Genomic DNA, 696,431 nt, shown 5'->3' with positions numbered 1-696,431 from the left:
ACAATCTTTAAATGTAATGAATGTAGCACTGGCTATTTCGTGATGAAACAAGGTAAATTTGGTCAGTTTTGGGGATGCTCAGGATATGGAATCAAAGGCGATCAATGTACGAATACTCGTAAGTATTTTATGTAATATGCTATTTAGGGTTATTCAGGAAAGAACATATTTTTAATTTCAGATTCCCTGAAAGAAATAAAAATGTCAACTAATATTGCAGGATTTTTCCTTTGATACAACACAATTTTATTAAACTACTTATTAACGTTATTTCATTACAGAGTAACGGATAACTTTGACATCGATCTAAATTCCTTACTTATCTTTTATTGAGATTTTCGGGATTATTTACTAGTAAAAAATTTATCTTCAGAACGAGCCACCAATACAAGATTACCGCCTTTCTGTGCATGGATTTTTGCCAGTTATAAACCGATACCGTTTGATGCGCCTGTAATTAATGCTGTTTGTGTCATATGCAATCCCTATAAATAAATGATTAGTCAATCAATTAAATTTGTAAAAAATAAGCGGAATCTAACCGGCTTGTTTGTCTGTTAGTGATGAGAAATCGCTTTCCACATCATCGTAAAACCGAGCATTTTATAAATATCACGCTTGGTCGGTTCTTGTAAAATCTGTTGAATCGTCGCTTCAACCATCGCTTCCATCATTTTGATCGCAAACTCCAGTGGCGGAAAAAAGAGCTTATCCGCTTCCGCTGCGCTGAACATCCGTTGCATCGGTAAAAAGATCTGCTTCGCTTCTTGTCGGGTTTCTTCCGTAAGAATGGTTGAAACCTCTAACTGTTGCAAGGTTTGGCGCGCTTCTCGATGTTCAATACCCCAATCGATATAGTGATTCCATAAATGCAACAACTGCGATGCAAATTCCGCTTGCGGAAAATTCGGCATTACCGCTTGCGCAATGTGGCGTTTAATCTCCAAATAAGTGGCATTGAGCAACGTTTCTTTACTCTCAAAATAGGTAAATAATGATCCTGTTGCCACGCCGGCATTTTTTGCAATCAACGCCGTGGTTGCCGATAACCCTTGCGTTGCAATCGTCTGAATGGTTGCTTGAATTAAGGTGTTACGTTTATCCGAACTTAACGGACGAGCCATATCGATCCTTATTAAATGATTAATTAGTCATTTATTATAAAGAGGAAAAAAGAAAAATCAACCTATTTTGTAAAAATTGCAACATCGCCCTTGACCTTAACCCTAGGTCAAGCTTTAACATTGCGCCATTCAATCTCAATCAAAATAAGGACATCGTATGAAATTACATAAACTCACCCGCTCATTGTTGCTGTTAAGTTTAGGTCTCACGGCATTTGCCCAAGCGCAAACACTTTCAATGGAAGTGTGGAAAAGTCCAACTTGTGGCTGTTGTAATGAATGGATCAGCTATATGCAAAAAAACGGTTTTGAGGTTAAAGTCAACGAAACAGGCAATTATGATGCCCATAAGCGCTTTAACATTAAAGATGAACACGCTTCTTGCCACACGGCAGTGATTGATGGCTATGTGATTGAAGGACATGTACCTGTAGAGGATATCAAACGTTTACTCGCAGAAAAACCTGATGCCGTTGGTTTGTCCGCTCCTGGCATGCCGATTGGCTCACCCGGCATGGACGGTGAAGCCTACGGCGGACGTAAAGATCCTTATGATGTTGTTTTAATTAAGAAAAACGGTGAAAGTGAAGTGTTCAAATCCTATAACCAATAAGAGGCGAAAAAATGAAACGTCGAGATTTTTTACGTTATGGCATTGGGCTTAGCTTAGCCAGTAGCTCGCTTTATAGCCTTGCGAATATGATGAACCACGCACAACACGGCAATATGGCGATGATGCATTCAGCCCCTACTAGCTTAATGCCTGTCGAAGCGATGCCCTCAGGCTTATCACTCATGGTATATTACCAAAGCTTGCTAACCAATCCACTCAAGCTGGACTATTCAAAGCCACTTTAAAAGCAGAGCCCATTAAAATTCGCCTCGCAGACAATAAAGAAACGGAATTTTGGGCTTATAACGGACAGCTACCTGGGCCACAAATTGAAGTATTTGAAGGCGATACCGTAGAAATTGAATTTATCAATCACCTACCACAACCCACAACGGTGCATTGGCACGGTTTAGATGTGCCAAATGAAGCGGATGGTAACCCTATGGATATGATTGAACCACAAGGGAAAAAATCTATCGCTTTACTCTACCCGAAGGCAGTGCAGGTACATATTGGTACCATCCTCATCCACATCATTATGTTTCCGAGCAAGTCTATAAAGGCTTAGCAGGTACTTTCGTTGTGAAAGCAAAAAATGATCCGCTTGCACACCTTCCTGAACAACATTGGGTTATTTCTGATCTGCGTTTAAATGCCGATGGTACCATTCCACCAAACACGATGTTAGATTGGATGAACGGACGTGAAGGGGAATTTGTGTTAATCAACGGCCAATATCAGCCCCAAATTCAAGTGACAACGAATGAACGCCTCCGTATTTGGAATGCAACGAGCGCCCGTTATTTTCGTTTAAACATTCCAGGGGTGAAATGGATTGTGGTGGGGACAGAGGGCGGTTTACTTGAAAAACCACGCACGCCTGTTGATGAACTGCTACTCACACCTGCAGAACGCGTTGAAGTGATTATGGTGGGTGAAACGCAAGGCAAGGCCAATTTACAAAGTAGCTATTATGATCGCCGTAAAATGATGGTGGCAGGAACAGCCTAAAGATCTCACTTTAGCGACAATTCAGGTGAAACCAGAACCTGTTCAGTTACCTGAAAGCTTAAGAAGTTTGCCTAATTGGGACGAACCAAAACAGATTCGCCAAATTCACTTTAGTGAAAAAATGATGAACCACACCAATATGCCAATGATGGATCATACCAAACATAGCTCCGCTATGATTACGACAGACAATCCTCTTCCGCCCATGATGGACGGTATGTTCCTAATCAATGGACAAACTTTTGATATGAACCGCATTGATTTTGTTACGAAAGTCAATGACGTAGAACAATGGGAAATTTTCAATGAAAGCCATATGGATCATCCGTTCCATTTACACGGCACTCAATTTGAAGTGATTCAACATACATTAAACGGCAAAACCTTTAAACCAGAAGGCAGAGCGTTAAAAGATGTGGTCAATTTACGCCCTTATGAAAAAGTGATTATTCGCTTTAAGCAAGGACACTCGGGGTTGAAAATGTACCATTGCCATATTTTAGAACATGAAAATCTCGGCATGATGGGAATGTTTAAAGTGGAATAATCCACTAATGTGCAAGCGGTCAGATACTTGTGAAAATTTGCAAATTGCAAAATTCAGGCAAGATCTGACCGCTTGTTACATTAAATATCGCGCGGTGACCATGCCTGCCCGATAACTGGCGGAAGCCATGCGCCACCTTTCACACAGAAACTCCACAATAAATCTGGAATGCCGTAATGATCAGCTTTTTCAGGATCTAATTCAGCCACAATTTCGCTCTCCTTGCCTGTCGCAATGAGTGTCGCAATAGTCGGATTGATCATCACCGTTTTGCCTAGCGCAATAAATTCCGCCCAGCCGGTTTGATAAGCCTTTAAAATTTGCTCTGCAGTAAAGAGATTGCCGACACCAATCAGCGGTAATTTTCCACCAATTCGCTCGTGTACCAATTGCATACGAGTGAGAGACGTATCTGCGCCACGGCGCGCTTGCTTGTAAAAATCCCATAGCGAGATATGTAAATATTGCAACGGTTTTTCCACCAAGGCATCAATCAGCGCGAAAGTATCCGCCATGGTTAAACCGTTGTCGCCTGGTTCTTCCGGTGAAAAACGGTAGCCGATAATAAAATCAGGGCGTTGATGTTTTGCGCGCACGCCGACAACCGCCTCCACCACTGCCAGTGGAAACGCTAGACGTTTTTCAAGGCTACCACCCCACGCATCCGTGCGGCGATTGGTCTGTGCTGAATAAAACTGTTGGATCAAATAATTATTGGCACCATGAATTTCCACACCGTCAAAGTCTGCTCGAATCGCTAAATCTGTCGCATTACCAAAGGCTTGAATCAGAGAATGAATTTCCGCCTCGGTTAAAGCGCGTGCGCCTACTTCTGCGTTATCGCTTGGTGCTACTACATCTTTCCCGTGTAACAAATCCGGAATTGACTTATCGCCACCGTGGTGAATTTGCAAAATCGCTTTCGCGCCTTGCGCTTTAATCAGCGCAGCAGTACGCGTTAAGCTGTCTAAATGTTGTTCGGAAATCGCCTCAGGCTGTCCGTGAAAGGCTTTTCCGTTTTCAGCGACCAACGTTGCGGCAGTAATAAATAAGCCGATATTTTCTGCTCGGTTACTTAAAAAACGCTGTTCTTGCTCGCCTAAAGTACCATCTGCATTAGAGGCGAAATGCGTCATCGGCGCAACGGCTAAGCGGTTACGGATTTCAATGCCGTTATTTAAGATATAAGGTTGAAAAAGTGGGGTAAATGCTGGGTTCATATTGCTTTCCTTTATTCAATAAAACACGAAATTATTTACTCATTATAACGCACTATGCATTGAGCTATGGTAACTATTCTCTCTTATATTGATAGCTATAAACATACAAGCCAGCCTGTAGCCTAACCATATCTTTTTTTCAAAATTTCTGTTAAACAATCGAATACAAATAATACTCGAGGTGATGTAATAGTTTGATAGGGACGATACAAATACAGTTGCCATTTATCAATGGGGATTTCGGGGAACAGTTTAACCAACTCACCGCAGTCAAAATGCGGTTTGCAGAACAGTTCGCTGATAAAGCCGACCATGTTGCCCCGTAGCACCGCTTTTAGCTCACATTCAGGGTCGGAGCTGTAAAAAAGCACTTCTCTCGGTAGCAATTTTTGCTCGTCATTCATCGCTAAATCCCACGGACGACCTGTTTCCACGTTAATCGGCAAGGAAAATGGGAAATTGCGCTGCAAATCGTCTAAATCTTTTGGCATTCCCAATCGTTCCAGCAATTTCGGCGAAGCGACAATCCAATCTTGCAAATCGGCAATTTTGCGGATAATAAAATTCGGGTTCGGTTCAGGTCCGATACGTAAGCCGATATCAATGCGATGTGCCACCGCATCAAATTTGGTCATATCTTCACGCCAATCAATGACCAGTTGCGGATACGGTTCAAGTGCTTGCAATAATTCATCTAAAATCAAATCATTGTCTCGCCAGCGGGGAAAAGTAATCCGCACCACGCCTGCCATGTCGTCCGTTTGCTGTTTGCCCAATTTAAACAGATTGTCGGTGTCCGCCAGCAGTTGTTTCGCCTTAATCAAAAACTGCTCACCAAAACTAGTGAGCCGAATTTGGCGCGTATTCCGCTTAAACAGTTGCTCGCCTAACTCCTGTTCCAATTCCGCAATCACACGGGTCACCACCGACGGCGAAACCGCTAGCTGCATTGCCGTTTCCCGAAAACTCAACGTTTCGCTGGCAAGGCAAAAATATTTAATCGCATCGAGTTTGTTCATTGGATTGCTCCTTCTTCAAAAAGAGCGGTCAGATTTTTGATCACTTTGGCTATTGCAAAATCTTGTCAAAATCCGACCGCTCTTTCGTTATAGTTTCTGTTCCATCAAGGTCTTAAGTGGCTCAAGCCCTAAACGTTCATAGAAACGAAATGCCCCTTGATTGTCGTTCCAAACGTGCAACGTTACGCTATCGCAACCGTTCTCTTTGGCGTATGCCACCACGTGTTGATACAATTTCTCGCCAATTTTTTTACCCCGTTGCGAAGCGTCCACACAAAGGTCGTCAATGTACAACACTTTGCGATCAAATAACGCCGGAACGCCTTGTGTAATTTGATAAATGCAGAACGCATAGCCTTGCACCGTGCCGTTTTCATCTTCATACACAAAGATCGGTTTTTGTTCGTCTGCCATTAAAGCTAAAATTTCTTCATCATTGTATTTGCGTTTACCCGCTTGGAAAATATCAGGGCGAGCTTCAACGTGAACAGCGTGAACTTGGTATAACAACTCGGCAATACGAGCGACATCATCGGCTTTTGCAAGTCTAATCATGCTTTCTCCTAAATCGTGTTTAGCTGTGTAGCAAGTTGATTTAATACCAGTTCGGTATCATCAAGCAACTGCTCAAATTTCTCCATACCGAACTGCTGGCTTACTTGCAATTCTGCTTCGGTTAGCCGAGCAATAATCGGGTCGATAAAAATTTTACCGCTTGCACTTAAAGCAATCAACTTACTGCGTTTGTCGTTCTCATCAGGCAGAAAAACCAAAAAACCTTTTTGGTCTAGTTGTTTACAAACAGAGGTTACCGTTTGTTTCGGCAAACTCCATTTATCGCCAATAGCAGTAGGCGAAGTCGCACCATAGCGACCGATGGAATACAAAAAATGCAATTCATTTAAGGTGAGCTGGTGTTGCTTCGCTACACTAGCATAAATGCTCGACAGCTGCGCTGCCAGCTCCACCAATTTATCAAAGGGGTTCATTTTTACGCTCCAAAAATTTGACACGAGTAATGTCATAAAGCCAGTTAAACACCAAGGCATACAGCATAATCAGCAAACTCAAACCAATATCCGCTAAAAAGGCGTGCCACAGGCTTAAATCTAATAAATATGCAACTACGGGAATGGTAAACAGCAATAAGGTACACTCAAAGCAGACGGTATGCAAAATGCGTAATTTTAGGCTACGTTCTTCCCGTTTGCTGGTAAAAATTTTATCAAACACATAGTTAAAGAAGAAGTTAAGTATCATTGCTATTACAGACATGGCAATACCTGTTCCTGTGGCGGCTTCAAGGCTGAAATCTCCCACCAATAATACTGCAACCGCACCGATTGCCATTGCCCCAATTTCAAATAATACCGAGTGAAAAATACGTTCGTAAAAAGTCACAAAATAATCCTATATCGTACTAAATAAATGCATTATAGTACGATATAGGAGTAAATGCAACGCTATTTGCAAATTTCTAAGTAGATTTCACCGCTTTCTAATCTAACGCTTTAATCCCTTGAATAATTTGGCAATGGTCAATGTCTTCCGCCTGACAGTCAATTAATGGCTCAAGCAATGCTTTAATTTGATTGAGCTGATCGATTTGATGCTCAATTTGGATTAAATGCTGTTTCGTTAATTTATCCACCAGTTCGCAACGATTATGTGGATTAGTTTGCAACATGATTAGTTGCTTAATTTCCTCTAAGCGAAAGCCGATCATTCGACAGCTTTTAATAAAATGGAGCTGGTTGAGCTGTTTTTCACTAAACAAGCGATAGCCGTTTGGTTGCCTTGTTGCCGTATCAATTAGCCCCAGTTTTTCATAGTAACGAATGGTTTCCAAATTCACGCCACTTTCTCGGCTTAATTCACGGATTTTAAAAAATTTTGTCATGGATGCTTGACCCTGTAATTGCTACGGAGTTTATAGTTTACGCCAAGTTAAACTAAAACACACGGAGAGACTATGGCTTGTACGACTTCTTGCTGTACTTCATACAGTACACACCTTTCCCCTAAATATCGCAAAGCATTATGGATTGCTCTTGGACTAAATATCACTCTGTTTTTCATTGAAATCGTGATGGGCGTAAAATCGGGTTCTGTTTCTTTACTTTCGGATAGCTTAGATTTTTTTGGCGATAGCGCCAATTATGTGATTAGCTTGATCGTGTTGCCCATGGCGTTAAGTTATCGTGCCAAAGCCTCTTTATTAAAAGGAGCAACCATGGGTGGATTTGGCTTATTTATTTTAATCACAACCCTCTATCGTTGGGCTTATGGCGAACTGCCAAACCATAGTGAAATGAGTGTAGTCGGTGTGCTTGCCTTATTCGCCAACTTAACAGCCTTGTGGGTGCTTTATCATTTTCGTGATGGCGATAGCAATATGAAGAGTGTTTGGATCTGCTCCCGCAATGATGCGATAGGGAATATAGCTGTCATTTTGGCGGGGATTGCGGTCTATTTTACCCAGTCGAAATATCCCGATTTGATCGTTGCTTTCGTTTTGGCTTTATTAGCTCTGCAAGGTGCGAAAGAGATTATTACTAAGGCATTAATGGAATTGAAAGGATAAGAAAATAGCGGTGAGTTCCAGTAAAAAATTTACAAATTTTTAAGTGGATCTCACCGCTTGTATAGTTATTTCTGATATTTTTGATAATTCAACTGCAACCACTGTAAGCCCACAACAGCAATCACATTATCAATTTTCCCTTCAACAACCCATTGATACGCTTGCTCACGGCTCACAACGTGGACGAGAATATCCTCGCCTTCTTCTTCCAAGCCATAAACGCCGCCAACTTGGGTGCTATCGACTAAGCCTAAAAAGAGATGTAAACGCTCAACCGCACCACCTGGGCTGTCCCAAATGCTTAAGGCGCGTTCCACATTGCTGACGGTTAAACCTGCTTCTTCGTAGCTTTCACGGATAGCGACATTTTCTGGTGTTTCCCCTTCATCTACCATGCCTGCAATCAGTTCCACTAGCCAAGGGGATTGGTTGCTGGTTGGATCGTAAGCACCAATGCGAACTTGTTCGACTAACACTACGGCGTCTTTGACAGGATCATAGGCGATTAATGCAGCTGCGGCACCTTTAATCATTAATTCACGCACAATTTCACCGCTTACTCCACCATTAAATAACTTGTGGCGGAAATACATTTTTTTCATGGTGAAATGACCTTGATAAACCACTTCTTCTTTTAAAATCTCTAAATCTTTTTGTTGAAATTGATGAATTTTAGTCATGACTCTCTCCTTAGCTTTTACGTAAACGGTCGGTATGAACGACATAGAGTGCAACAACCATCACTAAAATGGCAAGAGCAAAAAGTAGCGTATAACGTGGACGTTTTTTGTAGATCTGATGACGAACTTTGTGCTTGTGGTAAGTTTCACTATTAAGTTGCAATACAGCATCATCCTGCGATTGCATAATTTCAAGTGCAGAGTGTAAGGTACTAAGACGTTCGTCTAAAAGTGTAAGATGTTCTACAACACGCTTACGTTCTCGTTGTAATTCTTCAATCTTAGTTGAAATCTGAGAAAAATAAATTGGTACTCGGCAAGTATTGTGAAACTTCATTCAAAATCACGGTTATAATATCAAACTTGAAATTGAATAAAATTGTCGCAAATTCACAATGGTTTGTAATTGTTCATTTGCGACATAATGGCGTCGATTACGTTCAGGTAAATTAAGAGCAGCCTCTTCAGAAGAAATAGAAAATATTAGAAAATATATTAAATGAGGGAAATTTATATGACTGAAGACTTAGATAATACAGGGTTAAAGGAAGTTTTATTTTATTCCATAGTGGATGAGTTTTTGATTTATAAGCATTCTAAAAAGTTTATTTCTACCTTATTTAGTCATCCTCCAGGAGAGTGGAGTGATGTTAATAAGATATTTAGAGATAATGGTTTTATATTTGGTTCTGAAGATTTAAATGTTAATGTAAGCTGGTTAAAGGATATTGATGGCTCTGATTCTCCTTATAGAATGCTCGTGTTTTTTGAGTCAGAAAATATGTTTTCTCAGGTCGTTGTTTTTAATGTAAATACTCTAGATTAATGTGGAGGATGTTTATTTTTGTGAGAATATAAATATTAATTTATTTTATGATCTTGTATTAAGTGGTAAGTTAGAAAGTAAAAATAATTTTGCTTTAGAAGAAACTTTTGATGATTTTATGAAAAGATGTATTAGAGGTAGAGAAAATCTATATTTCTATTTTAGATTATATAAAGATCATTATTTTAATTATGAAAATATACCTATTATAAAAACTATAAGCATAGAAAGATTTAATTCATTTTTGAGAGATCTTAAACTCTATTTAACTTAAATGGCGTTATTCCACAAAGTATGCTATTTATAATTTAATATTGTTAGAAGCCTTGAAAATAAATGTTTCTTTATCATAAAAATTATTTACAGCATACAATGTAGAACACAGGGGTAATACAAGCGGTTATTTATGATTAAATCTTTGCAAATTCTAGCGATAAATTTACCACTTATATTTGATACAAGTGGCTTTTCGATTACCCGAAAATATCCCTATCTATACGAAATAGCTTACGCCATTCACTAAGGTAATATTTTTCGAATCGATTTCCTTTAATGATAGCTAATCGCTTATCAAAGCGTCTTAATATATGTGGAATAGTGCCGATAACAATCATTTCATCGTTTTTCTGTTCCTCTTCAAGCCATTGTTTAAATTGAGCTTTTAAGGTTAAATTTTTTGTACTGTTCATGCTTCTCTCCAACTAGTTGATAGGTTAATAACTGGACGGCACTTTAACAGTTAAGCGATTTCTGTCGAGAAATGCGTTTCATTTTTTCGAGCAAGATCGCAAAAATAACATTTTTTCTCGTCAAAACTGCGGTTTTATGCGCAGATAGATGTCTTGTGGAAGGAAATAATCCTTCGTCTTATCACGGTAATAAGCCACACCATCTAGCAATACAATGGCATCAAGTTTTGGCTTTTTGATTTCGATACCGTGCAAGCTGTATAGTACCACTGATACCAATTCCATTTGTTCCGCTGCTGTTAATTCAGATTGTTTGTAGAGTTCGACTAAACGTTGAGAATAACGTTTTTTGAGCAGTTTAGCTTTCATCTGCTGAATTAGGTTACGGTCAATCACTAAATCACATTGATATTCGGATTTGAGGTGATTGATAAAGCCTGTAATGGCTGCCGTTTGCCCTGCTTTCTCAACGAGATAGCCGTTTAATTGTTCTTGCGTTGGGTAGTCCTTGATTGCTTGAGAACTGATTAAGTCAATCGCCGGTTGCAAAGCTAAACGCACCGATTTAAGTGATGTTTTTCCGCTATCAAATCGTTGCTGTAACATTTGGTAGTAGGTGGCGATACAAGGCACGGATTCTTTTAACTTTTTGAATAAGGCTTGTATGCGCTCCAGTTCAGCTAAATCATCTTTCAACGTTTCATCTACAACTACTTGATTGGTATCAAGTAACCAACGTAATACGGTTAAATTTGCACGCAAACCATTTGGCTTGAAGTGCATAACTAATGCCGCATAATCAGGGATTTTCTGCCACTTATCATCGCAGTCAATAAAAAACTGCATAAAGTCTGTTCCCTTATGCAAGGCGACGCTAATACTACATTTTCGCATATACCAAAAAATGAATTTTTTGTAGGCGGTTTTAATCGCCTTACTGCGAAAGAGATGCACGTTCAATCGAATGAGATTAAAGAGCAAGGTTCGTCTTGCACAATCAGGGCAAACATTGCCATAGCCTGACGGCATTTCACTTTTGCATTTAGGGCAAGTCGAGATAAGCTGTTCATCGCATTTCTTGCATAATTGCTTTTCTTGGTTGTGTACTTTGCGATAGCGATTACAATTTTTGCACGTTGCGAAAGTGTATCGCCGATAGCAAGATAAGCAAACAGATTGATTCGTAACAGGCGAACGGTATCTATCACGGGTCATTTTACCACATTCTGAACATTCTTTTTCTTCTCGGAAGTAACGAACGCACGAACTGCATACAGTACCGTAGCGGCTTATCATACCAATTTCAAATGTACCGGCGGTTTTACCACAACGCACACAATCGCTATACTTTTCACATTCAAGACAAAATTCGCCTTTACGGTGAATACGTTTAAGCTGACCGCACCCTTTGCACGTTTTCTTTCTAAACCATTGGGCGTAACAGTTCGCACAATAATATTCCTCTTTGAATTTGCGTGTTACTTGGTTTTTGCCACAAATAGAGCAACTGTTTTTAGCGTAAATTCGGGTAATATTCATATTGCAATTTGTAATTGGCGTTTTAATCGTTCCCATTGACGGTTGAGCGTTAAAATAGAATCGGTTTTAGGCTTAGATTTAGCGATTTTGCATGTAACGGTTTTGCCCTCTAAAGCGTATTTAAAGAGAGGGGTAAGCTGTGTAGGATAAACCTCAAAGGAGAATGCGTTTTGTGTAATGCCACTTTGTTTGATGGCTTGAATAAGCACCTCACGGGATAATTGAAGTATTTTAACCACATTCACAACAAAATTCTTACGTTCTTCAACGGGAAGTTGCTCAAAGGCAAGGGCGGTTTTCGTTTGGCATAATTCTGCTTGGGGAATCCCTAACTGTTCAATAAATCTTGCGAGTGCGTGAGAGGGTTTCATCACGGCGGCACGTCTGATTAAATTGATAAAGTAACGCAATATCGCAAAATAAGTTTGAGCATTTACCGGTTGCTGAAAACAATATCCGGAATTAGTCTTTAACACATCATCAAGCAAAGCAAGCATATCAATTTCAAGTTGAGTGAGCTTACTTTCTGATACCGTTAATGTTTCACCGCAACAGTGGCAATGATTCAATTGTCGTTTGTCGGCGGAAAGCAAGTGGGGCTGATAAGGCTCACCGCAATCAGGGCATTTCTTTTCAAGTAGTGTTTGATGTTCCAAACACCCAAAATTCCACGCTAAACGCCATTCATTGCGCAAGTAAGGCGATTGCCCTAGACAGCAAGCACAATAGGGCTGACCGTTGCGATAAGTGCGATTGCGAGAGCTTCTTGAAATCACCCACTTAGCTTGACCTTTTATCAACGTCTTTTCACCGTTTATCGGCTGTAAAATTGAAGAAAGCGAATGGGGAGTTAAATCGACCTGACGATTTAACGATAACTCCGCAATATCTTCGTAAATATGTGGTGCGATAAGCTCAAACCCTCTATCTAAATCGAACGTCCATAAACGCCATTTTTCCCAATAAAAGCCAGTGAAAACGATTGGCTCCGTACCGCAATCTAATGCAGCACGAATAAGCCACGAACTGATGCTTTCGTTCGGGTAAAGTGGTGTGCGAATTACGCCTGATTTTATCCGATAATTTTTCGGAAACCCTGTGTCGGTTGTACCCACGAATTTTTCTCAATAATCTCTAATGTGACTTGCTCTGTTCCTGATGTAATCGCTTCTATTGTGCACGCAGTCAGTAAGCGATGTACATTCCCTAAATTACCGCCTGAAATGGTGTGTATTTTGGTTGCCAATTCCGGCGATTGTAGGTTTGAACATTTCTTTAAAGGCAAAATACCTTGAAACTGGAATAACAGCTTTTGAAATTCCTTATCCAACTTCCACGTTGGCAATTCCGCAACATCAAAACGGCTTGCATGTTGTGGATCCGTATGTAATACACGAATCGCATCGCGCGTACCGACTCCAACAATTGGGATTTGCAACTCGTTACAAAGCATCTTGATCGCGTTCATCACTTGGCGTTGTAAGCGAGGTGTTCCAACAAGCAAAGAGTGAAATTCATCAATAATTAACATTTTTACCCTGAACTCTCGGAATAGATGGATAGTTTGATAGCGAAGTTTCACCACACTATCTGTCGATTTATATGGCACATAGAACCGCTCCAATAATGAGATGTATAATTCTTTTTCATTGGCGCTTGGTGGAGCTTCCGCAAGAAGAATCGGGTAAATCGCATTAGAATCGCTATCAATATAAGATTGACCGTACAAATCAACAAATCGGCGAATCAATGTTGTCTTCCCATTATTCGAATCCCCTACAATTAACAAATTCAACATCCGCGGTCTTTTAGGTTTATTCATTAAAGAAACCAAAGTATCCATAATATCTTTGGCAACACCATAACCTAACCATCGTGGTTCATCTAAGAATGCAATCCTATCTTCATTGCTTGCCTGCACGAGATGACGGAATTTTTCATGAATGTGTTCGTACTGCATTAGTCCACCTCCCCAAAAGATAAGCTCTCATCATCTAAAGCAAGCAAATTCGATGTCACAACAATTGGTGCTACAACCTTAGTTTCCACTTTCGTTTCAATAATCGGCTTACTTGCTTTGTGCGTTTTTTGTCGTTCAGCCTGACGGCGTGCTTTTTTCGTCCGTTGAGCCGATTCAGCAACCATTTCACGCATCTCGGTTAAACCGTCTAAAACTTGTTGCTCGTTGATATATTTATCACCTTTATTCGCAATTCGGCTACGAACCTCTCTATATTCCCAAATGCTCATTTCGGGCATTGCCTGATTTGCAAATGGAATTGGGAAGTAACGTTTTAATTTCGGATCATAAAACCAAATTTTGCTGATATTTCGCGGGTCTCGGCGGAACAGAAATTCCTTAGATTTACCGCTTTCATCTGAATCACTGATATACATATTTAGTGCAACATCGTAATAACGAAGTCCGTCAATTGTTACACCATTATGCTGAATGGTACGAGTGATACTTGGCAAGAAATCAAGTAGTAGTGTTTGTTCATCAACAGGAAGTTGCGGATAACCACATCCCACCTCATTTTCATCTCCAAAAATACCAATCTTCCATTTTTGTTCAGGAGAAATGCCTAAAGCAGAATGCACGCGTTTGTGGTAAACATTCACAATGTAATGCACCAACCATTTTTCAAACTCATCGAGAGTCATAATGGCTTCTTTTTCCGAATCGTAAGAGTCGCGCTCTTTGATGTTGGAGAATGTTGTTCCAGCTAAACTGTGAACTTCTTTCATAAATGTACCGATGACACGCTCAATATGTCCGCCATATTCAGGTCTCCCCATCGGTCTAAATTCAAGATGGATCCCGTGTGCAGAACAAGATTTGGATAAATCCAAGGCCTGAAAATCGGGGCCATTATCCACATGCACTTTCACTGGGTAGCCAAAAGCATTCCATTCTGAACCCTGCAAACCTAAATCAAGCAGTAGGCGTTCTTTCGGCAAAATGCCACGTGCAATACACATTGCCACCGAAGTTACAGATGGCGCATCAAGTGAAAGGTAATAACCAACAATCATTCTGCTGTATATATCTATCGCAACCGTCAAAAACGGTCGGCCAATCGGTTTGCGATACTTACTATCCACAATAATTAGGTCAACTGGTGTATGGTCAATTTGTACCACACTCAATGGATAATCCGCATCAGGAAAGCTATTTGGCTTCGGCTTAAATTTGTTGCGTGCCTTTTCTCGTTGCCCGCGTTTCCGTAATCGCTCTTCCTCTGAAATATGCAAAATACGCATACGGATGGTTTCTTTGCTTGGGCTTTCCACTTTTTCAATTTTGCATCGGCGGCGAATTTCTCTAATGGTTTGCTCAGTAGTTGGGCGTTGTTTATGTAGGTAAAATTCATTGATTACCTGCACGATCAGCTTGTCTTGCTCTGGCGTTAAACGGGAATTTCCTTGTTGCCATCCACGTTTTTGATCGACTAAACCTGCGATAGATCCTATGGAATTATAGGCTTGTAACCAACGGTATAATGTACGAGGGTTCACCCCAACATCTTCTGCACGAGCCTTAACTGCGTAAGGCCGATGTTGATCCATCCCTAATAACGGTTTAATTGCCTCATATTTTTGTTGGGCTTTCTCCCAATATTCATTGCTAATAGCAGTTAAATCCACAGACAGATCCGTTCGCTCGTTCATTTTGAAATTTTCAAGCTGATGAATACTGACGACTTTGGTTGTCCGAGTGTTGAGATTACGAACAAGCATTTGAGATGGCTCATCCATATAATCAACTAATTCATACTGTTCCCCATCTTCTCTATTTAGATACACGTTTCCTTTTTGCAAAATAATACGACCGCGATCTAATCGGTGATGATAGCGCTTTTCCGTAAATCCAGAGTTACTCATCGTTATTCCCCCATACCTCTGTAAATTCATTAAGTGGTAAAAACCAGTTACAATGCAGTTGCTTCGTTGCCAATAAATGATAGATGATTTGTAATCCTCTCATGCGATATAGAGAGCCAGCAAAAAATCGAGAGAGCAAATAATCAATAGTGGTATTTCCCATCAATTTTACTTGAGCTAAAATTGCATCTATATCTTCTTGTTCACAAAGTGTCCTCTTATAACGTTGAACATGATTGATATTAAATAGTGCAAGATGCCTAATTCGATCTTCATCGTACACATGGAATACATAGCCATTTTCTTGACAAAAACGTATTGCAGCTTTCCATTTTTGTTTCCATTCTTTCCAGTGTTTTTGCCATTTTGTTTTTGGTTTAACCTCGATTAACAGTGGTTTTCGCCCATCTGTAAATGACAAGAAAAAGTCTGGTGTATAGTTATAAGTGATCCCATTCTTTACGAAAGGTAGAGTAATAGGCTGTGGGATGATTTCATCTACTGATGGCAGATAAGTGAAATACATCAAAAAATCACGTTCCAAAGTCGATTCATAAGGGATACTCGTTCCGTTTTTAAAAGGAATATGACCCGATACACTCATCCAAGTGGGCTTAATTTTTCTAACCTGTTGAAAATTATGTGTTTTTCCCATAATAATTTGACACCTATTTCATGTTTTTTAAAAAATTTGACAGCTATTTCTAGTTTTTGCGACATTTATTTCTAGTTTTTATACCGTAAAAAATAGGATAAAACCTTATCCTTTCGTTGAATGTATAGCTAATTATGACATTTATTTCTAGTTTTGACAGAGGCACTATTCCCAAACCGGGAGAAATTTCCTTGGCACATAATGGCGTTCTGTTTTTAGACGAATTACCGGAATTTGAGCGAAAAGTACTTGATGCCCTGCGTCAACCTCTAGAAAGTGGCGAAATTGTTATCTCACGAGCCAATGCCAAAATTCAATTTCCTGCACGCTTTCAATTGGTTGCAGCAATGAATCCCAGCCCAACCGGACATTATACCGGCACACATAACCGCACTTCACCCCAACAAATCATGCGCTATTTAAACCGCCTATCCGGGCCATTTTTAGATAGGTTTGATTTATCTATTGAAGTACCGTTACTACCACAGGGGAGTTTACAACATTCGGACAATCGAGGCGAAACCAGTGAACAAGTGCGGGAAAAAGTATTAAGAGTACGGGAAATTCAATTAGCCCGAGCCGGAAAAATCAATGCTTATTTAACCAGTAAAGAGATTGAACGGGATTGTAAATTAGATGAAAAAGAAGCGTTATTTCTTGAAAACACATTAAATAAACTCGGGCTTTCCGTACGAGCCTACCATCGTATTCTGAAAGTCTCACGCACCATTGCCGATCTTAATGGAGAAAAACAAATTTCCCAACTTCATTTAGCAGAAGCATTGGGCTACCGTGCAATGGATCGATTACTACAAAAATTAAGCCATGCGTAACCATATTCTAGAAACATAGGATAAACCTGAAAATTCTTGTTTATTACTGTCTTGAAAAATCTAAGGGCGTATATAACGCCCTTAGATTAGAAATAATCAATAACAAATAACTTAATAATAAGAATGTTCCCCACGCTGATGCTCGGTAACATCTTTCGCCCCTTTTAATTCATTAGGGAATAAGCCGACCAGTTGTTTTTCTACGCCATCTTTTAATGTTACATCCACCATCGAACAACCATTACAACCACCACCGAATTGTAGAACGGCATAGCCGTCTTCCGTAATTTCAATCAATGTGATTCGACCACCGTGGCTTGCCAATTGTGGGTTTATTTGGGTTTGAATGACATACTCTACACGTTCAATTAATGGTGCATCGTCCGCCACTTTACGCATTTTCGCATTTGGTGCTTTTAACGTAAGCTGCGCGCCCAATTCTTCCGTCACATAATCAATTTCAGCTTCTTCCAAAAAAGGTAAACTCACCTCATCAACAAAGGCGGAAAAAGTATCATATTTCATTTCTACATCACTTTCTTCTACTGCATTTGGTGGGCAGTAGGACACACCACACTCCGCATTTGGCGTACCCGGGTTCACCACAAAAATACGAATATTTGTGCCCTCTTCTTGGGTATCCAATAATTTGCGAAAATGTTCCTGCGCCGCTTTTGAAATAGCAATTTGTTCCATAAATATTCCTTAATACTTGAGAAAATTTGTCAGAAATGATACGCCTACCTCAGTATTTTTTCCACTTTTTTATCACAATCACTCTTATCATTTAACCCGATTAAACGCGTGCCAGCCCCCATACTTGAATTTCCCGAACACCGAGACTACGCAATAATTTCGCAATCTCATTGAGTGTACTTCCCGTAGTAATCACATCATCTAGCAAAGCTACTCTCTGATAGGGAAAAGGTTTGGAAAGATCGATTTTAAACGCGTTTTTCAAATTCTGACGACGTATCGCAGCACTTAAGCCACGCTGGGTATGCGTATGTTTCACACGTTTAACAATATGGGATAGACAAGGAATTTCAAGCCATCGACTGATAGTTTTCGCCAATAAATCCGCTTGATTATAGCCACGTTGCCATTGACGAAGATGATAAAGTGGCACCGGAATAATTGCTTGAGGAAAGGTTAAACCATGGTTACGCCTTGCCTCATAAACAGACAATAAAAGCAAACAAGCCAAAGTACGATCAAGCCAAAATTGTTTTTGATATTTGAAACGATGAATTAAACGGGAAAGCGATTCGTCATAGTGTCCAACAATTACCATGCGATCCCAAGCAAATTCATTATTTCCACAACGACCACAATAGCGGCTGAAATGTTGCAATGGCGCACCACAGCCACCGCAATAGACATATTGTTTAATTTGTCTTTGACAAGTCGAACACAATCCATTTTGACCTTGTTTTAATGAGGATTGGCACAGCATGCAATTAAACCGAAAAAACGCACTAAAATCTAACTGCACTTTTATTTCCTTTTATCTGCCGTTTTTTGTTTCAATCCTTTTAAACTTTCGCCTTGTTTTAAAATACGCGGCGTAACAAAAATGACCAATTCACGTTTTTGGTGACGTTCACTTTCTTTACTAAATAAATGCTTTACCAGTGGGATATCGCCCAATACTGGAACTTTATCAATCCCTTTCGTGATCGTGTCATGAAACACCCCGCCCAATACGATGGTTTCGCCATCTTTCGCAAAAACCTGAGTATTAATTTCCTGTTTATCGATGGACACAATCTCGTTATTTTGTTGCCCATAGGATATTCGATTACCCGGTGAGTTTTGACTAACCAATAAATCAAGTAGGATATTGTTATCCTTGGAAATATGCGGTGTCACTTCTAAGCCTAATACAGCCTCACGAAATTCAACGGTTTGTATATCACTTTTGCCCTTGACGACATAAGGAATCTCAGTACCTTGCTTAATACTTGCACTTTTTTTATTCGTTGTCAGTAACCTTGGACTGGCTATAATCTCTACGTTATTTTCACGTTCAAGTGCGGTTAATTCCAAATCCAATAATCTCCCGTTAATTTTCGCCACTTGCAATGCGAGAGAACCAGCAGGAGTAGTACTCGTTGCAAAATTGATATTTAAATTATCCGCTATATTGGCAAAACCGTTAGCAGCAAGGCTACCGCCCACCCGATGCGCATTCTCCGTTGGCGTAAAAATTCCCCAACGCACACCTAATTCTTTAAGACTTTCATCCGTAATGGTTACAATGCGAGCTTCAATAGCGATTTGTTCAATAGGTTTATCTAACTCAGCAATGAGTTTTACCAGATTTTTAACGGATTTTGCGTCATCTTGAATGATTAATAAATTACTGCGATCATCAAAAGCAATACTTCCTGAAGCAGACAATAAAGACCCACTACCGGTGGTGAGCGATTTCATCACCTCTGACGCTTTCGCAAAATTCAATTTAATTGTTTTGCTCACAAGAGAAGGTTCAATCTGCTTTATGTTCGCCAACACTTCGTTCTCTGTGGGCTGCAATGACGTTTCAGAGAAAACCACGTCCTTTTTTCCTAAATAATAAATATCATCTTCCAGCCGTAACGAAAGCCCTTTCATTTTTGCAACAGAACGCAATACACGATCAAAATCTACATTATCTAATTGTAATGAAAGCGAATCGTCCAATGCATCATCAATAATTAAATTAGCTCCTTGCACTAAAGCAAGTTCTTGTAAGGCTGACACCATCGGCGCCTGTTTCAAACGAATAGAAAAAACCTGATTTTCCTTAAACTCTGCCGCTACCTCATTGCCACAACAAAAACACAGAAAAAAGAGACCGCACTTTTTTATCCACACTTTCATATTTTCTCCTAGAATCGAAGATCAAGCTGATCTGTTTGTTCACATCGTCCCGATTTTGAATACTGCAAATGAACGCTATCTTTGTGAATCTGTTGCAACAGATACCCTTCCTGCCCCAAACGCTGCCCTTGTTTAACAACAATTAATTGCTGATTAATATCTAAAAACAATGCCTTAGGCGACTGTTTATAGAGAATGACCCCAACCAGTTTTAGCCGATTAAAAGGGCTTTCAGACGCAAAAGAAGGTTCATTAAAAGCACATTTTGTTGTCTGTGTTTTAGCCCCTTCTATTAGCTTCTCCGGTTGCCGTTGCGAATGATTAAAAGGATCGACTGCGATAACATTTAGGCTGACAAAAAGACAACATAAACTAAGTAAATGACAAAATATTGGCACGTTCTATTCCTCAATGTTGAGTGGTAAAATTAAGTGACATTGCACTCTCCCTCCTTCCACTTTTTGCATATCCAATTGCGCAAAAAAAAGCGCCTTTTGCTGCGTTAAAAGTGCAGTAAGAAAATTATGTAAATATTGAAAATATCCTTCCAATTGAATCTGTAAAACAGGACGGGATGAGAAATCCCATTGATAAGCAACGAGTTCAACCTCATCATTTAGCAGATCATGGATCTGCTCATCCAATGCAATAATCCGTTTGGTTAATTGCGGAGATAATTCATGCCGCTCAGAATGCTGTTTGAGCGTAGCAAGCAATTTTTCTTGGTGTGTTAATTCGGTAGATTGTTTTATCACCTCTAGTGTGATCGCTTGCCGCTGCCAATAACTTTGCCAAAGATCTAAAACAACGGAAAAATTGACCGCACTTAGACAACATATAAAAAATCCCCAGTGATAAATTTTTGGCAGCATTAATCCTCTTTCAACAAAGGGATAACGTTGCTTGATGAACCTTTTCACTTTTTGTTCCTCTTATTTCTCGTTCACTTCAGGAGAAAGATCAAACTGAAAAACCCAACGTCCTTGTTCGGGTTGAAATTGGGTGAGTTTGAAAGAAGCAAAATGCCGGCTTAAAAACTCACGAAACGTTTCAAATTCCTCTTTTGTCACACAAAATCCATTAAGCCGAATCCCTTCCTCATTAAAACTCAATGCCTCTAGCTCCCCTTGTTGAAGAGGTAACCGGGGTAATAGCGAAATCACTTGTTCCACTCTATTCGGTGAAATTTCCTGTAATTCCGTTAAATTCCGTATGGTCTGCTTAACTTCGGTGATTTGCTGAACGGTTTGGGCGAGGCGTTTTTTCTGCTCTATAAAAAATTGCTGTTGAGTGTTTAATTCCCCCTGTTGTTGCCGTTGAAATGCTGTCAATACAGCATATAGGGCAACCCCTACTATTAACACGGCAAACATTTTTACTATAAATAAGCACAATAACCTCTGATATTTCTCTAACCGCCAAGGTAGTAAATTAATCCCGTTCATCGCCCGCTCCACTTGAAGATGCTGTTGAGACAAGAGAATTATTCTGTACCCAATCTATTCGCCACAACGCGTTACCTAAAGCAATAAAAGGAATATCCGTTTTCACTTGCCGCCAATTTTCCGGCAAATCGGTTTGCTCGACATTCGTAGTTCGATAAACATAGACATAGACATACTCAATTTCAACATTAAAACGTTGGCAAAATTTGCTATAAAGTGCGGTTAAATTTTCCGATGTTTGTAAAAACTGTTGGCTATGAGCCGTATCCGTAAGGGCAAAACAGTGTGATTCGTCTTGATATAAATATAAAGAATTTTTCTGAACGTCCCCTAAAAGAAAGCGGAATGCGCGCATCATTGAGTGATAGGCAACATCTAAGACATTAAGTAATAATTCATCACTGATCCGCTGAGTTTCACAGGCTATTTGCCGACGAATGGCATAGATATCAAGACGAAAACCTTGTTTTAAATCAGTGGTGAGATAATCAAACCAAAGTTCTTCAAGAGGAATGGGTAATTCTTCTTGCAAAATAAACCTGCACTGTTGCTCACATTCTTGTGCATTTAATGCATGCGGTAAGATTAAGTTTTTTGACCAAGTGAGATGAGGTGAAACACAACCGACGAGATACAACTGCAAGTGATTTTGTGGAAAATCCTGCATTACACGTGCGATTAATTGCGCTTTGATGTTTGTTTCACTCATCAAAAATGAAAGAAATTGAACTTGTTTTAGGTTATCTAACCAAACAAATTGAACATGGCTATGTTGTTGATACACACCAACTTGCACGATTTTCCGTTTTTTATAAGACATCAGTATATGCTTTTCCTATTATTTGGACGGTGAATCTTTTATACTTGTTAGCCAAATCATAATGTGATTTTATTTATGCTCATCAATCAAGAGAGAATTCTACGATGCGGATCGCAAAATTAATATTTAGCAGTCTCTTAACCTTATGTATTTTAGGGTTAGCAATAGGGGGGGGATTATATGTCCACCTCAAATCTGAATTACCTTCAGTGGAAAGTTTAAAAACCGTTGAATTACAACAACCGATGCAAATTTATACGGCTGATGGGAAATTAATCGGTGAAGTTGGCGAGCAACGCCGTATTCCGGTGAAATTAGAAAATGTACCACAACGTTTAATTGAGGCATTTTTAGCCACGGAAGACAGCCGTTTTTATGATCACCACGGTTTAGATCCGGTGGGAATTACGCGGGCGCTATTTGTTGCAATAAGCAATGGTGGAGCTTCACAGGGAGCAAGTACCATTACGCAACAGTTGGCACGTAATTTTTTCTTAACTCCGGAAAAAACATTGATACGTAAAGCGAGAGAGGCTGTGCTTGCCATTGAAATAGAGAACGCATTAAGCAAACAGGAAATTCTTGAGCTTTATTTAAACAAAATTTTCTTAGGTTACCGCTCTTACGGTGTTGCCGCTGCAGCTCAAACCTATTTTGGTAAATCCTTAGACGAACTCACTTTGTCCGAGATGGCAGTGATTGCCGGCTTACCGAAAGCGCCTTCCACAATGAATCCATTGTATTCGCCGAAACGGGCTGAAGAGCGTCGTAATATCGTTTTAGCCCGTATGTTAGATGAAAAATATATTACTAAAGAAGAATACGATATCGCTCTCAAAGAACCGATTAATGCCAGTTATCACGGAGCCAAGTTTGATTTTCGGGCGGATTATGTCACCGAAATGGTACGTCAGGAAATGGTAAAACGTTTCGGGGAAGAAAATGCCTATACTCGAGGCTATAAAGTGTTTACTACCGTGCTTTCTAAAGATCAAGCGGAAGCACAAAAAGCAGTGCGTAATAATTTGATTAACTACGATATGCGCCATGGTTGGCGTGGCGGCGCACCGCTATGGAAAAAAGGTGAAGCGGCATGGGATAATGAACGCATTGTGGCTTTCTTAAGAAAATTACCGAATTCCGAACCTTTTGTGCCGGCTGCCGTCACTTCATTAAGCAAAAATGGAGCTGAATTGTTACTGGCAAATAATCAAACGATGACCCTTTCATCTAATGCGATGCGTTGGGCGGGAAAAGCACCGGTAAAAATCGGTGATCAAATTTGGATTCGCCAACGCGATAACGGTGAATGGATTTTAGGACAAATTCCGGCGGCTAACTCTGCCTTGGTGTCCTTAAATTCCGATAATGGCGCAATTGAGGCCTTAGTCGGTGGCTTTAGCTTCGAGCAAAGCAAATTTAACCGTGCGACACAATCTTTAGTTCAAGTGGGCTCTTCTATCAAACCGTTTATTTATGCCGCCGCTTTAGAAAAAGGTTTAACCCTTTCTAGCGTATTACAAGATAGTCCGATTTCAATATCCAAACCGGGACAAGCCGTATGGAGCCCTAAAAACTCACCGGATCGCTATGATGGTCCGATGCGTTTGCGTGTGGGGTTGGGTCAATCAAAAAATATGATCGCGATTCGCGCTTTACAAACAGCCGGTATTAGTTTCACCGCTGATTTCTTACAACGTTTCGGTTTTAAACGGGAACAATACTTTGCCAGTGAGGCTTTGGCATTGGGTGCCGCCTCTTTTACCCCGCTGGAAATGGCTCGGGCTTATGCCGTGTTTGATAATGGCGGTTTTTTAATTGATCCTTATATTATTGAAAAAATTCAGGATAATACCGGCAAGGATTTATTTATCGCTAATCCGAAAATTGCTTGTATCACTTGTAATAATATTCCGGTGATTTATGGCGAAACCAAAGATAAAATTGATGGTTTCCAAAATATCGCCGAAGTGGCAAAACCGGATGACTTAAAAGCAGCCAAAGGAAATACCAATACCGATACGGAAGAAGGTGACGTCCAACCTGAAAACGTGCCGGATTTACCGGAGTTACAAGCGCAAGGCGGGGCATTAAATGATGATGCTATTGATTTAATGGCAAGTGGCAAAGATGCTACATCAAAAGTAGAATATGCTCCCCGTGTTATCAGTGGTGAACTTGCTTTCTTAATCCGTAGTGCATTAAATACGGCAATTTACGGCGAACAAGGATTAAGTTGGAAAGGGACAAGTTGGCGGATGTCAAAAGAAATCAAGCAACGCAAAGATATTGGCGGTAAAACCGGTACAACGAACAATTCAAAAGTGGCTTGGTATGCAGGATTTGGCGCCAACTTAGTCACCACGACCTACGTAGGTTTCGATGATAATAAACGTGTATTGGGTCGTGGGGAATCCGGCGGTAAAACGGCAATGCCGGTATGGATTGCTTACATGAAAGTCGCCCTTGCCGATATTCCGGAACGAAACCTTGATTTACCACCGAATATCATGGAAAAAACCATTGATAGTAGCTCGGGTTTACTTTCAGAATATGGTGGACGTAAGGAATACTTTATCGTGGGTACAGAACCGAAACGCACCTATATTGCCGAAATGATGGAACGTGGCTATTATGTACCGCCTGAATTACAGCAACGCTTAAATGGCGGCTCAGGGAAAACGCAAGATGCGGTGCCTGCGGCACAACCGGAAGAATTATTCTAATTATTTATCACAAAAGTGCGGTTAATTTTAACCGCACTTTTTTAACTCAAAGGGACAACCATGCTCAGTTATCGACACTCCTTCCATGCAGGAAATCATGCCGATGTATTAAAACACATTGTGTTAATGTTAATTTTAGAAAACCTGAAGCTCAAAGACAAAGGATTCTATTATTTAGATACCCACTCCGGTGTAGGGCGTTATCGCTTATCCTCAAACGAAGCCGAAAAAACCGGTGAATATAAAGAAGGAATCGGGCGTTTGTGGGAACAAACTGATTTACCCGAAGAATTAACCCGCTATGTTAATTTAATTAAAGGTCTTAATAACGGCGGCAAAATGCTCCGCTATTATGCCGGATCGCCAATGATTGCGGCACAATTATTGCGACCTCAAGATCGTGCATTACTCACGGAATTACACCCTAGCGATTTCCCCCTATTACGCAATAATTTTAAAGAATTTAAAAATATCTCGGTAAAATGCGATAACGGATTCCAACAAGTGAAATCAACATTGCCACCTAAGGAACGACGGGGTCTCGTGTTAATCGATCCGCCCTACGAACTTAAGGAAGATTACGATTTAGTGGTAAAAGCCGTGGAAGAAGGTTACAAGCGATTTGCCACAGGCACTTATGCTATCTGGTATCCTGTGGTGCTACGCCAACAAACGAAGCGTATTTTTAAAGGTTTAGAAGCCAGCGGTATTCGTAAAATTCTAAAAATTGAATTGGCCGTACGCCCTGATAGTGATCAACGGGGTATGACAGCAAGTGGTATGGTGATCATCAACCCGCCTTGGACACTAGAAAACCAAATGAGAGAGATTTTACCTTATTTAGTAAAAACGCTCATACCGAAAGGAACAGGTAGTTGGACGGTAGAATGGATTACTCCAGAGTAAAACAATACACAATTTGACCGCACTTGAAATATATTTTTAAGACTAATCTGACAAAAGTCGGGATGATTTATCCCGACTCATTAAGAGAAAATATTGAGAGTGTAGCGTGTTATGTAATATTCATAACATTGAACGTTTTAGAAATATCTTCTCCCGATATTCATAAGTGCCACATCATCGTTCAAATAAGCGTTTGATCTCTTTTTCATACAAATACACATTAACCGGATTTGTCGGCAACAGAGAGTCAAGATACTCATTAGCCCTTTCAACATACGCTTGATGGTGTTTATCGTGATTTTCAATCACATCCAACAAGACTCTTGCACCATCGAAAGCATCAAATTGATCATAATAATAGCCAACCCCTTTAGGCAATAACTTAGAATTATGAATAAAAGGATAACCGCCGTAAAGGGCGTCGTTATAGGCATAGTTTAGTCCGCTTTCCCACTGATGGCTTAGCACAATATCAACGTAGCGAGACAAGAAATCCAGCATTTGGTAGCCCCCCTCTACCGTCATAATATTGTTTCGTACCATATCGGTTCTACCAATAAAATTGAAGAATGTCGGATTATCTTTTTTGTCGTAAGTATTGCAAGCGTAAAAATGCTGAATTTTTTCCGGTGCTGCTCGGTAAGCCTGCTCACAAATGAGGATAGACATAAAGCTCGTTTTAGTCATAATTAAATTAGGATAAAAGCAGGCGATCTGTCAGCCCACACTATCGGTATTTGTGCGATAGCCGAAATCAATATTATGCTGATCTTTAATTTGCTTAATCACTTTATCGCAAAACAGTGGAGACCAAATGGCAGGCACAACATAAGACTAATGATACATAATAGAGAAGTAAGAACGGCAGGTGTTCTCATTTTGAGGAATAAGCCACACACTGTTAAACATTGCCCCGTTAAAAACACACGTGGCTTGTTTATCGAATAAGAAATTCTCCACATCGGTGACAAAATCATTTCCCATTTTGTAGCACACTACCTTACGTTTGTGAATTTTTACCTAATACCATAGAATATACGTGATCGCCCTCAACTTTTGCTCCGATACCTATAGCCACTGCACCAGAAGGCTTTAGTTTACTGTCCTATAGCAGACCAATCGCCATTAGAAGATATTGTATTATATCAGGCTTTTCTTAAGCGCTCTTACCAATGGCGACACTACCTCCATTCCCTGCTTTGGCATCAATACCAATAGCTTACAGTACTTCCTGCTCCATTTGCATTCGTACCATATGAAATATTGATGAAAAAATCCACTAGAAATTTTCTTTTCATTAGGATATCTGGGAATATTTAATTTATCTTGCAAAAATGCCAGCATGGTACCGGTATCCCACACTTAATTGTGAAATAACCGTTTTTGTGCATTTACTACATCATAATGTAGTTTTATTCCATTTATATCCGTGATTTTAATTTATTAATCGCTTCTTTATTAAAGAAATAATGGGTACCACAACATTCACACTGCATATCAATACTGCCTTTGTGTTCTTCCAAAATCTCATCGATTTCTTCATCGGGAATCAACAATAATGCCGCTCCGGAACGTTCTGCCGAACAACCACAAAAAAATTGAATAGCTTGTGGCGCATACACTTCCACGATTTCTTCGTGATAAAGCCGATAAAGCATTTCCTCTGCAGGTAAACCAAATAATTCTTCGTTTTTTGCCGTTGCCGCTAACGTTGCAAGATGTTCAAAATCCTCAGGTGAACCCGCACCATCAGGCATAATTTGTAGCAACATCCCTGCCGCCACCGGTTTACCCTGATATTCTCCCGTGCGAATAATTAATTGGGTTTGAAGCTGTTCGGAGCGAACAAAATAGTCTTCTAAACACTCGGTAATTGTTGGTTTATCCAATCCGATTACGCCTTGATAACGCTCGCCTTCTTGAGGTGCTATCGTAATAACCAATACGCCCTTCCCAATCATCTCATGCAACGTCATTTCAGGAGAAATATCTCCCTCTACTCGTGCTAAAGCACGAATTTGTTGCTGATCATTACCGTTCACCAATGCAAGACGAAGTGGACCGTCCCCCTGAATTTGCACGGTAATATTGCCTTCAAATTTTAAAGTTGCCGTAAGCAATGCGGTTGCCACCATCATTTCACCCAATAAATTTTGCACCGGTTGAGGATAATGATGAGTGTTTAAGGTATCAACAAAACTTTGGTTTAAACGCACCCATTCACCACGTACTGCACGGTTTTGAAAAAGATAGCGGTAAAGTTTGTCATTGTCTTTTAAGTCATTCATTTTTTGTTCCTATATTTTTTGCAGTAAAAAGTGCGGTCAAAAACCACCGCACTTTTCGTCTTTTCCCTATAATGGGGGCAATTTAGACAATTACAAGCACAAAGAAAAAGCGAGCCGTTTGTGGCCCGCTTTTCATATTTAAGGTTTCATTACCAATATGCACGTAAACCGACAACGGCGGCATAATCACATTGTTTTACATCCTGTTCATTAGCAAGATTTCTTACACGCACAACTTTACCTTCAACAAACGGTTTTAATTTTAAACTGCCGTTTTTATAAACGTAATATTCGCTACCAAGCATCACTTCACTCCGTTTCTCTGTCGCAGCCGGTACGGAAGTCTCTTTTAATTTGTTATGACGATAAGCATACATCGCGTAAGCGTTCCAATCTTCATTTAATTCTTGGAAAACAATCGCACGCGCTTCATATTGGGCACGTTTGACAGCATTACCAAAATTTGTTGAAAGATTTGTGGTATTACGATGTTCTAAATCTAAACCCAATATGGTGTGATCAAAGCGGTATGCGTTACCAAATGAATAGGCGGTAACTTGTCGACCGTTTGCAAAGGTTTCACGAGAGAAACCGGCTGCTGTTGTCCAGTCTTGTAAATCATCAATATTATGTTTATAAACGGCACCGCCACCCCACACGTGATTACGATTCGGATTGATATCTAATCCCTGTGCGCCACGCGGGCTTGTTGCACCATAATACGCACCGAATTTTAAGTTAGGAAAAAAACCTCCGCGGTTTGTATATTGAACCACACGGCGGGCATTATTATTCAATAAACCGTCACTCAAGCTATAAGTGTTCGGTAAATCGGTTTGTTTGATTTCGTCAGTGAAGGTTGTCATATTACCGTAAACTAATTCACCATAGGTTTTGTGACCAAAACCGGCATAAAGTTGACGCGTATAAATATGACCAAAATTATTGTGACGATTACTCGCCAAGTTAGGTTCGTCCGCCGAACCACGATGTCCGGTATTATCTCGGAAACGCCATTCGACACGACCAACCGTATAAAAATCATTACCTAGCTGTTGTTTAAGCTTGAAGCCAAAACGAGAGCCGTTATTATCAATATCACCATGAGAAATATTTTTCGTGGTGGTCGCCCCTTCTGTTTTACGATTAATGTTTTCCCATTTCAAACGGAGAGAACCATTGAAGTCAATTTCAGTACCTGTTTCTTCAATGTTGAATTGATAGGCTTGAGCTGAGCTTGCGGCACATGCCGTAACCATTAAAGCAAGAAGTGTCTTTTTCATTGTGCTTTCCTTTTCGTTCTAAATAAAAATAAAATAAAAAAATTGGATTTTTTGGAGTTTATACACTCCAGATTAGATATTCAATGCAAGGTTATAGCAATATTGTAAAAAAGAAACTGTTTTTTGATAAAAATCAATCAAAAAAATAAACCTTCTTTGTTTACTGATTGCCATTTAATAGAGGTTCAAGCCTTGAAAATACTTGTTCGGCTGAGATTTCAGCCATACTTGAGGCAGATAAATATTGCTGATTCTTACCATAACAACCGATTAAGGTCGGATCTGTTGCACCATAAAGGGTAATATTCGGTTTATCTAAAGCCGCGGTTAAATGCGACAAGCCCGTATCCACAGAGACTACCGCAGTCGCATTCGCAATTTGCTTTGCCAATTCGGTGAGCGTTAGTTTTGGCAGTACTTGAACATTCGGATAATTTTTTGCCAAGCGTTCCGCCCGCTCTTTTTCTTTTTCATTCCCCCAAGGTAAACGGATTTGCACGAAAAGTGCGGTCATTTTTTCAATTAAATTTTCCCATTCCGATTCAAGCCAATGTTTATCATCTCGGGTAGTGGCATGAAAAAAAATCACATAAGGCTCAATGGAGGCGGCAGTAAAATGTTGTGCGATGCCGTAATCACCTTGCGAATGCGGCAATTCATAATTAAGGCTTAGTGCAAATAACTGCCGAATACGTTCAACGGCGTGTTGCTGATAAGAAATTGCGTATTTTTTCTCATAAAAAAAGGAAGCAATCGGCTCTCGAATGCTATGGCAATCATAGCCATGCGTTGTGCCGTTAGCGAGACGGGTAGCAAAAAATGCACTTTTAAATAATCCTTGAGCGTCAATAACGGCATCATAACGTTCTTTTTGGAGTAAAGTGCGGTAAATTTCCCACTCATTTTTTGTTTGTGAGGAAAAAGGGGATTTACGCCAACGGCGTAAGGCAATGGGTATCACTTGATGAAGAGCCGAATGCCATTGGGGAATTTCAGCAAAATTTTCTTCTACCACCCAATCCACGGTTAAATTTGGGATCATTTGTTGGGCATCGGTTAATGCGGGCAATGTGTGGATCACATCACCCATAGAGGAAGTTTTAATTAAACAAATTTTCATGGTTTTGCTAATAATGCGTTTAATTTCTCCATCACCATTTTTGGCGTAATATCAATGAGACTTTGGTGATACCCCTCTGTACTATCCTTGCTTTTACGCACTTTGATTAAATCGCCTTCAATTAACCGAATAATCACTGCTTTATCGGAAAGTGGCGGCGTGTAAGTCGGGCTGGTCGGGCCGTAAAGAGCGACTAACGGGCGATTTGTTGCGGCAGCAATGTGCATTAATCCGCTGTCGTTGCTCACCACCGCCGTACAATTTTCGATAAGATCGACGGCTTGATTTAAATTCGTTTGCCCCGCTAAATTCACACAAAAGCGTTGCTGTTCTTGAGACAAAGCATTACGTATTTGCTCACCCGCTTCAATATCTTTCGGCGAACCGAAAATTTCCACCGCGTAACCCTGCTCAATCAGCATTCCCGCCAACTCAGCATAATGATAATAGGGCCAACGTTTCGCCGGCCCGAATTCCGCCCCCGGACAAAAACCGATAATCGGGCGTTCACCTAAAAGTGCGGTCTGTTTTGAGAATGTTTTTAACGTTTCTTGTTGATTGCCTGATTCGATGGCGAGATAAGGTTTTAACAGTGGGATTGCTTGCGCGTTCGGCACGGCGTTTTTCTCAAAAGCTAATGCCACATAACGCTGCACCATCATCGGATAATCCCGCTTGTTGTTGCGTAAATCATTCAATAAAAAATAACGGCTTTCGCCCTTCCAACCACGTCGTACGGCAATTTTCGCAAAGAGCGGAATCAGTGCGGATTTCAATGAATTCGGCAACACAATCGCCATTTCATATCGCCCACGCAATGCTTTCCCTAAACGATAACGTTCACCAAGAGCAAAAGTACCGTGCCCTAAAGGCATTTCAATGGCATTGCGTACTTCCGGCATACGTGCCAATAAAGGTTTACACCAATTCGGCGCCATTACATCAATTTGGCAGTGTGGATACTGAATTTTGAGTTGTTGATACAAACTGTGCGACATCATCATATCGCCGACCCAAGACGGGCCGATAACGAGGATATTCATATTTCACCTTGTAGAAAAGTGCGGTTAAAAAATAAATGAATTTTTGACCGCACTTTGCTTTTTAAATGTCTCAGATAAACTCAATTGAATGATCAATTACTTTTTATTGAGCCACGCCATATATGTTGCCGTACCTTCGGCAACGGATTTAAATTCGCCTGTATAACCGGCCGTGCGTAATGCGGTTAAATCCGCTTGGGTAAAGGTTTGATAGCGGGATTTCAAATGTTCAGGGAAAGGAATCGTTTCGATTTGCCCCTTACCATGGAATGCAATCACCGCTTCCGCAACAGCTTGGAAGGATTCTGCATTGCCGGTACCGAGATTGTAAATGCCGGAAATACGATTTTGCCACGCCCAAATATTGACTTTCGCGACATCTTCCACATAAACAAAATCACGGAGAAACGTTTCCGAACCGGCAAATAATTTTGGATTTTCTCCTTTCAGCATTTGATTATTTAAATGGAATGCCACACTTGCCATCGAGCCTTTATGTTGCTCTCTCGGGCCATAAACATTGAAATATTTGAAACCGCAAACCGGCGATTCTGCCGTGGGTAAAATTTTTCTCACATATTCATCAAATAAAAATTTTGAGTAGCCATAGGCATTAAGCGGACTTTCAAACTCCCGTTTTTCAATAAAATTATCGATTCGTCCACCGTAAGTCGCCGCACTTGAAGCATAGAAAAACGGAATTCGGCGATCTAAGCAGTAATGCAGCAATTCTTTAGAATATTTATAATTATTCTGCATTAAATATTTGCCGTCCCATTCGGTAGTGGCAGAACACGCTCCTTCGTGGAATACGGCATCAATATCGCCAAAATCATCACCGGCAATAATGGAAGCGATAAAATCTTCTTTGTCGCAATAATCGGCAATATCCAAATCCACTAAATTAATAAATTTAGTTCCATCTTTTAAGTTATCGACGACCAAAATATCTTTACGCCCTATTTCATTTAATGCTTTAACAATGTTGCTGCCAATCATGCCGGCACCGCCAGTTACAATGATCATAATCTTGTCCTTTATTAATTATGTGAAATTGTTGCCATTGTAATTGATTTTAGGGATAAGGTAAAAGCTACTCATCCCTTAACCTAAAAACTCAGTGAAAAACAACCGCACTTTTAGCCCCCAATAACTTGTCCAGCCCGTAGTAGCGAGATCCATTTTGCCTTTGTTCAAAATAATGATCGTTGGGGTCACATTGATTTGCCATTTTTGTGCAATTTCCCCTTGAGGATCATTGACAGTAGTAAAGGTATAATGATGTTCGGCCAAATACTTTCCTACCTCACCGGCACTCCCTGAACGCAATGCAATAGAAACAACCGGATAACCTTCTTTTGTCAAATCATTAATTGCCGGTGATGTGTATCGGCAATAACCACACCAAGTTCCCCAAAAATAAATTAATGTGGGTTTATCTTGGGCAATTTGTGGGAGAAAAAAACCGTTACCCTGCAAATCATATAATGCCGTTGTATTGATTTCCGATGAAATTTCGGGCTTACGGATAAAATCCAGAATGCTACTAACGATAATCAATGTAAGCCCTAAAGAAATACCGTTTTTGAGTAATCTTGTTAAATTCATAAAATACCTAATAAGAAAAATTCGGCTAATTTACCATAAAAGTGCGGTCAAATTTCATAATATTTTGCTATCATAGCCAAGCAAATTTTTATTATAAAGGAGAACAAAAATGGACAGTAAAAGCCTTGCAAAATATATTGATCATACTGCACTTACCGCTGAGAAAAATGAGCAGGATATTTTAACGCTCTGTGACGAAGCCATGAAATATGGTTTTTATTCTGTTTGTATCAATTCAGGTTATATCCCTTTAGCAAAAGAAAAATTAGCAGGCTCTGAGGTGAAGATTTGTACGGTGGTCGGTTTTCCTCTCGGTGCAAATTTAACCTCAGTAAAAGCCTTTGAGACACAAGAGGCGATTAAAGCCGGCGCAAATGAAATTGATATGGTAATCAATGTGGGTTGGATTAAATCCAATAAATGGCAAGCGGTAAAAGAAGATATTCAAGCCGTGTTAAATGCCTGCAATGGAGTACCGCTGAAAGTGATTTTAGAAACCTGTTTATTATCCAAAGAAGAAATCATTAAAGCCTGTGAAATTTGTCGAGAATTAGGTGTAATATTCGTCAAAACTTCTACCGGATTCAGCAAAGGCGGCGCTACCGTTGAAGATGTGGCATTAATGAAAAAAATCGTGGGTAATATTGGCGTAAAAGCCTCAGGCGGAGTACGCGATACGAAAACCGCATTGGCTATGATTGAAGCAGGGGCAACACGTATTGGTGCCAGTGCAGGCATTGCAATTATCAGTAATAGTAGCGATACACAAAGTACCTATTAATAATAGAAAAGGTAGAAGAGAATCCTTCTACCTTTTAATCATTTTTCCTCTTCCTTTACTTCGTTCCACAAAAAATCCATTTCAATTAAGGAGAGCTCCTCTAATTTAGTATTTCTTTCTTTTGCTTTCTGTTCAACTTTGCGAAAACGTTGCTCAAATTTATTATTTGCCTTACGAAGGCTTTCCTCTGCACCGCATTTTAAGTGTCGCGCCAAATTTACCGTAGCAAAAAACAAATCACCAATTTCTTCTTCAATCTTCGTTTGATCTTGAGGCTGACGGTTAAATTCATCTCTCACTTCTTGCAGCTCTTCTTCTACTTTTGCGAAAACAGGTTCAATTTCAGTCCAATCAAAACCGATTTTAGCGCATTGTTTTTGCAACTTCTGTGCCCTCATTAATGCGGGAAAAGCCGAAGGAACATTATCTAAAATAGATTGAGTTTGTTTTTCAGATTTTTCTAATGCTTTAATGCCATTCCAACGGGCAAGCGCTTCCTCTTCATTTTTTGCCGTGGCATTTGCAAATACATGTGGGTGCCGACGAATAATTTTTTCAGCAACATCATTAAGCACATCATCAAAAGTAAAATAGTTATCCTCGGTTGCAAGTTGGCTAAAAAACACAACTTGTAACAATAAGTCACCCAATTCTTCTCTTAAATTTGCTATATCTTTCTTTTGAATTGCCTCAATGACTTCATAAGTTTCCTCTGTTAAACAGGGAATCATTGAATCATAATTTTGCTTAAGATCCCAAGGACAACCTTTATCCGGATGACGAAGTTGAGCAATTAATTCGATAAAGTCTTGAATTGAATGTGACATAAATAAACCTCTAAATAAAAATAGGCTAAGTATAAAGTTTATTTATGAAAAAATGAAATTTATTTAGATGGCAGGGGCGGAGAGGCTCGAACTCCCAACACCCGGTTTTGGAGACCGGTGCTCTACCAATTGAACTACGCCCCTATTGGTATGAAAAGATTGGCGGAATGGACGGGACTCGAACCCGCGACCCCCTGCGTGACAGGCAGGTATTCTAACCAGCTGAACTACCACTCCGCAGATATTTGGTATACTTGGCAGTGACCTACTCTCACATGGGGAAACCCCACACTACCATCGGCGTAATAATGTTTCACTTCTGAGTTCGGTATGGATTCAGGTGGGACCATTACACTATTGCTGCCAAAACTATTTTGTTAATTCACTCAAAAAATAAACTAACAAAATAATTAAAAACCCGGCAGTGCCCTACTCTCACATGGGGATACCCCACACTACCATCGGCATTACAGCATTTCACTTCTGAGTTCGGGATGGATTCAGGTGGAACCACTGCACTCTCGCCGCCGGGATAATTCTTCGATAACTTCTTCTCTTCAAGTTTTATCTTGTTCTATCTTTTTATCTCGTTTTATCTCTTTTATCTTTTTCATCTGTTCTATCGGATACAAGCTGATGACTGATTACGGTATACTTTAATTCGTTGTACTTCACACTAGCCGCCCAAAAACACTTGAGCGTTGTATAGTTAAGCCCCTCGGGCAATTAGTATGGGTTAGCTCAATGTATCACTACACTTACACACCCCACCTATCTACGTCGTCGTCTCCAACAACCCTTACAGACTCTAAGTCTGGGAGAACTCATCTTGAGGCAAGTTTCGTGCTTAGATGCTTTCAGCACTTATCTCTTCCGCACTTAGCTACTCGGCAATGCGTCTGGCGACACAACCGAAACACCAGTGGTGCGTCCACTCCGGTCCTCTCGTACTAGGAGCAGCCCCCCTCAATTCTCCTACGCCCACGGCAGATAGGGACCGAACTGTCTCACGACGTTCTAAACCCAGCTCGCGTACCACTTTAAATGGCGAACAGCCATACCCTTGGGACCTACTTCAGCCCCAGGATGTGATGAGCCGACATCGAGGTGCCAAACACCGCCGTCGATATGAACTCTTGGGCGGTATCAGCCTGTTATCCCCGGAGTACCTTTTATCCGTTGAGCGATGGCCCTTCCATTCAGAACCACCGGATCACTATGACCTACTTTCGTACCTGCTCGACTTGTCCGTCTCGCAGTTAAGCTTGCTTATACCATTGCACTAACCTGACGATGTCCGACCGTCATTAGCAAACCTTCGTGCTCCTCCGTTACTCTTTAGGAGGAGACCGCCCCAGTCAAACTACCCACCAGACACTGTCCGAGACCGCGTTCCGCAATCTTCGTTAGAACACCAAACGTTAAAGGGTGGTATTTCAAGGACGCCTCCACAATCACTGGCGTGACCGCTTCAAAGGCTCCCACCTATCCTACACATCAAAATTCAATGTTCAGTGTCAAGCTATAGTAAAGGTTCACGGGGTCTTTCCGTCTAGCCGCGGGTACACCGCATCTTCACGGCGATTTCAATTTCACTGAGTCTCGGGTGGAGACAGCCTGGCCATCATTATGCCATTCGTGCAGGTCGGAACTTACCCGACAAGGAATTTCGCTACCTTAGGACCGTTATAGTTACGGCCGCCGTTTACTGGGGCTTCGATCAGGAGCTTCTCTTTCGATTACACCATCAATTAACCTTCCAGCACCGGGCAGGCATCACACCCTATACGTCCACTTTCGTGTTTGCAGAGTGCTGTGTTTTTAATAAACAGTTGCAGCCAGCTGGTATCTTCGACCGGTTCACCCTTCACCCGCTAGGGGCTACAAGCTACGCCGGCGCACCTTCTCCCGAAGTTACGGTGCTATTTTGCCTAGTTCCTTCACCCGAGTTCTCTCAAGCGCCTGAGTATTCTCTACCTGACCACCTGTGTCGGTTTTCAGTACGGTTTAATAAAGCCTGAAGCTTAGTGGCTTTTCCTGGAAGTGTGGTATCAGTTACTTCAGCCCCTTGAGGCCTCGTCATCATTTCTCGGTGTTAATAAGCGCCCGGATTTGCCTAAGCACCCCACCTACCAACTTAAACGTGCATATCCAACAGCACGCTAACCTAACCTGCTCCGTCCCCACATCGCAGCTTTACCAAGTACGGGAATATTAACCCGTTTCCCATCGACTACGCTTTTCAGCCTCGCCTTAGGGGCCGACTCACCCTGCCCCGATTAACGTTGGACAGGAAACCTTGGTCTTCCGGCGAACGGGTTTTTCACCCGTTTTATCGTTACTTATGTCAGCATTCGCACTTGTGATACGTCCAGCATACCTCCCGATACACCTTCATCCGCTTACACAACGCTCCCCTACCCAACAGGATTAATCCTGATGCCGCAGCTTCGGTGCTATGTTTGAGCCCCGTTACATCTTCCGCGCAGGCCGACTCGACTAGTGAGCTATTACGCTTTCTTTAAATGGTGGCTGCTTCTAAGCCAACATCCTAGCTGTCTAAGCCTTCCCACTTCGTTTCCCACTTAACATACACTTTGGGACCTTAGCTGGCGGTCTGGGTTGTTTCCCTCTCCACGACGGACGTTAGCACCCGCCGTGTGTCTCCTGAGTATCACTCTTCGGTATTCGCAGTTTGCATCGGGTTGGTAAGCCGGGATGGCCCCCTAGCCGAAACAGTGCTCTACCCCCGAAGGTGTCCGCTCAAGGCTCTACCTAAATAGATTTCGGGGAGAACCAGCTATCTCCCGGTTTGATTGGCCTTTCACCCCCAGCCACAAGTCATCCGCTAATTTTTCAACATTAGTCGGTTCGGTCCTCCAGTTAGTGTTACCCAACCTTCAACCTGCCCATGGCTAGATCACCGGGTTTCGGGTCTATACCTTGCAACTAATCGCCCAGTTAAGACTCGGTTTCCCTTCGGCTTCCCTATTCGGTTAACCTTGCTACAAAATATAAGTCGCTGACCCATTATACAAAAGGTACGCAGTCACCCTTTCAGGCTCCCACTGCTTGTACGTACAAGGTTTCAGGTTCTATTTCACTCCCCTCGCCGGGGTTCTTTTCGCCTTTCCTTCACAGTACTGGTTCACTATCGGTCAATCAGGAGTATTTAGCCTTGGAGGATGGTCCCCCCATCTTCAGACAGGATATCACGTGTCCCGCCCTACTTATCGTAAGCTTAGTACCATCAACATGTTTTAAGATACGGGACTATCACCCCCTACGGTTGAGCTTCCCAACTCATTCTCCTAACACGCTCACTATCACTTACCGGCTCTTCCGCCTTCGCTCGCCGCTACTCACGGAATCTCGGTTGATTTCTTTTCCTCGGGGTACTTAGATGTTTCAGTTCTCCCGGTTTGCTTTTCATTACTATGAATTCATAATGAAATGATGGATTCTTCATCCATCGGGTTTCCCCATTCGGATATCTTGGATTAAACGCTTCTTATCAACTCATCCAAGCTTTTCGCAGATTAGCACGTCCTTCATCGCCTCTGATTGCCAAGGCATCCACCTTGTACGCTTAGTCACTTAACTATACAACCTCAAATGTTTTCAGCCTGCCTACTCAGTCAGGCCTACATCTTGAAGCGAATCTTTAATTCAACTAAACACTTGACTGCCTTTCTCCAGTCAAGATTTTTCTACTCAGACTTCCTCTATTCCTTTTGGAACTTAAAAGTCTCTTCAGTTTTCAGCTTGTTTCCAATTTTTTAAAGAACAGAAGATAAAACTTTTCAGTTATCATCGTTAAGTAAACGCAATACCATTTTCTATCAATGCAACATTTACTTAACGATGATAAGTGGTGGAGATAAGCGGGATCGAACCGCTGACCTCCTGCGTGCAAGGCAGGCGCTCTCCCAGCTGAGCTATATCCCCAGTTATCATTAATTTGCAGATACTTGCCCTTACTTCACTCACTCTTAGAGTGGTGGGTCTGAGTGGACTTGAACCACCGACCTCACCCTTATCAGGGGTGCGCTCTAACCACCTGAGCTACAGACCCAAGGACAATGTTGATTTCCGCTCTCTATCTTGTCTACAACTCTCAGCCAATCTGTGTGGACACTTACTATAGCTCGTTCGGTAAGGAGGTGATCCAACCGCAGGTTCCCCTACGGTTACCTTGTTACGACTTCACCCCAGTCATGAATCATACCGTGGTAAACGCCCCCCTCGCGGTTAAGCTATCTACTTCTGGTACAACCCACTCCCATGGTGTGACGGGCGGTGTGTACAAGGCCCGGGAACGTATTCACCGCGACATTCTGATTCGCGATTACTAGCGATTCCGACTTCATGGAGTCGAGTTGCAGACTCCAATCCGGACTTAGACGTACTTTGTGAGATTCGCTCCACATCGCTGCTTCGCCTCCCTCTGTATACGCCATTGTAGCACGTGTGTAGCCCTACTCGTAAGGGCCATGATGACTTGACGTCATCCCCACCTTCCTCCGGTTTATCACCGGCAGTCTCCTTTGAGTTCCCGACCGTATCGCTGGCAACAAAGGATAAGGGTTGCGCTCGTTGCGGGACTTAACCCAACATTTCACAACACGAGCTGACGACAGCCATGCAGCACCTGTCTCAAAGCTCCCGAAGGCACTCCCGTATCTCTACAGGATTCTCTGGATGTCAAGAGTAGGTAAGGTTCTTCGCGTTGCATCGAATTAAACCACATGCTCCACCGCTTGTGCGGGCCCCCGTCAATTCATTTGAGTTTTAACCTTGCGGCCGTACTCCCCAGGCGGTCGATTTATCACGTTAGCTACGGGCGTCAGAGTTAAACCCCAACCCCCAAATCGACAGCGTTTACAGCGTGGACTACCAGGGTATCTAATCCTGTTTGCTCCCCACGCTTTCGCACATGAGCGTCAGTACATTCCCAAGGGGCTGCCTTCGCCTTCGGTATTCCTCCACATCTCTACGCATTTCACCGCTACACGTGGAATTCTACCCCTCCCTAAAGTACTCTAGATTCCCAGTCTGAAATGCAATTCCCAGGTTAAGCCCAGGGCTTTCACACCTCACTTAAAAATCCGCCTGCGTGCCCTTTACGCCCAGTTATTCCGATTAACGCTCGCACCCTCCGTATTACCGCGGCTGCTGGCACGGAGTTAGCCGGTGCTTCTTCTGTGACTAACGTCAATCAGCTTGGCTATTAACCAAACTGCCTTCCTCATCACCGAAAGAACTTTACAACCCGAAGGCCTTCTTCATTCACGCGGCATGGCTGCGTCAGGGTTCCCCCCATTGCGCAATATTCCCCACTGCTGCCTCCCGTAGGAGTCCGGGCCGTGTCTCAGTCCCGGTGTGGCTGGTCATCCTCTCAGACCAGCTAGAGATCGACGGCTTGGTGAGCCATTACCCCACCAACTACCTAATCCCACTTGGGCTCATCTTATGGCAAGAGCAAACGCCCCCTTTAGTCCAAAGACTTTACGCGGTATTAGCTGCAGTTTCCCGCAGTTATCCCCCTCCATAAGCCAGATTCCCAAGCATTACTCACCCGTCCGCCACTCGTCAGCAAAGAAAGCAAGCTTCCTTCCTGCTACCGTTCGACTTGCATGTGTTAAGCCTGCCGCCAGCGTTCAATCTGAGCCATGATCAAACTCTTCAATTCAAAGTTCAATCGCTCAATAAACTGCTTAGCTATTAATATACACTACTATAAAAAGTAATAATGAATTTCTAGTTTAAGCACCTATTAAGACTTCAAAATTAAAAATATTTTAACAAGTCTATTAACAAGTGCCCACACAGATTGTCTGATTCGTTGTTAAAGAGCAAAAAATAACGACGCACCGGCAAATCTTCTTACTTCACAACAGCGCGTCGTTGTGTGTCGCGTATTATAGGCATTTAAAAATACTTTGCAATGAATTTTTTACATATTTTATTTGAAAGATTAATTTTTATTCATCATCAATCTTTCTATATCTTCTAAACCCCGCTTCATATAAGACTTTATTTAGCTTCTTCAGTAGTATTTCCTTTTGCTGTCTATTTAACATTTCACTATTTTTATTCAGTAATGCACAAGCTAGTTTCCAATAAGTGTTTAAAGTAGCCGGTATTCCAAATTTCCTTAACCTGACAATCGCATTCTCAGCGCCCACTATCTTTAGTGTGTTGACGTCATGAATACCTACCTTCTTTAACATTCGTTCATATTTTATGGAGAGATTAGGAAGATCTTTTAAGCGGTTTGCCTTTGATAAGGCAATCTCATTCTTTCTATCCTGAATTTGTTTAATAGAAAGCATAAGCAATTTACGCAGTAAAACCCGATCACCTAGAATATCCTTAGTAAGACAATAGTAATCCGACAAAACAAACTTGGCATCAACTTCGTTTTTTGTGAAAGCCACACATCCTGAATTTATCAATCGGTTAGATAATTCATCTTTTGCTTGAAGGTAAAACTTTCCATTCAACCATAAACCGAACATAAGTTCTTTATTGTAAAACAACCCGTAACCGGTGAATAAATTCTTCGAAGTCACATTTCCGATTAATTCATTAGTCATCATACAAATGTCATCAATATGTTTATCTTTAATGTTTAATATTGCCATAAGCCCTCCACATTAAACTGCAATATGTTAATGGATAAGTAATTCTCCCTTCCACTTATAACATTAATGTCATCACAACAAAACAATCTGTTTACAAATTTGTGACATAGATCGTAAATTTAAAACTTATTGTAAAAAATACAGTTATATAATGAATTTTCTATTTAATAACTTACACTTAATGGATGTAATAGCTTTCAATAAACTCATACAAGTCAATAGAAGTGAATATTGATATAAATATGTTTAATTTTAGAAAGAAGAGCAGCATAGTCGGTTAAAATAACAGCTATTAAAAAATTAATTTACAGTATTTATATTTCCTCAAGGTACTAAAAGAATATGTTCTTCTCTCTAAAACTAAAAAAGCTCTAAATCCCCCTACTTAGATAAATTTTTATGCTCTTCCAACCCACTACATTTCCCTGCGGGATCCAAAATTTCACTTGCTGCTGTACATCAACACAGATACAATTTTGCTACGATCAAGTGAGGTAAAAAATGACTACTCAAGAAGAAAAACAAAAAGCACTTATTGCAGCGTTAGGACAAATCGAAAAACAATTTGGTAAAGGCTCTATTATGAAATTGGGTGATACCAAAGCATTGGATGTTGAATCCATTTCCACCGGCTCCATTGGTCTAGATGTAGCATTAGGTATCGGAGGTTTACCTATGGGGCGTATCGTTGAAATTTTCGGCCCTGAGTCTTCCGGTAAAACAACCCTGACCTTATCTGTCATTGCACAAGCCCAAAAAGCAGGTAAAACCTGTGCATTCATTGATGCCGAACATGCACTTGATCCGATTTATGCAGCCAAATTAGGGGTTGATGTCAAAGAATTATTAGTCTCTCAACCTGATAATGGTGAACAAGCACTAGAAATCTGTGACGCACTTGTTCGTTCAGGCGCGGTTGATGTCATCATCGTAGACTCTGTGGCAGCACTTACACCAAAAGCAGAAATTGAAGGTGAGATGGGCGATTCCCATATGGGTTTGCAAGCACGCTTGATGTCCCAAGCCTTACGTAAACTAACCGGTCAAATTAAAAATGCCAACTGCCTCGTTATTTTCATCAATCAAATTCGTATGAAAATTGGTGTAATGTTTGGCAATCCGGAAACGACAACCGGTGGCAACGCGCTAAAATTTTATTCATCTGTTCGTTTAGATATCCGTCGTACCGGCTCTGTAAAAGACGGCGAGGACGTTATTGGTAACGAAACGAAAGTGAAAGTAGTAAAAAACAAACTTGCTGCGCCATTCCGCCAAGTAGAGTTTCAAATTCTTTACGGCGAAGGAATTTCAAAAGCAGGAGAATTAATTGAGCTCGGTGTAAAACACAAACTTGTGGATAAATCCGGCGCTTGGTATGCCTACAACAATGGAAAAATAGGTCAAGGCAAAGCAAATGCAATGAAGTGGTTACATGAAAATCCGGAAAAAGCGCAAGAATTAGAAACCAGACTTCGTGCGGAATTGGTTGCAAACCCAGAACAATCATTAATAGTCGATATTGAACAAGCCGAAAATAATTATTCGGATGAATGATAATTAGCGTTTAATATCATAGAAGTGCGGTCAAATTTTCTCTAAATTTTGACCGCACTTTTTATGGAAAAAAGCATATCTTCAATCGTGTTAAATAATGTTGTAAGTTTATTAGCGCATTGAGAGTATAGTGAATTCGGTCTTGGTAGTAAAATGTAAGAAAAAAGCATTTCCATAAGAACAAATTGAAAACACACTAAATGGTATCAGCAGAAAAAGTGCCTTTTACGAAAACTATATCCATGCACGATCATAACGAGACTATGGTGTTCATCAAGTGAAGTTATTGATGAGGTTTTATGAAAATAAATATTGGTTGGCAGTCATTAGCTCTTGCCGTGTTAAGAAACAAAAATCCTATATTATATGCTTTCTTATAGATGTTGCAGTGAACATTGATCTTATCGGTTCTACTTCCGAATAAATTTCTAACCTAAGACTTAAATAGTAGTTTATACAATAAAATACCTAATGTCGTACTGATTAATCCTCCTATTAAATGGAAAGCAATCACACTAAGTGCATTAAACCATTTGTCTGACATTAGAAGCTCAATCACTTCAATTGAAAAAGATGAGAATGTAGTAAACGCACCAAGAAAACCGGTCACTAGAAACAATTTCCATAAATCATTAACTTGTGGATATTGCCAGAAAAGTGCCACCAACATACCTATCAGAAAACAACCGATAAGATTAACAAGTAAAGTTCCAAAAGCAAAGCTAGAAAAGAGTGAATTAAAGCTATAAGTTAACCCCCATCTTCCTAAAGCACCTAATATTGCGCCGCAGCTAATACATAACATAGCTTGGAGCATTATTTAATTCCGAATTGAAGTTGAAGATATTTTGCAACTGACTCATTTTGATTTGAACCGATTTGCTCTAATTCCGGGCAAGCTTGTTTCAAACGTTTATCAGCATTTTCCATGATGCAGCCTTTCCCAACACTGGAAAGCATTTCTACATCATTCATCCCATCGCCAAAAGCGATACAGTTTTCCAAACCGTAATCTCGTTGTTCTAACACATGTTTTAAAGCTTCACCTTTGGAAACATTTTTGTTCATCACTTCCAAACATGCTAATGCAGAATAAACAATAGTTGTTTTATCACCAAAATGTTCACGTAAATATTTTTCTACTTCAATTAAATCTTCCGGTGTTTTTCCAATAAAAAATATTTTCTCCACACTACGAGCATGATGTTTAGAAAAATCAACTACTTCATACATGAAACCTGAATCCTGATGAAATTTTTTCAATTCAGGGACGTCTTTATTAATAAACCATCCTTCGTCTTGATAGGTATTTAAACAAACCTTTGTTTCATCAAATGGTGTTTTATAAAGATCAAATACAATATCTTCCGGTAAACTATTGCTATAAATAAGGTTTCCCGCCATATCTCGCACTCTTGCTCCGTTTGAGGTAATCATTACCGCACGTTCTGCACCGATTTTTCCAAGAATAGAAGTAACATCAGTGTGATTTCTTCCCGTAGCAAGGATAATATCAATACCATTCTGTTCAAGTCGATTCAGTGTATCAATCGTAAAGTCTCCGATGACATGATTAGTGTTTAATAATGTACCATCTAGATCAGAAACAACAGCACGAAAAAGTTGTTTTGACATAAAGAAGTCCTCTAAAAAGTTTTTCCTGATCATATCAAAAAACGAGGCATAAAATGACCGCACTTTTGATTGAACACAAATAGGCAAAAGTATAAAACTAAAAAGGCAGATCAATAAAAGACCTGCCTTCTCACTTAATTTATCAAATTAATTATTTAATAATTTTCGCAACAACGCCCGCACCTACAGTACGACCACCTTCACGGATTGCGAAACGTAAACCTTGGTCCATCGCAATCGGGTGGATTAAGGATACAGTCATTTTGATGTTATCGCCAGGCATTACCATTTCCACACCTTCCGGTAACTCAATAGTACCGGTTACGTCTGTTGTACGGAAATAGAATTGTGGACGGTAACCTTTGAAGAATGGGGTGTGACGACCACCTTCATCTTTAGATAATACGTACACTTCTGATTCGAAGTCAGTGTGTGGCGTGATTGAACCCGGTTTCGCCAATACTTGACCACGTTCGATTTCTTCACGTTTGGTACCACGTAATAACGCACCGATGTTTTCACCTGCACGACCTTCATCAAGTAATTTACGGAACATTTCAACACCGGTTACGGTTGTTTTAGTGGTATCTTTGATACCCACGATTTCAACTTCATCACCTGTACGGATGATACCACGCTCTACACGACCGGTTACTACCGTACCACGACCTGAGATTGAGAACACGTCTTCAATTGGAAGAAGGAACGGTTGGTCAATTGCACGTTCAGGTTCCGGGATATAAGTATCTAAGTGGTTTGCTAATTCAAGGATTTTTTCTTCCCATGCCGCATCGCCTTCTAACGCTTTTAATGCTGAACCACGTACGATTGGGGTGTCATCACCCGGGAAGTCATATTGAGAAAGAAGTTCACGAACTTCCATTTCGACTAATTCTAATAACTCTTCGTCATCAACCATATCGCATTTGTTTAAGAATACGATGATGTAAGGTACACCTACTTGGCGACCTAATAAGATGTGCTCACGAGTTTGTGGCATAGGACCGTCAGTCGCCGCAACCACTAAGATTGCACCGTCCATTTGTGCCGCACCGGTAATCATGTTTTTAACGTAGTCGGCGTGTCCCGGACAGTCAACGTGTGCGTAGTGACGGGTTGGTGTATCGTATTCAACGTGTGAAGTATTGATGGTAATACCACGCGCTTTTTCTTCCGGCGCGTTATCGATTTGGTCAAATGCACGAGCCGCACCACCGTAGTGTTTTGCCAATACTGTCGTGATTGCTGCTGTTAAAGTTGTTTTACCGTGGTCAACGTGGCCGATTGTACCCACGTTTACGTGCGGTTTTGTACGTTCAAATTTTTCTTTAGACATTTAAAGAGTCCCTCTAAATAGACACGGTTATCGATGGGTAAATTAAACCACATTAACCAATAAAATTCATTACTATTTAACAAGGAAAGTGAATTGAAGGCTGGTGCTGATAGGCGGATTTGAACCGCCGACCTCACCCTTACCAAGGGTGCGCTCTACCAACTGAGCTATATCAGCGTTTGTGGAGCGGGCAGCGGGAATCGAACCCGCATCATTAGCTTGGAAGGCTAAGGTAATAGCCATTATACGATGCCCGCAAGTCCTAAATTCATCTGTCCCATCAGAATTCATCTAAAATATGGTGGAGGGAGAAGGATTCGAACCTTCGAAGGCTGAGCCAACAGATTTACAGTCTGCCCCCTTTGGCCGCTCGGGAACCCCTCCACACTAAATGAATGCTTGTCTACGAAAGAATGGTGCCGACTATCGGAATCGAACTGATGACCTACTGATTACAAGTCAGTTGCTCTACCTACTGAGCTAAGTCGGCGTGTCGTAAGCAAGTGAGGCGTATTATATGGAAAAAAGTTTGCCTGACAAGTCTTTTTTCTAAAAAAGTTTATTTTTTTACTTGTTCGTTTAATTTGCAAGCAAAACCACCAGTTTTTTGATGTCATTTTCATCAAGTTAGAGAAAAACAATGCATAACAAGGCGTTATAGGGTATATTTTCAGCAATATTTCAACAACATTACCGTTATATAGTGGAAATTTCAAACCAACTTACGCCATTTTTGAGTTTTAGCCGGGAACAATGGGCAAACTTGCGAAAATCGGTGCCATTAAAACTCACTGAACAGGATCTTAAACCGCTACTTGGCTTCAATGAAGAACTTTCTCTTGATGAAGTGAGAACCATTTATTTACCACTCGCCCGCTTAATTAACTATTATATTGACGAAAACCTTCGCCGCCAAACCGTACTCAATCGTTTTTTAGGCGGACAAAGTCCTAAAGTCCCTTACATTATCAGCATTGCAGGGAGTGTTGCGGTCGGCAAAAGTACCTCTGCACGTATTCTGCAATCTCTCCTCTCCCATTGGCCGGGCGAAAGAACAGTTGATCTTATTACAACCGACGGATTCCTCTATCCGCTCGAAAAACTGAAGCAGGATAATCTACTACAAAAAAAAGGCTTTCCCGTCTCTTATGACACGGCGAAGCTCATTCACTTTTTAGCCGACATTAAATCCGGTAATAAACATGTTAAAGCACCAATTTACTCGCATTTGACATACGATATTATTCCTGATGAATTTCACGAAGTTAATCAACCGGATATTTTAATTTTAGAAGGATTGAACGTACTACAAACGGGCGGAAACAAAAGTAATCAAATTTTCGTTTCTGATTTTGTGGATTTTTCAATTTATGTGGATGCCGAAGAAAATTTGCTAAAAGAATGGTATATCAAGCGTTTCTTAAAATTCCGCCAAAGTGCCTTTAGTAACCCTGATTCCTACTTTAAACACTACGCCACGCTGTCCGAAGAAGAGGCGATAACCATCGCCTCCCAAATTTGGGAAAGTATCAACGGTTTAAATCTACGAGAAAATATTTTGCCAACCCGTGAACGGGCAAACCTCATTTTGACAAAAGGTGCGGCTCACGCAGTGGAGTTAGTCAAACTTAGAAAATAAAAAGAGCGGTTAAAAATCGCGTTGTTTTTTAACCGCCTTATATCAATAATGTTTTACATCTTCCGTTTGTTGAATTTTCTCTACTATCGGCACGGCTTCATCACTCAGCAAAAAATCAAAGGTGCTTTGAGGTACCAGTTTTTTGACTGCCAACCAATTTTTATCCTTAATAGCCTGCCTAACAGCCGATGCACTAATAACTCTTTCAGCCGTTTCTTTCCGTTCCACCACCACGCACGCCACACCATATTCCGGTAATTTTTGTAGCATAGTTTGATTGTAAAGGTTTGTCACATGGCTAAACGGCTCATCACCCACATAACGGCGTTGAATCCCCAATGCTTGTGCAATGCGTACAAAAATCTGTAAATCAATCTCTACATTACTTTTAATAACAGCATCATCGCTTTTTTGGAAATAGCTCGGGAAAGTGGCTTGGCTTATGATATAAGAACCGCTATCGTGCAATATGACATTAGGCAAATACGCGATACCGGCTTGAATCAATTTTTTACGCACAGAGTAAGGGAATAAACTACTGTCTTCACTCAAAATAAACAGATGAACAATGTCATTTTCACTCGCTGCTTTTTCTACCAAATATTGATGTCCAAGAGTGAAAGGGTTGGCATTCATCACAATAGCCGCCGTTCTTTTCTCGTTAAAAACGCCCTGATTTTTCACCGCACTTTTTGCTGTCTCGTTTTGCAGCCGAGTTAAATAATCCCCGAATCCATTGCGTTTGTTTTCCATAAAGACGATCTGATCCGGAATTCGCACGATCTCCCGAAAGCCGAGATCATAGAAAAATTTTGCTGACTCACATTTCGTATAGAGAAACAGATGTGCATTGCCTCGTTCCATTTGAACATTGATCAAATGTGTGACGACTTGATTCATCAAGCCTTCCCCTTGATGAAATTGAGATACCGCTAAGCAACGCAAGGTATTGCCAAAACAAGCCCCTGTTGCAATGATATTAAACTCCTCATCAAACATTGCACAAAGATAGTCCAAATTTGGATCGCGCTGAATCCCTTCTTGCTCAAGCAGCGCATCAATTTGAGCAAGGCTATTTCGGTCGGAAAAAGCAACTTGACCAATAGAATAATGATTCATAGCGTTATACGTTTAACCAAAATGTAACGGGACCGTCATTAGTGAGGCTGACCTGCATATCTGCGGCGAAACGCCCGTTTTCAACCTGAATCTTCTCGGCACATTTTTGTGAAAAATAGTCATAAAGCTCATTTGCCAGTGCCGGTTCAGCCCCCTTAGAAAAACTCGGGCGCAAGCCTTTTTGGGTATCGGCGGCAAGGGTGAATTGCGACACCACCAACAATGCGCCGCCAGCTTGCTGAACATTTAAATTCATTTTGCCGTTTTCATCGTTAAAAATGCGGTAATGTAAAACTTTTTCTGCCAATTTATCGGCTTTTGTGCGGTCATCATTTTTCTCCACACCCAGTAATACTAATAACCCTTTGCCAATTTTTCCGACTTTTTCACCATTCACATCCACTTGAGCCCGTGTAACACGCTGTATTAATGCAATCATTATATCTCCTTCATTTCTTCATTTTCTAACCGCACTTTTTCTCGTTTCATCTCGGCTAAAACGGCGGCGAGTTGCGCACCAAGTAAAACAACCGTCCAACTTAATTGAACCCATAACAACATTATCGGCAGAGTTGCCATCGCGCCATAAATTAATTGATAAGAGGGGAAAGTGGCAATATACCAAGCAAAAGCCTGTTTACCCAATGTGAAGAATACGGCTGCGATTAATGCCCCGGCAGCGGAATGTTTGACGCTGACTTTTTTATTCGGCACTACCGTATAAAGCACGGTAAAAATAAACCAAGTGGAAAGAAAAGGAACAAAACCGAGTAATGTTAAACCGAAGGAAAGATGTTCCGAACTCTCAAACATCGCTTTCACATAAGCGCTTGCGGCAATACTTGTACCAATAAGCAAAGGCCCAAGGGTTAAAATCAGCCAATAAATCGCAAAAGAAGTAAAAATCGGGCGCGTACCGCTCTCTTGCCAAATGCCGTTTAAGGTGCGATCAATGGAATTAATCAGCATTAACGCCACGGCAATTAAACTGATAATCCCCACCGCGCTCATCTGCTTAGAATTATTCACAAATTCATCAATATATTGCCCCACAACATCGCCTGCAGAGGGGGCAAAGTTTGTAAAAATAAACGCTTTCAGCGCACCGGTTACCTCATTGAACACCGGAAACGCCGAAAAAATTGAAAAAATCACCATCACTAACGGCACAATCGCCAACATAGTGCTATAAGTGAGCGAGCCCGCAGCCTGCGTCAATTTATTTTCATTAAAACGTAGCCAAAATCGTTTAAAGAAAGTGAAATCTGTCATAGTCATAGCCATGCCCCGCAACAATGTTTAAATTTTTTCCCCGAACCGCAAACACAAGGTTGCTTCATGGTTGGCAATACCACTGTCGGATCAACAAAATACCAACGCCCCTCAATCTTGACAAAAATTGACCGCTCTTGATGAGACTGCTCCCCTTCCTCACTCTGAAAAATCGCACGAAATTCTACCGCACTTTGCTGTTTGGTTAAGGTTTCAGTTTTCAGAATTTGTAAACCAAGCCATTGGGTACTATCCGCCCAATCTTGTAAGACTTGCGTTGCTAAGAGCCTTTGTTGGCTGGGGACGGTTGTTTCCACAATGTAAGCAATATCTTTCAGTACATACGCCGTATAGCGTGAACGCATAAGCTGTTCCGCCGTTTCCGGCAAAGCCTTATGCTGATGGAATAGCCCGCAACAATCTCCATAATTTTTTGTTGATTGGCAAGGGCAAAGTGCGGTTGTTTTATTTGTCATTTTTGCATGCCCAAACTTTACTTAATTGAGAACTTAATGAACGTTTAAATGCAGCCGCTAATTCTTCAACGGCAAGCGCCTGCTCTAATTCTTCCACCGTTGGTTTACCCGACAATAAGCGATTTAAATGACGAATAGTGAGTTGAGGATAAGGTCGGCTTTTTAGGATTAATTCATCCCCTTGCGAAATTTCCCCTTCTTCAATAACACGCACATACCAACCGCTCCAACCTGAAAGATAAACGGTTTTTTGGGTTTCGGGATTATTGGTATTTTTAGATAAACGTTCGCAAGGTTTGCGGGGTTGCGACACTTCCAAAAGGGTTGTACCGATTTTAAAGCGATCGCCCACACAAACGGAATCCTCGTCAAAGCCTGAGACGACAAAATTTTCGCCATAAACCGCCGTACCAATGTAAGAAAAATCTTCGTCTAATAAGGTATTTAATGCAGGAAAAGACACATCCGACATAAAAAATAATGCTTTATCCACACCGCCATGGTGTTTTTTAAGCCCGACATCATTACCATACGCACCCAATGAATGGATTTTTACAGAGGATACCGGGCGTTTTCGAATAGCACTTTCATAACAGGTACCGTCAGCAAAAGTCAGTTGTTCGACTTCACCGATTTTAATCACCAAAATTTCTGACTTTGACATTTCATTTCCCTTATCAACAAAAACGCGTAAAATTATATCGCAAAATGACTTAAATTTTGACCGCACTTTGTTTTTTCCCTATCATTTCCCCATAAATAGCATTAAAGAAAGGAACACTTATGCAATATGATCTCGCACGAAGCACACAAGGACAAACACTCGGTATTACCGCAAAAATGGCAAATCGCCACGGCTTAATCGCCGGGGCGACCGGTACGGGGAAAACCGTCACCTTACGTAAAATGGCAGAAACGTTCAGTGATGACGGTGTGCCGGTGTTTTTGGTCGATGTCAAAGGCGATCTGTCAGGCCTGGTGAAAGCAGGTCAATTTCAAGGCAAAATTGCCGAGCGCATCGAACAATTTGAACTAGGCGGCGAGGCTTATTTAAAGGGCTACCCCGTCTCTTTTTGGGATGTTTTCGGTAAAACCGGTATTCCGCTTCGTACCACCATTTCTGAAATGGGCCCTTTATTACTTTCCCGCCTGTTAAATCTTAATGCCACACAAGAAGGTTTGTTGAATCTCGTTTTCCGTGTTGCCGACGACAAAGGTTTATTGCTTATTGATTTAAAAGATCTTCGTGCAATGCTAAAATATGTAGCGGAAAATGCCAAAACTTTCCAAGTGGAATACGGCAATGTCTCTGCGGCGAGTGTAGGAGCGATTCAACGTGCATTGCTTACCCTTGAAAATGAAGGCGCTGCAAATTTATTCGGCGAACCCGCCCTTAATCTTGACGACTGGTTACAAACTCGTGATGGGCGTGGCGTGATCAATGTTTTAAATTCGGAACAACTGATTAACTCTCCAAGAATGTATAGTGCGTTCTTGTTATGGTTAATGTCTGAATTATTTGAGCAATTACCGGAAGTAGGTGATCCGGATAAACCTAAATTCGTCATGTTTTTTGATGAGGCGCATTTATTATTTGACGATGCCCCGGCAGTATTGGTAGAAAAAGTCGAAAAAGTGGTGCGTTTAATTCGTTCTAAGGGGGTCGGCATCTATTTTGTCACACAAAATCCGTTAGATTTACCGGATACGGTTTTAGGTCAATTGGGTAACCGAGTACAACATGCATTACGTGCTTTCACACCACGTGATCAAAAAGCCGTAAAATCCGCTGCCGAAACCTTCCGTGCCAACCCGGCGGTCAATGTAGTAGAAAGTATTTCGACACTTGGCGTAGGGCAAGCGTTAGTCTCTTTCTTAGACGAAAAAGGTATGCCAACCCCAGTTGAAATTGCCTATATTTACCCGCCGAAAAGCCAACTTTCCCCTCTTTCAGGCGAAGAACGAACCACATGGGTAAAAGATGATGAACTTTATCCGTTCTATAAAGATTATGTGGATAACGAATCTGCCTTTGAAGTCTTAAATGCACAAGCCGATCTTACCGCCGTGCAAAAAAAACAAGCGGAGCAAGCTCAAGAGGAAGAAGAAAACGGCATTTTAGGCAGCCTCAGCCGTATGATTTTCGGCACGAAAAAACGGGGCGATAAATTAAGCCCGACAGAACAAATGGTGAATAGCGTTGCAAAATCCGTGGGGAGAAATATTCGCAATGAAGTCACCAAACAAATTATGCGTGGTATTTTAGGCGCATTAAAAAAATAACAAACCAAAGTGCGGTCATTTTTACCGCTAAATTTAAATTAAGGAGACAACTATGTCAGAGGTATTTCATTTAAACTTAACCAAAGCACAATTAAAAGGGGCAACCATTGCCATCGTTCCGGGCGATCCGGCTCGCAGCGAACGTATAGCCAAACATCTTGATAATCCTGAGTTCCTCACCAGTACCCGAGAATTTACCTCGTGGTTAGGTTATTTAAACGGCCAACCCGTTGTGGTGTGCTCTACCGGTATCGGCGGCCCGTCCGTCTCTATTTGTGTGGAAGAATTAGCCCAACTCGGTGTTCGCACTTTTTTACGAATCGGTACCACCGGCGCTATTCAACCGCATATTAATGTCGGTGATATTCTCGTCACTACCGGTGCAGTACGTTTAGACGGTGCAAGCAAACATTTTGCCCCATTGGAATATCCGGCGGTAGCTAATTTTGAGTGTACTACCGCCCTTTACGATGCGGCAAAAGAAAAAGGTATTGAGCCTTTTGTCGGCATTACCGCCTCATCAGATACCTTCTATCCGGGTCAAGAACGTTATGACACTTACAGTGGAAAGATTTATCGTGATTACCAAGGCTTGCTCAAACAATGGCAGGATCTTAATGTGATGAATTTTGAGATGGAATCCGCTACCTTATTTACCATGTGTAATGCGTTAGGTTTACGCGCCGGTATGGTTTCAGGCGTGATCGTCAATCGTACGCAACAAGAAATCCCAAATGAAGCCACAATAAAAGCCAGCGAAGAAAAAGCGATTTCCGTAGTGGTAGAAGCAGTAAGGAAATTAGTTTCTTAAAAAGATGAAAAAGGCGTTTTGATATTGTAAAACGCCTTTATTTTTAACCGCACTTTTAATTATTCGCCCTTGCAAAAGCGGCGGCCTCAGCGACTAATTCGTCATTTGGACGTTGATGGGTATAAAGTTCGAATTGCTCCACTGCCTGTAAAACAATCACTTCCGCACCTGAAATAATTTGTTTGCCTAGGCTTTCGGCAAATTGAATAAACGGCGTTTCCGCAGGGATTGCCACCACATCAAAAGCGGTTTTTGCTTGTGTAATCATTGTGTTAGGAAAGGCTAAATCTTTTTCTTCTTTGCCACCTTGCATACCGATTGGCGTGACATTGATTAAAATATCTGCCTGCTGATTTTCCAAACTATTGACGTACTCGTAGCCGTAAAGTGCGGCTAAATACTGCCCTGTTTTTTCATTTCGGGCATAGACTTTTAAATTGTCAAAACCACTATTTTTAAATGCGGCAACCACCGCTTTTGCCATTCCTCCGCTGCCATGCACCATCACCGTGCTGTTTTTATCTAACCGATATTTTTCAATCAGTTTCACGATCGCAATGTAATCGGTGTTATAGGCACGTAGAACACCGTTGTCATTCACAATAGTATTCACCGACTCAATGGCCTGTGCGGAAGGGTGAATTTCATCGACAAACGGCATACAACTTTCTTTAAACGGCATAGACACGGCACAGCCCCGAATCCCTAAGACTCGCACACCTTTCACCGCATGTTCAATATCTTGTGTGGTAAAGGCTTTATAAATAAAGTTTAATCCCAATTTTTCGTACAGATAATTGTGAAACCTTGTGCCAAAATTTCCCGGTCTGCCGGAAAGAGACATACAGAGTTGGGTATCTTTGTTGATCATTTTATGATTCTCTTAAATATTCAAATTCATTCCATCATCAATAAAATATTGATTCATTTCAAATGCCGGTTTGGCGGCTTTATCCTTACCGATAATGCGTGCCGGTACGCCTGCGGCGGTGGCATATTCCGGAACAGGTTGAAGCACGACGGAATTTGCCCCAATTTTGGCATATTTGCCTACCTCGATATTCCCAAGAATTTTTGCACCGGCGCCAATCATCACGCCTTCTCGCACTTTAGGATGACGATCACCGGATTCTTTGCCTGTCCCACCTAAGGTGACACCTTGTAGAATGGAAACATCATTTTCAATAACAGAGGTTTCCCCTACTACAATGCCTGTAGCATGGTCAAACATAATACCGTGACCGATTTTTGCCGCCGGATGAATATCCACATCAAAGGCAACCGAAATTTGATTTTGTAAATAAAGCGCCAATGCCTTACGATTTTGTTTCCACAAATAATGCGTAATTCGATAGCTTTGAATGGCGTGAAATCCTTTTAAATAAAGTAATGGCGTAGAGCATAATTCCACTGCCGGATCCCGTTGGCGGACGGCTTTAATATCACAAGCGGCGTAATCAATAATGGCTGGATCCGCCAAATAGGCTTCCTCAATAATTTCTCGTAAGGAAATTGCTGGCATAATGGGATTCGCCAATTTATTAGCCAGTAAATAACTTAATGCACTGCCGAGATTTTGGTGTTTTAAAATTGTAGAATGAAAAAAACTGGCGAGCATTGGCTCGTTTTCAGCCAATTCTTTCGCTTCTTGGCGAATATGTTGCCACACATCTAATATCATTATTTCTCCTTTTATTCGCCTTTCCGTTCGCGCCCCAGTAAGCTATGAACCACATCTTGTGCCTTTTTACCACAAAAGAGCATCTGATAAATTTGTTCTGTGATCGGCATTTCAATACCTTGGCGTTGTGCCAGCAAATAGGCTTCTTTTGTATTATAAAAACCTTCTACTACTTGCCCGATATTTTCCATTGCCGCTTGAGCATCCAATCCTTCCCCTAACATCAGCCCAAAACGGCGGTTGCGGGATTGGTTATCGGTACAGGTTAAAACAAGATCGCCCAAGCCTGACATACCAATAAAAGTATTCGGATTTGCACCAAGAGAATCCCCTAAACGGCTGATTTCGGCAATACCCCGTGTAATCAATGCCGTACGTGCGTTTGCTCCAAATCCCATTCCATCCGAAATACCGGCACCGATCGCGATCACATTCTTAATTGCACCGCCAAGCTGCACGCCGATCATATCGGAGTTCACATAAACACGAAAGTGTTTACTACAATGAATGCGAGCCTGAAATTCAAGGGCAAATTGTTCGTTATTCGCTGCTAACGTAATGGCGGTGGGTAAACCTTGTGCGAGCTCTTTGGCAAAAGTCGGGCCGGAGAGGATGGCAAGAGGATAATTTGTCCCCAGTTGTTCCTCTACGACTGTTTGCAGCAGTCGTCCGGTTCCGTGTTCTAAGCCTTTTGTCGCCCATATCAAGCGATGATGAGGCTGTAAGTGCGGTCGAATTTTGCTGAGAATTTCGTTAAAAGCATGGCTGGGTACAACGATTAAAATATCTTGCGATTGGTGAAGTGCCTGTGCCAAATCCTGTTCCACATAGAGCTCTTGCGGAAAGGGAATGTTGGGTAAAAAACGTTGGTTTTGGCGTTCTCTCCGCATCTGCTCAATATGTGTAGGATTGTGCCCCCATAAATAAGTCGGCGAGCCGTTACGCGAAAAAGAAATCGCTAATGCAGTACCGTAAGAACCTGCGCCAAGCACTGTAATCGGTGTTCGGGATGGAATCATCATTTTCTCCTCAAAAACAAAGGGCAAGCCCACAGCCTGCCCTTTTTAAATTAAGAATTAATGTTGCGTTTCTTTCTCTTCAGCCGGGGGATTTTCCACCGTTCCTTGCTGACGATTCATATATTCAATAAACAAGGCATCAAAATTCACCGGGGAAAGGTTTAACGCCGGGAATGTACCACGGTTCACTAAACTTGCGACTAATTCACGTGCATAGGGGAATAACATATTCGGACATTGTGAAGTTAAGCAATGTGCCATTTGCACCTCTTCCAAACCGCTAATCGTAAATACGCCCGCCTGTTTCACTTCACAGAGGAAAGCAAGATCACCGGAATCTTCCAATGTGGTTTCCACCGTAATGTTGAGTGTTACTTCATATAAATCATCGCCTAATTGCACGGTCTCTGTACTTAGGTCAAAACCTAGTTTAGGTTTCCATTCTTGATGAAAAATATGCGGAAGATTCGGCGCTTCAAAAGAAACATCTTTAACGTAAATACGCTGAATTTGTAAGACGGCTTGTGATTCCTCTGCAGCCACTTCAGGTTGTTGATTTTGTTCTGACATAATTTTAGTTCCTTATTTGTGTTTTTTAACGATAGGTAAATTCGCACCCAACCAAGCAGAAATACCGTCTTTTAAGATATAAACGCGGGCAAAGCCTTGTTTGGTCAGTAGTGCTGCCGATGCCGGTGCCGATACGCCGTTAACATCCACTAAAACCAATGGTTTTTCCTTGTGCTGTTCAATTTTGCCAAGATTAGCATTTTTAATATCGCTTGGAAGTAAATTGATACTATTAATAATATGACCACGTTGAAATTCATCTAAGGTACGAAGATCGATAACAACCGCATCTTCATTATTGATTAAACGAATCACTTCGGGATGTTGAACCGTTTTAAATTTCTCGGTAGCCGATTTGAAAAAACTGTAAATCACTAGGGCGAAAATCGCAAACCAAGAAACAGTTAGTAAAGTATGTTTTTGTGCAAACTGAATTGCATCAGGCAAAAATTCTTGCATTGTTATCTCAATATTATGTTGATTAAAATCTGACTGAATAAAATAGGGCTTAAGTATAACCATACTTGCATTATCTTTCAAAAAAATTCTCTTTAGAAAACCAATCAGGTTAATTTTTACACAAGCACGAAAAGGAAATGTGATCCCGATCATAAATATTGTATATATCTATTTCTTCTACTCCTAATTAAGTAGAAGATAGTTACATTATTACTCTTATTAAGGAAATATTCGATGAAGTTAAAAAAATTAGCGGTATTAACCATGCTAGGGTTCAGTATTTCTACGGTTCAAGCAGCAGAATTACCGAACATTACGATCTTAGCCACGGGCGGTACTATTGCCGGTAGCGGTGCAACGGCCGTCTCTTCCGCCTATAAAGCTGGTCAATTAAATATCGAAGCGTTAATTGATGCAGTCCCGGAAATAAAACAACTTGCTCATGTTAAAGGTGAACAGATAGTGAAAATCGGTTCGCAAGACATGAACGACGATGTATGGTTAAAACTTGCTAAAGCCATTAACGCTCAATGTAACAATACCGATGGTTTTGTGATTACACATGGTACCGATACGATGGAAGAAACCGCATATTTCTTGGATCTCACCGTCAAATGCGAAAAACCAGTTGTTCTTGTCGGCGCGATGCGACCTGCAACCGAAAAAAGTGCCGATGGCCCATTAAATTTATATAACGCAGTTGTTGTTGCGACCGATAAAAAATCGGTCGGTCGCGGTGTGCTTGTTGCAATGAATAATGAAGTACTTGGTGCGCGTGATGTTACAAAAACCAGCACAACCGCCGTGCAAACATTCCATTCACCGAATTTTGGCGCATTAGGTTATATTCATAACAGTAAAGTTGATTATGAACGTTCACCGGAAAGCAAACATACGGTAAACACTCCATTTAATGTAGAAAACTTAGAAACTTTACCAAAAGTGGGGATTGTTTATGCCTATTCCAATACTCCAATTGAGCCGTTAAATGCTTTGTTGGATGCCGGCTACCAAGGTATTGTTACAGCCGGGGTCGGGAACGGTAACCTAAATGCAGCTCACTTGGAACGCTTAGAAAAAGCGGCAAAAGACGGCGTATCTGTCGTGCGTTCTTCCCGAGTGCCGACGGGTTATACGACACGTGATGCAGAGGTGGATGATTCTCAGTATGGTTTTGTGGCTTCCGGTACCTTGAATCCACAAAAAGCACGGGTCTTATTACAACTTGCTTTAACACAAACCAAAGATCCAAAAGTTATTCAACAATACTTTGAAGATTTCTAACTTGACAAGTGAAAAGTGCGGTGGAAAATAACCGCACTTTTCGTATAAGAGACAGAGTTTCTTGATCTAAATTATAGAATCCGTACCTATTTGTTGCTATATTGGCGGCGGTTTCTATAGCAATATAACAGTTTATTCTTTAACTTAGGGGGCAATATGTCTGCAATGTTCTTATTACAATTTGCCATCGTGCTATTGTGTATCCTGGTGGGTGCACGTGTAGGTGGTATCGGTCTTGGTGTATTTGGCGGTTTAGGTCTTGCTATCCTTTCCTTTGGCTTTGGATTGAAACCGGCAGGTTTACCCATTGATGTGATGTTTATGATCATGGCGGTAGTGGCTGCCGCAGCGGCAATGCAAGCGGCTGGTGGCTTAGATTATATGATCAAAATCGCAACGAAAATTTTACGTCGTAACCCAAAACACATTACTTTCATCGCACCGGCTGTGACCTGGTTATTCACGTTTTTAGCAGGTACCGGTCATGTGGCTTATTCAGTATTGCCAGTTATCGCAGAAGTGAGTCGCCAAAATGGCATCCGCCCTGAACGTCCGCTTTCAATGGCCGTCATCGCTTCACAATTTGCCATTGTTGCAAGCCCGATTGCAGCGGCTGTCGTTGCGGTAGTGGCTTATCTTGAACCACAAGGAATTCATCTTGGTGATGTGTTAATGGTAACAATTCCAGCAACCCTTTTAGGTATCTTCCTTGCTTGCATTTTTGTGAACAAAATGGGTAAAGAACTTAAAGATGATCCGGAATACCAACGTCGTTTAAAAGATCCAAAATATGCCGATGCCTTTAACTCTACGACAGACATAAAAGAACTAGAAGTGAGCAAAACGGCAAAAATTTCTGTTTCTCTCTTCTTATTCGGTGCATTACTCGTGGTGTTAATGGGTGCTATGCCTTCCTTACGTCCAATGTTTGACGGAAAACCAATGGGAATGGCGCATACCATTGAAATTATTATGTTATCAATTGGCGCCTTAATCGTCTTAACCTGTAAACCGGATAGCACGGAAATCACTAAAGGTTCGGTTTTCCACGCCGGTATGCGGGCGGTTATTGCAATTCTTGGGATTGCGTGGTTGGGTGATACCTTAATGCAGGCGCATATGACGGAAGTAAAAGATATGGTGAAAGGTTTAGTCGAAACCGCCCCATGGACATTTGCATTGGCACTATTTGTGCTTTCCGTACTGGTCAATAGCCAAGGTGCCACCGTAGCGACTTTATTCCCACTTGGTATTGCACTTGGCATTCCTGCGCCGATATTAATTGGGGTATTTGTGGCAGTAAACGGCTATTTCTTTGTACCAAACTACGGCCCGATTATTGCCTCTATCGACTTTGATACCACCGGTACAACCAAAATCGGTAAATATATTTTTAACCATAGCTTTATGCTACCGGGCTTATTAAGTATGGTATTTAGCGTAGTGATTGGTTTATTACTCGCCAATGTCCTTCTATAAATTCAGTTAGCGAATAAAAACGGTGCATATTGCGCCGTTTTTTATCTTTACGAACTTATCTATAAAATCCCGCTCTAACAAACATATTTATTTTTTATAAGGAACATTAATGAAACTTGTTAAAATCTTTTTGATTACTCTTGCAGCTTATATTCCCAATGCGTGGTCTGCCGTTGCTTACAATATCAAATACAGTTCTAACTATTTAATGCCGGCTTATGTACATTTTAAAGCGGATGGCACGCAATACTCAGTGAACGCAAAAATTAATATCCCGCTTTATAACATCATCTTTAATTCACGAGGCGCACAAACCGCTACTCAATTTAATATGGTGAATTATCAAGACAGCCGTAACGGAAAAGTTTACTCGGTTTCTAAAATTTCCCCGACAACTATCGAATACGGCAAAATGAAAGACGGCTTAAAAACAGAGCCGTTAACATTACCGACTTTCGATTTATTCACCATGGCATTTCAGCTAAGTTATTACGATAAATTACCGGACAGTTTCCAAATTACTAACGGTAAAAAACTTTACCCGATGGAAAATGTGAAAGTGAAGAAAAACGAAAAACAAATTGAATATAATAAACAGAAAGTGACTGAAGTCTCTTACACCTTTAAAACCGGCAATAAAGATATTATGGTGAAAAAATTCGTGGGCGAACAATTCCCCCGTTACATCAAATACTCACGGGACGGCGATGATTATGAATTGGAATTTAGTGAGTTTGTGAAATAAAAAACGCACCAAAAAATAACCGCACTTTGGGATAAAGTGCGGTATTTTTTTATCTTGTTTCTAACGCAAGAAATAACGATAAGATTTACTTTCGGTTACATCTTCATAAACATAATTCAGTTGCGCAAGGGTTTGTTCAAATTCACGTTGTGTTGTTTCTCCCAATTGAAAGCCGGCGAGAATATTGCCGTAGTCCGCACCGTGCGCACGATAATGAAACAGGGAAATATTCCAACGGTTTTGCAAGGTTTCTAAGAATTTTAACAACGCCCCTTTTTGTTCCGGAAATTCAAAGGTATATAAACGTTCACTCGGATTAGCGGCACGTCCGCCCATTAAATAGCGCACGTGGGTTTTCGCAATATCATCATCAGACATATCTTCCACATCGAAACCATTTTGTATGAGATCGGTGATAATGTCCGATTTTTCCGCTTCATTTAAGGTACGCACCCCGACAAAAATACAAGCACGTTTGTCATCGGCATAGCGGTAACTAAATTCTGTCACTGCACGATTTCCCAATACTTGAACGAATTTTAAGAAACTCCCCGGTTGTTCCGACATCGTGACGGCAAGTAAGGCTTCACGATTTTCACCAATTTCGCAACGTTCGGATACATAACGTAGCGTGTGAAAATTCAGGTTTGCACCGGATAAAATTGCCGCCATATTTTTATTTTCAATATGATGTTTTTTCACATATTTTTTCAAGCCGGCTAAACCCAATGCCCCTGAGGGTTCAGAGACGGCACGTACATTTTCAAATAAATCTTTCATCGCTGCGCACACTTCGTCACTATCGACAAGCACCATATCGTCAAGATATTGACGACATAATCGGAAAGTTTCATCACCAATACGTTTCACTGCTACGCCGTCTGCAAATAATCCGACATGGGCGAGATCGGTGGGTTCGCCTTTTTCGAGGGCGGCATTCAAGCAAGCAGAATCCTTGGATTCCACACCGATCACTTTGATATCAGGCATAAATTGCTTTAACAAGATTGCGACACCGGCAGCTAAACCGCCGCCGCCCACTTGTACGAATACATAATCCAAATCCGCCACTTGCTGTAACATTTCCATCGCCAATGTGCCTTGTCCGGCAATCACAAGCGGATGATCAAAAGGCGGAATAAAGGTCATATTTTTTTCTTTGGAAAGGGCAATCGCCTTGGCTTTCGCTTCATCAAAATTCGCACCGTGTAATAACACTTCACCACCGAAACCACGCACCGCATCCACTTTAATGCTTGGCGTGTTTTGCGGCATAACGATTAATGCTTTTAAGCCAAGTTCTTTGGCGGATAAGGCGACGCCTTGTGCGTGGTTACCTGCTGAAGCAGCGATCACACCTGCCGCTTTTTGTTCCGCTGAAAGGCTCGAAATCATCGCATAGGCACCACGCAATTTAAAGCTGTTTACCGGCTGGCGATCTTCCCGTTTAATCCAAATATTATTGTGAAGACGTTCGGACAATTTGCCCATTTTTTGTAACGGCGTGACCGTTGCCGCTTCATAGACGCGTGAGCCAAGTCTAACAATCGCATTGATATAATCGTTTTGGCTCGGTTGTGGGTTAGTAAGTAGGTTTTTCATAATACTGTTTGTCGGATAGACTTTTGCCTATCATTAATATAAATGCCAAATGATTATTGATGGGTTAATCCCCACCTAACGAAAGTGCGGTCAATATTTCTAATGTTTTTAAAAGTAGTGGGAAAAATAACCGCACTTTATCGGGTGTGTGAACCTAAGTTCACGCATAAAGGAGGGAGGTGGATGTCATCAATCCACCCACCCTACGATTTTATTTTAACAGGGTTTTATCCCGCACCGCGCCTTTATCCGCAGAGGTAGCGAAATGCCCGAATACTTTCAAGGCGAAAGAGACCTCACGTTGGCGATTTGCCGGAACCCAACCTTTTTCGTCTTGTTCCGCACGGCGGGCTGCGAGTTCTTCATCACTAATTTGAAGATTAATGGCACGATTTGGAATATCAATATTGATAATATCGCCATCACGCACTAAACCAATTGCGCCGCCTGATGCGGCTTCTGGTGAGGCGTGGCCGATTGAAAGTCCTGATGTGCCGCCGGAAAAACGCCCGTCAGTTAATAAGGCACATTTTTTACCCAAGCCCATAGATTTTAAATAGCTGGTCGGATACAACATTTCTTGCATACCCGGCCCGCCTTTCGGCCCCTCATAGCGAATCACAACCACGCTGCCTTCTTTCACTTTTCCACCCAAAATCCCTGCAACGGCATCTTCTTGGCTTTCAAATACAATAGCTGAACCACTAAATGTCCAAATGGATTCATCCACCCCTGCGGTTTTCACAATACAACCGTCTTCGGCAAGGTTCCCGAATAACACGGCTAATCCCCCTTCTTGGGAAATCGCATTTTCTTTATTGCGAATACAGCCGTTTACGCGATCATCATCCACCGTATCCCAACGACAATCTTGCGAAAACGCCTCTGTTGTACGAATACCGGCCGGCCCTGCACGGAAGAATTTGTACAATGCTTCATCTTGGTTACGGATAATATCGTATTGATCAAGCTGTTCGCCCATGCTCATTCCCAAGACTGTCTGAGTATTTTTATGGATTAATCCCGCCCGATCGAGTTCGCCCAATAAGCCCATAATGCCCCCTGCACGATGAACATCTTCCATGTGGTATTTATTGGTATTCGGTGCAATTTTACTTAAGCAAGGCACCACACGGGATAAGCGATCAATATCCGCCATTTTAAAATCCACACCGGCTTCCTGTGCGGCGGCTAATAAGTGTAAAACCGTATTGCTTGAGCCGCCCATAGCGATATCTAAACTCATGGCATTCTCAAAGGCTTCAAACGTACCGATTGAACGCGGCAACACACTTTCGTCATCTTGTTCATAGTAGCGTTTGCACAATTCCACAATCTGACGACCGGCTTTCAAGAATAATTCTTTACGATCGGCATGGGTAGCCAGCATCGAACCGTTACCCGGCAAACTTAAGCCAAGGGCTTCCGTTAAGCAATTCATAGAATTGGCGGTAAACATACCGGAGCAAGAACCGCAAGTCGGACAGGCACTACGCTCAATGACATCAATACGTTCATCAGACACTTTTGGATCCGCCGCCTCAATCATCGCATCCACTAAATCTAACCGAATAAGTTGGTCAGAAAGTTTAGTTTTACCCGCTTCCATTGGGCCGCCGGAAACAAAAATAGTCGGAATATTTAAACGCATTGCCGCCATTAACATTCCCGGTGTAATTTTGTCACAGTTGGAAATACACACCATCGCATCAACACAATGGGCATTGACCATATACTCCACAGAATCCGCAATCAGATCACGGGAAGGCAAAGAATACAACATTCCACCATGCCCCATGGCAATTCCGTCGTCCACCGCAATCGTATTAAATTCTTTTGCGACACCGCCCGCTTTTTCAATTTCTTTTGCAACAAGTTGACCCAAATCTTTTAAATGTACATGCCCCGGCACAAACTGGGTAAAAGAATTCACCACCGCAATAATGGGTTTTCCAAAGTCATTTTCTTTCATTCCCGTTGCACGCCACAAAGCACGTGCGCCTGCCATATTACGACCTTGTGTACTGGTCGCCGAACGTAGTTTTGGCATAAATAATCTCTCCAAGTCAATTTTTTAAGTTCGTTTAAATTCTTCGTAGGGTGTGAGGATTAGAACAATCCACGCACGTATTCATTTATTTAATATCGATTACATCCGGCAACTTCACCAACTGATTCACCAACAAATTCAAAGAGCGGTCGGATTTTACGGTAATTTTTAACCGCACTTTATCCTCAATTAATTCCATTTGCAGAGTGGTAACGGTAAAACCACGGTGGCGTATCACACGCAAAATGCGTTCCAATACCTCAGGGCGATGGCGAGCGTTCAATTCAATTTGATAGTTGTTCATATTACATTTCCTCCACCATATCCGCATTACAGGCGCCCGGCGGCACTAAAGGCCACACACAATCATCGGGCGGAATACACACTTGCAATAAATAAGCAGTGTCGCTTTCAAGCAATCTTGTGAGCGCGGCATCCACTTCCTCGGCGCGCTCAATGCGCTCGGCCGGAATGCCAAAGGCATTGGCAAGCATCACAAAATCAGGGTTGTCTTCCAAAATCGTTTCGCTACGGCGTCTTTTCCAAAATAAATCTTGCCATTGGCGCACCATACCTAAGCGTTGGTTATCCAACAGTAAAATTTTCACCGCTAAATTGCCACGTTTAATGCTGCCTAACTCTTGAATATTCATCATTAAGGAACCGTCACCGGTGACTAAAATCACCTCGTCTTGCGGACGGGCTTTTTTTGCTCCCACCGCTGCCGGTAAACCAAATCCCATCGTGCCGAAACCGGCGGAAGTGAGGTAATTTTCCGGTGCAAAATGTTGCATATGTTGCGCCGACCACATTTGGTGCTGGCCGACATCGGTACAAACAACAGCATTTTGCGGTTTACGCTTGGATAGGGTGTTAAGTAACGCCCAAGGATCAATCGAGCGATCACCCGCATTATCCACATAAGTAAAATCCAATTTTGCTTTGAGTTCACGAACCTGTGCCCGCCAAGTCTCGATATCAAGAGGCTGTTTTAACGCATTCAAAGCTTGAATTAAATCCCCTTGTAACGCCACATCCGCATGGCGCAGTTTATGAATTTCAGCCCCATCAATATCGCAATGAATCACTTTGGCATGAGGAGCGAAAGTATCGAGTTTTCCCGTCACACGATCATCAAAACGGGCACCGCAAACGAGCAATAAATCGCAATCTTGCACCGCAAAATTGGCTGCCTTTGTACCGTGCATACCGATCATTCCCATATAAACATCATTTTCAGGATGAATCGTGCCCAATCCTTTCAAGGTAGAAACTGACGGCATATTGGTTTGTGCTAAAAAATCACGCAATGCCGGTACGGCTTTTGCCATACCTACGCCGCCCCCCACATAAAGTACCGGTTTTTTGGCGGCGGCTAAGAGTGCTTTCGCCTGCGCAAGATTTTCATTGGAAAGTGCGGTCGGTTTTGCGGGAGTTTTGACATAAGCCTTGATATGCTCGGGCACTTCGCCGACTTGAATATCGCGTGGCACATCAATTAATACCGGGCCGGGACGACCACTCTGTGCAATTTCAAAGGCTTGTGCGAAAACATCCGCTAATTCATCCGCACTTTGCACAATAAAACTGTGTTTTGTACAAGCAAGAGAAAGCCCAAGAACATCTGCCTCTTGGAAAGCATCAGTGCCGATTAAGGGGGAAGCCACTTGACCGGTGATAGCCACCACGGGAACGGAATCCATCATGGCATCGCCAAGTCCGGTTACTAAGTTCGTTGCGCCGGGGCCGGAAGTGGCAATACATACGCCCACTTTCCCCGTAGAACGTGCATAACCAATGGCAGCCATTGCTGCACCTTGTTCATTACGACAAAGAAGATGATCGAGTCCGGCATCATAAAGAGCATCATAAGTGGGCATGATTGCGCCACCGGGATAACCGAAAAGAGTAGTAACATGGTGCGCCTTCAAGCACGCCATGATGAGTTGTGCGCCTGTCATCGTGTTTGCATCCTATGTTTATTGTTGTTTTTTTGATAAGGTTTTCATTGTAGCGAAATTTTGTCACATTGGTAGAGCCGAAAAGAGAAAAAAACAAAAAAAGCACGACAAATTTTTCTTGTCGTGCTTTTTAAAAAGATAAAAAGTTCGGTTAAAAACCGGCTTGCTTTTCTAATTGCTCGACCAATGCCTCATCTAAACCTAATGCTTCAGCAAGGTTCGCAAGGAAAATGATTTCTTTACGGGATAAATCTTTGCTAACCAAACGTGCCGCAAGATACACATTTGCCGCCAATGCGGTGTCATTCCCCACTTGACGGGCGATTTCATTCACACTAATCGGATTTTGCATTTCTTGCTCAAGCCATTGCGCTAATTCTGCATTATCGCCAATTTCATTCGCAATGGTTTGCTTTTCTTCTTCCGTAATTTCACCGTCTGCCGCTGCCGCCGCAATCATTGTGCGTAAAATCAACGCGCTCGCCTCTTGTTGAGAAGTCGAATTTAATACGTCAAATTCATTGGCAGACATCACAGGTTGCACTTGTTGAGATTTTTGGTAGTTTTGATATGCCTGATAAGCCAGGTTCCCCAATACTGCTAAAGAGCCCAACTTGGCTAAACTCGCTCCGCCGGAGCGCCCTAAAATCATTGATAAAATCCCTGTAATTGCAGCACCGCCGCCTACTTTGGTGATGTTATCCAATGTCGGATTACCGGTTTGTAAATTACTCGCTGAGTTTTTAGCGATATTGACGACTTGATTTAAAATTTGATTAAAATCCATAAATTGTTCCTTTAGTTTGTGAGAAAAACCGTTTCATAGACCTATTTTTTAACGAAAAATTCCGTAAAAATGACCGCTCTTTTTGAAAGCGCGATGATCAGTTAGCCTGAACATTGTGCTGATGCCCTAACTTATAAGGAAGATAATCCTATCATTATTAATCGTTTTTTATTACCGCTTTTGTAGGATCGTTATCAAACACATTCCGTTTTGGGATTTTTGTGCGGGTATCTCTATTTATCGGCGATTTAGCAATATCTTCTACAGTCTTGTTATACAAACGATGCTTAAAACCTAAAGGTGCAGGGAGATAAACCTCATCTTTAAAAATACCGGCGGAATGGTGGGCATATTTTGCCATAATCTTTAAATGCGGCATATTTCGATCCGCACGTAATGTGCCTAGCCCGCCATTTGTTTTCTTTTCGCCTTCATTCAAGAAATCATGTAATTCCGTCAGGTTTCGTGTTGCGGTCATACAATAATCTTGCAATTCTTGCGACCATCCCAAAGATCGCATATTTTGTATAAGCATAGCTTCCGAATCCACAAAATCATCTGTACTATCCGGAATATTCGGCTCGGGAATATCCGGATATTCATCATGTATGTTTTTCTTAAAGGGGACACCTGCTTTTACGGCTAAGTGATATAAATTTAGTCGATTGGTTCTTTGCCCATTCACTTTGATACCCCCATTAAGCCCATCTCAATTCTTCCTTGGCCTTGATGTCTATCAGATTAATCCGGCTTAACCTCAATATTGGTTTTAAAAGAACAAAAAACAACCGCACTTTATAAAAAGTGCGGTTAATTATTAAGAATAATATTATTGTGGTCTCATACAATTTAACTTTGCAACTTTATCATCATGGTTAAATCTGTATTTCTCTTTAAATTCTCCATCCTTATTCGATAGAGCAACTACAAATTGATCTCCATCATTATACCATACTCCTTTTTCTTTTGAGGTACCAATAATAGCATCACAAGAATTTCCCAAATAAATAACAGTATCTAAAGTGTTAACTATAATACCATTCTGATTCATTTTACTTGATATTACTTCATGAATTTTAGGGTTATAGTGAAAATCACCGCCAAAGTCATCAGAAAGTCTAGTTTTTATGATATAACACAGCTTACGCAGAGCAACATCTTTGTTTTTTTCTTCTTTTATTAAATTATTTAACCAATCTCTAAAATCATTATTATAAGTAGAATAATCTTTTACTGGAGTATGTGTTGCATTTTCATAAGCGTAAATTTCACCTATTGATAGTAATAGTAAAGATTTTTTTAATTTAAGATCATTACATACTAAATTGGACAATTCACTATGTATATTACAATTTGCCATATTTTGAATTATCCCATAAGGATACTTATCATAATAGTCATCATTACTATCAGGCAATGATTTTAATATTAATTCATTATACTCCTTCTTTGTAAAGCAAGAAGCACTAGTAAATGAAGAAAATAAAATAAGAAAAAAAACAAATAATCTAATCATAGTAATTACCTCTATTTCTTGAGTATAGATAGTGTATCATTCCTTACAGAATCATACCCACCTGCTGCTTCAATCATTTTTTTTTGTCGCTTCTAAAGCCTCGATTGTTTTATCTGCAGAATAGTGTGCTTTATTTAATCCATCACTATCATAAAAACTGATGTTTCCATCTGAAATCTTAGCTTTATTTTGTCCTTTTTTCTTCATTATAGAGAGACCTTTTGGTACCCCTGCAGAAGCCCATTCCTGAGATACAGCATATGCCGCATTTATAGCTGTTTCATGACCTTTAAAATATTGAGAAATTTTGGATTTCTTTTCTTCCCAAAAATATAACGGAGTGAGTTGTTGAAAGTTTTTATCAAATAGCTGCTTGGACTCATCAACTTTACGATAATTATTTACCCATTTCATAAAAGATTTATCTGTTGGCAATTTTCCAAATAAAGTATCAGGTATCATTTGAAAAACTCCTACTGCAAATAAGTGTTTTTTGTTTAAACCTATATATGTGCTTTGAGCTTCCCGAATTTCTGAAATTGTCATTTTTTCCAAGTGATATTGTTTTGTTGGTTCAAAATGACTTTCATAAACTCTATTTCTGCCTTTTTCATCCCAACCAGTTATATTATAAGCATTAAAAGAGCCTTTAGATTCTTTAGATAAAATCAACTTCACCAACGGTGTTTCAAACCAATCAAAATCACCTACTGAAGCTGCAAGCCACCCAATCACCCCCAACGGATGCATATAATACGCCTTCCGCTCACTATCAAATCCCGCCGCCTTCAAATCAATCCCCAAATCATTTACCCGTTTTTGAATTCTATCCGCTGCGTCGTTGTCATTCAATTTTCGTGCCAACGCAATAAGCTCATTAAATTTGGTTGATTGGCTCCTTGCCCATTCACTTTTATGCTGAACAATAATTCCCGTTAAACGTCGTTGTTCCGCAGGATTGAGTAGCAAACCTTTTAGTTTTCCCGCCTCAAACCGACTGCCTTGCTCCTCTTTAGCCAAATCAAGCTCTTTCAATATATCTTTAAACACGGGTGCCAATGTCTCTTTTTCTTCCATTGAATGCGGGCTTTCCGGGTCAAGGTAATCCGCTATCTTATATTTAAAAAGACTGATTTCATCCGTTTGGTCTTGATAACTATTCACCCCCGGAAAAAGCAAACCATGGGTCAGGTAACTATCATCCACATAAATCCCCGAATCCTTATCTTTGCTGTGCTCCACTTGCTGAGAAAGGTAAGGCTGCACATTGTAATAGGTTTTTGTTTGTTTCGGATTTTGTTTATCTTTTACGCTTTGCTTTTCCACATCGGCAAGGGGAACCATAATTTCAACTTGAGTTTGTTCCAGTTCAAACGCCTCATCGTTCATTATGCTGTAAAGCCGGCTGCCGCGAGGAACATACAGGAAGTTGTCTTTAATGCCTTTCTTTTCTTTCTCTTGTTTATACGCCACTTCTGCTTTAGCTTTAAATTGGTCAATGTCATCATAGGTAAACACTTCAAGATGCAACAGCTTTTCGCCGCTTTCGCCCATCTGATTATATTCACCCATCAAGCCAAGTACTTCACCGGCTTTGATGTCTATCAAAGTTCAAAAAGATTAAAGAACATGCAAGTATTTCTGGTATTTATCAATTTAAGAATAGTGAAGCATATAATACTCTATTAGGGGCATATGCATGGGCTATGGGCATAACCCTGATAAAAAGCACTTAATAGGGACAGGGAAGAATGTTAGTAATGCTAAAGAAAGCTATTGAATTATCCGGTTTAACCTCAATATTGGTTTTAAAAGAACAAAAAAATAACCGCACTTTATAAAAGTGCGGTCTATATAGTTATTCATTTAAATCAACTGAATCGGCTTTTATCCACATATTGATTTCTTTCTTTCCTTTATAGTTGATAAAGTACCAAACACTACCTTTTTCATTCTTTTCTTCTAATATATTCACCTTATCACCTTTTACCAAATACATCTTAGTTATATTATTGGGGGAGCTATAAAGATATTGCTTATCTTTATTTATAACACCTAATGATTTGAGATCTAATATACTAACCTTGACATCAGAATTATATTTAGCAAGATGTATTTTTCCATCAAAATAACGCAAATCCAAAGAATAACAATATGGAGCTTCATTATTTCCACTTGGATATAAAGTAAAAAATAAAGTTTCATTTTCATTAAGAGAAGTAACTTTTTTCTTAGAACAGAATAATTCTGAATTATTATTCAAGCTAGAATAATAATCGTCTACACTTGTAACAAATGATGAATTTTCTATCTTATAAGTTAAGATATTTGTTTTTAAGAAAAAGTAGTTATCTTGCATTGAGAACCTACTTTTACACCACGTTATATCATTATTATTTATGCTCATCTCTATTTTTGAATAATCTTCATCACACTCATGAGCGTATACAGCACTATTCCAAGCAAACAAAAGAATAAGAAATATTATAACTTGCATATATATACCTCTTTAATTAAAGAAAACTTACTATTATCTCTTTTTGCTACATATCCACTATGGGAATAAGTTGTCGCTTTTTTATTTAAGATACCTAATCTTCTACTTATACAATCAGCCCTCCATCTAGCTGATGCAGTACTTCCTCTTTCCTCTACCACCAATTTAGTAAAGGCATACTGTGTATCAGGAGGGGAAATTAAGCTCTTGGATTTTATAATATCCTTAACCTTATCAATACTGCCTTGCTGAATAGCTAAGTCCACCAAGGCTGCAAAAGTTTTAAATTCTATTTTTTCCATAACAGAAGGATGGACTCCTCTCATCCAATGGATAATATGTATAGCTGCTTTAATATATTTACCTGCGTGCTCAATCTGTATCTCCTGAAATTCTCTTATTTCAGCTAATTTATTAAAAATATTCTTCCATCTGGAATTATATTTATTTTGCATATTTATAGCCCAATTCATCTGTTCATTAACCCCCTTACTTAGAGCTTTATTTAAACTAGATAAATCTTCATCATTAGAAAAACACCCATTAAATAGAGAACTATTTTTACTTCTCATATCAATCAAAAGCGGACCTAAGGTATTTTGTCCGAAATTAAACTGAACAATACCCCATGACATCCCCATACGATCAAAATTACCAGATAGACTAGCAAATCCACCTTTCCCTTCATATGCGCCTGAAATAATTAAAGCAATTTCTTTAGCTTCTTGTAGTGGCATGCAGTCTTTCTGTATGCTCAACCACCCAATCACCCCCAACGGATGCATATAATACGCCTTCCGCTCACTATCAAATCCCGCCGCCTTCAAATCAATCCCCAAATCATTTACCCGTTTTTGAATTCTATCCGCTGCGTCGTTGTCATTCAATTTTCGTGCCAACGCAATAAGCTCATTAAATTTGGTTGATTGGCTCCTTGCCCATTCACTTTTATGCTGAACAATAATTCCCGTTAAACGTCGTTGTTCCGCAGGATTGAGTAGCAAACCTTTTAGTTTTCCCGCCTCAAACCGACTGCCTTGCTCCTCTTTAGCCAAATCAAGCTCTTTCAATATATCTTTAAACACGGGTGCCAATGTCTCTTTTTCTTCCATTGAATGCGGGCTTTCCGGGTCAAGGTAATCCGCTATCTTATATTTAAAAAGACTGATTTCATCCGTTTGGTCTTGATAACTATTCACCCCCGGAAAAAGCAAACCATGGGTCAGGTAACTATCATCCACATAAATCCCCGAATCCTTATCTTTGCTGTGCTCCACTTGCTGAGAAAGGTAAGGCTGCACATTGTAATAGGTTTTTGTTTGTTTCGGATTTTGTTTATCTTTTACGCTTTGCTTTTCCACATCGGCAAGGGGAACCATAATTTCAACTTGAGTTTGTTCCAGTTCAAACGCCTCATCGTTCATTATGCTGTAAAGCCGGCTGCCGCGAGGAACATACAGGAAGTTGTCTTTAATGCCTTTCTTTTCTTTCTCTTGTTTATACGCCACTTCCGCTTTAGCTTTAAATTGGTCAATGTCATCATAGGTAAACACTTCAAGATGCAACAGCTTTTCGCCGCTTTCGCCCATCTGATTATATTCACCCGTCAAGCCAAGTATTTCACCGGCTTTGATGTCTATTGGTCTATCTAACTTAACTTCAATATCGGTTTTCGTCTCAATATGCCAACGAGTAAGAAGAGGAATGCCTTTTAACGGGCGGTCTATCAAGGTTTCATAAGAACGATGAAAAATTCCCCACTGTTTGCCTTTAGGCGGTTTATGCTCAGCACCGTTACTATCTTGGTACCAAACCACTTCATCAAACTTGCTTTTATTATCCCGATATTTTTGTATTAGCAAGGTTAATCCGTCTGCCAAGCGGGCGATCACCCGACTCCCCTCCCTTATCAACACAGGATGCTTATCTGCCGATTTCGTTTGTGCAAGGATTTCTTCTCCCAATACGTCATAATCATTAATTTTTGCCGTATGGCGGTAAAGCGAATAAAACGTCAGAATATTATCCTGAGGGTAAGCTACCTCGTGTTTTAACAGAAAAAATCCCGTCGAATAGACCGCACTTTGCGAACCCGATTCGGTATCTCTTTTATATTCGCTATCCACCTTATACGCAATTAATTTACCATCGGCAATGGCACAAATTTTATCGTTTTCAAATTCACTACTCGGAAATTTGGAGGCGCGTAAATGAATCCCTTGATGCCATAACCCGCTATTGTTAAATAAAAAACGGGCGCTTTCGTCACCGGCAAGTTGATTAAAATATTGTTGTGAAACGTTTGTGTTATTCTTCGCTTTCAGCGGATAAGCGACATTCGGTAACATCGGGCTTTCCGCTTTAGCTGCCGATTTCTCCGTTTCCTGTACCTTCGATGTATTTTTATATTCTCTTTGATTTGACATCATTGACTCTCCGTCTCCTATGAAATACGTAATCCGGTAAAAGTGAAAGGTTTTCCTTCATTGATAGTAGTTTCAAACGGGCTCACCACGTCAGCTTCGCCATTCTCCTCAATCAATTCTCCCTCAATATACACATTCCCAATCAGCTCAATTCCCTTGCGGTTGATGACTATCGAACCGCCCGGGCCGCTGATTTCTACGGTTTCGTAACCCTCTAAATCAAATTGCTCGCAGATTTGCTCAAACAGTTCGCCCGCCTGCCAACTGCCGTTTTGCGCGATGTCGATGTTGAGTTCATTGCCGACGTGGATGATGGTGTCGCCATGTACATTGACATAACGGTTGTTATTGATGTTAAGGAGGTCATCTTGTTCCACTTTGGTGAGGCGGTTGCGTCCGATGTGGTTGGTTTGGTCTCGGTTGACGGTTAAGGCTTCGTCTTGATTGACGCTTTCCGTGCGGTTGTTGCCGATGTGGACGGTTTCATTTCGGTTCACTTGTTCGGTGCGGTTATGCCCGATTTGGGTGGTTTCGTCGTGTTTGACGAGGTGGTTGAGGTCTTTTTCGGCGTGGATAAAAATCTCTTCTTGTCCGTTTTCGTCTTCAAAACGCAGTTCGTTAAAGCCGTTACCTTTGTGACTTTTGGATTTTATTGTGGTGCGGGTTTTATGTTCCGGTAGTTTATAGGGCGGTTCGGTGGTGCTGTGATAGGTGCGCCCCACCACTATCGGTTGGTCGGGGTCGCCGTTGAGGTATTTGACCAGCACTTCATCGCCGATTCGCGGTATCATCATATTACCGTATTGCGCACCCGCCCAGCCTTGAATCACCCGTATCCAGCAAGAGCTGTGTTCGTCTCCGTTGCTCCGTCTGTCCCACGGGAAGTGTAGTTTAACCCGTCCCCATTCGTCACAGTAGATTTCTTCGCCTTCAGGGCCGACCACATGCGCCACTTGGGTGCCACGAATAATCGGGCGGGGTTTTGGCGGGCTGCGCCAAGGTTTGTGATGAGGGATGAGGAATAGGGTGTTTTCGTAATGGTTGCCACTTTTTGAGGGTTCGTCTTCAACCGTTGCCCGTTCTATCGCTTCTTCCTCTAACACACCGATTTGGCTTCCCCTATGTTCGACACGTACTACTAACCATTCTTGGTTGAATGCCGCTGAGTGGTGTCCTTCGAGGCGAAAACCATAACCGGGGATGACGCGCATATCATCTCCCGTGGCCTGTGCCGTTTCTGACTGCGCCAGTTCGGCTTCCAGCCGATAACGGCTAAAGGGGTTGCCTTGTTCATCCCGTTTGTATCGGCCGGGGTAATCGTAGTGTTCATAAACACTCGGCGAATTGACCGCACTTTTAGGCGATTGAGGTGAGGAAGAATCCCTTGAGGCAGCAGGTTGGGCGGTATGTTGATGTTCTAGGTTGTAGTTAGGATTTAAGAAGGTGTAATCACGTAAAGTTTGCCGGTTTGTGGTCAGTCTGTGGCGGTATTCAAACTGCCAAAGACTGGCAAAAGGGCGCTCGCCTGCCGGGTTGGCGTTATAGGTCAAGGTGCCTAAAATCGGCGAAGACCGACTTTGATGGGCAAAACATAATTCGTGGCTGTCGGCATCATGTTTGAAATAATAATACCAACCTTCTTCCGCCGCCAAGCGTTCAATGAAGGCGACATCCGTTTCCCGATATTGTACGCAATATTCCCGTTCCCAATCCGACGGTAACGGTTCAAAGGTGACTTTTTCCACCCAATTTTTTTGCAACAACGTGCGGATGATTTTTTCGCTGTTTTGATGTTGGAAAATACGGCTGTCCGACTGCAACCCCGCCCGCACTAATGCCGGCTCGACTACCATATTATAATGCGTGCGCACAAAGCCCGTTTTACCCAACCCGAATCCCGTGACAATCCCGTTCACATAACGTACCGCTTTATCCCCCTGCCAAAAGGTGAAAGTGACCGGTTTATCCATCAGTGCCGAAAAAGGAATATTCGGGTCAAAACTGGATAACCTCAGCTCTAAACGAAAGGGCTCGGAAAGCCCTTCGGTTAACTGAAAACTCACTACATCAAAAGGGTATTTATCGCCGGAATCAAGGGTGTAGCGGTAGTTGGATTGGGTTGCCATAGGTATCCTTTTACTTAACTTGTAATGTGTTATTAGTATAGTGCAAACACCAAATCTCATACAATGATTAATAAATTCCTATTTGATACCTCATATTTACGTTAGTAATCAGGCAACAAAGTGTCGTTAGAAATAAGAAAATAGCGTTTTTCTGACTGATCTTTCATCAATTTTATTGACTAGGTTAAAGATTTCATTATAGTTAAACTCTTTCACTTTTTTTCAATAGGAACTATTTATTCATGGTGCAATCCACTCCAAAGCGAGAGACCTTCTCCGGTCGTAAAGCATTTATTCTTGCCGCGATTGGCTCAGCCGTCGGTCTAGGCAATATTTGGCGTTTTCCTTACACCACCTATGAAAATGGCGGTGGTGCATTTATTATTCCTTATCTTATTGCCTTATTAACGGCAGGCATTCCACTTTTATTCTTAGATTATGCCATCGGACATCGCCATCGCGGCGGTGCCCCTTTATCTTATCGCCGTTTCAGCCCGCACTTTGAAGTATTCGGTTGGTGGCAAGTGATGGTGAACGTTATTATCGGCTTATATTACGCCGTGGTATTAGGTTGGGCGGCAAGCTATACCTATTTTTCCTTCAACGGTGCATGGGGTGATAAACCTATTGATTTCTTCATCGGTGAATTTCTAAAAATGGGCGATATTACTAACGGAGTCAGTTTTGAATTTGTTGGTATGGTAACCGGCCCGTTAATTGCCGTCTGGGTGATTGCATTGGCTGTACTTTCTATGGGAATTCAAAAAGGAATTGCAAAATCTTCATCGATCTTAATGCCCGTTCTCGTGGTGATGTTTGTCGCCTTAGTGGTCTATTCCCTCTTTTTACCGGGTGCGGAAAAAGGGTTGAATGCACTTTTCACACCGGATTGGTCAAAACTTTCCAACCCAAGTGTGTGGATTGCGGCTTATGGTCAAATTTTCTTCTCCCTTTCCATCTGTTTCGGGATTATGGTGACTTACGCCTCCTACCTGAAAAAAGAATCGGATCTCACGGGCAGCGGTTTAGTTGTTGGTTTTGCCAATAGTAGCTTTGAAGTGTTAGCCGGTATCGGCGTTTTTGCTGCATTAGGGTTTATCGCTACCGCACAAGGTCAAGAAGTCAGTGAAGTCGCAAAAGGCGGTATTGGTTTAGCATTCTTTGCGTTCCCAACCATTATCAACAAAGCCCCTTTTGGTGAAGTGCTAGGCGTATTATTCTTCGGTTCACTGACTTTTGCGGCATTAACGTCCTTTATTTCGGTGATTGAGGTAATCATCTCAGCCATTCAAGACAAGCTGCGCATTCGCCGTGCCAAAGTAACCTTTATTGTCGGTATCCCGATGATGTTCGTTTCCGTGATTTTATTCGGTACCACAACCGGCTTACCAATGCTTGACGTGTTTGATAAATTCGTCAACTATTTTGGTATCGTTGCCGTGGCGTTTGTTTCTCTGGTTGCTATTGTAGCAAACGAAAAACTCGGCTTACTGGGCGATCACCTAAACGAAACCTCCTCTTTTAAAGTCGGTTTCTTCTGGCGCTTATGTATCGTACTTACCACCGGTATTCTTGCCTTTATGTTATTCAGTGAAGGTGCAAAAGTATTCTCCGAAGGTTATGAAGGCTACCCAACTTGGTTTGTTAATATTTTTGGTTGGGGCATGGCAATTAGCTTGCTCTTAGTCGCATTTATCCTTTCTCGCTTGAAATGGAAAAATGAAACCCAATTAACGATGGAACCAAAAGGAGAATAAAATGAGTTCTAGCGCAATTATTATGATGATCATTGCCCTTGGCGTGATTTGGGGCGGATTCTTTTTTGCCCTGATTAGATTACCAAAAGAAAAATAATGAAATTATTGACCGCACTTTGTCAAAGTGCGGTTGTTTTTTTATCTCCTTTTAAGTCTATTATTAAAATTAAACAAATTTCTCTGACACTTGAAAATTTTGCAAAATTTAATAAAAATCGACTTCAGCCCTTTGGGTCTTTATCATTCAACGATTAACTTACAACAAATTCAGTTATACTAACCGGGTTTGAAACCTCAAATTAAGGAATAACCATGGCAACCCAATCCGACTATCGTTACACCCTGAAGGTGATAAATACCCTTTTGATGTGGTGAGTTTTCAGTTAACTGAAGGGCTTTCCGAGCCCTTTCGTTTAGAGCTGATGTTATCTGGTTTTGCCCCCATATTCCGTTTTCGGTATTGATGGATAAAGCGGCCACGTTTACGTTCTGGAAGGGGGATAAAACAGTTCGCTATGTCAATGGGATTGTCACGGGCTTCGGTTTGGGGAAAAGCGGTTTTGTGCGCACCTCTTATCAGATGGTGGTCGAGCCTGCGTTGGTGCGGGCAGAATTGCAATCGGACAGCCGTATTTTTCAACATCAAAACAGTGAAAAAATCATCCGCACGTTGCTGCAAAAAAATCGGGTGGATAATTTGGCCTTTGAGCCTTTGCCGTCGGATTGGGAACGCGAATACTGTGTGCAATATCGGGAAACGGATTTGACCTTTATTGAATGCTTGGCGACAGATGAACAAGGCCGTCCTTTCAGTCGTTATCGTTTAGAGTCAGCCCTTGCCTTATCTGAAACCGCTCAAGCCACAGGGGATGATATGCGGGTGATACTGGGTTGTGGTTTTACCTTGGCGTTTAACCAAGATTGGTTAGTCGTGCAGGTGGAACATCAAGGCTATCAAACCGGTGTCATGGAGGAGGAAGCCGGTGAAGAAGGTAACCGTTATGAAAACAAGCTGTTTCTGATTTCCCCATCATAAACCTTGGCGTAGCCCTCACGCCCCGACCGATTATTCGGGGCACACAGGTCGCCCATGTAGTAGGACTGGAAGGCTAGGAGATTTATTGTGATGAATGGGGACGGGTGTTTTTGTTATAGGGATTTTACTGTTGAAGAATTTAAAAATATAGTAGAAAAACTTATAAAAGGTGTTCTTAACCGACTAAGCTCTGGATTCCTGCATTTTCTTGCTCAAGCGTACCATGAAACCCATTTTTTCCAATCAATGCAAGAGTGTACTAGCTCTTATACTGTCAAGTACGATCCTTATAGAAGAAGAGGATTTATACATTTAACACATAAAAAAGTTATAAAAATTTTGGTGATGATATTGGAGATTCTTGTATTGTTAAAAATCCTATTATTGTTGCAACAAATATAGCTTATTCCTTTGAATCAGGAGGATGGTTTTGGAAGAAAGGAGTGATTCTTTCTAGTAATAAACCGGGATTGTGGAAATACCCTAATAGTGCTCCTAAAAGTATTAACGAGCGTATTAAAACAGAAAAAACTAATTGTGCTAAATCATAGTGTCTTATGGCAATTCAAAAGAGACATTCGGTGTTTTGAATCTAAATATCTTGGCTGACAATGATTGGGGAAATACTATTAGTTGGCTTGTTAATGGTGTTGCAAATGGATTTGATGAAAGAATTAAATATAGAAGATTATTAAAGTAGATTATGAAATATGAATTATATAAAAATAAAAAATAGTTTTGTTTTAGCCTAGCTTCTTTAGCTTTTTCGGATGTTAAAGTTAAATATCAGATAAAAAATGAAAATATTGAATTACTGGTTAATTCTGAAAACGATTTTTAGTGACTCATAAAACAAGAAATAAAGTATTGTTTAGAGAGAAAATATACTATCTGATAGGATTTATTCATTAGATAAAATTTCTAGAGAAGGAGCGTTTTTTGTTTTAAAGCTAATTTTAATGGTTAAGGAGAACAAGAGCAAAATTATTATCATACAGACGAAAGAACAGTACATCCTGTGAAAGAAAGTATAAGATATGTAGAAACAAAAGAGAAGATTAGAGATAAATCATGTGATTATTTTTATTTAAGTAAAAAAATGAATGTTTTTATATGCTTATTAAGAAAAGCTATCTGTATGATGAAAATGGAAAAAAACGAACATGTATTTAGTTAAAGGAGATAGAGTGAAGATTATCAAAGATGAGTTAGATAATGAAGGGATTAAGTGGTATTTAATCAACTACAAAGGAAAAAAAGACATCAACATGTGAATCAAAGCTGATTCTGTTGATATAAACTAATCAATTTATCAACCGCACTTTATAAGTATGGTTGATTTTTTGTTCTTTTAAAATTAACAACCAGAATTTATCCCAGAGCAACCCATAGTTACAGGTAGAAACTACACAGTACAACTGAATCAGCCTATCTTCTCCCCAAATATAAAACCCATATCAGGTAAGTGAATTACCATTACAAGCAGATGAACAAGGAAGATTCGTCTTTCCTCCAAGTTTAGTAGAGCAAAACGGAAAAAGTTTGCCTATAAAAATTGTTTTTTGGCATGAACAATATCCGAAAACTGTGCATTCGGAAGTGCCGGAATTTAGCTGGATAAATGGGAAAAGGGTGGTGAGGTTAAGAGCCTATAATGTCTATGAAATCACACCACGGGCTATTCCCAATGAGAATAATGAGCCTGCCACCTACAAACGCCCTTATCATCTTGTAAAGCAGGGAGTACAGAATCATCCAATATTTACTACATAATGCCGTAAAATTTAGTTATTTTAAATTCATTAAAAAAACCGCACATTTTAAATACGGTTTTTTCATTTAAATAAAGGGAAATTCAAATTACCACTGATACATATAGCCTGCACCAACCATATTATATCCTCGGGTATCTAACCCGACACTGGTTTTGATAATATGTTTACCGTTATCAGACATAAGGGAATAACCAACAGAAATTGCATTCTCATCACGATAACTTGCTACACCAACCCCAACACCACTCGCACCATTTCTAGTTACCTGTGGAATATTAGCCATTGCCCCCGCTTGAGCAATACCACCACGCAATTTACGATCTACCCGATTCAATTTATTTTCCAATTGACGAACTTGGTTATTGGTTTTTCTAAGTTGAGCATAATTAACCGCATCACTATCCCTTGTCCCTTCTGCAACATTAGTGATTTTTTTATTACCGGCGTTAATACCTTGATTATTCACCACGACATCACCAGCCTTAAATTCATTGGCATTAACCACATCAAAAATTGGTTTATCCGTTGTTGAATAGGTAATATTTTGACCGTCTTGTTTTACTACCATATTTTTACCGGCTTTATAGGTAACCGTATTACCCGCTTTCACTTTTTCAATCGTCACATTAATAGCTTTTCCACCATCCTCACTTCCTGTTGTGATGTTAAAACTGCTATTGTTAACTGCATTTGCCACATCAGTGACGCTAGCTAAGTTACCCTTTGTCGAATCAGCCACTACAATCCCATTATCATTAACCGAGATATCTCCTGTATCAACATTCACTGTTGGAGGAACCGGTATCGGCTTAGGTTGACTATTTTTCATTTCTTCCGTTAGCTTGTTGGCAATAAAATAAAGTTGTGAACCATTAATTGCATCCGTTGAGGTTGGGGAAATATCACCGGCAGAAACATTTTTAATTTGGCGTGTTTCGCCGAGTTTTGAATTCCCCACCGATACTGTACCGACTGATGTGGAGCCTGCGAAATTACCATAAGTAATACCGTTCACCGTGCCTTGTGAGGTATCTTTTGCATTCTCTGTGGCGGATTGATCACCTAATGCCACTGAACGATCATGATCGGCAAAGGCTTCTTTACCCATCGCAATGGCGTTGTCTTTTGTCGCTTGGGAGTCCGTTCCTAGGGCAATAGAGTGATCGCCTACCGCATTCCATACTTCATGTTCGGAACGATGAACTTGTTTACCCCCACCAGTGGTATACCAAGCCTTCGTATCGGTCGTCATACTTCCAATCGCAATCGCATTTAAACCGCTTGCAGCCGCACCATTACCCATTGCAATAGAGTTATCTCCTGCCGCAGAGGATGAAGGACCTGCAGAAGTAGAATAATCCCCTAACGCTTCCGCCCAAGTCCCTAATGCGGAGGCTCCTTTTCCAAAAGAATAAGCATGCGTACCAACACTTGTCCCCGCATAACCTAACGTTTTAGAATCATCACCCAATGTCGTTGCACGGTCATTTAAGGCATAAGCTTTGGTTCCTAACGCCGTTGATCCCCAACCAATAGCTCGAGATTCATCACCAATGGCTATCGTTGAAGTCGCTTCATCCGATAACCCTACAAGTTCAGCCTCCATACCAACCGGAGAATTTTGTTTCCGTAAAGTGTCTACGGTATTTTTAATATTATTTTTTAAATTTTGATCAATATTTGCCGCACCATCAGTATTCGTAATATCCAACGTTCTCGCATCGTTACCTATCGCAATGGATTTCACACCGCTTGCTTGCGCTTTATTCCCCATAGCGATAGCACCATTGCCGATAGTATGGCTTTCTAAACCAACCGCAATGGCACCACCACTACTCGGATATCCATAATAAGAACCCGCTAAAGATTTCGCACTGCCTCCCAAGGCGATATTCCCATCCCCCTCGGCATTGGCACGACTACCTATCGCATAACTTAACCAACCATTCGCAATGGCTTCATGACCATAAGCAATACTTTGCGAACCATATACCGTTGCCTTATATCCTTCAGCGATACTATATACGCCACTATATCTTCCTTTTTTACTTCTAGACGCTGAGTCATAAGCATTATTTTTGTCAATGGAGGATTGAGGGCCTAATGCAATAGAATGGTTTGCCGTAGCCCCAATTGTTGGAAATGTTGCATCCGTTGTATTAACGTTTAAATAATCGGTAGAAGCAGAAAATACATTCGTACTTACAAGAAACACTATTGGTGAGAAATAAAATACCCTTTTCATAATTAACCCCTTATACATAAAGAAAAATTTACTACTGATAACGACATCTTATTACTATAAATATTTCATCGTCAACTTTCTTTGGAAAAACTTACCGTTATTTTCCTTTTTGTCACAACGTATTCTCGGTCTTTATTTTGTACCCAACTATAAAATGCAAACTCCGCATACAAGAATTCAAAAAATAAACAACTCAAATTTGCTATAATTCTCGCATTTCAATTATTTTCCCAAAACTCATGGATATTCTCATTATTATCATCGTATTAGGTATTTTTTCAATCTTCACGATTATCCCTGCTATTCGGTTTATACAAACCCGAAATAACAAAGAATTTGAAGGCGAAAAACTCATTCCTTTTAGCTGTGGGAAAGTGTTTAGTGCGGAGCGTTATTATTTTAATTCCAAAGGCATTTTTATTTTCCGCGCCAGCCAACTAATTCATCATTATCAATTTGATGATTTAATTGCATTAGAAAAAATGAGTGTGACAGTAAATAACCGAAAATATTGGTATATGCGTATTCACACACCAAACGGGCAACGCCATTATCAATTTATCCCAAAAGACATGATTTTTAATGACAATTTCACCCAATTTTATCACTTCTTAAAAACAAACTATCCAAACAAAGTGAAAGAAAAATGGTATAGATGGTTTGCGGGAATTTGAAAATTCAAAAAAAATTGACTGCTCTTATAGTCATTACATAAAAAGGTGGGTTACCCACCCACCTTATTTCCATCACTTCGACAAATCAATCTGATACACCGCAAAACCAACTTCATCAATGCCAATCCGCTTTATCGCATACTGTGCTTTTTCTTGGATAAATTGTGCCGCTTGTTCTGTCGGTGAAGTTTCAAAACGAACGTCTAATTTATCATTGCCCGAGATAGGAACAAAACGCCAGTTTTTATCCGCACTTGGATTGACCGCGCCGTCTTTCTCACTGGTTGCCTTAATATAATCCACAAGAATTTGACGGTTTTCATCCGGTGAGGCATACACAATATGCTGATCGCCTGTGCCGGGGAATTTATTACTGTAAGCCCGATAATTGTTGGTAGCGATTAAAAACTCCGCTTTCGGATCAACCGGTTTACCTTGATAAGTCAGGTTTACCACACGGTGTGAGTCCGGATTAATGAGCTTACATTCGCCATCATAACGAGCAGGTTTGGTGATATCGAATTCATAATTCACGCCATCAATCACATCAAAATTATAGGTACGGAAACCTTCCCAGTTAATCAATGATTGCGGTTTATCCGTGGCTGGATCGATTTGATTAAACATTCCTGCGCTACATTCAAGCCATTCTTTGAGCTGTTCACCCGTTACTTTCACTACCACAAGGGTGTTTGGATAAAGATAGAGATCCGCGGCATTGCGGAATGTCAATTCACCTTTGTTCACTTCCGTGTAGCCGGTCGGATCGTTTTTACGTCCACCTGCTTTAAATGGCGCTCCCGCACTTAAAATCGGCAAGCCAGCCATTGCCGCCACACTTGGTGCGACTTTTTCTACATAGGCTTGTTGGGCTTGGTTCACAATTTGAATAGTCGGATCATCTTGCACCAAGGCTAAGTAGCTGTACATATTGTCGGTCGCTTTACCAATCGGTTGCGACACAAATTTGCGGGTCGCTTCGTGAACCGGCTGTAAAAGTGCGGTCAATTCCGGATCATTTTCTGTGAGGGCTTTTTTGTTTTCCGCATCAAAAATAGGGCGAAGGGCTGCCTGTCCTTCCGTAACAATCCATTTCCCTTGATGTTCGGTTAAACCTAAATCTACTACGCTGATATTATTCGCCCAATAACCTGCCATACTTTCCGGCACGCCTTTTACCGTACCTTTTACAATGTCGGCGTGAGGTGATTTGGCAAACTCTTTATTCGGGAATAAACGGTGTGAATGACCAAAAATCACCGCATCAATGTGCGGCACATCCGCTAAGTAGAATGCAGAATTTTCCGCCCCTTCTTTATAGGGTCCGTCCGATGGGCCTGTGTGCGCCAACGCAATCACAATATCCGCCCCTTTTTTCTTCATTTCAGGCACATATTTTTGTGCGGTTTTGACAATGTCGCGTGCCTCCACCTTGCCCTGCAAATTTGCCTTATCCCATACCATAATTTGTGGCGGTACAAAGCCGATATAACCGATTTTCAATTTATGGGTTTTACCTTGGTTATCCTGAACGGATTTTTCTTGAATCACGTAAGGAGTAAAATACGGCTCATCGCTCCCTGCTTTTACGACGTTTGCATTGATAATCGGGAATTTTGCCTGTTTCATCGCATCCGCCAAATAATCCAAACCATAGTTAAACTCGTGATTGCCAAGTGTACCTACATCATAATTCATGGCATTTAAACATTCTATTGCCGGATTTGCTTTGCCTTCTTTATAACCCTGCGCCGCTTGATAATCGGCAATAGGATTGCCTTGAATTAAGTCCCCGTTATCCACTAATACCGCATTTTTTACTTCGGCTTTAGCCTGACGAATTAAACTCGCCGCACGGGTAAAGCCGAATTTATCCGTTGAGGCATCCTTGTAGTAGTCAAAATCCGTTAAAAAACTGTGAATATCTGTGGTTGCCACAATACGTAAATCGATATCAGGCTTGCCTTTTGCCATCGTAAAGCGGCTTGCACTTAATGCAAGGATACTGGTTGCACCGATTTGAATAAAATGACGTCTGTTTATCATACGAAAATCCTTATTATAGGAGTGAAAAATAACAACATTCTAAGAAAAATAACCCGGTTTTGAAAGAAAGTGCGGTCAATTTTGAGAATATTTTTGCAAAGCAAGGCGGTATAGACCGCCCTAGAAAACAGGCTATTACCCTAATAACCGCTGTAATAATCCGCTATAAATATTCACGCCTGTAATCAATTGATTTTCATCGAAATCAAATTCGGCTTCGTGATGACCGGCGGTACGATCGGCACCAAGGATAAAATAAATGGATTTTCCACCGTGATCCTGCACGCGTCTGCCTAACACCGTGGCATCTTCACTGGCATTGAAGGCATAATCATCAATACTATGAATTTGAGGTTGCTGCAAGGCAATCTCTTCTACTAACCGTACCAACTCCGTATCATTATTCATATCGACAGCTTCACCCACAATTTCCGTTTCGTAAGCCACAGCAAAGCCGATAGAAATCCCCTTGGCAATTTGCATCACTTGCTCGGTCATATAGTCATTGATTTTTTTATTTTCACCACGGACTTCAAGTTGTAATTCGGCTTTTGTTGAAATCACATTACGACCTTCTCCCGCTTTTAATACGCCCACATTAATACGGCTCATTCCTTCACCGTGACGAGCGATCCCATGTAGTTGGGTAACGGCATGTGCCGCAGCAAGTAGTGCGTTACACCCTAAATGAGGCGCGGCGCCGGCGTGTGCCGGTTTTCCATGATAGCGAATATCGATTTTTGTGGTAGAAAGAAAATTTCTAGGGTTAGCAATAACCGTGCCGGAATTTGCACAAAAACTGATGTGGGAACTCGCAAAATAATCCGCATCATCAATCACTCCACTGGCTGCAATCGCAGCGGCACCACGCGTTCCTTCTTCTGCCGGTTGGAAAACAATTTTTACTTTACCGGTCAGTTTATCGCGGTTTTGTGCAATCCATAATGCCGTTCCCAAACCAATAGTAATATGTCCGTCATGCCCGCAAGAATGCATAAAGCCCTCATTGACCGAAGCAAACCCTTCTTTATTCGGGATATGGTTCGGATCGCCCGTTTCTGTGACATTCACACAATCAATATCAAAACGTAAAGCAACGGTTTTACCCGGTTTACCGGAATCAAATACTGCGACACAGCCAGTATATCCCTGCATTTTATCGAGCCATTTTTCATTCATACCATAGGCTTTTGCTTTCACTAATCCATTATCCACCACGGCTTGTTTCCGTCCACGAACAAAATCAGGGTTAATAATTTGTTTACCCATTAAAATATCAAAACAGCCAAGGCTTTCTAAATAATCCGCAATACGTGCCGTTGTCCAAAATTCGCTCCAGCCGGTTTCAGGAAAGCGATGAAATTCACGACGCCAATGAGTGAGTTGGGATAAATCTAAGTTCATTTTTTTCTCCTTAAAAACTTAATGAAAAAACACCGCACTTTGTGTGTCGTGCGGTGAAATTTGAGAGGTTATAACATAAATAATGCCAAGAATAAGACGGCAAGCACCATCCCGGGTGCAGTACGCTTCACCATTTCAACCGGACTTACCATAGCAAGACCTGCACAAACAATGGTAACGCCTGCAATCGGTGAGGCGGTACGACCTAATGCCCCGGCAATCGCAGCAGCCATACCAAGATTCACATGGGTATAGCCCAGATCCACCGCATGTGGTGTGACCGCACTATTAAAGGCAATGGCAGCGGCATCGCCGGAACCGGTGATTAATCCCATTAAAAACGGCCCGATAGTCGCTCCCCAACGGACAAATTCATTGGATTCTTTTAAGAAAGCGATAGCCGCATCGACTGCACCGGTTGATTTTAATCCCGCGACAAATACGCTTGCGGCAATAATAATGCCGAGTACATTGGCGTAAGAATTGCCCATTCCGTTAAAAAACTCTTCCGTGATTTTAACTGGTGAAATACGGGTAACGATAATGCCGTAAATAGCACCGATCAGCATGGCTTGCGGTACACCCATTTTTGTCCATTCAAGCCCCGGAATTTGTTGTAAAGAAGTTCCGCCAACAACCAAAATAATTAACGGTAATAACGGCGCAATCGCATATAGCACATTTACGCCTTGTACCTTGTTGGTTTCACTTTCTTTTTGTTCGGCAAGATAGGCTTGGCGATGTTCTTCGCCATAATCTTTAAAAACAAGGGCTAAAATCGTCAATACAATCGCACCTATCGCCCCTGCAATCATATTGTAAGGCGCATGGGAAAGGTTCACTTGGGTGATGGTTAAACCGGACATTTCGCTAATCATGGCAGAGTGGGAAGAACCCGGACTCATCATCGAACCAAAGGTTCCGGCTAAAATGGCGGCACCCGCAGTGGCAGGGCGAACTCCGGCACTTTTTAATACAGGGATTAATGTCGCGCCCACCGCCGCCGCACAACCGGCAGCAGAAGGGATCGCAATATTAATAAAGAAAGTAATAATAGTGGCGATAGGAATTAAGAAAAATTTTAAGCCGCTTAACGGTTTCGTCAGCAAATGTACCAAATGCGTATCGCATTGAGTGTATTTCATTACGTAGGCAAACCCCATACTGGAACAGATCGCCATAATCAACCCGCCGGATGTCATACTCTTTGCAAAGGCATCAAGTGCGCCCATTGGGTTTAGCGTAACAACCGACATCAATAAGCCAATACCGATTAATACGGTTCTTGTTTCCGCTTTTTTAATCAAAAAATAAATGGTGGCAAAAATACCCACAATTGCCACCAAAGATTTAAACATTTCCATAATAGTGTTCCTTTTAGGTTAATAAGAAAAAGTGTGATTCACAGCAAAGGCTTCACATTGCATACCTTCACTGAAACGTAAAATAGGGTTTTCACCCAGCACTGTCGCCTGTTCTCCTTGAATATGCAATGCCGATCCTTCTGGTAAAGCATAAACGAGTGCGGTCGGATTGACGAGTAAAAATTCAGCCAAACGCTCTTCGCGACTTTCACCGTTGTGACCTTGTATTTTGCCGGAAATAAAGTGAGGATTAATTTGATGAGGAAATAATTGCAATGCAGAAAAAGAAGGAGGATAAGTGATGGGCATATCGTTGGTCGTCATAATCGAACGTCCTGCTACATTCGTCCCTGCGCTCCACCCAAAATACGGCGTCCCGCTATTTACTTTTTCCCGAATGGCTTCAATTAAATGATGTTCGTACAACTGTCTTAATAAACAAAACGTGTTACCGCCACCAATGGCTATCACATCAGCCCGTTCAATAATATCCCGATGTTGTTTACCGTGATGGACGGAAATAATTTCCATCTCTATATCTGATAATGCCTCCTGCACAGTTTTCTCATATTCATCGAAAGTACGGCGCACTCCCGCATAAGGAACAAACGCGATTTTTTTCCCACGATAATCATTTAAAAAAGATTGTAACCAAGGTACAGCATGCTCTAAATATCTGGTTTCCTTGTATTTTGAACTACTGAGCAGTAACATTGTTTTCATTTTCTACCCTTTTTAAGTAAATATTTAATAACGCTATCATTATGCATAGAAAATATAGGATAAAAATGATCTTCTAAATAAAAAATAATTATTACATGATAAAAGTCAAAAAATAACAGGAGAATACTATGTTAGTGAATCTTCAGCGTGTACAACATTTAATAGAAAAATTAGAATCAATCTCGTCTTCTTCTGATGAGCTGACACGTTTGGCATTTACCACCGAAGATGAAAAAGCACACAATGTGATCATTGAATTATGCCGCCAATACAATTTATCAGTCAAACGAGACGCCATTGGCAATCTTTTCATTCGTAAAGCAGGGAAAGAAGATCATTTACCCGCTGTTGCATTTGGATCCCACATTGATACGGTAGTCAATGCAGGAAAATTTGACGGTCCTTTAGGTGTGATTGGCGGATTAGAGATACTCCTACAGTTGTGCGAGCAAAATATTCAAACCCGTTATCCACTGGAATTAATCGTTTTCACCTGTGAAGAATCCAGCCGTTTTAACTTTGCCACATTGGGAAGTAAAGTGATGTGTGGGGTGATAAATCAAGAAAAATTAAGCCGACTACGTGATAAACAAGGCAATACCTTAGCTGAAGCAATGGCTAAAATAGGGATGGATTTTAATTTAATTAATCAGGCTAAACGTGATGGGAAAGAGTTCAAATGTTTCTTTGAACTTCATATTGAACAAGGTCCCCGTTTAGCAAATGAAAATAAAACAATTGGCGTCGTGACAGGAATTGCTGCGCCAATTCGAGGAATTGTGAGAATTAACGGACAAGCCGATCATTCCGGTGCAACAGCCATGCACTATCGTCACGATGCATTATTGGGCGGTGCGGAACTTTCTCTTGCCATTGAACAGGCTGCAATTAATGCTAAGCATTCAACCGTAGCGACAGTCGGAAATCTGACTGCGAAACCGGGTGTGATGAATGTTGTTCCCGGCTACTGTGAATTACTTGTTGATATTCGAGGCATTCATACAGAGGCTCGTGATTCGGTTTTAGCGGTATTACAAAAAGAAATCGAAAATGTAGCCGAAAAGCGCGGATTATCTATTGAATTCCAACTGATCTCAAAAGATAACCCTGTCGTCCTTCCACAAGCAATGATTGAACAGATTGAAAATGCGGCTAAATCCCTTGGTTATTCGTATGAAATTATGCCTAGCGGAGCAGGACATGATGCAATGCATATGGCAACCCTCTGTCCGACAGGTATGATTTTTGTACCATCACATTTAGGTATTAGTCACAACCCACTGGAGTTTACGGAATGGAAAGATATTGAAGCCGGGATTAAAGTTCTACAAAAAGTGGTATTAGAGCAGGCTGAAATTTGCTAAAAATAAGATTTCAGCCTGTCATAATAAGATTTTAATTTTATTAAAGATATTTTCTCTTACTAAACCCAATCTTTTTATTTTTTAAATAATTAAAAAAGGAATATCTAACCATGACAAATTTAAATTAATTTTGAATATAACTTTGATAAAAATATAAAAATAAACACAACTAATGTTAAATAAATGTTATAAAAAATAAAAAAGTAAAATTTATTTTGACAAGGATCACATTTTTAAATATTAATTATTGCTTACACTTTTATGAAGGAGCAGAATGACAACCAAGGTAGATATGTTGAATTGTGTAGATATTAAGGGGGACTCTATGCAAGTATATACAAAAGCTTCACGCCTTTTAAGCCTCAATCCAATAAAAGGACGATCTTTAATGGCTCATATTCGTAGAACGAGACATATTATGATGCCATCGCATCGTTCTTGTTTTTCTTATTCCGTTTTTGCCTCTCAAAATAAACCATCCCATTTAGCTCTCTAATAGTGTGCTAACTATTCAGAGAGACTTTACTTTAAAAAAACAAACATGACTAAATAAAGTCACTATCTCTTGTTTAAAGTTAATATTCCAAATTTTAAATAAATAAGGATCAATAACTAATGTTTATTAATTAGTGAAAGTGTTCTTATTGTTTAAAAAAATAAAGAGTGAATTTGCATTATTTTTATAATGCAGGCGTTCTTTTTATCTCAAAATATACATAAGGAGTTAATTATGCCTAAATTAAAAATTGCATATAGCCCGGCAGTTACCCAATATTTCTTAACGAAAAGAGATATGGTAGAAATTAAACAAACTGATTTTACTGATGTTGCGGCTATTGTATTAAGTTCTTCCGACATAGATCAATTTATTGATTCCATTAAAGAAACTGAATTTAATATTCCTGTTTTTGTTGTACAAACCGCCGAACAACCGCTTTCACCTGAATTTTACGATTCCGTTTACCATATCCAAGATTTCAACGGTTATGATATCCAACTTTACAGTCGTCAAATTGAAACGGCCGCTAAACTTTATGAAGAAAAAATGCTTCCGCCATTTTTCAAAATGCTCAGCGAATATGTAGAAATGGGGAATATTGCCTTTGATTGTCCAGGACACCAAGGCGGTCAATATTATCGCAAACATCCCGCTGGGCGTTTCCTTTATGATTTCTACGGAGAAAACATTTTCCGTTCGGACATTTGTAATGCCGATGTCAAACTAGGCGATTTGCTTATTCATGAAGGCGCTGCCTGTGATGCACAAAAACATGCCGCACAAGTATTTAATGCCGATAAAACCTATTTCGTATTAAACGGTACGTCCTCTGCGAATAAAGTTGCATTAAACGCCATTCTAGCACCAGGCGATCTTGTTTTATTTGATCGAAACAACCATAAATCCAACCATCACGGCGCATTGGTTCAAGCGGGAGCAACCCCGATTTATCTTGAAACTGCCCGTAATCCGTTCGGGTTTATCGGTGGTATTGACAGCCACTGCTTTGAAGAAAGTTATTTAAGAGATTTAATCAAAGAAGTCGCACCTGAAAGTGCAGAGAAAAAACGTCCGTTCCGTTTAGCCGTGATTCAATTAGGTACTTACGATGGGACTATCTATAACGCACGTCAAGTGGTAGATAAAATTGGCCATCTTTGTGACTATATTTTATTTGATTCCGCTTGGGTCGGTTACGAACAATTCATTCCAATGATGAAAGATTGCTCTCCTCTCTTGTTAGAACTTAATGAAAACGATCCCGGCATTATCGTGACGCAATCCGTTCATAAACAACAAGCAGGTTTCTCACAAGCCTCCCAAATTCACAAAAAAGACAAACATATTAAAGGTCAAAGTCGTTATGTTAATCACAAACGTTTTAATAATGCCTTTATGTTGCACGCTTCCACCAGCCCGTTCTACCCATTATTCGCAACATTGGATGTGAATGCCAAAATTCAAGGTAGCGCAGCCGGTCGCCGTTTATGGCATGATTGTGTAAAAGTAGGGATTGAGGCACGTAAATTAGTCTTAAATAATTGCGAACTGATTCGTCCATTTATTCCTACGACAATAAAAGGCAAAAAATGGCAGGACTACGATACTGAAGAAATCGCGACAAACCTTGAATTCTTCAAATTCCATCCAACCGACACATGGCATAAATTTGAAGGTTATGAAGATGAACAATACTTCGTTGATCCTTGCAAATTCTTGCTCACCACACCGGGTATTAGCTTAGAAAGCGGTGAATACGAATCTTTCGGTATTCCGGCTACCATCTTAGCAAACTACTTACGTGAAAATGGTATTATCCCGGAAAAATGCGATTTGAACTCCATCTTATTTTTGTTAACGCCTGCTGAAACCTTAACAAAAATGCAAACCTTAGTCGCCCAAATCGCATTGTTTGAAAAACATATCAAACAAAATTCATCATTACAAGATGTATTACCTACCGTTTACAAAAATAACGAGGAACGTTACAGAGGTTATACCATTCGTCAATTATGCCAAGAGATGCATGATCTCTACGTCAGTCGCAATGTAAAACAATTACAGAAAGACTTATTCCGTAAAGCGACCTTACCTGAATATGCGATGAATCCTCACGATGCCAACATTGAATTAATCCGCAACAATGTGGAATTAGTTTCACTCACCGACATTGTAGGCAAAATTGCGGCGGAAGGTGCGCTTCCTTACCCTCCGGGCGTGCTTTGTGTAGTACCGGGAGAAAGATGGAGTACAACTGCTCAACAATATTTCTTAGCGCTAGAAGAAGGCATTAATACCTTACCCGGCTTTGCACCGGAAATCCAAGGGGTCTATCTACAAAAAGATCCTGACGGACGGACTCGTGCCTATGGTTACGTATTAAATGAACATTAATCGCTAAAAAAGTGCGGTCATTTTTTAATGAGAATATGACCGCACTTGAGGAATAAATTATGAGTACAAAAAGTAATAAAATCGGTGTGGTACAACTTACCATACTCACGATGGTAAATATGATGGGTTCCGGCGTTATCATGCTACCGACCAAATTAGCAGAAATCGGAACTATTTCTATCGTCTCTTGGTTAGTGACCGCAGTAGGTTCCACCGCTCTCGCTTACGCATTCGCACAATGCGGTATGTTCAGTAAAAAATCCGGTGGTATGGGCGGCTATGCCGAATATTCTTTCGGTAAAGCGGGTAACTTTATGGCAAATTACACCTACGGCGTCTCATTGGTTATTGCCAACACGGCAATTGCAATTTCTGCCGTAGGTTACGGTTCCGAACTGTTAGGCACAGCCCTTTCACCGCTCTCCATTGCACTGTGGACAATTTTTACATTATGGCTTGCTACCGTGCTTAACTTCGGCGGTGCAAGAATTACAGGAAATATTAGTTCGTTCACCATTTGGGGGGTCATCATTCCTGTTGTTGGTATTAGTATCGTCGGTTGGTATTGGTTTGACGGTTCACAATACATTAGCGCTTGGAATCCTCATAATGTCCCAACCTTTGAAGCGATTGGAGTATCTATCTCTATGACCTTATGGGCGTTCTTAGGATTAGAATCGGCTTGCGCCAATTCCGATGCGGTTGAAAATCCGGAGAAAAACGTACCTATTGCCGTATTGGGAGGAACACTTGGAGCGGCGGTAATTTATATTGTTTCAACCAATGTGATTGCCGGTATCGTACCAAATATGGATTTAGCACAATCTACCGCCCCATTCGGGTTGGCTTTTGCCCACATGTTTAATGAAACTGTCGGTAAAGTTATTATGGGATTAATGGTTATGTCTTGTTTTGGTTCTTTACTAGGCTGGCAGTTTACCATTGCACAAGTATTCAAATCTTCCGCAGAAGAAGGCTATTTCCCTGCATTTTTCAAAAAAGTTACCAGCAAAGACGCACCAATTATCGGTATGGTAACCATTACAGCGATTCAAACATTATTATCTTTATTGACAATCAGCCCATCATTAAATAAACAATTTAATGTATTGGTTGATTTAGCTGTGGTCACCAATGTCATTCCGTACTTACTTTCTATGGCGGCATTAGCCGTGCTGTTAAAAACGGAAAATGTACCAACGCGCAAATATAAAACAACCGTGCTCGTTGCATTTATCGGTTCGGTGTATAGCATATATGCCCTTTATGCAGCCGGTGAACAAGCGATGTTATACGGTTCAATCGCCACTTTCATTGGTTGGACATTATATGGTTTCGTGTCTTATAAATTTGATCTGCATAAATCAATTAAACAATAAATTTCTGTAACCCCATTTGCCCACCTTAGCGTGGGCTTTTTTATTGCTTCGGTTAATCAACACAACGTTGATTTGATGAGATAAAAAAACCGCACTTTGTCTAGCAAAAGTGCGGTCTGTTTTTTTACCGTTTTTTTAAATTACTTTTTCATCCATTTATCATAGATTTTTTGATATTCACCCTTTTCTTTAATCGCTTTCAAACCTTGATTTAAACGTTCTTGCAAGGCTTGATTGGATTTGTGTAATGCGATCCCTACACCGCGACCAAAATATTTCTCATTGGTGATTTTCTCACCGACAAATTCAATATTTGGCTCTTTCACCATAATATCCGCCAACAATGCCGTATCACTCAACACAATATCAATCCGCCCATTTTGCAAATCCAAAATCGCATCTTGTAAATTAACGTAAGATTTCGGTGAATATTGAGGAGTTTCGGCAACGGTATATTGCTGGAAAGTCGAGCCGTTTTGTACCCCGATATTTTTCGCTGTCGCTAAATTTCCTTTTCCCTTTAATGCAACGTAGCTTGCCGAGCTATCATAATAAGGATCACTGAATAAAACCTGTTTTTCTCGGGATGGCGTAATATCAATTGCCGACATTACCGCATCAAAGCGCTTTGCTTTCAAACTAGGAATTAAAGCGTCAAACGGTTGGGTTTTAAAATGGCAGGTTGCTTGAATTTCTTTACAAATGGCTTGCGCAATATCGATATCAAACCCCTCCAACTCACCTTTCTCCGTTGTCATTTCAAAAGGCGGGTAACTCGGTTCCGTACCAAAGGTCAATTCCTGCGCATTTGAAAATGTCGCTGCCCCTGCCAAAATACTGAGTAAAAGCTGCTTTTTCATTGTGTCCCCCTGTGTTTGCATTGTTATTTATCTGAATGCATAGTAAATAATCTTAACGCTATACACAATCATTATTCACGACTTTCTGACTGCGTTAGGTTCATCCCTTAGAAATGATCTTATTAAAATTCTGTGATCATTCTCACAAATTTAACATTTACTCATTGTATTTCTATTTTTTCTCTCTAGTATTTCCCCACGCCATCGAAACGTTTCGATAAACCTAAAAGGATTTTTTGATGAAAAAAACAATGTTATTAAATGCACAACTTTCTCATTGCATTGCGACTTTAGGTCATACCGACAGCATTACCATTTGTGATGCCGGACTACCGATTCCATTAAATGTGGAACGTATAGATTTAGCCCTTACCGCCGGTGTGCCACGTTTTTTACAAACCTTCGATGTTGTTATAAATGAAATGTTTGTGGAGCGTGCCTTGATCGCCGAGGAAATCAAACAAAAAAATCCTGAAATATTGACCGCACTTTTAGCGAAACTCCAACAACTTGAAACTGCTCAAGGCAATCAAATTCAGCTGGAATTTGTGCCGCACGAAATCTTCAAAAAACATACCCAGCAAAGCAAAGCGATTGTACGCAGTGGCGAATGTTCGCCTTATGCCAATGTGATTTTATATTCCGGCGTGCCGTTTTAACGAAGGTAAAATGATGGAAACCCTACTCAAAATCAGCGGTGTAAATAAATCCTTTCCCGGTGTGAAAGCCTTGAATAAGGCTTGTCTGTCAGTGTATGCCGGCCGTGTAATGGCATTGATGGGCGAAAACGGTGCGGGCAAATCAACCTTGATGAAAGTGCTGACCGGTATTTATTCCAAAGATACCGGGACGATTGAATATCTTGGCAACGAAGTATCGTTCAACGGGCCAAAAGCGTCTCAAGAGGCCGGTATTAGCATTATTCATCAAGAGCTTAATTTAGTGGGCAATCTCAGCATTGCAGAAAATATTTTCCTTGGGCGTGAATTTAAAACACGCTGGGGGGCGATTAATTGGCAAAAAATGCACGCCGAAGCAGACAAACTGTTAGCACGTTTAGGCGTAACCCATAGTAGCAAAAAATTATGTTCCGAACTTTCCATCGGCGAACAGCAAATGGTGGAAATCGCCAAAGCGTTAAGTTTTGAATCTAAGGTTATCATTATGGATGAACCGACGGACGCATTAACCGATACGGAAACGGAGGCTTTATTCAACGTTATTGCTGAGCTTAAAGCGGAAAAACACGGCATTGTTTATATTTCCCACCGTTTAAAAGAAATTTTCCAAATTTGCGACGACGTTACCGTTTTACGTGACGGACAATTTATCGGCGAACGGGCAGTGGCGAATCTGACCGAAGATGAGTTGATTGAAATGATGGTGGGTCGCCGCCTCGACGAACAGTATCCGCACCTGCCACAAGAAAAAGGCGACTGCGTATTGAATGTCGAACATATCAGTGGCAGTGGTATTAATGATGTTTCTTTTAAACTTTATGCCGGCGAAATTGTGGGCGTATCCGGCTTAATGGGGGCTGGCAGAACAGAGCTTGGCAAATTACTTTACGGTGCTTTACCGAAAACCGCCGGCAAAGTGCGGTTAAAAAATCAAGAGATTGAAAATCGCACGCCACAAGACGGCTTGAACAACGGCATTGTCTATATTTCTGAAGATCGCAAAGGCGACGGTCTTATTTTAGGGATGTCCGTAAAAGAAAATATGTCGCTTACCGCACTTGAACATTTTTCTCAAAAAGGTTCAATTCACCACCAAGCGGAAAGCATGGCGGTGGATGATTTTATTGCGATGTTTAACATTAAAACCCCAAGCCGTGAACAAAAAGTGGGCTTGCTTTCCGGCGGCAATCAGCAAAAAGTGGCGATTGCACGCGGTTTGATGACCCGCCCAAACGTGTTGATTTTAGACGAGCCGACACGCGGTGTGGATGTGGGCGCACGAAAAGAAATTTATCAGCTGATCAACGAATTTAAAAAAGACGGCTTGAGTATTTTGATGATTTCATCCGATATGCCGGAAGTGCTTGGTATGAGCGACCGCATTTTGGTTATGCACGAAGGCAAAATCAGTGCAGAATTTTCTCGTGAAGCAGCAACACAAGAAAAATTACTCGCCGCCGCCATTGGCAAATAGACTTAAAGTCGGTTTCAAAAGTGCGGTCGATTTTACGGATAAATTTTTAAGGTAAACATGATGACAACCCAAACTTCTCGTTTCCAATTTGGGAAATTTTTGATTGAACAACGTTCTTTTATTGCACTGATTATTCTCATTGCTATTGTGTCGATGATTAATCCGAATTTTTTCAGTGTGGATAATATTCTGAATATTTTGCGTCAAACCTCCGTGAATGCCATCATCGCCGTGGGGATGACGTTCGTGATTTTAATTGCAGGGATTGATCTTTCTGTGGGATCGGTCTTAGCACTCACAGGCGCAATTGCCGCTTCAATGATCAGCCTTGAACTGCCGATTTTACTGGTCATTCCGGCAACCTTGTTACTCGGCACAATGCTTGGCGGTATCAGCGGGATGATCGTCGCCAAAGGGAAAGTGCAAGCCTTTATTGCTACCCTTGTTACCATGACGTTATTACGCGGCGTAACCATGGTTTATACGGACGGTCGCCCGATTACAACGGGATTTTCTGACAGCGCCGATGTATTTGCCACCCTTGGTACGGGTTATCTGTTGGGAATTCCGGTGCCGATTTGGATTATGGCGGTGGTGTTCGCGGTGGCTTGGTATATTTTGAAACACACCCCGATCGGGCGCTATATTTATGCCCTTGGCGGTAACGAATCCGCCACCCAACTTTCCGGTATTAATGTTAATAAAATCAAAGTGTTTGTTTTCGCTGTGAGCGGTTTTTTATCCGCCCTTGCCGGTTTAATTGTTACTTCCCGTTTATCTTCCGCACAACCCACCGCCGGCGTATCCTATGAACTTGATGCGATTGCGGCGGTCGTTGTAGGCGGAACCAGCTTAATGGGCGGCAAAGGGCGTGTAATGGGAACACTCATTGGAGCATTGATTATCGGATTTTTAAATAATGCCCTGAATTTATTAGATATTTCATCTTACTATCAAATGATAGCAAAAGCGTTGGTTATTCTGGTTGCCGTTTTAGCCGATAACTATCTTGGTACAAAAAAACTGTAACTTACTTTAAGGAGAAATTATGAAAAAATTAGCTACACAATTGACCGCACTTAGTTCCACCGTATTATTAGGTTTAGCCGTTTCCGGCACGGCTTACGCACAGGATACCATCGCCTTAGCGGTATCTACCTTGGATAATCCGTTTTTTGTAACCTTAAAAGACAGCGCACAGAAAAAAGCGGATGAATTAGGTTACAAACTGGTGGTGCTTGATTCACAAAATGACCCGGCAAAAGAATTAGCCAACGTAGAAGACTTAACCGTTCGCGGTGCAAAAGTGCTTTTGATTAATCCGACCGATTCCGAAGCGGTAAGCAATGCCGTTGCCATTGCCAACCGCAATAATATTCCGGTCATTACGTTAGACCGTGGCTCGGCAAAAGGTAAAGTCGTCAGTCATATTGCCTCCGATAATGTCGCCGGTGGTAAAACGGCAGGGGATTTTATCGCACAAAAATTAGGTGACGGTGCAAAAGTGATTCAACTTGAAGGGATTGCCGGCACATCTGCTGCACGCGAACGCGGCGAAGGCTTTAAACAGGCGGTTCAATTACATAAATTTGATGTACTTGCCAGCCAACCGGCGGACTTCGATCGCACAAAAGGTTTAAACGTAACTGAAAACTTACTTGCCAGCAAAGCGGAGGTGCAAGCGATTTTTGCACAAAACGATGAAATGGCATTGGGTGCGTTGCGAGCCATTAAAGCGGCCAATAAAAACGTACTGGTTGTAGGCTTTGACGGCACTGATGATGCGATAAAAGCCGTGAAAAGCGGGAAATTGGCGGCAACCGTGGCGCAACAGCCTGATTTAATCGGTTCGCTCGGTGTGGTAACAGCAGACAAAGTGTTAAAAGGCGAGAAAGTAGAAGCACAAATTCCGGTTGATTTGAAAGTCATTACCGAATAATCATTTGTAGGCGGACACTTATCCGCCTACAATCAAATCAATATGTTACAGCTGACGGGTAAAAATGCCCCAACGGATTAGAGATCAACAATGAAAAAACTGACTGTTCTCGGCAGCATCAACGCCGATCATGTTATTGCCGTCCCTTATTTTGCCAAACCCGGTGAAACCTTGACGGGTAAGAATTATCACATCGCCTACGGTGGTAAAGGGGCAAACCAAGCCGTTGCGGCAGCACGTTTGGGGGCTAAGGTCGCGTTTATTGGTTGCATTGGGGATGATGGTATAGGTGCATCGATGAAAAATGCTTTTACGCAGGACGGCATTGATACCGCCCATATCAAGACGGTTTCGCAAGAAATGACCGGAATGGCGTTTATTCAAGTAGCTCAAACCGGTGAAAACAGCATTGTGCTAGCCCGTGGTGCAAATGCATTTTTAGACGAACAAATCGTATGTAACGCTGAAGAACGGATTGCCCAATCAGATTGCTTACTGATGCAATTGGAAACTCCGATTTCAGGTGTAGAACTTGCCGCACAAATCGCGAAAAAACATAACGTACAAGTGGTGTTAAACCCTGCACCAGCCCAACCGTTATCCGATCACTTATTGGGCTTAATCGACATTATCACGCCAAATGAAACTGAAGCAGAAATTCTTACCGGCGTACGCGTAACGGATGAACAAAGTGCGGTCAATGCCGCGCGTGTTTTTCACGAAAAAGGTATCGGCTGCGTGATCATTACGCTCGGCGCAAAAGGCGTGTTTGTCAGCCAATACGGCAAAAGCCAAATGATGAAAGGATTCCGCGTACAAGCGGTAGATACCACGGCGGCGGGCGATACCTTCAACGCTGGTTTCATTACCGCTTTATTGGCAGGGCAATCCCTTGATGAAGCGATTCGTTTCGGACAAGCCGCTGCAGCGATTAGCGTAACACGCGAAGGCGCACAACCGTCTATTCCAAGTCGTCAAGAAACCTTAGAATTTCTCACAAACAACTAAAAGTGCGGTTAAAAATAGCGATGTTTCTATGGCAACGATGAAAGATATTGCCCGATTGGCAAAGGTTTCGACTTCGACGGTTTCTCACGTCATTAACGGTTCACGCTTTGTCAGCGATGAAATTCGAGAAAAAGTAATGAGCGTGGTAGCAGAACTGAATTACACGCCATCCGCTGTGGCGCGTAGCCTGAAAGTACGCGAAACAAAAACCATCGGGTTGCTTGTTACCGCAACCAATAATCCTTTCTTTGCCGAAGTCATGGCAGGCGTAGAGCAATATTGCCAGCAACATCAATATAATCTCATTATTGCCACCACCGGAGGTGATGCCGGACGATTACAACAAAATTTACGGACACTACTTCATAAACAGGTGGACGGCTTATTATTGATGTGTGGCGACAGCCGTTTTAATGCGGATACGGAACTGACCGTTTCCGTGCCATTGGTGGTAATGGATTGGTGGTTTACCGAATTAAACGCCGACAAAATTCTCGAAAACTCGGAACTTGGCGGATATTTAGCAACTAAGACGTTGATTGATGCCGGTCATCAACAAATTGCCATTATCACCGGCAATCTAAAAAAGTCTGTTGCACAAAATCGCTTAAAAGGTTACAAAAAAGCCTTAATGGAGTCGAAAATCCCACTCAATCCCCATTGGATTGTGGAAAGCCATTTCGATTTTGCAGGCGGTGCCGCCGGTATGCAAAAATTGCTTGCGATACCACATCGCCCAACCGCCGTATTTTGTTGCAGCGATGCCATTGCGGTTGGTGCTTATCAGGTGCTTCAACAACAGGGTTTACGTATTCCGGAGGATATTTCCGTCATTGGCTACGATGACATCGAACTTTCCCGTTATCTTTCTCCCCCTCTTTCTACCATCAGTCAGCCTAAAGCCGAATTAGGCAAACTCGCCGTAGAATTATTACTGCAACGGATAAAAAACCCGAATGAGCCTTATCAAACACTCACCCTCAGCCCTACCCTACAATTACGAAAATCGATTAAAAATATAAGTGATAAAGCTCAATTTATTTAAACTTCTTTGTTAAACAGAACAGAAAAATATTGTGTGACAGGCTTCACAAATTAAAAAAATAACAGATGACAGATTTTATTTTTGTATTATTCTGACCTCACTTTGTAGTTAGAAGTAAGCCGTTAGTAGTATTAAGTTTCTATTTTCTTACAAAGGATTTTAATATGCTTAACTTGCTTTCACCGAACCAAACTTGGGTACTTATCGATCCAAGATTATCTTTCTATTTTCCATAGTCCGCCATCCTTTCTTTTTCTATTTACTACCGTTCTATTTTCATTTTAGAAAATAATTTTTACTTAAATTAATCAAATTAATTTTTGAGGATTTTGCTATGGAAAATTTTAAACATTTACCCGAACCTTTCCGCATTCGAGTTATTGAACCGGTGAAAAGAACAACCCGAGAATATCGAGAAGAGGCAATTTTAAAATCAGGAATGAACCCATTTTTACTAGATAGTCAGGATGTTTTCATCGATCTTTTAACCGACAGCGGTACCGGTGCGGTAACACAAGATATGCAGGCTGCAATGTTGCGCGGTGACGAAGCTTACAGTGGCAGTCGTAGCTATTATGCGCTGGCAAATTCCGTGAAAGAAATTTTTGGCTATGAATACACCATCCCAACTCATCAAGGCCGAGGTGCGGAACAAATTTATATCCCCGTATTAATTGCCAAACGTGAGCGAGAAAAAGGCTTGGATCGCCGTAAAATGGTTGTATTTTCCAATTATTTCTTCGATACCACACAAGGTCATAGCCAAATAAATGGGGCAACCGTGCGTAACATTTATATCAAAGAAGCCTTTGATACTTCAGTAAAATATCCGTTCAAAGGTAATTTTGATTTAGAAAAATTGGAACAAGGTATTCAAGAAGTCGGTGCGAATAATGTGCCTTATATCGTTTGTACCATCACTTGTAACTCCGCCGGGGGACAACCTGTTTCCATCGCTAATTTAAAAGGTATGTATGAAATTGCACGGAAATACGATATTCCGGTAATTATGGATTCCGCCCGCTTCGCTGAAAATGCCTATTTTATTCAGCAACGTGAAGACGCTTATAAAGATTGGACAATCGAACAAATCACTTACGAAAGTTATCGCTATGCCGATTGTTTGGCAATGTCTGCCAAAAAAGACGCAATGGTGCCAATGGGGGGGATTTTAGCCTTCAAAGATCAATCCATGGAAGAGGTTTATCATGAATGTCGCACCCTTTGCGTTGCACAAGAAGGCTTCCCGACTTATGGCGGTTTAGAAGGCGGAGCCATGGAACGTTTAGCAATCGGTTTACGTGACGGAATGCGGCAAGAATGGTTAGCTTATCGTATCGCACAAATTGAATATTTGGTTGCAGGACTTGAACGCATTGGGGTAGCCTGCCAACAACCCGGCGGGCACGCCGCTTTCGTTGATGCCGGTAAATTATTACCGCATATTCCGCCGGAGCAATTCCCAGCCCAAGCCCTTTCTTGTGAACTTTATAAAGTTGCCGGCATAAGAGCGGTCGAAATTGGTTCGTTTTTATTAGGAAGAGATCCAAAAACAGGACAACAGTTGCCTTGTCCTGCCGAGTTATTACGCCTTACGATTCCACGTGCGACCTACACCCAAACCCACATGGATTTCATTATTGAAGCCTTCCAAAAGGTGAAAGAAAACGCAGCAAATATTAAAGGATTAACCTTTACTTATGAGCCGAAAGTTTTACGTCATTTCACCGCACGATTGAAAGAAGTGGAATCATAAAAAAATTATCCTAGAAAATGCAGTTCATTTTGAGCTGCATTTTTTATCAAAGACTTATTTCAATACATTGTTATTGATAAGGATTCAATATGAAAAAACAACCTTCCATTTTCGGTGGTTCCTGTATTATTGCCAGCGTTTGCGTGGGTGCCGGAATGCTTGGATTACCGACCTCGGGTGCAGGCGCATGGACAATATGGTCTGCTGTCGCAATTTGTTTAACCATGATACTCATGACATTATCAGGCTGGTTATTGCTTGAAGCCTACTCCACCTATGATTTAAGAGCGTCATTTAGTACCGTCACGAAAGATATGTTGGGTTCCACCATTAATGCGATTAATAATCTTGCCGTCTATTTCGTAGGAGGGATCTTACTTTATGCTTATACCACTGCTTCCGGCGGCATCATAGAAAACTTAATTAAACCATGGATTAACTTAGGTTCTTTCGGATTAGCCATTTGTTCGACTGTATTCGTATTAATCTTTTCGTATTTTGTCTGGCATTCCACCCGTATTGTAGATCGCATTTCCGTCTTACTGATTGTCTTTATGGGGCTCACTTTTGTTATTAGTATCTCTGGGTTAGCCGTCAATATTTCTTTGGATAATCTTTTTGATATTGGCGGAAAAGAAGGCGATTATGCAAAATATGCGATTGGGATGTTTCTGGTTGCCTTAACTTCCTTTGGTTATCATCACTCCGTTTGTAGTATGCGCGCATATTATGGCGAAGAACGGAAAGCAAAATATGCCATTTTAGGAGGAACAGGGATTGCCCTAACACTTTATCTCATTTGGATTTTTGTTATTTTTGGTAATCTTCCGCGCGATCAATTTGCGCCTATTCTGGAGAGCGGTGGAAATTTAGATGTATTGCTGAATACCCTCGGTAATGTTATTGAATCAAATACGGTTAAACAAATGATTAATGCGTTTTCCATCGCCGCCATTTTATCTTCCTTTATTGGCGTAGGATTAGGCGTATTTGATTATCTTGCCGATTTCTTTAAATTTGATAACAGCAAAAGCGGACGCACAAAATCTTGGATTGCGACCTTCTTTCCACCCCTCATTATGTCGATCCTATTTCCATTGGGCTTCTTGAAAGCCATTGGTTATGCCGGTGCGGTAGCAACGATTTGGACTTGCATTATTCCGGCACTTTTGGTTTACAAATCAAGAAAACGCCACTATATGGCGGGATTTCGTGTTGGCGGAGGGAACGGGTTAATTATTTTCACGGCTTTATTCGGTGTATTTGTTGCCATCGCCCATTTTTTAATGATGTTTAATTATCTGCCTCACTTTCAAGGTTAATGTTACAACAAAAAAGTGCGGTCATTTTCAACCGCACTTTTTTACGACATCCGCCCGCTTTCTATTCTAATAACCTGATCGCAAATTGCCATTGTGGATTGGCGATGGCTGACAAGAATAATCAGTTTATCCGCCTTAACGTTGCGCAATGATTGTAAAATAATCGCCTCGTTTAAACTATCCAGATTACTCGTCGGCTCGTCCAGCAAAATGATTGGGGCATTGTGTAAGAAAGCACGGGCAATACCAATGCGTTGTTTTTCCCCATCGGAAAGATTGCCGCCCAATTCCGTCATTTTAGTTTGATAACCTGCCGGTAAACTCATAATGAAATCGTGGATTGATGCCTGTTTAGCGGCTTCAATGATTTGATCTTGCGTCGCAGAACGGTGCGCAAGACGAATATTTTCTTCAATCGTGTCATTAAAAATATAGGTTTGTTGGGTTATATACGCCATATTGTCACGCAGGCTCGCCGTATTAATATCGCCAAGCGGTGTACCGTTAATGCAAATTTTTCCTTGTTGCGGATCGTAAAAACGCATTAAAAGCTTTAATAACGTGCTTTTTCCGCTACCGCTTCTGCCATGAATACCTAAAATGTGTCCTTTCTGTAACTGCAAATTAATATCCGTGAGAATTAGTTCGTCACCATAAGTAAAACTCAGGTTTTCTACGCGAATTTCAGAAACATTGTCTAAATTGACCGCACTTTCTACCTCTTTTAATACGGGCTGTTCCGCCAACAAACTCAATACCCGCTCACCGGATGCCAAAGTTTGCAATAAATTACTGGAAAGATTACTCAAGGCAATAACCGGGCCGTAACTCGACATCAATAAAATTACTCCGATTAAAAAACCGGCAAAATCCAGTTTATTCAAGCTGAATAAAATCAAACCAATAAATAAAATAATGATATTGAACACGGAAACCGCAATTTCCGTATAAACCCGCACTTTACCTTCTTGATCTTTGATTTTACGAAATGCCTGATCGATGGATTGACTGCGTTGTCGGATTTCATCTAAACGTTTTTTTGCATAACCAAAAAGCTGAATTTCTTTCATACCACGGATGCTATCGAGGAAAAAATCATTCATTTCCCCCACAAGTTCGCGATATTGTCTGCCGTCTTCACGGGCTAATTTAGTCGCGATGATCGGTAAAACCACGCCAATACAAAGATATGCAGCAAGCGCTATTAAGGCAAACCATAGGGAAAAATGAGCAAATACCGACACTAAAATGGCAGAAGTAAAGAATGCAATCATAATCGGTGCAATGGTGTGAGCGTAGAATACTTCAAGCAGCTCAATATCATTTGTGACTAAAGATACAAGCTGACCGGCTTGTTTATCCTGCAATTTAACAAATGCCAGACGACGTAAAGCGGAAAAGACTTTATCACGCAATAATGCCAGCAATTTGAACGCAATATAATGACCGGACATTTGCTCTAAATAACGTAATATGCCACGGGCAACGGCAAGGACAATAAGTGCGGTCAAAATTTGGGTTAAATTTAAATGCCCGTCAAAACCAAGCAGATGAGCCAACCCCATTGCCCCCAACACCATAATAAAAATCGCACTTAGAAAGCCGAGCGTTCCCATTGTGATGGTAAACAGCATAATATGTGCAAGCGGTTTGACCAGCTGTAGTAACTGCCACATCACTAAAAATCCGTTTTTACGCATTTACCACCTCTCTAATTTGCTCTAAAGATTTTTGTTGTCGGAACATTTCCGCATAAGCGCCATTTTCTGTTATTAAGGTAGTATGCGTGCCTTGCTCAATCAATTTACCTTTTTCCAACACATAAATATTATCTGCATTCACTGCGTTAGCAAGGCGATGGGAAATCATCACAATCGTTTTGTGTTGTTTAAATTGTCGGATAAATTTCAAGATCACCTCTTCGCTTTCTACATCAATATTACTGGTGGCTTCGTCAAAAATATAAAACCTCGCATTATGCAACAACGCTCTAGCCAAGGCTAAACGCTGAATTTGACCGCCGGATAAATTTGTGCCACGGCTTAATAAAGGCATATCCAAACCGCCATTTTCACGCACAAAGTCGGCTAAATTGACTTGTTCCAAACATTGGTAAATTTGTTCATCGGAGGCATCGGTTTTTGCCATTTGCATATTTTCACGCAAAGAACCTTTAAACACATAGCTGCTATGGCTAACCAATGAAACATTTTCGTAAAAGGAAGTTCGGTTAATTTCAACGACATTTTGCCCATTAAATAAAATCTCACCTTTCTGCGGTTTGTAAAATCCCATTAATAACGATACCAGTGTGGATTTTCCGCAACCGCTTTTACCGACAAAAACCGTGAGTTGATTTGACGGAATCGTTAAATTCAAACCTTGAATCGCTGGTTTTTCCTCGGAGTAGGCAAAATGTAAATCCTGTATTTCTACTTGCACATTATTTTTTGCAGCAAAACCGACCGCACTTTGTTGTGTTTCCACAGGCGTATCAAGCAAAGTAAAAATCTTATCGGAGGCGGCTTTACCGTTCATTGCCACATGGAAAAAAGAACCTAATAAACGCAAGGGAATAAAAAATTCCGAGGCAAGCAAGATAAACAATATCACACCTAAAATACTGATTTGATTCTCTTGATATTGCAAAAGTGCGGTTAATATCCCGACAGCTGTGCCACCATAGGCGAGTAAATCCATTAATGAAACGGAATTAAGCTGCATTGTCAGCACTTTCATTGTAATGGTGCGAAATTGTTCCGCTTCCGCATCCATTTGTTTAGCTTTATAGCCGTCATCTTGATAGATTTTTAGTGTAATCAAACCCTGTAAATTATCTAAAAAACTACTTCCCAGCCCGACATAGATCGCCCAATATTTTGCCAAGAGTTTTTTGGCAATTTTATTCACGGCAATAATAGACATTGGGATAAGCGGTACGCACACCAACAAAATGAATGCGGTCGGTACATTAAAAAAGACTAAGAAAAAGAATAAGGTGAGAGGGGCAAGCAAGCTATAAAATAACTGGGGTAAGTAACGCCCAAAATAGATTTCTAATTGCTCCACGCCTTCTGAGGCAACCTGAATAATACTTGAGGTAGATTGTTGATTAACTTGATTAAGCGGCATTCCCGCCAATTTACGATAAATCAAACTGCGTAATTCATGCTTCACCCTTGTGCTGGCAAAATAAGATGCCTGTACGGATTTTTTACCGGCAAATACCCGCAGAGCCAGTGCAGCCAGCAAAATTGCGCCCAAACCAACCGCACTTGGTATGCGAAGATCGCCTAACAATGAGGCTTGTAAGATATATGAAAATACGACTGCCGTGACAATACCGCCGACTAAAGCAAACCAGTTCCAAAGTACGGTAACTGCAATCCATTTTTTACTCTCCGCCACAGTATTAATCAGACGCTTATCTATCATCATAACGATTACTCCTAAAACGAAAATAAGTACGCCTAACAAAATGCGTACTTTCTGTATAACAGCTTAAAAAATGCTAGAAACGAATCTCAACGGAAGCGGCAACGTTTCTGCCCGGTGCGTAGAAACGTTGAAGCCCGTGACCGTTACGGTCAACGGCATTTGTTGTGCTATGCGCATTAATTCCCCGTAACGCATCCCAGGTGTGATATTTTTTATCAAACAAATTATAAACACCCGCACGTAACGTAATGCTATCCGTTGGGTTGTAATAACCGAATAAATCGGTAATAAAAGCGGATTTATTGAGATATTTGTAAGTCACAATTTCTTGTTTGTATTCATGTTCGACACATTGAAGCATGCCATACCAATAATCAAATTCTTCTCGAATGCAATATCGATTATTTTCAATCGTTTTTGCCTCTTTTGCTTTTTTACCGCCTAAATAAGTGAAACGGCTAAAAATACCCCATTTCCCGTTCGGATCTTCATAATCCAATCCAAATACGGTTTTTATTGGTTGGATAGAGAGTAAATCGGTTCCGTTTGAAAGTTTACCTTTGCTATAACCTAACGAACCATAAAATTTAAACCCTTTTGGAATAAATGAAGCCATTTGATCTAAATTTAAGTGGGTTTTTATTTCAATGCCGCTCACTCTCGCACGATCAATATTGACCATTTGTTGTTCTAAACTCTGAAATTTTTTCCCATAAGAATAAGAGGTGATAACACTTTCTTGTTCAAATAAGAAATTGTGATAGCGGGACTGATAAACACTGACATCAAATAATCCTACATCACTACGGGATTGCGCGAAAATGGTATGGCTAACACTACGTTCTGATTTTAAATCCGGATTTGCCCGCCAAGAACCATAAGCATTTTGAAAGGTGAAATACATTTCCGATGCCGTTGGAATACGATAGCCGGTGGAAAGCTGATAACCTAGTTTCCATGTTTCCGTAACCTGAGCATTTAATCCAATAAAACCGCTCCAATTCGCAAAGCTACTTGGGTTTAGTTCTCCGCCTTCCAAACAAGCTTTAGAACATTGTGCATTAAGGGCTTTAGGTTTTAATTTGGCATAGTCATAACGAATGCCTAAATCAGAAGAAAAAATAGGATTCCATACAATGTGATCTTTTAAAGAAATGCCATACATTTTTGTTTTAACCGGACGTTGAATCGTGTACCAATCATCGCTTTCATAACTTTTCCCAATACCGATTCTATCGTGGTTAATATTTTTAAATTCACGTTCACTCATATAGCTTTTTAACGTGAGTGTATGCTCTCCCAATAAATTAAACGGCATACTTTCAAATTCTAGATTTGCACGTTTAAACTCAGTTTTCATTCTTCTGTCAAAAATTTCATCAAGTTCTTTCTCTTGCGTCAATCTGTTAGTGCCGCCTTTGTAATTAACCGCCGCAAGATTCGTTTTTTGATAATCCAAATCCAGTTTCGCAAAAGATAACCAACTTGATTCGGATACATAGGTATAATTTAGGTTAATATTGTAGCGTTTATTTTGGTCATCGGCTTCGCGCCAAGCTCCGCCGTAAAGCGTGTAACTACGTTCATCCGTATAACGATTGCCCTTTTGACCGTTTATAGCAAAGGCAATCCGATGATGATCATTAATTTGATAGCCTAATTTAGCTAAATAGCTATGAAAACGATGTGTTGACGGATCGGGATGCTGGCTTTCACTGTGGTAATATAAATCCCCATCACCATTACTTTTCATTTCATGGCCGGTACGTTGGGAATACATAAGTAATGCATCAAACTTATCACCAACATAACCTATGCCAAAGGTACGAACCCATTCACTATTTTTTCCGGCATAGCCGCCACGTAATAGCGCACCAAATTTTTTGCCGGGCTTAACTATATCAATTGCTTCAAGTGTACGATAAGCCACAACGCCACCCAACGCACCGCTTCCTGAGTTAAATGCATCTGCGCCTCTCACAATATCGATCTCACGAACTAATTCGGAATCAATAGATAAACGTGAACTATTAAAGTTGCCATAACGGGCATATAAAGAATTTTCTTCACTATCCGGTAAATTAATACCATCAACACTTATGCCAACTCGGTTACCCTCAACACCTCGAATAGAAAAACCTTTCAAAAAACGACCGTTATCACTGATACCAACATCGGAGGTATAACGAACTAAATCTCGAGTATCGCGAATCAACTCTTTTTGAATGGTTTCTGCATTTTTGTGAATTACTGAGGATTGGGTTTGGCGGGTTGAAACCAGTTCATCTTGAACGTTAATTTCATCTAATTTTTCTTCTGCATTTGCGACATTAATATTTGATAAAACAATGCCCATAGGTAACAGGCTGTAAGCCGTTATTCGTAGTTTATTCTTTTTCATAATGATTTCCTTAGATAAAACTTACGGCGAATTATAAAAAAGAAAACCAAAGAAAAAAATAATGATATTGAGAATAATTTTTATTTTGTGATCTTTATCAAAAAAACCGCACTTTATAAAAGTAAAAGTGCGGTCATTTTTTTCTGCTTTTTGATTAAATATCGAGATTTGCTCTTAATGCATTCAATTCGATAAACTCTCGACGCGGTTCTACCTCATCGCCCATTAGGGTTGTAAAGAGTTGATCAGCCGCTACGGCATCTTTAATAGACACTTTCAACATACGGCGTGCATTTGGATCCATCGTCGTTTCCCAAAGCTGATCAGCATTCATTTCACCTAATCCTTTGTAGCGTTGAACTTCCAAACCTTTGCGAGATTCTTTCACTAACCATTCTACGGCTTGTTCAAAGGTGCGTACCGGCTGTACTTTTTCACCACGAGCAACATAGGCTCCGTCCTCTAACAAGCCATTTAATTGATTATTGAGTGAAACAATTTTCGCATATTCATTACCGCTTACGAAATCAAAGTTAATAAAGTAATCGTTATCTATGCCGTGTTTACGAACGGTAATGACCGCTTCATAGACTTGACGTTCGGCATTGAATTGAGTACGCATCGCATATTGATGTGCTTCGCTTTCTTTTTCTTCTAGTTGTTGAATGAAAGATTTACCCCAATTCTCAACCGCACTTTCGTCACGCATCATCTCAATAGTAAGCGGAGCTTGATAGATTAAGCCTTGCAATAATGGCGTTGGATAATGACGACTTAAACGCACAATTAATTTTTGTACGCTGTTATATTCTGCGACCAATTTTTCAAAAACAAGGCTATTCATTGCCGGCGCGTTTTCACTGATATGTAACGTAGCACCATCAAGCGCAAGCGTTAATTCATATTGTTCCATCTCGTCCGCATCTTTAATGTAACGTTCTTGTTTGCCTTTTTTCACTTTATAAAGCGGTGGTTGGGCGATATACACATAACCGCGCTCAATAAGCTCCGGCATTTGGCGATAGAAAAATGTAAGTAAAAGCGTACGAATATGTGAGCCATCCACATCCGCATCAGTCATAATAATGATATGGTGGTAACGCAATTTATCCGGGTTATATTCATCACGCCCGATACCACAACCCAATGCAGTAATCAACGTTCCCACTTCTTGAGAAGAAAGCATTTTGTCAAAACGGGCTTTTTCAACGTTTAGAATTTTCCCTTTTAATGGCAAAATAGCTTGGGTTTTGCGATCTCGCCCTACTTTTGCCGACCCCCCTGCGGAATCCCCCTCCACTAGGTAAAGTTCTGAAAGCGCAGGGTCTTTTTCTTGGCAATCCGCAAGTTTACCCGGTAGTCCGGCAATATCTAATGCGCCTTTACGGCGTGTCATCTCACGGGCTTTACGGGCTGCTTCACGAGCCCGTGCCGCCATAATAATTTGATTAACAATGATTTTCGCATCGGCAGGATTTTCCAATAAATATTCCTGCATTTTCTCATTCATTGCCGATTCCACTGCACTCTTCACCTCAGAAGAAACCAATTTATCTTTCGTTTGCGAAGAAAATTTTGGGTCTGGCACTTTCACAGAAATAATCGCCACTAAACCTTCACGAGCATCATCGCCTGAAGTTGCGACTTTTTCTTTTTTCAATAGACCTTCACTTTCCATATAGTTGTTTAAACTACGGGTCAGAGCACCACGAAAACCGGCTAAGTGTGTGCCGCCATCACGTTGCGGAATATTATTGGTGAAGCAATAAACGTTTTCATTCACACCATCATTCCATTGCAATGCCACTTCCACACCTATACCGTCTTTTTCTGCCGTAAAGTAGAAAGGTTTCGGGTGAATTGGATTTTTATTTTTGTTTAAGTACTCAACAAAGGCTTGAATCCCACCTTCATAGTGGAAATGATCTTCTGCGCCATCACGTTTATCAATCAAGCGAATAGATACACCGGAATTCAAAAACGAAAGTTCACGCAAGCGTTTTGCAAGAATTTTGTAATCAAACGTTGTGATGGCAAAAATATCCGGACTTGGCCAGAAACGCACGGTCGTACCGCTGACATCAGTATCACCAATCACGGTTAATGGCGCTTGCGGTTCACCTAAATGATAGAACTGTTCATGCACATGACCTTGACGACGAATAGTAAGCTGTAATTTGTCAGAAAGCGCATTGACTACCGATACCCCCACGCCGTGCAAACCACCTGATACTTTATAAGAGTTATCGTCGAATTTACCGCCTGCGTGAAGCACTGTCATAATCACTTCCGCTGCTGAAACACCTTCTTCCGGATGAATATCCACGGGAATTCCACGACCATCATCTTGCACAGACACCGAATTATCATCATGAATTGTCACGATAATATCGGAACAATGACCTGCCAATGCCTCATCAATCGCGTTATCCACCACCTCAAACACCATATGGTGCAAGCCGGTGCCATCATCGGTATCACCAATATACATACCCGGGCGTTTACGTACTGCATCTAGCCCTTTTAATACTTTGATACTGGATGCACCGTAGTTATCGGTCATGGTCGTTTCTGACATAATTAATCTCTATTTTGTAAATGAAAATTGGGCGAGATTATAGCAAAAAATGCGCTAATTAGCGAATAATTACCAAAAAGGCTCTTATTCTAAAAAGCAGTTCCTTGAGGTGAAAATTATTCGGTATGACGCTCTTTCAATTTACTGATCACATCAGCCCACGATAATCCCGCATCCTGTAATAGGACCGTGAGGTGATAGGCTAAATCGGCGGCTTCGCAAATCGTTTCCTCACTATCTTTCACTGTGGCGGCAAGGGCGGTTTCAACACCTTCCTCGCCGACTTTTTGGGCGATCCGTTTTGTGCCTTTAGCGTAAAGTTGAGCAGTATAAGAACTTTGCGGATCTGCCCCTTTACGGCTGGCAATTAACCGCTCCAATTTGCTGAAAAAGATCCAATCCGGCTCGCTCTGCTCAAATTGATAAAAACAACTTTCCGCTCCTGTATGACACGTTTCGCCTATCGGATCGGCTAGAATTAACAGGCTGTCATTATCGCAATCTAGGCTCATATCCACCACATTAAGAAAATGCCCTGAGGTTTCGCCTTTTGTCCATAAGCGTTGTTTGGTGCGGGAATAAAAGGTTACTCTCTTTTCGGATAGTGTTTTTTCTAATGCCTCTGGGTTCATATAGCCCAGCATCAGCACCTCACAGGTTTTTGCATTTTGCACGATAACCGGAAGAAGATTATCGACTTTTTGCCAGTTGATTTCGGTTAGATTGATTTGCATATTATTCCTCAATGCTCTTCTAATTGTTTTAGGATTTTACTACTGTTAACTATGTACGAACGTTCACAGCTTCTTGTTTGAGGTAAGATTTTAACTCCCCAATCTGAATAATCTGCTTATGAAACACACTCGCCGCCAATGCACCGTCCACATTTGCTTCAATAAACGCATCACGAAAATGAACCATTTCCCCTGCACCGCCCGAAGCAATTAAAGGGACATTACAAATTGACCGCACTTTTTTCAGTTGTGCCAAATCATAGCCGTTGCGAACACCGTCTTGGTTCATCATATTTAGCACGATTTCCCCCGCCCCCCGTTGCTGCACTTCCTTCACCCAATCTAATAACTGCCATTGGGTTTGGCGAGTACGTTTTTCATCACCAGTGTATTGATTGACCCAATATCTACCGCTTTCCGCTTCAAACCAGCTGTCGATCCCCACCACGATCGCCTGCACGCCAAAGCGATCCGCCAATCTGGAAATCAGAGCGGGATCGGCTAACGCCGGTGAGTTGATCGAAATTTTATCCGCTCCAAAGGCAAACAGTTTTTCAGCATCTGCTACCGTCTTGATACCGCCTGCCACGCAAAACGGAATATCAATCACCTTAGCCACTCGCTCCACCCAGCTTTTATCCACGGTTCGACCGTCCGATGAAGCGGTAATGTCATAAAATACCAGCTCATCTGCGCCCTCTTGAGCATAGCGTTGTGCAAGCGGTACGATGTCGCCGATAATCTCGTGGTTGCGGAATTGCACCCCTTTAACCACTTGCCCGTCTTTCACATCTAAGCAAGGAATTATCCGTTTTGCCAACATTTGATTGCCTCCTCGACATTAAATTTGCCTTCCAACAAGGCTCGTCCGACAATCACGCCTGCTACGCCCGTGCCTTTGAGTGCTGCAATATCGGCAAGTGAACCGATACCGCCTGAAGATTGAAATTGAACTTCAGGGAAAGCCGCACAAATTTCACGGTAAAGGGAAACGTTTGAACCGGCAAGCGTGCCGTCTCGTGAAATATCGGTGCATAAAACGTGTTTTAAACCGACCGCTTGGTATTCTTCGATCAACTCTTCAAGGGATACCCCGCTTGCCTCTTGCCAACCGCTAATCGCAATGATTTTCTGACCGCTTGCATCAATGTTGACATCTAAGGCAAGGACAAATTTGTCTGCCCCATATTGCTCAAACCAACTTTTTACCATTGCACGATCTTTCACTGCCGTTGAGCCAATCACGACACGATTTGCGCCGACAGTCAGTAGATCCGCTACATCTTGCTTAGTACGGATACCACCACCCACCTGAATTTTACAATTCGCCGCTTCAATAATCTTGCCGATAAGCGCAGTCTGTCTTTTAGCAGGATCTTTCGCCCCGGTCAGATCAACCAAATGCAACTGCTTCGCCCCTTGGCTGATATACTCGGCAAATTGAGCGATAGGGTCATCGCTGTAAGTCGTTTGCTTGGCATAATCCCCTTGATGTAACCGTACGACTTTGCCGTCAATCAAATCAAGGGCAGGGATAATTTGTGTTTTTTTCATCATTCTTCCTATTATTTAATTTTTAAAATATCTAAATGAGGTAAAGCGCCCGTATCTAGAATATGCTTTTCTAACTCAATTAAATAAGTCTCTAATTTTTGCTGATATTTTTGGCTTTTATCTTGATCTTTTAGTACCCTACATATTTCTAACTGGCTATAAATCTCTAACAGCGAATATTTTAAATGATAAATATAGTTATCCGGCAAATTTAAACTATTTAAGTAACTAAAATCTGTACTAAATATTTCCTTTTCTCTAAAAAGTTTGACGATTAATTTTAACTTTTGTCGTTCTTCAAAAGAAATAAATTCATTTAGAACATCAAATAGTTTTAAAGGATTATCCCGAAAATTAAAAGAGATTAATTCAAGATATACCTTTTGTGGAAATAGCGTTTCTGCTTGTTTCGAATAAAGCCAAATTTCAAAACGTTGACTATCTTGATAGTCAGTTAAAACAGGCAGAACTTTCCATATCCAGTTTGAGATTTTATCATCAACGATACCCATAATTAGCAATCATAGATTTTCTACAAAGTTTCTCAATAGCATAGCCCCATTTTTCCCCGACCGCTCCGGGTGGAACTGTACCCCATAGAAATTATCCCGTTGAATCGCAGCAGAAAATGCCACGCCATAATTAGCCGTTGCTATCGTATGCTGATTTGGCAATACCGCATAACTATGCACAAAGTAAAAGTGGCTATCTTGCTCAATCCCGGCAAAAAGCGGGTGATCCGGCTCATAACCAACCTTATTCCAACCCATATGCGGCAAGGGTAAATCGCAATTCGGCAATAAGCTCGTTTTGCCTTGCATCACATTTAGCGTTGCGACATTGCCTTCGGCAGAAAATTCGGTCATTAACTGCATTCCCAAGCAAATGCCAAGCATTGGCTGAGTCGCATTTCGGATTGCGTCAATCAAATTGCGATCTTGTAAAATTTGCATCGCAGCCTGTGCCGTTCCCACGCCGGGGAGTAACAATTTGTCGGCGGATTTGATTTTGGCTAAATCACGGCTAATTTCCGCCTGAATATTCAGGCGATCAAAGGCAAATTTGACAGATGACAGGTTTGCACAGCCTGTGTCGATGATGGTGATATTCACATAATGTCCTTAATTATTATTTTCAAATCTTAGAAAGAGATAATATTTGCTTGCCGTTTTCATCAAAATTGTCATTCGCAAGCCAACGTTGAAAACGGGCTTTATTTTTCTCCCATTCACTGTCTAGCATAGAAAACCAAGCCGTATCTCTATTTCTTCCCTTATAAACTTGTGATTGTCTAAAAGTACCTTCATAAATAAAACCTAGACGTAACGCAGCTTTGCGAGAAGGTGCGTTTAAACTATCACATTTCCATTCATAACGGCGATATTTCAATGTTTCAAACACATATTCGGCAAGTAAAAATTGGGCTTCTGTCGCTATTCTGGTTTGCTGTAATTTAGGGGAATAGATCACCCAACCCACTTCAATCACTCGATTACGCGGGTCAATCCGCATTAACGCAAATGTCCCGATAGCCTGTTGAGTCGCTTCATCAATAATTGCAAAATAATAAGGATCTTGTGAGGTTTCAATCTGACTTAAATAAGCCATTAACGCCTCTTTTTGCTGAAAAGGCTCTAAAGGCAAATAAGTCCAATAATGCTGTGGTGAAGAATAGACTTCAAATAAATCATCAGTATGTTTAACGGCGGATAATTTCTCCAAACGGCAATATTGCCCCTGTAATAACGCAATATTCGGTAACTCGCCGTTAGAAAAATCGGGTAACGTTTTACCTATCGGTTGATTAAATTGATTGTACCTCATTGATTTTCTCCTTATACAAGCGGTTAGATTGACTCAATTTTTGTAAAATATCTATTCTATCTTTTGGAATAATAAACAAGCTCTCACTTCTTTTAAGCCGAAGAATAAAAATTCTACCTCAAAGCGTTTAGTGCCTTTTAAATCAGGATTTGGCTTGTGGTGGCTTAACCAATGATCAAACTTATTTAGCATTTTCTTTTCTCAAATAGGATATAGAAGTTTACTTAGCTTAGATCTTGTTTGATTTAGACTGAGTTACCCAATCATCCTAAAGAAAATTTGACGGAGGAAAGATTGGCTCAGGCGGTATCGATGATTACAATCATAAGCTCCCCTAAACTTTAAAGAATGGTGATATTATCGTTATAATATCTGCAATAAAAGAACTTAATTTAGGAACTTTTTCCTTTATTTCTTCTAGAAAATTCAAGTCATTAATATCCTGTTTTTTATTCTCTAATAAATTCTTTTCAATATTTTCTATTGTGTTAATTAATTTAATAAAATCATCTTTTTCAAACTCATAGGAATTATTAATAATTTCTGATTTCTTTGATTTTATATTCGTAATGGTTGTATTAATAATGATTTGCTTAACATTACTGATATTCACATTCTCTGAATTAATTATGAATGTATTTTCCCTACTTAACAAAACTTCAGCATAGTATGGGCCAAAGTATTGATTACACCACTTATCTATAATTGAATTTGTTATATAACGATAAATCCCATATTTATATGTTATAACTTTATAATGAACTGTATTTATAAAAACATCCAAGCCATGTTCACCATAAGCAAGTAAGAATGCAGATATAAACGTATCTCTTTCTGATCTATGATAACGATATGTTCTTTTAAAATTTACACCTTCAGGCTCAAATTTTATTTCATGTTCCTTTAAATATTCAAATGCTTTATCTTTAGTCATAGCAATTCCTTAATATTCTATATAACAATTTTTAACGTTATTAAATCTAATCTCCCTTTCGGATGGATACAAAACCTGCCTCTACGGATCACAACACTCCCTTACTACTCGGCAACTCACTCCCTTCCACCTTAATTGCCTGTCTTAACGTTCTGCCGAACACTTTAAACAGGCTTTCGATTTTGTGGTGGTCGTTGTCGCCTTTGGTTTTCAGGTGCAGGGTCGCCATTAGGGTATAGGCGAGGGATTGGAAAAAATGCTCGGTCATTTCGGTGCTGAAATCGCCCACTTTATCCCGTTTGAACTTCGCTTTGAATTTGAAATAGGGGCGACCCGATAAGTCGAGGGTACATTCTGCTTTACATTCGTCCATTGGCAGTACAAAGCCGAAACGGGCAATGCCCCGTTTATCGCCAAGGGCTTGTTTGATTGCTGTGCCAAGCGCAAGGGCGGTATCCTCGACAGTGTGATGTTCATCAATCCATAAATCCCCTTTGCAAGACACGTTCATTCTGAACCCGCCGTGTGTCGCAATTTGATCGAGCATATGGTCGAAAAAACCCACACCGGTGCTGATTTCATTCATCCCCGTTTCGTCCAACCAAACTCGCACCTTAATGTCGGTTTCTTTGGTTTTACGCACCACTTCGGCATAGCGTGGGGGACGCTCAGTGCAAGCGGTCGGTTGCATTGATAATTTTTCAACAATCAGATCCCAACTCAACTTTTCAGGGTGATATTGTAAGGCTCGAATTCCGAGATTTTCAGCAAGTTGCACATCTGTTTCCCGATCGCCGATCACAAAACTTTGACTGGGATCAAAACGTTTTTCATAGAGATATTTTTGTAATAATTTCGTTTTCGGCTTGCGGCAATCGCAGTGATCTTCAGGCTTATGCGGGCAGATCAACACCTCGTCAAAATGAATGCCTTGTGATGAAAAGAGTTGCATCATCGCATTATGCGGTTTGTCAAAGTCCGCTTGCGGAAAGGATTTTGTGCCTAAGCCGTCTTGGTTGCTCACCATTACCAAACGGTAACGTTTTTGCAATGTCAGCAAAGCAGGGATAACGTTCGGCTCAAATTTCAGTTTTTCCAGACTATCAATTTGAAAATCGGTTTTCGGTTCGTCAATCAGTGTGCCGTCTCGGTCGATAAATAGAGTGGGTTGCATCTTGTTGCCCTCTTTGTTTATCCTGTTCAATAGGGGTTAATATAATATCAATGCAGAGTGTAAAATAGTGCCTTTAATCAATTTAGGCAAATAGAGTCATTAAATATTTAAAATAGCTTGAATGACTTTCGCATTTTCCGCTGCTGTGCCAATCGTAATCCGAATGCAATTTTGCAAGCCGAGGGCGTTATGTTGATTGCGTAGAATAATACCTTGATCCCACAGAGCGTTAAATAGCGGCTGCCCCTCTTTAAATTTCACCAAAATATAATTGGCTTCGCTTGGGAAAATATATTCAACAAGCGGTGAGTTAGCCAGATTTTTTTGTAAATCAGTACGATTTGCCAGTATCTCTGCCACTTGGCGTTGCATTTGGGTAATCCCGTTCGGCTGTAAGGCTTGGACGGCAATATCTGCAACGGGAATCGGCAAAGGATAAGGGGCGATCACCTTTTGTAAAATTTGGATCAGCTCGGCATTTGCCAAGGTAAAACCGCAGCGTAACCCGGCTAAACCAAAGGCTTTGGAGAGCGTACGGATAATGGCTAAATGCGGATAGTCTGCCAACGCCGTTGCCATTGTCGCTTCGGGGCAAAATTCAATATAGGCTTCGTCCACTACCACAATCGCACGTCCTGCGGTCATTTGCAAAAGTTCGAGCAAATCCGACCGCTTGAGCAGGTTGCCGGTCGGGTTATTCGGGCTGCACACGAACACCACTTTCACGCCGTCTAATTGCCGTTCAATTTCCACCAAATTAAGCTGGAAATCAACGGTCAGCGGCACAGTTTTACACGCAATGCCACAGGTTTCCGCACTTACGGCATACATTCCGTAGGTCGGCGGGCAGTATAAAACAGTATCATCTGCTTCACAGAATGCACGGATAATCAACTCAATGCTTTCATCACCGCCACGGCTGACTAATACATTTTCCGGTCGAACACCGGCATAGCGTGCATACCCTTCCACCACTGCCTGCGGTTGCGGTTCAGGGTAGCGGTTAAACGTGCGGTTGGTTAAATCAAAATTGGGCGAAGTCGGGTATTCGTTGGCATTTAACCACACATCCCCCTTACCGCCTAAACGGCGAGCGGATTGATAGGGCGTAAGTGCTTGAATATTTTTTCTGGAAAGTTGTGAAATTGTCATAGTAGCTTCCTGTTTTTATGTTTTAGGTAATAATTTCGGGATAATCAATAATGGAATAACGATAGCTAAACTGCCACCTGAAAATTTATTGATTTTATTATAAAAAGGTATATTAAAACTGATTAAAAGACCTATATTGATAAACCATACAATTACAATAGCTGCAAATACTTTAGCCTCATTTTATTGTGTATATTGTTTATAAATAATCCATAACAGACTTAAAATAGTAGGTATTGTAGAAATAAAAAATACCTTATTAAATACTGCATTGATATTTTCAAACGGATTATCATATTCTCTTGCTAACCAATAAGAGATAAAAATTGTTAATATCATTAGTATTTGAGTGTAAAAAAGACTTTTTACAAAAATCTGTAATTTAGGATAATGATATTTTAATTCTGTCATTTTATTGTTTCCTTTTATTTTGTATCACCCTAAGAAGTAATATTTTATCTAATCACCGCTATACTCTAAAATAGTTACACTAAAACATCCGTGCTTTTCAAGAAAAATACAAGAAAAGCCTTGTTTTAATAGTGTGTTTTTTATTTCTCGAATCACAAAACCGTGTGCAACAATCACACAACATTGTTCTGCCGGCAGCTGCTGTATAAAGCGCTTTACCCTTGATTTTTCTTGTTTCACTGTTTTAGTCGCTCGATTTAGCCCAATGAGCCAAAGTAAACGAGAAATCACAAACCAATGCTGTACAGATAATGAAATAAAAGGAATATTTACGATATTCAAATTAAATTCTTTAAGCGCATCACAGATAATTATTTTATGCTGTTCAAACAAATGGCGCGCTGTAAGATATGCACGAGGTAAAGGAGAACTATATACATATTCGCACTGCTTAATTTCATCTAGTATTGCAGGAGAAGAAAAAGCTGCAATCTCATCAAAGCAAATATTTTCCGTCTTATCGTATTCCTCTAAATAATGACTAGCCTGCTTAGCCGAACATACGGCATTAGGGATATTCGGTGTGCAATGTCTAATCAAAATAATACGTCTTTTCATATTTAGTCTATTTCTCGTTTTATTATCGTGTTTAATTTTTTAACATATGCATAATCAGAAATTAACGTTAATGCCTGTTCCAATTCCACCGCATTTTGTTGCAAGCGTTTTTGGTTTAAGGCATAGCCTTTAACAAGATAATCTTTCAAGCGAGCGGTTGCCCAACGGCGAAATGTGACGCCTTGAGGAGATTTAATTCGATAACCAACAGAAATAACCGTTTCTAAATCATAGAATGTTACTGGACGGTCTGAAGAAGCAATTTGCATTTTTTGCAAATTGCTTTTTTCGCTAATTTCTCCTTCATCAAGTGCATTACGAATATGACGAGAAATTACAGACACATCTCTACCAAATAAAGTAACCATCTGTGCCTGTGAAAGCCACACAGTATCATTGTCAAACCACACTTCAACTTGGGTTTGCCCGTCTTGAGTTTGGTAGATTTCAATCGGATTTTGCATTGGGTTCTCCATTTATAAAAAATCAGCCCTTAATTTAATTCGGCAATTAAACATTCAATTTTTCCAACCGCACTTCTACCGCTTGTCTGTGAGCGTCCAACTGCTCGGAGGCAGCCATTGCGATAACTGTTGGGGCAAGGGCTTTAAAACCTTGCGGGCTGAGTTCTTGGACCGTCATTCGTTTGCTGAAATCTGCTAAACCGAGGCTTGAGTAGGTTTTTGTGTAGCCGTAAGTTGGAAGAACGTGGTTCGTGCCGCTGGCGTAGTCGCCCATACTTTCCGGGCTGTATGCGCCTAAGAAAATAGAACCGGCGTTATCAAGTTGGTCTAGCAAGGCTCTCGGGTTTGCTGTTTGTACGACCAAATGCTCCGGTGCATAAGCATTGCTAATCGCAATACATTGGGCTAAATCCTCGGCAAGAAATATGCGGCTGTGAGCAAGGGCTTGGCAAGCGGTCTGTTTTCGTGGCAAGTTTGCAAGTTGTTTTTCAATCGAAAGTGCGGTCGATTTTGCGACAGTTTCACTATTTGTAACTAAAATTACTTGGCTATCCGCACCGTGTTCCGCTTGTGAGAGCAGATCGCTGGCGACAAAATCGGGATCGGCAAATTCATCGGCAATCACCAATACTTCGGACGGACCTGCCGGCATATCAATCACTGCACCGTCAAGCCGTTGGCTGACTTGGCGTTTCGCCTCTGTCACAAAGGCATTGCCCGGCCCGAAAATTTTATCTACTTTCGCCACCGTTTCCGTGCCGAACGCCATCGCAGCAATGGCTTGAGCCCCACCGACTGCATAGACGGTTTCAATTCCGCACAATTCGGCTGCGTAAAGAATTTCATCGGCAATTGGCGGTGGCGAGCATAAGACAATCTTTTTACAACCGGCGATTTTGGCAGGCACGGCAAGCATTAGCACGGTCGAGAAAAGCGGAGCCGATCCCCCCGGAATATATAGCCCGACCCGCTCAATCGGGCGAGTTAGCACTTGGCAACGTACCCCTGCTTGCGTTTCAATATCCACTCTTTGTAGCTGTTGGGCTTGGTGAAACGTCGCAATATTTTGCTTGGCGGTTTGAATTGCCTGTTTCAGCTCACTTGAAAGTCGTTTGCCTGCTTGCTGAATAGCTGTTGGCGATACCGCTAGGCTCTCTAATTTTACCTTGTCGAATTTTTCGCCTAGTTCAATTAAGGCTTGATCGCCCTGTGATTTTACAAGATTTAGAATATTTTCGACCGCTTGTCGAGTGTCATCAGATGCCGAAATAGCCGGGCGAGTGAGAGCCTGCTGTTTTTCCGTTTCAGTTAAGTTATGCCAAATGAGTGTTTGCATAATATGATCCTATGGTGTTAATTAAAAAAACCGCTTATTCCAATATAAAGCAATAATATGCCAAAAAGTGTTGTCATTATTTTGCGAACGTAAATTTGATTGAGAAAACGTTTGGCAAAATAGGCACTAAAGGCGTAAAACAACATTACAGTTGCTACTGAGATCAAAAATAGAATGGCTAATAAAGTCAGCTGTTGCGTGCTACTCCATTGGCTATTGCTGTCGATAAATTGCGGAAAATAAGCTAATAAAAATACGATTGTTTTCGGGTTAATTACTGTAATAAAAAAGCCAGTTTTCCAGTCGGTTTTTGTTGTGGTGTTTTCGATTTCAAGATGTAGCGAACGTAATTCCCACATATTACGAATGCCGAGATAAATTAAATAACTGTTAGCGGCAATTCCCATTATTTGCAAAATAGTCGGTGATTGACTTAATAATTCCCCCACTCCTGCAATCACGGCGATAAGCAAGACAACATCGCCGAGTAAAATCCCGAATGTGATTGCCACACCTGCTTGCCAACCTCGCTCAATACTGCCTTGAATAGTGAGCATCATCGCCGGCCCCGGTAAAGCGGCAATCAACAGGCTGGATAGAGTGAAATAAATGAGTAAAGAAAGTGCCATATTCTGTTTATCTCTATGTTCGTATTGTTACTTCATCATTTTTTCAATCGGTAAAACCAAAATCGAACTTGCCCCGATCTCTTTCAGTTTTTCCATTGTTTCCCAGAATAGATTTTCTTGGCTGACAACGTGCATTGCGACTTGGTTGGTGTCGTGAGCAAGGGGCAGAATAGTCGGGTTTTCAACCCCCGGTAAAAGTGCGGTAATATCGGCAAGCCGATCCTTCGGGGCGTGCAGCATAATATATTTGGATTCCGCCGCCTGTTGTACTCCTTGAATGCGAGTGAGCAAGCGGTCGATTAGGGCTTGTTTTTTGCAATCCATTTCTGTTTCTCGTTGCACTAGGCAAGCACTTGAACGGTAAATCACTTCCACTTCTCGTAAACCATTGGCTTCTAAAGTTGCCCCAGATGAAACTAAATCACAAATCGCATTGGCAAGCCCTGCGGTGGGAGCAACTTCAACCGAGCCAGTCAGAAGACAGTTTTTGAAAGGGATATTTTGTTGTTGCATATAGCGTTTGAGCAGATTTGGGTAAGAGGTGGCAATGCGGGTATCTGTTAAATCGGTAATATTATTATAGGTAGTCTCTCGTGGCAGGGCGAGGGAAAGGCGACAACCGCCAAAATCAAGGCGTTTTAACAGGTTATAGTTAGCATTTTCGCCGCTAGCAAGCCGCCCTAACGCCACTTCTTCCAGCACATTTTCGCCCACAATACCGAGATCGACCACACCATCGAAAATCAACCCCGGAATATCGTCATCACGCACACGCAAAATCTCAATCGGCAGATTTTCCGAATAGGCAATCAGCCGTTGCTCGTTCCAGTTAATTTTTACGCCACACTGTTTGAGTAACGTTTGGCAATCGGTGCTTAGCCGTCCTGATTTTTGCATTGCAATGCGAAGTCTATTGTTTGTCATACTTGTGTTCCTGTGTATTTTTTTGATAAAGAAAAACCCCTCGAAATTGCTTCCGAGGGGTTGAATTGGGTTTGGGTTCATTCGTACTCGGAAGTTATCTTCCGCACACACCAAATGCCCGAAAGATTATTCAGGAAAATGATGGTGATGATGTTTCATACGAATAAAGGTCATAACTTGCTCCAAAATTGAATGTTTCCGACTATACGAAAAAATGAACGACCGTGCAACCCCTTTTTTTAATAAAATACGCAAACGATTGTATATAAAAAAAATGAGTTATTTTGCTCTAAAAATGAATAAGATGATTCAATAAACAAGATAAAGTGCGGTCTGTTTTCTGCTATTTTTTGGCAATTTATTTAATTGATTTTTGCCTAATAATGCGTGAGCCCATACCGTTTTTTCGTTTATTCCAGCTGATTTTTTACGCTAAATCTTTGCGTTGTAAAGTCGTCACGATAACTTTTTAATTCACTATTCATTTCTCCAATTTTTCATCTAAGGTTCTAACAAATTGTACAGCTAAACTTTCTTGCAAAAAAATCACTAAATAACCGATTAGGGCATAGATCATAGGTTTCAATAACAGGTGTAGTTATTTCTATAAATAAGATAAAAACACCGGTAAGGTGGACTGTAACGGTATGACCAATAGTTTTTTCTCTAATAGAAATGAACTTTTAGAGATAAATTGTATTTTTCATGTTAAAAAAATGTGAAATACCTCATATTTTTGAAAGAAAACGATTGCGCATATTGGCGCACAAGTATATGTTGTCAGGGTTATTGCATAAAAATAACACAACATCTTACTAAATTTTCTACAATCCACGATAAGAGGGCTTTACAATGAAAAAATATTCCACTCTTTCTCTTGCAGCAGTATTAACAATGGGCGCATTCTCTGCTCAAGCCGCAGAAAAATTTGTCACCATCGGTACCGGCGGACAAACCGGTGTTTATTATGTGGTGGGTCAATCCATTTGCCAATTAGTGAATCGCGATACGGCAAAAACCCAAATTAAGTGTAATGCCCCTTCTACCGGTGCGTCTGTTGCCAATTTGAATGCGATTGCGGCAAATCAAATGGAAATGGGGATCGCCCAATCCGATTGGCAATATCACGCTTATAACGGCACAAGTTCATTTGCAGGCAAGAAAAATGATAAATTACGTGCTGTTTTTTCTATTCACCCTGAACCTTTTACGCTAATGGCCCGCGACGATTCGGGGATTCAACAATTTAATGATTTAAAAGGTAAACGAGTTAATGTGGGTGATCCGGGTTCTGGTACACGTGCGACAATGAATGTGATTTTAGCCGCGAAAGGTTGGACGGATAAAGAATTTAAAGTTGCGTCAGAATTAAAACCGGCAGAAATGGCATCGGTAATGTGTGATAACAATTTAGATGCAATTACTTATAATGTCGGTCATCCGAATGGCGCATTAAAAGAAGCTGCGGCTTCGTGTAATGCACACTTAGTGCCGATTACCGGTACGGAAATTGACAAATTGGTTGCTGATAATCCGTATTATGCGAAAGCAACCATTCCGGGCGGTTTGTATAAAGGAACGGATAATCCGGTGGATACCTTTGGGGTTTATGCAACCTTAGTAACCTCCTCCGATGTGGATGCGGACAGTGTTTATGCCATTGTTAAAGCCGTTTTCGACAATTTTGATCGCTTTAAACGCCTCCATCCGGCATTTGCTCATTTAAAACAGGAAGATATGATCAAAAATGCGCTATCCGCACCATTGCATGAAGGCGCAATACGTTATTACAAAGAAAAAGGCTGGTTAAAATAACCGAGCATATTAAATTTAGGCAGGTGTTATCCTGCCTTTCCTGTTTTAATCGGTAATATTTATTTTCGGAGGTTTTATGTCGGTAAAATCTGAAAAATCGGATTATGACGATCTGCAAGATATGGTTGCATCCAATGATGCAGGAGGACGAAATCCAAAAGGCTTAACCAAAAATTTAATTATTGTTACGGCTATTTTGTGGTCAATCTTCCAGCTTTATTACACTTCGCCGTTTCCGTTTTGGCTGCAAGAAGTGATCCGCAGTTGGGGTTGGGAATGGAATGTGGTAGTTGACGATACTAAAGCGCGTTCCATTCACTTAGCTTTTGCCTTATTTCTGGCTTACTTGGCATTTCCGGCGTTTGCCGCTTCTCCAAAACACCGTGTTCCTTATCAAGATTGGTTGTTTGCCGTTTTAGGCGCATTTTTAGGGGCATATTATATTTTCTTTTATGAGGGATTGGTTACCCGTTTCGGCGCACCCAATACATCGGATATTATCGCCGGTTGTTTAGGTATTATTTTATTACTGGAGGCTTGTCGACGTAGTTTGGGATTACCCTTGGTTATTATCGCATCCGTCTTTTTACTGTATAACTATTTCGGACAATTTTTGCCGACAGACTGGATTATCAGCCACCGCTCAGGTTCACTTTCTCAAATAATCAATCAGCAATGGGTAACCACAGAAGGCGTATTCGGCGTAGCATTAGGCGTTTCGACGAAATATGTCTTTTTATTTGTTTTATTCGGCGCGTTACTGGATAAAGCGGGCGCAGGCAACTATTTTATCAAAACCGCCTTTGCCTATTTAGGGCATTTACGTGGTGGTCCGGCGAAAGCAGCCGTCGTGTCTTCAGGCTTAACCGGATTAATTTCCGGTTCGTCCATTGCCAATGTGGTAACGACGGGAACCTTTACTATTCCAATGATGAAACGGGTCGGCTTTTCCGCCGAAAAAGCCGGTGCGGTTGAAGTCGCCTCCTCCGTAAATGGGCAGATTATGCCGCCAGTTATGGGGGCTGCCGCCTTTTTGATGATTGAATATGTGAATATGCCGTATAGCCAATTAATCACCCATGCAGCACTACCGGCATTAATTTCATATATTGCCTTGGTCTATATCGTTCATTTGGAAGCCTTAAAAATGAATTTACAAGGTTTACCAAGAACCGATCCGCCTAATCCGATTTTGATCGTTTTATTAAAAATTTTGACCGCACTTTTAGTTGTCATTGGCTTAACCGGCGTGGTTCATTTTGGTTTGGGGTGGATTAAAACCGTTGCACCGAATTATGCCTTCCTGATTGTTTGCGCATTGCTTACAGCGGTTTATTTATTACTTATCCGCCGAGTGGCAACATTTCCTGATTTGGAAGTCGATGATCCTAATGCGCCGATGGTCGCACTGCCGTCAGCCAAACCGACGGTGAATGCTGGGCTGCATTTTCTCATTCCCGTCGTAGTATTAATTTGGTGTTTAATGGTGGAAATGTTATCGCCGGGGCTTTCCGCATTCTGGGGAACAATGGCGCTTGCAGTTATTTTACTCACACAAAAACCGCTACTACATTATTTCCGTAAGCAGCCGATTAACCCCTCGCTTTTCATTGAAGGTGTAAAAACATTAATTGACGGATTAGAAACCGGGGCGAGAAATATGATTGGTATCGGCATTGCAACGGCAACCGCAGGAATTATCGTCGGTGTTGTTTCTTTAACCGGATTCGGCGTACAGCTATCGGGGATTATTGAAGTGTTGTCGATGGGCAATATTTTATTAATGCTTATTCTCGTCGCCATATTCAGTTTGATTTTGGGAATGGGATTGCCGACAACGGCTAACTACATTGTTGTTTCCTCATTAATGGCATTGGTTATCGTTGAAGTCGGCAAACAAAACGGATTAATAGTGCCACTTATCGCCGTACATTTATTTGTATTCTATTTCGGCATTATGGCGGATGTAACACCTCCTGTGGGATTAGCCTCGTTTGCCGCCGCTGCGGTTTCGGGCGGAAATCCGATAAAAACCGGAATGATTGCGTTCTTTTATAGCCTGCGTACGGCAATTCTTCCTTTCTTGTTTATTTTTAATACGGATTTATTGTTACTGGATGTCGGTTGGGCAAAAGGAACTCTAGTTGCGGTGGTTTCGACATTGGCTATATTGGCATTTACCGCGGCAACGATGAATCATTTCTTTGTGAAAAACAAATGGTGGGAAACGGCACTATTAATTTTGGGCGCATTTGTCATTTTCCGACCGGGCTTTTTTATGGAGTATATATCACCGACATCTCATCATATTGAGCCGTCATATTTAGTACAAGAGCTGGAAAAAACACCGGTCGGGCAAAATCTGTTGCTCAAGGTATCGGGAATGAATCCTTACGGTAAACAAATCGAATTTTACTCGCAACTTTCCGTACCACAGGGAGAAACCGGCGAACAACGTTTGCAAAATCTCGGTTTAACCCTGTTGCATACGCAGGAAAAAATTGAGGTGGACGGAAAACAAATAGATAAAGTAATAATTGATATGGTGGAAACCGATTCTCCGGCGGCAAAAGCAGGATTGAATTGGGATCAAACCATTATTGATATTTCTTTACCGCTTGTTTCATTGGAAAAAGAATGGATGTTTATTCCTGGATTAATGATAATTTTCTTGGTTGGCTGGAATCAGCGGCGAAGAGCAAAATCTTAATAGAAAGTGCGGTCATTTTTGAATGTGTTTCGATTAACATTAAGAATATCCGCCATACTGATGAAAAGGATAAATTATGTATAACAAATTACTACTCGCCATTGATCTGAACAATCAAAAAGGTTCAGAAAAAGTAGTTGAAACGGCATTACGCTTGGTTGAACATTATCCCAATACACTATTTCGTGTCGTTACTATTGTCGAACCGGTAGATGATAGCTTTATTTCCGCTTTCCTACCAAAAAATTTTGATAAATCGTTGATAGCAGAAGTGAATAAAGCGTTACACGATTTTACTGCCAAACATTTTCCGGCAAATGCTAAAGTGCAACACATCGTCGCACACGGCACAATTTATGAGGAAATTAATCGGATTGCGGAAGAAAAATCGGTAGATTTAATCATTATGCTTGCCAGTAGTAAGCCTCACACTAAAGGCTTAAGTAATAATACCCGGCGAGTGGCAAAATATGGGAACAAACCGATATTGATTTTGAAATAACAAAAATCCCTGCCTGAAATACTCACGCAGGGATTTTTATATTTATTAGAATCCTAATGTTTTTCCATCAGGATTACGAGGGTCGGAATAACCATAGAAGCCGCCGTCGTGCGCTTGAATAATTTGTACACGTCCCATTGGGGCTTTTAGCTTGATTTTATGCCCTTTAGCAGTGAGTAATGCTAGGGTGTCGGGGCTAATCCCTTCCTCAATGCGTAATTCATCCGGTAACCATTGATGATGAATTCTTGGCGCAACAATCGCTTCCGCAGGGTTCATATTATGGTCAATAGTATTAGAAATACTTTGTAGAACCGTCGTAATAATTCGAGCGCCACCCGGACTACCTGTTACCAGCCAAGATTTATTATCTTTTAGCACGATAGTCGGTGTCATTGACGAAAGCGGACGTTTTTTCGCTTCAATTGCATTTGCATCACCGCCGATTAAGCCGAATGCATTAGCCACTCCGGGTTTAGCCGAAAAATCATCCATTTCATTGTTTAGTAAAATACCTGTTCCTTCAGCAACAATACCGCTACCAAAATTCAGATTTAATGTATAAGTAACGGCAACAGCGTTACCGGCGTTATCCATAACCGAATAGTGCGTGGTTTGATCACTTTCATAGGGTTGAGGCTTACCGGGCTTAATTTCCGTTGCAGGGCGGGCATAATTTTCCCTAATACTTTGAATTAAGGAATTAGCATAATTTTTTGAAGTTAAACCGGATACGGGTATCTTCACAAAATCCGGATCACCAAGATATTCCGAACGATCCGCATAAGCCAATTTCATCGATTCAGCTAAATAATGAATAGTTTTTGCACTGTTTGCGCCGAATTCATTAAGCGGATAATTTTCCAACATATTAAACAATTGCACTAAATGGATACCGCCCGAGCTTGGTGGCGGCATAGTTACGATTTTATAACCGCGATAATTCCCTACTATCGGCCGGCGCTCAATCGCTTGATAGTTGCGCATATCTTCAAGGCTGATTAAACCATTATGCTGCTTCATTTCTTGTACGATTTTTTCCGCAATTTCTCCCTCATAAAAGGCCTTAGCGCCTTCTTTAGCAATGAGTTTTAAAGAATTAGCCAAATCTTTTTGGATTAACGGTTCACCGGCTGCTAAAGTGCGGTCGTTTTTGAAGAAGATTTTGCGGCTGCTCTGCCATTTACCTAACACTTCTTTCTCCGTATCAAGTAAATTGGCAAGTGTTTGGCTGATTGGGAACCCTTCCTCCGCCAACTTGATTGCCGGTTCTAACACTTTATGCAAAGGCATTGTTCCCCATTTTTGTAAAGCTAGCTCCATGCCGGCTACCGTACCCGGTACGCCGACAGCAAAATGTGTAAACAATGACTTTCCGTCTTCAACTTGTCCGTTTGCATCCAAATACATATCACGAGAGGCTTTTAATGGTGCGGTTTCTCTAAAATCAAGGGCAAAATCCTCCCCTGTTTTTTCATTATGTAATACCATAAAACCTCCACCGCCGATATTACCGGCATTTGGTAACACAACGGCTAAGGTAAACCCGACGGCAACTGCCGCATCTACCGCATTACCACCCTGTTTCAGTATTTCAACACCAACTTGAGTTGCAATAGCCTGTTCGGAAGCTACCATACCGTTTTTTGCATAGACAGGTTGAAAAATATCGGTACTGCTGTCATAACGTGCAGCGGCGGTATTTGTGGTAAGCGCAGAGTTACTTGCCCAACTGACTTGGGAAAGGCTGACTACCGAAGTAAATAAGCCCGCAAGTAATATTTTTCTGAACGGTATCTGCATGTTTTTTCTCCTTTTTGATGAATAATTCATCAACAAGACTATGCTTTTACTTACCAAAATACAATAAAAATTTCACGAAATATTAACAAGTATCAGAGAATAAATGTTGAGAAGAGAGTTATTACAAAAATTTGTGCTACCCTAAAATTTTCCGTTTAGGGCAAGGTATCTAAATGAGAAGCAATGAAACCTGATAGCATTATTGAAAACAGAATCACATTAAAATTGGCATCAATACTGAAGTTCAAAGGTATTCTCAAAGCTCATTTTAAGTATAGTTGACGGAGTGTGAACAGCATATAAACAATAGGGACTTAAATGGAAATTTGTTTTAGTCATCCAGACAGTCCCTATTTTTAAAGTTATGAATAATGTAAAAAACACATTAAATTTTAACCGCACTTTTATTATCGCTAACTTCTCAAAATATTATAAATTTCGAAATCTTTGCGATCCAAATAATGGGTGGATTGGATTTTACGAATAGTACGTGATTTGCCTCTAATTAATAGGGTTTCAGTGGTAGCAAGATTGCCTCGACGGGAAATTCCTTTAAGTAATTCACCGTGTGTAATACCGGTGGCGGCAAACACCAGATTATCATCACGCACGAGATCTTCTAGTTTTAATATTTCATTCACTTTAACGCCTAATTCTTCACAACGTTGGATTTCTTCCGCCGCAATTTTTCTATTTTCTTCCGTATCCCCTTTTACTTCATTACGAGGGATTAACCGTGCCTGCATATCACCGCCTAATGCTCGAACTGCCGCTGCAGCAGCAACACCTTCCGGCGCACCGCCAATACCATAAACCATATCGACTTCGGCATCAGGCAGGCAACATAAGACAGAAGCGGCAACATCACCATCGGGAATAGCCATAACCCGAATTCCTAAATTATACATTTGTTGGATAACTGCATCATGACGGGGCTTGGCTAATACCATCACAGTTAAATCGGATAAGGATTTTCCTAATCGGGAAGCGGTACGACGAAGATTTTGTTCAATCGGTAAACTGAGATCAATCATTCCTTTGACTTCTGGCCCTACTACAATTTTTTCCATGTACATATCCGGTGCTTTTAAGAAAGTTCGTTTTCCACCTGCGGCGAGAACAGAAATAGCGTTGGATTGTCCCATTGCTGTCATACGCGTACCATCAATCGGATCAACAGCGATAGAAACCAGTTCTCCATTACCCGAACCGACTTTTTCACCGATATAAAGCATAGGAGCTTTATCAATTTCACCCTCTCCTATAACAATCTCACCGTCCATATGAATAAGATTCAGCATATATCGCATTGCTTTTACCGCAGCTTCATCGGCCGCGTGTTTATTGCCACGTCCAAGCCAAGTGTAAGCCGCTAATGCCGCAGCCTCTGTTACACGAGAAAATTCAATAGCCAGTGCACGATTCATTTTTTATCTCCAATTGTGTTGCAAGCAAAAGATCGCGCTATTCTAACACTATGCAAACGTTTGCATAATAAATTTTTATGGCAGGCTTTAAAAAGAAAAATGAAGTGGGTACAATAGAGCCGTTTCAGATGTTATTTAAAAGGAAATTACTATGTCATTAGAAATCTTAAACCAGCTTGAAGATAAAATTAAGCAAGCGGTAGAAACCATTCAATTACTTCAACTTGAAGTGGAAGAATTAAAAGAACAAAACAGCCAATCTCAGCAAACCGTTGAAACATTACAAAATGAAAATGAGCAATTAAAAAATGAACATCGTAACTGGCAAGAACATATTCGCTCATTGCTTGGCAAATTTGATAACGTTTAACTCAATTTTAAAGGCTTAGATTTTCTAAGCCTTTGTTTTAGATAATTTTTATGAAAGTTTGTATTATTTCAGGCAGTACTTTAGGCACTGCCGAGTATGTCGCCGAGCATCTAGCGGATTGTTTAAAAAACCAAGGGTTTTCAACCGCTCTTTTTCACGGTGCTCAATATGATGATGTAATTAGTGAACCATTATGGTTAATCGTCACCTCTACCCATGGAGCGGGAGAAATTCCGGATAATTTACGATCACTGTTTGATCAAATATCACAATCCGATCTTGATCTTTCCTATTTGCGTTTTGCCATTGTCGGCTTAGGCAATTCGGATTACGATACCTTTTGTTATGCCACAAATCACATTGAAAAAATTTTAGAGCAAAAAAGTGCGGTCAAACTTTGTGAAACCTTAAAAATCGATGTGCTCAATATCGATGATCCGGAAAGTTACAGTGAAGAATGGCTTCCTCTATTCATTCGATCCCTTTAATAAAAAAGACGATGATTTTAACGATCATCGTTTTCCCCCTGTGTATAACTCATAAAAAATCTGTCAAAAACCTGTATTTTATCGCTGAATAAGATCAAAAGTTTTATCAGCTGTGTATAAATAGCTAAATTATCCACAACAAATAATGACCGTTTTTATCATTGATCAACATTTTCCAATAAGATCTAATCCATTAATTTATAAAAAGAAAAAACGGTTATTCACACAATAAAGGATCCTTAATAGTAACAATAATAAGATCTCTATATATAAAAAGATCTTAATTTTATTACCTCAAGATCTTTGGATCCTTTATGTCTCTATCAAGATCCAATTCTTTCTTTCAAGAAAAACTGAATTTCTGTAAAATAGCGCAAATTTTATGTCCGAATAATTAGAGAAAACGATGTTTTATATTGAAACTTACGATGTGATCGTTATTGGTGGCGGTCATGCAGGTACTGAAGCCGCCCTTGCACCGGCACGTATGGGTTTAAAAACCCTTTTATTAACCCATAATGTTGATACTTTAGGACAAATGTCCTGCAATCCTGCTATTGGTGGGATCGGCAAAGGTCATTTAGTGAAAGAAATTGATGCAATGGGTGGATTAATGGCACATGCCGCCGATAAAGCAGGGATCCAATTTCGTACGCTAAATAGTAGCAAAGGTCCTGCAGTACGTGCTACCCGCGCTCAAGCGGATCGTGTTTTATACCGTCAAGTAGTAAGAGTTGCGTTAGAAAATCAACCAAATCTGGATATTTTCCAACAGGAAGCCACGGATATCTTAATAGAAAATGATAAAGTAAGCGGCGTGGTAACCAAAATGGGATTAAAATTCCGTGCTAAATCTGTGATCTTAACAGCCGGTACTTTTTTAGCAGGTAAGATCCATATCGGTTTGGAAAACTACACCGGCGGTCGTGCAGGCGATCCTGCTTCAACCAGGCTGGCAGAACGTTTACGCGATCTAAATTTACGGGTGGATCGACTAAAAACCGGTACGCCGCCGCGCATTGATGCTCGCACGATCAATTTTGATGTGCTGACAAAACAGCATGGTGATGCAGTATTGCCGGTATTTTCTTTTATGGGATCGGTTTCGGATCACCCACAACAAATCCCATGCTATATCACGCATACTAATGAACAAACCCACGAAGTGATCCGCAATAATTTGGATCGTAGCCCGATGTACACCGGAGTGATCGAAGGGATCGGCCCACGTTATTGTCCGTCAATCGAAGATAAAGTTATGCGTTTTGCTGATCGAAATTCCCATCAAATTTATCTTGAACCGGAAGGATTAACCAGTAATGAGGTTTATCCGAATGGGATCTCTACAAGCCTACCTTTCGATGTTCAGATGGGAATAGTTAATTCAATGAAAGGATTAGAAAAAGCCCGTATAGTGAAACCGGGTTATGCGATCGAATATGATTATTTTGATCCGCGTGATCTGAAACCTACCCTCGAAACTAAGGGGATCTCAGGTTTATTTTTTGCCGGTCAAATTAATGGGACCACAGGTTATGAAGAAGCCGCCGCACAAGGCTTACTTGCAGGAATTAATTCTGGACTTTATGTACAAGAGAAAGAGGGATGGTTTCCTCGCCGTGACCAAGCTTATATCGGGGTATTGGTGGACGATCTTTGTACTCTTGGAACGAAAGAGCCCTATCGCGTGTTTACCTCTCGTGCGGAATACCGTTTATTGTTACGTGAAGATAATGCCGATATTCGCTTAACGCCGATTGCCCGTGAATTTGGTTTGATTGATGAAAAACGTTGGGTGCGTTTCAATCAGAAAATGGAAAACATTGAGCTTGAACGTCAACGTTTACGCAGTATTTGGTTACATCCCCGTTCGGAATATTTAGAAGAAGCCAATAAAGTGTTAAGCAGTCCGCTTGTACGTGAGGCCAATGGGGAAGATTTATTACGCCGCCCTGAAATGAATTATGAGATTTTAACCGCCTTAACCCCTTATCAACCGGCAATGGCTGATAAAGAAGCGGTGGAACAGGTGGAAATCGCCATAAAATATCAAGGCTATATTGAACATCAGGAAGAAGAAATCGAAAAACAAAAACGTCATGAGAATACGGCTATTCCGGCTCAATTTGATTATTCCAAGGTATCGGGGTTATCCAATGAAGTCCGAGCTAAGTTAGAACAACATCGTCCGGTTTCTATTGGGCAGGCAAGCCGAATTTCCGGCATTACTCCGGCGGCTATTTCGATTATCTTGGTGAATTTGAAAAAACAAGGGATGTTGAAACGTGGGGAATAATTTTTTCTATGGTTGAGATAAAAAGTGCGGTTAATTTAGCCGCACTTTTTTTGGTTATAGAACCCGTTTCAATACCGCATTTAGTGTCGCTTCTGTTAGTTTCGCTCGAAGTGCGGATTCAATAGCAGAACTATAGAAAGCATGATTTGCTAATGTTGCTGGGATTGGAAGCCTAGACGGAATCTTGCAACAGAAATCAAAAAATGCATAGAATACTGACCGCACTTTCAAGTAAAATGTGAAAGATTTTTAAAAGAGCAATTGATTAATGAAAAAAAGACTGGATAACCTACTTGCACAAGCTAAAATTCAACTCAGTGAGATACAAAAACAGAAGTTGATTGATCTTGTTAATTTATTAGATAAATGGAATAAAGCCTATAATTTAACTTCTGTACGTGATCCAAATGAAATGTTAGTGAAACATATTTTGGATAGCATTGTAGTAAGTTCTTATTTACAGGGTGATCGTTTTATTGATGTGGGAACAGGACCGGGTTTACCGGGGTTACCTTTGGCGATTGTCAATCCGGATAAACAATTTGTTTTGCTAGATAGTCTTGGCAAGCGTATTAGTTTTATTCGTAATGCAGTGCGTGAGCTGAAATTAACCAATGTGATACCTATATTGAGCCGTGTAGAGGAATATCAATCTGAAGAAAAATTTGACGGCGTGTTAAGTCGAGCCTTTGCATCACTTAAAGATATGACGGATTGGTGTGGCCATTTGCCCAAAGAAAACGGCTATTTTTATGCCCTTAAAGGGATTTATCAAGAAGATGAGGTAAAAGCAATGGATAAAAGATATACTATTCAGCATGTTGTTGAATTGCATGTTCCTGAGCTAGTAGGTGAACGACATTTAATCATTTTGCGATAAAGCGTAATATTTTTATAAATTATTTTCTAAAAGTGTGATTTAGTTAACATTTTTTAGGTTGAATCTCGTTTTTTCAAAGGTATAATTGCTCCGTTTTAAGGTTTTAAAAGTGATGTCTAGAGTTTTAACGCAAGCCCGAACTAAATATAAAACGTCTATTTATATTGAATTTTTTATTGGTCTTGTTTTGGGCTCTATTGTTATGTTATTGCTTGATATCCAAAGTGCGGTTGATTTTTTCTTAGGTTTTTTTTCTGCATTCATACCTTTTTCTATCTTTGTTTATGTTGTGTTTTATCGCAATCAGCATTTATCAAAAAAACTAAGCGCATTTTATCGTGCCGAAGCGTTGAAATTTACTTGTACTATTGTACTTATCATTATTTCGTTTAAATGGCTGGCGGTAGAGCATTTTATAACGTTCTTTGCTGGTTTTTTTATTGCATTGATATTGAATAATTTAGTGCCTTTTTTGTTATATAAGGCGTGATTTTTATTAAAATTCAAAGGGTTAATTATGTCTGGACAAACTACTTCGGAATATATCGGACACCACTTATCGTTTTTAAAAACAGGTGATGGCTTTTGGCATGTTCATGTTGATACTTTATTTTTTTCCGTCATCTCCGCTATCATTTTCCTTTTTATTTTTTCTCGAGTAGCAAAAAAAGCAACAAGCGGTGTACCAGGAAAAATGCAATGTCTGGTTGAAATTGTGGTTGAATGGGTAAACGGAATCGTTAAAGAAAATTTCCACGGTCCGCGCGATGTTGTTGCTCCTTTAGCGTTAACCATTTTCTGTTGGGTATTCATTATGAATGCGATTGATTTGGTTCCGGTCGATTTTCTTCCTCAACTGGCCGGATTATTCGGTATTCATTATTTAAGAGCGGTACCGACAGCAGATATTAGTGCAACACTTGGAATGTCAATTTGTGTATTCTTTTTAATTTTATTTTATACCGTTAAATCTAAAGGATTTAGTGGTTTAGTAAAAGAATATACTTTACATCCTTTCAATCACTGGGCATTTATCCCTGTCAATTTTATTCTTGAAACGGTAACCTTATTGGCTAAACCTATTTCTCTTGCGTTCCGTTTATTCGGTAATATGTATGCAGGAGAATTAATCTTTATTCTTATTGCTGTCATGTATTCCGCCAATATGGCTATTGCGGCATTAGGTATTCCGTTACATCTTGCTTGGGCTATTTTTCATATATTGGTAATTACGTTACAAGCGTTTATTTTTATGATGTTAACGGTTGTTTATTTAAGCATTGCTTACAATAAATCCGAACATTGATTTTTTATTAACCGGCTCTAGGGCTAAATTTAAACTTCTATTGGAGAACATTTATGGAAACTGTAATTACAGCAACAATTATCGGCGCATCAATCCTTCTTGCATTCGCTGCATTAGGAACTGCAATTGGTTTTGCGATTTTAGGTGGAAAGTTTTTAGAGTCTTCTGCTCGCCAGCCTGAATTAGCATCAAGCTTACAAACTAAAATGTTTATTGTTGCTGGTCTATTGGATGCGATTGCGATGATTGCAGTTGGTATTTCATTACTTTTCATCTTCGCAAATCCATTTATCGGTTTACTACAGTAATTGCCTTATTTGCTTATCAACGTAAAACAAGCATATTAGGGAGGACGTTGTGAATCTAAATGCAACATTAATCGGTCAACTGATTGCATTCGCACTTTTTGTGTGGTTTTGTATGAAATTTGTTTGGCCGCCGATTATTAAAGCCATCGAAACACGTCAAAGCCAAATTGCGAATGCGCTTGCTTCTGCCGAAGCGGCAAAAAAAGAGCAAGCTGATACAAAAATGCTTGTAGAACAAGAAATTTCTAAAGCGAAAGTTCAAGCTCAAGAAATTTTGGATGCTGCTAATAAACGTCGCAATGAAGTATTAGATGAAGTAAAAGCCGAAGCGGAAGAACTGAAAGCAAAAATTATTGAACAAGGTCATGCTGAAGTTGAAGCGGAACGCAAACGTGTTCAAGAAGAGTTACGCCTTAAAGTGGTTTCATTGGCTGTTGCCGGTGCTGAGAAAATTGTGGGTCGTTCTATTGATGAGGCGGCGAACAATGACATTATTGATAAATTAGTTGCAGAGTTGTAGAGGCTTAAGCTTATGTCGGAATTAACTACGATAGCTCGCCCTTATGCCAAAGCAGCGTTTGATTTCGCTATTGAAAAAAGTGCGGTCGAAAAATGGGCTGAAATGTTAAGTTTTGTCTCGGCAGTTATTGAGAACGAAATGGTAAAAACATTACTAAATAGTGTTGCTTCAGCACAAAAATTAGCTGATACGGTTATTTCTATTTGTGGTGAACAATTGGATCAATATGGGCAAAATTTTATTCGGTTAATGGCTGAAAATAAGCGTTTGAGTGCTATTCCTGCAGTATTTAATGAATTTAAACATTATGTAGAAGAGCACCAAGCCATTGCAGAAGTCGATGTAGTTTCTGCTCAACCATTGAATGTAACGCAAATTGAAAAAATAACAGCGGCAATGGAAAAAAGATTAGCTCGCAAAGTAAAATTAAATTGCAATGTAGATAGCTCACTGATTGCCGGTGTGGTAATTCGTACTGAGGATTTTGTCATTGACGGAAGTAGTCGCGGACAGCTAACTCGTCTGGCAAATGAGTTGCAAGTGTAAGAGGAATAAAAGATGCAACTAAATTCTACTGAAATTAGTGAATTAATTAAAAAACGTATTGCTCAATTTGATGTGGTCAGCGAAGCTCGTAATACAGGAACAATTGTCTCTGTTAGCGACGGTATTCTTCGTATTCACGGATTAAGTGATGTAATGCAAGGGGAAATGATTGCATTACCGGGTAATCGTTATGCAATGGCACTTAACTTAGAAAGAGATTCGGTTGGTGCGGTTGTTATGGGACCTTATGCCGATTTGGCTGAAGGAATGGAAGTTCAATGTACCGGAAGAATTCTTGAAGTACCTGTTGGACGAGGATTATTAGGACGTGTAGTAAATACATTAGGTCAACCGATTGACGGAAAGGGAGAAATTGAAAACGACGGTTTTTCTCCTGTTGAAGTTATCGCTCCTGGGGTAATTGATCGTAAATCCGTTGATCAACCGGTACAAACCGGTTATAAAGCGGTTGACTCAATGGTGCCTATCGGTCGAGGACAACGTGAGTTAATTATCGGTGACCGTCAAACCGGTAAAACGGCATTAGCGATTGATGCTATCATTAACCAACGTGATTCTGGTATTAAATGTATTTATGTTGCAATAGGTCAAAAAGCTTCGACTATTGCAAATGTTGTGCGTAAATTGGAAGAACACGGTGCGTTGGCAAATACAATTGTTGTTGCTGCCTCGGCTTCGGAATCTGCGGCATTGCAATATCTTGCACCTTATGCAGGTTGTGCAATGGGAGAATACTTCCGTGATCGCGGTGAAGATGCGTTAATTGTGTATGACGATTTATCAAAACAAGCCGTTGCTTATCGCCAAATTTCATTATTATTACGCCGTCCACCGGGTCGTGAGGCCTATCCGGGTGATGTATTCTATTTACACTCACGCTTACTTGAGCGCGCAGCCCGAGTAAATGAAGAATATGTTGAAAAATTCACTGAAGGTAAAGTAACCGGAAAAACAGGTTCTTTAACTGCTCTGCCGATTATTGAAACTCAAGCAGGGGATGTTTCTGCGTTCGTTCCAACTAACGTTATTTCAATTACTGACGGTCAAATCTTCTTAGAATCCAATTTATTTAACTCAGGTATTCGCCCTGCGGTAAACCCGGGTATTTCCGTTTCTCGGGTAGGTGGCGCTGCACAAACTAAAGTGGTGAAAAAATTAGCCGGGGGGATTCGTACCGCTCTTGCGCAATATCGTGAGTTAGCTGCATTTGCTCAATTTGCTTCTGATCTTGATGATGCTACCCGTAAGCAACTTACCCACGGGGAAAAAGTGACAGAATTATTGAAACAGAAACAATATGCACCGTTAAGTGTTGCGGAACAAGCTATTTTACTTTTCGCTGTTGAATTTGGTTATCTTGAAGATGTGGAATTGCAGAAAATTGCAAGTTTTGAGACCGCACTTTTAGATTATGCACACCGTAACCATAGCGAATTTATGGCTGATTTAACTAAAACGGGTAATTATAATGATGAAATTAAAGACACATTAAAATCTATTTTAGATAATTTTAAAGCCAATAGTGCATGGTAATTAGGTCAATGGAGAAATAAGATGGCAGGTGCAAAAGAGATAAAAACCAAAATTGCCAGTGTACAGAGTACACAAAAAATTACTAAGGCAATGGAAATGGTTGCTACCTCGAAAATGCGTAAAACGCAAGATCGTATGGCAGCTTCTCGCCCGTATTCTGAGACAATACGTAATGTTATCAGCCACGTATCTAAAGCAAATATTGATTACAAACATCCATTTTTAGTTGAACGTGAAATAAAAAAAGTGGGTGTATTGGTTATTTCTACTGACCGCGGAATGTGTGGTGGTCTAAATATTAATTTATTTAAAAATGTGATTGCTGAAATAAAGCAATGGAAAAATTCGGGTGTTCAAGTTGAGCTAGGATTAATCGGCTCTAAAGGTATCGCATTTTTCCGTTCTTTAGGTTTAAGCATCAAAAGCCAGCATTCCGGATTGGGAGATAATCCGACAATGGAAGAACTAATAGGTGTGGCATCAACAATGTTTGAAGCATATAAAAGCGGAAAAATTGATGCTATTTATATTGCCTATAATAAATTTGTCAATACGATGTCGCAAACACCTGTATTTCAACAGCTTGTCCCATTGCCGGAATTAGAAACCGATCATTTGGAAGAAAGAGCAAGTACTTGGGATTATATTTATGAACCAAATCCAAAAGTGTTATTGGATTGTTTACTAACACGTTATTTAGAATCTCAAGTATATCAATCCGTAGTAGATAATCTTGCTTCAGAACAAGCAGCGCGTATGGTTGCAATGAAAGCGGCAACTGATAATGCTGGTAATTTAATCAATGACTTGCAGTTAGTGTATAACAAAGCTCGTCAGGCAAGTATTACGAATGAATTAAATGAAATCGTTGCGGGTGCCGCAGCAATTTAACAAAAATTAGAGGAACGGTAATGGCAGCAGGAAAAATTGTACAAATCATCGGTGCGGTGATTGACGTTGAATTCCCACAAAATGCAGTACCAAAAGTTTATGATGCATTAAAAGTTGAATCAGGTTTAACCCTTGAGGTTCAACAACAACTCGGTGGTGGTGTTGTTCGTTGTATCGCACTTGGTACGTCGGACGGTTTAAAACGCGGATTAGCTGTAGAAAATACGGGTAATCCTATTCAAGTACCGGTAGGAACAAAAACCTTAGGACGTATTATGAACGTTTTAGGTGAGCCTATTGATGAACGCGGTGAAATCGGTGCTGAAGAAGCTTGGCCTATCCATCGTGCAGCACCAAGTTATGAAGAACAATCCAACAGTACGGAATTATTGGAGACCGGTATCAAAGTTATCGACTTAATTTGCCCGTTTGCGAAAGGGGGGAAAGTTGGTTTATTTGGTGGTGCGGGTGTAGGTAAAACCGTTAATATGATGGAATTAATCCGTAATATTGCGATTGAGCACTCCGGTTATTCTGTTTTTGCCGGTGTGGGTGAGCGTACCCGTGAGGGGAACGACTTCTACCATGAAATGACAGAATCTAACGTATTGGATAAAGTATCGTTGGTTTACGGTCAAATGAATGAACCACCGGGTAACCGTTTACGTGTTGCTTTAACTGGTTTGACAATGGCGGAAAAATTCCGTGATGAAGGTCGTGATGTATTATTCTTTGTAGATAATATTTATCGTTATACACTCGCAGGTACTGAAGTTTCGGCTCTTTTGGGTCGTATGCCGTCAGCTGTAGGTTACCAACCTACTCTTGCAGAAGAAATGGGCGTATTGCAAGAACGTATTACTTCAACTAAAACAGGATCGATTACTTCCGTCCAAGCAGTTTATGTTCCAGCCGATGACTTAACAGACCCTTCTCCTGCGACAACCTTTGCTCACTTGGATTCTACGGTAGTATTAAGTCGTCAAATTGCATCTTTAGGGATTTATCCCGCGGTAGATCCGTTGGATTCTACATCACGTCAGCTTGATCCGTTAGTAGTAGGGCAAGAACATTATGATGTTGCACGCGGTGTACAAGGTATCTTACAGCGTTATAAAGAATTAAAAGATATTATTGCTATCCTTGGTATGGACGAACTTTCCGAAGATGACAAATTAGTTGTGGCTAGAGCACGTAAAATTGAACGATTCTTATCGCAACCGTTCTTCGTTGCCGAAGTATTTACCGGTTCTCCGGGTAAATATGTATCATTAAAAGATACGATTCGTGGTTTCAAAGGTATTTTAAACGGTGAATACGACCATATTCCTGAACAAGCGTTCTATATGGTGGGTTCAATCGAAGAAGTGCTAGAAAAAGCCAAAAATATGTAATCGCTTCAAGTAATTGAAGGAGAACAAAATGGCGACATTTGATTTAATTATAGTCAGTGCGGAACATAAAATTTTTGAAGGTAAAGTAAAGCAAATTCTGGCTACGGGAACAGAAGGGGAATTAGGTATTTTGCCGAATCATACCCCTTTACTGACTGCGATAAAACCGGGAATTGTCAAATTAACCTTAGAGAATGATAGCGAAGATGTTATTTATGTCTCCGGTGGTTTTTTAGAGGTTCAACCAAGCGTAGTAACCGTTCTCGCTGATGTAGCGATTCGTGGATCTGAATTAGATTCCGAACGAATTCTAGAAGCTAAGCGCAAAGCCGAAGAAAATATTGTGGCACACTCAGCTGATGTGGATCATGAATTGTTGGTAGCGAAACTCTCCAAAGAGTTAGCAAAACTTCGAGCTTATGAGCTAACAGAAAAACTTGTGAAATCAAAAAGATAATAAAAAAGTGCGGTTGATTTTAACCGCACTTTTTGTTTATGGATTATCATTTATTAAAAACGATTAAATTTCGTCTATTTTTGTGGTATTTTACCGACCGTTTCACAGTTAATTTTGATGAATTATGGAAAAGATCATTATTGATGAAAATCAGTTTCAGCGCACAATTTCTCGTATTTCCCACGAAATTATTGAAAAACACCCAAGTTTAGATAATATCGTGATTGTTGGTATTAAACGTCGTGGCGCAGAAATTGCCGCTCTAATCAAACGTAAAATTGCAGATTTAATTAAGATAGAACTTCCTTCAATGGAACTGGATATTACTTTCTATCGTGATGATTTACAGCATGTTGAATCTGAAAATTTAATGCCAGTGTATAGTGGAGCATCACAGTATCTGAATGTAAAAGATAAAGAAGTCATTTTAATTGATGATGTATTATTTACAGGTCGTACGATTCGCGCCGCGATGGATGCATTGACTGACTTTGGCCGTGCGGCAAAGATAGAATTGGTTATTTTTGTTGATCGTGGACATCGAGAACTACCTATTCGGGCAGATTATGTAGGTAAAAATGTACCCACTAATCGGGAAGAAAAAGTACAGGTTCGAACTGAAAAGTATGATGGTTGTTACGAAGTAGCATTATTGGCAAAATAATGCCAATCTATTGTGAACCTTGTTTAAAATTGATACTCTAACCAGCGTCGTTGGCTCATTTTAAAGAAAAAATAAATATGAAAAAATCAGTATTAAAATCTCTTTTTATTGTCATGTTAGGTGCTCTTTCATTTTCTTCTGCTTATGCAGAAGAGCGTGTTGTTGCAACGGTAGATGGCGTTCCTGTTCTAGAAAGTCAGGTGCGTGCAGCAATGGGGAAAAAAGGTAATTACCAAGCAGCATTAGATAAAGTCATAGATGATATTTTGGTACAAAAAGCTATTCAACAATCCAGTGTAAAAATAAACCCTCGTGAAATTGATCGCATTGTAGATAATATTGCTGAACAAAATGGTTTAACCTATGGTCAGTTTTTAGATGCGTTGGATTATCAGGGTATTTCTTTGAAAGCCTTTCGTCAGCAAATTGTTAATCAAATGATGATGTCCGGTGTGCGTGATCACGCAATTAGTAACAGTGTGCAGGTAACCCGTGAAGAAGTGAATGAATTGGGTAAAAAAATGTTAAAAGATGCAAGAGCTAGTGGTACCGAGCACAAAGTAACAGGTAAAGAATATGAAGTTCGTCATATTCTTTTAAAACTTAATCCAATGTTGAATGATGCACAGGCAAAAGCGGAACTTCAAAAAATTCGTGCGGATATTATTTCCGGCAAAACAACTTTCGCCGATGCAGCATTAAAATATTCTAAAGATTATTTATCCGGGGCTAATGGTGGAAGTTTAGGTTATGCGTTCCCTGAAACCTATGTCGGGCCTTTTGCTAAAGCTGTACAAACGACTAAACAAGGTAGCATTTCTGCACCTTTTAAATCCGAATTTGGCTGGCATATTTTAGAAGTTACCGGTACACGTGATGGCGATAAAACTGAAGAGGCATACCGCCAAAAAGCTTACGAGCAAATTGTAAACAGCCAATTAAAAGATGCGACGAAAGATTGGGTAAAAGCCCTGCGTAAAACTGCCGATATTCAATATTTTAATCAATAAGTTTGCATTTTATATGAGAGGGGCGTTTTGCCCCTTTTATTGTTTTTATTCCATTATTTTGATTCTATGAAAAAATTTTTTATTAGCTTATTTATTCTTCTTTTGATTATTATTGCCGGTGGTTTTTGGGGTTATCAGAAATTAAACGATTTTCAACAACAAACAGTAAATGTGCGAGCCGATCAACTTTTAATTGTTGAACGTGGTACGACCGGGCAAAAATTAGCTACGCTTTTTGAGCAGGAAAAATTAGTTGAGAATGCAGTTTTTCTTCCTTACTTATTGAAATTAAAGCCCGAACTAAACAAAATCAAAGCCGGAACTTATTCTTTAAGCGGTATCAAAACCATACAAGATCTGTTAATCCTACTAAATTCTGGAAAAGAGGCTCAATTTAACGTGAAATTCATCGAAGGAAAAACATTCAAAGAATGGCGAAAAAACCTCGAAAAAGCACCGCACTTAAAGCAAACTTTAAAGGATAAAAGCAATCAAGAAATTTTTGATTTACTTAAAATTTCGAATTTTGTAAAAAACATTCACGAATATAGAAATCTTGATGGCTGGTTATATCCCGATACCTACAGTTATACGCCAAACTCAACGGATTTTGAATTGCTCCAACGTTCGGCAGAACGTTTAAAAAAAGCCTTAGATAACGCTTGGAATGAACGTGATGAAAATCTTCCGTTAGCAAACCCTCACGAGATGTTAGTGTTAGCTTCTATCGTAGAAAAAGAAACCGGTATTGCGGAAGAACGTGCTAAAGTGGCTTCTGTATTTATTAATCGACTCAATGCAAAAATGAAATTACAAACGGATCCCACTGTAATTTACGGTATGGGTGAAAATTATCAGGGAAATATCCGTAAAAAAGATTTAGAAACCCCCACAGCATATAATACTTATGTGATTGACGGATTACCTCCCACCCCAATTGCAATGGTGAGTGAAGGTGCTTTGCAGGCGGTCGCACACCCTGAAAAAACCGATTTTTACTATTTCGTCGCAGATGGAAGCGGTGGTCATAAATTCAGTCGTAATTTAAACGAGCATAATAAAGCGGTTCAACAATATTTACGTTGGTATCGTAGCCAGAAAAATGGAAAATAATATGAGTGGAAAATTTATTGTTATTGAAGGGTTGGAAGGCGCAGGAAAAAGCACGGCCCATCAGTCAGTAGTAAAGATATTGAATGAATTAGGCATTCATAATGTCGTGTTTACCCGTGAACCGGGCGGTACGCCTCTAGCTGAAAAATTACGCCAACTTATCAAACATGAAACGGAAGAACCGGTTACAGACAAAGCTGAATTACTAATGCTTTATGCCGCTCGGATTCAATTAGTGGAAAATGTGATTAAACCGGCCCTTGCTGGAGGAAAATGGGTAGTGGGAGATCGTCACGATATGTCGTCACAAGCTTATCAAGGTGGCGGTCGTCGGTTAGATCCTCATTTTATGAAAACCTTAAAAGATGCGGTATTAGGTAATTTTGAACCGGATCTTACTATTTATCTAGATATTGATCCCGTATTAGGTTTGGCTCGAGCCCGTGGACGTGGCGAATTAGATCGTATTGAACAAATGAATCTTGATTTTTTCCATCGCACCCGCAGCCGTTATTTAGAATTGGTGAAAGATAATCCGAAAGCGGTTATCATCAATGCGGCGCAAAGTATTGAGCAAGTTCAGGCTGATATTACAAATGCGGTGAAAAATTGGTGGAAACATAACGAAAAATGACCGCACTTTATCCTTGGCTGACACCTACCTATGTGAACATTGCCCAAACTTTTTCCGAAGGTTTAGGACATCATGCGATACTTATTAAAGCCGATCAGGGGATGGGCGTAGAACATCTCTTTGATGCGCTTTCTCGCCGCATTATGTGTATGAATCCGAAAGATAATCAACCTTGCGGGCAATGCCATGCCTGCCATTTAATGCAAGCGAACAGCCATCCTGATTATCACCAACTTTATTCTGTCGATGGAAAAGATATCGGTGTTGATCAAGTGCGTGAAATTAACGAAATTGTCGCCCAACATGCTCAACAGAATGGCAATAAAATCGTCTATGTGCAAGGGGCTGAACGCTTAACGGAAGCTGCCGCTAACGCTTTGCTTAAAACCTTGGAAGAACCCCGTCCGAACACCTATTTTTTGTTACTGGCAGATAGTTCTGCAAGTTTGTTAGCGACAATTTACAGCCGCTGTCAAGTATGGAATCTACCTACACCGAATGAACAAATGGCGAAGGATTGGCTACAAAATCAAACAGTAGCGGAAACACATGAAATATTGACCGCACTTGCCATGGATTTAGGCCGTCCTCTGCTTGCATTGGAAACCTTGCAGCAAGGCTTAATTGAACAACGAAAAAATTTTCTTCGTCAGTTTTGGCTTTTTTACCGTCGTCGTTCGCCTTTGGAGATTCTTCCATTATTTGATAAGGAACGCTATATCCAACAATTAGATTGGATTTTGGCTTTTCTTTCCGACTGCTTAAAGCACAAACTTGAAATAGGCGGCCATCGTCAAACGATGGATTTAGCCAAAGGAATTGAACAATTTAGTGATGAACAACCTGTTTTAGGTTTATTGCAATCAATCCGAATTATGCAAAAAGTGCGATCCGATTTACTTTCAATTAATGGTGTCAACGTAGAATTAATGTTGTTAGACGGATTGACTAAACTTATCACGAATGTGTTTGAAACCTGATAGAGGGTGTATTTCCCACTGAAAATAAAAAATAAAGGAAAAATAATTTATGTTTATCGTTGATTCCCACTGCCATTTAGATGCACTGGATTATGATAATTTACACAAAAACATTGCCGATGTAGTGGAAAAAGCACAAAAACGCGATGTGAAACATATGCTTGCCATTGGGGTAACGCTAAGTCGATTTGAAAAGGCTTATGACTTATTAAACCCGTTTGAAAATATTTCACTGGCGTGCGGCGTGCATCCGTTAGATTTTGAAGAAGAACCCTACGATGCCGAACGTTTATTCCGCTTAGTGCAAGATAAAAAAGTCATTGCCATTGGTGAAATCGGACTGGATTATTATTACAGCGCGGATAACAAAATAGCACAGCAAGACATTTTTGCCAGCCAAATTGACATCGCAAACCAACTGAATAAGCCAGTGATTATTCACACCCGTTCAGCTGGTGATGATACCATTTCGATGCTCCGTAAACATCAGGCAGAAAAGTGCGGCGGTGTTATTCATTGTTTTACCGAAACCTTGGATTTTGCGAAAAAAGCATTAGATTTGGGTTTTTATATTTCTTGTTCCGGTATTATTACTTTTAAAAATGCGGAAGCGATTCGTGAAGCGATTCGTTATGTACCGACGGATCGTTTGTTAGTGGAAACGGATTCGCCTTATCTTGCGCCCGTGCCATATCGTGGCAAAGAAAATCAGCCGGCTTATACCCGTGAAGTATGTGAGTACGTGGCGGCATTAAAAGGAGTTTCTCTAGGGGAATTCGCCCAAATTACGACACAAAATTTCGAACGTTTGTTTAAAATTAATGTACAATAAACACTCAATATGAAAGAGAGAAAAGATTATGCGTAAATTTTTCAAATATTTTTTATTTTTAGTGGTATTTGCGTTCCACGGTTTTATGTTTTCTGTGGTGAATTATGTATTTCCTCATTACGATGTGACTCGGGTAACGGGGGTAGAAGTAAAGCGGGTTGATAAAGACGGACCGATTACCAAATCCAATCCGGCTGACGGCCCGACGCGTGATGTGTACTATATTAATACACAAAATGATGACGGCAAAATTATGGTTTACCGCAACGAAGATACCCGTTGGGGTTTTCCTTTCTATTTTAAATTCGGTTCGGCCAACTTACAGGCCGAAGCACAAGCTATGGGGAATGAAAATAAACTGGTTCAAATTAAATATTACGGTTGGCGTTTAACCATGTTTGATGAGTTTCGTAACGCGGTTTCCGTGAAAGAAATCAGTGGTGATGTTACACCGAGTCATCCTATTTTATCTTGGGTGTTTTATGCTTTCTTGTTGGTGACATTATTCCTTTCTATTCAATTTATCCGCGGCTGGTTTGACAGCGAAAATTAGATTTTCATTTCCTTGAAAGTGCGGTGGTTTTGACCGCACTTTTTATCAAAATTATCAAATCGATTTATTAAATTAACGAGAAAATTATGAGTTTATTTGCAGCGATTTTAGTCATAATCGTGTTAATTATTATCAGTGCCATTGTTTCATCAGCGGAAATTTCCCTTGCCGGAGCCCGCCGCATTAAATTGCAAAATATGGCAAATGAAGGCAATCTTAAAGCCGAACAGGTATTGAAACTACAAGAGCAGCCCGGACGTTTTATCACCGTCGTGCAAATTGGCTTAAATATGGTTGCAGTATTAGGGGGGATGATTGGTGAGGCGAACCTTAGTATTCATTTACAACAGTTTTTAAACGGACATATTCGGGATACTTGGGTTGAACCCGCTTCATCTTGGATGGCCTTTTTGCTTGTTACCTGCTCTTTCATTCTTTTAGCGGATTTAATGCCTAAACGCCTTGCCTTGATTAACCCGGAAGCGGTTGCATTGCGTACGGTCGGCATTATGCAGGTGTTTATTTTCTTATTAAAACCTATCGTATGGGTGTTTGACGGGATGTCAAATTTACTTTTCAAACTTTTTGGCGTTTCAACATTGCGTGATGACAATATGACACCGGAAGATATTGTGGCGGTGGTTGAGGCGGGTGCCGAAGCCGGCGTACTAAAAACCCAACAGCATTATCTGATTGAAAATATTTTTGATATGCAGGAGCGTACGGTCACTTCCACCATGACGACACGTGAAAATATCGTGTATTTAGACCGCACTTTTAGCCGTCAAGAAGTGGTGGATACCCTTTCCCGTGATTCTCATTCCAAAATTGTTATTTGTGACAATAGTTTGGATAGAATTTTAGGCTACGTGGAATCCCATACTTTGCTGACTATGTATTTGCAAAATGCGAACGTATCATTGACCGATTCTAAATTGTTACGCAAAGCCCTATTTGTGCCGGATACCCTTTCGCTTTATGAAGTATTGGAATTATTTAAATCAACCGGTGAAGATTTTGCCATTATTGTCAACGAATATGCGTTGGTGGTGGGCATTGTAACGCTCAATGATGTGATGAGTATTGTAATGGGGGAATTGGTGTCCAATGAGGAAGAGCAAATTGTTAGTCGTGATGAAAATTCTTGGCTGATTGATGGGGCAACACCGCTTGAAGATGTGATGCGGGCATTGGATATAGAATCTTTCCCTGATGAAGAAAATTATGAAACAATCAGTGGTTTTATGATGTATATGTTACGCAAAATCCCGAAAAAGACCGATTTTGTCATTTATGGTAAGTATAAGTTTGAAGTGATTGATACGGAAAATTTTAAAATTGACCAAATTTTAGTATCACTGGTGAAAGAGAGCGAGTAGCCCGCTTTCTTGCTTAATCCCCCGCAGTCAGTATAATGGCGACGATTTATTTTTAAGTTGAAATAGGAATAATCATTATGTTAAAAAAAATCTCTATCTTATTGTTTTCCATTAGTTTAGCAGCTTGTTCCTCAATGACGTCCTATATTCCTTTTATGGATAGTGACAAGAAAGTGATTAATTTGGATGAAGACAAGATTGATCAAAAATCTTATGCTGCGGCTTATGAGGCAACAGTGGCGACATATAAAGGTCGTGTAAATGAAGATTTCTATGTAGACAATTTTGCCAGTGGTGCTAATGACTGGTATTTAGGGCGTATTTTAGTGCCGATTAAGCAAATCCAAGACAAACTTTACAGTGGCGGGCATGATTCCGATGTTTATGCTTATTATAGCGGTGTATTGCACGCCGAAGCCTTACAAAATAATTTCAATCGTTTAAGCCAAACTTGCTGGAATAAATTAGATTCACCAAGTATTACTCAGGGAATTTATGACGCAATGCGTGATTTGAAGAAAGGTAAAGCGCGTGGCGAAAATGATGAATACATCGCAAAAGGTAGCGATGAATTGTTAAGAATTTGTACATCTAAATAATAAATAAAACTGTTGCTAGAGTAATGCTATCAACAGTTTTTCTTTTTCTAAATCTTAGACTAAGGAGTAAGAATGTTAGAACTTTCGGAAAGCAACATTCATTTAAATGCCATTGCAGAAACCAAACAACAAACCATTGAGATGGTGGCGAATGCATTGGAAAATGCCGGCAATGTAGAACAGGGATATCTACAAGGAATGTTAGTGCGTGAGCAGCAAACTTCCACTTTTTTAGGAAACGGTATTGCGATTCCTCACGGCACATTGGAAACACGCGATATGGTGAAAAAAACCGGCGTGCAAGTTTTTCAATTTCCTCAAGGGATAGAATGGGGGGAAGGCAATATTGCCTACGTTGTGATTGGTATTGCCGCACGTTCCGATGAACACTTGGCGTTATTACGCCAATTAACCCACGTACTTGGCGATGAAGAGGTTGCAGCAAAATTAGCCACATTAACGGATGTCGCGCAATTCCGTGCCGTTTTAATGGGCGAAACAAGTGAGAATTTTATCATTCCCGAAGAAAACATTCGCTTAGATATTGAGACGCAAAGTTTACTCACTTTGGTTGCGATGAATGCCGGTCAATTACAAGCACAAAGTGCGGTAGAAAATAGCTTTGTTTCCGAAGTGATTGGCAATGCCGCTTTACCTTTAGGCAAAGGCTTGTGGGTCACTGATGCGGTTTCCGGCAATGTAAAAAATGCCTTAACATTTAGTCGGGCAAAAACGATTTTTAACCATAATGGAAAACCGGTGAAAGGTGTTATTACTGTTTCTGCCGTCAATGACGCTATTAATCCGGTATTAACCCGTTTATTAGAGGAAAATGTACAAACCGCTTTATTAGAGGGAAATTCTTCCGCTATTTTGAGCGCACTTTTAGGTGAAAATGCAGCGCTTTCCGGTTCAACGCAAGCACAAAAAACAGCGCTTGCTAATGCGGTGGTAGGGATATTTACTATTCGCAACGAACATGGTTTACACGCTCGTCCAAGTGCCGTACTAGTCAATGAAGTGAAAAAATTTGCGGCAAAAATCACTGTACAAAATATTACCCGCGGTAGCGAACCGGTGAGCGCAAAAAGTCTGATGAAAATTGTCGCTCTTGGTGTGACACAAGGTCATCGCTTGCGTTTTGTGGCGGAAGGGGACGATGCCAAACAAGCGATCGAATCTCTTGGTAAAGTGATTGCCGAAGGATTAGGTGAAAATGTTTCAGCAGTACCGCCGACAGAACCAGATGTTATTGAGATTGTCGGCGAACAAACCGCTACACCGACTGTAGCAGAAGATAAAGATTTACCTTCCGATGCCATTGAAGCGGTATTTGTTATCCATAATGAACACGGTTTACATGCCCGTCCAAGCGCCGTATTAGTCAATGAAGTGAAAAAATACAACGCCTCTGTTGCAGTGCAGAATCTGGATCGCAATTCCCAACTGGTTAGTGCAAAAAGTTTAATGAAAATTGTGGCATTGGGGGTAGTGAAAGGTTCCCGTTTACGATTTGTGGCAACCGGCGAACAGGCAAAAGAAGCCATCGAGGGCATTCGCCTTGCTATTGAATCCGGTCTTGGTGAAGGAAAAGGGGAATAACGATGGCAAAAGTTGCAACCATTACCTTAAATACCGCTTATGATTTAGTCGGTCGTTTGCCACGCATTGAATTGGGTGAAGTCAATACCGTGGAAACACTAGGGCTTTTTCCTGCCGGCAAAGGCATTAATGTGGCAAATGTATTGAATGATTTAGGGGAAGAAGTTGCCGTTGGCGGATTCTTAGGGGAAGACAACGCCGGTGATTTTGAACAAATGTTCAAAAAGAAAAATTTGGAAGATAAATTTCACCGCGTTACCGGTAAAACCCGTATTAATGTAAAAATTACGGAAACCGAAGCCGATGTAACGGATTTAAATTTTCTTGGTTATGAAATCAGCCCGCAATCTTGGCAGCAATTTGTCGCAGATACTTTGGCTTATTGCCTTGATTATGACATCGTGGCGGTATGCGGTAGTTTGCCGAGAGGGGTTACGCCGGAATTATTTGCCGATTGGTTAAACCAACTTCATGAATCCGGTGTAAAAGTGGTATTGGATAGTAGCAATGCGGCACTGACAGCCGGTTTGAAAGCCTACCCTTGGTTGGTAAAACCGAATCATCGTGAATTAGAGGCTTGGATTGGCCATTCACTTAATACTGAGGAAGAAATTATTAATGCCGCACAGCAATTAAGCAATCAAGGCATTGAAAATGTCATCATTTCTATGGGGGCGGAAGGTTCATTGTGGATCAATCATGAAGGCATTATAAAAGCCCAACCGCCAAAGTGTGAAAATGTGGTAAGCACCGTAGGCGCAGGCGATTCAATGGTCGCCGGCTTAATTTATGGCTTTGCGCAAGGATTCGCTAAAGCAGAAACCCTTGCATTTGCCAGTGCGGTTTCAGCCTTTGCGGTATCACAAAGTAATGTGGGCGTAAGTGATCCAGCCTTATTAAAGCCGATTTTAAACCAAGTAAAAATTACTGTGATTGAAGGATAATAGAATGAAGTTATTTTTAACCCAATCAGATAATGTAGGTAGCGCAAAAGCCTATTTGTTGCGTGAGGTATTTCGTGCAGCGGCACAGAAAGCCGATATATCGCTAACAGAAAACCTTGCTGAGGCGGATATTGCTCTCGTTGTGGGGGCAACATTGCCAAATAATTCTGCCTTGGTAGGCAAAAAAGTCTTACTGGTGAGCGAAGAAAGTGCAATGAATGCACCGGAAGTAACCCTTACAAATGCACAAACTCAAGCGGTGGATTATGTTGCACCGGAAAGTGCGGTTAGTTTTAACGGTGTTTCCAAGGTAAAAAATATTGTTGCCGTTACCGCCTGTCCAACGGGCGTGGCGCATACTTTTATGTCTGCAGAGGCTATCGAAGCTTATGCGAAAAAACAGGGTTGGAATGTAAAAGTGGAAACCCGCGGTCAGGTGGGTGCGGGTAATGAAATTACGCCGGAAGAAGTTGCGGCTGCCGATCTTGTTTTTGTGGCGGCGGATATTGATGTGCCGTTAGACAAATTTAAAGGCAAACCTATGTATCGTACTTCCACCGGTTTAGCATTAAAGAAAACGGCACAAGAATTTGATAAAGCCTTTAAAGAAGCCAAAGTGTTTGAGGGCGGTAGCGCCAAAGCGGCAAACTCCGAGGAAAAAGGTGAGAAAAAAGGTATTTACAAACATTTGATGACAGGCGTATCCCATATGTTGCCTTTCGTTGTTGCTGGTGGATTATTAATTGCTATTGCTTTTGCATTAGGTGGTATTTATGCGGGAGATAAGGAAAATTTAGGAACATTAGCTTTTGATATTAAATATATTGGTGATACAGCGTTTGGATTGATGATAGCTGCTTTTGCTGGTTATGTTGCTTATTCTATCGCGGATAGACCGGGTTTAGTTGTTGGTTTTGTAAGTGGTATGCTTGCATACAAAGGTGAATTAGGTCTTGTTGATGGTAATCTCACTAATTTAGGTGGCGCAGGTATTTTAGGCGGTATTTTAGCAGGTTTCTTATCAGGTTATATTGTCAAACTTTTAAATACTACTATTAAGTTACCAGCAAGTTTTTTATCATTAAAGCCAATTTTAATTTTACCTTTACTGGGAACTGGAATAGTTAGTTTATTAATGCTTTATATTTTTATCCCGCCAATTAAAGTTATTATGGATAACTTAGTTGAATGGTTAAATTCTATGGGGCAAGCTAATGCTTTAATTCTTGGTGCTGTTGTCGGGGCAATGATGTGCGTTGATATGGGCGGACCAATTAATAAAGCCGCTTATACTTTCGGTACGGGGCTTATTGCATCACAAGTTTATACTCCGATGGCAGCTATTATGGCAGCAGGTATGGTGCCGCCAATCGGTATGGCGATTGCTACTTGGATTGCTCGCAATAAATTTACCGCCAACCAACGGGATGCCGGAAAAGCCTCTTTTGTATTAGGATTATGTTTTATTTCAGAAGGCGCATTGCCGTTTGTGGCAGCGGATCCGATTCGTGTGATTATCAGTTCTGTTGTCGGAGGGGCAACAGCCGGTGCGATTTCAATGGCTTCAGACATTACATTACAAGCGCCGCATGGCGGTTTATTTGTGATTCCGTTCGTCTCCGAACCCATGCGTTATTTAGCCGCCATTGCCGCGGGGGCTTTGGTAACCGGTGTGATTTATGCGGTGATTAAACCGAAATCAGCAACGGAATAATCTAGCTAAAGTGCGCTTGGTTTTTTTGGGTTTTTTTAGCACTATATAGCAAATGTACAAAATGAAAAACGTAAGGATACACTGCGAGTGTCCTTTAAAAATAAAATTATTTCAATATGTTACAAACGGACACACGCAGTGTGTCCCTACAAATAAACTAAAAATCTTTGAAAAAATTGACCGCACTTTTATAGACAGAGGGGAATATGGAAAAATATAACAAACTTCGCATTGAATGGGATTGCCGTCGGGGAATGCTGGAACTTGATAAAATCATTATGCCGTTCTACAAACATCATTTTGATCAACTCTCGGATAAGCAAAAAGATATTTTTATTCGATTGCTTGCCTCTACCGATTTACAGCTTTTCTCTTGGTTTTTTAACCGTGGCAAATCTGAGGATATTGAACTCCAAAATATGGTGGAATATATTCAAACCATACAAAAAATACCCACCACCTAAATTTATTTTTTTAACCTTTGAACTTTTTAAACTCGCTTATGTCAGATAAAGCAAGTGAGAGCTTGATGTCTTGAGTATTAAGGCGTGTTAGGCATAGCATTAGGAGAAATATGGCTGAACAGCTAACCGATCAAGCTTTGGTAGAAAGGGTACAACAAGGCGATAAAAAAGCCTTTAATTTATTAGTTTCGCGTTATCAAAATAAAGTAGCCGGATTACTTACCCGCTATGTTTCGCGTAATGATATTCCTGATGTTGTGCAGGAATCCTTTATAAAAGCCTATCGTTCCATTGAATCTTTTCGGGGAGATAGCGCGTTCTACACTTGGCTATACAGAATTGCCGTTAATACGGCGAAAAATTATTTAACGGCACAGGGGCGTCGCCCTCCAAGCGAAGATATTTTAGCAGATGATGCCGAAAACTATGATGTGGGAACTCATCTTCGTGATGTGGATACGCCGGAAAATGAAATGTTATCCGACGAACTGGAAAAAATCGTATTTGATACGATTAACGGTATGCCGGAAGATTTAAAGAGTGCGATTACCCTTCGTGAATTAGAAGGATTAAGCTATGAAGATATCGCAGAAATTATGAACTGTCCCGTAGGCACTGTGCGTTCTCGAATTTTCCGTGCGCGTGAAATTATCGAAAACAAAATACAACCGCTTATGCAACGTTAATGAAGTCGGAGTTTAAAATGCAAAAAGAGTTACTTTCAGCCTATATGGATGGCGAGCAAGTGGATGCAGCATTCACAGAGGAATTGTGTAAAAATGAATCTTTACGCCAGTCTTGGGCAACGTATCATGTGGCTCGTGCAGTCATGCGTAAAGAAAGTGCGGTTATTTTAGGGGCTGATTTTACCGCAAAAATGGCCGATTTAATTGAACATGAAGAAATCGAAAGAGTTGAAATCACACAATCTCAGCCAACACCTGAAGAAACACAACGTTTGCCGTTTATGCGTAAATTTAAGTCTTTCTTTGCGCCAATGGCTCAAATTGCTGTCGCAGCCGGCGTATGTTTAGTCGCCGTGCTTGGCGTGCAGTCATTTAATGCAAAAAATGACGTAAATAATGCGCCGGAAACTCCGGTTTTACAAACATTGCCGTTTAATAATGCAGTCCAAGAAGTCAGCTATAATGCGCCGACTAAAGATGTGGCAACAGCTGATCAAATGGAACAAAAAAATCGGCGTATCGGCGCAATGTTACAAAACTATGAATTACAGCGTCGTATGCATGCCGATACCTTGAATATCGGTACTCATCAAGTAAAATAATTATTAAATAAAATAAATAAATTCACCACCAATCTCACGATGGCATGGTGAATTTTTTTATGAATTGTTAAGAATTTATGAAAAAAAACGCCTTCAAATTAACCGCACTTTTGCTTATAGCTTTGTTTAGCTTTTCTGTTTCTGCAGGAGAACTTTCAGCAAAGAAAACGTTGGAAAAAATGGCGAATGCGGTGAATAATCTCAATTACGAAATTGCCTTTGTGCAAACGTCGCCTTCTAATATGGATTCTTTCCGTTATCGACATATCAAACGGGATAACAAAATTTACGCACAGCTTGTCACATTGGACGGCGATCAGAAAGAAATAATTCAGCGTGATAATTTAGTGAGCTATTTCCAATTGGATTCACGGGCTTTTACATTGAACAGCGGAAGCATTGTTGATGCTTTACCGGCAGTGATTCGTAGTAATTTTAATAAATTAGCGGAAAACTATGATTTTATCCCCTTAGGGAAAAGCCGCGTTGCCGGACGTTTTGTCGATACTGTCCGTATTGTGCCGAAAGATGATTTTCGCTACCAATATTTGGTTTTTGTCGATGAAGAAAACGGCTTATTATTGCGTGGCGATATGCTTGATAGAGATGGTAAATTGCTTAATCAGTTCCGTGTAGTCACTCTTTATATTGATGATCGCTTAAAAGGATTAACTGAGTATTTAAATAAAGTTTCCATGCCACCGTTATTAAATGAAACACAAAATGCAGTTTCTTCTCTAAACTGGAAACCAAGCTGGTTGCCGAAAGGGTTTGAAAGTCTTCGCCACAGTCAGGATTTATTTGACGGAGAAACGATTGACAGCAGTTTATTTAGTGATGGCTTGTTTACTTTCACGTTATATGTCACCAAGGCAGAAGGGCAACAATTAAATCCCGATCAAGTGTGGAAACAAGGCGAATATACCCTGTATAGCGAGGTGGTCGGCGACAAAGAAATCACCTTTATTGGACAATTACCTATTGCTACCGCCAAGCGCATTGTGCAGGAAGTGCGGTTTTTCGGTAACTAAAAGAAAAGTGCGGTTGATTCTAACCGCATTTTTTATCTCTTATTTAAGTAATTAAATTTTTTGTAAAAAATCGTCAAACCCTTTCACTTTAAGGTAAACTAACGCGGTTAATTCTTATTTTTATAATATTTAGTGAATTAAAAATGAAAAAACATCTTCTCAAATTGACCGCACTTTTATTGTGTTTTCCGGCCTTCTCTGTATTTGCGGAACAAACCGTAGATATCGAAATTCGGGGTATTCGGGGTGAACGAGCAATTCGCAATACAAAACTCAATGTTGAGTTGATCAATAAAGAAGAAATGGATGGTTCTGACCGTTATAAACAACTTGTTACGGAAGCCGTTGATAAAGGTTTGCGAGTGTTTGGTTATTACGACTCTTCTGTCTCCTTTGAATTAAAAAAGCGTAAAAGCGGACATGATTTATTGATCGCTCATGTCAAACCGGGAGAACCAAGCAGAATTGCAGGTACGGATGTTAAGATAGAAGGGGAAGCGGCGCAGGATGAAAATTTTCAGGCATTACGTAAAAATTTACCCAAAGAGGGAGAATTGGTCGAACATCAAAAATATGATGATTATAAAAGTAGTATTTCTACCCTTGCCCTTGCGCGTGGTTATTTAGATGGAAAATTTACCGTTTCCCGTTTAGAAATCAGCCCCGAAACCCATCAAGCTTGGTGGCGAATGCTGTTCGACAGCGGTGTACGCTATCATTATGGCGAGATTAAATTTAGTCGTTCACAGATTCGTGACGATTATTTACAGAATATGTTAAAGATCCAACGCGGCGATCCTTATTTATTAACCCAACTTTCCGGATTAACCAATGATTTTTCTTCTACCGGTTGGTTCGGTTCCGTTTTGTTACAACCGCATGTGGATGAACAAAATAAAGTGGTGAATTTGGAAGTATTGTTGAATCCGCGTAAAAAAAATGCCGTGGAACTTGGTGTAGGGTTTGCTACGGACACCGGGCCGCATTTACAAATCGGTTGGACAAAACCTTGGATTAATAATCGTGGGCATAGCTTTAGAACCAATCTTTATGTTTCTTCTCCGAAGCAAACCCTTGAGGCATCTTACAAAATTCCGCTGTTAAAAAATCCATTAAATTATTATTACGAATTTTCCGGCGGTTTGGAAAATGAGGATAAAAATGATACTAAAACCACGGCTATCACCTTGGCTGGGTTGCGTTATTGGAATAATAACGAAGGTTGGCAATATTTTGCCGGTGTGCGTGCCCGTTATGATAAATTTACTCAAGCGGATATTGATGATAAAACCCTTTTAGTTTATCCGACCGGCGGATTTAATCGTACCCGTTTACGTGGCGGAATATTTCCGACTTGGGGTGATTCGCAGAAAATTACCGTTGATGTGGCCTACAAAGGGCTACTTTCCGATGTGAGCTTTTATAAAGTGCAAGCCTCAACGGGTTGGATTCGCACTTATGCGGAAAATCACCGTATTATTACTCGTGCCGAAATAGGTTATTTACATACCAAAGATATTAATAAGATCCCGCCAACATTACGTTTTTTTGCCGGAGGAGATCGGAGCGTGCGGGGTTACGGCTATAAAAAAATCTCACCGAAAGATCATAATAACAAACTCGTGGGTGGCTCCCGTTTGCTCGCCGGATCCTTTGAGTATCAATATCAAGTTTATCCTGCTTGGTGGGGGGCAACTTTTGTAGATACAGGACTTGCGGCAAATAATTTTAGTAATGAAGCATTACGCTATGGTGCCGGTGTGGGCGTGCGTTGGGCATCGCCGGTGGGGGCAATCAAATTTGATATTGCGACGCCGATTCGTGACAAAGACAACAGTAAAAATATTCAATTCTATATTGGCTTAGGCACAGAAATTTAGGTTAAATTATGTCGGAACAAGAAATAAAACAAACGGAAGAAACACCCCCTAAAACGATGTCAAAAAAGAAAAAAGGTTGTTTACGTAAAGCCATTTGTTTGGGAAGTGCAGTCATTTTTGTACCTGTTTTTGCCCTTGTGGGAATGCTTTCTTTTGCAGCCGGGCAACGGAGCCTTATCCAACTGGCGGATAAACTGCTTGATGATCTTTCAATCGAACATATTGAGGGGGGGCTTCAACAAGGGTTGATTTTGCAAAACGTGCGTTATCAAACGGCAGGTATCGATAGCCAAATTACCCAAGCTCGCCTACAACTCGACTTTAGTTGCTTACTTTCTCGCAAAATTTGTGTGGAAGATATTTCTGTCAAATCCCCTAATATTTTAATCGACACATCAAAATTACCGCCCTCAGCCCCTCGGCAGACTGAAAATAGCAAGCTGGAAAAATTGAATTTGCCGATCAGTCTTGATGTGAAAAATATAACGGTAGAAGCCCTTCATCTTCAACTTGATCAAACCCATATTGCCCTCGATCGTTTTCAAAGTGCGGTCGGTTTAAATAATAAATCGGGTTTGACCTTAGCACCGACTGAACTTGATACGCTTAATGTTAAAAGTATTCAATTCAATCAAACGGAAAAAACGGCTGAACCGAAAAATAATCCACCGGTGGATTGGGATCGGATTGAGCAAAATCTGACACCCGCATTTTTAGGCAATTTAAATGAAGTAAATTTACCCTTTGATATTCATATTCCAAGCCTTGTGGCGAAAGATTGGCTGTATCTCTCTCAAAACGAACAAGCGGAAGAATTGCAACGCATTACCCTGCCTTCCCTCATCTTGCAGGCTGATGCTACGGGGCATCATGTTGAACTGAAGAAATTTGCTTTAGAAAGTTCGTTAGGCAATGTTAATTCACAGGGTTCATTACAACTTAATGGCGATTTTCCTGTGAATTTGACCCTCACTTCCGAATTGAAGGCTATTCAATCCAAAGGAAAAGAAATCCTACCTAAAAGTGATGTGCAATTTTTGCTTTCCGGATCGTTGAAAAAAACGACCGCACTTTCTCTTAATACAAAAGGCGTAGTAAATGCGGAATTAAAGGGTGAAGTAAAATTGGCTGAAGACAAAATGCCATTGAATTTCAACCTAAAAGTCTCCAATGGGCAATATGCTTTTGCAGAAGGACTGTCGCCACTTAAGTGGAATGATGTAGCATTAAAATTAAACGGTGATTTACTGAATTATCGTGCGGAACTTGAGGGAAAAATGGAAGGAATGGGACATATTCCGCCGACCCGTTTAACCCTTGATGCCGAAGGCAAATTATACGAGGTAAACATCAATCAATTAGATCTAGCTGCGCTTGGCGGTTCAGCGAAATTGAGCGGATCGGCAAATTGGAAACAGGGCGTGAAATGGAAGGTGGATACGGATCTAAATAAAATGAATATCCGCCCTTACGTTCCCACAATGCCGGCGGTGTTATCCGGTTCATTGGCAACATCGGGTTCTGCGGGGAGTGCCGGTTGGCACGTGGATATCCCTACGTTGGATTTAAACGGTACACTTTCTAACCGTCCGTTAAGTTTGAAAGGTAACCTGATCTTAAATGATAAAGTATTACTCAATACCCCTCATCTCTTGCTAAATTATGGCGATAATCGGCTTCACGCTAAAGGTTCGCTAAGTGAGCAATCGGATTTAGTCTTGGAGATTAATGCGCCGAATTTACAGGGATTGTATGGTGATTTGGCGGGTTCTGTAGTTGGGAACGCTGCAATAAAAGGTAGATTGAGTGAACCGAATGTGGCGATTGATCTCAAGACGCAAAACCTCCACTGGCAAACCCTAAATATTGCCAATGCGGCGATTAGGGGCAATATTTCGAGTTCTCCGCTACTGAAAGGGGATTTGACGGTGAAAGGCGGTAATATTCGCTATGGCGATGCGGTGGCAATGCGCTCGGTCGATTTAATGTTTTCCGGCGATGAAAAAAATCACAAATTGGTTTTAGCGTCTCAGGGGGAACCCGCTGCGGCGAATTTACAACTCTCCGGAAATTTTGACCGCACTTCGCAGCAATGGCAAGGGAGTTTAAGTCAGGTAAAAATTGATACGCCGATTGGTGAAGTTAAGTCGAATCAGTCTATTCCGATTACTTATAACAATAAAAAAGCCCAAGTCTCGGTTGGGGCGCACTGTTGGACAAATACGGATGTGGATTTATGTTTTCCGCAGACCTTTACTGCTGGCGCAAATGGTGAAATTCCATTTAATATAAAACGTATTAACTTGGAATTGGTGAATAAACTGACTCAACAAGACAGCTTAAAGGGTCAGCTTCGCAGCGAGGGAAAAGTCGCCTGGTTTGCCGATAAGCCGTTCGTTTTAAATGTTGCATTAAACGGTGATAACTTGGGTATTACGCAAAAGTTGGATTATCGCACTTTTAAATTGAATGTGCCTAAATTGTCACTTAATGCGGATATTCAAAATAATAATTTGACCTTAAAATCCGACATTAATGTACAAAATCAAGGCCGTATTCATACCAATTTAAAATTGAATGATTTAAGCGGGGCGCGTCATCTTGGCGGAACGCTCAATATTGAACGCTTGAATTTAGCATTAGTAAACCAACTATTCAGCAATGGCGAAAGCATCAACGGTGAAATTGTTTCAACACTGACGTTAGCGGGAAATCTTGAAAAACCGTTATTGAACGGTTATTTTGATGTTCGGAATGTGGCAACCAAGCTGAAAATGTTACCTTTTGAAGTAACAAAAGGTGATATCGCCATTCGTTTTAACGGCACTAGCTCAACGCTGCAAGGTAATGTACAAACGCCGGAAGGACGTTTAACTATGACGGGGCGTGCAAATTGGGAAAATTTAGCCAATTGGAATACGGAAGTGCGGGCAGAAACGGAGAATTTTAAGCTCGATTTGCCTTCTATGGGTAAACTTCGCCTTTCTACCAATGTATTGGCAAAGGCTACACCGAAATTATTGGAATTATCGGGTAATGTGGATATTCCATGGGCGAGAATTAAAGTAGATACCTTGCCGGATAATGCGGAGCCGGTGAGCGAAGATGAAGTCATTTTAAACGGGCCGCGCAAGAGTAAAGAAGAATTAATTAACCGTGAATTTGCTTCAACCACCAAGTCGGGTATGGAAATTCGTTCTGATCTGAAAATCAAAATCGGCAACGATGTCCATTTTGATGCCTATGGTTTCAAATCCAATTTGGAAGGCTTGCTTTCCGTGAAACAGGAAAAGGGGCGGCTGGGATTGTACGGTCAAATAGATTTGAAAAATGGGCGTTACGCTTCTTTTGGACAAGATTTGCTTATTCGCAAAGGGCAAATTAATTTCGCGGGTTTACCTTCACAACCTATGTTAAATATTGAGGCAATCCGTAATCCGGAAGCCATGGAGGATAGCAATATTACCGCCGGTGTAAAAGTGGTGGGGGTAGCAAGCAATCCGGAAGTGACGATATTCTCAAACCCGAGTAAACCACAAGATCAGGCGCTTTCCTACTTATTAACCGGGCGTTCTTTGGAAGACAGCGGACAAGCCGGAAGCGGTGGCTCTGTGGGCGCTGCATTGCTTGGTATGGGCTTGGCGAAGAGCGGCAAACTTGTGGGGGGAATTGGCGAAGCCTTTGGGATTCAAGATTTGAACTTAGGTACTGCCGGAGTGGGTGATAGCTCTAAAGTACAAGTAAGCGGTAATATCGGTAAACGCTTACAGGTAAAATATGGGGTCGGTTTGTTTGATGGTTTAGCCGAAGTTACCCTACGCTATCGTTTACTGCCACAACTTTATTTTCAATCGGTTTCCGGCACAAACCAAGTTTTCGATTTACTTTATCAATTTGAATTTTAGGAATCATTTTTATGAGTAACAAAATACAGACTGAACAAGATACACAGCCTTATCCCCGTGTTAATGTGCGGGAAATTGCGGCGATTGATCTCGGTTCAAACAGTTTTCATATGATTGTGGCACGCATTATGAACGGCTCGATTCAGGTGCTGTCACGTTTAAAACAAAAAGTAAAATTAGCAGAAGGGTTAGATGAAAACGGCGTGTTAAATCAAGAGGCGATTACCCGCGGTGTCGATTGTTTGGCGCTCTTTGCCGAACGTTTGCAAGGTTTTGCCTCGGAAAATGTGTGTGTAGTAGGCACTTACACGTTACGAAGAGCGGTCAATAACGATGAATTTTTACGTCAGGCTGCGAAAGTATTTCCTTATCCGATCAATATTATCAGTGGGCAAGCCGAAGCTAAAACTATTTATGCCGGTGTGTGCCATACCCAGCCGGAAAGAGGCAGAAAATTGGTGATTGATATTGGCGGCGGTTCGACCGAAATGATCATTGGAGATGATTTTACTCCGATTGTAGCAGAAAGTCGTCATATGGGTTGTGTCAGCTTTGCTTCAAAATATTTCAAAAACGGCGAAATTTCCAAAGAAAATTTTGAAAAAGCTTATCAAAATGCAACGAATAAAATTGAAGATTTAGGCTGGGAATACCGCAATCTCGGTTGGCAATCCGTATTGGGTTCGTCCGGTACAATAAAAGCGGTACATCAAGTCATTGCAACCACCTTTGAACCAAACGGGATTATTACGAAAGCACGTTTAGAGGATTTAATCGAACAAACTTTGCGTGCGAAACATTTTAATGAACTCAATATTGTTGGGTTGAATCCGGAGCGGGTGGATGTATTTGTACCGGGATTGGCTATTTTAAATGCAATATTTGATGTATTCCATATTGAGCAGATGCGTTATTCTGACGGTGCATTGCGTGAAGGGGTGATGTATAATCTTGAGAAAAATTTCCAAGTAGCGGATATTCGCGCGCGTACCGCATGGGGATTAACGGAACAATTTGATATTGATTCGGATCAAGCACACCGTACAGCCGGTAGTGCAAATTTATTGGCGCATCAATATACCGGATGGGTCAAGCTGGAACTGGCAGAGGAAATGCGGGATTTGTTGCTTTGGTCGGCACGCTTACACGAGGTCGGTATTGTGATTAATCATAAAGGTATGCAAAAACATTCTGCCTATATTCTGCAAAATATGAAATTACCGGGATTTGATCGTGAGCAACAACGCTTACTTGTATTGCTTGTTCGTCTGCATCTCGGCATATTAAAAATGGCGGATTTGGTGAAATTTTCCCGCTATGATGAACAGGACGTGGTGGCGTTAATCCGATTGTTGCGCCTTGCCGTAATCTTAAATAAATCACGTCAAGCCACAGAAAAAACACAAAAAATCACCCTCAAAACCAACCGCACTTTTAAGGATTGGATATTGGGATTTGAACCGGGTTATCTGGATCGCAACCCATTGATTTGGAATGAGCTTAGACAAGAAAGTAACGGATTGAAAGAATTGGGATTAGGATTGGTATTTAATTAATCGGTGGGAGTAGTGGTTGGCGTTTGGTAAATTTGTTCTTGCTCCAGTAGCAACGAATAAATATTTGCTAAAAAATAAGTTTGTTCTGCATGAGGAATCTCAAAAGGTATGAAAGAGAGGAGGTCCTCATGAATCGCCAAAACCTGAGGCAAAATAGTTGCACGCTGGATTTCTTCAAATATGTCCTGATAGAGTGGAGAAACACAGCCGCCGCGTTCTATACGACCTAAGCTACAGGCGATATGGAACAACAACATATTGACTAATGCCGTGTTCACGTCCGCTTGCCAGTGGTTTTTGAGGCGATCATGTAGTTGAAGTACGATGTCAATAATCGGTTGATTAATTTGCCCACGTAATTTCCAACGCTCAAGCTGATCAAGCAGTCGCATTTTTTCTCCCGTTCCACTAAAATCACTTTCATAATCTACCGCACTTTATATAAAGAAAACAGTGCAGAGATCACAAATCTGTAACAAATCATAAATCTCGTAAGGAATTAAGAAATAAAGATGATAGACAATGCACTTTTCGACCGCTATGAAGGGTTGATTTTTGATATGGATGGCACATTGATTGACACAATGCCGGTACATGCTCGTGCTTGGGGAATGGTGGGTGAGCAATTCGGCTATGATTTTGACAGCCAAATTATGTATCAGCTAGGCGGTGCTACGGTGCGAACCATTGCCTTGGCGATTATGGAAAAAGCCGGTATGCCACAACGCCATCTTGATGAGGTGATTGAGGCGAAACGGGCGCTTTCCTATCAGCTTATCCCAACTGAATCCAAATTGCTTCCTACCTTTGAGGTTGTTCGACACTATTATCGGAAAAAACCGATTTCGCTTGGTTCCGGTTCTCACCGCCATTTGATCGATATGTTAATGAATAAACTTGCCATTGCGCCTTATTTTAATGCGATTGTCAGTGCCGACGATGTAAAAGAACACAAACCGCATCCGGAAACGTTTTTACGTTGTGCGGAATTAACCGGGGTGAATCCGATAAACTGCATTGTATTTGAGGATGCGGATTTAGGCATTCAGGCAGGGCTTAGCGCAGGAATGGACGTATTTGATGTGCGTTCTCACCAAATCATTAAGGCATAAATAATGACGGAATATGAAAAAATGATGGCGGGTTTGGCTCACTTGCCGATGAAATCCGAATTAACGGTGATGCGCCAACGTGCAAGGGAAATTTTGTTTGAGTTTAACCGCACTTCACCAAATGATGAGGAAATGCAAAATAACTTGATTAGAAAGTTGTTTGGTCAGGCCGATGAAACTACCTCCATTAATGAACCTTTTCATTGTGATTACGGGATAAATATTAAAGTCGGAAAAAATTTTTTTGCGAATTACCATTGTGTGATGTTAGATAATGGCGGAATTACCATTGGTGACGATGTGATGTTCGCACCCAATGTTAGCCTTTATACGGTGGGACATCCTTTAGATGCGGAATTGCGTAATATTGGCTGGGAACAGGCAAGGCCGATCACCATCGGCAATAATGTTTGGGTTGGTGGCAATGTGGTGATTTTGCCAGGGGTTACTATCGGAGATAATGTTGTTATTGGTGCGGGTAGTGTGGTCAGTAAAGATCTGCCGGATAACGTGCTTGCGTTTGGTAACCCTTGCCGTATCGTGCGTGAAATTACCGAACAGGATCGTGAATATTATATTCGGACTTATCGGCCGGATATCTAGCGATGGATTGGTTTTCCTTTAGCTTTTGGGCTGATTTCTGGCAGAATCACGCACTCTGGTTGATGTTTGCCAGTGCTTTTTTAAGTGCTACGGTATTGCCCGGTAATTCGGAAATTGTGTTTATGACATTGGCTATCCCTAAATTAACCCTCAATCTGCTCTTAAGTGCGGATGTTTTGGGGCTTATTTTTATTGCCACGTTGGGAAATACTTTGGGAAGTCTTACGACCTATGCGATTGGATGTTGGTTTCCTAAATTTGAAAGCAAAAATGACCGCACTTTATGGATAATGGAAAAACTTCAACGTTATGGTGCGGTGGCATTATTATTGAGCTGGTTACCTGTTGTAGGCGATTTATTTTGTGCTATTGCGGGCTGGCTACGTCTAAACTTTGCAGCAAGCTGTTTATTTATTTTTCTTGGTAAATTAGCACGTTATACACTGTTATTGTTTTTAAGTACGGCGTTCTTATTATAAAATGCAAAAAAATGCCCTTCAGCAAGTGAAGGGCGAATAACCTAAGGAACCAATTTTATTAAACAACTGCAAGTTGCTTACTCTATAAGACTAAGGCTTTGCAGAAAAGTTCAAAGGGAATTGAGAAAATTGACAATTTCTTGAAGAAAATTTACAACCAAATGATTTATAAGGAAAAGTTTATGCCGTTACTTGATAGTTTTAAAGTGGATCACACGAAAATGAATGCACCGGCCGTGCGTATTGCCAAAACAATGCAAACGCCAAAGGGCGATGACATCACAATTTTTGATTTACGTTTCTGTATTCCAAACAAGGAAATTCTGCCGCCAAAAGGGATCCATACCCTTGAGCATTTGTTTGCCGGCTTTATGCGCGATCATTTAAATAGTGAGAGTGTGGAAATTATTGATATTTCTCCAATGGGTTGCCGTACCGGTTTTTATATGTCATTAATCGGTACTCCGAACGAACAGCAGGTGGCGCAGGCGTGGTTGGCTGCGATGCAGGATATTTTAAACGTGAAAGATCAAACGGCAATTCCGGAATTAAATATTTACCAATGCGGCACTTATACGGAACATTCTCTTGATGAAGCGCACGAGATTGCCAAAAATATCATTGCTCGAGGGGTTGGTGTGAATAAGAATTCTGATCTTACCCTTGACGAATCATTACTAAAATAAGGAGAGAATATGACAACCCTTGGCACCGCATTAAGCCCGAATGCAACTAAAGTGATGATGTTGGGATCCGGTGAGTTAGGCAAAGAAGTCGTCATTGAATTACAGCGTTTAGGTGTAGAAGTAATCGCGGTAGATCGTTACGAAAATGCACCGGCACAACAAGTGGCGCACCGTGCTTATACGATTTCTATGCTAGACGGTGATGCACTGAAAGCTTTAGTCGAAAAGGAAAAACCTGATTATATTGTGCCGGAAGTGGAAGCGATTGCCACGGCGACTTTAGTGGAATTGGAACAAGCCGGTTTTAATGTCGTTCCAACGGCAAAAGCTACGCAGCTCACCATGAATCGGGAAGGCATTCGCCGTTTGGCTTCCGAGGAATTAGGCTTGCCTACTTCACCTTATCAATTTGTCGATAATTTTGTTGATTTTCAAAGTGCGGTAGAAAAAATAGGCATTCCTTGTGTGGTGAAACCGATTATGTCTTCTTCGGGCCATGGTCAAAGTATTTTGAAATCAAAAGACGATCTACAAAAAGCGTGGGACTATGCGCAGGAGGGTGGGCGTGCCAGAGCAGGACGTGTCATTGTAGAAGGTTTTGTTAAATTTGATTACGAAATTACGTTATTAACCGTTCGCCATATTAATGGAACGAGTTTCCTTGCGCCAATCGGACATCGCCAAGAGGACGGTGATTATCGCGAATCTTGGCAACCGCAGGCAATGTCAGAGATTGCTTTACAAAAAGCACAAGCTATTGCGGAAAAAATCACCGGCGCATTAGGTGGACGTGGCATTTTCGGAGTAGAAATGTTTGTGTGTGGTGATGAGGTGATTTTTAATGAAGTTTCACCACGCCCGCATGATACCGGTATGGTCACTTTAATTTCACAAGAATTATCCGAATTTGCCTTACACGCTCGTGCCATTTTGGGGTTACCTATTCCCGAAATAACCTTAATTAGCCCATCGGCTTCTAAAGCTATTGTGGTGGAGGGGCAATCAAAGAATGTTCAATTTGGTGGCATTGATAAATTGCTTGCCGAACCGCACACCAATATCCGTTTGTTTGGAAAACCGGAAGTAAACGGTCATCGCCGCTTGGGCGTGGTACTGGCTCGTGATATTTCGGTAGAAAAAGCATTAGAAAAAGTAAAACGGGCTTATGAAAAATTAGACGTTAAGTTGTAAATTATTTCATTATTTAGGCATATTTTAGGATATGCCTTTTTATTAAGAATAAACCCAAATTTAATAAAAGGGGATAAGTCACAATATTATGAATAATGTACAAAAGAAATATTTTATTGGATTAACCCATTTTTTAGGTAATGTACTTGGGCCAAAATATGAGGTGGTTTTTCATTCTGTTGATAAAAATAAAACTTCAATGGAAGCGATAGCAAATAATCACGTTAGTGGGAGAACGCTTTCTTCACCGCTAAGTTCTTTTGCCTTAAATATGTTACAGGATAAAGTTTATTTAGATAAAGACTTTGTTTCTAATTATAAAGCCGTGGGGGATTCTGATAAGCTCATTCGAGGTTCAACTTATTTTATAAAAAATGGAGATAAACTAGAAGGAATATTGTGTATTAATCATGATACATCCGAGCTTGTTGATACGATGAGCAAACTAATCTCATTAGAAAATTTAGGGGTGTTTGTTAATTTATTAGGTATCGATTCGGCATTTGCAGAAATGGAAGAATCGGAAATAATTAGTCAGGAAAAACTTGAAAATTCAGTCGAAGATATTTTGTCTGAATATATAGATCTCACGTTACTGGACTCCGAGAAAAGTTTAACACTAAGACAAAAAGAAAATTCTATCCGTGTTTTATTTGAGAAAGGAATATTTAATATTAAAGGTGCGGTTCCTTTTGTGGCAAAATATTTGAGAATATCAGAGCCTAGCGTTTATCGGTATTTAAAAAATATTAAGCAGAAAAAATAAGAAGAACATTGACATTCTAAGTAAGAATGTCAATTTTTTTGTTAGCCAACAACTGCCGGTAAAAATCCTAATTTTATGAGGAAAGGAATATTGACAATGATCATACCTAAAATAGAAATCGCTATTAGAATACCCTTACCGCCAATAACCCGATAGGGAAGATTAGGATACAGTTTCCGTGCTTTCCATACTAATGCTGCCGGTAATACAACCGCATAGAATGCAAACATTTGTCCTGCGTAACCCAGTGCTAAAATAAAACCTTCGGGATAGAAGAATGCGAATAGGAGAGGAGGAAGAAAAGTTAAAAATCCTAGGCATAATCGATTCGTTGAAATATTACAGGCACGTTTGAGTAGATCCTCAATACATTCGAGTAAACCTAGTGCGACACCTAAGAAAGAGGTTATCAGGGCAAGTGCTGAGAAGATTTTTACTATGCCTGCAATAATGCTGCTTCCGGTGATTATTCTAACCGCTTCAATGAGCCCGTTTAGTGTCGGATCTTGATGTAGTATTTCAAGGAATTTTGTTTGACTTAATACGCCGTGAGTTGAACATTGCCATAAAATATAGCCAATTAAGGTCATCGCAGAACCCAAAATAATCGAAATTCTGAGCGCTCTTACGTCTCCTTCAAGGTATTTATTAAGACATGGAATTGAACCATGAAAACCAAATGCAGTGAAGAAAACCGGACTTGCTGAAATGAGCAACGTGCTATCTATTGGCATCGCCATAAGGTTGTCTAATTTAATTTCCGGAATCATTAAGCCTAAAACAATGAGTAATGCTAGAAGCATAAACACAAACAAAATTCGATTTAATATATCGACAATTTGTGTACCAATAATGATAAAAATTCCAAAAAATATAGTGAATAGTAGGATAGCGACTTTCATTTTCAGATTAGGCATTGCAAAATCAGGCAATGTTGAGGAAAGAATTGCGCCTCCCCCCGTAATGTAAGCGGACAATAAAGCATATAAAAAGATCATTAATACGCTTGTTGCAACGATTCTTCCCAATTTCCCAAAATATTGTGAAGCTAATGTGCCTATTCCGGCATCATATTCAGCCGTTTGATATACCTCGACAAAAAGCAATGCACTATATGTCAGTAATACCCATAAAATGCCAAGTAAAATAATTGTAAAGGTTAATCCCATTCCTGCGGAAGTGAGTGGCATAGCAAGCATTCCCGCGCCAATCATAGTTCCGGAAGTAATGAGTGTACTGCCCAGTGTTTTGTTCATGAGTTTTCTCCTTTCTTATTTTTATAGAAAGGCGAGTCACGTCCTTATTTGACAACACATCAAAAAAACAATGTCATTAGAATGTTTTCGCTTTAAGTTCGGACATAAAAGGCGCCTACTCCATTGCTGAAGTAGGAGCATTACACTTATTTTTGTTCAAAACGTGCTGTGAAGAAACGCAACTGTTTTGGCTCATATACAAAACGAAGGCCTTTAATATCTTCTTTGTGTTTGAACAAGTGAATAATACCGTCTGCAACAAGATCCATATGGGCATAGGTATAAACACGACGAGGAATGGTGATACGCACGGTTTCCAATTTTGGATGATGATTTTCACCGGTTTTAATATCTCGGCCTGCGGAAATAATACCGCGTTCCATGGTACGCACACCACATTCAACATAAATTGCCGCCGCCAGTGCTTGTGCAGGAAAGTCCTCTTCTTGTTTCAAATGTGGGCAGAAACGGCGGGCATCCAAGAATACGGCATGGCCACCGATGGGTTCAACTATTGGCACACCGGCTGCTTTCAGTTTTTCACCAAGGTAACGGACTTGTTTCACACGATGTTCAATATATTCCTCTTGAGCGGCTTCTTTTAAGCCGATTGCCATCGCTTCCATATCACGCCCTGCCATGCCGCCATAAGATGGCATACCTTCAAAGACCACCACCATTTCTTTTGATTTCATAAATAATTCTTCATCATTCATACATAAGAAACCGCCAATATTGGTTAAGCAGTCTTTCTTGCCGCTCATCGTACAACCATCGGCATAGCTGAACATTTCATGAATAATGGATTTAATAGAGCGATCTTGGTAGCCTTCTTCCTGTTCTTTAATGAAATAAGCGTTCTCAACACAGCGCGTTGCATCATAAAATACCTTAATGCCGTGTTTTTTGGTTAATTCACGCACCGCTTTCATATTGGCGATGGAAACAGGTTGGCCGCCCGCAAGGTTCACTGTTACCGCTAAGCAAACATAAGCAATGTTTTCTGCCCCTTTTTCATTAATTAAACTTTCTAGCTTTTTAAGATCAATATCTCCTTTAAATGGTATATCAAGCGTTGCATCATGGGCTTCATCACGGATGATATCGTAGAAAATACCGCCGTTTGCTTCTTGGTGATAGCGAGTGGTTGTAAAGTACATATTGCCGGGCACATATTGTCCGGGTTTAATAGCTATACGGGAAAGAATATTTTCCGCACCGCGTCCTTGATGGGTCGGTACAATGTACTTAAAACCAAATAATTCCTGCACGGTTTCTTGAAGATGGTAGAAGTTTCGACTGCCGGCATAGGCTTCATCACCTAACATAATACCTGCCCATTGACGATCGCTCATGGCATTTGTGCCGCTATCGGTAAGGAGATCGATATATACATCTTTCGAATCAAGTAGGAAAGTATTATATCCTGCTTCTTTCATCGCTTTTTCACGTTCTGCTTTTGGCAAAATAGAGACGGGTTCAACACTTTTAATACGGAACGGTTCGGCTGGATAGTATGTCATAATATTTCTCCTAAAATAGTGAGTTAAGATTCTTTGCCTTTAATAACTCGTCCATCAACATCCATCATCGAGTTGTGGCTATATTAATAAAAAATTTTTATATAAACTGTGATCTCTGTCTCAAATAATAAAAATTTATCAAAAATAGCAAAAGAATAGTATAAATGACAATTTTTTAGTGAGTTTGAGTTGGAATGCTTTACTCGTTTTTTAACGACTTACTATCTCGAATTGGTAAAGCAGGGGTAAGAGATAACATTTGAATCGGAAGGATTACGGTATTATGTAGCGGTTGCACAAACTTAAATTTTATTTCATAGGTAGGGACGATATGCTGGCGTCCCTACATTTTCTTTAAATTGTGCATTTGCTACATAATACCAAAAGATTAAAAAAGAGCGGTCAAAATGACCGCTCTTTTTACGTCTTATAGAGGATAATTACCATTGATAGCGATATACTGCTTGAATTTGATAAGGTTTATCGTAACGTTTTCCGTCAGCTCGGCTAATTTCTAAACCGATGCGATGGTCGGTTATCCCTGCATTCACGCCCAGAATACTTTCAAAACGTCTGCGGCTATCTTCAACATTAAGCGCAGCGTTTGCATAATGAACTTTGCTACTATTATTGCGACTTGTAATAGCATTAATTTCCGCATAAGGTTGCAAGTTCCAACCGTTGGCTAGAGCAAAATTTTTCGCCACACGCAAGCCGACACGAGAGTAAATGGAAGAAAGGCTATCTTCATTCTCTTTACCTTGAATGTGCGTCCAAGCTAATTGCGCTTGTGGTGTAATTATCCAATCACCACTCAATTTGAATTGTTTACCGAGCTCGCTTGATACTGTGTAAGCGTTGTAATGGCGTTTTTCCGTGTGATCGGATTGAGCTTTCAAACGGCTATATTTCACAATGTTATCCATGTAAATACCGTTATCGGCGAGGTAAGTAGCGTATAAGCCCACGCTGTTGCTGCGTACTTTGCCATCACCGTAATTACCGTTGAAATCAACATCGGCTTGGCTGCGACCAATAAACCCGCCCAGACGGAAATTATCCTTCACGGCAACATCCGCTCCTAATTGTAAGCTATGAACATTTTGCTTAAAGCCTGAAGTTTGGCTATCACCAGTAGAAAGTGCGGTCAATTTTTTACGAGAATTCACATTACGCACCCACACATTGCCTTTTTCGCCGTTTTTCATATCGCCTAAACGTTGATGAATACCGCTGAGTTCGCTTTCTACCAGCAATAATTGGGCTTGACGGAGCGAGACTTGCGCATTGGCTAAATTGCTAAGTAATGGTGAACTTGGCAATGTCGGATTGCTTGGTTGAATTGGCTTGACCGGCAGTACGACCGATGGATTTGGTATGCCTGGCGTTTCCGGCTGCACGTTCGGATTTGTTGAAGCTGTTGGTGTGCTTGGTATTTCTGGTTGTATATTAGGATTTTCCGGCGTTGTCGGCGTACTTGGTGTTTCCGGTTGTACATTAGGTGTTGTTGGTGGCGTGATCACACTTTGTGAATTCGCCAAGACCCAGTTATTTCCTTCTTTGGTTAGGAAATACTGATATGCACCTAAATCCACTCGGTTATTTGGAGTAGTTAAGTTAAATTTTGCGTTCCCGCCGTTTGTTTCAACGAGAGTCAATTTTTTATTTGCGGCTGCTACACCGTGATCTTTCACCCCTAGTTTGTGATTGCCCTCCGCAGTCCCTTCAATAATAATTTTATCACCTTTGTTTTCTGCGATATTGGTATTGAGATTAAATATGCCTGAACCTGTGAGGTTACCTTTGATGGTGAGGGTTTGGAAATCATCGGTTTGTTCCAAATTTATCACGCTATTGTTAAGTGCAAGATTTGTCACGCTGGCAGAATGTAATTCACTTTCCTCTTCTTCATCTTCATAAAAATATGGTTTAATTGTCCAAGTGGAATTCGTTAACGTTACGTCGAGCTTACTTTTATTATCCTCAACATTCATTAAACCGGTTAATTTACTATTACTGGCTGTGAACGTAATATTTTCAGTGATAGAAAAACCATCCACAATATCGGTTTCTGCTCTAATAATTCTAGGTGCATCGAATATTGAATTATTAATATTCACCCGGAATCGACCTTCAGTATTTTGATCGGCACTTGTAACCATTCCAAATAAAACTTCATCTGCTTTTAATGTGGAATTCGAAATATTAATACCTGAGCGGGTATTATTGTTGTCTGCATCGTAAAATACTGCATCTGCTCCATTGATTGCGGTAATTGTGACATTCTCCAAATTGGCAATGCTATTATTTTCTAATGATAAACCACTACCGGCTTCTCCACTGAGGGAAATGGTTGCATTTTTTACATTTAAAGTAGAATTATTTAAACGAAAGGCTTCACTTGTTTCTTGAGTGGTCTCTGTTTTATAGTGTCCCCCATTAATATTCACAGCCGAGTTTATTGCTTCAACTGCGACTTGGCTTATTTGTTTCGCTTCAATAAGCGTTGCGGATAAAGTTACATTATTGAGCTCTACATTAGAATTCATAATGTGGATACCTGAAAATATATCATTTGGAACAGAAATTTGGGTATTATTGACAACCGTATTTGGGCTATTTTCGATGTGGATTTTCCCGTATTTAGCGGGTTGATCGATTACACAGTTATTTAGCATAGCTCCATTTTGTCCGATAATCTCAACACGACTATTATTACAAGCCACCTCACCAGCCCATGCCAAATTCGTCATACTTAACGCCATGGCTACTAAACTCAGTTTAAAAGTGCGGTCATTTTTCTTATTGTTTTTCATTTTTGGTTCCCTCTAAATATAAAAAAAGCCGATTTCATACTAAATCGACTTAAATTTTATCTGTTTAATTATTAACCCGCAACTGCGATACGTTTCATATCCGTCATATAACCACGTAACTCTTGACCGATCAATTCAACCGGATGGTTACGGATAGCCTCATTCACATCGCGTAAGGTGATATTGTCGATTTCAACGGTTGGAGTTGGTTCGCCTAAGTCACCTTTTTGCAGGGTTGGGATAATTTCTTTGGCAAGAATTGGGGTCGCTATGTTAGAGAATAAATAGTTACCGTATTCTGCCGTGTCAGAAATCACCACGTTCATTTCATATAAACGTTTACGTGCGATCGTGTTCGCAATTAATGGTAATTCGTGAAGTGATTCGTAGTAGGCGGATTCTTCATAAATACCACTTTCTACCATGGCGTCAAAGGCAAGTTCAACACCGGCTTTTACCATTGCGATCATTAATACACCGTTATCAAAATATTCTTGCTCGCTGATTTTGCCATCATATTTTGGGGCATTCTCAAAGGCAGTTTTGGCGGTGGCTTCACGCCATGCGAATAAATCTTTATCGCCGGTTGCCCAGTCTGCCATCATGGTTTCAGAGAAGTGACCGCTGATGATGTCATCCATATGTTTGTAGTATAAGAAACCGAGTTTTTCTTTAATTTGTTCGGAAAGCTCGAATGCACGTAATTTTGCACTATTGGATAAGCGATCCATCATTAATGTGATACCGCCTTGTTTTAAGGCTTCGGTGATGGTTTCCCAACCGTATTGGATTAATTTTCCGGCATAGGCAGGATCTTTGCCGTCAGCGACTAATTTGTCGTAGCACACGATAGAACCTGCTTGCAACATACCACAGAGAATGGTTTGCTCGCCCATTAAATCGGATTTCACTTCTGCTACGAATGAAGACTCTAACACACCCGCACGATGGCCACCGGTTGCCGCTGCCCATGCTTTGGCAATTGCCATACCTTCACCTTTCGGGTCATTTTCAGGGTGAACGGCGATTAATGTCGGTACGCCGAAACCACGTTTGTATTCTTCACGCACTTCCGTACCCGGACATTTTGGCGCGACCATGACAACAGTTAAATCAGAGCGAATTTGCTCGCCTTGTTCAACAATGTTAAAACCGTGAGAATAGCCGAATGCCGCACCTTGTTTCATTAATGGCATCACATCAGCCACCACTTTTGAGTGTTGTTTATCCGGTGTGAGGTTCACCACTAAATCTGCGGTTGGAATTAATTCTTGGTAAGTGCCTACTTTGAAACCGTTTTCCGTTGCACGTTGAAATGAAGCTCGTTTTTCTGCAATGGCTTCAGGGCGTAACGCATAGCTGACATCTAAACCGGAATCACGCATATTTAAACCTTGGTTTAAACCTTGCGCACCACAGCCTACGATGACAATTTTTTTACCTTTTAGAAAATTTGCTTCATCGGCAAATTCTTCGCGATTCATAAAGCGACAACGACCTAACTGGTCTAATTTTTGACGTAAATTCAATGTGTTGAAATAGTTAGCCATATATTTTCCTTAATTTTGTAAGGGTGGTGATTGTATGATGTTGTGTTTGCATATTATTTTGTTGTGAGTGGGATTATAAGGTTTTTGGTGGTTGCGTAAAGTGATATTATGGGAATGTGATGTTGTGGTTTTTGCAATAATAATGTTTTTTTGTTTAACTTAATATCGTATTTCGCCGATGGCGACCTACTTTCTTTTGCTTGCCCAAAAGAAAGTAGGCAAAGAAAACACGCCCAGTTAAATCGCTGATCTTTGCTTTGTTGTCATTTTTTTAACGCTAAATTTGTAAACTCGCTACGCTCAAACAGTACAAATTTAGCTAAAAATGCCAAGTCGCAAAGGCGATTTATATGGGGCCCCGAATCTATCAGAGCATTTAATGTAAAAGTGCGGTTGATTTTAAAATTATTTTACTCTACAAAAAACATAGCGAATTTTAACCGCACTTTTGGGGTTCATAGAAATAACAAGTCAGGTTCCCTTCTTTCCGCCTTTGTGGAGTTGAATTTATAGGAAATTTTCGTCTGTTTGAGCAACGTAGTTGCGAGTTTAGAAAATTTTCGTCAAGCAAATTCAATGTAACAAAGGAAATAAGGAAAAGCAGGGGCATTTTTCTTTGCCTACTTTCTTTTGGGCAAGCAAAAGAAAGTAGGTCGCCATCGGCGAAACCCAATATTAATTTATAAAAAAATTAAGAGAAAAAATAATGGAATTTAACGATCTCAACGTATTCATCAAACTAGCGGAAACAAAAAACTTCGCCAAAACCGCCACCCAAAACCACATGTCCCCCTCCACCCTTTCACGCCAAATTCAACGTATGGAAGAAGAGCTTGGGAAAACCCTTTTCATTCGTGATAACCGCCAAGTCAATCTCACAGAATATGGCGAGAGGTTTCTCCAATTTGCTAAGACGGAATGGCAAAATTGGCAACAATTAAAACAGCAACTCAATGACGAGTCGGACGAACTGAGCGGTGAACTCAAACTGTTTTGTTCCGTAACGGCATCTTATAGTCATTTGCCACAGGTGCTAAAACAATTTCGCCAACGTTATCCAAAAGTAGAAATTCAGCTCACTACCGGTGATCCTGCACTCGCTTTGGAATTCATTCAAACTCAGCAAGCCGATCTTGCTCTTGCAGGGAAACCCAATAATCTGCCTGCAAGCATGGTATTTCATAAAATTGACGATATTCATCTTTCGCTTATTGCACCGCGTATCGCCTGTTTGGCAACGCAATTATTGCAAGAGAAGCCGATTAACTGGCAGCAAATACCTTTTATTTTTCCTGTGGAAGGTCACGCAAGGCAACGAATTGAACAATGGTTGCGCGAAAAACATATTAAACATCCGAAAATTTATGCCACGGTGGCTGGGCATGAGGGAATTGTGCCAATGGTTGGTTTGGGATTTGGGTTGGCGATGTTACCTGACGAAGTGATTAATAACAGCCCAATGCGCGATCAAATTTTCCGTTTAAATTTAGATGTACCCGTTGAGCCTTTTGAATTAGGGATTTGTACACAAAAAAGGAATTTAGCCCATCCCTTAATTCGTGCCTTTTGGGCAATGTTGGAATAGAATGGCGTGACAATTCAGATTAAGGATTTCCTATGTTAAAAGGTATTCTCGTTTCACTGTTAGCCTCCTTTTTGTTTGGCTATCTCTATTATTTTTCTACGTTGCTCAAACCTCTGAGCGGTACGGATATTTTCGGTTATCGAATGATTTTTACCTTTCCTTTTGTCATATTAGCCGTACTGATTTTTAAACAAAAAAATGCCCTTATCGAACGTTTAAAACATCTTCAAAAACGACCGCACTTTGCGCTTTCCTATATTCTTTGCGGAGCATTAATGGGATTTCAAATGTGGTTGTTTTTATGGGCGCCGAACAATGGGAGTTCATTAAGCGTCTCTTTTGGCTATTTATTGTTACCCATTGTGATGGTGGCAGCCGGACGGTTAATTTTTAAAGAACGCATTTCCGCCTTTAAACTTATTGCCGTATTAATTGCTGCTCTCGGTGTGATTTCAAATATTGTGATTAAAGGCGGATTATCTTGGGAAGCTATTGTGATTTGTATCGGTTATACCTCATATTTTTCAATTCGAAAAGCGTTAAAAAATACCGATCTTGCTTCCTTTTGCCTTGAGATGCTCAGTTTAATCCCGATTAGTATTTATTTTGCTTTGCAGACGGATTTTATAGTGGTGGAACAAACTAACCCGAATATCTGGGGATTATTGATATTGCTTGGTTTGATCAGTGGTACAGCGCTGATTGCTTATGTGATTGCCAGCAATATGCTGCCGATGAATTTACTCGGGCTATTGGGCTATGTAGAAACCATTATGATGGTGTTTGTTTCGTTTTTTATCGGCGAAAAAATTGATGGGGAAAGTTACCCGCTTTTTATTTGTTTAGTGTTGGCGATGAGCCTTGTGATTATTGATGGCGTGTATAAACAACACGCAAAGGGATCTTTATAATGTCGTTTAAAGAAATTACCCCACAACAAGCGTGGGAAATGGTACAACAGGGTGCCATACTTGCCGATGTGCGTGATGCACAGCGTTATACCTATTCACACCCAAAGGGTGCATTTCATTTAACGAATCAAACCTTTTTACAATTTGAGGAATTAGTGGATTTTGATTCTCCAATCATTGTTATTTGCTATCACGGTATAAGTAGCCGTAACGTAGCAGAATTTTTAGCGAAACAAGGTTATGAAAATGTCTATAGCATAATTGGCGGATTTGATAGTTGGATGAGGTCTGACTTGCCGATTAAAATAGAGTATTAAAAGTGGTATATATAAATTTTGAAATTGTTTAATTAAGTGTTGTTTTTATCTTTTTAAGATGTAACATCTTGATTTATTTATTTATTTATTTATTTATTTATTTATTTATTTATTTATTTATTTATTTATTTATTTATTTATTTATTTATTTATTTAATTTACATTTCCTTTACAAAAAATAGGTTGTTTTTGCAACAAACTTTAAGATAGAATCTGGCAATTTTTATACTCTAGGAGTATAGAAATGAGCTTAACTATAATTGACTTTAGGTCGATTTGGATGACATTGATGAAAAGGAAATCACATGAATAAAATATTTAAAGTAATTTGGAACCAATCAATTAGCGCTTGGGTGGCTGTATCTGAGTTAGCGAAAGGGTATAGTAAATCAAGTTCATTATTTTCGGATGTAGTTGGGAGCAAATCAGCAAAAGAGAAGATATCTTTTAGTTTATCCAAGATAGCTGTAGCGTTATTAGCAGTTGGATCTGCTAGCTTATCTATGGCGGCTGTTGAGGGTGGAACTGCGCCTTACGGTACGATCGCGATTAGTGAATCAGGGGTGTTAGGTGGTATCCAAGGTGGCTATGAATCTCGTACAACCAGAGCTCGTGTAGTTGGGAGCGGTGCTGTTAGTGATCCTGCTAGCGCAAACAGATTTGATGCAAGAGGTTCTATCGCTATTGGTGGCGCTGCATACATTGGTAACACTATTGAAGCTGTTGCGTTAGGACGTTCTGCAGCTGTTAGAAGTGTAGACAAAGCGCCAGCTGGTAGTGTTTCATTGGGCGCATATTCTGTATCTGGACCTCTAAATACCGGTAATGAAACGAAAAGCATAACGATAGGAGGTAATACCTATACTTATGCAGGACAACCAACGACTGATAAACAAAATACATCCGTATTATCCATTGGTTCAGGCTCTTTATTTGGCCAAGGTGGAACGAGTAGTGGTAGTTCCAATTGGGTATATCAGTATCGCCAAATTCAAAATGTAGCAGCCGGTCGCGTTGCGAGCAATTCTACCGATGCGATCAATGGTTCGCAACTTTATGCCGTAGTGAGGGCTTTAGATAATGTAAGTAGTGGCTTGACCGATTTTGTGGTAGGTGCTGATAAAAATCATAATGCTACGGGTATTAATGTCACTAAAGATCAAAAACGCTTTGACATTGTTAGCGGTAACGAAAGCTATCTTACTACAGCCGTTGATGGCACCAGTATCAAAGTAGATTTATCACAAAAATCTAAAGAAGCCATTGATAATGTGAGCAAAAATGCGCAAAACATTACTAAGAATGCGCAAAATATCACCAATAATGCAAGGGATATTGCCAAAGGTTTTGGCTTAAAAGCACAAGATAATCAGACGGTTAATAAAAAACTAGGTGAGTATGTCGATGTTATTGGCGGCAATAGTAACATTAATACTACTGTTGCTAACGGGAAAATTCAGATCAACTTAAATAATAGTTTGGATTTGGGTAATAACGGAAATGTAAAACTTGGCAATACTAATCTGAACAGCACAGGTTTAACCATTAATAATGGCCCAAGTGTAACTACTACCGGAATTAATGCGGGTAATAAAAAACTTACTAACGTGTCTGACGGTACAATTGGTGCGAATAGCAAAGATGCGGTAAACGGTAGTCAGCTTCATGCAACTAATCAAAATGTTACGAATGTAAGTAATAATGTAACCAATCTAAAAAATGAAGTTGCAAAAGGTTGGAATGTAACGACTTCTAAATCCGGTACGGGTAATGTAAGCGGTAGTAATTTAACTAAAGTTGCAATGGGCGACACCGTTACGATTGATGCCGGTGATAATATCAACATTACTCAATCAGGTAAAAAAGTCACTATTGCTACCTCTTCTACGCCTAACTTTAGTAGTGTCAATACCGGTAATTTAACCATTCGACCAAACGGCAATGTGAATTTTGGTGGTAATGTTTTAGCGAATATTGGTGCGCCGGTTAACGACAATGATGCGACAACCAAAAAATATGTTGATGACGGTCGTACGACGGTCAATTCTACCGATAAAAGTGTAAATGTCACAAAGAGCGGTCAAAATCCGGCGAATTATGATCTTTCAGTGAATATGACCAAAGTTGCCAATGACGTGAAATTAAAATATTCAGGTGATAATAATACACAGGGCGAAAATTCACTGAGTAATCGTGTTAATTTCAAAGGTTCTAATTTAATCACCACGAAAGCAGAAAATGGCACGGTTTCCTTTGATTTAAGTGACAAAGCAACCTTTGGTTTAAATACGCAAAACGGCAATGTTAGTAAAAAGGTGGGGAATACCATTGATATTGAGGGCAATAACTCGAATATTAACACCCTCGTTGATAATGGTAAGGTTAAAGTTAATTTAAACAACACCCTAAATCTCACCGATGCAGGTAGTGTCAAACTAGGTGATACCGTATTAAACAGCACTGGTTTAACCATTAATAATGGACCTAAAGTTACCAAAGAAGGTATCAACGCAGGTGATAAGAAAATCACTAACGTCGCGAATGGTACAAACGGCACTGATGCGGTGAACTTAAGTCAATTAAACGCATCAGCGGCAGCTTCAAAAACTGAAGTGAAAGCGGGTAATAACGTTAATGTTACTGAAGACAAAGGGGCTAATAATCAGACTATTTACACGGTAAATGCCGATAAATCTACGGTAACCAACGGGTCTGACAAAGTAAAAGTAACGGAGACAGTTGGTGCAAATAATGTAACAAATTACTCGGTTGATCTTTCTGATGAGGCAAAAAATCAGCTTAAAAAAGAAGAAAGTGTTAATTCAACCACTTCTAATTTAATTGTTACTCAAAATACAACAAATGATACCGGCGGTAAAAATTATTCTGTCACTCTAAACAATACTCTTGATTTAACAAATGCAGGTAGCGTTAAGTTAGGCGATACAACGTTAAACAGCACAGGTTTAACCATTAATGATGGCCCTAAAGTCGTTAAAGGCGGTATTGATGCGGGTAATAAGAAGATTACTAATGTGTCTGAAGGTGAAATTTCTAATACCAGCAAAGATGCAGTAAACGGTAGCCAGCTTTATGCAACTAACCAAAATGTAACTAATATCAGCAATGAAGTAGCGAAAGGTTGGAATCTCACCACATCTAAATCAGGCACAGGTAATGTTTCTAATAATACAACTGAAAAAGTTGCCATGGGTGAAACAGTTACCATTGAAGCGGGTGACAATATTAATATTACTCAAGCCGCTAAGAAAGTAACTATTGCCACTTCATTAATGCCTAACTTTACTTCTGTGGACACCGGAAATTTAACGGTTCGAAACGGTGGTAAAGTCGATTTTGGTGGTAATAACATTACTAATGTTGGTGCGCCGGTAGCAGATAATGATGCGACAACCAAAAAATATGTGGATGATGGTCGTACGACAGTGAATTCCACGGACGGTAGCGTAACAGTAAACGGCACAGGCACAAATCCGAAAAATTACGATTTGTCCGTGAATATGACTAAAGTTGCTGAAGATGTGAAATTTAAATACTCCGGCGACAATAACTCTAGCGGTGAAAACAAATTAAGTGAAACCGTGAAGTTTAAAGGTTCTGATTATGTTACGACCAATGCCTCAAATGGACAAATTGCCTTTGATTTAAGTGATACTGCTAAAAATAAAATCAATAATGCAATTCAAAACTTTACCGTAGGAGCTGATAAAAATAACCAAGCAACAGGGTTAAATATTACGAACGGCGGACGTTTTGATATTGTCGGCAAAGACGGCAACTACATCGAAACCAATGTGAGCGGTAAAAATATCACGGTTGCACTAAATCAAAATGCGACTTCAGCGATTGAAAAAGCACACAAAGGCTTTGGTTTAAAAGCACAAGATGGTAGCAATGTTACCAAACAATTAGGTGAAGCGATCGAGATTGAAGGCGGTAACAGCAACCTAAATACTACAGTGGCTGACGGTAAAGTTAAGATTAACTTAAATAACAGCCTCAATTTGACCGATGCCGGTAATGTAAAAATTGGTGATGTTAATCTGACTAAAGATGGCTTAACCATTAACGGCGGACCGAATATTACTAAAGCAGGTATTGATGCGGGTAGCAAGAAAATTACCAACGTTCAAGACGGCGATATTGCGGAAAACAGCAAAGATGCGGTAAATGGTAGCCAGTTGTATGCAACTAACCAAAATGTAACTAATATCAGCAATGAAGTAGCGAAAGGTTGGAATCTCACCACATCTAAATCAGGCACAGGTAATGTTTCTAATAATACAACTGAAAAAGTTGCCATGGGTGAAACAGTTACTATTGAAGCGGGTGATAACATCAATATTACTCAAGCTGCTAAGAAAGTAACTATTGCCACTTCATTAACACCTAACTTTAGTTCTGTGGATACCGGAAATTTAACGGTTCGAAACGGTGGTAAAGTCGATTTTGGTGGTAATAACATTACTAATGTCGGTACGCCGATTGCAGATAATGATGCGACAACCAAAAAATATGTGGACGATGGTCGTACAACTGTTACTTCAACAGATGGTAGCGTAATGGTAACGCCAAATGGAACGCAACCAAAAAATTATGACTTGTCTGTCAATATGAGCAAACTTACCGGAGATGTGAGCTTAAAATATAAAGCTGATACAGGTAACGGAACGAATAAATTAAGTGATGAAATCACTTTCAAAGGTTCGGATTATATTAATACGACTGCTAAAAATGGTGAGATTGGCTTTGATTTAAGCAAAACAGCGAAAGATAAAATTGATAATGCAATTCAAAACTTTACGGTTGGCGCGGATCAAAATAATACAGCTACGGGAATTAATGTTACCAACGGCGGACGTTTTGATATTGTCGGTAGTAACTATACCACTACGGCTGTAAATGGAAGCAATATCACTGTTGGTTTAGATGCTAACGCAACTGATGCGATTGACAAAGCGCGCAAAGGTTTCGGCTTAAAAGCACAAGACGGTAATAATGTAACCCACCAATTAGGTGATGTAATTGAAGTGGTTGGCGGCAACAGCAATCTCAATACGACAATTGAAGATGGTAAAGTAAAAGTCAATCTCAATAACACCTTAAATTTGACTAAAGACGGTAGCGTTACAATCGGCAATACCACAGTCAATGATAATGGCTTAACTATTAATGGTGGGCCAAATGTGACTATTGATGGTATTAATGCCGGTAATAAGAAAATTACCAATGTTGCGGATGGTGAAGTTGCCCAAGACAGTAAAGAGGCTGTTAACGGCGGTCAGCTCTATACGGCGATTGCAAATTCAGGCTTCGAGCTTGCAACTAATGGTGATGCAACACAGGCCAAAGACAAACGTATCAATAACAATGAAACCTTTAACCTAAATCAAAGCACCAATATTCTGGTTAAACAAGTTGATAATGGTTATGAAATTGCCACGGCGGAAAATGTAAGCTTTACCAATGTTACTGTCGGCAAAGACGGTAAAGATGGCACGATCGGTGTGAATGGTAAAGATGGTTCATCTGTTGTGCTCAATGGTAAAGACGGCACAATTGGCATCAACGGTAAAGACGGCGCATCAGCGAACTTCACTGTTGCAAACGGTAGTGGTACTTTAGATAACGCAACTCACGGTGGTGATGGCATTAACCGTTTAGTTTACAATACCACTAACACGGACGGCTCAATCACTACCCGCGAAATCGCAACCAAAGATGACGGCTTGAAGTTCCAAGGCGACAGCGGTGATGAAATTGCGAAGAAATTAGGTTCTACCCTAAACATTACCGGTGGTGCGAATAAAGATGTCTTAACCGATAATAATATCGGCGTTATCAGCAAAGACGGTAATTTAACCGTTAAATTGGCGAAAGACTTGAATCTGACCGAAAACGGTAGCGTAACAATCGGTGATTTAACGATCAATAAAGATGGTTTCAATGCCGGCAATACAACCATTACCAATGTAAAAGGTAATTTAGATAATGTTACGAATACAACCACCTCTAATCCGAATACCACAAATTATGAGGATAAGAAAAATAATGCCGCGACGGTAGGCGATGTCTTGAATGCCGGTTGGAACTTACAAAACAACGGTCAAGCGGTTGATTTTGTAACACACGGTAATACGGTGAACTTTAATAATGGTACAGGTGTATCGGTTAACGCAGTTTATGACAATGCAACAGGTACAACCAACATTACCTTTAACACTACAAATAGTTATGTTGATAGTAATGGCACACTTACTAGCGTACCGAGTAACACAGTGAAATTTATCGGCGGCAATGCTTCTACACCGGTATTAATTACTAATGTAGATAGCGGCGTATTACCAAACGGCGCAACTATTCCGGTAGATAAAACCTTTAATGATGTGTTAAATAATATCTCCGGTGATGCCTTGAAGAATGCTGTCAATGTAGGCGACTTACAAAATGCAACTAAAGATATTACCAACACAGCGTTAAGCGGTGTTAAATTCAATCTTGCAACAAAATCAGTCGCTGATACTAATGGTAATGCTACGGTAGCGGACAATTTATCTGATAATGACAAGCAGTTGACTAACAATGAAACCTTCACATTAGATGCGGGTAACAATATTGTTATTAAACAAATTGCGAATGGTTATGAGATTGCTACATCAAATAACATTACAGTTGGTCAGGCAGGTAAAGACGGTAAAGATGGTGTGGACGGTTCTATCGGCGTGAACGGTAAAGACGGTTCATCTGTTGTGATCAACGGTAAAGACGGTTCAATCGGCTTAACCGGTCCAAAAGGTGCGGACGGCAAAAATGCGTCGGCTAATATTACTGTTGCTAACGGAACAGGTACCTTAGATACCGACGATAAAGGTGGTAAAGGCATTGAGCGTTTGGTGTACAACACCACCAATCCGGACGGAACAACCAAAACGCGTGAAATTGCAACCAAAGATGACGGCTTGAAATTCAAAGGTGATAAGGGTGAAGAAATTGCGAAGAAACTCGGCGAAATCCTAAACATTACCGGTGGCGTCAACGATGAAGCGAAATTGACGGATAACAACCTCGGTGTCATCAACAAAGACGGCAATTTAAGCGTGAAACTCGCCAAAGACCTGAACTTAACCGAAAACGGTAGCGTGAAAGTTGGAAATGTGAATCTCACCAAAGACGGCTTAACTATCGCTAACGGTCCGAGCGTAATGGGCGACGGTATCAATGCTGGTGATAAGAAAATCACCAATGTAACAGCAGGAACACTTTCAGCAGACAGTAAAGATGCGGTAAACGGCAGCCAGTTGTATGCGACTAACCAAAATGTAACTAATATCAGCAATGAAGTGGCGAAAGGTTGGAACTTGACTACTGCACAATCCGGTACGGGTAAAGTCAGCGGCAATACCACTGAAAAAGTGGCAATGGGTGAAACCGTGACCATTGAAGCAGGTGATAATATCAATATCACTCAAAGCGGTAAGAAAGTAACGATTGCAACTTCTAACAATATTACCGTAGGTGCAGCCGGTAAAAACGGTCAAGATGGCGTGGACGGCACAATCGGCGTAAACGGCAAAGACGGTTCTGCGGTGGTCATTAACGGTAAGGACGGTTCTATCGGCTTAACCGGTCCGAAAGGTGCGGATGGTAAAAATGGTGCAGGTATTGCCTTAAACGGTAAAGACGGCACAATCGGTATCAACGGTAAAGACGGTGCATCAGCGAACTTCACGGTGAAAGACGGTTCTGGTACGTTAGATGAAACTGGTAAAGGCAAAGAGGGTATTACCCGTTTAGTGTACAACACGACGAATACCGATGGCACAACTACCACCCGTGAAATTGCAACTAAAGATGACGGCTTGAAGTTCAAAGGCGACAATGGTAACGAGATTGCGAAGAAACTGGGCGAAACCTTAAATATTATCGGCGGGGTCAACGATGAAGCGAAACTGACCGACAATAATATTGGGGTGATCAACAAAGACGGCAACCTCACCGTGAAATTAGCCAAAGATCTGAACTTAACCGAGAACGGTAGTGTGGCGATCGGCAATGTGACCCTCAACAAAGACGGGTTCAATGCCGGTAATACCACCATTACTAACGTCACCAGCAATTTAGATCCTGTGGCGAATAACACCACCTCTAATCCGGATAGTACGGGTAATAAGTATGCGAATGTGACAAACAACGCAGCGACAGTGGGTGATGTGTTAAATGCAGGCTGGAATTTACAGAATAACGGCCAAGCGGTGGACTTTGTTACTCATGGTAATACGGTGAATTTCAAAAACGGTCAAGGTGTGAAAGTGGGTACAACCTACAACAGCACAACGGGCACCACCGACATTACCTTTAACTCCACCAACAGCTATGTGGACGATAACGGCAATGCGACTGCTGAGCCAACCAATAAAGTGAAATTTATCGGCGCCAATGCATCAGCACCGGTTGCGATTACCAACGTGGATAGCGGCGTATTGCCAAATAATGCCACTATACCGACAGGTCAAACCTTTAATGATGTGTTAAACAATCTTTCTGGTGATGCGTTGAATAATGCCGTGAATGCGGGCGATTTGAAAAACGCGACCAAAGACATTACCAATAGCACGTTAAGTGCGGTCGGATTTGCGCTGACATCGAAAGCGGTAGCGAATACTAACGGTCAATCCAGCGAGAAAGACGGGTTATCCGAGGCAGACAAACGTCTCACTAATAACGAGACCTTCACCTTAGATGCCGGCAATAATGTTCGCATTAAACAGATTGAAAACGGCTATGAAGTTGCTACGGCAGAAAATGTCACCTTTACCAACATCACAGTAGGTAAAGACGGCAAGGACGGCGTGGACGGCACAATCGGTGTGAACGGTAAAGACGGTGCCTCTGTGGTGCTTAACGGCAAAGACGGTTCAATCGGCTTAACCGGTCCGAAAGGCAAAGATGGTAAAGACGGCGCTTCCGCGAACCTCACTGTGGTGAATGGTACTGGCACATTAGATGAAACCGGTAAAGGCAAAGAAGGCATTACCCGTTTGGTGTACAACACCACCAATACCGATGGTTCAACCACGACCCGTGAAATTGCGACCAAAGATGACGGCTTGAAATTCAAAGGCGATAACGGTGACGAGATTGCGAAGAAACTGGGCGAAACCTTGAATATCACCGGCGGATTAACGGACAGCAATAAACTGACCGATAATAACCTCGGTGTGGTGAATCAAGCGGGCAGTTTAGTCATTAAATTAGCAAAAGATCTTAACTTAACCAAAGACGGTAGCTTAACCATTGGCAATACCACCTTGAATGACAACGGCTTCACCCTAGTTGGCGGGCCAAATGTCACCACAAGCGGTATTGATGCGGGTGATAAGAAAATTACCAATGTTTCAGACGGTGATGTCAGCAACAACAGTAAAGACGCAATTAACGGCGGTCAGCTCTACACTGCGATCACCAATAGCGGCTTTAACCTTACCACTAAATCAGTAGCTGGTACAAACGGTCAAGCCAGTGCAGACGGTCTGTCTGATGAAGATAAACGTTTAGCGAATAACGAAACCTTCACGCTAGATGCCGGTAACAACCTTGTGATCAAGCAAATTGCAAACGGGTATGAAATTGCAACTGCCAATAACATCACTGTGGGTGCGGCAGGTAAAGATGGTAAAGACGGTGTGGACGGTTCAATCGGCGTGAACGGTAAAGACGGTGCATCTGTGGTGCTTAACGGCAAAGACGGCTCAATCGGCTTAACCGGTCCGAAAGGTGCAGACGGTAAAGACGGCGTATCCGCTAATATTTCTGTGAAAGACGGTGCAAAAGGTCTTGATGGTAATGACGGCAAAAACGGTGAAAGCAAAACCCGTATTGAATACGTTAAACCAAACGGCGATAAAGAAACCGTTGCAACCTTGAACGATGGCTTGAAATTTAAAGGCGACGACGGCAAGGAAATTGCGAAGAAACTCAATGAAACGTTAAGCATCACAGGTGGAGCGGATAAAGATAAGCTGACAGACGGTAACATTGGTGTGAATAACAACAATGGTACGTTGGAAGTGAAATTATCGAAAGATCTGAACCTAACCGAAAACGGTAGCGTAACAATTGGCAATGTGACTATTAACAAAGATGGTTTCAACGCAGGTAATACAACTATTACTAATGTAAAAGGTAACTTAGGAAATGTAACAAATGACACCAAGTCTAATCCGGATACATCAGGTAATAAATACCAAAACATCACTAATAACGCAGCGACGGTTGGCGATGTCTTGAATGCCGGTTGGAACTTACAAAACAACGGTCAAGCGGTTGATTTTGTAACGCACGGTAATACAGTGAACTTTAATAACGGTACAGGTGTATCGGTTAATGCAGTTTATGACAATGCAACAGGTACAACCAACATTACCTTTAACACTACAAACAGTTATGTAGATAGCAATGGTGCATTAACCAACGTACCGAGTAACACGGTGAAATTTATCGGCGGCAATGCTACCGCACCGGTATTAATTACCAATGTGGATAGTGGCGTATTACCAAACGGTACCTTGATTTCAGGTAACGACACTTTCAATGACGTTTTGAATAACATCACGGGTGATGCGTTGAAGAATGCCGTGAATGTGGGCGATTTGAAAAATGCGACCAAAGATATCACCAACACCACCTTAAGTGCGGTCGGATTTGCACTGAAATCTGCAAAAGTAGCGGGTTCTAACGGTGTGGTCGAGACGGCTGACGACTTGAGCGAAGAAGGTAAACGTTTAACCAATAACGAAACGTTCAACCTCAATGCGGGTAATAACATTGTGATTAAACAAATCAATGATGGTTATGAAATTGCAACCTCAAATAACATTACGGTTGGTAAAGACGGCAAAGATGGTGTGGACGGTAAGATTGGCGTAAACGGTAAAGACGGTGCGTCTGTGGTCTTAAACGGTAAAGACGGCTCAATCGGCTTAACCGGTCCGAGAGGTGCTGACGGCAAAGACGGTGCATCAGTCAATATCACTGTTGCTAACGGTACCGGTACCTTAGATACCGACGATAAAGGCGGTAAAGGCATTGAGCGTTTGGTTTACAACACGACCAATGCTGATGGTTCAACCACGACTCGTGAAATCGCAACCAAAGACGACGGCTTGAAGTTCAAAGGCGACAATGGTGAAGAAATTGCGAAGAAATTGGGTGAAACCCTGAATATTACCGGCGGTGTAACGGATCCAACCAAACTTACTAACGATAATATCGGTGTAACCAATGAAAACGGCAACTTATCCGTTAAATTGAGCAAAGATCTGAACCTCACTAAAGACGGTAGCGTCACTATCGGCAACACCACCCTCAATGATAAAGGGTTAACTATTGCCGGTGGACCAAGTGTTACCATTGACGGTATCGATGCAGGGAATAAACGCATCACCAAAGTTGCGGACGGCGTGGATCCGACGGATGCAGTTAATCTTTCTCAGCTAAATAGAAGTATGGCTGCGGCGAAAACGGAAGTCACGGCTGGTAAGAACGTGAATGTGACGAGTAGCACAGGAGCTAACAATCAAACCATTTATACTGTGAATGCAGAAAAATCTGTGGTTAAAGGTTCCGATAGCGTGAAAGTGACAGCGAATCGTGATGAAGCAAACTTCACGACGACCTATGACATCGATCTTTCCGATGAAATGAAAAAACAGATCGCGAAAGAAGAAAGTGTCAGCACAGGTGATACAAACGTGAAAGTGGTTGCAAACGGTACTAACGCTTCGGGTGGTAAAGACTTTGCAGTCAGCCTCAATAAAGATCTGAATCTGACTAAAGACGGTAGTGTCACCATTGGCGGAACGACCTTGAAAGAGGGCAACTTGACAATGGGTAACACCACAGTCGGCAACGATGGCCTCACCATCAAAGACGGCCCATCCATCACCCAAAACGGTATTAATGCCGGTAATAAAGTGGTGAACAATGTAGCAGATGGGGATATTAGCCCGAACAGCAAACAAGCGATCAATGGCGGTCAGCTCCATACGGCGATTGCAAACAGTGGCTTTAACCTTGCGACCAATGGTCAAGATACGGCGACGGATAAACGGATCAACAATAACGATACCTTTAATCTCAACCAAGGTAACAATATTGTTGTGAAACAGATCGACAACGGTTACGAAATTTCAACGGGTAATAACTTAGTTATCGGTGAAAAAGGCGAACCGGGTCAAAACGGTCAGCCGGGTAAAGACGGTGTTGATGGTTCAATCGGTGTAAACGGCAAAGACGGATCATCTGTTGTGATCAACGGTAAAGACGGCTCAATCGGCTTAACCGGCCCGAAAGGTTCAGACGGTAAAGACGGCGTATCCGCTAATATTTCTGTGAAAGACGGAGCAAAAGGTCTGGACGGAAATGACGGTAAAAACGGCGAAAGCAAAACCCGTATTGTTTACGAAAAACCAAATGGTCAAACCGAAGAAGTCGCAACCTTAAATGACGGCTTGAAGTTCAAAGGCGATGACGGTAAAGAAATTGCTAAGAAATTGAACGAGACGTTAAACATCACGGGTGGTGCAAACGGTAAATTAACCGATAAGAACATTGGTGTTGTTAACGAAGGCGGTAACCTAACAGTGAAATTAGCTGAAAATATCACTTTAGGGGATAACGGTAGCGTGAATATCGGTAATACCACGGTTAATAATGATGGTTTAACTATTAAGGGCGGACCAAGCGTAACAACGAGTGGTATCAATGCCGGTAACAAAGTCATTAGCAATGTTGCACCGGGTGTGAAACCGACAGATGCTGTGAATAAAGCCCAGTTAGATCAGGTTCGTGGAGATGTCTATAACGTCAATAACCGTGTTGATAAGTTAGATAAACGCGTTCGTGGAATTGGTGCAAATGCCGCAGCCGCTGCGTCATTACCACAGGTAATGTTGCCGGGTAAATCAATGGTTGCCGCAGCCGCAAGCGGATATAGCGGTGCATCAGCGGTTGCCTTGGGTTACTCAAGAGCCAGCGATAACGGTAAGGTTATCTTGAAATTAACCGGTACGGCTAACTCTGCAGGTCACTATTCCGGTGGCGTAGGGGTAGGTTACCAGTGGTAATCTCTACTCGGTGAAGTTATTAAGTTTCTTAACTTAATAAAACATCATTAATTTAATCTGCACCTAAATGTTGGTAAAACCGACAGATTAAGGTGCAGATTTTTTATTGCCTTGATTTGGGGCTGTATCCCATTCAGTATCACTTGTCATTTTCCTCAAAGCAGGCATATTTCCCTTTTTGTAAAATGAAAAAATCAAAACAAATTTTGTGTTTTTCTCACAATGTTGCAAAATAGCCAAAATTAGAGACATACCTTAGAAAAAATGATTGTATTTAGTAATATTTCCTTAAAACGCGGGCAAACGGAATTACTTGAACATGCCAGCGCAACCATTAATCCAAAACAAAAAGTCGGCTTAGTGGGAAAAAACGGTTGTGGTAAATCTTCCCTATTTGCCTTATTGAAAAAAGAACTTCAGGCGGAAGGCGGAGAGGTCACTTACCCCGCTAATTGGGCGGTATCATGGGTGAATCAGGAAACACCGGCATTGGAAATTTCTGCCTTAGATTATGTGATTCAAGGGGATCGTGAATATTGCCGTTTACAGGCAGAACTTGCTCAAGCGAATGCGCGCAATGATGGCAACGCCATTGCACATATTCATGACAGGCTGGATGCGATTAATGCTTGGACAATTCAATCCCGCGCAGAAACACTGCTGCACGGATTGGGTTTTACACAAGCTGAGACCACGCATCGTGTAAAATCTTTCTCCGGCGGTTGGCGAATGAGATTGAATTTGGCACAGGCGTTGCTTTGTCCGTCAGATTTATTATTGCTTGATGAACCCACTAACCACTTAGACTTAGATGCGGTTATTTGGCTTGAACGCTGGTTGGTGAACTATCAAGGAACGTTAGTATTGATTTCTCACGACCGTGATTTTCTTGATCCTATTGTAAATAAAATTTTGCATATAGAACATCAAAAGCTAAACGAATATACCGGGGATTATTCTTCTTTTGAAGTTCAACGAGCCACTAAACTCGCCCAACAAGCGGCAATGTATCGCCAGCAGCAACAAAAAATTGCCCATCTGCAAAGCTATATTGATCGCTTTAAAGCCAAAGCTACGAAAGCAAAACAAGCGCAAAGCCGTGTGAAAGCCTTGCAGAGAATGGAGTTAATTGCGCCGGCTTATGCGGATAATCCTTTTACATTTACTTTTCGTCCTCCCGTTTCGTTGCCCAATCCGTTGGTGATGCTTGAACAAGCCAGTGCCGGTTACGGTAAAGGGGAAAGTGCGGTTGAAATTCTGCGTAAAATTAAACTCAATCTTGTGCCGGGTTCGCGCATTGGATTGCTGGGTAAGAATGGGGCGGGAAAATCCACCTTGATTAAACTTTTGGCACAAGAGCTAACCGCACTTTCCGGTATGGTACAGCTCGCGAAAGGGGTTAAATTGGGCTACTTCGCCCAACATCAGCTTGATACTCTCCGCGCGGAAGAGTCCGCTTTGTGGCATATGCAAAAACTTGCACCGGAGCAGACAGAGCAACAACAGCGGGATTACCTCGGTAGTTTTGCTTTTCAGGGTGATAAAGTCAATCAGCCCGTTTCCTCTTTTTCCGGTGGCGAAAAAGCGCGGTTGGTTTTAGCATTGATTGTGTGGCAACGCCCGAATTTACTGTTATTGGATGAACCGACCAACCATTTGGATCTTGATATGCGCCAGGCCTTAACGGAAGCGTTGGTGGATTATGAGGGATCGTTGGTCGTGGTATCGCACGACCGCCACTTATTACGCAATACGGTGGAAGAATTTTACTTAGTCCATGATAAACAAGTCGAACCCTTTAAAGGCGATTTAGAGGATTATCAAAAATGGCTGATGGAACAAAATAGCCAATCTTCTACAAAATCAGCAGAAGAAAATACAGCGACAGAAACTGCTCATTCCAATCAAAGTCGCAAAGAACAAAAACGTCGAGAAGCCGAATTGCGCCAACAAACCGCGCCGCTTCGGAAAAAAATCACGCAGTTAGAAGACAAAATGAATACCTTGACCGAACAGCTGGCGGAAATTGAACACAGCCTAGCGGATTCCGCACTTTATCAGGTAGAAAATAAAGAAAAATTGACCGCACTTTTAGCGCAACAGGTGGAGACCAAAAAAGCCTTGGAAACCGTGGAGACGGATTGGATGGAGGCGCAAGAGACATTGGAAGAAATCGTATCAAATGCGGAGTGATTATGACCGAATCCCTTTTTCATCATACAAAACAACAAGAATACTGCCCGAAGTGCGGTTCGATTTTACAGATTAAACAGGGCAAAAAAGGGCTATTTCTTGGTTGCAGCGGCTATCCGCAATGTGATTATTTACGCCCTCTACAACGTATGGAACATAAAGTATTGAAAGAACTGGATGAGGCTTGTCCGCAATGCGCTAATCCGTTACAGTTGAAACAAGGGGCGTTCGGTATGTTTATCGGTTGCAGTAATTATCCGCAATGTGATTTTGTCGTACACGAAGAACAAAAAACGGCAGAAAAAATCGCTTGCCCGCAATGTCAAAAGGGGCATTTGGTTGCCCGCCGCGGGCGACAGGGGAAAACATTTTATGGCTGCAATGATTTTCCTCACTGCAAATTTTCTTTGCCGGCTAAGCCCTATGAAATGCCTTGCCCGCAATGCAATTTTCCTCTTGCCTTATTAAAAAGTGAAAATGAAACGGGGCAACAAATGCAATGTGCGAATAAAACTTGCCGCCATATTTTTGAGATTTCCAAATGACTTTACAACAAATTGTCGCCCGTTTATTACAAGATCAAGTTGTCGCTTATCCCACCGAGGCCGTATTTGGGTTGGGGTGTAACCCGTTCAGTGAAAGTGCGGTCAAAAAATTACTCGATTTAAAACAACGTCCTATGGAAAAAGGATTAATTTTGATTGCACCGAGTTTGACATTTTTACAGCCCTTTATTGATCTTGCAGGGGTGACGGAAACACAAATGGAAAGGCTGACTGCCCGTTATGATCGTCCGATCACTTGGGTTGTGCCGGCAAAATCGGATGTTTCCCCCTTACTTACCGGAAAATTTAACACAATTGCGGTGCGTTTAAGTGATCATCCGGCGGTAAAAGCGTTATGCGAGGCAACAGGTTTTGCATTGATTTCAACGAGTGCAAATTTAACCGGTGCGCCTCCCTGTCGGACAGGGGAGGAGGTGCGGTCGCAATTTGGCGAGGATTTTCCTGTCTTAGATTTAGCAGTAGGCAAAGCGAAAAATCCTTCTGAGATTCGTGATTTGATGACTAACCAATTGTTTAGACAAGGATAAGATATGGATTACTATGCGGTGTGGGGCAATCCCATTTCACAAAGTTTATCGCCGTTGATTCAAGGCAAATTTGCGACAGAAACCCAACAAGCGATGAGCTATGAGGCAAAATTAGGCGATCTTGATACCTTTGAGCAACAACTTGCCACATTTTTCTCTCAGGGGGCAAAAGGCTGTAATGTAACCGCACCTTTTAAAGCCCGAGCCTATCAACTTGCCGATGAACACAGCGAGCGGGCGAGACTTGCGCAGGCTTGTAATACGCTAAAAAAATTAGCGGACGGTCTGCTTTATGCTGATAATACGGACGGCATTGGTTTAGTGACGGATTTGGAACGTTTAAATTGGATTAAACCGAATCAGCGTACTTTGATTTTAGGCGCCGGTGGCGCAACTCAAGGCGTATTATTGCCCTTATTGCAAGCCCGACAACATATCGTGCTAGCCAACCGCACTTTAGCAAAAGCGCAAGCCTTGGCAGAAAAATTTCAGCCTTACGGCGAGATTCAAGCGGTGGCGATGGAGACTATTCCTGTTCAACCTTATGATCTGATTATTAACGCAACGTCTGCAGGGTTAAGTGGAACTACCGCGCCTGTCTCGGCGGATATGATTAAATTGGGACACGCCTTTTATGATATGCAATACGCCAAAGGATCAGATACGCCATTTATTACTTTTTGTAAAAGTTTAGGCTTGGTGAATGTGAACGACGGATTTGGAATGCTGGTGGCGCAAGCGGCACATTCATTTCATTTATGGCGGGGCGAGATGCCGAATTTTGCGAAGGTTTATAGCGAACTCAAAAAGGAGATCCTATGACAAGATGTTCGTGGGCGGGCGATTTGCCGATTTACATTGCTTATCACGATAACGAATGGGGTAAGCCGGAATTTGATAGCCAAAAATTATTCGAGAAAATTTGTTTAGAAGGGCAACAAGCGGGCTTGTCGTGGATTACGGTGTTAAAAAAACGTGAGGCGTATCGGGCGGCATTTCATCAATTTGATCGCGAAAAAGTGGCAAAAATGACCGCACTTGATATTGATGCTTGTATGCAAAATACGGGGCTGATTCGCCATCGTGCTAAATTGGAAGCCATTGTTAAAAATGCCAATGCTTATTTGGCGATGGAAAAGTGCGGTGAAAATTTTAGTGATTTTATTTGGTCGTTCGTCAATCACAAACCGATTGTGAATGATGTGCCGGATTTATCCGTTATACCGACTAGAACCGATATATCCAAAGCGATGTCAAAGGCATTGAAAAAACGCGGTTTTGTATTTGTAGGTGAAACCACTTGTTATGCTTTTATGCAATCAATGGGATTAGTCAATGACCATATAAATGATTGTCGTTGTAAATGATCTTCCAGTATAATCGCTCGGATTTTATCGATAAAAAGAATTAAATTATGAATAAAAAATATACTTTAATTTCGCTTTCTATTTTGACCGCACTTTATAGCCAAACGGCTTTAGCGGATTTACGTTCGCAATGTTTGCTAGGCGTGCCAACGTTTTCCGGTGAGGTAGTGTCAGGGAATCCAAATGATTTGCCTGTCTATATTGAGGCGGATGATGCGGAAATTAATCAGCCGACAAGCGCAATTTATAAAGGAAATGCGGATCTCAAGCAGGGAAACCGTCATCTGATTGCCGATTCCGTAGAAGTGAAACAAACCGGTGAAGGCAAGGCATTGCAACGTTTCGCTTATGTGCGTGGCGGATTTGATTATAAAGACGATCAAATCAATATGTTGGGGCAAAATGCGGATTTTAATTTAGAGTCGAAAGACGGTAATGTGACGGAAGCCGATTATCAGCTAGTCGGGCGTCAAGGTCGGGGAAAAGCGCAAGAAATTGAATTGCGTAATAATACCCGTGTGATGAAAAATGCCACTTTTACGTCCTGTTTACCGAATGATAATGCGTGGGCGGTGGATGCCTCGGAGATTCGTCAGTATATTAAAGAAGAGTATGCGGAAATGTGGCACGCACGCTTTAAGGTACTTGGCGTACCGGTATTTTATACGCCATATTTGCAACTCCCTATCGGTGATCGTCGTCGTTCCGGTTTATTAATCCCAAGTGCGGGAAGTTCGAGCCGTGATGGGTATTGGTATTCCCAACCGATTTATTGGAATATCGCACCGAATTATGATGCGACCATTATCCCGAAATATATGTCGCACCGCGGTTGGCAATTAAACGGTGAGTTTCGCTATTTAACACCGGTTGGTGAGGGTAAAGTTGCCGGTGAATATTTGGCACGTGATCGCTATGATGAATACTATGGCGAGAATCGGAAACGCCATCTTTTTTATTGGAATCACAGTTCCTCTTTCCTTCAAAATTGGCGTTTGAATATTGATTATACGCGAGTAAGTGATAAACGCTATTTCACGGATTTTACGTCTGACTATGGCAGTAGCACGGATGGTTATGCCAACCAATATGCACGTATTGCTTATTACCAGCCAAATTACAATTTCGCTATTTCTGCACGCCAATTCCAAATCTTTGATGAGGTGGATATCGGGCCTTATCGTGCCATGCCGCAAATTGATTTTAACTATTATAAAAATGATTTAGCGAATGGTTGGTTAGACTTTAAGTTATTCTCACAAGCAGTACGTTTTGATAATGATAGTAGCCTTATGCCAACGGCTTGGCGTTTTCATCTTGAGCCTAGTTTAGCCACGGCAATGTCGAATAAATACGGTAGCTTGAATATTGAAACCAAACTTTATGCCACCCATTACCAACAGAAAAAAGGAAAAGGAGCCGGTGCGGAAGAGGTGGAAAGTCGGGTAAATCGGGTTATTCCACAAATTAAAGTGGATTTACAGACCGTTTTAGCACGGGATACCACATTTTTAAAAGATTATACGCAAACCTTTGAACCGCGCGTGCAGTATTTATATCGCCCGTATCGCAATCAAAGCAATATCGGCTCAAGCCGTACTAATGATTATTTAGGGTATGGCTATGATTCCTCGTTGGTTCAACAAGATTACTATTCTTTATTCCGTGATCGTCGTTATAGCGGGTTAGACCGTATTGCTTCGGCTAACCAAGTGACGCTGGGGGGAACCACCCGTTTTTATGACAGACACTCAACAGAACGTTTTAATTTCTCTGCCGGACAAACTTATCACTTAACCGATTCCCGAATTGACAGCAATCCGGCAAATAGTACGCAACGTTCTTCTTCCTCTTGGGCGTTAGAGTCAAATTGGAAACTCAATGATAACTGGAACTGGCATGGTAGCTATCAATATGATACCCAGTTAAAGAAAACCTCATTAGTCAATACCAGTATTGAATATAATCCGGAAAGAAATAATTTAATTCAGTTAAATTATCGTTATGCGAGCCAAGCTTATATCGACCAAAACTTAGGGCGATCCGCCAATGCCTATAATCAAGATATTAAACAGTTAGGCTTGGTTGCGGCTTGGGAAGTGACGGATAATTGGGCGGTGGTCGGAAAATATTATCAGGACTTAGCCTTGAAAAAACCGGTAGAACAGTATCTTGGTGTGCAGTATAACAGTTGTTGTTGGGCTGTAGGTGTCGGGGCTAGACGTCATGTTACCAGCCGCCAAAATCAAGGGCAAGATGAAGTGCTGTATGATAACAGTATCGGTGTGACCTTTGAATTACGCGGTTTAGGCACGAATGATCACCAAAGCGGTATTCAAGATATGTTGAAAAAAGGTAAGTTGCCGTATATTAAAGCGTATAGTTTATAAGCATAGGCTTGCTCTAGATTATCTTCGGAATGAGGTTTTTGCTTAAAGGATATGTTATGAAAAAACAACTAATATTGACCGCACTTTTAGGTGCGATGGTATTAACTGGCTGTGCAACCAAGCCAAATGGAGAGCGTAATGATCCAATGGAAGGGTTTAACCGTACCATGTGGGATTTTAACTACAACGTCGTGGATCGCTATGTGTTAGAACCGGCGGCAAAAGGTTGGCGTGATTATTTGCCTAAGCCGCTAACAAAAGGGCTTACTAATGTCGCGAATAATTTGGATGAGCCGGTAAGTTTTGTAAACCGTATGATTGAGGGCGAACCTAAAAAAGCCTTTGTGCATTTTAATCGTTTTTGGATTAATACCGTATTCGGTATCGGCGGTTTATTTGATTTCGCCAGTGCGAGCAAAGAATTACAAGTCTATGAACAACGCGGATTTGGTGAAACATTAGGGAGTTATGGGGTTGATGCCGGTGCCTATATGGTTCTGCCGCTTTATAATGCGACAACCCCGCGTCAATTAACCGGTGCAATTGTGGACGCTGCCTATATGTATCCGTTCTGGGAATGGGCGGTGGACGGTCCTTTTTCACTGGTTAAATATGGCGTTCAAGTGCTGGACTCCCGTGCGAAGAATTTGGATAACGCGGAATTGTTAAATCAAGCGCAAGATCCTTATGTAACTTTCCGTGAAGCTTATTTCCAAAATTTGGAATTTAAAGTCAATGACGGAAACGTAAAAGAAAGTTCACAGAAAGAACTTTCTGATGATGTGTTGAAAGAAATTGATTAATAAAAAGTGCGGTTAATTTTTACTGCATTTTTCTCTATGAAAGATAAGAAAAGGAGAACTGACTATGACAAAAATTATTCATACCGAGCAAGCCCCTGCCGCAATCGGTCCTTATGTTCAAGCGGTCGATTTAGGAAATTTGGTTTTGACTTCAGGCCAAATTCCGGTGAATCCGGCAACGGGCGAAGTGCCGGCTGATATTGTGGCACAAGCCCGTCAATCGTTAGAAAATGTAAAAGCTATCATAGAACAAGCCGGTTTAAGTGTAGCGGATATTGTAAAAACCACCGTATTCGTGAAAGATTTAAATGATTTTGCTGTGGTGAATGCGGAATATGAGCGTTTCTTTAAAGAGAATAGTCATCCGACTTTTCCAGCCCGCTCTTGTGTGGAAGTGGCACGTTTACCAAAAGATGTCGGGTTGGAAATTGAAGCCATCGCGGTAAGAAAATAATATAGGGCGCAGTTTTGGATCTTTTTTCGCCAAATAGCTTTACAAGAGAAAGGATTCACTTTATAATCCTGCACCTTTGTTATGGCTTTAGGCTATAACCTCATTTCTGGTTGGTGCTTGACCTATTCAAGCCCCGTCCAAGACCGTAGGGGAGCAATCTTAATCATCCTACGTAGATGGTGTACAGAATAAGAATTTTTCTTGCTTCTGGGCACCGAAGTCGTCCTAATCTTAGATTAGGTAAATTAATTCCGAGCAATCGGAGTGTATTCAGGAGCTAAAAGCCAATGGCATTAAATCTTCAAGACAAACAAGCAATTGTTGCTGAAGTAAATGAAGCAGCCAAAGGTGCACTTTCAGCGGTTATCGCGGATTCACGCGGTGTAACTGTTGAGAAAATGACTGAATTACGTAAAGCAGCTCGTGAATCGGGTGTAACAATGCGTGTGGTTCGTAATACTTTATTACGCCGTGCGGTTGAAGGCACAGATTACGAATGCTTAAAAGATACGTTTGTAGGTCCAACACTTATCGCGTTCTCTAATGAACACCCGGGCGCAGCTGCTCGTTTGTTCAAAGAGTTTGCTAAAGCAAACGATAAGTTTGAAATTAAAGGTGCCGCCTTTGAAGGTAAGATTCAGGATGTTGAATTCTTAGCAACATTACCAACTTACGAAGAAGCAATTGCACGTTTAATGGGCACAATGAAAGAAGCAGCGGCAGGCAAGCTTGCTCGCACTTTTGCAGCATTACGCGACAAATTACAAGAAGCAGCTTAATTTCTAAGCGTTTCTTACTTCATTTAACTTTATTTATTTTAGGAATTGATTGTTATGTCATTAACTAACGAACAAATCATTGAAGCGATTGCTTCTAAAACTGTAACTGAAATCGTTGAATTAATCGCAGCGATGGAAGAAAAATTCGGCGTATCAGCAGCGGCAGCAGTAGCGGCAGCACCAGCAGCAGGCGGTGCAGCGGCAGCTGAAGAGAAAACTGAATTTGATGTGGTACTTGCTGAAGCTGGTGCAAATAAAGTAGCAGTAATCAAAGCAGTACGTGGTGCAACCGGTTTAGGCTTAAAAGAAGCTAAAGACTTAGTTGAATCTGCACCTGCAGCGTTAAAAGAAGGCATCTCTAAAGAAGAAGCTGAAGCGCTTAAGAAAGAATTAGAAGAAGCTGGTGCAAAAGTAGAAATCAAATAATTTTTGATTCTCTTATGTCCTGTTTCTCAGGCTTAATGGCTGGTGGGTTACCATCAGCCATTTTGTGCTATCAAAATAGGCACAAAAAACAGATAATAATTTTCCGTTTAATCTTATCTGTTTCCACTCAAGTTGATTATAGACGTTTTAATTTGAGTAGCCCACTACAGAAGTAAGGTTCAGAGTGCGGTTCCTGAAAACGGTGTCCATACCTTGATATGAGTCAAAATCCGGTCAAAATTGACCGCACTTTTTCTTGTGTCAGCTCAGTCTCACTAAAATTGATAGAGGAAAACCAACCAATGGGTCTCTCCTATTCTGAGAAAAAACGAATTCGTAAAGACTTCGGCAAACGTCCGCAAGTTTTAAATGTACCCTATTTATTAACTATCCAATTAGATTCGTTTGATAAATTTATTCAAAAAGATCCTGAAGGTCAGCAAGGTTTAGAAGCGGCTTTCCGTTCAGTCTTTCCAATTGTTAGCAACAATGGCTATACCGAATTACAATATGTTGACTACCGTTTAGAAGAACCGGAATTTGATGTACGTGAGTGCCAAATTCGTGGTTCGACTTATGCTGCAGGTTTACGTGTTAAATTACGTCTTGTAAGTTACGATAAAGAGTCATCTTCACGCGCCGTTAAAGATATTAAAGAAAATGAAGTGTATATGGGGGAAATCCCATTAATGACGGATAACGGTACTTTTGTCATCAATGGTACCGAGCGTGTTATCGTTTCACAATTACACCGCAGCCCGGGCGTATTTTTTGATTCCGATAAAGGTAAAACCCATTCATCGGGTAAGGTGCTTTATAACGCACGTATTATTCCTTATCGTGGTTCTTGGTTGGATTTTGAATTTGATCCGAAAGATAATCTTTATGCACGAATTGACCGTCGTCGTAAATTACCGGCAACCATTATTCTTCGTGCATTAGGTTACAACACCGAAGAAATCTTAAATTTATTCTTTGATAAAGTAACCTTTGAAATCGCCGATAATAAATTATTAATGACCCTAGTACCAGATCGTTTACGTGGTGAAACGGCGTCATTTGATATTGAAGCGAACGGTAAAGTCTATGTAGAGCGTGGTCGTCGTATTACTGCCCGCCACATTAAAGCATTAGAGAAAGATAATGTAAGCCAAGTTGTTGTGCCTACCGAGTATATTGTAGGTAAAGTGGCAGCCAAAGATTATGTAGATTTGGAATTCGGTGAAATTATTTGTCCGGCAAATGGTGAAATCTCTTTAGAAGTTCTAGCGAAATTAGCACAAGCAGGCTACAACGTTATTGAAACCTTGTTCACCAATGATTTAGATTACGGTCCTTATATTTCCGAAACCTTACGTGTTGATCCGACTGACGATAAAACCAGTGCGCTTTATGAAATCTATCGTATGATGCGCCCGGGTGAGCCACCAACACCGGAATCTTCAGAAGCCTTATTTAACAACTTATTTTTCTCTGCGGAACGTTATGATTTATCTGCAGTAGGTCGTATGAAATTCAACCGTTCTTTAGGTATTCCTGAAGGTGTGGGAAGTGGGATTTTAAGCCATGAGGATATCATTGCCGTAATGCGTAAACTCATTGATATCCGTAACGGTCGTGGTGAAGTGGATGATATCGACCACTTAGGTAACCGTCGTATCCGTTCTGTGGGCGAAATGGCTGAAAACCAATTCCGTATTGGTTTAGTACGTGTAGAAAGAGCGGTCAAAGAACGCTTATCTTTAGGTGATTTGGATGCGATCACGCCACAGGATTTAATTAATCCGAAACCAATTTCTGCGGCAGTGAAAGAATTCTTTGGTTCTTCACAACTTTCGCAATTTATGGATCAAAACAACCCATTATCAGAAGTGACCCACAAACGTCGTATTTTTGCGTTGGGTCCGGGCGGTTTAACCCGTGAACGTGCAGGCTTTGAAGTACGTGACGTACATAACACCCATTATGGTCGTTTATGTCCAATCGAAACGCCTGAAGGTCCGAACATCGGTTTGATTAACTCCCTTTCCGCATTTGCTCGTACTAATGATTACGGTTTCTTAGAAACCCCATATCGCAAAGTCATTGACGGTCAAGTGACGGAAGAAATTGAATATTTATCAGCCATTGATGAAGCAAATTATATCATCGCTCAGGCAAACTCAAATCTAGACGAGAATAATCGCTTTACTGATGCTTTTGTTACGGCTCGTGGTGAGCGTGGTGAGTCCGGTTTATATAAACCTGAAGATATCCATTATATGGACGTATCCACTCAACAAGTAGTGTCTGTAGCGGCGGCATTGATCCCATTCCTTGAGCATGATGATGCGAACCGTGCATTGATGGGGGCAAACATGCAACGTCAGGCTGTTCCAACATTACGTGCTGACAAGCCGTTAGTGGGAACAGGTATGGAAAAACCAATTGCTCTTGATTCCGGTGTGGCTGTTGTGGCGAAACGTGGTGGTATCGTTCAATATGTGGATGCATCACGTATTGTGATTAAAGTGAATGAAGATGAAACCGTTGCAGGTGAAGCGGGGATTGATATTTATAACTTAATCAAATACACCCGTTCTAACCAAAATACCTGTATCAACCAAATTCCTTGTGTGAATTTAGGCGATCCGATTAATCGTGGTGAGGTGTTGGCTGACGGTCCTTCAACCGATTTAGGGGAACTGGCGTTAGGTCAAAATATCCGTGTGGCATTTATGCCATGGAACGGTTATAACTTTGAAGACTCCATGTTAGTGTCTGAGCGTGTGGTTCAACAAGATCGCTTTACCACCATTCATATCCAAGAACTTTCTTGTGTGGCTCGTGATACTAAATTAGGCGCAGAAGAAATCACCGCAGATATTCCAAATGTGGGTGAATCGGCACTCAGCAAATTAGATGAATCCGGTATCGTTTATGTGGGTGCGGAAGTAAAAGGTGGAGACATCTTAGTCGGTAAAGTGACACCGAAAGGTGAAACCCAATTAACACCGGAAGAAAAATTGTTACGTGCAATTTTTGGTGAAAAAGCCTCTGATGTGAAAGATTCTTCATTGCGTGTACCAAACAGCGTAAGCGGTACGGTTATCGACGTACAAGTCTTCACCCGTGATGGCGTGGAAAAAGACAAACGTGCGCTAGAAATCGAAGAAATGCAATTAAAAGAAGCGAAGAAAGACCTTTCCGATGAATTAGAAATCTTAGAGGCTGGTTTATTCGCGCGTGTTCGCAATCTTCTTATTTCGGGTGGCGTAGATGAAGCACAATTAGATAAATTAGATCGTACTAAATGGTTAGAACAAACCATTGCCGATGAAGAGAAACAAAACCAATTAGAGCAACTCGCAGAGCAATACGAAGAGCTTCGTAAAGAGTTTGAACTCAAACTTGAAGTGAAACGTAAGAAAATCATCAAAGGTGATGATCTTGCGCCGGGTGTATTGAAAGTGGTGAAAGTTTATCTTGCGGTGAAACGCCAAATCCAACCTGGTGATAAAATGGCGGGTCGTCACGGTAACAAAGGGGTTATCTCAAAAATTAATCCTGTTGAGGATATGCCGTACGATGAAAATGGCCAACCGGTTGAAATCGTATTAAACCCTCTGGGCGTTCCATCCCGTATGAATATCGGTCAGATCCTTGAAACTCACTTAGGTTTAGCGGCAAAAGGTATTGGTGATCAAATCAATACGATGCTTAAACAAAAACAAGAAGTAGAAAAATTACGCAGTTATATGCAAAAAGCCTATGATTTAGGTCATGGTTCACAAAAAGTGGATTTAAGCACTTTCACTGATGAAGAAGTGCTACGTTTAGCAGATAACTTGCGTAAAGGTTTACCGGTTGCTACCCCTGTGTTTGATGGTGCGGATGAAACGGAAATCAAAGAGTTATTAAAACTCGGCGGTTTACCGACTTCCGGACAGATCACCTTATACGATGGACGTACCGGTGAGAAATTTGAGCGTCCGGTAACCGTAGGTTATATGTATATGCTCAAATTGAACCACTTGGTTGATGACAAAATGCACGCACGTTCAACGGGCTCTTATAGTCTCGTCACGCAACAACCATTAGGTGGTAAAGCACAATTCGGTGGTCAACGTTTCGGTGAGATGGAGGTATGGGCGCTTGAAGCATATGGTGCAGCTTATACTTTACAGGAAATGCTAACCGTGAAATCCGATGATGTGAACGGTCGTACGAAGATGTATAAAAACATCGTCAGCGGCAACCAACAAATGGATCCGGGTACGCCGGAATCTTTCAACGTGATTATGAAAGAAATCCGTTCACTTGGTTTAAATATTGAGTTAGACGAAGAGTAATGAAAGTAGGGTGTGTGGATTGGCATAATTCACACACTACAAAAATCGCCGAAGTGCGGTCAAAATTCTCGGTAATTTTTAACCGCACTTTAAACCTTTAACTCCGACAGGAGAACATTTGTGAAAGACTTAGTTAAGTTTTTAAAAGCACAGTCAAAAACCAGTGAAGATTTTGATGTGATTAAAATTGGGTTAGCGTCACCGGATATGATCCGTTCTTGGTCATTTGGTGAAGTGAAAAAACCTGAAACCATTAACTACCGTACGTTCAAACCTGAACGTGATGGTCTTTTCTGTGCGCGTATCTTCGGGCCGGTAAAAGACTACGAATGTTTATGTGGTAAATATAAACGTTTAAAACACCGTGGTGTGATTTGTGAAAAATGTGGCGTTGAAGTGACACAAACCAAAGTGCGTCGTGAACGTATGGGTCATATTGAATTAGCCTCACCGGTGGCACACATTTGGTTCTTAAAATCCCTTCCATCCCGTATCGGTTTATTACTTGATATGCCGTTACGTGATATTGAGCGTGTACTTTATTTTGAAATGTACATTGTGACTGAACCGGGTATGACGGATTTAGAACGCGGTCAATTATTAACGGAAGAACAATATCTTGATGCTGAAGATCGTTGGCAAGATGAATTTGAAGCAAAAATGGGGGCGGAAGCAATCCAAGATCTATTAAAAGGTATGGATCTTGATGTGGAATGCGAAAAATTACGTGAAGAGTTACAAGAAACCAATTCTGAAACAAAACGTAAGAAAATTACTAAACGTCTAAAATTATTAGAAGCATTTATTCAGTCGGGTAACAAACCGGAATGGATGGTGATGACCGTATTACCGGTACTTCCACCGGATCTTCGTCCGTTAGTACCATTAGACGGCGGACGTTTTGCGACTTCCGATTTGAACGATTTATACCGTCGAGTGATTAACCGTAATAACCGTTTAAAACGTTTATTGGATCTTATCGCTCCGGATATTATTGTGCGTAATGAGAAACGGATGTTGCAAGAATCGGTCGATGCGTTATTGGATAACGGTCGCCGCGGTCGTGCAATTACCGGTTCTAATCGTCGTCCGTTAAAATCCTTAGCAGATATGATTAAGGGTAAACAAGGTCGTTTCCGTCAAAACCTATTGGGTAAACGTGTTGACTATTCCGGCCGTTCGGTAATCACCGTAGGTCCATACCTACACCTACATCAATGCGGTTTACCGAAGAAAATGGCATTGGAATTATTCCGTCCGTTTATCTATGCAAAATTAGAAAGTCGCGGTTATGCCACAACCATTAAAGCGGCGAAGAAAATGGTTGAGCGTGAAGAGGCGATTGTTTGGGATATTCTTGCGGAAGTGATTCGCGAACATCCGATTTTATTGAACCGTGCTCCAACACTTCACCGTTTGGGTATTCAAGCGTTTGAACCAATCTTAATCGAAGGTAAAGCGATTCAATTACACCCGCTCGTGTGTGCTGCGTTCAATGCGGACTTCGATGGTGACCAAATGGCGGTTCACGTTCCGTTAACCCTTGAGGCCCAATTAGAAGCCCGCGCGTTGATGATGTCCACCAATAACGTCCTTTCACCGGCGAACGGTGATCCTATTATCGTGCCATCACAAGACGTGGTATTGGGGCTTTATTATATGACCCGAGAAAAAGTGAACGGTAAAGGCGAAGGAATGTTATTGCAAGATCCGCGTGAGGCGGAAAGAGCTTATTCTACCGGTCAGGCAGAATTGCATTCTCGTGTAAAAGTACGGATCACTGAATATGTAAAAAATGAAGCCGGCGAACTTGATGCAGTGACAACATTAACGGATACCACCATTGGCCGTGCGATTTTATGGATGATTGCACCGAAAGGTATGCCTTATGCGTTGTTTAATCAAACATTAGGCAAAAAAGCGATCTCCAAATTAATTAATGAAGCATACCGTCGTTTAGGCTTAAAAGAATCGGTTATGTTTGCCGACCAAATTATGTACACCGGTTTTGCTTATGCGGCTCGCTCCGGTTCATCTGTCGGTATTGACGACATGGTGATCCCTGAGAAGAAATATGAAATTATTTCGGCAGCGGAAGACGAAGTAGCGGAAATCCAAGAGCAATTCCAATCCGGTCTTGTGACAGCAGGCGAACGTTACAATAAAGTGATCGATATTTGGGCTGCGGCAAACGAACGTGTTGCAAAAGCGATGATGGAAAATCTTTCTACGGAAGAAGTGCTGAACCGTGAAGGTAAACCTGAAAAACAAGCCTCGTTTAATAGTATTTTTATGATGGCGGATTCCGGTGCGCGTGGTTCTGCGGCACAGATTCGTCAGCTGGCGGGGATGCGTGGTTTGATGGCGCGTCCGGACGGCTCGATCATTGAAACGCCAATCACCGCGAACTTCCGTGAAGGGTTGAACGTACTTCAATACTTTATTTCAACCCACGGTGCGCGTAAAGGTTTGGCGGATACCGCATTGAAAACAGCGAACTCCGGTTATTTGACCCGTCGTCTAGTTGACGTGGCACAAGACTTGGTGATTATTGAAGATGACTGTGGTACGCACGAAGGCTTAGTGATGACCCCGTTAATTGAGGGGGGCGATGAAAAAGTCCCACTTCGCGAGTTAGTATTAGGTCGTGTAGCAGCAGAAGATATCTATAAGCCTGGAACAGAAGAAGTCTTAATTGCACGTAATACGTTACTAGATGAAAAACTTTGTGATGTGTTAGATGCAAATTCGGTAGATAGCGTGAAAGTACGCTCAGTAGTAACCTGTGATACCAATTATGGCGTTTGCGCTAAATGTTACGGTCGTGACTTGGCGCGCGGTCACTTAATCAACCAAGGTGAAGCGGTAGGCGTTATTGCGGCGCAATCTATCGGTGAACCGGGAACACAGTTAACCATGCGTACGTTCCATATCGGTGGTGCGGCGTCTGTGGCAGCAAAAGAATCTAGCGTACAAGCGAAAAATACCGGTACATTACACTTAGCCAATGCGAAATTTGTCACGAATGATGAAGGTAAATTAGTGTTAACTTCCCGTAATACGGAATTAACTGTTACTGACGCATTCGGTCGTACCAAAGAACACTATAAAGTGCCTTATGGTGCGGTATTAAGTAAAGGTGACGGTCAAGAAGTCACGGCGGGTGAAACCGTAGCGAACTGGGATCCTCATACTATGCCGGTTGTGTCTGAAGTGACCGGTTTCGTAAAATTCGTGGATATCGTGGACGGTTTAACCGTAACACGTCAAACCGATGAATTAACTGGTCTATCCTCGATTGTGGTACAAGATGTGGGTGAACGTGCAACTGCTGGTAAAGATTTACGCCCAACTATTAAATTAGTTGACGCAAACGGCAATGACGTTTTCTTACCGGAAACCGATGTCATCGCACAATACTTCTTACCGGGTAAAGCAATTGTAAGTTTAGACGATGGCGTAGCGGTAAAAGTGGGTGAACCTTTAGCCCGTATTCCACAAGAATCTGTGGGAACGAAAGATATTACCGGTGGTCTTCCACGCGTTGCAGACTTATTTGAAGCCCGTAAACCGAAAGAGCCGGCAATTTTGGCGGAGATTTCAGGTATCGTATCCTTCGGTAAAGAAACCAAAGGTAAACGTCGTTTACTGATCACACCGACTGAAGGCGAAGTGTACGAAGAAATGATTCCGAAATGGCGTCAGCTCAACGTATTTGAAGGTGAGATGGTTCAACGTGGTGATGTAATCTCCGATGGTGCGGAAACACCACACGATATTTTACGTTTACGCGGTGTACGTGCCGTAACCGAATACATTGTGAACGAAGTGCAAGATGTTTACCGCTTACAGGGGGTAAAAATCAATGATAAGCACATTGAGGTCATTGTTCGCCAAATGTTGCGTAAAGCGATCGTCACAAATGCTTACGACTCTGAGTTCCTAGAAGGGGAGCAGGTAGAAGTGGCACGCGTGAAAATCGTAAACCGTAAACGTGAAGCGGAAGGTAAACCGCCGGTTGAATTTGAGCGCGAATTATTGGGTATCACCAAAGCGTCTCTTGCGACGGAATCCTTCATCTCTGCGGCATCGTTCCAAGAAACCACACGTGTGCTTACCGAAGCGGCAGTGGCAGGTAAGCGTGATGAATTACGTGGCTTGAAAGAAAATGTTATCGTTGGTCGTTTAATTCCGGCAGGTACCGGTTTTGCCTATCACCAAAACCGCATTAAAAACCGTCAAAAAGCAGCGGAATTAGTGGTGGAAGCGATCGAAGAGCCTATTTCTGCTTTCGCAAGCGATGCGGATATCGAAGCGGAATTTGAATTTGTCGCTGACGATGCAACGCAAAGCCTAGCGGCATTATTAAATTCCGAAATGGAAGATTAATTTTGCAAGATAGATAAAAAAGCCCCGAAAGGGGCTTTTTTGTTGATGATTATCGGATTAATGACTTCGCAATAGGAATTCAAAGTGCGGTCATTTTTTCACAAGAATTTGAGATTTTAAGAAAACCATACGATTTATTGTTAGACTTACTCAACGATTTTTATGAGGATGATTTAATGAATACAACAAAACCTTTCCCTTTACCTACCGCCTATTTTGGTATTCCTCTCGGATTAGCGGCGCTATCCTTAGCATGGTGGCATTTGGACACTTTCTCCCCTTGGGTACAAACGGTTAGTGATGTGATCGGCATTACGGCTATCTTTGTCTGGTCGCTCTTTGTTGCCATGTATGGCTATAAATTACGCTATTATTTCCACGAGGTGAAGGAAGAATACCGCTGCCCCGTTCGTTTTTCTTTTATTGCATTAATTCCCATCACAACGATGTTAATCGGTGATATTGCGTATCGCTGGAATCCTGTTATTGCAGAAGTAATGATTTGGTTAGGAACTATCGGGCAATTATTGTTTTCTTCTTTTAGGATGAGTGAACTGTGGAAAGGCGGTATATTTGAGCAAAAATCAACACGCCCACCTTTTTATTTACCCTCTGTCGCCGCAAACTTCACCAGTGCAAGCTCACTGGCCTTACTTGGGTATCACGACCTCGGCTACTTATTTTTTGGCGCAGGTCTCATCTCATGGATTATTTTTGAACCGGTATTGCTCCAGCATTTACGCATCTCTTCCTTAGAGCCGCCTTTCCGTGCCACGATGGGAATTATCCTCGCCCCTGCTTTTGTTGCCGCCTCCGCTTATTTAGCGGTAAATCAAGGCGAAGTGGATACTTTCGCCAAAATCCTATGGGGCTATGGCTTTTTGCAAATGTTCTTTCTATTGAGAATTTTCCCTTGGATTATCGAAAAAGGCTTAAACATCGGCTTATGGGCATTCTCATTCGGATTAGCCTCAATGGCAAATAGTGCAGTTGTGTTTTACCATAATCAAGTACTATCCGGCATTGCCATGTTTGCCTTTATTTTTTCAAATTTGATGATTGGATTACTTGTATTGATGACGTTGTATAAGTTGGTGAAGGGGCAGTTTTGGGCGAAATAGTGGTATTTTAGTTTATTTTTGTCAAATAATTTAATAATTTTTAGCATTATTAACTTCTGAAATAGCAGGTTAATTATGTAAAATAAATAAAGTAAAAACTCGAATGAATTTTTCTTATTAAAAACACATAGAATATTTAATGATATTATTTTAGAATAAAAATATCTAATTAAAATTAACAAAAGGATTTATAATGGCAACTAATCATATTCTATTAGAAATATCATATGCTTTAATTCATAATCGGTTATGTTTTTTTACTGGTGCGGGTTTTAGTAAAGCGATTACAAATGGTGAAGCTCCGTCTTGGAAGGATTTGTTAGAGAAAGTTTGTAAAAATAATGATATAGAAAAAGATATTTTAGAACAAGACTCATTAAATTTAGAAGAAAAAGCTCAGCTGATTTCTGAAAAGTTGAAGGATAAAGGTAAAAAGAAAACTATCTATAATGAAATATCATCTATTATTTCGTCTTTGAATTTATCAGATGATGGAATTGATAGTATTAAAGAATTTTTCTCAAGCAGAAAATTTAGGGTAATTACAACTAATTATGATAAGTTAACGGAAAAACTAATTAATAATGATTATAATAGTTTTTCTCCTGGCAAACCTATACCAAGAATTGAAGCTAAGGTCGATATATATCATATTCATGGTTCTATTGATTCTCCTGCTCATATGGTTGTTACAGCTGAAGATTATTTTAGATTTATAAATTATGAATCCTATTTCTCTAGGAAATTGAGCACATCTTTACATGAAAATCTTGTTGTTATTTTAGGTTATTCATTGTCAGATATAAATTTAAAGGCAATTATTAATGAATATAAAGGTTTTTCTAATAATCAATATATTCCAATTAATATAATATTTATATCTAGAGAAGAAACCTCTCAATATACTAAAGATTATTATCTTATTTGTTTTGGTATTCGCGTAATAGACAGTTTGGAAATCAATGATTTTTTTAAAGAACTTAATATTAAAATTAAAGAAGTAATAGAGTTGAAAGATAAGAAAATTCAAGATATAAAGAAGGTTCTATATGAAAATTATAGTTATAGTATTAAATACCTAAAAAAAGTAACATCATTATTTGAGATCGTGTCATCTATTCAGGCTTTAGGAGTAGAACTCTCAGATGAAAATGTGACAAACTTACTAAGTGATGTTTTGAAAAAGAAAATGGAGCTTACAGGGAATGATGGTGCGTGGGATCAGTATTATCAATTGGCACTCTGGCTAATATATTTAAATAGTATTATTTATCTAAAAGAATCTAAACTAAGAGATATTATATTAGAATATACAATGATTTCACTTTCTAACTGCAAAAAAATAGGAACTTGGGCAAGTCCTTGGGAGGCAACAAAAGAGTGGAAATATTCATGGAGCAATATTATCCCAGATAATAGGCTAATAATAAGAGAATATGCGAAGAAAAATTTAACTAATGACTTTGCTAAGAAAAACATTCTAGGAATTTAATTCTATAAGCTTTTTTGATAATAAATATGGCAAATAAAGTTTGCCATATTTATTGGATTAACCTTTTACTTAATCGAAATATCTCCCAAAACCCTCACCAGCACCTCCCAATAAGTCTTCACTGTGGAGATCTGTACTTTTTCATCCGGTGAGTGGGCGTTGCGGATTGTAGGCCCTAAGGAAACCATATCAATATGTGGGTAATGTTCTTTAAGCAAACCACATTCCAAGCCTGCATGGATCACTTTGATTTCAGGGTCTTTGCCTAATACGTCGGCATAATGTTTTTTCGTTAGGTTGAGAATGGCGGAGTCATTCACCGGTTTCCAGCCCGGGTAAGGGGCGGAGAATTCGGTTTTCGCACCGGCTAAGGTGGCAACGGAGCTTAATAGTTCGGTTACATAAGCCTTGCCGCTTTCAATCAATGAACGGATTAAAATCGTACCTTTTACTTTGTCACTTTCGGTTTTTAATACACCGATACTGAGCGAGCTTTCCACTACATTTTTAATCACATCACTGTTACGAATCACACCGTTTGGTAGGGCATTGAGCAAGTGAATGACGGTTTTTGTGCTTTGTGCAGTAAATACGGTTTCGGCTTTGGCAGTCGGTTCAACAAAGAGGGTTAAATTCGGTTCGGCAATCGCTAATTCTTCTTTTAGTAAAACGTCAAGATTTCTGACCGCACTTTCAAGGGCATTAAGATCACCATTGAATGTCAGCACAGCTGCCGCTTCACGAGGAATCGCATTACGAATTGAGCCACCACGAATTTCCGCTAAAGCAAAGTGCGGTTGATTTTGCGAAAGTTTTGCCAACACACGGGCAAGCAACTTAATTGCATTCACTCTGCCGGTGTGAATATCACAACCGGAATGCCCGCCACGCAAGCCCTTTAAGGTGAGTTGAAGGCAATGCTCGAAAGCATTATTTTCTCGTTCTATCGGTAATTCCAAATTGGCATTAATGCCGCCGGCACAACCGATATAAATTTCACCGATTTCCTCCGTATCCGTATTAATGAGTATTTCGGATTGCAACCAATTACGGCGAAGATTTAATGCGCCGTCCATGCCGGTTTCTTCCGTCATTGTGAGTAACACTTCAAGAGGCGGATGCGCTACATCATCACTTTCCAACACTGCAAGGGCAGAGGCTAAACCAATTCCGTTGTCAGCTCCCAATGTGGTGCCTTGTGCTTTCACCCAATCGCCGTCAATATAGGGGCGAATTGGATCTTGGGTGAAATTGTGCGGATTGTCTTCATTGGCTTGCGGCACCATATCCAAATGAGCTTGCAATGCCACCGGCGTGCGGTTTTCCATTCCGGCGGTTGCCGGTTTACGAATTAACACATTGCCCGCGTCATCACGTTCCACAAAAAACTGTTTTTCTTTCGCCCAATTGACAATGAAATTTGCCAATTCGTCCTCATGATGGGAAGGGTGAGGGATAGCACAAATTTGATCAAACCATTTCCATAATAATTGTGGTTGTAGGGTGGTAATTTCAGACATATTCTTTCCTTTTTGCGAAAAATTTCACGAAATAATAGCATAAAACCCCGTTTCAGGTTATCCTTACGCGATTTTTATTTATCGATACTAAGGTGTAATTATGAGCGAAAAATATGTGGTGACTTGGGATATGTTCCAAATGCACGCCCGCAAATTATCAGAACGTTTACTTCCCGCTTCCCAATGGAAAGGCATTATTGCGGTGAGCCGTGGCGGTTTATTTCCGGCAGCGGTATTAGCGCGTGAATTAAGCATTCGCCACGTAGAAACCGTTTGTATCGCCAGTTATCACGATCACACAAGCCAAGGGGAACTCCAAGTTTTACACGCGGCGGAAGTACCAAACGGTGGGGAAGGCTTTATCGTTGTTGATGATTTGGTCGATACCGGCAACACCGCTCGTGCAATTCGTGAAATGTATCCTAATGCAAAATTTGTCACCGTTTTCGCCAAACCGGCAGGGGCAAAATTAGTGGACGATTATATCATCGACATTCCGCAAAACACATGGATTGAACAACCTTGGGATTTAGGTTTAGCGTTTGTTCCTCCTCTTGCGAGAAAATAAGACTTTTAAAATAAAAGTGCGGTCGAAAATCCTTAAGATTTTACGACCACTTTTCATTATAGGTTTTAATTTGAAAAGAATAGACAGAATTTCGTCTAACTCATTTCTTACCCAGCATTAATATTTCAATACTTCACTCTCTTTTGGCACAGCAACTTTGCTCAAATTGTTTTCCTTCACGAATTTTCGCATTTCATCGGATGTCACCGAAGCGTGATTGACCGCATCCATATGGACCGTAATAATATCGGCTTTTGGCGCAACCTGACGGGCTTTCGCCACATCGGCTTTCCCCATAATAATACTATCTGAATTACCTTCCATTTGTGCATAACCCGTATTCATAACAATCACTTCGGGTTTATAACGGTTGAGTGCAAAATCTACTTCTTCATTCCAAATGGTATCGCCTACGATATACAGTGTTTTTTCTCCGTCCGCTTGCATTACCACGCCCATTGCTTCACCTGCAATTTCAGCAAATTGTGGGGTAGAGTACATTTGATCCGTACCGTGTTGTCCGCCGGTCTTGCTTAATTTTACTTGGTTAAATTCTGTATTTTTACCTACGACTCTAACATCTTTAAAGCCTTGTGAGCGGATAATTTGTGCATCACCGGCATTTTGTACAAAAATCGGTAAGGTTTTCGGTAACATTTTTTGTGCATATTCGTCCCAATGATCAGCGTGGGTATGTGTCACAATCACCGCATCAACGCCTTCTAATACTTTCTCAACCGGCTCTACCATATCAATCAACGGATTACGTTTTTGACTGTTAATCGTGCCTTCAAAGCCTGCATAAGTGCCTTTAGGGGCAAGATAGGGATCGACTAAAAACGTGCTACCTGCCATTTCAATTTTGGCGGTCGCATTACGGATATGCTGATAGCTGATTTCGGCATGAGCCGTTGTTGCCAAGGTTGCAGCCACGAGTGTCAATAAGATAGGTTTTAATTTCATTTTGTTTCCTCTTGTAAAAATAAGATAAATTAAACCGCTTGTGTGCGGTGTGGTTATTATGAAAGAGAGATAAAATAAAAAATATTGACTTATTATTCAAATATCGAAAAAATTGGGTCAAATTTACTTCATTGAGAAAAAAATGCCTATTCCAACTGTTGCACTTGTACTTTATCCCAACTTTAATCCTTTTCAGTTTTCTGTGCCGTATATGGTTTTTTCAACAGAAATTGATGAGAAGCCTTTATTTAAGGTTAAAATCGTGGCAGAAAATCCAATGGTTGCACGGTCTTATCCCGCCACGATTATGACGGATGGTGATCTGAGTTTGTTAGCTCAAGCCGATTTTGTTGTCATACCCGGTTGGGACAATGCAGTGTCTCCCCCTTCTGATGTGTTCATACAAGCGTTACAACAAGCGGCAAAACGTGGTACGACGATTGTCGGATTGTGTTATGGGGCATATTCACTGGCTTATGCCGGATTACTAAATGGTAAAAAGGCCACGACACATTGGTTAGGTGAAACTGATTTTAAACAACGTTTCCCACAGGTAAAATTAGACTGCAATGCAATTTATATTGAAGATGAAAATATCATCACCTCTGCGGGAACGTCTGCAGGGTTAGATTGCTGTCTTGCGATTGTTCGCCGCCAATATGGTGTAAAAATTGCCAATCAACTGGCACGTTTGTTGGTGATTTCTCCTCATCGGGAAGGAGGACAAGCACAATTTATTGAACAACCTATCGCACGCAAAACCGCTAATGAAAACATCAACGAATGGTTAGATATCATGAGGACTAACCTAAACGCTGACTATTCTATTGATATACTCGCTGAAAAGTTAATGATGAGCCGCAGCACATTTACCCGTCATTTCCGTCAAACAACCGGAATGGCATTCACTGAATGGTTGATTGAGGTTCGGTTACAAAAAGGGCGGGAATTATTAGAAAGTACCAAATTAACGATTGACGACATTGCTCACCAAATTGGCTTTCATTCCACAACAGCATTTCGCCAGCATTTTAAAGCCAAACACCATATCAGCCCAAAACAATGGCAAAAGCGGTTTTCTGTATCATAAGATATAAAAGGCAATATGGAATAAAACGAAGGCCAAATTGACATAGATCATTAAGACCTTTGTTTTCCCTTCAACCCAAATTTCCGTATAATACTCGCCTATAAAATGTATTCAAATTGACAGCACTTTCAAGGATTTTAAATGACACAACCCCGTTTCGTCCATCTCCGTACACACAGTGATTTTTCCATGATTGATGGGATTGCCAAGGTAAAACCATTGATTAAAACCTGTGCGGAAAATAATATGGTGGCGATGGCACTGACGGATTTCACCAATTTTTGTGGTGTCGTGCGTTTTTATGGGGAAGCATTGTCTGCCGGCATTAAACCGATTATTGGTGCGGATGTGCGAGTGCGTAGCGAGCTATGCGGTGATGAATTATTTGAGCTGACCTTACTTGCGAAAAATAATACGGGCTATAAAAATATCACACTGCTCTTATCGAAGGCTTACCAACGGGGCTATGACGATTTGCCTTACATCGATCAAGATTGGTTGATCGAACACCGTGAGGGCGTGATTATTTTATCCGGCGGAACAAAAGGTGATGTGGGTAAAAAATTGTTGAAAGAAAATGCGGCGGAAACACAAAGTGCGGTCGGTTTTTACCAAGAATTTTTTCCTGATCATTTTTATCTGGCATTAACCCGAACCGGCAAGCCTGATGAAGAACGTTATATCAAAGCCGCTTGTGCCCTTGCGGAGACTCAACATTTACCCCTTGTGGCAACCAATGATGTTGTATTTTTAAAGTCGGATGATGCGGAAGCCCATGAAATCCGCGTGGCGATTCATGACGGCTATACCTTGGATGATCCCAAACGCCCTAAACTTTACACGACACAGCAGTATTTCCGTACTGAAGAGGAAATGTGTGCGTTATTTGCCGATATTCCTTCCGCCCTTGAAAACACCCTATTAATCGCACAGCGTTGCAGTGTTACCTTGCGCCTTGGGCAATATTTCTTACCGCAATTCCCAACGGGGAAACTGAGTACGGAAGATTATTTGGTGATGAAATCGAAAGAGGGCTTGGAAGAACGGTTGGCGTTTTTATTTCCCGATGAAAAAGTGCGGTCGGAAAAACGTGCGGAATATGATGAACGTTTGCAAGTAGAACTTGATGTAATTAACCAAATGGGGTTTCCCGGTTACTTTTTGATCGTGATGGAGTTTATTCAATGGTCGAAAGATAATGATATTCCCGTGGGGCCGGGACGGGGTTCTGGTGCGGGGTCATTGGTGGCGTATGCGTTAAAAATTACCGATCTCGATCCCTTAGAATTTGATTTGCTTTTTGAACGTTTCTTAAACCCTGAACGTGTCTCCATGCCCGATTTTGACGTGGATTTCTGTATGGACGGACGGGATCGTGTGATTGAGCACGTAGCGGACACCTATGGGCGTGGTGCGGTATCACAAATTATTACTTTCGGTACGATGGCGGCGAAGGCGGTGATTCGCGATGTCGGGCGGGTATTGGGGCACCCCTACGGTTTTGTGGATCGCATTTCTAAATTGATTCCGCCAGATCCGGGCATGACACTTGCCAAGGCCTTTGAGATTGAGCCACAATTACAAGCCGCCTATGACAGCGATGAGGAAGTGCAAGCGCTAATTGATATGGCGCGCAAGCTGGAAGGCGTAACCCGAAATGCCGGTAAGCACGCCGGCGGCGTGGTGATTTCACCTACTTTAATTACCGATTTTGCCCCGCTTTATTGTGATAGTGAAGGCCTTCACCCAGTAACCCACTTTGATAAAAATGATGTGGAATATGCCGGTTTAGTCAAATTTGACTTCTTGGGATTACGCACCCTCACCATCATCAAATGGGCGTTGGATATGGTCAATGCCCGTATGGCACGGGAAGGCAAACCCATGGTGGATATTGCTTCGATTCCGTTGGATGATCCGGATTCTTTCGAATTGCTCAAACGTTCCGAAACGACAGCCGTATTCCAGTTGGAATCGCGCGGTATGAAAGATTTGATTAAACGCCTACAACCGGACTGTTTTGAAGATATTATCGCATTGGTGGCACTGTTTCGCCCCGGCCCGCTGCAATCGGGGATGGTGGATAACTTTATCGACCGTAAACACGGCCGTGAAGAGGTTTCTTATCCCGATGCGAATTATCAGCACGAAAGTCTGAAACCGATTTTGGAGCCTACCTATGGCATTATTTTGTATCAAGAGCAAGTCATGCAAATTGCACAGGTTCTTGCCGGCTATACATTAGGCGGTGCGGATTTATTGCGACGGGCAATGGGTAAGAAAAAACCGGAAGAAATGGCGAAACAACGTTCTGTTTTTGAACAAGGCGCGATCAAAAACGGTGTTGACGGCGAACTTGCGATGAAGATTTTCGATTTGGTGGAAAAATTCGCCGGTTATGGCTTTAATAAATCCCACTCGGCAGCCTATGCACTGGTTTCTTATCAAACACTTTGGTTGAAAACCCATTTCCCGGCGGAATTTATGGCGGCGGTGATGACATCGGAAATGGACAATACCGATAAAATTGTCGGTTTGTACGATGAATGTTTGCGAATGGGATTAAAAGTTACCCCACCGGATATTAATGTGGGTAAACATCATTTCAGTGTGAATGAAAACGGTGAAATCGTCTATGGTATCGGTGCGATTAAAGGCGTGGGAGAAGGCCCGATTGAGGCATTGGTTAGTGCACGGAATGAAGGCGGGTTTTTTAAAGATTTATTTGACCTGTGTGCCCGTGTCGATTTGAAAAAAATCAATCGGCGCACCTTTGAAAGCCTGATTATGTCCGGCGCATTTGATAAATTGGGGCCGCACCGTGCCGCACTGGCTAAAAATTTAGAAGATGCCCTTAAAGCATCCGATCAACATGCCAAAGATGAAGCGATGGGGCAATCGGATATGTTCGGGGTGCTGACGGAAAGCCACGAAGAAGTGGAAAATGCTTACGCCAATACACCGCCTTACACGGAAAAGCAAATTTTAGACGGCGAACGAGAAACCCTAGGGCTTTATTTAAGCAGCCATCCGGTCAGCCGTTATTTAAAAGAGCTATCTCATTACAGCTCAACCCGTTTAAAAGAACTGACACCGAATCGTCGCGGACAAATGAGTACGGCAGCTGGCTTAGTTGTTTCGTCGCGTATTGCGATTACCAAAAAGGGGAATCGACTGGGGATTGCGACATTAGATGATCGCTCGGGACGTTTAGATATTACGTTATTTGGCGAAAGTTTGGAGCAGTTTGGTGAAAAACTGCAAAAAGACACAGTAGTGGTGGTATCGGGGCAAGTGAGTTTTGATGATTTTTCCGGCGGTTTAAAAATGACCGTACGGGATATGATGACGTTAGATGAAGCCCGCTCCCGCTATGCAAAATCCCTTGCCATTAGTTTATCGGACGAACAAATCACGCCGGTGTTTATTAAACAACTGAAACAAATGCTTGAACCGGTTAGCGGCGGAACGTTACCGATCAATGTGTATTATCAAAGCGCAAAAGGCAGAGCGTTGCTACGCCTTGGCGTTCAGTGGTCGATTACCCCGACCGATGAAATTTTAACGGAATTAGCCAATATGTTGGGCGAAAGTGCGGTTGAGTTGGAGTTCGGATAACGGAACTCTTACCAATCATCCAAATTAAGGACAGACAGAGCTTCCTGTGCTACAATCGCGCAACGAATTGCAATTTAAAAAATAAGAGAAATTATGACCGCACTTAATGTATTAATTTATCCTGACGAACACTTAAAAGTCGTTTGTGAACCTGTTTCCGAAGTCAATGATGCTATTCGCAAAATTGTCGATGATATGTTTGATACCATGTATCAACAGGAAGGCATTGGGTTAGCCGCACCGCAAGTGGATATCTTACAACGTATTATTACCATTGATATTGAGGGAGATAAACAAAATCAATTGGTATTGATTAATCCGGAAATTTTGGCGTCAGAAGGCGAAACCGGTATTGAAGAAGGCTGTTTATCCATTCCGGGTGTGCGTGCGCTTGTGCCTCGGAAAGAAAAAGTGACGGTGAAAGCCCTTGATCGTGACGGTAACGAATTTACCTTAAATGCAGACGGCTTACTCGCCATTTGTATTCAACACGAAATTGATCACCTCAACGGGATTTTGTTTGTGGATTATCTTTCCCCTCTTAAACGCCAACGCATTAAAGAAAAATTAGTAAAATACAAAAAGCAACTGGCAAAACAATAACGAAAAATGCGGTTAATTTTGACCGCATTTTACTTTCTCTCTCGTATTATCGGGAATATTCTTAAACATAACGCAGAACATGATGAAACCACTCAATATTATCTTCGCAGGTACGCCTGATTTTGCCGCCCGGCATTTACAAGCCTTAATCAATTCTCAACATAATGTGATCGCGGTTTATACGCAGCCCGATAAACCGGCTGGGCGAGGCAAAAAATTACAGGCGAGTCCGGTAAAACAGCTTGCCGAACAACATCATATTCCTGTTTATCAGCCTAAATCTTTACGTAAAGAAGAGGCGCAACTTGAATTAAAGGCATTAAATGCCGATGTAATGGTCGTAGTGGCGTATGGCTTAATTTTGCCGAAAGCGATTCTGGATGCACCGCGTTTAGGCTGTTTGAATGTGCACGGTTCTATTTTGCCGCGTTGGCGTGGTGCCGCACCGATTCAGCGTGCGATTTGGGCGGGCGATGTTCAAACCGGTGTGACCATTATGCAAATGGATGAGGGGCTAGATACCGGTGATATGTTGCATAAAGTTTATTGTGATATTTTACCGACAGAAACCTCCGCCGGTCTTTATGATAAATTGGCGAAATTAGCACCGTCGGCATTAATTGAGGTGCTTGATCAGCTTGAAAATGGAAAATTTATCGCTGAAAAACAAGATAATAGCCAAAGCAATTATGCGGATAAACTTTCCAAACAGGAAGCCGAGTTGGATTGGTCTCTTTCCGCAGCACAACTTGAACGGAATATTCGGGCATTCAACCCTTGGCCGATGGCTTATTTCAGCACGACGGATCAAGCGGGCAATTCGCAAACCTTAAAAGTGTATCAAGCGGAAGTATTGCCCCATCAAGATAAACCGGCGGGTATGATTCTGTGTGCCGATAAAACCGGTATTCAAATTGCCACGACTGAAGGTGTGCTGAATATTCTGCAATTGCAACCGGCAGGTAAAAAGCCGATGTCGGTACAGGATTTGTTAAACGGACGGGCAGATTGGTTTCCTGTCGGTAAGGTGTTAGCCTAATGAAAGTTCAACGTTCATCTCAAAAACCGAGAAAAAATCAGCCGATGAAAAAAACACGGGAAAAATCAACCGCGCTTTCCACAAGAGCGGTTGCCGCACAGATCATTTTACAAGTGCTTGATGAAGGGAAATCCCTTTCCGGCTTAATTCCTGCCGTACAGAACAGCGTAAAAATACAAGATCTCCCGCTCCTGCAAGAAATTTGTTTTGGCGTATGTCGTGTACTGCCTCGTTTGGAGCAAATCATCCAACGTCTTGTGGATAAACCGCTCAAAGGCAAAACCCGCATTGTGCATTGTTTGTTACTGGTCGGGCTGTATCAACTTCTCTATATGCGTGTCCCTGCGCATGCTGCGGTTGATGAGGTGGTGAATGCAACAAAAACGTTGAAATCGGATAGTTTTCGAGGGTTGGTGAACGGCGTGCTACGTCGTTTTTTGCGTGAACAAGAAAGTATTTTGGCGCAAGTGGATAAACATTGGCAAACATTGCACCCTGAATGGTTTGTGAATAAATTGAAAAAGGCTTATCCAACTTGGCGTGAAATCATTGAAGCGAATAATCAAAAACCGCCAATGTGGTTGCGGGTTAATTCACAACAAAACAGCACGGAAAATTACCGCACTTTATTGGCAGAATCGGAAATTGAGGCAGAAAATGGGATTCATCCCAATGCGCTATGCCTCAGCTCGCCTATTACAGTACAAAAATTACCCCGGTTTGCGGAAGGCGCGGTAACGGTACAGGATGTCAGCGCACAATGGGCGGCAACCTTGCTTGAGCCGCAAAATGATGAGTGGATTTTAGATGCCTGTGCCGCCCCCGGAGGGAAAACGACGCATATTTTAGAACTTGCTCCACAAGCGAAAGTCATCGCGTTGGATATTGAGGCACAGCGTTTGAGCCGGGTGGAAGAAAACTTGGCACGTTTAAACCAACAGGCAATTGTAGTTTGCGGTGATGCGACTAAACCGGATCAATGGCTGGCGGAAATTGGACAAAGTGCGGTGAAATTTGACCGTATTTTACTTGATGCGCCTTGTTCCGCCACCGGTGTTATCCGCCGTCACCCTGATATTAAATGGCTACGCCAAGAAACGGACATTGCACAACTTGTGGCATTACAAAAAAGTATCTTAAAAGCCCTTTGGGCGAAATTGAAACCGAATGGCATTTTATTGTATGCCACCTGTTCCGTTTTAGCTGAAGAAAATCGCGAGCAAATTGCCGCGTTTCTCGCAGAACAACATGATGCCGAATTACTGCCGTTACCTTTCACCGATAATGAAAGTGCGGTCGGTTTTCAGTTTATTCCGCAGCAAAATGGCGGTGACGGGTTTTATTACGCAAAATTGCGTAAACGGGCATAAACCAAGGGGGCGATAGTGTTTCCTCATATTGATGTGATTATTCCCTGCTATAACGTGGAAAAAACATTAACACGGGCGGTGGAATCTGTTTTGAGTCAACCTTATTTAGGCAAAATTTGGTTGGTTGATGATGCCTCGACCGATGGTACGCTTGCGTTGGCGAATCACTTTGCCGCACAGTATCCGGAACGGATTTTTGTCGAGTCAATGAGTAAAAACGGCGGTGTTGCAAAGGCACGAAATTGGGGCGCATTGCAATCCACCAACGAACTGATCGCTTTTTTGGATGCGGACGATGCCTATGAGCAAGGCGCATTAGAAGTGGCGGCGGCAACCTTTCATTTTCAGCCGGATACTTCGTTGGTACGTTTAGCCTTAAAACCGATAGGGTTGGAGACTCGTTATGCCGAACACCCTAATTTTGATTTTGCTTGGCAGCATATGAGAATGACCTGTGGTGGAAATGTGGTGTTTCGCCGTGCTTTTTTCTTGGCTTGCGGCGGATTTCCGCAGCATGCGTTATTCCGAGAATTAGGCGGTGAAGACGGCGCACTGGGTATTGCAACCACAAAAATTGCGAAAGTGGCAACCCTATTTGATGAGGCGGGCGTGTTACATTATTGCCGTGACGGTATGCACGCAGAGCGCTTACTGGATGCGGTTTTATTTCAAAAAATCGATGAACAGATCAGCGAAGAGAAAATGGCGCAAGCCAATGCAGTCACGGATGAAATCTGTCGCCAAGTGAATGCGTTAAAGTGCGGTCTAAATTCGGTGAAAATCGGAATTCAACCTCTGATCTTAACAAGGAGTGAGGCATGAAAATAATGATCCTGGGTGCCGGACAAGTGGGAACGACACTAGCGGAAAGTCTGGTCAGTGAAGATAATGATATTACCTTGGTGGATAATGAATCACCACGACTACAAGCGTTACAGGAAAAACATGATTTAAAAGTCGTGCAGGGTTCGCCTTCTTCCCCGAAAATCTTGCGTGATGCCGGGGCGGCAGATGCAGATTTAATGGTGGCGGTGACATCATCGGATGAAATCAATATGGTGGCTTGCCAAATCGGCTATACGCTATTTAATACGCCGACACGTATTGCTCGTATTCGTAATTCGGAATATTTACGGGAAAAAGACAAGTTATTCAATGATGAAAATGTGCCTATCAGCCATTTGATTTCACCGGAAAATTTAGTCACGGATGAAATTACCCGGCTCATTGCTTATCCGGGGGCATTGCAAGTGGCGCATTTCGCTAAAAACCGTATCAGCGTGGTAGTAGTGAAAGCGTATTACGGCGGTGCATTGGTGGGGCATGCCTTGTCCGCTTTCAAAGAGCATATGCCGCATATTGAATTTCGTATTGTCTCGATTTTACGCAGTGACAAAACGATTCGTCCGCAAGGTTCGACAATTATTGAAGCCGGTGATGAAATTACATTTATTTGTGCGACAGAGCATATTAAAGCGGTAATGAGTGAATTACAACGCCTCGAAAAACCTTATAAACGCGTGATGATTGTCGGTGGGGGTAATATTGCCGCCGGTGTAGCAAAACAATTGGAAGAGCATTGTACGGTAAAATTAATCGAGCGTAATGCGGAACGGGCGCAAGCCTTAGCGGAAAAATTAGCGAAAACCTTGGTTTTTCACGGTGATGCTTCCGATCAAAACTTGTTGTTTGAAGAACATATTGAGCATGTTGATGTGTTTTTATCATTAAGCAGCGACGATGAAGCCAATATTATGTCGGCATTGTTGGCAAAACGCTTAGGGGCAAAAAAAGCCATGGTGCTGATTCAGCGTATGGCGTATATCAGCCTAATTCAGGGCGGGACGATTGATATAGCCGTTTCTCCGCAGCAAGCGACAATTTCCGCTTTGTTGGGGTATGTGCGTAAAGGTGATGTGAAAAATGTAGCGAGCTTACATCATGGCGTTTCCGAGGCGATTGAAATTGTTGCCCACGGTGATTTGAATACTTCCAATATTGTGGGAAAAACGATTCGTCATATTCGTTTGCCTGCCGGTTGCATTATCGGTGCGATTTTACGCAATAATGAAGTGATTATCGGGCATAAAAATGTTGAAATTCAGGACGGTGACCATGTCATCGTATATTTAGGTGATAAAAAAGCGGTTTCTGAAATCGAAAAGTTATTCCAACCAAGTTCGTTCTTTATCTAAAGGGTTTACTTTTTAACCAAAGAACATATAATACGCCATGTCTTTAACTATAAGTAAAAGGAAAAACTTATGAGCTTTATAAAGGAATTTCGTGAATTCGCGATGCGTGGCAATGTTGTTGATATGGCTGTCGGTGTAATTATCGGTGGTGCGTTTGGCAAAATTGTAAGTTCACTTGTGGGTGATGTTGTGATGCCTGTACTGGGTATCTTAACCGGCGGCGTAGATTTTAAAGATTTAAAATTTATTTTAGAACCGGCAAAAGGTGATATTCCGGCAGTAACATTGAACTACGGTATGTTTATTCAAAACGTCTTCGACTTCGTCATTATTGCATTTGCAATTTTCTTAATGGTAAAAGGTATCAACAAATTGAAAAAACCGGTTGAAGCTGCACCGGCAGAACCTTCAAACGAAGAAAAATTACTTACTGAAATTCGTGATTTGTTGAAAAAATAATTTATCTTAGAACAGAATAAAAAAGTTGGCTTATGCCAACTTTTTTATTTTCTATGTAGAGCAAAAGCAAGTTAAAAAATAACAGATTTTTTTACCGCACTTTGCCTATTAAGCTTTTAAACACGCCACAAAATGTGTCCCGTTGTCGCTATGAAAGGACGGTTTTTGTAAACGACAATGTTCGTCTGCCAGCGGACATCGGGTTCGAAATACACAACCTGAAGGCGGGTTAATCGGTGAAGGAAGATCGCCTTCTAACAGCTGAATATTTTTGTTTCGTTCCAATTTGGGATCGGGAATCGGTACGGCGGACATTAATGCTTTGGTATAGGGGTGTTTGGTGTGGTTATACACTTCATCGTCACTCCCCAATTCCATGGCATTGCCTAAATACATCACCAGTACACGGTCGGAAATATGTTTTACCACCGCAAGATCATGGGCAATAAAAATTAGCGACAGCCCCATTTCTTCTTGTAATGATTTCAATAAATTCACCACTTGGGCTTGAATAGATACATCCAATGCGGAAACCGGCTCATCACAAATAATCATTTTCGGTTCAATAATTAATGCACGGGCAATACCGATGCGCTGGCATTGTCCGCCGGAAAACTCGTGCGGATAGCGATTGACTAAATTTGGCAATAACCCCACTTTTAACATCATCGCTTGCACTTTTTCTTTCACTTGTTCTGCATTCAAATGTGGTTGATAAATTTTGAGCGGCTCCGCAATAATTTCACCAATATTCATGCGAGGATTGAGCGAGGCGAGCGGATCTTGGAAAATCATTTGAATATCTTTGCGTGTATCACGCCATTGTTTGGGCGATTGTTTACGTAAATCTTTGCCCAGCCAAACAATTTCGCCTTCGTTTGATTCCACTAAGCCAATAATGGCACGGGCAAGGGTGGATTTTCCACAGCCCGATTCCCCTACGACACCTAAGGTTTCGCCGGCATAAAGTTGAAAAGACACATTTTTCACCGCCTTTAAGGTTTGTGGTTTAGCAAAAAAGAGGGCTTTATTATTTTTAATTTTGAAAGATACGCCCAGATTTTTGACCTCTAATAACAGATTTTTCTCTTTAATCATAAGTGTTGTCCTTCAAATTGTTCCGGCGGAATCCAGCAATTCCGTAAACGCCCTTGGGAAAGTGTGGTCAGTTTTGGCGCAGTTTTGCATTGTGCTTCGGCATAATGGCAACGGGGTGAAAACGGACAGCCTGTCGGTAAATGTAACAAATTTGGCGGATTTCCCGGAATTGTGACGAGTGTTTCATTTTTACCGTCAAGGCGGGGAATCGCTTCCATCAGCCCGAGGGAATAAGGATGGGTCGGATGATAGAAAATTTGTTCCGCCGTGCCGTATTCCATCGTCCGACCGGCATACATCACAAGCACTTGATCACAAATCCCCGCGACCACACCAAGATCATGCGTGATCATAATAATCGCCGTGTTAAATTCCCGTTTGAGTTCATTTAATAAGGTCATAATTTGAGCCTGTACCGTCACATCCAGTGCGGTGGTCGGTTCATCGGCGATCAGTAATTGGGGGCGGCAAAGTAATGCCATGGCAATCATTACACGTTGGCGCATCCCGCCGGAAAATTCGTGCGGATACATCCCCATACGTTTTTTGGCTTCCGGCATTTTCACTGCGTCCAACATGTTTACCGATTCATTGAATGCAGTTTGTTTGTCGTAACCTTTATGCAACATCAAGACTTCCATTAATTGGTCGCCTATCTTCATATAGGGATTCAAGGATGTCATTGGATCTTGGAAAATCATCGCAATTTGTTCTGCTCGGATTTTATTAAGTTGTGCCGTCGGTAAATTGACCAGTTGCGTGCCGTTAAATAAGGCTGAACCGGAAACCTTCCCGTTTGCTGCAAGCAAACCCATTAAAGCAAAGGCCGTTTGGGATTTACCGGAACCGGATTCTCCCACAATGCCGAGGGTTTGTCCGGCATCTAAGGTGAAATTGAGATCATTTACCGCCGTAACAATACCGTCAGGCGTATGAAAATTGACATAGAGGTTTTGCACAGCCAATAAGTGCGGTTGATTTTGATGTTGTTTTTCCATAAACCTCTCCTAGCGATCTTTCGGGTCGAGCGCATCGCGTAAGCCATCGCCGATAAAGTTAAAACAAAATAGTGTTAAACAGAGGAAGAAGGCAGGGAAGATTAAAAGCCAAGGGGAAACTTCCATTTGTGCCGCGCCATCACTTAATAATGCGCCCCAACTGCTCATTGGTTCTTGTGTTCCCAAACCTAAAAAACTCAAGAAAGATTCAAATAAAATTAATCCCGGCACTTCCAAAGAGGCATAGACCGCGACTAAACCTAATACATTGGGAATAATGTGCTTGAGAATAATTTGGCGGCGCGGCACACCGCATACAATAGCGGCTTCGACAAATTCTTTGTTTTTGAGGCTAAGGGTTTGACCGCGTACAATCCGAGCCAAACCCAGCCAGGCAATCGCACCGATGGCAATGAAGATCAATAAAATATTCTGCCCAAAAAGAGTGACCAGCAAAATCACAAAAAACATAAAAGGGAATGAGCTGAGAATTTCTAAGAATCGCATCATCACCATATCAATTTTGCCGCCAAAGTAGCCGGAAATCGCGCCATAAATTGTCCCGATCATCACCGAAATTAACGCACCGGCAATCCCCACCATCAGGGAAATCCGCCCGCCAATAGCAACCCGAACCAGAAGATCACGGCCTGATGAATCTGTGCCGAAGAAATGCAATCCCTCCGTAGTCGGGGCAACGCCCATCATATTCCAATCCGTATCTTCATAGGTAAAGGGAAAAAATAGAGGCGCAAAAGTGATAAACAATACGATGAGTGCCAATAAAATTTAACTGGCTACGGCGGCTTTATTGCGGAAGAAACGGCGCTTCGCATCTTGCCAGAGGCTCCGCCCCTCAAGCTGCATTTCCTCCACACGTTCTGCAAGTTGTTCCACAAATTCAGTATTTTTTTGGTTAATCGGTTGGCTCATTGCACACTCCTAATAACGAATTTTCGGGTCAATGACCGCATATAAAATATCGACAATCATATTAAACAAAATAGTCAGCGTGCCAACCAGAATGGTTAAACTTAATACTAAAGAATAATCACGGTTCAGTGCGCCATTCACAAATAATTTACCCATGCCCGGTAAACCGAACACGCTTTCGATTACCATTGAACCGGTGATAATGCCCACAAATGCGGGGCCGAGATAAGTGATGACGGGCAAAAGTGCAGGGCGCAGTGCGTGTTTTAAAATAATTCGACGGGTAGAAAGCCCTTTGGCTTTGGCGGTGCGAATAAAATTGGAATGAAGCACTTCAATCATTGAACCCCGCATAATCCGAGCAATTCCCGCCACATAGCCGATAGTGAGTGAGGCAACCGGTAAAATTAAATAAGGCAAGGCGCCTTCATTCCAACCGCCGGCAGGCAACCAACCAAGCCAAATGGCAAAAAACAATACAAGGAGAGGGGCGAATACAAAACTGGGCATAATGACCCCTGTCATTGAGATACTCATCAAAATGTAATCCCACCGACTGTTTTGTTTTAGTGCGGCGATTGTGCCGGCAGAAATACCTAGGGTGAGGGCAAACAAAAAAGCAATGCTGCCGAGTTTTAGGGACACCGGAAATGCCGCGCCGATTAAATCGTTCACAGATTGATCTTTATATTTAAACGAAGGGCCGAAATCACCTTTCGCCAAGTTTTCCAAATAGCGTACATATTGTTTGTGAAGCGGTTCGTTTAGGTGATATTTTGCTTCAATATTTGCCATCACTTCAGGCGGATAGGCGCGTTCGGAAGTAAAAGGGCTGCCCGGTGCCAAACGCATGAGGAAAAAAGAAAAAGTAATTAAAATAAACAGGGTTGGAATCGCTTCCAACACGCGTTTAAGAATAAATTTGAACATGATTACTCCAACCCCAAATATCACAGCGATACTTTCTTTCCTTGTTTATCAGGCAAGGATTTTATAAAAATAAAAGTGCGGTCAAAAAAACAATCGTTTTTCCAACCGCACTTTTTCTTAATGTTTAATGATATAAAGATTACGCAATAAAATATGATCTTGCGGATCTTTAGCGGTATAACCGCCCACATAAGGTTTTACCAGACGCGGATTAACGTAATTGTAAACCGGCACAATAGCGAAATCTTTCGACAAAATCGCTTCTGCTTTTGCGTAGGCTTGCGCACGGCCTTTAGCATCACTGGCTAAATAAGATTCCGCCATTGCCTTATCATATTCCGCATTGGCGTATTTTGCCGTGTTGTTACTGGAGGTCGATAAGAAATAGTTACCGAAAGTGGTCGCTTGGTTGTAATCTGCAAGCCAACCTGCTCGGGCCACATCGTAACGACCGGCACGGCGACTATCAATGTAAGTTTTCCATTCTTGGTTTTCTAATTTCACCTCAATTAAGCCTTTGGTGTTGGCTTTCCACATAGAAGCGGCGGCGATTGCCACTTTTTTATGGTTCTCGTTGGTGTTGTAAAGAATGGTAAATTTCAACGGATTAGATTTGCTGAAACCTGCTTCCTCCAATAATTTAATCGCCTCTTCATTACGTTTTGCCATTGGTTGTTGGGAATAAGCCGGTTGTTGGATTTGTTCTCCCTCTGCAATATAAGGTGGCGTGAAAACGTAAGTTGGTGTTTGACCTTGCGCCAGCACTTTATCTGTAATCACATTACGATCAAGGGCATAGTTTAAGGCTTGGCGTACCCGTTTATCATTGAAAGGCGCTTTCAGATTATTGATTTCATAAGTATAAGTTGATAAAACCCGAGCGGTGAACACTTGATCGGGTAATTCTTTTTTCAACTTAGCAAATTGTTCAGGGGGAAGCGTATAGTGAGTAATATCTAAGTCCCCGGCACGATAACGGGAAACATCGGTACTCGGATTTTCGATTGCTAAGAAAGTCGCCGTGTTGATTACGGTTTCTTTATCATTCCAATAAAGCGGGTTACGTTCAAACTCAATTTTTTCATTGATAATGTGATTTTTTAGTTTGTAAGCACCATTGGTCACAATATTTTCTTTTTTCACCCAAGCATCGCCAAATTTTTCAACGATTTTTTGTGGGGCAGGTAATAAAGATTGGTGAGTGGTTAAACCGGCGGCATAAGGTACGGGATTGGAGGAATAAACTACAAAGGTGTAATCGTCTTTGGCTTCAACGCCTAAATCTTCCGGTTTTTTCTTGCCGTCAATAATATCTTGCGCGTTCACCACTTGCATGTAGTCTAAAAAGCTGGCGTAAGGCGAGGCGGTGTTTGGATTGACTAAACGGCGCCAAGAATACACAAAATCTTGGGCGGTAACAGGATCACCGTTTGACCATTTCGCCTCTTTGCGAAGATGGAACGTCCAAGTTTTATAATCCGGTGAGCTTTCCCAACTTTCTGCTACCCCCGGTACTAATTCACCGTCCGAATTGGTGCTTATTAACCCCTCAAATAGTTGATAAAGCACTTGTGATTCCGGTACGCCCTCAGTTTTGTGCGGATCAAAACTTTGTGGTTCCGAACCGTTATTAATGACAATATTTTGTACCGGGGCAAGATCGCTTCCCACTGGAACTTGAGCGGCATAAAGACTGCCGGAGAGCGCCAAAGTGAGGGAGAAAAAGATACATTTATTGAGTAGGTTACGTTGCATAGTCACTCCTTTTGGGGTTAATTGTTGTGAAATCATCATTATTAAAATCGTTGAATTTATTGATTTATCTTAAATGTTTAAATTTGTAAAGGCTTTATTTCCCAACAAAGGTGATATCGATCACAGTTTTGATAAAAAACTAAAAATCCTTCTTTTTCTCCTGTAAAACTATTCGATCTATTGCGATTTCTTACTATCACTTTAAATTCAATTTATGCTATCGTAACGCCCATCAATCAAAACTAAGGAGAAGACAATGACAACTCAATTAGATTCACTTCGTAGTATGACTGTGGTAGTGGCGGATACCGGCGATATTGAAGCCATCAAAAAATATCAACCGCAAGATGCTACAACCAACCCTTCTTTAATTTTAAGCGCGTCGGCATTACCGCAATATGCGCCGTTAATTGATGAAGCCGTGAGTTATGCAAAATCACAAAGCAATGATAAAACACAACAACTGATTGATGCGGAAGATAAATTAGCGGTAAATATTGGTTTAGAAATCTTAAAAATTGTTCCGGGACGTATTTCGACAGAAGTAGATGCCCGCCTTTCTTACAATACGCAAGCCACCGTTGAAAAAGCCCGTAAACTGATCGCACTTTACAATGCCGCAGGCATTTCCAATGATCGTATTTTGATTAAAATCGCTTCAACATGGCAAGGTATCCGTGCCGCAGAAATTCTTGAAAAAGAGGGGATTAACTGTAACCTAACCTTATTATTCTCCGAAGCGCAAGCGCGTGCCTGTGCCGAAGCGGGCGTATATTTAATTTCACCGTTTGTTGGACGCATTCTAGACTGGTATAAAGCAAACAGTGATAAAAAAGATTATGCACCTGCGGAAGATCCGGGCGTGATTTCCGTTACCAAAATTTATAATTACTACAAAGAATACGGTTACAACACCGTGGTGATGGGGGCAAGTTTCCGCAATGTGGGTGAAATTATTGAATTAGCCGGCTGTGATCGTTTAACCATCGCGCCGCCGTTACTCAAAGAATTGCAAGAAAATTCAACCGCACTTGAGCGTAAACTTGACTTCAAAGGTGAAGTCAAAGCAAAACCTCAACCGCTCACTGAAGCCGAATTTTATTGGCAACATAACAGCGATGCCATGGCGGTAGAAAAATTGGCTGAAGGTATTCGTAAATTCGCCGTTGATCAAGAGAAATTAGAGGCGATGTTGGCGGCAAAATTATAATTTTTGTTGAATCAAGATTAACGCCTGCGCCCGTTATGTTGAACGTAACGGGCGCATTTTTATAACAGAGAGGGCTTATCGTATTTTCTCCGTTTCTTTAAACTGTGTATTGCTACATCATGCCGGAAAATTTGGGGTAAATACTCTTTTTTGAGTAGGAAATAGCTTTAAATCTTGACTGTTTATTTAAATTGGTGAAGAATTTAAAGCCACGTTTTGCCATTAATTATCGGTGATTTATTTTTTTCGATAACAAAAATAAATGTTCGGTAATTTAAGCGGCGAAATGTTGCAGCCCACTTTTTGGTGATATTGAATCACAAGTGCGGTTAATTTTTTCTTACATCTTCGGAGCAAAATATGTCAGGTATTTTCACTCAAACTCCGCCAAACCGCCGCCGTTATAGTGTGGCGATTCTTGTCGGTATCATTGCAGGTATTATCTCTGCATTTGTAAAATGGGGTGCGGAGCATCCGTTCCCGCCACGCAGCCCGATTGATTTCTTCGCTGCGGCTTGTAAAGTGGACATCACGGGATTGACCCAAGATCAGGTATTGCAAGTTTGTTCGCGTGCTTTCTTAAACCCGCCACACGTTTTCTTGCGTGATTATTTAGGCATTGATCCGACAGAAGCGGCGTTTACTTTTGCAGATCATGCCTTTAACTGGATTGGTGTGACACACATCATTTTCTCATTAGTGTTCGCTATCGGTTATTGCTTAGTAGCGGAACGTTTCCCAAAAATCAAATTCTGGCAAGGTATCGGTGCAGGTATCATCGCAAATATCTGTGTACACTACATCACGTTCCCGGTATTAGGTTTAACGCCTCCGGTTGCGGAATGGCCGTTATACGAACATATTTCCGAATTAGTCGGTCATATTTTCTGGTTTTGGACGATTGAAATTATCCGTCGTGACTTACGCAATCGAATTACCGGTCAACCGGATCCGGAAGTTCCTTTGAAAGAGGCAACGGAATAAAAATCAAAAAAGACAAGGCAACGGAATGTTGCCTTTTTTACACTTCAATTATGTTCGCAGCGTAACCCGCAACCGCAAAATGGTTTTCCCGAATGCGACTCGCTCTATTTCAAACCAAGCGCATTTTTTAGACTAGATTGATTTCCTATAAATTTTGACCGCACTTTAATGTCGTTCTCGAAACGTTTTTGGGGCAATAGGTTGGTTTTTTAAAATTTGACAAAATGTACGTGTTCTTGAAACCCCAACATATCACTGACTTCTGTACACTTTTATCGCAGTGCACCAATTTCCGTTTTGCTTCTAAAATTAATCGCTTGCCAATAATTGTTTCGCCGATTTTTTTGCAACCAATAAATATGCTCGGCTGTGCATTTTCGTAAACATTTTACTGCCGATATAGGTGGTAACGTGTGCATCTTCGGTAAAACATGTTTCTTGTTCTGCAACTTTTTTTCTCGTCCGCAAGGTTGAAGAAAGTGTCCGCTAAAGTCTTTAGTAATAGGTTATTCAACGTTTGTCAGTTGTTTGTAAATGATAAGGCATTATTTTATTATAGGACTAATACACAGCAAGTTTTACAAACAAGCACTGAAAAGTCAGTAACAAATCTTTTACAATTTCAAGCGATTCTCATCAATCAAACAGGAGTAAATATGAAACTCAAAACCTTACTTTTAGCGATTCCTTTCATCACCACTGCATTTGTAGCTCATGCAGAGAACGATTCTATGAAAACTGTCAAAAGTGAATACACTGCTGTGGAAACGGTAGAAAAAATCAAAAATGCCGTCACCGAAAAAGGCATGAGTGTCTTTACCGTGATTGATCACCAAGCTGCCGCGAAAGATAAAGGCTTAACGATGCCGTTTGCGAGCGTGGTAATCTTTGGCATGCCTACCATAGGTACACCAATGATGATTAAAGCCCCTACCCTCGCTATAGATCTCCCGCTCAAAGCCTTAGTTTGGGAAGATGACAACGGTGCGGTTTTTGTCACGCTCAATAACGCAGACGACATCGGAAAAAAACACGGTTTGAGCGAAGAGGTGTATGGTAAATTAAAAGGTGCGGAAAAATTAATTCCGAGTGTGGTGACGAAGAAGTAAAATATAAATACTAAAGCCCTTGTTAAATAAAGCAAGGGCTATTTTATGGGAGCTGTCGGACGATAAAAAACTTTAAGATTGAAATAGCCTGAGTTTGAAAATATCAATAGCTTAGCTTAGCTTAGTCATCGAAATTTGGCATAAAGGAGATTTTAGTTACTGATATTAAGATAGTACAAAATATTAGGGACGCCATGCAGTGCGTCCCTAATAATTAAGCAATAATACTGAGGATTTTTGTAAACCGTCTCAGTCTTTCAGATTTTTACGTTAAATATTAATGACCGCCGCAGCCACAACCGCCATGTCCGTGATGATCGTGCTTATGACCACCGCCACAACAGCCGCCGTGTCCATGCTCGTGGTCATGATGACCGCCACAACCACAGCCATGGACTTCTTCATCGCTATCATGATGACCCTGCGCACCGTGAACGTGACCGTGCGCAATTTCTTCCAATGTGGCTTCACGTGTGCTGACAACTTCAACGGTGAAATGTAATTCTTGACCGGCTAACATATGGTTACCGTCCACCACGACTTCATCGCCGTCCACCTCGGTAATGACTACCGGAACAGGTCCAATATCCGTATCAGCTAAGAAACGCATTCCCACTACTAATTCATCGACACCTTGGAAAACATCTTTCGGTACGCGTTGAACCATATTTTCATTGTATTCGCCGTAGCCTTCTTCCGGTTGAACACGCACCTCAAATTTATCGCCTACCGCTTTGCCTTCTAGGGCTTTTTCTAAACCAATCACTAAGTTATTGTGACCTTGTAAATATTCTAAAGGTTGATTTGTTGGTGCTTCATCCACCAATACGCCATCTTGGGTACGAACTTGGTAAGCAATGCCTACCACCACATTTTTTGCTACATTCATGAGGGTTTCCTTATTGTTTGAAAATCGCTGCCATTGTATAGAAGAAAAAATAATTGTATAGAAAATTAATCTTTAAGTAATTCAATTTGTGCGGTTGCCTGAACCCGTACCGCTTCTTTTCCGTTTTCTAAAAAAGCATTCGGTGCGGTATCGGAGGACAACATTGCCACTTTAGCCGCACGTGATGAGGTGTAAGGACGGATTGCTGTCGATTCATTCACCGATGAAATGTCTAAATTAAGAATACGGTAATTGTTCATTTGTAATGAATGTTGAATTAATGTCGCTTTATTTTTAAATTTTTCAATAACAGCCTGTGTTAATTCGCTTTCTACACTCATTAATTTTTCCGGTGAAATAGTGGCATTTACATCTTCAATCGCAAGAATGCCATCAAGTGAATTGAGCACCTCTGATAAGGCTTGGAAATCTTTACTTTCCAACACAAGATCGGCGCGGGCAATCCAACCTGTTTTCTTCCCTTCATTATTGTAACGAACAGAAGTATTACGGGAATTACCTTTAATTTCCACCGCACTTTGTTTTTGAACAATGCCGACCGCTTTATTTAAACGTTCTGAAATCGTCTTATTTAAGTCCGCTAAATCTTTTCCATCAACTTGATAAAATAAACGCACATTTAATAAATCACGTTCAATGCTTTTTTCTGCTTCAGTATTAAATGAAACAATATTGGTTTGCCGGGCGACGGCATTTTCTGCTAAGACTGAGGTACTAAAGGGTAACGCTAATAGTATGAGACCGAATGATTTTAGTTTCATAAATTTCTCCAAAAAATGACCGCACTTTATTTATGCGGTCAGGTTAGTCAATTAGTGTAAACGTGATTCTTCGACCTCATCCTCATCAAAAAATTCACCATCGTTGCCGTATTCGTCCTCATCATCACTCGGGTCTTCAAAGTAGGTTCCCCAACCGTCATAAATCCCTTTATGTTTTTCAATTAACGGCAAAATTTCTTTTTGTTGGGCATCAATAATTTCTGCTTTTAATTCCACTTCGCTGATGATGTCAAAACAGAAAATGGCTTTTCCATTATCATCTTCAAATTCTTCCGCCTCGGAGACTTCATAGCCGGCTTTAAACGCATCTACGGCAATTTTTTCCAATAAATCAAAATCATAGTGTGACACATGATGTTCAATAATATACAGGGCGGAAGGATCGCTGCCGTCATTTAATAAATCGGTGATAATTTCCCGTGTTTCTGCTTGAAGGGCGACAAAATCAGTCATAGTAAATTCCTTAGTTGGCGTGAAAAGTGCGGTTATTTTAGTGGATAAATCTACAAAAGTCGCATAAAATCTCGCAAAACCTAACAATACACGTCAAAATCATGCTTGAACAACTCCCTTATCTCACCTTAAAAACGCCGCCAAAATCCACCGCACTTTTAAAGCAAGAATGTGCTGATTTTATAGTGATTGAAGATCTTGGCTATGACATGTCGGAGGAAGGGGAATTTGTGGCGGTAAAAGTACGAAAAACCGGTTGTAACACCCTATTTGTCGGCGAAAAACTGGCAAAATTTGCCGGCGTGCCGGAACGAAATATGGGCTATGCCGGTTTAAAGGATCGCCAAGCGATAACGGAACAATGGTTCTGCCTGCAAATGCCCGGACGGGAAACGCCGGATTTCACTCAATTTGACGTGGAAGGCGTAGAGATTTTAGCGGTCACCCGCCATCATCGCAAAATTCGCACGGGAAGTTTACAAGGCAATTATTTTGAAATTTTGCTGCGTGACGCACAGGAAAGCGATGAGTTAAACACTCGGTTAAATTTTGTGGCAAATTTTGGTTTTCCCAATTATTTTACGGAACAACGCTTTGGGCGTGACGGTCATAATCTCACACAAGCCTTACGTTGGGCACAAGGCGAAATTAAGGTGAAAGATCGCAAAAAACGCAGTTTTTACCTCTCTGCAGCACGTAGTGAGATTTTTAATTTAGTGGTAGCGGCACGCATTGAGCAGGGGCTTGCCCAACAAATTTTGCCAAATGATATTGTGCAATTAAATGGTTCGCACAGTTGGTTTAAAGCGGATGAATCGGAAGATTTAGCTGCATTACAAGTGCGGTTAGATTCACGAGATATTTTACTCACCGCTCCGTTAATCGGGGAAGAAAATCTTGTGAGCTCAAATATTGAAAATGCCATTGTGGAACAACATAATGCCTTTTCACCTTTGATGAAACAAGAAAAAATGAAAGCGGCGCGCCGTCCACTGTTAATGCGGGCACAGAATTTCCAATGGCAATTTATTGAGGAAGGATTAAAACTCTCTTTTTATTTGCCGTCAGGCAGCTATGCCACGGCACTTATTCGAGAATTAGTGAATTATAAGGAAGCATAATGCGAATTTTATTAAGTAATGATGATGGTTTTCACGCAGAAGGCATTCAAGTTTTAGCGGCGGAATTACGCAAGTTTGCCGATGTAGTGATAGTCGCCCCGGATCGTAATCGAAGTGCGGCATCAAGTGCCTTAACTTTAGTTGAACCGTTACGTCCGCGCCATTTAGATAACGGTGATTATTGTATTAACGGAACGCCGGCGGATTGTGTGCATTTGGCATTAAATGGTTTTTTATCCGGTCAAGTGGATTTGGTTGTATCGGGCATTAATGCGGGTTGTAATATGGGCGATGACACGATTTATTCCGGCACAGTGGCGGCAGCACTAGAAGGGCGTCATTTGGGACTGCCTTCAATTGCCGTATCCTTAGACGGTCGCCAACATTATGAAACGGCGGCTCGGGTTGTGGCGGATTTAATTCCTAAATTACATAATCGGTTAGTCAATCCCCGTGAAATTATTAATATTAATGTTCCTGATTTACCTTATGACGAACTCAAAGGCTATAAAGTTTGCCATTTAGGTTATCGTTCTTCTGCGGCAGAAGTGATTAAACAAGAAGATCCCCGTGGTGAAGCCATCTATTGGATTGGCCCTGCCGGTTTACCGGAAAACGAGCAAGAGGGAACGGATTTCCATGCGGTAAAAAACGGTTATGTTTCGATTACCCCTATTCAAGCCGATATGACCGCCCACCATTCAATTCAGGCTTTACAAGATTGGCTGGAACGTGAATAATGCGGAGTTTTGTCTCAATGACAATCAAAGGTGAATAGAATGAATATTTTTGGGGCAATGTATGATAAAACCATGGAATGGTCGAAACATCGTTTTGCAACGTTTTGGCTGTCTTTTGTGAGTTTTATTGAAGCGATCTTTTTCCCGATTCCGCCGGATGTGATGTTGATTCCCATGTCGATGTCGAAGCCCAAAAGTGCGGTCAAATTTGCGCTTTATACTGCAATCGCCTCCGTTCTCGGCGGTATGGTGGGTTATGCTATTGGTTATTTTGCTACGGACTGGGTACAGGGTATCGTGCAACAATGGGGCTATGGCGACCATTGGGCAACGGCGATAAAATGGTTTGAGCAATGGGGCGTACTCGTCGTTTTTGTTGCCGGTTTCAGCCCGATTCCTTATAAAGTGTTTACGATTTGTGCCGGCGTGATGCAAATGGCATTTTTCCCATTTGTACTGACCGCATTTATTTCCCGAGCGGTGCGTTTCTTGCTTGTCGCAAAATTAGCTGCATGGGGCGGAGAAAAATTTGCGGTTAAATTACGTAAATCGATTGAAATTATTGGTTGGTCGGTCGTTGCGCTTGCGGTGGCGGCTTACTTTATTTTGAAATAATGGGATTTATTATGAATAAATGTTTATTTGCGTTGTCTATGTCGGTAGTTTTAGCAGCGTGTTCTTCACCTAAAGTTGAAATGAGCGATCCTGATGCCTTACCGAATGGCATTATGCAACCTGTTGAGGGAACAGGAGCGATTGCCGGGGGCGGTTTTATGCCGGAAATAGAACGACAAGCTATGCCGAATACAATGAAATAAGAAGGAAAAATAAATGAAAAAATCGTTTTTATTGTTACCCTTGAGTGTGGCAATTTTGACTGCCTGTTCGTCCAATACTCAGGCGCCTATTGAAAATGCCGGCGGTACGCTTTCACCGGGTATTATGCAACCGGTAGATAATAACGGTGGCGGCACTTGGCAGCCTGAAATTCAACAAAATACCATGCCAAATCATATGGGAACCCACGCAACAGGTAATATGCCTGTCGGCACTCAAACACCGCAGCCGAATTTTCAACCGACTTATCAACCGGTACAGCCGGCTCAACCTGTCGCACCGGTACAACCTCAAACCAAAACGGTAACTAAAACGGTATCCGATTGTACAGGCTCTGCGATGGTGAATGTACCGCGTAACCCAAATACTAACGCGCCGGATTACAGCCAAATTCAAAAAGGTTCGTACAAAGGGGAGACTTATAAAGTCAATAAAGGCGATACAATGTTTTTAATCGCTTACCTAGCAGGTATGGATGTAAAAGAACTGGCGGCAATGAATAATATGTCAGAGCCTTATAGTTTAAGTGTCGGTCAAACATTAAAAATAGGTAAGTGCGTTACTAAAACCGTAACGACGACAGTACCGGTCAATACAAACGCAGCTCCGGTGAAACAGGTAGAACCTGCCGTTACTTATAGAGCGGGGGCAAACGGTACGCAAATTGGTTCTGACGGTACGATTATCGGGCCGGTGAAATCAAGTGCTGGTGTTCCTTCTTCCGCACCGACTTACCCGACTTCGACAGCGCCGGTTGCAACGGGGAATACAACACCGGTGAACGCAAATGTTGTTGCGCCGATTGCCTCCAATACAAGATGGATGTGGCCGGCAAACGGCAATATTATCCAAGGTTTCTCAAGTTCTGACGGTGGCAATAAAGGGATTGATATTTCCGGTTCTCGCGGACAATCGGTGAAAGCCGCGGCAGCCGGTCGGGTGGTGTATGCGGGGAACGCATTGCGTGGTTATGGCAACCTCATTATTATCAAACACGATGATGATTTCTTGAGTGCCTATGCACACAACGACAGAATCCTTGTTAGCGATCAGCAAGAAATCAGAGCCGGACAGGAAATCGCCAAAATGGGGAGTACAGGCACCAATAGCGTAAAACTTCATTTTGAAATTCGTTATAAAGGTAAATCGGTTGATCCTATTCGTTACTTACCAAGAAGATAACCAATAGGCAAAAGAGCGGTCAATTTGACCGCTCTTTTTTTATCCCCTTATTTTTATATGCTTACTTTTAGGTATAATGGTGAAGATTTTTTATACTATTTGGAGATCAATTTTATGCTCAACAATTCACCTTCTATTTGGGTTCAAGATGCTTTCCAAATTACAGATAAAAGCCAAGATAAAGTATTGATTTTGGTTCTCGGCGAGAATGAGAATATTGCAAAAAGCTATATTCAGTATTATCAGATGAAGCACCAACTTCGTTTTTCTTTCTCATTCAATATCTTACCTTTAGAAACCTATGCGCAATATCATGCAGATGAGGATTTGAGAGAAATACTTTATTCGGAAGCGCAAAAACTCTCGAAAAATCAACCGCTCTTTTTGTTTTACCCTGATCGCGATCTTCTTCCTCAAACAAATACAACCAATCTTAAAAAACAGATTTATGCTATTCCCTCTTGGCAAGAACAATGTGCCGTTTCAACATTTGCCCTATTTGAAGTACCGCCTGTTATTGAATCTTGTTTATGGAATAACGAACCTGATGATAAATGTTATGCCGTTATTCTGGCGGCAAGTGTTTGGATTTTTCCCGATTTGTTTCGTCAGGAAAGATTACGCTACGCCTGTTTATTTCAAGATGAAAAAGCCGAAACTTATGCAAAAGCGGCACCCTATTTAGTTGAGTTACCCAAAAATCATCCTGTTTTGTCCCGTTTATTTTGTCGTAACGGAGACAATCACATCGAAGGCATTAATTACGGCGAACGCAATATCGGCACTTTCTTCCGTTCGTCGGCGGATTTCGACGCACTGCTTAATCATTTCCGCAAGTGGCTGATGTTGCAGGATTATACCGGACATTGGTACTACCTGCGCTTTTTTGACCCTACAGGCTTAGAAAAGTATCTTGACCGTCTGCAAACTTACCCGACCAAACTATCTGCCTTTTTTAACGGTAGTATGATAGAAAAAATCTTTTGTATCAAAAACGGTGATGAATTAGTGGAATATGTGCCTAACATTGATTTATCGGTAGTGAAACAAGCAAAAAAACAATTTGATAAATTTGAAATTGAAGCCTTTATCGAACTGCACGATCGTTCATTATGTGAAAAAATTATTGGGGAAATTATGGCGCAATATCCCGAATTTGCTCACGCTTATGGCAAGGAGATCGTAGAAAAAACGGTCGATCATGCTTATCGTTTGGCAAAGTATGCAAAAATGAAAGGAACCATTAGTATTCTACAATTGGCATTGGCAAATCTTATTTACGGGGATTCGGTTAATTACCTGGATCCTGAAAAAAAATTGAATGATATTTTAGTGAGCAATTTAACCGAACAAGAGAAACAGTTTTATTTAGAAAAGCGCTTTGATCAACTCGAAAAACAAGGTCGCATTCGTCATCAATTACAACCAACAGGAGCACACAATGTCTAGTGTAGATACCGCACTTAATAAGATGATGGCATCTCATCAGCCGGAACAAATTGACCGATCGACAAATATGTGTCGCGCGAATGTGACAATTTATCATCATGACAGCTTAGCTGAATACCGTAAGCTGCCGGATGGTATTGTGGTAACGGTGTTTGATAGCTCCGGTAAGGCGTATCTGGCTAAGATTGAAAGTGGCGAAAGCGTGCATAACGGCGTGCTCTGCGGTGAGATTTCGTGGCAGCTATCGGGTGGTGAAGCGGTGTCTTCTACCTATACAAAAAAAGATAACCGCCGCTTAACCGAACAATCCGAACATACGCCGCTTAAAGCCTCAGACGGGTATGTATTGATAAAAGCCCGAAATCAATCTGATGATGAATTTACTATCTCAAAAGAACCGTTGAAACAACTTGCCGATCCCTTAAAAGTACAAGTGAGCTTTACGGAAAACAAAGTAGAAGCGGTGTATTTACCGCCCCCGATTTTGGTGAATCTGCGCTTACGACAGAATGAACCAGTGGTTCAATTAAAAGAGAAGGTTATTCAGCAGCTTATTGATGACGGCGGACATGCAACATTATTTATCCATGGTTATAACGTCCCTTTGGGGAGTTTAGGGCGTTTTGCTTCAAGTGAAGAACTTGGCGAACAAATTCAATATAAGAACCAATTATCACCGGAGCAAGTTCAAAAACCTTATCTATACTATGACAATAAATTGATGAAACAGGCGGTTAATGTCGATTTACATAAGAAGTTAGAGAAAAATTATTTATCCGAAGGCGTGAGTTATACAAAAGTAGGAGATCGGGATGTTTTTGCCCTTTCTGAAGTAAATAAAAGCTATGATAAATTGTCACCGCTCCTGAATGGTAAAGAAGCCTTATCTTGGTTTCCTCATGTTGAATTTCATTTGAATCTTGCTGCTTCGGGAAAAAAGAAACTGGCGGAATTTAATCAATGGGATAAATATAGTCGGATTGTTGGCGTAACTTGGTCGGGCAGTGTCGATCCGGATTTAAATTTTTTTCGTGCGGAAATGTACGCTAATGAAGCCGGACGGGAACTTGCCGACGTGTTGAAACAGTTGCTTGAGCAAAGAGTAATAAAAATCAACATTATCACTCATTCTTTAGGGGCAAGGGTTGCACTTTCTGCCATGAATATCTTAGGCGATATGGCGGGTGAATATGATAATCGGATTGATAACCTGATTTTATGGGAACCTGCGGTGGCGGATAATGCGCTAACGAATTTGGATAATTACGATGCGAAGAAAGTATTCAATCCGCTTGCTATGGAAATTTTCCCTTATGCTCACAAAGTGCCGAAACATATTACCGTGTTATATTCACAAGAAGACGGCGTATTAGGCAGCGATCATAGTTATAGCGACTACGAACCGGTTGCGTTAATCGGCGGGGCTTATCCGAGCAAATATCTGTCTTTTACCACGGGTAATTCGGCACTAAAAGAATATTATAAAGATACGCGAATTTATGATTATGAGAAATCGGTTATTCAGATCAAACATACTTGTGATTTGTTGTATGCCGGTGCAGAGAAACAATACCGCCCCGATGAATGTGCGAAACTGCCTCATGCTTATCAAGTTAACCGTTATAAGCAAGAAATAGCAGCATTGATTCGAGAGGAGGCGGCAAGAGTGAATGATCCGGCAAACCCTACCTTTATTCCGCCATTAACCTATTTAAAGCCTTGGAGCCATTTCAAATGCTTCCCTGAAGAAGTGTTAAATCACATTATTGATGTATTAATCGGAAATGCCTTGTCCGATTGGGAGAAAAGGGAAAATTATTTTAAAGTACGGGCAGCGTTGGGGCATCAGGGCGATCGGCAAACTATTGATCATTTAGATAAAAATCTTGAACGTTTATCTAAAAAACGAGACTTGATGCTACATGACACATTTATTAAAAAATTGAGGGAAGAAGAAAAAAAATTAGAATATTTTGGTCAGGTAATTGAGGAGGATGGTTCGCAACGTTACTATTTTATTTCTCATTCGGCAATGCAAACCTGGGAGTGGTTAGACTTGGATCGACATCAAGTTTTTCCATTGATTTACGAATACAGCTATAAACGGGAAATGATGGATAAGAAAATTCAAAGACATTCAAAATTTGGTCGGTATCCTAATAATTCGGGAGATGAACAATGAAAAATCTCTTTTTTTTAGTTTTATTTATCGCCTTAGGTTGGGGAGGATACTATGTGTATGAAAACCGCCATGATGTTTTTTCCAGTACCAAAGGTGTCAGAAATTTAAGTATTTCCAGTGATGGTCGGTATGTTGTGAGTGCGCATTACGGAAAAAAACTGGTACTTTGGGATATAGAAAAACGCACTAAGACAGTGCTTGCAGAAAGAGTTAATACAAACAGCCCTTATTTTATTCCGAACAGTCATGATTTTATGTGGCAGGATAAACATAATGTTGTACATATTCAAAATGTAGAGGGACAAGAGATTGCTCATTTTAAGCATTATAAAGTCGAACGGCATTTAATGAGTGAAGATCGGGCACTCTATATCAGTGCAGATCAGACGGGGGAAATTTATAAAGGTTATGGCGATGATATGACACCAATTTATACCGATACTCCAATTCGGAATTATTATAATTTTTCCTTGTCAGAAAAATATTTTTTATCCGCTTCTCCGGGCGGACCTTACGATCCTGATTCTGCGGTAGAGCTAAATCCTAAAGCAGATCCGATTCAACCGAGTGATTATAAAAAAAGCAGCTATAATGGTGTCACGTTGTGGGACCGGGAAACCTTGAAACCGGTAGCCCGTCTTGGTGGTTTTGGTGGACGCTCGGATGCCTTATTTAGTCCTGATGGAAAATGGGTTATTGGGGGGGGGGAGAACAAGCGAGATTATATGTGGTTGGTCGATAATTTAAATTACCGCCTACCATTGGCATCAATAAATGGATTTTATAATGAAGAAACCAAAACTCGTGAAACAGGAGGGAATCGCCCTATTCCTGAAGGCGTTTTACTTGCAACACCACATACTGTTGCTTATGCCTTTGTTACTGATACAGAATTTATACAGTTAACTCAAACTGGTATGAAGGATGGTACGGGGAACGATTATATGAATTTATACACAGTTGGTGATCCATGGATAAAAGCCTATGTGAACATTGGTTTTTATCCTGCGATCTCAACTAATGCTTTTGAAAAATCAAATAGTGTTGATTCCGCTCCTAAAGCTCATATCTTAGTAACGGGACAAGCGGTTCACGGCGGCATCAACGTTTACCGCTATCACCCCGATAAAATGGAATTGGAGAAAATCTGGGTAGCGTATTAGTGGGAAAGTGTGATTGGTTTTCTAAGAGTTTTTTATATTTAAAATTTAACGGGAAAATTGACCGCACTTTTTGTTTCATTACTTGGTCGGATAGCGTCGATCCGGATTTACATTAAGCTATTGTTATGATAATGCTGTATTAAAATCTCATTGTAGGAGAATGTTGTGTTTAGATTTTTCATTGGAATACTTGGTATACTTTTTCTAGGGCTTCTTATCAGCTTTGGAATGGGGTCACTCACTATCTTTGTATTTGCTGTGTTTATCCCTTATTTCGTTATTTTCGTTTTTGCCTATTATTTTTTATATTTTATTATTCATTTTTTTTATAAAAAGCCATTTTCTAGTGAGTTTAAATTCTTTTTACTTATTCCTACAGCACTCTCTTTTTGGGGATATTATGAGCTTAATTCTTTCTATGAAGAGAAAACAAGAGTTATCGAATTAAATAAAGAGAAATTATTTCTTCGAAAAGCATTAGAAAACCTCCCTTCCAATATTGAAATTTCAGATAGATTTATTATTTCAACCCAAGATAGATTTGATAATCAAGGTAACCCTATTACTTTTAAATGGGGAGAATTAAATTTAACTAGTCTTGATGCAGATGGTTTATATAAAATTAAAGTGTCTAGCTTAAATCAACCTAAAGAATTACCAAAAGGAATGTTATGTAGCTCAGATATTATATTTGAAAGAAAAGATGAAAGTAAGCAAGATGTAGACGATAATACTTACCGCTATGAAAATTATAGATTTGATAGTTGTAAAATAAAAAATTGGATTTTAGAGTTGAATAATCAGAAGATTCAGCTAGAAAATTTTATACTCCATTCTAATGATAAAGAATATATTGGGTATAAATACGATAATATTGCTGGAGAAATAAAAAAAGCTGCGAATAAATTAAATCTTACCCATTATTGGGTTGCTGTATTAGATGGCTATGCAAGATTGGATAATGAGTGGATAGTTGATGGAATAGCTCTTCTTTTAAACGAAGAAGCACAAGTCATCTCATTATTAGGGACGATTCAGCACTCATCTGGTTTAAATAATATACAGATACAAGGTTGTTTAATTAAGCCTAGTCAGTTTGTTGCTTTACTATCTAACCCTAATAATGGAAGAACAGCTGTAGATTTGGAAGGGGTAAACACGACTTGCCCAAGTACCATAGAACCTTCATTTGCCTATTTTAATAAGCCATTAAATAGCGAAACATCATTTTATAATCGTGTCGGAGATATTCAAGAGCAAGCGAAAACACTTTTATCTCCTTTTTTATTTCCTGATCCTGATATTCGTATTGCTTGGAAAGAAGAATTGCCTCGATTATATACTATATACTCTGATAATCAGATACCGTTCTTCTGGAATAATTTAAAAATGAAAAGACTAGAGTTTAGTAATTCGTCTGCATATGTAGAATTAGCAAACGATAGTTTACTTAAATTAGAAACATTTTATTGTGCAGGAATTGCCTATTTTAAACATAATTTATATCCTATTGATAATTCCTTAACAAAGAAAAATTTTACCTTGATAGGATGTAATATTAATAATGGAAAAATGAAATTGAATAATCAAGATATTAATCTATATAGTGGTAAAGTTTCTTACTTCTTTCCAAAAAATTTATCTGTTGAAAATAATGAGTTTTTTCATCATCAGGAAGAGGATGGTAAATTAGTTTCAGATTATATAAAAATAGAGCTTGAGGAGGAATTACTCATAATGAAAGTAGAAGATAGTTTTTATTATTTAAAGAAAGCGATACTAGATAATAAGGGAAATGTGATTGCTTTATCTGGAAGGTTAGAAAATGAAAATAAAGAAGAAACATTTAGTTTAGAGAATGGTCGTTATAATGATAATGGTGTAGGATTTAAGTTATTTAATTTTTCAAAGAATGAAGTAGATATGACATTATCTTATTATCTGAGTTGCAAGGATTTTATGACTTCCCAAAAAAATAGTTATTGCGATGGTGCTATTCAACGACATACTTATGAGCTTATTCATTAATGAGAGAAAGCAAATAGTGGTTCTTGTAAAATTGTAACGGTTCAAAATTCAATAATGTCTCCTTTGCCCCAAAATCGCATATTTTAGTGACAGGACAGGCATTTCACGGCGGTATCAATGTTTACCGCTACCACCCCGACAAAATGGAATTAGAAAAAATCTGGGTGGCATATTAGTGGGAAAGTGCGGTTGGTTTTCTAAGTGTTTTTAAACTGTAAGGTAACACTATTTACTTTTTGTGATGTGAAGTATAAAATCCTTTCCACATTTAATTAATAGGGGAAGCCTTATGCTAAAAATGAATGATTTGGTGAAGCTCAGCCAAACACCGAAATCGACAGTGTTGTACTATGTAAAAGAAGGGCTATTGCCTGAACCCTTGAAAGATAAACCGAATTTTCATCTCTATGATGATCGCTGTGTGGAATTGTTGGCGTTTATTAAATATCTGCAAACCAATTTCAATGCCAGCATTTCTCAAATTAAACAACTTTTTTCCCACCCTGATTTTGACTGGCAAAATCCTTACGAAAGTTTAATTTCGTTGATTGGTATTATCATGGGGGCGGAAAATGAAACCTTTTTGCCCTCAGAACTTTGTCAAGAATTCTCAATTTCAGAAACCGAATTGCAAGCTATGGTCGATGACGCTTTGCTTAACCCGCGTGAGGGGGTTTTTACGGCAAAAGAGCGGGATATTCTAGCCATTGTTTGCCGTTGTAATGAGGCGGAACGTGAAATGGTGAAAAGCTATTTACAAACCGCGAAAATGCTTGCGACACAAGAAGTAAATCTCACCTTATCAGCGCTAAAAGACAGTGGGAAAAAAGATGAAAAACTTAAACATCTTTTTGATTTACTGTTGGTGCTGAAGCCTTATGTATTCAATATGCAAACTTTAAAAATTTACCAAACGGAGAGTGTGAAATGAAACTCTTAAAATATGCGGGTTTTGTACCTTATTTGGCGATTGCTTTTTTGAATGCGAGCGTGGATCTCGCCCACAAAATCACGATTCAAAATGTGTTGCTGAAAAGTTTTGAAGGCAATACGTTAGTAGTACTAACCGCGTTAATCAACGCAATGATTTTATTACCCTTTATTTTTCTTTTTTCACCTTCGGCATTTATTAATGATAAATTCTGTCGCACCAGGGTGATTCGCTGGAGCAGCTTGGCTGTGGTGGGTATTTCAACGGCAATTTTATTCAGTTATGTGATTGGCGAATTTTATCTTGCCTTTGCCTTAACACTGATTTTGGCAGCGCAAAGTGCGGTCTATTCTCCGGCTAAATATAGCCTTATCAAATCCATTGTCGGCACGGAAAACATCGGGTTTGCCAACGGCGTGATTCAGGCTTTAACCATTGTGGCGATTTTGTTTAGTTCTTTTGCGTTTTCGATTTTCTTTGAAAGTTATTATGTGCCCTCTAATGATCCGAATGAGGTGCTACAAAGCGTTTGGATGATTGGCATAGGTTTAGTCGTGTTTAGTTCCCTTGAAGCGTTTTTCGCTTTCAAAATTCCTTTCTTTCCACAAGAAAAAGAAGAAAATGAAACATTCTCTGCCGCAAAATATTTCTCTTTCGGTTATTTGAAAGACAACCTCCGTACCTTGCGTAGCGATAAAAATATTTGGTTAAGTGTGATTGGCTTGAGCCTTTTCTGGGGCGTTGCTCAAGTGATTGTGGCGGCATTCCCCGCCCATTACAAAGCGCTGTTTAATGCGGATAATGCGGTGATTATTCAAGCTATTTTGGCGGTAAGCGGTTTGGGATTAATCATTGGGTCTTATCTTGCCGGGCGTGTCTCTCGCTTGCATGTTGAATTAGGCATTGTGCCGGTTGGTGCATTGGGTATTTTCGTTTCGCTGTTTGGTTTAACATTGGTGAGTACCAATGTCTTGTTGATGTTATGTTCCTTTGGATTCGGTTTTTTTGGCGGTTTATTTATCGTGCCGTTAAATTCGACCATTCAATATTTCGCCCCTGAAAAAATCAGCGGCAAAATTATGGCGGGTAACAACTTTATCCAAAATATCTTTATGGTCGGCTTTTTACTACTTAGCATTGTATTCGTCGAATTTAGCCTTTCTACCAACGGTATTTTCTTAACGGTTTCTGCGGCATGTTTATTGGGTAGCCTTTATGCCATGTGGCAACTTCCGCATTTATTCATCCGTTTGTTACTCTTGCCTTTATTGAAAACCAACTACCGTTTCCATGTGGAGGGATTAAAAAATCTCCCACAAAGTGGCGGTGTGTTAATGTTAGGCAACCACATTAGCTGGATTGACTGGATGGTGTTACAGGTGGCAAGCCCACGGGCGATTAAATTTGTGATGTTCCGTCCGATTTACAACAAATGGTATTTGACTTGGTTCCTACGTATCTTCCGTGTGATCCCTATTAGTGCAGGTTCAAGCCGAGAGTCCATTGAAACAATTCGTGAATACTTGGTTCGTGGTGAAGTGGTAGCGTTATTTCCTGAAGGGCATATCAGCTACAACGGTCAGATCAATGAGATTAAAAAAGGCTTTGAACACGTATTAAAAGACTTGGATAACGTGACGACCGTACCGTTTTATTTACGTGGCTTATGGGGTAGCAGTTTTTCCCGCGCGGATAGTTTCTATAAAAATCTCACGAAAAAACAAGGCAAACGTGAAATTTTAGTGGCGTTCGGTAAACCGATTCACGGCTTTATTGATGCGGTGGCGATGAAACAAAAAGTGCTTGAGCTTTCTTTCTCTATGTGGGAAAAAGTGATAGCAAAACGCAAACCGATCACACACCATTGGTTGAACAGCGCGAAATCCAACTTGTTCAAGGAATGTGTGGTGGACGGGCAGGGTATGAAACTGAATAACCTCAAGTTTATCGCTGCTGTGTTGATGTTCGGCAAACAACTTAAACACACTTTAGGTGATGAGAAAAATGTTGGTGTGTTGTTGCCAAGCTCGGCTATCGGAGCCATTGTGAATATGGCATTGATGGTGATGGGGAAAGTGCCGGTCAATTTGAATTATACCCTCAGCCCTGAAGTGATGGAAAAAGCCCTTGCCAAAGCAAATATTAACAAGGTTATTACTGCGGAGAAATTCTTAAATAAACTGAATGCTAAAGGCTTTGCCTTTGATGAAGTATTGGCGGGAAAAACAATTTTTGCGGAACAATTAGGCAAGAAAATGACAAAAAGTGAGAAAGTGCGGTCATTTTTAACGGCGTTTTTCGCCCCACGTTGGTGGATTAAATTAATGTATTTTGCTGATGTGCGTTTGAATGACACGGCAACGATTTTATTCAGCAGCGGTAGTGAAGGTACGCCAAAGGGCATTGAATTAAGCCATAAAAACTTGCTCACTAATATCAAACAGGTGAGTGAATTACTTAACTTTCAAGAAGATGACGTTATTTTAAATTCTTTACCGATCTTTCACTCTTTTGGTTTAACGGTAACCACCTTAATGCCGTTGTGTGAAGGAATCAAAATGGTGAGTGTTGCTGATCCGACCGATGGCGCAGAAGTGGGCAAAATGTGTGCCCGCCATAATGTGAGTATTATATTTGGTACCTCAACATTCTTCCGTTTATACGCCCGTAATAAAAAATTGCATCCATTAATGTTACAAAGTGTGCGAATGGTGATTGCCGGCGCGGAAAAATTGAAAGCGGATGTGAAAGAAGCCTTCCGTTTGAAATTCGGTTTAGAAATCTACGAGGGATACGGGGCGACGGAAACGGCACCGGTTGCAAGCGTGAATATGCCAAATATTTTAGATCCCGATAGTTTAAAAGAATTTACCTTTAATAAAGTGGGAACCGTAGGTATGCCATTGCCTGGTACAATTATCAAAATTGTCGATCCGAATACTTTAGTAGCATTGCCAACGGGCGAAGACGGGTTGATTTTGATTGGCGGTGGACAAGTGATGAAAGGTTATTTGGCTGACCCTGAAAAAACTAATGAAGTCATTGTCGAACTTGACGGCGTGCGTTATTACAAAACCGGTGACAAAGGGCATATTGATGAAAACGGCTTTATCACCATTGTGGATCGCTATTCCCGTTTCGCAAAAATCGGGGGAGAGATGATTAGTCTCGGCAGTGTGGAAGAAAATATCGCTCAAGTGTTGAACGATGAAAACCAATTTGTTGCTATTGCTGTGAATGATGAGAAAAAAGGCGAAAGTGTCGTGTTGTTAGTGAAATCGCTGCTCAGTCTTGAGGAAATTAATACTCGCATTAAATCCCTCAACGTACCGCCAATTATGCTCCCAAGCCAAGTATTCTTAGTCAATGAAATACCGCTTCTCGGCAGTGGAAAAGTGGATTTTAAAGGTGCGAAGAAATTGGCTGAGGAAATATTAAGTGCATAAAGTAAAAGAGCGGTCAGATTTTGAAATTTGATCGCTTAGGTTTATGGCTATCGGAATTAACAAAACCGTTAAGATTAACTTTATTTTTACTGAGCGATGCTCTGACCAGGAGGAAATTATGGGAAATTGGCGAATTGTATTATTCGGCTTTTATATGCTCGGACAATGCACCATGGGGCAAGCGTTAGAGGGGATCCGATTTCAGCATAAAGATTGGGAATTGGCCTGTGATAATATCGGAACTTGCCGTATGGCAGGCTATGGTTCGTCTGAAGGAGAAGAATCGTTCCCAGTCTCTTTATACATCGAACGAAAGGCAGGTAATGAGGCATTAATCGGTTTAGCCCGCATTGAGGAATACGCTTATGACGAGAGAGAAAAAGAGCGTACTTTACAGGCGGAATTATGGGTAGATCAAAAAAATTTGGGTATTATCAAATTTGATCAAAAAGATGAGTGGAATTTAGAATATTTTGCACGTTTAAATCCTGAACAAACTCGCTCAGTTATTTATAGCTTAGTGAAGAAATCAAGCCAAATTGAATTGAAAACCCCTAAGCAAGTATGGAGAATTTCTGATCAGGGCGTTACTGCTGTTATGCTTAAAGCCGATGAATTTCAAAAGCGACGGGATACCCCTCAGCATTTTTAAAGAAAAGAAATAGCCATTCTCCCGTATTAGAACAAATTGATAAACCCATTGTAAATATTCCTAAGTTCCATACTGACCGAGAACAGATTTTTAAGTTTGACTCTCCAACAGGACAACGCTTGCTTAAATTGTTAAAGTCGATTGGCGGTATTGATGGAGGGTGTTCTCGATTATCTGAGGATGATGAATATAATTTCTTTTCGGTTTATGAACTTAGTGAGGGGAAGAAACTGGTTGAGGTCGCTTGTGAACTTTTTGCATACAATGATTGGATTTTGTCGGTTGTGATGAATCATGACTTGACTAAAATTGAGCAGGAGGTCTCGACTGTAGAGGAGTATAACGGTTATGAAGGCAAAGGGATTATTTCTTCAAAGATGAAAGGGCGTGGATTGGGAGATTGTTGGTCAATCAGAAAGGCAGCTTGGAACGGAAAGGTGTTTGAACCTATTTTGAATACAGATACGGGAATGTGTAGAGGTTTTGTCGGAGGCGCTTGGAATATGCCGACTTATGTCGCTGATATTAATTATCTTCCCTAGACTAAATGACACTCTCCATATTTCATTAGGCTGTATCTAATATTAAACGGAATGAAAAAAGACGAATAATCGTCACTATTAAAAGAGCGGTCAAACTTGACCGCTCTTTTTTACTGCTTAGTCTGTAAATTATGCGTTTTTGTCGTCAATTAAAATACTTTCTAATGCGATTTCAATCATTTCGTTGAAGGTTAATTGGCGCTCCTCCGCACTGGTTTGTTCATGAGTGCGAATGTGGTCGGAAACCGTACAGATGGTTAATGCACGGGCGCCGAATTCAGCCGCTACGCCGTAGATTCCTGCAGCTTCCATTTCCACACCAAGAATGCCGTATTTTTCCATCACATCGAACATTTCAACATCCGGTGTGTAGAATAAATCTGCTGAGAACAAATTCCCGACTTTCACCGCAATGCCTTTCTCTTTTGCCGCTGCAACTGCCGCACTTGTTAAACCGAAATCGGCAATAGCGGCAAAGTCATTATCTTTAAAACGGATACGGTTTACTTTAGAGTCCGTACAAGCCCCTAACCCAATCACGACATCACGCAATTTGACATCCATTTTTACTGCGCCACAAGAACCGACACGAATGATCTTTTTCACGCCATATTCGGTAATTAATTCTTTAGTGTAGATTGAGCAAGATGGAATCCCCATACCGTGTCCCATTACTGAGATTTTACGACCTTTATAGGTGCCTGTGAAACCAAGCATATTGCGTACATTGGTGACTTCTTTAGCATCATCTAAAAATGTTTCTGCGATATATTTCGCACGAAGCGGATCTCCCGGCATTAATACCGCATCAGCAAATGCACCTTCAGGTGCGTTGATATGTGGAGTCATTGTATTTACCTCTTTTTTGACAATAATGAAAAGAAACGCACCACGTTAATCGTGGTGCAAAATGTGGCGGGATTTGACCGCACTTATTATAGTGCGCCACTTAATCCGATGAAAAGACCGGCAATGGTGGCACTCATTAAGTTGGCTAATGTTCCTCCGATAACTGCTTTTAATCCTAAACGGGCGATATCGCCACGGCGATTCGGTGCCATACCGCCCAAGCCGCCAATTAGGATGGCGATAGAGCTAAAGTTTGCAAAGCCACAGAGCGCGAAAGTGATAATGGCTTTGGTTTTTTCAGTTAATACGACGGGTGTATCCGGTTGTAAATATTTTGTGAATTCAAGGTAGCCAACGAATTCATTCACGGCTAATTTCATCCCGATCATTTGTCCTGCAATGCCAGATTCTTCCCAAGACACCCCGATTAAGTAGGCAAGAGGTTTAAAAATCCAGCCGAAGATGGTTTGTAAGGTTAAATCGCCATAACCAAACCAGCCGCCGATACCGCCTAAAATACCATTAATTAGGGCAATTAAGGCTACAAAAGCGATTAACATTGCGCCGACATTGAGTGCTAATTGCATACCGGCACTTGCGCCACTCGCCATAGCTTCCAGCACATTGGACGGTTTTTCGCTGTCGTCGGCTTCCGGTTGAGAATCAATGAACTGTTGGGTTTGTGGATAAAGAATTTTGGCAAATAATAATCCTGCCGGAGCCGCCATAAAGGATGCTGCGATCAAATAATTAAGCGGTACGCCCATGCCTGCGTAGCCTGCCATGACCGAGCCGGCGATAGAAGCCAATCCGCCTACCATAATGGCGAATAATTCGGATTCCGTCATACGGCTGATATAAGGTTTCACCACTAATGGTGCTTCTGTTTGTCCAACGAAAATATTGGCGGCGGCAGACATAGATTCTGCTTTTGATGTACCTAATAGCCTTTGCAAGGCACCACCAATGATTCTAATCACCAATTGCATAATGCCTAAGTAATAAAGCACGGAAATTAATCCGGAGAAGAAGACGATAATCGGTAATACTTTCACCGCAAAAATAAAGCCTACATTGCTTGGATCTGCCAATCCGCCAAAGACGAAGTTAATCCCTTCATTACCGTAAGCAATTACGTTAGCTACGGCATCGGCGGTTGTGCCCAATACTTTTCGACCAGCCGGTACATATAAAATAAGGGCTGCAAATCCAATTTGGATTACGAACGCCCCTAGTACTGTTCGCCAATTAATCGCACGACGATTATTTGAGAATAATAATGCGATGGCAATTAATACCACCATGCCAAGAATGCTCATTAAAACGTCCATAGTAAACCTCAATTATTAAAGATAAAAACTTGCGCTATTTTACTGTTTTTTTGCCTAATCGTGTGAACTTTTTCCCAAAAAAGTAATGTAATTATCTAATAAATTATTAATCTGTGATCGATACCCTATTTTGCCTTGAAACTTTTATTGGTATGTATTCGGGATAACCAACAATTCCGATGTGATGTAGTAAGCGTACAAAATAAAAAAATTTAAACAATACGTAGGGAGTTGTAGATGGTTTTTTGTAACTTATTGAAATTATTGGTGTTAAATACACGGATGTTTTTATGCTCAGATTGAAATATCGGTTTTGTATATTTGCTATATAACACCAAAAAATTCTTTATAAAAAATGACCGCACTTTCCTACTCTATGGTATGTGAAATTAACCGATTGTTGAAATATTACGGATTCCTATTTAATGTCATCAAAGTGTCATAATGCTTTTTTAGAATGCCTTCGTTCAATTCATACGATAGGAGAAAAAAATGAAATTGAAATCAATAGGAAAACAAGCATTATTAGGTTTATCTTTGAATGCTCTTATGTTATCTGTGAATGCGGTTGAGCCGAGTACAGTGAATAATGATATTTCCCAACGAGGTGGAGCCAAGCGTTTAGTAGAAAGTAAAAAATCGGTATTAAGCGAGTTACTGGAAAAAAATCAGGTTAAAAATGTTATTTTATTAATTGGCGACGGCATGGGCGATTCTGAAATTACCATTGCTCGAAATTATGCGGAAGGGGCGGCTGGTTCGTTTAAAGGAATTGATGCTTTGCCTTTTTCCGGTCATATCACGACTTATGCGCTTGATAAAGAGACAAAACTTGTCGAACAGGTGACGGATTCTGCGGCTTCGGCGACAGCTTGGACATCGGGAATTAAAACCTACAATGGGGCGATAGGTGTGGATGTTTACGGAAAACCTGTAATAAACCTGGCGGAAATTGCCAAAAAATTGGGGAAAGGTACGGGTAATATCACCACTGCTGAAATTCAAGATGCAACTCCTGCCTCACTTTTAGCTCATATTAGTCACCGAAAATGTTATGGTCCGACTGCGACCGCTGAACGTTGTCCGGAAAGTGCTTTAGAAAACGGTGGTTTAGGTTCTATTACAGAGCAATTTTTATCCAATCCTCCGGATATTGTTTTTGGCGGCGGACGTAAAACCTTTGATGAAAAGCCTAATGCTGGAGAATTTAAAGACCGTACATTATGGCAGCAAGCGGTTGATAAAGGGTTTAGTTTAGTGAATAACCTTGAAGGATTAAATAAACTGGATAAAAACAATAAGTTTCCTATTCTAGGTTTATTCTCCGCCGGAAATATGCCCGTTCGTTGGTTAGGCGGACAAGCTACGTTTGAGGGAAATCATGCTAATCCGATAGAGTGTAAAGCGAACCCGGAACGTGATGTAACAATTCCAAATTTAGCTCAGATGACAGAAAAAGCCATTGAGTTGCTACAAGAAAATCCGAACGGCTTTTTCTTACAAGTTGAGGGAGCTTCTATTGATAAGCAAGATCATAAAGCGAACCCTTGCGGGCAAATTGGTGAAACCGTTGATTTAGATGAAGCGGTACAATCCGCCTTGGAATTTGCCCGCAAAGATGGACAAACTTTAGTGATTGTTACAGCGGATCATGCTCACACCAGCCAATTAGTACCGAATAAAGCGAAACCGGCAGGTTTAACCCAAACACTTAAAGCAAAAGACAATTCAATTATGACGGTCAGTTACGGCACTGGCAAAGAGGCTGATGATCAACAGCATACAGGAAGCCAACTTCGCATTGCCGCATACGGCCCGAAAGCTTATGAATTTTCAGGATTGCTGGATCAAACGGATATTTTCTTTATCATTAAACAGGCATTACAAGGTAAATAATTTATTAATTACAACTTAGAGTATAAGCAAAGGGAGGCATAGGGATGTGCCCCCTTTTTTATTTTTTATGAGCGTTAATTGTTATTTAAGGTGAAAGGCGTTCGCGAATCCAACTATTATTTTCGAGACGATATTGAATGCGATCATGTAAACGACTTGGACGACCCTGCCAGAATTCTACACAATCCGGTATAACTATGTAGCCGCCCCAATGTGTGGGACGTGGTACGTGAATCGGGTATTTAGCGGCAATAAGTGCGGCTTTTGCCAATAAAGATTTATAGCCGGAAATGACCGCACTTTGTTTGCTTGCCCAAGCACCAATTCGGCTTGTATAAGGTCGGCTGGCAAAATATTCATCGGATTGTTGATCTGAAATTTTAACGGCTTTGCCTTCAATACGAACTTGGCGTTCCAGCTCAGGCCAAAAGAAAGTCAGGGCAACATAAGGATTATGCTCGACTGATCGTCCTTTTTTACTATGATAGTTGGTGAAAAAGACAAAACCCTGTTGATTGACTTCTTTGAGCAATACCATACGACTACTCGGTTTGCCGTTTTCATCCACCGTTGCAACATTCATCGCCGTTGGTTCATTGACTTGGCTGGTGATGGCTTCATTCATCCATAATTCAAATTGTGAAATTGGATTTTCGTTACAATCGTATTGGGATAGCACTCGTTTACGGTACTCTTCTCGAATATTATGCAAATCCATTTTTATCTCCTTTTGCAAGAAAAAGCCCCAGTGAAAATACTGAGGCTAGGATAGATCTTGTAAAAACATTCGTCAATTAAGATTGGTTAGCGGTCGCTTTTTCGTGTGGGTTGCCTTTAACACCAATGTGTGAAATTTCCCCATTCGGAGTGATTGAGTAGGCTTGGCCAAAACCTCGCACAAAACGCCCTGCACCAAAAGTTAATTCAATAAGATCAAAATCGGTAAAGTCTCTAATCGTTTTAATACCGCTAACGTTATTCATGGTTTCGGCTAATTTATCAAGGGCTTTTTCTACGATTGGATCTTCTCTTGGTATGAATCGGGCAGTAGCTTTGTAGCGAAGGCGGGTACGTACAATAATTGATTTGGCTTGGCTTTCGTCTTCTAAAAACATGACTTCAACTTGATTTGGATTTCGTTTCAGATTGTCGTAATGTTCTGCAACGGCACTGATATAAATATAATTTTTACCATCAAGAGAAATGATGGGCGCGTAAGAAGCAATCGGTGCGCCTTCAGCATCAAGTGTTGAAAGTACACAGCTCTTCACACTTTGCCGAAATTCATCAATTTTTGCTTTGATTCGGCCATAGTTTTCCACGGGTTTATTTTCGACACAGAGCGTAATGATGGCTTGTTTGATTGAATTTTCATCTGTAGGTTGAGGGAATTCTATGCGTAGTTTTTTGCCATTGTTGTATTCAAAATCTAAACCGCCAAAATCAACATTAATCAGTTTGATTTCGGTGATTTCTTTTTCTCCACCAAATTTTTTACAAAGCGCAAGCATATCATCTTGATGATGATCATTCATGTGAGTGATAATTCGATTGAAATCCATTTGAACTCCTATTTTTTGTCAATGATTTTTTAATCATTTCACGATGTGATAAATAAAAGAAATAGCGAACTCATTATACGGAAGAAAAAAAGATTTTATAGCTAATTTGCAAAATATAATTATTCTTATTTGAAAAAGCCCTTATGAAAACATAAGGGCAGGATAAAAATTATCGTTAGCGGTTATTTACCGTTTACGCTCACACCGTAGAAGGCATCATAACCGAACGGGCTTTGAACATAGCCTTTTACACGTGGGCTTAATGGGGCAAATCCAACGGAGTGTGCCACAGGAATCCAAGGTGCTTGTTCGTGGACGATAACCTGAGCTTGTTTATAAAGTGCAGCACGCTCCTCTTTATTGGTTAAACTGAGCGCTTTGTCTAATAAGACATCAAATTCAGGATTTTTGAAACGGGCATAATTTGAGTTTCCCGCATTCGCACTGGCTAATAGTGGTGATAAGAAATTATCCGGATCACCGTTATCGCCAGACCAACCGAAAATACCGGCAGTTAATTCTCCGGCTTTTGCCCGTTTTTGATAATCTGCCCATTCATAATTAACCGGATTGGCTTTTACGCCCACTTTTGCCCAATCCGCCATAATCAGTTCAGCCATACGTTTGGGATTCGGGTTGGAAGCACGAACCACCGGTTGAATCCAAAAATCCGTTTCAAAACCATTCGGATAGCCCGCTTCAGTTAAGAGTTGTTTTGCTTTTTCCGGATCGTACGGATAATCTTGAACCTCATCGTTATAACTCCAAATAGTTGGTGGCAACGGATTTTTTGCCGGTGTGCCGGCGCCTTGATACACAGCATCAATAATGGCTTTTTTATCCACCGCATAATTTAATGCCTGACGCACTTTTACGTTGTCAAAAGGTGCTTTTTCTGTGTTAAATGCGATATAGGCTACGTTCAAGCCTTTTTGTTCCAAGAGCTGTACTTTCGGATCGGTTTTCATTTTTGCCAAATCCGCCACATTTGGGAATAAAATTAAATCGCAAGTTCCTGATTGTAATTTTGCATAACGGGTGGAAGCATCCGGTACGATACTGATCACTAAGCGATCGAGCGGTGTACGTCCTTTCCAGTAATTTTCATTTGCCACATATTGTGCCGCCTGATCAATTTTATAGTCCACAAAGACAAACGGACCCGTCCCCACAGGACGGTTATCAATGGTTTCCGGTTTACCTGCTTTTAGCATCTCATCCGCATACTCTGCAGAATAAATGGAAATAAAATCCATCCCTAAACTTGCTAAGAACGTCGCATCTTTTTTATTTAAGGTAATACGAACAGTATTGTCATCCACTTTCTCTACGGATTTTAATAAATCAGGAAATTTCATTGCTTTGAAATAGGGATAAGTACCTTTTGATACATTGTGATAAGGATGATTTGGATCTAACTGGCGTTGGAATGAAAAAAGTACATCATCGGCATTGAAATCACGGCTTGGCGTAAATTCCTTGGTGGTATGGAATTTTACCCCTTTACGGAGATGAAACGTATAAGTTAAACCGTCCTCGCTAATGTCCCAACTTTCTGCTAAGGCAGGCTCAATATCCGTTGAACCTTTTTTAAACTCTACCAATCGGTTATATACTTGCTGTGAACTCGCATTATAAGAGGTGCCTTCCATCACAAGTGCAGGACTAAAACCCAATGGTGCTTTCGCCGTGCAGTACACAAAAGTATTGTTCGATGATGAAACATTTGCTGCTTGAGCATTTTTATCGGATGAACCGAATTGATCACAAGCTGCTAAAAGTAATGAAGCAGCCATAAATGTTAGGCTTGTTTTTAATTTCATAGTTGTGTCCTCATTTTAAATTAGATTGGTAAAAGGTATGGTTCTCGATGAGCAGCTCATAAATAGCAATTTATAATTAAGTTTAGCAACAGTGAATACCGAATTTTTCGTAAAATCACTGCATTATCGTTTAGATATTACAAAATGAGCGTACTTTAAGTACGCTCATTATTTATATCAGATTTTGTGCAGCCAGGGTAAAGATTAAAAACTTTACTAATTTTGACCGCACTTTTAGGTTAATTAGAACTTCCAACCAACCGCTGCACCACCGGCATAATCTCCTGAATTGTTCGCACTACCACCGATTTTGATAATAACGCGACCGTTGTCGGTCACTCTGGAGTAGCCCACTGCGATTGCCGATGCACCACGGTAAGTACCACCACCCACACTCACAACACTTTCACCTGCACGATAAGATTGCGGTAGTAAGCTCATTGCAACAGCGGAAGCGATACCACTGCGTAAGCGACGATCAACCCGATTAATACGACTATGCACATCGCGCATATTTAGCGACAATTTCTTGTCAAAATAACCGAGATTTACTGCATCGCTGGCTTCTTTCGGATCTGCGACATTTGTTACCCGTACAGGTTTGTCCGAGCCGCTATTGAGTCTTACAACATCTGTTCGATGTTGAACATCTTTGTTTGTTTTAGGATCGACATAAACGAGTGGTCCGGTCATTTGTAATTGATCCAATGCCTGACTAAGCGTTTTTTTGTCGGTATTGCCATAAATATTAAAGCTACCTTCAATATCAGAATTACCTAAATCAATTTTCGCATTATCCGCAAGAGTTAAAGATTTATTAATCGTTACATCTTGTAAAACAGTATTGCCTTCAACGGTTAGACTTCCTCCAATCGTTGAATTCCCCTTCGTGGTACTGTCGCCATTCACCAAAAGATCTTGAGTGGTGGTTGTACCTTCAATCGTTGCATTACCTTTCACAAGACTGTCACCCTCAACCGTTGCGTTACCTTTCGTTAAGGTATCTTTCTCAAAGGTCGCGTTGCCTTTAACGGTGCTGTCACCTTCAACAGTAGCGTTACCTTTCACAAGGCTGTCGCCCTCAACTGTTGCATTTCCTTTCGTTAAGGTGTCTTTCTCAAAGGTTGCATTGCCTTTAACGGTGCTGTCACCTTCAACCGTAGAGTTACCTTTCACAAGGCTGTCGCCCTCAACGGTTGCCTTACCTTTCGTTAAGGTGTCTTTCTCAAAGGTTGTATTGCCTTTAACGGTGCTGTCACCTTCAACGGTTGAATTGCCTTTCACAAGGCTATCACCATTAACCGTTGCATTTCCTTTAGTAAGAGTATCTTTCTCAAAGGTAGCATTTCCCTTAACGGTGCTGTCGCCTTCAACAGTTGCGTTACCTTTCGTTAAGGTATCTTTTTCAAAGGTCGCATTGCCTTTAGTAAGAGTATCTTTCTCAAAGGTAGCATTTCCTTTAACGGTGCTGTCGCCTTCAACAGTTGCGTTACCTTTCGTTAAGGTATCTTTTTCAAAGGTCGCATTGCCTTTAGTAAGAGTATCTTTCTCAAAGGTAGCATTTCCCTTAACGGTGCTGTCGCCTTCAACAGTTGCGTTACCTTTCGTTAAGGTATCTTTTTCAAAGGTCGCATTGCCTTTAACGGTGCTGTCACCTTCAACCGTAGAGTTACCTTTCACAAGGCTGTCGCCCTCAACGGTTGCGTTACCTTTCGTTAAGGTGTCTTTCTCAAAGGTTGCATTGCCTTTAACGGTGCTGTCACCTTCAACGGTTGAATTGCCTTTCACAAGGCTATCACCATTAACCGTTGCATTTCCTTTAGTAAGAGTATCTTTCTCAAAGGTAGCATTTCCTTTAACGGTGCTGTCGCCCTCAACGGTTGCGTTACCTTTCGTTAAGGTGTCTTTCTCAAAGGTCGCATTGCCTTTAACGGTGCTGTCACCTTCAACCGTAGAGTTACCTTTCACAAGGCTGTCGCCCTCAACGGTTGCGTTACCTTTCGTTAAGGTGTCTTTCTCAAAGGTTGCATTGCCTTTAACGGTGCTGTCACCTTCAACGGTTGAATTGCCTTTCACAAGGCTATCACCATTAACCGTTGCATTTCCTTTAGTAAGAGTATCTTTCTCAAAGGTAGCATTTCCCTTAACGGTGCTGTCGCCTTCAACAGTTGCGTTACCTTTCGTTAAGGTATCTTTTTCAAAGGTCGCATTGCCTTTAGTAAGAGTATCTTTCTCAAAGGTAGCATTTCCTTTAACGGTGCTGTCGCCTTCAACAGTTGCGTTACCTTTCGTTAAGGTATCTTTTTCAAAGGTCGCATTTCCTTTAGTAAGGGTATCTTTCTCAAAGGTCGCATTGCCTTTAACGGTGCTGTCGCCTTCAACAGTTGCGTTACCTTTCGTTAAGGTATCTTTTTCAAAGGTCGCATTGCCTTTAGTAAGAGTATCTTTCTCAAAGGTAGCATTTCCTTTAACGGTACTATCACCGTCAACGGTTGAATTCCCCTTAACTGCTAAGTCTTTTTCAATTGTAGCGTTATTAGTAACAGTCAGATCTTTAGTTGTGGTTGTGCCATCTACATCTAAGTTACCACCAATAGTTGCATTACCTGTGGTTGTTAAATTACGGAAAGTAGGATCTTTCGCCATTAGAATTTCTATCGCACCTGTTGTTGCATTAGCTACAGTACGAATATTACTACTATCAGCCTCTTTATCCTCTGCTAAACTGCCTTTAACTGTCAGTGTTTCGCCTAATTTACGGTTGACAATTTCACCATTATTTCCCGTGAAATTCAGACCTTTACCTGTAAGATTACTGAAGTCTTGGATCGTTGTGTAAAGTTGACCACCTGTTACTGCATCTTTACTACCCTCTGTGACATTTCCTTCACCAATATTGCTGATAACATTGCCACCCATATCCACTTTTGTGCCATTCGCTACAGTAAAGGTTTTATCTTGACCACCTACAGTTGTATTACCGGATAATACGGTTTCACCTGTGGAAGTCAGTTTATTGCTAAACGTGCCATTTTCAGAAGTTAAATTGGTGATTGTGCCGTTTGTCGCAGTTAAATTATTCACTGTCGCGTTATTCGTGACAGTAAGATCTTTGGTGGTTGTTGTGCCTTCAACAGTCGCATTACCTTTGGTGACAGTATCTTTCTCAAAAGTCGCATTGCCTTTGACCGTGCTATCACCCTCAACAGTAGAGTTACCTTTCACCGTTGAATTGCCCTTCACCGTCAAATCTTTTTCGATATTGGCATTGTTGGTTACATTTAAATCTTTGGTTGTAGTCGTGCCTTCAACTGTCGCATTACCTCTGGTGACAGTATCTTTCTCAAAAGTCGCATTGCCTTTGACCGTGCTATCACCCTCAACAGTAGAGTTACCTTTCACCGTTGAATTGCCCTTCACCGTCAAATCTTTTTCGATATTGGCATTGTTGGTTACATTTAAATCTTTGGTTGTAGTCGTGCCTTCAACTGTCGCATTACCTCTGGTGACAGTATCTTTCTCAAAAGTTGCATTGCCTTTGACCGTGCTATCACCCTCAACAGTAGAGTTACCTTTCACCGTTGAATTGCCCTTCACCGTCAAATCTTTTTCGATATTGGCATTGTTGGTTACATTTAAATCTTTGGTTGTAGTCGTGCCTTCAACTGTCGCATTACCTCTGGTGACAGTATCTTTCTCAAAAGTCGCATTGCCTTTGACCGTGCTATCACCCTCAACAGTAGAGTTACCTTTCACCGTTGAATTGCCCTTCACCGTCAAATCTTTTTCGATATTGGCATTGTTGGTTACATTTAAATCTTTGGTTGTAGTCGTGCCTTCAACTGTCGCATTACCTCTGGTGACAGTATCTTTCTCAAAAGTCGCATTGCCTTTGACCGTGCTATCACCCTCAACAGTAGAGTTACCTTTCACCGTTGAATTGCCCTTCACCGTCAAATCTTTTTCGATATTGGCATTGTTGGTTACATTTAAATCTTTGGTTGTAGTCGTGCCTTCAACTGTCGCATTACCTCTGGTGATAGTATCTTTCTCAAAAGTTGCATTGCCTTTGACAGTGCTATCACCCTCAACAGTAGAGTTACCTTTCACCGTTGAATTGCCCTTCACCGTCAAATCTTTTTCGATATTGGCATTGTTGGTTACATTCAAATCTTTGGTTGTAGTCGTGCCTTCAACTGTCGCATTACCTTTGGTGACAGTATTTTTCTCAAAGGTTGCATTGCCTTTGACTGTGCTATCACCGTTCACTGTTGAATTACCACCAATTGTGGCATCACCTGTGGTCGAAATTGTTTCAAATTCAGGTTTTTCTGCTACTTGAATTTCAACTTTACCCTCAGTCACCACGGTTTTGACATTTTTAGAGCTATAGTTACCGCTTGTTGTAGCTGTTCCCGTGATATTTAATGTTTCACCTAATTTGCGACTTGTATTTCCTGAATTACCTGTAAAGCTTAGCCCTTTATCTGTTAGGCTTGAGGTGATATTTTGAATTGTGGTGTGTAATTGACCACCTGTTATCGCATCTTTACTGCCTTCGGAGATATTTCCGTCAGTAATGTTGCTGATAACATTGCCCCCCATATCCACTTTTGTGCCATTCGCTACCGTAAAGGTCTTACCTTGACCGCCTACAGTTGTGTTACCGGATAATACGGTTTCACCTGTGGAAGTCAGGTTATTGCTAAACGTGCCATTTTCAGAAGTTAAATTGGTGATTGTGCCGTTTGTTGCGGTTAAATTATTCACTGTTGCGTTATTAGTGACAGTAAGATCTTTAGTGGTTGTTTTACCTTCAACTGTCGCATTACCTTTGACCGTGCTATCGCCCTCAACAGTAGAACTACCTTTCACCGTTGAATTGCCTTTTACCGTCAAATCTTTTTCGATATTGGCGTTGTTGGTCACATTCAAGTCTTTGGTTGTAGTTGTGCCATTAACAGTTGAGTTGCCATCAACGGTTGAATTACCTTTTACTGTCAAATCTTTTTCGATATTGGCATTGTTGGTCACATTCAAGTCTTTGGTTGTGGTCGTGCCATTAACAGTTGAGTTGCCATCAATGGTTGAATTACCTTTTACCGTTAAATCTTTTTCGATATTGGCATTGTTGGTCACATTCAGATCTTTGGTTGTGGTTGTGCCATTAACCGTTGAGTTGCCATCAACGGTTGAATTACCTTTTACCGTTAAATCTTTTTCGATATTGGCGTTGTTGGTCACATTCAGATCTTTGGTTGTGGTCGTGCCATCAACGGTTGAATTGCCTTTTACCGTCAAATCTTTTTCGATATTGGCATTGTTGGTCACATTCAGATCTTTGGTTGTGGTCGTGCCATTAACCGTTGAGTTGCCATCAACGGTTGAATTACCTTTTACCGTTAAATCTTTTTCGATATTGGCGTTGTTGGTCACATTCAAGTCTTTTGTTGTGGTTGTACCATTTACACCTAAATCACCGCCTACTGTTGTATTACCGGTCGCTGTTAAGTTACGGAATGTAGGGTCTTTTGCCATCACAATTTCTATCGCACCTGTCGTTGCATTTGCAACTGTACGAATATTGCTGCTATCAGCTTCTTTATTTTCTGCTAAGCTACCTTGAACCGTAAGTGTTTCACCTAATTTACGGGTGACAACTACACCATTGTTCCCTGTAAAATTCATACCTTGATTGGTTAGGCTATTTGTGATGTTTTGAATTGTCGTGTGTAACTGACCACCTGTTATCGCATCTTTACTGCCTTCGGAGATATTTCCGTCAGTAATGTTGCTGATAACATTGCCACCCATATCCACTTTAGTGCCATTCGCTACCGTAAAGGTTTTACCTTGACCACCTACAGTTGTGTTACCGGATAATAGAGTTTCACCAGTGGAAGTCAGGTTATTGCTAAACGTGCCATTTTCAGAAGTTAAATTGGTGATCGTACCGTTGGTTGCGGTTAAATTATTAACGGTAGCATTATTGGTGACATTTAAGTCTTTGGTTGTGGTCGTGCCATCAACGGTTGAATTACCTTTTACTGTCAAATCTTTTTCGATATTGGCGCTGTTGGTCACATTCAAGTCTTTGGTTGTGGTTGTGCCTTTGACTGTGCTATCGCCCTCAACAGTAGAGTTACCTTTCACCGTTGAATTGCCCTTAACCGTTAAATCTTTTTCGATATTGGCGTTGTTGGTCACATTCAAATCTTTGGTTGTGGTTGTGCCTTTGACTGTGCTATCGCCCTCAACAGTAGAGTTGCCATTTACCGTTGAATTGCCCTTCACTGTCAAATCTTTTTCGATATTGGCATTGTTGGTGACATTTAAATCTTTGGTTGTGGTTGTGCCTTTGATTGTGCTATCGCCCTCAACAGTAGAGTTACCTTTCACCGTTGAATTACCACCAATTGTGGCATCACCTGTGGTCGAAATTGTTTCAAATTCAGGTTTTTCTGCAATTTGAATTTCAACTTTACCCTCTGTTACCACGGTTTTGACATTTTTAGAGCTATAGTTACCGTTTGTCGTAGCTGTTCCCGTGATATTTAATGTGTCGCCAAGTTTACGGGTTGTATTTCCTGAATTGCCGGCGAAGGTCAATGGATTGTTAGAAAGTGCGGTCAAATTATTCGTGATATTTTGCTCTACTTTATCCAACTGACCTTTAGTTGCTGCATCGGTTGCATTTGTTCCCTCTGTGATATTGGAAATCACATTGCCACCCATATTAACGGTTGTTCCGTTAGCGACAGTAAAGGTTTTACCTTGACCGCCTACAGTTGTATTACCGGATAATAGAGTTTCTCCTGTGGAAGTCAGGTTCTTGCTAAACGTACCATTTTCAGACGTTAAATTGGTGATCGTACCATTGGTAGAATTCAAGTTAGTGATTGTACCGTTAGTTGAATTCAAGTTAGTGATTGTACCGTTAGTCGAATTCAGGTTAGTGATTGTACCGTTGGTAGAATTCAAGTTAGTGATCGTACCGTTGGTAGAATTCAAGTTAGTGATTGTACCGTTGGTAGAATTCAAGTTAGTGATCGTACCGTTAGTCGAATTCAAGTTAGTGATCGTACCGTTGGTAGAATTCAAGTTAGTGATTGTACCGTTAGTTGAATTTAAGTTAGTGATTGTGCCGTTGGTTGCGGTTAAATTATTAACGGTAGCATTGTTGGTGACATTTAAGTCTTTAGTTTTGGTTGTGCCATTAACAGTTAAATCTCCGCCAATCGTTGCACCATTGCTCGTTGTAATGCTGGTGAAATTCGGTGAATTATTAACGGATAATGTAATATCTTTGCCGCTTTGAGTGATATTAAGATTTTTTCCTGCAATAACTTTTACAGTATCGCCCATCTGAACATTGGTCGAACTATTACCTTCTACATTACCGCCTTCAGCCTTTCCTGTATTGATGTTCCAACCTTGATTAACTTTATTTAGGGCGGTGTTTGCCGTAGTGTTAGCCGCATTTGCAGTTGTATTGGCAGTATTTGCAGTTGTATTGGCAGTATTTGCCGTTGTGTTAGCTGCATTTGCAGTTGTATTGGCAGCATTTGCCGTTGTATTAGCTGCATTTGCAGTTGAATTGGCGGTATTTGCCGTAGTATTAGCAGCGTTAGCAACCTTGCTTACATCATCTAACTGTCCTTTATTTACCGCATCCGTTTTTGCTGTACCATTATTTACGTTGGTGATCTTATTATTGCCCATGTGTACAGTGGAACCACTTTGGAAAGTAATATTTTTACCTTCACCTCCAAGTAGAATGTTACCACGTAAATTTGATGTACCGGATACTGTTAATGAACCACCGGCGGCTACATTCAATTTCTTGTCCACATCGACTTGAGTAAATTTCGGATTATCAACGGTCTTGACTGTAATTGTGCTACCGTTACGCTCTACATTAATATTTTTTCCTTGAGCAATATTGATTGAACTATTTCGTGTGATCTTCTCACCAGCATCATCATTAACTTTAAGCAAGAAACTAGAATTATTGAGTGCATTATTAATTGCATCTGATACGGTTTTAGCGGTTGTTAAACCTGATGTGCCTGAAACGTTGGTCATTCCTTTTGCATCAGTAGAAATATTTTGTGTCACCACATTCATTTTGACAGATGAACTATTATCACCATCGGTAACCACTGCTGTTGTATAGTCGCCATTAGTGAAATTCACTAAACCATCATTATTAATACGAGATTTTGTACTGCCGTTTTGTTGAATATTAAAACCCGTATGTTTCATTGCTTGATAAAGTTGGCTACCATTGATTGCATCGGTTGATGTTGCTGAAACCCGCCCTGCTGCAACATTAATAATTTGGCGTTTCATTGTTCCATTGCCAACAGATACAACCCTAGTAATATCATTACTATCGCTAGGATCCCCTGTTTTGGCTGCTCCAGCAAAATTATCAGTGTTAATATTGTTGCCAGAATCATTCTTTACTGTAAAGTTTGTTGATGTTCCAGCTCGTTCAGTTTCTGAATAAAAGCCTAATGCCACACCACCTTGATGAACGGCTTTAGAATTAGCCCCTATCGCAGTTGCATGGTTCTGCCAAGGAGCGCCTGCCGTAGCATTCGCTCCTAACGCTACGGTTTCACCTGACTTAGCAGTAGCCCCTGTTCCAATAGCGGTTGTTAATTCACCATTTGCAGTTGCCTTTACCCCTACTGCCACACTGGCTTTATCAGTACGACCATTTGATGCAGAGGCATATTGACCAATCGCAACACCTGTTCCTGCGGTAGTATTCGTACCAATAGCTGTACCACCTGCCGCTGTCGCTTTAGATAAAAAACCAACAGCTGTTGCTCCTTCACCATTTGCTGTAGCGTTGGCTCCGAAGGATGCAGTACCTCTTCCGTCTGCTTGAGAGCGACCACCAACTGCAGTAGCTTCCAAACCATTAGCATTTGTATATCCACCAACTGCTACTGAAGGGAAATCCTGATCACCGTTATTACTTCCCGTAGCACTTGCCCGATAACCAAGTGCTACCCCAATTCTTGTTGTTACATTCGAGCCGGTACCAATTGCGATAGCTCCTGGGGCTGCGGCTTTTGCTCGAGTTTCACCCCACTGTTTATTATTTTCTATACCAATAGCAATTGCATTACTATCACCAGTTGCTTCACCACCTGCAATTGCAGTACCTTGCCCCGATTTGTGTTTAATTTCCCCACTACCGGCTTGTATGGCGAAAGCATTTGGTACCACCACTGCCATCATCACTGCAGATGTAATAGCAATAGTCTTAATACCGGCAAAAGATTTCCCTTTTACTTCACTTTTATCCGAAACCTCAACGGTGCTATTAGAGGAGGATTTACAATGCCCTTTTGCTAACTCAGATACCGCCATCCAAGTTTGCGTGGTGTGGTTGAAAATTACTTTAAAGATTTTGTTCATGATAATATCCCTATAGGTTGAATTAGTATAATTTTACCCTTCATAAAAAGTGTCGGGTAAAAACCAACTTAGCTACTCGGTATAAATATTGTCGAATAATAACGCAATTTTTGAATAGAGTATAGAAAAATAAAGAACACGAAAAAATAAGCCAAGAATAAAATTTTTCTTCGACGTAATGAGGGCTAACTACAATTCTTGCGTAAATGATTTCCATCTCCTTTGTGTAGTTTGGCTAAGATCAAGAGCAATAAAACAGCAAAAATAGATGAGGTTAAGAATGTATAGCTGAAGGCTTGTTGCAATAGCTCCCCTTCATCACCAAAAAGTTGACGATAAACATTCAAAATAATAGATGAGACGGCAATCCCAAAGCTAATGCCCACTTGTTGGACAATGCTGAGCACTGTTGCTCCTGCACTGGCTTGTGCTTGAGAAAGATCGCCTACAGCCAATGTATTCACAGCGGTGAAAATCATTGACATACAGGCCCCATACCACATTAAATTACAGATAATCCAGCCAAGTGAGGTTTGAGCGCTGAGCCATGCCATTGAGATAATCCCCATAGCCATAAAAAGTGCGGATGAAATCAGCGTAGTTTTATAGCCGAATTTATTCAGAATATGTCCGATGAAGATTTTGAATATCACTGACATTAAGGCAATGGGCATAAGTAACCAACCGGACATTTCAGCACTATATCCAAAAGAAAGTTGAAACATTAACGGTAATAAAAATGGTACGCCGGAAGCGGACAAACGAATAAATAAATTAGCCAGTATGCCCAAGCTAAATGTTCTAGTGCGAAATAGGGAAAGTGGTAGGAGCGCCCGTTCATTTCCTTTCGCATAAATCACATAAATAGCCAATAAGCAGATGCCGAGAATAAGTGCACTATAAGTGGGTAATGGATTTTGACGAGTTTCACCCAGTAAATCTAAACTGAGCGTTAATCCCACCAAACCTAGCGCGAACAATAAAAAGCCTATCCAATCCAACTTTTCTTCATCGCCCTTGATATTGTTCATTACCCTACTAGAAGCCCAAATACCCAATATACCAATAGGGATATTAATTAAAAAGATCCAGTGCCAAGTTGCATGAATCACCAACCATCCCCCTAAGATCGGTCCTAAAATCGGTCCGATTAAACCGGCTGTTGCCATTAAATTCCAAGCGTTAAGGAGTTGATGTTTAGGAACGGATTGAATAATGGCTAAACGGGCGACCGGCATCATAAATGCCCCGCCAATGCCTTGAATAACGCGTGCGAGAATGAGGATTTCTAAATTAGGTGCAGCGGCACAAGCTACAGATCCTAATACAAATGTGAAGACAGCACTTCGAAAAACAGTGAGTGTACCGAATTTTGCCGTCACCCATGCTGTGAGGGGAATAAACAAGGCGACTGCTAAAGAATAGGCGATGATCGCCATTTGCATTTCAAACGCCGATTTATGCAAATCGACAGAAATTGTCGGTAATGCGGTATTTAAGATCGTGGCATCAAGGCTTTGCATAAAAAGCGCCATTGCCGCTACCCAAGCCAAGCCTTGATAAGTGCGGGTATCCGTCATTTTCTTTCCTGTGAACGGAGCCAAGTTTCGATAAAATCAGCTATTTGTGGAATTTGGTTAATATCTAACAAAGTGCGGTCGATTTCAAGGGAATAATTGGTAGCGAGGGCAAGGACATTGTTGTCTATTTCCGGCAAGGATTGTGCCATTTCCTGACGGTGTAAAAGAATTTTCGGAATCGGCTCTTGTTTAAACCCTTCTATAAGAATTAAATCCGTTAATGTGCGATCAAATTGTTGAGCCAGATAATTTATCGAAACCGGTGAGGGTGTTTCTGTCATCATCGCCCAGCGGTTATCGCATGCCATTATCACTTGGGCAGAGCCTGCCTCTTTCATTCGCCAACTGTCTTTCCCTTCTTTATCCACCTGTGCATTATGATGACTGTGTTTGATCACAGACACTCGAATTCTGCGTGCGATAAGTTCGGGAATGAGTTTTTCCAAAAGAGTGGTTTTACCGCTACCACTATAACCGGTGATACCAAGAAGGGGAATTTGAATACGCATAAAAATAACCTTAAAAACGACCGCACTTTAACGATTTTCAAACAGTAAAAACCCCGATAAATCGGGGTTGATGATATTTATCGGGAATTTTTTAAGAGATGATTTGCCCAAATAGCGTCAGCGATACCAATCAATGCAATAATGCCAAGACCAATTTAAGCCACATATTATCTATCCTCCGATAGTTCACGAAACACCCGATAAGTTAAAATTGATAATATTTATCGAGAGTTTTTTAAGAGATGATTTGCCCAAATAGCACCGGCGACAGCTATCAATGCAATAATACCAAGACCAATTGTAAGCCACATATTATCTATCCTCCGATAGTTGACGAAAAAAACGTCCTATCACTAAACAAAAATAAGCAATAGCAATTAAAAAAGCAATATTCATCCCTTTAAAAGCAAGGGAATGTTCGCTGTAGAGTATAACAGGCATCGCCAGAATAGCAACTTTTGCAATATCATCCGTTAATTTTGACCAAGCTGATAATGAGCTTTTTTCAATGGGGGATTGGAATAAATTAAACATTGTTTGCTTTCAAGAAAGTACGCGTAATAAGACCGGCTGAAATTCTGTTTGTCTCCCTCGCTTTTTTGTATAGTGCTTAATGAAAACAAAAGAAAGCACGGTAAAAAGAAGAATAATGAGGGCTCGGATCAATTCATTTTCGCTAATGTAATCGGATAACAGCGTTGTGATAAGCAAAGTAACAAGCGGTACGATGTACATGAATAATGCGGAAAACAGCATTAATTTTTCTGCTAAGCCAATTTCCACCACTTGCCCTTCGCGTAACGGCATCATGGTTTCCACATTAAAAATATGTTCCCCGCGTTTGCCGTTGAGTTCGGAAAGGTTGGAAGTGCCGCAGTTGTTTTTTGCCGCACACTGTCCGCAGGCACCTTGGGATTGACATTTTACTTTTGCCACGCCGTTTTCATAGCCAATGACGACCGCACTTTCTTTTAACATCGTGCCTCCGCTACATAAATATCAAAGCGGTGATTCTTCGTTTCACGACAAAAGTGCGGTTGTTTTTTTGCGAGAAATTCCGCATAGTCGGGGCGTTTTACCACCACTCGTTGTCGGGCTAATTGTAACGCAGGGGCAAGCAGTGCGTCTGCATCCAAATCTGCTCCGACTAAATGCTGAAACACGCGCATTTCTTTTTTTACCAAAGCGGATTTTTGTTTGTGCGGATACATCGGATCGAGATATACCACATCGGCAAAATCCGTTTCGGGATTTAATTCATGAATATGACGAACAGTTAATAAACGCAAATTTTGCCACAACATTTCCCCTATCTCTTCATCCTGATAGGCGCGATTTAAGCCGTCTTGCAACAATAAATAGACAATGGGATGGCGTTCTACTAAACGCACTTGACAACCGATGGCGGCTAAGACGAAGGCATCACGTGCCAGCCCTGCGGTAGCATCAATTACCGTTGGTAATGCATTGCCTTTGATTCCCACCGCTTTTGCTATTGCTTCACCGCGTCCACCGCCGAATTTTCGCCGATGTGCCATTGTGCCCCCCACAAAATCCACATACACCGCACCAAGTTTGGGTTCGTCTAATTTGCGTAACTCCAAACGCTCATCCGTTTGTACTAGGGCAAGCGGGCTTTGATCATCAGGGATAATGTTCATTGCGCCACAAAGTGCGGTTAAATTTTCGAGCGTTTTTTCCGTGGATTCGGAAATGAGCCGAATCTTTACTTGCGAATCAGCCATACGCCGCTTTCCATGTGATCGGTATAAGGGAATTGATCGAACAACGCCGCTTTTTCAATACGGTGCGTTTTTGACAGCTCTTGCAAATTATCACATAAGGAATGAGGGTTGCATGAAATATACAAAATACGATCATAGCCTTGCACGAGTTTTACGGTGTCGGGATCAAGCCCGGCACGAGGAGGATCGACAAAAATGGTATGACATTTGTAAGTGGTTAAATCAATGTCTTTTAATCGATTAAAGGTTCGCACTCCGTTTATCGCTTGGGTAAACTCTTCCGCTGACATACGAATAATCTGCAAATTATCTACGCCATTTGCTGCAATATTAAATTGGGCGGCTACCACCGATGGTTTTGCTATTTCCGTGGCAAGGACTTTGCGGAAATTTTGTGCCAAGGCGATAGAAAAATTACCATTGCCACAATAAAGTTCGAGCAAATCGCCCTCGCTCCCTTTTGTGCAATCTATCGCCCATTCCAGCATTTTGCAATTTACTGCGGCGTTAGGTTGGGTAAAACTGTTTTCCACTTGGCGATAGATATAGTCCCGTCCAGCCACAGACAAGATTTCATCCACGTAATCATGATCCAAGCAAATTTTTTGTTTACTCGCGCGTCCGATAATTTGCACATCGAAACTAAGTGCGGTCAATTTTTCTTTCAAATTTTTAGCCGCACTTTCCCATTCTTCGGAAAGCGGTTTGTGATAAAGCAGGCTGACGATGATTTTATTACTCAAGGTGCTGAGATAATCAATTTGAAAGAGTTTTTTGTGCAGGATTTCTTGTTGTTTAAGCAAAGGCAGCAAGGTTTTCATCATACGATTAATCAGCCGGCTGGCGATAGGAAATTCGTCCACTCGGTAAGGTTTACGCGTGGTTTGATCAAACATAATATGATAAAAATCATCCTGTTCATGCCAAATACGAAATTCCGCCCGCATACGATAATGGCTGGTCGGTGAATCAAACACTTGAATTATTGGTGCGTTAAACGGGCGCAGAAGTGCGGTTAGTTTTTCTTGTTTTTTTTGTAGTAATTCGGTGTATTGAGAAATGGGGAGTTGCATTTGTTGAGTCCAACTGTATGGGGCCAAAGCAATTTATAAAATAAACAAAAGGCAGACTTCAGCCTGCCTTGTCTCATTGATTTTATTCGCCGGAATAATCATCACCGCCGGATGCAGCTTCACTCACATCACCGGAGAGGGTATAAACACGTTTGGTGGTGTTGATGCGGGTGCGGTATTTATTCCATGTTTTTTCAAAGAAAGTTTCCGCTGCACGTTCTCCGCGACAGAAGGCGACAAACTCTTTTTCTTCTTTTGTTGCCGGTTCACGCTCACCTAAATCTAATGCTTTGAACGCTTGTCCGTATTGCTCAAGCACTTGTGATTCTTTGATCGTGTAATCACCGTGACGCGAAAATCCGCGCGGATAGTTTTTGTCGTCAAAAAAACGACGGGTAACGCTAAAACTTGCAGCCATGATCATCTCTCTTTCTTTGATTGCTTAAAAAGGGTCGGCATTAAACCAATTTTTCGCTATTTTTGCAATAAACCTTTTACGGTTTCCACGTAATCCTTAACGAAATTATCATAATTTAATCCTTCAGGGTTAACTCGGAATTTACCGTTTACATAGAAATCCGGTACGCCGTGTACACCGAATTGTTCGGCTGCATTGGTTTGTTTGTTCACTAAGCCGTTCACCGCAAAACTATTGATTCCTCCATCAAATTGTTCCGCTGTAATGCCATTATCTAAGAAGATCGTGCGAATATCGTCCATTGACTTTAAACGATCTTTTTGCGCCGCTTCAAATAAAGGCATTTTGACTTTATTTTCTACACCTAATGCCATTGCCAGCGCCCAAGCACGGGTTAGGTTTTCAGACTGACGTCCTAAAAAACTTACATGATATTGTTTAAATGCGACACCTTCTGGTAATTCGTCTTTCACTTGTTGAGGAATTTTATATTCCATTTCAAAGGAATAGCAATGAGGGCAATAAAAAGAGAAAAATTCAATCACTTCTTTTTGCATTGCCGCTTGTTGGTTGACTTGGATATATTGTTTACCTTCTTGTAAATTGGTGGCGAAGGCATTGACAGAAATTAACGCGCCTAATGCAAGTAAAAATTTTTTCATTTGTTTTTTCCTTATTTAATAATGCCGCGGGCTTTTAACAGCGCGGTTTTAAAATCTTCTTCGTAATCTTTTTTTATACCGGGAATGGGCTCGTGTTTATCCGTTCCATCCATTTTGAGTTGATAAATAATCACTTCATCAGTCAGTTCATTTAATGGTTGTTTAAAACCGGATTCATCAGCGATTTTTTGCAAGATTTCTATCAAGCTCAAATCCGGGGCTTTAGACCAATAAGGTTGTAAAAGTTCCAAAACTTCATTTAAACGCTTACATTTCATTGCTATTTTCTTTTTAATCGTAAAAAATAGGCGCATAATACTGCAAATTTTCACAGAATAAAATATGTTAACGATAAGTGCGGTGATTTTAGCGGGAGGAAAAGCTCGCAGAATGGAAGGACGTGACAAGGGGTTACAGGTTTTGCACGGTAAGCCTTTGATTCAATATATGATTGAACGTTTACGACCACAAATCACGGATATTTCCATTAATGCCAATCGAAACCAAGCCGTATACGCAAAATTCGGTTTTCCCGTTTTTGCCGATGAACTGGCTGATTTTCAAGGCCCGCTAAGCGGTATGCTGAGTGGGCTTGAAAAAACCAAGACGGATTTTGTTTTGTTTACCCCTTGCGATAGTCCTTTCTTCCCTAACAATTTACTCGAAAAACTCAAAAGTGCGGTGGAAAATGACCGCACTTTGATTGCTTATGCTTGCGATGAAGAAAGGGAACACCCTACATTTTGTTTGATATCGGTTGAATTAAAAGAGGTACTACGGACTTACCTTGCCTCCGGTGAACGGCGGTTGTTGCAATTTATGCGTAAAAATAAAGGGATTGCGGTGAAGTTTACAACAGATGAAGGACGATTTATGAATGTTAATTCCTTGGACGATTTACGATAATTATTTTTACGGTACTGAGAGTTGATTAAGAGACGTATTATTTTATGAAAAATTCTGATTTATCCCGTTATTTTACACCGCTACACATTATTACCGCGATCTGTATCATTGTGTATTTATTACAACAGCTCGGCTTTGAAGAAAGTATTATGGAAATTTTTCATTATCCTGTTTATTTTGATCAGGATGGGGAACTTTGGCGTTATATCACACATACTTTTGTGCATTTGTCGAATATTCACATTATTGCAAATTTATCATGGTTTTGGTTATTTGGCAGTGTGATTGAACGCTATTTTAGCGGTGGAAAGCTTTTTCTTATTTTTTTAGTTTCTGCCATTGTGAGCGGTATCGTACAAAATTATTTTTCGGGTGCGGGCTTTTTTGGATTATCGGGTGTGGTGTATGCGGTATTGGGTTATGTCGTTGTCGTCGATAAACTGAATGCTAACATTTTTAATTTGCCGAAGGGGTTTTTTACAATGTTACTTGTGGGGCTAATATTTGGATTTATTAGCCCTTTATTTAATATTTATATTGGTAATGCCGCCCATATTTCAGGTTTCATAGTCGGGTTATTTTGGGGATTTATTGATAGTAAAATTTATTTGAATCGGGTAGAGTAACAGCGCTATTTATTTAGGGGATACGATATGAAACAATCCATTCGCCATCAAAAAATTATGGAGCTTGTCAATCAGCATGGCTATTTAAGTACAGAAGATTTAGTTATCCGACTGGATGTCAGTCCGCAAACTATCCGACGAGATTTGAATGTGCTTGCAGAACTGAATTTTATTCGCCGTCATCATGGTGGGGCAGCCTCTCCTTCTTCCGCAGAAAATTCCGATTATATTGATCGCAAACAGTTCTTCTCTTCACAAAAAAATTGCATTGCCCAAGAAGTTGCAAAACTTATTCCGAATGGCGCTTCGTTATTTATTGATATTGGTACGACGCCGGAAGCGGTCGCAAACGCATTACTTGATCACAAATCGTTACGTATTGTTACGAATAATCTGAATGCCGCTCATTTGCTCCGTCAAAATGAAAGTTTTGATATTACTATGGCGAGCGGTTCGTTACGGATGGATGGGGGGATTATTGGTGAGGCTACAGTGAATTTTATTTCCCAGTTTCGGTTAGACTTCGGTATTCTTGGTATCAGTGCGATTGATGAAGACGGTTCCTTATTGGATTATGATTATCACGAAGTGCAAGTGAAACGAGCGATTATGGAAAGTTCACGTCAAACATTGTTGGTGACCGATCATTCAAAATTTACCCGACAAGCAATCGTCCGCCTAGCGGAATTGGGGGATGTGGAATATCTGTTTACAGATGAAGTGCCATTTCCTATTTGTCAATATTTACAGAATGTTAAAACGAAGTTAGTGATATGTCAGTAAGAAAGTGCGGTTATTTCTAACCGCACTTTTGTTTTTTTAACATCCATGTAAAACCACTAATGCAGTTAAGACCAATTCAAAAAAATAAAACAGGACTAAATTAGAATTTATAAACAGAAGAGAGACTCAAGATGCCAAGAAGTGTAAGACTTGATACTCCAAGAAACACGATGATCTCCCTCTCAAATCTTGGGTCTGATTATAGTATAAAATAGAGATAAAGAGAAAGAAAAAAATTGAAATTTGTGAAATGTGTCACATTTTTAGCTTGGGTTTTAATTTTCAACAAAACCAAGTGCTGTTTCAATAACTTCAATCCCTGCCCCCTGTTTGAATGCATTTTCACTTAAATAACGACGCCATTGGCGTGCGCCTTTACAATGTTGAAATGTTCCCAGCATATGGCGAACGATATGATTGAGGTAAACACCTTGGCTCAGTTGTTGTTCAATATAAGGCAGCATTGCTAACGTGGCTTCTAGTGGAGTAACAATCGGCATATTGGCTTCAAACAAAGCTTGATCGATCGTGCCGAGTAAGCTCGGGTTTTGATAGGCTTCACGTCCTACCATAACCCCATCGACAAATTGCAAATGTTGTTTCATTTCTTCCACGGTTTTGATTCCGCCATTAATGACGATTTTCAAATGGGGAAAGTCGCGCTTTAACTGATAGACGCGTTCATAATCAAGTGGTGGAATTTCACGATTTTCTTTAGGGCTTAAACCAGAAAGCCACGCTTTGCGTGCATGAATAATAAATTCCTGACAGCCTTTATCCTGTACTTTTTCGATAAAATCACATAAAAATTCGTAACTATCTAGCTCGTCAATACCAATGCGGGTTTTTACCGTTACAGGAATTTTAACCTCACTTTGCATTTGTGCGACACATTCTGCGACCAAATCGGCTTTCGCCATCAAACAAGCACCAAACATTCCGTTTTGTACGCGATCGGAAGGACAGCCTACATTAAGATTAATTTCATGATAACCTCGCTCTTCCGCCAGTTTTGCGCAATGTTTGAGTTGTTCGGGATCGCTTCCGCCTAATTGCAAGGAAACCGGATTTTCACGGTGATCAAAATCCAACAGATCATATTTGGCATGAATAATCGCTGGAGTTGTCACCATCTCTGTATAAAGCAAGGCGTGCTGAGAAAATTGACGGTGAAAATAACGGCAATGACGCGTTGTCCAATCAAGCATTGGCGCAACAGAAAAGCGACCACGATAAAAGTGCGGTTGATTTTGAGGCATTTTGTTTCTCTGGTTTATTGATCCTGATTCAGCGAAGGATATTTGTGTAAATCGACATGGGATTATGGCGATAATCACGTAGGAAATCAATCATCAAATCCCTGTAATTAAGGGACACGCCTCGGCAAGGATCTTTCAGGATCCTATTTCCGTTTAATAATTGACAATAGCTAACAAAATCATTAAAATTCAGCGTCTATTTCTATATTGAAGTAGATTTTTTGAACAACATTCTATTATTGAATAACATTTAATTTAAACTGGAGCTTTTTTAATGGCAACTATCAACCAGCTAGTACGCAAACCGCGTGTGAAAAAGGTTGTAAAAAGCAACGTTCCTGCATTAGAGGCTTGCCCGCAGAAACGTGGTGTATGTACTCGTGTATATACTACAACTCCGAAAAAACCGAACTCAGCGTTACGTAAAGTATGTCGTATCCGCTTAACAAACGGTTTTGAAGTGACTTCTTATATCGGTGGTGAAGGTCATAACCTTCAAGAGCACAGTGTTGTGCTTATCCGTGGTGGTCGTGTTAAAGACTTACCGGGTGTGCGTTATCACACCGTACGTGGTGCATTAGACTGTGCCGGCGTTAAAGACCGTAAACAAGGTCGTTCTAAATACGGCGTTAAACGCCCTAAAGCTTAATGGTTCTCCGTTAAGTAAGGCCAAACGTCTAAATTAGCAAAAAAATTTAAACCATAAACTCCAGTCAACAAAGCGCTTTGCGCTGCAAAGTTTCTCAATGAGAAATATTGCTGATGGGTTTTGGATATCCTGAAGATTAAAATACGGAGAAATTCGCAATGCCACGTCGTCGTAGTGTTGAACCTCGCAAGATTCTTCCAGATCCGAAGTTCGGTTCAGAATTACTTGCAAAATTTATTAATGTAATCATGGTTGACGGTAAAAAATCCGTCGCTGAGTCAATTGTTTACGGTGCGTTAGAAACGTTAGCCGAGCGTACAGGTAAAGAGCCTTTAGAAGCGTTTGAAATAGCACTTGAAAATGTGCGTCCAACCGTTGAGGTTAAATCTCGTCGTGTTGGTGGTTCTACTTACCAAGTACCGGTTGAAGTTCGTCCGGTTCGTCGTAACGCATTAGGTATGCGTTGGATTGTTGAAGCTGCACGTAAACGTGGTGATAAATCAATGGCTTTACGTCTTGCAAACGAGTTATCGGATGCTTCTGATAACAAAGGCGCAGCAGTGAAAAAACGTGAAGACGTTCACCGTATGGCTGAAGCTAACAAAGCATTTGCTCACTATCGTTGGTAATAAGCTTTTGAATTTAAAGGGCTTCATCGTTGATGAAGCCTTACCCTTATATAAACATATATTAAACTAAACAAGGTTATAATAATGGCACGTACAACTCCTATTGAAAGATATCGCAATATCGGTATTAGTGCGCATATTGATGCAGGTAAAACAACTACTACTGAACGTATCTTATTCTATACAGGTGTGAGCCACAAAATCGGTGAAGTACACGATGGTGCGGCAACAATGGACTGGATGGAACAAGAGCAAGAGCGCGGTATCACCATCACCTCTGCGGCAACAACTGCATTCTGGTCTGGTATGTCCCAACAATTTCCACAACACCGTATCAATGTTATCGACACTCCGGGACACGTAGACTTTACTGTTGAAGTAGAACGTTCTATGCGTGTTCTTGATGGTGCCGTAATGGTTTACTGTGCGGTGGGTGGTGTTCAACCTCAGTCTGAAACCGTATGGCGTCAAGCTAACAAATACGAAGTTCCACGTATTGCGTTCGTTAATAAGATGGACCGTACTGGTGCAAATTTCTTGCGTGTGGTTGACCAACTAAAAACTCGTTTAGGTGCGAATGCCGTTCCTCTTCAACTTCCAATCGGCTCTGAAGAGAACTTTACCGGTGTTGTTGACCTAATTAAAATGAAAGCAATCAACTGGAATGAAGCAGATCAAGGTATGACTTTTACTTATGAAGACATTCCTGCAAATATGGTTGCTGATTGTGAAGAATGGCGTCAAAACCTTGTTGAAGCGGCAGCTGAAGCCTCTGAAGAATTAATGGAAAAATACCTTGGTGGTGAAGAATTAAGCGAAGAAGAAATTAAAGCAGGTCTTCGTCAGCGCGTATTGGCGAATGAAATCATCTTGGTAACCTGTGGTTCTGCGTTTAAAAACAAAGGTGTTCAGGCGATGCTTGATGCAGTTGTTGAATATTTACCGGCACCAACAGATATTCCTGCAATTAAAGGTATCAATCCTGATGAAACAGAAGGTGAGCGTCATGCAAGCGATGAAGAGCCGTTCTCTTCATTAGCGTTTAAAATTGCGACCGACCCATTCGTAGGAAACTTAACCTTCTTCCGTGTATACTCTGGTGTAATCAATTCCGGTGATACTGTATTGAACTCAGTACGTCAAAAACGTGAACGTTTCGGTCGTATCGTTCAAATGCACGCAAACAAACGTGAAGAAATTAAAGAAGTTCGCGCAGGTGATATTGCTGCTGCAATCGGTTTAAAAGATGTAACAACCGGTGATACATTATGTGCAATTGATGCACCAATCATTCTTGAGCGTATGGAATTCCCTGAGCCGGTAATTTCTGTTGCGGTAGAACCGAAAACTAAAGCAGACCAAGAAAAAATGGGTATTGCATTAGGTCGTTTGGCGCAAGAAGACCCTTCATTCCGTGTACATACAGATGAAGAGTCTGGTGAAACCATCATTTCCGGTATGGGTGAGTTACACTTAGATATCATTGTTGACCGTATGAAACGTGAGTTCAAAGTGGAAGCTAACATTGGTAAACCTCAAGTATCTTACCGTGAAACTATCCGTACCCGTGTTAATGATGTTGAAGGTAAACACGCAAAACAATCCGGTGGTCGTGGTCAATACGGTCATGTTGTTATCGACTTGTATCCATTAGAGCCAGAAGGTCCGGGTTATGAATTTGTTAACGAAATCAAAGGTGGTGTTATTCCTGGTGAATACATCCCGGCTGTTGACAAAGGTATCCAAGAACAACTTAAATCCGGTCCATTAGCGGGTTATCCGGTAGTTGACCTTGGTGTGCGTTTACACTTCGGTTCATACCATGATGTGGACTCATCCGAACTTGCGTTTAAACTTGCTGCATCTTTAGCGTTTAAAGCGGCATTCGCAAAAGCAAACCCGGTTCTACTAGAGCCAATCATGAAAGTAGAAGTTGAAACGCCACCTGAGTATGTGGGTGACGTAATCGGTGATTTAAGCCGTCGTCGTGCAATGGTTAACGGTCAAGAAGCGAACGAATTTGTTGTTAAAATCGATGCAGAAGTGCCACTTTCTGAAATGTTCGGTTATGCAACAGACTTACGTTCACAAACTCAAGGTCGTGCATCATACTCAATGGAACCGTTAAAATACTCTGAAGCACCAACGAGTGTTGCTGCTGCAGTTATTGAAGCGCGTAAAAAATAGTATTTTTGTAACATAAGCGGTATAAAATTCTTAATTTTTATACCGCACTTTTAGGAAACATTAACAATGTCTAAAGAAAAATTTGAACGTACAAAACCGCACGTAAACGTGGGTACAATCGGCCACGTTGACCACGGTAAAACAACTTTAACAGCAGCAATCACGACAGTATTGGCAAAACACTACGGTGGTGCGGCTCGTGCATTTGACCAAATCGATAACGCGCCGGAAGAAAAAGCGCGTGGTATTACCATCAATACTTCACACGTTGAATACGATACACCAACCCGTCACTACGCACACGTTGACTGTCCGGGACACGCCGACTACGTTAAAAACATGATTACCGGTGCGGCACAAATGGACGGTGCAATCTTAGTGGTTGCGGCGACTGACGGTCCTATGCCACAAACTCGTGAGCACATCTTATTAGGTCGCCAAGTAGGTGTACCTTACATCATCGTATTCTTAAACAAATGCGATATGGTTGATGACGAAGAGTTATTAGAATTAGTCGAAATGGAAGTTCGTGAACTTCTTTCTCAATATGACTTCCCGGGTGATGACACCCCAATCGTACGTGGTTCAGCATTAAAAGCGTTAGAAGGCGATGCGGCATGGGAAGAAAAAATCCTTGAATTAGCAAACCACTTAGATACTTATATCCCGGAACCTGAACGTGCAATTGACCAACCGTTCCTTCTTCCAATTGAAGACGTGTTCTCAATCTCAGGTCGTGGTACGGTAGTAACCGGTCGTGTAGAGCGTGGTATCATCCGTACAGGTGATGAAGTTGAAATCGTGGGTATCAAAGATACCACTAAAACAACCGTAACCGGTGTTGAAATGTTCCGTAAATTACTTGATGAAGGTCGTGCAGGTGAAAACATCGGTGCGTTATTACGTGGTACCAAACGTGAAGAAATCGAACGTGGTCAAGTATTGGCGAAACCGGGTTCAATCACGCCACACACTGACTTCGAATCAGAAGTGTACGTATTATCTAAAGATGAAGGTGGTCGTCACACCCCATTCTTCAAAGGTTACCGTCCACAATTCTATTTCCGTACAACAGACGTAACCGGTACTATTGAGTTACCGGAAGGTGTGGAAATGGTAATGCCTGGCGATAACATCAAAATGACTGTATCCTTAATCCACCCGATTGCGATGGACCAAGGTTTACGTTTCGCAATCCGTGAAGGTGGTCGTACTGTAGGTGCGGGCGTTGTTGCGAAAATTATTAAATAATTCATCTGATGAATTGAATGTGGAGGCAGATCGAAAGATCTGCCTTTTTCGTATCACTTTTTTATATCCTATAGATAAGATTTAACCGAAAGCAAGATCACAGTAATCTTCTATAGAAAAGCTAAATGAAAACTGACTTTTTTCCCTAAGAGTGATAGGATAAAGGACAAATTGCTGACATATTAATACAGTTATGACAACATCAACTATTCTAAAAATAGCAACACGCCAAAGTCCGCTCGCATTATGGCAAGCTAATTTTGTTAAAGAACGTTTAGAAAAAATACACCCGGGATTAACCGTGGAACTTGTTCCAATGGTGACAAAAGGGGATATCATTCTTGATACTCCTTTGGCCAAAATTGGCGGGAAGGGCTTATTTGTCAAAGAATTAGAAAATGCATTATTAGAAAAACGCGCCGATATTGCTGTACACTCCATGAAAGATGTTCCAATGCAATTTCCAGAAGGGCTTGGACTAAGTGTTATTTGTAAGCGTGAAGACCCACGCGATGCCTTTGTCTCCAATCACTATGCGTCATTTGATGATTTACCGAAAGGCGCGATTGTCGGTACATCAAGTTTACGCCGTCAATGCCAATTAAAAGAGTTACGACCGGATTTAGATATTCGCTCTTTACGTGGTAATGTGGGGACTCGGTTAAGCAAATTGGATAATGGCGAATACGATGCAATCATTTTGGCTGCAGCCGGGTTAATTCGTCTGGGGATGAAAGAGCGTATTGCCTCTTTTATTGAGGTGACAACTTCTTTGCCGGCAGTTGGACAAGGTGCCGTTGGGATTGAATGTCGAACGGATGATCATCTCGTTCAGGCATTACTCGCGCCGCTTGCTGATGAAGAGACAACAGTTTGTGTCAAGGCGGAGAGAGCCATGAATGAACGTTTGCAGGGGGGATGCCAAGTGCCTATTGGGGGATATGCTGTTCTCGAAAATAATCAAATTTATTTACGCGCTCTGGTTGGTGAACTTGACGGTTCATCAATTATTCGGGCAGAAAGTAAAAGTGCGGTTGAGACAGCGGAAGAATTAGGCGTTCAACTCGCAGAAAAATTGCTCGCACAAGGTGCCGATCGTATTCTTGCGAAAGTTTATGGATTAGGAGAACAATAATGGCGATTCTTGTCACCCGCCCTGATGAACGTGGAAAACAGCTGGCTGATTTACTCAATCAAGCCGGTCGGGTGGCGTTATATTTACCTTTATTTACTTTTGAAAGTGGTAAAGAGTTGGAAAGCCTACCGGGGAAACTTGATCGATTAAAATCCGGTGATTATGTCTTTCTGGTGTCTAAAAGTGCGGTTGATTTTTCGGCTAAAACGCTAAAAGAAGTCGGTTTCCATTGGCGTGAAGATTTACAATACTTTACTGTTGGGCAAAGAACCGCACAGCATTTTGCCTGTCAAAGCGAACAATTTATACGCTATCCCATTGAACAGGAAAATAGTGAGGGATTGCTTGCTCTTCCACAAATGCAACAACTTAATGGAAAACAAATTTTAATTTTACGCGGTAATGGCGGGCGTGAATATTTTACTGAACAAGCGAAAAAACGAGGAGCAATGGTAGAAACGGTGGAATGCTACCGTCGAGAGCCTATAATCTATAATAATGATGAACAAAGCAGTATTTATAAACGTTCCGGTGTGGATACATTAGTCGTCACCAGTTTAGAAATTTTACATGCATTAATTAAATTTGTCCCTGAAACTGAACAAAGCTGGCTGAAAAGTTGTAAGTTAGTCACGGTGAGTGCCCGTATTGCCGATGTAGCAAAATCTCAAGGCTGGCAAACCGTCATCCTCTCTCCAAAAGCGGATAACCAAAGTTTGTTGAAGACATTACTTAGCTAAATGACCTAATAAGGAATGAATATGGCGAAAAATAAATCAAATGAAGTAGCAGAAAACCTTGATGATACTGTAGAAAGTATCATTGAAACCACAGCTGAAACCCCAACTGAAACCAATTCCCAACCGGCTCAAACCATTGTGAAGAAAAGTGGAACAGGGTTAAGTCTATTGGCTATTTTTATTGCGTTAGGTGTGGGCGGAGCCGGCTATTATTTAGGGCAGCAGCAAGTGGGGGAAATTCAGCAAAAATTGACCGCACTTGAAGGGAAAATCACTAACGTTTCGTCAACTCCTTTGGACAGTGTTCAACCTGAACAGATTGAAACTCTTGAAAAAAATATTTCCGCAACACAAAATAAATTGAATCAAGTTGAGCAATTGGTTTTAGTAAAAGATCAGGAGTTAGGTGCATTACGTCACCAACTTGAAGTAGTGAGTAAACAAGCGGTGGCTCAACAGCCTAACGATTGGTTATTTTCAGAAGCCGATTTTTTACTTAACAATGCATTACGTAAGCTAGTGTTGGACAATGATGTAGAGACCGGAATTTCTCTATTGAAATTGGCTAATGAAACATTAATGAAGGTAAATAGTTCTGAATCAATAGCGATTCGTGCGGCAATTAACCAAGATCTCAAACAGTTACTTTCAGTCGATAATGTTGATCAAAATTCGGTAATGCAACAGCTTTCCCAGTTAGCCAATTCTGTGGATGAATTGCCTTTGTTGAATGTTAATTTTGGCGATGTTTCCGATTCGACCAAATTGTCTGATTCTTTGGACGATTGGCAAGCTAATGCAGAAAAAAGTGCGGTTTCTTTTTTGAATCATTTTATCCGAATTACACCGAAGCAAGGCGCGGACAAAAAAGAATTGCTTGCCCCCAATCAAGACATTTATTTACGTGAAAACATTCGCTTACGTTTACAGTTAGCGATTATGGCGGTGTCTCGTCAGCAAAATGATTTATATAAACAATCTTTGGATGCGGTTGCAACTTGGGTACGCAGCTATTTTGATACAAACACGGAAGTAACACAGAATTTCCTAAAATCTACTGACGAATTAATGGAATTATCGGTTTATGTCGATGTGCCGAATCAATTACAAAGTTTGAACTTACTTGATAAATATCTCAATCGTACGCCTATGGATGTGAAAAAAATTGAGATTGAAGCTGAAAAATCTTTTGACGAACCGACAAAATCAAATGATGTGAAAGAGGGCCAAGCCAATCAGGATGTGTCTTCTGCGGATGAGAAACCAACCACTGAGCCTCAACAATAGGGATAGATTATGTTTAGAACACTATTTTTAATGCTGGCTTTACTTGCAGGGTTGATTGCAGGCCCATATCTTTCAGGTCAGCAAGGTTATGTTCGTATTGAAACGGCAGGTAATATTTATGAAATGTCTATCACGACACTGGTGATTTTATTTGTTGCAGCCCTTGCAGTAGTTTATGCCATAGAGTGGATTGTTAGCCGTTTCTTGCGTTTAAGTAATAATACTTACAGCTGGTTTTCTCGTCGTAAACGTGTTAAAGCACAAAAACAAACTCTTGAAGGTTTAATGAAAATGGACGAAGGGGATTATAGCAAGGCTGAGAAACTTATCGGTAAGAATGCGAAACATTCTGACGAACCTATTTTAAATCTCATTAAAGCGGCTGAAGCTGCACAACAACGTGGTGATGAATTTAGCGCAAACCGTTATTTAATTGAAGCAACCGAACTTGCTGGTTCGGATAACTTACTTGTTGAAATTGCCCGTACCCGAATCCTGTTACAACAAAATAAATTACCGGCAGCCCGTAGCTCGGTAGATAGTTTGTTGGAGATGACGGATCGAAATAAAGAAGTCTTAAAATTAGCGGTTGAGATTTATACGCAATCTAAAGCTTATCAGGCGCTTGATAATATTTTGGATTTAATTCAGCGCTCAGGTTTATATTCACCCGATGAGTTTAAAACGGTGCAGGTGAATACAGAGAATGGTTTACTTGATGAAAAAATGAATGAAGAAGGCGTAGATGGTTTACTCGCTTGGTGGGAAGCTCAGCCTCGCCGTCGTCGCAACGATTTAGGTTTAAAAGTTGCATTAATTCAACGCTTAATTGATTGCAATGACCATGAATCTGCTTATGAATTCACCCTAGAAACATTAAAGAAATGGGGCGATAATACACCGTTAAGTCCGGCACTTTGTACACAAATGACCCGTTTACAGCCGACTGATAATACAAAATTAATCAAGATGATGGAAAAACGTGCCAAATATGCTGATGAAAATCAATGCTGTGGTATTAATCGTGCTCTTGGTTATTTGTATGTGCGTAATAACGAATTTACTAAAGCGGTAGAGGCTTTTAAGAAAGTCATTGCTTGCCCGAAACAGCTCGAATCTAATGATGCTATGATGGCGGCTTACGTATTTGAGCAAGCCGGCGATAAAGCGATGGCAGAAAAAATCCGTCAAGAAAGCCTACACCATGCAATGTCGCTCCAAACTAGCGAGGTAGATAAAACTGAAGAAAATCCTACCGCACTTTTAGAAGAAAAAGTGTAAAACTTAATTTAATAAGTGAGAGGTTCTCATTTAGCATATGCTCATCAAGGGTGAATGTTTTTTGTTTATGCATTTTATCAGCCAAAATAAAGCATTCACCTCTCTAAATTTCTATTTAATTATCTTATCTTATATTAAATTCAAGAGATCACGACTAAACTTATTTACCTCCCCAAATTCTTTCACTTGGTATTCCAAATTCTTCTGGAATAGGTCTATTACAGACTATCAGATCAAAGTCATCAAGTTGACCAATGTAGGCAGAATGAACTTGTTGAAACTTAGTATGATCAAAAATAAGAATTTTCTTTTGTGTTTTTGCCATGGCTTTTTGCTTTACTTGGGCTTCACTGAATCTAAAACAGGTTAGCCCCTGTTGTCTATCAACACCAGAAGTTGCAATAAATGCTTTCGTTGTACATACAGAGTCTAGTATGGAATGATTTTGAGTTGATGTGACCAGTGAATTATCTCTCGAATAATGACCACCACATAGAATAATATTGCAATTTATTTTCTCTTGTAAAATCATAAATGTATTAATAGAACAACATATCGCTGTAAATTTAACTTTATCAGAGATCTGTGAAGCTAAAGACGCAATCGTGGTTCCACAATCAAAAAATATGACATCCCCATCTTCAATTAAACTAGAGGCCAGTTTCCCTACAGCCATTTTTTCTACTATATTTTTATCTTGTTGTTCTAAGAGAAAATAATTATTTTTTGTTTCATTAACAATATATCCACCCAGCAAGCTCATTGATTTTGTGGAAACTAAGTCTCGACGAATAGTCATTTCTGAAACATTAAGGATAGCAGATGCTTCACGTAGATGGATTTTATCTACTTGCTTTAACAGTAATTCTAATTTTTTTATTCTGGAATTAATCTTAGTATTATCTATTGTCATGTTATTATTTATAAAGTTTTAAGTACATTGATTAAATTAATATAACTTTTATATTTTTGCTGGTATATAAAATAGTTTTCTATATTTGATTCTATTAATTTAACATTCGTTAATTTATTTATAATATCTTTAGTTTCTAAACCAACGCCTTGCATAGCCACTAATGCTGCTCCTAAACAACCTGGCTCGTCTACTTCGGAAATTTCCAATGTTATACCTGTTATATCAGCTAGCATTTGTAGCCATACTTGTGATTTTGTTATCCCTCCCATGACATGTAATTTTTCTGTATTAGGAAATTTTTTCTTCATATTTTCTATATGAGTCATTAAGCTAAAAATAACGCCTTCATAAATTGCGCGTAATAAATGAGATTTTGTATGGTAGGACTGGATTCCATAGAACCCAGATTTCACATTTTCTGTATTCGTTCCATATAAAAATGGAATAAATAGAACTGAATTTAACTGAGGTTTTATACTATCTACAAGAATATTGATTTCTTCATAAGTTAAGGGTGCACACTGTTCAATGAACCATTCTAAATTCGCAATAGAAGTAGGACTATCATCATGAATAATCAATTTACCTGTTTCAGGATAGCAACCATGAACTAATCTTTGTTGTTCATTGGCAAAATTCTGTGTTATTCCACTCACAATATGCCAAGTACCCAAAATAGCACAAAGTTCGTTCTCATTGGTGAGGTTAGCACATAATGTGGCCGCGACTACATCAAATAAACCACCAACTACAGGAGTACCTATTTCCAAACCTGATAATTCGGCAGATTCTGGTGTGACATAACCCACCACTTGATTTGATTTTGCTATAGGGGGAAGTTTGTCATATATTTCAGCAATATCTAATTTTTCCATGATTTCAGTATCATAGGCTTTTGCTGTCATATTATATAAATTAGATTCTGAAATATTAGTTTCTTCACAATGTAATTTGCCAGTTAAACAAAATCGAAGATAGTCATGGGACATCAAGACTGTACCAATATTTTTATAAAGATCGGGATTATTTTCTTTCAACCAACGTAGAATTGAGACCGGATGGCCTGCCCAGAGTGGCTGGTAAGTCTTCTGATAGAGCCAATGATGAATATGCTGTTTTTCCCAATTTTTGACAATATCACGAGCTCTTTGATCCGAGGAAATAATTGCGTTTCCTAAAGGCTTCTTTTCCTTATCTAGTAGAAATACACCTTTACCCTGAGCAGATATTCCAATAGATTTAACTTGTTTTGGGCTGATATTAGCTTTGGCTATAACCGTCTTTATGACTTTGACACAATCTAGCCATAATTTAGTCATATCCCTTTCAGCATACCCCTCCTTTTCACTTAAGATTGGAGAGTTTTGTCTTGATGACGAAAGAATATTTCCAGCACTATCCACTAATATGGCTTTAATAAAGGTTCCACCACAATCAATACCTAAATAATAATCCATTATGTTCCCCTAATTGATTAATATCTTCTAAAGAAAATAGCTTTAAAGTTGCTCATTGAGACTTCTCCTCGGCGTACTTGATCTAAAAACACTGCAAGGACAATAACCAACCCAATGATCAACCGCTGTAAATAAGAGGTAACATTTAGTAACGTTAATCCATTTTGCAATACACCCATAATTAGTGCACCTATAGATGTACTGATAACAGAACCAATTCCACCAATAAGACTTGTTCCACCGATGACTGTCGCGGCAATCGCATCTAATTCATAGCCAGTACCAGCAATAGGTTGTGCTGCATTTAATCGTCCCACTAAAATAACTGCACCGATTGCAGCAAATGCACCATTGATCACATAAGCCTTTATTTCTAATCGGTTTACGTTGATACCGGATAAGCGAACCGCCTCACGGTTTCCCCCTAATGCATAAATCTGGCGACCAAAAATAGTTTGGCTTAATACATAATAGCTCACCAATACAACAATAATGGCGATAATAACAGGAATGGGAATATGGATTTGTTCTGTGAGCTCTAGTTTACCATTGCCAAAAAACCGTAACGCATCTGGAAAATTATAGATAGTTTTACCGTCAGATAGTGTTAATGCCAACCCTCGTGCAATCCCCATCATGCCTAGCGTTGTGATAAAGGGAGTAACTTTGCAATAAACGATGAGAAAGCCATTAATATAACCACAAATTGCCCCAACAAGGATTGCTCCTATAATGGAACATAACACCAGTATTGTGACAGAAAAATCAGAGGGATTATCTCCCAAGTACCTTAATCCAGTGTGAATAAACAATCCTAAACAGACCGCACTTAACGCAACAATCGATCCGACAGATAAGTCAATTCCGCCTGTTAATATGACATAAGTCATGCCAACTGAAATAATACAAATTACAGAAACCTGTAATAGTATATTTAGTATATTATTAGATGATAAAAATACCTCATGAGCTAAGGACATCCCAATAATCATAATAAATAAAATAATTCCAATACCTAATTTAGAAAATATTTTTTTAAATTTATTCATAATTCCTCCAAATTTTATTAAACACCAATCATTAAACGCATAAGGTTTTCTTCATTAATCTCATCTTGTTTAGTAATTTCCTCTATTTTTTTACCATTACGCATAACGATGACTCGATCTGACATTGTAATTAATTCAGGTAAGTCTGATGACACCATAATAATGCTGCCGCCTTGTTCAACAAACTCTCGCATAAGATCATAAATTTCAGATTTCGCACCAATATCAATCCCCCTTGTAGGTTCATCAAAAAATAGAATATTTACACCACTTTCTAACCATCTTGCGATAATGACTTTCTGCTGATTTCCTCCAGATAGAGTTTTTGTCTCTTGCTCTTGATCTCTTGATACAATCTTTAATTGTTCTCTATTTTTTTCAACAAGTTGTTTTTCACTTTTTTTATCTAAATAAAAGTTTTTCCAAAAACGTTTTAAAATAGGCAATGTAATATTTTCTCGAATGCTTAATCCTAAAATTAATCCTTGTGATTTACGATCTTCTGTAATAAATCCAATTTTATTTTTAACAGCATCTTCTGGAGATAAAATATTCACTTTCTTATTATCAATAAAAATATTACCTATTGATTCATCCGCTCCATAGATTGCTCGTAGTAATTCAGTTCTTCCTGCACCAACCAAGCCGGCAAAACCAAGAATTTCACCTTTATAAAGGTGAAATGAGACCTGTTTAAGTTTTTTGTTACTAATTTTTTCAACTCTCAACTTTTCTTCATTAAAAAAGCTTTCTCTTTGATATTTGCTAAAATCAATATCTCTTCCAACCATTAATTTAACGATTTCTTCAGGAGATGTTTCTTTATACGGAATTGTGCCGGTAATTTCTCCATCTCTAAGCACGGTAACTTTATCTGCAATATATTCAAATTCTTCTAATCTATGAGAAATATAAATCATCGCAACATTCTTCTCTTTTAATTGCCGAATGATTTTAAACAGTGTTTGGGTATTTTTTCTTGATATTGAAGCGGTCGGCTCATCAAAAATGATCACTTTATATTGACCAAAAATTGCTTTGGCAATCTCAACCATTTGCTGTTGTGCAACGGATAGATTTGAAATTAAATCATCAGGGTGAATATCTAGTTCTAACTCATTAATAATTTTTTGTGTTTTTTCTCGCATCTTATGCCAGTCCATCAGTACACCTGCACGCTTTTTTTCAGAACCTAAGAAAATATTTTCCAACACACTCAATTGAGGAACTAACATCAACTCTTGGTGAATAAATCCAATTCCTAGTGTTTGTGCTTCCTTAACTGTCTTAGGAAGATAATAAGTATTTTTATAAGTGATCTCACCACTATCTCTGGAATAGATACCAGCAATTATTTTACATAACGTAGATTTACCTGCACCATTTTCACCAACTAAGCAATGAACTTCACCTTCATTAATTGTAAGATTAATATTTTTTAAAATATCAACACCAAAAAAACTTTTTCTTACATTATGGAGTTCTAAAATTACTTTTGAATTTATCGTCATTACTATCCCCCTACCATCCTCTCTAAAAACTAAATATAGCTTAAAAGATTTTGTAGATTAAAAATGTGATCTTTCTCTCAAAAAGGAAAAAATATAGAAACATAAATATATTTTATCAACTTATTTAATATAAATGAGATATATGTCACAGTTTTTATTATAAAAAATGTTAGACTAATCACACTAGTAAAGATGTTATTCTAGTAAGTAGAACTATTTTAACCACACATAGGGGGAATAAATTATGAAAAAAATGTTCTTACGCAATATAATTTCTGCCAGTTTGCTGATCTTTGCTTTATCTAATAACAGCTATTCAGCAGATAAACCACAAATTGCATTATTAATGAAAACACTAAGTAATGAATACTTTATTTCAATGCAACAAGGCGCTGAAGAAACAGCAAAGAAAATGAATGTTGACTTAACCATTCAAGTAGCAGAGAAAGAAGATTCAACAGAGCAGCTAGTTGGTCTTGTTGAAAATATGATTGCAAAAAAAGTAGATGCAATTATTGTCACGCCTAATGACTCTATAGCATTTATTCCCGCTTTCCAAAAAGCGGAAAAAGCGGGCATTCCTATCATTGATTTAGATGTTCGCCTAGACGCAGAAGCTGCCAAAAAAGCAAATCTAAAATTTAATTACGTTGGTGTGGATAATTTTTTAGGAGGATATTTAGCGGCTAAAAATTTAGTACAGGCAATTGGCGGTAAAGGTAAAATAGCAATGTTGGAAGGAATCCCAGGTGTGGATAACGGAGAGCAACGTAAAGCAGGAGCATTGAAAGCATTTAAGGAATCACCCGAAATTGAAATTGTGGCGTCCCAATCAGCGAATTGGGAGACTGAGCAAGCGCTAAATGTAACAAGTAATATTTTAACTGCTCGTCCAGATATTAATGGTATTTTTGCCGCAAATGATAATATGGCGATCGGTGCAGTTACCGCCGTGGAAAATGCCGGTCTAGTGGGAAAAGTATTAGTAACCGGATACGATGGCATCCCCCTTGCTATTGAATATGTCAAACAAGGGAAAATGCAAAATACCATTGATCAGCTACCGAAAAAACAAGTTGCTGTAGCGATTGAAAGTGCATTAAAGCAACTTAATAAGCAAGATATTCCCGAAGTCTATTATGTTGATCCTGTGGTTGTTGATAAAGAAATATCAAAAAATTACTAATGCAATAAGACAATGTCTAATTAAATTTCAGAGCTCTATTCGAACTGATAAACTACAATCGGCGAATGGTTATCCTTTCAAAATACAAGTTTTAAAAATTAACCCAGTAAAAAGGCGCAATATTTATCAATTGCGCCTTAACTTTATCCAGTTAGATTGATTTCAGAAGTAACACGACAGCTTCACAGGCGATACCTTCGTTTCTTCCTGTGAAACCGAGCTTTTCTGTCGTTGTCGCTTTCACATTGACTTGCTCAATATCGCAGCTCAAGTCATCGGCAATCACCGCTCGCATATCATCAATGTGAGGGCGCATTTTCGGTGCTTGAGCAATGATAGTAATATCTACATTAGCCACTTTATAACCTTTTTCTTTCACTTGGCGAAAGGCTTCTCGAAGTAGCTCGCGGCTGTCAGCATTTTTATATTGCATATCGGTATCGGGGAACAGTTTGCCGATATCCCCCAATGTCGCTGCACCTAACAGCGCATCGGTTAATGCGTGCAAGGCGACATCGCCGTCGGAATGGGCGATAAAACCGGTATGGTAGGGAATGCTAACACCACCGATAATGAGTGGTCTATCTTCGCCAAAGGCGTGTACATCAAAGCCGTGTCCAATTCTTATCATCGTGTTTTCCTTGTTAGATAAAATTCCGCAAGAGCCAAATCTTCAGGTCTTGTTACTTTAATATTATCGCGTCTTCCTGCCACCAAGTGCGGTCGAAATCCAGCAAGTTCCATCGCAGAGGATTCATCCGTAATAACCTGTTGTTGTACCAATCCGTTATAGATTGCCTTTTTCAGTAAATCTGCACGGAAGAATTGTGGTGTTTGAGCTTGCCAAAGCTGTGAACGATCTTCTGTTGTCATTATAGTGCCGCTTGCATCGCTTCTCTTGATCGTATCGGTTACGGGAGTGGCAAGAAGCGCGCCGTGATCGTCATTAATTTCTAACAGTTTATTTAGGTCTGTTTCCGTTAAACAGGGTCTCGCTGCATCGTGTACCAACGCCCAGGCATTTTCTTCAAAAATAGCATTCAGTGCGTTTAAAACCGATTCCGCTCGGGAATTTCCGCCTTCCACAAGTTGGATTTTTTCATGGGAAAGAATAGAGAGCGTGGGGGAGTAGGGGTCATCTTTGCCGAGAGCGACAATAATTCGAGAAATTGCGTGATGATTGAGCATAATACTCAGTGTGTGCTCTAAAATCGTTTTCCCTAAAATGGTTAAATATTGTTTAGGTATTCCCGCTTTCATACGAGAACCGATACCGGCAGCCGGGATAATAGCAATAATTTTTCGTGACATTATTTATGCTCTTTCACAATGTGATAGAAAGTTTCGTTTTCTTTCACCATATCGTGCTGCATTCTGGCGCGCTCTTCTATGGATTCAAACCCTTTTGTCAGCCCCTGAATTTCTGCCGAGATCATTTGATTTCGCTGCACTAACTTTTCATTTTCAGCTTTGTTTTCAGTAATCTGTGTTGACACTTTTTTGTAATCAAAGTAGCCATTTTTGCCAAACCATAAGTTGTATTGAAAGATGGCAAGAATGCCTATAAGAATCGCAATAAATATCCGCATAAACGTTGTCTGAAAGATGGTGAAAAATGCCCATAGTTTATCCTGAAACGACAATAAAGGCGATGGGAAAGTGCGGTCTATTTTTCCTGCGTTTTTGGATTATTTTAATCTTGTATGTGATCTTAATCACAAATTTATGATAATTCATTGTCTATGAAGTGAAATTTCGGCAAATTTTGCATAAAACTTGCTATACTTTTTTTCACTTTATTTTGTCTTTTTGAGGAGAATAAGATGAAAAAAACATTGAAACTAACTGCATTTGCTACGATTTCCGCTTTTGTATTGGCCGGTTGTGCACACAAAATGGATTCACAAGAACACGTACGTGCTCAATTACAGCAACAAGCTGTGTTGGGATTGAACTGGATGCAAGATTCCGGTGAGTATCAGGCGTTAGCCTACCAAGCCTATAATGCGGCGAAAGTGGCATTTGATCAGGCAAAAGTGACAAAAGGTAAGAAAAAAGCGGTTGTCGTCGATTTAGATGAAACGATGTTAGACAATAGTCCTTATGCCGGTTGGCAAGTGCAAAATAATAAGTCTTTCGATGGCAAAGATTGGACTCGTTGGGTTGAAGCCCGTCAGTCCCGTGCAGTACCGGGGGCGGTAGAATTTAATAACTACGTAAACTCTCATAAGGGTAAAGTATTCTATGTCACAAACCGTAAAGACAGTACGGAAAAAGCCGGCACTATTGATGATATGAAACGTTTGGGCTTTACTGGCGTAGAGGAATCCGCATTTTATTTAAGAAAAGATAAATCATCCAAAGCAGAACGTTTTGCCGAAATTGAAAAACAAGGTTATGAAATCGTGCTTTATGTAGGCGATAATTTGGATGACTTTGGTAACTCGGTGCACGGTAAACTCAATGCCGAACGTCGAGATTTTGTGGCAAAAAATAAAGCAAAATTTGGTAAAAACTATATTGTGTTGCCGAATGCAAACTATGGTGGCTGGGAAGGTGGTCTGAAAAAAGACTACTTCAAAGGGGATACCCAAAGTAAAATTAAAGCCCGTTTAGATGCGATTCAGGCATGGGACGGCAAATAGTCTAATCTGTACAAAAAAAGCGTTGGCGATACTCGCAACGCTTTTTTTGTAAAGTTTATTCCTTCAATAGGGGAAAAAGTGCGGTCGGTTTTTTGTCACTTTTTCTCTTTGTTGTGTGCATATTTCTCTTTTTGAGCGGCGAAATCAGCACCTTTTGCCATCATGCGTAATTGTAGAATAACACGTTGTTTTAGCTGTTCGCGTTCTTGTTTACTCATATCTAAGGCATTTGCTCCGGCAGTGAATACAATCGTTACGATACCTTCCGCCTGAACGTAAGCGATATATTGAGGATATTGATTCCGATGAGCAATATATTCCGTAAGTTCGTCCACAAAATGTTTAATTTCACGGGCGGCTGCAGTACGGAATGCTTGGGAAGTGCCTGAGCTTTCCCGTAGTAATAAGCGAAATACGTTTGGGCTGTTGGTGATAAATTCAAAAAAAGTATCAACAGAAACGGAAATTACGCTACCTCCTGCATCAATACGTTTGCGGGCTTGACGCATTAGCTGACGTAAAATCAAGCCTGCCTCATCGACCATTTCTAAACCGAGCTCATCCATATCGCTAAAATGACGGTAAAAGGATGTCGGCGCAATACCAGCTTCACGTGCCACTTCCCTCAAACTCAAATTAGAAAAACTTTTTTCCGCGCTAAGCTGGTTAAATGCGGCATCTACCAATGCGCGGCGCGTTTTTTCTTTTTGAATTGCGCGAATGCCCGCCATTATTTTGCTCCGGCAAGAATAGATTTAACCTTAGAACTGATCGCACTTGCGACACGCTCATAACGATTACGCAGTGGTGAACCCGGTCGATAGACTAATGCGATACTGCGCATCGGCTCGGGAGAATGACATGGAATATATTTCACGCCTTTACGCGAACCTTCGTTTCGTACGGCAAGTTCAGGCATAAATGTAATGCCCGCATTAGCCGCAACCATATTGCGTAGCGTTTCGAGACTTGTTGCTTTAAAATGTGAATCTTCTTTTGCTCCTGCAGTGAAGCAATAATCTAATGTTTGGTGACGCAAACAATGGCCGTCATCCAACATAAGCATTTCTTGGCCGGTAAGCTGCTTCATTGAAAGTTTTTCCTCTTTCGCCAAAGGGTGATCTTCTGAAACAGCAAGTAACATTTTCTCTTCAAAAATAGGAACTTCAATAAATGCCTCGGTTTTTTGGACGCGCGCTAAAATTGCGCAATCCAACCGTCCGGTTTCAAGTTGTTCCAATAATTGATGCGTTTGTGCTTCATACAGAAATATTTCTAAATCAGGGAAGGATTCTTTTAAGGTCGGCACAATATAAGGAAGCAGATAAGGACCGACGGTCGGGATTAATCCGATATGCAACGGCCCTGTCATTTCTTTTCCTTGGTTGCTTGCCATTTCTTGTAGTAGTTTGACTTCACGTAAAACGGTGCGGGCTTGCTCGACAAGAAGCATACCCGATTGGGTAAAAAGAACTTTACGGCTGGTACGTTCTAATAAGACAATGCCGAGTTCATCTTCAAGTTTGCGGATTTGTCCGCTTAATGTCGGCTGGCTCACATTACAAGAATCTGCCGCACGACGAAAATGTTTGTGTTCGGATAATGCGACTAAGTATTCTAAATCACGAATATTCATTGGGAATTTCCTTATAGAAAAAGTCAATCAAAAGAATAGAATCAATTGATTGTAACTATATCACAACTTTGACTATAATCCATGCTCAAATAAGATTCGTGTCAAAAATAAGGAGAAAAATATGGCTTTAATTGATATGACAGGTAAAAAAGTACCGAGTGTTACATTTCATACCCGCCAAGGCGATGCTTGGGTTGATGTCACAACAAGCGAATTATTCGACAATAAAACTGTCGTCGTATTTTCACTCCCGGGTGCATTTACTCCAACCTGCTCATCAACACATTTACCACGCTATAATGAATTAGCCTGTGAATTTAAGGCTGTCGGTGTAGATAAGATTATCTGTATCTCGGTTAATGATACTTTTGTAATGAATGCTTGGAAAGCCGATCAAGAATCTGAAAATATTACCGTAATTCCGGATGGTAACGGTGAGTTTACCGAAGGCATGGGTATGCTGGTGAATAAAGAAAATTTGGGCTTTGGTAAACGTTCTTGGCGTTATTCTATGCTAGTGAGAAACGGCGTTGTAGAAAAGATGTTTATTGAGCCGGAAGAGCCGGGTGATCCGTTCAAAGTATCTGATGCGGATACGATGATGAAATATTTAGTACCGGGGTGGACAGCCAAACCATCGGTTTCTGTTATCACCAAACCGGGCTGTCCGTTCTGTGCGAAAGCAAAAACGTTATTAAAAGCAAAAGGTTATACTTTTGAAGAAATCGTATTAGGCCGTGATGCAAGCACAATTTCTGTTCGTGCAATCACCGGTAAAACCAGTGTTCCACAAGTATTTATCGGTGGTAACTACATTGGTGGTAGCGAAGATTTAGAAAAATACTTTGCCTAAGGTAGGAATGTAAATTTAGCTGATTATTTTAATTTGGAACGTTAACTAAAAAGCCAAACTCTTTGCGGAGTTTGGCTTTTCTATCTTTTTAACAATATACTGAAAAGCGTCAAGACGACTTACAAATTATCGAATCATTATTGGCATTTGTGTAAATCGATATTCCAGTCTGCGCCGGAATAAACACCATGGGTTTTAGAAAAACTATCCATATTCAAGGCAAATGACACATTCAGTAAACTGTTTAAATAAAGCAACGGTTTTCCCTCGTCCACATCACCAAAGCTACTGACATAAGGCATTTTTCCCGTATATTTAACCTGATTACCTTCTTTTATTTCAACGCAAGCCAGATCGCCTTTATTAATACCGGATTGCTCTAATAGTGCATCACTAATATTTGTCCAAATGTTGCCGTACTGAATATCTAAAATAGGAATATTGCCCTTTAAATGCCCCTGCTCTAATACTGCTTTTTGATAGGGAATATCCAACACTTTTTTCTCTAACTCATCCCCTACGTCTTCAAATGAAATCGTACCGGAAGCCAATCTTGCCCCCGTATAAGCATAGACATCACGTCCGTGGAAAGTATAAGATTTTTCAGAGCCGGCAAGGCGATTTTTCTTTTCGTCAATTTCTCTTACGGATTCAATGCCTAAATGCTCCGCAACTAAGGTTAACGAGCCGTTATCGGGTGTCACGAAATAATGCCCTGTCTTGGTTTTCAGGACAACTGATTTGCGATCCGTACCGACACCGGGATCAACGACATTCACAAAAACCGTTCCCGCTTTCCAATAAGGGGCGGTTTGATATAAACGATAAGCCGCCTCCCAAATATTATAAGGTGGAATTTCGTGGGTTAAATCAAACATTTTTAGCTTTTCATCCACTGAAAAGGCGACACCTTTCATTGCTGAGACTGCACCGTCTTTCAAACTGAAATCCGTTTGTAAAACGAGCGCATTGTCGGCAAAAGCCATTTTTGAACAAGCTAACGCGAAGAGAATCGGTAAGAGTTTCTTTGTCATATTTTTCCCCTTATAGATGATGAGACTAAAGAAGACTTTGATATTAATGAATGCAATCGGTTTTTTCAATATTTATTAAAACGATAGCAAAGGGCAAAAATAATTATCTTTGTGAGTGTTTAATGATTTAAATACTATTTAAATTTGACCGTACTTAGCCTTTTATTAAGGCAAGCAACTTATCGCCAAAAAAGTAAAAAATCAGTCCGAACCCAACGATCAGCAAGCCAATTAATTTCGTGATATTAATTTCCCGCACTGGCATACCGATTAAACCAAAATTATCAATAATGGTGGCTGAAAGTAATTGTCCAATAATGATAAAAAATAACATTGCGGTAATACCGAGTTTAGGAGCTAGCAATATCGTGGTAAACACCGCTAATGCACCTAGTGCGCCACCCAAGAATTTCCACCAAGGTTGATGGGGAAGAGCGCTCAAACCTAGCCACAAATCTGTTTTGAATAAGGCAATGAAAAAGAGCAGAATTGTCCCGACCGCAAAGGAAATTAATGTAGCGATAACGGGTTCGTTTCCCACCGCTTTGGCAAGTTGGGTATTAATCGCGGATTGGGATGCCAGTGCCATTCCCGCAATGAATGCAATTAAAATATAAATAAAAAACATAGCTCCTCCAGATAAAGAAAATTATAGAAGTTTTGGTGTAATCGTCAAATTGGAAAAGTCTCATAAAATTAACCGCACTTTATTTCTTTTAGGCTGGTTTTGCTTTATAGCTCAAATTGCTATAACCTCTAATTACAGCCTCTTGTTATCGTGCTATACTCGCCCCCCATTATGTATAGACAAAATGATAATTATGATTAAAAAAGCAGGTTTAACAGGGCTTTTGTTATTCGGTATGTTTTTTGGTGCCGGCAATTTAATTTTTCCACCAAGTTTAGGTGCTCTATCGGGAGAGTGGTTTTGGGCGGCGGTTTTAGGTTTTGTCCTATCCGGTGTCGGTATTGCCATTCTTGCCTTGGTTATTGGAATGTTAAATCCGAAAGGCTATGTAGAGGAAATTTCTCAGAAAATTTCCCCTTGGTTTGCGACCCTTTACTTAGTGATTTTATATCTCTCAATCGGGCCTTTTTTCGCAATTCCTCGAACCGCCACGGTTGCCTATGAAGTGGGCATTTCTCCAATGCTCTCCAAAGGAATGAGCGAAATCGGGTTAGTGGTTTTCACGCTATTGTATTTTGCAGCGGCTTATTTTATATCCCTTAATCCCTCTAAAATTTTAGATAGTATTGGGCGCATTCTCACCCCTATTTTTGCCTTATTAATAGTTATTCTGGTTGTACTTGGGATTACAAAATATGGTGCGAATCCCCCTCAGTCTGCAATTGGGGATTATGCCAAAAGCGCATTTGGTACGGGATTTATTGAAGGTTATAACACGTTAGATGCGCTTGCTTCTGTTGCATTTAGTGTTGTCGCGGTGCAAACCCTAAAACAGCTTGGTTTTAGTTCTCGAAAAGAATATGTGGCGACCATCTGGTTAGTAGGTATTGTGGTAGCGTTAGGGTTTAGTGTGCTTTATGTCGGATTGGCGTATTTCGGCAATCATTTCCCTGTCCCGCCGGAAGTGATGAATAGCAATGTCAATAAAGGCGTGTATATTTTATCTCAAGCCACACAGGCGATTTTTGGTGAGTCTGCTCAATGGTTTTTAGCTGTGATGGTGACAATGACTTGTTTTACCACCACTGCTGGATTAATTGTCTCTACTGCTGAGTTTTTTGCCGACCGTTTTCCTCGTTTTTCCTATCGGGTATATGCCACAATCTTTACTCTACTCGGATTGGCTGTCGCGAATTTAGGATTGAATGCTATTATCCGTTTCTCATTGCCGGTGTTATTGATTCTTTACCCGATTACTATTGCCATCGTGATGTTGGTGATTGTTAATAAATGGTTTGCCCTATCAAAACTTGGTATGCAATTGACTATTGCATTGGTTACCTTAGTTTCCGTAGCCGGTGTATTGGGAGAGCAATTTCAAATTTCAACACTTACGGAATGGGTGAATTATCTTCCGTTTGCTACCGTTTCTTTACCTTGGTTAGTGCCGGCATTAATCGGATTAGGACTTGCGTTATTTTTACCTCACCGACAAAAAGACCTATAAATAGGTAAAAGTGCGGTCGGTTTTTGTTTATTTTATTTCGACAAGTTTGTTCAACATCATCGGCAATTTCTGAGTGTTCCGTGTAAATGTGCCGATGAACGAACGGATCATATTGATGGCATTACCATAGGGTTCACAGGCTAAATCTACATTTAGCATCTATGATTTATCTATCTGGGAAAGTGATGGATATTAACTTTATCCATCATAAATAATTCTCCATTAATGTACTTATCTTGATGAATAAACCGGTTTTATTTATAAGGAATTTATTATGATGACATTAAAAGAACGCTTTTTGCATTCAGCATTATTTGAAATCGGCGCTGTGGCTGTTTCCACTATCGCCATGCTTTTGGTAAGTCCGGAAAAAGGGAGTACGGCACTGGGTGTCGGTATATTAATATCATTGGTTGCGATGGTTTGGAATCTTATTTTTAACAGTATTTTTGACAAGATCTTTACTGCTCCCCGTGAAACTCGCGGTCTTGGCACACGAATTTTCCACACCGTTATGTTTGAAGGGGGGCTTTTGGTGGCAACCATACCGATGATCGCCTACTTTTTGCAACTGACTTTATGGCAAGCGCTGATAGCGGATATCGGGTTGACAATTCTGATTATGGTTTATGCGTTGATTTTCAACTGGATTTACGACCATATAAGATTAAAATTTGTGGGGCAGAAGGCATAAAAAGTGCGGTCGATTTGTAACCTGTTTTTAAAATCGACCGCACTTTTCATTTTACCTCGTGCTTTTCTGCAATATCACCTGGTTTGTTTGCTATTCACTCGTTGTCATTCATCTTCCCCCGAACTTAATCTTTTCTTCATTATTAAAAATTTCTTCATTGCACTATTTATTTATTCATCAATTTCAGCCATAATCGCGCGCCTTACTAGTCTATTATTTTGAGGAAATTTTTATGTCGGCAACAAAAGACGGTTTAGCAAATCCGGGTCCGTTAGGATTATGTGGTTTTGCATTAACCACTTGGTTACTTTGTTTAATTAACGCAGGCGTATTTGATAGCACGAATTTGGGTTTAGTATTCGGCATGGCGTTTGCTTTTGGCGGAACGGCACAAATGATCGCCGGAATGTTTGAATTTAAAAAAGGAAATACTTTCGGCTTTACCGCATTTATCAGCTATGGTGCGTTCTGGTGGTCTTGGGCGTTATTTGTCGCTTTCTTTAAAGGTGAAACTTCCGCACAATTTGTGGGGTGGTATTTAGGATGTTGGGGAACATTCACGTTAATGATGTTCTTAGCCACTTTCCCGAAACCGCGTGCATTACAAGCGATTTTCTTTTTTCTCACACTCACGTTTTATGCTTTAGCAGTCGGTGATGCGACCGGCAACCATGCCATTGTGAACGTAGGGGGATACTTAGGTTTAATCACAGCACTTTGCGCATTCTATTTGGCTGCGGCTGAAGTGTTAAATGAATCCTACGGCAGAACGGTATTGCCAATTGGTGAGAAAAAATAATTTTTAACGGTTGGTTTGAATAAAAGTGCGGTCATATTTTCGAGAGAATTAATGACCGCACTTTTTTTAGGTTAGAACATCACATTCCGGCAATATATTTCAACATCACCCCGGCTGCGATAGCCGAGCCAATCACACCTGCCACATTTGGCCCCATGGCGTGCATAAGTAAGAAGTTCTGATGATCCGCTTCTAACCCTATTTTATTGGATACCCTCGCCGCCATAGGAACAGCGGAAACCCCGGCAGAGCCAATAAGCGGATTGATTTTGTTTTTGCTAAACTTATTCATCAATTTCGCCATTAATACGCCGCTTGCCGTGCCGACACTAAAGGCAATTACGCCGAGTAATAAAATCCCGAGGGTTTGAGGTTGTAAAAATTTATCCGCTACCAATTTTGCCCCGACCGATAATCCCAACACAATCGTGGTAATGTTGATTAAGGCGTTTTGGGTGGTATCGCTTAACCGTTCTACAACACCGCTGACACGCATTAAGTTACCAAAACAGAACATACCCAATAAGGGCGCGGCATCAGGTAAGATCAAGGCAACCAATAACAATAGTATGATTGGAAACAACACTTTCTCACGTTGACTGACAGGACGGAGCTGCACCATACGGATTTTCCGCTCTTCTTCGCTCGTTAAGGCTTTCATTATCGGTGGTTGGATTAAAGGCACGAGCGCCATATAAGAATAAGCCGCCACAGCGATTGCCCCCAGTAGTTCCGGAGCGAGTTTACTGGTGAGGTAAATTGCTGTTGGGCCGTCTGCGCCACCAATAATTCCAATCGCCGCCGCTTGTGGCAAGGTAAAGGAAATGATACCAAGCCAGTTTAATGCCAATGCCCCTAATACGGTGGTGAAAATACCGAATTGAGCCGCTGCGCCTAACAGCAACGTTCTTGGATTGGCAAGAAGAGGGCCGAAATCAGTCATTGCGCCTACGCCCATAAAAATGATTAACGGCGCAACCCCGTAGCCGATAGCCACTTTATAGAATAAGGCGAGAATACCGGCGGTATAGCCCATATCACCGGCTAGACTTTCCAGCTCGGCAATTTGTGAAGGAGAGGCACTATTCAATACCTCTTTAATAGCAGCCGGATCGGCCACCGTGTTAAGTTTTGCAGCAATAATCGCAAGTTGCTGTACCGTGCCTGAGTGGAGCAAATTATCCAATGCCGTCATGGCAATGCCGGCTTCAGGGATATTGGATAATAACCCGCCAAATCCGATAGGCAGTAATAACAAGGGTTCAAATTTCCGAGAAATTGCCAACCAGAGCAGGAGCAAGCTCACACCGATCATAACGGCTTGCCCCCATTCTAGGTGCATAATTCCCATTCCCTTAAACAATGCAATAATACTATCCATATTTACCACCTGCTATTTATGCGATAGTCATTAAAGTATCGCCTACGGTAACAACATCGCCGACTTTAATAGCGATATTTTGGATGACGCCGCCTTTAGAAGCACGAATTTCGGTTTCCATTTTCATGGCTTCAAGAATAAGTAGTACATCCCCTTCTGCGACAGTTTGCCCTTCAGTTGCAACCACTTTCCAAATATTACCGGACATTGGTGCGGTAACCGGTGTGCTTGCACTTGATGGCGTTGGAGCAGGCTGTGGCGAGGCGGTTTGAGCCGTAGGTGTTGTTGGAGTGATATTGGTTACATCACCGCCCTCACTGACTTTTACGACAAAGGCTTTGCCTTCTAATTCCACCGTATAAACTGCCGGTTCATTTGATCTTGCGGTTGAAAGTGCGGTTGGTTTTTCCGCCGTTTTTTCTGTTACTTGGTCGGCAGTCGGTGCAGGCTCAAAGGCGGCTGGATTATTGCGGTTTTCCAAGAATTTCAAGCCGACTTGCGGGAATAACGCCACAATCAGTACGTCATCAATTTCATTTTCTGCAAGTTTGATGCCTTTTTCCTTCGCCAGTTGTTTTACTTCATCGGTGAGTTTATCCATTTCCGGAGCAAGATGATCCGCCGGTCTGTCAGTAATAGGTTGAGCACCTTCTAATACGCGTAATTGCAAGTCGGTATTTACCGCTGCCGGTGTACGACCATATTCGCCTTTTAAAATTCCGACCGTTTCCTTTGCGATCGTTTTGTAACGTTCGCCCATTAAGACGTTAATCACAGCCTGTGTGCCGACAATTTGTGAAGTTGGTGTAACAAGCGGAATAAAGCCGAGATCTTCACGAACACGTGGAATTTCTTGTAACACTTGGTCAAGTTTATCCGAGGCGTTTTGCTGTTTAAGCTGACTTTCAAGGTTGGTGAGCATTCCTCCTGGTACTTGTGCCACTAAAATTCGGCTATCAACGCCTTTTAATTGCCCTTCGAATTTCGCATATTTTTTACGCACGGTCCGGAAATAATCCGCTATTTTTTCCAGTTTAAGAATATCTAAACCCGTGTCATACCCCGTGCCTTGTAAGGTGGCGACCAATGCTTCGGTGGCAGGATGCCCATAAGTTCCGCTCATGGAGGAAATTGAGGTATCAATGCCGTCGGCACCCGCTTCAACACCTTTTAATAATGCCATTTCAGCCATACCGGTGGTGGAGTGGCAGTGTAAATGGAGGCGAATATCGTAGCGTTTTTTGATTTCACTGACTAATTCATAGGCGGACATTGGCGTTAAAATGCCTGACATATCTTTAATCACAAGAGAATCGATACCGATTTCTAATAATTGTTCTGTGGTATCCAGCCAAGTTTGTAAAGTATGCACCGGACTGGTGGTATAACTTAACGTTCCTTGTGCATGCCCGCCTTGTTTACGAACGGCTTTTAATGCCTGTTGCATATTGCGGGGGTCATTCATTGCATCAAACACACGGAAGACGCTCATTCCGTTGATAACGGCACGTTCTACGAAACGATCCACGACATCATCGGCATAATGGCGATAACCTAATAAATTTTGCCCGCGTAAAAGCATTTGCAACGGGGTTTTTGGCAAGGCTTTTTTCAACTCACGCAAACGCACCCACGGATCTTCGCCTAAAAAACGGATACAACTGTCAAAGGTTGCACCGCCCCATGCTTCTAATGACCAATAACCGATATCATCCAATGCAGACGCAATGGGAAGCATATCGTCAAGGCGCATACGGGTGGCGAAAAGTGATTGATGTGCATCTCGCAATACCACATCGGTGATAGCAATTTTTTTATGTTGAGCAGTCATAAAATACCTCTTCCTTAGCCTATTAAATGAAAAATATTATTTTAAACCTTGTTGGCGGCGGTGATGGGCAATCGCCGCAACAATAACCGGACGCAACCGAGACGTATCATCATCGACATTCGACACGGCGGTCGATGGTGTTTGGTTGAGTTGTGATGATGTTGGAGACTTGTTTTCGGGAAAGAATTGATTAATGATTTTCGAGGCAAACTCAATAGCATAGATCAGCAAGAATAGAAAAAAGATAACAAACCCCATTCCCGCAAACATTAAATTAAACCCTTCAAGCATGAGTTCTGAACTTGTCATAATTACTCCCCAGAAATTGAAAATACAATGAATATATTAGTTTTTTTCGATAAAAAAAACTTTGATATAGTTCACAGAAATGAGGAAAAGTGCGGTTGAAATTGGAGGATTTTTGAGAGTATTTGGCGGAAAGTCATGGGAGTCGAACCCACCCGAGAATGCTGGCATTCTCAACAGGATTTGAAGTCCTGCCACCTCACCGGAGATGACGACCTTCCAAGGTTGAAATCGCTGCTACTTTAGCGTAAATTATCTGCCACTTCAACGTTATTTTAAACGGATTCAAAGATGACCGCACTTTTTCAACAGTTGCCGGCGGTTGATAAACTTCTCAAAACCTCACAAGGTGAACGTCTTATTGCTGAATTTGGGCATTCTGCCGTGGTGGCAATGTGTCGGGAATTATTAACACAGGCACGTCAATTTATTCAAAAAAATCATCAACTTCCTGAATATTTTATCCATTTTGACCGCACGTTTGCGGAACTTGAGTATCTTCTGCAACAACAAAATCAAGTACAAATAAAGGCGGTGCATAATCTTACCGGTACGATATTGCATACTAACTTAGGGCGGGCAATATGGGCGAAAGCCGCTCAACAAGCGGCATTGTCTGCGATGCAAGGCAATGTTGCACTGGAGTATGATTTAGAAGAAGGCAAACGGAGTCACCGTGATAATTATATCAGCGAACTTTTATGTTCATTAACCGGTGCAGAGGCGGCTTGTGTCGTGAATAACAATGCGGCGGCGGTGTTTTTAATGCTGGCAACTTTTGCTCAGGGAAAAGAGGTGGTTATTTCTCGCGGTGAACTCATTGAAATCGGTGGGGCGTTCCGTATTCCCGATATTATGACACAGGCAGGTAGCCATTTGGTTGAAGTGGGCACGACCAATCGTACGCATTTAAAGGATTATCGCGCTGCGATCGGTGAAAATACCGCCTTATTAATGAAAGTGCACAGCAGTAATTATCAAATTTTTGGCTTTACTTCATCGGTTTCGGAACAAGAGTTAGTTGAACTTGGACGAGAAATGAATGTACCGGTGGTAACAGATCTTGGCAGTGGGGCATTAATTGATTTAAGCCAATACGGCTTACCAAAGGAACCTACCGTACAAGAGAAGGTCGCTCAAGGGGTGGATTTGATTTCCTTTTCCGGTGATAAACTGTTAGGCGGCGTGCAAGCAGGGATTATTGTGGGAAAAAAAGAATGGATTGCACAACTGCAAGCTCACCCACTAAAACGGGTGTTGCGTTGTGATAAAGTGACCCTAGCCGGTTTAGAAGCGACATTGCGCTTGTATTTAAATCCTGAAAAATTGACGGAAAACTTGCCAACATTACACTTACTGACACAATCTATTGAACAATTACGGATCAAGGCAGAGAGTTTTAAAGTGCGGTTAGCAATGCGATTAAATTCACAGTTTGACATTCAAATTGAGGAAAGTTATGCACAGATTGGCAGTGGTTCGCAGCCAATGGCTCGTATTCCTTCTGTTGCTGTCACGGTTTCTGAAAAAACAAATGGAAAATTAACCGCACTTTCCGAACGTTTCAAAAAACTCCCTCAGCCAATTATTGGGCGAATGGAAAGCGGCAAATTATGGTTGGATGTTCGCAGTGTGGCAGAGATGGAAACCTTATTACAGACGGTGGATAAACTATGATTATTGTCACCTCAGGGCACGTTGATCACGGCAAAACGGCGTTACTAAAAGCGTTAACCGGTACTCATACCGCCCATTTACCGGAAGAAAAAAAGCGTGGTATGACAATTGATCTTGGTTATGCCTATTTGCCTTTTTCTTCCCAAGACGGCTCAAAAACATTGGGTTTTATTGATGTGCCGGGGCACGAAAAATTTCTTTCTAATATGCTGGCAGGGTTAGGCGGTATTCATTACGCCATGCTAATTGTGGCGGCAGATGAAGGCATTGCCGCACAAACTAAAGAACATTTGGCGATTTTGCATCGGTTACAATTTAATGAAATTATTGTTGTGCTAACAAAATCAGATCGAGCAAGTTCGACACAAATCGATACATTAATACAACAAATCAAACAAAATTATGCATTTTTACGTGGGGCGAACTATTTTGTTACCTCCGCCGAAACCGGACAAGGTATTGCAGAGCTGCGTCACTATTTGCAATGCTTGCCGGAATTAGACGACTCACAAAAACCGTTTCGTTATGCGATTGATCGTGTCTTTAGTGTGAAGGGTGCCGGTACGGTAGTTACTGGAACGGCATTTACGGGGGCGGTGAAAATTAATGATGAACTCTATCTTTCCACCGGTCAAAAAGTACGGGTGAAAGCCATTCATGCACAAAATATGCCGAGTGAACAAGGTTTTGCAGGACAACGTTTGGCGCTGAATCTTAATGTTGATCTTGATCGCATACCGACAAAACGGGGGGATTGGCTATTGCAGGATATACCGCCGCAACCAACAGATCGTATTAGTGTACAAATTCAGGCTGAAACCCTGTTAAATGAAAGTCAGTCGGTGCATATTTATCATGCTGCCAGCCGAACCACAGGTAAATTAACGTTGTTGCAAGGCAAAAATGTTGCAGAAAATGACCGCACTTTGGCTGAAATTATCTTGGATTCACCGCTGTTCTTGGCATTCGATGACAAACTCATTATTCGAAGCGGTGATGCAAAAACGCTGCTTGCCGGTGCGCGTGTATTAGAAATTGATTCGCCAAAACGTTATAAACGAACGGAAGTGCGGTTGAATTTTTTGCATAACCTGAGCCTATCGGAAAATGCCTCGCAACGTATTGCATTAATGCTTCAACATCATGCGATAGCGGCAAAACGATTAATGTGGATAGAGCAACTCACCGAAAAACAATTGAATGTTGCTTTGACACAATGCGGGGCGGTGCGCTATCAAGATTGGTGTTTTAATGCCGATTATCAGCAGGAAAAAACACAGCAAATTTTGACCGCACTTAGCACCTATCACGAGCAACATAATGATCAACTAGGGGTTAGCAAAGCCCGCCTATACCGTATGGCGGCACTCAATCAACCAGAAAATTTGATTGATCATTTTATTGATGAAATGCTGGAAACAGGGGCATTGCAGCAAACAAGAGGTTGGTTGCATTTGCCAGCGCATAAAATTCGCTTTACCGCGGAAGAGCAACAATATTGGTCGAATGTGTTGAATGAATTTGAAAAAGCTAACGGACAAGCGGTTTGGGTGCGTGATATGGCAAATGCTTTAGGAACAGATGAAAACTCAATGCGTAATTTTATGTATAAAGCGGGTAAATTGGGCTATCTTACCCCTATTGTCAAAGATCGTTTCTTTTTAACGGAAACTATTTACGCTTATGCACGTCTTATTAAACAGATTGCTGAAGAAGAAGGGAAAACCTCTGTAAATGAAGTGCGTGACCGCCTAAATTTTGGGCGCAAGCTCACTGTTCAACTCATGGAATATTTTGATCGCATAGGGTTTTTACGTCGTAAAGGCAATGATCACATTTTACGTGATGAGAACATATTTGATTTATAAGGAGAAAAAATGAAAAAAACATTAATTTCAGCCGTAGTTTTAACCGCACTTTTAACTACCGGTTGTCAAGATCAAGAGACTCAAGCAAAAATTGACCAGCTTAATCAAACGGTGACACAGCTCACCGCAGAAAATGATCGGTTAAAAGCGGATTTAACCGCTGAAAAAGAACGTGCGGCGAAGACTATTCCCGCTATTTTTGCGGAAAAAGATGTGATATTTGACAAGACGGAAACGTTTAAATATCCACAATCGAAAGGAGATTATGTACCGGAAGAGGGGCGGATTAGTTATTCGATTTCTATGTTGAAAACAAATATTGATTGGTTAAATACGTTGCTATGGGAAGAATTGACTCAAGAAGAGGGGAAAGTGCCTACACGCGACCAATTGGTGGAGAATTACCAGAAGCATTTTGACGAGACCCGCAAAGGTATGATGGAAGAGCCGAGTATTGCGTTTGAAAGCAGTCGTTGGGTTGATTTTATTAGTCAAAAAGAGAAATTAGCCACTTTTGCTATTGGTTATTATGATTATGCCGGTGGGGCGCACGGAACGGGCGGTAATCGTTATTTTACCCTTGATCTGATCTCCCATAAGATATTAAAACTGAACGATTTGTTTGATGCGAAAGCATTACCTCAGGTGAAAGAACTGTTGTGGGAGAACTATACACAAAATGGTTCGGTAAAAGATAATGAAACCTTTACGCGAAAAATCGATTTTAACGTATCCGACAATATTTATTTAGATTCTGAAGGGGTACATTTTATTTATAGCGTCTATGAAATTGCACCTTATGCGGCGGGCGAACCGGATTTAACACTGAATTGGTGGCAATTAAAGGATTTATTAAAATCGGATTTTAAACAACAAAACTATGTGAAATTTGATGAAGATAGAAATGAATAACGATTCGAAGTGCGGTGATTTTTCACCGCATTTTTTTATCATTATTTTTTGTGTCGGGGTAGATAAATTTTATTAAGTGGTTTTGAACAGGATAGAATTATTAATTTAATAACTTAGATTATACTGAAAATAGTACTCTTCTTTGTGGAGTTTATCGTTAATGTTTAGAACATCTAATTTTTTTCTGCTTTTGATATTTTTTAGTATTCCTTTGTCAGCAAAGGATAATAGTATTATTTTAGAAAGAGAAGGAAATGAACTCATTATCCATTACACTATATCTAAAGCCAAAGAAATTAGGGAGGATGAACACTATAAAAATTTATTAGTAAAAGATAAAACATTTACAAAATCAGAAGAAGGAAAGTTCAAGGTTACACTTAATATAAAGCCTGAAGTATCTAAGGATTTTTACGATCCTATTAGGGTTTATAGTAATGGTGATTTTTTATTATATAAAGATTTTTTATTTCTTGAGCGGATTAGATATGATAAATCCGTTTTTCTAGATAAGAAGAAAGATGACTTTCCTAAATTCTCTATAGAGGAAAGAAAAAATTATATTATAGGAGATAGGTTTGTTTTTTGGGGAGATAAAGAGCCTATAAAAATACTTGGTCTGGAAAATCAAGCCTTGAAAGATAATATTCTTCAAGTATATAAGAGAATTTTCAATTACTACAGTGATAACTTTGGAGCCCTTTTTAAGAGAAAACCCATAGTAATTATTGATTTTACTGAGGATGGAGGGGAATTTGATTATAAAGGGGATGCCTTAGATAATTTTTTATCATGTAACATATCAAACTTATCAAAACTAGATAAGAAAAAATATTACAATATGTACATGTTTATTTCACACGAAATATTTCACATATGGAATTCTTATGAACATAATCATAGGGGAAAGGCTTGGTTACATGAAGGAAGTGCAGAATATTTTTCTATGATGAGTTTGTTGGACTTGAATTATATCGAAAAAAATAAGGTAGAATCTTTGAAGAAAATCTATTTGGATACTTGCTTAGATTATTATAAGAAAAATAATACTATAATGAATAACAATAATTCTGAGAACTCAGTTTATATGTGTGGTGCTAGTTTACATATTTTATTAGAAAAACTCGAAAGTAGAGAAATAGTTTTAGATATATGGAAAGAACTACTCAAGAAAGATAAGTATAACTCTGATGATTTTTTTGAAATAATTAATAATCACTCTGCAATTAGTAAAGGAAGAGCTTCCTCAATATATGATTTTATTTATAAAGAAGGCGGAGTTGTTCAAGCAATTGAAGGTTTGAAGCTAAAGTAGCTCTCTAGATTAACAGAAATGGAAAAGTACAGCAGTATCGCCTCTTCAATACCTAGCCGGTTGGTTTTTACATTGTCTTCACAATAAATCAAACGGAGGCTTTGCCTAGTTTAGGTAAACAGTTTGGTTAGAATCGTAGGATTTATGCAGATACTAAATATTTGGTTCAGATTGTAACATTGTCGATCTCTGGTGGTGTGTAAGTTTCATTACTTATTTGATTTGCCATAGGTGGACTTAGATGAATCTACTAGGCTGATGCTCATTATCTAAAACGAAAACTCAACAAGGTTTTCGTTTGTTAATACTATGCTCGTTTCAAAAATACCTTGTCCATTTTTGTAATTGTTCATCATTTTCTATCATTCATTCTTCATTTCATATCATTTCAAGTAACTATTCACTTTTTCAACAATTATGAAAAAACTAATCAAATAGATACATTCGATTTGAAATTTTTCGTTATGGCTTATTGAAGTTACCAATGTAATTCAGTAATATTTAATTTTATTAATGATAATTGTTATCATTAATAAAAATTGCAAATTTACTATCTATAGGAGCCTTAAGTGAAAAACAAAGATATTTATAGAAAGCTACTGATGAGTGCATACGGATTGGCCTCTATTTCCGTTATTCAAGCCTCAGCTACCGAGCAGTTGGATGTTATAGATGTAAGAGCTACTGCCGATCAGAAAGACGAACAAGGTAAAGATGATGTATATCAACGCAATATTACCAATCTCTATGCGGGAAAAGAAACGATCGAACGCTACAAAGGCGCTTCTCCGGCCGATTTATTCCAAGAGTTCAACGGAGTGTATAGTGGTGACGCACGTAATAGCGGCGCAGTCGATCCCAACATTCGCGGCGTACAAGGACAAGGGCGGATTCCGGTTACGATTGACGGCACGGAACAAGCATTGACTACTTGGCGGGGCTATAACGGCGCGAATAACCGTAACTATATTGATCCGAATTTAATCGGTGGTATTACGGTAGAAAAAGGCCCCGATTTGGCATCAGGCAATCAATCGGGGATTGGCGGCGCAGTAAAAATGCGTACGATTGATGTCGATGATATCCTTAAGCCCGGACAGAAAGTCGGTGTAGAACTAAAACTGGAAACCAGCAATAATTCGGTAAAAGAACGGATTCCTGACTTTAAATGGGGGCAGGATTATCGTGTCGTCGGCGACGGCACACCCGGTGATTTTTCTTCCGTTACGCTGGTAAAACCAAAAACGAAAGGCAAATATTTTAAAGATAACGCAATGCGATTGGCTGTCGGCGTAAAAGAAGAAAAATTTGATTTACTTGCCGCCTATGGTTATCGCTCTAAAGGAAACTATTTAGCCGGTAAAGGCGGTGCGAGTAAATATGAAGGCGTAATAGATGAAAAATCCGGGCGGGATTTAAAACAAATCGAACCAAATCTCCCGTTCGCCGCTTCTATTTATCGTCCGCATACGGAAATTCCGAATACCTCAAGTGCCATGGAATCTTACCTATTAAAAGGTTCTCTCCGCCCGACAGATAAACAAACCGTCAAAATGGGCTATCGCCATACCAAAATGACCTACGGTGAAATTATGCCTTCCCGCCTTGATTTCAGCGAGTTTCACGGTTATATCCCGCAATGGCCACTGGCAACAGTCAAACAACAGGCATTTAATCTAGATTATGCCTATAACCCTGATAATCCTTGGATTAATTTTAATGCAGGAATCTGGTACACCCGCGCCATAAGCGATACCAATACTTCAGGCGGTAATCCCCGTGAAGCAAAATCTAAGGATGTCGATTGGACGTTGGCGACCACTCAATGTGTAACGGTAAACCCTGATGCGGTCAATCCTCATGAGTTTTTAGTGCTTGATCGTGATTGCTTGGCCAGAATCGGCGATCCGCTGGTTAAACAAAATCCAAACACTGACGGAAAGTACAATTATGTTAATGCGGCTCAAGTCAATGCTTACAATACCCGACGTGGTATTCATTTAAGCAATACGATGAACCTAACCGATCAGTTAGATCTTACTATTTCTGCCGCGCTTCAAAAAGAACGTTTAACCAGTAGCCACTTTAACGCAACACCAAACCCAAGCAGTACCTATGAAAGCCCGCCTCGTGCCGGTCGCCGTCAGGAATGGGACATCGCATTTAACTTTAATTACCGTCCGACCAACTGGCTAATGCTGACCGCCGGCGCACGTTATAACGAATATTGGTCTTTTGATGATTATTTAAATTATTTGCTCACAAGCGGAGAGCTTTATAAACCTTATCATTATGATGGAGTTGACTATCCGGCAACAGTAAACGTTGCCCAATCTATTTCCTATAAAGAAGTGATGACACAAAAGGAATGGGAGCGCTATGATGAAATTAATAAAAAACTATTTGGACCTGATTCAGAAGTGTGTAAAACGGAAGCATGTGAAAGAGAAGAAGAAAAATTGAGTAAAGAGTTTTGGAAAATAACAGGTGAAGATGATATTCAAGACGGCTATCGTTACCATAGAAAGGGAATAGATCAATATTATCACTCCGATGGGCGGTTACATCGGGAAGATAATCCTTTTTATAATGGCACATTAAAAAATGAAAAAGTCAAACATCCTGTTACCGGCGAAACAGTGGATAAATATCAACGATACTATTCCGGCACATTTGCCAAAAAACTAAAAGACGAAGATAAACTCAAAAAAGTAGAAAAAAAACGGGGTCATGCGTTTTCACCGGCATTTTCCGCCACCGCATTTTTAACTGATAATTCCCGTGTGTATGTGCGTTACACCCAATATGCCCGTATGCCGAGCATCTTTGAAACCACCGTCGGTTTTTCCGCCAGCGCGGATACCTCCGCCCGTTTTAAAAACGCCAAACTAAAACCGGAGAAAGCACGAAATATTGAGCTAGGCTATGTTTATGATTTCAGCAGCTATTTCGATTCACCGACTAAAGCAGATATTAAATTGAACTATTATCATAATGTTACTAAAGACGTTATTGACCGTAATACTGACTTTCGTTTTGTCCAACTGGATAAACGGATATTGGAGGGAGTCGAATTGCAAGCCCGTTATGATAACGGCGATTATTTTGGTGATCTAGGCATTGAATATCATCTAAAAAATAAAGTTTGTGATGCCAATACCGCTGTAGAAATGGATCCCGTGCAACTCCGTGTTCCAACCTGTATGACCGGTGGTTTTGCTTGGGGCTATTTGCGTACCCAATTACAACCCAAATACTCTATTAGTTCAAATTTAGGCGCTCGCTTCTTAGATCGAAAATTAGAGATCGGTAGCCGATGGTTATATCACAGCAAAGCGAAAAATAAAGACGAAGACCGTCTATGGGAATTAAAAGTTCTAGATGGTGGTATTTGGAACCGTCCGATGTCATGGCAACCGGTATTAACTGTAGATGCCTATATTAAATACCAATTTTCACCGAACTTTACTATGGAGCTGACCGGAACCAATTTAACTGATCGTTACTATTTAGATCCGATGACCCGTTCTATGATCCCGGCACCGGGCAGAACCTTTAAATTAGGGGTAACGGCAAAATTTTAGAAGAGCGTTTTTCTTCTAAAGAGAAAAGCGGTAAAACTTTGCAACCAAACAACCGTTTTACCGCTTGATAGGAAGCCATAGGCATTCTGCGTATAAAAAACCTATGGCTGTTAATCGTGGGGATACTCCCACAAAAAACATGGAGATTCTAACATGAAAAAATCAATTTTATCCACCGCACTTTTTGCCACATTAGCTATTGCTACCACCTCTGCCAATGCAGTTGTAACCTCCGGTGTTAGTCAAAAAACAGCATTACAATTACCTGAAAAAGGTTCGGCTGCACATAACGGTTGGTTCCACTCCGATCAAGCCGGATTACCGGGTGTAATAGTTGATGGTGTAAGCAAAAAAGTTACTAGCTTCCAATCTCTTACCAAAATTACTAAAAATACCCAATGGTTAAAAGCCTTTGGCGGCGTCGATAAAAACGGCGTTGTGGTATTAAAAATGAATAATATGCCGAAATGGGTGCCGGGTTTCCATAATCAACTAGGGAATTTCGCCTTTAAAAAAGTGGGGGCGGAAGAACTATATTATGGGGAATGGTTAGCTAGAGACGGAAATATTGATAAAGATCGCGTAGTTTATTATGCCGGAAACAATAAAACCGAAAAAATGCCGACGGGCGGCACCGCGATTTATGACGTAACCGGTATCAATAAAAATACCGAGCTGGATAAAGAACTGTTAAAAGGTCAATTCACGGCTGATTTCAGTAAAAATACGTTAAACGGTTCAATCAGTAAAACGGGATTAACCGTTAAGGTGAATGACGCCAAAATTGATAGTGGAAAGGCTAGCTTTAAAGGTGTAGCAACGGCTAATGGTAAGGTTCGAGGTCTCACTGAAGGGCATTTCTTCGGCAAAGATGCGGCGGCTTTAGCTGGTTATGCCAAATTTAACGGCAATAACCAATTTGATACGGCCTTCGGTGGCACGAAAAAATAGCCTTTTATCGCTTTTATATTTAGGGGGAGGCTTCTCCCCTTTTTTCTCTACCCGAATATGGATTTTTATGAAAAAACGTCATTTTATTTCTATCGGAATGCTTTATTGGCTAACCAGTTCAAGCGCCCAAGCCAATGTGCAAGAACAAGAGGCGCTCAGACTATGGCGACAACATTCTCAGCAATCAGCACAACAGCAGCAGGAACAACGTATTAATAGCGAACAATCGGAAAATGAAATCACTTTAGAAGGCGAGTCTTTTAATGTGGAGAACAATGTTGAAGCCGTCGGACAAGCCTTATATATCGCATTAAACCGCCAACTATGGCAATATGCCGAAAAATTCCTCGCTCAATATGAAAATTTTCCTGATCATCAAGATCAGCTGGTTTGGTTTGCTAAAGGTGCATTAGCCAGAGAACGTGGCGATTTAGTTGAGGCAGAACAATATTACCGTGCATTACTACAAAGTGAACCGGATTTTTTACGCGGTCAATTGGATCTTGCCCGAATTCTGTTTGAAAATAAAAAGAACACAGAATCGACCGCACTTTTTCAGCAACTCGCTGCCCAGCCCTTACCGGACGGCGTACAATTAACTATTCACGATTATCAACAAGCGCTCCAAGAACGGGAAAGCTGGCAACATTCACTTACCATAGGTTATCAATATCATCAAAATATTAATCAATCCTCACAAAAGGAAGTTTGCCTGCTTTATAAGGAAGATCAATGCCTGATTAATCGCCGCTCGCCACAAGCGCTCAATGCCCACGGTTGGCGCTATGATTTTAATACGCAACGTCGCCTGTCTTTAACCGGCAATCACGGATTCATGTTTTACCTAAACAGCTACGGACAATTTTACCCGAAACAGGGAGACTACAATGAAAACACCGTTAAAACCTATGGCGGATACAGTTTTCGTCATGCTAAAACAGATATTACCGTCGCTCCTCTCTTAGAATACAACACTTTCGGAAATCACCGTTATTATCACGGCTGGGGCGGGCACTTTGAGTGGACGCAAACTATTTCACCGCGCCATAGTTGGAATCTCCAATTCGAGCATAAAAAACTTCAATATAGCCAACATTACAGCACATTTAATAAAGCTGATATCAGCTCCTTATTCGGCACTTGGTATTATTTATTTACACCACAAACTACCTTCTTCGGCGGCATTGATTGGTCATCTCGCCGCACAACAGACGATACCCAATCTTATCGTATGCAAGGCATTCGCTTAGGTTTTAATCATCAATTTGATTTTGGATTAAATACCACTTTTTTAGCATTATTGCGACAATATAAGTATCAAGACTACCATGCTGCACTCGAATTAACCCGCAAAGACAAACAGCAAATCTATTTAACCGTCTTAAAAGTACCGAGTTGGAGTTTTAAAGGTATCACTCCGAATTTTGTGCTAAAACATACGCGTAATCACAGTAATGCCGATTATGTTTATAGCTACAAACAAAGTGAAATACAGCTGAATTTTGAGTGGATATTTTAAATTAGCACGGGGAAATTCTATTTCTCCTGAGCTTTTATCATTGTTGGACATTCGGAGAATCTACACCTATTGTTATTTCCCTTTCTTTATCCAATATTTAAACGGAGTTGTTTCCACTTCACTTCTCAGCAAGCGGTGATCCATAAATTGACAAAAACTGGGAATATCACGCGTGGTGGCAGGATCATCAGCAAGGATCAATAGCACATCGCCTTCGTTTAAATGGCGAATTGTTTTACGCACTAGCATAACGGGTTCAGGGCAACGCAAACCCAAAGTATCAAGCGTTTGGGAGATCGTAATTTCAGGCATTGATTTCTCTTTCCAAAAAATAAGGTGCATGATACCACTTATTGGGAAATTTCGACAAATCCCTATCATCAGTGATAGACTAGCGCCATTCAAATTATCTGAAGAAATATAATGGCGGAATATTTTGTGCCTCAAAGTGCGGTCGTTTTTGAAGAAGAAATTAAAAAAAGCCGCTTTATCACTTACTTACAACATACGAATGGTTTAGGCGAAGCTAAAGCATTCTGGACAAAGATCAGGCATGCTCACCCTCATGCAAGACATCATTGTTGGGCGGCAGTGGCAGGTAAACCGACGGATTCACAACAATTGGGCTTTTCAGATGATGGCGAACCGGCCGGTACGGCAGGAAAGCCAATGTTAAGTGCCTTATTAGGAAGTCATATAGGAGAAATTAGTGCCGTAGTGGTTCGTTACTACGGGGGAATTCTATTGGGAACGGGTGGTTTGGTTCGCGCTTATGGCAATGGTGTTCAACAGGCACTAAAACAGCTGAAAACGGAAATTAAAGTTGAGCGTATTCCTTTTCAATTAGATTGTGATTATGGGCAAATGGGGTTGGTACAGCTACTTTGTGACAAATATCAAATTGAGATTTTATCGCAGGATTTTCAAGTGCAAGTTCATTTAACTTTAGGTATTAGTGAAAAAACGGTTGAGCCTTTTTCAATAGAACTGGCCGAAAAATCTGCAGGTAAATTGACCGTTCAACCGTTGAAAGCAGGTAAATAATCGTGCATATTTTATCCATTATTCGAATCATTGGTATTCTCGTGATGTGCTTTTCCTGTGCCATGTTGATTCCTGCTTTTGTCGCATTAATCTACGGTGACGGTGGTGGAAAAGCCTTTATGCAAGCCTTTGCCTTGAGCTTAACGGTTGGTACGCTTTTATGGTGGCCTTGCCACCATCACAAACAAGAACTGCGTTCACGAGACGGATTTCTGATTGTGGTGGCATTTTGGTTTGTACTTGGTGGTTTAGCCACCTTACCACTGTTGCTGCTTGATACACTCCATTTAACCGTCGCATCTGCCGTATTTGAAGCGTTTTCAGGCTTAACGACAACAGGCGCGACAGTAATGACAGGGCTGGATAATCTGCCTAAAGCCTTGTTATTCTATCGCCAACTATTACAGTGGCTTGGTGGAATGGGGATTATTGTATTGGCGATTGCAATTATCCCGCTATTAGGTATTGGCGGTATGCAACTTTATCGCGCGGAAATGTCCGGTCCGATGAAAGAGCAAAAAATTCGTCCAAGGATCACCGAAACCGCCAAAATGTTGTGGGTGATTTATCTTTCACTGACGATTTCTTGTGCGTTAACTTATTGGTTGGCGGGAATGGATCCCTTTGATGCATTAACACATAGTTTTTCTACGGTATCTATTGGTGGTTTTTCGACACATGATGCCAGTATGGGCCATTTCAATAGTCCGTTGATTAATGGCATAACCATCTTATTTTTACTGATTTCCGCCTGTAATTTTGGCTTGCATTTTCGGGCGTTTTCAACGACCGGACATGAAAATTTTGTCAAAATTTATTTACGGGATCCTGAATTTCGCTTTTTTATCAGTACCCAAATAATATTGGTTACACTATGTATGTTAGTGATGTGGAATCACCGTTATTTCTCATTCTCTTGGCAAGATTTTGAACAAATACTGTTTCAAGCCGTATCAATTTCTACTACAACGGGCTATACAACGTCAGATTTTACTGTTTGGCCGTCTTTTGTACCTGTGTTATTAATTCTCGCATCTTTCATGGGAGGCTGTGCCGGCTCTGTCGGGGGCGGTTTACGAGTAGCGAGGGTATTAGTACTTTATTTACAAGGTAAACGGGAACTTAAACGTGTTGTGCATCCGAATTTAGTCTATCCCATTAAATGGGGAAAAACAGTATTGGATGAACGGGTTATTGGTAGTATCTGGGCATTTTTTTCGGCATACCTTTTAGTCTTTGTCGTTTGTTTACTGGGGGTCATTGCTTGTGGTGTAGAACCTTTCGATGCATTTAATGCCGTCTTAGCCTGTTTGAACAACCTTGGATCTGCGTTGGGTTCGGTTAGTAGCAATATGATGGCGATTCCCGACAGTGCAAAATGGATTTTAACCGTTGCAATGGTATGCGGACGTTTGGAAATTTTTACCCTGTTAGCTTTATTTACCCCTGCATTTTGGAAAGCGTAATGAAAACATTAATTCTTTATTCAAGCCATGATGGGCAAACAAAAAAAATCTCGGAATTTTTAACCGCACTTTTAAATGGTGAGGTGCTGGTCGATGCTTTACGAGAGGATTATGATATTGAAACCTTTGATCGGGTTATTATTGGCGCTTCCATACGTTATGGTCATTTTAGTAAAACCCTCGATCGTTTTGTTGTGCGTAACCGTGAGCATTTGGAGCAAAAAAGAGCTGTATTTTTTAGCGTTAATTTAACTGCTCGCAAGGAAGGTAAGGATAACCCCGAAACTAATGTATATGTGCGTAAATTTTTACAACGCACAAAATGGCAACCTAAATTGGCAGCTGTATTTGCGGGAGCATTATTATATCCACGCTATAAATGGTTTGATCGTGTGATGATCCGATTCATTATGAAAATCACCGGTGGTGAGACGGATACAACAAAAGAGATCGAATATACGGATTGGGAGAAAGTAAAGGAATTTGCTCAACGGATTAATCGGTTGGAGAAATAACCAAGATTAAGCCGAAAATTATCCGATTTGGAGGAGATTTAATCAAAGGATCATTTTTTCAAATTTTTTGCAAAAAAGTGCTTGCATTGATTTTAGATTTCCCTATAATGCGCACCACACAACGACGCGCTGTTGTGAAGTAAGAAGATTTGCCGGTGCGTCGTTATTTTTTGCTCTTTAACAACGAATCAGACAATCTGTGTGGGCACTTGTTAATAGACTTGTTGAAAATATTTTTAATTTTGAAGTCTTAATAGGTGCTTAAACTAGAAATTCATTATTACTTTTATAGTAGTGTTTATTAATAGCTAAGCAGTTTATTGAGCGATTGAACTTTGAATTGAAGAGTTTGATCATGGCTCAGATTGAACGCTGGCGGCAGGCTTAACACATGCAAGTCGAACGGTAGCAGGAAGGAAGCTTGCTTTCTTTGCTGACGAGTGGCGGACGGGTGAGTAATGCTTGGGAATCTGGCTTATGGAGGGGGATAACTGCGGGAAACTGCAGCTAATACCGCGTAAAGTCTTTGGACTAAAGGGGGCGTTTGCTCTTGCCATAAGATGAGCCCAAGTGGGATTAGGTAGTTGGTGGGGTAATGGCTCACCAAGCCGTCGATCTCTAGCTGGTCTGAGAGGATGACCAGCCACACCGGGACTGAGACACGGCCCGGACTCCTACGGGAGGCAGCAGTGGGGAATATTGCGCAATGGGGGGAACCCTGACGCAGCCATGCCGCGTGAATGAAGAAGGCCTTCGGGTTGTAAAGTTCTTTCGGTGATGAGGAAGGCAGTTTGGTTAATAGCCAAGCTGATTGACGTTAGTCACAGAAGAAGCACCGGCTAACTCCGTGCCAGCAGCCGCGGTAATACGGAGGGTGCGAGCGTTAATCGGAATAACTGGGCGTAAAGGGCACGCAGGCGGATTTTTAAGTGAGGTGTGAAAGCCCTGGGCTTAACCTGGGAATTGCATTTCAGACTGGGAATCTAGAGTACTTTAGGGAGGGGTAGAATTCCACGTGTAGCGGTGAAATGCGTAGAGATGTGGAGGAATACCGAAGGCGAAGGCAGCCCCTTGGGAATGTACTGACGCTCATGTGCGAAAGCGTGGGGAGCAAACAGGATTAGATACCCTGGTAGTCCACGCTGTAAACGCTGTCGATTTGGGGGTTGGGGTTTAACTCTGACGCCCGTAGCTAACGTGATAAATCGACCGCCTGGGGAGTACGGCCGCAAGGTTAAAACTCAAATGAATTGACGGGGGCCCGCACAAGCGGTGGAGCATGTGGTTTAATTCGATGCAACGCGAAGAACCTTACCTACTCTTGACATCCAGAGAATCCTGTAGAGATACGGGAGTGCCTTCGGGAGCTTTGAGACAGGTGCTGCATGGCTGTCGTCAGCTCGTGTTGTGAAATGTTGGGTTAAGTCCCGCAACGAGCGCAACCCTTATCCTTTGTTGCCAGCGATACGGTCGGGAACTCAAAGGAGACTGCCGGTGATAAACCGGAGGAAGGTGGGGATGACGTCAAGTCATCATGGCCCTTACGAGTAGGGCTACACACGTGCTACAATGGCGTATACAGAGGGAGGCGAAGCAGCGATGTGGAGCGAATCTCACAAAGTACGTCTAAGTCCGGATTGGAGTCTGCAACTCGACTCCATGAAGTCGGAATCGCTAGTAATCGCGAATCAGAATGTCGCGGTGAATACGTTCCCGGGCCTTGTACACACCGCCCGTCACACCATGGGAGTGGGTTGTACCAGAAGTAGATAGCTTAACCGTAAGGGGGGCGTTTACCACGGTATGATTCATGACTGGGGTGAAGTCGTAACAAGGTAACCGTAGGGGAACCTGCGGTTGGATCACCTCCTTACCGAACGAGCTATAGTAAGTGTCCACACAGATTGGCTGATATGTTGTAAACAACGTAGTGAAGAGTCCGTGACTTAAGAGCAACATCTAATTGACTCAAATAGTCTGCGTAAAGATAAGTAAAAGGGTATCTTTTATTGTTGTCCCCATCGTCTAGAGGCCTAGGACATCGCCCTTTCACGGCGGTAACCGGGGTTCGAATCCCCGTGGGGACGCCAATGAAAGATAACTTTAACGAATTATCTTCTGTTCTTTAAAAAATTGGAAACAAGCTGAAAACTGAAGAGACTTTTAAGTTCCGAAAGGAATAGAGGAAGTCTGAGTAGAAAAATCTTGACTGAAAAAAGGCAGTCAAGTGTTTAGTTGAATTAAAGATTCGCTTCAAGATGTAGGCCTGACTGAGTAGGCAGGCTGAAAACATTTGAGGTTGTATAGTTAAGTGACTAAGCGTACAAGGTGGATGCCTTGGCAATCAGAGGCGATGAAGGACGTGCTAATCTGCGAAAAGCTTGGATGAGTTGATAAGAAGCGTTTAATCCAAGATATCCGAATGGGGAAACCCGATGGATGAAGAATCCATCATTTCATTATGAATTCATAGTAATGAAAAGCAAACCGGGAGAACTGAAACATCTAAGTACCCCGAGGAAAAGAAATCAACCGAGATTCCGTGAGTAGCGGCGAGCGAAGGCGGAAGAGCCAGTAAGTGATAGTCAGTGTGTTAGGAGAATGAGCTGGGAAGCTCAACCGTAGGGGGTGATAGTCCCGTATCTTAAAACACGCTGACGGTACTAAGCTTACGATAAGTAGGGCGGGACACGTGATATCCTGTCTGAAGATGGGGGGACCATCCTCCAAGGCTAAATACTCCTGATTGACCGATAGTGAACCAGTACTGTGAAGGAAAGGCGAAAAGAACCCCGGCGAGGGGAGTGAAATAGAACCTGAAACCTTGTACGTACAAGCAGTGGGAGCCTGAAAGGGTGACTGCGTACCTTTTGTATAATGGGTCAGCGACTTATATTTTGTAGCAAGGTTAACCGAATAGGGAAGCCGAAGGGAAACCGAGTCTTAACTGGGCGATTAGTTGCAAGGTATAGACCCGAAACCCGGTGATCTAGCCATGGGCAGGTTGAAGGTTGGGTAACACTAACTGGAGGACCGAACCGACTAATGTTGAAAAATTAGCGGATGACTTGTGGCTGGGGGTGAAAGGCCAATCAAACCGGGAGATAGCTGGTTCTCCCCGAAATCTATTTAGGTAGAGCCTTGAGCGGACACCTTCGGGGGTAGAGCACTGTTTCGGCTAGGGGGCCATCCCGGCTTACCAACCCGATGCAAACTGCGAATACCGAAGAGTGATACTCAGGAGACACACGGCGGGTGCTAACGTCCGTCGTGGAGAGGGAAACAACCCAGACCGCCAGCTAAGGTCCCAAAGTGTATGTTAAGTGGGAAACGAAGTGGGAAGGCTTAGACAGCTAGGATGTTGGCTTAGAAGCAGCCACCATTTAAAGAAAGCGTAATAGCTCACTAGTCGAGTCGGCCTGCGCGGAAGATGTAACGGGGCTCAAACATAGCACCGAAGCTGCGGCATCAGGATTAATCCTGTTGGGTAGGGGAGCGTTGTGTAAGCGGATGAAGGTGTATCGGGAGGTATGCTGGACGTATCACAAGTGCGAATGCTGACATAAGTAACGATAAAACGGGTGAAAAACCCGTTCGCCGGAAGACCAAGGTTTCCTGTCCAACGTTAATCGGGGCAGGGTGAGTCGGCCCCTAAGGCGAGGCTGAAAAGCGTAGTCGATGGGAAACGGGTTAATATTCCCGTACTTGGTAAAGCTGCGATGTGGGGACGGAGCAGGTTAGGTTAGCGTGCTGTTGGATATGCACGTTTAAGTTGGTAGGTGGGGTGCTTAGGCAAATCCGGGCGCTTATTAACACCGAGAAATGATGACGAGGCCTCAAGGGGCTGAAGTAACTGATACCACACTTCCAGGAAAAGCCACTAAGCTTCAGGCTTTATTAAACCGTACTGAAAACCGACACAGGTGGTCAGGTAGAGAATACTCAGGCGCTTGAGAGAACTCGGGTGAAGGAACTAGGCAAAATAGCACCGTAACTTCGGGAGAAGGTGCGCCGGCGTAGCTTGTAGCCCCTAGCGGGTGAAGGGTGAACCGGTCGAAGATACCAGCTGGCTGCAACTGTTTATTAAAAACACAGCACTCTGCAAACACGAAAGTGGACGTATAGGGTGTGATGCCTGCCCGGTGCTGGAAGGTTAATTGATGGTGTAATCGAAAGAGAAGCTCCTGATCGAAGCCCCAGTAAACGGCGGCCGTAACTATAACGGTCCTAAGGTAGCGAAATTCCTTGTCGGGTAAGTTCCGACCTGCACGAATGGCATAATGATGGCCAGGCTGTCTCCACCCGAGACTCAGTGAAATTGAAATCGCCGTGAAGATGCGGTGTACCCGCGGCTAGACGGAAAGACCCCGTGAACCTTTACTATAGCTTGACACTGAACATTGAATTTTGATGTGTAGGATAGGTGGGAGCCTTTGAAGCGGTCACGCCAGTGATTGTGGAGGCGTCCTTGAAATACCACCCTTTAACGTTTGGTGTTCTAACGAAGATTGCGGAACGCGGTCTCGGACAGTGTCTGGTGGGTAGTTTGACTGGGGCGGTCTCCTCCCAAAGAGTAACGGAGGAGCACGAAGGTTTGCTAATGACGGTCGGACATCGTCAGGTTAGTGCAATGGTATAAGCAAGCTTAACTGCGAGACGGACAAGTCGAGCAGGTACGAAAGTAGGTCATAGTGATCCGGTGGTTCTGAATGGAAGGGCCATCGCTCAACGGATAAAAGGTACTCCGGGGATAACAGGCTGATACCGCCCAAGAGTTCATATCGACGGCGGTGTTTGGCACCTCGATGTCGGCTCATCACATCCTGGGGCTGAAGTAGGTCCCAAGGGTATGGCTGTTCGCCATTTAAAGTGGTACGCGAGCTGGGTTTAGAACGTCGTGAGACAGTTCGGTCCCTATCTGCCGTGGGCGTAGGAGAATTGAGGGGGGCTGCTCCTAGTACGAGAGGACCGGAGTGGACGCACCACTGGTGTTTCGGTTGTGTCGCCAGACGCATTGCCGAGTAGCTAAGTGCGGAAGAGATAAGTGCTGAAAGCATCTAAGCACGAAACTTGCCTCAAGATGAGTTCTCCCAGACTTAGAGTCTGTAAGGGTTGTTGGAGACGACGACGTAGATAGGTGGGGTGTGTAAGTGTAGTGATACATTGAGCTAACCCATACTAATTGCCCGAGGGGCTTAACTATACAACGCTCAAGTGTTTTTGGGTGGCTAGTGTGAAGTACAACGAATTAAAGTATACCGTAATCAGTCATCAGCTTGTATCCGATAGAACAGATGAAAAAGATAAAAGAGATAAAACGAGATAAAAAGATAGAACAAGATAAAACTTGAAGAGAAGAAGTTATCGAAGAATTATCCCGGCGGCGAGAGTGCAGTGGTTCCACCTGAATCCATCCCGAACTCAGAAGTGAAATGCTGTAATGCCGATGGTAGTGTGGGGTATCCCCATGTGAGAGTAGGGCACTGCCGGATTTTAATTATATCATCCCCTGAATCGAGAGGTTCAGGGGTTTTTGTTATATGTAGAAAATGTTCTTTATACATTTTTAGTTAGCCAAAATACAGTTTTGAAAGATATCAAATTTTCATTTTCACAAATAACGTTAAAATCAACCGCACTTTACTTTTTACGTTTCGCACGAGGATGTGCTTGATCGTAAACATCGGCAAGGTGCTTAAAATTAAGATGAGTATAAATTTGAGTTGTTGAAAGATTGCTATGACCGAGCAACTCTTGCACTGCACGGAGATCGGAGCTGGCTTCCAACATATGGGTTGCAAAGGAATGGCGAAGTTTATGTGGATTGAGATGGCTATTTAACCCTTGGCGAATCCCCCAAGTTTCCAAGCGTTTTTGGATAGAACGATGAGAAATACGATTCCCTAACTGGCTCACAAATAAGGCCTCATCTTTTGGATTAAATAATAATCGCACTTTTAACCATTGCTGTATCGCATGGGAGGCATAACGTCCGAAAGGCACGATACGTTCTTTATTTCCTTTTCCCAAAACCCGTACTTCACGAGTGCGAGTATTAATACTATTTAAGTTTAACCCTTGTAATTCCGATAAACGTAAGCCTGAACTATACATTAATTCCAAAATGGCACGATCACGAATATCAATGGGCTCTTTACTATCATTGGCAAGTAATTGTTGAACCTGATCACCATCGATATTTTTGGGTAAATGCTTACTTTGTTTTGGTGCTGAAATGCCGATAGCAGGGTTTACCTTTAATTTTCCCTGTTGAATTAAATAGTTAAAAAATTGGCGTATGGCGGATAGACGCAAAGCCAGACTTTTTTCTTTAAGTCCCGCTTTTTTGCTTTGTGCTAAGATAAAACGCACTACACTTGGTGTAATTTGTTGCCAATCTCGAATACCTTGTTCTACAAGCAGTGCTACCACTGCCTCAAGCTGACGTTGATAATTGCTGAGAGTGTGAGGGCTGACTTGGCGTTCAATACGCAAATAACCCCAGTAAGATTGCAGATCTGTAAACATTACAAAGTCAATTCAAATAGGCTTTTTTTAGGATTTAATTTAAAACCTTCTTGTTCCAATAGTTCATGTTGCTCCTGTCCCAATTCTGCCACTAAACGATTTGATTGGGTATAAAGCACAAAATCCTTTGCTTTGGAAATCAGAGCTGCATAAATATCGGTTTGTTGAGGGCAATTAACAACGTAAATATCAGTCAGCTGCCAATAACGTTGTAATTGTAGTGATGATAGGCGTGGATAAAGCTGGATAAACCCTACGGCTTCATCTTGTGAATTGACAGCAATAAAGAAGAGGCTTTCATTAAAGCGGATACGGTTGGTTAAGAACGTTAAAGTGCGGTCAGGATTTTCCGTCATTCCATGCGCGAGACGATAATGTTCAAAAAGGGGTAAAAGTACCTCAATATTCCATTGTTCTGCTTTAAAAATCTTCATTTTAATAAAATCGGTTAATTTTTATTGATTCTATGTCGTAGATTGTAGCTTTTTCACGCTGAAGAATCACGCGCTCAGCAAAAAAATTTTCAAATTTATGATTTTGAACAAAGAATCAAGGCGAAAATTTGATATAGTAACCGCATTTATTTAATTAATATGGAGAAATAAAAATGGCACGTCGTCCTTTAGTAATGGGTAACTGGAAGTTAAATGGTAGCAAAGCGTTTACCAAAGAATTAATCGAAAATTTAAAAGTAGAACTCGCTGATGTGAACGGTTGTGATGTAGCAATCGCTCCTCCGGTGATGTATTTAGCGGAAGCGGAAAGCGCACTAACCGGCAGTAAAATCGCGCTTGGTGCACAAAATGTCGATGTAAATGTGCAAGGTGCATTTACCGGGGATATTTCAACGGAAATGTTAAAAGATTTTGGTGCGAAATATATTATTATCGGTCACTCCGAGCGTCGTACTTATCACAAAGAAAGCGATGAATTTATCGCGAAAAAATTCGATGCATTAAAAAAAGCAGGTTTAGTCCCGGTGTTGTGTATCGGTGAATCTGAGGCAGAAAATGAAGCAGGTAAAACCGAAGAAGTGTGCGCGAGTCAAATTGATGCCGTCATTAATGCGTTAGGCGTGGAAGCGTTTAATGGCGCAGTGATTGCCTATGAGCCAATTTGGGCAATCGGTACCGGTAAGTCTGCTACTCCGGCGCAGGCACAAGCCATTCATGCCTTTATTCGCGGTCATATTGCTGCCAAATCTCAAGCGGTAGCAGATCAAGTGATCATTCAATATGGTGGCTCTGTAAATGATGCGAACGCAGCGGAATTGTTTACTCAACCGGATATTGATGGTGCGTTAGTGGGTGGGGCGTCACTTAAAGCGCCGGCATTTGCCGTGATCGTGAAAGCGGCAGAGGCTGCAAAAAATTAGTTTTTATCATTAGAAATGAAAAGTGCGGTTGATTTTAACCGCACTTTTTTTAGTGTTGTTCTCTTTCCCACAAATCGGCATATTTTACAAAGGTAGAATGCGCAGAAAGTACTGCAAGCAAAAAGCCTTGTTTCCCGTCTAAAAAGCCGGCTTTTAAAATATACATTTTTATAAAACAGCTGAGCCCATGCGCGACCCCTTGCCAAAGTGTGGCTTTTTTACCCTTTGCTTGACGTTGATCCGCCCAAGCTTTAGCGTAACCGGCAGATTTTACTAAGTAATGATGAAGATTTTTATAAGTGAAATGTTCTAAATCGCCCGCTAATCGCTCAACACGGGTATTGTTCGGATAGCAGACTTTTTCGTGAACTAAGGAATCGTTGTAGCCGGCATAATGAGTGCGATATAGACGAACGACATAATCCGGATACCAGCCGGAATGGCGAATTTTACGCCCGAATACTTCGCTTATGCGTGGGATTTCAAACACCGTATTTTCTGGATTTTGTTGTACGGCACGTTGGATCGATTGGCGTAGTTCCGGTGTTACGCGTTCATCGGCATCCAACCAAAGTACATAGTCGGAAGTGACATACTGTTGTGCGATTTGGCGTTGTTTGCCAAAACCGGGCCAGTCGGTATTTTCGTAGAATTTTGCCTCATAGCTTAGCGCAATTTCTTTTGTATTATCGGTACTACCTGAATCTAAAATGACGATTTCATCTACCCAATCTTTCACTGTGTCTAAGCATAGTGCAAGATCCTGTGCCTCGTTTTTTACAATCATTGCGACGCTAATTGTTGGCATATTTTGATTCCTTTTTTGCTATACTACTGAAAATTTTTTCAAGTATAACCGAATTTAATTTATGTGGCGTTTTTTTTATACCTGTCTAATGTATTTGATTCAGCCGTTAGTTCTGCTTTTTATGTGGGGGCGTGGCTTTAAAGCGCCGGATTATCGGAAAAGATGGGGAGAGCGTTACGGTTTTTATCATCACTTAGTCGCACCGGCACCTCATGGCATTGTTATCCATGCCGCCTCTGTCGGTGAAGTGATTGCAGCAACACCTTTAGTACGTCGGATTCAACAGGATTACCCTGATTTATCGATTACCTTTACTACTGTCACGCCAACCGGCTCCGAACGGGTTAAAGCGGCTTTTGGTGAAAGCGTAACGCACTGTTATTTACCCTATGATTTACCCTACTCAATTAATCGTTTCATTGATTTTATTCAACCAAAACTTTGTATTGTTATTGAAACCGAGCTGTGGCCGAATTTAATCCGACAACTGTACTGCCGTGATATTCCCTTTGTTGTGGCAAATGCCCGTTTATCTTCCCGTTCAGCCAGACGTTACGGCAAAGTGAGAGCTCGTTTACAAAATATGTGGTCTCAAATTAGTTTGATTGCTCCGCAAGATCAAATTAGCGAGAAACGTTTTCTTGAATTGGGTTATCCTCAAGATAAACTTAAACCGACGGGTAATATTAAATATGATCTAACAGTTAACCAAGCGCTACTTGAACAAATTCAAATATTGCGTGACCAATGGGCAAAAAAACGTCAAATTTGGATAGCTGCGAGTACGCATGAGGGGGAAGAAGAGATTATTTTACAGGCACATCGTCAGCTGCTTGACAAATATCCTGATTTACTTTTATTGCTCGTACCGCGCCATCCTGAACGATTTAACTCGGTAGCCGCATTGATCCAAAAAGAAAAGTTTCAATTTATTCGTCGTTCGACCGGTGAATTGCCGAATGCAAATACTCAGCTGATTTTAGGCGATACAATGGGAGAAATGATGTTGATGTATGGTATTTCTGACATTGCTTTTGTGGGGGGAAGTCTGGTCAAACACGGTGGGCATAACCCGCTTGAACCGTTGGCATTTAAAATACCTGTGATTAGCGGAAAGCACACCTTTAATTTTCCGGAAGTTTTTAGAACACTTGTTGAAATGCAAGGGGTATTAGAGGTTAATTCAACTGTTAAGGCATTAGAACGAGCGGTAGAAGCATTGCTTAGCTCAAAAGAAGCCCGTTTGCGTTTAGGCCATGCCGGTTATGAAGTATTAATGGAAAATCGCGGCGCATTATCACGTTTATTTGATTTATTAAAGCCTTATTTGGAGCGTAAAGTATGACAACGGTGATTTACCCGGGCACTTTTGATCCTATTACCAATGGGCATCTGAATATTATTGAAAGAAGTGCGGTCATTTTTCCCAAAGTTTTGGTGGCAGTGGCAAATAGCCCAAGTAAAAAGCCATTGTTTTCTTTAGACGAACGTGTTGAGCTGGTTCGTCAATCTGTCGCACATCTACCTAATGTTAATGTATTCGGCTTTTCCGATTTATTGGCGAATGTTATTAAATCCCGTAATGTTGCTGCGATTATCCGTGGTGTGCGAACGACAACCGATTTTGAATACGAACTTCAACTGGCGGCATTAAACCGATTACTGACCAAAGGGGGGGAAACGATGTTTTTCCCGCCTGATGAAAAATGGGCGTTTGTCTCATCCACTATCGTGCGTGAAATTTATTTGCACGGTGGTGATGTGACCGAGCTCGTCCCAACGACAGTGTTAAATGCCTTACAAGCGCGATGAGAAAAATAGCTTTTATTTTAACCGCACTTTTTGTCTTATCCGGCTGTGGTACAGTGGTGAAATTGGTTGATCCTTCGGAAGACTATACTGCCTATGCCGGTGTCGCCTATGATCTGGAAATGGCGAAAAAATGGGGCTTACCGATTTTGGATTTGCCCCTGTCCTTTTTATTAGATACCGTTTTACTGCCCTCTGTATGGGCGCAATGACTAATGATGAAACTTAATCCCCAACAACAACAGGCGGTGGAATATGTTACCGGCCCTTGCTTGGTGCTTGCCGGTGCAGGTTCCGGCAAAACCCGTGTCATTATTAATAAAATTGCCCACTTAATTGAAAAGTGCGGTTATTTGCCGAAACATATTGCAGCGGTGACCTTCACCAATAAAGCAGCCCGAGAAATGAAAGAGCGGGTGGCGCATTCCATTGGAAAAGAACGAGCCAAAGGTTTGACGGTTTCTACCTTTCATACTCTCGGTTTTGACATTATCAAACGGGAATACAAGGCGTTAGGTTTCAAAGCTAATATGACATTGTTTGATGAACATGATCAATTTGCCTTGTTAAAAGAACTCACAGCAGATGTGTTGAAAGAAGACAAAGATCTGCTGCGTGAATTAATTTCTGTGATTTCCAACTGGAAAAACGATTTAGTTTCACCTCAGCAAGCTTTTTCCTTAGCTCGGGAGGCGAAATATCAAACCTTTGCCAAATGTTATGAACGTTATACCGAGCAACTTCGAGCCTACAATGCGTTGGATTTTGACGATTTGATCATGTTTCCCACTTTGTTATTCAAACAAAATGGAGAAGTGCGGTCAAAATGGCAGGAAAAAATTCGCTATTTGTTGGTGGACGAATATCAAGACACTAACACCAGTCAATATGAGTTGATTAAACTCTTGGTCGGGGATCGTGCCTGTTTTACTGTGGTGGGGGATGACGACCAATCTATTTATTCATGGCGTGGCGCGAGACCGGAGAATATGGTGCGTTTGCGTGATGATTTTCCGCATTTACAAGTGATTAAATTAGAACAAAACTACCGTTCCACCCAACGTATTTTACATTGCGCCAATATTTTGATTGATAACAATGAACATGTATTCGACAAAAAATTGTTCTCAAATATCGGTGAAGGTGAAAAATTACTGGTGATTGAAGCAAAAAATGAAGAACATGAGGCTGAGCGTATTGTTGCCGAATTGATTGCCCATCGTTTTAGCCGCAAGACAAAATATAAGGATTACGCCATTTTGTATCGTGGCAATCATCAATCTCGCTTATTGGAAAAAGTGCTGATGCAAAATCGCATTCCTTATAGAATTTCCGGTGGCACTTCTTTTTTCTCCCGAACGGAAATTAAGGATATGATGGCATACTTGCGTTTAGTGGTGAATCAAGATGACGATGCGGCATTTTTACGTATCGTAAATACGCCCAAACGTGAAATTGGTACGGTAACGCTGCAAAAACTAGGGGAGCTTGCACAGGAAAAACACATTAGCTTGTTTGATGCGATTTTTGAGTTTGAACTTGTTCAACGGGTGACACCGAAAGCCTATGACGCACTACAAAAATTTGGGCGTTGGGTGGTGGAATTAAACGATGAAGTGCAACGTTCGGAACCGGAGAGCGCAGTGCGTGCAATGCTGTCTGCTATTCATTATGAAGAATATTTGTATGAATATGCCACAACGCCAAAAGCCGCAGAAATGCAGAGTAAAAATGTTGCCACGCTGTTTGACTGGGTGGCGGATATGCTGAAAGGCGATGAAACAAACGAACCGATGAACCTTAATCAAGTCGTTACCCGTTTAATTTTAAGAGATATGTTAGAGCGGGGAGAAGATGACGAAGACAGCGACCAAGTTCAATTAATGACCTTGCACGCTTCGAAAGGCTTGGAATTTCCCTATGTGTATTTGATTGGGATGGAAGAAGGGATTTTGCCGCATCAAACCAATATTGATGAAGATAATGTGGAGGAAGAGCGCCGTTTGGCTTATGTGGGGATCACGCGGGCACAGAAAGCATTAACCTTTTCCTTATGTCGTGAACGCCGTCAATATGGTGAGCTTATTCGTCCGGAACCTAGCCGATTCTTAGCAGAATTACCTCACGATGATGTACTTTGGGAACGGGATAAACCTAAACTGACAGCGGAACAAAAACAGCAGCAGACACAAAGTCAGTTGGATCGTTTACGTTCTATTTTGAATGGTTAAAAGTGCGGTCGGAAAAACGAAAGTTTTACTAAGCGCACTTTATTTACACAATCTGAAGATAAAATATTCAAACGCATTACCTTTTTCAAAAAAGGGTTTGACATATTTTCAAAAAAACGTATCATACCGCCCACACACCGATTGTGGTGAGATGGCCGAGAGGCTGAAGGCGCTCCCCTGCTAAGGGAGTATGGGGTCAAAAACTCCATCGAGGGTTCGAATCCCTCTCTCACCGCCATTTGTGGTTTTATTTATTCTGCACCCGTAGCTCAGCTGGATAGAGTACTCGGCTACGAACCGAGCGGTCAGAGGTTCGAATCCTCTCGGGTGCGCCATTTTAAAGCGATTCTATCTTCTAAAATGGTCAAGAATAGTTAAAACGTCACTACGCACCCGTAGCTCAGCTGGATAGAGTACTCGGCTACGAACCGAGCGGTCAAAGGTTCGAATCCTTTCGGGTGCGCCATTTCCCTTATTCTACAAATAACAGTTGAAGTTAGCCTAGCGTCCTTTGCGATCATCAATATTTTTCAATAGATAATTTCCACTTTCATCAGCAAGACTACGGAATCCGACATTCGTAATTTTGTAAGAATATTGTGTTTTATAAATAAAATTATCATGATGATGACCGTGAAAGATATGTTTCACGCCCATTTTTTCTGCAAGTGTGTTAATCACTTGAAAACCCATCGGATGTGGTTTTGGGGCTTCATGACAGATCAAAATATCCGCTTGCTCATTTTCCAAGACCTCTATATCGGAAGGAAAAATAGAAGAACGATGATGCAACGGCAAACCGCCACGCCAGATTTTTTCTTGTGAGCTATATTGGCAATAATGAATAGGATCAAAATACATCGGACGATTCGGCGGCATCCAAATTTGCCCGCGAAATATGCCGCCTAATCCTGCAATGCGGCAACCTTGAATATCCATCACTCGATTGTGTAGATTCCGTGTTTTCCATTCCGATCCCCAAAGTGCATCAAAAGCCACTACTGTTTTACTGTCGTGATTGCCATGAATAAACCAAATATCACAGTGCTGTGCCAATTTTTCTAATTCATTAGGCGAAGAAAGTTGCAAGTCGCCTAAAATAATCAGTGCAACATTGTCGTTTTCTTGTACGAAAGGATAGAGATGTTCATAACTTCCGTGCGGATCACCTGCAAATAGAATCATTTTATTTACTCTTTACTGTTCTTGGGCCGTTCTGTAAATTATCCAGTTCTTCTTCATTTAATATTTTTTCAATCACCGATTTTACTTGATTGTAACGCTCTAAATAGCTTGGTGATTCAATTTCAATATAAGGAACCTTGTATTTATCTAACAATTTTTTTAAAAGTTGTTGGAATTGTTGGCGTTGCTTTTGAGAACCCAAACTACGCAAGCCGTCGTCCACCCATTTGGTATTATTTTTTAGCAAAATCGTGACATCAAAAGGGTATTCTTTAATCATTGAATCAAGGAACGGGTGGGCTTTACCTTCATATTGAATACAAAATGCCTGTGTAGTAATAAAATCCGTATCAATAAAGGCGATTTTATGGGCGTGGCGAACGGCGTAATCAATGTAACGCTGGTGTCCCAATGCCATTTGGGGATAGTCCGAATACTGCATAGCCTGCTCATCACCGCCTAGTTTTTCAAACACAAATTCACGCCCGTATTCCCAGGCGGATGTGGTATTAAATACCGCAGCAAGTTTATTCACCAGTACACTTTTACCGCTACTTTCACCGCCTAAAATGGCAACGGTTTTGGCAAAAAACGGACGGACTTCTTTCGGAATAAATTTCCAATATTGAAAAGGTGTCGTACGAATTTTGGTTGCCGACACATTAAAGAAAGTGCGATCAGGATCCACTAAAGAAACCTCCAAACCCAAATATTTTTCGTAAGGGGTTTTATCCTGCGGCTCACTACTGAAAACCACGGAGGGGGTAAATTCTTTTTCTTTGAACAGATTTTTTACTGCGTCGCTCCAAGCCTGCCAGCCGTTAGGATAACTCGGGATACCATCTTCAACCAAATGGTGGATAAGAATCTGATTTTTTTGATATTTAAAGATTTGCTGCATCCAACGTAAGCGATCCTGTACGGTTGGCATACGTTTCATTTTACTATCATAAAATAGCTTCAGATCACGTTCGGCATCACTACACACAATCACGTGCAATTCATCGACTTTACTAAATGCCTCATAAATCATATTAATATGACCGGTATGAACGGGATAAAATTTCCCAAAAATGACACCGATTTTTTTCTCTTGGATTGCTGGCATAGTTTATTTTCTCATCACATCAGGATTAAGTAGGCGTATTGTAGGTTAAATGAAAATATTTTTCACGTTCTGATTTTGCACCCGCCGATTTTACGCTATACTTAGCGCGCATTCTCAGGGCAGGGTGAAATTCCCTACCGGCGGTAAAGCCCGCGAGCACTTAAAAAGTGCGGTCAATTTTTAGTGAGTATTTTTCGACGACATTGAACGCTTTTTAAGGTTAGCAGATTTGGTGTAATTCCAAGGCCGACAGTAAAGTCTGGATGAAAGAGAATAAGGCGGATTGGGCTTCCAACCCGTTCTTTTTATTTGCATTTCTCAGCCCTGATTCTGGTTAATTTTAATCTAAGAAATAAAGGAAATTACGATGAATCAGTCTATTTTATCCCCATTCGGTATAACCGCCGAGGAACGTGTACTTAACGCTATTCAGGCATTCAAAAATGGTAATGGTGTATTGGTATTAGATGATGAAAATCGCGAAAACGAAGGTGATTTAATCTTTCCGGCAGAAACCATCACGACCGAGCAAATGGCAAAATTAATCCGTTACGGTAGCGGTATCGTGTGTTTATGCATTACGGAAGAACTTTGCCAACAACTTGATTTACCTCCGATGGTGGAAAACAACAATAGCGTGAACAAAACCGCTTTTACTGTGACTATTGAAGCCGCGAAAGGCGTATCCACAGGGGTATCTGCCGCTGATCGGGTTACCACTATCCAAGCGGCTATTGCGGATAACGCTGTGCCGACCGATTTACATCGCCCCGGTCATATTTTCCCGCTTCGTGCGGTAAATGGCGGTGTGCTTGCCCGCCGCGGACATACGGAAGCCTCCGTGGATTTAGCCCGTCTTGCCGGTTTTAAACCAGCCGGTGTCATTTGCGAAATTACCAACGATGACGGCACCATGGCTCGCGCACCTGAAATTGTTGAATTTGCACAAAAATTTGGTTACGTCGTGCTGACGATAGAGGATTTAGTCGAATATCGCTTGGCGCATAATGTGTAGTTGAGAAAAGTGCGGTTAATTTGACCGCACTTTTAGTCGTAGAAGTTATGACTCAATACCTGTAACCACCTTAAAGGTTTTTACCTCTTTCGGTCTCATCATAATTAAACTGCCTGTATTTTTAGCAGCAAGATAGCCTTCCGGACGACAAGTGGCGGGAAGCACAAAGGCACCGACTTGCTGATCGTCATTGTATAAAATCCAACGTGTTGCATAATTAAAATCTTTTGATGAGAATTTCGTGAGATAAACATTTCCATCGGGTGAGATCATTCTGTATTCTAAATTTTCCTGATATTGCTGTAAATTATCCATAAAGAACACAATTTCAGGATTATACATTTGATCATTAATCAATGAATTTAATGTGTGCTTACCTTGTTTGATTTGTTCATTAAAAGCGAGCCATTCAGGTGTCGGTTTAATATGTGCAGGAATCGTTTCTCGTAAACGAATCGCTTCTGTTGGAATATTTTGAGTAAAGTTCGCACCATGTTCATAGCAGTAATTCATATGGCACATATACTGTAACGGCATTTCTACACTGGCTAAATTAGTCACTTTCATTTGAATTTCAAACAATGAACTTTGAGCATTCAGGGTTAATTCCGGTTCGGCAAGATAATGATCACCAAATCCTTTGACATATTCAACTGAGCCCCCTATTGATAATGAATTTTCACTGATGCTTAACCAAGCCTTATCTATGATGGCGCAAGGCATTTCACCATGTAATGGATGATCATCTTCGGGACTTGGACAACCATTGCGGATTAGCCCTGAATGGAATGCAAAGCAACCATAGGTATCGATAATAGTTGTTCCCCATTTAGGCTCGTTAAACATATTTTTCATTTTTAGATTTTTACCGCAGAATTCGGCATCCCAAATAATTTGTCCATAAAACGGAAGTATAGTAACAAAGCCTTTGCTGTTTTCTAATCTGATAGCTTCAATACCTGATGGATATTTAAACGTTATCGCTTTGAATTCTGGATTTTCAAATAAAATATGTTCTTTTTCAGTAAATAATGCTTTTGTTAAATAAATGTAGCTTTTCATTTTAGCTCCTTATTTATGCGCTTTGTATTTATCAAAGAAGTAATATCCTACATAAGCAAAGCAAAATAGTGGTACGATGAATGCGGTTTGTAATGAACCAATCGTGTCTGACACATAGCCGTGAATTGCTGGTACAACTGCGGCACCAATAATAGACATAACGACAACCGCACCGGCTACTTCGCGATGTTCTTGTTCAACGGTATCTAACACTGAAGCATAGATTGTTGCCCAACAAGGACCAAATAAAACACTAGCGAAAATGGCGGCGTAAACAGCGGAAAAATCATGCACAAATGCAGTATAAGCTAGAGTAAATACACCTAATATAGAGTAAACAAATAATACGAGATCAGATTTAAATTTTGTCATTAAAAAATTTGCAACAAATTTCCCGACAAAGAAACCGATAAAGCTATATACCATAAAGTTAGAGGCATCACGCTCATTCATTTCACTTAAGTTTAATGCCAAACGGATAGTAAACGACCATACAGCAACCTGCATACCTACATATAAGAATTGGGCTACAATCCCTTTTTTGAACGCACTGTTTTGAGCAAGATATTTCAATGTATCAATAAAATGTGTTTCCTTATGCTTTACCGGATCATTAAGCGATTTACATTTTGGAAACGGCGTGATTAAGAACAAGATTGTTACTGCAATTAACACAAAGATAAGGTATTTATACGGTTGCAATGTATGTTCTAAGGTTGCTAATTTAAACGCGTGTAATTGATCGGGTGTCATTGTAGCAATCTGTTCATGTAAACTCGCGCCTTCTTGGAAAATTAAATATTTACCAAGTAAGATACCTGCAATCGCGCCTACCGGATAGAATGTTTGGCTGATATTTAAGCGTAATGTCGCGTAATCTTTATGACCAATCATTGAACTATAGGTATTTGCAGAGGTTTCAAGAAAACTTAACCCTATTGCAATAGAGAAAATAGCCGCGAGGAACATGGTATAAGTTGCCATATGTGAGGCCGGATAAAACATTGAACAACCGACAATATATAAAGTTAAACCAATCAAAATCGCAATTTTATAACTGGTTTTTTTAATGACTAATGAAGCTGGAATTGCGATAAGGAAATACCCACCATAGAATGCACTTTGTACTAATGCACTAGCAAAATCGCTAAGTGTAAATACGCTTTTGAACTGTGTAATCAAAATATCGTTTAAGCTTGCTGCGGCTCCCCATAAAGGGAATAGGCAAGATAATAGAATAAATTGAAATATCGGTGTTTTATTTAAGTAGCCGTCAGGCATTTGTTGAATGTTTTTCATATAATTTTTCCTTAAATATAGTGTTTTTTGAAGGTGTCAAACTGTGTTTTGGTCGGGTAGGACGATTGAGTGCCATGACCTGTAACGCTATAAGCAGAAAACAGTGAGGCCATTTTCATGGATTCAACAATATCTTGCGATTTAGCATAGTAATAAGCAAAACAACCAATAAAGGCATCACCAGCTCCACTGGTATCAACAGCATTTACTTTATAAGGATCGATATAGGTGACTTCCGAACCGTGTAGCCAGACAGAACCTTTTTCACCTAAAGTAACAATAAGGTTTTTTAGTCCTTTAGAAAGCAAAGTGTTTGCGGCTGTACGGATTTGTTCCATATTTTCAACAGGTAAACCGGTTAAAATTTCTAACTCCGTTTCGTTTGGCATAAAGAAATCGCATTTGCATGCATAATTAATATCAAGTTCTTTGGTAGCAGGAGCCGGATTGAGAATGACGGGAATATTATTTTCATTGGCAAAATCAATTGCGTAATAGACTGTTTCTAACGGTATCTCTAATTGTAGGATAAATAACTTGCAATTTTTTAACCGCTCTTTTGCATTATCAATATCACTTGGCTTCAGGTGAGCGTTTGCTCCCTTAATAATTAAAATGCGATTTTGTGATGATTTATCTACAAAGATAGGTGCAACACCACTTGATACACCCGAAACTTTTTCCACATAATCCGTATTAACACCATATTGCTGAAAATTACGGATGGTATTCTCTGCAAAAGCATCATCACCTACTTTGCTCATCATCATTACATTAGCACCTAATTTTGCTGCGGCAATAGCTTGATTCGCGCCTTTACCGCCGCATCCCATCCTAAAGTTAGGTGCTTCGAGTGTTTCGCCCATTTTAGGCATATCATCAATATAAGTGATCAAATCCACCATATTTGATCCAATAACTGCAATTTCCATAATGTCTCCTTAGTTTTGGTGTTAATATTTTAACAAATTTAATTATTTTTATATTAATACAAATAAAATGTTAAAAAAGTGACTTCTATCACAAATCTCAACCTTTCTTTGTGTATAATACAAAAAGATAAAAAACCAAACAGGAGAAAACATAAATGAAACCAAATGAAATCGCTCAATATATCGATCATACCGTATTAATACCGGAAAAAACTGAAAAGGATATTCTCACTCTATGTAATGAAGCCATGGAAAATCACTTTTATTCAGTATGTATAAATCCCTGTTATATTCCCTTTGCCAAAAAAGTATTACAAAACTCAAATGTTAATATTTGCACAGTGATTGGTTTCCCGTTAGGGGCTAATACTACAGCAGTTAAAGTGTTTGAAACGGAAGATGCCATTGCTAATGGTGCGACAGAAGTGGATATGGTTCTTAATGTAGGGTGGATTAAGTCAGGAAAATGGAATTTGGTGCAGGATGAAATCAAACAAATTCTCAATGTTTGTAATGGGACACCGTTGAAAGTGATTTTAGAAAATTGTCTTCTAACAAAAGAAGAAATAGTCAAAGCTTGTGAAATTTGTCGAGATTTAAATGTCGCATTTGTGAAAACCTCTACCGGCTTTAGTAAAGGTGGCGCAACGGTAGAAGATGTGAAGTTGATGCGTCAAACTGTAGGAGATAAGATTGGGGTTAAAGCTTCGGGTGGCGTACGAGATACACAAACCGCCATTGCTATGATTGAAGCTGGTGCAACACGTATCGGGGCCAGTGCAGGAATTGCAATTATTAAAGGATTAGCAGATAGTAATAGCCAATATTGAGTTTGGAGATAGCGTTGTGGATAGTAAAACCAATACTCGCATTCAAAAGTTAGAATTTTTATTAAAACAAATGGATAAGTTGCATTTGCGAGATGCGGCGGAAATTTTGAATGTTTCTGAAATGACGATTAGGAGAGATTTAAACGCCACAGCATCTTCTATCGTTTTACTAGGTGGATACATTGTACGAGCTCCTCAGTTGCAATCATCAAATCAATATTTAATTACAGAGCAACAAAATAAGAACATCACAGAAAAAATGCAGGTGGGGAAAATCGCTGCCGCATTTGTAGAAGATAATGATGTAATTTTCTTTGATTGTGGTTCAACTATTCCTTTTGTTGCTTCACAAATTCCAAATTCTATAAAATTCACCGCACTTTGTTGTTCGATTAACACTTTTATGGTTTTACAAGATAAACCGAATTGTCGTTTAATCTTGTGTGGTGGGGATTATTCAAGAGAAAATTCTTTCCTCACACCTGTTCAAAATAACACTGAAATTGATAGGATTTGCACTACAAAAGCATTTATTTCTGCTGCTGGTGTTGATATTAAACAAGGTGTAACCTGTTTCAGATTAAACGAAACACAGATCAAACTAAAAGCAATAGCGAAAACACAATGTAGTATTTTAGTTTTTGATGATAGCAAAATTGGAAAAGTACGGCAGTCGTATGTTGGTGAGTTGAATCAATTTGATCAAATTATTTGTAATGTACCTCTACCAGCAGGGTTTACTATGACAAGTTAGTATTATTTGAAATAATCAAGAGAAAAGAGCGGTTAAAATTCACAGAGATTTTTAACCGCTCTTTATTTTTGTCTCTTTATGCTGAAAGCTTATTTTTCTTGCGTTGTAAGAAATGCACAAGCACGAGCAATAATGCACAGCCTAGCGATACGATAAATAGGCTACCAAAGAAGCCGTTCCAGTGTAAGGATTGGATAATCCATGCGAGTGGCGCCCCAGCAAGTGCAGCACCAATGTAGGCGAACAAGCTGACAAAGCCGGTAGAGGAACCTGAAGCATATTTATGGGAGTTTTCAGCGGCTGCCATGGCGATTAAGAATTGCGGCCCGAAAATAAAGAATCCCATTAAGAAGAATAATCCGCTCATAATGATATAGTTATCACTCGGAATGAACCAAAGTGCCAGAGAGACAGAAATAATACCAAGCACGTAAATAATGTTCATTTGAGTACGATTGCCATTGAAGAATTTATCAGAGCCCCATCCTGCAAACAATGCACCTAAAAAACCGCCCACTTCAAAGAATGAAACGGCAGCATTGGCTTTTAATAAGTCATAGCCGTGAGTTTCTGTTAAATAGAGATTTCCCCAGTCATTAATACCGGTACGGATGATATAGATAAAACACCAAGAAAATGCTAATGCCCAAATAATGCTATTTTTGAATACGTAGGTTTTGAGAATTTCCCAGTTAGACAAACCTAATCCTTCATTTTCATGCTCTTTTTCGGCTATGTCATTGCGCCACTCACCAACGGTCGGTAAGCCCATTGAGGAAGGGCGATCACGTAATAAGAAACACATTGCAAAGCCGACAACACAGGCAATAATTCCGGGGACGATCATACCATAACGCCATCCCCAATAAAGAGTGACCGCACCAGCCAAAATAGGAATGAGTGCGCCGCCAAGATTATGCGATGTATTCCAAATTGCCCACCATAAGCCACGTTCGTTACGCGAGTACCACGTGTTTAAAATTTTAGAGCAAGGCGGCCACCCCCAGCCTTGAAAGAATGCATTGATCATCCAAAGTGTGATGAACATAAAGACGGATGAACTCATACCAAACAGGATATTTACTACACCGGTCATCATTAGTCCAATACCCATAAAGTAGCGGGGATTAGAACGGTCACTAAGCACACCGGATAAGAATTTGGATATTCCGTAGGTGAGATAAAACGCTGTTCCCATAATGCCAATATCGGACTTTTGCAAACCTAAATCTGTCAACATTGCCGGCATAACAAAATTAAAGCTTTTTCGTGTGAAATAGAAGATGGCATAGCCTATATAGCTCGTGATCATCAAATGCAATCGCCAATAACGGTAGGTTTTATCTATTTCTTCTTTCGATTTTGTGATAGGTAAATCTGGTGGGACACTAAAAATACTCATAATGAGCTCCTTTTATATTATTTTTATGACTAAAGAGCGCTAGTGTAGTGCAAATAGGGGAATAAAAAATAGAGATAGATCAAGTTTTAAAGAGTTAGAAAAGCGCAGTGGAAATTCTCTCGGATTTTTAACCGCACTTTTATTTAATTATTCTTTCTAAATTCTTTTGGCGTCATGCCAAATTCTTTCTTAAATACGGAATAAAAGTATTGAATAGAAGGATAGCCGCAAATCTCGGCGATTTCTTGAATGGAAATATCCGTTTGTTGTAATAAATTTTTTGCACGCGAGATTTTTTCTTCGTGAATAACCTGATGAATGGTTTTATTCATTTCATTTTTGAAACGTTGCTCGAGGTTTGAGCGTGAAGTGGCAAGATGATCCAACACTTGTTCTACTTTAATGCCTTGGCATGCCCGGTGACGGATATAATGCATGGCTTGCATCACGAGTGGATCGCTTAATGAGCGGTAATCGGTTGAATTACGGGCGTGTACGGTGATGGGAGGAATTAAAATCGGATGATGGGATACAGTTTGTCCGTTCAACAATCGGTGTAATAATTTTGCTGCTTGATAGCCGATTTCCCTTGTACCCTGTTCCACCGAAGAGAGTGATACGCGAGACAAATATTGGATCAATTCTTCATTATCAATGCCCACGATACACAGTTCTTCCGGCACCGCTATTTTGCTATATTCGCAGGCTTGTAATAAATGTCGAGCCCGTGCATCGGTGACGGCAATAATGCCTGTATGAAGCGGTAACGTTTTTAACCAGTCGATGAGTTTTGCTTGCTCGGTCAGCCAATTTTGTCCATTAATTTGCCCGCCTTCATAGAGGTGAAGCGGATAGTGATTTTTTTCCATTAATGCAATAAATGCATTTTTTCGCTCTTTTGACCAATGTTTTTCACCGTCTATTTGTAATCCATAAAACGCAAAGTGAGACAGTCCTTTTTGTTGAAGATGGAAAAAGGCAAGCTCAACAAGTGCCTCGTTATTTGTGGCGACATAAGGAAAGTGCGGGTAAAAATCAAGGCGTTTATAAGATCCTCCAACTGCAATCGTGGGAATTTGGGTATGCTTGAGCAGTTTTGCGGTTTGAGGATCATCAAAATCAGCAATAATGCCGTCGATAGACAAATGATTTATGCTATCGGCATGGTAAATAAATTCATCTTCTACAAAAATATCCCACATACATTGTGAAGCTTGAATATATTGCCCGATACCTTCTACTACCTGCCGATCGTACACTTTATTGGCATTAAAGAAGAGTGCGATTTTATAGTATGGTTCCGCCATTACCCCATCCTGATAACTTGATTATGAGAAATATAGCGAAAAATAAATTTTTATAAAAGTGCGGATAAGAAAATCACATTTTTTTCTTGCTACCGGTATCAATCCATACGGCAAGTAATAAAATTGCGCCTTTAACGATATATTGCCAGAAGGTTGGAACATCAAGCATACTCATACCGTTATCCAAAGACGCAATAATTAACGCACCGATGACAACGCCAAATACGCTACCGATACCTCCTGCTAAACTGGCACCGCCAATAACACAGGCGGCAATGGCATCGAGTTCGGCATTTTGTCCGGCAGAAGGTGAACCAGCCCCTAAACGTGCACTTAAAATTAACCCTGCGATAGCGACCAATACCCCGTTCATGGCAAAGATGATAAGTTTGGTTTTTTCTACGTTAATGCCGGATAGTTTCGCCGCCTCAATATTGCCGCCAATCGCATAAACATGGCGACCGAAAGCAGTTTTACGCGAAAGAAACAAGCCGAATATGGCAAGAATTGAAAGGACTAATACAGGAAACGGAATACCGCGATAATCATTTAACAGATAAATAGCAGCTAATAGGATAATGGCAAATAAGGCGTATTTGGAAAAATCTTTTGATAATGGTGGTACGTGAAGTTGAAGTTGTTGGCGGCTTCTGCGTTGGTAATGCCCCCAAAGAATAAAACCGATAACCGCTATTCCGCCAAGGATAAATCCGCTAATATCGGAAAGGTATCCCTGCCCGATGATTGTCATCGCACCGCTAATCGGTGATACGGTTGTGCCATTGGTTAGCCCGATTAAAATACCTCGGAAAGCAAGATAACCCGCCAGCGTAACAATAAATGAGGGAACTTTACGATAGGCAACCCACCAGCCGTTCCAAATACCGAACACTAAACCTAAAGCGAGTGTTGCGATGATTGTGATAGGGAGTGGCAATCCCCACCATACATCCGCAATAGCCGCAAACCCGCCTAATAACCCCATTAAAGAACCGACGGACAAATCAATTTCGGCAGAAATAATGACAAATACCATGCCAATGGCAAGAATACCCGTTATAGAAGTTTGACGTAATAGGTTAGAAATGTTGCGTGCGCTTAAATAAGCGCCATCCGTCGCAAAGGTGAAAAATACCATAATGACCGCAATGGCAATGAGCATAATATAAACCTGTAAATTTGCGGGTTTTAACTTAAACATAAATCACTCCTTAAGTGCGGTTTCCATAACTTGTTCTTGGGTAAGGCCGTTATTAATCAGGCTGGCTTTGAGTTTACCTTGGTGCATTACTAGGATTCGGTCACTAATCCCCAGCACTTCCGGTAATTCTGAGGAAATCACGATAATGGCCATTCCCTCTTTGGCTAATTGGTTGATTAACTTGTAGATCTCGTATTTTGCACCAACATCAATGCCCCTTGTCGGTTCATCTAAAATAAGGATTCTAGGGGTTAACAATAAGCATTTTGCTAGAATGGCTTTTTGTTGGTTGCCACCACTTAACCGCCCAATGGGAAGTTCCGGAGACGCGGTTTTTACTTTTAATTGTTTAATTGCAGAATCAATCACTTGTTGTTCTTTTGCTTCATTGATGACTGTTCTTCCAAAGCAATATTGTTTTAATGAAGAAAGCGTAATATTTTTGCCTACTCCCATAATAGAAACAATGCCGTGTTTTTTACGATCCTCCGGTACCATCATTATTTTATGTTTAATAGCCTGTGCGCAATTTTTGATATGCACTTGTTTTTGATTGATGAAAATATTTCCTTCATATTTACCTTGATAAGAACCAAACAGGCATTGCACCATTTCGGTTCGACCGGAACCGACCAGTCCGGCAACACCGAGAATTTCGCCGGCGTGAAGGCTAAAACTTACATCGTCCACGCGTTTGATGTGTGTATTGATCGGATGCCAAGCAGAAAGATTTTCAACTCGTAAAATTTCAGCTTTAATTTCGTGAGGTTCATGAGGGTAAAGGGAGGTGATTTCTCTTCCAACCATCATGGTGATAATGTCATCTTCACTCATTGTGTCGGCATTTTTTGTTCCAATATGTTCACCGTCCCGAATGACACAAATTTTGTCGGAAATCTCTTTCACTTCATTTAATTTATGGGAAATATAGATGCAGGCAATGTTATGAGCTTTTAAATCTTTAACGAGAGTTAATAGAATCGCCGTTTCTTTTTCGGTTAATGAGGCAGTAGGCTCATCAAGAATCAATAATCTCACTTGCTTGTTTAACGCCTTTGCAATTTCCACTAATTGTTGCTGACCAAGCCCTAATTCCCCCACGCGGGTATTAGGATCAATATCTAATTGGACTTGTTGCAGTAATGTTTTACAACGGAGATACATTTCACTATCGGCAGTGATACATTTATGAGTGATTTCGTTACCCAAAAAAATATTTTCCAACACTGACATATTTTTCACGAGCGTGAGTTCCTGATGAATAATCGAAATGCCTTTTTCTTCCGTGTCTTTGATATTTTTTGCTTTGAGTTCACTTTCTGAAAAATAAATCTTGCCGCTGTAATCCCCATAGGGATAAATGCCGCAAAGCACTTTCATGAGTGTTGATTTTCCTGAGCCGTTTTCACCGCACAAGGATAAGATCTCACCGGCTTCAAGCTCAATGGAAATATCGCAAAGTGCGGTCACATCACCGAATGTTTTTGTGATATTTCTCATTTCTAACAATGCCATAGCTATACTCCCTAAAATAGAGGGGAAGTGACATCCCCTTTAAGCCTATTGATAAATGCTTTCTTTTGTGTGGAAACCATCTTTAATGACCGTTTCATCAATATTGGTTTTATCAACGGCAATCGGGTCAAGTAAATAGGCAGGTACGTTTTTAAGTCCGTTGTTAAGCGCGGCGTTTGATTCTACGTTTTCGTTTTTGCCTAATTTCACTGCGATTTGAGCGGCGGTATCAGCAAGTTTTGTAATAGGCTTATAAACCGTCATGGTTTGTGAGCCGCTTACAATGCGTTTAATCGCAGCTAAATCCGCATCCTGACCTGAAATAGCCACTTTACCCGATAATCCTTGTGCACTTAATGCTTGAATTGCCCCGCCGGCAGTCGCATCATTTGAAGCGACCACCGCATCAATATTATTTTTATTGGCAGTGAGTGCGTTCTCCATAATTTGTAATGCTTTTTCAGCGAGCCAAGAATCTACCCATTGATCGCCAACCACTTTAATTTTCCCCGTTTTAATTAAAGGCTCTAAGACTTTCATTTGCCCTTTTCTAAACAATTTGGCGTTGTTATCAACCGGTGAACCGCCCATTAGGAAATAATTACCTTCCGGTTTTACCGCAACAACGCTTTTGGCTTGTAATTCTCCGACTTTTTCATTATCAAAAGAAATATAGAAATCCAAGTCGGCATTATTAATTAAGCGGTCATAAGCCAATACTTTAATTCCTTCTTTTTTTGCTTCGGAGATAACGTTGCTCAAGACTTCACCGTTGTGCGGAATAATCACTAAAACATCAATATCCTTATTGATCATATTTTCAATTTGAGAGATTTGTGCCGAATCATCACCGTTTGCCGATTGTACGAAAACTTTTGCGCCCATGGACTCTGCTTTTTTGACGAAAATATCGCGGTCTTTTTGCCATCTTTCTAAGCGTAAATCATCAATAGATAAACCGATTTTAAGATCTTTGGAATAGGCAGAACTACTCAATACCGTTAATGCCGCTGCAAGAGTGAGTAAAACTGATTTAATTTTCATACTGATACCTCAATAGTTAATTGAATAGAAGGTAGAGCGGTTGCTCCGATGGTTAGTTTTCTTATTTTAACCCTCTCTTTCAATTATAAAATCTTTCACTATCATTACGTTTTTTCACAATTGTGATCTATGCCACAATTGCAAATTATCGCTATTGGAAAACAAAATAACGTAATTGATGAATAAGGTGTTTTTCATAAAAATACAGGAAATTTCATCATTCAAAGAGGAAAATCCTATGGCAAACTACTTCGATAAAATTGAAAAAATCACCTTTGAAGGCGTACAATCAACCAACCCTTTTGCTTTTAAACACTATGATGCGAATCAGGTCATTTTAGGCAAAACTATGGCGGAACATTTGCGTTTAGCCGTATGTTATTGGCATACTTTTTGCTGGAATGGGAATGATATGTTTGGACTGGGTTCTTTTGACCGAAGTTGGCAAAAAAATGCTGATGCACTTGCTGGGGCGGAACAAAAAGCAGAGATTGCCTTTGAGTTTTTCAGTAAATTGGGCGTACCTTATTATTGTTTTCATGATGTGGATGTCGCACCGGAAGGCAATTCTGCAAAGGAATATTTACAAAATTTCCATCATATTGTGGATATTTTAGAATGCAAACAAGCAGAAACCGGAGTAAAACTGCTATGGGGAACGGCAAATTGTTTCACTAATCCGCGTTATATGTCCGGTGCATCGACCAATCCGAATCCTGAAGTGTTTGCATGGGCGGCAATGCAGGTATTCAATGCAATGAATGCCACAAAACGCTTAGGAGGGGAAAACTATGTATTGTGGGGCGGGCGTGAAGGCTATGAAACCTTGCTTAACACGGATCTGAAACGTGAGCGTGAACAACTTGGCCGTTTTATGCAAATGGTGGTGGAACATAAGTATAAAATTGGTTTCAACGGCACGTTATTAATTGAGCCGAAACCGCAAGAACCGACAAAACATCAATATGATTATGATGTGGCAACCGTTTATGGTTTCCTAAAACAATTTGGATTGGAAAAAGAAATTAAGGTGAATATTGAGGCAAATCATGCGACACTTGCCGGACATAGTTTCCAACATGAAGTGGCAACCGCTTGTGCATTGGATATTTTCGGTTCTATTGATGCTAATCGTGGTGATCCGCAACTTGGTTGGGATACGGATCAATTCCCGAACAGCGTAGAGGAAAACTCCTTAGTAATGTATGAAATTTTGAAACATGGCGGATTTGCCACGGGTGGTTTTAATTTTGATGCAAAAATTCGTCGCCAAAGTACCGATCCTTATGATTTATTCCATGGTCATATTGGGGCGATTGATGTGTTAGCATTATCTTTAAAACGGGCGGCAACAATGCTCCAACAAGAAACTTTACACAAAATCGTTGAAGCGCGCTATGCCGGTTGGAACGGTGAACTCGGTCAACAAATTTTGCAAGGTCAGCTCGCTTTGGAACAACTTGCCCGACTTGTTCAGGAAAAAGGATTTGATCCAAAACCGATGTCCGGTCAGCAAGAGTATTTAGAAAATATCGTGAATCAAGTCATTTATCGTTAAGGTTTAGTTCAAAAGTGCGGTCATTTTTCACCGCACTTTTGGGTTTGGGAGGCAGTATGTATATCGGCATTGATTGTGGTACGCAGGGTACAAAAGCGATTGTTGTAGATTCTGTGCAGAAAAAAGTGATCGGCGTGGGCTATGCCGCGCATGATTTGATTGAGCAATCAAACGGACGGCGTGAGCAGCATCCGAGTTGGTGGATCGCGGCGTTCAAACAGGCATTAAATAGTGCGTTAAAACAAGCGCAAATATCACCGCACTTTTCTCCACGCTTAGTGAAAGCTATTGGAATTTCCGGTCAGCAACACGGTTTAGTTTTGTTGGATGAGAACGATCAACCTTTATACAACGCAAAACTTTGGTGTGATACGGAAACGGCAAATGAAAATGCGGCATTGATTGAAAGCCTTGGTGGTGAGGAGGAGGTATTTCATCAGCTTGGTATTCTCTGTCAAACGGGTTACACCGCCTCTAAATTGTGTTGGTTCCGCAAACATTATCCAACCGTTTTTGGACGAATCCGAAAAATTATGTTACCGCACGATTACCTTAATTATTGGCTTACCGGCAATTTTTGTACGGAGTTTGGTGATGCTTCCGGTACCGGTTATTTTGATATTGTGAAACGGCAGTGGAATCCAACAGTATTTGCGCAAATTGCACCGGAATTAAGTATGGAGGAGGTATTGCCAACCTTGCTTTCTGCGGAAACAAAATTGGGTGTGATAAAACCTGACATTGCGGCCCAATTCGGTTTTAACGAAGATGTTATAGTTTCCACCGGTGGTGGCGATAATATGATGGGCGCAATAGGCACAGGGAATATTCGTGAAGGCATTGTTACTATGAGTCTCGGTACATCCGGCACTCTATATGCTTACACACATAAACCGTTGCAAGATTTACCCCCGATGATTGCTAATTTTTGTTCAAGCAATAATGGTTGGTTGCCGCTCATTTGTGTGATGAATATGACTTCATCAAATAAACAAGTGATGAATTTACTCAATATTGATGTGGCTGAATTTAATCATCTCGCGCAACAGGCGCCGATTGGAGCGGAAGGAATGACGATTTTGCCATTTTTTAATGGCGAGCGGATTCCGCCTTTACCGAATGAAAAGGCTCGTATTTTAGGTTTGGATTCAAATAATTTCACTCAAGCCAATCTTTGCCGAGCCATGATGGAAGGGGCAACCTTTACCTTGCGCTACGGTTTGGATCTTTTCCGCCAAGCAGGCTTGGCAACCTCACAAATTCGTTTGATTGGCGGAGGCGCGAAAAGTGTGTTTTGGCGACAAATGATCGCCGATGCGATGAACACCGAAGTAGTGTGTTTGCTGGAAGATGAATCGGCGGCACTTGGAGGCGCAATTCAAGCAATGTGGGCAAATGGTGAGGGGGAATTGGGGACGTTGTGTGAAGAATTTGTGCATTTAGATCCCCACTCAATATGTTCTCCTCATCAAAAAAATGTTGAATCCTATGAAGTGATTTATCAACGTTATCTTGCTTATCTTCATTCTCTTCATTAAAAAAGGTGGGCTACCCCACCTTTCGTTTTTATTTATTAGAAAAATTGACCGCACTTTCATAGCCTAACTGTCGCCAAGCTTCATACACGGCAACCGCCACGGAATTGGATAAATTCATACTGCGGCTGTTGGCGGTCATCGGAATTCGGATTTTCTGTTCCATCGGCAGACGGTCTAAAATCGACATCGGGATACCGCGGGTTTCAGGGCCGAACATTAAATAATCGCCTAATTCAAATTTTACTTGGCTGTGAGCCGGCGAACCTTTGGTGGTGAGGGCAAATAAGCGTTTCGGTTTTTCGTTTTCTAAAAACGCTTCAAAGGTTTTGTGGCGTTTGATCTCGGCGAATTCGTGATAATCCAAGCCCGAACGACGCAGACGTTTATCATCCCAAGTGAAACCGAGGGGCTCGATTAAGTGCAAACGAAAACCGGTATTGGCACAAAGGCGAATAATATTGCCGGTGTTTTGGGGAATTTCCGGCTCGTATAAAACAATGTCTAACATAATTTTTCTCAGTTTTGATATAAACGATAACTCACCATGCCGGTGGTTTTCTCTTTTAATAATGTCCAATTTTCAGGAGTGTTGAGGTGATTTTGTTTTTCCGTTTCCACATAAATGAGGGCATTTGGATACAGCCAGTTATTTTCAACAAGCAGACGGATCGCTTGCTCTGCCAAGCCAAAATGAAAAGGCGGATCGAGAAAAACTACATTAAAGTGCGGTTGATTTTGCGGTAGTTTTAAAAAATCCAAACAACTTTGATTGAGCACCTGCGCCTGTTCCTCCGTGCATTTTAAGGTATGCAGGTTTTTTTTCAGTTGATTGGCAACGGTTTTGTCTTTTTCCAAAAATGTTACTTTTTCGGCTTGGCGGGAAAGGGCTTCAATCCCGAGCGAGCCGCTGCCGGCAAAACCGTCTAAGCATTTTGCTTGATGAATGTAAGGCATTAACCAATTGAATAAAGTTTCTTTTACTCGGTCGCCGGTGGGGCGTAATCCCTCTGCGTTTAACACGGGTAATTTCCGACCACGCCAAAGCCCGGCGATAATGCGAACTTCACCTTTTGGAGATTGTCCTTGTGATTTTTTCATAAAGAAGCGGATTTTTAGTGAAAATTCTGCTTAGTTTAGACGATTTTTTGCTAGAATGAACCACATTTTTATCGGACGGCAGTTAAGAGAACAATTTATGGCAGAAGAAAATAAAAAAGGCGGATTTTGGGCATCATTATTTGGGCGTAATAAAAAACAAGAAAGCACGCAAATTGAACCAATAATGGAAGAAGAAAAAATCGAGGAAACGGCTGTTGAAAGTGAAATTATCGAGCCTTCTGTTGAAAAGGTGAAAGAACCGTCAGATGAAGCAGAAAGTGCGGTCAATTTTGCCCCTGTTTTAACTGAAGATGCTCAAAAAGATGAGGTGGAACAAGCCGAAATAGAAGAAAAAAATTCAGAAATTTCAACCGCACTTGAGCAGCCTGACGCGATTATTGAACCTGAAAATGTAGAAGAAAATAGCACCGTTGAAGGGACAGAGATTGAAACCGATATTGTCGAAGAGGTTAAACAAGAATTTCATCCTGCATCACAAGCGGAAGTACAGAGTGAAACCCGTGAAAAACCGAGTGAAGGTGGTTTTTTCAGCCGTTTAGTGAAAGGGTTACTAAAAACCAAACAGAATATCGGTGCAGGTTTTCGCAGTTTTTTCTTAGGCAAAAAAATTGATGATGAATTGTTTGAGGAATTGGAAGAACAATTGTTAATTGCGGATATTGGTGTGCCGACAACCTCTAAAATCATTAAAAACCTCACTGAACACGCAAGTCGCAAACAATTACAAGATGCGGAGCTACTCTATCAACAACTCAAAGTTGAAATGGCGAATATTCTTGAGCCGGTCGCACAACCATTGAAAATCGATACTTCGAAAAAACCTTATGTCATTTTAATGGTAGGCGTGAATGGTGTGGGTAAAACCACCACGATTGGCAAACTTGCGCGGAAATTCCAAGCGGAAGGTAAATCCGTGATGTTAGCCGCCGGCGATACTTTCCGTGCAGCGGCCGTGGAGCAGCTACAAGTGTGGGGCGAGCGAAATAATATTCCGGTTGTCGCACAAAGTACGGGATCGGATTCCGCCTCTGTTATTTTTGATGCGATGCAATCTGCTGCGGCACGCAACATTGATATCTTAATTGCCGATACGGCAGGACGCTTACAAAATAAAAATAATTTGATGGACGAGCTGAAAAAAATCGTTCGGGTAATGAAAAAATATGATGAAAGCGCACCGCATGAAATTATGCTCACGTTGGATGCCGGAACCGGTCAAAATGCGATTAGCCAAGCGAAATTGTTTAATGAAGCCGTTGGTTTAACCAGTATTTCTCTCACAAAACTGGATGGTACGGCAAAAGGCGGGGTGATTTTTGCTATTGCGGATCAGTTTAATTTACCGATTCGTTATATTGGTGTGGGTGAGAAAATTGAAGATTTACGTGAGTTTAACGCAACAGAATTCATCGATGCGTTATTCGTACATGAAAATGAAGAATAAGGAAAAACTGTGATTAAGTTCTCGAATGTTTCAAAAGCCTACCACGGCGCAACCCAACCGGCATTGCAAGGACTAAATTTTCATTTACCGGTCGGTAGCATGACCTATCTGGTGGGGCATTCAGGCGCAGGGAAAAGTACCTTGCTTAAGCTGGTTATGGGCATGGAAAAAGCTAATGCGGGACAAATTTGGTTTAACGGTCACGATATCACCCGTCTGTCAAAATATGAAATTCCGTTTTTGCGTCGCCAAATCGGCATGGTTCACCAAGATTATCGTTTATTGACGGATCGCAGTGTGGTAGAAAATGTGGCATTCCCGCTTATTATTGCCGGAATGCACCCGAAAGATGCGCATTCACGTGCTATGGCGTCTCTTGATCGCGTAGGGCTGCGTAATAAGGCGCATTATTTGCCGACACAAATTTCCGGTGGGGAACAACAACGGGTTGATATTGCCCGTGCTATTGTGCATAAACCTCAACTTTTATTGGCGGATGAACCCACGGGGAATCTCGATGATGAGCTATCTTTAGGGATTTTTAATCTCTTTGAAGAATTTAATCGTTTGGGAATGACCGTATTAATTGCCACCCACGACATTAATTTAATTCAACAAAAGCCAAAACCTTGTTTAGTGCTTGAACAAGGCTATTTACGTTATTAAGGAAAAACCATGGGCCGATCAACTGATGCCTCTTTTTTTGTGAAAACGGCTTACACCTTACGTGCGGTGTGGGCGGATTTGTGGCAACGCAAATTCGGTACGTTGCTTACGATTTTGGTGATTGCCGTTTCGCTCACTATTCCGACGATCAGTTATTTAATGTGGAAAAATTTACATTTAGCCACCACACAATTTTATCCGGAAAGCGAACTCACGATTTATTTACACAAAAATTTAAGTGAAGAAGATGCCAATTTAGTGGTGGAAAAAATTCGCCAACAAGAAGGTGTGGATTCCCTGAATTATGTTTCTCGTCAAGAGAGCCTGAAAGAATTTAAAAGTTGGTCGGGCTTTGGTGAAGAGCTGGAAATTCTTGATGACAATCCGTTACCGGCAGTGGTGATGGTGAAACCGTCGAAAGCTTTTGAAACCTCCGAAAAACGTGAAACATTACGCACAAATCTCGATAAAATCAAAGGGGTACAAGAGGTTCGTTTAGATAATGATTGGATGGAAAAATTGACCGCACTTTCATGGCTGGTGGCACACGTAGCGATTTTTTGCACCGTATTAATGGTAATCGCTGTATTTTTGGTGATTGGCAATAGTATTCGTTCCGATGTGTATAGTAGCCGGGCAAACATTGATGTGATGAAATTACTCGGTGCAACGGATCACTTTATCCTCCGTCCTTATCTTTACACCGGTATGATTTATGCTCTGCTGGGTGGTTTTGTTGCCGCCATTTTTAGTAGTTTTGTCATTGGCTATTTCACCTCTGCCATGAAGTATGTCACCGATATTTTCGCCGTACAATTTGCCCTAAACGGCTTAGCCGTCGGAGAATTGATTTTTCTCTTAGTCAGCTGTTTAACTATGGGCTATGTTGGTGCTTGGATCGCTGCCAAAAGACATATTGCCTTGATTGATAATCGAGTTTAATTGTTGATATTGAAAAGTGCAGTTGTTTTCCATCGTGTTTTGATTTTGAAACAATATGGAAAACAACTGCACTTTTTATATTAGTAACAGTCTTTCCATTAGAAAGTAAAAAATACAGTTGCTAATGAGATGCGATTTTTTCGACAGAGAGCTCTAGTGGACAATATACATTATCATCTCTTAGTTATGTTTTAGTTCATAAGCAAGCTGCACTTTTTTGATGAATATTATTTATCCTAATATGACGATTTTCCTCTCCTGCAATACCATTTAAATCCATTCTTCTTTAAAAAAAGAGCAATAATAACTATTGTTAAAATAATCAAAACCCACTAATAGCAGGATGTAGCTGTATAATGTGTAAAAATTAGTTGAAACAACTAATTTTTCATTGGTTTTTAAGATAAATGTTGGGCAGGGTAGATAGTTAAGATATTTTTCACTGTTCTTTAAACTCCTCCGATCAGTGTTAACTAATTGATTTTATTTGTTTTTCTCTCTGTCATATAATTTTTATATTTGTCTTTGTTGAGAATTATTTCCTTTTTTATTATAAGTATGCACCTCACATGCATAGATATGTGAATAAATAAAAATTGAAAAACTTATTTTTGGAAGAAAAATTATGAAAAATTTAACTACAAATAAAACATTGGCATTAGCCTTACTTGCAGGTCTTACTGCAAGTTATTCGGTTGCACAAGTCACAGATCAACGAGTACAAGAGATTAACAATAAAGTTGAGAAAAATACTAAGGATATCAGTGTGTTGAGTGCTAAAATGGAGAATATCAATAAAACATTGGACCTAGTCAATTACGATGTTGGACGAAACGTTGGTATGGTCGATCTATTGACTGCTAAAACGGAGGATATCGATAATACATTGGACCAAATCAATGAAAATATTAGACATCACTTTGATGCGATCGGAGGATTGTTTGCTAGAACAAACGGTATTAATGATACATTAGGCTCAGTTCAATCTACAGTCAATTCTCATGAAGTGCAGTTTGAGGCGTTAAATAAAATAACTCAAGGTCATGAATTAAGAGTTAGTGGGAATGAGTTTGATATTAAAACAAATAAAGCAGATATTGCACAGAATAAATCTGACATAGCGATAAATAAAGCGGGTATTGCACAGAATAAGTCTGACATAGCCACAAATAAAGAGGGTATTGCACAGAATAAATCTGACATAGCGACAAATAAAGCGGGTGTTGCACAGAATAAGTCTGACATAGCCACAAATAAAGAGGGTATTGCACAGAATAAATCTGACATAGCGACAAACAAAGCAGGTATGGCACAATATAGATCTAGTATTACTAAAAATATTGCTCGTATCAGTAATTTGGAAGGGCGTGTTGATAGACTTGAAAAAAATGTAAAACGTTCTTTTGCTGCACAATCGGCATTAATCGGTTTATTCCAACCGTATAATGTGGGCAAATTTAACTTGAGTGCTGCTGTTGGTGGTTATAATTCAGAAACGGCTTTTGCTATTGGTAGTGGTTATCGCTTTAACCAGAATGTTGCAGCTAAAGCAGGGATTGCAATGGCACCGAGTAGTAGCAGTGTTAGCTATAATGCAGGCATAAATTTTGAATGGTAATGAATAAAGCATAGTTTTTTATACGTTATTAGATTTATTTAATGCCGTATATAAATGCAGTCTCTCAAGTGCGGCTGTTTTCCATCGTGTTTTGATTTTGAAACAATGCGGAAAACAACCGCACTTTTTGTATATTTTTAAATAAATACCTTGCAATCCGTTTTGGTTTTATGTAGTATTTGCAGGCTTTCAGTGTGAAAGCCGTTTAATGTAATCATTTATTAAACGTGCGTAGCGATATGTTACGCCAAACAATGTTTCCGATTTGGAGACTATATAACAGGTAACTTGCACCTCCTTTTCTATTTTGAAGTTAGAATTGTGGTTGGTGTTAGTTTTTTTATTAGCTAAATTTTATTGGAGCTCTGGTCTAATGCAGAACCAAAGAATCCGTATCCGCTTAAAAGCATTCGATCATCGTTTGATCGATCAATCTACTGCGGAGATCGTAGAAACAGCTAAACGTACCGGTGCACAAGTTCGTGGTCCGATTCCTTTACCAACCCGTAAAGAGCGTTTCACCGTGTTGATTTCTCCACACGTAAATAAAGATGCGCGTGACCAATATGAAATTCGTACTCACAAACGTTTAGTAGATATCGTAGAGCCAACAGAAAAAACTGTTGATGCATTAATGCGTTTAGATTTGGCTGCCGGCGTTGACGTGCAGATCAGCCTAGGTTAATTAAGAGGTTATTACAATGATTGGTTTAGTCGGTCGTAAAGTTGGTATGACCCGTATCTTCAATGAAGACGGTGTGTCAGTACCAGTTACCGTTATCGAAATCGAAGCCAACCGCGTAACTCAAGTTAAAACTCTTGAAAACGATGGCTATACTGCAATTCAAGTTACTACAGGTTCTAAAAAAGCGAATCGTATAACTAAGCCTGAAGCAGGTCATTTCGTGAAAGCAGGTGTTGAAGCTGGTCGCGGTTTATGGGAATTTCGTACTGAAGGTGAAGAATTCACTTTAGGTCAAGAAATCAATGTTGACATCTTCGTAGATGTTAAAAAAGTTGATGTTACCGGTACTTCTAAAGGTAAAGGTTTCCAAGGTGGTGTTAAACGTTGGAATTTCCGTACTCAAGATGCTACCCACGGTAACTCTTTATCACATCGTGTACTTGGTTCTATTGGTCAAAACCAAACTCCGGGTCGTGTGTTTAAAGGTAAAAAAATGGCAGGGCATTTGGGTGCTGAGCGTGTAACCGTTCAATCACTTGAAGTTGTTCGTGTAGATGCTGAGCGTAAATTACTATTAGTAAAAGGTTCTGTACCTGGTGCAATCAATAGTAATGTTATCGTTAAGCCGGCAGTTAAAGCATAAGTCTAGGAGATAGAGATGGAATTACAAGTTGTAGGTGCAAATGCACTCACTGTTTCTGAAACTACCTTCGGACGTGAGTTTAACGAAGCATTGATCCACCAAGTTGTTGTTGCTTATGCAGCAGGTGCGCGTCAAGGTACTCGTGCACAAAAAACTCGTGCTGAAGTGTCTGGTTCAGGTAAAAAACCTTGGCGTCAAAAAGGTACTGGTCGTGCCCGTTCAGGTGATATCAAATCACCAATCTGGCGTTCTGGTGGTACAACCTTTGCGGCAAAACCACAAGATCACAGCCAAAAAGTGAACAAAAAAATGTACCGTGGTGCAATTAAAAGCATTCTCTCTGAATTAGTTCGTCAAGACCGCTTAATGGTTGTTGAGAAATTTGAGATTGATGCACCAAAAACTAAAGTTTTAGTACAAAAATTAAAAGATTTAGCAGTTGAAGATGCGTTAATTATCACAGCAAGTTTAGATGAAAATCTGTTCTTAGCAGCGCGTAACTTATATAAAGTTGACGTACGTGATGTGCAAGGTATCGATCCGGTAAGCTTAATCGCTTTTGATAAAGTGATTGTTACTGTTGATGCTGTGAAACAAATTGAGGAGATCTTAGCATGAGTCAAGAACGTTTGCTGAGCGTGCTTCGTGCACCGCACATCTCTGAAAAAGCAACTAACAATGCTGAAAAATCTAACACTGTTGTACTTAAAGTTGCTTTGGATGCAAACAAAGCTGAAATTGCTGCAGCTGTTGCTCAATTATTTGAAGTAAAAGTAGATTCAGTTCGTACTGTGGTTGTTAAAGGTAAAACCAAACGCCGTGGTACTAAAATGGGTCGTCGCAGCGACTGGAAAAAAGCTTATGTAACTTTAGCCGAAGGCCAAAATTTGGACTTCGTGGACAGTGCAGAGTAATCGGAGGAGAATAAAGAATGGCTATCGTTAAATGTAAGCCGACCTCCGCTGGTCGTCGTCACGTTGTTAAAATCGTGAACCCTGAATTACACAAGGGGAAACCTTACGCACCATTACTAGATGCTAAATCTAAAACCGGTGGTCGTAACAACTATGGTCGTATTACAACTCGTCACATTGGTGGCGGTCATAAGCAACACTACCGTTTAATCGATTTCAAACGTAACAAGTTAGATATCCCAGCGGTTGTTGAGCGTTTAGAATATGATCCAAACCGCTCTGCTAACATCGCTTTAGTGCTTTATAAAGACGGTGAACGTCGTTATATCTTAGCACCTAAAGGATTGTCAGTAGGCGATCAAATTCAAGCTGGTGTAAACTCACCAATCAAAGTGGGTAATGCGTTACCAATGCGTAATATTCCGGTTGGTTCAACAGTACATAACGTTGAATTAAAACCAGGTAAAGGTGGTCAAATTGCCCGTTCTGCCGGCGCATATGTACAGATCATTGCACGTGAAGGAAACTATGTGACCTTACGTTTACGTTCAGGTGAAATGCGTAAAGTATTAGCGGAATGTGTTGCGACAATTGGTGAAGTTGGTAACTCAGAGCATATGCTTCGCGTATTGGGTAAAGCCGGTGCTAGTCGCTGGAGAGGTATTCGCCCAACAGTTCGTGGTACTGCAATGAACCCGGTTGACCATCCACACGGTGGTGGTGAAGGTCGTAACTTTGGTAAACATCCAGTCACACCTTGGGGCGTTCAAACCAAAGGTAAGAAAACTCGTCACAACAAACGTACCGATAAATATATCGTACGTCGTCGTGGCAAATAATAGATTAAATTAAAGAGGATTAGCCATGCCACGTTCTCTCAAGAAAGGTCCTTTCCTTGACCTACACTTGTTGAAGAAGGTAGAGAAGGCGGTGGAAAGCGGGGATAAAAAACCAATCAAAACTTGGTCCCGTCGTTCAATGATCATTCCATCAATGATCGGATTGACCATCGCAGTCCATAATGGTCGTCAGCATGTTCCAGTTTATGTATCTGATGAAATGATCGGTCATAAATTAGGTGAATTTGCACCGACTCGTACATACCGCGGTCACGCGGCAGATAAGAAAGCTAAGAAATAAGAGGTAAATAGATGGAAACTATTGCAAAACATCGTTACGCTCGCACTTCTGCCCAAAAAGCTCGCTTAGTTGCCGATTTAATTCGTGGTAAAAAAGTTGCGCAAGCATTAGAAATCTTAACTTTCACTAACAAAAAAGCAGCGTCTTTAGTGAAGAAAGTTTTGGAATCTGCTATTGCAAACGCAGAGCACAATGATGGTGCAGATATTGATGATCTTAAAGTTGCTAAAATCTTCGTAGATGAAGGTCCTAGCATGAAACGTGTTATGCCACGTGCTAAAGGTCGTGCAGATCGTATTTTAAAACGTACTAGCCACATCACTGTGGTTGTGTCGGATCGTTAATCAGTAGGAGAATAGCAATGGGTCAAAAAGTACATCCACATGGTATTCGCCTAGGTATTGTTAAACCTTGGAGCTCTACTTGGTTCGCGAATACACAAGACTTCGCTAACAATCTTGAAGGCGATTTCAAAGTACGCCAATTCTTAAATAAAGAATTAGCAAATGCTTCAGTTTCACGTATTACGATTGAGCGTCCGGCTAAAAGTATTCGTGTAACTATTCACACAGCTCGTCCTGGTATCGTAATCGGTAAAAAAGGTGAAGATGTTGAAAAATTACGTAACGCAGTATCTAAAATTGCTGGCGTTCCGGCTCAAATTAACATTGCTGAAGTGAAAAAACCTGAATTAGATGCGAAATTAGTTGCAGAAAGCATCGCTTCTCAATTAGAACGTCGTGTTATGTTCCGTCGCGCGATGAAACGTGCGGTACAAAGCGCAATGCGTTTAGGTGCGAAAGGTATCAAAGTTGAGGTTAGCGGTCGTTTAGGTGGTGCAGAAATTGCACGTTCAGAATGGTATCGTGAAGGCCGTGTACCTCTCCATACTCTTCGTGCAGACATCGATTATAACACTGCAGAAGCACACACAACTTACGGCGTAATCGGCGTAAAAGTGTGGATCTTCAAAGGTGAGATTCTTGGTGGAATGGCTGCCGTTGCGCAATCAGAACAACAACCTGCCGACAAGCCGAGAAAGGCTCCGCGCGGTAAAGGTCGTAAGTAAGGAGAAACGCTAAATGTTGCAACCAAAACGTACAAAATTCCGTAAAGTTCACAAAGGCCGCAACCGTGGTATCGCAAATGGTACTGAAGTGAGCTTTGGTACTTACGGTTTAAAAGCAGTTGGTCGTTGCCGTTTAACCGCTCGTCAAATTGAAGCGGCACGTCGTGCGATGTCTCGTGCGGTAAAACGTCAAGGTAAAATCTGGATTCGTGTATTCCCAGATAAACCAATTACTGAAAAACCATTAGAAGTCCGTATGGGTAAAGGTAAAGGTAACGTTGAATACTGGGTAGCCTTAATCCAACCGGGTAAAGTGCTTTATGAAATGGATGGTGTGTCTGAAGAAGTGGCAAGAAATGCTTTTGCATTAGCAGCAGCAAAATTGCCGGTTAAGACTACCTTCGTAACTAAGACGGTGATGTAATGAAAGCTCAAGATTTACGTACAAAAAGTGTTGAAGAGCTGAATGCTGAATTATTAAACCTTCTAGGTGAACAATTCAAATTGCGTATGCAAACAGCCACCGGTCAGCTTCAACAAACCCATCAGGCTAAACAAGTGCGTCGTGATATTGCACGTGTAAAAACTGTATTAACCGAAAAGGCGGGTGAGTAATGACTGATAAAATTCGTAGCGTACAAGGTAAAGTTGTTAGCGACAAAATGGAAAAATCTTTCGTTGTTGCAATTGAACGTAAGGTAAAACATCCGTTATACGGTAAATTTATCCGTCGTACAACAAAATTACACGTACACGATGAAAACAATGAAGCCAAAGTTGGTGATACCGTAGAGATTCGCGAGTGCCGCCCTCTATCAAAAACCAAGTCTTGGACATTAGTTCGTGTTGTTGAAAAAGCGGTTATTGCTTAATTCACAATCGTAAAGAATAAAAGCCAATGGTATATAATACCATTGGCTTTTTTAATTACTGTATCCTATTGATTAAAAGAGTTTCATGTATTAAATTCAGGTTTATTCATTATCAATGACTTATCTAAAGTAAAATTGATTATGGATAAAGTTATACAATACAGATTTATGGAAGACAGGCATGGCGATCAACCGTTTTTTAATGTTGCTTTATATAACTCGGATCTTGATATTAATACCTTGAATCATATAGGTCATTTAGGATTCTCTCTTTCGAATTATGATTCATTTAAAAATTTAGATAAAGTGTTAATTCATTACAATATCGGTGTCGGTTACACTTCTAAACTGGATTTAATGAAAGAAACTTGGGCATATATAAATCGAATATAATAAAAAAGACGAACAGATGTTCGTCTTTTTTGTTTAACCTAGAATATTAAAGATTAACCCATACCGTATTTTTTCAATTTTTTACGTAAAGTACCACGGTTGATACCAAGCATATTGGCAGCACGGGTTTGGTTACCACGAGTATATTGCATAACCATATCTAACATTGGGTGTTCAACTTCCGCTAATACTAATTCGTAAAGATCATTCACATCTTGACCATCTAATTGTGATAAATAATTGCGCAATGCTTGTTTGACAGAATCACGTAATGGTTTATTGGTTACCTGTGATTGAGAGTTTAAAACTGAAACAGTTAATGCTTCAGATGGATTACGTTGTTGTTCTAACATTTTTCTTTATCCAAAATTGAATTTAAAAAATCCTCTAACACAATAAGTTGCTCTTCGGCATCATTAATTGTGTTAAAAGCCTGTCTAAAAACGGAATCGGGTTGAATTCCCTGTAAATACCAAGACACATGTTTACGTGCAATGCGATAACCCTTTTGTTCGCCATAGAATTGATGTAATTCTTGAATATGACGCAAAATTTGACCGCACTTTTCACTTAAACTTGGTGTTTGTATTATCGAATCGTACTCAATTAGACTATCTACGGCTTGGAATAGCCACGGATTACCTAGTGCGGCACGACCGATCATAATTGCATCAGCACCCGTATAATCAAGTACTGCTTTTGCTTTCGCGGCGGAATCAATATCTCCATTCGCAATTACAGGAATAGAAATAGTTTGTTTAACCGAGCGAATATTGTCGTATTCGGCTTCCCCTTCAAAAAGGCATTCTCGCGTTCGCCCATGAATGGTTAAAGCCTGAACACCGGATTGTTCGGCAATTTTGCCGATTTGTACGCAATTTCGATTGGATTTATCCCAGCCTGTGCGAATTTTTAAAGTGACCGGCACATCAACTGCACTGACCACTTCCCGTAGAATTTTTTCTACCAGTTCGGGAAACTGTAACAAAGCGGAACCTGCCAGTTTACGATTGACTTTTTTGGCGGGGCATCCCATATTGATATCAATAATTTCTGCACCGTATTCCACGTTTACGGTGGCAGCTTTTGCCATTTCCAGCGGATCGGAACCCGCAATTTGCACGGCATTAATACCCAGTTCATCGCTATGTGCCAAACGCAGTCTCGATTTTTCAGTATGCCAAACTTGTGGGTTCGTGGACATCATTTCTGAAAAGGTCAGACCAGCACCATAATGCGCACATAGGCGACGAAAAGGTTTATCGGTAATGCCTGCCATGGGCGCAAGTAAAACACGGTTTTTTAATTGGTATGAACCGATTTGCATTTTACCTTTACCACCTTAAAAGCCTAAATCCTATTATTATCGAACAGAGCTATAATCGACAAGGCGTGCTATGATACGCATTTTGCATTTATTTGCAAGGCGAATTTTGTTCAAAAAACACCCTTTTTTTGATTGACAACAAGAAATTAAGCTATTTTTAGTTTGCCTGTAATACGGCACCATTCTTCACGCACTGCCAAAGGATCTAAAGTAAAGGTTTGTGCGTAGCTTTCACATACGGATTGGGCTTGCGTTTCTAAAATGCCGGATAAGCCAAGTTCGCCGTTTTCTTTTACGAGCTGGCTAATCACCGGATAAAGCTCTTTTAACGGACCGGCAAGAATATTGGCTACGACAATATCCGCTTTTAGATCCGTCGGTTTTTCGTCGGATAAAAAGAGTTGTAAGCGATCTGCTACGCTATTTTGTTCTGCATTATTACGGCTGGCAAGAATAGCTTGCGGATCGATGTCAATTCCGACCGCACTTTTTGCACCAAGTTTTAGCGCCGCAATAGCTAAAATGCCGGAGCCGCAACCGAAATCAATAACGGTTTTGCCTTTCAAATCCAGACCGTCCAGCCATTCTAAACAGAGTGCTGTTGTCGGGTGCGTACCGGTGCCGAAAGCTAATCCGGGATCAAGCATGACATTGACGGCATTTTCATTGGGAATTTCACGCCAACTTGGGCAAATCCATAAACGTTTGCCAAATTGCATTGGGTGAAAATTATCCATCCATTCCCGTTCCCAATCTTTGTCTTCAATTTGTTCAATTTTATAAGCGGTATTTTCGTCTAAATGTCTCGCTTGATGCAGTAAATCGACAATTTTTGTCATGTCGGTTTCCGCATCAAATAATGCCATGACATCCGTATTACCCCAAAGTCGGGTTTCACCGGGTAGCGGTTCAAAAATCGGCGTATCTTGGCTATCCATAAAAGTCACGGAAACGGCACCGATTTCTTCTAGAAAATCGCTCATTTTTTCTGCTTTTTCATTTGTACTATTCAGACGAATTTGAATCCAAGCCATGTGTTTTCCTTAATGCTATAAAAATAGGGGACATTATACCGATTTTTTCAAAAATTTCGGCAGTAACGTTGAACCAAGGGTGGCAAACATAATGAGTGTGATGCCAAGTGCGGTCGAAAATGAGAGAGTTTCCCCAAGTAACAGAACCGCAAATAAAATGCCGAATAAGGGTTCAAGGGAAACTAAAATACCAGAAAGATTGGCATCGACACTGTTTAACCCTTTATTCCACAGCCAAAAGGCAAGCCAACTGCAACCGATGGCAAGATAAAATAAGCCGGCGATACCGTAACCGTTTAAATTAATGTCCCAATTTTCTGTTAGAATCAGGGTGAAAGGAATTGTGGTGAGCGTCCCTAATACAATACTGACCGCTGTGTAGGCTTGTGTTGAGACTTTTGCTACGACGGTGCGTGTCCAACGTAATACACTCGCAAAAATGACTCCGGCACTGAGCACCAATAAACAACCGAATAAGCTAATTTCATTAATCCCTTCATTGTGTTGCCCGCCATTGATCATCACGGCAACCCCTAAAAATGCGATAGCACCGAATAACCAGTGGAACCATTTGGCTTGGTCTTTAAAAAAGAAATGACCGACAAACACCACCAGTAGCGGTTCAAGCCCAATCATCGTGACGGCACTGGCGGCAGAGGTATATTTTAAACCGATAAATTGCAGTAAGAAAACGGCAGTATAGTTAAGAAAGGCAAGCCACCAAAGCTGCTTGCGCATAGGCTTGTCAATTTTTTTCCAACGGCGTAAAAAGAGGGGGAACACGAAAATCATCGCAATAATTAACCGCACTTGGACAACAAGCACGGGATCCATCATCGAATAGGTGAATTTTGCGGCGATTAATGAACTGCTCCAAAGGAGCAGAGCGATAATTTGGTAGATCATAGATATTCCGTTATTTTTCAAGTGCGGTCACAAAAAACAAGTTTTTTGAACGTTGACTTTACCAATGGCTCCAAAGGAGTGAATCAATCACTTTAGTGATTGATGGATAATTTTTCACTTGTTTTCACAAGGCGACTTTCTCCCCATTTATTCCCTACTAAGAATGCGATTAAACCAAAGATTAATGCAGGAACGATTTGATGGAATCCAAGTAGTTTCACACTGAGTTGTGTGAGCAAAATATAGCTGCCCAAGCCGACAATCATTGAGCTTAATGCGCCGTACGCATTGGCTTTATCCCAATAAATCCCCAACACAATAACCCATAAAAATGCGGCTTCCAACCCACCAAAAGCGAACAAGTTCAGCCAAATGATCATATCCGGCGGATTAAGGGCGGCGAGAATTAAAAGTGCGGTTAAAATCAGCGTAATAATGGAAGAAAAATAGCTGATTTTTTTTTCGTTCTTTGCCTCTTCCGGTTTAGCGGAAAGGTATAAATCTTTGACAAAAATTGAGGAGGATTGAATAAGTTGCGCATCAATCGTTGACATAATGGCGGACATTGGCGCAGCTAAAAAAATCCCCGCTACAATTGGCGGTAGCACTTGTAACATTAATGTTGGAATAACCTGATCGGCAATGGTGAGCTCAGGAATAATCGCACGCCCTAATGCACCGGATAAGTGCATACCAAACATAATTAAAGAAAGCACAATGGTACCGATCAACATACCTTGATGTAACGCTTTACTGTCTTTAAATGCCATACAACGAACCGCCGTGTGTGGTAGCCCTACCACTCCGAAACAAACTAAAATCCAAAATGACGCCATAAATTGAAAATCAAGCATCTCATTTGGGCCGTAGGGGGTAACTAACGCAGGATCAATTTCGGTTAATTTATTGACCGCACTTTCTACTCCGCCAAGGGCATAAATTGTGCCGCCAAGTAAAATGATGGTACCAATAATCATCACTGTACCTTGGATAGTATCGGTCAGCACGACCGCACGAAAACCGCCGATAAAGGTATAGATTCCCACGGTGAAAGCAAAAAGTAAAAGAGCCTGCGTGTAAGAAATTCCAATGGTTGTTTCAAGCAATCGTGCACCGCCGATAAATTGCACGGTCATCGCGGCAAAAAAAGCGAGTAATAAAGCGAGGCTTGAAATCCAAACAAGATATTTGTTTTTATATCGATACAGAAAAAGATCGTTGATAGTGAGAGCGTTGGTTTCACGGGAAAGAAGGGCGAATTTTTTGCCCAACGCACCTAAAGCAAGCCAGACTGCCGGCACCTGAATCATCGCTAATAGTACCCAGCCCAGCCCATATTTATACGCTGCGCCCGGGCCGCCGACAAAAGAACTGGCACTGGCATAGGTGGAGGCGGTAGTCATGGCAAGCACAAAACCAGTCATAGAGCGATTTCCCACATAATATTCTGTTAAAAAATCACCTCTTGTGCGTTTCACATAAGCATAGATCGCTGCACCAAACACAAAAGTAAGGTAAATGATTAAAGGGAGAATAATGCCTAGATTCATTGGTTATCTCCTTTCTCCTTGATTTCTAAGGAAATATCTTGATAGACGATTTTGATCAGCCAATAGCCGACTACAATAAACAAAATCGGTAAATAGATGCAGGAAAGCTCAAACCAAAGGGGAAAACCGATTGGACCTAAAGTCTCTTTCGGTAGGTAAGCACATAAACACCAGCCCACCACATAGATGAGCGTTAGTCCTAATGCCCATTTTGCTTCCTTAGCTGCTTGTTGGTATCGTTGTGTGAGTGTCATAAAGTAAGGCCTCCTTAAAATATTTTGCTCATTTCTAAATAAATGCGGTTTTTATCATAACTATAAAAAGGATGGTTACTTTTTATTTTTTGATAAGTCCACGTCAGTTTTGGAGTAATCCCCAAAAAATAGAAATCGCGATGCCATAAGGTCAATGCAGTAAAATACTCATTATTTTTCTGACGAATCTGAAAGAAATCAATATCCTTATATGTTCGCCTTGCATAAGCAAGATTTAAACGGGAGGAAATACCTAATGACCATTCTTGTCCCCAAGCGAGACGAATATTTTTACGTTGATAAGCGTTATCATGGTCTCGTGTATTTTCACGGTTATAATCTATGCCTATAAGCCAGTATTGCCCGCTTTGTGGAGTATAAAGTAAGGTGTTTGACCAAAGGTAATTATTGCCATTTAAATGTTTCCGCCAGTTATAACGTTGTTCACCATACTCAAGTGCGGTCGAAATTTGCCATTTTTCATTTAACCAATAGTTTGTTTCTAATCGTATACCGGAATTTTTAGCATATTGTTTTAATGCATCACCACCCGATGAGCCACCGCCATACCAACGTTTTTCTGTAAAGGGGGTGAGTAAGTTTTCAAAACGTGCAGTTTGATAGCCTAAACCTGCTCCTACACGAAGATTTAATTCATTGTATTTTCTGTTATTCCAAAAATATCGACCTTGTCCTTCAAGTTGCAATTTTGTGAATACATTATTCGCCCAAGACCATTTTTTCTCGCCATTCAAATAGTAGGAAAAACCTTGTGCACTTTCTTTTTCCCAAGCATTCCAATTACCAATTTTTGTGCCGGATTTAGGGGCGTTATTGATGTTTGATTCATTTAAATAACTGATCCCGCCATTTACTTTCCATTGATTACGTTTGTTTAAGGCAGATAAATATTGATCAATAATTTGAATGCTTTCCGGAGAGATATCTTCCGCACGTAATTTTTGAAATTGATCTTTTGCTGCTTCATTATCATTGTTTAAAAATAAAGCTTGTGCTAACTGATAACGTAAGGCGATGATATGCGAATGCTGACTAAATAAAGTTCGATAACGCTCGGCTGCCAGAGAAAAATTTCCTTGATGACGTGCTAGAATCGATTCAGACCAAGCTAATAAAGTGGGATCCTGATTAGGTAAGTTTTTATAAAACGGGAGTAAAATTTCTACGGCTTTCGCATTATTTTGTAAGACGGCTGGAACTAATCCACGAATGATTAAATCGGGATGCTGCTGTAGTTCGGCACTGCTCATTGAAATATTTTCTCTCTTTGGTGTAGAAATTTGTGCCTCTGTTTGTGGAAGTTTTGGTTTTGCCATATTAATGCGATCGTCCAGCCCATCACTTTTAGATTGAGCCACTTCTGCCGAAGCATTGATAGCAAACAATATATAAAGGGTAGAAAGAAAAATCTTACCGGATTTCATTAATTTTAATTCTCTTAGATATGAATTATGAATAAAGCAAGCACTGTGGCTTGCTTTATAATTCTAGATGTTCATTTTATTGTTTTGCAGCACCAAAAGCGGCATTCCAAGATTGATCATTGCCCTGTGCAAGACCTGCCATCTCTTTCGCATTATTGCCGTAGAATTTACCTTCTACTTGACCATTTGATAGCGTAGTTGAATCGGTTGTCCCTGTAAATGAATTACCTGAAATTTGAGCATTAATTTCTACTTTTACTGGCTGGAGATTCCTATTTGGGATGTTGAGTGAACCTTCTAAGGTTTTATTTCCAAAATCGACATTAAATTCAGATGAACCACGGTGGTACTCTTTTGGTTCTAACCCATACACGTTTCTTACAGAAATGATGGTATCTCCGGAATAAGTCGCTCCCCCTGATGTAGGCATATTTTGAGTTGGATTTCCGTTGTAGAACATATAGCCATTGCTATTTTCATTTAAAGAGTCACTCACTCCAAAACGAGTATCAGAATAACGGCCACAGCATACTTCAAGTTTTCTTCCCTCTACGATCGTAGCTGTCCAATCTTTAATATCAATGTTTGATAATCCAATGATAATATCGACTCCATCTACATTTATAGAGGTTGTGTCGTAATGATTTAATGTTGTCGCTTGTGCATTAACATTATCATAACTTTCTGATGTTACAATTGCTGCACCGGTTTCGTTTCTCTCCAGTTGGGGTTGATTGTCAGATGCTTTGTTATCAGATGTTTTATTATCAGATGTTTTGTTATCAGATGTTTTATTATCAGATGTTTTGTTATCAGATGTTTTGTTATCAGATGTTTTATTATCAGATGTTTTATTATCAGATGTTTTGTTATCAGATGCTTTGTTATCAGATGTTTTATTATCAGATGTTTTGTTATCAGATGTTTTATTATCAGATGTTTTATTATCAGATGTTTTGTTATCAGATGTTTTATTATCAGATGTTTTATTATCAGATGTTTTATTATCAGATGTTTTGTTATCAGATGCTTTGTTATCAGATGTTTTGTTATCAGACGTTTTGTTATCAGACGTTTTGTTATCAGACGTTTTGTTATCAGACGTTTTGTTTGTTTGTTGACTTATTTGAGTATTGTTTGACGCATTATTTTGCTGCGGCTGATTATCACTACCGCTGCCACCGCCACTACTTCCACAAGCTGAAACAATTAACGCAGCCAGGGCAGTTAAACCAAATCTTGTCAATGAAATTTTTGTTAGTTCCATAAGAGATCTCGTACAATTAATAAATAAAATTAAGATGAGCCAGAGTTAAAACGCTGGAAAGTCTATCAAAACTCGTGTAGCTTGTTAAGTGAATAAAAGATGAATTTTTAATAACTTAAAAAAACAAAAGTGCGGTCAAAAATGTATAAGATTTTTTGACCGCACTTTCTTTCATAGATGAAATTATTTCACTCGAGAGACATATTCGCCTGAACGGGTATCAACCTTAATGACTTCACCGATTTGCACGAACAGAGGCACTTTCACTACTGCTCCGGTGCTGAGGGTTGCCGGTTTGCCGCCGGTGCCTGCAGTGTCACCTTTTAAGCCCGGGTCGGTATCCACGATTTCTAATTCGACAAAGTTTGGTGGAGTAACGGTGATCGGCGAACCATTCCATAGGGTAACGATACAATCTGCTTGGTCTAATAACCATTTTTCTGCATCACCTACTGCTTTTGCATCGGCAGAATATTGCTCAAAGGTTTCAGGGTGCATGAAATACCAAAATGCCTCGTCTTTGTATGAATAGGTTAAGTTTAGATCCATAACATCAGCGGCTTCAACGGAAGTACCGGATTTGAAGTTCACATCCAACACTTTGCCTGAAATTAACTTACGAATGCGGGTGCGGGTAAATGCTTGACCTTTACCCGGTTTTACGAATTCGTTTTCAATGATTACGCAAGGCTCGCCGTCTTGCATAAATTTTAGACCCGGTTTGAAATCACTGGTAGTATATGTAGCCATATTAAATATCCTAAAAAGAAAGATGGTTTAAAAAGTGTGTATTTTAACTCAAGATCCGGCGATTAGAGAAGAACAAAATTGGCTCGCTATTTTAAAAAATGCGATTTCCGATCCTCAAGTATTACTAAAAATACTTGATTTACCGAAAAAGGATTTTGAATATGCATTAAATGCCCGAAAACTTTTTGCCCTTCGTGTCCCTCAACCTTTTGTCTCAAAAATGGAAAAAGGTAATCCGAATGATCCGCTCTTTTTGCAAGTGATGTGTTCCGATTTAGAATTTGTGCAGTCTGAAGGATTTTCAACAGATCCCCTGGAGGAACAAAATGCCAATGCCGTACCAAATGTTCTACATAAATATCAAAACCGTCTTTTGTTTATGGTAAAAGGCGGCTGTGCGGTGAATTGTCGCTATTGTTTTCGCCGCCATTTTCCTTATGAAGAAAATCCGGGTAATAAAAAAAGTTGGCAACAGGCATTGGATTATATTGCCGAACATACTGAAATAGAAGAAGTGATATTTTCCGGCGGCGATCCGCTGATGGCGAAAGATCACGAGTTGGAATGGCTGATAAAACACCTCGAAAATTTACCGCACTTACAGCGTTTGCGTATCCACACCCGTCTGCCGGTGGTCATTCCGCAGCGGATTACTGATAAATTTTGTGAGATTTTAGCGAAAAGCCGCCTGCAAACTGTAATGGTGACACACATTAATCATCCTAATGAAATTGATGAGTTTTTAGCCTATGCGATGAAAAAACTTCGCTATGCAGGCGTAACGCTTCTTAACCAATCGGTTCTTTTGAAAGGGATTAATGATGATGCTCGAGTGTTGAAAACCCTAAGCGATAAATTATTTCAAGTCGGTATTTTGCCTTATTATTTGCATCTGTTGGATAAGGTGCAAGGCGCAAGCCATTTTTTAGTCGGCGATAGGCAAGCAATGGCGATTTATAAAACCTTGCAATCGCTCACTTCCGGTTACCTTGTGCCTAAACTTGCCCGTGAAATTGCCGGTGAGCCAAATAAGACTTTATACGCTGAATAAGATCCGATAAAATACCCAAGATTTTTACCGCACTTTTGTGCTTATCGCTAAGACGAAAACAGACAATAATTAATTGAGGTAATTCTGTGGATGCTATGAATAACAATCAATCAAACGAAAATAAATCTCAAAACGAACTTGATCTTGGTTTAAACCAAGAGGATGTCGTGACACCAAGAAAACCGGTGCAATCAAGTGAGTCTTTATTGGTTAAAGCAAAAGGCTTGAAAGATTTGTTTGGTCGTAAAGAACAAGTCGGGACGCAATTTCATGTGCGTAAAGAGCCGACCTTTGGTGAAGATAGTACACAGCAAGCGGCGCAGCCAAATCCGCAATCCAATTTCACCGAAACCGCTAAAATGACGGCTGAAAGCGTTGAGCAAAAAGTAGAAGCTACGGCTGAATCTGTGGGTGAACAGGTTGAAACGAAAGCTGAAGATGTGGTTGAAAGCTCGATTTCTGTCGCAGAGCAGGCTAAAGAAACCTTAGCTACTGGTGCAACAGCGGCAGCTGCCGCCTTGAAACGTCCTGAAAAATGGAAAATTCTTCAAATTTTACCGGAAAAACATCGTCGTCTCTTTATTGCGATTTTAGCGTTAGTGTTACTTTTGATAGTATTTTTTGCGTTAAAGCCGAATTCTGATACGGTGGAGTCTTTTGAGCTACAAAATAGTAATGAAATTCCGGTGCAATTTCAATCATTAGATCAATCCCAACCGGTTGAAACAACCGTGTTAGATCATGTTTCTACAGCACAGGAAAGCGCCCCATCAGCAGAAACACAAGCTCAGACAGAATCCGTTGCTACTGCGCAACCGGGCAAAATGGAATATATCGGCGATCAAAAATCGGCAACCGATTTACAAAAAACAACAGAGTCCGCCTCATCCGGCAATGAAACAATTTCCCAACCGGTTTCTAGCGTCCCTGTTCGTTCTGAACCGACCAGTGCGGTTGAAAGCCGCCGTGAAGCGGTTAAACCCGTTATCCAAGAACGTAAAACTGTAGAAAAAACAACCGTGAAACCGGTTCAAACGAAAACCGAACCGACACGAAAAGTTACGACCCAAGAAACAAAAGCAACCGCAAAAAATGAACGTAAAGTTCAAATTGTAGAATCAAAACCTGCGACTAATACCGCAAAAGTCGCCTCAAGCGGAGCAAGTAAAACCTTAACGGTACCGAAAGGGGTATCCCTTATGCAAGTCTTCCGTGATAACAATTTGAATATTTCCGATGTGAATGCCATGACCAAAGCAAACGGTGCGGGTAATGCGTTGAGTAGCTTTAAACCGGGTGATAAAGTTCAGATTTCCTTGAATGGGCAAGGGCGTGTAAGTGAGCTACGTTTATCCAACGGAGCGAAGTTTGTTCGTCAATCGGACGGTTCTTATCAATTTAAAAAATAAAATAATGTGAAGGGCGGAAATCCGCCCTTTTTTTGTTCAATTTCGGTGGATACCTATGTTGAAAAAAATATCGTTTATTTTGACCGCACTTTTGCTGAACGGTTGTGCTGAAAATACGCTATTAAGTGAGCCGCTACCACAAAAAATGAAAGTACAAAAGGTGGATAAAACCTCACAGATAGGTTCGGCGAAATTATATCTTTGTAAAGGTAACAAGGTAGTGCGGGTAGCACATAGCACGGAAAAGAAAAATAAGAAGACGTTAAAACGGGTTACTATCACCTTTAATAATATGACGGAAAAATTAATGTTGGTGATTTCGGAGCGTGGAAAAGATTACGGCAATATTCGCTGGACTTGGCAAGAACGTGATGATTTGAGTTTGTTAAAAACCAGCGTCGGCAAGATTTTAGCGGAACAGTGTCGATTGCGATCTTCCGAATTATTACCGAGTGAATAAACCGTGCAAAGCGATCTTCAACGTGGTTTTGTACTACATCGCCGCCCTTACAGTGAAACCAGTTTATTGGTGGATTTATTCACTGAAGAAAGCGGTCGCCTGACGGTGATAGCGAAGGGGGCGAGGGCAAAACGTTCCGCATGGAAATCGGTGCTACAACCTTTCACTCCCTTGTTATTACGTTGGACGGGGAAAAGCGGCTTAAAAACGCTCACAAAGGCAGAACCTGCCGCGATGACTTTACCTTTACAACAAACCGCACTTTATAGCGGTTTCTATGTTAATGAACTGCTTACCCGTGTTATCGAACCTGAAACGGCTAATCCCCAATTATTCCAACATTATCTAAAATGCTTAACGGGTTTGGCGGCAGAAACCAATGTCGAACCTTGCTTACGTTTATTTGAATTTAATTTACTGCAAATTCTCGGCTATGGCGTGGATTTTCTGCATTGTGCCGGCTCAGGTCTGGTGGTAGAACCCACAATGACTTACCGTTATCGAGAAGAAAAAGGCTTTATTGCTTCACTGGTGAAAGATAATTTGACTTTTTATGGGCGGGATCTCATCGCTTTTGATGCGCTTGATTTTTCCGATGAAGCAGTACGCCAAGCGGCGAAACGTTTTACACGCATAGCTTTAAAACCTTACCTCGGCGATAGACCGTTGAAAAGCCGAGAATTATTTACTCAAAACATTCTTTATTTAAAATAATGCTCCTTTATACCAAACCGAAAAAAACAAAACAGCGGCAAACGATCACGGCTGATATTCTTGAACTGGATTATCAAGGATTAGGTGTGGCAAAAGTGAATGGAAAAACGTGGTTTATAGAAAATGCACTGCCACCGGAAAAAGTGGACTGTCTTGTGGTTGAGGAAAAACGCCAATATGGGCGGGCGGTAGCGAAAAAATGGCTTGAAAAAAGTCCGCTTCGTGTACTGCCGCAATGCACCTATTATGAGCGTTGCGGTGGCTGCCAAGCCCAACATATTCCTATTGAAATGCAGCGTGAAGCCAAACAGGCAGCATTATTTAAACGTTTATCAAGACTCCAACAGCAACCCATTGCTTTTCAACCGATGATTTGTGATGAGGCTTGGGGGTATCGCCGCCGAGTTCGTTTAAGCTTATGCTTCAACCCGAAAATCAAGCAAATTGAGCTAGGGTTTCGTCAGAAAAATAGCCATGATTTGATCGCAGTGGAACATTGCGAAGTGCTTGAACCTGTCATCAATAATTTACTGCCAAAATTGACCGCACTTTTAGCCCGTTATTCCAGACAAAAACAACTTGGGCATATTGAGTTAGTCGCAGCGGATAATGGAGTGGCAATGCTATTGCGTTACACCGGAAATCTTGCCGATACTGATCGCAGTTTGTTGTTGAATTTTGCCGAACAAGAAAATCTTATGCTTTTTTTACAAAATGATGACGGCATTGAACAAATTTGTGGTGGTTTACCCTATTATCAATTTGCTAACGGCATTAAATTGAATTTTGATATTCGTGATTTTATTCAAATCAACCGTCGGTTAAACGAGAAAATGGTACAAACCGCACTGGATTGGCTCTCCCTTAACCCTAGGGATCATGTACTGGATTTATTTTGCGGTATGGGTAATTTCACGCTCCCTATGGCGAAACGGGTTAAAAGTGCGGTAGGAATTGAAGGGGTTTTTGAGATGGTACAAAAGGCGACACTCAATGCCGAACACAACCAGATCAATAATATTGAATTTTTTCAGGCAAATCTTGACCAACCTTTTGTCAATCAACCTTGGGCAAATCAGCCTTTCAACAAAGTGTTGCTCGATCCGCCTCGTAGCGGTGCAGCGTTTGCATTAAAGGCACTTTGTCAATTAAAGGCGGAGAAAATGCTTTATGTTTCTTGTAATCCTGCCACCTTGGTACGTGATGCGGAGATTTTGCTCGGGCTGGGTTATAAAATAGAAAAGAGCGCCGTGATTGATATGTTTCCTCATACGGGGCATTTGGAATCCATTACGTTATTTTCTACAAAATAAGTAGGTTATTCTGTTACAATGACAGACTAAAATGGAGTGGCAGGGAGCTACGCTTCTCATCAACAAGGGGGTATTAATGGTTGCTGTTCGCGGTTCTCATTTGTTAAATCCGCAAGATTTTGTGATTGAACAATGGTGTACATCGTTAAAACTGACGGAGCAAACGGAAAAAACGTTGATTGACGCTTGGTATTATTCGTGTGAGCTAATAACAGCCCATCCTGATGAAATGCAAAATGCGACATTGACACTCCAATCCGGTGTAGAAATGGTGGAAATTCTACACGAACTTAATATGGACGCGGAAAGTCTTGTTACCGCTATGCTGTTCCCGATTGTGGCGAATCGTTTGGTGGATTGGGAGGTATTGGAAGAGAAATTCGGTACGAAAATCCTCAAATTACTGAGCGGGGTTGAGGAAATGGATAATATCCGCCAACTTAATGCCAGCCATTCCGCCAATGTCTTACAAGTGGATAATGTCCGTCGTATGTTGCTAGCCATGGTTGATGATTTCCGTTGTGTGATTATCAAGCTTGCAGAACGTATTACTTTCCTCCGTGATGCGGAAAATCGCTGTTCTGAAGAGGAAAAAGTCCTTGCCGCGAAAGAATGTTCCAATATTTACGCACCGCTGGCAAACCGTTTAGGTATCGGACAACTTAAATGGGAGTTGGAAGATTACTGTTTCCGTTATTTACACCCCGAACAATATCGGGCTATTGCCAAATTATTACAAGAACGCCGTTTGGATCGCGAACATTACATTGCTGATTTTGTGGAAGCTCTCAGTCGCCGCCTGCGTAAAAACATCGAGCATGTTGATGTGTATGGCCGCCCAAAACATATTTATAGTATTTGGCGTAAAATGCAGAAAAAGCACTTAGAATTTGGTGCGTTATATGATGTTAGAGCGGTTAGGATTATCGTCCCAAAATTACAAGATTGTTATACCGCATTGGGCATTGTTCATACTCATTTCAAACATTTACCAAAAGAATTTGATGATTACGTTGCGAACCCAAAACCGAACGGGTATCAGTCTATTCATACCGTCGTGTTGGGAAAAGGCGGTAAGCCAATTGAAGTGCAAATCCGCACCCAGCAAATGCACGATGATGCGGAATTAGGCGTTGCCGCGCACTGGAAATACAAAGAAGGCACGACGGGGTCGATGTCGGCGTATGAAGAAAAAATTGCCTGGTTACGTAAATTACTCGCCTGGCAGGACGATATTACCGATTCCGGCGAAGTGATGGCGGAATTACGAAGCCAAGTATTTGATGATCGTGTCTATGTGTTTACCCCCAAAGGGGAGGTGGTGGATTTACCGACCGGTTCTACTCCGCTTGATTTTGCTTATGCCATTCATAGTGAAATCGGTCATCGCTGTATCGGTGCGAAAGTATCAGGGCGAATTGTACCGTTCACCTATCAACTACAAATGGGTGATCAAATTGAAATTATCACGCAAAAAAATCCGAACCCGAGTCGGGATTGGCTCAATCCGAACTTAGGTTTTACCCATACGGCAAAATCGCGGGCAAAAATTCAAGCATGGTTCAAAAAACAGGATCGTGATAAAAATGTGCCGGCAGGGAAAGAATTACTGGATAATGAATTAGCCCGTTTAAATCTCAGCCTCAAACAGATCGAGCCTTATGCCTTACTGCGCTATAACTTGAAAAATATTGATGATCTTTATGCCGGGATCGGCAGCGGTGATATTCGTCTCAATCATTTGCTGAATTTTTTACAAAGTAAGCTCATCAAAGTGAGCGCAGAACAAGTTGATCAAGAAATTCTGCGTCATGTGGCAAATAAAAGTGCGGTCAATTCTCAACAAAAAAATCATGGCAAGAATGACTACGTCATAGTAGAAGGGGTAGGAAATTTAATGCACCATATTGCCCGTTGTTGTCAGCCGATTCCGGGGGATGCGATTGTCGGTTATATCACAATGGGACGCGGCATTTCGATTCACCGTAGTGATTGCGAACAGTTTTTAGACCTGCAAGCGGCACATCCTGAACGTGTGGTGGAATCTATTTGGGGGGAAAATTATGCCAGCGGCTTCCATATTAATATCCGTATTGTGGCAAGCGATCGTAACGGTTTGTTGCGTGATATTACGACAGTGTTGGCGAATGAAAAAATCAGTGTGTTGGGCGTATCCAGTCGAGCCGATACGAAAAAGCAATTAGCTACCATTGATATGGAAATCGAACTGCACAATGTAGAAAGTTTAAGCAAAATCTTGGCTAGAGTTTCAAAGCTAAACGATGTGATCGAAGCCAAGCGTTTATAAAATAGGAATTGTTATGCATAAAACCACAGGGGTAACCCATTTAATTAATTCGACAAAATATTCCCTTCAAGGCTTAAAAAGCACATTCAAGAACGAAACCGCATTCCGCCATGAATGTGTGCTTGCGGTAATTTTAATTCCGCTTGCCTTTTTGTTAGGAGAAACCAAGATTGAAATCGCTTTAATGATTTCGTCTGTTTTACTTGTACTGGCGGTGGAATTGTTAAACAGTGCGGTGGAAGCGGTCGTCGATCGGATTGGCAGCGAACGCCACGAACTTTCCGGTCGAGCCAAAGATCAAGGCTCTGCCGCCGTATTTATCGCCCTTTGCATTGTTGGCGTGATATGGGGGAGTATTTTATTCTTCTAAAGTGCGGTCGGTTTTAAGAAAGATTTTCGGCTTATGTGTTGGCATAAGCCGTTTTTATGTTGCTCGTGCTAGACGGTGATTAATTCGACAGTGAGCTCTTTAATGGCATGTTGTACGGGCTCAACGAGATTTTTATCACAAATAATGCGATCAAAGCGGGTTAAAGGACAAATATGGAATGTTGCCACTTTGCCATATTTTGAAGAGTCCGAGACTAAGATTCTTTGATTCGCGGCATCAAGCAAGGCTTTTTTTACCGGCAATTTATTTTCATCGGGCGTGGTTAATCCTTTCAATGTCCATGATGAAGTGGAAACAAATGCAATATCGATAGAAAGTTGCCGAAGGAATTGACCGGCGAGTTCCCCAACGGAAGAATGATTCAATTTATTCACGGTTCCGCCAATGTGAATCAACTCACATTGCCCGTTTGTCATAAGAAAATGCGCAATGGAAAAATCATTTGTAACCACTAAGAGATCATCACGTTCAATTAAGCGGTAAGCGATTTCCAATGTTGTCGTACCGGCATCAAGATAGATCGTGGTATTCGTTGGAATGTGTTGTGCGGCAAATTTGCCGATTTGCTCTTTTTGAGTATGAAAAAGAAGTGATTTATCTTGGTAAGTGGGTTCAAAAGACAAATGCTCTTGCATTTTTACACCGCCCGATATGGATACCACTTTTCCCATTTCTTCTAATTTTTGAATATCGCGGCGAATAGTCATATGAGAAACATTCAGCGATTCAGCCAGTTGTGTAATGCTGACCACATCTTTTTGATTGATTAAATTGAGCAACAATTTTTGACGTTCTGCAGGAATCATAACATCCTCTCCAAAATTTTCTTCATTATATCGTTTTTTCCTCTTTATTTGTTTTCTTTCTTTTTTAACAAAAAATAACACAAATGTTAATGCTTGTGATCTTGTTCACGTTTTTTTATTTTGAAACCTGTCAGAATGCCTTTCATTAAATCAACGAATAATTCGTGGAGGAAACGTAATGACAAACAAACCTTATTCAGTTGCCGTAATTGGCCTAGGCGCAATGGGAATGGGCGCCGCACAATCTTGCGTGAAAGCAGGATTGACAACCTATGGCGTCGATCTTAACACAACAGCACTTGAAAAATTAAAGGAAGACGGTGCTTATGGGGTCAGCCAAAGTGCGGTCGATTTTGCCGATAAATTAGACGCCGTTGTATTGCTTGTAGTCAATGCCGCACAGGTTAATGCGGTGTTATTTGGTGAAAAGGGTTTAGCGGAAAAACTGAATAAAGGTTGCGCGGTGATGATTTCTTCAACTATATCCGCACAGGATGCGAAAGAAATTTCACAAAAATTAACAAGTTTAGGCTTGCTCATGTTAGATGCGCCAGTTTCCGGTGGGGCGGCAAAAGCTGCCGCAGGAGAAATGACAGTCATGGCATCCGGTTCAAAACAAGCGTTTGATAAATTACAGCCCGTACTCAATGCGGTGGCAGGTAAGGTGTACAACATTGGCGAAGAAATCGGCTTAGGTGCCACGGTGAAAATTATTCATCAATTACTCGCAGGTGTACACATTGCCGCAGGAGCAGAGGCGATGGCATTAGCCGCCAAGGCAGGCATTCCTCTTGATTTAATGTATGACGTGGTGACCAATGCGGCAGGTAATTCATGGATGTTTGAAAACCGAATGAAACACGTCGTAGAAGGGGATTATTCTCCGCTCTCTATGGTGGATATTTTTGTGAAAGATTTAGGGTTGGTAAACGATACGGCAAAATCTTTACATTTCCCTCTTCACCTTGCCAGCACCGCCTATTCAATGTTCACAGAAGCCAGTAATGCAGGCTATGGAAAAGAAGATGACAGCGCGGTGATTAAAATTTTCAGCGGCATTGAGTTGCCGAAAAAAGGAGCATAACGATGTTAGGTGTTATTGCGGATGATTTTACCGGTGCGAGCGATATTGCCAGTTTTCTTGTAGAAAACGGTTTGAATACAGTGCAAATGAATGGTGTGCCAAATACGACATTAACGGAAAAAGTGGATGCCATTGTCATTAGCTTAAAGTCTCGTTCAAATCCGGTGGAGGAAGCCATCGAACAATCCTTACAAGCGCTTGATTGGTTACAAAAGAGCGGTTGTTCTCAGTTCTATTTTAAATATTGCTCGACCTTTGACAGTACCGAAAAAGGCAATATCGGGCCGGTAACGGATGCCTTATTAGAGGCGCTTAATGATGATTTTACAGTGATTACGCCGGCTCTACCGATTAATGGAAGAACGATTTTTAACGGTTATTTATTTGTCGGCAACCTGTTGCTGAATGAATCCGGAATGCGTCATCACCCGATTACCCCGATGAAAGATGCCAATCTTATGCGTTTAATGGATGCACAGGCTAAAGGAAAAACAGGCTTGGTGAGCTATGCGGAGGTGATTCAAGGCGCAGATCATGTGAAATCTTGTTTTACCCAATTAAAACAAGCGGGATTCCGTTATGCGGTGGTGGATGCGGCAGATAATCGTCAGCTTGCTACCCTTGCGGAAGCCGTGAGTGATTTGAAATTAGTGACCGGCGGTTCCGGACTCGGGGCTTATATGGCGGCGAGATTAAGCGGCGGAAAAAAAGCAGAGGATGCATTTGTACCGAGAAAAGCACGAAGCGTGATTCTTTCCGGCTCTTGTTCCGAAATGAGCAATAAGCAAGTGAAGCTTTATAAGGAAAAAGCCACCGCACTTTACTTAGATGTGGAAAAAGCGATAGCGGATGCCAATTATGCCGACCGCTTATTTGAACAAATTCTGCCGCATATTGATGAACCGCTTGCGCCAATGGTTTATGCCACCGTACCGCCTGATGAACTAAAACAGATTCAGGCGCAATTTGGTGCGGAGCAGGCAAGCCAAGCCATTGAACAAACTTTTGCGAAATTGGCGCAACGATTAAAAGAAAAAGCCAATGTAGAGAACATTATTACCGCAGGCGGTGAAACGTCCAGCATTGTGGTACAAAAACTTGGATTTAGCGGGTTTCAAATCGGTAAACAAATCGCACCGGGCGTGCCTTGGTTAAAAGCACTGGGAGAATCGACCGCACTTGCTTTGAAATCCGGCAACTTCGGCAAAGAAACTTTTTTTATTGATGCGCAGGAAATGATGTTATGACTGATTCGGAATTAAAAACACTCATGGTGCAACTTGGCCGTTCTTTCTATGAGCGGGGGTATACCGTTGGCGGGGCGGGAAATCTCTCCGTGCGGCTAGCGGAAAATCGCATTTTAGTGACACCAACGGGTTCTTCTTTAGGGCGTTTGAAAGCGGAACGACTTTCCGTGTTGGATATGGACGGCAATGTGCTTGAAGGCGATAAACCCTCAAAAGAATCTGTTTTCCATTTAGCGATGTATCGTAAAAATCCTGAATGTCGGGCGATTGTGCATCTTCATTCTACCTATTTGACCGCTCTTTCCTGTTTGGAAAATCTTGATCCGCAAAATGCAATGAAAGCCTTTACGCCTTATTACGTCATGCGGGTCGGCGGCTTACCGGTGATTCCTTATTATCGTCCCGGCTCCCCTCGTATTGCTGAAGAATTAGAGGCGCGGGCATTATCCGGCAAAGCCTTTTTACTGGCGAATCATGGGGTAGTAGTAACGGGAAACGATTTATTAGATGCCGCAGATAACGCAGAAGAACTGGAAGAAACCGCAAAACTCTTTTTCCTTTTACAAGGAAAACCGATTCGTTATCTCACAGATGACGAAGTGAACGAATTAAAAAATAGGGGGAAATAGCGATGCCTAAATTTGCTGCGAATTTAACCATGATGTTCAACGAAGTTCCTTTTATGGAACGTTTTGCCGCCGCAGCCAAAGCCGGCTTCAAATATGTTGAATTTCTCTGGCCTTATGATTACGAGATTAAAACCATTAAGCAAGAATTGGATAAACACGGTTTACAAGTGGTGCTATTTAACACGCCCGCCGGTGAGGTATCCAAAGGGGAGTGGGGTGTTTCGGCAATTCCGGGGCGTGAGGCGGAAAGCCACGCCCATATTGATATGGCACTTGATTATGCACTCGGTTTGGGTTGCCCTAACGTGCATATTATGGCGGCAGTGGTGCCTGAAGGGGCGGATAAAGCGGAATATCAGCAAACTTTTATTAGCAATCTTCGCTATGCGTCGGAAAAATTTAAACCGCATGGGGTGAATATTTTGCTTGAAGCCCTAAGTCCGGCAGTTAAACCCAATTATTTATTGAAAAGCCAATACGATACCTTGGCAATCGTGGAACGGGTTGAACGCGACAATGTTTTCGTTCAATTGGATTATTACCACGCACAAAATGTGGACGGTAACTTATCCCGTTTAACGGATAAATTAAACGGCAAATTTGCCCATGTGCAGATGGCTTCCGTACCGGATCGTCATGAACCGGACGAAGGTGAAATTAACTACGACTATATTTTCAATAAACTGGATGAAATCGGCTATCAAGGTTTTGTCGGTTGCGAATACAAACCGCGGGGAGAAACATCAAGCGGTTTGGGATGGTTTGAGAAGTATAAATAAGTCATAAAGTGCGGTTGTTTTTTGTCATGTTTTTTCAATATGAAAATAGCCGCTTTTTTATACCCTAAATTTACCTTTTTAAAGGTTCAAGGAGCATTTTTATGAAAATTGTAATTACCGGCGGACAGGGATTCCTCGGGCAACGCTTGGCAAAAACATTACTCAATCAAACAAAGATTAATGTTGATGAACTTACTCTAATCGATGTGGTGCAACCTGTCGCCCCGAATAATGATCCGCGCGTAAAATGCGTTGAAATGGATCTTCGCAGTCCTAACGGGTTAGCGGAAATTATTACGGCTGAAACGGATGCCGTTTTTCATCTTGCGGCGATTGTAAGTAGTCATGCGGAACAAGATCCTGATCTCGGTTATGAAATTAATTTCTTGGCAACCAAAAATTTGCTTGAAATTTGTCGCCAACATAACCCTAAAGTACGTTTTGTTTTTTCCAGTTCGCTTGCCGTATTCGGCGGTGAATTGCCTGCCGTCATTGAAAACCATACTGCCGTTACCCCTCAATCTACCTATGGTACACAAAAAGCAATGAGTGAATTACTCATTAATGACTATACAAGAAAAGGTTTTGTTGATGGGTTGTGTGTTCGCTTACCAACCATTTGTATTCGCCCGGGAAAACCGAATAAAGCGGCGTCTTCTTTTGTGAGTAGCATTATTCGAGAACCACTGCACGGCGAGCAGGCGGTTTGTCCGGTATCGGAAGATTTGCGACTTTGGTTATCCAGCCCGAATACAATTGTTGAGAACTTGATTCATACATTAACGTTACCGTCATTACCATTACGTAGTTGGCATGTCATTAATCTTCCGGGTTTCACGGTAAGTGTTAAACAAATGCTTGCCGATTTAGCGGGCATAAAAGGCGAGGGGATTTTAGAAAATATCAAATTTAAGTTTGATCAAAATATTAACAATATCGTGGCAAGTTGGCCGGCTGAAATTAATTGTTCACAAGCTTTAGAACTGGGATTTTCGGTTGATCAGAATTTTAAAGACGTGATTCATCAATTTATCCAATTTGATATGTGACCTATTAATAATAAGGAGTAGCTATGCTTGGACTACCTACGCCAATTATTGGCTTAATTATTGCTGTATTCGTTCTTGTTGTTTTAGTGTTAAGAACACGTGTTCATGCTTTTATTGCGATGTTGATTGCCTCGTCTATTGCCGGTTTAATCGGCGGAATGAGCGTTAACGATACCCTCGCTGCGATCACCAAAGGTTTTGGCGGAACGTTAGGGGGAATTGGGATTGTGATTGGTCTCGGTGTCATGATGGGAAGTGTGTTGGAAGTGTCGGGTGCGGCTGAAAAAATGGCATTTAGCTTCATTAAATTTCTGGGTAAAAAGAAAGAAGAATGGGCACTGGCGATTACCGGTTATATTGTGAGTATTCCTATTTTTGTGGATTCGGCTTTTGTTATTTTATATCCCGTTGCTAAAGCGTTGGCGAAAAACGGAAAACGCTCGTTACTGACACTGGGTGTTGCCCTTGCCGGTGGTTTAGTGGTGACTCACCATACTGTGCCGCCAACACCGGGGCCGTTAGGCGTTGCAGGTTTGTTCGGGGTGGATATCGGCGCAATGTTGCTTGTTGGTATGTCATTTGCCGTATTGCCGGTGATTGGTATGGTTTTATATGCGAAATGGTTAGATAAAAAATATCCGACTTTCAATCAAGAATCCTTTTCTACGGAAGAATTAAAACAAAAATATGATGATTATATTGAGAAACACGAGAAGAAAAATCTGCCAAGCTTAGGGCTATCGTTACTCCCAATCGTGCTACCCATTCTACTCATTTTTATTAAAGCGATTCTTGATTTAGTGATTAAGGGTAGTCCGGCAATTGCAGAGCTGCAAATCTACCATTTCTTTGCTTTTATTGGACACCCGATGATTGCCTTAGCGTTAAGTGTCTTAATTTCCGTTTACACCTTACTGCCTAAAGTCGATAAAAATACGACCGCACTTCACCTTGAAGAAGGGGTAAAAACGGCTGGCATTATTTTATTGGTGACCGGTGCCGGTGGCGCATTTGGTGCGGTATTGCGCGATAGCGGCGCAGGCAAACAATTAGCGGAACAAATTGCGAGTCTCCCAATCTCGCCTATTTTAATTCCTTTTATTGTATCTACGCTTGTCCGTTTTATTCAGGGGTCGGGTACGGTAGCGATGATCACGGCAGCATCAATTTCCGCTCCGATTTTAGCGCAAATTCCGGGCGTGAATATGTTGCTTGCGGCTCAAGCTGCAACCATGGGATCGCTTTTCTTCGGCTACTTTAACGATAGTTTATTCTGGGTGGTTAACCGAATGATGGGGATCAACGATGTGAAGAAACAAATGATCGTTTGGTCTGTCCCTACTACAATTGCGTGGGCAATCGGGGGAAGCCTGGTGATTCTTGCGAATTTGATTTGGGGGAATGACGGTTCGATAACGGATTTAATTTTCCCATTAGGAATCTTAGCGTTAATCATGGGCTACGTTCGGATTCAGAGTAAGCAGCTATAACGGATAACGTATTGAGTGAGAGATGATGTCGTTCCTCTCACTCAATATGAAAAAGTTCATCGTTACAAGTAAAAATTGGCTAAACAAACTAGGCTGTCATTATTATGTGAACGATGGTTTGCTTGTGTATGAAGGAGAGATTTATATATTCAAAAGAATACGCATTGGTATCGCTTTATTTTTTATGCTCTTTCCTGTTTGGGCGCAAGAGGATAGCCCCAAATCAGGAAAACCGATACAGGCTACATTATTGGCTGAAATTACCTCATTAGGTCAAAGAGTGACGGGGATTGTGTTGGAATATGAAGATAATGTTCTGGCAAGTAGTGATTTGAGATATTCATATCAAGTGTTCACCCAATTGGAAGAAAAAGAAAAGCACCCTCGTTCCATTATTCGTGCCTACGTCAATGATTTGCCGGAGAAGGCGGAACAAGCTAAATCGGGTAAATTTGTGATTCTTGAATTAGATGATAGAGAGGCTAATGCGGCTTTATATTCGTTGCAAGCGGATAATCAACAACCGATGAAATTTCAAGCAAAAGATCAGACAGGCAAGATTGTTGAAATTGAGAAAGTGCAGGGAATAAAGGTTCCCCAATATTACGGCGAAAAGTTAGTTTATCAAATTGACCAAACCGGCTATATAAAGCTCTCCAATGGGAAAACCCTTGAACGAAATTCAGTCTCTTTGAATACTGAAAAAGATCATATTAAAACTTTATTTATTGATGATTTTTCCGAACAAGTGGTGATGTTTAATGAAAATAATTCCTTGAAATATCGCTTTTATCGTCCTGATTTAAGGGGAAATAAAAAATATCCTCTCACCATTTTCTTACACGGTTCCGGTCAAGTCGGTACGGATAATTTAGCTCATCTTGTTTCAAATAAAGGCGCCATTTCGACACTACAATATGAAGAAGGGTTTGTGCTCGCCCCTCAATACAGTACGGTTTTTGACCCTTTTGACGATAAAACTAAAGGGCAACAAGGCGGTATTCACTGGCAAACCCAAAATCGAGCGAATTTAGTATTAAAGATGATTGATGATGTGGTGCAGCACAATTCTGCGATTGATAAAGATCGGATTTATTTAGTGGGATTATCGCGCGGCGCGGAAGGCGTGTTAAATCTTTTACTAAAACGACCGCACTTTTTTGCTGGCGCATTATTAGCAAGTGGAAGAGAAGCCTATACAACGGAATGGATTGATGGAAATGCCAATAAAGAAAATTTAGCTTCAATTAAAAATGTGCCTATGTGGTTTTTCCACAGTAAGGAAGACCGAATCTCTCCGGTCAAAGGATCTCGTATTAATTATGAAATCTTACATCATCAACTTCATGCGCCCTATGTGAGATACACCGAGTTCAGCACGGAAAAAGCAGGTGATAATGGCATTATTAATCATAATCCGCACAATACTTGGGATGTTGTTTTTAATAGCCCTGAAGTAATGCGATGGTTATTACAACAACGTCGTGCAATGCATGAAAATGAAAATTAATGGGGGAATTATGTAAATTTATCCCCCCTCAACCTCAAAACAGTTGTCAATTTCCCCAAATTGCTATATTTTTAGCAAGTCGTTAAAAATCAAAGATATTTGTATCACCCAATGTTGTAACTCACTATCCAGATAGGAATGCTTATGGCAGTTCAATCCGATTATCGTTATAGCCTTACGGTCAACGGCAACAGCCAATTTGATGTAGTCAGTTTTGTCCTGACCGAACATTTATCCTCACTATTCCGTGCCGAGCTGGCGTTAGCCGGTTTTGATAACGCCCCTGCTTTCGCCGAGATTTTAAACCACCCCGCCACCTTAACCTTCTGGCAGGGGGATGTGGCGGTTCGTCATCTCAACGGTATCGTCACCGGTTTCAAACAACAAGAAAGCGGTTTTTCCCGCACCCGTTATCAGATGGTGATTGAACCCGCCTTATCCCGTGCCAACCTACAAGCGGATTTGCGTATTTTCCAACAGCAAGACAGCCAACAGATTATCGAAACCCTGTTGCGTAAAAATCAGGTGACCCAACATCAGTTTCATTTTTCCGATGCTTATTGGACGCGAGAGTATTGTGTGCAATACCGGGAAACCGATTTAGCCTTTATTGAACGCTTAGCGGCAGAAGAAGGCACGTACTATTATTTTGAACATACCGCCGACCATCATATTTTACATTTCTCCAACAGTAGCGGACTTGCCGAATCCAAAGGGCGGCTATTGTATAACGCTATGCCGGCAGGCGAGCGGCCTGAGGCGGCAGTGTGGCATTGGGCTTATGAAGAAAAGTTAGCGGGGACACAGCAAACCCTACGGGATTATACCTTTACCCACCCGCGCTATCACCAAGAGCACCAAGCCGTTCGCAACACCTCGAATATTTTTGGCGAACACCGTGACGCACAGTATGAGAGTTACGATTATCCGGGGCGTTATAAGCGGGATGCACAGGGCAAGCCGTTCACCCGATACCGCTTGGAATACCTTCAACGTGAGGCTGAGCTTGCCACCGCCAAAAGTGACGATTTACGGATGATACCGGGCTATTGTTTCACTTTGACGGGCCATCGTCGGGCCCACTACAATCGAGATTGGCTGGTTGTGGGGGTCACTCATCGCGGTTGGCAGAGTGGGGTATTGGAAGAAGAGAGTGGCGAGCAAGGTAACCGTTATGAAAACGACATCAAACTGATACCGCAGGGACGCCAATGGCGTCCTACTCCGCAACCCAAACCGCGTGTGGACGGACTTCAGGTGGCGCATGTGGTGGGGCCGGCAGAGGAAGAGATTTACTGTGACGAATGGGGGCGGGTGAAAGTCCAGTTCCCGTGGGACAGACAGGGCAATAATGACGAACACAGCTCTTGTTGGATACGGGTCAGCCAAGGCTGGGCGGGGGCGCAGTTCGGCAGTATAGCGATTCCGCGTATCGGGCATGAGGTATTGGTCGGTTTCTTAGAGGGAGACCCGGACCAACCGATTATTACCGGGCGCACCTATCACGGCACCACCGAGCCGCCTTATCCGCTACCGACCCATAAAACCCGCATGACGATTAAATCCAAAACCCACAAAGGGGAGGGGTTTAACGAATTACGTTTCGACGATGAAAAAGAGCAAGAAGAAATCTTTATTCATGCGCAAAAAAACCAAAACAATGTGGTGAATCATGACGAAACCACCAACGTCGGGCGAAATCGCAGCGAAAAAGTCGGACGCCATGAAAAAATCACCGTCGGGAAAAACCGCTCGCAAACTATCAAGCAAAATGAGTTGCTCACGGTAGGCTTTAACCGGATGACCAACATCGCCATGAACGAGTTACATAATGTGGGGATGATGCGCAGTCTGAATGTGTTGCTGAGCCAAAAAGAAATGGTCGGTCAGGATTTTGACTTAACCGTGGGCAAGGATTACCGCATTGATGTGGGCAATAATACCCATTTCAGCACCGCCCAATTATTGACGATGATAAGCCAAAATATGCACGTCACCGGTAAAGATGAAATTCGCTTGGACAGCAAAGGCGGTCAGATTCATCTGAATGAAAAGGGCATTACCTTAAAAGGCATTGTCACCATTGAAGGCCCGCTGACGGTGAAAGGCGAGGCGATGGCAGGTGGCCGCTCGGTGGAGGGCGAATGTATCGCCTGTAAGCAAGCGGCGGCAGTCGGGCGACCGGTCAACCCGATTTTGGGAATTAAACTGCTGACCAATGAAGTGGATTTTGCCTTACCGGGACTGTTACCCCTCACATGGCGTCGGTCATATTACTCGGATATTCCGGCAGGCGAGATGGGTAACTGGTTAGGGCAAGGTTGGCGGGTGAACGGCAGCCAATGGATAGAAGGGCGGTTACAGTCGGTGGCGTTAGATAACCCGTTGGACACCCCATTGAACGACGGCCAAGAAACGCCGCCGAAATCGACCGCACTTGAATCCTTTTATTACCTTGACGAACAGGGACGGGAAATTCCGTTACCGCGCGAGATTGACGGCACACCGATATTTATTCAAGCCGAACAGATTTGGGTGCACTATATCGGGACGGAGACGATTGAAATTGCCAATACGACAAAATCGGTGCGCATGACATTTCGCTGCTTGCCCCCGCAAACCGCCCGACAGAGGCAAGACGGACAAACGTCCATCCGCTATTTCACCTTACAGACAATTCAAGACAACCACGGCAACCGCCAACAGTTCTTGTACGGACAAGGATTATACGGACAACCGCCTCTGCCTTATGCGGTAACAGACGGCAACGGACGGGTCTTTGCGTTACAGTTTAAGCACATGGACGCGACAACGGCGACAGCCTCTCCGATAGCGGCAATGGCAAGTGCGACTATTCCCCCTGAAACGGGCGACCGCTCACCACTGTGGCGGCTGACCGATATTTACTTATTACCCCAGCCTTTTTCCGCAGTCAATCTCACCCAATTACAGGAAACTTTACAAAAACACACCGCACTTTCTGAGGTATCAGAGGTATCAATCAATTCCCCGCTTGGCAAAAAATTAGTCTCTTACCGCTACAACGCCGAAGGGGATTTAATTGAAGTAAAAGACGGCTTAGGCTATGTGGTGCGCAAATTTGCCTATCGCAATCACCTGATGATTGCCCATGAAGATGCCGCAGGCTTAGTTTCCCGTTATGAATATGACCACTATCGCCCAAGCGGCAAGGTAATACGTAATAGCACCAACCTCGGCGAGCGTTGGGAATTTGCCTATTTCCCAAGCTATACGCAAGTGACCGACGTGTTGGGACGAACGGAAGAATATCATTTTGACGAACATCGAGAACTTATCAAATTCGTCGCGGCAAACGGACAGGCAACCCTGCAAGAGAGAGACAAATTAGGCCGGGTGTTAAGTCAAACCGACCCTTCCGGACAAACCCGCTATTTTGAATACAACCCGCAAGGACAAATGACCAAACTCACCCGTCCGGATAATGTGATGTTGTATTTTATGTATGACAATGAGGGGCGTTTAACGGGACAAACGGATGCGCTTGGCAACCTGACCCGTTATCATTATGACGACAGGGGCAAGCTGATTGAGCGTGTTGATGCGTTAAATCAAAAAACGCAGTATGTTTATAATGACAAAGGACTTCTGACTTCCAGTACCGATCCGCTGGGCAATGATACCTTGTTTGCGTATGATGACAACTATCAACTGAGCCAAGTGACGGACTGTTCGGGCAATCAAAGCCGGTTTGGTTATAACGAATGGGGGCAGCTCACCGCACAAACGGATGCGCAGGGTCACACCACCTGCTATGACTACAACGAACGACAACAGCTGATAGCCACAGTGTTACCGAATCAAGAGCGCACCGCTTACCGCTACGACAAGGCGGGGCGTATGACAGAGGTAATGGACCCACAGGGCAACCGAACCCGCTATCAATACCGGGCTGACGGCTTACTCAGTATAAAAACCAATGTACAGGGTCATCACTTCCACTATGATTATGACGTGGCGGGGAGACTGGTAGGACTGACTAACGAAAACCACGCCACCTACCGCTTTGTGTATGACGAATTGGACAGGGTGACTTGGGAGAAGGGGTTTGATGATAAGCTTACGCAGTATGAATATGACCGACAAGGGAATCTTATGCGTCGCACAGATTATGGTGTGACGGAACGTGGCGAGCGGAATAAAGCGGCGATACGGATAGCGGAATTTAAGTACGATAGTTTGGGACAGCTGACCGAAGAAGTTATCCGTCAGGGGGATAACACCCACCAAACCCGATTCCGGTTTGATTTAAACGGACGGATGAGTGCGGTCGAAAGTGGCGGGCAGCAGATTGATTTTCGTTATGATGCGATAGGGCGTTTAGTGGAAGAAAGTCAGGGGGGGAAGCGGCTTGCCTATGATTATGATGCGAATGGCAACCGCTTAAAAACCAGCCTGCCGTCGGGGGATAGTATCGGTTATTTTTACTATGGTACGGGACATTTATCGGGTATCAAGCTCAATCATCAACTCATCAGTGAAATGACGCGGGATACGCTTCATCGAGAAATTGTCCGAAGTCAGGGGCAGCTGAGTGAGTGTTACCGTTATGACGAGATGGGACGGTTGGTGCAACAGCAGGCAGGGCTTGTCCACCACCAAAACGGCGCACAAATTGACCGCACTTACGGCTACGACAGTCTGGGTAATCTGACCCAAACGCGCACGGTGTTCCCGCCTAAACCGTTTGAGGCACCGCAACAGACGCAATATCGGTATGACAATCTGGGGCGGATTGCCAAAGCGGAGAGTCAAGGGCATTCTCAACCTCAAGTCCAAGGTTTTTATTTTGACCCGGCACATAACCTCGTTAACAACCCGACGGAAAAGGTTCAGGACAACCGGGTGGTTAATTATCAGGGTATTCGTTTTACCTATGACAGTTTGGGGAATCTGACTGAACGAAAATCGGCAGAGGATGATTACCAACGTTATACCTATGATTTAAAAAATCGGCTGATAAAAGCGGAGATTTACACCCGTTACAAACAGGAAAGTTGGGGGTATGATTATGACCCGTTGGGCAGACGGTTAGCCAAGTGGAAACTGAACAAAGGGGGCGAAAAAGCGTTACACAGCGAATTTATCTGGGACGGCTCACACTTGGTGCAGGAAATCCGACATGAGCAAAGCGCCCAAAACAGCCCAAAAACCAACCGCACTTTCACCTATATTTACCGCCACCCAAATAGCTATGAGCCGTTGGCGCAATGTCTTGCCCGCACGGACGGACAGGGAAACCGGATTGAGCACGAGGTCAATTACTTCCACTGTGACCAAATCGGCATCCCGAGGGAGATGACGGACAGTGAAGGAAAACTGATTTGGCGGGGGCGTTATGATGCTTGGGGCGATCTTATCCGGGAGCGCTACCCGAACAATGCGGCAGGCACCCACCAGCCGTTCCGCTTACAAAACCAATACTATGACGAAGAAACGGGGTTGCACTATAACTTCCTGCGCTACTATGACCCGATAACGGGGCGGTTTACCACACAAGACCCGATAGGGTTGCAGGGTGGGATGAATCTTTATCAATTTGCACCTAATGTACAGGCATGGGTTGATCTTTTGGGGTTAGCTAGATTCTGTACTAGACCTTTGTCTTTTGCTCCTTTTGGAGTAACTACAGATATAGATAAATCATATCGAGGAGGATTTGATTTAGGAGTGTTTCATGAGCAGATTTTTTTTGATGATGGAACAAATATTGGATATACAAAGACAGGAACTTTCTCTGAAAATTCAATGGAAGGATATAAATGCTCAAATATTTCATTTGATGATTCTATAATGAAGCAAGCGGTTAAAAATGTAAAAGATAGAAAAATTTCTTATAGGGATATTACTAGTGGAAAACTCATAGAAAAACAAAAATTAAAATTTGGGAATGATAATTATGATTTTTTATCTAATAATTGTCAGGATTTTTCAACTGAAGTTGAAAAAGAATACTATAAATTATGGAGGAAAAAGTGAGATTCAAAATAAATCTATTTTTGAGTAATGTATTAGTTTTATTATATATAATACTGTTTTCTTTTTTAGCTTGTATATATCCAGAAAAAGGTATTTTTACCTTAGCTATTTGGTTTGTGAATGAAGATAAGGTGGCTTTATTTGTCCATATTCCTTTTTTTGTTTTACTGCTACAAATTTTCTTAAAGGCTAAATTGGGGTGGTATCAGCCATATTCATTCAAAATACTTTTTATAAACTCAATTACACTTTCTATTATTTCATATTTGATTTTTTGGTCTATATTTATATTGTTTTTCTACCACGGTGAAAGTTAAAGTATAAAGATAAATAATATTGGGTATATTATTATAACCTTAACGACCAACTGATTGAATCTAACACTCGTAAAACCGACAGCTGATTAGTGAAATGACGCGGGATACGCTTCATCGAGAAATTGTCCGAAGTCAGGGGCAGCTGAGTGAGCGTTACCGCTATGACGAGATGGGGCGGTTGGTGCAACAGCAGGCGGGGCTTGTCCACCACCAAAACGGCGCACAAATTGACCGCACTTACGGCTACGACAGTCTGGGTAATCTGACCCAAACGCGCACGGTGTTCCCGCCTAAACCGTTTGAGGCACCGCAACAGACGCAATATCAATATGACAATCTGGGGCGGATTGCCAAAGCGGAGAGTCAAGGGCATTCTCAACCTCAAGTCCAAGGTTTTTATTTTGACCCTGCACATAACCTCGTTAACAACCCGACGGAAAAGGTTCACGACAACCGGGTGGTTAATTATCAGGGTATTCGTTTTACCTATGATGGTTTGGGGAATCTGACTGAACGAAAATCGGCATAGGATGATTACCAACGTTATACCTATGATTTAAAAAATCGGCTGATAAAAGCGGAGATTTACACCCGTTACAAACAGGAAAGTTGGGGGTATGATTATGACCCGTTGGGCAGACGGTTAGCCAAGTGGAAACTGAACAAAGGGGGCGAAAAAGCGTTACATAGTGAATTTATCTGGGACGGTTCTCACTTGGTGCAGGAAATCCGACATGACCACAAAAACGGCACCGAAACCAACCGCACTTTCACCTATATTTACCGCCACCCGAACAGCTATGAGCCACTGGCGCAATGTCTTGCCCGCACGGACGGACAGGGCAACCGGATTGAGCACGAGGTCAATTACTTCCACTGTGACCAAATCGGCATCCCGAGGGAGATGACGGACAGTGATGGTAAACTGATTTGGCGGGGGCGTTATGATGCTTGGGGCGGTTTTATCCGAGAGCGCTACCCGAAAAATACGGCAGGCATCCACCAGCCGTTTCGGTTACAAAACCAATACTATGACGAAGAAACGGGGTTGCATTATAACTTCCTGCGTTACTATGACCCGATAACAGGGCGGTTTATGACACAGGACCCGATAGGGTTGAAAGGTGGGATGAATCTTTATCAATTTGCACCTAATGTACAGGCATGGGTTGATCCTTTGGGATTAGCACGCTTTTGTACTAGAGCCTTGAAAGCTCTTCCTGGAAGCAGTGATATAGATCCTAATTTTAGAGGTGGTTTAGATTTAGGATTCTTTCATGAACATATTTTTTATGATGATGGAACTAATATAGGATATGGTGGAGATGGACTATTCTCTGAGACTTCAATACAAGGATATAAATGTTCTAGCACTCATTATGATGATGAGACTATGAGGCAAGCTGTAAATAATGTGAAAAATAGAACGAAACCAACTTTAGAGAAAGCAGATAATGGGGAAATAGTAATAAGAAATAATCCAGTTTTTGGTAATGATAATTACAGTTTATTAATGAATAATTGTCAAGATTTTGCAACAGAAGTAGAAAAAGACATCTTAAAAATTAAGAAGGTGAAGTAAATATGGGAAAATTAGAGTTAATGATTCAAAATGTATATATTATTATTTATGTTTCTTTAATGAGTATTTTATCTCTTTTGGTTAATGATAGGTTTATGTATTTGTTTTGGCTTTACATGGATAAAAATACTATTTTATTTATATATACACCAATTATTTTTTTTATTTATCAAGTTTATATAAAGTTTTCTGGTAAAGCATATGTCAGTTATTTAGTTTTGATGTTAAATATGATAATTATGATGATTTTATCCTATTTTATTTTCTTTATTATAACTTCTATTTTATTGAGCTATGATCTTATTGCATATTAGATGCAGACGGCTAGCCAAATGGAAACTGAACAACGGGGGCGAAAAAGCGTTACACAGCGAATTTATCTGGGACGGTTCGCACTTGGTGCAGGAAATCCGACATGACCACAAAAACGGCACCGAAACCGACCGCACTTTCACCTATATTTACCGCCACCCAAATAGCTATGAGCCACTGGCGCAATGTCTTGCCCGCACGGACGGACAGGGCAACCGGATTGAGCACGAGGTCAATTACTTCCACTGTGACCAAATCGGCATCCCGAGGGAGATGACGGACAGTGATGGTAAACTGATTTGGCGGGGGCGTTATGATGCTTGGGGTGCTCTTATCCGAGAGCGCTACCCGAAAAATACGGCAGGCACCCACCAGCCGTTTCGGTTACAAAACCAATACTATGATGAAGAAACGGGGTTGCACTATAACTTCCTGCGCTACTATGACCCGATAACAGGGCGGTTTACGACACAGGACCCGATAGGGTTGAAAGGTGGGATGAATTTGTATCGGTTTGAGGGAACGGTGCAGAATCAAACGGATCCCTTGGGATTATTTGCGCCGGCACTTGCACCGGCAGTCCCTTGGATTTTGGAAGGATTGGCGTATGTAGGAACAGCTTTAACAGGCATTCTTATTGCAGCGGGTATTATGGATGCGAAGGAAGAGCATGATAAGGCTCAGTCTGCTACACAAGCTGAAACATCCAAGTGTAAAAAAGATCCTTGTTCAGATTATCCAACACGCTCCGAAGCTAAAAAGCAAGCATTAGCTTCTTCTCAATTAACAGAAAATGATTTAATTGCTAAACGAGGTATTCAAGGTTGGGAGCAATATGCGTATAGCGCCTATCCTCAGGGAGATATAAAGATAGTATCTCATCACCCGTCTGATAGGGATCATCCTTGTCCACATTGGCATATAAGTAATGCTAAAACAGATAATGGAGAAATACAAACTTTTAGCCACGGAGCTTGGAAGTATCAAGGAGGAGGTGCTGTATTTCCTCATCGTTTTAATTAAGGTGTCAAAAATGAAAAATAATAACTATTTATTTATTCAAAAGAAAATTTTACAAAATTGGATTGAAGATCAAAGCTTATCTTCTTTAATAAATAATTCAGAAGAAATAATTCTTTTTCCTGAAACGATATATATATATCAGAAATATAGAAATGTTAGTGAATTTCATAGGATATATGGTTCTTTTAATATTGTGGAATCACTTCGTATATGTATGGATATATTTAATAGTGAAGATTACGTTTATATATTATGTAATCTTATTGTTAAAAATATAGATAATTATAGTATATCAGACAAATACTTCCCTATTTTTAAGATTAATACTACTCAATTGTTTGATTGGTTTAATCTCGCTTTTAAGAAAGAATATGTGTCACTTTATATATTTTCCATAAATAATGATAATTTCTTGGAGATTTCTCTTATGGATGATGAGTATGGAACTAAGCATTATCATTTTACAACCAATAAAATAGGTTTAATTAGATAATTTATGACTAAATAATAAAAATAAACTTTAAATCCAAGAAATCGCTCATAAAAGTAACCGCACTTTCAGCTATATTTACAGCGAAGCGGACGGTTATGTGCCGCTGGTGCAGTGCTATCATTAAACCAACATAAAAATGAAAGAGTAAAACTATGTGGGATAAAAACTGATTGTGGTGGTGTAAATATAGGAAAAGCAAATATAAAGCATAAAATTGAGGCAATCTGATTGAGCGGAAATCGGCAGAGGATGATTACCAACGTTATACCTATGATTTAAAAAATCAGCTGATAAAAGCGGCGATTTACAGCCGTTACAAAGAGGAAAGTTGGGGGTATGATTATGATCCGTTGGGCAGACGGGTCGCCAAATGGAAGTTGACCAAAGGGGGCGAAAAACAGTTACACAGTGAATTTATTTGGGACGGGTCGCACTTGGTGCAGGAAATCCGACATGAGCAAAGCGCGCAAAACGCCCCAAAAACCAACCGCACTTTCACCTATATTTACCGTCACCCGAACAGCTATGAGCCGCTGGTGCAATGTATCGGACGGAAAGAGGAAAAAACTAACCGATTAGAACACGATATAAACTACTTCCACTGCGACCAAATCGGTATCCCGAGGGAGATGACGGATAGTCAAGGTAAACTCATCTGGCGGGGACGCTATGATGCGTGGGGCGGCTTACACTATGACCGCCACCTCACGCAACAAAACCAAGGTCACCAACCGTTCCGTTTACAGAATCAATATTTTGATGAAGAAACAGGGTTACATTATAACTTCCTGCGCTATTATGAACCGATGACGGGGCGGTTTATGACACAAGACCCGATTGGGCTTGCGGGAGGAGAGAATTTTTATCGGTTTGAGGGGACGGTGCAGAATCAAACAGATCCGTTGGGGTTATTCGTACAAGCTATTGTTTTTGCACCGGAGCTTATAGCGTTAGGAAAAGCGGCACTTGTGACGTTGGGCATTCTTGGCGTCGGAGTTGTCGCAGAGGAAGCCATGAAAAATAGAGAGCGGACAGACTCTGAAGCCAAGGCTGAAAGTACATCTAAATGCAATACAAATCAGTGCCCACCCTGTAATCCTCCTGCAGGAGTTAAATTTAATTTTCAAACTCATACAACTCATGATCATGGTAATTGTTTAGGTCGAACAGGATCACAAGTTCACTGGCATTATTCGGTAAATAATCAAAGACCTTATCCTGATTGTACATGTTTTACTACGAAACATGCTTTTGGCGGTTGTGGACCGGCTCCAATGGCTTAATTTTTATAAAAAGGAAATGAAATGAATTTTTTAATTGATGCAAAAATTATAGGTATTAAGTTTGATCTTGATGCAAGTAATGTATTAAAAAGTCAAGATCTTGTATTTGAGGTTGAAAAACTTGAAGACAAATTAATGCGTTATACAGTGAAATTTATTGATGTCAGTAGTTTTCAAGTATTCTTAGAGGTAGGAGAAAAGAGTATATCTCCTTCTTCCTATGAAGCAGATAGTATGTATATATCATCAATAGTTATGTTAGAACAATATAAAAATCATAAAAAATGGCAAATCGCATTGATTGATGATGTAGGTAGTATTGAAATTTTTTCTAATGATATTGAGATTGTTAGAAATAGTTAATAAAAGATTATTAGAATTTATTTTTTAATAAGATATAGGATATTTAATGAAATATACTATCTATAGAAATATAGCTCTCAATGAGCATACAAAAATAAACCAGACAGATGGTTGTAAGATCATCGAAAAGTGAGCTACTGCGTTTTTTCATACATTAGCGCTCACGGAGATGCTGTATATCCAACTCCTAACCAATAATTTGAAAGTAATCCATCTACTGTTTATAGAAGATATACAGGAGAGTGAACGATGAAAAAATTTTTAGTTATATTTCTTTTACTTTTTTTCTCTCATGCATATGCTGGTGGAAAAGAGTTTAATCTGTATGCATGGGTGAAAGGAAAAGATAAAGTTTTTTCTATACATGATAAAAAAATTTTAGGATATGGGAAACTATATCAATTCTTAGTACAAACTACAGATGTTCCTAAAGAGACCAAAGTAACTGTATATGTAGATTCAAAAGTTAGCTTTTATGATGTGTCAAATTTACTGGGATTATTACAAAAAATTGGCTATGAAACAGTAATTTTTGTAGTTAATGTTGAAAATAACAAAATGGTAGAATATGTTCGAAGCCCTGTAGTACCTTTTGAAGGTAACTTTCCCAAATAGTATATTTTTGGTTAAGGCTCGACCAATAATTTCTAAGAAGGATAGTTATTCAGCATCAAGATGTTCAAAGGTATCAACAGATAGCTGTGTAGAAAGTTGTGTTACAAAAAAATGTATTGAATATGTGTACAACCGCTGATGGCGATACAGACATATCATGAACGGTTTTGTTTTGACCCAGCACATAATCTGATTGAGCGTGACAACCAAGTGATAAAAAACAACCGCCTCAGCCACTATGCCGGCGTCGGTTTTACTTACGACAGCTTAGGTAACACCCTAGCAACCACCTACGACAAGGATAATCGCGTCAGTTACCGCTACGACTTACACGACCGTCTGATAGGTGCAGAGATTACCACCCGTTACCGAAAAGAACGTTGGGTCTATTATTATGACGCCATCGGCAGACGGATAGCCAAAGCAAAACGGAACAAACAGGGCGAACTGGAAATCCACACCGTGTTCGTTTGGGACGGTAGTCACTTAGTGCAGGAAATCCATAAAGCGCAAGCGCAAAACGTCCAAAACACAGCAAAAACTGACCGCACTTTTACCTACATCTATCGCCACCCGGACAGCTACGAACCGCTGGCGCAATGTATTGGACGGAAGATGGAACGAGAGGAAAACCCTCACCGCCTTGAGCATGAGATAAACTACTTCCACTGCGACCAAATCGGCATACCAAGGGAGATGACGGACAGCCAAGGTAAACTCATCTGGCGTGGACGTTATGATGCGTGGTGCGGCTTACACTATGACCGCCACCTCGCCCAACAAAATCAAGGCCACCAACCGTTCCGCTTACAGAACCAATACCTTGACCAAGAAACGGGGTTACATTATAACTTCCTCTGCCTGATTTAGTTTGTATGAGTATTAACACCAAAGTTCATTGACGAATAACTTAGTTGGTTATACCGTGTATTCATCTTTTTCTATAAAAAAACCAATATGCAACTTGATACAACTATTGCACAAAAAATCGTTAAACGTGCGATGCAAATTATTCATTATTCCGTGAACGTGATGAATGATGACGGCGTGATTATTGCCTCCGGAAATCCTGAACGTTTATCGCAACGACATACCGGAGCGGTATTGGCGTTACGGGAAAATAGGGTAGTGGAAGTGGATCAACTCTTAGCCCAAAAATGGAATTTTGAAGCCCGGCCGGGGATTAATCTCCCCATTCATTATTTAGGAAAAGCGATAGGGGTGGTTGGGATTTCCGGTGAGCCTACGCAGGTGAAACAATATGCGGAATTGGTGAAAATGACCGCGGAATTGATTGTAGAGCAACACGCATTATTGGAGCAAGAAAGTTGGCACCGCCGTTACAAAGAAGAATTTATTTTGCAGTTATTGCGTGGTGATTTGAATTGGCAAGAAACCGAGCGACAAGCCAAATTTTTTGCTTTTGATTTAACCAAATCTCGAGTGGTGATTTTGATTAAATTGTTATCCCCGAATCCTGATTCCTTACAGCATTTGATCAATTATTTAGATCAACCTGAATTTACGCAGGATGTGGCGATTTTATCGCTCGATCAAATTGTCGTGTTAAAAACACTGTCGATTTCAACCGCACTTTCTCAGCAAATAAAAGCGTTACTTCCGACAGATTACACAAAACATAATTATAAAATTGCAGTCGGTGCAAGTTTGAATGTGCCCTTATCCGAACAACTTCCCCTTTCTTTTCAAAGCGCCCAAAGTACATTGGCTTACGGTATGAAACATCATCCGAGAAAAAATATTTATCGCTTTGAGGAATATCGTTTGCCGGTATTGTTGACCGGTTTATCCTCTTCTTGGCAAGGTCAGGAATTGTTAAAGCCGGTTGTCCCTTTATTTGCAGGGGAAAACGCCACGCTTTATAAAACGTTGCAACAATATTTTTTGGCAAATTGCGATCTTCATCTCACAGCCGAAAAACTATTTATTCACCCCAATACCCTGCGTTATCGGCTTGCTAAAATTGAACAATTAACTGGCTTATCTTTCAATAAGATAGATGATATGTTGAGTCTTTATTTGAGTACGATATTGGTTATAAATGGTAATAATGATTAAAAGTCGTAAACTTTTTAAGTTTCTAAGCGATGATAGCTTTTAGTCAAATAATAAATAAAAAAGAGCGATGAAATACTCATTACAATAATATTCACCCATTGCCACCCATTTGGAAAAGCCAATGTAAATCCCGCAAGAAAGGAAAATGTTAAGTTGCCGGAATAGGTGAATATTGAACTAATACTTTGCAATTTATGCTTAATGTCATGATTAATTTCATTAAGATAAAATGTTCCGCCACTAAACATTAATGCCCAACCTATACCGGAAAAAAATAGAGAAATAACATAACTATAATATGGGGATAATAGAAAAATACTTATTGAACCAAAAGTAAAACATAAACTACCAAATAAAATTAGGGTACCGGTTTTAATTTTTTCAATTAAAAATGGAATGAATAGGGCAGGTACATACATACCAATAAAATGTAATTGTAATGCAAATACATTTTGTGACACAGGATAGTGATTATTATGCATTGATAATGGTGCAGAATTCATCATTAAAGTCATTAATGAAAATCCAATAGTACAACTTAGTGTTCCAATAATAAAATTTCTGGAACGATATATCTGCTCTTTATTTAGTAAACTTATAGATTTAGGTAGTGAAGACTCTTTTTCAATAAAAACAAAAAATTGGCTAACAATCAATAGGGAAAATATTATGATAATAAAAATAAAATTACCCATTAGATCATGATTTGAAATGAAATTAACGCCTTTCCCTGCCAGAAAAGGGCCTAATATTCCTCCAAGAATGCCGGAACCAATAACTAATGAGGTTGATCTTTTCTTCCATATTTCATTACTAAAAATCTCTGCTGCCGCAAATCTATAAAATTGGTTAAATATCGTCGCATTACCAAGAATAAATGTTGAAAATAGAAAAAGCACAAAGTGCTGATAATATAATGCAACTATTGCCAAAATTGCACCCAAAATACCAATGAAACCGCTTATGATAAATGCTCTTCTTCGACCGTATTTTTTCATTAATAAACTTGCATAATAAATCATACAAAATGAACCTAGAACCGTCATTGTCATAGGAAGGGTTATCAGTATTTCTGTTGGCGCTAGAGATTTACCCACAAGAGCAGAGGTTAATGTCAGTAAAGAAATTACCGTTCCGCTTAAACCTTGACCCAAACAAAGTGCTATTAAAGTAATATATTTTTTCATAAATATACCCCTAATTTATTTTTGACTATCAATTATTCTAGTTCATATGATTGAGCTTTATTTTGATGAATGATAGAAGAGTTTATTAGAAAGTTTATTCTAGTTAAGAAAATTACAAAAAACCAACAAAATAAAAACAATCATTCAAGAGCGGAAAAACTTTATTTTAAAACTGTGATCATTCTCACATCACTGAAAAACTATTTATTCATCCCAATACCCTATGTTATCGACTTGCTAAGATTGAACAAATAATAGATTTATCTTTCAATAAGATAGATGATGTATTGGACTTTATTTAGGTACATTGGTAGAACATTGATTTGTTCAAAATCACAAAATGAGGTAGGTTTAACCGCACTTTTTTGTTGATATGAATAAAGCAATTTTTTGTTAAACGGGAAATAATCTTTCATATCTGATTATTTGAGAGGAGAGAAATTATGACAACCGTATCTGCTTTAGGGGCATTGGTGGCGTTGGTCGTTGCCATTTTCCTAATTTTGAAAAAAGTATCGCCTGCTTATGGGATGTTAGTCGGGGCATTAGTGGGGGGCTTGGTTGGCGGTGTGGATTTATCACAAACCGTGAGCTTAATGATCGGCGGTGCACAAGGGATTACGACTGCCGTGATGCGTATTTTAGCCGCCGGTGTGCTAGCCGGCGTGTTGATTGAATCCGGTGCGGCAAATTCCATTGCGGAAAGTATCACGAATAAGCTTGGTGAAACCCGTGCGTTATTGGCGTTGGCATTAGCCACGATGATCTTAACCGCAGTAGGAGTATTTGTGGATGTGGCAGTAATTACCGTTTCGCCGATAGCCTTAGCTTTGGCGCGTCGCACCGATTTATCCAAGGCGGCAATTTTATTAGCGATGATTGGCGGAGGGAAAGCGGGCAATATTATGTCGCCAAATCCGAATGCCATTGCGGCGTCGGATACTTTTCATTTGCCGCTGACTTCCGTGATGATGGCTGGTGTTATTCCGGCAATATTTGGTTTAATGCTCACTTATTTCTTGGCAAAACGACTTATTAATAAGGGCGCTAAAGTAACAGATAAAGAAGTGGTGATGGTTGAAAGTCAAAATTTACCTTCATTTTTAACCGCACTTGTTGCCCCGTTAGTAGCGATTTTATTACTTGCCCTTCGTCCCTTATTTGATATTAAAGTAGATCCGCTTATCGCCTTACCGCTAGGCGGCTTAATTGGTGCGCTTTGTATGGGCAAATTACGCCAAGCAAACAGTTATGCTATCAGTGGTTTGGGAAAAATGGCACCGGTGGCGATTATGTTGCTTGGCACAGGGGCATTAGCCGGCATTATTGCCAATTCCGGTTTGAAAGATGTGTTGATTCAAGGATTGGAACATTCCGGCTTGCCTTCCTACATTCTTGCACCGATTTCAGGGGCGTTAATGTCTCTTGCCACCGCTTCTACTACCGCAGGCACAGCGGTTGCCTCTAATGTCTTCAGCAGTACCTTATTGGAACTTGGTGTGAGCAGCCTCGCCGGTGCAGCGATGATTCACGCAGGGGCGACGGTGTTTGATCATATGCCTCATGGTTCTTTCTTCCACGCCACCGGTGGTAGCGTGAATATGGAGATAAAAGAACGTTTAAAATTGATTCCTTACGAAAGTGCGGTCGGTTTGGTGATGACCCTTATTTCTACCTTAATTTTCGGTGTCTTTAACCTATTCTAATCAAGGAGTACAAAAATGAAAATTGTGATAGCCCCTGATTCTTTTAAAGAAAGTTTAACCGCACTTGAAGTGGCAACTGCCATTGAAACAGGCTTTAAACGTGTTTTTCCTGATGCGGAATATGTGAAATTACCTATGGCGGATGGCGGCGAAGGGACAGTGCAATCCTTAGTGGATGCGACCCAAGGTAACATCGTGGAATGTGAAGTTACCGCCCCCTTGGGGGAAAAAATCAACAGTTTCTTTGGGTTATCCGGTGATGGTAAAACCGCAATTATCGAAATGGCAGCGGCTTCGGGATTGCATTTGGTTTCAGCGGAAAAACGTAATCCGTTACTTACCACCAGTTACGGCACGGGTGAATTAATCAAACAAGCCCTTGAGCTTGGTGTGGAAAAACTCATTCTTGGCATTGGCGGTAGTGCGACTAATGACGGTGGCGTGGGAATGTTGCAGGCACTAGGCATACAATTTCTAGATATTCAAGGCAATCAAATTGGCTTTGGTGGGGCAGAGTTAGCGAAGATCGAAAAAATTGATTTTCAAAAATTGGACGCACGCTTACAAAATATACAGATTGAAGTGGCTTGCGATGTGAATAATCCTCTTTGTGGCGAGCGTGGCGCCTCTGCTATTTTCGGTCCGCAAAAAGGGGCGACAGCGGAGATGGTACAACAACTTGATTGCGCATTAGCCCATTTTGCGAAAATTGCCAAATGGGATGGTGGTAAGGATATTGCAGAGCTGGCAGGTGCAGGAGCGGCAGGTGGCATGGGCGGCGGATTGTTGTTATTGCCAAATGTGCAACTTAAAGCCGGCGTACAAATTGTATTAGAGAATTTACGACTTGCCGATTACGTGCAAGATGCCGATTATGTTATTACTGGCGAAGGGCGAATGGATGCGCAAAGTATTATGGGCAAAACCCCTATTGGCGTAGCACGGACGGCGAAACAATTCAACAAACCGGTGATTGCCATTGTCGGCTGTTTGCGTGAAGACTACGATGTGGTTTATGCCCACGGTATTGACGCGGTTTTCCCGATTATCCGCCAGTTAGGTGAGTTGTCCGAGGTTCTCAAACAAGGCGAACAGAACTTAATTTCTGCCGCGCAGAATGTAGCGAGATTGTTGGCGTTGAAGTAAGCGGTTAAACGACATGATGTAGCAAATGCACAATTAAAAAAAATGTAAGGACGCCACGTTAGCGTCCGTAAAAATTAAATGATTTTAAAAGGTTGTATGGAGGACGCCGGCGTGGCGTCCCTACCTATGAGATAAAATTTAAGTTTGTGCAACGGCTACATAATAGAGCGGTTAAACAAAAGTGCGGTGATTTTTAACCGCACTTTTTCGTTTATCCCCTTGGGTGAAATCGTTCATGCAAGCGTTTTAACCGCTCTTTTGCAACATGTGTGTAGATTTGTGTGGTGGATAAATCGCTATGCCCCAGTAGCATTTGCACCACGCGTAAATCCGCACCATGATTGACTAAATGGGTGGCGAAAGCGTGGCGGAGTACGTGGGGTGAGAGTGCGTCCGCATCAATCTCGGCAAGCACGGCATAATGTTTAATACGATGCCAGAAAGTTTGGCGGGTCATTTGTTGTGCCCGTTGGCTAGGGAACACAATATCGGAACTTTGTCCGTTTAATAAAACGGGGCGGGCATAAAGAACAAATTGGCGAACCCAATATGCCGCTTCTTCCCCCATCGGGACAATACGTTCTTTGTTTCCTTTGCCGATGACCCGCACAACCCCTTGTTGTACGCTCATATTTTCAATGGTGAGCGACACCAATTCCGTTACACGCAAACCTGTGGCGTAAAGCAATTCCAACATCGCTTTATCGCGCAATTCTAAAGGGATTTCCACATTCGGCGTATTGAGTAAGTCGGTAACTTGTTGTTCGCTTAAATATTTTGGCAGACGGCTTGGTAATTTGGGTGAGCTTAATATTGCGCTCGGATCATCCGCACGATATTTTTCACGGTATAAATACTGGAATAATTTTCGCATGGCACTTAATAGCCGTGCAGTACTGGTCGCTTTATAGCCTTGCTCGACCCGTTCCCCGAGGAAATGCTGTAAATCCACTGCATCTAAGGTTTCAAGGGAAAGATGATGTTGCTCCAACCAATGACAAAGTGCGGTCAGATCCAACCGATAAGATTGCACGGTATTTTCAGAAAGCCCTTTTTCAATCCAGTATTCGTTAAGGAAGAGCTCCACCAATGACAAATTATTCATAATTTCCTTCGTATTTATCTTCACATCTTTGTTGGAACAGAATACCGCCTAATTTTGTTTGACCAAAAATGCCTCTAATTTTCGTGGTATCACTAAGAGCGAGAGCGCCGCTATAACGCTCATTAATAAGAACGTCATGGTTGGCGAAATCGGATAGATTAAGCCGGAGAGAGCCGAAAACAGTGCAATAAGTGCGCCATTTGATAAGCCGTTATACAGCCCTTGCAATTTTGCAATGTGGTTTTGTGGTTGTGTGGTGATATAACGCACAATCGCATAATGGCAAGCGGCATAAGTGAGGCTATGCGCCAGTTGGAGCGGTAAAATTTGCCAAAAAGTATCGGCGTAAGCCAAGCCTGCCCAACGTAAAATAGATACGATTGCGGAAAGAAAGAAAATCAGACTGACCGCCCAATTTTGGAATAACCGGCGTGAAAAGAAGAACAATAAAATTTCCGCTAATACGCCTATCCCCCAAAGCAGACTGGTTTGAGAAACGGAAATACCGATGCTTGTCCAATAAATGGTACTGTACACATAATAGGCAGCGTGGGAGCTTTGAATCAGCCCTACTCCAATCATCACCCGTAACGTGGTTGAATTTTTGAGTAATGTCAAAAAGCCGATTTGAGTCGGCGTACTGTCTATTAGCGTTTCATCTTTTGGCGGAATGGTTGGTTTGAGTAGCTGAATTAGGGTATAAAACAGCAAAAGTGCGGTCAAAATCCATACGATATTTTGTTCTCCGACCCAGTCTATCATACCGCCAAAGACAACTACGCCCAGAATGAAAGCGGCAGAGCCGATTAAGCGTACTTTGCCGTAATCCAAACCGATTTGGCGTTGCCAAGTGGACGCTAACGAATCGCCAATCGGCATACCGGCGGAATTGACCATAGCAAAAAGTCCAATCGCAAAAAACAGTAACCAAAAATTATCGGCAACTAAACTCATGGTAGCCATAATCAGGGCGGAACATAAAGCCAATAATCGCAGGGAATTGATAATGTGATCGGCTTTTTTGATTAACGAAGAGAAAAATAATCCGCCGATAAAACGGAAAATATAGGCACTACCGATCACAAGCCCGATCATTTCTTCGCCGTATTGTTGTGATTTCAACCAAGCAGGAAAGAACGGCAAAAATACGCCATAAGCACAGTAGTAGCCGAGAAAGCTCAGTGCGAGCCAGTAAAAAGGACGAACTTGCATTAGAATAAGGTTTCCATTTCTTGTGAGCGTGCAACACAGGCGTGCATTGCTTCCGCTATGGTTTGATTAAATTGCCGCGTATTGAACACCTCCAACGCAGCAGCAGTAGTGCCGCCTTTTGATGTGACATTTTCTCTTAACGTGGCAAGCGTAATCTGTGGGTTTTCCATCACCATTTTAGCCGCGCCAAGCATAGATTGCTGCACCAGTTGGCGGGCGGTGTTTGCATCTATATTCATTTCGATCAAAGCCTGTTGCATTGCTTCTAACATTAAAAAGAAATAGGCGGGGCTACTGCCGGATGCGGCGGTTACGGCGTGCATTTGGCTTTCGTCTTCAATCCAAACGGTTTTTCCCACTGCCGCCAATAATCGTTCCGCCAAAGTGCGGTCGATTTCAGCGGTATTTTTTGAGGCAAACAGCCCTGCCATTCCCTCACCCACTAATGCCGGCGTGTTTGGCATTACCCGCACAATGGATTTTGCACTAGGAATCAAGGCTTGCAAGCGGGCAGTGGAAATACCTGCGGCAATAGAAATGAATAATTTATCGGAAAAATCAACCGCACTTAGCGACTGACAAACCTCCGCCATCATTTGCGGTTTAACGGCAAGTAAGACAATATCGGCGCGAGAGGCGCTTTCTTCATTATTTTCTGCCGTTTGCACGCCTAGTTTGGTAAAGCTTTCCCGTTTTTCCCGATTAGGATCGTTCACAATAATTTGTGTTGCCGGATACCCTTGTTTTAACAACCCCAACACAATAGCCTGTGCCATATTACCACCACCGATAAAGGCGATTAATTTTTGCTGCATCATTTTTTCCTGTCAGTTTATGGGCTACAATGACGCCCATTTTACCTGATTATGAAGGAAGTGTACGATGTGGTTTAAAAATTTAATGACATATAGAATCACAAAGCCCTTAGAATGGGATCTCGAACAATTACAAACACAGCTTGAATCTTGCCGATTTCATCCTTGCGGTGCACAAGATCAAAGTAAGTTCGGTTGGGGACAGCCGTTGCGCGGATCGGATTTATTATATTTTTTCTCTACTAAACAGATTTTATTGGTGGCAAAAAAGGAAGAAAAAATCTTACCGGCAAATGTGGTAAAACGTGAGTTGGATGAGCGTATTGAAAGTGTGGAACAAAAAGAAAACCGCAAACTGAAAAAAGTAGAAAAACAAACGTTAAAAGATGATGTGGTGATGAACCTGTTGCCACGGGCGTTCAGTAAAAATCAGCATACGGCGTTGTGGATTGATACGGAAAATCAACTTATTCATGTGGATGCGGCATCAAGCAAACGTGCGGAAGATACATTGGCATTATTGCGAAAATCCCTTGGTTCTTTGCCTGTTGTTCCCTTGGCGTTTGCGCAGGAACCCAGCACGATTTTGACCCATTGGATCACGCAAGACAGCCTGCCGCACTGGCTCATCGCCCTTGAAGAAGCCGAGCTGCGCGGCAGCCAAGAAGACAGCGTGATTCGTTGCAAAAAACAACCCCTTGAAAACGAGGAAATCCTTGCGCTATTACAAGAAGGGAAAAAAGTGGTCAGCAAATTAGCCTTGGAATGGGAAGATACCCTCACTTTTGTGTTTAATGAAGATTGCACGATCAAACGCTTGAAATTTGCCGACAACGTACGCGAGAAAAATGAGGATATTTTAAAAGAAGATTTCGCCCAGCGATTTGATGCGGATTTTGTGTTAATGACAGGGATTATCGCCAAATTAACTGAAAATTTATTGGACGAGTTTGGCGGGGAGAAAGCCAGATTATAATGAAAAGTGCGGTTAAATTTGACCGCACTTTGTTTGATTTTCGGTATGATTTAGCAGTTGCACAAACTTAAATTTTATCTCATTGGTAGTGATGCCATGCCGGTGTTCGCCATACAACCTTTTAAAATCATTTAATTTTTACGGACGCCAGCGTGGCGTCCCTACATTTTCTTTAAATTGTGTATTTGTGACATATACCATTGATTTTCGATATGATGTCGTGTTGTACAACACGGGCATGTTAATGTGAATAAGACGCCTTGTTTTGACCGCTTAGGGCTTGGAGTTTACGTAAAATAAAGCTTAATACTACGCCATAAGCCGGCACAAATAGCAAAATGCCAATAAATAGTTTGAATAAGTAATCCACAAACCCAAGCTGTATCCAATGCTCCGCCATGAAAGTGTCCGTGCTTTGATAAAATGCCACGCCGAAAAACACGAACGTGTCGGCAAGCGAGCCGAATAGCATCGAACTGCTTGGTGCGATCCACCATGTTTTAAGTTGTCGTAATCGGTTAAATACCGAAACATCCAATAATTGCCCCACCACATAAGCCAAAAAGCTGGCGAGTGCGATGCGGAAGACAAACAGATCAAAGTTGCTTAATGCCTCAATGCCCTGAAATTGAGAATCGGAAAACAGCACGGAGATGACATAACTCACGATTAGCGCCGGAATCATCACGATAAAAATAATCCAACGGGCTTCTTTTGCACCGAATACACGTACGGTTAAATCCGTAGCGAGGAAAATAAAGGGAAAAGTAAGCGTTCCCCAAGTGCTGTGAAAAGAAAAGTTTTCTGCGGCGCCAAGTGCGGTCAGTTTTAGAGTAATTTCAAAGGGAATTTGTACTAAATAATTGCTTGCCGCAATGATTAGAATATGGAAAAAACTTAACCAAATAAGAGCGGTGCGCTTTTGTTGCGCATTAAAAATAGAATGTTGGATTTTCATGTTATACCTTTTTAATTTAATGGAAAATCGGGGTGAGGGAACCCGAGTTAAAATAAGGACTCGAATCTTACTAAGATTTACCGGAATTGCAAGTAAAGATAGGAAAAGAGGGTATTCAATTTATAGATCTGTGTTAGCTGATAGTTGAGGTAATGTAATAGCAATAATCGAATTGATTGTTTTTTGTGCGTTTGCTACATAAAAGTGAAGAAACTTGTTCTCCTCCCTTTGTAAAAGCCTCAAAAAATAAGGCTAACTTTTTGGGTTAGCCTTCATATTGTCAATTATGGAGTGATTACCACTGATAACCTACGCCAACAGAGCCGCCAAGATCGCCACGGGTATTGGCATTACCTTGTAATTTCAAGATAAGTTTACCATTATCACTTGCACGGGAGTAGCCCACTGCAACTGCATTTTGACCTTTGAAAGTACCTGCGGATGCCGCTACCATTGATTTACCCGGAATGTAAACTTGTGGTAAGCCTGCTGCTGCATTCGCTCCCGCGATACCACCACGGAGATCTTTGTTCATCTTATTCATACGGTTGTTGATGTTGCCTACAGTGCCTTTCAACTGGCCGACATTGACTGCATCAGTACTTGCAGTACCGGCTGCAACATTTGTTACTTTTGTTGGTGAACCGTCTGCTTTAGACACTTTCACATCGCCGTTTTCATCCCCACCAATGATTGGACCTTTGTCCCCGCCAACCTGAACATTTTCAAATACAGGTTTTGTTGATGTCGCAATAGTAATATCTTTTCCGGAACGTGTAATCACAACGTTTTTACCTGCATTGATATTTACCTTGCTACCAGGATTTACACGGGTAGGTGCTGTATCACCGATAACTTCACCACCAACACTGGCGGAGTTTAGCTCCCAACCGGAACCGTTAATTGCACTTGCAACATCTTCAACAGTTGCAAGCGGTTTCGAACCGTTTGCATTGTTAAATTCAGCTTTACCGGTTGTCGTATTTGCGTACACATTACCGGCTGCGTTATTTGCCATCTGAGTTGCATCAACTCTCACCGTGATATTGCGTGTACCGTTAGCATCTGTTGAGCCCGTTACTGTAACAGCACCATCACCACTGAATTTCACATGATTTGCATTTTTCACCGTATCAATGTAGCCGTTACCGCTTGTTTCAACAACCCACCCCATGTTTTGTAGGTCACGCACTGTTGCTGCTGAATCCGGTGTTGTTGCATTAGTTAAGTCAACTAATGTTTTATTTTCAACCGGTGTTGATGCATTACCATCCGGGTTAGTTACAACATTTGTCGTATTCAGTGTAGAGCCTACGCCTGTGATTTGCGTTGGTTTACCGTCTGTTGTGATATTCAGCGCATTTTCAGGCTGTTCTGCATTGTTAGTTGCAGGTGTCGCTTTATCTGCATTGAAATCTACTTTCGGTGCTGTTGGGTTCGATACATTGCCTACAGTTAATGTCGTTGCATTTGCGTGGTTCACCGTAATGTTGTTATCTAACGCATAAGTGAATGTGCCGTTCTCTTGTTTCACACGAAGGTTTTTACCCGCATTGAATGTGATAGTATCACCAGCTTTCACTTTATAGTTATCTTTACCGACTTGATCGACAAAGTCTGTATCATCTCTGCCAATCGTTGCGTTAAATGACGCATTGTTCACTAAGTTTGCCACTTCACTTGCGTTTAATAACAAGTCAGGTTGTGCAACTTTCACCGTACCATTGTCATTTACCGAACCAGTTGTGGTGTTCACTTTCACACCTTCCGGTGTTACCGCAATTGTGTTATCCGCCGATTTGATGTCATAAGTTACATTGAAGGTATCTGGTTGACCATTTTCACCTTTTGTAACCGTTACATTAGCTTTCGTACCATTGCCATTAACGTAGTTAACCGTATCACCTGGATTTACTAGTGCTTTCTCACCTGCAGTCGTATTCATGAACCAACCTGTGTTATTCACCGTATTGGCTACATCTTCCACTGTTGCAAGTGGTTTAGTATTGTTATGGTTATCAAACTCCGCTTTACCGGTTGTATTGTTCGCAGACACATTACCTGCCGCATTATTCGCTACTGCGGTCGCATTCACATTAAATGAGATATTCGCGCCACCTTTGTCATTCGCAACAACCGTTGATGTGATCGTATTAGAATCTACAAAGTTGACTTGCTCATCAGGTGAAATACGTTCAACCACAGCACCACTTGCATTACCTAGTTTCCAACCCGCATTCACATAATCGTTTAATTGCTCAAACGCTGCCGTGATGTTGGTCGCCGGTGCTGCTGGTACTGTATAGTTCTCACTAGGTGCTAAACCCGTGGTATTTAATGTACGCTCAAATCCTTCAACTTTACCTGTTGTTGTATTAAATGTTGTATTACCGCCGAAGATGTTTGTAATTGAATCACCCAGTCTATACAACTGGCTACCATTTACCGCATCAGAACTATCTTTAGAAATAGTACCATTTGCGACACCTGTAATCTTATCGCCATTCACATCTAAGCCGTCAGGACCTGATGTGATATTCGTTGAGTGATTTGAATCAGAGACATTACCTACCGTTAATGTTGTCGTGTTTGTATGAGTAAACGTTACATTATCCGTGGTCGAAATATTAAAGGTTGCGTTATTTTGTTCAATCTTAATATTTTTACCTGCGTTGTAAGTCACTGTATCGCCAGCTTTGATTGGTTGTGAACCTGTACTGCTGAACTCACCATTTGTACCCGTTATATTACCTGCAGCCGCATTCCAGTGTACGTTATTGATAGTATCAACAATATCACCTACGGTTGCAATTTTATTACTGTTATCAACTGGGTTACCCGCTTCTACAGTGGTTGCATTTGCTCTACCGTCAGTTACGGTTGAGTTACCCGTTACTTGATTAACAATGTTAGTGGCATTTGCAACTAATTTACCGTCAACCACTTTAATGGTGTTGTCGTCTACGTTCACATTGTACGTCACGTTGCTTACCGTACCGTTTTCGTTAGTCTCAACAAGCGCTGTAGTCGCTGTACCATTCACAAAGTTTACTGAGTCATACGGTTTCACAAAATCACGCGCTTGACCATTATTTTGTAAGTTCCAACCTGAATTCAGGATATCGCCTACTGTCGCGGCGTTCGTAATATTCAAGGTTGACGGTAACGTTTGTGATTTAGTGATCTCATCACCAACTTTGTACTCATCATTGTTATTCGTGTTCGGTAAATTAGGGTTTAAACCACTAATCGTGCCGTTAGTAATAGTAGTGTTACCCACAGTGATATTACCTACGTCAATATCTCTAGATAAGCCAAACGCAATCGTTTTGCCTGTTTGGTTAACCACTAAGTTTTTACCCGCAACAAAATCAAGCGTATCACCCGCTTTTACCGTCGTTGTGCCGTTAGTCGCTTCAATTTGCTCATCTTTGTTCGTTGCATTCACTGTGTGGAATACGTTATTCACTAAGTTAGTGATTGTGGTTGCATTTAACGTATCACCACCTTTCGTTGCATCCGGTAATTCTGCTTTACCTGTTGTGGTATTTGCAACTGCGTTGGTCGTATTCACATCGTAAGTCACATTAAAGACATCCGGATTACCTCTTTCACCTTTAGTTACTGTGACATTTGCTTTTGTGCCATTACCATCAACATAGTTAAGCGTATCGCCCGGGTTCACTAATGCATCTGGGACATCTTGGCCGTCTTTATCTTTTGCGTTTGTTTTCCAACCGCTATCGTTGATTGCACTTGCAACATCTTCTACTTTTGCAATAGTACCGTTAGTAGTATTGGATGCAACTTTACCAGTGATGCTGTTTGCGCTGATATCACCCGTTTTCACACTCACTGTGCCGTTGTTAGCTTCTGTAGTTGTGTTATCGCCGTTAATGATATTGCTTACATTCGCTTTTAATCGACCGTTCTCATCTAATACGATAGTTGCGTTATCGTATTTTGCTGTTACGGTAATCTTGCGAACATCGCCGCCATTCCAACCGATTACAGTAATCGCATCGCCACCTACAAAGTCAACTTCATTTGCATTTTTCACGGTGTTGGTGTAGTTGTTGTCAGACGCTTTCACCACCCAACCTAAATTGGTTAAGTCACGTACTGTTGCCGCTGAATTGAGAGTATTATCCGGTAAGTTAGTGAGACCCACTAACTTGTCGTTACCTTCCGTTCCCGCTAGAGTAATGTTGAATACTACATCTTTCTTATCACCTGTATTGGTTGGTACATCACCCACATTCAATACTGACCCCACACCGGTAATTTGAGTCGGTTTGCCCGCCGTCGTGATATTCAACGCATTTTCAGGCGCAGTCGCATTCGGATTCACATTTGCCGGCGTTGCTTTCTCCGAATTGAAATCTACTTTCGGTGCATTAGAGTCAGAAACATTACCTACCGTCAACGTTGTAGCATTTGCTTGGTTCACTGTGATGTTTTCACTTAAACCGTAAGTGATGTTATGACCATCTTGGTTAATCTCTAGGTTTTTACCCGCTTTATAGGTAACTGTATCACCTGCTTTCACTGGTTTAGTATTGTGCCCGCCGCTTGTGACTTGATCATTATTTTTCACTGTTGTCACGTTAAATGACGCATTGTTCACCAAGTTCGCTACTTCACTTGCGTTTAATAACAAGTTAGGTTTCTCAACTTTCACCGTACCATTGTCATTTACCGAACCAGTTGTGGTGTTCACTTTCACACCTTCCGGTGTTACCGCAATTGTCTCATCCGCCGGTTTGATGTCGTAGCTTACGTTTACCGTATCTTTGCCATCTTGACCTTGCATCACAGTTACATTCGCTTTCGTACCATTACCGTTTACGTAGTTTACTTGGTCACCCGGATTGATGAGTTGGTCTGTAGGGTTGTTAACTTCATTTCCGTCTTTATCAAATACTTTTGTTGGGGTAGTTTTCCAACCGCTGCCATTGATTGCGCCAGCAACATCTTCTACTTTCGCAATTGTACCGTTAGCAGTATTGGACTCAGCTTTACCTGTGGTGGTGTTTGCTGTGACATCACCGGTTTTCACACTTACTGTGCCGTTGTTGGCTTCTGTCGTTGTGTTATCGCCGTTAATGACATTGCTTAGATTCGCTTTTAAGTTACCGTTCTCATCTAATACGATGGTTGCGTTATCGTATTTCACGTTAAACGTGATATTCGACGTTTTACCATCTGTACCAATCACAACATCTGTCGCCGTACCGTTAGCAAAATTCACTGTATCATACGCTGCAACGAAGTCTTTCGCTTCACCATTACCTTGTAGGTTCCAGCCTGCGTTTAAAACATCTTTTACTGTTGCTGCTTCGTTACCTTTGTTAGTAATATCAGTTGGTGCAGTTTGTTCATTTTTATTGTCACTACTTGGGTTAGCTACTTTACTTGTATCCGGTAAATGGCTGGTTAAGTTAGATAATGTATTTGAATCCAATGAACTAATTGTAATTGAACCATCGCTGTTAGTCGTAAGGTTAATATTATTACCGGCTGTATAAACCGGGCTTGAAATATTTACTAACGTTTTATTATCAGCTGTCTTGCTCACATTAACTGTGGTTGCACCACTACCTATAAAATCAACACGATCCCCAAAGCGAACATTATTTACACCATTGCCCGAGTGATCTGTTTGATCACCTATCGTCCAGCTCCCTGTTGCCAAAACGTGATATAACTGGCTACCGTTAATAGCATCAGTTGAATTTTCAGTAATACGACCCGCAGCAACATTTTGAACTTGTCGTTCTCCCCCATTCTTACCCACAGAGACGACATAGTTAGTATCATTATTCACACCTGCAAAGCCACTGTAATTTATCCCATTTACACTGGCACTATTTGTTGGTGTCGCTGCGGACGTTATTGCATCAGCACCAAGTGCTACAGAGTCAGCCAAGGTAGCATTTGCACGAGCCCCTAGAGCTGTAGCATTTGCTGCTCCTGATATAGTAGCTCCCACACCAAGAGCGGTTCCGTCTTTACTGTTTTCTACTTTCGAATTACGACCACCAGAAAATCCACCTTCACTATTTAGAACGTTTGCACCAGGTCCAACCGCTGTCGCTGAAACGGAGCCATTAACTACAGCAAATGTACCTAAAGCCACACCGGATCGACTGCTATCTACCTTAGCATTACGTCCTAAAGCTGTTGCCTGTTGTGAACCTAAAATATTCGTATATGGACCAACTGTGACACCGAATTCGCTATTATCTACATTAGCATTACGTCCCACTGCAACAGAATTGTTACTAACATTTGCTTTTGCATATGTACCAACGACCGTAGAAGCAACACTATCTAAAGCTTTGGCATTACGTCCCACTGCAATCGCCTGTTCTGAGCGATTTATTTCAGACCAAGGACCTACATTAGTAGCAAGTTGAGAATTATCAACTTTCCCATGAGGACCAACATTTATTGCACCATAACTCTGATTAGTAATCGTATTTGTACCAACACTTGAACTATAACCACTATTTGTTACATTTACACCATAAGATCCTATGGCACTTGCATAATCACTGTTAGTTACATTACCGCGATTCCCCACCAAAATACCACGAGCACTCGCATTTACATTACTACGCGAACCGACCTGAACACCTTGCTCTGATTTCGTCACATTAGATTGAGAACCAATAACATAACCTTCTAAACTTGCATTATCAACTTTTGAGAAACGCCCTAATGCAACAGATTGCATTGAGCCAGCTTCTGAACTTTGACCTATCGAGATACTATAACGCCCAGTTGGTCTCGCAACCCACTCGCCACTATACTCAAGTCTGGTTACCTCTGTGTTATAGCTTTTTGATAACGATCCTCCTATAGGGACATAGTCTAATAATGCACCGGTTTTACTATCGTAAATATAGAGCGGCTTAGTTGCATTAGTTACATTAACCTCTTTATCCTTACCCTCACCAATGAACTTTACTTGCCCTGGTGCAATCCCTATTGAATATTCCCCCATCGGGTTACCAAATGGATCGGTTTGCACCACGATTTCCGGTGCTTTTGTGCCTGCTGAGTTAGACCCCCATATCACAGCATCACCAGATATCGCAGCCTGAGCCGTACTCCCTAATAACGTTGCACCTGCTGTTGTCAAAGAAATAGCTAAAAGGGAAATTTTTTTTCCGGAAGAGGATTTTGATTTTCCCTTAGCCTTGCTTAATTCAGACACTGCTACCCAAGATTGCGTAGCGTGATTCCAAATGACTCGGAAAATTTTATTCATAAATGTTCACCTATTTTAATTTAATATTGTAATTTTTCTTTACTTTGGAAAGTAATTTATATGTGACTTTCTCACGTTGTGGCGTATTATCGTAAGGAATTCCGACTTTGGGTGTTGTCGTAAAGGCAGCATCTGATACTGACTTAAAGTTAATGATATTTTTCACTCAACTTTCCATTGTATAGTAATTCGGTTGATTTTTAGAGGCTCTCACTAAAGACTCTCACTAAAGACTCTCAAGAAACTTGGGAACACCATATCTGTTCACGACTTCCTTAGATAAGCTACCACACATTTTTTCATGCTGTTACTTGCTTTGTCAGTCTTAAGCTAAACTCACAAATGCAGTGAGAATAAAAATCATTGGTGCAAGAAAATACACCCGTTGAAGGTATTACTCCTAAAAGTGTCAATAAAATGTGTTTTTCATCAGGCACTCCTTTTGATTTTGGCACCAATAACAAATATAATACAAAACAGGATTGACATAATGTAGCCACTACAATAGCTATTGCCTACACTGTCAGTGGGTATTTCTTCAACGCAAATAAAGAAAATGAGTGTAAACGAAAAGATTCGGAAAATCCGAGAAGCAAGGGGATGGTCTCAAGAGCAAATGGCGGAAAAACTGAATATGTCGCTAAATGGTTATGCGAAAATTGAGCGTGGAGAGAGTAAAATCTATTTGTATAAGCTTGAACAAATCGCCCATGTGTTTGATATCGATGTAGTAGAGCTGATGCAGTCTGATGGTAAGAATATTTGTTTTCAGATAAACGAAAATTCATATTTGAGTACGAATTATTACGGTGATAATGAAGCTTTAATGATTGAGAATGAGAGGCTAAAGTTATCGTTATCGTACAATCAACAGCTATTAGAGCAGAAGGATAATGAGATCCAACTTCTTAAAGAGATGGTTTCTCTATTAAAACAAGATAAACAATCATAATTTGATCTTCTACAGATAAATTGATTAAAGCAGTCTTTAAGAGTGTTATTAGAATAAAATATGAGTGTTTTCTTTATTTTGTTTAGATTGAATTTGATGTTCATATTCTAAATGGAAAGCACTCACTGTTGTTATAACTTGTCATCTCTAGTTTATCTTCTGCCTATCATTCCTACTCGGGCCGTTTTAAATGCCGCTTCGATGTATCAGATATTCCCCTTTTCTTAATCTTGTAATGCAGATTTTTCTTTTTATTCAATTATTCCTTGATTATATAGTTTACGAAAACGATAGAACTTCCTTAAACAGCTCTAATATTTTCGAAATAAGGTAGGTTTCGACATACATAATAAAATTTTCTACTAAATAGTTAATTCAATGGAGATTGTAGCGTTTCCAAGTTATTAGACCTTTGTGCAACTACTACATAATAACATGGAAGTGTCAAAATACGATAAAAAATGACCGCACTCTTATTTTGATATAGACATTCCCAATTATACTAATTTATAGCTTTATTTACGAAATTTCGGCAGAATGTAGCAAATTTTTATATTCGGAAAAAGGATGAAACGATGACTAAACATTATGACTATATTGCTATTGGTGGCGGCAGTGGCGGTATTGCTTCAATTAATCGTGCGGCGAGCTATGGTAAAAAATGTGCGATTATTGAAGCAAAATATTTAGGCGGAACCTGTGTAAATGTAGGCTGCGTGCCGAAGAAAGTGATGTTTTATGGCGCACAGATCGCAGAAGCCATTAACCACTATGCACCGGATTATGGTTTTGATGTGAATGTGAAAAAATTTGATTTCGAGAAACTTATTGAAAGCCGCCAAGCCTATATCAGTCGTATTCACACTTCTTACAATAACGTGTTAGCTAAAAATAACGTTGATGTGATTAACGGATTCGGTAAGTTTGTTGATGCGCATACCATTGAAATAACTTTTGCAGATGGTTCAACCGAGCGTGTAACGGCAGATCATATCTTAATTGCGACAGGGGGCAGACCGTTCCGCCCTCATTCGGTAAAAGGGCAAGAATATGGTATTGATTCGGACGGTTTCTTTGCATTAAAGGCATTACCGAAACGCGTGGCAATTATTGGGGCTGGCTATATTGCCGTGGAGATTGCCGGAGTATTGAATAGTCTTGGCTCGGAAACTCATTTGGTGGTACGTCGTCATGCCCCAATGCGTAATCAAGATCCGTTAATTGTAGAAACCTTACTTGAGGTGTTGGAACAGGATGGTATCGCGTTGCATAAACATACAACGGTTCAGGAAATCATTAAAAATGCAGATGATTCTCTCACGGTAAAATTTGATCATGAACGGAGCCTAACGGTAGATTGTGTTATTTGGGCGGCAGGTCGTGAACCGGCAACGGATAAAATCGGTTTAGAGCATGCCGGTGTAGAAACGAACGAACGTGGTTATGTTAAAGTCGATAAATATCAAAATACCAATGTGAAAGGCATTTATGCGGTAGGCGATATCATTGAGGGCGGCATTGAATTAACGCCGGTGGCGGTGGCGGCAGGTCGCCGTTTATCCGAGCGTTTATTCAATAACAAACCTAACGAGCACTTGGATTATAATCTTGTGCCGACCGTGGTATTTAGTCATCCGCCGATTGGCACGATTGGCTTAACCGAACCGCAAGCCATTGAACAATATGGCGAAGGAAATGTAAAAGTATATAAATCTTCCTTTACGGCGATGTACACTGCGGTTACTCAGCATCGCCAACCTTGTCGAATGAAATTAGTCTGCGTGGGCAAAGATGAAAAAATAGTTGGCTTGCACGGAATCGGCTATGGTGTGGATGAAATGATTCAAGGTTTTGCGGTCGCAATCAAAATGGGTGCAACAAAAGCAGATTTTGATAATACGGTGGCGATTCATCCGACCGGTTCGGAAGAATTTGTTACAATGCGTTAATTTTTTCGAGAATAATAAAAAAGTGCGGTTAATTTTAACCGCACTTTTGTTTGTTGATGAATGAAACCTATTGGTGTAAATCCAACGGAATCATAGTGTGCCGTCATCTACCGCTTCTTTCTCTACGCCGATAATTTCTGCCACTTTATCCCCATCTTTGAACAAGACGAAACCGCCGTTTTCCATTTTTGTCCAAGATTCATCCTTTGTGAGCGGGAAGGTGGTGATAATAGTGACTTTATCACCGGCTTTGGCATAATCGTTAAAATCAATAACACCATCATCATCAATACGACAGGCTTTACCGAAAGGTGCTTTTCGCGTGAGGTAATGCAAATTGGTTGCGCAGTGGGCGAGCATCCATTCACCGTTAGAGAGGATAAAATTGAATGTGCCGTGTGTTGCCAGTTTTTTGGTAATATCTTGAATCGCCTCAAAAATTTGCATATCCGTCGGTTTTTTACGAAAGCGATTTTTTAAATATTCAGCCATGTAACAAAACGCGGCTTCAGAATCGGTTGAACCTATCGGTTGGCAGAAACTCTCGGACATATCCGGTAGATCTTTTAAATTACCATTATGGGCAAACACCCAATTTTCCCCCCAAATTTCGCGAATAAAAGGATGGGTATTTTCAATATTTATCTCGCCCTGTGTGGCTTTACGAATGTGTGCAATCACATTGAGTGATTTTATTTGATATTGTTTTACACAATCGGCGATTGGGGAATGGGAGGCGGGACGATTATCTCGAAAAATCCGTACTCCTCGCCCTTCAAAAAAAGCGATACCGAAACCGTCGGAATGACATCCTGTTAAGCCTGCACGACGACGAAAACCTTCAAAAGAAAACACGATATCTGTTGGCGTGTTACAGTTCATGCCAAGTAATTGACACATAAAACCCTTCTAAAAATGACTAAATGAATAACCCTATAAGAGGTGTAGATTTAACACCATTATAGGGTTGATTTCAAGAGAGATAAGCGGGGATTTTTAGACAAAAAAATTACATAAAATAGCGTAAAGCTATTTATATAATTTATGATACATTTTTCTGAGTTCCGGTAGCTCGTTGAGCTTTTCTTTCGCTTCATTTAATTTATTCTGTTTCGCTAATTCCGATGCTTGCGTGGCAATATCAATGACTTTTTGTAAACCTTGTTGGTAGCCTGAAAATTGTGAGGTATCGCCGTTCCATTTCGGCGGCAGGGTCGCTTTGGATTTTTCTGCTGCATCAATAAATTTTGTCATGCTGTTTTGAAATTCTTCAACGGAGTCGGCACGATTAGCAAAATTTAAACGTTGCGCCATAATAATCATTTCATCACGAAGATTAATGGCGTCTGTTGATGAAGCAAAAGTAGAAATGGCAGTGATGGCAACGGCAATAAAAGTAAAAAGTTTTTTCATAGTATGTTCCAATTTTGTTCCTATATAGAATTGATTATGCTATTTAAAAATCAATATGATAAATAGCGGGACAGATTTTATCCTATCAGTAAAAATGCGGTCAAATTTAACCGCACTTTTCCCTTTATTTTGTCAACGCTTTCCGCAAATGCCCTTTTTCTTTCTCTAATAATGCTTGGGAAGTATTTTTATCCAAGCCGCTTAAAATCATCATAATAGCCAATTTTGCGTTTTGTTCGGCAAGAATAAGATTTTTTTCTGCGGTAGTTTCATCACAATCGGTCGCCAGCATAACAATGCGAATAGCGCGTGCTTTAAGTTTTTCATTGCTGACTTGTACATCCACCATTAAATTTTCATAGCACTTACCGAGCAAAATCATTGATGCCGTCGTCAGCATATTTAGTACTAATTTTTGTGCCGTACCTGATTTTAAACGGCTGGAGCCTGTTAAGATTTCTGCACCGACAACGGTATCAATGGCAATATCGGCGATTTGAGCCATTGCCGAATGCGGGTTGCTGGCGATAGAGATGGTTACGGCACATTGTTGTTTGGCATAATGTAATGCGCCTAAAACATAAGGCGTACGCCCACTGGCGGCAATGCCGACCAAAACATCGTTAGCTGAAAATTTGATTGTGCGTAAATCGTCGATTGCCGCAGTTTGGCTATCTTCAGCGCCTTCTACAGGATGGCGAATAGCAAGCTCTCCGCCTGCAATAATCCCTTTCACCATTTCACCGCTTACACCAAAAGTAGGCGGACATTCAGAGGCATCGAGAACGCCTAAACGTCCGCTTGTGCCGGCGCCTATATATATCAATCTCCCCCCTTGCTGAAATGCCTTTACAATGACTTCTACCGCTTGGGCAATTTGGGGTAATACCCGTTCAATAGCAAGGGGGATTTGACGATCCTCTTGGTTCATGAGGGTGACGATTTCTAGGGCAGAAAGCTGATCGATATTCATCGAACGGGGATTACGTTGTTCGGTGATTAGGGTTGAAAGCGTTTGAAGAAGTTGTTCGTTCATACTTGTTCCGATTTAAGTGGGTAGGGTGGAAACCATCGTATTATGTTATTGCAAATAATGTGGGATAAATCTCTCGTTTATGTATCGCGTGTGGTTTCTTTTTTACTTTTTCAAATTTGACCACGCAACCGCAAGCAGGATAATTGAACCGCCGATCAGCATTTTTACGCTAGGCGTTTCGCCAAACAACCACCATGCCAATGCAATGCTGTAAACAGGTTCAAGCGAGATAATCATTGAGGCAGTACGGGCGTTGATGGTGTCAAGGCTGGAAATAAACAGAGTATAAGCCACACTGGTGCATAAAAAACCGATACAGAAGATCCAAAACCAGTCTATTGCCGACACAGCGAATAATTTGTCGCCGGAGAAAGGCAGTAAGAAAATTGCCGCCGCTAAATATTGCCAAAAACTGGCTTGCAGACCTGAAAGTTTACTCATGCTTTTACGGTTTACCACGGCAAGTATGCCATAAGCAACCGCAGATAAAATGCCCCAGAGTAACCCTTGGGTATTTTCACTGCTGAAATTGAAATCCGGTGTTACCAAAATTAAACCGATGGTGATGGCTATCAGTAAGATAATATCTTTGGCGTATAATTTTTCTTTGAAAAAAACAGACTCAAATAGGGCGACAAAAGCGGGAAAACTGGCAAAACCCAGCGTGGCTAATGCTACGCCGCCTACTTTTACGGCGACAAAGAACGTAACCCAGTGGATAGCCAGTAACACTCCGGAGAGCATTAGTTGCCCAAATTGCCCTTTCGTTATTTTGGCAAGCGGTTGTTTTTGGTAAAGGAAATATAAAATTAAAATAGCGGAGGCAATTAAAACCCGTCCGAGTACGAGCGTGTCCGCCTCGCTTGTGGTTAATGCCCCAAAAATGCCGGACGCACCAAAAAGCACTGCCGTGCCATGTACTTTTAATAATGCTAAATTGTATTTGTTCATTGAGTTGTACATTGATCAGTGATGACGATATTAGATAAACAAAAAAGCGGCAGGTTATTCTGCCGTTTTTAGTTTCTCAATTTTCCTTTATTTTGTCTGTTCTCGGTTAAATTATGGTACAAAATAATGCGGGACGAAATGACTATCGTTGCCCGTCACTGCGGTGAAATCTTCACGTAATCCCATGCCGCACGCCACATCACCAATGACCCAAGAGCCGATAACAGGATACATACCATCAAAATTTGGCAGCTCAAATTTCTGTTGATAAATATAACCGGACGTATCATAGAACGCTGAGTGTTCGCTACCTTTAGCGGCAAATTCTACGCCATTATTTTTTTCATAATAGAATAGGTTAGCCCCTTCCCGACCAAGCAGTGGTTTTTTTACCCAAATGGCATTGCGATCGGTAATATCAAATTTGTTGAAATAAGCAGGCAGTAAATTCGGGTGATTAGGATAACGCTGCCATAATTTTGCGAGTAATGCTTTGTTACTTAATAACATTTTCCAAGCCGGCTCAATAAAATGCGTATTGGCTGTCGGGATATGTTGAGCAAACTCCGCCCCGCTTAACCATTCCAAAGGATAGAGTTTGAAAAGCATTTCAATCGGCGTGTCGTTTAAATCAACAAATTCTTTGCTGTCTTTGTTATAACCAATGTCTTCCACTGCAAGTTGGTGGATATGCCAGCCGGCATTATAAGCAACGTCTGCAAGGTAATCTAAATTGCCCCAGTCTTCTCGTCCGGCTTCTTGCATGGCACTGAAATAGAAATCGCTTTTTCCGCTCTGTTGTTTGAGAAAGCTGAAATGTTTGAGTAATTCTTCGTGGATCCAATTAAATTGGTCACGATGTTGTAACCCTTCAATTTGCTCCAGCCATTGCCATTGCACGACAGCGGCCTCTAATAAAGACGTCGGCGTATCGGCATTGTATTCAAACATTTTTAAATTTTCACCGTCATAACCAAAATCAAAACGTCCGTATAAATAGGGCGCTTGTTTATGCCATGAGTCTTCAATCAGCTGCTTTTGTAAATCGGTGAAACGATAATAGGCATAATCGCCTTGCTTGATTTCATCGGCAACAAAATTTAAACACATTGAGTGAAGTTCATTGGTGGTATCTTCAATACGATCGATCTCAGCCAAGGTAAATTCGTAGGCGACATTATCCGACCAATAGTGAGAACCGTCGCTGGAAGGTAAATTGTAATAATCAAACCCCACATCTAACAGTTGTTGCACCATATCAGGGCGGGTAGGAAAACCGCTTATGCGTTTCATCTTACCCTCCGCTACTACGGTTTGAATGGCTTGGGCTGCTAAAGCCGCCGCGTGCAATTGGTTTGCTGTTCATACTCCCCGCTTTGCCTTTTACCAACATAGGTTTCCCCACAGAACGATTAGTTTGAGGTTGGATAACTTGCCCGCTAGGGGTAGAAACCGCACGATTGCCCGGATGATAGCTCGGCCCGAGGAAATTACTAATGGCTTGAGCTGCCACATAACCCATCACACCGCCGGCAATAGCGGCACCCAAAGAGGGATCATCGCTTTCTACGTTGGCGGAGGTTTCTCCGGTCGCATTATTTTGCTCAGTTTGAGTTTGATTGGCATTTTGCCACTCATTGTTATTGGTATTTTCACCGTTATTACGCAATCCTAAACCGGAAAGCGAATTGCCGTTTTGTGATTGTTGGTTTGCATTTTGCGCTTGCGTTTGCGTATTTTCGGTTGTTTTATCCGCTTCGCATAATTCAATTTTTTTCCAATCGGCAAGGCAGTCGTCAAGGGAATGGTACACATCACGTTGTACTTCTTCCTCCGAACAACCGCCAAGTAAGGCGACAATAGAGAGTGTAACGAGGATTTGATTTTTCTTTTTCATAATAATAACAGTTCAGTTAAGTGATTGATTTCTAAAGTTGGTAGTAGGGTAGCTGTGGTGAAGTCAGCGATCTGATTATCAGATAAATTAATCCACACCGCTTGGCAACCCGCTTGGATTGCTCCCTGTACATCCGTGGTTAGGTGATCGCCCACATGCAGAATTTCCTGTGGTGAAACATTAAAATAATCGGCGGTTTGTAGGAATAAATCTTTGTGGGGTTTCGCTCTGCCATGCTCGCCGCCACGCAGAACCAGATCAAATTGTGATAAACCTATGCGTGAAGGAGCAACGTTGCCATTTGTAATAACACTGAGCTTATAGCGGTTTTTTAATTCATTTAGTATGCGAAATGTCTCTTGCGGTAAATCAATTTGATGACGCCAATGCAGAAATTCATTCATCGCAAGGGATAAAGTGCGGTCAATTTCTACCGCACTTTTGTTTTGTGCATGTAAAAATTGGCGTAATGCTTCTTTTCGCCACTCTGTGACATCTTCGCTTAATAGCGGATTTTCCTGTGCGATACGATCTTTCCAAGCCAACCATTCCGTTTCAAAGGTAGGGCATTGGGTTAGGGTTTGTGTGTATTGTACAAACCGTGAAACCGCGCGGCGAATCACATCACGGTTGTCATAAAGGGTGTCGTCCAAATCAAAGCTGATGACTTTGAAAGGATGTGGATTGCGGTAAAATTTCATTTATTTGATGGTTTTCACGCCAAGCCATTGCTCGGCTTTTTCATTGGTGATTTCTTCCCTTGTCCACATACTCATTAAATTCGGTTGTGGATGTTTGCTACTGTTATAACCGACTAAACGGGCAAAATCAAATACTGCGTGCGGATAACCATTGATTAAAAGTAACGCTAAATAACCGCTTTCATCCCAACAAATTTCCAATTTGCGGGCTTCATGATGATTTGAGGTGGAATCCACATTATAAACGTGCAGGACATCAACGATCGGTTGGGCATTTTGGCGCATATCCAACGCATAAAAATAGCCGGTTTCGCCGTCATCTTCAAACATCACGGCAAGGTGATCATACTGGGTTGAATGAGTGCCGACTTGTTTGGGTTGTCCGAGGAAGAGTTGATCCTCAAGGGTGAGATGTAACATAATTTTTCCTAATCAAATAGTGTTGTCCACGACTTACTATGACGTGCTTGAAAACAAAGTGCAATCTGTGCAGGTGTGTTTTTGGCTTCGTCTAAGGGTGGCAGTTCATCTAACGCAAAATAATCGGATTGCAAGGTTTCGCTGTTTGATTGAAATTCACCACTTAATTGCTCACACATCACAAAGGTTTTTAATACACGATAGGCAAAAGGCGGAAAATTGTGTTTATGTTGATCGTGAATGGCAATAATGAAAGTGGGCTCTACCTCAAGTCCCGCTTCTTCTTTTACTTCTTTTATTGTATTGCTATGAATAGTTTCCAATACATCACACCAACCGCCGGGTAATGACCAAAGCCCATCATTTTCTTGCACCAGCAAAATTTTATCATCTTGGAAAGTTACTGCACGCGTATCCACTTTGGGCGTTTGATAGCCTTCTTCACTGCAAAAAAGATTTTTCACGGTTTCTGTTGGGAGTGCCGTTTTATAGCTTAGCATTTCCGCAGAGAGATCACGTAAGCGTTCATAACGTTCAATATCGTAGATATTTTTACAATAAGTGAGACCGTTTTGTGCAATGCTTTGGATTTCAATCGCCCAAGTGAGCCAAGGCTCGGTTAGCAGTGAATGAGTGGGTATAGTCATAAAAACACCTTAAAAAAACACCGCACTTTTTCCTAAAAGTGCGGTGCGATTTCGGTTTAAATCAACCAAAGATTAGGCTTGACCTTTCACCGCTTTTAAACCCGGGAAAGTTGCCGGTGTGCCGGCACGCTCTAAGGCTTCTTCAATACGGATTAATTGGTTATATTTCGCTACACGGTCAGAACGGCTCATCGAACCGGTTTTGATTTGACCTGCTGCTGTACCTACCGCTAAATCAGCGATAGTGGCATCTTCGGTTTCACCTGAGCGGTGAGAAATGACCGCAGTATAACCTGCATCTTTTGCCATTTTAATTGCCGCTAAGGTTTCAGTTAAAGAACCGATTTGGTTGAATTTGATTAAGATAGAGTTTGCAATACCTTTCTCAATTCCTTCTTTTAAGATTTTGGTATTGGTTACAAATAAGTCATCACCGACTAATTGTACTTTGTCGCCAAGTACTTTAGTTTGGTATGCAAAACCATCCCAGTCAGATTCGTCTTGACCGTCTTCGATAGACACGATTGGGTATTCTTTGCAAAGTTCTTCAAGATAGTGTGTGAATTCTTGAGAAGTGAATGAACGACCTTCGCCTTTCATTTCATATTTGCCGGTTTCTTTGTTGTAGAACTCGGAAGAGGCGCAGTCCATCGCTAAGGTAACATCTTTACCTAATACGTAACCGGCTTTTTCTACCGCTTCTTTGATACAAGCCAAAGCGTCTGCGTTCGAGGCAAGATTTGGTGCAAAACCGCCTTCATCACCAACCGCTGTACTCATACCTTTTGCTTTTAATACTTTAGCAAGATTGTGGAATACTTCCGCACCGATACGAAGTGCTTCACGTAATGTTTTCGCACCAACCGGTTGGATCATAAACTCTTGGATATCTACATTGTTATCCGCGTGCTCACCACCATTGATGATGTTCATCATCGGTAATGGCATAGAATATACGCCCGGTGTGACGTTGAGTTCGGCAATGTAAGCATAAAGCGGTAAGCCTTTAGCTGCGGCTGCCGCTTTTGCATTTGCTAAAGAAACCGCTAAGATTGCGTTTGCGCCGAAGTTGGATTTATTGTCCGTACCGTCTAAATCGATCATGATTTGGTCGATTTCAGCTTGGTTTGAGGCATTTTTACCCACTAATGCTTCGGCAATAGGGCCGTTTACTGCTGCAACCGCTTTTAATACACCTTTACCTAGGAAACGTGATTTATCGCCATCGCGTAATTCCAATGCTTCACGTGAACCGGTTGATGCGCCTGATGGAGCTGCCGCTAAACCAACGAAACCGCCTTCTAAATGAACTTCGGCTTCAACAGTTGGGTTACCACGTGAGTCAATGATTTCACGTCCAATCACTTTAATGATTTTTGCCATTTTAGCTTTCCTCTATTTAAGACTAACAAAAGATACTGGCGCATATATTAGAATGAATTTCAGAATTTGTCTCTTAAAAAATATGATATTGATAAATAAACATTATAAATACAACAAAAACTAAACAATCCCGATACAAGTTTGAATCATTTTATTGTCATAAATCTATTTTAGAATAAATTCAGCGATATACCGCCTAATATAGGAGATTATTATGTTTATTTACCGAATTTTATTTTCCGCATCGATGATTATATTCCTGCCGAAAATCTTGTATGCAACTGAATTATCCTTTTCAAGTTCTGCTCAACAGTTACAATTGATTGCTCATCGCGCCGGAAAAGATGATGCTCCCGAAAATACTTCATTTGCAATCAATGAAGCGCTGAAAAATAAAGCAGATGCAATTTGGATTACTATTCAATTATCAAAAGATAACATTCCCGTTCTATATCGTCCTAAAGATTTATCGGTAAATACCAATGCTAAAGGGGTTGTCTCAGAATATTCTGCCGCTGAATTAAAAAAATTGGATGCGGCATATTATTTCAAACCGAATGATGGTTACCCCTATCGCAATAAAGATATTGGTATTCCCAGTTTAGACGATATTTTAACGTCTTATCCGGAAACCTTTTTCTATTTGGATCTCAAATCGCCCGATGCTGATCCTATCAGTATGAAAAATGCGCTGTTACAAGTGCTGACCAAACATAAGGCGTTTAACCGAGTGAGAGTGTATTCTACAAATAAAGCATTTACAGAGATGTTATCAGCTGAAATACCGGTTTTTGCTTCACGGGATCTTACCCGACAATATTTAGTCGAAACGGCATTAAATAGTAATCACTGCCCGACACCGTTAAAAGCGGAATACTGGCACGGCTTTGAACTTTATCGGAAAGTTAAAGTCGTTGAAACTTTTACATTGGGAGAAGGGATAAGTGAAGCGCTACTGGCTTGGTCAGCGGAAGATATAAAATGTTTTAGACAAACACCCCAACATATTATTTTATTCGGTATAAAAACCAAAGAAGATCTGGATTTGGCCAGTAAATTAGGGGTTGATGGTGTGATGGTTGATTCTCCTAAATACTTTTCTTCTTTAATGCATTAATACTTTAGTATTTGGTAATCGAATCAAACATGGTTATTCATAAGTGCGGTCAAAATTCTCACTCAATTTTAACCGCACTTTATCATGCTAAATTACAGTTTTTCCACAAGCTCAACCGCCGCACCGATATAGCTTGCAGGGGTGAGTTGCTGTAAACGGGCTTTTTCTTCAGCCGGAATCTCAAGTTTCTCCACAAATTCCCGCATAGCTTGTTCATCTACGCGTTTGCCGCGTGTGAGCTCTTTGAGTTTTTCATAAGGTTTTTCAATACCATAACGGCGCATTACGGTTTGGATTGGCTCTGCCAACACTTCCCAGTTTTGGTTGAGTTCATCACGCAAATGCTGCTCATTGACTTCTAATTTGCTGATACCTTTACGGGTCGCTGCATAGGCGATTAAACAGTAACCCACGCCCACGCCAAGATTACGTAAGACGGTGGAGTCCGTTAAATCCCGTTGCCAACGGGAAACTGGTAGTTTTTGTCCCAGATGGGTCATCACGGCATTAGCAAGACCAAGATTGCCTTCTGAGTTCTCAAAGTCAATCGGGTTCACTTTATGCGGCATCGTGGAAGAACCGATTTCACCGGCAATAGTGCGTTGTTTGAAATGATTTAATGCAATATAGCCCCAGAGATCTCGATCGAAATCAATGATGATGGTGTTGAAACGCACGATGGTATCAAAATATTCGGCGATGTAATCATGAGGTTCAATTTGTGTCGTGTAGGGGTTCCAATTCAAGCCGAGCGAGGTAACAAATTCTTCGCTAAATTTATGCCAATCGAGATCCGGATAAGCAGATAAGTGGGCGTTGTAGTTGCCCACCGCACCGTTAATTTTGCCAAGAATCTCATTTTGTTGTAGTTGTTTGAATTGGCGGCGTAAACGATAGACCACATTTGCCATTTCTTTTCCGACAGTCGTAGGGGAAGCCGGCTGACCATGTGTGCGTGAAAGTAATGGAATAGTTTTGTATTCGTTTGCAAGGCGGGTGATTTCATCAATGAGTTTTTGCCATTCCGGTAAAATCACAGTATCACGTGCTGTTTTTAGCATTAATGCATGAGAAAGATTGTTGATGTCTTCGGAAGTGCAGGCAAAGTGAATAAATTCTGAAACGTTTGCTAATTCCGGTAAGGCTTCGCTTTTTTCTTTTAAGAAATATTCCACCGCTTTTACATCGTGATTAGTAGTGCGCTCAATTTCTTTAATGCGTTCTGCATCTTTTAGGCTAAATTCGCTGACAATGTTATTGAGGTAATCGTTTGCCTCTTTAGATAAATGAGACACTTCCGGAATTGCGGCGGTCGCGGCTAATTTTTGTAACCAGCGAATTTCAACGGTCACGCGGAATTTAAGTAAACCGAATTCACTAAAAATGTCGCGAAGTGCGGTTGCTTTGTCTTGGTAACGCCCATCAATTGGGGAAATCGCAGTCAGTGCGGAAAGTTGCATAAAATACTCCGGTGTATTAAGGGATGTTGATCATTAAGAATAAATTGTTGAATAGATTTCCTTCGCGACATTAATTATTTTGCTGCGGAAGAATAATAATCGCCATTTATTGCCACCTACTTGTCGCCATAGCACGGTAGCACGAATACCGGCAAGCAAACAGGCTCGAACTTTGTCTTGCACAAATTGTTGTTGTAGATAATTTTCGTCACCAACAATATGAATTCGTCGTCCTAAAGGGCTAATTACATCAATATAAATATTAGCCATAATGGACATCATCTGTTCGTCAAGCAATTTGTGATACGCCAGTTGTTCCTGCAAGCGTTGAATACGTTGTGCCAGTTCGGATTTTGCTTTAGGGTTTTTATTCAGGATATTTTCCAAGCCCAATAAATTGCTCCAATAATTTACGATATTTTTATCATCAAGGGTGGACAGTTGTTCAATAAGTGTTTCCAAACCTAGTTTTAGATAATGAATTTGCCCACCAAAAACGGCAAGCGTGTTTTCCGGTTGGGTTTGAAAAAGAGAATTGATGGTAGCGTGAAAAGCATCCTGATTTTCCACTTTGCCTTTCATCGCAAGTTGATTGACCAATGCAGTGGATTGATAAATGCCGGCAAGAGCCAGCGCCATATCATGGTAATTTGTCATATAAAAAATGTAATAGGCGTGATAAACAGGCTGAAATTGCACGCAATATAGCATTTTTACCGCGTGTTTTGAACTATCTCATTAAAAAAGAAGCGATCTTTTGATATGATACCGCCAATTTATTTTTAAGATGAGAAAGGATAAGTTATGGTAAAACCAATCGTATTTAGCGGAGTGCAGCCTTCCGGCGAGTTGACTATCGGGAACTATTTAGGCGCATTGCGCAATTGGGTAAAAATGCAAGAGGATTATGAGTGTATTTTCTGCGTGGTTGATTTACATGCGATCACGGTGCGTCAAGATCCCGCCGCACTTCGTAAGGCAACCCTTGATGTTGTGGCGCTATATTTAGCCTGCGGTATTGATCCGAACAAAGCGACAATTTTTGTTCAATCCCATGTTCCGGAACATACCCAATTAAGCTGGGTACTGAATTGTTATACTTATTTTGGTGAAATGAGCCGTATGACCCAATTTAAAGATAAATCGGCACGTTATGCGGAAAATATTAATGTGGGTTTGTTTGATTATCCGGTATTGATGGCGGCGGATATTTTGCTTTATCAAGCAAAAAATGTGCCGGTTGGCGATGATCAAAAACAACATCTGGAAATCACACGCGATATTGCCAATCGCTTTAATGCCCTTTATGGGGATATTTTTACTATTCCTGAAATTTTTATCGGTAAAGCCGGTGCACGTATTATGTCATTGCAGGATCCGGAAAAGAAAATGTCAAAATCCGATGATAACCGCAATAATGTGGTGACACTTTTAGAAGATCCAAAATCCGTGGCGAAAAAAATTAAACGTGCAGTGACTGATTCTGATGAGCCGCCTGTTGTTCGTTATGACGTAAAAAACAAAGCGGGGGTATCAAATCTATTGGATATTCTTTCTGCCGTAACGGATAAATCCATTGCTGAACTTGAACAAGAATTTGAAGGTAAAATGTACGGTCATTTAAAAACTGCGGTGGCTGATGAAGTGTCTAATTTACTTGCAGAGTTGCAGGCACGTTTTCATGAATATCGTAGCAATGAAGCCTTGCTTGATGAAGTTCTTCGCCAAGGTGCCGCAAAAGCACGGGCGAAAGCGCAGGAAACTCTCGCAAAAGTGTATGAAGCCGTGGGGTTTGTGGCGGCAAAATAGCGATTAATAAAAAGGAGAGAAATATGGCAATTCAAACAGAAAGACCGGTTGAATGTGTCGGTTGTAACACCTTTGATATGAAATCATTGTTTGATAATCGGGATTGTACACAAGAGATCAACTATATCTATGACGCCCAAGAGCAAGCGCAAACCGCTTTAGATTTTTTTACTCAGAAAGCTCGTGAGGTTGAAAGTGAACCTTGTGAAATTCAGGCGGAAATCAGTAAAGTCGATGACGGTTATTTATTAAAGGCAAAATTTGCTTTCTGCTGTCAGGCAGAATTGGTGATCTTCCAAATGAAGACGGCATAATGTGGAAAAGTGCGGTTGAAATTCTCAGAGAAAATTAACCGCACTTTTTTATTTAGCAAGTAAAATTTTTATTAATAGCCACACAGCGGCCGCATCATCCACTAAACCCAAAGGTCCGAGTACGGCTTCCGGTAGAATATCGATAGGGCTAAACAGGTAAATTAAAATCACCACGATTTTGAGTAATTTTGTTTTAGTCATTCGAGAAAACATGGCTTAACCTTTAAGTTTATCGGCATGATGGATCATCACAAAACGCTCCCAAAGTTGTTCTTCCGTTTCTTGATGGTCGGGATCAGGTTTTATGCAGTTCGTAATAGGGCAAACTTTTTGGCAGGTTGGTGTGTCATAATGACCAACACATTCCGTGCAAAGTACGGGATCGATTACATAAATTTCATCACCGATAGAAATTGCCTCGTTGGGACATTCCGGCAAACACATATCGCAGTTCGTACATTTATGGGTGATGAATAATGCCATTGTGATCCTTTGGGATATTAGATATGAAAGCGGCGAATTATAGCCGACAAATATAAAATTGACAAAAAATAAACATATTTTATGAAGAAACAAATTTCCACATTTTCCATTATTGCCCTTGCTGCATTCAGCATTTGGCAATATTTTAGCGAAAATCAAAAGTTTTCTTCTCAAGCAGAATCTTCCACTCCCCAAAAAGGTAAAAGTGCGGTTAAAAATACAGATATTTTTGCCGATTACGATGTGATTATGCGTGATGATCCTATCGGACAAAATGCTAATGCGTCGGTGGATTATTATATGCTGGTGCTTTCTTGGTCACCGAGTTTTTGCGCTTCTCAGCGTGAAAAATATGGCAATCAGTTACCTTCATCAGCGCAATATCAATGTGAAAATAACCGCACTTTTGGCTGGGTAGTGCATGGTTTATGGCCACAAAATGCCAAAGCACGCTCTGTGGCGGATCATCCCCGTTTTTGCCAAGGGGATTTACCGGTGTTACCGAAATCGATTGTTGAACCTTATTTAACCTTATCGCCGGGGGCAAAACTATTGCAAGGAGAGTGGGAAAAACACGGTAGTTGTGTTTTCGGTTCTGCAGAACAGTATTTTGCCAAGGAATTGGAGTTATTTAGTGCGTTACGTTTACCGAAAGAAAATTTAAGCCGAAGTGAATTATTCCGTTGGATGAAACAAAACAATCCGCAGCTTAAAAACGCCTATCTTGGTGCAAGCCGAAATGAATTATTTATTTGTTATAACAAGCAGTGGCAAGTGATTGATTGTCAGAAGTAATAAGGATTTCTTTGATCTAAATCGTTACAACCTAGCGAGATCTAGGTATAATGGGCGAAGTTTTAATTTTAACTAACCAAGAGGATAGATTATGTCAGTAATCAAGATGACCGACTTAGATTTAGCAGGCAAACGAGTGTTTATTCGCGCAGATCTTAATGTACCGGTGAAAGACGGCAAAGTGACTTCCGATGCACGTATCCGTGCAACCATCCCTACTTTGAAATTAGCTCTTGAAAAAGGCGCGAAAGTGATGGTGACTTCTCACTTAGGTCGTCCGACTGAAGGTGAATTTAAGCCTGAAGATTCTTTGCAACCAGTTGTTGATTATTTGAACGAACATCTTGATGTTCCTGTGCGTTTAGTACGTGATTACCTTGATGGCGTGGATGTGAAAGAAGGCGAAATCGTTGTTCTGGAAAACGTTCGCGTAAACAAAGGTGAAAAGAAAAACGATCCTGAATTAGGTAAAAAATATGCTGCACTTTGTGACGTATTCGTGATGGACGCATTCGGTACCGCACACCGTGCACAAGCTTCAACTTACGGTGTTGCTGAATTTGCGCCGGTTGCTTGTGCCGGTCCATTGCTTGCCGCTGAGTTAGATGCCTTAGGTAAAGCGTTAAAAGAACCTGCTCGTCCAATGGTGGCAATTGTAGGCGGTTCTAAAGTTTCCACAAAATTAGAAGTGTTAAACTCTCTTTCAAAAATTGCTGATCAAATTATCGTGGGTGGCGGTATTGCAAATACGTTCATCGCGGCGGCCGGTCACAATGTAGGTAAATCTTTGTATGAAGAAGATTTAATTCCTGTGGCAAAAGAATTAGCCGCCAGTACGGATATTCCCGTTCCGGTTGATGTGCGTGTAGGAACAGAATTTTCTGAAACAGCACCTGCAACCGAAAAAGCCGTGACTGAAGTAAAAGACGATGAATCCATTTTTGATATTGGTGATAAATCTGCAGAGCAATTGGCTGAAATCATCAAAAATGCGAAAACCGTTTTATGGAATGGGCCGGTAGGCGTGTTTGAATTCCCTAATTTCCGTAAAGGGACTGAAGTGATTTCTCACGCTATTGCTAATAGTGATGCATTCTCTATTGCCGGTGGTGGTGATACCCTTGCCGCGATCGATTTATTTGGTATTGCCGATAAAATTTCTTACATTTCAACCGGTGGCGGTGCATTCTTAGAATTTGTCGAAGGTAAAGTATTGCCTGCAGTGGAAATTCTTGAAAAACGTGCGAACGGTTAATTAACCGAATATGGTGATGGTGTGTGTTGAATGACATACACCATATAAAAGTTCTTAACATTTAAAGAAGGAAACAACAAGATGGGTTTATTAGATATCGTAAAACCAGGTGTATTAACTGGTGAAGATGTTCAGAAAGTATTCGCTTATGCCAAAGAACATAATTTCGCAATCCCGGCGGTAAACTGTGTAGGGTCTGACTCCGTTAATGCCGTATTAGAAACTGCGGCTCGAGTAAAATCACCGGTTATTATCCAGTTTTCTAATGGCGGTGCCTCTTTCTATGCCGGTAAAGGTATCAAACCTACATCAGGCGAGCGTGCCGACGTTTTAGGCGCAATTGCCGGTGCGAAACACGTTCATACTCTTGCAAAAGAATATGGTGTGCCGGTTATCCTTCATACCGATCACGCAGCGAAAAAATTACTTCCATGGATTGACGGTTTATTAGAAGCGGGTGAAAAACATTTTGCCGAAACCGGTCGCCCATTATTCTCTTCTCATATGATTGATTTATCTGAAGAGCCAATGGAAGAAAATATGGCAATTTGCCGTGAATATCTTGCCCGTATGGATAAAATGGGGATGACTCTTGAGATCGAAATCGGTATCACCGGTGGTGAAGAAGACGGCGTAGATAATTCAGATGTGGAAGAGTCTAAACTCTATACTCAACCTGAAGACGTATTATATGTTTATGACCAACTAAATCCGGTCAGCCCGAACTTTACTGTTGCTGCGGCATTCGGTAATGTACACGGTGTTTATAAACCGGGTAATGTGAAATTAAAGCCGTCTATCTTAGGGGCATCACAAGAATTTGTGGCGAAAGAGCGTAATCTTCCTGCAAAACCAATTAATTTCGTGTTCCACGGCGGTTCCGGTTCTTCCCGTGAGGAAATCCGCGAAGCGATCGGTTACGGTGCAATCAAAATGAACATTGATACCGACACTCAATGGGCGGCTTGGAATGGTATTCTAAACTTCTATAAAGCGAATGAAGCCTATTTACAAGGTCAATTAGGTAATCCTGAAGGCCCGGACGTACCGAATAAAAAATATTATGATCCGCGTGTTTGGTTACGCAAAATGGAAGAATCCATGTCTAAACGTTTAGAGCAATCTTTCGAAGACTTAAACTGTGTTGATGTTTTATAATCCACAAAACTAGCATAAAATACGACCGCACTTTTAGGTGCGGTTTTTTATATTTGAGTGACAACTTATGCAAATTTCAAAACAGAATATTCTCCCTTTCTTGGCAAATTTAAGTATTAGCTTTTTCTTTTTATCCGTGTTGACTTTGAAAGGCGGACACAATATCGCCCCGATTTTTTTAATGCTGCTAGGTTTAGGTTACGGCATTTACGGTCTGATCAAAAAATTCAAATGGGATTTATCAAAAGAAGATAAATGGCTTATTTATAGTTATATTTTTTATTTTACGGTATTTGTGCTTTCGTTATTAATGAATGAAGGGAAGGGAAGGGAATTAGATAATCCAAGCCGTGCTATTTTATTAATTCCGGCGTTCATTTTCTTATTAAGAACCCCATTAAAGTTATGTGCATTGATTTATGCTATTCCATTAGGAGCGGTAATCGCGGGATTCGTTGCTCTTTATGATAAGTTTATTTTACACAGTCCTATGGCATATGCTCCTCGAACCATGCAGATTCAGGGCGGGGATATTGCAATGTCATTGGGGCTGTTTAGTTTTGTGATTGGGCTTTATTTTTGGCAAAAATCACATAAAAAAATCGCCGCACTTTGTATTATTGCTTCATTTGGTGGCGTATTAGGCAGTATTCTTTCTACGGCTCGTGGAGGCTGGGTAGCGTTACCCGTTATGTTGATGGTCGTATTGTGGATTTATCGCCGTTCGCTGTCAAAAAGATTTTTTCTGAGTTTGATTGGTATGTTTGCCGTAGTTGTAGTCGGTGTTAGCCAAATGCCGAATAGCCGTGTGATGGAGCGTCTTTCATTAATTCAATACGACATTGTCAGATATGAAAAAAATAATGCGAATACCTCGCTTGGATTACGCTTTGAAATGTGGAAAAGTGCGGTTGGAATGATAAAAGAAAAACCGGTTTTAGGCTGGGGAGAGCAAGGGGCGACAGAAAAGCGTAAACAGGATGTCGAAACGAAAGTAGTAGCCGGTCATATCGGGCAATTTACCCATGCGCATAATCAATATCTCGATGATTTTTCTAAGCGAGGAATCGTCGGACTGATCGCATTTTTAGCCATTTTATTTGTACCGTTATTTCAATTTAAACGTCGTTTAAACAGCTCTTCTTTAGAAACAAAATTAATTGCCTCATTGGGTATAGTGCATATTTTTTCGGTGATGATTTATTGTTTAAGCCAAGGTTTTTTTGCACATAATTCGGGTAATATTTTTTATTTCTTCCTAACGATAGTGTTTTTAGCCATGCTAAAACAAAGTGAAAAAAGACAACCTTTGGAGTAAGTATTATGGAAAAAATGTTGGTCATTCGTAATGATAAACTGGGTGATTTTATGCAGGCATGGCCGGCTTTCGCTATGCTGAAAGCATCAAATCCTTCACTAAAACTGACCGCACTTGTGCCGAGTTACACTGCACCGCTTGCACAAATTTGCCCTTATTTGGATGATGTGATTATTGATAGTAAAAAAGACGACAAAGTAGATTTTAACCGCCTTATCCATGAGATTAGAATAAGAAACTTTGATGCCATGATCAGTTTTTTTTCCAATACGCATAATGCCAAATTAGCTTGGAAAAGCGGGATTAAATATCGCCTGGCACCTGCTACAAAACTGGTTCAGTTTTTTTATAATCACCGACTTACTCAGCGCCGTTCCCGTTCGGAAAAATCGGAAGCGGAATACAATCAGGATTTAGTCCGAGCTTTTTTAAAAAAACATAATATGCCGATTGTTGAACCAAAACCGCCCTATCTTGTATTGGATAAAAGTGCGGTTGAAAATCAGCGTGTTTTTTTACAACAAACATTAGGGCTTTCCGCGAACAAGAAATGGATTTTTGTTCATAGTGGCTCAGGGGGATCGGCAACAAATCTTTCACTTACTCAATATGCAGAATTAATTCAGGGATTACTCATCGAGTTTGATTGTCAAATTGTGCTGACCGCCGGCCCCAGTGAGAGTGAAAAAGCCCATGAACTGGCGCAATTAGTGGGGGATTCACGTGTTGTGATTTACGATAAAAATAAAGGTTTGGTTGATTTTGCCCACTCCTTAGCTTGTGCCGATTTATTTATTGCGGGTTCAACCGGGCCGTTGCATTTAAGCAGTGCTTTTAATCTTCCAACGGTGGGATTTTATCCTAATAGCCGTTCCTCTCAACCAAGGCGTTGGAAACCGATTAATGATTTGGATAAGCATCTGGCGTTTTGCCCGCCAGCCGGTAAACAAACGCAAATGAATTTGGGCTTGATTTCAATCAAGAATGCCTTAGCTGAAATTATTCCTTTTATTCATCGGGTGTGGCAAATAGCGGATTAATTCGGTGTATAACATCAGTGCTACGATAAGGTGTGGGAAAAAATTTAATTGTTAATTTAGCCAGCAAACAAAAATTAAACGATTTTTGACCGCACTTTAGACTTATTTAAAAATAATTCCCTTTAAAGGTTGAAAGTTAAGGCGGTTTATTGCGATAATCCCCATTATTTTTTGGGTGATCTTTTGGCAACTTTCATTTCGTGGTTTTGCTTAGTATTAAAAAGATCAATTTGAGTAAATTTATCATTAGAAAAAGAGTAATGGCAGAAAAACGTAATATTTTTTTAGTAGGGCCGATGGGTGCGGGTAAAAGCACAATTGGTCGTCAATTAGCACAACAGTTAAATATGGATTTTTTAGATTCTGACGCAGTAATTGAAGAGCGTTCAGGTGCTGATATCGGTTGGATTTTTGATTTAGAAGGCGAGGAAGGCTTTCGTAAACGTGAAGAACGTATCATTAATGAATTAACCCAAATGCAAGGTATTGTTCTTTCTACCGGTGGCGGAACAGTGCTGTCAAAAGACAATCGTAATTACTTATCGGCGCGTGGTATTGTGATTTATTTGGAAACGACGGTTGATAAACAATTCCAACGTACACAACGGGATAAAAAACGACCACTCTTACAAGATGTGGAAGACCCGCGCCAAGTCTTGGAAGATCTCGCGAAAATCCGTAACCCGTTATATGAGGAAGTTGCGGATATTACCCTCCCTACCGATGACCAAAATGCTAAAGTGATGGTGAATCAAATTATTGATTTAATTGATAATATGAATGGGCTGAACGGCACCCTTTAGCTTTAACTGGCAGTATTTAATCATTATTGTAAAGGATAAATTATGCTGTGCGTAAATGTAGAATTACAAGAACGTCGTTACCCGATTTTAATCGGTAGTGGTTTGCTACAAGATGAAACTTGCTATCCGGTTAAAGACGGAGAGCGGATAATGGTTGTCAGCAATCCGACGATCGCACAGTTTTATCTGAAAACGGTGATGGATGCCCTTGAAAAACGGGGTTGTGTAGTCGATCATGTTTTGTTACCCGATGGTGAAAAGTACAAGACGCTTGATTCTCTTAATCTGATTTTTACCAAACTTTTACAAGGCAACCATGGTCGCGATACAACGATTATCGCACTTGGCGGTGGCGTTATCGGTGATGTTGCAGGTTTCGCAGCCGCAAGCTATCAGCGCGGTGTTCGTTTAATTCAAATTCCGACTACTTTACTTTCTCAAGTGGATTCTTCCGTCGGGGGGAAAACCGCCGTCAATCATGAGCTTGGTAAGAATATGATCGGTGCGTTCTATCAACCTGTAACAGTGATGATTGATACGCTTACGCTGAACACCTTGCCAAAACGTGAAGTCAATGCCGGTCTTGCGGAAGTCATTAAATACGGTGCTATTCTTGACAATGAATTTTTTGAATGGTTGGAAAAGAATATTGATGATCTTGTGTCGCTGAAACAGGAAGCACTCCAGTATTGCATTGCCCGTTGTTGCCAAATAAAAGCGGATGTTGTAGCCCGTGATGAAACAGAGAAAGGCGATCGTGCACTATTAAATCTCGGGCATACTTTTGGTCATGCCATCGAAACACATCTTGGCTATGGTAATTGGTTACATGGAGAAGCGGTTTCCGTCGGAATGATGATGGCTGCCGCGCTTTCTGAGGAATTGGGGAATATTTCCATCGCAGAGGTTGCTCGTTTGGAAAAATTACTTGCCCGTGCCAATTTACCCACTGTATCACCGGATGGAATGAAAGCGGAAGACTATCTGCCTCATATGATGCGCGATAAAAAAGTGCTTGCCGGTAAGTTACGTCTTGTATTGCTTAAATCACTGGGGCAAGCTTATGTGGCGACGGACACGGATCATAAGCTTGTGCTAAACGCTATCCGCTGTTGTTCTCAAACGGACTAAAATGCTACGTCCGAAAAAAAAGATTAAATCTAAAATAAAGCACCGCCCTTTTTTGAAATGGGCGGGCGGTAAGTTTCGTTTAACCGACGATATTAATAAAGCCTTCCCAAAGAAAAAACAATGTTTAATTGAGCCTTTCGTGGGCGCAGGGGCAGTGTTTTTAAATTCTAATTTTGAACGTTATATTCTGGCGGATATTAACCCTGATCTGATTAATTTATTTAATATTGTTAAGGATAACGTTGATCAATATATTGACGCTTGTAAGCAGATTTTCTTTTCACCTCAAGCCAATACGCCCGATTACTACTATGCGAAACGTCAGCAATTCAATGAATCCCATGATCCTTTTGAGCGTTCCGTTATTTTTCTTTATTTAAACCGATTCGGTTTTAACGGGCTGTGTCGTTATAACAGCAATAACGAATTTAATGTGCCTTTTGGTGCTTATAAAACCCATTATTTTCCGGAAGATGAGTTACGCTATTTTGCGCACAAAGCGCAAAGTGCGGTATTTTTATGCGGAGATTTTAAACAAACCTTTGAACTGGCGGATAAAACATCAGTGATTTACTGTGATCCGCCTTATGCACCGTTACAACAAATGACCAACTTCACCGGTTATGCAGGTAATGAATTTGGTCTGGAACATCAACGGGCTTTAGCGGAGCTCGCTAAAAAAGTGCAAAAGGAAAAACAGATTCCTGTTTTGATTTCCAATCACGATATAAAATTTACCCGTGAAATTTACCAAGGGGCAAAATTTAAGCGGGTTAAAGTGCAGCGTTCTATTAGTCAAAATTCGGAAAAACGGGTAAAAGTAAAAGAGTTGATTGCAATTTTTAAGGCATAACTCTGTTAAATTCAGGGCTGATTTTCAAATCTAGCCTTTTTACCTGCGGGTAATCCTGTTGAATCAGTGTTAATAAATCCGATTGGCGAAACAGCATTCCTTGCCTAACAATCGCATTTGCGACTTCAATAAACAGTGTATCCCCGTTTATCCGACCAATACGAAATAAGTCTTGAAATTCTTGGGGAAAAGAGCGGTTAAATTTTTGGTTTAATTCATGTATTGCTAAGCCTTTTTGCATTATTTGAGCAAAGGACGATTGTTCCATTATCTCGACAATATTTACGGCTTTTTGATAACGTTCGGCCTTGTTTTTCATGAAATCCCCCCAATAAATGACATCAGTTTAGATTTCCGCTACAATACACACAATTTTTGTAATACACAACGAGATGATGATTTCAGGTAAAACCAAACCGAATTTTTGGTCGCGATTACTTTTAAGTATGATCGCCATCTTTGCCTTGCCTAATGCGCAAAGCTTAGAGAATCAACCTGCAGAAAGTTATTCATCAAACGTATCGGTTCAGCAAGTGTTGGAAACAGCGAAGGTGTTGCAGGATGAGCAACGCCAATTGTTCCAACAGCTTCCCTTTTCTCATTCAACAAAAAAACAACCTAAAATTCAACCGCACTTTATTGCGGAGATACTCAATCCTCAAGCTCCGATTCGAGCAGGTCCTTTACTCATTTAATTTCTGATTTTTTATGATCCCGATGAATTTGAAAAATTCATACCGGATCGTTGTGATGTACGAAATTTGAAAATTTCATCCGTTGATTATTTTAACCTATTATTTTTAAAGAAAAATTATGAGTATTTTAACAAAAATCTTTGGCAGTCGTAATGACCGTATCTTACGTAAACTTAAAAAACAAGTTATCAAAATTAATAAATTAGAACCGGAATTTGAAGCGTTAAACGATGAACAACTTCGTGCTAAAACCGATGAATTTCGTGAGCGTTTAAATGCTGGTGAAACCCTACAAGATATTTTACCGGAAGCCTTTGCCACAGTGCGTGAGGCGAGTAAACGTGTGCTGGGAATGCGTCACTTTGATGTGCAGCTTATCGGCGGTATGGTATTAACGAACCGTTGTATTGCAGAGATGCGTACCGGGGAAGGGAAAACCTTGACTGCTACCTTGCCTTGTTATCTTATCGCGCTAGAAGGCAAAGGGGTGCATGTCGTGACCGTAAATGATTACTTAGCACGTCGAGATGCGGAAACCAACCGACCGTTATTTGAATTTTTGGGGATGAGTGTCGGGGTAAATATTCCAGGTTTACCACCGGAAGCAAAACGTGCCGCTTACACTGCGGATATTACTTACGCCACGAACAGTGAACTTGGTTTTGACTATTTACGCGATAATTTAGCCCATTCAAAAGAAGAACGTTTCCAACGTACCTTAGGTTATGCGTTAGTGGATGAAGTGGATTCCATTTTAATTGATGAAGCTCGTACGCCGTTGATTATTTCCGGTCAGGCGGAAGATAGTTCGGATCTTTATATCGCCGTTAATAAATTAATTCCGAGTTTGATTAAACAAGAAAAAGAAGACACCGAAGAATACCAAGGTGAAGGCGATTTTACCTTAGATCTTAAATCGAAACAGGCGCATTTAACCGAACGCGGGCAGGAAAAAGTCGAAAATTGGTTGATAGATCAAGGCTTAATGCCGGAGGGTGATTCACTGTATTCACCGGGGCGCATTGTTTTGTTACATCACGTAATGGCGGCATTACGCGCGCATACTTTGTTTGAACGTGATGTAGATTATATTGTAAAAGACGGCGAAATTGTGATCGTGGATGAACATACCGGTCGTACTATGGCCGGTCGCCGTTGGTCGGACGGGTTACACCAAGCAATTGAAGCCAAAGAAGGGGTGGATATTAAGAGCGAAAACCAAACCGTCGCCTCTATTTCTTACCAAAACTATTTCCGCCTGTATGAAAAACTGGCCGGTATGACTGGTACGGCGGATACCGAAGCCTTTGAGTTTCAACAAATTTATGGTTTGGAAACCGTCGTGATCCCAACAAATCGTCCAATGATTCGTGATGATCGCACAGATTTAATGTTTGAAAATGAAGAATACAAATTTAATGCGATCATTGAGGATATTAAAGATTGTGTCGCACGCCAACAGCCTGTATTGGTGGGGACGATTTCCGTTGAAAAATCCGAAGAATTATCAAAAGCCTTAGATAAAGCGGGAATTAAACACAATGTACTAAACGCGAAATTCCATCAACAGGAAGCGGAAATTGTGGCGGAAGCAGGTTATCCGGGGGCGGTTACTATTGCAACCAATATGGCGGGACGCGGTACGGATATTATTCTCGGCGGTAACTGGAAAGCACAGGCGGCTAAATTAGATAACCCGACTCAAGAACAACTCGATGTTTTAAAAGCGGAGTGGGATAAAAATCACGATATCGTGATGAAAGCCGGAGGATTACATATTATCGGTACGGAACGTCACGAGTCACGCCGTATTGACAACCAGTTGCGCGGTCGTTCCGGTCGTCAAGGCGACCCGGGCTCTTCCCGTTTCTATCTTTCTTTAGAGGACGGATTAATGCGCATTTACCTCAATGAAGGCAAGCTCAACTTAATGCGTAAAGCCTTCACTGTACCGGGTGAAGCGATGGAATCCAAAATGTTGGCGAAAGTGATTGCCTCTGCACAAGCGAAGGTGGAAGCCTTCCACTTTGACGGTCGTAAAAATTTACTTGAATATGATGATGTGGCAAATGACCAACGTCATGCCATTTATGAGCAACGTAATCACCTGTTGGATAATGATGATATTTCAGACACCATCAAAGCGATTCGCCATGACGTATTCAATAATGTGATTGATCAATATATTCCGCCGCAATCTTTGGAAGAACAATGGGATATTAAAGGGCTTGAAGAACGCCTTGTACAAGAATTCGGTATGCAATTACCGATTGAGAAGTGGTTGGAAGAAGACAATAATCTGCACGAAGAAAACTTGCGGGAACGCATTGTAGAAATTGCAGAAGAGGAATACAAAGAAAAAGAAGCGCTTGCCGGTGAAGAAACCATGCGCCATTTTGAAAAAGGCGTGATGTTACAAACCTTGGATGAACTTTGGAAAGAGCATTTGGCTGCAATGGATTATCTTCGTCAAGGAATTCATTTACGCGGTTATGCGCAAAAAGATCCGAAACAAGAGTACAAAAAAGAATCTTTCCGTATGTTTACGGAAATGCTGGATTCTTTAAAACATCAGGTTATCACCACGCTCACACGTGTGCGTGTTCGTACTCAAGAGGAAGTTGAAGATGCCGAGCGTTTGCGTCAAGAAATGGCGGCACGTGAAACTCAGAGCCATAAACCGGTGGATGAGAATCGTTCGGCACAACAGGAGGATTATTCTGATCGCCACGTAGGACGAAATGAGCCTTGCCCTTGCGGTTCCGGAAAAAAATATAAGCATTGCCATGGCAATCGTGCTAAATATAACTAATGACGCTCACTAAAAGTGCGGTTGTTTTGACCGCACTTTTTTCATACTTGGATCTGACAAAATGGAAAAACCTGTAATACAAGTTGCCGCCGGCATTATTCGTAATGAATTCGGACAGATTTATTTAACTCAACGCTTGGAAGGACAAGATTTTGCACAATCTCTCGAATTTCCGGGTGGTAAAGTGGATGCCGGTGAAACGCCGGAACAGGCTTTAAAACGCGAATTAGAGGAAGAAATCGGGATCGTGGTATTAAATGCCGAACTGTATGAAAGATTTCAGTTTGAATATCCCGCTAAGATTATTTCGTTCTTTTTTTATGTTGTGGAGGAATGGATTGGTGAACCTTTTGGGCGTGAGGGGCAAGAGGGCTGTTGGATTGAACAACACTCGCTGGATGCGGGATTATTTCCACCGGCGAATGCAAAGTTAATTCAACGTTTAATTGCCGAAAGCGATTTATCTACGAGCAAATTCTAACGGATAAATCCGCTAATTTTTCCCATACATTATCGCTAAATTCTTGTTTGGCAAGGCGTTCAATATCGGCTAATTCTTGGATAATCTCATACAGTTTTTTATAGGTTAATCGCTGTACCGCAGTTAAAAAGAGCGGTCGACGATTTTGCCAAATTTTAAGGCGATCAAATTCCTGCTTAATTTGTTGAAGTGGTAACGCCTCGCTTATACGAGTGGGTTGTTGAGGTTTTGTAAGCTCAAGTAGCATTAATAGTTCACGTTGTAAAGTGCGAAGTAAAATAATTGGTTGAATGTCCTCTGCTTGTAAACCGCCTAAAATTCGTTTGGCTCGATTTACTTTACCGGCAAGAAGCGCGTCAATCCATTGGAAAGGTGTAAATATAGAAGACTGTTCCACAACCTCAATGACTCGATTGTAATTAAGTTTGCGATCAGGATGAAGTAAATCCAGAAGCTGTAACGTTTGTTTTAGTGCAAGTAGATTATTTTCATAACTATAACAAAGCTGTTGAATAGCCTCACTGTCGGCTTCTAATCCCATCATTTGAACCCGATTTTTCACCCAACGGGGAAGATTTTCGATTGTTGGCGTTTGGCAGTTAATCAATATTGAATTCGGTTCATATTGATTAACGGCTAAAAACCAAGCCTGTTTCTCCATGGTTTTGGAAAGTTTTGCTATGCTGAGAACAAGTAAACTATCTTCAGTTAATGAACCAATGAATGCTTGTAGATTTTTCTGCAAAGGGGCGGTTAAATTTTCCGGTAAATTGAGAACCAGCATTTGCTTATTAAAAAACAAGCCCATTGATTGGTTGGCTTCAATAAGCTCACTCCAATCGGTTTGGTTATCAACTTGTACCGTATTTTTTTCATCAAAGCCTTGCTGAACGGCTGTTTGATAAATCGAATCTTCACTTTCGCTGAGTAATAGCGGATCCTGCCCGACCAATAAATAAACTTTGGTTAGACGTTGGCTAAGCTGATGGGCGAGTTGCTCAGGAAAAAGACGGTTCATTACTTACCTTTTACTTGGTGCTGTAATGCAACCATTTTGGTGATGAGCTGACGGGCAGCTTGATCGCGCATATCATTCCAAATCACATCACGTTCCGCCGCTTTTGCCAGTGCCGCCCGTGAGTTATCAAAGAAAGTGCGGTTTACTTTTGCACTGATTGGATAGGTTTCACCATTGGCTAAACGTACGCTGGCTTCTACTTCCAACATTAAGACTTTTTCTGCTTCACGACCACGTTTAAAAATAGAAGCAACCTGATTATCGCTGGTTTGTTTATTGATGCGTAGAACCGGTATATTTTGTGTCGGTTTAACAAGATTGACATTATTGATTTGTAATTGGCGGCGCATTGCCATTGACATCTCACTATAAGGATCTGCACTTTCAAAGGTTAGCGTTTGCAATTCTTGTGGAATTAATGCCCCATTTTGCAGATGCCATCCGCAGGCTGAAAGTACGATCGCGGTTGTGATTAGAAAGAGTTTTTTCGTTAATTTAATCATAAAAATTACCTATAAAATCAACCGCACTTATTATTACCAAAGTGCGGTTATTTCTATGGATTATTGTGGTTTCACCACAACATTTAACAATTTACCCGGCACGTAAATTACTTTCACGATTTGCTGACCATCAATGAATTTCTTCACATTTTCATCGGCAAAAGCAGTAGTTTTTACTGTTTCTTCATCGGCATTTGAGGCGACGGTAACTTTTCCACGTACTTTACCGTTTACTTGTACAACAATGAGTTTTTCATCTTCCACCATTGCCGCTTCATCGGCTTTCACCCATTCAGCCGTATCGATATTGTTTTTATTGCCCAAGGCATGCCATAACTCGAAACAAATATGTGGGGTAATCGGATAAAGCATACGTACTACCGCACTTAATGCTTCCGCCATTACCGCAAGATCTTGCTCGGTTTCTAATGGCGCTTTAGTGAGTTTGTTCATCAACTCCATAATTGCCGCAATCGCAGTATTGAAAGTTTGGCGGCGGCCAATATCGTCACTCACTTTTGCTATAGTTTTATGCACTTCACGGCGAAGGGCTTTTTGATCCGCTGAAAGTGCGGTGACATCTAATGCCGTTTTTGCAGGGTTTTGTTGGTATTGATACACCAAGTTCCACACACGACCTAAAAAACGTTTCGCCCCTTCCACGCCCGATTCTTGCCATTCAAGGGTCATATCCGCAGGGGAAGCAAACATCATAAACAAACGAACCGTATCCGCACCGTATTTTTCCACCATTTCTTGCGGATCGATACCGTTATTTTTCGATTTCGACATTTTGGTCATACCGGAATGTACAAGTTCGCGCCCCTCAGGATCAGTCGCCTTAATAATACGGCCTTTCTCGTCACGTTCAAGGGTAACTTGCGTTGGGCTGACCCAGATACGTTCATTAGTCGGACTGGTGTAATAGAAAGCATCGGCAAGTACCATACCTTGACATAATAATTTGGTTGCCGGTTCATCGCTGGTTACAAACCCGGCATCATGCAAGAGTTTGTGGAAGAAGCGGAAGTATAACAAGTGCATTGTAGCGTGTTCGATACCGCCGATATATTGATCCACCGGTAACCAGTAATTAGCTTCCTCTTTATCTAACATGGCTTCTGCAAATGTTGGTGAGGTGTAGCGCGCGTAATACCAAGAAGACTCCATAAACGTATCGAAAGTATCCGTTTCTTTTAACGCCGGTGTACCGTTAAAGGTAGTTTTCGCCCAGTTTGGATCCGCTTTAATCGGGCTTTTCACACCGTCCATCACCACATCTTCCGGGAGAATAATCGGTAAATCTTCCAGCGGTGCGGGCACTACATCACCGTTTTCAAGAGTAAGCATTGGAATTGGTGCACCCCAATAACGTTGGCGGGATACCCCCCAGTCACGCAAGCGATAGTTTACTTGGCGTTTACCCATGCCTAGTTTTTCAAGTTTGTCTGCAATGCCGTTGAATGCCCCGTCGAAATCTAATCCGTCAAATTCTGCCGAATTGACTAAAACTCCGTGCTCGGTGAACGCTTCTTTACTTAAATTAATTTCTTGACCGGCAAGTGGTGCGATAACTTGTTTTAACGGTAAAGCGTATTTTTGAGCGAACTCATAGTCGCGTTGGTCGTGAGCAGGCACTGCCATGACCGCACCTGTACCATAGTGCATTAATACGAAGTTCGCCACCCAGATCGGCAATTTTTCACCGGTTAACGGGTGAATCGCAAACAAACCTGTCGCCATGCCTTTTTTCTCCATGGTGGCAAGATCGGCTTCGGCAACTTTCGCATTTTTCGCTTCTTGAATGAATGCGGCCAGTTCGGGATTATTTTGTGCTGCAAGGCTTGCTAATGGGTGAGCGGCGGCAATACCTAAATAGCTCACCCCATAGAACGTATCGGGGCGGGTGGTGTAAACCGCTAATTTTTTGTTGGTTTCTGCTACATCAAAGGTAATCTCAACCCCTTCTGAACGACCGATCCAGTTTCGTTGCATGGTCTTCACCATATCCGGCCATTGCGGAAGATTATCCAACCCGCCTAATAACTGTTCGGCATAATCAGTGATTTTAATAAACCATTGTGGGATTTCTTTTTGTTCCACAGGTGTATCGCAACGCCAACAGCAACCGTCATGCACTTGCTCGTTGGCAAGTACCGTTTCATCATTCGGACACCAGTTTACGGTTGAGGTTTTTTTATACACCAAGCCTTTTTTGTAAAGCTCGGTAAAAAACCATTGTTCCCATTTGTAATATTCAGGTTTACAGGTCGCAATTTCACGATCCCAATCATAACCAAAGCCCAATATTTTGAGCTGATTCTTCATATATTCAATGTTTTCGTATGTCCATTTTGCCGGTGCGGTTTTGTGTTTAATCGCCGCTCCTTCAGCAGGCAAACCAAAGGCATCCCAACCAATCGGTTGTAACACATTTTTACCGTTCATACGTTGATAACGTGAAACCACATCACCAATCGTATAGTTACGCACGTGCCCCATATGCAGACGACCGGACGGATATGGGAACATAGAAAGACAATAATATTTCTCTTTACTTACATCTTTAACCGCTTTAAAGACTTTATTTTCTGCCCAATATTGTTGAACCTTAGGTTCAATCATATCGGGACGATATTGTTCTTGCATAAAATCACCTTAAATTTTGACCGCACTCTGGCGGGATTTTTACATGAGAAAATTGATTCATAGAATATCGTAAAACGCTATAAATTGGTAGGGCAGTAGTAGTTAAAATCTCCCCTATCGTATAGAGTGTATTTCGCATAGGGGATTAAGTGATAGCTTAATCATATCTACTAAAATTGTTATAGTATTAAATTGACTACATGTACAGCATTGGGTAAACCATGGACAATAAAAAATACCAGGTGTTTGTAAGTTCTACATATACAGATCTTATTGAGGTCAGAAATAAGGTTATAAATAGTATTCTTTCAATGGAACAGTTTCCAGCTGGTATGGAGATGTTCAGTGCTGAAGATTCTCAGCAATGGGAGATAATAAAAAGAACGATAGATTCAAGTGATTATTATGTTGTAATAATTGGGCATAGGTACGGGAGTATTGAGCCTAAAGATGGAATCAGTTACACAGAAAAAGAATATGATTATGCTGTTTCTAAAGATATTCCTGTTTTAGCATTTATTCAGGATCGTAATGTAGCATTAAAACCTCATGAGAGAGAAAATGATAAAGATAAAGCTGATAAGTTAGATAAATTTGTTGATAAGGCAAAAACTAGAATGTGCCAGTTTTGGACTGATTCTAATGACTTGATTTCTAAAGTTCCAACTGCACTATTTAAATCATTTTTAAATAAACCACAAATTGGATGGATTAGGGGGAGTAATTCAATATCTCCTGAGGTTGTTAATGAATTGGCCCGATTAAGTAAGGAAAATAATGAATTAAAAAATAAATTATTAGAGTTAGAAAGAGATAACGATATTCCTAATATTAATATTCAGCTAAATGGTGGTGATTCACTAGAGCTTTCTTATCCTGATAGATTTGAAGGAACTATTAGTGTTCCTAAAATGTTAAAAAGAGAAAGTATAGAACCTGATTTATTAGAGTTTATTACGGATGGTGATATAGAACAGTATAATAGTAATATACCATCAGAAGAGGAGATTTATAATTATAACAAAGCACAAATAAGAAATGAGCTGATAAGTAAGAATAAGTTTCCACTATTTTTCTCTATATCTAATATGGGACAGGTAAAGGCGACAGATATACATATAGAGTTATCTTTCCCAAAAGAAATAAAATTGTTCTTTAAAGGAGAAGAGCCATCTCTAGAATTTATTAAAGATCCTAGACCATCTGATATTCTTTTGTCAGCAGAGAAAAAGAAACGAGAAGCGACTGATCCTGTAACTAAATTAATTAACCAATATAGTAACTTAGGTAGAGTGGTAGCCTCTCCATCTATACTACCTCCATTAAAATTAGAAAATTTGAACAGATCTTATAGAAAAGATCTCTATCTAAAAGATAATAATGTAGTTGTAATAAAAGTTGATAGTTTATTACAAACTTTAACAACTAAAATTGATAGAGATTTATTTATTGTTCCTTTAGAAAAAGGTAATTATGTTGTAGTTGCCTATATTATATGTGAGCAGTATAAAGATGGTGTAGAGTTATCATTTCCATTAATTATCAAATAAGCGTCTTTCGATTTCTTTCGGGATTAATTTAGGGGCTGGAATCCAAATTTGTTTATGACGATTTAATTCGCCTTTTTCCAACAGGATACTGCTTTTCGGTACTTTGAAAATTTTGCTTAAGAATTTCAATAAATGTGCGTTTGCTTGCCCTTCTATGGGAGGCGCGGTAATGGTGATTTTGAGTTCTTCATTATGTATTCCAACAATTTGATCTTTGCTGGCTTTGGGTTGTAAAAAAATCTTCAAGCGAATGCCGTCGGGCATTTTTTCGATTGCTGACATATATCAATCTCGTAAAGAAAAGCCACGTAGAACGTGGCTGAGAACAGGTATTTTATGACCGCACTTATCCTGCAATCACCCAAAGCCCTTGTAGCATATCAATCATAAAGTTATTGATAAATAATAAGATAAACACAATGACCATGGGTGAAAAATCAATCACGCCGATAGTCGGCAAAATTTTTCTAACAGGGCGTAATAACGGCTCCGACAGTTGATAGAATGCGTAGAATATCGGATTGTTGCCACGATTAAACCAACTTGAAATCGCACCGATAAATAGCACATAGAAAATGGTCATTCCAATTGCTTTTAAAATGCTTAATAGGCCTAAAATTACCATCACATCAATCGCCAATCCAAAGTAAAGTAAGGATTTTAATGCGCCGAGGATAAAGATCAGCAGGACGGCTGAAGTATCCATATTTTTGATGATCGGCATCATTTTACGAATGGGTTTAAGTAGCGGTTCTGTAATTTTTACTATAAATTGTGAAAGAGGATTGTAGTAATCCACTTTCGCCAATTGTAGCCAAATGCGTAAAACCAACACCAGTGCATAAAGGTTGATGATTGAGCCGACAAATAATGCGGTTTGTGATAATTCCATTATAGCCATCCTTTTCGTTTGAAATAAATGTATGGTGTGAGTGCTGCAGCGATCATTAAGCCGATAGCCATGGGGTAACCGTATTTGAAATGGAGCTCCGGCATAAATTCAAAGTTCATTCCGTAAGTGGATGCGACTAGTGTTGCCGGTAGGAACATAACGGATACTACCGAGAAAAATTTCATAATTTTGTTCTGCTCAATATTGATGTAACCCATTGCCGCTTGCATGAGAAAGTTCACTTTTTGGAACAGTGATTCGTTGTGCGGTTGTAGGGATTCAATATCTCGTAGGATTTCTCGAGCCTGTTCCAGCTGGTTTGCCGGCAAACGGGTTTTGCGTACCAAAAAACCGAGTGCGCGTTGGGTATCCATCAAGCATAGACGCACTTTAGAGCTGGTATCTTCCTGTTCGGTGAGCGTATTTAAGGCTTCATCAAACGCCTCACCTTGGGTTCCGTTTAAAATCACTCGACTTAATTCTTCTAGGTCAGCATAAACATTTTCGATGACATCGGCAAGTTGTTCGATTTTGGTTTCAAATAAATCGAGCAACACTTCATAAGCGTTAAATTCCAGTAAGCGCTGACTACGGGATCGCATACGATATAAACGAAATGCGGGCAGTTCCCGATCCCGTAAGGTAAATAAGCGACCATCGCGGATGGTAAATGCTACACTGGCAAGATCCGCATAGTTATTTTCATCTTCACAGTAAAAGAATGAGTGTAAGTGTAAGCCGTCTTCGTCTTCAAAGAAACGGGCGGACGCTTCAATATCTTCTAATTCAAGGAAAGAGGCAAGGCTTTGCCCTAAGCTTTCTTGTAGCATTTCACGCTCTTCGCCGGTAGGTTCAAGCAAATCAAGCCAGATTGCGCTGTTGAGATCCGTTTGATCTTCATCGATCCGAAATAAACGGGAATCGTTGATAGTAAAAGCATTGATCATTTCATACTCCTTTTGGGATTATGAACAGTTAACCGTGAACAAAAGAATGTCAAACGAATAAAAGTGCGGTTAAAAATTGCGGTATTTTCGTTTGCTGTTAAGGATGCCGAAATCGGTAAATCTACCGACGAACTCTCGCCGATAGCCGTTTGGCATTGGGCGGGAGTCTAAAGCGATATTCGGTATCGACTATGACTGTCCAAAGTGTGTGTCCTTCTCATTAAAAAATCGGGCGAATGTTACGCTTGAAAGGGGAATTCGTCAAGTTTTTGTGGAAAATAAATGGGGCAAAATGCCCCAAACAGGATTAGCGGGTATATTGATTGATTGCTGTCGCGACTTCTTGATCTTGGTAGATATTATTAACAATGTCTTTGAAGGTCTCGCCAAGCACTTTTTGAATTTCGTCATTGTCGGCATTAAATGCGCCGGATTGTGAGCGGCTCACATTAAAGTCTTTGTTATATTTTCCGCCGGTTCCCTGCACATGTACGGTCACTCGAATTTTACTGTTGAGATTGTAACGTAAATTGCCTTGATCCACTTGAGTGAAAAAATCTTTTATTTCAACGGTTACACCTGCATTTGAATTGTTTACCTGTCCGATGCGGAATCCCTTGCTTACCAAATTTTGTTGCATCACTTGTTGGAATAATTGCGTTACATTCGGAGAAGCATTGAGTTTCACTAATTCCCCGTTTTTTACGTAACTGGCGACATCTTGTTTTGAGCGGGAATCGCTGGTAGTGACATAAACAACGGCAGATTGATTAACATTCATGGAAGCACTTGGCGCAGGCGGTGTGAATGTTAATGTATTGGATTGAGTTTGGCAGCCGGCAAGAAACATTGTCGCAACAGTGAGACCGGTAAAAGATAATGTTTTGATTTTATTCGAGAGTTTCATAATTTCCTCAATTAAGCGGGTTGATTTGTGTTATTCTTGCAGACTTAATGGCGGATGTATAGCCTTCCAACAAAATTTTATTGGAGATTAATGATGTCAAAGCAACAAGAATTATTGGATAAAATAAGCGCTGAATTTCAACCGCACTTTGCAACGGTAGAAAATGAAAGTCACATGCATAGTTCCGGTCGTGGTGCAAATTCTCACTTTAAATTAGTTATTGTGAGTGATGTTTTTGATGGGATGAGTAAGGTTAAACGCCATCAAAAATTGTATCAATTATTTGCCGATGATTTAAAAAGCGGCATTCATGCCTTAGCGCTATATCTTTATACAAGAAAAGAATGGGAAGAGCGTGGTGAGGTATTTCCAAATTCACCAAACTGTGTCGGAGTTGGATTATAATTTGATTGTTTTCTGCTCATAACTCTTTGTGTGTATCTTTCAAAAAGTTCACAATTTTTTCACAAAAAGTGTGGGTTAAAGTGGAATGAAGCGCAGATTTTAGCTAGAATAAGTCGTTTTAATTTTTATATTTTCAATTTTTTGATGTTGTAAAAGCTCAATTACTTTGTCAAAAAATTAAACCGATTTGAGTTTTTTATTTATGTGTCAGTAGTTAATACTTTAACGGTTTAACGTATTCTCTGTCACGCTCAAACACGAGATTGCATTTAACCTTGTTTATTTGCAGTCGTATTTTTTAACCTTGAAAAGTAGTGCAAACAGTATGATTACAATTAAGAAAGGCTTGGATCTTCCTATCGCAGGAAAACCGGCACAAGTAATCCACAGCGGTAACGTTGTGAATCAAGTTGCGATTCTTGGTGAGGAGTATGTGGGGATGCGTCCTTCTATGAAGGTACGTGAAGGTGATGTTGTTAAGAAAGGACAAGTGCTTTTTGAAGACAAGAAAAATCCCGGTGTGGTTTTCACAGCCCCTGCAAGTGGTACTATCACAGCAATAAATCGTGGCGAAAAACGTGTATTACAATCTGTGGTCATTAATGTGGAAGGCGATGAACAAATCACTTTCGCAAAATACAATGCAGATGAACTCAATACGCTTTCTTCCGAACAAGTAAAACAAAATCTTGTGGAGTCAGGCTTATGGACGGCATTACGTACGCGTCCTTTTAGCAAAGTTCCTACACTTGAAAGCGAACCTTCTTCTATCTTTGTGAATGCGATGGATACTAATCCTCTCGCGGCTGATCCTGAAGTCGTGTTAAAAGAGCACTGGCAAGATTTCATCAACGGTTTAACCGTGTTAAGTCGTTTATTCCCTAGCAAGCCGTTACATCTGTGTAAAACAGGCAATATGAATATTCCGGCTGTGGATTTATCAAATCTTCAAATCCATGACTTTGGTGGAGTACATCCGGCAGGTCTGGTGGGAACCCATATTCACTTTATTGATCCGGTAGGCGGACATAAAACCGTATGGCATATTAATTATCAAGATGTTATTGCTATCGGTAAATTATTCACAACCGGTGAACTTTGTGTTGAGAGAGTGATTTCTCTTGCCGGTCCTCAAGTGAAAAATCCACGTCTGATCCGTACCGTGATTGGCGTAAATCTTTCACAATTAGTGCAAGACGAGCTAAGTGCGGGCGAAAATCGTGTGATTTCCGGTTCTGTGCTATGCGGTAATACCGCGAAAGGCGCACATGACTATTTGGGTCGTTACGCGTTACAGGTTTCGGTTATTATAGAAGGCAATGAAAAAGAGTTCTTTGGTTGGATTACACCGCAACCTAATAAATATTCCATTACCCGTACCGTATTAGGACATTTTGGTAAAAAATTATTTAATTTTACCACTGCGGAAAATGGTGGTGAGCGTGCAATGGTACCAATCGGTAACTATGAGCGTGTTATGCCGTTGGATATTTTACCAACATTATTGCTCCGTGATTTAATCGCAGGTGATACTGATGGTGCTCAAGCATTAGGTTGTTTAGAGTTGGATGAAGAAGATTTGGCACTTTGTTCCTTTGTTTGCCCGGGCAAATATGAATATGGTTCCATCTTACGTCAAGCTTTAGAAAAGATTGAGAAGGAAGGTTAGAAATGGGTCTAAAAAATCTTTTAGAAAAAATGGAACCCGCGTTTTTACCGGGAGGTAAATACAGCAAGCTTTACCCGATCTTTGAATCGATTTATACCTTGCTTTATACACCGGGTACGGTAACGCACAAAAACACACACGTGCGTGATGCATTAGATTCAAAACGTATGATGATCACCGTGTTCCTCGCATTATTTCCAGCGATTTTCTATGGTATATACAATGTGGGTAATCAAGCGATCCCTGCATTGAATCAATTAGGCAATTTAGAGCAATTAATTGCAAATGATTGGCACTATGCACTGGCTAACGGTTTAGGGTTGGATTTAACCTTAAACGCAGGTTGGGGCAGTAAAATGGCCTTAGGTGCAATTTTCTTCCTACCGATTTACTTGGTGGTATTTACCGTTTGTACGATGTGGGAATTATTATTCTCTGTGGTACGTGGTCACGAAGTTAATGAAGGGATGTTTGTTTCTACGATTCTTTTCGCCTTAATTGTTCCGCCAACTTTACCATTATGGCAAGCCGCACTTGGTATCAGTTTTGGTATCGTGGTGGCAAAAGAAATCTTCGGTGGTGTAGGTCGTAACTTTATGAACCCTGCGCTTGCCGGTCGTGCTTTCCTATTTTTTGCTTATCCAGCACAAATTTCCGGTGATACTGTATGGACTGCTGCGGATGGTTTCTCTGGAGCAACCGCACTTTCACAGTGGTCACAAGCGGGTCAAGGTGCGTTGCAACACATCGTAACCGGACAACCAATCTCTTGGATGGATGCGTTTATTGGTAATATCCCGGGCTCAATGGGCGAAGTTTCAACCTTAGCGATCTTAGTTGGCGGCGCAATCATTGTTTTCACCCGAATTGCCTCGTGGCGTATTATCGCAGGGGTGATGATTGGTATGATTGCAACCTCAACATTGTTTAACTTAATTGGTTCTGAAACGAATCAGATGTTCTCAATGCCTTGGCACTGGCATCTTGTTTTAGGTGGCTTTGCACTAGGTATGGTGTTTATGGCAACGGATCCGGTTTCAGCATCGTTCACCAATACAGGTAAATGGTGGTATGGTGCGTTGATAGGTGTAATGGCGGTATTAATTCGTACTGTGAATCCGGCTTATCCGGAAGGAATGATGTTAGCGATTCTGTTTGCAAACTTATTTGCACCAATTTTTGACTACATCGTTGTTCAAGCAAATATCAAACGTCGGAGAGCAAGAACAAATGGCTAAGTTTAATAAAGACAGTGTAGGCGGCACAATTCTTGTGGTGTTGCTCCTGAGTTTAGTTTGTTCCATTATTGTTGCTGGTTCCGCAGTGATGTTAAAACCTGCACAAGAAGAGCAAAAATTACTCGACAAACAAAAAAATATCCTAAACGTTGCAGGACTTTTACAGGAAAAAACAAATGTAAAAGAAACCTATGCAAAATTTATTGAACCACGTTTTGTTGATTTGGCAACAGGTGATTATGTTCAACAGCCTGATGATTATCAAGAGGCGATTCCTGCCGAACAAGATAAGGCGAGAATCCGTACTCGTGGAAAAACAGCTGAAATTTATCTTGTGAAAGATGAACAAGGTCAAACTCAGCAGGTGATCTTGCCAATTTACGGTACAGGTTTATGGTCTGTTATGTATGGTTTAGTTTCTGTTCAACCGGACGGCAATACGATTAACGGTATCACTTATTATCAACATGGTGAAACTCCAGGATTAGGTGGTGAGATTGAAAACCCAAATTGGGCAGGTTTATTTAAAGGTAAAAAACTTTTCAATGAACAATATCAACCGGCTATCCATATTGTGAAAGGTCAAGCACCAAAAGATGATCATAGTATTGATGGTTTATCTGGGGCAACACTAACCGGTAATGGTGTTCAAGGTACTTTTGATTATTGGTTCAGTGAAAATGGCTTTAGTAAATATCTTGAAAAATTTCAAGCAGGAGCGAACTAATGTCTGGAAAAACAAATTTAAAAGATCTGTTATTAGCTCCTATTGCTAAAAACAATCCAATTGCGTTGCAAATCCTTGGGATTTGTTCTGCATTAGCGGTAACAACGAAATTAGAAACTGCATTTGTTATGGCTATTGCGGTAACTTTAGTAACGGGGTTATCAAACTTCTTTGTTTCCTTAATCCGTCACTATATTCCTAACAGTATTCGTATTATCGTACAACTTGCGATTATTGCTTCATTGGTAATTGTCGTTGACCAAATATTAAAAGCTTACGCCTATGGTTTGTCTAAACAGCTTTCAGTATTCGTTGGCTTGATTATTACAAACTGTATCGTGATGGGTCGTGCAGAGGCTTTTGCAATGAAATCACCTCCGCTTGAAAGTTTCGTAGACGGTATTGGTAACGGTTTAGGGTATGGCGCAATGTTAATTATTGTTGCTTTCTTCCGTGAACTTATCGGTTCAGGTAAATTATTCGGTATAACTATTTTTGAAACTATTCAAAATGGTGGTTGGTACCAAGCAAACGGTTTATTCCTACTTGCACCAAGTGCATTCTTTATCATCGGATTTGTCATCTGGGGATTAAGAACTTGGAAACCGGAGCAACAGGAGAAATAATCAATGGAACATTATATTAGCCTATTTGTGAAGGCCGTCTTCATTGAAAATATGGCACTGTCCTTTTTCTTGGGGATGTGTACATTCTTGGCGGTATCAAAAAAGGTTTCTACGGCTTTTGGTTTAGGGATTGCAGTAACCTTCGTATTAGGCGTTGCGGTACCTGTTAACCAGTTAATTTACGCTAACATACTAAAAGAAAATGCGTTAATTGAAGGTGTGGATTTGTCATTCTTAAACTTCATCACTTTTATCGGTGTGATTGCAGGTTTAGTACAAATCCTTGAGATGGTATTAGACAAATTTATGCCGTCTCTTTATAACGCATTAGGGATCTTCTTGCCGCTTATCGCAGTAAACTGTGCGATTTTCGGGGGCGTATCCTTTATGGTTCAACGCGATTACAATTTCCCTGAATCTATCGTATATGGTTTCGGTTCCGGTTTGGGTTGGATGCTAGCCATCGTTGCTCTTGCCGGTTTAACGGAAAAAATGAAATATGCGGATATTCCGGGTGGTTTGAAAGGCTTAGGCATTACTTTCATCACCGTTGGTTTGATGGCGTTGGGCTTTATGTCCTTCTCCGGTATTCAATTATAAGGAGTGTAATCAATGAGTGATTCAGTAATTCTTGCACTCGGTATTGCTGCATTTACGGTTATCGTATTGGTGTTAGTAGCAATCATCTTATTTGCGAAATCAAAACTCGTAGATTCCGGGGATATTACAATCGGTATTAATGATGATTCCGAAAAGGCAATCACATTACCTGCCGGTGGCAAATTATTAGGCGCATTGGCAAGTAAAGGTATCTTCGTTTCCTCTGCTTGTGGTGGCGGTGGCTCTTGTGGTCAGTGTATTGTGAAAGTGAAAAGCGGTGGTGGCGAAATTCTCCCAACCGAACTTTCTCACATCAATAAGCGTGAAGCAAAAGAAGGTTATCGTCTGGCTTGTCAAGTGAATGTGAAAGGCAATATGGAAGTTGAACTTCCGGAAGAAATCTTCGGCGTGAAAAAATGGGAATGTACCGTTATTTCTAACGACAACAAAGCGACATTCATCAAAGAGCTTAAATTAGCGATTCCTGAAGGTGAAGAAGTCCCGTTCCGTGCCGGTGGTTATATCCAAATCGAAGCGGAGCCTCACACGGTTTACTATAAAGACTTCGATATTCCTGAAGAATATCACGAAGACTGGGATAAATACGATCTATGGCGTTATGTGTCTAAAGTGGATGAGCATATCATTCGTGCGTACTCAATGGCTTCCTATCCGGAAGAGAAAGGCATTATTATGCTTAACGTGCGTATTGCAACGCCTCCACCACGTCAACCTGATGCACCTCCGGGTCAAATGTCCTCTTACATTTGGTCATTAAAAGAGGGTGATAAAGTGACAATTTCCGGACCATTTGGTGAATTCTTTGCAAAAGATACCGATGCGGAAATGGTCTTCATCGGTGGTGGTGCAGGTATGGCGCCAATGCGTTCACATATTTTCGATCAGTTAAAACGTTTACATTCCAAACGTAAAATTTCATTCTGGTATGGTGCACGTTCTAAACGTGAAATGTTCTATGTGGAAGATTTTGATTCCCTTCAAGCGGAAAATCCAAACTTCAAATGGCATGTAGCACTTTCTGATCCGTTACCGGAAGATAATTGGGACGGCTATATCGGTTTTATTCACAACGTACTTTATGAGAACTACTTGAAAAATCATGAAGCTCCGGAAGATTGTGAATACTATATGTGTGGACCTCCTGTAATGAACGCTGCGGTTATCAAAATGTTGAAAGATCTCGGCGTTGAAGACGAAAATATCTTATTAGATGACTTCGGTGGCTGATTTTAATTAGTTAAAACACCATGAAAATTGACCGCACTTTATGGTGAAGTGCGGTCAAAATTTAAGGCGTTTTCTATGGGCGTATTCAGTACGCCCTTATTGTTATTCAGATTACAGGCAAGCTGATTGAAAAGTCAGTTTGCCTATAATTCATCTCATTAGGAAAAAATAAATGAAGAAAATATTGAGCGGACTACTTGTTGTTGCTTTTGCTTGCTCATTGGCAGCTTGTAAGAAAGATCCTGAGGTGATCTCGCTAAGTGGTAAAACCATGGGCACAACCTATCATGTTAAATATATTGATGATGGTTCTGTGAGTGAAAATTTACAAAATACCCACGAACAGATTGAATACATTCTAAAAGATGTCAATGCAAAAATGTCCACCTATATCAAGGATTCGGAATTGAGCCGTTTTAACCAAAATACGCAGGTAAACACACCTATCGAAATTTCGGCGGATTTTGCGAAAGTGTTGGCAGAAGCAATTCAATTACATCAAGTCACGGAGGGGGCACTTGATGTTACCGTTGGGCCGGTCGTGAATTTATGGGGATTTGGTCCGGAAAAACGCCCTGAGCGTCAACCGACTGCGGAACAACTCGCCGAGCGTCAAGCTTGGGTCGGACTTGATAGAATCACACTTGATATGAGTGGTAATATCCCAACATTAAGTAAATCAGTTCCGCAAGTCTATATTGACCTTTCTTCCATTGCGAAAGGCTTTGGCGTGGATCAAGTTGCAGAGAAGTTAGAACAGCTTAATGCACAAAACTATATGGTAGAAATTGGTGGTGAAATTCGAGCTAAAGGAAAGAACGCAGAAGGGAAACCTTGGCAAATTGCCATTGAAAAGCCTAATATGACGGGAGAAAGAGCGGTCGAAAATGTGATTGGTTTAAATAATATGGCAATGGCAACGTCCGGCGATTATCGTATTTATTTTGAAGAAAACGGTAAACGTTTTGCCCATGAAATTGATCCGAAAACCGGTTACCCGATTCAACATCATCTTGCCTCTATCACGGTGTTTTCTCCAACAACTATGACGGCAGACGGTTTATCAACGGGATTATTTGTACTCGGGGAAGAAAAAGCCCTTGAAGTGGCAGAGAAAAATGATCTCGCAATATATTTAATTATCAAAACCGCAAATGGCTTTGAAACGAAAATATCATCTGCATTTAAAAAACTAATGGAAACAAAGGACTAATCATGCAAACTTTATTTTTTACCCTCATCGTATTTGTTGCGATTATTTTATTGATGTCTATTGGTTTTATCATCAAAAAACAGAGCTTAAAAGGTAGCTGTGGCGGTTTATCCACGTTAGGCATCGCTAAAGCCTGTGATTGTGATAAGCCTTGTGATACGCTTCAATCAAAACTTGATTCGGGTGATGAAAAAGCGAAAGCGGAGTATGAACAAAAATTCGCAAAGAAAAATGATGATTCGTCATTTTATGAAGTGAAATAATTTTGGAGAAATTAATGTGCCTTATGTCAATATTAAAGTAACCGGAGGGAAGGAAGCGCCGACGGCACAGCAAAAGGCGGAAATAATCGAAGGGGTAACACTGTTATTACAAAAAGTGTTGAATAAAAACCCTGAAACAACGGTCGTGATTATTGATGAAGTTGATATGGATAATTGGGGAATCGGTGGAAAAACGGTCACTGCCAGACGGACAATGAAATGATCATGAATATAACCATAAATGCCCGAAATTCTTGGGCATTTTTACTCTTAATTGATTTGCGGTAGAATGCCCGAATACTTAATTTAGCGAAATTTTTACTATCACATTATGAAATCACAAACTTACGAAAATCATTTCCTGCAACTTACGGCGGAGCAATTAACTGAGAACGCCGCTAAAAAAGTCATTGTCGGTATGTCCGGTGGAGTAGATTCATCCGTATCTGCTTTTATCCTTCAGCAGCAAGGTTATCAAGTAGAAGGCCTGTTTATGAAAAATTGGGAAGAGGATGATGATACGGATTATTGTACCGCAGCAGCAGATTTAGCAGATGCGCAGGCGGTGTGCGATAAGCTCGGAATTAAACTGCATAAAATCAATTTTGCCGCAGAATACTGGGATAACGTATTTGAGCATTTTTTAACGGAATACAAAGCCGGTCGAACACCGAATCCTGATATTTTATGTAATAAAGAAATTAAATTTAAAGCATTTTTAGAATATGCGGCAGAAGATCTCGGCGCAAACTATATCGCCACGGGGCATTATGTTCGTCGCTCTGGTGATGACAATCAAGCCAAATTATTACGTGGTTTGGATGCCAATAAAGATCAAAGCTATTTTTTATATACCCTAAGCCATCAACAAGTGGGGCAAAGTCTTTTTCCTGTGGGGGAAATTGAAAAACCGATTGTGCGTGCGATTGCCGAAGAGCTAGGTTTGATTACGGCAAAAAAGAAAGATTCAACGGGAATTTGTTTTATAGGTGAGCGTAAATTCAAGGATTTTTTAGCACGTTATTTACCGGCACAACCCGGGGATATTCGCACAGTGGACGGCGAGGTGATTGGTCGTCATGAGGGGTTAATGTACCATACCTTAGGGCAGCGTAAAGGCTTGGGTATTGGTGGATTGAAAAATGCCGGTGACGAAGCTTGGTATGTGGTGGATAAAGATGTGGAAAATAACGAACTCATTGTGGCTCAAGGTCATGATCATCCACGTTTATTTTCCAAAGGGTTAATTGCCAAACAGCTCCATTGGGTGGATCGTCAAGCGATTCGAACTCCCTTACGTTGCACAGTGAAAACCCGCTATCGTCAAACGGATATTCCTTGCGTGATAGAACCTATTAATGATGAAACCATCCGTGTTGTTTTTGATGAATCTCAAGCTGCCGTAACGCCCGGACAATCCGCAGTATTTTATCTGGATGAGGTATGCTTAGGTGGGGGAATTATTGAAGAACGGATATAGGTTTTCTTTCAAGTGCGGTGGAAAATGTCAGTGTTTTTTCACCGCACTTTTAATTGTCAATATCCACTAATTTGAAATAATCATCATTTTTTGATAGACTTCACCCCGTTTTTAGAAACAATCTCTCAATGCCTACTGAGTGTTTCTACCAAAATCGCACTTCTATGTGCTGTCCATTGTAGTGATTCCACTACACACTTTTTTTGCTTAACGGCAATGTTTTGAATAAATCGAATTTTTAATTTATAGACTTTATTTTAAGGGGAAAGGTTTGTCTTTATCTCAATTTATGGAAAAGCGAACGTCATTTAATCCTTTTGTAATCGGATTAACGTTATTTTTTGTTTTATTACTGGTGGCGATGATTTTAATTGCACCGGATCACACTCAAGCATTATTAAACCAAGCGAAAGCAGGCATTTTTGCAAATTTTAGCTGGTTTTATGTGTTGGTATTCTCAGTTTTTTTAGGATTTTTGCTCATTTTGTCCGTAAGTAGTTTGGGGAATATTAAACTTGGTAGTGATGAGGAAGAACCTGAATTTAGTTTCCTCTCTTGGCTTGCTATGTTATTTGCTGCCGGTATGGGAGTGGGCTTAATGTTCTTTGGTGTCGCTGAGCCATTAGCCCATTATCTTTCGGAAATTACTAGCGGACCGGCAGAGCATCGACAACAAGAGGCGTTATTACATACTTTATTCCATTGGGGCATTCATGCCTGGGCGGTATATGGCACAATTGCATTAGCCTTGGCTTATTTCGGTTTCCGTTATAAATTGCCGTTAGCGTTACGCTCTTGTTTTTACCCGTTGTTGAAAGATCGCATCAATGGAAAAGTAGGCGATCTCATTGATATTATGGCATTGCTTGCTACCTTATTCGGTATTATTACTACTTTAGGTTTCGGGGCATCCCAGCTAGGTGCCGGATTACACCAAATGGGATGGGTGAGTGAAAATACGTTTACGTTACAAATTATTGTGATTGCAGTGGTAATGAGCCTAGCGGTTTTTTCTGCTATCTCAGGTGTAGGAAAAGGAGTGAAAATGCTCAGTGAATTGAATTTAACATTGGCATTTTTATTACTCATTTTTGTACTGGTTACCGGACCAACACTTTATTTACTCTCGGCATTTAGCGACAACATTGGCACTTATTTCAGTAATTTAGTACAACTTAGTTTTAAAACCTATGCGTATGAGCAAGAACATACAGCTTGGTTTAGTGGGTGGACGGTACTTTATTGGGCGTGGTGGTGTTCATGGGCGCCATTTGTCGGGTTATTTATCGCCCGTATTTCCAGAGGTCGTACTATCCGTGAATTTATTTTTGGGGTATTAGTCATTCCAAGTGTATTCGGTATCCTTTGGTTTACAGTATTTGGTAACACGGCTATTTGGTTAAATGATGGTGAGGCAGCCGGCGCGCTGGGAAAAATGATTTCATCACCGGAAACGCTACTATTTAAGTTTCTTGATTATTTACCATTGCCTGCTGTTAGTAGTTTGGTGAGTTTGATCGTTATTTCGCTATTTTTTATCACTTCGGCGGATTCGGGGATTTATGTTTTAAACAATATTGCTTCTCGTGATAAAAGTCTTATTTCACCGAACTGGCAGACAGTAATGTGGGGTGTCCTAATGTCTGTTGTGGCGATTGTATTAATGAAATCAGGTGGTTTAGCAAACTTGCAGACCATGACATTAATGGTGGCATTACCTTTTGCTGTATTGATGTTAGTGATGTGTTTTAGTCTGTGGAAAGGGTTAAATGCAGATAAAAAATACTTTACGACTAAAGTTAATCCAACCAGTATTTTCTGGACGGGGGAAAAATGGAAAGACCGTTTGGAACAAATGATGAGCCAAACACAGGAAAAAGATATTTTGCGTTTCTTAAAATACACGGCGTTGCCGGCTATGCGTGAATTACGCCAAGAACTTATCGGCAAATATAATTTAAACGTACAAATCAATACCTTATTTGATCAGGAAGAACCCGCCGTAGAATTAGTCATTCAAAAAGAATTGATGCGTGATTTTATGTATGGAATTAAATCCGTTGGGCATGAGGTTTCCGAACAGCTCATTAACGATGAAAGTCTTCCGCATATTCAACATGAAACAAGTTATCAGCCCTATACGTATTTTTTTGATGGGCGTGTCGGTTACGATGTGCAATATATGGATCAAGATGAATTGATTGCCGATATATTGAGACAATACGAGCGCTATTTAACTTTACTTGATGATGTCGGTCAGGAATTAATGGCTCATGAGCAAGTAGAGCTGGCAGAGTAGTGTGAGAATTATGTAGCAAACGCATAAAATAAAAAATTGATACCAAATATAGGGGCGTACTTGTGTACGCCCTATTTAAAAGCGATTGAGATGATTACTATCGGAGACACTGCGGCATATTGCAAGGGAATCAAAGTGCGGTTGTTTTTCAGCCCGTTTTTGTTGTCGGATAATCGAAGAAAGATTAGAATGATTAAAAATATTTGGAAAAATAACCGCACTTTTGGTCTATTACAGGGCGATAGGAGATAACACTATGTCCACACAACAACCGACCGGACAAATTTGGCTCACCCATTATCATTTAAGCCATCAAGTCACACCCCATATCACACAGACCGCTTATTTACTTTGTTTGGCTGAAGATACGGAAAACTACCTTCAGCAGGTTGAGTATTATCTCAACCAACATCAACTTATCGGGCAAGCACAACTGACACCGCTTCCTATTCAAACATGGCTCTCCCGACATGGCTTTGAGGCAGCACTTTGGCGGGCGGCGCAACAAGTGTCCAATAACTCGCCGTTGTTTTGTTTATATACCGATGAAGCGAGACAAACCAAACAACACCTTGACACCTTTCTTAACAGACAGTCCGTCCGATTTTCCCCCTTTACCGAGTTTATTGCCCCTGCGGTTCTGCCCGACGAAGTGTGGTCACTTTTCTTTGCCGATTTTGAAGGGCTGGGGGAATACCATCAAATCTTAAATCAAGCCGCACATAAAAAACAAAGAGAAAAAGCAAAAGAATCGGAAAAACACAGCCAAAATCCACCGCACTTTTATGCCGTGGTCGATTGTGCCAAAGCCGTCAGTTTTCCTTACCGCTTAGAGAGCGCCGGTCGTATGGCAAATCTTTATACCGGTAATATCGGGCAAACCTTAGAAGAGCAATCTCCTTACCTGTTGGAATTTGACCCGTACCAAGAAGAAACTGTGGCGTTTTTACAACGTTTGTTTAGAAAAGCCGATAGCAAAGTATTTAGCCATTGGGCGATTAATCCGGTGATTTTTATTAAAAGCCGTCAATCCTTTGATGAGGTTTATCGTCACCTGCGAAAATGGACCCACCTTTATGCCCCCAGCTCTGAAAAGTGGTATTTTTTCCGCTTCTACGACCCGCTCGTGCTCAATCGCTATCTGCCGCAACTGACCCACTACCCGGCTCAACTCGCGGCATTGTTTGGCGTGAATTCAAATACTCGGCCGGCGCAGCAAGCGGTTCAACCACAAGAAAAGCAAGCCCCCATTATTGAAGCGTTTGGTGTGCGTGTAGAGCAAGAATTTATTTGCTTTAGCTTAAACCCGTTACCGGAAAATACTCAGCCTGCCAAAATTGAGTTGGGGGAAGTGGAGCGGAACGCTTTTGAACGCAGTCAATGGCTCAATACAAAATCGACGTTAAAAAATATGGTGTTAGACTATTTTGACGAAATTGATTTAGATATTATTGACAAATGGTTAGAAAATGCCAAATCACGTAACATAGCGCAATCCCAACGTGAATACTGGTTTTATTTAGTCGGTCGTGTAATTGCCGAAAATAATGGATTGAACTATTTCAGCCTGCTTGAACAGCTATGGCAAAAAACACAGTTTTCAACAACAAATTTACTTGAAACGCTAATGAATAATCTAATTGAGAAAGAAAATGAAGATGAAAGATAGCACGCAGACCAAACAAACCAAACCTAAAATGAAACTTGATGTTGCTAAAATTAATCAAGCCGCTCAGGAATTGTCAGACGGACACAGCAAATGTGAATTACCGATTATTCCCCTTTATCCAGTGCGCTATGGATTAAGTATCGATTATTTAGCGCAGGCAAGAGCGGGAAATATAAAAAACTTATCTGAGATCGCACCTGCCGGTATCGGGCAATCAGAGGAACACTCACTGATGAAACTCCGCCAAGGTTTTGTCTATATCTATGCACATACCAAACACCGTTTATTTTCTACCGATGATAAAGGCAAATGGCTGGTTTTTCGCTATGTCACCCATAGTGACGATATAAATAGTGCGAGTGAATTTGAACAACTAAGCGACTATCAAAATGCCGGATTAAACGACTCTTTCTTACTTTGTAAATGGGGTGAAAAAGGTGCCAATGGAAATTGGACATTAGGTAAAATAGACACCTCAAAATATCCTTGTATGACTAACACAATAAGTTTCAATACCGCATTTGTCGATAAAGATGTTGATATTGTCGATATTGCTTATAGTGAGTATATGTGGTCGTCAGAGATCATTGAACGCTTTGAAAAAGACGATAAATTACGACAGATAGTTATGACAACGGTCAATGTCAGCGCGCCGAAAAAACATTCGGCTCCGTTAAAAGACCTCAATATACATGTATTGGAATATCAATCTCTTAATAAATCAAACGATTTATCCGAGCAAACGCAAAGTTGGTACACAAAACTCAAAAATACAGCTATCCCTAGTGCTTTATCCGGTTTTCCTGATTACAAAGAAACGGGATTGATGGTTGCGTTGCAGGATGTTGTTGGTGAAATGCATGAGCTACAAAAAATTGTGTTGGATTTAGCCCAAGAACAAGCGAATTATCACGCTAAATATCTTTATCCGATAACCATCGGTAACATCATTGATCCTAAAATTGCCTACGATATAAGAGGGGAAAAATTTCCTTTGAAGGAAAGTGAGCGTGCCATTGCACAACGCGGAGTAGAAAAAGTACTACATCCGCAATTTAAAGCAAAACTTACTGAATTACTGAGAGAGCCGTTTGAGCGTTATGAAAAACCGATGGAAAAACTGGTTGATCAGATTTGGCTCTTAGGTTCACGAAACTCCTTTCAGGGATTTTTGAAAGGGATATCGCAAGCAATCACAGATTGTAAAGATATGGAAGGCGTGTCTCGAACTGCTTATTGCTTTTTTGAACAATTAAAAGATATTACTTTCGGCACATCAAGTACGCCAAATGGCATTGATTATTTGAGCTATTTATTTGATGCCCCCATGAAACATAATACCCCTTCGCCGTTTTTAGATTGGGCAAAACAATCACTTTCAAAAGGTGTGGAAACTATCCAACCTATTGTGACGCAGGGAGCGAATATCGGTTTTGCGCTCAATGAGAAATGGATAGTGGCAAAACGAATTTACAAAGGACTTAATGATTTTCTTGAAACGGGATTAAATGTATTTGGACAATCGGCGGCATTGTATAAGACTACCACTGCAAAACAGATCTTTAGTATTTTAGGTATATCCGATGTTTGGGGAAATGCAGAAAAAAGTAAAGCTGCATTTGAAAAACTGCATAAAATCCTATTACAAGAGAATAAAAAACAATTATCCCAATTATCAAAGAATGAACGTACAGCCAATAAAGCAAACGGTAAACCGAATCAACATATTGATTTTTCTGCAACACACAGAAAAACCTTTTTGTGGTTCTTAGATAAACAATTATCAGGCTTATTTGAGCATGAACCAACTTCGATTTCCCAAGCGAAAGCGAATTTCGATTTCATGTTTAGTCGTAGTTATGCCGGGACACTAAACTTCATTGCCGTGTTTAGTGGTTTTATTGCGTTAAATGAAGATTTGGCGCTAAAACGTAAATCAATAAAAACTAATGCCGGAAAGTGGACAACAAATCCGGCATTAGTAAAAAGTGCGGCGATCATGGACACGGCTGTGGCGACAATGAATTTATCGCATTCGGCAGGATTAATGCGTGATCCAACGGGCTTTACATTTAAAAACCGTCCCGGAAGTATATGGCAAACGATTAAAGGTCAACCGTTAAAGTTTGGTTATGCAGCCTTAGGGATTCTTGGAGGCGCATTAACTGCGGTTGTGGCTTGGGGCGGTATCGAGGAAGCTAAGGCCAATAATGATGACGTTTCCGTATGGGGTTATCGTCTTTTATTCTATAGTTCTATTAGTGGTGTAGTTGCAATTGCGTTTGGTTTGTCAAAGATTCCATATGTTGGTTGGGTAATTGCTGCGCTTGCATTAATTGGTGGAACACTCGTAACATTCTTTGGCGATAGCTCTCTAGTGAGTTGGGCTAAAAATGGTTTTTGGGGAAAAACACCTAATTATTATTACTGGAAAAATCAGCCAAGAAATAATCTTGAAGAACAAATTAACAAAGCAAAATTATTAGAAAAAGTAAGTGCTTATCATACAAATGAAGACTATTCTCTTGTTGCTAAAGGTTTTGAGGATGAAGTCTATGGTTATTTTATTCAATTTGGTTTGCAAATTACTCAAATGTCAAAGAATAACAAAGATCGCTTTAAAGTGACCTGTGCAGAGTTTTGGCGAACAATACCGAATTTAACTAATCTGGAGATTGTTTGTTATCTTCCTTATGCTAAATCTCGGAAAATAGAGAATATTGAATTGACCCCAAATCGAGAATTAGTTTTCTCCTTAGCTGAAAATGGTATCAGACAAGAAAATATTAAACTGGAAGTCACTTTTACGGATAAAGACGGAACAGAGTTTTCGGCAGACTATACTAGCGATGATTATATTTTACATACGATGATGAACTAAGGACGTAATAATATGCTAACTACAAATGACTTATCAAAAAAAGAGCAACGAGAATTACGGCGTTGGTTTACAAAAATAGATGAAGATACCATTGAGTTAAAGATAAAAGGTAAAGGAATTATCAATGTAGTGTTAATTATCTTGGCATTAATTCCATCTCTTTATTATGACTTTATTAAACCAAGCTCTAGCGAGCTATTCTGGAATGAGATTCATATTTCATTTAATCCAAATGTATATTTTGAACAACAGTATCGTAATGTTGTATCTAAAAATAATCCAAATATGACTATCTGGAATGAAACTAAAGAAGAGTATATAAATAACTTATGGCAATGGAGAGAAGGACTGGGCTGGAATAAATGGGATGGATATCTTAATCTCGCTTGGTATGTGATTTTGCTCGGTATTATATTTTGGCCAACAAAACGTAGAGTGCGTTTTGATAGAAAACGTGGAATTATTTATACATATATAAATAAAAAATTTTATTTAATGGAAGTAAACAAATTAGCAAGGCCATTACCTGAATGCTTTATTAATACTGGAGGGGGGATCGTTTTTTGGTTACCGCCATTTAAAAATACCACACCATTTCTTAAACATTTCCCCTTGGGGTCAATGGTGTTTGTGTCGGATTATTCTATGTATTTGTTTGAGCTAGGGAGCAGGGTATTTTTAATACCAAATGCCTATAAGAAAAGTAGAGCACCAATACTGAAGAAAAGTCTCGTAGATTTTATGAATCCGAATATTGCACCTCAACGATTATCCCAAATAGTCAATACATTAGAAGCACCAAAAGGATTAAAGGAACACCTCTATTCATTTTTATTTGGTTGGATTGATGAAGGGTTATACACGAGAAATTTACCCAAACAAGAACGGCTGGAAAATATGATAACAGGCTACTTTAAAGAAAACGCCCCTCAAATACGAGTATTACCATCTTATCGAATGGCATATGAGAATGAAGTCCATAAGTTTTGGGGCGCCCCCTTTCTAGTAATCGTAAACCAAGAACAAAATCGCAAAGAGGGGTTTATTAAGGTGCCTTGTCCTGATTTGTATGAATATCCAAAAGTTTCTATGCATAGACCGACTAATATGCCGGATCCGGAATGGGGAAATGTAAAAGGTAAAGAAGTTTAAATTATTTATAAAAGTGCGGTTTATTTTGTAGGTATTTTGTGGAAGCAAAAAACACAGAGAGAATGACCGCACTTTTAATAGTATTGCTTGGGCGAATAACGCCGAATTTAACTAATCTGAAGATTGTTTGTTATCTTCCTTATGCTAAATCTCGGAAAATAGAGAATATTGAGTTGACCTCGAATCGAGAATTAGTTTTCTCCTTAGCTGAAAATGGTATCAGACAAGCAAATGTTAAGCTAGAAGTCACTTTTACCGATAAAGACGGAACAGAATTTACCGCAAGCTACACGAGTGATGAGTATATTTTACATACGATGATGAACTAAGGACGTAATAATATGCTAACTACAAATGACTTATCAAAAAAAGAACAGCGTGAATTACGCCGTTGGTTTACCAAAATAGATGAAGATACTATTGAGCTAAAAATAAAGTGGAAAGGTGCATTTAATCTTATGTTGATTGCGTTAGCATTACTTCTCCCACTATACTACGACCTCATTAAACCAGATTCGAGTGAGAGATTTCGGGAGGAAATACGATTCTCTTTTCAACCTGAGACTAGATTTAAAAAAGAATATAATCAGATTGTATCTGACACAGACTCCAATATGACAATGTATGGAGATACAAAAGAAGATTTTATGAAAAGGATGTGGGAGCGACATAAACATCGTGTTTGGGATGGTTATTTAAGTCTGGCTTGGTATGTTGTTGTACTTGCTATTATCCTTTTCCCATCCGGAAAGCGGGTGCGTTTTGATCGAAAGCGGGGAATTATTTATACCTATACCAACAGAAGGCTTTATCTCACGGAAATTAATAAATTAATGCGTCCATTGCCTGAATATTTTATTAGTTCAAATTCATTCTTATTTTGGATTCATCCCTATAGTAATAAAGTACGATTTAGCAGTCTTGCAAGACATTCAAGAATACTTTTTATGGATTATTCAATGTATCTCCCTGCCATATTTGGTGGTTTTTGCATAAATATTCATCGAAAAAATCGAGCCAGATATTTAAAAAATATTTGGTTGATTTTATGAATCCAAATACCTCATCAGAGCGAATTTCGGCAATGATGAACGCATTAGAAACTAAGAAAGGATTTATAGAACGATTGTGTTCATTCTTATTCGGTTGGATAGATGAAGGACTATATACACGCAGACTTCCGGAGAAAGAGAAGTTAGAGGGATTAATCGCACAATATTTTAAAAACGACGCCCCTAAAATCAGAGCACTACCTTCCTGTAGACAGCATTATCCAACGGAAATCAGTAAATTTAAAGGGGCGCCATTATTTAAAATCATCAGTCAAGATGAAAATCGGAAAGCGGGTTTTATTAAAGTGCCATGTCCAAATTTATTTGAATATCCTGAAGTTTCGATGCATAAGTCAGAATATGTGTTTGATGAAGAGTTAGGAAATGTGAAGGGAAAAGAGCTTTAAAGTTTATAAAAGTGCGGTCGATTATTCAGGTATTTTATAATGAGAACTAAAAACACTGAGAAAAATGACCGCACTTTCCTTTTCAATAGCTAACTAAATGAATTACAAAAACTCATCATTGATTTTACGGAAAAACAAAAAGCCTACTACGCCCGTTATACCTATCCGATAACTATCGGCAATATTATTGACCCGAAAATTGGCTATGATATCAAAGGAAAAGACTATCCGTTTAAGGAAAAAGAGCGGGTAATCGAACAAAAAGGCGTGCGGGATGGGCTGGTGAGTGAATTTAACAGCAAAATGACGGCACTGTTAAAAGAACCCTTTGAACGTTATGAAAAACCGGCAGGCGGATTGGTGAAGCAAGTGATACAACTGGCACAACGAGCTTCGTTTAAAGAATTTTTCAATATTTCTGACGATATTATTGGTTATGCTCCGCTAGAAAACGGTATCGACCGTGGTTTTTATGTGTTTTACCGTTTACTGTCGGATTTAACCTATGGCTTAGGATGCACCTCTGACGGTGTTGAGTTATTAGAAAATTTGTTTAGTGATGATAAAGCGGCACCAACCAATAATGCCCCAACCACAATAGGTTGGCTGAAAGAACACAGTAAAAAAGTGACTGATGCCGTGTATGGGCTGGCGATGAAAATACTTCCTCCTCAGCAACGCCATCATATATTAAAAGGCTATTTTCAAGGTATGGAGCATGTGTATTTGAACAGCGGACGTACGGTGGCGAATTTAGCGGCATTAAGAAAAATACAGTTTGATAAGGTAATGGCGATTTATGGTTGGGATGAGAAAAAATTAATCAAAAATGTCGATTATTTCTTTGCCGAAGTGGCGGATAAGCAGATAGACAGGCTGATGAAAGAAGAGCGTTCACGGCAGTATGATAACCGCCGAGGCAATGGCGGTAAGAAAGCCATTAAAAAAGAACTCCGCCAAATCAAACAAGACTTAATCAATTATCGGCAAATCACTCTCGGTGAAATTCAGGATTTGGAAACCCGCATACAGCTTAGCGAACGCTATTATGGTTTTAGCGGTGTATTGGCGATTTATGCGGGGATACTATCATTAAATAATGATTTAACGGTACCGAGAAAATTGGCACGCACGGCAGCGGGCAGACTGGCGTTAGACCCGGTGGTAGTCAAAATCACGGCGATACTAGATATTTCGGTGGGAACAGCGGATACGGCGTATGCCTTGAAATTAATCGGCAAGCCGGGGGCAGGGATGAATGTGTTAAGAAATCTCAGCGGCGCATCGGCACGTTCGGTATTGATTGGTGTTCGGGCATTGGCTTATACGGGGGCTGCAGTGGTCGGGGGCGTCCTGACTATGGTGATTGCGTTTGGCGGTTTACAAGAGGGAATAGCCAATGAGGATAAGGTATCGAGCGTAGCGAATGGGGCGATTATTGCCTCTTCAAGTATTGTTGTGTTATCCGGAATATTAGCAATGTTTGGAGTAAAAGGAACATTTGTTTTCAGCTTTAGGTGTGGCGAGTCCGTATGCTTTAGTAATTATCCTACTTAGTTTTGTGGCTATCTCATGGTTAGGTTCAACACCATTGGAAACTTGGGTGAAAAAAGGGTTTTGGGGTAGAAAAGATTATTTTTATTGGGGAGAAAAACGCGATGATGTTAATAATCAAATCCGGCGTGCAGAAATTTTAGCTAATGAGGAAATCGCAGAAATAGCCAAGCAGCACATTGCAAGACTAGAATTGATTACTACCGGTCAGGAGGAGTCTGTTGCAGGTGTCGGACTACCAATGAATAAACAAATTGAAGATTATATGTTAATTAGCAAGGGTTTTGAAAAAGAGCTCTATGAATATGAGATTCAAGCGGGATTAAAAATCAGCAAAATCAGCCAAGGTTATTACCGTATTAGCTGTGCTGAATTTAGACGCACCGAGCCGACTACTCATAATCTGGTGATTAACCTGTATGAATGGGGTTCCGCTCAGGCACAGCCGATTAAACGGTTTTATGCGGGATCTTCCGGAGAGGTTACATTCCACCTTGCCGAAAATAATATTTATATCAAAGAGGTACGTATTATTGCGGTGTTTACAGATAAGGAAGGGGACATTTTTGAGGATGTTTATTTCAGCGAGGAGTTTCAAAATAAAACGAAGGAAATCCAACAACAAGCACAGGATGCAATGGAAAAAGCAATAGATGAAGGCTATTCGGAGTAAATGATGCAAAGTGAATTAACAGCGAAAGAGCAGCGTTTAATGCGCAGTTGGTTTAGAAAGACCGATGAAAATACAATTGAATTGAAAGAAAAACGATGGGCTTTCATTAAAATTATATTTGGAATAATGTTATTAATTGGTATTTATTATAGCTTTATAGATTCTCGCTACAAAGAAATGACTTGGCGTAACTTAGAGTTGACATTCATGCCAGACAAATGGGCTGAAAAACAATATGAGTATGAAAAATCTGATAAAGATCCTAATTTAACAAGATGGGGGGAAACTAAAGAAGAATTTCTCATATCAATAAAAGAACACCGAAAAGAAAAAGCGACTTGGATTATTGGCTACTATTATATTTTTACATGTATGTACATCTTTTTCTTCATCTACTGCCTCTGGCCAACCAAACGCCGGGTACGTTTCGATCGCAAGCGAGGTATTATTTACACTTCCGTTAACAATAAGTTCTATTTAACCGAAGTCAATAAATTAATGCGTCCATTACCCGAATATTTTGCATTTGTAGGTGGTGCATTATTTTTTTGGGTACACCCATATCAACAAGCAAAACATTTTGCTAATTTTAGAGGCGGTTCACAAATGATTGTGTCAGACCGCACCATGTGGTTACCGATGATTTTTATGATTTTTATGCTCTCCCCAAGAATGTACCAACATAGTAAAGGCGCTTTGCTTAAACGTTTTTTAGTGGAGTTTATGAACCCTCATACGCCACCGGAACGGATTGCAAGTATGATGAAAGCACTGGAAACCCGTCCGAGTATTTTTGAATATCTGGAAAGGATATTATTCGGTTGGATAGACGGTGGCTTATACTGCCGTAAATTACCGAAAGATGAAGTGTTGGAAAAAGAAATTGAAAAATACTTTGCCGAACAAGCCCCTCATATCACGGCACTTCCTTCGTTTGAGATGGGCACTTATGAAGAAGGGATGAGATTAAAGTGGAAATTTAAAAATATGAAGATTATCTCGGTGGAGGAAAATATTCAAGCGGGTTATGGCGTGATGCCCTGCCCTAATTTATATGAATATCCGGTACGTTCATTACACTATAACCGATTCGATATTGCTTGGGGAAATGAGGCAAGAGATGTAGAGCCTTGTGCTAAACCACCCAAACCAAATAAATGGAAAACTCAGAAACTCAAGTACAGGAATAAGAAATAGTTATCCTATCTAAATTAACTCTTGGTAAAAGTGCGGTTAAAATTTTGAGTGTTTTTTTAAGAGTAAGAAATACCAAGAAAAATGACCGCACTTTTGTTTTCACAAGGAACAGCAAAATTAGCCAAGGTTATTACCGTATTAGCTGTGCCGAATTTAGACGCACCGAGCCGACTACTCATAATCTGGTGATTAACCTGTATGAATGGGGTTCCGCTCAAGCACGCCCGATTAAACGGTTTTATGCAGGATCTTCCGGAGAGGTTACATTTTATCTTGCCGAAAATAATATTCATATCAAAGAGGTGCGTATTACTGCGGAGTTTACGGATAAGGAAGGCGGCACCTTTGAGGATGTCTATTTCAGCGAGGAGTTCCAAAATAAAACGAAGGAAATCCAACAACAAGCACAGGCTGTGATAGAAAAAGCACTAGATGAAGGCTATTCGGAGTAAGTAATGCAAAATGAATTAACAAAGAAAGAGCAACGTTTAATGCGCCACTGGTTTAGAAAAACCGATGAAAATACCATTGAAATAAAGGAAAAAAAATGGGGATTTGTTAAGGTCTTTTTTATCGCTTTAATGATTGGTTGGGTTTATTATGATTTTCTTGATCCTCGTTACCAAGAAATGACAAAAACTCAGATTTATGCTGCATTTCAACCAACAGTGTGGTTTGAAAGGGAATATTCTAAAGTCGTATCAATTTCCGATCCTAATGTTACTCGTTGGGGGGAACCAAAAGAAGTATATATATTTGAAGCTGATAAAACTCGAAAAGAGGAACAGTGGTGGGGCTATTTTACTATTGGTAAATATGTTCTTGTTTTGCTCTGTTTCCTTCGTCCGACCAAACGCCGGGTACGTTTTGATCGCAAGCGAGGTATTATTTATACTTACATTAATAACAAGTTTTATTTAACGGAAGTGAATAAACTTATGCGCCCATTTCCGGAATATTTTGCTTTTATGGGGGGAATGGTTAGTTTTTGGGTACACCCATATCAACAAGCAAAATACTTTGCTAATGCAATTAGGGGCTCTCAGATAGTTGTTTCAGACTATACCATGTGGCTACCCATGATTTTTATGATGTTCCCGGGTATGTATCAACGCAGTAAAGGCGCAGTGCTTAAACGGTTTTTAGTGGAATTTATGAATCCCGATACGCCACCGGAGCGTATTGCAAGTATGATGAAAGCGTTGGAGACCCGCCCGAGTATTTGTGAATATCTCGAAAAGATTTTATTCGGTTGGATTGACGGTGGGTTATATTGCCGTAGGTTGCCGAAAGATGAAATATTAGAAAAAGAGATTGAACGCTATTTTGCCGAACAAGCCCCGCATATCGAGGCACTTCCTTCATTTGAAATGGGAAGTTATGAAGAAAGTTTGGAATTACAATGGAAATTCAAGAACATGAAGATTATTTCGGTGGAGGAGAATATTAAAGCGGGTTATGGCGTGATGCCTTGTCCGAATTTATATGCCTACCCGATTCGTTCATTACACCGTAATCGATTTGGTATTGCTTGGGGGAATGAGGCAGGGGATGTCGAGCAATTTCCTAAACCACCGGGCAAATGGAAAAGTCGAAAACTAAAGAATAAGCAATAGTGATATTTCACTTAAAAGTGCGGTTAAAAATGACCGCACTTTTTTAATGTTCCGGCTGGAAAGAAATATAAAAATTCACCTAATTTTAATAACGATGTGTTAAAAATAAGTTGGAAATAAGTTATAGTGCGCAGGCTTTATTAATGTATTACTAAAGTAAACCCGTTCTATATTTATAAAAAGTATTTAACAATATTAAATTCATGAGGAGAATCTCTTATGTCTAGTTGGTCAGAAGGTTATGTTAGCGATATAAACTATACTTTTGGTTATTATTCGGAACTCAATCCTAATAATGCCATTATTCCTTTTTTAATGGCGGGAATTGCGTTACCGGAGTCAATTTCAACTTCTCAGTATAACGCTTGTGAGCTTGGATTTGGGCAAGGTATATCGGTTAATGTACATGCGGCCGCTGGTCATGCTAAATGGTATGCAACGGATTTTAATCCATCTCAAGCCAATTTTGCCCGCTATCTTTCTGATGTGACGAATAACGGTGCGTTAATTGCTGATCAGGGTTTTAATGAATTTTGTAAGCGTGATGATTTACCTGAGTTTGATTTTATCGGTTTACATGGCATCTGGTCTTGGATTTCTGATGAAAACCGCGCCATTGTGGTCGATTTTATTCGTCGCAAACTAAAAGTCGGCGGCATCTTATATATCAGTTATAATACCTTGCCTGGGTGGTCTGCGCCATCGCCACTACGTCATTTATTACTTCAACATCACAATACAATGACTGCACATTCCAATAGTCGCCAACAAAATATTAAGGATAGTATAGAGTTTGTTGGTAAAGTGTTTGCTCAAAGTCCCCATCTAACACAAAAATCACCGGAATTACTTTCTCGAGTTGAACGACTTAAAAACCATGATCCACATTATGTAGCCCACGAATATCTGAATAAAGACTGGCAACCGATGTATTTTGCCGATATGCAAAAATGGTTGGAATCCGCTAAATTGACTTTCGCTTGTTCCAGTAATTATTTAGACGATTTTAACGAAACCCTCTATAACCAAGAACAACGAGAGCTTATGGCTGGCTTTAGTGATCCATCATTTGCTCAAACGGTTAAAGACTTTATCTTAAATAAACAGTTCCGTAAGGATTTTTGGGTAAAAGGCGCACGTCGATTAAATAGCTATGAACAAAGAGAAGCATGGAAAAAATTGCGTGTGTTGCTACTCACTTCCCGTAATCAAATTGAAATGAAAGCCTCAAGCCATTTGACTGTTGATTTGAATGTGGATTTATTTAGTCCCATACTGGATATTCTGCATGATCATAAAATCCACTTGGTTAAAGATATTGTGGAAGCACTAAAAGGTCGTTTTAATGAAATGGATATTTTTACGGTTTTAGCTATCCTTGCCGGTAAAAATAATTTGGTTATAGTGCAATCAGAAGACGCCATTGAGCAAGCGCGTCCACATTGTGAAGCCTTTAATCGCTACGTACTGGAGCAATCCCGTTCTTCACAATTCAGTATTAACTATCTTGCCAGTCCAATTACTGGTGGAGCATACAACATTGATATGGTACAGCGTTGGTTTTTACTTGCCCATATTGAGGGGCTTACGAAGAAAGAACAATTGGATTTCGCTTGGTGTTTATTAAAGGAAAACGATTTGTTTATGGCAGAAGATGGGAAAACCTTGGAAAAGGATGAGGAAGGAAAAGCCAGAATGGAAAGAATCTACAACGGATTTGTAGAAAATCAACTGCCACAGTTAAAATGTTTAGGGATTATTTCAACTAACTAAAAACCGCCATTAATAGCTTAATATTTTTTATTAACGATGAAATAAAGCCCGATCTTGTTGAAAGTATCGGGCTTTAAATATATTTCTAATATAGAAACATTTTATGGAAATAAAGTGCGGTCAAAATTTGATTACTTTTCTGCTTTATCCGATGTTTCTTTTTTAAACCCAGATTCTACATTGCTCATATCCGGTAAGCGGTGGGCAATACCTTTATGACAGTCAATACAGGTTTTTCCCTCGATTTTGATTTTCTCGTGCATTTTCGCAGCAACAGGGCGTTGTTCATTGAAATTCATTCGATCCACATTATGGCAATTACGGCATTCTTGGGAATCGTTGGCTTTCATTCGTGCCCATTCGTTTTCAGCCATTGCTAAACGATGTTGATTAAATTTCTCCAAGGTATCCACTTTGCCGGTGTAATGGGCATAAACCTCTTTTGCCGCAATGATTTTACGTTTCATCTTAGGCCCGAACTCGTGTGGTACGTGACAATCCGGACAACTTGCGCCCACACCGGTACGGGTTTGGTAATGCACACTGTGGAGATATTCTGGATAGGCATCATTCATATGGCAACTTGCGCAGAATTGTTCGGTATTCGTTTTCTCTAAACCGTAATTGAACCCTACCCAAGATAAAATGCCGCCAATAAAAGCCAGGCTAATGATTGTTCCCACCGCAAGACGGCTCGGTTTACGAAACCAATGCCAAAAGCGAACGATGAAATTTGGTTTTTTCTCTGACATAATCCTTCCTTCTTAGTTACCGTAACCTTTCATCGGTTTGAAATCATTTGGTACGATAGGATCGACATTTGATTGAGAAACATGGCATTGTAAGCAAAAATAACGGCGTGGCGATGAGCTGGAACCAATGTTTCCGTCACGATCCATAAAGTGGGTCGGGCTGATTCGGGTTGCGCCGCTTAAACGTGAATTTTCAGGGCTATGACAGTTTAAGCATTGATTCACATTTTTTGTCACTTGATAATTAGCCACACTATGCGGCACCATTGGGGGTTGGTTCACATAATTTAATGCCGGTAAGTCACTGTTACGTGGCGCAGTGTGAAATGCCGGTGCAATATTTTCCGGCGATTGGGTTAAATCTTTACCTATAGATTTAACGTCATTTGCCATTAAATAACCGACAAAAAGTGCGCTCATTAATCCCACTAAAATTTTAGATACCTGATTGGTCATATTAATCACTCCCCTGAATGATTGAATCGAGTTGAAAATTTAAAAACTTTTTCAGCGCAAACATCAATACAACGTCCGCAGCTGATGCAATCTTTAGAAAGCACAAGTAGGCTATCGTCTTTTTTTCCGTGTAAAGGTGAACGTAATACTTGTGCTTCCGGACAGACATTATAGCAATCCATACAATTGTCACATTTGCTGCGATCAACGACTTTAATGCGGAGAATACTTTTGGCACCAATGATACCGTAAGCCGCCCCGATTGGGCATAAATGTCCGCACCAACCATGTTCGACAATCAACAAATCAAAAAGAAAAATGACGACAATTAACCAAGCTGTCGCGCCAAGCCCAAAGACAAAAGCGCGTCCTAATGCCGCGACGGGATTAATCCACTCCCACAATAGCATTCCGCTTGTTGCACTACCGACTAAAATCATCGCCAAAATCCCGTAGCGTAGCCCACGTGAGAGTTTTGCCGTTTGGCGAATACCGAGTTTACGGCGTAACCATGCTGCGCTATCCGTCACGATATTTAGCGGACAAACCCAACCGCAAAATACTTTACTCCCCAGTACTGCGTAGCAAAGTACAATAATTGCCGCGCCGATTAGTGTCAGGACATCGGGTAAATGGCCTGCCGCAAGGCTTTCTGCGGTAATTAAGGGATCACTTAAAGGAATCGTATCAAACAGCAGGCTACCGCTGTAATTACCTTTTAAGATCCATACCCCTAAATAAGGACCGCTTAAAAACATTGCCAGAATGCTGAATTGGCTTAAACGTCGCCAAAATAAAAAGCGGTTGGCATACCACCAGCCCCATTTTTGGCGGGCTTCTCTGCCGGCATGTTTAGGTGCATTCGCTGCCATTATTTGGTGACCTCTAAAATTGGTGCCAAAACAGGTTCAGCCGGCTCAGGTATTGCGGCAGCCTCCGGTGTGCGGGCTGGTAAAGAAATGATATCTTGCGGTGCAAGAGAATGACCGGCTTTTTCCTTTTCTTCCCAACTTAGGCGATAGTGTTTACCCAACATTCCTTTTGCAAGCTCCATCGGTAGAACCTTAATTGCCGCTTCTTCCAACACACAGGCTTGTTCGCATTTGCCACAACCGGTGCAGGCATCGGAATGCACTGTCGGAATGAATAAAGCATGTTTATCCGAACGGGGATTATGTTGTTTTTCCAACGTAATCGCTTTGTCGATTAATGGGCAAACCCGATAGCATACATCACAACGCAGACCTTGCCAGTTGAGGCAGGTTTCGTGGTCCAATAGCACGGATAATCCCATACGGGATTCGTTGATATCCGTTGCATTGCGGTCTAACGCGCCGCTTGGACAAGCGTGTGCGCACGGAATATCGGGGCACATTTCACAGGGTTTATTGCGTGCAATGAAGTATGGTGTCCCCGCTTCTACCGGCGATAATAGCGATGCCAAATGCAACATATCGTAAGGGCAAGCCTGTACGCATTGCCCACAACGGATACAAGCCGCAGAAAATGCTTTCGCGTCCTGCAAGGCAAACGGTGGACGTAGCGTTACCCCTTCACGGGCTAAGCTTTGCTTTTGTTGTAACCCCAGCAAAATTCCTATGCCAACAAGACCACCCGCTGTTCGGGTTGTCTCTTTTAGAAAGCGTCGGCGTTCAGGATTTAGCGTGGTTTTTTTCATTTTCTCTTTAAATATTGATCGCACTTTTAATAGGAAATGAATGTGTCATATTTCATTTCCTATTGTAGTGACAAGTGCGGTTGGTTTTTATGTCGTTTTTACGCAGCCTTTTCCACTTTTACCGCACATTTTTTGAAGTCGGTTTCTTTTGAAATCGGGTCTGTTGCATCAAGTGTTAATACATTAGCAAGCTGGCCTGCATCAAAGAACGTGGTATAAACTAAACCGCGAGGCGGTTTGTTACGTCCGCGTGTATCTAAATAAGAAATCATCTCGCCACGGCGTGATGAGATTTTGATCTTATCTCCATGACGTAAACCTCGGGCTTCCGCGTCTAACGGGTTCATCCACACTAAGTTATTTGGGAATGAACGGTGTAATTCTTGTACACGGCGAGTCATTGTACCGGTGTGCCAGTGTTCGAGAATACGTCCGGTAGATAACCACAAGTCATATTCCGCATCCGGAGATTCTGCCGGCGGCTCATAAGGTACGGCAAGGATAATCGCTTTTTTATCCGGATAGCCGTAAAACGCTACGCCTTCACCTTCTTTGACATAAGGATCGTAACCCTCACGATAACGCCATAAGGTTTCTTTTCCATCTACTACCGGCCAACGTAATCCACGGGCTTTATGGTACATGTCAAACGGTGCTAAATCATGACCGTGACCTCGACCAAATTCGGCGTATTCTTCAAATAATCCTTTGTGTACGTAGTAACCAAAATGCTCCGATTCGTCGTTTAATTGCCCTTCGGCAAGTTCACTTAATGGGAATTTATCCACTTGTCCGTTTTTGAATAGCACGTCATATAATGTTTTTCCGCGATATTCCGGCATTTGTGCCAGCAATTCTTCCGTCCACATTTCATCTGTTGTGAAGTATTTGGCAAATTCCATTAATTGCCACAAGTCGGATTTTGCTTCTCCCGGCGCTTTCACTTGTTGACGCCAGAATTGGGTACGGCGCTCTGCATTACCGTATGCCCCCTCTTTTTCCACCCACATTGCTGTTGGAAGGATCAAGTCGGCGGATAAAGCGGAAACCGTTGGATAAGGATCGGATACAACGACGAAGTTGCCTTCTTTACGCCAACCGGGCAAACGATCCGTATTGATATTTGGCCCTGCTTGCATATTGTTGTTACACATTTGCCATAATACGTTCATTTTACCATCGTGCATTGCACGATCTTGGGCGATGGTGTCCAAACCGACTTTTTCGGAAATTGTCCCTTTTGGTAGTTTCCAAATACGTTCTGCCGTTTCACGGTGTTTTGGATTGGTTACCACTAAATCTGCAGGTAAACGGTGTGGGAAAGAACCCACTTCACGAGCCGTACCGCAAGCGGAAGGTTGACCGGTTAAAGAGAATGGACCACAGCCCGGGATTGAAATTTTACCGGTCAGCAAATGAATGTTGTAGATCAGATGGTTTGCCCAAACACCGCGGGTATGTTGGTTAAAGCCCATTGTCCAAAAAGACACGACTTTTTTATTTGGATCGGCATAAAGTTTTGCCAGATTCTCAAGTTGGGCTTTATCTACACCGGACATTTCTGCCACTTTTTCAAGGGTGTATTCCGATACCAATTGTTTTAATTCTTCAAATGAAGAATCGTGCATTTTACCTGCGGTTTTACGGTTGGTGTCTTTCTCTAACGGATTTTCAGGACGTAAACCGTAACCGATATTGGTTTCACCACGTTTAAATTTAGTATGTTTATTAACAAAATCCCAATTAATCGCATTATTTTGAATGAGATAGTTAATGATGTAGTTCATAATGGCTAAATCGGTTTGCGGTGTGAATACCAAACCGTGATCGGCAAGCTCAAAACTACGATGTTCAAAAGTGGAGAGTACGGCAACTTTCACATCAGGATTCGAAATGCGGCGATCCGTAATACGAGACCATAAGATCGGGTGCATTTCTGCCATATTGGAACCCCAAAGTACAAATGCATCGGCACGTTCAATATCATCATAGCAACCCATTGGTTCATCCATACCGAAGGTACGCATAAATGCAACAGCCGCAGATGCCATACAGTGGCGGGCATTCGGATCGACGTTATTAGAGCGGAAGCCGGCTTTCCAAAGTTTGTTTTTGGCATAGCCTTCCCAAATGGTCGATTGACCGGAGCTGAACATTCCCACTGCATTTTGACCATTTTTCTTAAAGGCTTCTTTGAATTTTTCAGCCATGGTTTTAAAGGCAATATCCCAAGAAACAGGGGTAAAATCCCCATTCTTGTCGTATTTTCCGTTGGTCATCCGCAACATTGGTTGCGTAACACGATCTTTACCGTACATAATTTTCGGTAAGAAGTAACCTTTAATACAGTTTAAACCGCGGTTTACTTCTGCATCCGGATCACCTTGTGAAGCAACAACACGTCCGTCTTTCGTACCCACCAATACGGCACAGCCGGTACCACAAAAACGGCATACTGCTTTATCCCATTTAATTTCGGATTCTGCCGCAACCACATTTTTGACAGGGATGGTTAATCCCGCAGCCGTTGCCGCTGCCATAGCTGCATTGGCTTTCATAAAGTCTCGACGACTTAAGCTCATCGCGTTTCTCCCACATTACACGTTGATTTTAAAAATTAAGTTTATATTTTTCAGGGTGAATTTCACGCCACTAAAGATTAATCAATATACAAAAATGGATTATTTTTTTCTCTCGTCTTGTTCGTGATATATCAGTGAAACATTAATGACACCGTCAATGTGATTCACGCTTTCCATGTTATCAAGCAGAATATGCTGGTCATGGGATTGCATCACGACAACCAGTTTGCCCGTTTTTTCATCAAAAGTGGGTATTTCGGTGTGTTCAATTTCCAAAAGTGCGGTCTGAATTGCCACCATTTTTTGGGGATTTCCTTGCACGATCAGTCCGACTACATGCCAATCCTGTATATTTTTATCGATTAAATTTTCTTTATTATTCATTGCGTTTTAGATGATTGAGTTTTATGGCATTAACAGGGCAGTTTTGCAAACAAGCACCACAGCCATTACAAGTATCTGTGTTTACAAGAGGTTGTGCTACTCTACCCACTTGGAAATGAAAAGAAATGGCGCTCACAGGACAGTTGTCTTGACATGAGCGGCACTCAATGCCCAGTTGCGTTAAACAATTTGTACTGATTTCGGCTTTATGTGCCCAAGGTTGCTCATTTGGGGGACGGAAAATCGGTTGTTGACAAATTTCAACGCATTTTCTACAAAAAGTACATTCACCGTTCTCAAACTGAACTTCCGGAAAACCGCCGTCACCTTTCACTAAAATTTTAGTTTCGCAAACCGACAGACAGCCGTCACAGCGCGTACATTGTTCAATAAATTCATTATTGGAGACGGCCCATGGCGGGCGAATTCCTTCAAACCCTTGTTTTTGTTCGTTTTCAGTGTGTAATGATGTTAAAAATTTACCTCGTAAAAATTGCCTGCGGGGTAAGTTTTCAACGCTCATTCGGTTTGCCTTTGTGGATAGTTATATACCTGACTTTGGATAGTGAATTATCTAATTGTGATCGCAAGATATAAACTACCAAAAAGAGGTAGATTGATAAAGACTTGAACTTTTGTTGTGTTAGATCAATAAAAGGATTTTACTCATTGATTTTATTAGAAATATTTTATAACAGTAAGCCATATTTTTTATATTCCCTAGCAACAAGTAATCAGTTTTAGGAACGCATCAAAATATATTTAAATAATAATAATTCTTATTGACGGTGATGGGATAAACTTTTAGAATCATACCGAATAATCAACCTATCCCTATGGAGAAAGTCCAATGAAAAAATCCCTTACCACTGTTGCGTTATCTCTTTCTGCACTATTTTCAACTTCTGCCTTTGCGACAGAGGAAGTTAATGTTTATTCCTATCGCCAACCTTACCTTATTGAACCGATGCTCAAGGAATTTGAGAAAGAAACCGGTATTAAAGTGAATGTAATTTTTGCCGATAAGGGTTTAGTTGAACGTGTGAAACAAGAAGGCGAATTAAGTCCGGCGGATGTGCTATTAACCGTGGATATTTCACGAGTGATGCAAATCGTAAATGAAGGCTTGGCACAACCGTTTACTTCTAAAGTTTTAGATGAAAATATTCCGGCACAATATCGTGATACTGAAGGGAAGTGGTATGGTTTAACGACACGTGCCCGTGTTATTTATTCTTCAAAAGAGCGTGTAGGAAAATTACCTGCAGATTTCAATTATTTTGATTTAGCCAAACCTGAACTCAAAGGTAAAGTATGCGTACGTTCAGGTAAAAATTCATATAATGTTTCACTTTTTGCTTCAATGATCGAACATTACGGTGAGGCAAAAACGAAAGCTTTCCTAGAGGGGTTAAAAGCAAATCTTGCTCAAAAACCTCAAGGTGGTGACCGTGATCAAGTTAAAGCAATTAAAGAAGGAATTTGCGATTACTCCCTTGGTAACAGTTATTACTACGGTAAAATGTTAGATGATGAGAAGCAAAAAGCATGGGCTGAAGCGGCGGTGATTAATTTCCCGGCTGGCGAGTACGGTACACATGTTAATATTAGTGGCGTAGCCTTGGCGAAACACGCACCGAATAAAGCAAACGCAGTAAAATTAGTCGAATATCTAAGCGGTGAAAAAGCCCAAAAACTTTATGCCACGCTCAATCATGAATATCCGGTGAAAGCAGGTGTAGAGCCTTCCGAGCTAGTGAAAGGTTGGGGAACATTTACGCCGGATACGATAAAATTAGAAACTATCGCTAAAAATTATGAAAAAGCATTAAAATTAGTCGATGAAGTGAAATTTGATGAATTTTAATTACTAGTATTTCTTACTAAACAAAATAACGGGCTTTAAGCAAGCGATAGATTTTTATCTAACATTTGTTGAAGCTCGTTTTGTGTCTAGAATGTATAATCCTGTTTCAAGTCAAATAATTTTTAGGCTACTCGGCACGTCTGATTTTTTACATTAATATAATTAAATGAAACACCATCTTTCTTGGAAATTGTCTGCAATTTTGACCGCACTTTTGGTTTTGCTACCGTTGTTAGCGATTGTTTATCATGCGTCAAGTGGTGAAATGGATAACCTTATTCATTTTTGGAATACCATGCTTGGGCACTATGTCATCAACTCCGTTTTATTGGTGGTCGGTACTGTCGCCTTGGCATTATTTTTTGCGTTGCCTTCAGCTTGGTTGGTTGCCAATTTTCAATTTTGGGGACAACGCACATTACAATGGTTACTTTGTCTCCCTCTTGCCATGCCTGCTTATTTGATTGCCTATCTTTACACTGATTTACTTGATTATTCCGGGGGATTTCAGTCTTTACTGCGTGATATTTTTGGTTGGCAAACTCCTAGAGATTATTGGTTTCCACAAATTCGTACACTTTATGGCGCGTGTTTTGTGCTCGCTTTAGTCTTGTATCCCTATATTTTTTTGCTTGTACGTGTCGCATTTTTAGAACAATCCGAAAATCTACAACACAGTGCCAAAATGCTTGGCGCCACACCGAGTCAAATTTTCCGCCGCATTACTTTTCCGCTTATTCGCCCAGCCATTGCGGTAGGGATGGCGTTAGTGGCAATGGAAACGCTAGGTGACTTTGGTACGGTTGCCTATTTCGCCGTGCCGACGCTTACAACTGCAATTTATGATTCTTGGCTCAGCTTCCACGATTTAGGCACGGCAAGCCGTATTTCAATTTTTATGCTGATGATGATTTTCTTATTCATCAGCCTTGAACAGTACAGTCGCCGTAAACAAAAAAGCTATCAACGTGGTTATGAAAAGAAAGCACATTTGAAAACCTTAACAGGTTGGCGCAATGCTTTGGCATTAACTTGGTGTTGGGGGTTATTGGCTATCGCATTTTTTATTCCCTTTGGTCGGTTAATTTTTTGGTCAATAGAGTATTTTGAGCAGTCATGGAATTTGGACTTTGTGAAGTTTGCGGCAAATAGCTTGAAAGTATCCTCTATTGCTGCGATCACTACTGTTTGTGTCGCGCTGCTATTGCATTTTGCCCACAGGCTTTCTAAGGAAAATCGGTGCTTTAGCAAAATGACCCGATTATCACTCGGTTTATCCGGTTTTGGTTATGCGATTCCAGGCACAGTATTGGCTATCGGCTTGCTTTCTCCTCTTACCTTTGCCGATCATCAATTACACGGTTTACTTAAATCATTAGAGTTAAAACCGGTCGGATTGATTTTCTCCGGCTCATTGTTTGCTTTGGTTCTGGCTTATACTATTCGTTTTTTAGCAATGGCAATTGGCACTTTGGGCGCTTGTCTTGAACGAATTTCCCCGACATTGGACATGGCAAGTCGAAGCATGGGGAAAACGGGTGTTGCTATGTTTAAAAATATTCATATTCCTTTGATTTCAAAAGGAATGATTACGGCAATATTGATGGTTTTTATTGAAAGTATGAAAGAACTCAATGCATCATTATTACTCCGACCATTTAATTTTGATACTTTGGCTACCTACGTTTTTACTTTTACCTCGGATGAACAGTTGGAGCGCGCAGCCTTGCCTGCTATCGTCTTAGTGCTGGTAGGGTTGATTCCCGTGATTTGGCTGACTCGTTCATTAATTTCGCAATCACAAAAAGAGCGTTAAATGAAATTACTTGAAGTTCAGCAACTTAGCTGTCAGTTTGAACAAAATCAGATTTTAAAAAATCTTGAGCTTGACGTCGCAGAAAATGAAATTGTTTGCTTACTCGGGGCGAGCGGTTGTGGTAAAACCACCTTACTTAAAGCGATAGCCGGATTAGTTCCCACTACACAAGGCATAATAAAATTAGCGGGCAGGGTGATTAATCAAATCCCCGTAGAACAACGTCAAATCGGTTTAATTTTTCAGGATTACGCCCTTTTTCCACATCTAACCGTTGCGGACAATATTCAGTTTGGCTTAACTAAATTAGCAAAAAGTGAGCGGCAAACCATTATGCAACAAATGCTTAACGTGGTGAAACTAGAGGGATTTGAACAACGTTTTCCCCACGAATTATCAGGCGGACAGCAACAAAGGGTTGCCGTCGCTAGAGCCTTGGCTTGTCAGCCGACCTTGCTTTTGCTGGACGAGCCTTTTTCTAACATTGATAGCCAAACAAGATATTCAATGATCCAAGAGATCAAACAGATTCTAAAAAGCCAAAAAGTCCCTGCGATTTTTGTTACGCACAGCAAAGAAGAGGCTTTTGCTTTTGCCGATAAAATTGCGGTAATGGATCAAGGAAGAATTATGCAAATTGGCACTCCAAACCGACTTTATCACCAGCCAATCAACAATTTTGTTGCTGATTTTCTCGGTACTACAAACTATTTATCTTGTGAAATTTATGCCGATCGGCGTTTCAAAAGCCCAATCGGTAGTTATTGTCTGCCTTCTGAAACGGAATACGCTGAAGGGCATTATCAATGGCTTCTTCGTCCTGAGCAGATCCTCATTAAACCTGACAATACAGGGCAAGGGCAGATTATTAATAAACTTTTTTTAGGGCAATACTATCGTTATCAAATTGCAATAAACGGTATTCATCTTACCGCTTACCACATTGCAGATTTACCTCTGCAATCCGCGGTGAGTATTGATCTTCATTGCCAAGAATTTGTCTTTTTTCCCGCTAAGTAAAGTATTAGGCTGAAATCAATATATCGATGACAAACTTGATTTTATCGTAAATGCCAACGTAATCATGTTAGATGAACAAATCATAAAAAAACAGCATGAAAATAATGTTTTCCCATGCTGTTTTTTTATTGTGAAAAATTTACGCTTTTGATGCAGGGTATTCCCACCAAATATCAAATAATTCACTGATTTCAATCTGTTGTAATCCGTTGGTTTCTAGCCATTTTTTCACGGTTTCACGGTGGCTTTCATCACATTTACCGATTTTCTCTAAGCAAACCAAGCCTTCCCAGTGTAAATAGCCACTGCCCTCATAAGCTAAACCGTTTGGTTGAATGACTTCTTCAATAAAACGATCAATCATTTCATCAACGGTTTCGATTGAAGTACCTTCAGCAAACTGAAAGTTTACTAGAAATCCTAACTCTTGGAATTCCGCAAGATGGAGTTTCTTACGTTGGCGTTGGTTGTAGGATTTAGACATATTGTTCTCCTGTTTTTGTTAGTGGTAAGGATAAATCGGTTTATTTATATTAGATTTTGTTTGTGAAAAACACTAAACCTAAACAAAAATACATATTTTCAATGAGTTAAACATTATTTTTAACGAAAAATAAATCCCACACACCATGTCCTAACCGATGCCCGCGGGCTTCAAATTTTGTTAGCGGACGAAAATCCGGGCGGGGAATATAATCGCCGGTTGCTGAGGTATTCACTAAATTCGTATTGGATTGTAGCACGTCCAACATTTGTTCGGCATAGTTTTCCCAGTCCGTTGCCATATGGATAAAACCGTTTTTGTCGAGTTTTTTTACCACTTGTTCGACAAAGTGCGGTTGAACGATACGGCGTTTATGGTGTTTTGCTTTGTGCCAAGGATCGGGGAAGAATAGTTGTAATCCGGCGAGTGTATGATCCGCAATACTATCGCGTAAAATTTCGGTGGCATCATGGCAAATTACGCGAAGATTTTTTACCCCTTTTTCCACCGCATAAGCAACACAAGCCCCGACACCGGGGGTATGCACTTCAATGCCAAGATAATTTTTATCGGGATTAGCAACCGCCATATCGACAAGGGATTTTCCCATGCCAAAACCGATTTCTAAGATCACTGGATTCGTATTGCCATAAATTTTTACGAAATTGAAAGGGGTAGTTTGGTAGTCTAATCCTAATTCCCCCCAATGGGCGTTCATCATTGATTTTTGAAAGTCGCTCAAACGCCCGGTTCGTAATACAAAACTACGTACTTTGCGTTTGTAGCGACCGTCTTCGGTAAATTCTGCGGTTTCTACGGTTTTACGTTTTTGATCGGCAAAAGTCTGTGTCATTACTTCTGAATTGAAAAATAAGTTGGTAAAAAATTGGCGGTGATTATACATGAAATCGAACGCTTTTCCCGTATAATAAGCCAAATTTTTTCCCAAGAGTTGTTATGAAAATTGTTCGAGTTGCACTTGCCGTGCCGCTTCCCCGTTTATTTGATTATCTTGCACCGGACGACACAACATTAGTTGTGGGGGTACGTGTGCTGGTTCCTTTTGGAAGACAAAAACGGGTTGCGATAGTTGTGATGTTTCCTACCGAATCCGATGTGGCGGAGGATAAACTAAAGAAAATCATTGCGCCTTTGGATAGGGAGTCTTTATTTTCTTCGGTGACATTGGATTGGCTGTACTGGGCGGCAAATTACTATCAAGTGCCGGTGGGTGAAGTATTATTTCAAGCCTTGCCGGTGAAGTTACGCAACGGTGAAAATGTGGCGAAAAATGACCGCACTTTTTGGCGTATCACGGAGGAGGGAAAAAATGCGCTGTTGAACGGTGAATTAAAGCGTTCCAAAAAGCAGACTGAAGCTCTGCAATGCTTGTTGGAAAATGATTTGGAAAAAGGAAATAATGATTTTACTCCGACCGTTTGGTCAGCCTTAAAAAGTAAAAACTTTGTCCAAGCGATCCTTGTTCAACAAGAACAAAAAAGTTGGCAAACCGTTTTGCATGATAAGCCGTTAGTGAATGTTAATAATCGTCTTACTTTAAATAAACAGCAAGCCTTAGCTTTTAGCCAATTAATGTTTCAACGTGAGTTTAACGTCTGGTTGTTGGAGGGAGTGACAGGTTCCGGTAAGACGGAAATTTATCTGCAATATATCGAGGAAATATTGAAATCCGGTAAACAAGTGCTTGTGCTCGTACCGGAAATCGGTTTGACGCCTCAAACCGTGCAGCGTTTTAACGCGCGTTTTAATGTGGAAATTGATGTTTTGCATTCTCATTTGAACGATACCCAACGGTTGAATGTGTGGGCGCGTGCGAGAACGGGGCAAAGTGCCGTAGTAATCGGCACAAGATCGGCATTATTTACACAATTTGCTAATCTGGGAGCGATTATTTTAGACGAAGAACATGATGCTTCTTTTAAACAACAAGACGGTTGGCGTTATCATACCCGTGATTTAGCCATTGTGCTGGCACAAAAATTAGCGATTCCCGTACTGATGGGGTCGGCGACACCCAGTTTAGAAAGTATTAATAATGTACAAAATGGTAAATATAAACATTTGACGTTGCCAAAAAGAGCGGGAAATGCGACCGCACTTCGCCAGTTTGTGATCGATTTAAAAAATCAACGCGTCCAAAATGGCTTGTCCAAACCACTTCTAGAACGAATGAAACATCACCTTGAAAGAGGCAATCAGGTCTTGTTATTTCTAAATCGTCGCGGATTTGCACCAGTTTTACTCTGCCATGAATGCGGTTGGATTGCACAATGTCCGCATTGTGAAAAGCCTTATACCTATCATCAATATCAGCGAGCCTTGCGTTGCCACCATTGCGGCTCGCAAAAGACCATTCCCCGTCAATGTGATCATTGTGGTTCTACCCATCTTGTTACAACCGGACTTGGTACGGAGCAATTAGAGGAAACGTTAAAAGCGCAATTTCCTGATTATTCTGTGGCAAGAATTGATCGCGACAGCACAGCCCGTAAAGGCAAATTGGAACGCTATTTGGCAGATATTCAACAGGGAAAAAGCCAAATTTTGGTTGGCACGCAAATGTTGGCAAAAGGGCATCATTTTCCGAATGTAACATTGGTAGCACTGGTAAATGTGGATAGTGCATTATTTTCCTTAGATTTTCGAGCGGAGGAACGATTAGCACAACTTTATATACAAGTAGCGGGGCGTTCCGGACGTGCGGAAAAACAAGGTGAAGTGGTACTGCAAACCCATTATCCTGATCATCCGTTATTGACAACGTTATTAGCAAAAGGCTATCAGGCTTTTGCCGAAGAAACCTTGCGTTTACGCCACTCAATGGGGTTACCGCCTTTTAGTTTCCAAGCATTGTTTAAAGCTCAGGCGCGTTATTCGGAGCAAGCGGAACAGTGTTTAATGCAAATTGCGGATTTTTTTCGCTCACAGAATGTCGAAGGATTACATATTTTAGGCCCTATGCCGGCGCCATTCGGTAAAAAATCGGGACAATTCCGTTGGCAGCTGCTTTTGCAACACGCCTCCCGTATGGTGTTGCAAAAAGTTTTACATGATTATCAGCAAACAAATTTAGAAAGAAATAATCAAATACGGTTGACTTTAGATGTTGATCCGCAGGATTTAAGCTAGAAAATCAGGGTATTTTTCAGTACACTTGACAAGTTTTACAGAATTTTTAGAAATCATTAAAGTTTAAGGTTTTATTGTGGCTCATCGAGATTTTGCCGCCCGTCGCGGTTCAAATAAGAAAAAGAAAACAAATAAAAACATATTGATTGGCATTGCCCTTACGGTATTGCTTGCGTTTGGCGTTGGTCTTTATTTCCTAAAAAGCAAAACCCCACCCGCCCCCGTCGCGGTTCAGCCTGAAAAGCCCCAACCGAAAAGCGTATTACCCAATCGTCCTGAGGAGGTGTGGAGTTATATTAAGGCATTGGAAACCCGTACCGTGCCGATTGATGATAAACCTGCCAGTGTGGAAAAAAATATGCGCTTAACGGAAGAGCAGCGTCAAGTGTTGATTCAAATGGAAAAGGAACAAAAAGCAGCGGAAGAAGCCCGCAAACTGGCGGAAAAACGTAAAGCGGAAGAAACTGAAAAAGCACAACAAGCAGTAGAGACGGTGAAGGCTGAAATTCCGAAACAAGAAACAAAAAAGCAGACGGATGTAAAAAAATCAGAACCGTTGAAAAAGCCCGAACCGGTAAAAGTTGAGACAACGAAAAAAGTAGAAACAAAGCCGTCAGAAACTGCCGGAGCTGGGGAAAAACGTTTTGGCTTACAGTGTGGTGCTTTTAAAAATCGTGCCCAAGCAGAAAATTTACAGGGGCGTTTAGTGATCTCAGGGGTGAATGCTCAGGTAATGGTTCACGGTGAGTGGAATCGTGTTCGTGTCGGGCCGTTTGCAAATCGTGAGACAGCGACACAGGAACTGAATAAAGCAAAATCTGTGGCAAGTTGTGTGATTATCGGGATGTAATGCCATATTGAAGGGAAAAAAGTGCGGTAAAAAATACCGCACTTTTTTCATTTTTTAGCTTGCCAAAAAATCAAAAATCTCTAGAATGAACGCTCGTTCATTCAATAGGATTTGAATGTCTTTTCTTTAATTATTTTCGAAACTAATATTTTATGCGACACGCTAAAACTAATCTTGTTGAGCAAATTTTTATGGCAACGGATCGCCTGATGGCAAAAGAGGGCTTGAATCAACTATCAATGCATAAATTGGCAAAGGAAGCCAATGTGGCGACAGGAACAATTTATCTTTACTTTAAAAATAAGGATGAATTACTAATACAATTTGCTCGACGCGTGTTTGCTATGTTTATAGCGGCACTTGAGAAGGATTTTGATGAGTCTGAATCCTTTTTTCAACAATACAGACGAATGTGGTGGAATATGTGGCAATTTTTGCAGGATAATCCGACCATTTTGTCCAATTTAAATCAATATCAGTCTCTACCGGAATTTACTAAAATTTGTCGGGAAATTGATAATAGCCGTTGGGATCATTTTTGTTTTCAAGCAAGGACTGCAAATGAATTAGCGGATTTACCGGATGATGTTCTTTTTCAATTAAGTTTAAAAACTGCGATGACAATGGCATCGGATATTAAGTTTTTAAGCGTAGAACTCACCCGTGAAATTCTAGAATCTGTGGTTGAACGCTCTTGGCGGGCAATTCAGAAGTAATCATTATTTTTTTATCTTTTATCGGAGCTTTTATAAAATGAGTCAAACTCAAAGCAGTCGGCCAAAACGCTCGCATATTTTCTATATGAAAATTATTCTTGTCGTGTTTGTCTTAATTTTTGTCGGTGTTATCGGTTTTAACGTTTTTCGTGGCATTATGATTGGTAAAGCATTGGCCAATATGCCGGAAAGATCCAGTCCGGTTACCGCACTTGAGGTGAAAGCCAGTGAATGGACACCGGTTATCAATACCACAGGTCTTGTACGGCCAAATCAAGGTGCGATGCTAAGCGCACAGAGTGCGGGAACCGTTGTTAATGTATTTGTTCAAAACGGACAAAATGTCAAAAAAGGCGATCTTTTGGTTGAACTGGATAGTTCGGTTGAACGTGCAAGCCTGAAAGCCTCCCAAGCACAGCTTCCGGCATTGCGTCAAACTTATCAACGCTATGCAAATTTATTAGCAAGCAACGCGGTTTCCCGCCAAGAGGTGGATAATGCGAAATCCGCTTATGATGCACAAGTGGCGAATATTGAATCATTAAAAGCAACGATTGAACGTCGTCAGATTGTTGCGCCTTTTGACGGAAAAGCCGGTATTGTAAAAGTGAATGTCGGTCAATACGTGAATGTTGGATCTGAAATTGTGCGAGTGGAAGACACCAGTTCAATGAAAATTGATTTTGCGATTTCTCAAAATGAATTAGACAAACTACATATTGGTCAACGAGTTACCGCCACTACGGATGCGCGTCAAGGTGAAACCTTTTCAGCCCGTATTACCGCAATTGAACCGGCAATTAATTCATCAACCGGTTTAGTGGATATTCAGGCGACTTTCGATCCTGAAGACGGATGTAAATTACTGTCAGGTATGTTCTCCCGTTTACGTGTTGCGTTACCAACGGAAACAAATCAAATTGTCGTACCTCAAGTAGCGGTGAGCTATAACATGTATGGTGAAATTTCTTATCTGTTAGAACCGTTGTCTGAAGAAGATAGAACTAAATTTGCCGATAATCCGAAATTAGACTCCCTTTATCGTGCAAAACAAATCACGGTGTTTACTAAAGATCGCCAAGGTATTTACTCTCAGCTACAAGGCGATGAAGTTAAAGTTGGTGACAAAATTATTACCGGTGGTCAACAAGGTATCGGCAATGGCAGCCTTGTTGAATGGATCAAAAAAGATATCGTTGGCGGAATTGAACCGGCAGTGAAGACCAATCTGTAATAGCTTAGGAAATACGAATGAAATTTACTGATATATTTATTCGTCGTCCCGTTTTAGCGGTTTCGATTAGCCTGCTTATCATTATTTTAGGCTTGCAGGCTATTTCAAAATTAGCGGTGCGTGAATATCCTAAAATGACAACTACGGTGATTACCGTAGCAACAGCTTATCCGGGGGCTGACGCGAATTTAATTCAAGCCTTTGTTACCTCCAAGTTGGAAGAGTCGATTGCTCAAGCGGATAATATTGACTATATGTCTTCATCCAGTGCGCCGAGTTCTTCTGTTATTACTGTAAAAATGAAGCTGAATACGGATCCTGCCGGTGCGTTGGCTGATGTATTGGCGAAAGTAAATGCGGTACGTTCCGAATTACCAAGCGGGATTGAAGACCCGACGGTGTCATCTTCATCGGGTGGTTCCGGGATTATGTATATTAGTTTCCGCTCTAAAAAGTTGGATTCCAGCCAAGTAACGGACTATATCAACCGCGTAGTGAAACCACAATTCTTTACGATTGAAGGTGTGGCGGAAGTCCAAATTTTTGGTGCGGCGGAATATGCAATGCGCATTTGGCTTGATCCGCAAAAAATGGCGGGACAAAATCTTTCGGCTTCGCAAGTCATGTCCGCACTTTCTGCTAATAACATTCAAACTGCCGCGGGGAGTGATAACGGTTATTATGTGACCTACCGTAATAAGGTTGAGACAACCACCAAATCCGTTGAACAATTAGGTAATTTAATCGTTGCCTCGAATGGGGATGACTTAGTCCGTTTGCGTGATATTGCAACCGTTGAATTGAATAAAGAAAGTGATAATTCACGGGCAACTGCGAATGGTGCGGATTCTGTTGTATTAGGTATTAATCCAACCTCTTCGGCTAACCCGCTAACGGTGGCTGAAAAAATCCGTCCACTCTATGAGAGCATTAAAAATCAGCTTCCGGACAGTATGGAAACGGATATTCTTTATGACCGCACCATTGCGATTAATAGTTCTATTAACGAGGTGATTAAAACTATCGTTGAAGCAACGGTAATCGTACTCGTGGTGATTTTGATGTTTATCGGTTCATTACGTGCGATTTTAATTCCGGTATTAACTATTCCGATTTCTTTGATCGGGGTGTTAATGATGTTACAAAGTTTGGATTTCTCCATTAACCTGATGACTTTGTTAGCTCTGATTCTTGCGATAGGTCTCGTGGTGGACGATGCAATTGTCGTATTGGAAAACGTTGACCGTCATATTAAAGAGGGGGAAACACCGTTCCGTGCCGCGATTATCGGTACCCGTGAAATTGCCCTGCCGGTTATTTCAATGACGGTTTCTTTAATTGCGGTTTACTCGCCAATGGCTCTTATGGGCGGTATTACGGGAACACTTTTCAAAGAGTTTGCGTTAACCCTTGCCGGTTCGGTGTTTATTTCCGGTATTGTGGCATTAACCCTTTCCCCAATGATGACCAGCAAACTATTGAAATCCAATGCAGAACCGACATGGATGGAACGTAAAGTAGAGCATACACTTTCTAGAATGAATAACGTGTATAACTATATGCTGGATATTGTGATGCAAAATCGTAAATCCATGGTGGTGTTTGCCGTGGCGATTTTTTCTACATTACCGTTCCTCTTTAATTCGCTTTCAAGCGAATTAACACCAAATGAAGATAAAGGGGCGTTTATTGCGATTGGTTCCGCACCTTCTAATGTGAATGTGGATTATATTCAAAATGCAATGCAACCTTATATGAAAACGGTGATGGATACGGAGGAAGTTTCTTTTGGTATGAGTATTGCGGGCGCACCGAGTTCTAACCAATCTTTAAATATTGTGACACTAAAAGATTGGAAAGCGCGTTCACGCAAGCAATCGGAAGTTATGAATGAACTGAATACCAAAGCAAAAGGATTACCGGAAGTCTCAATTTCTGCATTTAACTTCCCTGAAATTGATACAGGGGAACAAGGACCGCCGGTTTCTATTGTGTTAAAAACGGCTCAAGATTATAACGCCTTGGCGAATACCGCAGAAAAATTCTTACAAGCTATGCGGGCATCAGGTAAGTTTGTTTATACTAACCTCGATTTAAAATATGATACCGCCCAAATGACGATTTCCGTTGATAAAGAAAAAGCGGGCACTTACGGTATCACCATGCAGCAAATCAGTAATACGCTGGGAAGCTTTCTTTCCGGCGCAACGATTACCCGTGTAGATATTGATGGACGTGCTTATAAAGTCATTTCACAAGTAAAACGTGATGATCGCTTGTCACCGGAAAGTTTCAAAAATTACTACCTAAATGCAAGTAATGGTGAAGCTGTACCGTTGAGCAGCTTGGTTAGTATGAAACTTGAAACACAGCCTACCTCATTGCCTCGTTTTAGTCAGTTAAATGCAGCAACGATTCAAGCCGTACCAATGCCGGGAACATCAACAGGGGATGCGGTAGCGTGGCTACAAGAACATGCCGATACTACTTTACCACAGGGCTATACTTACGATTTCCGTTCGGAATCCCGTCAGTTAATCCAAGAAGGGAATGCGTTGGCACTCACTTTTGTGTTAGCGGTTGTGATCATTTTCTTAGTATTGGCGATTCAGTTTGAATCAATACGTGATCCGTTGGTGATTATGATTTCTGTGCCGTTAGCAGTGAGTGGATCGTTAGTGGTACTCAATTTACCTTCCGCTTTGCAAGGATTTCTAGGATTCATTGGGCATATTACGGGGATTGCCGCAATTGCTCAATTCGGACAAAGTATAACAATGACAGGATATACCTTAAATATTTACTCACAAGTGGGATTAATTACCTTAGTGGGTTTGATTACGAAACATGGTATTTTGATGTGTGAAGTAGCAAAAGAAGAGCAGCTGTTACACGGTAAAAACCGTATTGATGCGATTACCGCTGCGGCTAAAGTGCGTTTGCGTCCAATTTTGATGACAACTGCCGCAATGGTAGCGGGTTTGATTCCATTGCTTTATGCAACAGGCGCCGGTGCGGTATCACGCTTTAGTATCGGTATCGTTATCGTAGCCGGCTTGTCTATCGGGACAATCTTTACATTGTTTGTACTTCCGGTGGTGTATAGCTATGTGGCAACCGAACACAAACCATTACCGGTATTTGAAGAAAATGAAAGCAAAACGGCTCATTAATAAAATACCTTAAAATTCAACCGCACTTTTGGAAACGAAAGTGCGGTTTTGTTTTTTCATTAACATAAGCACATAAAAAACCGCACCTGAAAGTGCGGTCAATTTAGCAAGCATTTTTATTTTTTTGACGCGTTATAAAGTTTCATTGCCTCTGGGAGTAAACGGCGTAAGTTTTCTTGGCGATCTTCATCTGTCGGGTGAGTGGAAGCCAAGGCATCTAATGCACCTTTTGAACCGCCGGAGGCTTTTTTCATCTTATCCCATAAACCGGGGGCAGATTGTGGATTAAATCCGGATTTTGCCATGAGCAATAAGCCTACTTCATCGGCTTCGGTTTCTGCACTACGTGAATAAGGTTTATCTAATGCAAAATCTTTAGTTAAGCTAATCGCGATTCCGCTTAAATCAGAGCCTACCACAGTAGAAAGCGCAACATGACCTAATTGTGCGGCAATACCTGTTGCCATCCCAAAATTCGCTTTTGCTTTACCATGTTCTTTTAGCGCATGTGCCATTTCATGCCCCATCACGGTCGCAATTTCATCATCACTCAGTTTTAGCGTATCTACTAATCCCGTATAAAACGCCATTTTCCCACCCGGCATTGCCCAAGCATTTAATTTTTTGGATTTGATGGCGGTGATTTGCCAATTAAAGGGCTGACCGGTTTGGTTTTCTTTATTGGCGTAAGGTACCATTTTATTGAAAATTCGGTGAATACGCTTTGCCGTTTGAGAGGTGGTATCTACCGCCCCTTGGGTACGGATTCTGCCCATTTCTTGCGCATAGCTTGATGCCGCTTGTTGATTGATAGAAGCTGAATCTGCACAAGCATTCAATACAAAAGTAGCCATGGAGGCAAAGACAAAAGATTTTATGTGTGTTTTCATTTGGGATTCCTATTGTGGATACAGCGGTTAGAGACAATAGGATTATAAGGAAAATAGTTTTAAATTGTCTATAAAAAACAATTGAGTTTTGATGATGCACTATTATAATAGTGCAAAATTCACTTTAGAGAATCACTTATGAAACAACAAAAATCCCCTTCGCTATTGGGCGGTGCAATGATTATTGCGGGTACTGCAATTGGTGCCGGTATGCTAGCAAATCCTACATCAACAGCTGGTGTTTGGTTTATCGGTTCTATTCTTGTGCTGGTTTATACATGGTTTTGTATGATGACATCCGGTTTAATGATTTTAGAAGCCAACTTGCATTATCCCACCGGTTCAAGTTTCGACACCATCGTAAAAGATTTACTTGGTAATGGTTGGAATGTAATTAACGGTGTATCCGTCGCATTTGTACTTTATATTTTAACTTATGCTTACATCACCTCAGGTGGCGGCATTACGCAAAATTTATTAAATCAGCTGTTAAGTTCCTCCGAAAGTGCGGTTGAAATCGGGCGTACTTTCGGATCGTTAATTTTTTGCATCGTCTTAGCGGCTTTTGTATGGCTTTCAACCAAAGCGGTAGATCGTTTTACAACGGTATTAATTGGCGGAATGGTGATTGCCTTTTTTCTTTCAACGGCAGGTCTATTAGGCTCTGTAAAAGCTGAGGTATTATTTAATACGCTTGCACAAGGTAAACAACAATATTTACCTTATTTATTAACCGCACTTCCCGTGTGTTTAGTTTCATTTGGTTTCCATGGAAATGTGCCAAGTTTAGTGAAATATTATCATCGTGACGGCAATCGTGTGATGAAAGCGATTTTTATCGGCACCGGTTTGGCTCTGATAATTTATATTTTGTGGCAGTTTGCGATTCAAGGTAATTTACCACGTGCCGAATTTGCGCCGGTAATTGAAAAAGGCGGGGATGTTTCAGCACTACTTGAGGCACTGCACAAATATATTGAAACGGATTATATTGCGGTTATTTTGAATTTCTTTGCTTATATGGCGATTGCGAGTTCTTTCTTGGGGGTAACCTTAGGTTTGTTTGACTATATTGCGGATTTATGCAAATTTGACGATAGTGTAATGGGCAGAACAAAAACGACTTTAGTCACTTTCTTGCCCCCGTTATTATTAAGCCTTCAGTTCCCTTACGGTTTTGTGATTGCCATTGGATATGCCGGCTTGGCTGCAACAATTTGGGCTGCTATTGTGCCGGCATTGCTTGCGAAAGCCAGCCGTAAAAAATTTCCGAACACCACCTATAAAGTCTATGGGGGCAACCTAATGATTGGTTTCATTATCCTATTTGGTGCGCTGAATATTGTAGCGCAAGTCGGTGCAAATTTAGGGTGGTTTGCAAGTTTTAACGGATAAGTTAATTATGGAAATAAAGGGTGTATAGCATACGCCCTTTTGATTTTTCAGCACAGAATGAATCTCGATAGGAATAGGAATGAGCGATAAAATCAGCGTTTATGATAGAGAAAACTTCTTTGAACTTTATCAAAAACTTCGAGCTAACCCGATTAGCCTAAATGAAATCGTAGAAAAACCGACAATGCTTTCTCTCTTACCGGAGCTACAAGGGAAAAAATTACTGGATCTGGGTTGCGGCACAGGGGAACATTTGCAGCTTTATTTACAACGGGGGGCAAGTGTTGTAGTGGGAATGGATTTATCCGCCAATATGCTGAAACAAGCCCGAATTAATCTGGAAAAGTGCGGTCAATTTCAGGGACATTTTTCGTTACACCAATTATCAATGGAAAATCTTGGTGATTTGCCGGAAGCTAATTTTGATGTCATTACCAGTTCTTTTGCCTTTCATTACGTGCAAGATTTTCCGACATTATTAACTGCGATTACGAAGAAACTGGTTAAAAACGGTATGCTTATCTTTTCCCAAGAACATCCGATAACTACCTGTCATAAAATTGGAGAGCGTTGGGAAAAGGATGAAAATAAACAACAAACTGCCTATCGTTTAAATCATTACCGTGATGAAGGTGAACGGGATAGAAATTGGTTTAAACAACCGTTCAAAACTTACCATCGTACGATGGCTACGATTATCAATCATTTAATTTCGGCTGGTTTTCAAATTGAACAAATGGCAGAACCCATGCTTGCCGAACAACCACAATGGCATACTGAATTTAAAGATTTGCGACACCGCCCAGTCCTATTATTTGTTAAGGCAAAATTAATAGCGGGTGGGGAGTAATATGTTGTGAATAAAAAACCAGCCTGTCAGTTAATAAACATTCTAACTATAGTATCGGCTGTATTTTGGAAGGTTGTTTTTATGGAAAGTGCGGTTGTTTTTAAATGTGTTTTATAAAATCCGTTGTTTTTATAAACATTTTGATTATTAACCATTCAAACACACCTGTTTTTTCATTTTTTTTAAATTTAGTTATTGACCGACAAGCGAAAAAATAGTTTAATACGCTCCGTTGTCAGGCAGTAGCCGATAGTGATAACGCCTCGATAGCTCAGTCGGTAGAGCAGGGGATTGAAAATCCCCGTGTCGGTGGTTCGATTCCGCCTCGAGGCACCATTTAAAATCTACTCCTCCTTAGTTCAGTCGGTAGAACGGTGGACTGTTAATCCATATGTCGCTGGTTCAAGTCCAGCAGGAGGAGCCAATCTTACAAGATTGAATTCATAATCTGTTTATTAAAGATCTATATAAAACCCCCATTTAGTCCCCTAGCCGATACTTAATTAACTTATATTTGTTAAGAGAGTATCAAAATGAAAAATCAAACTGCATCTCAAAAACCATTCATTATTACCATTGCTTCAACAAAGAGTGGGTCTGCGAAAAGTACCAATGCAGCCAATATCGGTGCGTTTTGTGCTGATCACGGCTTGAAAACCCTTCTGATTGATACTGATATCCAACCCACATTAAGTGCTTATTTCGCTTTAGAATACGCTGCGCCGGGTGGTATTTACGAGTTTTTGATCAATCAAGATGTCGATCCGGCTAATATCATATCGAAAACAACCCTACCTAATTTAGATTTAATCCAATCAAATGATCCGACAAATAATGTCAGCCAAATGCTCCGCAATGCACCGGACGGGGCTATTCGCTTTAGTTTTTTACTAAAAAAACTCCAAGGTTATGATGTGATTATCGTCGATATCAGCGGGACGCGCGATATTACCGTCGATATGTCGGTGCTTGCAGCAGATCTTCTATTCTGTCCTATCCTTCCGCACATTTTATCGGCAAAAGAATTTATTCGCTGTACGATTGGCATGTATCAAGAACTTCAAACTTTTGAAGCTTTTGGGTTTCAACTTCCGCCGCTGAAAGCTGTACCGAATTGCGTTGATCACACAAACGATGTCAAATTTGTGCTGGAGCATCTCTATCAATTATTTCGGTATTATGTAGCTGTTGCACAAAGACCGCTTAACTAAAGTTTACTACAATCCTTGTGAGTTTTACTAACCACAAGGATTTTTTATTTATGGTCAAAGCAAGTGATATGAGTGCTATTCAGCAGAAAATTGCTAAATTAACACAAGACGTTACCTATTTCGAAAAATGTATTGAGGTGGCCAAACAGCATATTGCTACGTTACAGCAAGCCTTGATAGCATTAAACAGTGAGCCATTTTCATTAGCAACAAAACAGCGTGGTGAGAAATCTAAATCTTACACTTATCGCCCTAATGAATTTATTGCTAAAGTTTTTAAGCGTTTTCCAAATCAGTGGTTATCAACAAACGAGATTATGATCAAGGCTTTTGAATTGGAAGGTTATACGCCTGATAAATCGGATTTCCAGTCAATTGTTATCGCATTTTCTCATGCATTAAGACGATTACATAGTCAGGGGATTATCGAAAAGGATTATATTGCAGGGAGTAGTCAAAATCCGAAGATTAAATGGAAGTTAAAAGAGATTAGAACATAAGAAAATAGCGATATCCTACAGCTATCTTTGTTGCTATTTCCGCCAAAGCAAAGGCAAATTATAGAATTTTTGAGTGTTAGCTCTCTCGTTTACTCCCTAAGCGGTATTTTATAAACTCAAGAACCTAGACATAGAAAGGCTTGACAATAAAAAGCGGTTGTTCCCTCTTGTTTTAGCGATATTAATCTTGATGGTAGCGTATTAAAACGTTTACCGGCACCTCAAGTTCCCAATAAATTACGTTAGACACATAAATAGCAAAACAGGAATCCTTGTTACGTTTCATTACGAACAAGGATTTTTTACAGCACGAAACTTTTCTTGTAAAAAATCACATAATGAATGTTCACCAATGCTATTGGTTATTTAAAAAATACTCGGTTTATTCCTACAAATCTTAACTGAAAGCAAGTAAAATGCCCCTGTTTTTTACTTGTTTAATTTTTTTAGGAGTGACTATGGCAGCGGAAAGTTCAGGTGATTTAATTCGAGTGGTGGCATTGCTGGGTGCCGCAGTGGTGGCGGTGCCATTATTTAAACGCATAGGATTGGGATCGGTGTTGGGGTATCTCGCTGCCGGATTGGCTATTGGCCCCTATGGTTTACAGGTGATTGGTGATCCTCACGCAATTATTCATCTGGCTGAATTTGGTGTCGTGATGTTCTTATTTGTGATTGGACTTGAAATGAAGCCTTCACACCTTTGGGGATTACGTCGTCAAATTTTTGGACTAGGCAGTATGCAAGTGATCATTTCTGCTATTTTAATGACCATTGTTGGTGTGCAGTTTGGCGTATCATGGGAAGTGGCGTTTGTCTCTTCCGCAGGTTTTGTATTGACATCCACCGCAATTGTGATGCAAGTATTAGGTGAACGCAAAGAACTTTCTACAAAACGCGGTCAAAAAATCGTCTCAATTTTATTATTTGAAGATCTTCTGATTGTCCCATTACTTGCTATTGTCGCTTCCCTCTCTCCTTTTGAAAAAACAGAAGCTTCCATGCCTTGGTGGCAATCTGCGGGCATTGCTATGCTCGCCTTAGCGGTATTAGTGTTTATTGGCCGTTTCATTTTAAATCCGGTTTTCCGTATTTTGGCGAATGCTAAAGCCCGTGAAGTCATGACTGCTGCTGCACTTTTTGTGGTATTGGGGGCCGCATTATTAATGGAAGAAGCCGGCTTATCCATGGCGATGGGCGCTTTTGTAGCAGGTGTAATGCTTTCCGAATCTGCCTTTCGCCATCAATTGGAGGCGGATATTGAGCCTTTCCGTGGTTTATTGCTGGGGCTTTTCTTCCTTGGCGTGGGAATGGCGTTAGATTTAAAAGTCGTTGCAGAAAACTGGCAATTAATCCTTTTAGGCGTGATTGTATTAATGCTCACCAAAGGTGTCTGTATTTATGTTGTAGCACGTGTTGCTAAAAGTACTCATAAAACAGCATTAGAACGAGCGCTCTTAATGGCACAAGGTGGGGAATTTGCTTTTGTGCTTTTTGCGGCAGCCCTGTCAAAAGGAGTGATTGATGAAACGGTAAATGCCAATATGACGGCAATTGTTGTGCTTTCTATGGTGATGACACCGCTCATTCTTGTGCTTTATGAAAAATATGGATCGAAAGAAATTGCAGAAGAAATTGAACCTGATGAAATTGATGAACAGCATCCGATACTTATTATCGGTATGGGACGTTTTGGACAAATCGTAAATGACTTGCTCCGTTTAAGTGGTTATGCCACAACAGTGGTAGATCTTAATCCAACGATGATTAAAGGTTTTAATGAATATGGCATTAAATCTTATTTTGGCGACGCTTCCCGCCGTGAGTTTTTAATTGCGGCAGGATTGGAACAGGCAGAAATGCTTGTTGTGGCAATTGATAATAAAGCACAAGCCTCCGATATAGTGCACTTTGCCCGTGAAGTGAACCCGAATATTAAAATTATTGCTCGTTCTTATGACCGTTTTCATACATTTGATTTATATAATTCCGGGGCAAATGACGTTATACGTGAAACATTCGATTCTGCAGTGCGTACCGGACGTACCGCATTAGAAGGGTTAGGTATGGAACCTGAAGTGGCAAAAGAAATTGCGGAATATTATTTCCATGCTGATCGTCATGAAGTGAAATTAATGTCTCAAGTTTATGAGCTAAAATCAGAATTCTTTAAAAGCCCGATATTACAAGATATTGCGAGGGAATGCGACCAAAAAATGGCGGCAGATATTCAAGAAATCTTGCTAAGAGCGAAAGAAAAAGAACAAGAAGAAAACAGTATTATGTAACAAACGTAGAAGATAAAAATATTGACAAAAATGACCGCACTTTGGCGCTTAAAAGTGCGGTCATTTCTTTTCTTATTTTGTGATGTTATGCACTCAGTTTTGCTTTTAATTCTTGCAATGCACGTGCGCGGTGGGAGATTTTTTTCTTTTCGGCTGTTTCAAGTTCTGCAAAAGTGCAGCCTTGTTCAGGGCTGAAAAATAAGCTGTCGTAACCAAACCCATTTTCTCCTTTTTCCTCAAAACCAATGACACCATGGCATTCCCCTTCTGCAATAATGGGCGACGGATCCGCCGGGTGTTGTAATAATACAATACAGCTTACAAATTTTGCTTGGCGTTTTTCTTTCGAAACATTGGCAAGTTCTGCCAACAATTTTTGGCGATTTTTCGCATCATTCCCTTCTTCGCCGGCATAACGGGCGGAATATAAACCCGGTGCGCCGTTAAGCGCATTAACGACTAATCCCGAATCGTCCGCAATTGCTGGTAAACCTGATTTTTCTGCGGCATAACGGGCTTTCAATAACGCATTTTCCACAAAGGTCAAGCCCGTTTCTTCGGGGCTTTCAATGCCTAAATCCGTTTGAGCGATCACTTCAAAGCCAAGTGCTGCCAAGACATCAGCCATTTCCCTTACTTTGCCTTGGTTACCGGTAGCCAGTACAATTTTTTGCATGATTATTTATCCTTTTTGTTGAAATTTTGATGATAGCCGGACATTAGTTCCGCCCAGTTTTGTTCCGTAAATTGGATTTTCATTCTTTCGGTTTCTTTTGTAAAAGAGCGGTGCAAGCGGGTTAGGTTTTCTGTTTTCCAAAAACTCCCTGATTTTTCACCGCACTTATCAAAATCAAGTAGCCAACATTTTTGTTCCAATTCGGTCTGTTGAACAAGAATATTGTGAGCATTGAGATCCGTATGGCAAATTTGCAAATCGTGTAATTGACGAATTAGCCCGCCGATTTGTTGCCAAACCTCATCTGTTAGTTTTTGGGTTTGTAAAAGTGCGGTTAAATCCTGTGCATTTTCGATTTTTTCTGTGAGAATATCCGCCTGATAACAAAGACTAAATTGCCCTTTTTTTACCCGTGCGCCAATAGGTTTTGGAACGGGCAAACCGGCATCATGCAAGTGTTGCAGTAAATAAAATTCTGCGAAACTGCGCGTTTTAACCAGGCTTGAAAAATGATAACGATCTTTGTTGAAGTTCCCCCACAAGCCGCCTCGGTAATAATGGCGAAGTGCGCAATTTACACCAAACCAATCTTGGGTTGCCAAAAAATAAGTGGTTCCCCGCCCTTTTGCCGATCCTAAAATACGGTTTTGTGTTTGCCAAAATTGAGGGGTAAAAAAATCCTGTTGGAGAGTGAAAGTGTGGTCAAAATTAAAGATGAAAAATTGGTTATCTTGTTGGAACTCAAGCATTTGATTGGGTTGAATGATAGAAAATGTCTTCATTCTACTTTAAAATGTCGCTAATTTAAATGAGAAAGGAATGTCTATGACGCTTTTTACCAAAGCTCCAACATCAATCTGTATTCTTCGCCTGTCAGCGGTGGGGGATGTGTGTCATGCCCTTGCCGTAGTGCAACATATTCAGGCGTATTATCCTCAGACAAAAATAACTTGGATTGTAGGAAAAACGGAAGCGGCTTTGTTAGAAGGGATTCCGAATGTTACGCTCATTCCTTATGATAAGAAAAACGGTTGGAAGGGTATTTTTTCCTTATGGAGATTGCTTAACAATGAGCGTTTTGATGCGCTCTTGAATATGCAAACGGCATTTCGAGCGTCCATCCTTTCTTTAGGCATTAGGGCAAAATATAAAATCGGTTTTGGTCAAAAGCGTTCGCGTGAGGGACAATGGCTTTTTGTTAATCGCCGTGTGAACGATCCGATATCGCCTCATGTATTAGACGGTTTTATGGCATTTGCCGAATATATTGGCGTACCGCAAGGGAAACCCGTTTGGCATTTGCCCGTTTCAGCACAAGATCAGCAAGTTGCCATGCAATTTATTGATCCAACCCGCAAAAATTTAGTAATTTCCCCTTGTTCCAGTAAAGCGGAAAAAGATTGGCTGGTGGAGCGTTATGCAGAGGTGGCAAATAGAGCGCACCAACATAATGTGAACGTGATTTTTTGTAGTTCACCGGCAAAACGAGAGGTGGAAATGGTGGAAAAAATAACCGCACTTTGTGATTTTACGCCGACTAATGCGGCAGGAAAAACGAGCTTAAAACAACTTACAGCATTGATTGCCAATGTTGATCTTGTGCTTTCACCGGATTCCGGCCCGGCTCATATTGCCACAACACAGGGAACGCCGGTCATTGGATTGTATGCCTATCATAATCCATTGCGTACCGCCCCTTATTATAATCTGGAAAATGTGGTGTCTGTGTATGAAGAGAATGTGCAAAAAGAATTTGGCAAACCTTCTTCCGAATTACCTTGGGCGACAAAGTTAAAAGGGAAAAATTTGATGGCGGAAATTCAAGTGAAAGAGGTGATTGCCCAGATGGAAAAATTGAATTTGTGGTAATAAAAAGGCGTTCATTGAACGCCGATATAGTATGAATAATTTTAGAAAAATTATTCTCCTTTTTGTACATTAAACGCTTCTAATGCACGCAAGGAATAGGTATAAGCCGCACCGGCATTGAGTGCGATAGACATTGCCAATGCGGCAGAAACTTCGGCTTCGGTCGCACCGGCTTTTACCGCTTCTTCCGCATGAACGCTAATGCAGCTTTCACAACGTGTAGTGACCGCTACAGCAAGGGCAATTAATTCACGGGTTTTGGCATCAAGTACATTACCTTCAGCCGCTGCTGCACCTAATGCTTGATAGGCTTGTAACATTTTCGGATGTTTTTTGCCAAGTTCGCCAAATGATTTTTTTACGTGTGACGTGTGTTCTTTCCAATCTGTAAACATTGTATTTTCTCCTAAAATAAATTGATGTCTCAATGAATTGATGGCGAAAATTATAAACAAATGACATAGGTAAACTTGTCAAATTAGCTCAATTTCTATGGTTAAAATCTCAATATGGATTATTTAGATAAACTTATTCGCTTGGCACAAGTTCGTGGCGAGATCAATATTCGCTGTCAATTTCAGGGCAATTGGCTGGTTTCGCATGACGAACGGGCGGATAGCAAAGGCATTTTTCATTTAATTGAAGAAGGCGAATGTTGGCTGACATTGGGCGAAATACGATTTCATTTGAAACAGGGCGATATCTTTTTTCTGCCACAAAATCGACCGCACTTGATGCAACATTTGACAGAAAAAATGGACTTGTCGGCGTTAAATAAAGTGCAGCAAGGCACATTTGTACTCCATCAAATCGGGCAAGGCACGCCAAATCTGAAAATGTTTTGCGGCACGTTTTATTATCAAAAAAATGCACTATTGACAGCATCACTGCCCCCTTATTTACATTTGAATTTGAATGACACGCCGATTCATCCGCTGATACGGCTTTTCTTACAGGAAGCTGCACAACAGGAAAGCGGTAATCAATCCGTGATTGATGCTTTGGCAAATGTATTGTTCATTTATATTTTGCGCCACGCCTTGAGTGTTGGATTGATTGGGCAAGGTATTTTATTTGCGTTGCAGGATAAGCGGCTCAATGCTGTATTGATGAAACTTTTGCAATCGCCCGAACAAGATTGGCATGTTGAACGGCTTGCTGAACTTGCCTCGATGTCGCGGTCGAATTTTATTCGCGTATTTCAGCAACAAGTCGGTATGTCGCCAGGGAAATTCCTCACTAAAGTGCGGTTAGATTTGGCGGCGTTTTTGTTAAAACAAACCCAACAATCTATTTTGTCGATAGCCCTAGATGTGGGATATCAATCGGAAGCGCATTTTAGCAAAGCATTTAAGTTGGCGTATACGCTTTCGCCGAGCCAATATCGTAAGCTATAAATTGAGGAATTTTTACGCTATAATGCTTAGGTTTTGAAGGCAACCTATGTTGCCTTTTGTTTTTTTAAGGAAATCTTATGTTCGATAAAATTTTTTCATGGTTTGAAAACCGTTTGAATCCTTATCCGGAAAGCAATCCGACAACACCGGAGAAAGGGCTGTTCCGTTTTATTTGGTCAAGTATTGACGGGATGAAAGGCTGGATTTTCTTGCTGGCGATTTTAACCGTTGGTACTGGCATAATGGAAGCATTACTATTCCAATTTATGGGCTTGCTCGTGGATTGGCTTGGCGCTTATACGCCAGCGACCTTGTGGCAAGAAAAAGGGCATTTGCTTATTGGCATGGCAGCGCTGCTTTTGTTAAGTATTGTGTGGTCTTTTATTGGCGTAAATGTTCGGCTACAAACCTTGCAAGGGGTATTCCCGATGCGGCTACGTTGGAATTTCCATCGTTTAATGTTGGGACAAAGTTTGAGTTTTTACCAAGATGAATTTGCTGGTCGTGTTTCCGCAAAAGTGATGCAAACCGCCCTTGCGGTGCGTGATACGGTAATGACTATCGCGGATATGCTGGTTTATGTCGCCGTGTATTTTATCACCTCAGGTTTGGTATTAGCTGCGTTAGATATTTGGTTCTTGTTGCCTTTTGCGGTTTGGATTTTCCTCTTTGTTGCGATCTTGAAGTTGCTCATTCCCCGTTTGGCGAAAACGGCTGAACGTCAAGCGGATGCTCGTTCCCTGATGACCGGAAGGGTAACCGATGCTTATTCCAATATTGCGACAGTAAAATTATTCTCTCACGGTTCACGTGAAGCGTCATATGCAAAGCGATCAATGGAAGAATTTATGGTGACGGTACACGCACAAATGCGTTTAGCCAGTTCCCTTGATACCTTAACTTATGCAAGCAATATTTTCTTAACCTTAACCACCGCGGTGTTAGGTGTCATTTTATGGCAACAGGGGCAAGTCGGCGTAGGCGCAATTGCGACAGCGACTGCAATGGCATTGCGGGTGAATGGATTGTCCCGTTGGATTATGTGGGAATCGGCACGTTTATTTGAGAATATTGGTACCGTAAATGATGGTATGGCGACACTGACCAAGCCACACACGATTGTGGATAAGCCGAATTGTCCGCCGTTACAGGTGAAACAAGGGGAAATTAAATTTAATGATATTACCTTTGCGTATGATCCGACAAAACCGCTATTAACGCATTTTAATCTCACCATCAAACAGGGCGAAAAAGTCGGGTTAATCGGGCGTTCTGGCGCAGGTAAATCGACTATTGTTAATCTCTTACTGCGTTTTTATGAGGCACAGCATGGTACGATTACCATTGACGGACAAAATGTCTTGGATGTACAACAAGAAAGTTTGCGTAGTCAAATTGGTTTGGTGACACAAGATACCTCGCTATTACATCGTTCCGTACGTGATAATATTATTTATGGTCGCCCAACTGCAACGGATGACGAAATGAAGTGGGCGGCAGAGCGGGCTGAAGCGGCGGATTTCATTCCATTCTTGACAGATGCACAAGGAAGAAAAGGCTATGATGCGCATGTGGGCGAGCGCGGAGTTAAACTTTCCGGTGGTCAGCGTCAGCGTATTGCGATTGCCCGTGTAATGTTGAAAGATGCGCCGATTCTGTTACTTGATGAAGCAACCAGTGCATTGGATTCCGAAGTCGAAGTGGCGATTCAAGAAAGCCTTGATAAGATGATGGAAAATAAAACGGTTATTGCGATTGCCCATCGTTTATCGACGATTGCGGCAATGGATCGTTTAATCGTGTTGGATAAAGGTCAAATTGTGGAGCAAGGGACACACAGCGAATTGCTTGAACAAAACGGATTGTATGCAAAACTTTGGAAACACCAAAGTGGTGGCTTTTTAAGTAGTCATGAACATTTAGATTAAAACAGAAAAAAAACGACCGCACTTTGATAAAGGGCGGTCGTTTTTTTATAGTATTTTTGTATTAGTTAAGCCAGAAGATATAAGCAAATGTTGCGATGACAAAAACGCATACAATGTTTAATACTACACCGGCACGCACCATTTCGCTTTGTTTGACTTGACCGCTACCAAACACAATAGCATTTGGTGGGGTTGCCACCGGCAGCATAAATGCACAGGATGCGCCTAATCCGATAATTAATGCAAGACCAATTTCTGGAACGCCCAAGGATTGAGCTATAGAAATAAAGATAGGCACGAGCAATGCGGCACTGGCAGTATTAGATGTAAATTCCGTTAAGAAAATGATAAAGGTTGCGACTAATAAACCAATTAAATAATAATGTTGCCCTTGCACTAAGAAGACAATACCATCGGCGAGAATTTTACTTGCGCCGGAATCTTTCAAAACCGCACTTAATGTTAAACCACCGCCAAAGAGCATTAATACGCCCCAATCGGTATTTTCTTGGATTTGTTTCCAACTTGCCACACCTGTTGCACAGATAATAATCGCCGCAAGCAAGGCGACAACACTGTCAAAGCTCGCAATGTTTTTTGTTAAACCCAACAAGCCTGAAATAAACGGATTGATCTTGCTGCTAAACACCCAACATAGTGCGATAAACACGAAGATACTCAGCGTTAAAATCCGTTGTGGATTCATCTCAATTTTTTCAAAAGATTGTTCAAAACGGTGACTAAGTTTAGGTCTGAATACAATGAAAAGGGTACCAATCATTAAAGGCAATAAGATTAACATAATCGGCAAGCCGTACCAGAGCCAATCTGAGAAAGTGAGATGTAAGTTACTTGCAACAATCGCATTCGGCGGACTACCGACCAAGGTTCCCATGCCACCAATACTTGCACTATAAGCGATCCCTAATAAGACGAACACATAAGTATTATGTTCTTTTTCATTATCCATATTGCTTAAAATACCCATTGCAAGCGGTAACATCATGGCTGCGGTGGCGGTATTACTCATCCACATTGAAAGGAAAGCAGTGATCAAAAAGAGGTAAATTACCGCAACAAAAAGATTACCTTTAGCAAGCGCCATAATTTTATTGGCAATCATTTTATCCAGTTTTTGCATATGCAACGCCGTAGCTAATGCAAACCCGCCAAAGAATAGGAAAATAGTGGGATCGGAAAAAGTAGCAAGAGCCTGTTTTGTGGTAACCAGATCTAATGCGATTCCCAATAAGGGAACAAGTAATGCGGTAATGGTTACATGCAACGCTTCACTCAACCAAAGTACTGCAATGAACCCTAATAATGCAAGCCCTGCATTTTCTTTAGGCGAAAAGGGTAAAAATTTTAATAGAACAAAAAATAGCACAATATCTGCAACGAATATAATGCCGTTTTTATGTAGTTTAAGTGAAGATGTTGTGCTCATAAAATTCCCCTACATTTTTGTAAACCAAATGAACGAAATAATGTTAAAGGAATGTCATCAACTTGCAACGAGCAAAATTCAAAAGTGTGATCAAGTGCAAAAAATTTAAACAAAAAAAGTGCGGTTATTTTGACCGCACTTGAAAAATTTTATTTACTCTTCCTCGAAATCTTTTAGATCAAGAGGTTCTTGGGAAAGAATAACACCGGTAAGATCGGCGTAAATATAATCTTCAGGGAAAAAAGTTACGCCGCCAAAATTTACGGGAATATCGGTTTCACCAATATTATTTTGATCGGCTCCGACCGGAATCGGTGCAAGGGCATGAATACCGATATCAATATTTTCAAGCTGCTGAATTTGGCGAATCGCACCATAAACAATAATGCCTTCCCAGCCGTTATCGGCGGCTAGTTGGGCCAGTTCGGCATCCACTAAGCCTCGACGCACAGCACCGCCGCCGTCCACAACCAATACACGCCCTTCGCCGTTTTCTTCCAATACTTCAGCGATGAGTCCATTATTTTCAAAGCATTTCACTGTTGTGACTTTACCATAAAAATGATTTACGCCGCCAAAACTTGAAAAAATCGGTTCTACTACATCCACTTGATCTGCATAAAGATCGCAAAGTTCTGAAGTATCAATAAACATAAATTTCCCCTATTAAAATCCTGAGATCGTGCTTAGTATATGCTGATTTAGCCGATAAGCAAGCCCAAACTAAAAAGCAAGTTGATGAATAATGAAATCATTGACATCTGGGCAAGCATTGGACGTAAAGCACTCGGCTCTTGGCTATGATAGACAAAAATGGCGTGTTTTGTAAGAACCGGAAAGGCCAATAAGAATAAATAATTCACCCAAGAAGTGGCGGTCGCAATCGTGAAAATCAAGTAACATAATGCGGCAATACCTAATAAAACACAGTGATAAACACGCCCTTTATATGCTCCTAAACGTACCGCTAAAGTATTTTTACCGGCTTTGGCATCTTGCTCTATATCACGTAAGTTGTTTATGTTTAATACGGCACTGGCTAATAAACCTGAACCGATAGCCGGTAGGAGAATTTTGCTGTCAATACTATGTGTTTGCAAATAATAGGTTCCGCCTACACCAAGTAAACCAAAAAACAGTAAAACGGAAATATCGCCCAATCCCATATAACCATAGGGTTTGGTTCCCACTGTATAGGTAATGGCGGCAATAATGGCTAAAATGCCTAGTCCTGCAAAGGTGAGTAAATCGGAGAGATTTTCGTAAGCGATACCGATCAACAAACTGCCGGAAATAAAGCTTGCCACTACCATTGAAATTAACCCCCATTTCAATTCACTGGCTGAAATTTCCCCTTTTTGAATACCGCGCAATGGCCCGATACGTTCTTTGGTGTCCGCTCCTTTTTGATGATCTCCGTAATCATTGGCGAAATTTGAGAGAACCTGTAATAAAATCGTGGTGAGTAAACAAAGTGCCATCACCAAGTTATTAAATTTTTCCGGATTTGCCCAGTAGCCTAAAGCCGAACCGGTGAAGATTGAGGCTAATGCTAAGGGTAAGGTTTTCGGGCGGGCTGTTTCCCACCACATTTTCAATTTTTCATTTGTCATTTTTTTTGACCGCACTTTTGATTACAATGAGTGACGTATTCTACCTTAATCTCAAGTATTTATGAATGATTTAACCTTATCGCCCATTGCGATTATTCACTCGCCTTATAAAGAGAAATTTTCTGTCCCGCGCCAACCTGACTTAGTGCAGGATGGCGTTGGAATTGTGGAATTGCTCCCACCTTATAATTCACCGGAAGCAGTGCGCGGTTTGGAAAAATTTAGCCATCTTTGGTTGATTTTTCAGTTTGATCAAATTCCTCAAGGTAAATGGCAACCTACCGTACGGCCGCCACGTTTAGGCGGAAATCAACGGGTCGGCGTGTTTGCTTCGCGAGCGACCCATCGTCCAAATCCATTGGGCTTGTCAAAAGTGGTATTGCGAAAAGTAGAATGTATTCACGGTAAAGTCTTTTTACATTTAGGTTCGGTGGATTTGGTAGATGGCACGCCGATTTTCGATATTAAACCTTACATTGCCTACGCTGATAGCGAACCTGATGCTCAATCAGGCTTTGCACAAGAAAAGCCTGCGCAAAAACTTCAGGTAGAATTTTCGGAACAAGCACAAAGTGCGGTCAAAAAACTCGAACAAAAACGACCGCACTTAATGCGTTTTATTCGTGAAGTTATCGAACAGGATCCACGACCGGCTTATCAACAAGGTAAACCGAGTGAGCGTATTTATGGTATTAGCCTTTATGAATTTAATGTAAAGTGGAAGATTAAAGCGGGGACAGTGGATGTTGTCGAAATATTGGATATTGAAAAAACATGGGGCAGTCATAGATAACTGACAAATTCCTCACTTAAGATAAAATATTCTAATGAGAAAAACTCTTCTAAGTCAGCATGAATCACAGAAACTCATCGAGCTTTTCGTAGTTGGTGTAACTACTCGTGTAGTTTTAGCTTGTGAATATAAATAAAACTACCACAGCATGCTATTTTCATCTTTTATAATTACTTATCTATCAAAGTAGCTCACATATTGAAATATTTGAGGGGAAAATTGAAGCCGATGAAAGGTTATTGGTGGTACGGGCAATGGTAAATGTGGGCGTGGGGCTGTAGGCAAAGTCGTAGTATTCGGGTTTCTCAAGCACAATGACATTGTCGTACTAAATACACAATCGGGCTTATTACCGATTATTCGAGAAAAGATTAATACTTACAGTATTGTTTACACTGATACTTATCGTAGTTATGATGTAAGTGAATTTAGTCACTTAATTAAGCATACTCTTATATGTTCTTTGGTATTCTTCTTTTGAAGTATCAAATGCATGGATATTAATTTTGCTCCATCTTCTATATGAAACACATAAGTTCTAGCCACCAACCTAATATAATAACTTAGTGTCTTTTTCAAAATAAAAGGCTGATAATTCAGCCTTTAAACAATGAAAAAAACGACCGCACTTTAGGCTGTTTTTACTTTGAAAAATACCATTTCGACAACAGAATGCCACTGTTTACCGCAATATTTAAGCCATTTTTTAATGGGCTACTTAAAGATAAACGAACATTTACATCCGGTCTTTCGGATAAATCTAACGTGCCGCTTTCACTGAATAAAAATGCGACTTTTTTATTAAATTGAACCGAATCAAGAGGCGTCCCCTCTTTGTCTTGCGCAACATGTATCACTTGGTACCCGCTTTGGCGAAGTTGTTGTAATGCGGATTCAATATCTAAACATTCTAATAAACGGATATATTCCGCGCCACCTTCCGCAACACGCATAGCCGCCGCAGAATATAGATTATCGGCATTATTGGTTACGACATTCTTCACCCCATAAAATGCACAGGTACGCAGTACTCCGCCAATATTTTGAGCATTATCTACATTGTCTAACAGCACTAAACAATCTTCCTCGTGCGGAATATCCAAATAGCCTTGCAACATGAACGGGCGTTGTTTTTTCACTAACATACAAATACCGCCGTGATGCGGCGTACCGCTCACAAGGGATAATTCGTCATTATCTACCACGTGGTACACTTTTTTGTTTGCCGCTAAATAACTGAACATTTCACCGATTTTATGCGACATCTGCACCGTTGCCCAAACACGAACAATACTTTCCGGACGATTATTAAATAACGCTAAACAGGCATTTTCACCATAGACTTTCATTTCTTCCGCCCGATTTTTCTTAATTTTTTCCGGTGCGCGGGGGGAAAGTGCGCCGGTTTTCTTTTCTTTTGGTTTGTATGCTGTCCCCGTGCTTTTCACCAAAACTTTGACATTACCTTGTGCTCTGCCACTTTTATTTAAAGAAAGCTCAGCAACACGTGGCTCACGGACTTCTTGTTGAAAACGAGGTTGTTTTTTTCCCTCACTATGTTTTTTATCAAAGTGCGGTCGATTTTCACGATGTTTTTGCTCATTAAAACGTGGAGAAACATCGCGTTCAGAACGTTGTTCTTGGAAAGATTTACGGGGATTGGTTTGAAAAGTCGGCTTGCGGGAATTGTTCATAAAAGGATACTCAAGAAAAAAATTGGATAATAATTCGCCAAAAAATGTCAAATTTTGTGAGCATTATAACGAAAAAAAACCTTTTTTCTATCAATCCATCGGAGAAATATTGTAAACTAGCCCATTCCTAGAGAATACAGAGACAAATTATGTTAATCAATAAATTAAAACGAGCAGAACAAAATCTCACAAATCTGCCTTTTTTGCCTTTAGAAAAAACGCAAGTGGAATTTTTGTTTAGTCCGACTGAATTTAAAACTCAGATTATTGAATTAATTAGAAATGCCCAAAAACGTATTTATGTAACCGCACTTTACTGGCAAAAAGATGAAGCGGGGCAAGAAATTCTTGATGAAATTTATCGTATAAAACAAGAACAGCCTGATTTAGACATTAAAATCCTTGTGGATTGGCATCGTGGTCAGCGCAATTTATTGGGCGCGGAAAAATCGGCGACCAATGCCGATTGGTATGTGGAACAGCGTCAAACCTATCAACTTTCAGAGGATCCGAATATATTTTTCGGCGTGCCGATTAATACCCGTGAAGTGTTCGGCGTTTTACATATCAAGGGATTTATTTTTGATGATACGGTGCTTTATAGTGGCGCGAGTATCAACAACGTGTACTTACAACAAGACGGTAAATACCGCTACGATCGCTATCAAAAAATCACGAATGCAGAATTAGCCGATTCAATGGTAAGTTTTATTAATGAGCATTTATTAGACCTGAATGCCGTTCATCCGCTTGATGTGGCAAATCGTCCCCGTACCAAAGAAATTCGCTCGGCTATTCGCGCTTATCGTAAAAATTTAGCCAGTCATGCGGAATATAGTTTGGAAAGTGCGGTCGGTTTTTCCGATATTTTAAGTGTTTCGCCATTATTTGGTTTAGGTGCGTCAGGCAATGAATTAAACCAAATCATTGAAGATTTATTTTTACAAGTTCAAGAAAATTTGGTGGTTTGTACACCTTATTTTAATTTTCCCCGTCCCCTGCAAGTTAAAATTGCCCGTTTACTGGAAGAAGGGAAGAAAATCGAAATTATCGTAGGTGACAAAGTAGCAAACGATTTTTATATTCCACCGGAACAACCTTTCAAAATGGCGGGCGCCTTACCTTATTTATATGAAAGTAATCTCCGTCATTTTTGTGAAAAATTCCAGCAAGACATTGAACAGGGTCGATTAACAATCCGTTTATGGAAAGACGGCGATAACACATACCACTTAAAAGGGGTGTGGGTGGATAATCGCTACATTTTACTGACCGGTAATAACTTAAATCCGCGCGCTTGGCGTTTAGATGCGGAAAATGGTTTGTTGATTCACGATCCGAAACAAGAATTACGTGATCAAGTTGAGAAAGAATTAAATCATATTCGTCAGCATACCACCGTATTAAGCCATTATGCCGAATTGGAAGAACTGTCTCAGTACCCTGAGCCGGTTCAAAAATTACTGAAAAAGTTTGCCCGAGTTAAAGCGGATAAATTAGTAAAAATGATTCTTTAATATGATAGAGGGGAAATAGTGAATATTTCCCCTTGAGCTTACCAATCATTCCAACTAGACTACCCCATCTTTTTATCAACCCAATATGATTATGCGTGTTTCAGATTTCCACTTTGATTTACCCGATGAACTTATCGCCCGTTATCCCAAAAAAGATCGCTCTTCTTGTCGCTTATTGACGTTAAATGGCGAAAACGGTGAAATTTCTCACCGCACTTTCACCGATGTATTTGATCTTATTGATGCCGGCGATTTGTTAATTTTTAATAATACCCGTGTTATTCCTGCGCGAATGTTTGGACGCAAAGCCAGTGGCGGAAAAATTGAAGTGCTGGTTGAACGTATGCTGGATGAACACCGCTTTCTCGCTCACATTCGCTCCTCAAGATCGCCTAAGGAAGGCACCGAATTATTTTTAGGGGAAGATAAACTGGGCGAAAATAAAGGTATTCAAGCGGTGATGATTGCACGTCACGATACACTTTTTGAAGTCGAATTAACCGATAAATCCACCGCACTTTTAACGGTGTTGCAACAAATAGGCCATATGCCATTACCGCCTTATATTGATCGCCCCGATGAGGAGGAGGATCAAGAATGCTATCAAACGGTTTATAACAAAGTTCCCGGTGCGGTGGCGGCACCGACAGCCGGTTTGCATTTTGATGATGAACTATTGGCAAAGCTTCAAGCCAAAGGTGTCAATTTTGAATTTGTGACGCTCCATGTGGGGGCAGGCACATTTCAACCCGTACGGGTGGAAAATATTGAAGATCACATTATGCATGCGGAATATGTAGAGCTTTCGCAGGAAGTGTGCAATGCGATTATTGAAACCAAAAAAGCCGGAAAACGTGTTATTGCGGTAGGAACAACCTCCGTTCGTTCCATTGAAACCGCCGCTTTATCCGCAGAGGAAAACGGCAATCCGGATTTAATCGAGCCTTATTTTTCCGATACCTCAATTTTCATTTATCCCGGTAAAAAATTCCGTGTGGTGGATGTGTTAATCACTAATTTCCATTTACCGGAAAGTTCATTAATTATGCTGGTTTCCGCCTTTGCCGGTTTTACCCACACAATGAACGCCTACAAAAGTGCGGTCGAAAATCGCTACCGTTTTTTCAGTTACGGCGATGCTATGTTTATTACAAAAAATACCCGGGTGAAGGGATTGGAATAAGCCGTTTGACTTAAATAAAAGCAACACCTACAATACCGGGCTACCCAAAGAATGAAGCCTGTTTGCGCAAACAGGCTTTTTTACTGATATCTTCGAACTGTTTATTCGTTGAGGAAATAAAATGAAATATGAATTAGATAAAACAAGCGGTAACGCACGCCGTGGTCGGTTAGTATTTGAACGCCCACAGGGTACGTTTAAAGTGGAAACCCCCGCATTTATGCCGGTGGGTACCTATGGCACGGTGAAAGGCATGACCCCTGAGGAAGTTCGGGCAACGGGGGCTGAAATTTTACTTGGCAATACCTTCCATTTATGGCTACGCCCCGGACCGGAAGTGATGCGTAAACACGGTGATTTACACGATTTTATGCAGTGGCATCGTCCTATTTTGACGGATAGTGGCGGTTTCCAAGTATTTAGCCTTGGTAAATTACGCAAAATCACAGAGGAAGGCGTAAAATTCCAAAACCCGATTAATGGTGAACGAATCTTCCTTTCACCGGAAAAATCTATGGAAATTCAATACGATCTCGGTTCGGATATTGTGATGATTTTCGATGAATGTACCCCTTATCCGGCAACCTTTGACTATGCCAAAAAATCTATGGAAATGTCTCTTCGCTGGGCAAAACGCAGTCGTGATCGCTTTGATGAACTTGGCAATAAAAATGCACTTTTCGGTATCATTCAAGGGGGCGTATTTGAAGAATTGCGTAAAATTTCGTTGGAAGGCTTAGTCAATATTGGCTTTGACGGTTATGCTGTGGGAGGGTTAGCCGTGGGTGAACCAAAAGAAGATATGCACCGTATTTTGGAATACATTTGCCCGCAAATTCCTGCCGACAAACCGCGCTATTTAATGGGCGTAGGAAAACCGGAGGATTTAGTAGAAGGCGTTCGCCGCGGCATTGATATGTTTGATTGCGTCATGCCGACCCGTAATGCCCGTAACGGCCATTTGTTTGTCACGGATGGTATTGTAAAAATCCGCAATGCCAAATATCGTGATGACACCACTCCGCTTGATCCTCATTGTGATTGCTACACCTGTAAAAATTACACGAAAGCCTATTTATATCATTTAGATAAATGTGGTGAGATTTTAGGCGCACGCTTAAATACGATCCACAATCTACGTTATTATCAGCGTTTAATGGCGGAAATTCGTCAAGCTATCGAAGAGGATCGCTTTGATGATTTTGTGACTGAATTTTATACCAGAATGGGAAAACCGATTCCCCCATTGCAACTTGATACCACGCCATCACCACAATCCGAATAGGGCAGTAAAAGTGCGGTCAAAAATGACCGCACTTTTCACACAAAAAGAAGGAAAATTATGCAAATTCTTGAACCTCAGCAATTCGCCACTTGGAATGAACCCATCGACATGCTTTATGCCTGCCATGGTAAGGTCAAACGTTTTTGTCATCAGCTTAGTCTATTACCCGACTATTTAGAAAAGAACGGCATAAATCAAGCAGTACTGAACGACATAAAAATTATTTTGCAGTATTTTAATCAAGCCGCACCGCTTCACCATGATGATGAAGAAAAAGATTTTTTTCCTGCATTAATGGCTAAACGACCGGAAACGAAATCAAAAGTAGCGGAGCTGGAACGCCAACATCTTGATTTACATAAAAATTGGTTTGAACTTTCTAAACAATTAGAAGCATTAATCGCACAAAAAACCGATAAAATAGATTCGGCACTCATTCAACGATTCATCTCGGGCTACGCTAACCATATTGCTATTGAAGAACCTCTTTTTGAGCTGGGTAAACAATACTTGTCTGAAACTGAGTTAAATGCAATTGGCCAAGTTATGTCGAAACGGCGTCATCCTTGATTTATGGATTATCAACTTGATACGCGAAATTATCGCTGCCCCTTGCCATTGCTGATGATAAAAAAAGCGCTGGCAACCCTCACGGAAAATGACAGCTTACTGCTGCTCATTTCAACGGAGACCGATATTAAGGATATTGAGCTAGTGTGTAAAACCTTAAATTGTTTTTGCCAACCAAATGGAGATCATTCCTTTATTCTTCGCAAGTGTTCAAAATAAGCTTATCCATAGAGAATTTTATAAAAACATTCATACAACGTTTAGCCACCTTTGATTACCGCATAAGCAAAAGATGAACACATCTCATTCTGTGCTTTATTTTGTTTCAATTACTCTAATTGAGTAACACCCATCGACTAAAATAACTATAATTAGTTTTACTTATAAATTAAATTCGCTATTGTAGTGTGATTTTAAGCTAACGAGAGAATCGTAATGAAAAATTTAAACTTAATTTGGGGCTTGCTTTTAGTACTAGTGATTACTGCGATCGCTTTTTTAATTGGCCATAGTGAAGTCATGATGACATTAAATATCAGCACATTAACATTGGCGATTGTCATTGGTATTCTATGCGGCAATACGTTTTACCCTAAAGTCGAACATGTTACCCATCTCGGCGTGGCCTTTGCTAAAGGAAAATTGCTCCGCCTCGGCATTATTTTGTACGGTTTTAGAATTACATTACAAGATATCGGGCAAGTGGGAGTGAATGCCGTAGTAGCCGATGCCATTATGTTGATATTGACATTTATAATAACCTGTTGGATTGGCATTAAGATCTTAAAAGTTGATAAACAGATCGTTTTTCTTACCGGTGCCGGATGCAGTATTTGTGGTGCGGCGGCAATCATTGCGAGCGAACCTGTTGTAAGAGCCCCCTCTTATAAAGTGTCTGTTGCCGTTGCTTTAATCGTTATTTTCGGCACGATTGCTATGTTTCTATATCCTATTCTTTACCCTATTTTGATTGACTATATTAACCCTCATCAGTTTGGCATTTATATTGGATCTTCTGTGCACGAGGTCGCCCAAGTCTATGCGGCAGGAAGTAATATTAATCCTGTTGTTGCCGATATTGCCGTGGTGTCAAAAATGATACGGGTGATGATGCTTGCGCCTTTTTTACTCGTCTTATCTTATTTTTTACACAAAGATGAGAAACAAAATCACGCAATTTCAATTCCTTACTTTGCGCTGATATTTATTCTCGTTGCCGTATTTAATTCTTTTAACCTACTACCTACCGAATGGGTCGCCTTATTAGTTCAAATTGATACGATTTTGTTAATGGCTGCCATGGCGGGACTTGGTCTAACAACGAATCTGAGTACGATAAAACAAGCCGGGTTAAAACCACTTTTATTAGGTTTATTTGTTTTTATATGGTTAGTTGTTGGTGGATTTGGCATTAACTTACTGCTTTATCACTTATTAGGCTAAGCGAGGAAAATTTTTGCGGAATTTACCATTTGTAATAAATTCATGATGTACTTAAGCAAACAAGGTGCTATAAATAGATATTTCCTAACCACTTGAAAATGGCGAAAAATTTAGGGAGAATCTACTTCAGTGCTTTGAGTCGTTGTAATTCAATACGTAACTTATAACAAATTCAGTTATACCAACCGACTTTGAACTCTCAAACTAAAAGGAAAGGACATCTATGGCAACCCAATCCAACTACCGCTACACCCTTGATTCCAGCGATAAATACCCTTTTGATGTAGTGAGTTTTCAGTTAACCGAAGGGCTTTCCGAGCCCTTTCGTTTAGAGATGAGGTTATCCAGTTTTGACCCGAATATTCCTTTTTCGGCACTGATGGATAAACCGGTCACTTTCACCTTTTGGCAGGGGGATAAAGCAGTACGCTATGTCAATGGAATTGTCACAGGTTTCGGATTGGGTAAAACGGGCTTTGTGCGCACACATTATAATATGGTGGTAGAGCCGGCATTAGTGCGGGCGGGGTTGCAATCGGACAGCCGTATTTTCCAACATCAAAACAGCGAAAAAATCATCCGCACGTTGTTGCAAAAAAATCGGGTGGAAAAAGTCACCGTTGAACCGTTACCGTCGGATTGGGAACGGGAATATTGCGTACAATATCGGGAAACGGATGTCGCCTTTATTGAACGCTTGGCGGCGGAAGAAGGTTGGTATTATTATTTCAAACATGATGCCGACAGCCACGAATTATGTTTTGCCCATCAAAGTCGGTCTTCGCCCATTTTAGGCACCTTGACCTATAACGCCAACCCGGCAGGCGAGCGCCCTTTTGCCAGTCTTTGGCAGTTTGAATACCATCGAAAAATGACTGCCTCCCGGCAAACCCTCCGTGATTACACCTTTTTAAATCCTAACTACAATTTAGAACATCAACATACCGCTCAATCTGCTGCCCCAAACGGTTCTTCCTCACCTAAATCGTCCCAAAGTGCGGTCAATTCTGCGCGAGTTTATGAACACTACGATTACCCTGGTCGATACAAACGGGACGAACAAGGCAACCCCTTTAGCCGTTATCGTCTGGAAGCCGAACTGGCGCAGTCAGAAACGGCACAGGCTACGGGAGATGATATGCGCGTCATCCCCGGTTATGGTTTTCGCCTCGAAGGACACCACTCACCGACATTCAACCAAGCATGGTTAGTCGTACGTGTCGAACATAGGGGAAGCCAAATCGGCGTATTAGAGGAAGATGCGATAGAACGGGAAACGGTTGAAGACGAACCCTCAAAAAGTGGCAACCATTACGAAAACACCCTATTCCTCATCCCTCATCACAAACCTTGGCGCAGCCCGCCAAAACCCCGCCCGATTATTCGTGGCACCCAAGTGGCGCATGTGGTCGGCCCTGAAGGCGAAGAAATCTACTGTGACGAATGGGGACGGGTTAAACTACACTTCCCGTGGGACAGACGGAGCAACGGAGACGAACACAGCTCTTGCTGGATACGGGTGATTCAAGGCTGGGCGGGTGTGCAATACGGTAATATGATGATACCGCGAATCGGCGATGAAGTGCTGGTCAAATACCTCAACGGCGACCCCGACCAACCGATAGTGGTGGGGCGCACCTATCACAGCACCACCGAACCGCCCTATAAACTACCGGAACATAAAACCCGCACCACAATAAAATCCAAAAGTCACAAAGGTAACGGCTTTAACGAACTGCGTTTTGAAGACGAAAACGGACAAGAAGAGATTTTTATCCACGCCGAAAAAGACCTCAACCACCTCGTCAAACACGACGAAACCACCCAAATCGGGCATAACCGCACCGAACAAGTGAACCGAAATGAAACCGTCCACATCGGCAACAACCGCACGGAAAGCGTCAATCAAGACGAAGCCTTAACCGTCAACCGAGACCAAACCAACCACATCGGACGCAACCGCCTCACCAAAGTGGAACAAGATGACCTCCTTAACATCAATAACAACCGTTATGTCAATGTACATGGCGACACCATCATCCACGTCGGCAATGAACTCAACATCGACATCGCGCAAAACGGCAGTTGGCAGGCGGGCGAACTGTTTGAGCAAATCTGCGAACAATTTGATTTAGAGGGTTACGAAACGGTAGAAATCAGTGGCCCGGGTGGTTCGATAGTTATCAACCGAGAGGGAATTGAGCTGATAGGGAATGTGTATATTGAGGGGGAGTTGATCGAGGAAATCGGAGAGGCGGAAGAAGTCACTCGTTTTGAAACGGAACACCATACGCCAAATTCCCCTATCATGCAGATTCAGTTTTTCCAATCGCCTCATTCAACCGCACCACTAGTGGGAATGCCTTATACGCTCTATGCCGACGGAAAAGAAGTGGGCAAAGGCATTACCGATGATAAAGGTGAAATTGAAATTACCCATGAGGAACAGGTTGAAAAATATGAGGTTAAATTTATTAACGGTGCGCATTATGAAATTCCAATGATTGAAGGATTTGAAGAGGATTCTGAAAAAGATGAAGTGATGAATCACGGATTTTATTTAGATCAAGGGAAAGAGGAAAAAGAAGCACTTAAAATCGCTAAAGAGTATGCAAAATTAATTGGAAAATTAGTGTAATAAAGGTAAGAAAATGACAGAGGAAATCAAAAAGCCGATTCAAATTCCGGCATCAAAATATATGCCAAGAGCAAAAGTAGGGCTAAGTTGGTTCTTATCGGATAGAGATAAACAAGAGCTTCAAGCCACGATGTCGGATGCTCATAGTCAGCCTGTTCCGGCGACATTCAAGGCATTAATTAACGGAGAGGAAGCCTTTGGCGCAATCTATGAAAAAATAGAAAACGCCGAGCATTCTATCGATATTGCTATTTGGGGCTTCCAACCCTCTATGTATTTTAAGCGTGATGGCAAATCATTGCGCATTGGCGATCTTATCGTTAAAAAAGCTTTAGAGGGGGTGAAAGTCAGACTGCTTGTTTGGAGTATGTGGGGAGATGTGCAGATATTTAAAGAAGATGCGGCAAATTTAGGTAATAGACATATTATTGGCTATGGTCGAGCCGCCAAAGAAATTTTGCAAGAACAAATGGATTATGATGCTTATTGGTATGAGGCGATAGAGGGAAAATTCCATTTAAGGTTTGATAGTCTTCGCCATTCTCCAGATAGTGCCGATGAGGCAATTCAAAATGTTATAGATAAATTGGAAGAAAAAGATAAAGAAAGATTTCCTTATTTATGGCAAATCTCACAAGACAAAGCACGTTTGACAAAGATCCAATATAAAAATCGCCGGGTCGCATTGTTTAATGATATCAACAACGGAAAATTTGCTGATAAAAATCTCCCTTGGCGTGCCGAATTAATCCTTGCCGGCTCATCCACCCACCACCAAAAAATGGTGTTAATCGATTATGAACGCCCCGAACAGGCGGTGGGGTTTGTGATGGAGCACAATATGCTGGATAACTATTGGGATCACAGCACACATATTTACGGCGATCTTAAGGCTGCGAATCAAGGGAAAAATGTCAATATTCCATTGCAAGATGTGTCAAGCATTGTGACGGGACAAGTGTTGTGGGACTTAAATTATAATTTTTGCCAATCTTGGGATCGCAACGAATTATTCGATAATAGAGGCTATTATAATTCGAGTGAAAATTTAACGGCGCTCAGAAAGGATATTCAACGCACGAGTTTTAAACCCAACCCGACTATCGGGGAAGGCGGCATGAAATTATACGCCCAAATTGTTCGCACTTATGACCAACCTCGGGTAAAGGATATAATGAAAGTGTATTTGAAAAATATCCAACAAACGACCAGCTATATTTACACGGAAAACCAATATTTCCGCTGGCCGGTACTGGTTGAGGAATTTTTATCGCACTGGAAAACCATGAGAAAAGGCAGAACCGGCCCTATCCACTGGTTTACCGTGACTAACTCGTCAGATAGCGGTATTGGTGCCGGGACTCTTACCACCAATAATATGTTGAAATTATTAGGCAGACAGGATGTGATGCCGAATGTAGCGAAGAAAGTGCGAGTAGGGGAATTGGAAGCGGAAAGAGCAAAACTGGCGTTATCCAATAGCAATGTCCGCGGCACCCTTGGAATTCCGGCACCTTTAGATAAAGCGACCGCCGAGCGGGTCAAGGCGCTTGATGAAGAAATTGCAAAGCACAAAAGAGCGGTACAGGAAGCTGAAGATAAAATGAAAAAACATGAGGAAATTCCCGAACCGGAAGAAGATCGCCAATTTACCCAAAAACTAGGCTATGAACTGGACGACACGCCGGGGATTAAGGCGCATATTTGTACTCTTGTGGCGGATAATGCGTGGCAAGAAGTCTATGTGCATTCCAAGGTCACCATTATTGATGACGTATTTACCGTTATCAGTTCGGCAAACTTAAATACGCGCAGTATGGAAAAAGATACGGAATTGGGTATTATTTTGGAGGCGGGCGAGGTGGCGCGTGATTTACGTAAACGGTTATGGGGCTTACATACCAAGCAAAATGCCGCCGCTAATCCGGATGGTATGTATGATTATAGTGTGGCTGAGAATGTATTTAAAGAATGGGGAGAATTAATACGAAATAATGGATTGGCAAAAATAAATGGGGACGTAAAGCCTCTTTATCCATTACGCCAATTTTTTAGACCTAATCCTAAAGTAAGTCGAGCTGATTAATGAAAAAATGTTTAAAAATTTTATTGATACTAGTGATAGCGGTAATCGTTGGCTTATTTTGCCTGTACCGTTATCTGGAATGTAACCCGATACCGATAACCCTGGGCGGCGGGCCTTCCGGTCCGCGTCCGGAGCGTTGCTATGTCAAACAAAAAGAACAACAGAGGAAAACAAACGTGGCAAAATTGGAACAATTGGCAGCCTTGGAATTTACTTGCAAGAAAGAGGAACGCCCACCTCTCTCGGAGGAGACTCAACAGTTGTATCACTACGCTCTTTATCACGACCTGCATAATATGTGGGAGGGAGACAAAGGTGATGAGGTCTGGAACGGGTTGGCTCGTTATTACCGCATTGCCGCCGCTAACGGCGATTATAAAGCCAATGTACGGTTACAATATCTATTACAAACCGGACGGATTAGCAGCGATTTACCGCAAACGGAAGTCCATAACCTTAATGAAGAACTGGCAAAACAGCTACCCGCTACCGCCTACTATAATCTGTACGGCTATTTAGATATCGGCTATGGGGTACGTACCGAAAAAGACGGCAAATACGCTTATTTAAGACAAGCGGCGGATTTAGGCAGTCGGGAAGCGCAGTATGTGATAGCGGAAATGTTGGCGAATATAGAAGATAAAGAGGAAACTCAAGAAGCCTTTAAATATCGTTTAAAACTTGTAGAGCAATTCTGGGGGTGTGCATCGGAGCAAGGGTTAGGTGAAGCGTCAGGAAATTTGGCAGCATTTTTTAAACTTAATAAAAGATATAATGAGGCGTTGAAGGTCTCACATCAAGGTGTTAAAAACGGAGATTCAATATCTGCATTAGTACTTTCTCATGCTTTTGAAAAAGGAATGCAAGCAGATAATCTTAATTTTCTTGATGTTTCTCCTGACGATGAACGTGTAAAACGTTATAACATGATCAGCTCATATTTATCACGTTATGACTACCTCCATCCCAAAGTCCCCGACTTAGACGATATTGTGCCATTGCCGCCTGCCCCCTTGCCGGAATGGGATGGCAAAATTGCCTTTCAGCGTTGGTATGAGGGGGAAGCTCCGCCAAAACCAAGTGAGGCATTAATGATGAAACTGGCAAATCAGGCGGGCGTTCGAGTGGATAACGGGTTAGATTTAGAAACGGGTCTGCCGAAAAAACCGAAAAAATAACGGAAAAATTAACCGCACTTTTAGGCTGAACAATTTAAAAGTGCGGTTGTTTTTTAATGTGTTTTTAGTGTTTTACGGATGAGATTTTCTCATTGTGATTTTCCGGAGTGGTGAATCATGGTACGAATTTTAAAATGGATATAAATTTGTGTTGCATTAAATTCAAAATCAACGGTCAATTTGACTGTTTGGCTTTGTCCGATTTTAAAAAGAATCCACAACTCTTTCCATCTTTTTACCTACAATTGGTCTAAATGTAATGTGCTCCAACATAGGCTTATTTGTTTGTAAAACCGTTTTATTTAGAAAAGAAATTTAATTGGGTATATTGCATAAATACCTTCATTTCTTCTGTGATTAAATGCTGATATTTTTCCAAGTTTGGGTGATGCTCAATGGTTTGGGCAAGATGCCGACAATTGAGGCTTATTACTTGTGTGATACAAGATTTAAGTACCGGGTTGGTTGTTTTCTCCAATCGGCTTCGCAGTATTTCAATCAATCGATATTGTGAAATCAGCCTTGTTTCGGTGACGGGCTGACTCATTGCGCTATTTGGGCGACTACGATAGACTACCAAAGGTGAACCAACTTCCAACACGTTTTCTTCTAAAGAGAATAAGTCGACGTTAAATAATGTATCTTCGCCGAATGGTAATGTGGTATCAAAGGTTATTTGGTTTTCCAATAGCACAGTACGTCGAATCATAAAACAGGCAATCTGAATAAACCAGTTATCCGGTAATGAGGTTGTAAAGCAGTCAATTAATGAGGAAATATAGCCGGTTTGTGGAGTGACCTCGTCAAAAATCGCTTTGCATAGGAATAATTGATGATCAAACCGTTTTCGGTAAGTACCCTTTACAACATGGTAGGTTTGAGCGAGTTCATACAGTGATTGAAAATCAGCGTTATCATCTAAGTAATCATCCGGATCTAAGAAAACAACATATTCCCCTCGGGCCAAACGTAAACTGGCATTTCTTGCGGCACTTACCCCTTTATTTTGACTATGAATAACCTGAATAAACGAATATTTGTTTGCATACTGTAAGGCAATTGCCAAGCTATTATCCGTTGAACCGTCATTAACTAAGATAATTTCTTTTGAAACCGCTTGTTTCAAAATGCTTTCAATTGCCTCCGCGAGATAATCCTGTACGTTATAGATAGGCAAAATAAAACTGATAGGAATATTGTCTGACATCTCTGCTGTTCCGGTGTATTTAATTCTCTAAATCTTAAAGTGAGTTTCTTGTTGTCGTTGTGATTGAGGGTATTCAAAATTTAATTTTTACCCACAACAAGGATATTTTATGAACAAAAATTTTAAAGTATTAAAACGAAACGGGCAATGAGAACGTCGAGTCTTAAAAGTATTTTCCAAAATGGTCGGGAGATAAAACAGTCTGGACGGATTTTACGGCACAACTTGATAGATTAGAGCGGAAAAAATTAACGGATAACAATAATGGTACAAGCGGTATGAATAAGCTGGTGAATGATTTATGCAATAGTTTTGTTTCCTGAGTGTTCTTCAGTGTCTAAGATCAACTTGCCAACCTTTTTTATTTTGCTGATGAATAACGATTGAAAATTGACGATTTATGAGTGATATATCTCTTCATTTCCCCCCTCTCTAGTGACTTTCTTTTTAAAAAACTGACATCGTAACTTGTCTTTTATTTTTTATATCTTAACTCTAGTTTTTTACCTAAGATAAAAATTTTAATTTTTTATCAAAAAGGGCTTGTTTTTTTTTACAATGAGGAAGTTTTAGCTTTGAAATGAAAAGTAAAAGCTGAAATACAGGCTCTTTCAAAAGAGTTTAGATTAGTAAATTTATTTTAGGAGAATTTTTAAATGTTAAGTCAATTAACAACTAAAGCATATATTTCAGTAACCGAAGCATTCCGTAATTTTAGAAAAGATGAACGTGGTGTAACAGCAATTGAATACGGTTTAATTGCTGTAGCGGTAGCCGTGTTAATCGTAGCAGTGTTCTATAATGACAATGGTTTTATTCAACAATTAAAAGCTAAATTTGAGTCTTTAACGACAACAATTAAAGACGCTAATATTCAGAAACAATAATCGCCTTTATAAAATTCAATAAAGGAGAAATATGGAGGTCGGTTATTTATTAAATCTATTAACCGCTCTCCATATTGTCATAATAATATGAATTATAAACTTTTTACTTCAACCTTTCTTTATCTAAAAGAATTTAAACTTGATAAAAAAGGTATTACGTCAATCGAGTATGGTCTTGTCGGGTTCGCTGTTGCCGTTTTTGTCGTTGCAATTTTAGGACAAGAAGGGTTTCTTTTTGAACTAGGTGAAAAATTTAGATTTTTAACTCAGTCTGTTTCCGATTCGGTGTTAAGTAAAGGCTAATTCTATGAAAGAATGTATCATTCTTCTTCTGAATTTTTTCATAATTCTGTTACTAATTAATCTGTCATGGACGGATATTCGTGTAAGAGTTATTAGTAATAGAGTCGTTACATTATTATTAGCCGTTATTTTGATATTTACTTATTTAAAATACGATACTGTTTTTATTTTTCCTGCATTGGTTTCTCTGTCTGTCGGTTTTATTTTATTTACACTAAAAGTTATTGGCGCCGGAGATATTAAGTTAATTAGTGTATTAATGTTGGCTATACCAAGTTTTCAAATAATGTCTTTTCTCTTCTTTACTACCTTTTCAGGGTTATTGTTGATTATCGTTGGTTGGCTATTTTTTAAAAATGAAATAAAGACTAAAGGATTGCCTTATGGAGTGGCAATTAGTACAGGTTTTTTTATTAATTCGATTTTATTCGGTTAGAAAACTAAAGTTAATACTTCATATAATTAAATAGAATTTATTTCAATTAAATTTAAGGTACAAAAATGAACTATAGAATGTTATTTATTATTTCATTCCTTATTCTTGCTGTCGGTGTTGGCGGTATTCTGTTTATTCCATCAGGAAACGAAGGAACAAATACTAATTCTACACAAAGTCATTCTACTGAAGAAAATCAGGAAAATAAGATAGAAAAATTGATTACATTAGCGGAATTAAAACGTGATGTAGTAAAAGGAACGCTTTTACAGGCTGATGATTATTCTCTCAATGAAATTACGGTTCCTGAAAATAGCCCTATGGCTGAATATGATTTAAAAGAAGTAATAAAGGATTCTTCTACGACGTTACAGGGGTATTTAGTTAATGAGAATTTACAGGGTGGCTCATTACTTTCTTCCTCTACAATTATCTCACCTACTGATTCTAAATTCCTTATTTCCAGTATTAATACGAAGCAGGAAGTTGCTTTTCGAATTAATATTAATGAAAGTGAACGCTATTTATTAGATACGGTTAAAGGTGGAGATTATGTTTCTATTTATAGTCAATATTTTTCTTCGGACGATAGAGGGAGCATAAGAGAACGTTCGGATTTAGCTAAGATTGCAGATAGGGTATTAGTATTACAAGTAAGAACCTTTAATGATGAAGAAGTAAAGAATAGTTCTTCGGGTAATACAAATACTTTCGGATATATTAGCGTAAAAGTTAATGTGGAACAGGTTGCTAAATTTTATAAATTATATAAAGAATCAAAATTGATTCTTTTACCCTCAGAAGGAAGGGATAAAAGTTCTGAACATCGTGGCATATCTATTCGAAAATTAAGAGGTCAATAATAATGTTAATTAACTATAAGCCAGTGAAAAATATAGGGCTAACTTTGCTGTTAAGCGGAACAATATTGTTATTTTCTAATATTGTTTCAGCCAAAACGTTTAATTTAGAACAAGGTCAAAGCCAGTTTATCGAAACGGATCAAAAAATTGATACGATTTTTGTCTCTTCACCGAATGTGGCGGATTATGAAATTCTCGATGATACGAGTTTTCTTATTTACGCCAAAGAAGAGGGAAGAGCGGAGGTGACGGCCTTTGATGCTGAAGGAAATAAGCTCACTTCCGATACGGTAAATGTGAATATATTGATTAATAACATCGAAGATACGAACCAACAAATTAAAGCACGTTTTCCAAATACCAAACTTTTAGTAAAAAAAGTAGGTAAGGCTTATGTGATTGAAGGTAAAGCAAGCAGCCAAGAAGAAAGTGATGAAATAAATCGCATTGTTGGGGAAGCGCTGGGCGCAAGTAAAAAAGTGACGGAAGTGAAATTTCGCGGAAGTAGTTCCGGTAGCGATGAACATATTACTTTTTTAGATAAATACCAATATGACGGCGTGATTAATCATTCAAACGTTAATGATACGACCCAGATTAACGTTAAGCTTTCTGTTGTTGAGGTTAATAAAAAATTTTCCGATTCATTGGGAATTAATTGGTCTCATTTAGCCGGTTCAGGTTCGTTATTAGGCGGATCTTGGTCTAAAGGAGGCGGTTTTAACGGAACAAGTGGTATTTTGCAATTAAATGCTAATGGGCTGTCCGCTTTTATCAGTGCATTGGATAACCGTAATAACGGTAAGATTTTAGCTGAGCCGAATATTTCAATGTTATCGGGAGAAACCGCAGAAATTTTGGTTAGTGGCGAAATTCCGTTTGCACAACGGGACAGAGACGGCAATGCGACCATTATTTATAAAGATTATGGGGTAAAGCTGGCAGTCGGGGCGAAGGTTCAAAAAAATGATCGGATTCGTTTAATTTTAGATCAAAACGTGAGCACTCTTGCCGGTAACTATAATTATGAAAATATCGGTAGCATTCCTTATTTTAATACGCGCAGAACCAAATCCGTCTTTGAGGTTGCTAACGGAGAAAGTTTTATTATCGGCGGTTTAATTAACTCTCTTGATGCCGAAAATTTAAATAAAGTGCCTTTGTTAGGCGATTTACCGATTATCGGTTCATTCTTTCGTAATGCATCAACTTCACGTGAAAATAGAGAATTGGTCGTTGTTGCAACGGTTAATATCGTAAAACCGGTTACTGAAGATCAAATTGTCTATCCGACACTTGAGCAAACCGGCACGATGGAGCGTTTCTTTAATTTAACCCCGTTTAAAAATATTTATCATCGGACATTAACAACTAACTTCTTGAAAAATGGTGGGTTTATTCAATGAAAAAAATATTTATGATTTTATTATCGCTATCCGCTTCAATTACTGCTATTTCTGCCGAAGCAATGACTGCAAACGAACTAAGAAATAATGCGGATATTCCACACCAAGTGGATCAATATCGGATGCTTATCAAGCGCTATGCACTTTCCGATTATGCTAAAGCGACACAGCGCAATCTTTTACAAGCGGTATTGGGCAGTATGGGAAGAGATCGCAGCAAGCAAGTTCGCTTATTATGGGCGAATAAAGAGGCTTATCAAAGTGCGGTCGAAATTCGGAAAGTTTTACTTAATCGAGGGATTGAATCCCAACGTATTCAACTTATTGCCAATCCAAATAAAGTTGCCCTTTATCCGCTTTATGCCGAAGTAGAACAAATTGTAGTAGAGGCTGCGAATTGTCCGGGGAAGACGATTGATAATATGTTAAGTAAAGACGGTAATTGTGCAGTAAAAAGTAATAGCCGTGTTCAGTTGAAGTTTTAGGTGAGAAATTAAATTATGCTGTTACTTGATAATGAAAAAATACTCACAGGCAATATGCGTAAAATTGTGGTTATTTCCTCTGATAAGGATATGGCGACAAGAATTGCGGAACTGCTACGAATAAGGGCATTAGAAAATATTGAAATAATTAATAAAAATCTCTTTGATATTTCTAATATTGCTATTTCAAACGAGGACACTTTTGGCGTTATTGTTGATCTTGAAGAAGAGAATGATGCAAAAATTATTACCGATAAGATTTATAGCATTATTCCACAGAGTGTGTGGTGTTGTGTTATCGGAAAAAGTGATTCTATTTCACTTTCTCAACAATTGTTAAATAAAGGAATCCTTTATTTCCACACATCTTCTCAAATTAACCAAATGGTAGAAAATATTGCGGTCGGCGTGGATATTCCGACAGTACGAAATACAGTGAAAGTTAGTGTATTAAGTTGTAAGGGGGGAATTGGGGCTACATTAATTAGTTCGAATATTGCTAATCAAATTGCATTAAATAAAAAAGTGCCTGTTTTATTAGCCCAAGGAAAAAACGGATCGCAAGATTTGGATTTGCTTTTTGATAAGAAATTACAGGGCGATATTGTGGAATATAGCCATAATTTTGATCTTTTTAGCGGAGCACCATCCGACCTATCGACGACTGTTACCGATAAATACAATTTTATTATTTATGATCAACCGATTTTCAATGTGAATAAAGACGATCTGCCGAAATTTTTTGAACATAGTAATAATTTTCTACTAATCGTGGAGCGGCGTATCGCTTCCTTGCGGGTGGCAAAACAATTTTTGGAAGAATGCGAAAGAATGAGAAATATGCAAGGTAAGCCGATTCGAACCTTTATTTGTATTTCCGACAGCAGATTGGAAACGTCTAAATTAATGGTTAAAACCGATATAGAAACATTATTGGGCGCGCCAGTTGATGCTGTTATCCCTGTATTGAAAAATATCGGTATAAGAAATATTTTATCCGTTAATTTAGGACGAAAAGGCCGTAAAGAAATTGAAACATTAATGATGAAAGTTATTGGCTCAGTTTCTAGAACAGGAAATAAAGCAAAAGAAAAAAGCGGTTTTTTCTCTTCATTTGTCAAATCATTCATTAATCGTTAAATAAAGGAAGAGAATGTTAAATAAAGAACAGCAAAGTTTTCTCCGAAGTGAAGTGTTAAGTAATCTTGATATTGAGAAAATTGATGAGATTCAGCATGAAAGAGATAAATTGATTAATGAACTTGTTCAAATAGTTAATCAAGTTACGGCAACTCATAATATGTATATTACTTCATCTGACCTTATGATGATTGCGGGAATGATTGCTGATGAAATTGAAGGATACGGGCCGTTACGCGATTTAATGAACGATGACGGCGTTAATGATATTTTGGTTAACGGGCCTAATAATATTTGGGTTGAACGTTCCGGTATTTTAGAAAAAACGGATAAAGTTTTTATTGATAACGGGCAGTTAACCGATATAGCCAGACGCTTAGTCGCAAGAGTTGGGCGCCGTATTGATGACGGTAGTCCTCTGGTTGATTCTCGACTTCCGGACGGTAGCCGTTTAAATGTTGTTATTCCCCCCATTGCATTGGATGGTACCTCAATCTCTATTCGAAAATTTAGTAAAGAGAAAAAAACCTTACAAGAGTTGGTTAATTATGGATCTATGACGCTTGATATGGCTAATTTTCTTATTATTGCTGCCAGATCTCGAATAAACATTATTGTTTCCGGCGGAACAGGTTCGGGAAAAACCACGTTATTAAATGCACTATCCAATTATATTTCTCATCAGGAAAGGGTTATCACGTTAGAAGACACCGCGGAATTACGTTTAAATCAACCGCATGTTGTGCGTTTAGAAACCCGACTTGCCGGTGTAGAACATACCGGTGAAGTAACGATGCAGGATTTGGTGATTAACGCATTGCGGATGAGACCGGAGAGAATTATCGTCGGAGAATGCCGTGGGGCGGAGGCCTTCCAAATGTTGCAAGCAATGAATACAGGGCATGACGGCTCAATGTCCACGCTCCATGCCAATAGCCCGCGTGATGCGCTAGCGCGTTTGGAAAGTATGGTTATGATGTCTAATGCTTCATTACCGCTTGAAGCCATTCGCCGTAATATTTCTTCTGCTGTCAATATTATTGTGCAAGCTTCTCGTTTGAATGACGGTTCAAGAAAAATTATGAACATTACCGAATTAATGGGCATGGAAAACGGTCAGATTATCTTACAAGATATTTTCTCCTATAAGCCGAGTAAATACCGTGACGCTAACGGAAAGATTATTGGTGAGTTTGTTTCTCATGGTTTATTAACCCGTTCAATTGTTTATCAAAATGCTCAAGTGTTTAATTTAAGTGAACAATTGCAAAGTATTTTTGAGGAAGAGAACTAAATGAACTTACTCTATTACAGTATCCTCTCTTTCGGTTTTTTATTACTTTTATATACCGCGATTAGTTGGACGGCAACGAGTAAAAAAATAAATGAAAAAGAATATAGTAAAAACAGTATTAAAAATGTATTGGAAGAGCTAAAAAATAAAATACATTTGTGGCTATATTATTTTACTATCGGAGATAAACAAAAGTTAGTCTGTAATATTTTTATTAGTTTTCTAATATTTATTTCATTTTTCTATTTAAATATATTGTATATAAAAATTGATAGATTGATTTTTTGTTTGATTTTTAGTGTTCTCTTTATTTTCTCGGTTTGGTATTTAGGGCAGCGTAGAAATAAGAAAATGTTCACAGAAGTCTTTCCTGATGTTATTCAAATTTTAAATTCTGCGATCAGTGCGGGCGCGGGACTTTTACAAGCGTTAGAGCGCTGTGGTAAAGATTTGCCGGGTCCGTTGGGTAATGAATTTAGAAATATCCATAGAAGATTATCGATTGGTGAAGATCCGGTTGCAGTATTTGATGATAGCTATATTCGTTATCCTTATAAAGAATTTTATTATTTCATCATTATTATTCGCACAAACTTATCAAGAGGCGGACAAATTCGAGAAGTAATAAATCGTTTAGGAAGATTAATTGTAGATACCAAGAAGATGGAAAAGAAAAAGAAGGCAATGACATCGGAAGCAAGAATCTCCGCTCTGATTGTCGGATGTTTTCCAATCGGTTTTTTCCTTTTTATGCAATTTTTTATGCCTGAAAACTTTGACTTTTTAATTAATAACCCTAGTGGTCGCTGGATTTTATATTATGTATTCGGTAGTGAATTGTTAGGGATGATGGTTATTTGGTGGTTAATGAGGAGGGCAACATAATGTTCCTATTTTATTTCTGCTTAATATTGTTAAGTATTTTTATCTTAATTTTTGCATTGTCGCATAAAAATAGATTAGAGAAAAATAAGAGGGTTATAGCAGGGGAAACGCCGAAAAATAAAAGAGCCGAAGAATCTAATAACGGAAAATCAAAGCAGCAAGTTGAACTTGAATTATTACTGATTAACAATAACCCTATTCTTAACACATTAGGGATTATTGATAAAAATATTAAAGTTAAGTTACTTTTTATTTTTCTTGGGATAGGTATTTATTATTTATTTAATCTAGATAAAAAATCATTGGATCTATCGCTTGGTATGGCGTTAATTGTCTCTTTTATTATTCTCATACCTAGTATTTTAACTAACTTTATTTTAAAGAATAAGATTAAAAAAATCATGGCAGATTTGCCAGGCTTTATTGATCTGGTTGCTGTGCAGGTTCAAACGGGAATCAGTATAGATGCAGCATTAAAGCAGGTAGCGACAGATTTTAAAAAGTTAAATTCAGATTTAACTTATGTTGAGAATAATTCGTAAATCAGAAATTACAGGGCTTTCACAAGCATTACAAGATCTTTCTATTTCTCTACCTACGGTAGAAATAAGAATGTTTTGTACCGTCTTACAGCAGAGTTTAAATTTTGGTTCTTCGATTTATTCTCAATTAACCCAATTATCCACGGATATCCGTGAATTGCAATTATTAGCAATAGAAGAAAAATTAGGAACATTAGCAGCAAAAATGAGTGTTCCGTTAATTCTTTTTATTATGTTTCCAATTATCATTTTAATTTTAGCACCAGGTGTAATGAGGGTATTTCCAAATGTTTTCTAAATTCAAAAATGTATTATTTTGTGTATCGCTCCTTTTCTTAACAGGTTGCTCAGTTTTATTGCCAAATAAAGGTGAATTAACACCTGAAAATATTCAATCCAGAGAAATTTTGTATGAAAGTACTAAAAACTATAGTTCTTTAATTTCTCTTTATCGTGATGTTTTAAAAGATAATGAAGATCCAATGGTTCGCTATAAATTAGCAAATAACTATTATTTAAATGGTGACAGTGAGTCCTCTTTACTTTATTTGGAGCCATTGCTCAATATGAATAATCCATTAACTGAAAAATCGAAAATCTTACAAGTTAAGAATTTTATTCAATTGAAAAAATATAATGATGCGGTAAGTACATCTGATTCGATATTATCAACATCTCCTAGAAATGGTGAGGCTTATAATTTAAGAGGAATTGCTTTGGCACAATTGGGGAGATTAAAGGATGCACATACAAATATTCAAAAAGCACGTGAACTATTTATTGATGATGTGACTGCAATTAATAATTTATCTATGTTAAGTGTTATTAATGGAGATTATCATAATGCGGTTTCTTTATTATTGCCTCAATATCTTAACGGAATTAAAGAGCCGCGTCTGTTACATAATTTAGTTTTTGCCTTAATTAAATATGGAGATATAGATTATGCCAGAAACATTATTGTTAAAGAGAGTCTAAATACTTCTCCTGATGATTTAATTGAAGCATTAAAGAAAACGGAGCGCCTTTCTAAAGTTGTTGCTAAATAATATGGAAATAGAAACCGATGATGAGAAAATTTTTATCTAATATAAAGGGTGTTTCTAGTGTTGAATTTAGTTTTACCGTTGCGTTGTATTTTTTCGTGGTCGTGCTTATTTTGGAATTTTGTCGTTTAACTATTGTTACCTCATATTGGGATCTGGCTATTGCGGAAAGTGTCAGAATCGCAAAAAATGAAAATCTAAACAGTACGGGAAACTATGAAGATGTATTTAGAAAAGCATTGAAAGAACAACGAAAATTACAAGGTGAATCGACCATTGGATATTTGGCCCAGCTCCAAAAGAACGATTTTGATATTAGTGTTAAATATGTAGATTGTGATACTGGACGCAGTTGTATTTCCGCATTATTAGATGAAAAATTTAGGCAACCTAAAATCGGTAATGATGGAAAATTGATTTCCCCTAATGGTATGGATGCAACGTTAGCTCGGTATTCTTTACGTTATGATTATGAATTTTTGGTTCCGTTACCATTTTTTCCTAAATCTTGGACTCGATCGCTACTTAATAGAGAATTTGTTGTGGTACAGGAATATGAAAGATCGCAATTTAATTAATAAATTTTATCGAAATAATAGAGGTTCGGTCAGTATTGAGTTTGTATTCATGCTAATTTTTTTGGCTTTTATCTTCGCTTTTTTGGCCGATTTGGTGATTATACGCTCTACAATGGGAAAATTAGATAATGTTTCTTATTCATTAGTGAATATTTTGCGTGAACGCACGCAATTATATGACAGAGAAGCCCGAATTAATGATCAAGATTTAAAAGAGTTTGAACAATTGGCTAAGCGTTTGGTTTATGGAGATAAAGAAAGCAAGAAAGACCTATATATCGTGTTAGAGCATTGGCAGGAAGGTAATTCAAGCTCAAAGCGAAATTCATCCCAATGCAAACCTTATCGGAAAATTGATGAGCTGAGTCAGTTATCACCGCGCTCGGAAATTAATAATGAAAGAAAAATCCCTCTTTATCAAGTTACCCTTTGTGTCGATAAAGCATTACTGTTAGATAAAGCTAATCAATCATGGGGGATGATTCGTTCATCATCATTCTCGGTTTCCCGCTAATTTAAAGGTAATTTTATGAGAAAAAAAGATTTAATTGTTTATTGCTACCAAGCATTGAAACGTTTTTATTCCGATGAAAGCGGGGTCTATGCAGTAATGACCGCATTGTTAGCATTTCCATTATTATTTCTTATCAGCTTTGCCGTGGACGGTTCCGGTATTTTATTGGATAAAGCCAGATTAGCTCAGGCTACGGATCAGGGCGCATTAGTTTTAGTGGCCGAAAATAACGGAGAAAGGGAGAATAAGGCACATTCTGATGTGAAACGGCAGAATCCAAGTAAGGAAGAAATTGCGAAAGCGGGAGAAGGTGGGAAATTTGCAGCCCAACAACATAAACGAAATTTGGAATTGGTTCACGGTATAGCCGAATACTATTTACGTTCGGATAAGTCGGGAGCGGGAAATGTAAAATCAAAACCGGTAATTATCACAAAGGATTTTGACTATGCCTGTGAGAAAAAAGAGAAGCAAGAAAATCCTTATGTTCGTAAAGAATTTGTTACCTGTTCCGTACAAGGAAGTGTCGATCGCCAATTTTGGCTACCTTGGGGACAATCAGCGCTTGATCAAAGTTTATTAAAAGTGGGGCGAACGGAGATTGGTTCGGGAAAAACCTATGCGGTTAAAGAAAAAGGAGCAATCCCGGTTGAACTAATGTTAGTTCTGGATTTTTCCGGCTCTATGTTGGATCGTGTTGGAGAAGACACGCAAGGTAGAAAGGAGAAAGATAATGATCCTCAGAGCAAAATTAATATTTTAAGACGTGTGGTCGGAAATATTCAGGATATTTTACTACCTCCGAAAGCACCGGAAAAAGTCAGTCCTTTTAATCGAATCGGCTTTACAGCATTCGCTGCAGGAGCTAAACAAAGAGGTGAATCTAGCTGTGTATTACCATATTATGGAAATAGTCGTTTAGAGTCTAGAATAAAAAAACAACTTTTGGAGTACGACTGGGATATGAAAGATTTTAACCGGTATTTAGATGTACGAAGAACGATCGATCAGATATATTCTTTTAACGGATCAAAAATCAACTATAGCCTAACTTTTAACAATGGAAGATATTGCTTAGGTGGGAATGAAGGAAAACAAACAACTCAAGCTTGGTTTAGTCAAGATAAAAGGAATATTATGGAAATATTAAAAAGGCTCTATCCTAAAGGAGGTACGGCTGCAAGTTCTGGTATGATTATAGGGGCAAACATTATGATGGATAAGAATACAAACCCCAACGCAGAACCGTCAAAATTAGGATCAAACACTCAGAGAGTTATGCTAGTTTTATCAGATGGAATGGATAATCGTCCTACCGATCAGACATTAATTCGCTTATTAGACGGAGGAATGTGTGAGGCTATACGTAACCAAGTAGATTCATTACAAGATCCATCACAGAGAAAACAGCCTACCCGTATTGGTTTTGTTGCTTTCGGATTTAATCCGCCGGCTAATCAAGTGAGAGCGTGGAAAAAATGTGTTGGTGAACATTATTATCAAGCTAATAATGAGAAAGAATTACTTGAGAGCTTTAAGCAAATCATCGGAATAGAAGAAGAGGTTGGTCGATCTTCATCTAAAAAACCAAGTTTTTAATATCTTCCTTTGATTAAATTTTTGTAAACCGAGTTTTCTTTTTTGAGTATTAAGAAAATAGCAATATAAATTTAATTTTATTAAAAATAACTCAATCCATTTTATGGATTGAGTTATTTTTTTATATTTAAATAGATCTGATTTTTAATTAAAAATATGTCAGAATAGCGATTTTTATACGTCTAAATAAATGCCAATAATTTTTGGCATTAGATAAACTTTTCGTGATATTTAAGGAGATGTATGAAAAATATAAAGTCATATTCTATGACAACGCTAATTAAACTTATCGGCTTGATGATTTTTTCTTTAGCAGTATTTCCTCAATACGGTTATGCTCAATCAATGATGAAGGATAAACCGGTAAATCGGGCTATGATGCAAAAAGAAAATGTGATGCAAGTAACCAGTTCTGCTATTGTAAATGGGAAATTCAACGATAAATACGGTAAACGGGGAACGCAATTTACCGTAAACGGTATGCCATCATACTCAATTCCCTTTGAAATTAAAAATGCACCGAAAAATACTAAATCCTTTGCGGTTGTTTTTGAAGATAAAGATGCCGCCGAAGTTGCCGGATTTGTGTGGACTCATTGGCTAATTGCTGATCTGGAGCGTACTTCAGTTGCGGAAAACGAAAGTATTTCGGCAAAAGATTTTGTTCAGGGCGCAAATAGTTGGGCAAGTAAATTAAATAATCTATCTATTGCAGAGGCCTCCGGATATGGCGGAATGGCTCCGCCAAATAAACCCCATCGTTATGAATTATATGTGTATGCATTGGATAAAAAACTTAATTTAAAGCCGGGTTTTAGATTTAATGAACTACATTTTGCAATGAAAGATCATATTCTTGCCCAAGCCTATTTAGTTGGAGTTTATGACTCTGAATAAAAACCTCATTTTAGTTTAATCCGCATGTGAAAAATTAATATTAGCGTGCGGATTTTTTATTATAAATTTAATCGATAAGTTTGTTTAAAATAAAACGTACATCTGAGAAGAGATTCTCTCATGATTTAAATTACAAATGTACGGGGAGTATTTCCGATTCACTATAACTATTTTATTTAGTTGTGTGTAAAATAAACATATTTTATCTTACAACGTTTTACATTAAATAAAGGATTATTTATACCAACTCAATTCGGCTAGCGCTACACTCTCGATACTGGCGAGAGATACAGTTTTGATGTGGTGAGTTTTCATTGGGATTGTAGCAGGCTTTGTGAGTACCCATTATAAGTCCCCCAGCTATAAGGTAAATCTGGCCGGCGACCGTCCTTCGTCCTTAGTACTTTGAACATCATCTGAAACTCACCATAAACCGCCACACTTTGCGTGATTACCCCTTATTAAGTTTAAACTATAACTTAGAGCATCAACAGCAGGCTCAATTTTTCCTGTCTGATGAGATGAATACCTCAAAAAGTGCGGTCAATTCTTAGAGAGTTTATGAAAAATACGATTCGGGCAGACATAATCGGGGAGAACAGGACAATCTACAAAGTTGAATAAAAATCAGGAAAATCACTTTCTTTACTCATTTAGTAAAGGAAAGTGTTCTCCATTTGAAAAAGAGTTGATTATAATTTATACCGATTATCTGAATTTTATAAAAAATTTATAAGTGCTAATAAATAGAGATATTTTAAAACATGTAAAAAAAGAGAAGTCTTATTTTATAAGGCTTCTCTCTGGTTTCTACGATGTATTTTTACATAATTTCTGTATATGGAATTCAGAACGGAATATCATCATCAAAACCGTCCATTGGCGGTTCAGCCTGTGATGTTTGCTGTTGTGTAGGACGAGAAGGCTGATTGTTACTATTATAACTGGTTTGATAAGACGGTTGTGGGCTGCTTTGTCCCATGTCCGGCGCGCCGTAGCCACCAACATTTTGGTTGCGGCTGCCTAACATTTGCATCACATCACCTTGAATTTCTGTCGTATAGCGATCCTGCCCATTTTGATCTTGCCATTTGCGGGTGCGTAAACGACCCTCTACATAAACTTGTGAACCTTTGCGTAAGTATTCACCACAAATTTCTGCTTGGCGACGATAGAAGACGATACGGTGCCATTCTGTGATCTCGCGACGCTCACCCGTGTTACGGTCATTCCAACTTTCGCTGGTTGCGACACTAATATTGGCAACGGCATCACCATTCGGCATTGTGCGAATTTCGGGATCATTGCCCAAATGACCCACAATAATAACTTTATTTACTCCTGCCATAGAATCCTCATTTTTCATATTAAAAAAGTGCGGTTATTTTGCCTGAAATTTTTGAAAAGATCTATAAAATTTAACTGGATATTTGCACAGATGTTGAAATATGCGATAATGCTCGCAATTTTGAAAAAAATAATCATCAGAACGAATTATTTATGGAAAATATTGATATTCGCGGTGCGCGAACCCACAATCTTAAAAATATTAATTTAACCATTCCTCGCGATAAACTTATCGTGATCACCGGTCTTTCCGGCTCCGGCAAATCCTCATTAGCCTTTGATACCCTGTATGCGGAAGGTCAACGCCGTTATGTGGAATCGCTTTCTGCCTATGCCCGTCAGTTTTTATCTTTGATGGAAAAACCGGATGTAGATTCCATTGAAGGTTTGTCGCCGGCGATATCTATCGAACAAAAATCGACTTCCCATAACCCTCGTTCCACCGTGGGAACCATTACGGAAATTTACGATTATTTACGCCTCCTTTTTGCCCGTGTGGGTGAGCCGCGCTGTCCGAATCATGATGTGCCGCTGACGGCTCAAACCATCAGTCAAATGGTGGATAAAGTGTTAAGCTTGCCTGAAGAATCTAAAATGATGTTGCTCGCACCCGTAGTAAAAAATCGGAAAGGGGAGCACGTTAAAATCTTAGAAAATATTGCGGCACAGGGTTATATTCGAGCGCGGATTGATGGTGAAATTTGTGATCTGTCTGATCCGCCAAAACTTGAACTACAGAAAAAACATACTATTGAAGTTGTGGTAGATCGTTTCAAAGTGCGGTCGGATTTAGCCACACGTTTAGCGGAATCTTTTGAGACGGCATTGGAGCTTTCCGGCGGTACGGCGATTGTAGCGGAAATGGATAACCCTAAGGCGGAGGAACTGGTCTTTTCTGCAAACTTTGCTTGTCCGCATTGTGGATATTCCGTGCCAGAGTTAGAACCCCGTTTGTTCTCTTTTAATAACCCGGCGGGTGCCTGCCCGACTTGTGATGGCTTGGGGGTTCAGCAATATTTTGATGAAGCGCGTGTAGTGCAAAATCCGAGTATTTCGCTTTCAGGCGGAGCAGTGAAAGGATGGGATCGTCGCAATTTTTATTATCATCAAATGCTTACCTCGCTTGCAAAACATTACGATTTTGATGTGGACGCCCCTTACGAAACCTTGCCGAAAAAAATTCAGCACATCATTATGCACGGTTCCGGCAAGGAAGAGATTGAATTTCAATATATGAATGATCGCGGTGACGTGGTGATTCGTAAACATCCTTTTGAAGGTATTTTAAACAATATGGCACGCCGTTATAAAGAAACGGAGTCAATCTCGGTGCGTGAGGAACTCGCCAAAAATATCAGCAATCGTCCTTGTGCCGATTGCGTCGGTTCACGTTTACGTCCGGAAGCGCGTAATGTTTACATCGGGCCGACTAATTTACCGATGATTTCTGAAAAAAGCATTGGTGAAACGCTAGAGTTTTTTACCGCACTTTCATTAACAGGGCAAAAAGCACAAATTGCCGAAAAAATTCTGAAAGAAATTCGTGAGCGTTTGCAGTTCTTAGTCAATGTCGGGTTAAATTATCTTTCTCTTTCCCGTTCTGCCGAAACCCTTTCAGGCGGTGAAGCACAGAGGATTCGTCTTGCCAGTCAAATCGGTGCGGGTTTAGTAGGGGTGATGTACGTGTTGGACGAACCCTCTATCGGGCTACATCAGCGTGATAATGAACGTTTATTGAACACATTGATTCACTTACGTAATCTTGGTAACACGGTGATTGTGGTAGAACATGACGAAGACGCCATTCGTGCGGCGGATCATATTATTGATATCGGGCCGGGGGCGGGCGTGCATGGCGGACAAGTGATCGCACAAGGCAATGCGCAAGCTATTATGCAAAACCCGAACTCGATTACGGGGAAATTTTTATCGGGTGTTGAACAAATTGAAATTCCGAAAAAACGTACCGCACTTGATAAGAAAAAATGGTTGAAACTGAAAGGGGCATCGGGAAATAACCTAAAAAATGTCAATTTAGACATTCCGGTGGGCTTATTCACCTGTATTACCGGGGTGTCGGGTTCAGGTAAATCGACCTTGATTAATGATACCCTGTTCCCATTAGCGCAAAATGCCCTAAACCGTGCGGATAAAACCGATTATGCCCCTTATAAATCCATCGAAGGGTTGGAGCATTTTGATAAAGTCATCGACATTGATCAAAGCCCAATCGGACGTACGCCACGTTCAAATCCTGCCACTTATACCGGTTTGTTCACGCCGATTCGAGAACTTTTTGCTGGCGTGCCGGAAGCTCGTGCCCGCGGTTATAACCCGGGGCGTTTTAGTTTTAACGTGCGTGGCGGGCGTTGTGAGGCTTGTCAGGGCGATGGCGTAATCAAAGTGGAAATGCATTTCTTGCCGGATGTGTATGTTCCGTGTGATCAATGTAAGGGGAAACGTTATAACCGTGAAACTTTAGAAATACGCTATAAAGGAAAGACCATTCATCAAGTGTTGGATATGACAGTAGAAGAGGCGCGCGAGTTTTTTGATGCCATTCCAATCATTGCCCGTAAACTGCAAACGTTAATGGATGTGGGCTTATCGTACATCCGTTTAGGGCAATCCTCTACGACACTTTCCGGCGGGGAAGCACAGCGTGTCAAGTTGGCTACCGAGCTTTCCAAACGGGATACGGGGAAAACCCTTTATATTTTGGATGAACCGACCACAGGTTTGCATTTTGCAGATATAAAACAATTATTGAGCGTGCTACACCGATTACGTGATCAAGGCAATACTATCGTGGTGATTGAACATAATTTAGATGTAATCAAAACCGCCGATTGGATTGTGGATCTTGGGCCGGAAGGGGGAAGCGGCGGCGGTCAGATCATTGCGACCGGTACACCTGAAGAGGTGGCAAAAGTGGAAGGCTCTCATACGGCGAGATTCTTGAAACCGATTTTAGCAAAACCTTAGAAAAATTGACCGCACTTGATATAAAGTGCGGTCAATTTATAGAACGTTTTAGGCTGAATGGGTTCAGCCCAATAAGATAAGTGTTTTTTAATAAATGCCAAATACACTAAAGAGTAAGATGACAATGATTGTGGCTACAATCGGCATAATAAATGAGGTAACGGCAATCTCAAGATAAGAATCTTTATGCGTCATTCCCGTATTGCTGAGTAATGTTAAGACCGCACCATTATGGGGCATTGTATCCAAACCGCCGGAAGATAATGAGGCGATACGGTGAAACGCTTCAGGCGAAATACTTGCCTGTTTGGCTATCGCAAGATATTTTTCCCCTAACGCTTCTAACGCAATGCCCATTCCACCGGAAGCCGATCCTGTTGCACCGGCTAAAATATTGACCGCAACCGACAATGAAATCAACGGGCTGCCCGGAATGTTTAAGATCATTGCAGTTAGATGTTCAAAGCCCGGTGCCATTCTCACCACACTACCAAAGCCGACCGCCGCTGCGGTATTGATAATTGCCCCTACCGCACCATTTGCTCCTTTGCCGATAGCCGGAATAAAGCGGTTGCGTTGTTTCAAATTGAGCAAAATCACTAAACTGATGCCCGCTAATAACGCCAGCACGATATTTTTCGGATCGCCGTTTTTCAAGCCGATTAACGGCGGCACAAAGTTCAGTACTACAATCACACTCACTAACGGCAGAATTGCGAGTAACGGGCTAGGCAGCCGTTCCTGCGGTTCTGTCGCTATCGCATTATCCGGTTCGATAAAATACTCGCCGTTTGATGCGTATTTTTTACGGCGATATTCAAGGTATGCTACCCCACCGAAAAATAAAATGGCAGAGGCGGTTAAGCCCATTATCGGTGCCGCCATTGCGTCCGTACCAAAATATTGGGTCGGAATTAAGTTTTGAATTTGCGGTGAGCCGGGCAATGCCGTCATCGTAAAGGTAAATGCCCCGCAAGCAATGGTGCCGGGAATTAGTCGGCGGCTGATATTGGCTTCCTTAAAGACCGCTAACGCAAGGGGATAAACAGCAAACACCACCACAAATAAACTGACGCCGCCGTAGGTCAATAATGCACAGCCTAATACAATAGAAGCGATCGCACTTTTCGATCCCATCACTTTGGTCAGCCAAACCGCAATAGATTTGGCACCGCCTGTCACGTCCATTAGGTTGCCGAATATGGCACTGAGTAGAAAAGCGGGGAACCAGGCTTTAACAAAACCGACCAAGCCATTCATATAACTGCCTAAATAGGCATCTAAAATATCCAGCCCGCCCGTGAAGGCAACAATTGCCGCACACAACGGGGCAATCCAAACAATCGAATAGCCTCGAAAGGCTAAAAACATGAGCAAAACTAATCCTACAAAAATGCCGATTAAACTGAGCATAGGGTTCTCCCAATTATTTTTATAATGAACGTTGAGTACTGCTTGTTCTTGATTGAAAAAAACACAGTACAACTCACCGCTTGCAGTGAGTTGTATGATTAGGCGTTAGCCGGCTGTCCAACCGCCGTCCATTGGTAAGCAAGCTCCCGAAATGGAGGCTGCGGCATCGGAACAGAGGAATTTAACAAATTCACCGATCTCCGCCGGTTCAATGAGCCGTTTAACCGCTGCTTTTTGCAGCATAATTTGGCTTACCACTTCTTGCTCTGAAATACCGTGATGTTTGGCTTGATCGGCAATTTGTTTATCGACTAGCGGAGTTCTCACATAGGCAGGGCAAATAGAATTCACCGTAATACCGTACGCCCCGCCCTCTAATGCCGCCGTTTTGGTCAAACCGGATAGCCCGTGTTTTGCAGACACATAGGCGGATTTAAATTCCGAAGCGACTAAACCGTGAATGGAATTTAAGTGAATAATCCGCCCCCAACCTTTGTTTTGCATATAAGGCCAGCTATATTTGGTGAGTAAAAACGGCGCAGTTAGCATCACATTCAGCATAAAATCCCAACGATCTTCGGGGAAATCCGAAATCGGTGAAACGGTTTGAATGCCGGCAACATTCACCAGAATATCCACACCGCCAAACTCGGCAACCGCATAATCCACAACGGCTTTACATTCTGACCGTTTGGATAAATCCGCCACAATATGTGCCGCTTGTAGCTTTTTGGCTTCCTGTTCTAAAAGGGCTTGATTGATATCCGCCATCACCAGCTTTACACCTGCTTGTGCCAGGCTTTGACTGACCGCTAAACCGATACCGCTTGCTGCCCCGGTTACAATCGCAATTTTGTTATTTAACATAGATCGCTCCTATTGAATAAAAATTAAGGTTTAAAGGCGTTCAACAATCATTGCAATGCCTTGCCCGCCGCCGATACATAAAGTTGCCAAGCCCAATGTTTTGTTTCTGGCTTGCAAGCCGTACAGCAAGGTCACGAGAATTCTCGCACCACTTGCTCCAATTGGGTGACCTAATGCAATGGCACCGCCATTCAAATTGGTTTTGGTTAAATCCAAATTAAGCTCTTTGGCAACGCCCAGTGCTTGAGCGGCAAAGGCTTCATTCGCTTCAATTAAATCAATTTGGTCTAATGTTAAGTTTGCTTTTTGCAAGGCTTTTTTGACGGCGGGAACAGGTCCCAGCCCCATTATTTTCGGATCATTGCCTGAAGCGGCATAGCTGCGAATACGGGCTAACGGCGTTAAACCGAGTGATTTTGCTTTACTTTCACTCATTAACAGTAATGCGGCTGCTCCGTCATTTAAACCGGACGCATTGCCAGCAGTAACCGTACCATCTTTAATAAATGCCGGGCGAAGTTTGGCGAGGGTTTCCGCAGTGGTATCAAAAGTCGGATGTTCATCTTGGTTAAACAGGGTTTCACCTTTACGGGTTTTCACACTCACCGGCACAATTTCTGCAGAAAATGCCCCGGATTCAATCGCTTGTTTTGCTAAGGTTTGCGAGCGAAGGGCAAATTGATCCTGCTCTTCTCGACTGAGTTGATATTTTTCTGCAATGTTTTCCGCCGTAATTCCCATATGGTAATGGTTGATTGCACAGGTTAAACCGTCTTCTACCATTGTATCTCTTAGGGTTAGGTTGCCCATTTTGGCACCGAAACGAACCTTGCTGTCGAGTACATAGGGGGCTTGGCTCATATTTTCCATTCCGCCCACTACGATAACGTCCGCATCACCTGCTGCAATGGCTTGAGCCCCAAGCACAACAGCTTTTAGGCCTGAACCGCACACTTTATTAATCGTAAATGACGAAATATCTTCACCAATACCGGCTTTCAGTGCCGCTTGACGAGCCGGATTCTGTCCGAGACCCGCTTGCAGCACATTGCCCATAATGACTTCATCAACTTTTGCGGCATCGAGGTTGGCACGCTTTAACACCTCATTAATCACAATCGCGCCCAAATCGACCGCACTTGTACTTGCTAAACCGCCGCCAAACCGTCCGATAGCGGTTCGAGCCGCACTCACAATCACAATATTTTCCATTATTTTTCTCCTTGTTGATTTATAAGAAATAGAGTCCGATGACAAAAATTGGGGTGGTAAAAATCAGGGCAGTCATACAATAGCCCATAATATCCCTTACCCCGAGCCCCGCTATACCAAGAGCAGGCAATGCCCAAAACGGCTGTGCCATATTTGCCCACATATCGCCATAAGCAATCGCCATCACCGATTTACCTAAATCCGCTTCAAGCGAAAGTGCGGCGGGGATAACAAACGGCCCTTGCACAACCCAATGTCCGCCGCCCGACGGCACGGCAAAATTCACTAAAGCGGAACTAAAGAAAGTTAAAAGCGGAAAGGTGTCTTTGTTGGAAATATTGACAAAAAACTCGGTAATCATTCCGCCTAATCCGGAATGTTCCATCATTAATTGCATACCGGCGTAAAACGGGAATTGAATTAAAATGCCTGCGGTACTACGGGCGGCATTAGTGATTGCTCGAACGTAGGCGGCGGGGGAACCGTGTAATAAAATCCCTGTCATCAAGAAAATTAAATTGACCGAATTAATCGTCAAACTAAATCCGTTTTTGAAAAAAGTGAGTGCGAGATAACTAAATCCGGTACCGGCAATCACATAGGCTAACAAACGGCTTTCTTCAATACGTTCGGCAAAGGTGGCGTTTTGGTCTAAGGTTTTACTGAAATCCGGATCCGGTTGTAATAATTTTGGATCAACGTGACGAACGTCTTCCCCTTTAGGATTCATCATTCGGGTAATTACAGGCAAACCGACTAATAACATTAAGATGATAAAAATGTTATAGCCGGTGAATAAGGTTTGACTGACAGGTACGATACCTAAAGGATTGGATTCGGAAGTGATAAGATGGGCAATAGGATTATTCGGGGTGGCGGCTTGGAGTGGCATTGAGCCGGAAAATCCGCCGCCCCAGGTCATAAAGCCGATATAAGCACAGGCAATTAAGAGGGCGTAATCCGTGCCTTGAATACGTCTGGCAACCTCTTTGGCAAACATCGCCCCGACTACCAGTCCGAACCCCCAATTGATTGCACAAGCAGCAGCACTCATAAACGTTACTAACATTACACCTTGTACGGGTGTTTTAGCGATAGATGCCGTTACGCCAAGAAAGCGGCGAATTTGTGGGGCGGAGGCAAGGGCATTGCCCGTCACCACCACCATTGCCATTTGCATACTGAATGAGAGCAAATTCCAAAAACCGTCGCCCCACATATTGACTAACTGCACGGGAGTATGATCGGTCAAACCCCACGCACAGAAAAAAATCACAATGCTGAGTAGAACCGCTAAAACAAGCGGTTCCGGCATATATCGGCTGACTAATGTTGTCATACCACGGGCGATACGGTTAATCATAGGGATAATCCTTTTTGGCTGATCACCATTGGTTTGAAATCATCGGCAACGATAAAATCCGCCTCAGTTTTCTGTCTGATAGTGTCTAAATCCACATCCGGTGCGTGTTCTTTTAACACGAGTTTGCCTTGTTCAAATTCAAACACCGCCAATTCGGTGACAATCATTTTGACTTTGTTTACCGCAGTTAAAGGTAGGGTGCATTGTTTGAGGATTTTTGAACTGCCGGATTTTGCACAATGTTCCATTCCGATAATGACCTTTTTCGCACCGGTCACTAAATCCATTGCGCCGCCCATACCCGGCACCATTTTTTCCGGTACCATCCAGTTTGCTAGATTTGCCTGTTGATCCACCTCTAATCCGCCAAGCACGCAGGCATCAACGTGACCGCCACGAATCAGTGCAAAGGAAAAGGCACTGTCGAAAAACGCTCCTCCCGCCTTAATACCACAAGGTTGTCCGCCAGCATTCACGATATTAGGATTATCGTTTTGCGGATCGTAAGCGGTTAAACCTAAAAAACCGTTTTCCGATTGCAGGGTAATATCAACGTTATCCGGTAAATAATTGGCGACTAAGGTCGGTAAGCCGATACCCAAATTCACGATATCACCGTCTTTTAGTTCCATTGCAATGCGGCGGGCAATTAATTCTTTTGCGTTCATAATCTTCTCCTTTAATGGCTAGAAACAAGGTAATCAACCAACGTTGCAGGCGTCATTATCTGATTTGGATCGAGTGTACCTGCTTTGACGATTTGCTCCGCTTCGACAATCACGGTTTTCGCTGCCAATGCCATTAGCGGATTAAAATTGCGTGCCGCACCGTTATAAATCAGATTGCCCGCTTCATCGGCAATATCGGCTTTCAGAATGGCAATATCCGCTTTTAACGGACGCTCTAACAAATAAGCCACGCCATCAAGCTCTATTTTTTGTTTACCTTCTTCCACCACCGTGCCGACCCCGGTCGGTGTTAAAAAACCGCCTAATCCCGCACCACCGGCTCTCACCCGCTCGGCAAATGTGCCTTGTGGGATCAATTCAACCTCAATTTCGCCGGCAATCATTTTTTTGCCCGTTTCAGGATTAGTGCCGATATGAGAAGCCGATACTTTCTTTACCCGATTATTCACAATCAACGGCCCAACTCCATTATGCATTTGGGCGGTATCGCTACAAATCAGGTGAATATTGCGAATCTCACTCTCTAAAAGAGCGTGTACGATTTTTTCAGGCGTACCGACGCCCATAAAACCACCCGACATCAACGTCATACCGTCAAAGAAATGTTTCTTTAATTCAGTAATGGGGATAATTTTTGACATAGCTTTTCTCCAAATTAATGTTTTAATCAAAAATTTTTATAATAAAGACGCCGTTCGTTTAAAATAAAACAAACAATATAACTTTCTATTTAGTGACGGCATAAATACTGGAAATGCAGCCTAACTTCAGGTATAAAGTAGGAACTAATTGTTACACTAAGGTATTTTTTCCTGCTGTTTACAAAACTTGCAAAGCAGAATATCAGAAGGTATTTAGCAGGAGAAATACAGATTTTTTAGAATGCTATAAATTTAATTTATACAAAATATAGAATCGGTTTATAAAGTTTGTCACCCTTACAGAGGACATCAAATGGATATTCGGCATTTACGCTATTTCATTGCGATTGTTGAAAATAACTTTAATTTGAGTAAAACGGCTCAAAATTTATATATTTCTCAACCTACGCTCAGTATGATGATTTCTGATTTTGAACAAAGAGAGGAAATTCAATTATTTAAACGTTCAAACGGAAAAATAATGGGGCTGACTTATATCGGTGAAAATTATTACCATGATGCGAAGGAAATTATTGCTAAATATAACGATATGCACCGCAATTTACATAATGAAAACACGGAGCTGATTGGTAATATCACGATTGGTATTCCGCCTTTAATCTTATCCGTTGTCTTTTCCGATGTGATTCCTTCACTTATTTTAAATAACCCTACTATCAATATTACTGTAAAGGAGCAAGGCGCTTTTGCATTAAAAAGTGAATTATTACTGGAACAAGTGGATCTTGCCGTTTTGCTTTATCCGGAGGGGATCTCTAAAAATATCATTGATTCTTTTGCCATTCATCATTCGGAACTTTCTCTCTTTTTATCGCCGAATCATCCGCTGGCAAATAAAGAAAAAATTGAATGGCGGGATTTAAATAAACAAAAAATGGCCATCTTTGATAAGAATTTTATGATCTCCCATCAATTAAAAGAACATTTCGAACGACATAACATTTATCCGAATATTGTGATTGAATCCGGCTCTTGGGACTTTATGCTCAATGCGGTAAAACTCAATCACGATCTATTAACAATCTTACCTTATCCCATCGCTGAGCAATATCAATCGCCGGAATTTGTCTGTCGTAAAATTAACGAACCGATTTTATGGCGGGTCACACTTTGCCGATTGAAGAAAAATAATTATTCAACGGTGGAAAATTATATTTTTGATTTGTTGTTGAAATTATTTAAAGTTAAATAATCAGTAAAGCGGCATTATGTAGCAGTTGTACAAACTTTGATTTTATCTCATAGGTAGGGACGCCACGCTGGCACCCCAAAAAAATTAAATAATTTCAAAAAGTTGTGTGGCGGACGCCAGTATGGTGTCCCTACATTTTCTTTAAATTGTGCAACTACATAATACCGTAGTAATAAAGCAAAAGTGCGGTCAAAATTAACCGCACTTTTTAGGAAATGTTATGCTTTTGTGGTTTGTTTTAAGAAGATATACCCGACAATAGCAGAGATTGTCGAACCGATCAGAATACCCAAACGGGAAAGCGTATTGACACTTTCACCGGCATTCGCCTCAAAAGCAAGGCTTGCCAGAAACATGGACATTGTGAATCCGATACCGCACAGAATGGCGACGGCAAAAATTTGTTTAAAATTAATTTCTTCCGGTAACTTCGCGATGCCTAACTTCACCGAAAGATAACTGAAAGCAAATACACCGACCGGTTTGCCGATAATCAAGCCTAAGGCAATGGCGAGTAATAACGGTGAGGTCAGCATAGAAAAATCCAACCCTTCAAAACTTACCCCTGCATTGGCAAAGGCAAATAACGGTAAAATAAGGAATGCAGTCCAAGGCGCAAGTAAATGCTCAAAATCTTCTAATGGTGTTTCGCCTTTTTCACCTTTGAGAGGGATACAGAAACCGATAATAACACCGGCGAGTGTAGCATGTACGCCGGATTTTAAGACAGATGCCCATAAGATTGTGCCGACCACCATATAAGCGCAAAGTGCGGTGACTTTAAAGCGGTTTAATACAATGAGTAGAATGATTGCGATTGCCGAGAAAATGAGCGCTTGAATACTTAAGCCATGGGAGAAGAATAACGCAATGACGACAATAGCGCCCAAATCATCAATGATCGCAAGCGCTAATAAAAAAACTTTTAACGGCAGAGGAACCTGTTTGCTTAACAGTGCCATAACCCCTAGTGCAAAAGCGATATCCGTTGCCATTGGAATTGCCCAACCGTTGGCTAAGGTTGGATCGTCGTGCGCAATCAAAATATAAACCAATGCAGGGATTAGCATACCGCCTACTGCGGCAATTGCCGGAAAAACGGCTTGTTGATAGCTGGAAAGCGACCCCTCTAACAGTTCACGCTTGACTTCCAATCCTACTAGAACGAAAAACACCGCCATAAAGCCGTCATTAATCCAATGAATGAGGGTTTTATTAATTGCGAAACTACCGATTTGGATACTTACCGGTAGATTTAAAAAGTCATGATAAAAAGTATTGAAAGGTGAGTTGGCAAATAAAATTGCGATAAATGCGGCGAAGAGCAATAAAATTCCGCCGGATGATTCGAGTTTGAAAAATCGTTGTATCAGTTGCAACATAAAAAGATCTCCCCAAAAATAAATACAATAAAAAAACTCAAAGAAGCCCCGATACTATCACATTTTTATTATCTACGAAAAATATCGGTCTGAAAGTGCGGTCATTTTTTTGATAGTTTTTGCGTTAATATTGATTGAATGCTCGAGCTCACATTTTTTTATTTGAAGATTAGGGTTATCAAGTACTTTGTAGTAGAATAAGCTCCTTTTTATTAACTGAGAATACTATGACTCGTAAAGATATTATTGTTTTAGGAATGATGATTTTTGCGCTTTTTTTAGGTGCAGGAAATATTATTTTTCCGCCAATGGAAGGGTTTACGGCAGGCTCATATTGGGCTACGGCATCTTTTGGCTTTATATTAACCGGTGTATTCATGCCATTTATTACGTTGGTTGTTGTTGCGATGCTTGGGAGAGGGGAGGAACTTTCCCGCGATTTGCCGAAGTGGGCGGAGATGATATTTTTAACCATATTATATTTAGTAATTGGTTCTCTGTTCGCCATGCCGCGTGTGACTAATGTCGCCTATGAAATGGCATGGTTACCGCTGAATATTGTGAATGACACCGATAACGCCCATTTTATTTTTTCCCTGGTTTTCAATGTTATCGGGATGTTTTTTATGTTACGCCCTAATACGATTGTTTCAACCGTAGGAAAATTTATGACACCGGCATTGCTCGTGTTATTGGTTGTGGTAGCTGTGAGCGTTATTATCTCCCCACTTTCCGACATTGTTGAGCCAAGCAAGGCTTATGCCACAAATCCTGCAATTACTTCCGGATTAATCAGCGGCTACCAAACCATGGATGTGTTGGCGGCTATTGCCTTTGGTGGGATTGTTGCCCGTGCATTGGCTGTACGGAATGTGACTGCTCCGCAAAAGGTTATGAAATATACTATTTCCGCAGGGTTGATTTCCGTGTTTTTATTGGCAATGCTGTATTTTGCCTTGTTCTATCTGGGGGCGACCAGTGCGCAAGTGGCAGAGGGCGCAACCAATGGCGGGCAAATTTTCTCCCGTTATGTTAATGCTTTATTTGGGATTTCCGGTACTTGGATTATGTCAGGCATTATTATTTTAGCGAATATCACGACACTTGTAGGGGTTACCAGCGCCTGTGCGGATTATTTCTCTAAATTCCATGTTCGTTTATCTTATCCGTTTTGGGTCGTCGTATTTACGATTTTAACTACAACGGTGGCACAAACCGGTTTAACGGAGTTATTAAGAATTACTATTCCGGCATTATTATTGATTTATCCGGTAGCAATTATGTTGGTATTACTGCAAATTATCCGTAGTAAATTGCCGAATATTAAACTCAGTTATTACCTCACTTTACTGGTCACGGTGTGCTTTAGTGCTTGTGATAGTTTGAAAAACGTTGATTTACTACCGCAATCCGTTGAGAATTTACTGGGCCATTTACCGCTTTATTCCGACGGCATGGCATGGTTGATTCCGGCATTTATTGCCTTGGCGTTATCGTTATTATTAGGACGGAAAAAAGCTTAAAAAAATAGCCGCATAATAAAAAATACCGAGTATAAAAATACTCGGTATTTTTATAAAAGTGCGGTTACTTTTTAAAATGTTTTTATATGCTTAAACGTTGACGCACAATCTCAAACAAACATACGCCTGTTGCCACCGAGACATTCAAGGACGAAACCGATCCTGCCATTGGGATACTTATCAGCTGATCGCAATGTTCTCTGGTTAAACGGCGCATTCCTTCGCCTTCCGCCCCCATGACCAGTGCAAGTGCACCGGTGAGCTTGCTTTGATAAATCGTTTCGGTCGCCTCGCCGGCTGTTCCCACAACCCAAATATTGTGATTTTGCTGTAAGTCACGAAGGGTACGGGAAAGATTAGTAACACGAATGAGCGGGACGGTTTCCGCCGCTCCGCACGCCACTTTACGCGCAACGGAAGTGAGTTGTGCCGATTTATCTTTCGGTACGATGACTGCTGCTACGCCCGCCGCATCTGCGGTACGCAAACAAGCACCGAGATTGTGGGGATCGGTTACCCCGTCAAGCACTAATAAAAGTGGATTTTGGCTATTTTGTAGAATGTTATCAAGATCTTTTTCACCCAGTTCTTTCATGGCTTGCACGCGTGCAATAATACCTTGATGTACTTCACCGTTGGCTTTTTTATCTAACGTTTGACGATTCACAAATTGCACGCCAATGCCGATTGAGTGCAATTCGTTTAGTAATGATTGTAGGCGTTTATCTTCACGTCCTTTTAGTACAAACACTTCAATAAGGCGTTCCGGTGTATGGGTTAAAGTACTGTTTACGGCGTGAATGCCATAGATTTGTTCTGACATAGGCTCTCTTTTATATTTTGTTATTTATTTTTCTTTTCAAGAAAATAGGAAAATCTAGGATTGGGTTTTCGATTTTCTCGGTTTTTTAGATACTTTTTTATTTTTGACCGCACTTTTGCGTTTTCTCGTCACCTTTTTAGGCAACTCTTTGAATACTTTTTTAGTTTTTTCTTTTGCCGTTTTACCGACGCGACTTGGTTTGCGTTCGCTACTGACCAGTGAAAAATCTATCATTTTTTGTTCTAAATGAACGGCTTCCACCCGAATACGCACTTTATCGCCCAATCGGTATTGTATGCCGCTATTTTCGCCAATTAAACGCTGTTTGGCAGCGTCAAATTGATAGTAGTCATTTTCTAAGGTGGAAATATGCACTAAGCCGTCAATGAACAAATCGTCCAAACGTACAAACAATCCAAAACCGGTTACGGAAGAAATCACCCCGTTAAACTCACTGCTAATGTGATCTTGCATATATTCGCATTTCAACCAATCCGCAACTTCACGAGTTGCGTCGTCGGCGCGGCGTTCCGTCATTGAACAATGATCGCCCAATAGATCCATTTCATCAAGGGAATAATGATAGCCGCCACTGTCAGTGGTTTTGCGTTTTATCCCCTGTTCTTTGGCAAGTAAATATTTAATGCTGCGATGGAGTGTTAAATCCGGATAACGGCGGATAGGGGAAGTAAAATGGGCATATTCTTCCAGTGCTAAGCCAAAATGTCCGATATTGTCTGCATTGTACACTGCTTGGCTTAAAGAACGTAGCAACATAATTTGAATCAGCTCGTGATCCGGTCGTGTTTTTATTTTTTCTAGCAGAGCGGCATAATCTTTCGGTGTCGGTTTTCTCCCGCCCTCCAACGTTAAACCAAACTCACTCAAAAAAGTACGGAATGACGTGAGTTTTTCTTCACTTGGCATTGCGTGAATACGATATAGTGCCGGTTCATTGTGTTTTTCCATAAAATTAGCGGCAGCAATATTGGCAAGGATCATACATTCTTCAATGATTTTATGAGCATCGTTACGAATTACCGGTTCAATCCGCTCAATACGTCCCATGGCATTGAAAATAAATTTGCTTTCAATCGTTTCAAAATCAATCGCACCGCGTTGGTGTCGGGAGGAAAGCAAGGCTTGATAGAGATGATGAAGTTCTTCCAAATTCGGTACGAGGGAGACATAACGTTCCTGTAATTCTGCATCACCTTCCAATATTTTTGCTACTTTTGTGTAGGTTAAGCGTGCGTGGGAATTCATTACCGCTTCATAAAAACGATAGGCGGTGAGTTTACCTTTGGCGGAAACTTGCATTTCACATACCATACAGAGACGATCGACCTGCGGATTGAGCGAACACAAACCGTTAGATAAAATCTCCGGTAACATCGGTACTACACGATTTGGGAAATAGACCGAGTTCCCTCGGTTGTGAGCCTCCGTATCCAAGGCGGAACGTAAACGCACATAGTAGCTCACATCGGCGATCGCCACCCAAAGTTTCCAGCCTTTACCCTGTTTTTCACAATAGACCGCATCATCAAAATCGCGGGCATCTTCGCCATCAATGGTAACTAACGGTAAATTGCGTAAATCAACACGACCTTTTTTGGCTTCTTCAGGCACCTCTTCGGTAAATTTTTTGACGTATTTTTCCACCGCACTTGGGAATTTATGAGGAATATCGTGATTACGCAAAGCAATTTCCACTTCCATGCCTTTTGCCATATTGTCGCCTAAAATTTCCGTAATCATCCCTATCGGCTGATTGAAGGCGGCGGAACGTTCTTGTAATTCGACCACTACCACTTTCCCCATACGCGCACCGTTACGATGTTCGTTTGGTACAAGAATATCACGCCCGATACGGCTATCGTCCGGTACCACATAACTAAAACCGTTTTCCAAAAAGAAACGACCGACAATTTGTTTTTTACGGCTTTCTAGCACACGTACAATGCGAACTTCACGGCGACCGCGATGATCCAGACCCGCCGGTTGAGCCAGTACGAAATCACCGTGCATAACCCGTTGCATTTGAGGATTTGGAATGAAAAAGTCCTCTTTTTTACCCTCGACTTGCAAGAAACCATAGCCTTCCCGATGACCTATTACCAAACCCTTAACCAGGTCTAATTTTTCCGGTAAGGCATAGCGTTTACGTTTGGTGAAAACAAGTTGTCCGTCATTTTCCATCGCACGCAAACGGCGACGCATAGCCTCCATTTGTTCCTCGTCACGAATGGAAAGTGCGGTCAAAATTTCTTCCCTATTCATTGGTGCGTTATTTTCGCTAATTACGCGTAAAATAAGTTCCCGGCTTGGAATCGGATTGCCGTATTTAGCTAACTCCCGTTGATAATGAGGATCTTGGAGTGTGCGTTTTTTCTGTTTTTTTGCCATGGCTTTTTGATAGGTATTAAAAATTGCAGTGAGTTTGACACTGTAAAGGAAATAATGCAAGGAAATAGGACGATTGAACGATATAAAGGCTTATTTCCCGTTGGGACATAAGCCTTTTATATCAAAAATTTGTTGATATTGATTAACCTTTTTTACGACGTTTTAATGTGTCGAGTAACACGGCAATAACGATAATCGCACCTTTTACAATTTGTTGCCAGTATGGATCAACACCAAGCATATTCAGTCCTTTATTGGTTGTACCAATAATTAATGCACCGACAACGCACATTGGAATCGTACCGAAGCCACCGCTTAAGGATACTCCGCCGATCACGGCAGCGGCGATGGCATCCAGCTCCCAAGCTAAACCGTAAGACGGGTTTCCGGCATAAGTTCGGGCTGCCAATAAGGCACCGGCTAAACCGGATAGCGCGCCGCCAAGAATGTAAACCCAGATGAGGGTTCGATTCGTATTGATACCACAAATTTTTGCCGCATTTAAATTTCCCCCTACAGCATAAACGTGGCGACCAAATGTTGAACGGCTAAGTAAAATATGACTGAAGATAACAATTAAAATATATAGCAATACCAAGCCCGGTAATCCGAAAATATTCACATCGGCAATCCAAGTAAAAGCTTCGGAAGAGGCATCAATCGGACGACCGTCGGAATAAAGTTGCGCTGCACCACGAGCAATAATCATCATTCCCAATGTGGCGATAAACGGTGGAATACCGCCGATAGCGGTTAGTCCGCCGTTAACTAATCCCAATCCAGCACCAATTAGAATTGATACGGAAAAAGCAAGCAGGGCGGCGGATACCGTATCTCCGCCCGTTACGACTGAAGCAGAAACCACGGCGGTTAATGCCACAACCGACCCTGATGATAAATCAATGCCGGTTGTGATAATGATAAATGTCACACCAATGGCGATAATACCAAACATAGAGACCTGTTCAATAATACTCCAAATGGTTCTTGCCGAGAAAAAACCATCAATTGAAATCGATAATCCTAAAAACAGAAGAATTAAAATTAAGACCATTCCATAAGCATTGATGATTTTCTTCAATGTCACGTTTTCCATATTAAACCTCTTATTTTTTGTTAAAAACCGATGGTGATGGATCAAAAACTAGCCTGAAGCTAATTCAAGAACCCGTTCTTGTGTTAGCTCCGAATGAGGAATTATGCCCACTTGGTGTCCTTCGTGCATGACCATGACACGGTCGCTCATGGATAAAAGTTCCAACATATCTGAGGTAATCATAATGATGGTTTTACCTTGTTTTGATAGTTCAACCATCAGTTTATATAATTCCGCTTTTGCTCCCACATCAATTCCTTTTGTTGGCTCATCTAAAATTAGAATATCCGGTTCTAATAGCAGCCATCGGGCAAGTAATACTTTCTGTTGATTTCCGCCGGAAAGGTTATTGGTAATAACTTCGACATTTGGCGTTTTAATTTTTAATTTTACTTTTTGTTCGTTTGCTGTCTTTTGAGCTCTTGTGGCTGAAACTAAGAGATTATCAAGATATGGTGACATTTTCGGCATAATCATGTTGTCGGTCACACTAAGATTTAGAAAGAGTCCGGTTAGCTTTCTATCTTCTGTCACAAAACCAATTTTATATTTCATCGCATCAAGCGGATTGTTGATGTGTGCCTTCTTGCCTTTAATATAGATTTCTCCACTGTCTGCCGGCTTATAACCGAATAATCCCTCTACGATCTCTGAGCGTCCTGCGCCGACTAACCCGGCAATACCAAAAATTTCACCTTTGCGTACAGAAAAGTTAATATCTTGATAATGCCCCGCCCGAGTAAAATTTTTTATCTCAAGTATCGTTTCATTGGAAGGTTCAAAACGTTCACGTTGAAACATCTCGGACATATCACGCCCAACCATCATGGAGATAAGTTGCTCTTTGGTGACCTCTTTGGTTGGTTTGGTATCGACATATTGACCGTCACGAATGACTGTAATCTCATCAGATACACGGAAAACTTCATCGAGTTTATGGGAAATAAAAATAATCGCGATCCCTCTCGCTTTCACGGTTTCAATAATACGGTAAAGTTGCTCCACTTCATTTTCGGTTAATGAGGTTGTCGGTTCGTCCATAATGATGATTTTTGCATCATTGGAAACTGCGGTGGCAATAGCCACTAACTGTGCTTTTGCCACCGATACTTCGGACATTTTGAGCGTAACATCCATTGGAACGCCGAGATCTTTCAAAATAGCTGACGCTTGCTCATTCATTGCTTTTTGATCAAGGAAAAACTTGCCTTGCGTGATTTCACGACCTAAATAAAAATTATCGGCAATCGTTAAATTGGCAGCTGGGGAAATTTCCTGTGGCACCATCGTCAATCCGCGACGAATCGCGTCAATGGGGCGGCTTGGTTTAAAGGGGTTTTCGTCTAAAATTAATTCTCCTCCCTCATCAGGGATATAGATCCCGTATAGTATTTTCATTAAAGTAGATTTCCCAGCGCCATTTTCACCCATTAATGCATGAATACTGCCACGTCTGACACGAAGATTAATTGCATCAAGTGCTTTTACCCCCGGAAATGTTTTTGATACATTTCTCATTTCTAAAATGTAGGGAGAGTGAGGATTATTAGCCATTTTTAACTCCTTAAATCGATTAAGAACGGATATTCCCGGCGTCATTGTTAGAAAGTGCGGTCAATTTACGCCTTATATTTTATTAATATGATTCCTTTGATATGGGGTGTCTCACATTTTTGATTTGTTCTTTTAATGGGAAAGGACAATGTTATCCTTTCCGTTATAGTCGATAAGGAAATTATTTTTTGTATTTTGCTTGATATTCTTCTTTTTTGTCCGGCGTTACCAGTTCAAAGGGAACCCATTTCACCGCTGGTACTTTTTCTCCTTTCGCGGCTAAATATGCGATTTCAGCTCCTGTCATACCTTGGCCGGCAGCAGATTGAAACACGGTTGCATCTAACCCTTTGCCAAGATAATCCAATGCATCCGGAGTCGCATCCAGACCGATAATCAGGAGATCTTCATCTTTAAGACCTAATTTTCGCCCAGCTAAGACGGCACCAATCGCCATTTCGTCATTATTACTGACGACAACATTTAGATTTTTATTTGCGGCTAGTAAGTTTTCTGCGATTTCTAAGCCCTTAGCTCTATCCCATTTTCCTTCTTGCTCGGTGAAGATTTTTATATTTTTATTTTGGGCAAAAATTTCTTTATTACCCTGTGTCCGTTTAATTTGTGCATCCTGACCTAAAGGCCCCATTAAAATAGCGGCTTCAGCGGATTTTCCTTGTAGTGTATTGACAATAAAGTCTGCTTGAATACGTCCTCCTTCAATTTCATCGGAGCCCACATAACTGGTGACGTACTGCATATCTTCATCTAATGGTTTGCGATTAATAACGATAAGGGGAATACCGGCTCGTTTAGCTTTTCTACCAATAACTTTAACGATATTCGGATCGGTTGGAACAACCAATAAGGCATCGACTTTTTGATCAATAAATGTTTCTGCGTCATTTAGTAATCGGGCGGGATCTCCGTTAGCATCGGCAAGTTTTATTTCAACATCATCGTGAGCCTTATCGAATTCACGGATTGCATCCTGAAGATAGGTTTGCCATTTATCTGAGAAGGCAACCATTGGCGCACCGATGACGATATTTTTAGCCACGCTGGCTTGTGAGGTGAGTAAAGCGCTACCGCATAGCAATGCCAATAGTATTTTTTTCATAAGATTACTCCTTTGATTGAGTTGACGAATAGCAAAAAACATACTTTATTGAAATATTTTAAGAAATTTAAATTTCAAAAATTAAAAATATAAAATAAATAATCTATTTATATGTATATCATTTAGCTTATATCACGTGCAATAATCAAATTTCAAAAGTGTGAGCTAGATCTTATTTTAGAACTAAATTTTTTTATTAAAAAATAGTAGAAGTTTTAATCCATTTTGTGAAATGAAAATAGGTGCGTTACAGCACCTATTTATGAAGTGAAAGAAGTTGTGGTTATACGATTTCTTCTACATTAACCCAACGTTTTTGTTCATAAGATAATGCGATAGCATCCAATACCCTTGAGACTTTATAGCCTTCCTCAAAATTGGGATAAAGTGCGGTCGAATTTTTAGAAATTCCGTTGATCAAATCCCTTATTTCCACCGTTTTTTGATCGTTAAAACCTATTCCATGTCCGGCACTGACACAAAAATTTCTATAATCAGGATGAAGCGGCCCGGTTAAAATCGTTTTAAAGCCTTGTCTGGCCGGATTTTCATCATGTAAATACAGTTTTAATTCCGCCATTCGTTCTTGCGTGTAGATAATTGATCCTTTCGTACCGGTAATCACATAACTTAACCCCATTTTTCGCCCGCAAGCAATACGGGAGGTTTCAATCGTACCCATACATCCATTGCTAAAACGAACTAGTGCCGTTGCTTGATCTTCATTTTCCACTGGTAAACGCTCTTGTAAATTCTTGGGATTTGGCCTTGTTTTAATGACGGTTTGCATATCACCAATAACCGAATGAATTTCTTGTCCTAATAAATATTGAGACATTTGAACAATGTGTGCGGCAAGATCTCCTAAAGCACCTAAACCGGCTTTTTCTTTTATACAATGCCAATCTAATGGTGTATTTTCATTGGCAAGATAATCTTCATTATGCGTACCATAGAAGTGGATAACCTCACCGATTTCCCCTTTTGCAATGATTTCCCTTGCTAATTGGGTTGTCGGATTTTTGATATAGTTAAATCCCACTAGGGTTTTCACTCCGGCTTGTTTTGATGCTTGATACATTAATTTGGCATCTGTCGCTGTCAATGCGAGTGGTTTTTCAGAATAGACATGTTTGCCGTTTGCAATGGCTGCCAAGGCAATTTCCTTATGTAGAAAGTTTGGTGTACAAATATCAACTACATCAATATTTGGATCTTCTACAACATCGCGCCAGTTTCCGGTAGAACGCTGAAAGCCAAACTCTTTGGCTTTTTGTTCGGCTAATTCCGGGGTAATTTCCGCCAAATAATCTAACACGGGCTGCGCTTCGAGCGGAAAAACAGTCGCGACTTGCGAATATGCAATAGCATGACAACGCCCAATATATCCCGTACCGATTAAACCAATTCTTACTTGTTTCATGATGTTTTCCTTTTTTAAATATCAACAACATAAAGTAAAGGAGATAGCTTCTGAGTTCGCTATCTCCTGAGTTGAATTATTTAATTATAATGTCGGCATACTGAATGCGGCATTTTCAATAACGTATTTATTCGGCCAGCGGGTTGTGACGGTTTTCATTTTGGTGTAGAAACGTACTCCGTCAGGCCCATAAATATTTAATGTGGTATAGGCCGAATGCTTCCAACCGCCAAAGCTATGAAAGGACATGGGAACCGGAATCGGAACATTAATTCCAACCATACCGGCTTGAACATGATAGGCAAATTCACGTGCCGCACCACCGTCAGCAGTAAAAATTGCCGTACCATTACCGTAAGGATGTTCATTAATCAATCGCATGGCTTCCTCAAAGTTTTTCGCCCGAACAATGCCAAGAACCGGGCCAAAGATCTCTTCTTTATAAATCACCATATCAGGGGTTACGTTATCAAACAAACTGCCGCCAATAAAGAAACCGTTTTCATGTCCAATCGGTTTTTTACCACGTCCGTCCACAAGCAACGTTGCACCTTCCTCCACACCTTTTGTTATGTAATTGGTAACATTATTAAGATGTTGTTGACTGATAAGAGGGCCAAAATCCATTTCTTTTTCACCTTCTTTTGGTATTCCAGGCCCGTAACGAAGTGCTTCAACTTTAGGTTTTAACGTAGCGATTAATTTATCTGCTGTTTCGTCATCTATTGTAACCGCCAGAGAAATTGCCATACAGCGTTCACCGGCGGCACCAAATGCGGCGCCCAATAGCGCATTGGCTGTTGATTCAATATCTGCGTCAGGCATAACCAAGGCATGATTTTTCGCTGCACCAAAAGCTTGAACCCGTTTACCGAATTCAGCACCCATTTTATATACATGTGCAGCGGCAGGAGTAGAGCCTACAAAGCTGATAGCGTGTACTCTTGGATCTCGTAATAAAATTTCATTATCGTGGCGATCGCCATGAACAACATTGAAAACACCATCCGGCAAACCGGCTTCTTTTAATAATTCTGCGAGCTTAATAGAAAGTGAAGGATCTGCTTTTGCTGGTTTTAAAATAAAGGTATTACCGCAAGTAAGGGCGACTGGGAACATCCACATCGGTACCATAGCGGGAAAGTTAAACGGGGTAATGCCTGCCGTTACGCCTAACGATTGAAGTGAAGAGTGAATATCAATTCCCCGTCCGGCTTGTTCAGAAAATTCTCCTTTAAGTAAATGAGGAATACCGCATGCAAACTCAACCACTTCCAGACCACGGGTTAATTCGCCACAAGCATCAGAGTAAACTTTACCATGTTCTTCAACAATGATTTTAGCTAGTGCATCCCAATCTCTTTGTAATAATTCTTTAAATTTAAACATAATGCGTGAGCGGCGGAGCGGAGATGTTGCAGACCATTCCGCAAAGGCATGATGAGCCACATCAATAGCCTCATACACATCGTCCGATGTACTCATGATGACTTGGCGAATTTGTTCACCTGTTGCCGGATTGTAAATCGGGAATGCTTCTGTTCCTCTACTTGGAACTTGTTTACCGTTAATAAAGTTATAGACAGTTTCCATGTTGAACTCCTCATATCGTATCAAGTAAGCTATTTTTAATCCTAAACGCAGTATAGTGATTAGAGTTAGTCAATACAGATTATGAAATTAATATGCTTTTTTCAATCAGTTAAAGGTTGAAATGAAATATTTATTTCATTTTTGTGATCTGTGTCTAGTTTTGGAAAAGTCATCATAGATTGAATAAATAAATGGAGTATGATGGAGACTAAAATGTGATTTCTAGGGAATTTAAAGGAGAAAATATGGCGAATTTACTGTCTAAATCAAGAAAAAATCATCCGGAAAAAAATGGTGAAGTCCAAAAAATCACACCTAAAACGGCAGGGTGGGATTATGTAGGATTCGAAATGTATCATTTACAGGCACAACAAACACTTGAATTTGATACACAAAATACGGAGGTTTGTTTTGTGATTGTTGCGGGGAAAGCGACATTTAAAACTGCAACAGAAACTTTTATTCAGATAGGTAATCGTAGTACGCCTTTTGAACGAATTCCACCCTATGCACTTTATGTTCCTCACTCACAATCTGTCATTATTCAAGCGGATAGTTATTTAGAATTAGCGGTCTGTCGAGCGCCAAGTCAAGGCTGCCTGCCAATAAGATTGATTAAACCTGAGGACATTGGCATAGAAAAAAGGGGATATGGCAATAATAAACGTCTTGTTCATAATATTTTACCTGAAACAGAAAGCGCCGATGCCTTGTTGGTTGTTGAAGTCTTTACCGATGAAGGTAATACGAGTTCTTTCCCAAGCCATAAGCATGACGATAAAAATTCATTAACTGAAACCTATTTGGAAGAAACCTATTATCATCGTTTCTCTCCGTCTCAAGGCTTTGCCCTACAACGTGTGTACACGGAGGATCGATCCTTAGACGAATGTATGGCGGTTTATGATGGTGATGTGGTTCAAGTTCCCCGTGGTTATCACCCTGTTGCGACAATTGCAGGGTATGATAATTATTATTTAAATGTCATGGCGGGCCCCGTAAGAAAATGGAAATTCACTTGGGAACAAGATCATAGCTGGATTAATACGGAAGAATATGAGAAGAAATTTTAATTTACTCTAGAATCAAAATACTATTATTTAAAAGTGCGGTCATTTTTCTAATAAAATGGCCGTTTTTCTTGAAATATTTATTTAACCGGATAGGATACTAAAAATATTTGAATAATTAAGGTGTAAACATATATGAAAGAGCAATCTCAATTAACAATGTTGAAAACTGAAATTCAAACAGGTTACGACGGTTTAAGTAAAAGATTAAAACAAGTTGCTCAATATATTCTAGATAACAGTGATAGTGTTGCCTTTGATACCGTTGCAACAATAGCAGAAAAAGCAAATGTTCCTCCTTCTACATTGATTCGGTTTGCCGCTGAGTTTGGTTTTTCCGGTTTCAACGAAATGAAACAGATTTTCCGCGAGAATTTAATGGAGAAAACGACAAATTACACCGAGCGTTTACAATTGTCGCATAAAATTAACCAAGTAGAAGGAAGTGAATCTCCGGAAAATATTTTAGCAATATTTGCACATGCGAATAGTCAGGCATTACAACAATTAGCGAATAACACTGAAAATGAGCAAATTTATGCGGCAGTGAAAATACTAAAAGAAGCCAATAATATTTTCATTATTGGATTAAAACGTTCTTTTAGTATTGCTTGTTACTTAAATTATGCGTTACATCATTTAGATTGTCGCTCTTTCTTAATTAACGGATTAGGCGGTATGTTTGATGAACAACTTAATCAAGTAAAAGCCGGAGACGTGGTGGTTTCTATTAGTTTTTCACCCTATGCTAATGAAACGCTTAATATTACTCAGACGACTGCGAAAAAAGGTATTCAACAAATTGCGATTACCGATAGCCAAATTAGTCCGTTATTAGCTTTTAGTGATGTTTCTTTTATCATAAAAGAAGCCCAAATATTAGGATTTCGCTCTCAGTGCGCAACAATGAGCCTTGTTCAAACTCTTGCGATTACACTCGGTTTAGAAAAAGAAAAAGAAAAAGAAAAAGAAAAAGAAAAAGAAAAAGAAAAAGAATGATAAAAATGCCCCCGATTTTTAACATCAAGGGGCATTTTTCTTAGATATAAAATAAGGTTAATTACGCGATTTCCAAAGTTTGATCAGGCGTTGATAACGTTCGGAAACTTGTAGGATCAATTCCTCATCATTTAATTTACCTGCCAACCATTCTATTGAGGGTTGCCCGAAGATGGTTCTTCCTACGGCAAATCCTTTAACCAACGGTTTATTGGCTGCGGCATTGAAAATGGCTTCAAATTGTTCTTCCGGTGCATCTAAACCTAAAATTAAAATACCTCTGCAATAGGCATCATTTTTTTGGATTAATCCACTGATTTTATCCCATTCTGATGAAGATAAACCGGGTAATTTCCACCAATCCGGTTTAATACCTAATTGATAAAAATGAGCAATTATTTCAGCATAATATTTTTCATCTTGTGCCATGTCATGGGGCAAAATGACCTCAAGTAGAAATTCATGTCCGGTTCTACAACAGGTTTGATAAATTTGTTTCAAACTTTCGTCTTGTTCAGACTTCATTCCCGGCTCATCTTTTGGGTGATAAAATACTAAACACTTAACCACATGTTCTTGTGGCCAACTGATTAATTGGCTACCAAGATCACCATGCTCTAAACGTAAAGGACGAGAAGAAGGGAGCTCAATTGGGCGGCCAATCCACCATTTTCTACCTGTAATTTCATTAAGTGCTGCTTGCCCGAAAGTGGTATCTGCTAAGATACCGGCATTTCCGTGGATAATATTTTCTTCATTTGCCGCTTTTTCTGCCGCCTTTAAGAGAAGCTGTTTTAATTTCGGTATTAGCGTAATATCGGCGCCAACTTTTTTTGCCATATCGACAAGTTGTTTACGGTGATCAAAAGCAAAGATACATAAATCATCCCATTGCGTTTTTCGAGTCGTCACTCGGTGTAAATGATTAAGTGCTTCATCAAGATCCGGACGGGGAACAAATTTCTCACGTGCTAAATAATTATCTAATTCGACTTTTGTCGGCATAGCAGGAGCGCAGCCATGGCGGGAAACGACCAAAGCACCGCAAGCATTTGCATAACGACAAGATTGTTCCCAACCCTCATTGTTAATATAGCCTCGAATTAATCCTGACATAAAGGCATCACCTGCACCGAGAACATTAAGGACTTCAACGCGTACCCCATATACATTGAGACCACTGTCAAGGTCATTCGGTATATCGCCTTCAAAAACCGAACAACCTAATGAACCGCGTTTACAGACTAAAACTGCTTGAGTGAATCGGCGAATATTTTTTAACGCCGTTAAGGTATCTGTGGAACCGCCTGCAATATGAAATTCTTCTTCCGTTCCGACCAAAACATCAAAATGATGTAATACTTCTTGCAATGATTTTGTGACGGCTTCCGAATCAATAAAGCGTGTTTCACCGTCACCTAATGATGTCAGCCCCCATAAAACAGGGCGGTAATCAATATCAAGTAAACGTTTTGTGTTATTTCTTCCCGCATATTCTAAGGCGGTTAATACGGCTTCACGTGTTTTAGAGTGGGATAAATGAGTTCCCGTAATCGCTAATGCTTTTGCCGAGGCAATATATGCTTCGTCAAAATCATTTTTAGTAATCGCCATATCCGCACAATTTTCGCGATAAAAAATGAGGGGAAAGGTATCTTGATCTTTAATTCCTAAAATAACAAGGGCAGTTAGCCGCTCTTTATCGGTGATAAGATGGCTGGTATCCACTCCGACACGTTGGAGCTCTTCACGGAGAAAACGTCCCATATGTTCATCGCCGACACGTGCCAACATGGAGGATTTCACACCTTGAACCGCCGTGCCGTAAGCTACGTTACCCGAAGAACCGCCAAGGTATTTAGAAAATGACGACGCATTTTCTAATCTGGCTCCAATTTGCTGAGCATAAAAATCAACTGCAACACGTCCTAGGCAAATAAGATCTAATTTTTTTTCAATCTCTTTCATAGTGTGACCTCTTCTGTTTTCTATAAATTTCATTCTAGATTAATTGAAATATTTTTTTCATAAAAAATCAACTTTAAAAAAATGGTTTTGAGATGTCGATCACATATCCGGCTAAAATTTTGTAAATTGGCTCGGTTATCTACACTTACTTTTTATGAGAATATGAGTAAAGTAAGCTAAAGGTTGAGTATTTAGGTTAAAAATTTGATCTATGTCTCAAAAGTGAAATTTTTATTTCAAAAATATTCCAATTTAAAAAAAGCATAAATATACTACAACTCATATCAAATGATCTTGAAGAGGGCGCAATGAAAACGACAAGATTAACTGTTGCACAGGCATTGATAAAATTTCTTGATAATCAATATGTAGAATTTGATGGCAAAGTCACAAAATTTATTGAAGGAGTATTTGGTATTTTTGGTCATGGCAACGTTTTGGGAATTGGCCAAGCACTTGAACAAGAAAGCGGATCACTGATTGTCAGACAAGGGCGTAACGAACAAGGTATGGCACATGTGGCTACGGGATTTGCAAAACAAAATTTACGTAGAAGAATTTACGCTTGTACTTCCTCCGTTGGACCCGGTGCGGCGAATATGATTACGGCTGCAGCAGTAGCTACGGCAAACCGAATTCCACTTCTTTTGTTGCCGGGAGATGTTTTTGCCACCCGTCAACCGGATCCGGTGTTACAACAAATTGAACAGTCCTACGATTTGAGTATTAGTACCAATGATGCTTTTAAAGCAGTGAGCAAGTATTGGGATAGAGTAAGCCGTCCGGAGCAACTGATGACGGCTTGCATAAATGCGATGCGTGTCTTAACGGATCCGGCGGAAACGGGGGCCGTGACTATCGCACTCCCACAAGACGTTCAGTCTGAAGCCTATGATTTCCCTGACTATTTCTTACAAAAACGGATTCATCGAATTGAACGAACGTTACCAACCGAACCGATGCTTTCTTCGGCATTTGATCTCATTATGAAAAGTCAGAAGCCTCTCATCATTTGCGGTGGTGGTGTTCGTTATTCTGAAGCGGCAGATCAATTAAAAACTTTTGCGGAAGTATTCCATATTCCGTTTGCGGAAACGCAGGCAGGAAAAAGTGCGGTCATTTCTTCTCATGAATTTAATGTAGGCGGTATTGGTGAAACTGGCTGTTTATCCGCTAATTTACTTGCAAAAGATGCGGATCTCATTATTGGGATAGGAACGAGGTACACCGATTTTACCACCTCTTCAAAATGGCTTTTCCAAAATCCAAATGCAAAATATTTAAATATTAATATTGCCCGATTTGATGCTTATAAACTTGATGGAATACAAGTTGTTGCGGATGCGAAAAAAACATTGGAAAAACTGACCGCACTTTTACAATCGGCTCACTACTTAGCGAACTGGGGAAATCAAATATCAGAGGCGAAGCAACGTTTTAATGAAGAATTACAGCGTCTCTATCATATTACCTATTCTGATTATTTTATTCCGGAAGTGGATGACGCATTAGAGAGAGAGAAAGTCTATGAGGAATTTATTAACCTTACGAAATCTTGTTTACCTCAAAGTCGGGTACTCGGAATTTTAAATGAAGTGTTAGATGAAAATAGTGTGATAGTCGGTGCAGCCGGCAGTCTCCCCGGTGACTTACAACGGGCTTGGCAATCAAAAGGCGAAAACACTTACCATCTGGAATATGGCTATTCTTGTATGGGGTATGAGATAAATGCGGCTTTAGGCGTTAAATTGGCACAACCTGAAAAAGAAGTTTATGCCCTATTGGGAGACGGTTCCTACATGATGTTGCATTCGGAGCTTGTGACTTCTATTCAAGAGGGTAAAAAAATCAATGTAGTTGTATTTGACAATATGACTAACGGCTGTATTAACAATTTACAAATCGGTCATGGGATGGGGAGCTTTGTAACAGAATTTCGATTCAGAAATCCGGCAACGAACCAACTGGATGGCAAGTTTATACCGATTGATTTTGCGATGAATGCCGCTTCTTATGGCTGTAAAACCTATAAGGTTACAAATGAAGAAGAACTACGGTTTGCACTTGCGGATGCAAAACAGCAATCTGTTTCAACTTTAATTGATGTTAAAGTTTTACCAAAAACAATGATTCACGGTTATGGAAGTTGGTGGCATGTGGGCGTGGCAGAAGTCTCGGAAAAAGAGAGTATTCAGGAAGCATATCAACATAGCTTGAAAAATATTCGCAAAGCAAGACGCTACTAGCACCGTATTTACATTTAATTCTCTTATGAGTAAGGAAAAAACGATGAAAGCTGAAAATGTAAAATTAGGTATTGCCCCGATTGGTTGGACTAATGATGATATGCCGGATCTGGGTAAGGAAAATACCTTTGAACAATGCATTAGCGAAATGGCGCTCGCCGGCTTTACCGGCTGTGAAGTGGGTAATAAATATCCACGTGATGTAGCACTCTTGAAGCGTAAATTAAATGCCCGTGGTATTCAAATCTGTAATGCTTGGTTTAGTACATTTTTTGTTGACGGTAAAAAAGAGGAAACGATACAAGAATTTATTAAGCATCGTGACTTTTTACATGAAATGGGGGCGATGGTTATCGGTTGTTCGGAACAGAGTCGCAGCATTCAAGGTACGACAAAATCCGTTTTTAAAGAAAAACCGATCTTTACTGAAGAAGAATGGCAAAAACTTGCTGAGGGTTATAAGGAACTTGCCAAACTCGCAGAAGAAAAAGGGATGAAAGTTTGCTTGCATCATCATATGGGCACAGGGATTCAAACTCCGGCTGAAATTGATCAATATATGTCAATGGTTGATGATAATGTTTATTTACTCTTTGATTCCGGTCACATTTACTACTCTGAGGGTTCTCAGCAAGCGATGATTAAAGTATTAGAAAAATATATCGATCGCATTTGTCATGTCCACCTAAAAGATGTCCGTGATGAGGTTGTTGCGGAAGTAAAAGAAAAGAACTTAAGTTTCTTAGAGGGGGTTCGTAAAGGGACATTTACCGTTCCGGGAGACGGCGTTATAGATTTCAAACCGATTTTTGACATTCTGGATAAACACAATTACAAAGGTTGGATGGTGGTAGAAGCCGAACAGGATCCGGCGATAGCCAATCCGTTTGAGTATGCGGTGAAAGGTCGTCAATACATTAAAGAAACAGCGGGGATATAAATATGATTAAGGTTGGTATTATTGGGGCCGGGCGTATCGGTCGTGTGCATTCTGAGAGTATTGCAAAGTATGTCAAAGGGGCGGAAGTTAAAGCCATTTCAGATGTAAAAATAACAGAGGAACTAATTAATTGGGCGAAAGAAATGGGCATTCCGAATATCTATGAGGATTACAAACAAATTCTTCAAGACCCGGAAATTGATGCCGTATTGGTTTGCTCTTCAACTAACACTCATGCTCCTATTTCAATTGAAGCGGCTCAAGCCGGAAAGCATATTTTTTGTGAAAAACCGATAGATGCCGATATTAACAGAATTAAAGATGTGTTATATGAAGTAGAAAAAGCAGGGGTAAAATTCCAAGTGGGGTTTAACCGTCGTTTCGACCATAATTTTAAAGCAATTAAAATGCGAGTAGAAAATGGAGATATTGGTGAACCCCATTTAATTCGCATTACATCCCGAGATCCGGATGCTCCTCCTATTGAGTATGTAAAAGTGTCCGGAGGAATGTTCTTCGATATGACAATCCATGATTTTGATATGGTTCGATATTTATCGGGTAGCGAGGTGGTTGAAGTCTATGCGGTCGGAGCCGTGTTGGTTAATCCGGAAATTGGGAAAGCCGGCGATATTGATACGGCGGTGATTACGTTAACGCTTGCAAATGGTGCTATCGCGGTGATCGATAATAGCCGTAAAGCGGTTTATGGTTATGATCAACGCGCCGAAGTATTCGGTTCAAAAGGTTCGGTTCAAACCAAAAATGATGTCGATTCAACGGCGGTTTATTCCTGTGAAACGGGGGTTATTGCGGAAAAACCAAAATATTTCTTTTTAGAACGTTATATGCAATCTTTTGCAGAGGAAATGGCTTGTTTTGTTGAGGCTATTATGAGTGATAAACCTACGTTAGTGACGGGAAATGACGGATTACAGCCGGTTATTATTGCTCTGGCGGCGAAACGTTCTCTTGATGAAGGGCGACCGGTTAAAATAAGCGAAATTGTTTAATACTGTAAGAAAGCATTCCGCATAATGGAATGCTTTCTTCCTATAAAAGACAGGATGAAGCACTTGTTAAAATATCAAATATTTACGCTCTACGTTAATCCCACTGAATCAGCTTCTATATGGTAGCCATATCTCAATCAATAGACCCGTTTTAAACTTTTCGCTGTCTTTTAACTTCAATGTGCCGTTGTAATGTTTCACAATTTCCGTCGCTATTGCTAAACCAAGTCCTGATCCCTGTTGTTCCGAGCCTAGAATGCGATAGAAAGGATCCAACACACGTTGCCGTTCTTCTTTTGGAATTCCCTTACCGTTATCCTCCACTTTCAATATGAGCCCTTCGGGAACAGCTTGCATACTTAGGTCTATTTGGCTGCCGTTTGGCGTATAGCGAATGGCATTGTCGGTCAGGGTTTTGATGAGTAAATAGAGATCCGTGTCATTACCATAAAATGTTATGTCTTGTTCACCCTCCACTCCTAAATCTTGCTGTTTTTCTAACGCGAGGGGGAGCAAATCTTCAATAACTTGGCGGAAAATGGTTTGTATTTTGACTTCGGTATCGATTTTTTCTCCTTGATTTTGCAAACGGGCAAGGGAAAGTAATTGTTCCAATAAATGACGGCTACGCTGAATACCTTGCTTGACGCCCCTAATTTGGTTGTTTACCTCTGTTGGTAAATTTTGTGTGGTAAGCCGTTCTACTTGTAAAGAAAGTGCGGTCATCGGGCTACGTAATTCGTGTGAGGCATCGGCAATGAAACGTTTTTGTTGCTGAATAAAGCCGTTTATGCGTGATAATAAACGATTAATTTCCACCACAAATCCACGGATTTCAGTTGGAAGATAATCCGTTGGCAAGGGTTGCAAATTTTGTTCGTGTCGCTGTTCCACTTTTTTTGATAGGCGTTGCACCGGTTTCATGGCGAGTCTCACAATCACCATGGTGAGTAAAATCACAAGCGGAAATAATACAAGTAGCGGTAATACACTTGTCCACGCCTGACGAAATGCCAAGGCTTCGCGATAGCTGTTATCTTGAATCACGATAATTCTGCCTTGTGGCGTGTTGCGTACATAAGTGCGGTATAGTTGGTCGGCGTTTTTTTCATGTTGATGAGGGCGAATTTTTCGTGGCATATTCTCGGCGAGCATACGGCGATATTTTTTCCCCTCTTTTTTTAAATTGTGAAATCCCTCCGCCATTTGTGGAGGAAAATCTGTTGAAGGGGCATCGGGGCGATTGCGGTCAAAATAGACCCGAACACGCCCATCAAGCATTTTGGGCGGTAAAAGTGCGGTCGGATTTTCCGATAAATTAACTGATCCTGAAAATCGTTCCAACATTTCATCTTGCAGTTTATTGGTTTCTCGGTAGGTGTTATAAAACGCCATACCGCCTGCGCTTAGCGCCACGAGAGTGAATAGGGCGGTGAAGGCTAAAGTTAAGCGCAGTTGAAGAGAGTTTTTCATCCTAATATTCCAAATTTCATATGTGTTTTATGAGATGAATTAAGCCAAACTATCCCGCCTGGTTAATTTTTGGCGACAAGCCAGCCCACACCACGTACATTTTTAATATGTTCTTTACCAATTTTTTTCCGTAGGCTATGAATTAAAAAATCAATGGCGTTACTTTCCACTTCGTCGCCCCAAGCGTAAATTTTATCTTCTAATTCTGTACGGGAATGAATAATCCCTGGTCGGTTCATCAAGGCTTGTAAAATCGCAAATTCTTTATTGCTTAAAATAATCGGCTCGGATTGATCAGCAACGGAAACTTGATAATTAGTCGGGTTGAGGGTGAGTGAACCGTTCGTCAATAATGGAGTGCTCTGCCCACCTTGTCGGCGTAACGCTGCACGAATACGGGCGAGCAATTCGGCAAGATCAAAAGGTTTAATAATATAATCGTCTGCGCCACCATCTAAGCCTGCAAGGCGGCTCTCCAGATCATCGCGGGCTGTAACGATTAAGACGGGCGTATGATTTTGGCTTTGGCGTAAATGGCGTAACACTTGCAATCCGTCTCTCTCGGGTAAGCCTAGATCCAATAACACTAAATCATAAGGTTGTGCTGCCAATGCCTGTTCCGCCATATTACCGTTATTAACCCAATCCACTGCATAACAAGCGTTTTTTAAGCCGTCCGAAACCGCTTCTGCGATCATCTGATCGTCTTCAACTAATAAAATTCGCATTATTTTTCACCAAACTAAAATCTCCGCAGAGCCGGCTCATCATACCGAAAATTCGAAAAAGGAAAACCGCACGTTACGAAAAAGTGCGGTCAGTTTTCAATTAATTTATTTGTAGCGGACGTTCAGCGTGGAAACCACCTTTGTCTCCTGCTTTATGATGATGTTTACCTTTACCGTGTCTGTCTTTGTGTTCGCCTTTATGCACACCTTGGTGTTTCATTGGCATATCCATAATCTGCCCGTTTTCGCCATTTACGATAACATGGAAACGTTGTCCGTTAGCAAGAGTTTCAATTTTATAAAATCCTTGCCCGTCTCGAAATATGAAATCGGCTTCAGCCACTTTGCCTTTTGTTTTGTCTATGGCGATATTCATTGCCTGCTCAAAGGAAATTTTCGGTGTAGCTTGCTCCGAGCGAATTTTCACCTCTTTTGGCGTTTTGTCGGTGATACCTAAAATTTCACCGTTTACTGCATCGACATCTACTTTGTGGTGCTGATTATTGGCGAATAAATCCACCTCAAAATAATCTTTACCGTATTTGGTGTGGTGAAATTCCACTTCTTTCACTTTGGCATCCGCCCCGATTTTATTTTGTGCGGCACGCAATGCTTGGATTGCAGTAATGGATGTTTTCGCCAAGGCTGCTTGTACGTCCGACGACATTGCTTGAGCGATATTTACCACACCAAATGCCACGCCTCCGGCTAATAAAGTGGTTAATAAGGTTTTACTCGCTTTTTTCATGCGTTTCTCCTTGTTTGAGATTGAATTTTGAAGCAGTGAAATACTGCCTTTCGATGGAGTGTATTCTAAGGAGTAAGAATTAGGGAAAAATTAGCAAATAAAATTTCTATAAAAATGTTAACGCTATCACAAAATCAACGTTTGTTTGTTGATCATTAACATGCGAAATTACTATTATCAATAAATGGGATTTGAATTGATAACAACTCTCTGTTTATTTTTTGTAAATTTAAAGCGAGTTTATTTTCAATTAATTACTTTGTTTTCTCGTAAGGTTATTGAGATTTTTGTAAAAATAACCGTAATCCCATTAATTTATTGCTTAGATATGGCATGAATGGCACTTTAGGCTACATAGTATTTCCGAAAAATTTAAATTCAGTTAATTGTTTCATTTAGAGATATATAAAACTGCATTATACTAACGCTATTTTTATATGTGTTAAATAAAGGATGATTTATGGCAACTCAATCCAACTACCGCTACACCCTTGATTCCAGCGATAAATACCCTTTTGATGTAGTGAGTTTTCAGTTAACCGAAGGGCTTTCCGAGCCCTTTCGTTTAGAGATGAGGTTATCCAGTTTTGACCCGAATATTCCTTTTTCGGCACTGATGGATAAACCGGTCACTTTCACCTTTTGGCAGGGGGATAAAGCAGTACGCTATGTCAATGGAATTGTCACAGGTTTCGGATTGGGTAAAACGGGCTTTGTGCGCACACATTATAATATGGTGGTAGAGCCGGCATTAGTGCGGGCGGGGTTGCAATCGGACAGCCGTATTTTCCAACATCAAAACAGCGAAAAAATCATCCGCACGTTGTTGCAAAAAAATCGGGTGGAAAAAGTCACCGTTGAACCGTTACCGTCGGATTGGGAACGGGAATATTGCGTACAATATCGGGAAACGGATGTCGCCTTTATTGAACGCTTGGCGGCGGAAGAAGGTTGGTATTATTATTTCAAACATGATGCCGACAGCCACGAATTATGTTTTGCCCATCAAAGTCGGTCTTCGCCCATTTTAGGCACCTTGACCTATAACGCCAACCCGGCAGGCGAGCGCCCTTTTGCCAGTCTTTGGCAGTTTGAATACCATCGAAAAATGACTGCCTCCCGGCAAACCCTCCGTGATTACACCTTTTTAAATCCTAACTACAATTTAGAACATCAACATACCGCTCAATCTGCTGCCCCAAACGGTTCTTCCTCACCTAAATCGTCCCAAAGTGCGGTCAATTCTGCGCGAGTTTATGAACACTACGATTACCCTGGTCGATACAAACGGGACGAACAAGGCAACCCCTTTAGCCGTTATCGTCTGGAAGCCGAACTGGCGCAGTCAGAAACGGCACAGGCTACGGGAGATGATATGCGCGTCATCCCCGGTTATGGTTTTCGCCTCGAAGGACACCACTCACCGACATTCAACCAAGCATGGTTAGTCGTACGTGTCGAACATAGGGGAAGCCAAATCGGCGTATTAGAGGAAGATGCGATAGAACGGGAAACGGTTGAAGACGAACCCTCAAAAAGTGGCAACCATTACGAAAACACCCTATTCCTCATCCCTCATCACAAACCTTGGCGCAGCCCGCCAAAACCCCGCCCGATTATTCGTGGCACCCAAGTGGCGCATGTGGTCGGCCCTGAAGGCGAAGAAATCTACTGTGACGAATGGGGACGGGTTAAACTACACTTCCCGTGGGACAGACGGAGCAACGGAGACGAACACAGCTCTTGCTGGATACGGGTGATTCAAGGCTGGGCGGGTGTGCAATACGGTAATATGATGATACCGCGAATCGGCGATGAAGTGCTGGTCAAATACCTCAACGGCGACCCCGACCAACCGATAGTGGTGGGGCGCACCTATCACAGCACCACCGAACCGCCCTATAAACTACCGGAACATAAAACCCGCACCACAATAAAATCCAAAAGTCACAAAGGTAACGGCTTTAACGAACTGCGTTTTGAAGACGAAAACGGACAAGAAGAGATTTTTATCCACGCCGAAAAAGACCTCAACCACCTCGTCAAACACGACGAAACCACCCAAATCGGGCATAACCGCACCGAACAAGTGAACCGAAATGAAACCGTCCACATCGGCAACAACCGCACGGAAAGCGTCAATCAAGACGAAGCCTTAACCGTCAACCGAGACCAAACCAACCACATCGGACGCAACCGCCTCACCAAAGTGGAACAAGATGACCTCCTTAACATCAATAACAACCGTTATGTCAATGTACATGGCGACACCATCATCCACGTCGGCAATGAACTCAACATCGACATCGCGCAAAACGGCAGTTGGCAGGCGGGCGAACTGTTTGAGCAAATCTGCGAACAATTTGATTTAGAGGGTTACGAAACGGTAGAAATCAGTGGCCCGGGCGGTTCGATAGTTATCAACCGAGAGGGAATTGAGCTGATAGGGAATGTGTATATTGAGGGGGAACTTTGTCAGGAGGGAGGAGAAGCAGAGAACGTTGAGTATATTGATTCTTCTATTAATGATGAACAAAAGAATAAATATATCGTTGAACTACATTGGTCTTATGGTAAAGAGCATAAAAAATTAAATGATAAATCTAGACATTACACCGATTTGAATCTGCATATACTGACTTACAATTATTCTGAAGGTGAAGTTGTTAATGTCGAACTTGAATATGAAACAAATCTTGGAGTTAAGACAAAAACTATTTCAGGCGTAGTAAATGAATATGGGGAAGCCTTAATTTTAAATGTATTCAAAGATGAAATGATTTTAACAAATGGAGATGAGAATGAAGAAGATTAAGGTGAAAGCAGGTGATAAAGAATCTACATTAAAAATTAATCGTCCATCTTGGAACGATATGTTTAGTAATTATAAAACAATAGAAAGCTCTAAATTTTATTCAATCGTCTCTTCTCAGTGGGATAAAAATGCTAAATCAGAAGACCCAGAGACTCGAGTTGCATGGGAAAATACTTGTGCAGGTAGAATGTCTTATGCTCTAAATCATAGTGGATTTATTCTTCCTAAAAATCCTAAAGGTGCATTTATAGGTGAAGAGGATGGTTATAGCCATTGGTTTAGGGTGAAAGAATTAAGAGAATATCTAAAGAAAAGTTTTGGAAAGGGAGATGTGGAATATTCTTTACCTGCTTTTAAATATGATAAAAATACAGGTATAGATATAAACGAGAAAGTTAAGAAAATAAAGGGAAAAGTTGATGAACGGATTAACCTTGTTCAAAATAATGTTTTAGAAAAAATTAACGGAAAAAAGGGGATCGTTGTTTTCGAGGTTTCAGGTTGGAGTAATGCTTCCGGGCATTTTACTTTATGGGATGGAGAAAATTTGCTATATGCTCCGGGTCATGATGTTGAATCAGCTTATGAGTATTATATAAATGGGTTTATTTATAGTTATTACTTTTGGTTTGTTCAGGAAACTAATAGTAAAATTTTTCAAACAAATAAAATAATATTTTGGGAGTTAAAATGAAAAAAATTATTTTTTTGCTTTTATTATCTAGTTATTGTGTTGCTCAAGAAAACGATTCTTTGAAAGCTAAAGATTTTATGTTGAGATATTGCCTATCTCTTAATTACGCTAAGATTGATAAGAATAATGTAATGATTAATGATTATTCTGCACTCTCTGAAGAATATTCTCCTGATGATTGGGATAGAATTATAAAATTTACTAAGAATAATGTGAGTGAGTTTTATAAAGATAAAGTATATTTGCTCCGTGATAACGGAAAGACTGAGGAAAATAATAACATTTTTACTCAATGTATGAAGTTTTATCATTCTGATAAATTGAGAAAGTTCATTAGAAAATATCAATATTAAATTAAAAGTAGCTATCACTAGATAGCTACTTTTTTGTATAGTTTCCCTTTTCGGCACAAATCCTGCGTACCTATGACCAACCGGATGTCGAAGACATTATGAAAGTCTATTTAAAAAATATTAAACAGACTACCAGTTATCTTTACACCGAAAATCAATATTTTCGTTTTCCACCGTTAGTACGGGAATTTATCGCCCACTGGGAAAAACTGAAAAGTGGCGGACGGGCTGAAGGGCCGATACACTGGTTCACCGTAACGAATTCTTCCGATGAAGGCATTGGCAAGGGCACGTACACCACCAATGAAATGTTTAAATTATTGGGCAAACAAGAGGTAATGCCGGGGGTGGCGAGAGCGATTAAACGTCAAGAGCTGGAACTGGAATTAGGCAAACGCAAAGTTAATCAAGCGATTTTGTATAATAAGGCAAGGCTAACGCCTACCCCGGAGGGAAAAGCAGCGGCGCAGGCGGAGTATCAAGCCAACGAACAAGAAATTCAACGTCTTGAAAAAGAGCTTGCCGATATCAAAGCTAAACAGCGAGAGGCGGAGAAAAAACAAGGGGAACAGAACGACAAAAACCAAAATAACCAAGAGGCAAATCTCATTGAAAATCAAGAATTAAGCCAAGAAGAAACCAACCTCACCAAAGAATTAGGCTATGAAATCAGCGATACGCCGGGCATTAAAGCGCATATTTGCACCTTAATGCCAAAAGATGAGCAGGGTAAATACGTGCATAGTTACAAAGACAGCAAAGGCAACGAGATACCGGCGGAAGTCTATGTACATTCCAAGGTCACTATTATGGACGATGTATTTACCGTTATCAGCTCGGCAAATCTCAACACAAGGAGTATGCAGGTGGATACCGAGCTAGGTATTATTATGGAATGTGGCGAAGTAGCGGAAGGGTTACGCAAACGCTTATGGGATTTGCACACCAATAAAAACGGGGCGGCAAATCCGGATAATCTGCATGATTATGCGGTGGCGGTGAAAGCATTTTATCAATGGGGAGAATTAATTGAAAGAAATAAGAGATCGCAAAAAGATGGAACTTCTCCGGAATGTGCATTACGGGAATTTTATCGGGCGGATCCAACGGTTAGTCGGAGTGATTAATGATGGCACGTATTTTAAAATGGCTAGTGATTAGCATAATCGCCTTAATTGTAATCGCGATTTGGGTAGGTACTCGTTTCTTCAATGGAATCGATTTGGGCGGTGCGGGGCATTCACCTTCAACCAATTTTATTGAAGATTATATGAATAAATATCAAACGGAAAAAAACAAAATGGAAAAAATGGAGCAATTACAGGCAAGTCTGGAATTTGTCTGTAAACACGAAGATAAACCTGAACTCTCGGCAGAAACCCAACAATTATATAATTACGCCCTTTATCATGATTTACATAATATGTGGACGGGTAAACGGGGCGATGCGGTATGGAACGGCCTGGCAAGGTATTACCGCATTGCAGCACTAAACGGCGATTATAAAGCCAATATTCGTTTGCAATATCTACTCAAAAGCGGACGTATTAGTTCCGATATGCCGCAAACGGAGGTGCATAATCTCAATGAAGAGTTGGCAAAACAACTACCTGCCACCGCTTATTACAATCTGTACGGCTATTTAGATGTGGGCTACGGGGTACGTACCGAAAAAGACGGCAAGTATGCTTACTTAAGAAAAGCGGCGGATTTAGGCAGTCGGGAAGCTCAGTATGTTGTTGGAGATATTCTGACAGATATTAACGATGAAGAAACAAGACCGCTACGTTTAAAAATTTATGACCAGCTGTTAGCTTGCGCTTCGGAACAAGGATTAGGTAAAGCGTCAGTTATGTTAGGTATTGGGCTTGAAAGAAAGAATATCAAAAAGCACTGGGAGCGTTTCATCAAGGTGTAAAAAATGGTAGTGCTCTTTCCGCAAATGTTTTAGTTGGAGTATTTAGTAATACTAGAAAAGAAAAATACTTAACTGCTTTAAATCTTAAGGAAGATCCGGAACGTGCTAGACGTTATGAAATGATTTGGAAATATTTAGCCTATAAAGACTACCTCCAACCCAAAGTCCCCGATCTCGACGATATTGTGCCGTTACCCCCTGCCCCTTTGCCGGAATGGGACGGCAAAATTGCTTTTCAACGTTGGTATGAAGGCGACGCCCCACCCAAACCAAGTGAGGCATTAATGATGAAACTGGCCAATCAAGCCGGGGTTCGGGTGGATAACGGGCTGGATTTAGAAACGAATTTACCGAAGAAAGTGAAAAAATAACGGAAAAATTAACCGCACTTTTAGGCTGAACAATTTAAAAGTGCGGTTGTTTTTTAGCGTGTTTTACGGATGAGATTTTTTCATTGTGATTTTCCGGAGTGATGAATGATGGCACGAATTTTAAAATGGATAGTGATTGGTGTAATCGCCTTAATTGTAATCGCGATTTGGGCAGGCAATCGTTTCTTCAACGGGATTGATTTGGGCGGTTCAGGGCATTCACCTTCAACTAATTTTATTGAAGATTATATGAATAAATATCAAACGGAAAAAAACAAAATGGAAAAAATGGAGCAATTACAGGCAAGTCTGGAATTTGTCTGTAAACACGAAGAAAAACCCGAACTCTCGACAGAAACCCAATAGCTGTATAACTATGCGTTGTACCACGACCTGCACAATATGTGGACGGGCAAACGGGGCGATGCGGTATGGAACGGATTAGCCCGTTATTACCGCATTGCAGCACTAAACGGCGATTATAAGGCCAATATCCGTTTGCAATATCTACTCAAAAGCGGACGTATTAGTTCCGATATGCCGCAAACGGAGGTGCATAATCTCAATGAAGAGTTAGCAAAACAACTACCTGCCACCGCTTATTATAATCTGTACGGTTATTTAGATGTGGGCTACGGGGTACGTACCGAAAAAGACGGTCAATATGCTTACTTAAGAAAGGCGGCGGATTTAGGCAGTCGGGAAGCACAGTATGTTGTGGCGAATATGTTAGGCGATATTAATGATGAAGAAACCTTGCAAATGCGTTTGAAATTGATAGAACAGTTACTTTCTTGTGCCTCTGAACAAGGGTTAGGGAAAGCTTCGGATTCCTTAGGGATAGGATTTCAGTTGGATAAAGAATATCAAAAAGCTTTAGATGTGTTTCATCAAGGTGTAAAGAATGGTAGTGAACTTTCTGCTAATGTTTTAGCAAGAGTATTTAATAATAGTAAAGAAGAAAAATACTTAGATAATTTAAGTCTTAAAGAGGATAGTGAACGATCTCGTCGCTATAAAATTATCGGCGATTATCTTTATGATAAAGACTACCTCCAACCCAAAGTTCCCGATCTCGACGATATTGTTCCATTGCCGCCAGCCCCCTTGCCGGAATGGGATGGCAAAATTGCCTTTCAGCGTTGGTATGAAGGCGACGCTCCGCCTAAACCGAGTGAAGCCCTGATGTTAAAACTGGCAAATCAGGCAGGTGTTCGAGTGGATAATGGGTTAGATTTAGAAACGGGTCTGCCGAAAAAACCGAAAAAATAATGGAAAAGTTAACCGCACTTTTAGGCTGAACAATTTAAAAGTGCGGTTATTTTTTAGTATGTTTTTAGTGTTTTACGGATGAGATTTTCTCATTGTGATTTTCTGGAGTGATGAATGATGGCACGAATTTTAAAATGGATATTGATTAGTGTAATCGTCTTAATTGCAATCGTGATTTGGGCAGGCAATCGTTTCTTCAACGGGATTGATTTAGGCGGGGTGGGGCATTCACCTTCAAGCAATTTTATTGAAAATTATATTAATAAATATCAAGCGGAAAAAATCAAAATGGAAAAAATGGCGCAGCTACAAGCGAATTTAGCATTCGTCTGCAAACACGAAGAGAAACCCGAACTCTCGGCAGAAACTCAACAACTTTATAACTATGCGTTGTACCACGACCTGCACAATATGTGGACGGGCAAACGGGGCGATACGGTATGGAACGGCTTGGCGAGGTATTACCGCATTGCAGCACTAAACGGCGATTATAAAGCCAATATTCGTTTGCAATATCTACTCAAAAGCGGACGCATTAGTGCCGATATGCCGCAAACGGAGGTGCATAATCTCAATGAAGAATTAGCAAAACAGCTACCAGCCACCGCTTATTACAATCTGTATGGCTATTTAGATGTGGGATACGGGGTACGTACCGAAAAAGACGGTCAATATGCTTATTTAAGAAAGGCGGCGAATTTAGGCAGTCGGGAAGCACAGTATGTTGTGGCGGATATGTTAGGCGAGATTAATGATGAAGAAACATTACAGATGCGTCTAAACATTATTAAACAATTGCGTTCTTGTGCCTCAGAGCAAGGATTAGGTGTTGCTTCAAATTTCTTAGGGATTGGCTTAAAAATGGATAGTAAATACTCAGAAGCGTTAGAAGCCTTTCATCAAGGGGTTAAAAATGGAAATTCACAATCTGCGTTACGATTGGCAAATGGGTTTAGTGATAAAACCGGATCGGGGGATAAACTTAATTTTCTAAATTTACAGCCTGATTCCGAGCGTTCTCGACGTTATAAAATTATAGAGGATTACCTTTATGAAAAAGACTACCTCCAACCCAAAGTCCCCGACTTAGACGATATCGTGCCATTACCTCCAGCCCCCTTGCCAGAATGGGACGGCAAAATTGCCTTTCAGCGTTGGTATGAAGGGGAAGCCCCGCCAAAACCGAGTGAGGCATTAATGATGAAACTGGCAAATCAGGCTGGGGGTCGAGTGGATAATGGGTTAGATTTAGAAACGGGTCTGCCGAAAAAACCGAAAAAAATAACGGAAAAATGACTCATAAATTACTGAGTTGATTTATTCGCTATTACAGAGCCGTTGGCAAAGCCAACGTTCAAAATCCTTCGGATTTTGTGACCGCACTTTTAGGCTAAAGGGGTTAAAAGTGTAGTTACTTCTAATTCTTTACAACTAGAAGAGGACTACGGAATGGTGAAAAACTTTCGTTTAAAGCTGATGTTATTCAAGCTTTGACTCGAATAGAGTTAGCTTAAAAGTAAAGGAAGGTGTAATTGAACATCTAAGAAATAGATCTAACTGAGAAAAATCTATCGTTGATGGAAATCTTGACTATGCGAATCCAAACTACTTAAGGGAAGCGAATGAAAATACGAAACGTTGGGTTTCGATGTTTATGAGCAAGCGAGAGAACAGTCAAATTTTTGGAACTGGTAATGCAATATATGTTCATGGGATCATTAACAAGCTTTATAATAGAAATCGCAAATTTTAACTTAATGTGAGGAGCCTATGTTTAAACAACTACAACAAATCGGCAAAGCCTTTATGTTGCCGATTGCTATTTTACCCGCCGCCGGTCTATTACTGGGTATTGGCGGCGCACTATCCAATAAAGCCACACTGCAAGCCTATCCGGTACTGGATAATTCGTTGCTGCAAGGTATTTTCCAAATTATGTCTTCTGCGGGTTCGGTCGTATTTGCGAATTTGGCATTGTTTCTTTGTATCGGTTTAGGTATTGGTCTGGCAAAACGGGATAAAGGCGTTGCCGCACTTGCAGCAGTAGTCGGTTATTTAATTATGAGCGGGACGATTTCTGCTTTAATTCCTCTCTTTTCTCCTGAGGTAAAAAGTATTGATACCGGTGTGATCGGATCATTAGTTATGGGCTTGGTAACAGTAAAACTACATAATCGTTACCATAATATCCAATTACCGCAAATCTTGGGCTTTTTTGGCGGCTCTCGATTTGTGCCGATCGTTACGGCATTTGCAGCGATTTTTATCGGCGCAGTTTTCTTTTTAATTTGGCCGACCTTTCAAGGCTGGTTAGTCTCTGCCGGTGAAGGTATCGCTTCAATGGGCGAGATCGGAACATTTTTCTACGGTTTTCTTATGCGGTTAAGTGGCGCAGTGGGATTACACCATATGATCTATCCGCTATTTTGGTACACCGAATTAGGCGGGACGGAAATCGTAAATGGAGAAACCATCATTGGAGCACAAAAAATTTTCTTTGCTCAATTAGCCGATCCTAACCATCAAGGTTTATTCACCGAAGGTACGCGTTTTTTTGCCGGTCGTTTTGATACCATGATGTTTGGTTTGCCGGCTGCTTGCTTAGCGATGTATCATTGCGTGCCAAAATCCCGTCGGGCAAAAATTGGCGGATTGTTTTTAGGCGCGGCGTTAACCTCATTTATCACCGGCATTACTGAACCTATCGAGTTTATGTTCTTATTCGTTGCACCTTGGCTTTATGTATTTCATGCATTTTTGGACGGTGTTTCTTTTTATATTGCCGACTTACTCAATATTTCCATTGGGAATACTTTCTCCGGCGGACTGATTGATTTTTTACTCTTCGGTATTTTACAAGGCAATGAGAATACGCATTGGATTCGTGTGGTTTTAGTGGGGGGGCCTTGGGCGTTACTCTATTATTTCTCATTTCGCTTCCTAATTACCCGATTCAATGTCATGACACCGGGAAGAGCGGAAGACACTGAAGAAAGTGCGGAATTACAAACGACTTCTCTCACCGAAAATGCCCACTATGTTATTGCGGGTCTTGGTGGGGCGGAAAATATTGAAAATGTAGATGCCTGCATTACCCGTTTACGGGTATCGGTTAAAGATGTGAAATTAGTCGATAAAGCACGATTAAAATCCCTTGGCGCGATTGATGTGTTGGAAGTCGGCGGAGGGATTCAAGCCGTTTTTGGGGCGAAAGCGGTACTATATAAAAGCGAAGTCAATCAGATTTTAGGAAAAGAAGATTAGATGAGCGCTATCCTCCCCATGTTTTTGGGGAGGCTGTTTTTCGTTAAAAATCGACTTTTGCACAAAAAGTCATGGGTTCACCGCTGATGGGGTGAGTGATGCTTAGGCTTTCTGCGTGAAGGCAGAGGCGTGGCGACATACTTTTTGCTTGTGGATGCGCATAGAATTTATCCCCTAAAATCGGGTGGCCTAATGCCAGCATATGCAGGCGTAATTGGTGGGAACGGCCGGTAATCGGTGTCAGTTTTACCCGACTGCTGTTATTGGGTAAACGTGCTAAAACCTCAAATTTTGTGACCGCTCTTTTGCCAAGGACAAAATCTAAACGTTGGCGTGGGCGGTTCTCCCAATCACAAATCATCGGCAAATTAACCTCGCCACAGTCTTGTGCAAGACGTCCCCATACTAAGGCTTGATAATGTTTTTTCGGTTCTCGCTCGCGGAATTGGCGTTTGAGTTCTTTATCCGCCGCTTTGCTTAACGCAAACAAAATAATGCCGCTGGTTGCCATATCAAGACGGTGTGCCGGTTCGCAGAAACCAAATTTTTCCTTCACTCGGCTCATCGCACTGTCGTAATATTGCGGTTGGTTGCCCGGTACGGAAAGCAGCCCGCTCGGTTTATTCACCACGCAAATATAGTTATCTTGATAAACAATATCTAAATAAGGTTCCATTGGGGGATGATATTCAATTAGTGCCATCATTATTCCTTATTGGTGACGATAACTCTTAAACTATCCAATCGCCAGGTTGCTTTTGCCAATGCTTCTAACGATTGATCACGCTGTGCCGTTAAAATCTCAATTTCACTTTGGCGAATATTTTTATTTACCTTTTGTAAGACTTGTAATCGATCAATTTCCACACTCAACATTTGCTCCGCCAATTTTTGGGCTTGGCTAATATAAGTTTGGGCAAGCGGTTGAATTTTCTTTTCGCCAAGAGCAAATAATTGTTCCAATGTCGGGCGTACCATTTTAATCATTTTATTCGCCACATTTTTACCAAGCGGTTTCAATTTGCTGTGTAGGTTTTCAAATTCAACCTGTTCGGCAATATTATTGCCTTTGTTATCAAGCAATAATCGGATCGGCGTAGGCGGTAGGAAACGGTTGAGCTGCAATCCTTTCGGCGATTGTGATTCCACCACATAAATTAATTCTAACAAAAGTGTACCGGCTGGTAACTGTTTGTTAATCAGGAACGCCATTGCCGCTTTTCCGATATCACCGGAGGCGATAAGATCAATACCTTGGCGAATCATTGGATGATCCCAGGTTAAAAATTCCAATTCTTCACGGGCAAGGGCAAGATTGCGATCAAAGGTTACCGTCACGCCTTCTTCTTTTAAGCCCGGGAAATCCGGCACAAGCATTGTACCGGTAGGGGTGATCACAATGCTGTTTTCGCCAAGATCCTCTTGTTCTACCCCGATAATATCAAATAAATTCAGGGCAAAATTGACTAATTCCACCTCGTTATCTTGTGCGGCGATAGCATGGGCTAACTGCTTTGCTTGTTCTCCGCCGTTGGAGTTCAGTTCTAATAGGCGATCACGCCCTTGTTCCAATGCGATTTTGAGTTTTTCGCGTGCTTGTTTGGTGTCTGCAATGAGAATATTTAAGTCTGAAAGTGCGGTTGAATTTGACCGCACCTTTTGTAGTGCTTCGGCGAACTGTTCAAATAATGTCATGCCCATTGGCGTGGTTTGTTCAAAGCCATTTAATCCTTCGTGATACCAGCGTGCTAATGCATCATCGGCGGATTTTTCCACACAAGGCACATAAATTTGCACATCATTTTGCTGACCGATACGGTCTAAACGCCCGATACATTGTTCAAGTAAATCGGGGTTTTGTGGCAAATCAAATAATACTAAGGTGTCTGCAAACTGAAAATTTCTCCCCTCAGAGCCAATACCTGAACTGAGTAATACCTGTGCGCCATTTTCCATATCGGCAAAATAGGCGGCGGCACGATCGCGTTCAATAATAGACATTTTTTCGTGGAAAACTGCGGCACGAATCCCTTCTTTCTCCCGTAAATGCTGTTCAAGGTGAATCGCCGTTTGCGCATGTTGGCAAATCACAAAGATTTTTTTATCACGTTGTGTTTTTACAAAATCTAACAACCATTGTGCTTTCACCTCTTCCAATTGAGCGATATTTTCAAGGGGTAACCTGATCGGGTGATAAATACGCTGAGGGAAACCTTTCACGCCTTGGCGGGTATTGCGGAATAGCACACGGCTTGTGCCATGACGATCAATCAAATTTTGGATTAAGGTTTGGCGTGCTGATTGTTCTTCTTCATTAGAATTATTAATGTCTTGAAAAAGTTGCGCCGTATTTTGTTCTCCCAGCAATTGAGAAATATGATTTTTTTCGACCGCACTTAGTGGTTTATCTTCCAGTAAAGATTGCACCGCTTGCGCCACCGGTTGGTAATTTTGTTGCTCTTTTTGAAAAGTAGCATAGTCAAAAAAGCGTTCTGGATCGAGTAATCGCAATCGGGCAAAATGGCTTTCTTGCCCTAATTGTTCGGGAGTGGCAGTCAGCAGTAAAACGGAAGGAATGCCGTTTGCCAATTGTTCAATAGACAAATAAGCCTGACTTGGGGCGTTTTCAGTCCAAACCAAATGATGGGCTTCATCCACAATTAAGCAGTCAAAACCGGCTGCCAAGATTTGTTCCGTACGTTTCGGAGAATTAACCAGCCAATCTAATGCACAAATAATTAGAGATTCCGAGCTAAAAGGATTCTCGCCACTGATCGCAAAATCCTCACAGCGTTCTTCATCAAATAGTGAAAAGTGTAAATTAAATCGGCGTAACATCTCAACCAGCCATTGATGTTGCAAGGTTTCTGGAACCACAATCAAGACACGCTGTACTTTTTCTGCAAAAAGTTGATTTTGCAAAATCATGCCGGCTTCAATGGTTTTACCTAAGCCCACTTCATCGGCGAGCAATACGCGCGGATTCACACGGTTACCAACTTCAGCGGCAATATGCAACTGGTGGGGAATTAAACCTGCACGAATACCGCGTAAACCACGTAATGGCGATTGAAATTGGGCTTGTTGGTGCTTGAGTGTACGATAACGCAACGCAAAATGATGGCTACGATCTAACTGTGCGGAAAAGAGGCGATCTTTCGCCGAACTAAAGGAAATAAGCGGTGAAATATCACTTTCTTGAACGATCACTTGTTCACCTTGCGGATTTTCTACCAAATAAAAATTCAAGCCGTTCATGCTTTGAATATCCACAATCTTGCCTTGCCAACCGTCTTTATGATTTAAGGTTTCACCTTTGTTAAATTGAATGCGGGTGAGAGGGGCTTGAGCGATAGAATAAATACGCGTTTCGTCAGAGGCAGGAAAATGTAACGTCACGGTGCGGACATCAAAAGCGGTAACAATGCCTAATCCAAGATTATTCTCACTTCCGCTTAACCAACGCTGACCAAGGGCAAAAGGTGTCATACAACTCTCTATTTTTTTATTCATTAAAATTCGGGCGGCTATTGTAGCCCGATTAAAAGGGAAAGCAATGAAAACCGTGAGCTTAATCACAATTGCTATGATTACCAAGACTCTATGCTTTACTTTGCTAAAGTGAGGTGTGAAAATGGCAGAATTCTTTCATTGTTATGGAGTAAAAAATGGATTGGTCCGAACGTCTTAAACGTGAGTTTTTATCCGGTTGGAAACCGTTTGAAGTTATTTGGCTGGCGGTGTTTATCATTGCGCAAATTTGGGCATATGTGCAAACGCCGGATTCTTGGCTGGCAATGGTTTCCGGTATTTCAGGCATTTTATGTGTAGTATTGGTGAGTAAAGGGAAAATCAGTAACTATTTCTTTGGCTTGATTTATGCTTATACCTATTTTTATGTGGCATGGGGGCAAAATTTCTTAGGGGAAATGAATACCGTGCTTTATGTCTATTTGCCTGCACAGTACATTGGCTATTTTATGTGGAAAAACAATATGCAAAATGACAATGGCGGTGAAAGCGTGGTGGCAAAATCGCTCACCCTACGAGGTTGGATTGCCCTTATGCTTTTTATCGGTATTGGCACACTTTTATTCGTGCAAGCCTTGAAAGCGGCAGGCGGAAGTTCAACCGATTTAGACGGTCTAACAACCATTATCGTGGTGGCGGCGCAGTTGCTGATGATTTTGCGTTATCGTGAACAATGGCTGTTATGGATTGTCCTTAATATCCTTTCCATTAAGTTATGGGCAGAAACACCGGCGATGTATTTAATGTATAGTGCCTATTTGTTGAACTCGCTTTATGGTTATTACAACTGGACGAAATTGACAAAACAAACGCAAAATTGACCGCACTTTTCACAGAAAGGCGAACCGTAGAGTTCGCTTTTTTGTTAAAACTTCAAATAAAAATCCTTTGTTAGTGCAATAAATTCGTCTGTATAGCAGTTTTTCTCATTGTAGATCATGATTTGATTGTGCTCTAATTCTTGCGGTTGTTTGGCAAAAGTGATTAACATTCTTTGCGGTGATTTTCCGATTTTTGTGATGATTTCCGTTTGTTTGACACAATAAAGTGCGGTCAGTTTTTCGAGCGTTTTTGCCGCCTCATAGGGTAACACAAAACTGATTTTGCCCTTTTCCGATAAACATTCAGCCGCCCACGTCAGCCAGTCCGAATGAGTTTGTTTGGTATAACGGGCTAACTCTCTTTCTTTGTTTTTACATTCCACGCCTTGTTCAAAATAGGGCGGGTTGGCAACAATGAGATCAAAAGTTTCTTTCGTATCGGATAAAAAATGTTGAACATCTCCCTGAATCAAATTGATACGTGCTTTCCAAGGTGAAAGCGTAATATTTTCTTGTGCTTGTTGTGCTGCAGCAGGATCTAATTCTACAGCATAAATTTGACTATCTTCCTTTGTGCGTTGTGCAAGCATTAATGCCAGCAAGCCCGTTCCGCTCCCCATATCAAGTATATTTTTACAATGATTCACATCCACCCACGCACCCAGCAAAATGCCGTCCGTGCCTACTTTCATCGCACAATGTTGTTGATTAATGTGAAATTGTTTAAAGGTAAAACTACTCATAAATATTGCTTAAATTGACCGCACTTTCCTGTTTATTTTTAGGCGTTTCGAGGCTTTTCAGGTATAATTCGCGCCAATTTTAACAAAGAACCGTACAATAATGAATTCTCCCCAATTTGAGCAATTTGATCTTTCCTCGGAGCTCTTAAAAGCACTTGAGAAAAAAGGCTACAAACGTCCAACTGCGATCCAAATGGAAGCCATTCCTGCTGCGATGGAAGAGCGTGATGTGCTAGGCTCAGCACCAACCGGCACAGGCAAAACCGTTGCTTTTTTATTACCGGCATTGCAACATCTGCTTGATTATCCACGCCGTAAACCCGGCCCGCCACGTATTCTTGTATTAACCCCAACCCGTGAGTTGGCAATGCAGGTGGCGCAACAAGCGGAGGAATTGGCACAATTTACCCATTTAAATATCGCCACTATCACCGGCGGTGTGGCATATCAAAATCATGGTGAAGTTTTCAATACCAATCAAGATTTGGTGGTGGCGACACCGGGTCGTTTATTGCAATACATTCAAGAAGAAAATTTTGATTGCCGTTCAGTGGAAATATTAATTTTTGATGAAGCGGACAGAATGTTGCAAATGGGCTTTGGACAGGATGCGGAAAAAATTGCGGCGGAAACCCGTTGGCGCAAACAAACGTTATTATTTTCAGCAACCTTAGAGGGTGAATTATTGGTCGATTTTGCCGAACGTCTGCTTAATGATCCCGTACAAGTGGATGCCGAACCAAGCCGTCGTGAACGTAAAAAAATCAATCAATGGTATTATCACGCCGATAGTTATGAACACAAAGTGAAATTATTGGCTCGTTTTATTGAAACAGAAAAAGTAAGCCGAGGCATTATTTTTGTGCGTCGCCGTGAAAATGCCCGAGAGCTTTCCGAAACCTTGCGTAAACGGGGTATTCGTTCCGCTTACTTGGAAGGTGAAATGGCACAAACCCAACGTAACAATGCCATTGATAAATTGAAATCAGATGTGGTCACGGTGTTAGTGGCAACCGATGTAGCGGCTCGTGGTATTGATATTGATGATGTTAGCCATGTGATGAATTTTGACTTGCCATATAGTGCGGATACTTACCTACATCGTATTGGGCGTACCGCTCGAGCGGGCAAAAAAGGGACGGCGGTATCTTTTGTGGAAGCCCACGATTATAAATTGCTCGGCAAAATTAAGCGTTACACGGAGGAAATTCTAAAAGCCCGTGTTTTAGCAGGCTTAGAACCCCGCACCAAACCACCGAAAGACGGCGAGGTGAAATCAGTGAGTAAAAAACAAAAAGCCCGTATCAAAACAAAGCGGGAAGAAAAGAAAAAAACAGAGGCGAAGAAAAAAGTGAAGCTACGTCACAAGGATACGAAAAATATTGGGAAGCGGAGAAAGGCGAGTTCACAACAAGAAAATTAAAAACAAATTGCGGTTGAAAATTCTATTCAATTTTTAATCGCACTTTTTTGTTTGTTATCCCTAGACAATAAAAAACCGCACATCAAAGTGCGGTCTTTTTTTATGCTGTTTTAATTACGCTAATTTTTTGATTTGCGCAGCTAATTTAGATTTGTGATTTGCTGCTTTGTTAGCGTGGATTAAGCCTTTTGAAGCCATACGGTCAACAACTTTTTGCATTTCAACGAATGCTGCTTCAGCTGCTGCTTTCTCACCTGCTGCTACTTGAGCATAAACTTTTTTGATGTAAGTACGCATCATAGAGCGTTGGCTTGCGTTGTGTTGGCGACGTTTTTCAGATTGTACCGCGCGTTTTTTTGCTGACTTGATATTAGCCAAGGTCAAACTCCTAAAATTTCTGTTAATTAGTGTGACAAAATAAAGGGCGCCAATATGACGATTTTTTATACGTTTGTCAATGGAAAATTTGTGTTGGTTTCGGTGAGACACAACCGAAAGTAAGCATCGTTATTTTTACAAGCGCTTTCAATAGGGGCTCACACAAACGATGTGGGCGGATTCTATCAGTTTTTTTGCGTGGAATATAGCGTAAAAACAAAATTTCTATACAATTAAGCAAAATTTTTAGCCGAGAGAGAAATATTTTGAGTAAACGACTTTTAAAATCAGGTGTGATTGTCAGCAGTATGACCTTATTATCACGCGTGTTAGGGTTGGTGCGTGATGTCGTGATCGCTCACCTGATTGGTGCAGGGGCGGCGGCTGATGTATTTTTATTCGCCAACCGTATTCCGAATTTTCTTCGTCGTTTATTTGCGGAAGGGGCGTTTTCCCAAGCCTTTGTTCCCGTATTGGCAGAATATCGTAAGGCAGGCGATACGGATAAAACCCGTGAATTTATCGGTAAAGTGTCCGGTACATTAGGCGGTTTGGTGAGTATTGTGACTTTGTTGGCGATGGTGGGCTCGCCTATCGTTGCAGCATTATTTGGCATGGGCTGGTTCACCGATTGGCTGAATAACGGCCCTGATGCGCATAAGTTTGAACAAGCCTCTTTGCTATTGAAAATTACCTTTCCTTATTTGTGGTTTGTTACTTTTGTTGCGCTTTCCGGTGCGGTGTTGAATACGTTAGGAAAGTTTGGTGTGATGTCTTTCTCACCGGTGTTATTAAATATTGCAATGATTGCGACCGCACTTTTTTTAGCTCCACAAATGAATAATCCCGATCTTGCATTAGCCATCGGTATTTTTCTTGGCGGTTTATTCCAATTTTTATTCCAAATTCCTTTTATGAAAAAAGCTGGACTGTTGGTGAAACCGAAATGGGCGTGGCACGATGAAGGTGTGGTAAAAATTCGCAAATTGATGATTCCCGCTTTGTTTGGTGTGTCTGTCAGCCAAATCAATTTATTACTGGATACGATTATTGCCAGTTTTTTAATGACCGGCTCGATCAGTTGGCTTTATTATTCCGACCGTTTGTTAGAGTTTCCCCTTGGCTTGTTCGGCATTGCGATTTCTACGGTAATTTTACCCACCCTCGCACGTCATCACGTTAATCGTGAGGATAATTCGGCTCAAAGTGCAGTGGATTTTCGTCACACGATGGATTGGGGAGTACGCATGATTCTATTACTTGGCGTACCCGCGGCAGTCGGTATTGCCGTGCTTGCCCAACCTATGCTGCTGACGCTTTTTATGCGGGGTAGTTTTACCTTACATGATGTGCATGCTGCCTCGTATTCCTTATGGGCATTCAATGCCGGTTTACTGAGTTTTATGTTGATTAAAATTCTAGCCAACGGTTATTATGCCCGCCAAGATACCAAAACACCGGTGAAAATCGGCATTATCGCGATGGTGAGTAATATGGGATTCAATGTGTTAGCGATTCCATTTAGCTATGTCGGGTTAGCAATAGCTTCTGCCATGTCTGCTACACTGAATGCTTACTTGCTTTATCGTGGTTTGGCGAAGTCGGATGTGTACCGTTTTTCACGCCAAAGTGCGGTCTTTTTTATGAAAGTTTTGCTTTCCGCACTGACAATGGGCACGGCAGTGTGGTACTACGTGCCGGATATTGGTGAATGGGCGGCAATGAGTTTTACCATTCGCGTTTATTGGTTGATTTGGTTGATTGGATTAGCCGCGATCGTTTATGGTTTGATGTTGATTTTATTAGGTATTCGTCAGCACCATTTGCTGACAAAAAACTAACTTGTCGCTATAATACCGAAATTCTGTAATTTTTGTGGATAGGACATGCGATTAATTCGTGGCTTGCATAATGCAGGCCGGATTTTACAAGGTTGTGCATTGACAATTGGCAACTTTGATGGCGTGCATTTAGGGCATCAGACGGTATTACGCCACCTTCGCGAAAAAGCGGACGAATTAAATTTACCCATGGCGGTATTATTGTTCGAGCCGCAACCCCGTGAATATTTTATGGGCGATAATGCGCCGGCTCGTTTGATGCGTTTACGTGATAAGCTTCACTATTTACGGCAAGCCAAGGTCGATGTCGTTATTGTGGCGAAATTTGATCGTACTTTGGCAGAACAATCGGCAGAACAATTCATCGAACAAACACTAGTGAATCGGCTCCATGTAAAATTTTTAAGCATTGGCGATGATTTTCAATTCGGTGCAAACCGGCAAGGAAATTTTGCGATGTTAAAACAAGCGGGTGAGCGTTTCGGTTTTACTGTGGAAGATAATCATAGTTTCTGTTTGGATGAACAACGCATTAGCAGCACAACTGTTCGGGAAGCCCTAGCAAGAGACAATTTATCCCTTGCGGAAAGTTTGTTAGGCAAACCTTATCGTATTTTTGGGCGGGTGATTCACGGTAATAAATTAGGCAGAACATTGGGTTTTCCTACGGCAAATATCCGTTTGCATCGCCAAGTGAATCCGATTAAAGGCGTGTATGCAGTAAAAGTGCGGTTAAAATCAGGCGAAATTTTTAACGGCGTCGCCAATATTGGGAAACGCCCGACGATTAATGGCGTGATTCAATTATTAGAAGTGCACTTATTTGATTTTGCAAAGATAATTTATGGTGAACCGGTTGAGGTTGAGTTTTGCCATAAAATAAGAGAAGAAATAAAATTTCCCTCCTTTGATGATTTAAAAGCACAAATTAAACGGGATGTTGAAACCGCAAAAGCGTTTTTTAGCAAGAATTTTAAAAAGTAAAAATTGGAAAATAAAATGACAGTCGATTACAAAAACACGCTTAATTTACCGGAAACAGGTTTTCCAATGCGCGGTGATTTAGCCAAGCGCGAACCTGTGATGTTGCAAAATTGGTATGACAAAAATCTTTACCAAAAAATTCGTAAAGCTGCAAAAGGTAAAAAATCCTTTATTTTGCACGATGGCCCTCCTTATGCAAACGGTAGCATTCATATCGGTCATGCGGTAAACAAAATTTTAAAAGATATTATTGTTAAATCTAAAACGGCACAGGGTTTTGATTCCCCTTATATCCCGGGCTGGGACTGTCACGGTTTGCCGATTGAATTAAAAGTAGAAGGTTTGGTGGGAAAACCGAATGAAAAAATCTCTGCGGCGGAGTTTCGTGCAAAATGCCGTGAATATGCGGCAGAGCAGGTGGAAGGGCAGAAAAAAGATTTTATCCGTTTAGGTGTGCTGGGCGATTGGGATAATCCGTATTTAACCATGAATTTTGAGACGGAAGCCAATATTATTCGTACCCTTGGAAAAGTGATTGCAAACGGGCATTTATACAAAGGATCGAAACCGGTACATTGGTGCTTAGACTGTGCCTCTTCTTTAGCCGAAGCGGAAGTCGAATACGAAGATAAAGTTTCACCGTCTATCTATGTTCGTTTTCCGGCAGAAAGTGCGGATGAAATTGAAGCTAAATTTAATGCGCAAGGGAAAGGCAGTGGCAAACTATCTGCGGTAATTTGGACGACCACGCCTTGGACAATTCCGTCAAACCGTGCGATTGCAATTAATCCGGAATTGGAATATCAGCTTGTTCAATTTGGTGACGAACGTGTCATTTTAGCGACAGAGCTGGTGGAATCCGTAGCGAAAGCGGTTGGCATTGAAAATGTGGAAATTTTAGGGACGGCGAAAGGCGTGGAGCTTGAGTTAAGCCGTTTCCATCATCCGTTCTATGATTTTACCGTGCCGATGATTTTAGGTGATCACGTTACCACAGATGGCGGTACCGGTTTGGTTCACACAGCTCCGGATCACGGTTTAGACGACTTTATTGTGGGGCAAAAATATGATTTGCCAATGGCGTGCCTTGTGGCAAATGACGGCAAATTTATTTCAACTACGACATTTTTTGCCGGCAAAGCTGTATTTGAGGCAAATCCGCTTGTGGTGGAAAAATTGCAAGAAACGGGTAATTTGCTGAAGGTGGAAAAAGTTACGCATAGTTATCCGCACTGTTGGCGTCATAAAACCCCAATTATCTTCCGTGCCACACCACAATGGTTTATTGGTATGGAAACCCAAGGGCTACGTGCCAACGCTTTAGGCGAAATTAAGGGCGTGCGTTGGATTCCGGATTGGGGACAGGCTCGAATCGAAAAAATGGTGGAAAATCGTCCCGACTGGTGTATTTCCCGCCAACGTACTTGGGGCGTGCCGATGACGATGTTTGTGCACAAAGAAACGGAAGAATTACATCCACGTACCTTAGAATTATTGGAAGAAGTGGCAAAACGTGTCGAACAATCAGGTATTCAAGCATGGTGGGATCTGGATGAAAAAGAATTGCTTGGCGCAGATGCAGAACATTATCGTAAAGTACCGGATACTTTAGACGTGTGGTTCGATTCCGGATCAACCTATTCCTCTGTGGTGGCGAATCGTCCCGAATTTAGCGGTCAAGCGATTGATATGTATTTGGAAGGTTCCGACCAGCACCGCGGCTGGTTTATGTCGTCATTAATGCTTTCTACCGCAACGGATAATCAAGCGCCTTATAAACAAGTATTGACCCACGGGTTCACGGTGGATGGTCAAGGTCGCAAAATGTCGAAATCGATCGGCAATATCGTGACCCCACAAGAAGTTATGGATAAATTTGGCGGTGATATTTTACGTTTATGGGTCGCCTCAACGGACTACACCGGTGAAATGACGGTTTCAGACGAAATTCTAAAACGTGCGGCGGATAGCTATCGTCGTATTCGCAACACGGCACGTTTCTTATTAGCGAATTTAAACGGTTTTGACCCGAAACGGGATGCGGTAAAACCGGAACAAATGATTAGTCTTGACCGCTGGGCGGTGGCTTGTGCGCTTGAAGCACAAAACGAAATTAAAGAGGCTTACGATAATTATCAATTCCATGCCGTGGTACAACGATTGATGCGTTTCTGTTCCGTAGAAATGGGATCGTTCTATTTGGATATTATCAAGGATCGCCAATACACCACCAAAGCGGATAGCCTTGCCCGTCGCAGCTGTCAAACGGCATTATGGCATATCGCTGAAGCATTGGTTCGTTGGATGGCACCAATTCTTTCCTTTACCGCGGATGAAATTTGGGGCTACTTGCCACAAGGCGAAAACCCACGTTCTGAGTTTGTTTTCACCGAAGAATTTTACACCGGTTTATTCGGGTTAGGCGAAAACGAAAAATTAGACGATACTTACTGGCAACAACTGATTAAAGTTCGTTCCGAAGTGAATCGTGTCTTAGAAATCGCCCGTAATGACAAAGTAATCGGTGGTGGTTTAGAAGCGGAGGTTATCCTTTATGCTAACGATGCATATCGTGCCTTGCTTGAAAAATTGGGCAACGAGTTGCGTTTTGTATTAATTACCTCCAAAGCGGAAGTGAGACCGTTGGCGGAAAAACCGGCGGATATTGCGGAGGGAGAATTGGAAGGCATTGCCGTGAGCGTTTCCCGTTCCAACGGTGAAAAATGCCCGCGTTGTTGGCACTATTCCGATAAAATCGGAATCAATCCGCAACATCCGGCATTGTGTCCTCGTTGTGTAGAAAACGTGGCAGGTAGTGGTGAAATTCGCCATTTTGCATAGTGTAAATTTTCATATTCAAAGTGCGGTTGATTTTGACCGCACTTTTCATTTATTAGGAATTTCTTATGGCTAAAACAAAATCCGGTCTCTCTTTTCTTTGGCTAAGTGCGGTGGTTTTTGTGCTTGATTTATTCACAAAATATCTTGTGGTACAAAAATTTGATTTATACGAAAGTGTGAATATTTTACCGGTATTTAATCTCACTTATGTGCGTAACTACGGTGCGGCATTCAGTTTTTTAGCCGATCACGACGGTTGGCAAAAATACTTTTTCATTGTATTGGCTATCGGTATTTCTTTGATGTTGATGTATTTTTTGAAGAAAAACACAGCAGGTCAAAAATTACAAAATAGCGCCTATGCGCTGATTATTGGCGGTGCATTGGCAAATATGGTGGATCGTACCTATCACGGTTTTGTGGTCGATTTCCTCGATTTTTATTGGGATATTTATCATTATCCGGTGTTTAATATCGCAGATGTGGCAATTTGTATTGGTGCGGGATTGCTTATGCTGGACGCATTTAAAAGCGAAAAGAAAAAAGTACAAGATAAACAAACAGAAAAGAGCGGTCAAAAATGAAAATAATTTTAGCCAATCCACGTGGATTTTGTGCCGGTGTTGATCGAGCTATCAGTATTGTAGAACTCGCCCTTGAAATTCACGGCGCTCCGATTTATGTACGTCACGAAGTAGTGCATAACCGTTTTGTGGTGAACGGGCTACGGGAGCGCGGTGCTATTTTTGTGGAGGAATTAAGCGAAGTGCCGGACGGTGCCATTGTGATTTTCTCTGCCCATGGTGTTTCTCAAGCAGTACGCCAAGAGGCCAAAGATCGCCAATTAAAAGTGTTTGACGCCACTTGCCCGTTAGTGACCAAAGTACATATGCAAGTGGCTCGAGCAAGTAGAAAAGGAACAAAAGCAATTCTTATCGGACATAAAGGTCATCCTGAAGTAGAAGGCACGATGGGGCAATACAGTAATGGTGAAGGCGGTATTTATCTGATTGAAAGTGTGGAGGATATAGCCCGTTTACCTGTGCAAGAAAGCGATGAATTGACATTTATGACCCAAACCACCCTGTCTTTAGATGATACGGCTGAAACGATTCATGCATTAAAAGAAAAATATCCGTCAATCCAAGGCCCGCACAAAAATGATATTTGCTATGCCACCACAAACCGCCAAGAAGCCGTGCGTGAGTTGGCAAAATTATCGGATCTGGTTTTGGTGGTAGGATCGAAAAATTCCTCAAATTCTAATCGCTTGGCAGAATTAGCCTCCCGTATGGGGGTGAAATCTCAGCTCCTTGATGATCCCGCTGATATTCAAGCAGGTTGGTTTGATAAGGTACAAACTATTGGGATTACTGCGGGCGCTTCTGCACCAGAAGAATTGGTGCAATCCATTATTACCCGTTTAAAACAATTCGGTGCAAATGAATTAGAAGAGCTCCAAGGGCTGGAAGAAAATATGTTCTTTGAAGTACCTAAAGAATTGCGAATCAAAGAAGTGGGTTAAGGAAAAAAGATTAAATACCAATCGGTTTGCACAAAGTGGTTAGACGATGTAGCACTTGTGCAAACTTCATATTTCAATAAGCCATACAATGGTTCTGTTTATTTTTGTTGTAACACTAAAACTTTTATCAAATCAGTTTGATTCCTTTGTTTGCCTTTCCTAAATGTCTCGGTTATATTATTGAAAATTCTTCCTTCGGGGACGATTATGAGTATTTATCAACTCAAACCAGCCTTTCAAAACTTATTACACCCATTGGTGAAACGTCTTGAGCAATGGGGAATCACTGCCAATCAAGTAACCTTATTTGCTTGTGGTCTTTCCCTCTTTTTTGGGATGGTTCTCACCCTCTTCTCTGCTATTTCCGGCTTGTTTTATCTATTGCCGATTTGGCTTTTTTTACGAATGGCATTGAATGCCATTGATGGTATGTTGGCTCGCGAGTTTAACCAAAAATCTGATTTAGGCGGCTATTTGAATGAAATAACGGATGTTGTTGCCGATACCACACTCTATTTACCTTTTGCCTTTATTACACCATTTTCAGCAGAATCCGTGATGGGCTTTATTTTCTTAGCAATGATGACTGAGTTTTGTGGCGTTTTAGGGCAAGTTCATGGCAATAATGGGCGGCGTTATGATGGGCCTTTGGGGAAAAGTGATCGTGCTTTTTTGATAGGTGCGCTCGGCTTGGCATACGCTTATTTTGGCGAACTGCCTCTTTACTTGAGCAGTTTATTTTGGCTTGCAAATCTCGCCTTAATTTTAACTGCTTATAACCGAGTAAAACGTGGATTAGCGACTACTTCGTAAAAAATGGTTGGATAAAGACAGCCTCCAGCCTGAGATAATATTGGGATCGGCGGGCAACTTTGCCCACTCTACAAGGAAAAAACAATGAAAGAACAAGAAAAATTTTTCAAAACGGCAGACAATACCGAGTTGTTTTATCGTTACCGTCCCGCCAAAAACGGTAGCCAAGATAAAGCGATTGTGTTATTTCACCGAGGGCACGAACACTCCGGACGAATAATGTTTGTGGCTGATGAGTTGGGTTTTGATGATTTTGCCTATTTTGCTTGGGATGCCCGTGGACACGGCAATAGCCCCGGTGAGCGTGGAGATAGCCCGAGCTTTGCAACCTCAGTGTCAGATATTCAGGCATTTATGCAGCATATCGAACGAGAATATCAGATTGCTCCTGAAAATATTTGTGTGATTGCTCAAAGCGTGGGAGCTGTTTTAGTTTCCGCTTGGTTACATGATTATGCGCCTAAAATTCGTTGTGCCGTGTTGGCATCGCCTGCATTTAAGGTAAAACTTTATGTTCCGTTTGCCCGTACGGGCTTGGCGTTGTGGTCAAAATTACGTGGTAATTTCTTTGTAAATAGCTATGTGAAAGCCCATTATTTGACCCACAACAAAGCCCGCCAAAACAGTTTTAATCAAGATCCACTCATTACCCGTGCCATTTCTGCCCGTATTTTGCTTGGTTTGTATGAGGCGGCAGACAGGGTTGTGGCAGATGCACAAGCCATCACCACACCAATTCAGCTTTTTATCTCCGGGGCGGATTGGGTGGTACATCACAAACCGCAGCACGATTTCTATAATCATTTAGGCAGCCGTATTAAAGAACGCTATGTGATGAATGGGTTTTATCACGACACCTTAGGCGAAGAAAACAACCATCTGGTTTTCACTCCAATGCGTCGTTTTATTCGTGCCCGTTTTGATGAACCTGTGCAAAGAGTGGATTGCACTCAAGCGCACATCGCTAGCCCAGGTCGTGTAGAGGCTGATGTACTCGCTACACCGTTATCGCCTTATTCCATCCGTGGTTTATTTTGGGCTGGTTATCGAGCTTTAATGAAACTTGGTGCACGTTGGAGCGAAGGTTTACGTATCGGAAAAGAAACCGGCTACGATTCAGGGAGCACATTGGATTATGTTTATCAAAATCAGCCGCAAGGTTCCAATGCTTTCGGACGTTTGGTCGATAAAAATTATCTGAATGCGATTGGTTGGCGCGGTATTCGCCAACGTAAAGCGAATATTGCCAAAGCGATCAGTCTTGCAATGCAAAAATTGCGGGAAGCGGGTAAACCTGTTCACGTGTTAGATATTGCTTCAGGGCATGGGCGTTACGTGCTGGATGCATTAACCGCACAAAATCAGCCTGATTCTGTGCGTTTGCGTGATTACAGCCCGATTAATGTGGAGGCCGGGCGTCAGTTAATTGCTGAACGGGGCTTGCAAGATATTGCCACGTTTAATGAAGTAAATGCCTTTGATCCTACAAATTATCAAGATCTCAGTCCTCGCCCAACCTTGGGTATCGTTTCAGGTTTACACGAACTTTTTGCCGATAACGATTTGATTATGCATTCGCTCAACGGTTTTGGTGAAGCAATTGAACAAGGCGGTTATTTGATTTATACGGGGCAACCATGGCATCCGCAACTAGAATTAATCGCTCGTTGTTTAACCAGTCATAAGGACGGTAGCCCAAATTGGGTGATGCGTCGCCGTAGTCAGCAAGAAATGGATCAACTTGTGGAGCAAGCGGGTTTTCAAAAAATTCATCAATGGATTGATGAAGACGGCATTTTCACCGTGAGTCTTGCGATTAAAACCAAATGATCAATTTCAAAACCCGTTTGGGTTATTTGCTCGGCGTAGGTGCAATTTTCTACGCCAGCTATGGTTTCACTAATTTTCTAACTGCACAGCGAGAAAATGTACCTGAAATTGTGTTTGATTGGGAACACCGGATTCCTTTTCTTACCTGGACAATTGTGCCGTATTGGTCACTCAATCTGCTTTATGCTTTAGTGTTTTTCCTCTGCCAAGATTTGGCTCAATTACGTAATTACGTGGCACGTTTGCTACTTGCTCAAAGCATTGCGGTTTTCGGCTTTTTGTTTTTTCCGCTCCAAATTAGTTGGCAGAAACCTGAAACGACGGGGATAGCCGGATTTTTGTTTGAATCTCTGGCCGGTTTTGATCAACCGTATAACCAAGCTCCTTCTTTGCATATTATTCTGACTATTGTTGTCGGTGCATTTTATTGGCGAATGTTCCCGAAATGGCGGTTATTGCTAGGCTTTTGGTTTGGGCTTATTGCGGTTTCAATTCTCACCACCTACCAACATCATTTTTTAGATTTACCCACAGGCGCATTAGTCGGCTTTTTGGTATTGTGGCTGTTACCCGAACAAGGCATTTCCCCGATTTTTGTACTCTTCTCCCAAAATCGGACTGTCTCCCATCATCGTTTAATGCGTTATTATGGCTTAGGCGCAATGGTTTGTGTACTGTTGGCATACTTGGGCGGTGGGTGGTTATGGCTTATATGGGGAGCCGTTGCACTTTGTTTGGTTGTGCTTGCTTACGGATGGGGAGTGGCAATTTTCCAAAAGCAAACGAACGGTAAACTTTCTGTTGCGACCTGTGCATTGGAACTTCCTTATCTCCTTGGCGCACGGCTTAACATTGCCTATTGGTTGTGGAGAAAACCGAAAAGTGCGGTCATTTTTGAGAATATTTCCGTCGGTTCGATCATTGTTAGTGGTAAATTTGAAGCGGTGCTTGATTGTTGCGCCGAACTACCTTGCCCAAATCCGCCCGATGCTTACGAGCAAGCGTTAATGCTTGATTTGGTATCGCCAAGTGCCAAGGAACTTTGCAAAGCGGTAGAAAAATTAGATCGCTTACAACAAACTCATTCCTCGGTATTGGTGTGTTGTGCCTTGGGCTACGGACGCAGTGTCGCCGTAGTGTTAACTTGGTTACTTACCACCCGGAAAATAGCGGATTTAGACCAAGCTATTATGCTTGTAAAACAAGCCCGTCCACATATAGTCGTATCAAATGCACTTCGTCAAACAATTTTGCAAGCCGATAAACTGTATCAAGAGAAAACCAAATGACAAATGAACTAGCAGACACCGCAGCCAAAACCACCGCTCATTTTCTTATTACCGCCCGCTATTTGGCGGTATTGAATGCCGTTTTATTAGCTATAAGTCTCGCAACAGAACATCATATCGGGCTGAATGTGATATTGGCGATGGGCTTACTCTATCTACATATTCGACTTGAATTTGATCAACGCATTTTTATGCATACGACAAACTTTGCCGATTTTGACCGCACTTTATTGACGTTAGGCTTAGTGAAACAAACAACCGAACGAGATATTTTTCAACGGGCAAAAGGCACTATTCGTCTGTGGTATGCGGCGTTATTCGCTACCTTGGTACAACTGGCGTTATGGCTGATTTAGGAGGCATTATGCAATTTTTTTCCCGCTTATTAGCACGTTTTATTGATGGCTGTTTATGTTATTTTGTCTCTTTTGTTACAGGTATTCGCCCACAATCGGAAAAGCAATTTACCTTCAGCCCGAAACAAAAAGTTTATTATGCCAATCATAGTAGTCACGGCGATTTTATGTTGGTGTGGGTATCGCTCCCTCAAACGTGGAGAATGGAAACCCGTCCCGTTGCCGCCGCTGAGTATTGGCAAAAAAACCGTTTACGCCGTTTTATCATTCAACAAGTGTTTAATGGTGTATTGATTGCCCGTCAAAGCGAGAGCCCTGAAACCGCTATCACATTGATGAGTGAAGCTTTACGGCATCATTCATTGATTATTTTTCCAGAAGGTACGCGAAATACCGATGAAAATCAGCCGCTTTTGCCGTTTAAATCCGGTATTTACCACCTTGCCCAACAAAATCCCGATATAGAATTTGTTCCGATTTGGATTGATAATATCAGTCATGTGTTGCCAAAAGGCAAATGGTTGCCTATTCCGCTTTTGTGTGATGTCTATATTGGTGAGCCGTTGAGGTTAGCTGAAAATGAACCCAAACAGGCTTTTCTAGATCGCACAATGAATGCTTTGTTAGCCTTAAATCCAAACCAAACAGAGGAGAAACTGTGATGCTGGCGCAAACGACTTTTATTTTTATCGTAGTGTTTGGTTTGCTGATTATAGCGAGTGCTATCGGACGGCTACTCATGAGCAAATATGGCGAAGAAAACAGCACTGTTGCTAACTTAGTCGCCCGTATTAATGCGTGGTGGGTGATGACAGGGGTATTATTTATCGCTTTTTTGTTCGGGCGTATTGGGGCGACAATTCTCTTTTTTCTAATTTCCTTCATTGCTCTGCGTGAATTTATGACGGTGATTTATCGTAAACGTTGCGATTATTACAGTATGGTGGCATGTTTCTATTTATTGTTACCGATCCAATACTACCTTGTGTTAGTGCAATGGTATGGTATGTTTTCCATCTTCATTCCTGTTTATGGCTTTTTGTTGCTACCGATTATAGGGAGTCTCAGTGGGAATACCGAGCAATTCCTCGCCCGTACAGCCAAAACCCAATGGATGACAATGATCTGTATTTTCTGTATTTCTCATGTTCCCGCCTTGCTCTTTTTAAATTTGGACGATTTCAGCAACGAAAACAATATATTGCTAGTGATTTTTATGATTGCCACCGTGCAGTCCAGCGATGTACTGCAATATATTTGGGGAAAACTGCTTGGCGGTCCCAAAATTATGCCGAGTCTTTCACCTTCTAAAACTATTTCAGGCACTGTCGGTGGTATTATCTCTGCCACGGTAGTAGCTATGTTAATGGCGCCAATTACGCCATTTACTTATTGGCAAGCAGGGCTAATTGGCTTTATTGTCTGCATAATGGGTTTCTTAGGCGGTTTGGTGATGTCTGCGATTAAACGCGATCACGGTGTAAAAGACTGGGGCAAGATGATAAACGGACACGGAGGAATGCTCGACCGAATGGATTCAGTCTGTTTCTCTGCCCCTATTTTCTTCCATATTATTCGGTATTTTTGGAATGGTTAAAGACAAGCGGGCAGAGCAGTTATACGAGTTTTCGGTATTATGTAGCAGTTGTACAAAATTGTATATGTTACTGTGAGCATAGGGCTGTGCTGTAGTCTAACGTTAATAATTTCAATCACTTATCGACAGGGCGTACTACATACGCCCCTACATGTTGTATCAATTTTTTATTTGTGCGTAGGCTACATAATATACGGTAAAGTGCGGTCAAAATTGACCGCACTTTTTGTTAGAACGACCCTCTTAAACCAACGTAGATATTACGACCGTCTTGACCATAGCCAAGAAGGTTTTCATATTTTTTGTCGAATAGGTTGTTTAGGTTGGCATATATCGTTAAGTTTGGAATGACTTGATAATTTACGCCTAAATTTACCAAAGTATAAGACGGTAATTTGGTACGGTGGGTGGAATAAGTTGGTGAGAAATAGTTGTCTATTCGTTTTCCAACATAAGATACATTCACACTTGAGCCAAATTTCTCTGTGATTTGATAGGATAATCCCGCATTTGCCGTGTGTTTAGGGCGGCGTAGCAATTCGTTACCATTATTGTCTTTACTATTCGTATAGGTATAGTTTGCATAGGCGGTTAAATCATTGGTTAATTTACCGTTGTAAGCAATTTCTACCCCTTTAATTTTGGTTTTGCCGTCAAGGTTTATTGCACGAGAGGTGTAGCTCGTGAAATCAATAATTTCGCTACTGATAAAATGCTCAACACGGCGATTAAAATAAGTGATGTCTAAACTGTGCTGTTTATTGTGGCTTTCCAACAAGATGCCTACATCACCTCCGCGACTTTTTTCCGGTTTTAAATTCGGATTACCGATATAACGGCCGTTATAGCCATAATATTCGGTAATGGTTGGGTTTTGAATAGCGGTGCCAAAACTGGCGTGTGCCTTTATGTTTGATGTGAGGCGATAAGTAGCGGAAATTCGTCCTGTAAAGGAATTGTCGTATTCGGAACTGTCAGTGTAACGACCACTCAAGCTCAAACTGTGATCTTTTTCGCTGAACAAACGATATTCCGCCGCAATGCTTTTTTCTGTCAGTTTTTTCTCACCAATATCATTGAAATAACTGGAATGATAGTTTGAGCGTTGATATTCGCCTAATAGGCTTAATCCTTGGGTAATTGAACCTTCCTGATCAAAATTAATATCGAGTTGATAGTTAGCGTTTAATTTTTTGCCGTTATAAGCACTTCTAAAACCAAAAGTATCGCTATCCGTTTTAATGTGGCTGACAGAGGCTTTGTGTTTGAATAGATCTTTATCATTACCCCAGTAACCACCTAATTTAAATAATGTTTCACGAGTATGGGTGTAATGCCCTTTTTCGTCAGTTAATCCATTGTCAAAGTGGACGTTTTGAGAAAAGTGTGAACCCAATAATTCTAACCCTTTGTTGTCATCATCATAACCGAAACGGAAAGAAAAGTTATCGCGGTGAAATTTATCTTTTTCATTTGCGCCACCTGTTGCAACTGAACTGTTGTCTTCTGCGGTGTAATTAAAGCGATCTTTGCTTAATGCAGAAATACCGCGTGTGCGATGGCTATCGCCATGAAGCGAGTAATAAAATCCGTTATTGTAGCCTGAAACAGTAACCGAGCCGTCACGTGTACGGTGTGAGCCGATACCTAAGTCAAAATCAATATTAAATGGTTTTTCTTTATAGAGCCCACTTTTGGTTGTGATATAAATCACCCCACCCATTGCATCACTGCCCCACAAAGCTGATTGTTCTCCGCGTAACACTTCAATGCGGTCAATATTGCTTAAAGCCAAACCGCCAAAATCATAGCCGTATCCTGTAACCGGATTGATTTTCACACCATCAATTATTACGGCAGTATGATTCGCATCAGCCCCACGAATCAAGAAATTAGTAAGCGGGCCTCGTCCGCCATAGCTCATCATTGAAACGCCCGGCACCGTTTTCAGCACATCACTTACATAAGTTGCATTACGTGCGGAGAAATCTTGTTCGGTCAATACTGTAACTGATGACGCAGTTTGATCTTGATTTACCGGTGTTGCATAAGCGGAATAAACGTTAATGGAAGGCAGTTCTGTGTGGGAAGATTCCGCATATATAAAAGCGGAGGAACCGAGCAAAAGTGCGGTTGTAATAAGATTTTTTTTCATAGATATGTTCCTTTAGGGGGAGTAGGAGAGCATTTTGACATAACTCTATTGGCTTTCCTAGTTGAGATTTTTCATAGGGAATGCAAATTCTATTCATAAAAACTGCGGAGATTTTTAACCGCACTTTTTGCTTTTATCCGCCCTGCTGTTTCAAGTATAATGCCGGTATTTTTATCACATTTAGATTCAAGATTATGAGCAATCAATTCAATGTAAAAACCTTCCAAGGTATGATTCTCGCCCTACAAGATTATTGGGCAAAACAGGGTTGTACTGTTGTTCAGCCATTTGATATGGAAGTGGGGGCGGGAACCTCTCACCCAATGACGGCATTGCGAGCGTTAGGCCCCGAGCCAATGGCGTTCGCTTATGTACAGCCATCCCGTCGCCCGACTGACGGTCGTTACGGCGAAAATCCAAACCGCTTACAGCATTATTATCAATTCCAAGTGGTGATTAAACCCTCACCGGATAATATTCAAGAACTTTATCTCGATAGCCTGAAAATGCTCGGTTTCGATCCGACCCAAAACGATATTCGTTTTGTCGAAGATAACTGGGAAAACCCGACCCTTGGCGCGTGGGGCTTAGGCTGGGAAGTGTGGTTGAATGGAATGGAAGTGACCCAATTCACCTATTTCCAACAAGTCGGCGGCTTAGAATGTAAGCCTGTTACGGGTGAAATTACCTACGGTTTAGAACGCTTGGCTATGTACATTCAAGGCGTGGACAGCGTGTATGATCTGGTTTGGTCGGACGGCCCGCTTGGTAAAACCACCTACGGCGATGTGTTCCATCAAAACGAAGTGGAACAATCCACCTACAATTTTGAATATGCCAACACGGATTTCTTATTCTACTGTTTCGATCAATATGAAAAAGAAGCCCAACAATTATTAGCGTTAGAAAAACCACTGCCGTTACCAGCGTACGAACGCATTTTAAAAGCAGCACACAGTTTCAATTTGCTTGATGCCCGCAAAGCGATTTCCGTTACCGAACGCCAACGCTACATTTTGCGTATCCGAGCCTTAACCAAAGGCGTTGCTGAAGCTTACTACGCCAGCCGTGAAGCCCTCGGTTTCCCCGGTTGTAAAAAATAACCTGAAAATAACCGCACTTTAGAAATTTATGAAATAGGAGAGAGGATGAGCGATTTTCAATACCCAAAAGATATTTATACCGAAGCCGAGCCGGATGTGAATACGCTGGCTAATCTTGGTCCATTAACCGGACTGGCGGGCATTTGGGAAGGTAAGCGTGGCTTAGATATTAACCCTAAAGCGGAAGGCGCGGAAAAAGATCCTTATATCGAACGGGTAGAGTTACAACCGATTGACGCACAAACGAACGGGCCTCAACTTTTCTATGGTTTGCGTTATCACACCCGTATTGTTCAGCCAAATGAAGTGGAAACCTTTCACGATCAAGTGGGGTATTGGTTATGGGAGCCGGCAACGGGCAATATTCTCTTTACTTTAAGTATCCCGCGTGGACAAACGCTCATGGCAACCGGCAATGCTCCGGCGGATGCAAAAGAATTTACCGTGAAAGCAGTGCGGGGTTCACTCACCAATGGCATTATTTCTAATCCGTTTATCGAGCAAAATTTCACCACAGAAAGTTATACAATCAAGGTAAAAATCAATGATGACGGTACTTGGTCTTACGAGCAGGATACGGTTATGCTGATTCCAAACTATGATGAACCTTTCCATCATACGGATCGCAACCGTTTAACCAAAATTGCAGAACCAACGCTAAACCCGACCGCACTTGCGGCGCAAAAAGAAAGTGAATAATGAAACCGATTCTTTACTATGCGGAACAATGCCCGGATACCGCTCTTTTTGTGGCAAAATTACAAACTCTTGGCATTTCGTATGAAGCCGTTGAAATTTTACAATCCCTACCTAATTTTAAACGCTTTCTAAAATTACGTGATAGCCACTCAGTGTTTGATAATGCCAAAGCCAACGGCTATGTCGGTATTCCGGCATTAGTAATTGACGGCGAAAAAGTGGTACTGGATTTGGCGGAGCTAGATTGTATTTTCGGTTAGCAAACGGTGAAATTTTAGGGAGATGTTTGAAAATAAAAAACTATGTTCAATCATTAAAAACTAATTCACATATCTTACATTTGCCGTTTAATTGAGAAACAAAAATGAATATATCTACATTGTCCAATGGTGAATTATTAAGGATTCAGACTGAATTTTATAATTATTTTGAGACAGGATATGATTTTGAAGAATTTTTAAAAGAGTATCTGATAAAAATGGGCTTAGATGAAGTTGAGATAACGCAACGATCTAGAGACGGTGGTATAGACCTTACTGCTATAAGAAAAGGTGTTGGTGATTTCAGTGAAATAGATATCACAAATTATTTTATCCAAGCTAAGAGATATGCTTTTAAACGTAACGTAGGTGTAAGAGAAATTAGAGAGCTGAAAGGTACGCTCCTTTTTGGGTATAAAGGAATATTTATTTGTACTTCAAATTTTACAGAAGACGCTAAAAAAGAAGCAACAAATGATATATCAAAACCAATAGTTCTTATTGACGGTAAATCATTGGTACAAAGCTGTATAGATAATGGGATAGGATTTATATTTAAACCTGTTTTTAGCTCAGAGAAAATGAATAAGTTATTGAATAGAGATAAGATGGCAAAAATAAATTCAAATCCTATTAATCATAACGATGATAATTACATAGAAAAAATGATTACATCAAATGATATTAGAGCAAGAATGATATCTATACCATCATCTATTATGAAATTAATACCTGACTCTATGCAGAAAATAGATGTTGTCATCAATGACAAAACATATTCTTTCACAATAAATAGAAGTAGAAATTATCTTGCAGGGGTTACAGATGTATTAAGAGAATATAATTTATTGTCTATGGATAATGTAATTACTAGTAAGAATGCGAGATGGTCTTTTGATCAAGAAAAAAATTTAATTAGATTATATATTGAAAATTAATGAGAAATAAACCAATGACAACCCAAAATTTCCTCGTAGAGATCGGCACAGAAGAGTTGCCGCCAAAAGCTCTTAAAACATTAGCTACTGCCTTTGTGGATAACGTACAGGCGGAATTAAATCAAGCAGGCTTAGCATTTGATAAAATCGAATGGTTTGCGGCACCACGTCGTTTGGCGGTGAAAGTGCTAGCGCTTGCCACACAGCAGCCGAGCAAAGAAATTGAAAAACGTGGGCCTGCGGTATCCGCAGCGTTTGATGCCGAAGGCAAACCGACCAAAGCTGCTGAAGGCTGGGCCCGTGGTTGTGGTATCACTGTGGATCAAGCGGAACGCCTTGCGACGGATAAAGGTGAATGGCTGGTTCATCGTGCGAAAATCGAAGGTCAGCCGACCCAAAATTTACTTGGCGACATTGTGGTGAACGCTTTAGCAAAATTGCCTATCCCAAAACCAATGCGTTGGGCGGACAAAACCGTGCAATTCATTCGCCCTGTTCATACTGTCACCATGTTACTTGGTGATGAACTCATCGAGGGTGAAATTTTAGGTGTGGCAAGTGCCCGTACTATTCGTGGTCATCGTTTCTTAGGTGAACGTGAATTTGAAATTCAACATGCCGATCAATATCCACAATTACTACGCGAAAAAGGTTCGGTCATTGCTGATTTCAATGAACGTAAAGCGGAGATTTTGGCAAAATCTCAAGAAAAAGCGACCGCACTTGGCGGTGTGGCAGATATTGAAGAAGATTTGCTTGATGAAGTAACGTCGTTGGTGGAATACCCGAATGTATTGATGGCAAAATTTGAAGATCGTTTTCTTGCTGTACCGGCGGAAGCCTTAGTTTATACCATGAAGGGCGATCAAAAATATTTCCCAATTTACGACAAAGAGGGTAAATTATTACCGCACTTTATTTTTGTTTCGAATATCAATCCTGAGGATCCGACAGCGATTATTGAGGGTAATGAAAAAGTCGTGCGCCCACGTTTAACAGACGCAGAATTCTTCTTTAAAACCGACTTAAAACAAAAATTGGTGGATCGCTTACCTCGTTTGGAAACGGTGTTGTTCCAACAACAACTCGGCACAGTGCGGGATAAAACCGCTCGTATTGAGCAGTTAGCTGGCGAAATTGCCAAACAAATCGGGGCAGACGAAGCCAAAGCGAAACGCGCAGGCTTGCTCTCCAAGTGTGATTTAATGACCAATATGGTGTTTGAATTTACCGACACACAAGGCGTGATGGGTATGCACTACGCCCGCCACGACGGCGAAGATGAAGAAGTGGCAGTAGCATTAAACGAACAATATATGCCTCGTTTCTCCGGCGATTCATTGCCAAAATCTTTAGTGGCAAGTGCGGTTGCTTTGGCAGATAAATTTGATACCCTCACAGGGATTTTCGGTATCGGACAAGCACCAAAAGGCAGTGCCGACCCGTTTGCCTTACGCCGTGCGGCATTGGGGGCGTTACGCATTATCGTAGAGAAAAATTTACCCCTTGATCTTGAAGATTTAGTGCAAAAATCGACCGCACTTTTTGGCGATAAATTGACTAATGAAAATGTGGTTGCCGATGTAGTGGACTTTATGCTCGGACGTTTCCGTGCGTGGTATCAAGACGAAGGCATTGCCGTTGATGTCATTCAAGCGGTGTTGGCCCGTCGTCCGACTAAACCGGCTGATTTTGATGCTCGAGTACGTGCCGTGTCTCATTTCCGTACTCTCGACAGTGCAGAAGCCCTCGCTGCCGCCAATAAGCGTGTGAGTAATATTTTAGCGAAAGTAGAAGGGGAAATCTCATCACAAATTGACCGCACTTTATTGCTCGAAGAGGAAGAAAAAGTGCTTGCAGAGCAAGTGCTTGCGCTACAATCAGAACTCTCGCCACTCTTTGAACAGGGCAAATATCAAGCGGCATTAGATCGTTTAGCCGGCTTGCGTGAGGCAGTTAATAACTTCTTTGATAAAGTAATGGTCAATGCGGAAGATCCAAAATTACGCCAAAATCGTTTAGCAATTTTAAATAATTTACGTAATTTATTCCTACAAGTGGCGGATATTTCGTTACTTCAATAAGTACAAGTGCAAGGATGGTTATTTTTCAAGCGACCATCCTTTTACTTATAGACTTAGCGTCATTATTTCTCTATAATCGTCCGCGTTTCCCCCCTTAGCTCAGTTGGTTAGAGCAGGCGACTCATAATCGCTTGGTCACTGGTTCAAGTCCGGTAGGGGGGACCATTTAACCCGTCAAATAACGTCTTTTTTGTCAAAAACATAGTAAAAACAGCATATTAAAAACTTTTCTTTTGTTGTTTTCGTTCGTTAGTGTTTGTCATTGTTCGCTTTTCTTGTTCCCTTTTCTGTTCCCTCTTAATAAAGGGGCTAAATCGAGGGAACAAAAGCGGTTGTCTTTTGTTCATTAGGGCTTAAACGATGGCTAGAAACTTTCTAAAAAAATTTACTGATTCATATATTCAATCCATTAAACCGACAGATAAAGAACAATTATTTGCCGATAGGGATAATCTTTATTTATTGGTTAAACCAAACGGGGCTAAATTCTGGCGGTTTATTTATACTCACCCCATAAACAAAAAACGCGTAAAAAAATCTTTTGGGGCTTATCCTTATTTTTCTTTAACTTTAGCGCGTGAAAAAGCGCGTAAATGGTGCGATTTACTCGCACTAGGAATTGATCCTTCAGAGCAAGAAAATATTCAACGGCTACAGGATGAAAAAAAATCAATAACTTTTGGCGAATTGGCGGCTTTATGGCGTAATAAACGAGAACAGAAAGGTGAATTAAAGAAAAAAAGTATTGAGAAAGCCTACCGCCGAGTTGAGTTACATTTGTTTGATAAATTTAAGTTTGATGATTTACCTATTGAAAATCTTCATATCAAATCATTTGATTCTGCTTTATTGCCTCTTGATGGATCAGATACTTGCGATAAATTATGCACGGCAATTAGACAGATTTTTGATAATGCAATTGATGACGGGATTATCAATAATAACCCATTTGCAAGGCTTTCAAGGCGTTTTAAAAAACCAATAGCTCAACATTTGCCAACTATTCCACCGGAAGAACTGCCGCGTGTTTTTTATAAGCTCAATACGTCTAATTCAAAAATAGGGACAAAATGCCTAATCGAATTTCAATTACTTACGATTCTAAGGGCTAGTGAAGCGGTAAATATTGAGTGGGGTGATGTAGATTGGCATGAGAAAGTTTTACATATTCCGGCGGAACGCATGAAAGGGGGAAAACGTGCGCATAGTGTTCCACTTTCGCGTCAAGCTTTGCGAGTTTTAGAAACTATGAAAGAAATTAACGGGCATAGGCGTTTTGTCTTTACAGGTTATCAAGCACCATGGAATAAGCCGATGAATAGCCAAACCGTTAATAAAGCCCTAATAGATTTGGGATTTAAAGGGGAATTAGTGGGGCATGGTTTTAGAAGTATCGCAAGCACTTACTTGCATGAATTGGATCAATTTTCATATGAAGCGGTTGAGTGGTGTTTATCCCATGAAACAAAAAGCGATGTTAGGAAAGCCTACGATAAATCAAAAAAATGGAAGTCACGTCAAGCTATTATGCAAACGTGGGGCGATTATGTCGAGCAATGTAAGCTAGAGGCGATGAAAGCCTAACCGTCACAGGGCGGAGCGTTCCGCCCTTTATTCTTCCTCGCATTCGTCTTCACTTTCGCAGTCTTCATCATAATAAACCGGCTCAACATAGGTTTCTTTTTGTTTGCTTTTCGCCTTTTGTTCCTCTTTCTTGTCTTTGTAATGTTTATAGACTTTGTATGCGACATAAGCAACAACGGCTTTTTTAATTATGCCACTACTCTTTTTCTTTTCTCGTGCTATAGCTGAATTTGTCGCACCGAGTGAAATAGCTATTGCAAGTGCGAAAGTGAAAGCCTTTTTAATCATTGATGAACCCTTGCCGTTACTGGCTTTACATGCATTTATTATATCAAAACTATAATCCCTACAATACCTAAAACCCTATTTTCTCTACGATTTTTCAACAAAAACCACGCGCGAAAAATCGCTAGCAAACCCTCGCCACGCCGGCACGCTTTTTGTAGTGATTTCAACGCAAATTTTAAAAGCCTTTCAAGCCTTGCCAATACTGGCGCGCCTTGATGTTTTAAATATTCGTTCATCAACGCAAACCAACGCAGAAAAACGCAAAATTTAGGCGTAAAAATGCTAATTTAGTCCAATTTCTAGCGGCAAAAATTGGACAGTCCCCCGCATTGATAAAAAGTGCGGTTGAATTTGCCCTTAATTTTTCCGCCGATTTTGTGAAACACCCCGCAACACTTGTCATTTAATGCGCGCCATGCCTGATTTATCCATAATAAAAACCACTCCGAGGCGTAACGCACGGACACACAGCGCACCAAATTTTTTTAGGTGAAAAATGCAACAAGGCAATCAGGCAAAAAACGGGCTGACCGCGCTTACTCGTTGGCTAATGGATACAAGACACCACCCCATAAGGCAAATTATGACGGACAACACACAAAAAGAACGCTTTTTAAGAGTGGATGATGTGATAAACCTCACGGGGCTTTCACGCTCCACCATTTACGACAAAGCACGGCTAGGGAAATTCCCCGAAGCCGTCAATCTAGGCGGCAATGCGAAAGCATGGCTAGAAAGTGAAGTGCGCGCATGGATGAACGCACGCATTGAACAACGCAACAACAAAGCAAAACAGGCAGGTAAAAAATGATCCAACTCACCCTACAACACCCCGAAAAACAAGCGAAATTGACCGCACTTTTAGGCGAATTTAACGATAAAAAAGCGGCACTCATCGCCCTTTCTGATGAATTGAGTACACTCGAGCGCAAACAGGCAAAAAATAACGCCACGATTGCGGCAGTACGCCATGAATTTGAAACGGAAATTGCCAAAATCAAGGCGAAATTTGAGACAGAAAGTGAACTCACCCTTGACGATTACAGCGCCACGCAAAAATTAAAAGCAGAATTAAAATCACGTGTGGATTTCTTCACTGCCTTGAATGAAGACTTAGAACAAAAACTTTACGACAAGCGCGAAGAAGTTTACACCGCCAAACAAGATTTTCTCACTTTCCGCAAGCAAATTTACCGATTCACCGCAGAAGTCTTGATTGACGAATTTATGGCGCAGAATAAGGCAAAAATCGCGCTATTTAAGGGCTTATTTGTTCAATCCGGTGAATATGACCCACTAACAGAAAAAGACGGTCATGATGAATTTAATGCGCTAATTATCAAAAAATTCAACGTGGAATTAACCACGCCGGAAGAATTAAAACTCCCACCGCTGGCACTGGCTGCCGATTGGAAGCCAAAAACCCCAACGCAAAAACACGTTGAGCGCTTTCAAGAGCAAGAAGAAAAAGGCTTAAAACGTTTATTAACTGAAATGTAAGGATGACAATATGCAAAAACTCACTCAAGAAAAATTTACCGCCTACAAAAACGAACTTGAAGGCGTAGAAATGCAAGAATACAGCCATTTCAACGACCACGCCAAAGTGGAAAAAATCATTAAACAAGGCATTAAAAACCACGCTTTTTTAGGCTTAATCACCACAAAATTTGTTGAAGATTCGCCAAATAAAGCCTATGCACTCTCTTTGCCGATTGTCAGCAACACAGACACCGACAAGCACGCCCGAGAACCGCGCAATATCGTGCAAGATGTAACCCCTTTTGAGTGCGCCCAAATTAATCTCGACGTTCGCCTTTTGCATAGCGAACTGGATCTTTTTACTGAAATTGATTTTGAAAAAGCCCTTAATGCCCGTTTAGGCGGAGAATTTGCGAAAAATCTCGCGATGGTAGGCTTTCACGGCACACATCGTGCAAAAGATTCCGATCCACAAGCCTACCCACTGGGCGAAGATGTGGCGAAAGGTTGGCATGCACAGCTAAAAGAAAAAGCGCAAGTGATTCAAGCCGTTGAATTAAGCGGGCAAACAACCGCCCAACTTATTAAAAAAGCTCTTGAAAAATTGCCGGCAATACTTCGCGAAAGTGGCGATTTAATCGCAATTTGCGGGCGTAATGTTTTAGACGGTACATTGATTCAGCTTGAGCCAAAACAGCTTAATGCACAAAATGGCGTGCTTTTAACCTCACAAAACCTTATCGGGGGCTTGCGTGCAATCAATGCGCCTTTCTTTCCGGCAAATTGCATTCTAATTACCACGTTTTCAAACCTTGCCATTTACCTAAAACAAAACACGGCACGCCTATTCTTCAAGCAAGAACTGCGCGAAGATAGCCTAAATGTTTATTTTTCGGTACAGCTTGATTATTTGCTGGAAAATTACCGCCATGCGGTTTTAATCGAAGGCATTGAGGGGCAAGCATAATGGAAGAAAAACCATTGAAGCGCATGCGGCGGATTTACTCCACACCACAAACCTATTTTTGAATCACAGCGTGCAATGTTTAGTCAAACAAGGCGCCATTCAGCCCAGCGAAAGAAATGCGCTTATGCGTGAATATTCAAGGCTTATGGCAGAACAAACCCGCATATCTGACCGCACTTCAAGCGAAATTCAAGCCCATTCCTTTATTTGTAGTTATTAACCCACCGCCCCGAAAGGGGCTTTTTACTTTTCTAATTTTCTTATTGATGAAAACTAAAAATAGCTTATAATCTAATCATTAAATTATACCTAAAGGATCCCCATGAATCGCGTAAACTGGACAAAAGACGCGTTAAGGCAGCTTTTAAAAATAGATAGCAGGTATCAAAAAGCGATTAGAGAAAAGGCAAATGCACTTGAAACCTTTCCTAATGAGACGCTAGATACCAAAAAATTAAAAGGTGAAGAAGGGAAATGGCGGCTAAGGGTAGGCAATTACCGTATTATTTTTGAAGTTATCAACGGAGAGCCGAAAATCATCAACATTCAAGCCATAAAACGCCGTAGTGAACGCACTTATAGCTAGGAGAAAGCAAAATGAATCTAAATCACCGATATATTAACGACCCACAAGGGAGACCGGAATTTGTCATTTTACCTATTGCGGAATATGAAGATTTATTAATGAAAGCAAGTCCTTTTGATGATGAAAATTCCGCAGAATGGGAAGATATTCCCCTTGGTCCTACCGAAGACGGGGCGGAATTAATTCCTAATGATGTAGTGAATATCATGTTTAATCAAGACGTGAGCCTATTGGCAGCGTGGCGCATTTATCGCAATCTTTCGCAAGCAGAGGTAGCAAAACGCACCGGATTAACTCAATCCGCTATTTCTCAAGCTGAACGCAAAGAAAGCAAACCACAAAAAAAGACCCGTGAAAAACTGGCAAAAATTTATCAATGCAACCCTGAACAATTAGAAATTTAAACCATATAAAAAGCCCTATTGACGGGCTTTTCTTTTTATTTAAGGATTCATCATAAATGACAAAAAATAAACCCACTTTACCGCCGAGAAAATGGTATAGCTTGCAACAAGCAGCGGATAAATTAACAAGAGAATTTAATGAGCCAGTAACAATAGAGGATTTAATTCATTATGCTGCCATAGGAAATATTCAATTTTGCATTAAAGCCTTGACAGTTCAAAATAATATTATTTTCCCTATTTTTAAGAAAGAAGATATATCATTCCAATTTTCTTTTAATAAGCACCTTGTTGTTTGTAATTATTTATATATAAAAAGTAACGAAGAAACGATAGAAGAAAAAATTAAATCTAACAAAGGAGAGATGATTCACTTACCTGAATACAATCAGAAAAATAAAAACATATCAATAAATGGCTTTTTGGGCATTTGCCCTAGAGACTTTAAATATTCGACATTTGAATCAGATCTACTAAAAAGAAAATTATCTGGATTTACATTAGAAAATCCTAGAGCTTTATTAAAGTATGGAATACCATTTCACGAAATTAAAATTTATCTTTCTGATGAAAGAATAAAAAACTTATTTATCGAATACGATGATATTTATATTTTAGAAGATGAATTAACCTTTTTTATAAATACAGGTGGAAAACTAAATATAACAAAAGGGAATGTCACCCCAATAGCCCCAATTTCAACCCGAAAACAAACCAACCAAGCCGAATTTATTAAAGCCTTACTCAAATTGCACTATGGCATAGATGAACCAGAAAAAGCGAGAAGCCTTTTAAACGGAGAATTAGCCAAAAAATTTGCCAGCGCTGGAATAGAGATTAACATCACGCCGGAGACCCTTAGAAACTGGCTTAATACAGCAAAATAACCTTTCATTTTTTTGGAAATTTCCAAACTATTTTTGGAAATTTCCACTCTTCAAAAAATCCATTCCCTACCATACCCCCCGACAAACAAGACAAAAAAGCACGTTATTTGACAACACCAACAAATCAGAGGGGAACGTATGGAAAAAACCACCGATTCACAACAACGCTATTATTCAACCGCCACGCTTTGCAGAATGCTCGATGTTTCTCGCAGCTGGCTATGGGAACAATCCAAAGCCGGCAAATTTCCAAAACCGGTTAAATTTGGGCGCTTGGCCCGTTATCCGGTTGAAGCCGTGGAGCGTTATTTAGCGCAGCAAAATCACACCGCAGAAAACCCCAATGCGCACTAAGGGGGCAAGATGAGCGGATTAACAATTTATTGCCCGTTTTGCGGGCATAAAGTAGGCATTCGCACCAGTAACAAACTTTCTTTACTGGTTACCAGTGCGCGCCTTTATTGCCCGCAGTGCAACCAATTACAAGCGGAATTTGTCGGGCAAATCACCAACATTCGCCGCGCGGTTTTTGTGGATTGTCCGGAGGCAAACGGCTGGGAGAAAAGCGAAAAAGAACTTTTGAAAGAGGCGGGGATGAAACCCATGACCAATGAGGAACGTTTAGCACAGCTTAAAGAATCCGGCAATACACAAGGCAAGCTCAATTTCTAGCCTTGACGCCGAAATGCAGCCAAAAGAAAAGCCCCCGCGGGAACGGAGGCTTAAATCCTAAACCAACTAATTATCTAACCATAACTAAGGATTCATTTATGAAAAATGAACAGGCATATTATAGCCAAAAATCAAGTATTTATCATCAAACGCACAAAAAAAGCCGTATTTTGTCAAATTCAGCCTTGACAGTTAAAACGAAATTAAACTATATTAAATCCGCTTTCAACAAAGCACCAAAAAACGAGCGTGACAACTCGAACTATCATTTATCAGTGGCGCACAGCACGCCTATTTCCTATGCGTGTTTTTTTGTGCATAGCGTTTACGCACACCCCAACATAGATCTATTTTCTGATAGACTATGCCCTATGGTAACGCGTAGCGGGAAAGGTTTCGCCCTTTGCCGTTTACCACTGATAACGGTTTGTCACCCCGTTGCGCGTTACCGCCAAAGCGTGACAACTTTCGCGGTAACTCTTGAAAATTTAATCAGTGGAGTTACGCAAATGACCCAATTCATTTTTGCGGCTATTCGCCGTACCGATTTATCAAATCGTATTCAAAAAATCCGTATCAATGCCGAAACCGAGCGACAAGCCCGCGCTATTTTAGCCCGTGAATTTGTGCTTATCCTTGCCGGCAGAATCCCCGAAAAAAACACCTCAAAATTTAACCACACTTTTACACAAGGGGGGATTTATGCCTAATTCTTGCACCGGAAAACTAATTCAAACCCATGAAGGCACTTTGATTTATCGCAACACTGAACAAGAGAAAAAAACCAATCCTTCCTTGTTATTGATTGAAGAATTAACCGCGCATTTCAACGTTCCGACACAGCCGGAAGAACGAGATTTAACAGATTCCCTCGCCTTTTTTGGCGTTTGCTATTTAGCCTTAATCAAAGAGCTAAACGGCACACCCGCTTTAAAGTGGTTAGATAACCGCCTATGCGATGTTTATTCACAAAACGGGCGTTACCCACTCGAACAAACGCTTGAAAAATATGCGCAATGCAAGGCGCAACAAGGGGGCAAAAATGGCAATTAATATCTATTCTCTCACCGATGAAAATAATCAAACCGCTTACTATGCCGTGGTGAAAATTCAAATTAAGCGACAAAAACTCATTTCAAGCCGCTATTTTGAATCAGACAAAGCCACCGCCCGCCAATGGGCAAAAAGCGAAGAAACAAGGCTGAAATTAGAAAATGGCGGAAAGGTGAGCAATATCGAAAAAGTAACCTATGCACGCCACACCGCTTTACAACAAAACAGCAGCGCAAAAGCCTTTAATGATTTATTCAAAATCATGGGCGGAAGAAAACCACAGCCACAAGGAGCAACAGCATGAACACCTATTCTTTACACTTTCCCAATGGCGCAGAATTGGAATTTTTCGCTAGTGATAGCACGCTATTTAATGAGGCTTTCTTTGGGCTTGAATTTCCTAAAAATGAGCAGCTCAATTTTTACGAAAGACGAATGAATAAAGTCAAGAATAAACGCAAAGCCCAACGTATAGCACGTCGTAAAAATCGGAAATAGGGGGATTTATGGCAACCATTATCAAAAGAAATAAAGGATGGCGCGCACAAGTGCGCCGTAAAGGGGTTTCCAAGTCAGAACAATTCCGCACTAAAGCAGAGGCTATCGCATGGGCGAAAGCGTTAGAGGAAAAAATCATTAATGGCACTTACCACACGGGGATCCCTTACATCACCTTTGCGGATGTGATTGATAAATATATCAAAGAAGTAAGCCGCTATAAGAAAAGTTACCGTGAGGAACGCTTGCGCCTTTTCCGCTTAATGGATATGCCGCTAGGGCGCGTTTATTTAGTGGATTTAAAGGAAGATGATTTTAGGTTATGGCGTGATGAACGCCTTTCTAAAGTCAGCATAGCCAGCGTTTTACGGGAATGGAATACCCTTTCCCATATAATGACAATGGCGTGCGGTGAATGGAAATTCCTAAAAGAAAATCCCCTTAAAAACGTGCGCAAACCGAAAACCCCGCATGCACGCACACGCCGTTATAGCCATGAGGAAATCGAACGCTTGAAATTTGTTTCCGGCTTTTCACTTAACCGCACCCCGCTCACTGCATTAAGCCGTGCGGGGGCGGCGATGTTATTCGCCCTTGAAACCGCCATGCGCGCCGGTGAAATTTGCAATGCAAAATGGAAAGATTACAACCGACAAACGAGAATTTTACATATCCCGACCAGTAAAAATGGACACCCGCGCAATGTTCCGCTTTCAACAAAAGCCGTAGCGATTCTCGACACAATGGAACGTTTAAGTTTTGGAGAAGAAGAACCCATTTTTCAATTAACTGCCAAAAACCTCGATGCAAATTTCAGAAAATTGAAAGAGCGGGCGGGGCTTGCAGAGGCAGATTTACATTTTCACGACACAAGACGGGAAGCCTTAACCCGTCTTGCGGAAAAAGTGGACGTAATGACCTTGGCAAAAATCAGCGGCCACCGAGATATTAAAATTTTACTGAATACTTACTATTCGCCAAAAATGGAAAATGTAGTCAGCCTTTTGGGCTAATCATTGAGGAATAAAAAATGCAAGAAATGCAACAAGAACCAAAATTAACGCTGGCAAGCCTGAAACGCATTCTCGCCGATTATGGCGAACGCCTAAACCGGCTTGAAAACGACAAGGCAGCATTCAGCCCTGATGAAATCTGGACGGCGCGCCAAGTGGCAGACTATGCCAAAATTTCATATGGCTATTTAATGCAAACACTTATCCACGATCCGAATTTTCCGGCAAGCGTAGGCACACCAAAGAAAAACGCCCCTAAAAAATACCGCTCGGCAGATGTGATCGCGTTTTTTAAGAATAGAAATCAAGGTTAGGGGGAGTTATGGCTAAAGTAAACCATTTTGATGAAGTCAATCGTAAAGGCAATTTAGAAGATGTTTTAATTGCTGGCGATAAAGCTCATTTTTTTTGGAAAAATTACCCCGATCGCAACAATAAAAAAGAATGGAAATATAGCGAAGAGTGGGCTATTTTTTGCACTGTTATTCAGCAATCAATAGACGAAACCCCGCTTATATTAAGTGGAAATTTACTTGATTCTGATGTAATTAAAGATTTAGACATTGCAAAAAATCAGCAGGCTTTATCTATTATTTTTCTTGATGATGTAACAGAGAACCAAAAAAGCGCAATCTATGCCAATTTAGCAAGAAAAACACAAATTAAAGAAATAAAAGTGTTTGATAAAAATTGTATTTTGCAAGATGTAGGGCGTGATTATTTAGTTAGATTAAGAAAAAATGAGGAAATGCTAAAAATAGAAGAAACCTTATCAAGAGAAGAAAACGCAGAAGAGCCAATAATAATAAAAACGGCTAAACAAGCAGAAATAAAATATGCGGACAACGGCATAAAAAAAGGGCTTTTCTTGATGGAAGAAAACGATAAAGGCATAAATTATCATTGGCTTTCTGATAAATTTGACGTTATCGGGCAAGGCGTAGAAATTGAAGAAGGAAACCTACATTACTCAATGATCCGCTTTAAATCTAATGGCAACGGTGAAGAGATCACGGAAGCCATTTTACAAGGGGAAATTGCAAGCGCAGAAACCTTTAAAAACTTAAGAAATAAAGGGTTAGAAATTAATTATGTTACTAAAAATCATTCATTTCTAGCTAATTATATTTCATCCAAAACAATCACTTCACCAAAATGGCGCATTGTATCAAGTTCAGGCTGGAAAAATGGCGCGTACATTTACCCGAACGGAGAAATTATAGGGGAAATGGACAATAAACAGCCGTTATTTTTACGAAATCAGCCAATTAACGCCGATTTATTCAAAAAATCTTGTACGCTGGAAGAATGGCAAGAAAATGTGGCGAAATATGCCAAAGGAAATGATTTTGTTATTCTCTCCTTGCTTTTTGCGTTAGCGGCGCCGGTTGTTGGCGTGGTTGAAAATGCGCCGCATTTTGGCATTCATATTTACGGCGACAGTGGATCAGGTAAATCAACGTGTAGCTATATCGCCAATAGCGTTTACGGGCATGGAAAAGAATTAGAACGTTCCTGGAGCGCAACAAGAACGGGATTAGTGAATGAAGCGATCTCAAGAAATGATTGTTTGCTGGTTATGGATGAATTAACGAATATTTCCCAAGATGTGGGAGCTGGTATTTTCTATGAATTGTTTCAAGGGGTAGAAAAACTTAGAGGACAGGCAGAAAAGGATCAGAATAGAAGAGTAAGAACATGGAGAACCATGATATTAAGCAACGGTGAGCGGAACTATGAAGACCAATTAAGAGAGATTTTCAGAGAAAAAAATTTTAAAGCCAAAGCGGGGGAATTGGTAAGAATGCTTAATATCTCTTTCACCGGCTTGAATAATTACCATCATTTTGCAAATGATCCAGACAACACCACGGAATATCATAAATCATTAGCATTTGCGGATTTTATCAAGGTAAACAGTAGTAAATACTATGGCGTAGCCGGTAGAGAATGGATCGCTTTCATTAGGGAAAATATTCATTTTCTCAATATGGAGAAAGACAAAAACGAAAGATCGTTTATCGACAAAATGATCGCAATAAAGCCCCCTTCAGTAGATGATAAAGAACTCAATCAAATTGGACGAGTAGCAAAAAATTTTGCGCTTTTAGTTACTGTTGGAAAATGCTCAAAACATATAACAGGCTTTACTGATGAGGAAATAGAATGCACTATTTTTAGATGTTTCAAATTGTGGGCGGATGAATTTGGATGGGGTAATAAGGAGAAAATGCAGATTATTGAAAATCTCGATCGATTTATCCAACAGAATATAGGTGATTTGTATCATGTAAAAAATAAAAAAATCATTAGTACGCCGGTAAGTAAAAAATTTGTGGGCTTTTATTTTGAAGAAGACACAAGGGAAAATTCCTATTTAATGTTGGATAAAAGAAACCTGATTTTAGAAATGGGGGCATTTCCAGAGAAGAAAATCATTGAATCCTTACTTAAAGAAAAACGACTAATCAGAACGGAGCGAAAAGACAAGGAAACATGGCGTAATGAATCAACCTATCCAACATTAGACATAACCACACCAACCAAAAGGGGATTAAAAATCACCCTACCAATAGAAGAATAAATAAAAGCGGTTTAATTAAGATTGAACCGCTTTTTTATACAGTACTAAATTTAACATAATATTGCACTTTTCTTAATCTCATCAAAAATTTTTACAGCAAACTAAAAATAACGGGGGAAAAGTGGGAAAAGGGGAAAATATAATAATCAATCTATAATTTATATAATAATATCAATATATTATATCATTATTTATAGTCTTTAATTTTTCCCCCGCTTTCCCACTTTCCCCCTTTTTTTGTCATTGGAAAGTATAAAGGGGGGAATTTTTCCCCAGAAGGTGGGAAAATGGGGGAAGATTTATTTTTATATTTTCCCATTAAATCAATGCGTTACGTTATTTTTTCCCCTTTTCCCACTTTCCCACCAAAAAATATGACAGCCCCAAAACAGGCAAACAGGAAAAGGCAAAGGAAAATTTCTATACAGTAGTTTCATTCATGTTTTTTGTATAAAAATTTATTTAACAATAAAGAAGAACCAATAAACGAGATTAAACGAAATTTAAAGATTGACCCTGTAATCAATTTTTGAGCATAATCCGCAAAAGATGACAAATAGGTCAAAAAATTCGTTTAATGTTCCCTTGATTGTTCCCTTTTCTGATTGGCTAAGTTAAGAAAACGCAGATAGAAAAAGGCTTGAATGAAAAATATTGAAGACGGTAGGGACCAAACGGACTTTTCTCTTCTTATTTCTTCTTACGTTTTCATAAACTAAATCCTTATAAATACTGACCTCAACGCCATTTTATTTTCTCATACGTTTTCTTACGGGTTTATACGTTTACAGCCACAGATTTTAGTTATATGCTTAGTTATACGCAACAATGCGAAACAAATTGCGTATAACTAAACCGCTCACAAATACAGAGATAGATAAAGCCAAGCCTAAAGACAAAGACTACACGCTATCAGACGGTCAAGGGCTTTATTTATTGATTAAATCAACTGGTGCGAAACTATGGCGATTTAATTACTATCAGCCTTTTAGCAATCCTAGAAAGCGGGTTTTATTAGGCGTAGGGAAATATCCCGAAGTTTCTTTATCGCAAGCACGCAAGGTTAGAGACGGATTTTTGTCATTGCTTGCACCAAAATATCGATCCGCAACAATACCGGCAACAGCAAAGCGCAGAGGAGCAGGAACGCTTAATAAATACCTTACTTGCCGTGGCGGAAAAGTGGAAAGAAAAGAAAGCAGATGAAGTTCAAGCTAAAACACTTGAGAAGAATTGGGGACGGCTTGAAAAGTACTTATTCCCAAAGCTGGGCGCAATGCCCATATCCGCTATCACGCCCAAATTAGTGATTGAGACATTAACCCCACTCAAGGAACGTGGCATAAACGATACTCTTCAAAGGGTGGTTCGGTTATTGAATGAGATATTAAATTTTGCCGTAAATGGTGGCTTGATTGAGTTTAACCAGTGCGTAAATGTTGCCTCAAGTTTTAGTGCGCCCACCACCGAAAACAATCCTACTATCCGCCCTGAATTATTACCGGAGTTTCTTTCCGATTTAAGGGATAGCAATAGCTCAATGCAAGTAAAGTTATTAATCAAATGGCAATTATTAACGATGGTACGTCCAAAGAATCGCTTAGCGCAGAATGGGCGGAAATTGATTTTAATCAAAAACTATGGGCTATTCCTGCTGAAAAGATGAAAGGGGGCAAGCGTGGGCATATTGTCCTATTATCCACTCAATAAAATGGAAAAGATAACCGCTTTATTGAATAGTGCAATCAATACTACCGACATCTACGAATAACGGTTTCTTTATTCTATAGTGCTTACGCAATAAAGTGCATGGTATGTGCGAATTAAGAGCTGAAGGGATTTATTACCTGAAGGAGATAAGAGGACAAGGCTCTTTGATTGATACGAGAGTAGGAATTAACCTCATAGTGATAGTTGGGGCGAAAGAAGGAAGCCTTAGAGCCCCAGCTTTACACCTTAAAACGATAGTTTAAACGAAAGGCTATTTACCTTTTTAGTTAAAAAAGGGGCTTAGGTGTTTCATCATTGTCATATATTAGAAACAGGTAAAGAATTTTATCATTTTAAACAACACAATTAATATTGAATGATAAATGGAGCACTTTTGGATAGTCTTTATGGTTCAATTTTTGAAGCTCATTGACAGTATATTTAACTCAATCGCTATTTATTTTTGTATAAGCAAATAATATAGGGTTAATTATACCCCTATATTATTGTAAATAATCTTAAAAAACGGTTTTTAGAAACTTTTACTAACATCAAATAGAAGTTGGTTTTTATAGTAACTATAAATAGGAATATTACTATCTGTTTTGGTATAAGTATAGGTTAATCGAGGTGTAAAACCGGCAAAATGTACGGCTTTATGCCATAACGTAACGGATGCAGAATATTCTTTATCTTTCTGTTTACTACCAAAGAAGCTTATTTCTTTATAATTACGTTTTCCTAAACCTAAAGTTGCAGAAGTAGCGATGCCTAAAGGCCATTCTTTTCCCCAAGTTAAACGAGTTCCTATACGTTTATAGGCATTTGTACGATCTTTCGCCTCTTTATCCGATAAATCTATCGCTAAAGACCAAAATTGTGTCGTGCTGGGAAGATACATAATAGAATTTGTTAAAAAATGAGAACTGCCTCTATACTGGTTATCGTAAACATCTCGATCATATGTATCATAACCATAATTATAGCTAAATGAATATTTTAGCTTTTGCGTCAACCAATAACTCGTTGACAGATTTGCTCCATAGGTGCTTGAATAGCGTTTTAATGAACCACCATAATTAAGTCCTCCAGCATACCAACGTTTACTGGTATATGGTGTTAATTGAATATTAAATCTTGCGTCAGAATAACCAATGCCTAAACCAACATAAGCATTTAAGTCGTTATAAGATTTATTATCCCAGTAATATTTATTAGAAAAACTGGATTCAAAGGCGATATATTTTCCGCTATTGATATTCCATTGCTTATTGGCGGAGAACCAAGACATTATCCCTTGTCCGCTCTGTCTTTTCGTATTGTAAACAACGGTCGCACCATTTGGTAAAATGACTTCCGTTCCTTCTTTGGCTGAATTAGCTAAATTTTTATCGTTTAAGAAAGTTGCGCCAAAAGAGAAATTCCATTCTTCTTTATTATTTATCGCATTAATAAATCTATCAAAAACTTCAATATCCTTTGGACTAATCGTTTTGATTACTCTTAATTTTTCAAATTGAGATTTAGCGGCTTCAAATTCTTGATTATAAAATAATGTTTCTGCTAATTGATAACGAATAAAATGATTATCAGGAAAGTGAGAAATTAATTTTCTATAAACATCTATTGATTTATTTAAGTCGGAGTCTCTCAATAAAATAGCATTAGCCCAATCAATTAAAGACTGATCCGCATTTGGTACATTTCTGTATAACTTAATATATCCGGGCAATATAGATTTATTGGGTGTTACTAATGCATCTACAATAAGCTTTTCTAAGATTTCAGGATTTTCAACAAGTTGTCTTCCCGTATAACGTAGATATTCTTGTTTATTTGTATTTTTCTCTACTTCAGTTGATAATTTTTCCTGTCTTAATAAATCTGTTTGGAGAGTATTAATATCTAAATCACTTGTTGTCTTAATTTTTGTTTGTTCAGGATCTCTTTCATGAAAATTATTTGCGTAGGTAATAGAAGATACACTACAAAGGGTTAAAATAAATAAGGTTGATTTTTTCATATAAAATATCCTATAGTATTCTTTCAAAAAATTATTTAATTTAGGGTAAAACATTAAATATAAAACAAAAGCAGCCCATATTAAGAGCTGCTTTTACATAAGAACTATCAATTAACCTAAATTAGTTATTACCGTCAGTTTTAACACCCCATACAGAGGTTTTACCTTGTTCAGGTGCTTGATATGGAGTTTCTTGAACTTTAGCACCGAATACCGCACCCCAGCTGTTTTCTGAGTCAGTTGCTTTACTTGCTAACGCACCACCTAACTCTTCAGCTTGTTTGCCGAATAAGTTACCGTTAAATGTACCGGCAGCGTTATCTAAAGTACGGGTAGAAGAACCAGTGATAGAACCGTTATTTACTAAAGTACCGGTAAAGTTTGCGATTTGTTGGTTAGATTTAACATTGTCAACAGACCACACGTCATATAATTGACCAGTTACACCTTTAGTTGCTAAATCAATTTTAGCTGAAACGTGAGTACCACTCACTAATTGAGGTAAATCAAATTCTGGATTTGCACCGATAGCATTAGGTACTTTGCTTACATCAGGTTTGTTTGCATTTGGTGCTACGTGTGTAAAGCCGTAAGTTACAGCATGACCTTGGTAGTTCAACTCACCTGATGCTTTATCCGCACCATGATAAACTTTAGCTAGATCACTAGTTAAGTTAGCGTTGTAAACTACGCCGTTTCTTTCATCTGTACCGCGATAGAAGTAGCTGTTCTCAGTACCTTTTTCATTGTACTCACCATAGCTAACTACTTTAGTACCGTTTTCGCCCGCATTCACACCTGTTTTAACTTGTGCTAACTCAACATCATCTAATCTTGATGTTACGCGACCGTATTGAACATGGTTAAGTTTACCATCTTTATACGCATAAGCATTATTTTTATCTTTAGCTAAGAATGGAGCGTTTGCTAATGTAGTTTCACCAGCTTCTGTACCTGTTAATGAATCTCCATCAACAAAAGTTCTGTGACCATAAACTTCAGCCACTGTATCTGTGCGATCACGGAAATCATTTCTAGCTACAACTTCAGAGTTAGAACCTTTTACCGCATCATCAGTTGGGATGTAGTTTGTACGACCATCTTGGTAAACTAAAGCTGAACCAGTATCAGTTCCTGCGGTTGCTGTTTTAGTATCTGTTTCAACACCACGAACTTGACCACTTGTTGTTGCACCGTTAGCAGTTTTATAGATGTGACCTAAAGTAAATTCACCAGTAGTGTTGTTTGTGTTACCACGGAAATCAAAATCTTCTACATAACCGATTGGTGCACCTTTGACTGGGTTACCGTTTTCATCTAAAGGAATAGATACAACAACTGTATCTAGGCTTGGGTGTAATTTAACATCCATAGTATCTGAACGACCAGTAGATTCAGAAGATTTTGCAGCTCTATTTTCGCCTTCAATGTTAAGAATGAAATTAGAATCTGTTTTCTTAACTAATTTGTGACCAAAGACAGCTGAGTTTTTAACTTTATTCTCAGCTTCTTCAGCAGCTTTTTTTGCAGCCTCTTCAGCAGCTTTTTTTGCAGCTTCTGCTTGTTGGGCTTGTTCAGCTTTAGCTTTAGCTTCTGCTTCAGCGGCTGAATTATCTGAGCCACCACTTGACCCACAGGCAGATAAGATAGCAGCACACACAAGCGTTAAGCTAAATTTAACTAGTTTAGAATTTTTCATTTCGAAATACCTTTTAATATTTAAAATTTTGAACATCCAGTCTTGGATCTTTTTCGCAAGAAAAAGATCCGCCCTTTTGTATACAAAAGGGCGGATCTTTTTCTTGCGAAAAAGATCCGCCCTTTTGTATACAAAAGGCTGGCTGGCAGCCTTTCGGGCAAATTTATATCAAATATAAGTATAGAAATCAAACATTTTGTGAGGAAAAAAAATAAACAGGCGAAAGAGATTAAAAAAACACCTTGTGATGAGTAAAAAATAAACAGATTAATGTTTTACTATTGTTTTAAGTTAAGTACAATCTAACAAAAAATTTATCATCATAAGCTGGCGGGCGAATGTAAACGATGGAAATAAAATGTGGAGGTATTTTTTTACATTCACGAGTTCACAATAGCTTGATGAGTTTACGTTGTTTATGCTGATTTAGGCGATTTTTCTCATTAGAATATTTTATCTTAAATGAGAAATTTGTCGGTTATCGGGATAGTCCCTTTTTTTTTTAATGTTTTTTCCTCAATTTCTCCGGGCTTTCTCTATCTGATTTATTGCTGATGGTTTGTGTTAGTATGTCCTGAATTCTTCTCGTTTTGGCATGCTTGGGATAAAGAAATGCTAGGAAAATTTCCTATTGTGAGTTGTGTTCTCTCAGTTGTGAAAGGGGGTTTATAGAGAGACTACCAAGTCTTATAGGCAGAATTATAAGAATCTAAAAATAGCCCAAGCCGTCATTGAACTCTTTTCTTCATCTTTGGCTATACTTTTGTCTTATCTACTATAGGAATTATTATTTGCGGTTATATGATTTATCTTGAATCACTATCCACTACTTAGAAACCAAAATGCCTTGCTAGGCAAGGCATTTTAAATCGTTTGTATTACTATGATTTACGCTGATTAATTAACTTGGTGGAGATAATCGGGATCGAACCGACGACCTCTTGAATGCCATTCAAGCGCTCTCCCAACTGAGCTATATCCCCAAAAGATGGCGGTATCTTAAATTTTACCGCCACCGCTGTCAATATGAAATTGTCTCGAAAAAATCAGACGATTAAATATTAAGCATTTTGAGATTTAATAAAATCAATCGCACGTTGAATACGCGCAATCACACGTTCACGACCTATTCCTACTAAAGTCACATCCATTGATGGCGATTGTCCTGAACCTGTCACTGCAACACGTAACGGCATACCGACTTTCCCCATTCCGACTTCAAGCTCTGTCGCTGTTTGTTCAATCGCTTCATGAGTCGAATGTAGATCCCAAGCAGAAAGTGCGGTCAATTTTTCTTTTACTTTTTCAAGTGCTTCGACGGCCCCCGCTTTGAAATGTTTTTTCACTGCTGCTTCATCAAAAATCTCAAATTCTTCAAAGAAATAACGGCTGGCCAGCGCCATTTCCCGTAATGTTTTACAACGATCCGCCAACATCGTAACAATATCCGCCAAAGCAGGTCCATTGGTAGTATCAATGCCAAGATCTTGATATTGCCATTCGAGATGTTTTGCTACATATTCCGGTGGTAACTCACGAATATAATGATGGTTTAACCATAAAAGTTTATCGGTATTAAATGCGCTGGCAGATTTACTCACATGATCCAATTCAAAATATTTAGTCATCTCTTCGCGACTAAAAATCTCTTGATCACCATGTCCCCAACCTAAACGCACAAGATAATTGACTAACGCTTCCGGTAGATAACCTTCATCCCGATATTGCATCACACTTACTGCGCCATGCCGTTTAGAAAGTTTTTGTCCGTCATCACCATTAATCATAGAAACGTGGGCATACACTGGAATCGGTGCACCAAGGGCTTTTAAGATGTTAATTTGACGTGGAGTATTATTAATATGATCCTCACCACGTATCACATGAGTGATTCCCATATCCCAATCATCCACCACTACACAGAAATTATAGGTCGGTGAACCATCGGTGCGGCGAATAATTAAATCATCTAATTCACTGTTGCTGATTTCAATACGACCACGTACCGCATCATCAAATACGACCGAACCTTCTGTTGGATTTTTAAAACGCACAACATGAGGCGCCTCTGGTGAATGACTGTGATCATGCAAACAATGACGATCATAACGCGGCTTTTCTTTATTTTGTTCTTGCGTATGGCGCAACTCTTCCAGACGTTCTTTAGAACAATAACAACGATAAGCCAAGCCCTGCTCAAGCATTTCATCAATCACTTGGTTATAACGATCAAAACGTTTGGTTTGATAATAAGGGCCGTGTTCCCATGCAAGATTAAGCCATTCCATTCCTTCTAAAATCGCCGCGGTTGCTTCCGGTGTTGAGCGTTCTAAATCCGTATCTTCAATACGCAATACAAACTCACCTTGATTATGTTTTGCAAATAACCAAGAATAGAGCGCTGTACGTGCACCGCCTACGTGTAAATAGCCTGTTGGGCTTGGGGCAAAACGTGTGCGTACTTTTACATTTGGATCTAAATCAAAAGGGGCATCTAATTTCATTTTATAACCTATATTCAATAAAAAATTACTCGCTATTCTACTACGACTAGACACAGTTCTAAATAAAAAAGCCATTTTTATGTTTATTTTTACAACAATTAAGTTAAATTTTATAAAAAATGATTGACTGAAAATGCATTATCCCTATAATGCCAATCCACAACATTAAGGGCGATTAGCTCAGTTGGGAGAGCACCTCCCTTACAAGGAGGGGGTCACTGGTTCGAGACCGGTATCGCCCACCACTTTTAAAAGTATCTTAGTGTTGTAGAGTTTGACCAAGCGGGCGATTAGCTCAGTTGGGAGAGCACCTCCCTTACAAGGAGGGGGTCACTGGTTCGAGACCGGTATCGCCCACCACTTAATTTAGATTAAGTATTCTTTCCGCTCAAACTTTCCCTGTTATTTAAACGCTGTCTTATGTGGGCGATTAGCTCAGTTGGGAGAGCACCTCCCTTACAAGGAGGGGGTCACTGGTTCGAGACCGGTATCGCCCACCACTTAATCAAGTGTTTAAATAAACCGAAATATAAGACTTAAGTCTTAATATTATCGGGCGATTAGCTCAGTTGGGAGAGCACCTCCCTTACAAGGAGGGGGTCACTGGTTCGAGACCGGTATCGCCCACCAATTTACTTATCTAAATACTTTTTTCTTATTTTTACATTATCTAACAAGATGAAGAACGATCATAAACTTTTTATTTATGACCGTCCGGTTAAAAAAGTCAATCAAATAGGCTCTAATCCCAATACTTTACGTCCATTCATACTTGCAATATCAACCATCGCATCTAGATGTGGAAAGCGGCAGCCTGCCGCAAGCAGACTTAATTCTTGCCATAGATCACCTTCACAAAGTGGCACCATATAATCACAAATATTATCCGTTCCCAGTGCAACGGTAATACCTTCCGGGATCATTTCATCTGCGGGGGTTAAGGCATTATGAAACGGCATAAGATCTTCTTTACGGTTACTATCAATCCATGCCATTGGGCAGGCAATCATCATCATTTTTGCCTTACGCATTTTTTCGTAAAGTTTATAACGATATTCTTTTGAATGAGAGCCAATTGAAATGCCATGAATCCCCACAACTCGCCCTTCCATTCCATGTTCGATAGTTTTATCACAAAGTTGTTCGGTTTCTTTTTCACTTGGATTATTAAACTGATCTACGTGAACATGGCACATAATACCGAGCGATTTGGCTTTATCGAGTAAAATATCCATCGCTTCAAGTCCACGCCCATAATCCAATTCATCACGATAAGGCAAGCCGCCAATCATATCGACCATTTCCGAACCAATGTCAAACCATTTCCGTGCCGTCGGTTCAATAACGCCTTTTAAGGTTTGATTCGCAAATTTAAGAATAATATCGTGTTTATAAACTTCACGGGCTTTATGCGCAGCGATAATTGCGCGATCCTCACAAATCGGATCAATATCAACAAATGTACCGAACGCCGTTACCCCCTGAGAAATCATTAATTCAATAGATTGACAAAAGCGTGCGTAATAATCATCAACACTGGAAGTCCGTTTTACCTCATCTACCAAATCCCATTTTTGTTGCAAATTACTACTATGATAAATCCCGATTTTTTCCGGTGTCATCGTAAAGGCACGATCGGCGTGAGCGTGCGCATTGACCCAACCGCCTTTTTTAATGATTTCATCACGAATAAAAGTTTTAAAACTACGAACATGGCTTTTCATACAAACTCCATAAAAAGGATGAGGACAAAAAGACGAGAAGCGTATTAATTGAAAGGCACGACAAACGTGGCGAGAAGCATTGTAATAATGTTATGAAAAACTCACGGATTTTCATTAATAACATCTTTTCAGTCTTAAACTGAGGCGAGAGTATAAAGGGTTAAACCCCAAAAAGCTATTCATTTTTATCAGAAAACAGAATGAAAATGCTGTTATCATTTATTTATCAAAAAATGAATTTTCCCGCTTAAACATTTCCAAGAACAAACCTAAAGGCGGACGTTCGGAAGACTGCTCTTGATAAGTGCGGTCAAATTTTTTGTAGTTTCCTTTGCGATCGATATGATATTGCGTGCCATCGGGCTGAACCAACACATTCCAACGATAATTAGAAACAAGCACCCAGTCGTCACCGTTTCGCTCAAACAAATTATGCCCTTGCGAATAATCCTTGGAAGGATTCTGAACATTAAACACATTTCTCATCAACGCAGGCAGTAAATCCGTATGGCTTGTCAAGCCTTTTTCGATCCCCACTGGTAAATCTTTCCAATAGACCAATAACGGAACCTGAATTTGATCACGCCCAAAATAATTCTCCCGTTCTTTTTCATTTAACGCATTGAAAGCTAAACCATGTTCTGTGGTTAGAATAACCATTGTATTTTCCAATGGAACATTCATTAATGCTTGCTCAATCAATTTATCCATACGCATTAAATGCTGCGCGTATTCCGAGATATTGCTAATGTTTAAATCAAGATCGAGATAAGCAAACCAAGGGTTATTCGCTTTTCTTGTTGTGATAAATTCATTGAAATTTTTGACCGCACTTTCGTTTCCGAATTTGCCTTTTGACAGTTTCATACCGCGGAATAGCGCTTGGCGGAATAAACTCTCTTTAAAATTCGTTGCTGAAAATAAACCGAATTGATATTTTTCCGCTTGTAATTTTTCAACCAATACCGATGGGGTGTGATTACTTAAAATGCTATCCGTATAGTTCGCGTTCAAACCGTAAAATATCCCCACCAAACCGGCACTTTTCGTATTACCGCTACTGTAATGATTGGTGAATTGTGTCGAATGAGCGGCAAACTCCGCTAATTTTGGCATTGTTTCAATGGAAACAGAATCATAACGTAATCCCGAAACCGTAATGAGCAAAATATTCGGTTTTTGTTCCATTGGTGTGAAAACCAAAGAATGTTTTGGATAAGCAATTTTTAGCGCATCTAGCCGCCCTTCCTTCGCTAATGTTTGTGTATATTGCTCACCATCCAATAACCCGTGTTTTTCTAAAAACGAGCGAGCCGTCATTGGGTAAGAAAGTGGGAAATTAGCGCGTTGCATTGTGATTGGGCGATATAAATAAGCATCCGCCCAAGCATAAATAAGATGAGTCGCGATAAAGGCCGAAGTGAAGAAAATTCCCACCGATTTCAGCCATTTTTGGCGTTCCAAACTGCGAAGTTTTTCCCAACTCCAACGGGAAAACAGCATTTGCACCAAGAGAATAACCGGCATAGGTGCAAAAAATATTTGCCAATCCCGTGATATTTCCCCATTTTCCGGATTCACCAATAAGTTCCACACAACGGAAGATAAGTGTAAATTGAAACGATGGAATACTTCCGTATCAAATAACAACAGCGTTGTACCAATAGTGGACAGAATTACCGTTAACCCACGAAAAGTGCGGTGATTTTTAACCATAAAACTTAACGGGAATATCACCAATAAATAAATAGCAAAAACACTAAAACTAAAATGCCCGAGCAAACTAACGAAAAAGTAAAGTTTTCCGCCAAGAGTGTCCGGCCAATCAATTAGAAAAGCGTAACGCGCACCAATTAATATAGCGATAATGATATTAAAAAAGGCAAACCAATGCCCCCACGATATTTTTCGTGAGGTTTCATCACGGTACTGTTTCCCGCTAAACATGCCTTTTTTGAATCGAATCATACTAAGGGTTTTTTACTGCGTTAATTAAAGAATTGGAAAAGACTTGTGCTAAGGCTTCCCGCTGCGTTTGAGGCACACTGGTTATGAGTAAATTACTTGTCATATTACCAAGTGCAATCAGGGATAAATCCACCGGAGCCTTATGTTTTTCTAGTACGGCAATCATATCATTTACAATTGCGCTCAGCTGTGCATCAGAATATTTAGAATGTTGCGCCATTTTATTAAAAATAAAAGAAAGAGTTCGCTCTATGATACCCGATTATTTTACAGATCATAAATAATTTCTTTTTTCTTGCAGAAATACAGAGAAAGTGCGGTTATAATTTGCCACGTTTTTGAAAGAGGGACATAAAATGAGCATTACTGTGAATCAAATCGTGCTACATCAACTTATCAAACAAATTGACGGTGAGAATACTAAAATGGAAAGTATTCTTCGTGAGAAACTCCTACCAATTACGCCGGAAGTAGAGCAAATGATGTTGCAACTACACCAAGCTTATCAAAATAAAGCCAAAGCCTTCGGTATCTTCCAAGAAAATTCGGTATTTGCACAGAATTTGAATCGTTTGTTGGAACAAGAAATCGAATTTTTGGGCTTTAGTCAATATGCAACTAAACTTCTCGCTAACGAATTAAACAAATACAGTTTTGCCGACAGCGGCACACTCATTCTATGCCACTATAATTTTTTAGCGACAGACTATCTATTTATCGCCTTGCTCGACAGCCGACACAGTATGCTGGTGGACGAACATTTAGATATTCAACGCACAGAATATCTTGATATTACACAATTTGATATTGCCGCTAGGGTGAACCTAACCGATTTACAAATTAACGCTAATTCCAATCGTTATTTAACTTTTATTAAAGGACGGGTTGGGAGAAAAATCAGTGACTTTTTTATGGATTTCTTAGGCGCAGAAGAAGGATTGAACCCACAGCTGCAAAATCAATGCTTATTGCAGGCTGTCAGTGATTATTGTGAACAGGGTGAGCTCAATAAAGAACAAACCCAAGCGGTAAAAAAACAAGTTTTTGACTATTGTAAAGGGCAACTTGCCACCGGCGAAGAAATTGAATTAGCGGAACTTTCCGCCACCCTGCCGACTCTAAGCGAGCACCCTTTTGTTTCCTTTGTAGAAAATCAGGATTATGGTTTAGAGGAAAGTATTCCGCCGGTGCGTTCCACATTAAAATCCCTGACAAAATTCTCCGGTTCGGGTAAGGGAATTACATTAAGTTTTGATGCGGATTTGCTCAATACGCGAATTCATTGGGATTCAATGAACGATGAACTTGTTATTAAAGGGTTGCCGCCAAACTTGAGAGATCAGTTACAAAAAGCCCTAAAATCAAAGAATTAGTTTGGCAAGAGAATTAACTTTGGGTATTATTTGAAAAAAATTGTGAATAATAGGTAAAGAAAATGCAATTCAAAACTCTTTTTGGTGCAACAGTATTGGCTCTTAGCCTTTCTGCTTGTTCGACAGTTGAAAAAGTCGTTTATCGTATTGATGTGCCACAAGGCAACTATTTAGAAGCAGCAAGCGTAGCACAAGTTAAACAGGGTATGACAGTTCAACAAGTACAATATTTACTCGGAACGCCTGTCTTAATTGATCCTTATAGCAACTTAACTTGGTATTATGTGTTTTTACAACAACGCGCCTACCAAGCCCCGGAACAACATACTTTTACCGTAAAATTTGACCAACGTGGTGTTGTGACGGAAACAAATCTGGATAAACCATTACCTGAAGTGACCTCACAAAATGAAAACAACACGATTATTGAGCGTAATGCTGACACCAACAAAAAATCTTGGTGGAGATTCTGGTAATTTCCTTTTGTTTTACTAAACAATAAGTCATACAAAAAGGTTTAATAATGTCAAAGATTTTATTAGTTGATGATGATACCGAATTAACTGACTTGCTTGCGGAAGTTCTCTCTCTATCGGGTTTTGATATTGATGTTGCTAATAACGGGCAAGAGGCATTGGATAAGCTCAACCAGGATTATTCACTGATCTTGTTAGATGTCATGATGCCGGTATTAAACGGTATCGAAACGCTTAAACGTATCCGCCAACAGTCTAATGTTCCCGTGATGATGTTAACCGCCCGAGGCGAAGAAATTGATCGTGTATTAGGATTAGAACTGGGTGCAGACGACTATTTACCAAAACCGTTTAATGATCGTGAACTGATTGCCCGCATTAAAGCAATTTTACGTAGAAGTACAAGATCCGAAGATTTAGAAGATGTAAAAAGCAAACCGGAAGAAAGCGGTTGGACTTATTTCCGCGAGCTAAAACTCCATTCAGGTCATCAACAAGTATTCTATAAAACACAAGATCTTTTCCTTACAGCCTCAGAATTTGCATTACTTGAAGCGCTGATTCGTTCTCAAGGTAAGCCCATCACTCGCGAGGAATTAAGTATGAGTGTATTGGGGAAACCTCTTGCACCGTTTGATCGTTCGATTGATATGCATATGTCAAACCTACGTAAAAAATTGCCCTCTAGAGAAGACGGATTGCCATGGTTCAGAACTTTACGTGGACGTGGTTATCTTTTAATTAGTAAATAGTCTCTATGCCGAATCGAAAAAAAAAGTTTAGTTTAAATTATTTAACTATCCGTACCTTTATAGCTTTTTGGCTCGCATTTTTTGCTATGATGGTATCGTTATTTCTCTTACCCTATTTAGATAATCGCTTTTACTCAACGCTTCAGGAGCCTGAAATTGCCAGTTATCAAAAAAAATTAGTAGAATCTATTCGTAATCACAAAATTAAGTCACTTCTTTCTGAAGTTCCCTTACTTCCTATTGATCGATTCAGTGAAACCCGCCCGGTTATTTACAACCCTCAGCGCAAAGAATTTTTGGGCGCATTTAGTGAAGAAAAAATCTTTATAGAACGCTTTGCCGAAACGGCAAATAATTTCTCTCACCCTATGAGAAAAGCCTTTGTAAATATTCAGATTGCAGGTCCTTTTCAAGTGTATGTAGACAGCTTTGATGAGCCCTTTTCACTTTTCTTTATTTCTCATGCCAGTCCTTCTCAAGAAATACTTCGTTACATGATCGACAACCCATTAGTATTATTAATATTAACTTTATTGACTACCACACCATTACTATGGTGGTTTACCTATACCATTGTAAAACCCATTTATCGCCTACAAAAAGCAGCGAACAATGTAGCATTAGGAAATTTTAAAATTGATCCTCAATTAAGTAAAGACGGACCGTGGGAATTGCGCCAGGTAGGTCAAAGTTTTAACCGAATGGCAACAGCGATTAATAGTTTAGTCTCAAATCAACAAAATTTGTTATCTTCCATTTCTCATGAAATGAAAACGCCATTGACCCGTCTCCAACTTGCTGTAGCACTTGTCCGTCATAAAACAGGTAGTAATAGTGCCGTTCAACGAATTGAGAAAGAAATTACGCGTATGGATAAAATGATTAATGAGCTACTACTTCTCTCTCGGCAACAAATGAATACACAAACAAAAAGCGCTATCTTTCCGGCTGAAAAAATTTGGCGTGATGTCGTACAAGATGCAATGTTTGAAGCCAAACAAGGCCATATTGAATTTGAACAATGCTTTCAATTATCAGATTCCGAACCATTTTTGAACGGAGATCCGGAGTTATTGCAAAGTGCGGTAGAAAATATTGTTAGAAATGCTCTGAAATATACCAAGAGTAAGATCAAACTCAATATTTTTGTTCAAGAAGAAACCCTAAAGATCAGAATTGATGATAATGGCTTTGGGGTATCCCCTGACGAATTTGAAAAAATATTCCAACCATTTTATCGCGTTGATGAAGCTCGTACCCGCTCAACAGGCGGTACAGGATTAGGCTTAACTATTGTTTTAAATATTATTAAAGAACATCAAGGTAAGGTATGGGCTGAAAAAAGTGAGCTTGGGGGACTTGCCGTTACGATTGAGCTACCGCTTTGGTTGAATAAGTAGTAGTAAAAAATAAAGCGGATAATTCCGCTTTATTTTATTGTTCAATTTTCAATCGTTTTAATCTTAATGCATTCATTAACACGGAAACGGAACTTAATGCCATCGCGGCTCCAGCAATGACCGGGTTTAAATAACCCAAGGCGGCAAGAGGAATCCCAAGAACATTATAAACTAACGCAAAAAAGAGATTTTGTTTGATATTTTTTAATGTTGATTGTGCAATAAAAATTCCATCGACAAGCTGGTTTACCGATTGACGTATTAGTGTCACGGAAGCCGCTTGCTCAGCCAAATCAGAACCTGATTTCATCGCAAAACTCACATTTGCCATTACTAATGCCGCAGCATCATTAATACCATCGCCCACCATGGCAACAACATGTCCTTCTTGTTGTAAGGTCTGAATTTTTGCTGCTTTATCACGCGGGCTGAGTTTACCGAATGCGGTCGCAATATTAAGCTGTTGTGCGACATAATCCACAACAGGTTGGCGATCACCGCTCATAATAATCACATCAATATTATTTTTCTGTAATCTTTCAATTGCCTGTTTACTATCCTCGCGTAATGTATCGGTTAAGGCAAACGCACCGGCGATTTCGTCATTAATAGAAACTGCCACAATACTTGCAATATCCCATATACCATCAAGTTGACTCGGTAAATAAAAGCCACAAAACTCCGGTGTACCCACTTTAATAAAACCAATCCCCCCAACCTCCGCTGAAACGCCCTCACCAACTTCCGTTTTTACAGAAAGTGCGGTCGGTATTGTCGATATTTTTTCTAATGCTGAACGCACTATTGCTCTTGATATAGGATGCGTAGCGTGTTGTTCTACCGCAGCAGCTACACGATACAAATCTTTTTCGGAAATAACCGCACTTTCAGGTTGCCACACTGTCGCGACTGTCAGTTTACCAGTCGTTAATGTGCCTGTTTTATCTAACACAACAGTATCTACATAGGCAGTTTCTTCCATGGCTGCAGCGTCTTTAAACCAAACACCGGTATTCACTGCTTTTCCTATTCCCGCCATAATAGCGGCCGGCGTGGCAAGCCCCAAGGCACAAGGACAGGCGATCACTAACACCGCGACCGAATGAATAATTGCCATACCAATATCTGCCGTACTCCACCAAGTTAGACCGAACGTTATCGCCGCAATAATGAGAACTGTAGGGACAAAAACACTAGCAACTTTATCTGCAAAACGGGCGATCGGTGCTTTTGTGCCCTGTGCTTCGGAAAGCGCCTTCATCATATCGCCAAGCAACGTTTGCGAACCAAGTTGATTGGCACGATAAGTTAAACTGCCTTCAGTCACCATTGAGCCGGCCAATACCGTACTTTGAACTTGCTTCATTTCAGACATGGATTCACCGGTTAAATGGCTTTCATCACACCACCCTGAACCGACTTCAACAACGCCATCCGCAGCAATACGCTCCCCATAATTGGCAAGTAATACATCACCTACCTTCACTTGATCAAGCGGAATCGCTTGCCATGTTTCACCATTCCAAACATTCACTTTTTTCGGGGTAAGTTGTAATAATAAATCCAGACTGTTTAAGCTATGTTTTTTGGTTCGATCTTCCAAAAACTTACCAAGAGTAACAAAGCCAATCACCATAACAGCGGCTTCAAAATAGATGTGATGCAATGCATCATGCCCTTGTGCAGTGTGATAAAACAGCATATAAGAGGAATACAAATAAATAGTTAGTGTACCGCTACTAACGAGTACATCCATATTTGCTAACCCACCACGGATACTCCCAATCGCACCTTGATAAAACGGAATAGCGAGACCAAATTGTACAATGGTTGCCAACACAAATTGCCACATAGGGGGTAACATCAAGTGATGATTGCCAATCAACATTCCAATCATCCCAACTAAAAAAGGAATATTAATTAACAATAATAGCCAAAGTCGCCAAGGCGTTTTTTTGTTCTCCCGTAGCAGAGGTTGTCGGTCGTTTTTTAAAATCCCTTTAAACCCCGTTTTATGAAGAATATCAAGAATATCTTCTGTGGTTGCTTGTGTCGAATCAAATACCACTTGCGCCTCTTCTACCGCAAAATTCACATTTGCCTGCTCCACAAAAGTTTTTTTATTGAGAACTTTTTCAATTCTGCTGGCACAAGATTGGCAAGTCATACCTTCAATTTGGAGAGCAATTTTTTTACTCTGTTGCGTCAAACCCTGCCTCCTCTATAGCATCAATTAACCGGGTGACAGAAACTTTACTTTCATCAAATTGAATATCTGCATACCCCTCAAGGGCAACATTCACTTGCGCTACGCCATCTAATTCTTTTAATACGCGCGTTACACTTTTTACACAGCCGCCACAATGCATCCCTGTTACGGTTAAACGAACATTTTTCATCATTTTCTCCTTGTTTTCTATTGAATAAAAATTAATACTGGCTACTATAAACTTTAACTTAAGGTAAAGGTCAAGGTGTTTTTATGAATATCAGTGAAGCTGCAAAATTAAGCGGTCTTACCGCAAAACAAATTCGGGATTACGAGAAATTAGGTTTAATTAAACCTGCACAGAGAAACTTCTCCGGCTATCGTCATTATGAAGAAAAAGATATTGAACGATTACATTTTATTCGTCATTCAAGAGATGTAGGGTTTTCCTTACAGCAAATCGGGCAATTACTCGCCCTTCAAGATAACCCTGCCCGTAGCAGCGGTGAAGTGAAAGCATTAACGGCAAAACATATCACTACATTAAATCAACAAATTAAACAATTAGAAGAAATGGTAGGCAAACTACAACGTTGGTACGACATATGCCAAGGCAATGATTGCCCCGAATGTTCAATTTTGGACGGATTAAAAAAGGAAAATTAATAATCCCAACTCTCCGGATCGATGCCTAATTGACGCATAATTTCTTTTGCTTCTTCCGGAATTTCATCATGACGATCTTTTATCAAATCAGCATCTGTCGGCAACGGTTGACCGGTAAAAGCATGAAGAAAAGCCTCACAAAGCAACTCACTATTGGTGGCGTGGCGTAGGCTTTTTAATTGGCGACGGGTACGTTCATTGGTTAAAATTTCCAATACCTTAATGGGAATTGACACTGTAATTTTTTTAACCTGCTCGCTTTTCTTTCCGTGTTCCGCATAAGGGCTAATATACTTACCATTCCAATCTGCCATAAATACCTTGCAATCAATAAGAAAACTAAATCATATGTGGTTATTCTAATGAAAAAAGAACCAAATAACAATCTAGATGGCTAAATGATAAGTTTTTGGTACTATCATAGCGATACGTTTTGCTATCATTTTCATTTAGTTAATATTATACAGATACAATTTTTCTCTCCTAAAAAGAGAAATTAATTGGGTAGAATTTTTAATTCAATATATTATAAATGAGTCTCTTAATTATTGTTTTTATATTAAATAACTCTCTTGCTATAATTATTTTAAATGATTTTACTTTCTTTTGTTTTTCAAAGATTGTTGATTCAATCTCATAATCGGTCTCTAAACAAAACGGAACAATAGCATAAGGAGGAACTTTATTTTCAAAGAAACGATCCATCGTTACATCTACGGTTAAATACCATTCTTTGCTTTGTACTAAAAATTTTTTTGCTGCTTTTGGAGTTAAGTAATACCCTGTAGTACCAATAAAGCCTTTGCTAAATTGTTGAATTGAGAAATCGCCAAAATCTGCTACTAATTTTCTTTTATTTTTTAATCTATCGGGCTGTAACCAAAAAAATTCAAAAATGTTTTTATCACTATTAATAAAAGCAAGTACATCTAAAAAATTCTCTTTAAATTTGGCATCATCCTCTAAAATAATAATAGGTCGATTAAGCTCTACGCATTTTTCCCACATAGAATAATGGCTTGCATAACAGCCTAGTTGGCTGAAAGTTAGAGAGTAACCTTTTACATTTAACCGTTTTTTATCATTGTAACGTTGAAATAATGGGTGGTTGGGATTTTCTTTTCCGTTAATACCTTTAAAAAAATAGATTTCTTGCTTTGAATTATGCTCAAATAGACTATCAAACTGTGCCTGCATATAGGCTTTTCGATCTTTTGATTTTTCTAGGTTAATAATATATATTGGTACTTTACTATTATTGGAAGCAAACATTCGATGTCTCCATATTTTACCTCTCATAAAACAAATTATCTAAACCTAAAGCGATTTTTTCCATTGAGAACTGCTTAATGCGTTCTAAGGATTTATTACTGTATTTTTTATATATATCATCGTTAGTTAATAACTCTAACGTTTCTGCTATGAATTTAGTTTTATCATACATTGGAATGAGCTTACCAAATTCTCCCTTTTCTCCAAGTATATCTTTTGGTCCAGTATGGCAATCCATCGCGATAACAGGAACGCCAAACACCATGCTTTCAAGTATTACTGTTGGTAATCCTTCTGACTCAGAGCAATGCAAGAATAATTTTGCGTTTTTGAAATAGGGATATGGATTTTCCATTTCTCCTAAGAATAAAATATCATTTTCCAAACTTAGTGATAAAACTTTATTCTCAAGATTTTTTCTATTATTTCCATCCCCAATGAAATACAGTTTATGATTTATGCCTTTTCTCTTTAATTCATAGTAAATATCTATAAGCTGTTCATGTCCTTTTCCATGAGTTAATCTCGATACTTGTAAAAGGTAGGGGGCAGCACTTACAAAATGATTTATTTCGGTATTACTGGTATTAGCTTTTTCCCTAATTCCATGAATGTCAATTGGATTACTTAAAACTAATAATTTATTTTTATCTATGCCAACTTGTTCTAATATTAAGTTTTTCATTTCTTTGCATAAAGCGACAACTTTATGATGATTTCTAAAAATATTGTAATATTTCTTTTTTTCTTTTTTGTTTAAAACTAAATTTGTTGACAGTTGATTATGAACCCATCTAATTGTCTTTATATCACTCTTTCTAAAAAGTGGATTTCTAGTATAGGAGTCTAAACAGTTACTAAAATCAATAATATAATCATACTTATGATATACTGAATTTATCAGATTATAGTAATATAGTTTTTGATAAAGTTTATAAAGCTCTCTTAGTGTTTTTTGATATAAATTGTTTTCTTTACTATAGATTAAATTAAAGTCTTTACTAGTAAAAACAAATCTTATGTTATTACTGTCTATTTTTGAGTTTATATTATAAGTTATTAGTATATCTACATCATAACCTGAGTTTTCTAGAATCTTCCCATAGTTTTTTAGTATAGTTTCAACCCCACCAGTTACTAACCATTTATGTAATATCAAGATCTTCATAATATTATCTCGTCATGGTAATATTTTCTCACCAGAATGATTAAATCTAGAAAATGCTTCTAATATATTGCTTTCATTAATCATATAGTCTTGAATTCTACCTTCTAATTTATGTTCCTTTAAATATTTCCTTACATCAAAATCTTGAAGCAACACCCATTCTTCGCTATTAAAGTTATTTCTATGATTTTTCACTATAGGAAAATGCCAATTAGTGCATATAGTAAAGATTTTCTTTCTCTCTTTCTTAGGTAGATGGAGTACTTCATAAGCTTCAAATTTGTTATCAATCCAACCTCTCCAAAACTCAAAGTTTACATTTCGATTGTATAGAATCCAAGAGTCTCCATTTTCTAAAATCGGGTATTTTTTGTGTATATAACATTTTCCTTCGTGACAATGTAGGTTTAATCTACTTAAAATAATACAATCTCTTTTTCTAAATGGAATCCGACATAAGTCCTCTAAAAATTGGGGTATCCAAATATGATCTCCATCAATCTTTATTATCCATTCATTTTTGGGTAATTTTTCCCATACAAAATTATAGTATGAGTCAAGTCTATTCTTTATATCTATAGAATCTTCCATATAGATCTTATTGCTAGCAGGAATAACATCATAAGGATATTCTACAGGAATGAATTGTGGATATTTTTTACAAAAATGTAAAACATATTCCTTTGTTCCATCAGTACATGAATGAAATCCAATTACACCACCTTTTAAAACAGGCAATACACTTTTTAAAGCAGCATCTATAGTTTTTATTTCATTACAAACACGAATAAATGCATAAGGTTTAATCGGTTTACGCCAAGAATATAGTTTTTGAATTCTTTCATTAATTCTTAAACGTTTTGATAAACCCAAATAAAATAATATTATCTTTAACATGTGTATCCTTGATTTTCTTAATAGAAATATATTTTAAATTTATTTAGAGTGAAATTAGTCATATCCTACACATTTTTTACACAAAACAAAACCCCGCCAAACGACGGGGTTCTGAAAAATCCAAATTATTTTGAACTTGGGATTTTGAAACGGCTGTTGAAACGTTCAACACGACCGCCTGTATCTACAACACGCTGTTTACCGGTGTAGAATGGGTGGCAGTTACCACACACATCAAGATTGATGTCTTTGCCCAAAGTTGAACGGGTTTTAATCACGTTACCACATGAGCAAGTCGCTGTAATTTCTTTATATTCTGGGTGAATACCTTGTTTCATAGAAAACCTCAAAATGAAGCCACGCCGCTATAGGAACTCTCTTCCTACACCGCGTGAGTTAATAATCGCCGTTATCCGGCACCAAATAGACTGCAGATTATACTGGAAAAATGAGATTGATCAAGAGGGGCTAAATGGTAAAATCAGCCTCTGTTTTCTTTAAAGAAATAATAAAAATTCATTTAATTTTTGACCGCACTTTTAATCTAGTAATTTAGGAAAGTTATGATAGCTCAATCTCCCCCTAATTCACCTTTTACTAAAGTCGTACTACGATGGTACGACAAATTCGGACGTAAACATTTGCCTTGGCAACAAAACAAAACACTGTATGGCGTTTGGCTTTCGGAAGTTATGCTACAACAAACTCAAGTTACAACAGTTATTCCCTATTTCGAACGATTTATTAAAACCTTTCCAAATTTGAGCGCACTTGCAAATGCTTCACAAGATGAAGTGCTTCATTTATGGACAGGGCTAGGCTATTACGCACGGGCACGAAACTTACATAAGACGGCACAAAAAATTCGGGATGAATTTAATGGAGTTTTTCCAACAGACTTTGAACAAGTTTGGGCATTACCAGGGATTGGGCGTTCTACCGCCGGTGCTATTTTATCTTCCGTATTGGATCAACCATACCCGATATTAGACGGTAATGTAAAACGCGTACTCTCACGTTATTTTGCAGTGAATGGTTGGCCGGGCGAAAAAAAGGTAGAAAATCATTTGTGGCATTTAACGGAGCAAGTCACCCCGACAGCGCGTGTGGCAGATTTTAATCAGGCAATGATGGATATTGGTGCGATGGTTTGTACGCGAACAAAACCCAAATGTGATCTTTGTCCTCTGAAAAAAAATTGCTTAGCCCATAAAGATGAAAGTTGGGCACAATTTCCCGGTAAAAAGCCTAAAAAAACGTTACCGGAAAAAGAGACTTATTTTTTGATTTTGTCGAAAAATGGCAAAGTATGGCTAGAACAACGGGAAAACTCGGGGATATGGGGGGGATTATTTTGTTTTCCGCAATTTGAATCACAAGAAGATTTGCTGACTTATTTATCAAGCGAAGGTATTTCTCACTATCAAGCTTGGCCGAGTTTTCGCCACACATTCAGCCATTTTCATTTAGATATTCACCCGATTTACGCTGAAGTCAACAATATTCGAGCCGAACAGGAAAATCGAGATTGGCATAAATTGATGGAAAAAACAAAAGAATATAAACCAAATCTATCAAGTACGGTCAAATATTGGTATGATCCGAAAAATCCCGAACATATCGGGTTAGCCCAACCTGTAAAAAATTTATTAACACAATTTGTAAGGAGTAATGATGGCGAGGATAGTATTTTGTGAATATCTCAAAAAAGAAGCCGAAGGTTTAGATTTCCAGCTTTATCCGGGGGAATTGGGTAAACGAATTTTCGATTCAATCAGTAAACAGGCTTGGGGAGAATGGATAAAAAAACAAACGATGCTCGTCAATGAGAAAAAACTCAATATGATGAATACGGAACACCGTAAACTACTCGAACAAGAGATGATAAATTTTTTGTTTGAAGGTAAAGAAGTCCATATTGAAGGTTATACTCCTCCATCAAATTAATCGGCAATAAGATAATGAAAAAGTATTTGTTATTGGCATTACTGCCATTTTTGTATGCCTGTGGTGATTCTTCTAACCGTCATCGAGGTATTAATTACGATGAAGTGTTTGCGAAAGATACGCAAGGCTTAGATATTCTCACCGGACAGTTCTCTCACAATATTGACCGCATTTGGGGGGTAAACGAATTACTCGTCGCCAGCCGTAAAGACTACGTGAAATATACAGATTCTTTCTATACTCGTAGCCATGTGAGTTTTGATGAAGGCAACATAGTGATTGAGACACAAAGAGACCTCAATCGATTACATAATGCCATTGTACACACTTTATTAATGGGGTCTGATGCAAAAGGGATCGATTTATTTGCCTCAGGAGATGTGCCGATTAGTTCTAGACCCTTCCTTTTAGGGCAAGTAGTCGATAACAACGGACAACAAATTTCAAACCAATTTATTGCCGGCAATTTTGCTACCTATTTAATTCAAAACAAACTACAAACCCGCCGCCTACAAAACGGTAATATGGTACAGTTTGTTGCGATTCCAATGATTGCTAACCACGTTGAAGTTCGTGCACAAAAATACTTACCATTAATACGAAAAGCAGCACAACGCTATGGTATTGATGAAAGTTTGATTTTAGGGATTATGCAAACCGAATCCAGTTTCAATCCTTATGCGATTAGCTATGCTAATGCTATCGGCTTAATGCAAGTCGTACCACACACAGCAGGACGTGATGTTTTTGCCATGAAAGGGCGAGGCGGTCAGCCTTCCGCACGTTATCTGTACGATCCGGCGAATAATATTGATGCCGGTGTATCCTACTTATGGCTTCTACAAAATCGATACTTGGATGGTATTACGAACCCTGCATCCAAACGATTTGCAATGATTTCCGCTTATAATAGCGGTGCGGGTGCGGTATTACGTGTGTTTGATAACGATAAAGATGAAGCTATTTACAAAATCAATCAAATGTATCCGGAGCAGATTTATCGTATTCTTACAACAATGCATCCGTCATCACAAGCCCGGAACTATCTTTTGAAAGTCGATCAAGCACAGAAAAAATTCCGTGTAAGACGATAATCTATCATCAAAAATTCCACTGTCTTTCTTAACTTAAAGGCAATCGTTTCAACGATTGCCTTTAGGTGTTGTTATACTCAGGCAAGGTCTGAGCATAAAAATATACGCTATACATATGTAATCAAAAAGCTTAAGCGGTGAGCAAATAAAATCCTCCTATAATGAATAAGGCTGACAAACAAAATTCAGCATATAGGAGGACAAGTCATGGCAAGTAAATCCAATGACGATTCAAGTCACACACAAGATGGAACTGTAAGTATCATATAGTCTTTATCCCGAAGTATTGAAGAAAGGCAATTTATGGAAAATTGCGAGTAGATATTAGGAAGAATATTAAGACAGCTGTGTAGTTATAAAGAAGTCGAAATTCTGGAAGCTCATGCAATGAAATATCTCACATTCATATGCTTTTGAAGATTCCCCCAAAGTTGGCAGTATCAAGTTTTATGGGATACTTGAAAGGTAAATCTTCGCTGATGATATTTGAAAGGCATGTGAATCTGAAATATCAATATGGAAATAGACACTTTTGGTCAAAGGGGTACTATGTAAGTACGGTAGGGGTAAATACAAAAGTAGTCGAAGAATATATAAGGAATCAAGAAAAAGAAGATATGATTCAGGATAATTTATAGAAGAAAGAATATGTAGACCCCTTTAAGGGGTAAGCCATAAAGTTATAGTGTGGTTGTCGGTCTTTTCACATGCCCCTCAAGGGGCATGTGAAGTACTAGGCACTTATAGAGTAGCCTAAAAATCGCTCGTTTTAGGGCGGATTGTTATTTTAACCATCTTATCAACCTGAAATACACTATATTGTTGTGTATTTTCTTTCTAGAAATTTTTTAATTTATTGGAATAAAGCACTAAACAGAGTGCAAGTACCATAATTAAAATTGCACCGGCAAATAGAAGAGTATCTACTGCATTTTCATGACTCACAATTATTAATCGGAGCATTGCCGTTATACCGGCATAAATAAAATAACGTAATGGAAAATGATAGCCGCTTTTAAAATATTGAACAATTAAGCCGATAAAACCGAAATACAAGAAAAACATTACAGCTTGTTCTGCCAAAGCATAAGGCACCACTGTAGAAGGATTTATCACCATTAAGGCAAGAGAATAAGTGATTTTGGCTAAGGCAATGATCAAAACAATAGAAAGTGCGATAAGTGCCGTACTTAATACATATTTAAGTATGTTAATAACAAATGCCGGTAATTTTTCTAATTGGTTCTCTTCCATTTTTTTCTTTCGTTTATTTTTCAGTAAAAAATATTTACAGGCTAATCGGTATTTGGCGAAAGTGCGGTCATTTTTTCTCGTATTTTAATCTGGTGAGTAATAGAGTTTTCCTATTTCAATTTTATGACGACCGGTTTCTTCACGCCATTTATTGCTATCGCGTAACGAATAGACACAGCCACAATATTCTTGTTGATAAAAACGTTCACGTTTACTGATTTCGATCATTCGCTGCGAACCGCCTTCTTTACGCCAGTTGTAATCCCAGTAAATGACATCATCATATTTTTCAGCCGCCCGGTGACCGCAACCATTAATTTGGTTCATATCTTTCCAACGGGATATGCCAAGACAACTGGTAAAAACAGGAAAACCGTGTTTATGAGCATATTCAGCCGCCTTTTCAAAACGCATATCAAAACACATGGTACAGCGAATACCGCGCTCCGGTTCCCATTCCATACCTTTGGCACGGTCAAACCAATTTTGGCGATCGTAATCCGCATCAATAAACGGAATACCGAATTTTTTGGCAAAACGAATATTTTCTTCTTTACGGATTAAATATTCTTTTAATGGGTGAATATTTGGGTTGTAAAAATAAATCGTAAATTCAATACCGGAAGCTAGAATTGCCTCCATAACTTCACCGGAACAAGGGGCGCAACAAGAATGAAGAAGAAGCTTATTGTGTCCGTTCGGTAATTCTAACTTTTCGCGAATAAAAGGTGCATTAGGATCTTTGCGAACCTTCTTAGATCGTGTAGGTTGAAAATGAGTTGTATTCTGTGTTTTCACGTTATTCATAAAGTGATCATCTAAAAGTAGAAAAAGGAATAAAATATTCCAATTGTTAGTAAGTTCTATCTACGGATAAATATGCCAAGGATATTAATGCTTGTGTGTATTGGTTTTCCGGTAGAACTGAAATCGCATCAACGGCTTTTTGTGCTTCTTGCTTTGCCCGTTCCATTGCATAATCCAGTGATTTGTGCTCCGCCATAATTGCCAATATTTCATCAATACACTCACGTTTACCGCCCTGTTCAATCGCTTCACGAATCAAGGCAGACTGTTCGGTATTGCCGTGGCGCATGGCGTGCAATAAAGGTAGGGTCGGTTTTCCTTCCATCAAGTCATCACCGATGTTTTTACCCAAATCTTGTGCGCTTGCACTATAATCTAGCACATCATCAACAAGCTGAAATGCTGTACCAAGATAACGACCATAATCTTGTAAGGCTTTTTCTTGGCTTTCCGTTGCATTTGCAACAATTGCCGCAGCTTGGCCTGCGACCTCAAATAAACGTGCGGTTTTGCTGTAGATCACACGCATATAATTGGCTTCACTGGTCTCCGGATCGTTCACGTTCATTAACTGTTGCACTTCACCCTCCGCAAGGACATTGGTGGCATCAGCCATGATACGAAGAATTTTTAAGGATTCCAATTGAGCAACAAGTTGGAATGCGCGTGTATAAATAAAATCACCGACCAACACGCTTGCGGCATTCCCGAATTCGGCATTTGCGGTAGCACGACCACGGCGCATATCCGATTCATCAACGACATCATCGTGTAATAGGGAAGCGGTATGGATAAATTCCACGAAAGTGGCACAAGTAATAGCGTTATCCCCTTGGAAACCTAAAGATCGTGCCGCAAGCATGGAGATCAACGGCCGGATCCTTTTTCCGCCGGCTTGAACGATGTAAAAGCCGAGCTGGTTAACCAGTGCGACGTCGGAATCAAGCTGAGTAAGAATATTCTGATTGACTTTTTGCATATCAGGCTCAGCTAATTGTTGAATGGCGCGCATATCCATTAAATCTTGTTTTTTCATCTTTTACGCTTGTTCCCAAATAAAAGTGCGGTACATTTTACCTGAGTTTTTATTTTTTCTAAAATTAATCCGTTAGAAAAGGGAATTTTTTTATTTTATTGTAAATAAATTCTTGCTATGAGATCGTTTTTCTCATAGAATTTGCGACCTATTTTATATGAATTTTGAAGTGTGGGCTGCCAAGGGCAGAGAAACACAATTAAGCGGAGTATTTATGTACGCAGTTTTCCAAAGTGGCGGTAAACAACACCGTGTGAGCGAAGGTCAGGTTGTTCGTTTAGAAAAACTTGAACTTGCAACTGGTGCAACAGTTGAGTTCGATTCAGTGTTGATGGTCGTTAACGGTGAAGATGTTAAAATTGGTGCACCGGTAGTTGCGGGTGCAAAAGTAGTGGCTGAAGTAGTTGCACAAGGTCGTGGCGAGAAAGTTAAAATCGTTAAATTCCGTCGTCGCAAACACAGCCGTAAACAACAAGGTCATCGCCAGTGGTTCACTGAAGTGAAAATCACTGGGATTCAAGCATAATTTCAGAGGAGATCAAATAGATGGCAACTAAAAAAGCTGGTGGTTCAACCCGTAACGGTCGCGATTCTGAAGCTAAACGCCTTGGTGTTAAACGTTTCGGTGGCGAATCTGTATTAGCAGGCAGCATTATCGTTCGTCAACGTGGCACGAAATTCCATGCCGGTAGCAATGTAGGTATGGGGAGAGATCACACCCTATTTGCAACTGCAGATGGTAAAGTTAAATTTGAAGTAAAAGGCGAAAAAAGCCGTAAATATGTAAGTATTGTTACTGAATAATTTAAAACTTATTTGATTGAAGCGCCCTGCAAAACTTTTGTGGGGCGTTTTTGTCTTTTTAACTTCTAACAAAGCGAGTAACTATGAAACAACAACCGCTATTAGGCTTTACTTTTGCATTGATTACAGCAATGGCTTGGGGATCATTACCTATCGCATTGAAACAAGTATTATCGGCAATGAATGCGCAAACTATTGTGTGGTATCGTTTTGTTGTTGCTACGATTGCTCTCTTTATTTTGCTGGCTTATAAAAAGAAATTGCCCGAATTTAGGAAAATTGGGCGATATGCTTGGCTTGCAATCATCGGAGTACTTGGACTCGCCGGTAATTTTTTGCTCTTTAGCCATTCATTAAATTATATTGACCCCTCAGTTGCACAAATTTTCATTCATCTATCCTCTTTTGGGATGTTAATCAGTAGTGTGATTATTTTTAAGGAAAAGCTAGGGTTACACCAAAAAGTTGGAATCTTGCTTTTACTAATCGGTCTTGGGTTATTTTTTAATGATCGTCTTAATATTTTTACCGAACTTAATCAGTATTCAATTGGCGTTATTTTAAGTGTTACGGCTTCGTTGGTATGGGTTGCGTACGGAATGGCACAAAAGTTAATGTTACGTAAATTTAGTTCGCAACAAATTTTATTAATGATGTATTTTGGCTGTGTGATTGTGTTTACGCCTATGGCTGAGTTTTCACAGGTACAAGACTTAACTCCTTTTACCCTGATTTGTTTTATTTATTGCTGTCTCAATACATTAATCGGTTATGGCTCTTACGCAGAAGCATTAAATCGCTGGGATGTTTCGAAAGTGAGTGTTGTGGTGATGTTAGTGCCGCTTTTCACGATTTTATTTTCTCATATCAGCCATAATATAAGTCCAAATCATTTTGCGGCGCCGGAACTAAATAGCATTAGCTATATCGGGGCATTTGTTGTAGTATGCGGAGCAATTTTATCTGCAATCGGACATAAATTACTATCACCGCACAATGCGAAATAATATAAAAGTGCGGTCAAATTTTGGAGAGTTTTAATGAAGTTTATAGATGAATCCCTAATTCGAGTGGAAGCGGGAGACGGTGGAAACGGCTGTGTTAGTTTTCGCCGTGAGAAATTTATCCCCAAAGGCGGGCCGGATGGCGGTGATGGCGGTGATGGTGGTGATGTCTATCTAATTGCCGACGAAAACCTTAATACGTTAATCGATTATCGCTTTAACAAACGTTTTGCTGCAGAACGTGGTGAAAATGGTCGCAGCTCCGATTGTACCGGTCGCCGTGGTAAAGATATTACGTTACCTGTACCCGTAGGAACCCGTGCCATTGATAATGATACAAAAGAAACCTTAGGCGATTTAACCAAACATGGTCAAAAAATGTTGGTGGCAAAAGGGGGGTATCATGGCTTGGGGAACACCCGCTTTAAATCTTCCGTCAATCGTGCACCCCGTCAAAAAACAATGGGAACACCGGGAGAAAAGCGTGATCTACTACTAGAGCTTATGCTACTTGCCGATGTAGGGATGTTGGGTTTACCTAATGCGGGCAAATCAACCTTTATTCGGGCTGTATCGGCGGCAAAACCTAAAGTAGCGGATTATCCGTTTACAACGTTGGTACCAAGTCTTGGTGTGGTAAAAATGGATGAAGCCCGTAGCTTTGTCGTTGCTGATATTCCGGGATTGATTGAGGGGGCGGCAGAAGGTGCCGGCTTAGGGATTCGTTTCCTAAAACACTTGGAACGCTGTCGAGTGCTTATTCATCTTGTGGATATCCGTCCGATTGATGGTTCTGATCCGGCGGATAATGTCGCTATTATTGAATCTGAATTGTTCCAATACAGTGAAAAATTAGCTGAAAAACCGCGTTGGTTGGTGTTCAATAAAATTGATACGATGACTGATGAAGAAGCTCATGAGTGTGCAAAAGACATTGCCGAACGCTTGGGATGGGATGAAGAGTATTACTTAATCTCAGCGGCGACAGGTAAGAATGTTTCTTCGCTCTGTCGTGATATTATGGATTTTATTGAAGCTCATCCACGAGAAACGGAAGAACAGCAGCTCGCACCGGAAGAGGTCAAATTTAAATGGGAAGATTATCATCAAGAACAATTGGCGGAGCATCAATTAGAAGATGAGGACGATTGGGATGATGATTGGACAGAAGAAGATGACGAAGGTATAGAGTTTATTTACAAACCTTAATCCGTCTAACAAAAGTGCGGTTGATTTCATTGTTAAAATCGACCGCACTTTATTTTTTTAGATAGAAAAATTATCCACGATTGGCATTTTTCATAATTCGCTCTTTTGCTACTCGCCATTCGCGATCTTTAATGTCATCGCGTTTATCATGTTGTTTTTTCCCTTTAGCCAAACCGATTTTAATTTTTGCCCAAGCACCTTTCCAGTAAAGAGAAAGAGCAACAATGGTGAATCCGTCACGACCGGCTTTACCAAAAAGCGATTCTAATTCCCGCTTGTTGAGTAGGAGTTTTCGGGTTCGAGTAGGATCACATACGACATGGGTTGAAGCCAAACTGAGTGGCTGGATAGTCGCCCCAAATAAATAGGCTTCTCCATTTTTGAAAATAATGTAGCTGTCGCTAATATTTGCCTTACCCGCACGCATGGATTTGACTTCCCAGCCTTGTAATTCCAGCCCTGCCTCAATTTCATCTTCAATGAAATAATCATGGCGGGCTCGTTTATTAAGGGCGATAGTATTTGAACCCGGTTTTACTTTCTTTTTTGTCATAACTCATTATGTGTTTAAATTTTTGCTGATTTTACCGAATATGTTTCTTGATCGCAAAGTCGGGTAATTAAAAGAGAGAGGAATGGAGAGAATTTAAACTGAAAATAAGGAAACCAAGCTAAAAAACTGACTTTATTACCCCTTATTCAGCGTATCCAAAAAGGCCACAAAGGCTCGTTTTTGCAGATTGGATAAGTTATCCCATTTTTGATTGATTTCCACTTCTTTTAATTCTTCTTGCATTAATGCCGCGGGCATACAATCTTGAAAAAACCAACTGATAGGGGTGTTAAAAAAGATCGCAATATCAATCAAATGATTTACATTGATTTTACTTACGCCACGTTCATAACGAGAAAGTTGCTGCTGAGATAAATTGATACATTCCGATAACCTCTCTGCAGAGTAGCCAAATTCTTTTCTTTTTTGTTGAATGCGCTGCCCAATTGATTTATCTGCCGCTGCTGCCAATAACTGTGCCATTATTAATCTTCAAAATACTCATTTATTCACATTTTGTCGTTTTTTAGGCTTGAAAACAGAGCTATAGATAAGTGAAATTAAATTTGTTTACTTATCTATAGATAGGTAACCCGTAAAATTTCTATATTTCACTCATTTAAGAGGTTTCCTATGAAAAAATATTTGCTTTCTATTATTCTTGCCGGATTTTTGACTGCTTGTGGTAGCGGCGGTGGTGCTGGTACTGGTACTGCAACGACACCCGATGGCACCAAAATTGATTTGACGAATAGTCCAAAAGGACACGTGTCAGCAAAAACCGCTGATGGCGAGTTTTATGGCAAAAATAATAATGACTCCTTCTACGGTCTTTGGATAAATGACGCCAAAACAGTAAAAGAAACCCGCTTTCAAGGTACGAAAGCAACCAATTTACCTTCCGGTTCGGCAACTTATGTAGGCGATGCCTATTGGGTAAGTGGAATGACAGGCAATCCAAGTCGAGGCGGAAAAACAACCTTAAATGTAGATTTTGATCAAAAATCTGTCGATGGAAAAATTGAATTTAGTTTGTTAAATGACGGACGTAGTCAAGATATTACGCTACATAAAACCCGGCTCAATGGAACGGAATTTAAGGGAGAAGCGTCTACCTTGTTAGAAAAAGGCACTTATCAAGGCGGATTATTCGGTAATGGGGCAAAAGAAGCTGCGGGTATCGTTGATTTTAACAATGATAGCTATGATACCTCTTTTGGTGGTGTCCGTTACTAACCTGTTTGGCTGCCTATGATTTTTAGAAATTAATAGGCAGTTTTTTATTATGCGATATTTTATTCTTTTTTTCTGTTTAGTCAGTTCCGTTGTCCATTCAAGTGAGCTTGAAGAATCGCTCAAGCAAGCTATTTATCAAGGAGATACCACCCATATTCAAAATTTGCTTGTGCAGTATCAAGCTCAGCCACACACGGATAAAACGTTACTTGATTACAGCCAAGCTAAGTTAGCGTTTTTACGCCAAGATTATGGGCAAGCTATTAAAATTTATAGACAAATCATTAGCGAACGTCCTGAGCTTCATTCTATCCGTATGGAACTAGCCATTGCGTTATTTGTTGATCGTCAAGACTGGGCGGCGAGATTGCAACTGGATAAAGTGAAAAGCGTTAAAGATTTACCCGCTTCCGCTTATGAACGGATTAATCGTTATATTGACGCGATTAATGAGCGTAACGCCTGGCAAGTTGAGGGCAGTATTGCGTTTCTTAAAACAAATAATGTTGACAATGTTTCCTCTTCACCGGCCATTGAAAATACAGGGTTTGTCAAAAATTCAAAAATGTTACCTCAAAAAGCCACAGGTGTAGCATATTCTTTCGGCGTGAATCGTGATTTTAATTTAGTCAATTCCCATTATTTGAGTGTAAGTAACGATATTCTCGGTAAAACCTACTGGGATAATCATCAATTTGATGATCTTTTTAACCGCACTTTACTTGGTTATGCTTACAAAAAGAATGATTTTATCTTCCGAATCCAACCCTTTTTTGAAAAGCGTTGGTATGGTGGTGAGGCATTTCATTGGTCAAATGGCATTGAATTAAGCTATAGCCTGTGGTTATCACAAAATTGGCAAAATCAAACATCACTTTCTAGCGAGAAAAGGCATTTTTTTAAAGATAATCCCCAAGCCGGTCGAATTAATACTATTTCCACGACCTTTATTTGGTATCGCAATCCCAAACAAATTTTGTATATCGGTACGGCGTTAGCAGAAGAAAAACCGCTAGAACGCCAATATAGTTCAATGATTAAAAATATCAGACTAGGCTGGCTGCAAGAATATCAATGGGGAATTTCAACAAAACTCAACACTGGGTTTATCCAACGCCAATTTAAAGCGGATGCCGTACTTGGCGGCATAATTCCTCTTGGTAAGACTCGAAAAGATAAAATTTATACATTTCTTGCTCAAATATGGAAACGGGACTGGCATCTCTATGGCATTACACCTAAATTAACTTTTGAATGGCGAAAACAGCAGAGTAATTTAAAGACCCTTTATCATTATAAAACGCAGAATCTTACCATTATTTTTGAAAAGACATTTTAATATTGAGGTTGGGGGCGAACTGGATTCGCCCAGAAAAAGGAAGGGAAAGCACTGTTTTACGATTCAATTTCGCCACAGAATCGATACCCCTCACCATGAATTGTCGCAATAATTTCAGGAGTCTCGGGATGATCTTCAAAATGTTTACGAATACGGCGAATCGTTACATCTACGGTACGATCTTGGGGTTTAAGCTCACGTCCGGTCATTTTTCTTAATAGTTCTTCACGGGTTTGTAATTTACCCGGATTTTCACAGAAGTGTAACATCGCACGGAATTCACTACGGGGTAATTTAAATATTTCTCCTTCCGGATTGATAAGATTGTGACCGTTTAAATCCAATGTCCAACCGTTGAAACGATAAAACTCACGTTCACTATTGTTCTCTTTTTCATGCTGTAACATCACACGATGTAATAAATTGCGGGCGCGAATAGTTAATTCACGAGGATTGAAAGGCTTAGTAAGGTAATCATCCGCACCGATTTCCAGTCCTAAAATTTTATCTACTTCATTATCCCGACCGGTTAAGAACATAAGAGGCAGATTATCATATTCACGCAATTCCCGAGCTAATAGGAGACCATTTTTACCCGGTAGATTAATATCCATCACGATTAAATTAACTTTGCTATTTTTTAAAATTTCGTGCATTTGTACGCCATCTTGCGCTTCAAGAACGGTATAGCCTTCCGCTTCAAAAATTCCTTTCAATGTACTGCGGGTAACGATTTCATCTTCAACAATGAGAATCTGTGGTATCGCCATATTTCGCCCTCTTTTTACTTACTTTGAGTGATGCCCTATTTTATCTTTGTAACATTGTTGTAACAACGGAAAAGTGCGGTTATTTTTTATGATCTTTTCATTTTTATGATCTAAATCATACTTTTTTAGTTTTTAGAATGTCTTTATGTTAGAATTTTTCCCCTCTCAATTTATGCTTTCGCCTATGAAAAAATACGTTCTTTTTTTTACACTGATTTTTACCGTGTTTGCAAGTCAAGCAGGGTTATTCAATAGTAAATCCGCTTTTTTGAGTATTGATGAGGCCTTTCCTATTTCAGCTCAAATTTCATCGGATAAAAAACAGTTATCTGTTCGTTGGGATATTGCCGAAGGGTACTACCTTTACCAAGAAAAAATCACAGCTAAGGTGAGTAACGCACTTCAACCACTTTCAGTGAATTTCAACCAAAATGCTGAAATACACGACGATCCCTATTTCGGACACGTCGCCGTTTTTACAAAACCTTTGGTGGCTTATTTTTCCGGTGAAACCTTTGGGGATAATCAGAGTATTGAAGTTTCCTATCAGGGATGTACGGAAGGATTTTGTTATCCGCCGGAAGTCAGAACGTTGAAAGTCAGCGATTTGCCTATCGCCTCGGCGGAAGAAAAAACACCGCAAAATTCAACCGCACTTTTAACGGAACAAGATCGTTTAGCGGCAGGCTTGTTCCAAAGTAAATATGCGGCATTCGGCTTTTTCTTACTTGGGCTGGGATTGGCTTTTACACCTTGTGTATTACCTATGCTGCCATTGCTTTCCTCTATCGTAATTGGTCAGCAACAACGTCCGAATATGCTGCGGGCTTTTTCTTTAAGTTTTCTTTATGTTCAAGGGATGGCGCTCACTTATACCTTGCTCGGGCTCACTGTTGCGGCAATAGGCTTGCCATTTCAAATTGCATTACAACACCCTTATGTGATGATCGGGCTTTCCGTGCTGTTTACGCTGCTTGCATTATCGATGTTTGGCGTATTTACCTTACAATTGCCAAGCTCCTTACAAACTAAACTTAATACATGGAGCCAAAAGCAAACATCGGGTGCTTTTGGCGGTGCGTTTTTCATGGGGATGATCGCCGGGCTGGTTGCCTCGCCTTGCACTTCAGCGCCACTTTCCGGTGCCTTGCTTTATGTCGCACAAAGCGGCGATCTTGTTACAGGGGCAATGACGCTCTATTTGTTGGCATTAGGGATGGGCATTCCGTTAATGCTTATCACGTTATTCGGCAATAAAATTTTGCCAAAATCAGGCGAATGGATGAATACGGTTAAACACAGCTTTGGTTTTGTTATGCTGGCATTGCCGGTATTTTTGCTGTCCCGTATTTTGCCCGAAACTTGGGAACCGCGTTTATGGGCGTTATTAGCAAGTACTTTTTTTGTTTGGTTTGCCTTACAAATGCCTAAAAACGGCTTAGGTTATGGCGTAAAAGTGCTGGCTTTTGTTTGTGCAATGGTCACTGTACAGCCTCTACAAAATCTGCTTTGGCAACACCAATCTGTTACTCAAAGTGCGGTTAATAATACGGACATTTCTCATGTTAAATTTCAGCGCGTTCAAAATCTGCAGGAATTAAATGAGGCTCTGGCAAACAATCCTCATCGGATTGCATTGCTGGATCTGTATGCCGATTGGTGTGTAGCTTGTAAAGAATTTGAGCAATATACATTCAGTAACAAACAGGTTCAAAATGCGTTTGAAAATGTACTTTTGCTCCAAGTGGATATGACAAAAAACAGCCCTGAAAATAAAGCCATAATGGAACGCTATCAGGTGTTAGGTTTACCAACGATTTTATTTTTGGATCAAACAGGCAAGGAAATACAAGGTAGCCGTGTAACCGGTTTTATGGAGGCGGAAGTATTTTTAAATTGGCTAAATAAATTCGTCATCCATTAACTATTTTTGACGTAGAGTAAAAAGTCTTTTTCAAACTTTGCGCTTGTTTAACAAAATGCGAATAGATATGATCTACAGGCTTTTTAATTTATCTTTTAACAAGGAAACTTTATGAACAATCTTGAAAAATTTCGTCCTTATGTTTTAGCCTTACTACGCATTGTTGTTGCTTATATGTTTATCTTGCACGGCACTGCTAAATTTTGGGAATTTCCAATCTCTATGACCGGTGGCAATGGCGCCGTTACCGACCCATTAATGATTGTCGGTGGGGTGATTGAAATTGTCGGCGGTATTTTAGTGTTGTTAGGCTTGTTTACCAGAGCCGCAGCCTTTATTTTATCCGGTCAAATGGCGTATGCCTATTTCTTTATGCACGTAGCAGGCAAAGGGAACTTATTCTTCCCAATTGCAAATGGCGGCGAACTGGCATTACTTTATTCTGTTGTTTTCTTCTATTTTGTTTTTGCAGGTGCCGGAGCATTGTCATTAGACAATAAATTTAAGAAAAACTAACTTTTAGGTTTAACACTTTATACCTCTCAAATAGCCCACGTAATGTGGGCTTTCTTTAAAACGATTTCACTTCTCCGCACTTTACTTGCCGCTTATTTTTGTTGAATCTTTTCTATATTTACGCAACCGTTTGCGTTATAATCTGCGCGCTTATTTTTTTAACCCATCTATGAAAGGAAAATATAATGATAGATCGCCCTATTCGTCAGGCTTTGTTAAGTGTTTCAGATAAAACCGGTATTGTGGAATTTGCCCAAGGGCTTATTCAACGTGGAGTAAAATTGCTTTCTACCGGCGGCACGGCAAAACTCTTAGAACAAAATGGTTTGCCTGTGACCGAAGTGTCTGACTATACGGGATTTCCTGAGATGATGGATGGTCGTGTGAAAACGTTGCATCCAAAAGTACATGGTGGGATTCTGGGGCGTCGTGGAACGGATGACGCCATCATGCAACAGCATGATATTGAAGGCATTGATATGGTGGTGGTCAATTTATATCCCTTTGCACAAACTGTCGCGAAACTCAATTGCACGTTGGAAGATGCCGTGGAAAATATTGATATCGGCGGGCCGACCATGGTACGTTCGGCGGCAAAAAATCATAAAGATGTAGCGATTATTGTCAATAATCATGATTTTAATGCCATTCTTGCAGAAATGGATCAACATCAAAATCGCCTTACATTGGAAACCCGCTTTGATCTTGCCATCAAGGCCTTTGAACATACAGCGCAATACGATTCAATGATTGCAAACTATTTTGGTCAGCTCGTTAAACCTTATCATGTGGCGGCGGAAGAAGATACTAATGCTAAGTGCGGTCAATTTCCTCGCACATTAAATCTGAATTTTGTGCGAAAACAAACCATGCGTTATGGTGAAAATGCTCATCAAAATGCGGCGTTTTATGTGGATCTTAACGTGAAAGAAGCGAGCGTGGCAACGGCGACACAATTACAAGGTAAAGCGCTTTCTTATAACAATATTGCTGACACTGATGCCGCCCTTGAATGTGTGAAAGAATTTGATGAGCCCGCTTGTGTTATCGTGAAACACGCTAATCCGTGTGGCGTGGCATTAGGAAAAGATATTTTAGAAGCCTACAACCGTGCTTATCAAACCGATCCGACTTCCGCTTTTGGTGGAATCATCGCCTTTAACCGTGAACTGGACGAAAAAACCGCGACTGAAATTGTAGACCGCCAATTTGTGGAAGTGATTATTGCACCGAAAGTATCAGCGGAAGCTGTCGAGGTGGTAAAACGTAAGAAAAATGTCCGACTGCTTGAATGCGGAGAATGGCAAGAACGTACTCAGCGTTTAGACTTCAAATGTGTAAATGGCGGTTTATTGGTACAAGATGCGGATTTAGGCATGGTCGGTTTGGACGATTTAAAAGTAGTGAGCAAACGTCAACCGACGGAACAGGAACTCAAAGATTTATTATTCTGTTGGAAAGTAGCGAAGTTCGTGAAATCCAATGCGATCGTTTACGCCAAAAATAACCAAACCATCGGCATTGGCGCAGGCCAAATGAGCCGTGTTTATTCCGCTAAAATTGCCGGTATTAAAGCGCAGGACGAAGGGTTAGAAGTTTCAGGCTGTGTAATGGCTTCCGATGCGTTCTTTCCATTCCGTGACGGCATTGATGCCGCGGCGAAAGTGGGAATCCAATGCGTGATCCATCCGGGTGGCTCAATGCGTGATCAGGAAGTGATTGATGCGGCGGACGAGCATGGAATGGTGATGGTGTTGACGGGGATGAGGCATTTTAGACACTAGGAATAGTCGTGTTTATTAGTTAATTGAAATCGGATTTCGCCCGATTGGGCGACTTACTTTTCTTTGCTTGTGCAAAGCAAAGTAAGCAAAAGAAACACACCCCCAGTTAAATCGCTATTCTTTGCTTGGTTTCAATTTTCTTAACGGCAATTTTCTGAACTCGCAAAGGCGATTTATATGGGGACTAAGTTTGTCAGTGCATTTAATGTAAAAGTGCGGTTAATTTTAAAATGGTTTTATTCCATGGAAAATATAACGAATTCTGACCGCACTTTGAAGGTTTATAGAAGGAACAAGTCGGGTTCCCTTCTTTTCCGCCTTTGTGGAGTTGAATTTGTAGGAAATTTTCGTCTGTTTGAGCATAGCGAGTTCAGAAAATTTCCGTTAAGCAAATTCAATGAAACAAAGGAAATAAGGAAAAGCAGGGTTGCCTTTCTTTTTGCTTACTTTTTCTTTGGCAAAGCAAAGAAAAAGTAAGTCGTCATTGGCGAAACCCGAATAAAATCAAAAAACACTTTTGACAACCACAACATAAACATTATAAGGATCATCATGAATATTTTAATCATCGGAAACGGCGGTCGTGAACACGCGCTTGCTTGGAAAGCGGCTCAATCTCCACTAGCCAAAAAAGTTTTTGCCGCACCCGGCAACGCAGGAACGGCACTGGAAAGCAACATTGAAAACGTTAATATTGCAGTTACTGATATTCCGGCACTTGTTAAATTCGCGCAAGATAATCAAATCGGCTTAACCATTGTTGGGCCTGAAGCTCCGTTAGTTATCGGTGTGGTGGATGCATTCCGTACGGCAGGATTAAAAATTTTCGGGCCAACACAAGCGGCAGCCCAATTAGAGGGTTCGAAAGCTTTTACTAAAGATTTCTTAGCTCGCCACAAAATTCCAACAGCGGAATATCAAAATTTCACAGAGGTAGAACCGGCATTAGCATATTTGCAGGAAAAAGGCGCGCCAATTGTCGTGAAAGCAGATGGTTTGGCTGCCGGTAAAGGCGTGATTGTAGCGATGACACTACAGGAAGCGGAAGAGGCGGTACGTGATATGTTATCGGGCAATGCCTTTGGTGAGGCGGGTAGCCGAGTGGTGATCGAAGAGTTTTTAGATGGTGAAGAAGCCAGTTTTATTGTGATGGTGGATGGCAAAAATGTTGAACCGATGGCAACCAGTCAAGATCATAAACGCGTGGGTGAGAACGATACCGGGTTGAATACAGGGGGAATGGGCGCTTATTCACCTGCACCGGTGGTTACAGCTGAGATTCACGATCGCATTATGCAGGAAGTCATTTATCCGACTGTAAACGGCATGGCGGCGGAAGGTAATGTTTACACCGGTTTCTTATATGCCGGTTTGATGATTATGCCGAACGGTCAACCGAAAGTGATCGAATTTAACTGCCGTTTTGGTGATCCGGAAACCCAACCAATTATGTTGCGTTTGGAGTCAGATCTAGTTGAACTTTGTCTTAAAGCCTGTGAGGGTAAGTTAGATGAAATTCAATCCCAATGGAATCCAAAAGCTTCATTGGGCATTGTATTAGCGGCGGAAGGCTATCCGGGGGATTATCGCAAAGGCGATGAAATTATCGGTTTGCCGCAAAGTGCGGTTGAAAATGAAAAAGTTTTCTTAGCGGGCGTAGAAGCCAAAGAGGGGAAATTGCTTACCAATGGCGGTCGCGTATTATGTGCCACAGCCTTAGGCGACAGCGTATTTGAAGCACAACAAAAAGCGTTGAAACTAGCAGAACAAATCCGATGGAACGGTCGTTTTTATCGTCGTGATATTGGTTATCGTGCGGTTGCTCGTGAAACACAAAAATAATGGAAAAATAACCGCACTTGGCGTTAATTTTTTTCATTCACCTAAATAGGAAAATGACATGGATTACAAGAACAAATCACTCTGTCGCATTCGTACCATTAGTTTTTTCTTAACATTACGTAAGGATAAAACACAATGGGAAGCCGCACTCCGTTCAGTGAAACATGAAGTCGATTTGTTGTTGCCGGCGATACAAAAATCCGGTTATGTTTTGCAATCCATTCGGATTATTACCAATCCTTTCGGTGAATATTTAGATTTAACTGATGTGAACAATGCAAAAGCGGATTTACAGTATTTAACGGGGTTACTCAATAAATTAAATGAAAGTGGCGTACGTATCCGATTTGCGATTGGCGCCGCAAGCAATGTATACGAAATTGCATTGCTGCCTGAACTTATTGCTGATTATGGTGATTTATGTAATGCTTGCGTAAATGTACCGTTAGATGAAAATGGTATTTTAGATAATCATTTAATTGAGCAATCCGTTAGTGCGGTGCAACGTATTGCTCAAATAACCCCACGTGCTGAAGGTAATTTCAATTTTACTGTAAATTTTAACTGCAAACCCTTTATTCCCTATTTTCCCGCAGGTTATCATTTGAGCCATTTGCCGAATAGTTTTGTTATTGGTTTGGAAACACCGGATTTGTTGGTCGCTGCGTTAAAATCAGTTTCAAAATCCTCTCATAATCAGTTTTATGCCGATTGTTATCAGTCTATGCTGAAAGCACTACAACATCATGTAGATGAAATTCTTACCACGTTAAGTGCGGTTAAATTATCCGGCAATTTTGAATTTGTCGGTATTGATAGCTCGGCGGCACCATCGAAAAACTGTGCTTCTATAACGGAATTGTATGAGCTTATGGGAGTACCATATTTGGGGGCTGCCGGTACGATTGAAGTATCGGCATTACTAACCAAAGTATTTAAATCTGTGCAAAACGTGCCGTTGGTGGGATTCTCAGGTCTAATGTTGGCAGTAACGGAAGATCTCGGTTTAGCACAAGCTACACAACAGGAACAGTTTGATATTCGCTCATTGCTTACTTATAGTGCTGTATGCGGTATAGGCTTAGATACGGTACCTGTGGCTGGTAACGCTAGTGCAGCAAGTATTGCTGCGATTATGCGTGATACAGGGACGATGGCATTTCGTTTAAATAAGCCATTGACCGTGCGTTTATTCCCTATTCCGAACAAAATTGTCGGTGAAATATCTGAGTTTGAAAGCGATGATCTTTGTAATTGTCGCATTTTGGACATTCCATACTAAGAGTAGAAAATATTGAGAAAATGACCGCACTTTTCCTATGAATCTTTTTCATTCCTTAGATGAAAAAATATGTACTAAATTTTAATTAAATTTAAACCAATAAGCGGTTACACTATAGATCGCAATCACATAACAGGAGAACACAATGTTTACTAAAAATATGAATATCGCTGACTACGATCCGGTATTATGGCAAGCGATTCAGGATGAAAACCGCCGTCAGGAAGAACATATCGAATTAATCGCTTCTGAAAACTATGCCAGCCCGCGTGTGATGGAAGCACAGGGTTCGCAGTTTACCAATAAATATGCTGAAGGCTATCCGGGTAAGCGTTATTATGGCGGCTGTGAATATGCGGACATTGTGGAACAACTCGCTATTGATCGTGCAAAAGAGTTATTCGGTGCCGATTATGTGAATGTTCAACCGCACTCCGGCTCTCAAGCCAATGCGGCAGTGTATGGCGCATTGATTAATGCCGGTGATACTATTTTAGGAATGGATCTAGCGCACGGCGGCCACTTAACACACGGTGCAAAAGTAAGTTTCTCCGGTAAAATTTATAATTCGGTGCTTTATGGTATCACAGCGGACGGTTTGATTGATTATGAAGATGTGCGCCAAAAAGCATTGGAATCTAAACCAAAGATGATTGTAGCCGGTTTCTCTGCTTACTCTCAGGTAGTTGATTGGGCGAAGATGCGTGAAATTGCCGATGAAGTTGGGGCATATTTATTTGTGGATATGGCACACGTCGCAGGATTAATTGCTGCGGGATTATATCCAAATCCATTACCGCACGCCCACGTAGTGACTACAACGACCCATAAAACCCTAGGCGGCCCACGTGGCGGTTTAATTCTTTCTTCTTGTGGTGATGAAGAAATCTATAAAAAATTACAATCCTCCGTATTCCCGGCGAATCAGGGCGGTCCGTTAGTTCACATTATTGCAGCAAAAGCAGTATGTTTTAAAGAAGCCTTAGAGCCGGAATACAAAGTGTATCAAGCCAACGTATTGAAAAATGCGAAAGCGATGGTAGAAGTATTTAAACAACGTGGTTTTGATGTAGTATCAAACGGTACGGAAAATCACTTGTTCTTGGTGAGTTTCATCAAACAAGGCTTAACCGGTAAAGCTGCCGATGCGGCATTAGGGAAAGCAAACATCACCGTGAATAAAAACTCGGTACCAAATGATCCGCAAAAGCCATTTGTGACTTCGGGTATTCGAGTGGGGACTCCATCAGTAACCCGTCGTGGTTTTAATGAACAAGATTGTCGTGATTTAGCCGGTTGGATGTGTGATATTTTAGATGTCCTTGGTAAAGAAAACGAAGAACAAGTTATTGAAGCGACCAAAGAAAAAGTATTAGCAATTTGTAAACGTCTTCCTGTTTACCCTGCATAATATATATTTAGGAAGCGGATTGTGTGTTAGCGGCGGTGAATATCGCCGCTTATTTTTTTATATAAAAGGGTAAAAGTTGTACAACATATAACTTTCTGTTTTAGAGAGTATGTTCTTTGTATTTTAACTTTTAGAAAGAAGAAAAGGCAGGATAACTGCCTCTTATTTACGGCATTATGTAGCGAATGCACCATTTAAAGGAAAATGTAGGGGTGCCACTGGCGTCCGTAAAAATTAAATGATTTCAAAAGCTTGTTTGTGTAACTGCTACATAATACCGCTTACTTGAAAAAGTGCGGTTAATTTTGACCGCACTTTCATTGATTAAGGGAGTTCATCCACTTCTTTATCTACTTTTGGCGGAATCATATGTTCACGTCTCAATCCGACATCATAAGCAATGGCAATTGCAATAAAGATGGAGGAATAAGTACCGAATCCAATCCCGACAAGCAATGCGAGGGAGAAGTTATGAATAGACGGGCCGCCGAAGAAGAACAGTGCAATAACGACAATAAGCGTAGTTGCAGAAGTCATAATTGTTCTTGATAAAGTTTGGGTCAGGGAAATATCAATAATATCAATTGTATCCAATCGTCTGATTTTGCGGAAATTTTCACGAACCCGGTCAAACACGACGATACTATCATTGATGGAATAGCCCACTACGGAAAGAATTGCCGCTACGAAAGTTAAGTCCATTTCCACTTGTAAAGCTGAGAATACACCAAGAGTAATCACAACGTCGTGGGCGAGAGAAGCGATTCCCCCTAAGCCTAAACGCCATTCAAAACGTGAGCCGATATAAATTAGCATCATAGCCAGTGTGGCTAAAGTGGCATAAACCGCTCCTTGTGCCAATTCTTCCCCTACGTTAGGTCCAACGAATTCGATACTTTTAATTTTAATACCGGAGTCGAGTTCTACTAACATTGATTTTACCCGATCACCAATACCTGAATCATTATCAGAGGCCGGTAAGCGAATCATCACATCCTGAACGGAGCCGGTAGTCTGCACAACAGGGCTTTCAATACCGTGTTGTTTCAGTTTGTTGCGGATCTGCTCAAGATTTGCCGTTTGAGAAAAGTGAGTATCGAATACTACACCGCCGGTAAAATCTAACCCCCAGTTAAAGCCCTTTGTGACGATAAAAAACATTGAAATCGCCATAAAAAGTGCTGAAACAACGTAGCCCCATTTACGTATTTTCATAAATTCGGCTAACGGGAACGGAAGTTTAATTCCGTTAATTTCTTTGATGAGATGTCCGTTTTTATCTCTTGCGAAAAGTGCCATAGTCACCTCAATTAAATAGAAAGTTTTTCAACACGTTTACCACCATAGATTGCATTTACCAGAGCGCGAGTTCCGGTAATAGCGGTAAACATGGAAATTGCCACACCCAGTGAAAGGGTAATTGCAAAACCTTGAATCGGGCCGGTTCCCACTGCGTAGAGAATAATGGCCGTTAAGATAGTGGTTAGGTTTGCATCGAAAATAGAGGTAAATGCTCCGTTGTAACCTTCATTAATAGCCTGTTGGATAGGGCGTCCGTTACGAATCTCTTCTTTAATTCGCTCAAAGATCAATACGTTGGCATCCACCGACATCCCAAGGGTTAACACGATACCTGCAATCCCCGGCATAGACAATGTTGCCCCCGGAAGAATAGACATTAAACCGACTAACAAGACAATATTAATAACCATTGCAAGGCTTGCGATAATACCGAAAAGCTTATAGTAGATAAGCATAAATACGATAACAGAGATTAATCCCCAAAAGCTGGCGTTCATACCTTGCTCAACATTTTGTGCACCAAGTGATGGACCGATCGTGCGCTCTTCCACAATTTGTATCGGAGCGATTAACGCACCTGATTTTAATAAAGTGGAAAGATTATTGGCTTCCGCCAGGCTGCCAACACCGGTAATTTGAAAGTTTGCGCCAAAGCGAGCCTGAATCGTGGCTACGTTGATAACCTCTTCGCTTTTCTCAAGAATGGTTTTACCGTTCTCATCTTTCTTGCCGTTGTCTTTATATTCAACATAAAGGGTTGCCATTGGTTTTTTATAGTATTTTTTGGTGAGTTGAAGCATTTGCTCCCCACCTTCACTATCTAGAGTGACACTTACCTGTGGCGTTCCAGATTGATGATCGAGTGCTGCACTTGAGTTGATGATATGTTCACCGCCTAAAGACGGGCGTTTTAACAAGACAACGGGACGACCTTCACGGTTATATTTCACTTCTGAATCAGACGGGATAATACCGCGAGCTGCCGCTTCTGCATTTACCGTAGAATTCACCATTCGGAATTCAAGAGTTGCTGTTGCGCCAAGAATCTCTTTCGCACGTGCAGTATCCTGTACCCCCGGCAATTCAATAACGATACGTTCTGCACCTTGACGCTGTATTACTGCTTCTGCTACGCCTAATTCCGAAACACGTTTACGCAAAATTGTTAAGTTTTGCTCAATCGCTAAATCGCGTGCTTCATTAAGTGCGGTCGTAGATAGGGATAAATTTAGCGTATCGTTGCCTGAATCGCTCACTTCTAAGGTTGGGTGAGCTTGGCGAATAATACGGGTCGCTTTTGAGAGTTGTTCGGGATTGGCAAGCGTAATGGTTGTACCGAAATGATCGGCATTCTTAATCCCCGTGTATTGAATTTTTTCTTTACGAAGATCGTTACGCAATGTGTCCTGTAATTGCTCTTGACGTTTTGCCAGTGCGGAGTTCATATCCACTTCCATCAAGAAACGAACCCCACCGCGTAGATCTAAGCCCCATTTCATAGGGTTTGCTCCGATACTGCTTAACCAAGTAGGGGTTGCCGGTGCAAGGTTTAAAGCCGTGCTATAGTTCGTACCGAGTTTTTCGGCAATTTTATCCTTAGCAAGTAATTGATCGTCCGTATTATTGAAACGGGCTAAAATAGAGCCTTGTTCAAGAACAATCGATTTTGTTGAAAGATTATTGGCTTTTAACACCTCTTGAACTTGTCCTAGTGTAGTCGTATTGGCTTGTTGCCCGCGAGTACCTGAAATTTGCACAGCGGGATCTTCACCATAAATATTTGGAAGAGAGTATAAAACACCAATGGCGACCACGAGGATCACCATTAGATTCTTCCATAATGGGTAACGATTTAACATGGTTGTCCCTTTATGAATGGAGGATTAAAGAGTCTTTACAGAACCTTTTGGAAGAATAGTCACAATATAGTTACGGTTGATTGTGATTTCCGTCGTTTCATTTAATGCAATCACCACACTGTTATTATCTTCAATTACTTTGGTGATTTTGCCCATCATACCGCCGGCAGTGAGCACTTCAGTGCCTTTGGCTAATTCAGACATTAATTTTTTGTGTTCTTTGTTACGCTTCGCTTGAGGGCGATAAATCATAAAGTAAAAAATTAAACCGAAAATCACGAAAATAACTAATGTGGACATTGGGCTTTGAGCTTCCATTTGATGTTTTCCTTATTAAACTTAAGTTGAAAATTGGGCGATAAAATACCATAAATCGCACAAAATGTGAAAAGCATATTGATTGATCGCAGAATTTATTGCAACCCAAGTTTCTCAACTGCTTTACTTATGATGCGTCTATACCAGAAAGGGGAAATTTCTTATTGGATTAAATCGGGCAAACTACCTCATGAATTTTAAAGGTACACGGCTATCCATATAAAAATACGCACTATCATTATCTATGCGTTAATGATCACACAAAACATAGTAAATATAAGTAATAAAAAAATGAGTGTTGATAAAATTTTAGTCGAACCCCAAAATATAGGTGGTATTCCCATTGAACGTTTGTTGCCGGAACCACAAAGCAATTTAGCCCATTAGTTGGGAGCGATATGCAATTTAAACACGCACAGGCATTTGAGATTGATCGTGTACCAAGTTTTGAATACGGCATTTTAGTCTTAAAAGGCGAAATAAAAGTAAATGGGGTGAGTTATAAAGCCGATGAACTGGCGGTTTTATTTGATTGCCAACATGCAAATATGGCATTAAACCTATGGGAAGAGGCAGGAACACATATTATGTTGTTAGTCGGTGAGCCATTGCCACACTCAACAGTGATGTGGTGGAACTTTGTGGCGGGCAGTAAAGAGGCATTGGAGCAGGCCGTTGAAGATTGGAATAACGGTCCCCCTCGTTTTAGTGATATTAATCTTGATGGTAGCGTATTAAAACGTTTACCGGCACCTCAAGTTCCCAATAAATTACGTTAGACACATAAATAGCAAAACAGGAATCCTTGTTACGTTTCATTACGAACAAGGATTTTTTACAGCACGAAACTTTTCTTGTAAAAAATCACATAATGAATGTTCACCAATGCTATTGGTTATTTAAAAAATACTCGGTTTATTCCTACAAATCTTAACTGAAAGCAAGTAAAATGCCCCTGTTTTTTACTTGTTTAATTTTTTTAGGAGTGACTATGGCAGCGGAAAGTTCAGGTGATTTAATTCGAGTGGTGGCATTGCTGGGTGCCGCAGTGGTGGCGGTGCCATTATTTAAACGCATAGGATTGGGATCGGTGTTGGGGTATCTCGCTGCCGGATTGGCTATTGGCCCCTATGGTTTACAGGTGATTGGTGATCCTCACGCAATTATTCATCTGGCTGAATTTGGTGTCGTGATGTTCTTATTTGTGATTGGACTTGAAATGAAGCCTTCACACCTTTGGGGATTACGTCGTCAAATTTTTGGACTAGGCAGTATGCAAGTGATCATTTCTGCTATTTTAATGACGATCGTGGGAGCGCAATTTGGTGTATCTTGGGAAGTGGCGTTTGTCTCTTCCGCAGGTTTTGTATTGACATCCACCGCAATTGTGATGCAAGTATTAGGTGAACGCAAAGAACTTTCTACAAACGCGGTCAAAAAATCGTCTCAATTTTATTATTTGAAGATCTTCTGATTGTCCCATTACTTGCTATTGTTGCTTCCCTCTCTCCTTTTGAAAAAACAGAAGCTTCCATGCCTTGGTGGCAATCTGCGGGCATTGCTATGCTCGCCTTAGCGGTATTAGTGTTTATTGGCCGTTTCATTTTAAATCCGGTTTTCCGTATTTTGGCGAATGCTAAAGCCCGTGAAGTCATGACTGCTGCTGCACTTTTTGTGGTATTGGGGGCCGCATTATTAATGGAAGAAGCCGGCTTATCCATGGCGATGGGCGCTTTTGTAGCAGGTGTAATGCTTTCCGAATCTGCCTTCCGCCATCAATTGGAGGCGGATATTGAGCCTTTCCGTGGTTTATTGCTGGGGCTTTTCTTCCTTGGCGTGGGAATGGCGTTAGATTTAAAAGTCGTTGCAGAAAACTGGCAATTAATCCTTTTAGGCGTGATTGTATTAATGCTCACCAAAGGTGTCTGTATTTATGTTGTAGCACGTGTTGCTAAAAGTACTCATAAAACAGCATTAGAACGAGCGCTCTTAATGGCACAAGGTGGGGAATTTGCTTTTGTGCTTTTTGCGGCAGCCCTGTCAAAAGGAGTGATTGATGAAACGGTAAATGCCAATATGACGGCAATTGTTGTGCTTTCTATGGTGATGACGCCGCTCATTCTTGTGCTTTATGAAAAATATGGATCGAAAGAAATTGCAGAAGAAATTGAACCCGATGAAATTGATGAACAGCATCCGATACTTATTATCGGTATGGGACGTTTTGGACAAATCGTAAATGACTTGCTCCGTTTAAGTGGTTATGCCACAACAGTGGTAGATCTTAATCCAACGATGATTAAAGGTTTTAATGAATATGGCATTAAATCTTATTTTGGCGACGCTTCCCGCCGTGAGTTTTTAATTGCGGCAGGATTGGAACAGGCAGAAATGCTTGTTGTGGCAATTGATAATAAAGCACAAGCCTCCGATATAGTGCACTTTGCCCGTGAAGTGAACCCGAATATTAAAATTATTGCTCGTTCTTATGACCGTTTTCATACATTTGATTTATATAATTCCGGGGCAAATGACGTTATACGTGAAACATTCGATTCTGCAGTGCGTACCGGACGTACCGCATTAGAAGGGTTAGGTATGGAACCTGAAGTGGCAAAAGAAATTGCGGAATATTATTTCCATGCTGATCGTCATGAAGTGAAATTAATGTCTCAAGTTTATGAGCCAAAATCAGAATTCTTTAAAAGCCCGATATTACAAGATATTGCGAGGGAATGCGACCAAAAAATGGCGGCAGATATTCAAGAAATCTTGCTAAGAGCGAAAGAAAAAGAACAAGAAGAAAACGGTATTATGTAGCAAACGCAAAAGATAAAAATTTATACAAAATGTAGGAGCATACTACGTATGCTCCGCAGCTATTGAAATTATTGATGTTGCGTGTACTGTATCCCCGCGATCACATGAGAATATCAGTTTTGTGCAACTGTTACACAATATCGGAAGAAAACTAAAAATTTTGACAAAAAAAATGAAAAACTAGGACGTAGGTTGAATTAAATGGGATTAATTTGTCCAAGACCATTATGAAATGAGGCTCTACGTAATGCAAATCCTATTTTTATAGCAGGAAAAACTTTCCCTAAATAGCAAATTTAACAGATTAGGAAGAGAGACTTAAACTAGTGTTATGATCAATGCAAAAATGAACCAGGCTGACGCTGGAAGATCATCGAAAAGTAAACCACTGTGTCTTTTTATAAATGCCTTGCTACTTAAACAGAGAATAACCTAGTATGCTTTGCATGGAAACTATCTTAAAAATCCGTCGTTTTTACCATAAAGACTGTCTCTTAGCCGCAAACTATCCCATAAAACTTGATACTGCCAATTTGGGGGGAATCTTCAAAAACATATGAATATTCTCTTTTATTGCGTGAACCTCTAGAATTTCGACTTCTTTATAACTACACAACTGTCTTAATATTCCTCCAATATCTACTCGCAATTTTCCATAAATTACCTGTCTTCGATACTTCGGGATAAAGATTATATGATACTTACAGTTCCATCTTGTGTGTGATAGACCTGAATCGTCATTGGATTTACTGGCCATGACTTATCCTTCTATATGTTGAATTTTTGCTTGTCAGCCTTATTCATTATAGGTGGATTTTATTTTGCTCACTGCTTAATCTTTTTGATTACATATGTATAGCGTATATTTTTATGCTCAGATGTTACCTGATAATTAAAAGTGCGGTTAATTTCAACCGCACTTTCACTTTTAAATTATTCGGCTTTTACCCCTAAATTGCCAATTTTCACTCCTAGCACGCCGAGAGAAACCGCATCTAAATAATCGCCGAGAAATTTGAACAGTTCGTTTAATTCTGTAAATGAACGTTGTACTTTGACTTGATCTTCTACTCTGCGGACAAATTCATAGCGAATCCCATTTTCTTCAAAATGTGCAGTAAGGGTTAAATAAACGGTTTCAAAAAAATGGCTGTGCGCACCTTCTTCACCCGGATCACTAATGCGCACATTCCATGTTGTATTGAATAATGTTTCTGTTTTATTTGACATATTTTACCTCTCGTTACGCCGATTACTTTAAGAAAAACCCGATTATAAAGTTTCTGAAATCAAAAAATTTATAATCGGGTTTTTCAAAACGTTTCCCTACATGCTTTGCTTTGCGTTGGTAACTGCCTTTTCCTTTACGTTTTTTCTCAATACGCTGACGGAATAATTTGTCATGTAATAATGCCATGATCGCATTATCTTTTACGACACCTCTTGTGTGCCGATAAACGGTTTGATTTTCAACCGCACTTTTTTGTTTCTTTGCCATCATTTTTCCTTAAAAAAGCCGTGAAGACATTTTCACGGCTGCTGTATTATACGGGTAAACCTTAAAATTACAAAATATCAAGAACACTTTCCGGTGGTCGCCCGATTTTTGCTTTGTCACCATTCACCACTATCGGGCGTTCAAGCAAAGCGGAATGCTCACTTATCGCCGTCAATAAATCGGCATTCGTCAATGCCGAATTAGCAAGATTTAAGGATTGATAAAGCTCATCTTTCACCCGCATCATTTGGCGAATATCCGTGATGTTTAATTTATTCGCAAGTTGTTGCAGTTCGGCAACGGAATATTGTTTTTGTAAATAAAGTTCAATGTTTGGCTGAATACCTTTTTCTTCTATTAACGCTAACGTTTCCTGGCTTTTGGAGCAACGAGGATTGTGATAAATAATAACTGACATAGAATTTCCTTTAGCTGGCTATAATTGAAAGAAATTTTAACTTATAATGCTGGAAAATGCTCACTTTGGATGTTGATAATGTTAGAAATGTTGAAAAGCTGGTATGCACGCCGTTTAGGCGATCCGCAAGCAATGGGGCTATTGGCTATTTTGCTTTTTGGTTTTGTTGCGATTTATTTTTTCGGAAATTTAATTGCACCATTTCTCATTGCGGTTGTACTTGCCTATTTGTTAGAAATGCCAATTCACTTTTTGACAAATCATTTGAAATTTCCACGAATGTTAGCAACGGTGATTATCTTTGGCAGTTTCATTGGCGTAGCAACCATTTTTTTCCTTGTGTTAGTGCCGATGTTATGGAATCAAACCGTTTCTTTATTAAGCGATTTACCGGCAATGTTCAATAAACTGAATGAATGGCTACTTAGCCTGCCGGAGCATTATCCGGAACTGATCGATTATTCCATGGTAGATGCCATTTTTAATTCTGTACGGGAAAAAATCCTCGGTTTTGGTGAGTCAGCCGTCAAACTTTCGCTTGCCTCTATAATGAACTTGGTTTCACTTGGTATTTATGCGTTCTTAGTACCATTAATGATGTTTTTTATGTTGAAGGATAAAAGCGAACTTTTACAAGGTGTGAGCCGTTTTCTACCACGTAATCGCAACCTCGCTTTCAAAGTATGGACGGAAATGCAACAACAAATTGCCAATTATATTCACGGAAAATTATTAGAAATTTTAATTGTCACTTTGGTAACTTACGTTATTTTCCTAATTTTCGGCTTAAATTATCCGCTCTTATTGGCCTTTGCCGTAGGACTTTCCGTATTAGTACCTTACATTGGCGCCGTTCTAGTGACTATTCCTGTAGCGCTTGTTGCTTTGTTTCAATTCGGTATTAGCCCGACTTTCTGGTATATCATTATCGCCTTTGCCGTGAGCCAGTTACTGGACGGAAATTTATTAGTCCCTTATTTATTCTCTGAAGCAGTGAATTTACACCCTTTAATTATCATTATTTCCGTCCTCATTTTTGGCGGTCTATGGGGATTTTGGGGCGTATTTTTTGCCATTCCGTTGGCAACATTAGTCAAAGCCGTACTCAATGCGCTACCGGAAGATTAAATCCGATGTGCAGACTTCATTGGGGTTGTCTCAATATATAAAATAAGCGGGAGATGGGGCTATTAATCGTCAAAAATATATCCTACTTTATTGTGAGTCTGTCCTAGATAGCTAGGATAAGTCATTCTTAATTAACAGTTTTAAAATTGAAATCTGGGACTTTATGTCCCTGCGATTAAATTCGTTTGCATCAAAGATATCATTATTACGATAAGTATTGGTGTAAAAAATACAGTCGGGTTCTTTCTCTCGAATAATCGGTAATAATGTTACTGCTTGTGTATTCGGTACGGTAACGGTCTAAATCTTATCATTACGTTTGATAAGCACAAACATCGCAACTTTACCTACTCGCCCTTGTTGGCCTTTGCTAGTGTTACCGAAATGTAGCTTTCATCGGCTTCAGTTTCACTATAAGACATCTAAATGAGGATTTTTTTAAATGAGCAAGATGTAAACGATGGAAATAAAATACGGGGGTATTTTGTTTAAATTCACGAGTTCAGCGACAGTTAGGCTAAGTAGACCCAACTGGAAGATGCTCTATGAAGGTAATGTTGTTTGTGCTGACTTGAATAACTTTTCCTCATTAGAACGTTTTATCCTAAATGGGAAATTTGTTAGTTATCTGGAATAGTCCCTTTATTTTTCTTTAATTTTGACCATATTTTGTCTTCTTGCCCACGCCATAAGCGTTGAATGTTATCATGATGGCGGTAAATCAATAAACAGCTCACCAACGCCACAGGGAAAGTAAATTCAGGTTTAAACCACCAGACATAAAAAGGTGCCAGTAATGCAGTAACGACTGCGCTTAAAGAAGAATAACCACTGACTAAGAAAACGATAAACCAAGTACCAAAAATCGATCCTGCTACTGCCCATGCAATTGGTGCAATTGCGCCAAATGCCGTAGCAACTCCTTTTCCGCCTTTAAATCGAAAAAAAATAGGAAAAATATGTCCCAAACAGGCTCCGAGAGCGACCATACCTAGCTCAAATTGAGTTAATCCTAGGTAATAACCTGCCCAAACCGGTAACATACCTTTTAAAATATCAAAAATGAGTACGGCAAGTGCGGCCCAGCGTCCACCGATACGAAATACATTTGTTGCCCCGGGATTGTGAGAACCGTATTGACGGGGATCGGGTAAGCCCGCTACTTTACAAATTAAGATTGCACTGGAAATCGATCCTAAGAGATAGGCAAAAATCATGTAAATAATAGCGAATAGGCTCATTTAATCCCCCGGAATGATAAAATTTCCTCGCTATTTTACCTAAACTTGCTAGCATACGCCTACTATAATTTTAGAGGAATCTGATATGGATCGTATTTTTATTGAAGAATTAACGGCATTTGCCCAAATTGGTGTCTATGATTGGGAACAGCAAATTCAACAAAAATTAGTGTTTGATATTGAAATGGCCTGGGATTGTAAAAAGGCAGCAGAAACCGATGATGTGCAATATTGTCTTAATTATGCGGAAGTTAGCCGATTTGTTTTGGATTATGTGCAGGCAAAGCCCTTTTTACTTGTTGAGCGTGTTGCCTATGAGGTTGCCGAACAATTACAAAAACGTTTTTCTATTCCATGGCTGCGTTTGAAATTAAGTAAGCCTAAAGCCGTGGCACAGGCTCATGGTGTAGGAGTCATTGTCGAACGAGGTACTTTGCCTTCAGCAATAAAATAAATGGAAAAATGCGAAATTTTTGACCGCACTTTTACTGAACTTCGCAATAAAAAACCCGACAGAAGTCGGGTTTTTGTTTACGGATAAATTATTCCGCAACAATAACGATGTTTAATGATGCAAACACTTCACCGTGAAGTTGGAAACGAACATCGTGCTCACCAAGGGTACGAATTGGACCGTTTGGTAAACGAACTTCGCTTTTCGCTACTTCAACGCCAGCAGAAGTAACTGCTTCAGCTACATCACGGGTAGTGATAGAACCGAATAAACGACCTTCATCACCGGCTTTAGATGCGATAGTGACTTTTTCTAACGCTTCTAAACGCTCTGCGCGGTCGACTGCCGCCGCTAGTGACTTAGCTGCTTTTTCTTCTAACTCAGCACGACGTGCTTCAAAGTGTTCGATGTTTGCTTTAGTTGCCATAACCGCTTTACCTTGTGGGATTAAGAAGTTACGTGCAAAACCTGACTTAACATCTACTTGATCACCTACGTTACCTAGGTGAGCAATTTTATCTAAAAGAATAACTTGCATTTGACCTTCTCCTTCTTAGTGATGATGTGCATCAGAGTAAGGTAATAACGCTAAATAACGCGCGCGTTTGATTGCACGGGCTAATTGACGTTGGTACTTCGCACGAGTACCAGTAATACGGCTTGGTACAATTTTGCCGCTTTCAGAAATGTAGTTCTTTAATGTAGCGATATCTTTGTAATCGATTTCCACAACATTTTCCGCAGTGAAACGGCAGAACTTACGACGACGGAAATAACGTGCCATTTGGCTGTCTCCTAATCTATAAATTCGATTTGCTCGGCATGTAAAACTAGCTGGTTTAAACCGTTTACAGTTTTATGTGAGGTGATGAAACCCACAACCAATAGTTGATTGCCGACCGTAATGCTTTGAGTTTTTTCTACTAATTGATTGCCACTAATTTGAATGGGCATTTTTAACCACGCTTGGCGAGATAAACCGCTTTCAATCTGTTCGGAACGATGTTCCAACCAAAATCGGCAATGCTCAATACCATTAGGGCTTTTATGTCGCTTTGGTAGTTGGCACACTGTGCCAATCAAAGAAAAGCGATTATCAATGTTTGAATTACTCTTCAGCATCCTCAAAATCGTTGTTTTCAACTTCAGCTAAAGCTTTACGATCATCTTTTGCTTTAACCATTGGGGACGCTTCTGTTACGGCGTGCTTAGTATGAATAACAAGACTGCGTAATACAGCATCGTTATAACGGAAAGTCGTTTCTAGCTCGTCGATGACTTGTTGAGGCGCTTCTACATTCATAAGCACATAATGTGCTTTGTGTAATTTGTTGATTGGGTATGCTAATTGACGGCGACCCCAATCTTCTAGGCGATGAACCTGACCACCGGCTTCTTTAACAGAACCTGTGTAACGTTCAATCATACCTGGTACTTGCTCGCTTTGGTCCGGATGAACCATAAACACGATTTCGTAGTGACGCATTACTGCTCCTTACGGGTTAATCAGCCTTTGACGTAGATTAGTCACCAATCTGCAAAGGCAAGGAACGAAAAATTGAATGTGACTAAGGGTTGCGGATTATATCGAAATTTTTGTTTTTTGCAACTGATTTGCAGTTTTTTTAGGCAATAAAAAACCGATAATTTATATCGGCTTTCTTCTTTTGTCTAAAATTATCGACTACGGAAAACGATACGACCTTTACTGAGATCATAAGGAGTCATTTCTACCGTAACTTTATCACCGGTTAAAATACGAATATAGTTTTTACGCATTTTGCCGGAAATGTGAGCAGTCACCACATGACCGTTTTCTAATTCTACACGAAACATGGTATTCGGTAACGTTTCTAAAATGGTACCTTGCATTTCGATACTATCTTCTTTTGCCATTGTATCCTCTAAAAAATAACTAATTTTTAACCGCACTTTCTGCGGGAATTTAAGAAAAACGGCCGGATTATAGCCGTTTTTGCGTTGAGGTGAAAGGGAAAATCAAATTGTGTTGAAAAAATAATCTCTTTGTGTAGGGGAGGATTCAATAGTTCAATGATTTACAAACCCAAATCACGCTCTATAATAACCGCAATTTGATAAAAGATAGAAGACTATGAGTTCCAAAAAACACTTAGGGCATACCGCCCGCAAACGTTTCGGGCAAAACTTTTTGCACGATAGCAATGTCATTCAGAATATTGTTGCGGCGATTTATCCGCAAAAGGATCAATTTTTATTGGAGATCGGGCCTGGACTTGGGGCATTAACCGAGCCGGTCGCCGAACAAATCGAGCATTTAACCGTAGTGGAGTTGGATCGCGATCTGGCGGAACGTCTGCGCCACCACCCGTTTCTACATCATAAAATCACTGTAATCGAAAATGATGCGATGCAATTTGATTTTGGCGAACTTTATCGTCAAGAAAATTTAGCCGAGGCTGGGCGGAAATTACGTATCTTTGGAAACTTACCCTATAACATTTCTACGCCTTTGATGTTCCACCTTTTTAAATATCATCACATTATTCAAGACATGCACTTTATGTTGCAAAAAGAGGTGGTAAAACGTTTATGTGCTGCACCGAATAGCAAGGCTTACGGGCGTTTAACCATTATGGCACAGTATTTTTGTCAAGTGATGCCGGTGTTGGAAGTGCCACCTACAGCTTTTAAACCTGCACCAAAAGTGGATTCGGCCGTAGTGCGTTTAATTCCTCATCAAGTGTTGCCACATCCGGTGAAAGATTTATATTGGTTGAATAGAGTATGTTCACAAGCTTTTAATCAACGCCGCAAAACCTTGCGTAATGCGTTATCCACCTTATTTTCGGCAGAAAATTTGACCGCACTTGGGATTGATTTAAATGCACGTGCGGAAAATCTTTCTATTGCCGATTATGCTCGGTTAGCGAATTGGTTGGCGGATAATCCACCGGAAGAAACGAATAAGCCGGAAATTATTGATAGGGATGATTAATTAAAGAGCGGTTAAAAATGGCGACATATTTTGTAGGCGATCTGCACGGCTGTTATGATGAATTGCAACTTTTGCTGGAAAAAGTGGCGTTTGAGCCTACGCAGGATAAATTATATCTTGTCGGAGATTTAGTGGCGAGGGGAGATAAATCGCTGGAATGTTTGCGTTTTGTGAAATCCTTGGGCAGTGCCGCACAAACAGTGTTGGGTAATCATGATTTACATTTAATTTCCACCGCTCTTGGCATTAAAAAAGTGAAATCAAAGGATCGGTTAGAGGCGCTCTTTCAAGCTGCTGATTTTGATGAGCTGATTGACTGGCTATGTCATCAACCTTTGCTTGTACACAATGAAAAACAACATTTTGTGATGTGTCACGCCGGTATTTCACCTGATTGGGATCTGGCGACGGCGAAAGCTTGTGCAAAGGAAGTGGAAAGTGTCTTAAGACAAGGTGATATTCGTTATTTACTGGAAAATATGTATGCAGAACAACCGGATCGTTGGTCGCCCGAATTACAAGGGCTCGATCGCCTTCGCTATATCATTAATGTTTTTACCCGTATGCGTTTTTGCTATTGGGATCATCGACTTGATTTTGCCTGTAAATTGCCACTGAAAGATGCACCGCCGGAACTCACACCTTGGTTTAACTTAAATAATCCTATTTATCAAGAAATTCCGATTATTTTCGGCCATTGGGCAAGTTTAGTGGACGAGCCGACACCAAACGGTATTTATGCGTTGGATACAGGCTGTGTGTGGAACAATAGAATGACGATGATACGTTGGGAAGACAAACAATGCTTTACACAAAGTGCGGTTAAAAATTACCGTATTTTTTAAGGAGCAATAAATGCTTTCTCTCACAGCCGAATCGTGCGAGCTTTTTGATATTCCTTTTTATCAATTTGCACAAATGAAAAAATTCTGTCCAGAAGACATTCCCTCAATTAAAGCTAATTACAAACGCCATTGGGATAATTGGAAAGCCATTATTCAAGAGGTGGCGAAACAACTTGGTACGCCTTTTGCAAAACCCCATATCGAAAGTTGGACAAACGGTTGGCAGGTCAGAGCGCATTTTTTTGCCTATTTTAAATATGAATTCAATCAAAATTCGGCGGCAATTTTTTCGGTTTTGTTAAATCGGCGCCGTTTATCGGTGAGCTTAGACTGGCATTGCTACCGTGCGGATCGTTCGCAAATTAACTTGCAACAATACAATCAATGGCTGGATGAGTTTGATTTTAACGCTTTTTCCCATTGGGATGTATGGCGTGGCGATGAAAGTGAGTACAACGATTTTCGTCAGGTTAATCAACTAGAGACAAAAGATTTATTGCTACATTCCGGTAAGGATTTTTGGTGTATCGGTCACAATATTGAAAAAAACGCATTGCAAAATATGGATACTGTGACTTTTACTGTAAATACCATTCGGGGATTACAACCTCTTTATGAACGTTGCCATCGGTAAGTGCGGTCATTTTCGTGAAAGTTTTTCTTATCATTTATTTAGTTATGTTATCATTACAAAGATTTAACATTTTTAACAATATTTTATTTAGGAGAGCAATATGAAGAACGTCGTAGTCGTTGGCGGCGGTGCCGGCGGTGTTGAACTGGCGACTTTTTTGGGGAATAAACTTGGTCGCAAAGGAAAAGCCAAAATAACGCTTGTGGATCGCAATGCCACCCACCTTTGGAAACCCTTATTACACGAAATTGCAACTGGCGTGATGGATGACGGTATTGATTCTTTAAGCTACCGTGCGCATGGTAAAAATCATCATTTCAGCTTTGAACAAGGCTCGATTACCCGTATTAACCGTGAACAAAAGTATGTGGAACTGGCACCTATTTATGGTCAAGAAGGGGATATATTGGTGATTGCACGCCGCATTCCTTATGATTATTTAGTTTTGGCTATTGGCAGTAAATCCAATGATTTTAACACTAAAGGCGTGGCGGAAAACTGTATTTTCTTGGATAGTTCCGAGCAAGCATTACGCTTCCAGCGAAAAGTGTTGGAACTCTTTTTGAAATTCTCTGAAAACCGTGCATTGGATGATATTGGCGAGGCAGAATTTAAACAAAAATTGGTTGATGAACATAAAGTCAATATTGCCATTGTCGGTGGTGGGGCGACAGGTGTGGAATTGACGGCGGAGCTTTATCATGCTACTGAAGATTTATCTTCTTACGGC

Annotated in this window: 609 protein-coding genes, 21 tRNA genes, 7 rRNA genes, 17 pseudogenes, 1 riboswitch and 1 other annotated feature (1 of these 656 only partly in view); of the genes and pseudogenes, 381 read left to right on the top strand and 273 right to left on the bottom strand. The window is 40.6% G+C overall.

Annotation, left to right across the window (positions count from 1 at the left end):
- Positions 1-557: 557 nt before the first annotated feature.
- Positions 558-1,124: a TetR/AcrR family transcriptional regulator gene (locus PNEUHYL_RS13235; RefSeq protein ID WP_059365241.1), complete on the bottom strand. Its 567-nt coding sequence runs from the start codon at positions 1,122-1,124 to the stop codon at positions 558-560.
- 157 nt (positions 1,125-1,281) lie between these two features.
- Between PNEUHYL_RS13235 and PNEUHYL_RS13230 the strand changes: the two genes are divergently transcribed.
- Positions 1,282-1,737, top strand: a complete 456-nt coding sequence (locus tag PNEUHYL_RS13230; RefSeq protein ID WP_059365240.1) for a DUF411 domain-containing protein — start codon at positions 1,282-1,284, stop codon at positions 1,735-1,737.
- Positions 1,738-1,748: 11 nt separating this feature from the next.
- Positions 1,749-3,295 (top strand): annotated as a pseudogene (locus tag PNEUHYL_RS13915) (multicopper oxidase family protein).
- Positions 3,296-3,375: 80 nt separating this feature from the next.
- Here the strand turns inward: PNEUHYL_RS13915 and PNEUHYL_RS13220 are convergent.
- The 6 genes from PNEUHYL_RS13220 to PNEUHYL_RS13195 form a co-directional block, all read right to left on the bottom strand.
- Positions 3,376-4,515, bottom strand: a complete 1,140-nt coding sequence (locus PNEUHYL_RS13220) for an NADH-dependent flavin oxidoreductase (protein WP_059365238.1) — start codon at positions 4,513-4,515, stop codon at positions 3,376-3,378.
- 122 nt (positions 4,516-4,637) lie between these two features.
- Positions 4,638-5,534, bottom strand: coding sequence for a LysR family transcriptional regulator (locus tag PNEUHYL_RS13215; RefSeq protein ID WP_059366123.1), 897 nt, complete (start codon positions 5,532-5,534; stop codon positions 4,638-4,640).
- 87 nt (positions 5,535-5,621) lie between these two features.
- Entirely contained in the window at positions 5,622-6,089 is a 468-nt protein-coding gene (locus PNEUHYL_RS13210) for a GNAT family N-acetyltransferase (RefSeq protein WP_059365237.1), read from the bottom strand.
- An 8-nt stretch (positions 6,090-6,097) separates the two neighbouring features.
- A complete protein-coding gene (locus PNEUHYL_RS13205) occupies positions 6,098-6,523 on the bottom strand; it encodes a MarR family transcriptional regulator (RefSeq protein WP_059365236.1) in 426 nt (141 codons plus the stop codon).
- Positions 6,510-6,935 (bottom strand): PACE efflux transporter, encoded by a 426-nt coding sequence (locus PNEUHYL_RS13200; protein ID WP_059366124.1) that lies wholly within the window; start codon positions 6,933-6,935, stop codon positions 6,510-6,512. Before PNEUHYL_RS13200 ends, PNEUHYL_RS13205 begins: the two co-directional genes overlap by 14 nt.
- 97 nt (positions 6,936-7,032) lie before the next feature.
- Positions 7,033-7,434 carry a heavy metal-responsive transcriptional regulator gene (locus PNEUHYL_RS13195; protein WP_059365234.1) on the bottom strand — a complete coding sequence of 134 codons (402 nt, stop codon included), beginning with the start codon at positions 7,432-7,434 and terminating at the stop codon, positions 7,033-7,035.
- 72 nt (positions 7,435-7,506) lie between these two features.
- On the opposite strand from PNEUHYL_RS13195, the gene PNEUHYL_RS13190 reads away from it, so the two are divergent.
- Positions 7,507-8,118, top strand: a complete 612-nt coding sequence (locus PNEUHYL_RS13190) for a cation efflux transmembrane domain-containing protein (protein ID WP_059365233.1) — start codon at positions 7,507-7,509, stop codon at positions 8,116-8,118.
- Between the two features lie 65 nt (positions 8,119-8,183).
- Here the strand turns inward: PNEUHYL_RS13190 and nudF are convergent, their stop codons facing one another.
- Positions 8,184-8,798, bottom strand: a complete 615-nt coding sequence (nudF, locus tag PNEUHYL_RS13185; protein WP_059366125.1) for an ADP-ribose diphosphatase — start codon at positions 8,796-8,798, stop codon at positions 8,184-8,186.
- A 10-nt stretch (positions 8,799-8,808) separates the two neighbouring features.
- Positions 8,809-8,892, bottom strand: a pseudogene (locus PNEUHYL_RS13180) (phosphate-starvation-inducible protein PsiE); the annotation flags it as partial.
- Positions 8,893-9,312: 420 nt separating this feature from the next.
- On the opposite strand from PNEUHYL_RS13180, the gene PNEUHYL_RS13175 reads away from it, so the two are divergent.
- Positions 9,313-9,624: a hypothetical protein gene (locus PNEUHYL_RS13175; protein ID WP_059365231.1), complete on the top strand. Its 312-nt coding sequence runs from the start codon at positions 9,313-9,315 to the stop codon at positions 9,622-9,624.
- 473 nt (positions 9,625-10,097) lie between these two features.
- Here PNEUHYL_RS13175 and PNEUHYL_RS13170 read toward each other — a convergent pair whose 3' ends face one another.
- The 6 genes from PNEUHYL_RS13170 to PNEUHYL_RS13145 form a co-directional block, all read right to left on the bottom strand.
- Complete coding sequence (locus PNEUHYL_RS13170; protein ID WP_059366127.1) at positions 10,098-10,313, bottom strand: hypothetical protein; 216 nt, start codon at positions 10,311-10,313, stop codon at positions 10,098-10,100.
- A gap of 120 nt (positions 10,314-10,433) precedes the next feature.
- Positions 10,434-11,888 carry a hypothetical protein gene (locus PNEUHYL_RS13165; protein ID WP_059366128.1) on the bottom strand — a complete coding sequence of 485 codons (1,455 nt, stop codon included), beginning with the start codon at positions 11,886-11,888 and terminating at the stop codon, positions 10,434-10,436.
- Positions 11,849-12,967 carry a TniQ family protein gene (locus PNEUHYL_RS13160; protein ID WP_059366129.1) on the bottom strand — a complete coding sequence of 373 codons (1,119 nt, stop codon included), beginning with the start codon at positions 12,965-12,967 and terminating at the stop codon, positions 11,849-11,851. The genes PNEUHYL_RS13165 and PNEUHYL_RS13160 overlap by 40 nt, the downstream gene beginning before the upstream one ends.
- Positions 12,925-13,812: a TniB family NTP-binding protein gene (locus PNEUHYL_RS13155; RefSeq protein WP_059366130.1), complete on the bottom strand. Its 888-nt coding sequence runs from the start codon at positions 13,810-13,812 to the stop codon at positions 12,925-12,927. Before PNEUHYL_RS13155 ends, PNEUHYL_RS13160 begins: the two co-directional genes overlap by 43 nt.
- Positions 13,812-15,737 (bottom strand): Mu transposase C-terminal domain-containing protein, encoded by a 1,926-nt coding sequence (locus tag PNEUHYL_RS13150; protein WP_059366131.1) that lies wholly within the window; start codon positions 15,735-15,737, stop codon positions 13,812-13,814. Before PNEUHYL_RS13150 ends, PNEUHYL_RS13155 begins: the two co-directional genes overlap by 1 nt.
- Positions 15,730-16,392 carry a heteromeric transposase endonuclease subunit TnsA gene (locus PNEUHYL_RS13145; protein ID WP_059366132.1) on the bottom strand — a complete coding sequence of 221 codons (663 nt, stop codon included), beginning with the start codon at positions 16,390-16,392 and terminating at the stop codon, positions 15,730-15,732. The genes PNEUHYL_RS13150 and PNEUHYL_RS13145 overlap by 8 nt, the downstream gene beginning before the upstream one ends.
- Before the next feature lie 161 nt (positions 16,393-16,553).
- Here PNEUHYL_RS13145 and PNEUHYL_RS13140 point away from each other — a divergent pair.
- A pseudogene (locus PNEUHYL_RS13140) lies at positions 16,554-17,225 on the top strand (ATP-binding protein); the annotation flags it as partial.
- Positions 17,226-17,336: 111 nt separating this feature from the next.
- Here the strand turns inward: PNEUHYL_RS13140 and nfuA are convergent.
- The 7 genes from nfuA to PNEUHYL_RS13105 all read right to left on the bottom strand — a co-directional run bounded on the left by nfuA (position 17,337) and on the right by PNEUHYL_RS13105 (position 22,355).
- Positions 17,337-17,921: a Fe-S biogenesis protein NfuA gene (gene nfuA / locus PNEUHYL_RS13135; RefSeq protein ID WP_059368782.1), complete on the bottom strand. Its 585-nt coding sequence runs from the start codon at positions 17,919-17,921 to the stop codon at positions 17,337-17,339.
- 100 nt (positions 17,922-18,021) lie between these two features.
- The gene (locus tag PNEUHYL_RS13130) at positions 18,022-18,681 is read right to left on the bottom strand and encodes a DNA utilization protein GntX (RefSeq protein ID WP_059368897.1); all 660 of its coding nucleotides are present in this window, start codon (positions 18,679-18,681) and stop codon (positions 18,022-18,024) included.
- A 41-nt stretch (positions 18,682-18,722) separates the two neighbouring features.
- Complete coding sequence (locus PNEUHYL_RS13125; RefSeq protein WP_059368781.1) at positions 18,723-20,090, bottom strand: type IV pilus secretin PilQ; 1,368 nt, start codon at positions 20,088-20,090, stop codon at positions 18,723-18,725.
- An 8-nt stretch (positions 20,091-20,098) separates the two neighbouring features.
- Positions 20,099-20,488, bottom strand: a complete 390-nt coding sequence (locus tag PNEUHYL_RS13120) for a pilus assembly protein PilP (RefSeq protein WP_059368780.1) — start codon at positions 20,486-20,488, stop codon at positions 20,099-20,101.
- Positions 20,489-20,491: 3 nt separating this feature from the next.
- The gene (locus PNEUHYL_RS13115; RefSeq protein ID WP_129582422.1) at positions 20,492-21,010 is read right to left on the bottom strand and encodes a hypothetical protein; all 519 of its coding nucleotides are present in this window, start codon (positions 21,008-21,010) and stop codon (positions 20,492-20,494) included.
- Positions 21,011-21,022: 12 nt separating this feature from the next.
- A complete protein-coding gene (locus PNEUHYL_RS13110; RefSeq protein WP_059368778.1) occupies positions 21,023-21,535 on the bottom strand; it encodes a PilN domain-containing protein in 513 nt (170 codons plus the stop codon).
- Positions 21,522-22,355: a type IV pilus biogenesis protein PilM gene (locus tag PNEUHYL_RS13105; RefSeq protein WP_069029756.1), complete on the bottom strand. Its 834-nt coding sequence runs from the start codon at positions 22,353-22,355 to the stop codon at positions 21,522-21,524. The genes PNEUHYL_RS13110 and PNEUHYL_RS13105 overlap by 14 nt, the downstream gene beginning before the upstream one ends.
- Positions 22,356-22,459: 104 nt before the next feature.
- Between PNEUHYL_RS13105 and PNEUHYL_RS13100 the strand changes: the two genes are divergently transcribed.
- Both PNEUHYL_RS13100 and PNEUHYL_RS13095 read left to right on the top strand, forming a co-directional pair.
- The gene (locus tag PNEUHYL_RS13100) at positions 22,460-25,081 is read left to right on the top strand and encodes a penicillin-binding protein 1A (RefSeq protein WP_059368776.1); all 2,622 of its coding nucleotides are present in this window, start codon (positions 22,460-22,462) and stop codon (positions 25,079-25,081) included.
- Positions 25,082-25,141: 60 nt separating this feature from the next.
- Positions 25,142-25,987, top strand: a complete 846-nt coding sequence (locus PNEUHYL_RS13095) for a 23S rRNA (adenine(2030)-N(6))-methyltransferase RlmJ (RefSeq protein ID WP_059368775.1) — start codon at positions 25,142-25,144, stop codon at positions 25,985-25,987.
- 174 nt (positions 25,988-26,161) lie between these two features.
- Here PNEUHYL_RS13095 and PNEUHYL_RS13090 read toward each other — a convergent pair.
- The 7 genes and pseudogenes from PNEUHYL_RS13090 to PNEUHYL_RS13060 form a co-directional block, all read right to left on the bottom strand.
- Positions 26,162-26,998, bottom strand: a pseudogene (locus PNEUHYL_RS13090) (DUF2827 family protein); the annotation flags it as partial.
- Positions 26,999-27,408: 410 nt separating this feature from the next.
- Complete coding sequence (hslO, locus tag PNEUHYL_RS13085; protein WP_059368774.1) at positions 27,409-28,275, bottom strand: Hsp33 family molecular chaperone HslO; 867 nt, start codon at positions 28,273-28,275, stop codon at positions 27,409-27,411.
- 149 nt (positions 28,276-28,424) lie between these two features.
- Positions 28,425-29,558 carry a porin gene (locus tag PNEUHYL_RS13080; protein WP_059368773.1) on the bottom strand — a complete coding sequence of 378 codons (1,134 nt, stop codon included), beginning with the start codon at positions 29,556-29,558 and terminating at the stop codon, positions 28,425-28,427.
- Between the two features lie 160 nt (positions 29,559-29,718).
- Complete coding sequence (gene rfaC / locus PNEUHYL_RS13075) at positions 29,719-30,678, bottom strand: lipopolysaccharide heptosyltransferase RfaC (protein ID WP_059368772.1); 960 nt, start codon at positions 30,676-30,678, stop codon at positions 29,719-29,721.
- Complete coding sequence (waaF, locus tag PNEUHYL_RS13070; RefSeq protein WP_059368771.1) at positions 30,675-31,721, bottom strand: lipopolysaccharide heptosyltransferase II; 1,047 nt, start codon at positions 31,719-31,721, stop codon at positions 30,675-30,677. Before waaF ends, rfaC begins: the two co-directional genes overlap by 4 nt.
- A gap of 96 nt (positions 31,722-31,817) precedes the next feature.
- Positions 31,818-32,747: an ADP-glyceromanno-heptose 6-epimerase gene (gene rfaD / locus PNEUHYL_RS13065; protein ID WP_059368770.1), complete on the bottom strand. Its 930-nt coding sequence runs from the start codon at positions 32,745-32,747 to the stop codon at positions 31,818-31,820.
- 78 nt (positions 32,748-32,825) lie between these two features.
- Positions 32,826-33,329: a protein disulfide oxidoreductase gene (locus PNEUHYL_RS13060; RefSeq protein WP_059368769.1), complete on the bottom strand. Its 504-nt coding sequence runs from the start codon at positions 33,327-33,329 to the stop codon at positions 32,826-32,828.
- 109 nt (positions 33,330-33,438) lie between these two features.
- Between PNEUHYL_RS13060 and deoC (PNEUHYL_RS13055) the strand changes: the two genes are divergently transcribed.
- Positions 33,439-34,110 (top strand): deoxyribose-phosphate aldolase, encoded by a 672-nt coding sequence (gene deoC, locus PNEUHYL_RS13055; protein ID WP_059368768.1) that lies wholly within the window; start codon positions 33,439-33,441, stop codon positions 34,108-34,110.
- 38 nt (positions 34,111-34,148) lie between these two features.
- On the opposite strand, the gene mazG is transcribed toward deoC (PNEUHYL_RS13055), so the two are convergent.
- The 10 genes from mazG to PNEUHYL_RS13005 all read right to left on the bottom strand — a co-directional run bounded on the left by mazG (position 34,149) and on the right by PNEUHYL_RS13005 (position 41,584).
- Entirely contained in the window at positions 34,149-34,937 is a 789-nt protein-coding gene (gene mazG / locus PNEUHYL_RS13050; protein WP_059368767.1) for a nucleoside triphosphate pyrophosphohydrolase, read from the bottom strand.
- A 68-nt stretch (positions 34,938-35,005) separates the two neighbouring features.
- A tRNA-Trp gene (locus PNEUHYL_RS13045) sits at positions 35,006-35,081 on the bottom strand.
- Positions 35,082-35,097: 16 nt separating this feature from the next.
- Positions 35,098-35,174, bottom strand: a tRNA-Asp gene (locus PNEUHYL_RS13040).
- A 15-nt stretch (positions 35,175-35,189) separates the two neighbouring features.
- Positions 35,190-35,305, bottom strand: a 5S ribosomal RNA gene (gene rrf / locus PNEUHYL_RS13035).
- Between the two features lie 48 nt (positions 35,306-35,353).
- Positions 35,354-35,469: ribosomal RNA gene (gene rrf / locus PNEUHYL_RS13030) — 5S ribosomal RNA — on the bottom strand.
- 173 nt (positions 35,470-35,642) lie between these two features.
- Positions 35,643-38,540, bottom strand: a 23S ribosomal RNA gene (locus tag PNEUHYL_RS13025).
- Positions 38,541-38,809: 269 nt separating this feature from the next.
- A tRNA-Ala gene (locus PNEUHYL_RS13020) sits at positions 38,810-38,885 on the bottom strand.
- A gap of 50 nt (positions 38,886-38,935) precedes the next feature.
- Positions 38,936-39,012, bottom strand: a tRNA-Ile gene (locus PNEUHYL_RS13015).
- A gap of 81 nt (positions 39,013-39,093) precedes the next feature.
- A 16S ribosomal RNA gene (locus PNEUHYL_RS13010) occupies positions 39,094-40,629 on the bottom strand.
- 292 nt (positions 40,630-40,921) lie between these two features.
- Entirely contained in the window at positions 40,922-41,584 is a 663-nt protein-coding gene (locus PNEUHYL_RS13005) for a TfoX/Sxy family DNA transformation protein (protein ID WP_069029757.1), read from the bottom strand.
- A 501-nt stretch (positions 41,585-42,085) separates the two neighbouring features.
- Between PNEUHYL_RS13005 and recA the strand changes: the two genes are divergently transcribed.
- A complete protein-coding gene (recA, locus tag PNEUHYL_RS13000) occupies positions 42,086-43,138 on the top strand; it encodes a recombinase RecA (RefSeq protein WP_059368766.1) in 1,053 nt (350 codons plus the stop codon).
- A 433-nt stretch (positions 43,139-43,571) separates the two neighbouring features.
- Here recA and crcB read toward each other — a convergent pair whose 3' ends face one another.
- The 7 genes from crcB to PNEUHYL_RS12965 all read right to left on the bottom strand — a co-directional run bounded on the left by crcB (position 43,572) and on the right by PNEUHYL_RS12965 (position 46,599).
- Positions 43,572-43,955, bottom strand: coding sequence for a fluoride efflux transporter CrcB (gene crcB / locus PNEUHYL_RS12995; protein WP_059368765.1), 384 nt, complete (start codon positions 43,953-43,955; stop codon positions 43,572-43,574).
- Positions 43,955-44,773 (bottom strand): Cof-type HAD-IIB family hydrolase, encoded by an 819-nt coding sequence (locus PNEUHYL_RS12990; protein WP_059368764.1) that lies wholly within the window; start codon positions 44,771-44,773, stop codon positions 43,955-43,957. The genes crcB and PNEUHYL_RS12990 overlap by 1 nt, the downstream gene beginning before the upstream one ends.
- A 151-nt stretch (positions 44,774-44,924) precedes the next feature.
- Entirely contained in the window at positions 44,925-46,109 is a 1,185-nt protein-coding gene (gene tuf / locus PNEUHYL_RS12985) for an elongation factor Tu (RefSeq protein WP_059368590.1), read from the bottom strand.
- Between the two features lie 101 nt (positions 46,110-46,210).
- Positions 46,211-46,286: transfer RNA gene (locus tag PNEUHYL_RS12980), tRNA-Thr, on the bottom strand.
- Positions 46,287-46,291: 5 nt separating this feature from the next.
- A tRNA-Gly gene (locus PNEUHYL_RS12975) sits at positions 46,292-46,366 on the bottom strand.
- A gap of 42 nt (positions 46,367-46,408) precedes the next feature.
- A tRNA-Tyr gene (locus tag PNEUHYL_RS12970) sits at positions 46,409-46,493 on the bottom strand.
- A 30-nt stretch (positions 46,494-46,523) separates the two neighbouring features.
- A tRNA-Thr gene (locus PNEUHYL_RS12965) sits at positions 46,524-46,599 on the bottom strand.
- Positions 46,600-46,812: 213 nt separating this feature from the next.
- Between PNEUHYL_RS12965 and coaA the strand changes: the two genes are divergently transcribed.
- Positions 46,813-47,748, top strand: coding sequence for a type I pantothenate kinase (gene coaA, locus PNEUHYL_RS12960; RefSeq protein WP_059368763.1), 936 nt, complete (start codon positions 46,813-46,815; stop codon positions 47,746-47,748).
- A 42-nt stretch (positions 47,749-47,790) separates the two neighbouring features.
- Here the strand turns inward: coaA and citC are convergent, their stop codons facing one another.
- Genes citC through PNEUHYL_RS12935 form a run of 5 tightly spaced genes read right to left on the bottom strand, consistent with a single transcriptional unit; the run spans position 47,791 to position 51,279 of the window.
- Positions 47,791-48,867 (bottom strand): [citrate (pro-3S)-lyase] ligase, encoded by a 1,077-nt coding sequence (citC, locus tag PNEUHYL_RS12955; protein WP_059368762.1) that lies wholly within the window; start codon positions 48,865-48,867, stop codon positions 47,791-47,793.
- 4 nt (positions 48,868-48,871) lie between these two features.
- A complete protein-coding gene (gene dtd, locus PNEUHYL_RS12950) occupies positions 48,872-49,306 on the bottom strand; it encodes a D-aminoacyl-tRNA deacylase (RefSeq protein WP_059368761.1) in 435 nt (144 codons plus the stop codon).
- Positions 49,306-50,139 (bottom strand): virulence factor BrkB family protein, encoded by an 834-nt coding sequence (locus PNEUHYL_RS12945; protein WP_059368895.1) that lies wholly within the window; start codon positions 50,137-50,139, stop codon positions 49,306-49,308. The genes dtd and PNEUHYL_RS12945 overlap by 1 nt, the downstream gene beginning before the upstream one ends.
- A gap of 2 nt (positions 50,140-50,141) precedes the next feature.
- Positions 50,142-50,615 (bottom strand): YchJ family protein, encoded by a 474-nt coding sequence (locus PNEUHYL_RS12940; RefSeq protein WP_059368760.1) that lies wholly within the window; start codon positions 50,613-50,615, stop codon positions 50,142-50,144.
- Entirely contained in the window at positions 50,605-51,279 is a 675-nt protein-coding gene (locus PNEUHYL_RS12935; protein WP_059368759.1) for an MOSC domain-containing protein, read from the bottom strand. Before PNEUHYL_RS12935 ends, PNEUHYL_RS12940 begins: the two co-directional genes overlap by 11 nt.
- 119 nt (positions 51,280-51,398) lie before the next feature.
- On the opposite strand from PNEUHYL_RS12935, the gene PNEUHYL_RS12930 reads away from it, so the two are divergent.
- Both PNEUHYL_RS12930 and udp read left to right on the top strand, forming a co-directional pair.
- Entirely contained in the window at positions 51,399-52,898 is a 1,500-nt protein-coding gene (locus PNEUHYL_RS12930; protein WP_059368758.1) for a helicase HerA-like domain-containing protein, read from the top strand.
- Positions 52,899-52,950: 52 nt separating this feature from the next.
- Complete coding sequence (udp, locus tag PNEUHYL_RS12925; RefSeq protein WP_059368757.1) at positions 52,951-53,709, top strand: uridine phosphorylase; 759 nt, start codon at positions 52,951-52,953, stop codon at positions 53,707-53,709.
- Between the two features lie 55 nt (positions 53,710-53,764).
- Here udp and PNEUHYL_RS12920 read toward each other — a convergent pair whose 3' ends face one another.
- Genes PNEUHYL_RS12920 through PNEUHYL_RS12900 form a run of 5 tightly spaced genes read right to left on the bottom strand, consistent with a single transcriptional unit; the run spans position 53,765 to position 57,438 of the window.
- Entirely contained in the window at positions 53,765-54,580 is an 816-nt protein-coding gene (locus tag PNEUHYL_RS12920) for a shikimate 5-dehydrogenase (RefSeq protein ID WP_059368756.1), read from the bottom strand.
- Between the two features lie 12 nt (positions 54,581-54,592).
- On the bottom strand, positions 54,593-55,390 hold the full coding sequence (cysE, locus tag PNEUHYL_RS12915; protein WP_059368755.1) for a serine O-acetyltransferase: 798 nt from the start codon (positions 55,388-55,390) through the stop codon (positions 54,593-54,595).
- An 11-nt stretch (positions 55,391-55,401) separates the two neighbouring features.
- Complete coding sequence (gene gpsA, locus PNEUHYL_RS12910; RefSeq protein ID WP_059368754.1) at positions 55,402-56,409, bottom strand: NAD(P)H-dependent glycerol-3-phosphate dehydrogenase; 1,008 nt, start codon at positions 56,407-56,409, stop codon at positions 55,402-55,404.
- Between the two features lie 57 nt (positions 56,410-56,466).
- Positions 56,467-56,979: a protein-export chaperone SecB gene (secB, locus tag PNEUHYL_RS12905; RefSeq protein ID WP_059368753.1), complete on the bottom strand. Its 513-nt coding sequence runs from the start codon at positions 56,977-56,979 to the stop codon at positions 56,467-56,469.
- 12 nt (positions 56,980-56,991) lie between these two features.
- Positions 56,992-57,438, bottom strand: coding sequence for a rhodanese-like domain-containing protein (locus PNEUHYL_RS12900; RefSeq protein ID WP_059368894.1), 447 nt, complete (start codon positions 57,436-57,438; stop codon positions 56,992-56,994).
- A 234-nt stretch (positions 57,439-57,672) separates the two neighbouring features.
- On the opposite strand from PNEUHYL_RS12900, the gene ansB reads away from it, so the two are divergent.
- From ansB to PNEUHYL_RS12885, 3 genes are all read left to right on the top strand, one after another.
- Positions 57,673-58,722 (top strand): L-asparaginase 2, encoded by a 1,050-nt coding sequence (ansB, locus tag PNEUHYL_RS12895; RefSeq protein WP_059368752.1) that lies wholly within the window; start codon positions 57,673-57,675, stop codon positions 58,720-58,722.
- 156 nt (positions 58,723-58,878) lie between these two features.
- Entirely contained in the window at positions 58,879-60,201 is a 1,323-nt protein-coding gene (locus tag PNEUHYL_RS12890) for an anaerobic C4-dicarboxylate transporter (RefSeq protein WP_059368751.1), read from the top strand.
- Positions 60,202-60,310: 109 nt separating this feature from the next.
- Positions 60,311-60,946, top strand: a complete 636-nt coding sequence (locus PNEUHYL_RS12885; RefSeq protein ID WP_059368750.1) for a hypothetical protein — start codon at positions 60,311-60,313, stop codon at positions 60,944-60,946.
- A 60-nt stretch (positions 60,947-61,006) separates the two neighbouring features.
- Here PNEUHYL_RS12885 and ilvA read toward each other — a convergent pair whose 3' ends face one another.
- The 11 genes from ilvA to PNEUHYL_RS12825 all read right to left on the bottom strand — a co-directional run bounded on the left by ilvA (position 61,007) and on the right by PNEUHYL_RS12825 (position 75,911).
- The gene (ilvA, locus tag PNEUHYL_RS12880) at positions 61,007-62,548 is read right to left on the bottom strand and encodes a threonine ammonia-lyase, biosynthetic (RefSeq protein WP_059368749.1); all 1,542 of its coding nucleotides are present in this window, start codon (positions 62,546-62,548) and stop codon (positions 61,007-61,009) included.
- A 211-nt stretch (positions 62,549-62,759) separates the two neighbouring features.
- Entirely contained in the window at positions 62,760-64,598 is a 1,839-nt protein-coding gene (gene ilvD / locus PNEUHYL_RS12875; RefSeq protein WP_059368748.1) for a dihydroxy-acid dehydratase, read from the bottom strand.
- A gap of 85 nt (positions 64,599-64,683) precedes the next feature.
- Positions 64,684-64,902, bottom strand: coding sequence for an acetolactate synthase 2 small subunit (gene ilvM / locus PNEUHYL_RS12870; protein WP_059368747.1), 219 nt, complete (start codon positions 64,900-64,902; stop codon positions 64,684-64,686).
- Position 64,903: 1 nt separating this feature from the next.
- Positions 64,904-66,559 (bottom strand): acetolactate synthase 2 catalytic subunit, encoded by a 1,656-nt coding sequence (gene ilvG / locus PNEUHYL_RS12865; RefSeq protein ID WP_059368746.1) that lies wholly within the window; start codon positions 66,557-66,559, stop codon positions 64,904-64,906.
- Between the two features lie 151 nt (positions 66,560-66,710).
- Positions 66,711-67,346, bottom strand: a complete 636-nt coding sequence (locus PNEUHYL_RS12860) for a tellurite resistance TerB family protein (RefSeq protein ID WP_059368745.1) — start codon at positions 67,344-67,346, stop codon at positions 66,711-66,713.
- A gap of 157 nt (positions 67,347-67,503) precedes the next feature.
- A complete protein-coding gene (locus tag PNEUHYL_RS12855) occupies positions 67,504-68,031 on the bottom strand; it encodes a hypothetical protein (RefSeq protein ID WP_059368744.1) in 528 nt (175 codons plus the stop codon).
- A gap of 144 nt (positions 68,032-68,175) precedes the next feature.
- Entirely contained in the window at positions 68,176-68,862 is a 687-nt protein-coding gene (locus PNEUHYL_RS12850) for a hypothetical protein (RefSeq protein ID WP_059368743.1), read from the bottom strand.
- A gap of 69 nt (positions 68,863-68,931) precedes the next feature.
- The gene (locus PNEUHYL_RS13845; protein ID WP_255204602.1) at positions 68,932-70,434 is read right to left on the bottom strand and encodes a hypothetical protein; all 1,503 of its coding nucleotides are present in this window, start codon (positions 70,432-70,434) and stop codon (positions 68,932-68,934) included.
- Positions 70,435-70,720: 286 nt separating this feature from the next.
- A complete protein-coding gene (locus PNEUHYL_RS13840; protein WP_069029759.1) occupies positions 70,721-71,359 on the bottom strand; it encodes a GW dipeptide domain-containing protein in 639 nt (212 codons plus the stop codon).
- Entirely contained in the window at positions 71,347-73,788 is a 2,442-nt protein-coding gene (locus PNEUHYL_RS13835; RefSeq protein ID WP_059368742.1) for a hypothetical protein, read from the bottom strand. Before PNEUHYL_RS13835 ends, PNEUHYL_RS13840 begins: the two co-directional genes overlap by 13 nt.
- 14 nt (positions 73,789-73,802) lie before the next feature.
- Positions 73,803-75,911 (bottom strand): type VI secretion system Vgr family protein, encoded by a 2,109-nt coding sequence (locus PNEUHYL_RS12825; RefSeq protein ID WP_078061255.1) that lies wholly within the window; start codon positions 75,909-75,911, stop codon positions 73,803-73,805.
- Between the two features lie 242 nt (positions 75,912-76,153).
- On the opposite strand from PNEUHYL_RS12825, the gene PNEUHYL_RS12820 reads away from it, so the two are divergent.
- The 4 genes from PNEUHYL_RS12820 to PNEUHYL_RS12810 all read left to right on the top strand — a co-directional run bounded on the left by PNEUHYL_RS12820 (position 76,154) and on the right by PNEUHYL_RS12810 (position 78,704).
- Positions 76,154-77,668, top strand: coding sequence for a sodium-dependent transporter (locus tag PNEUHYL_RS12820; RefSeq protein ID WP_059368741.1), 1,515 nt, complete (start codon positions 76,154-76,156; stop codon positions 77,666-77,668).
- A 1-nt stretch (position 77,669) separates the two neighbouring features.
- A complete protein-coding gene (locus PNEUHYL_RS12815) occupies positions 77,670-77,765 on the top strand; it encodes a methionine/alanine import family NSS transporter small subunit (protein WP_018356165.1) in 96 nt (31 codons plus the stop codon).
- Positions 77,765-77,923: a hypothetical protein gene (locus tag PNEUHYL_RS13515; RefSeq protein WP_164703645.1), complete on the top strand. Its 159-nt coding sequence runs from the start codon at positions 77,765-77,767 to the stop codon at positions 77,921-77,923. Before PNEUHYL_RS12815 ends, PNEUHYL_RS13515 begins: the two co-directional genes overlap by 1 nt.
- A gap of 208 nt (positions 77,924-78,131) precedes the next feature.
- Positions 78,132-78,704 (top strand): contractile injection system protein, VgrG/Pvc8 family, encoded by a 573-nt coding sequence (locus PNEUHYL_RS12810; protein WP_059368740.1) that lies wholly within the window; start codon positions 78,132-78,134, stop codon positions 78,702-78,704.
- 1,860 nt (positions 78,705-80,564) lie between these two features.
- Here PNEUHYL_RS12810 and PNEUHYL_RS12795 read toward each other — a convergent pair.
- Positions 80,565-82,724, bottom strand: coding sequence for a YadA family autotransporter adhesin (locus tag PNEUHYL_RS12795; protein WP_059368739.1), 2,160 nt, complete (start codon positions 82,722-82,724; stop codon positions 80,565-80,567).
- 239 nt (positions 82,725-82,963) lie between these two features.
- Between PNEUHYL_RS12795 and PNEUHYL_RS12790 the strand changes: the two genes are divergently transcribed.
- The gene (locus tag PNEUHYL_RS12790; RefSeq protein ID WP_059368738.1) at positions 82,964-83,398 is read left to right on the top strand and encodes a hypothetical protein; all 435 of its coding nucleotides are present in this window, start codon (positions 82,964-82,966) and stop codon (positions 83,396-83,398) included.
- 72 nt (positions 83,399-83,470) lie between these two features.
- On the opposite strand, the gene cpdB is transcribed toward PNEUHYL_RS12790, so the two are convergent.
- The 4 genes from cpdB to pepE all read right to left on the bottom strand — a co-directional run bounded on the left by cpdB (position 83,471) and on the right by pepE (position 88,935).
- Entirely contained in the window at positions 83,471-85,444 is a 1,974-nt protein-coding gene (cpdB, locus tag PNEUHYL_RS12785; RefSeq protein WP_059368737.1) for a 2',3'-cyclic-nucleotide 2'-phosphodiesterase, read from the bottom strand.
- A 135-nt stretch (positions 85,445-85,579) separates the two neighbouring features.
- A complete protein-coding gene (locus PNEUHYL_RS12780) occupies positions 85,580-86,848 on the bottom strand; it encodes a M20 family metallo-hydrolase (protein ID WP_059368736.1) in 1,269 nt (422 codons plus the stop codon).
- Between the two features lie 68 nt (positions 86,849-86,916).
- Complete coding sequence (dcuC, locus tag PNEUHYL_RS12775; RefSeq protein ID WP_059368735.1) at positions 86,917-88,212, bottom strand: C4-dicarboxylate transporter DcuC; 1,296 nt, start codon at positions 88,210-88,212, stop codon at positions 86,917-86,919.
- An 18-nt stretch (positions 88,213-88,230) separates the two neighbouring features.
- Complete coding sequence (pepE, locus tag PNEUHYL_RS12770) at positions 88,231-88,935, bottom strand: dipeptidase PepE (RefSeq protein ID WP_059368734.1); 705 nt, start codon at positions 88,933-88,935, stop codon at positions 88,231-88,233.
- Between the two features lie 128 nt (positions 88,936-89,063).
- Here pepE and PNEUHYL_RS12765 point away from each other — a divergent pair, with 128 nt between their 5' ends.
- The 4 genes from PNEUHYL_RS12765 (at position 89,064) to potE (ending at position 94,571) form a co-directional block, all read left to right on the top strand.
- A complete protein-coding gene (locus PNEUHYL_RS12765; protein ID WP_059368733.1) occupies positions 89,064-90,299 on the top strand; it encodes a Zn-dependent hydrolase in 1,236 nt (411 codons plus the stop codon).
- A gap of 325 nt (positions 90,300-90,624) precedes the next feature.
- Complete coding sequence (gene speFL, locus PNEUHYL_RS12760) at positions 90,625-90,795, top strand: leader peptide SpeFL (protein WP_110890523.1); 171 nt, start codon at positions 90,625-90,627, stop codon at positions 90,793-90,795.
- Between the two features lie 234 nt (positions 90,796-91,029).
- Positions 91,030-93,192 carry an ornithine decarboxylase SpeF gene (gene speF / locus PNEUHYL_RS12755; RefSeq protein WP_059368732.1) on the top strand — a complete coding sequence of 721 codons (2,163 nt, stop codon included), beginning with the start codon at positions 91,030-91,032 and terminating at the stop codon, positions 93,190-93,192.
- A gap of 59 nt (positions 93,193-93,251) precedes the next feature.
- Positions 93,252-94,571 carry a putrescine-ornithine antiporter gene (potE, locus tag PNEUHYL_RS12750; RefSeq protein ID WP_059368731.1) on the top strand — a complete coding sequence of 440 codons (1,320 nt, stop codon included), beginning with the start codon at positions 93,252-93,254 and terminating at the stop codon, positions 94,569-94,571.
- 140 nt (positions 94,572-94,711) lie between these two features.
- Here potE and PNEUHYL_RS12745 read toward each other — a convergent pair whose 3' ends face one another.
- The gene (locus PNEUHYL_RS12745) at positions 94,712-95,431 is read right to left on the bottom strand and encodes a lysine/arginine/ornithine ABC transporter substrate-binding protein (RefSeq protein WP_059368730.1); all 720 of its coding nucleotides are present in this window, start codon (positions 95,429-95,431) and stop codon (positions 94,712-94,714) included.
- 239 nt (positions 95,432-95,670) lie between these two features.
- Between PNEUHYL_RS12745 and rbsD the strand changes: the two genes are divergently transcribed.
- From rbsD to PNEUHYL_RS12700, 9 genes are all read left to right on the top strand, one after another.
- Positions 95,671-96,090: a D-ribose pyranase gene (rbsD, locus tag PNEUHYL_RS12740; protein ID WP_059368729.1), complete on the top strand. Its 420-nt coding sequence runs from the start codon at positions 95,671-95,673 to the stop codon at positions 96,088-96,090.
- Positions 96,091-96,103: 13 nt separating this feature from the next.
- On the top strand, positions 96,104-97,585 hold the full coding sequence (gene rbsA, locus PNEUHYL_RS12735) for a ribose ABC transporter ATP-binding protein RbsA (RefSeq protein ID WP_059368728.1): 1,482 nt from the start codon (positions 96,104-96,106) through the stop codon (positions 97,583-97,585).
- 60 nt (positions 97,586-97,645) lie between these two features.
- Positions 97,646-98,614 carry a ribose ABC transporter permease gene (gene rbsC / locus PNEUHYL_RS12730; protein WP_059368727.1) on the top strand — a complete coding sequence of 323 codons (969 nt, stop codon included), beginning with the start codon at positions 97,646-97,648 and terminating at the stop codon, positions 98,612-98,614.
- A 19-nt stretch (positions 98,615-98,633) separates the two neighbouring features.
- Entirely contained in the window at positions 98,634-99,524 is an 891-nt protein-coding gene (rbsB, locus tag PNEUHYL_RS12725; RefSeq protein ID WP_059368726.1) for a ribose ABC transporter substrate-binding protein RbsB, read from the top strand.
- Positions 99,525-99,614: 90 nt separating this feature from the next.
- Entirely contained in the window at positions 99,615-100,532 is a 918-nt protein-coding gene (gene rbsK, locus PNEUHYL_RS12720; protein WP_059368725.1) for a ribokinase, read from the top strand.
- A gap of 28 nt (positions 100,533-100,560) precedes the next feature.
- Positions 100,561-101,577 (top strand): substrate-binding domain-containing protein, encoded by a 1,017-nt coding sequence (locus PNEUHYL_RS12715; RefSeq protein WP_059368724.1) that lies wholly within the window; start codon positions 100,561-100,563, stop codon positions 101,575-101,577.
- 164 nt (positions 101,578-101,741) lie between these two features.
- Positions 101,742-101,813 carry a tryptophanase leader peptide gene (gene tnaC / locus PNEUHYL_RS13995; protein ID WP_077434851.1) on the top strand — a complete coding sequence of 24 codons (72 nt, stop codon included), beginning with the start codon at positions 101,742-101,744 and terminating at the stop codon, positions 101,811-101,813.
- A gap of 98 nt (positions 101,814-101,911) precedes the next feature.
- Positions 101,912-103,333, top strand: coding sequence for a tryptophanase (gene tnaA / locus PNEUHYL_RS12705; RefSeq protein WP_059368723.1), 1,422 nt, complete (start codon positions 101,912-101,914; stop codon positions 103,331-103,333).
- Positions 103,334-103,422: 89 nt separating this feature from the next.
- Complete coding sequence (locus PNEUHYL_RS12700) at positions 103,423-104,655, top strand: aromatic amino acid transporter (RefSeq protein WP_059368722.1); 1,233 nt, start codon at positions 103,423-103,425, stop codon at positions 104,653-104,655.
- Between the two features lie 41 nt (positions 104,656-104,696).
- On the opposite strand, the gene cydC is transcribed toward PNEUHYL_RS12700, so the two are convergent.
- The 20 genes and pseudogenes from cydC to hisG form a co-directional block, all read right to left on the bottom strand.
- Complete coding sequence (gene cydC, locus PNEUHYL_RS12695) at positions 104,697-106,355, bottom strand: thiol reductant ABC exporter subunit CydC (RefSeq protein ID WP_059368721.1); 1,659 nt, start codon at positions 106,353-106,355, stop codon at positions 104,697-104,699.
- The gene (locus tag PNEUHYL_RS12690; protein WP_059368720.1) at positions 106,348-108,093 is read right to left on the bottom strand and encodes an ABC transporter ATP-binding protein/permease; all 1,746 of its coding nucleotides are present in this window, start codon (positions 108,091-108,093) and stop codon (positions 106,348-106,350) included. The genes cydC and PNEUHYL_RS12690 overlap by 8 nt, the downstream gene beginning before the upstream one ends.
- Before the next feature lie 73 nt (positions 108,094-108,166).
- Complete coding sequence (locus PNEUHYL_RS12685; RefSeq protein ID WP_239690327.1) at positions 108,167-110,449, bottom strand: TonB-dependent hemoglobin/transferrin/lactoferrin family receptor; 2,283 nt, start codon at positions 110,447-110,449, stop codon at positions 108,167-108,169.
- Between the two features lie 199 nt (positions 110,450-110,648).
- Positions 110,649-113,072: a DNA topoisomerase (ATP-hydrolyzing) subunit B gene (gyrB, locus tag PNEUHYL_RS12680; RefSeq protein WP_059368718.1), complete on the bottom strand. Its 2,424-nt coding sequence runs from the start codon at positions 113,070-113,072 to the stop codon at positions 110,649-110,651.
- A 116-nt stretch (positions 113,073-113,188) separates the two neighbouring features.
- Positions 113,189-113,806, bottom strand: coding sequence for a bifunctional phosphoribosyl-AMP cyclohydrolase/phosphoribosyl-ATP diphosphatase HisIE (hisIE, locus tag PNEUHYL_RS12675; protein WP_059368717.1), 618 nt, complete (start codon positions 113,804-113,806; stop codon positions 113,189-113,191).
- A 49-nt stretch (positions 113,807-113,855) separates the two neighbouring features.
- On the bottom strand, positions 113,856-114,629 hold the full coding sequence (gene hisF / locus PNEUHYL_RS12670; RefSeq protein ID WP_059368716.1) for an imidazole glycerol phosphate synthase subunit HisF: 774 nt from the start codon (positions 114,627-114,629) through the stop codon (positions 113,856-113,858).
- On the bottom strand, positions 114,611-115,360 hold the full coding sequence (gene hisA, locus PNEUHYL_RS12665; protein ID WP_059368715.1) for a 1-(5-phosphoribosyl)-5-[(5-phosphoribosylamino)methylideneamino]imidazole-4-carboxamide isomerase: 750 nt from the start codon (positions 115,358-115,360) through the stop codon (positions 114,611-114,613). The genes hisF and hisA overlap by 19 nt, the downstream gene beginning before the upstream one ends.
- Before the next feature lie 11 nt (positions 115,361-115,371).
- Positions 115,372-115,872 (bottom strand): hypothetical protein, encoded by a 501-nt coding sequence (locus tag PNEUHYL_RS12660; protein ID WP_059368714.1) that lies wholly within the window; start codon positions 115,870-115,872, stop codon positions 115,372-115,374.
- Between the two features lie 9 nt (positions 115,873-115,881).
- Complete coding sequence (gene hisH, locus PNEUHYL_RS12655; protein WP_059368713.1) at positions 115,882-116,472, bottom strand: imidazole glycerol phosphate synthase subunit HisH; 591 nt, start codon at positions 116,470-116,472, stop codon at positions 115,882-115,884.
- A 22-nt stretch (positions 116,473-116,494) separates the two neighbouring features.
- Positions 116,495-117,184, bottom strand: coding sequence for a GNAT family N-acetyltransferase (locus PNEUHYL_RS12650; RefSeq protein ID WP_059368712.1), 690 nt, complete (start codon positions 117,182-117,184; stop codon positions 116,495-116,497).
- 51 nt (positions 117,185-117,235) lie between these two features.
- Complete coding sequence (locus PNEUHYL_RS12645) at positions 117,236-117,376, bottom strand: hypothetical protein (RefSeq protein ID WP_418066651.1); 141 nt, start codon at positions 117,374-117,376, stop codon at positions 117,236-117,238.
- 142 nt (positions 117,377-117,518) lie between these two features.
- Positions 117,519-118,118, bottom strand: a complete 600-nt coding sequence (locus PNEUHYL_RS12640) for a hypothetical protein (protein WP_059368711.1) — start codon at positions 118,116-118,118, stop codon at positions 117,519-117,521.
- Between the two features lie 88 nt (positions 118,119-118,206).
- A complete protein-coding gene (hisB, locus tag PNEUHYL_RS12635) occupies positions 118,207-119,292 on the bottom strand; it encodes a bifunctional histidinol-phosphatase/imidazoleglycerol-phosphate dehydratase HisB (RefSeq protein WP_059368710.1) in 1,086 nt (361 codons plus the stop codon).
- Positions 119,293-119,391: 99 nt separating this feature from the next.
- Positions 119,392-120,444, bottom strand: a complete 1,053-nt coding sequence (gene hisC, locus PNEUHYL_RS12630) for a histidinol-phosphate transaminase (RefSeq protein WP_059368709.1) — start codon at positions 120,442-120,444, stop codon at positions 119,392-119,394.
- A 183-nt stretch (positions 120,445-120,627) separates the two neighbouring features.
- Positions 120,628-120,855 (bottom strand): hypothetical protein, encoded by a 228-nt coding sequence (locus PNEUHYL_RS12625; protein WP_059368708.1) that lies wholly within the window; start codon positions 120,853-120,855, stop codon positions 120,628-120,630.
- Between the two features lie 48 nt (positions 120,856-120,903).
- On the bottom strand, positions 120,904-121,473 hold the full coding sequence (locus PNEUHYL_RS12620) for a histidine phosphatase family protein (RefSeq protein ID WP_059368707.1): 570 nt from the start codon (positions 121,471-121,473) through the stop codon (positions 120,904-120,906).
- Between the two features lie 32 nt (positions 121,474-121,505).
- Positions 121,506-121,937 (bottom strand): annotated as a pseudogene (locus PNEUHYL_RS12615) (virulence RhuM family protein); the annotation flags it as partial.
- 46 nt (positions 121,938-121,983) lie between these two features.
- Positions 121,984-123,273 carry a histidinol dehydrogenase gene (hisD, locus tag PNEUHYL_RS12610; RefSeq protein ID WP_059368706.1) on the bottom strand — a complete coding sequence of 430 codons (1,290 nt, stop codon included), beginning with the start codon at positions 123,271-123,273 and terminating at the stop codon, positions 121,984-121,986.
- 17 nt (positions 123,274-123,290) lie between these two features.
- Complete coding sequence (locus tag PNEUHYL_RS12605; RefSeq protein WP_059368705.1) at positions 123,291-123,902, bottom strand: LysE family translocator; 612 nt, start codon at positions 123,900-123,902, stop codon at positions 123,291-123,293.
- A 27-nt stretch (positions 123,903-123,929) separates the two neighbouring features.
- Positions 123,930-124,826: an ATP phosphoribosyltransferase gene (gene hisG, locus PNEUHYL_RS12600; RefSeq protein WP_059368704.1), complete on the bottom strand. Its 897-nt coding sequence runs from the start codon at positions 124,824-124,826 to the stop codon at positions 123,930-123,932.
- Between the two features lie 28 nt (positions 124,827-124,854).
- Positions 124,855-124,977: a sequence feature (His leader region), on the bottom strand.
- A 701-nt stretch (positions 124,978-125,678) separates the two neighbouring features.
- On the opposite strand from hisG, the gene PNEUHYL_RS12595 reads away from it, so the two are divergent.
- The 3 genes from PNEUHYL_RS12595 (at position 125,679) to PNEUHYL_RS12585 (ending at position 129,853) form a co-directional block, all read left to right on the top strand.
- On the top strand, positions 125,679-126,641 hold the full coding sequence (locus PNEUHYL_RS12595; protein WP_059368703.1) for a TAXI family TRAP transporter solute-binding subunit: 963 nt from the start codon (positions 125,679-125,681) through the stop codon (positions 126,639-126,641).
- Positions 126,642-126,717: 76 nt separating this feature from the next.
- Complete coding sequence (locus tag PNEUHYL_RS12590; protein ID WP_059368702.1) at positions 126,718-129,351, top strand: TRAP transporter permease; 2,634 nt, start codon at positions 126,718-126,720, stop codon at positions 129,349-129,351.
- 76 nt (positions 129,352-129,427) lie between these two features.
- Positions 129,428-129,853, top strand: coding sequence for a universal stress protein (locus tag PNEUHYL_RS12585; RefSeq protein ID WP_059368701.1), 426 nt, complete (start codon positions 129,428-129,430; stop codon positions 129,851-129,853).
- A gap of 45 nt (positions 129,854-129,898) precedes the next feature.
- On the opposite strand, the gene ggt is transcribed toward PNEUHYL_RS12585, so the two are convergent.
- The gene (gene ggt / locus PNEUHYL_RS12580; RefSeq protein ID WP_059368700.1) at positions 129,899-131,656 is read right to left on the bottom strand and encodes a gamma-glutamyltransferase; all 1,758 of its coding nucleotides are present in this window, start codon (positions 131,654-131,656) and stop codon (positions 129,899-129,901) included.
- 413 nt (positions 131,657-132,069) lie between these two features.
- On the bottom strand, positions 132,070-133,083 hold the full coding sequence (gene glpX / locus PNEUHYL_RS12575) for a class II fructose-bisphosphatase (protein ID WP_059368699.1): 1,014 nt from the start codon (positions 133,081-133,083) through the stop codon (positions 132,070-132,072).
- A gap of 151 nt (positions 133,084-133,234) precedes the next feature.
- Here glpX and zapB point away from each other — a divergent pair, with 151 nt between their 5' ends.
- The 32 genes from zapB (at position 133,235) to ppx (ending at position 166,241) form a co-directional block, all read left to right on the top strand.
- The gene (zapB, locus tag PNEUHYL_RS12570; protein WP_059368698.1) at positions 133,235-133,453 is read left to right on the top strand and encodes a cell division protein ZapB; all 219 of its coding nucleotides are present in this window, start codon (positions 133,235-133,237) and stop codon (positions 133,451-133,453) included.
- A gap of 50 nt (positions 133,454-133,503) precedes the next feature.
- Complete coding sequence (gene mioC, locus PNEUHYL_RS12565; RefSeq protein WP_059368697.1) at positions 133,504-133,941, top strand: FMN-binding protein MioC; 438 nt, start codon at positions 133,504-133,506, stop codon at positions 133,939-133,941.
- Positions 133,942-134,347: 406 nt separating this feature from the next.
- On the top strand, positions 134,348-136,237 hold the full coding sequence (mnmG, locus tag PNEUHYL_RS12560) for a tRNA uridine-5-carboxymethylaminomethyl(34) synthesis enzyme MnmG (RefSeq protein ID WP_059368696.1): 1,890 nt from the start codon (positions 134,348-134,350) through the stop codon (positions 136,235-136,237).
- 268 nt (positions 136,238-136,505) lie between these two features.
- Positions 136,506-137,117, top strand: coding sequence for a 16S rRNA (guanine(527)-N(7))-methyltransferase RsmG (gene rsmG / locus PNEUHYL_RS12555; protein WP_059368695.1), 612 nt, complete (start codon positions 136,506-136,508; stop codon positions 137,115-137,117).
- Positions 137,118-137,229: 112 nt separating this feature from the next.
- Positions 137,230-137,607, top strand: a complete 378-nt coding sequence (locus PNEUHYL_RS12550) for an ATP synthase subunit I (protein WP_059368694.1) — start codon at positions 137,230-137,232, stop codon at positions 137,605-137,607.
- Between the two features lie 27 nt (positions 137,608-137,634).
- Complete coding sequence (gene atpB, locus PNEUHYL_RS12545) at positions 137,635-138,423, top strand: F0F1 ATP synthase subunit A (RefSeq protein WP_059368693.1); 789 nt, start codon at positions 137,635-137,637, stop codon at positions 138,421-138,423.
- A 53-nt stretch (positions 138,424-138,476) separates the two neighbouring features.
- Positions 138,477-138,731, top strand: a complete 255-nt coding sequence (gene atpE / locus PNEUHYL_RS12540) for a F0F1 ATP synthase subunit C (protein WP_005539567.1) — start codon at positions 138,477-138,479, stop codon at positions 138,729-138,731.
- A 49-nt stretch (positions 138,732-138,780) separates the two neighbouring features.
- Positions 138,781-139,251, top strand: coding sequence for a F0F1 ATP synthase subunit B (atpF, locus tag PNEUHYL_RS12535; RefSeq protein WP_059368692.1), 471 nt, complete (start codon positions 138,781-138,783; stop codon positions 139,249-139,251).
- Between the two features lie 12 nt (positions 139,252-139,263).
- Positions 139,264-139,797, top strand: a complete 534-nt coding sequence (atpH, locus tag PNEUHYL_RS12530; RefSeq protein ID WP_059368691.1) for a F0F1 ATP synthase subunit delta — start codon at positions 139,264-139,266, stop codon at positions 139,795-139,797.
- A 12-nt stretch (positions 139,798-139,809) separates the two neighbouring features.
- Positions 139,810-141,351: a F0F1 ATP synthase subunit alpha gene (gene atpA, locus PNEUHYL_RS12525; RefSeq protein WP_059368690.1), complete on the top strand. Its 1,542-nt coding sequence runs from the start codon at positions 139,810-139,812 to the stop codon at positions 141,349-141,351.
- A gap of 21 nt (positions 141,352-141,372) precedes the next feature.
- Complete coding sequence (gene atpG / locus PNEUHYL_RS12520) at positions 141,373-142,242, top strand: F0F1 ATP synthase subunit gamma (protein WP_059368689.1); 870 nt, start codon at positions 141,373-141,375, stop codon at positions 142,240-142,242.
- A gap of 20 nt (positions 142,243-142,262) precedes the next feature.
- On the top strand, positions 142,263-143,636 hold the full coding sequence (gene atpD, locus PNEUHYL_RS12515; protein WP_059368688.1) for a F0F1 ATP synthase subunit beta: 1,374 nt from the start codon (positions 142,263-142,265) through the stop codon (positions 143,634-143,636).
- Between the two features lie 28 nt (positions 143,637-143,664).
- Positions 143,665-144,093, top strand: coding sequence for a F0F1 ATP synthase subunit epsilon (locus PNEUHYL_RS12510; RefSeq protein ID WP_059368687.1), 429 nt, complete (start codon positions 143,665-143,667; stop codon positions 144,091-144,093).
- A 124-nt stretch (positions 144,094-144,217) separates the two neighbouring features.
- Positions 144,218-144,757, top strand: coding sequence for a bifunctional pyr operon transcriptional regulator/uracil phosphoribosyltransferase PyrR (pyrR, locus tag PNEUHYL_RS12505; protein WP_059368686.1), 540 nt, complete (start codon positions 144,218-144,220; stop codon positions 144,755-144,757).
- Positions 144,758-144,834: 77 nt separating this feature from the next.
- Entirely contained in the window at positions 144,835-145,767 is a 933-nt protein-coding gene (locus tag PNEUHYL_RS12500; protein WP_059368685.1) for a peptidylprolyl isomerase, read from the top strand.
- 66 nt (positions 145,768-145,833) lie between these two features.
- The gene (gene mltG, locus PNEUHYL_RS12495) at positions 145,834-146,880 is read left to right on the top strand and encodes an endolytic transglycosylase MltG (RefSeq protein ID WP_059368891.1); all 1,047 of its coding nucleotides are present in this window, start codon (positions 145,834-145,836) and stop codon (positions 146,878-146,880) included.
- 1 nt (position 146,881) lies between these two features.
- Positions 146,882-147,514 carry a dTMP kinase gene (gene tmk, locus PNEUHYL_RS12490; protein WP_059368684.1) on the top strand — a complete coding sequence of 211 codons (633 nt, stop codon included), beginning with the start codon at positions 146,882-146,884 and terminating at the stop codon, positions 147,512-147,514.
- The gene (locus tag PNEUHYL_RS12485; protein WP_059368683.1) at positions 147,511-148,494 is read left to right on the top strand and encodes a DNA polymerase III subunit delta'; all 984 of its coding nucleotides are present in this window, start codon (positions 147,511-147,513) and stop codon (positions 148,492-148,494) included. Before tmk ends, PNEUHYL_RS12485 begins: the two co-directional genes overlap by 4 nt.
- A 49-nt stretch (positions 148,495-148,543) precedes the next feature.
- On the top strand, positions 148,544-149,326 hold the full coding sequence (locus PNEUHYL_RS12480) for a TatD family hydrolase (protein WP_059368682.1): 783 nt from the start codon (positions 148,544-148,546) through the stop codon (positions 149,324-149,326).
- 28 nt (positions 149,327-149,354) lie between these two features.
- Positions 149,355-149,879 carry a DUF1523 family protein gene (locus PNEUHYL_RS12475; RefSeq protein WP_059368681.1) on the top strand — a complete coding sequence of 175 codons (525 nt, stop codon included), beginning with the start codon at positions 149,355-149,357 and terminating at the stop codon, positions 149,877-149,879.
- 86 nt (positions 149,880-149,965) lie between these two features.
- Complete coding sequence (gene paeA, locus PNEUHYL_RS12470) at positions 149,966-151,258, top strand: polyamine export protein PaeA (RefSeq protein WP_059368680.1); 1,293 nt, start codon at positions 149,966-149,968, stop codon at positions 151,256-151,258.
- 77 nt (positions 151,259-151,335) lie between these two features.
- Complete coding sequence (locus tag PNEUHYL_RS12465; RefSeq protein WP_059368679.1) at positions 151,336-151,857, top strand: hypothetical protein; 522 nt, start codon at positions 151,336-151,338, stop codon at positions 151,855-151,857.
- 72 nt (positions 151,858-151,929) lie between these two features.
- Positions 151,930-153,459: a fused PTS fructose transporter subunit IIA/HPr protein gene (gene fruB / locus PNEUHYL_RS12460; RefSeq protein WP_059368678.1), complete on the top strand. Its 1,530-nt coding sequence runs from the start codon at positions 151,930-151,932 to the stop codon at positions 153,457-153,459.
- A gap of 2 nt (positions 153,460-153,461) precedes the next feature.
- The gene (gene fruK / locus PNEUHYL_RS12455; RefSeq protein WP_059368677.1) at positions 153,462-154,403 is read left to right on the top strand and encodes a 1-phosphofructokinase; all 942 of its coding nucleotides are present in this window, start codon (positions 153,462-153,464) and stop codon (positions 154,401-154,403) included.
- A 4-nt stretch (positions 154,404-154,407) separates the two neighbouring features.
- Complete coding sequence (locus PNEUHYL_RS12450; RefSeq protein ID WP_059368676.1) at positions 154,408-156,117, top strand: fructose-specific PTS transporter subunit EIIC; 1,710 nt, start codon at positions 154,408-154,410, stop codon at positions 156,115-156,117.
- A gap of 206 nt (positions 156,118-156,323) precedes the next feature.
- On the top strand, positions 156,324-156,581 hold the full coding sequence (locus PNEUHYL_RS12445) for an FAD assembly factor SdhE (RefSeq protein WP_059368675.1): 258 nt from the start codon (positions 156,324-156,326) through the stop codon (positions 156,579-156,581).
- A 110-nt stretch (positions 156,582-156,691) separates the two neighbouring features.
- On the top strand, positions 156,692-157,267 hold the full coding sequence (gene rpoE / locus PNEUHYL_RS12440; RefSeq protein ID WP_059368674.1) for an RNA polymerase sigma factor RpoE: 576 nt from the start codon (positions 156,692-156,694) through the stop codon (positions 157,265-157,267).
- A 17-nt stretch (positions 157,268-157,284) separates the two neighbouring features.
- On the top strand, positions 157,285-157,869 hold the full coding sequence (locus PNEUHYL_RS12435) for a sigma-E factor negative regulatory protein (protein WP_059368673.1): 585 nt from the start codon (positions 157,285-157,287) through the stop codon (positions 157,867-157,869).
- A 77-nt stretch (positions 157,870-157,946) separates the two neighbouring features.
- The gene (rseB, locus tag PNEUHYL_RS12430; protein WP_059368672.1) at positions 157,947-158,900 is read left to right on the top strand and encodes a sigma-E factor regulatory protein RseB; all 954 of its coding nucleotides are present in this window, start codon (positions 157,947-157,949) and stop codon (positions 158,898-158,900) included.
- A 143-nt stretch (positions 158,901-159,043) separates the two neighbouring features.
- Positions 159,044-160,780: an autotransporter assembly complex protein TamA gene (tamA, locus tag PNEUHYL_RS12425; RefSeq protein WP_059368671.1), complete on the top strand. Its 1,737-nt coding sequence runs from the start codon at positions 159,044-159,046 to the stop codon at positions 160,778-160,780.
- 8 nt (positions 160,781-160,788) lie between these two features.
- Positions 160,789-164,685: an autotransporter assembly complex protein TamB gene (tamB, locus tag PNEUHYL_RS12420; protein ID WP_059368670.1), complete on the top strand. Its 3,897-nt coding sequence runs from the start codon at positions 160,789-160,791 to the stop codon at positions 164,683-164,685.
- Positions 164,686-164,696: 11 nt separating this feature from the next.
- Complete coding sequence (gene ppx, locus PNEUHYL_RS12415; protein WP_059368669.1) at positions 164,697-166,241, top strand: exopolyphosphatase; 1,545 nt, start codon at positions 164,697-164,699, stop codon at positions 166,239-166,241.
- Here the strand turns inward: ppx and PNEUHYL_RS12410 are convergent.
- Positions 166,238-166,633 (bottom strand): PRD domain-containing protein, encoded by a 396-nt coding sequence (locus PNEUHYL_RS12410; protein ID WP_059368668.1) that lies wholly within the window; start codon positions 166,631-166,633, stop codon positions 166,238-166,240. The genes ppx and PNEUHYL_RS12410 overlap by 4 nt on opposite strands.
- A gap of 120 nt (positions 166,634-166,753) precedes the next feature.
- Between PNEUHYL_RS12410 and PNEUHYL_RS12405 the strand changes: the two genes are divergently transcribed.
- The 6 genes from PNEUHYL_RS12405 to PNEUHYL_RS12380 all read left to right on the top strand — a co-directional run bounded on the left by PNEUHYL_RS12405 (position 166,754) and on the right by PNEUHYL_RS12380 (position 171,078).
- Positions 166,754-167,353: a beta-phosphoglucomutase family hydrolase gene (locus PNEUHYL_RS12405; RefSeq protein WP_059368667.1), complete on the top strand. Its 600-nt coding sequence runs from the start codon at positions 166,754-166,756 to the stop codon at positions 167,351-167,353.
- Entirely contained in the window at positions 167,354-167,956 is a 603-nt protein-coding gene (locus tag PNEUHYL_RS12400; protein ID WP_059368666.1) for a sugar O-acetyltransferase, read from the top strand.
- A gap of 2 nt (positions 167,957-167,958) precedes the next feature.
- Complete coding sequence (locus PNEUHYL_RS12395) at positions 167,959-168,435, top strand: YqaA family protein (RefSeq protein ID WP_059368665.1); 477 nt, start codon at positions 167,959-167,961, stop codon at positions 168,433-168,435.
- A 182-nt stretch (positions 168,436-168,617) separates the two neighbouring features.
- Positions 168,618-169,121, top strand: coding sequence for an S-ribosylhomocysteine lyase (luxS, locus tag PNEUHYL_RS12390; RefSeq protein WP_059368664.1), 504 nt, complete (start codon positions 168,618-168,620; stop codon positions 169,119-169,121).
- 9 nt (positions 169,122-169,130) lie between these two features.
- Positions 169,131-170,312, top strand: a complete 1,182-nt coding sequence (purT, locus tag PNEUHYL_RS12385; RefSeq protein ID WP_059368663.1) for a formate-dependent phosphoribosylglycinamide formyltransferase — start codon at positions 169,131-169,133, stop codon at positions 170,310-170,312.
- 88 nt (positions 170,313-170,400) lie between these two features.
- Positions 170,401-171,078 carry a helix-turn-helix transcriptional regulator gene (locus PNEUHYL_RS12380; protein WP_059368662.1) on the top strand — a complete coding sequence of 226 codons (678 nt, stop codon included), beginning with the start codon at positions 170,401-170,403 and terminating at the stop codon, positions 171,076-171,078.
- 41 nt (positions 171,079-171,119) lie between these two features.
- On the opposite strand, the gene PNEUHYL_RS12375 is transcribed toward PNEUHYL_RS12380, so the two are convergent.
- The 4 genes from PNEUHYL_RS12375 to ilvC form a co-directional block, all read right to left on the bottom strand.
- Positions 171,120-172,334: an aromatic amino acid transporter gene (locus PNEUHYL_RS12375; RefSeq protein ID WP_059368661.1), complete on the bottom strand. Its 1,215-nt coding sequence runs from the start codon at positions 172,332-172,334 to the stop codon at positions 171,120-171,122.
- A 146-nt stretch (positions 172,335-172,480) separates the two neighbouring features.
- The gene (locus PNEUHYL_RS12370; protein ID WP_059368660.1) at positions 172,481-173,857 is read right to left on the bottom strand and encodes a tyrosine phenol-lyase; all 1,377 of its coding nucleotides are present in this window, start codon (positions 173,855-173,857) and stop codon (positions 172,481-172,483) included.
- 440 nt (positions 173,858-174,297) lie between these two features.
- Positions 174,298-176,673: an autotransporter outer membrane beta-barrel domain-containing protein gene (locus PNEUHYL_RS12365; RefSeq protein WP_069029762.1), complete on the bottom strand. Its 2,376-nt coding sequence runs from the start codon at positions 176,671-176,673 to the stop codon at positions 174,298-174,300.
- 71 nt (positions 176,674-176,744) lie between these two features.
- Complete coding sequence (gene ilvC, locus PNEUHYL_RS12360; RefSeq protein ID WP_059368659.1) at positions 176,745-178,223, bottom strand: ketol-acid reductoisomerase; 1,479 nt, start codon at positions 178,221-178,223, stop codon at positions 176,745-176,747.
- Positions 178,224-178,929: 706 nt separating this feature from the next.
- On the opposite strand from ilvC, the gene ilvY reads away from it, so the two are divergent.
- From ilvY to PNEUHYL_RS12220, 18 genes are all read left to right on the top strand, one after another.
- A complete protein-coding gene (gene ilvY / locus PNEUHYL_RS12355; RefSeq protein WP_059368658.1) occupies positions 178,930-179,808 on the top strand; it encodes an HTH-type transcriptional activator IlvY in 879 nt (292 codons plus the stop codon).
- A gap of 32 nt (positions 179,809-179,840) precedes the next feature.
- Positions 179,841-180,719: an EamA family transporter RarD gene (rarD, locus tag PNEUHYL_RS12350; RefSeq protein ID WP_059368657.1), complete on the top strand. Its 879-nt coding sequence runs from the start codon at positions 179,841-179,843 to the stop codon at positions 180,717-180,719.
- Positions 180,719-181,036 carry a thiosulfate sulfurtransferase GlpE gene (gene glpE / locus PNEUHYL_RS12345; protein WP_059368656.1) on the top strand — a complete coding sequence of 106 codons (318 nt, stop codon included), beginning with the start codon at positions 180,719-180,721 and terminating at the stop codon, positions 181,034-181,036. The genes rarD and glpE overlap by 1 nt, the downstream gene beginning before the upstream one ends.
- A 305-nt stretch (positions 181,037-181,341) precedes the next feature.
- The gene (locus PNEUHYL_RS13510) at positions 181,342-194,181 is read left to right on the top strand and encodes a YadA-like family protein (protein ID WP_059368655.1); all 12,840 of its coding nucleotides are present in this window, start codon (positions 181,342-181,344) and stop codon (positions 194,179-194,181) included.
- A gap of 264 nt (positions 194,182-194,445) precedes the next feature.
- Positions 194,446-196,374 (top strand): ABC transporter ATP-binding protein, encoded by a 1,929-nt coding sequence (locus tag PNEUHYL_RS12285; protein ID WP_059368654.1) that lies wholly within the window; start codon positions 194,446-194,448, stop codon positions 196,372-196,374.
- Between the two features lie 2 nt (positions 196,375-196,376).
- Positions 196,377-196,919, top strand: coding sequence for a DNA topoisomerase family protein (locus tag PNEUHYL_RS12280; RefSeq protein ID WP_059368653.1), 543 nt, complete (start codon positions 196,377-196,379; stop codon positions 196,917-196,919).
- Complete coding sequence (tsaC, locus tag PNEUHYL_RS12275; RefSeq protein WP_059368652.1) at positions 196,916-197,467, top strand: L-threonylcarbamoyladenylate synthase type 1 TsaC; 552 nt, start codon at positions 196,916-196,918, stop codon at positions 197,465-197,467. The genes PNEUHYL_RS12280 and tsaC overlap by 4 nt, the downstream gene beginning before the upstream one ends.
- A 3-nt stretch (positions 197,468-197,470) precedes the next feature.
- A complete protein-coding gene (aroE, locus tag PNEUHYL_RS12270) occupies positions 197,471-198,289 on the top strand; it encodes a shikimate dehydrogenase (protein WP_059368651.1) in 819 nt (272 codons plus the stop codon).
- Positions 198,286-198,834 carry a DNA-3-methyladenine glycosylase I gene (locus PNEUHYL_RS12265; RefSeq protein ID WP_059368650.1) on the top strand — a complete coding sequence of 183 codons (549 nt, stop codon included), beginning with the start codon at positions 198,286-198,288 and terminating at the stop codon, positions 198,832-198,834. The genes aroE and PNEUHYL_RS12265 overlap by 4 nt, the downstream gene beginning before the upstream one ends.
- Before the next feature lie 47 nt (positions 198,835-198,881).
- Complete coding sequence (gene lptD / locus PNEUHYL_RS12260; protein WP_059368649.1) at positions 198,882-201,224, top strand: LPS assembly protein LptD; 2,343 nt, start codon at positions 198,882-198,884, stop codon at positions 201,222-201,224.
- 56 nt (positions 201,225-201,280) lie between these two features.
- Positions 201,281-202,027, top strand: coding sequence for an MlaA family lipoprotein (locus tag PNEUHYL_RS12255; RefSeq protein WP_059368648.1), 747 nt, complete (start codon positions 201,281-201,283; stop codon positions 202,025-202,027).
- Between the two features lie 64 nt (positions 202,028-202,091).
- Entirely contained in the window at positions 202,092-202,481 is a 390-nt protein-coding gene (locus PNEUHYL_RS12250; protein ID WP_059368647.1) for a RidA family protein, read from the top strand.
- A 287-nt stretch (positions 202,482-202,768) separates the two neighbouring features.
- Positions 202,769-203,260, top strand: coding sequence for a 50S ribosomal protein L10 (rplJ, locus tag PNEUHYL_RS12245; protein WP_059368646.1), 492 nt, complete (start codon positions 202,769-202,771; stop codon positions 203,258-203,260).
- A 54-nt stretch (positions 203,261-203,314) separates the two neighbouring features.
- The gene (gene rplL, locus PNEUHYL_RS12240; RefSeq protein ID WP_059368645.1) at positions 203,315-203,686 is read left to right on the top strand and encodes a 50S ribosomal protein L7/L12; all 372 of its coding nucleotides are present in this window, start codon (positions 203,315-203,317) and stop codon (positions 203,684-203,686) included.
- Positions 203,687-203,988: 302 nt separating this feature from the next.
- Entirely contained in the window at positions 203,989-208,017 is a 4,029-nt protein-coding gene (gene rpoB, locus PNEUHYL_RS12235; RefSeq protein WP_059368644.1) for a DNA-directed RNA polymerase subunit beta, read from the top strand.
- Positions 208,018-208,137: 120 nt separating this feature from the next.
- Positions 208,138-212,406, top strand: coding sequence for a DNA-directed RNA polymerase subunit beta' (gene rpoC, locus PNEUHYL_RS12230; RefSeq protein ID WP_059368643.1), 4,269 nt, complete (start codon positions 208,138-208,140; stop codon positions 212,404-212,406).
- Between the two features lie 176 nt (positions 212,407-212,582).
- Positions 212,583-213,527 carry a dicarboxylate transporter/tellurite-resistance protein TehA gene (tehA, locus tag PNEUHYL_RS12225; protein ID WP_059368642.1) on the top strand — a complete coding sequence of 315 codons (945 nt, stop codon included), beginning with the start codon at positions 212,583-212,585 and terminating at the stop codon, positions 213,525-213,527.
- 193 nt (positions 213,528-213,720) lie between these two features.
- Positions 213,721-215,019, top strand: coding sequence for an SIR2 family NAD-dependent protein deacylase (locus tag PNEUHYL_RS12220; protein WP_059368641.1), 1,299 nt, complete (start codon positions 213,721-213,723; stop codon positions 215,017-215,019).
- A gap of 65 nt (positions 215,020-215,084) precedes the next feature.
- Here PNEUHYL_RS12220 and pepD read toward each other — a convergent pair whose 3' ends face one another.
- Positions 215,085-216,539: a beta-Ala-His dipeptidase gene (pepD, locus tag PNEUHYL_RS12215; RefSeq protein WP_059368640.1), complete on the bottom strand. Its 1,455-nt coding sequence runs from the start codon at positions 216,537-216,539 to the stop codon at positions 215,085-215,087.
- 100 nt (positions 216,540-216,639) lie between these two features.
- On the opposite strand from pepD, the gene gpt reads away from it, so the two are divergent.
- Positions 216,640-217,107, top strand: a complete 468-nt coding sequence (gpt, locus tag PNEUHYL_RS12210; RefSeq protein ID WP_059368639.1) for a xanthine phosphoribosyltransferase — start codon at positions 216,640-216,642, stop codon at positions 217,105-217,107.
- 117 nt (positions 217,108-217,224) lie between these two features.
- Here the strand turns inward: gpt and PNEUHYL_RS12205 are convergent, their stop codons facing one another.
- The gene (locus PNEUHYL_RS12205) at positions 217,225-218,070 is read right to left on the bottom strand and encodes an MBL fold metallo-hydrolase (RefSeq protein WP_059368638.1); all 846 of its coding nucleotides are present in this window, start codon (positions 218,068-218,070) and stop codon (positions 217,225-217,227) included.
- Positions 218,071-218,212: 142 nt separating this feature from the next.
- Between PNEUHYL_RS12205 and PNEUHYL_RS12200 the strand changes: the two genes are divergently transcribed.
- From PNEUHYL_RS12200 to mscL, 8 genes are all read left to right on the top strand, one after another.
- The gene (locus PNEUHYL_RS12200; RefSeq protein WP_059368637.1) at positions 218,213-219,160 is read left to right on the top strand and encodes a GlxA family transcriptional regulator; all 948 of its coding nucleotides are present in this window, start codon (positions 218,213-218,215) and stop codon (positions 219,158-219,160) included.
- A 141-nt stretch (positions 219,161-219,301) separates the two neighbouring features.
- Positions 219,302-222,778, top strand: coding sequence for a DNA polymerase III subunit alpha (gene dnaE, locus PNEUHYL_RS12195; RefSeq protein WP_059368636.1), 3,477 nt, complete (start codon positions 219,302-219,304; stop codon positions 222,776-222,778).
- A gap of 93 nt (positions 222,779-222,871) precedes the next feature.
- The gene (gene def / locus PNEUHYL_RS12190; RefSeq protein WP_059368635.1) at positions 222,872-223,381 is read left to right on the top strand and encodes a peptide deformylase; all 510 of its coding nucleotides are present in this window, start codon (positions 222,872-222,874) and stop codon (positions 223,379-223,381) included.
- A gap of 82 nt (positions 223,382-223,463) precedes the next feature.
- Positions 223,464-224,420, top strand: coding sequence for a methionyl-tRNA formyltransferase (fmt, locus tag PNEUHYL_RS12185; protein WP_059368634.1), 957 nt, complete (start codon positions 223,464-223,466; stop codon positions 224,418-224,420).
- Positions 224,420-225,790, top strand: a complete 1,371-nt coding sequence (gene rsmB / locus PNEUHYL_RS12180) for a 16S rRNA (cytosine(967)-C(5))-methyltransferase RsmB (protein ID WP_418066647.1) — start codon at positions 224,420-224,422, stop codon at positions 225,788-225,790. Before fmt ends, rsmB begins: the two co-directional genes overlap by 1 nt.
- Positions 225,791-225,805: 15 nt before the next feature.
- Positions 225,806-226,612: a glycosyltransferase family 2 protein gene (locus tag PNEUHYL_RS12175; protein WP_059368633.1), complete on the top strand. Its 807-nt coding sequence runs from the start codon at positions 225,806-225,808 to the stop codon at positions 226,610-226,612.
- On the top strand, positions 226,609-227,985 hold the full coding sequence (trkA, locus tag PNEUHYL_RS12170) for a Trk system potassium transporter TrkA (protein WP_059368632.1): 1,377 nt from the start codon (positions 226,609-226,611) through the stop codon (positions 227,983-227,985). Before PNEUHYL_RS12175 ends, trkA begins: the two co-directional genes overlap by 4 nt.
- 69 nt (positions 227,986-228,054) lie before the next feature.
- A complete protein-coding gene (mscL, locus tag PNEUHYL_RS12165) occupies positions 228,055-228,444 on the top strand; it encodes a large-conductance mechanosensitive channel protein MscL (protein ID WP_059368631.1) in 390 nt (129 codons plus the stop codon).
- 108 nt (positions 228,445-228,552) lie between these two features.
- Here mscL and oppF read toward each other — a convergent pair whose 3' ends face one another.
- The 5 genes and pseudogenes from oppF to PNEUHYL_RS12140 all read right to left on the bottom strand — a co-directional run bounded on the left by oppF (position 228,553) and on the right by PNEUHYL_RS12140 (position 234,158).
- On the bottom strand, positions 228,553-229,542 hold the full coding sequence (gene oppF / locus PNEUHYL_RS12160) for a murein tripeptide/oligopeptide ABC transporter ATP binding protein OppF (protein WP_059368630.1): 990 nt from the start codon (positions 229,540-229,542) through the stop codon (positions 228,553-228,555).
- A complete protein-coding gene (gene oppD / locus PNEUHYL_RS12155; protein WP_059368629.1) occupies positions 229,539-230,540 on the bottom strand; it encodes an ABC transporter ATP-binding protein in 1,002 nt (333 codons plus the stop codon). The genes oppF and oppD overlap by 4 nt, the downstream gene beginning before the upstream one ends.
- Positions 230,541-230,549: 9 nt before the next feature.
- Positions 230,550-231,473, bottom strand: a pseudogene (gene oppC, locus PNEUHYL_RS12150) (oligopeptide ABC transporter permease OppC).
- A gap of 9 nt (positions 231,474-231,482) precedes the next feature.
- Complete coding sequence (gene oppB / locus PNEUHYL_RS12145; protein WP_059368628.1) at positions 231,483-232,403, bottom strand: oligopeptide ABC transporter permease OppB; 921 nt, start codon at positions 232,401-232,403, stop codon at positions 231,483-231,485.
- Positions 232,404-232,520: 117 nt separating this feature from the next.
- Positions 232,521-234,158 carry an ABC transporter substrate-binding protein gene (locus PNEUHYL_RS12140; RefSeq protein WP_059368627.1) on the bottom strand — a complete coding sequence of 546 codons (1,638 nt, stop codon included), beginning with the start codon at positions 234,156-234,158 and terminating at the stop codon, positions 232,521-232,523.
- A 256-nt stretch (positions 234,159-234,414) separates the two neighbouring features.
- Here PNEUHYL_RS12140 and tal point away from each other — a divergent pair, with 256 nt between their 5' ends.
- The gene (tal, locus tag PNEUHYL_RS12135) at positions 234,415-235,368 is read left to right on the top strand and encodes a transaldolase (RefSeq protein WP_059368626.1); all 954 of its coding nucleotides are present in this window, start codon (positions 234,415-234,417) and stop codon (positions 235,366-235,368) included.
- 360 nt (positions 235,369-235,728) lie between these two features.
- Entirely contained in the window at positions 235,729-236,352 is a 624-nt protein-coding gene (locus PNEUHYL_RS12130; RefSeq protein WP_059368625.1) for a YagU family protein, read from the top strand.
- 309 nt (positions 236,353-236,661) lie between these two features.
- Here PNEUHYL_RS12130 and PNEUHYL_RS13505 read toward each other — a convergent pair whose 3' ends face one another.
- Positions 236,662-236,820 (bottom strand): hypothetical protein, encoded by a 159-nt coding sequence (locus PNEUHYL_RS13505; RefSeq protein WP_157888083.1) that lies wholly within the window; start codon positions 236,818-236,820, stop codon positions 236,662-236,664.
- A gap of 188 nt (positions 236,821-237,008) precedes the next feature.
- Here PNEUHYL_RS13505 and PNEUHYL_RS12125 point away from each other — a divergent pair, with 188 nt between their 5' ends.
- The gene (locus PNEUHYL_RS12125; protein WP_059368624.1) at positions 237,009-237,461 is read left to right on the top strand and encodes a DUF302 domain-containing protein; all 453 of its coding nucleotides are present in this window, start codon (positions 237,009-237,011) and stop codon (positions 237,459-237,461) included.
- A gap of 277 nt (positions 237,462-237,738) precedes the next feature.
- Here PNEUHYL_RS12125 and slyD read toward each other — a convergent pair whose 3' ends face one another.
- The 3 genes from slyD to rraB all read right to left on the bottom strand — a co-directional run bounded on the left by slyD (position 237,739) and on the right by rraB (position 239,606).
- Positions 237,739-238,350 carry a peptidylprolyl isomerase gene (slyD, locus tag PNEUHYL_RS12120; protein ID WP_059368623.1) on the bottom strand — a complete coding sequence of 204 codons (612 nt, stop codon included), beginning with the start codon at positions 238,348-238,350 and terminating at the stop codon, positions 237,739-237,741.
- Positions 238,351-238,415: 65 nt separating this feature from the next.
- The gene (locus PNEUHYL_RS12115; protein ID WP_059368622.1) at positions 238,416-239,132 is read right to left on the bottom strand and encodes an SIMPL domain-containing protein; all 717 of its coding nucleotides are present in this window, start codon (positions 239,130-239,132) and stop codon (positions 238,416-238,418) included.
- Positions 239,133-239,183: 51 nt separating this feature from the next.
- A complete protein-coding gene (rraB, locus tag PNEUHYL_RS12110; protein WP_059368621.1) occupies positions 239,184-239,606 on the bottom strand; it encodes a ribonuclease E inhibitor RraB in 423 nt (140 codons plus the stop codon).
- 101 nt (positions 239,607-239,707) lie between these two features.
- On the opposite strand from rraB, the gene truD reads away from it, so the two are divergent.
- The 14 genes and pseudogenes from truD to PNEUHYL_RS12040 all read left to right on the top strand — a co-directional run bounded on the left by truD (position 239,708) and on the right by PNEUHYL_RS12040 (position 255,879).
- On the top strand, positions 239,708-240,727 hold the full coding sequence (gene truD / locus PNEUHYL_RS12105; RefSeq protein ID WP_059368620.1) for a tRNA pseudouridine(13) synthase TruD: 1,020 nt from the start codon (positions 239,708-239,710) through the stop codon (positions 240,725-240,727).
- Positions 240,727-241,467 carry a 5'/3'-nucleotidase SurE gene (surE, locus tag PNEUHYL_RS12100; RefSeq protein ID WP_059368619.1) on the top strand — a complete coding sequence of 247 codons (741 nt, stop codon included), beginning with the start codon at positions 240,727-240,729 and terminating at the stop codon, positions 241,465-241,467. Before truD ends, surE begins: the two co-directional genes overlap by 1 nt.
- A gap of 39 nt (positions 241,468-241,506) precedes the next feature.
- A complete protein-coding gene (locus tag PNEUHYL_RS12095; protein ID WP_059368618.1) occupies positions 241,507-242,082 on the top strand; it encodes a YqaA family protein in 576 nt (191 codons plus the stop codon).
- 11 nt (positions 242,083-242,093) lie between these two features.
- A complete protein-coding gene (locus tag PNEUHYL_RS12090) occupies positions 242,094-242,285 on the top strand; it encodes a hypothetical protein (RefSeq protein ID WP_059368617.1) in 192 nt (63 codons plus the stop codon).
- 13 nt (positions 242,286-242,298) lie between these two features.
- The gene (gene nlpD, locus PNEUHYL_RS12085) at positions 242,299-243,486 is read left to right on the top strand and encodes a murein hydrolase activator NlpD (protein ID WP_059368616.1); all 1,188 of its coding nucleotides are present in this window, start codon (positions 242,299-242,301) and stop codon (positions 243,484-243,486) included.
- 114 nt (positions 243,487-243,600) lie between these two features.
- Positions 243,601-244,935, top strand: coding sequence for a DUF4123 domain-containing protein (locus PNEUHYL_RS12080; protein ID WP_239690341.1), 1,335 nt, complete (start codon positions 243,601-243,603; stop codon positions 244,933-244,935).
- Positions 244,928-247,117, top strand: coding sequence for an alpha/beta hydrolase (locus PNEUHYL_RS12075; RefSeq protein WP_239690342.1), 2,190 nt, complete (start codon positions 244,928-244,930; stop codon positions 247,115-247,117). The genes PNEUHYL_RS12080 and PNEUHYL_RS12075 overlap by 8 nt, the downstream gene beginning before the upstream one ends.
- On the top strand, positions 247,114-248,280 hold the full coding sequence (locus PNEUHYL_RS12070) for a WD40 repeat domain-containing protein (RefSeq protein WP_059368615.1): 1,167 nt from the start codon (positions 247,114-247,116) through the stop codon (positions 248,278-248,280). Before PNEUHYL_RS12075 ends, PNEUHYL_RS12070 begins: the two co-directional genes overlap by 4 nt.
- A gap of 165 nt (positions 248,281-248,445) precedes the next feature.
- Positions 248,446-250,308 (top strand): hypothetical protein, encoded by a 1,863-nt coding sequence (locus PNEUHYL_RS12065; RefSeq protein WP_059368614.1) that lies wholly within the window; start codon positions 248,446-248,448, stop codon positions 250,306-250,308.
- Positions 250,309-250,361: 53 nt separating this feature from the next.
- A pseudogene (locus tag PNEUHYL_RS13825) lies at positions 250,362-250,484 on the top strand (WD40 repeat domain-containing protein); the annotation flags it as partial.
- Positions 250,485-250,597: 113 nt separating this feature from the next.
- Positions 250,598-251,239: a MerR family transcriptional regulator gene (locus tag PNEUHYL_RS12055; protein WP_059368613.1), complete on the top strand. Its 642-nt coding sequence runs from the start codon at positions 250,598-250,600 to the stop codon at positions 251,237-251,239.
- Positions 251,236-254,685, top strand: a complete 3,450-nt coding sequence (locus tag PNEUHYL_RS12050; RefSeq protein ID WP_059368612.1) for an acyl-[ACP]--phospholipid O-acyltransferase — start codon at positions 251,236-251,238, stop codon at positions 254,683-254,685. The genes PNEUHYL_RS12055 and PNEUHYL_RS12050 overlap by 4 nt, the downstream gene beginning before the upstream one ends.
- Positions 254,686-254,803: 118 nt before the next feature.
- Positions 254,804-255,337, top strand: a complete 534-nt coding sequence (locus PNEUHYL_RS12045; protein ID WP_059368611.1) for a DUF1176 domain-containing protein — start codon at positions 254,804-254,806, stop codon at positions 255,335-255,337.
- Positions 255,338-255,456: 119 nt separating this feature from the next.
- On the top strand, positions 255,457-255,879 hold the full coding sequence (locus PNEUHYL_RS12040; RefSeq protein WP_059368610.1) for a DUF1176 domain-containing protein: 423 nt from the start codon (positions 255,457-255,459) through the stop codon (positions 255,877-255,879).
- A 129-nt stretch (positions 255,880-256,008) separates the two neighbouring features.
- Here the strand turns inward: PNEUHYL_RS12040 and deoD are convergent, their stop codons facing one another.
- On the bottom strand, positions 256,009-256,728 hold the full coding sequence (gene deoD, locus PNEUHYL_RS12035; RefSeq protein ID WP_059368609.1) for a purine-nucleoside phosphorylase: 720 nt from the start codon (positions 256,726-256,728) through the stop codon (positions 256,009-256,011).
- An 86-nt stretch (positions 256,729-256,814) separates the two neighbouring features.
- Complete coding sequence (locus PNEUHYL_RS12030) at positions 256,815-258,059, bottom strand: NupC/NupG family nucleoside CNT transporter (RefSeq protein WP_059368608.1); 1,245 nt, start codon at positions 258,057-258,059, stop codon at positions 256,815-256,817.
- 492 nt (positions 258,060-258,551) lie between these two features.
- Between PNEUHYL_RS12030 and phoA the strand changes: the two genes are divergently transcribed.
- Positions 258,552-259,955 carry an alkaline phosphatase gene (gene phoA, locus PNEUHYL_RS12025; protein ID WP_059368607.1) on the top strand — a complete coding sequence of 468 codons (1,404 nt, stop codon included), beginning with the start codon at positions 258,552-258,554 and terminating at the stop codon, positions 259,953-259,955.
- Between the two features lie 85 nt (positions 259,956-260,040).
- Here the strand turns inward: phoA and pdxH are convergent, their stop codons facing one another.
- From pdxH to PNEUHYL_RS11960, 13 genes are all read right to left on the bottom strand, one after another.
- Positions 260,041-260,673: a pyridoxamine 5'-phosphate oxidase gene (gene pdxH, locus PNEUHYL_RS12020; RefSeq protein WP_059368606.1), complete on the bottom strand. Its 633-nt coding sequence runs from the start codon at positions 260,671-260,673 to the stop codon at positions 260,041-260,043.
- A gap of 76 nt (positions 260,674-260,749) precedes the next feature.
- Positions 260,750-261,517: a HugZ family heme oxygenase gene (locus PNEUHYL_RS12015; protein WP_059368605.1), complete on the bottom strand. Its 768-nt coding sequence runs from the start codon at positions 261,515-261,517 to the stop codon at positions 260,750-260,752.
- Between the two features lie 182 nt (positions 261,518-261,699).
- On the bottom strand, positions 261,700-263,340 hold the full coding sequence (locus PNEUHYL_RS12010; protein ID WP_059368604.1) for an ABC transporter substrate-binding protein: 1,641 nt from the start codon (positions 263,338-263,340) through the stop codon (positions 261,700-261,702).
- Between the two features lie 243 nt (positions 263,341-263,583).
- A complete protein-coding gene (locus tag PNEUHYL_RS12005) occupies positions 263,584-272,775 on the bottom strand; it encodes an ESPR-type extended signal peptide-containing protein (RefSeq protein ID WP_059368603.1) in 9,192 nt (3,063 codons plus the stop codon).
- A 185-nt stretch (positions 272,776-272,960) separates the two neighbouring features.
- Positions 272,961-274,355, bottom strand: coding sequence for a DHA2 family efflux MFS transporter permease subunit (locus tag PNEUHYL_RS12000; protein WP_059368602.1), 1,395 nt, complete (start codon positions 274,353-274,355; stop codon positions 272,961-272,963).
- Entirely contained in the window at positions 274,352-274,864 is a 513-nt protein-coding gene (gene mobB / locus PNEUHYL_RS11995) for a molybdopterin-guanine dinucleotide biosynthesis protein MobB (RefSeq protein ID WP_018356130.1), read from the bottom strand. The genes PNEUHYL_RS12000 and mobB overlap by 4 nt, the downstream gene beginning before the upstream one ends.
- A gap of 312 nt (positions 274,865-275,176) precedes the next feature.
- Positions 275,177-275,398: a hypothetical protein gene (locus tag PNEUHYL_RS11990; RefSeq protein ID WP_059368601.1), complete on the bottom strand. Its 222-nt coding sequence runs from the start codon at positions 275,396-275,398 to the stop codon at positions 275,177-275,179.
- A gap of 9 nt (positions 275,399-275,407) precedes the next feature.
- Positions 275,408-275,842: a SoxR reducing system RseC family protein gene (locus tag PNEUHYL_RS11985; RefSeq protein ID WP_059368600.1), complete on the bottom strand. Its 435-nt coding sequence runs from the start codon at positions 275,840-275,842 to the stop codon at positions 275,408-275,410.
- Positions 275,836-276,609 carry a class I SAM-dependent methyltransferase gene (locus PNEUHYL_RS11980; RefSeq protein WP_059368599.1) on the bottom strand — a complete coding sequence of 258 codons (774 nt, stop codon included), beginning with the start codon at positions 276,607-276,609 and terminating at the stop codon, positions 275,836-275,838. Before PNEUHYL_RS11980 ends, PNEUHYL_RS11985 begins: the two co-directional genes overlap by 7 nt.
- Complete coding sequence (gene trmA / locus PNEUHYL_RS11975; protein WP_059368886.1) at positions 276,591-277,682, bottom strand: tRNA (uridine(54)-C5)-methyltransferase TrmA; 1,092 nt, start codon at positions 277,680-277,682, stop codon at positions 276,591-276,593. The genes PNEUHYL_RS11980 and trmA overlap by 19 nt, the downstream gene beginning before the upstream one ends.
- An 82-nt stretch (positions 277,683-277,764) precedes the next feature.
- Positions 277,765-278,100, bottom strand: coding sequence for a MaoP family protein (locus tag PNEUHYL_RS11970; RefSeq protein ID WP_059368598.1), 336 nt, complete (start codon positions 278,098-278,100; stop codon positions 277,765-277,767).
- 56 nt (positions 278,101-278,156) lie between these two features.
- Positions 278,157-278,762 (bottom strand): thiol:disulfide interchange protein DsbA, encoded by a 606-nt coding sequence (dsbA, locus tag PNEUHYL_RS11965; RefSeq protein ID WP_059368597.1) that lies wholly within the window; start codon positions 278,760-278,762, stop codon positions 278,157-278,159.
- Between the two features lie 11 nt (positions 278,763-278,773).
- Entirely contained in the window at positions 278,774-279,040 is a 267-nt protein-coding gene (locus PNEUHYL_RS11960) for a YihD family protein (RefSeq protein ID WP_059368596.1), read from the bottom strand.
- A gap of 64 nt (positions 279,041-279,104) precedes the next feature.
- Here PNEUHYL_RS11960 and mobA point away from each other — a divergent pair, with 64 nt between their 5' ends.
- From mobA to PNEUHYL_RS11945, 3 genes are read left to right on the top strand one after another with little or no spacing between them, the layout of a single operon-like run.
- Positions 279,105-279,668: a molybdenum cofactor guanylyltransferase MobA gene (gene mobA / locus PNEUHYL_RS11955; protein WP_077663974.1), complete on the top strand. Its 564-nt coding sequence runs from the start codon at positions 279,105-279,107 to the stop codon at positions 279,666-279,668.
- A 44-nt stretch (positions 279,669-279,712) separates the two neighbouring features.
- On the top strand, positions 279,713-280,294 hold the full coding sequence (locus PNEUHYL_RS11950; protein WP_059368595.1) for a rhomboid family intramembrane serine protease: 582 nt from the start codon (positions 279,713-279,715) through the stop codon (positions 280,292-280,294).
- Between the two features lie 27 nt (positions 280,295-280,321).
- On the top strand, positions 280,322-281,077 hold the full coding sequence (locus PNEUHYL_RS11945; protein WP_059368594.1) for a DeoR/GlpR family transcriptional regulator: 756 nt from the start codon (positions 280,322-280,324) through the stop codon (positions 281,075-281,077).
- Between the two features lie 275 nt (positions 281,078-281,352).
- On the opposite strand, the gene dusA is transcribed toward PNEUHYL_RS11945, so the two are convergent.
- Complete coding sequence (gene dusA / locus PNEUHYL_RS11940) at positions 281,353-282,336, bottom strand: tRNA dihydrouridine(20/20a) synthase DusA (protein WP_059368593.1); 984 nt, start codon at positions 282,334-282,336, stop codon at positions 281,353-281,355.
- A gap of 274 nt (positions 282,337-282,610) precedes the next feature.
- Here dusA and rpsL point away from each other — a divergent pair, with 274 nt between their 5' ends.
- The 8 genes from rpsL (at position 282,611) to PNEUHYL_RS11900 (ending at position 291,495) form a co-directional block, all read left to right on the top strand.
- Positions 282,611-282,985 carry a 30S ribosomal protein S12 gene (rpsL, locus tag PNEUHYL_RS11935; protein ID WP_005543325.1) on the top strand — a complete coding sequence of 125 codons (375 nt, stop codon included), beginning with the start codon at positions 282,611-282,613 and terminating at the stop codon, positions 282,983-282,985.
- Between the two features lie 158 nt (positions 282,986-283,143).
- Positions 283,144-283,614, top strand: coding sequence for a 30S ribosomal protein S7 (gene rpsG, locus PNEUHYL_RS11930; protein ID WP_059368592.1), 471 nt, complete (start codon positions 283,144-283,146; stop codon positions 283,612-283,614).
- A gap of 84 nt (positions 283,615-283,698) precedes the next feature.
- Positions 283,699-285,801, top strand: coding sequence for an elongation factor G (gene fusA, locus PNEUHYL_RS11925; RefSeq protein WP_059368591.1), 2,103 nt, complete (start codon positions 283,699-283,701; stop codon positions 285,799-285,801).
- Positions 285,802-285,867: 66 nt separating this feature from the next.
- A complete protein-coding gene (gene tuf, locus PNEUHYL_RS11920) occupies positions 285,868-287,052 on the top strand; it encodes an elongation factor Tu (RefSeq protein WP_059368590.1) in 1,185 nt (394 codons plus the stop codon).
- Positions 287,053-287,245: 193 nt separating this feature from the next.
- Positions 287,246-288,187 (top strand): hydroxymethylbilane synthase, encoded by a 942-nt coding sequence (gene hemC, locus PNEUHYL_RS11915; protein WP_059368589.1) that lies wholly within the window; start codon positions 287,246-287,248, stop codon positions 288,185-288,187.
- On the top strand, positions 288,187-288,927 hold the full coding sequence (locus PNEUHYL_RS11910; protein WP_059368588.1) for a uroporphyrinogen-III synthase: 741 nt from the start codon (positions 288,187-288,189) through the stop codon (positions 288,925-288,927). The genes hemC and PNEUHYL_RS11910 overlap by 1 nt, the downstream gene beginning before the upstream one ends.
- 21 nt (positions 288,928-288,948) lie before the next feature.
- Positions 288,949-290,214: a uroporphyrinogen-III C-methyltransferase gene (locus tag PNEUHYL_RS11905; RefSeq protein WP_059368587.1), complete on the top strand. Its 1,266-nt coding sequence runs from the start codon at positions 288,949-288,951 to the stop codon at positions 290,212-290,214.
- Positions 290,215-290,223: 9 nt separating this feature from the next.
- On the top strand, positions 290,224-291,495 hold the full coding sequence (locus tag PNEUHYL_RS11900) for a heme biosynthesis protein HemY (protein WP_059368586.1): 1,272 nt from the start codon (positions 290,224-290,226) through the stop codon (positions 291,493-291,495).
- 160 nt (positions 291,496-291,655) lie between these two features.
- Here PNEUHYL_RS11900 and deoR (PNEUHYL_RS11895) read toward each other — a convergent pair whose 3' ends face one another.
- From deoR (PNEUHYL_RS11895) to PNEUHYL_RS11880, 4 genes are read right to left on the bottom strand one after another with little or no spacing between them, the layout of a single operon-like run.
- Positions 291,656-292,408, bottom strand: coding sequence for a DNA-binding transcriptional repressor DeoR (deoR, locus tag PNEUHYL_RS11895; protein WP_059368585.1), 753 nt, complete (start codon positions 292,406-292,408; stop codon positions 291,656-291,658).
- 8 nt (positions 292,409-292,416) lie between these two features.
- Complete coding sequence (locus tag PNEUHYL_RS11890) at positions 292,417-293,868, bottom strand: FGGY-family carbohydrate kinase (protein ID WP_059368584.1); 1,452 nt, start codon at positions 293,866-293,868, stop codon at positions 292,417-292,419.
- Positions 293,869-293,885: 17 nt separating this feature from the next.
- Positions 293,886-294,917 carry an ABC transporter permease gene (locus PNEUHYL_RS11885; protein ID WP_059368583.1) on the bottom strand — a complete coding sequence of 344 codons (1,032 nt, stop codon included), beginning with the start codon at positions 294,915-294,917 and terminating at the stop codon, positions 293,886-293,888.
- A gap of 17 nt (positions 294,918-294,934) precedes the next feature.
- Entirely contained in the window at positions 294,935-296,428 is a 1,494-nt protein-coding gene (locus PNEUHYL_RS11880) for a sugar ABC transporter ATP-binding protein (protein WP_059368582.1), read from the bottom strand.
- A 244-nt stretch (positions 296,429-296,672) separates the two neighbouring features.
- Here PNEUHYL_RS11880 and PNEUHYL_RS11875 point away from each other — a divergent pair, with 244 nt between their 5' ends.
- Positions 296,673-297,614, top strand: a complete 942-nt coding sequence (locus PNEUHYL_RS11875; protein ID WP_059368581.1) for a substrate-binding domain-containing protein — start codon at positions 296,673-296,675, stop codon at positions 297,612-297,614.
- A 151-nt stretch (positions 297,615-297,765) separates the two neighbouring features.
- Here PNEUHYL_RS11875 and ispF read toward each other — a convergent pair whose 3' ends face one another.
- From ispF to ftsB, 3 genes are read right to left on the bottom strand one after another with little or no spacing between them, the layout of a single operon-like run.
- Positions 297,766-298,245, bottom strand: coding sequence for a 2-C-methyl-D-erythritol 2,4-cyclodiphosphate synthase (ispF, locus tag PNEUHYL_RS11870; RefSeq protein WP_059368580.1), 480 nt, complete (start codon positions 298,243-298,245; stop codon positions 297,766-297,768).
- On the bottom strand, positions 298,242-298,925 hold the full coding sequence (gene ispD, locus PNEUHYL_RS11865; RefSeq protein ID WP_059368579.1) for a 2-C-methyl-D-erythritol 4-phosphate cytidylyltransferase: 684 nt from the start codon (positions 298,923-298,925) through the stop codon (positions 298,242-298,244). Before ispD ends, ispF begins: the two co-directional genes overlap by 4 nt.
- A complete protein-coding gene (ftsB, locus tag PNEUHYL_RS11860) occupies positions 298,925-299,203 on the bottom strand; it encodes a cell division protein FtsB (protein WP_059368884.1) in 279 nt (92 codons plus the stop codon). Before ftsB ends, ispD begins: the two co-directional genes overlap by 1 nt.
- A 234-nt stretch (positions 299,204-299,437) precedes the next feature.
- Between ftsB and PNEUHYL_RS11855 the strand changes: the two genes are divergently transcribed.
- On the top strand, positions 299,438-300,259 hold the full coding sequence (locus PNEUHYL_RS11855; protein WP_059368578.1) for a 5'-nucleotidase, lipoprotein e(P4) family: 822 nt from the start codon (positions 299,438-299,440) through the stop codon (positions 300,257-300,259).
- A gap of 95 nt (positions 300,260-300,354) precedes the next feature.
- Here PNEUHYL_RS11855 and fabR read toward each other — a convergent pair whose 3' ends face one another.
- Positions 300,355-300,990 (bottom strand): HTH-type transcriptional repressor FabR, encoded by a 636-nt coding sequence (fabR, locus tag PNEUHYL_RS11850; protein WP_059368577.1) that lies wholly within the window; start codon positions 300,988-300,990, stop codon positions 300,355-300,357.
- Entirely contained in the window at positions 300,990-301,895 is a 906-nt protein-coding gene (gene oxyR / locus PNEUHYL_RS11845) for a DNA-binding transcriptional regulator OxyR (RefSeq protein ID WP_059368576.1), read from the bottom strand. The genes fabR and oxyR overlap by 1 nt, the downstream gene beginning before the upstream one ends.
- 121 nt (positions 301,896-302,016) lie before the next feature.
- Between oxyR and PNEUHYL_RS11840 the strand changes: the two genes are divergently transcribed.
- Positions 302,017-302,748: a glutathione peroxidase gene (locus PNEUHYL_RS11840; RefSeq protein ID WP_059368575.1), complete on the top strand. Its 732-nt coding sequence runs from the start codon at positions 302,017-302,019 to the stop codon at positions 302,746-302,748.
- A 137-nt stretch (positions 302,749-302,885) separates the two neighbouring features.
- Here PNEUHYL_RS11840 and PNEUHYL_RS11835 read toward each other — a convergent pair whose 3' ends face one another.
- Both PNEUHYL_RS11835 and PNEUHYL_RS11830 read right to left on the bottom strand, forming a co-directional pair.
- Complete coding sequence (locus PNEUHYL_RS11835; RefSeq protein WP_059368574.1) at positions 302,886-303,782, bottom strand: SAM hydrolase/SAM-dependent halogenase family protein; 897 nt, start codon at positions 303,780-303,782, stop codon at positions 302,886-302,888.
- Between the two features lie 154 nt (positions 303,783-303,936).
- Entirely contained in the window at positions 303,937-304,410 is a 474-nt protein-coding gene (locus PNEUHYL_RS11830; RefSeq protein ID WP_059368573.1) for a DMT family transporter, read from the bottom strand.
- 193 nt (positions 304,411-304,603) lie between these two features.
- Between PNEUHYL_RS11830 and brnQ (PNEUHYL_RS11825) the strand changes: the two genes are divergently transcribed.
- The 3 genes from brnQ (PNEUHYL_RS11825) to PNEUHYL_RS11815 all read left to right on the top strand — a co-directional run bounded on the left by brnQ (PNEUHYL_RS11825) (position 304,604) and on the right by PNEUHYL_RS11815 (position 307,410).
- Positions 304,604-305,917, top strand: coding sequence for a branched-chain amino acid transport system II carrier protein (gene brnQ / locus PNEUHYL_RS11825; protein ID WP_059368572.1), 1,314 nt, complete (start codon positions 304,604-304,606; stop codon positions 305,915-305,917).
- 274 nt (positions 305,918-306,191) lie between these two features.
- Positions 306,192-306,611 carry a PACE efflux transporter gene (locus PNEUHYL_RS11820; RefSeq protein ID WP_077663976.1) on the top strand — a complete coding sequence of 140 codons (420 nt, stop codon included), beginning with the start codon at positions 306,192-306,194 and terminating at the stop codon, positions 306,609-306,611.
- A 232-nt stretch (positions 306,612-306,843) separates the two neighbouring features.
- Entirely contained in the window at positions 306,844-307,410 is a 567-nt protein-coding gene (locus PNEUHYL_RS11815; protein WP_059368571.1) for an acetate uptake transporter, read from the top strand.
- Between the two features lie 79 nt (positions 307,411-307,489).
- On the opposite strand, the gene PNEUHYL_RS11810 is transcribed toward PNEUHYL_RS11815, so the two are convergent.
- From PNEUHYL_RS11810 to PNEUHYL_RS11795, 4 genes are all read right to left on the bottom strand, one after another.
- On the bottom strand, positions 307,490-308,791 hold the full coding sequence (locus PNEUHYL_RS11810; protein WP_059368570.1) for a sodium ion-translocating decarboxylase subunit beta: 1,302 nt from the start codon (positions 308,789-308,791) through the stop codon (positions 307,490-307,492).
- A gap of 16 nt (positions 308,792-308,807) precedes the next feature.
- Positions 308,808-310,622, bottom strand: a complete 1,815-nt coding sequence (gene oadA / locus PNEUHYL_RS11805) for a sodium-extruding oxaloacetate decarboxylase subunit alpha (protein WP_059368569.1) — start codon at positions 310,620-310,622, stop codon at positions 308,808-308,810.
- 36 nt (positions 310,623-310,658) lie between these two features.
- Entirely contained in the window at positions 310,659-310,931 is a 273-nt protein-coding gene (locus PNEUHYL_RS11800) for an oxaloacetate decarboxylase subunit gamma (RefSeq protein WP_059368568.1), read from the bottom strand.
- Between the two features lie 123 nt (positions 310,932-311,054).
- Positions 311,055-311,149, bottom strand: a tRNA-Sec gene (locus PNEUHYL_RS11795).
- Between the two features lie 70 nt (positions 311,150-311,219).
- On the opposite strand from PNEUHYL_RS11795, the gene selA reads away from it, so the two are divergent.
- From selA to PNEUHYL_RS11760, 7 genes are all read left to right on the top strand, one after another.
- Positions 311,220-312,605 (top strand): L-seryl-tRNA(Sec) selenium transferase, encoded by a 1,386-nt coding sequence (gene selA, locus PNEUHYL_RS11790; protein ID WP_059368567.1) that lies wholly within the window; start codon positions 311,220-311,222, stop codon positions 312,603-312,605.
- On the top strand, positions 312,602-314,473 hold the full coding sequence (gene selB / locus PNEUHYL_RS11785) for a selenocysteine-specific translation elongation factor (protein WP_059368566.1): 1,872 nt from the start codon (positions 312,602-312,604) through the stop codon (positions 314,471-314,473). The genes selA and selB overlap by 4 nt, the downstream gene beginning before the upstream one ends.
- A gap of 9 nt (positions 314,474-314,482) precedes the next feature.
- A complete protein-coding gene (locus PNEUHYL_RS11780; RefSeq protein ID WP_059368565.1) occupies positions 314,483-315,385 on the top strand; it encodes a DUF3298 domain-containing protein in 903 nt (300 codons plus the stop codon).
- A 160-nt stretch (positions 315,386-315,545) separates the two neighbouring features.
- A complete protein-coding gene (locus PNEUHYL_RS11775; protein ID WP_059368564.1) occupies positions 315,546-316,700 on the top strand; it encodes a gluzincin family metallopeptidase in 1,155 nt (384 codons plus the stop codon).
- A gap of 569 nt (positions 316,701-317,269) precedes the next feature.
- Entirely contained in the window at positions 317,270-320,284 is a 3,015-nt protein-coding gene (locus PNEUHYL_RS11770; protein ID WP_059368563.1) for a TonB-dependent receptor domain-containing protein, read from the top strand.
- A gap of 153 nt (positions 320,285-320,437) precedes the next feature.
- Positions 320,438-321,235, top strand: a complete 798-nt coding sequence (locus tag PNEUHYL_RS11765) for a Slam-dependent surface lipoprotein (RefSeq protein WP_059368562.1) — start codon at positions 320,438-320,440, stop codon at positions 321,233-321,235.
- Between the two features lie 67 nt (positions 321,236-321,302).
- A complete protein-coding gene (locus PNEUHYL_RS11760; RefSeq protein ID WP_059368561.1) occupies positions 321,303-322,754 on the top strand; it encodes a surface lipoprotein assembly modifier in 1,452 nt (483 codons plus the stop codon).
- 72 nt (positions 322,755-322,826) lie between these two features.
- Here the strand turns inward: PNEUHYL_RS11760 and tusA are convergent, their stop codons facing one another.
- Positions 322,827-323,066 carry a sulfurtransferase TusA gene (tusA, locus tag PNEUHYL_RS11755; RefSeq protein ID WP_059368560.1) on the bottom strand — a complete coding sequence of 80 codons (240 nt, stop codon included), beginning with the start codon at positions 323,064-323,066 and terminating at the stop codon, positions 322,827-322,829.
- A gap of 111 nt (positions 323,067-323,177) precedes the next feature.
- Between tusA and PNEUHYL_RS11750 the strand changes: the two genes are divergently transcribed.
- The 7 genes from PNEUHYL_RS11750 to rrf (PNEUHYL_RS11720) all read left to right on the top strand — a co-directional run bounded on the left by PNEUHYL_RS11750 (position 323,178) and on the right by rrf (PNEUHYL_RS11720) (position 331,271).
- Positions 323,178-323,798, top strand: a complete 621-nt coding sequence (locus tag PNEUHYL_RS11750; RefSeq protein ID WP_059368559.1) for a YigZ family protein — start codon at positions 323,178-323,180, stop codon at positions 323,796-323,798.
- A gap of 2 nt (positions 323,799-323,800) precedes the next feature.
- The gene (locus PNEUHYL_RS11745) at positions 323,801-325,264 is read left to right on the top strand and encodes a TrkH family potassium uptake protein (protein WP_059368558.1); all 1,464 of its coding nucleotides are present in this window, start codon (positions 323,801-323,803) and stop codon (positions 325,262-325,264) included.
- The gene (hemG, locus tag PNEUHYL_RS11740; protein ID WP_059368557.1) at positions 325,264-325,779 is read left to right on the top strand and encodes a menaquinone-dependent protoporphyrinogen IX dehydrogenase; all 516 of its coding nucleotides are present in this window, start codon (positions 325,264-325,266) and stop codon (positions 325,777-325,779) included. Before PNEUHYL_RS11745 ends, hemG begins: the two co-directional genes overlap by 1 nt.
- A gap of 337 nt (positions 325,780-326,116) precedes the next feature.
- Positions 326,117-327,652 (top strand): 16S ribosomal RNA (locus PNEUHYL_RS11735).
- A 141-nt stretch (positions 327,653-327,793) separates the two neighbouring features.
- Positions 327,794-327,869: transfer RNA gene (locus PNEUHYL_RS11730), tRNA-Glu, on the top strand.
- 215 nt (positions 327,870-328,084) lie between these two features.
- Positions 328,085-330,982, top strand: a 23S ribosomal RNA gene (locus PNEUHYL_RS11725).
- A 173-nt stretch (positions 330,983-331,155) separates the two neighbouring features.
- A 5S ribosomal RNA gene (gene rrf / locus PNEUHYL_RS11720) occupies positions 331,156-331,271 on the top strand.
- Between the two features lie 148 nt (positions 331,272-331,419).
- On the opposite strand, the gene xerC is transcribed toward rrf (PNEUHYL_RS11720), so the two are convergent.
- Positions 331,420-332,307 carry a tyrosine recombinase XerC gene (xerC, locus tag PNEUHYL_RS11715; protein WP_059368556.1) on the bottom strand — a complete coding sequence of 296 codons (888 nt, stop codon included), beginning with the start codon at positions 332,305-332,307 and terminating at the stop codon, positions 331,420-331,422.
- The gene (locus PNEUHYL_RS11710) at positions 332,307-332,741 is read right to left on the bottom strand and encodes a hypothetical protein (protein ID WP_059368555.1); all 435 of its coding nucleotides are present in this window, start codon (positions 332,739-332,741) and stop codon (positions 332,307-332,309) included. Before PNEUHYL_RS11710 ends, xerC begins: the two co-directional genes overlap by 1 nt.
- 173 nt (positions 332,742-332,914) lie before the next feature.
- Between PNEUHYL_RS11710 and tpiA the strand changes: the two genes are divergently transcribed.
- Positions 332,915-333,682 (top strand): triose-phosphate isomerase, encoded by a 768-nt coding sequence (gene tpiA, locus PNEUHYL_RS11705; protein ID WP_059368554.1) that lies wholly within the window; start codon positions 332,915-332,917, stop codon positions 333,680-333,682.
- Between the two features lie 49 nt (positions 333,683-333,731).
- Here tpiA and PNEUHYL_RS11700 read toward each other — a convergent pair whose 3' ends face one another.
- Positions 333,732-334,490 (bottom strand): glycosyltransferase family 2 protein, encoded by a 759-nt coding sequence (locus PNEUHYL_RS11700; protein ID WP_059368553.1) that lies wholly within the window; start codon positions 334,488-334,490, stop codon positions 333,732-333,734.
- Between the two features lie 61 nt (positions 334,491-334,551).
- On the opposite strand from PNEUHYL_RS11700, the gene waaA reads away from it, so the two are divergent.
- The 7 genes from waaA to PNEUHYL_RS11665 all read left to right on the top strand — a co-directional run bounded on the left by waaA (position 334,552) and on the right by PNEUHYL_RS11665 (position 338,996).
- On the top strand, positions 334,552-335,835 hold the full coding sequence (waaA, locus tag PNEUHYL_RS11695) for a lipid IV(A) 3-deoxy-D-manno-octulosonic acid transferase (protein ID WP_059368552.1): 1,284 nt from the start codon (positions 334,552-334,554) through the stop codon (positions 335,833-335,835).
- A complete protein-coding gene (gene coaD / locus PNEUHYL_RS11690; RefSeq protein ID WP_059368551.1) occupies positions 335,832-336,302 on the top strand; it encodes a pantetheine-phosphate adenylyltransferase in 471 nt (156 codons plus the stop codon). The genes waaA and coaD overlap by 4 nt, the downstream gene beginning before the upstream one ends.
- Positions 336,299-336,511, top strand: a complete 213-nt coding sequence (locus PNEUHYL_RS11685; RefSeq protein ID WP_059368550.1) for a YceK/YidQ family lipoprotein — start codon at positions 336,299-336,301, stop codon at positions 336,509-336,511. The genes coaD and PNEUHYL_RS11685 overlap by 4 nt, the downstream gene beginning before the upstream one ends.
- A gap of 6 nt (positions 336,512-336,517) precedes the next feature.
- Positions 336,518-338,530, top strand: coding sequence for a DNA helicase Rep (rep, locus tag PNEUHYL_RS11680; RefSeq protein WP_059368549.1), 2,013 nt, complete (start codon positions 336,518-336,520; stop codon positions 338,528-338,530).
- Between the two features lie 145 nt (positions 338,531-338,675).
- Positions 338,676-338,768 (top strand) — tRNA-Ser (locus PNEUHYL_RS11675).
- Between the two features lie 20 nt (positions 338,769-338,788).
- Positions 338,789-338,865, top strand: a tRNA-Arg gene (locus tag PNEUHYL_RS11670).
- A 54-nt stretch (positions 338,866-338,919) separates the two neighbouring features.
- Positions 338,920-338,996 (top strand) — tRNA-Arg (locus PNEUHYL_RS11665).
- Positions 338,997-339,031: 35 nt separating this feature from the next.
- Here PNEUHYL_RS11665 and PNEUHYL_RS11660 read toward each other — a convergent pair.
- Positions 339,032-339,715, bottom strand: coding sequence for a metallophosphoesterase family protein (locus PNEUHYL_RS11660; protein ID WP_059368548.1), 684 nt, complete (start codon positions 339,713-339,715; stop codon positions 339,032-339,034).
- A gap of 1 nt (position 339,716) precedes the next feature.
- Positions 339,717-340,935 (bottom strand): annotated as a pseudogene (gene nadR, locus PNEUHYL_RS11655) (multifunctional transcriptional regulator/nicotinamide-nucleotide adenylyltransferase/ribosylnicotinamide kinase NadR).
- Positions 340,930-341,102: riboswitch (FMN riboswitch) on the top strand. Its footprint overlaps the pseudogene before it by 6 nt.
- A gap of 88 nt (positions 341,103-341,190) precedes the next feature.
- On the opposite strand from nadR, the gene ribB reads away from it, so the two are divergent.
- Positions 341,191-341,838 (top strand): 3,4-dihydroxy-2-butanone-4-phosphate synthase, encoded by a 648-nt coding sequence (gene ribB, locus PNEUHYL_RS11650; RefSeq protein WP_059368547.1) that lies wholly within the window; start codon positions 341,191-341,193, stop codon positions 341,836-341,838.
- A 45-nt stretch (positions 341,839-341,883) separates the two neighbouring features.
- Here the strand turns inward: ribB and PNEUHYL_RS11645 are convergent, their stop codons facing one another.
- From PNEUHYL_RS11645 to rbsK (PNEUHYL_RS11635), 3 genes are read right to left on the bottom strand one after another with little or no spacing between them, the layout of a single operon-like run.
- Entirely contained in the window at positions 341,884-342,900 is a 1,017-nt protein-coding gene (locus PNEUHYL_RS11645) for an aldose 1-epimerase family protein (protein WP_059368546.1), read from the bottom strand.
- A 9-nt stretch (positions 342,901-342,909) separates the two neighbouring features.
- Positions 342,910-344,199, bottom strand: a complete 1,290-nt coding sequence (fucP, locus tag PNEUHYL_RS11640) for an L-fucose:H+ symporter permease (protein ID WP_059368545.1) — start codon at positions 344,197-344,199, stop codon at positions 342,910-342,912.
- Between the two features lie 11 nt (positions 344,200-344,210).
- Positions 344,211-345,131 (bottom strand): ribokinase, encoded by a 921-nt coding sequence (gene rbsK / locus PNEUHYL_RS11635; RefSeq protein ID WP_059368544.1) that lies wholly within the window; start codon positions 345,129-345,131, stop codon positions 344,211-344,213.
- A gap of 155 nt (positions 345,132-345,286) precedes the next feature.
- On the opposite strand from rbsK (PNEUHYL_RS11635), the gene deoC (PNEUHYL_RS11630) reads away from it, so the two are divergent.
- Both deoC (PNEUHYL_RS11630) and deoR (PNEUHYL_RS11625) read left to right on the top strand, forming a co-directional pair.
- Positions 345,287-345,961 carry a deoxyribose-phosphate aldolase gene (deoC, locus tag PNEUHYL_RS11630; protein WP_059368543.1) on the top strand — a complete coding sequence of 225 codons (675 nt, stop codon included), beginning with the start codon at positions 345,287-345,289 and terminating at the stop codon, positions 345,959-345,961.
- A gap of 16 nt (positions 345,962-345,977) precedes the next feature.
- Entirely contained in the window at positions 345,978-346,715 is a 738-nt protein-coding gene (deoR, locus tag PNEUHYL_RS11625) for a DNA-binding transcriptional repressor DeoR (protein ID WP_059368542.1), read from the top strand.
- Between the two features lie 76 nt (positions 346,716-346,791).
- On the opposite strand, the gene uhpC is transcribed toward deoR (PNEUHYL_RS11625), so the two are convergent.
- The 5 genes from uhpC to xylF all read right to left on the bottom strand — a co-directional run bounded on the left by uhpC (position 346,792) and on the right by xylF (position 353,184).
- Positions 346,792-348,117 carry an MFS transporter family glucose-6-phosphate receptor UhpC gene (uhpC, locus tag PNEUHYL_RS11620; RefSeq protein ID WP_059368541.1) on the bottom strand — a complete coding sequence of 442 codons (1,326 nt, stop codon included), beginning with the start codon at positions 348,115-348,117 and terminating at the stop codon, positions 346,792-346,794.
- Between the two features lie 143 nt (positions 348,118-348,260).
- Positions 348,261-349,424, bottom strand: a complete 1,164-nt coding sequence (locus tag PNEUHYL_RS11615) for a XylR family transcriptional regulator (RefSeq protein ID WP_059368540.1) — start codon at positions 349,422-349,424, stop codon at positions 348,261-348,263.
- A 73-nt stretch (positions 349,425-349,497) separates the two neighbouring features.
- Complete coding sequence (locus tag PNEUHYL_RS11610; protein WP_059368539.1) at positions 349,498-350,625, bottom strand: sugar ABC transporter permease; 1,128 nt, start codon at positions 350,623-350,625, stop codon at positions 349,498-349,500.
- Positions 350,626-350,628: 3 nt separating this feature from the next.
- Positions 350,629-352,140 carry a D-xylose ABC transporter ATP-binding protein gene (gene xylG / locus PNEUHYL_RS11605; protein ID WP_059368538.1) on the bottom strand — a complete coding sequence of 504 codons (1,512 nt, stop codon included), beginning with the start codon at positions 352,138-352,140 and terminating at the stop codon, positions 350,629-350,631.
- Positions 352,141-352,185: 45 nt separating this feature from the next.
- Positions 352,186-353,184, bottom strand: a complete 999-nt coding sequence (gene xylF, locus PNEUHYL_RS11600; protein WP_059368537.1) for a D-xylose ABC transporter substrate-binding protein — start codon at positions 353,182-353,184, stop codon at positions 352,186-352,188.
- A gap of 238 nt (positions 353,185-353,422) precedes the next feature.
- On the opposite strand from xylF, the gene xylA reads away from it, so the two are divergent.
- Positions 353,423-354,742 (top strand): xylose isomerase, encoded by a 1,320-nt coding sequence (gene xylA / locus PNEUHYL_RS11595; RefSeq protein ID WP_059368536.1) that lies wholly within the window; start codon positions 353,423-353,425, stop codon positions 354,740-354,742.
- Between the two features lie 56 nt (positions 354,743-354,798).
- Positions 354,799-356,280 carry a xylulokinase gene (gene xylB / locus PNEUHYL_RS11590; protein WP_059368535.1) on the top strand — a complete coding sequence of 494 codons (1,482 nt, stop codon included), beginning with the start codon at positions 354,799-354,801 and terminating at the stop codon, positions 356,278-356,280.
- A 28-nt stretch (positions 356,281-356,308) separates the two neighbouring features.
- On the opposite strand, the gene trmL is transcribed toward xylB, so the two are convergent.
- Positions 356,309-356,788 (bottom strand): tRNA (uridine(34)/cytosine(34)/5-carboxymethylaminomethyluridine(34)-2'-O)-methyltransferase TrmL, encoded by a 480-nt coding sequence (gene trmL / locus PNEUHYL_RS11585; protein ID WP_059368534.1) that lies wholly within the window; start codon positions 356,786-356,788, stop codon positions 356,309-356,311.
- Positions 356,789-356,796: 8 nt separating this feature from the next.
- On the bottom strand, positions 356,797-357,378 hold the full coding sequence (rsmD, locus tag PNEUHYL_RS11580) for a 16S rRNA (guanine(966)-N(2))-methyltransferase RsmD (protein WP_059368533.1): 582 nt from the start codon (positions 357,376-357,378) through the stop codon (positions 356,797-356,799).
- 97 nt (positions 357,379-357,475) lie between these two features.
- Between rsmD and ftsY the strand changes: the two genes are divergently transcribed.
- The 16 genes from ftsY (at position 357,476) to PNEUHYL_RS11500 (ending at position 367,785) form a co-directional block, all read left to right on the top strand.
- Positions 357,476-358,843 (top strand): signal recognition particle-docking protein FtsY, encoded by a 1,368-nt coding sequence (gene ftsY / locus PNEUHYL_RS11575; protein ID WP_059368532.1) that lies wholly within the window; start codon positions 357,476-357,478, stop codon positions 358,841-358,843.
- Positions 358,844-358,852: 9 nt separating this feature from the next.
- The gene (gene ftsE, locus PNEUHYL_RS11570) at positions 358,853-359,509 is read left to right on the top strand and encodes a cell division ATP-binding protein FtsE (RefSeq protein ID WP_059368531.1); all 657 of its coding nucleotides are present in this window, start codon (positions 358,853-358,855) and stop codon (positions 359,507-359,509) included.
- A gap of 9 nt (positions 359,510-359,518) precedes the next feature.
- A complete protein-coding gene (gene ftsX / locus PNEUHYL_RS11565) occupies positions 359,519-360,451 on the top strand; it encodes a permease-like cell division protein FtsX (RefSeq protein WP_059368530.1) in 933 nt (310 codons plus the stop codon).
- A 625-nt stretch (positions 360,452-361,076) separates the two neighbouring features.
- Positions 361,077-362,069 carry a YadA C-terminal domain-containing protein gene (locus PNEUHYL_RS13820; RefSeq protein ID WP_059368529.1) on the top strand — a complete coding sequence of 331 codons (993 nt, stop codon included), beginning with the start codon at positions 361,077-361,079 and terminating at the stop codon, positions 362,067-362,069.
- A 373-nt stretch (positions 362,070-362,442) separates the two neighbouring features.
- Positions 362,443-362,754 carry a 30S ribosomal protein S10 gene (gene rpsJ / locus PNEUHYL_RS11555; RefSeq protein WP_001181005.1) on the top strand — a complete coding sequence of 104 codons (312 nt, stop codon included), beginning with the start codon at positions 362,443-362,445 and terminating at the stop codon, positions 362,752-362,754.
- Positions 362,755-362,770: 16 nt separating this feature from the next.
- On the top strand, positions 362,771-363,397 hold the full coding sequence (rplC, locus tag PNEUHYL_RS11550; RefSeq protein WP_059368528.1) for a 50S ribosomal protein L3: 627 nt from the start codon (positions 362,771-362,773) through the stop codon (positions 363,395-363,397).
- 15 nt (positions 363,398-363,412) lie between these two features.
- Positions 363,413-364,015, top strand: coding sequence for a 50S ribosomal protein L4 (rplD, locus tag PNEUHYL_RS11545; protein ID WP_059368527.1), 603 nt, complete (start codon positions 363,413-363,415; stop codon positions 364,013-364,015).
- Positions 364,012-364,311, top strand: coding sequence for a 50S ribosomal protein L23 (gene rplW / locus PNEUHYL_RS11540; protein ID WP_018356228.1), 300 nt, complete (start codon positions 364,012-364,014; stop codon positions 364,309-364,311). Before rplD ends, rplW begins: the two co-directional genes overlap by 4 nt.
- A 17-nt stretch (positions 364,312-364,328) precedes the next feature.
- Positions 364,329-365,150 (top strand): 50S ribosomal protein L2, encoded by an 822-nt coding sequence (gene rplB / locus PNEUHYL_RS11535; protein ID WP_059368526.1) that lies wholly within the window; start codon positions 364,329-364,331, stop codon positions 365,148-365,150.
- A 25-nt stretch (positions 365,151-365,175) separates the two neighbouring features.
- Positions 365,176-365,451, top strand: coding sequence for a 30S ribosomal protein S19 (gene rpsS, locus PNEUHYL_RS11530; protein ID WP_005539416.1), 276 nt, complete (start codon positions 365,176-365,178; stop codon positions 365,449-365,451).
- Positions 365,452-365,462: 11 nt separating this feature from the next.
- Entirely contained in the window at positions 365,463-365,795 is a 333-nt protein-coding gene (rplV, locus tag PNEUHYL_RS11525; RefSeq protein WP_018356230.1) for a 50S ribosomal protein L22, read from the top strand.
- A gap of 17 nt (positions 365,796-365,812) precedes the next feature.
- On the top strand, positions 365,813-366,520 hold the full coding sequence (gene rpsC / locus PNEUHYL_RS11520) for a 30S ribosomal protein S3 (protein ID WP_059368525.1): 708 nt from the start codon (positions 365,813-365,815) through the stop codon (positions 366,518-366,520).
- A gap of 13 nt (positions 366,521-366,533) precedes the next feature.
- Positions 366,534-366,944 (top strand): 50S ribosomal protein L16, encoded by a 411-nt coding sequence (rplP, locus tag PNEUHYL_RS11515; protein ID WP_018356232.1) that lies wholly within the window; start codon positions 366,534-366,536, stop codon positions 366,942-366,944.
- Positions 366,944-367,135: a 50S ribosomal protein L29 gene (rpmC, locus tag PNEUHYL_RS11510; RefSeq protein ID WP_018356233.1), complete on the top strand. Its 192-nt coding sequence runs from the start codon at positions 366,944-366,946 to the stop codon at positions 367,133-367,135. Before rplP ends, rpmC begins: the two co-directional genes overlap by 1 nt.
- On the top strand, positions 367,135-367,392 hold the full coding sequence (gene rpsQ / locus PNEUHYL_RS11505) for a 30S ribosomal protein S17 (RefSeq protein WP_005625886.1): 258 nt from the start codon (positions 367,135-367,137) through the stop codon (positions 367,390-367,392). Before rpmC ends, rpsQ begins: the two co-directional genes overlap by 1 nt.
- A gap of 141 nt (positions 367,393-367,533) precedes the next feature.
- The gene (locus PNEUHYL_RS11500; protein WP_059368524.1) at positions 367,534-367,785 is read left to right on the top strand and encodes a hypothetical protein; all 252 of its coding nucleotides are present in this window, start codon (positions 367,534-367,536) and stop codon (positions 367,783-367,785) included.
- Between the two features lie 53 nt (positions 367,786-367,838).
- On the opposite strand, the gene fis is transcribed toward PNEUHYL_RS11500, so the two are convergent.
- From fis to efp, 9 genes are all read right to left on the bottom strand, one after another.
- A complete protein-coding gene (gene fis / locus PNEUHYL_RS11495; RefSeq protein ID WP_018356238.1) occupies positions 367,839-368,138 on the bottom strand; it encodes a DNA-binding transcriptional regulator Fis in 300 nt (99 codons plus the stop codon).
- Entirely contained in the window at positions 368,132-369,112 is a 981-nt protein-coding gene (gene dusB, locus PNEUHYL_RS11490; RefSeq protein ID WP_059368523.1) for a tRNA dihydrouridine synthase DusB, read from the bottom strand. The genes fis and dusB overlap by 7 nt, the downstream gene beginning before the upstream one ends.
- Before the next feature lie 146 nt (positions 369,113-369,258).
- The gene (prmA, locus tag PNEUHYL_RS11485) at positions 369,259-370,146 is read right to left on the bottom strand and encodes a 50S ribosomal protein L11 methyltransferase (RefSeq protein WP_059368522.1); all 888 of its coding nucleotides are present in this window, start codon (positions 370,144-370,146) and stop codon (positions 369,259-369,261) included.
- A 33-nt stretch (positions 370,147-370,179) separates the two neighbouring features.
- Positions 370,180-371,052, bottom strand: coding sequence for a DMT family transporter (locus PNEUHYL_RS11480; RefSeq protein WP_059368521.1), 873 nt, complete (start codon positions 371,050-371,052; stop codon positions 370,180-370,182).
- A 92-nt stretch (positions 371,053-371,144) separates the two neighbouring features.
- Positions 371,145-372,602: a sodium/pantothenate symporter gene (panF, locus tag PNEUHYL_RS11475; protein WP_059368520.1), complete on the bottom strand. Its 1,458-nt coding sequence runs from the start codon at positions 372,600-372,602 to the stop codon at positions 371,145-371,147.
- The gene (locus tag PNEUHYL_RS11470) at positions 372,599-372,856 is read right to left on the bottom strand and encodes a YhdT family protein (protein WP_059368519.1); all 258 of its coding nucleotides are present in this window, start codon (positions 372,854-372,856) and stop codon (positions 372,599-372,601) included. Before PNEUHYL_RS11470 ends, panF begins: the two co-directional genes overlap by 4 nt.
- Positions 372,857-372,870: 14 nt before the next feature.
- Complete coding sequence (locus PNEUHYL_RS11465) at positions 372,871-374,301, bottom strand: surface lipoprotein assembly modifier (RefSeq protein ID WP_059368518.1); 1,431 nt, start codon at positions 374,299-374,301, stop codon at positions 372,871-372,873.
- A 76-nt stretch (positions 374,302-374,377) separates the two neighbouring features.
- Positions 374,378-375,568 (bottom strand): Slam-dependent surface lipoprotein, encoded by a 1,191-nt coding sequence (locus PNEUHYL_RS11460; protein ID WP_059368517.1) that lies wholly within the window; start codon positions 375,566-375,568, stop codon positions 374,378-374,380.
- Positions 375,569-375,751: 183 nt separating this feature from the next.
- A complete protein-coding gene (gene efp / locus PNEUHYL_RS11455; RefSeq protein WP_059368513.1) occupies positions 375,752-376,318 on the bottom strand; it encodes an elongation factor P in 567 nt (188 codons plus the stop codon).
- Between the two features lie 34 nt (positions 376,319-376,352).
- Here efp and epmB point away from each other — a divergent pair, with 34 nt between their 5' ends.
- The 7 genes from epmB to PNEUHYL_RS11420 all read left to right on the top strand — a co-directional run bounded on the left by epmB (position 376,353) and on the right by PNEUHYL_RS11420 (position 383,943).
- Positions 376,353-377,369 (top strand): EF-P beta-lysylation protein EpmB, encoded by a 1,017-nt coding sequence (gene epmB, locus PNEUHYL_RS11450; RefSeq protein ID WP_059368508.1) that lies wholly within the window; start codon positions 376,353-376,355, stop codon positions 377,367-377,369.
- Between the two features lie 95 nt (positions 377,370-377,464).
- On the top strand, positions 377,465-378,778 hold the full coding sequence (gene oapA / locus PNEUHYL_RS11445) for an opacity-associated protein OapA (protein WP_059368882.1): 1,314 nt from the start codon (positions 377,465-377,467) through the stop codon (positions 378,776-378,778).
- 55 nt (positions 378,779-378,833) lie between these two features.
- Positions 378,834-379,238: an MliC family protein gene (locus PNEUHYL_RS11440; protein WP_059368503.1), complete on the top strand. Its 405-nt coding sequence runs from the start codon at positions 378,834-378,836 to the stop codon at positions 379,236-379,238.
- A 3-nt stretch (positions 379,239-379,241) separates the two neighbouring features.
- Complete coding sequence (recO, locus tag PNEUHYL_RS11435; protein WP_059368498.1) at positions 379,242-379,952, top strand: DNA repair protein RecO; 711 nt, start codon at positions 379,242-379,244, stop codon at positions 379,950-379,952.
- A complete protein-coding gene (gene rlmD, locus PNEUHYL_RS11430; RefSeq protein WP_059368496.1) occupies positions 379,949-381,265 on the top strand; it encodes a 23S rRNA (uracil(1939)-C(5))-methyltransferase RlmD in 1,317 nt (438 codons plus the stop codon). Before recO ends, rlmD begins: the two co-directional genes overlap by 4 nt.
- 76 nt (positions 381,266-381,341) lie before the next feature.
- Positions 381,342-383,573 (top strand): GTP diphosphokinase, encoded by a 2,232-nt coding sequence (relA, locus tag PNEUHYL_RS11425; protein ID WP_059368494.1) that lies wholly within the window; start codon positions 381,342-381,344, stop codon positions 383,571-383,573.
- A 13-nt stretch (positions 383,574-383,586) separates the two neighbouring features.
- Entirely contained in the window at positions 383,587-383,943 is a 357-nt protein-coding gene (locus PNEUHYL_RS11420; RefSeq protein ID WP_059368492.1) for a diacylglycerol kinase, read from the top strand.
- A gap of 68 nt (positions 383,944-384,011) precedes the next feature.
- On the opposite strand, the gene PNEUHYL_RS11415 is transcribed toward PNEUHYL_RS11420, so the two are convergent.
- Positions 384,012-384,770: a DeoR/GlpR family DNA-binding transcription regulator gene (locus PNEUHYL_RS11415; protein ID WP_059368488.1), complete on the bottom strand. Its 759-nt coding sequence runs from the start codon at positions 384,768-384,770 to the stop codon at positions 384,012-384,014.
- Between the two features lie 178 nt (positions 384,771-384,948).
- Here PNEUHYL_RS11415 and ltnD point away from each other — a divergent pair, with 178 nt between their 5' ends.
- From ltnD to PNEUHYL_RS11325, 17 genes are all read left to right on the top strand, one after another.
- A complete protein-coding gene (ltnD, locus tag PNEUHYL_RS11410; RefSeq protein WP_059368486.1) occupies positions 384,949-385,854 on the top strand; it encodes an L-threonate dehydrogenase in 906 nt (301 codons plus the stop codon).
- A gap of 2 nt (positions 385,855-385,856) precedes the next feature.
- Positions 385,857-387,101, top strand: coding sequence for a 3-oxo-tetronate kinase (gene otnK, locus PNEUHYL_RS11405; protein WP_059368483.1), 1,245 nt, complete (start codon positions 385,857-385,859; stop codon positions 387,099-387,101).
- Positions 387,098-387,730: a 3-oxo-tetronate 4-phosphate decarboxylase gene (otnC, locus tag PNEUHYL_RS11400; protein ID WP_059368482.1), complete on the top strand. Its 633-nt coding sequence runs from the start codon at positions 387,098-387,100 to the stop codon at positions 387,728-387,730. Before otnK ends, otnC begins: the two co-directional genes overlap by 4 nt.
- A 2-nt stretch (positions 387,731-387,732) precedes the next feature.
- Positions 387,733-388,509 (top strand): 2-oxo-tetronate isomerase, encoded by a 777-nt coding sequence (gene otnI, locus PNEUHYL_RS11395; protein WP_059368480.1) that lies wholly within the window; start codon positions 387,733-387,735, stop codon positions 388,507-388,509.
- A 101-nt stretch (positions 388,510-388,610) separates the two neighbouring features.
- The gene (gene denD, locus PNEUHYL_RS11390) at positions 388,611-389,558 is read left to right on the top strand and encodes a D-erythronate dehydrogenase (RefSeq protein ID WP_059368478.1); all 948 of its coding nucleotides are present in this window, start codon (positions 388,611-388,613) and stop codon (positions 389,556-389,558) included.
- Positions 389,559-389,581: 23 nt separating this feature from the next.
- Positions 389,582-391,048 carry a GntT/GntP/DsdX family permease gene (locus PNEUHYL_RS11385; RefSeq protein ID WP_059368476.1) on the top strand — a complete coding sequence of 489 codons (1,467 nt, stop codon included), beginning with the start codon at positions 389,582-389,584 and terminating at the stop codon, positions 391,046-391,048.
- Positions 391,049-391,232: 184 nt separating this feature from the next.
- Positions 391,233-392,558, top strand: coding sequence for an alpha/beta hydrolase-fold protein (locus PNEUHYL_RS11380; protein WP_059368881.1), 1,326 nt, complete (start codon positions 391,233-391,235; stop codon positions 392,556-392,558).
- Positions 392,559-392,702: 144 nt separating this feature from the next.
- Positions 392,703-398,576 carry a type VI secretion system tip protein TssI/VgrG gene (tssI, locus tag PNEUHYL_RS11375; protein WP_077663961.1) on the top strand — a complete coding sequence of 1,958 codons (5,874 nt, stop codon included), beginning with the start codon at positions 392,703-392,705 and terminating at the stop codon, positions 398,574-398,576.
- 411 nt (positions 398,577-398,987) lie between these two features.
- Complete coding sequence (locus PNEUHYL_RS13500) at positions 398,988-399,422, top strand: hypothetical protein (protein ID WP_164703644.1); 435 nt, start codon at positions 398,988-398,990, stop codon at positions 399,420-399,422.
- Between the two features lie 102 nt (positions 399,423-399,524).
- Entirely contained in the window at positions 399,525-400,475 is a 951-nt protein-coding gene (locus PNEUHYL_RS13890) for an RHS repeat-associated core domain-containing protein (protein ID WP_059368472.1), read from the top strand.
- Between the two features lie 294 nt (positions 400,476-400,769).
- Positions 400,770-401,810 (top strand): RHS repeat domain-containing protein, encoded by a 1,041-nt coding sequence (locus PNEUHYL_RS13885; RefSeq protein ID WP_059368469.1) that lies wholly within the window; start codon positions 400,770-400,772, stop codon positions 401,808-401,810.
- 10 nt (positions 401,811-401,820) lie between these two features.
- Positions 401,821-402,303: a hypothetical protein gene (locus PNEUHYL_RS11350; protein ID WP_059368466.1), complete on the top strand. Its 483-nt coding sequence runs from the start codon at positions 401,821-401,823 to the stop codon at positions 402,301-402,303.
- A gap of 224 nt (positions 402,304-402,527) precedes the next feature.
- Positions 402,528-403,586, top strand: coding sequence for an RHS repeat domain-containing protein (locus PNEUHYL_RS11345; RefSeq protein WP_110890470.1), 1,059 nt, complete (start codon positions 402,528-402,530; stop codon positions 403,584-403,586).
- A gap of 21 nt (positions 403,587-403,607) precedes the next feature.
- Complete coding sequence (locus PNEUHYL_RS11340) at positions 403,608-403,949, top strand: hypothetical protein (RefSeq protein ID WP_059368463.1); 342 nt, start codon at positions 403,608-403,610, stop codon at positions 403,947-403,949.
- A gap of 249 nt (positions 403,950-404,198) precedes the next feature.
- Positions 404,199-404,564, top strand: a complete 366-nt coding sequence (locus PNEUHYL_RS11335) for a hypothetical protein (RefSeq protein ID WP_059368459.1) — start codon at positions 404,199-404,201, stop codon at positions 404,562-404,564.
- A 138-nt stretch (positions 404,565-404,702) separates the two neighbouring features.
- Entirely contained in the window at positions 404,703-405,434 is a 732-nt protein-coding gene (locus PNEUHYL_RS11330) for an RHS repeat domain-containing protein (protein ID WP_059368455.1), read from the top strand.
- 87 nt (positions 405,435-405,521) lie between these two features.
- On the top strand, positions 405,522-406,643 hold the full coding sequence (locus PNEUHYL_RS11325) for a PucR family transcriptional regulator (protein ID WP_059368450.1): 1,122 nt from the start codon (positions 405,522-405,524) through the stop codon (positions 406,641-406,643).
- Between the two features lie 14 nt (positions 406,644-406,657).
- Here PNEUHYL_RS11325 and PNEUHYL_RS11320 read toward each other — a convergent pair whose 3' ends face one another.
- Positions 406,658-407,830, bottom strand: a complete 1,173-nt coding sequence (locus PNEUHYL_RS11320; RefSeq protein WP_059368447.1) for an MFS transporter — start codon at positions 407,828-407,830, stop codon at positions 406,658-406,660.
- Between the two features lie 170 nt (positions 407,831-408,000).
- Between PNEUHYL_RS11320 and PNEUHYL_RS11315 the strand changes: the two are divergent.
- The 3 genes and pseudogenes from PNEUHYL_RS11315 to PNEUHYL_RS11305 form a co-directional block, all read left to right on the top strand.
- Positions 408,001-408,132 (top strand): annotated as a pseudogene (locus PNEUHYL_RS11315) (helix-turn-helix domain-containing protein); the annotation flags it as partial.
- Between the two features lie 141 nt (positions 408,133-408,273).
- A complete protein-coding gene (locus tag PNEUHYL_RS11310) occupies positions 408,274-409,536 on the top strand; it encodes a GntP family permease (protein ID WP_059368442.1) in 1,263 nt (420 codons plus the stop codon).
- Positions 409,537-409,551: 15 nt separating this feature from the next.
- Complete coding sequence (locus PNEUHYL_RS11305; RefSeq protein WP_059368437.1) at positions 409,552-410,682, top strand: glycerate kinase; 1,131 nt, start codon at positions 409,552-409,554, stop codon at positions 410,680-410,682.
- 211 nt (positions 410,683-410,893) lie between these two features.
- On the opposite strand, the gene xerD is transcribed toward PNEUHYL_RS11305, so the two are convergent.
- The 3 genes from xerD to proC are packed head-to-tail and all read right to left on the bottom strand — an operon-like array spanning position 410,894 to position 413,814.
- Positions 410,894-411,787: a site-specific tyrosine recombinase XerD gene (gene xerD / locus PNEUHYL_RS11300; protein WP_059368433.1), complete on the bottom strand. Its 894-nt coding sequence runs from the start codon at positions 411,785-411,787 to the stop codon at positions 410,894-410,896.
- A 48-nt stretch (positions 411,788-411,835) separates the two neighbouring features.
- A complete protein-coding gene (locus PNEUHYL_RS11295) occupies positions 411,836-412,999 on the bottom strand; it encodes a 3-phenylpropionate MFS transporter (RefSeq protein WP_059368430.1) in 1,164 nt (387 codons plus the stop codon).
- A complete protein-coding gene (gene proC, locus PNEUHYL_RS11290; RefSeq protein ID WP_059368425.1) occupies positions 412,999-413,814 on the bottom strand; it encodes a pyrroline-5-carboxylate reductase in 816 nt (271 codons plus the stop codon). The genes PNEUHYL_RS11295 and proC overlap by 1 nt, the downstream gene beginning before the upstream one ends.
- Positions 413,815-413,881: 67 nt before the next feature.
- On the opposite strand from proC, the gene rdgC reads away from it, so the two are divergent.
- Positions 413,882-414,790: a recombination-associated protein RdgC gene (rdgC, locus tag PNEUHYL_RS11285; RefSeq protein ID WP_059368420.1), complete on the top strand. Its 909-nt coding sequence runs from the start codon at positions 413,882-413,884 to the stop codon at positions 414,788-414,790.
- A 241-nt stretch (positions 414,791-415,031) separates the two neighbouring features.
- On the opposite strand, the gene PNEUHYL_RS11280 is transcribed toward rdgC, so the two are convergent.
- The 3 genes from PNEUHYL_RS11280 to PNEUHYL_RS13490 form a co-directional block, all read right to left on the bottom strand.
- Entirely contained in the window at positions 415,032-415,748 is a 717-nt protein-coding gene (locus PNEUHYL_RS11280) for a 7-cyano-7-deazaguanine/7-aminomethyl-7-deazaguanine transporter (RefSeq protein ID WP_059368417.1), read from the bottom strand.
- 295 nt (positions 415,749-416,043) lie between these two features.
- The gene (locus PNEUHYL_RS11275; RefSeq protein ID WP_059368412.1) at positions 416,044-423,024 is read right to left on the bottom strand and encodes a YadA-like family protein; all 6,981 of its coding nucleotides are present in this window, start codon (positions 423,022-423,024) and stop codon (positions 416,044-416,046) included.
- A gap of 10 nt (positions 423,025-423,034) precedes the next feature.
- Positions 423,035-423,190 (bottom strand): hypothetical protein, encoded by a 156-nt coding sequence (locus tag PNEUHYL_RS13490; RefSeq protein WP_157888079.1) that lies wholly within the window; start codon positions 423,188-423,190, stop codon positions 423,035-423,037.
- A gap of 390 nt (positions 423,191-423,580) precedes the next feature.
- Here PNEUHYL_RS13490 and PNEUHYL_RS11270 point away from each other — a divergent pair, with 390 nt between their 5' ends.
- Together PNEUHYL_RS11270 and gorA are read left to right on the top strand one after the other, a co-directional pair.
- Positions 423,581-423,976, top strand: a complete 396-nt coding sequence (locus tag PNEUHYL_RS11270) for a helix-turn-helix domain-containing protein (protein WP_059368407.1) — start codon at positions 423,581-423,583, stop codon at positions 423,974-423,976.
- A gap of 575 nt (positions 423,977-424,551) precedes the next feature.
- On the top strand, positions 424,552-425,925 hold the full coding sequence (gene gorA / locus PNEUHYL_RS11265; RefSeq protein ID WP_059368402.1) for a glutathione-disulfide reductase: 1,374 nt from the start codon (positions 424,552-424,554) through the stop codon (positions 425,923-425,925).
- Between the two features lie 90 nt (positions 425,926-426,015).
- Here gorA and PNEUHYL_RS11260 read toward each other — a convergent pair whose 3' ends face one another.
- The 10 genes from PNEUHYL_RS11260 to eno all read right to left on the bottom strand — a co-directional run bounded on the left by PNEUHYL_RS11260 (position 426,016) and on the right by eno (position 434,373).
- A complete protein-coding gene (locus PNEUHYL_RS11260; RefSeq protein WP_059368400.1) occupies positions 426,016-426,825 on the bottom strand; it encodes a class II glutamine amidotransferase in 810 nt (269 codons plus the stop codon).
- A gap of 129 nt (positions 426,826-426,954) precedes the next feature.
- Positions 426,955-427,338: a cytochrome b562 gene (locus tag PNEUHYL_RS11255; protein ID WP_059368398.1), complete on the bottom strand. Its 384-nt coding sequence runs from the start codon at positions 427,336-427,338 to the stop codon at positions 426,955-426,957.
- Positions 427,339-427,462: 124 nt separating this feature from the next.
- The gene (gene murQ, locus PNEUHYL_RS11250; RefSeq protein WP_059368396.1) at positions 427,463-428,374 is read right to left on the bottom strand and encodes an N-acetylmuramic acid 6-phosphate etherase; all 912 of its coding nucleotides are present in this window, start codon (positions 428,372-428,374) and stop codon (positions 427,463-427,465) included.
- A gap of 102 nt (positions 428,375-428,476) precedes the next feature.
- Entirely contained in the window at positions 428,477-429,325 is an 849-nt protein-coding gene (locus PNEUHYL_RS11245; RefSeq protein ID WP_059368395.1) for a DMT family transporter, read from the bottom strand.
- 111 nt (positions 429,326-429,436) lie between these two features.
- On the bottom strand, positions 429,437-430,618 hold the full coding sequence (locus PNEUHYL_RS11240) for a glutathionylspermidine synthase family protein (RefSeq protein ID WP_059368392.1): 1,182 nt from the start codon (positions 430,616-430,618) through the stop codon (positions 429,437-429,439).
- 1 nt (position 430,619) lies between these two features.
- Positions 430,620-431,222 carry a hypothetical protein gene (locus PNEUHYL_RS11235; protein WP_059368390.1) on the bottom strand — a complete coding sequence of 201 codons (603 nt, stop codon included), beginning with the start codon at positions 431,220-431,222 and terminating at the stop codon, positions 430,620-430,622.
- Positions 431,219-431,923 (bottom strand): HAD-IA family hydrolase, encoded by a 705-nt coding sequence (locus PNEUHYL_RS11230; RefSeq protein ID WP_059368388.1) that lies wholly within the window; start codon positions 431,921-431,923, stop codon positions 431,219-431,221. The genes PNEUHYL_RS11235 and PNEUHYL_RS11230 overlap by 4 nt, the downstream gene beginning before the upstream one ends.
- The gene (locus PNEUHYL_RS11225) at positions 431,924-432,343 is read right to left on the bottom strand and encodes a DUF2251 domain-containing protein (RefSeq protein WP_059368386.1); all 420 of its coding nucleotides are present in this window, start codon (positions 432,341-432,343) and stop codon (positions 431,924-431,926) included.
- Positions 432,344-432,351: 8 nt separating this feature from the next.
- Positions 432,352-432,990, bottom strand: a complete 639-nt coding sequence (locus tag PNEUHYL_RS11220; protein ID WP_059368384.1) for an NUDIX hydrolase N-terminal domain-containing protein — start codon at positions 432,988-432,990, stop codon at positions 432,352-432,354.
- 72 nt (positions 432,991-433,062) lie between these two features.
- Positions 433,063-434,373, bottom strand: coding sequence for a phosphopyruvate hydratase (gene eno, locus PNEUHYL_RS11215; protein ID WP_059368383.1), 1,311 nt, complete (start codon positions 434,371-434,373; stop codon positions 433,063-433,065).
- A 214-nt stretch (positions 434,374-434,587) separates the two neighbouring features.
- Here eno and PNEUHYL_RS11210 point away from each other — a divergent pair, with 214 nt between their 5' ends.
- A complete protein-coding gene (locus tag PNEUHYL_RS11210; protein WP_077664005.1) occupies positions 434,588-435,490 on the top strand; it encodes a glycerophosphodiester phosphodiesterase family protein in 903 nt (300 codons plus the stop codon).
- Positions 435,491-435,582: 92 nt separating this feature from the next.
- On the opposite strand, the gene purB is transcribed toward PNEUHYL_RS11210, so the two are convergent.
- Together purB and hflD are read right to left on the bottom strand one after the other, a co-directional pair.
- Positions 435,583-436,950, bottom strand: a complete 1,368-nt coding sequence (gene purB, locus PNEUHYL_RS11205) for an adenylosuccinate lyase (RefSeq protein ID WP_059368377.1) — start codon at positions 436,948-436,950, stop codon at positions 435,583-435,585.
- Between the two features lie 33 nt (positions 436,951-436,983).
- Complete coding sequence (hflD, locus tag PNEUHYL_RS11200; protein ID WP_059368879.1) at positions 436,984-437,607, bottom strand: high frequency lysogenization protein HflD; 624 nt, start codon at positions 437,605-437,607, stop codon at positions 436,984-436,986.
- A gap of 147 nt (positions 437,608-437,754) precedes the next feature.
- Here hflD and trpS point away from each other — a divergent pair, with 147 nt between their 5' ends.
- Both trpS and PNEUHYL_RS11190 read left to right on the top strand, forming a co-directional pair.
- Positions 437,755-438,759, top strand: a complete 1,005-nt coding sequence (trpS, locus tag PNEUHYL_RS11195; protein WP_059368373.1) for a tryptophan--tRNA ligase — start codon at positions 437,755-437,757, stop codon at positions 438,757-438,759.
- A gap of 23 nt (positions 438,760-438,782) precedes the next feature.
- Positions 438,783-439,073 (top strand): YfcZ/YiiS family protein, encoded by a 291-nt coding sequence (locus PNEUHYL_RS11190; RefSeq protein ID WP_059368371.1) that lies wholly within the window; start codon positions 438,783-438,785, stop codon positions 439,071-439,073.
- A gap of 48 nt (positions 439,074-439,121) precedes the next feature.
- On the opposite strand, the gene PNEUHYL_RS11185 is transcribed toward PNEUHYL_RS11190, so the two are convergent.
- The gene (locus PNEUHYL_RS11185; protein WP_069029814.1) at positions 439,122-439,274 is read right to left on the bottom strand and encodes a DUF1232 domain-containing protein; all 153 of its coding nucleotides are present in this window, start codon (positions 439,272-439,274) and stop codon (positions 439,122-439,124) included.
- Between the two features lie 15 nt (positions 439,275-439,289).
- Positions 439,290-439,556, bottom strand: a complete 267-nt coding sequence (locus PNEUHYL_RS11180; protein ID WP_059368366.1) for a YfhL family 4Fe-4S dicluster ferredoxin — start codon at positions 439,554-439,556, stop codon at positions 439,290-439,292.
- Between the two features lie 81 nt (positions 439,557-439,637).
- On the opposite strand from PNEUHYL_RS11180, the gene PNEUHYL_RS11175 reads away from it, so the two are divergent.
- The 8 genes from PNEUHYL_RS11175 to PNEUHYL_RS11140 all read left to right on the top strand — a co-directional run bounded on the left by PNEUHYL_RS11175 (position 439,638) and on the right by PNEUHYL_RS11140 (position 447,909).
- Positions 439,638-440,351: a ribonuclease T2 family protein gene (locus tag PNEUHYL_RS11175; RefSeq protein ID WP_059368362.1), complete on the top strand. Its 714-nt coding sequence runs from the start codon at positions 439,638-439,640 to the stop codon at positions 440,349-440,351.
- A 91-nt stretch (positions 440,352-440,442) separates the two neighbouring features.
- Entirely contained in the window at positions 440,443-441,606 is a 1,164-nt protein-coding gene (gene pgk / locus PNEUHYL_RS11170; protein WP_059368358.1) for a phosphoglycerate kinase, read from the top strand.
- A gap of 81 nt (positions 441,607-441,687) precedes the next feature.
- Entirely contained in the window at positions 441,688-442,764 is a 1,077-nt protein-coding gene (gene fbaA / locus PNEUHYL_RS11165) for a class II fructose-bisphosphate aldolase (RefSeq protein WP_059368352.1), read from the top strand.
- A 67-nt stretch (positions 442,765-442,831) separates the two neighbouring features.
- Positions 442,832-444,082 carry an O-antigen ligase family protein gene (locus tag PNEUHYL_RS11160; protein ID WP_059368348.1) on the top strand — a complete coding sequence of 417 codons (1,251 nt, stop codon included), beginning with the start codon at positions 442,832-442,834 and terminating at the stop codon, positions 444,080-444,082.
- A gap of 5 nt (positions 444,083-444,087) precedes the next feature.
- Positions 444,088-445,122, top strand: coding sequence for a glycosyltransferase family 9 protein (locus PNEUHYL_RS11155; protein ID WP_059368344.1), 1,035 nt, complete (start codon positions 444,088-444,090; stop codon positions 445,120-445,122).
- A 260-nt stretch (positions 445,123-445,382) separates the two neighbouring features.
- Complete coding sequence (aroK, locus tag PNEUHYL_RS11150; RefSeq protein ID WP_059368343.1) at positions 445,383-445,925, top strand: shikimate kinase AroK; 543 nt, start codon at positions 445,383-445,385, stop codon at positions 445,923-445,925.
- A gap of 42 nt (positions 445,926-445,967) precedes the next feature.
- Complete coding sequence (gene aroB / locus PNEUHYL_RS11145) at positions 445,968-447,056, top strand: 3-dehydroquinate synthase (RefSeq protein ID WP_059368340.1); 1,089 nt, start codon at positions 445,968-445,970, stop codon at positions 447,054-447,056.
- A 1-nt stretch (position 447,057) separates the two neighbouring features.
- Positions 447,058-447,909 carry a Dam family site-specific DNA-(adenine-N6)-methyltransferase gene (locus tag PNEUHYL_RS11140; RefSeq protein ID WP_059368337.1) on the top strand — a complete coding sequence of 284 codons (852 nt, stop codon included), beginning with the start codon at positions 447,058-447,060 and terminating at the stop codon, positions 447,907-447,909.
- Here PNEUHYL_RS11140 and PNEUHYL_RS11135 read toward each other — a convergent pair.
- Entirely contained in the window at positions 447,899-448,228 is a 330-nt protein-coding gene (locus PNEUHYL_RS11135) for a DciA family protein (RefSeq protein WP_059368335.1), read from the bottom strand. The two genes, PNEUHYL_RS11140 and PNEUHYL_RS11135, sit on opposite strands and share 11 nt — an antisense overlap.
- Before the next feature lie 76 nt (positions 448,229-448,304).
- On the opposite strand from PNEUHYL_RS11135, the gene secM reads away from it, so the two are divergent.
- The 3 genes from secM (at position 448,305) to mutT (ending at position 451,897) form a co-directional block, all read left to right on the top strand.
- Entirely contained in the window at positions 448,305-448,604 is a 300-nt protein-coding gene (gene secM, locus PNEUHYL_RS11130; protein WP_059368334.1) for a secA translation cis-regulator SecM, read from the top strand.
- A gap of 118 nt (positions 448,605-448,722) precedes the next feature.
- The gene (secA, locus tag PNEUHYL_RS11125; protein ID WP_059368332.1) at positions 448,723-451,416 is read left to right on the top strand and encodes a preprotein translocase subunit SecA; all 2,694 of its coding nucleotides are present in this window, start codon (positions 448,723-448,725) and stop codon (positions 451,414-451,416) included.
- Between the two features lie 61 nt (positions 451,417-451,477).
- Positions 451,478-451,897 carry an 8-oxo-dGTP diphosphatase MutT gene (gene mutT / locus PNEUHYL_RS11120; RefSeq protein ID WP_059368328.1) on the top strand — a complete coding sequence of 140 codons (420 nt, stop codon included), beginning with the start codon at positions 451,478-451,480 and terminating at the stop codon, positions 451,895-451,897.
- Here mutT and holA read toward each other — a convergent pair.
- The 3 genes from holA to leuS are packed head-to-tail and all read right to left on the bottom strand — an operon-like array spanning position 451,881 to position 456,067.
- Positions 451,881-452,915 carry a DNA polymerase III subunit delta gene (gene holA / locus PNEUHYL_RS11115; protein WP_059368323.1) on the bottom strand — a complete coding sequence of 345 codons (1,035 nt, stop codon included), beginning with the start codon at positions 452,913-452,915 and terminating at the stop codon, positions 451,881-451,883. The genes mutT and holA overlap by 17 nt on opposite strands.
- Positions 452,915-453,418, bottom strand: a complete 504-nt coding sequence (locus PNEUHYL_RS11110; RefSeq protein ID WP_059368318.1) for an LPS-assembly lipoprotein LptE — start codon at positions 453,416-453,418, stop codon at positions 452,915-452,917. Before PNEUHYL_RS11110 ends, holA begins: the two co-directional genes overlap by 1 nt.
- Positions 453,419-453,478: 60 nt before the next feature.
- Positions 453,479-456,067: a leucine--tRNA ligase gene (leuS, locus tag PNEUHYL_RS11105; RefSeq protein WP_059368313.1), complete on the bottom strand. Its 2,589-nt coding sequence runs from the start codon at positions 456,065-456,067 to the stop codon at positions 453,479-453,481.
- 221 nt (positions 456,068-456,288) lie between these two features.
- Here leuS and PNEUHYL_RS11100 point away from each other — a divergent pair, with 221 nt between their 5' ends.
- A complete protein-coding gene (locus PNEUHYL_RS11100; RefSeq protein ID WP_059368308.1) occupies positions 456,289-457,617 on the top strand; it encodes a DUF4062 domain-containing protein in 1,329 nt (442 codons plus the stop codon).
- On the opposite strand, the gene yggU is transcribed toward PNEUHYL_RS11100, so the two are convergent.
- The 4 genes from yggU to PNEUHYL_RS11080 all read right to left on the bottom strand — a co-directional run bounded on the left by yggU (position 457,603) and on the right by PNEUHYL_RS11080 (position 460,363).
- Positions 457,603-457,899, bottom strand: a complete 297-nt coding sequence (gene yggU, locus PNEUHYL_RS11095; RefSeq protein WP_059368303.1) for a DUF167 family protein YggU — start codon at positions 457,897-457,899, stop codon at positions 457,603-457,605. The two genes, PNEUHYL_RS11100 and yggU, sit on opposite strands and share 15 nt — an antisense overlap.
- Before the next feature lie 64 nt (positions 457,900-457,963).
- Positions 457,964-458,509, bottom strand: coding sequence for a YggT family protein (locus PNEUHYL_RS11090; RefSeq protein WP_059368297.1), 546 nt, complete (start codon positions 458,507-458,509; stop codon positions 457,964-457,966).
- Positions 458,509-459,456 carry a magnesium/cobalt transporter CorA gene (corA, locus tag PNEUHYL_RS11085; protein WP_059368293.1) on the bottom strand — a complete coding sequence of 316 codons (948 nt, stop codon included), beginning with the start codon at positions 459,454-459,456 and terminating at the stop codon, positions 458,509-458,511. Before corA ends, PNEUHYL_RS11090 begins: the two co-directional genes overlap by 1 nt.
- Before the next feature lie 307 nt (positions 459,457-459,763).
- Positions 459,764-460,363, bottom strand: coding sequence for a YajG family lipoprotein (locus PNEUHYL_RS11080; RefSeq protein WP_059368291.1), 600 nt, complete (start codon positions 460,361-460,363; stop codon positions 459,764-459,766).
- A 93-nt stretch (positions 460,364-460,456) separates the two neighbouring features.
- Here PNEUHYL_RS11080 and PNEUHYL_RS11075 point away from each other — a divergent pair, with 93 nt between their 5' ends.
- The 25 genes from PNEUHYL_RS11075 to PNEUHYL_RS10960 all read left to right on the top strand — a co-directional run bounded on the left by PNEUHYL_RS11075 (position 460,457) and on the right by PNEUHYL_RS10960 (position 486,105).
- On the top strand, positions 460,457-460,768 hold the full coding sequence (locus PNEUHYL_RS11075; protein WP_059368286.1) for a BolA family protein: 312 nt from the start codon (positions 460,457-460,459) through the stop codon (positions 460,766-460,768).
- A gap of 325 nt (positions 460,769-461,093) precedes the next feature.
- A complete protein-coding gene (locus tag PNEUHYL_RS11070; protein WP_059368284.1) occupies positions 461,094-462,437 on the top strand; it encodes a Na(+)-translocating NADH-quinone reductase subunit A in 1,344 nt (447 codons plus the stop codon).
- A gap of 2 nt (positions 462,438-462,439) precedes the next feature.
- Positions 462,440-463,675, top strand: coding sequence for an NADH:ubiquinone reductase (Na(+)-transporting) subunit B (locus PNEUHYL_RS11065; protein WP_059368281.1), 1,236 nt, complete (start codon positions 462,440-462,442; stop codon positions 463,673-463,675).
- A complete protein-coding gene (locus tag PNEUHYL_RS11060; protein ID WP_059368275.1) occupies positions 463,668-464,402 on the top strand; it encodes a Na(+)-translocating NADH-quinone reductase subunit C in 735 nt (244 codons plus the stop codon). The genes PNEUHYL_RS11065 and PNEUHYL_RS11060 overlap by 8 nt, the downstream gene beginning before the upstream one ends.
- A complete protein-coding gene (locus PNEUHYL_RS11055) occupies positions 464,402-465,028 on the top strand; it encodes an NADH:ubiquinone reductase (Na(+)-transporting) subunit D (RefSeq protein ID WP_059368271.1) in 627 nt (208 codons plus the stop codon). Before PNEUHYL_RS11060 ends, PNEUHYL_RS11055 begins: the two co-directional genes overlap by 1 nt.
- Positions 465,029-465,031: 3 nt before the next feature.
- On the top strand, positions 465,032-465,628 hold the full coding sequence (gene nqrE / locus PNEUHYL_RS11050; protein WP_018356313.1) for an NADH:ubiquinone reductase (Na(+)-transporting) subunit E: 597 nt from the start codon (positions 465,032-465,034) through the stop codon (positions 465,626-465,628).
- Between the two features lie 12 nt (positions 465,629-465,640).
- On the top strand, positions 465,641-466,876 hold the full coding sequence (nqrF, locus tag PNEUHYL_RS11045; RefSeq protein WP_059368270.1) for an NADH:ubiquinone reductase (Na(+)-transporting) subunit F: 1,236 nt from the start codon (positions 465,641-465,643) through the stop codon (positions 466,874-466,876).
- Positions 466,877-467,048: 172 nt separating this feature from the next.
- On the top strand, positions 467,049-468,089 hold the full coding sequence (locus PNEUHYL_RS11040) for an FAD:protein FMN transferase (protein ID WP_059368266.1): 1,041 nt from the start codon (positions 467,049-467,051) through the stop codon (positions 468,087-468,089).
- Positions 468,090-468,091: 2 nt separating this feature from the next.
- Positions 468,092-468,352: a (Na+)-NQR maturation NqrM gene (gene nqrM / locus PNEUHYL_RS11035; RefSeq protein WP_018356316.1), complete on the top strand. Its 261-nt coding sequence runs from the start codon at positions 468,092-468,094 to the stop codon at positions 468,350-468,352.
- Positions 468,353-468,368: 16 nt separating this feature from the next.
- Positions 468,369-468,575 (top strand): tautomerase family protein, encoded by a 207-nt coding sequence (locus tag PNEUHYL_RS11030; RefSeq protein WP_059368261.1) that lies wholly within the window; start codon positions 468,369-468,371, stop codon positions 468,573-468,575.
- A gap of 108 nt (positions 468,576-468,683) precedes the next feature.
- Positions 468,684-469,832, top strand: coding sequence for a tRNA 2-thiouridine(34) synthase MnmA (gene mnmA / locus PNEUHYL_RS11025; protein ID WP_059368258.1), 1,149 nt, complete (start codon positions 468,684-468,686; stop codon positions 469,830-469,832).
- A gap of 271 nt (positions 469,833-470,103) precedes the next feature.
- Entirely contained in the window at positions 470,104-472,131 is a 2,028-nt protein-coding gene (locus PNEUHYL_RS11020; RefSeq protein ID WP_059368253.1) for a BCCT family transporter, read from the top strand.
- Positions 472,132-472,221: 90 nt separating this feature from the next.
- On the top strand, positions 472,222-472,383 hold the full coding sequence (locus PNEUHYL_RS13485) for a hypothetical protein (protein ID WP_157888078.1): 162 nt from the start codon (positions 472,222-472,224) through the stop codon (positions 472,381-472,383).
- Positions 472,384-472,387: 4 nt separating this feature from the next.
- A complete protein-coding gene (locus tag PNEUHYL_RS11015; RefSeq protein WP_059368250.1) occupies positions 472,388-473,800 on the top strand; it encodes a DUF4123 domain-containing protein in 1,413 nt (470 codons plus the stop codon).
- On the top strand, positions 473,790-476,681 hold the full coding sequence (locus PNEUHYL_RS11010; protein WP_059368246.1) for a toxin VasX: 2,892 nt from the start codon (positions 473,790-473,792) through the stop codon (positions 476,679-476,681). Before PNEUHYL_RS11015 ends, PNEUHYL_RS11010 begins: the two co-directional genes overlap by 11 nt.
- A 12-nt stretch (positions 476,682-476,693) precedes the next feature.
- Positions 476,694-477,833, top strand: a complete 1,140-nt coding sequence (locus PNEUHYL_RS11005) for a hypothetical protein (protein ID WP_059368241.1) — start codon at positions 476,694-476,696, stop codon at positions 477,831-477,833.
- A gap of 38 nt (positions 477,834-477,871) precedes the next feature.
- Complete coding sequence (locus PNEUHYL_RS11000) at positions 477,872-478,162, top strand: hypothetical protein (RefSeq protein ID WP_059368237.1); 291 nt, start codon at positions 477,872-477,874, stop codon at positions 478,160-478,162.
- 12 nt (positions 478,163-478,174) lie between these two features.
- The gene (locus PNEUHYL_RS10995; RefSeq protein ID WP_059368235.1) at positions 478,175-478,885 is read left to right on the top strand and encodes a hypothetical protein; all 711 of its coding nucleotides are present in this window, start codon (positions 478,175-478,177) and stop codon (positions 478,883-478,885) included.
- On the top strand, positions 478,882-479,292 hold the full coding sequence (locus PNEUHYL_RS10990; RefSeq protein WP_059368233.1) for a hypothetical protein: 411 nt from the start codon (positions 478,882-478,884) through the stop codon (positions 479,290-479,292). Before PNEUHYL_RS10995 ends, PNEUHYL_RS10990 begins: the two co-directional genes overlap by 4 nt.
- Before the next feature lie 282 nt (positions 479,293-479,574).
- Positions 479,575-480,849 carry a hypothetical protein gene (locus PNEUHYL_RS10985; RefSeq protein ID WP_129582425.1) on the top strand — a complete coding sequence of 425 codons (1,275 nt, stop codon included), beginning with the start codon at positions 479,575-479,577 and terminating at the stop codon, positions 480,847-480,849.
- Between the two features lie 46 nt (positions 480,850-480,895).
- On the top strand, positions 480,896-481,519 hold the full coding sequence (locus tag PNEUHYL_RS13800) for a hypothetical protein (RefSeq protein WP_255204595.1): 624 nt from the start codon (positions 480,896-480,898) through the stop codon (positions 481,517-481,519).
- Between the two features lie 3 nt (positions 481,520-481,522).
- Positions 481,523-482,716 carry a hypothetical protein gene (locus tag PNEUHYL_RS10975; protein ID WP_077664010.1) on the top strand — a complete coding sequence of 398 codons (1,194 nt, stop codon included), beginning with the start codon at positions 481,523-481,525 and terminating at the stop codon, positions 482,714-482,716.
- A gap of 44 nt (positions 482,717-482,760) precedes the next feature.
- Entirely contained in the window at positions 482,761-483,168 is a 408-nt protein-coding gene (locus PNEUHYL_RS10970) for a hypothetical protein (RefSeq protein WP_239690357.1), read from the top strand.
- Between the two features lie 3 nt (positions 483,169-483,171).
- Positions 483,172-484,332, top strand: coding sequence for a hypothetical protein (locus PNEUHYL_RS10965; RefSeq protein ID WP_059368226.1), 1,161 nt, complete (start codon positions 483,172-483,174; stop codon positions 484,330-484,332).
- A gap of 219 nt (positions 484,333-484,551) precedes the next feature.
- Entirely contained in the window at positions 484,552-486,105 is a 1,554-nt protein-coding gene (locus PNEUHYL_RS10960) for a class I SAM-dependent methyltransferase (protein ID WP_059368223.1), read from the top strand.
- A gap of 131 nt (positions 486,106-486,236) precedes the next feature.
- Here PNEUHYL_RS10960 and PNEUHYL_RS10955 read toward each other — a convergent pair whose 3' ends face one another.
- From PNEUHYL_RS10955 to napF, 7 genes are all read right to left on the bottom strand, one after another.
- On the bottom strand, positions 486,237-486,857 hold the full coding sequence (locus PNEUHYL_RS10955; RefSeq protein WP_059368221.1) for a cytochrome c3 family protein: 621 nt from the start codon (positions 486,855-486,857) through the stop codon (positions 486,237-486,239).
- Between the two features lie 12 nt (positions 486,858-486,869).
- Positions 486,870-487,313 carry a nitrate reductase cytochrome c-type subunit gene (locus PNEUHYL_RS10950; protein WP_059368217.1) on the bottom strand — a complete coding sequence of 148 codons (444 nt, stop codon included), beginning with the start codon at positions 487,311-487,313 and terminating at the stop codon, positions 486,870-486,872.
- Between the two features lie 5 nt (positions 487,314-487,318).
- Complete coding sequence (gene napH, locus PNEUHYL_RS10945) at positions 487,319-488,185, bottom strand: quinol dehydrogenase ferredoxin subunit NapH (protein ID WP_059368215.1); 867 nt, start codon at positions 488,183-488,185, stop codon at positions 487,319-487,321.
- Positions 488,185-488,991 carry a ferredoxin-type protein NapG gene (gene napG / locus PNEUHYL_RS10940; protein ID WP_059368214.1) on the bottom strand — a complete coding sequence of 269 codons (807 nt, stop codon included), beginning with the start codon at positions 488,989-488,991 and terminating at the stop codon, positions 488,185-488,187. The genes napH and napG overlap by 1 nt, the downstream gene beginning before the upstream one ends.
- 98 nt (positions 488,992-489,089) lie before the next feature.
- The gene (gene napA, locus PNEUHYL_RS10935; RefSeq protein WP_059368212.1) at positions 489,090-491,573 is read right to left on the bottom strand and encodes a nitrate reductase catalytic subunit NapA; all 2,484 of its coding nucleotides are present in this window, start codon (positions 491,571-491,573) and stop codon (positions 489,090-489,092) included.
- Positions 491,574-491,672: 99 nt separating this feature from the next.
- Positions 491,673-491,957 carry a chaperone NapD gene (locus PNEUHYL_RS10930; RefSeq protein ID WP_059368210.1) on the bottom strand — a complete coding sequence of 95 codons (285 nt, stop codon included), beginning with the start codon at positions 491,955-491,957 and terminating at the stop codon, positions 491,673-491,675.
- A complete protein-coding gene (gene napF, locus PNEUHYL_RS10925; RefSeq protein WP_059368205.1) occupies positions 491,950-492,480 on the bottom strand; it encodes a ferredoxin-type protein NapF in 531 nt (176 codons plus the stop codon). Before napF ends, PNEUHYL_RS10930 begins: the two co-directional genes overlap by 8 nt.
- Positions 492,481-492,807: 327 nt before the next feature.
- Here napF and PNEUHYL_RS10920 point away from each other — a divergent pair, with 327 nt between their 5' ends.
- The 3 genes from PNEUHYL_RS10920 to PNEUHYL_RS10910 all read left to right on the top strand — a co-directional run bounded on the left by PNEUHYL_RS10920 (position 492,808) and on the right by PNEUHYL_RS10910 (position 496,660).
- Positions 492,808-493,824, top strand: coding sequence for a Fe(3+) ABC transporter substrate-binding protein (locus PNEUHYL_RS10920; protein WP_059368202.1), 1,017 nt, complete (start codon positions 492,808-492,810; stop codon positions 493,822-493,824).
- A 166-nt stretch (positions 493,825-493,990) separates the two neighbouring features.
- The gene (locus tag PNEUHYL_RS10915; RefSeq protein ID WP_059368200.1) at positions 493,991-495,640 is read left to right on the top strand and encodes an ABC transporter permease; all 1,650 of its coding nucleotides are present in this window, start codon (positions 493,991-493,993) and stop codon (positions 495,638-495,640) included.
- Positions 495,641-496,660 carry an ABC transporter ATP-binding protein gene (locus tag PNEUHYL_RS10910; RefSeq protein WP_059368196.1) on the top strand — a complete coding sequence of 340 codons (1,020 nt, stop codon included), beginning with the start codon at positions 495,641-495,643 and terminating at the stop codon, positions 496,658-496,660.
- 139 nt (positions 496,661-496,799) lie between these two features.
- On the opposite strand, the gene PNEUHYL_RS10905 is transcribed toward PNEUHYL_RS10910, so the two are convergent.
- Entirely contained in the window at positions 496,800-497,144 is a 345-nt protein-coding gene (locus PNEUHYL_RS10905; protein ID WP_059368194.1) for a YggL family protein, read from the bottom strand.
- A gap of 106 nt (positions 497,145-497,250) precedes the next feature.
- Positions 497,251-497,997: a tRNA (guanosine(46)-N7)-methyltransferase TrmB gene (gene trmB, locus PNEUHYL_RS10900; RefSeq protein ID WP_059368875.1), complete on the bottom strand. Its 747-nt coding sequence runs from the start codon at positions 497,995-497,997 to the stop codon at positions 497,251-497,253.
- 104 nt (positions 497,998-498,101) lie between these two features.
- On the opposite strand from trmB, the gene priA reads away from it, so the two are divergent.
- The 5 genes from priA to acrB all read left to right on the top strand — a co-directional run bounded on the left by priA (position 498,102) and on the right by acrB (position 506,267).
- Complete coding sequence (gene priA, locus PNEUHYL_RS10895) at positions 498,102-500,294, top strand: primosomal protein N' (RefSeq protein WP_059368192.1); 2,193 nt, start codon at positions 498,102-498,104, stop codon at positions 500,292-500,294.
- A gap of 76 nt (positions 500,295-500,370) precedes the next feature.
- Entirely contained in the window at positions 500,371-501,144 is a 774-nt protein-coding gene (ftsN, locus tag PNEUHYL_RS10890; protein WP_059368191.1) for a cell division protein FtsN, read from the top strand.
- 152 nt (positions 501,145-501,296) lie between these two features.
- Positions 501,297-501,860 carry an efflux transporter AcrAB transcriptional repressor AcrR gene (gene acrR / locus PNEUHYL_RS10885; RefSeq protein WP_059368189.1) on the top strand — a complete coding sequence of 188 codons (564 nt, stop codon included), beginning with the start codon at positions 501,297-501,299 and terminating at the stop codon, positions 501,858-501,860.
- Positions 501,861-501,897: 37 nt separating this feature from the next.
- A complete protein-coding gene (acrA, locus tag PNEUHYL_RS10880; RefSeq protein WP_059368187.1) occupies positions 501,898-503,094 on the top strand; it encodes a multidrug efflux RND transporter periplasmic adaptor subunit AcrA in 1,197 nt (398 codons plus the stop codon).
- Between the two features lie 17 nt (positions 503,095-503,111).
- Entirely contained in the window at positions 503,112-506,267 is a 3,156-nt protein-coding gene (acrB, locus tag PNEUHYL_RS10875; protein ID WP_059368185.1) for a multidrug efflux RND transporter permease subunit AcrB, read from the top strand.
- Between the two features lie 116 nt (positions 506,268-506,383).
- On the opposite strand, the gene PNEUHYL_RS10870 is transcribed toward acrB, so the two are convergent.
- On the bottom strand, positions 506,384-507,157 hold the full coding sequence (locus tag PNEUHYL_RS10870; RefSeq protein ID WP_059368181.1) for a M48 family metallopeptidase: 774 nt from the start codon (positions 507,155-507,157) through the stop codon (positions 506,384-506,386).
- Between the two features lie 138 nt (positions 507,158-507,295).
- On the opposite strand from PNEUHYL_RS10870, the gene mtr reads away from it, so the two are divergent.
- From mtr to PNEUHYL_RS10835, 7 genes and pseudogenes are all read left to right on the top strand, one after another.
- Positions 507,296-508,552, top strand: a complete 1,257-nt coding sequence (gene mtr / locus PNEUHYL_RS10865) for a tryptophan permease (protein ID WP_059368176.1) — start codon at positions 507,296-507,298, stop codon at positions 508,550-508,552.
- A 79-nt stretch (positions 508,553-508,631) separates the two neighbouring features.
- Positions 508,632-509,402 (top strand): class I SAM-dependent methyltransferase, encoded by a 771-nt coding sequence (locus tag PNEUHYL_RS10860; RefSeq protein WP_059368172.1) that lies wholly within the window; start codon positions 508,632-508,634, stop codon positions 509,400-509,402.
- 260 nt (positions 509,403-509,662) lie between these two features.
- A tRNA-Phe gene (locus PNEUHYL_RS10855) sits at positions 509,663-509,738 on the top strand.
- Between the two features lie 12 nt (positions 509,739-509,750).
- Positions 509,751-509,826 (top strand) — tRNA-Asn (locus tag PNEUHYL_RS10850).
- 109 nt (positions 509,827-509,935) lie between these two features.
- Positions 509,936-510,574 (top strand): annotated as a pseudogene (locus PNEUHYL_RS10845) (ParA family protein); the annotation flags it as partial.
- Between the two features lie 89 nt (positions 510,575-510,663).
- Positions 510,664-511,113 (top strand): hypothetical protein, encoded by a 450-nt coding sequence (locus PNEUHYL_RS10840; RefSeq protein WP_059368161.1) that lies wholly within the window; start codon positions 510,664-510,666, stop codon positions 511,111-511,113.
- A 458-nt stretch (positions 511,114-511,571) separates the two neighbouring features.
- A complete protein-coding gene (locus tag PNEUHYL_RS10835; protein WP_059368159.1) occupies positions 511,572-513,401 on the top strand; it encodes a monovalent cation:proton antiporter-2 (CPA2) family protein in 1,830 nt (609 codons plus the stop codon).
- An 85-nt stretch (positions 513,402-513,486) separates the two neighbouring features.
- Here the strand turns inward: PNEUHYL_RS10835 and PNEUHYL_RS10830 are convergent, their stop codons facing one another.
- Both PNEUHYL_RS10830 and PNEUHYL_RS10825 read right to left on the bottom strand, forming a co-directional pair.
- Entirely contained in the window at positions 513,487-514,080 is a 594-nt protein-coding gene (locus tag PNEUHYL_RS10830) for an XTP/dITP diphosphatase (RefSeq protein ID WP_059368154.1), read from the bottom strand.
- Entirely contained in the window at positions 514,080-514,826 is a 747-nt protein-coding gene (locus PNEUHYL_RS10825; protein ID WP_059368152.1) for a 3-deoxy-D-manno-octulosonic acid kinase, read from the bottom strand. Before PNEUHYL_RS10825 ends, PNEUHYL_RS10830 begins: the two co-directional genes overlap by 1 nt.
- Positions 514,827-514,902: 76 nt before the next feature.
- Between PNEUHYL_RS10825 and PNEUHYL_RS10820 the strand changes: the two genes are divergently transcribed.
- On the top strand, positions 514,903-515,946 hold the full coding sequence (locus PNEUHYL_RS10820; RefSeq protein WP_059368150.1) for a glycosyltransferase family 9 protein: 1,044 nt from the start codon (positions 514,903-514,905) through the stop codon (positions 515,944-515,946).
- A gap of 50 nt (positions 515,947-515,996) precedes the next feature.
- On the opposite strand, the gene PNEUHYL_RS10815 is transcribed toward PNEUHYL_RS10820, so the two are convergent.
- Complete coding sequence (locus tag PNEUHYL_RS10815; protein WP_059368148.1) at positions 515,997-516,341, bottom strand: carboxymuconolactone decarboxylase family protein; 345 nt, start codon at positions 516,339-516,341, stop codon at positions 515,997-515,999.
- Positions 516,342-516,455: 114 nt separating this feature from the next.
- Here PNEUHYL_RS10815 and PNEUHYL_RS10810 point away from each other — a divergent pair, with 114 nt between their 5' ends.
- The gene (locus tag PNEUHYL_RS10810; RefSeq protein WP_059368146.1) at positions 516,456-517,343 is read left to right on the top strand and encodes a cupin domain-containing protein; all 888 of its coding nucleotides are present in this window, start codon (positions 516,456-516,458) and stop codon (positions 517,341-517,343) included.
- A 77-nt stretch (positions 517,344-517,420) separates the two neighbouring features.
- Positions 517,421-519,271, top strand: a complete 1,851-nt coding sequence (locus PNEUHYL_RS10805; RefSeq protein ID WP_059368144.1) for an ABC transporter ATP-binding protein — start codon at positions 517,421-517,423, stop codon at positions 519,269-519,271.
- Positions 519,272-519,332: 61 nt separating this feature from the next.
- Here PNEUHYL_RS10805 and PNEUHYL_RS10800 read toward each other — a convergent pair whose 3' ends face one another.
- From PNEUHYL_RS10800 to PNEUHYL_RS10790, 3 genes are all read right to left on the bottom strand, one after another.
- Entirely contained in the window at positions 519,333-520,718 is a 1,386-nt protein-coding gene (locus PNEUHYL_RS10800) for a DASS family sodium-coupled anion symporter (RefSeq protein WP_059368143.1), read from the bottom strand.
- A gap of 153 nt (positions 520,719-520,871) precedes the next feature.
- On the bottom strand, positions 520,872-521,372 hold the full coding sequence (gene rraA / locus PNEUHYL_RS10795; RefSeq protein ID WP_059368140.1) for a ribonuclease E activity regulator RraA: 501 nt from the start codon (positions 521,370-521,372) through the stop codon (positions 520,872-520,874).
- Between the two features lie 47 nt (positions 521,373-521,419).
- Positions 521,420-522,331, bottom strand: a complete 912-nt coding sequence (locus PNEUHYL_RS10790; protein WP_059368139.1) for a 1,4-dihydroxy-2-naphthoate polyprenyltransferase — start codon at positions 522,329-522,331, stop codon at positions 521,420-521,422.
- A 61-nt stretch (positions 522,332-522,392) separates the two neighbouring features.
- Between PNEUHYL_RS10790 and tsaA the strand changes: the two genes are divergently transcribed.
- Both tsaA and PNEUHYL_RS13795 read left to right on the top strand, forming a co-directional pair.
- The gene (gene tsaA / locus PNEUHYL_RS10785; protein WP_059368136.1) at positions 522,393-523,124 is read left to right on the top strand and encodes a tRNA (N6-threonylcarbamoyladenosine(37)-N6)-methyltransferase TrmO; all 732 of its coding nucleotides are present in this window, start codon (positions 522,393-522,395) and stop codon (positions 523,122-523,124) included.
- A 34-nt stretch (positions 523,125-523,158) separates the two neighbouring features.
- Positions 523,159-523,575: pseudogene (locus PNEUHYL_RS13795) on the top strand (IS1595 family transposase); the annotation flags it as partial.
- Between the two features lie 190 nt (positions 523,576-523,765).
- On the opposite strand, the gene PNEUHYL_RS10780 reads toward PNEUHYL_RS13795, so the two are convergent.
- A complete protein-coding gene (locus PNEUHYL_RS10780; protein WP_059368874.1) occupies positions 523,766-524,818 on the bottom strand; it encodes a TrmH family RNA methyltransferase in 1,053 nt (350 codons plus the stop codon).
- 149 nt (positions 524,819-524,967) lie between these two features.
- Between PNEUHYL_RS10780 and pssA the strand changes: the two genes are divergently transcribed.
- The 9 genes from pssA (at position 524,968) to PNEUHYL_RS10735 (ending at position 536,718) form a co-directional block, all read left to right on the top strand.
- On the top strand, positions 524,968-526,335 hold the full coding sequence (gene pssA, locus PNEUHYL_RS10775) for a CDP-diacylglycerol--serine O-phosphatidyltransferase (RefSeq protein WP_059368134.1): 1,368 nt from the start codon (positions 524,968-524,970) through the stop codon (positions 526,333-526,335).
- A gap of 91 nt (positions 526,336-526,426) precedes the next feature.
- On the top strand, positions 526,427-527,518 hold the full coding sequence (gene queA, locus PNEUHYL_RS10770) for a tRNA preQ1(34) S-adenosylmethionine ribosyltransferase-isomerase QueA (protein WP_059368873.1): 1,092 nt from the start codon (positions 526,427-526,429) through the stop codon (positions 527,516-527,518).
- A gap of 121 nt (positions 527,519-527,639) precedes the next feature.
- Complete coding sequence (tgt, locus tag PNEUHYL_RS10765) at positions 527,640-528,803, top strand: tRNA guanosine(34) transglycosylase Tgt (protein WP_059368132.1); 1,164 nt, start codon at positions 527,640-527,642, stop codon at positions 528,801-528,803.
- A 57-nt stretch (positions 528,804-528,860) separates the two neighbouring features.
- Complete coding sequence (locus PNEUHYL_RS10760) at positions 528,861-529,373, top strand: hemerythrin domain-containing protein (protein ID WP_059368130.1); 513 nt, start codon at positions 528,861-528,863, stop codon at positions 529,371-529,373.
- A 3-nt stretch (positions 529,374-529,376) separates the two neighbouring features.
- A complete protein-coding gene (locus PNEUHYL_RS10755; protein WP_059368128.1) occupies positions 529,377-529,592 on the top strand; it encodes a sulfurtransferase TusA family protein in 216 nt (71 codons plus the stop codon).
- 216 nt (positions 529,593-529,808) lie between these two features.
- Positions 529,809-530,816: a YeiH family protein gene (locus tag PNEUHYL_RS10750; RefSeq protein WP_059368126.1), complete on the top strand. Its 1,008-nt coding sequence runs from the start codon at positions 529,809-529,811 to the stop codon at positions 530,814-530,816.
- 223 nt (positions 530,817-531,039) lie between these two features.
- Positions 531,040-533,454, top strand: coding sequence for a type VI secretion system Vgr family protein (locus tag PNEUHYL_RS10745; protein WP_078061254.1), 2,415 nt, complete (start codon positions 531,040-531,042; stop codon positions 533,452-533,454).
- A 13-nt stretch (positions 533,455-533,467) separates the two neighbouring features.
- Positions 533,468-535,540, top strand: a complete 2,073-nt coding sequence (locus PNEUHYL_RS10740) for a phospholipase D-like domain-containing protein (protein ID WP_059368124.1) — start codon at positions 533,468-533,470, stop codon at positions 535,538-535,540.
- Entirely contained in the window at positions 535,540-536,718 is a 1,179-nt protein-coding gene (locus tag PNEUHYL_RS10735) for an SEL1-like repeat protein (RefSeq protein WP_059368122.1), read from the top strand. Before PNEUHYL_RS10740 ends, PNEUHYL_RS10735 begins: the two co-directional genes overlap by 1 nt.
- A 298-nt stretch (positions 536,719-537,016) precedes the next feature.
- Here PNEUHYL_RS10735 and PNEUHYL_RS10730 read toward each other — a convergent pair whose 3' ends face one another.
- Positions 537,017-537,925: a glycosyltransferase family 2 protein gene (locus PNEUHYL_RS10730; RefSeq protein ID WP_059368120.1), complete on the bottom strand. Its 909-nt coding sequence runs from the start codon at positions 537,923-537,925 to the stop codon at positions 537,017-537,019.
- A 656-nt stretch (positions 537,926-538,581) separates the two neighbouring features.
- On the opposite strand from PNEUHYL_RS10730, the gene PNEUHYL_RS10725 reads away from it, so the two are divergent.
- The 15 genes and pseudogenes from PNEUHYL_RS10725 (at position 538,582) to PNEUHYL_RS10655 (ending at position 550,800) form a co-directional block, all read left to right on the top strand.
- Positions 538,582-538,812: a Flp family type IVb pilin gene (locus tag PNEUHYL_RS10725; protein WP_059368117.1), complete on the top strand. Its 231-nt coding sequence runs from the start codon at positions 538,582-538,584 to the stop codon at positions 538,810-538,812.
- Between the two features lie 87 nt (positions 538,813-538,899).
- Positions 538,900-539,115, top strand: a complete 216-nt coding sequence (locus PNEUHYL_RS10720) for a Flp family type IVb pilin (protein WP_059368115.1) — start codon at positions 538,900-538,902, stop codon at positions 539,113-539,115.
- 4 nt (positions 539,116-539,119) lie between these two features.
- A complete protein-coding gene (locus PNEUHYL_RS10715; protein ID WP_059368111.1) occupies positions 539,120-539,551 on the top strand; it encodes an A24 family peptidase in 432 nt (143 codons plus the stop codon).
- Positions 539,552-539,628: 77 nt separating this feature from the next.
- Positions 539,629-540,414, top strand: coding sequence for a flp operon protein C (locus PNEUHYL_RS10710; RefSeq protein ID WP_077665810.1), 786 nt, complete (start codon positions 539,629-539,631; stop codon positions 540,412-540,414).
- Positions 540,415-540,416: 2 nt separating this feature from the next.
- The gene (locus PNEUHYL_RS10705; RefSeq protein ID WP_059368103.1) at positions 540,417-541,820 is read left to right on the top strand and encodes a type II and III secretion system protein family protein; all 1,404 of its coding nucleotides are present in this window, start codon (positions 540,417-540,419) and stop codon (positions 541,818-541,820) included.
- Complete coding sequence (locus PNEUHYL_RS10700; protein ID WP_059368100.1) at positions 541,817-542,305, top strand: hypothetical protein; 489 nt, start codon at positions 541,817-541,819, stop codon at positions 542,303-542,305. Before PNEUHYL_RS10705 ends, PNEUHYL_RS10700 begins: the two co-directional genes overlap by 4 nt.
- Positions 542,306-542,320: 15 nt before the next feature.
- Positions 542,321-543,445, top strand: coding sequence for a CpaE/TadZ family protein (locus PNEUHYL_RS10695; protein ID WP_059368098.1), 1,125 nt, complete (start codon positions 542,321-542,323; stop codon positions 543,443-543,445).
- 13 nt (positions 543,446-543,458) lie between these two features.
- The gene (locus PNEUHYL_RS10690; protein ID WP_059368096.1) at positions 543,459-544,739 is read left to right on the top strand and encodes a TadA family conjugal transfer-associated ATPase; all 1,281 of its coding nucleotides are present in this window, start codon (positions 543,459-543,461) and stop codon (positions 544,737-544,739) included.
- Positions 544,740-545,624 (top strand): type II secretion system F family protein, encoded by an 885-nt coding sequence (locus PNEUHYL_RS10685; protein WP_059368094.1) that lies wholly within the window; start codon positions 544,740-544,742, stop codon positions 545,622-545,624.
- Positions 545,624-546,464, top strand: a pseudogene (locus tag PNEUHYL_RS10680) (type II secretion system F family protein). The gene PNEUHYL_RS10685 and the pseudogene PNEUHYL_RS10680 overlap by 1 nt, the downstream one beginning before the upstream one ends.
- A complete protein-coding gene (locus PNEUHYL_RS10675) occupies positions 546,454-547,215 on the top strand; it encodes a tetratricopeptide repeat protein (RefSeq protein ID WP_059368092.1) in 762 nt (253 codons plus the stop codon). Before PNEUHYL_RS10680 ends, PNEUHYL_RS10675 begins: the two are co-directional and overlap by 11 nt.
- Before the next feature lie 20 nt (positions 547,216-547,235).
- Positions 547,236-547,790: a TadE/TadG family type IV pilus assembly protein gene (locus PNEUHYL_RS10670; RefSeq protein WP_059368872.1), complete on the top strand. Its 555-nt coding sequence runs from the start codon at positions 547,236-547,238 to the stop codon at positions 547,788-547,790.
- Complete coding sequence (tadF, locus tag PNEUHYL_RS10665; protein WP_059368090.1) at positions 547,768-548,304, top strand: tight adherence pilus pseudopilin TadF; 537 nt, start codon at positions 547,768-547,770, stop codon at positions 548,302-548,304. Before PNEUHYL_RS10670 ends, tadF begins: the two co-directional genes overlap by 23 nt.
- Positions 548,305-548,319: 15 nt before the next feature.
- The gene (locus tag PNEUHYL_RS10660; RefSeq protein WP_059368088.1) at positions 548,320-549,903 is read left to right on the top strand and encodes a pilus assembly protein TadG-related protein; all 1,584 of its coding nucleotides are present in this window, start codon (positions 548,320-548,322) and stop codon (positions 549,901-549,903) included.
- A gap of 396 nt (positions 549,904-550,299) precedes the next feature.
- Positions 550,300-550,800 (top strand): YbhB/YbcL family Raf kinase inhibitor-like protein, encoded by a 501-nt coding sequence (locus PNEUHYL_RS10655; RefSeq protein ID WP_059368871.1) that lies wholly within the window; start codon positions 550,300-550,302, stop codon positions 550,798-550,800.
- 847 nt (positions 550,801-551,647) lie between these two features.
- On the opposite strand, the gene PNEUHYL_RS10650 is transcribed toward PNEUHYL_RS10655, so the two are convergent.
- Positions 551,648-552,148: a single-stranded DNA-binding protein gene (locus PNEUHYL_RS10650; protein ID WP_059368086.1), complete on the bottom strand. Its 501-nt coding sequence runs from the start codon at positions 552,146-552,148 to the stop codon at positions 551,648-551,650.
- Between the two features lie 152 nt (positions 552,149-552,300).
- On the opposite strand from PNEUHYL_RS10650, the gene uvrA reads away from it, so the two are divergent.
- The gene (gene uvrA / locus PNEUHYL_RS10645; RefSeq protein WP_059368085.1) at positions 552,301-555,132 is read left to right on the top strand and encodes an excinuclease ABC subunit UvrA; all 2,832 of its coding nucleotides are present in this window, start codon (positions 552,301-552,303) and stop codon (positions 555,130-555,132) included.
- Between the two features lie 87 nt (positions 555,133-555,219).
- Here the strand turns inward: uvrA and PNEUHYL_RS10640 are convergent, their stop codons facing one another.
- The 6 genes from PNEUHYL_RS10640 to atoD all read right to left on the bottom strand — a co-directional run bounded on the left by PNEUHYL_RS10640 (position 555,220) and on the right by atoD (position 561,317).
- On the bottom strand, positions 555,220-556,545 hold the full coding sequence (locus tag PNEUHYL_RS10640) for a GntP family permease (RefSeq protein WP_059368083.1): 1,326 nt from the start codon (positions 556,543-556,545) through the stop codon (positions 555,220-555,222).
- A 105-nt stretch (positions 556,546-556,650) separates the two neighbouring features.
- A complete protein-coding gene (locus PNEUHYL_RS10635) occupies positions 556,651-557,412 on the bottom strand; it encodes a 3-hydroxybutyrate dehydrogenase (RefSeq protein WP_059368081.1) in 762 nt (253 codons plus the stop codon).
- 30 nt (positions 557,413-557,442) lie between these two features.
- Complete coding sequence (locus tag PNEUHYL_RS10630) at positions 557,443-558,624, bottom strand: acetyl-CoA C-acetyltransferase (protein WP_059368079.1); 1,182 nt, start codon at positions 558,622-558,624, stop codon at positions 557,443-557,445.
- A gap of 19 nt (positions 558,625-558,643) precedes the next feature.
- Positions 558,644-559,987: a TIGR00366 family protein gene (locus PNEUHYL_RS10625; RefSeq protein WP_059368077.1), complete on the bottom strand. Its 1,344-nt coding sequence runs from the start codon at positions 559,985-559,987 to the stop codon at positions 558,644-558,646.
- Positions 559,984-560,655, bottom strand: a complete 672-nt coding sequence (locus PNEUHYL_RS10620) for a 3-oxoacid CoA-transferase subunit B (RefSeq protein WP_059368075.1) — start codon at positions 560,653-560,655, stop codon at positions 559,984-559,986. The genes PNEUHYL_RS10625 and PNEUHYL_RS10620 overlap by 4 nt, the downstream gene beginning before the upstream one ends.
- A gap of 11 nt (positions 560,656-560,666) precedes the next feature.
- Positions 560,667-561,317, bottom strand: a complete 651-nt coding sequence (gene atoD / locus PNEUHYL_RS10615; protein WP_059368073.1) for an acetate CoA-transferase subunit alpha — start codon at positions 561,315-561,317, stop codon at positions 560,667-560,669.
- Positions 561,318-561,630: 313 nt separating this feature from the next.
- Here atoD and PNEUHYL_RS10610 point away from each other — a divergent pair, with 313 nt between their 5' ends.
- Positions 561,631-562,530: a LysR family transcriptional regulator gene (locus tag PNEUHYL_RS10610; RefSeq protein WP_059368071.1), complete on the top strand. Its 900-nt coding sequence runs from the start codon at positions 561,631-561,633 to the stop codon at positions 562,528-562,530.
- Between the two features lie 218 nt (positions 562,531-562,748).
- On the opposite strand, the gene nhaA is transcribed toward PNEUHYL_RS10610, so the two are convergent.
- A complete protein-coding gene (gene nhaA, locus PNEUHYL_RS10605) occupies positions 562,749-563,912 on the bottom strand; it encodes a Na+/H+ antiporter NhaA (RefSeq protein ID WP_059368070.1) in 1,164 nt (387 codons plus the stop codon).
- 227 nt (positions 563,913-564,139) lie between these two features.
- Between nhaA and brnQ (PNEUHYL_RS10600) the strand changes: the two genes are divergently transcribed.
- On the top strand, positions 564,140-565,435 hold the full coding sequence (gene brnQ / locus PNEUHYL_RS10600; protein WP_059368068.1) for a branched-chain amino acid transport system II carrier protein: 1,296 nt from the start codon (positions 564,140-564,142) through the stop codon (positions 565,433-565,435).
- An 82-nt stretch (positions 565,436-565,517) separates the two neighbouring features.
- Here the strand turns inward: brnQ (PNEUHYL_RS10600) and rlmB are convergent, their stop codons facing one another.
- From rlmB to PNEUHYL_RS10565, 7 genes are all read right to left on the bottom strand, one after another.
- Complete coding sequence (gene rlmB, locus PNEUHYL_RS10595; protein WP_059368066.1) at positions 565,518-566,258, bottom strand: 23S rRNA (guanosine(2251)-2'-O)-methyltransferase RlmB; 741 nt, start codon at positions 566,256-566,258, stop codon at positions 565,518-565,520.
- Between the two features lie 54 nt (positions 566,259-566,312).
- Positions 566,313-568,667, bottom strand: a complete 2,355-nt coding sequence (rnr, locus tag PNEUHYL_RS10590) for a ribonuclease R (protein WP_059368870.1) — start codon at positions 568,665-568,667, stop codon at positions 566,313-566,315.
- A gap of 142 nt (positions 568,668-568,809) precedes the next feature.
- Positions 568,810-569,763: an ABC transporter permease gene (locus PNEUHYL_RS10585; protein ID WP_059368064.1), complete on the bottom strand. Its 954-nt coding sequence runs from the start codon at positions 569,761-569,763 to the stop codon at positions 568,810-568,812.
- A 48-nt stretch (positions 569,764-569,811) separates the two neighbouring features.
- The gene (locus PNEUHYL_RS10580) at positions 569,812-571,317 is read right to left on the bottom strand and encodes a sugar ABC transporter ATP-binding protein (RefSeq protein ID WP_059368062.1); all 1,506 of its coding nucleotides are present in this window, start codon (positions 571,315-571,317) and stop codon (positions 569,812-569,814) included.
- A 181-nt stretch (positions 571,318-571,498) separates the two neighbouring features.
- Positions 571,499-572,437 (bottom strand): substrate-binding domain-containing protein, encoded by a 939-nt coding sequence (locus PNEUHYL_RS10575; RefSeq protein ID WP_059368057.1) that lies wholly within the window; start codon positions 572,435-572,437, stop codon positions 571,499-571,501.
- 283 nt (positions 572,438-572,720) lie between these two features.
- A complete protein-coding gene (locus PNEUHYL_RS10570) occupies positions 572,721-573,860 on the bottom strand; it encodes a Gfo/Idh/MocA family protein (protein ID WP_059368051.1) in 1,140 nt (379 codons plus the stop codon).
- An 84-nt stretch (positions 573,861-573,944) separates the two neighbouring features.
- The gene (locus PNEUHYL_RS10565) at positions 573,945-575,453 is read right to left on the bottom strand and encodes a CoA-acylating methylmalonate-semialdehyde dehydrogenase (RefSeq protein ID WP_059368049.1); all 1,509 of its coding nucleotides are present in this window, start codon (positions 575,451-575,453) and stop codon (positions 573,945-573,947) included.
- Positions 575,454-575,698: 245 nt separating this feature from the next.
- Here PNEUHYL_RS10565 and iolB point away from each other — a divergent pair, with 245 nt between their 5' ends.
- Both iolB and PNEUHYL_RS10555 read left to right on the top strand, forming a co-directional pair.
- The gene (gene iolB, locus PNEUHYL_RS10560; protein ID WP_059368047.1) at positions 575,699-576,526 is read left to right on the top strand and encodes a 5-deoxy-glucuronate isomerase; all 828 of its coding nucleotides are present in this window, start codon (positions 575,699-575,701) and stop codon (positions 576,524-576,526) included.
- A gap of 132 nt (positions 576,527-576,658) precedes the next feature.
- Positions 576,659-577,522 carry a MurR/RpiR family transcriptional regulator gene (locus PNEUHYL_RS10555; RefSeq protein ID WP_059368046.1) on the top strand — a complete coding sequence of 288 codons (864 nt, stop codon included), beginning with the start codon at positions 576,659-576,661 and terminating at the stop codon, positions 577,520-577,522.
- A 57-nt stretch (positions 577,523-577,579) separates the two neighbouring features.
- Here PNEUHYL_RS10555 and PNEUHYL_RS10550 read toward each other — a convergent pair whose 3' ends face one another.
- Positions 577,580-579,490 (bottom strand): bifunctional 5-dehydro-2-deoxygluconokinase/5-dehydro-2-deoxyphosphogluconate aldolase, encoded by a 1,911-nt coding sequence (locus tag PNEUHYL_RS10550; protein WP_059368043.1) that lies wholly within the window; start codon positions 579,488-579,490, stop codon positions 577,580-577,582.
- Between the two features lie 308 nt (positions 579,491-579,798).
- On the opposite strand from PNEUHYL_RS10550, the gene iolD reads away from it, so the two are divergent.
- From iolD to iolG, 3 genes are read left to right on the top strand one after another with little or no spacing between them, the layout of a single operon-like run.
- On the top strand, positions 579,799-581,736 hold the full coding sequence (iolD, locus tag PNEUHYL_RS10545) for a 3D-(3,5/4)-trihydroxycyclohexane-1,2-dione acylhydrolase (decyclizing) (protein WP_059368041.1): 1,938 nt from the start codon (positions 579,799-579,801) through the stop codon (positions 581,734-581,736).
- A 43-nt stretch (positions 581,737-581,779) separates the two neighbouring features.
- Entirely contained in the window at positions 581,780-582,676 is an 897-nt protein-coding gene (iolE, locus tag PNEUHYL_RS10540) for a myo-inosose-2 dehydratase (RefSeq protein WP_059368038.1), read from the top strand.
- Positions 582,677-582,678: 2 nt separating this feature from the next.
- Positions 582,679-583,689: an inositol 2-dehydrogenase gene (gene iolG / locus PNEUHYL_RS10535; protein WP_059368037.1), complete on the top strand. Its 1,011-nt coding sequence runs from the start codon at positions 582,679-582,681 to the stop codon at positions 583,687-583,689.
- Positions 583,690-583,797: 108 nt separating this feature from the next.
- On the opposite strand, the gene PNEUHYL_RS10530 is transcribed toward iolG, so the two are convergent.
- The 3 genes from PNEUHYL_RS10530 to PNEUHYL_RS10520 all read right to left on the bottom strand — a co-directional run bounded on the left by PNEUHYL_RS10530 (position 583,798) and on the right by PNEUHYL_RS10520 (position 586,638).
- On the bottom strand, positions 583,798-585,162 hold the full coding sequence (locus PNEUHYL_RS10530; protein ID WP_059368032.1) for a sensor histidine kinase: 1,365 nt from the start codon (positions 585,160-585,162) through the stop codon (positions 583,798-583,800).
- A gap of 62 nt (positions 585,163-585,224) precedes the next feature.
- Positions 585,225-585,890 (bottom strand): response regulator, encoded by a 666-nt coding sequence (locus PNEUHYL_RS10525; protein ID WP_059368030.1) that lies wholly within the window; start codon positions 585,888-585,890, stop codon positions 585,225-585,227.
- Positions 585,891-585,990: 100 nt separating this feature from the next.
- Positions 585,991-586,638, bottom strand: a complete 648-nt coding sequence (locus PNEUHYL_RS10520) for a PepSY domain-containing protein (RefSeq protein ID WP_059368028.1) — start codon at positions 586,636-586,638, stop codon at positions 585,991-585,993.
- A 460-nt stretch (positions 586,639-587,098) separates the two neighbouring features.
- Between PNEUHYL_RS10520 and PNEUHYL_RS10515 the strand changes: the two genes are divergently transcribed.
- The 8 genes and pseudogenes from PNEUHYL_RS10515 to PNEUHYL_RS10475 all read left to right on the top strand — a co-directional run bounded on the left by PNEUHYL_RS10515 (position 587,099) and on the right by PNEUHYL_RS10475 (position 597,325).
- Positions 587,099-589,453, top strand: coding sequence for a type VI secretion system Vgr family protein (locus PNEUHYL_RS10515; RefSeq protein ID WP_078061253.1), 2,355 nt, complete (start codon positions 587,099-587,101; stop codon positions 589,451-589,453).
- On the top strand, positions 589,440-590,147 hold the full coding sequence (locus PNEUHYL_RS10510) for a T6SS effector amidase Tae4 family protein (RefSeq protein WP_059368026.1): 708 nt from the start codon (positions 589,440-589,442) through the stop codon (positions 590,145-590,147). Before PNEUHYL_RS10515 ends, PNEUHYL_RS10510 begins: the two co-directional genes overlap by 14 nt.
- Positions 590,144-590,500 (top strand): hypothetical protein, encoded by a 357-nt coding sequence (locus PNEUHYL_RS10505; RefSeq protein ID WP_059368025.1) that lies wholly within the window; start codon positions 590,144-590,146, stop codon positions 590,498-590,500. The genes PNEUHYL_RS10510 and PNEUHYL_RS10505 overlap by 4 nt, the downstream gene beginning before the upstream one ends.
- A 98-nt stretch (positions 590,501-590,598) precedes the next feature.
- A complete protein-coding gene (locus PNEUHYL_RS10500) occupies positions 590,599-591,627 on the top strand; it encodes a phospholipase D-like domain-containing protein (protein WP_059368020.1) in 1,029 nt (342 codons plus the stop codon).
- Positions 591,627-592,789, top strand: a pseudogene (locus PNEUHYL_RS10495) (SEL1-like repeat protein). Before PNEUHYL_RS10500 ends, PNEUHYL_RS10495 begins: the two are co-directional and overlap by 1 nt.
- Before the next feature lie 105 nt (positions 592,790-592,894).
- Positions 592,895-594,061 (top strand): annotated as a pseudogene (locus PNEUHYL_RS10485) (SEL1-like repeat protein).
- 114 nt (positions 594,062-594,175) lie between these two features.
- On the top strand, positions 594,176-595,357 hold the full coding sequence (locus PNEUHYL_RS10480; RefSeq protein WP_059368012.1) for an SEL1-like repeat protein: 1,182 nt from the start codon (positions 594,176-594,178) through the stop codon (positions 595,355-595,357).
- Between the two features lie 474 nt (positions 595,358-595,831).
- Complete coding sequence (locus tag PNEUHYL_RS10475; protein WP_059368010.1) at positions 595,832-597,325, top strand: PTS transporter subunit EIIC; 1,494 nt, start codon at positions 595,832-595,834, stop codon at positions 597,323-597,325.
- A gap of 43 nt (positions 597,326-597,368) precedes the next feature.
- Here the strand turns inward: PNEUHYL_RS10475 and rluA are convergent, their stop codons facing one another.
- A complete protein-coding gene (gene rluA, locus PNEUHYL_RS10470) occupies positions 597,369-598,028 on the bottom strand; it encodes a bifunctional tRNA pseudouridine(32) synthase/23S rRNA pseudouridine(746) synthase RluA (protein ID WP_059368009.1) in 660 nt (219 codons plus the stop codon).
- A 2-nt stretch (positions 598,029-598,030) separates the two neighbouring features.
- Complete coding sequence (rapA, locus tag PNEUHYL_RS10465) at positions 598,031-600,814, bottom strand: RNA polymerase-associated protein RapA (RefSeq protein WP_059368007.1); 2,784 nt, start codon at positions 600,812-600,814, stop codon at positions 598,031-598,033.
- A 179-nt stretch (positions 600,815-600,993) separates the two neighbouring features.
- Here rapA and pnuC point away from each other — a divergent pair, with 179 nt between their 5' ends.
- Complete coding sequence (pnuC, locus tag PNEUHYL_RS10460; RefSeq protein ID WP_059368005.1) at positions 600,994-601,677, top strand: nicotinamide riboside transporter PnuC; 684 nt, start codon at positions 600,994-600,996, stop codon at positions 601,675-601,677.
- 44 nt (positions 601,678-601,721) lie between these two features.
- On the opposite strand, the gene PNEUHYL_RS10455 is transcribed toward pnuC, so the two are convergent.
- Positions 601,722-602,420 (bottom strand): tRNA1(Val) (adenine(37)-N6)-methyltransferase, encoded by a 699-nt coding sequence (locus PNEUHYL_RS10455; RefSeq protein WP_059368004.1) that lies wholly within the window; start codon positions 602,418-602,420, stop codon positions 601,722-601,724.
- A 100-nt stretch (positions 602,421-602,520) separates the two neighbouring features.
- On the opposite strand from PNEUHYL_RS10455, the gene srmB reads away from it, so the two are divergent.
- Complete coding sequence (gene srmB / locus PNEUHYL_RS10450; RefSeq protein ID WP_059368003.1) at positions 602,521-603,843, top strand: ATP-dependent RNA helicase SrmB; 1,323 nt, start codon at positions 602,521-602,523, stop codon at positions 603,841-603,843.
- A 114-nt stretch (positions 603,844-603,957) separates the two neighbouring features.
- Here srmB and rpsT read toward each other — a convergent pair whose 3' ends face one another.
- Entirely contained in the window at positions 603,958-604,221 is a 264-nt protein-coding gene (gene rpsT / locus PNEUHYL_RS10445; RefSeq protein WP_005548279.1) for a 30S ribosomal protein S20, read from the bottom strand.
- 266 nt (positions 604,222-604,487) lie between these two features.
- Between rpsT and murJ the strand changes: the two genes are divergently transcribed.
- From murJ to PNEUHYL_RS10390, 11 genes are all read left to right on the top strand, one after another.
- Positions 604,488-606,062 carry a murein biosynthesis integral membrane protein MurJ gene (gene murJ / locus PNEUHYL_RS10440; RefSeq protein ID WP_059368001.1) on the top strand — a complete coding sequence of 525 codons (1,575 nt, stop codon included), beginning with the start codon at positions 604,488-604,490 and terminating at the stop codon, positions 606,060-606,062.
- 45 nt (positions 606,063-606,107) lie between these two features.
- On the top strand, positions 606,108-607,046 hold the full coding sequence (ribF, locus tag PNEUHYL_RS10435) for a bifunctional riboflavin kinase/FAD synthetase (RefSeq protein ID WP_059367999.1): 939 nt from the start codon (positions 606,108-606,110) through the stop codon (positions 607,044-607,046).
- Positions 607,047-607,061: 15 nt separating this feature from the next.
- Positions 607,062-609,887 (top strand): isoleucine--tRNA ligase, encoded by a 2,826-nt coding sequence (ileS, locus tag PNEUHYL_RS10430; protein ID WP_059367997.1) that lies wholly within the window; start codon positions 607,062-607,064, stop codon positions 609,885-609,887.
- A 65-nt stretch (positions 609,888-609,952) separates the two neighbouring features.
- Positions 609,953-610,471 (top strand): signal peptidase II, encoded by a 519-nt coding sequence (gene lspA / locus PNEUHYL_RS10425; protein ID WP_059367995.1) that lies wholly within the window; start codon positions 609,953-609,955, stop codon positions 610,469-610,471.
- Positions 610,468-611,412 (top strand): 4-hydroxy-3-methylbut-2-enyl diphosphate reductase, encoded by a 945-nt coding sequence (ispH, locus tag PNEUHYL_RS10420; protein WP_059367993.1) that lies wholly within the window; start codon positions 610,468-610,470, stop codon positions 611,410-611,412. Before lspA ends, ispH begins: the two co-directional genes overlap by 4 nt.
- A gap of 207 nt (positions 611,413-611,619) precedes the next feature.
- The gene (locus tag PNEUHYL_RS10415; protein WP_059367991.1) at positions 611,620-612,225 is read left to right on the top strand and encodes a CDP-alcohol phosphatidyltransferase family protein; all 606 of its coding nucleotides are present in this window, start codon (positions 611,620-611,622) and stop codon (positions 612,223-612,225) included.
- Between the two features lie 84 nt (positions 612,226-612,309).
- A complete protein-coding gene (locus PNEUHYL_RS10410) occupies positions 612,310-614,055 on the top strand; it encodes a bifunctional alpha/beta hydrolase/class I SAM-dependent methyltransferase (protein WP_059367990.1) in 1,746 nt (581 codons plus the stop codon).
- On the top strand, positions 614,052-615,344 hold the full coding sequence (locus PNEUHYL_RS10405) for a phosphatase PAP2/dual specificity phosphatase family protein (protein ID WP_059367987.1): 1,293 nt from the start codon (positions 614,052-614,054) through the stop codon (positions 615,342-615,344). Before PNEUHYL_RS10410 ends, PNEUHYL_RS10405 begins: the two co-directional genes overlap by 4 nt.
- On the top strand, positions 615,341-615,700 hold the full coding sequence (locus tag PNEUHYL_RS10400) for a hypothetical protein (protein WP_059367982.1): 360 nt from the start codon (positions 615,341-615,343) through the stop codon (positions 615,698-615,700). Before PNEUHYL_RS10405 ends, PNEUHYL_RS10400 begins: the two co-directional genes overlap by 4 nt.
- Positions 615,701-615,708: 8 nt before the next feature.
- Positions 615,709-616,362 (top strand): lysophospholipid acyltransferase family protein, encoded by a 654-nt coding sequence (locus PNEUHYL_RS10395; protein ID WP_059367977.1) that lies wholly within the window; start codon positions 615,709-615,711, stop codon positions 616,360-616,362.
- Positions 616,362-617,297, top strand: coding sequence for a phosphatidate cytidylyltransferase (locus tag PNEUHYL_RS10390; protein WP_059367974.1), 936 nt, complete (start codon positions 616,362-616,364; stop codon positions 617,295-617,297). The genes PNEUHYL_RS10395 and PNEUHYL_RS10390 overlap by 1 nt, the downstream gene beginning before the upstream one ends.
- A 229-nt stretch (positions 617,298-617,526) precedes the next feature.
- Here the strand turns inward: PNEUHYL_RS10390 and PNEUHYL_RS10385 are convergent, their stop codons facing one another.
- On the bottom strand, positions 617,527-619,452 hold the full coding sequence (locus PNEUHYL_RS10385; RefSeq protein ID WP_059367972.1) for a TonB-dependent receptor plug domain-containing protein: 1,926 nt from the start codon (positions 619,450-619,452) through the stop codon (positions 617,527-617,529).
- A gap of 194 nt (positions 619,453-619,646) precedes the next feature.
- Between PNEUHYL_RS10385 and glyQ the strand changes: the two genes are divergently transcribed.
- From glyQ to PNEUHYL_RS10350, 7 genes are all read left to right on the top strand, one after another.
- Positions 619,647-620,555, top strand: coding sequence for a glycine--tRNA ligase subunit alpha (glyQ, locus tag PNEUHYL_RS10380; protein WP_059367970.1), 909 nt, complete (start codon positions 619,647-619,649; stop codon positions 620,553-620,555).
- Positions 620,556-620,600: 45 nt separating this feature from the next.
- The gene (locus PNEUHYL_RS10375; protein WP_059367968.1) at positions 620,601-621,254 is read left to right on the top strand and encodes an FABP family protein; all 654 of its coding nucleotides are present in this window, start codon (positions 620,601-620,603) and stop codon (positions 621,252-621,254) included.
- Positions 621,254-621,514, top strand: coding sequence for a hypothetical protein (locus PNEUHYL_RS10370; protein WP_059367967.1), 261 nt, complete (start codon positions 621,254-621,256; stop codon positions 621,512-621,514). The genes PNEUHYL_RS10375 and PNEUHYL_RS10370 overlap by 1 nt, the downstream gene beginning before the upstream one ends.
- Positions 621,515-621,618: 104 nt before the next feature.
- Positions 621,619-622,452 (top strand): restriction endonuclease, encoded by an 834-nt coding sequence (locus tag PNEUHYL_RS10365; protein WP_059367965.1) that lies wholly within the window; start codon positions 621,619-621,621, stop codon positions 622,450-622,452.
- A 14-nt stretch (positions 622,453-622,466) separates the two neighbouring features.
- The gene (gene glyS / locus PNEUHYL_RS10360) at positions 622,467-624,536 is read left to right on the top strand and encodes a glycine--tRNA ligase subunit beta (RefSeq protein ID WP_059368869.1); all 2,070 of its coding nucleotides are present in this window, start codon (positions 622,467-622,469) and stop codon (positions 624,534-624,536) included.
- Between the two features lie 88 nt (positions 624,537-624,624).
- Positions 624,625-624,701 (top strand) — tRNA-Ile (locus PNEUHYL_RS10355).
- Positions 624,702-624,896: 195 nt separating this feature from the next.
- A complete protein-coding gene (locus tag PNEUHYL_RS10350; protein WP_059367962.1) occupies positions 624,897-626,120 on the top strand; it encodes a tyrosine-type recombinase/integrase in 1,224 nt (407 codons plus the stop codon).
- Positions 626,121-626,147: 27 nt separating this feature from the next.
- Here PNEUHYL_RS10350 and PNEUHYL_RS10345 read toward each other — a convergent pair whose 3' ends face one another.
- Positions 626,148-626,408, bottom strand: coding sequence for a hypothetical protein (locus PNEUHYL_RS10345; RefSeq protein WP_059367958.1), 261 nt, complete (start codon positions 626,406-626,408; stop codon positions 626,148-626,150).
- A gap of 496 nt (positions 626,409-626,904) precedes the next feature.
- Between PNEUHYL_RS10345 and PNEUHYL_RS10335 the strand changes: the two genes are divergently transcribed.
- From PNEUHYL_RS10335 to PNEUHYL_RS10255, 18 genes are all read left to right on the top strand, one after another.
- Positions 626,905-627,219 (top strand): helix-turn-helix transcriptional regulator, encoded by a 315-nt coding sequence (locus PNEUHYL_RS10335; RefSeq protein WP_239690326.1) that lies wholly within the window; start codon positions 626,905-626,907, stop codon positions 627,217-627,219.
- Positions 627,216-627,908, top strand: coding sequence for a hypothetical protein (locus PNEUHYL_RS10330; protein ID WP_059367951.1), 693 nt, complete (start codon positions 627,216-627,218; stop codon positions 627,906-627,908). Before PNEUHYL_RS10335 ends, PNEUHYL_RS10330 begins: the two co-directional genes overlap by 4 nt.
- Before the next feature lie 10 nt (positions 627,909-627,918).
- Positions 627,919-628,857 carry a P2 family phage major capsid protein gene (locus tag PNEUHYL_RS10325; protein ID WP_077664003.1) on the top strand — a complete coding sequence of 313 codons (939 nt, stop codon included), beginning with the start codon at positions 627,919-627,921 and terminating at the stop codon, positions 628,855-628,857.
- A complete protein-coding gene (locus PNEUHYL_RS13480) occupies positions 628,841-629,077 on the top strand; it encodes a hypothetical protein (RefSeq protein WP_129582404.1) in 237 nt (78 codons plus the stop codon). The genes PNEUHYL_RS10325 and PNEUHYL_RS13480 overlap by 17 nt, the downstream gene beginning before the upstream one ends.
- Before the next feature lie 102 nt (positions 629,078-629,179).
- The gene (locus tag PNEUHYL_RS10320; protein WP_059367949.1) at positions 629,180-629,443 is read left to right on the top strand and encodes a type II toxin-antitoxin system RelE family toxin; all 264 of its coding nucleotides are present in this window, start codon (positions 629,180-629,182) and stop codon (positions 629,441-629,443) included.
- An 11-nt stretch (positions 629,444-629,454) separates the two neighbouring features.
- Complete coding sequence (locus PNEUHYL_RS10315) at positions 629,455-629,847, top strand: helix-turn-helix domain-containing protein (RefSeq protein ID WP_059367947.1); 393 nt, start codon at positions 629,455-629,457, stop codon at positions 629,845-629,847.
- A gap of 56 nt (positions 629,848-629,903) precedes the next feature.
- On the top strand, positions 629,904-630,734 hold the full coding sequence (locus tag PNEUHYL_RS10310; RefSeq protein ID WP_059367945.1) for a hypothetical protein: 831 nt from the start codon (positions 629,904-629,906) through the stop codon (positions 630,732-630,734).
- 138 nt (positions 630,735-630,872) lie between these two features.
- On the top strand, positions 630,873-631,088 hold the full coding sequence (locus PNEUHYL_RS10305) for a helix-turn-helix transcriptional regulator (RefSeq protein WP_059367943.1): 216 nt from the start codon (positions 630,873-630,875) through the stop codon (positions 631,086-631,088).
- A 9-nt stretch (positions 631,089-631,097) separates the two neighbouring features.
- Entirely contained in the window at positions 631,098-631,406 is a 309-nt protein-coding gene (locus PNEUHYL_RS10300) for an Ogr/Delta-like zinc finger protein (protein ID WP_059367941.1), read from the top strand.
- Positions 631,407-631,915: 509 nt separating this feature from the next.
- Positions 631,916-632,116 (top strand): host cell division inhibitor Icd-like protein, encoded by a 201-nt coding sequence (locus PNEUHYL_RS13990; RefSeq protein WP_419177292.1) that lies wholly within the window; start codon positions 631,916-631,918, stop codon positions 632,114-632,116.
- Positions 632,109-632,459 (top strand): hypothetical protein, encoded by a 351-nt coding sequence (locus tag PNEUHYL_RS10290; protein ID WP_059367937.1) that lies wholly within the window; start codon positions 632,109-632,111, stop codon positions 632,457-632,459. Before PNEUHYL_RS13990 ends, PNEUHYL_RS10290 begins: the two co-directional genes overlap by 8 nt.
- A complete protein-coding gene (locus PNEUHYL_RS10285) occupies positions 632,449-632,763 on the top strand; it encodes a hypothetical protein (RefSeq protein WP_059367935.1) in 315 nt (104 codons plus the stop codon). The genes PNEUHYL_RS10290 and PNEUHYL_RS10285 overlap by 11 nt, the downstream gene beginning before the upstream one ends.
- The gene (locus PNEUHYL_RS10280) at positions 632,760-632,957 is read left to right on the top strand and encodes a hypothetical protein (protein WP_059367933.1); all 198 of its coding nucleotides are present in this window, start codon (positions 632,760-632,762) and stop codon (positions 632,955-632,957) included. Before PNEUHYL_RS10285 ends, PNEUHYL_RS10280 begins: the two co-directional genes overlap by 4 nt.
- A gap of 8 nt (positions 632,958-632,965) precedes the next feature.
- On the top strand, positions 632,966-633,970 hold the full coding sequence (locus tag PNEUHYL_RS10275) for a tyrosine-type recombinase/integrase (RefSeq protein ID WP_059367931.1): 1,005 nt from the start codon (positions 632,966-632,968) through the stop codon (positions 633,968-633,970).
- Between the two features lie 17 nt (positions 633,971-633,987).
- A complete protein-coding gene (locus PNEUHYL_RS10270; RefSeq protein ID WP_069029778.1) occupies positions 633,988-634,284 on the top strand; it encodes a hypothetical protein in 297 nt (98 codons plus the stop codon).
- A gap of 8 nt (positions 634,285-634,292) precedes the next feature.
- Positions 634,293-636,554, top strand: coding sequence for a DUF927 domain-containing protein (locus PNEUHYL_RS10265; RefSeq protein ID WP_059367929.1), 2,262 nt, complete (start codon positions 634,293-634,295; stop codon positions 636,552-636,554).
- Between the two features lie 828 nt (positions 636,555-637,382).
- Positions 637,383-637,760 (top strand): integrase arm-type DNA-binding domain-containing protein, encoded by a 378-nt coding sequence (locus PNEUHYL_RS10260; protein ID WP_110890466.1) that lies wholly within the window; start codon positions 637,383-637,385, stop codon positions 637,758-637,760.
- Positions 637,726-638,220, top strand: a complete 495-nt coding sequence (locus PNEUHYL_RS10255; RefSeq protein ID WP_077665787.1) for a tyrosine-type recombinase/integrase — start codon at positions 637,726-637,728, stop codon at positions 638,218-638,220. Before PNEUHYL_RS10260 ends, PNEUHYL_RS10255 begins: the two co-directional genes overlap by 35 nt.
- A 576-nt stretch (positions 638,221-638,796) precedes the next feature.
- On the opposite strand, the gene PNEUHYL_RS10250 is transcribed toward PNEUHYL_RS10255, so the two are convergent.
- The 4 genes from PNEUHYL_RS10250 to gltX form a co-directional block, all read right to left on the bottom strand.
- Complete coding sequence (locus PNEUHYL_RS10250; RefSeq protein ID WP_059367925.1) at positions 638,797-640,287, bottom strand: surface lipoprotein assembly modifier; 1,491 nt, start codon at positions 640,285-640,287, stop codon at positions 638,797-638,799.
- A gap of 121 nt (positions 640,288-640,408) precedes the next feature.
- On the bottom strand, positions 640,409-641,986 hold the full coding sequence (locus PNEUHYL_RS10245; RefSeq protein WP_059367923.1) for a transferrin-binding protein-like solute binding protein: 1,578 nt from the start codon (positions 641,984-641,986) through the stop codon (positions 640,409-640,411).
- Between the two features lie 907 nt (positions 641,987-642,893).
- Positions 642,894-642,969 (bottom strand) — tRNA-Ala (locus PNEUHYL_RS10240).
- Between the two features lie 78 nt (positions 642,970-643,047).
- Positions 643,048-644,490, bottom strand: a complete 1,443-nt coding sequence (gene gltX, locus PNEUHYL_RS10235; protein WP_059367919.1) for a glutamate--tRNA ligase — start codon at positions 644,488-644,490, stop codon at positions 643,048-643,050.
- Positions 644,491-644,659: 169 nt separating this feature from the next.
- On the opposite strand from gltX, the gene PNEUHYL_RS10230 reads away from it, so the two are divergent.
- The 4 genes from PNEUHYL_RS10230 (at position 644,660) to PNEUHYL_RS10215 (ending at position 645,120) form a co-directional block, all read left to right on the top strand.
- Positions 644,660-644,735 (top strand) — tRNA-Val (locus PNEUHYL_RS10230).
- 39 nt (positions 644,736-644,774) lie between these two features.
- Positions 644,775-644,850: transfer RNA gene (locus PNEUHYL_RS10225), tRNA-Val, on the top strand.
- A gap of 64 nt (positions 644,851-644,914) precedes the next feature.
- A tRNA-Val gene (locus PNEUHYL_RS10220) sits at positions 644,915-644,990 on the top strand.
- Positions 644,991-645,044: 54 nt separating this feature from the next.
- Positions 645,045-645,120, top strand: a tRNA-Val gene (locus PNEUHYL_RS10215).
- Between the two features lie 101 nt (positions 645,121-645,221).
- Here the strand turns inward: PNEUHYL_RS10215 and PNEUHYL_RS10210 are convergent.
- The 3 genes from PNEUHYL_RS10210 to PNEUHYL_RS10200 all read right to left on the bottom strand — a co-directional run bounded on the left by PNEUHYL_RS10210 (position 645,222) and on the right by PNEUHYL_RS10200 (position 648,402).
- A complete protein-coding gene (locus tag PNEUHYL_RS10210) occupies positions 645,222-646,214 on the bottom strand; it encodes an amidohydrolase family protein (RefSeq protein ID WP_059367915.1) in 993 nt (330 codons plus the stop codon).
- A 219-nt stretch (positions 646,215-646,433) separates the two neighbouring features.
- Entirely contained in the window at positions 646,434-648,182 is a 1,749-nt protein-coding gene (locus tag PNEUHYL_RS10205; RefSeq protein ID WP_059367914.1) for a DUF3413 domain-containing protein, read from the bottom strand.
- Position 648,183: 1 nt separating this feature from the next.
- Positions 648,184-648,402 (bottom strand): YejL family protein, encoded by a 219-nt coding sequence (locus tag PNEUHYL_RS10200; RefSeq protein ID WP_059367908.1) that lies wholly within the window; start codon positions 648,400-648,402, stop codon positions 648,184-648,186.
- A gap of 136 nt (positions 648,403-648,538) precedes the next feature.
- Here PNEUHYL_RS10200 and yejK point away from each other — a divergent pair, with 136 nt between their 5' ends.
- From yejK to cpxA, 4 genes are all read left to right on the top strand, one after another.
- Positions 648,539-649,555 (top strand): nucleoid-associated protein YejK, encoded by a 1,017-nt coding sequence (gene yejK / locus PNEUHYL_RS10195; protein ID WP_059367904.1) that lies wholly within the window; start codon positions 648,539-648,541, stop codon positions 649,553-649,555.
- A 62-nt stretch (positions 649,556-649,617) separates the two neighbouring features.
- The gene (gene bamE, locus PNEUHYL_RS10190) at positions 649,618-650,031 is read left to right on the top strand and encodes an outer membrane protein assembly factor BamE (protein WP_059367903.1); all 414 of its coding nucleotides are present in this window, start codon (positions 649,618-649,620) and stop codon (positions 650,029-650,031) included.
- Positions 650,032-650,078: 47 nt separating this feature from the next.
- On the top strand, positions 650,079-650,783 hold the full coding sequence (locus PNEUHYL_RS10185) for a response regulator (RefSeq protein WP_059367901.1): 705 nt from the start codon (positions 650,079-650,081) through the stop codon (positions 650,781-650,783).
- Between the two features lie 5 nt (positions 650,784-650,788).
- Complete coding sequence (gene cpxA, locus PNEUHYL_RS10180; RefSeq protein WP_059367898.1) at positions 650,789-652,183, top strand: envelope stress sensor histidine kinase CpxA; 1,395 nt, start codon at positions 650,789-650,791, stop codon at positions 652,181-652,183.
- Positions 652,184-652,217: 34 nt separating this feature from the next.
- Here the strand turns inward: cpxA and PNEUHYL_RS10175 are convergent, their stop codons facing one another.
- Both PNEUHYL_RS10175 and PNEUHYL_RS10170 read right to left on the bottom strand, forming a co-directional pair.
- Entirely contained in the window at positions 652,218-654,392 is a 2,175-nt protein-coding gene (locus tag PNEUHYL_RS10175) for a heavy metal translocating P-type ATPase (protein ID WP_255204594.1), read from the bottom strand.
- On the bottom strand, positions 654,376-654,582 hold the full coding sequence (locus tag PNEUHYL_RS10170; RefSeq protein ID WP_059367895.1) for a heavy-metal-associated domain-containing protein: 207 nt from the start codon (positions 654,580-654,582) through the stop codon (positions 654,376-654,378). The genes PNEUHYL_RS10175 and PNEUHYL_RS10170 overlap by 17 nt, the downstream gene beginning before the upstream one ends.
- 83 nt (positions 654,583-654,665) lie before the next feature.
- Here PNEUHYL_RS10170 and PNEUHYL_RS10165 point away from each other — a divergent pair, with 83 nt between their 5' ends.
- Positions 654,666-655,058, top strand: coding sequence for a Cu(I)-responsive transcriptional regulator (locus tag PNEUHYL_RS10165; RefSeq protein ID WP_059367893.1), 393 nt, complete (start codon positions 654,666-654,668; stop codon positions 655,056-655,058).
- On the opposite strand, the gene metJ is transcribed toward PNEUHYL_RS10165, so the two are convergent.
- The 5 genes from metJ to rpmE all read right to left on the bottom strand — a co-directional run bounded on the left by metJ (position 655,055) and on the right by rpmE (position 658,733).
- Positions 655,055-655,372, bottom strand: a complete 318-nt coding sequence (gene metJ, locus PNEUHYL_RS10160) for a met regulon transcriptional regulator MetJ (protein ID WP_059367892.1) — start codon at positions 655,370-655,372, stop codon at positions 655,055-655,057. The genes PNEUHYL_RS10165 and metJ overlap by 4 nt on opposite strands.
- A gap of 199 nt (positions 655,373-655,571) precedes the next feature.
- Positions 655,572-656,330, bottom strand: a complete 759-nt coding sequence (locus PNEUHYL_RS10155) for a glycosyltransferase family 25 protein (protein WP_059367887.1) — start codon at positions 656,328-656,330, stop codon at positions 655,572-655,574.
- Positions 656,331-656,346: 16 nt separating this feature from the next.
- The gene (locus PNEUHYL_RS13790; RefSeq protein WP_059367883.1) at positions 656,347-657,498 is read right to left on the bottom strand and encodes a glycosyltransferase; all 1,152 of its coding nucleotides are present in this window, start codon (positions 657,496-657,498) and stop codon (positions 656,347-656,349) included.
- 12 nt (positions 657,499-657,510) lie between these two features.
- The gene (locus tag PNEUHYL_RS10145; RefSeq protein ID WP_059367881.1) at positions 657,511-658,395 is read right to left on the bottom strand and encodes a hypothetical protein; all 885 of its coding nucleotides are present in this window, start codon (positions 658,393-658,395) and stop codon (positions 657,511-657,513) included.
- Positions 658,396-658,520: 125 nt separating this feature from the next.
- Positions 658,521-658,733 (bottom strand): 50S ribosomal protein L31, encoded by a 213-nt coding sequence (gene rpmE / locus PNEUHYL_RS10140; protein ID WP_005655540.1) that lies wholly within the window; start codon positions 658,731-658,733, stop codon positions 658,521-658,523.
- A gap of 225 nt (positions 658,734-658,958) precedes the next feature.
- On the opposite strand from rpmE, the gene mutY reads away from it, so the two are divergent.
- The 4 genes and pseudogenes from mutY (at position 658,959) to tnpA (PNEUHYL_RS10120) (ending at position 662,074) form a co-directional block, all read left to right on the top strand.
- On the top strand, positions 658,959-660,092 hold the full coding sequence (gene mutY, locus PNEUHYL_RS10135; RefSeq protein WP_059367875.1) for an A/G-specific adenine glycosylase: 1,134 nt from the start codon (positions 658,959-658,961) through the stop codon (positions 660,090-660,092).
- Positions 660,070-660,342: an oxidative damage protection protein gene (locus tag PNEUHYL_RS10130; RefSeq protein WP_059367872.1), complete on the top strand. Its 273-nt coding sequence runs from the start codon at positions 660,070-660,072 to the stop codon at positions 660,340-660,342. Before mutY ends, PNEUHYL_RS10130 begins: the two co-directional genes overlap by 23 nt.
- 14 nt (positions 660,343-660,356) lie before the next feature.
- Positions 660,357-661,436, top strand: a complete 1,080-nt coding sequence (mltC, locus tag PNEUHYL_RS10125) for a membrane-bound lytic murein transglycosylase MltC (RefSeq protein WP_059367868.1) — start codon at positions 660,357-660,359, stop codon at positions 661,434-661,436.
- A gap of 207 nt (positions 661,437-661,643) precedes the next feature.
- Positions 661,644-662,074, top strand: a pseudogene (gene tnpA / locus PNEUHYL_RS10120) (IS200/IS605 family transposase).
- Positions 662,075-662,273: 199 nt separating this feature from the next.
- Here the strand turns inward: tnpA (PNEUHYL_RS10120) and psiE are convergent.
- The 3 genes from psiE to ispB form a co-directional block, all read right to left on the bottom strand.
- On the bottom strand, positions 662,274-662,690 hold the full coding sequence (gene psiE / locus PNEUHYL_RS10115) for a phosphate-starvation-inducible protein PsiE (RefSeq protein WP_059367866.1): 417 nt from the start codon (positions 662,688-662,690) through the stop codon (positions 662,274-662,276).
- A gap of 84 nt (positions 662,691-662,774) precedes the next feature.
- Positions 662,775-663,497, bottom strand: a complete 723-nt coding sequence (locus PNEUHYL_RS10110) for an epoxyqueuosine reductase QueH (RefSeq protein ID WP_059367862.1) — start codon at positions 663,495-663,497, stop codon at positions 662,775-662,777.
- Between the two features lie 46 nt (positions 663,498-663,543).
- Positions 663,544-664,533 (bottom strand): octaprenyl diphosphate synthase, encoded by a 990-nt coding sequence (gene ispB, locus PNEUHYL_RS10105; RefSeq protein ID WP_059367858.1) that lies wholly within the window; start codon positions 664,531-664,533, stop codon positions 663,544-663,546.
- A 214-nt stretch (positions 664,534-664,747) separates the two neighbouring features.
- On the opposite strand from ispB, the gene rplU reads away from it, so the two are divergent.
- The 4 genes from rplU to cgtA all read left to right on the top strand — a co-directional run bounded on the left by rplU (position 664,748) and on the right by cgtA (position 667,550).
- Complete coding sequence (gene rplU, locus PNEUHYL_RS10100; protein WP_005626416.1) at positions 664,748-665,059, top strand: 50S ribosomal protein L21; 312 nt, start codon at positions 664,748-664,750, stop codon at positions 665,057-665,059.
- A 20-nt stretch (positions 665,060-665,079) separates the two neighbouring features.
- Positions 665,080-665,337 (top strand): 50S ribosomal protein L27, encoded by a 258-nt coding sequence (gene rpmA / locus PNEUHYL_RS10095; protein ID WP_005760959.1) that lies wholly within the window; start codon positions 665,080-665,082, stop codon positions 665,335-665,337.
- Between the two features lie 83 nt (positions 665,338-665,420).
- Positions 665,421-666,344 (top strand): DMT family transporter, encoded by a 924-nt coding sequence (locus PNEUHYL_RS10090; RefSeq protein ID WP_059367856.1) that lies wholly within the window; start codon positions 665,421-665,423, stop codon positions 666,342-666,344.
- Between the two features lie 33 nt (positions 666,345-666,377).
- Positions 666,378-667,550 carry an Obg family GTPase CgtA gene (gene cgtA / locus PNEUHYL_RS10085; RefSeq protein WP_059367853.1) on the top strand — a complete coding sequence of 391 codons (1,173 nt, stop codon included), beginning with the start codon at positions 666,378-666,380 and terminating at the stop codon, positions 667,548-667,550.
- A 70-nt stretch (positions 667,551-667,620) separates the two neighbouring features.
- On the opposite strand, the gene smpB is transcribed toward cgtA, so the two are convergent.
- Both smpB and PNEUHYL_RS10075 read right to left on the bottom strand, forming a co-directional pair.
- On the bottom strand, positions 667,621-668,103 hold the full coding sequence (gene smpB, locus PNEUHYL_RS10080) for an SsrA-binding protein SmpB (protein WP_059367850.1): 483 nt from the start codon (positions 668,101-668,103) through the stop codon (positions 667,621-667,623).
- 135 nt (positions 668,104-668,238) lie between these two features.
- Positions 668,239-668,586, bottom strand: coding sequence for a helix-turn-helix domain-containing protein (locus PNEUHYL_RS10075; RefSeq protein WP_059367846.1), 348 nt, complete (start codon positions 668,584-668,586; stop codon positions 668,239-668,241).
- Positions 668,587-668,736: 150 nt separating this feature from the next.
- Between PNEUHYL_RS10075 and PNEUHYL_RS10070 the strand changes: the two genes are divergently transcribed.
- Entirely contained in the window at positions 668,737-669,339 is a 603-nt protein-coding gene (locus PNEUHYL_RS10070; RefSeq protein WP_059367841.1) for a factor H binding protein domain-containing protein, read from the top strand.
- 49 nt (positions 669,340-669,388) lie between these two features.
- Complete coding sequence (locus PNEUHYL_RS10065) at positions 669,389-670,678, top strand: surface lipoprotein assembly modifier (protein ID WP_059367836.1); 1,290 nt, start codon at positions 669,389-669,391, stop codon at positions 670,676-670,678.
- Between the two features lie 56 nt (positions 670,679-670,734).
- On the opposite strand, the gene arcA is transcribed toward PNEUHYL_RS10065, so the two are convergent.
- Positions 670,735-671,448 carry a two-component system response regulator ArcA gene (gene arcA / locus PNEUHYL_RS10060; RefSeq protein WP_059367834.1) on the bottom strand — a complete coding sequence of 238 codons (714 nt, stop codon included), beginning with the start codon at positions 671,446-671,448 and terminating at the stop codon, positions 670,735-670,737.
- Between the two features lie 184 nt (positions 671,449-671,632).
- Here arcA and PNEUHYL_RS10055 point away from each other — a divergent pair, with 184 nt between their 5' ends.
- From PNEUHYL_RS10055 to glyA, 7 genes are all read left to right on the top strand, one after another.
- Positions 671,633-673,372 carry a protein-disulfide reductase DsbD gene (locus tag PNEUHYL_RS10055; RefSeq protein WP_059368864.1) on the top strand — a complete coding sequence of 580 codons (1,740 nt, stop codon included), beginning with the start codon at positions 671,633-671,635 and terminating at the stop codon, positions 673,370-673,372.
- Positions 673,373-673,483: 111 nt separating this feature from the next.
- A complete protein-coding gene (locus tag PNEUHYL_RS10050) occupies positions 673,484-673,888 on the top strand; it encodes a DoxX family protein (RefSeq protein ID WP_059367830.1) in 405 nt (134 codons plus the stop codon).
- A 185-nt stretch (positions 673,889-674,073) separates the two neighbouring features.
- Positions 674,074-675,672, top strand: a complete 1,599-nt coding sequence (purH, locus tag PNEUHYL_RS10045) for a bifunctional phosphoribosylaminoimidazolecarboxamide formyltransferase/IMP cyclohydrolase (protein ID WP_059367828.1) — start codon at positions 674,074-674,076, stop codon at positions 675,670-675,672.
- Between the two features lie 177 nt (positions 675,673-675,849).
- On the top strand, positions 675,850-676,149 hold the full coding sequence (locus PNEUHYL_RS13475) for a hypothetical protein (protein WP_157888089.1): 300 nt from the start codon (positions 675,850-675,852) through the stop codon (positions 676,147-676,149).
- Between the two features lie 75 nt (positions 676,150-676,224).
- Positions 676,225-677,514 carry a phosphoribosylamine--glycine ligase gene (gene purD, locus PNEUHYL_RS10035; RefSeq protein ID WP_059367826.1) on the top strand — a complete coding sequence of 430 codons (1,290 nt, stop codon included), beginning with the start codon at positions 676,225-676,227 and terminating at the stop codon, positions 677,512-677,514.
- A 58-nt stretch (positions 677,515-677,572) separates the two neighbouring features.
- Positions 677,573-678,796 (top strand): DUF711 family protein, encoded by a 1,224-nt coding sequence (locus tag PNEUHYL_RS10030; RefSeq protein ID WP_059367820.1) that lies wholly within the window; start codon positions 677,573-677,575, stop codon positions 678,794-678,796.
- A 145-nt stretch (positions 678,797-678,941) separates the two neighbouring features.
- The gene (gene glyA, locus PNEUHYL_RS10025; RefSeq protein WP_059367819.1) at positions 678,942-680,207 is read left to right on the top strand and encodes a serine hydroxymethyltransferase; all 1,266 of its coding nucleotides are present in this window, start codon (positions 678,942-678,944) and stop codon (positions 680,205-680,207) included.
- A gap of 324 nt (positions 680,208-680,531) precedes the next feature.
- Here glyA and secF read toward each other — a convergent pair whose 3' ends face one another.
- Genes secF through yajC form a run of 3 tightly spaced genes read right to left on the bottom strand, consistent with a single transcriptional unit; the run spans position 680,532 to position 683,686 of the window.
- Positions 680,532-681,506, bottom strand: coding sequence for a protein translocase subunit SecF (gene secF, locus PNEUHYL_RS10020; RefSeq protein ID WP_059367818.1), 975 nt, complete (start codon positions 681,504-681,506; stop codon positions 680,532-680,534).
- 11 nt (positions 681,507-681,517) lie between these two features.
- A complete protein-coding gene (gene secD, locus PNEUHYL_RS10015; protein ID WP_059367817.1) occupies positions 681,518-683,368 on the bottom strand; it encodes a protein translocase subunit SecD in 1,851 nt (616 codons plus the stop codon).
- 24 nt (positions 683,369-683,392) lie between these two features.
- The gene (yajC, locus tag PNEUHYL_RS10010; RefSeq protein ID WP_059367816.1) at positions 683,393-683,686 is read right to left on the bottom strand and encodes a preprotein translocase subunit YajC; all 294 of its coding nucleotides are present in this window, start codon (positions 683,684-683,686) and stop codon (positions 683,393-683,395) included.
- Between the two features lie 398 nt (positions 683,687-684,084).
- Here yajC and PNEUHYL_RS10005 point away from each other — a divergent pair, with 398 nt between their 5' ends.
- Positions 684,085-684,465: a pirin-like C-terminal cupin domain-containing protein gene (locus tag PNEUHYL_RS10005; protein ID WP_078061251.1), complete on the top strand. Its 381-nt coding sequence runs from the start codon at positions 684,085-684,087 to the stop codon at positions 684,463-684,465.
- Between the two features lie 212 nt (positions 684,466-684,677).
- Positions 684,678-686,506 (top strand): annotated as a pseudogene (locus PNEUHYL_RS10000) (monovalent cation:proton antiporter-2 (CPA2) family protein).
- Between the two features lie 508 nt (positions 686,507-687,014).
- On the opposite strand, the pseudogene tnpA (PNEUHYL_RS09995) reads toward PNEUHYL_RS10000, so the two are convergent.
- From tnpA (PNEUHYL_RS09995) to arsC, 4 genes and pseudogenes are all read right to left on the bottom strand, one after another.
- Positions 687,015-687,263, bottom strand: a pseudogene (gene tnpA, locus PNEUHYL_RS09995) (IS200/IS605 family transposase); the annotation flags it as partial.
- 176 nt (positions 687,264-687,439) lie between these two features.
- Positions 687,440-687,736 carry a DUF5377 family protein gene (locus tag PNEUHYL_RS09990; RefSeq protein WP_059367815.1) on the bottom strand — a complete coding sequence of 99 codons (297 nt, stop codon included), beginning with the start codon at positions 687,734-687,736 and terminating at the stop codon, positions 687,440-687,442.
- A gap of 22 nt (positions 687,737-687,758) precedes the next feature.
- Positions 687,759-688,004 (bottom strand): alternative ribosome-rescue factor A, encoded by a 246-nt coding sequence (locus PNEUHYL_RS09985; protein ID WP_059367814.1) that lies wholly within the window; start codon positions 688,002-688,004, stop codon positions 687,759-687,761.
- Between the two features lie 67 nt (positions 688,005-688,071).
- The gene (gene arsC / locus PNEUHYL_RS09980) at positions 688,072-688,422 is read right to left on the bottom strand and encodes an arsenate reductase (glutaredoxin) (RefSeq protein WP_059367812.1); all 351 of its coding nucleotides are present in this window, start codon (positions 688,420-688,422) and stop codon (positions 688,072-688,074) included.
- Positions 688,423-688,500: 78 nt separating this feature from the next.
- On the opposite strand from arsC, the gene PNEUHYL_RS09975 reads away from it, so the two are divergent.
- A complete protein-coding gene (locus tag PNEUHYL_RS09975) occupies positions 688,501-689,550 on the top strand; it encodes an AI-2E family transporter (protein WP_059367808.1) in 1,050 nt (349 codons plus the stop codon).
- 620 nt (positions 689,551-690,170) lie between these two features.
- Here the strand turns inward: PNEUHYL_RS09975 and plsY are convergent.
- Positions 690,171-690,791 carry a glycerol-3-phosphate 1-O-acyltransferase PlsY gene (plsY, locus tag PNEUHYL_RS09965; RefSeq protein WP_059367806.1) on the bottom strand — a complete coding sequence of 207 codons (621 nt, stop codon included), beginning with the start codon at positions 690,789-690,791 and terminating at the stop codon, positions 690,171-690,173.
- An 85-nt stretch (positions 690,792-690,876) separates the two neighbouring features.
- On the opposite strand from plsY, the gene folB reads away from it, so the two are divergent.
- A complete protein-coding gene (folB, locus tag PNEUHYL_RS09960) occupies positions 690,877-691,245 on the top strand; it encodes a dihydroneopterin aldolase (RefSeq protein WP_059367805.1) in 369 nt (122 codons plus the stop codon).
- A gap of 88 nt (positions 691,246-691,333) precedes the next feature.
- On the opposite strand, the gene rplI is transcribed toward folB, so the two are convergent.
- The 5 genes from rplI to infA all read right to left on the bottom strand — a co-directional run bounded on the left by rplI (position 691,334) and on the right by infA (position 693,141).
- Positions 691,334-691,783, bottom strand: a complete 450-nt coding sequence (gene rplI, locus PNEUHYL_RS09955; protein WP_059367804.1) for a 50S ribosomal protein L9 — start codon at positions 691,781-691,783, stop codon at positions 691,334-691,336.
- A 15-nt stretch (positions 691,784-691,798) separates the two neighbouring features.
- Positions 691,799-692,029, bottom strand: coding sequence for a 30S ribosomal protein S18 (gene rpsR, locus PNEUHYL_RS09950; RefSeq protein WP_018355466.1), 231 nt, complete (start codon positions 692,027-692,029; stop codon positions 691,799-691,801).
- Between the two features lie 11 nt (positions 692,030-692,040).
- Entirely contained in the window at positions 692,041-692,367 is a 327-nt protein-coding gene (priB, locus tag PNEUHYL_RS09945; RefSeq protein WP_059367802.1) for a primosomal replication protein N, read from the bottom strand.
- Positions 692,354-692,731, bottom strand: a complete 378-nt coding sequence (gene rpsF, locus PNEUHYL_RS09940; RefSeq protein ID WP_059367800.1) for a 30S ribosomal protein S6 — start codon at positions 692,729-692,731, stop codon at positions 692,354-692,356. Before rpsF ends, priB begins: the two co-directional genes overlap by 14 nt.
- Before the next feature lie 191 nt (positions 692,732-692,922).
- Positions 692,923-693,141: a translation initiation factor IF-1 gene (gene infA, locus PNEUHYL_RS09935; protein WP_013746899.1), complete on the bottom strand. Its 219-nt coding sequence runs from the start codon at positions 693,139-693,141 to the stop codon at positions 692,923-692,925.
- 217 nt (positions 693,142-693,358) lie between these two features.
- Here infA and rsmA point away from each other — a divergent pair, with 217 nt between their 5' ends.
- The 4 genes from rsmA to PNEUHYL_RS09915 form a co-directional block, all read left to right on the top strand.
- Complete coding sequence (rsmA, locus tag PNEUHYL_RS09930) at positions 693,359-694,222, top strand: 16S rRNA (adenine(1518)-N(6)/adenine(1519)-N(6))-dimethyltransferase RsmA (RefSeq protein ID WP_059367798.1); 864 nt, start codon at positions 693,359-693,361, stop codon at positions 694,220-694,222.
- Between the two features lie 17 nt (positions 694,223-694,239).
- Positions 694,240-695,067 carry a bis(5'-nucleosyl)-tetraphosphatase (symmetrical) ApaH gene (gene apaH / locus PNEUHYL_RS09925; RefSeq protein ID WP_059367797.1) on the top strand — a complete coding sequence of 276 codons (828 nt, stop codon included), beginning with the start codon at positions 694,240-694,242 and terminating at the stop codon, positions 695,065-695,067.
- A gap of 10 nt (positions 695,068-695,077) precedes the next feature.
- Entirely contained in the window at positions 695,078-695,701 is a 624-nt protein-coding gene (locus tag PNEUHYL_RS09920; protein WP_059367794.1) for an HI_0552 family protein, read from the top strand.
- A gap of 100 nt (positions 695,702-695,801) precedes the next feature.
- Positions 695,802-696,431, top strand: partial view of an NAD(P)/FAD-dependent oxidoreductase gene (locus tag PNEUHYL_RS09915; protein WP_059367789.1) — the start only. 705 nt of this gene lie beyond the right edge of the window; the window shows 630 of its 1,335 coding nt (coding positions 1-630); its start codon is at positions 695,802-695,804; its stop codon lies beyond the right edge, outside the window.

The organism is Rodentibacter caecimuris, from assembly GCF_001019715.1.
Taxonomy (GTDB): Bacteria; Pseudomonadota; Gammaproteobacteria; order Enterobacterales; family Pasteurellaceae; genus Rodentibacter; species Rodentibacter caecimuris.
This window is presented reverse-complemented; position numbering and strand designations above follow the sequence as displayed.

Excerpts from the sequence above, each read along its gene's own strand:
- PNEUHYL_RS13235 (WP_059365241.1), bottom strand. The coding sequence starts at position 1,124 with ATGGCTCGTCCGTTAAGTTCGGATAAACGTAACACCTTAATTCAAGCA.
- PNEUHYL_RS13230 (WP_059365240.1), top strand. The coding sequence starts at position 1,282 with ATGAAATTACATAAACTCACCCGCTCATTGTTGCTGTTAAGTTTAGGT.
- PNEUHYL_RS13220 (WP_059365238.1), bottom strand. The coding sequence starts at position 4,515 with ATGAACCCAGCATTTACCCCACTTTTTCAACCTTATATCTTAAATAAC.
- PNEUHYL_RS13215 (WP_059366123.1), bottom strand. The coding sequence starts at position 5,534 with ATGAACAAACTCGATGCGATTAAATATTTTTGCCTTGCCAGCGAAACG.
- PNEUHYL_RS13210 (WP_059365237.1), bottom strand. The coding sequence starts at position 6,089 with ATGATTAGACTTGCAAAAGCCGATGATGTCGCTCGTATTGCCGAGTTG.
- PNEUHYL_RS13205 (WP_059365236.1), bottom strand. The coding sequence starts at position 6,523 with ATGAACCCCTTTGATAAATTGGTGGAGCTGGCAGCGCAGCTGTCGAGC.
- PNEUHYL_RS13195 (WP_059365234.1), bottom strand. The coding sequence starts at position 7,434 with ATGACAAAATTTTTTAAAATCCGTGAATTAAGCCGAGAAAGTGGCGTG.
- PNEUHYL_RS13190 (WP_059365233.1), top strand. The coding sequence starts at position 7,507 with ATGGCTTGTACGACTTCTTGCTGTACTTCATACAGTACACACCTTTCC.
- nudF (WP_059366125.1), bottom strand. The coding sequence starts at position 8,798 with ATGACTAAAATTCATCAATTTCAACAAAAAGATTTAGAGATTTTAAAA.
- PNEUHYL_RS13175 (WP_059365231.1), top strand. The coding sequence starts at position 9,313 with ATGACTGAAGACTTAGATAATACAGGGTTAAAGGAAGTTTTATTTTAT.
- PNEUHYL_RS13170 (WP_059366127.1), bottom strand. The coding sequence starts at position 10,313 with ATGAACAGTACAAAAAATTTAACCTTAAAAGCTCAATTTAAACAATGG.
- PNEUHYL_RS13165 (WP_059366128.1), bottom strand. The coding sequence starts at position 11,888 with ATGGGAACGATTAAAACGCCAATTACAAATTGCAATATGAATATTACC.
- PNEUHYL_RS13155 (WP_059366130.1), bottom strand. The coding sequence starts at position 13,812 with ATGCAGTACGAACACATTCATGAAAAATTCCGTCATCTCGTGCAGGCA.
- PNEUHYL_RS13150 (WP_059366131.1), bottom strand. The coding sequence starts at position 15,737 with ATGAGTAACTCTGGATTTACGGAAAAGCGCTATCATCACCGATTAGAT.
- PNEUHYL_RS13145 (WP_059366132.1), bottom strand. The coding sequence starts at position 16,392 with ATGGGAAAAACACATAATTTTCAACAGGTTAGAAAAATTAAGCCCACT.
- nfuA (WP_059368782.1), bottom strand. The coding sequence starts at position 17,921 with ATGGAACAAATTGCTATTTCAAAAGCGGCGCAGGAACATTTTCGCAAA.
- PNEUHYL_RS13130 (WP_059368897.1), bottom strand. The coding sequence starts at position 18,681 with ATGCTGTGCCAATCCTCATTAAAACAAGGTCAAAATGGATTGTGTTCG.
- PNEUHYL_RS13125 (WP_059368781.1), bottom strand. The coding sequence starts at position 20,090 with ATGAAAGTGTGGATAAAAAAGTGCGGTCTCTTTTTTCTGTGTTTTTGT.
- PNEUHYL_RS13110 (WP_059368778.1), bottom strand. The coding sequence starts at position 21,535 with ATGAACGGGATTAATTTACTACCTTGGCGGTTAGAGAAATATCAGAGG.
- PNEUHYL_RS13105 (WP_069029756.1), bottom strand. The coding sequence starts at position 22,355 with ATGTCTTATAAAAAACGGAAAATCGTGCAAGTTGGTGTGTATCAACAA.
- PNEUHYL_RS13100 (WP_059368776.1), top strand. The coding sequence starts at position 22,460 with ATGCGGATCGCAAAATTAATATTTAGCAGTCTCTTAACCTTATGTATT.
- PNEUHYL_RS13095 (WP_059368775.1), top strand. The coding sequence starts at position 25,142 with ATGCTCAGTTATCGACACTCCTTCCATGCAGGAAATCATGCCGATGTA.
- hslO (WP_059368774.1), bottom strand. The coding sequence starts at position 28,275 with ATGAATGACTTAAAAGACAATGACAAACTTTACCGCTATCTTTTTCAA.
- PNEUHYL_RS13080 (WP_059368773.1), bottom strand. The coding sequence starts at position 29,558 with ATGAAAAAGACACTTCTTGCTTTAATGGTTACGGCATGTGCCGCAAGC.
- rfaC (WP_059368772.1), bottom strand. The coding sequence starts at position 30,678 with ATGAAAATTTGTTTAATTAAAACTTCCTCTATGGGTGATGTGATCCAC.
- waaF (WP_059368771.1), bottom strand. The coding sequence starts at position 31,721 with ATGAATATCCTCGTTATCGGCCCGTCTTGGGTCGGCGATATGATGATG.
- rfaD (WP_059368770.1), bottom strand. The coding sequence starts at position 32,747 with ATGATCATTGTAACTGGCGGTGCCGGCATGATTGGCAGCAACATTGTT.
- PNEUHYL_RS13060 (WP_059368769.1), bottom strand. The coding sequence starts at position 33,329 with ATGAATTTAACAAGATTACTCAAAAACGGTATTTCTTTAGGGCTTACA.
- deoC (WP_059368768.1), top strand. The coding sequence starts at position 33,439 with ATGGACAGTAAAAGCCTTGCAAAATATATTGATCATACTGCACTTACC.
- mazG (WP_059368767.1), bottom strand. The coding sequence starts at position 34,937 with ATGTCACATTCAATTCAAGACTTTATCGAATTAATTGCTCAACTTCGT.
- PNEUHYL_RS13005 (WP_069029757.1), bottom strand. The coding sequence starts at position 41,584 with ATGGCAATATTAAACATTAAAGATAAACATATTGATGACATTTGTATG.
- recA (WP_059368766.1), top strand. The coding sequence starts at position 42,086 with ATGACTACTCAAGAAGAAAAACAAAAAGCACTTATTGCAGCGTTAGGA.
- crcB (WP_059368765.1), bottom strand. The coding sequence starts at position 43,955 with ATGCTCCAAGCTATGTTATGTATTAGCTGCGGCGCAATATTAGGTGCT.
- PNEUHYL_RS12990 (WP_059368764.1), bottom strand. The coding sequence starts at position 44,773 with ATGTCAAAACAACTTTTTCGTGCTGTTGTTTCTGATCTAGATGGTACA.
- tuf (WP_059368590.1), bottom strand. The coding sequence starts at position 46,109 with ATGTCTAAAGAAAAATTTGAACGTACAAAACCGCACGTAAACGTGGGT.
- citC (WP_059368762.1), bottom strand. The coding sequence starts at position 48,867 with ATGAATCATTATTCTATTGGTCAAGTTGCTTTTTCCGACCGAAATAGC.
- dtd (WP_059368761.1), bottom strand. The coding sequence starts at position 49,306 with ATGATTGCATTAATACAGCGTGTTACACGGGCTCAAGTGGATGTGAAT.
- PNEUHYL_RS12945 (WP_059368895.1), bottom strand. The coding sequence starts at position 50,139 with ATGACAGATTTCACTTTCTTTAAACGATTTTGGCTACGTTTTAATGAA.
- PNEUHYL_RS12940 (WP_059368760.1), bottom strand. The coding sequence starts at position 50,615 with ATGACAAATAAAACAACCGCACTTTGCCCTTGCCAATCAACAAAAAAT.
- PNEUHYL_RS12935 (WP_059368759.1), bottom strand. The coding sequence starts at position 51,279 with ATGTCAAAGTCAGAAATTTTGGTGATTAAAATCGGTGAAGTCGAACAA.
- PNEUHYL_RS12930 (WP_059368758.1), top strand. The coding sequence starts at position 51,399 with ATGCAATATGATCTCGCACGAAGCACACAAGGACAAACACTCGGTATT.
- udp (WP_059368757.1), top strand. The coding sequence starts at position 52,951 with ATGTCAGAGGTATTTCATTTAAACTTAACCAAAGCACAATTAAAAGGG.
- PNEUHYL_RS12920 (WP_059368756.1), bottom strand. The coding sequence starts at position 54,580 with ATGATCAACAAAGATACCCAACTCTGTATGTCTCTTTCCGGCAGACCG.
- cysE (WP_059368755.1), bottom strand. The coding sequence starts at position 55,390 with ATGATATTAGATGTGTGGCAACATATTCGCCAAGAAGCGAAAGAATTG.
- gpsA (WP_059368754.1), bottom strand. The coding sequence starts at position 56,409 with ATGATTCCATCCCGAACACCGATTACAGTGCTTGGCGCAGGTTCTTAC.
- secB (WP_059368753.1), bottom strand. The coding sequence starts at position 56,979 with ATGTCAGAACAAAATCAACAACCTGAAGTGGCTGCAGAGGAATCACAA.
- PNEUHYL_RS12900 (WP_059368894.1), bottom strand. The coding sequence starts at position 57,438 with ATGCAAGAATTTTTGCCTGATGCAATTCAGTTTGCACAAAAACATACT.
- ansB (WP_059368752.1), top strand. The coding sequence starts at position 57,673 with ATGAAGTTAAAAAAATTAGCGGTATTAACCATGCTAGGGTTCAGTATT.
- PNEUHYL_RS12890 (WP_059368751.1), top strand. The coding sequence starts at position 58,879 with ATGTCTGCAATGTTCTTATTACAATTTGCCATCGTGCTATTGTGTATC.
- PNEUHYL_RS12885 (WP_059368750.1), top strand. The coding sequence starts at position 60,311 with ATGAAACTTGTTAAAATCTTTTTGATTACTCTTGCAGCTTATATTCCC.
- ilvA (WP_059368749.1), bottom strand. The coding sequence starts at position 62,548 with ATGAAAAACCTACTTACTAACCCACAACCGAGCCAAAACGATTATATC.
- ilvD (WP_059368748.1), bottom strand. The coding sequence starts at position 64,598 with ATGCCAAAACTACGTTCGGCGACCAGTACACAAGGTCGTAATATGGCA.
- ilvM (WP_059368747.1), bottom strand. The coding sequence starts at position 64,902 with ATGAACAACTATCAAATTGAATTGAACGCTCGCCATCGCCCTGAGGTA.
- ilvG (WP_059368746.1), bottom strand. The coding sequence starts at position 66,559 with ATGACAGGCGCACAACTCATCATGGCGTGCTTGAAGGCGCACCATGTT.
- PNEUHYL_RS12860 (WP_059368745.1), bottom strand. The coding sequence starts at position 67,346 with ATGGATTTTAATCAAATTTTAAATCAAGTCGTCAATATCGCTAAAAAC.
- PNEUHYL_RS12850 (WP_059368743.1), bottom strand. The coding sequence starts at position 68,862 with ATGATTAGATTATTTGTTTTTTTTCTTATTTTATTTTCTTCATTTACT.
- PNEUHYL_RS13845 (WP_255204602.1), bottom strand. The coding sequence starts at position 70,434 with ATGGGTGAATATAATCAGATGGGCGAAAGCGGCGAAAAGCTGTTGCAT.
- PNEUHYL_RS13840 (WP_069029759.1), bottom strand. The coding sequence starts at position 71,359 with ATGCAAGTTATAATATTTCTTATTCTTTTGTTTGCTTGGAATAGTGCT.
- PNEUHYL_RS13835 (WP_059368742.1), bottom strand. The coding sequence starts at position 73,788 with ATGATGTCAAATCAAAGAGAATATAAAAATACATCGAAGGTACAGGAA.
- PNEUHYL_RS12825 (WP_078061255.1), bottom strand. The coding sequence starts at position 75,911 with ATGGCAACCCAATCCAACTACCGCTACACCCTTGATTCCGGCGATAAA.
- PNEUHYL_RS12820 (WP_059368741.1), top strand. The coding sequence starts at position 76,154 with ATGGTGCAATCCACTCCAAAGCGAGAGACCTTCTCCGGTCGTAAAGCA.
- PNEUHYL_RS12815 (WP_018356165.1), top strand. The coding sequence starts at position 77,670 with ATGAGTTCTAGCGCAATTATTATGATGATCATTGCCCTTGGCGTGATT.
- PNEUHYL_RS13515 (WP_164703645.1), top strand. The coding sequence starts at position 77,765 with ATGAAATTATTGACCGCACTTTGTCAAAGTGCGGTTGTTTTTTTATCT.
- PNEUHYL_RS12810 (WP_059368740.1), top strand. The coding sequence starts at position 78,132 with ATGGATAAAGCGGCCACGTTTACGTTCTGGAAGGGGGATAAAACAGTT.
- PNEUHYL_RS12795 (WP_059368739.1), bottom strand. The coding sequence starts at position 82,724 with ATGAAAAGGGTATTTTATTTCTCACCAATAGTGTTTCTTGTAAGTACG.
- PNEUHYL_RS12790 (WP_059368738.1), top strand. The coding sequence starts at position 82,964 with ATGGATATTCTCATTATTATCATCGTATTAGGTATTTTTTCAATCTTC.
- cpdB (WP_059368737.1), bottom strand. The coding sequence starts at position 85,444 with ATGATAAACAGACGTCATTTTATTCAAATCGGTGCAACCAGTATCCTT.
- PNEUHYL_RS12780 (WP_059368736.1), bottom strand. The coding sequence starts at position 86,848 with ATGAACTTAGATTTATCCCAACTCACTCATTGGCGTCGTGAATTTCAT.
- dcuC (WP_059368735.1), bottom strand. The coding sequence starts at position 88,212 with ATGGAAATGTTTAAATCTTTGGTGGCAATTGTGGGTATTTTTGCCACC.
- pepE (WP_059368734.1), bottom strand. The coding sequence starts at position 88,935 with ATGAAAACAATGTTACTGCTCAGTAGTTCAAAATACAAGGAAACCAGA.
- PNEUHYL_RS12765 (WP_059368733.1), top strand. The coding sequence starts at position 89,064 with ATGTTAGTGAATCTTCAGCGTGTACAACATTTAATAGAAAAATTAGAA.
- speFL (WP_110890523.1), top strand. The coding sequence starts at position 90,625 with ATGCAAGTATATACAAAAGCTTCACGCCTTTTAAGCCTCAATCCAATA.
- speF (WP_059368732.1), top strand. The coding sequence starts at position 91,030 with ATGCCTAAATTAAAAATTGCATATAGCCCGGCAGTTACCCAATATTTC.
- potE (WP_059368731.1), top strand. The coding sequence starts at position 93,252 with ATGAGTACAAAAAGTAATAAAATCGGTGTGGTACAACTTACCATACTC.
- PNEUHYL_RS12745 (WP_059368730.1), bottom strand. The coding sequence starts at position 95,431 with ATGAAAAAGCAGCTTTTACTCAGTATTTTGGCAGGGGCAGCGACATTT.
- rbsD (WP_059368729.1), top strand. The coding sequence starts at position 95,671 with ATGAAAAAAACAATGTTATTAAATGCACAACTTTCTCATTGCATTGCG.
- rbsA (WP_059368728.1), top strand. The coding sequence starts at position 96,104 with ATGGAAACCCTACTCAAAATCAGCGGTGTAAATAAATCCTTTCCCGGT.
- rbsC (WP_059368727.1), top strand. The coding sequence starts at position 97,646 with ATGACAACCCAAACTTCTCGTTTCCAATTTGGGAAATTTTTGATTGAA.
- rbsB (WP_059368726.1), top strand. The coding sequence starts at position 98,634 with ATGAAAAAATTAGCTACACAATTGACCGCACTTAGTTCCACCGTATTA.
- rbsK (WP_059368725.1), top strand. The coding sequence starts at position 99,615 with ATGAAAAAACTGACTGTTCTCGGCAGCATCAACGCCGATCATGTTATT.
- PNEUHYL_RS12715 (WP_059368724.1), top strand. The coding sequence starts at position 100,561 with ATGGCAACGATGAAAGATATTGCCCGATTGGCAAAGGTTTCGACTTCG.
- tnaA (WP_059368723.1), top strand. The coding sequence starts at position 101,912 with ATGGAAAATTTTAAACATTTACCCGAACCTTTCCGCATTCGAGTTATT.
- PNEUHYL_RS12700 (WP_059368722.1), top strand. The coding sequence starts at position 103,423 with ATGAAAAAACAACCTTCCATTTTCGGTGGTTCCTGTATTATTGCCAGC.
- cydC (WP_059368721.1), bottom strand. The coding sequence starts at position 106,355 with ATGCGTAAAAACGGATTTTTAGTGATGTGGCAGTTACTACAGCTGGTC.
- PNEUHYL_RS12690 (WP_059368720.1), bottom strand. The coding sequence starts at position 108,093 with ATGATGATAGATAAGCGTCTGATTAATACTGTGGCGGAGAGTAAAAAA.
- PNEUHYL_RS12685 (WP_239690327.1), bottom strand. The coding sequence starts at position 110,449 with ATGGGCATTGTTTTATCAAATATTAATGTCGCAAATGCAGAAGAAAAA.
- gyrB (WP_059368718.1), bottom strand. The coding sequence starts at position 113,072 with ATGTCAGAAACGACCATGACCGATAACTACGGTGCATCCAGTATCAAA.
- hisIE (WP_059368717.1), bottom strand. The coding sequence starts at position 113,806 with ATGCAAATCAATCTAACCGAAATCAACTGGCAAAAAGTCGATAATCTT.
- hisF (WP_059368716.1), bottom strand. The coding sequence starts at position 114,629 with ATGTTGGCAAAACGGATAATTCCTTGCTTAGATGTGAAAGACGGGCAA.
- hisA (WP_059368715.1), bottom strand. The coding sequence starts at position 115,360 with ATGAAAAAAACACAAATTATCCCTGCCCTTGATTTGATTGACGGCAAA.
- PNEUHYL_RS12660 (WP_059368714.1), bottom strand. The coding sequence starts at position 115,872 with ATGGGTATCGTTGATGATAAAATCTCAAACTGGATATGGAAAGTTCTG.
- PNEUHYL_RS12650 (WP_059368712.1), bottom strand. The coding sequence starts at position 117,184 with ATGAGGTACAATCAATTTAATCAACCGATAGGTAAAACGTTACCCGAT.
- PNEUHYL_RS12645 (WP_418066651.1), bottom strand. The coding sequence starts at position 117,376 with ATGCTAAATAAGTTTGATCATTGGTTAAGCCACCACAAGCCAAATCCT.
- PNEUHYL_RS12640 (WP_059368711.1), bottom strand. The coding sequence starts at position 118,118 with ATGACTAAAGATAAAGCATTTGAATATTTAAAGGAACATGAAATAAAA.
- hisB (WP_059368710.1), bottom strand. The coding sequence starts at position 119,292 with ATGCAACCCACTCTATTTATCGACCGAGACGGCACACTGATTGACGAA.
- hisC (WP_059368709.1), bottom strand. The coding sequence starts at position 120,444 with ATGACAATTTCACAACTTTCCAGAAAAAATATTCAAGCACTTACGCCC.
- PNEUHYL_RS12625 (WP_059368708.1), bottom strand. The coding sequence starts at position 120,855 with ATGACAGAATTAAAATATCATTATCCTAAATTACAGATTTTTGTAAAA.
- PNEUHYL_RS12620 (WP_059368707.1), bottom strand. The coding sequence starts at position 121,473 with ATGAAAAGACGTATTATTTTGATTAGACATTGCACACCGAATATCCCT.
- hisD (WP_059368706.1), bottom strand. The coding sequence starts at position 123,273 with ATGCAAACACTCATTTGGCATAACTTAACTGAAACGGAAAAACAGCAG.
- PNEUHYL_RS12605 (WP_059368705.1), bottom strand. The coding sequence starts at position 123,902 with ATGGCACTTTCTTTACTCATTTATTTCACTCTATCCAGCCTGTTGATT.
- hisG (WP_059368704.1), bottom strand. The coding sequence starts at position 124,826 with ATGACAAACAATAGACTTCGCATTGCAATGCAAAAATCAGGACGGCTA.
- PNEUHYL_RS12595 (WP_059368703.1), top strand. The coding sequence starts at position 125,679 with ATGAAAAAATATTCCACTCTTTCTCTTGCAGCAGTATTAACAATGGGC.
- PNEUHYL_RS12590 (WP_059368702.1), top strand. The coding sequence starts at position 126,718 with ATGTCGGTAAAATCTGAAAAATCGGATTATGACGATCTGCAAGATATG.
- PNEUHYL_RS12585 (WP_059368701.1), top strand. The coding sequence starts at position 129,428 with ATGTATAACAAATTACTACTCGCCATTGATCTGAACAATCAAAAAGGT.
- ggt (WP_059368700.1), bottom strand. The coding sequence starts at position 131,656 with ATGCAGATACCGTTCAGAAAAATATTACTTGCGGGCTTATTTACTTCG.
- glpX (WP_059368699.1), bottom strand. The coding sequence starts at position 133,083 with ATGAATCGTGCACTGGCTATTGAATTTTCTCGTGTAACAGAGGCTGCG.
- zapB (WP_059368698.1), top strand. The coding sequence starts at position 133,235 with ATGTCATTAGAAATCTTAAACCAGCTTGAAGATAAAATTAAGCAAGCG.
- mioC (WP_059368697.1), top strand. The coding sequence starts at position 133,504 with ATGAAAGTTTGTATTATTTCAGGCAGTACTTTAGGCACTGCCGAGTAT.
- mnmG (WP_059368696.1), top strand. The coding sequence starts at position 134,348 with ATGTTTTATATTGAAACTTACGATGTGATCGTTATTGGTGGCGGTCAT.
- rsmG (WP_059368695.1), top strand. The coding sequence starts at position 136,506 with ATGAAAAAAAGACTGGATAACCTACTTGCACAAGCTAAAATTCAACTC.
- PNEUHYL_RS12550 (WP_059368694.1), top strand. The coding sequence starts at position 137,230 with ATGTCTAGAGTTTTAACGCAAGCCCGAACTAAATATAAAACGTCTATT.
- atpB (WP_059368693.1), top strand. The coding sequence starts at position 137,635 with ATGTCTGGACAAACTACTTCGGAATATATCGGACACCACTTATCGTTT.
- atpE (WP_005539567.1), top strand. The coding sequence starts at position 138,477 with ATGGAAACTGTAATTACAGCAACAATTATCGGCGCATCAATCCTTCTT.
- atpH (WP_059368691.1), top strand. The coding sequence starts at position 139,264 with ATGTCGGAATTAACTACGATAGCTCGCCCTTATGCCAAAGCAGCGTTT.
- atpA (WP_059368690.1), top strand. The coding sequence starts at position 139,810 with ATGCAACTAAATTCTACTGAAATTAGTGAATTAATTAAAAAACGTATT.
- atpG (WP_059368689.1), top strand. The coding sequence starts at position 141,373 with ATGGCAGGTGCAAAAGAGATAAAAACCAAAATTGCCAGTGTACAGAGT.
- atpD (WP_059368688.1), top strand. The coding sequence starts at position 142,263 with ATGGCAGCAGGAAAAATTGTACAAATCATCGGTGCGGTGATTGACGTT.
- PNEUHYL_RS12510 (WP_059368687.1), top strand. The coding sequence starts at position 143,665 with ATGGCGACATTTGATTTAATTATAGTCAGTGCGGAACATAAAATTTTT.
- pyrR (WP_059368686.1), top strand. The coding sequence starts at position 144,218 with ATGGAAAAGATCATTATTGATGAAAATCAGTTTCAGCGCACAATTTCT.
- PNEUHYL_RS12500 (WP_059368685.1), top strand. The coding sequence starts at position 144,835 with ATGAAAAAATCAGTATTAAAATCTCTTTTTATTGTCATGTTAGGTGCT.
- mltG (WP_059368891.1), top strand. The coding sequence starts at position 145,834 with ATGAAAAAATTTTTTATTAGCTTATTTATTCTTCTTTTGATTATTATT.
- tmk (WP_059368684.1), top strand. The coding sequence starts at position 146,882 with ATGAGTGGAAAATTTATTGTTATTGAAGGGTTGGAAGGCGCAGGAAAA.
- PNEUHYL_RS12485 (WP_059368683.1), top strand. The coding sequence starts at position 147,511 with ATGACCGCACTTTATCCTTGGCTGACACCTACCTATGTGAACATTGCC.
- PNEUHYL_RS12480 (WP_059368682.1), top strand. The coding sequence starts at position 148,544 with ATGTTTATCGTTGATTCCCACTGCCATTTAGATGCACTGGATTATGAT.
- PNEUHYL_RS12475 (WP_059368681.1), top strand. The coding sequence starts at position 149,355 with ATGCGTAAATTTTTCAAATATTTTTTATTTTTAGTGGTATTTGCGTTC.
- paeA (WP_059368680.1), top strand. The coding sequence starts at position 149,966 with ATGAGTTTATTTGCAGCGATTTTAGTCATAATCGTGTTAATTATTATC.
- PNEUHYL_RS12465 (WP_059368679.1), top strand. The coding sequence starts at position 151,336 with ATGTTAAAAAAAATCTCTATCTTATTGTTTTCCATTAGTTTAGCAGCT.
- fruB (WP_059368678.1), top strand. The coding sequence starts at position 151,930 with ATGTTAGAACTTTCGGAAAGCAACATTCATTTAAATGCCATTGCAGAA.
- fruK (WP_059368677.1), top strand. The coding sequence starts at position 153,462 with ATGGCAAAAGTTGCAACCATTACCTTAAATACCGCTTATGATTTAGTC.
- PNEUHYL_RS12450 (WP_059368676.1), top strand. The coding sequence starts at position 154,408 with ATGAAGTTATTTTTAACCCAATCAGATAATGTAGGTAGCGCAAAAGCC.
- PNEUHYL_RS12445 (WP_059368675.1), top strand. The coding sequence starts at position 156,324 with ATGGAAAAATATAACAAACTTCGCATTGAATGGGATTGCCGTCGGGGA.
- rpoE (WP_059368674.1), top strand. The coding sequence starts at position 156,692 with ATGGCTGAACAGCTAACCGATCAAGCTTTGGTAGAAAGGGTACAACAA.
- PNEUHYL_RS12435 (WP_059368673.1), top strand. The coding sequence starts at position 157,285 with ATGCAAAAAGAGTTACTTTCAGCCTATATGGATGGCGAGCAAGTGGAT.
- rseB (WP_059368672.1), top strand. The coding sequence starts at position 157,947 with ATGAAAAAAAACGCCTTCAAATTAACCGCACTTTTGCTTATAGCTTTG.
- tamA (WP_059368671.1), top strand. The coding sequence starts at position 159,044 with ATGAAAAAACATCTTCTCAAATTGACCGCACTTTTATTGTGTTTTCCG.
- tamB (WP_059368670.1), top strand. The coding sequence starts at position 160,789 with ATGTCGGAACAAGAAATAAAACAAACGGAAGAAACACCCCCTAAAACG.
- ppx (WP_059368669.1), top strand. The coding sequence starts at position 164,697 with ATGAGTAACAAAATACAGACTGAACAAGATACACAGCCTTATCCCCGT.
- PNEUHYL_RS12410 (WP_059368668.1), bottom strand. The coding sequence starts at position 166,633 with ATGCGACTGCTTGATCAGCTTGAGCGTTGGAAATTACGTGGGCAAATT.
- PNEUHYL_RS12405 (WP_059368667.1), top strand. The coding sequence starts at position 166,754 with ATGATAGACAATGCACTTTTCGACCGCTATGAAGGGTTGATTTTTGAT.
- PNEUHYL_RS12395 (WP_059368665.1), top strand. The coding sequence starts at position 167,959 with ATGGATTGGTTTTCCTTTAGCTTTTGGGCTGATTTCTGGCAGAATCAC.
- luxS (WP_059368664.1), top strand. The coding sequence starts at position 168,618 with ATGCCGTTACTTGATAGTTTTAAAGTGGATCACACGAAAATGAATGCA.
- purT (WP_059368663.1), top strand. The coding sequence starts at position 169,131 with ATGACAACCCTTGGCACCGCATTAAGCCCGAATGCAACTAAAGTGATG.
- PNEUHYL_RS12380 (WP_059368662.1), top strand. The coding sequence starts at position 170,401 with ATGAATAATGTACAAAAGAAATATTTTATTGGATTAACCCATTTTTTA.
- PNEUHYL_RS12375 (WP_059368661.1), bottom strand. The coding sequence starts at position 172,334 with ATGAACAAAACACTGGGCAGTACACTCATTACTTCCGGAACTATGATT.
- PNEUHYL_RS12370 (WP_059368660.1), bottom strand. The coding sequence starts at position 173,857 with ATGACATACTATCCAGCCGAACCGTTCCGTATTAAAAGTGTTGAACCC.
- PNEUHYL_RS12365 (WP_069029762.1), bottom strand. The coding sequence starts at position 176,673 with ATGAAAAACAATAAGAAAAATGACCGCACTTTTAAACTGAGTTTAGTA.
- ilvC (WP_059368659.1), bottom strand. The coding sequence starts at position 178,223 with ATGGCTAACTATTTCAACACATTGAATTTACGTCAAAAATTAGACCAG.
- ilvY (WP_059368658.1), top strand. The coding sequence starts at position 178,930 with ATGGAATTTAACGATCTCAACGTATTCATCAAACTAGCGGAAACAAAA.
- rarD (WP_059368657.1), top strand. The coding sequence starts at position 179,841 with ATGTTAAAAGGTATTCTCGTTTCACTGTTAGCCTCCTTTTTGTTTGGC.
- glpE (WP_059368656.1), top strand. The coding sequence starts at position 180,719 with ATGTCGTTTAAAGAAATTACCCCACAACAAGCGTGGGAAATGGTACAA.
- PNEUHYL_RS13510 (WP_059368655.1), top strand. The coding sequence starts at position 181,342 with ATGAATAAAATATTTAAAGTAATTTGGAACCAATCAATTAGCGCTTGG.
- PNEUHYL_RS12285 (WP_059368654.1), top strand. The coding sequence starts at position 194,446 with ATGATTGTATTTAGTAATATTTCCTTAAAACGCGGGCAAACGGAATTA.
- PNEUHYL_RS12280 (WP_059368653.1), top strand. The coding sequence starts at position 196,377 with ATGACCGAATCCCTTTTTCATCATACAAAACAACAAGAATACTGCCCG.
- tsaC (WP_059368652.1), top strand. The coding sequence starts at position 196,916 with ATGACTTTACAACAAATTGTCGCCCGTTTATTACAAGATCAAGTTGTC.
- aroE (WP_059368651.1), top strand. The coding sequence starts at position 197,471 with ATGGATTACTATGCGGTGTGGGGCAATCCCATTTCACAAAGTTTATCG.
- PNEUHYL_RS12265 (WP_059368650.1), top strand. The coding sequence starts at position 198,286 with ATGACAAGATGTTCGTGGGCGGGCGATTTGCCGATTTACATTGCTTAT.
- lptD (WP_059368649.1), top strand. The coding sequence starts at position 198,882 with ATGAATAAAAAATATACTTTAATTTCGCTTTCTATTTTGACCGCACTT.
- PNEUHYL_RS12255 (WP_059368648.1), top strand. The coding sequence starts at position 201,281 with ATGAAAAAACAACTAATATTGACCGCACTTTTAGGTGCGATGGTATTA.
- PNEUHYL_RS12250 (WP_059368647.1), top strand. The coding sequence starts at position 202,092 with ATGACAAAAATTATTCATACCGAGCAAGCCCCTGCCGCAATCGGTCCT.
- rplJ (WP_059368646.1), top strand. The coding sequence starts at position 202,769 with ATGGCATTAAATCTTCAAGACAAACAAGCAATTGTTGCTGAAGTAAAT.
- rplL (WP_059368645.1), top strand. The coding sequence starts at position 203,315 with ATGTCATTAACTAACGAACAAATCATTGAAGCGATTGCTTCTAAAACT.
- rpoB (WP_059368644.1), top strand. The coding sequence starts at position 203,989 with ATGGGTCTCTCCTATTCTGAGAAAAAACGAATTCGTAAAGACTTCGGC.
- tehA (WP_059368642.1), top strand. The coding sequence starts at position 212,583 with ATGAATACAACAAAACCTTTCCCTTTACCTACCGCCTATTTTGGTATT.
- PNEUHYL_RS12220 (WP_059368641.1), top strand. The coding sequence starts at position 213,721 with ATGGCAACTAATCATATTCTATTAGAAATATCATATGCTTTAATTCAT.
- pepD (WP_059368640.1), bottom strand. The coding sequence starts at position 216,539 with ATGTCTGAAATTACCACCCTACAACCACAATTATTATGGAAATGGTTT.
- gpt (WP_059368639.1), top strand. The coding sequence starts at position 216,640 with ATGAGCGAAAAATATGTGGTGACTTGGGATATGTTCCAAATGCACGCC.
- PNEUHYL_RS12205 (WP_059368638.1), bottom strand. The coding sequence starts at position 218,070 with ATGAAATTAAAACCTATCTTATTGACACTCGTGGCTGCAACCTTGGCA.
- PNEUHYL_RS12200 (WP_059368637.1), top strand. The coding sequence starts at position 218,213 with ATGCCTATTCCAACTGTTGCACTTGTACTTTATCCCAACTTTAATCCT.
- dnaE (WP_059368636.1), top strand. The coding sequence starts at position 219,302 with ATGACACAACCCCGTTTCGTCCATCTCCGTACACACAGTGATTTTTCC.
- def (WP_059368635.1), top strand. The coding sequence starts at position 222,872 with ATGACCGCACTTAATGTATTAATTTATCCTGACGAACACTTAAAAGTC.
- fmt (WP_059368634.1), top strand. The coding sequence starts at position 223,464 with ATGAAACCACTCAATATTATCTTCGCAGGTACGCCTGATTTTGCCGCC.
- rsmB (WP_418066647.1), top strand. The coding sequence starts at position 224,420 with ATGAAAGTTCAACGTTCATCTCAAAAACCGAGAAAAAATCAGCCGATG.
- trkA (WP_059368632.1), top strand. The coding sequence starts at position 226,609 with ATGAAAATAATGATCCTGGGTGCCGGACAAGTGGGAACGACACTAGCG.
- mscL (WP_059368631.1), top strand. The coding sequence starts at position 228,055 with ATGAGCTTTATAAAGGAATTTCGTGAATTCGCGATGCGTGGCAATGTT.
- oppF (WP_059368630.1), bottom strand. The coding sequence starts at position 229,542 with ATGATTAAAGAGAAAAATCTGTTATTAGAGGTCAAAAATCTGGGCGTA.
- oppD (WP_059368629.1), bottom strand. The coding sequence starts at position 230,540 with ATGGAAAAACAACATCAAAATCAACCGCACTTATTGGCTGTGCAAAAC.
- oppB (WP_059368628.1), bottom strand. The coding sequence starts at position 232,403 with ATGTTCAAATTTATTCTTAAACGCGTGTTGGAAGCGATTCCAACCCTG.
- PNEUHYL_RS12140 (WP_059368627.1), bottom strand. The coding sequence starts at position 234,158 with ATGCAACGTAACCTACTCAATAAATGTATCTTTTTCTCCCTCACTTTG.
- tal (WP_059368626.1), top strand. The coding sequence starts at position 234,415 with ATGACAACTCAATTAGATTCACTTCGTAGTATGACTGTGGTAGTGGCG.
- PNEUHYL_RS12130 (WP_059368625.1), top strand. The coding sequence starts at position 235,729 with ATGTCAGGTATTTTCACTCAAACTCCGCCAAACCGCCGCCGTTATAGT.
- PNEUHYL_RS12125 (WP_059368624.1), top strand. The coding sequence starts at position 237,009 with ATGAAACTCAAAACCTTACTTTTAGCGATTCCTTTCATCACCACTGCA.
- slyD (WP_059368623.1), bottom strand. The coding sequence starts at position 238,350 with ATGAATGTAGCAAAAAATGTGGTGGTAGGCATTGCTTACCAAGTTCGT.
- PNEUHYL_RS12115 (WP_059368622.1), bottom strand. The coding sequence starts at position 239,132 with ATGAAACTAAAATCATTCGGTCTCATACTATTAGCGTTACCCTTTAGT.
- rraB (WP_059368621.1), bottom strand. The coding sequence starts at position 239,606 with ATGACTGATTTTGTCGCCCTTCAAGCAGAAACACGGGAAATTATCACC.
- truD (WP_059368620.1), top strand. The coding sequence starts at position 239,708 with ATGCTTGAACAACTCCCTTATCTCACCTTAAAAACGCCGCCAAAATCC.
- surE (WP_059368619.1), top strand. The coding sequence starts at position 240,727 with ATGCGAATTTTATTAAGTAATGATGATGGTTTTCACGCAGAAGGCATT.
- PNEUHYL_RS12095 (WP_059368618.1), top strand. The coding sequence starts at position 241,507 with ATGAATATTTTTGGGGCAATGTATGATAAAACCATGGAATGGTCGAAA.
- PNEUHYL_RS12090 (WP_059368617.1), top strand. The coding sequence starts at position 242,094 with ATGAATAAATGTTTATTTGCGTTGTCTATGTCGGTAGTTTTAGCAGCG.
- nlpD (WP_059368616.1), top strand. The coding sequence starts at position 242,299 with ATGAAAAAATCGTTTTTATTGTTACCCTTGAGTGTGGCAATTTTGACT.
- PNEUHYL_RS12080 (WP_239690341.1), top strand. The coding sequence starts at position 243,601 with ATGCTCAACAATTCACCTTCTATTTGGGTTCAAGATGCTTTCCAAATT.
- PNEUHYL_RS12075 (WP_239690342.1), top strand. The coding sequence starts at position 244,928 with ATGTCTAGTGTAGATACCGCACTTAATAAGATGATGGCATCTCATCAG.
- PNEUHYL_RS12070 (WP_059368615.1), top strand. The coding sequence starts at position 247,114 with ATGAAAAATCTCTTTTTTTTAGTTTTATTTATCGCCTTAGGTTGGGGA.
- PNEUHYL_RS12055 (WP_059368613.1), top strand. The coding sequence starts at position 250,598 with ATGCTAAAAATGAATGATTTGGTGAAGCTCAGCCAAACACCGAAATCG.
- PNEUHYL_RS12050 (WP_059368612.1), top strand. The coding sequence starts at position 251,236 with ATGAAACTCTTAAAATATGCGGGTTTTGTACCTTATTTGGCGATTGCT.
- PNEUHYL_RS12045 (WP_059368611.1), top strand. The coding sequence starts at position 254,804 with ATGGGAAATTGGCGAATTGTATTATTCGGCTTTTATATGCTCGGACAA.
- deoD (WP_059368609.1), bottom strand. The coding sequence starts at position 256,728 with ATGACTCCACATATCAACGCACCTGAAGGTGCATTTGCTGATGCGGTA.
- PNEUHYL_RS12030 (WP_059368608.1), bottom strand. The coding sequence starts at position 258,059 with ATGGACGTTTTAATGAGCATTCTTGGCATGGTGGTATTAATTGCCATC.
- phoA (WP_059368607.1), top strand. The coding sequence starts at position 258,552 with ATGAAATTGAAATCAATAGGAAAACAAGCATTATTAGGTTTATCTTTG.
- pdxH (WP_059368606.1), bottom strand. The coding sequence starts at position 260,673 with ATGGATTTGCATAATATTCGAGAAGAGTACCGTAAACGAGTGCTATCC.
- PNEUHYL_RS12015 (WP_059368605.1), bottom strand. The coding sequence starts at position 261,517 with ATGGATTTCAATCGAATTATCACTCACATGAATGATCATCATCAAGAT.
- PNEUHYL_RS12010 (WP_059368604.1), bottom strand. The coding sequence starts at position 263,340 with ATGAAATTAAAAACAAGCCTAACATTTATGGCTGCTTCATTACTTTTA.
- PNEUHYL_RS12005 (WP_059368603.1), bottom strand. The coding sequence starts at position 272,775 with ATGAACAAAATCTTTAAAGTAATTTTCAACCACACCACGCAAACTTGG.
- PNEUHYL_RS12000 (WP_059368602.1), bottom strand. The coding sequence starts at position 274,355 with ATGACGGATACCCGCACTTATCAAGGCTTGGCTTGGGTAGCGGCAATG.
- mobB (WP_018356130.1), bottom strand. The coding sequence starts at position 274,864 with ATGCGTATTCAAATTCCCCTTCTTGGTATCACCGGTTATAGTGGTAGC.
- PNEUHYL_RS11990 (WP_059368601.1), bottom strand. The coding sequence starts at position 275,398 with ATGTTTAATTTATTCCAATCCCCCATTGAAAAAAGCTCATTATCAGCT.
- PNEUHYL_RS11985 (WP_059368600.1), bottom strand. The coding sequence starts at position 275,842 with ATGTTAAAAGAAAGTGCGGTCGTCATTGGCTATGAAAACGGCGTGGCA.
- PNEUHYL_RS11980 (WP_059368599.1), bottom strand. The coding sequence starts at position 276,609 with ATGGCTGATTCGCAAGTAAAGATTCGGCTCATTTCCGAATCCACGGAA.
- trmA (WP_059368886.1), bottom strand. The coding sequence starts at position 277,682 with ATGCAACTCCCCATTTCTCAATACACCGAATTACTACAAAAAAAACAA.
- PNEUHYL_RS11970 (WP_059368598.1), bottom strand. The coding sequence starts at position 278,100 with ATGGCTGCAAGTTTTAGCGTTACCCGTCGTTTTTTTGACGACAAAAAC.
- dsbA (WP_059368597.1), bottom strand. The coding sequence starts at position 278,762 with ATGAAAAAATTTTTACTTGCATTAGGCGCGTTAATTTCTGTCAATGCC.
- PNEUHYL_RS11960 (WP_059368596.1), bottom strand. The coding sequence starts at position 279,040 with ATGAAATGTAAGCGTTTAAATGAAGTTTTGGAACTTTTACAACCTTAT.
- mobA (WP_077663974.1), top strand. The coding sequence starts at position 279,105 with ATGTTAACGATAAGTGCGGTGATTTTAGCGGGAGGAAAAGCTCGCAGA.
- PNEUHYL_RS11950 (WP_059368595.1), top strand. The coding sequence starts at position 279,713 with ATGAAAAATTCTGATTTATCCCGTTATTTTACACCGCTACACATTATT.
- PNEUHYL_RS11945 (WP_059368594.1), top strand. The coding sequence starts at position 280,322 with ATGAAACAATCCATTCGCCATCAAAAAATTATGGAGCTTGTCAATCAG.
- dusA (WP_059368593.1), bottom strand. The coding sequence starts at position 282,336 with ATGCCTCAAAATCAACCGCACTTTTATCGTGGTCGCTTTTCTGTTGCG.
- rpsL (WP_005543325.1), top strand. The coding sequence starts at position 282,611 with ATGGCAACTATCAACCAGCTAGTACGCAAACCGCGTGTGAAAAAGGTT.
- rpsG (WP_059368592.1), top strand. The coding sequence starts at position 283,144 with ATGCCACGTCGTCGTAGTGTTGAACCTCGCAAGATTCTTCCAGATCCG.
- fusA (WP_059368591.1), top strand. The coding sequence starts at position 283,699 with ATGGCACGTACAACTCCTATTGAAAGATATCGCAATATCGGTATTAGT.
- tuf (WP_059368590.1), top strand. The coding sequence starts at position 285,868 with ATGTCTAAAGAAAAATTTGAACGTACAAAACCGCACGTAAACGTGGGT.
- hemC (WP_059368589.1), top strand. The coding sequence starts at position 287,246 with ATGACAACATCAACTATTCTAAAAATAGCAACACGCCAAAGTCCGCTC.
- PNEUHYL_RS11910 (WP_059368588.1), top strand. The coding sequence starts at position 288,187 with ATGGCGATTCTTGTCACCCGCCCTGATGAACGTGGAAAACAGCTGGCT.
- PNEUHYL_RS11905 (WP_059368587.1), top strand. The coding sequence starts at position 288,949 with ATGGCGAAAAATAAATCAAATGAAGTAGCAGAAAACCTTGATGATACT.
- PNEUHYL_RS11900 (WP_059368586.1), top strand. The coding sequence starts at position 290,224 with ATGTTTAGAACACTATTTTTAATGCTGGCTTTACTTGCAGGGTTGATT.
- deoR (WP_059368585.1), bottom strand. The coding sequence starts at position 292,408 with ATGACAATAGATAATACTAAGATTAATTCCAGAATAAAAAAATTAGAA.
- PNEUHYL_RS11890 (WP_059368584.1), bottom strand. The coding sequence starts at position 293,868 with ATGGATTATTATTTAGGTATTGATTGTGGTGGAACCTTTATTAAAGCC.
- PNEUHYL_RS11885 (WP_059368583.1), bottom strand. The coding sequence starts at position 294,917 with ATGAATAAATTTAAAAAAATATTTTCTAAATTAGGTATTGGAATTATT.
- PNEUHYL_RS11880 (WP_059368582.1), bottom strand. The coding sequence starts at position 296,428 with ATGACGATAAATTCAAAAGTAATTTTAGAACTCCATAATGTAAGAAAA.
- PNEUHYL_RS11875 (WP_059368581.1), top strand. The coding sequence starts at position 296,673 with ATGAAAAAAATGTTCTTACGCAATATAATTTCTGCCAGTTTGCTGATC.
- ispF (WP_059368580.1), bottom strand. The coding sequence starts at position 298,245 with ATGATAAGAATTGGACACGGCTTTGATGTACACGCCTTTGGCGAAGAT.
- ispD (WP_059368579.1), bottom strand. The coding sequence starts at position 298,925 with ATGTCACGAAAAATTATTGCTATTATCCCGGCTGCCGGTATCGGTTCT.
- ftsB (WP_059368884.1), bottom strand. The coding sequence starts at position 299,203 with ATGCGGATATTTATTGCGATTCTTATAGGCATTCTTGCCATCTTTCAA.
- PNEUHYL_RS11855 (WP_059368578.1), top strand. The coding sequence starts at position 299,438 with ATGAAAAAAACATTGAAACTAACTGCATTTGCTACGATTTCCGCTTTT.
- fabR (WP_059368577.1), bottom strand. The coding sequence starts at position 300,990 with ATGGCGGGCATTCGCGCAATTCAAAAAGAAAAAACGCGCCGCGCATTG.
- oxyR (WP_059368576.1), bottom strand. The coding sequence starts at position 301,895 with ATGAATATTCGTGATTTAGAATACTTAGTCGCATTATCCGAACACAAA.
- PNEUHYL_RS11840 (WP_059368575.1), top strand. The coding sequence starts at position 302,017 with ATGGCTTTAATTGATATGACAGGTAAAAAAGTACCGAGTGTTACATTT.
- PNEUHYL_RS11835 (WP_059368574.1), bottom strand. The coding sequence starts at position 303,782 with ATGACAAAGAAACTCTTACCGATTCTCTTCGCGTTAGCTTGTTCAAAA.
- PNEUHYL_RS11830 (WP_059368573.1), bottom strand. The coding sequence starts at position 304,410 with ATGTTTTTTATTTATATTTTAATTGCATTCATTGCGGGAATGGCACTG.
- brnQ (WP_059368572.1), top strand. The coding sequence starts at position 304,604 with ATGATTAAAAAAGCAGGTTTAACAGGGCTTTTGTTATTCGGTATGTTT.
- PNEUHYL_RS11820 (WP_077663976.1), top strand. The coding sequence starts at position 306,192 with ATGATGACATTAAAAGAACGCTTTTTGCATTCAGCATTATTTGAAATC.
- PNEUHYL_RS11815 (WP_059368571.1), top strand. The coding sequence starts at position 306,844 with ATGTCGGCAACAAAAGACGGTTTAGCAAATCCGGGTCCGTTAGGATTA.
- PNEUHYL_RS11810 (WP_059368570.1), bottom strand. The coding sequence starts at position 308,791 with ATGGATAGTATTATTGCATTGTTTAAGGGAATGGGAATTATGCACCTA.
- oadA (WP_059368569.1), bottom strand. The coding sequence starts at position 310,622 with ATGACTGCTCAACATAAAAAAATTGCTATCACCGATGTGGTATTGCGA.
- PNEUHYL_RS11800 (WP_059368568.1), bottom strand. The coding sequence starts at position 310,931 with ATGACAAGTTCAGAACTCATGCTTGAAGGGTTTAATTTAATGTTTGCG.
- selA (WP_059368567.1), top strand. The coding sequence starts at position 311,220 with ATGACCGCACTTTTTCAACAGTTGCCGGCGGTTGATAAACTTCTCAAA.
- selB (WP_059368566.1), top strand. The coding sequence starts at position 312,602 with ATGATTATTGTCACCTCAGGGCACGTTGATCACGGCAAAACGGCGTTA.
- PNEUHYL_RS11780 (WP_059368565.1), top strand. The coding sequence starts at position 314,483 with ATGAAAAAAACATTAATTTCAGCCGTAGTTTTAACCGCACTTTTAACT.
- PNEUHYL_RS11775 (WP_059368564.1), top strand. The coding sequence starts at position 315,546 with ATGTTTAGAACATCTAATTTTTTTCTGCTTTTGATATTTTTTAGTATT.
- PNEUHYL_RS11765 (WP_059368562.1), top strand. The coding sequence starts at position 320,438 with ATGAAAAAATCAATTTTATCCACCGCACTTTTTGCCACATTAGCTATT.
- PNEUHYL_RS11760 (WP_059368561.1), top strand. The coding sequence starts at position 321,303 with ATGAAAAAACGTCATTTTATTTCTATCGGAATGCTTTATTGGCTAACC.
- tusA (WP_059368560.1), bottom strand. The coding sequence starts at position 323,066 with ATGCCTGAAATTACGATCTCCCAAACGCTTGATACTTTGGGTTTGCGT.
- PNEUHYL_RS11750 (WP_059368559.1), top strand. The coding sequence starts at position 323,178 with ATGGCGGAATATTTTGTGCCTCAAAGTGCGGTCGTTTTTGAAGAAGAA.
- hemG (WP_059368557.1), top strand. The coding sequence starts at position 325,264 with ATGAAAACATTAATTCTTTATTCAAGCCATGATGGGCAAACAAAAAAA.
- xerC (WP_059368556.1), bottom strand. The coding sequence starts at position 332,307 with ATGTTTACAGATCTGCAATCTTACTGGGGTTATTTGCGTATTGAACGC.
- PNEUHYL_RS11710 (WP_059368555.1), bottom strand. The coding sequence starts at position 332,741 with ATGAAGATTTTTAAAGCAGAACAATGGAATATTGAGGTACTTTTACCC.
- tpiA (WP_059368554.1), top strand. The coding sequence starts at position 332,915 with ATGGCACGTCGTCCTTTAGTAATGGGTAACTGGAAGTTAAATGGTAGC.
- PNEUHYL_RS11700 (WP_059368553.1), bottom strand. The coding sequence starts at position 334,490 with ATGCCAACAATTAGCGTCGCAATGATTGTAAAAAACGAGGCACAGGAT.
- waaA (WP_059368552.1), top strand. The coding sequence starts at position 334,552 with ATGTGGCGTTTTTTTTATACCTGTCTAATGTATTTGATTCAGCCGTTA.
- coaD (WP_059368551.1), top strand. The coding sequence starts at position 335,832 with ATGACAACGGTGATTTACCCGGGCACTTTTGATCCTATTACCAATGGG.
- PNEUHYL_RS11685 (WP_059368550.1), top strand. The coding sequence starts at position 336,299 with ATGAGAAAAATAGCTTTTATTTTAACCGCACTTTTTGTCTTATCCGGC.
- rep (WP_059368549.1), top strand. The coding sequence starts at position 336,518 with ATGAAACTTAATCCCCAACAACAACAGGCGGTGGAATATGTTACCGGC.
- PNEUHYL_RS11660 (WP_059368548.1), bottom strand. The coding sequence starts at position 339,715 with ATGATTCTATTTGCAGGTGATCCGCACGGAAGTTATGAACATCTCTAT.
- ribB (WP_059368547.1), top strand. The coding sequence starts at position 341,191 with ATGAATCAGTCTATTTTATCCCCATTCGGTATAACCGCCGAGGAACGT.
- PNEUHYL_RS11645 (WP_059368546.1), bottom strand. The coding sequence starts at position 342,900 with ATGAAAAGCTACATTTATTTAACAAAAGCATTATTTACTGAAAAAGAA.
- fucP (WP_059368545.1), bottom strand. The coding sequence starts at position 344,199 with ATGAAAAACATTCAACAAATGCCTGACGGCTACTTAAATAAAACACCG.
- rbsK (WP_059368544.1), bottom strand. The coding sequence starts at position 345,131 with ATGGAAATTGCAGTTATTGGATCAAATATGGTGGATTTGATCACTTAT.
- deoC (WP_059368543.1), top strand. The coding sequence starts at position 345,287 with ATGAAACCAAATGAAATCGCTCAATATATCGATCATACCGTATTAATA.
- uhpC (WP_059368541.1), bottom strand. The coding sequence starts at position 348,117 with ATGAGTATTTTTAGTGTCCCACCAGATTTACCTATCACAAAATCGAAA.
- PNEUHYL_RS11615 (WP_059368540.1), bottom strand. The coding sequence starts at position 349,424 with ATGGCGGAACCATACTATAAAATCGCACTCTTCTTTAATGCCAATAAA.
- PNEUHYL_RS11610 (WP_059368539.1), bottom strand. The coding sequence starts at position 350,625 with ATGTTTAAGTTAAAACCCGCAAATTTACAGGTTTATATTATGCTCATT.
- xylG (WP_059368538.1), bottom strand. The coding sequence starts at position 352,140 with ATGGCATTGTTAGAAATGAGAAATATCACAAAAACATTCGGTGATGTG.
- xylF (WP_059368537.1), bottom strand. The coding sequence starts at position 353,184 with ATGAAAATTAAATCAGTTTTACTCACTCTTGCAGCGGCATTAACGGTA.
- xylA (WP_059368536.1), top strand. The coding sequence starts at position 353,423 with ATGGCAAACTACTTCGATAAAATTGAAAAAATCACCTTTGAAGGCGTA.
- xylB (WP_059368535.1), top strand. The coding sequence starts at position 354,799 with ATGTATATCGGCATTGATTGTGGTACGCAGGGTACAAAAGCGATTGTT.
- trmL (WP_059368534.1), bottom strand. The coding sequence starts at position 356,788 with ATGTTAGACATTGTTTTATACGAGCCGGAAATTCCCCAAAACACCGGC.
- rsmD (WP_059368533.1), bottom strand. The coding sequence starts at position 357,378 with ATGAAAAAATCACAAGGACAATCTCCAAAAGGTGAAGTTCGCATTATC.
- ftsY (WP_059368532.1), top strand. The coding sequence starts at position 357,476 with ATGGCAGAAGAAAATAAAAAAGGCGGATTTTGGGCATCATTATTTGGG.
- ftsX (WP_059368530.1), top strand. The coding sequence starts at position 359,519 with ATGGGCCGATCAACTGATGCCTCTTTTTTTGTGAAAACGGCTTACACC.
- PNEUHYL_RS13820 (WP_059368529.1), top strand. The coding sequence starts at position 361,077 with ATGAAAAATTTAACTACAAATAAAACATTGGCATTAGCCTTACTTGCA.
- rpsJ (WP_001181005.1), top strand. The coding sequence starts at position 362,443 with ATGCAGAACCAAAGAATCCGTATCCGCTTAAAAGCATTCGATCATCGT.
- rplC (WP_059368528.1), top strand. The coding sequence starts at position 362,771 with ATGATTGGTTTAGTCGGTCGTAAAGTTGGTATGACCCGTATCTTCAAT.
- rplD (WP_059368527.1), top strand. The coding sequence starts at position 363,413 with ATGGAATTACAAGTTGTAGGTGCAAATGCACTCACTGTTTCTGAAACT.
- rplW (WP_018356228.1), top strand. The coding sequence starts at position 364,012 with ATGAGTCAAGAACGTTTGCTGAGCGTGCTTCGTGCACCGCACATCTCT.
- rplB (WP_059368526.1), top strand. The coding sequence starts at position 364,329 with ATGGCTATCGTTAAATGTAAGCCGACCTCCGCTGGTCGTCGTCACGTT.
- rpsS (WP_005539416.1), top strand. The coding sequence starts at position 365,176 with ATGCCACGTTCTCTCAAGAAAGGTCCTTTCCTTGACCTACACTTGTTG.
- rplV (WP_018356230.1), top strand. The coding sequence starts at position 365,463 with ATGGAAACTATTGCAAAACATCGTTACGCTCGCACTTCTGCCCAAAAA.
- rpsC (WP_059368525.1), top strand. The coding sequence starts at position 365,813 with ATGGGTCAAAAAGTACATCCACATGGTATTCGCCTAGGTATTGTTAAA.
- rplP (WP_018356232.1), top strand. The coding sequence starts at position 366,534 with ATGTTGCAACCAAAACGTACAAAATTCCGTAAAGTTCACAAAGGCCGC.
- rpmC (WP_018356233.1), top strand. The coding sequence starts at position 366,944 with ATGAAAGCTCAAGATTTACGTACAAAAAGTGTTGAAGAGCTGAATGCT.
- rpsQ (WP_005625886.1), top strand. The coding sequence starts at position 367,135 with ATGACTGATAAAATTCGTAGCGTACAAGGTAAAGTTGTTAGCGACAAA.
- PNEUHYL_RS11500 (WP_059368524.1), top strand. The coding sequence starts at position 367,534 with ATGGATAAAGTTATACAATACAGATTTATGGAAGACAGGCATGGCGAT.
- fis (WP_018356238.1), bottom strand. The coding sequence starts at position 368,138 with ATGTTAGAACAACAACGTAATCCATCTGAAGCATTAACTGTTTCAGTT.
- dusB (WP_059368523.1), bottom strand. The coding sequence starts at position 369,112 with ATGCAAATCGGTTCATACCAATTAAAAAACCGTGTTTTACTTGCGCCC.
- prmA (WP_059368522.1), bottom strand. The coding sequence starts at position 370,146 with ATGGCTTGGATTCAAATTCGTCTGAATAGTACAAATGAAAAAGCAGAA.
- PNEUHYL_RS11480 (WP_059368521.1), bottom strand. The coding sequence starts at position 371,052 with ATGATCTACCAAATTATCGCTCTGCTCCTTTGGAGCAGTTCATTAATC.
- panF (WP_059368520.1), bottom strand. The coding sequence starts at position 372,602 with ATGAATCTAGGCATTATTCTCCCTTTAATCATTTACCTTACTTTTGTG.
- PNEUHYL_RS11470 (WP_059368519.1), bottom strand. The coding sequence starts at position 372,856 with ATGACACTCACACAACGATACCAACAAGCAGCTAAGGAAGCAAAATGG.
- PNEUHYL_RS11465 (WP_059368518.1), bottom strand. The coding sequence starts at position 374,301 with ATGAAATCCGGTAAGATTTTTCTTTCTACCCTTTATATATTGTTTGCT.
- PNEUHYL_RS11460 (WP_059368517.1), bottom strand. The coding sequence starts at position 375,568 with ATGGAACTAACAAAAATTTCATTGACAAGATTTGGTTTAACTGCCCTG.
- efp (WP_059368513.1), bottom strand. The coding sequence starts at position 376,318 with ATGGCTACATATACTACCAGTGATTTCAAACCGGGTCTAAAATTTATG.
- oapA (WP_059368882.1), top strand. The coding sequence starts at position 377,465 with ATGAATAACAATCAATCAAACGAAAATAAATCTCAAAACGAACTTGAT.
- PNEUHYL_RS11440 (WP_059368503.1), top strand. The coding sequence starts at position 378,834 with ATGTTGAAAAAAATATCGTTTATTTTGACCGCACTTTTGCTGAACGGT.
- relA (WP_059368494.1), top strand. The coding sequence starts at position 381,342 with ATGGTTGCTGTTCGCGGTTCTCATTTGTTAAATCCGCAAGATTTTGTG.
- PNEUHYL_RS11420 (WP_059368492.1), top strand. The coding sequence starts at position 383,587 with ATGCATAAAACCACAGGGGTAACCCATTTAATTAATTCGACAAAATAT.
- PNEUHYL_RS11415 (WP_059368488.1), bottom strand. The coding sequence starts at position 384,770 with ATGATTCCTGCAGAACGTCAAAAATTGTTGCTCAATTTAATCAATCAA.
- ltnD (WP_059368486.1), top strand. The coding sequence starts at position 384,949 with ATGACAAACAAACCTTATTCAGTTGCCGTAATTGGCCTAGGCGCAATG.
- otnK (WP_059368483.1), top strand. The coding sequence starts at position 385,857 with ATGTTAGGTGTTATTGCGGATGATTTTACCGGTGCGAGCGATATTGCC.
- otnC (WP_059368482.1), top strand. The coding sequence starts at position 387,098 with ATGACTGATTCGGAATTAAAAACACTCATGGTGCAACTTGGCCGTTCT.
- otnI (WP_059368480.1), top strand. The coding sequence starts at position 387,733 with ATGCCTAAATTTGCTGCGAATTTAACCATGATGTTCAACGAAGTTCCT.
- denD (WP_059368478.1), top strand. The coding sequence starts at position 388,611 with ATGAAAATTGTAATTACCGGCGGACAGGGATTCCTCGGGCAACGCTTG.
- PNEUHYL_RS11385 (WP_059368476.1), top strand. The coding sequence starts at position 389,582 with ATGCTTGGACTACCTACGCCAATTATTGGCTTAATTATTGCTGTATTC.
- PNEUHYL_RS11380 (WP_059368881.1), top strand. The coding sequence starts at position 391,233 with ATGCTCTTTCCTGTTTGGGCGCAAGAGGATAGCCCCAAATCAGGAAAA.
- tssI (WP_077663961.1), top strand. The coding sequence starts at position 392,703 with ATGGCAGTTCAATCCGATTATCGTTATAGCCTTACGGTCAACGGCAAC.
- PNEUHYL_RS13500 (WP_164703644.1), top strand. The coding sequence starts at position 398,988 with ATGACGCGGGATACGCTTCATCGAGAAATTGTCCGAAGTCAGGGGCAG.
- PNEUHYL_RS13885 (WP_059368469.1), top strand. The coding sequence starts at position 400,770 with ATGATCTTATTGCATATTAGATGCAGACGGCTAGCCAAATGGAAACTG.
- PNEUHYL_RS11350 (WP_059368466.1), top strand. The coding sequence starts at position 401,821 with ATGAAAAATAATAACTATTTATTTATTCAAAAGAAAATTTTACAAAAT.
- PNEUHYL_RS11340 (WP_059368463.1), top strand. The coding sequence starts at position 403,608 with ATGAATTTTTTAATTGATGCAAAAATTATAGGTATTAAGTTTGATCTT.
- PNEUHYL_RS11335 (WP_059368459.1), top strand. The coding sequence starts at position 404,199 with ATGAAAAAATTTTTAGTTATATTTCTTTTACTTTTTTTCTCTCATGCA.
- PNEUHYL_RS11330 (WP_059368455.1), top strand. The coding sequence starts at position 404,703 with ATGGCGATACAGACATATCATGAACGGTTTTGTTTTGACCCAGCACAT.
- PNEUHYL_RS11325 (WP_059368450.1), top strand. The coding sequence starts at position 405,522 with ATGCAACTTGATACAACTATTGCACAAAAAATCGTTAAACGTGCGATG.
- PNEUHYL_RS11320 (WP_059368447.1), bottom strand. The coding sequence starts at position 407,830 with ATGAAAAAATATATTACTTTAATAGCACTTTGTTTGGGTCAAGGTTTA.
- PNEUHYL_RS11310 (WP_059368442.1), top strand. The coding sequence starts at position 408,274 with ATGACAACCGTATCTGCTTTAGGGGCATTGGTGGCGTTGGTCGTTGCC.
- PNEUHYL_RS11305 (WP_059368437.1), top strand. The coding sequence starts at position 409,552 with ATGAAAATTGTGATAGCCCCTGATTCTTTTAAAGAAAGTTTAACCGCA.
- xerD (WP_059368433.1), bottom strand. The coding sequence starts at position 411,787 with ATGAATAATTTGTCATTGGTGGAGCTCTTCCTTAACGAATACTGGATT.
- PNEUHYL_RS11295 (WP_059368430.1), bottom strand. The coding sequence starts at position 412,999 with ATGCAAGTTCGTCCTTTTTACTGGCTCGCACTGAGCTTTCTCGGCTAC.
- proC (WP_059368425.1), bottom strand. The coding sequence starts at position 413,814 with ATGCAGCAAAAATTAATCGCCTTTATCGGTGGTGGTAATATGGCACAG.
- rdgC (WP_059368420.1), top strand. The coding sequence starts at position 413,882 with ATGTGGTTTAAAAATTTAATGACATATAGAATCACAAAGCCCTTAGAA.
- PNEUHYL_RS11280 (WP_059368417.1), bottom strand. The coding sequence starts at position 415,748 with ATGAAAATCCAACATTCTATTTTTAATGCGCAACAAAAGCGCACCGCT.
- PNEUHYL_RS11275 (WP_059368412.1), bottom strand. The coding sequence starts at position 423,024 with ATGAATAAAATTTTCCGAGTCATTTGGAATCACGCTACGCAATCTTGG.
- PNEUHYL_RS11270 (WP_059368407.1), top strand. The coding sequence starts at position 423,581 with ATGAGTGTAAACGAAAAGATTCGGAAAATCCGAGAAGCAAGGGGATGG.
- gorA (WP_059368402.1), top strand. The coding sequence starts at position 424,552 with ATGACTAAACATTATGACTATATTGCTATTGGTGGCGGCAGTGGCGGT.
- PNEUHYL_RS11260 (WP_059368400.1), bottom strand. The coding sequence starts at position 426,825 with ATGTGTCAATTACTTGGCATGAACTGTAACACGCCAACAGATATCGTG.
- PNEUHYL_RS11255 (WP_059368398.1), bottom strand. The coding sequence starts at position 427,338 with ATGAAAAAACTTTTTACTTTTATTGCCGTTGCCATCACTGCCATTTCT.
- murQ (WP_059368396.1), bottom strand. The coding sequence starts at position 428,374 with ATGAACGAACAACTTCTTCAAACGCTTTCAACCCTAATCACCGAACAA.
- PNEUHYL_RS11245 (WP_059368395.1), bottom strand. The coding sequence starts at position 429,325 with ATGAACAAATACAATTTAGCATTATTAAAAGTACATGGCACGGCAGTG.
- PNEUHYL_RS11240 (WP_059368392.1), bottom strand. The coding sequence starts at position 430,618 with ATGAAACGCATAAGCGGTTTTCCTACCCGCCCTGATATGGTGCAACAA.
- PNEUHYL_RS11235 (WP_059368390.1), bottom strand. The coding sequence starts at position 431,222 with ATGAAAAAGAAAAATCAAATCCTCGTTACACTCTCTATTGTCGCCTTA.
- PNEUHYL_RS11230 (WP_059368388.1), bottom strand. The coding sequence starts at position 431,923 with ATGAAATTTTACCGCAATCCACATCCTTTCAAAGTCATCAGCTTTGAT.
- PNEUHYL_RS11225 (WP_059368386.1), bottom strand. The coding sequence starts at position 432,343 with ATGTTACATCTCACCCTTGAGGATCAACTCTTCCTCGGACAACCCAAA.
- PNEUHYL_RS11220 (WP_059368384.1), bottom strand. The coding sequence starts at position 432,990 with ATGACTATACCCACTCATTCACTGCTAACCGAGCCTTGGCTCACTTGG.
- eno (WP_059368383.1), bottom strand. The coding sequence starts at position 434,373 with ATGGCAAAAATCATTAAAGTGATTGGACGTGAAATCATTGACTCACGT.
- PNEUHYL_RS11210 (WP_077664005.1), top strand. The coding sequence starts at position 434,588 with ATGTTTATTTACCGAATTTTATTTTCCGCATCGATGATTATATTCCTG.
- purB (WP_059368377.1), bottom strand. The coding sequence starts at position 436,950 with ATGCAACTTTCCGCACTGACTGCGATTTCCCCAATTGATGGGCGTTAC.
- hflD (WP_059368879.1), bottom strand. The coding sequence starts at position 437,607 with ATGACAAATTACCATGATATGGCGCTGGCTCTTGCCGGCATTTATCAA.
- trpS (WP_059368373.1), top strand. The coding sequence starts at position 437,755 with ATGGTAAAACCAATCGTATTTAGCGGAGTGCAGCCTTCCGGCGAGTTG.
- PNEUHYL_RS11190 (WP_059368371.1), top strand. The coding sequence starts at position 438,783 with ATGGCAATTCAAACAGAAAGACCGGTTGAATGTGTCGGTTGTAACACC.
- PNEUHYL_RS11185 (WP_069029814.1), bottom strand. The coding sequence starts at position 439,274 with ATGACTAAAACAAAATTACTCAAAATCGTGGTGATTTTAATTTACCTG.
- PNEUHYL_RS11180 (WP_059368366.1), bottom strand. The coding sequence starts at position 439,556 with ATGGCATTATTCATCACCCATAAATGTACGAACTGCGATATGTGTTTG.
- PNEUHYL_RS11175 (WP_059368362.1), top strand. The coding sequence starts at position 439,638 with ATGAAGAAACAAATTTCCACATTTTCCATTATTGCCCTTGCTGCATTC.
- pgk (WP_059368358.1), top strand. The coding sequence starts at position 440,443 with ATGTCAGTAATCAAGATGACCGACTTAGATTTAGCAGGCAAACGAGTG.
- fbaA (WP_059368352.1), top strand. The coding sequence starts at position 441,688 with ATGGGTTTATTAGATATCGTAAAACCAGGTGTATTAACTGGTGAAGAT.
- PNEUHYL_RS11160 (WP_059368348.1), top strand. The coding sequence starts at position 442,832 with ATGCAAATTTCAAAACAGAATATTCTCCCTTTCTTGGCAAATTTAAGT.
- PNEUHYL_RS11155 (WP_059368344.1), top strand. The coding sequence starts at position 444,088 with ATGGAAAAAATGTTGGTCATTCGTAATGATAAACTGGGTGATTTTATG.
- aroK (WP_059368343.1), top strand. The coding sequence starts at position 445,383 with ATGGCAGAAAAACGTAATATTTTTTTAGTAGGGCCGATGGGTGCGGGT.
- aroB (WP_059368340.1), top strand. The coding sequence starts at position 445,968 with ATGCTGTGCGTAAATGTAGAATTACAAGAACGTCGTTACCCGATTTTA.
- PNEUHYL_RS11140 (WP_059368337.1), top strand. The coding sequence starts at position 447,058 with ATGCTACGTCCGAAAAAAAAGATTAAATCTAAAATAAAGCACCGCCCT.
- PNEUHYL_RS11135 (WP_059368335.1), bottom strand. The coding sequence starts at position 448,228 with ATGAAAAACAAGGCCGAACGTTATCAAAAAGCCGTAAATATTGTCGAG.
- secM (WP_059368334.1), top strand. The coding sequence starts at position 448,305 with ATGATTTCAGGTAAAACCAAACCGAATTTTTGGTCGCGATTACTTTTA.
- secA (WP_059368332.1), top strand. The coding sequence starts at position 448,723 with ATGAGTATTTTAACAAAAATCTTTGGCAGTCGTAATGACCGTATCTTA.
- mutT (WP_059368328.1), top strand. The coding sequence starts at position 451,478 with ATGGAAAAACCTGTAATACAAGTTGCCGCCGGCATTATTCGTAATGAA.
- holA (WP_059368323.1), bottom strand. The coding sequence starts at position 452,915 with ATGAACCGTCTTTTTCCTGAGCAACTCGCCCATCAGCTTAGCCAACGT.
- PNEUHYL_RS11110 (WP_059368318.1), bottom strand. The coding sequence starts at position 453,418 with ATGATTAAATTAACGAAAAAACTCTTTCTAATCACAACCGCGATCGTA.
- leuS (WP_059368313.1), bottom strand. The coding sequence starts at position 456,067 with ATGCAAGAACAATATCGTCCCGATATGATTGAACCTAAGGTTCAACAA.
- PNEUHYL_RS11100 (WP_059368308.1), top strand. The coding sequence starts at position 456,289 with ATGGACAATAAAAAATACCAGGTGTTTGTAAGTTCTACATATACAGAT.
- yggU (WP_059368303.1), bottom strand. The coding sequence starts at position 457,899 with ATGTCAGCAATCGAAAAAATGCCCGACGGCATTCGCTTGAAGATTTTT.
- PNEUHYL_RS11090 (WP_059368297.1), bottom strand. The coding sequence starts at position 458,509 with ATGGAATTATCACAAACCGCATTATTTGTCGGCTCAATCATCAACCTT.
- corA (WP_059368293.1), bottom strand. The coding sequence starts at position 459,456 with ATGATCAATGCTTTTACTATCAACGATTCCCGTTTATTTCGGATCGAT.
- PNEUHYL_RS11080 (WP_059368291.1), bottom strand. The coding sequence starts at position 460,363 with ATGAAACTCTCGAATAAAATCAAAACATTATCTTTTACCGGTCTCACT.
- PNEUHYL_RS11075 (WP_059368286.1), top strand. The coding sequence starts at position 460,457 with ATGTCAAAGCAACAAGAATTATTGGATAAAATAAGCGCTGAATTTCAA.
- PNEUHYL_RS11070 (WP_059368284.1), top strand. The coding sequence starts at position 461,094 with ATGATTACAATTAAGAAAGGCTTGGATCTTCCTATCGCAGGAAAACCG.
- PNEUHYL_RS11065 (WP_059368281.1), top strand. The coding sequence starts at position 462,440 with ATGGGTCTAAAAAATCTTTTAGAAAAAATGGAACCCGCGTTTTTACCG.
- PNEUHYL_RS11060 (WP_059368275.1), top strand. The coding sequence starts at position 463,668 with ATGGCTAAGTTTAATAAAGACAGTGTAGGCGGCACAATTCTTGTGGTG.
- PNEUHYL_RS11055 (WP_059368271.1), top strand. The coding sequence starts at position 464,402 with ATGTCTGGAAAAACAAATTTAAAAGATCTGTTATTAGCTCCTATTGCT.
- nqrE (WP_018356313.1), top strand. The coding sequence starts at position 465,032 with ATGGAACATTATATTAGCCTATTTGTGAAGGCCGTCTTCATTGAAAAT.
- nqrF (WP_059368270.1), top strand. The coding sequence starts at position 465,641 with ATGAGTGATTCAGTAATTCTTGCACTCGGTATTGCTGCATTTACGGTT.
- PNEUHYL_RS11040 (WP_059368266.1), top strand. The coding sequence starts at position 467,049 with ATGAAGAAAATATTGAGCGGACTACTTGTTGTTGCTTTTGCTTGCTCA.
- nqrM (WP_018356316.1), top strand. The coding sequence starts at position 468,092 with ATGCAAACTTTATTTTTTACCCTCATCGTATTTGTTGCGATTATTTTA.
- mnmA (WP_059368258.1), top strand. The coding sequence starts at position 468,684 with ATGAAATCACAAACTTACGAAAATCATTTCCTGCAACTTACGGCGGAG.
- PNEUHYL_RS13485 (WP_157888078.1), top strand. The coding sequence starts at position 472,222 with ATGATTACTATCGGAGACACTGCGGCATATTGCAAGGGAATCAAAGTG.
- PNEUHYL_RS11015 (WP_059368250.1), top strand. The coding sequence starts at position 472,388 with ATGTCCACACAACAACCGACCGGACAAATTTGGCTCACCCATTATCAT.
- PNEUHYL_RS11010 (WP_059368246.1), top strand. The coding sequence starts at position 473,790 with ATGAAAGATAGCACGCAGACCAAACAAACCAAACCTAAAATGAAACTT.
- PNEUHYL_RS11005 (WP_059368241.1), top strand. The coding sequence starts at position 476,694 with ATGCTAACTACAAATGACTTATCAAAAAAAGAGCAACGAGAATTACGG.
- PNEUHYL_RS10995 (WP_059368235.1), top strand. The coding sequence starts at position 478,175 with ATGCTAACTACAAATGACTTATCAAAAAAAGAACAGCGTGAATTACGC.
- PNEUHYL_RS10990 (WP_059368233.1), top strand. The coding sequence starts at position 478,882 with ATGAATCCAAATACCTCATCAGAGCGAATTTCGGCAATGATGAACGCA.
- PNEUHYL_RS10975 (WP_077664010.1), top strand. The coding sequence starts at position 481,523 with ATGCAAAGTGAATTAACAGCGAAAGAGCAGCGTTTAATGCGCAGTTGG.
- PNEUHYL_RS10965 (WP_059368226.1), top strand. The coding sequence starts at position 483,172 with ATGCAAAATGAATTAACAAAGAAAGAGCAACGTTTAATGCGCCACTGG.
- PNEUHYL_RS10960 (WP_059368223.1), top strand. The coding sequence starts at position 484,552 with ATGTCTAGTTGGTCAGAAGGTTATGTTAGCGATATAAACTATACTTTT.
- PNEUHYL_RS10955 (WP_059368221.1), bottom strand. The coding sequence starts at position 486,857 with ATGTCAGAGAAAAAACCAAATTTCATCGTTCGCTTTTGGCATTGGTTT.
- PNEUHYL_RS10950 (WP_059368217.1), bottom strand. The coding sequence starts at position 487,313 with ATGACCAATCAGGTATCTAAAATTTTAGTGGGATTAATGAGCGCACTT.
- napH (WP_059368215.1), bottom strand. The coding sequence starts at position 488,185 with ATGGCAGCGAATGCACCTAAACATGCCGGCAGAGAAGCCCGCCAAAAA.
- napG (WP_059368214.1), bottom strand. The coding sequence starts at position 488,991 with ATGAAAAAAACCACGCTAAATCCTGAACGCCGACGCTTTCTAAAAGAG.
- napA (WP_059368212.1), bottom strand. The coding sequence starts at position 491,573 with ATGAGCTTAAGTCGTCGAGACTTTATGAAAGCCAATGCAGCTATGGCA.
- PNEUHYL_RS10930 (WP_059368210.1), bottom strand. The coding sequence starts at position 491,957 with ATGAATAATAAAGAAAATTTAATCGATAAAAATATACAGGATTGGCAT.
- napF (WP_059368205.1), bottom strand. The coding sequence starts at position 492,480 with ATGAGCGTTGAAAACTTACCCCGCAGGCAATTTTTACGAGGTAAATTT.
- PNEUHYL_RS10920 (WP_059368202.1), top strand. The coding sequence starts at position 492,808 with ATGAAAAAATCCCTTACCACTGTTGCGTTATCTCTTTCTGCACTATTT.
- PNEUHYL_RS10915 (WP_059368200.1), top strand. The coding sequence starts at position 493,991 with ATGAAACACCATCTTTCTTGGAAATTGTCTGCAATTTTGACCGCACTT.
- PNEUHYL_RS10910 (WP_059368196.1), top strand. The coding sequence starts at position 495,641 with ATGAAATTACTTGAAGTTCAGCAACTTAGCTGTCAGTTTGAACAAAAT.
- PNEUHYL_RS10905 (WP_059368194.1), bottom strand. The coding sequence starts at position 497,144 with ATGTCTAAATCCTACAACCAACGCCAACGTAAGAAACTCCATCTTGCG.
- trmB (WP_059368875.1), bottom strand. The coding sequence starts at position 497,997 with ATGACACAGACTTTTGCCGATCAAAAACGTAAAACCGTAGAAACCGCA.
- priA (WP_059368192.1), top strand. The coding sequence starts at position 498,102 with ATGAAAATTGTTCGAGTTGCACTTGCCGTGCCGCTTCCCCGTTTATTT.
- acrR (WP_059368189.1), top strand. The coding sequence starts at position 501,297 with ATGCGACACGCTAAAACTAATCTTGTTGAGCAAATTTTTATGGCAACG.
- acrA (WP_059368187.1), top strand. The coding sequence starts at position 501,898 with ATGAGTCAAACTCAAAGCAGTCGGCCAAAACGCTCGCATATTTTCTAT.
- acrB (WP_059368185.1), top strand. The coding sequence starts at position 503,112 with ATGAAATTTACTGATATATTTATTCGTCGTCCCGTTTTAGCGGTTTCG.
- PNEUHYL_RS10870 (WP_059368181.1), bottom strand. The coding sequence starts at position 507,157 with ATGAAAACACACATAAAATCTTTTGTCTTTGCCTCCATGGCTACTTTT.
- mtr (WP_059368176.1), top strand. The coding sequence starts at position 507,296 with ATGAAACAACAAAAATCCCCTTCGCTATTGGGCGGTGCAATGATTATT.
- PNEUHYL_RS10860 (WP_059368172.1), top strand. The coding sequence starts at position 508,632 with ATGAGCGATAAAATCAGCGTTTATGATAGAGAAAACTTCTTTGAACTT.
- PNEUHYL_RS10840 (WP_059368161.1), top strand. The coding sequence starts at position 510,664 with ATGGTCAAAGCAAGTGATATGAGTGCTATTCAGCAGAAAATTGCTAAA.
- PNEUHYL_RS10835 (WP_059368159.1), top strand. The coding sequence starts at position 511,572 with ATGGCAGCGGAAAGTTCAGGTGATTTAATTCGAGTGGTGGCATTGCTG.
- PNEUHYL_RS10825 (WP_059368152.1), bottom strand. The coding sequence starts at position 514,826 with ATGCTTGAGTTCCAACAAGATAACCAATTTTTCATCTTTAATTTTGAC.
- PNEUHYL_RS10820 (WP_059368150.1), top strand. The coding sequence starts at position 514,903 with ATGACGCTTTTTACCAAAGCTCCAACATCAATCTGTATTCTTCGCCTG.
- PNEUHYL_RS10815 (WP_059368148.1), bottom strand. The coding sequence starts at position 516,341 with ATGTTTACAGATTGGAAAGAACACACGTCACACGTAAAAAAATCATTT.
- PNEUHYL_RS10810 (WP_059368146.1), top strand. The coding sequence starts at position 516,456 with ATGGATTATTTAGATAAACTTATTCGCTTGGCACAAGTTCGTGGCGAG.
- PNEUHYL_RS10805 (WP_059368144.1), top strand. The coding sequence starts at position 517,421 with ATGTTCGATAAAATTTTTTCATGGTTTGAAAACCGTTTGAATCCTTAT.
- PNEUHYL_RS10800 (WP_059368143.1), bottom strand. The coding sequence starts at position 520,718 with ATGAGCACAACATCTTCACTTAAACTACATAAAAACGGCATTATATTC.
- rraA (WP_059368140.1), bottom strand. The coding sequence starts at position 521,372 with ATGTTTATTGATACTTCAGAACTTTGCGATCTTTATGCAGATCAAGTG.
- PNEUHYL_RS10790 (WP_059368139.1), bottom strand. The coding sequence starts at position 522,331 with ATGACAAATGAAAAATTGAAAATGTGGTGGGAAACAGCCCGCCCGAAA.
- tsaA (WP_059368136.1), top strand. The coding sequence starts at position 522,393 with ATGAATGATTTAACCTTATCGCCCATTGCGATTATTCACTCGCCTTAT.
- PNEUHYL_RS10780 (WP_059368874.1), bottom strand. The coding sequence starts at position 524,818 with ATGAACAATTCCCGCAAGCCGACTTTTCAAACCAATCCCCGTAAATCT.
- pssA (WP_059368134.1), top strand. The coding sequence starts at position 524,968 with ATGTTAATCAATAAATTAAAACGAGCAGAACAAAATCTCACAAATCTG.
- queA (WP_059368873.1), top strand. The coding sequence starts at position 526,427 with ATGCGTGTTTCAGATTTCCACTTTGATTTACCCGATGAACTTATCGCC.
- tgt (WP_059368132.1), top strand. The coding sequence starts at position 527,640 with ATGAAATATGAATTAGATAAAACAAGCGGTAACGCACGCCGTGGTCGG.
- PNEUHYL_RS10760 (WP_059368130.1), top strand. The coding sequence starts at position 528,861 with ATGCAAATTCTTGAACCTCAGCAATTCGCCACTTGGAATGAACCCATC.
- PNEUHYL_RS10755 (WP_059368128.1), top strand. The coding sequence starts at position 529,377 with ATGGATTATCAACTTGATACGCGAAATTATCGCTGCCCCTTGCCATTG.
- PNEUHYL_RS10750 (WP_059368126.1), top strand. The coding sequence starts at position 529,809 with ATGAAAAATTTAAACTTAATTTGGGGCTTGCTTTTAGTACTAGTGATT.
- PNEUHYL_RS10745 (WP_078061254.1), top strand. The coding sequence starts at position 531,040 with ATGGCAACCCAATCCAACTACCGCTACACCCTTGATTCCAGCGATAAA.
- PNEUHYL_RS10740 (WP_059368124.1), top strand. The coding sequence starts at position 533,468 with ATGACAGAGGAAATCAAAAAGCCGATTCAAATTCCGGCATCAAAATAT.
- PNEUHYL_RS10735 (WP_059368122.1), top strand. The coding sequence starts at position 535,540 with ATGAAAAAATGTTTAAAAATTTTATTGATACTAGTGATAGCGGTAATC.
- PNEUHYL_RS10730 (WP_059368120.1), bottom strand. The coding sequence starts at position 537,925 with ATGTCAGACAATATTCCTATCAGTTTTATTTTGCCTATCTATAACGTA.
- PNEUHYL_RS10725 (WP_059368117.1), top strand. The coding sequence starts at position 538,582 with ATGTTAAGTCAATTAACAACTAAAGCATATATTTCAGTAACCGAAGCA.
- PNEUHYL_RS10720 (WP_059368115.1), top strand. The coding sequence starts at position 538,900 with ATGAATTATAAACTTTTTACTTCAACCTTTCTTTATCTAAAAGAATTT.
- PNEUHYL_RS10715 (WP_059368111.1), top strand. The coding sequence starts at position 539,120 with ATGAAAGAATGTATCATTCTTCTTCTGAATTTTTTCATAATTCTGTTA.
- PNEUHYL_RS10710 (WP_077665810.1), top strand. The coding sequence starts at position 539,629 with ATGTTATTTATTATTTCATTCCTTATTCTTGCTGTCGGTGTTGGCGGT.
- PNEUHYL_RS10705 (WP_059368103.1), top strand. The coding sequence starts at position 540,417 with ATGTTAATTAACTATAAGCCAGTGAAAAATATAGGGCTAACTTTGCTG.
- PNEUHYL_RS10700 (WP_059368100.1), top strand. The coding sequence starts at position 541,817 with ATGAAAAAAATATTTATGATTTTATTATCGCTATCCGCTTCAATTACT.
- PNEUHYL_RS10695 (WP_059368098.1), top strand. The coding sequence starts at position 542,321 with ATGCTGTTACTTGATAATGAAAAAATACTCACAGGCAATATGCGTAAA.
- PNEUHYL_RS10690 (WP_059368096.1), top strand. The coding sequence starts at position 543,459 with ATGTTAAATAAAGAACAGCAAAGTTTTCTCCGAAGTGAAGTGTTAAGT.
- PNEUHYL_RS10685 (WP_059368094.1), top strand. The coding sequence starts at position 544,740 with ATGAACTTACTCTATTACAGTATCCTCTCTTTCGGTTTTTTATTACTT.
- PNEUHYL_RS10675 (WP_059368092.1), top strand. The coding sequence starts at position 546,454 with ATGTTTTCTAAATTCAAAAATGTATTATTTTGTGTATCGCTCCTTTTC.
- PNEUHYL_RS10670 (WP_059368872.1), top strand. The coding sequence starts at position 547,236 with ATGAGAAAATTTTTATCTAATATAAAGGGTGTTTCTAGTGTTGAATTT.
- tadF (WP_059368090.1), top strand. The coding sequence starts at position 547,768 with ATGAAAGATCGCAATTTAATTAATAAATTTTATCGAAATAATAGAGGT.
- PNEUHYL_RS10660 (WP_059368088.1), top strand. The coding sequence starts at position 548,320 with ATGAGAAAAAAAGATTTAATTGTTTATTGCTACCAAGCATTGAAACGT.
- PNEUHYL_RS10655 (WP_059368871.1), top strand. The coding sequence starts at position 550,300 with ATGCAAGTAACCAGTTCTGCTATTGTAAATGGGAAATTCAACGATAAA.
- PNEUHYL_RS10650 (WP_059368086.1), bottom strand. The coding sequence starts at position 552,148 with ATGGCAGGAGTAAATAAAGTTATTATTGTGGGTCATTTGGGCAATGAT.
- uvrA (WP_059368085.1), top strand. The coding sequence starts at position 552,301 with ATGGAAAATATTGATATTCGCGGTGCGCGAACCCACAATCTTAAAAAT.
- PNEUHYL_RS10640 (WP_059368083.1), bottom strand. The coding sequence starts at position 556,545 with ATGCTCAGTTTAATCGGCATTTTTGTAGGATTAGTTTTGCTCATGTTT.
- PNEUHYL_RS10635 (WP_059368081.1), bottom strand. The coding sequence starts at position 557,412 with ATGTTAAATAACAAAATTGCGATTGTAACCGGGGCAGCAAGCGGTATC.
- PNEUHYL_RS10630 (WP_059368079.1), bottom strand. The coding sequence starts at position 558,624 with ATGGAAAATATTGTGATTGTGAGTGCGGCTCGAACCGCTATCGGACGG.
- PNEUHYL_RS10625 (WP_059368077.1), bottom strand. The coding sequence starts at position 559,987 with ATGATTAACCGTATCGCCCGTGGTATGACAACATTAGTCAGCCGATAT.
- PNEUHYL_RS10620 (WP_059368075.1), bottom strand. The coding sequence starts at position 560,655 with ATGAACGCAAAAGAATTAATTGCCCGCCGCATTGCAATGGAACTAAAA.
- atoD (WP_059368073.1), bottom strand. The coding sequence starts at position 561,317 with ATGTCAAAAATTATCCCCATTACTGAATTAAAGAAACATTTCTTTGAC.
- PNEUHYL_RS10610 (WP_059368071.1), top strand. The coding sequence starts at position 561,631 with ATGGATATTCGGCATTTACGCTATTTCATTGCGATTGTTGAAAATAAC.
- nhaA (WP_059368070.1), bottom strand. The coding sequence starts at position 563,912 with ATGTTGCAACTGATACAACGATTTTTCAAACTCGAATCATCCGGCGGA.
- brnQ (WP_059368068.1), top strand. The coding sequence starts at position 564,140 with ATGACTCGTAAAGATATTATTGTTTTAGGAATGATGATTTTTGCGCTT.
- rlmB (WP_059368066.1), bottom strand. The coding sequence starts at position 566,258 with ATGTCAGAACAAATCTATGGCATTCACGCCGTAAACAGTACTTTAACC.
- rnr (WP_059368870.1), bottom strand. The coding sequence starts at position 568,667 with ATGGCAAAAAAACAGAAAAAACGCACACTCCAAGATCCTCATTATCAA.
- PNEUHYL_RS10585 (WP_059368064.1), bottom strand. The coding sequence starts at position 569,763 with ATGGAAAACGTGACATTGAAGAAAATCATCAATGCTTATGGAATGGTC.
- PNEUHYL_RS10580 (WP_059368062.1), bottom strand. The coding sequence starts at position 571,317 with ATGGCTAATAATCCTCACTCTCCCTACATTTTAGAAATGAGAAATGTA.
- PNEUHYL_RS10575 (WP_059368057.1), bottom strand. The coding sequence starts at position 572,437 with ATGAAAAAAATACTATTGGCATTGCTATGCGGTAGCGCTTTACTCACC.
- PNEUHYL_RS10570 (WP_059368051.1), bottom strand. The coding sequence starts at position 573,860 with ATGAAACAAGTAAGAATTGGTTTAATCGGTACGGGATATATTGGGCGT.
- PNEUHYL_RS10565 (WP_059368049.1), bottom strand. The coding sequence starts at position 575,453 with ATGGAAACTGTCTATAACTTTATTAACGGTAAACAAGTTCCAAGTAGA.
- iolB (WP_059368047.1), top strand. The coding sequence starts at position 575,699 with ATGGCGAATTTACTGTCTAAATCAAGAAAAAATCATCCGGAAAAAAAT.
- PNEUHYL_RS10555 (WP_059368046.1), top strand. The coding sequence starts at position 576,659 with ATGAAAGAGCAATCTCAATTAACAATGTTGAAAACTGAAATTCAAACA.
- PNEUHYL_RS10550 (WP_059368043.1), bottom strand. The coding sequence starts at position 579,490 with ATGAAAGAGATTGAAAAAAAATTAGATCTTATTTGCCTAGGACGTGTT.
- iolD (WP_059368041.1), top strand. The coding sequence starts at position 579,799 with ATGAAAACGACAAGATTAACTGTTGCACAGGCATTGATAAAATTTCTT.
- iolE (WP_059368038.1), top strand. The coding sequence starts at position 581,780 with ATGAAAGCTGAAAATGTAAAATTAGGTATTGCCCCGATTGGTTGGACT.
- iolG (WP_059368037.1), top strand. The coding sequence starts at position 582,679 with ATGATTAAGGTTGGTATTATTGGGGCCGGGCGTATCGGTCGTGTGCAT.
- PNEUHYL_RS10530 (WP_059368032.1), bottom strand. The coding sequence starts at position 585,162 with ATGAAAAACTCTCTTCAACTGCGCTTAACTTTAGCCTTCACCGCCCTA.
- PNEUHYL_RS10525 (WP_059368030.1), bottom strand. The coding sequence starts at position 585,890 with ATGCGAATTTTATTAGTTGAAGACGATCAGATGATCGCAGAAGCGGTT.
- PNEUHYL_RS10520 (WP_059368028.1), bottom strand. The coding sequence starts at position 586,638 with ATGAAAAAAGCGAGTAAAACCTTATTAACCACTTTATTAGCCGGAGGC.
- PNEUHYL_RS10515 (WP_078061253.1), top strand. The coding sequence starts at position 587,099 with ATGGCAACTCAATCCAACTACCGCTACACCCTTGATTCCAGCGATAAA.
- PNEUHYL_RS10510 (WP_059368026.1), top strand. The coding sequence starts at position 589,440 with ATGAAGAAGATTAAGGTGAAAGCAGGTGATAAAGAATCTACATTAAAA.
- PNEUHYL_RS10505 (WP_059368025.1), top strand. The coding sequence starts at position 590,144 with ATGAAAAAAATTATTTTTTTGCTTTTATTATCTAGTTATTGTGTTGCT.
- PNEUHYL_RS10500 (WP_059368020.1), top strand. The coding sequence starts at position 590,599 with ATGAAAGTCTATTTAAAAAATATTAAACAGACTACCAGTTATCTTTAC.
- PNEUHYL_RS10480 (WP_059368012.1), top strand. The coding sequence starts at position 594,176 with ATGATGGCACGAATTTTAAAATGGATATTGATTAGTGTAATCGTCTTA.
- PNEUHYL_RS10475 (WP_059368010.1), top strand. The coding sequence starts at position 595,832 with ATGTTTAAACAACTACAACAAATCGGCAAAGCCTTTATGTTGCCGATT.
- rluA (WP_059368009.1), bottom strand. The coding sequence starts at position 598,028 with ATGGCACTAATTGAATATCATCCCCCAATGGAACCTTATTTAGATATT.
- rapA (WP_059368007.1), bottom strand. The coding sequence starts at position 600,814 with ATGACACCTTTTGCCCTTGGTCAGCGTTGGTTAAGCGGAAGTGAGAAT.
- pnuC (WP_059368005.1), top strand. The coding sequence starts at position 600,994 with ATGGATTGGTCCGAACGTCTTAAACGTGAGTTTTTATCCGGTTGGAAA.
- PNEUHYL_RS10455 (WP_059368004.1), bottom strand. The coding sequence starts at position 602,420 with ATGAGTAGTTTTACCTTTAAACAATTTCACATTAATCAACAACATTGT.
- srmB (WP_059368003.1), top strand. The coding sequence starts at position 602,521 with ATGAATTCTCCCCAATTTGAGCAATTTGATCTTTCCTCGGAGCTCTTA.
- ribF (WP_059367999.1), top strand. The coding sequence starts at position 606,108 with ATGCGATTAATTCGTGGCTTGCATAATGCAGGCCGGATTTTACAAGGT.
- ileS (WP_059367997.1), top strand. The coding sequence starts at position 607,062 with ATGACAGTCGATTACAAAAACACGCTTAATTTACCGGAAACAGGTTTT.
- lspA (WP_059367995.1), top strand. The coding sequence starts at position 609,953 with ATGGCTAAAACAAAATCCGGTCTCTCTTTTCTTTGGCTAAGTGCGGTG.
- ispH (WP_059367993.1), top strand. The coding sequence starts at position 610,468 with ATGAAAATAATTTTAGCCAATCCACGTGGATTTTGTGCCGGTGTTGAT.
- PNEUHYL_RS10415 (WP_059367991.1), top strand. The coding sequence starts at position 611,620 with ATGAGTATTTATCAACTCAAACCAGCCTTTCAAAACTTATTACACCCA.
- PNEUHYL_RS10410 (WP_059367990.1), top strand. The coding sequence starts at position 612,310 with ATGAAAGAACAAGAAAAATTTTTCAAAACGGCAGACAATACCGAGTTG.
- PNEUHYL_RS10405 (WP_059367987.1), top strand. The coding sequence starts at position 614,052 with ATGATCAATTTCAAAACCCGTTTGGGTTATTTGCTCGGCGTAGGTGCA.
- PNEUHYL_RS10400 (WP_059367982.1), top strand. The coding sequence starts at position 615,341 with ATGACAAATGAACTAGCAGACACCGCAGCCAAAACCACCGCTCATTTT.
- PNEUHYL_RS10395 (WP_059367977.1), top strand. The coding sequence starts at position 615,709 with ATGCAATTTTTTTCCCGCTTATTAGCACGTTTTATTGATGGCTGTTTA.
- PNEUHYL_RS10390 (WP_059367974.1), top strand. The coding sequence starts at position 616,362 with ATGCTGGCGCAAACGACTTTTATTTTTATCGTAGTGTTTGGTTTGCTG.
- PNEUHYL_RS10385 (WP_059367972.1), bottom strand. The coding sequence starts at position 619,452 with ATGAAAAAAAATCTTATTACAACCGCACTTTTGCTCGGTTCCTCCGCT.
- glyQ (WP_059367970.1), top strand. The coding sequence starts at position 619,647 with ATGAGCAATCAATTCAATGTAAAAACCTTCCAAGGTATGATTCTCGCC.
- PNEUHYL_RS10375 (WP_059367968.1), top strand. The coding sequence starts at position 620,601 with ATGAGCGATTTTCAATACCCAAAAGATATTTATACCGAAGCCGAGCCG.
- PNEUHYL_RS10370 (WP_059367967.1), top strand. The coding sequence starts at position 621,254 with ATGAAACCGATTCTTTACTATGCGGAACAATGCCCGGATACCGCTCTT.
- PNEUHYL_RS10365 (WP_059367965.1), top strand. The coding sequence starts at position 621,619 with ATGAATATATCTACATTGTCCAATGGTGAATTATTAAGGATTCAGACT.
- glyS (WP_059368869.1), top strand. The coding sequence starts at position 622,467 with ATGACAACCCAAAATTTCCTCGTAGAGATCGGCACAGAAGAGTTGCCG.
- PNEUHYL_RS10350 (WP_059367962.1), top strand. The coding sequence starts at position 624,897 with ATGGCTAGAAACTTTCTAAAAAAATTTACTGATTCATATATTCAATCC.
- PNEUHYL_RS10345 (WP_059367958.1), bottom strand. The coding sequence starts at position 626,408 with ATGATTAAAAAGGCTTTCACTTTCGCACTTGCAATAGCTATTTCACTC.
- PNEUHYL_RS10335 (WP_239690326.1), top strand. The coding sequence starts at position 626,905 with ATGCAACAAGGCAATCAGGCAAAAAACGGGCTGACCGCGCTTACTCGT.
- PNEUHYL_RS10330 (WP_059367951.1), top strand. The coding sequence starts at position 627,216 with ATGATCCAACTCACCCTACAACACCCCGAAAAACAAGCGAAATTGACC.
- PNEUHYL_RS10325 (WP_077664003.1), top strand. The coding sequence starts at position 627,919 with ATGCAAAAACTCACTCAAGAAAAATTTACCGCCTACAAAAACGAACTT.
- PNEUHYL_RS10320 (WP_059367949.1), top strand. The coding sequence starts at position 629,180 with ATGAATCGCGTAAACTGGACAAAAGACGCGTTAAGGCAGCTTTTAAAA.
- PNEUHYL_RS10315 (WP_059367947.1), top strand. The coding sequence starts at position 629,455 with ATGAATCTAAATCACCGATATATTAACGACCCACAAGGGAGACCGGAA.
- PNEUHYL_RS10310 (WP_059367945.1), top strand. The coding sequence starts at position 629,904 with ATGACAAAAAATAAACCCACTTTACCGCCGAGAAAATGGTATAGCTTG.
- PNEUHYL_RS10305 (WP_059367943.1), top strand. The coding sequence starts at position 630,873 with ATGGAAAAAACCACCGATTCACAACAACGCTATTATTCAACCGCCACG.
- PNEUHYL_RS10300 (WP_059367941.1), top strand. The coding sequence starts at position 631,098 with ATGAGCGGATTAACAATTTATTGCCCGTTTTGCGGGCATAAAGTAGGC.
- PNEUHYL_RS13990 (WP_419177292.1), top strand. The coding sequence starts at position 631,916 with ATGACCCAATTCATTTTTGCGGCTATTCGCCGTACCGATTTATCAAAT.
- PNEUHYL_RS10290 (WP_059367937.1), top strand. The coding sequence starts at position 632,109 with ATGCCTAATTCTTGCACCGGAAAACTAATTCAAACCCATGAAGGCACT.
- PNEUHYL_RS10285 (WP_059367935.1), top strand. The coding sequence starts at position 632,449 with ATGGCAATTAATATCTATTCTCTCACCGATGAAAATAATCAAACCGCT.
- PNEUHYL_RS10280 (WP_059367933.1), top strand. The coding sequence starts at position 632,760 with ATGAACACCTATTCTTTACACTTTCCCAATGGCGCAGAATTGGAATTT.
- PNEUHYL_RS10275 (WP_059367931.1), top strand. The coding sequence starts at position 632,966 with ATGGCAACCATTATCAAAAGAAATAAAGGATGGCGCGCACAAGTGCGC.
- PNEUHYL_RS10270 (WP_069029778.1), top strand. The coding sequence starts at position 633,988 with ATGCAAGAAATGCAACAAGAACCAAAATTAACGCTGGCAAGCCTGAAA.
- PNEUHYL_RS10265 (WP_059367929.1), top strand. The coding sequence starts at position 634,293 with ATGGCTAAAGTAAACCATTTTGATGAAGTCAATCGTAAAGGCAATTTA.
- PNEUHYL_RS10260 (WP_110890466.1), top strand. The coding sequence starts at position 637,383 with ATGCGAAACAAATTGCGTATAACTAAACCGCTCACAAATACAGAGATA.
- PNEUHYL_RS10250 (WP_059367925.1), bottom strand. The coding sequence starts at position 640,287 with ATGAAAAAATCAACCTTATTTATTTTAACCCTTTGTAGTGTATCTTCT.
- PNEUHYL_RS10245 (WP_059367923.1), bottom strand. The coding sequence starts at position 641,986 with ATGAAAAATTCTAAACTAGTTAAATTTAGCTTAACGCTTGTGTGTGCT.
- gltX (WP_059367919.1), bottom strand. The coding sequence starts at position 644,490 with ATGAAATTAGATGCCCCTTTTGATTTAGATCCAAATGTAAAAGTACGC.
- PNEUHYL_RS10210 (WP_059367915.1), bottom strand. The coding sequence starts at position 646,214 with ATGAAAAGCCATGTTCGTAGTTTTAAAACTTTTATTCGTGATGAAATC.
- PNEUHYL_RS10205 (WP_059367914.1), bottom strand. The coding sequence starts at position 648,182 with ATGATTCGATTCAAAAAAGGCATGTTTAGCGGGAAACAGTACCGTGAT.
- PNEUHYL_RS10200 (WP_059367908.1), bottom strand. The coding sequence starts at position 648,402 with ATGGCGCAACATTCTAAATATTCTGATGCACAGCTGAGCGCAATTGTA.
- yejK (WP_059367904.1), top strand. The coding sequence starts at position 648,539 with ATGAGCATTACTGTGAATCAAATCGTGCTACATCAACTTATCAAACAA.
- bamE (WP_059367903.1), top strand. The coding sequence starts at position 649,618 with ATGCAATTCAAAACTCTTTTTGGTGCAACAGTATTGGCTCTTAGCCTT.
- PNEUHYL_RS10185 (WP_059367901.1), top strand. The coding sequence starts at position 650,079 with ATGTCAAAGATTTTATTAGTTGATGATGATACCGAATTAACTGACTTG.
- cpxA (WP_059367898.1), top strand. The coding sequence starts at position 650,789 with ATGCCGAATCGAAAAAAAAAGTTTAGTTTAAATTATTTAACTATCCGT.
- PNEUHYL_RS10170 (WP_059367895.1), bottom strand. The coding sequence starts at position 654,582 with ATGAAAAATGTTCGTTTAACCGTAACAGGGATGCATTGTGGCGGCTGT.
- PNEUHYL_RS10165 (WP_059367893.1), top strand. The coding sequence starts at position 654,666 with ATGAATATCAGTGAAGCTGCAAAATTAAGCGGTCTTACCGCAAAACAA.
- metJ (WP_059367892.1), bottom strand. The coding sequence starts at position 655,372 with ATGGCAGATTGGAATGGTAAGTATATTAGCCCTTATGCGGAACACGGA.
- PNEUHYL_RS10155 (WP_059367887.1), bottom strand. The coding sequence starts at position 656,330 with ATGTTTGCTTCCAATAATAGTAAAGTACCAATATATATTATTAACCTA.
- PNEUHYL_RS13790 (WP_059367883.1), bottom strand. The coding sequence starts at position 657,498 with ATGAAGATCTTGATATTACATAAATGGTTAGTAACTGGTGGGGTTGAA.
- PNEUHYL_RS10145 (WP_059367881.1), bottom strand. The coding sequence starts at position 658,395 with ATGTTAAAGATAATATTATTTTATTTGGGTTTATCAAAACGTTTAAGA.
- rpmE (WP_005655540.1), bottom strand. The coding sequence starts at position 658,733 with ATGAAACAAGGTATTCACCCAGAATATAAAGAAATTACAGCGACTTGC.
- mutY (WP_059367875.1), top strand. The coding sequence starts at position 658,959 with ATGATAGCTCAATCTCCCCCTAATTCACCTTTTACTAAAGTCGTACTA.
- PNEUHYL_RS10130 (WP_059367872.1), top strand. The coding sequence starts at position 660,070 with ATGGCGAGGATAGTATTTTGTGAATATCTCAAAAAAGAAGCCGAAGGT.
- mltC (WP_059367868.1), top strand. The coding sequence starts at position 660,357 with ATGAAAAAGTATTTGTTATTGGCATTACTGCCATTTTTGTATGCCTGT.
- psiE (WP_059367866.1), bottom strand. The coding sequence starts at position 662,690 with ATGGAAGAGAACCAATTAGAAAAATTACCGGCATTTGTTATTAACATA.
- PNEUHYL_RS10110 (WP_059367862.1), bottom strand. The coding sequence starts at position 663,497 with ATGAATAACGTGAAAACACAGAATACAACTCATTTTCAACCTACACGA.
- ispB (WP_059367858.1), bottom strand. The coding sequence starts at position 664,533 with ATGAAAAAACAAGATTTAATGGATATGCGCGCCATTCAACAATTAGCT.
- rplU (WP_005626416.1), top strand. The coding sequence starts at position 664,748 with ATGTACGCAGTTTTCCAAAGTGGCGGTAAACAACACCGTGTGAGCGAA.
- rpmA (WP_005760959.1), top strand. The coding sequence starts at position 665,080 with ATGGCAACTAAAAAAGCTGGTGGTTCAACCCGTAACGGTCGCGATTCT.
- PNEUHYL_RS10090 (WP_059367856.1), top strand. The coding sequence starts at position 665,421 with ATGAAACAACAACCGCTATTAGGCTTTACTTTTGCATTGATTACAGCA.
- cgtA (WP_059367853.1), top strand. The coding sequence starts at position 666,378 with ATGAAGTTTATAGATGAATCCCTAATTCGAGTGGAAGCGGGAGACGGT.
- smpB (WP_059367850.1), bottom strand. The coding sequence starts at position 668,103 with ATGACAAAAAAGAAAGTAAAACCGGGTTCAAATACTATCGCCCTTAAT.
- PNEUHYL_RS10075 (WP_059367846.1), bottom strand. The coding sequence starts at position 668,586 with ATGGCACAGTTATTGGCAGCAGCGGCAGATAAATCAATTGGGCAGCGC.
- PNEUHYL_RS10070 (WP_059367841.1), top strand. The coding sequence starts at position 668,737 with ATGAAAAAATATTTGCTTTCTATTATTCTTGCCGGATTTTTGACTGCT.
- PNEUHYL_RS10065 (WP_059367836.1), top strand. The coding sequence starts at position 669,389 with ATGCGATATTTTATTCTTTTTTTCTGTTTAGTCAGTTCCGTTGTCCAT.
- arcA (WP_059367834.1), bottom strand. The coding sequence starts at position 671,448 with ATGGCGATACCACAGATTCTCATTGTTGAAGATGAAATCGTTACCCGC.
- PNEUHYL_RS10055 (WP_059368864.1), top strand. The coding sequence starts at position 671,633 with ATGAAAAAATACGTTCTTTTTTTTACACTGATTTTTACCGTGTTTGCA.
- PNEUHYL_RS10050 (WP_059367830.1), top strand. The coding sequence starts at position 673,484 with ATGAACAATCTTGAAAAATTTCGTCCTTATGTTTTAGCCTTACTACGC.
- purH (WP_059367828.1), top strand. The coding sequence starts at position 674,074 with ATGATAGATCGCCCTATTCGTCAGGCTTTGTTAAGTGTTTCAGATAAA.
- PNEUHYL_RS13475 (WP_157888089.1), top strand. The coding sequence starts at position 675,850 with ATGGGGACTAAGTTTGTCAGTGCATTTAATGTAAAAGTGCGGTTAATT.
- purD (WP_059367826.1), top strand. The coding sequence starts at position 676,225 with ATGAATATTTTAATCATCGGAAACGGCGGTCGTGAACACGCGCTTGCT.
- PNEUHYL_RS10030 (WP_059367820.1), top strand. The coding sequence starts at position 677,573 with ATGGATTACAAGAACAAATCACTCTGTCGCATTCGTACCATTAGTTTT.
- glyA (WP_059367819.1), top strand. The coding sequence starts at position 678,942 with ATGTTTACTAAAAATATGAATATCGCTGACTACGATCCGGTATTATGG.
- secF (WP_059367818.1), bottom strand. The coding sequence starts at position 681,506 with ATGGCACTTTTCGCAAGAGATAAAAACGGACATCTCATCAAAGAAATT.
- secD (WP_059367817.1), bottom strand. The coding sequence starts at position 683,368 with ATGTTAAATCGTTACCCATTATGGAAGAATCTAATGGTGATCCTCGTG.
- yajC (WP_059367816.1), bottom strand. The coding sequence starts at position 683,686 with ATGGAAGCTCAAAGCCCAATGTCCACATTAGTTATTTTCGTGATTTTC.
- PNEUHYL_RS10005 (WP_078061251.1), top strand. The coding sequence starts at position 684,085 with ATGCAATTTAAACACGCACAGGCATTTGAGATTGATCGTGTACCAAGT.
- PNEUHYL_RS09990 (WP_059367815.1), bottom strand. The coding sequence starts at position 687,736 with ATGTCAAATAAAACAGAAACATTATTCAATACAACATGGAATGTGCGC.
- PNEUHYL_RS09985 (WP_059367814.1), bottom strand. The coding sequence starts at position 688,004 with ATGGCAAAGAAACAAAAAAGTGCGGTTGAAAATCAAACCGTTTATCGG.
- arsC (WP_059367812.1), bottom strand. The coding sequence starts at position 688,422 with ATGTCAGTTATTATTTATCACAATCCTCGTTGCTCCAAAAGCCAGGAA.
- PNEUHYL_RS09975 (WP_059367808.1), top strand. The coding sequence starts at position 688,501 with ATGTTAGAAATGTTGAAAAGCTGGTATGCACGCCGTTTAGGCGATCCG.
- plsY (WP_059367806.1), bottom strand. The coding sequence starts at position 690,791 with ATGAGCCTATTCGCTATTATTTACATGATTTTTGCCTATCTCTTAGGA.
- folB (WP_059367805.1), top strand. The coding sequence starts at position 690,877 with ATGGATCGTATTTTTATTGAAGAATTAACGGCATTTGCCCAAATTGGT.
- rplI (WP_059367804.1), bottom strand. The coding sequence starts at position 691,783 with ATGCAAGTTATTCTTTTAGATAAAATTGCTCACCTAGGTAACGTAGGT.
- rpsR (WP_018355466.1), bottom strand. The coding sequence starts at position 692,029 with ATGGCACGTTATTTCCGTCGTCGTAAGTTCTGCCGTTTCACTGCGGAA.
- priB (WP_059367802.1), bottom strand. The coding sequence starts at position 692,367 with ATGCTGAAGAGTAATTCAAACATTGATAATCGCTTTTCTTTGATTGGC.
- rpsF (WP_059367800.1), bottom strand. The coding sequence starts at position 692,731 with ATGCGTCACTACGAAATCGTGTTTATGGTTCATCCGGACCAAAGCGAG.
- infA (WP_013746899.1), bottom strand. The coding sequence starts at position 693,141 with ATGGCAAAAGAAGATAGTATCGAAATGCAAGGTACCATTTTAGAAACG.
- rsmA (WP_059367798.1), top strand. The coding sequence starts at position 693,359 with ATGAGTTCCAAAAAACACTTAGGGCATACCGCCCGCAAACGTTTCGGG.
- apaH (WP_059367797.1), top strand. The coding sequence starts at position 694,240 with ATGGCGACATATTTTGTAGGCGATCTGCACGGCTGTTATGATGAATTG.
- PNEUHYL_RS09920 (WP_059367794.1), top strand. The coding sequence starts at position 695,078 with ATGCTTTCTCTCACAGCCGAATCGTGCGAGCTTTTTGATATTCCTTTT.